This window comes from Ruegeria sp. AB5 (genome assembly GCF_056542645.1).
Map to the genome: position 1 here is coordinate 278,787 of NZ_JBQGAE010000001.1, position 766,468 is coordinate 1,045,254.

751 protein-coding genes, 17 tRNA genes, 1 other RNA gene, 4 pseudogenes and 1 riboswitch (1 of these 774 running past the window's edge) are annotated in these 766,468 nt (G+C 58.3%); of the genes and pseudogenes, 371 read left to right on the top strand and 402 right to left on the bottom strand.

Translation table 11 applies throughout. The features are described from left to right. Positions 1-1,024 carry the 3' portion of a V-type ATP synthase subunit A gene (locus tag ACR0L4_RS01440; protein ID WP_170748458.1) on the top strand. The gene continues 818 nt to the left of window position 1, outside the view, so only the last 1,024 of its 1,842 coding nucleotides appear in the window; the start codon falls outside the window, past its left edge; its stop codon occupies positions 1,022-1,024. A gap of 8 nt (positions 1,025-1,032) precedes the next feature. On the opposite strand, the gene ACR0L4_RS01445 is transcribed toward ACR0L4_RS01440, so the two are convergent. From ACR0L4_RS01445 to ACR0L4_RS01470, 6 genes are all read right to left on the bottom strand, one after another. Beyond that, positions 1,033-1,107: transfer RNA gene (locus ACR0L4_RS01445), tRNA-Glu, on the bottom strand. 26 nt (positions 1,108-1,133) lie between these two features. After that, positions 1,134-1,208: transfer RNA gene (locus ACR0L4_RS01450), tRNA-Glu, on the bottom strand. 108 nt (positions 1,209-1,316) lie between these two features. Beyond that, on the bottom strand, positions 1,317-3,059 hold the full coding sequence (gene recJ / locus ACR0L4_RS01455) for a single-stranded-DNA-specific exonuclease RecJ (protein WP_480510035.1): 1,743 nt from the start codon (positions 3,057-3,059) through the stop codon (positions 1,317-1,319). Between the two features lie 89 nt (positions 3,060-3,148). After that, a complete protein-coding gene (gene glpX / locus ACR0L4_RS01460; RefSeq protein WP_170748460.1) occupies positions 3,149-4,132 on the bottom strand; it encodes a class II fructose-bisphosphatase in 984 nt (327 codons plus the stop codon). 71 nt (positions 4,133-4,203) lie between these two features. After that, a complete protein-coding gene (locus ACR0L4_RS01465; RefSeq protein WP_170748461.1) occupies positions 4,204-5,490 on the bottom strand; it encodes a homoserine dehydrogenase in 1,287 nt (428 codons plus the stop codon). A 126-nt stretch (positions 5,491-5,616) separates the two neighbouring features. After that, positions 5,617-5,865: a hypothetical protein gene (locus tag ACR0L4_RS01470; protein ID WP_480510038.1), complete on the bottom strand. Its 249-nt coding sequence runs from the start codon at positions 5,863-5,865 to the stop codon at positions 5,617-5,619. Between the two features lie 101 nt (positions 5,866-5,966). Between ACR0L4_RS01470 and ACR0L4_RS01475 the strand changes: the two genes are divergently transcribed. After that, complete coding sequence (locus tag ACR0L4_RS01475) at positions 5,967-6,554, top strand: TetR/AcrR family transcriptional regulator (protein WP_170748462.1); 588 nt, start codon at positions 5,967-5,969, stop codon at positions 6,552-6,554. Positions 6,555-6,577: 23 nt separating this feature from the next. Here the strand turns inward: ACR0L4_RS01475 and ACR0L4_RS01480 are convergent, their stop codons facing one another. Beyond that, positions 6,578-7,489 (bottom strand): pirin family protein, encoded by a 912-nt coding sequence (locus ACR0L4_RS01480; protein WP_480510040.1) that lies wholly within the window; start codon positions 7,487-7,489, stop codon positions 6,578-6,580. Between the two features lie 159 nt (positions 7,490-7,648). On the opposite strand from ACR0L4_RS01480, the gene ACR0L4_RS01485 reads away from it, so the two are divergent. Continuing rightward, positions 7,649-8,113, top strand: a complete 465-nt coding sequence (locus tag ACR0L4_RS01485; protein WP_170748464.1) for a hypothetical protein — start codon at positions 7,649-7,651, stop codon at positions 8,111-8,113. Here the strand turns inward: ACR0L4_RS01485 and ACR0L4_RS01490 are convergent. The 3 genes from ACR0L4_RS01490 to ACR0L4_RS01500 are packed head-to-tail and all read right to left on the bottom strand — an operon-like array spanning position 8,103 to position 11,150. Beyond that, on the bottom strand, positions 8,103-8,762 hold the full coding sequence (locus tag ACR0L4_RS01490) for a TadE/TadG family type IV pilus assembly protein (protein ID WP_480510043.1): 660 nt from the start codon (positions 8,760-8,762) through the stop codon (positions 8,103-8,105). The two genes, ACR0L4_RS01485 and ACR0L4_RS01490, sit on opposite strands and share 11 nt — an antisense overlap. After that, a complete protein-coding gene (locus ACR0L4_RS01495) occupies positions 8,752-9,327 on the bottom strand; it encodes a TadE family protein (protein ID WP_170748466.1) in 576 nt (191 codons plus the stop codon). The genes ACR0L4_RS01490 and ACR0L4_RS01495 overlap by 11 nt, the downstream gene beginning before the upstream one ends. Further along, positions 9,324-11,150, bottom strand: a complete 1,827-nt coding sequence (locus ACR0L4_RS01500; protein WP_480510045.1) for a Tad domain-containing protein — start codon at positions 11,148-11,150, stop codon at positions 9,324-9,326. Before ACR0L4_RS01500 ends, ACR0L4_RS01495 begins: the two co-directional genes overlap by 4 nt. 325 nt (positions 11,151-11,475) lie before the next feature. Here ACR0L4_RS01500 and ACR0L4_RS01505 point away from each other — a divergent pair, with 325 nt between their 5' ends. The 4 genes from ACR0L4_RS01505 to rpoD all read left to right on the top strand — a co-directional run bounded on the left by ACR0L4_RS01505 (position 11,476) and on the right by rpoD (position 17,473). Beyond that, positions 11,476-12,906 carry a Glu/Leu/Phe/Val family dehydrogenase gene (locus ACR0L4_RS01505; RefSeq protein WP_170748468.1) on the top strand — a complete coding sequence of 477 codons (1,431 nt, stop codon included), beginning with the start codon at positions 11,476-11,478 and terminating at the stop codon, positions 12,904-12,906. Between the two features lie 137 nt (positions 12,907-13,043). Continuing rightward, positions 13,044-13,340, top strand: a complete 297-nt coding sequence (locus ACR0L4_RS01510) for a hypothetical protein (protein WP_170748469.1) — start codon at positions 13,044-13,046, stop codon at positions 13,338-13,340. Between the two features lie 80 nt (positions 13,341-13,420). Continuing rightward, complete coding sequence (dnaG, locus tag ACR0L4_RS01515) at positions 13,421-15,370, top strand: DNA primase (RefSeq protein ID WP_480510048.1); 1,950 nt, start codon at positions 13,421-13,423, stop codon at positions 15,368-15,370. A gap of 114 nt (positions 15,371-15,484) precedes the next feature. After that, positions 15,485-17,473: an RNA polymerase sigma factor RpoD gene (rpoD, locus tag ACR0L4_RS01520; protein WP_480510050.1), complete on the top strand. Its 1,989-nt coding sequence runs from the start codon at positions 15,485-15,487 to the stop codon at positions 17,471-17,473. 152 nt (positions 17,474-17,625) lie between these two features. On the opposite strand, the gene ACR0L4_RS01525 is transcribed toward rpoD, so the two are convergent. After that, the gene (locus tag ACR0L4_RS01525; protein WP_480510052.1) at positions 17,626-18,666 is read right to left on the bottom strand and encodes a helix-turn-helix domain-containing protein; all 1,041 of its coding nucleotides are present in this window, start codon (positions 18,664-18,666) and stop codon (positions 17,626-17,628) included. 381 nt (positions 18,667-19,047) lie between these two features. On the opposite strand from ACR0L4_RS01525, the pseudogene ACR0L4_RS01530 reads away from it, so the two are divergent. The 6 genes and pseudogenes from ACR0L4_RS01530 to ribD all read left to right on the top strand — a co-directional run bounded on the left by ACR0L4_RS01530 (position 19,048) and on the right by ribD (position 22,542). Continuing rightward, positions 19,048-19,393, top strand: a pseudogene (locus ACR0L4_RS01530) (thiol-disulfide oxidoreductase DCC family protein). 45 nt (positions 19,394-19,438) lie between these two features. Then, a complete protein-coding gene (locus ACR0L4_RS01535; RefSeq protein ID WP_480510054.1) occupies positions 19,439-19,942 on the top strand; it encodes a DUF4166 domain-containing protein in 504 nt (167 codons plus the stop codon). A gap of 76 nt (positions 19,943-20,018) precedes the next feature. Then, positions 20,019-20,423, top strand: coding sequence for a hypothetical protein (locus ACR0L4_RS01540; RefSeq protein WP_480510056.1), 405 nt, complete (start codon positions 20,019-20,021; stop codon positions 20,421-20,423). Positions 20,424-20,441: 18 nt separating this feature from the next. Continuing rightward, positions 20,442-20,855 carry a secondary thiamine-phosphate synthase enzyme YjbQ gene (locus ACR0L4_RS01545; RefSeq protein WP_480510058.1) on the top strand — a complete coding sequence of 138 codons (414 nt, stop codon included), beginning with the start codon at positions 20,442-20,444 and terminating at the stop codon, positions 20,853-20,855. 119 nt (positions 20,856-20,974) lie between these two features. Continuing rightward, entirely contained in the window at positions 20,975-21,445 is a 471-nt protein-coding gene (gene nrdR / locus ACR0L4_RS01550) for a transcriptional regulator NrdR (protein ID WP_170748476.1), read from the top strand. After that, a complete protein-coding gene (gene ribD / locus ACR0L4_RS01555) occupies positions 21,442-22,542 on the top strand; it encodes a bifunctional diaminohydroxyphosphoribosylaminopyrimidine deaminase/5-amino-6-(5-phosphoribosylamino)uracil reductase RibD (protein ID WP_480510060.1) in 1,101 nt (366 codons plus the stop codon). Before nrdR ends, ribD begins: the two co-directional genes overlap by 4 nt. A 2-nt stretch (positions 22,543-22,544) precedes the next feature. On the opposite strand, the gene ACR0L4_RS01560 is transcribed toward ribD, so the two are convergent. From ACR0L4_RS01560 to ACR0L4_RS01570, 3 genes are all read right to left on the bottom strand, one after another. Further along, on the bottom strand, positions 22,545-24,548 hold the full coding sequence (locus ACR0L4_RS01560; RefSeq protein ID WP_480510062.1) for a capsular polysaccharide biosynthesis protein: 2,004 nt from the start codon (positions 24,546-24,548) through the stop codon (positions 22,545-22,547). A 3-nt stretch (positions 24,549-24,551) separates the two neighbouring features. Then, a complete protein-coding gene (locus ACR0L4_RS01565) occupies positions 24,552-25,643 on the bottom strand; it encodes a polysaccharide biosynthesis/export family protein (protein ID WP_480510064.1) in 1,092 nt (363 codons plus the stop codon). A 122-nt stretch (positions 25,644-25,765) separates the two neighbouring features. After that, positions 25,766-27,064 carry a capsule biosynthesis protein gene (locus ACR0L4_RS01570; protein WP_480510066.1) on the bottom strand — a complete coding sequence of 433 codons (1,299 nt, stop codon included), beginning with the start codon at positions 27,062-27,064 and terminating at the stop codon, positions 25,766-25,768. 141 nt (positions 27,065-27,205) lie between these two features. Between ACR0L4_RS01570 and ACR0L4_RS01575 the strand changes: the two genes are divergently transcribed. The 5 genes from ACR0L4_RS01575 (at position 27,206) to ACR0L4_RS01595 (ending at position 30,421) form a co-directional block, all read left to right on the top strand. Beyond that, positions 27,206-27,793 carry a riboflavin synthase gene (locus tag ACR0L4_RS01575; RefSeq protein ID WP_480510068.1) on the top strand — a complete coding sequence of 196 codons (588 nt, stop codon included), beginning with the start codon at positions 27,206-27,208 and terminating at the stop codon, positions 27,791-27,793. 108 nt (positions 27,794-27,901) lie between these two features. Next, positions 27,902-29,023, top strand: coding sequence for a 3,4-dihydroxy-2-butanone-4-phosphate synthase (gene ribB / locus ACR0L4_RS01580; protein WP_480510070.1), 1,122 nt, complete (start codon positions 27,902-27,904; stop codon positions 29,021-29,023). Between the two features lie 2 nt (positions 29,024-29,025). Next, on the top strand, positions 29,026-29,577 hold the full coding sequence (locus ACR0L4_RS01585; protein WP_480510072.1) for a 6,7-dimethyl-8-ribityllumazine synthase: 552 nt from the start codon (positions 29,026-29,028) through the stop codon (positions 29,575-29,577). Beyond that, positions 29,574-30,056, top strand: a complete 483-nt coding sequence (nusB, locus tag ACR0L4_RS01590) for a transcription antitermination factor NusB (protein WP_480510074.1) — start codon at positions 29,574-29,576, stop codon at positions 30,054-30,056. Before ACR0L4_RS01585 ends, nusB begins: the two co-directional genes overlap by 4 nt. 59 nt (positions 30,057-30,115) lie before the next feature. Beyond that, on the top strand, positions 30,116-30,421 hold the full coding sequence (locus tag ACR0L4_RS01595; RefSeq protein ID WP_170748485.1) for a hypothetical protein: 306 nt from the start codon (positions 30,116-30,118) through the stop codon (positions 30,419-30,421). Between the two features lie 213 nt (positions 30,422-30,634). Here the strand turns inward: ACR0L4_RS01595 and ACR0L4_RS01600 are convergent, their stop codons facing one another. Together ACR0L4_RS01600 and ACR0L4_RS01605 are read right to left on the bottom strand one after the other, a co-directional pair. After that, positions 30,635-31,060, bottom strand: coding sequence for an SRPBCC family protein (locus ACR0L4_RS01600; RefSeq protein ID WP_170748486.1), 426 nt, complete (start codon positions 31,058-31,060; stop codon positions 30,635-30,637). Beyond that, positions 31,057-31,377, bottom strand: a complete 321-nt coding sequence (locus ACR0L4_RS01605; RefSeq protein ID WP_170748487.1) for a metalloregulator ArsR/SmtB family transcription factor — start codon at positions 31,375-31,377, stop codon at positions 31,057-31,059. The genes ACR0L4_RS01600 and ACR0L4_RS01605 overlap by 4 nt, the downstream gene beginning before the upstream one ends. A 112-nt stretch (positions 31,378-31,489) precedes the next feature. Here ACR0L4_RS01605 and ACR0L4_RS01610 point away from each other — a divergent pair, with 112 nt between their 5' ends. Beyond that, entirely contained in the window at positions 31,490-31,921 is a 432-nt protein-coding gene (locus ACR0L4_RS01610; RefSeq protein WP_480510077.1) for an MmcB family DNA repair protein, read from the top strand. Between the two features lie 5 nt (positions 31,922-31,926). On the opposite strand, the gene ACR0L4_RS01615 is transcribed toward ACR0L4_RS01610, so the two are convergent. Further along, positions 31,927-32,115 carry a DUF6324 family protein gene (locus ACR0L4_RS01615; protein WP_480510079.1) on the bottom strand — a complete coding sequence of 63 codons (189 nt, stop codon included), beginning with the start codon at positions 32,113-32,115 and terminating at the stop codon, positions 31,927-31,929. A 77-nt stretch (positions 32,116-32,192) separates the two neighbouring features. On the opposite strand from ACR0L4_RS01615, the gene ACR0L4_RS01620 reads away from it, so the two are divergent. Continuing rightward, positions 32,193-32,675, top strand: coding sequence for a GNAT family N-acetyltransferase (locus tag ACR0L4_RS01620; RefSeq protein WP_480510081.1), 483 nt, complete (start codon positions 32,193-32,195; stop codon positions 32,673-32,675). 47 nt (positions 32,676-32,722) lie between these two features. Next, positions 32,723-32,799: transfer RNA gene (locus tag ACR0L4_RS01625), tRNA-His, on the top strand. An 81-nt stretch (positions 32,800-32,880) separates the two neighbouring features. Here ACR0L4_RS01625 and ACR0L4_RS01630 read toward each other — a convergent pair. The 11 genes from ACR0L4_RS01630 to secG form a co-directional block, all read right to left on the bottom strand. Beyond that, positions 32,881-33,687, bottom strand: coding sequence for an ABC transporter permease (locus ACR0L4_RS01630; RefSeq protein WP_480510083.1), 807 nt, complete (start codon positions 33,685-33,687; stop codon positions 32,881-32,883). Further along, positions 33,684-34,571 (bottom strand): ABC transporter permease, encoded by an 888-nt coding sequence (locus ACR0L4_RS01635; RefSeq protein ID WP_480510085.1) that lies wholly within the window; start codon positions 34,569-34,571, stop codon positions 33,684-33,686. Before ACR0L4_RS01635 ends, ACR0L4_RS01630 begins: the two co-directional genes overlap by 4 nt. A 78-nt stretch (positions 34,572-34,649) precedes the next feature. Continuing rightward, the gene (locus tag ACR0L4_RS01640) at positions 34,650-35,399 is read right to left on the bottom strand and encodes a transporter substrate-binding domain-containing protein (RefSeq protein WP_480510087.1); all 750 of its coding nucleotides are present in this window, start codon (positions 35,397-35,399) and stop codon (positions 34,650-34,652) included. Between the two features lie 34 nt (positions 35,400-35,433). Beyond that, positions 35,434-36,210, bottom strand: coding sequence for an ABC transporter ATP-binding protein (locus tag ACR0L4_RS01645; RefSeq protein ID WP_480510089.1), 777 nt, complete (start codon positions 36,208-36,210; stop codon positions 35,434-35,436). 125 nt (positions 36,211-36,335) lie between these two features. After that, positions 36,336-37,079 (bottom strand): phosphate/phosphite/phosphonate ABC transporter substrate-binding protein, encoded by a 744-nt coding sequence (locus ACR0L4_RS01650; protein ID WP_480511121.1) that lies wholly within the window; start codon positions 37,077-37,079, stop codon positions 36,336-36,338. Between the two features lie 5 nt (positions 37,080-37,084). After that, entirely contained in the window at positions 37,085-37,522 is a 438-nt protein-coding gene (locus ACR0L4_RS01655; protein WP_480510091.1) for a tellurite resistance TerB family protein, read from the bottom strand. Between the two features lie 20 nt (positions 37,523-37,542). Further along, complete coding sequence (locus ACR0L4_RS01660; protein ID WP_170748495.1) at positions 37,543-37,992, bottom strand: tellurite resistance TerB family protein; 450 nt, start codon at positions 37,990-37,992, stop codon at positions 37,543-37,545. A gap of 42 nt (positions 37,993-38,034) precedes the next feature. Continuing rightward, positions 38,035-38,328 (bottom strand): DUF1330 domain-containing protein, encoded by a 294-nt coding sequence (locus ACR0L4_RS01665; protein WP_170748496.1) that lies wholly within the window; start codon positions 38,326-38,328, stop codon positions 38,035-38,037. A 63-nt stretch (positions 38,329-38,391) separates the two neighbouring features. Further along, on the bottom strand, positions 38,392-39,168 hold the full coding sequence (locus ACR0L4_RS01670) for an isocitrate lyase/PEP mutase family protein (protein WP_480510093.1): 777 nt from the start codon (positions 39,166-39,168) through the stop codon (positions 38,392-38,394). A 97-nt stretch (positions 39,169-39,265) separates the two neighbouring features. After that, entirely contained in the window at positions 39,266-40,909 is a 1,644-nt protein-coding gene (locus tag ACR0L4_RS01675; protein ID WP_480510095.1) for a CTP synthase, read from the bottom strand. 160 nt (positions 40,910-41,069) lie between these two features. Continuing rightward, entirely contained in the window at positions 41,070-41,435 is a 366-nt protein-coding gene (gene secG / locus ACR0L4_RS01680; RefSeq protein ID WP_170749240.1) for a preprotein translocase subunit SecG, read from the bottom strand. Positions 41,436-41,586: 151 nt separating this feature from the next. Between secG and nthA the strand changes: the two genes are divergently transcribed. The 5 genes from nthA (at position 41,587) to ACR0L4_RS01705 (ending at position 44,958) form a co-directional block, all read left to right on the top strand. Next, a complete protein-coding gene (nthA, locus tag ACR0L4_RS01685; RefSeq protein WP_480510097.1) occupies positions 41,587-42,201 on the top strand; it encodes a nitrile hydratase subunit alpha in 615 nt (204 codons plus the stop codon). Then, positions 42,198-42,875 (top strand): nitrile hydratase subunit beta, encoded by a 678-nt coding sequence (gene nthB / locus ACR0L4_RS01690; RefSeq protein WP_480510099.1) that lies wholly within the window; start codon positions 42,198-42,200, stop codon positions 42,873-42,875. The genes nthA and nthB overlap by 4 nt, the downstream gene beginning before the upstream one ends. Continuing rightward, a complete protein-coding gene (locus ACR0L4_RS01695; protein ID WP_480510101.1) occupies positions 42,872-43,207 on the top strand; it encodes a nitrile hydratase accessory protein in 336 nt (111 codons plus the stop codon). Before nthB ends, ACR0L4_RS01695 begins: the two co-directional genes overlap by 4 nt. A gap of 222 nt (positions 43,208-43,429) precedes the next feature. Next, positions 43,430-44,725 carry an adenylosuccinate synthase gene (locus ACR0L4_RS01700; protein WP_480510103.1) on the top strand — a complete coding sequence of 432 codons (1,296 nt, stop codon included), beginning with the start codon at positions 43,430-43,432 and terminating at the stop codon, positions 44,723-44,725. After that, entirely contained in the window at positions 44,725-44,958 is a 234-nt protein-coding gene (locus ACR0L4_RS01705) for a DUF2842 domain-containing protein (RefSeq protein ID WP_170748502.1), read from the top strand. The genes ACR0L4_RS01700 and ACR0L4_RS01705 overlap by 1 nt, the downstream gene beginning before the upstream one ends. Before the next feature lie 292 nt (positions 44,959-45,250). Here the strand turns inward: ACR0L4_RS01705 and ACR0L4_RS01710 are convergent, their stop codons facing one another. Continuing rightward, entirely contained in the window at positions 45,251-45,439 is a 189-nt protein-coding gene (locus tag ACR0L4_RS01710) for a hypothetical protein (RefSeq protein WP_480510106.1), read from the bottom strand. Positions 45,440-45,451: 12 nt separating this feature from the next. Continuing rightward, positions 45,452-47,191 (bottom strand): hypothetical protein, encoded by a 1,740-nt coding sequence (locus ACR0L4_RS01715; RefSeq protein ID WP_480510108.1) that lies wholly within the window; start codon positions 47,189-47,191, stop codon positions 45,452-45,454. A 195-nt stretch (positions 47,192-47,386) separates the two neighbouring features. Here ACR0L4_RS01715 and ACR0L4_RS01720 point away from each other — a divergent pair, with 195 nt between their 5' ends. Further along, positions 47,387-48,022 (top strand): thiamine diphosphokinase, encoded by a 636-nt coding sequence (locus tag ACR0L4_RS01720; RefSeq protein ID WP_480510110.1) that lies wholly within the window; start codon positions 47,387-47,389, stop codon positions 48,020-48,022. Here ACR0L4_RS01720 and ACR0L4_RS01725 read toward each other — a convergent pair. Genes ACR0L4_RS01725 through ACR0L4_RS01740 form a run of 4 tightly spaced genes read right to left on the bottom strand, consistent with a single transcriptional unit; the run spans position 47,967 to position 51,442 of the window. Beyond that, positions 47,967-48,881 (bottom strand): DMT family transporter, encoded by a 915-nt coding sequence (locus tag ACR0L4_RS01725; protein ID WP_480510112.1) that lies wholly within the window; start codon positions 48,879-48,881, stop codon positions 47,967-47,969. The genes ACR0L4_RS01720 and ACR0L4_RS01725 overlap by 56 nt on opposite strands. A gap of 45 nt (positions 48,882-48,926) precedes the next feature. After that, positions 48,927-49,343, bottom strand: a complete 417-nt coding sequence (locus ACR0L4_RS01730; protein ID WP_480510114.1) for a GFA family protein — start codon at positions 49,341-49,343, stop codon at positions 48,927-48,929. Between the two features lie 22 nt (positions 49,344-49,365). Beyond that, a complete protein-coding gene (locus ACR0L4_RS01735) occupies positions 49,366-50,739 on the bottom strand; it encodes an L-serine ammonia-lyase (protein ID WP_480510116.1) in 1,374 nt (457 codons plus the stop codon). A 1-nt stretch (position 50,740) separates the two neighbouring features. Then, entirely contained in the window at positions 50,741-51,442 is a 702-nt protein-coding gene (locus tag ACR0L4_RS01740; protein WP_480510118.1) for a glutathione S-transferase family protein, read from the bottom strand. Positions 51,443-51,611: 169 nt separating this feature from the next. Between ACR0L4_RS01740 and rpiA the strand changes: the two genes are divergently transcribed. From rpiA to ACR0L4_RS01770, 6 genes are all read left to right on the top strand, one after another. Continuing rightward, entirely contained in the window at positions 51,612-52,400 is a 789-nt protein-coding gene (gene rpiA / locus ACR0L4_RS01745) for a ribose-5-phosphate isomerase RpiA (protein ID WP_170748510.1), read from the top strand. A gap of 125 nt (positions 52,401-52,525) precedes the next feature. Continuing rightward, entirely contained in the window at positions 52,526-53,884 is a 1,359-nt protein-coding gene (gor, locus tag ACR0L4_RS01750) for a glutathione-disulfide reductase (protein ID WP_480510120.1), read from the top strand. A gap of 72 nt (positions 53,885-53,956) precedes the next feature. Then, positions 53,957-55,102: an FtsH protease activity modulator HflK gene (hflK, locus tag ACR0L4_RS01755; protein ID WP_170749242.1), complete on the top strand. Its 1,146-nt coding sequence runs from the start codon at positions 53,957-53,959 to the stop codon at positions 55,100-55,102. Continuing rightward, positions 55,102-55,980 carry a protease modulator HflC gene (hflC, locus tag ACR0L4_RS01760; RefSeq protein WP_170748512.1) on the top strand — a complete coding sequence of 293 codons (879 nt, stop codon included), beginning with the start codon at positions 55,102-55,104 and terminating at the stop codon, positions 55,978-55,980. Before hflK ends, hflC begins: the two co-directional genes overlap by 1 nt. Then, positions 55,980-56,174 (top strand): DUF2065 domain-containing protein, encoded by a 195-nt coding sequence (locus ACR0L4_RS01765; protein ID WP_170748513.1) that lies wholly within the window; start codon positions 55,980-55,982, stop codon positions 56,172-56,174. Before hflC ends, ACR0L4_RS01765 begins: the two co-directional genes overlap by 1 nt. A 130-nt stretch (positions 56,175-56,304) precedes the next feature. Continuing rightward, a complete protein-coding gene (locus tag ACR0L4_RS01770) occupies positions 56,305-57,795 on the top strand; it encodes a Do family serine endopeptidase (RefSeq protein WP_480510123.1) in 1,491 nt (496 codons plus the stop codon). A gap of 228 nt (positions 57,796-58,023) precedes the next feature. Here ACR0L4_RS01770 and ACR0L4_RS01775 read toward each other — a convergent pair whose 3' ends face one another. The 5 genes from ACR0L4_RS01775 to ACR0L4_RS01795 all read right to left on the bottom strand — a co-directional run bounded on the left by ACR0L4_RS01775 (position 58,024) and on the right by ACR0L4_RS01795 (position 62,251). Further along, positions 58,024-58,692: a Crp/Fnr family transcriptional regulator gene (locus ACR0L4_RS01775; protein WP_170748514.1), complete on the bottom strand. Its 669-nt coding sequence runs from the start codon at positions 58,690-58,692 to the stop codon at positions 58,024-58,026. Positions 58,693-58,805: 113 nt separating this feature from the next. After that, on the bottom strand, positions 58,806-59,411 hold the full coding sequence (locus ACR0L4_RS01780) for an inner membrane-spanning protein YciB (protein ID WP_170748515.1): 606 nt from the start codon (positions 59,409-59,411) through the stop codon (positions 58,806-58,808). Between the two features lie 16 nt (positions 59,412-59,427). Further along, complete coding sequence (locus ACR0L4_RS01785; RefSeq protein WP_170748516.1) at positions 59,428-60,330, bottom strand: DMT family transporter; 903 nt, start codon at positions 60,328-60,330, stop codon at positions 59,428-59,430. Positions 60,331-60,417: 87 nt separating this feature from the next. Next, positions 60,418-61,557 carry a signal recognition particle-docking protein FtsY gene (gene ftsY, locus ACR0L4_RS01790; protein ID WP_480510126.1) on the bottom strand — a complete coding sequence of 380 codons (1,140 nt, stop codon included), beginning with the start codon at positions 61,555-61,557 and terminating at the stop codon, positions 60,418-60,420. Positions 61,558-61,615: 58 nt separating this feature from the next. After that, entirely contained in the window at positions 61,616-62,251 is a 636-nt protein-coding gene (locus ACR0L4_RS01795) for a lysoplasmalogenase (RefSeq protein ID WP_480510128.1), read from the bottom strand. Positions 62,252-62,381: 130 nt separating this feature from the next. Here ACR0L4_RS01795 and ACR0L4_RS01800 point away from each other — a divergent pair, with 130 nt between their 5' ends. Next, a complete protein-coding gene (locus tag ACR0L4_RS01800; protein WP_480510130.1) occupies positions 62,382-62,777 on the top strand; it encodes a hypothetical protein in 396 nt (131 codons plus the stop codon). A gap of 2 nt (positions 62,778-62,779) precedes the next feature. Here the strand turns inward: ACR0L4_RS01800 and ACR0L4_RS01805 are convergent, their stop codons facing one another. Together ACR0L4_RS01805 and xseA are read right to left on the bottom strand one after the other, a co-directional pair. After that, complete coding sequence (locus tag ACR0L4_RS01805; RefSeq protein ID WP_480510132.1) at positions 62,780-63,421, bottom strand: glutathione S-transferase family protein; 642 nt, start codon at positions 63,419-63,421, stop codon at positions 62,780-62,782. A 3-nt stretch (positions 63,422-63,424) separates the two neighbouring features. Then, a complete protein-coding gene (xseA, locus tag ACR0L4_RS01810; RefSeq protein WP_480510134.1) occupies positions 63,425-64,909 on the bottom strand; it encodes an exodeoxyribonuclease VII large subunit in 1,485 nt (494 codons plus the stop codon). A gap of 76 nt (positions 64,910-64,985) precedes the next feature. On the opposite strand from xseA, the gene purD reads away from it, so the two are divergent. Beyond that, positions 64,986-66,248 carry a phosphoribosylamine--glycine ligase gene (purD, locus tag ACR0L4_RS01815; RefSeq protein WP_480510136.1) on the top strand — a complete coding sequence of 421 codons (1,263 nt, stop codon included), beginning with the start codon at positions 64,986-64,988 and terminating at the stop codon, positions 66,246-66,248. Positions 66,249-66,342: 94 nt separating this feature from the next. Here purD and ACR0L4_RS01820 read toward each other — a convergent pair whose 3' ends face one another. Both ACR0L4_RS01820 and ACR0L4_RS01825 read right to left on the bottom strand, forming a co-directional pair. Next, a complete protein-coding gene (locus ACR0L4_RS01820; protein ID WP_480510138.1) occupies positions 66,343-67,107 on the bottom strand; it encodes an FG-GAP repeat domain-containing protein in 765 nt (254 codons plus the stop codon). Beyond that, positions 67,107-67,430, bottom strand: a complete 324-nt coding sequence (locus ACR0L4_RS01825) for a 2Fe-2S iron-sulfur cluster-binding protein (protein WP_152457603.1) — start codon at positions 67,428-67,430, stop codon at positions 67,107-67,109. Before ACR0L4_RS01825 ends, ACR0L4_RS01820 begins: the two co-directional genes overlap by 1 nt. 127 nt (positions 67,431-67,557) lie before the next feature. Between ACR0L4_RS01825 and ACR0L4_RS01830 the strand changes: the two genes are divergently transcribed. After that, on the top strand, positions 67,558-67,929 hold the full coding sequence (locus tag ACR0L4_RS01830) for an OB-fold nucleic acid binding domain-containing protein (RefSeq protein ID WP_480510140.1): 372 nt from the start codon (positions 67,558-67,560) through the stop codon (positions 67,927-67,929). A gap of 30 nt (positions 67,930-67,959) precedes the next feature. Here the strand turns inward: ACR0L4_RS01830 and ACR0L4_RS01835 are convergent, their stop codons facing one another. Together ACR0L4_RS01835 and ACR0L4_RS01840 are read right to left on the bottom strand one after the other, a co-directional pair. Beyond that, positions 67,960-68,577, bottom strand: a complete 618-nt coding sequence (locus ACR0L4_RS01835; protein ID WP_480510142.1) for a GNAT family N-acetyltransferase — start codon at positions 68,575-68,577, stop codon at positions 67,960-67,962. Positions 68,578-69,192: 615 nt separating this feature from the next. Further along, positions 69,193-70,125 (bottom strand): alpha/beta hydrolase, encoded by a 933-nt coding sequence (locus ACR0L4_RS01840; protein ID WP_480510144.1) that lies wholly within the window; start codon positions 70,123-70,125, stop codon positions 69,193-69,195. Positions 70,126-70,257: 132 nt separating this feature from the next. Further along, positions 70,258-70,335, top strand: a riboswitch (SAM riboswitch). A 65-nt stretch (positions 70,336-70,400) separates the two neighbouring features. Here ACR0L4_RS01840 and metZ point away from each other — a divergent pair. Beyond that, entirely contained in the window at positions 70,401-71,591 is a 1,191-nt protein-coding gene (gene metZ / locus ACR0L4_RS01845) for an O-succinylhomoserine sulfhydrylase (RefSeq protein ID WP_480510146.1), read from the top strand. Between the two features lie 309 nt (positions 71,592-71,900). Continuing rightward, positions 71,901-73,004 (top strand): GTP cyclohydrolase FolE2, encoded by a 1,104-nt coding sequence (gene folE2 / locus ACR0L4_RS01850; RefSeq protein ID WP_170748529.1) that lies wholly within the window; start codon positions 71,901-71,903, stop codon positions 73,002-73,004. A 571-nt stretch (positions 73,005-73,575) separates the two neighbouring features. Here the strand turns inward: folE2 and ACR0L4_RS01855 are convergent. Further along, positions 73,576-74,181, bottom strand: a complete 606-nt coding sequence (locus ACR0L4_RS01855; protein ID WP_480510148.1) for a hypothetical protein — start codon at positions 74,179-74,181, stop codon at positions 73,576-73,578. An 11-nt stretch (positions 74,182-74,192) separates the two neighbouring features. Between ACR0L4_RS01855 and ACR0L4_RS01860 the strand changes: the two genes are divergently transcribed. Beyond that, complete coding sequence (locus ACR0L4_RS01860) at positions 74,193-75,641, top strand: TrkH family potassium uptake protein (RefSeq protein WP_480510150.1); 1,449 nt, start codon at positions 74,193-74,195, stop codon at positions 75,639-75,641. Between the two features lie 173 nt (positions 75,642-75,814). Here the strand turns inward: ACR0L4_RS01860 and ACR0L4_RS01865 are convergent, their stop codons facing one another. Next, entirely contained in the window at positions 75,815-77,551 is a 1,737-nt protein-coding gene (locus tag ACR0L4_RS01865) for a peptidoglycan-binding protein (RefSeq protein WP_480510152.1), read from the bottom strand. Between the two features lie 206 nt (positions 77,552-77,757). Here ACR0L4_RS01865 and ACR0L4_RS01870 point away from each other — a divergent pair, with 206 nt between their 5' ends. After that, positions 77,758-78,687, top strand: coding sequence for a glycine--tRNA ligase subunit alpha (locus tag ACR0L4_RS01870; RefSeq protein ID WP_170748533.1), 930 nt, complete (start codon positions 77,758-77,760; stop codon positions 78,685-78,687). An 8-nt stretch (positions 78,688-78,695) separates the two neighbouring features. On the opposite strand, the gene ACR0L4_RS01875 is transcribed toward ACR0L4_RS01870, so the two are convergent. Beyond that, on the bottom strand, positions 78,696-79,328 hold the full coding sequence (locus ACR0L4_RS01875; RefSeq protein ID WP_170748534.1) for a MarC family protein: 633 nt from the start codon (positions 79,326-79,328) through the stop codon (positions 78,696-78,698). Between the two features lie 91 nt (positions 79,329-79,419). On the opposite strand from ACR0L4_RS01875, the gene ACR0L4_RS01880 reads away from it, so the two are divergent. The 8 genes from ACR0L4_RS01880 to glmM all read left to right on the top strand — a co-directional run bounded on the left by ACR0L4_RS01880 (position 79,420) and on the right by glmM (position 90,273). After that, complete coding sequence (locus tag ACR0L4_RS01880; protein WP_480510155.1) at positions 79,420-79,944, top strand: DUF6446 family protein; 525 nt, start codon at positions 79,420-79,422, stop codon at positions 79,942-79,944. A gap of 6 nt (positions 79,945-79,950) precedes the next feature. Further along, complete coding sequence (gene gltS, locus ACR0L4_RS01885; RefSeq protein WP_480510157.1) at positions 79,951-81,165, top strand: sodium/glutamate symporter; 1,215 nt, start codon at positions 79,951-79,953, stop codon at positions 81,163-81,165. Between the two features lie 9 nt (positions 81,166-81,174). Continuing rightward, positions 81,175-83,388 (top strand): glycine--tRNA ligase subunit beta, encoded by a 2,214-nt coding sequence (gene glyS / locus ACR0L4_RS01890; protein ID WP_480510159.1) that lies wholly within the window; start codon positions 81,175-81,177, stop codon positions 83,386-83,388. Positions 83,389-83,445: 57 nt separating this feature from the next. After that, positions 83,446-85,986: a putative PEP-binding protein gene (locus ACR0L4_RS01895; RefSeq protein WP_480510161.1), complete on the top strand. Its 2,541-nt coding sequence runs from the start codon at positions 83,446-83,448 to the stop codon at positions 85,984-85,986. A 186-nt stretch (positions 85,987-86,172) separates the two neighbouring features. Then, complete coding sequence (locus ACR0L4_RS01900) at positions 86,173-86,814, top strand: cell wall hydrolase (protein WP_480510163.1); 642 nt, start codon at positions 86,173-86,175, stop codon at positions 86,812-86,814. A 165-nt stretch (positions 86,815-86,979) separates the two neighbouring features. Then, positions 86,980-87,900: a dihydroneopterin aldolase gene (locus ACR0L4_RS01905; RefSeq protein WP_480510165.1), complete on the top strand. Its 921-nt coding sequence runs from the start codon at positions 86,980-86,982 to the stop codon at positions 87,898-87,900. Next, positions 87,897-88,895, top strand: coding sequence for a dihydropteroate synthase (gene folP, locus ACR0L4_RS01910; protein WP_480510166.1), 999 nt, complete (start codon positions 87,897-87,899; stop codon positions 88,893-88,895). The genes ACR0L4_RS01905 and folP overlap by 4 nt, the downstream gene beginning before the upstream one ends. A gap of 34 nt (positions 88,896-88,929) precedes the next feature. Further along, complete coding sequence (glmM, locus tag ACR0L4_RS01915; protein WP_480511123.1) at positions 88,930-90,273, top strand: phosphoglucosamine mutase; 1,344 nt, start codon at positions 88,930-88,932, stop codon at positions 90,271-90,273. Here the strand turns inward: glmM and ACR0L4_RS01920 are convergent. Further along, on the bottom strand, positions 90,270-91,172 hold the full coding sequence (locus ACR0L4_RS01920) for a DMT family transporter (protein ID WP_480510168.1): 903 nt from the start codon (positions 91,170-91,172) through the stop codon (positions 90,270-90,272). The genes glmM and ACR0L4_RS01920 overlap by 4 nt on opposite strands. Positions 91,173-91,299: 127 nt before the next feature. Beyond that, positions 91,300-92,322, bottom strand: a complete 1,023-nt coding sequence (gene ilvC, locus ACR0L4_RS01925; RefSeq protein ID WP_170748544.1) for a ketol-acid reductoisomerase — start codon at positions 92,320-92,322, stop codon at positions 91,300-91,302. Positions 92,323-92,453: 131 nt separating this feature from the next. Here ilvC and ACR0L4_RS01930 point away from each other — a divergent pair, with 131 nt between their 5' ends. Further along, positions 92,454-92,909, top strand: coding sequence for an Lrp/AsnC family transcriptional regulator (locus ACR0L4_RS01930; protein ID WP_480510170.1), 456 nt, complete (start codon positions 92,454-92,456; stop codon positions 92,907-92,909). Further along, the gene (locus ACR0L4_RS01935; protein ID WP_480510172.1) at positions 92,906-93,364 is read left to right on the top strand and encodes an Lrp/AsnC family transcriptional regulator; all 459 of its coding nucleotides are present in this window, start codon (positions 92,906-92,908) and stop codon (positions 93,362-93,364) included. Before ACR0L4_RS01930 ends, ACR0L4_RS01935 begins: the two co-directional genes overlap by 4 nt. A 6-nt stretch (positions 93,365-93,370) precedes the next feature. Here the strand turns inward: ACR0L4_RS01935 and ACR0L4_RS01940 are convergent, their stop codons facing one another. Continuing rightward, the gene (locus ACR0L4_RS01940; protein ID WP_170748547.1) at positions 93,371-94,072 is read right to left on the bottom strand and encodes a GntR family transcriptional regulator; all 702 of its coding nucleotides are present in this window, start codon (positions 94,070-94,072) and stop codon (positions 93,371-93,373) included. 233 nt (positions 94,073-94,305) lie between these two features. On the opposite strand from ACR0L4_RS01940, the gene ACR0L4_RS01945 reads away from it, so the two are divergent. Then, entirely contained in the window at positions 94,306-95,433 is a 1,128-nt protein-coding gene (locus ACR0L4_RS01945; RefSeq protein WP_480510174.1) for an aminotransferase class V-fold PLP-dependent enzyme, read from the top strand. A gap of 12 nt (positions 95,434-95,445) precedes the next feature. Here ACR0L4_RS01945 and ACR0L4_RS01950 read toward each other — a convergent pair whose 3' ends face one another. The 3 genes from ACR0L4_RS01950 to ACR0L4_RS01960 form a co-directional block, all read right to left on the bottom strand. Next, on the bottom strand, positions 95,446-96,642 hold the full coding sequence (locus tag ACR0L4_RS01950; protein ID WP_480510176.1) for a UbiH/UbiF family hydroxylase: 1,197 nt from the start codon (positions 96,640-96,642) through the stop codon (positions 95,446-95,448). Positions 96,643-96,716: 74 nt separating this feature from the next. After that, positions 96,717-96,965 (bottom strand): hypothetical protein, encoded by a 249-nt coding sequence (locus ACR0L4_RS01955; RefSeq protein ID WP_170748550.1) that lies wholly within the window; start codon positions 96,963-96,965, stop codon positions 96,717-96,719. Between the two features lie 86 nt (positions 96,966-97,051). Further along, entirely contained in the window at positions 97,052-97,696 is a 645-nt protein-coding gene (locus tag ACR0L4_RS01960) for a pyrimidine 5'-nucleotidase (protein ID WP_480510179.1), read from the bottom strand. Between the two features lie 100 nt (positions 97,697-97,796). Between ACR0L4_RS01960 and ACR0L4_RS01965 the strand changes: the two genes are divergently transcribed. Further along, complete coding sequence (locus tag ACR0L4_RS01965; RefSeq protein ID WP_170748552.1) at positions 97,797-98,444, top strand: GntR family transcriptional regulator; 648 nt, start codon at positions 97,797-97,799, stop codon at positions 98,442-98,444. Here ACR0L4_RS01965 and ACR0L4_RS01970 read toward each other — a convergent pair. Together ACR0L4_RS01970 and carA are read right to left on the bottom strand one after the other, a co-directional pair. After that, positions 98,441-100,327 carry a glycosyltransferase gene (locus tag ACR0L4_RS01970; RefSeq protein ID WP_480510181.1) on the bottom strand — a complete coding sequence of 629 codons (1,887 nt, stop codon included), beginning with the start codon at positions 100,325-100,327 and terminating at the stop codon, positions 98,441-98,443. The two genes, ACR0L4_RS01965 and ACR0L4_RS01970, sit on opposite strands and share 4 nt — an antisense overlap. Before the next feature lie 85 nt (positions 100,328-100,412). Further along, the gene (gene carA, locus ACR0L4_RS01975) at positions 100,413-101,579 is read right to left on the bottom strand and encodes a glutamine-hydrolyzing carbamoyl-phosphate synthase small subunit (RefSeq protein ID WP_170748554.1); all 1,167 of its coding nucleotides are present in this window, start codon (positions 101,577-101,579) and stop codon (positions 100,413-100,415) included. 182 nt (positions 101,580-101,761) lie between these two features. Between carA and ACR0L4_RS01980 the strand changes: the two genes are divergently transcribed. Further along, complete coding sequence (locus ACR0L4_RS01980) at positions 101,762-102,247, top strand: GatB/YqeY domain-containing protein (RefSeq protein ID WP_480510183.1); 486 nt, start codon at positions 101,762-101,764, stop codon at positions 102,245-102,247. Between the two features lie 19 nt (positions 102,248-102,266). Here ACR0L4_RS01980 and ACR0L4_RS01985 read toward each other — a convergent pair whose 3' ends face one another. From ACR0L4_RS01985 to ctaD, 3 genes are all read right to left on the bottom strand, one after another. Further along, positions 102,267-102,758 (bottom strand): DUF2244 domain-containing protein, encoded by a 492-nt coding sequence (locus ACR0L4_RS01985; RefSeq protein WP_170748556.1) that lies wholly within the window; start codon positions 102,756-102,758, stop codon positions 102,267-102,269. 44 nt (positions 102,759-102,802) lie between these two features. Continuing rightward, entirely contained in the window at positions 102,803-103,402 is a 600-nt protein-coding gene (locus ACR0L4_RS01990) for a 2-hydroxychromene-2-carboxylate isomerase (protein ID WP_170748557.1), read from the bottom strand. A gap of 142 nt (positions 103,403-103,544) precedes the next feature. After that, entirely contained in the window at positions 103,545-105,203 is a 1,659-nt protein-coding gene (ctaD, locus tag ACR0L4_RS01995; RefSeq protein WP_170748558.1) for a cytochrome c oxidase subunit I, read from the bottom strand. Between the two features lie 304 nt (positions 105,204-105,507). Between ctaD and ACR0L4_RS02000 the strand changes: the two genes are divergently transcribed. Further along, positions 105,508-105,927: an HIT family protein gene (locus tag ACR0L4_RS02000; protein ID WP_480510186.1), complete on the top strand. Its 420-nt coding sequence runs from the start codon at positions 105,508-105,510 to the stop codon at positions 105,925-105,927. A gap of 385 nt (positions 105,928-106,312) precedes the next feature. On the opposite strand, the gene lipB is transcribed toward ACR0L4_RS02000, so the two are convergent. Then, a complete protein-coding gene (gene lipB / locus ACR0L4_RS02005; RefSeq protein WP_480510188.1) occupies positions 106,313-107,029 on the bottom strand; it encodes a lipoyl(octanoyl) transferase LipB in 717 nt (238 codons plus the stop codon). After that, positions 107,008-107,667 (bottom strand): DsbA family oxidoreductase, encoded by a 660-nt coding sequence (locus ACR0L4_RS02010; RefSeq protein ID WP_480510190.1) that lies wholly within the window; start codon positions 107,665-107,667, stop codon positions 107,008-107,010. The genes lipB and ACR0L4_RS02010 overlap by 22 nt, the downstream gene beginning before the upstream one ends. Positions 107,668-107,797: 130 nt before the next feature. On the opposite strand from ACR0L4_RS02010, the gene ACR0L4_RS02015 reads away from it, so the two are divergent. Next, positions 107,798-107,884 (top strand) — tRNA-Leu (locus ACR0L4_RS02015). A gap of 95 nt (positions 107,885-107,979) precedes the next feature. On the opposite strand, the gene ACR0L4_RS02020 is transcribed toward ACR0L4_RS02015, so the two are convergent. From ACR0L4_RS02020 to ACR0L4_RS02065, 10 genes are all read right to left on the bottom strand, one after another. Beyond that, positions 107,980-108,768 carry a ComEC/Rec2 family competence protein gene (locus ACR0L4_RS02020; RefSeq protein ID WP_480510192.1) on the bottom strand — a complete coding sequence of 263 codons (789 nt, stop codon included), beginning with the start codon at positions 108,766-108,768 and terminating at the stop codon, positions 107,980-107,982. Between the two features lie 76 nt (positions 108,769-108,844). Continuing rightward, entirely contained in the window at positions 108,845-109,357 is a 513-nt protein-coding gene (locus ACR0L4_RS02025) for a hypothetical protein (RefSeq protein ID WP_480510194.1), read from the bottom strand. A 287-nt stretch (positions 109,358-109,644) separates the two neighbouring features. Further along, entirely contained in the window at positions 109,645-109,878 is a 234-nt protein-coding gene (locus tag ACR0L4_RS02030) for a hypothetical protein (RefSeq protein WP_480510196.1), read from the bottom strand. Then, a complete protein-coding gene (locus ACR0L4_RS02035; protein ID WP_480510198.1) occupies positions 109,871-110,257 on the bottom strand; it encodes a hypothetical protein in 387 nt (128 codons plus the stop codon). The genes ACR0L4_RS02030 and ACR0L4_RS02035 overlap by 8 nt, the downstream gene beginning before the upstream one ends. A gap of 291 nt (positions 110,258-110,548) precedes the next feature. Next, a complete protein-coding gene (locus tag ACR0L4_RS02040; RefSeq protein ID WP_480510200.1) occupies positions 110,549-110,872 on the bottom strand; it encodes a hypothetical protein in 324 nt (107 codons plus the stop codon). Positions 110,873-111,520: 648 nt separating this feature from the next. Next, the gene (locus ACR0L4_RS02045; protein WP_480510202.1) at positions 111,521-111,838 is read right to left on the bottom strand and encodes a hypothetical protein; all 318 of its coding nucleotides are present in this window, start codon (positions 111,836-111,838) and stop codon (positions 111,521-111,523) included. A gap of 98 nt (positions 111,839-111,936) precedes the next feature. Further along, the gene (locus tag ACR0L4_RS02050) at positions 111,937-112,125 is read right to left on the bottom strand and encodes a helix-turn-helix transcriptional regulator (RefSeq protein ID WP_480510204.1); all 189 of its coding nucleotides are present in this window, start codon (positions 112,123-112,125) and stop codon (positions 111,937-111,939) included. A 121-nt stretch (positions 112,126-112,246) separates the two neighbouring features. Beyond that, the gene (locus tag ACR0L4_RS02055; RefSeq protein ID WP_480510206.1) at positions 112,247-113,107 is read right to left on the bottom strand and encodes a hypothetical protein; all 861 of its coding nucleotides are present in this window, start codon (positions 113,105-113,107) and stop codon (positions 112,247-112,249) included. After that, positions 113,104-114,282 (bottom strand): tyrosine-type recombinase/integrase, encoded by a 1,179-nt coding sequence (locus ACR0L4_RS02060; RefSeq protein ID WP_480510208.1) that lies wholly within the window; start codon positions 114,280-114,282, stop codon positions 113,104-113,106. The genes ACR0L4_RS02055 and ACR0L4_RS02060 overlap by 4 nt, the downstream gene beginning before the upstream one ends. Positions 114,283-114,481: 199 nt before the next feature. Continuing rightward, positions 114,482-114,790: a DUF6476 family protein gene (locus ACR0L4_RS02065; protein ID WP_170748564.1), complete on the bottom strand. Its 309-nt coding sequence runs from the start codon at positions 114,788-114,790 to the stop codon at positions 114,482-114,484. Between ACR0L4_RS02065 and ACR0L4_RS02070 the strand changes: the two genes are divergently transcribed. From ACR0L4_RS02070 to ACR0L4_RS02090, 5 genes are all read left to right on the top strand, one after another. Beyond that, complete coding sequence (locus ACR0L4_RS02070) at positions 114,789-115,823, top strand: RluA family pseudouridine synthase (protein WP_480510210.1); 1,035 nt, start codon at positions 114,789-114,791, stop codon at positions 115,821-115,823. The two genes, ACR0L4_RS02065 and ACR0L4_RS02070, sit on opposite strands and share 2 nt — an antisense overlap. A gap of 145 nt (positions 115,824-115,968) precedes the next feature. Next, positions 115,969-116,865: an RNA polymerase sigma factor RpoH gene (rpoH, locus tag ACR0L4_RS02075; protein WP_170748566.1), complete on the top strand. Its 897-nt coding sequence runs from the start codon at positions 115,969-115,971 to the stop codon at positions 116,863-116,865. 580 nt (positions 116,866-117,445) lie between these two features. Continuing rightward, entirely contained in the window at positions 117,446-118,420 is a 975-nt protein-coding gene (locus tag ACR0L4_RS02080) for a Gfo/Idh/MocA family protein (protein WP_480510213.1), read from the top strand. Positions 118,421-118,478: 58 nt separating this feature from the next. Next, complete coding sequence (locus tag ACR0L4_RS02085) at positions 118,479-118,748, top strand: DksA/TraR family C4-type zinc finger protein (protein ID WP_170748568.1); 270 nt, start codon at positions 118,479-118,481, stop codon at positions 118,746-118,748. A gap of 220 nt (positions 118,749-118,968) precedes the next feature. After that, a complete protein-coding gene (locus ACR0L4_RS02090) occupies positions 118,969-119,988 on the top strand; it encodes a S41 family peptidase (protein WP_480511125.1) in 1,020 nt (339 codons plus the stop codon). Positions 119,989-120,043: 55 nt separating this feature from the next. Here the strand turns inward: ACR0L4_RS02090 and ACR0L4_RS02095 are convergent, their stop codons facing one another. From ACR0L4_RS02095 to ACR0L4_RS02105, 3 genes are all read right to left on the bottom strand, one after another. Further along, positions 120,044-121,864 (bottom strand): M3 family oligoendopeptidase, encoded by a 1,821-nt coding sequence (locus tag ACR0L4_RS02095; RefSeq protein WP_480510215.1) that lies wholly within the window; start codon positions 121,862-121,864, stop codon positions 120,044-120,046. An 80-nt stretch (positions 121,865-121,944) separates the two neighbouring features. Continuing rightward, positions 121,945-122,913 carry an alpha/beta hydrolase gene (locus ACR0L4_RS02100; protein WP_480510217.1) on the bottom strand — a complete coding sequence of 323 codons (969 nt, stop codon included), beginning with the start codon at positions 122,911-122,913 and terminating at the stop codon, positions 121,945-121,947. Further along, entirely contained in the window at positions 122,913-123,203 is a 291-nt protein-coding gene (locus ACR0L4_RS02105) for an SCP2 sterol-binding domain-containing protein (RefSeq protein WP_170748572.1), read from the bottom strand. Before ACR0L4_RS02105 ends, ACR0L4_RS02100 begins: the two co-directional genes overlap by 1 nt. A gap of 30 nt (positions 123,204-123,233) precedes the next feature. Between ACR0L4_RS02105 and ACR0L4_RS02110 the strand changes: the two genes are divergently transcribed. The 6 genes from ACR0L4_RS02110 (at position 123,234) to ACR0L4_RS02135 (ending at position 129,122) form a co-directional block, all read left to right on the top strand. Further along, complete coding sequence (locus ACR0L4_RS02110) at positions 123,234-123,842, top strand: tetratricopeptide repeat protein (protein ID WP_480510219.1); 609 nt, start codon at positions 123,234-123,236, stop codon at positions 123,840-123,842. Positions 123,843-123,863: 21 nt separating this feature from the next. Continuing rightward, positions 123,864-126,665 carry a helicase-related protein gene (locus ACR0L4_RS02115; protein ID WP_480510221.1) on the top strand — a complete coding sequence of 934 codons (2,802 nt, stop codon included), beginning with the start codon at positions 123,864-123,866 and terminating at the stop codon, positions 126,663-126,665. 6 nt (positions 126,666-126,671) lie between these two features. After that, positions 126,672-127,037, top strand: coding sequence for an RNA-binding S4 domain-containing protein (locus tag ACR0L4_RS02120; RefSeq protein WP_170748575.1), 366 nt, complete (start codon positions 126,672-126,674; stop codon positions 127,035-127,037). Positions 127,038-127,103: 66 nt separating this feature from the next. Beyond that, the gene (gene fdxA, locus ACR0L4_RS02125) at positions 127,104-127,442 is read left to right on the top strand and encodes a ferredoxin FdxA (RefSeq protein WP_170748576.1); all 339 of its coding nucleotides are present in this window, start codon (positions 127,104-127,106) and stop codon (positions 127,440-127,442) included. Between the two features lie 284 nt (positions 127,443-127,726). Further along, complete coding sequence (locus ACR0L4_RS02130) at positions 127,727-128,242, top strand: CarD family transcriptional regulator (RefSeq protein ID WP_170748577.1); 516 nt, start codon at positions 127,727-127,729, stop codon at positions 128,240-128,242. Between the two features lie 118 nt (positions 128,243-128,360). Next, positions 128,361-129,122, top strand: coding sequence for a potassium channel family protein (locus ACR0L4_RS02135; RefSeq protein ID WP_480510224.1), 762 nt, complete (start codon positions 128,361-128,363; stop codon positions 129,120-129,122). On the opposite strand, the gene cobS is transcribed toward ACR0L4_RS02135, so the two are convergent. Beyond that, complete coding sequence (cobS, locus tag ACR0L4_RS02140) at positions 129,119-129,883, bottom strand: adenosylcobinamide-GDP ribazoletransferase (protein WP_480510226.1); 765 nt, start codon at positions 129,881-129,883, stop codon at positions 129,119-129,121. The genes ACR0L4_RS02135 and cobS overlap by 4 nt on opposite strands. Positions 129,884-129,961: 78 nt before the next feature. Between cobS and cobT the strand changes: the two genes are divergently transcribed. Next, on the top strand, positions 129,962-130,972 hold the full coding sequence (cobT, locus tag ACR0L4_RS02145) for a nicotinate-nucleotide--dimethylbenzimidazole phosphoribosyltransferase (RefSeq protein ID WP_480510228.1): 1,011 nt from the start codon (positions 129,962-129,964) through the stop codon (positions 130,970-130,972). Between the two features lie 29 nt (positions 130,973-131,001). Here cobT and ACR0L4_RS02150 read toward each other — a convergent pair whose 3' ends face one another. Together ACR0L4_RS02150 and ACR0L4_RS02155 are read right to left on the bottom strand one after the other, a co-directional pair. Next, complete coding sequence (locus tag ACR0L4_RS02150; protein ID WP_480510230.1) at positions 131,002-132,882, bottom strand: monovalent cation:proton antiporter-2 (CPA2) family protein; 1,881 nt, start codon at positions 132,880-132,882, stop codon at positions 131,002-131,004. Between the two features lie 19 nt (positions 132,883-132,901). Further along, a complete protein-coding gene (locus ACR0L4_RS02155; RefSeq protein ID WP_170749245.1) occupies positions 132,902-133,357 on the bottom strand; it encodes an Lrp/AsnC family transcriptional regulator in 456 nt (151 codons plus the stop codon). Positions 133,358-133,516: 159 nt separating this feature from the next. Between ACR0L4_RS02155 and hppD the strand changes: the two genes are divergently transcribed. Then, positions 133,517-134,614 carry a 4-hydroxyphenylpyruvate dioxygenase gene (hppD, locus tag ACR0L4_RS02160; protein WP_480510232.1) on the top strand — a complete coding sequence of 366 codons (1,098 nt, stop codon included), beginning with the start codon at positions 133,517-133,519 and terminating at the stop codon, positions 134,612-134,614. On the opposite strand, the gene ACR0L4_RS02165 is transcribed toward hppD, so the two are convergent. Together ACR0L4_RS02165 and ACR0L4_RS02170 are read right to left on the bottom strand one after the other, a co-directional pair. Beyond that, positions 134,611-135,237 carry a class I SAM-dependent methyltransferase gene (locus ACR0L4_RS02165; RefSeq protein WP_480510234.1) on the bottom strand — a complete coding sequence of 209 codons (627 nt, stop codon included), beginning with the start codon at positions 135,235-135,237 and terminating at the stop codon, positions 134,611-134,613. The genes hppD and ACR0L4_RS02165 overlap by 4 nt on opposite strands. Next, complete coding sequence (locus ACR0L4_RS02170) at positions 135,230-137,134, bottom strand: hypothetical protein (RefSeq protein WP_480510236.1); 1,905 nt, start codon at positions 137,132-137,134, stop codon at positions 135,230-135,232. The genes ACR0L4_RS02165 and ACR0L4_RS02170 overlap by 8 nt, the downstream gene beginning before the upstream one ends. Positions 137,135-137,298: 164 nt before the next feature. Between ACR0L4_RS02170 and ACR0L4_RS02175 the strand changes: the two genes are divergently transcribed. Further along, positions 137,299-137,994: an SIMPL domain-containing protein gene (locus ACR0L4_RS02175; RefSeq protein ID WP_480510238.1), complete on the top strand. Its 696-nt coding sequence runs from the start codon at positions 137,299-137,301 to the stop codon at positions 137,992-137,994. Positions 137,995-137,996: 2 nt separating this feature from the next. Here ACR0L4_RS02175 and ACR0L4_RS02180 read toward each other — a convergent pair whose 3' ends face one another. From ACR0L4_RS02180 to ACR0L4_RS02190, 3 genes are all read right to left on the bottom strand, one after another. Next, positions 137,997-138,707, bottom strand: coding sequence for a GNAT family N-acetyltransferase (locus ACR0L4_RS02180; protein ID WP_480510240.1), 711 nt, complete (start codon positions 138,705-138,707; stop codon positions 137,997-137,999). 3 nt (positions 138,708-138,710) lie between these two features. Further along, complete coding sequence (locus ACR0L4_RS02185) at positions 138,711-140,003, bottom strand: O-acetylhomoserine aminocarboxypropyltransferase/cysteine synthase family protein (RefSeq protein WP_170748587.1); 1,293 nt, start codon at positions 140,001-140,003, stop codon at positions 138,711-138,713. A gap of 72 nt (positions 140,004-140,075) precedes the next feature. Further along, positions 140,076-141,068 carry a hypothetical protein gene (locus tag ACR0L4_RS02190; protein ID WP_480510243.1) on the bottom strand — a complete coding sequence of 331 codons (993 nt, stop codon included), beginning with the start codon at positions 141,066-141,068 and terminating at the stop codon, positions 140,076-140,078. A 128-nt stretch (positions 141,069-141,196) separates the two neighbouring features. Here ACR0L4_RS02190 and ACR0L4_RS02195 point away from each other — a divergent pair, with 128 nt between their 5' ends. The 5 genes from ACR0L4_RS02195 to ACR0L4_RS02215 all read left to right on the top strand — a co-directional run bounded on the left by ACR0L4_RS02195 (position 141,197) and on the right by ACR0L4_RS02215 (position 146,082). Next, positions 141,197-141,829: a cupin domain-containing protein gene (locus tag ACR0L4_RS02195; RefSeq protein WP_480510245.1), complete on the top strand. Its 633-nt coding sequence runs from the start codon at positions 141,197-141,199 to the stop codon at positions 141,827-141,829. Positions 141,830-141,986: 157 nt separating this feature from the next. Then, positions 141,987-143,321: an NAD(P)-dependent oxidoreductase gene (locus ACR0L4_RS02200; protein ID WP_480510247.1), complete on the top strand. Its 1,335-nt coding sequence runs from the start codon at positions 141,987-141,989 to the stop codon at positions 143,319-143,321. Between the two features lie 46 nt (positions 143,322-143,367). Next, entirely contained in the window at positions 143,368-144,204 is an 837-nt protein-coding gene (locus tag ACR0L4_RS02205) for a methyltransferase domain-containing protein (RefSeq protein ID WP_480510249.1), read from the top strand. A 20-nt stretch (positions 144,205-144,224) separates the two neighbouring features. Continuing rightward, on the top strand, positions 144,225-145,529 hold the full coding sequence (gene preA, locus ACR0L4_RS02210) for an NAD-dependent dihydropyrimidine dehydrogenase subunit PreA (protein WP_170748592.1): 1,305 nt from the start codon (positions 144,225-144,227) through the stop codon (positions 145,527-145,529). Between the two features lie 73 nt (positions 145,530-145,602). Then, the gene (locus ACR0L4_RS02215) at positions 145,603-146,082 is read left to right on the top strand and encodes a hypothetical protein (RefSeq protein WP_480510251.1); all 480 of its coding nucleotides are present in this window, start codon (positions 145,603-145,605) and stop codon (positions 146,080-146,082) included. A gap of 3 nt (positions 146,083-146,085) precedes the next feature. Here the strand turns inward: ACR0L4_RS02215 and ACR0L4_RS02220 are convergent, their stop codons facing one another. After that, the gene (locus ACR0L4_RS02220) at positions 146,086-146,706 is read right to left on the bottom strand and encodes a TetR family transcriptional regulator C-terminal domain-containing protein (protein ID WP_170748594.1); all 621 of its coding nucleotides are present in this window, start codon (positions 146,704-146,706) and stop codon (positions 146,086-146,088) included. 171 nt (positions 146,707-146,877) lie between these two features. Here ACR0L4_RS02220 and ACR0L4_RS02225 point away from each other — a divergent pair, with 171 nt between their 5' ends. The 10 genes from ACR0L4_RS02225 to ACR0L4_RS02270 all read left to right on the top strand — a co-directional run bounded on the left by ACR0L4_RS02225 (position 146,878) and on the right by ACR0L4_RS02270 (position 156,209). Continuing rightward, complete coding sequence (locus ACR0L4_RS02225) at positions 146,878-148,128, top strand: Zn-dependent hydrolase (RefSeq protein ID WP_480510253.1); 1,251 nt, start codon at positions 146,878-146,880, stop codon at positions 148,126-148,128. Positions 148,129-148,220: 92 nt separating this feature from the next. Continuing rightward, entirely contained in the window at positions 148,221-149,675 is a 1,455-nt protein-coding gene (hydA, locus tag ACR0L4_RS02230; RefSeq protein WP_170748596.1) for a dihydropyrimidinase, read from the top strand. 54 nt (positions 149,676-149,729) lie between these two features. Continuing rightward, the gene (locus ACR0L4_RS02235; RefSeq protein WP_480510256.1) at positions 149,730-150,527 is read left to right on the top strand and encodes an ABC transporter ATP-binding protein; all 798 of its coding nucleotides are present in this window, start codon (positions 149,730-149,732) and stop codon (positions 150,525-150,527) included. After that, positions 150,520-150,960 (top strand): GNAT family N-acetyltransferase, encoded by a 441-nt coding sequence (locus ACR0L4_RS02240; RefSeq protein ID WP_480510258.1) that lies wholly within the window; start codon positions 150,520-150,522, stop codon positions 150,958-150,960. The genes ACR0L4_RS02235 and ACR0L4_RS02240 overlap by 8 nt, the downstream gene beginning before the upstream one ends. Further along, a complete protein-coding gene (locus ACR0L4_RS02245; protein ID WP_170748599.1) occupies positions 150,957-151,889 on the top strand; it encodes an ABC transporter permease subunit in 933 nt (310 codons plus the stop codon). Before ACR0L4_RS02240 ends, ACR0L4_RS02245 begins: the two co-directional genes overlap by 4 nt. After that, positions 151,886-152,731, top strand: coding sequence for an ABC transporter permease (locus ACR0L4_RS02250; protein ID WP_480510260.1), 846 nt, complete (start codon positions 151,886-151,888; stop codon positions 152,729-152,731). Before ACR0L4_RS02245 ends, ACR0L4_RS02250 begins: the two co-directional genes overlap by 4 nt. Positions 152,732-152,786: 55 nt before the next feature. Next, entirely contained in the window at positions 152,787-153,776 is a 990-nt protein-coding gene (locus tag ACR0L4_RS02255) for an ABC transporter substrate-binding protein (protein ID WP_170748601.1), read from the top strand. Positions 153,777-153,933: 157 nt separating this feature from the next. After that, a complete protein-coding gene (locus ACR0L4_RS02260; protein ID WP_480510262.1) occupies positions 153,934-154,647 on the top strand; it encodes an ABC transporter permease in 714 nt (237 codons plus the stop codon). Next, complete coding sequence (locus tag ACR0L4_RS02265) at positions 154,640-155,374, top strand: ATP-binding cassette domain-containing protein (RefSeq protein ID WP_480510264.1); 735 nt, start codon at positions 154,640-154,642, stop codon at positions 155,372-155,374. Before ACR0L4_RS02260 ends, ACR0L4_RS02265 begins: the two co-directional genes overlap by 8 nt. A gap of 19 nt (positions 155,375-155,393) precedes the next feature. Continuing rightward, the gene (locus tag ACR0L4_RS02270; protein WP_480510266.1) at positions 155,394-156,209 is read left to right on the top strand and encodes an ABC transporter substrate-binding protein; all 816 of its coding nucleotides are present in this window, start codon (positions 155,394-155,396) and stop codon (positions 156,207-156,209) included. A 39-nt stretch (positions 156,210-156,248) separates the two neighbouring features. On the opposite strand, the gene ACR0L4_RS02275 is transcribed toward ACR0L4_RS02270, so the two are convergent. The 10 genes from ACR0L4_RS02275 to ACR0L4_RS02320 all read right to left on the bottom strand — a co-directional run bounded on the left by ACR0L4_RS02275 (position 156,249) and on the right by ACR0L4_RS02320 (position 165,463). Next, positions 156,249-157,121 (bottom strand): substrate-binding domain-containing protein, encoded by an 873-nt coding sequence (locus ACR0L4_RS02275; RefSeq protein ID WP_480510268.1) that lies wholly within the window; start codon positions 157,119-157,121, stop codon positions 156,249-156,251. After that, positions 157,122-157,247: a hypothetical protein gene (locus ACR0L4_RS02280; RefSeq protein ID WP_480510270.1), complete on the bottom strand. Its 126-nt coding sequence runs from the start codon at positions 157,245-157,247 to the stop codon at positions 157,122-157,124. It abuts the gene before it with no gap. A 13-nt stretch (positions 157,248-157,260) separates the two neighbouring features. Next, the gene (locus tag ACR0L4_RS02285; RefSeq protein ID WP_480510272.1) at positions 157,261-158,523 is read right to left on the bottom strand and encodes a c-type cytochrome; all 1,263 of its coding nucleotides are present in this window, start codon (positions 158,521-158,523) and stop codon (positions 157,261-157,263) included. Then, the gene (locus tag ACR0L4_RS02290; protein WP_480510274.1) at positions 158,524-159,732 is read right to left on the bottom strand and encodes a formate dehydrogenase subunit gamma; all 1,209 of its coding nucleotides are present in this window, start codon (positions 159,730-159,732) and stop codon (positions 158,524-158,526) included. It abuts the gene before it with no gap. 73 nt (positions 159,733-159,805) lie between these two features. Beyond that, positions 159,806-160,402, bottom strand: coding sequence for a formate dehydrogenase FDH3 subunit beta (gene fdh3B / locus ACR0L4_RS02295; RefSeq protein ID WP_039530246.1), 597 nt, complete (start codon positions 160,400-160,402; stop codon positions 159,806-159,808). Positions 160,403-160,417: 15 nt separating this feature from the next. Further along, positions 160,418-163,312, bottom strand: a complete 2,895-nt coding sequence (locus tag ACR0L4_RS02300) for a formate dehydrogenase subunit alpha (protein WP_480510276.1) — start codon at positions 163,310-163,312, stop codon at positions 160,418-160,420. 153 nt (positions 163,313-163,465) lie between these two features. Then, positions 163,466-163,654: a ubiquinol-cytochrome c reductase iron-sulfur subunit N-terminal domain-containing protein gene (locus ACR0L4_RS02305; protein WP_170376587.1), complete on the bottom strand. Its 189-nt coding sequence runs from the start codon at positions 163,652-163,654 to the stop codon at positions 163,466-163,468. 58 nt (positions 163,655-163,712) lie between these two features. After that, a complete protein-coding gene (locus ACR0L4_RS02310) occupies positions 163,713-164,324 on the bottom strand; it encodes a TorD/DmsD family molecular chaperone (RefSeq protein WP_480510278.1) in 612 nt (203 codons plus the stop codon). A 3-nt stretch (positions 164,325-164,327) separates the two neighbouring features. Then, positions 164,328-164,912 carry a DUF3306 domain-containing protein gene (locus tag ACR0L4_RS02315; RefSeq protein WP_480510280.1) on the bottom strand — a complete coding sequence of 195 codons (585 nt, stop codon included), beginning with the start codon at positions 164,910-164,912 and terminating at the stop codon, positions 164,328-164,330. After that, positions 164,909-165,463 (bottom strand): DUF3305 domain-containing protein, encoded by a 555-nt coding sequence (locus ACR0L4_RS02320; RefSeq protein ID WP_170748611.1) that lies wholly within the window; start codon positions 165,461-165,463, stop codon positions 164,909-164,911. The genes ACR0L4_RS02315 and ACR0L4_RS02320 overlap by 4 nt, the downstream gene beginning before the upstream one ends. Positions 165,464-165,724: 261 nt before the next feature. Here ACR0L4_RS02320 and ACR0L4_RS02325 point away from each other — a divergent pair, with 261 nt between their 5' ends. After that, positions 165,725-167,680 carry a 4Fe-4S binding protein gene (locus tag ACR0L4_RS02325; protein WP_480510282.1) on the top strand — a complete coding sequence of 652 codons (1,956 nt, stop codon included), beginning with the start codon at positions 165,725-165,727 and terminating at the stop codon, positions 167,678-167,680. Here the strand turns inward: ACR0L4_RS02325 and ACR0L4_RS02330 are convergent. Continuing rightward, on the bottom strand, positions 167,674-168,402 hold the full coding sequence (locus ACR0L4_RS02330; protein ID WP_480510284.1) for a c-type cytochrome: 729 nt from the start codon (positions 168,400-168,402) through the stop codon (positions 167,674-167,676). The genes ACR0L4_RS02325 and ACR0L4_RS02330 overlap by 7 nt on opposite strands. Positions 168,403-168,510: 108 nt before the next feature. Here ACR0L4_RS02330 and ACR0L4_RS02335 point away from each other — a divergent pair, with 108 nt between their 5' ends. Genes ACR0L4_RS02335 through ACR0L4_RS02345 form a run of 3 tightly spaced genes read left to right on the top strand, consistent with a single transcriptional unit; the run spans position 168,511 to position 170,743 of the window. Beyond that, positions 168,511-169,572 carry an Mrp/NBP35 family ATP-binding protein gene (locus ACR0L4_RS02335; RefSeq protein WP_170748614.1) on the top strand — a complete coding sequence of 354 codons (1,062 nt, stop codon included), beginning with the start codon at positions 168,511-168,513 and terminating at the stop codon, positions 169,570-169,572. Beyond that, entirely contained in the window at positions 169,569-170,264 is a 696-nt protein-coding gene (locus ACR0L4_RS02340; RefSeq protein ID WP_480510287.1) for a biotin/lipoate--protein ligase family protein, read from the top strand. The genes ACR0L4_RS02335 and ACR0L4_RS02340 overlap by 4 nt, the downstream gene beginning before the upstream one ends. Beyond that, the gene (locus ACR0L4_RS02345) at positions 170,264-170,743 is read left to right on the top strand and encodes a DUF6505 family protein (RefSeq protein WP_170748616.1); all 480 of its coding nucleotides are present in this window, start codon (positions 170,264-170,266) and stop codon (positions 170,741-170,743) included. The genes ACR0L4_RS02340 and ACR0L4_RS02345 overlap by 1 nt, the downstream gene beginning before the upstream one ends. On the opposite strand, the gene ACR0L4_RS02350 is transcribed toward ACR0L4_RS02345, so the two are convergent. From ACR0L4_RS02350 to acs, 8 genes are all read right to left on the bottom strand, one after another. After that, the gene (locus ACR0L4_RS02350; protein WP_480510289.1) at positions 170,740-171,240 is read right to left on the bottom strand and encodes a flavin reductase family protein; all 501 of its coding nucleotides are present in this window, start codon (positions 171,238-171,240) and stop codon (positions 170,740-170,742) included. The two genes, ACR0L4_RS02345 and ACR0L4_RS02350, sit on opposite strands and share 4 nt — an antisense overlap. Before the next feature lie 89 nt (positions 171,241-171,329). Continuing rightward, positions 171,330-172,742 (bottom strand): 3'-5' exonuclease, encoded by a 1,413-nt coding sequence (locus ACR0L4_RS02355; protein ID WP_480510291.1) that lies wholly within the window; start codon positions 172,740-172,742, stop codon positions 171,330-171,332. Positions 172,743-172,744: 2 nt separating this feature from the next. Next, positions 172,745-173,263: a hypothetical protein gene (locus tag ACR0L4_RS02360; protein WP_170748619.1), complete on the bottom strand. Its 519-nt coding sequence runs from the start codon at positions 173,261-173,263 to the stop codon at positions 172,745-172,747. An 82-nt stretch (positions 173,264-173,345) separates the two neighbouring features. After that, a complete protein-coding gene (locus tag ACR0L4_RS02365) occupies positions 173,346-175,169 on the bottom strand; it encodes a DUF294 nucleotidyltransferase-like domain-containing protein (RefSeq protein WP_480510293.1) in 1,824 nt (607 codons plus the stop codon). A 109-nt stretch (positions 175,170-175,278) separates the two neighbouring features. Further along, a complete protein-coding gene (locus ACR0L4_RS02370; protein WP_170748621.1) occupies positions 175,279-177,063 on the bottom strand; it encodes a sodium:solute symporter family protein in 1,785 nt (594 codons plus the stop codon). A 15-nt stretch (positions 177,064-177,078) separates the two neighbouring features. Continuing rightward, complete coding sequence (locus ACR0L4_RS02375; protein ID WP_170748622.1) at positions 177,079-177,360, bottom strand: DUF4212 domain-containing protein; 282 nt, start codon at positions 177,358-177,360, stop codon at positions 177,079-177,081. Between the two features lie 179 nt (positions 177,361-177,539). Then, complete coding sequence (locus ACR0L4_RS02380; RefSeq protein WP_480510296.1) at positions 177,540-178,223, bottom strand: adenylate kinase; 684 nt, start codon at positions 178,221-178,223, stop codon at positions 177,540-177,542. A gap of 7 nt (positions 178,224-178,230) precedes the next feature. Beyond that, the gene (gene acs, locus ACR0L4_RS02385) at positions 178,231-180,195 is read right to left on the bottom strand and encodes an acetate--CoA ligase (RefSeq protein ID WP_480510298.1); all 1,965 of its coding nucleotides are present in this window, start codon (positions 180,193-180,195) and stop codon (positions 178,231-178,233) included. 418 nt (positions 180,196-180,613) lie between these two features. Here acs and ACR0L4_RS02390 point away from each other — a divergent pair, with 418 nt between their 5' ends. The 3 genes from ACR0L4_RS02390 to ACR0L4_RS02400 are packed head-to-tail and all read left to right on the top strand — an operon-like array spanning position 180,614 to position 183,725. Continuing rightward, positions 180,614-181,630 (top strand): C4-dicarboxylate TRAP transporter substrate-binding protein, encoded by a 1,017-nt coding sequence (locus ACR0L4_RS02390; protein ID WP_170748625.1) that lies wholly within the window; start codon positions 180,614-180,616, stop codon positions 181,628-181,630. Positions 181,631-181,688: 58 nt separating this feature from the next. Further along, positions 181,689-182,318, top strand: coding sequence for a TRAP transporter small permease (locus ACR0L4_RS02395; RefSeq protein ID WP_170748626.1), 630 nt, complete (start codon positions 181,689-181,691; stop codon positions 182,316-182,318). Positions 182,319-182,321: 3 nt separating this feature from the next. Then, positions 182,322-183,725: a TRAP transporter large permease gene (locus ACR0L4_RS02400; RefSeq protein WP_170748627.1), complete on the top strand. Its 1,404-nt coding sequence runs from the start codon at positions 182,322-182,324 to the stop codon at positions 183,723-183,725. Positions 183,726-183,978: 253 nt separating this feature from the next. Here ACR0L4_RS02400 and ACR0L4_RS02405 read toward each other — a convergent pair whose 3' ends face one another. The 3 genes from ACR0L4_RS02405 to rocF are packed head-to-tail and all read right to left on the bottom strand — an operon-like array spanning position 183,979 to position 186,869. Beyond that, entirely contained in the window at positions 183,979-185,022 is a 1,044-nt protein-coding gene (locus ACR0L4_RS02405; protein WP_480510301.1) for an ornithine cyclodeaminase, read from the bottom strand. A gap of 6 nt (positions 185,023-185,028) precedes the next feature. After that, positions 185,029-185,949 (bottom strand): citrulline utilization hydrolase CtlX, encoded by a 921-nt coding sequence (gene ctlX, locus ACR0L4_RS02410; RefSeq protein ID WP_480510303.1) that lies wholly within the window; start codon positions 185,947-185,949, stop codon positions 185,029-185,031. Next, positions 185,949-186,869, bottom strand: a complete 921-nt coding sequence (rocF, locus tag ACR0L4_RS02415; protein WP_480510305.1) for an arginase — start codon at positions 186,867-186,869, stop codon at positions 185,949-185,951. The genes ctlX and rocF overlap by 1 nt, the downstream gene beginning before the upstream one ends. A gap of 86 nt (positions 186,870-186,955) precedes the next feature. On the opposite strand from rocF, the gene ACR0L4_RS02420 reads away from it, so the two are divergent. Together ACR0L4_RS02420 and mprF are read left to right on the top strand one after the other, a co-directional pair. Then, the gene (locus ACR0L4_RS02420) at positions 186,956-187,384 is read left to right on the top strand and encodes an Lrp/AsnC family transcriptional regulator (protein ID WP_480510307.1); all 429 of its coding nucleotides are present in this window, start codon (positions 186,956-186,958) and stop codon (positions 187,382-187,384) included. Between the two features lie 116 nt (positions 187,385-187,500). Beyond that, a complete protein-coding gene (gene mprF / locus ACR0L4_RS02425) occupies positions 187,501-190,107 on the top strand; it encodes a bifunctional lysylphosphatidylglycerol flippase/synthetase MprF (RefSeq protein ID WP_170748632.1) in 2,607 nt (868 codons plus the stop codon). Positions 190,108-190,110: 3 nt separating this feature from the next. Here the strand turns inward: mprF and ACR0L4_RS02430 are convergent, their stop codons facing one another. The 4 genes from ACR0L4_RS02430 to ACR0L4_RS02445 all read right to left on the bottom strand — a co-directional run bounded on the left by ACR0L4_RS02430 (position 190,111) and on the right by ACR0L4_RS02445 (position 194,063). Continuing rightward, positions 190,111-191,673: an efflux transporter outer membrane subunit gene (locus tag ACR0L4_RS02430; protein ID WP_480510309.1), complete on the bottom strand. Its 1,563-nt coding sequence runs from the start codon at positions 191,671-191,673 to the stop codon at positions 190,111-190,113. 11 nt (positions 191,674-191,684) lie between these two features. Beyond that, a complete protein-coding gene (locus ACR0L4_RS02435) occupies positions 191,685-192,830 on the bottom strand; it encodes an HlyD family secretion protein (protein WP_480510311.1) in 1,146 nt (381 codons plus the stop codon). Between the two features lie 21 nt (positions 192,831-192,851). Beyond that, positions 192,852-193,208 (bottom strand): DUF3302 domain-containing protein, encoded by a 357-nt coding sequence (locus ACR0L4_RS02440; protein ID WP_170748635.1) that lies wholly within the window; start codon positions 193,206-193,208, stop codon positions 192,852-192,854. A 93-nt stretch (positions 193,209-193,301) separates the two neighbouring features. Then, complete coding sequence (locus ACR0L4_RS02445) at positions 193,302-194,063, bottom strand: DeoR/GlpR family DNA-binding transcription regulator (RefSeq protein WP_480510313.1); 762 nt, start codon at positions 194,061-194,063, stop codon at positions 193,302-193,304. A gap of 179 nt (positions 194,064-194,242) precedes the next feature. On the opposite strand from ACR0L4_RS02445, the gene glpD reads away from it, so the two are divergent. Then, a complete protein-coding gene (gene glpD / locus ACR0L4_RS02450) occupies positions 194,243-195,823 on the top strand; it encodes a glycerol-3-phosphate dehydrogenase (protein ID WP_480510315.1) in 1,581 nt (526 codons plus the stop codon). Positions 195,824-196,007: 184 nt separating this feature from the next. Then, the gene (locus tag ACR0L4_RS02455; protein WP_480510317.1) at positions 196,008-196,565 is read left to right on the top strand and encodes a DUF2087 domain-containing protein; all 558 of its coding nucleotides are present in this window, start codon (positions 196,008-196,010) and stop codon (positions 196,563-196,565) included. A 60-nt stretch (positions 196,566-196,625) separates the two neighbouring features. Here ACR0L4_RS02455 and ACR0L4_RS02460 read toward each other — a convergent pair whose 3' ends face one another. The 3 genes from ACR0L4_RS02460 to metG form a co-directional block, all read right to left on the bottom strand. Further along, the gene (locus tag ACR0L4_RS02460; RefSeq protein WP_480510319.1) at positions 196,626-199,763 is read right to left on the bottom strand and encodes an efflux RND transporter permease subunit; all 3,138 of its coding nucleotides are present in this window, start codon (positions 199,761-199,763) and stop codon (positions 196,626-196,628) included. Between the two features lie 3 nt (positions 199,764-199,766). Continuing rightward, positions 199,767-200,861, bottom strand: a complete 1,095-nt coding sequence (locus ACR0L4_RS02465; protein ID WP_480511127.1) for an efflux RND transporter periplasmic adaptor subunit — start codon at positions 200,859-200,861, stop codon at positions 199,767-199,769. A gap of 339 nt (positions 200,862-201,200) precedes the next feature. After that, a complete protein-coding gene (gene metG, locus ACR0L4_RS02470) occupies positions 201,201-202,946 on the bottom strand; it encodes a methionine--tRNA ligase (RefSeq protein ID WP_480510321.1) in 1,746 nt (581 codons plus the stop codon). A gap of 250 nt (positions 202,947-203,196) precedes the next feature. Between metG and ACR0L4_RS02475 the strand changes: the two genes are divergently transcribed. From ACR0L4_RS02475 to ACR0L4_RS02485, 3 genes are all read left to right on the top strand, one after another. Continuing rightward, positions 203,197-203,919 carry an OB-fold-containig protein gene (locus ACR0L4_RS02475; RefSeq protein ID WP_480510323.1) on the top strand — a complete coding sequence of 241 codons (723 nt, stop codon included), beginning with the start codon at positions 203,197-203,199 and terminating at the stop codon, positions 203,917-203,919. A 35-nt stretch (positions 203,920-203,954) separates the two neighbouring features. After that, positions 203,955-205,637, top strand: coding sequence for a flotillin domain-containing protein (locus ACR0L4_RS02480; protein WP_170748642.1), 1,683 nt, complete (start codon positions 203,955-203,957; stop codon positions 205,635-205,637). Positions 205,638-205,799: 162 nt separating this feature from the next. Continuing rightward, positions 205,800-206,000 carry a hypothetical protein gene (locus ACR0L4_RS02485; protein WP_170748643.1) on the top strand — a complete coding sequence of 67 codons (201 nt, stop codon included), beginning with the start codon at positions 205,800-205,802 and terminating at the stop codon, positions 205,998-206,000. Between the two features lie 175 nt (positions 206,001-206,175). On the opposite strand, the gene ACR0L4_RS02490 is transcribed toward ACR0L4_RS02485, so the two are convergent. Continuing rightward, a complete protein-coding gene (locus ACR0L4_RS02490) occupies positions 206,176-207,912 on the bottom strand; it encodes an IS1 family transposase (protein ID WP_170748644.1) in 1,737 nt (578 codons plus the stop codon). 153 nt (positions 207,913-208,065) lie between these two features. Then, positions 208,066-208,287, bottom strand: coding sequence for a hexameric tyrosine-coordinated heme protein (locus ACR0L4_RS02495; RefSeq protein ID WP_480510326.1), 222 nt, complete (start codon positions 208,285-208,287; stop codon positions 208,066-208,068). A gap of 102 nt (positions 208,288-208,389) precedes the next feature. On the opposite strand from ACR0L4_RS02495, the gene ACR0L4_RS02500 reads away from it, so the two are divergent. After that, positions 208,390-208,833 (top strand): MarR family winged helix-turn-helix transcriptional regulator, encoded by a 444-nt coding sequence (locus ACR0L4_RS02500; protein ID WP_480510328.1) that lies wholly within the window; start codon positions 208,390-208,392, stop codon positions 208,831-208,833. A 13-nt stretch (positions 208,834-208,846) separates the two neighbouring features. Here the strand turns inward: ACR0L4_RS02500 and ACR0L4_RS02505 are convergent, their stop codons facing one another. From ACR0L4_RS02505 to ACR0L4_RS02530, 6 genes are all read right to left on the bottom strand, one after another. Beyond that, positions 208,847-210,073, bottom strand: a complete 1,227-nt coding sequence (locus ACR0L4_RS02505) for an MFS transporter (protein ID WP_170748646.1) — start codon at positions 210,071-210,073, stop codon at positions 208,847-208,849. 83 nt (positions 210,074-210,156) lie between these two features. Beyond that, entirely contained in the window at positions 210,157-210,750 is a 594-nt protein-coding gene (locus ACR0L4_RS02510; RefSeq protein ID WP_480510330.1) for a YceI family protein, read from the bottom strand. 62 nt (positions 210,751-210,812) lie between these two features. After that, positions 210,813-211,424 (bottom strand): hypothetical protein, encoded by a 612-nt coding sequence (locus tag ACR0L4_RS02515; protein WP_170748648.1) that lies wholly within the window; start codon positions 211,422-211,424, stop codon positions 210,813-210,815. A gap of 48 nt (positions 211,425-211,472) precedes the next feature. After that, the gene (locus tag ACR0L4_RS02520; protein ID WP_480510332.1) at positions 211,473-212,054 is read right to left on the bottom strand and encodes a retropepsin-like aspartic protease family protein; all 582 of its coding nucleotides are present in this window, start codon (positions 212,052-212,054) and stop codon (positions 211,473-211,475) included. 41 nt (positions 212,055-212,095) lie between these two features. Next, the gene (locus ACR0L4_RS02525) at positions 212,096-212,716 is read right to left on the bottom strand and encodes a MarC family protein (RefSeq protein WP_170748650.1); all 621 of its coding nucleotides are present in this window, start codon (positions 212,714-212,716) and stop codon (positions 212,096-212,098) included. Further along, complete coding sequence (locus tag ACR0L4_RS02530) at positions 212,713-214,566, bottom strand: ABC-F family ATP-binding cassette domain-containing protein (protein WP_480510335.1); 1,854 nt, start codon at positions 214,564-214,566, stop codon at positions 212,713-212,715. Before ACR0L4_RS02530 ends, ACR0L4_RS02525 begins: the two co-directional genes overlap by 4 nt. A gap of 104 nt (positions 214,567-214,670) precedes the next feature. Here ACR0L4_RS02530 and ACR0L4_RS02535 point away from each other — a divergent pair, with 104 nt between their 5' ends. Further along, positions 214,671-215,873, top strand: a complete 1,203-nt coding sequence (locus ACR0L4_RS02535; protein WP_480510337.1) for a multidrug effflux MFS transporter — start codon at positions 214,671-214,673, stop codon at positions 215,871-215,873. 103 nt (positions 215,874-215,976) lie between these two features. Further along, entirely contained in the window at positions 215,977-216,399 is a 423-nt protein-coding gene (gene ndk, locus ACR0L4_RS02540) for a nucleoside-diphosphate kinase (RefSeq protein WP_142634270.1), read from the top strand. Positions 216,400-216,454: 55 nt separating this feature from the next. On the opposite strand, the gene ACR0L4_RS02545 is transcribed toward ndk, so the two are convergent. Further along, on the bottom strand, positions 216,455-216,802 hold the full coding sequence (locus ACR0L4_RS02545) for a TfoX/Sxy family protein (protein WP_480510339.1): 348 nt from the start codon (positions 216,800-216,802) through the stop codon (positions 216,455-216,457). A gap of 123 nt (positions 216,803-216,925) precedes the next feature. On the opposite strand from ACR0L4_RS02545, the gene ACR0L4_RS02550 reads away from it, so the two are divergent. The 4 genes from ACR0L4_RS02550 to ACR0L4_RS02565 are packed head-to-tail and all read left to right on the top strand — an operon-like array spanning position 216,926 to position 219,845. Beyond that, complete coding sequence (locus tag ACR0L4_RS02550; RefSeq protein ID WP_480510341.1) at positions 216,926-217,111, top strand: hypothetical protein; 186 nt, start codon at positions 216,926-216,928, stop codon at positions 217,109-217,111. Then, complete coding sequence (locus tag ACR0L4_RS02555) at positions 217,108-218,622, top strand: CHAD domain-containing protein (RefSeq protein ID WP_480510343.1); 1,515 nt, start codon at positions 217,108-217,110, stop codon at positions 218,620-218,622. Before ACR0L4_RS02550 ends, ACR0L4_RS02555 begins: the two co-directional genes overlap by 4 nt. A 3-nt stretch (positions 218,623-218,625) precedes the next feature. Continuing rightward, a complete protein-coding gene (locus ACR0L4_RS02560) occupies positions 218,626-219,381 on the top strand; it encodes a ParA family protein (protein WP_480510345.1) in 756 nt (251 codons plus the stop codon). Beyond that, entirely contained in the window at positions 219,378-219,845 is a 468-nt protein-coding gene (locus ACR0L4_RS02565) for a CYTH domain-containing protein (RefSeq protein ID WP_480510347.1), read from the top strand. Before ACR0L4_RS02560 ends, ACR0L4_RS02565 begins: the two co-directional genes overlap by 4 nt. Here the strand turns inward: ACR0L4_RS02565 and ACR0L4_RS02570 are convergent. The 5 genes from ACR0L4_RS02570 to ACR0L4_RS02590 all read right to left on the bottom strand — a co-directional run bounded on the left by ACR0L4_RS02570 (position 219,842) and on the right by ACR0L4_RS02590 (position 227,300). Then, the gene (locus ACR0L4_RS02570) at positions 219,842-221,212 is read right to left on the bottom strand and encodes an ATP-binding protein (protein ID WP_480510349.1); all 1,371 of its coding nucleotides are present in this window, start codon (positions 221,210-221,212) and stop codon (positions 219,842-219,844) included. The genes ACR0L4_RS02565 and ACR0L4_RS02570 overlap by 4 nt on opposite strands. Next, positions 221,205-221,885: a response regulator transcription factor gene (locus tag ACR0L4_RS02575; RefSeq protein ID WP_170748659.1), complete on the bottom strand. Its 681-nt coding sequence runs from the start codon at positions 221,883-221,885 to the stop codon at positions 221,205-221,207. The genes ACR0L4_RS02570 and ACR0L4_RS02575 overlap by 8 nt, the downstream gene beginning before the upstream one ends. A gap of 180 nt (positions 221,886-222,065) precedes the next feature. Beyond that, positions 222,066-223,502 carry a Do family serine endopeptidase gene (locus tag ACR0L4_RS02580; protein WP_480510352.1) on the bottom strand — a complete coding sequence of 479 codons (1,437 nt, stop codon included), beginning with the start codon at positions 223,500-223,502 and terminating at the stop codon, positions 222,066-222,068. Positions 223,503-224,251: 749 nt separating this feature from the next. Further along, on the bottom strand, positions 224,252-224,851 hold the full coding sequence (locus tag ACR0L4_RS02585; protein WP_170748661.1) for a nucleotidyltransferase family protein: 600 nt from the start codon (positions 224,849-224,851) through the stop codon (positions 224,252-224,254). Positions 224,852-224,882: 31 nt separating this feature from the next. Continuing rightward, positions 224,883-227,300: a GcvT family protein gene (locus tag ACR0L4_RS02590; protein WP_480510354.1), complete on the bottom strand. Its 2,418-nt coding sequence runs from the start codon at positions 227,298-227,300 to the stop codon at positions 224,883-224,885. 192 nt (positions 227,301-227,492) lie between these two features. On the opposite strand from ACR0L4_RS02590, the gene ACR0L4_RS02595 reads away from it, so the two are divergent. Further along, positions 227,493-229,061 carry an ABC transporter substrate-binding protein gene (locus ACR0L4_RS02595; protein WP_480510356.1) on the top strand — a complete coding sequence of 523 codons (1,569 nt, stop codon included), beginning with the start codon at positions 227,493-227,495 and terminating at the stop codon, positions 229,059-229,061. Positions 229,062-229,115: 54 nt separating this feature from the next. On the opposite strand, the gene ACR0L4_RS02600 is transcribed toward ACR0L4_RS02595, so the two are convergent. The 4 genes from ACR0L4_RS02600 to ACR0L4_RS02615 form a co-directional block, all read right to left on the bottom strand. Further along, on the bottom strand, positions 229,116-230,423 hold the full coding sequence (locus ACR0L4_RS02600) for an HlyC/CorC family transporter (protein WP_170748664.1): 1,308 nt from the start codon (positions 230,421-230,423) through the stop codon (positions 229,116-229,118). Between the two features lie 63 nt (positions 230,424-230,486). Further along, positions 230,487-231,452, bottom strand: coding sequence for a tyrosine recombinase (locus ACR0L4_RS02605; RefSeq protein WP_480511129.1), 966 nt, complete (start codon positions 231,450-231,452; stop codon positions 230,487-230,489). 2 nt (positions 231,453-231,454) lie between these two features. Beyond that, positions 231,455-232,975 carry a hypothetical protein gene (locus ACR0L4_RS02610; RefSeq protein ID WP_480510358.1) on the bottom strand — a complete coding sequence of 507 codons (1,521 nt, stop codon included), beginning with the start codon at positions 232,973-232,975 and terminating at the stop codon, positions 231,455-231,457. Then, complete coding sequence (locus ACR0L4_RS02615) at positions 232,965-233,114, bottom strand: hypothetical protein (RefSeq protein WP_170748666.1); 150 nt, start codon at positions 233,112-233,114, stop codon at positions 232,965-232,967. The genes ACR0L4_RS02610 and ACR0L4_RS02615 overlap by 11 nt, the downstream gene beginning before the upstream one ends. A gap of 79 nt (positions 233,115-233,193) precedes the next feature. On the opposite strand from ACR0L4_RS02615, the gene ACR0L4_RS02620 reads away from it, so the two are divergent. Next, positions 233,194-233,781, top strand: coding sequence for a shikimate kinase (locus ACR0L4_RS02620; protein WP_170748667.1), 588 nt, complete (start codon positions 233,194-233,196; stop codon positions 233,779-233,781). Further along, a complete protein-coding gene (gene aroB / locus ACR0L4_RS02625) occupies positions 233,782-234,894 on the top strand; it encodes a 3-dehydroquinate synthase (protein WP_480510361.1) in 1,113 nt (370 codons plus the stop codon). A 2-nt stretch (positions 234,895-234,896) separates the two neighbouring features. Here aroB and ACR0L4_RS02630 read toward each other — a convergent pair whose 3' ends face one another. Both ACR0L4_RS02630 and ssb read right to left on the bottom strand, forming a co-directional pair. Next, complete coding sequence (locus tag ACR0L4_RS02630; protein ID WP_480510363.1) at positions 234,897-235,967, bottom strand: site-2 protease family protein; 1,071 nt, start codon at positions 235,965-235,967, stop codon at positions 234,897-234,899. Positions 235,968-235,985: 18 nt separating this feature from the next. After that, positions 235,986-236,474, bottom strand: coding sequence for a single-stranded DNA-binding protein (ssb, locus tag ACR0L4_RS02635; RefSeq protein WP_480510365.1), 489 nt, complete (start codon positions 236,472-236,474; stop codon positions 235,986-235,988). A 204-nt stretch (positions 236,475-236,678) separates the two neighbouring features. On the opposite strand from ssb, the gene ACR0L4_RS02640 reads away from it, so the two are divergent. The 3 genes from ACR0L4_RS02640 (at position 236,679) to ACR0L4_RS02650 (ending at position 239,422) form a co-directional block, all read left to right on the top strand. Continuing rightward, a complete protein-coding gene (locus ACR0L4_RS02640; RefSeq protein ID WP_480510367.1) occupies positions 236,679-237,257 on the top strand; it encodes a lytic transglycosylase domain-containing protein in 579 nt (192 codons plus the stop codon). A 94-nt stretch (positions 237,258-237,351) separates the two neighbouring features. Beyond that, positions 237,352-238,305 (top strand): LuxR C-terminal-related transcriptional regulator, encoded by a 954-nt coding sequence (locus ACR0L4_RS02645; RefSeq protein WP_480510369.1) that lies wholly within the window; start codon positions 237,352-237,354, stop codon positions 238,303-238,305. Between the two features lie 130 nt (positions 238,306-238,435). Further along, a complete protein-coding gene (locus ACR0L4_RS02650) occupies positions 238,436-239,422 on the top strand; it encodes an MBL fold metallo-hydrolase (protein WP_480510371.1) in 987 nt (328 codons plus the stop codon). A gap of 106 nt (positions 239,423-239,528) precedes the next feature. Here ACR0L4_RS02650 and ACR0L4_RS02655 read toward each other — a convergent pair whose 3' ends face one another. From ACR0L4_RS02655 to miaA, 5 genes are all read right to left on the bottom strand, one after another. Next, positions 239,529-241,616: a dipeptide ABC transporter ATP-binding protein gene (locus ACR0L4_RS02655; RefSeq protein WP_480510373.1), complete on the bottom strand. Its 2,088-nt coding sequence runs from the start codon at positions 241,614-241,616 to the stop codon at positions 239,529-239,531. A gap of 93 nt (positions 241,617-241,709) precedes the next feature. Then, positions 241,710-243,173, bottom strand: a complete 1,464-nt coding sequence (locus ACR0L4_RS02660) for an ABC transporter permease (RefSeq protein ID WP_480510375.1) — start codon at positions 243,171-243,173, stop codon at positions 241,710-241,712. A 13-nt stretch (positions 243,174-243,186) separates the two neighbouring features. Beyond that, complete coding sequence (locus tag ACR0L4_RS02665) at positions 243,187-244,233, bottom strand: ABC transporter permease (RefSeq protein WP_170748676.1); 1,047 nt, start codon at positions 244,231-244,233, stop codon at positions 243,187-243,189. 119 nt (positions 244,234-244,352) lie between these two features. After that, positions 244,353-246,023 (bottom strand): ABC transporter substrate-binding protein, encoded by a 1,671-nt coding sequence (locus ACR0L4_RS02670; RefSeq protein WP_480510378.1) that lies wholly within the window; start codon positions 246,021-246,023, stop codon positions 244,353-244,355. Between the two features lie 345 nt (positions 246,024-246,368). After that, positions 246,369-247,262, bottom strand: a complete 894-nt coding sequence (gene miaA, locus ACR0L4_RS02675) for a tRNA (adenosine(37)-N6)-dimethylallyltransferase MiaA (RefSeq protein WP_480510380.1) — start codon at positions 247,260-247,262, stop codon at positions 246,369-246,371. 97 nt (positions 247,263-247,359) lie between these two features. Here miaA and pyrH point away from each other — a divergent pair, with 97 nt between their 5' ends. From pyrH to ACR0L4_RS02715, 8 genes are all read left to right on the top strand, one after another. Then, the gene (gene pyrH, locus ACR0L4_RS02680) at positions 247,360-248,103 is read left to right on the top strand and encodes a UMP kinase (RefSeq protein WP_170748679.1); all 744 of its coding nucleotides are present in this window, start codon (positions 247,360-247,362) and stop codon (positions 248,101-248,103) included. Positions 248,104-248,178: 75 nt separating this feature from the next. Then, complete coding sequence (locus ACR0L4_RS02685; RefSeq protein ID WP_480510382.1) at positions 248,179-249,405, top strand: aminotransferase class V-fold PLP-dependent enzyme; 1,227 nt, start codon at positions 248,179-248,181, stop codon at positions 249,403-249,405. Between the two features lie 47 nt (positions 249,406-249,452). Beyond that, positions 249,453-250,877, top strand: coding sequence for a cryptochrome/photolyase family protein (locus ACR0L4_RS02690; RefSeq protein WP_480510384.1), 1,425 nt, complete (start codon positions 249,453-249,455; stop codon positions 250,875-250,877). 69 nt (positions 250,878-250,946) lie between these two features. Then, positions 250,947-252,155, top strand: a complete 1,209-nt coding sequence (locus ACR0L4_RS02695) for a class I SAM-dependent methyltransferase (RefSeq protein ID WP_480510386.1) — start codon at positions 250,947-250,949, stop codon at positions 252,153-252,155. A gap of 15 nt (positions 252,156-252,170) precedes the next feature. Further along, on the top strand, positions 252,171-252,611 hold the full coding sequence (locus tag ACR0L4_RS02700; protein ID WP_170748683.1) for a TrgA family protein: 441 nt from the start codon (positions 252,171-252,173) through the stop codon (positions 252,609-252,611). A 30-nt stretch (positions 252,612-252,641) separates the two neighbouring features. Beyond that, positions 252,642-253,757 (top strand): NUDIX domain-containing protein, encoded by a 1,116-nt coding sequence (locus tag ACR0L4_RS02705; RefSeq protein WP_480510388.1) that lies wholly within the window; start codon positions 252,642-252,644, stop codon positions 253,755-253,757. 68 nt (positions 253,758-253,825) lie between these two features. Further along, on the top strand, positions 253,826-254,860 hold the full coding sequence (locus tag ACR0L4_RS02710; RefSeq protein ID WP_170748685.1) for a cysteine synthase A: 1,035 nt from the start codon (positions 253,826-253,828) through the stop codon (positions 254,858-254,860). Continuing rightward, entirely contained in the window at positions 254,860-257,277 is a 2,418-nt protein-coding gene (locus ACR0L4_RS02715; RefSeq protein ID WP_480510391.1) for a DUF3772 domain-containing protein, read from the top strand. The genes ACR0L4_RS02710 and ACR0L4_RS02715 overlap by 1 nt, the downstream gene beginning before the upstream one ends. A 35-nt stretch (positions 257,278-257,312) precedes the next feature. Here ACR0L4_RS02715 and ACR0L4_RS02720 read toward each other — a convergent pair whose 3' ends face one another. From ACR0L4_RS02720 to ACR0L4_RS02740, 5 genes are all read right to left on the bottom strand, one after another. Then, positions 257,313-257,990 (bottom strand): SH3 domain-containing protein, encoded by a 678-nt coding sequence (locus tag ACR0L4_RS02720; RefSeq protein WP_480510393.1) that lies wholly within the window; start codon positions 257,988-257,990, stop codon positions 257,313-257,315. After that, positions 257,987-259,651 (bottom strand): tetratricopeptide repeat protein, encoded by a 1,665-nt coding sequence (locus ACR0L4_RS02725; protein WP_480510395.1) that lies wholly within the window; start codon positions 259,649-259,651, stop codon positions 257,987-257,989. The genes ACR0L4_RS02720 and ACR0L4_RS02725 overlap by 4 nt, the downstream gene beginning before the upstream one ends. A gap of 65 nt (positions 259,652-259,716) precedes the next feature. Beyond that, positions 259,717-260,925 carry an MFS transporter gene (locus ACR0L4_RS02730; protein ID WP_170748689.1) on the bottom strand — a complete coding sequence of 403 codons (1,209 nt, stop codon included), beginning with the start codon at positions 260,923-260,925 and terminating at the stop codon, positions 259,717-259,719. A gap of 75 nt (positions 260,926-261,000) precedes the next feature. Continuing rightward, complete coding sequence (locus ACR0L4_RS02735) at positions 261,001-261,660, bottom strand: DsbA family oxidoreductase (RefSeq protein ID WP_170748690.1); 660 nt, start codon at positions 261,658-261,660, stop codon at positions 261,001-261,003. Then, the gene (locus ACR0L4_RS02740) at positions 261,657-263,174 is read right to left on the bottom strand and encodes a class I adenylate-forming enzyme family protein (RefSeq protein WP_480510398.1); all 1,518 of its coding nucleotides are present in this window, start codon (positions 263,172-263,174) and stop codon (positions 261,657-261,659) included. Before ACR0L4_RS02740 ends, ACR0L4_RS02735 begins: the two co-directional genes overlap by 4 nt. 64 nt (positions 263,175-263,238) lie before the next feature. On the opposite strand from ACR0L4_RS02740, the gene ACR0L4_RS02745 reads away from it, so the two are divergent. Further along, on the top strand, positions 263,239-263,862 hold the full coding sequence (locus ACR0L4_RS02745) for an XRE family transcriptional regulator (RefSeq protein ID WP_170748692.1): 624 nt from the start codon (positions 263,239-263,241) through the stop codon (positions 263,860-263,862). A gap of 7 nt (positions 263,863-263,869) precedes the next feature. Here ACR0L4_RS02745 and ACR0L4_RS02750 read toward each other — a convergent pair whose 3' ends face one another. Together ACR0L4_RS02750 and ACR0L4_RS02755 are read right to left on the bottom strand one after the other, a co-directional pair. Beyond that, the gene (locus ACR0L4_RS02750; protein WP_480510400.1) at positions 263,870-264,091 is read right to left on the bottom strand and encodes a hypothetical protein; all 222 of its coding nucleotides are present in this window, start codon (positions 264,089-264,091) and stop codon (positions 263,870-263,872) included. A 315-nt stretch (positions 264,092-264,406) separates the two neighbouring features. Next, a complete protein-coding gene (locus tag ACR0L4_RS02755; RefSeq protein ID WP_480510402.1) occupies positions 264,407-266,221 on the bottom strand; it encodes an extracellular solute-binding protein in 1,815 nt (604 codons plus the stop codon). A gap of 286 nt (positions 266,222-266,507) precedes the next feature. Here ACR0L4_RS02755 and ACR0L4_RS02760 point away from each other — a divergent pair, with 286 nt between their 5' ends. Then, entirely contained in the window at positions 266,508-267,281 is a 774-nt protein-coding gene (locus tag ACR0L4_RS02760; protein WP_480510404.1) for a 3-hydroxybutyrate dehydrogenase, read from the top strand. Positions 267,282-267,349: 68 nt separating this feature from the next. Beyond that, positions 267,350-268,375, top strand: coding sequence for a patatin-like phospholipase family protein (locus tag ACR0L4_RS02765; protein WP_170748696.1), 1,026 nt, complete (start codon positions 267,350-267,352; stop codon positions 268,373-268,375). Here the strand turns inward: ACR0L4_RS02765 and ACR0L4_RS02770 are convergent, their stop codons facing one another. From ACR0L4_RS02770 to ACR0L4_RS02780, 3 genes are all read right to left on the bottom strand, one after another. Continuing rightward, positions 268,376-269,053 (bottom strand): DUF502 domain-containing protein, encoded by a 678-nt coding sequence (locus tag ACR0L4_RS02770; RefSeq protein WP_170748697.1) that lies wholly within the window; start codon positions 269,051-269,053, stop codon positions 268,376-268,378. 64 nt (positions 269,054-269,117) lie between these two features. Then, positions 269,118-270,029: a pseudouridine-5'-phosphate glycosidase gene (locus tag ACR0L4_RS02775; RefSeq protein ID WP_480510406.1), complete on the bottom strand. Its 912-nt coding sequence runs from the start codon at positions 270,027-270,029 to the stop codon at positions 269,118-269,120. Next, a complete protein-coding gene (locus ACR0L4_RS02780; protein WP_480510408.1) occupies positions 270,026-270,919 on the bottom strand; it encodes a PfkB family carbohydrate kinase in 894 nt (297 codons plus the stop codon). Before ACR0L4_RS02780 ends, ACR0L4_RS02775 begins: the two co-directional genes overlap by 4 nt. Positions 270,920-271,089: 170 nt before the next feature. Here ACR0L4_RS02780 and ACR0L4_RS02785 point away from each other — a divergent pair, with 170 nt between their 5' ends. After that, positions 271,090-272,205 carry a HupE/UreJ family protein gene (locus ACR0L4_RS02785; RefSeq protein WP_480510410.1) on the top strand — a complete coding sequence of 372 codons (1,116 nt, stop codon included), beginning with the start codon at positions 271,090-271,092 and terminating at the stop codon, positions 272,203-272,205. On the opposite strand, the gene ACR0L4_RS02790 is transcribed toward ACR0L4_RS02785, so the two are convergent. Next, the gene (locus ACR0L4_RS02790; protein WP_480510412.1) at positions 272,202-272,819 is read right to left on the bottom strand and encodes a thiamine phosphate synthase; all 618 of its coding nucleotides are present in this window, start codon (positions 272,817-272,819) and stop codon (positions 272,202-272,204) included. The two genes, ACR0L4_RS02785 and ACR0L4_RS02790, sit on opposite strands and share 4 nt — an antisense overlap. Positions 272,820-272,980: 161 nt before the next feature. Between ACR0L4_RS02790 and ACR0L4_RS02795 the strand changes: the two genes are divergently transcribed. The 4 genes from ACR0L4_RS02795 to yghX all read left to right on the top strand — a co-directional run bounded on the left by ACR0L4_RS02795 (position 272,981) and on the right by yghX (position 277,366). Next, positions 272,981-273,724 carry an RNA methyltransferase gene (locus ACR0L4_RS02795; RefSeq protein WP_170748702.1) on the top strand — a complete coding sequence of 248 codons (744 nt, stop codon included), beginning with the start codon at positions 272,981-272,983 and terminating at the stop codon, positions 273,722-273,724. 62 nt (positions 273,725-273,786) lie between these two features. Then, entirely contained in the window at positions 273,787-274,932 is a 1,146-nt protein-coding gene (ctaA, locus tag ACR0L4_RS02800) for a heme A synthase (protein ID WP_480510415.1), read from the top strand. 4 nt (positions 274,933-274,936) lie between these two features. Continuing rightward, on the top strand, positions 274,937-276,406 hold the full coding sequence (locus ACR0L4_RS02805; protein ID WP_480510417.1) for a carboxypeptidase M32: 1,470 nt from the start codon (positions 274,937-274,939) through the stop codon (positions 276,404-276,406). Positions 276,407-276,469: 63 nt separating this feature from the next. After that, the gene (gene yghX / locus ACR0L4_RS02810; RefSeq protein ID WP_480510419.1) at positions 276,470-277,366 is read left to right on the top strand and encodes a YghX family hydrolase; all 897 of its coding nucleotides are present in this window, start codon (positions 276,470-276,472) and stop codon (positions 277,364-277,366) included. A 63-nt stretch (positions 277,367-277,429) separates the two neighbouring features. Here yghX and gyrA read toward each other — a convergent pair whose 3' ends face one another. After that, the gene (gene gyrA, locus ACR0L4_RS02815; RefSeq protein ID WP_480511131.1) at positions 277,430-280,120 is read right to left on the bottom strand and encodes a DNA gyrase subunit A; all 2,691 of its coding nucleotides are present in this window, start codon (positions 280,118-280,120) and stop codon (positions 277,430-277,432) included. A 223-nt stretch (positions 280,121-280,343) separates the two neighbouring features. On the opposite strand from gyrA, the gene ACR0L4_RS02820 reads away from it, so the two are divergent. Next, a complete protein-coding gene (locus ACR0L4_RS02820) occupies positions 280,344-280,613 on the top strand; it encodes an usg protein (protein ID WP_170450317.1) in 270 nt (89 codons plus the stop codon). Between the two features lie 4 nt (positions 280,614-280,617). On the opposite strand, the gene ACR0L4_RS02825 is transcribed toward ACR0L4_RS02820, so the two are convergent. Further along, entirely contained in the window at positions 280,618-282,174 is a 1,557-nt protein-coding gene (locus tag ACR0L4_RS02825) for a caspase family protein (protein ID WP_480510422.1), read from the bottom strand. Between the two features lie 92 nt (positions 282,175-282,266). Further along, on the bottom strand, positions 282,267-283,223 hold the full coding sequence (locus ACR0L4_RS02830; protein ID WP_480510424.1) for a radical SAM protein: 957 nt from the start codon (positions 283,221-283,223) through the stop codon (positions 282,267-282,269). 162 nt (positions 283,224-283,385) lie between these two features. Here ACR0L4_RS02830 and zwf point away from each other — a divergent pair, with 162 nt between their 5' ends. The 4 genes from zwf (at position 283,386) to ACR0L4_RS02850 (ending at position 288,929) form a co-directional block, all read left to right on the top strand. Continuing rightward, positions 283,386-284,840 carry a glucose-6-phosphate dehydrogenase gene (gene zwf / locus ACR0L4_RS02835; protein WP_170748708.1) on the top strand — a complete coding sequence of 485 codons (1,455 nt, stop codon included), beginning with the start codon at positions 283,386-283,388 and terminating at the stop codon, positions 284,838-284,840. Beyond that, positions 284,837-285,508 carry a 6-phosphogluconolactonase gene (pgl, locus tag ACR0L4_RS02840; protein WP_480510426.1) on the top strand — a complete coding sequence of 224 codons (672 nt, stop codon included), beginning with the start codon at positions 284,837-284,839 and terminating at the stop codon, positions 285,506-285,508. Before zwf ends, pgl begins: the two co-directional genes overlap by 4 nt. A 3-nt stretch (positions 285,509-285,511) precedes the next feature. After that, positions 285,512-287,119, top strand: a complete 1,608-nt coding sequence (pgi, locus tag ACR0L4_RS02845) for a glucose-6-phosphate isomerase (protein ID WP_480510428.1) — start codon at positions 285,512-285,514, stop codon at positions 287,117-287,119. A gap of 190 nt (positions 287,120-287,309) precedes the next feature. After that, the gene (locus ACR0L4_RS02850; protein ID WP_480510430.1) at positions 287,310-288,929 is read left to right on the top strand and encodes a long-chain-fatty-acid--CoA ligase; all 1,620 of its coding nucleotides are present in this window, start codon (positions 287,310-287,312) and stop codon (positions 288,927-288,929) included. 11 nt (positions 288,930-288,940) lie between these two features. Here the strand turns inward: ACR0L4_RS02850 and ACR0L4_RS02855 are convergent. The 3 genes from ACR0L4_RS02855 to ACR0L4_RS02865 form a co-directional block, all read right to left on the bottom strand. After that, positions 288,941-289,015, bottom strand: a tRNA-Asn gene (locus tag ACR0L4_RS02855). A 132-nt stretch (positions 289,016-289,147) separates the two neighbouring features. After that, a tRNA-Asn gene (locus ACR0L4_RS02860) sits at positions 289,148-289,222 on the bottom strand. Between the two features lie 75 nt (positions 289,223-289,297). After that, the gene (locus ACR0L4_RS02865; protein WP_480510432.1) at positions 289,298-290,212 is read right to left on the bottom strand and encodes an MBL fold metallo-hydrolase; all 915 of its coding nucleotides are present in this window, start codon (positions 290,210-290,212) and stop codon (positions 289,298-289,300) included. Between the two features lie 44 nt (positions 290,213-290,256). Between ACR0L4_RS02865 and ACR0L4_RS02870 the strand changes: the two genes are divergently transcribed. After that, positions 290,257-291,576: an ATP-binding protein gene (locus ACR0L4_RS02870; RefSeq protein WP_480510434.1), complete on the top strand. Its 1,320-nt coding sequence runs from the start codon at positions 290,257-290,259 to the stop codon at positions 291,574-291,576. Positions 291,577-291,677: 101 nt separating this feature from the next. Here ACR0L4_RS02870 and ACR0L4_RS02875 read toward each other — a convergent pair. Beyond that, positions 291,678-291,754: transfer RNA gene (locus tag ACR0L4_RS02875), tRNA-Ile, on the bottom strand. A 107-nt stretch (positions 291,755-291,861) separates the two neighbouring features. Between ACR0L4_RS02875 and purM the strand changes: the two genes are divergently transcribed. The 3 genes from purM to rnd all read left to right on the top strand — a co-directional run bounded on the left by purM (position 291,862) and on the right by rnd (position 294,773). Next, a complete protein-coding gene (gene purM / locus ACR0L4_RS02880) occupies positions 291,862-292,908 on the top strand; it encodes a phosphoribosylformylglycinamidine cyclo-ligase (RefSeq protein ID WP_480510436.1) in 1,047 nt (348 codons plus the stop codon). Further along, positions 292,905-293,501, top strand: a complete 597-nt coding sequence (purN, locus tag ACR0L4_RS02885) for a phosphoribosylglycinamide formyltransferase (protein WP_480510438.1) — start codon at positions 292,905-292,907, stop codon at positions 293,499-293,501. The genes purM and purN overlap by 4 nt, the downstream gene beginning before the upstream one ends. Before the next feature lie 114 nt (positions 293,502-293,615). Further along, entirely contained in the window at positions 293,616-294,773 is a 1,158-nt protein-coding gene (gene rnd, locus ACR0L4_RS02890; protein WP_480510440.1) for a ribonuclease D, read from the top strand. A 4-nt stretch (positions 294,774-294,777) separates the two neighbouring features. On the opposite strand, the gene ACR0L4_RS02895 is transcribed toward rnd, so the two are convergent. After that, a complete protein-coding gene (locus ACR0L4_RS02895) occupies positions 294,778-295,305 on the bottom strand; it encodes a hypothetical protein (RefSeq protein WP_480510442.1) in 528 nt (175 codons plus the stop codon). Positions 295,306-295,443: 138 nt separating this feature from the next. Here ACR0L4_RS02895 and ACR0L4_RS02900 point away from each other — a divergent pair, with 138 nt between their 5' ends. Continuing rightward, entirely contained in the window at positions 295,444-295,854 is a 411-nt protein-coding gene (locus ACR0L4_RS02900; protein ID WP_480510444.1) for a SufE family protein, read from the top strand. Between the two features lie 2 nt (positions 295,855-295,856). On the opposite strand, the gene ACR0L4_RS02905 is transcribed toward ACR0L4_RS02900, so the two are convergent. Then, the gene (locus ACR0L4_RS02905) at positions 295,857-296,516 is read right to left on the bottom strand and encodes a DUF1638 domain-containing protein (RefSeq protein WP_480510446.1); all 660 of its coding nucleotides are present in this window, start codon (positions 296,514-296,516) and stop codon (positions 295,857-295,859) included. Between the two features lie 111 nt (positions 296,517-296,627). After that, on the bottom strand, positions 296,628-297,326 hold the full coding sequence (locus tag ACR0L4_RS02910) for a cobalamin B12-binding domain-containing protein (protein WP_170748720.1): 699 nt from the start codon (positions 297,324-297,326) through the stop codon (positions 296,628-296,630). A gap of 256 nt (positions 297,327-297,582) precedes the next feature. On the opposite strand from ACR0L4_RS02910, the gene ACR0L4_RS02915 reads away from it, so the two are divergent. Further along, positions 297,583-298,650: a PA0069 family radical SAM protein gene (locus ACR0L4_RS02915; protein WP_480510448.1), complete on the top strand. Its 1,068-nt coding sequence runs from the start codon at positions 297,583-297,585 to the stop codon at positions 298,648-298,650. A 45-nt stretch (positions 298,651-298,695) separates the two neighbouring features. Here ACR0L4_RS02915 and gltA read toward each other — a convergent pair whose 3' ends face one another. Continuing rightward, complete coding sequence (gene gltA / locus ACR0L4_RS02920; RefSeq protein WP_170748722.1) at positions 298,696-299,991, bottom strand: citrate synthase; 1,296 nt, start codon at positions 299,989-299,991, stop codon at positions 298,696-298,698. Positions 299,992-300,115: 124 nt separating this feature from the next. Beyond that, on the bottom strand, positions 300,116-301,516 hold the full coding sequence (gene gltX, locus ACR0L4_RS02925) for a glutamate--tRNA ligase (RefSeq protein ID WP_480510450.1): 1,401 nt from the start codon (positions 301,514-301,516) through the stop codon (positions 300,116-300,118). A gap of 78 nt (positions 301,517-301,594) precedes the next feature. Here gltX and ACR0L4_RS02930 point away from each other — a divergent pair, with 78 nt between their 5' ends. Then, on the top strand, positions 301,595-303,643 hold the full coding sequence (locus ACR0L4_RS02930) for a ComEC/Rec2 family competence protein (protein WP_480510452.1): 2,049 nt from the start codon (positions 301,595-301,597) through the stop codon (positions 303,641-303,643). On the opposite strand, the gene lexA is transcribed toward ACR0L4_RS02930, so the two are convergent. The 6 genes from lexA to ACR0L4_RS02960 form a co-directional block, all read right to left on the bottom strand. Further along, the gene (gene lexA, locus ACR0L4_RS02935) at positions 303,640-304,338 is read right to left on the bottom strand and encodes a transcriptional repressor LexA (RefSeq protein WP_480510454.1); all 699 of its coding nucleotides are present in this window, start codon (positions 304,336-304,338) and stop codon (positions 303,640-303,642) included. The genes ACR0L4_RS02930 and lexA overlap by 4 nt on opposite strands. A 78-nt stretch (positions 304,339-304,416) precedes the next feature. After that, on the bottom strand, positions 304,417-305,589 hold the full coding sequence (locus tag ACR0L4_RS02940; RefSeq protein ID WP_480510456.1) for a molybdopterin molybdotransferase MoeA: 1,173 nt from the start codon (positions 305,587-305,589) through the stop codon (positions 304,417-304,419). Beyond that, complete coding sequence (gene moaC, locus ACR0L4_RS02945) at positions 305,586-306,059, bottom strand: cyclic pyranopterin monophosphate synthase MoaC (RefSeq protein ID WP_480510458.1); 474 nt, start codon at positions 306,057-306,059, stop codon at positions 305,586-305,588. The genes ACR0L4_RS02940 and moaC overlap by 4 nt, the downstream gene beginning before the upstream one ends. Next, positions 306,059-306,871: an indole-3-glycerol phosphate synthase TrpC gene (trpC, locus tag ACR0L4_RS02950; protein ID WP_480510460.1), complete on the bottom strand. Its 813-nt coding sequence runs from the start codon at positions 306,869-306,871 to the stop codon at positions 306,059-306,061. The genes moaC and trpC overlap by 1 nt, the downstream gene beginning before the upstream one ends. Continuing rightward, a complete protein-coding gene (gene trpD / locus ACR0L4_RS02955; protein WP_480510462.1) occupies positions 306,868-307,887 on the bottom strand; it encodes an anthranilate phosphoribosyltransferase in 1,020 nt (339 codons plus the stop codon). The genes trpC and trpD overlap by 4 nt, the downstream gene beginning before the upstream one ends. Continuing rightward, positions 307,884-308,465: an aminodeoxychorismate/anthranilate synthase component II gene (locus ACR0L4_RS02960; protein ID WP_170748730.1), complete on the bottom strand. Its 582-nt coding sequence runs from the start codon at positions 308,463-308,465 to the stop codon at positions 307,884-307,886. The genes trpD and ACR0L4_RS02960 overlap by 4 nt, the downstream gene beginning before the upstream one ends. 196 nt (positions 308,466-308,661) lie before the next feature. Here ACR0L4_RS02960 and ACR0L4_RS02965 point away from each other — a divergent pair, with 196 nt between their 5' ends. After that, positions 308,662-310,080 carry a divergent polysaccharide deacetylase family protein gene (locus ACR0L4_RS02965; protein ID WP_480510464.1) on the top strand — a complete coding sequence of 473 codons (1,419 nt, stop codon included), beginning with the start codon at positions 308,662-308,664 and terminating at the stop codon, positions 310,078-310,080. A 54-nt stretch (positions 310,081-310,134) separates the two neighbouring features. Here ACR0L4_RS02965 and trpE read toward each other — a convergent pair whose 3' ends face one another. The 5 genes from trpE to fabI all read right to left on the bottom strand — a co-directional run bounded on the left by trpE (position 310,135) and on the right by fabI (position 316,116). Then, on the bottom strand, positions 310,135-311,646 hold the full coding sequence (gene trpE, locus ACR0L4_RS02970; RefSeq protein WP_480510466.1) for an anthranilate synthase component I: 1,512 nt from the start codon (positions 311,644-311,646) through the stop codon (positions 310,135-310,137). An 11-nt stretch (positions 311,647-311,657) separates the two neighbouring features. Next, the gene (locus ACR0L4_RS02975) at positions 311,658-313,499 is read right to left on the bottom strand and encodes a SurA N-terminal domain-containing protein (protein ID WP_480510468.1); all 1,842 of its coding nucleotides are present in this window, start codon (positions 313,497-313,499) and stop codon (positions 311,658-311,660) included. A gap of 68 nt (positions 313,500-313,567) precedes the next feature. Continuing rightward, a complete protein-coding gene (locus tag ACR0L4_RS02980) occupies positions 313,568-314,743 on the bottom strand; it encodes an aminotransferase (RefSeq protein ID WP_480510470.1) in 1,176 nt (391 codons plus the stop codon). Between the two features lie 52 nt (positions 314,744-314,795). Next, positions 314,796-315,305 carry a xanthine phosphoribosyltransferase gene (gene gpt / locus ACR0L4_RS02985; RefSeq protein ID WP_170748734.1) on the bottom strand — a complete coding sequence of 170 codons (510 nt, stop codon included), beginning with the start codon at positions 315,303-315,305 and terminating at the stop codon, positions 314,796-314,798. Between the two features lie 4 nt (positions 315,306-315,309). Continuing rightward, complete coding sequence (gene fabI / locus ACR0L4_RS02990) at positions 315,310-316,116, bottom strand: enoyl-ACP reductase FabI (protein WP_480510473.1); 807 nt, start codon at positions 316,114-316,116, stop codon at positions 315,310-315,312. Between the two features lie 136 nt (positions 316,117-316,252). Between fabI and pdxH the strand changes: the two genes are divergently transcribed. From pdxH to ACR0L4_RS03010, 4 genes are all read left to right on the top strand, one after another. After that, complete coding sequence (pdxH, locus tag ACR0L4_RS02995) at positions 316,253-316,858, top strand: pyridoxamine 5'-phosphate oxidase (protein ID WP_480510475.1); 606 nt, start codon at positions 316,253-316,255, stop codon at positions 316,856-316,858. A 142-nt stretch (positions 316,859-317,000) separates the two neighbouring features. Beyond that, entirely contained in the window at positions 317,001-317,507 is a 507-nt protein-coding gene (locus ACR0L4_RS03000) for a cold-shock protein (protein WP_480511133.1), read from the top strand. A 6-nt stretch (positions 317,508-317,513) separates the two neighbouring features. Beyond that, positions 317,514-317,981 (top strand): DUF192 domain-containing protein, encoded by a 468-nt coding sequence (locus ACR0L4_RS03005; RefSeq protein ID WP_170748737.1) that lies wholly within the window; start codon positions 317,514-317,516, stop codon positions 317,979-317,981. A 44-nt stretch (positions 317,982-318,025) separates the two neighbouring features. Continuing rightward, positions 318,026-318,102: transfer RNA gene (locus ACR0L4_RS03010), tRNA-Pro, on the top strand. A 10-nt stretch (positions 318,103-318,112) separates the two neighbouring features. Here ACR0L4_RS03010 and ACR0L4_RS03015 read toward each other — a convergent pair. Continuing rightward, a complete protein-coding gene (locus tag ACR0L4_RS03015; RefSeq protein ID WP_480510477.1) occupies positions 318,113-318,541 on the bottom strand; it encodes a hypothetical protein in 429 nt (142 codons plus the stop codon). Between the two features lie 536 nt (positions 318,542-319,077). On the opposite strand from ACR0L4_RS03015, the gene ACR0L4_RS03020 reads away from it, so the two are divergent. Then, positions 319,078-322,698, top strand: a complete 3,621-nt coding sequence (locus ACR0L4_RS03020; RefSeq protein WP_480510479.1) for a vitamin B12-dependent ribonucleotide reductase — start codon at positions 319,078-319,080, stop codon at positions 322,696-322,698. Positions 322,699-323,235: 537 nt separating this feature from the next. Further along, complete coding sequence (locus ACR0L4_RS03025) at positions 323,236-323,481, top strand: EF-hand domain-containing protein (protein WP_480510481.1); 246 nt, start codon at positions 323,236-323,238, stop codon at positions 323,479-323,481. Positions 323,482-323,534: 53 nt separating this feature from the next. Here ACR0L4_RS03025 and ACR0L4_RS03030 read toward each other — a convergent pair whose 3' ends face one another. Next, positions 323,535-325,079, bottom strand: a complete 1,545-nt coding sequence (locus tag ACR0L4_RS03030) for a trimethylamine methyltransferase family protein (protein ID WP_480510483.1) — start codon at positions 325,077-325,079, stop codon at positions 323,535-323,537. Between the two features lie 642 nt (positions 325,080-325,721). On the opposite strand from ACR0L4_RS03030, the gene ACR0L4_RS03035 reads away from it, so the two are divergent. Beyond that, positions 325,722-328,565, top strand: coding sequence for an Rne/Rng family ribonuclease (locus ACR0L4_RS03035; protein WP_480510485.1), 2,844 nt, complete (start codon positions 325,722-325,724; stop codon positions 328,563-328,565). A 62-nt stretch (positions 328,566-328,627) separates the two neighbouring features. Here the strand turns inward: ACR0L4_RS03035 and ACR0L4_RS03040 are convergent, their stop codons facing one another. Next, the gene (locus tag ACR0L4_RS03040; RefSeq protein ID WP_170748743.1) at positions 328,628-328,861 is read right to left on the bottom strand and encodes a sulfurtransferase TusA family protein; all 234 of its coding nucleotides are present in this window, start codon (positions 328,859-328,861) and stop codon (positions 328,628-328,630) included. Positions 328,862-328,966: 105 nt separating this feature from the next. On the opposite strand from ACR0L4_RS03040, the gene ACR0L4_RS03045 reads away from it, so the two are divergent. The 4 genes from ACR0L4_RS03045 to ACR0L4_RS03060 all read left to right on the top strand — a co-directional run bounded on the left by ACR0L4_RS03045 (position 328,967) and on the right by ACR0L4_RS03060 (position 333,278). Next, entirely contained in the window at positions 328,967-329,719 is a 753-nt protein-coding gene (locus ACR0L4_RS03045) for a cytochrome c biogenesis protein CcdA (RefSeq protein WP_170748744.1), read from the top strand. A gap of 55 nt (positions 329,720-329,774) precedes the next feature. Beyond that, positions 329,775-330,977, top strand: coding sequence for a hypothetical protein (locus ACR0L4_RS03050; protein WP_480510487.1), 1,203 nt, complete (start codon positions 329,775-329,777; stop codon positions 330,975-330,977). Further along, positions 330,974-332,323 carry a cytochrome P450 gene (locus ACR0L4_RS03055; RefSeq protein WP_480510489.1) on the top strand — a complete coding sequence of 450 codons (1,350 nt, stop codon included), beginning with the start codon at positions 330,974-330,976 and terminating at the stop codon, positions 332,321-332,323. The genes ACR0L4_RS03050 and ACR0L4_RS03055 overlap by 4 nt, the downstream gene beginning before the upstream one ends. Before the next feature lie 73 nt (positions 332,324-332,396). Beyond that, on the top strand, positions 332,397-333,278 hold the full coding sequence (locus tag ACR0L4_RS03060) for a fructose bisphosphate aldolase (protein WP_480510491.1): 882 nt from the start codon (positions 332,397-332,399) through the stop codon (positions 333,276-333,278). 3 nt (positions 333,279-333,281) lie between these two features. Here the strand turns inward: ACR0L4_RS03060 and ACR0L4_RS03065 are convergent, their stop codons facing one another. Genes ACR0L4_RS03065 through fumC form a run of 4 tightly spaced genes read right to left on the bottom strand, consistent with a single transcriptional unit; the run spans position 333,282 to position 335,730 of the window. Beyond that, a complete protein-coding gene (locus ACR0L4_RS03065) occupies positions 333,282-333,884 on the bottom strand; it encodes a DNA-3-methyladenine glycosylase I (protein ID WP_480510493.1) in 603 nt (200 codons plus the stop codon). A gap of 57 nt (positions 333,885-333,941) precedes the next feature. Then, positions 333,942-334,163, bottom strand: a complete 222-nt coding sequence (locus ACR0L4_RS03070; RefSeq protein ID WP_170748749.1) for a ribbon-helix-helix domain-containing protein — start codon at positions 334,161-334,163, stop codon at positions 333,942-333,944. Next, the gene (locus tag ACR0L4_RS03075) at positions 334,160-334,336 is read right to left on the bottom strand and encodes a DUF4169 family protein (protein ID WP_480510495.1); all 177 of its coding nucleotides are present in this window, start codon (positions 334,334-334,336) and stop codon (positions 334,160-334,162) included. Before ACR0L4_RS03075 ends, ACR0L4_RS03070 begins: the two co-directional genes overlap by 4 nt. Further along, positions 334,336-335,730, bottom strand: coding sequence for a class II fumarate hydratase (fumC, locus tag ACR0L4_RS03080; RefSeq protein ID WP_480510497.1), 1,395 nt, complete (start codon positions 335,728-335,730; stop codon positions 334,336-334,338). The genes ACR0L4_RS03075 and fumC overlap by 1 nt, the downstream gene beginning before the upstream one ends. Before the next feature lie 206 nt (positions 335,731-335,936). Between fumC and ACR0L4_RS03085 the strand changes: the two genes are divergently transcribed. Next, complete coding sequence (locus ACR0L4_RS03085; protein WP_170748752.1) at positions 335,937-336,488, top strand: hypothetical protein; 552 nt, start codon at positions 335,937-335,939, stop codon at positions 336,486-336,488. A gap of 26 nt (positions 336,489-336,514) precedes the next feature. On the opposite strand, the gene ACR0L4_RS03090 is transcribed toward ACR0L4_RS03085, so the two are convergent. The 9 genes from ACR0L4_RS03090 to ACR0L4_RS03130 form a co-directional block, all read right to left on the bottom strand. After that, positions 336,515-336,973 (bottom strand): SspB family protein, encoded by a 459-nt coding sequence (locus ACR0L4_RS03090; protein WP_480510499.1) that lies wholly within the window; start codon positions 336,971-336,973, stop codon positions 336,515-336,517. A 76-nt stretch (positions 336,974-337,049) separates the two neighbouring features. Next, complete coding sequence (chrA, locus tag ACR0L4_RS03095; protein WP_480510501.1) at positions 337,050-338,303, bottom strand: chromate efflux transporter; 1,254 nt, start codon at positions 338,301-338,303, stop codon at positions 337,050-337,052. A gap of 171 nt (positions 338,304-338,474) precedes the next feature. Then, positions 338,475-338,906 carry a nuclear transport factor 2 family protein gene (locus tag ACR0L4_RS03100; protein ID WP_170748755.1) on the bottom strand — a complete coding sequence of 144 codons (432 nt, stop codon included), beginning with the start codon at positions 338,904-338,906 and terminating at the stop codon, positions 338,475-338,477. 118 nt (positions 338,907-339,024) lie between these two features. Next, positions 339,025-339,372, bottom strand: a transfer-messenger RNA (tmRNA) gene (gene ssrA / locus ACR0L4_RS03105). Positions 339,373-339,397: 25 nt separating this feature from the next. Continuing rightward, positions 339,398-339,760: a DUF4345 family protein gene (locus ACR0L4_RS03110; protein ID WP_170748756.1), complete on the bottom strand. Its 363-nt coding sequence runs from the start codon at positions 339,758-339,760 to the stop codon at positions 339,398-339,400. 18 nt (positions 339,761-339,778) lie between these two features. Next, complete coding sequence (locus ACR0L4_RS03115) at positions 339,779-340,429, bottom strand: TenA family protein (protein WP_480510504.1); 651 nt, start codon at positions 340,427-340,429, stop codon at positions 339,779-339,781. Between the two features lie 75 nt (positions 340,430-340,504). Further along, on the bottom strand, positions 340,505-341,155 hold the full coding sequence (locus ACR0L4_RS03120) for a hypothetical protein (protein WP_170373782.1): 651 nt from the start codon (positions 341,153-341,155) through the stop codon (positions 340,505-340,507). A 13-nt stretch (positions 341,156-341,168) separates the two neighbouring features. Beyond that, the gene (locus tag ACR0L4_RS03125; RefSeq protein WP_480510506.1) at positions 341,169-342,569 is read right to left on the bottom strand and encodes a selenium-binding protein SBP56-related protein; all 1,401 of its coding nucleotides are present in this window, start codon (positions 342,567-342,569) and stop codon (positions 341,169-341,171) included. A 129-nt stretch (positions 342,570-342,698) separates the two neighbouring features. Next, positions 342,699-343,430: a GntR family transcriptional regulator gene (locus tag ACR0L4_RS03130; RefSeq protein ID WP_170748759.1), complete on the bottom strand. Its 732-nt coding sequence runs from the start codon at positions 343,428-343,430 to the stop codon at positions 342,699-342,701. Between the two features lie 85 nt (positions 343,431-343,515). Between ACR0L4_RS03130 and ACR0L4_RS03135 the strand changes: the two genes are divergently transcribed. The 18 genes from ACR0L4_RS03135 (at position 343,516) to ACR0L4_RS03220 (ending at position 359,655) form a co-directional block, all read left to right on the top strand. Next, the gene (locus ACR0L4_RS03135; RefSeq protein ID WP_480510508.1) at positions 343,516-344,307 is read left to right on the top strand and encodes a DUF2182 domain-containing protein; all 792 of its coding nucleotides are present in this window, start codon (positions 343,516-343,518) and stop codon (positions 344,305-344,307) included. 4 nt (positions 344,308-344,311) lie between these two features. After that, positions 344,312-345,016 (top strand): DUF1326 domain-containing protein, encoded by a 705-nt coding sequence (locus tag ACR0L4_RS03140; RefSeq protein WP_170748761.1) that lies wholly within the window; start codon positions 344,312-344,314, stop codon positions 345,014-345,016. Beyond that, entirely contained in the window at positions 344,986-345,543 is a 558-nt protein-coding gene (locus ACR0L4_RS03145) for a DinB family protein (RefSeq protein WP_480510510.1), read from the top strand. The genes ACR0L4_RS03140 and ACR0L4_RS03145 overlap by 31 nt, the downstream gene beginning before the upstream one ends. Continuing rightward, positions 345,544-346,647, top strand: coding sequence for a dimethylsulfoniopropionate demethylase (locus ACR0L4_RS03150; RefSeq protein ID WP_480510512.1), 1,104 nt, complete (start codon positions 345,544-345,546; stop codon positions 346,645-346,647). 67 nt (positions 346,648-346,714) lie between these two features. Then, positions 346,715-347,710, top strand: a complete 996-nt coding sequence (gene acuI, locus ACR0L4_RS03155) for an acryloyl-CoA reductase (protein ID WP_480510514.1) — start codon at positions 346,715-346,717, stop codon at positions 347,708-347,710. Between the two features lie 178 nt (positions 347,711-347,888). Next, the gene (gene frr, locus ACR0L4_RS03160; protein ID WP_170748764.1) at positions 347,889-348,452 is read left to right on the top strand and encodes a ribosome recycling factor; all 564 of its coding nucleotides are present in this window, start codon (positions 347,889-347,891) and stop codon (positions 348,450-348,452) included. A 9-nt stretch (positions 348,453-348,461) separates the two neighbouring features. After that, positions 348,462-349,193, top strand: a complete 732-nt coding sequence (locus ACR0L4_RS03165; protein ID WP_170748765.1) for an isoprenyl transferase — start codon at positions 348,462-348,464, stop codon at positions 349,191-349,193. Further along, positions 349,190-349,972 carry a phosphatidate cytidylyltransferase gene (locus tag ACR0L4_RS03170; protein ID WP_480510517.1) on the top strand — a complete coding sequence of 261 codons (783 nt, stop codon included), beginning with the start codon at positions 349,190-349,192 and terminating at the stop codon, positions 349,970-349,972. The genes ACR0L4_RS03165 and ACR0L4_RS03170 overlap by 4 nt, the downstream gene beginning before the upstream one ends. Then, positions 349,972-351,144 (top strand): 1-deoxy-D-xylulose-5-phosphate reductoisomerase, encoded by a 1,173-nt coding sequence (gene dxr, locus ACR0L4_RS03175; protein WP_480510519.1) that lies wholly within the window; start codon positions 349,972-349,974, stop codon positions 351,142-351,144. The genes ACR0L4_RS03170 and dxr overlap by 1 nt, the downstream gene beginning before the upstream one ends. A 4-nt stretch (positions 351,145-351,148) precedes the next feature. Further along, positions 351,149-352,501, top strand: coding sequence for an RIP metalloprotease RseP (gene rseP, locus ACR0L4_RS03180; protein WP_480510521.1), 1,353 nt, complete (start codon positions 351,149-351,151; stop codon positions 352,499-352,501). A gap of 80 nt (positions 352,502-352,581) precedes the next feature. Further along, the gene (locus tag ACR0L4_RS03185) at positions 352,582-352,710 is read left to right on the top strand and encodes a hypothetical protein (protein ID WP_480510523.1); all 129 of its coding nucleotides are present in this window, start codon (positions 352,582-352,584) and stop codon (positions 352,708-352,710) included. A gap of 127 nt (positions 352,711-352,837) precedes the next feature. Beyond that, a complete protein-coding gene (gene bamA / locus ACR0L4_RS03190) occupies positions 352,838-355,198 on the top strand; it encodes an outer membrane protein assembly factor BamA (RefSeq protein ID WP_170748769.1) in 2,361 nt (786 codons plus the stop codon). Positions 355,199-355,285: 87 nt separating this feature from the next. Continuing rightward, positions 355,286-355,789 (top strand): OmpH/Skp family outer membrane protein, encoded by a 504-nt coding sequence (locus tag ACR0L4_RS03195; RefSeq protein WP_480510525.1) that lies wholly within the window; start codon positions 355,286-355,288, stop codon positions 355,787-355,789. Between the two features lie 73 nt (positions 355,790-355,862). Continuing rightward, a complete protein-coding gene (fabZ, locus tag ACR0L4_RS03200; RefSeq protein WP_480510527.1) occupies positions 355,863-356,336 on the top strand; it encodes a 3-hydroxyacyl-ACP dehydratase FabZ in 474 nt (157 codons plus the stop codon). Then, positions 356,333-357,118: an acyl-ACP--UDP-N-acetylglucosamine O-acyltransferase gene (lpxA, locus tag ACR0L4_RS03205; RefSeq protein WP_480510529.1), complete on the top strand. Its 786-nt coding sequence runs from the start codon at positions 356,333-356,335 to the stop codon at positions 357,116-357,118. Before fabZ ends, lpxA begins: the two co-directional genes overlap by 4 nt. A 4-nt stretch (positions 357,119-357,122) precedes the next feature. Next, entirely contained in the window at positions 357,123-357,917 is a 795-nt protein-coding gene (locus ACR0L4_RS03210) for an LpxI family protein (protein WP_480510531.1), read from the top strand. Further along, positions 357,917-359,077 (top strand): lipid-A-disaccharide synthase, encoded by a 1,161-nt coding sequence (lpxB, locus tag ACR0L4_RS03215; protein WP_480510533.1) that lies wholly within the window; start codon positions 357,917-357,919, stop codon positions 359,075-359,077. The genes ACR0L4_RS03210 and lpxB overlap by 1 nt, the downstream gene beginning before the upstream one ends. Continuing rightward, a complete protein-coding gene (locus ACR0L4_RS03220) occupies positions 359,074-359,655 on the top strand; it encodes a cadmium resistance transporter (protein ID WP_480510535.1) in 582 nt (193 codons plus the stop codon). Before lpxB ends, ACR0L4_RS03220 begins: the two co-directional genes overlap by 4 nt. On the opposite strand, the gene mnmA is transcribed toward ACR0L4_RS03220, so the two are convergent. Further along, positions 359,652-360,797 carry a tRNA 2-thiouridine(34) synthase MnmA gene (mnmA, locus tag ACR0L4_RS03225; RefSeq protein ID WP_480510537.1) on the bottom strand — a complete coding sequence of 382 codons (1,146 nt, stop codon included), beginning with the start codon at positions 360,795-360,797 and terminating at the stop codon, positions 359,652-359,654. The two genes, ACR0L4_RS03220 and mnmA, sit on opposite strands and share 4 nt — an antisense overlap. Positions 360,798-360,926: 129 nt before the next feature. Between mnmA and sciP the strand changes: the two genes are divergently transcribed. The 4 genes from sciP (at position 360,927) to recG (ending at position 366,358) form a co-directional block, all read left to right on the top strand. Next, a complete protein-coding gene (gene sciP, locus ACR0L4_RS03230; protein WP_170748776.1) occupies positions 360,927-361,220 on the top strand; it encodes a CtrA inhibitor SciP in 294 nt (97 codons plus the stop codon). Positions 361,221-361,304: 84 nt separating this feature from the next. Continuing rightward, positions 361,305-362,021, top strand: a complete 717-nt coding sequence (gene ctrA, locus ACR0L4_RS03235; protein ID WP_480510539.1) for a response regulator transcription factor CtrA — start codon at positions 361,305-361,307, stop codon at positions 362,019-362,021. A 123-nt stretch (positions 362,022-362,144) separates the two neighbouring features. After that, positions 362,145-364,271, top strand: coding sequence for an NAD-dependent DNA ligase LigA (gene ligA, locus ACR0L4_RS03240; protein ID WP_480510541.1), 2,127 nt, complete (start codon positions 362,145-362,147; stop codon positions 364,269-364,271). Then, positions 364,268-366,358 (top strand): ATP-dependent DNA helicase RecG, encoded by a 2,091-nt coding sequence (gene recG / locus ACR0L4_RS03245; RefSeq protein ID WP_480510543.1) that lies wholly within the window; start codon positions 364,268-364,270, stop codon positions 366,356-366,358. Before ligA ends, recG begins: the two co-directional genes overlap by 4 nt. Before the next feature lie 421 nt (positions 366,359-366,779). Here recG and ACR0L4_RS03250 read toward each other — a convergent pair whose 3' ends face one another. Next, positions 366,780-367,418, bottom strand: coding sequence for a MarC family protein (locus ACR0L4_RS03250; protein WP_170748780.1), 639 nt, complete (start codon positions 367,416-367,418; stop codon positions 366,780-366,782). A gap of 59 nt (positions 367,419-367,477) precedes the next feature. After that, entirely contained in the window at positions 367,478-367,930 is a 453-nt protein-coding gene (locus ACR0L4_RS03255) for an iron-sulfur cluster assembly scaffold protein (protein WP_480510545.1), read from the bottom strand. Between the two features lie 48 nt (positions 367,931-367,978). Between ACR0L4_RS03255 and hisI the strand changes: the two genes are divergently transcribed. After that, positions 367,979-368,368 (top strand): phosphoribosyl-AMP cyclohydrolase, encoded by a 390-nt coding sequence (hisI, locus tag ACR0L4_RS03260; RefSeq protein ID WP_480510547.1) that lies wholly within the window; start codon positions 367,979-367,981, stop codon positions 368,366-368,368. Between the two features lies 1 nt (position 368,369). Here the strand turns inward: hisI and gluQRS are convergent, their stop codons facing one another. From gluQRS to ACR0L4_RS03280, 4 genes and pseudogenes are all read right to left on the bottom strand, one after another. Then, positions 368,370-369,242: a tRNA glutamyl-Q(34) synthetase GluQRS gene (gluQRS, locus tag ACR0L4_RS03265; RefSeq protein ID WP_480510550.1), complete on the bottom strand. Its 873-nt coding sequence runs from the start codon at positions 369,240-369,242 to the stop codon at positions 368,370-368,372. Then, the gene (locus tag ACR0L4_RS03270; RefSeq protein WP_480510552.1) at positions 369,239-369,853 is read right to left on the bottom strand and encodes a class I SAM-dependent DNA methyltransferase; all 615 of its coding nucleotides are present in this window, start codon (positions 369,851-369,853) and stop codon (positions 369,239-369,241) included. The genes gluQRS and ACR0L4_RS03270 overlap by 4 nt, the downstream gene beginning before the upstream one ends. A 37-nt stretch (positions 369,854-369,890) precedes the next feature. Next, positions 369,891-371,231: a methylenetetrahydrofolate--tRNA-(uracil(54)-C(5))-methyltransferase (FADH(2)-oxidizing) TrmFO gene (trmFO, locus tag ACR0L4_RS03275; RefSeq protein WP_480510554.1), complete on the bottom strand. Its 1,341-nt coding sequence runs from the start codon at positions 371,229-371,231 to the stop codon at positions 369,891-369,893. Positions 371,232-371,487: 256 nt separating this feature from the next. Beyond that, positions 371,488-372,282, bottom strand: a pseudogene (locus ACR0L4_RS03280) (enoyl-CoA hydratase); the annotation flags it as partial. A gap of 49 nt (positions 372,283-372,331) precedes the next feature. Here ACR0L4_RS03280 and ACR0L4_RS03285 point away from each other — a divergent pair. Further along, positions 372,332-372,775, top strand: coding sequence for a PaaI family thioesterase (locus tag ACR0L4_RS03285; RefSeq protein ID WP_170748787.1), 444 nt, complete (start codon positions 372,332-372,334; stop codon positions 372,773-372,775). Positions 372,776-372,834: 59 nt separating this feature from the next. Here the strand turns inward: ACR0L4_RS03285 and ACR0L4_RS03290 are convergent, their stop codons facing one another. Continuing rightward, positions 372,835-373,062, bottom strand: coding sequence for a DUF1127 domain-containing protein (locus tag ACR0L4_RS03290; protein WP_480510556.1), 228 nt, complete (start codon positions 373,060-373,062; stop codon positions 372,835-372,837). Positions 373,063-373,161: 99 nt separating this feature from the next. Between ACR0L4_RS03290 and ACR0L4_RS03295 the strand changes: the two genes are divergently transcribed. The 3 genes from ACR0L4_RS03295 (at position 373,162) to rpsI (ending at position 375,679) form a co-directional block, all read left to right on the top strand. After that, positions 373,162-374,565 (top strand): aminotransferase-like domain-containing protein, encoded by a 1,404-nt coding sequence (locus ACR0L4_RS03295; RefSeq protein ID WP_480510558.1) that lies wholly within the window; start codon positions 373,162-373,164, stop codon positions 374,563-374,565. A 164-nt stretch (positions 374,566-374,729) separates the two neighbouring features. Next, a complete protein-coding gene (rplM, locus tag ACR0L4_RS03300) occupies positions 374,730-375,188 on the top strand; it encodes a 50S ribosomal protein L13 (RefSeq protein WP_281994631.1) in 459 nt (152 codons plus the stop codon). A 5-nt stretch (positions 375,189-375,193) separates the two neighbouring features. Next, a complete protein-coding gene (gene rpsI / locus ACR0L4_RS03305; RefSeq protein WP_480510560.1) occupies positions 375,194-375,679 on the top strand; it encodes a 30S ribosomal protein S9 in 486 nt (161 codons plus the stop codon). Positions 375,680-375,749: 70 nt separating this feature from the next. Here rpsI and ACR0L4_RS03310 read toward each other — a convergent pair whose 3' ends face one another. Together ACR0L4_RS03310 and ACR0L4_RS03315 are read right to left on the bottom strand one after the other, a co-directional pair. Further along, on the bottom strand, positions 375,750-376,778 hold the full coding sequence (locus tag ACR0L4_RS03310; RefSeq protein ID WP_480510562.1) for an alcohol dehydrogenase catalytic domain-containing protein: 1,029 nt from the start codon (positions 376,776-376,778) through the stop codon (positions 375,750-375,752). A gap of 178 nt (positions 376,779-376,956) precedes the next feature. Beyond that, complete coding sequence (locus ACR0L4_RS03315) at positions 376,957-377,511, bottom strand: hypothetical protein (protein ID WP_480510564.1); 555 nt, start codon at positions 377,509-377,511, stop codon at positions 376,957-376,959. 778 nt (positions 377,512-378,289) lie between these two features. On the opposite strand from ACR0L4_RS03315, the gene ACR0L4_RS03320 reads away from it, so the two are divergent. Further along, complete coding sequence (locus ACR0L4_RS03320; protein ID WP_480511135.1) at positions 378,290-378,508, top strand: hypothetical protein; 219 nt, start codon at positions 378,290-378,292, stop codon at positions 378,506-378,508. 75 nt (positions 378,509-378,583) lie between these two features. Then, positions 378,584-378,796: a phage integrase central domain-containing protein gene (locus ACR0L4_RS03325; RefSeq protein WP_170748794.1), complete on the top strand. Its 213-nt coding sequence runs from the start codon at positions 378,584-378,586 to the stop codon at positions 378,794-378,796. 243 nt (positions 378,797-379,039) lie between these two features. On the opposite strand, the gene ACR0L4_RS03330 is transcribed toward ACR0L4_RS03325, so the two are convergent. From ACR0L4_RS03330 to ACR0L4_RS03340, 3 genes are all read right to left on the bottom strand, one after another. Then, positions 379,040-381,283 carry an acyltransferase family protein gene (locus ACR0L4_RS03330; protein WP_480510566.1) on the bottom strand — a complete coding sequence of 748 codons (2,244 nt, stop codon included), beginning with the start codon at positions 381,281-381,283 and terminating at the stop codon, positions 379,040-379,042. A gap of 53 nt (positions 381,284-381,336) precedes the next feature. After that, on the bottom strand, positions 381,337-381,699 hold the full coding sequence (locus ACR0L4_RS03335; protein WP_170748796.1) for a hypothetical protein: 363 nt from the start codon (positions 381,697-381,699) through the stop codon (positions 381,337-381,339). 119 nt (positions 381,700-381,818) lie between these two features. Next, positions 381,819-381,908, bottom strand: a tRNA-Ser gene (locus tag ACR0L4_RS03340). 117 nt (positions 381,909-382,025) lie between these two features. On the opposite strand from ACR0L4_RS03340, the gene ACR0L4_RS03345 reads away from it, so the two are divergent. The 9 genes from ACR0L4_RS03345 to ACR0L4_RS03385 all read left to right on the top strand — a co-directional run bounded on the left by ACR0L4_RS03345 (position 382,026) and on the right by ACR0L4_RS03385 (position 389,465). Continuing rightward, positions 382,026-382,874: a DUF2059 domain-containing protein gene (locus ACR0L4_RS03345; RefSeq protein WP_480510568.1), complete on the top strand. Its 849-nt coding sequence runs from the start codon at positions 382,026-382,028 to the stop codon at positions 382,872-382,874. Continuing rightward, a complete protein-coding gene (locus ACR0L4_RS03350; protein ID WP_480510570.1) occupies positions 382,874-383,674 on the top strand; it encodes a DUF2059 domain-containing protein in 801 nt (266 codons plus the stop codon). The genes ACR0L4_RS03345 and ACR0L4_RS03350 overlap by 1 nt, the downstream gene beginning before the upstream one ends. Before the next feature lie 207 nt (positions 383,675-383,881). Further along, positions 383,882-384,496, top strand: a complete 615-nt coding sequence (locus ACR0L4_RS03355; protein WP_480510572.1) for a 50S ribosomal protein L21 — start codon at positions 383,882-383,884, stop codon at positions 384,494-384,496. An 11-nt stretch (positions 384,497-384,507) separates the two neighbouring features. Continuing rightward, positions 384,508-384,777 (top strand): 50S ribosomal protein L27, encoded by a 270-nt coding sequence (gene rpmA / locus ACR0L4_RS03360; protein ID WP_010440093.1) that lies wholly within the window; start codon positions 384,508-384,510, stop codon positions 384,775-384,777. Positions 384,778-384,873: 96 nt separating this feature from the next. Continuing rightward, complete coding sequence (locus ACR0L4_RS03365) at positions 384,874-385,482, top strand: LysE family translocator (RefSeq protein ID WP_480510574.1); 609 nt, start codon at positions 384,874-384,876, stop codon at positions 385,480-385,482. Next, a complete protein-coding gene (locus ACR0L4_RS03370; RefSeq protein WP_480510576.1) occupies positions 385,479-386,015 on the top strand; it encodes a GNAT family N-acetyltransferase in 537 nt (178 codons plus the stop codon). The genes ACR0L4_RS03365 and ACR0L4_RS03370 overlap by 4 nt, the downstream gene beginning before the upstream one ends. 37 nt (positions 386,016-386,052) lie before the next feature. Beyond that, entirely contained in the window at positions 386,053-387,087 is a 1,035-nt protein-coding gene (obgE, locus tag ACR0L4_RS03375) for a GTPase ObgE (protein ID WP_480510578.1), read from the top strand. Further along, positions 387,075-388,181 carry a glutamate 5-kinase gene (gene proB, locus ACR0L4_RS03380; protein ID WP_480510580.1) on the top strand — a complete coding sequence of 369 codons (1,107 nt, stop codon included), beginning with the start codon at positions 387,075-387,077 and terminating at the stop codon, positions 388,179-388,181. Before obgE ends, proB begins: the two co-directional genes overlap by 13 nt. Before the next feature lie 21 nt (positions 388,182-388,202). Continuing rightward, a complete protein-coding gene (locus ACR0L4_RS03385; RefSeq protein WP_480510582.1) occupies positions 388,203-389,465 on the top strand; it encodes a glutamate-5-semialdehyde dehydrogenase in 1,263 nt (420 codons plus the stop codon). Here ACR0L4_RS03385 and ACR0L4_RS03390 read toward each other — a convergent pair. After that, entirely contained in the window at positions 389,462-390,058 is a 597-nt protein-coding gene (locus tag ACR0L4_RS03390; protein ID WP_480510584.1) for a histidine phosphotransferase family protein, read from the bottom strand. The two genes, ACR0L4_RS03385 and ACR0L4_RS03390, sit on opposite strands and share 4 nt — an antisense overlap. 40 nt (positions 390,059-390,098) lie before the next feature. On the opposite strand from ACR0L4_RS03390, the gene ACR0L4_RS03395 reads away from it, so the two are divergent. The 5 genes from ACR0L4_RS03395 to tsf all read left to right on the top strand — a co-directional run bounded on the left by ACR0L4_RS03395 (position 390,099) and on the right by tsf (position 393,898). Continuing rightward, positions 390,099-390,281 carry a DUF3553 domain-containing protein gene (locus ACR0L4_RS03395; protein WP_170324899.1) on the top strand — a complete coding sequence of 61 codons (183 nt, stop codon included), beginning with the start codon at positions 390,099-390,101 and terminating at the stop codon, positions 390,279-390,281. 99 nt (positions 390,282-390,380) lie between these two features. Further along, complete coding sequence (gene olsB, locus ACR0L4_RS03400) at positions 390,381-391,136, top strand: L-ornithine N(alpha)-acyltransferase (RefSeq protein WP_480510586.1); 756 nt, start codon at positions 390,381-390,383, stop codon at positions 391,134-391,136. Between the two features lie 4 nt (positions 391,137-391,140). Then, positions 391,141-391,977 carry a lyso-ornithine lipid O-acyltransferase gene (gene olsA / locus ACR0L4_RS03405; RefSeq protein ID WP_480510588.1) on the top strand — a complete coding sequence of 279 codons (837 nt, stop codon included), beginning with the start codon at positions 391,141-391,143 and terminating at the stop codon, positions 391,975-391,977. 167 nt (positions 391,978-392,144) lie between these two features. Continuing rightward, on the top strand, positions 392,145-392,945 hold the full coding sequence (rpsB, locus tag ACR0L4_RS03410; protein ID WP_480510590.1) for a 30S ribosomal protein S2: 801 nt from the start codon (positions 392,145-392,147) through the stop codon (positions 392,943-392,945). Positions 392,946-393,022: 77 nt separating this feature from the next. After that, a complete protein-coding gene (gene tsf / locus ACR0L4_RS03415; RefSeq protein ID WP_170748808.1) occupies positions 393,023-393,898 on the top strand; it encodes a translation elongation factor Ts in 876 nt (291 codons plus the stop codon). Positions 393,899-394,277: 379 nt separating this feature from the next. Here the strand turns inward: tsf and ACR0L4_RS03420 are convergent, their stop codons facing one another. The 3 genes from ACR0L4_RS03420 to ACR0L4_RS03430 form a co-directional block, all read right to left on the bottom strand. After that, positions 394,278-395,033 carry a LuxR family transcriptional regulator gene (locus ACR0L4_RS03420; protein WP_170748809.1) on the bottom strand — a complete coding sequence of 252 codons (756 nt, stop codon included), beginning with the start codon at positions 395,031-395,033 and terminating at the stop codon, positions 394,278-394,280. Next, positions 395,030-395,479: a type II 3-dehydroquinate dehydratase gene (gene aroQ / locus ACR0L4_RS03425; protein ID WP_170748810.1), complete on the bottom strand. Its 450-nt coding sequence runs from the start codon at positions 395,477-395,479 to the stop codon at positions 395,030-395,032. Before aroQ ends, ACR0L4_RS03420 begins: the two co-directional genes overlap by 4 nt. Positions 395,480-395,591: 112 nt before the next feature. Then, on the bottom strand, positions 395,592-396,596 hold the full coding sequence (locus ACR0L4_RS03430; RefSeq protein ID WP_480510593.1) for an NADPH:quinone oxidoreductase family protein: 1,005 nt from the start codon (positions 396,594-396,596) through the stop codon (positions 395,592-395,594). A 107-nt stretch (positions 396,597-396,703) separates the two neighbouring features. Here ACR0L4_RS03430 and ACR0L4_RS03435 point away from each other — a divergent pair, with 107 nt between their 5' ends. Next, positions 396,704-397,522, top strand: a complete 819-nt coding sequence (locus ACR0L4_RS03435; RefSeq protein WP_170748812.1) for an SDR family NAD(P)-dependent oxidoreductase — start codon at positions 396,704-396,706, stop codon at positions 397,520-397,522. A gap of 2 nt (positions 397,523-397,524) precedes the next feature. Continuing rightward, positions 397,525-398,556: a phosphotransferase gene (locus ACR0L4_RS03440; RefSeq protein ID WP_480510595.1), complete on the top strand. Its 1,032-nt coding sequence runs from the start codon at positions 397,525-397,527 to the stop codon at positions 398,554-398,556. Here the strand turns inward: ACR0L4_RS03440 and ACR0L4_RS03445 are convergent. Beyond that, positions 398,553-399,158, bottom strand: a complete 606-nt coding sequence (locus ACR0L4_RS03445) for a DsbA family protein (RefSeq protein ID WP_480510597.1) — start codon at positions 399,156-399,158, stop codon at positions 398,553-398,555. The genes ACR0L4_RS03440 and ACR0L4_RS03445 overlap by 4 nt on opposite strands. Before the next feature lie 185 nt (positions 399,159-399,343). On the opposite strand from ACR0L4_RS03445, the gene ACR0L4_RS03450 reads away from it, so the two are divergent. Next, entirely contained in the window at positions 399,344-400,567 is a 1,224-nt protein-coding gene (locus ACR0L4_RS03450) for a serine hydrolase domain-containing protein (protein WP_480510599.1), read from the top strand. Between the two features lie 52 nt (positions 400,568-400,619). Next, positions 400,620-401,480, top strand: coding sequence for an acyl-CoA thioesterase (locus ACR0L4_RS03455; protein ID WP_480510601.1), 861 nt, complete (start codon positions 400,620-400,622; stop codon positions 401,478-401,480). A gap of 4 nt (positions 401,481-401,484) precedes the next feature. Here ACR0L4_RS03455 and ACR0L4_RS03460 read toward each other — a convergent pair whose 3' ends face one another. The 12 genes from ACR0L4_RS03460 to ACR0L4_RS03515 all read right to left on the bottom strand — a co-directional run bounded on the left by ACR0L4_RS03460 (position 401,485) and on the right by ACR0L4_RS03515 (position 413,257). Next, complete coding sequence (locus ACR0L4_RS03460) at positions 401,485-402,252, bottom strand: SDR family oxidoreductase (protein ID WP_480510603.1); 768 nt, start codon at positions 402,250-402,252, stop codon at positions 401,485-401,487. A 145-nt stretch (positions 402,253-402,397) separates the two neighbouring features. Then, a complete protein-coding gene (locus ACR0L4_RS03465; protein ID WP_480510605.1) occupies positions 402,398-403,627 on the bottom strand; it encodes an acyl-CoA dehydrogenase in 1,230 nt (409 codons plus the stop codon). A 122-nt stretch (positions 403,628-403,749) separates the two neighbouring features. Next, complete coding sequence (gene phoB / locus ACR0L4_RS03470) at positions 403,750-404,439, bottom strand: phosphate regulon transcriptional regulator PhoB (protein WP_170748819.1); 690 nt, start codon at positions 404,437-404,439, stop codon at positions 403,750-403,752. Positions 404,440-404,451: 12 nt separating this feature from the next. Beyond that, a complete protein-coding gene (gene phoU, locus ACR0L4_RS03475; protein ID WP_170748820.1) occupies positions 404,452-405,159 on the bottom strand; it encodes a phosphate signaling complex protein PhoU in 708 nt (235 codons plus the stop codon). A gap of 16 nt (positions 405,160-405,175) precedes the next feature. Next, positions 405,176-405,964, bottom strand: coding sequence for a phosphate ABC transporter ATP-binding protein PstB (gene pstB, locus ACR0L4_RS03480; RefSeq protein WP_480511137.1), 789 nt, complete (start codon positions 405,962-405,964; stop codon positions 405,176-405,178). Between the two features lie 23 nt (positions 405,965-405,987). Continuing rightward, entirely contained in the window at positions 405,988-407,319 is a 1,332-nt protein-coding gene (gene pstA, locus ACR0L4_RS03485; protein WP_480510608.1) for a phosphate ABC transporter permease PstA, read from the bottom strand. Beyond that, positions 407,316-408,788 (bottom strand): phosphate ABC transporter permease subunit PstC, encoded by a 1,473-nt coding sequence (gene pstC, locus ACR0L4_RS03490; RefSeq protein WP_170748823.1) that lies wholly within the window; start codon positions 408,786-408,788, stop codon positions 407,316-407,318. Before pstC ends, pstA begins: the two co-directional genes overlap by 4 nt. An 88-nt stretch (positions 408,789-408,876) precedes the next feature. Beyond that, positions 408,877-409,917 carry a substrate-binding domain-containing protein gene (locus ACR0L4_RS03495; RefSeq protein ID WP_170748824.1) on the bottom strand — a complete coding sequence of 347 codons (1,041 nt, stop codon included), beginning with the start codon at positions 409,915-409,917 and terminating at the stop codon, positions 408,877-408,879. 202 nt (positions 409,918-410,119) lie between these two features. Continuing rightward, entirely contained in the window at positions 410,120-411,166 is a 1,047-nt protein-coding gene (locus tag ACR0L4_RS03500; RefSeq protein WP_170748825.1) for an ATP-binding protein, read from the bottom strand. Positions 411,167-411,186: 20 nt separating this feature from the next. Next, on the bottom strand, positions 411,187-411,711 hold the full coding sequence (locus ACR0L4_RS03505) for a gamma carbonic anhydrase family protein (RefSeq protein WP_480510611.1): 525 nt from the start codon (positions 411,709-411,711) through the stop codon (positions 411,187-411,189). After that, positions 411,711-412,349 carry a guanylate kinase gene (gene gmk, locus ACR0L4_RS03510; protein ID WP_170748827.1) on the bottom strand — a complete coding sequence of 213 codons (639 nt, stop codon included), beginning with the start codon at positions 412,347-412,349 and terminating at the stop codon, positions 411,711-411,713. The genes ACR0L4_RS03505 and gmk overlap by 1 nt, the downstream gene beginning before the upstream one ends. 17 nt (positions 412,350-412,366) lie before the next feature. Further along, entirely contained in the window at positions 412,367-413,257 is an 891-nt protein-coding gene (locus ACR0L4_RS03515) for a YicC/YloC family endoribonuclease (protein ID WP_480510613.1), read from the bottom strand. Positions 413,258-413,553: 296 nt separating this feature from the next. On the opposite strand from ACR0L4_RS03515, the gene ACR0L4_RS03520 reads away from it, so the two are divergent. Next, entirely contained in the window at positions 413,554-414,174 is a 621-nt protein-coding gene (locus tag ACR0L4_RS03520) for a PAS domain-containing protein (protein ID WP_480510615.1), read from the top strand. Positions 414,175-414,228: 54 nt separating this feature from the next. Here the strand turns inward: ACR0L4_RS03520 and ACR0L4_RS03525 are convergent, their stop codons facing one another. Beyond that, positions 414,229-415,599 (bottom strand): class II 3-deoxy-7-phosphoheptulonate synthase, encoded by a 1,371-nt coding sequence (locus tag ACR0L4_RS03525; RefSeq protein WP_170748830.1) that lies wholly within the window; start codon positions 415,597-415,599, stop codon positions 414,229-414,231. Positions 415,600-415,767: 168 nt separating this feature from the next. Here ACR0L4_RS03525 and ACR0L4_RS03530 point away from each other — a divergent pair, with 168 nt between their 5' ends. Beyond that, positions 415,768-416,772, top strand: coding sequence for a GlxA family transcriptional regulator (locus ACR0L4_RS03530; RefSeq protein WP_170748831.1), 1,005 nt, complete (start codon positions 415,768-415,770; stop codon positions 416,770-416,772). Between the two features lie 5 nt (positions 416,773-416,777). On the opposite strand, the gene ACR0L4_RS03535 is transcribed toward ACR0L4_RS03530, so the two are convergent. Next, entirely contained in the window at positions 416,778-417,869 is a 1,092-nt protein-coding gene (locus ACR0L4_RS03535) for a PQQ-dependent sugar dehydrogenase (RefSeq protein WP_480510618.1), read from the bottom strand. 162 nt (positions 417,870-418,031) lie between these two features. On the opposite strand from ACR0L4_RS03535, the gene ACR0L4_RS03540 reads away from it, so the two are divergent. The 8 genes from ACR0L4_RS03540 to ACR0L4_RS03575 all read left to right on the top strand — a co-directional run bounded on the left by ACR0L4_RS03540 (position 418,032) and on the right by ACR0L4_RS03575 (position 424,979). After that, positions 418,032-419,213 carry an ABC transporter substrate-binding protein gene (locus ACR0L4_RS03540; RefSeq protein WP_170748833.1) on the top strand — a complete coding sequence of 394 codons (1,182 nt, stop codon included), beginning with the start codon at positions 418,032-418,034 and terminating at the stop codon, positions 419,211-419,213. Positions 419,214-419,319: 106 nt separating this feature from the next. Then, complete coding sequence (locus ACR0L4_RS03545) at positions 419,320-420,108, top strand: ABC transporter ATP-binding protein (RefSeq protein WP_480510620.1); 789 nt, start codon at positions 419,320-419,322, stop codon at positions 420,106-420,108. Continuing rightward, positions 420,105-420,935: an ABC transporter ATP-binding protein gene (locus tag ACR0L4_RS03550; RefSeq protein ID WP_170748835.1), complete on the top strand. Its 831-nt coding sequence runs from the start codon at positions 420,105-420,107 to the stop codon at positions 420,933-420,935. The genes ACR0L4_RS03545 and ACR0L4_RS03550 overlap by 4 nt, the downstream gene beginning before the upstream one ends. Positions 420,936-420,937: 2 nt before the next feature. Continuing rightward, positions 420,938-421,402 (top strand): hypothetical protein, encoded by a 465-nt coding sequence (locus ACR0L4_RS03555; protein ID WP_480510622.1) that lies wholly within the window; start codon positions 420,938-420,940, stop codon positions 421,400-421,402. Positions 421,403-421,680: 278 nt separating this feature from the next. After that, a complete protein-coding gene (locus tag ACR0L4_RS03560; RefSeq protein WP_480510624.1) occupies positions 421,681-422,010 on the top strand; it encodes a hypothetical protein in 330 nt (109 codons plus the stop codon). 208 nt (positions 422,011-422,218) lie between these two features. After that, positions 422,219-423,229, top strand: coding sequence for a branched-chain amino acid ABC transporter permease (locus tag ACR0L4_RS03565; RefSeq protein WP_480510626.1), 1,011 nt, complete (start codon positions 422,219-422,221; stop codon positions 423,227-423,229). Next, complete coding sequence (locus ACR0L4_RS03570) at positions 423,226-424,539, top strand: branched-chain amino acid ABC transporter permease (RefSeq protein ID WP_480510628.1); 1,314 nt, start codon at positions 423,226-423,228, stop codon at positions 424,537-424,539. The genes ACR0L4_RS03565 and ACR0L4_RS03570 overlap by 4 nt, the downstream gene beginning before the upstream one ends. Before the next feature lie 182 nt (positions 424,540-424,721). Then, on the top strand, positions 424,722-424,979 hold the full coding sequence (locus ACR0L4_RS03575) for a hypothetical protein (protein WP_480510630.1): 258 nt from the start codon (positions 424,722-424,724) through the stop codon (positions 424,977-424,979). 35 nt (positions 424,980-425,014) lie between these two features. Here ACR0L4_RS03575 and ACR0L4_RS03580 read toward each other — a convergent pair whose 3' ends face one another. Beyond that, positions 425,015-426,562, bottom strand: coding sequence for a helicase HerA-like domain-containing protein (locus tag ACR0L4_RS03580; RefSeq protein WP_480510632.1), 1,548 nt, complete (start codon positions 426,560-426,562; stop codon positions 425,015-425,017). A gap of 455 nt (positions 426,563-427,017) precedes the next feature. Between ACR0L4_RS03580 and ACR0L4_RS03585 the strand changes: the two genes are divergently transcribed. Further along, positions 427,018-427,623: an invasion associated locus B family protein gene (locus ACR0L4_RS03585; RefSeq protein WP_170748841.1), complete on the top strand. Its 606-nt coding sequence runs from the start codon at positions 427,018-427,020 to the stop codon at positions 427,621-427,623. A 54-nt stretch (positions 427,624-427,677) separates the two neighbouring features. On the opposite strand, the gene ACR0L4_RS03590 is transcribed toward ACR0L4_RS03585, so the two are convergent. Genes ACR0L4_RS03590 through ACR0L4_RS03605 form a run of 4 tightly spaced genes read right to left on the bottom strand, consistent with a single transcriptional unit; the run spans position 427,678 to position 431,921 of the window. Further along, positions 427,678-428,886, bottom strand: coding sequence for a beta-ketoacyl-[acyl-carrier-protein] synthase family protein (locus ACR0L4_RS03590; RefSeq protein ID WP_480510634.1), 1,209 nt, complete (start codon positions 428,884-428,886; stop codon positions 427,678-427,680). Between the two features lie 9 nt (positions 428,887-428,895). After that, a complete protein-coding gene (locus tag ACR0L4_RS03595; RefSeq protein ID WP_170748843.1) occupies positions 428,896-429,153 on the bottom strand; it encodes an acyl carrier protein in 258 nt (85 codons plus the stop codon). A gap of 32 nt (positions 429,154-429,185) precedes the next feature. Then, positions 429,186-430,277, bottom strand: a complete 1,092-nt coding sequence (lpxD, locus tag ACR0L4_RS03600; protein WP_480510636.1) for a UDP-3-O-(3-hydroxymyristoyl)glucosamine N-acyltransferase — start codon at positions 430,275-430,277, stop codon at positions 429,186-429,188. 36 nt (positions 430,278-430,313) lie between these two features. Beyond that, a complete protein-coding gene (locus ACR0L4_RS03605) occupies positions 430,314-431,921 on the bottom strand; it encodes a L,D-transpeptidase family protein (protein ID WP_480510638.1) in 1,608 nt (535 codons plus the stop codon). A 332-nt stretch (positions 431,922-432,253) separates the two neighbouring features. Between ACR0L4_RS03605 and mepK the strand changes: the two genes are divergently transcribed. Then, positions 432,254-432,823 carry a peptidoglycan L,D-endopeptidase MepK gene (mepK, locus tag ACR0L4_RS03610; protein WP_170748846.1) on the top strand — a complete coding sequence of 190 codons (570 nt, stop codon included), beginning with the start codon at positions 432,254-432,256 and terminating at the stop codon, positions 432,821-432,823. A 283-nt stretch (positions 432,824-433,106) separates the two neighbouring features. Here the strand turns inward: mepK and ACR0L4_RS03615 are convergent. From ACR0L4_RS03615 to iscR, 10 genes are all read right to left on the bottom strand, one after another. After that, positions 433,107-433,183 (bottom strand) — tRNA-Arg (locus ACR0L4_RS03615). Between the two features lie 66 nt (positions 433,184-433,249). Next, positions 433,250-434,470 (bottom strand): cysteine desulfurase, encoded by a 1,221-nt coding sequence (locus ACR0L4_RS03620; RefSeq protein WP_480510640.1) that lies wholly within the window; start codon positions 434,468-434,470, stop codon positions 433,250-433,252. An 11-nt stretch (positions 434,471-434,481) separates the two neighbouring features. Continuing rightward, positions 434,482-435,042 carry a YIP1 family protein gene (locus ACR0L4_RS03625; RefSeq protein ID WP_480510642.1) on the bottom strand — a complete coding sequence of 187 codons (561 nt, stop codon included), beginning with the start codon at positions 435,040-435,042 and terminating at the stop codon, positions 434,482-434,484. Then, positions 435,039-435,524: a YIP1 family protein gene (locus ACR0L4_RS03630; protein ID WP_170748921.1), complete on the bottom strand. Its 486-nt coding sequence runs from the start codon at positions 435,522-435,524 to the stop codon at positions 435,039-435,041. Before ACR0L4_RS03630 ends, ACR0L4_RS03625 begins: the two co-directional genes overlap by 4 nt. Before the next feature lie 4 nt (positions 435,525-435,528). Continuing rightward, positions 435,529-436,809: a Fe-S cluster assembly protein SufD gene (sufD, locus tag ACR0L4_RS03635; protein ID WP_480510644.1), complete on the bottom strand. Its 1,281-nt coding sequence runs from the start codon at positions 436,807-436,809 to the stop codon at positions 435,529-435,531. After that, on the bottom strand, positions 436,809-437,564 hold the full coding sequence (gene sufC, locus ACR0L4_RS03640; RefSeq protein WP_170748923.1) for a Fe-S cluster assembly ATPase SufC: 756 nt from the start codon (positions 437,562-437,564) through the stop codon (positions 436,809-436,811). Before sufC ends, sufD begins: the two co-directional genes overlap by 1 nt. 48 nt (positions 437,565-437,612) lie before the next feature. Beyond that, a complete protein-coding gene (locus tag ACR0L4_RS03645) occupies positions 437,613-437,816 on the bottom strand; it encodes a hypothetical protein (RefSeq protein ID WP_480510646.1) in 204 nt (67 codons plus the stop codon). Next, positions 437,816-439,336, bottom strand: a complete 1,521-nt coding sequence (gene sufB / locus ACR0L4_RS03650) for a Fe-S cluster assembly protein SufB (protein WP_170748925.1) — start codon at positions 439,334-439,336, stop codon at positions 437,816-437,818. The genes ACR0L4_RS03645 and sufB overlap by 1 nt, the downstream gene beginning before the upstream one ends. Positions 439,337-439,354: 18 nt before the next feature. Further along, positions 439,355-440,398, bottom strand: coding sequence for a cysteine desulfurase family protein (locus ACR0L4_RS03655; protein ID WP_480510648.1), 1,044 nt, complete (start codon positions 440,396-440,398; stop codon positions 439,355-439,357). A 46-nt stretch (positions 440,399-440,444) separates the two neighbouring features. Beyond that, the gene (iscR, locus tag ACR0L4_RS03660; protein ID WP_170748927.1) at positions 440,445-440,903 is read right to left on the bottom strand and encodes a Fe-S cluster assembly transcriptional regulator IscR; all 459 of its coding nucleotides are present in this window, start codon (positions 440,901-440,903) and stop codon (positions 440,445-440,447) included. Positions 440,904-441,080: 177 nt separating this feature from the next. Here iscR and ACR0L4_RS03665 point away from each other — a divergent pair, with 177 nt between their 5' ends. From ACR0L4_RS03665 to ACR0L4_RS03695, 7 genes are all read left to right on the top strand, one after another. Further along, positions 441,081-441,734 carry an alpha/beta hydrolase gene (locus tag ACR0L4_RS03665; RefSeq protein ID WP_170748928.1) on the top strand — a complete coding sequence of 218 codons (654 nt, stop codon included), beginning with the start codon at positions 441,081-441,083 and terminating at the stop codon, positions 441,732-441,734. Then, on the top strand, positions 441,734-441,979 hold the full coding sequence (locus ACR0L4_RS03670; RefSeq protein WP_170748929.1) for a hypothetical protein: 246 nt from the start codon (positions 441,734-441,736) through the stop codon (positions 441,977-441,979). Before ACR0L4_RS03665 ends, ACR0L4_RS03670 begins: the two co-directional genes overlap by 1 nt. Continuing rightward, on the top strand, positions 441,976-443,139 hold the full coding sequence (locus ACR0L4_RS03675) for an HD domain-containing protein (protein ID WP_480510651.1): 1,164 nt from the start codon (positions 441,976-441,978) through the stop codon (positions 443,137-443,139). The genes ACR0L4_RS03670 and ACR0L4_RS03675 overlap by 4 nt, the downstream gene beginning before the upstream one ends. 370 nt (positions 443,140-443,509) lie before the next feature. Beyond that, positions 443,510-443,845, top strand: a complete 336-nt coding sequence (locus tag ACR0L4_RS03680; protein ID WP_480510653.1) for a DMT family transporter — start codon at positions 443,510-443,512, stop codon at positions 443,843-443,845. A gap of 77 nt (positions 443,846-443,922) precedes the next feature. Further along, positions 443,923-445,740, top strand: coding sequence for a translational GTPase TypA (gene typA / locus ACR0L4_RS03685; protein ID WP_170748932.1), 1,818 nt, complete (start codon positions 443,923-443,925; stop codon positions 445,738-445,740). A 1-nt stretch (position 445,741) separates the two neighbouring features. Next, positions 445,742-445,963: a hypothetical protein gene (locus tag ACR0L4_RS03690; protein ID WP_170748933.1), complete on the top strand. Its 222-nt coding sequence runs from the start codon at positions 445,742-445,744 to the stop codon at positions 445,961-445,963. Between the two features lie 77 nt (positions 445,964-446,040). Continuing rightward, positions 446,041-446,634, top strand: a complete 594-nt coding sequence (locus ACR0L4_RS03695; RefSeq protein WP_480510655.1) for a hypothetical protein — start codon at positions 446,041-446,043, stop codon at positions 446,632-446,634. 1,203 nt (positions 446,635-447,837) lie between these two features. On the opposite strand, the gene ACR0L4_RS03700 is transcribed toward ACR0L4_RS03695, so the two are convergent. From ACR0L4_RS03700 to recA, 4 genes are all read right to left on the bottom strand, one after another. Next, positions 447,838-448,461: a transglutaminase-like cysteine peptidase gene (locus ACR0L4_RS03700; RefSeq protein ID WP_170748935.1), complete on the bottom strand. Its 624-nt coding sequence runs from the start codon at positions 448,459-448,461 to the stop codon at positions 447,838-447,840. Between the two features lie 341 nt (positions 448,462-448,802). After that, complete coding sequence (locus tag ACR0L4_RS03705) at positions 448,803-449,090, bottom strand: DUF1330 domain-containing protein (RefSeq protein ID WP_480510658.1); 288 nt, start codon at positions 449,088-449,090, stop codon at positions 448,803-448,805. Positions 449,091-449,094: 4 nt separating this feature from the next. Continuing rightward, positions 449,095-451,767, bottom strand: a complete 2,673-nt coding sequence (alaS, locus tag ACR0L4_RS03710; protein ID WP_480510660.1) for an alanine--tRNA ligase — start codon at positions 451,765-451,767, stop codon at positions 449,095-449,097. Between the two features lie 259 nt (positions 451,768-452,026). Beyond that, the gene (gene recA, locus ACR0L4_RS03715) at positions 452,027-453,094 is read right to left on the bottom strand and encodes a recombinase RecA (RefSeq protein WP_480510662.1); all 1,068 of its coding nucleotides are present in this window, start codon (positions 453,092-453,094) and stop codon (positions 452,027-452,029) included. A gap of 192 nt (positions 453,095-453,286) precedes the next feature. Between recA and ACR0L4_RS03720 the strand changes: the two genes are divergently transcribed. Then, positions 453,287-453,880, top strand: a complete 594-nt coding sequence (locus tag ACR0L4_RS03720) for a sulfotransferase family 2 domain-containing protein (RefSeq protein ID WP_480510664.1) — start codon at positions 453,287-453,289, stop codon at positions 453,878-453,880. Positions 453,881-453,882: 2 nt separating this feature from the next. Here ACR0L4_RS03720 and ACR0L4_RS03725 read toward each other — a convergent pair whose 3' ends face one another. From ACR0L4_RS03725 to guaB, 3 genes are all read right to left on the bottom strand, one after another. Continuing rightward, positions 453,883-456,174: an ATP-binding protein gene (locus tag ACR0L4_RS03725; RefSeq protein ID WP_480510666.1), complete on the bottom strand. Its 2,292-nt coding sequence runs from the start codon at positions 456,172-456,174 to the stop codon at positions 453,883-453,885. A gap of 111 nt (positions 456,175-456,285) precedes the next feature. Next, the gene (locus tag ACR0L4_RS03730; protein WP_480510668.1) at positions 456,286-457,443 is read right to left on the bottom strand and encodes an RsmB/NOP family class I SAM-dependent RNA methyltransferase; all 1,158 of its coding nucleotides are present in this window, start codon (positions 457,441-457,443) and stop codon (positions 456,286-456,288) included. A 76-nt stretch (positions 457,444-457,519) separates the two neighbouring features. Further along, positions 457,520-458,968: an IMP dehydrogenase gene (guaB, locus tag ACR0L4_RS03735; protein ID WP_170749258.1), complete on the bottom strand. Its 1,449-nt coding sequence runs from the start codon at positions 458,966-458,968 to the stop codon at positions 457,520-457,522. A 218-nt stretch (positions 458,969-459,186) separates the two neighbouring features. On the opposite strand from guaB, the gene ACR0L4_RS03740 reads away from it, so the two are divergent. Beyond that, positions 459,187-461,235, top strand: a complete 2,049-nt coding sequence (locus ACR0L4_RS03740; RefSeq protein WP_480510670.1) for an ASKHA domain-containing protein — start codon at positions 459,187-459,189, stop codon at positions 461,233-461,235. Between the two features lie 114 nt (positions 461,236-461,349). On the opposite strand, the gene ACR0L4_RS03745 is transcribed toward ACR0L4_RS03740, so the two are convergent. The 3 genes from ACR0L4_RS03745 to ACR0L4_RS03755 all read right to left on the bottom strand — a co-directional run bounded on the left by ACR0L4_RS03745 (position 461,350) and on the right by ACR0L4_RS03755 (position 462,809). Next, positions 461,350-461,423: transfer RNA gene (locus tag ACR0L4_RS03745), tRNA-Gly, on the bottom strand. A gap of 71 nt (positions 461,424-461,494) precedes the next feature. Then, entirely contained in the window at positions 461,495-462,322 is an 828-nt protein-coding gene (locus ACR0L4_RS03750) for a polyphosphate kinase 2 family protein (RefSeq protein WP_480510672.1), read from the bottom strand. A 106-nt stretch (positions 462,323-462,428) separates the two neighbouring features. Next, entirely contained in the window at positions 462,429-462,809 is a 381-nt protein-coding gene (locus tag ACR0L4_RS03755; RefSeq protein ID WP_480510674.1) for a VOC family protein, read from the bottom strand. Positions 462,810-462,849: 40 nt separating this feature from the next. Between ACR0L4_RS03755 and ACR0L4_RS03760 the strand changes: the two genes are divergently transcribed. Continuing rightward, positions 462,850-463,386, top strand: coding sequence for a winged helix-turn-helix transcriptional regulator (locus tag ACR0L4_RS03760; protein WP_480510676.1), 537 nt, complete (start codon positions 462,850-462,852; stop codon positions 463,384-463,386). A 69-nt stretch (positions 463,387-463,455) separates the two neighbouring features. Here ACR0L4_RS03760 and ACR0L4_RS03765 read toward each other — a convergent pair whose 3' ends face one another. The 4 genes from ACR0L4_RS03765 to ACR0L4_RS03780 all read right to left on the bottom strand — a co-directional run bounded on the left by ACR0L4_RS03765 (position 463,456) and on the right by ACR0L4_RS03780 (position 467,909). Next, positions 463,456-464,517 (bottom strand): methyltetrahydrofolate cobalamin methyltransferase, encoded by a 1,062-nt coding sequence (locus ACR0L4_RS03765; protein WP_480510678.1) that lies wholly within the window; start codon positions 464,515-464,517, stop codon positions 463,456-463,458. Between the two features lie 9 nt (positions 464,518-464,526). Then, positions 464,527-465,453: a methylenetetrahydrofolate reductase gene (locus ACR0L4_RS03770; protein WP_480510680.1), complete on the bottom strand. Its 927-nt coding sequence runs from the start codon at positions 465,451-465,453 to the stop codon at positions 464,527-464,529. Between the two features lie 26 nt (positions 465,454-465,479). Continuing rightward, entirely contained in the window at positions 465,480-465,776 is a 297-nt protein-coding gene (locus ACR0L4_RS03775) for a virulence factor (protein WP_480510682.1), read from the bottom strand. Positions 465,777-466,022: 246 nt separating this feature from the next. Then, positions 466,023-467,909, bottom strand: coding sequence for a PhoX family protein (locus ACR0L4_RS03780; RefSeq protein WP_480510684.1), 1,887 nt, complete (start codon positions 467,907-467,909; stop codon positions 466,023-466,025). 180 nt (positions 467,910-468,089) lie between these two features. Here ACR0L4_RS03780 and ACR0L4_RS03785 point away from each other — a divergent pair, with 180 nt between their 5' ends. Together ACR0L4_RS03785 and ACR0L4_RS03790 are read left to right on the top strand one after the other, a co-directional pair. Next, positions 468,090-469,202, top strand: a complete 1,113-nt coding sequence (locus ACR0L4_RS03785; RefSeq protein ID WP_480510686.1) for a Ppx/GppA phosphatase family protein — start codon at positions 468,090-468,092, stop codon at positions 469,200-469,202. Next, positions 469,202-469,918, top strand: a complete 717-nt coding sequence (locus tag ACR0L4_RS03790; RefSeq protein WP_480510688.1) for an RlmE family RNA methyltransferase — start codon at positions 469,202-469,204, stop codon at positions 469,916-469,918. The genes ACR0L4_RS03785 and ACR0L4_RS03790 overlap by 1 nt, the downstream gene beginning before the upstream one ends. Positions 469,919-469,920: 2 nt before the next feature. Here ACR0L4_RS03790 and ACR0L4_RS03795 read toward each other — a convergent pair whose 3' ends face one another. The 3 genes from ACR0L4_RS03795 to ACR0L4_RS03805 all read right to left on the bottom strand — a co-directional run bounded on the left by ACR0L4_RS03795 (position 469,921) and on the right by ACR0L4_RS03805 (position 472,970). Further along, on the bottom strand, positions 469,921-470,109 hold the full coding sequence (locus tag ACR0L4_RS03795; RefSeq protein ID WP_480510690.1) for a hypothetical protein: 189 nt from the start codon (positions 470,107-470,109) through the stop codon (positions 469,921-469,923). Positions 470,110-470,211: 102 nt separating this feature from the next. Next, a complete protein-coding gene (locus ACR0L4_RS03800; RefSeq protein WP_480510692.1) occupies positions 470,212-472,113 on the bottom strand; it encodes a cytochrome c3 family protein in 1,902 nt (633 codons plus the stop codon). Next, positions 472,110-472,970 carry a YihY/virulence factor BrkB family protein gene (locus tag ACR0L4_RS03805; RefSeq protein WP_480510694.1) on the bottom strand — a complete coding sequence of 287 codons (861 nt, stop codon included), beginning with the start codon at positions 472,968-472,970 and terminating at the stop codon, positions 472,110-472,112. Before ACR0L4_RS03805 ends, ACR0L4_RS03800 begins: the two co-directional genes overlap by 4 nt. Before the next feature lie 163 nt (positions 472,971-473,133). Here ACR0L4_RS03805 and ACR0L4_RS03810 point away from each other — a divergent pair, with 163 nt between their 5' ends. From ACR0L4_RS03810 to ACR0L4_RS03845, 8 genes are all read left to right on the top strand, one after another. After that, positions 473,134-474,219: an AI-2E family transporter gene (locus tag ACR0L4_RS03810; RefSeq protein ID WP_480510696.1), complete on the top strand. Its 1,086-nt coding sequence runs from the start codon at positions 473,134-473,136 to the stop codon at positions 474,217-474,219. Between the two features lie 3 nt (positions 474,220-474,222). After that, positions 474,223-475,332, top strand: coding sequence for an acetoin utilization protein AcuC (locus ACR0L4_RS03815; protein ID WP_480510698.1), 1,110 nt, complete (start codon positions 474,223-474,225; stop codon positions 475,330-475,332). 116 nt (positions 475,333-475,448) lie between these two features. Further along, a complete protein-coding gene (locus ACR0L4_RS03820; RefSeq protein ID WP_480510700.1) occupies positions 475,449-476,426 on the top strand; it encodes an AAA family ATPase in 978 nt (325 codons plus the stop codon). A gap of 20 nt (positions 476,427-476,446) precedes the next feature. Beyond that, positions 476,447-477,394, top strand: a complete 948-nt coding sequence (locus ACR0L4_RS03825; RefSeq protein WP_480510702.1) for a DUF58 domain-containing protein — start codon at positions 476,447-476,449, stop codon at positions 477,392-477,394. Continuing rightward, entirely contained in the window at positions 477,391-477,864 is a 474-nt protein-coding gene (locus ACR0L4_RS03830) for a DUF4381 domain-containing protein (protein ID WP_480510704.1), read from the top strand. Before ACR0L4_RS03825 ends, ACR0L4_RS03830 begins: the two co-directional genes overlap by 4 nt. Beyond that, positions 477,864-478,844 carry a VWA domain-containing protein gene (locus ACR0L4_RS03835; protein ID WP_480510706.1) on the top strand — a complete coding sequence of 327 codons (981 nt, stop codon included), beginning with the start codon at positions 477,864-477,866 and terminating at the stop codon, positions 478,842-478,844. The genes ACR0L4_RS03830 and ACR0L4_RS03835 overlap by 1 nt, the downstream gene beginning before the upstream one ends. After that, entirely contained in the window at positions 478,841-480,343 is a 1,503-nt protein-coding gene (locus ACR0L4_RS03840; RefSeq protein ID WP_480510708.1) for a VWA domain-containing protein, read from the top strand. The genes ACR0L4_RS03835 and ACR0L4_RS03840 overlap by 4 nt, the downstream gene beginning before the upstream one ends. Further along, the gene (locus ACR0L4_RS03845; protein ID WP_480510710.1) at positions 480,340-481,566 is read left to right on the top strand and encodes a hypothetical protein; all 1,227 of its coding nucleotides are present in this window, start codon (positions 480,340-480,342) and stop codon (positions 481,564-481,566) included. The genes ACR0L4_RS03840 and ACR0L4_RS03845 overlap by 4 nt, the downstream gene beginning before the upstream one ends. A gap of 3 nt (positions 481,567-481,569) precedes the next feature. Here the strand turns inward: ACR0L4_RS03845 and ACR0L4_RS03850 are convergent, their stop codons facing one another. After that, positions 481,570-482,250, bottom strand: coding sequence for a Crp/Fnr family transcriptional regulator (locus ACR0L4_RS03850; protein ID WP_170748963.1), 681 nt, complete (start codon positions 482,248-482,250; stop codon positions 481,570-481,572). Between the two features lie 200 nt (positions 482,251-482,450). Here ACR0L4_RS03850 and ACR0L4_RS03855 point away from each other — a divergent pair, with 200 nt between their 5' ends. The 3 genes from ACR0L4_RS03855 (at position 482,451) to cls (ending at position 486,545) form a co-directional block, all read left to right on the top strand. Beyond that, a complete protein-coding gene (locus tag ACR0L4_RS03855; RefSeq protein WP_480510712.1) occupies positions 482,451-484,061 on the top strand; it encodes an arylsulfatase in 1,611 nt (536 codons plus the stop codon). A 72-nt stretch (positions 484,062-484,133) separates the two neighbouring features. Next, positions 484,134-485,108 carry an HAD family hydrolase gene (locus ACR0L4_RS03860; protein ID WP_480510714.1) on the top strand — a complete coding sequence of 325 codons (975 nt, stop codon included), beginning with the start codon at positions 484,134-484,136 and terminating at the stop codon, positions 485,106-485,108. Positions 485,109-485,132: 24 nt separating this feature from the next. After that, positions 485,133-486,545: a cardiolipin synthase gene (gene cls / locus ACR0L4_RS03865; protein WP_480510716.1), complete on the top strand. Its 1,413-nt coding sequence runs from the start codon at positions 485,133-485,135 to the stop codon at positions 486,543-486,545. Here the strand turns inward: cls and ACR0L4_RS03870 are convergent. Further along, positions 486,542-486,976, bottom strand: coding sequence for a potassium channel family protein (locus tag ACR0L4_RS03870; protein WP_170748967.1), 435 nt, complete (start codon positions 486,974-486,976; stop codon positions 486,542-486,544). The genes cls and ACR0L4_RS03870 overlap by 4 nt on opposite strands. 174 nt (positions 486,977-487,150) lie before the next feature. Here ACR0L4_RS03870 and ACR0L4_RS03875 point away from each other — a divergent pair, with 174 nt between their 5' ends. The 4 genes from ACR0L4_RS03875 (at position 487,151) to ACR0L4_RS03890 (ending at position 492,112) form a co-directional block, all read left to right on the top strand. Next, positions 487,151-487,798: an ABC transporter ATP-binding protein gene (locus tag ACR0L4_RS03875; RefSeq protein ID WP_480511140.1), complete on the top strand. Its 648-nt coding sequence runs from the start codon at positions 487,151-487,153 to the stop codon at positions 487,796-487,798. Next, positions 487,795-490,200 carry an FtsX-like permease family protein gene (locus ACR0L4_RS03880; RefSeq protein WP_480510717.1) on the top strand — a complete coding sequence of 802 codons (2,406 nt, stop codon included), beginning with the start codon at positions 487,795-487,797 and terminating at the stop codon, positions 490,198-490,200. The genes ACR0L4_RS03875 and ACR0L4_RS03880 overlap by 4 nt, the downstream gene beginning before the upstream one ends. Further along, positions 490,190-491,230, top strand: coding sequence for a lipocalin-like domain-containing protein (locus ACR0L4_RS03885; protein ID WP_480510718.1), 1,041 nt, complete (start codon positions 490,190-490,192; stop codon positions 491,228-491,230). Before ACR0L4_RS03880 ends, ACR0L4_RS03885 begins: the two co-directional genes overlap by 11 nt. Before the next feature lie 66 nt (positions 491,231-491,296). Further along, positions 491,297-492,112: a sugar phosphate isomerase/epimerase family protein gene (locus tag ACR0L4_RS03890; protein WP_480510720.1), complete on the top strand. Its 816-nt coding sequence runs from the start codon at positions 491,297-491,299 to the stop codon at positions 492,110-492,112. A gap of 3 nt (positions 492,113-492,115) precedes the next feature. On the opposite strand, the gene ACR0L4_RS03895 is transcribed toward ACR0L4_RS03890, so the two are convergent. From ACR0L4_RS03895 to ACR0L4_RS03910, 4 genes are all read right to left on the bottom strand, one after another. Continuing rightward, entirely contained in the window at positions 492,116-492,547 is a 432-nt protein-coding gene (locus ACR0L4_RS03895) for a universal stress protein (RefSeq protein ID WP_170748971.1), read from the bottom strand. Beyond that, positions 492,544-495,156 (bottom strand): TRAP transporter permease, encoded by a 2,613-nt coding sequence (locus ACR0L4_RS03900; protein WP_480510722.1) that lies wholly within the window; start codon positions 495,154-495,156, stop codon positions 492,544-492,546. The genes ACR0L4_RS03895 and ACR0L4_RS03900 overlap by 4 nt, the downstream gene beginning before the upstream one ends. Before the next feature lie 104 nt (positions 495,157-495,260). After that, entirely contained in the window at positions 495,261-496,229 is a 969-nt protein-coding gene (locus ACR0L4_RS03905) for a TAXI family TRAP transporter solute-binding subunit (protein ID WP_170748973.1), read from the bottom strand. Between the two features lie 304 nt (positions 496,230-496,533). Beyond that, positions 496,534-496,619: transfer RNA gene (locus ACR0L4_RS03910), tRNA-Leu, on the bottom strand. Positions 496,620-496,764: 145 nt separating this feature from the next. On the opposite strand from ACR0L4_RS03910, the gene ACR0L4_RS03915 reads away from it, so the two are divergent. Together ACR0L4_RS03915 and ACR0L4_RS03920 are read left to right on the top strand one after the other, a co-directional pair. Next, on the top strand, positions 496,765-497,343 hold the full coding sequence (locus ACR0L4_RS03915; RefSeq protein ID WP_170748974.1) for a YqaA family protein: 579 nt from the start codon (positions 496,765-496,767) through the stop codon (positions 497,341-497,343). Further along, positions 497,340-497,807 carry a disulfide bond formation protein B gene (locus ACR0L4_RS03920; RefSeq protein WP_480510725.1) on the top strand — a complete coding sequence of 156 codons (468 nt, stop codon included), beginning with the start codon at positions 497,340-497,342 and terminating at the stop codon, positions 497,805-497,807. The genes ACR0L4_RS03915 and ACR0L4_RS03920 overlap by 4 nt, the downstream gene beginning before the upstream one ends. Here ACR0L4_RS03920 and ACR0L4_RS03925 read toward each other — a convergent pair. Beyond that, a complete protein-coding gene (locus ACR0L4_RS03925; protein ID WP_170748976.1) occupies positions 497,804-498,391 on the bottom strand; it encodes an HNH endonuclease in 588 nt (195 codons plus the stop codon). The two genes, ACR0L4_RS03920 and ACR0L4_RS03925, sit on opposite strands and share 4 nt — an antisense overlap. Positions 498,392-498,604: 213 nt before the next feature. Here ACR0L4_RS03925 and ACR0L4_RS03930 point away from each other — a divergent pair, with 213 nt between their 5' ends. Both ACR0L4_RS03930 and ACR0L4_RS03935 read left to right on the top strand, forming a co-directional pair. Then, entirely contained in the window at positions 498,605-499,210 is a 606-nt protein-coding gene (locus ACR0L4_RS03930; protein ID WP_480510727.1) for an rRNA large subunit pseudouridine synthase E, read from the top strand. A 32-nt stretch (positions 499,211-499,242) separates the two neighbouring features. Beyond that, the gene (locus ACR0L4_RS03935) at positions 499,243-499,668 is read left to right on the top strand and encodes a VOC family protein (RefSeq protein ID WP_480510729.1); all 426 of its coding nucleotides are present in this window, start codon (positions 499,243-499,245) and stop codon (positions 499,666-499,668) included. Here ACR0L4_RS03935 and ACR0L4_RS03940 read toward each other — a convergent pair. From ACR0L4_RS03940 to ACR0L4_RS03950, 3 genes are read right to left on the bottom strand one after another with little or no spacing between them, the layout of a single operon-like run. Further along, on the bottom strand, positions 499,665-500,153 hold the full coding sequence (locus ACR0L4_RS03940; protein ID WP_170748979.1) for a GNAT family N-acetyltransferase: 489 nt from the start codon (positions 500,151-500,153) through the stop codon (positions 499,665-499,667). The genes ACR0L4_RS03935 and ACR0L4_RS03940 overlap by 4 nt on opposite strands. A gap of 3 nt (positions 500,154-500,156) precedes the next feature. Then, entirely contained in the window at positions 500,157-500,822 is a 666-nt protein-coding gene (locus tag ACR0L4_RS03945; RefSeq protein ID WP_170748980.1) for an alpha/beta fold hydrolase, read from the bottom strand. Beyond that, positions 500,819-501,451 carry a DNA-3-methyladenine glycosylase family protein gene (locus ACR0L4_RS03950; protein ID WP_480510732.1) on the bottom strand — a complete coding sequence of 211 codons (633 nt, stop codon included), beginning with the start codon at positions 501,449-501,451 and terminating at the stop codon, positions 500,819-500,821. Before ACR0L4_RS03950 ends, ACR0L4_RS03945 begins: the two co-directional genes overlap by 4 nt. 97 nt (positions 501,452-501,548) lie before the next feature. On the opposite strand from ACR0L4_RS03950, the gene ACR0L4_RS03955 reads away from it, so the two are divergent. Further along, the gene (locus ACR0L4_RS03955) at positions 501,549-502,775 is read left to right on the top strand and encodes an MFS transporter (protein ID WP_480511142.1); all 1,227 of its coding nucleotides are present in this window, start codon (positions 501,549-501,551) and stop codon (positions 502,773-502,775) included. On the opposite strand, the gene ACR0L4_RS03960 is transcribed toward ACR0L4_RS03955, so the two are convergent. Genes ACR0L4_RS03960 through cysS form a run of 3 tightly spaced genes read right to left on the bottom strand, consistent with a single transcriptional unit; the run spans position 502,776 to position 506,586 of the window. Beyond that, positions 502,776-503,558: a squalene/phytoene synthase family protein gene (locus ACR0L4_RS03960; protein ID WP_170748983.1), complete on the bottom strand. Its 783-nt coding sequence runs from the start codon at positions 503,556-503,558 to the stop codon at positions 502,776-502,778. Next, a complete protein-coding gene (cimA, locus tag ACR0L4_RS03965; RefSeq protein ID WP_170748984.1) occupies positions 503,555-505,189 on the bottom strand; it encodes a citramalate synthase in 1,635 nt (544 codons plus the stop codon). The genes ACR0L4_RS03960 and cimA overlap by 4 nt, the downstream gene beginning before the upstream one ends. Next, positions 505,186-506,586 (bottom strand): cysteine--tRNA ligase, encoded by a 1,401-nt coding sequence (gene cysS / locus ACR0L4_RS03970; RefSeq protein WP_480510734.1) that lies wholly within the window; start codon positions 506,584-506,586, stop codon positions 505,186-505,188. Before cysS ends, cimA begins: the two co-directional genes overlap by 4 nt. A 206-nt stretch (positions 506,587-506,792) precedes the next feature. On the opposite strand from cysS, the gene ACR0L4_RS03975 reads away from it, so the two are divergent. Both ACR0L4_RS03975 and ACR0L4_RS03980 read left to right on the top strand, forming a co-directional pair. After that, a complete protein-coding gene (locus ACR0L4_RS03975; RefSeq protein WP_480510736.1) occupies positions 506,793-507,137 on the top strand; it encodes an MmcQ/YjbR family DNA-binding protein in 345 nt (114 codons plus the stop codon). A gap of 57 nt (positions 507,138-507,194) precedes the next feature. Beyond that, complete coding sequence (locus tag ACR0L4_RS03980; protein WP_480510738.1) at positions 507,195-508,388, top strand: pyridoxal phosphate-dependent aminotransferase; 1,194 nt, start codon at positions 507,195-507,197, stop codon at positions 508,386-508,388. On the opposite strand, the gene ACR0L4_RS03985 is transcribed toward ACR0L4_RS03980, so the two are convergent. From ACR0L4_RS03985 to purC, 8 genes are all read right to left on the bottom strand, one after another. Beyond that, the gene (locus tag ACR0L4_RS03985) at positions 508,389-508,907 is read right to left on the bottom strand and encodes an outer membrane protein (RefSeq protein ID WP_480510740.1); all 519 of its coding nucleotides are present in this window, start codon (positions 508,905-508,907) and stop codon (positions 508,389-508,391) included. A 273-nt stretch (positions 508,908-509,180) separates the two neighbouring features. After that, positions 509,181-510,515, bottom strand: a complete 1,335-nt coding sequence (locus tag ACR0L4_RS03990; RefSeq protein WP_170373631.1) for a sigma-54-dependent transcriptional regulator — start codon at positions 510,513-510,515, stop codon at positions 509,181-509,183. Between the two features lie 12 nt (positions 510,516-510,527). Next, positions 510,528-512,306: an ATP-binding protein gene (locus ACR0L4_RS03995; RefSeq protein WP_170748989.1), complete on the bottom strand. Its 1,779-nt coding sequence runs from the start codon at positions 512,304-512,306 to the stop codon at positions 510,528-510,530. Between the two features lie 36 nt (positions 512,307-512,342). Beyond that, positions 512,343-513,011 carry a phosphoribosylformylglycinamidine synthase subunit PurQ gene (gene purQ, locus ACR0L4_RS04000; protein WP_170748990.1) on the bottom strand — a complete coding sequence of 223 codons (669 nt, stop codon included), beginning with the start codon at positions 513,009-513,011 and terminating at the stop codon, positions 512,343-512,345. Between the two features lie 11 nt (positions 513,012-513,022). After that, positions 513,023-514,066: a zinc-dependent alcohol dehydrogenase family protein gene (locus ACR0L4_RS04005; RefSeq protein ID WP_480510743.1), complete on the bottom strand. Its 1,044-nt coding sequence runs from the start codon at positions 514,064-514,066 to the stop codon at positions 513,023-513,025. Positions 514,067-514,070: 4 nt separating this feature from the next. Beyond that, a complete protein-coding gene (purS, locus tag ACR0L4_RS04010; RefSeq protein ID WP_170374301.1) occupies positions 514,071-514,301 on the bottom strand; it encodes a phosphoribosylformylglycinamidine synthase subunit PurS in 231 nt (76 codons plus the stop codon). A 103-nt stretch (positions 514,302-514,404) separates the two neighbouring features. Next, complete coding sequence (locus tag ACR0L4_RS04015; RefSeq protein WP_480510745.1) at positions 514,405-515,085, bottom strand: MarC family protein; 681 nt, start codon at positions 515,083-515,085, stop codon at positions 514,405-514,407. Positions 515,086-515,223: 138 nt separating this feature from the next. Then, positions 515,224-515,979: a phosphoribosylaminoimidazolesuccinocarboxamide synthase gene (gene purC, locus ACR0L4_RS04020; RefSeq protein ID WP_480510747.1), complete on the bottom strand. Its 756-nt coding sequence runs from the start codon at positions 515,977-515,979 to the stop codon at positions 515,224-515,226. A gap of 188 nt (positions 515,980-516,167) precedes the next feature. Between purC and ACR0L4_RS04025 the strand changes: the two genes are divergently transcribed. Together ACR0L4_RS04025 and bmt are read left to right on the top strand one after the other, a co-directional pair. Beyond that, entirely contained in the window at positions 516,168-516,485 is a 318-nt protein-coding gene (locus ACR0L4_RS04025) for a DUF1476 domain-containing protein (protein WP_170748994.1), read from the top strand. Between the two features lie 122 nt (positions 516,486-516,607). Further along, a complete protein-coding gene (bmt, locus tag ACR0L4_RS04030) occupies positions 516,608-517,621 on the top strand; it encodes a betaine--homocysteine S-methyltransferase (RefSeq protein WP_480510749.1) in 1,014 nt (337 codons plus the stop codon). Positions 517,622-517,628: 7 nt separating this feature from the next. On the opposite strand, the gene ACR0L4_RS04035 is transcribed toward bmt, so the two are convergent. From ACR0L4_RS04035 to ACR0L4_RS04080, 10 genes are all read right to left on the bottom strand, one after another. After that, on the bottom strand, positions 517,629-518,405 hold the full coding sequence (locus tag ACR0L4_RS04035; RefSeq protein ID WP_170748996.1) for an enoyl-CoA hydratase-related protein: 777 nt from the start codon (positions 518,403-518,405) through the stop codon (positions 517,629-517,631). A gap of 74 nt (positions 518,406-518,479) precedes the next feature. Further along, entirely contained in the window at positions 518,480-518,935 is a 456-nt protein-coding gene (locus ACR0L4_RS04040) for a cytochrome c-type biogenesis protein (protein ID WP_480510751.1), read from the bottom strand. Continuing rightward, on the bottom strand, positions 518,932-520,896 hold the full coding sequence (locus ACR0L4_RS04045; RefSeq protein WP_480511144.1) for a heme lyase CcmF/NrfE family subunit: 1,965 nt from the start codon (positions 520,894-520,896) through the stop codon (positions 518,932-518,934). The genes ACR0L4_RS04040 and ACR0L4_RS04045 overlap by 4 nt, the downstream gene beginning before the upstream one ends. 75 nt (positions 520,897-520,971) lie before the next feature. Continuing rightward, positions 520,972-521,547, bottom strand: a complete 576-nt coding sequence (locus ACR0L4_RS04050; protein WP_480510753.1) for a holin family protein — start codon at positions 521,545-521,547, stop codon at positions 520,972-520,974. Continuing rightward, positions 521,538-522,149: a holin-associated N-acetylmuramidase gene (locus ACR0L4_RS04055; RefSeq protein ID WP_480510755.1), complete on the bottom strand. Its 612-nt coding sequence runs from the start codon at positions 522,147-522,149 to the stop codon at positions 521,538-521,540. The genes ACR0L4_RS04050 and ACR0L4_RS04055 overlap by 10 nt, the downstream gene beginning before the upstream one ends. A gap of 154 nt (positions 522,150-522,303) precedes the next feature. Continuing rightward, positions 522,304-522,750, bottom strand: a complete 447-nt coding sequence (ccmE, locus tag ACR0L4_RS04060) for a cytochrome c maturation protein CcmE (RefSeq protein ID WP_170749001.1) — start codon at positions 522,748-522,750, stop codon at positions 522,304-522,306. Between the two features lie 7 nt (positions 522,751-522,757). Next, positions 522,758-523,786 carry an N-acetyl-gamma-glutamyl-phosphate reductase gene (gene argC, locus ACR0L4_RS04065; protein ID WP_480510757.1) on the bottom strand — a complete coding sequence of 343 codons (1,029 nt, stop codon included), beginning with the start codon at positions 523,784-523,786 and terminating at the stop codon, positions 522,758-522,760. A gap of 95 nt (positions 523,787-523,881) precedes the next feature. Further along, on the bottom strand, positions 523,882-524,691 hold the full coding sequence (locus ACR0L4_RS04070; protein WP_480510759.1) for a glutamate racemase: 810 nt from the start codon (positions 524,689-524,691) through the stop codon (positions 523,882-523,884). Positions 524,692-524,699: 8 nt separating this feature from the next. Next, positions 524,700-525,578 carry a lysophospholipid acyltransferase family protein gene (locus ACR0L4_RS04075; protein WP_170749004.1) on the bottom strand — a complete coding sequence of 293 codons (879 nt, stop codon included), beginning with the start codon at positions 525,576-525,578 and terminating at the stop codon, positions 524,700-524,702. Between the two features lie 78 nt (positions 525,579-525,656). Beyond that, on the bottom strand, positions 525,657-529,076 hold the full coding sequence (locus ACR0L4_RS04080) for an indolepyruvate ferredoxin oxidoreductase family protein (RefSeq protein ID WP_480510761.1): 3,420 nt from the start codon (positions 529,074-529,076) through the stop codon (positions 525,657-525,659). 169 nt (positions 529,077-529,245) lie between these two features. Between ACR0L4_RS04080 and ACR0L4_RS04085 the strand changes: the two genes are divergently transcribed. The 6 genes from ACR0L4_RS04085 (at position 529,246) to grxD (ending at position 536,029) form a co-directional block, all read left to right on the top strand. Beyond that, on the top strand, positions 529,246-530,154 hold the full coding sequence (locus ACR0L4_RS04085) for a LysR family transcriptional regulator (RefSeq protein WP_480510763.1): 909 nt from the start codon (positions 529,246-529,248) through the stop codon (positions 530,152-530,154). Positions 530,155-530,432: 278 nt separating this feature from the next. Further along, positions 530,433-532,694 carry a mechanosensitive ion channel family protein gene (locus ACR0L4_RS04090; protein WP_480510765.1) on the top strand — a complete coding sequence of 754 codons (2,262 nt, stop codon included), beginning with the start codon at positions 530,433-530,435 and terminating at the stop codon, positions 532,692-532,694. A 186-nt stretch (positions 532,695-532,880) separates the two neighbouring features. Further along, positions 532,881-535,040 carry a phosphoribosylformylglycinamidine synthase subunit PurL gene (gene purL / locus ACR0L4_RS04095; protein ID WP_480510767.1) on the top strand — a complete coding sequence of 720 codons (2,160 nt, stop codon included), beginning with the start codon at positions 532,881-532,883 and terminating at the stop codon, positions 535,038-535,040. Between the two features lie 140 nt (positions 535,041-535,180). Further along, positions 535,181-535,417, top strand: coding sequence for a BolA/IbaG family iron-sulfur metabolism protein (locus ACR0L4_RS04100; protein WP_170373612.1), 237 nt, complete (start codon positions 535,181-535,183; stop codon positions 535,415-535,417). 1 nt (position 535,418) lies between these two features. After that, complete coding sequence (locus ACR0L4_RS04105; RefSeq protein WP_480510769.1) at positions 535,419-535,670, top strand: hypothetical protein; 252 nt, start codon at positions 535,419-535,421, stop codon at positions 535,668-535,670. After that, on the top strand, positions 535,667-536,029 hold the full coding sequence (gene grxD, locus ACR0L4_RS04110; RefSeq protein ID WP_480510771.1) for a Grx4 family monothiol glutaredoxin: 363 nt from the start codon (positions 535,667-535,669) through the stop codon (positions 536,027-536,029). The genes ACR0L4_RS04105 and grxD overlap by 4 nt, the downstream gene beginning before the upstream one ends. A 7-nt stretch (positions 536,030-536,036) precedes the next feature. On the opposite strand, the gene ACR0L4_RS04115 is transcribed toward grxD, so the two are convergent. The 3 genes from ACR0L4_RS04115 to ACR0L4_RS04125 are packed head-to-tail and all read right to left on the bottom strand — an operon-like array spanning position 536,037 to position 537,627. Then, a complete protein-coding gene (locus ACR0L4_RS04115) occupies positions 536,037-536,387 on the bottom strand; it encodes an MliC family protein (protein WP_170749010.1) in 351 nt (116 codons plus the stop codon). After that, the gene (locus tag ACR0L4_RS04120; protein WP_170749011.1) at positions 536,384-536,776 is read right to left on the bottom strand and encodes a cell division protein ZapA; all 393 of its coding nucleotides are present in this window, start codon (positions 536,774-536,776) and stop codon (positions 536,384-536,386) included. The genes ACR0L4_RS04115 and ACR0L4_RS04120 overlap by 4 nt, the downstream gene beginning before the upstream one ends. Continuing rightward, positions 536,776-537,627, bottom strand: coding sequence for a hypothetical protein (locus ACR0L4_RS04125; protein ID WP_480510774.1), 852 nt, complete (start codon positions 537,625-537,627; stop codon positions 536,776-536,778). The genes ACR0L4_RS04120 and ACR0L4_RS04125 overlap by 1 nt, the downstream gene beginning before the upstream one ends. A 235-nt stretch (positions 537,628-537,862) precedes the next feature. On the opposite strand from ACR0L4_RS04125, the gene tkt reads away from it, so the two are divergent. Next, on the top strand, positions 537,863-539,887 hold the full coding sequence (gene tkt, locus ACR0L4_RS04130; RefSeq protein WP_480510776.1) for a transketolase: 2,025 nt from the start codon (positions 537,863-537,865) through the stop codon (positions 539,885-539,887). 44 nt (positions 539,888-539,931) lie between these two features. Here tkt and ACR0L4_RS04135 read toward each other — a convergent pair whose 3' ends face one another. Next, on the bottom strand, positions 539,932-540,312 hold the full coding sequence (locus tag ACR0L4_RS04135) for a hypothetical protein (protein WP_480510778.1): 381 nt from the start codon (positions 540,310-540,312) through the stop codon (positions 539,932-539,934). Positions 540,313-540,340: 28 nt separating this feature from the next. Next, positions 540,341-541,300, bottom strand: a complete 960-nt coding sequence (locus tag ACR0L4_RS04140; protein WP_480510780.1) for a DUF808 domain-containing protein — start codon at positions 541,298-541,300, stop codon at positions 540,341-540,343. 181 nt (positions 541,301-541,481) lie between these two features. Here ACR0L4_RS04140 and gap (ACR0L4_RS04145) point away from each other — a divergent pair, with 181 nt between their 5' ends. The 3 genes from gap (ACR0L4_RS04145) (at position 541,482) to gap (ACR0L4_RS04155) (ending at position 543,785) form a co-directional block, all read left to right on the top strand. Beyond that, a complete protein-coding gene (gene gap, locus ACR0L4_RS04145) occupies positions 541,482-542,483 on the top strand; it encodes a type I glyceraldehyde-3-phosphate dehydrogenase (RefSeq protein ID WP_480510782.1) in 1,002 nt (333 codons plus the stop codon). Between the two features lie 71 nt (positions 542,484-542,554). Then, positions 542,555-542,698: a hypothetical protein gene (locus ACR0L4_RS04150; RefSeq protein ID WP_170749017.1), complete on the top strand. Its 144-nt coding sequence runs from the start codon at positions 542,555-542,557 to the stop codon at positions 542,696-542,698. A gap of 82 nt (positions 542,699-542,780) precedes the next feature. After that, positions 542,781-543,785, top strand: coding sequence for a type I glyceraldehyde-3-phosphate dehydrogenase (gap, locus tag ACR0L4_RS04155; RefSeq protein WP_480510784.1), 1,005 nt, complete (start codon positions 542,781-542,783; stop codon positions 543,783-543,785). On the opposite strand, the gene coaD is transcribed toward gap (ACR0L4_RS04155), so the two are convergent. The 3 genes from coaD to ACR0L4_RS04170 form a co-directional block, all read right to left on the bottom strand. Next, the gene (gene coaD / locus ACR0L4_RS04160) at positions 543,777-544,268 is read right to left on the bottom strand and encodes a pantetheine-phosphate adenylyltransferase (RefSeq protein ID WP_170749019.1); all 492 of its coding nucleotides are present in this window, start codon (positions 544,266-544,268) and stop codon (positions 543,777-543,779) included. The two genes, gap (ACR0L4_RS04155) and coaD, sit on opposite strands and share 9 nt — an antisense overlap. Before the next feature lie 82 nt (positions 544,269-544,350). Beyond that, a complete protein-coding gene (locus ACR0L4_RS04165) occupies positions 544,351-544,788 on the bottom strand; it encodes a CBS domain-containing protein (protein ID WP_480510786.1) in 438 nt (145 codons plus the stop codon). A 61-nt stretch (positions 544,789-544,849) separates the two neighbouring features. After that, positions 544,850-545,752 (bottom strand): LysR family transcriptional regulator, encoded by a 903-nt coding sequence (locus ACR0L4_RS04170; RefSeq protein WP_480510788.1) that lies wholly within the window; start codon positions 545,750-545,752, stop codon positions 544,850-544,852. A gap of 104 nt (positions 545,753-545,856) precedes the next feature. On the opposite strand from ACR0L4_RS04170, the gene ACR0L4_RS04175 reads away from it, so the two are divergent. Further along, positions 545,857-547,356, top strand: a complete 1,500-nt coding sequence (locus tag ACR0L4_RS04175) for a CoA-acylating methylmalonate-semialdehyde dehydrogenase (protein WP_480510790.1) — start codon at positions 545,857-545,859, stop codon at positions 547,354-547,356. A 201-nt stretch (positions 547,357-547,557) separates the two neighbouring features. After that, the gene (locus ACR0L4_RS04180) at positions 547,558-548,142 is read left to right on the top strand and encodes a L,D-transpeptidase (protein WP_170749023.1); all 585 of its coding nucleotides are present in this window, start codon (positions 547,558-547,560) and stop codon (positions 548,140-548,142) included. Positions 548,143-548,193: 51 nt separating this feature from the next. Here the strand turns inward: ACR0L4_RS04180 and ACR0L4_RS04185 are convergent, their stop codons facing one another. Both ACR0L4_RS04185 and ACR0L4_RS04190 read right to left on the bottom strand, forming a co-directional pair. Further along, positions 548,194-548,670, bottom strand: a complete 477-nt coding sequence (locus tag ACR0L4_RS04185) for a fasciclin domain-containing protein (protein ID WP_480510792.1) — start codon at positions 548,668-548,670, stop codon at positions 548,194-548,196. Between the two features lie 71 nt (positions 548,671-548,741). Then, the gene (locus ACR0L4_RS04190; protein WP_480510794.1) at positions 548,742-549,593 is read right to left on the bottom strand and encodes a class I SAM-dependent methyltransferase; all 852 of its coding nucleotides are present in this window, start codon (positions 549,591-549,593) and stop codon (positions 548,742-548,744) included. A gap of 139 nt (positions 549,594-549,732) precedes the next feature. Here ACR0L4_RS04190 and ACR0L4_RS04195 point away from each other — a divergent pair, with 139 nt between their 5' ends. The 6 genes from ACR0L4_RS04195 to ACR0L4_RS04220 all read left to right on the top strand — a co-directional run bounded on the left by ACR0L4_RS04195 (position 549,733) and on the right by ACR0L4_RS04220 (position 556,036). Further along, a complete protein-coding gene (locus ACR0L4_RS04195) occupies positions 549,733-550,848 on the top strand; it encodes a carboxylate-amine ligase (RefSeq protein ID WP_480510796.1) in 1,116 nt (371 codons plus the stop codon). Between the two features lie 113 nt (positions 550,849-550,961). Further along, positions 550,962-552,182 carry a peptidoglycan-binding domain-containing protein gene (locus tag ACR0L4_RS04200; RefSeq protein ID WP_480510798.1) on the top strand — a complete coding sequence of 407 codons (1,221 nt, stop codon included), beginning with the start codon at positions 550,962-550,964 and terminating at the stop codon, positions 552,180-552,182. Positions 552,183-552,470: 288 nt separating this feature from the next. After that, positions 552,471-553,613, top strand: a complete 1,143-nt coding sequence (locus ACR0L4_RS04205; RefSeq protein ID WP_480510800.1) for an acyl-CoA dehydrogenase family protein — start codon at positions 552,471-552,473, stop codon at positions 553,611-553,613. Between the two features lie 7 nt (positions 553,614-553,620). Next, complete coding sequence (locus ACR0L4_RS04210) at positions 553,621-554,661, top strand: enoyl-CoA hydratase/isomerase family protein (protein WP_480510802.1); 1,041 nt, start codon at positions 553,621-553,623, stop codon at positions 554,659-554,661. A gap of 3 nt (positions 554,662-554,664) precedes the next feature. Next, positions 554,665-555,537 (top strand): 3-hydroxyisobutyrate dehydrogenase, encoded by an 873-nt coding sequence (gene mmsB, locus ACR0L4_RS04215; RefSeq protein ID WP_480510804.1) that lies wholly within the window; start codon positions 554,665-554,667, stop codon positions 555,535-555,537. 109 nt (positions 555,538-555,646) lie between these two features. After that, the gene (locus tag ACR0L4_RS04220) at positions 555,647-556,036 is read left to right on the top strand and encodes a hypothetical protein (protein ID WP_480510806.1); all 390 of its coding nucleotides are present in this window, start codon (positions 555,647-555,649) and stop codon (positions 556,034-556,036) included. Positions 556,037-556,051: 15 nt separating this feature from the next. On the opposite strand, the gene uvrA is transcribed toward ACR0L4_RS04220, so the two are convergent. From uvrA to ACR0L4_RS04235, 3 genes are all read right to left on the bottom strand, one after another. After that, positions 556,052-558,910, bottom strand: a complete 2,859-nt coding sequence (gene uvrA / locus ACR0L4_RS04225; RefSeq protein WP_480510808.1) for an excinuclease ABC subunit UvrA — start codon at positions 558,908-558,910, stop codon at positions 556,052-556,054. 175 nt (positions 558,911-559,085) lie between these two features. Beyond that, a tRNA-Asp gene (locus tag ACR0L4_RS04230) sits at positions 559,086-559,162 on the bottom strand. Between the two features lie 45 nt (positions 559,163-559,207). Further along, positions 559,208-559,284 (bottom strand) — tRNA-Asp (locus ACR0L4_RS04235). Between the two features lie 212 nt (positions 559,285-559,496). Between ACR0L4_RS04235 and ACR0L4_RS04240 the strand changes: the two genes are divergently transcribed. Beyond that, a tRNA-Val gene (locus tag ACR0L4_RS04240) sits at positions 559,497-559,571 on the top strand. Between the two features lie 86 nt (positions 559,572-559,657). Next, positions 559,658-561,244, top strand: a complete 1,587-nt coding sequence (locus ACR0L4_RS04245; RefSeq protein WP_480510810.1) for an APC family permease — start codon at positions 559,658-559,660, stop codon at positions 561,242-561,244. 40 nt (positions 561,245-561,284) lie between these two features. Here the strand turns inward: ACR0L4_RS04245 and lon are convergent, their stop codons facing one another. The 3 genes from lon to ACR0L4_RS04260 all read right to left on the bottom strand — a co-directional run bounded on the left by lon (position 561,285) and on the right by ACR0L4_RS04260 (position 566,014). Next, the gene (gene lon / locus ACR0L4_RS04250) at positions 561,285-563,693 is read right to left on the bottom strand and encodes an endopeptidase La (RefSeq protein WP_480510812.1); all 2,409 of its coding nucleotides are present in this window, start codon (positions 563,691-563,693) and stop codon (positions 561,285-561,287) included. Positions 563,694-563,908: 215 nt separating this feature from the next. Further along, positions 563,909-565,039, bottom strand: coding sequence for a tRNA guanosine(34) transglycosylase Tgt (gene tgt / locus ACR0L4_RS04255; protein ID WP_480510814.1), 1,131 nt, complete (start codon positions 565,037-565,039; stop codon positions 563,909-563,911). 63 nt (positions 565,040-565,102) lie between these two features. Next, complete coding sequence (locus tag ACR0L4_RS04260) at positions 565,103-566,014, bottom strand: nucleoside hydrolase (protein ID WP_480510816.1); 912 nt, start codon at positions 566,012-566,014, stop codon at positions 565,103-565,105. Between the two features lie 175 nt (positions 566,015-566,189). Between ACR0L4_RS04260 and ACR0L4_RS04265 the strand changes: the two genes are divergently transcribed. From ACR0L4_RS04265 to ACR0L4_RS04275, 3 genes are all read left to right on the top strand, one after another. Further along, positions 566,190-567,083, top strand: coding sequence for an SPFH domain-containing protein (locus ACR0L4_RS04265; RefSeq protein ID WP_170749037.1), 894 nt, complete (start codon positions 566,190-566,192; stop codon positions 567,081-567,083). Further along, positions 567,080-567,358 (top strand): NfeD family protein, encoded by a 279-nt coding sequence (locus tag ACR0L4_RS04270; RefSeq protein ID WP_170749038.1) that lies wholly within the window; start codon positions 567,080-567,082, stop codon positions 567,356-567,358. Before ACR0L4_RS04265 ends, ACR0L4_RS04270 begins: the two co-directional genes overlap by 4 nt. Positions 567,359-567,437: 79 nt before the next feature. Continuing rightward, positions 567,438-567,800, top strand: coding sequence for an SUF system Fe-S cluster assembly protein (locus tag ACR0L4_RS04275; protein ID WP_170749039.1), 363 nt, complete (start codon positions 567,438-567,440; stop codon positions 567,798-567,800). Between the two features lie 210 nt (positions 567,801-568,010). Here the strand turns inward: ACR0L4_RS04275 and ACR0L4_RS04280 are convergent, their stop codons facing one another. Beyond that, positions 568,011-568,493, bottom strand: coding sequence for a hypothetical protein (locus ACR0L4_RS04280; protein WP_480510819.1), 483 nt, complete (start codon positions 568,491-568,493; stop codon positions 568,011-568,013). Between the two features lie 76 nt (positions 568,494-568,569). Here ACR0L4_RS04280 and ACR0L4_RS04285 point away from each other — a divergent pair, with 76 nt between their 5' ends. Continuing rightward, the gene (locus ACR0L4_RS04285) at positions 568,570-568,935 is read left to right on the top strand and encodes a HesB/IscA family protein (RefSeq protein WP_480510821.1); all 366 of its coding nucleotides are present in this window, start codon (positions 568,570-568,572) and stop codon (positions 568,933-568,935) included. Between the two features lie 91 nt (positions 568,936-569,026). Continuing rightward, positions 569,027-569,776, top strand: a complete 750-nt coding sequence (gene tpiA / locus ACR0L4_RS04290) for a triose-phosphate isomerase (protein ID WP_480510823.1) — start codon at positions 569,027-569,029, stop codon at positions 569,774-569,776. A 12-nt stretch (positions 569,777-569,788) separates the two neighbouring features. Here tpiA and ACR0L4_RS04295 read toward each other — a convergent pair whose 3' ends face one another. The 6 genes from ACR0L4_RS04295 to ACR0L4_RS04320 all read right to left on the bottom strand — a co-directional run bounded on the left by ACR0L4_RS04295 (position 569,789) and on the right by ACR0L4_RS04320 (position 576,737). Then, positions 569,789-570,100 (bottom strand): DMT family transporter, encoded by a 312-nt coding sequence (locus ACR0L4_RS04295; RefSeq protein WP_480510825.1) that lies wholly within the window; start codon positions 570,098-570,100, stop codon positions 569,789-569,791. 151 nt (positions 570,101-570,251) lie between these two features. Then, positions 570,252-571,628 carry a TRAP transporter large permease gene (locus ACR0L4_RS04300; RefSeq protein ID WP_170749043.1) on the bottom strand — a complete coding sequence of 459 codons (1,377 nt, stop codon included), beginning with the start codon at positions 571,626-571,628 and terminating at the stop codon, positions 570,252-570,254. Beyond that, the gene (locus ACR0L4_RS04305) at positions 571,628-572,305 is read right to left on the bottom strand and encodes a TRAP transporter small permease (protein ID WP_170749044.1); all 678 of its coding nucleotides are present in this window, start codon (positions 572,303-572,305) and stop codon (positions 571,628-571,630) included. The genes ACR0L4_RS04300 and ACR0L4_RS04305 overlap by 1 nt, the downstream gene beginning before the upstream one ends. Positions 572,306-572,420: 115 nt before the next feature. Continuing rightward, the gene (locus tag ACR0L4_RS04310; protein ID WP_480510827.1) at positions 572,421-573,422 is read right to left on the bottom strand and encodes a DctP family TRAP transporter solute-binding subunit; all 1,002 of its coding nucleotides are present in this window, start codon (positions 573,420-573,422) and stop codon (positions 572,421-572,423) included. Between the two features lie 355 nt (positions 573,423-573,777). Next, positions 573,778-575,007, bottom strand: a complete 1,230-nt coding sequence (locus tag ACR0L4_RS04315) for a sigma-54-dependent transcriptional regulator (RefSeq protein WP_480510829.1) — start codon at positions 575,005-575,007, stop codon at positions 573,778-573,780. Next, positions 575,004-576,737, bottom strand: a complete 1,734-nt coding sequence (locus ACR0L4_RS04320; protein WP_480510831.1) for a sensor histidine kinase — start codon at positions 576,735-576,737, stop codon at positions 575,004-575,006. The genes ACR0L4_RS04315 and ACR0L4_RS04320 overlap by 4 nt, the downstream gene beginning before the upstream one ends. A 47-nt stretch (positions 576,738-576,784) precedes the next feature. Here ACR0L4_RS04320 and ACR0L4_RS04325 point away from each other — a divergent pair, with 47 nt between their 5' ends. Further along, complete coding sequence (locus tag ACR0L4_RS04325) at positions 576,785-577,966, top strand: cytochrome P450 (protein WP_480510833.1); 1,182 nt, start codon at positions 576,785-576,787, stop codon at positions 577,964-577,966. 158 nt (positions 577,967-578,124) lie between these two features. Here ACR0L4_RS04325 and ACR0L4_RS04330 read toward each other — a convergent pair whose 3' ends face one another. After that, complete coding sequence (locus ACR0L4_RS04330) at positions 578,125-578,604, bottom strand: Lrp/AsnC family transcriptional regulator (RefSeq protein ID WP_170749049.1); 480 nt, start codon at positions 578,602-578,604, stop codon at positions 578,125-578,127. A 141-nt stretch (positions 578,605-578,745) separates the two neighbouring features. On the opposite strand from ACR0L4_RS04330, the gene cobA reads away from it, so the two are divergent. The 7 genes from cobA to infC all read left to right on the top strand — a co-directional run bounded on the left by cobA (position 578,746) and on the right by infC (position 584,383). Further along, on the top strand, positions 578,746-579,522 hold the full coding sequence (cobA, locus tag ACR0L4_RS04335) for a uroporphyrinogen-III C-methyltransferase (RefSeq protein WP_480510835.1): 777 nt from the start codon (positions 578,746-578,748) through the stop codon (positions 579,520-579,522). Next, entirely contained in the window at positions 579,522-579,836 is a 315-nt protein-coding gene (locus tag ACR0L4_RS04340; protein WP_170749051.1) for a DUF2849 domain-containing protein, read from the top strand. The genes cobA and ACR0L4_RS04340 overlap by 1 nt, the downstream gene beginning before the upstream one ends. 62 nt (positions 579,837-579,898) lie before the next feature. Further along, positions 579,899-581,563: a nitrite/sulfite reductase gene (locus tag ACR0L4_RS04345; RefSeq protein WP_480510838.1), complete on the top strand. Its 1,665-nt coding sequence runs from the start codon at positions 579,899-579,901 to the stop codon at positions 581,561-581,563. Next, positions 581,553-582,314, top strand: a complete 762-nt coding sequence (locus tag ACR0L4_RS04350; protein ID WP_480510840.1) for a phosphoadenylyl-sulfate reductase — start codon at positions 581,553-581,555, stop codon at positions 582,312-582,314. Before ACR0L4_RS04345 ends, ACR0L4_RS04350 begins: the two co-directional genes overlap by 11 nt. Further along, positions 582,311-582,718, top strand: coding sequence for a DUF934 domain-containing protein (locus tag ACR0L4_RS04355; protein ID WP_170749054.1), 408 nt, complete (start codon positions 582,311-582,313; stop codon positions 582,716-582,718). The genes ACR0L4_RS04350 and ACR0L4_RS04355 overlap by 4 nt, the downstream gene beginning before the upstream one ends. Positions 582,719-582,824: 106 nt before the next feature. Further along, positions 582,825-583,676 carry a ferredoxin--NADP reductase gene (locus tag ACR0L4_RS04360; RefSeq protein ID WP_170749055.1) on the top strand — a complete coding sequence of 284 codons (852 nt, stop codon included), beginning with the start codon at positions 582,825-582,827 and terminating at the stop codon, positions 583,674-583,676. A 245-nt stretch (positions 583,677-583,921) separates the two neighbouring features. Continuing rightward, positions 583,922-584,383, top strand: a complete 462-nt coding sequence (gene infC, locus ACR0L4_RS04365) for a translation initiation factor IF-3 (protein WP_480511146.1) — start codon at positions 583,922-583,924, stop codon at positions 584,381-584,383. Positions 584,384-584,437: 54 nt separating this feature from the next. Here infC and ACR0L4_RS04370 read toward each other — a convergent pair whose 3' ends face one another. The 3 genes from ACR0L4_RS04370 to ACR0L4_RS04380 all read right to left on the bottom strand — a co-directional run bounded on the left by ACR0L4_RS04370 (position 584,438) and on the right by ACR0L4_RS04380 (position 586,980). After that, positions 584,438-584,827: a hypothetical protein gene (locus ACR0L4_RS04370; RefSeq protein ID WP_480510842.1), complete on the bottom strand. Its 390-nt coding sequence runs from the start codon at positions 584,825-584,827 to the stop codon at positions 584,438-584,440. 78 nt (positions 584,828-584,905) lie between these two features. After that, a complete protein-coding gene (locus tag ACR0L4_RS04375) occupies positions 584,906-586,222 on the bottom strand; it encodes an aspartate aminotransferase family protein (protein WP_480510844.1) in 1,317 nt (438 codons plus the stop codon). Then, entirely contained in the window at positions 586,219-586,980 is a 762-nt protein-coding gene (locus tag ACR0L4_RS04380; protein ID WP_480510846.1) for a beta-keto acid cleavage family enzyme, read from the bottom strand. The genes ACR0L4_RS04375 and ACR0L4_RS04380 overlap by 4 nt, the downstream gene beginning before the upstream one ends. Before the next feature lie 53 nt (positions 586,981-587,033). Here ACR0L4_RS04380 and ACR0L4_RS04385 point away from each other — a divergent pair, with 53 nt between their 5' ends. Beyond that, positions 587,034-587,969, top strand: coding sequence for a MurR/RpiR family transcriptional regulator (locus ACR0L4_RS04385; RefSeq protein WP_480510848.1), 936 nt, complete (start codon positions 587,034-587,036; stop codon positions 587,967-587,969). A gap of 46 nt (positions 587,970-588,015) precedes the next feature. Here the strand turns inward: ACR0L4_RS04385 and ACR0L4_RS04390 are convergent, their stop codons facing one another. From ACR0L4_RS04390 to ACR0L4_RS04410, 5 genes are all read right to left on the bottom strand, one after another. After that, positions 588,016-588,807: an FAD binding domain-containing protein gene (locus tag ACR0L4_RS04390; protein ID WP_480510850.1), complete on the bottom strand. Its 792-nt coding sequence runs from the start codon at positions 588,805-588,807 to the stop codon at positions 588,016-588,018. A 94-nt stretch (positions 588,808-588,901) separates the two neighbouring features. Then, positions 588,902-591,262 (bottom strand): xanthine dehydrogenase family protein molybdopterin-binding subunit, encoded by a 2,361-nt coding sequence (locus ACR0L4_RS04395; protein ID WP_480510852.1) that lies wholly within the window; start codon positions 591,260-591,262, stop codon positions 588,902-588,904. A gap of 54 nt (positions 591,263-591,316) precedes the next feature. Beyond that, the gene (locus tag ACR0L4_RS04400) at positions 591,317-591,802 is read right to left on the bottom strand and encodes a (2Fe-2S)-binding protein (protein WP_170749061.1); all 486 of its coding nucleotides are present in this window, start codon (positions 591,800-591,802) and stop codon (positions 591,317-591,319) included. A 154-nt stretch (positions 591,803-591,956) separates the two neighbouring features. Further along, positions 591,957-592,958, bottom strand: coding sequence for a molybdopterin-binding protein (locus ACR0L4_RS04405; RefSeq protein WP_480510855.1), 1,002 nt, complete (start codon positions 592,956-592,958; stop codon positions 591,957-591,959). Next, positions 592,955-593,923, bottom strand: a complete 969-nt coding sequence (locus ACR0L4_RS04410; RefSeq protein WP_480510857.1) for an XdhC family protein — start codon at positions 593,921-593,923, stop codon at positions 592,955-592,957. The genes ACR0L4_RS04405 and ACR0L4_RS04410 overlap by 4 nt, the downstream gene beginning before the upstream one ends. Before the next feature lie 227 nt (positions 593,924-594,150). Between ACR0L4_RS04410 and ACR0L4_RS04415 the strand changes: the two genes are divergently transcribed. Next, complete coding sequence (locus tag ACR0L4_RS04415; protein WP_480510859.1) at positions 594,151-594,651, top strand: hypothetical protein; 501 nt, start codon at positions 594,151-594,153, stop codon at positions 594,649-594,651. 3 nt (positions 594,652-594,654) lie between these two features. Here ACR0L4_RS04415 and ACR0L4_RS04420 read toward each other — a convergent pair whose 3' ends face one another. Both ACR0L4_RS04420 and ACR0L4_RS04425 read right to left on the bottom strand, forming a co-directional pair. Continuing rightward, positions 594,655-595,911: a vWA domain-containing protein gene (locus tag ACR0L4_RS04420; protein ID WP_480510861.1), complete on the bottom strand. Its 1,257-nt coding sequence runs from the start codon at positions 595,909-595,911 to the stop codon at positions 594,655-594,657. Between the two features lie 58 nt (positions 595,912-595,969). Next, the gene (locus ACR0L4_RS04425) at positions 595,970-596,878 is read right to left on the bottom strand and encodes an AAA family ATPase (RefSeq protein ID WP_170749065.1); all 909 of its coding nucleotides are present in this window, start codon (positions 596,876-596,878) and stop codon (positions 595,970-595,972) included. Positions 596,879-597,013: 135 nt separating this feature from the next. On the opposite strand from ACR0L4_RS04425, the gene pyrC reads away from it, so the two are divergent. Then, on the top strand, positions 597,014-598,051 hold the full coding sequence (gene pyrC / locus ACR0L4_RS04430) for a dihydroorotase (protein WP_480510863.1): 1,038 nt from the start codon (positions 597,014-597,016) through the stop codon (positions 598,049-598,051). Here pyrC and ACR0L4_RS04435 read toward each other — a convergent pair. After that, positions 598,048-599,343 carry an MmgE/PrpD family protein gene (locus ACR0L4_RS04435; protein ID WP_480510865.1) on the bottom strand — a complete coding sequence of 432 codons (1,296 nt, stop codon included), beginning with the start codon at positions 599,341-599,343 and terminating at the stop codon, positions 598,048-598,050. The genes pyrC and ACR0L4_RS04435 overlap by 4 nt on opposite strands. A gap of 38 nt (positions 599,344-599,381) precedes the next feature. Further along, on the bottom strand, positions 599,382-599,828 hold the full coding sequence (locus tag ACR0L4_RS04440; protein WP_480510867.1) for a type II toxin-antitoxin system RatA family toxin: 447 nt from the start codon (positions 599,826-599,828) through the stop codon (positions 599,382-599,384). Positions 599,829-599,901: 73 nt separating this feature from the next. Here ACR0L4_RS04440 and hpt point away from each other — a divergent pair, with 73 nt between their 5' ends. Continuing rightward, a complete protein-coding gene (gene hpt, locus ACR0L4_RS04445; protein ID WP_170749069.1) occupies positions 599,902-600,447 on the top strand; it encodes a hypoxanthine phosphoribosyltransferase in 546 nt (181 codons plus the stop codon). A 9-nt stretch (positions 600,448-600,456) separates the two neighbouring features. Here the strand turns inward: hpt and ACR0L4_RS04450 are convergent, their stop codons facing one another. Together ACR0L4_RS04450 and lipA are read right to left on the bottom strand one after the other, a co-directional pair. After that, positions 600,457-601,599, bottom strand: coding sequence for an amidohydrolase (locus tag ACR0L4_RS04450; RefSeq protein WP_480510870.1), 1,143 nt, complete (start codon positions 601,597-601,599; stop codon positions 600,457-600,459). Next, positions 601,596-602,546: a lipoyl synthase gene (gene lipA / locus ACR0L4_RS04455; protein WP_480510872.1), complete on the bottom strand. Its 951-nt coding sequence runs from the start codon at positions 602,544-602,546 to the stop codon at positions 601,596-601,598. Before lipA ends, ACR0L4_RS04450 begins: the two co-directional genes overlap by 4 nt. Before the next feature lie 262 nt (positions 602,547-602,808). Between lipA and ACR0L4_RS04460 the strand changes: the two genes are divergently transcribed. Beyond that, a complete protein-coding gene (locus ACR0L4_RS04460) occupies positions 602,809-603,357 on the top strand; it encodes a peroxiredoxin (RefSeq protein ID WP_170749072.1) in 549 nt (182 codons plus the stop codon). A gap of 47 nt (positions 603,358-603,404) precedes the next feature. Here the strand turns inward: ACR0L4_RS04460 and ACR0L4_RS04465 are convergent, their stop codons facing one another. Further along, positions 603,405-604,328 carry a LysR substrate-binding domain-containing protein gene (locus tag ACR0L4_RS04465; protein WP_170749073.1) on the bottom strand — a complete coding sequence of 308 codons (924 nt, stop codon included), beginning with the start codon at positions 604,326-604,328 and terminating at the stop codon, positions 603,405-603,407. 50 nt (positions 604,329-604,378) lie between these two features. Continuing rightward, the gene (locus ACR0L4_RS04470) at positions 604,379-605,461 is read right to left on the bottom strand and encodes a DUF6456 domain-containing protein (protein WP_480511148.1); all 1,083 of its coding nucleotides are present in this window, start codon (positions 605,459-605,461) and stop codon (positions 604,379-604,381) included. A gap of 241 nt (positions 605,462-605,702) precedes the next feature. Between ACR0L4_RS04470 and ACR0L4_RS04475 the strand changes: the two genes are divergently transcribed. Further along, positions 605,703-606,002 carry a DUF6477 family protein gene (locus ACR0L4_RS04475; RefSeq protein WP_480510874.1) on the top strand — a complete coding sequence of 100 codons (300 nt, stop codon included), beginning with the start codon at positions 605,703-605,705 and terminating at the stop codon, positions 606,000-606,002. On the opposite strand, the gene ACR0L4_RS04480 is transcribed toward ACR0L4_RS04475, so the two are convergent. Beyond that, entirely contained in the window at positions 606,003-607,547 is a 1,545-nt protein-coding gene (locus tag ACR0L4_RS04480; RefSeq protein ID WP_480510876.1) for a trimethylamine methyltransferase family protein, read from the bottom strand. A 161-nt stretch (positions 607,548-607,708) separates the two neighbouring features. Here ACR0L4_RS04480 and ACR0L4_RS04485 point away from each other — a divergent pair, with 161 nt between their 5' ends. Further along, the gene (locus tag ACR0L4_RS04485) at positions 607,709-608,410 is read left to right on the top strand and encodes a DUF2270 domain-containing protein (protein ID WP_480510878.1); all 702 of its coding nucleotides are present in this window, start codon (positions 607,709-607,711) and stop codon (positions 608,408-608,410) included. Position 608,411: 1 nt separating this feature from the next. On the opposite strand, the gene ACR0L4_RS04490 is transcribed toward ACR0L4_RS04485, so the two are convergent. Beyond that, positions 608,412-608,855, bottom strand: a complete 444-nt coding sequence (locus tag ACR0L4_RS04490; RefSeq protein ID WP_480510880.1) for a GNAT family N-acetyltransferase — start codon at positions 608,853-608,855, stop codon at positions 608,412-608,414. Between the two features lie 81 nt (positions 608,856-608,936). Between ACR0L4_RS04490 and guaA the strand changes: the two genes are divergently transcribed. The 11 genes from guaA to ACR0L4_RS04545 all read left to right on the top strand — a co-directional run bounded on the left by guaA (position 608,937) and on the right by ACR0L4_RS04545 (position 620,048). Further along, positions 608,937-610,496, top strand: coding sequence for a glutamine-hydrolyzing GMP synthase (guaA, locus tag ACR0L4_RS04495; RefSeq protein ID WP_170749078.1), 1,560 nt, complete (start codon positions 608,937-608,939; stop codon positions 610,494-610,496). A 9-nt stretch (positions 610,497-610,505) separates the two neighbouring features. Further along, positions 610,506-611,549, top strand: a complete 1,044-nt coding sequence (locus ACR0L4_RS04500; RefSeq protein WP_480510882.1) for a hypothetical protein — start codon at positions 610,506-610,508, stop codon at positions 611,547-611,549. A gap of 67 nt (positions 611,550-611,616) precedes the next feature. Further along, positions 611,617-612,315, top strand: a complete 699-nt coding sequence (locus tag ACR0L4_RS04505; RefSeq protein WP_480510884.1) for an FkbM family methyltransferase — start codon at positions 611,617-611,619, stop codon at positions 612,313-612,315. A 66-nt stretch (positions 612,316-612,381) separates the two neighbouring features. Next, complete coding sequence (locus tag ACR0L4_RS04510; protein WP_480510886.1) at positions 612,382-613,287, top strand: DMT family transporter; 906 nt, start codon at positions 612,382-612,384, stop codon at positions 613,285-613,287. Positions 613,288-613,413: 126 nt separating this feature from the next. Continuing rightward, on the top strand, positions 613,414-614,574 hold the full coding sequence (locus ACR0L4_RS04515; RefSeq protein ID WP_480510888.1) for an OmpP1/FadL family transporter: 1,161 nt from the start codon (positions 613,414-613,416) through the stop codon (positions 614,572-614,574). A gap of 102 nt (positions 614,575-614,676) precedes the next feature. Next, complete coding sequence (locus tag ACR0L4_RS04520; RefSeq protein WP_480510890.1) at positions 614,677-615,573, top strand: DMT family transporter; 897 nt, start codon at positions 614,677-614,679, stop codon at positions 615,571-615,573. Positions 615,574-615,623: 50 nt separating this feature from the next. Further along, a complete protein-coding gene (locus ACR0L4_RS04525; protein WP_170749084.1) occupies positions 615,624-616,496 on the top strand; it encodes an ATPase in 873 nt (290 codons plus the stop codon). 38 nt (positions 616,497-616,534) lie between these two features. Continuing rightward, positions 616,535-617,452: a homoserine O-acetyltransferase MetA gene (gene metA, locus ACR0L4_RS04530; protein ID WP_480510893.1), complete on the top strand. Its 918-nt coding sequence runs from the start codon at positions 616,535-616,537 to the stop codon at positions 617,450-617,452. A gap of 4 nt (positions 617,453-617,456) precedes the next feature. Beyond that, positions 617,457-618,395, top strand: coding sequence for an alpha/beta fold hydrolase (locus tag ACR0L4_RS04535; RefSeq protein WP_480511150.1), 939 nt, complete (start codon positions 617,457-617,459; stop codon positions 618,393-618,395). A gap of 49 nt (positions 618,396-618,444) precedes the next feature. Then, positions 618,445-619,317, top strand: a complete 873-nt coding sequence (gene ppk2 / locus ACR0L4_RS04540) for a polyphosphate kinase 2 (RefSeq protein ID WP_480510895.1) — start codon at positions 618,445-618,447, stop codon at positions 619,315-619,317. Between the two features lie 113 nt (positions 619,318-619,430). Further along, positions 619,431-620,048, top strand: coding sequence for a TetR/AcrR family transcriptional regulator (locus ACR0L4_RS04545; RefSeq protein WP_480510897.1), 618 nt, complete (start codon positions 619,431-619,433; stop codon positions 620,046-620,048). Between the two features lie 6 nt (positions 620,049-620,054). Here ACR0L4_RS04545 and ACR0L4_RS04550 read toward each other — a convergent pair whose 3' ends face one another. From ACR0L4_RS04550 to ACR0L4_RS04565, 4 genes are all read right to left on the bottom strand, one after another. Next, positions 620,055-621,113, bottom strand: a complete 1,059-nt coding sequence (locus ACR0L4_RS04550) for an adenylate/guanylate cyclase domain-containing protein (protein ID WP_170749089.1) — start codon at positions 621,111-621,113, stop codon at positions 620,055-620,057. Next, complete coding sequence (locus ACR0L4_RS04555) at positions 621,110-621,478, bottom strand: group I truncated hemoglobin (RefSeq protein ID WP_170749090.1); 369 nt, start codon at positions 621,476-621,478, stop codon at positions 621,110-621,112. Before ACR0L4_RS04555 ends, ACR0L4_RS04550 begins: the two co-directional genes overlap by 4 nt. A 125-nt stretch (positions 621,479-621,603) precedes the next feature. Then, on the bottom strand, positions 621,604-622,443 hold the full coding sequence (locus ACR0L4_RS04560; protein WP_480510900.1) for a glycosyltransferase family 25 protein: 840 nt from the start codon (positions 622,441-622,443) through the stop codon (positions 621,604-621,606). A gap of 45 nt (positions 622,444-622,488) precedes the next feature. Further along, positions 622,489-623,352 (bottom strand): urea carboxylase-associated family protein, encoded by an 864-nt coding sequence (locus ACR0L4_RS04565; protein WP_480510902.1) that lies wholly within the window; start codon positions 623,350-623,352, stop codon positions 622,489-622,491. 261 nt (positions 623,353-623,613) lie between these two features. Between ACR0L4_RS04565 and ACR0L4_RS04570 the strand changes: the two genes are divergently transcribed. After that, positions 623,614-626,559, top strand: coding sequence for a sarcosine oxidase subunit alpha family protein (locus ACR0L4_RS04570; protein WP_480510904.1), 2,946 nt, complete (start codon positions 623,614-623,616; stop codon positions 626,557-626,559). Next, the gene (locus ACR0L4_RS04575; protein WP_480510906.1) at positions 626,552-627,112 is read left to right on the top strand and encodes a sarcosine oxidase subunit gamma; all 561 of its coding nucleotides are present in this window, start codon (positions 626,552-626,554) and stop codon (positions 627,110-627,112) included. Before ACR0L4_RS04570 ends, ACR0L4_RS04575 begins: the two co-directional genes overlap by 8 nt. On the opposite strand, the gene ACR0L4_RS04580 is transcribed toward ACR0L4_RS04575, so the two are convergent. The 4 genes from ACR0L4_RS04580 to ACR0L4_RS04595 all read right to left on the bottom strand — a co-directional run bounded on the left by ACR0L4_RS04580 (position 627,113) and on the right by ACR0L4_RS04595 (position 632,130). Further along, positions 627,113-627,703, bottom strand: coding sequence for a YrbL family protein (locus ACR0L4_RS04580; RefSeq protein ID WP_480510908.1), 591 nt, complete (start codon positions 627,701-627,703; stop codon positions 627,113-627,115). It abuts the gene before it with no gap. 135 nt (positions 627,704-627,838) lie between these two features. Further along, positions 627,839-627,928, bottom strand: a tRNA-Ser gene (locus tag ACR0L4_RS04585). A 200-nt stretch (positions 627,929-628,128) separates the two neighbouring features. Further along, entirely contained in the window at positions 628,129-631,584 is a 3,456-nt protein-coding gene (gene mfd, locus ACR0L4_RS04590) for a transcription-repair coupling factor (RefSeq protein ID WP_480510910.1), read from the bottom strand. Between the two features lie 21 nt (positions 631,585-631,605). Next, positions 631,606-632,130, bottom strand: coding sequence for a component of SufBCD complex (locus ACR0L4_RS04595; RefSeq protein WP_170749095.1), 525 nt, complete (start codon positions 632,128-632,130; stop codon positions 631,606-631,608). A 119-nt stretch (positions 632,131-632,249) separates the two neighbouring features. On the opposite strand from ACR0L4_RS04595, the gene hemB reads away from it, so the two are divergent. The 4 genes from hemB to ACR0L4_RS04615 all read left to right on the top strand — a co-directional run bounded on the left by hemB (position 632,250) and on the right by ACR0L4_RS04615 (position 637,090). Then, positions 632,250-633,248 (top strand): porphobilinogen synthase, encoded by a 999-nt coding sequence (gene hemB, locus ACR0L4_RS04600; protein ID WP_480510912.1) that lies wholly within the window; start codon positions 632,250-632,252, stop codon positions 633,246-633,248. Positions 633,249-633,389: 141 nt separating this feature from the next. Beyond that, complete coding sequence (locus tag ACR0L4_RS04605) at positions 633,390-633,962, top strand: YSC84-related protein (protein ID WP_170749097.1); 573 nt, start codon at positions 633,390-633,392, stop codon at positions 633,960-633,962. Positions 633,963-634,124: 162 nt separating this feature from the next. Then, the gene (locus ACR0L4_RS04610; protein ID WP_480510914.1) at positions 634,125-636,587 is read left to right on the top strand and encodes a penicillin acylase family protein; all 2,463 of its coding nucleotides are present in this window, start codon (positions 634,125-634,127) and stop codon (positions 636,585-636,587) included. Positions 636,588-636,694: 107 nt separating this feature from the next. After that, positions 636,695-637,090 (top strand): nuclear transport factor 2 family protein, encoded by a 396-nt coding sequence (locus ACR0L4_RS04615; protein WP_170749099.1) that lies wholly within the window; start codon positions 636,695-636,697, stop codon positions 637,088-637,090. Between the two features lie 3 nt (positions 637,091-637,093). On the opposite strand, the gene hflX is transcribed toward ACR0L4_RS04615, so the two are convergent. The 4 genes from hflX to trkA form a co-directional block, all read right to left on the bottom strand. Continuing rightward, positions 637,094-638,365 (bottom strand): GTPase HflX, encoded by a 1,272-nt coding sequence (hflX, locus tag ACR0L4_RS04620; protein WP_480510916.1) that lies wholly within the window; start codon positions 638,363-638,365, stop codon positions 637,094-637,096. Continuing rightward, positions 638,365-638,604, bottom strand: a complete 240-nt coding sequence (gene hfq / locus ACR0L4_RS04625) for an RNA chaperone Hfq (protein WP_005982826.1) — start codon at positions 638,602-638,604, stop codon at positions 638,365-638,367. Before hfq ends, hflX begins: the two co-directional genes overlap by 1 nt. A 131-nt stretch (positions 638,605-638,735) precedes the next feature. Further along, a complete protein-coding gene (locus ACR0L4_RS04630) occupies positions 638,736-640,274 on the bottom strand; it encodes a TrkH family potassium uptake protein (protein WP_480510918.1) in 1,539 nt (512 codons plus the stop codon). Continuing rightward, positions 640,274-641,650, bottom strand: a complete 1,377-nt coding sequence (gene trkA, locus ACR0L4_RS04635; protein ID WP_170749102.1) for a Trk system potassium transporter TrkA — start codon at positions 641,648-641,650, stop codon at positions 640,274-640,276. The genes ACR0L4_RS04630 and trkA overlap by 1 nt, the downstream gene beginning before the upstream one ends. A 96-nt stretch (positions 641,651-641,746) precedes the next feature. Here trkA and ACR0L4_RS04640 point away from each other — a divergent pair, with 96 nt between their 5' ends. Continuing rightward, positions 641,747-642,226, top strand: a complete 480-nt coding sequence (locus ACR0L4_RS04640; protein WP_170749103.1) for a hypothetical protein — start codon at positions 641,747-641,749, stop codon at positions 642,224-642,226. On the opposite strand, the gene ACR0L4_RS04645 is transcribed toward ACR0L4_RS04640, so the two are convergent. From ACR0L4_RS04645 to dusB, 7 genes are all read right to left on the bottom strand, one after another. Beyond that, the gene (locus tag ACR0L4_RS04645; RefSeq protein ID WP_480510921.1) at positions 642,218-643,381 is read right to left on the bottom strand and encodes an MFS transporter; all 1,164 of its coding nucleotides are present in this window, start codon (positions 643,379-643,381) and stop codon (positions 642,218-642,220) included. The genes ACR0L4_RS04640 and ACR0L4_RS04645 overlap by 9 nt on opposite strands. Positions 643,382-643,434: 53 nt before the next feature. Further along, a complete protein-coding gene (locus tag ACR0L4_RS04650; protein WP_170749105.1) occupies positions 643,435-644,022 on the bottom strand; it encodes a helix-turn-helix domain-containing protein in 588 nt (195 codons plus the stop codon). A 29-nt stretch (positions 644,023-644,051) separates the two neighbouring features. Next, positions 644,052-645,461, bottom strand: coding sequence for a nitrogen assimilation response regulator NtrX (gene ntrX, locus ACR0L4_RS04655; protein ID WP_170749106.1), 1,410 nt, complete (start codon positions 645,459-645,461; stop codon positions 644,052-644,054). Next, positions 645,458-647,722 carry a sensor histidine kinase NtrY-like gene (locus ACR0L4_RS04660; protein ID WP_480511152.1) on the bottom strand — a complete coding sequence of 755 codons (2,265 nt, stop codon included), beginning with the start codon at positions 647,720-647,722 and terminating at the stop codon, positions 645,458-645,460. Before ACR0L4_RS04660 ends, ntrX begins: the two co-directional genes overlap by 4 nt. 123 nt (positions 647,723-647,845) lie before the next feature. Further along, positions 647,846-649,213: a response regulator gene (locus ACR0L4_RS04665; RefSeq protein WP_480510924.1), complete on the bottom strand. Its 1,368-nt coding sequence runs from the start codon at positions 649,211-649,213 to the stop codon at positions 647,846-647,848. Beyond that, complete coding sequence (locus ACR0L4_RS04670; RefSeq protein ID WP_170749108.1) at positions 649,213-650,295, bottom strand: ATP-binding protein; 1,083 nt, start codon at positions 650,293-650,295, stop codon at positions 649,213-649,215. Before ACR0L4_RS04670 ends, ACR0L4_RS04665 begins: the two co-directional genes overlap by 1 nt. Continuing rightward, entirely contained in the window at positions 650,292-651,275 is a 984-nt protein-coding gene (gene dusB, locus ACR0L4_RS04675; protein ID WP_480510926.1) for a tRNA dihydrouridine synthase DusB, read from the bottom strand. The genes ACR0L4_RS04670 and dusB overlap by 4 nt, the downstream gene beginning before the upstream one ends. 184 nt (positions 651,276-651,459) lie before the next feature. Between dusB and ACR0L4_RS04680 the strand changes: the two genes are divergently transcribed. From ACR0L4_RS04680 to ACR0L4_RS04760, 17 genes are all read left to right on the top strand, one after another. Then, positions 651,460-652,590 (top strand): bifunctional 2-C-methyl-D-erythritol 4-phosphate cytidylyltransferase/2-C-methyl-D-erythritol 2,4-cyclodiphosphate synthase, encoded by a 1,131-nt coding sequence (locus ACR0L4_RS04680; RefSeq protein ID WP_480510928.1) that lies wholly within the window; start codon positions 651,460-651,462, stop codon positions 652,588-652,590. After that, entirely contained in the window at positions 652,587-653,084 is a 498-nt protein-coding gene (locus ACR0L4_RS04685; protein ID WP_480510930.1) for a phosphatidylglycerophosphatase A family protein, read from the top strand. Before ACR0L4_RS04680 ends, ACR0L4_RS04685 begins: the two co-directional genes overlap by 4 nt. Beyond that, complete coding sequence (locus tag ACR0L4_RS04690) at positions 653,081-653,548, top strand: CinA family protein (RefSeq protein ID WP_480510932.1); 468 nt, start codon at positions 653,081-653,083, stop codon at positions 653,546-653,548. Before ACR0L4_RS04685 ends, ACR0L4_RS04690 begins: the two co-directional genes overlap by 4 nt. A gap of 209 nt (positions 653,549-653,757) precedes the next feature. Next, complete coding sequence (locus ACR0L4_RS04695) at positions 653,758-654,939, top strand: ammonium transporter (protein WP_480510934.1); 1,182 nt, start codon at positions 653,758-653,760, stop codon at positions 654,937-654,939. 142 nt (positions 654,940-655,081) lie between these two features. Beyond that, the gene (locus ACR0L4_RS04700; RefSeq protein WP_480510936.1) at positions 655,082-655,762 is read left to right on the top strand and encodes an orotate phosphoribosyltransferase; all 681 of its coding nucleotides are present in this window, start codon (positions 655,082-655,084) and stop codon (positions 655,760-655,762) included. Positions 655,763-655,987: 225 nt separating this feature from the next. Further along, a complete protein-coding gene (locus ACR0L4_RS04705; protein WP_480510938.1) occupies positions 655,988-657,478 on the top strand; it encodes a replicative DNA helicase in 1,491 nt (496 codons plus the stop codon). 104 nt (positions 657,479-657,582) lie between these two features. Next, positions 657,583-658,659, top strand: coding sequence for a Hint domain-containing protein (locus tag ACR0L4_RS04710; protein WP_480510940.1), 1,077 nt, complete (start codon positions 657,583-657,585; stop codon positions 658,657-658,659). A gap of 216 nt (positions 658,660-658,875) precedes the next feature. Continuing rightward, positions 658,876-659,910: an alanine racemase gene (alr, locus tag ACR0L4_RS04715; protein ID WP_480510942.1), complete on the top strand. Its 1,035-nt coding sequence runs from the start codon at positions 658,876-658,878 to the stop codon at positions 659,908-659,910. Then, complete coding sequence (locus tag ACR0L4_RS04720) at positions 659,907-660,689, top strand: MlaE family ABC transporter permease (RefSeq protein WP_170749118.1); 783 nt, start codon at positions 659,907-659,909, stop codon at positions 660,687-660,689. The genes alr and ACR0L4_RS04720 overlap by 4 nt, the downstream gene beginning before the upstream one ends. Further along, positions 660,686-661,432, top strand: a complete 747-nt coding sequence (locus tag ACR0L4_RS04725; RefSeq protein ID WP_480510945.1) for an ABC transporter ATP-binding protein — start codon at positions 660,686-660,688, stop codon at positions 661,430-661,432. The genes ACR0L4_RS04720 and ACR0L4_RS04725 overlap by 4 nt, the downstream gene beginning before the upstream one ends. Positions 661,433-661,999: 567 nt before the next feature. Next, positions 662,000-662,452, top strand: coding sequence for a paraquat-inducible protein A (locus tag ACR0L4_RS04730; RefSeq protein WP_480510947.1), 453 nt, complete (start codon positions 662,000-662,002; stop codon positions 662,450-662,452). A 150-nt stretch (positions 662,453-662,602) separates the two neighbouring features. Continuing rightward, positions 662,603-663,385 carry a kinetochore Spc7 family protein gene (locus ACR0L4_RS04735; RefSeq protein ID WP_480510949.1) on the top strand — a complete coding sequence of 261 codons (783 nt, stop codon included), beginning with the start codon at positions 662,603-662,605 and terminating at the stop codon, positions 663,383-663,385. Between the two features lie 120 nt (positions 663,386-663,505). After that, a complete protein-coding gene (gene radA, locus ACR0L4_RS04740) occupies positions 663,506-664,870 on the top strand; it encodes a DNA repair protein RadA (protein WP_480510951.1) in 1,365 nt (454 codons plus the stop codon). 40 nt (positions 664,871-664,910) lie between these two features. After that, a complete protein-coding gene (locus ACR0L4_RS04745; protein WP_170749123.1) occupies positions 664,911-665,501 on the top strand; it encodes a CvpA family protein in 591 nt (196 codons plus the stop codon). A 644-nt stretch (positions 665,502-666,145) separates the two neighbouring features. Beyond that, a complete protein-coding gene (gene purF / locus ACR0L4_RS04750) occupies positions 666,146-667,669 on the top strand; it encodes an amidophosphoribosyltransferase (RefSeq protein WP_480510953.1) in 1,524 nt (507 codons plus the stop codon). 259 nt (positions 667,670-667,928) lie between these two features. Next, positions 667,929-668,177 (top strand): hypothetical protein, encoded by a 249-nt coding sequence (locus ACR0L4_RS04755; protein WP_170749125.1) that lies wholly within the window; start codon positions 667,929-667,931, stop codon positions 668,175-668,177. Positions 668,178-668,219: 42 nt separating this feature from the next. Continuing rightward, the gene (locus tag ACR0L4_RS04760; RefSeq protein ID WP_480510956.1) at positions 668,220-668,864 is read left to right on the top strand and encodes an SDR family NAD(P)-dependent oxidoreductase; all 645 of its coding nucleotides are present in this window, start codon (positions 668,220-668,222) and stop codon (positions 668,862-668,864) included. Between the two features lie 60 nt (positions 668,865-668,924). Here the strand turns inward: ACR0L4_RS04760 and ACR0L4_RS04765 are convergent, their stop codons facing one another. The 4 genes from ACR0L4_RS04765 to ACR0L4_RS04780 all read right to left on the bottom strand — a co-directional run bounded on the left by ACR0L4_RS04765 (position 668,925) and on the right by ACR0L4_RS04780 (position 671,437). Further along, a complete protein-coding gene (locus tag ACR0L4_RS04765) occupies positions 668,925-669,767 on the bottom strand; it encodes an ATP-binding protein (protein ID WP_480510958.1) in 843 nt (280 codons plus the stop codon). A 117-nt stretch (positions 669,768-669,884) separates the two neighbouring features. Further along, positions 669,885-670,760: a twin-arginine translocase subunit TatC gene (gene tatC / locus ACR0L4_RS04770; RefSeq protein WP_170749128.1), complete on the bottom strand. Its 876-nt coding sequence runs from the start codon at positions 670,758-670,760 to the stop codon at positions 669,885-669,887. Then, entirely contained in the window at positions 670,757-671,215 is a 459-nt protein-coding gene (gene tatB / locus ACR0L4_RS04775; RefSeq protein ID WP_480510961.1) for a Sec-independent protein translocase protein TatB, read from the bottom strand. Before tatB ends, tatC begins: the two co-directional genes overlap by 4 nt. Before the next feature lie 6 nt (positions 671,216-671,221). Next, the gene (locus ACR0L4_RS04780) at positions 671,222-671,437 is read right to left on the bottom strand and encodes a twin-arginine translocase TatA/TatE family subunit (RefSeq protein ID WP_170749130.1); all 216 of its coding nucleotides are present in this window, start codon (positions 671,435-671,437) and stop codon (positions 671,222-671,224) included. A 219-nt stretch (positions 671,438-671,656) separates the two neighbouring features. Here ACR0L4_RS04780 and ACR0L4_RS04785 point away from each other — a divergent pair, with 219 nt between their 5' ends. Further along, positions 671,657-671,959 carry a hypothetical protein gene (locus ACR0L4_RS04785; RefSeq protein ID WP_170749131.1) on the top strand — a complete coding sequence of 101 codons (303 nt, stop codon included), beginning with the start codon at positions 671,657-671,659 and terminating at the stop codon, positions 671,957-671,959. Positions 671,960-671,980: 21 nt separating this feature from the next. Beyond that, positions 671,981-672,652, top strand: coding sequence for a helix-turn-helix transcriptional regulator (locus tag ACR0L4_RS04790; protein WP_480510963.1), 672 nt, complete (start codon positions 671,981-671,983; stop codon positions 672,650-672,652). A gap of 62 nt (positions 672,653-672,714) precedes the next feature. Here the strand turns inward: ACR0L4_RS04790 and ACR0L4_RS04795 are convergent, their stop codons facing one another. The 8 genes from ACR0L4_RS04795 to ACR0L4_RS04830 form a co-directional block, all read right to left on the bottom strand. Then, positions 672,715-673,878, bottom strand: a complete 1,164-nt coding sequence (locus tag ACR0L4_RS04795) for a peptidoglycan DD-metalloendopeptidase family protein (RefSeq protein ID WP_480510965.1) — start codon at positions 673,876-673,878, stop codon at positions 672,715-672,717. A gap of 62 nt (positions 673,879-673,940) precedes the next feature. Further along, positions 673,941-674,591, bottom strand: a complete 651-nt coding sequence (locus ACR0L4_RS04800) for a protein-L-isoaspartate(D-aspartate) O-methyltransferase (protein ID WP_170749134.1) — start codon at positions 674,589-674,591, stop codon at positions 673,941-673,943. Further along, positions 674,588-675,370, bottom strand: coding sequence for a 5'/3'-nucleotidase SurE (gene surE, locus ACR0L4_RS04805; protein WP_480510967.1), 783 nt, complete (start codon positions 675,368-675,370; stop codon positions 674,588-674,590). The genes ACR0L4_RS04800 and surE overlap by 4 nt, the downstream gene beginning before the upstream one ends. Before the next feature lie 111 nt (positions 675,371-675,481). Continuing rightward, entirely contained in the window at positions 675,482-676,525 is a 1,044-nt protein-coding gene (locus tag ACR0L4_RS04810; protein ID WP_480511154.1) for an ABC transporter ATP-binding protein, read from the bottom strand. 122 nt (positions 676,526-676,647) lie between these two features. Then, a complete protein-coding gene (locus ACR0L4_RS04815) occupies positions 676,648-677,694 on the bottom strand; it encodes a methyltransferase domain-containing protein (protein WP_480510969.1) in 1,047 nt (348 codons plus the stop codon). A 93-nt stretch (positions 677,695-677,787) separates the two neighbouring features. Then, positions 677,788-678,900: a DNA alkylation repair protein gene (locus ACR0L4_RS04820; protein ID WP_480510971.1), complete on the bottom strand. Its 1,113-nt coding sequence runs from the start codon at positions 678,898-678,900 to the stop codon at positions 677,788-677,790. Positions 678,901-678,902: 2 nt separating this feature from the next. Further along, entirely contained in the window at positions 678,903-679,682 is a 780-nt protein-coding gene (locus ACR0L4_RS04825; protein WP_480510973.1) for an SDR family oxidoreductase, read from the bottom strand. A 75-nt stretch (positions 679,683-679,757) separates the two neighbouring features. Further along, positions 679,758-680,120 carry a SnoaL-like domain-containing protein gene (locus ACR0L4_RS04830; RefSeq protein WP_480510975.1) on the bottom strand — a complete coding sequence of 121 codons (363 nt, stop codon included), beginning with the start codon at positions 680,118-680,120 and terminating at the stop codon, positions 679,758-679,760. A gap of 111 nt (positions 680,121-680,231) precedes the next feature. On the opposite strand from ACR0L4_RS04830, the gene ACR0L4_RS04835 reads away from it, so the two are divergent. From ACR0L4_RS04835 to ACR0L4_RS04850, 4 genes are all read left to right on the top strand, one after another. Beyond that, on the top strand, positions 680,232-681,839 hold the full coding sequence (locus tag ACR0L4_RS04835) for a peptide chain release factor 3 (protein WP_480510977.1): 1,608 nt from the start codon (positions 680,232-680,234) through the stop codon (positions 681,837-681,839). Positions 681,840-681,888: 49 nt separating this feature from the next. Beyond that, entirely contained in the window at positions 681,889-682,644 is a 756-nt protein-coding gene (locus ACR0L4_RS04840; RefSeq protein WP_480510979.1) for a hypothetical protein, read from the top strand. Then, a complete protein-coding gene (locus ACR0L4_RS04845; protein WP_480510981.1) occupies positions 682,641-683,570 on the top strand; it encodes a glycosyltransferase family 2 protein in 930 nt (309 codons plus the stop codon). Before ACR0L4_RS04840 ends, ACR0L4_RS04845 begins: the two co-directional genes overlap by 4 nt. 183 nt (positions 683,571-683,753) lie before the next feature. Continuing rightward, complete coding sequence (locus tag ACR0L4_RS04850) at positions 683,754-685,103, top strand: DEAD/DEAH box helicase (protein ID WP_480510983.1); 1,350 nt, start codon at positions 683,754-683,756, stop codon at positions 685,101-685,103. Here the strand turns inward: ACR0L4_RS04850 and ACR0L4_RS04855 are convergent. From ACR0L4_RS04855 to ACR0L4_RS04865, 3 genes are read right to left on the bottom strand one after another with little or no spacing between them, the layout of a single operon-like run. Next, on the bottom strand, positions 685,100-686,002 hold the full coding sequence (locus ACR0L4_RS04855) for an EamA family transporter (RefSeq protein WP_480510985.1): 903 nt from the start codon (positions 686,000-686,002) through the stop codon (positions 685,100-685,102). The two genes, ACR0L4_RS04850 and ACR0L4_RS04855, sit on opposite strands and share 4 nt — an antisense overlap. Positions 686,003-686,023: 21 nt before the next feature. Next, positions 686,024-686,926 carry a fatty acid desaturase gene (locus ACR0L4_RS04860; protein WP_480510987.1) on the bottom strand — a complete coding sequence of 301 codons (903 nt, stop codon included), beginning with the start codon at positions 686,924-686,926 and terminating at the stop codon, positions 686,024-686,026. Further along, on the bottom strand, positions 686,919-687,122 hold the full coding sequence (locus tag ACR0L4_RS04865) for a DUF2061 domain-containing protein (RefSeq protein WP_480510989.1): 204 nt from the start codon (positions 687,120-687,122) through the stop codon (positions 686,919-686,921). Before ACR0L4_RS04865 ends, ACR0L4_RS04860 begins: the two co-directional genes overlap by 8 nt. A 108-nt stretch (positions 687,123-687,230) precedes the next feature. Here ACR0L4_RS04865 and ACR0L4_RS04870 point away from each other — a divergent pair, with 108 nt between their 5' ends. Next, on the top strand, positions 687,231-688,097 hold the full coding sequence (locus tag ACR0L4_RS04870; protein ID WP_170749147.1) for a helix-turn-helix domain-containing protein: 867 nt from the start codon (positions 687,231-687,233) through the stop codon (positions 688,095-688,097). 94 nt (positions 688,098-688,191) lie between these two features. Beyond that, entirely contained in the window at positions 688,192-688,374 is a 183-nt protein-coding gene (locus tag ACR0L4_RS04875; RefSeq protein WP_170749148.1) for a hypothetical protein, read from the top strand. Positions 688,375-688,383: 9 nt separating this feature from the next. Here ACR0L4_RS04875 and ACR0L4_RS04880 read toward each other — a convergent pair whose 3' ends face one another. The 3 genes from ACR0L4_RS04880 to bcoG form a co-directional block, all read right to left on the bottom strand. Then, entirely contained in the window at positions 688,384-689,145 is a 762-nt protein-coding gene (locus ACR0L4_RS04880) for an SDR family oxidoreductase (protein WP_480510992.1), read from the bottom strand. Further along, positions 689,142-690,605: a carnitine 3-dehydrogenase gene (locus tag ACR0L4_RS04885; protein WP_480510994.1), complete on the bottom strand. Its 1,464-nt coding sequence runs from the start codon at positions 690,603-690,605 to the stop codon at positions 689,142-689,144. The genes ACR0L4_RS04880 and ACR0L4_RS04885 overlap by 4 nt, the downstream gene beginning before the upstream one ends. A 108-nt stretch (positions 690,606-690,713) precedes the next feature. After that, positions 690,714-691,631 (bottom strand): 3-dehydrocarnitine:acetyl-CoA trimethylamine transferase BcoG, encoded by a 918-nt coding sequence (gene bcoG / locus ACR0L4_RS04890; RefSeq protein WP_480510996.1) that lies wholly within the window; start codon positions 691,629-691,631, stop codon positions 690,714-690,716. 131 nt (positions 691,632-691,762) lie between these two features. On the opposite strand from bcoG, the gene ACR0L4_RS04895 reads away from it, so the two are divergent. After that, positions 691,763-692,749 carry a GlxA family transcriptional regulator gene (locus ACR0L4_RS04895; RefSeq protein WP_480510998.1) on the top strand — a complete coding sequence of 329 codons (987 nt, stop codon included), beginning with the start codon at positions 691,763-691,765 and terminating at the stop codon, positions 692,747-692,749. Positions 692,750-692,818: 69 nt separating this feature from the next. Here ACR0L4_RS04895 and ACR0L4_RS04900 read toward each other — a convergent pair whose 3' ends face one another. From ACR0L4_RS04900 to ACR0L4_RS04910, 3 genes are read right to left on the bottom strand one after another with little or no spacing between them, the layout of a single operon-like run. Then, positions 692,819-693,865, bottom strand: coding sequence for an aldo/keto reductase (locus tag ACR0L4_RS04900; RefSeq protein ID WP_480511000.1), 1,047 nt, complete (start codon positions 693,863-693,865; stop codon positions 692,819-692,821). Between the two features lie 33 nt (positions 693,866-693,898). Next, entirely contained in the window at positions 693,899-694,357 is a 459-nt protein-coding gene (locus ACR0L4_RS04905; RefSeq protein ID WP_480511002.1) for a DNA polymerase III subunit chi, read from the bottom strand. 4 nt (positions 694,358-694,361) lie between these two features. After that, positions 694,362-695,828 carry a leucyl aminopeptidase gene (locus ACR0L4_RS04910; RefSeq protein WP_480511004.1) on the bottom strand — a complete coding sequence of 489 codons (1,467 nt, stop codon included), beginning with the start codon at positions 695,826-695,828 and terminating at the stop codon, positions 694,362-694,364. A gap of 229 nt (positions 695,829-696,057) precedes the next feature. On the opposite strand from ACR0L4_RS04910, the gene lptG reads away from it, so the two are divergent. From lptG to rsmA, 5 genes are all read left to right on the top strand, one after another. After that, a complete protein-coding gene (gene lptG / locus ACR0L4_RS04915) occupies positions 696,058-697,158 on the top strand; it encodes an LPS export ABC transporter permease LptG (RefSeq protein WP_480511006.1) in 1,101 nt (366 codons plus the stop codon). Beyond that, positions 697,158-699,320: an LPS-assembly protein LptD gene (locus ACR0L4_RS04920; protein WP_480511008.1), complete on the top strand. Its 2,163-nt coding sequence runs from the start codon at positions 697,158-697,160 to the stop codon at positions 699,318-699,320. Before lptG ends, ACR0L4_RS04920 begins: the two co-directional genes overlap by 1 nt. Next, entirely contained in the window at positions 699,311-700,564 is a 1,254-nt protein-coding gene (locus ACR0L4_RS04925; protein WP_480511010.1) for a peptidylprolyl isomerase, read from the top strand. The genes ACR0L4_RS04920 and ACR0L4_RS04925 overlap by 10 nt, the downstream gene beginning before the upstream one ends. Further along, complete coding sequence (pdxA, locus tag ACR0L4_RS04930) at positions 700,561-701,526, top strand: 4-hydroxythreonine-4-phosphate dehydrogenase PdxA (protein WP_480511012.1); 966 nt, start codon at positions 700,561-700,563, stop codon at positions 701,524-701,526. The genes ACR0L4_RS04925 and pdxA overlap by 4 nt, the downstream gene beginning before the upstream one ends. A gap of 85 nt (positions 701,527-701,611) precedes the next feature. After that, complete coding sequence (gene rsmA, locus ACR0L4_RS04935; protein ID WP_480511014.1) at positions 701,612-702,454, top strand: 16S rRNA (adenine(1518)-N(6)/adenine(1519)-N(6))-dimethyltransferase RsmA; 843 nt, start codon at positions 701,612-701,614, stop codon at positions 702,452-702,454. Between the two features lie 52 nt (positions 702,455-702,506). Here the strand turns inward: rsmA and ACR0L4_RS04940 are convergent, their stop codons facing one another. The 3 genes from ACR0L4_RS04940 to prfA form a co-directional block, all read right to left on the bottom strand. Further along, the gene (locus ACR0L4_RS04940) at positions 702,507-703,085 is read right to left on the bottom strand and encodes a DUF4167 domain-containing protein (RefSeq protein WP_480511015.1); all 579 of its coding nucleotides are present in this window, start codon (positions 703,083-703,085) and stop codon (positions 702,507-702,509) included. Positions 703,086-703,327: 242 nt separating this feature from the next. Beyond that, positions 703,328-704,173: a peptide chain release factor N(5)-glutamine methyltransferase gene (prmC, locus tag ACR0L4_RS04945; protein WP_170749161.1), complete on the bottom strand. Its 846-nt coding sequence runs from the start codon at positions 704,171-704,173 to the stop codon at positions 703,328-703,330. Further along, the gene (gene prfA / locus ACR0L4_RS04950; protein ID WP_170749268.1) at positions 704,170-705,225 is read right to left on the bottom strand and encodes a peptide chain release factor 1; all 1,056 of its coding nucleotides are present in this window, start codon (positions 705,223-705,225) and stop codon (positions 704,170-704,172) included. The genes prmC and prfA overlap by 4 nt, the downstream gene beginning before the upstream one ends. A 63-nt stretch (positions 705,226-705,288) precedes the next feature. Between prfA and ACR0L4_RS04955 the strand changes: the two genes are divergently transcribed. After that, positions 705,289-705,576 (top strand): hypothetical protein, encoded by a 288-nt coding sequence (locus ACR0L4_RS04955; protein ID WP_170749162.1) that lies wholly within the window; start codon positions 705,289-705,291, stop codon positions 705,574-705,576. A gap of 9 nt (positions 705,577-705,585) precedes the next feature. Here ACR0L4_RS04955 and ACR0L4_RS04960 read toward each other — a convergent pair whose 3' ends face one another. The 4 genes from ACR0L4_RS04960 to ACR0L4_RS04975 form a co-directional block, all read right to left on the bottom strand. Next, positions 705,586-705,987, bottom strand: coding sequence for a DUF1499 domain-containing protein (locus ACR0L4_RS04960; protein WP_480511018.1), 402 nt, complete (start codon positions 705,985-705,987; stop codon positions 705,586-705,588). A 66-nt stretch (positions 705,988-706,053) separates the two neighbouring features. Next, positions 706,054-707,001 (bottom strand): agmatinase, encoded by a 948-nt coding sequence (speB, locus tag ACR0L4_RS04965; protein WP_480511020.1) that lies wholly within the window; start codon positions 706,999-707,001, stop codon positions 706,054-706,056. 62 nt (positions 707,002-707,063) lie between these two features. After that, entirely contained in the window at positions 707,064-708,032 is a 969-nt protein-coding gene (gene speB, locus ACR0L4_RS04970; RefSeq protein ID WP_480511021.1) for an agmatinase, read from the bottom strand. 12 nt (positions 708,033-708,044) lie between these two features. Next, positions 708,045-709,208: a M20 aminoacylase family protein gene (locus tag ACR0L4_RS04975; RefSeq protein WP_480511023.1), complete on the bottom strand. Its 1,164-nt coding sequence runs from the start codon at positions 709,206-709,208 to the stop codon at positions 708,045-708,047. Between the two features lie 66 nt (positions 709,209-709,274). On the opposite strand from ACR0L4_RS04975, the gene mazG reads away from it, so the two are divergent. The 3 genes from mazG (at position 709,275) to ACR0L4_RS04990 (ending at position 711,581) form a co-directional block, all read left to right on the top strand. Next, positions 709,275-710,132, top strand: coding sequence for a nucleoside triphosphate pyrophosphohydrolase (gene mazG, locus ACR0L4_RS04980; RefSeq protein WP_480511156.1), 858 nt, complete (start codon positions 709,275-709,277; stop codon positions 710,130-710,132). Between the two features lie 61 nt (positions 710,133-710,193). Then, positions 710,194-711,135, top strand: coding sequence for a nucleoside hydrolase (locus ACR0L4_RS04985; protein ID WP_480511025.1), 942 nt, complete (start codon positions 710,194-710,196; stop codon positions 711,133-711,135). Beyond that, on the top strand, positions 711,132-711,581 hold the full coding sequence (locus ACR0L4_RS04990) for a GNAT family N-acetyltransferase (protein ID WP_170749168.1): 450 nt from the start codon (positions 711,132-711,134) through the stop codon (positions 711,579-711,581). Before ACR0L4_RS04985 ends, ACR0L4_RS04990 begins: the two co-directional genes overlap by 4 nt. Here the strand turns inward: ACR0L4_RS04990 and ACR0L4_RS04995 are convergent. From ACR0L4_RS04995 to ACR0L4_RS05015, 5 genes are all read right to left on the bottom strand, one after another. Beyond that, entirely contained in the window at positions 711,578-711,745 is a 168-nt protein-coding gene (locus ACR0L4_RS04995; protein ID WP_170749169.1) for a hypothetical protein, read from the bottom strand. The two genes, ACR0L4_RS04990 and ACR0L4_RS04995, sit on opposite strands and share 4 nt — an antisense overlap. A 271-nt stretch (positions 711,746-712,016) precedes the next feature. Beyond that, complete coding sequence (gene eno / locus ACR0L4_RS05000) at positions 712,017-713,294, bottom strand: phosphopyruvate hydratase (protein WP_480511028.1); 1,278 nt, start codon at positions 713,292-713,294, stop codon at positions 712,017-712,019. Between the two features lie 136 nt (positions 713,295-713,430). Continuing rightward, positions 713,431-714,315, bottom strand: coding sequence for a DMT family transporter (locus ACR0L4_RS05005; RefSeq protein ID WP_480511030.1), 885 nt, complete (start codon positions 714,313-714,315; stop codon positions 713,431-713,433). Between the two features lie 136 nt (positions 714,316-714,451). Beyond that, positions 714,452-714,865 (bottom strand): Fur family transcriptional regulator, encoded by a 414-nt coding sequence (locus tag ACR0L4_RS05010; protein WP_170749172.1) that lies wholly within the window; start codon positions 714,863-714,865, stop codon positions 714,452-714,454. An 83-nt stretch (positions 714,866-714,948) separates the two neighbouring features. Further along, entirely contained in the window at positions 714,949-715,653 is a 705-nt protein-coding gene (locus ACR0L4_RS05015; RefSeq protein WP_170749173.1) for an endonuclease/exonuclease/phosphatase family protein, read from the bottom strand. A 211-nt stretch (positions 715,654-715,864) separates the two neighbouring features. Here ACR0L4_RS05015 and ACR0L4_RS05020 point away from each other — a divergent pair, with 211 nt between their 5' ends. Further along, positions 715,865-716,782: an FHA domain-containing protein gene (locus ACR0L4_RS05020; protein WP_170749174.1), complete on the top strand. Its 918-nt coding sequence runs from the start codon at positions 715,865-715,867 to the stop codon at positions 716,780-716,782. On the opposite strand, the gene ACR0L4_RS05025 is transcribed toward ACR0L4_RS05020, so the two are convergent. Next, positions 716,758-718,176, bottom strand: coding sequence for a protein adenylyltransferase SelO (locus tag ACR0L4_RS05025; protein WP_480511033.1), 1,419 nt, complete (start codon positions 718,174-718,176; stop codon positions 716,758-716,760). The two genes, ACR0L4_RS05020 and ACR0L4_RS05025, sit on opposite strands and share 25 nt — an antisense overlap. A gap of 85 nt (positions 718,177-718,261) precedes the next feature. Between ACR0L4_RS05025 and ACR0L4_RS05030 the strand changes: the two genes are divergently transcribed. Continuing rightward, the gene (locus ACR0L4_RS05030) at positions 718,262-718,681 is read left to right on the top strand and encodes a cupin domain-containing protein (protein ID WP_480511035.1); all 420 of its coding nucleotides are present in this window, start codon (positions 718,262-718,264) and stop codon (positions 718,679-718,681) included. A gap of 2 nt (positions 718,682-718,683) precedes the next feature. Here ACR0L4_RS05030 and ACR0L4_RS05035 read toward each other — a convergent pair whose 3' ends face one another. Next, positions 718,684-719,586: a hypothetical protein gene (locus ACR0L4_RS05035; protein WP_480511037.1), complete on the bottom strand. Its 903-nt coding sequence runs from the start codon at positions 719,584-719,586 to the stop codon at positions 718,684-718,686. A gap of 110 nt (positions 719,587-719,696) precedes the next feature. Here ACR0L4_RS05035 and ACR0L4_RS05040 point away from each other — a divergent pair, with 110 nt between their 5' ends. After that, positions 719,697-720,608 carry a fatty acid desaturase gene (locus tag ACR0L4_RS05040; protein ID WP_480511039.1) on the top strand — a complete coding sequence of 304 codons (912 nt, stop codon included), beginning with the start codon at positions 719,697-719,699 and terminating at the stop codon, positions 720,606-720,608. Positions 720,609-720,672: 64 nt separating this feature from the next. On the opposite strand, the gene ACR0L4_RS05045 is transcribed toward ACR0L4_RS05040, so the two are convergent. The 3 genes from ACR0L4_RS05045 to ACR0L4_RS05055 form a co-directional block, all read right to left on the bottom strand. Beyond that, entirely contained in the window at positions 720,673-721,134 is a 462-nt protein-coding gene (locus ACR0L4_RS05045) for a hypothetical protein (protein WP_170749179.1), read from the bottom strand. Between the two features lie 10 nt (positions 721,135-721,144). Continuing rightward, a complete protein-coding gene (locus ACR0L4_RS05050) occupies positions 721,145-721,426 on the bottom strand; it encodes a hypothetical protein (RefSeq protein ID WP_480511041.1) in 282 nt (93 codons plus the stop codon). An 88-nt stretch (positions 721,427-721,514) separates the two neighbouring features. Continuing rightward, the gene (locus tag ACR0L4_RS05055) at positions 721,515-722,588 is read right to left on the bottom strand and encodes an anhydro-N-acetylmuramic acid kinase (protein WP_480511158.1); all 1,074 of its coding nucleotides are present in this window, start codon (positions 722,586-722,588) and stop codon (positions 721,515-721,517) included. Positions 722,589-722,867: 279 nt separating this feature from the next. Here ACR0L4_RS05055 and ACR0L4_RS05060 point away from each other — a divergent pair, with 279 nt between their 5' ends. The 3 genes from ACR0L4_RS05060 to ACR0L4_RS05070 all read left to right on the top strand — a co-directional run bounded on the left by ACR0L4_RS05060 (position 722,868) and on the right by ACR0L4_RS05070 (position 726,368). Beyond that, positions 722,868-724,154 carry an MFS transporter gene (locus ACR0L4_RS05060; protein WP_480511043.1) on the top strand — a complete coding sequence of 429 codons (1,287 nt, stop codon included), beginning with the start codon at positions 722,868-722,870 and terminating at the stop codon, positions 724,152-724,154. A gap of 87 nt (positions 724,155-724,241) precedes the next feature. Further along, a complete protein-coding gene (gene tyrS / locus ACR0L4_RS05065; protein ID WP_480511045.1) occupies positions 724,242-725,492 on the top strand; it encodes a tyrosine--tRNA ligase in 1,251 nt (416 codons plus the stop codon). A gap of 108 nt (positions 725,493-725,600) precedes the next feature. Next, entirely contained in the window at positions 725,601-726,368 is a 768-nt protein-coding gene (locus ACR0L4_RS05070; RefSeq protein WP_480511047.1) for a hypothetical protein, read from the top strand. Between the two features lie 113 nt (positions 726,369-726,481). On the opposite strand, the gene ACR0L4_RS05075 is transcribed toward ACR0L4_RS05070, so the two are convergent. After that, positions 726,482-727,255: a hypothetical protein gene (locus ACR0L4_RS05075; protein ID WP_480511048.1), complete on the bottom strand. Its 774-nt coding sequence runs from the start codon at positions 727,253-727,255 to the stop codon at positions 726,482-726,484. Positions 727,256-727,446: 191 nt separating this feature from the next. Here ACR0L4_RS05075 and ACR0L4_RS05080 point away from each other — a divergent pair, with 191 nt between their 5' ends. Next, positions 727,447-728,202 (top strand): SDR family NAD(P)-dependent oxidoreductase, encoded by a 756-nt coding sequence (locus ACR0L4_RS05080; protein WP_170749185.1) that lies wholly within the window; start codon positions 727,447-727,449, stop codon positions 728,200-728,202. 28 nt (positions 728,203-728,230) lie between these two features. After that, the gene (locus ACR0L4_RS05085) at positions 728,231-728,767 is read left to right on the top strand and encodes a sugar O-acetyltransferase (protein WP_480511160.1); all 537 of its coding nucleotides are present in this window, start codon (positions 728,231-728,233) and stop codon (positions 728,765-728,767) included. Positions 728,768-728,811: 44 nt separating this feature from the next. On the opposite strand, the gene ACR0L4_RS05090 is transcribed toward ACR0L4_RS05085, so the two are convergent. The 3 genes from ACR0L4_RS05090 to ACR0L4_RS05100 all read right to left on the bottom strand — a co-directional run bounded on the left by ACR0L4_RS05090 (position 728,812) and on the right by ACR0L4_RS05100 (position 732,003). Further along, the gene (locus ACR0L4_RS05090) at positions 728,812-730,620 is read right to left on the bottom strand and encodes an ABC-F family ATP-binding cassette domain-containing protein (RefSeq protein ID WP_480511051.1); all 1,809 of its coding nucleotides are present in this window, start codon (positions 730,618-730,620) and stop codon (positions 728,812-728,814) included. A gap of 68 nt (positions 730,621-730,688) precedes the next feature. Further along, positions 730,689-731,429, bottom strand: a complete 741-nt coding sequence (locus ACR0L4_RS05095; RefSeq protein WP_480511053.1) for a GNAT family N-acetyltransferase — start codon at positions 731,427-731,429, stop codon at positions 730,689-730,691. Positions 731,430-731,529: 100 nt separating this feature from the next. Further along, positions 731,530-732,003 carry an outer membrane protein assembly factor BamE domain-containing protein gene (locus ACR0L4_RS05100; protein ID WP_170749188.1) on the bottom strand — a complete coding sequence of 158 codons (474 nt, stop codon included), beginning with the start codon at positions 732,001-732,003 and terminating at the stop codon, positions 731,530-731,532. A gap of 84 nt (positions 732,004-732,087) precedes the next feature. On the opposite strand from ACR0L4_RS05100, the gene ACR0L4_RS05105 reads away from it, so the two are divergent. The 8 genes from ACR0L4_RS05105 to ACR0L4_RS05140 all read left to right on the top strand — a co-directional run bounded on the left by ACR0L4_RS05105 (position 732,088) and on the right by ACR0L4_RS05140 (position 737,408). Further along, on the top strand, positions 732,088-732,624 hold the full coding sequence (locus tag ACR0L4_RS05105; RefSeq protein ID WP_170749189.1) for a DUF177 domain-containing protein: 537 nt from the start codon (positions 732,088-732,090) through the stop codon (positions 732,622-732,624). 207 nt (positions 732,625-732,831) lie between these two features. Next, on the top strand, positions 732,832-733,038 hold the full coding sequence (gene rpmF, locus ACR0L4_RS05110; protein ID WP_008756996.1) for a 50S ribosomal protein L32: 207 nt from the start codon (positions 732,832-732,834) through the stop codon (positions 733,036-733,038). Between the two features lie 23 nt (positions 733,039-733,061). After that, a complete protein-coding gene (gene plsX, locus ACR0L4_RS05115; protein WP_170749190.1) occupies positions 733,062-734,150 on the top strand; it encodes a phosphate acyltransferase PlsX in 1,089 nt (362 codons plus the stop codon). A 21-nt stretch (positions 734,151-734,171) separates the two neighbouring features. Continuing rightward, entirely contained in the window at positions 734,172-735,143 is a 972-nt protein-coding gene (locus ACR0L4_RS05120) for a beta-ketoacyl-ACP synthase III (RefSeq protein ID WP_170749191.1), read from the top strand. A 96-nt stretch (positions 735,144-735,239) separates the two neighbouring features. Beyond that, positions 735,240-735,542: an integration host factor subunit alpha gene (gene ihfA, locus ACR0L4_RS05125; RefSeq protein WP_170749192.1), complete on the top strand. Its 303-nt coding sequence runs from the start codon at positions 735,240-735,242 to the stop codon at positions 735,540-735,542. Positions 735,543-735,560: 18 nt separating this feature from the next. Continuing rightward, positions 735,561-736,130: a MerR family transcriptional regulator gene (locus tag ACR0L4_RS05130; RefSeq protein WP_170749193.1), complete on the top strand. Its 570-nt coding sequence runs from the start codon at positions 735,561-735,563 to the stop codon at positions 736,128-736,130. A 60-nt stretch (positions 736,131-736,190) separates the two neighbouring features. After that, a tRNA-Pro gene (locus ACR0L4_RS05135) sits at positions 736,191-736,267 on the top strand. Between the two features lie 61 nt (positions 736,268-736,328). Continuing rightward, on the top strand, positions 736,329-737,408 hold the full coding sequence (locus tag ACR0L4_RS05140; protein ID WP_480511057.1) for a 2'-deoxycytidine 5'-triphosphate deaminase: 1,080 nt from the start codon (positions 736,329-736,331) through the stop codon (positions 737,406-737,408). A 43-nt stretch (positions 737,409-737,451) separates the two neighbouring features. Here ACR0L4_RS05140 and ACR0L4_RS05145 read toward each other — a convergent pair whose 3' ends face one another. From ACR0L4_RS05145 to argS, 6 genes are all read right to left on the bottom strand, one after another. Continuing rightward, positions 737,452-737,634 carry a hypothetical protein gene (locus ACR0L4_RS05145; RefSeq protein ID WP_170749196.1) on the bottom strand — a complete coding sequence of 61 codons (183 nt, stop codon included), beginning with the start codon at positions 737,632-737,634 and terminating at the stop codon, positions 737,452-737,454. Between the two features lie 64 nt (positions 737,635-737,698). Further along, positions 737,699-738,349, bottom strand: a complete 651-nt coding sequence (scpB, locus tag ACR0L4_RS05150) for an SMC-Scp complex subunit ScpB (protein ID WP_170749198.1) — start codon at positions 738,347-738,349, stop codon at positions 737,699-737,701. Continuing rightward, the gene (locus ACR0L4_RS05155) at positions 738,342-739,136 is read right to left on the bottom strand and encodes a segregation and condensation protein A (RefSeq protein ID WP_480511060.1); all 795 of its coding nucleotides are present in this window, start codon (positions 739,134-739,136) and stop codon (positions 738,342-738,344) included. The genes scpB and ACR0L4_RS05155 overlap by 8 nt, the downstream gene beginning before the upstream one ends. Continuing rightward, positions 739,126-740,133 carry a beta-N-acetylhexosaminidase gene (gene nagZ, locus ACR0L4_RS05160; protein WP_170659758.1) on the bottom strand — a complete coding sequence of 336 codons (1,008 nt, stop codon included), beginning with the start codon at positions 740,131-740,133 and terminating at the stop codon, positions 739,126-739,128. The genes ACR0L4_RS05155 and nagZ overlap by 11 nt, the downstream gene beginning before the upstream one ends. Next, positions 740,130-741,185, bottom strand: a complete 1,056-nt coding sequence (locus ACR0L4_RS05165; RefSeq protein WP_170659759.1) for an SPOR domain-containing protein — start codon at positions 741,183-741,185, stop codon at positions 740,130-740,132. Before ACR0L4_RS05165 ends, nagZ begins: the two co-directional genes overlap by 4 nt. Positions 741,186-741,272: 87 nt before the next feature. Beyond that, entirely contained in the window at positions 741,273-743,018 is a 1,746-nt protein-coding gene (gene argS / locus ACR0L4_RS05170; protein WP_480511063.1) for an arginine--tRNA ligase, read from the bottom strand. 133 nt (positions 743,019-743,151) lie between these two features. Between argS and ACR0L4_RS05175 the strand changes: the two genes are divergently transcribed. After that, a complete protein-coding gene (locus ACR0L4_RS05175; RefSeq protein WP_480511065.1) occupies positions 743,152-743,703 on the top strand; it encodes a putative pterin-binding protein in 552 nt (183 codons plus the stop codon). Here ACR0L4_RS05175 and ACR0L4_RS05180 read toward each other — a convergent pair. Next, complete coding sequence (locus tag ACR0L4_RS05180; protein WP_480511067.1) at positions 743,680-744,924, bottom strand: deoxyguanosinetriphosphate triphosphohydrolase; 1,245 nt, start codon at positions 744,922-744,924, stop codon at positions 743,680-743,682. The genes ACR0L4_RS05175 and ACR0L4_RS05180 overlap by 24 nt on opposite strands. Between ACR0L4_RS05180 and ACR0L4_RS05185 the strand changes: the two genes are divergently transcribed. Together ACR0L4_RS05185 and xth are read left to right on the top strand one after the other, a co-directional pair. After that, positions 744,923-745,246, top strand: coding sequence for a HesB/IscA family protein (locus ACR0L4_RS05185; protein WP_480511069.1), 324 nt, complete (start codon positions 744,923-744,925; stop codon positions 745,244-745,246). The genes ACR0L4_RS05180 and ACR0L4_RS05185 overlap by 2 nt on opposite strands. A 279-nt stretch (positions 745,247-745,525) precedes the next feature. Then, positions 745,526-746,305, top strand: a complete 780-nt coding sequence (gene xth / locus ACR0L4_RS05190; protein WP_480511071.1) for an exodeoxyribonuclease III — start codon at positions 745,526-745,528, stop codon at positions 746,303-746,305. A gap of 2 nt (positions 746,306-746,307) precedes the next feature. Here xth and ACR0L4_RS05195 read toward each other — a convergent pair whose 3' ends face one another. Beyond that, positions 746,308-747,459 (bottom strand): FAD-dependent monooxygenase, encoded by a 1,152-nt coding sequence (locus tag ACR0L4_RS05195; RefSeq protein ID WP_480511073.1) that lies wholly within the window; start codon positions 747,457-747,459, stop codon positions 746,308-746,310. A 71-nt stretch (positions 747,460-747,530) separates the two neighbouring features. Further along, positions 747,531-747,953: an RNA polymerase-binding protein DksA gene (dksA, locus tag ACR0L4_RS05200; protein WP_170354457.1), complete on the bottom strand. Its 423-nt coding sequence runs from the start codon at positions 747,951-747,953 to the stop codon at positions 747,531-747,533. A gap of 371 nt (positions 747,954-748,324) precedes the next feature. Between dksA and ACR0L4_RS05205 the strand changes: the two genes are divergently transcribed. The 7 genes and pseudogenes from ACR0L4_RS05205 to ACR0L4_RS05235 all read left to right on the top strand — a co-directional run bounded on the left by ACR0L4_RS05205 (position 748,325) and on the right by ACR0L4_RS05235 (position 755,017). After that, the gene (locus ACR0L4_RS05205) at positions 748,325-749,170 is read left to right on the top strand and encodes an AAA family ATPase (RefSeq protein ID WP_170749209.1); all 846 of its coding nucleotides are present in this window, start codon (positions 748,325-748,327) and stop codon (positions 749,168-749,170) included. An 86-nt stretch (positions 749,171-749,256) separates the two neighbouring features. Continuing rightward, positions 749,257-749,706 carry an N-acetyltransferase family protein gene (locus tag ACR0L4_RS05210; protein WP_480511075.1) on the top strand — a complete coding sequence of 150 codons (450 nt, stop codon included), beginning with the start codon at positions 749,257-749,259 and terminating at the stop codon, positions 749,704-749,706. After that, positions 749,703-751,070, top strand: coding sequence for a DUF2927 domain-containing protein (locus ACR0L4_RS05215; protein WP_480511077.1), 1,368 nt, complete (start codon positions 749,703-749,705; stop codon positions 751,068-751,070). Before ACR0L4_RS05210 ends, ACR0L4_RS05215 begins: the two co-directional genes overlap by 4 nt. Positions 751,071-751,077: 7 nt before the next feature. Continuing rightward, complete coding sequence (locus ACR0L4_RS05220; RefSeq protein ID WP_170749211.1) at positions 751,078-751,248, top strand: hypothetical protein; 171 nt, start codon at positions 751,078-751,080, stop codon at positions 751,246-751,248. Positions 751,249-751,251: 3 nt separating this feature from the next. Further along, positions 751,252-752,448: a vWA domain-containing protein gene (locus tag ACR0L4_RS05225; RefSeq protein WP_480511079.1), complete on the top strand. Its 1,197-nt coding sequence runs from the start codon at positions 751,252-751,254 to the stop codon at positions 752,446-752,448. Positions 752,449-752,781: 333 nt separating this feature from the next. Beyond that, positions 752,782-753,315 (top strand): hypothetical protein, encoded by a 534-nt coding sequence (locus ACR0L4_RS05230; RefSeq protein ID WP_480511081.1) that lies wholly within the window; start codon positions 752,782-752,784, stop codon positions 753,313-753,315. Positions 753,316-753,591: 276 nt separating this feature from the next. After that, a pseudogene (locus tag ACR0L4_RS05235) lies at positions 753,592-755,017 on the top strand (IS1182 family transposase). Between the two features lie 100 nt (positions 755,018-755,117). On the opposite strand, the pseudogene ACR0L4_RS05240 reads toward ACR0L4_RS05235, so the two are convergent. From ACR0L4_RS05240 to ACR0L4_RS05260, 5 genes and pseudogenes are all read right to left on the bottom strand, one after another. Then, a pseudogene (locus ACR0L4_RS05240) lies at positions 755,118-755,749 on the bottom strand (tyrosine-type recombinase/integrase). A 252-nt stretch (positions 755,750-756,001) separates the two neighbouring features. Next, the gene (locus ACR0L4_RS05245; RefSeq protein WP_170749214.1) at positions 756,002-756,463 is read right to left on the bottom strand and encodes a DUF411 domain-containing protein; all 462 of its coding nucleotides are present in this window, start codon (positions 756,461-756,463) and stop codon (positions 756,002-756,004) included. 40 nt (positions 756,464-756,503) lie between these two features. Next, complete coding sequence (locus ACR0L4_RS05250; RefSeq protein ID WP_480511083.1) at positions 756,504-757,892, bottom strand: multicopper oxidase family protein; 1,389 nt, start codon at positions 757,890-757,892, stop codon at positions 756,504-756,506. Beyond that, the gene (locus ACR0L4_RS05255; RefSeq protein ID WP_480511085.1) at positions 757,889-758,848 is read right to left on the bottom strand and encodes a CopD family protein; all 960 of its coding nucleotides are present in this window, start codon (positions 758,846-758,848) and stop codon (positions 757,889-757,891) included. The genes ACR0L4_RS05250 and ACR0L4_RS05255 overlap by 4 nt, the downstream gene beginning before the upstream one ends. 6 nt (positions 758,849-758,854) lie before the next feature. Beyond that, on the bottom strand, positions 758,855-759,202 hold the full coding sequence (locus tag ACR0L4_RS05260; RefSeq protein ID WP_480511087.1) for a copper resistance CopC family protein: 348 nt from the start codon (positions 759,200-759,202) through the stop codon (positions 758,855-758,857). Positions 759,203-759,498: 296 nt separating this feature from the next. Here ACR0L4_RS05260 and ACR0L4_RS05265 point away from each other — a divergent pair, with 296 nt between their 5' ends. Beyond that, on the top strand, positions 759,499-759,942 hold the full coding sequence (locus tag ACR0L4_RS05265; RefSeq protein WP_480511089.1) for a c-type cytochrome: 444 nt from the start codon (positions 759,499-759,501) through the stop codon (positions 759,940-759,942). Here ACR0L4_RS05265 and ACR0L4_RS05270 read toward each other — a convergent pair. Beyond that, positions 759,939-760,490, bottom strand: a complete 552-nt coding sequence (locus ACR0L4_RS05270) for a Crp/Fnr family transcriptional regulator (RefSeq protein WP_480511091.1) — start codon at positions 760,488-760,490, stop codon at positions 759,939-759,941. The genes ACR0L4_RS05265 and ACR0L4_RS05270 overlap by 4 nt on opposite strands. A 66-nt stretch (positions 760,491-760,556) precedes the next feature. Here ACR0L4_RS05270 and ACR0L4_RS05275 point away from each other — a divergent pair, with 66 nt between their 5' ends. Then, the gene (locus ACR0L4_RS05275; protein ID WP_480511093.1) at positions 760,557-761,138 is read left to right on the top strand and encodes a Spy/CpxP family protein refolding chaperone; all 582 of its coding nucleotides are present in this window, start codon (positions 760,557-760,559) and stop codon (positions 761,136-761,138) included. A 186-nt stretch (positions 761,139-761,324) separates the two neighbouring features. On the opposite strand, the gene ACR0L4_RS05280 is transcribed toward ACR0L4_RS05275, so the two are convergent. Together ACR0L4_RS05280 and ACR0L4_RS05285 are read right to left on the bottom strand one after the other, a co-directional pair. Next, on the bottom strand, positions 761,325-762,416 hold the full coding sequence (locus ACR0L4_RS05280) for an aminomethyl transferase family protein (protein WP_480511095.1): 1,092 nt from the start codon (positions 762,414-762,416) through the stop codon (positions 761,325-761,327). A 12-nt stretch (positions 762,417-762,428) separates the two neighbouring features. Further along, positions 762,429-763,949 (bottom strand): trimethylamine methyltransferase family protein, encoded by a 1,521-nt coding sequence (locus ACR0L4_RS05285; protein ID WP_480511163.1) that lies wholly within the window; start codon positions 763,947-763,949, stop codon positions 762,429-762,431. Positions 763,950-764,098: 149 nt separating this feature from the next. Between ACR0L4_RS05285 and ACR0L4_RS05290 the strand changes: the two genes are divergently transcribed. From ACR0L4_RS05290 to ACR0L4_RS05300, 3 genes are all read left to right on the top strand, one after another. Beyond that, positions 764,099-764,971, top strand: coding sequence for a LysR substrate-binding domain-containing protein (locus ACR0L4_RS05290; protein ID WP_480511097.1), 873 nt, complete (start codon positions 764,099-764,101; stop codon positions 764,969-764,971). 69 nt (positions 764,972-765,040) lie between these two features. Further along, positions 765,041-765,577 carry a dihydrofolate reductase family protein gene (locus ACR0L4_RS05295; protein WP_480511099.1) on the top strand — a complete coding sequence of 179 codons (537 nt, stop codon included), beginning with the start codon at positions 765,041-765,043 and terminating at the stop codon, positions 765,575-765,577. A 149-nt stretch (positions 765,578-765,726) separates the two neighbouring features. Then, positions 765,727-766,146 carry a hypothetical protein gene (locus ACR0L4_RS05300; protein ID WP_480511101.1) on the top strand — a complete coding sequence of 140 codons (420 nt, stop codon included), beginning with the start codon at positions 765,727-765,729 and terminating at the stop codon, positions 766,144-766,146. The last annotated feature ends 322 nt before the right edge of the window (positions 766,147-766,468 follow it).

Sequence of the window (766,468 nt, forward strand, 5' to 3'; positions counted from 1 at the left end):
GCTGCAAAACCTGATCGCCCGGAATGCCAAGGTTGATATCGTCATTGTCGTTGCCTGCGGCGAACGCGCCGGTGAAGTGGTCGAGACGATTCACGAATTCCCCAAGATGACCGATCCAACCACAGGCGGCAGCCTGATGGACCGCACTATCATCATCTGCAACACCTCATCCATGCCGGTTGCAGCACGCGAGGCATCGATCTTCACCGGCATCACCTTGGGCGAGTATTACCGACAAATGGGCTATGACGTTTTGTTGATTGCCGACAGCACCAGCCGCTGGGCACAGGCGATGCGCGAAACATCCGGGAAACTTGAAGAAATTCCCGGTGAAGAAGGGTTCCCGGCTTATCTGGAAAGCTCGATCAAGGGTCTTTACGAACGCGCAGGTGCCATGAAAACAAATGATGGCGATCTGGGAAGCCTGACCCTGATCGGCACCGTGTCACCCGCAGGCGGCAACTTCGATGAACCGGTCACGCAATCCACCCTGTCTACGGTCAAATGTTTTCTCGGTCTGTCTTCGGAACGGGCGTACAAGCGGTTCTACCCGGCCGTTGACCCGATGCTCAGCTGGTCCCGCTACACAGACCAACTGTCTGATTGGTACGACAAAAATGCCGAGCCGGGCTGGACCGGCAAGGTGCGTGATCTGATCGCCTTGATCGAAAAAGGCGAGCAGGTCGACCAGATGATGCAGGTGACCGGGGAAGAGGGCGTGACGATTGACGATTTCATCACCCAGCAAAAAGCCTTGTTTGTGGACATGGTCTATCTGCAGCAGGACGCGTTTGACAAAGTGGACGCGACCGTGCCGCTTGAAAGGCAAAAGCTGACCTTCAAGCTGGTCTACGATGTGACCCAATCACCGGCTGATTTCACCGACAAGGCCGAGGTGCGGCAGGTGTTCACGCAGCTGACGGGTTTGATGAAGAACTTCCACTATGCGGCTGAAAACACACCCGAATTCAAATCCATCTGGGACCAAATCACAGGCCTGTGTCGCGAGAAATTCGGAGTGTAAGGCAAAAGTGGCAGCCCGTAGGGGAATCGAACCCCTCTTTCCAGGTTGAAAACCTGGCGTCCTAACCGATAGACGAACGGGCCACTGAGCCTTGGCTCACAAGCAAAAATGGCAGCCCGTAGGGGAATCGAACCCCTCTTTCCAGGTTGAAAACCTGGCGTCCTAACCGATAGACGAACGGGCCACGCGTGCTTGTGGAGGGCCTTTTACGGTTTCACCCCGACCCCCGCAAGCCGAAAAACGCAAGGATACGAAAGTTTTTTGGCAGGTCGGAACAAGACGAAAAATCAGTTCAGCGGGCTTCCGCCGCGTCCTCAAGCCGAAGCTGTACGTTTTGGCGACCACCCCAGGAATTCACCTCCAGGCGTCCGGCAAAATGAAAGCGTGCGCCGCCGTGGTTCGAAAGCTTTTCGCCCAAAGGGCCGTCAAATGCGCCAAACGCAATGGCGTCCAAGCCGCTGCTTATCCCGTCGGACAGGGATAGCTTCAAATGAGACTCACCCACACGTTTGGCAAATCGCACTTGAAGGTCGGGCAGGGCATAGCGCGGAGCCGGGGCGCTGGCCCCAAAAGGACCAGCCTTTTCAATCTGTTCGATCAGGTCAACCGTCGCGGCCCCAGGCATCAGTGTCCCATCCAGCTTGAGGTCCGCCGGACCACCTTGCCCCGCTCCCTGTTTCGCCAGCAACTCTGACAGACGCGCCATCGCCGGTTCCAGTTGATCGCGCATGACGGTAAGCCCAGCCGCCATCTTGTGACCCCCGCCTTTTACCAGAAGGCCCTCGGCAGTCAGTCGCTGGATGGAGGCCCCCAGATCAACCCCCGAGACCGAACGGCCCGATCCCTTGCCCTCGTCCCCATCGAACCCGATGACGATTGCAGGGCGGTTTGCTGCGTCTTTCAAGCGCGAGGCGACGATGCCCACCACGCCGGGATGCCAGCCCTCACCGGCGGCCCAGACCAATGGTGCATCCAGCCCCCGATCTTCGGCCTGTTCCAGCGCGGCGGCACGCACGGCGTTTTCGATGTCACGCCTGTCTGTGTTCAGCGCGTCCAGCCTTTGTGACAGGGCCTCGGCTTCGGTCTGCGAGTCGGTGCTGAGCAAACGCGCGCCCAGATCGGCCTGACCGATGCGCCCCCCCGCATTGACCCGTGGCCCCAGCAGGAACCCAAGATGATAGCTGCTTGGCGCGGAATCCATACGTGCAACATCCGACAAAGCGACAAGCCCCGGTCGCTGGCGACCCGCCATGACTTTCAAACCTTGGCGTACCAAGGCCCGATTGGCCCCAATCAACGGGGCCACATCGGCCACAGTGGCAAGCGCAACCAGATCGAGCAGCGAGACCAGATCAGGCCCCCTGGCGCCTGCCTCACGCATTTGTCGCCCGGCTTCGACCAGCATCAGGAAAACCACGCCCGCCGCACAAAGGTAGCCCAGATCGCCGCTTTCATCCTGCCGGTTTGGGTTCACGACGGCCACGCAATCGGGCAGGGTCTCGCCGCCAAGATGGTGATCCAGAACGATCACATCCGCGCCCTTGGCCGCCGCAATCGGCTCATGGCTCAGGGTGCCGCAATCGACGCAGATGATCAGATCATGGGCCGCCGCCAGCGCCTGCATGGCAGGCACATTCGGCCCATACCCCTCGTCAATGCGGTCCGGCACATAGAGCGTCGCCTGCAATCCCATCTGACGCAACCAAACCAGTAGAAGAGCCGCCGAACTGCCGCCGTCGACGTCATAATCCGCAAAGACCGCGATCCGCTGCTTTTGGCGAACAGCCTTTAAAAACCGGGCCGCTGCAACTTCCATGTCTTTTAGGCTCCGGGGATCAGGCAGAAGCTCTTTCAGTTTGGGCTCAAGAAAACCTGCGGCCTCCATCGGTGGCACACCGCGCTGGGCCAGAACCTGACAGACGGCGCGTGGCAGATCGGCCTGTTGCGTCAGCATCTCGGTCGCGCGCTCAACCTCGGGCGAGGGACCCACCCAACGCCGACCTGTCAGTGACTGCTCAACCCCAAGATAACTCATCGCGCCTCTCATGTGCCAAGGCCGGACCCAATTGGATCCGGCCTTTTCTTCTTGTCAAAATACGCGCGCGGCAGGGCGGTGCAAGCCGCTTATTCTTCGATGTGTGACCACATTGGCGTGCGGTAGGACATGCGGCGCACCGATCCCGTTTTCGACCGCATCAACAGGGTGGTCGTCTCAACCCAACCCGGCTCGCGTTTGATACGAGGCAGCAGGGACCCGCCAGTCACACCGGTGGCTGCAAAGATCACATCTGCGGTGACCATCTCATCGCGCGCATAGACGCGGTCCAGATCGGAGATACCGGCCTTGGCCGCACGGCTACGCTCGTCGTCGTTGCGGAACAGCAAGCGGCCAAAGATCTGGCCACCCATGCACTTCAGTGCCGCTGCGGCCAGAACACCCTCGGGCGCGCCGCCCTGTCCCATATACATATCAATGCCGGTCACTTCGCTTTCGGCACAATGCATGACACCGGCCACGTCCCCGTCGGTGATCAGTCGGATCGAAGCACCCGTCTCGCGTACTTCGGCAATCATCGCTTCATGGCGCGGACGTTCCAGAATGCAGACGGTGATGTCGGCGGGTTTGCACTCTTTGGCCGTGGCCAGCGCCTCAACCCGCTCGCGGGGTGTCATATCCAGATTGACGACACCCTCGGGATAGCCGGGGCCGACGGCCAATTTGTCCATGTAGACATCCGGCGCATGCAGCATGGACCCCCGCGGACCCATGGCGATCACGGTCAGAGCGTTGGGCATATCCTTTGCGGTCAGTGTCGTGCCCTCCAACGGGTCCAGCGCGATGTCCACACCTGGTCCGTTGCCGGTGCCAACCTCTTCGCCGATATAGAGCATCGGTGCCTCGTCCCGCTCGCCTTCACCGATGACCACGACCCCTGCGATATCCAGCAGATTGAGTTGTTCCCGCATCGCGTTCACAGCGGCCTGATCGGCAGCTTTTTCGTCACCCCGACCCACCAGCGAAGCCGAGGCAAGTGCGGCCTGTTCCGCAACCCGCGCAAGGCCCAGAGACAGCAGGCGATCGTTGAAGTCGGTTTTGGCAGCGTTCATGCGATGTATTCCTTTGGTCGGTAATGACGTTACGTCTGGCATAGCCTGCCCTTGGCGCTGGCTGCAAGGGGTCAGACCTGTTCGATGCGCAGCGCGACAGGTTCGCCCGAGACCACATCGGTCGTGCGGAACCCGTCCAGTGCCACGTCCAGTGTGGCGCGCGTGGTTTTGTGGGTGACAATCAGCACCGGTGCCGTGCTTTCGCTGTGACCGTACTGACGCATGCGATCGATCGAGACGCCTGCATCCCCCAGGATGGCGGCAACCTTGGCCAGCGCGCCCGGCTTGTCCAGCAAAGCCAGCCGAAGGTAATACGGAGCGGGCAGGCCGGTGCGTGCCGGGGTGGCGTCTTCAAGGCTGATCGCAGGGCGACCGAAGGTTGGTATCTTCAACCCGCGTGCCAGATCACAGATATCGCCCATCACCGCGCTGGCGGTCGGGCCTTCACCTGCACCCGGGCCGCGTAGAACGACCTGATCAACCGCGTCGCCCTCGATGACAACCATATTGGTGCCACCCTCCAATTGACCCAGAGGTGACTCGCTTGGCACCAGACAGGGCTGCATCCGCTGTTCCAGCCCGCGCGCGGTGCGTTGGGCCACGCCCAGCAACTTGATGCGATAACCCATATCATGGGCCTGGTGAATATCTTCGAGGCTGATCTGCTGAATGCCTTCGATTTCGATTCCATCGAAATTCGGCTTGGTGCCGAACGCAATCGAGGACAGCAGCGCCAGCTTGTGCGCGGCGTCGATCCCGCCCACATCAAGGTTCGGATCGGCCTCAAGATACCCCAGCTCGGCACATTCGGCGAACAGCGCGTTATAGCCCTTTTCCTGCGATTGCATCCGGGTCAGGATATAGTTGCATGTACCGTTCATGACGCCCATCACGCGCGTGATCTCGTTACCTGCAAGCCCCTCGGTGAGCGATTTGATCACCGGAATACCACCGGCAACGGCGGCCTCGAACCGGATCACACGACCCGCAGCCTCAGCCTGTTCCGCAAGTTCCTGACCGTGGATGGCCAATAGGGCCTTGTTTGCGGTGACAACGTTCTTGCCACTGGCCAGCGCGGCCTCGACTGAGGCCTTCGCAGGGCCGTTTTCACCCCCCATCAACTCGACATAGACATCGATATCATCGCGCCTGGCAAGAGCCACAGGATCGGTTTCCCAAGCGTAGTCCGACAGGTTCACGCCGCGGTCCTTGTTGGGATTCCGGGCTGAAACGGCGACGATTTCAATCGGGCGTCCGGTGCGCGATTGCAGCAGTTCGGCATGACGCCGGACGATCCGAACGACACCCACGCCAACTGTTCCCAAGCCCGCAATTCCAAGCCGCAGCGCCTGTGTCATCCCGTGGGTTCCTTTCGCTCGTCATATGCTGATTTCGGGTGTTTTGCCCGCTCAGCGCTGCCTTATCCGGTTCGGGACCCGGGTGCAATCCGTCAGGCACAAAGCGGTGGCGGGAATGGCAGATCTTTAGTTTATCTGAGCGTTTTGCAGCGCTTCCGCCTTCTTGGCCAAAGCCTCACTGCGCGCCGTCAGGTCCTGTTCAACACCCGCCGCTTCGTTGACGGGATCGACAGGATCACCAAGCGTGCCTTGAAGGGGCAACAAATCGGGGAAGGGCGCCGACTTGACCGCCCGGGACTCGCTGCCGTCCAATTCGGGGAAGTCCGTACATCCTATACAGACGACGAGCAGAACCAGAAGGGGCAGGGGCTTCATGAGGCGCGCTTTCACTAAGGGCTTGTCCTTGTGTTGCACCATTTGTCCGATCTGTTCAAGCGGGGGTTCTATCTGAACGTCTGTTCAGATATTATCTTGTCATGGCTCGTACCCAAGGTTCACATTCGGACATTACCGGCCCGCGCATCCGCAAGGCGGCGTTGGCTTTGTTCGCGCGTCACGGCTATGCCGCCGTTTCGATGCGACAGATCGCAAAGGAAGTCGGCGTGCAGGCCGGGGCGCTGTACAACTATACGCCTGACAAGCAAAGCCTGCTGTTTCGATTGATGCGCGAGCACATGCAGGAGTTGCTGCAAGCCTATGATGCGCAGGACAAAACTGACGACGCGCGGGATGCATTGCGCCGCTTTGTCGGGTTTCACATCCGCTTTCACCTGCAACGTCCGGACGAAGTGTTCATCGCCTATATGGAACTGCGCAACCTGACGCTGGAAAACTTCGCCGAGATCGAAGATTTACGTCGCACCTATGAAGACTCGTTGGAGCGGATTTTGAGCAGCGGTCAAAAGGCCGGTCAGTTCTCGATCTCGGACACAAAAATCGCCACGTTGGCCGTCATCGCCATGCTGAACGGCGTCATGACCTGGTACCGCTCTGGCGGGCGATTGTCGCTGGACGAAGTCGAACAGATCTATTGGGACATGGTGCGCCGGGCAGTATCAGCCTGACCCAGGTCCTGTGGGGTTCTTCTTCAATGGGCGGGGCGAATGAAAGTTCCGTTGCGAAGCTCTCGAAAGGCCTGTTCAAGCTCGGCACGTGTGTTCATCACAATCGGACCATGCCACGCCACCGGCTCATCTATCGGAGCGCCTGAAATCAGCAGAAATCGAACGCCCTCGAGGCCCGCCTGAACCGTAATCTCGTCCCCGGTGCCGAAACGCACCAAAGTTCGATTCCCGGACATGTCACGGATGTTGACCTCTTCCCCGGCGACTTCCTTCTCCAAAAGAACTCCGGTCGGCTGGGACGCATCTGCAAAGGCTGCCTGTCCTTCAAACACATAGGCAAAGGCGCGGCGATACGTGTCGATCCGGAAGGTTTTTCTGACGCCGGCCGGAATCTGCACGTCCAGATACTGAGGATCGGCGGCAATGCCATCGACCGGTCCGGTCTTGCCCCAAAACTTACCGACGATGACGCGCACGGTTGTCCCGTCATCGTCAGTGATTTCCGGAATATCCCGGGCCTGTACGTCCTGATAGCGCGGCGATGTCATCTTCTGATCAGAGGGCAGGTTGCCCCACAGCTGGAATCCATGCATCTGGCCCGATTGGTTCCCATGCGGCATTTCCTGATGCAGGATTCCGGACCCGGCGGTCATCCATTGTACGTCACCGGCCCCAAGCGTGCCGCTGTTGCCCAGCGAATCCGAGTGTTCAACCGTTCCGGCAAGCACATAGGTGATGGTTTCGATCCCACGATGGGGATGCCATGGAAACCCGGCCTGATAGTCCTGCGGGCGTTCATTGCGAAAATCGTCAAACAACAGAAACGGGTCCAGTTCCGACGGGTCCTGAAATCCGAACGCCCGATGCAGTTTGACGCCCGCACCTTCCATAGTCGGCACCGCTGTGCGGGTTTCCAGAGTTGGTCTGAGGGACATGGCAATCTCCTGAATTTCTGGACAGCATGTAACCCGTGCGCCGTAGCAGTCAATTTGCATATGAGCACTCGAATTGTGTGGAAATGCAGAGAGAAGGGAGGGCCTGTTTATTTCCCTGCAAAGCAGATACATCCCGGAACGGACAGACAGGAGGTAGTCATGCAAGACGAAGTGCTGGCAACAATTCAAGCGTCATCCGCCAGACGGTGGGCGGGTGTCGTGATGCTTGGTACGATCGGTGCTTTGGTGATCTATGTGGCGCTGGCCTCTCCGCCCGAGCTTGTCTGGCAGGTCTTTCTGCTGGTGGTTGGCGCGGCATCCTGGTGGTTGGCGTACCGTGTCTGGACAGCGACACAGGATCGGATCGAATTGACCCGATCCGAGTTGCGAACGGGAACAGGGCGCGTCATCGCTCAGGTTTCCGAAATCGAAGCGGTGGATCGGGGCGTCTTTGCCTTCAAGCCGTCCAACGGCTTTCTGTTGCGCACCCGCTCTAAAGAGAGAAATGTTTGGGCGCCGGGCCTGTGGTGGCGGTTGGGACGCCGGGTCGGCGTCGGCGGAATGACCGCCGCCGCCGAAACAAAATTCATGTCCGAAATGATCTCGGTATTGCTTATGGAGTAACGGTATCGTCGTGAACGGTATCGTCTGCACCTGGATCGCCAGCGACGTTTTCTTTACAGGAATCCGGTCCGTTGATGTATGTGTATCCACGCGGCTGGGTAAAGATGAACTTGTCGATGTTCAGGTTTCTGCTTCCTAAGCCGATGTCGAAGGGCCGTACATAATGGTCTCGGGTCTCGACCAGAATCATCGTCGCGCCATCTGCCATGACTGGAATACGATCGGAAATCAGGCCGATCGTTCCATTTGTCCAACCATCGACGAATTGTCCGCGTACGCAGGACCATTCAACTTCATGGTGGCCTGCTTCGCCCAGGTTTTCCCCGTTGTGCCAGCTTACGAATGAAATGCGGAGGGAAAGGTCCGAACGCTCTGCAATCATGAACTTCTGCAGATCATACATGGATGTCACGTATTGATCCGTGACAGTCTCTTTTTCCCGCGAAAGGATATCGGCTACGGCGTAGGCGGCTTTCAAGTTCAAAGCGCCCTGACGATAGCCATCAAAGAAAGTGTAAGACGTCCACATTGACCAAAACAACAATGGCAGCATCAAAACGCCTTCGATGGTTACGACGCCATCTTCCTTTCGGAAGAACCGACCGAATGCGCCAAGAACGCGTTTAGGGAGGGGTGAATTAGGGCTCATGAACAAACACCGTTATTGCATGCAATTCGTACTGACCGTCCGGATCCTTCTGTGCCAGCTGTCCCAGAGTCGTTCCGGTGAATAGCGGCGTGATTTCCGCACAGGCCCGGATGATCATAAGTTCGTTGGCGGCACCGGGGGTGAAGATCTGGTCATCCTTGCCGCGAATTTCTTCGGGCGTGTCCACACAGAAGGGTCTTTGGAACTGACCGGTCAGAAGGGCACTGCTGTTGAAATGATCGACCTTGGTCATCTCGACCGCTAGGCTATCTTCGCAATTGGGGATGGCGCTGGCTTTTTCGCAGATAATTTTCTTGATCAGATCATGTGTCCATTGCGCGCCGGGGGTGGGATCATGTGGGGTAATCCGGTTCATGCGAACATCTTGGATCGTTTCATCCAGCGCCCGCTCAAGGTTGGCGTGGTTCCAGGCCACGATGCCAAGCTCAATCCCCGAATAAGTGACCATCATGAAGACCGGAAACCACATCACCAACTCGATGGTGGCCATTCCGTCCTCGTCGCGGCGAAATCTGCGCAGCTTGTTTTTCAAACGTTTGATCATTGGGTCAGCCTGAGGTTTTGAACGCTTGCCGCGATGGTGTCGAAGACTTCTCCAATTTCGCCACCGGTGGGCGCGAAATACGAGTTCTCATTTGATTTGCAGTGCCAAAGCAGTTGTCTGCCGTAGTAGCTGGCTTCATAAGCCACTGAGAATATAATGATATTCTTCTGGTCTTTTGCGTAGTCGCACATTGCCTTAACCTGGTTGTCTTTGGTTGTGCGACTTTCCGTGCTGACGGCTCTGTTTCTCCAACTCCGCGCCAATGTCGACCCTATAGCGTCTTCGAGGATGTCTTCGATTGCGTTTCTGGATGTTTGCTCCCAAAGCGATTTCCATGACAACGAGACGGCACTGCCAGTCTCGGACAGCAGCTGCGGAGGTACGGTCGTGCTTCGTTGTTGACAAGCGCCGTCGGAATAGTTGTCGCAAAGATAAATGAGGAACTCGCCTATTCCTTGGCCGTCGCCATCACTGTCGACGTCAGTGTTACCATAGGCGTGGTCCTGGTACTCATCGCGAACCCAGTACCTTCCGCGACTACTGTCCCAATACCTCATACTCACATCTGGCCAGACAAATTTGTACCCATCAGTGTCGTCAGATTCGTCCACTTTGTTTACGTTGATCGAGTAGATTTCGGCATCATCATTCCACCAAATACCAGTCTGACCTGTATTATAGGGCTCGTTGACCCAACTCCTGTCCGTGTTGTGACCGTCGGTCATCAGGACAATGACCTTCATCGTATCGCTGCCAACGCTGTTTGCCGGACGGCCCGTGAATACGGCTGGAACGTCGCCAGCGGTGATCATCTTTGACACGATCGGGCGGAAGCTTTCGTCCAGCATTGTAAGACCCCACTTCATACCGATGTTGATCGACGTATTGTCGTTGGCATAAAACGAGTCGATGTAAGTATGCAGTGCAGTTTCATCATTTTGATGAACAACAAGTTTTCTGCTGTCTTGCCCTCTGCAGCGTTCGGGATAGCCCTGGCTGACGTACAGGTTGCTCGGTCGTCTGTCGCTGCCTGATCTGGTGAACAGCAGAGACTCATTGTAAGTAGCGCCTGTGTCAAAACTGGCCCCAGTCAACTGAGAGGGCGTGAAGTCAATACAGTTTGCATTTGTATTGGACCCGACCGTGGTCAGTTCGTTCATCAAAGAGTCTGGAACGCCAACCTGCGTCGCGTAAGGAACGATCGAGATGGACAGTTTTTCCGTGGACGAGTTTTCATACATCTTCGTGACGAACTTCTTTGCTGCGCTCTTGAGGTTGGTCAGGCGCGAAGACCGGCTCATCGATCCCGAAACATCCAAAATCATCGCGATTTCGACGTTACCGATCGACTCTTCGGCGACGCTGAGGACATTGACATCAATCGTGTCAACATCCCACCACTTCATGAAATGCATTTCGACCGGCATCGTAGCGCTGGCTTGGACCCGGCGTTTTCCTACGATCAGCTTGTTACCATCGTCGTCGCAGGATTTTGGTTCGACAACGACGTCACCGTTCAGAAAGCTTTCGAGACCTTCTTTGACGAGGTAGTCCTGAACCACGTCCTTGGGACACAGTTCCTGTTGCAAATCCGCGGCAGCCAGAACAGCGCGATCAAGTGAATACTGAAGACGGGCCCGTTCGTGGTCATAGCGCATCATGTCAACGGCAAAGCCCGCCACCGCGAAAACCACCATCATCAGTGCCAACCCGAGAATTGTCATGGTGCCGTTTTCGGACCGCCAGAACGCGGCCGGGGTCCGACCGCGGAAGCCAAGTTGCTTGAGGCGTTTAAATGTAGAATTCCTAATCAACATCTTCATACTGGGTCCCTACCGGTGGTCAGACACGCTGAATCTAGATCTTTGCAACTTTAAGAATTTAAACGCGGAACGTGGCGAGATTTGGGCGGCCCTGCCACTATGCTGCTCTTATTGAATGAGAATCGGCCTCAGTTCCTCGCGGGCGTGGCAATTTGTTTCGGTTAAGTAGACAATCTGAGCAATTGGATCGCGGGGCGACTCGAGGTGTTTTCGAAACCTCGCATTCGTCATTTGATGAAAAAATGTGCTATTGGAGATTGCAGCATCCGTTCAGTGGTGCGACAAATCGTCATGACGTTTGTCAGTTACCGGTACGGAGGATTGTATGACCGGCACTAAGGAACCGAGCTTTCGTGAGAGTGTGGATCTGATGTTCAACAGGGCGGCGTCCCTGATGGATCTGCCGCCCGGACTGGAACAGAAGATCCGGGTCTGCAACGCGACCTATACGGTTCGTTTTGGCGTCCGGCTTCGGGGTGAGATCCACACCTTTACCGGCTATCGCTCGGTGCATTCCGAACACATGGAGCCTGTGAAAGGCGGTATTCGCTATGCGTTGGCCGTGAACCAGGATGAAGTCGAGGCGCTTGCAGCGCTGATGACCTACAAATGCGCCTTGGTTGAAACGCCGTTTGGTGGGTCAAAAGGTGGGCTGTGCATCGACCCCCGCAAGTACGAAGAACACGAGATGGAGCAGATCACACGGCGGTTTGCCTATGAACTGGCCAAGCGCGATCTGATCAATCCGTCTCAGAATGTTCCGGCACCTGACATGGGAACCGGTGAACGTGAAATGGCGTGGATGGCCGACCAATACGCTCGGATGAACACGACCGACATCAATGCGCGGGCCTGTGTCACCGGCAAGCCGTTGAACGCGGGTGGTATTGCCGGTCGGGTCGAGGCCACCGGGCGCGGTATCCAATACGCGCTGCGCGAGTTCTTCCGCCACCCCGAGGATGTGGCCAAGGCCGGTTTGTCCGGCAAGCTGGACGGCAAGCGCGTCGTAGTTCAGGGCCTTGGCAATGTGGGATACCACGCGGCCAAATTCCTGAGCGAAGAAGACGGCTCGATCATCGTCGGTATCATCGAATGGGACGGGGCGCTGTATAACCCGGACGGTATCGATGTCGAGGCCGTACGCCAGTGGATCGTCAAGCATGGTGGCGTCAAAGACTATCCAGATGCAACCCATTCCGCAGAAGGTGGCGCGGTGCTGGAGGCGGAATGCGAAATTCTGATCCCTGCAGCACTGGAAGGGGTCATCAACCTGGAAAACGCCGAACGGATCAAAGCACCGCTGATCATCGAAGCCGCAAACGGCCCGGTGACGGCAGGGGCGGATGAAATCCTGCGCAAGAAGGGTACGGTCATCATCCCGGACATGTATGCCAATGCGGGCGGTGTGACGGTCTCCTACTTCGAGTGGGTCAAAAACCTGAGCCATATCCGTTTTGGCCGGATGCAACGCCGTCAGGAAGAGGCGCGGCATGAGTTGATCGTCAGTGAACTGGAGCGGCTGGACCGTTATCTGGGTGATGCGTGGACCATGTCTCCGGATTTCAAGTCCAGATATCTCAAAGGTGCGGATGAACTGGAGCTTGTCCGGTCAGGTCTCGATGACACGATGCGCATCGCCTATCAGTCGATGCGTGAAGTCTGGCACAGCCGAGATGATGTCGAGGACCTTCGGACTGCTGCCTATATTGTCGCCATCGACCGCGTGGCCAGCAGCTATCGGGCCAAGGGCCTCTGATCGCTTTCGGTTGGGGCGATCCGTTCGCCCCATCCTGAAAACAGTCAAACACACACGATCAGGAGATCGGCAATGGCAGGTCGCGACGTGGGCGGGTAAGCTGCTGCAAGACAAACGATTCCGGGAGACCTACCTAAATGTTGCGTATCGCCATTGCCGCAGCTGTGCTTGCCACACCTTTGGCCGCTGCTGAAACCAAGGAACAAAGCTGCCAGCACCAAGCTGATGTCGTGGCGGCCATCCAGCAGGCCCGCTTGGACAAGGTTAAAGAACGCGACGTCGCACAAGCCGTGGCTGACAGTGGTCCCACTTGGCCGGAAAACTACAATGCTGCGATCCCTTTGATCACGCCTTGGGTCTACGAGCAAAAAATGCGTGATGTGCGAAAAGAGGACTTGGGCGCAGCGTGGCTGGAACTGTGTTTGCAGCAGTAATCCACAATCGCGTCATTTCTCTGTGGATAAGCCCGCGCCATCCCCTTGGCGCGGGTTTTCATTTCTGTCAGGTTTGATCCATGTCTTTGCCCCCCGGATTTCTCGATGAATTGCGCACCCGGCTGAGCCTGTCCCAGGTTGTTGGTCGAAAGGTCATGTGGGACCAGCGCAAATCCAATCAGGGCAAGGGCGATATGTGGGCGCCATGCCCCTTTCATCATGAAAAAACTGCGTCTTTTCATGTGGATGACCAAAAGGGTTTCTATTACTGCTTTGGCTGTCACGCCAAGGGCGATGCGATTAGCTTCGTGAAAGAGACCGAGAATGTTTCGTTTATCGAGGCAGTCGAGATTCTGGCCCGCGAGGCCGGGATGCCGATGCCCGCACGTGATCCGAAGGCGCAGGAAAAGCAGGACCGCCGCACGCAACTGGCCGAGGTGATGGAGCAGGCGGTGCAGTTCTTTCGCCTGCAACTGAAAACAGGGGCGGGGGGGCAAGCGCGAGACTACCTTGCTCGCCGGGGGCTGGATGCCGAGGCATTGGAGCGGTGGGAGATCGGCTTTGCACCTGACGGCTGGCAGGCGCTCTGGGATCATCTGCGCGGCAAGAACGTGGCCGAGGATCTCATCCTTGGCGCAGGGCTGGCCAAGCCTTCGAACAAAGGCAAAAAACCTTATGACACCTTCCGCAATCGGATCATGTACCCGATCCGCGATGCGCGCGGGCGCTGCATTGCGTTTGGTGGGCGCGCGATGGACCCGAACGACAATGCAAAGTATCTGAACTCGCCCGAGACCGAACTGTTCGACAAAGGGCGCAGCCTGTACAATCACGGCCCGGCACGGCAAGCGGCGGGGAAGGGGCAACCGCTGATCGTGGCCGAGGGGTATATGGACGTGATCGCGCTGGCCGAGGCCGGGTTTGGCGCCTCGGTGGCCCCATTGGGCACCGCAATCACCGAGCATCAGTTGCACCTGCTCTGGCGGGTCTCGGATGAGCCGATTATTGCACTGGATGGTGATACGGCGGGTCTACGTGCCGCGATGCGGGCCGTCGATCTGGCGCTGCCCTTGCTGGAGGCGGGAAAATCTCTGCGCTTTGCGCTGATGCCCGACGGCAAAGACCCTGATGACCTGCTGCGTGCCGAAGGGCCAGCGGCGGTGCAGGCCGTCTTGGATGCAGCCATGCCAATGGTCAAGCTGCTGTGGCAACGCGAGACCGAAGGCAAGGTGTTCGACAGCCCCGAGCGAAAGGCGGCGCTGGACAAGGTGTTGCGTGACAAGATAAAACTGATCCGCGACCCCTCGATCCGTTCCCATTACGGGCAAGAGATCAAGGACCTGCGCTGGCAATTGTTTCGCCCGCAGAGACAATCACAAAATCGTGCGTGGCAGCCTCGTGGCAAATGGCAGCCGCCGAAACAACCTGCAACTCCGGGCGCACGGGCCTCTTTCCTGGCATCGGCCGAGAACGCGGACATCCATCTGCGCGAGGCGGCGATTCTGGCCATCGCCATTCTGAACCCGCAGGTGGTGGTGCAGTTTGAAGCGCAGCTTGAAGACATGGACTGTCATGATCCCGACCACGCAGCACTGAGGCACACCATTCTGCGCCATGCCATCGATGACCCGGACAACCTGAAAGACCACATCGTTGAAACTTTGGGGGCCGAGCCCCTTGAAAACCTGATGGGCCTTCGCCATGTCGCTGTGATCCCCTGTGTGTTCAAACCGGGCGACGTTGAAAAGGCCGAGATGACGCTGGCCGAGGAACTCGCAAAGATCAAAGCGCTCCGGGGGCTGGATGCTGAGATTGCAGAAGCGACGGAGGAACTGTCCGACTTGGCTGACGAGTCACTGACGTATCGGGTGGGTCAGGCCGCCGAAGAGCGCAACCGCGCAAGTCGCAGCCAGAACGAGGACAGGGCCATTTTCGACATCGCCGACAACGGTGCGCGAATCAATCGCGATGAAAAAGACGCGTTTGAGGCAATCATGTCCGGAATCAAATTCGAACGGAAACGTCGCTGAAGTGATGTTTTCATAAGGCACTGGAAAATAAAAACGGGTAAACGGGTGGCCGAATCAGTTTCACGCGCTAATGATTCGGTTTCTACGAATCACCCATCCCTGCAGGAGCATTGAATGGCCGCCAAGGATACGAACGAAGACCGCAAATCCGACGAGCAGGAACAGGAAATCTCGCTGGACATGAGCCAGGCCCAGGTCAAGAAGATGATCGCCGAGGCCCGCGAGAAAGGCTACATCACCTACGACCAGCTCAATCAGGTCCTGCCGCCTGACCAAGTCAGCTCGGAACAGATCGAAGATGTGATGTCGATGCTGTCCGAGATGGGCATCAACATCATTGAAGATGAAGAAGCCGAAGAAGAAGAGAACAAGGGATCTACCGAACTCGCCACCACGGAAAGCAACCGTGAAGTCGCGCTGTCCGGTGCTGCCACGGAAAAGCTGGACCGTACCGATGACCCCGTGCGCATGTATCTGCGCGAGATGGGTTCGGTTGAACTGCTGAGCCGTGAGGGCGAGATTGCCATCGCCAAGCGGATTGAGGCTGGCCGCAACACTATGATCGCCGGTCTGTGCGAAAGCCCGCTGACCTTTCAGGCGATCACCATCTGGCATGACGAACTTTTGTCGGAAGATATTCTGCTGCGCGACGTCATCGATCTGGAAACCACCTTCGGCAACCAAATGGACGAAGATGGCGGAGTTGAAGAGCCCGTCGTGGATACGTCGACCGTGCAGGCTGCGAAACCTGCCAAGGATACCGGCCCGGAACTGGATGCAGACGGCAATCCGCTGAACACCGACGACGATGACGACGAAGACGATCAGGCCAACATGTCCCTGGCCGCAATGGAAGCCGCGCTCAAGGATCAGGTTCTGACCACGCTTGAGCGTATCTCGACCGACTTCTCGATGCTGTCGGAAATGCAGGACAGCCGGATTTCGGCAACCCTGAACGAGGACGGGTCGTTTTCTGAAACCGACGAAGCGACCTATCAGAAATTGCGCGCTGAGATTGTTGAACTGGTAAATGGTCTACACCTGCACAACAACCGGATCGAGGCGCTGATCGACCAGCTATATGGTATCAACCGCCGCGTCATGTCGCTGGACAGTGCGATGGTAAAACTGGCTGACCAGGCGCGTATCAACCGGCGTGAGTTCATCGATGCCTATCGCGGGCGCGAACTGGATCCGAACTGGTTGGCTGAGATGGCCGAAAAACCGGGCCGTGGCTGGCAGATGTTCATCGAACGCTCAACCGACAAGGTTGAAGAGCTGCGCAACGATATGGCTCAGGTCGGTCAGTATGTCGGTCTGGATATCAGCGAATTCCGCCGCATCGTTCAGCAGGTTCAAAAAGGCGAGAAAGAAGCGCGGCAGGCCAAGAAAGAAATGGTCGAAGCCAACCTTCGTCTGGTGATCTCGATTGCCAAAAAGTACACGAACCGTGGCCTGCAATTCCTTGATCTTATTCAGGAAGGTAACATTGGCCTGATGAAGGCCGTGGACAAGTTCGAATACCGCCGCGGCTATAAGTTCTCGACTTACGCGACCTGGTGGATTCGTCAGGCTATCACCCGGTCCATCGCGGATCAGGCACGCACGATCCGTATTCCGGTCCACATGATCGAGACCATCAACAAGCTGGTTCGTACCGGTCGTCAGATGCTGCATGAAATCGGTCGTGAGCCGACGCCGGAAGAACTGGCCGAAAAGCTGCAGATGCCACTGGAGAAGGTTCGCAAGGTGATGAAGATCGCCAAGGAACCGATCAGCCTGGAAACGCCGATTGGCGACGAAGAAGACAGCCAGCTGGGCGATTTCATCGAGGACAAGAATGCCGTGCTGCCGCTGGACAGCGCCATTCAGGAAAACCTCAAGGAAACCACAACACGTGTCCTGGCCTCGCTCACCCCGCGCGAAGAACGGGTTCTGCGGATGCGCTTTGGCATCGGCATGAACACCGACCACACGCTGGAAGAAGTCGGTCAGCAGTTCAGCGTGACCCGCGAACGTATCCGCCAGATCGAGGCGAAAGCCCTGCGAAAGCTGAAACACCCCAGCCGATCCCGCAAATTGCGGTCGTTCCTGGATCAGTAAGTTCAAAGGCGCCTCGGATCGAGGCGCCTTTTTCGTTGCAGACTTCACGTTGGCAATTTCGCCAAACACATTGGCGCGACCTCACAAGTGTAACTTGCTCAAGGCCACTATATCGACGTTGTCCACTCATGGGGCGGGCCGGGGCGAGGCGTTCAAGCTGACGACCCCCGGTTCCCGGACACCAGCGGATGTTCGACCCGCGTCTTGAACGCGCTGGGTGCCTGGCCGGTCCAGCGTTTGAACGCGGTTGAAAAGGCCGCCTGATCTGCATAGCCCAGGGAATAGGATATTTCGGTCAGCGACATGCCGTTGGTGATGAAGGTTTGTGCCAGATCAGACCGCAGGTCGTCGACAATTTCCCGATAGCTTGTGCCTTCGCTGTGCAGCCTGCGGGCAAAAGTGCGCGCGCTCATGCCCAAACTGGCAGCCGCTTCATCGGCCTGAATGACTTTGCCCGGCAGGGACCGCGTGATCAGACCTTCGACCCTGGCGCGTGTTTGTTGCTGTGGCGAACGGCGCTCGGCCAACATGTGCTCGCCATACTCAATCAGATGGGCCCGCAGACTTGGGTCGTAGGTCGGCACTGGCAGGTCAAGAGCTGACAGAGACAAAATAATCTCAAGGTTCTCAGCGCCGAACACAACCGGGAAGCCGGCAAGTTTGTGAAAAGCCTTTTCTTGATCTCCAACCTCGTGCTGAAACCGCATTTCGATGGGGTGAAAGTCGATCCGGGTCAGGTTCCGCATCCGGGCAAGTGCGGCAAACATCAAAAATTCAGTGCGGCGGTGATATCGCGCAAAGCTGGCGTCTTTCCAGTCGGCCTCGAACGAAGCGAAATTTCCCGAAACGCGAAGGCTGAATGCAAGGGCCGGATCAATGATGTCGTGAAACCGCGACGTGTTTTCGATCACCTGTTTCAGATCGCGCGAGTATTTGCTGATATATGCCGTCAGTGTCGAAGCTGAGGTCACGCCCAATCCCGCTCTGGCAGCAAAAGTAATGTCTCTCAGTGCGTCGCAGGCATAACGAACAAACAGCGCTTCTTTGTGGGCGCTGTAGCAGGATGCATCTGGCGCAAGGTCGCGTGGGCCAAGCCCGCTGCGTTCCAAAACCTGCCGGGATGTATCGGGACAGCCCGCGTCGGCATCCAAAGCCTGTACTAGCAAATGAAGACGGCCAATATCCACGTCCATTGCGGCGGATCCTTCGTTGCCCCCGGCCATACCGAGTATCAGTATCTTAAGGGCCTTGTGTCAAAAACTCGAATGGATTTGGCAGAAGATCGCAAGAGCTTGACCCGAAAACTACCTATGTCCGCAATGTTGCCGGGTCAGCACCTTGTAGGGGATGAGGTCAGAGCCACCGCCGGACGCACCAACCGGCCTCCGGGTTCCCCGGCACATTTACCCTTCGTGTCGCATTGTTCGTACTCATTGCCTGTGAGAAAACTCTGTACGAACGCAGGAGCGGGCATCACAGCTATGTCGGAGACTGACAGAACCGATCTTTCTAAGGGGCTCAACCTGATCGTCTTCGATGGTGAGTGTGTCCTGTGCTTGGGTTTCTTTCATTTTATGTTCCAACGGGACAAAGAACAGCGCTTCCAATTCGCGACCGCCCAATCGCCACTGGGTCAAAGTCTGTATCGCGCGCTGGATTTGCCGCTAACAGACTTTGAAACCAATCTGGTGATTGTCGAGGGCGAGGTCTTTGAAAGGTTGGACGCTTTTTGCAGCAGCAATGCGCGCGCTGTCCGGGGTTTGGCCCATTCTGTCCCTGGTTCGGTTTTTGCCGCGCGTGGTTAAGGACCGACTTTATCATTGCATTGCGCGCAATCGATACGCTCTCTTTGGTCGATCCAAGACGTGCTTGCGGCCAAACGACGCCCTCCGCGCTCGCTTTGCAGTTCGTGGATTCTGACCGTTGGAAGATCCGTTCTTGCAGGCTTTGCCAAAGGGGAGTTCTTTGCCGATATCTGTTCGCGCACTTCACACCACCCTTGGCGTGTACACCGGTGAATGTGTGATTGCGCGGGGCCGAGGGGTGCTGGCCTCTCTGGCCCTTCGGTTCGGGCGGTTTCCTCCTGCCGGGCAGTCGGTTCCAGTACGACTGAGAGTGCGACAACAGGGAAAATACTGGTATTGGTCGCGCGAATTTGGTGGTCACGAAACGCAATCTGTCCTGAACTTTGACACCAAAAGGGATAGTGTTTGTGAACGGTTTGGCGCGTTGCGGGTCTGGCTGAAGCCTTACGTGGATGATGATGAGTTGCGGTTGGAAATACGGCGCCTGACGCTGTTCGGCCTGCCTTGTCCTCGCTTTCTGCTGCCGAGGTCCTCGACAACCGAATGGCAGGATGAACGGCGTCGATTCAGATTTGATGTTTCTGCCGATCTGCCAGCTTTTGGGATGCTGATCAGGTATCATGGCTGGCTCACGCCTTTTCACGGAGAAGACGTGGTACGCTGAAATGATCGTGAAACCGTCTTTCCGATGATCGGTCGGCCCCTAAGATGTAGAAGACATTCAGTGAGGAAAGCGTACGATGAAACAGTTGCACTATTGCGCCGCTTTGGCGGCATTTGCCCTAAGTTTTCCCATGACTGCCGATGCGGCGCGATTGGGGTTTCAAACCAAGGCGATCAACAGCACGGATTTCGAAGTTGTGCCCCGCACGCGGGATGACACCGATGGATATTGGTGCGCTGCGGCGGATTTTGCGCGCCGGGATCTTGGGGCAGGGTGGCACGATCCAATCTATGTGTTGCGCGGCTATGGACCCAGCGTGACAACAGGTCGTAGAACGGCCGTGCAGTTTTCGCTGAACCCACCCCCCAGCGGCCCGGCACCTAAGACCAACGTTGTGACGACACCGTTCGTCGTTGGCTCCAGCGTGTCCGTGCAGGGGGCGAATGGGCGATGTGGACGCCGGCAGATTTTTGACAACTGAATCGAGGCTGAACCAGCGATGCAAACCGAATTTTCGATACAAACCGATGGGCCCGGCTTGTACGACTTCACATCCAAGGTGCGCCGCTGGTTGGGGTCCGTGGACCGGGATGGTGTCCTGACGCTGTTCGTCAGGCACACCTCCTGTTCTCTGCTCATTCAGGAAAACGCCGATTCCGAGGTTCAAACGGATTTGCAGGCATTCTTTGAGCGGTTGGTGCCTTCGTCTGATCACCCGTCGATGCGATATCTGCGTCACACCTACGAAGGCCCGGACGATATGCCAGCGCATATCAAAGCGGCGATGATGCCGGTATCTCTGTCCATCCCGGTCTCGCAGGGGCGGTTGGTTTTGGGCACGTGGCAGGGGATTTATCTGTTCGAGCATCGCCGTGCTCCGCATGTCAGGCTGGTTGCGGCCCACCTCAGCTGACCCTTTATTTTGGGGTGAAAATTTCCGACTACCCAAATCCTAGCGGCTGCCCTATAGTTGTGGATAAGTAAGCCGTAGCGCTTACAAAAGAGGCCGAACAAGGGACGAGGAGACGGCGGATGCGCTGCCCGTTTTGCGGAAATATCGACACTCAGGTGAAAGATTCACGCCCGGCAGAGGATCACGTCGCGATCCGGCGCCGCCGGTTTTGCCCAGCCTGTGGTGGGCGGTTCACGACGTATGAGCGCGTGCAACTGCGTGATCTCGTTGTGATCAAGACCAACGGGAAACGGGAAGATTTCGACCGCGACAAGCTTGAACGGTCTATCCGTATTTCCATGCAAAAACGTCCCGTTGATCCCGAGAGGATTGATCAGATGATCTCGGGCATTGTACGGCGTCTGGAAAGTATGGGCGACACGGATATCCCGTCCAACCGGATCGGTGAAATTGTGATGGAAGCTCTGGCACGGATCGATACCGTCGCCTATGTTCGCTTTGCGAGTGTGTACAAGAACTTCCAGGCGGCCGATGATTTCGAGGACTTTGTCCACGAATTGCGCCCGCCGCAGCCTCCGACGGACGAGTGAGCGAAACAGATAAGCGATTCATGGCGCTGGCTTTGTCTTTGGGTCGGCGCGGCCAAGGGACATGCTGGCCCAATCCGGCGGTCGGCTGCGTCATCGTGCGCGACGGGCGTATTGTCGGGCGTGGCTGGACCCAACCCGGTGGGCGTCCGCATGCCGAAACCGAAGCTCTGAAACAGGCCGGAGAAGCAGCGCGCGGCGCGACGGTATATGTCTCGCTGGAGCCGTGTTCCCACTATGGCAAGACCCCCCCTTGTGCCGAGGCGTTGATCTCGGCGGGCGTGTCCCGGGTTGTCGCGGCTATTGAAGACAGCGACCCGCGTGTAGCGGGGCAGGGCATTGCCATGTTGCGAGAGGCCGGGATCGAGGTTGAGACAGGTGTGCTTGCGCAAGAGGCCGAACGGGATCTCGCCGGGTTCTTTCTAAAGACTGAGCAGGGACGCCCGTTCGTGACATTGAAACTGGCAAGCAGCTTTGATGGTCGCATTGCAACGTCCTCGGGTCACAGCCAATGGATCACCGGCCCACAGGCCCGGCGTGAAGTGCACGCCATGCGCGCACGTCACGACGCGGTCATGGTCGGTGCAGGCACGGCACGCGCGGATGATCCCGCGCTGACTGTCCGTGACCTTGGTATCGAGCATCAGCCTGTCCGAGTGGTTGTCTCGCGTCACATGGATCTGCCTTTGATGAGTCAATTGGCCCGAACCGCGTCCCATACACCCGTTTGGCTGTGTCACGGACCGAACCCGGATGCCGAGCGTGTGCGCGCGTGGGAAGGTCTTGGGGCGCGGCTGTTGCCCTGTGTTTTGCATGATCATCAGATCAGTGCAGGAGACGTGTTGCAGCAACTCGGCAAGGAAGGGCTGACCAGCGTGTACTGCGAAGGTGGCGCTGCACTGGCGGCCTCGTTGCTTGCGCAGGATCTGGTTGACGAACTTGTCGGCTTTACCGCCGGTTTGACCATCGGGGCAGAAGGGTTGTCGGCAATCGGCGCGTTGGGGCTGGACAAGTTGAACGCCGCTCCAAGGTTCGAGTTGATCGAAACACGCACCGTCGACGGTGACATTCTGCACCGTTGGGGCCGGGCTACACGCTGATCTCAGCGACGCCACAGATGGGCGTGTGTCGCGAGCGCGCCCTGCATCTTTGAGACAAGACGGTTCATTAGACCGCGTTTGACGGCTTGCCCATGGATCAGCCTGTCGATCGCGACTTCGACCGGGCAAGGGTCGCCTGTCACCGGGTCCAGATAACGCGGATAGTCGATCAGGGCCGCGTGAACCAAGCCTGACAACGAGGGGCGAGCGCCACGTCGGGCCGGAACGCTGCCCAGATCGGTGGTCAGGCCCCATCCGGCGTAAAACGGCGCCCCCAGCGTGGTGACGGAAACACCGCGCAACAAGGCTTCGAATCCCAGCAAAGAGGTCATTGTCCAGACCTCCTGCACCTCTGAGAGCAGGGTGGATGGATCGGTTTCTCTGGCAATCACATCAGCCAGACCTTCGGCCTCGATCCGGCCCGAGCGTAGACCGGCCTCGACATCCGGGTGGGGCTTGTAGATCACCACCGCGTCGGGATTGGCCGCCCGAACCTGGCGCAGCAGATCAAGGTTTGTGCGGACACTGCTTGTTCCCAACAGGATCGAGGCGTCATCTTCGACCTGTCCCGGCACCAGTATCCGATGACCAGCGGGCAGGGGCGGGGCGGTGCCGCCTGTGTTGTATTTGCTCAAACCCCCGGACACGAGAGCCGCAATCAGCCGGTCCACCCGCAGTTCCTGATCAGGGGGCAGGGTTTCGCGACGGATAATCCACTCTTCCAACCGACTGGTCTGTGTGGGGTCGTAGTAGATCCCAAGATCATCTGTCACCAATGACATCGGAGGCACAAGATCGGCGCCCAAACCGCGCGAGCGCAAAAAGCCATCCTCGATCCGAGTGACACCCTCGACCTCTCGCGATTGATTGGCCCACACCATGTGGGGCCGTGTCGGATGGGCTGGAATGGCGGGGACAAAACGCAGCTTGTGATGCCGACCAAACATGCGTTGCAGATGCTTGCGTTTCCAAAGCCGCATGCCGGAGGCCGTCCATCCCATGCGATCCTCTCGCCATGACCGGGTCTGGGCCTCCAGCGTGTTCAGGACGGTTTCCAATTCGCAGAGTTGATCTCGATACGGGTCATACCACGCCGGGTACAGCATCATGGTCGCCGCGAAAAGTTGCGCACGCGTCAGGTTGCGTTGTCTGCGCAGGACCGGGTTTTCGTCCTGTGTCAGGCCCCATCCCGCATAGAACGGTTGCCCGAAGACCCTTGGTTTGTGTCCAGCAAGAATGGCCTCGAAGCCCATTTGGGACGACAGGGTGTAAACGCTGACCGCACCGTCCAACAGGCACCAGGGGCTGATATTGTCTGTGATGAAAGAGACGCGGTCGGACAGATCCTGTTCGGTAAAATGCCCATCCCGATGACCCGCCAGAGTTTCCGGATGAGTTTTGATCAGCACCGGTGTGCCTGGATTCTCTTCCTGTGCGATCACCAGCATCTCAAGAAACCGCGCACGATCCCCGCCACTGGCCGTGACCGAAGCGTCACCCTTTGTCTGATCCACAACCAGAACATAGCCGGGGGATGGGGGTGCAACATCGGGGGCGAAGGCCGAGTATTTGCTGAGGTTTAGCTCTTTCAGACGCTCAATTGCTCCGCGGGCTCTGTTCAACAGGGCGGTGTCGTCCAGCGGGTGCCTGCTCAGAAGGATTTCCAGGTCTGAGGGTGTCGTTGGATCGAAGTGCAGCCCCGAGCGATCAAGCAGCAGACCCAATGGCGGTTCGCCCTCGCGCCCGGGATGGAGCGACCGCAGAAAGGCGTCTTCGACCCGCAGAAGCGCGGTATTGCGGTCTTCAGCGATGCGCATTCCGCGATGTGCGGTAGGGCTTTTGCCCCAGACCGCCACCGTGTCTTCCGGGTTCGGCAACCCCAGGCGAATGTCATAACCTTTCAGCGACAGGATGCGTCGGATACGCCGGTTGGTCAGAAAACCGCCATTGTAGACAAACGCCCGGGACCGCGCCGCGTCGGTTGCGCTGGGGTCCTCAGGGGCCACGGGTCAGTTGCCGGTCAGGGTGGCGACATTCGCGACCGGGGTCAGTCCGCCGGCGATCAAGGAGATGGATTTGGTCCACTGGGCATATGGCGCTTCGGTCACGTAGATGGTGTCATCGTCGCGGATCACAAAATCACGCGCAATGAACAGGCCGTTGGGGGCGGTCAGGTTCAGCAGGTAGATCATGCGCTGATCCCCTTGCAGGTCCGGCCGACCCATCACCTGACGCGCGATATCCTGTCTTTCACGGCGCAAGACGAAGATACCGGTCGGATCAGACGAGACCGAGACCAGACCACCGACCTGAGCCAAAGCTTCCAGCGCGGAAAGGTCTTGACTTTCGAAGGCCACGCGCGATTGCCCGCCGGTCGCCCCAAGAGCGATGTAGGACCGGCTGTCTTCTTCGACCAGAATGCGGTCGCCGCCACGCAGCGCAACATCCAGCTTCGGGTTTCTGAACAGGTCTTCGTACCATACCGTCCCGCGTTGATCGCCACGGATCAGGGTTACGAGGGCAATGTCAGATGAAACTGAAACCCCTCCGGCCTGAGACAGCATGCCCAGCAACGTGCGTGTTGGGCGTTCGATCGGGTAAATACCAGGTGCCCCAATCGTTCCCGTCAGCGAAACGGTTGATCCGTCCCCGGCCAGACGGCGCACTTCGACCTGTGGATCAGGGGTTTGCTCTTTCAACTCATCCGTGATCAGCGTGCGCAGCTGTTCCGGCGTGTTCCCGGCGGCGCGCAGACGGCCTGCATAGGGAACAAAGATGAACCCATCACTGTCGACCTGAACCTCATTCAAGGCGGTGGACGAACCTGCTTCGCCCGCCAAAAGGCCATCATCCACGTTTTCCCAGATGGTCAGCCCCAGAACGTCGCCCGGGCGAACCGTGTCTGCGGTCAGCGCCTGTGCCGAACTGAACGACGAGGAGAACCCGAATTGTGGCACCGAGGATGTGGCCCGCGAGACGCGATCATCAACCTCGACCACAAAGGCGTTGCCGCCGTTTTCAACCGAACCAGCCAGAATTTCATTCTTGTTCGGGCCTGATTTGGGAAGTTGACATGCGGTCAGCGCTGCCATTGCTGCCATAAGGGAAACCCCCCGTATCCATCGGATTGGAAAGCGATACACTGCCGAATACCCTCAGTCTTTGTTTGTTTTGGGCAGGCTACTCTTTTAAAGCAGCAACTTCCAGACATTGCTGGTGGTGTTCATCCAACGATTTTGAGTTGTGGCGTTGATGCTGCGTTGTCGGACAGAACCACCTGATACGGGTCGTCAGCTCTCAGCATCATGTCGATGGCCCGTCGTAGCAATTGCTGGCGTCCACGTCTTGAATAGTAGCCACCTGGAACCTGGCTCGTATCCAGCAAAAAGCGGCGATACGCTTGATAAGCTTCACTGTTTGGCGCGTCCGGGCTGGCAAAGAAAGCCTCTATCGCCTGTTGTGAGACGAATTCCGGCTTGTCATAGACCGCCCTGCCAAACAGACGCAGGGGAATACCGCGCCACAACACCTGTTGTCCGGCGGTGGAGTTGATCGTGACGGCCGAGCTTGCGTCATCGAGGAGTTTGGCCAGTTTCCCGCCGGGAACGTAGTGCACCCGATCTGCAACGCCGTACTTGCCAGCCAGGTCGCGAACGCAGCGGCGCAGGGGTTCCCGATGGTTTTCCAGCGGGTGTTCTTTGACGACCAAACAATGATGTGCCGGAGCCCCTTTTGAAAACCCCGCAATCATCTGCTCAAGAAAGTCTCTCATGCCCGAATAGCCTGAATGCGCCTGAACAGAGCTGTCATGCCCAAGTTGCAGAAGGACCAGGTGGTAGGGACAGGCGCCTCTGCGGACACGGGCCGTTGCCCACACCCGTTGCAGGCGGTGGACAGGCATCAGCATCAGGCGTTTGAAATACAGGCGAAATTCCTTTGACACCGGCAACGCCCGATGGGGGCGGAAATTCCGGTACCGCCCATTCAGGAACAGAACGAACCAGTGATACAAAGCTCCGTAAAAGATGTGTTGGCGCATGTCTCCCCAATGAGAAGGCGGCGGGGGTGTCTGTGAACTTGACTGAGACAGCGCCTGTGCCATCTGATCCACGTCCAACGACATGAGCCGCGAATTTCCGTTCGAGCCGTCGCGCTCGTAAGTGACCCACCACGGTCTCAGATAGCCTTCCTCGAACACGTGCACAGTAAGGCCGCGCGATTTGGCGATCGCGATCGCGTGGGCGTGAACCGGACGTGTGTCTCCGTACAAAACGATGTCGGTCACCTGCTTGTCGGTGATCAACGCAGTGAAGGTTTCCGGCCAGTGTTCAGGCGTTTCTCGGAACGGGATATAGCTTTTGCGGTCAAACCAGAACGCCTGATCACCCGCATTGAACCCGACGCGCCAGATCTGGGCGCCGGATGCGCGCAACCTCCGTCCCAACGCACTGAAAAACGGGCCATGCGGACCTTGCAGAAACAGGAAGACCCGATCGTCCGTATCTGGTTGAATTGGGGGCATCTGCTATGCTCTGGCCTCGGTTCTTTTCGAAACTATGCCTGTTTGGGCTTTGCGCGGCAAGGTTGGGCTTGCCGGGCCGCACAGATCAGCTTACCTCGGCTTGGACAGTCTGAGACAGAGTAGAACGCGAGGGTTGACAGAATGTTTACAGGGATCGTGACCGATATCGGGACAGTGACCGAACTGGATCAGCAAGGCGACTTGCGCGCGCGCATCCAGACGGCATACGACACCGATGGGATCGATATTGGTGCATCGATTGCCAGCGATGGCGTGTGCCTGACCGTAGTTGCGTTGGGCCCCGATTGGTATGACGTTCAGATCAGTGCCGAGACTGTTTCGAAAACCAACCTGAACAGCTGGAGTGTTGGCAAAAGGGTCAACCTTGAGCGCGCATTGAAAGTTGGTGACGAGTTGGGTGGCCATATCGTTTCGGGCCATGTCGACGGGGTGGCCGAGGTGGTCGAGGTGCAGGACGAAGGCGACAGCACCCGTGTCACCCTGCGTGCACCGAAAGATTTGGCCCGCTTCATTGCCCCGAAAGGGTCGGTTGCACTGAACGGGACGTCCCTGACCGTCAATGACGTCAAAGACTGTGACTTTGGCATCAATTTCATTCCTCATACCAAAGAGGTCACGACCTGGGGTGATGTTGCGGTTGGTGATCGCGTGAACCTGGAAATCGATACGCTGGCCCGCTACGTCGCCCGTCTGGCCGAGATGTCCTGACCGACCAATACGTCGCGTCCCGACTTGCGCACGCCGCTTGCGCTCTGGTCTTTGGGCGCGGGGTGGTCTATTCCGCCTTGCAGAAATGCTCTTGTGAAAGGCTGCCCCATGAGCTTTGAAACCCCCGGTCCTGTCGAGGCCCAACTGCGTGACGCGATCAGCCCGATCGAAGAGATCATTGATGAGGCGCGCAAGGGCCGGATGTATATCCTGGTCGATCACGAAGATCGAGAAAACGAAGGTGATCTGGTGATCGCCGCCGAATTCGCGGATGCCGAGGCAATCAATTTCATGGCCACTCATGGCCGCGGTCTGATTTGTCTGCCGATGACGGCGGAACGGGTCGACATGTTGGGCCTGCCGATGATGGCGGTAAACAACTCGTCACGTCATGAGACAGCCTTTACCGTGTCGATTGAGGCGCGCGAGGGCGTTTCCACCGGTATCTCGGCTGCCGATCGTGCGCTGACGGTGGCGACCGCGATCAACGAACAGAACACGATGGCCCATATCGCGACCCCCGGTCACGTCTTTCCCCTGCGGGCTAAACGAGGCGGGGTGCTGGTCCGCGCGGGTCATACCGAGGCCGCCGTCGATATCTCGCGCCTGGCAGGTTTGAACCCGTCGGGTGTGATCTGCGAGATCATGAAGGAAGACGGCACCATGGCGCGTCTTCCTGATTTGGTCGCATTTGCCAAAGCCCATGATATGAAGATCGGTACAATCAGCGACCTGATCACTTACCGATCGCGCAATGACAATCTGGTGGTTGAAACCTCGCGCCAGTCGGTGACGTCAGAATATGGTGGCGACTGGGAGATGCGGTTGTTCACAGACCAGACCCATGGCATCGAACACGTTGTCATGATCAAGGGCGATATCACCACGCCCGAGCCGGTTCTGACCCGCACCCATGCGCTGCACGAAGCGCCTGATATTCTGGGCCTTGGTCCCAAATCCTCGCGCGAGTTGCCGCGCGCGATGGAAAAGATCGCCGAAGAAGGGCGCGGGGTGGTCTGCCTGTTCCGCCAGCCGCGCAACTCGCTCTATGCGGCCGAGGACGAAGGCCCGCGGACTATCAAGCAAACCGGTCTGGGCGCGCAGATCCTGTCCAAGATGGGTGTTCAGGAACTTGTGCTGCTGACCGACTCGCCGGAAACCGTTTATCTGGGGCTGGACGCCTTTGGCCTGTCCATCGTCGGCACCCGTTCCATCCTCAAGGAAGACTGATCATGGCTGAACAAGACAAACATGGCATTCTGTCCACGCCGAGCTTTGACAAACCGGTCAAGCTGTTGATCGTGGCGGCCCCGTTCTACCGCGCCATCGCCGACAATCTGATTGCGGGCGCAAAGGCCGAGATCGAAGCGGCAGGCGGCACGTGTGAGGTCGTCGAGGTACCCGGTGCGCTGGAAATCCCGACAGCCATCGCCATGGCTGATCGTCAGTGCAATTTCGACGGCTATGTCGCGCTGGGCTGTGTCATTCGCGGCGAGACAACGCACTACGAAACCGTCTGCAACGACTCCAGCCGCGCCATCCAGTTGATGGGCCTGCAGGGCCTGCTGATCGGCAACGGCATCCTGACGGTCGAGAATGACGATCAGGCCGAAGTGCGCGCCAATCCGGAAAAGATGAATAAAGGGGGCGGCGCGGCCGCTGCGGCCTTGCATCTGATCGCGCTCAGCCGTAAGTGGGGCTCTTCCAAAAAGGGCGTCGGATTCAAGCCGCCGTCCGAGTCCATCCTTGTGGCGGGCGACAGCAACGGACCCACGACAGCATGACCAAGACAGACGCGCCGAAACCGGCCAACCAGAAACGCCTGATGAAATCCGCCGCACGCCTCTATGCCGTGCAGGCGCTGTTCCAGATGGAGCAGTCGGGCCAGACGACCGAACAGGTCGTGGCCGAGTTTCTGGATCACCGCTTTGGCGCTGTTTATGAGGGCGAGGAAATGCTGGACGGCGATATCCGCTTGTTCCGCAAACTGGTTGAGGACGCCGTGAATTATCAGGCACCGATTGACCAGATGACTGACCGCGCTTTGGTTGCCAAATGGCCCATCGGGCGGATCGACCCGACCCTGCGCGCCGCCTTCCGGGCCGCCGGGGCAGAGCTGACACAGAACGACACGCCGCCCAAAGTGGTCATCACCGAATTCGTCGATGTGGCGCGGGCCTTCTTTCCCGAAGGTAAAGAGCCGAAATTCGTTAACGCGGTGCTGGATCACATGGCGCATGAGGCCAAGCCCGAGGCGTTCTGACGCGTTTACCCGGATCAAATATGCGCTAACCTGAATGTCATAGCGCAATGAGGTCCGCCATGCCCAAACTCATCCGTTTGTACATCACACAAGTGGCTTGGGGTTTTGCCATCTCAGCCATATTCGTCGGGGTGCTTTTGGCCCTGAACATCGCCAATCTGCGGGGGTTGATCACCGGATCGGATATCGGTCTGATCGCGCTGCTGATGATCTGGTTCATGAACGGGATCGTCTTTGCTGGTGTCCAGTTCGGCTACAAGATCATGAGCATGGCTGAAAAACCCGGCGGTCCACGTCGTGGATCACCAGTGGTACAAAGCTTCAAACCTGCATTGGCAAAGCAAGAATCCCGCGCAGAGCGCTGAATTTCTTGAAAAATGTGGCGGGACCACCAGTCAACCGTGCGGTGTGATTCCCGAGGACCTGTATGTACAGGTGGGCGCCAGATAATCAGGCCAGGACCTGAACAGAGCCAGCCCCCTCGGAATTGCTTAAGGCCACCAGAATGCTACCTATCACAAGAAGGGCAGAACCCGCCACAGGCTTAACTAGGGCGTCTGGCGGGTTCGCACAAGGGGTCAGGCGTCAACAGTTTCATGCAAAGCGGTACGCATCTTGCCCAGATGCTCGTCCCAGCCATTGTCCAGCGCCAGGATCAGACCAAAGGCTTCGGCACCCTGCGGCAAACCTTCATGCTGCAGGCTCAGGCGTGTGCCACCTGCAACTGGCGTTAACGTCCATTTGACCACACTGACGGCATCGCCCATCGGTTTCACTGTGAAGGTGTACTCCAGATATTCCGGCGCGCGCGCTTCCCGCACTTCTCCCCAGATCAGTAGGTCGCCACTGGTGGTTCCGAACATCTCAAGCTTTTGTCCCTTGGCAAGCGAGCGTTCGGGTTTGTGAAACCACTCAGCAAGCCGATCCGGCTCGGTCAAATAGGCCCAGACAGTGTCCGGTTCGGCCCGCAGGAATATCGTTTTCTGCAAAACAGCATTGGTCATTTATCTTTCCTTTCAATGGCTTCCTTGAGAGAGGTCAGGCGGTCATCCCAGAACTGGTCAAAGTAGCTGAACCAGTCCATCACAGGCTCCATACCTCGTGGTTCTATGCGGTTGATGCGTTCTCTGCCGCGCGCCTCGACCGTGATCAGCCCGCCATCAGACAGAACGGTCAGGTGCTTTTTGACGGCTGCCCGGGTCATGTCGAACCGGTCCGTCAACTGGCCGATTGTCATGTCCTGAGATGCCAGCAGCTTCACAATGTCCCGGCGGGTCGGATCAGCCAGCGCGCGAAACGCGTTTTGAGTTAAGTTCTCCATTGTAACCTCATAAGAGATACCTTTTGGTATCACATTAATGAGATACCATATGGTATCATGTCAAGTCACAATCTGACTTTACATTTGTTCACTAATTGTTCACATTTTTTGCATGACATTGGATATGCAGCCCGGACAGAAACTCGCACGTGGCGTGGCGCGCCATCTTTCCGCGCACGGGTTTGTTTCCGTTGAGGAATTCGTGCCGGTTCGGGGTTTGCGCGTTGACGTGATGGGGTTGGGGCCAAGGGGAGAACTGTGGGTGATTGAATGCAAGTCCAGCCGCGCGGATTATCAATCGGACGCAAAGTGGCAGGGCTATCTGGAGTGGTGTGATCGATTCTTCTGGGCCGTCGACACCAATTTCCCGACCGATCTTTTGCCGGAACAGACAGGTCTTATCATTGCCGATGCTTACGATGCCGAGATCATCCGTATGCCACCCGAAGACAAACTTGCCCCGGCCCGACGCAAGAAGATGATTCAGAAATTTGCAACTGACGCGGCCCGCCGTTTGCACGCTTTGCGTGATCCGCGCGTGTGAACGAACTAGGCTCCGACGGCGCGGGCAGCCTGCGCTGCGGCGCGGATTTCCTCGGCGATCTCCTCGGCCTCTTCCGGTTCGAAATCCATAGGAACCTCAAGACCATCGGCCTCGATGAATAAACGCACCATACCCTGATCCGTTGGGCCGATCTGTAGGTTGGCCTGAATGTCACGTTCGGTGTTGATACCCATACTCGCCTCCGGGACTGAGCGTTTGTGCTAGCGCGCAAAGGGTTGAGAATCAAGCCGCCTTTGCCCACAGATAGGGCATGAAGGATGTGGGTCTCAGACAATTCCGGGCCGAGGATGCACCGTGGCTGGTCGAGCGGCATGGCACGCTCTATGCGCGGGACGAGGGCTTTGATGAAACGTTCGCCCCGCTTGTTGCGCGTATTCTGGATGGCTTTGTCGCGGATCATGATCCGACATGTGAACGCGGATGGATCGCAGAGGCTGATGGGGAAAGGCTGGGCAGTATCTTCTGTGTCAGGCTGGACGACCAGACCGCCAAACTCCGGCTGTTTCTTCTGGTGCCAGAGGCGCGTGGTCTTGGATTGGGGAAACGGCTTTTGACAACCTGTATGGGCTTTGCAAAAGAGGCCGGATACCAGCAGATGCAGTTGTGGACGCACGAAAGCCACAAGGCTGCCTGTGCGTTGTATCTGGCCATGGGATGGCAGTTGGTGGACAGTAAACCGGTGCATTCCTTCGGGGTCGATCTTGTCGAACAAAGCTGGAAAATTCGGCTTTAATCCTCTTGCATTCCCTGGACGCGTTCGGTACATCGCCCTTCACGAGTGCCGCCTTAGCTCAGTTGGTTAGAGCGCTGGATTGTGGATCCAGAGGTCCCCTGTTCAAGCCAGGGAGGCGGTACCAAAGCCCCAACATAGCAAGCGAATAGATGCGCAATTGTGGCGTGATCAATCCTGTTTGATCTGCTGTACCTCATGCGCTGGATCAGCGCGCGAGGTTCAGTCTGAATTTCATCTTGCTTTGTCTTGCGGCGGGCAAATGGCGGTTCAGGCGCTTGTTCACCTGTCCAAAGACCCACACGATAACAAGGGTCAACAGGATGAAATAAAAGGCCAAAATAGGGTAGGGCACAAACGGGTTGAAGGTTTTGTCCGCAAAATAGCTGGCATAGTACAAGGCGTCTCCGCGCTGCTGCCAGGCCGGGAAGGCCGAGAAAAAGACCAGCGTTGTGGACTGGAACACAAAGATCGCTTCATTTGTGTAGGCGGGCCAGGCCAACCGCAACATGGTCGGCCAGACGATGCGGCGGAACCGCGCCCAGCCAGACATGCCATAGGCATCTGCAGCCTCAAGATCGCCCTTGGGGATCGAGCGCAGCGCTCCATAGAAGATCTCACCCGAATAGGCGGATGTGTTCAGGAACAGTACAATCAGCGCCCCAAGCCAGGCCGAGGTGAACGCGTCGAACATCGGATAGGGTTTCTTCAGTGATAGGAAGAAGAAATAGGCGAAGAAGAATTGGATGAAGAGCGGCGAGCCACGGAACAGAAAGATGAACCATGCGGACGGTTTGCGCAGCCATTTGTTGGGCGATGCTTTTCCGACCGCCAATGCGGTGGCCAGAAAGAAACCCGTGACCATTGCCATGATGCCGAAATAGATATTCCAGATCATGCCCGAACCGATCAGGGTGAAGTGCTCGCACAGGGTAAAGTCAGTTTTGGGCAGAAGCCGTTCGCCATAGCCCAGAGACCGCAGGCCGTAATCCTGAATGGTTTGCAAGCAGCTCATGCCGTGGTCTCCTTGCGCAGAAGCTCTCCGCCCGAAGTGGCCTGACCGTGCGACAAGCGGCGCATCAGTTTCTCCAGCCCGATCTCGGACACACGGGTCATGCCAAGGTAAAAGACCAGCAGGGCCAGGAAGTACCACATGCGCCAATCGCCATGGGGGTAGTCGGTGAAGCGCGACGTCTTGGTGCCGCCGAGTTCGCGGGCCCAATAGACGATGTCTTCAACACCCAGCAGGAACAGCAGCGGTGTGGCCTTGATCAGAACCATCCAAAGGTTTGATAGGCCAGGCAGGGCGTAAACCCACATTTGCGGCACAAGGATGCGCCAAAAGGTCTGGCTGCGGGTCATGCCATAGGCCTCGGCCGTTTCCAGTTGCGCATGTGGCACGGCGCGCATCCCGCCGAACAGGACGTTGGCGGCGAAGGCACCGAACACGATGGAGAATGTGATCACTGCAAGGAAAAAGCCGTAGGTCTCATGCACCCATTCTGGCGAGGTTCCAAGCGGCAGCTTTGCGGCCTGACACACCAGAAAATCGTTGCCCTGACGGATCGGATCGGTCCAGTCGGGGCAGAGGATCTTGTGGCGGATCCATTCAAACACTTGATCCAGCGCGATGACGAAGAACAGGAAAAAGGCGATGTCGGGCACGCCGCGCACAATCGCGATATAAGCCTTGCCCAGCCAACTGAGAGGCAGAAAGTGCGACCGCGCGGCCATTGCGCCTGCAAAGCCAAAGCCGAGCGCGACGGGCGCAGTCACGGCCAGCAGGGCCAGAACCTTGATGAAAGATAGGTAGAACGACCAGTGGACGCCATTGGTCAGATAGCACGAGAACCAGCGGAACGTGCCCAGCGTGTCAGGATCAGCGCAGTAGGAGAACATAAGGCGTCTTTCGAACGTCTGGTCCGGCAAGGCCGGAACGGGCCCGGCGCAAGGACGCCGGGCCGGGACAGGTCAGTATCAGTTGGTGACGACCGAACCGTCAGCGCCGTATGTGGCGGTGCCTTCACCGAACCACTTGATCAGCATCTCGTTAAGCGTGCCGTCAGCTTTCATCGACGATATGGCTTCGTCAAACTTGCCGCGCAATTCGCCGTCGCTTTCACGCAGGCCCATGCCGACGCCACCGCCCAGCGGAACCGGATCGCCGACAAAGATCAACTCACCGCCCGATTCTTCGACCAGCGGCACCAGATAGTCGCGGTCAGCTAGAACAGCATCGGCTTCGCCGTTGCGGACGGCTGCGATGGTTTCTTCCGGGGTCGCGAATTCAACCAGAGTCGCGCCAGTTTCGGCGACGTGGCCTGCCTGAATGGTAGCGGTTTGCGCAGCAACAACACCACCGGTGACATCGGCTGCGTCAGAGGTCGCGACATAGGCCGACGCGGTGGGCGGATAATAGTCCTGTGTGAAGTCGATGACTTCATCACGTTCGTCGGTGATCGACATGCCCGCGATGATGGTGTCGTAGTTACCCGATACCAGGTTCGGGATGATCGAATCCCAGTCGTTCTTAACCCATTCGCATTCCAGCCCGGCGCGTTTGCACAGCTCGTCGCCTACGTCCCGCTCGAACCCGTCGATCTCACCGGCATCGTTGATGAAGTTATACGGAGGGTAGGCGCCCTCGGTGCCCATGCGGACAGTGTCGGCCATGGCGATACCGGCAGTCAGCGCCAGTGCTGCAGTGGACAGAATCAGGTTTTTCATTGGTTGCTCCCCAGTTTGGTTCTGTTTTTTGAAGTTAAGCCGCCTGAGTGGCGGAAAGAAAGCCCCGAAGCCGTTCGGATTCGGGTGAGGTAAAGATGTCTTCGGCCGATCCTTCTTCTTCGATCCGGCCCTGATGCAGAAACACGACGTGGCTGGAAATGTCGGCTGCCATTTTCATGTCATGGGTCACGATGATCATCGTCCTGCCCTCGGCTGCCAGATCCTTGATCACCTTGATGACCTCTTGCTCAAGCTCGGGATCAAGGGCCGAGGTCGGTTCGTCGAACAGCAGCGCCTCGGGTTCCATGCATAGACCACGGGCAATGGCGGCTCGCTGCTGCTGACCACCGGACAATTGTGCCGGGTAGACGTCGCATTTGTCGCCGATGCCGACTTTTTCCAGATACTTGCGGGCGCTGTCTTCCACTTCGGCTTTGTCACGACCCAGAACGGTCACCGGGGCTTCCATGACATTTTGCAAAATGGTCATATGCGCCCACAGATTGAACTGCTGAAACACCATGGACAGGTTTGTGCGAATGCGCAGGACCTGTTTGGGGTCTGCGGGGCGGCGCCCGTGCCCGGTGCCGCTCCAGCTCACCGGTTCGCCTTTGAACATGATCTCACCCTGCTGGCTGTCTTCCAGCAGATTGCAGCACCGCAGAAGGGTGGATTTACCCGAGCCGGACGACCCGATCAGTGATACGACATCGCCCCGTCTCGCAGTGATATCCACGCCCTTGAGCACTTCGAGATTGCCGAAGCTTTTGTGAAGGTTCCTGATCTCGATTACGGCAGAGGCGTCTGTCACGGAGGATCCAGTCATCATTGGTATTGGTGCGGTAATAGGACGGAAAATTCGCCGCAATGCAATGCGCAAATCACAGAATCAAGCCCGGAATCTACCAAATTGACCAGAGGGTGTGGTCAAATTGGTCAGCTTCCTCGCAACAGTGCCGCAGGTGTGGGCGGAGTTGAAACAGAAAGGTATTGGTCTGCGGGAATGTCGATCAACCCTTGGATGTGAAGCCGCTTTCTGTCTGCGTCCGAGAGGTCGGCAATGGCGTTGCGCACGGCCTGTGCGATCCGATGCGGGTCCCGTCCGGTTGAGGTGATAAAGGGCAATGCGGGGCTGGGGGCCGTCATCGAGACATCGCGCAACCAATCCCCGAGTTCGGTATGCTCTTTCAACAGAATCCAGGTCAGCGCATCCAGCGCGGCAAAATCTGCAACACCGTCCGCAACCGCCTGAGCCGACAAGGCGTGCGCGCCGGTCTGGTGCAATTGGGCGGGTGTCAGGCCCATGTCCGACAGATGCGAGATCGGGGCCGCCCAACCGGACTGAGATAGGGCTTCGTTGTAGGCAAAGGGTCCCGCAGCCAATTCCTCAAGGGTACGTGGATCATCCTTCCGAGCGACAAATACCGAGGTGTAGTAACCGGGCGGGCAACCCGGCAGTCCGTAATCGGGCGTGCCAACCAACTGCACCCGTCCGTGCAGGCGCGTTCGGTAGGGCATGCCACAGGTCTGCGCAAGAACCAAGCCGGGGTCCTGCCAGATTTCCCAAAAGTCACGAGACCGGTCCAACCGCATGGGACCAATTTCCAGATGAGACCGAATGAGCGACCAAAATCGATCATTGGCCGACTGCAGGGCAGGCATGTCATACATGCCCAGCATCGCTGTCACGATTTTGCAGCCTTCTGACGGGCCAAAGCGGAATCCACGTCGCTGATACCCAGCAAACTGACGACGAGACGCAAAAGCGAATCCTCTTCGCCTGTACGCTGACCATCCGCAAGAGCCACTGACCACATGGCCTGAACAACAGCCAGCCGATCCTCGTAGGCGACAGCCTCTTTTATGGCACGGGTAAAGCGTACTGTGTCTGGCGCTTCGGCTTCCAAGTCTTCGGCTTGGGCCCGAAGACTGGCCGCCTCGAAAGGGGACAGGCCATAGCGTTCGGCGGAAATCTTGTCGATCCGCGCCATCTCGGTATCTGCGTAATCATTGTCGGACCGGGCGATGCGCACCAGCAAGGCCGTCAAGGCAAGGCGGGCATCGTCGTCGGCAAGAGGGTCGGGTTCGGGCTGTGTCAGCCGGGACAGAAAATCACTAAACATGAAACAGATATAGACGCGGGCTAGCCGGCTTCCAAGCGGCTTTGCACCCGCGCGCGCGCGGTTTCACTATCCTTGAAGCTGAGCCCCATCGCCACCCGGGCCTCTTCCACGATCTTGATCTCGCCCTCATCCGAGTTGCCATCGGCCAGCACGACCTCCCACAACGCGTCCAGAGCAGCCAGACGTTCTTTAAGATCGGTGGTCTCGCGGATCAGTTTGCCGAACGTGTCCGTTTCCGGTGCTGCGGCATGCAGTTTTTCGCATGTGGCCCGCACCTTTGCCGCTTCTATGGCGTTATGCTGGTACAAGCGTGCCAGAATCCGGTCGATCAGACTGATTTCTTCCAGCTTGTAATCCCGATCCGCCTGCGCGACCCGCACCATCAACGCACCCAGAGCCAACTCGGCGTCCGGGTCCGGCAGGTGGTCGGTTTGCGGTGGGCGGAGTGCCTGAAAGAACTTCTTCAACATTGTGTCAGGTTATTCCATATTTTGTGGCGCGCCAAGCGGCGACTACCCGTCATAGCCCTGAATGATTACAAGATCGCCGAAAGAGACCGGATCACGCAGGGCTTTCGCCTTTTGATACCCGTCGCTTTCATAGCAGGCGAGAGCGTCCTCGTAGCTGGGGAACTCGATCACCACGGTTCGCGCACGGGCCGCGCCTTCTTTTACTTCGCGCGCACCACCACGCACCAGGAACCGTGCGCCATATGCGCCAAAGGGTCCTGCATTGGCTGCGATATAGTCCTTGTATTTCTCCATGTCGTCCACGTCGACATGCGCAATCCAATAGCCTTTGCTCACGGTGTCCTCCTGCCCAGATGCAAGTGCAGGGTGGTGAGAAACTCAATGAATTGCAAGCTGAGCTTAGCCTGCGTAGCTGATTGCATTCCGCGCCTGTTCGGTCAGCCATGCAATCATCTGACGATACGGCACCGGGCCATAACTGACGCGTGCCACACCCAGCTCAGCCAAACGTGGAGTGTCGGGTGTGCCGGGCAAGGCAATAATGTTGACAGGCAACCCGGTCGCCTCACACAACTTACCGATCATCTCTTCATCCTTGAGGCCGGGGGCAAAGAACCCGCTTGCGCCACTATCGGCATAGGCTTCGGCCCGCGACATCGCGTCGTCCAACATCGCCTCATCATGGGTGTCTGGATGGGCTTTGAGGAAGATATCGGTGCGCGCATTGATAAAGGCGGGTACGCCCGCGACATCACAGGCCTCTCGCATGGTGGCGATGCGTGCAGCCTGGGTTTCGGTGTCATAGAGTTCTTGTGTTCCGATGATCTGATCTTCGAAATTGAACCCGACGATGCCACTGGCCAAGGCTTGCGCGACGTTTTGGGCAATCCCAGCAAGATCCGCCGCATAGGCCCCTTCAAAGTCAAGCGTCACGGGCAGTTCGACTGATTTCACAATGCGCGCGGCATTGTCCAGTGCCACCTCGATCGGGATGTTCTGCCCATCTGCATAGCCCTGCGCCATGGCGACCGGAGCACTTCCCGTCGCTATCGCCTGAGCACCTGCATCGGCTACTGCGGCGGCACTGCCAGGGTCCCAGATATTGTACAGGATGACCGGCTCACCCTTTTTGTGCAGTCGGGTGAAGGTTTCAGCGCGTTCGGCTTGGGTCGTCATGGGGCATCTCCTGTCGAAACTTGTTCAACAGTTAACCCCATGTCGGGCAATCACTAAACGCTTAATTGTGTTGGTACATCAATTTGCGGCGACAGGATCAGACCAGACGCGAGCTGTCTTTTGCCGCGCGCACGAAATCGCGGAACAGCGGATGCGGGTCGAATGGCTTGGATTTCAACTCGGGGTGATACTGAACGCCGATGAACCACGGGTGATCCGACCATTCGACAATTTCGGGCAGACGTCCGTCCGGTGACATGCCCGAAAAGTTCAGGCCCGCCTTTTCCAGCTTGTCGCGATACTTGATATCGACTTCATAGCGGTGGCGGTGGCGTTCTTCGATCTGGGTGCTGCCATAGACGTCCGCGACCTTCGAGCCCTCGGCCAGAACCGCATTGTAGGCACCCAGACGCATGGTGCCACCCTTGTCATCTCCGACCTTACGTTCAACCTTGTGATTGCCCTGCACCCATTCTTTCAGATGGTAAACAACCGGCTCAAAACGCTTTTTCCCGGCCTCGTGGTCGAATTCCTCGGACCCGGCTTCGGTGATACCCGCCGCGTTGCGGGCCGCTTCGATCACCGCCATCTGCATGCCCAAACAAATACCCAGATAAGGCACTTTATGTTCGCGCGCATATTGCGCGGCTTTGATCTTGCCTTCGGTCCCGCGTTCACCAAATCCGCCGGGGACGAGGATCGCGTGGAAACCTTCGAGATGTGGCGCGGCGTCTTCGGTGTCGAACACCTCGGCATCGACCCACTCGACCTTGACTTTTACGCGGTTGGCCATGCCGCCATGGGTCAGTGCCTCGGCGATTGACTTATAAGCGTCTTCCAGCTGCGTGTACTTGCCGACAATCGCGACCTTCACTTCGCCTTCGGCATTGTGAATGCGGTCGCTGACGTCTTCCCACTTGGCCAGATCGGGCTTGGGTGCAGGGCTGATCTGGAATGCATCCAGGACCGCCTGATCCAGTCCTTCGCGGTGATAGGCCAGTGGCGCGTCATAGATGGTGGACAGGTCTTGCGCCGCAATCACGCCGTCGGGACGGACGTTGCAGAACAGCGCCAGCTTTTCGCGTTCTTTGGTCGGGATCGGGCCTTCAGATCGGCAGACCAGAATGTCGGGTGCCAGACCGATCGAGCGCAGTTCCTTGACCGAGTGCTGAGTCGGCTTGGTTTTTAACTCGCCGCTGGCCTTGATATAAGGCAGCAGTGTCAGGTGCATAAAGATACATTGACCGCGCGGCTTGTCCTGGCTGAACTGGCGGATGGCTTCAAAGAAGGGCAGACCTTCGATATCGCCCACGGTTCCGCCGATTTCGCAGAGCATGAAATCAACTTCATCCTCGCCAATGGCGATGAAATCCTTGATCTCGTTGGTGACATGCGGAATGACCTGAATGGTCTTGCCGAGGTAATCGCCGCGGCGTTCTTTCTCCAGCACATTGGAATAGATCCGGCCGGAGCTGACCGAGTCGGTTTTGCGGGCCGCCACACCGGTAAAGCGTTCGTAATGGCCAAGATCCAGGTCGGTCTCGGCCCCGTCGTCGGTGACGAAGACCTCGCCATGTTCAAAGGGCGACATCGTGCCCGGATCGACGTTCAGATAAGGGTCCAGCTTGCGCAAGCGCACCGAGTATCCCCGGGCCTGCAACAGTGCGCCCAGAGCCGCCGAAGCCAGTCCCTTGCCCAAGGACGAAACCACACCACCAGTGATGAATATAAAACGCGCCATAGTTTTTCGGCTGCTCCCGTGAGACGTCAAAATCAACTGCCCGGCGGCTTCGAAAAACCGCTGCATCACGGGACTTCACATATAGAGGATTCGCGCGCGCAACGCAAGAGAACCGCAAGATGCTGTTGCAGTTCTCTTTCAGATTTCTAGGTCTAGTGGATCAGTCGGCTTGCGGAATAAGCGGTGCGTTGTCGCCCTGAGTGGGCGGCAGCAGGTCATTTGCCGACGGAACTTCCGGTGTGCTTTCCTCGGTCGATGCCGGGGCCGGAACGCCCAGACGATCAATCACCGAACTGCCCGATGACTTCTGGGCGGCCAGAATCGTCAGTGTGATCGAGGTGACTATAAAGCACGCAGCCAGAATCCATGTCACCTTACCCAATGCCGTCGCCGCAGCGCGACCGGTCATGGCGCCACCACCACCGCCACCCATGCCAAGGCCACCGCCTTCGGACCGCTGCATCAGAACAACGGCAATCAGGCCCAAGGCCAACAGAAGGTGGATGATGAGAACGACGTTTTCCATGGTGGTCCTGTACAGCGTGACGTGTATCGCGTGGTACTTATGCAAGTTTGATCGTGGGGGCAAGTCACGAGTTCGCATCGCAGCGCGTGATGCATCATATCACAGCAAAGAGACTGGACAGAGCGGCAAATCCTGACGCAGGCTCTGGCCTATGCCTCATGACAATCCCGACCACCCGCACGCCCTGTTGCCGCCTGAACCCGCGCTGCGCGTCAAAGCGCTTGAAACGATTCTGACCCGCAAAGGCTTGATCGATCCGGCGGCCTTGGATGAGATCATCGATACCTATCAGAACAAGATTGGTCCAAAGAACGGCGCGCATGTCGTTGCGAAAGCGTGGAGCGATCCCGGTTTCAAGGCCGCACTGTTGAAAGACGCGACGTCTGTGGTTGCCGAGCTTGGCTACTACGGTCGACAGGGCGAACATATGGTTGTCGTTGAAAACACGCCTGCCCAACACAACATGGTCGTCTGCACCTTGTGCAGCTGCTACCCGTGGCCGCTGTTGGGTATTCCGCCCGGTTGGTACAAATCCGACGCCTATCGGGCGCGGGCCGTACGTGAACCCCGCAAGGTTCTGGATGAATTCGGTGTCACACTGTCCGATGACACTGCGGTGCGTGTTTGGGATTCAACGGCCGAAATTCGGTATCTCGTTCTCCCCATGCGCCCCAAAGGAACCGAAGACATGCCTGAGGACGATCTGGCAGCCCTTGTCACCCGCGACAGCATGATTGGCACGGGCTTGCCCAAGGTGCCCGAATGACCCGCATTCACGATATGGGGGGCCGCTTTGGCGACGGCCCCATCCATCCCGAACGTGACGACGCCCCGGTCTTTGCCGAAGACTGGCATGCGCGGGCTTTGGCGGTCACGCTGGCCTCGGGGTTTCTGGGTCAGTGGAACATCGATGTCTCGCGCCACGCGCGCGAGCGTTTGTCCCCGACAGACTACACGCGCTTTTCGTATTATGAGAAATGGATTGCGGGCCTTGCCAACCTGCTTGTCGAGCAAGGTGTTCTGACCTTGGATGATCTGCGTGGCGAGGGCAGTGACAGCCCGCACGATTTGATGGAAAGACGCCTGAAGGCCGAGGCCGTCTCTGCAGCCTTGTCGAAAGGGGGACCAGCGGATCGACGATCAGACGTTTCCGTACAATTCAGCATAGGACAAGAGGTTGCGACCGTTCGGCCCAGCGCCAATCGACTTGTGGACCAAGGCCACACGCGCTTGCCGCACTACGCCGCAGGTGCGCGGGGTCGAATCCTGCGGCTACATGGCTCTCATGTTCTTCCCGATGCCAATGCACATGGTTTGGGCGAGGCCCCCGAACCTTTGTACGCCGTCGCATTCGCCGCGTCCGAGCTTTGGGCCGCGCCCGAGCATCCCGGGGACGACGTGGTGCTGGACCTCTGGCAAAGTTATCTGGTGCCCGCATGACCGATTGCATTGAACATGCGGCACCTGATCCTGTGTTCGCTGAACCCTGGCATGCTCAGGTCTTTGCCGTCACCGTGGCTCTGAATGAGGCTGGCCGGTTCGATTGGCCGGACTGGGCAGCACGTTTCTCGGACACTTTGAAGCGCAACGGCTTGGATCGCGAACTGGATGGAGGCGACGACTATTTCGACGCCTGGCTGGAAACACTCGAAGCATTGCTGGCCGAACAAGGAGCAGCAGCGCCCGACGAGGTGAAAAACCTGCATCAGGCGTGGGAAGAGGCCTATCTGACCACCCCGCACGGGCAACCGGTTCTTTTGCGGCAAGGCTAAGCCGGGGGGGGGCGCTGCCCCCGCCGCCCGTTCCGGGCGACTCCCCCGGGATATTTTTGGCCAGATGAACAAGGGATCCAGACTTCATCTGGCCAAAAACATCCCCGCCGGAAGCATCGCGCAGCTGCGCGATTTCAATCTGCGGCGAAATAGCGGTTTCCCTGTCGTCTGTGCCTCGCTATACGAGCCGAGTTCGATTACTCAGCACGAAAAGGACCGGATATGGCCAATGTGGTTGTTGTCGGCGCCCAATGGGGTGACGAGGGAAAAGGCAAGATTGTCGACTGGCTCAGCGAGCGGGCCGATGTCATCGCGCGTTTTCAGGGCGGACATAATGCCGGGCACACTCTGGTCATCGATGGTGAGGTCTATAAGCTGCACGCGCTGCCCTCGGGTGTGGTGCGGGGCGGCAAGCTGAGTGTCATCGGCAATGGCGTTGTTCTGGACCCATTGCACCTGATCAAGGAAATCGGCACGATCCGGGCGCAAGGTGTTGAGATCACGCCTGAAACGCTGATGATTGCCGAAAACACGCCGCTTATCCTGCCGATCCACGGCGAATTGGATCGCGCGCGGGAAGAGGCTGCGAGCAAAGGCACCAAGATCGGGACAACCGGTCGGGGCATCGGTCCGGCCTATGAAGACAAGGTTGGGCGGCGTTCGGTCCGGGTTGCGGATCTGGCCGATGAGGCAACCTTGGAAGCTCGCGTGGACCGCGCGTTGCAACATCACGATCCACTGCGCAAAGGATTGGGCATAGAGCCGGTCGACCGGGATGCGCTTGTGGCTCAGTTGAAACAGATCGCCGCCGAGATTCTGCCCTTTGCCGCGCCGGTTTGGAAAGTGCTGAACGAAAAACGCAAGGCGGGAAAACGCATTCTGTTCGAGGGTGCGCAAGGCGCTTTGCTGGATATTGACTTCGGCACATACCCATTTGTGACCTCATCCAACGTCATTGCCGGTCAGGCTGCAACGGGTGTGGGTATCGGGCCGGGCTCTATCGATTTTGTGCTGGGGATTGTTAAGGCCTACACGACCCGCGTGGGCGAGGGGCCTTTCCCGACCGAGTTGGAGGATGACGACGGTCAGCGGCTGGGCGAGCGCGGACATGAGTTTGGCACCACCACGGGACGCAAGCGCCGCTGCGGGTGGTTCGATGCCTGCCTGGTGCGTCAGACCTGTGCGACCAGCGGGGTCAACGGAATCTCTCTGACCAAGCTTGACGTGCTGGACGGGTTTGACACGCTGAAGATCTGCACTGGCTATGAGCTGGACGGAGAGCATCAGGACTATCTGCCCACTGCCGCAGACCAGCAGGCGCGCTGCACGCCGATCTACGAAGAGATGCCGGGTTGGAGCGAGTCCACAGAAGGCGCACGCAGCTGGGCCGATCTGCCTGCAAATGCGATCAAATACGTGCGCCGGGTCGAGGAATTGATCGAATGCCCGGTGGCGCTGTTGTCCACCAGTCCGGAGCGGGATGACACCATTCTGGTGACCGACCCGTTTGAAGACTGATGAGTGACGATAAAAAGCCTGGCCTGAGCTACAAAGCGCGCCGCCGCTGGTCTCTGGTGATCCTGCTGGTGGGGTTGCCGGTCTACATCGTGGCGGCGGTAACGGTCGTGAACCTTTTGCAGCGACCGCCCATTCTGGTGGAACTGCTCGTGTATATCGTGCTGGGCATAGTTTGGGCGTTGCCGTTTAAATTCGTGTTTCGCGGCGTTGGCAAAGAAGATCCGGATCACTGAATTCAGGTCCCTGATTCCTGGCGGCATGTGCCTCTTGCCAGACAGGCTAGGATATGGGGTTCGGGCAACGAAGATGTAGCCGATTGCTGGAACAGATTTGGCGATGGCGGGTGCCGCCGCATCGTCGATTTCGTTGTCCACGGAAATAACCGGAGAGTGAGAACTCACCGTTGCGCCCTTCCTTTGGGGGCAGGAGTTTCGGGTCTTGCTGGTTGGCAGGTCAACCGTCTCCGAGGAGGGTCAGTCCAGACCAGAGGTGCTTGGCACTTTGCAGCAGTGTGATTTGGACCTGTCAACGACGGTTCTGGGACTTGCCGCACGCGCAGATCAGAACTGCACGGATCTGATCGTCAGAGCCCGGTTCAGCCATGCGACCGTCCAGTGAGCCGACCACCATCGACGCGCCGGGGGGCTGGTCAGCGCAATTGACGGTGTTCAGAGCGAAAAGGCCGGGGATGTCCCCGGCCTTTTGGAAGGTCATTGTGGTTCAGGTTTAACCTGCCGCGCGCTCGTCATCCGGGCGGAAACCGATCAGGTTCGAGGCTGCAAAACGCCCACCACCCGCTTTTTCGATTTTACCATCGCGCAGAAGCTGGCCAAAGGACCGCAGGCTTTCTTCGCGGTTGAACTCATCCTGCTTGAGCGAGCGAACCTTGTTCATCAATTGCGGGCGCGAGAACTGTTCCTGACCTTCGATGAAGGACAGGTAGGCAGCAGCGGCCTCAAGAAGATCCGACAGGGATTGTGCACCCTGATCCTGCGCAAATTGTGCAAACCCACCTTCTTCGAACAGTTCCTCGGTTTGCTCGGCGGTGACGCGGCGGGGGGTGACCGGTCCTGTGTCCGCATCGGGGTCATCAACGCGCTGTTCGGCGACCAGTTTCAGCGGCGCGGCCGCATCGGATTCCGGACGCATGCTGGTGACCTGAATCTCTGGGCGACGCGGGCTGACGACCGAAGCCAGATCGCCCCGGTATTCGTCGTCCGGAGATGTATCTTTGACCGCGCCTTCAGCCTCTGTCGCCGCAACAGCGGTGCGCAGATGCGAGTAGGTTTCGCGCGTGTCGCTTGCAACCGGGTCGTCCATCTGCTCATCGGCTCTTGCCATCAGACGCGAGACATCCTGATCCAGATCCGATTCACCCGTTTGTGGCTGATCCAGCAATTCCATCTCGATTTCCGAGATTTCGCTGAACAGGCTGGCCTCGTCCTCGGCGGTCAAAACGCCATCGGTTGCGGCATCCTGAGCAACGGTCAGTTCTTCCGGATCTTCGCTGCCGTCGGTATCGCTGAGGATGTTGACGACCTCATCCTCTTTGTCCTCGTCCTCGTCGAACTCGGTGAATGAGACTGTCTTGCCAGGGGTCTCTTCCGCGACAGCCATCTCGGGTGCGGCCTCGACTGCACTTTCTTCTGTCAGAACCAGCGTTTCCTGGGGCGCCGGCTCCTCCTCGACCATCAGATCGGATGCGGTTGTCTCGACAACCGGTTCGGGCTGCGTATCCGAGGCCGATGTCTCAAAGGGTGTCAGAGCTTCAGGTGCAGAGTCGTCGGATGCCAGGGGGGGCTCTTCGGACCGTGCACTTGGATCAGGCTGAGCGTCTGCAACCGGCGTTTCAGGGGTCGCCGGTGTTTCGGGGGTCAAATCTTCAGGGCTCAGCGTGCCGGCTTCGAATGCAGCGGCAACCGCATCAACGGGGGCCGGTTTGCTGCTTTGCAGAGGTGTGACATCATCTTCGGAATAGGCATCGTTGTTGACGTCCGAATGAGACACCACCGCACGAATGCGCTGCAACTTGGCTGCCAGACTGTCCGGTGCCGGTTCAGGGGCGGCCTCGACAGGCTCGGCCTGTGCAAAGAAGGGTTCGTCGCGCTCTGGTTCTGTTGCCGCAGCGGGGGGCGTCTGGACAACATTCAAGTCACGAGAAGACGTTTCTTCATGGTCCCCCGACGTGGCAGGGTCGGGGGAAGGGGGTGTTTCTGTTGCGCGCAACAGCAGACCGGTTTCGCTTGGACGCGCCTCAACCCGCTGCGCGGCATCGCGTTGCGCGATCCGTGTCAGCATTTCGGCATCAGGCTGGGGGGGTTCAGAGCCAAAATAGCGATCTTCTGCCGCCAGATCTCGGAAGTATTCGGCAATCGCCTTCATTGTTTCGAAGGAATCGTCGAACCCCTCCAAAGTGCATGAGAAGGTTCCGTAGGAAACGGTTAATACCTTGTTGTTCTGTACCATCAGACGCACGTCCTTTACAAACTAACTGAGCCGATCAGCCCGGACAGGGGCACACAGTTCGACTCGGAACTATCTGCATGAACCTATCATTTTGTGGTCTCAATGTGTCCAAATCCGGGAAAAATGATCAATCAGAGGAAAAATAGGGCAATTGTGCGTTCAGACGAGCCAATCGGCTTGTTTGGAGGGGGACAAATGACGCCAGAGGACCAAAATCTGGTGCTGAGTCGCGTCACATCCGTGGTCGCGGCGGATGGCGGAGCCTCGACCCTGATCGATTCGGGGCGGATTCCCGATGCTGTTATTGGCGATTTCGATTCGCTGACCGATGAGAACAAGGACCGAATCCCCGCAGATCGTCAGTTTCCGATAGAAGAACAGGACAGTACCGATTTTGAAAAGGCCCTGCGCAGCTTGGATACCCCGCTGGTTTTGGGGGCCGGGTTTCTGGGCGGACGCCTGGATCACCAGCTGTCGGTTCTGAATACACTGGTTCGATTTCCGGATCGCCCGTGTGTGCTGATCGGCGGACGTGAAGTCGTCTTCCATGCGCCACCTCGCATCGTATTGAACCTGCCAAAGGATGAGGTTGTGTCGCTTTTCCCACTGAAACGGGTCACGGGGCGCAGCCAAGGGCTGCAGTGGCCGATTGAGGGGCTGCAATTCGAGCCCGACGGGCAGGTGGGCACATCCAATCGCGTGGTCTCGGACGTCGAGTTGCAGATGGATGGGCCGGGGATGTTGGTGATGACGCCGCGGATGTCGCTGGATCAGGTCATGCAGGCGTTTCTGTCGGAGCAGCGCGCGCCGTGGCCCGCTCTCGCAGAATGACATACAGACCGGCTGCCATCGTGATCACGATACCAACGGCAGCCGGCCCGTTCGGCAGGTCGTGAAAGATAAGCCATCCGATCAGGGTGGCAACGGGGATTTCCAGATACTGCATCGGGGCCAGAGTTGCCGAAGGCGCGTAGCGCAGCGACCACGTCATCAGCAGGTGTGCAACGGTGCCCAATACCCCGATCGCCAGCAGCAACCAGTGCGCGTTGCCGGTTGGAATGATCAGGGACAGTTCCCAGACATCAGCATACGTACCCCAGACAATGAATGGCAGCAGCAGGGCGGTGGCGAAGGCACCGGAAACCGCCTGCAGTGACACGGGATCGGTTTCCTTGGCGATTTGCCGCGTGACGAGCATGAACAGCGAAAAGACAACGGCCACAATCAGGGGAAGCAGGGCGGGCAGGCCAACCTCGGCAAAGCTGGGCTGGATCACCAGCAACGTTCCGACAAAGCCCACGATGCAGGCAATCAGACGGCGGGGGCCGACCTCTTCCCCCAGTACATATCTCCCAAGCAAGAGCATGATGAAGGGCATGACAAAAGCAATGGCGATGGCATCTGCAAGCGGCAGGAATTGCAAGGCACTGAACATCGCGGTGATCCCGACGATATGCAGGATCGTGCGGATCAGGGTCAGGCGCAGAATCCGTCCGCGCATGCGCCAGGGTCTGCCCGTTGCAGCCACAAGAGGGATCAGGATTACCGCCTGTATCGCAAAGCGAACAAGGACCAGCAGGCCCAGGGGTGTCGTCTCACCCAGTAGCTTGGCAAGCGAGTCGCCCAGCGGTGCCAGAACACAAAAGCCAAGCATCAACACGATGCCGAAAACGGGACGATCCTGAGTCATGGGCGCGACGCTAACGGTTTCATGGCCCGGTGAAAAGCGCTGCCGTCAGGTGTCTGGCAAAGGCTGAACCTTGGTGTAGTCCGGACCGGTACACGCGGGCAGATCGTCGTCCAGATGTAGCCAACTCAGTTTCTCTTCATGCGACACGTGCAGGGTGGGTGCCAATGCGTTGGGGTGGTCCAAAGTCGCCACATAAAGATGCAGCACGTCGGACATCTTGCTGGAGCGAAATGAGATCGGCGTCCCGCACTCCGGACAAAAGCTGCGCTCAACCTCGGGAGAGGAGTTGAAGCGCTTGGGCTCTGCGCCGGTCCAGCGCCATTGGTCATCGCGTACGGCGAAATAGGTTGTCATGGGTGCGGCGCATTGGCGGCGGCAGCTGTCGCAATGGCACGAGACACAGGCCAGAACCGGAGGGGTCACTTCATAGGCGATCCTGCCGCACAAACAATGTCCACGCATAGCGCGCCCTCCGTCTTCTGCCTTAGCAGTTTGGGACGTTCACCGCCAAACCACCCAGCGAGGTCTCTTTGTATTTCTCATGCATATCAAGCCCGGTTTGGCGCATGGTTTCGATGGCTGAATCCAGCGGCACGAAATGTTCTCCATCTCCCCGTAGTGCCAGCGAGGCTGCCGAAACCGCTTTGATCGCGGCCAATCCGTTGCGTTCAATACAAGGCACCTGAACCAGCCCGGCCACCGGATCACAGGTCATGCCCAGATGATGCTCCAGCGCGATTTCAGCGGCGTTTTCCACCTGCTCTGGTGTTCCGCCCATAACCGCACACAGACCTGCCGCGGCCATGGCTGCGGCGCTGCCGACCTCGGCCTGACACCCGGCCTCAGCGCCCGAGATCGAGGCGTTGTACTTGATCAGGCCGCCGATGGCAGACGCGGTCAGCAGGAAATCCTCGACATGGCTTTGCGAGGCCTCTGGGACGTGATCCAGATAATAGCGCAGCACGGCGGGCAGAGTACCCGCTGCCCCATTGGTCGGTGCGGTCACAACCTGTCCACCGGCAGCGTTCTCTTCGTTCACGGCCATGGCATAAACGCTCATCCAGTCGTTGATCGTATGAGGCGCGGTCAGGTTTTTGCCGCGCTCGGCGATCAACGCATCATAGATACCCTTGGCACGGCGTTTGACTTTCAGACCGCCGGGCAGGATGCCATCCGTTTTCAGGCCACGATCGATGCAGTTGTCCATGACTTCCCACAAACGCGCAGTTCCCTTGGCGAAACTGTCCGGGCAGCCGCGCGCGATTTCGTTCTCGCGCTTCATGTCCGCAATGGACTTACCGCTGGTCTTTGCCATCTCAAGCATTTCGGCAGCGGACTGGAATGGAAACGGCACCGGTTCGCCATCATTCGTGTCCTTGCCTTCGGCCAGTTCTTCTTCGGTCAGAACAAAGCCGCCACCGACGGAATAAAAGACCTGCCGCAGGATCACGTCGCCCTGTGCGTCCGTGGCCATCAGGATCATGCCGTTGGCATGGCCGGGCAGGGTGTGGTCGTAGTCGAATGCCAGATCCGTTTTGGGGTCGAATTTCAGGGTTGGCAGGCCCTCGGGCGACACGGCATGCGTTTTTGCGATCTCTGCCAGCGCAAGCTCGGCCTTGTCATTGTCATAGGTGTCCGGCAGAAACCCGGCGAGGCCCAGGATGGTTGCGCGATCGGTGGCATGACCAACACCGGTAAAGGCCAGCGATCCGTGCAGCGATCCGCGCAAGCCGGTGAATTCGAACGGCGAGGCACGCATCATGTCCAGAAAGCGCGCGGCGGCGACCATCGGACCCATGGTGTGTGACGACGACGGGCCAATGCCCACTTTGAACATATCGAAGACAGAGAGGAACATGTCAGGTAGCTGAGCCTTCTGGAGGGGTGGCGTGAATGGGTGAAGTGAACGGGCTGGGCCCAAGCCCTTCGGCGGCAATGGCCGCTCGGGTTGCGGGGCGGGTATCGAGCCGCGTCAGGATGCGTTGCAAATAGGGCGTGTCAGGCAACTGGTACCAGCTGCGGTCCGTGTGTGCCGGATAGAGCGCCATCCAGCGCATCATACACGCAAGGTAATAGGTCAGGACGGACGGTTGATCGGCGCTCAGCCAATCCGGTGACTGCGCCGCAACAGCCTCCAGATGTCGAAGATGGGTCCACAGTCTTGGGCGTATCCCGCTGCGCAGGGTCTCGACCTGTGCCGGATCGATGTACTTTTCGGCATAAAACAGAATGCGCAGATCGGCGTGCAGGGTGTTTGACGCGAAGAAAAGCCATTTCAAAAACGCCGCCCGCTCTGGGCTGCTGGGGGCTGGTGCAAGCTGCCGATGCGTGTCGGCCAGCCACAACAGAATGGCGGCGGTTTCAAAGACAGGTCCCTCAGGGGTTTCCAGAACCGGGATCAGACCATTGGGGTTCAGCGCCCGATAGGCCGCGCTGTCCTGCGCGTTCTGGCGGCGGTCGACCAGTACGGTTTCATAGGGTTGCCCGAGTTCTTCCAAAACCAGTCGGATGACCAGCGAGGCGTTGTCAGGGGCATAGTGCAGGCGGTAGCGTGTGGTCATGCAGTCTATCTATACTGCGATCGGATTTCAAAAAGACATGTTTGCGACGTTTCCTATCGGAAACGCGCAATCCGGCGACATCTTTCACCCCGGTCTGATGTGAATTGGGTCTCGAATCCGTCTGGGGCTTTCCGTATAAGTCTGGCAGACCAATCGGGGAACGCCGCCAATGACCGGAGACTTGTCGCCTATCGATACCGCCAAATTCGTCGCGGCCCGACGCGCGGCGGACTTGGTCGAAGATGGCATGCGGGTCGGTCTGGGCACCGGATCAACCGCCGCATGGCTTGTCCGTCGGTTGGGCGAGCGGGTGGCACAGGAAGGGTTGCGCTTTCAGGGCGTGCCCACATCAACGCGGACGGCGCAACTGGCCCGCGAGGTCGGGATCGAGGTCGTCTCGTTGGATCAGGCCGGGTGGCTGGATCTGACCATCGATGGTGCCGATGAGTTCGATGGCGAATTCAACCTGATCAAGGGCGGAGGCGGTGCGCATCTGCAGGAAAAGATCGTGGCGACCGCCAGTGATCAGATGGTGGTGATTGCGGACGCAGGCAAAGAGGTGGAAACGCTGGGTGCGTTCCCACTGCCGGTCGAGGTGATCCCCTTTGGCTGGCAGACCACCCGCACATTGATCGAAGAGGTGCTGGACACAATGGATGTGCTGGGCACCACCTCGGCATTACGCATGAATGGCCAGGCGCCCTTTGTGACCGATGAAGGCAACCATATTCTGGATTTGCATCTTCAACGTATCGGCAACGCGCGCCAGATGGCGCTGATCCTGAATCAGGTGCCTGGTGTCGTCGAGAATGGTCTGTTCATCGACATTTGTGACAAGGTCCTGATTGGACATGGCGACGGACGGGTCGAACTGCGCGACATCAACGCCGGGACCCTTGAATTGGACCAGCTTGTTGGCGGGACGAAAGAAAACCTGTTCTCGGATTTGACGGACTGATTGGATGTCGACTTGTCAAACATGTGTTCAGTGGAAGGCGAGATTTCCGCAACCTGGGGGTTGGCAGCGCTGTTTTCGCGCCCAGATATCCATTGATTTTTTCAAGCTGAATGAAGGAACCCAGCATGAGCTTTGACTATGACCTCTTCGTAATTGGCGGAGGTTCGGGCGGGGTCCGCGCAGCGCGCGTGGCGGCGGGTGAAAACGGTGCCAAGGTAGCGCTGGCCGAAGAGGACCGCTATGGCGGCACATGTGTCATTCGGGGCTGTGTGCCGAAGAAGCTCATGGTTTTTGCCAGCGAGTATTCGGGGATGGTTGGCGACGCGCAGGCCTATGGCTGGGACATTCAGTCGGGCGCCTTCAATTGGAAAACGTTCCATGGCAAGCTGGTAACGGAACTGGACCGGTTGGAAGGCATTTACCGTAACATATTGAAAAACAACGGGGTCGAAAGCTTTGATCAGCGTGCCCATGTTGTCGATCCCCATACGGTCGAACTGGCCGATGGCTCGCGCAAGACGGCCAAGCACATCCTGATTGCCACGGGCGGTCGCTCGGTTGTGCCAGACTTCCCAGGCTCGGAACTGGCGATCACCTCGAACGAGATTTTTCACCTCGACAAGCTACCCGAACGCATTCTGATCGTCGGTGGCGGGTACATTGCCAGCGAGTTTGCCGGGATCATGAACGGGATGGGTGTAATGACCACCCAGTTCTATCGCGGTGCACAAATCCTGCGCGGCTTCGACGAAGAAGCCCGTGGTCTGATTTGCGAAGAGATGCGCCAGAACGGTATCGACGTCCGTCTCGGCACCAACGTTTTGGAAATGACCAAGGATGGCGACCAGATCCGCGTCAAAGCCACGGATGGAACTGAAGATCGGTTCGATGTGGTCATGTACGCCACGGGCCGGGTGCCGAATGCGGACAATCTGGGGTTGGAAGCGGTTGGCGTAGACCGTGGCCGCAAGGGTGAGATCATCGTGGATGAGTACAGCCAGACTGGCGTGCCGTCGATCTATGCCATAGGCGACGTGACCGACCGGGTGAACCTGACACCGGTCGCGATCCGCGAGGGCATGGCCTTTGTCGAAACCGTGTTCAAAGGCAACCCGACCCCGGTGGACCACGATCTGATTCCAACTGCGATCTTCACCCAGCCGGAATTTGGCACGGTTGGCCTCAGCGAAGAAGAGGCGGCGGCGCAAGAGCCGATTGAGGTCTATGCAACCTCGTTCAAACCGATGCAGAAATCTTTTGCAGGGGGTACTCAGCGCGTGTTGATGAAGCTGATCGTCAGCCAGGCAACCCGAAAGGTGCTGGGATGTCATATCGTTGCACCCGGTGCAGGTGAGATGATCCAATTGGCGGGAATTGCCGTAAAAATGGGGGCGACCAAGGAAGATTTCGATCGCACGGTTGCGGTTCACCCGGTGATGGCCGAAGAACTGGTGACAATGCGGCAACCTGTTCGCACGGCTTGATTTGCAAGCGCGGGCAACCAAGTTACAAGGAACACCGTGATCACACGGTCAAACACAAGGGAAAACACACATATGGCGGGCAACAGCGGTGGCCCCTGGGGGGGCGGAGGCTCTTCTGGAGGTGGAGGAAATCGGGGCAACAACGGGGACGGGCGCAAGCCCCCCGAAGGCGAAAGCCCGCAGATCCCCGAGATCGATGAGCTGATGAAAAAAGGCCAGGAACAGCTGCGCGTCCTGATGGGCGGTCGCGGTGGTTCAGGCCGTGGTGGCAACGGGCAGGGCGGCGGCGGTGGCCCGATCTTTACCAAGGGCACCTTGGCTATTGGTGCTTTGGTGGCTGTCGGTCTTTGGGCTGCGGCCAGCTTTTATACCGTGAAGCCCGAAGAACAGTCAGTTGAACTGTTCCTTGGTGAATTCTCGGCTGTCGGAAATCCCGGTCTGAACTTTGCACCCTGGCCGTTCGTAACTGCCGAGGTCATTCCTGTGACCCGCGAACAGAACGAAGACATGGGCGGTGCCCGTGGCAGCGACGATGGTCTGATGCTGACCGGCGACGAGAACGTGGTCGACATTGACTATCAGGTCGTCTGGAACATCAACGACCCGGCGAGGTTCCTGTTCAATCTGCGTGATCCACGCCAGACAATCCGCGCTGTGTCAGAATCGGCGATGCGTGAGATTATCGCGCAAAGCGAACTGGCACCGATCCTGAACAGGGATCGTGGTGTGATCGCCGACCGTCTGCAGGAGCTTATTCAGGCAACGATGGACAGCTATGATTCAGGCGTAAACATCGTCCGGGTGAACTTTGACAAGGCCGACCCGCCGCAGGACGTGATTGCCGCGTTCCGCGACGTTCAGGCTGCCGCGCAGGAACGTGACCGGTTGCAGAACGTGGCAGACGCCTACGCGAACCGTGTTCTTGCTGAGGCCCGTGGTGAGGCCGCGCAGGTTCTGGAAGAGGCCGAAGCCTATCGCGCCCAACAGATCAACAGCGCACAAGGTGAAGCCAGCCGCTTTAGCGCGGTTCTGGAAGAATACTCCAAAGCGCCGGATGTGACCCGCAAGCGTCTCTATCTGGAACGGATGGAACAGGTACTTGGTGACGTGGACAAGATCATTCTGGATGAAAACTCGACAGGATCGGGTCAGGGCGTTGTGCCCTATCTGCCGTTGAACGAGCTGCGTCGTTCCACCCCAGCCGCGGAGAGCAACTGATGCGTAAATCACCCATTATTCTGATTCTCGTTGTCGCTCTGGGCATTGTTGGTCTGTCGTCGATCTTCATCGTGGACGAACGCGAACGTGCTCTGGTCCTGCAATTTGGTCGTGTCGTAGCGGTTAAGGAAGAGCCTGGTCTGGCCTTCAAAATTCCTCTGATTCAAGAGGTTGTCCGCTACGATGACCGTATCCTGTCGATTGATGTTCAACCGCTGGAGGTGACGCCCCTGGATGACCGTCGTTTGGTCGTTGATGCGTTTTCGCGCTACCGGATTTCGGATCTTGAACAGTTCCGACAGGCCGTTGGCGTTGGCGGTATCCCAGTGGCCGAAGATCGTCTGGATCGCATTTTGCGCGCCGAAACCCGCGAGGTGCTGGGTTCGGTCTCATCCCGCGATATCCTGAGTTCCGACCGTGCTGCACTGATGCTGCGCATCCGAAACAGCGCCATTGCCGAAGCGCAGGCGCTGGGTGTGACTGTCATTGACGTGCGCCTGAAAGCGACTGACCTGCCACAAGCCAACCTCGAAGCGACATTCGACCGGATGAAGGCCGAGCGGGAGCGTGAAGCCACCGACGAACGCGCCCGTGGTAACGAGGCCGCGCAGCGTGTGCGCGCGCAGGCCGACCGGACCGTGGTTGAACTTGTGTCCGACGCCAATCGTGAAGCCGAGATCATTCGCGGTGAGGCAGATGCCGAACGCAACTCGATCTTTGCCCAAGCCTACGGTGCCGACCCTGAGTTCTTTGAGTTCTACCGCTCACTGTCCGCCTATGAGCGCGCGCTGGGTGGTGGCAACAGTTCGATGGTGCTGAGCCCTGATTCGGAATTCTTCAATTATCTGAAATCGCCCACCGGACAGGCGACCCAGTAATGGGTATGATCCTTCTGGCCTTCGGGCTGGTACTGATTGTCGAGGGGCTGGCCTATGCGCTGGCCCCTTCTCTTATTGAGCGGATGCTGGAAGCATTGAAGTCATTGCCTGAACAGGCCCGAAGGCTGGCGGGACTTTTATGTGTTGTCAGCGGTTTGGTCCTGCTGTGGGGCGCGTACCAGGTGGGGTTTTGACCTCCTGACCTCACTTGCTGGTGATTTCCCCGCGATCCCGAGTTGCTCGTTTGGTCAAACTGACTACATTGGACGTTAACAGGGGCCCAGGAAAGCTGGCCCGGAAAAGATTTCGACAAGGAGACCCCAAGTGCAGGCGAAAGCGCGCAGTGTATCCGTCCGGTGGGACGAAGTGAGTGTTGTGGTGCGGTTGATGTGGCTGGCTTTTGCCGGCACGCTGCTTGTTTTGGCGCAGACGATTGCTGCACAGGCGCGGGGCGAAAGCCTTGCCCCCCTGGCGGAACAGATCAGCCCGGCCGTGGTGAATATCACCACCAGCACCTTGATCGAAGGGCAAACCGGCCCGCAGGGAATCGTACCCGAAGGCTCTCCGTTCGAGGATTTCTTTCGCGAGTTTCAGGATCGCAATGGCGATGATGACAACCGCCCACGGCGCAGCAACGCCTTGGGGTCGGGGTTTGTGATTTCCGAGGACGGTTTCATTGTGACCAACAACCACGTCATCGCGGAAGCGGATGAGATTCTGGTGGAGTTTTTCCCCGGTGACGGTCAGCCAATCAAGGAACTGCCAGCAAAAGTCATCGGGACCGATGAGAAAACGGATATCGCGCTGCTCAAGGTCGAGGCCTCGGGCCCGTTGAAATACGTCCAGTTCGGCGACAGCGATACGGCGCGTGTGGGCGATTGGGTCATTGCGATGGGCAACCCGCTGGGGCAGGGCTTTTCTGTTTCAGCAGGCATTGTTTCAGCCCGGAACCGGGCGCTGAGCGGTTCTTACGATGACTACATCCAGACGGATGCGGCGATCAACCGAGGCAACTCGGGTGGCCCACTGTTCAACATGGACGGTCAGGTGATCGGTGTGAATACCGCCATTCTATCGCCCAATGGCGGCTCGATTGGCATTGGCTTTTCAATGGCGTCCAACGTTGTGATCAAGGTCGTCGATCAGTTGCGCGAATTTGGTGAAACCCGTCGCGGTTGGCTGGGCGTGCGCATTCAGGACGTAACCGAAGACATGGCCGAGGCGATGGGATTGGACAAACCCGGCGGCGCGCTGATCAGCGATGTACCGGATGGCCCGGCGAAAGAGGCAGGCCTGAAAGCGGGCGATGTGATCCTCAGCTTTGATGGGGTCGAGGTCGAAGATACACGTGGTCTTGTGCGTCAGGTCGGTGAGACAACTGTGGGCAAGTCGGTGCGTGTTGTGGTCAGCCGTGATGGCAGCACACAGACCATCTTGGTCACACTGGGACGTCGCGAGGACGCCGAAAGCTCTGAGGTTGGGGAAGAAGAAACACCGGAAGATACGGGTGACGAAAACGCGGATATTCTGGGTCTGACCATCTCGCCGGTGACTGATACGCTGCGGTCGGACCTTGGGTTGGATGCGGATGCGGAAGGTCTGGTTGTGACTGCGGTCGACGAGGCTTCAGAAGCTTTCTCCAAGGGTTTGCGCGCCGGTGATCTGATCACCGAGGCGGGGCAGCAAAAGGTTGAAACAATCGATGACCTTGAAGCCCGCATGGAGGAAGCGCGCGAGGCCGGGCGCAAGTCGCTTCTGTTACTGGTGCGCCGGGGTGGTGATCCACGCTTTGTTGCGCTGACCCTCGACAACTGATTGATCTTCAACGGGACGAGAAAAGGCCGGGAAAGTATCCCGGCCTTTTTCATGCCGGGCCGAAGGGTGTCATACGCACGAAAAAGCCATATGCCCGCAGGGCATATGGCTCAGGTACAGGGAGAGATCAGTGGACAAATATCGGGGATGATTATCTGACCTCTTACGGTAACGAATCCGACCATAAAGCAGGTTTTGTTTCCTGTATGTGAACAAAGTCACAGAAGATCAGATGAGATCGGATTCAGCCAATTCCCGCAGAGCTTCAAAATCTTTAATCAACAACCCCCCGCGCGAGGCCTGCACAACGTCATCGCGTTTCCAGGTCGAAATGGTTTTGGACACGGCTTCGCGGGTGGCCCCGACAAACTCGGCCAGTTCGCTTTGAGACAGGGTAATGCGCTGGGTCGGGTCGTCCTGCAATGCAGACAGGTGCAGCAGCTTGCGCGCCAAACGGATCGGCATTGGCAAAAAGACCTGCTCGTTCAATTGTGAACCCATCCACCGCATCCTTAAACCTGCCAGACGGACCATATCGACCGCGAGGTCCGGGTGCTGCCGGATCTGCTCCATCACGTCCTTGCGGCGCACACGCAGAACGCGAGAGGGTTCTGCCGCTGCAATAGTCGCGGTACGCGGGCCGTTGTCGAACAGGGCGATCTCGCCAAAGACTTCGCCCGGGCGCATCAGGGTCAGGGTCAGTTTTCGGCCGCTCATGGCCAGGAAGGAGACTTCGAGCGTTCCTTCGACAATGGCATAAAGCGCATCACCCTCATCGTCCTGATCAAAGAGGGTTTCGTTTTTGTCCAAAGAGATTTCCGACGCCAACGCCGAGAGCATTTCGCGCAGTTCTTCGGAGGCATCGGACAGAAAGCCGCTATTGGGGAAGGGCGTCATTCGGGTACAGATCTCCGAAACTTTAAGGTGAGTGGTTACTCAATTATTCACAGCTGGATCGACAAGCCAAGGCTTTTCCCCACTTTGTCCCAGTTTGAGAGTGCCAGGGCGATCTACTGGCGATCAGGATCTTCAATGTAACCCTGCAGGCGGTGGAACTGAAACATCAGGAATGCCATCAGTGCGATCGGAAAACCGAAGGTCTCGATCTTGACCCAGAGGTCGGTGGACATGGTACGCCAGACAACCTCGTTTGCGACCGCCAGAGCGGCGAAACAGGCGCACAGACGACGGGTAAGGATCATCCACCCTTCGTGCTGCATGGGCAGCATCTCTTCCAGCACGTAGGCGAGGTAAGATCGTCTTTGCAGAAGTCCGATGCCCAGAATCACTGCGAAGACACCGTAGACCAGCGTGGTTTTCATTTTGAAGAACCGCTCATCATTGAACCACGCGGTCAGACCGCCGAAGAAAATCACCATGAAGGCGGTGAAAATCTGCAACTTGCTGAGTTTGCCCGTCAGAAACCACAGGATGCCCATGGCCGCCAGCATCAGCGGGACGAAGATGATGGTGGCGACGATAAAGCCTGAGTATTCGGTGCCTCCAATCTGGAAGCTGTCGTCGCGCAGGCGCAGATAGATCAGGAAGAAGGCCAAGGGAGGGCCTAGTTCGAGCACCTGTTTCAGAAATGGGTTGATGTCTTTTTTGCCTGTCATCATGTCTTCCTGCTGCCTACCCGCCCATTTCAACTATTACGGCGCCCAATGCAATCAATGCCATCAGGGCAATGCGCCTTGGACCCACGGTTTCTTTCAGAACCAGCCAGCCGATCAAGGCTGCGAACACAGTTGAAGTTTCGCGCAACACAGCCGCTTCGCCGACCTTGTCGAGCCTGGTGGCGAGCATGATGGCACCGAACGACAGCGGCGCGATGATACCGCCTGCCAGCCCACGCAGCATCAGGGGGCCAACAGCCGGGCGGTTGATCATGGCACGCCATCTCAGGAAGGCGTAGACCGGCATTGCTGCCCCATCAATCATGAAAAACCAGGCCAAAAAGGTGAACGGGTCCGCGGTCGCGCGGATACCGTAGGCGTCATAGGTTGTATAGAGCGCAACAAAAAGACCCGTTGCTACGGCCAGGGCGAGCGCGACACCGAGCGTTTCCCGGTTCGTTTCGAGGAAGCGCAGGTTATATATGGCCAACCCGAATATCCCGGCCAGCAACACGGCCACGCCGAGCCATTGTGTGCCGGTGAAGGTTTCCTGGAACAACAGATAGGCACCGATCACGGTAAACAGCGGGCCGGTGCCGCGGACAACAGGATAGACAACCGTGTAGGCGCCTTTTGTATAGGCCATCGCTTGCAGCGTTTTGTAGGCGATATGGATCAGCCAAACGACAGCAAAGATGCCCCACATATAGGGTTCGGGCCAAGGCACCACGAAGAACGCAAAGGGGGCAGCCATCAGGCAGTAGCACGCATCGATGGCCCCGCGTGACAGCCAGGGATCATGGCGACCTTTCTGAAGCGCACCGAAGACCGCGTGCAGGAAGGCGGCCATCAGAGCCAGCCCGAGGGCGAGGTTGTGGCCCGCTTCGGTGCCTTCGAGTGAGATCAGCCAGTCGCTCAAGAATTCGATCTTTGTGCTTGGTGGAGAGGCTGGGGGCTGTCTGCCCCCAGACCCCCGAGGATATTTATAGCCAGATGAAGATTTGGATCAGCTTTGGTCGAGGCCGGTGAGGGCCGCGGCGAATTCTTCGGGGTCAAAGGGGGCAAGGTCGTCGATTTGCTCGCCGACGCCGATGGCGTGGATGGGCAGGCCGAACTTGTCGGCCAGAGCAACCAGAACGCCGCCCTTGGCGGTGCCGTCGAGCTTGGTCATGACCAGACCCGAGACATCGGCCAGGTTACGGAAGGTTTCGACCTGGCTGAGCGCATTCTGACCCGTAGTCGCATCCAGCACCAGCAAGGTGTTGTGCGGGGCGGTTTCGTCGACCTTGCGAATCACGCGGACAATCTTGGCCAGTTCCTCCATCAGATCAGCGCGGTTCTGCAAACGGCCTGCCGTGTCGATCATCAGCAGGTCGGCGCCGTCTTGCTGCGCCCTTGTCAGGGCGTCGAAGGCAAGGCTGGCCGGGTCTGAGCCTTCCGGGGCCGTCAGGACAGGAACCCCGGCCCGGTCGCCCCAGACCTGGAGTTGTTCGACAGCGGCGGCGCGGAAGGTATCTCCGGCGGCAATGACGACCTTCTTGCCCGCTGATTTGAACTGGCTGGCCAGCTTGCCAATGGTTGTGGTTTTGCCCGACCCGTTGACACCGACCACCAGCACCACCTGCGGGCGTTTTGGGTAGATGGGCAGCGGGCGGGCAACCGGTTCCATCACGCGGGCAACTTCCTGCGCCAGCAGTTGTTTGATTTCGCGGGTCGAGAGTTTGCGGCCAAAGCGGCCCTCGGCCATATTGGCGGTGATCCGCAAGGCGGTGTCGACACCCATGTCCGAGGCGATCAGCAGCTCTTCGAGTTGTTCGAGCATGTCATCGTCCAGCGCCCGGCGCACCACTGTGCGTTCTTCGCCTCGGCTGAACAGGCGACCAATCAAGCCCTTGCTTTCGCTGGTTTCAGGCGGGCTTGGTGCGGGAATTGGATCTGTTGGGGCAGGTGTGACAGGTTCGGCAGGCTCGGTAACCGGCTGGGGGGACGGGATTTCTGGCGCGGGCTGTGGTTCAGGCTCGGGATGTGGGACTACCGGGTCAGGGGCGGTTTCTTCCCCGCCTTCCTCGACAATGGCGTCCAGCCCCTGTTCAAGGCGCGATGAGGATTTGAACAGCTTGTCCTTCAGCTTTGAAAAAAATGCCATTTTCGATCTCCGCAGGTGTTCCCCTCACCTAATGCGGAATGACCCGAGTTGCAAAGGGTCAGGTGAACGCGATCAACAGCCCGGTCTGGGCGATCCAATAGAGCGGCCAGATCACATATGGCGTCAGGTTCAATGCCGGGTGACCGGGTGAGAGCAGGAATTTCTCGGTCGCCAGAACCAGATCGGAGGCGATGAAAGCCAGCGCCGCCGGAAGAGCCCAGAACAGAACCCCGGTCGGCGGCAAAGACAGGACCGATATTCCCATACCCAGGATTATGGGGATGTAGATCAGAACCGGCACCTTCAGGTCCCCGGCACGCGGGGTCAGAACGGTTGCTGCAACGATGCCCAGCAGGATGAGCGGCCAGACATATCCGGGGCGATCGAAAATGAGCCCTGCGTTGCTGGCGGGGTGAGACAAGAACAGGGCGATATACGCGATATGGCCCGCTGCGAATGCCCCGATACCAGCCATGAAGCTTGCGTCGGACTCGCGTGAGAGCAGGGCATCGCCCACGGCACACAGCGCCAATGCCAGAATCAGCAGCACAGCGCCATCGCTGAGGGCTGCGACCAGGGCAAGCAAGGCGACCGAGACGGTTTTAAGTATCGTGCGCAATGCGCTTGCCGGGCGCGGTGATAGGGGCAGATAGGCCAGGGCAGTTGCTGCTGCGATCCAGATGAGACCGGTCACGGTGGTTTCCTGTCTTCGTCATGAGGTTACAGTCTTTTGAAATCCGCACCTGGCACAACAGGTAACGTAGAGGCAGGAAACTCGGCGCATGCGAATGGCATTGGCCACACGTATCTGACACTATGGCCGTATGTTGAAATCTCTTTCGATTCTGCTGACGTTTTCGGCCCTGCCTGCGGCGGCGCAAACGGCGCTGTCCGGGTCGGAATTCGATGACTATACGCGCGGTAAAACTCTGTTCTACGGCTATAGCGGCGAGGTTTACGGGGTTGAACGCTATCTGCCCAATCGCAGGGTGATCTGGTCGTTTCTGGATGGCCAGTGCAAAGAGGGCGTATGGTATCAGCGCGAGGACCAGATTTGCTTTATCTACGAAGACCGGTCGGACCCGCAATGCTGGCTGTTTACGAAATCCGACGGTGGATTGATCGCACAGTTCGAAGGGAACCCGGAGGCGACGGAGCTTTATGAGGCAGAGGATCTGGGCGAAGAAATGATCTGTCTGGGGCCTGAGGTCGGCGTCTGAGCCTAGCGGGCGCGCAAGTCCTCATAGCCGATCATCACATGCTGCCGAAAAGCGTCTCGGTTGGTCAGTCGGGTGTAGTAGGATTTCAGATGTGGCAGCCGTGTGCGTGCAATGCCGATATCGTAGTATCGATACAGGATGTGGCCAAGCTGGATGTCGGCCAAAGTCAGGTCGGGACCTGCGATAAATGCGCTTTCAGCCAGCCGGGTATCGGCAATTGTCATCTTTCTTTCGACGGCTTCTACAGCACTCTTGATTGACTCTGGGTCCTGGCTTTGAGGTGGCGTTCGAACAACCTGCCAGAACACCGGTCCCGTGAAGGCCATTGCGATATTGATCTTGGCCCAGTCAGCCCATTTGTCAATTTCCGCCCGTTGAATCGGTTCCCTTGGCCAGAATGGCCCGCTGCTATAGCGATCTGCAAGATAGCGCAGGATGGCTCCGGTCTCCCAGAGAGGCGGGTTAGGGCCATCCTGAAGTACGGGAATAGTGCGGTTGGGGTTCATGTCTGCAAATTCCGGTGTGTCGAGCCCGCCAAAAAGATGGCCGACATCATGACGTTGGTACTGCAAACCCAGTTCGCCCACGCACCACATCAGGGCCTGTACATTGGAGGATGTTTTGCGACCCCAGATCGTCAACATGGTTTAGAACAGCGAACCCTGTTCAGAGGCGTCCGGTTTGTTCTTTTTGACAGGTGTTTTTGCAGAACCTCCGGTCGTCAGGCGCCCATCTGTAAATTCGATCTCAAGAACCGGATGTTTTGCGGCCTGCGCTTTTGTGGTGACCACATCCCCTTCTGCCCGGACCACAGCATAGCCGCGCGCTAGTGTGGCCTTGTAGCTGAGCGTCTCACGCAGGCGATCCGTCGCCTCAAGTTGCTGGCGCAGTCGATCCAGCCGCGCGGTTTGGGCGGCCCACAGGCGTTCGGCCAGACGGGCAGTTGCTTGACGCTGTTGGTCGATCTCGCGTCGGATGGGGCGCAGCGACAGACGTGAAGACAGGTTGCGCAGGCTTTCCTGACGCGTCGAAACCATGCTTTGTAGCGTTGAGGGACGCAGATGCGCAGAGGTTTCGACCAGGTGCAGACGCCGGTTCTGTACACTGCGATTCAGGGCTGGGTTCAAGCGTTCCGCAATCAGATCAAGACGTTGTCGCGGTGTGTTCAACAATGCATCCGGGCGAGGGAGGGCGCGCGCAAGGTCGTGCAGTCGCTGGGCGCGACGCTGCACCCCATCGCTGGTAGCACGCGACAGACGTGCGCCTTGTTCGTTGGTCCAGGCCAACAGTTCCAACCGTACCGGCACGGCCAACTCTGCCGCAGCCGTCGGTGTGGGTGCGCGGCGGTCCGAGACATAGTCGATCAACGTTGTGTCGGTCTCGTGGCCGACGGCAGAGATCAGCGGAATCTCGGAGGCGGCAGCCGCGCGTGCGACGCTTTCCTCGTTGAATCCCCAAAGGTCCTCGATGGAACCGCCCCCACGTGCAACGATGATAAGATCGGGACGCGGTAGCGCGCCTCCGGGCGTGAGCGCGTTGAAGCCTTCGATGGCGCGGCTGACTTCGGGGGCGCAGTTGGTGCCTTGCACCGCAACCGGCCAGATCAGAACCTTGCGGGGAAACCGGTCCCGCAGGCGGTGCAGGATATCCCGGATCACGGCACCTGATGGCGACGTCACAACGCCGACAATCTGTGGCAGGTACGGAAGCGGCTTCTTTCGCTCGGGCGCAAACAACCCCTCGGCTTCCAGCTGTTTCTTGCGCTTTTCCAGCAGCGCCATCAGCGCGCCTTGCCCGGCGACCGCGACTTCATCCACGTTCATATTGTACTTGGATTGCGCGCCAAAGGCGGTCAGACGACCGGTGACAACAACCTCCAGCCCTTCCTCGGGCACGACCGACAGGCCCGATATCTGACCTTTCCACGTCGTACAGGCCAGCACGCTCCGGTCATCCTTGATATCGTAGTACAGGTGGCCGGAGCGAGCCTTGAACACCCGTCCGACCTCACCGCGTACACGGATTCGCCCAAACGACCCTTCAAGTGTGCGTTTCACCTCACCCGATATCTCGGAAACCGAATATTCCGGGGTATTCTGGCCAGGAATGGGGTCGTCTATCAGGTCGGACATTTCAGCGCCTTGTGTCAAATGCCCACCCAGCTTAGAACGCCGCGCAGGCGAGGCCAAGCAGATCGGAGACGACCCCATGAACATCCTTATTCTCGGCAGCGGCGGGCGCGAGCACAGCCTCGCCTGGGCGGTGATGCAAAACCCAAAATGCGACCGTCTGATTGTCGCGCCGGGAAATGCCGGGATCGCCCAGATCGCCGAGTGCGCGTCGCTGGATATCGAGAATGGCGGAGCGGTGGTCAACTTTGCCGAAGCCAACGCGATTGATTTCGTGATCGTCGGCCCCGAAGCGCCTTTGGCCGCAGGGGTTGCCGACAGGTTACGCGAAGCGGGTGTTCTGGTCTTTGGCCCTTCGGCCGAGGCGGCGCGACTGGAGGCCTCGAAAAGCTTCACCAAGGAGGTTTGTGATGCGTCAGGCGCACCAACAGCCGCCTATGCCCGCTTCACCGAAGCTGATCCCGCCAAGGCCTATATCCGCGCACAGGGCGCGCCGATTGTGGTCAAGGCAGATGGTCTGGCCGCAGGCAAGGGTGTGATCGTGGCGATGGACGAACAGACCGCGCTGGATGCGATCGACGACATGTTTGGCGGCGCGTTTGGCGGCGCGGGCGCCGAGGTGGTCGTCGAAGAGTTTATGGATGGTGAAGAGGCATCCTTGTTCGTGTTGTGTGACGGAGAGAATATCCTTTCCGTCGGCACCGCGCAGGACCACAAGCGCGTGGGCGAAGGGGATACTGGTTTGAATACGGGCGGGATGGGCGCGTATTCTCCCGCGCCGGTTCTGAGCGCCGAGGTTGAGGCCCGTGCGATGGATCAGATCATCCGACCGACCATGGCCGAGATGAAGCGTCGGGGGACCCCGTTTCAGGGCGTTCTTTATGCGGGTCTGATGATCAAGGACGGGCAGCCCCGTTTGGTCGAGTACAACGTACGTTTTGGTGATCCCGAATGTCAGGTTCTGATGATGCGCCTTGGCGCGCAGGTGATGGACTTGATGCACGCTGCCGCCGATGGGCGCTTGGGTGAGACCCGTGTGAATTGGGCGGACGATCATGCGATCACGGTTGTCCTGGCCGCCAACGGATATCCCGGCGCGTATGAGAAAGGATCTGTCATCAAAGGGTTGGACGAACTTCCTGAGGACAGCAGCAACATGGTGTTCCACGCGGGCACAAGGGCCGTCGAGGGTCAGGTGCAGGCATCGGGTGGACGCGTGCTAAACGTCACTGCGCGCGGCGAGACGCTGCGCGAGGCGCGGGACCGAGCTTATGCGATGGTGGATGGGGTGGACTGGCCCGAAGGGTTCCATCGCCGTGATATCGGTTGGCGGGCGCTGTAAAAGGATTGCCGGGCAAAGCCCGTCTTTATTGGTGCAGGGCGAGGGGCCAGCCCCTCGCGCTCCCCGCGATATTTATGGCCAGATGAAGTTCGGATCAGCACCTTAGTGCTTGAGTGAGGCTTCCGGGGCCTTCGAATTTACCGATATCGGTTTTTCTCCAGCCGTCTTTGTAAGATACGCTGACGATCCGGGACCAGTCGGCACTGGCTACAATGAGTTCAGGAGCGCCGTTGCATGCGCGCAGACCGCCTGAGATAAAATCCTCACCAATCTTGTGATTGGTCAGGCCCGGTATCGCGGCGATTTCGGTCAGAACGCCATCCTTGAACCGCCAGATGCGCAGGGTTTTTGCCAGATGCGGGCGGTCGATATAGGCGATTTCCACATAGCCGTCGCCATTCAGATCGGCCGCCCCGACAGGGGCGAGCCAGCGGAAGCGGGTGCCGATATGGGGTGTGGAAGCAATTTTTTCTCCTCGTGCGTTGTAAATTGCCAGTTGCGCACCAAGCTGGTCCTGGGATTCGACGACAACAACTTCGGAGGTGTCGTCAGAATTGACATCCAGCAAACGTGGGGCGAGGTCTTCGAAAACACGATCTTCGGGCAAGCGGATAGTCACCTGTCTGGTGCCGGAGGTGCCGTCGCCTTTGACGGTCAGTTCCAATGCGCCGTATTCGACAGTGTCGCCCAGGACATTGTGCGCGTATCGTGTGGTTGGTTCAGTAAACCGGGCTGCTCTTATGGCGTCAGCGGCAACGGCAAGGTTTGCCCCTGCCAGCCAAATGCAAAACGTTGTCAGAGCGCCGCGGGCCCGCGCGCGCCAGAAGCGAACGGGCAGGCGCGGCGCTTTGGCTGGCATCAGATCTGCTTTTCTGGCATCTGCACGACCAGACCGTCCAGCGCGTCGGTCACCTTGATCTGGCAGGTCAGGCGGGACCGGGCCGGGTCAGGTTCGTAGGCAAAGTCCAGCATGTCCTCTTCCATGTCGTCTTTGGCCGGAATTTTCTCGACCCAATCGGGGTGGACATAAACATGGCAGGTGGAACAGGCGCAGGCGCCGCCGCAATCGGCCTCAATGCCGGGAATGTTGTTGTCACGGGCCCCTTCCATGACGGTCAGTCCGTTGGCGACCTCGACTGTGTGCTCGGTACCGCCATGCTCGACATAGGTGATCTTTGCCATTGCGTGCGTCTTCCTTTTGCGATGTTCGAAACCTTCCTTAATCAAGGCATTTGGGTCTTTCCAGTACCATTTGCGACTCTGCACGCCGTGTCTGGACTTTCCTTGCTTTTGTTCTATCTTTGTTCTTATGCTTGCAACCTCCGTTCCCCCTGTGGTTTCCAACCGCGACTGGCCCCGTCCGCCCGCCTGTTTGCCGTCCAACCGGTTGGACGATCCATCAGAAGGCGCGCGGGTGGCAGTGGCGGGGCTGGTGATCCTGCGGCAACGACCGGGAACCGCCAAGGGGGTGATCTTTCTGACCCTCGAAGATGAGACCGGGGTCGTGAACGTTGTGGTCTGGCGCAAGGTTTACGAGCAATTCCGTCGCGCGGTCATTTCGGGGCGGCTGCTGAAGATCACAGGCCGGATGCAAAAGGCGCATTCAGTGATCCATGTGATCGCGGAAGAGATTGAGGATATCTCGGCCATGCTGGATGTGCTGGTACGCGGCGAGGGGTAAGCGATACGTCATACGCCAACGTCTCTCGGGTCACTCCAGATCGCGGACCATGTGCAAATGCAGGCCAATTCCATGCCGATCATCTAAAACAGGGATACGCGTTTCCACTTCGACCCGAAATCCCATATGTCGATAAAAGCCAACAGCGTCGTTATCTGCGGCAACATCCAGACAAACTTGGGTGCACCCTTTTGAAACGGCTTGCGCCCTGGCAGCCTCGAGCAACTGGGTAGCAACGCCCGCGCCCTGCATGCCGGGGCTGACGGCAAATTCAAGAATATAGTATGACCCATGACGCGGGGTGGGGAACAGGCGATCCATCCAATGCAGCGCCGAATGCAGATGTTCAGTCTCACTTTCATTGAGCGCCTGTCCCTGAAACTCGACCGAAAAGGTGAAATTTGCAGAAAGCTCTTCTTGGGTATACCCAATCAGAAGGCCTGAGATATTGTTTTGTATAACTGCGGTGAACGCGTGTTTGTGAGAATACAAACCCATTTCCGCAGGCCATTCGGTTTCAATGATCCTATGCAGAACATCCATGGTCCCGAACATGTAACTGTTCAGTTTTGGATCTGTGCTCCAAAGCAGATCGGCAAGTGCCTTTGGCTGCACAGATTTGGAGGCGGGAATTACCAGCAAAGTCAACTTCGCGCTCCTAAATGCGGTTTCAAAAACACCGGGTCGGCACAGGACAAATCTGTCAGTTGCAGCAAGAAATATGGATCGAAGTCAAATCCATACCACATTCTGGGGCGCGAACAAAACGCGCTGGGACGGTTTGTCCCAACGTACTCTGCGCAACGAGGGGCGCAAAGCGCGTCCGGATCGAACCGCAGGCCGGGCGCTGACTGCCTCAGGTCGGCGGTTGATATGTCGTTTGTCCTTCAGCACCCGTTGCCGGTTTTCCCACAATCTGACCAAGCCGCAGATCGGCATGTCGGGGACGGAACAGAAATCACCCGTCACATCTGTCGTTCTTTCATGCAATCCGGTCGCGCCCTGAATTGCCATTGAACTTACCGGTTTGAAAGCGAGGTACATCAGGATCGTGCTGGGTTCAAAAGACCGAAACCGGCGCGCCATTGGTTGTTTGGCGAGATCTTCTAAAAGTTAGATCGCACTGGACACCTTTGCCGACACTGATCGGGTGGGTTGCGTGGGGCAGGCCCATCTGTTCCAAAACGATGGACAGCTTCTAACCATTTGGCGCGGGTCAAAGATTCAGATCAAACAAGACATGTTTTCCAACTGCGAGCAACACTAGGCTTTCTGTGCAAACGGCACCGACGCCTGCAGGTGGGGCAGCGCAAGGAGCCTTGACCAGCGGCGGTGCGGTTGCTCTGGCACGCTTCTTCGCAAAGTGTGCAGGCACAGGCGGTCTGGGTTGCGCAGCAGGGCGTTGTACACGCGCAGCACGCCAGGTCTTGTGTAACTTGACCAGTGGCAAACCCGCCGTTGCGGTGCAGCGAGAGGGAAAATCAGCTTGGACAGGAGTTCCACAGTCGCCGGGCAATCGATCTGCAGCGTAATTGCATTTGGCAAAACCAGACCGGCCCCAATACTGCGGTCACCTGCAATAGGTGGTTGAATCAAGGTCTCGTACAGGAAATCGAACAGGTCGTTTTCGCGGCTGGTGATGTTGATGAACTCTGCCTGACGACCTGCCGGCGTCGCCAAAGCTTCGACAGTACGGGAATGGTAGGTTGCACCCGTCAGGGACACAATCCGGTTCAGCGCGCCGGGTTGGATATGGTGCAACGCTTCCAACGCCAGCTCGGTGCCCATGGAATGGCCCGTGAAGTGGATCGGGCGGTCCGGGTTCAAGTGGCGAATTCGGTGAATAACATCGGCCAGAACGCGGCCGGCCTCAACCGCGCGACGTCGTGCCGCCCATAAGGGGCCGCGCGCATCCCAACCGAATGCAATGGCCAGACCTTCATCTGGGAAGCCTGCACCAAAGCCCAGATGTTGCGGCCAACTTGGGCTGTACCATGGCGTTTCTTTGGGATGCAGGGACAGGATATGGCGATGGGGGCAGGCGTTCGGATCGTCGGGGCGGTATTTATAGCCATGGGTCATGATTATGACCGGCCCTTTGGTCATGCGCGTTTGCCGTAACACCCCGGCAACGGGACGGGGGCTGCCGTGCAACTCGGCGCGTCCCTCGACAGCATTGATCCGGACTACTGGCATTGGCTCCGCCTCGCACAAGATGTTGTGGTGCTGCTTTGTCATGACGCTATGACGCTCCGTGAATGAACGATTACAGAACCGTGACGTTGTCCTGGTCGGGGTTGACGAATTCTCGACTGCGGCGTAAGGGCAACAGCGCTACGTGGCGATTTGTTACCGGATTGCGGGCCACGCTAAACAACACCGCTAAAAGGTCAGGATGAAAGGCCCCTTTCGCTTGACCGCGTCTGGGGTTTTTTTGATGCGCTCCGCGGATCGGAGCCGAAAGGAATGACATGAGCGAGAATTGGAACAAACGCACCCAAGCCGTCCATGGCGGCATCCGTCGCAGTCAGTACAACGAGGTGAGCGAGGCGATCTTCCTGACCCAGGGTTTCGTCTATGACACCGCCGAACAGGCCGAAGCCCGGTTTCTGGACTGTGGCCCGGACGAGTTCATCTATGCCCGTTACGGCAATCCGACCGTCTCGATCTTTGAACAGCGCATCGCGGCGCTGGAAGGGGCCGAGGATGCGTTTGCCACGGCGTCGGGCATGGCGGCAGTGAATGGTGCGCTGACGTCCATGCTGAAAGCCGGGGATCACATCGTGTCGGCCAAGGCGCTGTTCGGGTCGTGCCTGTACATTGTCGAAAACATCCTGACCCGTTTCGGCGTGGATGTGACGTTTGTTGATGGCACCGATCTGGACCAGTGGAAGGCGGCGATCCGTCCTGACACCAAGGCCGTGTTCTTCGAGTCCATGTCAAATCCGACGCTGGAAGTGATCGACATTGCCGCAGTCGCCGAACTGGCCCATACGGTCAATGCCTTGGTTGTAGTCGATAACGTGTTCTCGACCCCGGTGTTCTCGCGCGCGATCGAGCAGGGCGCGGATGTGGTCATCTACTCGGCCACCAAGCACATCGACGGGCAGGGCCGGGCGCTGGGCGGTGTTATTCTTGGCACGCAGGAGTTCATTCGCGGCACGGTCGAGCCCTACATGAAGCATACCGGCGGCGCGCTCAGCCCGTTCAACGCCTGGATCATGCTGAAAGGTCTGGAAACCATCGCCCTGCGAGTCAATGCGCAGGCCGAGACCGCGCAGACCATCGCAACGGCTCTGGAGGGCCATCCCGCGCTGGAACGGACGTTGTATCCCGGTCTGGAAACCCATGCGCAGAATGCTCTGGTGCAGACGCAACTGGGCGGCAAAGGCGGGACCGTGCTGTCGCTGGACATCAAGGGTGGCAAAGAGGCGGCGTTTGCGTTTCTGAATGCAATGACCATCCCTGTGATCTCGAACAACCTCGGAGATGCCAAATCCATCGCAACGCACCCGGCCACAACAACACATCAGCGTCTGAGTGATGAGCAAAAGGACGAGCTGGGCATCACCCCCGGTCTCATCCGCCTGTCGATTGGTCTTGAGGATACAGATGATCTGCTGACGGATATTCGGCAGGCGCTGGAGGTCTCTCAAAGCTAAATCAGCGCGCCTCGACGGCACGACCGCGGGGCGCTTGGGATTTCGCAGTCTGAAAGATCGCGTTCCTACGCGGTGTATCTTCGGCACCGGGGCGCGCGGTTTTATTGAGTCCGATGGGTTTGCGGGCATTGGATTCGCGCCAGCCCGATCTGGCTGTGGGGGCAGCACAGGTCGTATGCGGGTGGCATGTGCCGGTTTTGTGCTGGGTTTTTTCGATCCAGACTGTTATCTCCCGCGTATCGGGCTAAACTGGAAAATGAACTTCAGTCGTTTACTTTATTAAAACGATCAACCGAGGAACCCCAGCCTATGAATGTTCACCCCCGCGACATGGATGACACTCCCAACCGTGACGAAGCAGCCGAGGCTCTTGACGTCTTGCGGCAATGGGCCAAGTCTGCGCCAGCGGCAGAAATCAGCCAGTTGGACCCGGCAATTGCACGCCTGGTGCCCGGGCTGACGGCAGTGAACTACCCCACGTTGTCGCGTGACTATCCAGAGGAATTCGAGGTTGATGCCGCATATCGTGCAACCTTGCCTGATCTGCAAAACGGTCCGTCCAGCCTGATCCGCGGTGCGAAACAGCAAATCCAGCATGTCGGTATTTCCAATTTCCGGCTGCCGATCCGGTTTCACCGCAAACATGGGGCAGACCTGACGCTTGAGACCTCGGTTACGGGTTCGGTGAGCCTTGAGGCCGAGAAGAAGGGCATCAACATGTCCCGGATCATGCGCTCGTTTTACAAACACGCGGAACGCACCTTCAGCTTTGAGGTGATGGAAGCTGCGCTTGACGACTATCTGACCGATTTGGACAGCTTTGATGCACGTCTGCAAATGCGCTTTTCGTTCCCCGATAGGGTCAAAAGCCTGCGGTCCGGACTGGAAGGATACCAGTATTATGACATAGCGCTGGAACTGGTCGAACAGAACGGCGTGCGTCAGAAGATTATGCATCTGGACTATGTCTATTCATCGACCTGCCCGTGCTCACTTGAACTGAGCGAGCATGCGCGGTCGCAGCGCGGACAGCTGGCAACGCCGCATTCGCAGCGTTCGGTCGCGCGGATCTCGGTCGTTGTGGATTGCGACGCCGACTGTCTGTGGTTCGAGGACCTGATCGAACTGTGCCGTCGCGCCGTTCCGACCGAGACGCAGGTCATGGTCAAACGTGAAGATGAACAGGCTTTTGCCGAACTGAATGCTGCGAACCCGATCTTTGTCGAGGATGCCGCGCGCCTGTTTTGTTCCGAGCTTCTGGCCGATCATCACGTGGGCGATTTCCGTGTGATTGCCAGCCATCAGGAAAGCCTGCACAGCCATGATGCGGTCTCGATCCTGACAGAAGGGCCGACCTTTGCGACGTCCAGCTTGGACCCGCGCTTGTTCTCAACCTTGTTTCATGTCGGGTAAGAGCCCGAAATAGCGGCAGAACTCGTCACAACATGTCAAAATAAGCGCCTTTTCGCCGCAATGCAGCAGAAAATGCTGCGCTTGCGATGGGGTTGAGGTATACAGAACGGGAATGCAGCTGCCGCATACCTGCGCCCGTGCAGGTGTGCCGCCCCGGAAGGAAGCCGAGACGTGCGACGCCTTGGACTGCAAGACCCAACGAACCGCCCGAGCAATCGGAGCGGGCAGGGTCCCACTCTCTCGATTGTCCGGCTGCATCGCATTTACAGGAGAGACATGTAATGAACCCAATTACCCAACCGTTGGCGCTGCAGGCTGCGGCTGTACGCGTGGCTGGATACGCGATGGTCAGCCATATGAAAATCATGCAGATCATGGCCCGGTCCGCGATCGAACTGCCAATGGCGCCGATGCAGGCCCTTCGCGCAGCCGCGTCCGAACCTGCCCCAGCACCTGCAAAACCTGCAGTTAAACGCGCACCGGCTGCGAAACCAGCGGTCAAACGCGCCTCCGCATCCAAACCTGCCGCAAAACCTGCTCCGGCCAAGCGGGCTGTGACCGCCAAAAAGGTTCAGGCGAAACCAGCGGCACCCAAGCCAGTGGCAGAGCCGGTCGCAAAATTTACCGCCAAACCGCGCCCGGCGGCCAAACCAGCGGCGGCAAAGACACCTGCGACGGACATCCCGGCGAAGCCCGAGGCCAAAGTTGCGGCTCCGGCCCCCAAGCCAGCCGCCAAGGCTGCTCCGGCGGTTAAACCAGCCGTTAAGGTCGCTCCAGCGCCCAAACCGGCTGCAAAGGCCGCGCCAAAAAAGGCGGCTGCACCAAAAAGCGCGCCTGCCAAACCGTCAGCGCCTAAGGAAAAAGCTGTGGCCCCCAAACCAGTTGCGGCATCGGCCAAGCCTGCCGCCAAGACGCCCAGCTCAACCCCGGCCAAAGCGGCGTCGCCTGCTAAAAGGGTCGCACCCGCAGCTGCATCGACCGAAACGGCGTCGCCTGCCAAGGCACCAGCACCAGCAACTGTATCGGCCAAAGCGTCGACAGAGACGGCAGAGGCCCCCAAACCGGCAGCTCGTCGCACGCGCGCGCCATCAAAGCCGCCCGCGATGCCGCGGGTGACGGCAAAATCCGACGAGTAATCGCGGATCATCTGCTTGACACGGTCGGGCTGGCGCGCCAACGCTGCGCGTCATGATGGATCTTCGCCCGGTCGGATATGTGATTGGCTTGCTGGTCGCCATTCTGGGGGCGACCATGCTGCTGCCCATGCTTGCCGACATGATCGAGGGGCGGGGCGAGTGGTTCGTGTTTCTGGAAAGCGCGATCATCACGACGCTGACGGGCGTTGTTCTGGCGCTGAGCTGTGCCAATGGCGTCGGCGAAGGTCTGACCATCCGTCAGACCTTTTTGCTGACCTCCGGGGTCTGGGTCGCCTTGCCGGTGTTCGGTGCGATTCCCTTCTTGTTCGGTGAAACCGAGCTGCGCTTTGTCGACGCCTATTTCGAGGCGATGTCGGGTCTGACCACCACAGGTTCGACCGTTATCAACGGCCTGGATGATTTGCCGCAGGGTCTTTTGCTGTGGCGGGGCATTCTGCAATGGTTGGGCGGTATCGGTATCATTGTCGTAGCAATGGTGTTCCTGCCCGAACTGCGCGTTGGGGGGATGCAAATCTTCCGGTCGGAAGGGTTTGAAACCATGGGGAAAATCCTGCCTCGCGCGCAAGAGATTGCAGGCCAGATTTCCCTGATCTACGTCTTTCTCACCGTCGTCTGCTGCTTGGTTTATACCGGCTTCGGGATGAGCTTTTTCGACGCGCTGGTCCATTCCATGACAACCATCGCGACCGGTGGGTTTTCGAACTACGACAGCTCTTTCGCGACTTTTACCGGACCTCTGGAATATGCGGCTGCGGTCTTTATGATCCTCGCGGCTTTGCCATTTGTCCGTTATGTGCAACTCGCCAACGGCAATACCAACTCGCTGTGGCAGGACAGTCAGATCAAGGCGTTTCTGGCGACCATTCTGGTGCTTGTTGTCGTGATGGCCGTGTTTTTGATGTCTGTTTTCCCCCATCACTGGGAACAAGCCTTCCGCGAGTCGCTGTTCAATATCACCTCGATCATCTCGGGCACTGGATATGCCAGCGTCGACTACATGACCTGGGGCAGTTTTCCGGTCATGTTGTTTTTTCTAGTTGGCCTGATCGGAGGCTGCGCGGGTTCGACAGCCTGTTCGATCAAGGTCTTCCGGTATCAATTGCTGTTCGCGTCTATCAAAACGCAAATCCGGCGTATTCGGTCCCCGCATGGTGTGTTTCTGCCGCTTTATGACGGACGTCCGGTCAGCCGCGATGTCCTGACCTCGGTCATGAGCTTTTTCATGTTTTTTGTGCTTTCGATGGGCGTGTTGTCCTGGGCTTTGGCCTTGACGGGGCTGGACTTTATCACGTCGGTGTCGGGCGCTGCCACGGCGTTGGCCAATGTCGGACCCGGCTTGGGCAGCCAGATCGGGCCGGCAGGTAACTTTGCCGGATTGAACGATACCGCAAAGTGGTTGCTGTCGATTGGAATGCTGGTCGGGCGGCTTGAGTTGTTGGCGGTTTATGCGATTTTCACCGTTCAATTCTGGAGAAGCTGACATAAAGGCCTCTTGCCGCCCGGAACACATCGGGTTGTCCCACAGGCGGTTGAAGGCCTGTCAGATCCTGCGCCGCGTGAACCTCTGCCAACGCTGACCTGCATCATTCCTGACATCCAGCGAAAAAAACGCCGCAGAAATCTGCGGCGTGTTTCTTTTTAAGGGGGATGAAATCAGTCCCAGCAATGAACCAGAACGGTCATCCCTGTTGCGCGACGGTTCAGTTCATTGGGTGTTATCTGTGTCGTCTCCTCCTTACCGGGCAGGCCGGAAACCCCGGCCTGTGTCAGGACATCCGTCAAACGGTCTGCAGTGGCGGCAAGACTGACCGAGGCGGGCAGGGTGCGCCCTTCGGTTGGTGTGGGCAGCAACATGCCAACAACGTTGCCGCTGTCGTTGAAGACCGGACCACCGGCATCTCCGGGCTGGGCGTTCAGGGCCAGACGTTTCACGCCTTCTTCACCGTTCAGGCCACGGATGTCCGCGACCTGGCCATAAGTCAGCGTCGGAGCACCCAATGCCCCCTGATAGGAAAACCCGGACACGGCCACTTCGGACTGAATGCGCGGCGCACCTGCGCTGAAGGCTGCAACACTCATCGGAGCCAGGCTCTGGTTCGGGCGCAGGACGGATACGCCCAGATCGGCATCGGTCCATGCAACCTGAACCTCCTGATCGCCTTCCAGCGTGACACGGGTGCAGTTGTCCGCCGCTTCGGATACGGTCAGAACCGCACCGCTGGTATCGGCGAAAAAGCCCGACCGGGACAGGCGCGGCTTGCGCACCTGCAAGCCCGACACCAGATCAACGCGCTGATCCGCATTCGCCCCGGCAGTGGCGTCCAGAACCGCATCCGTGGTCGCAAAGCTGGTCGTCATAGCCGCCAGGATGCGCAGGCGGCGTGCCTCGTCCCCTTCGGGCCAAACAAGCGTAAATCCTTTGATCCGTCCGTCTTTCAGTGTCGCCTGAGTGACCGAGACAACGCCATTGCCGCGCCCTTCCAGTGTGAACCGGTCGCCGCGCAATTCGCGCGGGCCATCCAGCGGAACCAGTTCCAGCGATTGCATGACGTCGTAAAGGGCGCGCAAGGTGGACTTGTCGCCTTCCTGTGAAATCAGCAGCGCTGTGGCGCCAAGGTCTGAATTGGCTTTGAAATGGGCAAATGGCGCCTCATAGCGATCAAATTCCAGCGTCCCCAGTGGCATATCCAGCGAGATACCGGCCTGATCGTCCGTGTATCGTGCCATTCCGGCGCTTATCAGAGGCGCGTTGTAGTCATCCATAAGTGTCTTGCGTTGCAATGTTGTCAGAACTCCGGTGGCCTCAAACCCGTTGAAGCGCTGCCAGTCGCCCATCGAGCGGCGTGTGCCCTGGCCAAAGGCCCCATCGATTGTCGCATTGTAGAAACCTGCCGCCTGTAGCGCGGTTTGCAGATTCTTGCGCTCTTGCCCGGACAGCAGGCGTTCGGATTGCAACGCCTGTGCGCGGGTTTCGTCCGCATCCTGAGGGGTAATTCCAGTCAGGTTCTGTTCCGGTTCCGGTTCTACCGGGGGGGTGACAACGCCACGGTTCAGGAGATTCACACCGACCGGCCAGAACTGTTGACCAAAGGCGCTGGAGAACGCGATGTAGCTGTCACCGGGTATCTGACCTTCTGCGCGGTACACGCGCAGGACCTGCTCGGCGTCGCTGCGGGCATAAGGGCCAATGACGACGGCATACCAGCCGCTGTTCAGGCGAAACCCGTTCACATCGGGCAAGGCTCTGGCGTAGGCCTGAACGCGTTCCTGTGCTTCGCGCAGCGAAGGTTGTGCCTCGACCTGCACCCAAACGCCTTGATCCTGCTGCGCAAATGCGGCGCGCAGGCCAAAGAGAAGAACCAATAGAAAAGCCGTAAAAAATCGTGTCATTGTCTGCCCGTTTTTGCAGTGTTGGTGCTTTGGTGCAGAATACGCGATTTCACTGTGCAAATACCATCGCGCGAATACGGGGAATTTGCGGTGTGGCTGTGCAGATACAGCATGTGCCCAATGGCCCGTTGACGCCCCTTGGCCCCTTGCATAGGAAGGGCAAAACCGACCGGAACCGGGCGCAAGCGGCGTCCAAAGGGAATGTCATGACCGAACCGTCCAGCGCACCTCGTTCTTTTCAGGAAATTATCCTGCGGCTTCAGACCTATTGGGCCTCGAAAGGCTGCGCGATCCTGCAGCCCTACGACATGGAAGTCGGCGCCGGTACGTTCCACCCGGCCACCACATTGCGCGCTTTGGGCTCCAAGGCCTGGGCGGCGGCCTATGTGCAGCCCTCGCGGCGTCCTACGGACGGACGGTACGGCGAAAACCCGAACCGTCTGCAGCACTATTATCAGTATCAGGTACTGATCAAACCCAGCCCGCCGGATTTGCAGGAACTGTATCTGGGCTCGCTTGAGGCCATCGGCATCGACATGACCCTGCATGACATCCGGTTTGTCGAGGATGACTGGGAAAGCCCGACCCTTGGCGCTTGGGGGCTGGGCTGGGAAGTCTGGTGTGATGGTATGGAAGTCAGCCAATTCACCTATTTCCAGCAGGTTGGCGGCCATGACTGCGCCCCGGTTTCGGGCGAGCTGACTTACGGGATTGAACGTCTGGCCATGTATGTACTGGGCATCGACCACGTGATGGACATGCCGTTCAACGACCCTCAATCCCCCAGTCCGCTGACCTATGGCGACATCTTCAAGCAGACCGAAGAGGAATACGCCCGCTGGAACTTTGACGTCGCCAATACCGATGTGTTGCTGCGCCATTTCGAAGAGGCGGAAGCAGAATGTGCCGCTATTCTGGCGCAGCAGCATGACGACCCGAAAACCGGCAAACGTATCGTCATGGCGCATCCCGCATACGATCAGTGCATCAAGGCCAGCCACATTTTCAACCTGCTGGACGCCCGAGGCGTGATCTCGGTGACCGAGCGGCAGGCGTATATCGGTCGCGTGCGGGCTTTGGCCAAGCAATGCGCCGATGCATTCGTGCAGACCGAGGCCGCCGGATATTCGGCCTGATGCGGCACCTAGGCCAACCCCGGCAACAATGCCTTGAGGCCATCGGCGATCATACTGATGGCTATGGCCGACAGGATCATGCCCATGAAGCGGCTCATGATCACGCGCGCGTTGTCCGACAGGCGTTCGGACAGCCAGGCGGCGTTCCAAAATGTGATCAGAAGCAGGGCGACCACGCCCAGGAACACACCTGCATAAACAATGGCTTCGACGGGTTTCGTTACGTGATGTGCGTAGAGGATCAGGGTGGTAATCGTGCCCGGACCCACCAGGATCGGAAAAGCCAACGGGTAAAAGGCAACGGTGTCCGGCTCGGGATAGGCGTTTTTCTCTCCCTCGGTCCCGTGATGCGAGCTGCTTTCGCCTCCATTCAGCATGTTCATACCGATCATCAGAACAACAAGCCCGCCAGCGACCCTCAGATGATCGACGGTTATGCCAAACAAGCCCAATGCTTGGCTGCCCAGGGTTGCAAAGGCACCTCCCAGTACGATGCAGTAGAGCGCGGTTTTAAGGGCCACTTTTCTTTGATCCGCTGCCGACAGGCTTTGCGTGACGCTCAAAAAGACCGGCAAGTTGGTGATTGGGTTCATAATCGCGAAAAGCGCGCCGAAGAATCCCACGGCAAGGGTTGTTTCCATTGGAAAAGCCTCGGATCAACTTGGTCTGTGCCGGACCCTGTCCTATTTCTGACGCACTGGAAAGAGCCTGCGTAAAAGGAAACGCCATAAGATGACCGGAAAAATGCTTGCCATTCTGCTACTTCTATCCGCCGCGCTCGCGGGGGGCGGGATGTATTATCTGCAGGTTTACGGGTTCTACTACGACGTCCAAGCCACGCCCGGCAAGGATGTGTTGGTGTTGGCAGAAGGGGCGGATGAACCGTCGGCGATCAGCTATTCCAGGTTTCAGGCTATTGACGCCGATAGCTCTCCGATCCGGTTTCGGGCCTGTTTCGAGACCGATCTGACACTGGATGAACTGCAGGCCACATATAGCGTGGCCGAAGATGTGACTCCGCTGACCGCGCCGGGATGGTTTGACTGTTACGATGCCGTGTCACTGGCGGATGCGTTGAAATCCGGTCAGGCGCAGGCTTTTCTGGGGCAAAAGAACATCCACTACGGTGTGGATCGTATTGTCGCCGTGACACAGGATGGGAAAGGCTTTATCTGGCACGCGCTGAACAATTGCGGCGAAAAAGCTTACGATGGGACCGTCGTCGGCGAGGAATGCCCGCCCCGACCTGAAAGCTAAGGAAACATGGACCCGCAATCCCTGCAGATACCGGATTTTCTGACGGCAACGCTTGGGCTTGCGGTCTACCTGATCGGGGCCGAGATCAATGCCCGGGTAGCAACCTTGCGTCAGTTCAACATCCCCGAACCTGTTACGGGGGGTCTTCTGGCCTCGCTTGTCGTGCTGTTCATGTACCTTCTGTTCGATCTTGAACTCAGCTTTGGTCTTGCCGCGCGTGATTTTCTGCTGGTTGTTTTCTTTGCAGGGATCGGCTTGAACGCGCGGTTGTCTGATTTGATTGCGGGTGGCAAGCCATTGCTTTTGCTTTTGATTCTGACGCTTGTCACGATCGTCATCCAGAACGTGATCGGCGCGGTGGGGGCTGCGAGTTTCGGCTATCCGGCGCAGGCTGGCGTGTTGTTCGGCTCTGCCTCGCTGATCGGCGGTCACGGCACGGCGATTGCCTGGGCGCCCGAAGTGGCGGATGCGACCGGACTGGATGGCGCGATCGAATTGGGCGTTGCGGTCGCCACGCTGGGCCTTGTGCTTGCGGCGCTGGTCGGTGGGCCGATTGCACGCGTCCTGATCGAAGGACGGGGTCTGCACCCTGCGCGTCCAGACGAGGAACACACGATTGGCCTTCCAGACAGTGCAGAGGCGGGTAATTCTGAAATCGATCACCTGACGGTCATGCGCGTGCTTCTGTATCTGAACCTCGCCATTATCTTCGGGTATATGCTTGGCGAGGCAATTACAGCCGCAGGTCTGAATCTGCCACTGTTCGTGCCCTGCCTGATCATGGGCATTTTAATTGCGAATCTGCGCGCCATGGTGTTTTCGAAGGCACCACCTGTCGCGCGGACGCCATCGCTGGCGCTGATCTCGGAATTCTCGCTGGGCGCGTTTCTGGCCATGTCCCTGATGAGCCTGCAACTCTGGACCATTGCGGAACTGGGGTTGGCCATCGTCGTGATCATGACCGCGCAGACCCTGTTTGCAGTCGTCTTCGTAATCTGGGTGCTGTTCCCGGTCATGGGATCGAACTATCGCGCAGCCGTTCTGGCCGCAGGCTTTGGCGGTTTCGCTTTGGGCGCGACCCCCACGGCAATTGCCAATATGACTGCTGTCACCAAGCGATATGGCCCGTCCCCTATTGCCTTTATCGTGCTCCCCCTTGTATCCGCATTCTTTGTGGATATCGCCAATGCCATCGTCATACAGACGATTGTCAATTTCTAAGGACCGAAAATGCCCGACCTGCTGATCGAACTGTTTTCCGAGGAGATCCCCGCGCGCATGCAGACCCGCGCCGGTGAGGACCTGAAAAAGCGGATCACCGATGGTTTGGTCGAGGCTGGACTGACCTATGCCGGGGCCGCTGCCCTGACCACACCGCGTCGGTTGACGCTGGCGGTCGGGGGGCTGCTGTCTGAAAGCCCAACAATCCGCGAAGAGCGCAAAGGCCCCAAGGTCGGCGCGCCGGACAAAGCCATCGAAGGCTTCCTGCGCGGTGCTGGCCTGACCCGCGATCAGTTGGAGGAACGCGACACGCCGAAAGGCGCGGTCTATTTCGCCACCATTGAAAAAGCGGGCCGCCCAGCGGCCGAGATCGTGGCCGAAGTGCTTGAGGTAACCATCCGCAATTTCCCATGGCCCAAGTCGATGCGCTGGGGCAGCGGCCCGATGCGCTGGGTGCGGCCCCTTCATTCGATCCTATGCATCCTGACAGATGAGGCCGGCACGCAGGTTGTGCCGCTGGAGGTTGAGGGCATCAAGGCCGGAGACACCACTGCCGGCCATCGCTTTATGGCTCCGAACCGGTTCTCGGTTAGTTCTTTCGAGGATTACGCGGCCAAGCTGAAACGCGCCTTTGTGGTGCTATCGCCCGAGGAACGCGCCGAGCATATTTGGAACGACGCCCGGAACATGGCCTTTGCCGCCGGTCTTGACGTGGTCGAGGACAAGGGCCTGCTGGCCGAGGTCGCTGGTCTGGTCGAATGGCCTGTGGTGCTTATGGGGCAGATCGACGAGGAATTCCTCGACCTGCCGCCCGAAGTGCTGCAGACATCGATGAAAGAGCATCAAAAGTTCTTTTCCGTGAAAAACCCGAAAACGGGCCGGATCGAACAGTTTGTCACCGTCGCCAACCGGGAAACCGCTGACAACGGGGCGACCATTCTGGCGGGGAACCAAAAGGTGCTCTCGGCGCGTCTGGCGGATGCGAAATTCTTCTGGGAGAACGATCTGCGCGTCGCCAAATCGGACATTGCCCAATGGACCCGCGCGCTGGAGAATGTGACCTTCCACAACAAGCTGGGCACGCAGGCCGAACGGATCGACCGCATCGCCGCACTGGCCCGTGAACTGGCCCCGGTGACGGGCGCGGATGCCGACCAGGCTGAGAAAGCCGCACGTCTGGCCAAGGCCGATCTGAGTTCTGAGATGGTCTATGAATTCCCGGAACTTCAGGGCCTTATGGGGCGCTATTACATCGAAGCAGCAGGCGAGGATGCCGCCGTGGCTGCCGTGGCGCAGGAACACTACTCTCCGCTGGGGCCGTCGGATGATGTACCCACCGCACCACTCTCGATAACCGTCGCGCTGGCGGACAAGCTGGACACGCTGACCGGATTCTGGGCGATTGATGAAAAGCCGACCGGATCGAAAGACCCGTTTGCGCTGCGCCGCGCGGCGTTGGGTGTTATTCGGTTGGTTTTGGAGAATGAACTTTCTATTGAACTCGAGTTGGCGCTGGCCAACCCGATATTGAAATTTGCTGCCGTTCGAGAAGGCCAGCCATTGGGCGAGGTTTTGGAAAAACTGAAGGAATTGGAAGGGCCACTGGTTGGTGAAGCGCTGGCCCTTGCCAAAGAAAAGAACCTTGAACTGTTCCAAGAGAGCTTGGGGTCGCTGGCGACCGAGGCATTTGCGAAGGCCGCTGACCTCCTCTCCTTCTTCCACGACCGCCTCAAAGTCTTCCTCCGCGACGAGGGTATTCGCCACGACATCATCGACGCCTGTATCGCGATGGAGGGGAATGACGACCTCAACCTGCTGGTCAAACGCGCCCGTGCGCTGAACGCGGTGATTGCGACCGAGGATGGGGAAAACCTCGTACAAGGCTTCAAACGCGCCAATAACATTCTGACGCAGGCCGAGGAGAAGGATGGCGTTGAATACTCTTACGGTGCGGATGTGAAATTTGCGGAAACGGACAGCGAGAAAGCGCTGTTCGCAGCGCTCGACGCGGCGCAGGCGCAGATTGATCCGGCACTGAAGGCCGAGGATTTCCCGGCAGCCATGGCTGCTATGGCAGCTCTGCGTGGGCCGGTCGATGCGTTCTTTGAGGACGTGCAGGTCAACACCGACAACGACATTCTGCGCCGCAACCGTCTGAACCTGCTGAGCCAGATCAGACAGGTCTGCTCCAGCGTGGCGGATCTGACCCTGATCGAAGGTTAACGCCCTTGCGCCACGGGCGCAGGGGCTTATGCTGCGGACAAACCAAAAGGTGCCGCAGTGCAGAATAATCCGCATACCACGCTTATCACATCCGACGCGCCCGTCGCCGCCAATACCCATGGCGGTCGCGCAAAATGCCTGCAACGGCTGGTCCGGCTGGACATGCCTGTCCCACGCACCGTTGCCTTGTCGTTCGATGCTGTGCACCGCATTGCCGAGGGGGATGTGCCGGATATTGCGGCCATTCTGGACCAGTTTGATGAGACGGCTCTGTTATGTGTACGCCCCAGTTCCGAGGATCCCGATTGGGGCGGGCCGGGGGCCATCCTGAACATCGGTATGAACAAAGCCCGGTACGACGAGCTGTCTGACAACATGGGCGCCGAAGCTGCAGCGGCCATGTCTCTGCGTTTTGTGCAAAGTTACGCCATCCATGTCGCACGTCTTGACGCTGATGTGTTCGACCATATCGATACGGATGGTCAGGCTGGACTGCGTGACACGTTGCGCGCATACGAGGATGAAACGGACGAGACCTTCCCCGATGACCGGGGCGAGCAGCTGGTAGGCGTGTTGCGTTCGATGGCGCGGGCATGGGATGGTACATCCGCGCGATTGCTGCGTCAGGCCAAAGGGGCCCCGGCAGATGCCGGGCTTGGCCTTGTCATTCAGGAAATGATCCCTGGTGTCGGGCAGGGCGAGTGTGGCTCGGGTGTCTTGCAATTGGCCGATTCCACAACCGGAATGCCCCAGATCACTGGGCGATACCTGAGCCAGAGCCAGGGTCGGGATGCGCTGGGCGAAGGTGTTGCCGCGTTATATCTCGAGAAAGACCCCCGGGGACAGTCACTGGAAGAGGTGGCCCCCAAAGCCTTTGCAGAGCTCAAGATGCAGGCCGCGTTGATGCGCGAGAAACTGCGCGAAGAGATGCAGGTCGAATTCGTGATCGAAAACGGCCATGTGCATATTTTGGATGGCGTGCGCGTGCAACGCACCGCCCGCGCGGCGATGCGGATAGCTGTGCGTTTGGCCGAAGACGGAATCATTCCCCCGCAAGAGGCTGTGATGCGCGTTGACCCACACGCGTTGAACGAGTTGTTGCATCGCCAGGTCCACCCCGAGGCCGAGCGGGATGTTCTCACGACCGGGATTGGGGCCAGCCCCGGCGCCTCGACCGGCAAGATCGTATTCACCGCTGCCGAAGCGCAAGCCAGCGCTGCACGTGGCGAAGCCTGTATTCTGGTCCGCCGCGAAACCTCGCCCGAGGATGTGCGGGGGATGCACGCAGCCGTCGCCGTTCTGACCGAGAAAGGCGGTATGACAAGCCACGCCGCCGTGATTGGTCGTGGTCTGGGTCTGCCCTGTATCGTCGGCGCATCCGATATGCGCTTTCAGAGCAAGAAACGGATGCTGACGGCCCCGGATGGGCGGGTGTTCAAAACCGGAGATGTTCTGACAATTGACGGAAGCTCAGGGCAGGTTCTCGCAGGCCAGCCCCAGATGCTGGAGGCCGCACTGGATGATTGTTTTCAAACGTTGATGGGCTGGGCCGACGCCGAACGGGACATAGAAATCCGGGCCAACGCCGATACACCTGCCGACGCCCAGACCGCGCGGAACTTTCAGGCGCAGGGCATCGGTCTGTGCCGCACCGAGCACATGTTCTTTGATCCCGGCCGCCTGATCGTGATGCGCGAGATGATCTTTGCTCAGACCCCCTCAGGGCGGGCGGCGGTTCTGGAGCGGTTGTTGCCCATGCAGCGCGACGACTTTGTGCAGCTGTTCCGCATCATGGAGGGCCAGCCGGTCTGCATCCGCCTGTTTGATCCGCCGCTGCATGAATTCCTGCCGACCACCCGCAGCGGTCAACGCGAACTGGCCGAGGCGTTGGACCTGCCGGTCTCGGACGTTGAGCGTCGGGTGGCCGCGATGAGCGAATACAATCCGATGCTGGGTCTACGCGGCGTGCGTCTAGGTGTGACGGTGCCGGAGATCTATGACATGCAGGCCCGTGCGATCTTTGAGGCAACGCTGGAGGCCAGCAAGAACGGAGCACCGGTCGTACCCGAAGTCATGATCCCGCTGGTTTCGGCCAAGCGTGAGGTCGAATTGGTGAAGTCCCGCATCGACTCGGTGGCGGCGGCGGTTGCGGCCGAGCGGGGGCAGGAGTTTGAATACCGTCTGGGTGTGATGGTTGAAACGCCGCGTGCCTGCCTGCGGGCCGAAGAAATCGCGCCGCACACCGCTTTTATGAGCTTTGGAACCAATGACTTGACCCAGATGACCTATGGTCTGTCGCGCGACGATGCAGGGCGTTTCATGTCTGCCTATGTCCGTCAGGGGGTATTCACCGAAGATCCTTTCCACGTCTTGGACGCTGATGGCGTCGGCGAGTTGCTAAAGCTTGGGTCCGAACGCGGGCGTCTGGCAAAGCCGGATGTCACCCTTTCGGTCTGCGGCGAGCACGGCGGCAACCCCGAATCAATCTCGATTTGTCGCGATCTGGGCTTTGACTATGTGTCCTGTTCTCCGTTCCGAGTCCCGGTCGCTCGGCTGGCTGCCGCTCAACTGGCAATTTCGTCCAGACTTGGGGGTTGACAGAGGCGTTTAACCCAAGGATTAGTGGGTTTCAGGCGGTCTTGTGGCAGAAATAATATTCTCCACGAGCGATTTTCCACTTGCTTTTTCTTCTGATCTGGACGTTTGCGCCAGACTGCGCTAAATGCCTCACCGCGCCCGCCGGGGGAGGGTTTGGCGCGATACGTGCCTGTGCGAGGTTATCTGATGCTACGTTACATAATGGCTGTTGCCGCAATGGCAGCAACCGTGCTGCCCAGTGCGTCCTTCGCCGAGAAGGAAGCAACTGATACTGCCAAGGAAGAACTGGTCGCCCGCAGTGAATTGCCGACCCAAAGCTTCCGGGACTATTTCAAACTGTTCCAGCCGCGCAAGGTGGCGGAACCAATCAAGGTGTCCTATTCGAAGGATTGGCTGGACCAACAGCCAAAAGCGAACGGGGACGAAAACTGGAAGTGCTTGTCCGAGGCACTGTATTTCGAAGCCCGCGGCGAAAGCGTGCGCGGCCAGTTTGCTGTGGCCGAGGTCATTCTAAACCGGGTCAAAAGCAGCCGCTTTCCCAACAGCCTGTGTGGCGTGATCCGTCAGGGGACCGGCAAGAAATACCAGTGTCAGTTCACTTATACCTGCGATGGCCACAAAGAAGTGATCCACGAGAAGAAAGCGTTTGAACGTGTGTCGAAAGTCGCCCGTGCTGCGATGGACGGTGTAGCGAAGGAACTGACCGAAGGTGCCACCCATTATCACACCACGGCAGTACGCCCGGCCTGGTCGCGGGTTTACAAGCAGACCGCGCAGATCGGCGTGCATATCTTCTATCGTCACAACTATCGCACCGCGAGCAACTGACCCAAGCAACGCGCTGCGCCCAACCAGATTGGGCGGGGCGTGTATCGACGCGAGGCGACAGGTGCGCCGCAATCTGCAGTTGGAATGGCGCTTGTGTGAATGCTATAGGCCCTCGGAGCGCCTAATCTGGGCGAACCTTTGACAAAGCCCGAGAAGGCCTGACCCATGAGTTCTGAAATTCGCCTTGCATTTGCGCACCCGTCCGAGCGGTCCGAGGCGACTTCGCCCCGGGGGCCGCTGGATCGCATTTCGTTGCGGGATCATATTGTCGAAGTCGAGATTGGTGCGTTTCAGGCCGAACGCGGCACAACTCAGCGGATATGCTTCAATATTGTGGTCGAGGTGCGCCCGCTGACCTCGGATATTGATGACGACGTAGACCGCATCCTGTCCTATGACCGCGTGACCGAGGCCATTGCCTATGAGTTGGCGGCAGAACGTCTGAACCTGCTTGAAACTCTGGCCGAACGCGTGGCCGAGCGCATCTTGGTGGAGCCTCAGGCGGTCCGGGTTTTTGTCCGCATTGAAAAGCTGGACCGCGGTCCGGGCGCTCTGGGCGTTGAGATCGTGCGCGGCAAGGATGGCGTTCACCATGATGTGGTTGAGGAAGAACGCCCTCATCCCCGCCTTGTCTTTCTGTCCAACGCGGCGATTGCGTCCGCCAACCTGAAGGGTTGGATCGATCAGTTGGAAAACCGTCAGAGGCCGTTGATCCTCTGTGTCGGAGCGTCTGACCTGGAGGTGCCGCAAACCGGGCACGCTATGACGCAGCGCCGGATCGATCTTCTGTCCATCGAGCAAAATGCATGGGTTCTTGCGGCCCGGGATCACCGCTGCGTTGTCGTGTCGACCCGGACCGAGTTGGATTGGGCGATGAAAAACGGCCAGATCTGTGTCTGGGCACCGTCCAAGATTGTTCTGGATGCGGTTGATGGTCCCTCAGCCGCGCCGTCGGATGCTGTCGCTTTGGCAGCATGGTTTGCAGCGACTTTCGAGGCCAGCGAGATGATGGTGATCGGTGGCGAACTGCCGAAAGAGCCCAAGACACCCCTGCGCGCCGTCGCCGTCGATCAGGCGCACTTGTGAGCTGGTACTACCGACCACTGGTCCAACATGGCGCGGCCCGGCCCAAAGGCGCGGTTCCTTTGGCAGGTCAGGCGCTATGGTTCACACATGCCGAGGTTCTTTCGCGCGATGGCACCTCGGATGTGATCCGGTCTGTGGATGTACCAGCCGATGTCCTGGACCGTCTCAGTCGACCGCGTGCCGCCGTGGCTGGGCTGGACATGGCGCAACCGCAGATCATGGGCATCCTGAACGCAACGCCGGACAGCTTCTCGGATGGGGGCGTTCATAGCTCGGCAGAGGCCGCGCGCGCAGCTGCTGTTCAAATGGTCAGGCACGGGGCCACTATTCTGGATATCGGCGGAGAATCAACGCGCCCCGGAGCGAAAATTGTCCCGGAAGATGAGGAGATCGCCCGCACCCGGCCAGTGATCGAAGCGATTCGCTCTGAAACGGACGCCTTGATTTCGATCGATACCCGCAAGGCCGCCGTGGCCAAGGCAGCTTGTGCCGCAGGGGCAGGGTTGGTCAATGATGTCTCAGGGTTCACTTTCGACCCCGATCTCGCGCCGTTTTGCGCCGGACTTGGCGCGCCGGTTTGCGTGATGCACATGCAGGGCGATCCGGCCACGATGCAGGACAATCCGCACTATGACAACGTGGTGCTGGATGTTTACGATTTTCTGGAAAACCAGGTCACACAGCTTGAGGCGCTGGGTCTGAGCCGCGACCTCATCATCGTTGATCCGGGCATTGGCTTTGGCAAATCCCAAGAGCACAATCTGGCGCTGCTGCGAAATCTCAGCCTGTTTCATGGGCTCGGCTGTCCGGTTCTTTTGGGCGTATCGCGCAAAGGGTTCATCGGGACGATCGGGAAAGAGCCGCAAAAAAATGCCCGCGCGCCGGGATCAATCGCCCTTGCTCTGGATGGATTGTCTCAGGGTGTACAGATCATTCGGGTGCATGACGTAGCCGAGACCGCTCAGGCCTTGCGTCTATGGGCTGCGGTCCGGTAATCCGGTTTCAAAGACTATTTGTGAGAGGTAGATGATGCGCAAGCTGTTCGGAACTGACGGTGTGCGAGGCACGGCCAATACGCATCCGATGACCGCGGAAATGGCTTTGCGCATTGGGGCCGCCGTCGGGCGGTATTTTCGGCGTGATGCGTCCGGTGTGCACCGGGTCGTTATCGGCAAGGACACGCGCCTGTCAGGCTACATGCTGGAAAACGCGCTGACGGCCGGTTTGACCTCGACAGGTATGAACGTGCTGCTGCTTGGTCCGGTGCCAACGCCGGCGGTTGGGTTGATGACGCGCTCCATGCGAGCAGATCTGGGTGTCATGATCTCGGCCAGCCACAACCCGGCTGAGGATAACGGCATCAAATTCTTTGGACCCGATGGGTACAAGCTGTCTGATCAGGCCGAAGCCGAGATCGAAAAGCTGATTGATGACGGAGTAAAGCCCGCGCAAGCGCAAAACATTGGCCGCGCGCGTCGGGTAGATGATGCGCGTTTTCGATATGGGGAACGCGTTAAGTCCTCGCTGCCGCGGGACGTGCGCCTGAATGGTCTGAAGGTTGTGATCGACTGCGCGAACGGTGCCGCACACCGCACCGCGCCCGAGGTTCTGTGGGAACTGGGCGCCGAGGTGATCCCGGTTGGTGTCGCCCCCAACGGCAAGAATATCAACCTCAATTGCGGATCGACCAAACCCCAGCTGGCCGCTGAAACCGTCGTCGCACATGGCGCGGATGTCGGGGTTTGCCTTGACGGGGACGCGGACCGCGTTGTTGTTGTGGATGAGAACGGTCGGGTGGCCGATGGCGATCAACTTATGGCGTTGCTGGCCTCGGCCTGGTCCAAGTCTGGTCAGCTGAAAGGCGGCGCTCTGGTCGCAACGGTTATGTCAAACCTTGGGTTGGAACGGCACCTGCAATCCCAGGGGCTACGGTTGGAGCGCACAGCGGTCGGAGACCGATACGTGGTCGAACGGATGCGCGAGGGCGGTTTCAATCTGGGTGGCGAACAATCCGGCCACATCGTGATGAGCGATTATGCGACCACCGGTGATGGGCTGATGGCCGGAATGCACTTTCTGGCTGAGATGGTTTTGTCGGGCCGCAAGGCGTCGGACCTGGCGCAGCAATTCGAGACAGTTCCGCAGCTTTTGAAGAACGTCCGATACGCCGATGGGCAGGTGCCGCTTGAATCCCAAAATGTCCAAGCCGCCATTGCCGATGCCGAGGCGCGTCTGAACGGGCAGGGGCGGTTGCTGATCCGCAAGTCGGGCACCGAGCCGTTGATCCGTGTGATGGCGGAATGCGAAGATGACGCGCTGTTGTCTCAGGTTGTCGACAGCATCGTATCCGAGGTCGAAGCCGCAGCGGGCTAGCGCCCGGTCAGCAGTTTTTGCAGGCTGAACCATTGGCTGATCGCCAGCCCGGTCAGGATCATGACCAAGGCGATGAAAAAGCGCAGGGGCAGGGCCTCGGACAGAATCCATGCGCCCAAAACCATCGACCAGATCGGCACTTGATAGTTTACCAAGGTTAAAAAGACCGACCCTGCGCTGCGGATGATCGAGACGCGCAGCAGTGTGGCAAACGCCGTTGGCAGCAACCCCAGAACGATGATGGCAATGCCGGGGCGCGTGCCCTCCCATCTGGGCAGTCCTTCGATGATGAACATCAACGGCACCAGGCATATTGCGCCGACCACCAGTGTCAACGCGGCAAGCGTCACAGGATCGATGGGCGGGCAGCGACGGGTGAAGATCGAGGCCACCGAATAGCAGAACGCAGCCCCAATGCAGGCCAATTGCGCCAGAGGCTCGGACCCTTGACCGATCTGCGCCAGACCGGGACCAATCAGAACCAAGGCCCCTGCAAAGCCCAGAGATACGCCAACAAACCTGCGCGCGTTCAGGGGTTCATCGGAAAAGAAATGCGCCAGTGGCAAAACCATCAACGGGATTGCAGCCATGGACAGTCCTGCGAAGGCAGACGGCACATATTGCTGCCCCCAGCTGAGCATCATGAAGGGTACGGCCGTCGACAGCAGGCCAATGATCACAATCGCGCCCCACAAGGCGCGATCCGGCTTTGGGAGCCTGCGACCGGTCGCCGCCATCAGCACCAACAGCGTCACGGCCCCCAATGTCGTGCGTGCTGTGGCAACCGTGACTGGACCATATCCTTCCAGCGCCATCGCTACGACCATGAACGTTCCGCCCCAGATGAGGCCGAGTGCTATGACGCCGCTCCAATCGCGGGGGCTGGGTTGATCGACCATGTGATGCTCGGGGTTGTCGAATATGCTGGGCCAGTGATCACCGGAAACGCACTTGGTTGCAAGCGCGCGCCAGGGAAAGAAAAAGGGCGGCTTTTTGGGCCGCCCTTAATGTTGATAGAGGTCAGGCTTAGTTCTTTTCCTGATCGACCAGTTTGCCCGCCGAAATCCACGGCATCATGCCGCGCAGCTTCTTGCCGACTTCTTCGATCTGATGTTCGTCATTGGCGCGACGCGACGCTTTCAGGAACGGCTGACCGACCTGGTTTTCCAGCATGAAGTCACGAACGAACTTGCCTTGCTGGATGTCGTCCAGAACCTCTTTCATCGCTTTCTTGGTCTGCTCATATGGCAGGATGCGCGGACCGGTGACGTACTGGCCGTATTCAGCCGTGTTCGAGATCGAGTAATCCATGTTCGCGATGCCGCCTTCATAGATCAGGTCGACGATCAGCTTGACCTCGTGCAGACACTCGAAATAGGCCATCTCGGGCGCGTAGCCGGCTTCGACCAGTGTTTCGAAACCGCAGCGGATCAGTTCGACCAAACCGCCGCACAAAACAGCCTGTTCGCCGAACAGATCGGTTTCGCACTCTTCGCGGAAGTTGGTTTCGATGATTCCCGAACGACCGCCACCAATGGCCGAGCAGTAGGACAGACCGATTTCCAGCGCTTTGCCGGTTGCGTCTGTGTCAACAGCGACCAAACAAGGCACGCCGCCACCTTTGACGTATTCGCCACGCACAGTGTGGCCGGGGCCTTTGGGGGCCATCATGATGACGTCAACGCCTTCTTTCGGCTCGATCAGGCCGAAGTGAACATTCAGGCCGTGGGCGAAGGCAATGGCCGAGCCCGGCTTGATGTTGTCATGCACGTATTTCTTGTAGGTTTCGGCCTGCAGTTCGTCGGGCATGGTGAACATGATGACGTCACACCAGGCTGCCGCTTCGGCGATGCCCATGACGTCCAGACCTTCGGCCTGGGCTTTTTTGGCCGAGGCAGACCCTTCGCGCAGAGCGACGACAAGATTCTTCGCACCCGAGTCGCGCAGGTTCAGCGCGTGGGCGTGGCCCTGGCTGCCGTAACCCAGAATGGCCACTTTCTTGTCTTTGATCAGGTTGATGTCGCAATCGCGATCGTAGTAGACGCGCATTTCGCTGGTCCTTTCTGTTTCGATTGATGCGCTTTTAGCTGGGCAATTAGCGATTGGCGAGTGTGTTGGGATCGAGTATTTGTACAATATCACAAGAATTATTCGCTAAACAAAGATCTGGTAAAAAAATCATGCTCGATGATCTCGACCGGCGTATTCTGCGTCACTTTCAAGCGGAACCCAGCCTCTCGACAGTGGAACTGGCCGAGCGGTGTCGCATCACGCAAGGCGTTTGCTGGCGCCGGATCGAAAAGATGCAGGGTGCCGGAATCATCAAGGGGCAAGAGGCGATCATTGATTGGGTTGCATTGGGCTATGCGGTCGAAGTGTCGTTGCGGGTCACGCTGGACAAAACCCAGGCACGGGCTTTCGACGATTTCACCGCTGCCGCGCGGCAGGTGCCCGAGGTCATCGAAATTCAGACCTTTCTGGGCCGGGTTGATGTGCGTTTATCCGTTCTGGCAAAGGATATGAGCCACTATCAGCAACTCTACCGCGCCCGCATCCTGACCTTGCCGCATATCGCGGATATCGAGGCGCTGATGCATATTGCCCGCGTCAAAAGTGACGAGGTGCTGCCCGTATGATCGAGTTGGACGAAGTCGATCGGAAAATCCTGCGCGCGCTGGCCCAGGACGCATCCCAAAGCGCAGGCGCCTTGGGGCGTCGGCTGGGTTTGTCGCAACCTGCAACCTGGCGACGCATCCGTCGGTTGGAGCAAAGCGGGGCGATCAAGGGGCGCCGATTGCGCCTGAACGCCGAGACGTTGGGCTTTGGCGTCACCGTATTCTTGGGGGTCAAGCTGGCGCGCAAGGGGCAGGTCAGCCTCGAAGATTTTGAACGGGCCGTCAGTGCCATTCCCGAAGTGCAGACGGTCGAACATGTACTTGGTCTGTACGACTACCGCCTGCGCGTGGTGGCGCGGGACTTGTCGGATTTCGAACGGGTCTTGCGACGCCGGATCATGACGCTGCCCGGCGCGGGCGATGTGGAGGCAAACGTTCTGCTAAGCGAGGAACGTTTGCCGGGCCCCATCGGCTGACCGGGATCAGTATTTCGTGCGAATACAAAAGCCGGGATGATGCGTCATGCGGGCAAAAGTGATCGGCTTGTCATCCTTCCAGGTCGTACGCTCCAGTTGCATCATCGACGTGCCTGCCGTCGTCCCCATGAATTCGGCCAATCGACTGTCTGCCGAAATGGCGCAGAAGGCGACCTCGGCTTCGGTAAAGGGCGTTGCGTTCAAAAGCCATTCATGCGGGCCATTGTCGCTGAGGTTGGCCTGTTCCACTTCAGGGACAGCATCAATGTTGATCCAGCGCTCTTCCAGTTGGAACGGACGGTTGTCGGCGTAATGCATGCAGATGACATGCAACACGCGCACGCTTGGTGAAACGCTGAGCTGCGAGGTCAGCCAGCCGGGGCTGGGCACGACATTGCGTTCGACCAGAGCATAGCGATAGGTTGCGTTCTGGTTTTCAACGACCTGACGGGTCAAAGAGAACTCGAGCTTGGCGTGTTTACTGGGCTCTTTCTTGACGCGTGTACCGCTTTTGCGTTTGCGTTCGACGAATCCCTGATCTGCCAGCTCCCGTAAGGCGCGGTTGACGGTGGCACGGGCGCAGTTGAATTCTTCGGCCAACTGAGTTTCGGTTGGCAGCAACGAGCCTTGAGGCCAGATGCGGCTTTCGATCCGACGCTTCACTTCGTCACGAACGACCTGAAAGCTGATCCGCTTTTGTGCAGTCACGGGTTCGTTTTTCCCTTCATTTTAAAAGTGTATGTATCTGGTCAGAAGCACGTAGAAGTGTAAAGAGCTGGTTGACACTATTTGGCGTCATTTGATGCTTTTTCAGCCTGTCGGGCGGTGGGTTTCTGTCGATTTTTCAAAGTTACTTTGCGTCATCTTCTGATCGGATTCGGGCTTTACCCGCACGGGCAATGGAGGGATGGTGCACTGAAGAGTGATTGAAAGGACATCCAATGCCCGCCTTGCTGGAAACCATCGACCCGAATGGTCTTGAAGAGTTCTCGGTCGTTTTCACGGACCGGTCTCTCAATCACATGTCCGCTAGTTTTCAGCAGGTGATGCGCGACATCTCGGACATGCTGAAAGAGGTGTACAATGCAGATGGTGTCGCCGTCATTCCCGGTGGAGGCACCTATGGGATGGAAGCTGTCGCCCGGCAATTTGCCCGCGATGCCAATGTCTTGGTCGTCCGCAACGGCTGGTTTTCCTACCGTTGGAGCCAGATCATCGAGAACGGGGCCCTGACAGGGTCCACGACGGTGTTGAAAGCCCGGGAGACTGGCAATACCAGCCCGTCGCCTTTTACACCTGCGCCGATCGAAGATGTGGTTGCCACGATTCGGGACCAGCGCCCGGATGTTGTGTTCGCCCCGCATGTCGAAACCTCGGCAGGGGTGATTCTGCCCGACGCCTACATCGCGGCCATGGCCAAAGCTGCGCATGAGGTCGGGGCTTTGATGGTGTTGGACTGTATCGCTTCGGGCTGTGTCTGGGTGGATATGAAGGCTGCGGGCGTGGACGTGTTGATCTCGGCCCCGCAAAAAGGCTGGAGCGCGTCACCCTGTGCAGGTCTGGTCATGCTGTCCGAGCGGGCCGAGATGCGCTTGCAGGAAACCCAGTCTGACAGTTTCGCCATCGACCTCAAAAAGTGGCGGCAGATCATGCAGGCCTATGAAAACGGCGGTCATGCCTATCACGCGACCATGCCAACAGATGCATTGCGGGCGTTTCGCGATACGATGGTCGAAACACGTGACTACGGCTTTGACACACTCCGGGATGCGCAGTGGGCCTTGGGCAATGGCGTGAGGGCGATGTTGAAAGAAAAAGGCGTCGTCTCTGTGGCGGCTGACGGCTTTGGCGCACCGGGCGTTGTGGTCAGCTACACTGCTGACCCGGAGGTTCAGAATGGCAAGAAGTTCGCCGCTTTGGGGATGCAGATCGCGGCCGGTGTACCGCTGCAATGCGACGAGCCCGCAGGGTTCAGCACGTTTCGCCTTGGCCTGTTTGGTCTGGATAAACTCTATGACGTAGAGGGCACCATATCTCGTTTAAAGCGCGTGCTGGATCAGGTTCTCTGATCCCCACGGGCCTTAGCGCACGCCGAGGCCCATCTGCATCAACGTCTTGCGCACCGGTGCCATGGAATACAGCGCGTTCAACCCCATGGCCCGTGCATCGCGCAGGGGGCGCGCGTCAAGCATTGAGGTGCGATTCAGTAGGTCGATGCCCTTGACCCGCAGCTCGATCTCGGCGTGGCGGGCCTTGTGATAGGCGTCGAGCATCTGTGCATCGCCCAAGCCGTCGGGCCGGGCCTGCGCAAGATCCAGCAACGCCTTCAGATCACCCAAAGACATGTTCAAACCTTGCGCGCCGATTGGCGGCACGACATGGGCGGCCTCTGCCATCAGGGCGATGCGTTCGCCGGACAGGCGTTCCGCCGACTGACTGATGATGGGCCATATTGTGCGGCGCGAGGCCAGTTTCAGCCGCCCGAACAAGCCGCAGGACCGTTCCGTCATTGCCGCCTCAAAAGCATCGGTGTCGAGGTTCAACAACTCAACCGCGCGAGGTCCACGTTCCATCCACACAATGGCTGACGACGGCTGACCCTGCCAGTCGGGCAGAGGCACCAGCGTGAAGGGCCCGCCGGAGCGGTGAATCTCTGTCGAGACGTTTTCATGCGCGATAGGATGCGTGACCGCAAAAGCCAACGCCTTTTGGCCATAGCGCCTTGTGTGAACGGAAAGTCCGGCGGCCTCACGCATGGGCGAGTTTCGCCCGTCGGCGGCGACGACCAGTTTGCACCGGATGCGGCTGCCATCGCTCAGACCAACGCGAGCCTCGGCCGTTCGGGTGAACAGGCTGACTGTGCCGGTTCCGGGGCGGAAGTCGACATTTGGCAGCTCAGCCAGCCGCGCAACCATCTCGCGCCGGAGCAGCCAATTGGGCAGGTTCCAGCCAAAGGGCTGCTCGGAAATGTCCGAGGCGTTGAAATCGCGCACCACGCGCGGTTCCGGTGTGTCGCCGCCCGCGTCAACAATGCGCATGACCTGCAACGGGGCTGCATGCGCGTCCAAACGAGCCCAAAGCCCGCATTGTTCCAGCAATCCGCGCGAGGGTTGCAGGAAGGCGGTGGTCCGCAAGTCCGAGCCATCAACGTCGCGTTCGGTAACGGGTGGCGTGGGGTCAACACAAACCACATCGAAACCGGCTGTTCCGAATACCGCTGCGGCGGTCAGGCCGGCAATTCCGCCGCCGGAAATCAGGATGTCACAGCTGTCAGTCATGGCGCTTGTCTCCGTTCCCGGCAGACCCTAGTGCGGTTCTGCCGCCTGCGCCAAGTGACATCCTGTCCCGTTTCTTATCCGCGTGAAATCAGGATGAGGATCAGGAACATCACCGGGACCATCATCACGGCCGGAATATAGAGACCGGGCAGGCCAAAGACCAAAGCCGAGCACCCCCACATGCTGAAAATCGCGCCAGCGGTATAGCCCAGATCCTCGGGATCGCCCTCGGCCACATCGCGGGCCATCCAGCCGAACAAGGGGATTGCAAACAATAGGCGCTGCCAAATCGGCAGCCGCCGAGGCATCTCGATCGCGGTCATTGGGGTCTCCGTTCTGTTCGTCGCACAACGGGATATAGGGCTGATGCTGCAGGTGCAGAATGTGCAGATCGTCGCAGTGTGACAGCCTATCGCAGGCGGGCGAGAAAGGCGGTCAGATCATCGGTGTGGTGATGTATGTGATCGGCCTTGTGCGGGTCCGGTGCGACGTGGACGGTGCGCATTCCCATCTCATGTGGGGCGGCCAGATTACGGGGATCATCTTCGAACATCGCGGCTTTGTCCGCCTGAATACCGTCTTTGTCAAAAATCGCTTCAAAAGCCGCTCGGTCAGGCTTGGGGCGATAGCCCGCGTGTTCGACCCCATAGATGGCGTCAAAAAGACCTGTCAGCCCGCGCGCCGCAAGCACACGTTCGGCATAAGGCGCGCTGCCGTTTGTGTAGACGATGCGTCGCCCGGGCAGAGCCCGGATATGATCTGCCAGTTCGGCATCGGCATCCATGTGGCTCATGTCCACCTGATGAACGGCATGCAAATAGGGATCGGGGTCCAGATCATGCTCGGCCATCAACCCCGCCAGAGTGGTGCCATATTCGCGCCAGTAGTGATTGCGCAGACGGTCGGCCTCGGCCCGGTCCACGCCGATGGCATGCACGACATAGTCGGTCATCAGCACCTCGATCTGATCGAACAGGCGCATGTGCGGCGGGTAGAGGGTGTTGTCCAGATCGAACACCCATTGGGTGACGTGAGCAAAGGCAGGTTTGACCATAACCCGGGTTTAGGACGCCAGGGGCAGGTTTTCAATGCTGCACTTGATTGCCGATGGGCAGGGCGGATAGACATGACCGAACGAGGAGACCAATTGCCCCATGCCCCAATCCCGACAGTCCAACAAGGACGCCTACAGCCTGATTCTCGAAGCGATCGATGTAGGGGTCTACAAACCCGGCGACCGTCTGGTCGAAAGCGAACTGGCCGAGCGATTTGGCGTGTCGCGCACACCGATCCGTGAAGCGTTGCAGCGTTTGGAGACCCAGTCGCTGCTGGAACGAGACGGGCGGTCGCTGATCGTAGCCTCGCTGAATCACAACCAGATGGCCGAACTTTATGTTGTGCGGCGCGAGTTGGAGGGTCTGGCAGCGAGCCTCGCGGCCAAGCATGCCACGGACGAAGAAATCCGGGTGCTGCAAGAGATGGTGGCCGAAGATGACGCGCTGGTCGATGATCCGGCCGCATTGTCCCGTGCGAACCGGCGGTTTCACGAGCAGATTCACCTTGCCTCGCACAACCGCTATCTGGTTCAGCAGCTGGATCTTGTGCATCGCACCATGGCCCTGATGGCGACCACGTCGCTGGCCGCGCGAGGGCGCAGTGAAATCGCGCAGAGTGAACATAAGGGCATTGTCGAGGCCATTGCGGCGCGAGATGAAGAGGCGGCGGCGAAGGCCCTGAAAGATCACATCTCGATCGCGTTCATGACCCGGCTCAAGCAGGATGCGGTTCGACGCGAAAACTAGGTCGTGTGCGGCGGCAGGTCCTCGCTGGCCTGCCCATGCTGGGTTTTGTCCCAGAAAAACGGCCTGGCGGCCAATTCCCACAGGGCTTTGTAGGCCGCCACGACGCCAAGTGGGAAGTACAGGATCATCGTGGGGACCCAGGGGACGAGGAACCGTCTTTCCTTGGCCCATACCGCCATAACGCCAATGATGAAGTTCAGCGCCTCGGCTGTAAGAAACAGCCAGATCAGGGCCTTGAACGTTTGCATTGGAATGACCTGCAAAAACGGGTTGTTCAAACCCAATGTCGTCAACCAAAACATCCAGAGCACCGGCGCCAGTAGAAACTGCCCGACCGTGCCCATGAAAAAAGCCTGAATACCCAGAAACTTGACCGGTCCAAGATCGCGGAGCAGCCGCAGCGGTGCGCGCATATGCACCAGATAGGTGACCATGAACCCTTTGAGCCAGCGCGAGCGTTGCTTGACCCAGGGCCAGGCGCGGAAATTGGCTTCTTCGAAGGTGGCCGTATCGACGATTTCGGTGCGATAGCCGGCACGGCAAAGACGCACCCCCAGATCCGCGTCCTCGGTCACGTTGTGGGCATCCCAACCACCAAGCTCCAACAGCTTGTCACGTCGGAAAAAGAAAGTTGTGCCGCCCAACGGGACCACAAGCCCCAGCTTTGCAATCCCCGGCAGGATGACACGGAACCAGCTGTTGTATTCGATGGTAAAGCAGCGAGACCGCCAGTTGGTGCGGGGGTTGTAATAGTCCAGAACCCCTTGCAGGCACACCACGTCGGGGGCCGCTTGCGTAAAGTGATCAACGACGCGTTCGATCTGATCCGGTTGCGGGGCATCCTCGGCATCCCAGACCCCCAGAATATCACCCCGGCAGAAGTCCAGGGCATAGTTCATCGCGCGCGGTTTTGTTGTCAGACCGTTCAGTTCCGGCACTTCAATGGTTCTGATCCAGCTGGGCAGTTGGACTTTGGACAAGGTGTCCCGGGTCACGTCATCGCTTTCTTCCAGTACCAGAATCACATCCAACAGTGCCTTTGGATAGGTCAGGCGTTGCAGCCGTCGGATCAGCGCATCTGCGATTTCACGCTCTTTGTAGAGCGGCACCATGATCGAAACGCAGGGTTGGCGCAGCGCAGTAACCTGCGTGGTCGAGGGCGCGGGCCGTGGGAACAGCTTCTGGTAGGCGAACGCCACAAGCCCCGAGGTCCGCATGACCATGAACAGGAGCAACGAGGCGACGGCGGCAATCACAAGCACCGCCATGCCCGTCTGAGGAAACGCGACAAAAGCCAGCAGCATCAATGCCAGAACGCCAACGCTGCGGGTTCGGGTCCATGCCGTCCACGTGCGACAGCTCTGATCCTCTGCCACGCGAGTCTCGGCGTTCTGAGCCAACTGGTCCGAGAACAACCGTGCAATCGACCTGTCGATCTGATCAGTTGCAGCGAGCACAGGAACCACGGTCAGGTCTTCAACGGTCATTTCTGCGGTGACCGTGGTAAAACGGTCGGGTCGTGCCGTTGCGACGAACAGAAAAGGGCCAATTCGCATCCACGGGATGACGTTGTGCCGCAACCAGAATTCCATAGGTTCCAGCGTGCTGAGTTCAACGGAGGGTGGCGTTTGTTCCAGATCCGCGATCTGAAGACTGGTCTGCGTGGACAGCGCGGCAAGAACATCCTGACGGCTGGCCCAGCCTTCACCCACCAAGATCTCACCGATCGGTGCGTTCTGGCGCGCCTGCAGGTCCAGCGCATGATCGAGTTGCTCTGGCGTGATTACCCCAGCCTCGACCAGGCACGTGCCAACCGGTTTGCGATGTTCCGGCGCGGGGATCGAGGCAACAGCAGAACTATTTTGAAGATTTAAATCGACCATGAAAGAAAAAACCCCGACGCCTTGCCTTCGCGTCAGGGTTGATCAATCAAGGTTAACAGGCGGTTAACACTGATGATTCAGGAGGTTATGCCTGTGTTTTTCTGTCAGCCATTGCGCTTGCGAACCGTTCGAACAGGTAAAAACTGTCCTGTGGGCCGGGTGAGGCTTCGGGATGGTACTGCACGGAATACACCGGGCGGTCGGCCATGCGGATCCCGCAATTCGATCCATCAAAAAGCGAGCGGTGGGTTTCGACAACACCGTTCGGCAGCGACTGCGCGTCAACGGCAAACCCGTGGTTCATCGAGGTGATCTCGACCTTGCCGGTATCCAGATCCTTGACGGGGTGGTTCGCGCCATGGTGCCCGTGGTTCATCTTGACGGTCTGACCGCCCAACGCCAGCGCCAGCATTTGATGGCCCAGGCAGATACCAAAAACTGGCAACTGGGTCGTATCGAGGATTTCTTTGATCATGGGTACAGCGTATTCACCTGTAGCCACCGGATCGCCTGGACCGTTTGACAGGAATACGCCGTCCGGCTCGTGAGCCAGTACCTCGGCGGCGGTTGCGGTTGCCGGCAGAACCGTCACGTCGCACCCAGCCGAAGCCAGACAGCGCAGGATATTCCGTTTCGCACCATAGTCGACGGCCACAACCTTATGCTGGGGCGCTTCCTGCCGCTGATAACCATCCGGCCAGGCCCAACGCATTTCATCCCAGCGATAGCTTTGGGCGCAGGTGACGTCCTTGGCCAGATCCATGCCTTCCAGCCCGGCAAAACCACGCGCGGCGGCCACCAAGGCCTCAATATCGAAATTTCCCTCGGGATCATGGGCCAAAGCAACATGCGGGGCGCCTTGCTGTCGGATCGCGCGGGTCAGGCGGCGCGTGTCGATGCCGCCAATCGCGATACGTCCGCGGCGTGCCAGCCAGCCTTTGAGTTCTTCGGCTGCGCGCCAGTTCGACGGTTCGGTCGGGTCCCATTTGACCACCATCCCCGCAGCCACAGGATCACCGGTTTCGTCATCCTCGGGGTTCACCCCAACATTGCCGATATGGGGAAACGTGAAGGTAACGATCTGGCCTGCATAGGAGGGGTCGGTCATGATCTCCTGATAGCCGGTCATTGCGGTGTTGAAACACAGCTCGGCCTCGGCCTGACCGGTCGCGCCAAAGCCTATCCCGTAAAACAGCGTTCCGTCGGCCAAAGCCAGACATGCGGTGGGCTTGGACGGGGCGTTCGGGGCCATGGCGCAACTCTCCTGCAGGTAAATCGGCGCATACCTAAGGGGGTTAGACGCTCGGGTCAAGTGTGTTCAAATTTTCCGCTATTGTTATTTTTCAATGGGTTAGCAACATTCTTCCCCTGTTGTGTCGCGCTTTTTGTTTAGATATGTTCGGGGTTCCTTTGTCATGGGGATGGACAAAACATATGGACATGCGATCACGGGTGAATGCCGCCCTGAAGCAAGCGATGAAAGACAAAGCAGCCGAACGTCTGTCGACGCTGCGGTTGATCAATGCGGCGATCAAGGATCGTGATATCGCCGCGCGCGGCTCACAAAACGAAGAGGCCAAGGGCTGCGGTGACACTGAGGTTCTTGAAATCCTTGGTAAAATGACCAAGCAACGCAAGGAAAGCGCTCGTGCCTATGAAGAGGGCGGGCGTCTGGATCTGGCCGAACGGGAACTGTTGGAAGTTTCGGTAATCGAAGAATTCCTGCCCAAGCAGCTGGATGAAGACGAGGTCTCAAAAGCGATTCAGACCGCTATTACAGCGACCGGAGCGGGCTCGATCCGCGACATGGGCAAGGTGATGGGTGAACTCAAGACGCGGTACACCGGCCAGATGGATTTCGGCAAGGTCGGCCCGATGGTCAAAGACCACCTGTGCGCCGCGTCGAACGGCAATTGTTGATCCTGTTGAAGGCCCAGAGTTACTGCGCGGCAGGTCCGCGCAGTCTTGCGGCGAGGTCGTCGTAAAGGCTGATGCGTTCTTCCTCGGACAGAAACGCACCGATCTCAACCTCTCGGCCATCGCCAACCAAAGTCACATAGTGCGGCACCGGTCCGCCTGTCATATGCATTTCGGGTCGCGCCCAGTATCGGTTGCACGACCATTCCTGCTGTTGCTTGCCCGGAGAATGGTGGATCAACCGGGCTTGCGAGCCGCTGAGGGTCAGAACCTCGAACGCGCTGCGTGCACGGTAATTCGTCTGGATTGCCAGCCAAAGGCCCAAAACGGTCAGCAGCAGGAAAGGCAACAACCCCCAGAGAACCACTGATCCCAGCATGGCCAGAACCGGGATCAGACCAAACAGGAACACGGACAGAATGACAATCATCGCGCCGCGCGGCGGGAGCGAATTGTGCGGCCAGAGACGCAGTTCCTGTTCCGTATCAGATGTGTGATTCCATTGGTAAGGCATGGTGGAAACCTAGCGTAATGTCGTCCGCCGTCTAAGGCCAAAGATCACACGACATGGCCGACCCGTGCCCATGACAATGCATCGTCCAATCGGTCATCGCCCCAGAACACCTCGTCGCGCACGACAAGGCTTGGGGCACCAAAGACCCCAAGGCGTTTCGCGTGCTCTGTTGCGGCCTCAAGCGCCGCGACTGCGTCCGGGCTGCGTGCACGGCCAAGTGTCAGACGCGGGTCCTGCTGACAGCGCAGCAGAGCTTCGGACAGTGCGCTTTCGCTGCCTGCCTCTACGCCTTCCTCAAACCAGATGCGATAGAGGTTCTGGGTAAAGGACGGCCCCCAATCCTCTTCCATTCCCAGCAGCGCGACCTGATTGGCCAGGGCCAGATCCGAAATCGGGTAGGGTGCGGGCAGATTGGCGTGGATATGATATTTGGCGGCGCGCCGTTCGATATCGCGCCACATATAGGCGGATTTGATCGGCTTGCCTGCAAAGGGAATGTTTTGTTGTTCCGACATCACCGTGCGGACGTTGAAGGGGCGCCAACGCACGGTTGCGTCGTTTTCTGCGCACCATTCGTCCAGACGCATGATCGTCAAGAAACTGTATGTGCTGCCGATGGAAAACCAAAAGTCTATTTCGGGCATCTGGACCCTCCCGGATTGCCGGATGAGTTTCCCGTACCAGAATAGCGTATTTTGGCCGTTCTGGCGATGCAGTGTGCGCTGTGGCATGTTTACAAAGAAAAACCCCGCCGAACCGGCGGGGTTCTCTGTTTGGTCACTGGGATCAGTGCGCGTGGCCTTTGTCCCAGTCTTCCTGCTTTGGCAACTGCTCGAACGTGTGCTCGGGCGGCGGCGAGGGAAGGGTCCATTCCAGCGTATCCGCGTATTCGTTCCACGGGTTCGGGCGGGTCTCACGTGCACCGCGCAGCAAGGCGTAGATCACGATCCCAAAGAACAACAGGAACGAGGCGAACGAGATGAACGCACCAATCGACGACACGAAGTTCCACTGGGCGAACGCCTCGGGGTAGTCGATGTACCGGCGCGGCATGCCCTGACGGCCCAGGAAGTGCTGAGGGAAGAAGGTCAGGTTGGCACCGATGAAGAACATCCAGAAGTGAACCTTGCCCCAGAATTCCGAGTACTGACGGCCAGTCATCTTCGAGAAGTAGAAGTACACACCCGCGAAGATCGCAAACACGGCGCCCAAGCTCATCACATAGTGGAAGTGAGCCACAACATAGTAGGTGTCGTGATAGGCGCGGTCGATACCAGCCTGCGACAGCACCACACCGGTCACACCGCCAACGGTGAACAGGAACAGGAAGCCGAAGGCAAACAGCATCGGTGTCTTGAACTCGATCGAGCCGCCCCACATGGTCGCGATCCACGAAAAGACCTTAACGCCCGTGGGAACCGCGATGACCATGGTGGCCAGCATGAAGTAGGCTTGCTGACGCAGCGACATGCCAACGGTGTACATGTGGTGCGCCCAGACGACGAAACCCAGAACACCGATTGCAATGATCGCCCAGACCATCGGCAGGTAGCCGAAGATCGGCTTGCGCGAGAAGGTGGCGATCACGTGGCTGATGATGCCGAAACCGGGCAGGATCACGATGTACACCTCCGGGTGGCCAAAGAACCACAGGATGTGCTGATACAGGATCGGATCCCCGCCGCCGGCCGGATCAAAGAAGGTAAAGCCAAAGTTGCGGTCCATCAGCAGCATGGTGATCGCGCCCGCCAGAACCGGCAGCGACAGCAGAATCAGCCATGACGTGATGAAGATCGACCAGCTGAACAGCGGCACCTTGAACAGGGTCATGCCCGGGGCACGCATGTTCAGGAAGGTGGTGATCATGTTGATCGCGCCGAGGATCGAGGAGGCGCCCGATACGTGCACGGCAAAGATCGCAAGGTCCATGGACATGCCGCCCTCGGTCGTGGACAGCGGTGGATACAAGACCCAGCCCACGCCCGAACCAAGCTGGTCGTTACCACCGGGGCTCAGCAGTGAGGCAACACCCAGCGAGGTACCGGCGACATACAGCCAGAAGGACAGGTTGTTCATCCGCGGGAACGCCATATCCGGCGCACCGATCTGCAACGGCATGAAATAGTTGCCAAATCCACCGAACAGGGCGGGGATGACAACGAAGAACATCATCAGAACACCGTGATAGGTGATCATCACGTTCCACAAGTGCCCGTTCGGGGTACATGGGTCGGCCATGAAACCTTCCATGCACATGTACTGAACACCGGGGTGCATCAGTTCGAGCCGCATGTAGATGGTCATCGCGACCGAGATAAACCCGGCCAGCGCCGAGAAGATCAGGTAGAGAATCCCGATGTCCTTGTGGTTGGTCGACATGAACCAGCGCTGGAAGAATGTGCGCTCGTCTTCATGATCGTGACCATGAATGGCTGCGTCTGCCATTATAGGTGCCTCCTGTTGCAACTGCACCGCGCAACCAGACCTCTCCGATGCGCAGGATTCCTGCTGGTTTTAGAGGGCGATGAGGTCACCTTCAATGGCCGAGTTTGATCTGGATCAAGATTAATTGTCGCGGGCAGGAGGCTGCACCGCGATTTTGGGCCATAGGCAGCGTCTATCTGGCCATTCGTCCGGCCCGTTCAAGAGGTTGGATTCGCGTTCAAAGTCAGATGGGCGGAGTTCCGCCTTGACCGCCGTCCGATCGACCCGCAGAACAAAAGGCAACAGCTGAAACCAGAGGCACCCCATGTCAGTTTACGATCCGGACAATATCTTTGCCAAAATCCTGCGCGGCGAAATTCCATCCACCCGCGTGTATGAAGACGACGAGACACTGGCCTTCATGGATATCATGCCACGCACGGACGGGCACTTGCTTGTGATCCCGAAAACCCCGTGTCGCAATGTACTGGATGCCACATCGGAACAGCTTGGCGCGGTCATGGTCGCCGTCCAGAAACTGGCGCGCGCCGCAAAGCAGGCCTTTGATGCGGATGGGGTGACCATACAACAGTTCAACGAGGCTGCAGGAGGGCAAGAGGTCTTTCACCTGCATTTTCACGTCTTGCCCCGGCATCAGGGTGTCTCGATGCGTCCGCCAGGACAAATGGGCGATTTTGAACTGATCGCGCAGCACGCAGAAAAGATAAAGTCAGCGCTGGACTGAGCACCCATAGCACCGAATGCCCGGGCGGCACAGCAATTGGACTTGTAGGAAAGCCAAGCTGATAAATGAGAATTGCCGTTCCGATTTGGGGTCGGAACGGCAGACTCGTAACCAAACACTTATCGGATATCCGGGGCAGAGCCGGATCACCGGTTTAACATACCACTCACTCTAGACTGGCAGTTCGATATTACTCGTTAACAGCTCTGATGTATCCATTTGAAATATGTTTTGACTAAGGATTTAGTTAAATCCAGTTGAACATTGGTTAATTTTACCAGTTTCAGACCAAGTTTGATCGCGCCCCGGAAACAGAGCTGGTTTGACGCCGGAATTGTTGTTTTCCATACCCGTCAGATTGATTCGCGAGTTTGTTGAACAGGGACTACGCGTCGGTTTGCTCGAAAACCTCGGCGAACGTCTTGCGAAGTGCGGTATCCATGTCGGCCATGGTGACAGGCAACCCCAGATCGACTAGGGATGTCACGCCGTGTTCGCGGATGCCGCAGGGCACGATACCCGAGAAATGATCAAGGTCCGGCTCCACATTGATCGAAATTCCGTGAAAGCTGACCCATTTCCGCAGGCGCAAGCCAATGGCGGCTATCTTGTCCTCAGCCGGTTGTCCCATGGCGGTCAGGGGCTTGTCGTGCCGTTGCACCCATACGCCCACCCGCCCATCACGGATTTCGCCGGTGACGTTGAATTCTCCCAGCGCCGAGATCACCCAGGTTTCCAGCTGCGTCACAAATCGGCGCACATCGCGTCCGCGCTTGTTCAGATCCAGCATGACATAGGCCACACGCTGACCAGGGCCGTGATAGGTATATTCACCGCCACGCTTGCTTTCATAAACGGGGAAGCGATCCGGATCGGTCAGATCCTGCGGTTGGGCAGACGTCCCTGCCGTATAGAGTGGCGGGTGTTCCAGTAGCCAAACACATTCTTCTGCTTCACCCGCAGCAATTGCTGCAACGCGTGCCTCCATGAAGGCGACAGCCTCTTCATAGTCGGTGAGCCCGTCTGAGATTTTCCAGTCCATGTGGGCCTCATATCTTGCGGATTGAGCGGAGGAAAGGGCTAGGCGGCTTCGTTCAGGCATTGTTTCAGGACCTCTGTGTAGGTCTCTGTGCCTTGTGCCCCGGTGGTCAGATACTTTCCGGAAAACACCATCGAGGGCACTCCCGAAATGCCCCGGCTGGTCCAGAAATGCTGCTTATCGCGCACCGTTGCCTGATGATCGCCAGAATCCAGCGCGTCCCCAGCAGCCTGAGGGTCCAGCCCGGCTGACTCGGCAATTGCAATCAGTGTGTCGACCGACGATATGTCTCTCTGATCGGTGAAATAGGCCGTGAACAGTGCCAGTTTTAACGGATGCTGGCGACCCTTGCTCTCGGCCCAATCCAGAAGTTGATGGGCCTGGAACGTGTTCACCATCCGGCTGTCTTCTGTGAAATTGAAAGTAAATCCCAGTTCGGTCCCGATGGCAGTCAGTCGCACGCGCGCCGCTTCGCTTTGTTCAGTGCTGCTGCCGTATTTCTGCATGATGTGTTCGCGCAAATTCTGCCCTGCAGGTGGCATTTGCGGATTCAGTTCGAACGGGTGCCACCTGAGTCGCGCCAGAACGTTTTGTTGCTGAAGCGCCCGGTCAAGCTGCTTGAACCCAATAATGCACCACGGACATACAATGTCTGAAACGACATCGATCTGAACAATGGGGCGGGTTTCTGGCGTGGTCATTTGGCGCTCCTGTTGGGTGGTTGCACACTACAGATATGGATGCCGGTCCGGATTTTAAATCGAAGAGTTTTTGCCTCTTCACATCCAGGGTCCAAGGGGCTATACGCCGCGCTACCAAGTCATTGGCAGTGCGGTCGTGGCGGAATTGGTAGACGCGCAGCGTTGAGGTCGCTGTGGGGTAACACCCGTGGAAGTTCGAGTCTTCTCGACCGCACCAATAATTTAAAAAATATCATTGTAAATTAACAACTTAGATGTTCTTGGGATATCTTGGCCCACCCTCTGGACCACCTCATGTGAGTGGCTTTAGCCTTATGCCCGTATCGTTCCGATGTAGCTTGGCTCCGATCTAAACGCCATTTCGGAACTCAAAAATGCCTCACTGTAAGCGGGATTGGAGCAAAAGACGTGGGCGCGACCCACATCCGTTAGGAAAGTGATGTCTCGTGCAGTATTCTGTTTGATCGTGTTCCAGTTGCGGTAGTAGTTCAGATGTTCGGACGGGGCTTCTCCGATAACAATCAATTCAGGAGAAAGTTGGTTTAACCAGCCAGAGGGGATTTTTCCGCTATTGCGGCCATGGTGGGGTGCGAACACCACAGTAGTCTTTGGTAGAGTTACGAATTTGGAGATATTTTCCATGAAGTCGGTCTCTAAGTCCCCTAGCCAGCAAAAACTTGGGCCCCCTTGGATCGCGTACCAGAGGATTGGCGATAAGTTGTTTGGGCTACTGCCGTTCTCCGCATCGTACTTTGCTTTTTGAAAGTAGGGGTTGTTCAGGTCCGGCCAAAGCACATGGAGGCCACATCCGCCCTGACTTTCGTCTGATTGGTTCAGCCATAGTTTTTTCATGCCACCGTACAAAGAAAATGTGCCCGGTCGAGCACGTAGTTCGGCATATCGCTTAAAACTTGGAGTTACTGGGTCTTTCCAAACGTTGTTCTGAACACAATAGAAGTTCTGGACGAGATTGTCGGCTAAACCCTCGATGCCGTGGATGTGGTCTTCGTCAGGATGCGTCGAGATAAATCTTACGACGTTTGCACCTTTTGCAACATCCCTTATCTCATTGGCGACAAGTGCCCCGGTCAAATCGCTCAAATTGCAGTCAATGACTGTAACACTTCCGTTTTGATGATTGATGCAAAAAGTATCTCCATTCCCTACTGAGAATGACTTAACTACCGGCATTTTCAGACACTCGCTTTTCGATGCGTTTCCGAATGTACGTGATCTGCTTTCGGTATCCGAACACGAACAATGCCAGCACCAGCGCTACGACCACTGCAAGAAACGAGCCGTCGGGCAGCGTGCCGCTGTTGACCAACCAGCTACCCACCCACACAAAAACAAATGCGAGTACGCTTCCGATTGCAGTCCTATACGTATTAGCGACAGTAAGTAGGTCTTGAATTTTGGGGTCCTTGCCTTCTGCGGCGAGGAAGTCGGCATATGGCGCGAAGTGAACGATTTTCAGGTACTGAAATACAGGTTCGACAACTAAAGAACCAACCCGGTTGAGCACCATTCCGACAAAGTAGTAGACAAAAAAGGCGGCAACTGGATCGCTTCCAGCTATGTCGATGGAGAGAATCTGCTTACAAGCGACGCAGTAGACCACACCCGGAACAAGGTTGGTGAAAAGGTTATATGATGAGACCTTTTGGAGTATTTCTTCTGCTATCGACATAACCAATCTCCGAGACGTGCAAATTCCATCACTCTTGATGCAGTTCATCGGAATTGCAAGGCGACTATTCGGACCGATGAGGGCGTTGTCAGGCCTTTGTCTGGTGCAAAAATGCGGGTTGAATGGGTTAGTCTTGTTGCCGACTAACGTGCAATTCCTGCCTACATGGGCGGCAACCACCCAACAAACGCAGGAAAAATTGAAAAGAAAAATGTCAAAGTTTCATCAAATCCTTATTTACTAATTCTTCGTCATCGCTGGGTCAAAATAATTGCAACAGTTGCAACTCACTCCTGCAACCGCGCTGCCACGAACCCAAACAACATAAAGGCTGGCCAGAACAGAACAACGGTTGCCTTAGCGAGCATCAGAGCCGGGTCACCGGAGCGTTCTTGCTCCGATGCCTCAATATGCCATTCCAGTGCTGCTTGATCTTCCGGAATGCGGCTTGGTAGTACGACCACCCGCCATATTCGAGCACCGATAGATAGGTACACAAGCGCAGTGATCACCTCAGTCATGCCCTTGGCCTTTCTGTACGCGCTGGGCGATGAACTCGGCTTTCTGGCGTTGGCGCACTCGCTTCTCGCGCTGCGACCACTCATCCATTTCAGCCCTTGATGCCCGAATTCGGCCTTTGACTTCGAAACGTTTAGCCGAGAGCCGGATTTTTTCATCAACGTTCTGGCTGTCCGCTATCAGGGCGTTAAGGCCCATTTGACGGAGTTCCAATTCTCCAATGCCGTTGCTCAACTCAACTTTTTTCCGCCTGATTTCCATGCCCTCAGCGGACTGTTCGAAAAGTATGTCCGCCAGTAGCGCATATTGGCCCTCCGGGGTGTCGGCGGGCGATTGTGCCAGCGTTTGCATTTGATCGTGGTTGGGAGTTTCTTCGGTCATGGTGTTTTCCTTTTTGTCAGAGGTGGAACCGTCAGCCAAAGGCTTCCGGGGCAGTTCGCGTTCGCTCCCGCCGGTGGTCTTTTGAGGATTAGGTTTGGTTGTCCCGGCCTCTGACGGCGTACCGCTTCTGACCGGGGTATATGGCTAATATAAGGGTGCCAGAGTTTGCAGCAGGAGAAGCCGGAAAACGCCCGTATTCTGCGTCAGACATTGCTGCATAGAACTGAGAATTTGGTTCTGCCTGCATCAGAATTTGCAGCAGGGTTGCGTCAAAGTCTGATGCGGGGTTTTTCATTTCAACGCCTCCCGAAGAGAAATGATGTTACCCAGCTTCGAAGAGCCAAACCTGCTCGCATCGCCTCGCGCGTGACCCGGCCTGCGGCTTTTTGCGTATATCTTCACCTCATAGTCGTGACCTGCGTTCCAATGCAGAGGTTCGCGTGTGGCCGAGCGGTTTGTGGTTGGGCGCATGGTAAGCCGCCATTCCGGGGCTAGTGCTTTGCCCTTAAGCCCGTTTCCGTATTGCATCGTGCAAACGATCCAACCTTTGGCTTGAAGGTCGGCCATCGCGGTCATGGCGGTTTTGTCGTTAACGCCCATTTCTTTTGCGAGCATTCGGGCCGACAACCCAACTTTGCCGTTGTTGTTGCTGCGGAGTTTCTTACCCTCGGTCCAACACCTCACGCTAAAGTGCATGTAAGCCGCTTGTGCATTCCCGGAGAGGGCTTTCCACGCAGGGATTTTGGTTTCAGAGAATATCCACATCGCGAACTGGCCTACTCGTTTCTCGTTCTTTTTGTCGCGACCCATGGCTCAAATCGCTTTCGCTCTGGGCGTTGCAACTGTTGCAATGGGTGACACTAGGCTCTGGCCAGTTTTTGCCCGCCACAAGTTCATAAGCGTCTCTGGCTGGGTGAAGTATCCTATTGCTTCCCAAGCCCGCTCAGCGCCCGGATTTCCGCCTCTTCTCCGCTGCAAAATCCACTGGAGGCCATCCCGGCAGACGATCACCCGATAAGAGCCGGATACCTTCAGAATTCTGTTGTAGTAGTCCGAGCATTCCCTAGTTGAACTCGCGCTGGGCGTGGGGTTTTTTTCTATAGGGGGAATTGGGAAATAAACCTCAATTCCCCGGCAAGTTTTGCCGTGGGTCATCTGTTCTTCCTACTTACTATTGTGACGATGAGGCCCGGATGTTATATTGGAAGTACGCTAAACTTCTCGGAGCACCCTGCCGTTCTTTGTTAATGGTGGGGTGTTTTCTTAGGTGGCTGGCTCTGCGTCATTGGCCAATTCGTCGGCACCCAGCGCAGTGAATTCGAAAGAGCAATGACTTGAGTTCTCCGTCGTGCCATCTGGAAAGTGCGCGGTTTTGAAGAATACCGCATTTTTTTCCAGATGTTCTTTTATCGCTTGGTCGATCTGGACCGGGACGCCCTTAAAGAACTCAATTTTCCCCGGTTGTGATGAGTTCTCTGGGTTAGGACGCATCAATACGTACCGTTTCGTCGTGCCGTTTGTGAGCGTGGCCATGTATTCAGGTGTGTGAGGTTCGATTTTCGACGTGTTCTTGTTATTCATTTCGCATTCCTTTTTTCGATTGGGTGCGTCAAAGCATTCCCCACGACCTGTGACGGGTGTGAGAGGCTGCTTGGGCTTCGTTTGTAGGGTGGGGTTGCTCAGCCTCGTGCGTTGGCAAACGCCTGCATCGCGGCTTCAACTTCATCTTCTATCCAATAGGATCGGCTGCCGATCTTAATGGGCGCGGGAAATGTCCCCTTCTTGATCATGCGGTACAGCGTTGGTCCGCTAAAAGGGTATGCTTCGGTCAACTCGCGAAGGTTGCGGTATCTTTGTTTCGTACTCATGCTGAACGCTTCCAGTTTGGTCTGACTGTGTTCAGAGGTATCAGGACTGGTGCATCAAGGAGAACGAACGTTTCACGCAAGCGTTCACTTCAAAACCGTTGGTATGTTTGCGACATCAATCTCAACGTTTTGGGAATTTGGCCCTAAAGTCTTTCAAGAGGGCATCAATTGCGCGGTTTCGAACACCGACGGGATTGCCGACCCACCGGCGAATATCCTTTTCGGTTACTCTTTTCCTTTCCTCGTCAGTCAAGACTGCGCCGCGTAACAACACATGCTTCTTCAGTTTATCGTATTGTGGGGTCCCAATTCTGGGGAGTTTGGCGTTCTGAAGGAGTAAATCCTTATCTGTGTTAAGTTCTCTTGCAATCTCGCTGGCAGTTTTGAAGCCGTGGTTGTTTCGGTCGCGTTTGGTTGACCGGATCACTAACTTGCAGTTCGAGAATTTCTTCAATTTCTCCCACAGCATCCTTATTTCGTCTTCGTCTTCACGGCATGTGGCAAATGACCAATTCGGCTCACTGCGAATTACCCAGTGACGCGTTTCGAGAAACGTTCTTTCAAAGCGTCTATTTCGGCCAAACTGAACCCATCCAGCGGCGTCAAGAACTGATTGCGCCTCTACTGGCGGAATAGCTGGATCACATATGTGCAAAACGTCGCTCATACCGATTTCACTCAATTTCCCGTCTTTGACTGCGAAAACCCCTTCGTGTTTGCCGGTTTGGTTTGAGTACTTTTCGACTAGGAGTTCCACTAAGTATGCGACAATTCCGGCCAAGACTTCAGTTTTTTCTGGCCTTCGCCAAATACGTTCCACCCGCCTTTCATCGCGGTCCGACCATACAGAATTTGGGATTTCTCCGGGAAACTCATTTGGTAAATCACCGATGTTCTTGAAGACCAAATCAATCAGGCTGTCTTCAATTTCACATAGGGGCTGGCAGCCTGTTTGTTCACACGTGAATTGTGCGCTGTTCATTTCGCCACCAACTTTACGATTTCAGCACTCTGGCCTGTCACAAGCTGCGCCCAGCGCTCCATGAGAACACGACGCTGTTCAAGGAAGTCAGTTCTCCGATAGGTGCGTTCTACCTTGCTACCAGTCTCGTGGGCTAGGGCCATTTCTGCGACTTCTCGGGGCGTGTCGGTCGCCTCCGCGCACCATGTCCGGAAGCTGGACCGGAACCCGTGGGGACGTGCTTCCAACCCCTGACGTTCCATTAGGCGAGACATCGTCGCATCCGAGATGACGCCCTTGCGGACATTGGGAAACAGGTAGCCGTCTTTTTCGAAAGCCGAAGCTTGTTCAATGATGCGCTGGGCTTCACTCGACAGCGGCACATGGAATTCTTTGCCGGTCTTCATCTTATCTGCCGGGACAACCCATGTGTCACCGTGCAGTTCGTCCAGATGAATGAACCGAAGAGGCTTGGACCGCACCACAGTTAGGATTAGTAACCGAAACGCGAGATGTGTGACTGATCCATCATCAAGGCTTTCATAGAACGCGGGTACGTCAATCCAAGGCATAGCGGGAATGTGCTTGCGTACCTGACGGGATTTTCCGAGCAGGGCTTTCGCCTTCATCGTGGCTTGCAGGTCGACATCCAGCCCCATCGCTGCCCCATGCCGGAAAACGATGCCTAAACGGTCCATCGCCTTCTTCGCAGTCTCCCCTTTGGAATGCCAGATAGGCGCGAGGGTGTTTTTTATGTCCTGTTGGTCAATCTCCTCGATCGGCACATTCCCGAGTTTGGGAAGGACATGTAGTTCCAGAGGTGAGAACCAGCGCCCGGCCTTGCCGTCACCTTTTAGTTCGGCCTGACGAGCGGCGAAGGCTTCTTTCGCCACAACCGTTAATGTGTGATCGGCCTTGGCCGCTTCCCGCCGTATCCGTTCGCGTTCTTTGATGGGGTCTTTTCCCTGACGGGCGACGGCTCTCCATTTTTCAGCCTCTGCGCGGGCTTCTTTCAGTGAGACGGCGGACAAAGCCCCCAAACCCATCTCTCTACGACGCCCATGGACATGAACCCGAAGGAACCACTTGCCGCCATCACCATCTTTTTTGTGCAACCAGAGGCCCCCGCCGTCCGAGTATTTGCCGGGTTGGGCATTCTTCACCTGCAATGATGATAGCTTGTTGAGTGCTGGCATTGGTCCACCCTCTGGTCCACCTTATACTATGAGACACAGTGAACCATCCTGAAGCGAATGGAAACTACTTATTTATGTTTTGTAGTGGTTTAGTGGAGTTCTTGAGGCAACCCGAAACGGTCAGAAATATGCGTGTTCAAGTCTTCAATGCATCTCGACCGCACCATCTTTACCGTTGATTTCCAGAGCGGAACTGCCCTCAAGGGGCGAGCGAGATCTCTTGTCGCAATCTCGCTGTGGTTTTGTCGAAAATCAGGATGCGGTTGTCGTCGGTCACGACCGCATACCAGTTGTTCCCAATCGTCACGGCTTGCGCCTTGGCGCCGCCCGGTAGTTCGATTTGATCGGGCAAGGTCGGGGTTCGGTCCGATAGGCGGATGACAATAAGCGCGAATGTCAATAGAACCCCGCCAATCATCACCGCGGTCAGCAGCATGACCATCCGCCGAAGCAGCCTCAGCTGCGGCGTTTCCTGCGGTTCTTCTTGGGGTTCGGAAGGGACAGTCATGGGCACCCGACAGGTTGAGTTTCAAATTGCGGCTGCTCCGCCGCCTCGCCTTGATAAGGCGCTTTCGCGGGATGTGCCAGCCGAGGAAAACCTGTCACGCACCCGTCTGGCCCGTTTGATTGAAGAGGGCTTGGTTCAGGTTGATGGTGTGGCGGTTCTGGAACCCAAGGCAAAGGTGGCTGAAGGGGCTTTGGTCGTCATCACTGTCACCGAGGCCGAAGACAGTCATATCGGCCCCGAAGATATCCCGCTGGAGGTCGTATTCGAAGACCCCGACCTGATTGTCATCAACAAGCCTGCCGGAATGGTGGTTCACCCGGCGCCAGGATCGCCGACCGGAACGCTTGTGAACGCGTTGTTGCATCACTGTGGCGCCGATCTGTCCGGAGTAGGTGGGATCAAACGGCCCGGGATTGTTCACCGTATCGACAAAGAGACAAGCGGCCTACTGGTGGTTGCCAAATCCGACGCCGCACATCACGGGTTGGCTGCGCAGTTCGAAGCACACAGCGTCGAACGCTACTACCGGGCGGTTTGCTACGGGGTACCGGATGCCAACGACCCGCGCCTACGCGGTGTCAAAGGGGTCAGTTTCGAGCCCGGCAACATCATGCGCCTGACCACCCAACTTGCGCGTCACAAGACCGACCGTCAGAAACAGGCCGTCCTGTTTCATGGAGGGCGGCATGCCGTCACGCGGGCGCGTGTGGTCGAGACATTTGGTGCCCCTGCTGGTCTGGCGCTGATTGAATGCTGGCTGGAAACTGGGCGGACACACCAGATTCGCGTGCATATGGCCCATGCTGGCCACGGGCTTGTCGGAGATCCGGTCTATGGCGGCAGGCGTAAGCTGGCGGCAAAAGCGTTCAGTGCCGCAACCGCAGACGCCGTGCACGCCTTTCCGCGTCAGGCCCTGCACGCCGCTGTTTTGGGATTTGAACACCCGGTGTCCGGTGAAACCCTGCGGTTCGAAGCCGATTTGCCGCAAGACATACAAAACCTGATTGTAAGGCTGCGGACCCCTCTGTCATAATACGCAAACTCCTGTGAGTAAGAGTTTATTAGCTTTCCTTTACCCAAGCTTAATTTGAGACTGTTAACAGTACCTCTTGAAAGGAATGGGTTCCTTACCCATATCGTATGTTAAAGAGCTAAACATTTGTCGGAGGGACATCATTATGGCAAATTACGCAAATCTCCCCGCGCCGACGCCTGAGGGCGGCCTGAACCGCTATATGCAGGAAATCCGCAAGTTTCCTCTGCTGGAGCCGGAAGAAGAATACATGCTGGCCAAGCGCTGGGTCGAAGAGCAGGACACCGAGTCCGCTCATAAAATGGTCACGTCGCATCTGCGTCTGGCGGCCAAGATTGCCATGGGCTATCGCGGCTATGGCCTGCCGCAGGCCGAGGTCATCTCGGAAGCAAACGTGGGTCTGATGCAGGCGGTCAAGCGGTTTGACCCGGAAAAAGGGTTCCGGCTGGCAACTTATGCGATGTGGTGGATCCGCGCTTCGATCCAGGAATACATCCTGCGGTCATGGTCACTTGTAAAGCTGGGAACCACCTCGGCACAGAAAAAGCTGTTCTTCAATCTGCGCAAGGCCAAGGCCCGCATCGGCGCGTTGGAAGAGGGTGACTTGCGTCCGGAAAATGTCGCTAAGATCGCCAATGATCTGGGCGTCACCGAGGCGGAAGTCATCAGCATGAACCGCCGTATGTCTGGGGGCGATGCCTCGCTGAATGCGACCGTCGGGTCCGAGGGCGAAGGCACCATGCAGTGGCAGGACTGGCTTGAGGATGAGGATGCCGATCAGGCGGGTGACTATGAGGCCCGCGATGAACTGGACGCCCGTCGCGAGCTTTTGGCAGCTGCTCTGGAGGTGCTGAACGATCGGGAAAAGGATATCCTCACTCAGCGTCGTTTGATGGATCAACCGGTCACTCTGGAAGAGCTGAGCACGCAATACAACGTCAGCCGCGAGCGTATCCGACAGATCGAAGTCCGTGCTTTTGAAAAGCTTCAAAAGAAAATGCGCGATCTTGCCCGTGAAAAGGGCATGCTGGCGACCAGCTGATCCTGAGAATACATCAGCCCGCAGAGTTACGCGGGCTGATGCCGTTTTGTCCAAACGAAGACAATTCCATCTTACGGAAACAGGGGCACCTCAACACTGTTAGGGACGCTGCGGCCGGCTCAGAATTCGATTTCGGAGCGGGCGAAATTTCCTATTTAATGTCTTCAAATGTCCTGCCAAATGAACGTCTTGAGTTACCGGCGTGGAGTAAGAAAACTCCCTGGGGTTTTGGGTAATTCTCGCGGCTATCAAGCATAGGTGGAGCCGGATCACCAAAACCGATTAGGTTTGATTTGTGGTTTTTTTTGAGCAACTGATGATTGACAAAACACAATAATAATAAATAGTTATGATGGAAACCTAAGGTGAAATCACTTGCGATCTGTGTTCATCGCAGAGAACTGTGACCCATTGTGACGTACCAAATTCAACCAGAAATTGACTTTTTCGCTTGGTCGCGTGAAACATGATGTTCAGCTAAGAAAAAAACTCGGTCGCGTCACAATTGCCCGTTAGGCCGCGCGGGCCAAGCTCGCTATGTCTATCCGGGTATCTGGCCGACAATATCAGGGAGAGTGCGATGCAAAGACCAGTCCAATTCGGTGTTCTTGGGGCTGCAAAGTTCGCGCGTCAGTACATGGCGCCCGCGATCCATGGGGCGAACGGTGCTCGGTTGGCCGGTCTCGCAACCTCGAAGGCGGCCAAGGCCGCGCCGTTTCTCGCATTCTGTCCTGATCTGGCGGTATACGACAGCTACGATGCGTTGCTGGCCGATCCTGAAATCGACGCCGTTTACATCCCTTTGCCCAATCACCTGCACGTCGAATGGAGCCTGAAAGCATTGGATGCCGGTAAACATGTTCTGTGCGAAAAGCCGATCACGATGCAGGCCGCCGAGTTCGATGCGTTGATCGAAAAGCGCGATCAGACCGGTTTGCTGGCAGCCGAGGCCTATATGATCGTGCATCACCCGCAATGGCAGTTTGTCCGAAACCTCATCACGGATGGTGCGATTGGCAAGCTGGCCCATGTGACGGGCGCGTTCAGTTTCGACAACCGCGAAGAAACGACCAACATTCGCAATCGCGCCGAAACTGGGGGCGGCGGGCTGCGGGATATTGGTGTCTATGTTATCGGCGGTGCGCGATTTGCAACGGGGCACGAACCGATCTCGGTCCAATCCGCGATCCGATGGCAGGATGGTATCGACACCTTCACCGAGATTCGGGCTCAGTTTCCGGATTTCACCTATTCCGCCTATGTCTCGATCCGCATGCATCCGCATCAAGAGATGGTGTTTCACGGCGAAGGCGGTGTGATCCGTATGACAGCCCCCTTCAATGCGCGCGTCTTTGGTGAGGCGCGAGTCGAGTTGCATCGTCCCGGGCTGGAGGTTCAGGTGACGCGGTTCCCAGGCGACGATCACTACAAACTGCAGGTCGAAGCGTTCTGCCGCTCGGTCGGTGTTGGGGACCCATACCCTTGCCCGTTGGAGTTTTCACGTGGGACGCAAGAGATGATTGATCGTGTCTTCGAAGGGGCGGTGTCGCTGTGACTTGCCAGAGGCGGGTTGGCAGACGTATCCTGTGCCGTACCCGAACAGGAGAGGTGTCATGGCCGGTGGCTGGGCGCGCGACGGCGCGGTAAGCGAACAGATCGAGGCGTCAATTTCGGACGAACTGGCCCGGATGCAGGCGCAAAGGCGACCTGTGGGTGACAGCCTGACCCACTGTGCGGACTGCGAAGAGCCTATTCCTGAAAAGCGGCGGTTGGCCTTGCCGGGTGTGAAGCTGTGTCTGGAGTGTCAGCAAGAGCGTGACGGAGCATTCAAGGTACGCGCCGGAATGAACCGGCGCGGGTCGAAGGACAGTCAGTTGAAGTGAATTTTATTTTGTCTGATTTGAGCCAAATCTCGACATCTTCCAGCAACTGTGCGCACCGCAACCTATGTCGCTGACGCAAGACTTTGAGCAGATTTTAGAAACTGCTCTGCCAACCGATCCCAGCTTTCGGCTGATCGAACAGTCGGTGATAGACAGCTTTGTTGGTGACACCCGACGATACGCTCTAGAGGGCTCCAAGGAGGCCTTTCTGTTTTCCGCGATGCGCCTATTGGCACTGCCCGACAACGGGCACACGCGGCTGATTCCGAACGATGCCATCTCGGTGCTGCCACTGAGGTTTGTGAGCGTTGGAAAGGCCGTACATTTGGTTGGAACGGCACCAGAAACAACTGCGCCAAAAGGAGAGTTGATTGCGGTCAATGGCACCCCTTTGAGCCAAATCGAAGCCGCCTCAAAAGGATGTCTGGCGGGAACGCGCCAAAGGAAACGGGCCATCGGGTCGATTCTTCTCGCGTGGCCGTACGCTATGAACCGCCTGGGTTTTTCCTCAAAAAACGAAACGACCGAGTATCGCGTGCAAGACGAAAATGGGCAGATAACCGATTTCAAAGTGGAGAACAGGAATACGGTTCCTGCATCAACGCTTTATCCGAGAAACGAGCATGGCAAGGCTGATCCGGCCTGGACACCCAAGAGATTTGTGGAGATTGAAGACTGGCGGGGATTTGGGCTTTCAATATTGTTGCCAAGTTTCTTCGATCCAGGCGAAAATGCGCTGCCGAAAGCCATCTCAGTTGCGGCAGAACAGGTGCGCGCCCGCTTGGAAGAAACACTCTTGATTGACATTCGCGGGAACACCGGTGGTGACTTCCTTCAAACAATGCCCTTGATCGACGCCATCACTGAAAACACGGGCAGACAGGTTGTTGTACTGGTCGATAAATTCACGTTTTCCGCAGCGATAGTGTTTGTCGCCATCCTCAAACATCGTTTGGGACGTAGGCTCAAACTCATCGGCGAAGAAATGGGCGACGCGTTGATGTTTTTTGCCGAGGGCGGGTTGCTCGATTTGCCGGCCAGCGGAGCGGTTGTTCGATACTCGTCGGCCTTTCACGACTGGGAAAACGGAACCAGCGATGAAACCACACCCGCCGAGATCGCACAGTTATTGGTTCCGGCTGGAGCGCTGGATTTAGAGTTGGAATGGACCGCAAAACCTACGGCTGAGGACGCACACGGCGCGTTCTATCAACGAGTTCTCAAACGCCTGAGCGAATAGACGAACCGCAGGAAAGTCCGTTTGGCTGACATCACAACCTCAGGGCCAGACTGCTTCAGCCTTCCATCGCTTCCAACTCATCAATAAAGCCCGAGATCATCGACAGGCCCTTATCCCAGAACTTGGGATCGCTGGCGTCCAGACCAAACGGGGCGAGCAGTTCCTTGTGGTGCTTGGACCCGCCCGCGCGCAGCATCTCGAAATACTTGTCCTCGAATCCCTCCGCACCGCTTTCGTAGACCGAATAAAGCGCGTTCACGAGGCCGTCTCCAAACGCATAGGCGTAGACGTAGAAGGGGGAATGCACGAAATGCGGGATATAGGCCCAGAACGTCTCATACCCGTCCATGAATTCGAATGCGGGGCCGAGGCTTTCGGCCTGAACGCTCATCCACAGCGCGTTGATGTCGGCAGGCGTCAATTCTCCTTCGCGGCGTGCGGCGTGCAGCTTGCATTCAAAATCGTAGAAGGCGATCTGGCGCACGACCGTGTTGATCATGTCCTCGACCTTGCCCGCCAGCAGCACCTTGCGCTGTTCCTTGGTTTCGGCCTTGTCCAGCATTTTGCGGAAGGTCAGCATTTCGCCAAAGACCGAGGCCGTTTCGGCCAGCGTCAGCGGGGTGGATGACAGCATCTCACCCTGATCGGCGGCCAGCACCTGATGCACGCCGTGGCCCAGCTCATGCGCCAGGGTCATCACGTCGCGCGGCTTGCCCAGGTAGTTCAGCATCACGTAAGGATGGACGTCGGTGACAGTGGGATGCGCAAAGGCGCCCGGTGCCTTGCCCGGTTTCACCGCCGCATCAATCCAACCTTTTGAGAAGAAGGGCGCGGCGATCTCACCCATGCGGGGATCAAAGGCCTGATAGGCATCCATCACGGTTTTCTCGGCCTCGTCCCAACCGACAATCCGCGTATCTTCCAACGGCAAAGGTGCGTTGCGGTCCCAGACCTGCATCACGTCCAGACCCAGCCATTTGCGTTTCAGCTCATAGTACCGATGGCTCAGCTTGGGGTAGGCGGCTACAACCGCCTCGCGCAGGGCCTCGACGACCTCGGGTTCGACGTCATTCGACAGATGGCGACCGGTCTGCGCGGTTGGCATGTTGCGCCAGCGGTCGACGATTTCCTTTTCCTTGGCCTGCGTGTTGTGAACGCGGGCAAAGGTCTTGACGTTATCCTGAAACACGCGGGCCAACTCGCGTGAGGCTGCCTCGCGTTTGCTGCGGTCCTGTTCCGTCAGCAGGTTGAGCGTGCCTTCGATGTTCAGCTCTTCTCCGTCGACGTCAAAGGTCAGGCCGGCAATGGTTTCGTCGAACAGACGTTCCCAGGCATCGCCGACTACGCCCAGATCGTGCAGGAATTTCTCAAGCTCGTCAGACAGTTGATAGGGCTTCATCGCGCGGATGCGACGGAAAACAGGCTCGTACCGGGCCAGATCGGCATTAGCGTCGAACTGCGCCTTCAGCACGTCATCGTCGATGCGGTTGATTTCCAAAGTGAAGAACACCAGCGGCGTGGTGAAGACGGTGATCTTTTCCTGCATGTCTGACAGGAACTTGGCGCGATCCGCATCCGTGGTCAGTTGGTAGTAGCGCAGCCCGGCAAAGGACATGATGCGCCCGGCGACGGCATTGATCTTTTCGTTGCGCTGTACGCAGGTCAGCAGACCCAAGGCGTCCAGTTCGGCCAGTTTGCCCTCGTAATCGGCGGCAAAGGACGCGCATTCGCCTTCCAGCCAGTCCAGATCGCGCGCCAGCTCGGGGGCTTCTTCCGAAGTATAAAGATCACTCAGATCCCATTCCGGCAGGTTGCCCAGATTGTCGGCTCCACCGACGGCGTTTGCGTCACGAACGGGCAAGGGAAGGTCGCGCATGGATCACCTTTTGAAAACTGCTTTGGCAAACATCTAGGCGCGCGGCGCAAGGATCACAAGCAGACAGATGGACCAGACGATCAGGCCGGTTCAGGCGTACCGTTTGTCTGGTGCGCCAGGAAATGTGCCGCCAACTGGTCAAAGACTGGGCCGCGTACCTCTGGCCCCTCCATCAGAACCTCATGTTCTCCGTCGGGAATTTCGACCAGTTTGCCCTTTGGCCAATTGGCCATGCGGGTCCGGATGGCGTAGCGGTCCACGATCTGCTCATGCGTGCCAAGAAATGTCAGGGCCGGGACGTCCGGTGCCGGGTGCTCCATCAACCACGCACATTCGTCCAGAGATTCGCGCAGCCAGATATTGGATGGTGCTCCAAGCGCCAGCTCGGGATGCGCTGCAAGTTGATCTTTCATCATCTGGTACATGGCCGGATCACGTGTCAGCACATTCCCTTCGAAGGGCTGCGAGACCACATAGCTTTCCAAAGACGTCGTCGGCGGTGTTTTCTCGCCCAGCCCAATCCGAGGTCCCCAATAGGCGGTCACCCGGCTGAGTGGCTTCATGATCGGAGAAAAATAGATACCCCACATCGGCCCGGTATAGGCGCAGGCCGCAAAGCAGTTCTGCTCAATCACGGCCCGCAGGCCAATGGCTCCGCCCATCGAGTGACCCACCATATACCACGGTTTTGGCAGCTCCAGTTCCCCGGCCAGTTCCAGAACGGCCCGCACGTCGTGCTGGTAGTCGGTGAAATAGTCTACGTGACCGACGCGCGGGTCATCAAGCAAGCGATCCGCCAGACCCTGACCACGCCAGTCGACGGCCAGAATTGCAAAACCCCGGTTGACGAATTCGCCCGCCGTACCGCCGTATTTTTCGATGTACTCTGTCCGGCCCGGGAACATGAAAACCGTGCCATTCGCATCGCCAGCGGGTCGCCAATGGCCCATGCGAATGCGTTTTCCGTCGGTTGTGTGCAGCCAATGGGCCGCACCACCGGCGGGACCGCCGGCCACGTCTTCATAAAAAGGGGCCGACGTGAGTTCCATCAGGCCAGCACCGAGGCGAGTTTCATGGCAATCCCCATGTCTCCGTCAACGCTCAGCTTGCCGGACATGAACGCACCCGTCGGGTTCAGATCGCCACTGAGAATCTGTTCGAATGTGTCAACATCGGCGGACAGGGTGACTTCTGCCTCGTCATCGCTGACGCGTGCGCCATCCGAATCCAAAACGATCGCGCCCAGATCCGCGATGGCAAACTTGGCCGATGCATCAAATGCGCCGCCAGTCAGCTTTTCGTTCAGTACGGCTGCCGCTTTTTCCAGAATGTCGCTCATGGTTTTCCTCATTTTGTTAATGCGCCGTGAATGGACATCCCCGGTCGCAACGCTACACTGACGAATGTTATGGGCATTGCAATCAACAATCTCAAAGGTATCGTCGCGGCAATTGTCGTCCTAGTCACGTATTCCGGAACTTGCCTTGCACAAGAGGCTGATTCCCGCGACGAGGCGAAACTGCTGGAACAACTGGCCGTCTCGACGCCTGAGCAGGCTGTTGGCCTTGATCGGCAGTTGCAGGCACTTTGGTCGCAATCGGGATCGGCCTCGGCTGACCTGCTGCTTGAGCGTGGGCGCGACGCTTTGGACGAAGGCGACATCGAGACCGCAATCGAACATCTGACGGCCCTCACGGATCACGCGCCGGATTTCGCGGAAGGATGGCATTTACGGGCGTCGGCCTTTTTCGGGCAGGAACGGTTCGGCATGGCCGCTGCCGATCTGGAACATGCGCTGACCCTGAACCCCAACAATTACGAGGCCCTCTATGGATTGGGTCTGATATTCGAAATCGTAGACAAGCCCGATCTGGCTTTTGATGCCTATTCACGAGCACTGGCTATACATCCCCATCATGAAGAAGTAACCAATGCGGTGAATCGACTGGAGCCCCAGATCCAGGGCGCAGCGCTCTAACCATCGGGGCAGGGGGCAAAGGTGACCGGGTCATCCCGAGTAGTGGCCGTATTGGGCCCAACGAATACAGGAAAAACCCACTACGCTATCGACCGCATGCTTGGGTACCGGACCGGGGTCATCGGTCTGCCTTTGCGTCTGCTGGCGCGCGAGGTCTATGACAAGATCGTGGCTATTCGCGGCCCGTCCGTTGTCGCATTGGTCACGGGCGAAGAACGGATCGTGCCGCCCAGAACGCAGTATTGGGTGTGTACGGTCGAGGCGATGCCCGAAGGCATGGGCGCGGACTTTGTTGCCATCGATGAAATCCAACTCTGTGCTGATCCCGCGCGGGGACATGTCTTCACCGACCGGCTTTTGCGGGCACGCGGCACACATGAAACCTTGTTTCTCGGCGCGGACACAATGCGTGGCACGATCGCTGCCCTGGTGCCTGAGGCGCAGTTCCTCCGACGCGAGCGAATGTCTCAGCTTGTGTATTCCGGGTCCAAAAAGATCAGTCGGATGCCACCCCGCAGCGCCATTGTCGGATTCTCGGTTGAAAACGTCTATGCCATCGCCGAGCTTTTGCGTCGGCAAAAGGGTGGGGCGGCCGTGGTGATGGGGGCGCTCAGTCCACGGACGCGGAACGCTCAGGTGGACCTCTATCAGAATGGTGAGGTCGACTACCTTGTGGCCACTGATGCGATTGGCATGGGGTTGAACCTTGACGTGAATCACGTGGCGTTCTCGTCTCTGACCAAGTTTGATGGTCGTCGGATGCGGTCTTTGGCACCCAACGAACTGGCGCAGATCGCGGGCCGGGCCGGACGCGGCATGTCCGACGGCACGTTTGGCGTGACCGGAGAGGCCCCGCCGCTGGATGATGGCGTCGCGCAGGCGATCATGGACAGCCGGTTCACGCCGATGAAAAAGCTGAACTGGCGGAATGCCGCCTTGCGGTTTGGCTCTATCGAGGCCCTGATCGACTCGCTCGAGGTCAGCCCGGACAACGAAAACCTCATGAAGGCGCCCCCCGCAGATGACCTGAATGCGTTGAAATCGCTGTCCCAGATTACCGAAATCATGGCCCGTGCCAGTGACGGCCCATCTGTCCGTTTGCTGTGGGACGTTTGCCGAATTCCGGATTTTCGCGGCATCAGCTACGCCGAACATGCCGGTCTACTGGAAACCATCTACGGCCACCTGCACCAGGCAGGCTCGGTCCCTGACGATTTCATGGCGCGGCAAATCCGCCGTATCGACCGGACAGACGGAGATATTGATGCGCTCTCCAAAAGGTTGGCATATATTCGCACCTGGACATATGTTGCGCAACGAAACGGCTGGGTGCGTGACGAATCCCATTGGCGTGCGGAAACACGCACTGTAGAAGACAGTCTGTCAGACGCTCTTCACGACCGTTTGACACAAAGATTTGTGGATCGGCGCACTTCGGTATTGTTGCGCCGGCTCAAACAGAAGGAGGCCCTTTTGGCCGAAGTAAATGACAAGGGTGAAGTGACCGTCGAAGGCGAGTTCGTCGGTCGTCTGGAAGGGTTCCGGTTCAGCCCGGACAAAAGCGCGCAGGGCACCGAGGCGAAAGCCTTGAAATCGGCGTCCCTGCAGGCTCTCGCGCCGCAATTCCATCTGCGTGCCGATCGCTTCTACAATGCACCCGATACCGAGATTGATTTTACCGATCAGGGCGGCCTGATGTGGGGTGAATATGCCGTTGGTAAGCTTGTTGCCGGGGCGGAACCTCTCAAGCCGGTGGTCGAGGTGTTTGTGGACGAGGCCGCGGGGCCGGATGTTGAACAAAAGGTTCAGCGCCGTCTGCAGCACTTTATCGACCGCAAGGTTGCCGCGCTGTTCGAGCCGTTGCTGAACCTGTCCCGCGACGAGGAACTCGGCGGGCTGGCCAAGGGATTTGCCTTCCGCATGGTCGAGGCGCTGGGCGTGCTGCCCCGGGCCGGTGTCGCGCAAGACGTCAAAGATCTGGATCAGGACGCTCGCGGCGCCTTGCGCAAGCACGGCATCCGGTTTGGCCAGTTCACCATCTTCATGCCGCTGCTGCTGAAACCCGCACCAACACGCTTGCGTCTTGTGCTGTGGGCCCTGTCCAGCGGCCTGCAGGAGTTTCCGGAAGCTCCGCCTCCGGGTCTGGTCACGGTGCCCGTCGCCAAGGGGGCGCCGCAAGGGTATGACACCATGTGCGGCTACCGCGATGCAGGCGAGCGTTCGATTCGCATCGACATGCTGGAACGACTGGCCGATATGCTGCGCGCCGAGGACAGCCGGGGCGGATTTGAGGCCAAACCCGACATGCTCTCGATCACGGGCATGACGCTGGACCAGTTCGCGGACCTGATGCAGGGGTTGGGGTACAAGGCCGAGCGTGGTGAACGTGAAAAGGTCAAACCGGCTCCGGTCGACCAGACCACGGCAGAGGCGACGGAACAACCCGCAGCCCAAGAAACGCCGGCACCGGATGACGTAACTGAAGAGGTCGCAACACCCGCCGAGGCGGCAGCCGAGGCCACCGAAAGCACCGAGGCGGTAGCCGAGGCTCCTTCAAGCGATGAGCCCGAGCCAGAGGTGTTCTACACCTTCACCTGGGGACGCCAGCGTCAGCCCAACCGTGGTCCGCGCCGCGAACAAGGGCAGGGTAAAAGCAAGCCGCGCAGCAAGCCTCAGGATGGGCGCGGCAAGCCCCATGGCAAGAAGGGTGGTAAACCTCAGGGTGCCAAGACCTTCTCGTCGCGACCTCCGAAAAAGGAAAAGGCCATCGATCCCGACAACCCGTTCGCCGCCGCGCTGATGGGTCTGAAGGACGGCAACTGATCACCCATGGCCGAGGCCAAGCTGCGGATCGACAAATGGTTGTGGCAGGCGCGGTTCTTCAAGACCCGCAGCCTTGCCGCCAAACAGGTCAGCAGCGGCCATGTGCGATTGAACGGCAACCGGGTCCAAAAACCCGCCCAGGCGGTGGGGCCCGGGGATGTTCTGACCTTTCCGCAGGGGCGGATTGTACGCGTCGTGCGTATAGAAAAACTGGGTGAGCGTCGGGGTCCGGCACCAGAGGCCCAAACACTGTATTTCGATATGACCGAAAAACAGGACGTGCCGCCCAGGAATCCCGGTTTCGAGGGAAAAGGTCGTCCAACCAAGAAAGAAAGGCGCGCGCTTGATCTTTCTCGCACGCCAAAGGGGTGATCCTCTCTTGAAGAGGCGGGCCGTCTGAATTAGCTAGACGCCCAAACGCTAACGGAAAGTCCAGCCATGACCTATGTTGTCACCGAAAACTGCATCGCCTGCAAATACACCGACTGCGTCGAGGTATGTCCGGTGGATTGTTTTTACGAAGGTGAAAACGCGCTGGTCATTCACCCCGACGAATGCATCGATTGCGGTGTCTGCGAACCCGAATGCCCGGCCGACGCCATCCGCCCCGACACCGAGCCGGGGATGGAGCAATGGGTCGAGTTCAACCGCAAATACTCGGAACTGTGGCCAGTGATCGTCACCAAGAAAGACCCGCTGCCCGAGGCCGAAGACCGCGACGGCGAAGACGGCAAGATGGAAAAATATTTCTCCGAGGCACCCGGCGACGGCGATTGAGCGATTCGCCTGTTTCTCGTTGGGCAAAACCGGCTGTCACGCAGCTTAGCCTTTTGAAATCAGGCCAAATATCTAGAAATGCCCTAAGGTAAACTTTCGAGTGTCGCATTTTTGTGATATACTCTATCCCTACATGATGACTGAGATTGGGATGTGCTCCGTAAGTATGCTCACTTTGGAGCTTTGAATTTTTGACAGATATGCCGCATGCCGGGGGATGAAACAGACCCCGCTTGTGGTCTATTTTTGTCTGCGTCCCGGTCCAAAACCAAGGAATACACTGAATGACAAAGTCGAAAAAGCTTGAGTTCCGCCCCAACGACTATGTTGTCTACCCCGCCCATGGCGTGGGTCAGATCATCTCGATCGAAGAACAGGACGTTGCGGGTTTTTCTCTTGAGCTGTTTGTCATCTCATTCGAGAAAGACAAGATGACCCTGCGGGTGCCAACAAACAAGGTCACCGAATCCGGGCTGCGTTCACTCAGCTCGCCGGATGTGATCAGCCAGGCGATGAGAACGCTAAAGGGTAAGGCCAAGGTCAAACGCGCCATGTGGTCGCGCCGGGCACAGGAATATGAACAAAAGATCAACTCGGGCGACCTGATATCGATTGCCGAAGTTGTCCGTGACCTGCACCGCACCGATGACCAGCGTGAACAAAGCTATTCCGAACGTCAGCTTTATGAAGCCGCATTGGAGCGTCTGACCCGCGAAGTGGCCGCGGTTTCAGGGGACGGAGAAATCTCTGCTGCCAAGCAGGTGGATGACGTTCTGACCTCACGCGCTGCAGCCGCCTGAGGTGAACTCGCTTGAATGAGACTGGCCGCTCCAGCGACGGGGCGGCTTTTTTCGTTGCTTGGTGGAATTTTGAAAACCGGCTAGTTTCACTTTGTATGCAAGCAGATACAGGGCCGGGATGAAGCAGACGATCAAGTTTCTTTATATTGGCAAGGCTCCGGTCTCGGTCTGGTTTCGATATGGTTTGATCCTGTTTGATGTGGTGACAATCGTGTTCTTCGTTGCTACGGCGCATGTTCCTCATGGACCATGGGTGACGACAGCGAGCATGGTTTTGGGCCTTTTGATCCTGATGGATTTCTCGGCCCGGATGTGGATTTCAAAGGACCGCTGGAAGCTGTTGCGCAAGATTTACACGCTTGCGGACATTGTGGTGATTGTATCGTTGATCCTCGATCCGTTTCTCACCGGAAATCTGGCGTTTCTGCGTATTCTCAGGGCGTTACGCTTGATTCATTCCTATCATCTGCTGTGGGATCTGCGCCGGGACAGCACGTTTTTTCGCACCCACGAAGATGCGGTGATCGCGGCGATAAACCTTCTGGTTTTTGTCTTTGTCACATCGACTGCCGTTCTGGTGTTCTTCATCCCACAGGACGCACCGAACCCCTATATCGACGCGCTGTATTTCACGATGGCGACGCTGACCACGACCGGGTTCGGGGATATCACGCTGTCCACCCCTTGGGGTAAACTCTTTTCGGTCTTCATAATGGTCGTTGGCGTGGCCCTGTTTGTGCGACTGGCTCAGGCGATTTTCATGCCACAGAAAGTGCGCCACAAGTGCCCCAGCTGCGGTCTCTTTCGGCACGACCCGGATGCGGTGCATTGCAAGCATTGTGGCTGTACTCTGCGCATCGAGACGGGTGGGGCGTCTTAGATCTGAGCGGTGAGTGCGATCAGGGCTGTGATCTCGGCCAGTTGCTGTGATGCGCCAAGAATATCACCGGTTTGACCGCCGACCTTGAACCTGGCCACAAGGGCGAGCGCTGCGACAACGAACGCGGCACAAAGGGCTGGCAGCAGGATGTCTCCGCCGATCAGCACCAGACCAATCACAAATGCCAATCCCAACGACACGACGACGGGCAAGACGGTCGGGGCGCCAACCGAATGGCTTAGGCCCGATTGTCGTGCATTGGGCAGGGCGGCCATCAGAACGGGCATAAACGCCCGTGAGATCACGCAAGCCGCAACAATGGCCCAGAATGCCCCGGTCGACAGAAGGGCAGCGATTGCCGAGATACGTATCAATTGCGAGATAGTCAGGGACAAGACGCCATAGGTCCCGATTTGGCTGTCCTTCATGATCTCCAACCGCCGTTCCGTCGTGAACCCGCCCCAAAGCCCGTCGAACGTGTCCGCCAACCCATCTTCGTGCATCGCGCCGGTGGTCATCATCAGCACTGCCACAAGCAAGCCGGCACAGATGAACAGAGGAATAGAAAGCGCCGTTGCGATCCAGCCCATGGCGCAGGCAAGCGTACCAACCACCAAGCCCACAAGCGGAAACGCCCAGACCGCATGCGCTTGCCGGACAAAAACATGCTTTGGCAGTTGCGGCACCGGCAGACGGGTCAGCAGGACCAGCGCCAGCGGGATATCCCAAGCAGAAAGCGGTTTGGTGTCGTTTTTGTGCACGCCCGCGCCTTTCCGGGTCTTGTTGGTTTCTCAGCTTCGGTTAAACACGCAGGACCACTGTGATGCAATGAGGCTTTGATGCTGCCTGAACTGAATGATTTGAAGACGTTCCGCGATGCCCTGGCCAACGCGCCTGACCCGGACACAGCGGCGGCAGAAGGTGCAGCCGAGCGCAACCGTCAGCTGACCAAACCCCCCAGCGCATTGGGGCGGCTGGAAGATTTGGCAATCTGGTATGCGTCCTGGCGTGGCGATCCGCGCCCGCGGATCGAAGCCCCTCAGGTTATTGTGTTTGCAGGCAATCACGGGGTCACGGCGCAGGGCGTTTCCGCCTTCCCGCCCGAGGTGACCGTTCAGATGGTGATGAATTTTGAACATGGCGGTGCGGCGATCAATCAGCTTGCCAAGGCCGCCGGGGCCAAGATGGACGTCCATGCGCTGGAACTGAACCGTCCCACGGCGGATTTCACCCAAGGCCCGGCCATGACCGAGGCCGAGGTGCTGAGCGCCCTGCAAACCGGCTGGACTGCGGTTGACCCGCAGGCCGATCTGCTTGTGGTGGGCGAGATGGGGATCGGCAACACCACCCCTGCAGCAGCGATTGCATGCGCTTTGTTCGGCGGCGCGGCTGCCGACTGGACCGGTCGTGGGACTGGTGTAGACGATGACGGCCTCGCCAACAAAACCCGCGTTGTGGCCGAAGGCGTAGCGCGTCACACCAGTCAGGACGGGCTGGAGGTGCTGCGCTGTCTGGGCGGGCGCGAGATCGCCGCGATGGCCGGGGCCATTGCCGCCGCGCGGCTGTTGCGTATTCCTGTCCTCCTGGACGGTTTTATCTGCACCTCGGCCGCTGCGTGTTTGGGACGGCTGGATCCGTCGGCTCTGGACCACGTGATTGCCGGGCACCTGAGTGCGGAAAGCGCCCATGGCGCGATGCTGACGAAACTGGGAAAAGAGCCGTTGCTGAGCCTTAGCTTGCGCCTGGGCGAAGGCTCGGGCGGTGCGCTTGCCATCAACATCCTGAAAAGCGCCGTCGCCTGCCATTCGGGTATGGCGACCTTTGCCGAAGCGGGCGTATCTGACGGCTAGCCCCTATGCCTGATCAGGGCAGGGCCTGGTCAGGCAGATTTTTTGGCGTGTTCTTCCGCCAACTCCAAAAGCGCGGTTTCAAGGTCTTTTTCCAGCTTTTGCGCGCGCTCGATGTACTTTTTGTTCTCGGCGGTTGGCAGGCCGGGAACCCAAAGCTCGGCCAGTTCACGGACAGACATACGGTCGTGATGATAGAAGGTCTGCTCTGCCTGCGCGGCCTCGTATTCGCTCAGGCCGATATTCTCGAGAACATAGCGTCCGGCCCGCAAAGAGCTGTCGAACATCTCGCGCACAATGTCGTTGGCTCCGGCCTGGTACAGTTCGTACACATGGGTCCGGTCATGGGCGCGCGCGATGATGTGCAGATCGGGGCGCTGCCTCCGTGCAAAGCTGACCAGCCGTGTGACCTGCTTGCGGTCATCCATCGCCGCCACCAGAACGGCGGCCTTTTCCAGCCCGGCGGCCCGTAGCAGCTCGGGCCGCGTGGGATCGCCCAGAAACCCTTTGACACCAAAACGACGCATCAGCTGGATCGTCTCGATATCGTGATCCAGGACGACGCTTTTGAACCCGCTGGCGCGCACAAGCCGGTTAACGATCTGACCAAACCGCCCAATCCCGGCAATGATGACGGGGCCTTTTTCGTCGATCTCATCAGGTTCCGGAGCCGTTTTCGTTTCGCCCATTTTGCGCGAAAGCAAATCATAGATGATAAACAGAAGCGGTGTGATCAACATGGTCAACGCGATGATCATCAACAGCTTTTGCGACAGATCCGGCGGGATGACGTTCTGTTGCGTGGAAAAGGCCAGCAGGACAAAGCCAAACTCACCCGCCTGTGCCAACCCGAGGGTGAACAGCCAGTGATCCCGGCCCTTTAGCTTGAAGGCTTTGCCGACGATAAAGAGGATGATGCCTTTGGCAAGGATCACCAGCAGGGCCAGGCCGATCAGGTCAAACGGATCATTGAAAAAGTAGGCAATGTCGATCCCGGCCCCGACGGTGATGAAGAACAGGCCCAGAAACAGGCCCTTGAACGGCTCAAGGTCGCTTTCCATCTCGTGCCGGAATTCCGAGCTTGCCAACACCACGCCCGCCAGAAACGCGCCCAGAGCGGGGGATAGACCGACCAGGGTCATCAGGAAAGAGATACCGACCACGATCATCAACGCCAACGCGGTATACATTTCGCGCAGGCGGGCGGCGTGGATAAAGCGGAAAAGGGGGCGCGTCAGGTAGACACCTGCCAGAATGACAAAGGCAATTGCGCCGATGGTCACAAGTGTAACGGCCCAGCCGGGCAGTCCTTCGACCAGAGACAGGCTGTGATGCGCGGCAGAGTGCAGGTCGTCCGCACTGCGATCAATTGATCCGTCGGCCTGAAAATGTGGCATGGCGGGCAGGGCCAGCAGAGGCAGAAGGGCAAGAATCGGGATGACCGCGATATCCTGTGTCAGCAGCACAGAGAAGGTCGCGCGCCCGCCATTTGTCTGCATCAACCCCTTTTCAGACAGGGTTTGCAGCACGATCGCAGTGGACGACAGGGACAGGGTCAGTCCAACGGCCAAAGCGACCGACCAGGGATGGTTGGCGTATATTGCCACGCCGGCGATAACGGCGGTGGACATCAAGACCTGAAGTCCGCCCAGGCCCAAAAGCCTGTCTCGCATGTCCCACAACGCGCGGGGTTCCAATTCGAGGCCGATCAGGAACAGCATCATCACGACACCGAACTCGGCCACATGTTGCAGGTTCTCGGTTTCTGCTCCGACAAGGCCCAGAATCGGGCCGATAATCAAGCCGGCGGCCAGATATCCAAGAACCGACCCCAAGCCCAAACGCGCCGACAAAGGTACAGCTATCACCGCAGCAGCCAGATAAATCGTAGCCTGATAAAGGAAATCGTCCATTTTTGTCCTCGTTGCCTGCTCAGGTCGGCAGGGGGGCGTCGCGTTTCAGTTGATCCATCACGATCTGGCTTTGAACCCGTGCCACAGCAGGATGCGGCAGGATGACCTGATGAAGCAAGCTGTTGAGCGCAGAAAGATCGTCGCAATAGACGTGAAGCAGGTAATCTGCCTCACCGGTCATCGTCCAGGCGCTGGTGATCTCGGGGCGGGTGTCGACCATTCGGGCAAAGCTGGCCGATTGTTCGGGGCCATGGGTGCCCAAGTGTACTTGAATAAAGCCCTGAACCTGCAAACCCAGCTTAAGCGGGTTCAACCGCGCGGCGTATCCGGTGATGTATCCTTCGGCCTCAAGCCGCTGACGGCGGCGGCCTGCCTGGCTGGGGGACAGGTTCAGCAACTCTCCCAGCTGATGCGCTGTCAGGTGTGCATCCTTTTGAAGAGCTGAGAGTAAACGTGTGTCGGTTGTATCCAGCATATGCGGCATATTAACAGAATTTGATTTCATCCTGCGCGTTTTCCGCGCCTGAACGTAGTTTACATGAAAACTATGCGCAGAAACAGCGTTGTTTAAGGCGTATTTTAGAATCAGCAAAGAATTTCCGGTTTCCCCCCCGGTTTTCCAAGGAGACGCGCCATGGGTCCTTTCCCGCACACTGCCCCGAAATCCGTCATCAGCCCCGAAAACCCCGCCGGAACCGACGGGTTTGAATTTGTTGAGTTTGCACATCCGAACCCTCAGGAGCTGCGCGATCTGTTTGCCAAAATGGGTTTCGAACAGGTTGCCCGACACAAGGTGAAGCATTCGGTCGAACTGTGGCAGCAGGGGGATGTGACCTACATCCTCAACGCTGATCCGGACAGCTACGCGAACAAGTTCGTGGCAGAACATGGCCCCTGCGCGCCGTCGATGGGCTGGCGGGTTGTAGATGCGGAACAAGCCTATGCCCATGCTGTGTCCAACGGGGCCGAGCCGTATGACGGCGCGGACAAGACCATGAACGTGCCTGCGATCAAGGGTATTGGCGGGTCATTGATCTATTTTATCGATCAGTACTACGACACATCACCCTACAATGACGAGTTCGAGTGGATCACACAGTCCAAGCCAAGGGGCGAGGGGTTCTTCTACCTCGATCACCTCACCCACAATGTTTACAAGGGCAATATGGACAAGTGGTTCAGGTTCTATGGCGATTTGTTCAACTTCCGTGAAATCCGTTTCTTTGACATACAGGGCAAGTTTACCGGGCTCTTTAGCCGCGCGCTTACGTCTCCGTGTGGGCGCATTCGCATTCCGATCAATGAAGATCGGGGTGAAACGGGGCAGATCGTGTCATACCTGCGCAAGTATAAAGGCGAGGGTATCCAGCACATCGCGGTGGGCAGCGATGACATCTACGCCTCGACCGATGCCATCGCCGAGAAGGGGCTGAAGTTCATGCCGGGACCCAACCTCTCCTATTACGAAATGTCGAAAGAACGCGTTGCAGATCACCAGGAACCGTTGGACCGGATGATGAAACACGGCATTCTGATCGACGGCGAAGGCGTCGTGGACGGCGGTGAGACGCGGATCTTGTTGCAGATTTTCTCAAAAACCGTGATTGGCCCGATCTTTTTCGAGTTCATTCAGCGCAAAGGGGATGACGGGTTTGGAGAGGGCAACTTCCAGGCCCTGTTCGAATCCATCGAGCGTGAGCAGATCGAAAGCGGTGAGATTTCGGCGGCCTAGGCTTTGTCGAAAACAAGCCAAGTCCATGTGACGCCAGCACTTCGATTGCCGGGTTGAAGAGAGAGACGGCTCACGCGATGCGCCGTCAGCAGCCCAACGCTCGCGGCGGCTGCACTGATCCGGTCCGGGCAGACGGGAAATCCCGGTCGGTCCGGTCTGCATGGGCCATGGCGAAGGGACAGGATCAAACGCCCCGACACGTTCAGGCAGTTGGACAACGTCACGAGCGAAGCCTGCTGATCGTCTGGCTTCAGGTGGTGCAGCACACCGATTGCAAGCGCCGCATCGTATCGTTTGCCCAGTGAACGAGGCGTGCTCAATCGGGGCAGACTGGTCTCAAACCAATCGATATCGAGGTCATGGTATTTGGCCCGGCCATGGATTCGGAACCGCGAAACCGGCTCGACGGCTGCTACGTGACAGCCGCGCCGGGCGAGCCAGGCAGCCAGAGTGCCGGGGCCCGCGCCAATATCCAGAACGCGTGCGCCACGCTTGGGCAGGAACTCTGCGACCGGGGCCAAAACCTGCTCGGGTCGCAGGCTCTCGTATGTGGGGATCAGGTGCGGTGCGGCCTCGTTGTAGCCACCTATCACACGCGTCTGATAGGTGAAGCGGTCATCCACGTGGCATCGACAGGGTCACGTTGCGGCCCTTTTTCTGATACCGCAATTCACTGTCGCTGATGGCGATCACACGTCCACCATCGATTCTGTCGCCGACTTTCAACTTTTTGTACCGCCCGCTTGGCAGCCGAACCAACGCGCGTCTGTTTGACGGCGTGCCATAGACACCGATCAGGTTCAGCCTGCGCAGGTTGAGCGCGTTGTCGATCGTGGCCTGTCGAGCGACCGATGCGGTGGACGGAATCTTTGGCGACACGGATTTGGGCTGAAACGAGCCCGCTTCATCCCCGCCTTGCGCGACCGCCGCCGTTGATCCCAGATTGGACCCGCCTGAACTGGGCACGACGACACGCGCGGGCCGCACTTTCGGGCGCGGAACGCGAACAACGGCCAAAGCGGTGGGGGTGTCGTCAATTTCAGGCTGGGCTTGCAGGCTTTCGGGCCGCATCTTGGGCCGCTTGCCGGCAAGCTCTTCGCGGCTCTGCCCACCCAATTGCTGACGTTCGAATGTCTCGGCCAGATTGCCCGGTCGCTGGCGCGGGCGCAGCTGTGCCAGCCTTTCGCTGGGTTCGTCAACTACAGGCGCTTCTTCGAAACGCACCGGTGTCTCTGGCGGCACTTTGGATGGGCGCCCCAGATACACGACGATTCCCTCCGGTGACAACGCGCCTTCGGGCGTCGGTTTAACAAGGCCCCGCTCATCAAGGTCAAACTGGGAGTTTGCCAAAGCTGCGCCGAGTTGGCCCTCGAAAGCGGTATCTGTGTCGAAACTGTTTTGCGGCGGCAAGGCAATTGCGTCGCTGGACAGATCGGATTTGTGGATCGACGCCAGATAGAGGTCATCCTCCTGTTCGGGGGTCGGCGCCGCCGGCGCTTCGGGGGCGGTCAGCAGTGCCCCGGCAACAGCCGCAACCTCGTTTTGTGCTTCGGGATCCTGTGCGACCTGCTCCACGGGCGTGGGCGCGACCTTCAGGGCTTCGAGAATAGCCGCATCTGTTGCGGACAGGTCAGGTTGTGGATCGGGTTCAGGTGCCTCAGGTGTCGGGATGTTTGCTGTTTCAATGTCCACCTCTGGGGCGGTCGTTTCGGACTCTGTCTGTGGGTCCTCGGGCACGTTCTGCGGGGTGGTCGCCTCGGCGAGATCAAGCACGGTCTGCTCAGTGGTCGTCTCTGCGACGTCAGGCGCAAGATCTTCGGTGCCCGATCCAATCTGTGACCACGCCCAAATCCCAAGGCCAACAACAATCGTAGCGGCGATTGCAGGACCGACCAAGCGCTGCATGGTCTGGCGTGAAAAGGTCAACGCACCCACCGATGGCGCAGGTTCGGGCGTCTGAGACCGGAAGGGCTCGGGCGCAGCGCTTTCAGCAATTGCGTGAACCGGCGGTGTATCCGGTTCAGGCGGCGCAGCCGGGGGTGGTTCGTTGTCTGATGTCTCAAAAGCGGGCTCATGCGGAAACTCTGCCTTGGTCGCGCTGGCCGTGAAGGCAGCGGGCAGAAAACCGTGCTGGCTTGCAAAGTTCTGCGCCTCTTTCAGCGTCTCGCGGGCAACGGCCGCAACGAAGGTGGTCTGTCCTTCGGTTGCACTGTCATAAGACAAATCCGCCACATCATACGGTGTCGCCTCTGACAGGGCAGTGTGCACATTTCGAGTGATGTCTTCTGGACCCAGATCCTCAGTTGGAACGGAAAGATACCGGACCTGATCTGCTGGAAGAACCAGCTTGCAACTCAGGTCGTTCTCCAGCGCAAAAGCTTTATCGTGCAGAGTCTTGATCTGGTCGCTCAGATCGGGCGAGTCCAGCGAAACAGTGCCGATCTCGTACCATTCGCCATCGGATAGGTGCAGAAGAGAAATTCCAGTCGCAGAAAAAGACAGCGCAAAGGCGGGTTTCATAATCCGGAGGAACCATAGTTAGCTGTATCAACGCAAACAACTTTGTACTTGCAGTGCGATACTAAAGCAGGAACCCGCCGAGGGAAAGAAAAAGCCGGACCTTCCCCTTGTATGGTCCGGTCCTGCCGACCCATGTTGAAAGACAGTAAATTGGAGGGATCACCTTGAAGACATTTGCTTTTCTGGCCGCGATGATGGCCGCGATGGCTGCGGGCGTGGCGTCTGCGGAAGAACGTCGCATCTCGGTAAGTGGCACCGGAACCGTGCAGGTCGCGCCTGATATGGCGACCATCACGCTGGGCGTCACAAATGAGAACGCCGAGGCCTCGGCTGCGATGCAGGCCACATCCGAGGCGGTTGCGCAGGTACTTGCGCGAATGAACGAAATGGGGATCGAAGATCGTGACGTGCAAACCCGCGACCTGTCGCTGTCGCCGGTCTGGTCGGGCAGAAACGCGCAAAACGGTGATCAGCCCAAGATCACCGGCTTTGTGGCCTCGAACCGCGTGTTTGTGCGCGTGCGTGATCTCAGCCAATTGGGTCAGATCATGGACGCGGTCATTCAGGACGGTGCCAACGATTTCGGCGGGTTGAGCTTTGGAGTTCAAGATCCCAAGCCGGTCCAGGCGCAGGCCCGCGCGCAAGCGGTTGCCGATGCGATGACCAAGGCTGAACAACTGGCGCAGGCAGCCGGGGTTGCCCTGGGACCGGTTGAGTCCATTGCCGAGCAAGGCGGTGGCGTCCACCCTATGGCCGAGATGCGCGCGATGAGCATGGCGGATGCTGGTGGAATTCCGGTCGCAGGCGGAGAGATTGACGTGTCCGTCAATGTCTCGATGGTCTTCTCGATCTCCGAATAAGTTCAAGCCCCGACACGGGCCATCAGCGGTTTCCGTTGCTGGCCCGCATCGTCAAAGTTGTCCGGTGACAACCAGGCCTCGAACGCGGCGCGAATGCGGGGCCAATCGCTGTCAATGATGGCAAACCAGGCTGTGTCGCGATTGCGCCCCTTATAGTGGGTGGCCTGACGAAAAACTCCCTCGAAGGTAAACCCCAACCGCTCGGCGGCAGTGCGTGACGGCGCGTTCAGCGCGTCACATTTCCATTCATAGCGGCGATAGCCCAGTTCATCGAAGACGCGCCGCATCATCAGGTACATGACCTCGGTCGATTGCGGCTTGCGCTGCAGCAGTGGTGAGAAGTGAATGTGCCCGACTTCGATCGCCCCGGCCGCAGGTTCTATGCGCAGGTATGATGCCATGCCAACGGGCACCTGATCTACATCCAGAACCGTGTGAAACATCGGGTCCGCGCCCATGCAGTTCGCGCGGGCCCAAGTTTCAAAACCACGCTCTGTCTCAAACGGTCCGTAGGGCAGGTAGGTCCAGTTGCGGTGATCGGTGTCGTTGGCAAACGCCCGGAACAATCCGGGCGCATGCCGGTTCACGTCCAGCGGCACGACCGAGCAATACTGGCCCTCCATCGGGGTGTAGGGCGGGGTGGGGCGAGGGAACTCGCCCGTGACCGGCAGACCGATGGGTTGGCCCAGTGCGTTGGTGTCGTGCCCGCTCATGGGTTACGCGCTTGCTTTGCTCAGCGCCTGATCCAGATCGGCGATCAGGTCGTTGGCATCCTCGATCCCGATGGACACGCGCACAACGTTCGGACCCGCGCCCGCAGCCTCTTGCTGCTCGGGTGTCAACTGACGGTGCGTGGTCGACGCCGAATGGATGATCAGCGACCGGGCATCGCCGAGGTTGGCGACGTGGCTGAAGATCTCCAGCGCGTTGACCAGTTTGATACAGGCGTCATAGCCACCTTTGACGGCAAAGGTGAACAAAGCCCCCGCGCCACGCGGGTACTGCGTCTTGACCCGATCCTTGTAAGGCGACGAGGGCAGGCCCGCATAGGTCACGTAGTCCACACGGTCATCGGCTTCGAGCCATGCGGCGATCTTTTGGGCGTTCTCGACATGACGTTCCATGCGAAGCGACAAGGTCTCAATACCCATCAGGGTGTAATGCGCGGCTTGCGGGTTCATGGTCATGCCCAGATCACGCAGACCGATGGCAATGCCGTGAAAGGTAAAGGCCAAGGGGCCGAAGGTCTCATGGAATTTCAGCCCGTGATAGGCGCTTTCGGGTTCGCTGAGCGAGGGGAACTTGTCATTCGCGGACCAGTCGAACTTGCCCGAATCCACAATGCAGCCGCCGGTGACCGTGCCGTTGCCGGTCAGGTATTTGGTGGTCGAATGTACGACCAGTGTCGCGCCGTGTTCGATCGGGCGGCACAAGTAGGGCGTGGCCGAGGTGTTGTCGACGATCAGCGGAATGCCTGCTTCGTCCGCAACATCGGCCAGCGACCGGATGTCCGTGACATAGCCGCCAGGGTTGGCGATGGATTCACAGAAAATCGCGCGGGTGTTTTCGTCAATTGCGGCTTTCACGGCGTCCAGATCGTCGGTGTCGACAAACTTGGCCGACCAGCCGAAGCGTTTGATCGTCTGGCTGAACTGCGTGACTGTGCCTCCGTACAGGCGTGTCGAAGCCACCACGTTGCAACCCGGACCCATCAAGGGGAATAGCGCCATGATCTGCGCCGCGTGGCCCGAAGAACAGCACACCGCACCAACGCCACCTTCCAGCGTCGCCACACGTTCTTGCAGCACAGCCACTGTTGGGTTGGTCAGGCGCGAATAGATGAAGCCCACTTCTTGCAGGTTGAACAGGGCGGCCGCGTGGTCGGCGTCGCGAAACACATAGGCGGTTGATTGATAGATCGGGGTCTGGCGCGCTCCGGTTGCGGGGTCAGGGCGTGCGCCTGCGTGAATCTGCAGCGTGTCGAAACCGTAAGTTGGGCCGTCAGACATCTTGAAAATCTCCTGTTGGACTGTGTGTTGCCGAATCTGTAGGCCATTGCAGGCCCCTGTACAACGATCCTGTCACCGCAGCCAAAGGCCCTTGGCCTTGATGGCTTTGCGAATGGCCTGTTCGCGCCCCGGCAGGTTGTCACGATCAAACATCTCGCGGATCTTGTGCCCCTTGCCTTGGATCACCAGCCGTTTCAGCGGGTCATAGTTCTTCAGAACTTTTTTGACCTTGTTGGGGGTCGCGACGGTTTCCAAGACCTCGACCACTCGGTCGCTTTCACGCGCATAGAGCAACGGAAACAACCGATAGTGGCAACTGACCGAACCGTCGAGCAGGCCATCAGGCAAGGCATCGCGCCCACCGCCAAAGGAATGGATCACCAGAGGCAGAGCAGCCTGATCCAGCCACGGATCCAGATTCTGGCCGGTCAGTTCAGGGATGTCCTCGTCTCGGATGGCACGGGCGAAGTCCACGAAACGCTCGCCGAACTGACGCGGGCATTTGTAGAAAAAATACCCCGCATTGAAGTAAAGGAACCGCCGCCAGTGCTCTCTGGGCTGGGTGTTGTCGACTGAGCTGTCGAAATCCAGTCCAAACCGGTGGTACAGCGCGCTCCAGATCCCTTCGAACCCCGGCCCGTACAGCGTGGGCTTTGGCCAGGTCCCCTCGACCTTGAGCGATGCACCGGGCCGGTCGAAATCGAACGGGACCGAGGTCAGGTTGCCGGTGATCAGCGTATCCGTATCGAAGAAAACAAAGGACTCGCCTTCGGGCAGCGCCAGCAAGGCCTCGATCTTGTTGCCATGCGGGTAGCTTTGGCCGAAGACATGGTTGTCAAAGGGCAGAATCTCGGCGTCCAGTTGTGTCAGCGCTTTGCGCACATCCTCGTTCTGGATGCCGGGGTTCTGGCCCCAGCGTGGGCCGGGGTTGGGGGTGGCAACATACAGCTTCCCCGCGAAGTCGGGTGTGCAATGGCGCAAGGAGGCAGCAAACAGAACGGCCTCGTATTGCAAGCGGTTGTTCTGTCCGATGATGACGATATTGAAATTCTGCGAAGCCTGCATCTATGCCTTTTCCCATCGGCGCTTTGCATCGGCATTACAGCAAGCCAGGAGGGGCGTCAAAAACTGTTGATTTGAAATCCGCGCTTGTGATCCCATCTGGGATCAGGAAAGCAGTCAAGGAGACGCCCATGCGGATCAACGCAGACTTCACCAAGCGCGCAGCGGTGCATTTTGATCAGACCGAGTGGGTGCAATCCCCCGCCGCCGGGGTCGAACGCAAGATGCTGGACCGGATCGGAGAGGAAGTCGCCCGTGCGACGACCATTGTGCGCTTTGCTCCGGGCAGTGCCTTTGCGGCCCACACCCATGACGGTGGCGAAGAATACCTGGTTCTGGACGGTGTATTTCAGGATGAAACCGGAGATTTCCCTGTCGGGAGCTATGTACGCAACCCACCGACCACATCCCATACGCCTTCGGCGTCTGATGGGGCGACTATTCTGGTCAAGCTGCATCAATTCGACCCCCAAGATCGGACCGAGGTGAAACGCTCGATCAATGACGATGGCAATTTGCATCTGTTCAGGGATGACAACGAAGACGTGCGCGTGTCCCATTGGGCTGCCGGAGAGGTCGTTGATCTGGACGCGCCAGGCGGTCTGGAGGTGTTTGTCATCGACGGAGGGTTTACGGAAAGCAGCGAAGCGTTTGACACCTGGGACTGGCTGCGCCTGCCGCCCGGTGCGCGCTCTACCGCTGTCGCGGGGCCGGGTGGTGCGCGCGTCTGGATCAAATCGGGGCACTTGACCGACATGGTTTAGGCCAAGGTTCGCATAATTTCTGGGCAAAACCGCAGGAATTCGGGCCAATCGCCCGGATTTTTCGGTTTTTGACCACTTGATAAAATTTACCAATTGATAAAATTTTTTTTTGTGGCAAGCTGAAGCTACAACAAACATATCTACAGGGAGTAGAGTGATGGCACAGGGCCAGATGGCACCCGGGATCGTCTCTGGGCGGCTTTCCAGCGATGAGCTGACCTCGAATTTCACCGATCTGCATCCACCATTGGCCCCGCATGAGGCGGCCGTGGCCGCAGATCGCTGTTATTTCTGCTATGACGCGCCATGTATAACGGCCTGTCCAACGGCTATCGATATTCCGTTGTTCATTCGTCAGATTCAGGCCGGTCAACCGCAATCGGCAGGACGGACTATTCTGGATCAGAATATTCTGGGTGGCATGTGCGCCCGCGTCTGTCCGACCGAGACACTGTGCGAAGAGGCTTGCGTGCGTGAAGCCGCCGAAGGAAAACCGGTTGAGATCGGGCGCCTGCAACGCTTTGCGACGGATGACCTGATGGCCTCGGGCATTCACCCGTTCGAACGTGCTGCAGCGACGGGCAAAACCGTGGCTGTGGTTGGGGCGGGGCCCGCAGGTCTGGCCTGTGCGCACCGGCTGGCAATGCTGGGCCATGACGTCGTGATTCACGAAAGCAAACCCAAGCCGGGCGGCCTGAATGAATATGGCATCGCCGCTTACAAGTCGACCAATGATTTCGCGCAGGCCGAGGTCGACTGGCTGCTCAAGATCGGTGGAATCACAATCGAGACCGGGTCGGCTCTGGGCGCGGGCATCTCACTGGAGGGATTGTCCGAGAACTACGATGCGGTGTTTCTGTCCATCGGTCTGGCCGGGGTGAATGCCTTGCGCGCAGGTGGTGTAGGCAAGGACGGCGTACGCGCCGCGGTGGATTTTATTTCAGACGTGCGGCAGGCCAGCGATCTGGCGGATTTGCCGGTCGGCCGGAATGTGGTCGTGATCGGCGGCGGAATGACAGCCGTGGACGCGGCAGTGAAATCCAAACTGCTGGGGGCCGAGCACGTCACCATTGCCTACCGCCGGGGGCGCGATGCAATGGGGGCCAGTCGATATGAGCAGGATCTGGCGGCCTCACATGGCGTTAGGATCATGACCAATGTACAGCCCGTCTCTGTGCATGGAAACGGCGCGGCCGCCGAGATCGAGCTGGAATATACCGCCAGCCAGGACGGCACGCTGACCGGAACCGGAGAGACGATCCGCCTGCCTGCGGATCAGGTTCTGAAGGCCATCGGTCAAACATTGGATGGTGCACCCGAAGGGCTGGCCTTGAACGGCAACAAGATTGCGGTCAGCGGCGCTGGGCGCACGTCCATGGCCGGTGTCTGGGCGGGCGGAGACTGCGCAGCGGGCGGAGAAGACCTGACCGTCACCGCAGTGGCCGAGGGTCGGGATGCGGCGATGGACATCCACGCAGTGCTCGTTTCGTGATAGGGTGGGGTGTTCACCCCATTCCTGTCACTGCGGAGGTCGTCTCATGTCACAGATCGAACAAGCTGTTGCCAACCATTATACAACGGGTGCCCTGACGGAGCGTGTGCGCGCAGCGCTTGCGGCAAGCGGCGTTGATCCCGATGCTGCCACGGTGGCTGATCTGAAGGCCGGGGACGAATTCCATACCGGCGGCGTATTGGCGACGGACAATCTGTTTGCCCAGCTTTCTCCGTCCCATGCCACCCGCGTTCTGGATGTGGGCTGCGGTATCGGCGGGACGTCGCGTTACATCGTTGACCGGTTTGACTCGACGGTGACGGGGGTCGACCTGACGCCGGAATTTGTGGAAACCGCCACAGCTCTGAGCGCGCTTGTGGGTCATTCGGACAAGTCCAGTTTCCATGTGGGCAGTGCCCTGGACATGCCGGTGCCGGATGCGGGGTTCGATCTTGCCGTGATGCTTCATGTGGGCATGAACATCGAAGACAAGGCGGCGCTGTTTGCGGAAGTGTCGCGCGCACTGGCCACGGGCGGCATCTTTGCCTTGTTCGACGTCATGGGAGGAGAGGTGGACGAACCCTTGGCCTTCCCATTGCCTTGGTCGACCGTCGCCGAGACATCCTTCGTACACGCGCCCGAAGTCTACAAGGATGCGGCCACGGCGGCGGGGCTTGACCTTGTGACCGAGACGGATCGTACCGATTTTGCCATCAAGTTCTTCGAAGAAGTCTTTGCAAAGATTGCAGAATCGGGTCCGGCGCCGTTGGGCATACACCTGATGATGGGCGAGACTGCGCCTGAGAAGTTTCAAAACTACGTCGAAAACCTGCATGCCGGGCGGATTCGCCCGACCGAGATGATTTTCAAGAAAACCGGCTGAGGAGCCGGAAAGGAGTACCCATGGCTGACCTGACAACAGACTTTCTGGGCATTTCCAGCCCCAATCCCTACTGGCTGGCGTCCGCCCCGCCCACGGACAAGGAATACAATGTTCGCCGCGCGTTTGAGGCCGGATGGGGCGGCGTGGTCTGGAAGACGCTGGGGTCCGAGGGACCTCCGGTCGTGAACGTCAACGGCCCGCGCTACGGTGCCATTTATGGTGCGGATCGTCGGTTGCTGGGTCTCAACAATATCGAACTGATCACCGACCGGCCCTTGGACGTGAACCTTGAGGAAATGGCGCGGGTAAAAGCCGACTATCCGGATCGCGCATTGATCGCCTCGATCATGGTGCCGTGCGAAGAAGCGGCATGGAAGGCCATTCTGCCGCGTGTGGCCGAGACCGGCGCGGACGGGATCGAACTGAACTTTGGCTGCCCACACGGGATGAGTGAGCGGGGTATGGGTTCGGCCGTCGGACAGGTGCCAGAGTATATCGAAATGGTCACGCGCTGGTGCAAGATGTACTATGACCGACCGGTGATCGTGAAGCTGACGCCGAATATCACGGATATCCGCAAACCGGCAGCTGCGGCCCGGAATGGGGGTGCGGATGCGGTGTCGCTGATCAACACGATCAACTCGATCACAAGCGTCAATCTGGACACGTTCAGCCCCGAACCATCGATTGACGGCAAAGGCAGCCACGGAGGCTATTGCGGCCCGGCGGTCAAGCCCATCGCCCTGTCCATGGTCTCCGAAATCGCCCGGGCCGAGGCGACGCATGGCCTGCCGATTTCCGGCATCGGCGGTGTGACCACATGGCGCGACGCCGCCGAGTTCATTTCCCTTGGCTGCGGCAACGTGCAGGTTTGTACTGCGGCCATGACCTACGGGTTCAAGATCATCGATGAATTGACGGCTGGCCTGTCCGAGTGGATGGACGAGAAGGGCTATTCCAACGTCTCGGAGGTGATCGGTCGCGCCGTGCCGAATGTGACAGACTGGCAGTACCTGAACCTGAACTACATCGCCAAGGCCAAGATCGACCAGGATCAGTGCATCAAATGTGGTCGCTGCTACGCTGCGTGCGAAGACACAAGCCATCAGGCCATTTCGATGTCGCCGGATCGCGTGTTCGAGGTGATCGACGAAGAATGCGTGGCCTGCAACCTCTGCGTGGATGTCTGCCCTGTCGAAGGCTGCATCTCGATGGAGCCGATGGCTGTGGGCGAGGTTGATCCACGCACCGGCAAGGTAGTCCAGGAAGAGTATGCCAACTGGACGTCTCACCCGAACAACCCGATGGCCAAGGCCGCAGAGTAAGAGAAACCGGTATCCCGAAAGAACCGGTTCGGTGATACACTGCCGCTGACAGACAGGATCACAGGAGAATGTCATGCCAGCGGTACCACCGGGCCGGACCAAGGGTGGCAACAAGGTCACCAAGCTTGACCGCGATACATCCAAGAAAAAAGTGGCCCTGTCCAAGGCCAAGCAACGCGATGCGCTTGCCGCCAAGAACTTTGTGCAGCACCAGAAGCAAATAAAGCGCGATCTGGACAATCTTCGAAAGCTGAAACGCTCGATTGACGAGATGATGACCAAGCTGAAGGACGACCGCCAGCTGGATCAGCGCTTCATGGGGCAGGTGATCAAGAAGGTCAAAGCGCTTCAGGATTTCGATGGGTTCGTAAAATCTTCGGCCAAGGACCACATGGCCGGTGTCCAGCAGCAGAAAATGTACACTGCCATCGTCAAAGATGCAGGCAAGGTGCCCAAGATCAACACGGTCAAGACCATGGGGGATTTCACGATCCTGCTTGCGATGGCCATAGTTATCCTGAAACGTATTCTGGCGTTGAAGCCGTCAAAATAGCGCTTACCCCTGCGGCGTCAGAAGCCGCGTGAACACCTGATCGAGATAGATTTTTGCCTCAGGATAAGGATCGGCCTCGGGCCCGCCCAGAACCGCTCGAATCTGGACGTCGAAATCAGCGTAGTGCTGCGTCAGGGACCAGATCGAAAAGATCAGGTGATAGGGGTTTACGTCAGCGATATGCCCCTTGGCGGCCCACTGACGGATCAACTGGGCGGTTTCATCCACCAGAGATTTCAGGTCAGTGGACAGGACATCGTATATTTGTGGCGCGCCGCGAATGATTTCATTGGCAAACAGACGGCTTTCCCGGGGATAGTCCCGGCTCATTTCCAGTTTGCGGTGGATATAGCCCAACAATTCCTGCAGGGGGTCGCCGTCGGGTTTGATGGCCCGCAATGGGTCCAGCCATGTGTCCAGAAGGCGTTCAAGAAGTGCCGCGTAAATCGCGTCCTTGCTGCGGTAATAGTACAGAAGGTTGGGCTTGCTGAGCCCGGCCTCTGCCGCGATCTGGTCAACGGTTGAACCGCGAAACCCGTGCGTTGAAAACACGTCAAGCGCGGCCTCCAGAATCGCGGCGCGGTTCTTTTTCTGAATTCTGGTCGGTGCGCGGTCTTTAGGCATCTTTCCAACCTGTCTGGTTTTGCGCCATCTTGCTGCGGACTATGCGGAAAAATCCGGCTTTGGCGTGCAATTTCTTGACTGATGTCGAACCCGTGATAGCGTGAGTTTGACCATATGGTCAAATCAAGACACCAAAAGCGAGCCAAATCGCAAGCAACAGGGAAAATGACTATGGCAGCTCCGGCGCAGAATCTCAGGATCGATGGCGACAGGTTGTGGGATAGCCTGATGGAGATGGCCAAGATCGGCCCGGGCGTTGCTGGTGGCAACAACCGACAGACGCTGACGGACGAAGACGCCGAAGGCCGCGCGTTGTTTCAAAGCTGGTGCGAGGATGCAGGCTGCACCATGGGGCTGGACCAGATGGGCAATATGTTTGCGCGGCGCGAAGGCACAGATCCCGAGGCCTTGCCCGTCTATGTTGGATCGCATCTGGATACACAACCAACGGGTGGCAAATATGACGGTGTTCTGGGTGTCCTCGGCGGGTTGGAAATCATCCGAACGCTGAACGATCTTGGCATCAAGACAAAACATCCGATCGTGGCGACCAACTGGACCAATGAAGAGGGCACAAGATACGCTCCGGCGATGCTGTCCTCGGGCGTGTTTGCGGGCATGCACACGCAGGACTGGGCCTACGACCGCGAAGATGCCGAGGGCAAGACATTCGGTGCAGAGCTTCAACGCATTGGCTGGCGCGGCGACGAAGAGGTTGGCGCGCGCAAAATGCACGCCTTCTTTGAGTTGCACATCGAACAGGGACCGATTCTGGAGGCCGAAGGCAAGGACATAGGGGTTGTTACCCACGGTCAGGGCCTAAGCTGGACACAAGTGACGGTGACGGGCAAGGACGCCCATACCGGCTCGACCCCGATGCCGATGCGCAAGAATGCCGGTCTGGCGATGGCGCGTATCCTTGAGAAAGTCGACGAGATCGCATGGTCGCATGCGCCGCATGCAGTTGGGGCGGCAGGGCACATTGATGTCTTCCCGAATTCGCGCAACGTGATTCCGGGCAAAGTGGTGTTCACGGTCGATTTCCGCTCGCCCGAACTGGACGTGATTACCGATATGGAAAACCGTCTACGCGTCGCTGCCGAGGACATCGTCGATGAGATGGGCCTGCAGATCGAGTTTGAGAAAGTCGGTGGGTTCGATCCGGTGAAATTCGATGAGAGATGCGTGGCGGCCATTCGGGATGCGGCGGACAGGCTGGGCTATTCGCACACGGATATCATCTCGGGCGCGGGCCATGATGCCTGTTGGATCAATCGGGTGGCACCGACCGCCATGGTCATGTGCCCGTGTGTCGATGGGCTCAGCCACAATGAGGCCGAAGAGATCAGCAAGGACTGGGCGGCTGCCGGGGCGGATGTTCTGTTGCATGCGGTGGTCGAAACGGCGGAAATCGTGGAGTAGGGGGCTCTGCCCCCGTCGCCCAAGGGGCGACTCCCCCGGGATATTTCCAGCCAGGTGAAGCAAGCGGCGCAGACCGCATCAGGGAGATTAAGATGAGCACTGTGATCAAGAACGGAACCGTTGTGACCGCTGATCTGACCTACAAGGCGGATGTGAAGGTTGAAGGTGGCGTGATTACCGAAATTGGGCCGGACCTGCGTGGTGACAAGGAATTGGATGCGGCGGGCTGTTATGTCATGCCCGGCGGGATCGATCCGCATACGCATCTGGAGATGCCGTTTATGGGGACTTACTCCAGTGATGATTTTGAAAGCGGGACGCGGGCGGCGCTGGCTGGCGGGACCACGATGGTGGTGGATTTTGCGCTGCCCAATCCCGGTGAAAGCCTGTTGGACGCGCTGAAACGCTGGGACAACAAGTCGACACGGGCGAACTGTGATTATTCGTTCCACATGGCCGTGACATGGTGGGGCGAGCAGGTGTTTGACGACATCAAGACCGTGATCGAGACGCGCGGCATCAATACGTTCAAGCACTTCATGGCCTACAAGGGCGCGTTGATGGTGAATGACGACGAGTTGTTTGCCTCGTTCAAGCGTCTGGCGGAGCTGGGCGGCACGGCTATGGTCCATGCCGAGAACGGCGATGTGGTGGCCGAACTAAGTGCAAAGCTGTTGGCCGAGGGCAACACAGGCCCCGAGGCACACGCCTATTCCCGCCCACCGCAGGTCGAGGGCGAGGCCACGAACCGGGCGATCATGATTGCCGACATGGCGGGTGTACCGCTGTATGTGGTGCATACGTCTTGCGAAGAGGCGCACGAGGCCATCAGGCGGGCCAAGATGCAGGGCAAGCGGGTCTGGGGCGAGCCCTTGATCCAACATCTTACGCTGGATGAAAGCGAGTATTTCCACCACGATTGGGAACATGCGGCGCGCCGGGTCATGAGCCCTCCGTTCCGGAACAAGCAACATCAGGACAGCCTTTGGAATGGTCTGCAATCGGGCACGCTGAGTGTGGTGGCCACGGATCATTGCGCCTTTACGACCGAGCAGAAACGTTATGGTGTGGGAGATTTCACCAAGATCCCCAATGGGACCGGAGGGTTGGAGGATCGGATGCCGATGCTGTGGACCTATGGGGTGAACACGGGTCGTTTGACGCCGAACGAGTTTGTTGCAGTTACTTCAACAAATATCGCCAAGATATTGAATTGCTATCCGAAAAAAGGGGCAGTTCTGGTGGGCGCTGATGCGGATTTGGTGGTTTGGGACCCGGACAAGGCCAAGGTGATCTCGGCCGAGACCCAACAGTCGTCAATCGACTACAACGTGTTCGAGGGTAAAGAAGTGCGCGGGTTGCCGCGGTTCACGCTGACCCGTGGCGCAGTGGCGGTGCATGATGGCGAGATCAGAACGCAGGAGGGCCATGGGAAATTCGTGGCGCGTGAGGCCAATACCCATGTGCACAAAGCGCTGAGCACCTGGAAAGAGCTGACCGCACCGCGACCGGTTGAGCGGACGGGTATCCCGGCGACGGGTGTGTGATGTGTGCGAGCCGTGTATCACGCGGCTCAAACCCAATCTTTTCAAGGCAATGGAATGAATACTGAAAGTAAGACCCAGCCCGTGATCGAGGCAAGGCAACTCGACCTGACCTTTCAAACCAATGACGGGCCTGTTCACGCGCTCAAGGATGTGGACCTGACCATCGACAAGGGCGATTTTGTCAGTTTCATTGGCCCGTCGGGCTGCGGCAAGACCACCTTTTTGCGCTGCATCGCCGCCTTGGAAACCCCGACCGGTGGTACGTTGACCGTCAATGGCATGACCCCGGACGAGGCGCGGCGCAAGCGCGCCTATGGGTATGTGTTTCAGGCGGCGGGGTTGTATCCGTGGCGCACCATTGCCAAGAATATCAAACTGCCGCTTGAGATCATGGGCTACACGGCTGCCGACCAGGAAGAACATGTTAAGAACGTTCTGAAACTTGTTGATCTTGAAGGATTTGGTGGGAAATTCCCGTGGCAATTGTCTGGAGGAATGCAACAGCGCGCCAGCATTGCGCGCGCCTTGGCCTTTGATGCCGACATCTTGTTGATGGACGAACCCTTTGGCGCTTTGGATGAGATCGTGCGCGATCATCTGAACGAGCAACTGCTGGCCCTTTGGGCCCGGACCGAGAAGACGATCGGCTTTGTGACGCACTCGATTCCCGAAGCCGTGTATCTGAGCACCAAGATCGTGGTCATGAGCCCCCGGCCAGGACGGATCACGGATGTGATCGATAGCCCATTGCCGAAGGAACGGCCTTTGGACATTCGCGATACGCCGGAATTCATCGAGGTTGCGCATCGGGTACGCGATGGGCTGCGGGCAGGGCATTCCTACGATGACTGATACACACCCAGAGCAGATCAGACGCGCGACACCCAACGATGTGGAAGCCTGTGCCTGGGTGGTTCATGACTGGGTCAGCCGAACCGAGTGGATGCCCGATGAACTGCCTGTCGAGCAGTTGGCCGGGATGATCCAGAAGGCGTTTGATGCGCGTGAAATCTGGGTCGCTGGCGATCCTGTGGATTGCTATATGTCGGTTGATCCAAAGGAACAGAAGATCGGCGCGCTTTATTGCCGACGGACCGGGCAGGGCATTGGCAAGTGCTTTTTGGACAAGGCCAAACAAGGCCGGGATTTTCTGTGGCTCACCACCCATACCCCCAACGTCGCGGCGCAGAGGTTTTACCGGCGCGAAGGGTTCGAAGTGACTGCCGAAGAGCCACCTGTTCCACCGGATACGGTTCCGGTTTATCGGATGGAGTGGCGCGCATGAAGCAGGTTCTGTCAGTCCTGACCGTTTTGTTTGCCATCGCCGTCTTGTGGTATCTGGCTGTCGCACCAATGAATACACGCGTCTCGCTGGATCAGGCAGAACGTGCCGGAGAATCCGTGAAGCCCGAGGCATCGCGGGATCGCCAGCAGGTCTCGGTCTGGGTGCTGATGGTGCAGAACCCGTCGCATATCACGCGCGGCTATGATCTGGATCGCCCGCGCCTGCCGACTCCGGTTCAGGTGGGGCAGGAGCTGTGGAAAACCACCGGTGAGATGGTGATGAAAGGTCGGGCGATGTCCAAGAGATCGCTGATCTACCATGGCTGGATCACCCTTCAATCCACGCTTTGGGGTTTTGTGCTGGGCACGGCGTTTGGTATCCTTGGGGCTGTTGCGATCGTCTATTCCCGGGTCGTGGACATGAGCCTGATGCCCTGGGCCATCATCAGCCAGACGGTGCCGATTGTGGCGCTGGCGCCGATGATAATCGTGCTGAGTTCCCAATTGGGGATCGAAGGGCGCGGGGTGCCCAAGGCGATCATCTCGGCGTATCTGTGTTACTTCCCAGTGCTTGTTGGTATGGTCAAAGGTCTGCGGTCCCCGGCTGTGTCGCAGCTTGATTTGCTCAAGACCTACAACGCCACAGGGCTGCAGGCGTTTCTGAAGCTGCGCCTGCCGTCCTCGGTGCCGTATCTGTTTACCTCGCTGAAGGTGGGGATTGCGGCCGCCCTCGTCGGAACGATTGTGGGCGAGCTGCCTACGGGCGCAATCTCGGGGCTCGGCGCACGTATCCTGATCGGGGATCAGTTCGGTACGCCGCTGGCCATTTGGGCGGCGCTGTTCGCGGCGGCTATTCTGGCGGGCGTTCTGGTGACTTTGCTGGATGTTCTGCAGCGGGTGACCCTTAAACGTATGGGGATGGGCGCATGAGCTGGTTGATCTTTGCCCTGATCTTCTGGGCCGGGGCCTGGTGGCTGAACGCCTGGCTGGCGCGGTCGATCTACCGAGATTCAAAGGGCGTACGTGTCTTTGTGCCCGTGCTCTTTGGTGTCACGCTACTGATCTTGTGGGAGGGGTTGGTGCAAGGGTTGAACGTTTCGCCCGTCATCTTGCCGCCGCCTTCGATGGTGGCGCAAACCTTTGCAAACTCGACTGATATTCTGTGGCAAGACTTCAAACAGACTGTTTTCAAAGGCGCTTTTACAGGGTTTGCAATCGGAGCCGCTGCTGCGTTTCTGACGGCTGTATTGATCGACCGATCTGTCTTTCTGACCCGAGGGTTGCTGCCCATCGGCAACTTTGTGGCTGCGCTTCCTATCGTTGGGATCGCCCCGATCCTGGTCAGCTGGTTCGGGTTCGACTGGCAATCCAAGGCGGCTGTGGTTGTGGTCATGGTGTTCTTTCCGATCCTTGTGAACACCGTCCAAGGGTTGCGCGAGGCGGACGCGATGCAGCGCGACCTGATGCGCACCTATGCAGCAAGCTATATGCAAACGCTGATCAAACTGCGCCTGCCTGCCGCGATGCCTTTCATTTTCAACGGGCTCAAGATTGCGACAACGCTGGCATTGATCGGTGCTATTGTCGCTGAATATTTCGGCTCTCCGACCCGGGGCATGGGTTTTCGAATCTCGACCGGGGTGGGAAGCTTGTCGATCGACCTTGTCTGGGCTGAAATTGCGGTGGCGGCCATGGCCGGGACGGTGTTCTATGCTCTGGTGGCGGGCCTCGAAAAAGTGGTGACCTTCTGGCACCCCTCACAACGCGGATAACCAAATTCAACAGACCTCGCAAACGGGGCAAAACTTGCAACTAGGAGACTTGAAGATGAAGAAGCTACTCAGCGGGGCGGTTGCCGCCTTTAGCCTGACAGCCGGCGCTGCGCTGGCCGCCGACGAAGTGAACCTGCAACTCAAGTGGGTCACGCAGGCACAATTCGCTGGCTATTACGTGGCGAAGGACAAGGGATTCTACGAGGAAGAAGATCTGGACGTGACGATCCTGCCGGGTGGTCCGGACATTGCACCAACACAGGTGATCGCCGGTGGTGGGGCTGATGTGACCGTTGAATGGATGCCGGCCGCACTGGCCGCGCGCGAAAAGGGCCTGCCGCTGGTCAATATTGCGCAGCCGTTCAAAAGCTCGGGCATGATGCTGACCTGCTGGAAGGATGCAGGGATTGCCTCGCCCGAGGATCTCAAGAACCGCACTCTGGGTGTCTGGTTCTTTGGCAATGAATTCCCGTTCATGAGCTGGATGAGCCAGTTGGGCATCGATACCGGTGGAAAAAGCGAGAGTGGCGTCGAGGTTCTGAAACAGGGTTTCAACGTTGATCCTCTGTTGCAGCGTCAGGCCGATTGCATCAGCACCATGACCTATAACGAATACTGGCAGGTCATTGATGCGGGTGTGAACCCGGACGAACTGGTGACCTTCAAGTATGAGGATCAGGGCGTCGCAACACTGGAGGACGGTCTGTACGTGCTGGAAGAAAACCTGAGCGATGCGGCGTTTGTCGACAAGATGCAGCGCTTTGTGCGCGCGTCGATGAAAGGTTGGAAATACGCCGAAGAGAACCCCGAAGAGGCGGCCTTGATCGTTCTGGACAACGACGCGACCGGTGCGCAGACCGAAGAACATCAAAAGCGCATGATGGGGGAAATCGCCAAACTGACGGCCGGTTCGAATGGCGCGCTGGACCCTGCCGATTTCGAGCGAACGGTGAATACCCTGCTGGCGGGCGGCTCGGATCCGGTCATCACCAAACAGCCTGACGGGGCTTGGACGCATCAGATCACGGATGCGGCTTTGAACTAGCCCGGCAAACATTTTGTCAGACATGACGCGGTCCCATTCGGGGCCGCGTTTTTTGTTGCGATTGTCGGAATTGTGTATGTACAGCGAGTGAAAAAGAAGTAGTATTCTGTTGTGATTTACCGCAGTTAATCCAAAATTTGTCGCGAATAGGAACAAAATGCAAGGATTTGCAGTAGAATTCAGTAGCGCCATATCTCTGATCCTCAACGGGGATGCAGAGCTGTGGGCTATTGTGTTCCTGTCTTTGCAAGTTTCCGTCTTTGCGGTGCTGATTTCTGCGTTGATCGGTATGCCGGTCGGCGCAGCTCTGGCCGTGGCGCGTTTCCCCGGGCGGCGGGCTGTGATCGTTCTGATGAACGCGCTGATGGGGTTCCCGCCGGTGGTGGTCGGGCTGCTTGTGTACCTGATGCTGTCGCGGTCCGGGCCTCTGGGTGTATTGGAACTGCTCTATACACCGACCGCGATGATCATCGCTCAGGTGGTTCTGGTGACGCCCATTGTCGCCGCGCTGACCCGGCAGGTGGTCGAACTGTTGGCCGAGGAATACTCGGAACAACTGCGCTCGCTGGGGGTATCGCGTCTGGCTTCGGTTCCGGTGCTGCTGTGGGATGCGCGACTTGCCTTGATCACCGCGCTGCTTGCCGGATTCGGTCGTGCCATTGCCGAGGTGGGTGCCGTGATCATCGTGGGCGGTAATATCAACCATGTCACGCGGGTGATGACCACGACGATCGCTTTGGAAACCTCAAAGGGCAATTTGGCGCTGGCACTGGCGCTGGGGGCGATCCTGATCGGGATCGCGGTGGCGGTAAATGCCATGGTCAGCGCCGCCAGCCTGCGGGCCGAACAGGAAGGGCTGCGCCATGCGTGATCTGACCTGGGACATGGAAAACTGCCTTCAGGTGCGGGACCTGCAAATCCGTCGCAATGGCCGGACACTGCTGGATGTCACGGACCTGAAATTGGACGGGCCGGGGCCAACCTTGCTTTTGGGGCCAAACGGATCGGGAAAAAGTCTGCTGCTGCGCTGTTTGCACGGGCTGATTGCGCCCGATCAGGGGCGGGTGATGCAGGATGGTGCCCCGTTGACCGCGGATCATATGGCGCGACAGGCCATGGTGTTCCAGCAACCGGTTCTTCTGCGGCGTTCGGTTGCGGCCAATCTAGACTTTGTCCTGAGACGTCAGAGGCTTGCGCGGGCTGCGCGCAAAACCAAGATTGCTGAATTGCTGGCCGAAGGCGGGCTAGAAGGCAAAGCCCGTCAATCCGCGCGCTCGCTGTCAGGGGGCGAGGCTCAGCGGCTTGCGATCCTGCGCGCGCTGGCGGCGACGCCCGAGACCTTGTTTCTGGACGAGCCCACAAGCGCCCTGGACCCCAGCGCCACCCAGATGATCGAACGGATGATCCTGCGCGCCTCGTCTCGGGGTGTGCGGATCGTGATGGTCACCCATGACATCGGGCAGGCGCGGCGGTTGGCAGCCGATATTGTCATGATGCAGGGCGGACATGTGGTCGAACATGGGGCGGCACAACAGGTCCTGGATGCCCCGAAAAGCGAAGCATCGCGCTGCTATCTGGCAGGCGGTCTAGTCACTTAACAACACATTGGAGATCGGAATGGTTTGGGCAGGTTTGCGCGCAGCAGTGGTGGGATTTGGCCTGATGGCCGGGGCCGTCTGGGCAGAGGAGCCATTCATTGTGGTTCAGTCGACAACCTCAACGCAGAATTCGGGTCTGTTGGACTATATCTTGCCGGGGTTTGAGGCCGAGTCGGGCATTGATGTGCGCGTTGTTGCCGTCGGCACGGGTCAGGCCATTCGCAACGCCATCAACGGAGATGGCGACGTTCTTCTGGTCCACGCCAAAGCGGCTGAAGAGAAGTTTGTGGCCGATGGCTGGGGCGTTGAACGGTTTGATCTGATGTACAACGACTTTGTTCTGGTCGGGCCAAAATCCGACCCTGCCGGTGTCATGGGCGGGACGGATATCTTGTCTGCGTTGAATGACATCGCGGCGGCAGAGGCTATATTTGTTTCGCGGGGTGACGATAGCGGCACCCACAAGGCCGAGATGCGGCATTGGGCAGAAACCGGTCTCGATCCGACCGTAGGTTCGGGCGACTGGTATCGCGAAACCGGGTCGGGCATGGGGGCGACATTGAATGTTGCCAGTGGCATGGGTGCTTATGCTTTGACAGATCGGGCGACATGGCTGTCCTTTGGCAACAGAGGCGAATTGGACATTCTGGTCGAAGGCGACCCGCGATTGTTCAACCAGTATGGTGTGATCCTCGTGAACCCGGACAAGCACCCCAAAGTGCGGGCCAATGCCGGGCAGAGGTTCATAGACTGGCTGACGGGGCCGGACGGGCAGGCAGCGATTGAAACGTTCCGGTTGGATGGCCAGCAGGTGTTTTTTCCCAACGCGCAGTAGATTGGACTTGGGCGGGTGTCTGATCGAAAAGATGAGACGCTAACCGCTGGCCCCGTTGTGGTGAACGCGTCCCAAACCTGTCAGATCATAGCCGCCGAACTCGGCGGCTCGGGCATGGAATGGGTCTGAGCGGAGAAAGCGCAGCAGCTTTTGCATCGGCGCGTCGAAATAGGCGCGCCGCCAGATCGCAAGGTCCAGCCTTTCGGAATGTGTCGGCGCAAACCCGAGGTTGTAAAGCCCCGCCAGCGCACCAAGACCAAATCCCGCATCTGCTTTGGTATCATGCAGGGCGATGGCCAGTTCCTCTTCTGTGCGGGCACAGGTTGGAAGGGCATCCAGATCGTCTCGGTTTAACCCATGGGCGTCAAGCTCGGCGTCAAACAGGCGTTGGCTGGCTGCACTGGTCTGGCGCAGGATCACGCGGCGGCCTCTGAGGTCCCGGAAGCCAGTGATATCTGAGACCCCGGGCGCAAGCAGAAGCCCGCGCTGTCGTTGCGCGATCTCTATCAGAACAACGGGGGCTTCGCCCAAAGCGTCGCGCAGGGCATGCGTGTTGAACCCGTCCACTTCATGAATATGCAGCGCTGCGGCCTGCGCGCTGCGCTCGTTAAGGCGGTTCAACCCGTCGAAAGAGCCGTCATAGTAGGTTGCCAGCCCAGACCCGCTTTCCCGCAGAGCCCAGTCCAGCAGCGGGTCATGGCTGCCTGCCACAATGGGCGGCAAAGGGGGCTCGGCGACGTGCGGACCCGACCGTGAGGCGTTGAGCCAGGCGATCACCTCGGCGCGTGGGAACAGCAATTTGCCCATGGCGCGGACGCAAGGAACCTCGCCCGACGAGGCCAGATCGTAAGCCTTGCGTTCACCAATCCGCAGCAGGTCGGCCAGCTCTTTGGTCGTCAGGTATTCGGACATTCAATCGAGACGCACGGCAGAGCCGGAGGTGGCCTCTTCGGCGCTGAACCCGAACTGGTCCAGCGTAAAAGGCGCGGCAACAGTGATGACGACCATCGCGGCCGCGGCGGCAAGAAAGGCTTTCATGGTCTCCTCCGGTTCAGTTCTGGTCGACCGTTGCGCGGCGCAGAAAAGTGATCAGGTCGTTTCGGTCCTGGGCTTGCGTGATCCGCTGCATCGGCATCTTTGATCCTGGAATGTAATGATCCGGCCCTTCGTCGAAAAGGGCATTTATCGTCTCGTCATTCCAAATGATATCAGAGTCTTGCAGAGTGTCCGAAAAAAGGTAGCCGGGCAGAGTCCCGGCCTTTCGTCCGAATATGCCATGAAGTGCCGGACCCGCGCGGCGTTGACCGTCGGGCGACAGGCTGTGGCAGATCGAGCATTTGCGGGCGAACTGGCGTTCACCGTTGCTCATCTGGTCGGGATCTTTCAGAAAGCTCGGCTCGGCGGCGGCCATCTGTTCCCGATCACCAAGGGCAGTCACGGGCCAGCTGTACATGGCTTCATCAATGCCGCCTGCGTGAATGTTTTGCCCATCCGCAGAGAAGGTCAATGCCCAGACCGGGCCCCGCAGTGTTGCGCGAAAATCCTGTGCGATGCGCCAGTCGACCGTGTCGATCACCATGATGTAGCCTTCGCCGTCGCCCACTGCCAGCAGGCTGCGATCCGGGCTGAGCGCCAGCGCAAGAATCGGGCGACGGTCGAGCGTGAAGTCCCGTTCTTCGCCAGTGGTCAGGTCGCGGACGCGGGTGACGCCATCCACCGCACCATAGGCCACCCATCCATCCGGTTCGTTCAACACCAATTCGTTGATGCCAAAACCATGTTCAACAACGCGCAGGGTTTCCTGACCACTGGCCACATCCCACTTGCGCAGGCTGCCGTCGACCCCGGCAGAATAAAGCTGCGTTCCGTCCTGCGAAAACGCCACGGCATTTACACCACTGCCCGAAGGTCCCAGCATCTGCGGGTCAGAGCCATCGACCGGCCAAAGACCAATCGTGCCATCCCAACTGGCTGTCGCGACGTGCGTCTTCGAGGCCGCAAGGCTGACGATCTTGCCCTTGTGCCGGCCAACGATCTCTCCACCCGGCCAGCGGCGCAGGGTGAAATCATCTCCGGCGGAATAGATTGCTGTCCCGTTGAACACCACGGAATTGACGGCGGCCTCATGCCCTTCCAGCCATTCGGGCATCTGATCAGACCACAGCCCGACCGAGTTGTCGAAACTGGCGGTTGCGATCCGGCCATCGGGTGCTGTGGCGATCCCCATGATGGGCCCACCATGCCCCTTGAGCGTAAAGAACTCGGGCCAGGCGGGCAGGGGGATCAGAGCAAGCGCCAGTGCCAGCCAGCGCATCTATTCTGCAGGTGAGGCCGCTGCTTTTTCGGCCTCTTTTTCCTGCACCTCTTTCAGCCATAGCGAGTGGTGTTCACGCGCCCATTGCTCTTCGACCTCGCCGGTGCCCATAGCATCGAAGGCCCCCTCCATCCCGACGGACCCAAGGTAGATATGCGCGATGATGATGGCGATGAAGACATAGGCGACCATCACGTGCCAAACCTGCGCGTATTGCATTTCTTCCTGCGGTGACATCTGGACGGGCAGGTTCAGGCCCAGCATCTGTGGGATGCCCGTGGAATTGGCGACCGAAAAGGTCTTGGCAAACATCGGCAGTTCGAACGGGAACAGCAGCGAAAGTCCGGACAGGCTGATCGAGATGCCCAGCAGGATGCACGCCCAAAAGATCACCTTTTGGCCTGCGTTGAACTTCTTGGCGGGTGGGTGGCTTCCTTTGGTAAACAACCCTCCGCCAGCGGCGAGCCATTTCAGGTCGGTCCGGTTTGGAATGTTATGGGCGATCCAGTTCACGGTGACGATAACAAGCCCCAACATGAAGGCCCAGGCGAGGTTGTTGTGCAGCCACTTACAGCCTTGCGCGATCATGGCGAACCCTTCCTTGCCGAAGATCGGGATCAGGAAGTCGCGGCCATACAACGTCAGAAGGCCAGTGATCCCGAGGATCAGAAAAGATCCCGCAAACAGCCAGTGACCGAAGCGTTCGAAACTGTTGAAACGCAGGACAGTGCGTCCCGTTCTTTCTCCGTCAATGCGGATCTTACCGCGGAGAAGGAAGAACAGGGCAATGATCCCCAGCATTCCGGCAATAATGTAGGTCCCGTATTCACGAAGTGGCCCGGTGCGGAATTCCCACCACCACATGCCTCCATCCTGAATCAAAACGCTGTCCGCAGGGCCGCGTGAGGAAACCGTGACATCCGCCGATCCAAAGCGCAGCGCGCGGTACACGTCGCTGTCCGAAGATGCACCGCTGGGTCCAAACTGGCCCAGCAGCCCCTCGACATTGCCCTGTCCGGTGTTTTCCGAGCGATACCTGTTATCCACTTTCTCGCCGCGCTGCCGGGCGAGGATGTCCTCAAGCGTGGTCGCGCCACCGGTCGAGGTGCGCTCATTTGTGGCGACAGGCGCCTCGGCCTCGCTGGTTTGCGCAACAGTGGCCTGAGCCAGCCCAATAGAGAACATCAATGCGATGAGTAAGCGGAACATCTGAACCTCGGTCAAAATCCCCGATCAGGCGACCCACGGATGCGGGTCGCCTGTTTGGTTTGCGAAAACGGTCTTAGCCGTCTTTCTGGTCGTAGGCTGTGCCCCAACCCCACGCGCCCGAACCGAACCCGCGGGCGACAACGCGCTCGCGGTAGATGGCCGAGACCACGTCGCCGTCACCGGCGAGCAGGGCTTTGGTGGAACACATCTCGGCGCAGATGGGCAGTTTACCCTCGGCGATCCGGTTGCGACCGTATTTGGCGAACTCTGCGGTCGAGTGCGTTTCCTCGGGACCACCAGCGCAGAAGGTACATTTGTCCATCTTGCCACGCGATCCGAAGTTGCCCGCCTGCGGGTATTGCGGCGCGCCAAAGGGGCACGCGTAGAAGCAATAGCCGCAGCCAATGCACAGGTCCTTGGAGTGCAGGACGACCCCTTCTTCGTTCTGATAGAAGCAGTCGACCGGGCACACCGCCATGCAAGGCGCGTCCGAACAATGCATACAGGCCACCGAGATCGAGCGTTCGCCCGGGTCACCGTCATTGATCGTCACCACCCTGCGGCGGTTCACGCCCCACGGCACCTCGTGTTCGTTCTTACACGCGGTGACGCAGGCATTGCACTCGATGCAGCGTTCGGCGTCGCAGAGAAACTTTGCTCTTGCTGCCATTATCTCTTCTCCTCCTTACGCTGCCCAGATCTTGCAGAGAGTCGCTTTGGTCTCCTGCATCTGGGTCACTGAATCATAGCCATAGGTCTGGGCGGTGTTGGTACTTTCACCCAGCACATAGGGATCGGCACCAGCGGGGTATTTATGCCGCTGATCTTCGCCCTGGAAATGGCCACCAAAGTGGAACGGCATAAAGGCGACGCCGGCACCGACCCTGTTGGTCAGCATCGCCATCACCTTGACCTTTCCGCCTTCAGGACCTTCGACCCAGACCTGCGATCCGTCCCGAATACCAAGGTTGTTGGCATCGCGCGGATTGATCTCGACGAACATGTCCTGCTGAAGTTCGGCCAGCCACGGGTTCGACCGTGTCTCATCGCCACCGCCCTCATATTCGACCAGACGACCTGACGTGAGGATTATCGGGTAATCCTTTGAAAAGTCATTCTTCTGGATCGACGCATAAAGGGTAGGCAGGCGATAGGCCTGACGGTCCTCGTAGGTTGGATAGTCCGCCACAAGATCACGCCGGTTTGTATAAAGCGGCTCGCGATGCAGTGGGATCGGATCCGGGAAGGTCCAAACAACCGCGCGGGCTTTGGCGTTCCCGAAGGGCGCACAGCCATGCTCGATCGCGACGCGCTGGATGCCGCCCGACAGGTCGGTTTTCCAGTTGGTCTCTGGTCCTGCAACGGCATCAATGGCCGCACGTTCCTCGGCCGTCAGATCGCCATCCCAGCCAAGGTCCATCAGCATCTGCATCGTGAATTCGGGATAGCCATCCTGAATTTCCGATCCAACGCTATAGACCCCTTCGGCCAGCAGGTTGTCGCCATCACGTTCCACCCCGAAACGGGCGCGGAAGGTCAGGCCGCCTTCGGCCACCGGTTTGGACATGTCATAAAGGTTCGGTGTCCCCGTATGACCCATCTCGGCCGTTCCCCAGCAGGGCCAGGGCAGACCATAATACTCGCCGTCGTTGGGTCCACCAATGGCTTGCAGCGTGGTTCTGTCGAACGTGTGCTGGTTGGCCATATGGCTTTTCAGACGTTCCGGCGACTGTCCGGTATAGCCGATGGTCCAGAGGCCCGAGTTGAACTCACGCGTGATGCTTTCAACATTCGGGGTTTCCGGGTCGTCCATCTCGATATTGCGGAAAAGCCGATCTGCCCAGCCGAACTTGTTTGCGAACTTGGCCATGATGACCTCGTCCGGCAGGCTTTCGAACAGCGGTTCAACCACCTTGTCGCGCCATTGCAGCGACCGGTTCGATGCCGTGACCGAGCCACGGGTTTCGAACTGGGTACAGGCGGGCAACAGATAGACGCCATCGGTGCGGTCATGCAGAACGGCCGAGACGGTGGGATACGGGTCGATCACGACCAGCATGTCCAGCTTCTCCATCGCCGTTTTCATTTCCGTCATCCGGGTCTGCGAGTTGGGCGCGTGGCCCCACAGAACCATGGCACGGACGTTGTTGTCCTGATCCATGTTGGCCGGGTCTTCCAGAACACCATCGATCCAGCGCGAGACCGGGATGCCGCGCTCGTTCTGCAGCGGTTTATCCTTGCCGTCCTTGTCCTTGATCGTAGCGAACTGGCCTGCCAGCCATTCTGGTTCTTCACCCCAGACACGGGCCCAATGACCCCATGCGCCTTTCGACAGGCCATAGTAGCCGGGCAGGGTGTGGGACAGAACACCAAGATCGGTCGCGCCCTGCACGTTGTCGTGGCCGCGGAAGATGTTGGTGCCACCCCCGGAGGTGCCCATGTTGCCAAGTGCCAGCTGCAACACGCAATAGGCGCGGGTGTTGTTGTTGCCGTTGGTGTGCTGGGTCCCGCCCATACACCAGATCACCGTGCCGGGGCGGTTGTTGACCATGGTCCGGGCAACGCGCTTGAGCTGCGAGCCGGGAACACCAGTCACACGCTCGGTTTCTTCCGGCGTCCAGTTGGCAACCTCGGTACGAATCTGGTCCATGCCCCAGACACGGGTGCGGATGAACTCTTTGTCCTCCCATCCGTTGTCAAAGATGTGCCACAGCATGCCCCAGATCAGGGCAACGTCTGTGCCGGGACGGAACCGGACGTACTCATCCGCATGCGCTGCGGTGCGGGTAAAGCGCGGGTCGCAAACGATCAGCGGCGCGTTGTTCTGCTCTTTCGCGCGCAGAACATGGAGCAGCGAGACGGGGTGCGCCTCGGCCGGGTTGCCACCGATGATGAAGATGGCCCGAGAATTGTGGATGTCATTGTACGAATTGGTCATGGCGCCGTAGCCCCATGTATTCGCAACACCCGCAACAGTGGTCGAGTGGCAGATACGGGCCTGATGGTCCACGTTGTTCGTGCCCCAGTAGGCGGCGAACTTGCGGAACAGATAGGCCTGTTCGTTATTGTGCTTGGCAGACCCCAGCCAGTACACACTGTCCGGCCCGGATTCTTCGCGGATGCTCATCATGCCGTCGCCGATCTCGTCGATCGCCTGTTCCCAGCTGATGCGTTTCCACTCGCCGCCTTCCTTTTTCATCGGGTACTTCAGACGACGCTCGCCATGGGCGTGCTCGCGAACCGAGGCCCCCTTGGCGCAGTGCGCACCCAGATTGAACGGACTGTCCCAACCGGGTTCCTGCCCGATCCAGACGCCGTTTTGCACTTCGGCAATGACTGTACAGCCGACCGAGCAGTGGGTGCAGACGGATTTGATATTCTCGACGGCCTGATTGGCCGCTGTCTGGGCGCTGGCAGGCGTCACGGTTCCACCCGTGGCGCTGATCGCGGCAAGGCCGCCGATCGTCAGGCCCGAGCCACGCAGGAACGCGCGGCGATCGACGGTTTTCTCGCCGATCTGGGACAGGATACTTGTCCGCTGGGGGCGTCTCGCAACCCCGTTGGTCTTTTTCCTAAGCATTTCTTTCCTCCCTTGCTGGCCATGAAGATCACGGCTGGCTTGGTAACTGCGAAACCGACGTCAGGGCCAATCGCAACCGTCAGTCGGGTGGTGACATCGTCCAGCTGGTGCGCCGGGCGCAGTCGTCGTGCTGAAAGCGCGCGTTCAAGCTGCTTAGAAGCGCGCGCTTTCCAGATACGCGCGGGTATGCGCGGTATCCTGCATGCGGGTCTCGTCCGTCGGCAGCTCGGCTGCTTCGGCTTGACCGCTTAGGCTGGCGGCGGCAACGGCAGCAGGCGCTGCGGTTCCGGCCAGTTTCAGGAAGTCGCGGCGCGTTGCGCCTTCTTCCTTGGTCTTGCTCATGGGCTTCTCCTCTCCCATTTGCGATCTAGCGCCACTTCGGGCGCTGGCGAGTGGCGGGTTATGCCGCCGTCATTCGGAAGGCCTCGCGTTCGATCTCCATGAACACCCGACCGGCTGTGCCGACCGAGGCATAAAGAACCGACGCTTCGGCGGCTTCCAAATCCGAATAGAAATGCGCGGCCCAGGGGCCGATATGTTTGTTCCAGAACGCTTTTTGGTCTTCCAGCGTGGCCGGCGCGCCAAAGCGTCCAACGATCATGCCCGCCATCATCTCCATCAGCGAGGCGATATTGTCTTCGGGTTCAAACACGTTTCGCGCCCGCGTAACGCCCCGCACGGCCATGTCATTGCGCAACTGTGCCAAAGGTTTTTCGTTCAGGAACCCGGTCAGATAAAAGCTGGCATAAGGCAGCAACTCGCCACGCCCCAAGCCAATGAAAAGGGCGTTGAACTCACGCTCGGCAGCGGCCGGTTTGGTGACCTTTGCCACGCGCGCCATCGCCTGAATGGCCTGGCCCAGATCGGTGTCATCTCCGCTCAGCCCCGCCATCTGGTCCAGCAGCAACTGATCGGGAGGCCCGGCCAGCAGCAGACCCAGAAAGTTGTAGAAATCCGCGCGCAGCCGATCCTCGGCTGAGATATCCAGTGTTTGCGCGTTATCTGCGGTCATGCGTTATCCTTCAAACTCAAATCTCATACGGCGCGGGGTTGGGGGCAGTTCGATCTCGTCCTCGACCTCAACCTCTGCCAGAATCGCCACTGGGGCAGGGGCGGTGTCATCCGGCACCTCTGCAGCCGTCACCGGCTCGGGACCAACCTCATCCTCAGGTTCGCCGTCATCCTCTTGGGTGTCTTCCTGCGCTGCCAGCGCTTCGACATGGGCCAGCATGCCCTTGCCCACCTGATAGGCCGTCTGAAGGTTCTCGATCACGCAGGCGGCGTCAGTATAGTCTTCGCCATAGTCGACCAGACCGTCCACATTGGCCAGAACGGGGTTCAATCGCCACAACCGCCGCAAGGCCCGTCGGCGCAAACGGTCTGGCACGGCCTTTGCCATAAAGCCCGACACATCATCGCCCGCCTGCAATTGATCAGGATCTGGCAGGTTGAATTCGGCCAGAATCTCAGCGTCGCATTTTTCTTCAAGCTCTGCGTGGTGCGCGGCAAGCGCCCGGTCTTCAATCGCGATAACCTCAGCCTCGGCTTCCGCCTGAACGGCGGCCTTGCGACGGGACCAGAAATCGCGCTCTTGGGTCATTGTATGACCTTTCGCGGCGCGCGGTAGACGTCCGAGGCCTGTCTGATCCGGGCGTCGCCCTTGCCATCCTCGACCAGATCCGTCCGCTTCCTGTCACGGCGGCGTTTGATGAAGACTTCGTCGCGATGGTGTTCCAAAGCAAAATCCCGCACCCAGGCGATCAGGCCCTCGGACATCGGGATCTTCTCGACGATCTCTTCGCCCGTGTCCGCGTAATCCTGTCCTTCGAACGGAGAGGCCGTGATCAGCAGGGCATCCATAGGCCGCTCCCCGTCCATGGCATCGCGCAACACCAGATAGACCGAGGGCTGACCGTCCGAGAGGTTGACCATGTACGCTTCGGTCTCATCGGCCCACAGGGTCAGAGGCAGGGTTGCTGCGTGATACTCAACCGCATCACCTTCGCGTCGAAGTTCGACCCAATCAGCAGGTCCCGCGCCCGGCAGTGCTGCAACAGCGCGCCAGTTCCACTTGGCCCAGCGGGTTACACCGGGTGTTTTGCGCACGATGACGCCAACAGGCATTTGAATACGGCTTGCGGCCTTGGCCACTGGCTCCTCCCCGTAAGGCTCTCCCCTGCCTTACCCTGCGTCTACTATGGTACACAAAATGGCGACCTGCCAAGTCTCAATCGCGTGAATTCGAAAGGAATACGCAAAAATTCGTTTTTAGAATGATTACAAATTCATTTGGGAAAACAAGGTTCTCGCGCGTATGTCATCGGATTGCGGTGCTGTTTTCAGCGCTCTGGATTGCCAGCCGCCGGATACCATCTAAAGTAAGTAAGTCAGGAAGCTGTCCGGGGGAGGGACATGGCCACCAAACTCATTCTTTGTGACTGCGAGGCATCGCAGCCAGTTGATGCCGAGCGGATCGGATCCGCTTGCGATATCGCGTGTTCCAGAACCCACACCGCTTTGTGCACCCGCGAATTGGGTGTGGTGGCCGAGTTCCTGAAGGGCGAAGACCCTGTTCTGATCGCCTGTGGGCAGGAACAGGACGTTTTTCGCGATCTGGCCGAAGACCTGCAGGTCGAAACCCCAGCCTTCGTCGATCTGAGGGATCGCGCCGGGTGGTCGGAACAGGCAGGGGATGCGACGCCGAAGATGGCCGCCCTTGCCGCAGAGGCGTTGGTGCCGCTGCCGATCACGCCCAGTGTGGATGTGATCAGCCAGGGCACCTGCTGTATCGTTGGACCCGCCGAGACTGCCTATGATCTGGCGGACCGTCTTTCTGCAACGCTGGCCGTGACGGTTGTCACGTCGGAGGACATCCCCCCGCCCAGCCGTGCGTTTGACGTGGTGCGGGGACAGGTGAAGCGCGTCTCAGGCGCGTTGGGGGGCTTTTCGGTACAGATTGATCAGTTGCAACAGATCGAACCCGGCGGGCGCGGAGCCTTCAGGTGGACAGCACCCCGTGACGGGGCGACGTCTGCCTGCGATGTTCTGATCGACCTCAGCGGTGAGACCGCTCTGGTTCAGGCCCCGACCAAGCGAGAGGGATATCTGCGGGCCGATCCGCGCGACCCTTTGGCCGTAGCGCGGCTGGCGTTTGATGCGGCGCAATTGATAGGGACCTTCGAGAAACCGCTTTATGTGCGGTTGGAGGAAACGCTATGTGCCCATTCGCGGGCGGAACAGGTTGCCTGCACCAACTGCCTCGACATCTGCCCGACCGGAGCGATCACACCCGCAGGAGAGCATGTCGCCATCGACCCGATGGTCTGCGCGGGGTGCGGGGCGTGTGCCGCGCTGTGCCCTTCGACTGCGATCACCTATGAAGATCCGCCAGTATCAGCGGTCTTGTCCCGGATGCACGTCCTCGCCCGAACGTACCGCCAGGCCGGAGGTACCGCGCCCCGACTTTTGGTCCATGACGCCCACGGGGCCGAAATGATCCGACTGGCTGCCCGGTTTGGCCGAGGTCTGCCCGCCGATGTGATTCCGTTGGAACTGAGCGTGATCTCGGGTTTCGGCCATGCCGAGATGCTGGCCGGTCTGGCCCATGGATTTGCGCGGGTCGACATATTGCTTGCTCCCTCAACCGAGCGGGACGCGCTGGATCGGGAACTTGCGCTGGCGTTGGCCATCGCCAAGGACGCCGGTCTGAGCCTGATTGACGAGGCCGACCCGGACACGCTGTGTGATCGGCTTTATGCGCAGCATGTACCGCCACCACTGACCGATCCGGTGCTGCCCCTAGGCAATCGCCGACAAATCACCCGCCTTGCCGCGCAGGCTCTGAACCCACAGGCAGAGCAGCCGTTGGACCTGCCTGACGGCGCACCATATGGGGCTGTTGCGGTTGATACAGACGCTTGTACTTTGTGCCTCAGCTGTGTGTCGTTGTGCCCGTCGGGCGCGTTGATCGACAACCCGGACAAACCACAGCTGAACTTTCAGCAGGACGCCTGCCTGCAATGTGGGCTATGCCGGAACATCTGCCCTGAAGACGCGATCTCGCTGGTCCCTCAGCTGGATCTGAGCGATGCCGCGCTCTCACAGCAGGTTCTGAACGAGGAAGAACCGTTTGCCTGTGTCGAATGCGGAGCGCTGTTCGGCGTTAAATCGACGGTCGAACGCATTATGGAAAAGCTGTCGGGCACGCATCCGATGTTTGCCTCATCGGAACAGGCGCGCATGATCCAGATGTGTGACAATTGCCGGGTCGGCGCACAATTCAAGATGCAGGACAATCCGTTCCAGTCCAAACCCAAGCCTCGGGTCGTCACTACCGACGACTATTCCTCAAAACGGAAGGATCATTGATGCTGCAGCGGCGCGCCAAGATCCGCTGCCTCCATGACCGAGACAAAGGCCAGGATGGCGTCGAGATCGTCCAGCGTCATCTCGACCGGATGAATGGGCGACGGGCGCGTAGGATCAAAAGGCGGTGTCAGCCCGTCGATCTGGGTGAAGGCCGGGTGCGGGTTCAGCGCAAAGAAAGCCTGGAACCGTTCGGACCAGTCAGGAAGGGTGCGCAGCACTGCAAAGGAGGGCGTCGATCCCAGCCCGTTCAAACGGTTCTGCGGGCCGATGACATGGCATCTGCCGCAATGAGTCATCGACAGCTCCTGGCCCAATGCGGTGTCGCCATCAATGGTGTGCGTTTCAGTCACAACGGCGACCTGAAAGCTGGTGCTGAACGGCCCCCCCTGATCCGGTGCATAGCTTTCAACCGTGCGCTTGCCGATGTCCGATTTTAGCCAGTCGCGAAATCTGGCTTGGCGGGGGTCGTTCTGAATGCTTAGGTGGAAAACCACGCCGCCACGGGCAAAGACCGGTTCGCCATCCGAGGCTGTATTCAGTGACATGACGCCGGCCTCATCAGCAACAACGCGTATCCCGGTCTTGAGGGAAAAGCGCGGAAGAATATGTTGCAAAAGGCCCGAGTCCGAAACCTCGGACGGCGCGGACAGGCCGATCGCGTCTTGCGCCCCGGAAGGGGTGGCGGTGAGCGTCAGGCTGAGGCACAACAGGACAAAGCGCATGGCCAAGCCTAGCGGCCAACAGGCGAATGCGTCAAATGAACGAGGAAAGACGGAGACACATGCAATGAAAGTGAACCATGCGATGGAGCGGGTTTTGGAGATGATGGCATGAGTGTCCGTGACGCGGTTCTTGCAAACCTCAAGAAGATCACCGACCCGGTCTCGGGCCAGGACATTGTCAGCGCCGGTGTCGTGCGCGCCCTGAACGTCGAAGGCGATACCGTGCGGTTCGTGCTTGAGATTGATCCAAAACTGGCCGACAGGATGGAACCCGTCCGCGCCGCCGCCGAACAGGCAGCGCAGCTTGTGGACGGGGTCGCCAATGTTTCAGCCATGCTGACAGCGCATTCCGACAAAGCGCCGCCGGACCTGAAGCCCAAACCCAAACCATCTGAAACTGGCCCACAAGCTGTACCGGGCGTGGATCGGATCATTGCGGTGGCCTCGGGAAAAGGTGGGGTGGGAAAATCCACGGTCTCGGCAAACCTGGCATGTGCGTTGGCGGCAGAAGGGCGGCGTGTCGGCCTTTTGGATGCCGACGTATATGGCCCGTCGCAACCCCGGATGCTGGGCGTCTCGGGCCGCCCCGCCAGCCCGGATGGCAAAACCATCCTGCCGCTGCGTAACCACGGCGTCACCATGATGTCCATCGGGCTGATGACCAACGAAGGACAGGCGGTTGTCTGGCGTGGGCCCATGTTGATGGGTGCGCTGCAACAGATGATGGGTCAGGTACAATGGGGCGCCTTGGACGTGCTGATCGTTGACTTGCCACCCGGCACCGGCGACGTGCAATTGACGCTGAGCCAGAAGTTCCAGGTCGATGGGGCCATCGTGGTGTCAACGCCGCAGGATGTGGCTTTGATTGATGCCCGAAAGGGAATCGACATGTTCAACCAGCTCAAGACGCCGATCTTCGGAATGATCGAGAACATGTCGACGCATATCTGCTCGAACTGCGGACATGAGGAGCATATCTTTGGCCACGGCGGTGTCGCCTCGGAAGCCGCGGCGCTGGGCGTACCGCTGCTGGGTGAAATCCCGCTGCATCTGGATATCCGGATGGCCGCAGACGGAGGCGCACCGATTGTGGTCAGCAAACCCGACAGCCCGCAGGCCGAGGCATTTCGCAAGGTTGCCCGTGACCTGATCGCCAAGGGCAACGCATGACCGAACCGGTTTTTCCGCCGCTGCTGACAGGTCATCCCGCGAAAGGAGGAGAAGACCCGTTCGAGACAGCACAGGCCATGGCGGCGCTGGGCTGCGATGCGGGATCGGTGGTTTACAACATTCAGGCCGACCGCCTGCGCGCGGCCATCGTATTTGCGCCCGAAGTACCTTTGCAGGACGCCATGGCGATGCTGCCGTTGTGCGCGGTTGGGTTTCAGAACGCGCTGGGCGCTCTGGCCCCGCCAGAAGTTGCCGTACATCTGGGGTGGGACGGGCTGATTTGTGTGAACGGCGCAAAATGCGGGCAGTTTCACGTCGCGGCTTCGACAAAAGAGCCCGATCAGACACCCGACTGGTTGGTGATCGGATGGGAATTGGCGCTGTTGCAAACCAGCGACGCGCCGGGCAATACCCCGGACATCACCGCACTGTATGACGAAGGCTGCGCCGACGTCTCGGCGATCCAACTGGTTGAAAGCTGGTCACGGCATATGCTGACCTGGCTCAACCGTTGGCAAGAGGACGGCAACGCGCCGGTACATGGCGAATGGCTGGGCCTGTTGCGCGGTGTCGGAGAACCGCTGGATGATCGGGGCGTTTTCCTTGGCACGGATGAACGGTTTGGCATGTTGATCCGGGATGGAGACAACACCCATTTGCGCCCGCTGACCGATTTATTGGAGGAAACCTGATGAAACTCGCCCGTGCGATCCATTTCGATGAAAGCGACATGAACGTGTTTCATTCCCCAGCCCGAACCGGCGAGTGGTGCGTTTCGGGCGGGTTCGAGTTTTCGAACTGGGGGCAGGGCGATCTTGAGGGCAAGTCCCGACAGGCCTTTGCCAATGGCTGGCTGGGACTAGAGACATTCGGGCGCGTTACATTTGTGGCGGTCACGCAGATCGAACCGGTGGAGAAAGACCAGATCATCCAGAATCTGGCCGAGCATTTCGTTCAACTCTACGGGGCGCCTTCCGTCGAGGCCGCCCTGGACGTGGCCCGCGCGGAAATCGACCATATGTCCGAGCTGTGTGACGAACACGCGCCGAACACCTTGCTGACGGTGGCGCGCGACCTGACCGATAGCGGTGTGCATGAGGCGTTTCGCGTGATCACGCCACAAGAGACGCAACTGGAGGCGCTGGCGGTTCATGGTTCACTGGATGATTAGACGTTGTCGACAAAGCCGCCGAATTGTCCGCGCTTGAAGATCAGGCCCTTACCGGTTCGGTACATCACCTGTTCCACTTGTCCGACAAGAATCAAATGATCCCCGGCTTCGTGTTTGGCATGTAGTCGGCAATCGAACCGGGCCAGACACTCGGCCAGTTGCGGGCGGCCTGCCATGTCCAGTTCCCATTTGGCATGAGAAAAGTCGGTGCCGTCGCGCGCAAAACTCAGCGCTGCGTTCTGCTGACCCTCTGCCATGACGTGAATCGCATAGTGCTGACAGGTGTTGAACGCATTGAAGCGGAACGAGTCCTTGGCCAGACACCACAACACCAAAGGCGGATCAAGTGACACCGAGGCAAACGAATTGACCGTGATCGCGCGCGGGCCGTTCTCTGTATGCGTGGTCACAACTGTGACACCCGTCCCGAAACAGCCCAAAGCTTCGCGGAAGGCGGTGCTTTGATCGGGGCTGGGTGTGAAGGTTTTTTTGGTCATTGCGCGCTCTTGGGTTCGGCGCGCCTCAGGTGCCATGCGCCACTGTATTTGTCCATCAAAAGCTTAATATAGCGCGCAATTTCCGCAGATCAGTTCAGATCCTCCAGCAGCCTGCCATGTTTCCGCGTTTCCGCGATTACATCACCGAATGTGGTCATCTGGCGGGCTTCGAGCATCGGCAGCATCTTGACCAGCGTCTCTGCGGTGGCCACCGCGTCGCCCAAGGCGGTATGGCGCAATGCTTCGGGGATGGTGACATCCAGACGCTCGCACAGGGCATCGAGCGTGTGTGTTTCGCTGGCCCCAAACAATACAGCCGACAGCAAGACCGTGTCCAGAATCGGATGGTCCCATTCGACGTTCATCCGTTTCGCGTGGCGGCGTAGAAACGCCATGTCGAACGGTGCGTTATGGGCCACGATCACCGCATCGCGGGCAAATTGATGGAACACGCGTCCTGCTTTGCCAATGTCGGGCGCGCCCTGCACCATATGGTCGCTGACTTTATGGACCTTGGTCGATGCCGCTGGAATCGGGATGCCTGGATCGACAAGCATATCCAGTTGTTCCCCTTCAACAATGCGCCCCTTGATGACCCGTACCGCGCCGATCTGAACTATTTCGTCCTTGTGGGGCAGCAGGCCGGTTGTTTCGGTGTCGAAAACCACAAAACACAGGTCAGAGATTTTGCTGTCTTCAAAAGCATCCTCGCCCGTCGAATGAAGCAGGTCAAAATCATAAACCAGCGGTCGTGCAGCCTCGGGGGCGATGCGGGCAACGCTGTCGTCGAAGATCAGCATATAGCCCGGCGCATCGCCCAAGGGTTTCATCCTGGCCTTGTACGTCTGTTTTCCGTCCACGCTGACTAGGGAGCATTCAACATCCATGCCGGTCTTGGCCAGGGTCGCATAGGCGGCTTTTAGTGCTTCTGTTTGAAGGTATTCAAACAATGACGCGTTGAGACGGGGATGCGAGATCTGTGCCAGAACCTCGGCTGCTTGTGCATCATACAGCACGATCTTATGCGACGGACTGGCCAGCAACATGGCCACAGGGATCTCGGTCAGCAAGGCGGTCAGGCGCTGCTTTTCTGCGGCCAGATTGGCGGTTTCTGCTGCAACGGCCTCGGCGATGTTCAGTGTTCTGTCCGAGAGTTGATCCGCCAGTCCAGCGGCCGCCGGGGCCAGATCCCCCAAATACTTGGCCGTCTGCATGTCCATGTCTGTGCTCACGCCTGCATGCGCCCGGGCGCGCAGTTCAGCCGACAAACGCTCGATCGGCTTGGCTATGTTGTCGTCGAACAACAACCAGACCCCGGCGACCAGCGCCAGGAGGCCAAAGGCCGTCACGATCCCTGCAAAGATGAACGCATCGAACAGATCGGAATTTCCAGCGCGGGCGTAGCTGAACCAAAGCGCCAAAGCGCTGACGGCCAGACCACCACCTGCAAGCAGGCAGAAGAATAGAAAAATCCGTATGCGCAAGCTCAGCTTGGTCAGCATGATCAGACTCCGCAAGTGGCCTCGATGATCGGGTCGCCGGACCCTGCATTGAACCAGTCCGCATTCAGAACCCGTCCATCGTCGGCGAATTCGGCACCATCCGCCAGATTGGCGCGCAGGTTTTCGGCGCAGTTCACCGCAACCGGTACCTGTGAAACCGGGGCCCAGCGGCCAAAGAAGTACAGGTCCACCAGGCGTTCATCCGGAACCTGTTCATTTGTGCGCACCGATACCGTGTCGATCGCAGCAAATCTGTCCACAAATGGCACAGCATAGGTCCACGGACGATAGAAGGCGCGGCTTTCAACTTCTTGTATGACGGCCAGGCTGTCGGGCAAGGTTTCTCGGGTGCGATCATACCAGGAGTATTCGCTGGCAATGGTCATCCCGATCATGCCCAAGCCAGCCGCAACCGGAGTTGCCCAACGCGGCAACCGACCGCCAGTCAGCTTGTTCAGCACCAGTACGATCCCTGCAAAGGCAAAGCCTGCGAAAATCGTGCCGATCAATTCCAGAAACATGGGTTCTCTCCACCATTCGGGCGTAATCCGCCCCGTGTTATCGTTTCAAAACCGGTCGCCCACGGCGATCCTGACCGATTTGCTACCCCAGCATGCCTTTGCCGTGACCCACAGCGGATTGCATGGTCTTGACCACCACAAATGCATCCCTGAGATGGCTGCGCTCAAAATCCGACAAGGTTGTGGGTGGCAGGTAGTTGTCGGGCTTTTCGCCCGATTTGACCAGAGCGACCTGATGCTCCAGCCGGGTTTCGGCAATCAGATCATAGGCATCCAGCAAATCCCGCGCGCCCGAAGGGCTGAGGACCTCTGCCGTCTCTGCCGCTTTCAGCCGCGCGCGGGTGTTGGCCTCGGGCAGTTGCCCTTGCAGGCTGTAAATCCGGGCCAGATCGACCACCGGCACGACGCCGTTGTGTTTCAGGTCCAGTGTATTGCGGTGCTCGCCCGACCGGATGGTCGCGAAACCACGCAGCAGACCCAATGGCGGCGTATGTTTCAGAGAATTCGAGATCATGTGGGCCACAAAGATCGAGTTCGCACTGGCCGCGCCCAACGTTTCGGCCTGCAAGTTGGCGAACAGATCAAACGCCCCACCGATGGGGCGCAGGTCGAACATGACCGAGGCCTGCATCTGTGCTTCGGGGTTCGGTTTTGCGATCCAGCCCTTGAAATACTCGCGCCAGACGCGAACCGGCTGACACCAGCGCGGGTTGGTCGCCATCATGTCCCCGGGGCAATAGAAATACCCACAGACATCCAGCCCGTCCGAGACGTATTTGGCCAGCGCGGCGAAATAGGTCATATCGGCCTCTGTCACGCTGTCATCCAGCATCAGGCAATTGTCCTGATCCGAGACGCCTGTCTGTTCCTGCCGTCCTTGCGAACCGCAGGCCAGCCACAGATAGGGCACCGGCGGTGGCCCCAGTTTTTCTTCGGCAAGGCTTAGCAGACGACGCGTGGCCGTGTCGGCAATATCGGTGATCAGGCGGGTGACGATCTCGTGCCGGTTGCCGCCGGCTACCAGTTGCACCAGAAGCTGTGGGATTTCGGCCGTGACCAGCGCCATGTCCTGCGCCGAATTGGCATGGGCGATCCGGCGGACCAGTTCGGCCGAGTTCACGGCCTGATAATGGGTCAGGTCGGTCTGGGTGACGATGCCAACCAGACGACCGCCCTCGCAAATGGGGATATGGCCTATGCCGCGTTCCATCATCACATGCAACACGTCCGATCCGATATCACCCGGCGACAGGGTGGTGGGGTCCGCGGTCATGATGTCAGAGATCGAGGTATCGCTGGTCATCGCGTCTGCGACGTATTTTCCCGAGATGTCCCGCAGGGTTGCAATGCCCAGCAGAACGTCCCCATCGGTCACGCATAAGGAGGAGATCCGCTTGTCCCGCATCATCCGAGCCGCATCCCGTACCGGTGTGGTCGGCGGGCAGGTGGCGGGGTCGTGTGCCATCAGAATGTCAATAGCACTGGTCGCCAGGCTTTGCGGGCCGCTGCGCCCCCCGCGCGAGCGGTCAAAGAATTTGGAGACGACATCATGGCCGTCAATCAGCTGACGCACCAGGTCCGGTGGCAGGACAATCAGCACAGATGGTGTATGTGCGCGTGCTTTGGTGGCGGCTTTGCCGTCTTTCAGAAGCCCCCGTTCGCCGAACGAATTGCGCAAACCCAGATGTGAGACGACTGCGCCGTTTTCATCGGTGATTTCAACCTGCCCCTCGTAGATCACGAATACGCCGGGCAGGGTATGGCCCATTTCGTAAACGGATGAATCCTCATCGACTTCCCAGACTTCGATCTGCTTGGCGACATCTTCCAGAACGTCGGCGGGCAGGGCACCATAGGGATGCACGGATTCCAGAAACCGGGTGATCTGTTCGTGGGACAGGGACATCAGATAGCTCCGGGTGGTCTGAGTAAAAATCCCGCCCGATGGAATGCCGGGCGGGAACAGTAAGTCGAAAGACGCGGCACATAGAAACTATCCATACGCCGCATCATGCTCATTTATTCTGAGCTGCGCCAGCACCACGGGGAATGCGTACGCTTTCGACCAGATCTTTGATCTCCTGCGGAGTCTCTTTGGTCATGCCGGCAACGACGTAGGCAACGCCGAAGTTGATCATCGCACCAATGGCGCCGAACGAGGTCGACTTGATCGGACCCAACAGCGGGTCAGCATCGGTGAACGAGTTGGTGCCCGGAATGAACAGCCAGCCTTTGTGCAGGAAGATGTAGACCAGGGTTACGACCAGACCAGCCATCATGCCAGCGACCGCGCCGGTGTTGTTGATACGGGTCGAGAAGATCCCCATCATCAGCGCCGGGAAGATCGAGGCTGCCGCCAGACCAAACGCCAAGGCCACGGTTTGCGCCGCAAAGCCCGGTGGGTTCAGGCCCAGCCATGTTGCGACCACGATGGCCACAGCCATTGCAATCCGTGCCGCCAAAAGCTCACCCTTTTCAGAGATCGACGGGTTGATCGCCCCTTTGACAAGGTCGTGGGACACCGCTGACGAGATCGCCAGCAACAGACCCGCAGCCGTGGACAGGGCAGCAGCCAGACCACCGGCAGCAACCAGACCCACAACCCAACCTGGCAGGTTGGCAATTTCCGGGTTCGCCAGAACCAGGATGTCGCGGTTGAACTTGGTCAGCTCGTTTCCGACCCAGCCTTTTTCTTCAGCGAGTGCCTGCATGTCTGCATTGGCATCGTTGTAGTACTGGATCTTGCCGTCGCCGTTCTTGTCTTCCCAATCCAACAGACCGGTTTTCTGCCACGTGGCCATCCAGTCATAGCGTGGATCGGTGTTGATTTCCTCGACCGAGACAGCTCCACCTTCGATGCCACCATTGGGCCACATCATGTCACTGATGTTCAGACGCGCCATCGCACCAACCGCAGGGGCGGTCAGATACAGCAGGGCGATGAAGACCAGCGTCCAGCCAGCAGACCAGCGGGCGTCAGACACTTTCGGCACGGTGAAGAAGCGCATGATCACGTGCGGCAGACCGGCAGTACCGATCATCAGCGACAGCGTGAACAGCACCATGTTCAGCGTGTTCGAATGGTGGGCCGTGTATTCGTTGAAGCCCAGCTCGGTCACGATCGCGTCCAGCTTGGTCAGCAGAGGCTCACCGCTGGCGGTGTCGCCAAACAGACCCAGCGCCGGGATCGGCGTGCCTGTCAGCTGCAGCGAGATGAAGATCGCCGGGATGGTATAGGCTGTGATCAGCACGCAGTACTGAGCGACCTGAGTGTAGGTCACGCCCTTCATCCCACCAAACACGGCGTAGGCAAACACAACAGCAGCACCAATCAGCAGACCGGTTGTGTTGTCGACCTCAAGGAAGCGGCCAAAGGCCACGCCCACACCGGTCATCTGACCGATCACGTAAGTCACCGACGCGACGATCAGACAGACAACCGCAACAACACGTGCGGTTTGGCTGTAGAACCGGTCGCCGATGAATTCCGAGACGGTGTACTTGCCGAACTTGCGCAGGTAGGGCGCAAGCAACAGCGCCAGCAGCACGTAGCCGCCAGTCCAACCCATCAGGAAGGACGAGTTGTCATAGCCGGTAAAGGCAATCAGGCCCGCCATCGAGATGAACGAGGCCGCAGACATCCAGTCCGCCGCTGTCGCCATACCGTTGGTGACCGGGTGAACGCCGCGACCGGCGGCGTAGAATTCCGATGTGGAACCCGCACGGGCCCAAATCGCGATGCCGATGTATAGCGCGAAGGATGCGCCAACAAACAGCAGGTTGATGGTAAACTGATCCATTGTCCCCGCGCTCCTTTATTCTTCTACGCCGAATTCGGCGTCGAGCTTGTTCATGCGCCAGGCGTAGTTGAAGATCAGCACCAGAAAGACCAGGATCGATCCCTGCTGAGCGAACCAAAAGCCCAGATCGGTGCCACCAACAGAGATGCCGGACAGCAGCGGACGCAGCAGAATGCCGAATCCAAACGACACCAGCGCCCAGATCGCGAGGCTGATGTAGATGAGGCGCAGGTTGGCCTGCCAATAGCCCTTGTCGGCTTCGGCAGTCTGCGCTGAGTTAGTAGATTGATCCGCCATTGCGGGTTCCTCCTTCGCTTCCTCGTTGGGCGGCCCGTGCCCAACTCCTCCAGTGCCGCGGGCCGCTTCTCGATTGTGCCAAACGCCCCGTGACGTCCGACATAACTTCCCTGTTCCGCCAAGGCGGTTCATTGAAGTATTCCTTTAAGGATCAAAGCCTTGTGGCCTCTCTCCTCCCCTTACGTCATCGCGTCTGTGACGATGTCTTCAAGATCACCAGCGATGTCTTCAATCTTGCCCATGGCGTTTGTGCGTTTCAGCACGCCTTGCGCATCGTAGTAGCTGATCAGCGGTGCGGTCTGCGCGTGATAGGCGGTCAGGCGCGAGGCCACGGTTTCCGCGTTGTCATCTGCGCGGCGCTTGAACTCGGTGCCGCCGCAATTGTCGCAGATGCCGTCAACAGTGGGCTGCTTGAACGTGTCGTGATAGCCCTCGCCACATCCGGCACAGGTGTAGCGGCCCGAGATACGGATCACCATTTCCGCATCCTCAACCTCGAGGCTGATCGCGGCACTGATCTTTTGGTTGTTCTCTGCAAGCAGACCGTCCAGGGCTTCGGCCTGAACGGTTGTGCGGGGAAAGCCGTCAAGAATGACGCCCTTAGAGCAGTCGGGTTCCGCCATACGGTCGCGCAGGATGGCAATGACGATCTCGTCGCTGACCAGATCACCGGCCTCCATCACCGCCTTGGCGGCTTTGCCGGCTTCAGTGCCCGCGGCGACAGCGGCGCGCAGAAGGTCTCCGGTGCTGAGCTGAACCAGACCGAATTTCTCTTCAAGCATTCGAGCCTGGGTTCCCTTCCCGGCACCCGGAGGGCCGAGAAGGATCAATACAGCGGGTGTGGTGAGTGTGGCAGTATCCATCACATCCTCACTTGTTCGCACGGTTTTCGATCAGCTCGTCGACCACCGATGGATCGGCCAGTGTCGACGTGTCACCCAGCGAGCCAAAGTCGTTTTCGGCGATCTTGCGCAGGATACGGCGCATGATCTTGCCCGAGCGGGTCTTTGGAAGGCCGGGGGCCCACTGGATCACATCCGGGCTGGCAATCGGGCCGATCTCGGTCCGAACCCAGGTGCGCAGCTCTTTCAGCAGGTCATCTGACGGCTCACGATCGTTCATCAGAGTGACGTAGCAATAGATGCCTTGTCCTTTGATTTCATGAGGATAGCCAACAACGGCGGCCTCAGCTACTGCGGCGTGCGCAACCAGCGCGCTTTCCACTTCGGCCGTACCCATACGGTGGCCGGACACGTTGATCACGTCGTCGACGCGGCCCGTGATCCAATAGTCTCCGTCCTCGTCACGACGACATCCGTCACCGGTGAAGTAGTAGCCTTTGTAGTCCGAGAAATAGGTTTTCTCGAACCGCTCATGATCGCCCCAGACGGTGCGCATCTGGCCGGGCCAGCTGTCCTTGATGCACAGAACGCCCTCGACGCCGTTGCCTTCGATCTCGACACCCGACTGAGGGTCGAGAACCACAGGCTGGATGCCGAAGAACGGCTTCATCGCCGATCCGGGTTTCATCGCATGGGCGCCGGGCAGGGGGGTCATCAGGTGACCGCCGGTTTCGGTCTGCCACCATGTATCCACGATGGGGCATTTGCCTTTTCCGACGACGTCATTGTACCAGTTCCAGGCTTCGGGGTTGATCGGCTCACCCACCGTGCCCAGCGTGCGCAGATCGCTCAGGTCGCATTTCTCGACCCACTCATTGCCTTGCCCCATCAGGGCGCGCAAAGCGGTCGGGGCCGTGTAGAACTGATTGACCTTGTGCTTTTCACAGACCTGCCAAAAGCGGGATGCGTCGGGATAGGTGGGAACCCCTTCGAACATCAGCGTGGTCGCGCCATTGGCCAGAGGGCCATAGACGATATAGCTGTGGCCGGTGACCCAGCCCACATCCGCAGTACACCAATACACGTCACCTTCGTGGTAGTCGAAAGTGATCTCATGCGTCATCGCTGCATAGACCAGATAGCCGCCGGTTGTATGTACGACGCCTTTGGGCTGACCGGTTGAGCCGGAAGTGTAAAGGACGAACAGAGGATCCTCGGCGCTCATTTCAGCGGGCGCGCAGTAGTCATCGGCTTCCAGAGCCATTTCGTTGTAGTCGTAGTCCCGGCCACTGATCCACGTGGTCTGACCGCCGGTGCGTTTGACGACAAGACATTTCACCGTGTCCTTGCAGTGCAACAGCGCCGCATCAGCGTTCGACTTCAACGGTGTTTTGCGACCGCCACGCGGCGCTTCGTCCGCCGTGATGACAACCTTGGCCTCGCAACCATTGATGCGTGCAGCCAAGGCATCGGGGGAAAAGCCTGCGAAAACAATGGAGTGAATGGCTCCGATCCGCGCACAGGCCAACATGGCATAGGCGGCCTCGGGGATCATTGGCAGGTAGATGACAACGCGGTCACCTTTGCGCACGCCCATGGATTCCAGAATATTGGCCATACGGCAGGTGCGGCGGTGCAATTCTGAATACGTGATGTTCTGGGCGGGATCGTTTGGATCATCCGGTTCCCAGATGATCGCCGTCTGATCGCCGCGTGTTTCCAGATGGCGGTCAAGACAGTTGGCGGCCACGTTCAACGTGCCATCGGCATACCAGTTGATCTTAACAGAGCCAAAGTTGTAATCGACATCCTTGACCGTGCTGAACGGTTTGATCCAGTCAACACGCTTGCCTTGCTCGGCCCAAAACGCGTCAGGGTCGCTGATGGAAGCCGCATACATCTCATTGTATTTCGCCGCATCAATATGGGCGCGGTCAATGGTTTCTGCGGATGGCGGATAGGTCTTGGCATCTGCCTGGGCAGCGGTAGTCATGTTTGAGGCTCCTCCCTCTGGACTGGATTGCGTTGGATCGTTTTTGCCTGCCGTTCTGGCAAAGTCGATCCCATTCCTCCCCGAGAGCAGTATGGCCGGGTTCAGAAAATAAAGAAATAAATTGCGGTAATCCTTGGATTTGTTTGTAAATAAATTTCTGAATGCGGTTTGTTGGAGTCAATGAATTGTAAAGGTGACGTGAAAAATATATTAAAAACAGAATATAAGATGTAATTACCTTGCGCGACCAATTCTGAGTGTGCCGCCCATCAACTCCTTGGCGAGGCGGTCAAGTCTCGGCACGCATGTCGAGATCAACCTGCGGACGAAGACCCCCGGGGGTTGGCACACCTCTATGTTGGCGCTAGCTTCAACCTCAAGCGCTTCGGGAGGAGGCGCATATAAGGGAGAGATCACCATGAGAAAGCTGTTGGGCGGTGCGGCCGCCGCTGCCATTTGTATTGCATTTGTCACCGAGGCTGCCGCAACCGAATGGAATGCGTCGGTCTGGGGCAAACGCCGGGCCTTTACCGAGCATGTCGAGAAACTGGCCGAACTGGTTTCGGAAAAAACCGGTGGTGAGTTTACCATCAATGTCAGCTATGGCGGCCTGTCCAAGCCACGCGAAAATCTGGACGGGATCGAAATCGGAGCTTTCGAAATGGCTCAGTTCTGCGCAGGCTACCACCGTGACAAGAACCGTGCGATCACCGTTCTGGAACTGCCCTTTCTGGGCGTGAACAATCTTGAGGAAGAGGTCGCCGTCAGCCACGCGGTCTATGGTCACCCGGCCGTGGCCGAGGAAATGGCGCAGTGGAACGCGCGTATCCTGATGACGTCCCCCATGCCGCAATACAATATCGTCGGTACCGGTGATCCGCGGAGCAAGCTGGCCGATTTCGAAGGCATGCGTGTACGCGCGACCGGAGGTTTGGGTCAGGCCTTTGAAGCCGTAGGTGGCGTTCCCACTTCGGTCCCCGCTACCGAGGCCTACAACGCAATGGAATCCGGCGTGGTCGATACGGTCGCTTTTGCGCAGCACGCGCATCTGTCCTTTGGCACCATCAACGAGGCTGACTGGTGGACCGCGAACCTGAACCCCGGCACCGTGAACTGTCCCGTCGTTGTCAATATCGACGCGTATGAATCACTGTCGCCAGAGCATCGTGAGGCGTTGGACAGCTCGATTGATGAGGCCATCGATCACTATCTGGCGAACTATGGCGGGTTGCTGGAACAATGGGACAGTGTTCTCGAAGAAAAGGGTGTGCAGAAGGTGATGATTGACGATGCCGTCATCGAAGAATTCCGCACGAAAGCGGCCGATCCTATCCGCGAACAATGGATTGCGGATATGTCGGCACAGGGCCTGCCGGCGCAGGATCTCTATGATCTGGTCCAAACCACGTTGCAGCAACAGCGCGGCGGAAACTGACCCATAAGGCCGGGCGCTGAACGGCGTCCGGTACTTCTAAACAAGAGGGACCACCGGAATGGCAGGACAGGCCACGGTGCTGGAAGATGGCAGCCGCCTCAGCCAGTTGGATCAGCGTTTGTTGGGGCTCGAGCGGTTTTTGGCTCTGATCAGCGGGTTTGCCGTTTTTGGGCTGATGGTGCTTGCGGTGATATCGGTCAGTGGGCGCAATGCGTTCAACGCGCCACTGCCCGGCTACGTGGACTGGATTGAACAGGCCATGCCGCTGATCGCATTTCTAGGCATTTCATATGTACAGCGCGATGGCGGACACATCCGAATGGACATCGTTATCTCACGGCTGCAGGGTCGGGCACTGTGGTTGTTCGAGTTGATCTCGGTAGTCCTGATTCTTGTCCTGATGTTGGCGTTGGTCTGGGGCAGTTGGTCCCATTTTGACCGCTCCTTTGATTTCGGCGCTCCGATGTGGAGCCGCGACAGCTCGATCGACATCGGCATTCCGCTTTGGCCCGCCAAACTGCTGGCCCCGGTTGCATTCTCGGTTCTATGCCTGCGGCTGGCGTTGCAGGTTTGGGGATATGGGCGTGCCTTCGTTCTGGGGTTGGAGACGCCCGTAGCGGTGCCCCTGATTCAGGACGCTGCCGCGCAGGCTGCCGCCGAGGCCGAACAGTTTGAAGGGCAGGACTGACCCATGGACACGATAGAAATCGGCCTCTGGGTCACGGGTGGCCTGCTTCTTCTTGTCGTCACGGGTATGCGGGTGGCTTTTGCCGCAGGGCTGGCCGGACTTTTCGGGTTGGTCTGGATCTTCTGGGCCAAATTCGGGTACGAGCCCGACCGGTTTGGTCGAGCGGTCACCGTCGCTATCAAAACCGCGGGGCAGGTGCCACATTCGAAGGTGGCAGCCCATACCCTCAGCCTGATCCCGACATTCATCCTGATCGGCTATCTGGCCTATTACGCTGGCCTGACACGCGCCCTGTTCGAAGCGGCCAAGCGTTGGATCGCGTGGATGCCCGGAGGGCTGGCCGTCTCGACCATTTTTGCAACTGCAGGCTTTGCAGCCGTATCCGGTGCATCTGTCGCCACGTCTGCCGTGTTTGCCCGCATCGCAATCCCGGAAATGCTGAGTGTCGGGTACAATAAGCGCTTTGCCGCTGGTGTTGTCGCGGCCGGTGGCACGCTGGCCTCGCTTATTCCGCCGTCCGCGATCCTTGTGATCTATGCCATCATTGTCGAACAGGACGTGGGCAAGCTGTTGCTGGCCGGCTTCATCCCCGGAGCGTTCTCGGCTCTTGTCTACGGTTTGTTGATCGTCGGCATCGCGGTCGTGTTCAAGAACGTTGGTCCTCCGGTGACCGGATTCACCTGGAAACAACGCTTTTCGGCGCTTCCCGGGGCCATTCCCATCGTCGCCGTGATCCTGATCATCATCTGCTTTGTCTATAACCCGTTTGGGGACAAGGCGTGGGGCACACCAACAGAAGGCGGCGCGATCGGAGCGTTCATCGTCTTCTGTTTTGCGCTGTTTCACGGAATGCGCTGGCCGGAGTTCAAATCGGCCTTGTTGGAAACAGCGAAGCTGACCGCAATGATCTTTTCGATCATCTGGGGCGTTTTGATCTACGTGCGGTTTCTGGGTTTCGCAGACCTGCCGGGCGCGTTCTCGGATTGGATCACGTCGTTGGAGATGTCTCCGATGTTGATCCTGATCTGTATCCTTCTGGCTTATGCCGTGTTGGGCATGTTCATGGACGCCATCGGGATGCTGCTGTTGACCTTGCCTGTCGTCTACCCGGCGGTCATGGCCTTGAACGGGGGCGAAACCGTCAGCGCAGCCGACAGTGCCTTTGGCATGTCTGGCCCGATGTGCGCGATCTGGTTCGGTATTCTGGTGGTCAAGATGGCCGAGTTCTGTTTGATTACGCCACCCATCGGGCTGAACTGCTTTGTCGTCGCCGGGGTACGCCCTGATCTTAGCGTTCAAGATGTTTTCAAAGGCGTGACCCCGTTCTTTATTGCTGATGCTTTGACAATTGCACTGCTTGTGGCCTTCCCAGGTATTGTCCTCTATTTGCCCTCCTTGGCGGGCTAGGGGCCAGCGAGGCTCTGCCTCGCGCTCCGGGATATTTATGGCCAGATGAAGTAATGGATCCTTAACCAAACCCTCCGAAAAAAGAGTGGCGGCACAGGCAGGGATGCCGATGACCGCGCCAGGTGAAGCTGTCTGGGTTGAGGCCTAGAGAGTGGATCCCTGCTTCATCTGGCCATAGATATCCCGGGGGAGTCGCCCAAAGGGCGGCGGGGGCAGCGCCCCCTCGCCGGTGGCCAAAGGGTAGGTTGAGCCGCTATTGCGCCCTCATCAGCATTCCAAACAGATCGCGTGGATCATCCGGGTCTGCCAGCATGTCCAGCGGTTCAAAGAACTCGGTCTCTGCCACCAAAGTTTTGACCACGCGCAGGGCCGAGAAATCCTCGATGGCAAATCCGACGCTGTCGAACAGGGTGATCTGCTTGTCGTCTGTGCGACCTGGGGCCTGACCGGTCATGACCTTCCACATCTCGACAACAGGGTGGTTGTCTTCCAACGCCTGAATCTCGCCTTCGATCCGGGTTTGTTCGGGGTATTCCACGAAGATATCGGACCGTAGAAGGATATCGCGATGAAGTTCGGTCTTGCCCGGGCAGTCGCCTCCGATTGCGTTGATGTGAACGCCAGGACCGACCATGTTGTCGGTCAGAATCGTGGCGTACTTCTTGTCCGCCGTACAGGTGGATATGATCTGGGCACCTTCAATCGCCTCTTCCGCTGTTTTGCAAGACACTACTGCCAGACCTTTGCCTTGAAGGTTTGCGGCGCATTTGGCGGTGGCGTTCGGGTCGGTATCATAAAGGCGAACGGTTTCGATTCCGCACATGGCCTTGAAGGCAAGGCACTGGAACTCGGATTGTGCGCCGTTGCCGATCATCGCCATGATGGTTGCATTTTTCGGGGCCAGATACTGTCCAACCAGAGCAGAGGTCGCAGCCGTCCGGAGTGCTGTCAGGATTGTCATTTCGGTCAGCAGTGTCGGGTAACCTGTATAGACATCCGCAAGCAACCCAAATGCTGTGACCGTCTGCAGACCTTCGGACGTATTCTTTGGATGGCCGTTGACATATTTGAAACCATAGGCCTCACCATCCGAAGTGGGCATCAGTTCGATCACCCCATGAGGGGAATGCGCCGGGATGCGCGGGGTCTTGTCGAAGCTTTCCCACCGTTTGAAGTCTGCCTCGATCTGCGTTGCGATCTTGGCAATCATCTGCTCAACGCCGATATGGTGCACCAGCCGCATCATGTTGTCGACGGAAACGAAGGGCACAAGGGCCTTGTCAGAGGGTTGCATCATGCACTCCTAGCGGCGGGACAGGTGGATGCCAGCAATCATGCAGCGCACCGACCCTCCCGCAGTTTCGATGGTGGGGACCGAAAGCGGCAGCAGCGTTGCGCTGGCTTCGATGGTGGATATCTGATCGGGCGTCAACGCCGCCAGCGCCCGGGCCGAGAGGGCCAGAACCAAACCGTCTGTGCCCCTAAGCTCGATGGCGTTGCCGGCAAATTCGGCGATCTGTTCGTGGCTCAGGTCGATCACGGTGCGGCCAGACTCTTCAAGCCGGGCTTTGACTGTCGCACGTCGTTCGAGGTCAGCGATCATGTCGAGGCAGATCAACGCATAGTGTGTCCCGATCCCCATCAGGACATTGGTATGATAGACGTCACGCCCGTGTTCGTCGCGGGCTTCGAACACCATGGGTTCATAGTTGAAATGGGTGCAGAAACGTTCCAACAGGATCGGGTCGGCGCGGTTGGATTTTACTGTGTAGGCAACGCGGCCAACGTGATCCAGAACCATCGCTCCGGTGCCTTCAAGGGCCAGCCCGTCCTGTTCAAGCCCGGAATAGTCGATCACGTCCTGAACCCGGTACTGCTGTTTGAGCAACTCAAGCACATCCTGACGTCGTTCGCGGCGGCGCGAAGGGACATACATCGGGAAGACCGCCACATGGCCGCCGGGATGGGTCGAAAACCAATTGTTCGGGAATACACTGTCGGGAGTTTCGTCCTGACCGTGATCCTCGAACACATGCACGGTCACACCTGCGGCGCGCAATCGCGCCACCGCCTGGTCATGTTCCTCCCGCGCCACGGAGGATGTCACCTCGCCTGTCCGGTCGGCCAAGGTCTGAAACGCGTTGTCATCGTGTGTTTCAGGGTTTGAAGCAAAGGCATGGGGTCTGATCATGACCACGGCAGAAGGGGCTTGCAAAGACTGCATCAAAAGCTCCGGGTGGGGCGGTCAAAGATCCGACGTCCCATCAGGGACGCGGCCAGATCCACCATCAGTTTTGCGGTACGTCCGCGTTCATCCAGAAACGGGTTCAGCTCAACCAGATCAAGCGAACAGACCAGCCCGCTTTCGTGCAAAAGCTCCATCACCAGATGAGCCTCGCGTTCTGTGGCGCCACCGGGCACGGTCGTGCCCACGGCAGGCGCGACGACAGGGTCCAGGAAATCGACATCCAACGAGACATGCAGGAGTCCGTTCTCGGACTGTACGCGATCCAGAAAGGACATCAGCGGGGCCTTGATCCCGTGCTCGTCTATGCTGCGCATATCGGCCAGCATCGCGTGGTTTTGCTCCAACGCGGCGCGCTCGGCTGGATCGACCGAGCGCAGTCCGATCATGCCAACCCGGTTCGTCGGAACGATAGCCGGAAGCGGTGGGAACGCCTCAAACCCGGACTGACCTGTGAAATAGGCGACGGGTGTGCCATGCAGGTTGCCGCTGCCGGTGCTGTCGGGCGTATGAAAGTCGCTATGGGCATCCAGCCACAAGACGAACAAAGGCCGGTCGATGCGCTGAGCGTGAACGGCCATTCCGGCCACGGTGCCCATCGACAACGCGTGATCACCGCCCATGAAAATCGGAACGCCCTTGGGCGCAACCTCAGCCGCCACCCGTCCAAGAGCCTGGGTCCAACCGATGCATTCGGGCAGGGCAAAGAGGTGGCGGTGGTCGGGGACATCCACAGCATCGGGTGTAACATCCCCGTGGTCTGTCACAGAATGACCCAGATCGGCCAGGGCACCATCAAGACCTGCGACGCGATACGCATCCGGTCCCATTCTGCACCCTTGTCGCCGCTTGCCCACATCCATCGGCGCGCCGACCAAAATTATATTCTTGCTATCCATATGCGTATTTAGCGGGACAGTATGTCTTGCGTGAAGAGGGCAAAATGCTCAATAAGGAAGGTGAATATCCGAAAAGGAAGTGTAATATGGACGATTTGGATAACAGGTTGCTCAGTGCGTTGCATCGGGATGCGCGGGCTTCGTTGTCCGAGCTTGCGGAAACGCTTGGGGTCACGCGCACGACGGTACGCAGTCGGCTGCAGCGCCTTAAACAAACGGGTGAGATTGTGGGCTTCACCGTTCTGACGCGACGGGATGTGGCGCAAAGCCCGGTTCGGGGTCTGATGATGCTGGAGATCGAAGGGCGGGGGACCGAGCGCACGATGGCTCGGATCGGAGCATTGCGGCAGGTGCGCGCCGTGCATTCGACAAATGGCAGCTGGGACCTGATTGCCGAGATCGGAACCGAGACTTTGGACGAGCTGGACGAGGTACTGTTTCAGATCCGGCGCATGGAAGGCATCACCCGATCCGAGACAAACCTGCTGTTGTCGACGCGCAAGGGCAGGTTCTGAGACCGCTGTGCTAAAAGCGGGCTGTAGTGCTTTGAACGTCAAGGAAATTGTGCGACATTCACTTGGCCACGATGATCCAATCGCGGGGCCAAGGGACAGAGGCGGGACCGTTCGACATGACCACTCAGCAGCAGCACGAACCTCGGGCCGTGCAATGGGCCGAAAAGATCACGGCTGTACTGGAAAAACCCTGGGTTCGCATCGCTATCCCGATCCTGATCACGGTGATCGCGTTGACGGTTCTGCACGAACTGTCGTCCCATGTGAAATGGGCGGATGTGCAGTCGGACATTTCGGATACGTCTTGGCGCGTCATGTTCTTCGCCCTGTGTTGGACGGCGGTCAGTTTCTTTTCGCTGTCGCTCTACGACGTCTTCGCAGTCCAAAGCGTGGCAGGCGGGAAAGTCCCGTTGCCGGTTGCCGGGATGGCGGGGGCAAGCGGGTATGCGGTCTCGAACTGTCTGGGGTTTTCGTACATCACGGGGACGGCAATTCGCTATCGCATATACGCGTCGCTCGGCCTTGACCTCAGCCGCGTTGCCGGGGTGATCGCCACGTCATGGGTGGCGTTTTGGACGGGACTGGTCTTGATCCTCGGCCTCTTGTTGACCTTTCATCCCGACGGTATTTCCAACGCGCTGCCGATCAGTGCAACGGTCGAAACCGCCATAGGCGTGTGTCTGCTTGTTGGATTGGTCGCCCTGTTTGTCTGGCTGTCCAGTGGCGGGCGTCGGTTGGAATTTGCTGGTATCGGGTTCCAACTGCCCGGCGGAAAGTTGGCCAGCTGCCTGACGCTGGCGGCGATTGGGGATCTGGCCGGAGCATCAATGGTGCTCTTTGTGCTGATGCCGGACGACCTTGGGATCGGGTATCCGTATTTCTTCACTATCTATATCGCGGCAATAGCATTGGGCATCCTGAGCCATGCACCCGGCGGCATTGGTGTGTTCGAGGCGACGATTATTGCCGGGCTGGGGGCATCCGGTCGTTCGGACGTCATCGCGGCCTTGTTGTTGTACCGGGTCGTTTACACATTCCTGCCATTCGCCATCGCCAGCCTGTCCATCGCGGTGGCATCGGCCCTGACACAGCGTCATCGGATTCTTGGCGCAGGCACATGGGTCTACCGGGCCATTCGTCCGATCGTGCCGATGGTTGCCGCAGGTGTCACCGCAGTGGCGGGGATCATCCTCTTGGTATCGGGCGCGCTGCCGGCTGACAGCAAAAGCCTTGGCGCGTTGCGGGAAGTCCTGCCCTTGTCCTTTGTCGAGGCGTCACATCTGGCGGGCAGCGCTGTGGGCGTTTTGCTGATCCTGGTGTCACGCGGATTGTTCCGCAAGCTGTACCGTGCCTGGGTTGTCGCGATGTTGTTGATGGTCGCAGGCTTTGCGGCGTCACTCGCCAAGGGGTTGGACACGCATGAAGCGCTCAGCATGTTGGGCACAATCGCGGTGCTGGCCCTGTTTCGTGGTGCGTTCTACCGTGTCAGTGGTGCGTCGATCTTTCGGTTGAACATCCCTTGGCTGGTCAGTGTTGTGGCGTTGCTTGCGGTGATCTTCTGGATCGGCCTGTTTGCCTATTCCCATGTTCAATACCAGAACGCCTTGTGGTGGGACTTCGCCTGGAATGGCGACGCGTCACGCTTCCTGCGGTCCAGCCTCGTGGTGGCGGTGATCCTTGGGATTGTGGCGGTGACCTCTCTGTTCGGACGCGAGATTCCGGCTCCGGTGCGCACTGACATTCCAGACTGCGTCGAACGGTTGGTGATGCAAAGCGAGGACACAGAGGCCCAGATTTCGCTGACCGGTGACAAGCAATTCCTGATCGCACCGGACGAGTCGGCGTTCATCGCCTATGCAGACACGGGCAATGCCATCATATCGAAGGGCGAGCCGGTCGGTGATGAAGAGGCTGGCCGGCAGTTGGTCTGGCAATTGCGCGAAATGGCGGATCGCGAGGGCAAGCTTTGCGCCTTCTACAGCGTCTCGACCAAATACCTGCCGACCTTCCTGGACCTTGGCCTGTCGATCCTCAAGATCGGTGAGGTGGCGCGCGTGCCGTTGAAAGACTTTTCGCTGGACGGCAAGTCCCGCAAACGCTTCCGTCAGGCCAAGAACCGGGCCGAGCGCGAAGGCTATGTGTTCGAAATTATCCCCAAAGAGGACCTCGCACCTGTTCTGCCAGAGCTGCGGGCGATTTCCGATCACTGGTTGGAACAGAAAGCCGGGGCCGAAAAAGGCTTTGCTCTGGGTGGGTTTGACGACGACTACCTATCCTATTTCGACCATGCCGTGTTGCGAAATGGCGAGACCGGCAAGATCATGGCCTTTGCCAACCTGTTTCAGGGCGGGAACAAATCCGAGCTTTCGCTGGATCTGATGCGCTATGAGCCTGATAGCCCGAGCTTTGTCATGGATGCCCTGTTTGCCGAGATGATGGCCTGGGGGGCCGAACAGGGGTTTCATTGGTTCTCGCTGGGTGCCGCGCCGTTTTCGGGCATCGAAAATCGCCAGCTTGCGTCCTTGTGGAACCGGATCGGCGGGTTTGTTTATGAACATGGCGAGCAGTTCTACCATTTCGAAGGCTTGCGGGCCTTCAAACAGAAATTCGATCCGGAATGGAGTCCGAACTATCTGGCCAGCCCCGGAGGCTTTGCAGCGCCGCGTATCCTCTATGAGGTGAACATCCTGATATCCGGCGGTCTGCGGGGCCTGACCAAGTAGGTCCTAGTTCAGGCTGGCACGGGTCGGCGTTTCCTGCAGCAGATCACCCCAGTCGGTGCGATAGGCCATTTCGGCCAGCACAGTATCGGGCAGGAATTCTCGGTTCTCGCGAATTTGCCAGCCACCGCCAAGGCCTTTGTAGACAGCGACCAGATTGCTGGACACTTGCTGACGCGCCTCGATCAGGTTGGCCTGCGAGCGCAGCAGCGCGGTCTGCGTGTTCAGGATGCGGGAATAGTCGGCAATTCCGTCGGTATACTGACTGACTGCAATCTCTGCCGCCCTGCGTGAGGCATCGACGCTTTGTTGGTAAAACCCAACCTGCTTGCGTGCCTGAGCATAGGCCACCATGGCGCTTTCCACTTCGGAATAGGCCGTCAGCACGGTGTTTTGGTAATTCGCGATCAGCGCCTGATAGGCGGCGTCCTGCGCGCGAACGTTATTCTGTATGCGCCCATAGTTCAGCACGTTCCAGACAACGCCCGCGCTGGCAAGTCCGGTCGTGCTGTTCGAGCTGAACAAGTCCCGCCCACCGGAGGCTTGCAGGCCGACCGAACCGGATAGAATGAACTGAGGGTACAGATCGGCCATTGCGATCCCTACCTGAGCCGATTGCGTGGCTGCGGCCAGTTCCGCGGCCCTGACATCGGGGCGACGGCGCAGCAGCTCGGCCGGGACACCGACGGCCACGTTCGAGCGGGCCACCGGGATGCGACCGGAGTTTCCAAGAAGGCCGGTCATCCGCGACGGAGTGGTGCCAAGCAGCACGGCCAGGGCGTTCTTGGTCTGCTGCAAGTCGCTTTCCAACTCGGGCACCAACGCTTTGGTATTGTTCAACAGTGCGGTCGATTCCTGCACATCCAGCTCGGTGGTGACACCGTTGTTGAACCGCAACTGGGTCAGATCCGCCGACTCCTGCTGAAGCTTGATGTTCTCACGTGCGACCCCCAGCGATTCCTGTAAGGCCCGGATATTCACATAGAGCGCAGCCACATCGCCCGTCAGCGTCACCAGAGCGTCGTCATAGTTGGCGACCTGCAAGGCCAGGTTGGACCGCGCCGCCTGAACGCCGCGCCGCTGTGCGCCCCAGACATCCAACTCCCATTGCGCGTCAAATCCAGCCTGAGAGGTAGAGAATTCGGTATCCAGCGGAATGATTCGATTGATATCGGCGATTGGGCCCAGATTGTCACTGATCTGTCGCCGCTCGGTCGAAGCGCCGAGAACCTGCGATTGCGGGTACAACTCGCCAAAGGCGATGCCCAACTGGGCCCGGGCCTGCAACACCCGTGCACCGGCCACCTGCAAGCTCAGGTTCTGGGCGTAGGCCTCGGCGATGAGTTTGTTGAGGGTGGGGTCATTGAACGTCTCCCACCATTTCACCACAGGCGCGCTGCGTGAGGTCAGGCCACTTTGCCCGGTGCTGGGGCTGTTCACCTCGATCCATTGCTTCACAACCGGAGAGTTCGGGCGCACGAAATCGGGGCCAATCGGCGCACAGGCTGCCAAAACCGCGGCGCACAGGGCCGTTCCCATCAAGCGTTGAAAGGATTTGGCCCGTGTCATGATGCGCGTCCTCAAATGTCCAGCGGTCGAATGAAATTGGCGAAAGAGTACAGGCGAATGTTTATGCGCCGCAAAAACTCAAAGCTTTTACCCTGACCGGTGTAGATCGCCACGGCGGCATGACCGCCAGCTGGCAGGATGTGGTCTTCGGGCAAATCGACCGTGATTTGAACGGCGATCCGGCCCGGAAGCTTTGGCAGCTCAAAGCCGGGCAGGCGACCCGAGGGAAGATACTGGCCCTGACGCGTCGCCCACCAGATCGCCTCGACCTTGCCGGGCAGGATTTCTCCGGGATACAGGTCCAAAGCCACTTCAACCTCTTGTCCGACCTCTACGAATTTCAGGTTCTGCTGGCGGAACGTGGCCAGAAGGTAAGGGTTGTCTTCGGTCACGAAACTGGCAATGGCACCCAGACGGATATCGCCCACAACTAGCCCGGGGCGGGCCTGTTGTGAAACGATCATGCCATTTTCAGGGGCGTAGATCGTGGTGTTTTCCAGAAAATACTCTGCTTCGGACAACTGCGCCTGAGCCTGCAGAACCCCGGTATTCACGCCGTCGATTTGCGACGCTTGTGCCAGCTTGGCCTTTTCCAGATTGGCTTCGGCCTGTTTCACCGAAGCGGTGTCCTCGCTCACCTGCTCGTTCCAGCGATCCAGTTCATCCTGACGCGCTCCTCCGGCAGGGACGAGGTTTTCGTACCGCGCCTGCTCGGTCAAAGCATACGCCAATTGCGCGTTCGCACGTTCCACAGCTTCGGTCTTGGCAATAACGTCCTGTTCCAGAATCTTGGCATTCTGCTCTGCGGCCACCAACTGCGCGGTTGCATTGTCGACAGCCAGAGAAAACACCGTGTCGTCAAACCGATACAGCGGATCACCTTTGGTGACCTGTGTGTTCGGCTCAACCAGAACTTCGGTCAGGATCGTGGGTTGCGTCAGTTTGGGCACGATCTGAATGGTGGACCGCACCACGTGGCTGTCGACCGAGAAGGGCTGGAAGAACCTGAGCGCGACAAGGAAGATCAACAGCAGGTGCGCACCGACCCAGAATGAGACAATTCCCCAGGCAATGTTGAACTTGAGCCACTCCATCTTGAAGAAGATGAACCAGACGAAAATGATGTAAAAAAGCGTAATGCCGAGGGCAACGAACATGTCCGGGTGTTTCCTTTGGCCTTAGCTTTTCTGCGTCTCGTCTGACGCGGCCTGATATTCTTCTTTGACAGTACCACCCAGGCGCTCGATGTCATCGCGGATGGCTTTTTTTTCTTCATCCGGCCCACGGCGAATATCGACCGTTACGCCATCATGAAATGCCCACATGAAGGCATGGACCCAAGGCACTACTGCCAGAAAACCCATCCAGCCCATGATCTTGACGGCTTCGGCATGCGGATGATTGCGTTTGATCGCGATCCGGCCCGGTAGCCCCATGATGAACAGAAACAACGCCATCACAGCGGCCAGCAGCAAGATCAAGGCGACAAAGGTCAGGTAGTCATAGTAACCCAGAGGCTGTCCCAGAAGTCCCATGCTCGTGCCTCCTTTCTGGAAGTTTCCTCCATCCTCAGGTTTGGGGGGCCGCACGTCAATCCATTTATCGAGGATGTTTGACGCTAATCCGTTTCAGGTGCAAAGGCGGATGTGTGTGTTCCAGCCCGCGCATTTTTCAGCCAGCCCTTTGGGCAATGCGTGATCGGTGAAAATAGCATCCATCTCGGCCAGAGACGTAATCCGCGCGGGGGCCGAGCGTTGGAATTTCGAATGATCGGCCACCAGAAACGTGCGCCGCGCCTGCGCGATGATTGTCTGGCTCACTTGCACTTCCTGAAAGTCGAAATCCAGCAAGTCACCTTCGGCGTCCAACGCCGAGCATCCGATGACCGCATAGTCAAACTTGAATTGCCGGATCGTCGAGACGGTCAGGTTGCCAACCAATCCGCCATCCGATCGGCGCAAGACGCCTCCGGCCACAACAATCTCGCACTCGGGGTTTTCGACCAGAATACTGGCGACATTCATGTTGTTGGTGACCACCATAAGGTTCTTGTGGCCAAGAAGTTGTCGCGCAACGGCTTCGGTCGAGGTGCCGATGTTCATGAAAACTGATGCGCCGTCGGGAATATCAGCCGCGCAGGTCCGCGCCATGAGGGTTTTGGCGTCTGCATTCAATGTCCGGCGATCCTCATAGCCGATATTGGACACGCCCGACCGCAAGACGGCCCCGCCATGTACGCGATCCAGTTTACCCGCCTCGGCCAATTCGGACAGGTCCCGTCGAATCGTCTGAACCGTGACCCCAAAGCGTTCGGCCAGCCCATCGACCGTGACACGGCCTTCGGTGCTGGCAATCTCCAGAATGTCGGATTGGCGAAAGGACAGGGACATAGGGTGTTCCAATAGCTAAGGACTTTTTCGTTTTTGTTCTTTTACAGCGAATTGGCAACCGCGTTTGCGTGAATTTCACATCCGTGTTGCAAAACGAAAATAAACGAACAAAAACATTGATAATCCGAATGGTATTCTTATTAATGCGCGCAACTCGATCTGACGGAGGCTCATAGGGTATGGAACGGACAGAGGACCAGATCACCGACCTGTTCATCATCGGCGGCGGGATCAATGGGTGCGGTATCGCGCGTGACGCCGCCGGACGTGGATTGTCGGTGACATTGGCCGAGATGAACGATCTGGCCTCGGCCACGTCTTCGGCCTCGACCAAGCTGTTCCATGGCGGCCTGCGATATCTGGAGTATTTTGAGGTCCGACTGGTGCGCGAGGCATTGATCGAACGCGAAACACTGTTGCGTGCCATGCCTCATATCAGCTGGCCGATGCGTTTTGTGCTGCCCTATCACAAGGACATGCGCTTTGATTCCGAAACGCCGACGTCAAAGCTGCTGAGCACCGTGATGCCCTGGATGCGCGGGCGGCGCCCGGCCTGGCTGATCCGTCTGGGCCTGTTCCTGTATGACACCCTTGGCGGACGCAAAATCCTGCCGGGCACAAGCTCATTGAATTTGCACACGGCACCCGAAGGTGCGCCGTTGCAGGACAAGTTCGAAACCGCTTATGAATATTCGGATTGCTGGATCGAGGATGCCCGGCTGGTGGTGCTGAACGCTCGTGATGCCGAGGCGCGCGGCGCACGGATCATGGTGCGGACCGAGGTGGTCTCGGCCCACAGGGTCGACGATCTGTGGGAGGTGACGGTGCGCGATCGGGACAATGACGAAACCCGCGTGATCCGGGCCAAGATGCTGATCAATGCAGGTGGTCCCTGGGTTGGCGACATCATCCAGTCCAAAATTCACGTGAATTCGCGCGAAGGGGTTCGGCTGGTGCGGGGCAGCCATATCGTGACGCGGAAGCTGTTTGATCATGACAAGTGCTACTTCTTTCAGGGTGAAGACGGGCGCATCATCTTTGCCATTCCGTACGAACAGGACTTTACCCTGATCGGAACCACGGATCAGGACCATGCGGAACCGTCCGAACATCCCGTCTGTACCGAGGCTGAAAAAGACTATCTGTGCGATTTTGCGTCCAAGTATTTCGCTCAGCCCGTGACCAAGGACGATATCGTCTGGACCTATTCCGGTGTGCGCCCGCTATATGATGACGGTGCCAGCAGCGCGACGGCAGCGACGCGGGACTATACGCTAAAAGTGAACGCAATTGGCGGTGCGCCGGTGCTGAACGTGTTTGGCGGCAAGATCACCACCTATCGCCGTCTGGCAGAAAGCGCGCTGGAAAAGGTGTCAGAGCATTTCCCCGATTTGCCGGGGCCATGGACCGCTGGCGTGGCCCTGCCGGGCGGGGATTTTCCGGTTGATGGGGTGCAAAACCTGGTTGATGGGCTGAAGGCCGACTTTCCGTTTCTGGACGCCTTTTGGGCCGCGCGCCTGATCCGGGCCTATGGGACCGAAGCGCGCGTGATGCTGGGCGATGCGAAAGAAGCCGCTGATCTGGGCGAGGCTTTTGGCGCGACCCTGACCGCGCGTGAGGTCGAATGGCTGATGGACAAGGAATTTGCCCGCAGGGCCGAAGATGTGGTCTGGCGCCGCAACAAGCTGGGGCTGCGTCTGGATGCCGATCAGATTGACCGGCTTGATCAATGGATGGCGCAACATGCGCAGGTCGCTTGACACTTGGCGGTGCTGCCGGATCGTGCTAGCCGTCAGGTACGGTCGGCAGACACCGAGGCGTCGCTGCTCTGACACAGAGAGCTAAACCTGCCATTCAGATCGAAACGGCATCGCAAACCCAAGGGGCGTTGTGTCGTCAAGTCAGCGACCGATGATCGTGCGAAACGCCCGCTATGGATGCATGATGACCAAAACGCCTGTTTCCCTGAATGTGGATGACCTGACAGGATTCGCGCGCGCTCTGCGCCGCCAGCTGGGTGAAACCAGTCCATCCCACCTGACCCTGATGAATATGCTCGCCCGCGCGGCAGGGTTCCAGAACCTGCAGCACATGCGCACCGTCAACGCCGCAAGACGACGTGTTGAAACGCGGCAGGAAGTGGCGCCGGTCGATATGCGCGTGGTCGAGCGCACGCTGTTTCAGTTCGACGATCAGGGCCGCTTGCGGCAATGGCCGTCGAAAAGAGCGGTGCAAACCCTTGCACTATGGGTCATGTGGGCCAGCTTGCCAGCCGGAATCAGCCTGACTGAACAGGAACTCAACGACCGATTGCAGGCAGAGCATCTGTTCCACGATCCAGCCACGCTCAGGCGGACGATGATTTCGTGTGGGCTGCTCACCCGAAAACCAGATGGGAGCGATTATCGCCGTGTGGAGCGGCCGCCCACAGCCGAGGCACAAGTCGCGATAAGGGAAATTTCTGCCCGGCGTCGTCGCTGGGTTGGGGCTGTTATCGCCTGATCGTTTAGAAAAAAGCCCCGTGATGACCACGGGGCTTTTCAGTGTCGATGGCGATTGATCTCAGCTTGCTTCGGGCGTGGGACCTGGGTCGCCTTTGTTGCCTTTCAACCATTCCCGCACCCCTTGCATCAGGGCGTAAAGGACGGGAACGAGGATCACACCTACCAGCGTGGCCGCCAGCATGCCGCCAAACACTGCCACACCGATGGCCTTCTGGCTGGCCGCGCCGGCACCGTTTGCGGCCAGCAGTGGAACAACCCCAAGCAGGAAGGACAGCGCGGTCATCATCACAGCCCGGAACCGCTGATAGGCGGCTTCGGCTGCAGCGTCCTTGATCGACAGCCCCTTGGCCCGTTGCTCCATGGCAAATTCGACAATCAGAATCCCGTTCTTGGAGGCCAACCCCACAAGCATGATCATCCCGATCTGTGTATAGAGGTTGATGTCACTGCCCACGATCGCCACGGCGGCCACGGCCCCAAACAGGGCCACGATCACCGAGAGCAGGATTGAGACCGGCAAAGACCAACTTTCGTACTGCCCCACAAGGAACAGGTAGCCGAACAGGATTGCCAACCCGAGGATCACGATCACCAGACTGCCCGAAGCCAATTGCTGTTGCGCGGTCCCGGTCCATTCGAACGCATATCCCGGGGGCAGGGCGGTGGCGGACTCTTCGGTCATCACGCTGATCGCGTCGCCGCTGGACAGTCCGGGTGCGGGCACCGCCGTGACAGTGGCCGACCGGAACAGATTATGCCGTTTCAGCAGCACCGGCCCCAGCACGTTTTCAACGTCAATAAGCGTACCCAGGGGAACCATCTCGCCCTGTTCCGAGCGCACATAGAGGTTCGAGATATCTTCGACGTTGTCCCGATAGCTCCCGTCGGCCTGAATCATCACGCGATAGACCCGACCGAACAGGTTGAAGTCGTTCACGTAATACGAACCCAACTGCGCCTGCATGGTCTGGAAAATCTCGGCAACCGAGACTTGCAGCGTCTTGGCTTTTTCCCGGTCCAGATCGACAAAGAGCTGCGGAACATTGGCGCGGAAGGTGGTGTAGGCCTGACCGATCTCGGGCCGTTGGTTCGCTGCATAAACAAACGAACCAACCGCCGAGGCCAGGTCCTGCGGTGTGCCACCACCGGTTTGTTGCACCTCCATCTCGACCCCGGCCGACATCCCCAAACCCTGAATCGGCGGAGGGTTGAAGGCCACAATGGATGCCGCCGACTCGCCACCAGCGATGGCCAGCACTTTGGCCAGAATGGCATCGGCGCTCAGATCGTCTTCCTGACGCTCTGCCCAATTGTCGAGGTTCACGAAGATCGCCGCACCGTTGGTCGTGGTTCCGTTCAGCAGCGAAAAGCCGTTGATCAGAACGGTACTGGCCACACCCGGAATCTCGCGGATCCGATCATCGACGCGGGCCGAGACCGTCTCGGTCCGTTCCAGCGTCGCGGCGTCGGGCAGTTGGATGTCGACAAACAGATAGCCATTGTCCTCAAGCGGGATAAAGCCGCTGGAGGTGTTGGACATGATCGTTCCCGTTCCCATCCCCAGTGCCACAATCACGCCCAGTGCGATGACCGGAAGGATCAGAAGCTTGCGCACAATCGCGACATAGCCATTGCGCACAGTGCCGATGAAACGTTCGAACACGGCCAACAGCCCTTTGGGCGGGCCTGAACGCGCGCGCAGAACCAAACCGCACAGCGCCGGTGACAAGGTCAGGGCGTTGATGGATGAGATCACAACCGCCGTCGAAATGGTCACCGCAAATTGTGAATAAAGCCGTCCGGATATGCCGGGCATAAAGGTCACGGGCACAAAAACGGCCAACAGAACCAACGTTGTCGCGATCACCGGTCCGGTGATCTGGCCCATCGCCTTGCGTGTCGCTTCGGCGGGGGGAAGCCCCTCATCTGCAATGATCCGTTCCACGTTTTCCACCACGACGATGGCGTCGTCCACCACGATCCCGATGGCCAGAACCAAAGCGAATAGCGAGATGGTGTTCAGTGACATTCCAAAGGCCAGCAGAAAGGCAAATGTGCCTATCAAGGAGACCGGGATTGCCACCGCCGGAATAATCGTTGCGCGCCAACTGCCAAGGAATACAAACACGACCGAGATCACCAGAATGAAGGTCAGGATCAGGGTCGAGACCACGTCGTTCAGCGATGCCTCGACAAAGTCAGTGGTGTTGAACGGTACCTCGTATTCTACATCGGACGGGAAGGCACGGGACAAACGGTCCAACTCCGCCTGCACACGATCAGACACGGCCAGAGCGTTTGCGCCGGGCGCCTGATAGATGCCGATGACGGTTGCGGGGACCGCTTGGAAATACCCCGACGCGGCATAGTACTCTGCGCCCAATTCGACGCGCGCAATATCGCGGACGCGTACGATCGAGCCTGCATCGCCAGTGCGAATAACAATCTCGCCAAATTCGGCGGCCGAGGTCAAACGACCCTTGGTCTTGATCGTATACTGAAAGGTCTGACCCTCGGGCACGGGCGGGGCCCCGATGGAGCCTGCCGAGACCTCGATATTCTGTTCGCGGATGGCGTTGATCACATCGCCGGGGGTGATCGACAAGGCCGCCATTTTGTCTGGGTCCATCCAGATCCGCATGGCGTATTCCAGATTGGTCAGAACATCCGCCTTACCCACACCCTGAACTCGCGCCAGCGCATCTTTCAGGTTGATCGAGGCATAGTTGGACAGAAATACACTGTCATAGGTCCCGTTGGGCGATGTGAGTGTCACCAGCAACAGCATGTTGGTCGATGCCTTTTGGGTGACCACGCCCGAAGACGTCACCTCGGTCGGCAGCGAGGACATGGCCTGTGCGACCCGGTTCTGCACGTTGACCGATGCGATATCGGGGTCGGTTCCAACCTCAAAGGTGATATTCAGCGAATACGAGCCGTTATCTGATGAGGTCGACGTCATGTAGATCATGTCGTCAACACCATTGACCTGCGCCTCGATCGGGGCAGCGACGGTGTTCTCCACGGTTTCAGCGTTTGCGCCCGTATAGGTCGTCGACACGCTGACAACGGGCGGGGTGATGTCCGGGAACTGAGCGACCGGCAACACCATGTAGCCGATGCCGCCCATGATCGTCAGGACAAGCGAAATGACAAGCGCCAGCTTGGGCCGGCTGATGAACAGGGCTGAGAACATGCCTTATTCCCCCGGTTGCTCGGATGCGACGACCGCATCCACCGCGACGCCCGGGCGAACCCTTTGCAGACCTTCGACAATCACGCTCTCGCCTTCGCGCAGACCCTCGGTCACGATGATGGCCGTGCCGACCGCGTCGCCGGTGGTGATATAGCGCTGCTCGACCATTTGTTGGTCGTTGACGGCCAGAACGAATTCACCCCGCTGATCGCGCTGCAACGCCGCCTGAGGCACCAAGACCTGCAGCGTGGGTTCCAACGCTTCAATCTGTACGTTCACAAAGGCACCGTCGATGATCAGCCGGTCGGCATTTTCGAACTGCGCGCGCAGGGTGATCGCCCCGGTCAGGGGATCGATGCGGTTGTCGACAAAGACAATCTCACCGGTTTCATCCAACTCGGTTCCGTTAGGCAGTGTGACATGCACATTGGGGCTTTTTTCGCTTTCTGCCAATGTGCTTGCATTTTCGTTGAACTGTTGAAGAACCGTGGTGAACTGCTTCTCGTTCAAGGAAAAATTCACATAGATCGGCGCTTCGCTGACCAGATTGACCAAAGGCGGATTGGTCGGTCCAACAACATCGCCCACACTGGTTGTCACGCGTCCGATGCGCCCCGTAAACGGCGCGTGAATCTCGGTGTAGCTCAGATCCAGTTCGGCCTGTTGGATGGCGGCATTTGCGGCCTTGACCTCGGCCTCGGCGACCAGTTCGTTGGCACGGGCGATGTCGCGCTCGGACTCGGGCGTGGCATCGCGGCGGAACAGCTCTTCTTTGCGTGCCAGATCAACCTTGGCCAGTTCCAGATTGGCTTCGGCCCGGTCCAGATCGGCTTTGCGCGCCTCCAGTGTTGCTTCGTAGAGGTCGGGTTCGATGGTGAACAGCAGGTCGTCTTTGTTGACCAGCGCACCATCCTCGACGTTCTGGGTTTCAAGAAACCCATTGACCCGCGCGACAATGTCCACCTTGTCAACGGCTTCGGCGCGGCCAATAAAGACAGCCTGATCCGTGATTTCCTCGGTATAAGCTGCCGCGATGGACACTTTGGGCGGGGGCGCATCGCTTTGATCCTGTGCCGCAGCCCCGTGTGCCAACCCCATGCAGGCCACAAGCGCAATCCCTCGTCCGAGGCTTTGGACTGACCCGCGGTCGGGAAAACGGACAATCTTTAATTCAAGGGCCATGGCGGGTGCCTCACAATAAGTATGGGATAGGCGTCCGGGGCCGGTAGGACCCGTCGCGAGTCGCAGGAATTCTGGGACAGGATGGCCGTTTTGCGCCTATACCTCAAGCTTCTTGAATGCGATCCCGGCAGGAAGAGCGGCAGAATTTTCCCGTATATAGGCCGACTTACGCCGTCATGCTTATGTCAACAGGGGTTCAAAACGAAAACAGGGGCGATATTGCCCCTGTTTCGTGTTTCACATTTTGCAAGGCGTTCAGTCGCGTGTTCCGGCAAACCGTGTCTGCCAATCTTCGCGCTGTTCATCGGTGATTTTGGCAAACAAAACGTCAGGAACCGAGAAGGCGTGACCGACGGGCAGGGCGCTCAGAGCGGCCTCGACATCCTCGGGCCAGCCGGTGTCCAGCGTGTTCATCGCACTCAGCATTCTGGCCGAGGCGTCGGGAATGAACGGTGCGCTCAGCACGGCATAGAGACGGATCAGGTTCAGAGCCAACCGGACCTGCGCCGCGGCCTGCGCCGGGTCTTCCTTGAAAGTGGACCAAGGTGCTGCGGCTTGCAGATACTCGTTGCCCGCCACCCAGATTGCCCGCAGTTCCTGTGCGGATTTGCGAACCTCCATAGCCTCCATATGTGTCTCATAAGTGCGGACACGTTTGGACAGGTCTTCGATCAGGGCATTTTCACGCTCACCAAAACGGCCGCCTTCGGGCACAGCTTCGCCGAACTTCGAACGGCAGAATTTGGTGATCCGACTGACAAAGTTGCCCAGAACATCGGCGAGGTCCTTGTTCACCGACTGTTGGAAGTTCTCCCACGTGAACTCGCTGTCGCTGCTTTCGGGCGCATGGCTCAACAACCACCAGCGCCAGTAGTCCGCCGGCAGGATGTCCAACGCCTGATCCATGAAAACCCCCCGGCCCTGAGAGGTCGAGAACTGGCCACCGTCATAGTTCAGGTAGTTGAACGACTTGATATAGTCGACCAGCTTCCAACGCTCCGAGGCACCAGAAGTTTCATTGTAGGTGTTGGTGCCCAGAATTGTCGCCGGGAATGACAGAGTGTGGAAGGGCACGTTGTCCTTGCCCATGAACTGGACATAGCGCACGTCATCCGCGCCCTTGTCAGTGCGCCACCAGCGCTCCCACTCGGAATCGGACCGACCGCTGGCATCCGCCCACTCCTTGGCGCAGGCGATGTATTCGATTGGTGCATCGAACCAGACATAGAAGACTTTGCCCTCCATCCCGGGCCAGTCCTGATCGCCTTTCTTGACCGGTACGCCCCAGTCCAAATCGCGGGTGATGCCGCGATCCTGCAGGCCGTCACCATCGTGCAGCCATTTCTTGGCAATCGACGTGGTCAGGACCGGCCAGTCCGTCTTGCTGTCGATCCAGGCATCCAGCTGATCCTTCATCGCGGATTGGCGCAGATACAGGTGCTTGGTCTCGCGCACCTCCAGATCTGTCGAGCCGGAAATGGCCGAGCGCGGGTCGATCAGATCCGTCGGGTCCAGTTGCTTGGTGCAGTTTTCGCACTGATCACCGCGCGCGCGGTCATAACCGCAATTGGGACAGGTGCCTTCGATATAACGATCCGGCAAGAAACGGCCATCGGCGTTGGAATAAACCTGTTTCTCACTGACCTCACGGATCAGCCCGGCGTCATCCAGCTTGCCGGCAAAATGCTGCGTCAGGCGCTTGTTCTGATCGCTGGACGAGCGGCCGAAGTGATCGAAGCTGAGGCCAAACCGTTTCGCGATGTCAGCCTGAACCGCATACATGTCCGCGCAGTATTCCGCCACCGGCTGCCCGGCCTTGGCGGCCGCCAGTTCGGCTGGTGTCCCGTGCTCATCCGTGGCGCACAGAAACATGACCTCGTTCCCCCGGCCACGCTGGTAGCGCGCGTACAGATCAGCGGGCAATTGCGAACCGATCAGGTTGCCGAGGTGCTTGATCCCGTTGATATACGGAATAGCCGAGGTGATGAGTATACGAGCCATTTTGCGTGTCCACCTGTCTGTCTGCGCGCCCGTCTACCTCAAGTGACCCGGCAGCAAAAGGCCGGGTTTTGTATGGACGTCATGAAAAGCTACGATCCTTGGGAAAAAAGAGCGAAGATTGAATTGTGGATTGTATCCTATGGGGCGCTGACACTACCCATAGGTTGAATGTCAGAATCACAAACTCTTGTAATTTCGTCATGACAACCCACATAGAATGTATACAAAGGTATACAAAAATGAGGACATAGTGCCGATATTCGAATTTCTGCTCGAGGGTGCATTCGCGCCCTTTACCATGGCCCTTGCGCTGCTGTTCGGTCTGCTGGCGCTTGAGCTGATTGCCCTGGTGCTGGGTGGCAGCCTTCTGGCAGGTGAGGGCGAAATCGATATGGATGTCGCGGATGTCCCGGATCTGGATGTTGCAGAATTCGATCTCGACATTGATGCGGATATCGATCTGGGTGAGTTCGAATTGGCCGAGATTGAAACGGATGTGCCTGAGGCGGTGGCCGCAGGTCCGATGGCTTGGCTTGGCATTGGCAAGGTGCCCTTCATGATCTGGCTTGTGGTACTGTTGGCGGGCTTTGGCCTGTCGGGCATGGGCCTGCAACTGGCGCTACGCGATCTGCTGGGTTTCGACCTGCCAAGCTGGATGGCCGCATTACCGGCGGGCGCGTTTGGCCTATGGTTCGCACGTGGTTTTGGTGCGATCTTTGCCCGGCTGTTGCCAAAGACCGAGACCCAAGCGATGTCCGAGCGAATGCTGGCCCGTCGCAGGGGCGTGATCTCGCAAGGAACTGCCTCACGCGGACGTCCGGCCGAGGTGCGCGTTATGGATCGCTTTGGCAATACTCATCACCTGCGCGCCGAACCGTTGCAGGACAACGATACGCTTGAGCAAGGCACCGAAGTTCTGGTGCTGCGTGATCGACGGCGTGACCGGTTCGTTCTGGTCGGCTTGTCAGACTAACCAAATTTCAAACCCCAAAAATCGGAGGATTTTGCATGGAAGTTTCATTCCTGGCCATTTCGGTCGTCACCATTCTGGCTGCCCTTGTCTTCATCGGCCTTGTGCTGGGCCGTCTATACAAACGCGCCACAAGAGAAATCAGCCTCGTGAAGACTGGCCAAGGCGGCAAAAAGGTCATCATGGATGGTGGCGTCATCGTTGTTCCGCTGCTGCACGAGGTCAGCCCTGTGAACATGAAAACCCTGCGCCTAGAAGTGCAGCGCAGCGGAGAGGCGGCACTGATTACCAAAGACCGGATGCGTGTCGATGTGGGCGTCGAGTTCTACGTCTCGGTCATGGCAACCGAGGAAGGCATCGCACGGGCCGCGCAAACATTGGGGGACAGAACCTTTGACGTCGAGCAACTGCGTGAGATGATCGAAGGCAAGCTGATCGACGGTCTGCGCGCCGTGGCCGCGCAGATGACCATGGACGGTCTGCATGAAAACCGCGCCGACTTTGTACAGGAGGTGCAGAACGCCGTGTCCGAGGACCTGTTGAAGAACGGTCTGTCGCTGGAATCGGTTTCGCTGACGGCACTGGACCAGACCCCGTTCGAAGCGCTGGACGAAAACAACGCCTTTAACGCCGTGGGGATGCGTAAGCTGGCCGAGGTGATTGCGACCTCGAAAAAAGAGCGCGCGCAGATTGATGCAGATGCCGAGGTCGAAGTGCGCCGTGCTGCCATGGAAGCCCAGCGTCAGAAGCTGTTGATCGAAAAAGATGAAGAACAGGCGCGTATCGAACAGACGCAGCAGGTCGAAACCCTGCGCGTGGCACAAGAGGCCGAGATTGCCGCACGGACAGAGGATTCGGTACGTGAAACCGAACGCGCCCGGATCGCCCGCGAAGAGGCCATTCGCGCGGCTGATATCGAGCGTGAGCGTAAAATCCGCGAGGCCGAGATTTCGAAAGAGCGTGAGTTGGAGGTTGCCGAGCAAGAGCGTCAGATCATCATCGCGCAGAAATCCGAAGAGGAAAGCCGCGCCCGTGCCTCCGCCGATCTGGCCCGCGCCGAGGCGACAAAGGCCACCGAAGCGGTGGTCACCGCCCGTGAAGTGGCCGAAGCCGAGCGTCAGAAACAGATCGTTCTGATCGAAGCCACGCGCGAGGCTGAACGCCAGGCCACTGCGATCCGTCTGTCTGCCCAGGCCGAGAAAGAGGCCGCCGCCGACCGTGCCGAAGCCCGTCGTGAAGAAGCTCAGGCCGAAGCGGATGCGCTGAACATACGGGCCGAGGCCAAGAAAAACGACATGCTGGCCGAAGCGGAAGGTAAGCGCGCGATTGTCGAGGCTGACAATGCGCTGTCCTCCGCTCAGATCCGAATGAAGGTCGACATGGCACGGATCGAGACGATGCCGTCGATCATCTCGGAAATGGTCAAGCCAGCTGAGAAGATCGATTCCATCAAGATCCATCAGGTTGGTGGCATCGGCGCTGGCCCCACAGGTGGGGCAGGCAACGGCGACAAGCCGGTGGTCAATCAGGCGCTGGATTCGATCATGGGTATGGCCGTGCAGATGCCGGCGCTCAAGAAGCTGGGCGAAGAGCTGGGTCTGTCGATGGAAAACGGTGTCGGCGGCGTTGTGAACGGTGCGCTTGAGGCGACGTCAGAACCAACGGTCAAGCCGGTGGAGGATGCCGATCTGGTCGACGAAAAAGGACCTGAAGGTCGGTAATACTGAAGGGCCGGGTATTCCCCCAGCCCTTTACCATAAGTGTTGCACTTTGGGAGATGGGTGAAGAACATAAGAGCGCCGCGATGTTTCGTGGCGCTTTTTCAGTTTCTGATTGTGGCAATGGAACCAATATCCATTCTTCAAGAATGAGAATTGAAGAATATGATTACCGTCAAGCAATTTGTAAGCCTCGCTTTGGCGCTTCCTGTAGTCGCGTGCGTTGCTGATTTGGCCATTGAAACGCCCGGGGATCGTGAGCGCAAAGCAGCCCGTATTCAACAAGAGGCGGAAATCCGAAAGCCTGAAAACCTTGTTCCAATGGCTTGTTTTATGCCAGTGAAGGAACAATTGCACGACCCATAAACCGCGGAACCAGTTTCCATGGAGGGTTGGAAGTTTCTGAATCCGGAAGACAATTTCTTTATCACATACCCTGTGGTCCGAGCAAAAAACCGACATGGCGCGTTGGTCTTATCCAGGTGGGGATGCTCGCTTCGTCATGAAGATGACGGATACCGAGTGATCAAACTGGAAGAATTTAGCTGAACAAATCCTTCGCATTGATCTTCCCCCTGGCCAACCCCAGCTTCATCGCTGGGGTTTCCTTTGTAGAGCCACTTCCCATCCAGTTGTGGGTGAAGCGATAGATATCGACTATCTTTACCCTGGTTTCGGGGTTGTAGAGGTAATGCCGATGCCAGGCGCGGCCGTTCGCGCTCGGCGTATGAGATGGGCGTTCAGCCAGTCGGAGATTGCTTCGGATCTTGTGGAAATACGCGTCCACACTGCGCAATGTTGCCAGACGCATGAGGCGCGCGCGGCGGTCAGGTGCCATGCTCTCACGGTCAGTCAGAATACGCATGCACCGATGTGGTTCGGACTTCGTGTGGTATGGCCATTCAAAAGGCGCGGTCAAAGGCATGTCTTCGAGCATGACCTCCACTAAAATATCCTTGATTTCATCTTTGGCCTTAGGGTTGAAATCATCAAAGATATGGCGTGGCACATTGCTGTCATCTTCCAGTTGCTTGCGCCCTTCGTTCATCAGCATTTTTCGCTGATCATTGGATTGGTTCTTGTCAAGTTCAACGACGATGACATCAGCTTTTTCTTTCCGAATCCAACCGGCGAACGCCGAGATGAAAGACATAGCCAGCCCGGGATCGGCATCCAGGACGAACACGAAGCGTTCTGAGCCTTTGCCGAGGAACCGCCGCATCTGGAATGCGTGAGCCATTTGCATAGCATCCTGGCGTACCAGAGCGCCGCTATGAGGGAGTTGCAACCCCTGATCGACCTCAGGGGCTTCATCGGGGTGGATGGCGACATTATGGGTCATTTTGTCGAGGTAGCCTTTGAACTCCGTTTCAGACCATAGGCGAGCCTGATCCCGAAACGCCCGTGGCAAACTGAAATCCCCGGAGGCGATCATTCTGGCCTCGATTTCCGGTAGTTCAACGGTTGGATCCAGCTGCAGATGAGCGGCCATTATATAGCCGGAATTGGCGTGTGCGGTGCAGAGGTGCTGAACGGCGATTTGTGCCCTGGTTCGCTTGTTTGACCAGTTCAGATGGAGAGTTTGCGAGTCAGCGGCAAACCGGCGCCCGACCTTCTCCCACTGCACGCGCTGGAAGACAGCTTCTCGCTTTGCGGTAAAGTCGATGACGCGGTCGTAAATGAAGTCAATCTTCCGATAGACATCCCGCGGAGATAGCTCTGTGAAATCACAGATCTTGGTGATTGGAACGCCATTGGTGATTATCCACAAAACCTCGCGGTTCGTGTGGCTTCGCTTTTGACGCCCCAAGCGCGTTCCAGTAGCGAAGGTCTTCAGGCAGGATTTGCATTTCCAGCGCTGTGTGCCCTTCGTGGTCGTTCCCGCTTTGCGGTAGAGGTCGGGATGCTCGGACTGCGGCTTCCCATGATTGGCACACATCTCGTTTGAACAGGCATCTCGCGGAAACTCGGGCCGAAACTTGCGCCGGAGTCGCCGGTATTCTTCGACGATCGCCTTGTTGTTCTTTATGATTGAGGTCTTCCCGCACCCGCCACATTGGAAGGTCTTTTCATCACTTGATCCGATGACCCGGCCACGCGGAATGTTCGGCTTGACCTTATTTCGGTTTTGCCCTCTTCTGTCATATGGGTCTGGTGTTTCTGCAAAGAAATCACACTGAGGATTCCTGCAGAAATTGATGCCGATGCCGATGCCGAAGGAAGGCGCAGGCAAACGCCTACGAGGGCCTGACGAAGATTTCTTCGTGGCTTTTCCCACACTCATTCTCCCGGTTGTTCCGAGTTTTTCTTATTATTGTGCAGGTAGATTGGCCAGTTACTGGCCAACCGAAGTTTTTACTTGCAACACTTATGGTAAAGGGCTGGGGTATTCCCAGCCCATTCTTTTCCCACATTTCTTTTTCCAAAAGGTTTACTTCCAGAAGTTGTTGGCACGCGAGACGGTCTGAAAATTGACGGCCACAACATGAGAGACGCCAACCAGACTATCCGCATTGTTTGCATATTCAGGCCGCATGCGGCTGCGGGCTGCCTCATCGGGTTGCGTCAGTTTGACTGCCATGCGGGACAATTTTATTGCCAATTCATAGCCTTCTTCAGGTGTTTGGGTTTTCAAGCTGGGTAGCCAGGACATTTCATTCTCCATTTATATCGTGCGCGATATAAAATGCAAAGTTGACGAAACCTGAGTTTAAGTCAAGAATAATATCGCGCGCGATATAAATGAGGCGAAGAATTGGACACTCCTGATATTCCCGAACATGCGGATGACCTGTTTTGTTTTGGCGTTTACACGGCGTCGCACGCGATAAACCGTGCGTATTCACCGCATCTAAAAAGGTTGGGGCTGACGTATCCACAGTACATCACATTGACATTGCTGTGGGAGCAGGACGGGCAGCAGATCAATACGCTTGCCCAGCACCTGGGGATGGAGACCAGCACGCTGACACCGTTGGTCAAGCGTTTGGAGAAACTTGGTCACGTGACCCGGTCGCGCAGTCAAACCGATGGACGCGCCGTGGACGTTTTCTTGACCCAGCAGGGTTTATCACTCAAGCGCAAGGCGCCAGAGATCACCTTATGCATGATCGAGCAAACGGGTTTGGACAGATCGGATCTGCAAAAGCTGCAAACGCTGCTGTTTCGGTTGAGAGATGGATTGCAGGATACCAGATGACGCGCCACAGGGGTTACTCTTGTCGCTCACGTGATCTTTTCAACAAACTGCCAATCGTGAAAGAGGTGCGCGGCGCATAGACATAGTTTGTACGTGCGTCCGGTGTCGGGCGCGTGCGCATCCGCGCCAGACCGAAGACAATCAGACCCAGATGCCCGACGGCAACAAAGGCAAACAGTGCGCCCGGACCAAATTGCTCGATCAATGTTGAGGAGACGTAGGGCGAGGCAATTGCCCCCAAAGCGTACCAGAACATCAAAGCGGCTGACAGTTCCACCCGTTGCTCGGTTGTCGCAAAGTCGTTCGCATGGGCCGAAGAGAGAGAGAAGATCGGAAAGGTGGTCAGGCCAAAGAACCCAGCCGCCAGCATCACCCCAAGCGTTCCGGCCCCACTGGCAGCCATGGTGACGCCACAGCTGAGTACCGCAGCGGCAGACAGCCAGATCAGAACCCAGCGCCGGTCATATTTGTCGGCCAGCCAGCCGAGCGGATATTGCGCCAGTGCTCCGCCCAGAACAAACGACGCGAGGAAGAACGCGATCTGGTCCACGCCCAGGCCGACCTCTTGCCCGTAAACCGGGCCGACCATCCGGAACGACGCAGAGCTGAGCGCTGACACGATCACACCTGCGACAGCCAGCGGGGAACACGCCCAGGCCAGTTTGGGGCGCAATCGCGGGGTGCTGGGGGTCTGTGGCTGGCTGGCGCGGGTCAGGGTCAGCGGCAAAAGCGAGGCACAGCACAGGATCGCCAGCAGGTTGTAGGACACGTAGGATGCGGGGGGCAGGACAGCGATGATCAGCTGCGCGCTGAGTGAGGCGCCCAGATCCGCAATGCGATAGGTGCCCATGGCGCGGCCGCGTGTTTCATTTGTGACTTTGGCGTGCAGCCAGGCCTCGATAACGGTGTAGCACCCGGCGACGCAGGTGCCTGACGCGATCCTCAGAACCGCCCAGATATAGGGGTTGTCCGTCAGCGTGTGCCCGATCAGGCCCATCGCACCCAAGGCGGTACAGACGGCAAACGCGCGGGAGTGCCCAACACTGCCCATCAGGCGCGGAGCCCACCAGCACCCGACGAAGAACCCGACAAAATGCGCCGACCCCAGCAGACCGATCTGTTCGGTCGTGAATTCCAGTGTGATGCCAGAGATCGCATCCAACGGCCCGACGCCGCCAGTCGACAGTTGCAGCAGTATGACGGAAAGGAACAGGGCGGCAAAGGAAATGATCGTGCGCATAACGGGCCCACCTTGGCGGACCGCTGAAACAATGCGCGCATCTATTCGACGTCAGAGGGTCGTTTTTGGACTTTCGCCTTCGGTCAGAGGCGGCTGATCTGGGCAAGAATATCCAGCCCCACGGTTTCACCGACCAGTTCGCTGTAACCGGATGCACCAAAGTCGTGCCGGTTGAGCGCCCCTTGCAGGCCGATGGAGAGCCGGTCGAGATCATCCGCTGCTGTCCCGGGTGGACGGTACAGGCTGGCCCGCAGCATGATCGGGCGTGTTACGTCTCTGACTGTCAGATTGCCTGTGATACGGGCCCCTCCGGATATGCGACCATCTTGCCCAAGTTCAATTTTTGTCGAGACAAAGGTGATTGTCGGGTGGTTTTCGCCGTTCAGTACGCTGGGGCTGAGCATTGGCATCCGGGCAAAGGGCAGCCGCGTTTTTGCCTGACTTACATCCAGCACAACTGTGACCCGGCTGTTTTGCAAACGGTCTATGTCGACGTGCACGTCAGCCGTCTGGATCGGCATTGATCCTGTTTGGGAAACCCCTGACAGATCAAAGCTGAATCCGACTCTGGTGTCTTTGTGTGACAGGGCATAGGGGCGCAGCGCTGCGTGTAGCCTTGGGGCAAACGGCAGGGTTGCCAGCCCTGCAAGAACGATGCGTCTGGTCAAGGTGGTCATGTCCTAACGCTAGGGCGTGGTGGCTTGTGAACCAATAAAACATTGCGTGATCTTGCCGGGTCTCAGTCCACAGCTGCAATGCGTTCCAGCTGCAAACCGGCGCGCGGCCTGATCTGTGTGGCCTGCCAGCGGGCCGGGGGCAGGGCGCGGGCGCGGCGGCGGGTCAGGGCCCAGCGTCGTTCCTCGGCCCGATGGGCGGCGGCCATATGCCAGCGGCTCTCGATCCCTTGTGCACCGCCGTCACCGGGGGTCAGCAACAGGCCCAGCGGCGCCCGTCCCATCATGCCGCCCTGTTCGGCGGCCAAATGCATCCGGCGTACGGGTGTCAGCCCCGGCGCGCCGGGCAGATCACCAACAATCAGCGGGATCGCCCCGCTGCGCAGCGCCTCTTCCATGCACCACAGCAAATCCTCGGCGCGGGTGGGGCGGACAAAGATGAACCGGGCGGGATCGGCAAAAGGCATCATCCCGTCGGGGTTCAGTTGACCGGGCTCCCATGCGGGGGAAATCCACAAGACCGGCCCCTGCATCTGACCCGCCAGCCACATGGCAAAGCTGCGCCGGGCGGGGCCGCATCCTTCATGCACACGACCCAGTTGCAGGGTGATCCCATCATGTAATGTAACACCGGGCGCGATGCGCGCGGGTTTTTGACCAAGAAGCTGAGCAGACATGGTCAAACCATATCATGTTCTCATTTTGTTCTCAAGTGGCGTGCGTATCTAACGCGACAGGATCAGACGCCCATCGGTGAACTGGATATTCGAAAAGCGGTGCAGATAATCCATACCCAGCAGCGATTTATGCAACTCTCCTTCGTTGATCCAGGCCGAGACGTTCTGATCCGTGATCGGCCCTACCGTCAACGTCTCCAGCCGCACCGGCGCGGTTCGAACCTCACCATTTGCTGTGAAGGCGCGGCCGAAATAGTTCAACTGGTCGGGGTCGATGCCAACGCGTACGGCGTCCTGTGCGCTCAGCACAATCTGGCTGGCACCGGTGTCCACCAGAAAGATGATCGGCTCTCCATTCACCAGAACTGGCAGGTAATAGTGCCCATCCTGTGCCCGTGGCACTTCGATCGTATCCCCGGTGATGGTCATCTGCGGAGCAGGACCGACCGACGCGCGGATATCCTCCCACAGCCCAACAACCGCGATGACGCCTACAAAGATGAACACCCAGGCCATGACCTGTTGCAGGGTTTTGTTCAGCGATTGGCGGTTATACGACACAAACCAGAACACCACAGCCGTACCCAGCACGACCAGATAAACCAAACGCCCGATATTGTCGCCGTCCATACCGATATCCCTACCAAACACTCACTTGGCAATATGGGGATTTACGACGCAAATCCAAAGGCCTTGAGGCCGTCCAGTATGAACTGAACCGACAAAGCTGCCAGCAGCATGCCCAGAAGCCGCGTCAGAACGTTCAGCCCGGTTTTGCCCAGAATGCGCGCAATCAAACCGCCGGACAGGAAAAAGGCCAGAACCACGGCCATGACCGCCAGCATGACGACAATGGCCTCGACAATGCCGAGAATGCCGGGGTGCTGACCCGCCAGCAGGATCATTGTCGCGATTGATCCCGGTCCGGCCACCAGTGGAATGGCCAGAGGGAACACGGACGGGTCGGGGTGCTCTTCTTCTTCGGCCCGGTCTTCCCGCCGCTTGGTGCGGCGCTCGAACAGCATGTCCAAGGCGGTCAGGAACAGCAGCGCGCCGCCCGCAACCTTGAAGGCCTCGATCGAGATGCCGACAAAGCCCAGTACGGCCTCTCCAAACGCGGCAAAGGCAATCAGGATACCGGCGGCCACGGCGCAGGTGCGATAGGCGGTCATTCGCCGGGTGCGCGCATCCATACCCTGCGTCATCGCGACGAAAATCGGCGTGGTACCAAACGGATCGATGACCACAAAAAGCGTGGTGAAGGCTGTGACGAAAAATGCGAAGTCGATCATGCGGCACCCTCGGCTTGTTCCAGCCGCTCGGCAGCGGCAACCCAAAGGGCTTCGGCCTTTTGCATTGCTTCTGTCACCTCGGTGAATTTGCGGTTCCAGGTTTCCAGATCGCTGATCCTGTCATCTTCATACAAACCAGGGTCCGCCAGCTTGGCCGAGAGTTTGTCGTGCATATCCGTCAGCTTTTCGATCCGGTCCTCGCATTTGCGCAGATCGGCGCGCAGGGCCAGAACCGTGTCGCGCGAGAGGGGTTTGGGCTTGGCGGTCTGCTGCTTTTCCTTGGCGGGTCTGTCGCGGGACAGCAGAAGGGACCGATAGGCTTCGAGATCCCCGTCAAACTGTTGGACCGATCCCTCCGAGACCAGCCAGAGGTGGTCCGCCACCAGCGACAGCAGATGCATGTCATGGCTGACCAGAACCACCGCGCCGGAATAGGCGGTCAGCGCCTCGACCAGCGCCTCGCGGCTTTCGATGTCCAGATGGTTGGTCGGTTCGTCCAGGATCAGCATATGCGGCGCGTCGATTGTGGCCAGCAGCAGCGACAGCCGCGCCTTTTGCCCGCCGGACAGACGCCCCACCTTGGTTTCTGCCTGATCTGCGTTCAGCCCGAACCCGGCCAGACGCGAGCGCCATTTGCCCGGCGCCTCATCCGGGCGCAGGCGGCGCAGATGGTCCAGGGGCGTTTCGTCCACATGCAGCTCATCCACCTGATGCTGCGCGAAATAGCCGATCCGCAGCTTGTTCGAGCGGCTCATCTTGCCCGCCATTAGGGGCAGGCGGTCGGACAGCAGCTTGGACAGGGTCGATTTGCCCTGTCCGTTCTTGCCCAGCAGGGCGATGCGGTCATCCTGATCAATGCGCAGGTTCAGACGGCGCAGCACCTCGGTTTCGCCGTATCCAGTAACGCCACCTTCGATCTGAATGATCGGGGGCGACAATTCTTCGGGTTCGGGGAAAGAAAAGGCCCTCAGCGCGGCCTCTTGCGGGGTCGAGACCAGTTGAATGCGCTCGATCATCTTCAGGCGCGACTGGGCCTGAACCGCCTTTGAGGCTTTATAGCGGAAGCGATCCACGAAGCTCTGCAAATGGGCGATCCGGGCCTTGGCCTTGGTGTTCTCCGATTCCGCCTGTGCCAGACGTTCGGCGCGGCGCTCGGCGAATTTGTCGTAAGGCACAGCGTAATAGGTCAGTTTGCGGTCTTCCAGATGCAGGATCGACCCAACAGCGCGGTTTAGCAAGCCGCGGTCGTGGCTGATGATGATCACCGTGTGCGGATATTTCGCCAGATAGCTTTCCAGCCACAGCGCGCCTTCGAGATCCAGATAGTTGGTCGGTTCGTCCAAGAGCAGCAGATCAGGCTGCGAGAACAATACCGCCGCCAGCGCGACGCGCATCCGCCATCCACCCGAGAAATCGGAGCAGGGCTTCAGTTGATCCTCGTCATCGAATCCCAACCCTTTGAGGATCGAGGCCGCGCGCGCTTCGGCCGACCAGGCGTCGATATCGGCCAGCCGGGTCTGGATATCAGCGATGCGCGCGGGGTCGGTGGCGCTGTCGGCCTCAGTCATCAGCGCGCTGCGCTCGGTATCGGCGGCCAGAACGGTGTTGATCAGCGAGACATCAGACGAGGGCACCTCTTGCGCCACGCCGCCAATCCGCGCGCGTTTCGGGACCGCGATATTGCCCGATTCCAGCGCCAGTTCCCCCCGGATCAGGCGAAACAGCGTGGTCTTGCCGGTGCCATTGCGACCCACCAGACCAACCTTGTGGCCATCGGGAATGGTTGCGCTTGCGCCTTCGAACAAGGGGCGGCCTTCAACGGCATAGGTGATGTCTTCAATCCGTAACATGCGCTGCTCTTAGCAGAGCCGCTATGCCGCCGCCAGCGGCGATGCATGTTCAATACACACCCGATGTGATAGCGCTGACCCGATTGGATTGTGACGGTTGAAACATGCGCGCGGCATACACGCCTCCTTCTTTGCCCACACTGGTTTTGGCGACTGCGCTGTCGGTGCTGACGCTGAACATGTTTCTGCCATCGCTGGCTCGTATGGCCGAGGATTTTCAGGTCGATTATGCCCTTATAAACCTGTCTGTTGCAGGGTTTCTGGCGGTTTCAGCGGTGTTTCAACTGGTGATGGGGCCGCTGTCGGACCGGTATGGGCGCAGGCCGATCCTGTTGATTTGCATGATGATCTTTGCTCTGGCCTCGATCGGTTGCGTACTGGCGGACTCGATCTGGGTTTTTCTGGGCTTTCGCTTGCTGCAGGCGGTCGTGGTGGCCGGGCCGGTGCTGTCCAGCGCGGCGATCCGGGACATGTATCCGCCGAACGAGGCCGCAAGCAAACTGGGCTATGTCGCGATGGCCATGGCTTTGGCACCAATGCTTGGTCCCATGCTGGGTGGAGTCTTGGATGTTGTGTTCGGCTGGCGCGCCGGGTTTGTCCTGTATTCAATCCTGGGGGCAGGGGTGCTGGTACTGCTCTGGTTTGACATGGGCGAAACCAATGCGGCCCGATCCTCGACCTTTGCCGTTCAGCTGCGCGAATACCCCCACCTGCTGCGTGCCCGCAGGTTCTGGGGCTATTCCTTATGCGCGGCGTTCTCGATTGGGGCATTCTACAGCTTTATCACGGGTGCGCCCCTCGTCGCCGCGGCGTGGTTCGATCTGGACCCGGCGCAGCTGGGGTTAGGGATCGGGATCATCACAGGCGGCTTTATGGTCGGCAATTTCGTTACCGGAAGGCTGGCGGCCAGCACACGGCTGACCTCGATGATCCTGGTCGGGCGCATCATTGCCTCGACCGGGCCATTCCTCGGCTTCATCCTGTTTGCCGCAGAGTTGGGATCTGTTTGGGTTTTCTTTGGATCAGCCATTTGCGTAGGATTTGGCAATGGGTTGACCAACGCCAATGCCTCTGCCGGGCTGATGTCCGTGCGCCCAAAACTCGCAGGCAGCGCCGCTGGTCTGTCCGGCGCGATGATCGTGGCTCTTGGGGCGGTGTTGACCTCCATGACCGGAGCGTTGGTCAGCCCCGAGAATGGTCCGTATCTGGTTCTGGGCATGATGTGCATCAGCAGTTTTCTGGGGCTGCTCGCCGTGCTGTATGTCCGGCATCTCGACAGGACCGATCCGCTTCGCGATATGAACTGAAGCCCGGCTCATCATAGTGCTTTTCATACGCGCAATACCATGTTACGCGGCGCGCGACGGATTTCGGCGCAAAATACGCGCCACATTGTAAGGAGAGGCCGACATGGCACTGGAACGCACATTCTCGATCATCAAACCCGACGCAACCCGCCGCAACCTGACGGGCAAGATCAACGCCAAGTTCGAAGAGGCCGGTCTGCGCATCGTTGCGCAAAAGCGCATCCACATGACCAAAGCTCAGGCAGGCAAGTTCTATGACGTCCATGCTGAGCGTCCGTTCTATGACGAACTGTGCGAATTCATGTCGTCCGAGCCGGTTATCGTTCAGGTACTGGAAGGCGAAGGCGCCATTGCCAAAAACCGCGAAGTTATGGGCGCAACCAACCCCGCAGACGCGGCCCCCGGCACCATCCGCGCCGAGTTCGCTGAATCGGTTGGCGAAAACTCGGTTCACGGCTCGGACGCGCCTGAGACCGCAGCGGTTGAGATTGCCTACTTCTTCTCGGGCATCGAACTGGTCGGCTAAGCTGCCAGCCCGTTGAACAGATTTGGCCGCTCCCATTCGGGGCGGCCTTTTTTGGTCAGACCGGTTTCAAATCACCCGCCTCGACCCGCACGCCTATAGCATCCAGATCAGACACCATCTGGCTTTCCGGTGCGGTCTTGGTGTTGGATTTGATCGCGTCAAACCTCTGGCGCAGCGCTTTTTTCTCTTCGCCTTTGCAATCGTTCCATGGGCGACCCTGAAGCCCCATGACCAGCACATAATAGCCAATGAAATGCGGCCTCGAGCCCGCCTCCAAAAGCCTTGCATAGGCGGCATCGGCCCCCAACTCTCGCAGTTCCTGCGCCGAGTGTATCCCGGCGCGAGTGCAGGCCTGTTCGAAGGCCGGGCCGAGGTTGCGAATGGATGAAACCGGATCAGACATAGAACGTTCTTAGCGGGCCGAAATTGGGCTGTCACCCGCGCATGCAACAAGGTCGGCTGAACTTTTTCTTGATGCGCCGCCGGAATCGCGATTTCATGACGTCATGCTGTCATGGAGATGTCGATGCCCAAGACGAAGGACCCCGGTGAGAAACCGGGAAAAGACAAGAAAAACACCTCGCTCAGGCTGGATGGAAAGACGCTGAAGGCGCTCAAGATTCAGGCGATTGAAGAGGGCAGCAGCGTTCAGAAGATCGTCGAAACACTGGTCAATGAATACCTTGAACGATCGGGGAAGGGTAAGTCGTGAAGCTCGGAACAGATGGGTTCTTTGTCATTCCTGGTGGTTTTGACCCAGTTGCGTTTGGCAAGTCCTTGACCAATCACGCGCTTGAGGTTGAGAGGATCGGCGCGGCCAAACCGTTTGTCCTGCTGGATTGCCATGATCAGTCGCTACGACACACCGGACGGGTTCTGATCGAAACAAATGGAACTTTGCAGGTTCTGCAATCGGACGGGCAAACTTGGGCGCAAAAAGCACATGGCAAGGGCCGGTTTGTTCAGGACCTGCCGGTTGGTCCGGTCCGTGATGCGTTGAGTGGTTTTCCGTCTTTGCGCGCTCTCACGCAGATCGCAAAGGGCGAGATTGAAGAACAGACGTTGGTCGTTCTGGACGACCTGCAAAAGACCCAGGTTCGCGGCAGCGTGCTGTCGCTGCGGTCTGAGCATGGTCAGGCGACGATAGTCCGGGTGCAAAAGCTGCGCGGGTATGATCGCGTCTTCGCTTTGGTCTGTGATGTGTTTAAGGGGGTGGCGTCTGGCGGGATCAATGCGCTGTTCGACGGTCTTTTTCCGGGTATGGAAGTGTATCGGGCCAAACCGGACATCGCGCTGAGCAAGCGCGAGCCGTCGATCGAGGTCGCGACGGATATTATCCGGACATATCTGGGCGTTGCGCGTCAGAACGAAGATGGGGTCATCGCCGATATCGACACCGAGTTTCTGCACGACTACCGTGTGTCGTTGCGGCGCATCCGCTCGGTCCTCAGCCTGTTCAAAGGGGTGTTTTCGGAACAGCAGACGGCCGCGTTGAAGCGGATCTTTTCTGACTTGATGGCCCCCACCGGACGCGTGCGGGATCTGGACGTCTACCTTCTGGAAAAAGATATGTACCTCAATCTTGTACCTGCCAATCTTCATGCCGGCGTACAGGCCATGTTTGACCGGTTTGAGACAGAGCGCGCTCAAGAGTTGTCGCGCCTGACGCGGCACTTGCGCAGCAAGACTTATGGTGCCGCGATGGCTGAGCTTGCAGACAGGTTTTCGACCCCTGAAAACCTGGAACCGGGGCCGAGCGCCAAACGCGGCGCTTACAGCTATGCCTGTGCCTTGATCTGGAAGCGCTATCGCAAAGTCTGCAAACTGGCGCGCAGCATCCGTGAGGACACCCCGGATCAGGTTGTTCACGACCTTCGGATCGACTGCAAGAAGCTACGCTATCTGATGGAGTTCTTTGGGCCGCTCTTTGATGCAAATGGTTTCAAGGCCATCATCAAGCCATTGAAAAAGCTGCAAGATAATCTTGGGCTTTTCAACGACTATTCCGTTCAGCAAGAGGCTCTTTTGGCGTTTGTCTCAACCCATAGCAACGCTCAGGGCCGCGTGGATTCCCGGTTGGGTCTGGCCGCCGGAGGATTGATCGCCGTGCTTGACCAGCGCCAAAAAGCCGAGCGCGCGCGCGTCATTGCCAATTTCCAGCATTTCGACAGCCCGGACATTCGGCACCTGTTCCGCAGCCTGTTTCACCACCAAAAGGAGTGAGGAATGAAAATCATTGCCTGCTACAGCAACAAGGGCGGTGTTGGTAAAACCGCAACCTCGGTGAACCTTGCATACGCCTATGCGCAGGCGGGACATCAGGTGTTGTTGTGCGACCTGGATCCTCAGGGGGCCTCGGGCTTTTACTTTCGCGTCAAACCGTCGAAAAAGCTGACCGACGCACGGTTCTTTGAAGATGTTAAACGGTTCACCAACGCCATTCGCGCCAGTGATTTCGAAGGGTTGGACGTCTTGCCTGCCAACCTGACATTTCGCGATTTCGACGTCTTTCTGTCGCGCATGCGCAATAAACGTTCGCGCTTGAAAAAGGCTCTGATCGCGGCGGGAAGCGACTATGACGTGATCCTGCTGGATTGCCCGCCGAACTTTTCGACCTTGTCCGAGAACATTTTCCGGGCCGCCGACGAGATCGTGGTGCCGGTGATCCCGACCACATTGTCCGAGCGCACATTCGATCAGCTCGTCAGCTTTTTTGACGAGCACAAGTTGCAAAAGAAAAAGCTGCGGGCCTTCTTCTCGATGGTACAAAGGCGCAAAACCCTGCATCAGGACACGATGCAAAAGATGCGCAAGCTTTATCGCAAACGGTTTCTGACCACGACGGTTCCTTTTGCGGCCGATATCGAAAAAATGGGTCAGCACCGTGCACCGGTCAGCACATATGCCGCGCGAAGCGTTGCCAACGCGGCCTATCAAGCCCTGTATGATGAAGTGGAGAATGGAGTGGTTGCATCCAAATGAGCACCGAAATCGAACGCAAGTTCTTGGTTGCAGAAGTGCCGGACCTCAGCGGTGCCAAGAAAGCCGTGGTGCGTCAGGGCTATCTGACGGTGCCGGAGGACTCGACCGAATTGCGTCTCAGACAGAAGAACGACAGCCACTTTCTGACGCTGAAAGGCGGTGGAGGCTTGGTGCGGGTCGAACGTGAGGCCGAGATTTCGTCCGAGCAATTTGAAACCTTCTGGCCCGAAACCGAAGGTCGGCGGGTCGAAAAGGCCCGGTATACTGGCATGCTGCCGGATGGGCATGTGTACGAGTTGGACATTTTTGAAGGCGACTTGGCCCCCTTGTGTCTGGTCGAGGTTGAATTTGCGTCAGAAGCCCGGGCTTTGGACTATACTCCCCCATCCTGGTTTGGCGCGGACGTGACCGAAGACAAGCGCTATAAGAACAAGAACCTCGCGATCAGCGGTCGCCCGGACTAAAAAGGCCGGGCCAGTCTCACCGTCGTTTCAAGGCCTGGGCTACAGTTCCGGGCCTCAAATTTTCCGCCATGCATATGAGAAATCGCGGCCACCAATGCGAGGCCCAATCCGGCATTGCGTTCCGTTCTGGCCGGGTCGAGCGTAACAAAAGCCTGTTGCAGACGGTGCAGGTCTTCCTCGGGCACGCCCGGACCCTGATCGCGCACGCTCAGGCGGGTGCAGGTGCTGTCCTGGGAGATGGTGACCGTGATCTTCGACTTCTCTGGTGCATAGCGCAGCGCGTTGTCCAGCAGATTGGACAGGGCTTGCGACAGAAGGGGGCGATGGCCTTGGATCGGGTCAGCCTCGCCTGTGACGTCAAGCTGGATATGTTGATCTGCCGCGACGGGGTCATACAGCTCGACGACATCTCGGACAAGTTGTTGCAGATCAACCTCTTCGAACTGCTCGCGTCCCAACCCGGCCTCGGCCCGCGAAATCTCGGTCAGTTGTCCCAGCACCCGCAAGACATGATCGATTTCGGTGGTGGCGCGGGCGATGTCGATCTCGCGGTCCATGTCGCTTTTGCCGGGGTCAGAGAGCGCTTCGACCCGTTGTTTCAAACGCGAAAGCGGCGAGCGGAGGTCATGGGCGATCGAGTTTGAGGTCGTGCGCAGATTGCTGATCAGTTCTTCGATCCGGTCGAGCATGGTGTTCAGTGTTCCGGCCACCTGATCGAACTCATCGCCCGTGCCCCGCATGGGCATGCGCCGGGACAGATCGCCCGAAACGATGTTTTCGGCGGTGCTGGCAATGTCTGAAAGACGGGAAAACACCAGCCGGGTGAACAGCCAGCCGGTCAGCAGGCTCAGGACTAGAGCGATCCCAAGCGCCAAAGCAACCGAGCGCAGCAGCACACGGTCAAATTGCTGCCGGGCAACGGCATCGCGCCCAACGATCAGCCTTTCGCCGCCGGGCAGGCGGATCGAGGCCGCCGACACAGGCACCAGTTGGTCATTGTCGGCGCGGCGCAGCTCAAGTTCGACCCAGCCGCTGCCGGCCGTGATATTCTCGGGCCATTGTTTGAGATTGCCGACCAGCTTGTTGCCGAACCGGTCCGTCAGAAGATACAGCGCGTCCCGTTCCGAGGCACTGGGCAGGCGCCGTTCGATGGCCGTGATCAGACCAATCAGACCGCGCCGCTCATATTCATCGGCCAACCCGGTGAGCTCTGCGGACACAACCGAACGGGTCTCGGATTCAATACTGCGATTGGCCGTGACATAGACCAAAGCCAACACAGTCGCCGTCAGAAAGGTGCTGAGGACCATACTGGCGGCGACAAGTCGTGTGCGCGAATTGTTCAGGGACAGTCGCAGGTTATCCATCAGACATCATGTAACCGGCACCCCGGACGGTTTCAATCAGCGGCAGGTCTCCGCCTTCGTCCAGCTGACGTCTCAGTTTCGAGATGTGGACGTCCACGACATTGGTGTTCGGGTCAAAGTGATAGTCCCAAACGCCTTCCAACAGCATGGTGCGTGACACCACGCGATTCTTGCGGCGCAGGAAGAATTCAAGGATCTGAAACTCGCGCGGGGTCAGGGTGATTTCGTGCCCGTCGCGGGTAACCTTGCGGGTCAGCAGGTCCATCTCAAGGTCCTTGCAGGTCAGGGTCGGTGTTTCTTCGGATTCCTGCGGGCGGCGCAACAGCGCCTCAATCCGGGCGTGCAGTTCCTGGAACGAGAATGGCTTGACCAGATAGTCATCAGCACCTGAACGCAGCCCTTTGACCCGTTCATCGACCGCGCTCATGGCGGTCAGCATCAGAACCGGCGTTTTCAGGCCTGCCGCGCGCATGGACTTGATCAGGGACAATCCGTCCAGCCCGGGCAGCATCCGGTCCAGAACTATCGCGTCGAACCCGCCATCTGTTGCGTGGTACAGCCCTTCGCGGCCATCTGCGGCAACCTCGACGACATAGCCTTCTTCGCTGAACCCTTTGGCGATGAAGTCTCTTGTGTCGGCATCATCTTCAACAATCAGCAGACGTCTGCTCATGATCGAGGCTCCTTTCTATACGAATTTAAACACAAATTTCCGGTAAAGCACATGGTTTGAGGAAAACACGAGCCGGGTGCGGCCTCGCGCACCCGGCCCGCCCGGCGGATCGCGGACAATTCAATCCGCCGGGAAGCGCGCATCAGATTTCCCCATCATGTGATGCGCGCAGGGCTTGGCTCAGACGATTTCGACAGCGACGAAGATCTGGTTGCCGCCACGGTTGATCAACACGAGGGCAGGATCCGTCTTTTCGCTGTCCAGCGCGGCCTTCAGCGCGTCTGGCGTCGCGGTCTCCTGACTGCCCAGTTTGACGATCACGTCACCACGCTGCAGTCCGGCCTTGGCGGCGGGGCTGTCCGGTTTCAGATCGGTCACCACAACACCGTCGACCCCTTCGCCAACACCCATTTCGGCACGTGCCGCTTCGGTCAGCGGGGCTATCGTCACGCCTAGGGACGTGCCGGACACATTGGCGTCAACTGCTGTATCGGCTTGGGCCGAAGCGGTCTGGTGCTGACCAATTGTCAGTTCCAGCTGTTGTTCCGAACCGTCACGCAAAACCGTCAGCACACTGTCTGTACCAACCTTGGTGGTCCCAACCAGGATCGGCAGGTCACTGCTTGAATCCACCGGCTCGTCATTGAAGCTGAGGATCACGTCGCCCTGTTGCAGAATGCCATCCGCGGGGCTGTCTGCAACGACGTCGGACACCAACGCACCGGTCGAGGCATCAATCCCCAGAGCGGCGGCCAGTTCCGGGCTGACATTCTGGATCGACACGCCCAGCCAGCCCCGGCTGACCTCTCCGTCATCGCGCAGGTCGGCAGTGATGTGTTCGACAATGTTGGATGTCACGGCAAAACCAAGTCCGACCGAGCCGCCGCTGGGCGAATAGATGGCAGAATTCACGCCGATCACTTCACCCTCCATGTTGAACAGCGGTCCGCCCGAATTGCCTTTGTTGATGGCCGCGTCGGTCTGGATGAACTCGGCATAGGGTCCTTGCGAGATGTTGCGGCCCTTGGCCGAAACGATGCCCGTTGTGACGGTCGAGCTCAGACCAAACGGGTTGCCAATTGCGACCACGTCTTCCCCGACGCGGATCACATCGCTATCGCCCAGCTTGACCGCTTGCAGGTCGGCATCGGTTTCGATTTTCAAAACGGCGATGTCGGTCAGCGGGTCGGTGCCGATGATTTCGGCCTCAAAAGTCCGGTCGTCATTCAAACGCACAGTGATGGTCGAGGCATTGTCGACCACATGGTGATTGGTCACGATGTAGCCTGCCTCGTCCAGAACAAAGCCTGATCCCAGACCCTGTGCCGGGCCACGCTGCGGCATGTCAAAGCCTTCCGGGGCTCCGAACCGCTTGAAGAACTCACCAAACGGGTGGCCTTCGAAATCGAAGTCCTGACCGCGCGTCGGGGCGGCTGTTGCATCCTGTTCCGCAATTATGGTGACAACCGAGGGTGATACGGTCTCGACCAGATCGGCAAGTGCCTCATCTGCCATCGAGGGCAGGGCGGTTGTTGCCAGCAGCGCAGCGCCCAAGGCACTGGCACCGATCCAACTGGATTTACGCGGCAAAAGAAGAGAGGATTTACGGATGCTCATTTTTGTCTCCTGTTCACATCGCACGAAGGGGGTCGCGCGTTGAACAGGAGATGCACCTTCTTCCTGAGCCTTTCCTGACTGACGAATTAAGAAAACTTAATTTTGCCACAAAGACAGTGTCCTATCTGCGCGTTGGCTCCGCGAGATTCGCTGAATCAGCTGTGAATCGAGCCTGCGAATCGGTGAATTGTTGCCGAAAATGCTGTCAAATGCTGAAAACAGTTGAATTGAATCAATTTTGAGAACAGCGCGCAAGCTGGAACTGTCCCGATATGCATGATCTCCTTTTGGTTGTGGGCCTTTTTGGGTTTGCTAAAATTACACCAAAGTTCGCTGAAAATGTCAGGCGTGTGAGATCAATTGTATGCGCATAACTGCGCTTAATTCTGACGTGTAGAATTTGTAAATCATCCTTAGGTTGAGTGTCTCATGTTGGTATGTTGCGTAAATACCAAACTGATACGCTGCAAATTAACCGTTTCTTCCAATTTTACGTTGTTTCGAAGGATCGGATCGGCAAGGATGATCTTGCCCAAGTGAGGGGGAGCCAAAGGCACTAGGGGGTGCCGATGGCTATCTCAGTCTGTAAAGCGCTCGCGGCATGTTAACGAGGGGGTCTTGTTTAGGTTAGGCAGCGATGAGATCGGAGAACCATATAGGTGATCTGGTCACGCTTTATTGATTGCTGAAAAGTGGTAGTCCTGTTTTGGGCACGCGACCCGGTCGGTTCCGACCGGGTCGCGTTCATTTCAAGGCGTACTTTTTGCCCGCCAATCGGCCCATGCTTCGGGTGTATCCAAATCCAGCAAGGCGTGGTCGCCGGGCAGAGTCACGAGATGTGTTTTACTGCTATTGGCGCGAACAACGGACTGCGCGCCTTGATCTCCGGTCAACTTGAGCAGTTGCGGAAACAGTTCTCGTTCGAAAACAACCGGATGACCGGGTTTGCCGGCTGAGGTTGCTCCGCGCCAGATCAAGCAATCGCCATGATTTTCCACGGCTTGGCGCACAGCTTGCACATCCGCGCGCGTGATTTCGGGAAGATCGGCAAGCAAAACCATGACGGCGGGTACTGACCGATCAATGTGGGACAGTGCGCCTCGCAAACTGGCATTCATGCCCTCGTCTGCATCTGCAATCGGGATCGTGTTCACATCCAGATCGGACAAAACGTCGTAGCGTGCATGTGGACGCGGGGGCAGAGCCACAAAGACGGGTCCGGCAGCTTGCGCAACGGAAACCGATCGTCGCAACAGGGGCTGGCCGTCAACCTCCTGCATCAGTTTGTCGATGCCGCGCATGCGCCGGGATTGCCCTGCGGCCAGCAGGATGACGGGTATGTCTTGCATCCCGTCACCATGCCGCCAGACAGTTGGCAAGTCACCCCCTCATTCGTGTGCCCTGCGGATCGAACAACGGTGTGGAAATCACCCGCGCGCGTCGCATTTGACCGAGGATTTCGATCTGAACCTCAAGCCCGTCAGCCACGCGGTCCGTTGGCAGGAATCCCAGTGCAACCGATGTCTGAGCAAAATGGGAATACCCGCCCGACGTGCAGAAACCGACCACAGCCCCGTCCAGCCAGATGGGTTCATAGGCGTTTACATCCGCGTCGTCCGCATCGACCTCAAAAGCAACCAGTTTGCGCGCGGTTCCGTTCGTGCGATTCGCTTCGGCTGCGGCGCGGCCGATGAAGTCTGTGTTCTTTGCAAACGAGATAAAACGGTCCAAACCGGTTTCTGCCGCCGTGTAGTCCGGCGAAAATTCGCGCATCCATGAGCCAAAGAATTTGTCCAGTCGCAGGGACATCATTGCACGCATCCCGAATGGGACGATCCCAAATGGCTGACCTGCCTGCCACAGGGTCCACCAAAGTTGCCTTTGGGCCATCGGGTCGCAATAGATTTCATATCCCAGATCGCCGGTATAGCTGACCCTCTGGACGGTACAGTCGGTCATACCGATGGTCATCTGACGAACGTCGAGGAACGACAGGCTGGCCGCGTCCTGTCGCGTACAGGCCGCAAGTACGGCGGTGGCCTTTGGCCCGGCGATCTGGAACCCGTTCAGGCGGTCGCTGATGTTTTCAACGGTGACGTCCACATCCGCATTCTGTTCAAACCAGCGCATGTGATAGGCTTGGCTGCCGTAGGAGGCTGTCAGGCGGAATTCCGTCTCGCTCAAGCACGAGACGGTGAAATCACCAATCAGTTTGCCTTTGCGGGACAACATCGGGGTCAGCGACACCCGGCCCGGTTGAGGGATACGCCCCGCCATGATCCGATCCAGCCACGCGCGCGCAGCCCGACCCGAGACACGGTATTTTCCAAAGTTGTGCACCTCGTTGATGCCGACACCTTCGCGCACCGCGCGCACCTCGCGGCCCGTGGCGTCGAACGCATCCGAGCGGCGGAACGAGGGCGTTTCATAGTCTGGTTCGTCCCCTTGGGCAAAGTAGTTCGGGACTTCGAGCCCGTATTGCTGCCCCCAGACCGCGCCAAGGTCGCTGAAAATGTCGTGCATCGGCGTTGTTCGGTTCGGACGCGCGGCGGGCAGTTCTTCATTCGGGTAGGCGACGCTGAACCGTTTCTGATAGTTCTCGATCACTTTGGGACGGGTATAGCCCGGGCTGATCCAGTCTCCGAAACGCGCCACGTCCATGGCAAACACGTCTCGTTCCGGCTCGCCCTCAATCATCCATTGCGCCAACGTCAGGCCAACACCGCCGCCCTGGCTGAACCCGGCCATGACACCGCAGGCGGACCAGTAATTGCGCGTCCCCGGCACCGGCCCGACCAGAGGGTTGCCATCTGGCGCAAAGGTGAACGGCCCGTGGATCACCGATTTCACCCCGGCCTCGGCCAGAACAGGGAAGCGTCTATAGGCAAACTCGATACTGTCGGTGATCTTGTCATAGTCGTCGGGCAGCAGCTCATGCCCGAATTCCCATGGCGTTCCATCCACAGCCCAGGGCTTGCAGGGTTGTTCGTAGAACCCGATGCACAGGCCCCGACCTTCCTGCCGCAGATAGCTTTCGCCTGCGGGGTCCATTACATGCGGATGCTCGCCACCCGCGTCGATGATCGCCTCGATCTGGGGGATCGAGTCGGTGACGAGATATTGGTGCTCCATCGGGTGCAGCGGGAAATAGATGCCCGCCATCGCGCCAACTTCACGCGCCCACAGACCACCTGCGTTGACGACGTGTTCCGTGTGGATCGTGCCTTTGTCGGTGACGACGTCCCAAGTGCCGTCCGCGCGTTGGTTGGTTTCGCGCACCATACAGTGCGTTTCGATCGTCGCCCCACCCATGCGCGCGGCTTTGGCGTACGCGTGGGTCGTACCCGAGGGGTCCAGATGCCCGTCCAGAGGATCGTACAGCGCGCCGAGGATACCGTCAGTATTGGTGATGGGAGCGATTTTCCTGATCTCATCGGGGCCGACAATCTCGGTCTCCAGCCCCATAAAGCGGTGCTTGGCGCGCTCGGCTAGCAGCATATCGAACCGATCCTGGTTGTCCGCCAGCGTGATCCCGCCCACGTGATGCAGACCGCAGGACATGCCGGTGATCTCCTCGAGTTCCTTGTACAACCGGATCGTATATCCCTGCAAAGCAGCCATGTTTGTGTCGCCGTTCAGCGTGTGAAACCCGCCCGCTGCGTGCCAGGTCGAGCCGCTGGTCAATTCGGACCGCTCCAGCAGCATGACGTCGGACCAGCCCAGCTTGGTCAAGTGGTACAGGACCGAACAGCCGACGACGCCACCGCCGATGACCACCACGCGGGTTTGCAGTTTCATGGAGACCTCCGATTGGTTTTTGCCAGTGTGCGCAGCATGCATCCATGCGCAATTCCAAACGCGACAAAACTTGTCGTGGACGTCCTTCGCCCGCCCGGATATCAGCGCACGCGATCGGTCACGGCCTTGTTACAGAATCAAACTAATGGCCGCGACAGATGCACCCTCATGACAATTCAGATAGGAAAAGAAATGAGTAAGTTCGACCTCAATCCCCAAGCGCTGAGTCGCCGTGAATTTATGGCGAAATCCGCCACGCTAGGCCTCAGCACAGCCGTTGCCAGCACGATCTGGGCCGAGGCGGGTTTGGCGGAAACGCCAAAGAAAGGGGGTCACTTTGTTCTGGGCCTGAAGGGCGGGGAAACCACCAACACGCTTGATCCGGCCCTGTCAGCTTCGCACGTGACGGCCAAGGCCTTGCGCGCCTTTGGGAACACGTTAACCGTTCTTACCCCGGAGGGTGGCATCGCCCCCAGTCTCGCCGAAAGCTGGGAAGCTTCGGAAGATGGCAAGGTCTGGACTTTCCGTATCCGCAAGGGCGTCGAATTCCACAATGGCAAGACCCTGACGCCCGAAGATGTTCAACTGACGCTGGCGCGTCATTCAAACGAAGAGTCTCATTCAGGTGCGCTGGGAATCATGCGGGGGATCGACGATGTCCGGGTTGATGCCGACGCCGTCGTGATCACACTGACCACTCCGAATGCTGACCTGCCGTATCTTGTGTCTGACTACCATCTGGTCATTCAGCCGAGTGGCGGCATGGACAATCCGGCAGACGGTATCTCGACCGGTGCTTTCAAGGTGGTCGCGGATGAGCCGGGCGTGCGCTACGGGTTCGAGAAATTCGCCAACCACTGGGATGACAACGTTGGTCACTATGACAGCCATGAAATCCTGGTCCTGAACGACGACACTGCCCGTTCTGCCGCGTTGCAGTCCGGTCAGATACACGCGATGAACATTGTGCCTCCACGGACGGCGAAACTGTTTGGTCGCGCCCCGGGCATCACCATCAACGCCACGTCGGGCCGCGGGCATTATATCTTTGTCATGCATTGCGACACGGCGCCGTTCGACAACAAGGACCTGCGTCTGGCGCTCAAATACGCCATCAACCGCGAACAGATGGTCGAGAATGTGCTGCGGGGCTACGGCTCGGTCGGCAATGATGTTCCGATCAACGAGGCCTATCCCCTGTTTGACGATACGATGGAGCAGCGCCAGTTCGATCTGGCCAAGGCCGCCGAGCATTACAAGGCATCCGGTCACGACGGCTCGCCCATCGTGCTGCATGTTTCGGACGCTGCGTTTGCAGGTGCTGTGGACGCCGCGCAATTGTTCCAGTTGTCGGCGCAAGAGGCAGGCATTCCGTTGGAAATCCAGCGCGAACCCGCAGATGGCTACTGGTCGGAAGTATGGAACACCAAGCCGTTTTGCGCGTCCTACTGGGGTGGGCGTCCGGTGCAGGACCAAATGTGGTCGGTCGGCTACCTGTCCACCGCCGATTGGAACGACACGCGCTTCAAGAACGAACAGTTTGACGCTTTGCTGCTTAAGGCCCGCGCCGAATTGGACGAGACCAAGCGCAAAGAGCTCTATGGTCAGATGGCGCGGATCGTCTGGGAAGAGGGCGGCTTGATCAACCCGATGTTCAACCAGTTCATCGATGGCTATTCCGACACTGTGACCGGTTGGGGCGCCCATGCCAATGGCGATTTGATGGATGGCTACGTCGCAAGCCGGACCTGGTTTGCCTAGCTTGTGAAAAAACCCGGCGCTCTGGATCAGAGCGCCGATATGTTTTTCAGGGCCTTAAAGTGGCCGGATCTTGAGGTCCGTCACACGGTTGCCTTCGCGGGCGGTCACTTCGAACCTGAACCCGTGGAACGAAAAGACCTGACCAACCACCGGGATCATTTGCGCCTCGTGAATGACAAGGCCCGCGACCGTGTTGGCTTCGTCATCGGGCAGCGACCAGTCCATAGCCCTGTTGACATCTCGGATGGTCATGGCACCTTCGACCAGAAACTGACCGTCTTCGGTTCGGGTTACGGGAACGTCTTCCTCGATGTCGAATTCGTCCGCGATCTCGCCCACGATTTCTTCGAGGATATCCTCCAGCGTGATCAGTCCACGCAGCGAACCGTATTCGTCCACGACCAGCGCAAAGTGGCTGCGAATGCGCAAAAACTCTCGCATCTGGTCGTCCAGCGTGGTGGTTTCCGGCACGAAATACGGATCGTTGGCGACCTTGGTGATGTCAAACCCGGCCAGACGTTCCGAGTTTCCATCGGTCCCGCCTACCTGCGCATACATCGCGCGGAACAGGTCTTTGGCGTGGACCACACCGATGATGTTCTCTGGTTCGTCGCGGAAGACGGGCAGGCGGGTGTGACGGCTTTGCAGGCATTGCTCGAGAATGGCATCCGGTTCGGCATCTGCGTCGATCATCTCAATATTTGATCGGTGCAGCATGATCTCTTCCACTGCCCGGTCGCCCAGGTCCAGCGCCCCCAGAATGCGGTCGCGGTCCTCTTTCTCGACCACACCTTCGGAATGGCCCAACTGCAGCGCCCCCGCGATTTCCTCACGCACAGCCAGGATATTGCTGTCCGGGTCGATCCGCACGCCAAACAATCGCAGCACCCCGCGCACAAGCACACGGACGGCGGCCACGATGGGTGAAAAAACAGTGACCACGACACTGATGATCGGGGCCACAGCCGAGGCCGCCTTTTCGGAATTGGTGATCGCGTAGGTCTTGGGCAGTACCTCGGCGAAGATCAGAACCAGCAATGTCATGACCAGTGTTGCCAGGGCCACGCCGCTTTCACCGAACAGGCGTGTGAACAGCGCTGTGGCCAATGAGGCCGCCAGAATGTTCACAAGGTTGTTGCCCAGCAGGACCGAGCCGATCAGACGCTCGTTGTCATCGGTGATATCCAGCGCCTTTTGCGCCCCGCGCGAGCCCTTGTCGGCTTGGGCCCTCAGTTTCCCTCGGGAGGAGGCGGTCAGTGCCGTTTCTGAGCCGGAGAAAAAGCCCGAAAGGACAAGCAAAAGCAGGATAGCGCCTGACGTAAACCAGAATGCGCTGTCGATCAGAGAAGATGTGGGTTCCATCGGTCCTTGGTTGTTTGAGTTTCTGCACCCGTTATGGGGATGCCGACCCTTGCGATCAAGGGGTTAACCCCCTGTATCATCCGCGCGGCCGGGGTCTTTTGCCAGCGGGTGGCGCTCTAGCACCAGTTCTGCCAGACGTTCGTCCAGCACATGGGTGTAAATCTCGGTCGTGGCGATGTCGGCGTGACCCAATAGAGTCTGGATCGAGCGCAGATCAGCACCATTGGCCAGCAGGTGGGTGGCAAAGGCGTGGCGCAAGGTGTGAGGCGTGACCTTTTCGGGTGAAACGCCGCCTTGAACCGCCAGTTCCTTGACCAACAGAAAAAACCTGTGCCGTGTCAGATGCCCCAACTTGCCGCGAGACGGGAACAGGAATTTTGAACGTGCAGCCCCTTTTTCAACGGCCAGATCCTCGGCCCTGTCCCGTTCGGTCAGCCAGACAGCCAACGCATCGCGGGCCGGGGGCGACAGGGGCACCATCCTTTCCTTGCCGCCTTTACCCAGGACCAACAGCATCCGCGGATCGCCGCGTGCGGAAGAAACGGGCAGGGACACAAGCTCGGTTACACGCATGCCAGTGGCATAGAGCAATTCCATCAAACAGGTGTTGCGCACCCGATCAGCGGGACTGCGTCCGGTGCGGCGTGCGGCGCCCAACAGGCGATCGACCTCGGCCACATCCAGTGTTTTGGGCAGTCGTTTCTTGCGTCCGGGGCCCTTGATCTGAATGGCTGGGTTTGCTTCGCGCCAGCCTTCTTCAAATGCAAACCGGTACAGCTGTTTGATCGCAGACAAGCGCCGGGCACGGGTTGAACGGGACAGGCCCTGTGCATCGCAATCGATCAGATAAGCCTCAATCTGGTCTCGATCCGATTGTTCAAATCCGGTCTTTCGGCGCTCCAGCCAGGCTGCGAAATCCTTCAGATCGCGGCCATAGGCCAACAAGGTGTTCGTGGCAGCCCCAAGTTCGGCGGCTTGCGCCTGCAAGAAGGTCGATATCCACAATTCGTTCGAGGTCGGACCACCCATCATCAGCGCTCGTTCAGGATCAGAAGGTTTAGTGCAGCGCGACGGGCGGTTTCCTCAAGCCCAACGCGGCGGAAGGCGGCGATGGCTGCGGTCATGTCCACCAGATTTCCGCGCGCACCGTGGGCAAACAGCTGCATAGCCTCCAGAATGGCCTCGCCAAGTTGACCGTTGTTCAGCAAGGTTTCGATGTCAGACGGCACAGGTGCGGCCCATGCAAAACCCTGCGCGACCGCATCCGCCAAGGGTGAGGGTGAAATTGCGCGCCCCGGATCACCTTGCGCCAGGGCCGACAGAAACTGCGTTTCGACCGAGTCGTCAGGCGATTGCAGCGCCGCACGTTCATACAGGTTGGACAGCATCAAGATGCGCCAACGCAAGGTTTCCGTGGCCGCAACCTCGAGTTCGACGCCGTAAAGACGGTCTGCAAAGAGGTCGGCAAACGGCACCTCAAGCCCGACATTGCTCATCTGTTCCCAAACAATCGGAAGGGTTTTGCCGATAGCCTCGGGGCTGCCGGTTTCAAGCGCGGTTTCGAACCTCTGAACGGCGGCCACGCGATCCCAGACCGCGCCTGACGCGGCAGGAGATCTTTCTGTATAGAGCCCAAGCAATTGGTTCGGGGTCAACGCGCCGATGCGTGTCAGGCGCTCGGCCGCTTCGATCTGGGCTTTCCAACCGGCCACATCCCTCAGATCGGCATTGGCAAAGGCCCGCGGCAGCGGAGCTGACGGCAACCGCTCGCCAATGGCCTCGAACAGGCGAAAACCAAGGGGATCCGGGTCCTCGGGTTGCGGCAGGTAAGGCGCATCTTCGAACAATTCCGGGCTCAGGAAACGGTCCAGTAGGTCCAGTTCTTCCGGCGGAAGCAGTTCAAGTGCATGCGCCGCCTCAAGCGTCAAAGCCGCAGAGGTCCAATCCCCACGACGGGCTTTACAGAAGACATGCGCGGCGTAGTCCCGTGACAGATGCGGTTGCGCGATCAGGGCGGTGCAACTGCGATCTTCGTCACCTGTCAGAAGGGTTGCATCGAACCAGCGCTGAAAGCGGCCCTGCGTGTCCGTTGGCCCGGCCAATTGCACCAGCGATTGAACCGGATCGGCCGCGCCAAGCTGCATCAACCGATCCAGACGGGCCAGCAGCAGGGTTTCCTCGGCAGCGGACCCACCGGGTGCGCGGGCCTCGGACAAGAGAAGCGTGAACAACAATCGTTGCATGGCCGGGTTCTGCTTGACCGGCACACGGGCGATCAGGTGGGAAAGACGCTCGGGGTCGCTGCCTTGCCAAAGATCCACTGGCAGGCCCGTCACAGCAGAAGAGACCAGACCGATGGGCTGCGACAGAGCCTCAAGGGGGGTGACCTCGACCTCGGGTTGGTCGCCGTTTTGCGCAACCGGAGGTTCCAACAATACTGTACCGGGCAGATTCTGTGGCGGCTCGGTCAGCCATTCTATGGCGGACAGGGGCTCTTGCGCTTGTGCGGACCCCGCCAGAACCAGCGCCACCAGCGCGTGTCTAGTCGACATCCAGCGTGACCGGTTCGCGGATTTCAGTTTGCGGTGCCGAAAAATCGACACCGAAAAAAGGGCCGATATAGGCGTATCCCACCAGCCCGATAAAGCTCAGGCAAATTATATATATCAGGAACTTGATCAGACGGCCCATGGCCCCACGCTGCCTCAATTTTTGATTTTGACCAAGTTATAACTGGCATTTTTCCTAAGATCACGTCATTCACGGTGAAATGAGCGAAATTAAGCATAATGCGTACTCTGCAGATACACAGGCTGAGTTTACTCTGCACAAAACCGTGGTTCTGGTGGGTATGATGGGGGCCGGCAAGACTGCGGTTGGCCGCGCTCTGGCTGCACGGCTGGGTGTGCCGTTTCTGGACAGCGATGCCGAGATCGAATCGGCGGCAAACATGACCATCCCTGAGATATTCGAGCGCGACGGAGAGCCCTTTTTCCGGACCAAGGAAACGCAGGTTATCGGGCGCTTGCTGGACGACGAAAAGGGGATCCTGTCAACCGGTGGCGGGGCGTTTATGTCCAAGGAAAACCGGCAGCTGATCAGCGACCGGGGCGCTTCGGTCTGGTTGCGGGCAGACCTGAATGTTCTGTGGAACCGGGTGCGCCACAAGGACACGCGCCCCTTGTTGCGGACCTCGGACCCTTTTGCCACGCTCAAGGCCCTGTACGAGGATCGCGTTCCGGTCTATGCCACGGCCGATTTGATCGCGGACTCGGATGGTGAAACCTCGATCGAAAATATGGTGGACCGTGTGGTTGAGGCCATGTTGGCCCGCCCCGATGTTTTGGAACAGAAGTAGATGCATCAGACCGTACATGTTGAGCTGGGCGAACGCTCGTATGATGTCGAGATCGGCCCCGATCTGCTGGCGCAGTCCGGAACGCGGATCGCCCCCTTGCTGCATCGCCCGAAGGTTGCGGTTCTGACCGACGAAAACGTGGCTAAGCTGCATCTGGATGCGCTGCGTCAGGGTCTGGCCGCTGCCGGGATCGAGATGTCCGCGCTGACCCTTCCTTCCGGTGAGACAACCAAAAGCTGGCCGCATTTTGAACGCGCGGTCGAATGGTTGCTGGCCGAAAAGGTCGAACGGCGCGACGTGGTGGTCGCCCTTGGCGGCGGCGTGATCGGCGACTTGGGAGGCTTTGCAGCCGCCGTGTTGCGGCGCGGTGTGCGGTTTGTGCAGATCCCGACCTCTCTGCTGGCGCAGGTCGACAGTTCGGTTGGCGGCAAAACCGGGATCAACGCGCCGCAAGGCAAGAACCTGATTGGTGCGTTTCATCAACCGTCTCTGGTTCTGGCGGACACGTCAGTTCTGGGCACAATGACGCAGCGAGATTTTCTGTCAGGCTACGGGGAAGTCGTCAAATACGGCTTGTTGGGGGACGCCGCGTTCTTTGGGTGGCTGGAAGAAAACGGTGCCGATGTCTCGTCTGGCGACATGGCCGCACGGGTTCGCGCTGTCACCCGCTCGGTCCAGATGAAAGCGGATATTGTCGCGCGGGATGAGACCGAGCAAGGCGATCGGGCGCTGCTGAATCTCGGCCATACTTTCTGTCATGCGCTGGAAGCGGCGACGGGGTATTCTGATCGCCTTCTGCATGGGGAAGGCGTGGCCATCGGCTGCGCATTGGCGTTTGAGCTGTCGGCGCGGCTGGGCCTGTGTTCTCAGGAAGATCCAAGCCGTGTGCGGGCACACCTGAAAGCCATGGGTATGAAAACCGACCTTGCTGACATCCCCGGAAATCTTCCGGGGGCCGAGGCTCTGGTAGACCTGATGGCGCAGGACAAAAAGGTGATCGACGGGCAATTGCGATTCATTCTGGCGCGCGGAATCGGTCAGGCGTTTGTCACCTCGGATGTACCGCGAGATGCCGTGATGTCCGTTCTGCAGGATGCGCTGGCAACGGTCTGAACCTAGCGCCCCCGGATGACCATCAACTCACCTATGTTTTCGCGGGTGATATAGCCGACCATGTGGCCCGTGCGGCTGAGAACGGCGATCGCCGGAGCGCCCTTGTGCAGGTCCTTCAAGACGGCTTCAAGCCCTGTGGTCAGGCTGACCTGAGGGATGTCCACATCCATGATCGACGTTGCGGGGTCCGACCGCGGATGATCCCCTGCCAAGGCGGCAAACAGGCGATCCCGGGTAACAAAACCCAGCAGTGCACCTGCGGTATCCAACACCGGAAACTCGTGTTGGGTGGTGTGAATGACAGCCTGCGCGGCGGTGTTCAGCGTGTCCTGAGGGGACAGCGTATGAAATTCCGTTATCATCGCATCCCGAGCCAGCACGCGGCGCGCAACCGAACGCAGCGCAACATCCTGATTCTCGGCATTTGCAGCGATGAAGACGAACACGGCGATCAGAACAAGGATCGGATTGCCGGAACTCAGGCCCCAAAAACCCAGTCCGACGGCAACAATCTGACCACTGACCGCAGCGATACGGGTCGCTTTGGTGCGATCCATCTTCAGGCACAGGAGGGCCCGAAAGACGCGGCCTCCGTCCATTGGAAAGGCCGGGATCATGTTGAAGGCCGCCAGCAGAAGGTTGATGAAGGCCAGGCGTTGCAAGAGCCCGACATTGGTCGATTCAAGCTCAGCAGCCGAGCCAAGTGACATGCCCGCTCCGAGCAGCACCAAGACCAGCCAGATGACAATGTTCACCGCAGGTCCGGCAAGGGCGACCAGGACCTCCTGCATCGGTTTCTCTGGCATGCGTTCCAACCGGGCCAGACCACCGATGGGCAAGAGGGTGATGTCAGGGGTTTTGATGCCGAACCGCCGCGCCGTCAGCGCGTGGCCGAATTCATGCGCCACGACACAGGCAAAAAGCGCCAGAACAAAGAGGATGTTGTGGATTGCCGCTGGCAACCCGCCGTTGGCATAGGCTGCGAAGCCAACCCATGCCAACAATAGAAAAAAGGTGACATGGACCCGCAACTCGGATCCGAACAACCGGCCGATGGCGAAGGACCATGTCATGTGATTGCTCCGTTGGGTTTAGAACGGAATCTCGTCATCATCGATTCCGCCCGATGCTGGGGCAGGGGCGCTGGATTGGCCGCCATAGGGATCGCCATAGCCACCACCGGCCTGACCACCGCCGTATCCGCCCGACTGGCCTCCGCCGCCTTCACCGCGGCTGTCCAGCAGTGTCAGTTCTCCGCGATAGGGGCGCAGGACAACCTCGGTCGAATAGCGGTCCTGTCCCGACTGGTCCTGCCATTTGCGGGTTTCCAGCTGGCCTTCGATGTACACTTTGCTGCCTTTGCGCAGATACTGCTCGGCAATGCGGGCCAGCGGTTCCGAAAAGATGGCCACAGAATGCCATTCCGTCCGTTCCCGGCGTTCGCCGGTGTTACGGTCTTTCCAGTTCTCGGAGGTCGCGATGCGCAGGTTGCACACTTTGCCGCCGTTCTGAAACGACCGAACCTCGGGATCCCGGCCAAGATTTCCGACCAGAATGACCTTGTTGACTGAACCCGCCATGTATTTCCCCGTTCTGTATTGGTCTGAGAGCGCCGAATCTGGCGCTGAATGTCACAGTGACCCTATACGGCCTGCATCATGGTTAAAACACAGTTGATGGACACAGTCTCAAGCAAGATTTGCAAGCTTTGCTCCTGCACGCTTCCATTTTGCCGCCGGATACATATACTCTGCCTGATTTCCGATCGAGCAGGATAGGCATTCATGCGGTCTTTGGTAGTTGGTTTTGTTGGTGTGTGCGTTCTGCTGGCCACGGGCCCGGTGCAGGCCGAGACTCTGTCCACCAAAAGCCGCAAGGACATTTTCCTCAAACAAGCCAAGGTTTTGGATTCGCGCGCCGCGACCCAGTATCGCGGCTCGGAAAGGCTGAAGCCGAAAGATGCACAGGGGCGGTTCGACAAGCGCTATACCGGAAACTACCGGGGTGAGTATTTGGCTTTGGCCCGACAGGCTGCGCGCAAGCACAGTATTCCGGAAGAGTTGTTCCTGCGCCTTGTGCAGCAGGAAAGCGGCTGGAATCCGCGAGCCAAATCACACAAGGGGGCCTTGGGCCTGGCCCAGTTGATGCCGCAGACAGCGGATTTGCTGGGCGTGAACCCGCATGATCCAAAGCAGAACCTTGAAGGCGGTGCCCGGTACCTGTCCTGGCAGTATCGCAAGTTCAAATCCTGGCCACTGGCCCTTGCGGCCTATAACGCGGGTCCGAAGGCCGTTGAGAAGCATGGCGGCATCCCGCCTTACAAAGAAACCCAGAACTATGTGAAAGTCATCTGGGGCGGCTGAGGCCATTGCTGCGGCGCAGAACACGCCTGTCTTGATCGCTTTTGCCGAACACTTCTAACCTGACAGAGGATTGCCTGAACACGGGGACCTCTGCATGAAACCGAACATTCCCGAAGACACGCTGGCCAATTGGCAGCAGCTGGTTGATCTGGTGGCGCAGCTTGCGGATGTTCCGGCCAGCCTGATCATGAAAACCGATGCGCCCGATCACGCGGTTCTGATCACCTCGGATCACCCGGACAATCCGTACCCTGTAGGGATGGCCTTCCAGCTAAACCCGAAACTTTATTGTCAGGGTGTCCTGCAACGGGACGGAGAGCTGGTGGTCGAAGACGCAAATTGCGACCCGGCCTGGTCGGACAATGAGGATATGGAACACGGCATGTCCTTTTACATTGGCCTGCCCTTGAAATGGCCGGATGGGTCTGTGTTCGGAACAATTTGCGTTCTGGATCGTAAGCACAACCGAAAGGCGGTGTTATTCCGTCAGGGTCTGGCCCAATTCGCGCGTATGGTGGAATCGGATTTGGCTTTGTTGCAAGAGGTTTACCTGCGCCGCGTGTTGGAAGAGAAGCTGAACGAAACGCTGGCTCAGTCGGAAAACCGGGTGGCTGCGCGCACCCGTGAATTGCAGGAAACCAACACCGCGCTTCGGGTGTTGCTGTCCAGTCTCGAGGATGATCGAAAAAGCCGGGATCAGGCGATTGTCGAACAGGTGCGCAGTATGGTCCTGCCATATCTCGACAAGATCCGAAGTCAGCTCAGCGGGGATCCAGCGCAGCAGGTTTATCTGGATATCGCCGAGAGCAATCTCAAGGACATAACCTCGGCCATGTCGGACCAGCTCAGCGATGCGTTTGCCATGATGACACCGACCGAAATCGAGATTGCGCAGATGGTCATGTTTGGCAAAACGACCAAGGACATTGCCAAGGCACTGTCCCGCGAAACCTCGACCATAGATTTCCATCGCAACAACATTCGCCGGAAACTTGGCCTTGAAGGGCGGGATCAAAACCTGCGCAATCATCTGCTGGCGATTTCGTGAAACCATAATGGGGGGATTGCCCCCATATTCTCCCCTGATTTTTCCGGCCTGAGCGGAATTCAGCGCGCTTGCTACTCTGCCTTCGGCGACGCGGGGCACAGCGCCTCTGTCCAACAGAGAGGAAAACCCAATGGATCGCAAAGATCTGAAACCCACGTTTTTGAAAGGCGACAGGGACACGCTGGCACCGGGATTGTCGCGCAGGTCATTCTTTATGGCTGCGGGTGCAGCCGGTGTCGGAGCCAGCACGTCGTTGCTCAGCAGCTCTCCGGCCCAGGCACAATCGCAAGCGTGGTTGCAGCCGGGGAACAACAACCATGTTATTGATCTGCAAGGGTCAACCGGACAGGCCAGTACTGGTGCAGTCGGGATCGACTACTATGGTCATTGTGCGATCAAGATTACGTCCCCCAACGGTGCAACGGCCCTATTTGACCCGTGGCGGGATGATCCGTCGGGCGCGTGGGGGCTGTGGTTCAGAAACGAGTTCCCCCAGATCCCGGTCGACATCACCCTGTCCACCCATGCCCATTTCGACCATGACGCGATCGAGCGGCCAAGCTCGACGATGGTTCTGGATCGGATGGTCGGCAATTTCGAATTTGCAGACCTCAAGATCACCGGCTTTGCAGACAAGCATGCCTGTGTCGCGCCGGGCTGGTATGACTGGACGAACGCGCTGGCCGAATTCGGGGTCGAGGCCTGCCCGCCCAACAATGTCGGTCACATGGACATGGTCGTGTATCTGGTGGAAACCGGAGGTATCCGGACATTGATCTGGGGCGACAATCGTCACAATCCGCCGCAGGAGTTCTGGGATGCGATCGACCAGGTGGATGTGCTGACCCTGCCAGTGGACGGGTCCGAACATATCCTTAGCTACGGGCAAGGCAATGACATCGTGGCCAAACTGAACCCGAAGGTCATCATCCCGACGCACTACCTGAATGATGTCACATCCTACACGCTGACGACGCTTCAATCGGCGGATGACTGGGTGAAAGCGCAGCCAAGCTACAAGATGCTGGAGAGTGCCAGTCTGCAACTCGAAGCGGGCGACGTTCAGGGAATGACCCAGGAATTCCTGCACTTCGGAAACAATGTGCTGACGGGCTAGAGCTTTTGCCACCACTCACGTCGTGCGCCGTCTGCCCAAAACGAAACCTTGGCGCAAAAGAAAAGGGCCGGATTGAAACCGGCCCTTTTTTGCGTTGTGCCAACGTTCATTCAGCCGCGATTTTGATGACCGGCTCCATCCGGGCCAACACATCTTCGGCCAAGTGGCATTTGACCTGATGGCCATCGGCCAGCGTTTGCACCGGTGGCACATCTGTTTCGCAGCGCCCGTCCGGCACTTCGGTCTTCCAGCGGCACCGCGTCTGGAACGGGCATCCGGGCGGCGGGTTCATCGCCGAAGGAATGTCGCCTTCCAGAACGATATGCTCTTTTTCGACCGAGGTATCCGCAATCGGAACCGCGCTCAGCAACGCTTCGGTATAGGGATGATAGGGGGGAGCAAAAACCTGATCGGTGGTGCCCAGTTCGACCACATGGCCCAGATACATCACCATCACCCGGTCGCTGAGATAGCGCACGATCGACAGATCGTGGCTGATGAACAGCAGGGTGGTCTTGTGCTCGCGCTGAATCTCCATCAGCAGATCGGTCACCGCCGCCTGTACTGACACATCCAGCGCCGAGACCGGTTCGTCCGCCACCACGATCCGCGCATCCCCGGCAAAGGCGCGCGCGATACCGACACGCTGCTTCTGTCCGCCCGACAGCTGCCTTGGCATCCGGTCTGCAAATGCGCGCGGCAGCTTTACCAGATCCAGCAGTTCCAGCATCCGCTTTTTGCGTTCGGCCTCGGAATTGCCGACGCCGAAAATCTCTAGCGCCCGAATGATCTGACGGCCAACGGTCATGGACGGGTTCAGCGTGTCAAACGGGTTCTGGAACACCATCTGAACCTCTCCGACCGTCTTTGCATCGCGCTCTTCGATCGGGACGTCTTCGATATTGCGGTTGTCCAGAAGGATCTGCCCGTCCGTGGCCGTTTCCAGCCCCATCAGAACCTTGGCAAAGGTCGACTTGCCGCAGCCGGATTCGCCCACGATCGCCAAGGTCTCGGATTCATGTGCTTCGAAACTCAGGGTCTCGTTGGCCTTGACCACCTTCGTTGCGCCACCCCCGAACAAGGCGTTTGCCGCCACCTCATAGTATTTCTTGAGGTTGTCCATCTTCAGAACAACGCGGCCAATCTCACCCTTTTCCTTCTGTTCGCCCACGGCAATCGGCGCGTTCCAGTCAATCTCCTTGAACTTCAAACAGCGCGTATGATGCCGATCATTGCCGGGCACCGCCTCCATCAGGATATTCTGCGCGTCACAGCGACCCTCTTCGAAATAGTCGCAACGCGGGCCAAAGTTGCAGCCCGGCGGACGCTCATGCGGCAGGGGGAAGTTGCCCGGGATGGCCACCAACGGACGCGCGTTCTTGTCCGCGCCGGGCAGGGGGATCGACCGGAACAGCGCCTGCGTATACGGGTGCTGCATCTCATCGAACACATCCTTGATCGAACCGCGTTCGACCGCCTCACCTGAATACATCACACACAGCCGGTCGCAGGTTTCCAGAACCAGACCCAGGTTGTGGCTGATAAACAGCATCGAGGTGCCGTATTTCTTGCCCAGATCCTTGACCAGCTCGACCACGGCAGCCTCAACCGTCACGTCCAGCGCTGTTGTCGGCTCATCCAGGATCAACAGGGCAGGCTTGGACATCAGCGCCATCGCAATCACGATCCGCTGTTGCTGTCCCCCGGACAACTGGTGCGGGAACGAGTTCAACATCCGCTCGGGGTCGGGCAGGCGCACATCTGTGACCACTTCCAGGGCGCGGGCATAGGCCTCATCGGTGCCGACGCCTTCATGGATCATCGGGACTTCCATCAGCTGTCTACCGATTTTCATCGCCGGGTTCAGCGAAGCCATTGGTTCCTGATAGATCATCGCGATTTCATTGCCGCGAATATCGCGCAGCTCGTCCGAGGTCATCTCGGACAGGTCGCGCCCCTTGAACTTGATCGTCCCGCCAACAATGCGCCCGTTCTTGCCGAGGTCTTGCATGACCCCAAGCGCCACAGTGGATTTGCCGCAGCCGGATTCACCAACCAGTCCGACAGCCTCGCCCGGCTGCACGCTCACCGAGAAATCCATCACGGCCGGAATTTCCCTCAGGCGGGTAAAGAAAGAAATCGAAAGCTTGTCGATCTCCAGAATTGGCCCGTCATAGTCCGCCAGTTTGTTCATCTTGTATCTCCTCGCGAGAGTCCGGGGGATCCCCTTCATCTGGCTAAAAATATCCTGGGGGTCCGGGGGCAAAGCCCCCGGCCTCGATCACAATCAGTCCTTCAGACTTTCTTCGCGAAGACCGTCAGCCAACAGGTTCAATCCAAGAACCAGCGACAACAGGGCCAAGGCAGGCGGAAGGGCAGGATGCAGGTAGATCGACAAGAGCTTGCGCCCCTCGTTGATTGTCGAACCCCAGTCCGGGCTTTCAGGGGGCAGTCCAAGACCAAAGAAGCCCAATGTTCCCAAAAGGATCGTTGTATACCCGATCCGAAGACAGAAATCGACGATCAACGGCCCCCGCGCATTGGGCAGGATTTCCCACAGCATGATGTACCACGGGCCTTCGCCGCGAGTCTGCGCCGCCGCTACATAGTCGCGGGTTTTGATGTCCAACGCCAGGCCTCGCACGATGCGGAACACGGTCGGAGAATTCACGAAAACCACTGACACAAACACCACCAGAATACCGCCCGGAATATCGAACAGGTCGAGATAGGTCGGCAGGCCCCAGATACTGTAGCTGTCTGTATTGATGATATAGCCCCCGGTCGAGATCAGCGACAGATACAGCCATCCTGCCACCCCGAGAACGCCGATCAACAATGGCGTCCGAAAACTCGGTCGCGTGTAGTAGCGCGAGTTCAGAAGAACACCCAAAAAGATGATCGGGAAGACGAACAGGATCGCTGCCATATAGTTCGGCACGCCAGTTGCGACGATCTCGGGCGTGACCAGCAGGTAGAACAACAAGATCACCGGAAACGCCAGGATGAGGTTGGCCAGAAACGACAGAAGCGTATCCAGACGGCCACCATAGTAGCCTGCAGGCAGGCCAAGTGTGATGCCAACCATAAAGGCAAACATCGTCGCCAGCGGCGCAATCTGCACCACGATCCACGCGCCTTTGACCATACGGCTAAAGACATCGCGGGCCAGGTTGTCGCCGCCCAGCAGATACCAGGCATATTCACCATCTTCGATGTTGGACAACGGTGTCCCCGGAACCTTGTTCTTCATGCCCGAGACCTGCGCCAGCGGGTCATGCGTCACAATCAGATCAAGCGCGCCGAAGATGCCGGTGAACACCCAGAACATCACAAGGCCAAATCCGATCATGCCAATGGGGCTGTCAAACAGCTTGCCATACAGTCCAAGCTTGCGCTTAAAGGCGATCGACATGGCATAGAGGATGATCAGCGACAGCCACACGGGCAGAAACTGCTGCGAAATCGCACCGATGATTCCGGCGCTGGTGCCCAACAGGATACCCAGCACGATATAGGCAACAGCGACCCCGACACTGGCCAGAAAACTGTACCGCAGCGCAACTTGGATCAGGTTCCGTAGCCCCGAGCTTGAGGTCAGTGTGCCATCCGGGTTCACCGTCATCTGATCTTCGGGCAGCACGATGCTGGCCAACATCCAGACAACGATGGACAGGGCCATCAGCCCCAACGCCAAGGCCAATAGCGGGTTCAGGAAGGCGATAGAGCCGGTCCAGGTAAGTGGTTCCATGATCTAACCCTCCTTATGAAATGCGAATGCGCGGGTTGAGGTAGACATAGCCGATATCGGAAATCAGTTGCGTCACCAGCACCACAACAACCGACACGACCGAGATCGCCAACAGCAGTTGGATGTCGTTGTTGCCCGCCGCCTGAACCAGCGCCCAGCCAAAGCCCTTGTAGTTGAACAGGGTCTCGACGATCACCACACCATTCAGCAACCATGGGAACTGCAGCATGATCACGGTGAACGGCGCGATCAGCGCGTTGCGCAATGCGTGTTTCATGACGATATTCGGGAATGACACGCCCTTCAGGCGCGCAGTTCGGATATATTGCGCCGTCATCACCTCGGTCATCGAGGCGCGGGTCATCCTGGCAATGTAGCCCATGCCATACAACGCAATGGTCAGTACCGGCAGGAAGAAGTTCTCGAATGTCGGGTTCTCCATCGCTTGCGTGGCCGTACCCTTGAACCATTTCAACCCAACTGCGGATGAGGTGAAGATGGCGATGAAAATAACGCCCGAGACGTATTCCGGTGTCGCCGTAGTGGTGATCGCAAAGGTTGAAAGCGTCCGGTCGGTTGCAGACCCTTCTTTCATCCCCGCCAGAATACCCAGGATCAACGCTGACGGGACCATCAACAACATCACCCAGAACATCAGCCGCCCGGTCAGGGCTAGACGGTTGCCAACAACGGTTGAAACCTCTTCTTTGAAGACCGTCGAATATCCCCAGTATCCTTGCAGGATACCGCAAAAATTCGGCGATTCTTCGGCTGTCTTGCCGGGTAGAATGCATCGGCCCTGAACTGTGCCGTCTTCATCTGTATGCCGGTACGAGGGCAAAACCCCCAACCATTCGCCATATTTGATCGGCGTCGATTGCAGATAGCCGCCTTTTTCCAGAAAACTCTCGACCTGCTCATCAGACATCCGGAAGTTGCCCTGCGTTTTCGCAAGCTTTTCCAGGTTCGGATAGAGGTTCGTCAGAAAGAACACCAGGAATGTCAGACACAATGCCGTCAAAAGCATGATGCCAACGCGCCTTAGGATAAATAGTCCCATGATAGCCCCTGTTGATAGGCTGGCGTAAATGCCGACAGGCTTTACGCCTCGCTGTTTTTATGGTTGCCGCAGTCAGGACGAAAAGGCCGCGCCCATGTGGCGCGGCCTCGTTTCTTGGCTCAGGACAGGAGGCCGAACTTGTAAAGTTGCGGCAGGTCTGCAATGTGCTTTTCGACACCGACCATGTTTTCCCGGTGGTGGCGCATCGCCGTTCGCCAATATGGCTGGATGGTCACACCTTCTTCGATCATGATCGTCTGCAGTTTGGCCATCACTTCACGACGCCTGTCGACATCAGCGATCGAGTTCGCCTCGGCCAGCAGCGCGTCGAACTCGTCGTTGGCAAAGCCCGATTCATTCCACGCAACACCCGACTTGTAGGCCAGCGCCAGAATCTGGGTGCCCAGAGGACGGTGATTCCAGTTGGTCGACGAGAACGCGTATTTGGTCCAGTCGTTCCAGAAGGTCGATCCCGGAAGAACGGTATGCTTGGCCTTGATGCCCGCGTCGTTCAACTGAGCAACAACAGCCGCAGTGGTGTTGCGGCGCCAGTCATCATCGATGGACTGGACCTCATGCTCGAAATCGCCCATGCCTGCTTCGTCCATAAGCGCCTTTGCACCAGCCGGATCATACGGAATCCGGGTGATCGCCGAGTCAAATTCAGGGTGCATGGGGCCGACGTGGCAGTTGTCGGCGGGAATGCCGTAGCCCGACATGCCCAGCTCAAGACACACTTCGTTGTCGACGGCCATGGCCAGCGCCTGACGAACCCGCTTGTCGCCGTAGATCTTGTTACCGTCCGCATCTTCGGCCAATTGGTTCGGACGGATGACGATGGTAAAGCCCGACGGGATTTCCGAGCGGACCAGACCGATGCCATCAAAGATGTCGACGAACTCGCCGACCGACTCCCAATTCATGTCGATTTCTTCGGCCTCATACGCGGCGAGGAACGCAGCCGGGTCAGTGCCGTAGTCGATGAATTCGATCCGGTCGATATAACCGCCTTTGCCGGCTTCATAGCCCCACCAGTCAAAGCCTTCGTTGCGGACCAGAACTCCCTTGACGCCGACCTCGTGGCTTTCGGGAAGCATGAAGCCCGTGCCAACCGGGTTCGACACCATGTCATTTGCATCAAAGCTGCTGTGGACAATGGCCCCCGGATAGTCCGCCATGCCGGGGATTATCGTGATGTCGGGCGCATTGCACTTCAACTTCACGGTATGAGAATCGACGACCGTAATTGCACCATCTGCGGCCTTTTGGGTGCTGTCATCAACCAGCGATGCCATACGAGACGCCATCGAGTTGCCTTCGAGCGTCGCATCACACCAACCTTCGATGTTGCGGGCCACATCCTCGGCGGTGAAGTCATCACCATTGTTCCATTTCACGCCCTTGCGAACGTTCAGGGTGTATTCGGTGGCATCGTCGTTTGCTTCCCAGCTTTCCAGAAGCATGGGCTTAAACGAGCCGTCGTTGTTGTACTCAACCAGGTATTCCAGCCACCCGGCGGTGAAGGTTGCAATCTGCGTCCAGTCATAGGTGCGCGGATCCTTGAGCGCGCGAACCTCCATCTGATAGCGAATGGTGCCGCCACGCTGAGGCTCTTGCGCTGCTGCGGGCGATTGCAGACCGATCATGCCATAGGCCGCCGGAACGGCAACGCCCAGCGCGGTCACGCGGGCCAGGAATTCGCGGCGGCTCAGACTGCCGTCACGATATTCCCGGGCGTGCATCTCCGCTGCCCAGTGCACCGATGCTCCTGTTGTTGTCTGGTCTGTCATGAATGTCTCTCCCTGTGACACATTTGTTTTTTTGTTGGATGAACAGAACTACCCGGCGCATTTCAGGCCAATTGGTAGGTCAATGGGTTCAGTCTTTTGAATTCGGTTATCCCCATGGCGGTATTCGGCACGAGAATCCTGAGCAGGTCAATGTTAGAATACGACATCAATAGCTAAAAAACGACATGCGCAGATACCCTGAGGCGGTTGCCACTGGCCAAATCAGTGCCGTCCCATCCTTGGGGGAAACGGGCAGGAGTGTGAGAACAACCAACAAAGCCGGCAGAAACTGTGTTTGTTCGCCGTCAGATCAGTCTTGAAAGTCGGAATCAACACGCGTGCGTATCACGTTGATAAAACGATGTGATTCCACGATTTCATACGGGCGCGAAACCATGTGCGTTGACGCTTGGCGAATTGTCGGGTCGAAATGGTCGCCCGTTCCCGCGCTTGCGCCAAAGTCATCCGGCCATCCAGATACGCCATCAGTTCAGGTACTCCGATGGCTTTGCAGGCCGGCAACGATGGATTGAATCGATCCCGCATGGCTTCGACTTCGGACAACGCACCGTTCTCCAGCATCAGATCAAAACGACGGGTGATCCGATCCAGCAGCCATTGTTTGTCGACGTCAAAGACAATCGGAACCGCATCCCGAGCCTGCAGAACCGGTGGCGGCGTGTCCGCCTGCCACGCGGCGAGACTGCGCCCGGTGGTCTGTTGCACCTCCCACGCGCGCTGAACGCGGGCGCGGTTGCTGGCGTCCAGGCGGGCCAGAGTGTCTGGGTCCACCCCGGCCGTCAGGTCTGCAACGTCCATCTGATCCGCCCTGTGCCGCACATCGGCGGGTGTTGGCGGAATCTCAGCCATACCTTCGGTCAAAGCGGCAAAGTACAAGCCTGTGCCACCCACGATGATTGGACGTTGGTTGCCGCATAGCAATGGGACAACCTCGCGCAGCCAATGGCCTGTCGAATACTCCTGATCATAGCTGACGTGTCCGTAAAGCAGATGGGGCGCGCGGGCCTCTTCTTCTGGCGAAGGACGGGCCGAGATTACCCGCCAGCAATCGTAGACCTGGCTGGCGTCGGCGTTGACGATGACACCGCCAAAGGTGTCGGCGATTTGTAGTGCCAGCGCCGATTTTCCCGAGGCCGTTGGCCCGGCAATCAACACCGGTTTGTCCTGCGGAATCAGAGGCAGTTGGTCCCAAATCTGCGCTGTTGTTTGATCGGTCATTGCGGCGTGTCTTATTCCTCAGCATCCGCATTGAATCTGCGGCTGTTTTGCTCCATTTTGCGCCGGAAAATAAACCCGTGCCAGCCCGGAGCGCAATATGAGCCTGACCTCGTCAACCAACACCCCGACACCCAAGTATAACCGCGTCATGCTGAAAATCTCTGGTGAGGCGCTGATGGGGGATCAGGGATTCGGTCTGCACCCACCAACCGTTCAGCGCATCGCGCAAGAGGTAAAGTCGGTCCACGATCTGGGCGTTGAAATCTGTATGGTGATTGGCGGGGGCAACATCTTCCGCGGTCTCAGCGGATCGGCGCAGGGCATGGAGCGGACAACCGCAGATTACATGGGCATGCTGGCAACGGTGATGAACGCGCTGGGGATGCAGTCGGCTCTGGAAGAGATCGGCGTGTTCACGCGGGTGATCTCCGCCATTCGAATGGATGAGGTCTGCGAGCCCTATATCCGCCGCCGCGCCGTGCGACACCTTGAAAAGAAAAGGGTCTGCATTTTTGCCGCGGGAACCGGAAACCCGTATTTCACCACAGATACAGCCGCGACCCTGCGCGCCAATGAAATGGCCTGTCAGGCTATTTTCATGGGCAAGAACGGCGTTGATGGCGTTTATGACAAAGACCCGAAAGAACATGCCGATGCCGTGCGCTATGACACGGTTTCCTATGACGACGTTCTGGCCAAGCGCCTGCGGGTCATGGATGCCTCGGCCATTGCATTGGCCCGGGACAACAACCTGCCTCTGATTGTGTTTGGTCTGGATGAACCCGGCGGTTTCCGCGGTATTCTGGCCGGTGAGGGGACCTATACCAAGGTGCAGGGGTAACCAGTTGGAATTGAATCGGAAAGTCAGGATTTTTCCACCTAGACCCAAGACCAGACGATCACACGAGGCACAGCCATGACGCCGTTGGATGTCGATTTCGTTCGGGCGCAGTTCCCGGCCTTTTCCCAGCCAAACCTTCAGGGGCAGGCCTTGTTCGAGAACGCAGGTGGTTCGTACACGTGCCAACAGGTGATCGACCGGCTGACTCGTTTTTACACACAACGCAAAGTACAGCCCTATGCACCGTTTGAGGCCAGCCAACTTGCGGGTCAGGAAATGGATGAGGCCCGCGCCCGGATGGCCGCAATTCTGGGTGTCGAAACTGACGAGCTTAGTTTCGGGCCCTCTACCACTCAAAACACCTATGTTTTGGCGCAGGCCTTTGGGCAGTGGATGAAACCCGGTGAGGCGATCGTGGTTACAAATCAGGACCACGAGGCCAATTCCGGACCCTGGCGTCGCCTTGCGGACGTCGGGATCGACATTCGCGAGTGGAAGATCGATCCCGAAACGGGCGCATTGAACCCGCAGGATCTGGAAAACCTGCTGGACGAAAAAGTTCGCCTGGTCTGTTTCCCGCATTGCTCGAACGTGGTGGGCGAAATCAATCCGGTGACCGAAATCACTGCCATTGCCCACGCGGCTGGCGCCTTTGTTTGTGTGGATGGCGTGTCCTATGCCCCGCATGGGTTTCCAAATGTGGGGGACCTGGGTCCCGATATCTACCTGTTTTCAGCCTACAAGACCTATGGCCCGCATCAGGGTTGCATGGTCATCCGGCGGACGCTTGGGGACCTGCTGCCCAATCAGGCGCATTACTTCAACGCGGATGTCCTCTACAAACGGTTTACTCCGGCAGGGCCGGACCATGCGCAGATCGCTGCTAGCGCCGGGATGGCTGACTATATCGCGCTGCTCAGCACCCATCATGGCGGCCCGTCTGACGATATTGCCGCGCAGGGGGCCTTTGTGCATGATCTGATGCGCGCGCATGAAGTGGCATTGCTGCAACCGGTTCTGGATGCCGTAAAGGATCGTAACACCGTGCGCTTGATTGGCCCATCGGATGCCGCGCGGCGCGCGCCGACCGTGGCCCTGTCTGTGGGTCGCGCGGCTGAACCCGTCGCGGCCGAACTGGCCCAGCACGGCATCATGGCGGGCGGCGGCGATTTCTATGCGGTGCGCCCCTTGCAGGCGATGGGCGTCGATCCGGTGCAGGGCGTTCTCAGGCTTAGCTTTACGCACTACACGACCAAACAGGAAATTGATCAGCTTTTGAATGCACTTGACCGGGTTTTGTGATCCGGTTTTCGCTGTGCTCCGTAGTGTAAGAAAAAGACGGGGCAGACATGGGAAACGGGCGACCTCCTATCATTGTGTGGTTCAGGCGTGATCTGCGGCTTTCGGATCACCCGGCGCTCAGCGCAGCGGCACGGTCGGGCCGTCCGATCATTCCCGTTTTCATTCTCGATGAATTGGTACAAGGCCTCGGGCGCGCGCCGAAATGGCGATTGGGTCTTGGGCTTGAGCTGCTCTCACAGTCTCTGTCCCAGCTTGGCAGCCGACTGATCCTGCGCCGGGGCGACGCGCTGGAGCAGTTGCGTCAAATCATAGCTGAGACTGGCGCGCAGGATGTGTATTGGTCGCGCGCCTACGATCCCGCGTCGATTGCCCGCGACACACGGGTCAAATCCGCATTGAAAGAACAGGGGATCGAGGCAAAGTCCTTTGCCGGACACCTGTTGTTCGAGCCCTGGACGGTTGCAACCAAGGCCGGTCAGCCATTTCGTGTGTTCACGCCGATGTGGCGGGCGGTGCAGGGCCGAGATGTTGCCTTGCCCGAAAGCGCGCCACCCCGGTTGGAGGCTCCGGTCCAATGGCCCATATCCGACGATTTGACGTCGTGGATGCTGGGGGCTGGGATGAAGCGCGGCGCGCGGGTGGTGGGGCCCTACGTGCGACCCGGTGAAGATGCTGCACGGGACCATTTGGAAGGTTTTCTCAACAACATCGAAAACTACGGCACCGATCGGGACAGGCTGGATATCAAGGGTACCTCAAACCTGTCCGAATACCTCTCGTTGGGTGAAATCGGTCCGCGCAGTGTTTGGCACAGGGTCCAGCGCGCTGCATTCGAGGGGGTGCCGGGCACAGGGTCGTTCCTTCGGCAGCTTGTCTGGCGCGAGTTTGCCTATCACTTGATGTATCACACGCCGCAGTTGGTGTCGGGGAACTGGAAACCTGAATGGGATACGTTTCCGTGGAACACCGACGCTGACACGCCGTATGTGGTAGCCTGGACCCGGGCCAGAACCGGCATTCCCGTGGTCGATGCCGGGTTGCGGGAAATGTATGTGACCGGGCGCATGCACAATCGCGCCCGAATGATCGTGGCAAGTTACTTGACCAAGCATTTGATGTCGCATTGGAAAATCGGAATGGACTGGTTCGCGGACTGCCTGATCGACTGGGACCCGGCCTGCAACGCGATGGGATGGCAATGGGTGGCCGGTTCAGGACCGGACGCATCCCCGTTCTTTCGCATCTTCAACCCGGACACCCAGCAACAGAAACTTGACCCACAGGATGCGTATCTGCGGCGATGGATTGCAGAAGGCCAATCTGATCCAAGCAATACGGCGCTGTCCTACTTTGAAGCCATACCCCGGTCCTGGAGCCTTGATCCCAAAGCGGACTATCCCGCGCCGGTGGTCGAATTACCGGTGGGCCGCGCCCGTGCGTTGGCTGCATATGGCAGCCGAAAAACCCAGTAAGGAACTGAAAACTTGCCAGAAACAGAATTGCGTCCTAGCCTGCAGCAACGACCGCAAAGAGGAGAGCGGATGATCTTGACGTCGACCGAGGGGCAAAGAGGTCTGCCCAGATATTTCGCGCAGGTTTTCAAAATGCTGGGCAAAATGGAATCCGGGCGATTGGATATCACATTGCCGGACGGTCGCGTTTTCCGAATGGAGGGCGCCAAGCCGGGACCGATTGCTGCGGTCGAAATCCATGACGGCGACGTCTTTGCGCGATTGATCCGTGAAGGCGAGCTTGGGTTCTCGGATGCCTATCTGGAAGGACATTGGAGCACTCCTGACCTGCGGTCCTTCATGGACCTCGTGCATCGGGGCTCGGAAACCGTCTACGATGGCTTTACCGGCAAGTTCCTGGTTCAGGCCTATGAACGTCTGCGGTTCTGGCTGCATCGCAACAACCGGAAACAGGCCAAGAAGAACATCTCATACCATTATGATCTGGGGAATGACTTCTACGCGCTGTGGTTGGATGACACGATGACCTATTCCAGCGCCTTGTTTGAGACAGGGCAGGAAAGTCTGGAAAACGCACAAACCGCCAAATATGCCAGCATGGTGGATGAGATGGGGGTAAAACCAGGCGACCATGTTCTTGAGATTGGCTGCGGCTGGGGGGGATTTGCCGAATATGCCGCCAAAGAGCGTGGCCTTCGGGTTACGGGCCTGACAATCAGTCAGGAGCAGTTGAACTTTGCGCGACAGCGCATTGAAAAAGCAGGTGTTTCAGATCTTGTTGACCTGAAGCTGCAAGACTACCGCGACGAGCGCGGCCAATATGATGGAATCGCCTCAATCGAGATGTTCGAAGCTGTAGGACAGAAGTATTGGCCGGTCTATTTCGATACGGTTCGGGATCGGTTGAAGCCCGGGGCGCAGGCCACGCTTCAGATCATCACCGTGGGCGATCACCGCTGGGACTTTTACAAGAATGGTGTTGATTTCATTCAGAAATACATCTTTCCGGGTGGTATGCTGCCGTCGCCGACGATCCTGCGCCAACAGATTGATCTGGCGGGATTGGATCTGGTGCGGTCCAAGGAGTTCGGCAAAAGCTACGACCTGACCCTGCGCCGTTGGTATGACACCTTCAACGACAAATGGGACCAAATCTCGGGCATGGGCTTTGATGAGCGTTTCCGCCGCATGTGGAATTATTATTTGACCGCCTGCGGCGCAGCCTTTGACACGGGCAATTGTGATGTGACACAGATCACCGTAGCAAAGCCCATTTAACGAACGGAATTTGGAATGCCCACCGCCAGTCGTCTCGTCGCCGCTGTCTGTCTTCTGGTTGTGGCGTTTATCGTGTCTGGCATGATCATCGACAACGGGGAAGAGGGTAAGGACTACGGTTACTTTACCTACGTTAACATGGCACTAGGTTGGGTGTGCGGCTGGACGATCATGGGCAAACGGGCGGGGCGCGGCTGGACCGCAGGCGTGAACAACGGGCTGACCGGGATGGCCTCGCTGGTGTTTTGGGCCCTGTTTGTGCAAGGCACATACGAGATGTTTCGGCTGGCAATGCGCCACCGGTATGATGGCCCCTTCGAGGCGTTGATTGCGATCTTCAAGATCGGGGTGGACTACGGACAGCTTCTGATCGAACCCGAAATTCTTATCACCCTGGGGGTTGGGGCAGTGGTGGCCGGAGTGTTGACCGAACATGCGAGCCGCCGCTGGCATTGATCCAAGGCGACAGTCGAGAGTGTAAGCCCCGTGTCTGATCTGTTCTTCTACGGAACCCTACGCTATGTGCCGCTATTGGAGCGTGTTCTGGGCCGTTCCTCAGCCGGATTGTCAACGTCCGGTGCGACCTTGGCGGATCACGCGGTCTACGCCGTACAGGGACAGGTTTTTCCGGTGATCCAGCCCGAGGCCGGGGGGCAAACCGCCGGATTGCTCGTGCGCGACCTGACGGAACAGGATTTGGCGCGGCTGGCATATTACGAAGGCGGGTTTGACTATGGCCTGCACCCCTTGACCGTCCTGCTTGATGACGGGACCGAGGCCGAAGCACAGGTCTTCCTTTCGGAGTCAGGAAGCTGGGTGCCCGATGGTCTGTGGTCGCTGCAGGATTGGACTGCCAAGCTGGGCGAGGTCACGGCGCTCGCTGCCGAGGAAGAAATGGCTTTTTTCGGCAGGGTTGCGGCTTCGGACATGGCGCGCAACATGCCCGCGATGCAGACGCGGGCCTGGTCCAAACTGTTTGCGCGGCAGCGGCGAACGGGTGACACGCGCGATGTTTCAAGGGATGTGATCGTGCACCGGCACCACCGCGCCTATGTCAACTATTTCGGAATGGAAGAGATCGACCTTCAACACCGCCAGCATGACGGAACCATGGGGCCCATCCTTAAAAGGGCAAGTTTGATGCAAGGCAGTGCCGTTGCAGTCCTGCCTTACGATCCGGTGCGCGACACCGTATTACTGATTGAACAGTTCCGCCCTCCGGTCTTTTTGCTGGAAGACCCCGAGCCGTGGTTGTGGGAGGCCGTAGCGGGCATGATCGATCCGGGCGAAACCCCGGAGCAGGCCGCCCATCGTGAGGGCAAAGAAGAGGCTGGCCTTACCTTCGATACGCTGCACTACGCGGGTGAGGCGTACTCTTCCAGCGGTTCGTCAACAGGGTATGTCTATTTCTATGTCGGGTTGGCGTCTTTGACATCGACCACCATGGCTGGCGGCCTGGATACGGAAGGGGAAGATATCCGCAGCGAGATTCTACCGTTTGAAACGTTCATCGATAGGGTGGACCGCAGTGTTTTCAAAGATTTGCAGCTGTTGAATCTGGCTCACTGGTTGGCCCGGCATCGTGACCGTCTGCGCGGGTAACTATCTCGCTTGTGGTTGTCGCACGGCAACTGTAAATCTGCTTTGATACGTAATGAAATGAGGGCACCATGCGCATTGCACGAGATCTTGCCGACGCAGTCGGAAAAACACCGCTGATCCGGCTAAAGCGCATCAGCGAAGAGACCGGTTGCGAGATTCTCGGCAAGGCCGAGTTCATGAATCCCGGACAATCCGTCAAGGATCGCGCGGCGCTCTATATCATCCGAGATGCGGTTGCGCGGGGTGAACTGAAACCCGGGGGCACCATTGTCGAAGGCACGGCAGGAAACACCGGGATCGGTCTGGCCCTGGTTGGGGCGTCGATGGGATTCAAGACGGTCATTGTGATCCCCGAGACCCAGTCGGAAGAAAAGAAAGACATGCTGAGACTGGCAGGCGCGCAATTGGTTCAGGTTCCGGCAGCGCCCTACCGCAACCCCAACAACTTTGTGCATTATTCGCGCCGTTTGGCCGAGGAACTTGCTCAGACCGAACCGAACGGGGCGATCTGGGCGAACCAGTTCGACAATGTCGCGAACCGGCAGGCCCATGTGGAAACCACAGGTCCCGAGATTTGGGAACAGACCGACGGCAAGGTTGATGGCTTTATTTGCGCTGTCGGATCGGGCGGAACGCTGGCTGGTGTGGCCGACGCGCTGCAGCCTAAAGGCGTCAAGATCGGCTTGGTCGATCCGATGGGTGCGGGGCTCTATTCCTACTACACCACGGGCGAGATCGCGATGGAGGGCGGCTCGATCGCGGAAGGTATCGGGCAAGTGCGCATTACCAAGAACCTCGAAGGGTTCAAGCCGGATTTCTCGTACCAGATGACCGACAACGAGGCTCTGCCTTATATCTTTGATTTGCTGCGTGAAGAAGGTCTGGTCATGGGCGGCTCGACCGCCATCAACATGGCGGGCGCGGTGCGTCTGGCCAAGGAGTTGGGACCGGGCCACACCATCGTGACGATCCTGTGTGACTATGGCACTCGCTATCAATCCAAGCTGTTCAACCCGGAATTCCTGCGGGAAAAGGAACTGCCGGTACCGGATTGGATGACCGAAGCGCCGCGTAGCATCCCGGGTGTTTTCGAGGACGTATGATGCTGCGACAGGTCCGCCTGTTCTTTGTTTTTGTCACCCTGATTTTCATTGGGCTGGGCAGCATTGCCTCGGCCCAACTGACAGACCGACAAAGCGAATTCTATCAGGGCTGGATCAGAACGGCAGACCGCGCCGAAAACGTGGTCGAGATCGATCGGGCCTCGAATGCGGCGATGGAACAACTGCGCGCCGACATCGATAGCTATCGCAGCACGTTCAATACCGCTCGCAACGCAAATGCGGATCGGATCCAGACCCTAAAAAGCCAGCTGACGGCTTTGGGACCCAAGCCCGAGGACGGTACGGACGAACCCGCAGATATCGCGCAGTTGCGTGCCCATCTCAACGAGCAACTGGACAGCCTGCGTGTCCCTCGGATCATCTCGGAAGAAGCCTTTAGCCGGGCCAACGGCCTGATCAGTGAAATCGACCGTATTCTGCGGGAAAGGCAGAAAAAAGAGTTTCTGCAAAGAGGTGCGTCTCCGCTTAACTTCCAGACATGGCCCGGCGCTTTGCTGGATATCAAAGAGGCGTTTCTTGGGCTGTTCAACGAAACGGTGGCCAACCTAAATTCCGCCGTGACCAGAGAGCGGTTGCAGAATCAGGCCCCGGTCATTCTGGTGCTGGTTTTCGTGGCTGCCGTCCTGCTGATTTACGGCCGAAGGTGGTCCGAGCGCGGTGGGGACTATCTGCGCGGCCTTGGAGGGCAGGGAACCGGCGCTTGGACGTTTGTCATTTCACTGTTGCGCATCATCCTGCCCTGGGTTGGGGTCGTGGCGCTGACTGCGGCGATTGACCTGTCTGGCGTTCTGGGGCTGCGGGGCACATTGTTGCTGCAACAGGTTCCCTATTGGGCCGCCGTGGTCCTTGTTTTCGATTGGGTTGGCAGGCAGGTCTACTTGCTGAGTGCGGCGCAGAACTTCCGCAGATTGTCCGCGCGCCAGATCAAAGAAATTCGCATCTATGTCGACATTTTGGCCGTGATGCTGATCCTGCAGGACATTGTCGATCTATTCGAGAAAATCGAAAACATCTCGGATTCGACCCGCGCCGTTGTCATCTTTCCGGTTATTGTCGTCACCTCATTGCTGCTGCTGCGCATTCGACAGATCCGACAATCGGATGCTCCGGTCGAGGGTGAAGAGGGCGCCCCAAGCGGGCGCAATGCAGGGTTTTCTCAACTGGTCGAGATCATTCGGCGCGCGGTTTTCCTGCTTGGAATGGGCGCGCCGATACTGGCGATGTTGGGCTATACAAATGCTGCCGAAGCCATTGTTTTCCCGGCCGTCAAGACACTGATCCTGATTACCGTACTGGTTATCCTGCAGCGCTTTATCAGTGCGCTGTACGGCTGGTTGACAGGTCAGGGTGACGCGGCCCGAGATTCGTTGTTTTCCGTGCTCGTCGGCTTTTTCCTGGCGTTGGTATCGATTCCTCTGCTGGCTTTGTTCTGGGGTGCGCGCGAGGCGGACCTGAGCGAGATCTGGTCTCAGATCATCATGGGATTCAGTATTGGCGGGGTTACGATTTCCCCGTCCAATTTCCTGACCTTCGTGGCGATTTTTGCAATTGGCTATGGTCTGACACGCCTGTTGCAGGGAGGATTGCGCAATTCGCTGCTGCCCAAAACCCGCATTGATCCCGGCGGGCAGAACGCCATTGTTTCGGGTACGGGCTATGTCGGTATCTTCCTTGCGGCGTTGGTGGCCATTACGGTCGCCGGGTTTGACTTGTCGTCGCTGGCGATTGTCGCGGGCGCGTTGTCTGTCGGGATCGGCTTTGGCCTGCAGACCATCGTGTCAAACTTCGTGTCAGGCATCATTCTGTTGGTTGAGCGGCCGATCTCGAAAGGAGATTGGATCGATGTGAACGGCATGATGGGCTATGTGCGCGATATCTCGGTTCGGTCGACCCGGATTGAGACCTTTGACCGGACAGATGTCATCGTTCCGAATTCGGACCTGATCAGCGGCGTTGTCACCAACTACACCCGCGGCAATACAATCGGGCGCGTGATTGTTCCCGTTGGTGTGGCCTACGGGACCGACACACGCAAAGTTGAATCCATTCTGGGTGACATCGCAAATGCGCATCCGATGGTGCTGGCCAATCCCGCTCCCAGTATTGTGTTTCAAGGGTTTGGTGCAGATTCACTCGATTTCGAAATCCGAGGAATTTTGCGGGATGTGAACTGGGTTCTGTCCGTTAAGTCGGACATGAATCATGAGATCTATCGTCGCTTTGCCGAGGAAGGCATTGAGATCCCATTTGCCCAGCGCGATGTCTGGATTCGCAACCCCGAAGTGTTGCGCCCGGATCAAGAGCCATCAGAACCGCCAGCGCCTCAAGGCCCCAGTGCAAAGCCCGTTTCCATGACCGAAGCGGATTTGGACGCGGATGGCGGCGACGAGCTCTGACACTGGGATTCAGCCCCGATTTCAAAAGACGTTCCTCAGTCTCCCGTCACAAACGTGCACAGCTGCCAGTCGCCGGTTTCCGATTTCACCAACGCCGCGCGATAGCCGGTCATGGACCACAGGAAGTCGCTGTGTACATAGCCCAGCGCGCCGTCCGTCAGACGGACCAACTGGTACTCTGAGCCGGTCTTGTATTGTTGTACAAGCACAACCTCATGGCTGATCAGGTCCGCGATGGGTCCTGCACGTGACGGTTGGCGACGGAAGGACACATCCTGACCGGTGACGAAATAGGCAATTTGCGGATCGAGCGCGGCGGGCAGGGTGATCTGCCATTGGTGCGGCATCCAGAATTCGCCCTGATCATCGAAATAGCCCGGTTGGGACAGCGTATCTTCCAGTGCAGACCAGTAGGCTTCGCGCAGGCGCTCGGCTTGATCCCGGGTGTCGTCGGTCAGGGTCTCGGGCGGCAAGGTCAGGTTCCGCCGAAATACTTCCGGGCCACTTTCGGGGCCGTGGTTGATATGAATGTCCGGGCAGGCGGCGGCAATCACAGCCTCGGTATTGCGGGCGGCGACCTTTGCACGCAGATCGTCGCGGAACGCCGCCAGCGATGGATCAATGCCCGCCTGATCTACGGGTGGAAAACTCTGGCGGTCCGCCCAGGCTGGCCCCCCGATCAGGATGGTCAGCGCGAGTGTCAGTGATCTCATTCGGCAGCTCTCATCGCGGCTTGGGCGCAGAAACATGATGCCCCGACCGCACCGTCGGCCCGCGCCAGCGCAAGATCAAGCCGTTGTTTGATCTGTTTGATTTCAATCGCTTCTCCGCGCGCTTTCAAACAGTCATGCAGGCCTTTCAGGCTCCAGACATTGTCCGGGTGGATCGAAGCGCGGCTGAGCTCTCCGCCCAGACCCAGATCTTCGCGATAGACGGCTTCGGCTTCGGCCACGTGGCCCTGTTCAAACAGTAAGGCACCAAGCGCGTGCCGCGTGGGCTGCATCCAACCCCAGGGTTCGTCATAGGGCAGAGTGTCGTCCAGCTCGACCGAGCGGCGCAGGTGCCCAAAGGCGATCTCGAAATTGCCTTTGCGATACTCGATCTCGCCGCGCAGCATTTCCGTTGCGATGTCCAGCAGATCAATGACACGGTTATTGTGCAGGCGTCGCGTTTCAGGCACGCAGGCCTTGGCGCTGAGGAAGAGTTGTTCCTCGGACTCAGCCTTCGCCACATCGCCGGTCGCGGCATGGGCAACGGCGCGCGCGTAGTGCGTGGTGGCTGTCAGCGTGCGAAACAGGTCAGGGTCTTCGGGCAGGTCCAGGGCCTTGGCTTCTTCCCACCGGCCAAACCGGATCAGGATATGGGGTCCCATCGACATGTAGCTTTCGAAGTAATCCGCCATCGGTGGGCTTTCGACGCGCAGCATTTCTTCGGGTGTGGTGTCCCACAGCCCCTGGTTGGCGCGCAGCGCGGGTTCGATCTGGCCCAGAAACAGCGCGCCGTAGATGGTAAAGTGGTAATTGTGTTGACGATACCCCGTGTAGATGTTGAACGCGCCTTCGCGCTCATAGTATTTCAGATCAGCGACCGAGGCTTTTTCGTTCCAGTGCACTACGTTCTGGTAGTGCCCGCAGAGCACATCGATATGGGTCGGCATATGCACCAGATGTCCGGCGTCGGGGACCAGAGTGCGCAGCACGTCGCCCGCTTTCAATGCCTTCTCCGGGGTCGGTGACATCTCCATCAAGTGGACATAAAGGTGCAGCAGGCCGGGGTGGGACATGGCGGCGGGGTCATTTTCCATCGCCCATTCCAACGCTTCTTGCGCCTCAAGCGTCGCGGCTCCGTCGGCGGGTGCTCCGGTGCTCAGGTCCCACATCTTCCACGGGGTCAGGTTCAGCAAGGATTCGACAAAGATGGTGCGCAGGTCCAGATGGTTTGGCTGGGTCGCAAAAGCGGCCCGCATCTCGTCCGCGAAATCGAAATCCCATTGATGCATGTCCTGAACCGGCTCGCGCTGTGGATAGCGGGCGGGCAGTGCCTCGATCAAGGCCTTTTCGACCTCGGTGCATCCATCGCTTAGCGCCAACGCCTTTTGCGCCGCGTCATAAGCCAGGGCGAGCGCTTTTTGTTGACCCTGATCATCCTGCAATTCCCACGGCAGGTTGTAATTTGGACCCGCTGCATAAGCGACGCCCCAATGGGCCATGGCGCAGGCCGGATCATGTTCGACAGCTTTCTGGAAACAGGCCACGGCTTCATCGTGATTGTAGCCATAGGTCCAGACCAAACCCCGGTCGAACCAAAGTTGCGCCTCTGCCGAAAGTGTCGAAACAGGGCAGGTGTGCGTGCCCAGATCGTAGTCATAGCTCATCAGAAACCTCCCCCCAAACAAAGGGTCGAGATCAGATTAACGCGGTTTTTGGCGCCTGCACAGGGTCAGGCAGGCAGTCGGTTTTCAATCCGGCCCATATGTACCATCAGGCCAAAAGCGAGAACGCACATGATCAGGATACCGGTGGTCAAAGGGGTGATCGAGCCGTCGAACAACAACCCGACCGGAGCGGCAATGGCGGCGGCCAGCACGGTGGCAACCGAGCCGATGACCGAGGCGGCCATGCCCGCGATATGGCCCATCGGCTCCATCGCGATGGCATTCAGGTTGCCAAGCGTCACGCCAGCCATAAAGAAAACAGATGTCTGCCACGCTACAAACAGCGCAAATGACGCGTTGGCCGACAAGGGCATCGCGTTCAGAAGAATGACCACCCCTGTGATCATGATCTGCGCCCCCATGGCCCATGTCACCACGCGGCGCATTCCCACGCGCACCACAATGGCCGCGTTCAACAGGCTGGCGGAACCGGACATCAGTGCCACAAAACCGAACCAGAACGGGAAGCTGTCCGCACTTTGGTGGACAATGTCATAGACGGGCTGCACCATCGTCAACATGGTGAACAAGACACCCATGCACAGCGTTTGAACCATGATCGACAGGCGCACTGTGGGGTGGGCAAACATTTCTTTCGTTGCGGCAACCATCAGCGGCACGCGGAAGGGACGGCGATTTTCTGAAGCCAGAGACTCGGGCAGGCGCAGACCCATCCAGATGCAGACGATCAGAGCGAACAGAATGAACAGGGCAAAGATGCTGCGCCACCCGGACAGGGCAATAACACCTGCGCCCAGCATCGGTGCGACAGCGGGGACCAGAGTAAAGATCATCATGGCAATCGAGATGATGCGCGCCATCACGCGACCCGAGTAGAGGTCGCGGATGATCGCCAAGGCCACAACGCGCGGACCTGCAGCGCCCAGTCCCTGCATCACGCGAGCAGCCAGCACCAGTTCCAGCGAGGAACTGGCCCAGGCTACGGCCGAGGCAAGGATATACAGCGCCACGCCGCCGTAGATGACAGGTTTGCGCCCGAACGCATCCGACAGCGGGCCGGTAAAGAATGTTCCGATCCCCATGCCCAACACAAAAGACGTCAGGATCAATTGTGCACGGTTGACGTCGTCTGGGCTCAGCTGCGCGCCAATTTCGGGCAGGGCGGGCAGCATCGAGTCGATCGAAAACGCGATGGTGGAAAACATCATTGCGATCAGCGCAATGAACTCTCCGCGGGACATGCGATTGGCCATGGGCACTCCTTACCTGTTCGCGCTATCACGGCGGATCAGGTTGCACCAGACCGGAATTTTGCACAGACTACTGTGCTATTCTGCAGAGGAAGCCTCAAGTTGAGACATGATGTCCCCAATCACTTTTTCCCACATTTCAGGGGGTTGCGCGCCCGGAACAGCGTGTTGGTTGGCAACGATGAAGGTCGGAACAGAATTGACGCCCATTTCCCGCGAATGGGTATCACGGTTGCGGATATCGTCCCGATCTGCGTCTGACTTCAGCAGCTTCATCACGACGGCGGCGTCCATACCCGCACTGTCGGCGATGTCTGACAAAACTTCGGGGTCGCCAATATCGCGCGCCTGAACGAAGTAAGCATCGAACAAGGCATCCACCACAGCGTTCTGTTTGCCTTCGATCCCGGCCCAGTGGATCAGGCGGTGTGCGTCCAGCGTATTGGGTGTACGTTTCATGCCCTCGAAGTCGATCTTGAGTCCTGCATTTTCGGCGTGCTCGACCACGGGGGCGTAGGCCCGCACTGCGCCGTCTTTGCCACCGAATTTGCCTTCCAGATAGTCGCGTCTGTCCATGCCCGCGTCCGGCATGTCGGGGTTCAGCTGGAATGGATGCCATTCGATGACGAACGGATGATCGGGTGAATTTGCCAGGGCTTTGTCCAAATGGGTTTTACCGATATAGCACCACGGACAGATCGGATCGGACAGGATATCAAGCTTGACGGTCTGGGTCATTTGGCGGTCGCCTTGAAATAGGCCGGCAATGCGCGGCGCAGGAGTTTGCCGTTGCCGCCGGTCGGCAACTCGGGAAGGTGAACAAAGGCGCGCGGTTGCTTGTAGCGTGCCAGGTTGGCTTGGACATAGGCCTCAAGGGTCGCATCGTCCAGTCTTTCAGGGCCTGTATAGAAGGCTGCTATCACAAATGTGTCCGCTTTGACCTCGACCGCCGCCGCGCCGACCTGTGTGATGCCCGGGAAGTGGGACAGAGCAGCCTCGACCTCGACCGGAGAAACCCGGTAGCCACCCGCATTCATCATGTCGTCATCCCGCCCTAGATAGGTGATCTGGCCATCCACGGCCATAGCGCCCTGATCGCCGGTCAAAAACCAGTTGCCCTGCATCCGCGACGCGACCTCATCGGGGGCGTTCAGGTAGCTCAGCATCAAGCCGGGGTCCGAGCGGTGGATGGCGATGGTTCCCTCCTGTCCCTGTGGGACCGGTCCGTCCGATCCAAGGATCGCAACGCGGCGGCCAGGCTGTGGCTGCCCCAGCGCGTCCCCCCGCGCGGGGTGGGCCGGGCTGGACGAAATGAAGGTCGAGCATTCGGACATGCCGTATGCTTCGTAAAGTTCGGTTCCGGTGGCGGATCGCCAGTGTTCGTGCAGCGATCGGGACAGCTTTTCCCCTGCGCAAAGGCCATGGCGCAGGTTGGGCAAATTGATCGCCTCTGTGCCCTGCAGCATTTTACGAACGACGCCCGGGGCAGCAGCAAATATAGTGGCGCGATTGCGTCGCAGAAGCTGTGGAAGATCGGCGATATCTGTGCCGGGTTCGGGGATCAGGGCTGTTGCACCGATGGTCCACGGATCCATCAGTCCGGTGCCCAATGTGTAGGTCCAGTTAAACGCACCTGCGTGGCACAGCCGGTCATTCTGTGTCAGGCCGTACCAGCCATCAACCATCATCTGACGGGCCCAGATCGCGCGGTGCGCATGGGCCACGGCCCGTGGTTTACCCGAAGTCCCCGAGGTATAGACCACATAGGCCAGCCGCTCGGGGTCGCCCAGATCGAATTCAACTGCCGGGAGGTCGCGCATCGCAATCAGGTCGGGCAGAAGGATCTGATCGGGATGCGCCGCACAGGCCACCGCCGGATCGCGCAGAATTGCCGCGGGTGAAAGATCATCGATCATCCGCGCCGTTTCCGGTTCGGTCAACTGGGACGAGGTGGGAACCGGTACGATGCCGACCGCAATCGCCCCAAGATAGGCGATGGGGAACTCAACCGTGTTTCCGAGCCGCATCAACGCAATGTCACCGGGTTTCAGCCCGGCCTGCAGCAGCCCTGCGCCTGTCCCCAAAATGGCGCGTTTCAGTCGGTCATAACTCCAGTCGTCCACGCCTTCCTTGCGCAGAACCGACAGCGCGGTTTTTTCCGACAATTGATCCGCGTTGCGCAAAACATACGCGGCCAGATTGAACGGAGCGGGGCAGGGCGGTGGTGGGCCCTGATCAAAGATCGACAACATGGTGTCTGGCTAGCGCGGCGCAAGTCGCGTTGCAAGCGCGGTTGGCTGGCCCTATAGAAAGACCATGAGCACCCAAGATCAGACTTCACTTATCCGCATTGCCCGTGAATCCGGCATCGAAACCGAGCTGGAACCTTTGGACCTAGGTGCACGGGTGCGCGAATTGCGCAAGGCACGCAACTGGACGCTGGAACAGGCAGCGACACAGGCGGGGCTGGCGCGCTCGACCCTCAGCAAGATCGAAAACGGGCAGATGTCGCCCACTTATGATGCGTTGAAAAAACTGGCGACCGGTTTGGAGATATCGGTGCCGCAGTTGTTCACGCCGCCGCAGCGGGATCAGGTGATCGGGCGCATGGCGGTGACGCGGATGGGGGCCGGAACGGCCCATGCCACCGCGACCTATGAACATGAGTTGCTGGCCGAGACACTGACCAAAAAGCACATGTTGCCCTACCGGGCACGGGTACGCGCGCGGTCAATGGATGAATTCGACGGTTGGGTGCGTCATGACGGTGAAGAGTTCATGTATGTTTTGACCGGAGTCGTGCGCCTGTTCACCGAATTCTACGAGCCGGTTGAGATGCGCAGAGGCGACAGCGCCTACTACGACGGCAGCATGGGACACAATGTGATTTCCGTCAGCGACGAAGACGCGACCATTCTGTGGGTGACGTCCCTGAGCTAGCGTTGCTTCAGTTCAGTTCCCGGTTCAAAGCTTCCGTGAACAAGAAATCCTCGACCTCTTCGTGGGCTTCCGTGATGGTCAGGTGATGGCGTTCTGCCAGATAGGCCTCGAACTGTTTGCGATCTTGACTGACACGCGCCATATCCTGCGCGCGCAGGTTCGGGAAACGACGTTTGGCCCGGGCGTAGCACGAGGTCCAATCTTGTGTCAGGTCTGTCCAGTTCATCATCTGCGAGCTTTCCTTGGTCGGTTTTCAGGACTGCTCTCCCCTTCAATAGGGTACGAACGAGGTGACGCAACGTGAGACATGACAAAATGTCGCACTTTGGATGAGCGGATTTCCGGTGGAGCAAAGCCCTCTGTTTCTCGCCCTGGTGAACGGGAGAGCGTTCGCCAAGTCAATATATAGCGCCTGCCTCAAACCCGACGCTAAGTGTTGCGATCGCAGGTCTGTGCCGGTTTTTGCCGATGCAAGCGATGAGCAGGACAGAGTGGTTGGACTTCGGTGGCGTATTGCCTGTCACATGCCGACCAAGACCTCGGTTTACTCTTCGTACCACCAAACCTCGGGCATGTATTGAGGCCCATCGCCATACACGGGCAGGACGTCAGGGTATTTCAACGCGCTGACATGGGCAATGCGCCCGACATCGAAGCTCCAGATCGGAATCACATATCTGCCCGCCGTCAAAACCCGGTCCAACGCGCGGGTCGCGGCGATGAAATCTTCGCGCGATTCAGAACGCAGCATGGCGTCGATCATCCCGTCCACTGCGGGTGAAGCAACACCCATCAGGTTGCGCGTCCCCGGGGTATCTGCGCCTTCACTCCCCCAATACAGCCTTTGTTCATTGCCCGGCGACAGCGACAGCGCCCGGCGGAATGGGGTCATGTCGAAATCAAGTTCGGAAATGCGACCTGTATACTGCGCGCTGTCAACCTGCTCGGTCGCGATCTGAATACCAAGGCGTTCCAGCGCGCGGGCGTAGATTTCCACCGCCGTTTTCATCTCTCCATCGCCCTGTTGCAGCAGGATGGTCAGTTGGAAAGGAGTGCCGTCCTGGTTTCGCAAAACGCCGTCCTGAATGGTCCAGCCAGCCTCGGCCAGCAGTCTTGCGGCTTCGCGAAGGTTAGCGCGGTTCCGGGCCGATCCGTCGCCTTGCGGCAAGCTGTAGCCTTCGAGCGTACCGGGGGTCAGATCCTCCCTGTAAGGCTCAAGAAGTTCAGCGACCCGCCCACCTGCGGGGCCTGGCTGCATCGCCAGATCAGAGCCAGAAAAATACGATGTTATACGAGGCTGCGCACCGCCCGTGATCGTGTCGCTGATGAATTCGAAGTTGAAGGCCAACGTCAGGGCCTCGCGCACGCGCCAGTCGTCAAATGGAACCTTGCGGGTATTCATCACAAATCCGGTCATGCCCGAGGGCTTGCCATGTGGGATTTCAGACTTGATGACATCGCCGCGCTGAACGGCCGGGAAATTGTACTGCGTCTCCCATTTGTCGGCGTTGAACTCGCGGATGGCAGAAAGCTCTCCGGCCTTGAAGGCTTCGAAGAGGACGGTGGCGTCTCCGTAGAATTCGATCCGCATCTCATCGAGGTTCATGGTGCCGCGCCGAAACGGGACGTCTGCGCCCCAATAGTCGGGGTTTCGCGTCAGGTTCACGTACCGACCGGCCTCATAATCTTCGATCACGTAGGGGCCGCTGCCCACGGGCACGTCGTGCAATTGCGCATCGGCAAAGTCTTTGCCCTCCCATTGTGCCTTTTGAAGGATCGGTCGAAGACCCGCAATCAGGGCAAGTTCGCGATCCGGTTCATTGAACGTGATGCGGACAGTGCGGGGGCCTGTCTGTTCAATGCTGTCGATCTTGCCCCACAAACCGCGATACCGAAGGTGACCTTGGGTGCCCAGCACCTTGTAGGACCAGATGACGTCATCAACGGTGACAGGTGTGCCGTCCGAAAATCTGGCCTCATCCCGAAGGGTAAATTCGACCCACGACCGGTCCGGGGCCGTCTCAACTGATTCGGCTAACAACCCGTAAAGAGTGAAAGGTTCGTCCCATGAGCGGCCCATAAGGCTCTCGTGGGTCCAAAATCGCAATTGCCAGGGCGAGGTGCCTTTTTGCACAAACGGGTTCAAACTGTTATAGCCGCCGGTATTTCCAAAAACGACTCTGCCGCCTTTGGGCGCGTCGGGATTTGCATAAGGCAGCGACACAAAATCCGGTGGTAAGGCCGGGTCACCATACATAGCTATGCCATGAGCCGATTCTGCATGGACCGGGGGCGCCGCAAAAAACAGGGTGATTCCCGCAGCAATTGCCTGAAGCGGGCGTAGAAAATCCGGGCTCATTTTGGAAACAATCCTGCTCTGGCCTTATTTTGTTGGGATTCATCGTAGCGATGATTTTTCTTGTTTTCAAACTTTTAGCTTGGACGAAGGCGCACAATTGCTTATAAAGGTCTTACTGCTCGATAGGTTTCTTGCCTGTATGAAACCTGCCTCAATAACTTAACGCCCGCTTCGTGCGGGCGTTTTTTTTGGCAGATTTGCAAGCAGGCGCGACGCAGTTCCCCGTTTTCTTTGCAGGTGCAGCATGGCACTGTGCGCCTCAGGTGAACTCAGAGGGAAAGCGGTCATGAGCCTTTCGGGAAAAACAGCAATCATCACGGGATCCAATTCGGGCATCGGGCTGGGTGTCGCGCGCGAGCTGGCCAAGGCCGGGGCGGACGTGGTGCTGAACTCGTTCACTGATCGGGATGAAGATCACGCCTTGGCGGCAGAGATCGCGAAAGAGACCGGCAACAAGGCCCGCTACATCAAGGCGGACATGTCGAAAGGGAATGAGTGTCGCGCCCTGATCGAACAGGCAGGTGTCTGCGACATTCTGGTGAACAATGCGGGCATTCAGCACGTGTCGCCGATTGATCAGTTCCCGGTCGAGAAATGGGACGCAATCATCGCGATCAACATGAACTCGGCGTTCCACACGACGGCGGCCGCTTTGCCGATGATGCGCGCAGCGGGCTGGGGTCGGATCGTCAACATCGCCTCGGCCCACGGACTGACGGCGTCGCCCTTCAAGTCGGCCTATGTTGCGGCCAAGCACGGGGTCGTCGGCATGACCAAGGCAGTTGCGCTTGAAACCGCGCAGGAACCGATCACCTGCAACGCTGTGTGCCCAGGCTATGTATTGACGCCTCTGGTCGAGGCGCAGATTCCGGACACGATGAAGGAATACAACATGAGCCGCGAGGATGTGATCAAGAATGTCATGCTCGAACGGCAACCATCCAAGGAATTTGCAACCGTCGAACAATTGGGTGGGACCGTTCAGTTCCTGTGCTCGGATGCCGCGGCGCAGATCACCGGGACGACGATCTCGGTCGATGGGGGCTGGACAGCTTTGTAGGGCTAGCGGGTTGGGGGCACGATCCCCAAGCACGCAACGTATGTCCGGATGGATAAGGGGTCGGGACCGTGAAACAGATCAATCTGGCATTGCAGGGCGGTGGGGCGCATGGTGCGTTCACCTGGGGCGTGCTCGACCGTATTCTGGATGAAGAGGATATCGAGGTCGCGGCGATCACCGGAACTTCGGCGGGAGCTCTGAACGGGGCGGCTTTCAAGTCCGGTATGGTCGCTGGTGGGCGAGAGGGTGCGCGGGATCGGCTGGATGGGCTGTGGCAGCGCATGGGTGCCATAGGTGACATGCGCATCGCCAACTGGTTCCGCAGCCTTGAGCCCGCCAGCATCGCACAGGCGATAGAGTATTCCTTACCCTATTCCATTGGCGATGCCTGGTCGCGGATGGTGTCCCCTTATGCCTATGGCCCGTTCTACACGAACCCGCTGGAACCGGTTGTGGATCGTTTCAACTTTGATGAGGTCTGTGCCGATCAAGGACCGCGCTTGTTTGTCTGTGCGACATGCGTGCGCAGTGGCAAGATCAGGGTGTTCACGGGTCATGAGATTTCTACGGACGCCATTTTGGCGTCGGCCTGTCTGCCGACACTGTTCAAGGCCGTCGAGATCTACGATCCCGAGACCGAGCAGACCGAGGCTTACTGGGATGGCGGCTATACCGGCAATCCGGCGCTGTATCCGTTGTTCAACGATGACCTGCCGGATGATGTGGTGATCGTGAACATCAACCCTCTGGAACGCAATGAACTACCGGTTACTCCTCAGCAAATCCAAAACCGGATCAATGAGATCAGCTTCAATTCATCCCTGTTTCGCGAGTTGCGGGCAATCAATTTCGTTCAGCGGCTTTTGAAAGACGGTAAACTGAAAGCGGGCGAGATGAGGCGGGTGCTGGTGCATATGATTGCCGACGACGAGCTGATGAACAGCTTGTCAGTGGCGACGAAAACAGTGCCAAACCCGGTCGTTCTGCACAAACTGAAACAGGCCGGACGGGATGCGGCGGGTGCGTTTTTGTCGCTTCACAAGAAAGACTTGGGCCAAAAAAGCACCATTGATCTGCCCGCGATGTTCAGCTGATTACTCGGGCGGTTGCGTCGGGTCTTTTTCGTTCGGGTAGACCAGCCCGGCTGAAATCACCAGCTTGGCGGCTTCTTCTATGGACATGTCCAGCAGGATGACATCTTCGACCGGGAAGAACAGCAGAAAGCCCGAGGTGGGGTTGGGAGTGGTCGGGATGAACACGCTGAGAAGGTCTCCGCCGGTTTCGGCGCGGGTGCTGACCTCTCCTCTGGCTGTTGTCGACACGAAGCCGATGGCCCAGATGCCGCGGCGCGGGTATTGGACCAGGCAGGCTTTTTCGAACGAGCGTTCAGTCTGGGCAAAAACGGTTTCCGAAATCTGTTTGATACCGGAATAGATCGAGCGCACGACCGGCATCCGGTCCACCAGGCTTTCGGTGAACAAGATAAACGACCGCCCCAGAATACCCTTGGCCACCCAGCCGACCAGAATGGTAAAGACCAGGAAGATGATAACGCCGACACCGCGTAGGTTGATGCCGACATACTGCTCGGGCTGGAACTGCTGGGGCACCAGCGGCAACACGGCGCTGTCGATCCATCCGACAACGGACCAGATCAGCCAGATCGTCAGCCAGACAGGCGCAATAACGACGATCCCCGTCAGGAACGAGGCGCGCAGGCGCGAAAGTAGGCCGGGGCGGCGATGAGGTTCTTCGTCAAACGGTGTGTTCATTACAGGTCCGAGTGGTTTGCGGAACTAGGTAAGCAATCCGGTTCGCAGGTACAATAGGATAGCGTTACGGGCCATTTGCAAGCGCCTTGGCGATGTTTGCGGCCAATCGTGCGTTGTTGCGGACCAGTGCGATGTTGGCGGTCAGGGACCGTCCTTCCGTCTTCTCGAAAATCCGTTGCAGCAAATACGGCGTGACAGCCTTTCCGGTGATCCGGTGCGCATCCGCATCGGCCTGAGCGGCGGTTATGATCGGGGCCAGTTCCTCGGACGGGATCTGATCGGCCACCGGGATCGGATTTGCAATCAACTGACCGCCCGGCAATCCCAATGCGCGGCGGGTGGTATGCGCTTTGGCGATAGCCTCGGCGCTGTCCATCCGCAATGGCGCACCATAAGGGGATTTCGCCGACCAGAACGCCGGAAATTCGTCCTGACCAAAGGCGATGACCGGCACGCCGAGCGTTTCCAGAACCTCAAGCGTTTTGGCCAGATCAAGGATCGCCTTGGCCCCGGCGGCCACGACTGTCACGGGCGTTTGCCCCAGCTCATGAAGGTCGGCGGATATGTCAAAGGACGTTTCGGCCCCCTGATGAACGCCTCCGATCCCGCCGGTCGCAAAAACCTCGATCCCGGCGTACTGTGCCGCAATCATGGTGGCGGCAACGGTTGTGGCCCCGGTGCCCCCGGTCGAGATACAGGCCGCCATATCGGCACGCGAGATTTTGGCAACACCCGGAGCCTGACCCAGGCTTTGCAGTTGATCCGGTTCAAGCCCGACGTGAAGAACGCCCTTGATCACGGCCATGGTAGCTGGAACCGCTCCGGCGTCGCGGATGTCCTGTTCGACCTGGGCCGCAACCTCGACGTTCTGGGGATAGGGCATACCATGGGTGATGATCGTGCTTTCAAGCGCGACAATGGGCTGGCCCGCATCTTTGGCAGCGCGGACCTCGGCGGAATAGTGGATGTCGATCACAGGGGGGTCTCTCCGGATACGTAGGTTGCAGCGGCTTTCAGCGCTCGGGTCAGGGCCGTTTGCGCGTCGTCGCCGCTTGATTCTGATGCGATATGGGCCGCCATGAAGGTGTCTCCTGCGCCGGTGACACGGGTCACAAGAACCGAGGGCGGCGTCTCGGTCAGAACGCTGTCCGTTGTCCCAACGGTGGCCGAATTGCCACCATCGGTCACCAGGACACGTAGCGCGCCGCGATCCAGAAGGCCCTGGGCGGCGGATGCGGAATCGGCGAACTCGCGCTGGCACAGGATGCCCGCTTCTTCGAGGTTCACATATAGCGTTGCACGTGCGTGTTTGAGGAAGGGCAGCAGGCGTTCAGCTTTTCCGGGCGAGGCCGGAGCAACCCTCAGGTCAGCCTTGGCAAAGGCGGGGCTTTGCGCGATTTCCTCCAGCAGGTCCAGCGTCAGGTTGCCGTCCAGCGCGATAGGCCCTTCAAATGGTGTGTTTTCATATCCCAGAGGGCCATGGATCAGGGGGCGCAGGATCTTAGCGCCGGCGGCCTCAAGGGAATGCGCGTCAGCAATGGCCGCGATCAGACCGTTGGCACCTTCCACGGCCATGTAGCGATCCGTGGGCAGGTCCTGCGAGCGATAGATGTGGTCCGTGACCATACCCAGCCGCGCGCAGGAATGAATCAACTCGTCGCCCTCGGGGTCGCGACCAATGGCGGTCAGCAGGGTCGGGGTCATGCCGAACCGCACCAGTGTCATGGCGATGTTCATGGCCACGCCGCCGGGCAGGCGGGTAATGCGTCCTGGCACGTCCGATCCTTGCCGCATGGCGCTGGCGGACCGTCCGATCACGTCCCACAGGACCGAGCCGATACACAGAATTTCGCTGTTCATAGTCATTGTGCTGTCATGCCGCAGCACCGGGACCCGCGCAAGCAAGAACATTGAGGACCAAACAGATAGTGGGTCAGCGGTCCTGCGGCGATCCTTTCGGCTTGCGATCTGTTGCATTCGGCGGGACACTCGACCGTCATGGGTGATGATTTGATTTCAATTGCACAGTGGTCCGTATGATCGGTTTTCTCCGCCTGATTTTGATGTGTTCGATTTTTCTGGTGGTGCTAGCGCTCCCTGGTCGGGCCCAGAACCCACCGCCTACGATCGTGGAATTCTGGACGAAAGCGGACACTCTGTTTCTTGAAATCTCGCTGAATGCCGAGATGTTTCTGGCGGGGATTGATCCTGACGCTGAGACCGAGCCGTCAAGCAACGCCCGTTACCGCACATTGCGTCAGCTTGTTTCGACCGAGTTAGAGGCCGAGATGCGTGCCTTCACCACGGACTGGGCACCAACCTTGCAAGTCGAAGTCGGTGGACCGGTCAGCCTGTCCTATGAGGGTATCCGCATTCCTGTTGTCGGAGATCTCGATCAGCCTCGGGTGTCAAAGCTGTTGCTGGCAGCGCCCTTGTCGGGCGATGCATCCAACCTGCGTCTGACCTGGCCTGCAGGTTACGGGTCCGTGGTTCTGAAACAGCAGCGCGTCGCCGCGCCCTACACGGGCTATCTGACAGCCGGAGAGATCAGCCCGCTGATCCCCCTGCGGGGCGGCGCGTCGCTGAGCGCGCAACAGGCACTGCAGGAGTTTTTCCCATTGGGAATTTTCCAGATCGTACCGGCAGGCTTGCGGGAAATCGTGCTTGTGCTGTGCTTGGTCTTCCTGTCGCTCGGACTGCGCCCGATGGTGGCTCAGATGCTGTTGCTGTCCATCGGAACGGTCTTTGGGTTGGCCCTGTCGGTATACGGAGCCTTGGCCTTGCCACCCATACTCCTATCCCAATCGTTGACCGCTGCGATCATTGTGCTGGCCCTGTGGAACCTGATCCTGCGCCGTCTTCATGTCTTGCGCCTGCTGGCGGTCTTTGGTGTCGGTTTGCTCTTGGGTGCCGGTCTAAGTGAAGCACTTGCCGGGATCGGTGTTCCCCCCGATCATCTTCCGGCCGCGATGCTTGGGTATAGCGGTGGCGTTCTTGCCGTATTGTATGCTGTCGCCGCCGCGGGTTACGCGATTGCGCATTTAATCAGTGGCGGGTCCGAGCGGATGCAGGGCCGGGTTTGTGTACTTGCCTCGATCCTGATTGCGGGTGCCGGTGTCTATTGGATGATCGCCCCCTGGACGTTCAGCTAGGCAAAGTCCAGCAGTGCCTGCAACTGGGCCGATGGGTCTTCGCTGGACCAGATTTCCTCGCCAATGCCAAAGAAGTCGGTGCAAGGGGACAGATCGCGGATCAAATCGGGTGTCAGGCCGCCTTCGGCCACAATCGGAACTTCGATCATTTCGGACCACCATTGGAACAGGTACTTCTCGGCAAGCGTGCCGTCTCCCAGTGATGTCGCGCCCACCGGACCAAAGGCGACATAGTCAACGCCAGCTTCGCCGGCAGTCATCCCGTCATGGCTTGAGGCTCCGCAAAAGCTGCCGACAATTGCGTCCGCCCCCAGTTCCTTGCGGGCCGCCCGAACCGAACGTGCCGCGTCGTCCAGATGCACGCCGTCCAACCCCAGCCGCTGCGCCAGCAGGACATGGTTCGAGATCACGATGGCCACGTCCCGCGCATGGGCGACCTCGCGGCAGGCATCGGCGGCGCGGGCGATGGTGTCTTCGTCATTTCCAGCCAGTGCCAGCCGGATACACGCAATCTCGGCCCCATCCAGAACCCGCGCCAACTGGTCCGGGAAGGTGCTGAGCGTGATCGTCGGCGGTGTGATCAGATAAATCTGCGGCTGCTCGGGGGTGTCCATTGGCGCGTCCTTCGATTTCAGTCTTTCGCGCGGTTTAGCGGATTGCGGCTGGGAAGCAAACTTTATTGCCTGTTGCGCCGGTATTTGAGGCCGCAGGAAACTCAGCGGGTTGCTCTGCTAGTGCTGGCAGATTAGAGCGGGCGGAACTTTCGGAGTAAGCCATGCCCAGCGATACATCTCAGCCTTCCTTTGTGCTCGTGCGTCCCCAAATGGGCGAAAACATCGGTGCCGCCGCGCGGGCGATGTGGAATTTCGGCCTGGATCGGATGCGCATCGTGGCGCCCCGGGACGGGTGGCCGAACCCCAGGGCGGTGGCCATGTCCAGCGGCGCGGGGCGATTGTTGGATGAGGCGCAGCTGTTCGATGATCTGGCCGGATCGCTGGCCGATAGCACATACGTTTTTGCCACAACTGCGCGGCAGCGTGGGCTGACCAAGCCCGTCTACAGCCCCGAACGCGCCATGCAAATCGCCGCTGAAAAAGTCGCTGCGGGCGAGAAAGTCGCCGTGCTGTTCGGTCCTGAACGCGCCGGGCTTGAAAACGAGGATATCGCCAAAGCCAACGCCATCATCTCGGTCCCGGTGAACCCCGAATATGCCTCGCTGAACCTTGGGCAATGTGTGTTGCTGACCGCCTATGAATGGATGCGTCAAACCGGGAATGTAGTTCATGAGGCCACCGATCTGGGCAAAGGGGACTGGGCCACGGGTATCGAGGTCGAAAAGCTGGTCGAGCACTACGAGGACCGTCTGGACGAGGCGGGTTTTTTCTACCCGCCCGAAAAGGCCGAAGGGATGAAGGTGAACCTGCGCAACCTGTGGTCGCGGATGCGGATGACACGGGCAGATGTTCAGATGTTGCACGGGATCATGCGGCAGATGGTCCGCTGGAAAGACAAAGGGTAAGGCTGGACCTTGCCCGACAAGGGCCCTAGCTTGCGACGAAATCCAAGACGCATGAGGACAGCATGAGCGCCAAGCGCAGCATCTTCGAAGAAGTCTCAGACACTGAAAAACAACAAACCGTTCAACCGGGTATGATCGACAAGGGGCGCGGTGGTGCGCGCACTGCGATCCGCGTCTGGCTGATGATCCTGTTCGCACTGGTCGTTGTGATGATCGCTGTGGGTGGCCTGACCCGGTTGACCGACAGTGGGCTGTCCATCACCGAGTGGCGTCCGATCACCGGGGCCATCCCGCCGATGACCGAAGCGGATTGGCAATCCGAGTTCGACAAGTATCAACAGATCGACCAATGGCGCATCATGAACCAGTGGATGCAGTTGGATGACTTCAAGACCATATACTGGTGGGAATGGGGCCACCGCCAACTGGGCCGTGTGATTGGTCTGGTCTGGGCCATTGGTTTCTTTGGCTTTCTGATCGCGCGCAAAATTCCGACCGGTTGGACCGGCAAGCTGCTGATCCCCGGTGTTCTGGGCGGTGTGCAGGGGGCCGTCGGTTGGTGGATGGTCGCCTCGGGCGTGACGCAGGGCGAAGGAATGACGACCGTCGCCAGCTACCGGTTGGCCACCCATCTGGGTTTGGCCTTTGTCATTCTGGGCTTTCTGGCGTGGTACATATTCGAGCTTGGACGCGAGGAACGCGACCTGATGCAGGCGCGCCGCGCGAAAGAGGCGAAACTCTTCTCACTGTCCACCGGCCTGCTGCATTTCACCTTTTTGCAGATACTGATCGGGGCGCTCGTTGCCGGGATCGACGCCGGGCGCTCGTACACAGATTGGCCGCTGATTGGTGGGCAGATACTGCCACCTGACGCGACGATGCTGGAACCGCTTTGGCGCAACTTCTTTGAAAGTCCGGGGCTGGTTCAGTTCATTCACCGCTGCGCAGGGTATCTGCTGTTCATCTTCGCCGCCATTGTCTGGCGCCGCGGCCAAACCAGCGCGCATCCGCAGACCCGCTTTGCCTTTAACGCTGCTTTTGCGGCGCTGTCCTTGCAGGTGGTGGTCGGTATTGTCACCGTGGTCTATGCGGCGCCTTGGCAGATTGCGATCTTCCACCAGTTCATGGCCGTTGTGGTCTGGACCCTGATCCTGCGCGCTCGCTTCCTGTGTGCCTACCCCATTGCAACCTCACTTCGTGGAGCTTGATCACATGACCGCTTTTGACGACCTGATGGCCTTTCAGCGCGAAACCTCGGCCCTTGGGCAGATCGCCGGTCGGCTGGGGTGGGATCAGGAAACCGTGATGCCCCGCGGAGCGGCCGTTCAGCGCGCAGAGGAAATGGCCGCGATCGAGGCAGTTCTGCACGCACGTCGGTCTGACCCGCGCGTAGCCGACTGGCTGGACCGGGCCGAACCGCAGGACCAAGCCGGTCAGGCTCAAATACGCGAAATCCGCCGGTCCTATGACCGCACCATCAAGGTTCCTGCCGATCTGGCCAAGGCCATCGCGCGTGTCACCTCTGCAGCTCAAGGGAAATGGGCACAGGCGCGTTCGGACGAAGATGTGTCGGCGTTCCTGCCGGTTCTGGAAGAGGTCGTCGCGCTGAAACGCGAAGAAGGTGCTGCCTTGGCGCAAGGCGCTGACATCTATGACGCGATGGTCGAGGACTATGAGCCCTACACAACTGGCGCTCAGATCGCTGCCATCTTCGACCAGATGCGCCCACGTCTGGTTGCTTTGCGCGCGGCAGTCCTGGACAAACCTGCGCCGCAAGCACTGGAGGGCACGTTTGACGAACTGGTCCAGATGCGCCTGTCCCAGAAGCTGGCGCTTGCCTTCGGGTATGATCTGAACCGGGGCAGGGTGGACAAGGCGGTGCATCCGTTCAGCTCGGGCAGCGGATCGGACGTGCGGATCACTACGCGCACCAGCAAAACGGATCCATTCAACTGCTTCTACTCGACCATTCACGAGGTCGGACACGCCGCCTATGAACAGGGCATCGACCCCGCCTATGCGTTGTCGCCACTGGGGCAGGGCGTGTCGATGGGTGTGCATGAAAGCCAAAGCCGGATTTACGAAAATCAGCTGGGTCGGTCCCGCGCCTTTACGGGATGGCTGTATGGTCAGATGGTCGAGGCGTTTGGCGATTTCGGGATCGCAGATGCCGACACTTTCTACGCCACTGTGAACCGGGTCCATAACGGTTATATCCGGACCGAGGCGGATGAGGTGCAGTACAACCTCCACATCATGCTGCGCTTTGATCTGGAACGCGCCCTGATGGCCGGAGACCTGCAGGTCGGTGATCTTGAGGCGGCGTGGAATGACCGTTTCAACGCCGATTTTGGCTATGCGGTCGACAAACCTTCGAACGGCTGCTTGCAGGATGTCCACTGGTCGGTAGGCCTGTTCGGCTACTTCCCGACCTATTCGCTGGGCAATGTCTATGCGGGATGCTTGCATCAGGCACTGCGCGATGCCGTACCGGGGTTGGATGCGCAACTGGCTGAGGGGGACACATCGGGCGCAACCACATGGTTGCGCGAGAATGTTCAGCAATACGGCGGGCTCTACGCCCCGCGTGATGTGATTGAGCGGGCCGGTGGTGTCGCACCCGGTCCTGAACCATTGCTGAGCTATCTGGAGGCCAAGTTCGGCGCGTTATACGAATTGTGAGTTTCCGGGTCGGCTGTGTCGCGTTAGCATCGCCACACCGACACCATCGCGTGGGAGGCTACGATGACCGGAAACGCCCGCAAGAAAGCCAGTGACTTTGATCCCCGAATCCTAGAGATTTTCGACGGTTATGTGCATGGCACCATGTCCAAGCGCGAGTTTATCTCACAGGCCGGGAAATACACCGCCGCCGGAATAACCGGCTCGATGATCCTCGACCAGTTGCAGCCCAATTACGCTTGGGCGCAGCAGGTTGCGCCGGATGATCCTGACATCCAGGCAATGGTCGTGGAGTTTGACAGCCCGGATGGCCATGCCGAGACCAGCGGGCTGATGGCGATGCCAGCAAACGCCGAAGGCAAGTTGCCTGCAGTATTGGTCGTTCACGAAAATCGCGGCCTCAATCCTTACATAGAAGACGTGGTTCGCCGTGCCGCCAAGGCCGGGTTCCTGGCCTTTGGCCCGGATGGGTTGTCTCCGCTGGGTGGGTATCCCGGCACCGATGAAGAGGGGCGCGAGATGCAGCGCTCGATGGATGGGGAAAGGCTGATGGCAGATTTTTTTGCCGCCTATGAATTCCTGCGTGATCATGACCTGACGACCGGCAAGATCGGAGCCGTCGGGTTTTGCTATGGCGGCGGTGTCTGCAACGCTTTGGCCGTCGCCTATCCCGACCTGGCGGCATCGGTTCCGTTTTACGGACGCCAGCCCGCCACCGAGGACGTGCCCTCAATCGAAGCGCCGTTGATGATTCATTATGCGGGATTGGACGAGCGTATCAACGCCGGGTGGCCCGCTTATTCAGACGCTCTGAAGGCCAATCAAAAGAAATTCAGCGTGCATTTCTACCCGGATGTGAATCACGGTTTTCACAATGACACAACGCCCAGATATGACGAGGCCGCAGCCAATCTGGCCTGGACCCGGACGATTGCCTTCTTCAAAAATTACCTGACCTGAACAATCATTGCCCGAACAACGAGACCCTCGCCGAGCGTCTCGTTGTTATTCTCAGGATGTGAGCTATTCGGCTTCCTCGTCGCCTTGATCCGCGATCCAAGCGACGCTGACAACTACTTCGCCTTTGCCGGTGTTGAACACCTTCACACCGCCCGCCGAACGGGACCGGAACGAGATGCCGTCAACCGGAACCCGGATCGACTGACCTTTGGACGTGGCCAGCATGATCTGGTCGTCGATATCGACAGGGAACGACGCCACCAGCTCTCCGCCGCGCATCGCCTTATCCATCGCCGCGACACCCATGCCGCCGCGTCCGCGAACCGGGTAATCGTGGCTGGAGCTTAGCTTACCCGCACCGCCTGTTGTGATCGTCAGGATCAGGTTCTCGGCAGCGGACATCTCGGCATAGCGTTCCTGCGTGATGGTGCCGGGGGCTGCTTCGTCCTCATCCGCCTCGCCATCATCGGCGATGCCGGCCACGGCGCGGCGCATCTTGAGATAGGCGGCGCGTTCGTCCGGGTCAGCCTCAAAATGGCGGATCACCGACATCGAGACGACACGGTCGCCATTGGTCAACCTGATGCCCCGAACACCGGTGGATTCGCGCGAGTTGAAGACGCGCACATCGGTGGTGCGGAAGCGGATCGCGCGGCCTGAATTGGTGACCAGCATCACGTCTTCATCTTCGGAACAGATGCGGGCGTTCACCAGTTCGATGCCCTCGGGCAGCTTCATCGCAATCTTGCCGTTGCGGCGAACATTGGTGAAATCTGACAGGCGGTTGCGGCGCACGTCGCCCGCGCTGGTGGCGAAGACGATCTGCAGGTTTTCCCATTCTTCGTCCGGCACATCCACGGGCATGATCGCCGCGATGGACACCCCGGTCGGGATCGGCAGGATGTTGACGATGGCCTTGCCCTTACCGGTGCGCCCGGATTGCGGCAAACGCCAGGTCTTGAGCTTATAGACCATCCCGTCAGTGGTGAAGAACAACAACTGCGTGTGCGTGTTCGCCACGAAGAGGTTGGTCACAACGTCCTCTTCCTTGGTCTGCATTCCCGACAGGCCCTTGCCGCCGCGCTTTTGCGCCCGGAAATCGGCCAGCGGAGTACGCTTGATATAGCCGCCCGAGGTGACGGTCACGACCATGTCTTCACGCTCGATCAGGTCCTCGTCTTCCATGTCGCCGGACCAGTCGACAATTTCGGTGCGACGGGGCACTGCGAATTGTTCACGCACCGTGCGCAGTTCGTCGCCGATGATCGACATGATACGTTCACGCGAGGATAGAATATCCAGGTATTCCTGGATCTTAGTCGCCAGGTCTTCCAGCTCGTCCGTGACCTCTTTGACGCCCAGTTGGGTCAGGCGTTGCAGGCGCAGTTCAAGGATCGCGCGGGCCTGAACTTCGGTCAGGTTATAGGTGCCATCGTCGTTCATCCTGGACAGCGGATCGTCGATCAGGCGCAGATAGCCTTCGATCTCGGCCGCGGGCCAGCGGCGCGTCATCAGCTTTTCGCGCGCCTCAGCGGCATCTGCTGACGAGCGGATGGTGGCAACCACCTCATCCACATTCGAGACGGCCACAGCCAGACCACACAGGATGTGGCTGCGTTCGCGCGCCTTGCGCAGGTCATAAGCCGTACGGCGCGCGACAACGTCTTCGCGGAAATCGATAAAGCTGGTCAGGAACCGGCGCAGGGTTAGCTGCTCGGGCCGTCCGCCATTCAGCGCCAGCATGTTGCAGCCAAACGAGGTCTGCATCGGCGAAAAGCGGAACAGTTGGTTCAGCACCACTTCGGGCGTCGCGTCGCGTTTCAACTCGACCACGACACGCACGCCGTTGCGGTCGGATTCGTCCTGAACGTGGCTCACGCCTTCGATCCGTTTCTCACGCACGGCCTCGGCGATCTTTTCGATCATCGAGGCTTTGTTCACCTGATAGGGGATCTCATCAACCACGATGGCATAGCGGTCCTTGCGGATCTCCTCTACGCGGGTTTTCGAGCGGATAATGACGCTGCCGCGACCTTCAAGATAGGCTTTGCGCGCGCCGGACCGGCCCAGCATCACGCCGCCGGTCGGGAAATCGGGGCCGGGAACATAGTCGATCAGCTGTTCAGACGTCAGGTCCGGGTCGTCGATCAGGGCCAGCGTGGCGTCGACCACCTCACCCAGATTGTGCGGCGGGATGTTGGTCGCCATGCCGACGGCAATGCCGCCAGCACCGTTGACCAGCATGTTCGGGAACCGCGCGGGCAGGACCGTCGGCTCTCGGTCTTTGCCGTCATAATTATCCTGGAAATCAACGGTGTCTTTTTCGATATCTGCCAGCAGAGAGGCGGCGGGCTTGTCCATCCGCACTTCGGTATAGCGCATGGCCGCCGGGTTGTCGCCGTCCATCGAGCCAAAGTTGCCCTGACCGTCCAGCAGCGGCAGCGACATCGAGAAATCCTGAGCCATCCGCACCAGCGCGTCATAGATCGCGCCGTCACCGTGCGGGTGGTATTTACCCATCACATCGCCGACCGGACGCGCCGATTTGCGGTATGCCTTTTCATGGGTATTGCCGGTTTCGTGCATTGCGTAAAGGATGCGCCGATGCACCGGTTTCAACCCGTCGCGCAGATCGGGGATCGCGCGGCTGACAATGACCGACATCGCATAGTCCAGATAGGACGTGCGCATTTCGGATTCGATGGAGACCGTCGGGCCGTCGTAAACGGGGCGTTCAGGCGGGGTTTCATCCATATTTTCAGGAACTTCTGGCGTATCGCTCACGTAAACTGCTCGTTTCTTGTGCAGACTCTATATTTTGTGGTTACACCATATCAGACCCGGCACATAAGGTGCAAGCAAGCAACGAATCTAGGGTCAAAAAACGAAAGTAACAGCCAAGTAACATCTTGTTATCCAAGTGTTAGGGGGTTTCGGTGTTACTGTGGAGAGACCTTGAAAGAAATTGGAGGTCTGAATGGAGCAAAGCGAAACCGAACTGATGCTCAAGGGGTACGGGCTGACGACAGCGGAATTCTTCTATCATATGCCGGACTATATTCATGTCCTGAATACGTTCATCTGGCAGGAATACGATCTGGCACCAGATCATCCGAAACTGTTCGAATTCATCGATTTCTGGCAACGCGAGATTGAGGGCCCGTTGCACTCGGTCAAGTTTACGCATCGCAAGATGATTGCACCGGGGGAATGGCGCAACATGGTGGGTGAGTTTCGGGTGAACTGACGCGTTATCCCGCGCGCCACGCATAGACCGAGCACCCGGTTGAACCGGAACTGGTGAAGCTGTCGCCATCTTCCGCCAGGCGGCCGCGCCATTGAACGGTGATGCCGGGAAAATAGTCGGTACCGCTGATTTGCTGGTCGTTTACATAGATAACGGTATTGGCTTTTTGTCCCAGCGAGTCGGTGAGGCTGCCCGTGTATTTGTTGCCGCCAGCACGGGTGTAGCGCACCGAGCCCGTCACTTTGACAACAACTGTGCAGGTTGCCTTGAACTGCCAGGTCCCGGCCATCGAAACCGTGGTACGAGCAGCCGGTGCGGGCGCGGGAGTTGGCGCAACCGCCGCTGAGCAGATTGTACCGCTTTTGCCTTCCAGTTCGTCCAAAGCATGTTTCGTCCCCAGATCATCGGCCCCCAGTTGTGACGCGCTGGCAGACAGATAGCGCGCAAAGGCCTGACGGGTGCGCGGCCCGGCGACGCCATCCGCGCCGCCGGCGCTGCAGCCCAGCGCATTTAATGCTGATTGCGTGGCGCGCATCACGTCACGCGAATCGGAAATGATCGGGGCGACAGCGGTAGGTGTGCGTTCCGTCTCGGTCGGAACACTGACAGAGGCCAGACTGTCACGCAGTTGCAGCGCCACCTCATATGAATAGTTCTCGGACTGATCCGCGTATTTCTCCAGAAACGACTCCAGCGCTGTTACTGTTCCCACCGAGCGCGCAAGCTCAAGATCGGCGCGCATATCGTTGGCAGGACGGGCAATCGGCGTGGATTGCGGGGCCGTATCGACGGCGGGCGTAAAGTAAAATTCCCCAAGCAATTCATCATAGTAGGCTGGAATTTGCGTATGCTGAACGGTGCGTGACAGATCGCGGACCTCACGCCGCAGATCCGAGACCATGCTGCGCAACTCGAGACCGGGCTGGGACAAACGCGGCAGCAAAGCACGGGTGAAGACCGAGTTTTGCGCAGGCTCATCATCGCTCAGCCGGTCCAGTGCCATTTGTCCTGCACCGGCCGAAAAGATCACGAACATACCCTCGGGCGCATTGATACGACCCAAACCGCGCGTGCGTCCGACACTGCGCCCTGCCACGGTTTCGAACGGGTTGTCACGGCAGGCGTCAATGATGGCAATCGAGGTTCGAGCCCCGGTCGCGCGTACGCGGTCCAGAAGGTTTGACAGGGCGATCGATTCAGATTTCACGAAATCTGTTTCACCCGAAGTTGGTGCAACGATGTCTGTTGGCAGCAGGTAGTTTTCGCCATCGATTTCCACGCCATGGCCGGCAAAGAAAACAAAGGCGGTGTCGCCGGCGTCAAGGCGGGACGTAAAGTCGGATATCCGCTGGTTCATTCCACGCCGATCAAGGTTCAGACCTTCGATAGTTTCAAACCCCAGACTCTGCAGCTTTTCCGAAACAGCCTCGGCATCTGCTACGGCCTTTTGGAGATCGACGACCGAGTTGTATTGGTCGTTGCCAATCACCAGCGCCAAACGCTCTTGCGCCCAAAGCGGAGCGGCAAAAAGTGCAAACGCAAGACACAGAAATCTATTCATCACAACAGCCCAACAATAAATGACCCTGTTCCGGTTATAGCGGAAAAGGGCCGAACGGCTCAGTGATTTGGATTACTTTAAAACGTTGTGTGTTATTGGCCGGAACAACTGGCCCCGCCCAGAACGCAGAACTTTGCGCAATGGGGATGGTTCAAATGCACATCCGCTTCGGCCTCGGCCAGGGTTTTCCCCATTTCGAATTCAGGTGCGTAGGGCAGCAGCGTGCAGGCCAGAACGGTCGGGCTCTGGGCGCCTTTTCGCTTTACGACCATGCGGGCGCTGGCACACATCACTTCTTTCGGAGACTTGTTCAATATGCCCCAGCAGGCGGTCGTGATTTCCGGGACTTCGACGGTTTCGTCCATCTCGGGAAACAAAACGGTCTGGGCAGGGTTCTGCGCGTCAATATCAAAGCCGTGCTTCTCAAAGAAAGCGTTATAGCCTGCGCGGCTTTCTGCATCCGTGTCGCCCCAAAGCGAGCGACCCGCGACCGCCATTTCAAAGCCATTGTCACGCAGCCATTCCATTCCCGTCAGGGTCTTGGCAAAACTGCCCTTGCCGCGTTCTTCATCATGAAGTTCGGGCCGGTGATGATCGACGGAAACCCGCAAAGTCAGCTTGTCGCCATAGACGCGTTGAAGATCCAGCAGACCTTCGCGCATTTTGCGCCGCATCATCGGTTGCATGGCGTTGGTGAGGATCAAGACCTCATAGCCGCGGTCCAGAGCCGCGCGGGTGATGTCGATCATCTGCGGGTTCATAAAAGGCTCACCGCCGGTAAAGCCGATTTCGCGGACAGGCCAGTTCCGGTCCTCGATCTGGTCAAGGTAGTCAACAACCTCGGCCGTGGTGATGTAGACGAGCGCATCGTTGGTGGGGCTGCTTTCGATGTAGCAGTTCACGCATTCGATGTTGCACAGGGTGCCGGTATTGAACCACAACGTCTGTGGATCGGTCAGGGCCACTGAAGCACGGGTTTGTCCATCTGCTGTCACCAATTTGTTTTGAAACTTGCCAACATTGGCATGCTGAGGGGCGCTGTCTTTCATTCCCGCATCCGGTTCCTTGCAATTGCCAGACTGACTTATCCTGTTGGCGCAGGTTTGGTAAGGGTGACGGCCCACAACTGACAGAGTTTTGATCTGCGGGTAGTGCGAAAAATGATTGCGCTAACATTGGACATGGAATGAGGGGCAGGGTAAGGACAACTCATGGTTTCACGCGTCATCCCTGTCGACCCGTTCGATCTGGTAATTTTCGGCGGCACTGGCGATCTTGCGCAGCGCAAGATCCTGCCCGCGTTGTTCCGTCGCTTTTGCGCGGGACAATGGCCTGACAGTGCCCGGATCATCGGAGCCGCGCGCGGCAATCACACAGCCGATGGGTTTAGAAGCATTGTGGCCGAATCGCTGCTGGCCTATGCGCCCAAGCGCGCAAGCAGTGCAGAGCTTGTGCAGGGGTTTTTGAACCGGTTGGACTATGTGCCACTGGATGCGAAATCGTCAGAAGGGTGGCACGCGCTGGCTGCCCATTTGAAAGACACGCGTGTGCGGGCCTTCTACTTTTCGGTGGGACCCAGCCTGTTCGGTCCGCTGGCCGAGCGTATCCGGGCCCATGAACTGGCTACAGCGGATACGCGGATCGTGGTGGAAAAGCCGTTTGGCCATGATCTGGACAGTGCGCGAGCCTTGAATGCAACGCTGGCTGCGCATTTCGACGAAAGCCAAATCTACCGGATCGATCACTATCTGGGCAAAGAGACGGTCCAGAACCTGATGGCCGTGCGGTTTGGCAACATGCTGTTCGAGCCGCTTTGGAACAGCCAATATGTGGACCACATCCAGATCACCGTGGCCGAGACCGTCGGAATAGACGGGCGCGAGGAATATTATGAACGCGCTGGCGCCATGCGTGACATGGTGCAGAACCATCTGATGCAACTGCTTTGCCTGATCGCAATGGAACCGCCTGCGAAATTCGATCCGGACGCCGTGCGAGACGAGAAACTTAAGGTGATCCGCGCGCTTGATCCTGTCGAGCCGCATCATATCGTACGGGGGCAGTTTGCGGCGGGTTCGGATGGTCCCGGCTATCGTGAGGTTGTTGGCAATCCGCGCTCGACGACGGAAAGCTATGTGGCCTTGAAGGCGCATGTCAGCAATTGGCGATGGGCTGGAACGCCGTTTTATTTGCGCACCGGCAAGCGGTTGGTGGCCCGGTCCTCGGTGATCAACGTCCAGTTCAAAGACGCACCGCATTCGATCTTTGGTGAGGCCGCGGGGCGGCACGCAAACGCTTTGTCCATCCGGTTGCAGCCCAATGAAGGCATTACGCTGAAAGTGACCATCAAAGAGCCGGGGCCGGGGGGCATGCGCCTGATCGACGTGCCTCTGGACATGAGCTTTGCCGAGGCGCTCGGGCCTGAAAACCAGGACCCGCCCGACGCCTATGAGCGGTTGGTGATGGACGTGATCCGGGGCAACCAGACCCTGTTCATGCGTGGGGATGAGGTCGAGGCCGCATGGGCCTGGACCGATCCTGTTATTGCCGGATGGCAGGCGCGTGGGGATGTGCCCAAACCGTATGACAGCGGCAGCACAGGGCCGGGCGACGCCGAGCTGCTGATGAAACGTGACGGTCGCCACTGGCAAGGAATAAAGCCATGAATATTAAGGACTATGCCGACCGTGACATGCTGGCCATCGACGTGGCAAACGCGCTGGCCGGAGAGCTGGAATCCGCGCTGCTTCACGAAGACAAGGTAGCGCTGGCGGTTCCCGGGGGCACGACCCCGGGGCCAGTGTTTGACGTTCTGTGCGCTGCAGACCTTGACTGGAGCCGTGTGCGGGTCCTGCCGACAGATGAGCGCTGCGTACCGGCTGACTGTGAACGCTCCAACGAACGGCTGATCCGCGAACGGCTTTTGACCAACCGGGCCTCGGTGGCTGAATATGTGCCGCTTTATGTGCCCGGGGCCGAGCCCGAGGCAGCTTTGCCGGAAATCGAATCGCTGATCACTCCGGTGCTGCCTTTGTCCGTGTTGGTGCTGGGCATGGGCGGAGACATGCATACAGCCTCGCTGTTTCCGGGGATGGAAGGGTTGGCCAAGGCGCTCAGCAGCAATGCGCCCACGCTGGCCGTGGCCCGGACCGAGGTGCAACCCGAACCTCGGATCACGCTGACCGCGCCTGTGTTGGACGGGGCCTTGTCAAAACACCTGATCATCTTTGGTGCGGACAAGCGCGACGCGCTGGAGCAGGCCATGTCCTTGCCCCCGGAAGAGGCCCCGATCGCTGCCGTTCTAAGCGGCATGACTGTTCACTGGGCGGAGTAAACCATGCAATTTGATAAACTTAAATCACTTGCTACATCGCAGCAGGGACGCATTCTTGATCTGTTCGACGCGGATGCGGGTCGGGCGCAGGATTTCTCGGCCTCAACCGGCGATCTACTGTTCGACTATTCCAAAACGCGGATCGACCACAATATCCGTGCGGCACTGACCGAGCTGTGTCAAAAGGCCGATCTGGCCGCGCGACGTGAGGCGATGTTCTCTGGTCAGAAGATCAACGAGACCGAAGATCGTGCGGTACTGCACACGGCTTTGCGCAATCTGGATGGCGGGCCGGTTCAGGTGGATGGTCAGGACGTCATGCCGGACGTACTGGAGACCTTGCAGCGGATGCGTGTCTTTGCCGAGGAAGTGCGCGGGGGTACAGTGACGGGGGCAGGCGGCAGCTTTACCGATGTGGTCAATATTGGCATCGGTGGCTCTGATCTGGGGCCGGTGATGGCGACCCATGCTTTAGCTCCTTACCATGACGGGCCGCGCCTGCACTATGTCTCGAACGTCGATGGCGCGCATATCGCCGATACGCTGCGCCAGCTTGACCCGACTCGGACGCTGGTGATCGTCGCCTCGAAGACTTTCACCACAATTGAGACCATGACCAACGCCCGGACGGCACGGGCGTGGATAACCGACGGTGGAGGAGACCCGGCCAACCAGTTTGCCGCTGTCTCAAGTGCGCTGGACAAAACGCAGGCCTTTGGCATTCCAGAGACGCGCGTGTTCGGTTTCGCGGATTGGGTCGGTGGCCGCTACTCCGTCTGGGGGCCAGTGGGTCTGCCGGTGATGATCGCTGTGGGATCGAATGCGTTCGATGCCTTCCTGCGCGGTGGTCAGTCGATGGACCAGCATTTCCGCGCGGCCGACTGGGTCGAGAACGTACCTGTAATGCTGGCCCTGGTTGGTATCTGGCATCGTCAGGTGCTGGGTCATGCCAGCCGGGCCGTTTTACCCTATGATCAGCGCTTGTTGCGTCTGCCTGCCTATTTCCAGCAGTTGGAGATGGAGTCGAACGGCAAGTCAGTTGCGATGGACGGAAGCCCATTGGCGGTGCCGTCCGGACCTGTGGTCTGGGGCGAGCCCGGCACAAATGGTCAGCATGCGTTCTACCAGCTGATCCATCAGGGAACAGACGTGATCCCCTGTGAATTCATGGTCGCGGCCGAAGGTCATGAACCCGAACTGGCCCATCATCACCGCTTGCTGTTGGCCAATTGTCTGGCACAGTCCGAAGCGCTGATGCGCGGCAGATCTCTGGAAGAAGCCAGTACGCGCATGGCGGCGACAGGTCTGCAAGGGAACGAGTTGGGCCGGCAGGCGCGCCACCGGGTTTTCCCTGGCAATCGTCCCTCGACCACTTTGATCTATCCCAAGCTGACGCCCTTTGTTCTGGGCCAGATCATCGCGCTGTATGAACATCGCGTTTTCGTCGAGGGTATCTTGCTTGGCATCAACTCGTTCGACCAATGGGGCGTTGAACTGGGCAAGGAACTTGCCACGTCATTGGGTCCGATTGTGGACGGTGATCAGAGTGCGGGTGACAAGGACGGATCGACCGCGGCCCTTGTTGCATATGCTTTGCGCCACCGTGACTAGAGGACAAAAAATGCGGCTTGTCATGGCGACAAGCTGCATTCTTTTATTGTCAGACATTTAAATGCTTGGCAGGGTTCTTCCCAAGAAACCGTTTTGATTGGCTCGCAGGACACAACCTTGCTGCGCGTCAATGAAAAGATGGCAAGGTGATGGCCGCGAACGGCTGCGCCGCAAAAAAGGGAGGATGTCCATGCTGGGACAGATGATGACGCAGCCACTGCTGATCTCGTCACTGATCAATCACGCCGAGCGCTATCACGGTCAGGCGGATATCGTGTCGGTGGAAACCGACGGTACAGTCACGCAGACAAACTGGTCTGAGATTGCTGGAAACGCGAGGAAACTGGGGTCAGCCCTGACAAAGCTGGAGTTGCAGCCTCAGGACAGAATCGGAACACTGGCGTGGAACAACCGGCGACATCTTGAAATCTACTATGCCACTTCGGGCGCAGGGCTTGTTTGTCACACGGTGAATCCGCGTCTTTTCCCCGAACAGCTGACCTACATCATCAACCACGCGCAGGATCGCGTGCTGTTCTTTGATGCGACCTTCATTCCGCTGGTGGCGGCCTTGAAGGACGAGTTGACCGAGGTTCGGCATTTTGTACTGATGGGCCCTCGGGATGACGAAGCGGCGGCGCAGATACCCGGTTTGCAGTTCTATGATGAGCTTATCGATACAGGGGATCACGATTTCACTTGGCCCGTGTTCGATGAAAACACCGCCTCCAGCCTATGTTACACGTCGGGAACCACGGGGCATCCGAAAGGCGTTCTTTATTCACATCGTTCGACGGTGCTTCATAGCTTTGGTTCGAACGTGCGCGACGTGATTGGCTATTCGGCTTTGGATGTGGTGATGCCTGTGGTGCCGATGTTCCATGTGAACGCGTGGGGATCACCCTATGCCTGCGCCATGTCCGGATCACAAATGGTGCTGCCGGGGCCCGGTCTGGACGGAGCGTCGCTTGTCAAACTGATCGATACCTACGGTGTCACGGTGGCGATGGGTGTCCCCACGATCTGGCAGGGGTTGCTGGCCCATGCCGAAAAATCGGGCAGTCGCCTGGCCAGTCTTGAGCGCACCGTGATTGGCGGTGCCGCTTGTCCGCCCTCGATGATCACAACCTTCCGCGAGGAGTATGACGTCGACACGGTTCATGCCTGGGGCATGAGTGAAATGAGCCCACTGGGAAGCGCCAATGTCCCCATGGCCAAACATCGCAAACTGCCCATCGAGGAACAGCACCGCCTGCGCGAAAATCAGGGGCGGCCACCCTTTGGGGTGGAACTGAAAATCGTTGATGACGACGGCAATGACCTGCCGCATGACGGGGATACCCAGGGCGATCTGATGGTGCGGGGGCATTGGGTTCTGGACAGTTACTACCAGATGCAGGACGAAAACCTTCTGCAGGACGGCTGGTTCGCCACCGGGGATGTCGCCACGCTGGATCCGGATGGTTACATGACCATCCGCGATCGATCCAAGGACATCATCAAATCCGGAGGGGAATGGATCAGCTCGGTCGAGCTGGAAAACATTGCCGTGGCGCATCCAAAGTTGGCCACTGCTGCCGTCGTTGGTGTACCGCATCCGAAATGGGACGAGCGTCCTATACTAGTTGCTGTAAAAGCAGAGGGCGAAGAGCCGTCTGAGCAGGAACTATTGGCCTTTTTCGAAGGCAAGATTGCCAAATGGCAGGTTCCGGACAAAGTCTTTTTTGTCGATGCCCTTCCCCTGAACGCCACCGGGAAAGTTCTGAAACGCAATCTGCGCGCGCAGTTTGAGGATGCACTGGCTGGGTGATGTCGGGAAATTGGCTCCGGCGGTAGGGATCGAACCTACGACCAATTGATTAACAGTCAACTGCTCTACCGCTGAGCTACGCCGGAACGGTTCGCGCCGTATAGCAATCCGTTTTGTCGGCGTCCAGTGGGGGCATCCAAGTTTTTTCGACGAAAAAACGCTACCTCAAACAGCCTGAGGTTGGATTGCCTGATCTTGGTGAAACTGAGGGGAAAGTTTGGCTCCGGCGGTAGGGATCGAACCTACGACCAATTGATTAACAGTCAACTGCTCTACCGCTGAGCTACGCCGGAACTGATGCGCGTATAACAACACCGATTTTCGGCGTCCAGAGGGGAAGCGCGCGAATTTCAAGATTTTTCAGGAGATCACGCGTCGAGCTTGAAAACGGTATCCGACGACAAAGGCCCGTTCGGCGCCACCTGGGATTTTCCCATTAAATCAATCAAATGGGCCAGGACATTGCGTTCCGCCGCAGGTAACAGAGCTTTGGGTGTATCCGTGTAAATACGTTCGGCCAATTGACGCGCGGTTCCCGGTGCCTGTGCAAGTGTTGCCCGGATCTGTGCCTCTCGACTCAAACGGTGCTGAATCAACCAATCCAACCGTTCAGAGGGGGCTTCTATCGGCGCGCCGTGACCTGCGTGAAAGACCGACCACGTCCTTTGTTGAAGCCGCATACAGGCGGCCATGAAATCGGTCAGGTCTCCGTCCGGGGGCGAGACAAGCGAACTGGCCCAGCCCATGACGTGATCTGCGGTGAAACAGATATCGCCCCACGCCAATGCGATGTGATTGCCCAGGTGGCCGGGCGTGTGGATCACCTCAAGCTGCCAGTCTTCCCCAGCGACCACTTCGCCGTCAGCGACTTCGATATCCGGGCGAAATGTGGTGTCGATGCCTTCGCCGCCTCCGACCAGTCCGTTCCTGGCAAGCTGTTTCATGACGGCGCTGCGCCCGGCCTCTGGGCCACCAAAGGCCAGAACCGGCGCGCCGGTTCGCGCAGCCAGTGGGGCGGCCAGTGGTGAATGGTCCAGATGGCTGTGGGTGACGATGATATGACTGATTCTTTGTCCCGGCAGGACTGCACCCAATATGGCATCCAGATGCGCGTCGTTCAGCGGACCAGGGTCGATGACAGCCAAATCACCCGTACCCAGCAGATATGTATTGGTGCCGCGATAGGTCATCGGAGACGGGTTTGGAGCCAGAATGCGCCGCAGTCCCGGGTGCAATTCCTGCGCAATCCCTGCGGGCGGGTTGAAATCATCGGGTGCCTGCATTCTGTGCTCTTTCTCTTATCCGGGCAGCCCGCTAGGTTTAGCGCATGTCCACTCAATGGCTCAAACCTTATATGCCGCGCGGCCTCTATGTCCGGGCCGCCTTGATCCTGGTCCTGCCAGTGGTTGTCCTGTTGCTTGTTGTCGGAAACGCGTTTCTTCAGCGGCACCTCGAAGAGGTCACGACACAGATGACCCGGTCCGCCGCGCGTGAGGCCAACCTGATAACAGCGGCGATGGCACACTCGGAAACCCAGCAGCAGGCGCTGGCCGTGGTGCGACCGGATCAGACGGCGCTTGAAATGCGACTACGGTTTCTGGGTGTGAGTGAAACGCCGGATGTTGGAAAAAGGCGGTGGTACGATTTTATCGCGCCGCAGGTCGAATCGGACCTCAGGGCTGAACTCCCCGATCTTGTTGCCGTTGCCCTGCCAAGCGGCGATGAAGCAAGGTTGTACCTTTCCACTCATCTTGGGATCTTGCAGCTCACATTCGACCGTCGGCGCCTGTCCCCGGCAGCACCGCATCAGTTGATCGTGACGATGGTGTTTTTCGCCATCCTTATGACCTCGATTTCATTTCTGTACATGCGCAACCAATTGCGGCCGATCACAAGGTTGGCGGATGCCGCGCAAGCGTTCGGGCGCGGGCGGATCGTGTCGTATTCCCCGGGTGGAGCGATCGAGGTGCGGGCAGCCGGAAATGCGTTTTTAGATATGCGCGCGCGCATCGAACGGCAGATGGAGCAACGCACGTTGATGTTGTCTGGCGTCAGCCACGATCTGCGGACGCCTTTGACCCGTTTGAAACTTGGACTGTCGATGCTGCCGGAAGAAGACGCTGCCCCATTGCAGCAAGATGTCACCGAAATGCAGTCGCTACTGGATGCTTTTCTCGACTTTTCCCGCGGGGCGTCCGAGGGCGCAGCCGAGGAGGTCGATCCTGCGGCACTGCTCCGTCAGATCGTCAGTGACGCGAAACGCGCAGGGCATGTGGCGGATTTGGTGCGTGTCGAAGGCGAAGGCACCGTTACGCTGCGCCCGACCGCGATGCGCCGCGCGGTTGAGAATCTCATCGGCAATGCCGTGCGCTACGGTACCAAGGCGGATGTCAGTCTGACATTGACGCCAAAATCGATGCGAATCCGGGTCGAAGATGACGGTCCGGGTATCCCCCCCGAACAGCGCACCGAGGCGGTCAAACCGTTTACCCGCCTTGATCCCGCGCGCAATCAGAACAAAGGCAGCGGCGTCGGGTTGGGGTTGGCCATCGTCGCAGACATCGCCCGCGCCCATGGCGGCGTTCTGCGTCTGGCAAAAAGCGAACATCTGGGCGGGTTGTGCGCTGACATCATCATTGGGCGCTGAGGCTTGCTCTGCGGCCGCCAAGCATCGGCACAATCGGCGACGTAAAATGACTGTTCCAAACCGGAATACACCTATGGGCAACGCGAAGATTAGGCGGTTTTTGGTAGGCCCGGAGGGACTCGAACCCCCAACCAAAGCGTTATGAGCGCTCTGCTCTAACCAATTGAGCTACAGGCCCGCCTGAGCGCTTTGCCTATCACGGTGAACGCCCGCGTCAAGCCTGACCGTTGCATACACGCGCACAATCGACTAACCCGCCCGGAAAGCACTCATGAGGGACTGACCATGACAGCGGGCAAAAACGGAATCACCTACGCCGACGCAGGGGTGGATATTGACGCAGGCAACGCTCTGGTCGACCGGATCAAGCCCGCCGCCAAGCGCACCAACCGCCCCGGCGTGATGAGCGGCCTGGGTGGGTTCGGCGCGCTGTTCGATCTCAAGGCTGCAGGTTACGAAGATCCTATTCTGGTTGGTGCGACAGATGGGGTTGGCACCAAGCTGCGGATCGCCATCGATACCGGGGTGGTGGACGGGGTCGGCGTCGATCTGGTGGCCATGTGTGTGAATGACTTGATCTGTCAGGGTGCCGAGCCGTTGTTTTTCCTCGACTATTTCGCAACCGGCAAGCTGGATACAGATACGGCCGCGCGGATCATTGAAGGTATTGCCGAAGGCTGTGCGCAATCGGGCTGTGCACTGATCGGCGGGGAAACCGCCGAGATGCCGGGCATGTATCCGGATGGCGATTTCGATCTGGCCGGGTTCGCGGTTGGTGCCATGGAACGCGGAACCGATTTGCCGAATGGTGTTCAGGCGGGCGATGTGTTGCTGGGGTTGGCCTCGAACGGTGTGCATTCCAACGGGTACTCATTGGTGCGCAAACTGGTCGACATCTCTGGGCTGGACTGGGACGCAGACTCGCCCTTCAGCGAAGGCTCGCTGGGAGAGGCGTTGCTGACGCCCACACGTCTTTATGTGAAGCCCGCTTTGGCGGCGATCCGGGCCGGGGGCGTTCATGCGCTGGCGCATATCACCGGTGGCGGTCTGACCGAGAACCTGCCGCGCGTTCTGCCCGAGGGGCTTGGAGCCGAAATCGACCTGACGGCGTGGGACTTGCCACCCGTGTTTGGCTGGATGGCTGCAACCGGTGGGATTGCCGAGGCTGAGATGCTGAAGACCTTCAACTGCGGGATCGGATTGATCGTTGTCTGCGCGCCCGATCAGGCAGACACGCTGTCTGTATTGTTGGCGGACGCGGGGGAAAGCGTCTCGCGGATCGGTACGGTCACTGACACCGATGGCGTGTCCTATTTGGGCAAGCTGCTGTGAGCCACAAGCGCGTCGCGATCCTGATATCCGGGAGCGGGTCGAACATGGTGTCGTTGGTCGACAGCATGACCGAAGATCACCCGGCTCGGCCCTGTCTGGTCTTGTCCAACGACGCGCGGGCCGGTGGTCTGGCAAAGGCGCGCGATCGCGGGATTGCTACAGCCGTTGTGGATCATCGCCCCTTCAAGGGCGACCGCGCAGCGTTTGAGGTCGAGTTGCTGAAGCCGTTGCAAGACGCGCAACCGGATATCGTGTGCCTGGCCGGGTTCATGCGGGTTTTGACGGGCGATTTTGTCTCTCGTTTTCAAGGTCGTATGCTGAACATCCACCCATCACTGCTGCCGAAATACAAAGGTCTGCACACCCATGCGCGGGCCATTGATGCAGGTGACGCAGAACATGGCTGCACCGTGCATGAAGTGACGGCCGCGCTGGATGACGGCCCCATCCTTGGTCAGGCGCGGGTCCGGGTTTCGCCCGATGACACGCCCGAGGACCTGGCCGCCAAGGTGCTGGTTCTGGAACACCAACTCTACCCGGCGGTTCTGCGTCACTACGCTGAAGGCAACAGGTCGGTTCTTATGCTGCCGTGATCGCCCTTGGGTGATTTACACGCGCCAAGAAATCGTCCTATGGTCGCCTGTATCGCTCGGGACGCGGAAAAACGGGCAGTCAAACGAAGAACAAGAGCAAGAATAGTACGGCGCATGAAAACCCTGACGACGACGCAAGAGCTGGCTGATTTCTGCTCGGCCGCTGCGGCCTTTCCCTACATCACCGTGGATACGGAATTTCTGCGCGAGCGGACTTATTATTCCAAACTCTGTCTGGTGCAGCTGGCGGTTCCATCCGAAGATGAGGACAGCGCGGTTTTGGTAGATCCTTTGGCCCAGGGCCTGTCGCTGGAGCCGCTTTACGATCTGTTCAGAAACGAAGATGTGGTGAAAGTATTCCACGCGGCGCGTCAGGATCTGGAGATTTTCTGGGTAGAGGCCAACGTCTTCCCCAAGCCGCTATTCGATACGCAGGTTGCCGCCATGGTATGCGGTTTCGGCGAGCAGGTTGGCTATGAGACGCTGGTGCGCAAAGTTTGCAAGCTGGGCGTCGACAAAACATCGCGGTTCACCGACTGGTCCCGAAGGCCTTTGACGGATGCGCAAAAGACCTATGCTTTGGCCGACGTGACGCATCTAAGAAAGATTTACGAACATCTGGCAGCCGAGCTTGAAAAGACCAAGCGCAGCCACTGGGTATCAGAAGAGTTGCGCACACTGACCCAGTCAGGAACCTATGACATCCGACCCGAAGATGCATGGAAGCGCGTGAAAACGCGTACCAATTCGGCGAAGTTTCTCGCTGTCGTGCGCGAGCTGGCTCAGTTCCGCGAGGGGTACGCGCAGGACAACAATATACCGCGTAGCCGGGTCTTCAAGGATGACGCACTGATCGAGCTTGCGTCCACCAAACCCAAAACACCCTCGGACCTTGGCGGATCGCGTCTTCTGCTGCGCGAGGCGCGCAAAGGGGCGATCGCAGAGGGCATTCTGGCCGCAGTGAAACGTGGCGTGAATTGCCCGCCGGAGGATCTGCCCCAGGTGGATACCAGCCGTGACAAGCTCAAGGTGAACCCGGCATTGGCCGATCTGTTGCGGGTGCTTCTGAAATCCAAAACCGAAAGCTCTGGTGTGGCGGCGAAACTCATCGCTACCAGTTCGGAACTGGACCAGATTGCAGCAGGTGAGCGTGACGTTGCTGCCATGTCCGGCTGGCGGTTTGAAGTGTTTGGCGAAGACGCATTGAAACTGTGCGAAGGCAAGATCGCTTTGGCCGCAAAAGGTCAGACCGTTAAGGTTGTTTCGCTTTAGACGCTTAGCGACGCCGCGATTCTAGCGCGTTTTGCTGACCGATAACGCGGACCAGACGAACGCTCTGAAGCTCCTGAGTGGTCACGTTGATTGCATCTGACACCATTCTCGACCGTTCGGTTCCCTGGGCCGTCCGCGATTTGGGATAGTTCACACGAAAGGTGAACGCCATGATGCCATTCTCTTGGTTTTCGTCCGATACAACCGGCACCAGTTGCGCGTTGAATGCCCCCTGACGCTGGGCTGTTCCGGATGCATAGATGATTGCGCCTGTCGGGGTCGGATCAATCCGAAGCTCATCGATTCTGGCGATTGGAACGCTTGTGTCTTCTTCCTCCGGGCGCGCGAACAGACCTCTGCCATCGCCTTGTTGCGGGACCAGCGCATTTGCTTCATCGACAGGCGTGGGTTCGACCGGAGCAGGCGTGCTGGAGCCGAACCAGTTGGATGGGTTCGCACGCGAATCCCGCCAACTGTTGCAGGCAGACAGGGTCAACGCGGCGACGACAAGAAAGGACAGTGTTTTTTGCATGGACCCACAGCTTTGACAGTAATTCAAGCAATGGGTTAGCGCAATTTCCGGGTCTTGAAAAGCCACGGCAGGGGCTGGACAGGGGGCCATCGTCGACATAGGTCACAATTGTGAATGCAACGGAAGGATCGCCGCACCATGGCAACGCCCGCCTTTGAAGAGATTGTGGAAGATTTCGAGTTCCTGGAAGATTGGGAAGACCGCTATCGCCATGTGATCGAGCAGGGCAAAGCGATGGAGCCTCTGGACGACGCCTTCAAAGTGCCGGCAACCAAGGTCCATGGCTGCGCCAGCCAGGTCTGGCTGCACCCGGTGATCGAGGGCGGCGTGTTCCGCTTTGACGGCGATAGTGACGCGTTGATCGTGCGTGGCCTGATCGCGGTTTTACGGTCTCTTTACAACGATTTGCCGGTGGCTGACGTCACAAAGGTGGATGCTGGCGGCGAACTGGCCCGTCTGGGTCTGAACGATCATTTGTCGGCGCAACGCTCGAACGGGTTGCGATCGATGATCGAACGTATCCGCGAGGTGGCGCAGGAAAACGCCTGATTTCAGTGCGATCTTGAGGCCCAATCGGCCAATGTCGTTTTCAGATCTCCGTAACCTGTCAGACGGCGCTCGAAGGTCAGTCCCATTTTTTCGGCGCACTCTTGCGCGCGCGCCGTAAGCGCAGGGTTGTCGGTCTGCGCCTGATAGACCAGTTTGGTGTAGTTCCCGAAATACATGTCGCGCAGTTCGGGGTGGCGATCCAAACCGAGTGGTTTCCAGACGAACGCATCGAACTGGCGGGCCAGGAAATCGGTCAGGTAGAAGGCTGTTGTCTCGTCATCGCCCTTGGCTGCAAAGGCTTCGTTGCCCTCGAAAAACGAATAGCAATGGGGGCCTTTGACCATTTCGATGCCCAGCCTCTCACAGGCTTTTTGCAGCAGACCGCCTGTGCCGCAATCGGCATAGACCACGTAGATCTGATCATATTGATCGCGGTGCGTGGCAACAGCCTCTTCGACGGCCTGGGTGATACGCTCGGGGTGGATATGCAAAATGGCTGGAAGGCAGGTCAGCGCCATATGATCCCAGCCATTGCGGTTCCTAATGTCCAGAATCTCGCGCGCCAACGCCCCGCAGGCCAGCAGTAGAATGCGGCCTTTGCCAGTGTCCGCATAGCCGTTGGTTGTCAGGCTGGCATCGTCGGGCAGTTGGTCTTTTGTCATTCAGGTCCCCATTGGTAGGTGCTGGTCCCGGCAATCAGATCGGGGCAGCGTGGATCGGGACAAAAAAGGCCGCCCGAAAACGAGCGGCCCTTTCAGAACAGAATTGCGTTCTTATCCCGCCAATTGGTTGTGCTTGCGCGACACGAACTCTTTGGCGGTTTCAACCGCCACAGCCGCATCACGGCAATAGGCATCGGCGCCGATCGCCTTACCGAATTCCTCGTTCAAAGGCGCGCCGCCGACCAGTACGATATAGTCATCCCGCACACCCTGTTCGACCAGTGTGTCGATCACGACTTTCATATACGGCATGGTGGTCGTCAGCAGAGCCGACATGCCCAGAATGTCAGGCTGTTCGTTTTCCAGTGCTTCCAGATAGTTCTCGACCGGGTTGTTGATACCCAGATCGACCACTTCAAAACCTGCACCTTCCATCATCATCGAAACAAGGTTCTTGCCGATGTCATGGATGTCGCCCTTGACGGTTCCGATTACCATCTTGCCGACGCGCGGGGCACCGGTTTCGGCCAGCAGCGGTTTGAGGATCGACATACCGCCTTTCATGGCGTTGGCAGCCAGCAGCACCTCGGGCACAAACAGAATTCCGTCGCGGAAGTCATGACCCACAATCGTCATTCCGCCAACCAGTGCCTTGGTCAGAACGTCATAGGGAATCCAGCCGCGTTCCAGCAGGATGTTCACACCTTCTTCGATCTCTTCTTTCAGGCCGTCGTAAAGATCGTCGAACATCTGTTCGACAAGTTCGTCGTCATTCAGTTCGGACAGGACGATGTCTTCTTCTTCGGACATGGCGCAATTCCCTGAGCTGTGCAGACCTCTTGTCCGCGGTGGCATTTTTCCCGTTTTGGCTAAATCGTCGCAGCTTGACTGTGACGATTGCGACCTCAGTGGTTTCGGGACCGACGTATAGGGCAGAATTTCTGATGCGGCGACAGAATAATATGCAAGATCATCCTGCATTTGGCTCAGGTTACGCAACTCAGGGGCAAGGTTGCTCTGCATGGGATCGTCCCGTAAGTTCAACATAGAACAAAGAGCGAACAAAATGAAATCTCAAACCAATATCCGAGCCCGCGGGGTCGCGTCAAACGACGCCGGTCGCTTTGAAAAACTGGCCACAATTGCTTCTGATGACGGCTGGGAGATTGAAGAGGACATTCCTGTGCTGCGGACCGAGGTGCGGGATGAGGTGGCCCGCAGTGTGATAACCTATAATCGTTCGCCCGATTTGCCGTTTGATCGCTCGATCAACCCCTATAGGGGATGCGAACATGGCTGTGTTTATTGTTTTGCACGACCTAGCCACGCCTATCTGGGGCTATCTGCCGGGCTGGATTTCGAAACCCGGCTTGTTGCACGCCCCAATGCCGCTGAGATTCTGCGCCACGAACTATCGGCGCACAGCTACAAGGTCGCGCCCATCGCCCTGGGCACCAACACAGACCCGTATCAGCCGATCGAGAAAACCCGCCTGATCACCCGCGCGTGCCTCAATGTACTACGTGAGTTCAACCATCCGATTGCGATCGTGACCAAAGGTGCCCTGATCGAGCGCGACTTGGACATCCTTGCCCCGATGGCCGAAAAAGGTTTGGTTCGGGTCGGCATATCGCTGACGACTTTGGACGCAGATCTGTCACGCCGGATGGAGCCACGCGCGCCATCCCCGAACCGCCGACTGGCGATGATCCGGCGGTTGACCGGGGCAGGGGTGCCGGTGCGGGTCATGACTTCTCCGATAGTGCCGGGGTTGACCGATCACGAACTGGAAACCCTGCTGGAGGCCGGACAGGAGGCCGGGGCTGATACGGCCAGCTGGATCATGCTGCGCCTCCCGCGTGAAGTGTCGACGCTGTGGCAAAAGTGGCTGGCAGATCATCAACCGGATCGGGTTGAAAAGGTGATGTCGAAACTGCGCGATATGCATGGCGGTCGGGACTACGACCCGCGTTGGGGGCACCGGATGCGCGGCAAAGGCGAATATGCCGAAATGGTCGCCAAACGCTTCAAGCTGACAATCAAACGCTTGGGGTTGAAGGAAAAATCGGATGCTCTGCGCTGTGACCTGTTCGCCAGGCCGCCGCAGGCGGGCGATCAGTTGAGCCTGTTCTGACAAACAACGCCCCGAAAGCTCGGGGCGTTGTTTCTGTCTGTTCAATCAGCGGTTTTCAATATCCACATAGTCGCGGTTGGTCTCGCCCAGATATAGCTGGCGCGGACGACCGATCTTGTTCTGAGGATCAGCGATCATTTCTTTCCACTGGCTGACCCAACCCACGGTGCGCGACAGGGCGAAGATCGGCGTAAACATGGATGTCGGGAAACCCATCGCCTCGAGAATGATGCCCGAGTAGAAATCCACGTTCGGGAACAATTTCTTGTCGGCAAAATACGGATCTTCCAGCGCTTCGCGTTCCAGTTCTTTTGCGACCTGAAGCTTGGGGTTGTTTTCAATGCCCAGCAGATCCAGAACTTCGTCGGCCGACTGCTTCATCACTTTGGCGCGCGGATCGAAATTCTTGTAAACCCGGTGGCCGAAACCCATCAGGCGGAACGGATCGTTCTTGTCCTTGGCGCGGGCGATATACTCGGGGATGCGATCAACTGTGCCGATTTCCTCCAGCATCTCAAGGCAGGCCTGGTTCGCACCACCATGCGCCGGACCCCACAGACAGGCAATACCGGCAGCGATACAGGCGAAGGGGTTGGCACCAGATGACGACGCCAAACGCACGGTCGAGGTCGAGGCGTTCTGCTCGTGATCCGCGTGCAGGGTAAAGATGCGGTCCATCGCGCGGCTGAGGATCGGGTTCACCTCATATTCTTCGGCCGGAACGCTAAAGCACATGCGCAGGAAGTTCGACGCATAGTCCAGATCGTTGCGCGGATACACGAAGGGCTGCCCGGTGTGATACTTGTAGGCCCACGCCGCGATGGTCGGCATCTTGGCGATCAGGCGGTGCGAGGCAACCTCGCGCTGATGCGGGTCGGCGATGTCGGTCGAATCGTGATAGAAGGCTGACATCGCGCCGACAACACCCACCATGATGGCCATCGGGTGCGCGTCACGGCGGAAACCGCGATAGAAATACTGCATCTGTTCGTGCAGCATCGTGTGGCGCGTGATCGTCGTCTCGAAGGTTTCAAGGGCTTTGGCGCTCGGCAGTTCTCCGTACAGCAGCAGGTAGCACACTTCCAGAAAGTGGGATTTCTCGGCCAACTGATCAATCGGATAACCGCGGTGCAGCAATTCCCCTTTTTCACCATCGATATAGGTGATGGTGCTGTCGCAGCTTGCAGTCGACGTGAAGCCGGGATCATAGGTAAACACACCCGCCTGGCCATAAAGCTTGCGGATATCTACAACATCAGGCCCAGCAGTCGGTGAGTGAACCGGCAATTCGTATTCTTTGCCGTGGACGGTCAGAGTTGCTGTTTTGTTGCTATCAGTCATGATTGTCCCTTCTTCATTTGTGCGCAGGTCTAAGCACCGCCCAAACCTGCGGGCAATGACTGCGCGCGGGCGCGCAGCCCGGGTGTGTTAGCGGTGCAGCGTTACCCGATTATGAAGTTAGGGTTTATTCCGCTGCTTCAGAAAGCCGCGCCAGAGTTTCATCTCGTCCCAGCACAAGCATCATGTCAAAAACCGAAGGTGTCACCGCCCGACCGGCCAGAGCGGCCCGAAGAGGCCCCGCCAGCTTGCCGAACTTGAGTTCCCGTGCTTCAGCAAAGGAATTCAAAGCCTCCTCCAGCTCGTTCCGGGACCAGCTAGCATTTTGCAGCTGCGGCGTCAATTCTCTCAGTATACCATCGGATACAGATGACAGGGCCTTTTCCGCTTTCTCGTCCCGCGCAATGGGGCGAGACGTTAGAATAAAATGAGCTTTTTCAAGTAACTCTGGGAAAGTACGTGCACGATCCTTGAGGCAGTACATTGCGCGAAAAAGATCACTCGATTGTGTCTCTGTCAGAGCCGGCAGATCCGCTGCCGCTAGATATTTATCGATTTCTTGCTGCAACGCAGCATCATCCGAGATCGCAATATGCTGGCCGCACAGATTCTCGAGCTTTTTTAGATCGAAACGTGCCGGGCTTTTTCCGATGCCGCCGAGGTCGAACCATTCCCTGGCTTGCTTATCGGTGAAAAACTCGTCGTCTCCGTGGCTCCATCCCAAACGGGTCAGATAATTGCGCATACCGGCGGCGGGGTAGCCCATCGCCTGATATTCTTGCGCGCCTAAGGCTCCGTGGCGTTTGGACAGTTTCTTGCCGTCCGGCCCGTGTATCAACGGGATATGGGCCCAGACAGGGACGTCCCAGCCCATCGCTTGATAGATCATCATCTGTCGGGCGGCGTTGTTCAGGTGATCGTCACCGCGAATAACATGGGTGACGCCCATGTCGTGATCATCGACAACAACCGCCAGCATGTAGACCGGTGTGCCATCCGAACGCAGCAGGACCATGTCATCCAATTGATCATTGCGGATGGTCACATCGCCCTGCACCTGATCGCGGATCACGGTCACGCCATCCTGAGGCGCCTTGATGCGGATCACAAATGGCGCGTCAGGGTGGGTCGCGGCATCCGCGTCGCGCCACGGGCTTCGAAACAGCGTCGATTTACCTTCGGCTCGGGCCTGTTCGCGGAATGCCGCGATTTCTTCCTGGGTCGAAAAGCATTTGTATGCCTTGCCCTCGGCTAAAAGGTTGTGCGCCACCTCGGCATGCCGCGCGGCCCCTTCGAACTGGCTGATCACATCGCCATCATGGTCCAGGCCCAGCCATTCCATTCCCTGCAGAATCGCTGCCGTCGCCTCAGGGGTCGAGCGCTCGCGGTCGGTGTCCTCGATTCGCAGCAGGAACTTGCCACCACGCCCGCGCGCAAAGAGCCAGTTGAACAGCGCAGTGCGCGCGCCGCCGATGTGAAGAAAACCGGTAGGCGAAGGGGCAAAACGGGTGACGACCTTGTCGGACATTGTGTTGATTAACCTTTTGGTAACCGCGATGGGCGTAGCTTGGCGCCTGTCTAACGAGCCCGAAGGACGGGGGCAACCATGCGTGTTCTTGCACGGGCCCAGGCGGCGCTGCTGAACCAGACAGGGTTCTTGTTTCCCTGGTCACCGGTGTGTTTGGCCATGGGGATCGGCCTGTACTTTGGGCTGGGGTTCGAACCCGGATGGCAGGTCTATCTGGGCCTTGCCTGTACGGGTCTGAGTCTGATCGGCCTGTGCCGCGTATTGCCTGCGGGATGGGGATCGTTGGCAATCGGGGGGGCGCTGGTTGGTGTCGGCTTTTTGCTGGCGGGGGCCCGCGCCCATACGGTGGCGGAACCGGTTCTGTCATGGCGATACTACGGCCCTGTCGAGGGGAGGGTCGTCGCCCTGGACCGGTCTGCCTCGGATGCGCTGCGACTGACGTTGGATCAGGTGCGGGTAGGGGACGTGCCTGAACACCGACGACCGCAGCGCATCCGTCTTTCTGTTCATTCTCAGGTGGGACCGATTGCGCCGGGCCAGCGCATCATGACCACCGCCCATCTGTCGCCCCCGCAAGGCCCGGTCGAGCCCGGAGGCTTTGATTTCCGCCGCCATGCCTGGTTTCAGGGGTTGGGCGCTGTCGGCTATACGCGTGTTCCTGTCATGACCATCGCGCCCCCTCAGGATGCGCTGAAAGGCGTTCGGATCACCGCGATCAGAATGGCGATTTCCGAACACGTGCGCGCTCTTCTGCCCGGTGAGGTCGGCGGTTTCGCAGCCGCCGTCACCACCGGCGACCGCAGTGGAATGGGGCAGGAGGCACTCGGGTCTCTACGGGCCTCGAACCTGGCACATCTTCTGGCGATTTCTGGTCTGCATATGGGGCTTTTGACAGGATTTGTCTTTGTTGCGTGTCGGATCGGTCTGTCCGCAATCCCGGCGTTGGCCCTGCGCGCGCCGGTGCGCAAACTTGCGGCGGGTTGCGCGCTGGTGGCCGCGGTGATTTACCTGATGTTGTCCGGGGGCAATGTGGCCACCGAACGTGCCTTTGTCATGGTCAGCGTCATGCTGGGCGCTGTTCTGTTTGACCGGCGCGCGATCTCGCTTCGGGCCGTTGCTGTCGCCGCGCTGATTGTCCTGACCCTGCGCCCCGAAACGCTGTTGAGCCCCGGTTTCCAGATGTCATTTGCCGCGACCACAGCGCTGGTTGCCGTGTTCGGCGCCCTGCGCAAATTTGGTCCCACCCCCGGACCAAAATGGTTCCGTCCCGTGGTCGGTGTGCTCATGTCTTCCGCCATTGCGGGCCTTGCGACGGCGCCGATCGGGGCTGCTCATTTCAATACGATGTCGCATTACGGGTTGCTGGCAAACTTGCTGTCCGTTCCGGTTATGGGATCCGTTGTGGTGCCCTCGGCAGTGGTGGCCGCTTTGTTGGCTCCGTTTGGGCTCGAGTGGATTGCGTTGCACGTAATGGGTGCCGGGCTACGCTGGATTCTGATGATTGCGGATTGGGTTTCCGGTCTTGGCGGTGCGCAAAGCTACGTGGTCAGCCCGCCCTGGTTCGTTCTGCCTCTGATCGCATTTGGGGCGCTTTGGCTTGCCCTGTGGCAGGGTCGTGCGCGGTGGATCGGTCTGGCACCGGTCACACTGGCGTTTCTGATGTGGTCGTCTGGCCAGCGGCCCGAAGTCCTGATCGCTGAATCCGGTGGCTTGGTGGGTGTGATGACCGATCAGGGCCGGGCGCTGAGCAAAGAGAGGGGCAGCGGTTTCATAGCAGCCGTCTGGTTGGAGAACGATGGGGACGGGCAGGATCAGGGGCAGGCCGCCGCGCGATGGCCGGGAGAGGCCGACCTGATCCAACGCATTGTTTTGCAAGACAAGGAAGTCATACACATCACCGGAAAACGCGCCGCACTCGGGTTTTCCAAGTGCCATGAAAACCAGATCGTTGTGTCATCGGTGCCGCTGAATGTGGAAGGCGATTGCGGTTTGTTCGACCCGGACCGCTTGTCCCAAACGGGCAGCTTGTCGATCTCGGGTGACAAAATGATCTCGAGCGCGGATAAGACCGGCAACAGGTTGTGGTCCCCGAAATCGCACGGGAACCGATCGAAGCGGCAGAATTAGTATGTGCGGATCAACCCGACAAGTCGCCCCTGCACCTTAACCTTGTCTTCAGGCAGCACGCGCGTTTCATACGCTGGATTCGCGGCCTCGAGCGCAATGGCCTGACCGCGGCGGAAGAACCGTTTGAGTGTCGCCTCCTGATCCTCGACCAGTGCAACCACGATATCGCCGTTGTCAGCTGTCGATGTCTCACGGATCACGACAACGTCGCCATCGTTGATCCCGGCGTCGATCATCGAGTCGCCCCGAACCTCAAGCGCATAGTGTGATCCCTGACCCGAAACCATCGGGCCGGGCACCGCCACCCTGTGCGAGACATGGCTGATCGCTTCAATCGGAACGCCGGCGGCGATCCGTCCCATGACGGGCAGTTCCAGTGCGTCCACCGAGACGGGTTCGAAATTCGCAGGACGTGGACCTTCGGGTTTGTCCCCGTCAATAACGCGTGGGTTGAACCCCACTGTTGGCTCGCCCCCAAGGCTTTCGGGCAGTTTCACAATTTCTATGGCGCGGGCACGATGGGCCAGTCGTCGAATAAAACCACGCTCTTCCAGGGCGGTGATCAGCCGGTGGATTCCAGATTTTGATCGAAGGTCCAGCGCAGCTTTCATTTCGTCAAAGCTGGGCGGAACACCATCCGCCTGCACGCGTTTATGGATGAATTCCAGCAAATCCAACTGCTTCTTGGTCAGCATCGCTCACACCTCGTCGCTCATGCGTTTTCTTTTGTTCTACGCATGTTCACGTTTTGTGTCAACGAATTTGAGGATGTTCTACAGCGGCAGATAGTGAACCTTGGCTCCTGCAGGCAGCGCCGGGTCCTCGGGCGGGCGCACCAGCAGAGCATTGGCCTGGGCAAGGATACTCAGCAAGGAACTGTCCTGATCGGCGCAGGCGCGAATGCCATTTTCATCCACGACTGCACGCATGTAGTGTTCACGCGGGCCGTTGGCAGACAGCGGTTCGGCCAGTGTGGCCGTTTGAAACGGGGCAATGGCTGCATCCAACCCCAGCATGCGATGTACCAAGGGCACAAGGAATAGATATCCGCAAACCATTGCGCTGACAGGGTTTCCCGGCAGGCCGACCATCGCGGCGTCGCCCATGCGCCCGGCCATCAGCGGCTTACCGGGGCGCATTCGGATCTTGTAGAACGACCGCTCCATCCCCAGCGCCTCGGACACCTCAGATACCAGATCATAGTCGCCAACGGATGCCCCGCCGATTGTAACCACCAGATCCGCGCCTGCGGCCAGTCCAAAGGCGGTTTCAAGCGATGACACAGTGTCCTGCGCGATAGGCAGGATGCGGACATGGGCGCCGTGGCGTTCCAATAGAGCCTTCAGTCCGAAGGTATTCGATGCAATGATCTGATCCGGCCCGGGTGTCTCGCCGGGCATGACCAACTCGTTGCCCGTCGAAATCAGAGCGATCTGGGGCCGTCGCGCAACCGGCACCTGCGGGATATTCATAGCTGCCATCAGCGCCATATCCTCGGGGCGGATTACACGCGGAGCGGTGATTTTGGTGCCTTGGCCAAAATCAATGCCGGCAGGGCGGATGTTGGTCTTGGAACCGGGGGCGTCGGTGATTGTGATCAGATCGCCGCGCCGGTCGACATCTTCCTGAATGACAACAAAATCAGTGCCTTCGGGAACCGGGGCTCCGGTAAAGATGCGCACGGCTTGCCCTGGTCCAACTTGGCCGTCGAACCGTTTTCCGGCCGCCGCCTCACCCACAAGTTTGAACATGGCGTGAAGTTCGACTTCAGCCGCCTTGACCGCATACCCGTCCATCGACGATGCGGCGAAGGGTGGTTGATCCCGTGTCGCGACCACGTCCTCTGCCAGCACCCGGTTTGCAGAGTGCACAAGCGGCACCGTCTCGGCGGGCAGCGGAGAGACCAGATCGAACAACAGGGTGCGGGCGTCTTCGACCGAAATCATGTCGCCTCGTAACGCCCTGATTTACCACCGTCTTTCAGCAACACACGAATGCCGCCAATTTCCATCGCCTTATCGACCGCCTTGGTCATGTCATAGACGGTCAGCGCTGCGGTTGAGACGGCGGTCAGGGCCTCCATCTCAACCCCGGTCTGGCCCGAGGTCTTTACGGTCGCCTCGATCTGTACGCCCGGCAAGTCTGGATCCAGTTTCAGGTCCACAGCAACCTTGGTTACGGGCAGCGGATGGCAGAGCGGGATCAGATCGGGTGTTTTCTTGGCCCCCATGATCCCAGCAAGGCGCGCGATGCCCAGAACATCACCCTTCTTGGCGCGTCCTTCAGAGATCAGGTCGTATGTTGCCGGGGCCATCTTGATATGCCCGGCGGCCACAGCCACCCGGGCAGTGACTGCCTTGTCCGACACATCGACCATATGCGCCTGACCTTGCGCGTCAAAATGGGTGAGGGGCATCACATCACCCCGGGGATCAAAGGCTTGGACAGGATATGGCGGGTCGCGGCTGCCACATCATCCTGACGCATCAGGCTTTCGCCGATAAGAAAGCACCGCGCCCCATACCGGGCAATGTCGGCCAGATCGTCAGGCGTACCCAGACCGCTTTCGCAGACGATGGTCCGGTCGCCAGGCACCAGTTTCGACAAGCGCCGTGTCGTATCAAGTGTGGTCTCGAACGTCTTGAGATTGCGGTTGTTTATCCCGATCAGTGGGCTTTTCAGTTGGGAGGCGCGCTCAAGTTCGGCCTCGTCATGAACCTCGATCAGTACGTCCATGCCCCAATCAAAAGCGGTCTGTTCCAACTCGGCGGCCTGCGCATTCTCGACCGAGGCCATGATGATCAGAATGCAATCCGCATCCAAAGCGCGCGCTTCGACAACCTGATAGGGGTCGTACATGAAGTCCTTGCGCAAAGCGGGCAGGTTGGTGGCGGCCCGAGCAGCGGTCAGAAACTCTTTTGCCCCTTGAAAGCTGGGCGTGTCGGTCAGAACTGACAGACAGGCTGCGCCACCATCTTCGTAAGCCTTTGCCAGAACTGGCGGGTCGAAATCCGGGCGGATCAGACCTTTGGACGGGCTGGCTTTTTTGACTTCGGCTATCAGTCCATATCCGGTTCGCGATGCGGTATGCAATGCTTCAGCAAAGCCGCGCACTTCCGAGGCGTTGCGGGCTTCGCTTTCCAGGTCGGCCAGGGATTTTTGCGCCTTGTCCGCTGCAATTTCTTCCAGCTTGTAGGCCTTGATTTTGTCCAGAACAGTCTCGGTCATGCGGCTTCCTGTGTGATCCGCGCCAGGGCGGCTACTTTTTCTTTCGCTTTGCCACTGTCAATGCTTTCGGCAGCCATTTCAACACCTTCACGCAGATCCGTTGCGGCATCTGCGATGACCAGTGCGGCCGCCGAGTTCAAAAGAACCGCATCGCGATAGGCCGATGATGCGCCTTCCAGCAACGCGCGGAAGGCGACGGCATTTTCCTCGGGTGTGCCGCCGATGATGTCTTCGAACGGGTGAACGGGCAGGCCCGCGTCTTCTGGGTGCAACTCAACCTGTTTGACAGTGTCATCTTCCAGCGCGGCGACCCAGCTGATGCCCGTGATGGTCAACTCATCTGTGCCGTCCGAGCCATGGACAAGCCATGCCCGATCCGATCCCAAAAGACCCAGTGTTTCGGCCATCGGACGGATCAACTCGCGGCTGAAGGCCCCGGTCAGCTGACGTTTGACGCCCGCAGGGTTGGTCAGTGGCCCAAGGATGTTGAAGATCGTGCGGGTCCCAAGTTCTTGCCGGGTGGGCATCACATGGGCAATCGCCGGGTGGTGCATGGGGGCCATCATGAAGCAGATGCCAGCCTCATTCAATGCGTTTTCAACAACTTGCGGGCCAACCATCACGTTGATCCCCATCTGGGATTGAAGGTCAGCTGTACCGGATTTCGAGCTGAGGTTCCGGTTGCCATGCTTGGCAACGGCAACGCCTGCACCGGCAACCACGAAGGCGGTTGCCGTTGAAATGTTCAGCGTGTGTTTGCCGTCACCCCCCGTACCCACGATATCCATCGCGCCTGCCGGAGCATTCACAGCGTTGCACTTGGCGCGCATGACAGCGGCGGCGGCAGCGTACTCATCCACGGTTTCGCCGCGCGTGCGCATCGCCATCAGCAGTCCGCCGATCTGGCTGGGCGTGGCTTCGCCATCGAACAGGATGGCAAAAGCCTGTTCCGCCTCGGCACGGGTCAGGGGTCGATCAGCGGATGCGCCAATCAACGGTTTCAGCGCGTCGCTCATGCGGGGACTTTCAGTTCTTGCAGGAAGTTCTTGAGCAGGGCGTGGCCATGCTCGGATGCAATGGATTCCGGGTGGAACTGGACACCGTGAATGGGCAGTTCCCTGTGCTGCAGACCCATGATGGTGCCGTCTTCCAACTCTGCCGTGATCTCAAGACAATTGGGCAATGTCTCACGTTCCACGATCAGGGAATGATAGCGGGTGGCCTCAAAAGGCGAAGGCAGCCCAGCGAAAACGCCTTTGCCTGTGTGCTCCATCGTGCCCATTTTGCCATGTACGATCTCATGGCAGCGGATCACCTTGCCGCCAAAGGCCTGACCTATGGTCTGATGGCCGAGGCACACGCCCAGTAGCGGCGTTTTTGTTTCGGCGGCGGCTTCTGTCAGGGCCAGGCAAATACCCGCCTGATCGGGGTCGCAGGGGCCAGGGCTCAGAAGGATACCGGCGGGGTTCATCGCCATGGCTTCCTGTACATCCAGCGCATCATTGCGGCGAATGACCATTTCGGCCCCAAGTTCGCCCAAGTAGTGCACGAGGTTGTAGGTAAACGAGTCGTAGTTGTCGATCAGCAGCAGCATGTGAACACTTGTCTTCGCTTGGGCATTTCAGGCTGGCGATGCAGCCCCGGGCCACGGTATAATGTCGGGACATACATGCTCAGGCTTGTGCGGCAGCGTCAAGAGGACATCCCGTTCTTGATATGCCATCGGGCTGAGCGCCGCAAAAGATGGCGCAGGACGGGCGAGGCAGAATATTAGGCGAAAGGCACGAGTAATGCGCGGATTTTTCGGAGGAATGGTCGCCGGGGCGGTCGTTGTTTTGATGCTGGGTGTGGTTGTGTCGTTGAACACACCGCTGGCCAACAGACCAGTTGTCACCACCCAAGCACCCGAACCAGCGGACGTTGAAACCCCCAGGGTGCCCGAGCAGATTGCCGAAACACCCTCGGATGCAGATCTTGTTGAATTGCCTCCCGCTGGGCCAAAACCCGCTGATGCGCCGGATGAACTGGCGGATTTGTCCGATTTGGATACGGTTCCAGACGAGCTGCCTGCGGTCATTGATCAGGGCGAGGGGTTGGAAGATCCGCAACGGCAAACGCAGTCAACGGTCACGGTGGTGACCGATGCACCTGCAGCGCCGCCTACACCCAGCGCGCCTTCGGCGACACCTGAGGAAGAGCCCGAACCGGTCGTTGTCGATGACACGCCAGAGCCGTCTGCAGAGACAGAAGAGGTTGCTGTGCTCCAACCCGAGCCAGAGTTGCCGTCACAGACTGCGCCGGAAGAGGCGGACACGGAACAGGAAAACCCGTTTGAAAACAGCCCGATTGCGGTCGAAGGGGACGAAGACGCTCTGCCGCGCAAGCTGCCAAAAATTGCCGCGCTGCCCCAGATTGGCGGCGAGGAGATCGCATCAACCAGAACGCTTGTTGGCAAGCGCATCCTGCCACTGACGGACCGCGACGACACGCCAACAGCGCCTGATGAAACGGACGATGCAGCCGCTTTGACCACCGGCAAGCCAATCGAGGACTATGCAGCCAGTTTCGACAATCCGGACGCCAAGCCGCTGATGTCGATCATCCTGATCGATGATGAGGGCGCGTTTGGGGCCGAAGCTTTGCAGGACTTTCCCTATCCAATCAGTTTTGCCGTCAGCCCCTCTGACCCGGATGCCGCCGACAAGATGGCCCGCCACCGGGCGGCCGGCTTCGAAGTGTTGGCTATGGCCGATCTTCCCGAAGCGGCAAGCGCGCAGGATGCCGAGGTCTCGCTTGCCGTCTGGCTGGATACTTTGTCGGAAACGGTTGGTATTCTCGAAGGCGTCGAGACAGGCATTCAGGGCAACCGCAAACTTGCCGATCAGGTTGCAGCCATTGCAGCCAATACAGGTCGGGGTCTGATCACACAGGATAACGGGCTGAATACAGTGCAGAAACTGGCCGCCCGCAACGGTATTCCGTCGGGCGTGGTGTTCCGCGATATCGATGGCGCGCGGCAGGATGCGAAGATCATGCGCCGGTTTCTCGATCAGGCGGCGTTCCGCGCGGGGCAGGAGGGCACAGTCGTGATGCTGGGCCGTGTGCGCCCCGAGACGATTTCGGCCTTGTTGCTATGGGGGCTTGAGGATCGCGACAACCGGGTTGCGATGGCCCCGATCTCGGCCGTGATGAAGCGGGTCGCACAGTAACGTTCATGACCAAGAAGACGGGCGGTGGATCGATGGATCAGCCGCCCTTTTTCTTTAACTGTTCCCTGTACCTGTAAACCGGGCCGCATCCGCCGCCGCGCGTCTGATGGCGTTGGATTTATGGACTGTTTCCATGTACTCGGCCTCGGGGTCGCTGTCGTAGACAACGCCTCCTCCAGCCTGAATGTACAATTTGTGATCCTTCACAATGGCGGTGCGCAGCGCGATGCACATATCCATGTCGCCACCTGCGCTGAAATAGCCAACACCACCACCGTAGACGCCGCGCTTTTCCGGCTCGAGCTCATCAATGATCTCCATCGCGCGCACTTTGGGCGCGCCCGAGACCGTTCCCGCAGGCATCCCGGCAAAAAAGGCGTCAAGCGCGTCTTTATCCTCGGCCAGTTCCCCGACCACGTTGGACACAATGTGCATGACGTGACTGTAGCGCTCGATGATAAACTCTTCGGTCGGACGCACAGTGCCGATCTTGGCAACGCGCCCTGTGTCGTTGCGGCCCAGATCCAGCAGCATCAGGTGCTCTGCCAGTTCTTTTTTATCAGCCATCAGATCGAGTTCGTTGGCCTTGTCTTCTTCCGGGGTCGCCCCACGCGGACGTGTGCCCGCGATTGGCCGGATCGTCACCTCATTGCCAAAGACACGCACCAGAATTTCGGGGCTTGCGCCCACGACCTGAAAACCGCCGAAGTTAAAGTAGAACATGAAAGGCGACGGGTTGGTGCGTCGCAACGACCTGTAGAGGGCAAAGGGTGGCAGCGGGAAGTCCTGTGTCCAGCGCTGTGCTGGCACGACCTGAAAGATGTCGCCTGCGCAGATGTATTCCTTGGCCTTTTCGACCGCGCCCATGTAGCCGGATTTGGTGAAGTTCGATACCGGCGGGGCGACCTCATGCGCGTCACCCAGATCCCGGGTCTCGGCGGGCATGGCGCGTTCCAGATCGCGCACCGCGTCCATCACGCGCTCGGCGGCTTGTGCATAGGCGGCCTTGGCAGATTGAGCCTCGCTGACCCAGGCCGGAGAAACCACGGTCACTTCCCCTTTTACACCATCCAGTACAGCGATAACCGACGGGCGCAACATGATCGCATCAGGCAGGCCAAGCGGATCAGGGTTCACATCGGGCAGGTACTCGACCAGCCGCACCATATCATAGCCCAGATAGCCGAACAGTCCCGCCGCCGCCTGTGGCAGGTCGTCGGGCAGGGCGATCCGGCTTTCGGCCAGCAAGGCCCGCAGATTGTCCATCGGATTGCCGTCTTGCGGTGCGAAAGCCTCGGCATCAAACCGGGCCGAGCGGTTCAGTTCGGACTGTTCCCCCCGGCAGCGCCAGATCAGGTCGGGCTTCATTCCGATGATCGAATACCGCCCGCGCACTTCGCCGCCGGTCACGGATTCCAGTACAAAGGCGTCCTTTTGCGCGCCGGTCAGTTTCAGCATCAGCGAAACCGGCGTGTCGAGGTCCGCCGCAAGGCGCGTATAGACGACCTGATTCTCGCCCGCCTCATAGGCGCGCGCAAAACTGTCGAATTCGGGTGTCAGGGCCATCTGCGTCTCGTTCAGTAACTCGCCTGCACGGCGTTCAGGGCCTGCTGGTCAATCACCGGGCGGGCGCGGGTCTGGGCATCGCGTACAAACGCGTCAAAGATGTTCTGGGCCAATGCCTGATCCATCTGGGCTGAAAGCGCCTGTTGCAACTGGCGCAGTTCGTCGGTTTCAGCCGGGGGCAATACCTCGTCCAGCCGCACAATCAGGGCCGAACCTTCACCACCGATAACGCGAAGCTCGTCAGGTTCCATTTCAAAAACCTCGGCCATGAAATCAGCCGGTACGTCGTCCAGAAAGGCTGTCCGGGTCAGGGCGTTTTCGACACGAAACGGCAAGCCGGTGGCGGTGAAATCGCCATCTGTGGCCAGTTCGGTCAAAACCGAGTTTGCCTGTTCCTGCAGAACTCTTGCGGTTTCGGCCTGTACCCAGGCTGCTGCGACGCGATCCCGGGCGCTGTCCAGCGGCTCGGGGCGGGGGGCAAGCTCTTCATTCAGGCGCAGCGCAAAGATCGAGCCGTCTTCGAGGAAATCGATCTCGGGGAAGTCGCCTTCGCGTACCGCCTCGGCAGCACTGCGGAAGCCGTCATAGGCTGCGACGCCCTCATCACTGTTGCGGGTCCAATCCATCTGGCCCAATTCCATTTCGGTCTCTTGGGCCAACTCTTCCAGGGTTGCGCCACCGGCCAGCATGTCGTTGATGTCTTCCGATTGCGCCTCGATCAGGCGGCGGGCGCGGTCCGAGGCCAACTCTGCCCGCAGGGTCGGCTCGGCGTCTTCGAATGGCACGTTGTTTGCAGCCAGCGACCCATTGATGCGAAACAGAGCCGGGCCGAACACCGATGGCAGAGGGCCAACCACGCTATCCAGATCGGCGGCAAAGACAGCATCTGCCGCGTCCCCCAAGTCCTCACGCGTCACGTCACCCAGATCAATATCGCCAAGCTCCAGCTCGCGCGCGCGCACCAGTTGCTCGAATGTGGTGCCACCGACTTCAAGCTGCGCCTTGGCGTCGTTTGCCGCTTCTTCGCTGGGAAAGTTCAACCGTTCCACAAGGCGACGTTCGGGCTGCTGATACTCTGCCGAGCGCTCTTCGTAGAGGCGACGCAGAGAATCGCTGTCAACTTCGACCTCATCCACCAGCATCGCAGGCGACAGGATCGCATAGGTCAGGCGTTTGGTTCGAGGTAGGGTGAACTGGTTCTGGTTTTCATCATAGTAGACTTGGATCTGGTCGTCAGTCGGATCGGCCACTGGTGTTTCCAACGCGTCCGCGCCTACGGTCGCCACGGTAAAGCTGCGGCGCGCGCCGATGTAGTCTGTCAGAGTGTCCGTCAGGGTGCTGGGCATCTGAACGCCGCCCATCAGAGCGCCCTGCACGATAGTGCGCGAGGATTCCTTGCGCAAATCCGATTCGAACTCGGAATCTGTCATGCCGATCTGTTCAAGTTGGAAACGATACGCCTCACGGTCGAACGTGCCATTGACGCCCTGAAAAGCGGGGATCGAAACGATATCCTGCTGCAGGTTTTCATCGCCGATCGAAATGCCCAGCTGTCCGACTTCGTTGTCGAGCGCAGCCAACGCGGTCAGGCGTGACAAGGCCAGCTGTTCCAATCCCAGTGCGCGGGCCTGAGACATCTGCATGGCCTGACCGGTTTGCGCCTCAACCGCGCGAATCTCACGTTGCAATTCGCGCACGTAGGCGTCGACCGAGATGCTCTCGTCCCCGACCTGGGCGACCGTGCGAATGGTGCCGGTCAGGCTGGTGGCGCCAAAGCCTGCGAGACCCACAAACAGCAGGCCCATCAGAATCCAGACAAAGGTTTTCGAAAGACTGTTTTTGCCTGCGGCCATGGTGCCCTCTTACTGCTTGTCTTGTCGGTTGCGGCCCTGAATACGACGCGCACCGCCGGGGGGCAAGCTTAGAAGGACAGGGCCTGCAACCGGTCGAACAATTGGGCGATCCCAGCCCGATCCAGATTGGCGAATGCAATGCGCACCTGCCGTTTTCCAGCTGGATCATGGTCGGGCATGAACATGGTGCCGGGCAACAGCAGCACACCTGCCTCGGGCACCAGTCGACGGGCCAGTTCGTCAGATGGGATCTCGAATGGGTGTTCGAGATAGGCAAAATAGGCGCCCAAACCCAGCAGACGCCAACCCTTGGCCTCGAGTTTTGGCATGCCTTCGGCAATCGCGGCGCGCCGGTCGAGGATTTCGTCGCGCTCTCCGGCCAGCCACTGCGAAAGATTCTGCATGCCCCAAAGGGCTGCGAACTGTCCGATCTGACCGGGGCAGATGGCAACAGTGTCCAGAAACTTTTCGGTTTCGGCCAACAGGGCGGTGCCCGTTGCAATGGCCCCCACACGATGCCCGGTCAGCCGGTAGGCTTTGGAAAATGAATAGAGATGCACCAATGTTTCATCCCAGCCGGGGTTCTGAAACAAATCATGTGGCGGGCCGCTGCGACTGTCGAAATCGCGGTAGGTCTCATCCACAAGCAAGCGGATGCCTGTCTCGCGTGCCAGATCGTAGAAGGCACGGACCAGCTCAGCAGGGTATTCAACGCCGCCGGGGTTATTGGGTGTGACCAAAGCAATCGCGCGCGTCTTGTCCGTGATCAGCACACGCGCTGCGTCTGGGTCGGGCAGCAGATCATCACCAGTGGGCAGATCAACGGCCTGCACACCGGCCATGTCCAGCCACATCTTGTGATTGAAGTACCACGGCGTTGGCAGAATGACCTCGTCCCCTTGGCCGGTGATGGCCGTGATCACAGCCGAGAACGCCTGATTGCAGCCCGATGTGATGGCGATATGAGCTGGATGCACCTCGCCTGCATAGTGGTCACTGATCTGCGCCGCCAGTTCCGCGCGCAGATCATCATTGCCCAGAACCGGGCCGTAAAGATGGGCATTGTCGTCCGAGATCGCGAACTCGGCCATCGCCTGACGCAGCGCCAAAGGGGGCGGATCGACAGGCGCTGCCTGACTGACATTGATCAACGGTCGGTCGGCGGGAAACTTCACGCCATCCAGCCAACGCCGCGCCTCCATGACCGGAGGGGCGAAGGTGGCGGCGGTCCGGGTCAGGCTCATTCGGCGCTCCTGAAAGTTTCAGAGTGGGCAGGGTGCGTGCAGCAAGACGCAATCAGTCGGTGCCGCGATAAGGCTCGACATATTGCAGCGCCATGTCCCACGGGAAAAAGATCCATGTGTCCTGGCTGACCTCGGTGATGAAGGTGTTCACCATCGGGCGCCCCTTTGGTTTGGCGTAAACTGTTGCAAAATGCGCCTTGGGGTACATCGCGCGCACCAGTTCAAGGGTTTTGCCGCTGTCGACCAGATCATCGACGACCAGAATACCTTCGCCATCGCCCATCAGCGCGGCATCAGGCGCTTTCAGAACTTCGGCCTCACCCTGTTCCTGATGGTGATACGAGCGTACACTGATCGTATCGACGGTTCGGATATCCAGTTCACGGCTGACGATCATGGCCGGGGCCATTCCGCCCCGGGTGATGGCAACAACAGCGCGCCAGGCCCCATCATCCGGACCTTGGCCATCCAGTCGCCACGCCAGCGCGCGCGAGTCGCGGTGAATCTGATCCCAGCTGATGTGAAAGCCTTTTTCGTGCGGCAGACGGTCCTTGGCGCTCATGCTCTTACCCTTTTTCAACGTCGGGGGCATCGACGGCCTTCATGCCAACGATATGATACCCTGAATCCACGTGCAGGTTTTCGCCCGTGACACCGCTGCTGAGGTCGGACAGCAGATAGAGCGCGGATTTACCCACATCTTCGATCGTCACATTGCGGCGAAGGGGCGAATTGTACTCGTTCCACTTCATGATGTAGCGGAAATCGCCGATACCACTTGCGGCGAGGGTCTTGATCGGACCGGCCGAGATCGAATTCACGCGAATACCGTCTTTGCCCAGATCTTCGGCCAGGTACTTGACCGACGCTTCCAGGGCGGCCTTGGCGACACCCATAACGTTATAGTGGGGCATGACCTGTTCGGCGCCGTAGTAGGTCAGGGTGATTGCGCTGCCGCCGTCGGACATCATCTTTTCGGCGCGCTGCATCACTGCTGTGAACGAATAAACCGAGATATCCATGGTCAGCTTGAAGTTCGCCCGGCTTGTATCGACATATCGACCGCGCAACTCGTTTTTGTCGGAAAACCCGATTGCATGAACGATGAAATCCAGTTTGCCCCACTTCTCTTCCAGAGAGGTGAAAAGAGCGTCGACAGAGGCCTCATCGCCGACGTCGCACGGCAGAACGATTTCGCTGCCCAGTTGTGCAGCCAGCGGATCGACACGTTTCTTGAGCGCGTCTCCCTGATAGGAAAAGGCCAGATCGGCCCCAGCATCGGACAAAGCGCGGGCGATTCCCCAAGCGATTGATTTGTCATTGGCCAGTCCCATGATGAGGCCGCGTTTACCGGCCATCAACTGATTAGACATGTTAGGTTCTCCGCCTGTCGTCGCGTTAGATTGCGACGGGTTTATGCCATAGATTGTCCTGCTTCAAGGCCATGTGCCCTTGCCCGCAGCAGGTTATCGCCTTAGGTTCGTGCGTAATTCTTTCCAGGGGATGGAAATGACCGAGCGCGATGGCATCTTTGCCGGGACCGATCCGTTGGAAATAGCGGCTCGGTGGCTGGCAGAAGCCGAACAGACCGAACCGAATGACCCGAACGCGATTGCGCTGGCGACCGTTGATGAAAGTGGCATGCCCAATGCGCGCATGGTGCTTTTGAAGGAAATCGAAGATGGCGCTTTTGTCTTTTATACCAACTATGAAAGCGCCAAGGCGGGTGAGTTGGACAGTGCGGGAAAAGCGGCATTTGTCATGCATTGGAAATCTTTGAGACGACAGGTTCGCGTTCGTGGTACAATAACCAAAGAGAGCGGGCCGCAAGCGGACGCGTATTACGCGTCACGGTCTTTGAAAAGCCGGTTGGGGGCGTGGGCTTCAAAGCAGTCTCAGCCCCTGAGCAGCCGGACCGCGTTGATGGCCGAGGTTGCAAAGGTGACGGCCAAACTGGGTGCCAATCCGCCACGCCCGCCATTTTGGGGTGGATACAGATTGGCCCCGACCGAGATCGAGTTCTGGGCCGATGGGGCCTTTCGTCTGCATGACCGGTTCAGGTGGCGGCGAGTTGACCCAGGGTCCGCATGGCAAGTGCAAAGGTTGAATCCATGACGTTCACGTGTCGCGAAATGCAACAGGCGGAAATCAAACGTTTTTTTCAGCTTGAAATTGCCTGCCATTCCCATAAACAACAAACCCTTAACGATCTGCTAATATTCGCGATGGGAAAACCGTGCCAGATGATCTGAACAACATGTATCGCGTTCGAGGACACGTGAAATGGTTTGATCCCGCAAAGGGATACGGATTCGTTGTGTCCGATGAAGGCGGCCCGGATATTCTTTTGCATGTTAATGTTTTGCGCAATTTTGGGCAAAGCTCGGTCGCTGATGGGGCTGGCATCGAGATCATGACGCATCGCACCGATCGCGGTGTTCAGGCGGTCGAGGTTATTGCTGTTGATCCACCGGCGCGCACCGACTCGATGATGCTGGCCGATTTTGCCGAGCTTGATCCCGCTGCGATTGCCACGGCGCCGCTGGAGGCCGCGCGCGTCAAATGGTTCGACAAGGGCAAGGGATTCGGGTTTGCCAATGTGTTCGGTCGGGGTGAAGATGTCTTCCTGCACATTGAGGTTCTACGCCGGTCGGGTCTTGCCGATCTGCAGCCGGGCGAGGCGCTTGCGATGCGGGTGATAGACGGCAAGCGGGGTCGAATGGCGGCTCAGGTGCTTGCTTGGGAAGCGGCGCTGGACGGCTGATCCCTTATGAAACGGTTTTTGACCCTTCTGGCTTTGTGTCTGACAGTTGCGGCCGGGAGTGTTGCAGCTGAATGCCGTCTGGATCGGGTGGAACTGCGCAATGATCAAACCCATGTCCGGTTTGACATCGAGCTTGCGGTGACCGGTAAAGAAAAGGCGCGTGGGTTGATGTTTCGCGAAAACCTGCCCAACCGCTCTGGTATGCTGTTCGTCTATGATCCGCCGCAGCGGGTGGCGTTCTGGATGAAAAACACCCTGATTCCCCTGGACATGATTTTCGTTGATCGCGCCGGAACCGTCACACGCGTCCATGAAGGGGCGATTCCGGGCGACGAGACCCCGATCGATGGGGGAAGCGACGTATTTGCGGTGCTGGAAATCAATGCTGGACTGTCCGCTCGGTACGGTATCAAGCCCGGTACCCAGATGCGGCATGAAATTTTTTCGCAAGGTCCCGCAATTTGGCCCTGTTAGGGCTTTTCAAATCAGATCGGCATCGTTAGGAACAGCGCACGGTCCGGGGCGTGGCGCAGTCTGGTAGCGCACCTGTTTTGGGTACAGGGGGTCGTAGGTTCGAATCCTGCCGCCCCGACCACTTCCTTCACTTAAGCTGGTGAACCACCCATCGCCTGGTAGAGCGCGCCAAGCGCGCGGTCCAGGGTTTTGCTTTCGACGGGAACTTCGACGGGACCTCCGTCTTTTTGCGGGACCTTGAAAAACAGCGTTGCATCCACCCTGTATCCTGCCTCGTTCTTTGTTGAGGTCAGGCGCATGACGCTTTGCGGCAGGTCCTCGGGCGAGCCGCCATATGTCAGAATCAGATAGGCGGTGGCATCCGGTGGCAGAAACTCGCTGCATTCGACGGACTGGCCTCCGACCCGCCGGAAAGTTTCGCCGGGTCCGGTACAGCTTGTTTCAAAGGTCCTGAACAGCCTGTCAGGGTAACTTTCGAATTGTGCACTGCGGGTGGCCTCGGGCACATCTTGTGGTGTGCAGGCCACGATCAGAGCGAGTGCTGGGACAATGCGAAACATCTTCATGTGCTTGTAAGCTTTCAATCATTTGTATTGTTCTGGACACAGCGCATCGGTCGCAACGCCCAGGTGGAGTGATTCTATGACAGCCTAGCCAGCATAGCAGCGGTTGATCAAACGCGGATAACCATGCTGGTAAAAACGGCAATTTCGTTTGACGTTGTTCAGGATCAGCGGAAATTCGCCGTGGATGATCCTGTGGAGGAATCGCGCAACAGGTATCCGGTGCCCATGATCGGGGACACGTCAACAAAAAAGATTTCAAAAATGGCGGAAAAAGGCCGTTGACGTTGTATGTCGATATACGCCAGATTGTATGAGCCGAACATGACGCCACTACATCTGGTATGAAATCCGGGGAAGGCGCAGGCAAGGGACGGAAGGCACACCAACGTATTGTGCAACCGCTAAGACGGTTTTGCGCTGCTGTCAGCGGCGCCCGGCGAGGTGCGTCTGTCAGGTTCGGCATGGTGGGCGGCTCGGCATTTCTTGGGCTCGACGCTTAATAGACGGTCAATAATTCGAAGGCAGCGGACATGAAGATTGAAAGAAAATTCACCAAACCGGGGCAGGACGCATATTCAGATCTCGATTTCGTGTCTGCAACTTCCGAGATTCGGAATCCCGACGGAACCATTGTGTTCCGCCTTGACGATATCGAAGTCCCCACAAGCTGGAGCCAGGTGGCCAGCGACGTCATCGCTCAGAAATACTTCCGCAAAGCGGGCGTTCCGTCCAGGCTGAAGAAGGTAAAGGAAAAAGGCGTTCCCGAGTTCCTATGGCGGTCCGTGCCTGCCGAGGACGCGGAATTCGACGGTGAAACATCTTCCAAGCAAGTGTTCGACCGACTGGCGGGTGCCTGGGCCTATTGGGGTTGGAAAGGCGGCTATTTCTCGACCGAGGATGACGCGCGCGCCTATTTCGATGAGATGCGCTATATGCTGGCGACCCAGCGCGCCGCGCCGAACAGCCCGCAATGGTTCAACACAGGCCTGCATTGGGCTTATGGAATCGACGGCCCGGCACAGGGGCACCACTATGTCGACTACAAGACCGGCAAGCTGACCAAATCAAAATCTGCTTATGAGCATCCGCAGCCGCATGCCTGTTTCATCCAATCCGTCGGTGATGATCTGGTCAACGAAGGCGGCATCATGGACCTGTGGGTCCGCGAAGCGCGCCTGTTCAAATACGGATCTGGTACCGGAACCAATTTCAGCCATTTGCGGGCCGATGGTGAGGCGCTGTCTGGTGGCGGCAAATCCTCGGGCCTGATGGGCTTTCTCAAGATCGGCGACCGCGCCGCTGGCGCGATCAAATCGGGCGGGACAACCCGTCGAGCAGCAAAGATGGTGATCGTCGATGCAGATCATCCCGATATCGAGCAATTCATCGAATGGAAGGTGATCGAAGAGCAGAAAGTAGCCTCGATCGTTGCCGGATCGAAGATGCACGAGAAGATGCTGAACGGCATTTTCGAGGCCATTCGCAGCTGGGACGGGGCGCAGGACGATGCCTATGACCCCAAGACGAATGACAGCCTGAAAAAGGCGGTTCGTGAGGCGAAAAATGTTGCGATCCCTGAGACTTACATCAAGCGCGTTCTGGACTATGCCAAGCAGGGCCATGACAGCATCGAATTCCCGACCTACGACACGGACTGGGATTCCGAAGCCTATAGCTCGGTCTCGGGGCAGAACTCGAACAACTCGATCCGCGTCACCAATGCCTTCCTGACCGCGGTTGAGAAAGACGCCGATTGGGAGCTGATCAACCGCACCAACGGCGAGGTCGCCAAGACCGTCAAGGCGCGCGATCTGTGGGAAAAAGTCGGCCACGCGGCCTGGGCCTGTGCCGATCCCGGCATTCAGTTCCATGACACCGTCAACGAATGGCACACATGCCCTAAAGACGGTGAGATTCGCGGCTCGAACCCGTGTTCGGAATACATGTTCCTTGACGACACGGCCTGTAACCTGGCGTCGATGAACCTGCTGACCTTCCTCAAGGATGATGAGTTCCAGGCGGCGGATTATATGCATGCGTCGCGTCTGTGGACACTGACGCTGGAAATCTCGGTCACCATGGCGCAGTTCCCGTCCAAGGAAATCGCGCAACTGTCCTATGATTTCCGTACCCTGGGTCTGGGCTATGCCAATATCGGCGGTCTGCTGATGAATATGGGCCACAGCTATGACTCGGATGAAGGCCGCGCGATCTGCGGCGCGCTGACCGCGATCATGACCGGTGTGGCCTATGCGACCTCGGCCGAGATTGCGGGCGAACTGGGTCCGTTCAATGGCTATGAGCGCAACGCTGACAATATGCTGCGGGTCATCCGCAACCACCGTCGTGCTTCGCAGGGTGTGACCGAGGGCTATGAGAAGCTGGCCGTGAAGCCTGTGCCTCTGGATCACGCAAACTGCCCGGACAAACGCCTTATCGACCTGGCCATGTCCGCCTGGGACGAAGCGCTAAGCCTGGGTGAGCAGAACGGATACCGCAACGCGCAGGCCACCGTGATTGCGCCGACCGGCACCATCGGTCTGGTGATGGATTGCGACACCACCGGGATCGAGCCCGATTTTGCGCTGGTCAAATTCAAGAAGCTGGCCGGTGGCGGGTATTTCAAGATCATCAACCGCTCGGTCCCTGCGGCGCTGGAAAAACAGGGCTATTCCTCGGCCCAGATCGAAGAGATCGTCAGCTACGCCGTTGGTCACGGCACCATCGGCAACGCGCCGGGGATCAACCACACCTCGCTGACCGGTCACGGTTTTGGCCCGAATGAGCTGGCCAAGGTCGACGCCGCGCTGGAAAGCGCCTTCGATATCCGGTTCGTGTTCAACCAGTGGACATTGGGCGAGGATTTCTGCACCGGCGTTCTGGGCATCCCGGCCACCAAGCTGAACGACCCGACCTTCGATCTGCTGCGCCATCTGGGCTTTACCAAGGCGGATATCGACGCGGCCAACGACCACGTTTGCGGTACGATGACGCTGGAAGGTGCGCCGCATCTGAAGGAAGAACATTATTCGATCTTCGACTGCGCCAACCCGTGCGGCAAGAAAGGCAAGCGTTTTCTTGGGGTTGACAGCCACATCACCATGATGGCCGCGGCGCAGAGCTTCATCTCGGGTGCGATCAGCAAGACGATCAACATGCCGAATGACGCCACCATCGAGGATTGCCAGAAAGCCTATGAGCTGTCCTGGTCGCTGGGTGTGAAGGCCAACGCGCTGTATCGCGACGGCTCGAAACTGTCGCAGCCGCTGGCCGCTGCGCTGGTCGAGGATGACGACGAGGCGGCAGAAGTGCTGGAAACCGGGACGCCGCAGGAAAAAGCCGTCGTTCTGGCCGAGAAAGTGATCGAGAAGGTTGTGGTCAAGGAAATGATCCGCAGCCATCGCGAAAAACTGCCTCATCGCCGTAAAGGTTATACCCAAAAGGCCATCGTCGGCGGCCACAAGGTCTATCTGCGCACCGGTGAGTTTGAAGACGGACAGCTGGGCGAGATCTTCATCGACATGCACAAGGAAGGCGCTGGCTTCCGGGCGATGATGAACAACTTTGCCATCGCGGTGTCGGTTGGCCTGCAATATGGCGTACCGCTGGAAGAATTCGTGGATGCCTTTACCTTCACCAAGTTCGAACCGGCCGGGATGGTGCAGGGCAACGACTCGATCAAGAACGCGACGTCGATCCTGGACTACATTTTCCGCGAATTGGCCGTGTCCTATCTGGACCGCACCGATTTGGCCCATGTGAAACCCGAAGGCGCAAGCTTTGACGATCTGGGTCGGGGTGAGGATGAGGGCGTCTCGAACGTCTCTGAAATCAGCGAAAGCGCGGCCAACAAGTCCTTGGAAGTGCTGAAACAAATCAGCTCGACCGGGTATCTTCGCAAGCGGTTGCCACAAGACCTGATGGCGCTGAACGGTGGGCAGGCCGAGATCAACGGCCTGGCCGAAACCGCAGCTGTGTTCGAGGCGCAAGTGACGGAAACCGCCGTTGCAACCGGGATGGACGCCCGTACCAAAGCCAAGATGCAGGGCTATGAGGGCGACCCGTGCGGCGAATGCGGCAACTACACACTGGTGCGCAACGGCACCTGCATGAAATGCAACACCTGCGGCGCGACAAGCGGGTGTAGCTGAACACAGCGCCCCGGCACCCCGGGGCGCAGGGGTCGGACGCTGCCACAGCAACCGACCCCGACGAATACGGAGGAAGGGAGCAGACTTACCAACTGACCTTTTTCCACTCGGCCGACATGCCCGTGTTGGCCGGGAACAGGGTGGGGCGGAATATTTGCTCTTTCCCACTCTCTCACGGGGCGGGTGCGCTCGCCCCATGCGCAGTCCAGGCCGCAGGCAAAAAAACACCGGGCGGTCAACGATATGAGCCTGGAAGGCGAAACTGACAGGGGGCTTCGGCCCCCTTTCTTTTTTGCGCCCGACTCGGCCCGGTCAGCAGAGCTTTGCCGGATTGCCGGAATTGCGTCGGGCAAGAACCGCCGAAACCGCCGGTGATGGTTTCGCCCGGCGACAGATCGCGGATGCGACTCGATCAAACACGCGGAGATTGGCGCGAAAATGGTTGAGTCCCGTTAAGCGGGTGACGTTGGCCTCGGGGCGCGGTTCTTTGTGCCTGTCCGGACGCAAAATGCAAAAACTCACTCAGGAGGCAATGACATGAAACCGCAAAATCTGGCCGTGCTGACGGCTCTTGCACTTGGGCTGCCTAGTCTGGCGGCTGCACAATCCACTGCGGATGCAAACGGCGATGGCGTTTTGACCATCGAAGAAGTTCAGGCCGTGGTGCCCGAAGTGGATACCGACACGTTCTCGGCCATGGACGCCAATGGCGATGGCGCACTGGATGCCGATGAGGTTGCTGTTGCACAAGAGGCTGGCTTGCTGCCACCCAGCAACGGGTAACCGATCACAGTCAGAGGCGGCCCGACATAGTTCGGGCCGCCAATTTCAACAGGTTACGCAGACAAGTGAATGTTAAACTTGCTTCGTAGTTCAGCATCCAGCAGAGGATCGAACCGGGCTGGTGACGGTGTGCGAAGGATTTCTTCCTTGCGTGCTGTCGCCTTGTCCAGCAAATCCGGCTTTCCAAGTTCCGCCCATTCTTTTGGCGACGTCCGATCCCCGAAAATGGGATAGACGTAGTCGGCTTGCATCCGGCTCAGGGTCGCATCCGTTCCGAGATAGTGGCCCGGTCCGCCCATACAGACCTCGGCGATCTGATCCAGGGCCAACGTCTCGTCCGAGACTTCGATCCCGCGCACGCAGCGTTGTGCCTGTCCGATGAGATCATCGCTCAGGATCAAGCTTTCAAAACAGAAACCCAGCAGCGACGCGTGCATTCCGGCCGCTTCGTACACCATGTTCAGCCCGGACAATCCGGCCATGACGTTCGAGCACATCTGCTCCCATCCGGCCTGCATGTCGGGCAGCTTTGAATCTGAGGCACCTGCAGCGGCCCCACCGGGCAAATCGTAGAACTGGTGCATCTGAGCGCAACCGGCGGTCAAAAGCGCCTGCTCACCCGAACCGATGGACATGGCACCTGTGCGCAGGTCCAGACCAAACGGCCATGTTCCAAAAATAGCCGGTGCTCCGGGGCTTACGGCATTTACGTAAACCAGACCCGCAAGGCATTCTGCGGTGGCCTGAGTGATGGCGCCTGCGATTGTCGAGGGGGCGGTTGCCCCGGCCATGCCAGCCGAAAGCAACAATACCGGCATCCCGGCCTTTATGCATTCCTCCATTACTTCGCAGCTTTCCGTCGCGAATTTCATCGGCGGAACCACAAAGCAGTTCGAGTTGGAGACGAAAGGCCGCTCGCGCCATCTGTCCTCGCCACCGGCAATCATATGCAACATTTCAACTGCTGGTGCAACGTGTGACGGCTCGGTGAACGAGGTGCCGATGTGCTTGTAAGTTCCTGAGCACGCAGCATAAACCGTGTTGTAGTCCATCTCGAGATTGTCCAGGATGTCCCGGCATACCATCGGGCGCTGTACAAAATGGATATTGTCGAGCTGTTGGCAGATCCGCGCGGCATCGTGCAGGTCCTGTACGGTGGAATCGCGATAGTTGCGCCCGTGGACATCGACCATGCTGACAGCGGCGCCGGCGGTTCCGTAGTGTACCTTGGTGCCGGACAGTTCCAGATCGGTATTCCCATCCCGGCTATACAACGTCACCGAGCGATTGGCCTTGGCGACGGTGTCTTCGACCAGCGCACGGGGGAACCGGATGCGTCCGTCGTCGCCCAAAATACAGCCTGCGCCAACAAGATAATCGATGCCGCTTTGCGGTGCATCCGCAAGGCCGATGGTCTCAAGCGCCTGCAGGGCAGCTTCGTGAATGCGCTCGACCTGAGATTGCGACAAGGGTTTGTATGTACCGCCCTCCATTCCTGGGCGCACAGGACGCAGATGGTCCGGCAGGGCAGTGGCACGGGCGGCACGGCGCGCAGCGCGTCCACCGCTTCGGGAAGAGCTGCGAGATTGATCGTTCATGATAGTGGTCCGGGTATTGAGAAAACGTCTAAGAGGCCGAGATCACAACTGACCTGGGCGTCCCCGTGCCGCGCGCCCGCGATCCGCACCAATGGTGCGGCTGACCAGACGGATTTTCCAGATCTCGTTCGGCATGTGTTTCCTCATGTCTTCAAAACCGACGATAGTGATCGACCCGACATAGTCTGTTCTGTTTGCGACCTCGGTGTCTATCTTGGTGCAGAAACCAGACCGTGCAGTTTGCCCATTGTGTTTTCCACAGGAGTGCATTTATTGTGTCCAGACGGGCTGGGCGATTTTTGCGCCCATAAGACCTGATGCTTTGAGTTTCGCTGCAGTGCCGCACGTGATGAACAGTCTTGCATGGCACGGCAGACCGATTGTGCCCCGCTGGGGCAATGAGTACCTGAGCCCGGGATGCCTGGGCAAAAGGAATAAATGGGCGGGCTGCGGCAATGACCGGGCCTGTCGGAGAAGAACCGCGATGACGCGCGCGCAACGATTGAGTGACCGGGCAGGGGGCCAAAGCGCCAGACCCTGCCGCGCGCCGTCCGATATCGCCCTGACAAGACACCTTCCCAAATGCGCCTGTCCGCCTGGATGGGTTAGGACAACGCGTTTGGCGCGGTGCACCAAGGACACATGGCTAAGAAAATGCTTATCGATGCCACCCACGCGGAGGAAACCCGCGTCGTGGTGGTCGACGGAAACAAGGTCGAGGAGTTCGATTTTGAATCCGAAAACAAACGCCAGCTTGCTGGCAACATCTATCTTGCAAAAGTAACTCGGGTCGAGCCGTCGCTGCAGGCGGCCTTTGTGGACTACGGTGGGAACCGGCACGGTTTTCTGGCGTTTTCCGAGATTCATCCCGACTACTACCAGATCCCCGTCGCCGACCGTGAGGCGCTGATGGAGGAAGAACGCGCTTATGCCGAGGCCATGAAGGCGCGGGATGAGGCGGAAGAGGCAAAGCCGAAAAAGCGCCGCTCACGGGCGCGGACCAAGGCTGCTGACGTTAAATCCGATGACGTGGTCGAATCAATTGAGGTGTCGTCGGAACCGACCGGTATGGAAACCATCGATCTGGAAGATGGGGACGAAGCTGATGTCGAGGTGCCCGAAGGAACCTCGCCCGTTGAATTGGTTGCGGACACGCCAGTTGAAGAGCCCGTGGATGACGATGCGCCGTCCGAAGAAGCGACCGACGACAATGCCGAGGCCGAGGTTCAGCCAATTGACGACGACGCAGCAGGAGACGCTGACGTCGCCGAATCCATCGAGGAGGTGGACGGGTCGAGCGAGGATGTTCCCTCATCGGACGATGAGGCCGCCGAAGCCGAGGAGCCGGACACCGACGACGCGAAAGCCGACGCCGAGGACGATGAGAACGAAGACGGTGACGAGCCGTCAGATGCGACAGCCAAGGATGACTCGATCGAGTCGGTTGCCGACGAAGACGACAGCGCGGATATTCGTCCACCGCGCAAGCCGCGTCCACGTCGCTACAAGATTCAGGAAGTGATCAAGGTCCGCCAGGTCCTGCTGGTGCAGGTCGTCAAGGAAGAACGCGGCAACAAAGGCGCGGCACTGACGACATATCTGTCGCTGGCCGGTCGCTATTGTGTGTTGATGCCAAATACAGCGCGTGGTGGCGGGATCAGCCGCAAGATCACCAATGCGCCGGACCGTAAAAAGCTGAAGGAGATCGCGGCAGAGATCGACGTCCCTACGGGTGCGGGCCTGATCATCCGGACAGCTGGTGCGAAACGTACCAAATCCGAGATCAAGCGCGACTATGAATACCTTCAGCGCCTGTGGGAACAGATCCGCGAACTGACGCTGGAGTCCATCGCGCCCGCAAAAATCTACGAAGAAGGCGATCTGATCAAACGGTCGATCCGCGATCTTTATAATCGCGACATTGACGAGGTTCTGGTCGAAGGCGAAGGCGGTTATCGCATCGCGAAGGACTTCATGAAAATGATCATGCCGTCCCACGCAAAGAACGTGAAACGGTACGAGGACGCGCTGCCATTGTTCGCGCGCTATCAGGTCGAAAGCTATCTGGCGGGGATGTTCAACCCGACTGTTCAGCTGAAATCTGGTGGTTACATCGTGATTGGTGTGACCGAAGCGCTGGTGGCGATCGACGTGAACTCGGGTCGGGCGACCAAGGAAGGTTCGATCGAGGAAACGGCGCTTAAGACCAACATCGAGGCGGCCGAAGAAGTTGCGCGCCAACTGCGTCTGCGGGACCTCGCCGGTCTGATCGTGATTGACTTCATCGACATGGACGAGCGCAAGAACAATGCGGCTGTCGAGAAACGTCTCAAGGAAAAGCTGAAAACCGACCGCGCGCGAATTCAGGTCGGGCGCATCTCGGGCTTTGGCCTGTTGGAGATGAGCCGCCAGCGCCTGCGCCCCGGTATGCTGGAAGCGACGACGCAGCCTTGCCCGGCCTGTCATGGGACCGGTCTGATCCGTTCGGACGACAACATGGCCCTGTCGATCCTGCGTCAGATCGAAGAGGAAGGCACCCGTCGTCGTTCCCGCGAGGTCCTGGTGCGTTGCCCGGTTGGTATTGCCAACTTCCTGATGAACCAGAAGCGTGAACATATCGCTCAGATCGAAGCGCGCTATGGCCTGTCAGTGCGGGTTGAGGGGGATCTTCATCTGGTCAGCCCGGATTTCTCGATGGAGAAATTCAAGACCGCCAGCCGAATTGTACCCGAAGCGACCGCGCCGGTCGTGTCGGCAAACGCGTCGCTGATGGACCTGGTCGATGCGTCGGATGAGGACGAGGCCGAGGTCGAGGATGAAACTGTTCAGACCGATGAAGAGGCCAAGCCCAAGCGCAAACGTCGCCGCCGCCGTCGGAAGAAGGGCGGCAACGGGGCCGATCCGCAAGAGGCCGGATCAGAGAACGGTGAAACCGTGACCGAAGATGCGCCTGCGGTCGAGGACGCGGCTGACGAGACCAAGGCGGAAGACGAGGCAGAGGCGTCGTCAGAAGACGAAAAGCCCGCCAAGCCGAAACGCCGTCGCGCGCCGCGTCGCAAGAAAAAAGATGCCGACGCAGTCACGGCGGAGGAAGAAACCGCCGCACCGCAAGACGCGCCTGCCGAGCAAGGCACCGAGGTGGCCGAAGACAACGCGGCACCTGTCGCCGAGCCCGAGGAAAAGGTGGAGCAGCCTGAAGAACCCCCGGCGGAAGCTGAGGCAGACAAGGTTCTAGCAGAGCCGTCCCAACCCGATGCCGGCGTGGACGTAGCGGCTGAGACTGCAGAAACCGAAGACCAGACTGCCGAACCTGTAGCGGCCGCAGAAGAACCCGCCGAGTTGGAGCAGGTTGCTGAGGTTGTTGCCGAACCGGTCATCGAAGAAACCCCTGCCGAACCTGTGCTGGAAACAGTGGCAGAAGAACCTGAAAAGCCCAGCGACCCACCCAAGCCAAAACGGCGTGGATGGTGGTCTTTGGGTCAGTAGTACAAGAACAAAAAAGGCGGGCCGCAAGCCCGCCTTTTTTTGTCCTAGTCGATCCCCGGTTTTCAGCCGGATTTCCGGATCAGATAGACCTGATGACCGTTCTCTTCGCTTTGCGACAACAACGTGTGGCCGCTTTCGGAGCAGAAATGTGGGACATCGATGATCGCAGCAGGATCATCGGCCAGCACGCGCAGGACTGCACCACCGGGCAGAGACTTGAGGCGTTTACGCGCTTTCAGGACCGGCAGCGGGCATAGCAGACCCAATGCATCCAGAGTTTCAGATGGATTTGACATAAGGTTCAGATATTTCCACTTTGGGCCGGTGTCCAGCGTGCAACCACGAGGATGTGACTGAATGGCCCCGTGACGAAGCCGCACACATATCATATGTGCTGAGTTATGTTCGGAATTGATATCATCGACGCGGGTCTTCTGCCTGCCATGTTCATCGCCATGATTGGCGGGCTGATCAGCTTTCTTTCGCCCTGCGTTCTGCCAATTGTGCCACCCTATCTGGCGTATATGAGCGGTGTGACCATCAACGAGATGCAGGACGAGGCCCGGGCGCGTCGCAAGGCAACTCTGTCGGCGCTGTTCTTTGTTCTGGGCCTGTCGACGGTGTTTCTTTTACTGGGCTTTACCGCGTCAGCCTTTGGGGCGTTTGTTCTGAAGAACCAGGTGCTTTTTGCCAAGGCTTCGGGGGCCGTGGTCATTGTCTTTGGTCTGCATTTCCTGAACGTCTTCCGTATTCCGCTTCTGGACCGCGAAGCCCGTGTCGAAACTGGCGACTCAGGTGGTTCGGTGTTTGGGGCCTATATTTTGGGTCTTGCGTTTGCCTTCGGGTGGACGCCCTGCATTGGTCCTCAGTTGGGCGCAATTCTGTCCTTGGCCGCCTCCGAGGCTTCGGTTGCGCGCGGGACATTGCTGCTTGGCGTGTATGCGGCGGGGCTGGGCATTCCGTTCCTGCTGGCGGCGATGTTCCTGAACCGCTCGATGAGCGTGATGAACCGAATCAAACCTTACATGGGCACGATCGAAAAGGTGATGGGCGGTCTGCTGTTGTTCGTGGGAATCATGCTGATCACGGGTTTGTTCACCGAATTCAGCTGGTGGCTGCTGGAAACCTTCCCGGCGTTGGCGGTTCTGGGCTGATCGTCCTTATCTTGGTCGCAATGCTGGGCTAGTCTGCCGGGCAGAAGGTAAGGCCATGAGCAGTCGGAACAATCAGCCACAGGTGCGCAAGCGACGGGTGTTCTATATCCCCGGATACGACCCGATTCCGGCGCGCAGATACCGTGAGCTCTATCGGACGGAATCCCAGGCGCAGGCACAGATTTCCGACTATCAGATTTCGATATCCCCCAAATCGGGCGACGGCCCATTCGGTTGGCATGTTTCGTCGGTGCAGGACGGAGCAACAGTTCAGACCGAAATTGAGGTTCTGGTCTGGTCCGACATCGTGCGCGACAGCATGTCGGGATCGATTCTGGCGACCTACATGCAGCTGGGGCGCACAGCCTGGACCTATATGTCCACAGGCACCTTGAAGCGGTTGAGGCACCTCAGAAAGGGGCCCGTCATCGCCGCGTTGTATCCGGTTGGGATGCTGTTGTTGCAATTGCTGGCTGCACTGATCGTTGTTGTCGTGGTCACGGCGTTGATGGGATGGTGGGGCGTGCTGCCCGCTTTGGCCTTGGCCTATGTTTTGCTGAGTTGGTTTCGCAAGATCGACAACCGCCTATTCGCCTACTACCTCATGCATGACTACGCCTATTCAGCACAATTGACCGGAGAAACACCGGTCGAGCTTCAAGACCGTCTCAATGATTTTGCGCGGCTCATTGATGCCACCCTGGACACGGATGTGGACGAAGTTTTGGTTGTCGGCCACAGTTCAGGCGCGCATCTGAGTGTTTCTGTTCTGGCTGATGTGATCCGGGCGCGGGGTGGCATCCCGAGCAGACCGGCGCTGTCTCTGCTGACCCTCGGGCATGTGGTGCCTATGGTTTCCTTTTTGCCCAAGGCCACAAAGCTGCGCGGTGATCTGCGGTTCCTGTCGACTCAGAAGGCTTTGACATGGGTGGACGTCTCGGCGCCGGGGGACGGGTGTTCTTTTGCGCTGTGCGACCCCGTAGCCGTCAGTGGCGTCGCAGGGCAGGACAAAATCTGGCCTCTGGTCTTGTCCGCGGCCTTTACGCAGACGCTTTCATCCGAACGCTGGCAAGAGTTGCGCTGGAAATTCTTCCGATTGCATTTCCAGTATCTCTGCGCATTCGACCGACCCGGTGCCTATGACTATTTTCGGATCACGGCCGGCCCTCAGACGCTTGGCACCAGGTTTGCGGATCGGGAACCCTCGAAAACCCGGATCGAGACAGCGACGTCGAAATACACGGATGTGAGTGCATGACGCCACCAAAGCCGCATCCACGACCGGACCGCGTGTCACTTTGGCGCTACCTGAAACTGTTTCGTCAGGACCTTTTGTCAGCTCAACCTCAACGCCTGTATCGCGCCTGGATGGCCGAGTTCCGCACGCCGTTCTTTCGGTCCTACATGATCAATCAGCCGGATTTGATAGAAACGGTTCTCAAACACCGCCCTGATGATTTTCCCAAATCCAATCGGATCAGTGAAGGGCTGCGGCCTTTGCTGGGAAATTCCGTGTTCCTGACCAATGGCAACGATTGGAAACGTCAGCGGCGTATTATCGACCCTGCATTCGAAGGCGGGCGGCTGAAAGACACGTTTCCGGCAATGCGGGCGGCGGCTGAGGCCTCTGTAGATCGATTGCGCGCCCGTATCGGCACCCAGGTCGAATGCGAAGAGGTGACAAGTCATGCCGCTGCGGATGTGATCTTTCGAACCCTGTTCTCGGTGCCGATCGAACACGAAATCGCCGCACAGGTGTTTCGCAAATTCCGGGCCTATCAGCGCGAACAGCCATTGCTGAACCTCGCCGCCTTTGTGCCCTTGCCGCGCTGGTTGCCCCGGTTTCATTCCGCAAGAACCCGCCGGACCGCTCAGGACATCCGAGACCTGATCGCACAGCTCACGTCGGACCGCGCTGTGGCGATTGCCGAAGGGCGCGCCCCGAATGATCTGGCGACCAAGATCATGACGACACCGGACCCGGAAACGGGCCGCTGTTTCGAAACGAATGAGATGATCGATCAGGTTGCGATCTTTTTTCTCGCCGGGCATGAAACCAGCGCGTCGGCTCTGGCCTGGACGCTTTACCTGATGGCGCTGTATCCCGATTGGCAAGAAAAGGTCGCAGCCGAAGCCCAAGCACTTGACGACTGGTCCTTCGCGAGTGTGACCAAACTGAAGCTCAGCCGCGATGTGTTCCGCGAAGCTCTGCGGCTTTATCCGCCGGTTCCGATGATGGTGCGACAGGCGCAGTGCCCTGAGACATTCAGGAACAGGGACGTGCCAAAGGGATCGCAGATCGTGATCAGTCCCTGGCACCTGCATCGTCAGGAACGGCTGTGGGACAACCCGGACGGGTTCGACCCCATGCGGTGGAGCACCGAGAATGGCAGGGCCTGCCAGCGTGAGGCCTATATTCCGTTTTCAACCGGTCCTCGGGTCTGTACCGGCGCGGGGTTTGCCATGGTTGAAGGACCGCTGATTCTGTCGATGCTGCTGCGACATTTCAGGTTTGAAGAAATCCAAGGCAAAACGCCTGTCCCGGTGGCCCATCTGACCGTAAGGTCCAAAGATGGCATCTGGTTGCGCGTGGTTGAGCGCTAACAAACTACCATCACCCATCGCTGTGCTGTATGCGGTGAAGGAAATCGGAATCAGTCTTGAACGGGAAATCATTATGTCCAAAGCAGAACAGCGCGAAAAGATGTCGGGCGGAGCAGGCTTTATAGCAGCACTGGACCAGAGTGGCGGATCGACCCCGAAGGCACTGGCGTTGTATGGTGTGGACGCCTCTGACTACAATTCCGAAGAAGAGATGTTCGGCGAGATCCAGAGCATGCGGGCGCGGATCATTCTGGCGGATGATTTCACCAAGGACAAAGTGATTGGTGCGATCCTGTTCGAACGCACTCTGGGCGAAGAGATCGAAGGCCGCAAAGTCGCGGATTTCCTGTGGTCTGTCAAAGGCATCGTGCCGTTTCTGAAGATCGACAAGGGTCTGGAAGACACTGCAAATGGCGTTCAGATTATGAAGCCGATCCCAGGCCTGGCCGAGACACTCGCTAAGGCGGAAGGGGTGTTTGGAACCAAGGAACGCTCGGTCATTCACGAAGCGAACGCAGAAGGCATCGCGGCCGTTGTTGCGCAGCAGTTCGATGTGGCGCGTGTTGTAACCGACGCGGGCATGGTGCCGATTGTCGAGCCCGAGGTGAACATCAACTCGAACACCAAGGCCGAAGCTGAGGACATCCTGAAAGCTGAGATCCTGAAAAACCTCGACCAATTGGCCGAAGGGCAGGAGGTCATGCTGAAACTGACGATCCCAAGCGCGGCCAACTTGTATGATGAGCTGGCTGACCATCCGCGTGTTCTGCGCGTCGTGGCCCTGTCGGGCGGCTATTCGACCGAACAGGCCTGTGATCTGCTGGGCCAGAACGGCAAGATGATCGCCTCGTTCTCGCGCGCGCTGACCGAGGGCCTGTCAAAGCAGCAATCGGATGCAGAATTCAACGCTTCCCTTGGCAGCAATATAAACAAGATTTTCAAAGCGTCGGTCTGATCCTCAGACCGGTTTCACGAAAGAGCGGCGCAGCTCTGCCGCTTTGTCACGGCTGATACAGCCAGACGCATGATCATTGATCAGCCCCATCGCTTGCATGAAGGCAAAAACAGTGGTGGGGCCGACGAATTTCCACCCGCGTTTTTTCAGGTCTTTTGACATCGCCACGGATTCGGGCGAGGTGCTGGCTGATTGCGGTTCCGGCGGCGTATCCGGCTCATACCGCCAGACATAGGCAGCGATAGACCCTTCGGCGGCCACGAGGTCCTGCGCACAACGGGCGTTGTTGATGACCGCTTCGATCTTGCCGCGATGACGAACGATGCTTTTGTCCTGCAGGAGACGCTCAACATCTGCATCAGTAAACGCGGCCACCGTATTGAAATCAAAACCACAAAATGCAGCACGAAAACTCTCGCGCTTGGCCAGGATGGTGCGCCAGCTGAGACCGGACTGAAAACTTTCAAGGCACAGTTTCTCGAACAACCGCTGGTCATCGGCAACGGGATAACCCCATTCGTTGTCGTGGTACTCAAAAAACTCGGGCGCGGCTTGGCACCATGCACATCGAGGCTGACCATCCGGCCCAAGAACGAGATTGCTCATGTTGTACTCTTTTTGTTCTCGTGCAGAATAGGCGCGAACAAACGGGTCTGGCAAGCCTTAATGCTTGTCGCGATACCAGTTCAGAATAAAGACACGTATGGCCGAGGCCAGCCCGGTTTCAGGGTCACGCGCCACATCAATCTCAGCCGCCAACGCATTGATTGGTTGTTCTTTTTCTTCGGCGATTTTTCGGAAAGCTCGCCAAAACTCATCTTCCAGAGACACCGAAGTGCGGTGTCCCTTTAGGGTTAGCGAGTGTTTGACAGGGCGACCACTCATTTATCAAGCTCGTGATTGTCGAGGTCGCGGTCCTGCTTGTCCTGTCGCAGCTTCACAACCTCTTTCTCGGCCTTTGTTCGCCCGAACGTCACAGCGTTCTGATCCGCGCAGGCCTTTTTTTCGGCCCGTGCTTTTTCTTTTCGGTACCGGTTCAGGTTGACCGGCTTACCCATCAGTCTTTCGGGCCAATCATATGTTCGGGGCGGACAACGGCATCAAAGGTCGCCTCGTCCACAAAACCCAGCGCTATGGCCTCTTCCTTGAGGGTGGTGCCGTTCTTGTGCGCCGTTTTCGCGACGGTGGTTGCGTTGTCATAACCGATGGTTGGTGCCAGCGCGGTTACCAGCATCAGCGATTCCTTCATCAGTTTGTCAATGCGCGGCTCATTGGCCTTGATGCCCCGCAACATCCGTTCGGTAAAGCTGTCGGTGGCATCACCCAGCAACTGGATCGACTGCAGAAGGTTGTAGGACATCATCGGGTTGTAGACGTTCAGTTGGAAGTGACCCTGAGACCCCGCGAATTTGATTGCAGCGTCATTGCCCATGACATGGGCTGCAACCTGGGTCAGCGCTTCGGCCTGCGTCGGGTTCACCTTGCCCGGCATGATCGACGAGCCCGGCTCGTTTTCTGGCAAGATCAACTCGCCCAGACCAGAGCGGGGGCCTGAGCCCAACAGGCGGATGTCGTTGGCAATCTTGTAGCACGAACCGGCAATGGTCGCCAAAGCTCCTGAAAGGAAGACCATGGCGTCATGCGCCGCTAAGGCTTCAAACTTGTTCGGTGCGGTGACGAAGGGCAGGCCGGTGATTTCAGCCATATTGGCAGCGACGGCTTCGTCCCATCCGTTGTGGGTGTTCAGACCGGTACCGACGGCGGTGCCACCTTGCGCCAGTTCGTAGATGCCGGGCATAGAAGCCTTGATCCGCGCGATACCCTGACGAATCTGATGGGCGTATGCGCCGAATTCCTGCTCCAGCGTCAGCGGCGTCGCATCTTGCGTGTGTGTGCGGCCTATTTTGATGATGCCCGCGAATTCAGTCGCCTTTTCCTCAAGTGTTTCGGCAAATCTGGTCAAGCCGGGCAGCAGTACGTCGCGCACGCTGACGGCCGTGGCAATATGCATGGCCGTGGGGAAAGTATCATTGGACGATTGGCCCATGTTGCAGTGATCGTTGGGATGGACCGGGTCTTTTGAACCGATGACGCCGCCCAGAATCTCGATTGCACGGTTCGCGATGACCTCATTCGAGTTCATGTTCGATTGCGTTCCGGACCCGGTCTGCCAAACGACCAATGGGAAATTGTCGTCGAACTTGCCTTCGATCACCTCACCTGCGGCCTGAATGATCGCGTCGGCGATCTTGGCGTCCAGCTTGCCCGTGGCTTTGTTTTCCATCGCGCAAGCCTTTTTGATCACGCCCAGCGCACGCACGATGGCCACAGGCTGCCGTTCCCAGCCAATGGGGAAATTCATGATCGAGCGCTGTGTTTGTGCGCCCCAGTATTTGTCGGCAGGAACCTCAAGCGGGCCAAAGCTGTCGGATTCGGTGCGGGTCTGAGACATCGGTCACTCCGTCTGGTATGCAGTTGTATGCCGTTTAACCACAGTGCTGCGTTTGTGCAATCGGTGAGTTGCGCGCAGCATAAACTCAAGGCTCAGCAACGTATAGGGACAAGGCATTTGAATTTAATCGTAATCAGCCCATCCTGTACCATTGTGCAGGCGCGTAGCTCGGCTAAAGTGGACGAACAGTCGTGATGGAGGATTCAATGCCCGCAACAGTTCGGATGATCCCATGGAGACCTGTCGCACTGGCGATCGTGCTGGCATTGTTTGGCACTTTGGCGCGCGCGGCGGATATTGCGCCCTTTGTGGGGGATTACATCGGCTCTGCAAATGTCGTTGATGATGATGGAACCGCGACCCCAAGGGACATGAGCGTTTCGATCAACGAAACACGAAACGGGTTCAATGTCAGTTGGAAGACGACAACCTACAAACTGGATGGTCGTGTAAAGGAACAGAAATTTTCAATCGATTTCCAACCTTCAGATCGCCCCGATGTGTTTTCTGCAGCGATGCAGCGCAACGTTTTCGGGCATGAGGTGCCCCTTAACCCCATGAAGGGTGAGCCATTTGTGTGGGGACGTATAGACGGCGACACTCTGACTGTCTTCTCGCTGTTTATTGACGCGCAGGGTGGTTATGAATTGCAACAATACGACCGAACCCTGGCTGACGGAGGGCTGGATCTGGCCTTTTCGCGCTTTATCAACGGATACAAATCCCGGGCGGTCGAAACCTTCCTGAGAAAAAAATAGACCCCGCGTCCTGCGGGGTCGATCCATTACTTCCGAAAGCTGTCCAGTGACACCACATCCGCATCATGATGCGGTTCGGTTTCTTCAACCTCGATCGTATCTTCTAGATACTCTTCATCTTCGACATCGTCCTCGGGGCCTTCAAAACGAAGACCGAATTCGACGGACGGATCCACAAAGGTTTTGATGGCCGTATAAGGGATGTAAAGCGGCTCGGGCGCGTCGCCGAAATTCAGCGTTATCGCAAAGCCGTTTTCACCGACTTCCAGGTTTTCGAACCAGTGCTGCATCACGATCGTCATCTCTTCCGGATACCGATCATGAAGCCAGTCAGCTATGTCGACACCGTCTTCACGGGTGTCGAAGGTAATGAAGAAATGATGCGCGCCGGGCAATCCGGTTTTTGATACATCGGTCAGAACGGTCTTGATCAGGCCGCGCATGGCGGTGTGCATCAGATTTCCATAGTCGATGTCTTGCGACATGTGTCATCCTCGAAAGTGGTCATCACCAGCATAGGCGTTTTGACTGGAAACGAAAGGGCGGGTATCGCCAGATTGATCAGAATAAATGCATAGCCATTCCGGCCAATGCCATTGACACAAGCACGGTTGCCATCCCGAATTTCATTCGGAAAATCAATACCCCAGCGGCAAACGTCAGTAGGGCAGCACCGTAGTCCAGCGATTTGAGGTCTGGAACAGGCACTGAAATCCGTCCCCAGGTCTGCGCGGTCAGTGCGGCAAAGAGAACGTTCAGGGCAAACCACACGGACAGGTTGAGAATCACGCCCACAACCGCTGCGGTGATCCCGTGCAGGGCAGCAGACAGGCGTGGCCGGGTTGCGAGGTGGTCCAGATATGGGGCCGCGACAAAGATCCACAGGAAACAGGGCACAAAGGTTGCCCAAAGCGCGACCGCCCCGGCCGCAAGCGCCAACGAAACACCGCCATTCATCTGTCCCGTCAACATCGCGACGAATTGTGTGACCAGAATCAAAGGACCGGGCGTGGTTTCCGCAAGGCCCAACGCATCAATCATCTGACCTGTGCTGATCCAGTTGTATTGGTCGACCACGGTCTGCGTCATGTAGGCCAGAACCGCGTAAGCTCCGCCAAAGGTGACAACAGCCAGCCGCGCGAAGAACCAGCCAAGATCACTCAGCAAGTGTTGCCCCGAGAGCGTCAGCAAGATCAGCGGACCAAGCCAGATCGGGAGCCAAAGGGCGACCGTACGCATCGGTTGCGCCTGCGGTGGGGCTGACGAGTGGATCGCCCCTGAAACATGACCCTGGAACGAGACATATCCCCAGATTGCAGCCGCAAGAATGATCAGTGGAAAGGGAAGGTTGAACAGGAAGATACCCAGAAAGCCCAGCCCGGCTATGATGCGGTGTTCAGTGGCTGTCAGCGCCTTGCGGGAAAGATTCAGCAGGGCCTGCAGAACAATTACGATCACGGTGGCCTTGATGCCAACAAAGGCCGATTGGACAAGGGGCAGGGCACCGAAACTTGCATAGAGCATAACCAGAACGGCGATGACCAAAGCGCCCGGCAAGACAAAGAGCGATCCGGCCAACAACCCGCCAGCTACGCCTCGCAAGCGCCATCCGGCATAGGTGGCCAATTGCATCGCCTCGGGCCCCGGTAGCAGCATGCACAGAGACAGCGCGCGCAGGTAGGTTTGCTCATCCAGCCAAGGCCGCCGCTCCACCAATTCCTGGTGCATCAACGATATCTGGGCCGCGGGTCCGCCAAAGGACAGCAGGCCGATGCGACCGAAAACCCGGATCAACTCGGCAAACGACGGTGTCATCTTGCGCTGGCTTTCGCCATCTCAAGACAAATGTCAAACCTGTCCCGCGCCCCGCGTGCCATGGCATGTTTCCCTGTAACAGCGGACACATGCGAATCTTGGGCTGTCGCATCCTATCCCGAGGCTTGTGCTAGCGTGTTGGAATGCCGTGGGTCAAGGCAACTTGGCAGGTCACGCCCAGTCCAGCCGCTGTCCGGTCATGCAGACGGGCAGCGTATCCTGGGGAAACTGCCCAAGTTGTTCAAAAAACGAGACGAAATCGAATTGGTTGTAGGCCTCGACCATCTTGTTGTCTTTGAACCGAGCCATGACCTGACCCGTCACCTCAAGCGGTGCACCATTGTCGGCGCGGAACGTCTTGACGTGTAGAATGGCAGAGACCCAATCCCCGTTTTCGATGATTTTGGGCATTTCCACCGTGATTTCACCCAGAACGTGTCGGAAGGCCATGACCAGATCACGGAAATCGTCGGCGCCGACCTGCATTTCAGGGATAATCCCCTCGGCCATCGTGTCGGGCGCAAAGTATTGGTCGATCGCGTCGGTGTTTCCCTGTTCCCAAACGTCAGCGTACCACGCTTTTAGGATATCTGAGTGTGTCATCCCGGCTCTCCTGTCTGTCTGGGACGACAATCGGCAAAAGGGATGAATAAACTCTAAATCTGAACAGAAAAAGAATTAAACTCAGACAATACTTGTGTGGAATGCAGGACACGTGTGGAATGCAGGTTTCTGTTGCCAGGTACCTGCGAACCCCGCCTTACGCGGCTAGGCGCAAGGGCTTAAGTTTCGGTCTTGCTACTGCTTACGCAGCAACTGCAACCGGAGCACGATTGTCGTTTGCAATTGTACTGTTTTCGCCGGTAACGGTGGCAGACAGCCGAGACAAAGCTAACCCCTTTAGACGTTCGTCGATCCTGTTTCGGCCCCATGATCCTCAAACGAAGGATGGTTGGTGGAGCCGCCGGGTACCGCCCCCGGGTCCGATCCGCTTATTACGAGCGCGTTTATGTCCATAGTCCCGAAGGACAGAACTTATATAGGTGAGGAGATTTCGGGATGCAAACCCGGAAATGACCGCAGCGCGTGGTAAATCAGGGGCTGCGGTTCAGATTTGCAGCGATCAGCCAGACGGCCAGGACAAGCTCAATTCCCCCGAAAATCATGGCTTTGGCAAGTGGTGGATTGTCCAGCAGCACCGACACGAACCGCCCCAGAGCCGCCCCGGCATAGGCTACGCCCAGCATGGCGTATGCCATGGGGTGGTTCAGCCAGATCACGGCAATGCCGGTGACGACAAACAACCCTCCAACCGAGGCGCGCATCTCGCTCAAGCCCATGGTGCTGTTCGTCGGGGCCAGATCCAGCGCCGTCGCGGTGTGCAAAGGTGCGAGAAAGCCGAACAGGCCAAAGCCGATGGTCAGCAGAGCCGCGATGACGTTGAGGATATGTACCATGATCGTGCCTTTATCCGATTACACCGCGTAGGCGGTGTCAAAGAAGTCTTTCTCCAGCTCGATCGCCCGGTGGAACAGCCGTGTTACTTCGGCTTGCGCCTCTGGCGTCAAGGTGGGCCAGGTCTTGTCGAGCTGCCCGCGCAGATACTCGACCACGCTTTCGAAGCCTTCTCCGGCATGTAGCGTGATCCATTCCGCGAACCAGAAGGGCAGATCGGGTTTCGGCGGATTTTCCGGGCTGGCCCAGCTGAGATAGACCCATTCGGCGACAACCAGAACCGCAAGCATGTTCTCATACCGGCCCGAAGCCGCAGCCTCGGCCATCAGGTCCTGAAACGCCTTGGTGGCGGGGGCAGGGTCGGTGCTGGGTTGGGCGCCCAGCGCCTCGAGCGAGCGCAGGAAGTAGGTGTTTTCAGGCCCAGTAATCACCGCCAGAAACTGTGCGGCCGGAACGCTGTCGGCCAGGGTGGGCGCGTGGGCGATGGCGCTGGCCAGCAGGCGGACAAAGCCGTCGACGAACTGATAGTCCTGTTGCAGATACCAGCGCATCTTGTCCTCGGGCAGGGTGCCGTCTGACAGCTCGCGCGTGAAAGCATGAGTAGTGGCGGCCTGCCAGTCGGCAGCCTTGCCCTGACGCAGAAATTCCGTGGGGCGCGTGTTCTGGGACACTTCGAAACCTCCTAACTTCTTACAAAGCAGGACAAAGCGGTTTTTCGGAACATGTGCAAGGTGATCGTGCGGCGACTAGATTGCCGACCAAAGCCCCAGAACGCCGACTAAAATCAGGCTGAGTGCCCAGATGAGTTCTAGGTTGAACCACGTCCGTGATAGGAATTGCAGCCCGAGCCAGCGATAGACGCCATAGGCCAGAAGACCGCCTCCCAGGATCATTGCGGCCGTGTGGAGCGCGGCCACGGCCAGAACCAGCAGGGTGTTTGTTGTCATGATCTGAGAGATGGCCTGATGACCCGCGTCCAGCTCATCCAAATTGCATAGACCCAGATAGATCGGAACCAGCATCAAGGCCGCGCCATGGGCGAGCGCAACCAGAAAGGACCAAAGGGCGAGTTTGCTGGGCGGCACGCGCGACAAAAACCGGGGGTGGTTGCGTGTGACGGCAATGTACAGCCCCATCGCAATGACAATCAGCGCGGCCCCAATGCGGATTTCGCGTTGGTAGTCGATCAACACGGCCATCATTGCAAATGGCAACAGGACACCCAGCATCGCCAGGAAATGACCGCCCGCAAGCGCCGCCAAGGCGCGCCAGAGGGCCGATTGGCGCTGCTCCATCAACGCGGACGAGACAGCAAGCGGCCAGCCCATACCGGGATTCAGCCCGTGATAGGCACCGCTGAGAACAACGGCCAGCCAGAGGCCAGCCGTTGATGTCATCAGAAATTCCAACTCAGACCGAGGGGTAGCAGAAACTGTCGGTCGAACAGTCTCCACCCTCCAGCCGGATCTGGTGGCTGCGATAACCTTCGGGGAACTCAACCCAGAACTTGGGATCCAAGGTCAGGCCGCCGTTCTCGCCGACATCAGCTTTGACCATCGCCGCGCCGCGCTCACCCGGATAGAACTGGTCATCCCACGTAGAATAGAGCGAGTTGGTCCAGTAGACCCGCTTACCGTCGCGGCTGATTTCGACCATTTGCGGGCCATAGCCAAAGTCCTGACCGTTTGGATGTTTGGTCTTTTTGACAATCCCGCCAATCTCGACCTTGCCGGCCAGTGTCGGGTTCATCGGGTCCGAGACGTCATATTGGTGCATCTCACCAGTACCCCAGCAGGCGACATAGAGGTACTTGTCGTCGAGGCTCAAGTCGATATCCGTCACCAGCGGGGGAACGGCCGAGAAACCTTTCAGCAAATCGGGCAGGTCATCTGGCTCAGCCGGTTGCGGGTCGATGGTGATTGTCTTCTTGGCCTCAAACGTGCCGTCGTCGTTTCGCCACCATGTGAAGATCGCGCCTTGCAGGTTCGTTGTGTCCACAACGACGCCGCAGAACCCATACTGCTTAACGGGGTCGTGTGCGGGCCGGATCTCCAACGCCATCTGGTGGTTTTCGCCCAGATCAATGGTTTGGATGTTAGTACGGCTGCGCAGGTTCCAGAAATGGATGCTGTGGCCGTATTTATTCGACAGCAGGTCCTCGGCCACGATTCCGTTTTCGAACTGTGGCGGCAGCCCCCATTCGGAACTGACCATGTAGTCGCGGGGCAGGTTCCACCAGAAATCATAGTGCTTGTCCTGCACGCCGCGTTCGATTTCATACCGTCCGATGATCTCGAAGCTTTCACAATCCATGATGAAGATACCCGGAGGGCCGTCGGTCCCGTCCTCTCCGCCGCCGCCCAAGGTGCTGACATAGATGCCCTCAGGTCCGCAATGGATGGTGTGAGGTCTGGAATACCCTGTCTTTGCAAAGACTTCTTCGGGTTCGATGATTTTGTGGATCTTGGCCTCCAGAGGGCTTTTGACGTCGATGACGTAGATCCGGCTGGAACGAATGCCCGGGATGATCAGATAGCGCCGTTCCAGAAACGCGTGACCCGATAGGGGCGACAAAGCCGAGGAACAGGCATTCCACCCAAAATGATGAAACTCATCGCCTTTTTCCGGCATCATCACCTTGTGGACGATTTTCCCATAGTCGTCCGATGTGGGATCAACATTCACAACCGCCAGCCCGTCGGGTTGTGAAAAATCGGGGCTCAGCATCAGTGTGAAAGCAAGTGTTTCGGTGGGGCCCTCCATCGCAAGTTTGGCGGATGGATAAAAGGTTGGGTCCGGTCTTGTGTTCATAACGTCCTCCCGTAAGTCATTGATAATCAATTTGTATTGAGAGTTCCGGTCTTGGCGCCGGGTGACATCCTGCCTGCTCGTGCTTCCTTTTGCCTGTTCGTCTGCGTCAGTCTCTGGGCCCGATCAGTATCAGGCGGGTCTGCGTTTGCGCTCGGCCACGTCCTGCGCCAGTTGTCGCGTATATGTTTCCAACTCGACCAATGTGGCATCCACCGTTGCAGCATCCTGAGCTTCAAGTGCGTCTGCGATCCTGGTGTGAAGAGAGATAATCTCTTCTCGTGACCGCGCTGTGAACGTGATCATGTTCATAAGGGGCTGCATCGCCTCAACCGCGCCAGCCAGTTGATAGGACAGTACGGGGTTGCCCGCACCATCCACCAGCGCCCGGTGAAAGGCCACGTCCGAGGCGCAGAACGCCTCATCGGTCAGACCGGGTTGTGCTTGTCGGAATATCTCGGCCCGCATGGTAGCAAGTTGATCTGCTGTCCGGCGCTGTGCCGACAAGGGGGCGCAGGCGCGTTCCAAAGCGTACCGAGCCTCGCAGGCTGTGTCGAATCGGACCGCGTTCATCGACAGTAGCAAGGTCGAGGTCGTGATCTGCTGTGAGTACGCATCCTCAAAGCTGATGCGGTTCACAAAGGCCCCACCGGTTGCCCCGCGCTGGGTTCGGATCAGGGATTGAGCGGCCAGACGTTTCAGCGCCTCGCGCACAGTGGGGCGCGAAACCTGAAACTGATCGGCAAGCTCGGCTTCTGAGGGCAGACGCTCATCCACGATCAACTGTCCCGACACAATCGCATCCCGAATGGCCTGCGCGATCTGGGCGGAAAGGTCTGCGGGGTTTCGAGGGTCTATCTTCATTTTGCAGCCGATTTTACGATTTTATTTGTCTGACATTTAAAAGTCTGACATTTGAAAAGCAAGAGAGTTGAGTCGGGAGGATCACATGAGTCGCGCATTGTTCCGCAGCGGGATGTGGCTGGCGTTCTATGCTCTGATCCTGTGGGCCTGGTGGGTCATGTTCTCGATGAGCCGCGACATGGACCTGGACTGGATCGGCCGCCCGGGCCCGATGGGGCAGGCCATGGCTGCGATGGACCCGCGCATGGACATGTATATGCCCATGGCTGAATTTGGTCCGCTGTTCTGGATGTGGGGGATCATGATGGCGGCAATGATGTTGCCTACGCTTGTGCCAACACTGCGCAGCTATGACGACCTGATCCGCAGTGCAACCGGGACGCGCGCCGGATGGCTGGGGGTTCTGACGGGGTATTTCATCGTCTGGGTAGGGTTTGCGGCGCTGATCGCCGGCGTACAGCTTGCTCTTTTGTTTGGCGGCCTCGTTGACATGTTGGGCATTGCCAAGTCCAATTGGATCGCCGGAGGATTGCTGATCGTAGTTGGAGCATTCCAGTTTACACGCGCGAAAGAGGTCTGCCATGGTGTCTGCCATGCGCCGATGACCTATTTCCTCGGCCACTGGAAAGCCGGTTTCACGGGTGGTGTGAAAATGGGCCTCGGCCTCGGCTCTTTTTGCGTGGGCTGTTGCTGGGGTTTCATGGCCCTCGGTTTCGTTGGTGGCGTCATGAGCCTGCTGTGGATGGGGCTGGCGACGCTGTTCATGGTTTTGGAAAAACTTCCCCAGATCGGGCATGCCGTGACTCGGCCGATGGGGTTTGCTTTGATTGCAGGCGGTCTTGTCCTGCTGATCTTTCCCTTTGCATACGGAGGATAAGCCGATGGCGAAAAACAGAAAACCCGAAGCGGACAGGCTTCCGATCAGTCAACGGATCGACAGCCGTATGCCCAACCCGAAGCGGCGCGAGATGAGCCCGACCGAGTGGGCCATCAAGGGCGAACTGATCCTGAACTGTTCGTGCGATGTGTTCTGTCCCTGTGTGGTTTCCCTGGGCGCACATCCTCCGACCGAAGGCCATTGCCACGCATGGATGGGGGTGATCATCGACGAAGGACACTATGAGGGCGAGGATCTGTCTGGCCTGAATGTGGGGCTGCTGGTCGATATTCCGGGCCGTATGGGCGAGGGGCAATGGAAGGTCGCCGCCTATGTTGACGAGCGTGCCAGCGGCAAGGCGTATAACGGTTTGCTCCAGATTTTCAGCGGTCAGGCAGGTGGCACCACAGGTTTGTTTACAATGCTTGTCAGTGAGATCATCGGCGCCGAGCGCGCTCCGGTCCAGATTGAGCGCGACGGCACCAAGCGCCGCATCGCCATCGGGCGCAAGATACAGGGTGAGATCGAGATGATGGCGGGCAGCGACCCGGAACATCCGGTGATGGTATCTAATTCGAAATACTGGATGGGACCAGATATCATCGTGGCGCGTGGAACCAAGTCCAAGGTTCGCGACTATGGTCGTGTCTGGGACTTTGGTGGCAAATCTGCCGAGATATGCCCTATCGACTGGCACGGGCCAAAGTGATGATTACCGGGGCCTATGCGCGTGAAATGGCGCGCTACAACCATTGGCAAAACAGGCAGCTGTCAGAGTTTCTTCAAGCTCTTACGCCTGAGGAACTCGTGCAGGAGCGGGGCGCCTTTTTCGGATCCATTCTTGGGACTGCGAACCACTTGTTATGGGGCGACTGGATCTGGATGTCTCGGTTTGACAAAGGGCCGGGCCCGGAAAGCAACATCCATCGTCCGGGTGGTGGCATCCATGAAAGCGTCTATGTCTGCCCCGATCTGGACAGTTGGCTGTCTCTGCGGAAAACCATGGACGCGCGTATCTTCGATTGGGCTGAAACGCTGGGGGATGAAGTGATTGCGGGTCCGTTCACCTGGTATTCTGCAGCGAAAGAAGCTGATATTACATTGCCTTATGCGCAATGTGTGATGCATTTTTTCAACCATCAGACACATCATCGCGGTCAATTGCACAAAATGCTGACCGAAACCGGCTCAGAAGCGCCGGTCAGTGATCTTTGTTTCATGCCAAAGGAGGGCTGAATGCCGCAAATATCCCTGTCTCGTCGTCTGCGGCGCACGCCCTTTTCTGATGGAGTGGAGGCCGCAGGGGTCAAAGGCTTTACGGTGTATAACCGCATGTTGCTGCCGACGGTTTTCGAAAGCGTTGAGGCCGATTATCGTCATCTGAAGACACATGTGCAGGTGTGGGACGTGTCCTGCGAACGGCAGGTGGAATTGCGTGGACCGGACGCGGCACGACTGATGCAGATGCTGACCCCACGTGATCTGCGCGGGATGTTGCCGGGTCAATGCTATTATGTGCCCATCGTGGACGAAACCGGCGGGATGCTGAATGACCCGGTTGCGGTGAAGCTTTCAGAAGATCGGTGGTGGATTTCCATTGCCGACAGTGACCTGCTGCTGTGGGTCAAAGGCGTGGCGAACGGATACCGGCTGGATGTGCTGGTGGACGAGCCGGATGTCTCACCCCTGGCTATTCAAGGACCCAAGGCCGATGATCTGATGGCGCGTGTGTTTGGCAACAGGGTGCGTGATGTCCGGTTCTTCAAATTTGACATGTTCACATTCGAAGGCCGTGATCTGGCCGTAGCGCGCTCGGGCTACTCAAAACAGGGTGGGTTCGAGATTTATGTCGAGGGCCGCGACATCGGCATGCCGCTGTGGAACGCGTTGTTTGCCGCCGGGGAAGACCTGAATGTGCGGGCTGGGTGTCCGAACCTGATCGAACGGATTGAAAGTGGGTTGCTGTCATATGGCAACGACATGACGGACGACAACACGCCGCATGAATGCGGGTTGGGCAAGTTCTGCAACACGCATACGGCGATTGGCTGCATCGGACGGGATGCGTTGCTGCGGGTCGCCAAAGAAGGACCGGTTCAGCAAATCCGCCCGATCGCGATCGAGGGCGATCCGGTTCCGCCCTGTGATCGGCCGTGGCCGGTGTACGTGGATGGCAAGCGGGTGGGGCAGGTGACCTCGTCTGCTTGGTCGCCAGACTTCAAGACAAACGTGTCCATCGGAATGATCCGTCTGAGCCATTGGGAGCCGGGAACCGAACTGGATGTTGAAACGCCAGACGGCACGCGCCGGGCGCAGGTGCAGGCCCATTTCTGGAACTAAGCCAACTGAATACGGGCTCGGGGACACTGAGACCCAGAGGCCAAGGAAATAGGAAAGGATTGTTCGAATGTTCAATGCACTGGTGATGGATAAGGATGAGGAAAGCGGGCTGGCAAGTGGTTCCGTCAAACAGCTTTCCCTTGAAGATCTCCCGCATGGCGAGGTGACGGTCGCTGTCGAGTACTCGACAGTTAACTACAAAGACGGTCTGTGTCTGTCGCCCAAGGGCGGCGGATTGGTTCGGTCTTATCCGCATGTGCCCGGCATCGACTACGCAGGCACGGTCGAGGCGTCGTCGGATGACCGCTACAAGCCAGGCGACAAGGTTGTTCTGACCGGTTGGCGCGTGGGCGAGGCACATTGGGGCGGGTATTCTCAAAAGGCCAATGCCTTGGCTGATTGGCTGGTCCCGTTGCCGGAAGGGTTGGACGCACGACAGGCCATGGCCGTAGGAACCGCGGGCTTCACGGCCATGTTGGCGGTAATGGCGCTAGAGGATCATGGTCTGAAACCGGGTCATGGCCCCGTTCTGGTTACGGGTGCCGCAGGTGGCGTTGGTTCCGTTGCAACGGCCATCCTTGGCAAGCTTGGATATGAGGTCGCCGCTGTGACCGGGCGGCCAGAGACCGGGGACTACCTCAAATCTCTGGGGGCCACGACGATTGTGCCGCGTGAGGACCTCAACGAAACCACAAAACGCCCATTGGAGAGCGAATCCTGGGCGGGATGCGTGGATGCCGTTGGTGGCGAGATGCTGGCGCGGGTCCTGGGGCAGATGAAATACGGGTGCTCGGTAGCAGCCGTTGGTCTGGCGGGAGGCGCGGCGCTGCCTGCGACAGTGATTCCCTTCCTTCTGCGCGGGGTAAACCTCTTGGGGATCGACAGTGTGATGCAGCCCTATGAAAACAGGCTCCGCGCGTGGCAGCGGATCGCGACGGATCTGCCAATGGACAAGTTGGACGCGATGGTTCATCCCGCCGCATTGTCCGATCTGCCGCAACTTGGGGCGGATATTCTGAAAGGTCAGGTCAAAGGGCGTGTGGTTGTCGACGTAAACGCATGATCCGATACACCAATCGAGGCGGGCGATCCCGCGACCGCCTCGCCTGACCAAAACAGGCCGAAAAAGGACTGAAACAACTCTGGTCATTGCCACAATTCCTGCCCATGATTGCTATACATCCCAAGTGCGATGGCGTAAGACCCATCCAAACAGCACCTGAAGACCGGGAGTGAGCAGCATGTCTGACGACTTCGAACTGGACACCGACGACCTGAAGCGCCGCATGGAAGGCGCGATGTCAAATCTCAAAACCGAATTTGCCTCTTTGCGGACCGGGCGGGCTTCGGCTTCGATGCTCGAACCGGTGATGGTTGACGCGTATGGATCGATGACACCGATCAATCAGGTCGGCACGGTCAATGTGCCCGAATCCCGGATGGTGACTGTAAATGTCTGGGATAAGTCTTTGGTTGGAAAAGTGGAAAAGGCGATCCGCGAAAGCGGGTTGGGGATCAATCCCCAACTGAATGGAACGATCATCATGTTGCCGATCCCCGAATTGAATGAAGAACGGCGACGTGAGTTGGGCAAGGTCGCGGGTCAATATGCCGAAAGCGCCCGGGTTTCTATTCGCAACGTGCGCCGCGACGGGATGGACCAGATCAAAAAGGCCAAATCGGACGGCATGTCCGAGGATGATCAGAAATTCTGGGAAAGCGAAGTTCAGGACCTGACGGATGAGATGATCAAGGTCGTCGATGCCGCCCTTGAGACCAAGCAAACCGAGATCATGCAGGTCTGAGCTGATTTGATGCCCAAAGATCCTCATACAGAGCCGGTGGTCGGTCCCCAGCATGTGGCCATTATCATGGATGGCAACGGCCGCTGGGCGCAGGCACGGGGTCGCCCACGGCTCTTTGGGCACCATGCCGGTGCGCGGCGCGTGCGCGAAGTTGTCGAGGCTTGTCCTCGATTGGGCATCAAGTATCTGACCGTCTTTGCCTTTTCGACCGAGAACTGGAAACGTACGCAGGTCGAAGTTGCCGGGCTTATGAGCCTGTTTCGGCGATACATCATCAAAGAAACCAGAACTCTTGCCGAAACCGGCGTGCGTGTTCGTTTTATCGGTGACCGAGTTCGACTGGATGCCAAGCTGATTGAGTTGATGGATACGCTTGAAGACAAGACCAAGGAGAACGATCTCGTTCATCTGACCATAGCGCTCAACTATGGTGGCAGGGATGAAGTGGCCCGGGCCACAAAACGTCTGGCAAGAGATGTTGCCGATGGGCGCCTGAGGCCCGAGGACGTGGATCAAGAAACGCTTCCCAAGTATCTGGATACACGTGTTCTTCCCGACCCGGACCTGGTCATTCGTACCAGTGGCGAGGCACGGATCTCGAACTTTCTGCTCTGGCAGTCCGCGTATTCGGAATACGAGTTCATCGACACGCTGTGGCCGGATTTCACAGCCGATGAGTTGGAACGGCTATGTCAAAGTTACGGCACCCGTGATCGTCGGTTTGGAGCGGTTCCGGCATGAGCGACGGCCGATGGTCTGACCTGACCGCACGGGTTCTGTCCGCCGTCGTACTGGTCGCGATCGGCTCGCTTGAGGTTTGGCTGGGCGGTATTTGGTTTGAAACCTTCATCGCCGCCGCATGCGGGCTCATGACCTGGGAATTGGTGCGCATGATCGAGCCACAGCGCATGGGCGTGGCGGTTCAGTTGGGCATCCTGACCGGAGTAGCGGTAATCCTGAGCTATCATTTGCCACCGCTCTACAAGCTGCCATTTCTGCTGGCGCCGGCCTTGGTTGGGGCAAGGCAGGTCAGCCACTCCCGAGGGCTGTATGTGTTGTTTGCTCTTTGGATCGTAGGGGCCGGTTTGGGTTTTATCTCGATCCGCGAAAACATGGGTTTTGGCTGGATGGTCTGGCTGATTGCCGTTGTCGTTGCCACAGATGTCGCCGGGTATTTTGTGGGCAAGACAATTGGTGGCCCCAAGTTTTGGCCCAAGGTGAGCCCAAAGAAAACCTGGTCGGGTACGGCTGGTGGCTGGGCAGCTGCAGCCATGGTTGGGGGCGCATTCGCGATCTATGGCGGATTTGGATTTCTCTTGGTTGTGGTTTCGGTGCTGGCGTCCATGGCAAGCCAGGCGGGCGACATTGTCGAAAGTGCGGTCAAGCGGAAGTTCGGGGTCAAGGACAGCTCGAACCTGATACCGGGGCATGGCGGCTTTCTCGACCGGTTTGACGGTATGATGGGGGCCGCTTTGTTCGTGTTGATAGCGGGGCTGGTCTACGCGCCCGGAGAGATGTGATGCGCAAAGTCTCAATCTTTGGGGCAACCGGATCGATTGGTCAGAACACGATCGATCTGATCGCGCAGAACCCGGACGCTTACGACGTGGTTGCGCTGACAGGTGGCGCGAATATTGAACAACTGGCCAGGGATGCACGGCGACTTGGCGCCGATCTTGCTGTGACAGCTTACGATGATCGCCTGCAGGACCTGAAAGACGCCCTTCGAGGAAGTGATGTCGAAGCGGCGGCCGGTCAGACCGCGATTGTCGAGGCCGCGGCGCGTCCCTCAGACTGGATCATGTCGGCTATTGTCGGAGCCGCCGGGCTGGCTCCGGGGATTGAGGCGTTGAAACAGGGTGCAACGTTGGCATTGGCCAACAAAGAGACCCTAGTTTGTGCTGGCGCGTTGGTCTTGCAGACAGCACGCGATCACGGCGCTTGTCTGCTGCCGGTGGACAGCGAACACTCTGCGGTGTTTCAAGCGCTGGTTGGCGAGGACATAAAGGCCGTCGAGCGTGTGATCATTACCGCAAGCGGTGGGGCGTTTCGGGATTGGCCGTTGGAAAACCTGGCCAGTGCAACCGTCGAGCAAGCCTCAAATCACCCGAATTGGGACATGGGACAGCGGATCACGATAGATAGCGCGTCTATGTTCAACAAGGCGCTGGAATTGATTGAAACAAGAGAGTTCTTTGGTATCGATCCCAGTCAGATCGAGGTTCTGGTGCATCCTGAATCCGTTGTACACGCGATGGTCGGATTCCGCGATGGCGCCTTGATGGCTCATCTGGGCGCCCCCGACATGCGGCACGCGATTGGGTATGCCCTGCATTGGCCCGATCGACAGGGTCTGCCGGTCGAAAGGCTTGACTTGGCAAAGCTGGGGCAGCTGCGTTTTTCAGATCCGGACCTGAACCGCTATCCGGCCCTGCAACTCGCGCGCGATGTGATGGCGCGCGGCGGATTGGCCGGGGCAGTTTTTAACGCAGCCAAAGAGCGCGCGCTGGATTACTTCATAGCCGGCCAGACCGGATTTATCACCATGGCGGATATCGTGGCACGCGTTCTTGATCGGTTCGATGCCCAAGATGGTCTTATTGATGCCCCACTGACCCTTGATAACGTGCAGCAAACGGACCATTTGGCACGTCAGTGGGTGGATGAAGCCGTACTTAAACGAGCAGGATAGAATTTTGGACGTACTTTCGCTGATCCCTCAGTTTGGAAACTTGCTCTGGACGATCGTGGCCTTTGTGATCGCGCTTTCGGCCATCGTCGCCGTGCATGAATACGGCCACTATATCGTGGGTCGCTGGTCCGGCATCCAGGCCGAGGTGTTTTCGATTGGGTTCGGTCCCGTATTGTGGAGCCGCATGGACAAACGCGGGACCAGATGGCAGATCGCCTTGCTGCCTTTTGGGGGGTATGTGAAGTTTCTTGGCGATGCCAATGCAGCGTCGGGCAAGGACGAAGAGGCGATGGAAAACATTGCCGAACAAACGCCAGAAGAACTGCGTCGCACGATGCATGGCGCCCCTTTGTGGGCGCGGGCTGCAACGGTTGCGGCAGGGCCCGTGTTCAACTTTGTGATGTCAATTCTGGTTTTTGGCATGATCTTCTGGTCGCAGGGCGTATCGCGTGAGCCGCTGACCGTGGGCGAATTGATGCCATTGCCCGGGACGGTGCAAGAACTGCAAGAGGGCGACGAAATCGTCGCGATTGCCGGAATCCCGACACCCGATTTCGATCAGGAAGGGGCGTGGAGCGAATTTACCGGGTCTCTGCCTGTCGAGCCGGTCTTGGATTACACTGTGGTCCGGAATGGCGAGACACTGGACGTGACCGCCCCTTGGCTGTTTCCGCCACTGATCCGTCAAGTGACGCCACGCAGTGCGGCTTTCGACATCCAGCTTGAAGGTGGCGATGTGATCACCTCTGTGAATGGCGAACCGATTTTTGCCTTCGAGCAACTAAAAGAATTCGTTGAAGGATCGGATGGTCGTGTTCTGCTGCTCAATGTTTGGCGTGACGGGGCAGATCTTGAATTTGCCCTTGCGCCGCGTCGCACGGATGAACCGAAGCCTGATGGCGGTTTTGTCACGCATTGGCGTATCGGAATTGTCGGCGGCATGATGCTGCAACCCGCGACCGAACCTGCTGGGGTATGGGATTCGCTGGTTGGTGGTGTAGTGCAGACCGGTCGCATCATCGAGGGATCACTGTCTGGGATGTGGCACATGATCACCGGTGCGATCAGTACCTGTAACATCTCTGGCCCGATTGGTATTGCTGAAACCTCGGGTGCGATGGCCAGCCAGGGTGCGCAGAATTTCATCTTCTTCATCGCGGTGCTGTCGACCGCCGTTGGCCTTCTGAACCTGTTTCCGATTCCCGCACTGGATGGGGGGCACCTGGTTTTCTACGCATACGAAGCCGTGTCCGGCAAACCGCCCAGCGACAAGGCCCTGCGCGTGCTGATGACTGTTGGTATCGCTATTGTTCTCAGCCTGATGGTGTTCTCGGTCAGCAACGACCTGTTCTGCTGATTGTGACGCGCCGTACACATTGAGGCCGCATTCTTGCCCCATTTTTCGAATAGTCTATCGGGGCTGAAAATGAGGCGGCCATGACCAAAGCACTGCAAAAATCGTATCAGAGTGTCAGCGTCCTGTTCATGCTGAACTGGGATGTCTTTCTCAGCTTTGGGCTTACAATACTGGCGCTGGCCGCTGGCGCGTATCTGGCCGGACTCTGATTCTCTGCATCCAACTGAAATGCCGTGCCCGGTGACCTTGCGTTGCCTGCGCTTTTTGGTGTTTTGACAAGCTCTTCCAATCCCGTTACTCAGCATTAAAGTCTAAAAATTCTGGGTAGAGAAAAAAATGGCTGACAGGCGGTGCGCGGGTATATCCTGCGGGGGGCATAAGTCGACAAACAAGATTTTGTGGCGGACGCGAGCGTTTCTTTTCCTTTTTGCTGCAGTGAGTTTACTGGCTTTGCCGCATGTGGCACAGGCCCAGAACTTCACCATCAACTCGTTCGAAGTTGAGGGCAACCGCAGGATCGAAACCGGCACGATTATCGCTCGGACGGGAATCGAGCCGGGGCAGACGGTTACCGCAGGTGAGCTGAATGACGCCTATCAGCGTGTGCTTGACAGTGGTGTTTTTGAAACAGTCGAAATGACACCGCGCGGCTCGACCCTGGTGATCGAGGTTCAGGAATACCCTACGATCAACCAGATCAGCATCGAGGGAAACCGCCGGGTCAAGGATGATTTGCTGCTCGAAGTCATCTCGTCCGAGCCGCGCCGTGTGTTCACGCCGCAACTGGCCGAAACAGACGCAGACCTGATTGCCGAGGTGTATTCCGCGCAGGGCCGTGTCGCAGCGACCGTGATTCCGCGGATCATCCGCCGCAGCGACAACCGGGTGGATCTGGTCTTTGAAGTTGCCGAAGGCACCACGATCGAGGTTGAACGGGTCAGTTTCGTCGGCAACCGCGCCTATTCCGATCGCCGGTTGCGTCGGGTACTGCAAACAAAACAGGCCACGTTCCTGCGCACCTTCTTCCGCAGCGACACTTTCATTGGCGACCGGATCGAATTCGACAAGCAGGTCATTCGGGATTTCTACCTGTCCCGGGGCTATGTCGATTTCCGGGTCAACAGTGCGAACGTGGAATTCACCCGCGAACGGGACGCCTTTTTCCTGGTGATGAACATCACCGAAGGACAGCAGTTTTCGTTTGGAAACATTACGACGGTCAGCGAAATTCCCGGCGTCGATCCTGCACCCTATCAGGAGGCGCTGAAGATCAAGCCCGGCGTGATATATTCGCCAACGCTGATCGAAAACTCGATCGCCCGGCAGGAACGTTTGGGCCTGAAACAGGGTGTGGACTTCCTGCGTGTCGAACCACGGGTCACGCGCAATCCGCGCGACCTGACACTGGATGTCGAATTCGTGCTCAGCAAAGGTCCCCGGATTTTTGTCGAACGTATCGATATCGAAGGCAATACAACGACGCTGGATCGTGTCATACGCCGTCAGTTCGACACCGTCGAAGGGGACCCCTTCAACCCACGTGAAATCCGCCAGGCAGCCGAACGGATCAATGCCTTGGGATTCTTTGCTGTGGCCGACGTCGAGCCGCGCGAGGGGTCTTCGCCCAGTCAGGTCATTCTGGATGTCGATGTCGAAGAGCAGCCAACAGGCTCGCTGAGCCTTGGTGGTAGCTACTCGGTTTCGGATGGTTTCGGGGTTGCGATCGGTTTGAACGAATCCAACTTCCTGGGCCGTGGGCAGAATCTGGGTGTCACCATTTCGACCGCGCAGGATTCCGAACAATTCACATTGAACTTCACCGAGCCATACTTGCTGGGGCGCAAACTAAGGTTCGATCTGGGTCTTGGGTTTGCAACCACGAACTCGAGCTTTGCCAGCTATGACACAGAGCGGGTGTACTTTAACCCCCAGCTTTCTTACTCGATTGGTGAGCTGTCGGCGGTGCGTTTGCGGTATGGTTGGGACCGCAGCGAGATGACCCAACAGGACAATGAAATCAATGGTGCGGTTATCACGTCTGAAATCGCGCAGGGCGAGCGGGTCAGCAGCACGATCGGTTTGTCCTATATCTACGATAGCCGTCTGGGTGGTTTGAATCCAAATGCTGGTGTTTTGTTTGAAGTCGGCGTTGATGCGGCCGGACTGGGCGGCGACAACGAGTTTTTCAAGACTACGGCAACCGGCATTGCGCAAACACGGGTTTGGAACGAAGAAGTCGTTCTGCGCGCGACACTTGAATTGGGTGCGCTGCACTGGACGGGCAATGATTTCAGCCGCACGATTGACCGGTTTGTTCTTGGGCCAAACACATTCCGCGGGTTCGAACCGGCGGGTCTTGGTCCGCGTGACCTGTCCAACGGGCAAGATGACGCCATCGGCGGCAACTACTATTGGGTGGCGCGATTTGAAACCGACTTCCCATTGGGCCTGCCCGAAGAATTGGGACTGCGGGGCGGCCTGTTCTATGATGTGGGCAACCTTTACAACATCAGTGACGTGAATACAGCCGGCGCCGATATCGTTGGCGCGGATGGGTCCATCCGGCACGTTATCGGCTTGTCCGTTCTATGGGAAACCCCGTTCGGTCCCTTGCGCTTCAACTTCTCGAAGGCGTTGAAAAAGGAAGACTTTGACAAGGAACAGAATTTCGACCTGACTGTTCAGGCGCGGTTCTGATCCGGGATGAGGGCTACACTTTCCAAGCGAGCATGGGGCCCGGTTCGGGCCCTTTGCGTTTTGCTATGCTGTCTTCTGGCAGGCCCCTTGGCTGCCCAGCAACTGGGCACACGCGATCCTGTCGTTCTGACAATATCCAGCGACCGTTTGTTTTCCGACTCGGCCTTTGGCCAGCGGGTCCTGCGCGAGATTGAAAATGAAGGCGCGCTGCTGGCTCAGGAAAACGAGCGGATCGTGTCTGAACTCAGCCGCGAAGAAAAGGACCTGACCGACAAACGGGCTGAGCTGTCTTCGGAAGAGTTCCGCCCATTGGCTCAGGCATTCGATGAAAAGGTGCAGTCACATCGCGAGGGGCAACGCGCCAAGCTCGACGCTTTGGCCCGTCGCAGCGAGGACGACAGGCAGACGTTCTACGCGTTGGCGCGGCCGGTCTTGATCGACCTGATGCGGGAAACGGGGGCGGCCGTAATCCTTGAACGCGCGAACGTGTTTCTCAGCGCTGATGCATCGGATATCACCGATGATGCAATTGCCCGCATCAATGCCGCCATCGGGGACGGAACCGGATTGCAAGACGGCACAGGCGAATAGGTTAGCTTGCCCTCCGAGACCGGTATTGCTAACCACGCGGAAACTGAGACATCGAAAACGGGACAATGGAACCATGACTACGGAAACCAAAAGCGCCGACATTCAGCTGATCCAGCGGATTTTGCCGCACCGCTATCCGTTTCTACTGGTCGACAAGGTGGTGGATATTGACGGGTTCCAATCGGCCCGTGGCATCAAGAATGTGACTATGAACGAGCCTCATTTCCAGGGGCATTTTCCGGGAACCCCGATCATGCCCGGTGTGACCATCGTTGAGGCGATGGCGCAGACATCCGGCGTGATGCTGGGCGTTGGAATGGATGTCATCGATACCGAGTTGCTGATCTATTTCATGAGCATCGACAAATGCAAATTCCGCCGCAAAGTGGTGCCGGGTGACGTGCTGGAAATGCATGTCGAAACCCTGCGGGGCAAGAAGGGCGGCAAGCTGTTCAAGTTCAATGGTCGCGCAACCGTTGACGGTGAGGTCGCAGCCGAAGCCGAATTCTCGGCCTATGTCGATTGGGATATGGAAAAAACCACATGAGCGGCATTCACCCAAGCGCAATCATCGAGGACGGCGCGCAGATCGGTCAGGACTGTGTAATCGGCCCGTTCTGCTATGTGGGCGCTCAGGTCAAACTGGGTGACCGGGTCGAGCTGAAGTCGCATGTTGTCGTCACCGGCGACACGTCTGTCGGCAACGAGACGGTGATCTTCAACTTCTCGGTGATCGGAGAAATCCCGCAGGATCTGAAATTCGGCGGCGAGAATACGCGGCTTGAGATCGGGCAGCGCAACCGCATCCGCGAGCATGTGACCATCAACACGGGTACGGACGGCGGCGGCGGTGTCACCCGCATTGGCGATGATTGCTTGCTTATGGCCGGGGTACATGTGGCCCATGACGTACAGATCGGCAACCGAGTGATCATGGTGAACCATGCAGGTGCAGCGGGTCACTGCGTTGTTGAAGATGACGTGATCGTGGGTGGCATTTCCGGCCTGCATCAATGGGTCCGCGTGGGTCGTGGAGCCATCATCGGTGCTCTGACCATGGTGCCGAACGATGTTATTCCCTATGGCTTGGTGCAAGCACCGCGCGGTGAATTGGGCGGGCTGAATCTGGTGGGTCTGAAACGTCGCGGTGTCTCGCGTGAAGATATTTCTGCCCTGCGCGCCGCGTTCAAGGAATTGTCGGGTGGTGAGGGGACTTTTCAGGAACGTGCGCAGCGCGCCGGGGAAGGGACCGACAGTGAGTATGTCCGTCGGATCGTCGAGTTCGTCACAGGCGATACCGATCGGTCTTTCCTGACGCCTAGGAAGTGACCCTATGCTGGCTTTGATTGCGGGAAAGGGTGTCTTGCCGGATGCGGTCGTGGCTGCCCTGCCTGACCGCCCTCTGATCTGCGCGATGGAAGGGTTTGAGCCACAGGGGCTCAGGGCGGACGTGGTGTTTCCATTGGAGCAACTCGGCAGTTTCCTCGCGGATCTGAAGGCGCGCGGCGTGACCCAGGTTTGTATGGCCGGAGCGGTACAGCGTCCAAAGGTCGACCCGACCCGTATCGATGCTGCGACGATGCCGTTGGTGCCGATCCTCCAGCAGGCCATAACCTCTGGCGATGACGGAGCCTTGCGGGCTGTGATCGCGATATTTGAACAATCAGGTTTGTCCGTCAAAGCCGCCCACGAGATCGCACCTGATCTTCTGCCCCCTTTGGGCTGTCTGACCGAAGTGCAACCATCTGAGGCTGACCTGGGTGATGCCGACCGCGCATCAGGCGTCCTGCGTGCCATGGGAAGCGCTGATTTGGGTCAGGCGTGTGCCGTATCCAATGGGCAGGTTCTGGCGGTCGAGAGCATCTTTGGTACGGCCTGGATGTTGCAGTCCTTGACGCAACGCCCGGATGCCGGGGGCGGTGTGCTGTTCAAGGGACCCAAGCCCGATCAGGATCGCCGGGTCGATCTGCCCGCCATCGGCCCGGATACGGTCACCGATGCTGTTGCCGCTGGTCTGTCGGGTATTGTGATCGAAAAAGGCGGCGTGATGGTTCTGCAACGTGACCGCGTCATTGAAGCGTGCAACCGGCTGGGTCTGTTCCTCCATGTGCGTGAGCGGGCGGTCTGATGCGCGTCTTTCTGGTCGCCGGGGAACCTTCGGGCGACCGTTTGGGTGGCGCGCTGATGGAGGGTTTGAAAACCCTTGTGCCGGATGCCCAATTTGACGGAATTGGCGGGCCTTTGATGCAGGCTCAGGGTCTGAGCAGCCGGTTCCCCATGTCCGAGTTGAGCGTCATGGGGCTGGTGGAAGTTCTGCCCAAGTTCTTCCATCTCAAACGCCGGATTTCGGAAACGGCCAAAGCGGTGCTTGAGACTCAGCCGGATGTTCTGATCACCATCGACAGCCCGGACTTTTCGCTGCGTGTCGCCAAGCTTGTGAAAGCGGCCAGTGACATTCGCACAGTGCACTATGTGGCCCCCAGCGTCTGGGCCTGGCGTCCGGGACGGGCCGACAAGATGGCCAAGGTGATCGACCACGTGCTGGCCCTGCTTCCGTTCGAGCCGCCCTATATGGAGCGCGCAGGCATGGAGTGTGATTTTGTTGGCCATCCTGTGGCCAGTGAACCGGTCGCCACAGTGGCTGAGATCAGGGATTTCCGGGCCGCCCATGATTTGGGCGAGGCACCGCTTTTGCTGGCCTTGCCCGGCTCGCGCCGCGGCGAAGTTGACCGGTTGGCGCCCGTTTTTGGCGAAGCGCTTAGCCTGTACCTGAAAAACCGGCCCGATACACGGGTCGTGGTGCCCGCCGTCGCACATATGGTCGATACGGTTGCCGAGCATCTTCGAAACTGGCCCGGATCGCCCGTGGTGGTCGACCCGCGCGGCCTGCCGTCGGATCAGGCCGTCTCCCAAAAACGTGCGGCATTTGCGGCTGCGGATCTTGCCCTTGCGGCCTCGGGCACCGTGTCGCTGGAACTGGCCGCGCAGGCAACGCCGATGGTGATTGCCTACAACCTCAACTGGCTTACAACCCAGATCGCCAAGCGGATGGTACATTTGGACACGGTAACACTGGTCAATCTGGTCTCGGACACGCGGACGGTGCCGGAATGTCTGCTGGATGAGTGCCGGCCCCAACAGATCGCGGCCGCCTTGTCCAAGGTGGCCGAGGCCCCTGACGCGCAACGCGAGGCGATGGAGGTGACAATGGTCCAGCTGGGCCGTGGCGGAGATGCGCCGGGCTTGCGTGCCGCCCAAGCGGTGTTGTCCCGGATGGCGTCCGGATGATGGATTTTCTGGCGTTTGCAGTCTCGGCTTTTTTAGCGCAGGTTTTGACCAATCTGGACAATCTGGCCGCCTTGCTGGCTTTGATGGTGGTTGCAGGCACGGGCCGGGCCGTAACCGGATTTCTGACGGCACAAATGCTAGTCATCCTTGCGGCCTATCTATTTGCCATCGGGGTCGAAGATGTCATCCCGGATTGGGCGGGGTATTTGGGATTGGTACCTTTGACGCTTGGCGTTTTGGGCTTGGTACGGCAATTCCGCGACAGCGGACACGAAGAAGTGCCCGGTGTCTCAAGCAAGGCATCGACCGTAGCGATTTCGCTTTTGTTCGTCAGCTTGTCGATGGATACATTCGCCGTGCTTGCCCCGCTGCTGGCAGATTCCGCGCCGGCGTTCCGGACAGCCGGCGTGATAGGCGCTGCGGCTGCTGCAATGGTGTTGGGCAGCGTGGCTTTGCTTGGGGCAAAGACCCCGCTCATGACCGGTGGCCTCGCCCGCAAGTTGGAAAAGCTGGTGCCCTATGTGATGATCTGTGCCGGGCTCTACATCCTCAGCAACTCCTGGACGGACGCGGTTTAGTACCCGCGCCAAATCCAACCGCCGCCGAAAATCCGGCTGCTGGAGCTGTCATAGAACACGCAAGCCTGACCGGGGGAAATACCTTCTTCGGGTGTCAGCAATTCGACCTCGGCGGTGGTTTCCGACAACGGGCGGATGATCGCCTCACGCGGGGGACGGGTCGAGCGGACTTTGACCGATAAGTGCCATTCCTTTTGCGAGGTAAAGGGCGTGTCGCCCAGCCAGTTGATCTCACGCACGGGGATGGTTCTTGTGGCCAGCATCTCTTTGGGGCCGACCACGACCTGCTTTTTGTCCACGTCCAGTTTGACGACGTAGAGCGGCTCGCTGAGACCGCCGATGCCAAGGCCCCGGCGTTGACCGATCGTGTAGTGGATCACCCCGTTGTGCTGCGCCAATACGCGCCCGTCGGCATGGACGATTTCACCCGGTTCAGCGGCGCCGGGGCGCAGTTTTTCGATGACGCTGGCATAGTTACCGTTGGGCACGAAACAGATGTCCTGACTGTCGGGTTTATCCGCCACGGCCAGCCCATATTGCGCCGCCATCTCGCGGGTTGCCTCTTTCGAGGGCAGGTGACCCAGCGGGAACCGCAGAAACTCCAGTTGCTCGGGCGTGGTCGAGAACAGGAAATAGGACTGATCCCGATTTGCGTCTTCGGCGCTGTGAAGCTCTGGCCCGTTTGGACCCATTTTGCGCTGAATATAGTGACCGGTGGCCATGCAGTCGGCTTCCAAGTCCTTGGCGGTTTCCAGCAGGTCCTTGAATTTCACCCGTTCATTGCAGCGGATGCACGGCACCGGCGTGGCGCCCGCCAGATAACTGTCCGCGAACTCATCAATAACCGCGTCCTTGAAGATGTTCTCGTAGTCCAGAACGTAGTGCGGAAACCCACGCTCTTCGGCCACGCGCCGGGCATCGTGGATGTCGATCCCGGCGCAGCACGCGCCTTTCTTGGCCAGCGCCGCACCGTGGTCATAAAGCTGCAGGGTCACACCGACCACATCATATCCCTGATCCGCCAGATAAGCGGCGACAACAGAGCTGTCCACGCCACCGGACATGGCAACAACCACCCGCGTTTGCGAGGGTGTTTTGGCAAAGCCAAGTGAATTGAGTTGGGTCTCGGCGGCGACGGCCATGGTGATTCCGTTCGGGTTAAGAAAGACCGGCAGAATATAGGAAAATTCTAGACACTCTCAAGGGGCGGTTTCACCCCGCATTAAGTAGGCTGGTGTCAGCTTTGTCGCAGCAGGAAAAAGGGTTGAGACATGTATTTGCACAAAGTTGAAGGGCCGCGGTCGGTAACCCTGCCGGATGGTACGATTTTGTCCCAGGCGGATCTTCCACCGGCCGATACAAGACGCTGGGTGGCCTCGCGCAAGATCGTCGTTGTGCGCGGAGTGATTTACGGCCTGATTACCTTGTCCGAGGCCAAGAAACGTTACGGCATCAGCGACGAAGAATTCAACACTTGGGTCTCTGCGGTGGCAGAGCATGGAATCGAGGCTTTGAAAGTTACGGCTTTAAAAAAATATCGACAACCTAAGGATGAACATGAATAAATGATTCAACGGTAACGCAAGATTAACCATTCATGGTCAGGTTTGATTTTAATTGGAATTATTGACCCGAATTGGAGCAGTGAAATGAGAGTACTTCTTGTCGAGGATGATCCGACCACGTCCAAAAGCATCGAACTGATGCTGACGCATGCCAATCTCAATGTGTATGCGACGGACTTGGGTGAAGAAGGGATCGATCTGGCAAAACTCTATGACTATGATCTCATTTTGCTGGACCTGAACCTGCCGGATATGAATGGGCATGAAGTGCTGCGTCAGTTGCGGATCGCACGGGTCGAAACACCAATTCTGATCCTGTCGGGCGCCGACGATACGGAAAGCAAAATCAAGGGCTTTGGCTTTGGGGCCGATGACTACCTGACCAAGCCCTTTCATCGCGAGGAACTGGTTGCGCGCATCCATGCGATTATCCGGCGGTCCAAAGGGCATTCGCAGTCGATCATTCATACGGGCCGCGTTGCGGTCAATCTGGATGCAAAAACGGTTGAGGTTGACGGTCAGACGGTTCACCTGACTGGTAAGGAATACCAGATGCTTGAGCTTTTGAGTTTACGCAAGGGCACGACGTTGACGAAAGAGATGTTCCTGAATCACCTCTATGGCGGGATGGATGAACCCGAACTGAAGATTATTGACGTGTTCATCTGCAAACTTCGTAAAAAACTCAGCAACGCGACGGGTGGTGACAATTACATCGAAACTGTTTGGGGGCGGGGCTATGTGCTGCGTGATCCGCAAACCAGTGGTTTGGATGAAACGCCCATCGCCGTTAACGCCTGACAGATTGTAATTTGTGCCGCCGTCGGTCCAGGGCGGCACAAGCACTCACGGCTCAGCACGTCTGGACCTGGCCATGACCTCGCCCTATCACTGGGGTCCAGAATGTAGTGACAGGGCGAGGCCATGAGCAATACCATCTCGACAGCAGACCTGACCGAGGATCAGGCGCGGACAGAACTCGCGCGTCTGGCAGAGCTGCTCATGCGTGCAAACAGGCTTTACCATGCCGAAGATGCCCCCGAGATTTCCGATGCCGAATACGACGACTTGAAGCGACGCAATGCCGCCATCGAAGAACGGTTTCCGCAGCTGAAACGTTCGGACAGCCCATCCGAGCAAGTTGGTGCCCGGGCGGCTGACGGGTTTTCCAAAGTGACGCATGCGGTGCGCATGATGTCCTTGGGAAACGCCTTCGATGACGAGGATGTAGCGGATTTTGATCGATCGGTTCGAAAGTATCTCGGGCTGACTGCCGATATGCCATTGGCATACACCGCCGAACCCAAGATTGATGGATTGTCGCTGTCACTGAGCTACGAGCAGGGCAAACTGGTTCAGGCCGCCACGCGCGGCGATGGCGAAGTGGGTGAGAATGTCACCGCAAACGCTCGAACCGTCTCGGACATCCCGGAGCAGATCGAAAACGCCCCGGATATTCTTGAGGTTCGAGGTGAGGTCTATATGTCCCACGCGGATTTCGAAGCGCTCAATGCGCGGCAGGCGGACACCGGTGGCAAAGCTTTTGCCAATCCCCGCAACGCAGCAGCGGGCTCGTTGCGGCAACTGGATTCGGAAATCACCCGCGCGCGCCCGCTTCGGTTTTTTGCCTATGCGTGGGGTGCACTGTCCGAGCCGTTGGCGGAAAGCCAATATGGGGCGATTGAACGTCTGCAGGGCTTCGGGTTTTTAATCAACCCGCTGACACAGCTGTGTAAAACCACGGATGAGCTGTTGTCGCACTATCGGTCAATCGAAGCGCAACGCGCGACGTTGGGCTACGATATTGACGGTGTGGTCTACAAGGTCGACGACCTTGCGCTGCAAGCCCGGTTGGGGTTCCGATCGACCACGCCGCGGTGGGCCATCGCACATAAATTCCCCGCCGAACTGGCCTGGACCCGTTTGGAGGCGATCGACATTCAGGTCGGTCGCACCGGTGCACTCAGCCCTGTCGCCCGTTTGCATCCGGTCACGGTCGGGGGTGTAGTCGTGTCGAATGCGACCCTGCACAACGAAGACTACATTGCGGGCCGTGATGCCAAGGGCGGTACGATCCGGGATGGAAAAGATATCCGTATCGGTGACTGGGTTCAGGTCTATCGAGCCGGCGATGTGATCCCCAAGATTGCAGATGTCGATATCTCGAAACGCCCCACAGATGCGGCGCCCTATGACTTTCCGACGACATGCCCCGAATGTGGCAGTGACGCGATCCGGGAAGAAGGGGACGCCGTCAGGCGCTGCACAGGCGGCCTGATTTGTCCCGCCCAAGCGGTTGAGAAATTGAAACATTTCGTGTCTCGCAAAGCCTTTGACATCGAAGGTCTGGGCGCGAAACAGATTGAGATGTTCTATGATGATCCGGATCTGCCCATCAAAACACCGGTCGATATCTTCACTCTGCAAGAGCGCGACGCGGCCAATCTGAACAAGCTGGCCAACCGCAAGGGATGGGGGGCGCAAAGCGCTGGAAATCTTTGGGCGGCGATAGATGAAAAGCGCGTGATCGGATTTGGACGATTGCTGTTTGCCTTGGGTATTCGCCATACGGGCGAGGCGGCATCAAACCTGATCGCGAACCATTATGGCACATGGGTCGAGTTCGAGGCAGCCGTCGCCGCCGCCGTGGATTTTGAAGGCCCCGAATGGGAGGATTTGCTGGGCATCGACGGTGTCGGAGACGTCATGGCCCGCGCGCTGGTTTCCGCTTTTGCGCAACCGGCCGAACGGGCGAGCATTGATGCCTTGGTTGCGCAATTGCACGTGGAAGAAGCGAAACGCCCGGACACCTCGGGCAGTCCGGTTGCGGGTAAGACGGTGGTCTTCACCGGGACGCTTGAAAAGATGACCCGGGCAGAGGCCAAGGCCCGGGCCGAGGCGTTGGGGGCCAAGGTATCAGGCTCGGTCAGCAAGAAAACCGATCTTCTGGTCGCCGGGCCCGGTGCAGGGTCTAAGGCGAAGAAGGCCGCAGAACTGGGTATCGAAACGCTGGATGAGGATGGCTGGTTGCAGCTGATCGACGGCGCATGAGTGGTAGACCCGAGCAGTTGTTCCCGCTTTTTGCGGGGCTTGAAACTCTGGAGGGGGTCGGCCCGAAAACGGCACAGGCCCTGACGCAAACCGGGATCGAAAGCCCCCGGGATGTGCTGTTTGGTCTGCCCTATGCGGTGGTCGACCGGCGCAGGCGTGAAACGATTCAAGGGGTCGATCTGCCGTCAACTCTGACTGTAGAGGTGACGGTTGGGACCCATAGACCGCCTCGGAACAAGGGCGGAGCTTATCGGATCCATGTCGAAGACAGTCAGGCCGACTTCCAGCTGGTCTTTTTCCACGCGCGGGCTGACTATTTGAAGAAAGTCCTGCCAGAAGGATCGCGTCGGGTGATTTCGGGCAAGTTGGAACTGTTCGACGGGATGGCGCAGATGGTGCATCCCGACCACATGCTGCCGGTCGAGCAGGCCGAGGATATCCCCGAATTCGAGCCGGTGTATCACCTGACGCAAGGGGTCACACAGAAGACGGCGTTCAAAGCCGCCCGCAGCGCCCTGGCACGGGCACCTGAATTGGCTGAGTGGAGCGACCCAACACAGGTCAGATCCCGGAACTGGCCCGCGTGGTATGACGCCATCCAAGCTGCGCACAACCCGCAAGGCGCGGATGATGTTGCCGCGTTTTCTCCGGCACGAGAGCGTTTGGCCTATGATGAGCTATTGGCGCATCAGCTGACGCTGGCTCTGGCGCGACAACGTGAACGGAAATCGCGCGGAATTGTCAGCATCGGCACGGGTGCCTTGCAGTCGAAGGTTCTGACCAGCCTTCCGTACCGTCCAACGAGCGCGCAGACCCGCGCCATAGACGAAATTGCGTCGGATATGGCCTCGGAGTCGCGTATGAACCGACTATTGCAAGGGGATGTGGGCGCGGGGAAGACCTTGGTCGCGTTCATGGCGCTGCTTGTGGCGGTTGAGGCTGGCGGGCAAGGGGTGATGATGGCTCCGACCGAGATTCTTGCGCGTCAGCACCTTGAGGGGTTGCGACCACTGGCAGAAGAGGCCGGGGTGGTTTTGGACATTCTGACTGGGCGCGACAAAGGTGCCGAGCGGCGCGCAAAACTCGAAGCTTTGAAAACAGGGAACATTCAGATTCTCGTCGGCACCCATGCGGTGTTCCAGAGCGATGTGGCGTTCAATACCCTGCGTCTGGCGATTGTCGACGAACAGCACCGTTTCGGGGTCCGTCAAAGGATGGAACTGTCAGAAAAGGGGCAGGGTGCAGATGTTCTGGTGATGACCGCTACACCGATCCCGCGCAGTCTGGCATTGGCGCAGTACGGCGACATGGATGTATCGGTGCTGGACGAAAAGCCGCCCGGTCGCAAGCCGATCAAGACGGCAATTGTCAGCACGGGCCGTATGAACGAGGTCATCGCACATCTGCAACGGGCCATAGCCGAGGGGCGGCAGTGTTACTGGGTTTGCCCTCTGGTCGACGAATCCGAAGTGTCCGACCTGACGGCGGCGGAAGAAAGGTTCAAACGTCTGCGTGCCATTCTTGGCGAAGGCACTGTCGGATTGGTGCACGGGCAGATGCCACCGACCGAAAAAGACGCGGCGATGACTGCGTTCCAGAACGGCGAAACAAAGGTTCTGGTGGCAACGACCGTGATCGAGGTTGGCGTCAACGTACCCAACGCCTCTATCATGGTCATTGAACGGGCTGAGATTTTTGGGTTGGCCCAATTGCACCAGTTGCGCGGTCGTGTTGGACGTGGTGAGGCAGAATCAACCTGTTTGCTGATGTATCAACCCCCCTTGAGCGAGGGCGGCCGCAAGCGGCTGGAGGTTCTCAGAGAGACCGAAGATGGGTTCCGTATTTCCGAGACCGATCTGCAAATGCGTGGGGCCGGTGATCTGATCGGCACGGCGCAATCCGGTCTGCCAAAGTTCCGCATCGCGGACCTGGAGCGCCAGGCGGGATTGATGGCCATTGCGCAATCTGATGCACGCGCATTGTTGAACGGCGACCCCAAACTGACCTCGAACCGCGGCAAGGCTGCGCGTGTTCTTCTTTGGTTGATGAGGCAGGATAAGGCAATTCGTTTGATTTCAGTGGGTTAGCATTTTTGTCGCTAAAAAGTTCACAAATGTTCTTAAAAAGTTCTTTACCGACTCGGGGAAATATGAGAACAAAAGGTCAACAAAAGATTAAATCCCTGACCGGAGGTGACCCAATGTTGACCCAGATCAAGACCGTCTTCAGTCGTTCGCAATCGACAATTCTGCAGGATGCGGCGGGTGTAGCATCTTTAGTGGTCATACTGATGGTGGCCTTGCACCTTCCGGTTGGATTCTAAGCCTTTCTGCCTGCGCTCTCGTGCCGAATAGCCCGCGCCTGTCATCCCCAATACGTTCAAGGGTGACCTGCCTGTCCCAAACCCCTTGAGGGGCCATGCCTCGGCCCCGCGCGGTGACCCGGACCCCACACGAGAAACGCATTGCCTGCCGCCGCCCTTTCCGCCCGAAAGGTGCGGCGGCTTTTTTATAGCTGGCCGGTTCTGATGATTTCGAGCATGGCCGAGAGAACAGAGTTTACCGCCACCGAGGCCAGGATCATTCCCATGACGCGGCTGATGATTGCCGCACCGGAGTGGCCAATCAGACGAATGATCGGTTCGGCCAGCAACATCAAGACAAATGCGATAACCAGAACCGACAGCATCACCAGCGCCGTGATCCCCTGATCAGCCGCACTGTAACGGTGGTTGTCGGTCAAGATCACCACGGCCAGCATCGCCCCGGGTGAGGCCAGTGATGGCACCGCAAGCGGAAAAATCGCGGGGTTGTGGGCGTGGATCTTGTCTTCCTTGTCATCTTCGGCAGCACGCTGTTCGACATCCTGTTTGCTTTCACCAAAGATCATTGTCAGCGCAAACAGGAACAGGATTATGCCTCCGGCAACCTGGAACGAGTTCAGGCCAATATCCAGCGCTTCGATCAGCAGCTGTCCGAACACCAGAAAAAACAGCAATACCCCGGCGCTTATCAATGCCGCCAGCATCGCGGTCTTGCGCCGTGCTGCGGCCTCAAGACCTGCCGTTACAGCGATAAAGACCGGAATTGTACCGATCGGGTCAATGACAACCCACAACGTCACAAAATGTTCGAGCAGATTGTTCACACCCAGCACTCCACGGAATTCTGGGTGAAATTACACTGGTTTGTGCTGAAACACCACGTTTACGCGCAATGTGCCTGTTCGGCCTGCTCCATGGCTTCGGCAGTGGCCTCCAGCACCAGCATGATCGAGGCGTGACGATTTTTGTAGTCGCGCGCAGGGATCAGCACCTCAAGCCCGTCAAATGGGGCATCCGGGGCAGGGCCGTCACTTTTCAGCATTGCCTTCAGTTGATCGCGGGCTGTCTCAATCTGCGACCGCGTTGCACCGATCACCGCATCACCGACCACAGAAGCCGAAGCCTGCCCCAAGGCGCAGGCCTTGACGTCCTGCCCGAAAGCGCTGACGCGCCCATCCTGCATTTTCACGTCAACGGTCACGGTCGAGCCGCACAGCGGTGAGCGTTTCTTGACCGTCGCATCGGGGTTCTCCAGCCGGTCCAGATGTGGGATATCCGCGGCAAGCGCAAGGATGCGTCCGGAATAGAGCTTTATCAGGTCGTTATCGCCACTCATGGCTTTCCCTCGTTGCGTGTTCCCCATACATAGTGGCCAGCCTCCGGGATGCAAAAGGTTTTTGTCATGTCTGACACCGTCACATTTGATCCATCAAATCTGAGATACAACGAAGCCGGGTTGATCCCCGCCATCGCACAGGACGAGGCATCGGGCGAAGTGTTGATGATGGCCTGGATGAACCAGCAGGCGGTTGAGCGCACGCTGGAAACGCGTCGCGTGACGTATTGGTCGCGTTCGCGCCAGGCGTTTTGGATCAAAGGCGAAACCTCGGGACATGTGCAGGAACTGGTGGATTTTCGCTTTGATTGCGACCGGGACTGCGTGCTGGTTCTGGTGCGCCAGACCGGTGCAGCGTGCCACACAAACCGGCGGACTTGCTTCTATACGGCTGTACAGGATGGTGGTGAAGTCGAACTGATGTCTCCGATGGAGTAGGTCAGAGACCGACCATCGCCCGGATGTCTTGCGCCGTGGTGCCCTCGGCCCGGTATTTTGCGATGGCACGGGCGTCGTCGCGTTTCGCCAACCGTTTCCCGGCGCCGTCCCTGATCAGGTCATGGTGAAAATACTCGGGCGTGGGTAGGTCCAGCAAAGTCTGCAGCAGGACGTGGATGCGCGTGGCTTCGAACAGGTCCTGACCGCGCACCACGCACGTGACTCCTTGGGCTGCGTCATCCATCACGACGGAAAGGTGATAGGACGTCCCCATACCCCGCCTTGACAGAACGACATCGCCTATTGTGGCGCCCAACTCATTTGCGGTGAAAGAAATCTGTCCTGTTTCACCATCCGGCCCGCTGCCGAACTCAAAAAAGGCGCCTGTGCCCAAGCGAAGGGCAGCTTGCGCCGCTTTTTTGATATCAAGACGAAGCGGACTGTCAGTGGGGCGCATAGCACGGTGTCGCTCTGGTGTATTTCGACAGGTGCCGGGATAGATGATGCCGTCCGGACCGTACAGAGATACCCCTTCCTGAGGCGCGCTGGCGGCAGCGGCAATATCTTTGCGATTACATGTACACGGGTACAGAAGTCCACGTGCCCAAAGCGCATCCAGCGCCTGTTCATAAACGTCCAGACGATCTGATTGCCGCAAGACAGGCTTGGGCCAACTCAGACCCAACCAGGCGAGATCCTCATAAATCTGTTCTTCCCAGTACGACCGCGCGCGGGACCGGTCGATATCCTCGATCCGCAAAAGGAAGGTGCCGTGTTGGGCAACTGCCATGTCGTAGGCCAGAATCGCCGAATACGCGTGACCAAGGTGGAGGGGACCGGTTGGGGATGGTGCGAAACGGGTGGTGAAAGTCACGTTTTTTCTAGGACGTAGACGTCTGACTTCATGTTCAGGCCAGGTAAGTGCGGGCCATATTCCCGAAACAGCAGACGGGCTGCCCCCATATCCAGCCAATCATTCAGACGTGCGGTGTAAGATCGATCTTCAAGAGTATGATCATTAAATGAAAATGCCAGCATACCGCCTTTTGGAAGGGCGCGCATCAACAGGTCCAGAGTCTCAGGTGGAGCGGCTCCTGCGCCGATCACGCCGATCGCGGTGATGGCTGAATAAGCGTCCTGTTTCAAAGGCGCAGGGTCAGAAATATCCAGATTGACAAGCGTTCGGTATACACCCTTGGACCTTGCTTCTTCCAGCATGTTGGGCGTGGGGTCGATACCGTCGATCACTTCAAAGCCAACAGCACGCAGGGCAAGGCCAGACAGGCCGGTGCCGCAGCCGTAATCCAGTACAGGAATTTGCGCTTGAGGCAGATGGGACCATAACGCGTCAGCGACCCGGCCCGGCGTGGCATAGCCCTGTTCCGCAACCGAGTCTTCGTACGTCGCGGCCCAATTCTGGTAGTGCGCTTGGGTATCTTCCGGTGTTTCAAGACCGTATGTGTCTTTGAAGAACTTGTCACTCATACCCGCATGTTACGCTGCCGGGTTGCACGACGTCCAGCTAGCTTTCGGAAAGCCAGTTGGTCCATTCGGCTTTTGCACGATCCGTGTAGGCTTTGTAACGGTCCTTGCGTCCGCGACGACCGCCTTTCAGGCCGTCAACTGGGCGGAACAGACCGAAATTCACGTTCATGGGCTGAAATGTCTTGGCCTCGGCCCCGCCTGTAATGTGGTGGATCAAAGCGCCCATTGCGCTGTCTTGCGGCACTTGGGGCAAACTGCGACCCAAAATCTCGGCCGCGGCCAGACGACCTGCCAACAGACCCATTGCCGCACTTTCTACATAGCCTTCAACTCCGGTGATCTGACCGGCAAAGCGGATGTTGGGTTTTGATTTCAACCGCATCTGTGCGTCCAGCAGAGTTGGCGAGTTGATGAACGTATTGCGATGAATGCCACCAAGACGTGCAAAGCTGGCGTTCTCCAGCCCCGGAATCATGCGGAACACTTCGGTCTGCGCGCCGTATTTCATCTTGGTCTGAAAGCCGACGATATTGAACAGCGTACCCAGGGCGTTGTCCCGCCGCAACTGAACCACGGCATGCGGCTTGATATCCGGCTGATGCGGGTTGGTCAGACCAACGGGTTTCATAGGTCCGTGGCGCAGGGTCTCACGCCCCCGTTCCGACATCACCTCGATAGGAAGACAGCCGTCAAAATATCCCGCGGTTTCGCCGTCATGGAATTCGGTCTTGTCCGCAGCCAGCAGGGCATCAATGAACGCCTCGTACTGGTCGCGGTCCATCGGACAGTTCAGATAGGCGGTCCGCTCTTCTTCGGTCTCGCCCTTGTCGTAGCGTGATTGCATCCACGCTTTGCTCATGTCGATGCTCTCGGCATAGACAATCGGTGCTATGGCATCAAAAAAGGCCAGCGCGTCCGACCCAGTTTCAGCCTGAATGGCGTTTCCCAGCTTGGCCGAGGTCAGAGGGCCGGTGGCAAAGATCCAGTGACCGTCATCAGGAAGCGTTGTGACTTCTTCATCGGTCACCCTAACGCGTGGATGCGCGTGCAGTCTGGCCGTGACGTCTTCGGCAAACGGATCCCGGTCCACGGCCAGCGCCCCGCCTGCCGGCAGACGGTGGGCATCTGCGGTTGTCATGATCAGACTCTCGGCGGCACGCATCTCCCAATGCAGCAGGCCTACGGCATTTTGTTCGTCGTCATCCGAGCGGAACGAGTTCGAGCACACCATCTCAGCCAGATTGCCGGTTTGGTGGGCAAAGGTGCCCACAGTTGGCCGCATTTCGTGGATCACAACGTCCACGCCCATTTCCGCAGCCTGCCATGCGGCCTCGGACCCGGCCATGCCGCCGCCCACGATATGCAATTTCTGTGTCATGCGCTGCCACATAGGGCAGAGGTCACGCGGGCGCAACTGAGCACCGCTAGGTTGGCATGGTTTTTATGAGGGTCTTGGGGTCGCCGCTGCGGGAATGTCTGCGCCAGTGAGAGAAACCAGCTTGGAGGGACCTTCCGCCCACGGCGACCCAAAAGTGTACCTGAGGCCTCAGCCTCGTCCCAGCATTGCCACAGTGTCGCCCTTTTGAAAAGTGCAAAAATGAAAACAGTGGTGAAAAATGTTCAGAATAATAGCCTTACTGAGGCCAATCGGGGGTGCGTTTTTCGATAAACGCGGAAATGCCTTCTTCGGTATCGCGGTGCAGCATATTCTGCACCATTACCTCTCCTGTATAGGAATACGCTTGCTCCAGCGGCATCTGAAGTTGCTGATAGAACGCCTCTTTTCCGATTTTGACGGCCACGCCCAGCTTGTCGGCGATCTGACCCGCCAGGTTCAGCGTTTCATGTTCCAGCAGCATTTCGGGCACCACCCTGTTGATCAGTCCCAGTTCCTGCGCGCGTTCGGCCGAGATGAAGCTGCCGGTGGTCAGCATCTCAAAGGCCTGTTTTCGGGCGATATTGCGGCTGAGCGCGACCATCGGCGTCGAGCAGAACAGGCCGATGTTCACTCCGTTCACGCCGAATCGTGTCCCTTCGGCCGCGACCGCCAGATCACAGGTGGCGACCAGTTGGCAGCCGGCGGCTGTGGCAATGCCATGGACCTGTGCGATGACAGGCTGGGGCAGGGACTGGATCGACATCATCATCTGTGCGCAGCGGTTGAACAAGTCCTGGAAATAAGCCTTGCCGCCATCTTCGGCCTGACGCCCCGCAGTCATCTGCTTCAGATCGTGGCCTGCGCAAAACGCCTTGCCCTCGCCAGACAGCACGATGGCCCGGATCGAGCGATCTTTGCGCAAGGTGTCAAATTCGGATTGCAACGCCGCCAGCATTTCATCGCTCAGGGCATTCAGCCGCTCGGGCGCGTTCATGTGCAGCCGCGCGATGGCACCTGTGTCGTTACGTTCCAAAATTGCCATCTTGCCCTCCTGCTGGCTCTTGGGCCAACTCTAGGGCGGGACGTGAAGGAGGGGAAGTATGGGATTGGCCCTGAGCAAAGACGAACTGTCGCAATACCTTGCTGAGGTGTTTCCGCAGGTCCACAAGGATTTTGTCGTCGAGGCGCTGGAGGAAGACAGCGTCACCATGCGTCTGGTTGTGGAAGAGCGTCATTTGCGCCCAGGGGGTACAGTTTCGGGCCCGTCGATGTTCGGTCTGGCGGATGTCTGCGTCTATGCCATGGTTCTGGCACGCAAAGGGCGTCAATCGCTGGCTGTAACCACCAACAGTTCACTGGATTTTTTACGCAAGCCCGAAGGTGGCAAAGACTTGCTTGCCGAGTGTCGCTTGTTGAAGCTAGGGCGCAGTCTGGCCGTCGGCGATGTGCTGATCTATTCCGAAGGGTCCGACAAACCCGTGGCGCGCGCCAGCATGACCTATTCGATCCCACCAGAAGGCTCTGCCGCGGCCAGTTTTGGTTGAAAAAGGGCCGGGGCAAGCCCCGGCCTAGGAAGAGGTCCCTAAATGGGACTGGGGATATCCTAAAGCTGCCAGAAGTACCGTTTGACTTCGCGGTTTGCCTGTGGGCGGGACAGTCCGACGTCTTTCAACAGGCGATCATCAAGATAACCCAGATTGATGCGACTGCGCCGGCGGCGTTCCCATTGAGTGACCGCAGCTGCAAACCGCACGGCCAGCGCGGCGATCAGCGGCAGCCGGGGGCTGGCGTTCAGCAGCATAAGGGCGGGGTTTTGCATTGTGCGTGTCATCTCAGTGATCCTTTCAAATTGTATTGACACAAAGTTGTAATGTTCGGTACAAAGTCTTGATACATTCGATATTGTGTCAAAAGCAAAGGAAGAATTGTAATGGATACAATTTGGCCGGACACGCTGCCAAAAGCCAAGGGTCCCAAATACACTCTGGTTGCTGATACAATACGAAAAGCTATCGAAAACAAAACCTTGGAGATCGGAGCGAAACTCCCGCCCGTGCGGGAACTGGCGTATCGATTGCAGATTACACCGGGCACGGTTGCCCGGGCCTATACGATTCTGACGGATGAAGGCTTGCTACAAGCCGAGGTCGGACGTGGTACATTTGTCGCCCCTCCCAAAGCACCGATTCTGGACGATGTCTGGTCGCGGCAATTGCATCTGGCCGAAGCGCAGAATGCCAATCATGTCAGCCTGTTCAGTCCGCGGCTGGCGGATATGGGGCAGGTGTCTCTGATCCGTGAATGTCTGCAAAAGGTTGCGCAATCCGATCCGGCCCTGTTCATGAATTATCCAACGCGTGATGCCTACAAACCCATGCGTCAGGCCGTGGTCGACTGGTTGTCCGACTTGCCGCTGGGCAAGCTGAGCGATGATGACATTGTCTTGACCCATGGGGGGCAGAACGGCCTGTGCCTTGTGTTTCAAACCATTCTACAAGGCCCCCGGCCCACGGTGATGGTCGAGGATTTGTCCTATGCCGGGTTCCGGCGGGCGGCCGAATTGATGCGGGCAGACGTGATCGGAATTCGAATGGATAAATGGGGCATCGACCCCGCCGCGATGGAGCAGGTTCTGCGCCAGACCGCAGCGCAGGCGGTCTGCGTGTCGCCAGAGGTTCAGAATCCAACCGGGTCGCACGCGCCTTTGGAGCGCCGCAAGGAAGTCGTCGAGGTCGCGCGGAAATTCGACGTACAGATCGTCGAGGATGACTGTTATCGCATGGGGGACGCCAAGGAACCAAGCTATCGCGCGCTGGCACCTGAGCGGGGCTGGCACGTCTCTTCTATCTCGAAGGTTTTGACACCGGCGCTGCGGGTTGGATTTGCCATTGCCCCGCGAGAGCGCAGTGTGGATTTACGACGCTCGGCCGAATATGGGTACTTTGGCTTGGCGCAACCGCTGGCCGAACTGACCCGGCTTCTGCTCTCGGATCCCCGCACGCGTCAGATTTCACGGGATGTGCGATCACGAATGGGAGAGTATGTGCGGGTTACAGTGAACGCTTTGGGCGGCTTTGATCTGAACTGGGCGCCCGATGTCCCCTTTGTCTGGCTACACCTGCCTTCGGGCTGGCGCGCCGCAGCCTTTAGCCGTGCCGCCGAGCGAGAGGGGATACAACTGCGATCGTCGGATGAGTTCGCCTTGCGCGATGGCCGCGCACCGAATGCGGTCCGTATCGCGATGAATGGACATGTGTCGTTGCAACGATTTGAAGACGCAATGCTTCGGTTGCGGGCCTTGTTGGACAATCCGCCTGAACAAATCAGTGTCTAGAGTGGGGTATAATAATACCTAATTTATAAAGTATTGAAATTGCTTTAAAAAAACTTGTTTGCGTGTATTGACCCGCATATTCAGTAGGTCTAAACCCCCTCCATCGAATTCGGGCCGCTCCGACCTAGGGGGCGGTCTTTCACATCAAACAGGACTATCCTGCCATGAAAACCTTTTCTGCAACACCTGCAGACATCGACAAGAAATGGATCCTGATCGACGCCGAGGGCGTTGTTCTGGGCCGTCTTGCCTCGATCGTCGCCATGCGTCTGCGTGGCAAGCACAAAGCGTCGTTCACCCCGAACATGGATATGGGCGACAACGTCATCGTGATCAACGCTGACAAAATCCAGATGACCGGCAAGAAGCGCGAAGAAAACTTCTACTGGCACACTGGCCACCCGGGCGGCATCAAGTCGCGCACCAAGCAGCAGATCCTCGAGGGCAAGCACCCCGAGCGCGTCGTGACCCAGGCGGTTAAGCGCATGCTGCCGGGCAACCGCCTGTCGCGTCAGGTTATGACCAACCTGCGTGTCTATGCCGGTGCCGAGCATCCCCATGAGGCGCAAGCGCCCGAAGTTCTGGATGTTGCATCCATGAACAAGAAAAACACCCGGAGCTAATGACCATGGCTGATCAGATCAATACTCTCGAAGAGCTGAGCGCCGTCGCAGGCGTTGAAACCGTGGCCGAAGAAATCATCGTGCGTGAACCCGTGCGTGACGAACTGGGTCGTTCCTACGCCACCGGCAAGCGTAAAGACGCTGTTGCCCGCGTTTGGATCAAGCCGGGTTCCGGTAAGGTCACCGTGAACGGCAAGGATCAAGACGTGTACTTTGCACGCCCCGTTCTGCAGCTGATCCTGCGCCAGCCGTTCCAGATTGCTGGTGTTGAGGGCGAGTTCGACGTTGTTGCAACCGTCAAGGGCGGTGGCCTGACCGGACAGGCCGGTGCCGTCAAGCACGGCATCTCAAAAGCGCTGCAGCTGTACGATCCCAGCTTGCGTGGCGCCCTGAAAGCCGCTGGCTTCCTGACCCGTGACAGCCGCGTTGTGGAACGTAAGAAATACGGTAAGCGCAAAGCGCGTCGTTCGTTCCAGTTCTCGAAGCGCTAATTCGCTGCGAACACCGAAAGACAAAAGGGCTCGCCGCGGCGAGCCCTTTTTTTGTTGCGAAAGTCGATCCCTACGGTGTGATCATCACCTTCCCGTCGCTTTTTTTCAGGGCTTCGGCCAGATCGGGTATCAGGGTATCAAGGGTCAGGTGCCCGGACACATCGGTTTTCCACCGCCCATCGGCGAACCGCGCCTGAACCTCGGTCACGACGCGCATCTGGTCGGCAGGCGGGGTGTTCATCATCCAGTTCGTTAACCAGAACCCCTCGATCTGTTTGCTCATAAAGATCAACTGACCGGTTTGCGTCAGGGTAGGGGCTTCGCTGCCAAGTTTGCCATAGCAGATCCAGCGCGCCCGGTTGGGCATGGCGCAGAAAATCTGTTCGGACAGAGGATCCATCACGGCATCCAGAAATACGCGCGGTTTCAATTTGGCACTGATATCCGCAAACTGGCGGGTGACGTCCGCATCCGATGTCACCAGAACTTCGGCGGCCCCCAGTTCTTTCAACATATCAACAGTTTCGGTACGGCGAACCAGGGCGATCGGCTTCAGCCCCAAGTCTCGACCGAGGCTGCACATCAGTTTGCCCAGCTGACTTGTTGCCGCGGAAACAACAAAAGCGTCGCCAGCCTCTTTCGCAATATCAACCATGGCCATTGCAGTCAGCGGATTGACGATCTGGGCCGCCCCGTCGTCATCCGAGATGTCCGGGCGCAGCGGGATGCACATCTGCATCTGGGTCACGACATACTCCGCCCAGGCGCCGGACCCCGCAGCGACAAAGGCCACGCGCTGTCCTTTTAGACCTTCGGCCCCTTTGCCGGTTGCAACCACATCGCCGCAGCCTTCAAAACCTGCGGCAGCGCCTTGGACGCGCGGTTGCCCATATTCGCCCTTGATGAAATGCAGATCCGATGGGTTGACCGAGGCAGTCCGCAACCGGATCAAAACCTGTCCCGGTCCAGGTTCGGGCACAGGCAGCTCGGCTTGTTCCAGCCATTCGCCAGCATCCTGAATCGTCGGACCCGTCATCTGTCCAGAGTAGCCGTCATGTTTTAGAACAATTGCGACCATGGAAGTTGGCAAAGCAGTCATTGTGTCACATCCTCAGCTTGCGCACGATTTGCGTGGCCATATGACCCAAAAGAAAAGCGGCGCAGGGTTAGTGTTTGCCAGCAGCCAAACAAAAGCCCTGCGCCGCGTCAATCGAGCCATTCTCTGACGTCGCGGCATGTGTAAAAGGGCCGCCCGGCGATGGCAGCCCGATAGTTGTCTATTGGGTCAATAGTTTTTGCAGGTCCTGAACCTTGGTCAGAACGGTCTCGGGTGCGGCTTGAATGTCATTCAAAATCTGGATCACCTGATCTTTGATACCCTGCGCCAGTTCGCTGTCCTGAACGGATGCAACCATCGCATCATGGTCAAAGCTTTGTGCGGTCAACATCCCGTCTTGCACCCAGGAGTTGAACAGCTCTTGCCCCTGATTGGTCAGAGCAGCCACCTGATCACCGGCTTGATCGGCCAGATCTGTTGCCGCCTGTCCGGCTTGTTCTGCTGCGTCAGAAGCTTGGTCGGTAATGGAAGAAGCCGCCTCTGCGGCTTGCTCGGTCAGGGAAGAAGCCGCCTCACCGGCTTGCTCGGTCGCGTCATTCACCGCATCACTTGCAGATTCCTGCAAGGCGGATGCGGCTTCACTGACGGCGTCGCTGGCGTCTTCTGCCGCCGATTCCAGATTTTCGGCCGGGGTTGGTTCGGTTTGATTTAGGTAAAAATAGCCGCCCGCGCCAATTGCAACGAGGACGATGAGTATGAGAAGAGTACGCGACATGTGAGTCTCCTTTGGAAATTGGTGTCGCCGAGATGGGTTGAATCTAGGGGGACTCAAAGGGGAATTCCTGTGAATTCTCAGCAGAATACAAGTTTGGGCCATGCTACGCTGATCTCGCCCGTTTAACATGGCGATTTCACGCCAACGAGCCAAGCGTTCGGAGATTTCCATCGATTGGGGTATTGAATTTTTCAGCCGGTATCGCCCGGCGTTTTCGGGGCCTATAGCGCTGGGTCCGTGTGAAACCTCAGATGATTTGGATTAATTTTTTAAATCTGTGAAGGCGTTCACTTCTTTTTGAGGCTTTATCGTCGACTCTGCTCTTGGATGGTCGCGCCGTGTGAAACGAACTGGGGCGTGGCCGGAAACATCGTCCTCACACTTGTGGTTGAGTGTGCGGGGCGGTGTGAGGGGGGCTGGATGAGGGGGTCTTGGCCAGCCCCTCTCTCAACCATAACGGCAGCGTCCCGCATTTCGGGCTGTCGTTGGGCACGCTTGCTGGAAACTGTGGCGGAGAGACAGGCAGCCTATTGATAGTCCATAGAAATCTCTAGATATTCACAACATAGATTTTTGCACAGTTATTTTTCTATTTAGCAACCTAAACAGTCTTGTGAGTTCCGATGAAATTCAGCGGCGACTAGGGGACAAAATTGTGAGATTAAACGGAACAGTCAGAATAGTGGCAGCACGCAAACCCTGGACAAAAACCTTTGCCAAAAACGTCACCAAGCCGGGTTAATAGTTCAACAACAATCGCTACTGCTTATTTCTTTCAATAGACAAAGATGCCCGCAAGTATTGGATTCAGCGGATCATGATTTCTGGCAAGCACCGCGAGATCGACTTCGAGAACTTCCCTTTGGCCACGCTCTCGATGGCCCGGGAACAAGCGGTTGAGAGCAAGCCAAAGGCGTTTGTGAGTGGCGATCCCTTAGCTGAGAAACACAAAGCAAAAATGGATACGGGCTTTGGCAGAGTTGTCGAAGTACCTTGAGGCAAAGCTCTCTGAATTTCTCAGTGAAGAACGCAACACGTAGTAGCCCGCAACGCTGGATACTTGCGCATTTCGGTGATCGAGCATATGCCGCTGGGAACCATCGACGTTGCGGAAATCGTGTCGGTTAACAAGCTTATCTGGGGCGATAAAACCGAATCCGCCAGCCGACCGCGGGGACGTATCGAAAAGGTCTTATCTCGCGCAACCGTGAACGAATTGAGCTTTGGGGACAATCCTGCGCCTTATCAAGCCTATTGGGCAAGTCAAGACGGCATATCAATCTAGGCGCTCCAATTCAGGGCACTCCCTGCGCTGCGCTCCGGCGAGATAGGGGCTATGATCCAGGGTAAAGTGGACTTTGACTCGCGCTAGGTATCCAGCAAGATGACACAACTGACATGTGGACAGGCTATAGCAGTTGTGTCGTTTTTTTTCAGTGGAGGACTTTATATTGCAGGCATAATGGAACCCATTGCCTCTAGTGCGATAAACACGAACTTTTCGGACAAAGCCTCAGTTTCCTTCAGTTCACTCAAGGTCTGCCTTCAGAAATTCTGCGGTTGGTGATTGTTGGCGTTGACCTGAAACGCTTTGTCTTGAGTGTTTAGAAATTTCAGTTGGAGCCACGGCCATTTTCCAATATGGATCAACTGCGTGGCGGATTTTTTTCAAAGGGCGTTCGAAGACTGTTGCAAAGCAGAAGCATACGGCCAACGTTAACGTCAGAAGCCACAAATCATAGGCGGGTAGTGTCTCAGGCAAAGTCGCATCCAGCAGATGCAGAGTTGGGTAGTGCACCACATAAATCGAAAAACTTGCTCCAGCAATCCAACGAGTTGCACTCACTAACGCGCTCTCTGGTTTGGAAGCCCTCCGATCAGCGATGTTCTTTGCGCCGCTCAGGTGGATAGCGATACCAAAGGCAATAATCATACTCCACAGAACTTCATCCGAGTACCGCAAAACTGCATGGTGATTGTAAGGGGCCAAAATATCCGTGGTGACCCCTGTCAAAGCCTCGGGTAAACTGACCACTTTGAACACGACCAGAATAACAATTCCCAGTATCGCGCGCATCCAATCAATCATGGGAGAACTCTTGGCTTTTTGATCTGCATACCAAACTAGGACACCCATTAACCACGCCGGAAGCAGAGCAAGAATAGGCAAGCCGACCAACAAGACCAAGGTTGCAAGCAAAACCAATCTGAGTGCGCCTCTTAGGAAAAAAGCAACGGCAAAAAGCATGTAAAAGCCGACCTCATAACTGAGGGACCATAGCGGCCCATTTGTTCCCAGTCGGACAGGTTGCCAGAGGCCTTGCCACTCATTGGTGAAAGTCAAACCACGCAAAAACATCTCGGACACAGGCACTGGGTTGTAGTAGTCTACCGGATAGGCTTCAGGGTTCACCCGCGTGCCGATTGCATCGAACAATACCGTCAAAAATAGAGCTGGTATGACAACGGACCACAGGCGTGTAAGCCGTTTGAACGCAAACCTTTCTAAAGTCATATCCCGAGAGGCCGCATAAGCAATTACCACACCAGACAAGACGAAAAACACGATTACTGCATCGCTTGCAATATTGATCTCTCGCAGAAAATAGTAGTCTCCTCTGGTAAAGCGAATATGGGCCATATGGCCAAAAAGGACGGTAATAGCGGCAGCAGCACGCAAGAAATCAAGCCAGATTGAAAATCCTTGCGACATGGTAGCTGGCGGGTGCTTGATCGTTGCATTGCCTTTGATTGCGCGTGCACTTTCAAGGGCGTTCCAGCTTTCACTGAATGGTTTCAGCAGCGCTTGGCGCAGCGTCTTATATGGTTGTGGGATAGGTTTACCTGTTCCATCAGAAACACCGAAAGTAATTTCTTCTTTTTGCTCAGGGATGTATAGCGTGCCAAACATCCAATCCCAAATTGCGAACATTGATCCATAATTTTTGTCATGGTGCTTACTTGCAACCGAGTGGTGTATTTGATGCTGCGCGGGCGAGATAAGTATGTGTTCGAGCACGCGGCCATAGCTAAGCCATATGTGGCTGTGGCGAAGGTTGGCACCAAACATGTTGAACAGAACATACATCGCATTGGCGCCGCCGATGGTTAAGAGATCAATTCGTCCCATCAAGGCAAACAAAATAACACCCTGCGCAAAGCCGACGAATACTGTTATCAATAAGTTTCTAATGATTGGCTCAACAGGATGCACTCGCTGCACGGTCAAAGGTGTCAACACGTCAGCCGAATGATGTACTGCGTGAAATGGCCAGAGTACCTTCCACTCGTGGTGCAGTCTATGCGCCCAGTATTTGCATAAATCAGACACCATTACGATTATCAGCGTGGCAACTGCGCTGCGTTGCCAACTAATCGGTGGGGCAGAATAATCGCTCGAGAAATGCCACGTTAGCCATGATAAAATGTAAAATGCGACGGTCGTAGGAAAGAAAACCTTGCTCATCAACCCGAAGAAACCGATTGCCTTGAAAACAAAAAACAACCTTATGTCTAGCAGGTTGGATTTATGCGTATAGACTTTGGCGGGAACAAGGAATTTGACGAAGCTACCTTGCTGTCCACGATGCCACCACACAGCAAATGCCAACAGCAGTGTGCAAGCTAAGTAGATGAACGCAATACGCTCATTCATACCAAAAAGTGAACTCAACGAATATTGGAAGAATTCTAGTAACGTTTGCACAATAAGCGCCCTTGTCCAGCCATCGAACAGAATACCTGAAAATTTGGCGTCAATGGGGCCATTCAATGGCGAACATAGCGTCCGCGACTCGACTGTGAATTCCTCTCAGGTCGCGAAAATCACGAGCATATCATCAGTTTTATTGCCCGGTTGAAGCTTTTTGGTTGGCAGCCAGAGCCTTGGGGATGCCAAGCGGAAATAGCAATTTTTTGTACGATAAGGCGAAACGGATGAAGTGTGTAACAATCCTCTTTGTTGCATAGCTCATGTCCTATGGAGCAAGGGCTCGGCCCTTGAAAAGCGCGTACAGGAATGATGCGCAGATCGCGCGCGAATCCCAGTTTAGCCGGATGCTTGGAGGTAGATTTTGCGAAGTCTGCTTCCTGCGAAATTCGGCCGCCACGGCCAATTGGTACTGCAGCCGAAGCAAGTGGCGTTATGGTGGCCTTATTCGTGGTGAGCCTTGCGATGAAGATTGTCAATCGCGGTATCCTTCCCTTGCCTAACACACATTTTTGTCTGCTTTTTAGGAGGAAAATTGGGGGATACGAATTCTACTTAGAGAATTTGTTATTTAAATCAAATTCTTAACATGTATTTGTGGCGGAGAGACAGGGATTCGAACCCTGGGTGGGCTTGCACCCACAACGGTTTTCGAGACCGCCCCGTTCGACCACTCCGGCACCTCTCCGCGGGGGTCTGTGAGGGGGGGATTTAGTGAGGAACGCCCAGGGGTGCAAGCAGAAAATTCCCAGAATTTGCATTCGTCAGGTTTTCCATTGCCTGCGGCTGCAAATCACCTAGGCTCATGGGTATGAAAAATCGAACACACCGCTTTGTTTCCCCGCTTCTCGCGCTTCTTGCAGCGCTTATTCTGATGCCTGTTCCATCGGTCGCTGCCAATCGCGACCGGATTGAGGCTTTCCTGACCACGACAGGATTTGACGTGGCCCTGGAAAGCATCGCTTTGGCGTCGGGTTCCGCCCCTCAGATGCTGGGCATCGACCCAGACGGTTTCGGATCGGACTGGACGCGACTGACCGAAGAGGTTTTCGACACCAAAATCATGCATGAGACCGCTGTGTCGATCCTTGAAGAAACCCTGAGCGAAGAGGCTTTGACGCACGCAGTGGAGTTTTATGTCTCAGATCTGGGCCAGCGTTTGGTTGAGGTCGAAAACGCGTCGCACCTGAGCGATGATGAGGAAACCAAACAAAGGGAAGGGCAAGAGATTGTTGCCGGGCTCGTGCAGGAAGGTTCCCCGCGCCTTGAGCATTTCAAACGTATGAACCAGGCGATTGATTCCAGTGGTACGGCGCTGCGGGCACTTCAGGAAATCCAGGTGCGCTTTTTGCTGGCGGCAAGTGCGTCGGGTGTGATTGACCTGCAGTTGGATGCCGATGAACTGCGTCTGATGCTAAGGCAGAACGAAGCCGGTATGCGGCAGTCGCTGCAACTGTCTGCGCTGGCGGGTGCTGCTTACACGTACAAAGACTTTTCGGACGCGGATGTCCAAGCCTATGTCGAGGCATTGGAACAGCCGCTCATGCAGGAAGTTTACGAGCTGTTGAACGCCATCCAATACGAAATCATGGCGATGCGGTTCGAGGTGTTGGCGACTCGGATGGCCGAGCTTCATCCCGCGCAGGACATCTGATGCGTCTGGCCTTCGCTCTTTGTTTGTCGTTTCTCTGGTGCGTTCCAGCTCTGGCAAATGAGCGGGTCAAGCGTTTGGCCCATGCGATGAAGCTGGATCAAATTGTCGAGATTTTGATCGACGAAGGTATGGTGCATCAAAGCGAGCTTGAAGAAAGCCTGCTGGACGGGGCAGGTGGTCCGTTTTTTCAGGCGCAGGTCCAGAAAATCTATAGCCACTATTGGATGAAGGATCGTCTGACCGAAGCGTTTGCGAACGGCATGACAAAAGAACAGCTGGATCAGGCCATCGTGTTCTTTGAAAGCGATCTGGGTCAGACCATCGTGTCGTTGGAAAATTCTGCGCGGCAGGCGTTTGCCGATGAGGCCATTGAAGAAATGGCTACGGATGCCTATCAGAACGCTGACGGCCAGGGGGTTCTGTATGATTTGGTTGAAGAGTACATTCAGGTCAACGATCTGATCGACCAGAACGTACAAGGCGCGTTGAGCGCGGACTACAACTTTTTTCTGGGCCTTTACGGCGATACCATCGCCGAATACGAGACTGTGCTGGATGAATTGTTGGCGCAAAAAGACACGATGGCAGCAGATACGACGACGTGGCTGTATTCCTTTCTTCTGTTGGCCTACCAACCCCTTTCAGAAGCGCAGATGCGTGAGAATATCGCCTTTTCAAGAACCGAGACGGGGCAGGCGTTGAACGCGGCCCTGTTTAATGGCTTTGATGAGATGTTCGACGGGATTTCTTTTCGCCTCGGAGAGGCCGTGGCGCAGGTGTTGAAGTCTTCGGATCTTTGATCGTGCTTTAGTGTTGACTTTACCTGTCAATCTATGGATAAGCGCGCATCCCGGCCGGAACTCCGCGCCGGGTATCGTTATTGTTTGACCCCCGGAAAGTCTGGCGGGTCAGTCACACAGCCCGAAAAGGGCGCGCTGTTCGAGGTGGCGAAAGCCAGCAACACCCATTCGGGGACCACAGAACGCGGTTAGACAAAGGAAAGACGCATGTTTGCGGTCCTCAAGACTGGCGGCAAGCAGTACAAGGTTCAGGCGGGCGATGTGCTCCGTGTTGAAAAGCTGGCTGCCGACGCAGGTGAAAAAGTTCAATTCAACGATGTTCTGATGCTGGGCGGCGACGCACCGGTTGTTGGCGCACCGTTCATCGAAGGTGCCGGCGTACAAGCCGAAGTGATCGAACAGATCAAAGGTGACAAGGTCATCAAGTTCGTCAAGCGCCGTCGTAAGCACAGCTCGAAGCGTACCGTTGGCCACCGTCAGAAGCTGACTTTGGTCAAGATCGTCGACATCCTGTCGTCGGGCGCTGACAAGTCGGGCATCAAAGCTGCAACCGGTTCCGCTCCGGCTGGCGAAGCGGCACCCGCTGCAAAGCCTGCCAAGAAAGCGGAAGCCAAGGCAGAGGCACCCGCTGCAGTTGCTGCTGCTGACGATCTGACCAAGCTGAACGGTGTCGGCCCCGCCGCTGCCAAGAAGCTGAACGAGGCCGGTATCGAAAGCTTTGCCGCTCTGGCTGCCTTGTCGGATGAGCAGATTGCTGCTATCGAAACGGTCAAAGTGAAACCCGAATGGGTTGAGCAGGCCAAAGAGCTGGCTCAAGGCTAAGGAGAGAGAGAATGGCACATAAAAAAGCTGGCGGTTCCTCCCGTAACGGTCGCGACTCAGCTGGTCGCCGCCTTGGCGTGAAACTGTATGGTGGCCAGGCCGCCATCGCAGGCAACATCATCGTACGTCAGCGCGGCACCAAGTTCTGGCCGGGCGAAGGCGTAGGCATGGGCAAAGACCATACAATCTTTGCAACTGTCGATGGCGCTGTGAAGTTCCATAAAGGGCTCAAAAACCGCACCTTTATTTCGGTCCTGCCAGTGGCGGAGGCCGCAGAGTAAGCCGAAACCCAGAAGGTTTAATAAAAAATTCATGGGGGACCGGCAGAAAATGCCGGTCCCTTTTTCGTTTTAACGCAGTTGTGATCCAGAACGCTCATGCCCGTTGCAACCACCAGTTTCCTGATCTTTGCCGCCTCTCAGGTCGGTACGCCGGGGCCGGCCAATATGGTCCTGCTGGGAACAGGTGCGCGCTATGGTTTCCGGGCGGCTCTGCCTTTTGTGGGTGGCGTCATTCTGGGAAAACAACTGATCATCTGGCCGGTTGGCTTTGGGCTTATGCAGATGGCCGAACAGGCCCCGCTGGTGTTTGAGGCGCTCAAATATGCTTCGGCGGCCTATATTTGCTGGTTGGCGTGGAAAATCGCCAATCTGCGCCTGTCGCGTGGGGACGCGAACTTGCAGGTTCCCGGGTTCTGGTCTGGATTGATCGTTCATCCACTGAACCCTAAGGCCTGGGCGATGATCATTGCCGGGTTCACGGGGTTTGTCGCTGCGGGGACGTCCAGTTTCGACGCCACGCTGACGATCGCTCTGTGTTTGTTGTTGTGTCAGGTCTTGCTGCATCCGGTCTGGACATTTGCCGGAGATCGGATCGCCCATGTGGTTGAAGGTCGGCCTGCGGAAAAATATCTGATGTGGACGCTCGCCAGTCTGACTGTTGCGTCCGTACTTTTTGTGTTGTTCGGAGGAGGAACGCACTCATGAAACTTGAGGCAATCATAAATCAGCCGGTCATCGAAACCGAGCGGTTCGACCTGCGCCCCTTGCGCCGGTCGGATATGGGTCTCATCGAACATTATGCAGGCGATGAGCGCGTGGCGCGTATGACCACGTCGATTCCGCATCCTTTGCCGCCTGGCTCAACCGAGGCGTTTGTAACGCGCGCAATGGCCGAGGACCGGGACGAGGATGTGTGGGCGATGGACGCCACCAAAGATGGTGGGCCAGAGCTGATCGGCCTGATTTCCTTGACCCGGCTGGACCGCAACCAATCCGAGGTCGGCTATTGGGTTGCCCCGGTGTACTGGAATACCGGGGTGGCATCGCTGGCTGTTGAAACATTGGTGAATGCCAACCCGCTTGAGAACGGCAACATGTTCGCCAGCGTGTTTCAGGACAACCCCGCTTCGGCTCGGGTGCTGACCCATTGCGGGTTCCAGTATCTTGGCGATGCGGAAAGCTATTCGGTGGCGCGTGACGCGAATGTGCCCACCTGGACGTATACAAAGAAACTCTGACTTGTGGCCGATGGGGCCTTTGCAGTAGGGGACAGACATGAAATTTCTCGATCTTGCAAAGGTCTACATCCGGTCCGGGGCCGGAGGTAGCGGCTGCGTCAGCTTCCGACGCGAAAAATACATCGAATACGGCGGTCCCGACGGTGGGGACGGCGGCAAAGGCGGGACTGTCTGGGCCGAGGTTGTAGACGGGCTGAACACCCTGATCGACTTTCGCTACCAGCAGCATTTCTTCGCAAAGAACGGCCAGCCCGGGCGCGGCCAGCAGCGCACTGGCAAGGATGGCGACGATATTGTCCTGCGCGTGCCCGTCGGGACCGAAATTCTGGATGAGGATGAAGAAACCGTGATCTGCGACCTGACCGAGGTCGGCCAACGGTTTCTGCTTGCCAAGGGTGGCAATGGCGGGTTCGGCAACCTGCACTTCAAATCGGCCACCAATCAGGCTCCACGGCGCGCCAACCCGGGGCAGGCGGGTATCGACCGTACCATCTGGCTGCGGCTGAAGCTGATCGCGGATGTCGGCCTGCTGGGTATGCCCAATGCCGGAAAGTCGACCTTTCTTGCGGCCACGTCAAACGCCCGACCCAAGATTGCAGACTATCCCTTTACTACGCTGCATCCCAATCTGGGTGTCGTCGGCGTCGACAATGTCGAATTCGTCGTGGCCGACATTCCCGGGCTGATCGAAGGCGCGCATGAGGGGCGGGGGATCGGAGACCGATTTCTGGGCCATGTCGAGCGCTGCGCGGTGTTGCTGCATCTGGTCGACGGCACCTCTGAGACCGTGGTTGAGGATTACCGCACCATCATTACCGAGCTCGAAGCCTATGGCGGAGAACTTGCAGACAAGCCACGTATCACTGTTTTGAACAAGATCGACGCGTTGGATGATGAAGATCGCGATCTGATCAGGTCCGAGTTGGAAGAGGCCGTTGGCGGACCCGTCATGACCATGTCTGGCGTCGCGCATCTGGGCGTGACCGAAGTCCTGCGCGCGCTACGGGCGCGGATAGATGAAAACCGCCTGCGGCAAAAGCCCGCCGAGGAGGCGCAGTCGTGGCATCCCTGACCGCAGCGCGCCGTTTGGTGGTCAAGATCGGCTCTGCCTTGCTGGTGGACCGGCATTCAGGTTTGCTGCGGTCGGACTGGTTGAAATCATTGGCGCAGGATGTGGCCTGGCTGAAAGGGCAGGGCTCGGATGTCATTCTGGTGTCTTCGGGGTCAATTGCGCTGGGGCGGGGTGTTCTCGGCTTGCCGATTGCGACCTTGCCACTGGAACAGTCGCAGGCCGCCGCTGCTGTGGGGCAAATCCGGCTGGCCCGCGCCTATGAAGAGGCGCTGACACCGCACGAGATCACCACCGCGCAGGTTCTGGTCACGCTGGAGGACAGCGAAGATCGTCGACGTTATCTGAACTCGCGCGCGACGCTGGAAACGCTGTTGGGGTTGGGCGTTGTGCCTATTGTCAATGAAAACGACACCGTCGCCACGGATGAAATCCGATATGGGGACAATGACAGGTTGGCTGCCCAGATCGCAGTTACTGTTGGGGCTGATCAGTTGATCCTTCTGTCCGACGTGGACGGCTTTTATTCCGGCAATCCGAATGACGACCCGTCCGCCACGCGCTATGCCGCTATCGACCGGATCACGCCCGAGATTGAGGCGATGGCGGGCGACGCCGGCTCTGGTCTCTCCAAAGGCGGGATGAAGACCAAACTGCTGGCGGCCAAGATGGCCACAGCTGCCGGATGCGACATGGCGATTACGGAAGGATCGACCCTCAACCCTCTGCAATCGCTTGAAAATGGCGCGAACTGCACGTGGTTTACCGCAACGCTTGATCCTCATGCAGCGCGCAAACGGTGGATCTCGGCGATGAAACCCCGGGGCGAGATTACCGTTGATGATGGTGCGGCCCGGGCATTGAACAATGGTAAAAGCCTGTTGCCAGCGGGTATCGTAGAGGTCACCGGCGATTTTGGACGCGGCGATCCGGTCGCAGTCTTGGATCCGCAGGCCCGCCGATTGGCGCAGGGGATCAGCCGCTACACGGCACAAGAGGCGGACGCAATCAAGGGGCGCAAATCCTCGGAAATCGAGGAAACCCTGGGCTATCCAGGTCGTGCCGTGTTGATCCACCGGGACGATTTGGCGCTGTGACGGCGCAGAAAGGTGCATGAGATGAAAGACCTCGACAATATTCCCGCCCTGATGGCCGATCTTGGCAAACGCGCCAAAAACGCTGCGCGTGAATTGGCCTTTGCCAGTGCCGAGCGCAAACATGCGGCTCTGATCGCCGCCGCCGATGCGGTTTGGGCCGGTCGAGCCGAAATCATCGAAGCCAACAAGAAGGATATGGAGTTCGGTCGCAACAAGGGCCTGAGCCCTGCGATGATGGACCGCCTGATGCTGGACGAAAGCCGGATTCAGGGCATGGTCGACGGTCTGCGCACCGTCGCAGAGCAAACCGACCCAGTGGGCGAGGTGATCACCGAATGGGACATGCCTTCGGGCCTGAACATTCAGCGGGTGCGCACACCCTTGGGCGTGATCGGCGTGATCTATGAAAGCCGTCCCAACGTGACGGCAGATGCAGGGGCGCTGTGCCTGAAATCCGGCAATGCGGTGATCCTGAGGGGCGGGTCCGAAGGGTTTCATTCCTCGACCGCAATCCACGCCTGCTTGGTCGAAGGTCTGAAGGCCGCAAACCTGCCCGAAGATGCCATTCAACTGGTGCCGACCCGCGACCGGGCAGCGGTGCAGGAATTGTTGACCATGACCGACTACGTTGACGTTATCGTCCCGCGGGGCGGCAAGGGATTGGTCGGGCTGGTTCAACGTGAGGCCCGCGTGCCGGTATTTGCGCATCTGGAAGGCATCGTTCACATCTACATCGATAAGGCCGCCGATCCGCAAAAGACGCTGGACGTGGTGCTGAACGCCAAGACCCGTCGTACCGGCATCTGCGGGGCGGCTGAATGTCTTCTGATCCATCAGGACATTGCCGAAACACTCGGGCGGGACGTCGTTGCAGCCTTGATGTCAACCGGTGTCGAAGTCCATGCCGAAGGCGTTTTGGCCGTGAACGGCACCGTCGCAGCGACAGCTGAAGATTGGGGCAAGGAGTTCCTCGACAGTATCATAGCGGCAAAGCCGGTGGCTGATATCGATGCGGCTATCTCTCATATACAGCAGTACGGATCGAACCACACCGACTGCATCATGACCGAGGATGATACCGCAGCGGCGCGGTTCTTCGAGCGGCTCGACAGCGCCATCCTGATGCACAACGCCTCGACCCAGTTTGCCGATGGCGGAGAGTTTGGCATGGGAGCCGAAATTGGTATTGCGACCGGTAAAATGCACGCGCGCGGCCCGGTAGGCGCGGCGCAACTGACCAGTTTTCAGTATCTTGTGCGCGGCAACGGCACGACCCGCACCTAAAATTTCAGGGCGACGCGGGTTGAGTTGGTCTCGACCGCAATCCGCCGCCCCATGGCCTTGGCCGTTTCCGGCAGTAAGGCAAACTGCACCTGGGCGGGCATGATTTTGTTGGGGAATTTTCCCGTGGCCACGTTTTTCCACAGCTCTGGGTCGATGTTCAGCTTGTCCGCTGTCCCGATGACCTGCCAGCCTGTGCCATGTGCCGAAATATCGACCACACCGCCCAAAGGCATCGCGCTTTCGCAGCACATCAGGGCCAGAAAGGCCAGTTTAACCTGATTGCGCGGCACCGGCTCGGTCAGGTTCCAGTTCACCCGCACGCGGCCAGCCCGTTCGACATCTTTCAGCAATTCTGCAACTTCGGTCCGCCCCAAAGGCTGGGCGCTGGCCGATCCGAAAGCCACGCGAAAGAAACGAATGCGCGCCCCGGCGCTGCCGACGCTGCCCGAGATCAGCTCCATCTCGGGGCCTTGGACCGCGCCAACCATGTCCAACAGCTCCAAACCGTTGGTGATTGCACCAATCGGGCTGATCAGATCATGACAGATCCGAGAGCCGATTAGCTCGGCCAGGTTGACGTCGGTTGCGGCCATGCGTACCTCCTGTTGTATCTGCCACCGGACCGGAGCCCCCATGTCAGACCTCAATGCCATTCTTGCACCGGGCATGTATGTCCGTCACCCCGATTTCCCCGATTGGGGGGTTGGACAGGTGCAGTCCAACATCGGGGGCAAGATCACCGTGAACTTTCGCGAGCAGGGGAAAGTGGTAATCGACGGAACACGCATCGCCTTGATGCCGGTCTTTGATCCCTGAAACTGGTTTAGGAAAAGTTAACGGTAAAGACCAGACGTCGCAATGTTGCCTTTACGTGAAAACTTGCGGTATCAGCCAGGGGCAGTTCAAAGGATCAACATGCCGGATTCAGGCCCTTCATTTACCATCAAACTTGCGGAAACCGACGACGAGCTGCGCGCCGCGCAGCGGCTCCGATACGACGTGTTCGTGCGCGAGCTGGGCGGCGGTGGCGAAATGGTCGATCATGACACGGGTCTGGAGCAGGACAAGTTCGACCCCTTTTTCGACCACATGCTGGCGATTGATGACAGGTCTGGTAAAGTTGTGGGTGTTTACAGGCTGTTACCGGGCGAACGTGCAGCAAATCTGGGGCAGTTCTATTCTGAAGACGAGTACGATCTGACCGTTCTGAAGCAAAGTGGTCGCAAGTTGCTGGAGCTTGGCCGATCCTGCCTGCATCCCGATTATCGGGGGGGGACGGCGATGTATCATCTGTGGACCGGGCTGGCTGCTTATGTTGCCGAACGGAAGATCGAGGTTCTGTTCGGTGTGGCAAGCTTTCATGGCACGGATGTTGATGCCTTGGCGCAGCCCTTGTCCTTGCTCCATCACACCCATCTGGCGCCGGAAGACCTGCGAGTACGGGCGCAGCCGGATGTGTTTCAATCCATGAACCTTGTTGCGCCCGATACCATTGATCGCCGTGCCGCGATGGTGCAGGTGCCAGCCTTGATCAAGGCCTATCTGCGCCTTGGCGGCTTTGTGGGCGAGGGGGCCTTTATCGACCACGCCTTCAACACCACGGATGTTTGCCTGATCCTGGATACCGCTCGTATGAACGAGCGACAAAGACGTATCTACGGCGGGGCCTGATCCGGTGAGCGATCCGCTTTGGAATAGCGAGGACGCGCCTGACCCGATCCACCTTGGGGGTCTTGGCTGGCTTTTGGTTCTGCTGCGCGGCGTCCCGCTGGCCCTGCTGGTGTTTAGCGGGTTGATCATCCTTCTTCTGATCCGCTTGATCGAGCGCCCACTCTTTGGTGTCCGTCGGCCGATCACACCGTTCATCACTCAGTTCGTATGTCGCACGGCGTTCAGGGTTCTTGGAATCGGTTTTCGAACGTCAGGCGACTTGATGGCAGAGCATGGTGCGGTGGTCGCAAATCACAGTTCGTGGTTGGACATCTTTGCACTGAACGCGCGGAAACGGATTTACTTTGTCTCCAAGGCGGAGGTCGCGAAATGGCCGGGGATCGGCTGGCTTGCCCGCGCAACCGGCACGGTCTTTATCGAGCGGGATCGCAGGAAGGCCAAGGAACAGACGCAAGTCTTCGAAACCCGGCTGAAAGCCGGGCACAAGCTGTTGTTTTTTCCCGAAGGAACGTCAACGGACGGATTAAGGGTTTTGCCTTTCAAAACAACACTCTTCGCGGCATTCTTCGCCGATGAGCTGCAGGATTTCATGTTTGTCCAACCAGTCTCGGTCGTGTTTCACGCACCCCCGGGACAACCGGACCGTTTTTACGGCTGGTGGGGAGATATGGAGTTTGGACCGCACCTGATAAAGACTTTGGGTGCGCGCAGACAAGGGTCGGTCGAACTGATTTATCACTCACCGGCCAAGGTCAGCGACTTTGAAACCCGCAAGGCTTTAGCGGTTCATTGCGAACAGGCCGTTCGACACGCGCATGGCATTGCGCGACTTGAAAAATAAGGGCAAAAGACCCTTGCGTTGCCTCAAATCCTGCCGTATACGCGCGCCATTCAAACCCGCAGGCGGGGTTTGGGCTTTGTAGGGGAGACATCCTTATCTGGCCCGCCGGTTGGAGCATCCGCTTCTTTCACCCCCGCCGAGGCGTAAACCGGAAAAGGAAATAAAGCATGGCTCTTCCCGAGTTCACCATGCGTCAGCTGCTCGAAGCTGGCGTTCACTTTGGTCACCAGACACAGCGTTGGAACCCCCGCATGGGTCCGTTCATCTACGGCTCGCGCAACGGCATCCACATCATGGACCTGACCCAGACCGTTCCGATGCTGGACCAGGCCTTGCAGGCCGTGCGTGACACCGTTGCAAAAGGTGGCCGCGTTCTGTTCGTTGGCACCAAGCGTCAGGCCGCTGGCCCGATCGCCGAAGCCGCTGAAAAATCGGCTCAGTACTACATGAACCACCGCTGGCTGGGTGGCACGCTGACCAACTGGAAAACCGTTTCCCAGTCGATCAACCGCCTGAACCAGATCGACGAAGCCATGGAATCCGGCGCCGAAGGCCTGACCAAGAAAGAGCGTCTGGGCATGGAGCGTGACCAGACCAAACTTCAGGCCTCGCTGGGCGGTATCCGCGAAATGGGCGGCGTTCCTGACCTGCTGTTCGTCATCGACGTCAAAAAAGAAGCGCTGGCCATCGCCGAAGCCAACAAGCTGGGTATCCCGGTTGTAGCTGTTGTCGACACCAACTGCTCGCCCGATGGCGTGGATTACATCATCCCCGGCAACGACGACGCAGCCCGTGCGATCTCGCTGTATTGCGATCTGGCCGCACGCGCCGCTCTGGACGGCATGACCGCTCAGATGGGTGCCGCAGGCGTTGATCTGGGTGCATTTGAAGAAGCTCCGGTTGAAGAAGCCGTTGCGGAAGAAGCGCCCGCAGAAGACGCCGCGCCGGAAGCCAAAGCCGAAGCGTAAGCTGCCCGTCACGTAAATGACATATGGGGCAGGGTATGACCTGCCCCAATTCCGTTTGAATTGAGGAGAGCCAAAAAATGGCAATCACAGCAGCAATGGTTAAAGAACTGCGCGACACCACCGGCGCAGGCATGATGGACGCGAAAAAAGCGCTGACCGAAACCGAAGGCAACATGGACGAAGCCGTTGATTGGCTGCGTACCAAAGGTCTGGCCAAAGCGGCCAAGAAATCGGGCCGTACCGCAGCAGAAGGTCTGGTTGCTGTTCACGTCAACGGTGGCAACGGTGTTGCTGTCGAAGTGAACTCGGAAACCGACTTTGTTGCGAAAAACGCCGAGTTCCAGGAAATGGTTGGCAAGATCACATATGCCGCAGAAGGCGTGAACAGTGTGGAAGAACTGCTGACTGCTGACCTGGGTGGCAAGAACGTTGCTGACACCCTGACCGACAAGATCGCCACCATCGGCGAAAACATGTCGGTGCGCCGCATGTCGAAACTGTCGGGTGACACTGTTGTATCCTACGTTCACAACGCGGCCACCAACGGCATGGGCAAAATCGGTGTTCTGGTCGCTCTGACCGGTGGCGACGAAGCCATCGGCAAGCAGATTGCGATGCACATCGCGGCCGTGAACCCGGCGGCTCTGTCCGAGGCGGACATGGACCCGGCTGTTGTCGAGAAGGAAAAGCAGGTTCAGATGGACATCGCCCGCGAATCCGGCAAGCCCGAGCAGGTGATCGAAAAGATGATCGTCGGTCGCATGAAGAAATTCGTTGCCGAATCGACCCTGCTGAACCAGTCGTTTGTTGTGAACCCTGACCTGACCGTTGAAGCAGCGGCCAAGGAAGCAGGCGCAACCATCACCGGCTTTGTCCGTCTGGAAGTTGGTGAAGGCATCGTCGTCGAAAAAGAAGACTTCGCTGCCGAAGTCGCCAAGGCTGCTCAGGGCTGACATCTGAAAACGGGCCCCGCACCGGGGCCTGAACACAAAACGCAAAAGACCGGTCGCGCCAAGCGTGACCGGTTTTATTGTGCCATAGCCAGCTTCACCGGCCACAACCCGTTAAGTCAGGAAGTAGGATGGAGGGCCCCGCATGATGGGGATGGTCGAGGCCCCCCAAATTTTCCAACATCGGGACGCGGACAAATAGGCGCCCCAAAAGTCAGATTGATCGGAGAGCTCTGAAATTGCAAAGATCCAATCGAATGTTCCCTGGCTAAAGCCACCACTCACGGAACAAAATCACTGTGCAATTTTCCTTTTGGATTCGGAAGTCATGATTTCCTTACCTAAGGTAAACTGGTGCTATCTAGCGTCAAATTATGGGTTTTCAGGCTTCCATTACAAACATTTGATTGTGCAGAGCGGCCTTTAGAACCGCCTGGGCCGTGGTCTCGACGGACAGGGACTCGCGTGCGAGCCTGAGATGCTTTTCGACCGTCGCCGAGGTCAGCCCCATCAATAGGGCAATGTCCTGAGTAGTCTTGCCATCCCCAACCCATTGCAGGGCTTCGCGCTGCCGTTTGGTCAGTGAACGGTTGGGCGGTGTGTAGGGCAGGGTCAGGATTTTCAGGTGGGCGACGTTGTTCATCAACAGAATGTCTTCACCGTGTTCGTCCCAAACAGCATCAATGTCGTCCTGGGTCGTATCGCCCTTGGCCGACAATGAGATGGCGCCCTTGGTCCGCATGGACACAGAGTTGAAGCTTACCGTGTAGCCGGCGACAACGTTCTTGGATTTGTTGAAATCCACGACTCTCTGCTGCTCGGGCGACAGTTTGCCGTTTGTCATCATTTCCTGAATCAAGCGCCAGCTTGCTGCACCTTCGTGATCCAACGCCCATTGCAACATAGGCGCGTGAAAATAAAGCCCTTCTCCCAGGAAGCCATCCACATAAGCCCTGCAATGGTTGGTCAGGATCACAAAATCTTCGGGGTCGCCTAAGGAAGTTTCTGTGCGGTATTGCGTGTAGCCATAGATCAGCCGATCAAACCCGTAGTCCGCCATTTGGCGGCAATGGGCGTCCCACAACTCTTCCAGAGTTTTGGTATAGCTGACGAAACGCACGTATTCTTTTAGTTTCATGCGCCGTCCTTTGCCTTCAGGTGCGCAGCCAACGCATCCAAGGCTAGAACATAGCCCTGAACTCCAAATCCACAGATTTGACCCAGAGCGACCGGCGCGATGTAGGATGTGTGGCGGAAGGATTCCCGCGCGTGAATGTTGGACAGGTGTACCTCGACCACAGGCAATTCGACGGACGCGATGGCGTCCATCAATGCGATCGAGGTGTGCGTATAAGCCCCGGCGTTCAAAATCAGCCCATTCTGCACGCCGCGTGCCTGATGAATGGCATCAATCAGCGCACCTTCGTGGTTTGACTGGAAATGCGACACCTCAAGACCAGCGGAGCGACCGTGCGCAACGCAGGTCTCTGCCACCATTTCCAAAGTGGTGCAGCCATAGACTTCTGGCTGTCGGGTTCCCAATAGATTGAGATTAGGCCCGTTCAAAACAAGAATTTTGGTCATTCATCACTATCCCCGTACTCGTTTCATAGACGTGAAGGGGTGCGCATGTCCACCGGCCATTGCTCCAATGAGGCGAGTGGGTGGTGTGATCTGTGGCACGCTTGCCCCATAGTCACTGCGAGTCGTCCATCGTAACCACAACTTTGCCGAGAACGGAGCGCTGCGATAACAGGTCCAGCGCCTCTCCAGCCCGGCCAAGAGGATAGCGGGCGCTGATCTGCGGTCTGATCATTCCGTCAGTGAATAAATTGAACAATTCACGAAGGTTTTCTGAATGCGCGGCAGGCTCTCGAAAGACAGATGCCCCCCAAAAAACGCCAACGATCTGGCAGCCTTTCAGCAGCGCCAGATTGAGTGGCAGCTTTGGAATACCCGCCGGAAAGCCAACCACCAGATAGCGCCCCTTCCACGCGATACTTCGCAAGGCCGGTTCGGCATAATCCCCTCCGGCTGCATCGTAGATGACATCGACACCATCCCCGCCGACCAGCGCCTTGATACTCTGTGAAAACGCTTTCTGGGCATCTTTGTCCGGATCCCGAGGATAGAGAATTGTTTCGTCCGCGCCGATGGACTTGCAGAATTCGGCTTTGTCAGGCGATGACACTGCGGCGATCACGCGCGCGCCCATGGATTTGCCCAACTCAATAGCGGCCGAGCCAACCCCACCTGCAGCCCCCAGGATCAACAAGCTTTCGCCGGGTTGAATTGCCGCCCGATCCTTGAGCGCATGGTAAGAGGTGCCATAAGTGAAGATAAAACACGCGGCTTCGTCGAACGGCATGTTGTCAAGGAATTGAATGGCGGTAGAGGCCTTGATCACCATTTGAGTGGCAAAGCCGCCATGCCCGGTCAGAGCCAGAACACGGTCGCCGACCCTGAATTGGTCTACACCTTCGCCAACGGCAAGCACTTCACCAGAGATTTCACCGCCCGGCGCAAAGGGGCGCGGTGGTTTGATCTGATAGAGGTCACGGATCATCAACGTGTCCGGAAAATTGACGCCAGCCGCTTTCACACCAATCAGCAACTCTCCGGCTTTTGGCGATGGGTCGGGCAGGGTGGTCAGTTCCAAAGTTTCAGGCCCCCCCGGTGCGACGCTGAGTAATGCTTGCATATTGCCCCTGTTCTTCTTGTTATTCGTGCAGGACGAACATGTGGGGCAGGATCAAACGGTGTCAACGCCGTAAGCGATGCGTCCCGCAAGAAACCAAGGAGCAGCACATGACCCCCGAAACCCTGTTTTCACTTGATGGCAAAGTTGCGTTGGTCACTGGCGGCGCCACAGGCATTGGTCGTATGGCCGCCGAGGCTTTGGTACGCGCGGGCGCTCGCGTTCTGATCGCGTCGCGCAAAGGGGATGCGTGCGAGGCTGTCGCCGCCGAGTTGAACGCCCTTGACGCAACAGGTCACGCCGAAGGATTTGGGGGGGATATTGGCACCAAGGACGGAATCGATTCCCTCGTCGCCGACATCAATTCGCGGACCGAGCAACTTGATATACTTATGAATAATTCGGGCGTCTCCTGGGGCGCCCCTATGGGGCAGTTCCCACATGAGGCGTGGGAAAAGGTCATGTCGGTGAATGTTGCTGGCGTGTTCGATCTTACGCAGAAACTGTTGCCGCTTTTGATGAAATCGGGAACAGCCGAAGACCCGGCGCGTGTGGTAAACGTTGGTTCTGTCATGGGAGAGGTACCAATGGGCGATGGGGCCTACAGCTATTCGGCCTCGAAAGCGGCGGTTCTGCATATGACCAAGGTCCTTGCCAAAGAGCTTTCGCCCTACCACGTCACGGTGAACGCCTTGGCGCCGGGTCCATTTGTATCGCGCATGACCGCTTTTGCGACCGCAGACGAAGACACACGAGAGAAGGTTGGAAAGTCTGTTCCTCTGGGACGTGTCGGACGCGACGACGACATCGCGGGCTGTATGCTTTTCTTGTGCGGGCGCGGCGGAAGCTATGTGACGGGAGCGGTGATTCCGGTCTCGGGTGGTATCAACGTCGTCACAGCTGGCAACATCTTTGCCGAAGCGTTTTAATCATGTCTGACAGCAGTGTTTTGGACCTTGCCGCAGTTGACGCCTATCTCAGCACGCATCTGGGCGACTATCGCGGGCCTCTGAGCGCCCGGAAATTCGAGATAGGACAATCGAACCCAACCTTCGAACTGATGACACCGGAAAGCAGTTACGTTTTGCGGCGCAAGCCGTTGGGAAGTCTTCTTAAATCGGCCCATGCAGTCGAACGGGAGTATCGCGTGCAAAAGGCCCTAGCGAACAGCAGCGTACCGGTGCCCAATGTCTTGCTTTTGTGCGAGGATGACACGGTCATCGGGTCCGCGTTCTATGTGATGGAGCATCTCGACGGTCGCGTCTTTCTGGAACCCACGTTGAAGGGGGAAAGCAACGCGACCCAAACAGCCGTTTTGGACGAGATGAACAGGGTGCTGGCCGCGCTGCATTCAGTCGATATCGATGCCGTTGGACTGTCAGACTATGGTCCCACGGGAAACTACTTTGAACGCCAGATCTCGCGCTGGACCAAGCAGTACCGCGCCTCGGAAACGACGGGCTTCAGCGACATGGATGCGCTGATTGCGCGGCTTGAGGTGTCCATTCCGAAAGATGATGGTCAGCGCACATTGGTGCATGGGGACTACCGGATCGACAATCTTATGTTTGAACCGCAGGGCACCAGGTGTATCGGTGTGCTGGATTGGGAATTGTCCACGATTGGGCATCCCTATGCGGATCTTGCGGCGGTGATCATGCAATGGCAGCTTCCTCCGGGCCCCGAGGGGCGCGGATTGGCCGGAATAGACCGATCCAGCCTTGGATTGCCAAGCGATCAGGAATTTGTCCGACAGTATTGCGCACGGCGCGGTTTGCCCGGCATCGAAAATTTCGGCTTCTACCTGGCTTTCAACTTCTTTCGTATGGCCGCCATCTTGCAGGGGGTCTACAAACGCGCGCTAGACGGCAATGCCTCGGATCCGACGCGGGCGAAGGTTCTGGGTGGTTATGTACCGCTTTTCGCTAAACATGGTTTGGCAGCGTTGGAGTTGACCGCCTAGCTTTGATGCGAAAGCTCCAGTTCCAGATTCGGCAGGCTGTTTTTGCCAAAGAACATCTCGGTCCCCCGGAAAACGGTAGGGACACCAAACACGCCCCGTTTGATCGCAGCTTTGGTTTGGTCTTTTAAGGTCTGTTTCACCTCTCCGCTGGTCATCGCATCCTGGAGTTTACGGACGGGAAGTTCGTTCTCCTGCATGATATCGCCAAGAACATTTAAATCGTCGACCTTCTGGCCATGAACCCAAATTGCATCAAAAATGGCGTCTATATACTTTCTTTCCCAAGATTTTCCTTTTGCAAACACCGCGCCGCGCATCGCCAGTCTGGTGTCGAGCGGGTAGTGCGGGCTCATATGAAAACTCAGGCCCCTTCGCCGTGCGAAACGATGAAGGTCATGCGTCAAATAGGCCGTCTTTTGACGGTTTTCAGAGAATGCCTGAAACGGGGCTTGGTTGTTGGTTGCCTTGAAGACTGTCGCCAGCAAAACCGGCACATACGTTGCCCTGACCTTGTGACGGGCCAACACATCCGGAAGGACCTTGTGAGCCAGAAAGGCATTGGGGCTGCAAAAATCGTAAACAAAATCTATGCGTTGCGCCATGGGTCTCCTCCGGCTTTGATATCAGGGGATGTGAAGTAACGGGCAAACATCGAATCTGTAGCATTGTCATTGTAGCAGGCTCTGTGCGTGGCGGTCGAATAGTGGTCAGGAACCGCATGGAAGCGGCTATCGGTCCAGTTCGTAAATGTTTAGATTGATGTAGAAAAACAAAGGGGATCAGGGCAATGACGGTGAACTTCGATCACAACCGGTTGGACCGCATTCGCCCGTGGATGCAACGCTATGTCGATCAACGAAAGTACCCCGGTAGCGCCTTCCTGCTGAAACATCAGGGGCAAGAGGTTTTTTTTCACGCCTGCGGTCTGCGCAGTGTCGAAGCCGGGTTGCCATTCGACCGGCATACTTTGGCGCGCATCTATTCGATGACAAAACCTGTCACATCCGTCGCCGTGATGATGCTGGCAGAACAGGGCCTGCTTCATCTGCGTGCTCCGCTGAGTGAATTTCTGCCCGAGTTCAGCACCCCGCAAGCCCTGATTCCAACTGCCGAGCGGTTGGATCAAACCGAACCTGCTGCGTCGCCAACGCTGCACCAACTTCTTACTCATACAAGCGGGTTCAGCTATCCGTTCAACCCAGGACTTCTACCTGCCGCGATGGATGAACAGGACCTGATATTCAAGCCTAATCAAGGGCTTCTGTCAGATAGGGTAAGTGATCTTTCTGCCCTTCCCTTGGCCTTTCAGCCGGGCAGCCGTTGGGAGTATTCGGTCAGTACAGACGTACTGGGGCGCGTGGTCGAACTTGTGTCGGGAAAGCCCTTGGATCAGTTCTTCGAACAGGAGATATTTGAGCCGCTCAATATGCAGGACACTGGGTTTTCGGTGCCAAAGGGGGCAGGGGATCGATTTGCGTCGCTCTATACGCCTTTGTCGGGCGATGCGATGGCGCTCAATTCCGCAGAACATGGCGATGACACGCTAAAGCTGGTGGATCAGGCCGGCGAGTCTCCGTTTGAAGCCGCGTCGACCTTTTCTGGCGGCGGCGGCCTGGTGGGAACAATCGACGACTATGCCCGGTTCGCCGAGATGTTGGCAAACCGGGGATTGACAAAGGATCATCGGTTGTTGGGTCCAAAGACTGTGGATTTCATGATGATCAATCACTTACCGGGGGACATTGCATCAATGGGACCGCGCAGCTTTGCGGAACAACCCATGGAGGGTTTGGGGTTCGGTCTGGGCGGATCGGTTGTCGTGAACCCAGGACTCAGCGGTGTTCCGGGATCGGTTGGTGATTTCAGTTGGGGCGGCATGGCGTCGACCTTTTTCTGGATCGACCGGACCCTTGATCTGACGGCTGTGTTCTTCACCCAGTTGTCTCCATCCAGCTCATACCCGTCTCGGGCTGAACTCAAGGCCCTTGTTCTGAGTGCAGTCATTGATTGATCGAAACCGGGCTGATACCTCACGATCACCAAACAACAAACATGAGCGTCTTATGACCGAAGCCGAGCGTATTCTACTGGATCTGTTGAACATCGAACGACTGGAAGTTGACCTGTTCAGGGGTACGGGTTCGGGTGGCGAAACACCTACGCGCATCTTTGGCGGGCAAGTGATTGCTCAGGCACTGGCGGCAGCCTACAAGACCGTTGACGACCGGCTGTGCCATTCGTTGCACGCCTATTTCATACGCCCCGGTAATCCGAGTATTCCTGTTATCTATCAAGTAGATCGAGCACGAGACGGAGGGTCGTTTACAACCCGCCGCGTTGTGGCAATCCAAAATGGAAAACAAATACTGAACATGTCCGCCTCATTCCAAATCGAGGATGAAGGCTGGGCTCATCAGCATCCGATGCCGGACGTAGGCGCACCAGAAGATCATCCTTCGCGGAGCGAGCTGCGCCACAGGTATGTGGACCAAGTCCCTGAAAAAATGCGCAAAGAACTGCTGCGTGAACGGCCGATTGAGGTTCATGAAGTGGATCACCTCAATCCATTTCAACCCAAGATTTCCGACGATCACAATCAGATCTGGTTTCGGATGCCGGCCGCAGCGTCGACAGACCCAAGGACGCAGCATCTGATTTTAGCCTATGCATCAGACATGAGCCTTATGAGTTCCGGGATGCGACCACATGGCCTCAGTTGGTTCACGGGCGAAGTCAACGGAGCCAGCCTCGACCACGCGCTTTGGTTTCATGCGCCAGTGCGGTTCGAGAATTGGCATCTGTATTCGATGGCGTCACCGTGGTCGGGGCAGGGACGTTCGTTCAACCGAGGGTCAATATATTCGGAAGATGGGGTGCTGGTCGCTTCGGTCGCGCAGGAAGGGTTGATGCGTAAAGCAAGGTAGATGTTTAAGAATCTTCTACAAATCTTTGATTTAACTTGCCCATTCCTTCCAGCCAGCGGTCGTAGTCGGTCGCTTTTAGGCGTATATAGTCCAAAACCTGAGGGTGGGGCAGAATGAGAAACTGCTCTGCGCGAATGGCTTCTACACATGTTTCGGCAACGTCTTCGGGTTCCAGCATACCATCAATGGCCGCGACCGAGGTTTCGTGCCCACGTGTCATTTGTGAGCGTACAGCCTGAGGACACAAGACAGAGACCCGCAGACCCTTGTGGCCATAAGTCAGGGACAACCACTCGGCAAATCCAACGGTCGCATGTTTAGTAACGCCATAAGGCGCAGCGCCTGGTTGATTCAAAAGACCAGCCGCCGAGGCCGTAATCATTATGTAACCCTGACCACGGTCCAGCATGCGCGGTACAAGGTGACGCGCCGTCCAGACATGTGACATCACATTGATGTTCCAGATGCGGTTCCAGTCTTCGTCAGGCACATCCAAGCCACCCAGAGTCAAAATACCCGCATTTGCGCAGAACAGATCAATCGGAGCGATTTCATTCTCGACATGATCAATGAGCGCTTTGATCTGAGCGTCGCTGGACACATCGCAGGCAAAAGCATGCCCACCAATCGCCTCGGCGACGACCTGAGCGGCTTGCAGATCGACGTCCGAACAGACCACAGTGGCACCGTCCTGAGCAAACCGGACGGCAAGTCCTTTCCCAATCCCGCCAGCTGCGCCGGTAATGACAACGGTTTTGCCTCTAAGCTCCATGTGAAGATCCCAAGTGTATGCTACTGTGCAACTGATCAGGGGTGCCGCGAAACCCAGTTCATTATTTTACCATAATACCAATTACACGATTTACGAATTAGTCTGGTAGAACGCCGTGACACCCAGGTTGTTTCGCCAATATCCCTTAGAAGAAAGCCTGCAGCCCCGTCTGTGCCCGCCCCAATATCAACGCATGAACGTCGTGTGTGCCTTCGTAAGTATTGACCGTTTCCAGATTGACCATGTGACGTATCACTTGGAATTCCAACGAGATACCATTGCCGCCATGCATATCGCGGGCCATTCTGGATATCTCCAGTGCTTTGCCGCAGTTGTTGCGCTTTACGATGGAAACCATCTCGGGCGCGGCGTCGGCTTGATCCATGAGACGCCCAACGCGCAGGCTGGCCTGCAGGCCCAAGGCGATCTCGGTTTGCATATCCGCCAGTTTGCGTTGGAACAACTGGGTCTGTGCAAGTGGTTTGTTGAACTGTTTGCGGTCCAGACCGTATTGCAAGGCTGCGTGCCAGCAATGTTCGGCCGCGCCCATCACGCCCCAGCTGATGCCATAGCGCGCCCGGTTCAAGCAGCCGAACGGCCCCTTCAAACCTTGCACATGCGGGAGCAAGGCGCCCTCGCCCACTTCCACGCCATCCAGGACGATTTCCCCGGTGATCGACGCCCTGAGGCTGAGTTTGTTTTCAATCTTCGGCGCGCTCAGACCCGGCAAGCCCTTGTCCAAAACAAAACCTCGGATCTTGCCGTCATGGGCATCCGATTTGGCCCAGACCACAAACACATCTGCAATCGGTGCGTTAGAGATCCACATCTTGGTGCCGGTCAGGCGATATCCGCCATCGATCTTCTCGGCGCGGGTTTTCATGCCTGCCGGGTCCGAGCCGGCATCGGCCTCGGTCAGTCCAAAACAGCCGATCCATTCGCCCGAGGCCAGTTTGGGCAGGTATTTCCGCCGTTGCTCCTCAGAGCCATAGGCGTAGATCGGGTACATCACCAGCGAGCTTTGGACGGACATCATCGAGCGGTACCCGGAATCCACCCGCTCAACCTCACGTGCGACCAGTCCATAGGACACATAGCCGCCACCCAGCCCCCCGTATTCTTCTGGGATCGTGGTGCCTAAAAGACCCATTTCGCCCATTTCCCGGAAAATCTCAGGGTCGGTCTCTTCTTTCTGAAACGCTTCCGTGACGCGTGGTTGCAGCTTTTCCTGTGCGTATGCGCGGGAACTGTCTGCGATCATACGCTCGTCTTCGGTCAGCTGTTCAGACAGGCGAAACGGATCATCCCAGGTGAATTTACCCAGATCCGGAGCATCTTTGGCACGCAAGGTCGGTTTGGGATCAGGGGCGTTCATGGGGGTCTCCGGTCTGTCTTGAGTCGCTGAACCCTAACGTGGGTTTGCAGCAAAAAACAGCAAGAGTTTCACACCTGAGACAGGCAAATAATCGGGATCGGGGCGTGATGCCCCTGCCCCGATTATCCCAGGGCGTAGCCTGCGCCTCGAACCGTGCGCACGGGGTCGTTGCCGCCATGTTGTGTCAGGGCTTTGCGCAACCGGCCGATATGAACGTCAACGGTGCGCGTATCGACATAGATATCGCGGCCCCAGACCCGATCGAGCAATTGCTCACGGCTCCAAACGCGGCCCGGTTTTTCCATGAACGTGCTGAGCAGCCTGAATTCGGTTGGCCCCAGTTTCAGCGGTTGGCTGTCGCGGCTGACTTTGTGCGTTTCTGAATCAAGCACGATGTCGTCAAACTCGAGACGGATACCCACGGTGGCCGGGCGCACACGGCGCAATTGGGTGCGAACCCGTGCCATCAGTTCAACGACCGAGTATGGCTTGACCACATAGTCATCGGCCCCTGTTTCCAAGCCCCGAACCTTGTCCACCTCTTCGGAACGGGCAGACAGCATGATGATCGGGATCGACCGGGTATCGGGGCGGGTTTTAAGGCGCCGACACACCTCGATCCCGCTGAGGTTGGGCATCATCCAGTCCAGAACGATGATGTCGGGGCTGTCTTCGTCCACCAGCAGCATCGCTTCATCGCCGCTGGCGGCTTTGGACACCCGAAAGCCCTCGGCCTCAAGGTTGTAGGCCAGCACTTCACGCTGGGCGAGTTCATCCTCGACCACCAGAACTGTAGGCTGATCTGCGGACATGGTCTGCGTCTCCTAGACGGTTTGCGACGTGTTGTCGGCCTTGGGGCGGGCCTCGGTCGGGCGCTCGCCGGTAACCAAGTATACCACCTGTTCGGCAATAGCTGTCACGTGGTCGCCCATACGCTCGATATTCTTAGCGATGAAATGCAGGTGCATACAGGAAGATATGTTGCGCGGGTCCTCGGCCATGAAGGTCAGAAACTCGCGGAACAGACCGTTATACATCTGATCGACTTCTTCATCGCGTTCGATGACATCTGCAGCCAGTTCCGCGTCACGCTGGATATAGGCGTCAAGCGCGTCGCGCAGCATAACCTCGACCTCGCGCGCCATGCGACGCAGGGCGGCGGCGCTGCCGTTGATTTCACCCGCGTTCACCAACACGCTGGTCCGTTTGGCAATGTTCTTCGAATAATCCCCGATCCGCTCAAGGTTGGCCGAGACCTTGAGAACCGACAGCACCAAACGCAGATCGCTTGCCGTTGGTGCGCGTAGCGCAATCAGGCGGGCGGTCTCTTCATTGATGACGTCTTCCAGCGCGTCGATGGCTTTGTCGCCTTGACGTACCTTCTGCGCAAGCTCCTCATCTCGGGTTTCCAGCGAGCGTGCCGCCCCCATGATCGCGGCTTCGACCAGGCCGCCCATTTTCATGATATGGGCCTGGATCGCTTCGAGATCGCGGTCGAAAACGGACGCAATGTGTTGTTCTGAATCGTTCATGTCGAAATACCTGTGCTCAGCCGATGCGGCCGGTGATGTAGCTTTCGGTGCGCGGGTCCACCGGGTTGGTAAAGATCTGGCCTGTCTCACCGAACTCGACCAAATTACCCAAATGGAAGAAGGCTGTCTTTTGGCTGACGCGCGCCGCCTGTTGCATCGAGTGGGTCACGATCACCACCGAATACTGCGCGCGCAGTTCGTCTATCAGCTCTTCGACCTGAGCGGTCGCAATCGGGTCCAGCGCCGAGCATGGCTCGTCCATCAGTAGAACCTCGGGCTCGGTCGCGACGGCGCGGGCAATGCACAGACGTTGCTGCTGACCGCCCGACAGGCCGGTGCCGGGGGCATCCAAACGGTCCTTGACCTCGTCCCAGATCGCGCCGCGGCGTAGGGATCGCTCGACGATGTCATCCAGGTCAGCCTTGTTCTTGGCCAGTCCGTGAATGCGTGGGCCATAGGCCACGTTGTCAAAGATCGACTTGGGGAACGGGTTTGGTTTCTGGAACACCATGCCGACCTTGGCGCGCAGTTGGACCGGATCGACCCGCTTGTCATAAATGTCTTCACCGTCCAGTTTGAAGCTGCCCTGAACCCGAGCGACATCGATCGTGTCATTCATCCGGTTCAGGCACCGCAGGAATGTGGACTTGCCGCAGCCCGACGGGCCGATAAACGCGGTGACGGTTTTGTCTTCGATATCGACATTCACATCTTTGATCGCGTGGGTGTCACCGTAGTAGACTTGGCAGTCCCGGCACTCCAGCTTGATTTCATTGGTGTCCACTTGTCTCTCCACTCGTGACATGTCGTTCATTGGTCTGACCCTTCCTACCAGCGGCGTTCAAAGCGGCGGCGCAGGATGATTGCGATGATGTTCATGGTCAGCAGGAAGATCAGAAGAATGATGATCCCACCCCAGGCTTTTTCATAGAACCCGACATCTGCCCTGGAAGCCCAGGTGTAGATCTGGGCGGGCATGGCCGAGTTCGGTTCGGTGAACCCTGCGAGGAAACCGTCCGGATAGCCACGGGCAACAAAGCCGACCATCCCGATCAGCAGCAGCGGTGCAGTTTCCCCAAGCGCCTGTGCCAGTCCGATGATGGTACCGGTCAGAATACCGGGCGCGGCCAACGGCAGAACATGGTGGAACACCGCCTGCATCTTCGAGGCCCCTACCCCCAGCGCTGCATCGCGGATCGATGGCGGAACCGCCTTCAGCGAGGCACGGGTCGAAATGATGATCGTTGGCAGGGTCATCAGCGTCAGCACCAAACCCCCAACCAGCGGAGCCGATTGCGGCAGATGCATGAACTGGATGAAGACAGCCAAACCAAGGATACCAAATACGATCGACGGAACCGCCGCGAGGTTGGAAATGTTCACCTCAATGAGGTCTGTAAACCTGTTCTGCGGAGCGAATTCTTCCAGATAAATCGACGCAGCCACCCCAATCGGCAGAGACAGGGCCAAAACCACCAGCATCATGAAGAACGATCCGACAACCGATGCGCCGATGCCTGCACCTCCGGGGTTGTCCACACCTGAATCCGCCCCGGTAATGAACGGCCAGTTGAAGACCTGTTTGATGATACCTGCCTCTTTCAGCGCATCCACGAGGTCCAGATCGCTTTTCTGCAAAAAGCGGCTGTCCTGAATGCTGTCGCGCGACACACGGCCTTTGTAATAACCGTCAACGCGACTGGAAGCCGCCAGATCGAACTCAACCGGCTGTCCCAGCATGTTCGGGTTTTGGCTATAGAATGTCCGGATTGTTCCGCCGACTTTGCCAAGCAACCGTTCAATGGCGGCTTCGTCAAAATCGACCTCCAGCCCGCTTTCGACCAGCTCTTTCTTAAGCGAAGCGATGAACAAATCCGAATACGCCTTGGTTTTGAACAAGGTGCTTTCGGCTTCTTCCTGCTCAGGCTCGGTCAGCGTGAACTCGACGCTGACAACGGTCCGGGTAAACGCCGGGATACCTTCGGACAGGATCGACGCGAACAGGACTACAAGAAAGAACAGCCCGGTTGCAATTGCCACGATACCATAAGCCCGAAAGCGTTTCTCGGCATTGGCGCGTTTTCGTGTCCGCGCGTCCGACGCGGTCAGTGAAACGCCGCTGCGACGCTTTTCAGGGGTTTGCATGCTTGCGTCGGTCATTCGTACTGCTCCCGGTACTTGCGCACGATGTAAAGGGCAAAGACGTTCAGTCCCAGCGTGACGATGAAAAGCGTCATGCCGAGCGCAAAGGCCACCAGCGCCTCTGGCGATGCAAAATCGGCGTCACCGGTCAACTGGCTTACGATTTTTGCAGTTACGGTTGTCATGGCTTCAAAAGGGTTGAGACTGAGGCGCGCCGCTGCGCCGGCCCCCAGAACCACGATCATGGTCTCACCAATGGCACGCGAGGCGGCCAACAGGATCGCACCGACGATCCCCGGCAAGGCAGCCGGCAGAACGACTTGGCGGATGGTCTCGGACTGGGTCGCACCCAGGCCATAGGACCCGTCGCGCATGGCCTGTGGTACGGCATTGATGATGTCGTCGGACAGAGATGAGACAAACGGGATCAGCATGATACCCATGACCAGACCCGCTGTCATCACAGCCGTGCCTGCCTTCATCCAGCCCAGACCGCCGTCCCCGAAAATATCCAACAGCAATGGGCCAACGGTCAGCAGGGCAAAAAGCCCGTAGACGATGGTCGGGATCCCGGCCAGCACCTCAAGCAGCGGCTTGGCGAAGGCGCGAACCGCTGGCGAGGCATATTCGCTGAGGTAAATCGCGGCAAACAGCCCAATCGGGACGGCCACCAGCAAAGCGACAACCGAAATGTACATCGTGCCCCAAAGCAGCGGGATGATACCCAGATCAGACGCGCCGCCCCGGCCCGAGAAACTGGGGGCCCAGGTCAGGCCAAAAAAGAAATCGGTCGCAGGATAAAGCTTGAAGAACTCCCAGGTATTGAAGACCAGGGAAAGTACGATGCCAATGGTGGTCAGGATCGCAATTGACGCTGCGGCCAGCAGCAGAATGCGAATCCCCTGTTCAACAACATTCCTTGCCCGATAGTGCGCGTTTGTCTGAAGAAGGCTAAACGCCGCCCCGGCCAAAGCCACGGCGATGATTGCGATTGTCATGGCGAAATAGCCATAAGAATTCATCACGCGATAGCTTTGCGCTGCGCGCAGAACAGGCTGCGTGATGCTCGAGGTCACAACCTGACCTGCATCTTTCAGTCGCTGGGTCATGTCGGTGAAATCGGCACGTGCGTTGCGCGCGACATCCTCGGAGATCTGTCCGTCCGCCACGGCGTTGTCCAGACCCGCTGCGGTCCGGCGCACCTCGGCCATCACAAGGCCGCGCGAAGACCCCTCTTGGATAGCGGTATCTGGGATCATCCCCGAGATCTGGGAATTCACATAGAGCGGCTGAGCCAGCAGCCACAGGATCATCAAACCAAAGGCCGGAACGACAACTTTCAGTGCAACATTCGCGCCATAAAAGGATGGAAGAGAATGCAGGTCTCTGCTGTCGCCCCCCGCGCTTTGCAATGCGCGCGATCGCCCAAACACATAACCGAGTGCCGCAATCGCCAAAACGATCAGGAAGAGCCAAACTATCGGCATAACGCCCCCACAGGTCTTGATCGGGAATAATAAAGATGCGCGGGGGCGACACTGAATGCCGCCCCCTGCAAGTCATACCGAAGGGGGCTTAGCTACCCGAGCCCATGGTCACTTCGTTGGCGATGGCGTCCTGAGTTTTTGCCAGCTCAGGGTCAGCAACGAGGCCATAGTTGGCAAGGGGGCTCGTTGGGCCTGCGATCTCGTCAGCGACGAAGAACTGAGCGTATTCTTTCAGTCCGGGGATCACGCCGATATGGGCTTTCTTGACGTAGAAGAACAGCGGACGCGAGACGGGGTATTCGCCCGAGGCGATGGTCTCGGTCGAGGGCGAGATACCACCCATGGTAGCCACTTTCAGCTTGTCAGTGTTGTTCTCATAGAATGCCAGACCGAAAACGCCGATGCCGTTCGGGTTGGTGTCGATGCGGGCCAGAGTTTCGGTATAGTCACCATCGATATCGACCGATTTGCCGTCTGTACGCACGTCCAGGCATGCGTCTTCGGCGTCATCTTCGCTCATGCCGCCTGACATCATGGCTTCCATTGCACCGGTTGCTTCACAACCCGCCAGCAGAACCTTGTCTTCGAACACTTCGCGGGTGCCGTGCTTGGTGCCCGGAATGAACATTGCGATTTCAACATCCGGCAGATCGCCGTTGAATTCGGCCCAGCTGTTGAAGCTGTTGTCGACCAGAGCGCCGTCTTTCATGACTTTCGAACCGATGGCGTTGTAGATGTCCTCGGGCTGGAAGGCGGTGAAGGCCGGGCCGCTTTGCTGGCTTGCAAAGACGATGCCGTCATAGCCAATGCGGACTTCCATAATGTCGGTGACGCCGTTTTCGGCGCAGGCCTTGATCTCTTTTTCGCGGATGGCGCGCGATGCGTTTGCAACGTCGATGGTGTTTTCGCCAACACCCTCACAGAAACGCTTCAGACCTGCCGAGGAACCACCGGATTCGACAACCGGGGTCGGAAAATCAGTGTTTTCACCAAACAGTTCGGCAACGATCGAGGCATAAGGCAGAACGGTCGACGAACCGGCAACCTGAACGTTGTCACGTGCTGCAGCAGTTGTTGCCGAGACGGCGGCGATTGCCAGCGCAGATGCCGACAGTTTTACAAAGGACATTTCAGTCTCCCTGAAAAGTAGAACTTGATCACCCCCATGATGATCTTACCGGCACCTCTAAGGACCGTGCGTAAGCCTTTTGTGACATGTGTGTAACAGGTTTATGACAGTGGCCAAGAAATCTGACGGCCGCGGCACAACGCTGCCATGCGTCGTTTACATACCGGGTGCCGGAAGATGCCAAAAATCGGGTTGCGCCGCGCTATTGAGGCAGAATGACGGTGAAAACCGTTCCCTTGCCCAGTTCACTTTCGACACGCAGACGCCCCCTGTGTCGATTGACGATATGCTTGACGATGGCCAGCCCCAATCCGGTTCCACCCAATTGCCGCGACCGGTGGCTGTCGGCCCGATAAAAACGCTCTGTCAGGCGCGGCAAGTGAATCGAATCGATTCCCGGACCCCTGTCACTGATCTGAACCCGCACGGCCGGACCTCGCATTGCGGTGTCACGATCCGAGGTCGTCACCCGCAGTTGAACACTGCCTCCACTGCCACCATACTTGATGGCGTTTTCGATCAGGTTCGTGAAGACTTGCCGCAACTGATCGCTGTCGCCGGTCAACGACACCGGCCCCTGTGGAGCATCAAGCGACAGTACAACATCCGCATCATCGGCCAGCGGACGCAACGAGTTCAGGGTGGATTGCAGCAAGCCGGTCAGTTCCAACTGCTCTTTCGGGCGCACCCTTTCTTCGCTTTCAACGCGATTGAGGGACAACAGATCCCCGACCAGACGATTCATCCGGTTTGCTTCATCTGTCATGATCTGCAGGAATCGGTCGCGGGCCGCAGCATCCTCACGCGCAGGACCGCGCAGGGTTTCGATAAAGCCCATAAGTGCGGTCAAAGGCGTGCGGAGCTCGTGGCTGACATTGGCAACGAAATCGCGACGCATCTGGCTGGCTTGTTCCAGATGGGTGACATCCTGAAAGATCGCCAGGACTGCCCCGCCCGAAACGGCGCCGATCCCGTTTACATAGCGGCATTGAACTTCGAAGGCCGTATCCTGTGCGCCATCGTTGCCCAGATGCCGTGTGGTGGCGTGGCCCTTGCTGCGCAAGCACTGTTCCATGGCCTCGATAACTTGCGGCTGCCGCAGGATCGTGGCGAAATGCCGGCCTATGATGTTGTGGCTCAACAAGGATTTTGCATCCGAATTGGCCGCAATAATCCGTTCGGTCTGATCCACCATCAACGCGGGCATCGGGATGGCCGAGACAAATTCTTCCAGCAAATCGTCCGCCATGGCTCAGGTTTCCTGCGCGCTTACACGACCGGTGTCAGGGTATCCCTGAACTTGCGCATATTGGACTGATAGTGCAACGCGCTGAGCGTGATGCGCTGCGCCGCGGCCTCATCCAATTCGCGCACGACCTTTCCCGGCGATCCCATCACCAGGGAATTGTCGGGGATTTCCTTGTTTTCAGTAATCAATGCCCCTGCCCCGATCAGGCAGTTCTTGCCGATTTTTGCGCCGTTCAACACAATTGCGCCCATTCCGATCAGGGTGTTCTCGTCAATCGTGCAGCCATGCAGCATGACCTTGTGGCCGACCGTGCAATTCCGACCAATGGTCAATGGGTATCCGGCATCAATATGCATGACGCAGTTTTCCTGCACATTGCTGCCTGCACCCACCCGAATCTCTTCGTGATCCGCGCGGATTGTACACCCGAACCAGACCGAGGCCCCCTGCTCCAGCACCACTTTGCCGATCAGGTTGGCATCCGGGGCAACCCATGTGTCGTTGTGTATTTCGGGGGCGTTGTTTCCCAAAGCGTAGATTGGCATCACAGGGCCTCGAATTCATTTTGCAGTTTGCGTACATGGTCTTGCAGCTTCGGTTGCTGAATACGCCGCATGCGCTCGGCACTGACAATGGTCTTCAGCTTTTCCTCGGTCGTATCCAGATCGTCATTGACCAAAACGTAATCGTAGTAGCCCCAGTGGCTGATCTCATCCCAACTCTTTTGCATCCGTTTCGCGATCACATCCTCGCTGTCCTGACCGCGCGTCTCCAGACGTCGGCGCAATTCCGGAATCGACGGCGGCAGAATGAAGATCGACAACGCGTGTTTACCGAGGTCCGAGTTGCGAATTTGCAGATCACCCTGCCAATCTACATCGAACAGCACGTCGCGACCTGCATTGATCGAGTCGCGCACGGGTGCGATGGGAGAACCATAGAAGTTACCAAAGACATGCGCATGTTCCAGCATCTGCCCGTCGGTTACCTGCTGTTTGAACTCATCTTCTGACAAGAAATAGTACTCGCGACCGTGTTCCTCACCGGGTCGAGGCGCGCGTGTCGTGGCCGAGATCGAAAACTCCAGCCCTTCATCCCAGGCCATCAGACGGCGCGCGAGCGTGGATTTGCCTGCCCCAGAGGGCGAAGACAGAATAATAAGAAGGCCTCGGCGATCCGCCATGTCTGTGTTTCCCATCGTCATTCTACGTTTTGCACCTGTTCACGCATCTGGTCGATCACGGCCTTCAGCTCCAGCCCCACCGAGGTCAGATCAGCGCTTTGGGCCTTGGAACACAATGTGTTGGCCTCGCGATTGAATTCCTGCATCAGGAAATCCAGCTTGCGGCCAACGGCCCCGTCCTGCGTCAATAGATCTCGTGCGGCGGCGACATGTGCGGTCAGCCGGTCTGTTTCTTCTGTAATGTCGGCCTTGACCGCAATCAACGCGAGTTCCTGCGCCACCCGGTCCGGCTCGACCCCCTGAGCGTTTTCCAACACACGGGCAAGGTTTTCGCGCAGCGTTTCGGCCATCTTGTCCTTGCGCTGTTCCGCAAGTTCGGCGGCTTGTGAGGTCAGCGTAGCAACCTGATCCAGTTGCGCCGTCAGAACACCGGCCAGAGCCTCACCCTCGGTCCGCCGCATGTCGATGAAAGCCGACAAGAGGGGCGCAAATTGCCCGGTCAGATGCGCGACCAGAGGGGCCGGATCATCGGCTTCAGAGCTGGCCTCCAGCATCCCTTTCAGGGTCAATAAATCCGAGGCGCGGGACGGGGCAAGTGTCAGACCGCGCGCTGCCGCCAGTTTTTCAGCCTGTGCAACCGCGTCCAGCGCAGCGGCCATTGCCGCTTCGTTCACAGTCAGATCGGCGGCGCTTTCATCCCGGCTCAGACGCATGGACAGGGTCACATTGCCCCGGCTTAGGGATTTGGACAACGTGGCGCGCAATGCGGCCTCCAGCCCGGTCAGCCAGTCCGGAACCCGGATACGTATGTCCAGCCCCTTGCCATTGACGCTGCGCAATTCCCACGTCCAGCTATGAGGGCCGAATTCTCCTTTGTCCGAGGCGAACCCGGTCATGGATTTGATCATCACTGCCCTTTCTGTCGCTGCCGTCTTTGCTTGCCTGCCGCACCTAATGCCATTGACCGTTGTAGGGCAAGACTTTGCTGAGACTGCACTTGTTCGGTAGAAGTTAACCATTCGTTAAAGAATTGCTCCAAAATTGTCTTAACCCGTGTCAATCTTGTCAGGACAAGGCTTGCGGGCCAAAATTGGCTCCGATGTGTTGTATTTTATGAAAATGACGGTGAGTTGGCACTGGGGTGATGGTAATGAAATCGTTTTTCGGGACTGGTTCCGGGTCAAAATTTGGAAAGATCGTCGCAATGGATCGCTTTGACAGCGGGCGCAGCCTCTCACCGATCCGTCAGGCCGAAGCCTACTGGACCGCCTTGCTAAGCGGTGATGGTGTCCCCATGCGGTCACAGATCGATCCGCGTGGGCTTGAGAATGTTCTGGAGTACACCTTCATTCTTGAACGAATTGCCCCAGGGCTGGCCCGGTTTCGCCTTGCAGGCAGTCATTTGAACAAGCTGGCGGGAATGGAGGTGCGGGGCATGCCCCTGACCGCATTCTTCAGCTCGGACGCTCGGGCTCAGGTCAAGGATGTGTTGGAACAGGTTTTCGCCAAACCCGCCATTGTCGAGCTTGGGTTGGTCTCGAACGGCGCTTTGGGGCGTCCCCGTCTGCAAGCGCGCATGATCCTGTTGCCCTTGAAAAGCGATCTGGGGGATGTCAGCCGGGTTATGGGCGTGATGGTCAGCGACGGCACCATTGGCCCGACGCCGCGCCGGTTTTCAATTGCGGATACCCGCCTCAAGCCTGTGAGTGCGGTTCGGGCCCCGACGACACCCGAACAACAAACAATCGAGGGCTTTGCCGAGGATCAGCCGGACTTCAAACGTCCAGCAAGGCACCTGCGGCTGGTCGTATCGCGCGACGACTGACCAACGAAAAACGGCGGACCAAAGGCCCGCCGCTTGTTCCGTCTTGTTTTGGTCTTAGCTGGCTTCGCGCTTGCTACGGTCGCGGCGCAGGTTGGTCAGCTCTTCCGCGACCAAGAATGCCAGTTCCAGCGACTGCGATGCGTTCAAGCGCGGGTCGCAGGCGGTGTGATAGCGGTCCGAGAGGTCCTCTTCGGTCACAGCACGAACGCCGCCTGTACACTCGGTGACGTCAAGACCGGTCATCTCGAAATGCACACCACCGGGGATGGTGCCTTCGGCCTGATGTACGCCAAAGAAATCACGCACTTCCCGCAGGACCGAGTCGAAGGGACGGGTTTTGTACCCTGTGGCCGACTTGATCGTGTTGCCGTGCATCGGATCGCACACCCAAGTGACCTGCGCGCCCTCTTCCTTTACGGCCTTGACCAGACGCGGCAGATGCTCACCCGCTTTGCCGGCTCCGAAACGCGCGATCAGGGTCAGGCGACCCTCTTCGTTCTCCGGGTTCAGCTTGGACATCAGAACCTTCAGGTCTTCTGCGGTTGTGGTCGGACCACATTTCAGACCGATCGGATTCTGAACGCCGCGGCAGAACTCGACATGCGCACCGTCGGGCTGACGGGTGCGATCACCGATCCAGATCATGTGGCCAGAGCCTGCCAACCAATTGCCAGAGGTCGAATCAAGGCGGGTCAGCGCCTCTTCGTATTCCAGCAACAGCCCTTCGTGGCTGGTGTAGAATTCAACGGTCGAGAACTCATGCGTGGTGTCCGCCGTGATCCCCGCAGCTTCCATGAAATCGATGGTGTCCTGAATACGGTCGGCAATCTCAGAGTATTTCTGCACGTCCTGCTCATCCGTGAACCCCAGGGTCCACGAGTGAACGCGGCTCATATCCGCGAAACCACCGGTCGAAAAAGCCCGCAGCAGGTTCAGCGTCGCGGCAGCCTGCGTATAGGCCTGCAGCATCTTCTGGGGATTCGGAATCCGAGACTCGGGCGTGAAAGCCAGTTCGTTGATGATGTCGCCCCGGTAGCTGGGCAACTCGACGCCGTTCACGACCTCGGTTGGCGCGCTGCGGGGTTTGGCGAACTGACCCGCCATGCGGCCAACTTTGACCACTGGCACCTTGGCCCCATAGGTCAGCACCATCGCCATTTGCAGCATAACCTTGAACGTGTCGCGAATAGCGTCCGCGCTGAATTGTTCAAAGCTTTCAGCACAATCCCCACCCTGCAACAGGAAGGCCTCGCCGCGACCGGCGGCACCCAGATGTTGCTTGAGACGCCGCGCTTCGCCCGCAAAGACCAGCGGGGGATACTGCGAAAGCTGAGCCTCGACTTTGGCCAGCGCGGCCGCGTCGGTATAGTCTGGCATCTGAACCCGGGGCTTGTTGCGCCAGTTCGATTTTTGCCATTCGGTCATAGCTTTGATCTCCGCTGAGGTAATTCAGGTGGACTCTATACAAAATGCACAAGTAAGAGACCATATCCGATTTGCGCCTCTTGACGCCGCAAACAAGCTTTGAGCATGGTGTCGAGCAACTCAGGTGCGACGTTTGTGCAGCCGTCGCTGATTCAAGGACTAACAGCCATGCAAGAGCAACGCCAAGTTGTCAAAGTGGACGGCAGCACGGACAAGCCCGTTAACTTCGTTTTTGTCCTGCTGGATGGGTTTTCTCTGTTGTCCTTTGCCTCGGCGCTGGACAGCCTTCGCATTGCCAATCGCATGTCGGATAAAACCGTTTATACCTGGACCCTGATCGGTGAAGGCGGAGAGACAACGACCTGTTCCGCAGGCACAACCTTTAAGCTGGACGGCGAACTGTGTGAATTGCAGCGCGACGACATCATAATGGTCTGTGGCGGGGTCGAGGTTCAGACAGCGACGACCAAAAAGATACTTAACTGGCTGCGCCGCGAAGCCCGGAAAGGGCTGCGGATCGGCGGGTTGTGTACGGCCGCCTATTCCTTGGCAAAAGCCGGGTTGCTGGACGGTAAACGCGCAACGATACATTGGGAAAATTCGGACAGTTTTGCAGAAGAGTTCGACAATGTTGAACTGACCAAATCGGTGTTTCTTGTCGATGGCAACAGAATGACCACGGCCGGGGGCACCTCGTCCATTGATCTGATGCTGAAGCTGATTGCCGACGACTACGGCGAAGATCTTGCCAATGCAGTTGCCGATCAGATGATCTATTCCTCGATCCGCACCGATCAGGACACCCAGCGGCTGTCTACTCCGACTCGTATTGGCGTGCGTCATCCCAAGCTGAGCCAAGTCATCCTGATGATGGAAAAGAACATCGAAGAGCCCATATCACCTTCGATTCTGGCCAAGGATGTCGGCATGTCCACGCGGCAGTTGGAGCGGTTGTTTCGCCGCTACCTGAGCCGCTCGCCCAAGCGCTATTATATGGAGCTGCGTCTGCACAAAGCGCGCAACCTTCTGATGCAGACGGATATGAGTGTCATCAACGTGGCGCTGGCCTGCGGCTTTGCTTCTCCTAGCCATTTCTCGAAATGCTACCGCGCGCACTACAACACGACACCCTACCGAGAGCGCGGCGCGCAAAGCGGGCGGTTGTCGGTTTGACCTTCTTAGCCGGGAGTCATCCGGTACACGGCCCCCTGCCCGACTGAAATGAACCAGATCGAGCCATCTGGTGCCTCTATGATGTCTCGGACGCGTTCGGTTTCCGGCCCTTTGATCTGTTCGACCTCGCGCAGCGGTGAACCAGCCAAGCGGGCGATATAGTCGAACTTGAGGGAGCCGACGAAAATGTCACCGTCCCATTTCGGCCAAAGCGCGCCGGAATAGACCATCAAGCCCGATGGCGCGATGGACGGGTCCCAATAGAATTCGGGTTGCTCCAGCCCCGGTTTTGCGCTTCCTTCCCCGATCTTCTGGCCGGAGTAGTGCACACCGTAGGAAATGACCGGCCAGCCGTAATTGAGGCCAGGTTCAACCAGATTGACCTCGTCCCCACCGCGGGCCCCGTGTTCCGAGACCCACAAGCGCCCCCCGGCATCCAGTGCCGCGCCTTGCGGGTTTCGATGACCATAGGTCCAGATCTCAGGCCGCACACCGTCTTGATCCACAAAGGGATTATCTGACGGAACAGAGCCATCTCGGGTAACGCGGATTACCGATCCCATATGGTTGGACCGATCCTGAGCGGACGGCCGGTCGCCCCGATCCCCGATTGTCAGGAACAGCGTTCCGTCATTAGTCTCGACCACGCGCGAGCCGAAATGTCGTCCACCAGACCCGCCAGGAACGGCCTCGAAGATGACCCGCAGATTGGTGAGGCGTTTGCCATTTTCAGACAGGCGCGCCACCGCCAATGCCGTACCTGCACCGGTCTGCTGAGGTTTCGAGTAGGTCAGAAATATCTCGCGGCTGCGAGTGAAATCGCGCGCCACGGTGACATCCAGCAACCCGCCCTGCCCCGACGCTGCGACCTTGGGCACACCAGAGACCGACTGCGCCGTGCCATTGTCCACGTGGAGCAGCTCTCCATCGCGTTCGGTCACCAGAAATCCACCATCCGGCAGAATGCCGATCGCCCATGGGGTGTCCAAGCCGCCGACCAATTGGGTCAGGTTGACAGGTCCATCGACAGTCTCAAGGACACTGGTCCAACCCGTGCTGGCCCATGTCGAAACCAGAATCGCTAAAACCCGGATCATATGCATCCTCCGTCCGTTTGCGGCTATTATTCAGATTGCTCTGTTCATGTGAACAAATAGGGCCCGGCATGGCAAAAACACTTCTTCGTTTGGACTTTTCTTTTCCGAGCGGCTTGCCTAGGGTCTTGCGCAGAAGGTCAACAAAAGACAGGGAGTAACCTTATGAAAAAGCTGCTGACTGCAACCGCAGCAACTGCACTATTGGCTGGCGCCGCAATGGCCGAAGACGTCAAGCTTGGCATTCTTCTGGGCTTCACCGGCCCGATTGAATCCCTTGCCCCTTCGATGGGGTCAGGGGCTGAGTTGGCGATTGCCGAAGTTACCGAGTCGGGCAAGTTGCTGGATGGCGCAACCGTTGTTGGCACCCGCGCTGACACCGGCTGCATCGACAATGGTCTGTCGACGTCGAACGGCGAACGCATGATCGCGGACGGGGTGGCCGGCATCGTCGGTGGTGATTGTTCGGGTGTGACCGGTGCGATCCTGCAGAACGTTGCGATTCCGAACGGTATGGTCATGATCTCGCCGTCCGCGACGTCGCCGGGTCTGTCGACCATGGAAGACAACGGCCTGTTCTTCCGCACCGCGCCGTCGGATGCGCGCGAAGGTCAGGTGATGGCGGACATCCTGAAAGATCGCGGTATCAACTCGATTGCGCTGACCTACACCAACAACGATTACGGCAAGGGTCTGGCGGATGCGATCCAGTCATCCTTCGAGGCCGCGGGTGGCGAAGTGACAATTGTAGCAGCCCATGAAGACGGCAAAGCCGACTATTCGGCAGAAGTGGGCGCGCTGGCTTCGGCTGGCGGTGACATTCTGGTTGTTGCGGGCTATCTGGATCAGGGCGGTCTGGGTATCATCCAATCCTCGCTGGACAGCGGCGCGTTTGACACGTTTGGCCTGCCCGGTGGCATGATCGGTGACTCGCTGCCTGCAAATGTCGGCCCCGACCTGAACGGCTCATTCGGTCAGATCGCCGGTTCGGGTGGTGAAGGTGCCGAGAAATACTTTGCCATGGCCGAGGCGGCAGGCTTTGACGGCACATCGCCCTATTCGCCCGAATCCTATGACGCCGCGGCGCTGTTTATGCTCGCCATGCAAGCAGCCGGTTCAACCAGCCCGGCAGACTATGCAGCCAAGGTGATGGATGTGGCCAACGCTCCGGGTGAAAAGATCTATCCGGGTGAACTGGCCAAGGGTCTGGAACTGCTGGCTGCGGGTCAGGAAATCGACTATGTCGGCGCATCGGGCGTTGAACTGATCGGCCCCGGTGAAAGCGCGGGATCCTACCGCGAAATCGAAGTAACTGACGGCGAAAACAAGACCGTCAGCTTCCGTTGATTCACCCTCATAGGACCTAAAAACAGACAGCCCGGGCCTTGTACCCGGGCTGTTTCAATGACAAAAGGCTGCACCCCGTTTCGCGGGGCAAAGGCAAGGGGATAAAATGATCGTCGTTGAAGACGTGCACAAGCATTTCGGCGGCTTCCACGCCGTGGACGGGGCGTCGCTGGAGATCGAAAAAGGCTCGATCACAGGGTTGATCGGGCCGAACGGTGCCGGAAAGACCACTTTGTTCAACGTGATCGCCGGAGTTTTGCCGCCCACCAGTGGACGCGTGTTCATGGATGGTGAGGATATCACCGGCCTGCCGCCGCATGATCTGTTTCACAAGGGCCTGCTGCGCACGTTCCAGATCGCGCATGAGTTTTCCTCGATGACGTGCCGCGAGAACCTGATGATGGTTCCCGGTGCCCAGTCGGGAGAATCGCTGTGGAACACGTGGTTTGGTCGCAAGCGCATCGCTGACGAAGAACGGGCACTGATGGCCAAGGCCGATGAGGTGCTGGAGTTTCTGACCATCGAGCATCTGGCCGATCACAAGGCCGGTCAGGTCTCGGGCGGGCAAAAGAAGCTGCTGGAGCTTGGCCGCACCATGATGGTCGACGCCAAGATCGTGTTTCTTGACGAGGTCGGCGCAGGCGTGAACCGGACCCTTCTCATGACTATTGCCGACACGATCCTGCGCCTGAACAAGGAACGCGGGTACACTTTCGTCGTCATCGAGCATGACATGGATTTCATTGGCAAGATCTGCGATCCGGTCATCTGCATGGCCGAAGGCAAGGTTCTGGCCGAAGGCACGTTGGACGAGATCAAAGCCAATGAGCATGTGATCGAGGCCTATCTGGGCACCGGCCTGAAGAACAAAGACAAGCTGGAGGCCGGGGCGTGAGCGACAATCCCTACCAGGACGACAAAGGCAACAAAGACGCGTCGATCACCAATACGACCGGCATTGGGACCATGACGCCGGCCCACCGCAAAAGCGGCGCAACGCACGCGGTCCAAGGTGGCCCGTTCCTGATCGGTGACACGATGACCGGCGGGTATGGCAAGGGCCCGGACATTCTTCACGATTGCACCATCGCGGTCGACAAGGGTGAAATCGCCGTCATCGTCGGCCCCAACGGTGCCGGTAAATCAACGGCGATGAAGGCCGTGTTTGGGATGCTGGACGTCCGGGCAGGCGCGGTGCGTCTTGATGGGGAGGACATTACTAAACTGTCCCCTCAGGACCGGGTGATCCGGGGCATGGGGTTTGTGCCGCAGACGCAGAATATCTTTACCTCGATGACGGTTGAAGAAAACCTGGAGATGGGCGCTTTCATTCGCCGCGACGATATCTCGGACACGATGGAGCAGGTATACGACCTGTTCCCGATCCTGCGCGACAAACGCAATCAGGCTGCTGGCGAACTTTCAGGCGGCCAGCGTCAACAGGTCGCCGTGGGGCGCGCGCTGATGACCCAGCCCAAGGTGCTGATGCTGGATGAACCCACTGCGGGCGTCTCGCCCATCGTGATGGATGAGCTGTTCGACCGGATCATCGAGGTGTCCCGCACCGGCCTGCCGATCCTGATGGTCGAACAGAACGCCCGACAGGCGTTGGAGATCGCGGACAAGGGGTATGTGCTGGTTCAGGGACGGAATGCGTATAGCGGGACGGGCAAGGAACTGCTGGCCGATCCCGAAGTGCGAAAGAGTTTCTTGGGAGGGTGAGGATGAACAGAGTTTTAATGCTTCTTTCACTACTCACAATAGTGATTTCGCCCGCTGCCGGACTAGCAAAACTGTTAGAGTTGAAAGAAACCGGCACGAGTCTTCAATGTAATGCAGTGCACGATTGCGATCCGCCTCTCGATTGCGGTGATGGCACTTCTAACGAGTGCACTCCAAGGACGGGATATTGTGACGAACCCTTCAAGTTTTCGATTCAACCCCTATCCGCAGTCGATCCGGGAGTTACAGCGTCTTTTCTCAAGGTCAAGTTTGACGATGTCGAGTTTGTTCTTACGGGTCAAAAGAGTGCACAAATTTCAGTTTTCATGGGCGAGACACCGTTAGCTGATACGGAACGCTGGCAGATCATTCTATCCGATTCCGGTCAGTTTGGCATTGAGGCAAAACTCACAAAGGGTATTCCTTCGATACGTTCGTACAAAGGTACCTGCGGAGAAGAATACTAATGGACTTACTCAACGCCCTTGTGGCGCTTTACAGCTTCACCGTAGTTCTCGCAAACGTCTGAAGCCAAACATTTGGACCAGTCAATCCGACTATTCGCGTTGTACGACGCAACTTGGAATTCGGCCAACATCCCAACAATTCCACGCGTCGGCTGCAATCCGGTCACATTGTACGATTAGCGCGGGGTCTGTGAAGGAAACACTTTCGCGGGTATGCAAATCCAGCCCCGTGAAATCAGCGAACCTTCTGAATAAAAATCTCTATTCAGGACCCAAAGATGAAAAAATGGATCTGCGTGGCAGCCGCCACTTTCTGCGCCTCCGCCGCAACAGCCGAAGAAAGACACTTTGTCTGTGTGTCTGATCGGGACGGCAGCGAAGTCCGCCTCGACCGCGCGCCCGAAGGGGACAAGGGCACTATCGCCACCAAGGATATTTCGGGCGATGCGTTGGTGTTCAAAGGTGTCGGCAACATGACGTTTGTACATATCGAAGATCAGGACGTCATGACATTTGTCGTGCACTATGACGACATGTCCTACGACCTGTCGATCAAAGGACCGCACGCCGGAACCGACCACGGCACCTGCACGGAAACGGACTTCTGATTCCCGGCCCGAACCGGCCTGCCACGCACCGACAACACCCGGTGCGTGGTGCGATAGCTTCCAGAGTTGCCCCTCGCGCATGCGCCCGGGATATTCTTCGATCTTTTTCGCCACCCGCAGGAAAATATGACGATAATCCGTGCGCGAAATGTTGTGCCTGCGCGGGCCGTTATGCCATAAGATCGCACCCGGACAGTGAGAAGACATAATGGATCTACTGAACGCGCTTGTCGCGCTTGCGAATTTTGTGATCGTGCCTGCGATTGCCTATGGCAGTCAGCTGGCCCTAGGGGCGCTGGGGGTCACCCTGATCTACGGCATTCTGCGGTTCTCGAACTTTGCCCACGGCGATACCATGGCGTTTGGGGCCATGATCGCAGTGCTAGTGACCTGGGGTCTGCAAGCCGCAGGGATCGGCTTTGGTCCCTTGCCGACAGCCCTGTTGGCTCTGCCATTCGCGATACTCGGTTGCATCGTTCTGGTGTTGATCACCGACCGCTTTGTGTACCGGTTCTACCGGGAACAAAAAGCCAAACCGGTCATTCTGGTCATCGTTTCGATGGGTGTCATGTTCATAATGAACGGGCTGGTCCGGTTTGTCATCGGCCCGGATGATCAGCGGTTTTCGGATGGTGCCCGCTTTCTGATTTCCGCGCGGGATTTCAAGGCGATGACGGGGTTGAGCGAAGGTTTGGCGATCCGAACCTCGCAGGCAATTACTGTGGTTGTCGCCGTCGTGGCTGTGGCCTTGCTGTTCTGGTTCCTGAACAAGACCCGCACAGGCAAATCCATGCGGGCCTATTCGGATAACGAGGATCTGGCGCTTTTGTCAGGCATCAATCCCGAACGCGTCGTTATGATCACCTGGATCATCGTGGCCGCTCTGGCAACGACGGCGGGTGTTCTCTACGGGCTCGACAAGAGCTTCAAACCCTTTGTCTACTTCCAGCTTTTGCTGCCCATCTTCGCATCAGCCATTGTCGGTGGTTTGGGCAGCCCGCTTGGGGCTATTGCAGGCGGCTTCATCATCGCGTTTTCCGAGGTGACCATCACCTATGCCTGGAAAAAAGTGTTGACCTATATCGCGCCTGAAAACCTTGCACCGTCCGGTTTGGTTCAATTCCTGTCGACCGACTACAAATTTGCGGTCAGCTTTGTCATTCTGCTGATTGTGCTGCTGTTCAAACCCACCGGATTGTTCAAGGGGAAAGCGGTATGACCGAGGTAACAAAGAACACCCTTTTGTTCGTCGTGGTCGGTGCGTTGATCCTTTTGACGGGGTTCACTCAAAGCTGGAACGCAGCCATTCTGATCCTGAACATGGGTCTGATCTCTGCCGTCATGGCGATCGGGGTCAACCTGCAATGGGGCTTTGCCGGGCTGTTCAATGTCGGTGTGATGGGCTTTGTCGCACTGGGCGGTTTGGCGGTTGTGCTGATCTCAACCCCGACAACGCCCGGAGCGTGGTCTGCGGGCGGCTTCGGTATTGTCCTGGCGTTGATCCTTGGGGCTGCAACGGTTGTTGCCGCCGTATTGGTTGCGCAGAAACTGCCGAAGGGCCGCACGCGGACCGTTTCGATCATCGCGATCCTTGTGGTCGGGTTTTTCCTGTACCGGGCCGTATTCGACCCCAATATCGCGGCCGTTGAAGCTATTAACCCGGCCATTGCAGGCAGCCTCGGGGGTCTGAACCTGCCGGTTCTTCTGGCCTGGCCTGCAGGCGGTTTGCTGGCCGCTGGGGCCGCATGGCTGATCGGCAAGACGGCTCTGGGTTTGCGGTCGGACTATCTGGCCATTGCAACTTTGGGTATTGCCGAAATCATCATTGCCATTTTGAAAAACGAAGATTGGCTGGCCCGTGGTGTCAAGAATGTCTATGGCATTCCACGCCCTGCTCCGGTCGTTGGATATGAGATCGAGCTGCAACAGGATCCGGGCTTTATCGCCCGGGCCGATTGGCTGGGATTGGACCCGGTGATCGCATCAACGCTTTCGGTCAAGCTGGGATACTCGGTGCTGTTTTTGGCGGTTTTGCTGATCCTGCTATGGATGGCGCAGAAAGCCCTGCACAGCCCGTGGGGTCGGATGATGCGCGCCATTCGCGACAACGAGGTAGCCGCCGAGGCGATGGGCAAGGATGTCACCCGCCGTCATCTGCAGATCTTTGTTCTGGGTTCGGCCATCTGCGGGATTGCCGGTGCGATGATGACAACACTGGATGGTCAGCTGACCCCTAGCGCCTATCAGCCGCTGCGTTTCACCTTTCTGGTCTGGGTGATGGTGATCGTTGGCGGATCGGGCAACAATTTCGGCGCTGTGCTGGGCGCGTTTCTGATCTGGTTCCTGTGGGTTCAGGTCGAACCGATGGGGTTGTGGTTGATGAACCTGATCACGTTGGGTCTGCCGGATGGAAGCGCGCTCAAGGCGCATCTGATCGACAGTGCGGCGCATATGCGTCTGTTCACCATGGGGTTGGTGCTGCTGATCGTCCTAAGGTTCAGCCCACGAGGTCTGATCCCCGAAAAATAAACCGGAGCGGGGCAAAATACCAAAGCCGCGCCAGACCCTTGGCGCGGCTTCTTGATTCTCAATGGTTTTCTGACTACACGAAACCACCGCCTTAAGTTCAGGTGGTCTGACTCCGGCGCTCGCTCGCACGCAATCAAGCCGATCCAAAAGATCATTCGCACTCAATAACAAGAGTATATGTCGTGACCAAGAAAACACTCATCACAAAAGCCGTCATCCTGCTGCCGGTCCTGACCGCCCTGACGGCCTGTATTCCGTCGCCCGAGGATCTGGAAACCACACCGGTTCAGGTTAACACCCCGAAAGGCGTTGTGACGTGTCAGCTGTATCGCCATGACCGCGTGACCTGGGACCGCGCAATTGATTTCCCGGCCACCAAGATGTCCGTGGCCGAGGCAGACGCCTATTGCCGTCAGGAAGGCCAGCGCCGCCTGAAATAAGCGTTTCGGCGCCCAGGCGGGCGCCGGTCTCGTGACTAGCGATTTCGGAACAACCCGCCCAGAATTCCGCGTACCAGTTTGCGGCCGGTTGTTCCTTTCAGTTCCTTGATGACAGCCTCGCTCATGGCTGTTGCAAAGGTGTCTTTCTTCCGCGCAACACGGGATGACGACCGCCCGACGCGGCTGCCGGTATATCTGCGGGCCGAAGCATATTCCCGTTCGATCGGAGACTGCTGGGCCAAAACCTCCTCCGCCTCAGCAGCTTCGGCCTGTTGAGCAGCGGTATCGGCACGGGCCTGCAGAATTTCGAAGGCCGACTGGCGGTCCACAGCCGTGTCATACTTGGCCGCCATGGGCGAGTTATTCAGGATGTCCTGCCGATCGGCTTTGGAAATCGGCCCCAATTGCGATCCCGGCGGTCGGATCAAGGTGCGTTCCACGACCCCGGGAACGCCTTTCTTTTGCAGCATTGATGTGACGGCCTCGCCGACGCCCACCTCTCTGATCGCGGTTTCCGTGTCGAAGGTTGGGTTTTCCCGATAGGTTTCCGCAGCCATCCGCAGATTCTTGCGGTCACGGGCCGTAAAGGCGCGCAGCGCGTGTTGAATGCGGTTGCCGAGCTGTCCCAGAATATCTTCGGGGATATCCGCCGGGTTCTGAGTGATGAAATACACTCCGACACCCTTCGAGCGGATCAGACGCGCCACCTGTTCAACCTTGTCCACCAACACCTTGGGCGCGTCGTCAAACAGCAGATGTGCCTCATCGAAAAAGAACACCAGCTTTGGCTTTTCCGGATCGCCAACCTCGGGCAGTTCTTCGAACAACTCGCTGAGCAACCACAACAGGAACGTCGCATAGAGGCGGGGCGAGCCCATCAGTTTGTCAGATGCCAGAATGTTCACCATCCCCTGCCCGTCTGCGTCCGTCCGCATAAGATCCGCCAGATCCAGCGCTGGCTCACCAAACAGCTTGGTGCCACCCTGATTTTCCAGAACCAGAAGCCGGCGTTGTATTGCACCGATTGATGAGGTCGAGACGTTGCCGTAGCGCAGCGACAGCTGGGCGCGGTTTTCACCGATCCAGACCAGCAGCGCCTGAAGATCTTTCAGATCGAGCAGAGGCATCCCTTCCTCGTCAGCCACGCGGAAGGCGATGTTGAGAATCCCCTCCTGCGCGTCGCTCAGTTCCATCAACCGAGACAGCAGCAGCGGCCCCATTTCCGTAACTGTCGTGCGCACGGGATGGCCTTGTTGCCCGAACAGGTCCCAGAAGGTGACCGGGCATGGCCCATAGGAGAAGTCGGAAAACCCGATCCGGTCTGCCCGCTCTAAAAAGGCCTGATGCAGCTTGTGCGTGGCGCTGCCCGGCAGGGCCAGACCGGACAGGTCGCCCTTGACGTCTGACAGGAATACCGGCACGCCCGCCTTGGAAAACCCCTCTGCCAGAATTTGCAGGGTCACTGTCTTGCCCGTTCCCGTAGCCCCCGCGATCAGCCCGTGGCGGTTTGCATATTTCAGCGCCAGCCCTTGCGAGGTTGCATAGCTTTCGCCTCCACCGCCCAGAAAAATCTCTTCGCCCATGTTTTTGCAGCCTTATTTTTCACCGATCCGGCCCCAGCATACAAAGTTAACCTTTGACTGCGATAGTCTATTCGTTCTCTTCGTGGCTTTGATCGCGAAGGGGCAACTTCCTCCCTGTCGACTGGCCGTGCCCTAGGGCACGGCTTTTTTGACAACCGAGGCAATTATTAAATTGAATCGGCGAGTCCGTTAAAATTTCGGGATAACTGTTGACCCTTGCGCGCCCCTCTCGTAACGTCTGCGCATAAATAAGTCGGCCAGTCCGACGGGGAGAACCATTTTGGGAAGGGAGCTGCTCCACCAGCTCCCTTTTCTTATTGTTGGCGGTGCAAAAAACACCAACTATATAAGCAGAAATCCGTTCTCTTCGGTGTCTTTCATTCGCTTAGCGACTGACAGGCACAGCGAAGGATGCTAGACGAAAGAAAAAGATCAAACAGCAAACCGAGGCATTCATGATCAAGAAACTCCTCTCGCTCAACACTATGGCAGCAGTACTTGTGTGCGGCGCAGTCAGCGCACAGGACGCACCAGCAGAGGGCGCTGATACTGGCGCTGATGCCGGTGGCGCTGACACTGGCCTTGACCTGGGACAGGAAGGGCCGCGGGTCGGTGAGCAATATGTGAAAGAGACATCCGGCGACTGGGACGTCTCGTGCATCAAGGCACAAGCCGGTGATGATCCATGTGCCATTGTCCAGATATTGAACGGTCAGCAGGGTGAACCGATTGCAGAAGTCTCGATCGGCAAACTGCCCGAAGGGGGTGCCGCCGTGGCCTGGGCCAATGTCATCGTACCCCTGGAAACACTGCTACAGGCGCAACTGGCGCTGTCAATCGACGGTGCCCCGCGCAAACTGTACAATTACCACCATTGTCTTCCGGTCGGCTGTGTTGCGCAGCTGGGCCTGAGCCAGGGTGATATCGAGGCGATGAAAGCGGGCAGCACGGCGATCTTCTCGCTGGTTCCCGCACGGTTTCCCGATCAGGTTTTGACGATGGATATGTCGCTATCCGGGTTTACCGCCGGGTTTGATGGCCTGAGCATCAACGTCAACTAAGCGATATGCCGTACCAGATCGCCGCCGCAGTTTTGGGGCGGCGATTTCTATTGGCTAAATGCGTTTGAGGGCCAGCACGGCGTTGAGCCCACCAAACGCGAACGCGTTGCTGAGGGCGACATCCACTTTCGCCTCGCGCGCCTCATTGGGCACCACATCCAAGGCACATTCAGGATCGGGTTCTTCATACCCAATGGTCGGCGCGATCACCCCATCGCGCAACGCCATGATGCAGGCCAGCAACTCTACCGCCCCGGTGCCACCGATCAGGTGGCCGTGCATGGATTTGGTTGAGGAAATCATCAGGTCATCAGCGTGCGGTCCGAAGACATCGGCCACAGCTGCGCATTCGGTTTTGTCATTTGCCGCAGTCCCGGTGCCGTGCGCGTTGATATAGCAAACGTCGCTGGCATTCAGCTTTGCATCCACCAATGCGCCCGCCATTGCACGCGCCGCGCCCTGCTTGCTGGGCATAACGATATCCGATGCATCCGACGACATTGCGAACCCAGCGACCTCGCACAGGATTTCAGCCCCGCGCGCGCGGGCGTGTTCATATTCTTCGAAAACAAAAACACCCGCGCCTTCACCCTGCACCATCCCGTTTCGGTTGGCGCTGAAGGGACGGCAGGCGTCCTTGGACATCACACGCAGCCCTTCCCAGGCTTTGACCCCGCCAAAGCACAGCATGGATTCCGACCCGCCTGTGATCATCGCCGGGGCTGCCCCGCCGCGTACCATCTGAAACGCCTGCGCCATGGCATGGTTGGATGAGGCGCACGCGGTCGACACGGTAAAGCTGGGGCCTTTCAGATTGTGTTCCATCGACACATGGCTGGCGGCGGCGTTGTTCATCAGTTTGGGTACGACAAATGGATGTACCCGGTTCTTTCCGTCTTCATAGACCGAGCGGTAGTTGTCATCCCAGGTGGAAACGCCTCCGCCTGCAGTGCCCAAAACCACACCGGACCGGGCGGCGAGATCGCCATGAAATTGAATGCCGGATTGATCGATCGCTTCTTTCGCAGCCGTCAGCGTGAATTGCGTAAAGCGGTCATACAAGGACATTTGCTGGCGGTTAAAACGCCCCTCGGCCTCGAACCCGCGCACTTGGCCGCCGATCTTGATCGCCAGGCGGTCGACATCGCGGAACTCCAGATCGGATATCCCACAGTGACCCTCGCGCATCGCCTCCAACGTATCAGGGACCGAATGACCCAATGCGTTGATGGTGCCAGCACCCGTAATGACAACCCGTTTCATGAGCCCGGGTCAGACCTTTTCAGAGACGAGCTTTTCGATGCCCGCAATAATCGCTGCTACATTCGATATGTCGAAATCATTTGCCTCGGGCTCGTTGGCATTGAAGGGAACCGAAATGTCGAACTCTTCTTCGATGGCAAAGATGCTTTCGACCAGACCAAGGCTGTCGATGCCCAGATCTTCCAACGTGCTTTCGGGCGTCACATCCGATGGCTCCAGCACGGCCTGCTCTGCAATGATTGCGATGACGCGGTCGCTGATGCTCATGTCGATCCCCTGATTGTAAATCTGAGGATGATTTAATCGCTTGGCGTCTGTTTGAAAACCGCCTTTTTAAGTGCCTCAACGTCGCGGGCCATGCGTGGCAACCGGCGCTGTGCCTTGTAGATGTCCGTGTGGGTTTCCATCTTGACACTCGGATAGCCCATGATCACCCGACCAGCCGGTACATTGGACAGGATTTTTGAGCCTCCGCCCGCAATGACACCATCCCCGATGAAGATATTGTCCGACACGCCGCTCTGACCGCCCAAAACCACGTTGTTTCCGATGTCGACCGAACCGGACACGCCGGATTGACCACAAATCAGACAATCCTGCCCGATACGGGTGTTGTGTCCAACATGAACAAGGTTATCCAGTTTGGACCCGTCGCCGATCCGAGTGTTTCGGATCGTGCCGTTGTCGATAGTACAGTTCGAGCCGACTTCGACGTCATCACCAATCTCAACAGCACCCAGTGAGTGAATGCGCAGCCAGCTTTGTGCCTTGGTTTCCCCCTGATCACCCAGTGTTTTGCGTGCAGTTTCAGCACCAGAGACATCCGGTGTAACAAAGCTGAAACCGTCCCCCCCGATCCGGGCCCCTGGTTGCGCGATAAAGCGGTCACCGATTTGCGCCCGTGCCCCGATACTGACCATTTCCCGCAGGATGGCCTGTTCACCCAGAACCACGTCGATCCCGATAGAACACTGAGCGCCGATGATAGACCCGGCTCCAATCTTCGCGCGCGCGCCAATGACGGCCAAAGGCCCAATTGCCACATCCGCGTCAATCTCTGCAGTCGGGTCGACCACGGCCGACGGGTGTATGCCGGGCGCGGCACCCTGCCCTCGGTCCAGCATCGCGGTTATCCCGGCCATAGCCATACGTGGGCGTTTGACAAAGATCGCCGCGCGCAGACCCAGCGCCTGCCAATCAGCCCCTTCCCACAGAACAGCCGCCCGCGCCGCGCCATTCGACAGCGTTTCGGCATATTTCGGGGACATCGCCATTGCCAGATCGGTTGCACCGGCATCTCCCGGTTCGGCGGCGCCCACAATGGTCAGGCTGGCGTCCCCCTGACACTCAGCCCCAAGGCTTTCTGCGATCTGCTGAATAGTAAACTGCATTGCGGGCTTCCTCTTGGCAGGACGTGCCCCCCGTGATTACCCCTGAACGTCCGGCAGGGCCACCCCCGCCTTTTGAAGTGCATCCCAAATCTTGGCATCGCGGTTATAGACGTCGCGGCGATACTGAACTTCGCCCTTCGGACCGATGTAAGCGGTGCGGTAAATCAGATGTACAGGCACCTTTTTATCCAGCTTCACAGTCGTTTCCTTGCCCGTATTCAACACCCGGTGAAAGAACGCCTTGGGGTCTTCTTCCTGTTTGGCCAGCAGCGCATAGGCAAACTCGAAAGGTTGCGCCAGTCGGATACACCCGTGCGAAAATGCCCGCACTTCACGCGCAAACAGAGATTTCTGAGGCGTATCATGCAGATAGATGTTGTACTTGTTGGGGAACATGAACTTCACCAGCCCCAGCGCGTTGCTTTTGCTGGGCGGCTGGCGCATCGCAAATGGAAAGTTGCGAGCGGTGAACTGGGTGAAGTCCACGGCGCCCCGATTGACCTGACGGCCGCTGCGGTCGGTGATCTGGATATGGCCGACGGCATTTGGATTGGTTTGCAGCTTGGGCAGATATTCTTTGGTGATGATCGAGCGTGGCACATACCAGCTGGGATTGATGACCATATGCTCCATCTCGTCCGAAAACTCGGGGCTGCGGCGGTCATGGACATTTTTACCGATCACGGCGCGGGTCTCAAAAGTCACCCGCCCTTCATCAACGATCTTGGCCGAAAAATCGGCCTGGTTCACCAGGATATGCCGCGTACCACGCTCTCGCGGAAGCCAACGTTCCCGTTCCAACGCAACGTAAACCGCCTTGAGCCGGTCCGACGCCGGACGGTTCAATTCGGTAAGGGTGCCCTGCCCGGCCACCCCGTCCGATGCCAGCCCGTGTGCAATTTGAAATGCCTGAACAGCCGCCATAAGCTCATCATCGAACACAGGGCTGGCCGTCGGCTTGAGATAGCCCATCGCCACCAAACGATTGCGCAGCTTGATGACATTCGGCCCAGTGTCTCCGTATTCAAGCTTTGCCACCGGGACGGTCGGTCCCCAGCCGCCCTGGCGCATCAAACCTTCCAGAGCCATTTTCTGCTTCATTAGGGCCCGATACTGCGGTGTCTGTGGCACCAGTTCATCAAAGTAGCGTGCACCGTGATCGCTGAGCTCTTTCAAATGCGCGGTCGGGCTGCGCCGTTCGACCTTGCGCACCAAGCCGTCATCAATTCTTGAAGGACGCAGCGCACCGGAATAGAGGCTGTCAGCGTAGGTCAGAAAAACGCGGGTCAGTTGCGCCTCGACTGCACCCATGTCGCGCACGGATCGTGCGGTCTGCATCTGGTCAATCAGGGCCTGAACATCGTAGGATGCAGATGGAAGGCCATGAATTTCGGTCTCGGACAAAGCTTTGATCAACGCTGCGCGGCGGTTGGCGTGCTCTGGCGTTTCGCCTACCCAAAGCGGGGTAAACCCGTTTTCACGGTAAAAAGCGGCAATCTGTTCCGATGAGGTGGTATTCTCGGCAACCGCCATCCGAAATGCAGTGGTCGCGCCCTGGTCCGAAGGCGCATTCGCCAGTGCAGCCGTCGCCATGACGCAGACGGTGAAAAGAATACTGGTACTGGTCCGTAACGCTGTGAGCATGAGATGGCCTTGGTTCTTCAATAGCTTATGTCTACCGGGCACTGCCGTTCATGAAATATGGTTATTGGCTCATAGGATTGTCTATTCACAAATACCTTACCCCCCGCCTTCTTTGCAGGCCTGATGCGCATAAGCCGCAGTGAGTAAAAATCATGCGTTTTTGCATCACCTGCGCAAAAAACTGCCGAAAATTCCCCCTTGAACTGGCGCGTTTCAAAGACTTCTTGGCCGTCGATTCCAACTGTGCCATAACTTCGCCATCTGGGATGGGAAAAAATTAAGACAGCGCGCGTAACATCGTGTGCAGGCAGGAACAGTACGGGACGATCAAAATGACCAAGAGCAGTACTTCGGGTTTAACCCGTCGTGCCCTATTGGGCGCATTCGCGGCAACGGCCGTTGCAGCAGCACCGACTTACTCCAATGCAGCAGGTTTCCTTCGCGGTGGCGGCGATATCCGCCGTATTCGCATGTACTCGGGGCGTACCGGCGAGCGGATTGATATGATCTATTGGGTTGATGGAAAATACATCAAGGACGCCGTCAAGGAAGTGAACCACTTCATGCGTGACTGGCGGACGGATCAAGTCAAATCCATGGATCTGCGCACCGTTGACATCATGGCGGCCTCTCACAACCTGATGGATGCGGATGAGCCCTATATGCTCCTGTCCGGGTACCGCTCACCACAGACCAATGCGATGCTGCGGTCGAAATCCCGACGTGTTGCCCGCAACTCTCTGCATATGCAGGGTCAGGCAGCGGATCTGAGGCTGGCGTCACGGTCGGTTTCGCAGATGGCCAAGGCGGCGATGTCGTGCCGCGCGGGCGGCGTTGGTCAGTATTACCGGTCGAATTTCGTGCACATGGATTGCGGTGTCGTCCGCTCGTGGCGCGGATAACGCAGCACAGGAAGTGTCCTGAATTTTACGGTCCATCCTTCTGTCCTGTTTGGCGTGGATGTCAGCGTTTGGCACGGATAAGACCGTGTCTTCGCCCTCAAGACGCAACACGCTCAATCTTTTTTCAATCTCCTATCGGTTTCCTGCCATCACCTGTCTAAAGAACTTCCCAGTGGGTAAGAAGGCATAGGCTTTGTCCAATAGCTGAAAAGAACCAACGGGCTTTTGGCCGTTCACCTTAGTCCTCGGCCGAGACGGGCCTGAACTCAAAACCTTTTTGAAATGGCGCACCTGAGAGGATTCGAACCTCTGGCCTCTGCCTTCGGAGGGCAGCGCTCTATCCAGCTGAGCTACAGGTGCCTTGGCCGTTAGCTAACCTTGTTCCGGGTCGGGCGCAACTGCAAATCTGTCCGACCGGTTATGGTTTCAGGCAAACAGATCATGTGCCAGTTCCAGCGCGTCAATCAGGGTGTCGACCTCATCGGTCGTGTTGTAAAGGCCAAAGCTGGCCCGGCAGGTGGCTGTCACCCCAAGGTGATCCATCAGGGGGCCAGCACAGTGGTGACCGGCACGAACAGCAACGCCCTTCTTGTCCAGAATGGTCGAGACATCATGTGCGTGCCCGGCCCCATCCAGAGTGAAACTGAAGATCGCGGCCTTGTCCGGGCGGGTGCCCTGAACCTGCAACCAGTTCAGGCCGGTCAGGCGTTGCATGGCATAGTCGCGCAGACCGGATTCGTGCTGAGCGATGTTGTCCATTCCCAGTTCCATCATGTAGTCCAGCGCCGCGCCCAGCCCGATGGTTTGCACAATCCCGGGGGTACCCGCCTCAAACTTCATCGGTGGATCGTTGTAGATGACCTGATCCTTGCTGACCTCTTTTATCATGTCCCCACCCCCGAGAAAGGGGCGCATCTCGGCCATGCGGTCGGATTTGATGTAGATCGCGCCAGACGCCGATGGGCCATACAGTTTGTGTCCGGTGATCGCGTAGAAATCGCAACCAATCTCCTGCATGCTGACCGGCATGTGAACTGCGCCCTGGCTGCCATCAACCAGAACCGGCACGCCTTTGGCATGGGCCCCTTCAGTGATCGCTTTGACATCCACAACCGTGCCCAGAACGTTTGAGCAATGCGTGACCGCGACAAGCTTGGTCCTGGGACCGATGGCATCAATCACGGCCTGCGGATCAAGCCCGCCATCCGCGTCCACATCGACCCATTTCAGAACCACCCCCTGCCGTTCGCGCAGAAAGTGCCATGGGACGATATTCGCATGGTGCTCCATGACGCTGAGAACGATCTCATCCCCCGCCTCAAGCCGTGGCATGGCCCAGCCATAGGCGACCAGATTGATCCCCTCGGTCGTGCCTGAATTCAGGACGATTTCATTCTCATCCGCCGCGCCAAGAAACTGCGCGACGGTGCCGCGCACGGCTTCGTATTTTTCGGTCGACAGATTTGACAGATAGTGCAGCCCGCGATGAACGTTTGAGTATTCCTCAGCATAGGCACGGGTTACGGCATCGATGACGACCTGAGGTTTCTGAGCCGACGCGCCATTGTCCAGATAGGTCAGCGGTTTGCCGTTCACCTGGCGCGACAGGATCGGAAAGTCGGAACGGATTTTCTGCACATCATACATGAGAAAGCTTTCTAGACAGGTCCAGCCGGGCCGAACATGAGAACGATGGGCACCGCCGCAAGCGCAGACAGAAGTATGACACCAAATGACTTGCCCAGAGATCCAAATCGATGCGCCTCATTCAGAAAGTGAAGCGTGATATAGAGGCTGAAAATTGCCGTCGCCAGAATCAGCGGAACCATCAGCGCCGGTGCGGCGAAACTCAGCACCAGTGACACAATCAGCGCGGCGATCTGAAGGAATTGCAGCCAGACCGTCAAGATCATCAACTCTTCAAAGGTACCGGTGCCCCCCAGAAACCGACCGACATAGAGGAACGCCAAGATGCTCAGCATCATGGTCCCTGCCGATCTGAGCAACACGATCGGGACCGACTCGGATATGGCCGGCCCATCCACCGTGGCCACAGACAGATCGATTCCCAATTGCACGATGCAGTTGAGGACCACGGCCAGGAAAAACCCCAGCCACAGCACTTCTCGTCCTGGATGAAGGGCCAGCAATTGGCGAGCCGCTTCGGCGGGTTTGCTGAGCGTCAACAGCGCCAGTGGACCCAGAGGTGGAACATTCATTCAGTGGACCTTTGTACTTGTCGTAATCCGGATAACCAGAACCAGACAAAAACGGCAACCCATATTAGACCCACTAGGGTCAGTGTCGGACCCGGGCCGATGAACCCGGCGACCAACCCGTTCAGCAAAACCAAAGGCGCTGACGACAGAAGTGCCCAGAACAACGCCAGCCGCGCCCCATAGGCCGAGCCTTTGCCGCCAACCAACCGGGCAGCCCAGTGCGACACAAATGCGAGGCTGTAGAAGAACAACGGAAGAATGAAGACCGAGCCCAGCAAGGCTCCGCCCAAAAGCATGTTCAGTTCCACCCCTTCCAGATGCGCGCGGCGCGCAAGGCCGGGCATCTGGGCGATGAACGAGACAAGACAGAACGCCATGACGAAAATCAACGCCCGGTCTTCGCGCGGCCCCATATCCAGAAGCCGGCGCACAACACGCCCCGGCCCCCGGTATGTGGCAACGATATCAGATGAGACCGGCATGATATCAGCTGCGGCGCGCCAACCAACCTTCCAGACGGCTCACGATAGCCTCGGCCAATGCGCCGTCTTCGATCTCGTCGACCGCTTCGGCTAGGAAAGCCAGCGTCAGCATGTTGGTGGCGTCTTTGGTCGGAACCCCGCGCGAGCGCAGATAGAACAGTGCCGTCTCGTCGATTGCACCCGAGGTGGACCCGTGCGAACAGGCAACATCGTCGGCATAGATCTCAAGCTCGGGTTTGGCGAGAAATTGACTGTCATCGTCCAGCAGCAAGGATTGGCTGATCTGATACCCGTCGGTTTTCTGCGCACCTTCCTTTACCAGGATTTTGCCCTGAAACACACCGGTCGCCCCGTTACGCAGCACCTTCTTGAACACCTGACGGCTTTCGCAATTCACGGCATCATGGGTGACGAACACGGTGTCATCGTGGTGGAAATCACCATCGCCGACGCACGCACCTGCAACATGTGCGACCGCATCATCGCCGGTCAGTTCAACGACCTGCTCGTTGCGGGTCAGCACGCCATTCACGGTCAGGGTGAAGGATTTGTAGACCGATTCCTTGCCCAGCCGGGTGAACATGTGCGTGGCAGCGCGACGCTCATGATCCCTACCCTGCGCGCGGACATGGTGCAGCGTGCCATTGTCGGCAATGTCGATCTCCATACACTTGTTAAATCGCGACGCTGCCGGACCGGTTTCCAGGATGGTCGCCTCAGCTTCGCTTTCCACGCGGATCACGTGATGCAGGATGGCGTCCGAGGTCGGCGATGCATGGCGATAGATCAGGTTGATCGGCTTCGAGGGCTTGCCGGTCACATGAATGGCCACGCCATCCGATGCAAATGCGGTGTTCAGCGCGGCCAGAGGGCGCGGAACCGGGACCTGCCCACGGGTTTCCAGAACGCCATACAGGTCCTTGGCCCAATGGATGTCCTTGCAGCAAATGTCTTCCAGCCGATCGATGCTGACACCTTCCAGTGTCAGATCATCAGACTCCTCGGGGCTGAAAACACCATCGATAAACACGATGCTGAGCCTGTCGAACTCGTCGAATATCAAGGATTCGTCGTCGGCAAACACCGCAGCGGGCATGGCCGCAGGTGCGACCAGAGTGTCGGGCTGCGTATATTTCCAGTACTCATCGCGACGCCCCGGCAATCCGGTTTCCAGCACCCGCGCCAGTGCATCCTCGCGCGCCGCGCGGGTGCATCCTGCGTCAGGCATGGTCAGCGCAGCCAGCCGCGCTTCGGTTGCGGTTTGTTTGACTTCGGGCAAGGCCATCAGTTCACCTCGGCAAGGATGTCGGAATAACCGTTGTTTTCGACCTCAAGCGCCAACTCGGGGCCACCGGATTTTACGATGCGACCATCGGCCATGATATGCACGACATCCGGTTTGATATGGTCCAGCAGGCGCTGATAGTGGGTTATCACCAGAAAGCCCCGGCCTTCATCCCGCAGCGCGTTCACCCCTTCGGCGACCAGCTTCATGGCATCCACATCCAGACCTGAATCGGTCTCGTCCATGATGCACATTTTCGGCTCAAGCATGGCCATCTGCAGGATTTCGTTGCGCTTTTTCTCACCGCCAGAAAAGCCCACATTGACCGGACGCTTGAGCATATCCGCGTCGATCTTCAACGCTTTGGCCTTGGCACGCACTTCTTTCAGGAAGTCCGCTGCCGACAGTTCATCCTCACCCCGCGCTTTACGCTGAGCGTTCACCGCGGTGCGCAGGAAGGTCATGTTGCCTACGCCCGGAATTTCTACAGGGTATTGGAACGCAAGGAAGACACCAGCGGCTGCACGTTCTTCTGGCTCCATCTCCAGCAGATCTTCGCCTTCCAGAGTGGCCGAGCCTTCGGTGACCTCATACCCGTCACGCCCCGACAGCACATAGCTGAGCGTTGATTTGCCCGAGCCGTTCGGTCCCATGATCGCATGCACCTTTCCGGCCTCGACCGTCAGGTCCACACCTTTGAGGATCTGCTTGTCTTCTTCTTCAAGCTGTACGTGCAGGTTCTTGATTTCCAGCATGTTTTGTCCTTTTGCGTATCGCATAGGGCACCTTTGCCCCGAAAATTTCTATCTCAGAACTTTGCGGATCAGTCGCGCGGCAATCCAACCCAGAATTGCCCCTACTCCAATCGCCCAGACCGGGTTGATGAACTCCATAGGGTTGATGTTCACGTAAGCCACGCCCAGCAGACCACCCAGAACCGGAAGGATATAGCCAAGCCAGGTCAGCACATCCTCCTTCCGAACGCGCGGACCGGACGTGCGCGTCATCAACCGACCGACCCTTCCAGTGAGATCGCCACAAGCTGCTGCGCTTCCATCGCAAATTCCATCGGGAGGGCTTGCAAAACGTCCTTGCAGAACCCGTTGACGACCAGCGCCACGGCCTCTTCCTCGTCCATACCGCGTTGACGGCAGTAGAACAGCTGATCATCGTCTACCTTTGAGGTCGTCGCCTCATGCTCAACGCGGGACGAGTTGTTCTTGACCTCGATATACGGCACTGTGTGCGCCCCGCATTTGTCGCCGATCAGTAGGCTGTCGCACTGTGTATAGTTGCGGCTGTCCTTGGCTTTAGGGTGCATCGACACCAGACCACGATAGGTGTTCTGTGCCTTGCCCGCGCTGATCCCCTTCGACACGATGCGCGATTTGGTGTTCTTGCCCAGGTGCACCATCTTGGTGCCGGTATCGGCCTGCTGATAGTTGTTGGCGATTGCAATCGAGTAGAACTCGCCCTGGCTGTCGTCACCGCGCAGGATGCAGGACGGGTATTTCCACGTGACGGCTGAGCCGGTTTCGACCTGCGTCCACATCACCTTGGACCGGTCGCCCCGGCAATCGGCGCGTTTGGTCACGAAGTTGTAGATACCGCCCTTGCCGTTCTCATCACCGGGGAACCAGTTCTGGACGGTCGAATATTTCACTTCGGCATCTTCCTCGACGATGATTTCCACAACAGCCGCGTGCAACTGCGCAGTGTCGCGCTGAGGTGCGGTGCAGCCTTCCAGATAGGACACGTATGAGCCCTTGTCGGCGATGATCAATGTGCGTTCGAACTGGCCGGTGTTCTCCGCGTTGATACGGAAATAAGTGCTGAGTTCCATCGGGCAGCGGACGCCCGGTGGGATGTATACGAACGATCCATCCGAGAACACAGCCGAGTTCAGCGTGGCATAGAAATTATCCGAGACCGGAACGACGGTCCCAAGGTACTTTTTCACCAGTTCCGGATGTTCCTTGATGGCCTCCGAGATCGAACAGAAGATCACCCCGGCTTGTTTGAGTTCTGCCTGGAACGTTGTTCCTACAGAAACCGAGTCAAACACCGCATCCACAGCGACCTTGCGGCCTTCGGCAGGCATGTTTTCGGCGCCCTCTACACCAGCCAAGATCATCTGTTCTTTCAGTGGGATACCCAGCTTTTCGTATGTGGCCAGCAGTTTGGGATCGACCTCATCCAGAGACTTGGGCTTTTCCTCCATCGATTTTGGACGCGCATAGTAATACTGGTCCTGAAAATCGATCGGCGGGTAATGCACCATCGCCCATTTCGGCTCATCCATCTTGGTCCAGCGCTCGAACGCGGCCAGACGCCATTCGGTCATCCATTCAGGTTCTTCGTTCTTTTCCGAGATTAGCCGCACGATATCCGGATTCACGCCCTTGGGCGCGTATTCCATCTCGATATCGGTGTCCCAGCCGTATTTGTAAGTGCTAACCTCACGCACCGCATCCACGGTTTCCTGATCAACACCTTCTTTCACCTGGGTCTGGTCCAAAGCGGCCATATGTTTCACTCCATCCTATCACGCGGCGCGCGCGCGATGCTTTTTCTCTTTCTCAAGCCACGTTTCGGCGAAACGCAGCACGTCTTCTTTCCTTGTCCGGGGTCCCAGCGATACGCGAATTGCGCTGGCTGCTGTCACCTCGTCATATCCCATGGCCGTCAGAACTGCGCTGGCACGCACCTTCCCGCTGGAACAGGCCGAGCCCGCACTGACCGCAAATCCCGACAGGTCCATCTGCATGACCTGCGTTTCACCTTTCCATCCGGGGGATGCGAAACAGAGGGTATTTGGAAGGCGTTCCTGCCCTTTCCCGACAAAAATAGGTGAATTAAAGCCAGCCTCAAGGGCGTTTTCTAGAATATTTCTAAATTCTTCTGTTTGCTCCCAAACGCCATCGGCCAAATCACGTGCCGCAGCTTCAGCTGCGGCTCCGAACCCCGCGATTCCAATGACATTTTCCGTACCCGAGCGGCGACCCATTTCCTGACCGCCGCCCTTGATCTGAGCCGCAAGATCCGTACCCCGCTTCATCACGACCGCGCCAATACCCTTGGGCCCGCCCAGCTTGTGCGCCGAGATCAGCGCCATCTGCACATCCAGCCAGTTGAAGGCAATCGGAAGCTTTCCAAACGCTTGCGTCGCGTCGGTCATGGCGAGGCCGGGCGGCAAAGACTGGACAATCCCTGTTTCGGAATTGGCCAGCTGTAACGTCGCGTGCGACGGCTCTGACACCTGAACCTGTCCGTCTTTCGAGACTGGCAAATCCTCGACAGTCCACGCTCGTACCGCATCATGTTCGATAGCCGCCCCATGCAGGCCCCGCCCCGCAAGGGTCAGCGCCGCCCCTTCTGTGGACCCGGATGTAAAGACGATATCCGCACCATCTGCCCCAAACGCTGCCGCAATCTGGCTGCGCGCGCGCTCGATAAGTGCTTTGGCGGCGCGCCCCTCGGCATGGACCGAAGATGGGTTTCCGCATAGATCCATCGCTGCAATCATCGCGTCGCGCGCCTCAGCCCGCAAAGGTGTTGTTGCATTGTGATCGAGGTAAATGCGAGTCATGGAGTCATCTTTTCACGGACCGATTTTAAGCAACTCAAAGTCAAACCTATTCGTCCACCACAGCGAACAGGCTTGGCACCGCCGGGCACGGTGCGAGATCATTCTTGATCACGTCTGACAGGCGCGTCTGGTGCAGGAAGACATAGACATGGGCGCTCAACCCTTCCCACAACCGGTTTGTCAGTGACTGTGCACGGCTGCCCGATGACGCCCCTGACGCCCCTGCGCCTTTGGTCAGTGCATTGACCGTCTCGTCCACCGCCGACAGGATATCGACCACACGGATCTCGGATGACGGCCGCGCCAGACGGTATCCACCGCCAGGCCCACGCACCGACGAGACCAATTCGGCCCGGCGCAGTTTTACGAACAACTGCTCGAGATAGGGCAGAGAAATATCCTGACGCTCCGAAATCTCGCCAAGCGTGACCAGCCTGTCAGAGGGTTGCAATGCGATGTCAGCCAGCGCAACCATGGCGTAACGACCTTTCGTCGATAGCTTCATCGTCATTTCCTCTCGGCAAGATACGCTTGAAATCATTGACGCCGCCGTCGCCAGTGCGTATCTCCGACGGACAGCGCGTCTGCGCAGGATAACTTATTTAGAACCGTTCTAAGGTGCCCAACAAATACAGTCAAGTATTTCCCGGCGCCCCGAGATAAAGACAGGACCAAAGCACACATGCCCGAGGTGATTTTTCCCGGACCCGAAGGCCGCCTGGAAGGCCGTTACCACCCGCAAAAGGAAAAAGACGCACCGATCGCCATCGTGTTGCACCCGCATCCACAGTTCGGCGGGACCATGAACAACAAGGTCGTCTACAACCTGCACTATGCTTTTTACAACATGGGCTTCACCGTGTTGCGTTTCAACTTCCGTGGCGTTGGCCGCAGCCAGGGAGAATATGACCAGGGCGTGGGTGAACTCAGCGATGCGGCGTCGGCGCTGGATTACCTGCAGTCGATGAACAACAACTCGAAACATTGCTGGGTTGCAGGGTTTTCGTTCGGGGCATGGATCGGGATGCAGCTGCTGATGCGCCGCCCCGAGATCACCGGCTTTATCAGTGTGTCGCCCCCGGCCAACATGTATGATTTCTCGTTCCTGGCGCCCTGCCCGTCTTCGGGTCTGATCATCAACGGGTCGTCTGACCGCGTTGCCCCGCCGGCGGATACCACGGCGCTGGTCAACAAGCTGCATGAGCAAAAAGGGATCACCATCACCCATAATGAGGTCGAAGGGGCAGATCACTTCTTCCAGGATCGCCACATGGACACGCTGATCACCGATGTTAGCGACTATGTGAAACGTCGCCTGACCGAGACCACGCGCTGATGTCAAACACCATCAATACCCTCGCTGCCAAACTGGCCGAGGATACGATGAAGGTTATGGATGAAACCGGCGATGACCGCTTTTTTATGGAGGTCGGCGAATTGCTGGGCGCATCCTCTCAATCTCTGGAAGAGGCATTCCTGACAGAAATTCGCGTGCGCATTTCTGAGCGCAAGGCAAGGGAATTCGTGATCAAACGCCTGTCCGAGCATCGCTCCAAGCTGAAAGCCATTGAAAAACAATGAACGATCGTCTGTCCGCGCAAATCGCGTTTCTGAAACTGGCAGACAAACTGAAGATGGTCGAGCGGGCAAATGTTTTGCTCGATCAGTCCCGTCCTGAAAACTCAGCCGAACACAGTTGGCATCTGGCCTTGTGGGCCTTGGTCATGGCCCCGCTGGCCGGATCGGATGTGTCAGTTGACCGTGTGATACGGATGCTGTTGCTGCATGATCTGGTCGAGATCATTGTCGGTGATCATCCGATCCATCTGGAGACCGATTGGCAAAGTGTCGCCCGGGCCGAGCAGGCCGCCGCAACCGAACTTTTTGGCATGTTGCCTGCGGACCAAGCCCAGAGCTTTTTCGAATTGTGGTCGGAATTTGAGGCGGATGAAACCGCGGATGCGCAATTTGCCAAAATACTCGACCGCTGTCAGCCACTGTTTCAAGTGTTGTGTGCCGCAAACCCCCGCCCCGACCATGTCGAGATTGCACGCGAGAACCTGGAAGGCGGTCGGGCGGCCTATCTTGCGCGCGCCTTTCCTTTGGCCTTCGATCATGCAACCTCGCTTTTGGCGGGGTCGTCCGGAAGCCTGTCTGGCTTTTCCCAACGACTTGCGTTTCTGACCGAGGCGGATCAGCTGAAGTCGGTTCTGCGCGCCTCGCGCCTGATGGCCGGGAACAGGTTCGAAAACTCGGCCGAGCATTCCTGGCACATCATGCTATATGCGTGGATCTTGTCGGAACATGCAGTGTCAAACATCCGTCTGGACAGGGTTCTGCAGATGCTGTTGCTGCATGACATCGTCGAAATCGACGCCGGGGATCACCCCATTCACGGACAGGTTGATCATGTCGCGCAAGCTGCCAAGGAAGAGGCCGCCGCACGTCGCCTGTTCGGCTTGTTGCCGCAGGAACAAGGGCGGGTCTTTTCATCCCTTTGGACCGAATTCGAAGCCGTCGCGTCAGATGACGCACGATTTGCCAAGGCGGTTGACCGGTTTCAGACCCCGATCGCCAATCTTGAGACCGGCGGCGGATCTTGGGTCGACTATGCCGTGACCTATCCGCAGATCGAAACCCGCGTGCGCCCGGCCATTGAAATGGGCGCCCCAAAGCTTTGGCACTGGTTGCAGCCACAACTGGCTGAGTATTTCGAAATCTCCGTCTGCGCGGGTGGATGACCCAAAAGAAAAAGGGCCGCTTCGGGCCCTTTTCCTCTGCTTAGTTCTTTTCGACGCCTAGATTACGCTACCATCAAACTTTTGAACCACTTTGGCTGCATCAATCTCGACGGACCCCCCGCCTGCAAGCCACCCTAGCGCCACAATAAGAGCCGAAGCAATTACGACAGATATAGAAAACTTCGTCATCAAAACATACTCGGTAACAAATCAATAAATATGCCGAAAAGATTGCATAAATTGTCGTTGACCCAAAGTCAGGTATACCTGACCTTCCTAGACTGATGCCCGTGTTTCATCGAGCTGAAAACGCTTGCCCGCGGTCTGCCGGATATGCTCAAGATTGCCGTATCAATTCCAAAGGTTCCCGATGCCCAAAGCCTATCTGATCCTGCTTCTGGCGGTCTTTGCTGAAACCGTCGGAACAACAGCATTGCAGGCCAGCCAACAGTTTAGCCGGTTGTGGCCGTCGATCTTGGTGGTGGTCAGCTATGGCTGCGCCTTCTACCTGTTGGGGCTGACGTTAAAATTCATGCCTGTGGGCGTCGTCTACGCAATCTGGTCCGGGCTGGGCATCGTCTTTATCGCGATCATCGGTTTTGTGGTTTTTGGCCAAAAGCTGGACCTTTGGGCCGTTCTCGGTCTGACACTGATTTTGGCCGGAATTTTGCTCATTCACCTGTTTTCCAACACCACGGGCCACTGAGCGCCGGTTAGGGCTGGCATATTTCGCCACACCACGTTATGCGCCGGGCAACTTTCCGTTCAAAGGCTGACCCTCTCATGGACCTGCGCAATATCGCAATCATCGCTCACGTGGACCACGGCAAAACGACCCTGGTGGATGAGCTGCTCAAACAATCCGGCGCGTTCCGGGAAAACCAGGCTGTAGCCGAGCGTGCCATGGACAGCAATGACCTGGAACGCGAGCGTGGGATCACCATTCTGGCCAAGGCAACTTCGGTCGAGTGGAAGGGGACGCGCATCAATATCGTCGACACCCCCGGACACGCCGATTTCGGCGGTGAGGTCGAGCGGATCCTCAGCATGGTGGACGGCGTTGTCCTGCTGGTCGATGCCGCCGAAGGCCCGATGCCACAGACCAAGTTCGTGACCTCCAAGGCGCTGGCTTTGGGCCTTCGTCCGATTGTGGTTCTGAACAAGGTGGACAAGCCCGACGCAGAGCCCGACCGCGCCCTGGACGAATGCTTCGACCTGTTCGCCAACCTCGGCGCTGATGATGATCAGTTGGATTTTCCCGCAATGTATGCCTCGGGCCGTTCGGGATGGGCAGATATGGAGCTGGACGGGCCTCGCAAGGACCTGGCCGCACTGTTCGACCTCGTCGTTGATCATGTCCCTGCCCCGCGGCAGGCCGAGCACAAGGATGAGCCGTTCCGTATGCTGGCCACCACATTGGGCAGCGATCCCTTCATTGGCCGCATCCTGACCGGTCGTGTTGAAAGCGGCACGCTGAAGGCCGGCGATAGTCTGAAAGCACTGAGTCGGGATGGCACGTTGATCGAGAATTTCCGTGCCTCGAAAATCCTGGCCTTCCGTGGTCTGGCCCAACAGCCCATCGACGTCGCCGAAGCTGGCGATATCGTCACCATCGCCGGGATGAGCAAAGCCACCGTTGCTGATTCTCTGGTGGCCCCACAGGTCGAAGAAGCCCTGCCCGCCCAGCCGATTGACCCCCCGACCATTACCGTGACATTCGGCATCAACGATTCCCCTCTGGCGGGTCGGGACGGCAAAAAGGTGCAATCCCGTGTCATCCGGGACCGGTTGATGAAAGAAGCCGAATCAAACGTGGCGATCCGCATCACTGACACCCCAGGCGGTGAAGCGTTCGAGGTTGCGGGCCGAGGCGAACTCCAGATGGGTGTTCTGATCGAGAACATGCGCCGCGAAGGGTTCGAACTCAGCATCTCGCGCCCGCAGGTGTTGTTCCGTGAGGAAGACGGTCAGCGTCTGGAGCCTGTCGAGGAAGTCACCATCGACGTCGACGACGAATACTCAGGTGCTGTTATCGAAAAGGTTACCGGTGCTCGTAAAGGCGAGTTGGTCGAGATGCGCCCCGCCGGAACGGGAAAGACCCGGATTATTGCCCATGTCCCGTCGCGCGGCCTGATCGGCTATCACGGAGAATTCCTGACCGACACGCGCGGGACAGGTGTTCTGAACCGCGTATTCCATGGCTGGGCCCCTCACAAAGGTCCGATCCCCGGTCGGCGCGCCGGTGTTCTGATCTCGATGGAAAACGGTCAGGCGGTTGCCTATGCCCTGTGGAACCTCGAAGAACGCGGCCGCATGTTTGTGGGTCCCCAGACTGATGTTTATCAGGGTATGGTGATCGGTGAACATTCACGCGACAACGATCTGGAAGTGAACCCGCTGAAAGGTAAAAAACTGACAAACGTGCGTGCCAGCGGCTCGGACGACGCGGTGCGCCTGACACCGCATGTACAGTTCTCGTTGGAAGAGGCGATCGCCTATATTGACGACGATGAATTGGTCGAAGTTACACCCAACGCCATTCGACTGCGCAAACGCTTCCTTGACCCGCACGAGCGCAAACGTATGGCAAAAGCCGGGTAGATTGGCTGAACCTGAATTCCCCAAACTGGAAACAATGCCGATCGTGTGGCATATTTTCCTCAAACTGAAAATTATCGCAGACACGCAGGGTCGGCCAAGTGCCGGCCCTTCCCTTTGTTTTATTGCGGTTTTTTGGTTTTTCTACATTCTTGCGATGTTAGACATCACGACCGACTTGTTGCAATTCCGGCGGCACAAAGGTGTATTTGTGGCCAAAGTGTGACGTCGTTCATACACACATGGTCATGTGATGTGAAAAAGTCCGACGCAGATAGTTAACGAGTACCGAGGAGTTTAGACATGGGTATCCAATCCCACAAATTAACCGCAATCGCTTTGGCTGCAACTTTGCAGCTAGTTGGTGCAGCTTCTGCGAATGCGGCAGTCTGCACCTCTTCGACAGCACGCCAAGCGTCAAGCAACCCGGAAGTCCTTTGCGATTGTGATGCTGTAACGTCAGGGATGATACGCTACATTCAACGTCGGGCTGACTTTGGCAACTTCCTAGCAAGAACAGGTGCAGAATGCCCCCAATTGGCCGCTTTGCTTTCTGATTTTCCCACGGCGTCCATAGGAGTACCCGACCAAAGATCCGGCGACGGTGACGCAAACGACAACCCAGGCCCAGATCGCCCCAATGGGAATCCCGGCGACCCTGATCCACAAGATGACCCCGATCCTACCGACGATCCTGATCCAAAAGACAAGGACAAGAAGGACAAGGACAAGAAGGACAAGGGCAAGAAGGACAAGGACAAGAAGGACAAGGGTAAGAAAGACAAGGGTAAGAAAGACAAGGGTAAGAAAGACAAGGGTAAGAAAGACAAGGGAGATAAAGGGTGCGGCTGCGGCAGTAAGGGGAAAAAGGGTTCCGGAGGAAAGAAGAGTAAGTAATCCGCGAAGCACGAATTTTCTAAGTGCTCAAAAGCGACCGCGACTGAATAGGTTTTTTTCTGACCAAGTCCTTGGCTAGCGCCAACAGAAAACAACTTATGGGTGCTCCAACGAACTAGCCGCTAGCGGCAAGTGTTGAAAACACCTGCTGCGACATGCAGCCATATAGAACAAGCATTGAACCACACCTTGAGTCAATCAAGGTGTGGCTTTTTGATTTTTTGAGGATGGTCGTATCGAGTCTTCAAAAGTCTGATAGACTCTGCCAGTCAAAAATTTCTTTACAAGAACTTGCATACACCGAATGGTACTCGCCGAACCCATTTGGGGTGCTAGTACATACTAAGCACCGAAGCAACCAAACTGGGTTCACATGATCATATTTCGGATCCTGTCCTTAACAGGCGGCTGAATGATTGGCGGCGCATCGCAACGCGGTAGGATAGAGGCCAGAAGACACTCTTCACTGCAATCGCTTTGAATGCAAAAGTCATTTTTGGCTCTGAGCCCCGAACCAATGACAATAAAGTCGTAGCAGGATGCTACCCCTGAGGATCGTTTGGTTGCGGTATGGAAAGGTCTCAAGAAGAAACTTGAGAACATCTATGCCGTTCCTCGGTCCGCGTTCTCAACCAACTGCGCCACGGCGAACTTGCTGGTTCGATCGATGGCAATAGCGAGAAAAAGCTAACCCTCCTCGGTTCTGACCTCAGCAATATCGTTTTGGAAGAAACTGATTGTGTAGCACTCGCACTTTTTGTCGTTTTAGTATGTCACCGTAAACCTCCGGCTTTCGAGACATCCCATGTCGCTATATGCAATGATGCAAAAAGAACGTATCAGATGCGGGATCGTTGGCCGCAAAGCGTAAATGCAATCATCCAGTGGTAGGAGCTCGAGCCGCCTGAAAGCAATGATCACGGCCTCCCCTTTTTCACTATGAACGGTTAAACGACGCTTTTTAGGCTCGGTTTTCTGATCCTCAACAGTCTACCGGTTTAGTCACTCTGCACACGTCTTGGGCTTAACGATAAGCTCTCGGCTCAGTTAAGCGATCGATTTATCGCTCCTCGGATAGCGTGCGTCGTCTTGGCGCTGCCCTGACGAACTTGTCCTACAGCGCTTGATTCTATTCCCTCGAAAGGATCGACAACCAAACCCCCAGACCATACAACTTGGTAATAAATCTACGGCGACTTACTTTCAGCTTTGCCCATAAATGCCGACCCACCGACGGGGTTGGCTTGGATCCTGCATCCGAAGGAAAAGATAACGTGTCGTCTTCCAAGGTTTGATCCGATTGGTCAAGTTGTCCAACACAAGGTCGCCTTGGGCCGAACGATAGATCAACACTGCATGCGCATTCCTGCGTGTATCCAGAACAGTTGCAATGAGCAGCTTGTTTGGATCTATTCCGGCTTTGATCAGGTCTCTTTTCTTCAATAGCGCGAAATCTTCGCAATCTCCGCCCCGTGAAGTCGGCAGGGCCCAATGCTCACGCGTACGATATTGGGATTGATCCGTGACCTCCTGCGTAGACGTATTCACTCTGCGGTTTACCTGCTGGACAATCTTCATTTCCTGCTGGCTGGACATGCTCGCTGACCTTTGACTTGAACAGGCCCAACTGTATTGCCGGCACAATTGCTGAGCGCCGGACGGCGGCGGTGAGGCCGATACAGTAGTTAGGAACGCGCCTTCCGTTGCATATGCTTCCGGCGTGGTCAGAAACGAACAGGCGACCAGTAGGCAATATCCCACAAACCGCCGAGAGTTGGTGGTGACGGAACGGAATCGTGCCTCGAGTCTGTCTTTCACATGTGTCATGCCCGTACCTCAATCCCTGTCTATACCGCGATTCCGGTCAAACAGTGTGTTAGGAGGTTTTCCAAACTTAACCGCAGGCGGCTCTGCTGACGCAATCACAGTTGAGTTTGAGGGGAAAAAAGGCGGAATTTCGTCACATTGTGAGGCGATTTCGCGCAAGAAATGCGGTCAGGTTGCCACAATTTCAGCGTGTATCACAGTAGATTCGGAGGGTAACCCATTGAATTAATAGCCATACAATCATGAAGCGACCCCAATTCCATGCGAGGGATCGCAAGATTTTCAATGGGCTGACTTTTGCTGAGTGGTCCGGTCTGGAAACTCTCGGGTCGGATCGATTCTCACTCGGTAATCTCTACCACCACCAATTCACGCTCACTGGCGCCGCGGGCGTGGTTCAGTGCTGCTTGGTACTCGTCGGAATTGTAGCACTCGACCGCGGCTTCGACTGATGGAAACCGCGCGACAACATTGCGGGGGCGGTCTTTACCCTCAAGCTGAACGTAGCGCGCCGCGCGGGCGATAAACTCACCGCCATGCTTGGCAAGGGCTGGTCCCGCAAGCTCGGCGTATTTTCCGTACGCCTCGGCGTCCGTTACCGACACATGTGCTATCCAAAGTGCTGCCATCGTCTTATCCTCCCAATACCTGTTCGGCGGCCTTGATGGCAGCGTCGGCGTTGCTGGCATCCTTGCCGCCGCCCTGCGCCATATCGGGGCGACCACCGCCGCCCTTGCCCCCCAATTCGACAACGGCTGCCTTGACCAGATCCACCGCAGAAATCTTGTGGGTCAAATCCTCGGTAACGCCGGCTGCAACCGCAGCCTTGCCGCCGGTATCGGCGATCAGCAAAACAGCACCCGTTTCAAGCCGTGCCTTGTGTTCGTCAATCAAAGCGGGCAGATCCTTGCCAGACACCCCGCTGAGAGCCTGCGCCAGAAATTTTACACCATTGATGTCGCGCGCCTCAGAGCCGTTGCCCTGCCCCGCACCACCCGCCATGGCCAGATCGCGCCGGAGTTGGGCAACCTCATTTTGCAGTGCTTTGCGCTCATCCAGCAGAGATTTGACCCGGTCAAACACGTCATCCGGCTGCGCCTTCAGCTCCGATGCAACCAGTGCCAAACGCTGATCTTGCGCAGAAAGATAGCGGAACGCCTCGTCCCCGGTCAGGGCCTCGATCCGGCGCACACCCGCACTGCTGGCGCTGTCGCCCAAGACAACAAAGGTGCCGATGTCACCGGTCTGACGCACATGCGTTCCGCCACACAGTTCGATTGACCAGGTTTCACCATCCTGACCCTTGCCGGTCGGGGCTTTGCCCATCGAGACCACCCGCACCTCGTCGCCGTATTTCTCGCCAAACAGGGCCTGTGCTCCCAGCCCGCGGGCGTCGTCCGGGGTCATGACCCGTGTTTCAACGGTCGAGTTCTGGCGAATAAAGTCGTTTACCTCGCGCTCGACCTTTTGGATTTCTTCCAAACTCAACGCCTTGGAGTGGCTGAAATCAAACCGCAGCCGATCCGAGGCATTGAGCGAACCACGCTGCGCCACGTGATCGCCCAGTGTTTCGCGCAGGGCTTCGTGAAGAAGATGCGTCGCCGAGTGGTTGGCACGGATGGACGTACGACGGTCGTGGTCGACCTCCAACTCGACAGCGTCGCCCCTGGACAGAACCCCATGATCCACGGTCACTTTATGCGCATAGACCTTGCCGTCGGCAAATTTCTTGGTGTCTTCGACGCGTGAGACATCTTCGCGTTCTTCCAGACGGCGAATTTCACCGGTGTCACCAACCTGACCCCCGGCTTCGCCATAGAACGGGGTCTGATTGACAACGACCCAACCGCTGCCGCCTTGTTCGATCTTGTCGACCAAAGCGCCGTCAACAACCAAAGCGGCAACCTGACCTTCGGCCTTTTCGGTGTCATAGCCCAGAAAGTCCGTTGCGCCCGCGTTGTCCACAACGTCAAACCACACGGCCTGATCCGCTGCTTCGCCCGATCCCGCCCATGCCGCCCGGGCTTTGGCCTTTTGCTCGGCCATCGCGGCGTCAAACCCATCTGTGTTGACGGTCCGGCCCTTTTCGCGCAATGCATCCTGGGTCAGATCAAGCGGGAAGCCGTAGGTATCATATAGTTTGAACGCCGCATCCCCCGGCAATGCAGCACCTTCGGGCAAGTCAGCGACTTCGTCATCCAGCAGCTTGAGACCCCGGTCAAGGGTTTGCTTGAACCGGGTTTCTTCCAGCAGCAAAGTTTCCTCGATCAGTGGCTGCGCCTGACCAAGTTCCGCGTACTGTGCCCCCATCAACTGCACCAGGCTTGGCACCAGTCGGTGCATAACCGGGTCTTTCGCGCCCAGCAAATGAGCGTGACGCATGGCGCGCCGCATAATGCGACGGAGAACATAGCCGCGCCCGTCGTTGCTGGGCATCACGCCGTCCGCAATCAGGAACGAGGTCGAGCGCAGATGATCCGCGATGACACGATGGTGTACGTTCTGGTCGCCATACGGGTCAACGCCCGTCGCGTCCGCCGATGCTTCGATCAGCGTCTTGAACAGATCGGTGTCATAGTTGTCATGGCTACCCTGAAGCAACGCGCCAATCCGCTCCAGCCCCATGCCGGTGTCGATCGACTGCATGTCGAGTTCCACCATCGAGCCGTCCTCGAACTGCTCGTTCTGCATGAAGACGATGTTCCAGATTTCGATGAACCGGTCGCCATCTTCCTCGGGTGATCCCGGAGGGCCACCCCAGATGTGATCGCCGTGATCATAGAATATCTCAGTGCAGGGACCACAGGGACCGGTCGGGCCCATCTGCCAGAAGTTGTCATTGGTCGCGATGCGAATGATCCGGTCTTCGGGAACGCCGACCTTTTTCCAGATCTCGAAGGCTTCGTCATCAGTGTGGTAAACCGTTGTCAGCAAGCGGGTCTTGTCGATACCGAATTCCTTGGTGATCAACTCCCAGGCAAAGGGGATCGCTTCGGGTTTGAAGTAGTCGCCGAAGGAAAAATTTCCCAGCATTTCAAAGAATGTATGATGGCGCGCAGTGTAGCCGACGTTGTCGAGATCGTTGTGTTTACCGCCTGCCCGCACACATTTCTGAGACGTGGTCGCGCGTTGATAGTCTCGGGTTTCGACGCCGGTGAACAGGTTCTTGAACTGCACCATCCCCGAATTCACAAACATCAGTGTCGGGTCATTGCGCGGCACCAGAGGGCTGGACGGCACCACTTCGTGCCCCTGCTTGGCAAAGTAGTTCAGAAAGGTCGAGCGGATATCGTTCAGCGTGGGCATAAGGCTCTCTCAGCGCGCAATCATTCAGTGTTGAAACGGGTTTATCGCCGTCCTCAAGGATAGTCCACAGGATAGACCGATGCTCGGCAGGTTAGACCTTTTGTCTCAAGGACAATCTGGTACTTGAAAGAAAAACTGAGACACAGGCGGCACCGGCCACCCCAAACGAAACAAGGCAGCCCCGATGGACCGCCCTGTTCCGGATATTCTCAGCACCATCCGGGTGCCGGGGGATTTCCGCTGTTCCCGTCAGCGTGCCCTAGGCTTCAAGGATATCGTCATCCTCGGCCGCGCCAAGGGGCATATCGAATTCCAACCCATGGGCGGCGCGTATCTTGTCTTCGATCTCCAGGGCAATGCGGGAATTGTCGCGCAGGTATTGCTTGGCATTCTCACGCCCCTGCCCGATCCGTTCGTCGCCATAGCTGAACCACGAGCCCGATTTTTCGACCACGCCCGCCTTCACACCCAGATCCAGCAGCTCACCCATTTTCGAGATACCTTCGCCATACATGATGTCGAATTCAACCTGCTTGAACGGCGGCGCCACCTTGTTCTTTACAACTTTCACACGGGTCTGGTTGCCCACAACCTCGTCCCGGTCCTTGATCGCACCAATGCGGCGGATATCCAGTCGAACTGAGCTGTAGAATTTCAACGCGTTGCCACCCGTGGTGGTTTCCGGGCTGCCAAACATCACGCCGATCTTCATCCGAATCTGGTTGATGAAAATCACCATGCAGTTCGAGCGGCTGATCGATCCCGTCAGCTTGCGCATCGCCTGGCTCATCAGGCGGGCCTGTACACCGACACTGCTGTCGCCCATATCGCCTTCCAATTCGGATTTCGGCGTCAGTGCAGCAACCGAGTCGACCACGACCATGTTCACAGCCCCAGACCGGACCAGTGTATCCGTAATCTCAAGCGCCTGTTCCCCTGTATCGGGCTGCGAAATCAGCAACTCATCCAGATCCACACCCAGCTTGCGGGCATATTGAGGGTCGAGCGCATGTTCTGCGTCGACAAACGCGCACACGCCACCGCGCTTTTGTTGTTCGGCAATACAATGCAGTGTCAGCGTCGTCTTGCCAGAGCTTTCCGGACCATAAATCTCGACAATCCGGCCCATCGGCAAACCGCCGATCCCCAGTGCAATATCCAGACCCAGCGAACCGGTTGAACTGGCTTCGATATCCTGCTTGGCGTCTTCGCCCAGTTTCATGATCGAGCCTTTGCCGAACTGCCGTTCGATCTGGGCCAGCGCGCTATCAAGCGCCTTTTGCTTGTCCGCGTTTTTCTTGTCGCTCATCGTCAGAAGATCCGCCATTGTCCTGTCGCCTTCCCTTTTGTCACACCCTTTGCCGGGCGGCAATCGCTGCTTTGTTCGCCTCTTGTTCCTTATGGGACCAAAAAGAGAACATTTCAACTAAAACTTACAGAACCTACTGTTCGGCAATTGTGTTAAAGAGTCGTTTACGCCAATCTGTCATCCAGGCAGAAACTGCATCAGGACGAATAAATGCTTGTTTTCTATAAAGAACGCCTTGCGTTTTTGTCCGTGCCAAAGACCGGCAGCACTGCTTACCATGCGGCACTTCGCGACCGCGCCGATCTGGTGATCACGCATCCACCCGAACTGAAACACGCGCCGGTGCGCCGATATGACCGGTTCATTCAGAACATGTACCGGAAAATGTACAACACCGAGATGGAAATCATGGCGGTTGTTCGCGAACCTATCGACTGGCTGGGCAGCTGGTATCGATTTCGAAGCCGGGAAGATCGTAACGGTCACGCCCACTCGACCCGCAATCTCAGCTTCGACGCCTTTGTGCGCGCCTATATGCAGAGCCCACGACCCGAATTTGCTGATGTTGGCAGTCAAAGCCAGTTCTTTCGTCCCCGCAACAACGGTGTCAGTGCCAGCTATGTCTTCAAATACGAGCACCAGGACAAAATTGTGAGTTTCCTGCAGGACAGATTGGATTTCGAGATCAGGTTAGAACGCGAAAACGTGTCCGCACCCGCAGACCTGACGCTTTCAACCGAAACAGAACGCAAGTTCCGCAAGCACCACGCGGCTGAATTTGCCGTCCACGACGCTGCACAATAGTGTCAGTTCAGTTGTTCAAACACTGCCTCTGTCAGTTGGGTCAGTGAAAACGGTTTGGGCAGGAACGTGGAATTTGGGAGCTGCGGACCCGACTCGTCAAACGCACCTTCGGTATAGCCGGAGACAAACACCACATGTACATCGGGCCGGGTCTGCATCGCCTTGCGCACCCAGGTCGGGCCGTCCATTCCGGGCATAACGACATCTGTAACGAACACATCGACATTCAGGTCCGGGTCTTCCAAAATCAACAGCGCGTCCTCGGCGGATTCAGCCTCAAGAACGGTGTAGCCTTTCAAGCGCAAGGCGCGGGTGGCGAATGCGCGCACCGGGGCTTCGTCTTCGACCAAGAGAACGACACCTTCGCCCTGACGCGCGGTTTTTGTATCCGGAACGTCCTCGCCCTGAGGTTTGATGGTTTCGCTTGTTTCGCAAACCGGCAAGAATACGGTAAAATCAGTGCCCCGTCCGACAACGCTGTCCACAAAAATGAAACCGCCCGTCTGCTTTACGATGCCATAGACGGTTGAAAGGCCCAAACCGGTGCCTTCTCCGGTGCGTTTGGTAGTATAGAACGGTTCAAACACCTTTTGCAGCTTGTCTGCCGGGATGCCCATTCCGCTGTCGATGACTTTGACGGTCACATAATCGCCCGGCTGAACCGTCGCCCGATCACGGCACAGGGGCTCTGTCAGGGTCAGCACCTCGGTTTCGATGCGAATTTCGCCGCCTTCGGGCATGGCGTCCCGGGCATTGACCACAAGGTTCATCAAGACCTGTTCCAACTGGCGTTTGTCCGCACGCACGGGTTTGAGCACCGGATCATGGCTCAGCGTCAGCAGTACCTTTTCGCCCACCAGACGGTTCAACAGGTGGATCAGATCCGAGATTGTATCCCGCAGGTCCAGAACCTCGGGCTGCAGGGTTTGCTTACGCGAAAACGCCAGCAACTGACTGACCAGCGCGGCCGCGCGATTGGCATTCTGGTTGATCTGGACCAGATCGCCATAGTTCGGATCGCTTTGATCATGTCGCAACAGAAGCAGGTCGCAATGTCCTGAGATCGCAGTCAGAAGATTATTGAAATCATGCGCCACCCCTCCGGCCAGTTGGCCAACCGCTTGCATCTTTTGGCCCTGAACAAACTGTGCCTCAAGGGTCTTTAGCTCGGTCGCATCGTTCAGAACCGCAATCAGGCTGACCTGACCATCGATCTGAACGCGATCCAGAGTGACCTGAACAAACAGTTCTTTGTCTTTGCGCGACAAACGCAGAAATTCCGATCGGGGGGCATCCGCGCCGGATGCAGTTCGCTCCAGCCAATCAAGGACCGGATGGCTCAACCCTTGCATAATCTGGGCGATATTGGTGTCATTTTGCTGAATGTCCCCCAACAGAGATCGGGCCATTCCGTTTGCTTCAAGGATCGTACCCTCGGGCGACATGCGCAGGACAGGCACCGGCAAATCCGCGAAGGAAGACCCATCATGCGGCTCCGAGGTTTCGGCGAGAGGAAGCAAAAGCAGGTGATTGACGGTGCCCGAGGACGGGACCGTGGTTGCCGCGACCCGAACCGGACCGTCACGAGACGCCACCGTACACACCTGACCATCACGCGGTAGCCCGTGCGGAAACACCTGCTCCAACGAGACCACACCGTGATCCAGTAGCCCTGCTGCGGCCGGGTTCAGGTGCAGAACGGTACCGCCGCGCCCTGTGGTCAAGACCGGTATATCAAGCCGATCCAATTGCCCGTGTTCACCCAGATTAAATCGCCAGCAAAACAGGTGGCCCCCCAGTTTGGAGACTGAAATCGGTACTGTGCCTCCGCGGGTGACGATATCTTCGTTCACTTGACCCTGCGCACTGGCCATTGATTGCAGACGGAAAAGAATGCTCGACGGGTTGGCAAAAACAGCGCGAAGCGCCGTGGTCAGACCACCGCCCGGCTGCGCGTTCAGTTGCGCCCTTGCGTGGCCGTTGGCCACCAAAACAGATCCCCGCGCGTCGGCGATGACGCTGGCGCAGCGATCCTGTTCCAAAACAGTGCCGACAGCCGCCATTGTCCGCCGCGCCGCGGTGTCAGCAAGAATCCCTTTGGCCAATACCAACAGTGTCACCAACAGGACCGAGCCTGCCACAACAAGGAGACCGCCGCTCCAGCCTTGTGGCAAAACGCCTGTAAACGGTACAGCGCCCAAAAGAAGCATAAGGCCGATCAAAGACAGGAAGCGAAAAGCCGACGGGGTTCTTCGAATGGAAGGGTCTGGGAAGTGCTCTGCAATGTCGGACATAAAGTTCCCGGGCAATCTCGATCGAGCAAATAACGACGCAGAATGGTTAATGCCCGCTTAACGACGTGCCGGGCGCAGTTCAACTACCTATGGTTGCTACGCGCACGGAGACTATTGCGTCAAGTGCGCCGTGAAAAACCCGTCGACCCCGTCGGTTACAAGCCAATTCTGTTGCAAAATGACACTCCAGTCCGGGTGATCCGCTACAAACTGCTCTACAACCTTTCCGTTCTCATCCGCCAGCATCGAACAGGTCGCATATGCCAGGCAACCCCCAGACCGGACCAGGGCCGCAACATCCCTTAGGATCGAAAATTGCAAGGCGATCAATTCCGCCAAACGCGTTTCGGTCAGCGCCCATTTCCCAGCCGGGGCCCGCCGCCAGGACCCGCTTCCAGAACAGGGCGCATCAGCCAGCACAATGTCAAAGGGGGCCTGGTCGACAATCTGCTCGGAATTGAGGAGCGCAATGTCAACACCCGCACGCGCCGCGCGGTTTGGGATATCTCTCATGCGCTTTGGGTTTACATCATGTGCGAAGACCTCGACACCCGGATGGGCAGCAAGGGCCAGGGCCTTACCGCCGCCGCCTGCACAATAGTCCAGCACCCGAATACCGGGCCGCAGGGGCAGAGCAGCCACGACCGCTTGACTGGCTGCGTCCTGAAGTTCGACCAGACCATCCAGATAGGCGCGACTCTGCGCCACTTTGCGGGCGCCTTCGACTACATTGAGAGCGGTTTTGCAGGCCGGATGCTGTTTCACCTGAATGTCATCTTCAGCCAGCACCCGAACGGCGCCCGGAACATCTGTCTTGTGCAGATTGACCCGCAAGTGAACCGGCGCGCGCATTTGCAGCGCTTTGGCCGCCACAATCGCCTCATCACCCAATGACGCCACGAAGCGCGGCCAGAGCCAATCCGGAATATCAAATTGCTCGGCTTGCGAGATAAAATCTCGCCCCGTATCAGATGTGTCTACAGGGTCCGGGGCATGGCGGTCTCCGGTGAACAGAGGCGTCACATCGATACCATCCGCGCGCATGGCCCCTATCATCAGACCCCTGCCCGTTTGACTGCCACCCAGGGCGGCAAAGGACCGTTTGCAGCGCAATGCAGCAAAGACGTGATCCCGTACCGCTGCTCGGTCCTTGGAACCAGCAAACCGACTACGCCTTGCCCACCCTGTCAGGGCCTTTTCAACCGGCGCACCAGACAAAATCTCGTCAAGGATCTCTATCGAGGACTGAACACGGGCTGCTGGGGTCATGACAGGGTCCTACGAGTTGCGGTGAAATGCAAAACGGCGCCCGAGTTGAAGGCGCCGTCGTAGATGGGTCATTGGGTTACATCACCCGGTAGTTCGGGCTTTCGCGGGTGATCTGTACGTCATGCACATGACTTTCCTTCAGACCCGCACCAGTGATTTTGACAAAGTTGCAGTTCTTGCGCATCTCTTCGACAGTTGCGCAACCGGTATAGCCCATCGCAGCCCTCAGGCCGCCAACCAACTGGTGAACAACCGCACTGGCCGAGCCTTTGTATGGCACCTGCCCTTCGATCCCTTCAGGCACCAGCTTGTCATTGGCGGCATCCTTCTGGAAATAGCGATCTGCCGAACCACGCGCCATCGCCCCCAGACTGCCCATGCCACGATAGGATTTGAACGAACGGCCCTGATACAGGATCACCTCGCCCGGGCTTTCATCCGTGCCCGCGATCATCGAGCCTACCATGGCACAGGACGCGCCCGCCGCGATCGCCTTGGCAAAATCGCCCGAGAACTTGATCCCACCGTCGGCAATCACCGGCACATCGCCCGCAGCCGAGGCGCAATCCATGATGGCGGTCAACTGAGGCACCCCGACCCCGGCCACCATCCGCGTCGTGCAGATCGAGCCCGGCCCGATGCCGACCTTGATCGCATCTGCCCCCGCATCGATCAGCGCCTTGGTCGCATCTGCGGTGGCGACGTTGCCCGCTATGATCTGAACTTCATTCGACAGTGTCTTGGCGCGTTTCACCGCCTCCAAGACGCCTTGCGAATGCCCATGCGCCGTATCGACGACAATGATGTCCACACCCGAATCAACCAATTGTTCCGAACGATCAAAACCGGCATCCCCGACCGAAGTCGCCGCCGCAACCCGCAAACGGCCAAGCCGGTCCTTGCACGCCGTGGGGTTCAGCACGGCCTGTTCCGTGTCTTTCAGGGTCAGCAGACCCGTCAGCTTGCCCGCGCCATCGACCACCAGCAGCTTTTCGATCCGGCGCGCGCGCATCAGGCTCTTGGCCTCTTCCAGATCTGCCGGCTCTTGCAGCATCGCCAGATTTTCCGACGTCATCATCGCCTTGATCGGCGTGTCGTCCGAGGTCGCAAAGCGCATATCGCGGTTGGTCACGATCCCCATGACACGGCCCTGATCATCGACAACCGGGAAGCCGGTGAAATTGTAACGTTGCACCAGAGCCTGCGCATCTGCCAACGTCTGATCTGCCCGCAATGTGACGGGGTTGTACACAATGCCCGATTCGAACCGTTTGACCCGGCGCACTTCCCGGGCCTGTTCCTCGACCGAGAGGTTCTTGTGGATCACTCCGATGCCGCCGGCCTGAGCCATCGCGATGGCCATGCGCGCTTCGGTCACCGTATCCATGGCCGAACTGAGCAGAGGGATGTTCATGCTGATCTGACGCGTCACGCGCGTGGTCGTGTCAGCCGTCGCAGGCAGCACCGTCGATGCCCCCGGCACCAAAAGAACGTCATCAAAGGTAAGCGCCTCACGAATCTGCATCATCAAACCCCATGCAAAAGCCCGTTTGGCGGTGACCCTATTGCATGGATCAACCCCAAGGAAAAGCCCCCGCGCCCAAGTTGTTGCCAAATACAGGCGAAAGCCGCGACCGGAAACGACGCTAGTTGGTCAAAACCTGCCGCTGATTGCCCTTTCCCTTTGGCCATAAACTCATATCTTGCCGGGAATACGCGCGAACACATATGGCAGGCAAAATCATGACCACCGACCCTCTTGTCGTTTTTACCCCGTCCGGCAAACGCGGGCATTTCCCTGTCGGGACTCCGATCCTGACGGCGGCCCGCCAGTTGGGTGTCGATCTGGATTCTGTCTGCGGTGGGCGCGGGATTTGTTCGAAATGCCAGATCACGCCCAGCTATGGTGAGTTCCCCAAGCACGGAGTGACAGTATCCGAGGACGCCCTGAGCGAGTGGAACGCGGTCGAGCAGCGCTATGACGACAAACGCGGGTTGAAACCGGGCCGCCGTCTGGGCTGTCAGGCATCTGTTCAGGGCGATGTGGTTATCGACGTCCCGCCCGAAAGCCAGGTGCACCGTCAGGTCGTGCGCAAGGCCGCCGCCGCGCGCGCCATCGCCATGGACCCGGCAACGCGTCTGTATTTCGTGGTGGTCGAAGAACCCGACATGCACTCACCCACAGGCGATCTCGAGCGTCTTGAACGCGCCCTGCGCGAGCAGTGGAAGATCGAGGCCGTCACGGCAGACCTGTCCCTGATGTCCAAACTGCAACCCGTTCTGCGCAAAGGGAAATGGGAGGTCACGGTCGCTGTTCACAAAGGCCACAAGGATACGGTGGCGCGGGTTGTCGAAATCTGGCCCGGCCTGCATGAACAGGGCCTTTACGGGCTGGCCATCGATCTCGGCTCAACCACGATCGCGGCGCATCTGACCGATCTGGAAACGGGTGAAGTCAAGGCCTCGTCTGGTCTGATGAACCCGCAGATTCGCTTTGGCGAGGACCTGATGAGCCGGGTGTCTTATGCCATGATGAACCCCGGTGGCGATGCCGAGATGACCAGAGCCGTGCGCGAGGCGATCAATGGTCTGACCACCTCGATCGCCGAAGAAGCCGGGATTGATGCTGCGCTGATCGTCGAGACGGTGTTCGTCTGCAATCCGGTCATGCACCATTTGCTGCTGGGGCTGGACCCGGTCGAGCTGGGACAGGCACCATTTGCGTTGGCCACGTCCGAAGCCGTGTCCCTGCCCGCACGTGAGATGGAACTGACCACCATGAACCCGCGTGCGCAGGTCTACATCCTGCCCTGCATCGCGGGACATGTGGGTGCGGATTGCGCTGCTGTGGCCCTGTCAGAAGAACCCGGCAAGTCGGAAGACCTCGTGCTGATCGTGGACGTCGGCACCAATGCCGAGATTCTGCTGGGCAACACGCACCGGGTTCTTGCGTGTTCGTCACCAACCGGCCCGGCCTTTGAGGGCGCGCAGATCAGTTCCGGCCAGCGCGCCGCGCCCGGCGCGATTGAGCGGATCGAGATCGATCCGGACACCAAAGAGCCGCGCTTTCGCATCATCGGGTCCGAGAAATGGTCGAATGAGGACGGATTTGACGTCGATGTCGCCACCACGGGTATCACCGGCATCTGCGGCTCGGGTATCATCGAGGCCGTGGCTGAAATGCGTATCGCGGGCCTGCTGGACGAAAGCGGGCTGATCGGGTCGGCAGAGCAAACCGGAACCCCGCGCTGTGTGCCCGAAGGGCGTACCCACGCCTATCTGATCCATGACGCCAGCGCCGAAGGCGGCCCGCGCATCACCGTCACGCAGGGCGACATCCGTGCCATCCAGTTGGCGAAATCAGCGCTTTATGCGGGGGCGCGACTGCTGATGGACGAAATGGACGTTGACCGTGTGGATCGCGTCGTTCTGGCTGGCGCGTTTGGCGCGCATATCTCGACCAAACACGCGATGGTTCTGGGCATGATCCCGGACGCCCCGTTGGACAAGGTCTCCAGCGCAGGCAACGCTGCCGGAACGGGCGCGCGGATCGCGCTCTGCAATATCGGATCGCGGGCCGAGATCGAGCGTGTCGTGCGCGAAATCACAAAAATCGAAACCGCCATCGAGCCGAAGTTTCAGGACCATTTCGTCGCCGCCAATGCGATCCCGCACAAGACCGATCCCTTCCCGGAACTGGGTCAGGTTGTCACCCTGCCCAATCCCAGCTTCAACACCGGCGGAGCAGACACTGAAACGGGCGGGGGTCGTCGCCGCAGACGCCGCGGCTGAGCGGCATATTCTCGCTACGGTCGCGATCTGGTCAGAAAGTCGCGACCGTGACAAGGTTTGTTGCGCAGTTTCACTTAAAGCGTACTGTGCAACACATTGATAAAAAACGTAAGATGGAGCGGGTAGCGGGAATCGAACCCGCGCGTTCAGCTTGGGAAGCTGACAGGCTACCATTACATCATACCCGCCTTGAAGGCTTGGATACCACCACCCCGAACCGGTGTTCAAGTGGCATTGGTGCCGATCAGGCGCCAAATAGTCACTCGGTTCTGGCGCGCAGGCTTTCGATCAGCGCGTCATCGACATCCAACACCTGACAGGCAGCATCAAGAATCTCGCTGTTCAGATAGTGCGGATGCAGATCGACATCGTTCGAAAAGGCATCAACAATGGCCTGCATCGCATTGATTCTCGCATATTTCTTGTTGTTCGCAGGGATCACGTGCCAGGGCGCATGTTCGGTCGATGTCCGCGCCAACATCTCATCCACAGCCACCTCGGTTTCGTTCCACTTTTCCCGGTTCCGAAAATCCTCGTAGGTCAGTTTCCAGCGTTTGAGCGGGTTGGTCAGCCGCTCGGTAAAGCGCTCCATCTGTTCTTCTTCCGAGATATGGAAAAACAGTTTGATAATCCGCGTGCCATCCGCCGTCAGCATACGTTCAAACGCGTTGATCTCGTCATAGGCCGCGCGCCAGCGATGTTCGGGGGTCAGCTTTTCGATCCGCTCGACCAACACGCGCCCGTACCAACTGCGGTCAAAGGCGGAAATCGCACCCGAAGGAGGCAAGCGCTCCCAAAACCGAAGCAGATAGTGGCGATTGAGGTAATAGTTGCGCGGCGCACCGATCGGCCAGACCTTGAAACTGCGCGGGTCCAGAGCCTGACTAATTCGCCGAATTGTGCCGCCCTTGCCTGCGGCATCCCAGCCCTCAAATACGATTACACCCTTCATTCCATGAAACAGAAACGCCTGCTGGATAGTGGCGAGCTTGGCTTGCAAGTCGATCAACTGATCGAAATAATCCCTTTTCCCCAGCCGTTTGGTCAGATCCACGTCCGAGAGTTTCGGGGGGTGAAGTTTGGACATTGTGACCACCTATGAGCTTGGAACGCCCTGTTTACTGTTCCCGGAACACGGTCACATTGCAAGAAACAGTACGGGACACCTGTCAAAACCCTGTCTGCAAGCTCGTTTAAAATCTCCCGTCGCTAAGGTCCTGCGCCAACATCAGGGCGTTGTTGTCGGGGTCGTAGAACGTCGCGGTGCTTACCATGCCTTCAATCGTCTCGGTCGCACCATCAAAACGGACGCCCGCATCTTCCAGGGCTGTTCTGGCCAATGTGATATCGGCCACCCCAAAAACCGGCACTGTGTTGCCCGGTGCCGGTTCCACCTGTTCGCCCAGTCCAAGGGTGACGCCCGGCGTTTTGGTCTGCAACTCACTCCATCCCGCTTCATCAATATGGTGGATCAGATCGAACCCGAGCATCGCGCCGTACCAGTCCGCGCTTGCATGACGATCCCGAACCGAAAGCGCCAGCGTGATCGTGTTGTCCAGAGAAATCAAAGCCATCGGTCTTTCCTGTATAAATAAAATATAGTAACTATGTTTTATGGACATAAATACACTTGTCAAGCTGACCTCTCGGGCCTGGTCCCTGAACATTCTGGCGGCCATGCACATCGGGGTTCCGGGACGCAAAGCCCCATTGCAGGCGGCAACCCTTGCCAGCCGCACCTCGTTTTCGGCAAGCCTTGAACATCTTGTGGACCTTGATCTGTTGGAGAGGACACCAGGACACGGGCATCCCCTGCGCCCCGAATTCAGATTAACCGCTCGGGGGAACACAGCGGCTGAAATTGCAAACCGTATCGTGTCCGCAGTTCCTGATGCGACGGAATTTGCACTCCTCAGGCGCAGTTGGTCCGTTCCTATCCTGGCGTTGGCCGCCAGACCGCAACGTTTTTCGTCGATGAAAACATCCCTACATCGGATCACGGACCGGGCCTTGTCGTCCACCCTGCACCAGTTGGAAGAGCGCGACTGGATACAGCGCACCATCGACACATCCGCGCGCGTGCCCTTTCCCACTTATTGCGCGGTAAACGCGGGGATCAAGGTCAACCGTGCTGTCAGCCTCGAGCCTTGACCCGTGAACCGCATCACGAAAAAAGGCCAGGCAAATGCCCGGCCTCTTGTTTCTTAGGGTCCGTATGGATCAGGCGCGGCGGCGCCGACCTCCGCCACGACGTCCACGGCCTTCGCCTTCGGCCCCTGCGGCATCAGGCGCTTTGTTGAACCGAATCCACTCGCCGCCATGCGGGTCGTTGTTGGTCAGCAGGTTGGCGGCACGAATGGCCTCCATTTCCTTGCCGGCGCGCGGCAGGGTCGAGCCCAGACCGAACATCTGCACAAAAGTCTCGTCATCCATACTGTCCGGCAGAACGATACCGGCGGCGGCGACCGCCTCTTTCTTTTCGGCGATCTTCTTTTGTGTGATCGGCAAGGCGACCGGGTTCATGATCGCCGAAGTCATGCCAGCACCCATCGCCATCGGCAGGAATGCGTTGTTGATGCCGTGGCGGTTCGGCAGACCGAACGAGACATTGGACGCGCCGCATGTCGTATTCACGCCCAGTTCCTCACGCAGGCGACGAACCAGTGCGAACACTTGCTGACCTGCGGTCGCCATCGCTCCGATGGGCATCACCAGCGGATCGACAACGATGTCATGTGCGGGAATGCCGAAATCGGCGGCGCGCTCGACAATGGTTTTCGCGACGGCAAAACGTACATCAGGGTCTTCGGAAATACCCGTGTCATCGTTCGAGATCGCAACAACCGGCACATTGTATTTCTTGACCAGCGGCAAAACCAGTTCCAGGCGCTCTTCCTCACCTGTGACCGAGTTCAGCAGCGGGCGGCCTTCAGCCGCCTCAAGACCCGCTTCCAACGCGCCAGGAACCGAACTGTCGACGCAGAGCGGCACATCCACAAGCCCCTGCACCAGCTCGACGATCTTGCGCATCAGTGGCGGTTCGGTCTCGTTCGGGTTGGGGTTCGAGTTGTAGACAACGCCCGCATTGATATCCAGAATGGTTGCGCCTGCGGCAACCTGCGCCAGCGCATCTTTCTCAACGGTCGAGAAATCGCCCGCTTCCAGTTCCGCTGCCAGTTTCTTGCGGCCCGTTGGGTTGATCCGCTCTCCAATCACGCAAAACGGTTCGTCAAAGCCCAGAACGGCGGTTTTTGTTTTTGATTCTACGACTGTACGGGTCATGTCCGTTCCTTAGGAGTTTGCGGGCTTTGCCGAAGCGCCGCCATTATTGATTGCCCAGTTGGCGTTGGTCTTGATCCCGCCCAGCGGGAAGAAGTGGACGTTGGTGATGTTGAAATCCGGGTTGGCCGCCTTGTGGTTGGCCAGTTCGGTGACAACGTCGGTCGGTTCATAGGGCAGCAGCAGCTTGGAGACGTCCATCGCGCGCTTTTGCAGCACCTTCAGCGACGGACCGACACCGCAGGCGATGGCGAATTTGATCAGGGTCTGCAGCTTGGCTGGACCCGCGATGCCGATATGCACGGGGATATTGATACCTGCTTCTTTCAGGCTGTCGGCCCAGGCGATGATCGGTTTGGCGTCAAATGCAAACTGGGTTGCCAGCGCCATTTCGGCATCCGTGGTCTCAGAGAACTTCTGTTTCCAACGCAGCGCATCGTCCACGTTGCTGGTCGAACCGTCCGGGTCGATGTCCTTGTTACCCTCGGGGTGACCGGCAACGTGCAGACGCTTGAAGCCCGCCTTGTCGAACAGGCCGGTTTCCATCAGCTGCATCGAGCTGTCGAAATCGCCATGCGGCTTGGCAACACCGCCGGCCAGTAGAAGGGCCTGATCGACACCCGCTTCGCCCTGATACATCGAAATCCAGTTCTCCAGCGTCGCCGCATCGTTGATGATCCGCGCCGGGAAATGCGGCATCACCGGGTAGCCTTCGGCGGCGATGCGCTTGGCGGTTTTTACCATGTCTTCGATCGGTGTGCCCTCAATATGGGCAATGTAGACGCGAGTGCCCTCGGGCAGCAGAGCGCGGAAATCCTCGACCTTTTCGGCGGTGCGCGGCATCACCTCAATCGAGTAGCCCTGCAAAAAGGCTTCGACGGTCGGATTCACAGGGCCGTTTTCGACCGCATCACGTTTCTTGAAGTTCAGCAAAGCCATTGCGGCCTCCCATAGCTGTCTCGGGCTCATGCCCAACCGTCATTGGCGATCAGCGCTTTGATGCGGTCCTGATCGTATTCCGTTTCCAGGCGCACCGCCTGCGCTTCGGCAATCTCGGACGGGTCGCCGTCGACTACAAAAGGCTGTGCTTTGCGCCATTCAGCCAGGTAGGCATCACTGTCCTTGGCATTCACCTTCATCGCGGCCCGGTCGATGGCTTGCTCGAACCGTTCTTCCAACTGCCGCTTGGCGCCCCGGCGGCCTTTGCCGACGATGACTTGAGCGGGAATGTCGCGCCAGTATACAATGGTGACGTCAGGCATTGCTGTGATTCCTCCTAACCCGATGGGCCGGTTCTAAACATCTATATGGGTCAGGGTCGGTCGGTTTTCGACACAAGTGGTATTTCAAGCGACTTTTTGGCCCACGGGTGGTGTGACGGGCTTGTAGCCGAATTCTGCGCCAATCCGCATATCATAATTCTCAACGTCTCTATGAAAACGGCACATAAAAACAAAAACCCAGGACGAATTGCGTCGTCCGGGGCCAATTCCTGACAGTCGATGATGTTAACCGACCAGGCCACCGTCTTCACGGGTCACCGCAATGATGGCCGAGCGCGGCACCGCGTCTCCACCCTCGGGCCAATGGCTGTTGCCATCCTCGCCCGGATGCTGAATGCCGACAAACATCGTGCGACGATCCGGCGACCAGCTGAGACCTGTGATCTCGCACTCGTTCGGGCCAACCATGAAACGGCGGATTTCACCGGTAACTGGATCGCCCGCCAGCATCTGGTTGTTGCCCTGCCCGACAAAGTCACCTTCGTTGCCATAGTTTCCATCGGTCTGGATCCACAGCAAACCGTTGCTGTCGAACTTCAAGCCATCAGGCGAGTTGAACATGTTGTCGGCATTGATGTTGTCCGAGCCCGCATAGGCATCCTGATGCACATTCGGGTTGCCGGCCAGCACGTACAGATCCCAGCCAAAGCCCGAGGCGGAATGATCGCCGCCATCCGGCGTCCAGCGTACGATCTGGCCATAGTTGTTGGCCTCACGCGGGTTCGGACCATTGACCGATGTGTCATCCCCACCGGCATTCGGCTTTACGCCACGGTTCTTGTTGTTGGTCAGGCAGCAGTAGACCTCAGGCGAATTCGGGTTGGCGGCAACCCATTCCGGACGGTCCATGGTGGTTGCTCCGACCGCCGATGCAGCCTGACGGGTGTGGATGCTGATTTCGGCTTGCGACGCCAAGCCCGTGGTTTCGGGCGTAAGGTCCACCCATTCCCCCGTACCATCATCGTTGAACCTGGCGACTGACAAGGTGCCATTTTCCAGCAGCGCATTGGTATCCACGCCAGCGGCATACACACCATCCGAGACAAAGCGATACAGAAACTCACCGCGTTCATCGTCACCCATGTAGACGACAACGCGCCCATCGTTGTTCACGATGGCTTCGGCATTCTCGTGCTTGAACCGGCCCAGAGCGGTCAGTTTGCGCGGCGTCGAGTTTGGGTCGGTCGGGTCAATCTCAACCACGTATCCGGCGCGGTTCGGCTCGTTCGGGTTCTTTGAGACGTCGAAACGGTCATCGATCTTGGCCCAGCCATAGCCCCAGTCCTTGGACGACACGCCATAGCGCTTCAACTCGGCGCTGACCTCGTGGTTTTCGTCTTCGGCCGAGAAGTAGCCGTTGAAGTTTTCTTCACAGGCCAGATATGTGCCCCATGGGGTCATACCGTTGCCGCAGTTGTTCCACGTGCCTTTCGAGGTGGTGCCCGAAGGATCGGCGGCCGTTTTCATCAAGTCATGCGCAGCAGCCGGGCCGGTGATGGTCATATCGGTCTGCGGTGTAATACGACGGTTGTAAGGGCTGTCTTTGACGATGCCCCATGTGCCATTCGTATTGGCAATCTCGACCACGGTCACACCATGGGCCATCATGCCCTTGGCAACATCGTCGTCCGAGGCTGCCTTGGCATCGGGATTGTTGCCCCACAGGATGTCACGATTGGTGTATTCGTTGTTCACGACCAGCAGGACATGCCCGTCATGCAGGAAAACATCCTGTCCGTCGGTATTGTCACCAAAGGCGCGTTCCTGGCTGGCTGCGGTTCCGCGGGTGGCGTGATCAAACTCGGGCGCGTCGGACCAAAGCGGGTCGCCCCAGCGCACCATGACCTCGGCCTTGTAGCCGGGGGGAACAATGACATCGTCGGCGGTCGACACCGGGATGGCGTCGAACGCAAAGCGATCTTCGGCAGCACGCGCCCCGGATGGGATCAACGAACCACCAACGGCGGTAAAGCTGCCCATGGCCAAGACGCCACCCAGGAACCCTCGACGCGACAAGGCCCTTTCGACAACGCGATCAAAGTCGCATTCTTCCGGGCGTGGGTTTACGACTTCGTCGAACTCATCAAAGGACAGGGTGCGCTCATCTTTCATGGCAGTCTCCGTATCTGGCTGTAAGCTTGAAGAGAATCCCGAAATGGGGATCGGCACGGGAATTGCATTTCAGTATGAACGCTGTGTGACACTCACCCTAAATTCAAAATTGAAATCACTTGCGCGTCGGCGATCCCCCGCCTAGGGTCGAACCAACTCGAAAATCGGAGGGCGTTACGAATGGCGCCCAAGCGTCCCAAAGGTGCGGGCGCGTTCCCGAAGGCGGTCGAAAGCCCCGCGCCGGCAAGACCCGATCCAGATGCGCTTTATGCGGCGTTGGATTTGGGGACAAATAGCTGCCGTATGTTGATAGCCCAACCCAAGGGGAGCGGGTTCCATGTGGTCGACAGCTTTTCGAAATCCGTGCAATTGGGTGCGGGGCTGGAACGCACGGGACGATTGTCCCGGGCATCTATGTCGCGCACCGTGCAGGCGCTGCGAATCTGCCAGCAAAAGCTGAAACGCAACAAGGTCAAGCGTATGCGTTTGATCGCCACCGAAGCCTGCCGACGCGCCAAAAACTCGCGCGATTTCATTCGGCAGGTGCGGCGTGAAACCGGTCTGAACCTTGAAATCATCCAGCCCGAGGAAGAAGCCCGCCTAGCCGTGATTTCGTGCGCGCCATTGGTGTCGATCAAAACCGAACAGTTGCTGGTCGTCGATATTGGCGGGGGGTCGACCGAGTTGGTGTGGATCGACATTTCTTCCGTGCCGCGCCGCGACCGCCCCGCTGCGATCATGCGTCTGCACAACGGGTTCCACACGGCCGAAAGCCCCTTTCCTGCGGCCAAGGTCGTGGACTGGATCAGTGTGCCTTTGGGCGTCGCCACGCTGCGCGACCAGTTCAACGACGTCGAGGACGATTCGGCCCGCTTCGCACTGATGAGCTGGTTCTTCGAAGAAAACCTCGCGGATTTTGCCCCGTACAAAAACGAACAGACCCGCGAGGGGTTCCAGATCGTGGGAACCAGCGGCACTGTGACAACTGTTGCGGCCTCGCATCTTGGCCTCAAGCGGTATGACCGGACCAAGGTGGACGGTTTGCGCATGACCAGCGATCAGATTGACAAAGTCATCCGCGGGTATTTAGAACTCGGCCCTCACGGGCGACGCCGGGACCCTCGGATTGGGGATGACCGGCAGGCCCTGATCATGTCCGGCTCGGCCATTTTGCAGGCCCTACTCAGATGCTGGCCCACCGACCGCCTTTCCGTGGCGGACCGGGGGCTGCGCGAGGGTCTGCTCTATGCGCAGATGAGCGCGGACGGAGTATTGGAAGACGGACCGTTCTGATGGCGAAGACACCGAGTGGAAAAAACACCTCAGGCCGCGGACAGCGCGACCTGAAGGTCAAGGTGAAAACCGCGCGTGGGCGCAAGCTCAGCTCGACCCGTTGGCTCGAACGGCAGCTGAACGATCCATATGTGAAACGTGCGCAGGCCGAAGGGTATCGCGGGCGCGCCGCGTTCAAGATACTGGAACTGGACGAGAAGTTTCGGTTTCTGGTTCCGGGTGCCCGTGTCGTTGATCTGGGCTGCGCCCCGGGAGGGTGGCTTCAGGTCGCGGTCAAACGTGTCAATGCTTTGGGCGAAAAAAGCGGCAAGCGTATCGGCACCGTTCTGGGGGTCGATTTACAAGAGATTGAACCTGTTGCCGGGGCCACGGCCCATGTGCTGGATTTCATGGAAGATGACGCGGACGCCAAGGTTAAAGAGTGGCTTGGCGGCAAGGCTGACGTCGTAATGTCTGACATGGCTGCTGCATCTTCGGGTCACAAACAGACCGATCATCTGCGGATCATGGCCTTGTGCGAAACCGCCGCCTATTTTGCCTTTGATGTTCTGGAAGAGGGTGGCACCTTTGTCGCCAAAGTACTGGCTGGTGGCGCAGAAGGCGATTTGCAGAAGCTGTTGAAGCAGAAATTCGACAAGGTTGCCAATGTCAAACCGCCAGCGTCCCGGTCGGACAGTTCCGAGAAATTTGTGGTCGCAACCGGATTTCGCGGCTAACCCTAGTTGTCCAGGGATATCTGACCGGCCAATCTCTGCTCTCTCAGGGACGCGGTTGCGATCCCTTGAAGCATCAGGCCTTCCCCGTGGTTCAGATCAACCGGCTTGCGATCCCGCAACTGCGCGATCCGCTGTTCCAGCGAAAGCCAGTTGCGCTTAGATACAGGTAGAGCCTGTGATTTCTCTGACATCTTGCCACCTTTGAAAAAGCCTTAGGCCGACACGCTTGGGGTCAAGTCTAGTGGTCAAATCTGCCGGGAAGATGGCTCAAACCGGGCGGGCAGATGCCGAAGCTATGGCCCGAACTGTTGTAGCAACTGCCGCAAGGCGGGATCGTCGGGGAGACGCTGCAACCCTTCTTGCAGCACTGCGCGCGCAGCGTCTGGTCCCTGATTGAGGTGCGCTAGTTGCACCAGCATTGGCCAGGCCTCAACGCGTTGCGGGTCCAGGGTGACAACCTCGCGAAATGCCTGTTCGGCGGCGGGTGCATTGCGAAAACTCAACGCCATACCCCCCAGCACCAGGTGGGTTTCGGGAAAGTCCAGACGGTTGGAGATTGCGCCCTGCCATTCCGCCATCGCCTGCCCCAACGATACCTGTTGATCTGGCGTCAGGGTTTGTGGCGGGACGGTCAGAAACTCTTTTGCAACCGCGATGCGCACGTTGCGCACGGGATCAGACAGCAATGGCTCTAACCTTTCCATCTGATCGGTCAAAGCTGCTTGTCGTTGCAGGGCAACCGCATTTGCCCGGATCAGAGGATCAGCATCCGTCAGCAGAGCACTCGTCGCCTCTGCCACTTCTGGCGACGCGAAAGGCTGCAACAGATAGGCCGCCGTGGCGCGCACGATACCCGCCTGGGATGGATCGGAGGCGAGCGCCAACAAACCCTCGGGGCTGTCGGCCTGCCCGGTCATTGCGGGCGCGAAGACCGATCCGAAATGCGGGCCGCGATGTGAAGAGACAGGGAACCACGCTTCGATCTGTGCCGCGGCCCACGGTTGATCCTCATCCTGATGGCAATCTGTACAGGCGTCCTGCCCCAGCCCAAGATCCGGGCGTGGAACCCGGAAACTGTGATCGCGACGTCCATCGACGCCCATATAGACGCGTTCAATCATGTGGCAGGTCTTGCATTGCGCCCCTTCACTGCCATCGAGGTGGTGGTGATGTGCGGGCGAGTCATAGTCTTTCAGCGCCAGCGTAGGGAAATCGGGATTACCCGCCGGCGAGTGGCATTGCGTACAGACCGCGTTGCCATCGGCCCTTAACTCGGCGCTGTGGGGTTCGTGGCAGTTCATGCAGCCGACGCCCTGCGCATACATTTTGGATTGGAGGAATGAGCCGTAGACATAGACCTCGTCCAGAATCTGCCCGTCCGGGTGATAAGCTCCGGGCCGAATCAAGGCCAAATTATAGGCGTCGTGATACGGGGTGCCGGGCAGCGGATTGCCCTGCTCATGGGCCTCGCGCCGCGAGTGGCAGCTGGCGCATTGCTGAATCTCCGCTTCGGTTTGTCCCCTGCCCAATGACATCAGAAACCCGGTGTCGCCAAGCCCCTCTGCGACCGACTGCCCACCGGCCCAATCGATATGTGCAGACCCCGGACCATGGCAGGCCTCGCACCCGACGCCGATCTCGGCCTGACCGGACTGATAGGTGCGACTCTGCGCGTCATAGTTCTTTTCAAACCCCGTGGCATGACATTCGGCGCAGCGCGCATTCCAGTTCTTGTAGGGTCCGGTCCAATGCAGCCCGTCATCCGGCGGCAAGTCCTGATCGGGGTAAAGATGGAACCAGCGTTTGTTTTCGGTATCCCATACCACATCAAAGCTTTGCAGCCGTCCGGGGGCGGTTTCGAACAGGTATTGCTGCAAGGGTTCGATCCCGACGACGGAATGCACGGCATAGGTGGTTGTCGCCCCGTCTTTCTCGGTCACCGTTGCCGAGGGGGTGTCACCATTGCGGTCAAACTGGACCGACATGCCGTCATGTTCAAATGCCGTGCCGTTGAAATCCGCAACCAGTGCCCCGCCGTCGACCGTGGTCCATGCCAACGCATGATGCGACCCGGCCCAGGCGTCGGCTTCTGCTGAGTGACAATCGGTGCATTGATCAGACCCAACATAAGAAGGAGTTTCCGCGCTGGCAGCCGCAGCAAATCCCAGAATGGTTGCGATGAACAGATACTTCATGCGTCGGCGTCCTCTGACCGAAGGTCCATCAACGCTCCGTTGAACTCTGCCCCCAGGATCAGGATTGCGGCACAAAGATAAAGGAAGATCAGCGCCGCCATCGCCCCGGCCAGACCGGCATAGGTTGCGCTGTAGCTGGCGAATTGAGCGATATAGATCGAAAACCCCCATCCCCCGGCGCCCAAAAGGAATAGCGTCAACAGAACTCCGGGCAGGATCTGCATCAGACGATGACGCCGCGTGGGCAGGATCAGATGCGCCAGCAGAATGGTCCCCGCCGGAACGGCAACCGTGAACGTCCAACGCAACCGATCTACTGAGAGCCAGGTATCGATATCCATATCCGTGTGTTGCGTCACAAGCTGGGTGTAAACGGGCAAAACCACCTCGACCGCGGCGATGACCAAAATGGCGGTTCCGCCCAGGATGACCAGACCGATACACAGCAACCGCGTCTTCCAGAACGGCCAACTGTCATTGTCATGATAGGCCTGATTCATCGCAGCCCGCACCGCTGCGACCCCGTTCGACGAAAAGTAGATTGCAAGCAGGCCCCCGATTGTGATCACGCCCGAACCTGAACTTTCCAACACAGCGCGCAGTTCCGAGACAATCGGACCCGCAACATCCTGCGGCCATGCTCCGAAAATCAGATCGATCAACTCGTCGGTCACATAGCCTTGGGACAATGTGCCCGCCAATGCCACTGTGAACAGAACAAAAGGAAACAGCGCCATCATCATCGACATGGCAACATGGCTGCTCATGACGAAACCGTTTTTCTGGTTAAACCGCTGCAATGCCAACACGAAGGCCTTTACAGGACGAACTGAGACGGGAATCGGAGCATTGAACATACCCCAAGCCTACCTTGCCCGCCGTCGCGGTAGAACCCGGCATATCAGAAATCTGGCTATATAAATAGCTGACCGCATTGCATAAACTTCGCAGGCTGTGCAGGATCGGGCCATACCGGTGTGGTTCATCCCACCCCAAGCCGATCCCAAATCAGGTTTTCGAATGACCCTGGACCCAAATACGTCGCAAAACCGTCCACGCGCCAGCCTGCCTGTGGTGCGCGACACCTGCATCATTGCAACGCTGGTCGTTCTGGGGCTTTATGCCGGGTCTGCTTTCCTGATCCCTCTGACCATGGCGCTGTTGGTCAACGTGCTGATCATGGCGCTCAGTGACCGGGTGATTGCGGTGACACATGCGCCGGTCTGGGTGGCAAATATTGCCGGAGTTACAGTGGTTTTGGCCGGGTTGTTCATGATCATGTATATCTTGGGCAATCAGGCGACCCAGTTCGCGCGCAGTATCAACACCTATGAAGCCCAGTTCGACAACGCGGTGAACCGCATCGCCGCGTTGGTAGGTAGCGATGTGACAAGTTTCATCCGCGACAATCTGGTCAGTATCGACATGTCCTATGTTGCACGTGTCCTTCTTGGCAGTGCGACATCGCTGCTGAACCAGTTCTTTCTGATCAGCCTCTATGTCGCCTTTCTGATGGCCGAACGCCTTGCGTTCCGCAAAAAGATCCAACTGGCCGCAGGCAGCCCCGAGACCGGCAAAGAGTTCGCGGTCATGCTGGATGCGATCTCGTTCAGCCTGCAGCGCTATGTAGGGGTCAAAACCCTGATCAGCCTGATCACGGCAGGCATCAGCTATAGTGTTTTCCGCGCCCTGGGACTGGAATATGCCGAGACCTGGGCCGTTCTGACCTTTGCGCTGAACTTCATCCCCTCGATCGGGTCGATCATTGCAGTGGTGTTTCCTGCCATGATTGCGCTTGTGCAATTCGAAAGCATCGGCCCGTTTCTGGTGGTGGTTCTGGGCTGTGGCACAATTCAGTTCCTGATCGGCAACTTTCTGGACCCGGCAATGCTGGGCCGGTCTTTGAACATGTCAACATTTCTGGTTATTTTGGCTCTGACCTTCTGGACGACCGTCTGGGGCTTGATCGGTGCGTTCCTAAGCGTGCCCCTGACCGTTTGCATCCTTATCGTCTTCAGCCATGTTCCGGCCCTGCGCCCCGTCGCCATCCTTATGTCGCTTGACGGACGTCTGGGCGAAGACGACGATACCGAATCCGTCGCATAGAAAATGCACTCCCCCATATTCATAGGGTCCGAAATCTATCGAAGCTCGACCTATGGCGAAAAACATCCACTTGCGATCCCCCGGGTCTCGACCGTTATCGATCTGTGTCAGTCACTTGGCTGGCTGACGCCCGCGAACTACCGGGTCAGTCCGCGCGCCAAACCCCGCGCGCTGCACCGATTTCACGCGCCCGACTATATTGCCGCACTGCAAAAGGCAGAAGAAACGCAATCCGTGTCCGATAGTGTCAAAGCCAAGTACAGTCTGGGCACAGTGTCCAATCCGGTGTTTGCCGAAATGTACCGGCGCCCGGCAACAGCTGCCGGCGGATCCATGCTTGGGGCGGAACTCATCCGGGACGGCGGGATCGTGTTCAGCCCGGCTGGGGGAACCCATCATGGCCTGGCTGACCGGGCCAACGGATTTTGCTATTTGAACGATCCCGTTCTCGCGATCTTCCGGCTGCTTGATCTGGGGATCGAGCGGATCGTCTATATCGACATTGACGCGCATCACTGCGACGGGGTCGAGGCGGCGTTTCACGGATCAACGCAGGTTCGGATGATTTCGGTGCATGAGGCACGCAGATGGCCCTTTACGGGACGATTGGAGGATGACGCAGGCGGCGCCGCGTGGAACCTGCCCGTGGGTCGCGGGCTGAACGATGACGAGTTTCAAGTCATACTGGACGAGATGATCCTTCCCGTCACACACGCCTTTCGCCCTCACGCCATCGTCCTGCAATGCGGCGCGGATGCCGTCGCCGAAGACCCGCTGTCCCGGCTGACCCTGTCAAACAACGCGCATTGGACAGCCGTTGAATGCCTTCAAGAGCTGACCGACCGGTTTCTTGTCCTTGGCGGCGGCGGCTACAACCCCTGGTCTGTCGGGCGTTTGTGGAGCGGGGTCTGGGCCACGCTGAATGGGCAGGACATCCCACCGCATCTTGATGATGAACAACAAGAAATCCTGAAGGACCTGTCCTGGAACCGCCAGCTTGGGCAACAGAGGCCACGATATTGGACGACCACCCTGCGCGATCCCGGCAATCCCGGCCCAATTCGTTCAGAGCTGAAGATTGATGTTCAAACACTCGCAAGTCGGAGTTCATAGTGGCCTGATCCCAAGTGTCCTGATAACGTTCTATCATTACTTGAAAATCCCGAGATCTGGCCTTTGAAGATACCACCAGGACGGGCCTCAGCATCGGGTTGAAGCGGGACATTTTGATGAGCGCACTTACCCAGATCATGGATCTCAGATCCCGAATGGCCCAATCGATCATTGGTCAGACCGAAGTCATCGATCGGCTGCTGATTGGGCTCTTGGCCAATGGCAACCTTTTGATCGAAGGTCTGCCCGGTCTGGCCAAGACACGTGCGGTCAAGGCTATGGCCAAAAACATGGATGCACGGTTTAGTCGCATTCAGTTCACACCGGACCTGTTGCCCTCGGACGTGACCGGAACCGAGATTTTCCAGCAAACTGGCAAGGGTGGCGACTTCAAGTTCGCCCCCGGGCCCATCTTTGCCAATATCGTCCTTGCGGACGAGATCAACCGGGCCCCCGCCAAGGTTCAGGCCGCATTGCTGGAGGCGATGGAGGAACGGCAGGTGACCGTGTCCGGCACAACGCACAAGATGGACCCTCTGTTCATCGTGATGGCAACCCAAAACCCCATCGAACAAGAGGGCACCTACCCCCTGCCCGAAGCACAGATGGACCGCTTTTTGATGCATGTTCAGATCACATATCCCCCGGTCGAAGACGAGGTCGAGGTCATCCGACTGGTCCGGGGTGAAGACAACGCCGCAGGCAAGGGCGTGTCAGAAGATACCCCAGCGGCGATCCCCCAACAGGCTGTCTTTGAAGCTCGGTCCGAGATTGGACAGATCCATGTCTCTGACGCGATGGATCGCTATATGGCAGATCTGGTGCAGGCGACCCGCACGCCGCAAGCCTTCAGTCCCGAACTTGCCGACTGGATTGAAATCGGCGCAAGCCCGCGCGCGTCGCTGGCGTTGGACAAATGCGGACGAGCCCATGCGTGGATGAATGAACGCGACTATGTCGATCCTGCCGATATCCGCGCGATTGCGCATGATGTCCTTCGCCATCGCTTAACCCTCAGTTTCGAAGCCCAGGGATCAGACATATCCGCAGATGATGTAATCGCAGAGCTTTTGCGCCTCGTTGCATTGCCCTAGTGCCAAAGGAAGTCGACTGCATGACCCAGACTGCGCCCTATCCGAACGACTTGCGCATCCGTGTCGACGCCAATCATCTTCTGCGTTTGGGTCTGCGCTCAAAGGCGCTCAGCCTGTTGCCGCGCCAGCCTGCGCGGTCGATCCTGAACGGCCGTCACGCTGCGCGTCTGCGTGGGCGCGGCCTGAACTTTGAGGAATTACGCGGCTACTTGCCGGGGGACGACATCCGGACCATCGACTGGAAAGTCACCGCACGCACCGGAGAACCCCATGTCAGGGTCTATACGGAAGAGCGGGATCGCCCTGCCCTGGTGCTGGTCGATCAACGCGTTTCGATGTTCTTTGGCAGCGAAGTTTACATGAAATCGGTCATCGCCGCCGAGGCCGCAGCCATTGCAGCCCATCGGGTTCTTGGCCAGGGCGACCGCATCGGTGGCCTTGTGTTCAGCGACACAGCCGTTGCCGAACACAGACCACAACGACGCGCCGCCGCTCTGACACGGTTTTTATCCTCTATCGGCGCTGCCAATTCAGCCTTGAATGCCGCCTTAAACCCAAAGCCAACCGTGTCTTTGAACGACATGCTGACTGAAGCCGCGCGCATCTGCCAAACTGGCGGTTTGATCTGCCTGTTTTCCGATTGCGACGGGCTGGATGAAAAATCGGAATCCGTGCTGCGCCGTCTTGCTGTTTCCAATGATCTGATCGTTTTCAATATCTCCGATCCAACCGCAAGCGCTTTGGCGCCCAACCTGAAACTGACCGTCTCGGACGGTGCCGAGCAGATTGAAATCGACAGTTCCGACCCGGAGTTGTCGGTGAAAATCCGCAAGTCGATGGAAAACAGGTTGGCGCACCTGCATAGGTGGTCGCGGCGGTATGGATTTCCGGTCGTTCCGTTGACGACCTCGGAACCTGCTCTGGATCAGTTGCTTCGCCTGTTTGGTCATCGCGGAGGTCAAAGATGAGCGTCGACACCGCCGGGAAATCTTTGGTTGATCTGTTGAACATGCTCGAACAGGCACCTGAGCCTGCCCCCATCTCAATGGTTCCTCAGACCTGGGGGTGGCTGGTATTGGCTCTGGCTCTGCTGATGATGTGTGCCGTTGCCGTGACCGTAATCCTCAGGCACCGGCGCGCCAACGCTTACAGGCGGTACGCATTGGAACAGCTTGAAGTGTCCGGTGTCTCATCGGCAAGAGTATCTGAAATCCTGCGTCGCACTGCATTGGCCGCATATCCGCGTGAAAAGGTTGCCGGGATTCATGGTGATGAATGGATAAGGTTTCTGTCTCAAACGTCAGATAATGTTAAATTTAATTCAGAAACGACCCGAGCGATAACTGAAGCTCCTTATAAAGAGACCCCACAAAACCCTGCTTTGACGCAACTGGCTCAACGCTGGGTCAAATCCCACAAACCGTATAGGAAAACGTGATGTTTTCCTTTGCGGCCCCATGGGTATTTCTATTACTGCCGCTGCCATTACTGGTCTATTTTGTTGCGCCGCCCCGGCAGGAAATAACCGCGTCCATCCGCATTCCTTTTTTTCGCCGTGTCGCCCAAGCTGCGGGCGTAGAACCGCGATCCGGATCAGTGATCCAAAACCGTGCCTGGCTGCAAACAACAATCGTCGTGTTGATCTGGCTGCTTTTGGTACTGGCGCTGGCCCGTCCGGAACGGCTGGGCGACCCGATCGTGATAGAAAAGTCTGCCCGTGACGTTGTGCTTGCGTTGGATATCTCGGGCTCAATGGATCAGCGCGACTTTCTGTCCCGGACCGGCGCCCCGATGCAGAGGCTGGACGCCGTAAAAGATGTTCTGAAACAGTTCATTGCGGCGCGCGAAGGCGACAGGATGGCCCTGATCATCTTTGGTACGCGAGCCTTCATACAGGCGCCTTTTACAGAAGATCTGAAGAGTTTGAATGGGTTCCTTGATCAAACTCAGGTTGGCATGGCAGGTCCGAACACGGCGTTGGGCGACGCGATAGGATTAGGGATCAGAACCTTCGACTCCAGCCAGGTCGACCAACGCCTGATGATCGTCCTCAGCGACGGCGCGGATACATCCAGCCGCATGACGCCGGTGAATGCCTCGGCAATCGCCGCAGAAAAGAACGTGGTCATCTATTCGGTGGGTGTCGGCGACCCCAACGCCTCGGGCGAAGATCGCGTGGATTTGAAAGCCCTCCAAAACATCGCCGACGCAACCGGTGGAGCGTACTTTTTTGCCGATGATATGCAGGCCCTTGCCCAGACCTACGAACGTATAGATGCGTTGAATCCCCGAACGGTGGAAACACAGAGTTATCGTCCCAGACAAAGCCTTGCTCATGTTCCGCTGGTACTTGTCTTGATCGTCATTCTGGTCAGCACCGCCGGGTTTCATCTTTCCCGGCGTAAGGGGGTCGCATGACAGCTACGTTGGCAGATTTTCACTTTATTCGAGGTGGTTATCTACTGCTTCTCATACCGATTGCAGTGCTGTGGTGGATGATCAGGCCGAAACCTTCACGCCAAGCCAAGCCGCCGGAGGGGATTGCCCCGCATCTAGCAGCGGCCCTGCAACTGGGGACGGACGAGACCCGTCGCGTTCAACCTCATGATGTCGCAATGATCATCGCAGCGCTTGTCACGCTCGCAGCCTCAGGCCCCACATGGTCGCGCGCACCCAACCCCTTGATCGCGGATATTGCGCCATTGGTGATCGCGCTCAAAGTCACCGACAGCATGGAAGCCACCGATCTTGCGCCCTCTCGATTGGATCGAGCAAAATTCAAGATCGCCGACCTGATCACCGAACGCGCTGGCGCCCGGACCGCCCTGATCGCTTATGCCGGAACCGCCCATCGCGTGGCACCCCTGACGGAAGATGCCAGTATTCTTCGTCCTCTGCTTGAGGGTTTGACGCCCGCAGTGATGCCCACCGCAGGAGACGCCGCCGCTGACGCCCTTGCGTTGGCTCAATCCATATTGGCGGAAAACGATGCGCCGGGGGCTGTATTGTATGTTCTCGACGACCTCGACCCGTCTCAAGTTTCCCACCTAAACACCTCGGATATGGATATTTTCTTCTTGCCCGTTCTGCCTGCCGGCAACCGTATTTCCCAGTTGGAAAACGTTCAGGGCGCCTCGGTTGTCCCGTTTTCCGACGATGACCGGGATATCAATCGGCTGCTGCGGCAAATCCAGACGGCCTACACCGCGGCTCTGGATGACGATGATCGCTTGGACTGGCAAGACAAGGGGTGGATGCTGGCATGGCCTGCGGCTTTGCTGTCACTGTTGTGGTTCCGCCAAGGCTGGATGATCCGGTGGGCTTTTCTGGCGTTGTTCGTGTTTCCACCATCTGGTGCGCAAGCCGATGGATGGAAAGACTGGTTCCTGACCCCCGACCAACAGGGACAGATCGCGATGAACCAGAAGCGTTTTGGCGATGCCGCCAATGCGTTTGAGGAGCCGTATCACACCGGGTACGCCTATCTTCGAGATGGGCAATATGCCGAGGCGTCTTCGATCTTTGCCGAATTGAACACACCAGAAGCCGCATTTGCCGAAGGCATGGCCCGTCTACGAAACCGCGAGTATCGCCCTGCCATTTCAGCTTTTGAAACCGCTTTGGAGCGCCGACCGAACTGGCCGGAAGCCCAACACAACCTGGACATTTCCAAAGCCATTCTGGACTTTGTTGAAACAACCCGCGAACAGTCGGACACAGGCGAAGAAGCTGGTATCGGCGCGGATGACACGGTGTTTGACAATGATGCGGCGCGGGGAAACGAAACTACGGTTCAGGCCCCGCAGGACGGGCCAATGACGCTGTCAGCGGATCAGTGGATCAGCACGATCGATACCGATATGCAGGACTTTCTGCGCAACAGGTTCTTGCAGGAAAATCAGGATAGAACAGAATGAGATACCTCGTTTTCCTCATGCTTTTTCTTCCTCTTCCCCTGCGTGCTCAGGACAGTGAAACGACTGTACCGCAGATCACGGTCGAAGTCCCCGACACGCCCGCAATTGTGGGCCAACCAGCAATCGTTCGGATCAAGGTTCTGGTTCCGACTTTCATGCCGCAACCGCCGGAATTTCCTTCGCTCGAGCAACAAAACCTCTTGGTCCGTCTGCCCGAACGCGCGTCGGGCCCGATCAGCGGAACGGTGAACAGCGAAACGTGGTCGGGTGTGCAGCGCAGCTATCGCGTCTACCCCTTGACCGCGGGTCCCGTCGTATTCGACGCGCAGGTGGTTGGTGTGACATATGCCGATCCGCGGACCAATGACCCCATTCAGGTTTCGGTGGAGATTCCGCGCATGCAGATCAGGGCAGTGATACCTGAAGGTGCCCAAGGGCTGGATCCTCTCATCATCGCGACAGGGTTCACAATTGAACAAACGATCGAGGGTCCAACTGAAATGAATGCTGGCGATGCGATCACACGCAAACTGAGCGCACGCATCGCTGGCACAACACCGCTGTTGATCCCGACCTTGACCCAGCAAATCCAGACTCCGCTGTTGCGCGCCTATCCCAAAGAGCCGCGCTTTTCGGAAACCCAGGACCGCGGCGTGATGTCCGGGCAGCGCGCCGAAGAGACGGTGTACATCGCTCAAGATGGTGGCGAGATGCAGTTGCCAGCCGTTTCAATTGACTGGTTTAACCTTGAGACCAACCAGATCGAAACCGTCTCGGTGCCTGAAACAAAGCTCACACTTGCGCCGCCAAAATGGCATCCGAATACTGATTTCATTATAAAAACCGTTACTTGGGCTGCATTGTTCAGTGCAACGCTTTGGGCTCTGACACGCTTTCTGCGCCCGCGTTTTCGAAACTGGAAGGAAGCCCGACGCAACAGATATCTTGCATCCGAAACCTATGCCGCTGACGCCTTGAAGGCCGCGTTGAACGCGCGGGATTTGTCGGCCGCCTATGACTCCTTGGACCTTTGGAAGGCGCGCAGCGGTCATCCGGCAAGGACCTTGGCTGTTGAACACTGTCTGGCCCAAATTGGGGCTGCGCGGTATGCAGGAAAACGTCAGGACAATCGGGAAGACTGGAATTCGGCCATACAAAGCCTCAGCACTCTGAAAAACGCCGAACATCCCAAGCACGGCAGTTTGCCGCCGCTCAATCCCTAGACGTCAACTCTGACAGTTTGCGATCAATCTGCGCCGGTCAATCAGGCGCAGACGACCATAGCCCAATTCGACCAGACCAAGATCCGCCAGCCGGTGAAGGTTGCGATGCAGTGTGGGCTGAGAAACCGCGACCATGGCCGCAAGCTCGTCCTGAGACACAACGATCCAACCGTCAGATTTTGACGTGCCCTCGTCCAGATGCAGCAGACGCAGGACAAGACGCTTTTCAGACCCTGTAACCGCAAGGTTTGCCATGATGCGCAGGGCGGTTCTCATGTTTTCGCGTGTGAGGGCGTAGAAATCCCTGACATAGTCAGGGTTGTCCTGTACCAATCGCTCGACCCGCGAACTGGGAAAGAACAACGTACAGGTCTTTTGTGTGGCCATGACGCTGACCAGACGCTGCGCCTCGGCAAAAAGTGCAAGGTCGCCGATCCAGAACCCCCGACCATCCCGATGCACAACAAATTCCTGCCCGTCATCAGCAGGTGCCGTGATCTGAACCGCCCCATCCAGAACTGCGTGAATGCCGTTTGCCGTATCACCGTAATGATAGAGCGTTTCGCCCGCATCAAAGCTTCGGCGAACCGCACATGTCATGAGATCACTTTGAAACTTCGGATCGCGCGCGCCGAACCAGTCGGTTTGGCTCAGAATCCGTCTATCCTCGTCACTATCAAACATTTGAATCTTTCAAAATATTCATATGATAAGTTTTCGATGTGTTTCATCGCATAAGCTAGGGTCGTTCGATTCCCGATCTAATACAATTTTTTTTTGCACGGTAATCAACACCTTGCTCGCAGCTTCAGACCTTGGATCAGACGCTGCCATCAACAGTAAAACGTCCGGGGTGTTAAATCCCGATTGCTCAGGAGAACTCCATGTCACCTCCACGAAAACTTGCAGACAATTGGTTCGGCGCGGTGCGCAGGGTTGCAGTTGCGACCATGGCCGTCGCCCTTGCCCTACCCGCCTGGGCCCAGGATCAAAAGCCCAATATTCTGGTGATATGGGGGGACGACATCGGTCAATCGAACATTTCGGCCTATACGATGGGACTGATGGGGTATCAGACCCCCAATATCGACCGCGTGGCCAAGGAAGGTATGATCTTCACCGATTACTATGGGGAACAATCCTGCACGGCAGGCCGGTCATCTTACATCATGGGGCAATCCGTGTTCCGGACCGGCCTGTCGAAAGTTGGCCTTCCCGGGGCTGACCTTGGAATGCAGGTGGAAGATCCGACCATCCCCGGATTGTTGAAAGATCACGGGTATGTAACCGGTCAGTTCGGCAAGAACCATCTGGGCGACAAGGATGAACACTTGCCGACAAACCATGGATTTGACGAATTTTTTGGGAATCTCTACCATCTGAATGCCGAGGAAGAGCCCGAGAACGAGGACTATCCGGGTGACAGGATTCTGGCCGATGGCCGCACCTTCCGCGAGGCCTATGGCCCGCGCGGCGTCATCAAGTCGAAATCCGATGGCACCATCGAAGATACCGGCCCACTGACCCGCAAGCGCATGGAAACCGTGGATGACGAAACCGTCGCTGCGGCCATCGACTTTATCACGCGCGCGCATGAACAGGGCCAACCCTTCTATGTCTGGTGGAATGGCACCCGCATGCACTTCCGCACCCATGTCAAGGACGAGATGCGCGCAAAAGCAAACGAGATATCTGGCCGCGTCGCGGATGAATACACCGCGGGCATGATCGAACACGATATGCATGTCGGACAATTGCTGGATCTGCTGGATGAGCTTGGCATCGCTGACAACACGATCGTTCACTACTCCACCGATAACGGTCCGCACATGAACACGTGGCCTGATGCCGCGGCGACACCGTTCTGGGGTGAGAAGAACACCAACTGGGAAGGCGGATGGCGTGTGCCCTCGATGGTGCGCTGGCCGGGCCAGATCGAGGCCGGCTCGGTTACCAACGAGATCGTCCACCATATGGACTGGCTGCCCACCTATCTAGCCGTTGCAGGAGATCCGGACATCAAGGAAAAACTAAAGACCGGCTATAGCTCGTCCGGCATGGGCCGTGAGTATAAAGTCCATCTTGATGGCTACAACATCCTGCCGCTGTTAACCGGTGAATCCACGGAAAGCCCACGGAAAGAGATTTTCTATTTCTCGGATGATGGCGACCTGACTGCGTTGCGGTTCGAAGACTGGAAACTGATCTTCCTTGAGCAAAAAGCATGGGCCACCTTGCGCGCATGGATCGAGCCATGGACCGAACTGCGCATTCCGTTGATCGTCAACCTGCGCCGCGACCCCTATGAACGGGCCTATCGGACCTCCAACACCTATTACGACTGGCTGTTGGACCGGGCGTACTTCCTTGTGCCCGCCCAGCAATATGTGGGCTCGTTTCTTGGCACGTTCGAGGAATTCCCACCGCGCCAGAAAGCGGCCAGCTTCAACCTTGATCAGGTCATGGAGAAGCTGACAACGCCGACCAACAACTAAGTCCGGCGCACCAGCCCATCGGGCCGCCCATCCTTGGGCGGTCCTTTCCATTTAGCAGCGATCGAGAGTTTCATGCGACATGTCGTGCTAGGCACCCTGCTTGCCTTCGCTCCGTTCACCCTTTTGGCTGATCCCCTGCCCAGTTGGAATGACAGCGGGTCAAAGGAAGCTATCCTCAACTTTGTGGGTGCCGTCACCGACCCCCAAGGGCCGGACTATGTCACCCCGGCCGAGCGTATTGCAGTATTCGACAATGACGGAACGCTTTGGGCCGAACAGCCAGTCTATTTCCAGTTCATCTTTGCCATGGATCGGCTTGCTGACATGGCCGCGAAAGACCCAGGCATCCTCACGACCCCGACCCTGAAAGCGGCAGCCCAGGGCGACCTGAACGCAGTGTTGGAAGGCGGGCACGACGCTTTGATTGAGGTGGTCAACGCCTCGCACTCTGGCGGCAGCGTCCAAGATTTTCAGGCTGCAGTGGCCGACTGGCTGGGTACTGCACAGCACCCAGAGACAGGTTTGCCCTATGACCGGATGACCTATCAGCCCATGGTCGAGTTGCTGCGATACCTGCGCGATGAAGGATTCAAAACCTATATCGTGTCCGGAGGTGGCATACACTTTATGCGCGTATTTGCCGACCAGGCCTATGGCATTCCGCCTGAACAGATCCTGGGCACCTATGGCAACACCCGATTTTCGGATGTGGATGGTGTCCCGACAATTATCAAAGAGCCGGGCATTGCCTTTATCGACGACAAGGAAGGCAAGCCGATCAACATCGAGCGGACACTCGGAAAGCGGCCCATCCTGGCCGGTGGAAACTCGGACGGCGATTTCGCCATGTTGCAATGGACAACGGCTGGCGAAGGTCCGCGTCTGGGCGTCCTGATTCATCATACGGATGCCGACCGCGAATGGGCCTATGATCGCGAAAGCCCGATTGGCAAGCTGGTCGAAGGGCTGGACAAAGGCCCGGATATGGGCTGGGTCATTGTTGATATGGCGCAGGACTGGTCGCGCATCTACACTGGGGTGAACTGAACCGCTCCGGAGCCCGTTAACCCCATGTGGACATTGCTTGTTTCCGCCGTCGTCTTTTGTCTCTATGTGACGGCAGGCGTGTTCTCGCTGCGCGCGGCTCAGACCGCGCGCACCCCGCAAGGGGCCGTTGGATGGGTGGTGTTTCTGATCTCGGCCCCGTTTTTTGCCGTGCCGATGTATCTGTTTCTCGGCCACCACCGCTTTCGCGGCTACCGCATTGCGCGCCAAGAAAGTGAGCGCGTGGTCGAGGGCATCAAGACCTTTGCCGATTTTTCAAAACCCGACCCGGCCAAGATGACGCTTAACCCCCGCCCGTTCGAGGTTCTGGCCCACCTGCCCGTTTCGCGTGGCAACGGGATCGAATTGCTGATCGATGGGCAGGCCACATTCGACGCGATTTTCGAGGCGATTGAGTCCGCCCAGAACTACATTCTGATCCAGTTTTACATCGTCCGGGACGATGCATTGGGACAGGAATTGCAGCAAAAACTGATCGCCGCCGCCCGGCGCGGTGTCCACGTTCGGTTCATGACTGATGCGGTGGGCAGCTATGGGCTGCCGACCTCATATCTGGAGACCATGCGCGAGGCCGGGGTCGATGTGGCGGACCCAAGAGACCAACGAGGTCCCAACTTTCGGTTTCAACTGAACTACAGAAATCATCGCAAGACGGTGATCATCGATGGGGAAACCGGATTTATCGGCGGTCACAACGTGGGTGTCGAATATCTGGGACAAAGCGCCCGTTTCGGCCATTGGCGTGACACGCATCTGAAAATGACCGGCCATATCGTGCGCCAGCTTCAACTCATATTCTGTGAAGACTGGCACTGGGCCCGTGACGAGGACCTGATCGATCATCTGGATTGGGCAGGCAGCGAATCCGAGCAGGACATGAATGCATTGCTGGTTGCGACAGGGCCCGGTGACGACACCGAAACCGGCGCCATGATGTTCTTCGCGGCCATTGCCGAGGCAAAAGAGCGGCTATGGATCGCGTCGCCGTATTTCATACCCGATATCGACATCATGACCGCCCTGCAACACGCCGCCATGCGCGGGGTCGATGTGCGTATTCTGCTGCCGGAAGTGATCGACCACCGGCTGCCCTGGCTGGCGGCATTTGCCTATTTCGACGAAATCCGAGACTGCGGCGTCCGCGTGTTCCGCTATACTGACGGGTTCATGCATCAAAAGGCCATTGTCGTTGACGACGCGCTGGCCGCTGTCGGAACAACCAATCTGGACAACCGCTCGTTCCGCCTGAATTTCGAAGCGATGGCGCTGTTTTTCGACCCTAAGGCCACCAGCGCGGTCAGCGAGATGCTTCAGGCCGATTTCGAAAAATGCTACGAGCTGACACGGACATTGTCCCAGCAACCGGCCCACATCCGATATGGAGCCCCAATTGCGCGGCTATTCGCGCCCATCCTCTAACTGAATATCCTTTCCTGAAAAACACGCGTCATCAGCGCAACCATATAGGCGGTCGACAGGCCAAAGGACAAAAGGCCCGCCACGGATGCGAAAGACCCGAAGATACGCAACCCCTCACCCAGAACGATGTCTCCGTACCCGAGCGTCGTAAACGTCACCAACGAGAAATAGATGGCACTGTTCCAGTCGGGCAGTACCTCGAGCAGCACCCAGACAATCGCCCAAATCCAGACCTGGATCGTGTGGATCGCCACAATGAACCCAAGTGCAACAGCTATCGGGAAGGCCGTGGCCAGAAACAGACCCTTCGTCTCAAGCTTTGGTTCCAGTTTCATGACCACCATGGTGCACCAGGTCAAAAGCAGGATCTCGACCAGAAAGGACAGACCCAGAAAGGTGCTTCCCCAGAATATCTGATGTGGCAACGTCATGATTTTACGTCCTGAATTGAGGCAAGGCGAGACAGGCTCAGCATGACCGCTGCGACAGCCGAGCACAAGGCCACCCGCCCATTGTTCACCTGCGGCGAAAGGCACCGATCCCGTGTCAGCACTGGACAGTTGCGCAAACAGTTGCACATCCTTGACGAAAAAGCGGGGCGGAACATGCTGTTGTCGATCGAAAAGGTTCACAAAACATATCCCGGCGGGCGACCCGTCCTTCAGGATGTGTCCCTGTTGCTGGATCACGGCCAGACACTGGCCCTGACCGGCGAAAGCGGCAGCGGCAAGTCGACCTTGTTGAACCTGGCGGCCGCATTGGATCACTTTGATCAGGGTGAGATCACGCTGGACGGTATAGCGATGTCCGGTCTGGACGACGCTGGGCGAGCCGCCTTGCGCAGGCAACATGTGGCGCTTGTGTTTCAGCAATTCAACCTGATCCCCTCACTGACCGTTGCGCAGAACCTGTCCTTTCACGCGCGACTTGCCGGGTGTCATGATCCCGCTTGGGAAACTCATCTGTCCAACCGGATGGGTCTGAATGACTTTATGACCCGCTTCCCGGAAAGCTTGTCCGGAGGGCAGCAGCAACGCGTGGCCATCGGGCGCGCCATGGCCGTCAAGCCCAAGCTTTTGCTGGCAGACGAGCCAACCGGAAATCTTGATGAAACCGCCAGCGCAACGGTTCTGGACCTGATGTTGACGCTGGTGGCCGAGACCGGCTCGGCGCTGCTGCTGGTGTCACATTCACAAGACATTGCTGCACGGCTGGACAGACGGGTGCATCTGGCCGGCGGGCGTATTCAATGACGACCGCAATAATACAGGCCCTTTTGTCCCATTGGCGGGCCCATTGGCTGCAACTGGCCACGCTTTTGATCGGAATCGCATTGGCAACGGGGCTCTGGTCTGCGGTGCAGGCGATCAACTCCGAGGCGCGGGCAAGTTACGACAGGGCGAACGCACAGCTTGCTCTGGGGCAATTTGATGAGCTGCGCGATCCGGCAGGCGCAATTGCCTTGTCCCGGTATGCCGAACTGCGCCGGGCGGGATGGCAGGTCGCGGCCGTGTTGGAAGGCCCGTATCGGGTACAGGGACGCGTGCTGCGCGTGCTGGGGGTGGACATGGTCGCCTACCCGGACCTTCCGGCCATTGCAGAAGCAGAAAACGGAACGGACCCGGCGGACATGCTGACCGCACCCGGACGTCTTTTGGTTGCGGCCGAGCTTGCCAAGCTATTGCAGGCCGAAGGTGGGGTACCGCCCATTGTCATCAGTACCGAATTGCCACCTGATGTCATCCTGACAGATATTGGGGTCGCTGAAATCCTTCTGGACCGGCTTGGGCATATCTCTCACCTCGTGGTCCTGCCAGAACAGCCTCGGGCCTTGCCACCCTTGTCCCAGATCGCACCCGAGCTGGACCGCATCAGCCCCGCCTCACAGGTGGACACCGCACAGTTGACGGACAGTTTTCACCTGAACCTGACGGCGTTTGGTTTGCTGTCCTTTGCTGTAGGGCTGTTCATCGTGAACGGCACGGTCGGTCTGGCCTTTGCGCAACGGCGCGGGATGATCCGAACCCTGCGGGCCCTGGGGGTGTCGATGCGGCGGCTGGTCTGGTTGACCCTGGCGGAACTGACCGTGCTGGCGGTACTCGGTGGTGCTCTGGGCCTTGTGCTAGGGTTCTTCCTAGCCGGTGCCTTGTTGCCGGATGTGGCTGCCACGCTTCGCGGGCTCTACGGCGCGCCGGTCAGCGGGCAGCTTTCCTTGCAACCGGAATGGGCGCTGGCCGGGATGCTGATGGCGGTTGGGGGCACTCTGATCGCCAGTGCTCAGGCGCTTTGGCGTTTGTCCCGCATGCCGCTGCTTGCCGGACCTGGCCTGCAAGCCTGGCGCGGTTCGGGGCATGGGCAACAGCTGGCCGCGCTGTTCGGGGCCGGATTGCTCGTCTGTGGCGGGCTGGCTTATGCGATCGTCGGCGGTCTGTTGGGCGGGTTCGCCCTTTTGGCTGGCCTGCTGACCGGTGCCGCGCTTTTGCTACCCTTGTTTTTGTCCATTGCGCTTGCCATCTGTGCCGCGCGTGCGCGCGGACCGGTGGCGCAATTGGTCTGGGCGGATATGCGGGCCCAATTGCCCGGGCTATCCCTGGCCCTGATGGCGCTCTTGCTGGCTCTTGCCGCCAATATCGGCGTCGGAACAATGGTCTCCAGCTTCCGGCTGACCTTTATCGGCTGGCTGGATCAACGCCTGACATCCGAGCTGTACCTGACCGCCGAGACGGACCAACAGGCGCAGGAAATCACCGCGTGGCTCCGCCCTCATGTCGCGGCGATCCTGCCAATCCGCAGCGTAGAACTGACACACAAGACCGGGCCGTTGTTCCTCTATGGTGTGGTTGATGATCAAAGCTATCGACAGCATTGGCCCCTGATTGCAGAGACACCCAACACATGGGATCGGGTCCTGTCCGGCGAGGCCGTGCTGATCAACGAACAGCTGGCCCGGCGCGCGGATCTCTGGCCCGATGACGACCTGTCGTTGACCCCAGGCCATACGCTGACAATCGCAGGGGTGTATTCCGACTATGGCAATCCGACCGGACAGGCGATTGTTTCGATGCCGCAACTGGACCGGATTTCCCCCGGGACTGACACACGCCGGTTCGGCATACGTGTGGACCCGGACCGCGCAACCGAACTGGCCCAGAGCCTGCGGGACACGTTTGGCCTGCCACCACGGGCGGTTGTGCAACAGGCCGCCCTCAAGGCTCAGTCGCGCGCGGTTTTTGAAAACACTTTTGTTGTGACATCGGCGCTGAACATCCTGACGCTCGGTGTGGCCGGATTTGCCATTCTGACCAGTCTGCTAACCCTGTGGACGCAGCGTTTGCCGCAAATTGCTCCGGTCTGGGCGCTGGGGCTGGATCGCGCGCACCTGTCCCGGTTGGAGCTGCTGCGCAGTGCGGTCCTAGCCACGATGACCGCCTGTCTGGCGCTGCCACTTGGACTGGTTCTGGCGTGGGTCCTGCTGGCCGTGATCAACGTGCAGGCCTTTGGTTGGCGTCTTCCCATGTTTGTTTTCCCATGGGATTGGCTGGGTCTGTTCGTCCTGACCCTGTGTGCGGCCTTGGCGGCTGCGGCCCTGCCCGCGTTGCGCCTGCTGCGTCTGCCGCCGGCTGATTTGCTACGGGTGTTTGCCAATGAACGTTAAAGCGCTGCTGACTGCATTGCTGATCCTTTTCCCCCTACAAACGACGGCTCAGGGCTTTGCTGGCTTGGGGGGTGATGCCGAGGGGTTCGACGTGCCTCAGCGCGGATACGCCTTCGACTTTCCCGCCGACCACGGACCCCATCCAACCTACCGGATCGAGTGGTGGTATCTGACGGCCAACCTGAAAGGCGAGGACGGACAGGACTATGGCATTCAATGGACGCTGTTCCGGTCGGCCCTGAAGCCGTTTGAAACCGAAGGCTGGCAAAGCCCTCAGATCTGGATGGGCCATGCGGCTGTCACCACGCCCCAGCGGCACTATTTCGCTGAGCGCCTGTCACGGGGCGGTATTGGCCAGGCCGGAGCGACAGCGCAACCCTTTGCCGCCTGGATCGACGAGTGGCGCATGAGCGGGCCGGATTTTGATACGCTCTCTCTAACCGCGAACGGAGCCGTTTTCGGCTATACCCTGTCGCTGAACGCACAGGGCCCGCTGGTCTTTCACGGTGATGGCGGCTATTCGGTCAAATCCGCTGACGGACAGGCCAGCTACTACTATTCTCAGCCCTTTTATACTGTCGACGGCACGCTGCATCTGCCAGATGGCGATGTCACCGTCACTGGTCAGGCGTGGCTGGATCGTGAGTGGTCGTCGCAACCCCTGGCCGAAGACCAAAGCGGATGGGATTGGTTTTCGCTCAGCTTGGATGATGGCGACAAACTGATGGCCTTCCGTCTGCGCGGCGCACGCGGGAATTTCACCGCCGCCACGTGGATCCATGCAGATGGTCGCACCGAGGCGTTGCCCAATGGGTCAGCCCGGTTTATCCCTTTGGAAACCGCACCGGTTGCTGGCCGTGAGGTGCCCATACGCTGGAACGTGGTGATACCGGATCGGGATCTGGACGTCGACGTCTCGGCCATGATCCCCAATGCATGGATGGCGACAACATTCGAATACTGGGAAGGACCAATCTTTGTTTCTGGGACCCATACGGGTCGGGGCTATCTGGAAATGACGGGATACTGACCCTCTGTGTCGCTGAATTGTCATACCGCCACACTATGAACGCCAAAACATTACAGGGGTTTGCAGATGACAAAGATGAAAGTGGGGGCCGCATTGATGGTGGCCGATCTGCCTGCGCATCGCGAGTGGTTGCTAGACGGTCAGAGAGACCTTGAGATTCAGGATTTTTTCTCTCCGGAAAATCTGGGTGACGCATCAGAGGCGTTGATTGCAAGTGCAGAGACCGCCTTGCAAGGCTATTCCGGTCGCCTTGGTATTCACGGCCCCTTTTACGACCTGCCATTGGATTGCCGTGACCCAGAGGTGCGCGATATCGTGCAGAAACGCCTCAATCAGGGAATAGACGTGGCCGCAGCGCTGGGCGCGACGCAAATGGTGATGCACTCCCCCTACTCGACATGGGATCACTACAATCTGGACGGCGATCTGAAGGCGCGCAGCGACAAGATCGACCGCGTACACCAGACGCTGGATCCGGTCGTGCCGCGCGCGGAAACACATGGCGTCGAGCTTGTGATCGAAAACATCGAAGACAAGGACCCGACGGACCGGGTCAGGCTGGCCGACAGCTTTTCGTCCGACTACGTGCGCGTCTCACTGGATACGGGCCATGCCCACTATGCGCATGGCGCAACCGGAGCACCCCCGGTCGACTACTATGTGCGCGCCGCAGGTGAACAACTGGCCCATGTCCACCTTCAGGATGCAGATGGACACGCGGATCGTCACTGGCGACCCGGACAGGGCACCGTCAATTGGCCAGCCGTCTTCGCGGCGCTGGTTGAAACCGCCCCACACGCGCGGCTGGTGCTTGAGATGCGCTACAGTCGCGATGTCCTGCCGGGTTTCGACTATCTCAAATCGCTTGGCTTGGCCGAATAGACCCTAGCGCACGACATAGACCGAAACAGTCGAATGACGGACCACGCGCGAGGCGTTTGGACCCAGCAGATAGTCTTTGAAATCCGGCTTATGCGCCCCGATGACAATCAGATCGGACCCGGCGCTGTCGGCGGTTTTCAGAATCTCTTGATAAGCCGAACCGGTTGCGACGACATGGCGGATCGAAGCGTTGCGCTCAGCCCCCAATGTCGCAATGCAAAGCGCCGTCAGCTTTTCCTGGGCCTCTTCTAGCGCTTTGTCATGGTAGTCAGGCTCGAAAAAGCCCGACACCCAGCTTTCCCCGAAATCCGGCAGAACGGTCACGACATCCAGTTGGGCGCTGTCCAAATCCGCCAAAGCGGCTGCCTGTTTCAGAACCGGGGCGTCCAGATCTCCGTTGCTGATGTCAACGGCGCAAAGAACAGATTGTGTCATGCAGGCACCTCTTCCTGTCTGGCGGCACGACCGCGTTGCATAAAGGCAATCAGCCCCAGCAGCAGCATCGCCGGGATGTAGATCAGTTGCTTGGGTGGCTGGCTGGATGGCAGGCTGACCTCGGTCAGGCGGACCGCATCGTCACCATAGTAGTCGAAGATATCCAGATCATCCGCAACCGGCGAGCCAAACATCGGCTCTTCCAGCTTCATCAGACCATCTTCGGGGATCAGCAACAGACCCATCGCATCAAGCCGGGCTGCGCCGCCCTCTTCCTCGCCCACCGTGACAACAACTGTTGTATCAACCATCTCCAGCGTGTCGAAGTCCGGTCCAGCAACCACCAGCCGCACTTCAGTACCCGGAGGTGTCTGTCCAATCGTCTCTTCAAACGCGGCCGGTTCGACAGACTGGAACGGAGGCGCGATCCGATCCATGAAAAAGTCCGGCCGGAACAGAGCAAAGGCCACAAAGATCAGCGCAATACTTTCATAAATACGGCTGTGGGTCAGGAAATAGCCCATCGTTCCGGCGGTGAAGACAAGGATGGCTATGGTCGCGAATATGGCGACGATTATGCCTTCGACCCAGGTGACATCGATCAACAGCAGGTCTGTGTTGAAGATGAACACAAACGGCAACGCCACGGTCCGCAGGCTGTAGAAGAACGCGGTGAAACCCGTCTTGATCGCATCGCCGCCCGAAACAGCTGCCGCCGCAAAACTCGCGAGGCCCACGGGCGGTGTCACGTCCGCCATGATGCCAAAGTAGAACACGAACAGGTGCACCGCGATCAACGGCACGATCAGCCCGCTCTGCGCGCCCAGTTCAACGACCACACCGGCCATCAGCGAGCTGACAACAATATAGTTCGCTGTGGTCGGCAGGCCCATGCCCAGGATCAGGCTGAGGATACCGACCATGATCAGCATCAGGATCAGGTTTCCACCTGACAGGAACTCGACCAGATCGGCCATCACCTGGCCCACACCGGTCAGGGTCACGGTCCCCACGATCACGCCTGCTGTGGCCGTCGCCAGCGCGATGCCGATCATGTTCCGCGCCCCGTCGATCAGGCCCTGCCACAGATCGGCAACTCCGTCGATAAAGCGGTTATAGACTTCGCTTTCACCTCGGAAGATCGCCTTGAGCGGCTTCTGTGTCAGCAGGATCACGAACAGCAGAGTGGTCGCCCAGAAGGCCGACAAGCCTGGCGATTTCTGTTCGATCATCAGGAAGTAGACCAACACGATGATCGGCAGCAGGTAATGCAGGCCAGCCTTGTAGATGTCGGCGATCACCGGCAGCGTGACCTCTTTGGCATTCGGGTCATCAGGCTCCAGATCCGGGACCTGAGCCGCCAGATACAGCAACACAACATAGATCGCGCAGACCACAAGGCTGAGGATCAAACCTGCAGCTGTGGGCACCCAGCGTGTTACCGCCTCGACCGGGAATTGCGAGCCATAGCACAGCCCGGCAAAGACGAGGAAGAAGGACAGCATCCCGACAACCGTCCGCGCCAGATGCACGTCGCGGTCGCCCAACGTGGGCATGTTCCGCTTCACGGCTTCAAGGTGAACGATATAGACCAGCGCGATGTAGGAAATCGCTGCGGGCAGGAAGGCGTGGGTGATCACCTCGACATAAGAGATGCCCACATATTCCACCATCAGGAAGGCTGCGGCCCCCATCACCGGCGGCATGATCTGACCGTTGACCGAAGACGCGACCTCGACCGAACCGGCCTGTTCGCTGCTGAACCCGACACGTTTCATCAACGGAATGGTAAAGGTTCCGGTGGTTACAACGTTGGCGATGGACGAGCCCGAGATCAGGCCGGTTGCAGCCGAACCGACAACAGCGGCCTTTGCCGGACCACCGCGCAAGTGACCCAGCGCGCCAAAGGCCATCTTGATGAAATAGTTCCCGGCCCCGGCCTTATCGAGCAATGCCCCGAACAGCACAAAGAGGAACACGAATTTCGTAGACACGCCAAGCGCGATGCCGAACACACCTTCGGAGGTGATCCACATATGGCTCATCGCCTTCTTCAGGCTTGCGCCCTTCCATCGAATAACCTCGGGCACCCATTCGGACGAGCCGAAGAACACATAGACAAGAAAAATCGTGGCAATGATCGCCATTGCAGGCCCCAGCGCGCGACGCGCGGCCTCGAACAACAGCAACAAGCCGACCAGCGCGACCCATTTGTCCGTATCGTCTGCAAGACCCCCTGCATCGACGATCTTTTGGTAGAAGAAATAGCCGTAAAGCGCGACAAACGCACCCAAAAGCCCCATGATCCAGTCTTGAACAGGGATGTAGCCCCGGGGGCTGGTCTTCAGAGCCGGATAGGCGGCAAAAGCCAAAAACATTGCAAAGGCCAGATGAAACTGACGCGCGTTGTTCACGATGCTGCCGGGCAATACGTAGTTAGCCAAAGGTGAAGCCAGAACCACTTGAAAAATCGACCAGATCGCTGCCACAACAGCCAGAAAAATGCCGACATTGCCGACCGGGTTACGCCCACCCGCATCGGACGAGGCCACAAGTTCCTGCAGCTCTTCTTCGGACAGTGGACGATTGGATTGTGTGTCGGAACTCATGCAATTTCTCCCCGTCATGGCCTTTTTCGGCCTTGTCATTCACCCGTTTTGCACGGGTTTGGGTGGCAGAGCGCCCAAAGGCGCCCTGCATCGTCAGGTCTGGTTTACTGAACCCAGCCTTTTTCTTTGTAGTACTTCTCGGCGCCCGGATGCAGCGGAGCCGACAGGCCATCCGCGATCATCTCTTCGGGCTTTAGGTTGGCAAATGCCGGGTGCAACTTCTTGAAGTCGTCGAAGTTTTCAAAGACCGAGCTGACAACCGCGTAAACCGCGTCGTCCGACACGTCTGCGGACGTCACGAAGGTCGCGCCGACACCAAAGGTCGCGGTGTCACCATCCGAACCACGGTACATGCCACCTGGAATGGTTGCCGTACGGTAGAAGGAGTTGTCATTGACCAGCTTGTCGACCGCGTCGCCGCTGACGTTCACCAGAACGGAATCGCAAGCCGTGGTCGCTTCCTGGATCGAACCCGAGGGGTGACCAACGGTGTAGACCATCGCGTCAATCTGGTTGTCACACAGAGCTGCCGACTGTTCAGCCGCCTTCAACTCGGTCGCCAGTTCGAAATCGTCCGTGCTCCACCCCATCTCGGACAGCAAAACCTCCATGGTGCCGCGCTGACCGGAACCGGGGTTGCCGATGTTGACCCGTTTGCCTTTGAGGTCTTCGAAATTGGCAATACCGGAATCAGCACGTGCCACAACGGTGAACGGCTCGGGGTGAACCGAGAAGACGGCGCGCAGGTTTTCAAACGGCCCCGCCTCTTCGAATTTCGAGCTGCCGTTATAGGCATGGTACTGCCAGTCAGACTGCGCCACACCAAATTCCAGTTCGCCTTCACGAATGGTGTTGATGTTGTAGACCGAGCCACCTGTCGATTCGACCGAGCAACGCACGCCATGTTCCTTGCGGCCTTTGTTCACCAGACGACAGATTGCGCCCCCCGTCGGGTAATACACGCCAGTCACACCGCCGGTACCGATGGTGATGAACTCTTCGGCATAGGCCGCCGGAGCCATCATGGCAGCGGTCACAAATGCGCCGAGGCTAAGCTTGCTGCTGTTTTTCATTTAAGAACTCCCATTTTTATTGTGTGGGCGGGAAAAGGCTGATGTCCCCGCATCAGGGATCGCGCCGATAGGTCAGTTCGATCCGCTGTGCAACAGGGTCAGCGATTTAGATTTTCCAATGTCTCCCAACGTTTTCGAGGTTTCATTCAGACACCCGGAATGTCAAGGCCAGCGTATCGTTGTGTGGTGCGTAGCCTCAGATTTGACGTTGATTTCGTATCTTTCCCCGCTGGGTCCGATACCGAGCCCTACGCACAGGGCGTACTGCCATGGCCGGATTTGATGTCGAGATTTGCGGATTATTTGGTGCCCAAGGAGAGACTCGAACTCTCACGCCCGTGAAGGCGGGGGATTTTGAATCCCCTGCGTCTACCATTCCGCCACTTGGGCCACTCACATTGGATTAGCCTTCAAGCGCGGGAAGGTCCAGAGGCAAAAACCATCTCACGTGCGGATTGTTTTGCCAGCGGCGGTTGACCCTTCTGCGGGCACATGGTTTGGCTTGCACGACCTTTGATACAAAACCGAGTGTGCAATGCTGCGATCCCTGTACGACTGGACCATTCGACTGGCCGAGCACCCTCATGCTCTCTGGGCGCTGGCGATCGTCGCTTTTGTCGAAAGCTCGTTCTTTCCGATCCCGCCGGATGTACTGATGATCCCGATGATTCTGGCCCGCCCCTCACGCGCGTGGCTGATCGCAAGCGTCGCATTGGTGGCGTCGGTTTTGGGCGGCATGTTGGGGTATGCCATCGGGGCCTTCGCCTATGAAAGCATCGGACAACCCATTCTCGAAGCAATGGGCAAAGGTCACGCGATGGAAGAATTCAACACGCGTTTCAATGATTTCGGCTTTTGGGCCGTGCTTGCTGCCGGAGTAACCCCCTTTCCCTACAAGGTCATCACCATCATGTCGGGCTGGACGGGCATGCCGCTGGGCACCTTCATCGCAACATCGATTCTGGCCCGTGCGCTGCGCTTTTTTCTGGTCGCCGGTCTGCTCTGGGGTTTTGGCGAGCCGATAAGGGGGTTTATTGAAAAACGACTGGGTCTGATGTTCACACTGTTCATCATCTTGCTGTTCGGTGGCTTTTTGGCGGTGCGATACCTATGACAAAACGTTCAACATTGGTGGCCTTGGCGACGGCAGGGTCGATTGCTTTGTTGCTGGGCGCCTATGGGTTTCAGCATCTGGGCGAACTTGCACCCTGCAAGATGTGTATCTGGCAGCGTTACCCCCATGGCGTGGCTGCGGTGATCGGAATATTGGCGCTCCTGCTCCCTGCCCTGCAATTCTTGCCCTTGCTGGGCGCTGTCGCAACACTGGTGACCGCGTCCATAGGCGCGTTTCACGCCGGTGTGGAACAAGGTTGGTGGGAGGGCCCGTCAAGCTGTACCTCGGGCGATATTGGCGGGCTTTCTGCGCAAGAGCTGATGAACCAGATCATGTCCGCTCCGCTGGTACGCTGCGATGAAATCCCGTGGCAGATGCTGGGCCTGTCCATGGCAGGATGGAATGCCGTTCTTTCGACCCTTCTGGCACTGATCTGGATCGCAGCCTGGCGGGCGAAGGCCTAGGCTTCGTCCAGTTCCGCATCCCAGTAGAGGAAGTCGATCCAACTGTCGTGCAAGTGGTTGGGGGGGAACTTCCGACCAATATTGCGTAGGGCTTCGGCATCTGGCTGACGCGGAGGCTTGCGCAATGTCATTCCCGCCCGACGCAGTGATTTGGACCCCTTTTTCAGATTGCACGGGCTACACGCCGCCACAACGTTTTGCCAACTGGTCACCCCGCCAGCCGCTCGCGGCACCACATGGTCAAAGGTCAGGTTGTCGCGACTGCCGCAATACTGGCAGCGGAATTCATCCCTCAGAAATAAATTAAAGCGCGTGAAGGCCACGCGCTTTCTGGGTTTTACATAGTCTTTCAGGACAACGACCGACGGTATTCGTATCTCGGTACTCGGGCTTCGGACAACCTCGTCATACTCGGCCACGATATCGACCCTGTCGAGCCAGGCCGCTTTGATCGCCTCCTGCCAAGGCCACAGCGACAGCGGGTAATAGGACAAGGGGCGGTAGTCTGCGTTCAAAACCAGGGCCGGATGCTGCTTGAGCATACCGGGCTCTCTTACAAATTCGGTCCTGAAATCTCCGTCCATCACAGAATCGCTCCTCGCTCTCAGCTGCCCGTTTGTGACACCAGAGCGGAGAGCACCCGCTCCGGTCTTTTGATGACTATATATCGTGGTAAAACTCTGACAAGCCCTGAGTTTCCACAATATGTCGCAGATTGGGTAAGCCGAATCCGTAACAGACACGTGACAGTTATCCACAGGTTGCAAACAGCGCGTTTTGCAGGCTATGGCGAAGACATGACGTGGTTCATTCGATTCAACAAACCCTTTGACGTGCTGCCCCAGTTCACGGACCGCGCGCAGGCAGAGTCACCTCGCCGCACCCTGTCTGACTTTATCGATCTGCCGGGCGTCTATCCGGCGGGACGGCTGGATCGCGACAGCGAAGGGTTGATGCTGTTGACCGATCATGGCCGGCTGCAGGCGCAGATTTCCGACCCGAAACACAAGATGGCCAAAACCTATTGGGTTCAGGTCGAAGGCGAACCGGATGCTGCCGCCCTAAAGACGCTCCGCGATGGCGTTGACCTGAAAGACGGCCTGACCCGCCCGGCAAAGGTGCGACAGATTGATGAACCGGACGGCCTTTGGCCCCGCACCCCTCCGATCCGCGAACGAAAAAGCGTGCCTGACAGTTGGATCGAACTGACGCTCCGCGAGGGCAAGAATCGACAGGTGCGCCGAATGACAGCGGCTGTTGGACTGCCCACACTGCGCCTGATCCGCTATCGCATCGGCGACTGGACGCTTGACGAACTGGACCCGGGCCAATGGGACAGTCTGCCGCTGCCAACCCTGAACACCAGCCCGCAGCGCAAACGCGACCGACGTGCACGGCGGTGACAGCCACCGGGGCCTTCTGTTACACTGGTCACATGAAAATCACACCCGGCATACCGGCCCCGTCAGCCATTCTGGAGGCTGCGCTATATGTGGATGACCTGGACGCCGCCGAGCGATTCTACGGCGAGTTGCTGGGGCTGGAGCGCATCCAACGCATCGAAGACCGGCATGTGTTCTTTCGGATCGGCGGGTCGGTTCTGTTGCTGTTCAACCCGGATCAAACAGAACAACCGCCGCTTAACCCCGATCTTCCGGTCCCGCCCCACGGTGCGCGCGGTCCGGGGCATGTCTGTCTGGTTCTGCCCCGCGAGGACATCGCGGTCATGCGTAAACACCTGCTGGACTGGAACATCCCCATCGACGCCGAGTTCGACTGGCCAAGCGGCGCCCGATCTTTGTATGTGCGCGACCCCTCAGGCAACTCGGTCGAATTTGCCGAAGGACATTTGTGGGACTAGCGCAGGTTGAACCGCTTTGAAATCCGATTGACCGGTGTGCCGTCTCGCAGTTTGACGCCATAGCTGACGGAATAGTCGCGGAAACCCATCTTGTCGTAGTAGCTGAGACCCAACGCATTGTCCGCACGAATGGTTGCATTGATCGCGTTGAACCCCAAGGCCCGCGCCTGCGCGGTCGTTTCTTGGAACAAGGCACGCCCTGCCCCGCGCAGCACCGGGTTGCGGCGGGTGAAGGTGGCGATATCGACGCAGTCCTCGGGCAACGCCTCATGTGTACCTAGCCATTGAAACCCGGCGACCTCGCCCGTGTCGTCCAACGCGACAACACAGCAAACCTTGTCGGTCCCGTCCAGATAACTTTGCGCAAACAAAGCCTCGGAGAACGGGATTTCAAACGCAGTTGTGCCACCAGCTGCAATGATGTCGTTCAGGATGTGGCAAGCCTGCGCCACATCCTCGCGCATCATTGGGCGGACGGCGATCATGGATCAGAGACTCAGCTTGTCGCGCATGAAGGCCAGCGCAACACTCAGACCATCCGGCGCGATGCCGTGGCCTGTGCCTTTCATCACATGCGCGTAAACCTCTTTGAAATCTGCGGCTTGCAGGGCCTCGGCGGCCTCTGGCAGCGATTGCGGAGGTACCACGTCATCCGCATCGCCATGGATCAGCAGAATGGGCATCCGGCTGATCACTTCATCAGGCAGCAAATCGGGCTCCAACAATCGGCCCGAGATGGCGACAATACCCGCCACCGGATCTTCGCGGCGCGGGGCCACATGCAGGCTCATCATTGTGCCCTGCGAAAAACCGAACAGAACAACCTGTTCGGGCAGCACATCTTCATCCACCATCAAAGCGTCGAGAAAGGCGTTAAAGTCTTCGACCGCCATTTCCATCCCCCGGTGTGCCTCTTCCTCGGATGAGCCATCAATCCACGGGATCGGAAACCACTGGAACCCGTTGGGCATTCCGGGAATCTGTTCGGGCGCGTCGGGGGCAACAAACAGCGTGTCCGGCAGATGTTCGCCCAGCGGGTCGGCAAGACCCAGCAGATCGGCCCCGTTGGCGCCGTAGCCATGCACGAACACCACGACCGAGCGTGTATCGCCCGAAACCGGCTCTTTCCTGAGCGCGTTCAAAACCCGTGTCATCTGATCCCTTCTCTTTTCTTGGCCACCCGGTAATAGGCCCACAGCACCCGCGCCGCAACCGAGCGCCATGGCGACCAGGCCTCGGCCATCTGGCGCAGCTCTTTGTCGGTTGGACGTTTGGGCAAATCGTAGAGCACCCGCGCGGCCTCTTGCAGGGCCAGATCGCCCGGTGCGATCACATCCGCGCGACCCAGTGAGAACATGGCGTAAATCTCGGCGGTCCACACGCCGATGCCCGGAACCTGCGTCAGAGTCGCGATAACATCCGCATCAGCTGCATCGCGTAACGCCTTGTAATCAATGCGTGCCTCGGCCAGGGCACGGGCGTAGCGGATTTTTTGACGACTCAACCCGACAGCCCGCAGATCATCATCACTGGCCCACATGATCTTGCGCGGGCCTGTCAGTTTCGCGTCCTGCATCCGCTTCCAGATCGCATTGGCCGAGGCCACACTGACCTGCTGGCTTACAATCGCGCTCAGCAGTTGCGCAAAGCCGTCGGGTTTGCGCCGCAAAGGCAGCGGACCGGTTTGTTCCATCGCATAAGCCATGCGGGGGCAAGCCTCAGCCAGCCACTCGGCGCCTTCCACCACGCACTGGGGTGTTTCAATGATGCGTCCTACGATCATGGGTTCTCTGCTTTGCAATATCGGTGGCACGTTAGGTGGATATGTCGCATATGCAAGTCGCTTGTATGCCAGTGCGTTCACCGATACGCATGGGCGCATGACGATGACCACAGCCACCCCGGACGACTCGCAGGCCAAACGCAATGTTGCGGTTCTGGTCGCGGCGCAATCGATTCTGGGCGCGCAGATGCCGATGATCTTCATCGTGGGCGGGCTGGCCGGACAGTCTTTGGCCAGCAATCCATGCCTCGCCACCTTGCCGATTTCACTGATCGTTCTGGGGTCGATGCTGGCCGCCACGCCAATCTCGGGCATCATGCAACGCTGGGGCCGCCGCGCCGGATTTCTGGTCGGCGCAACAGCTGGCGCACTTGGTGGTCTGGTCGGCGCCTACGGCCTTTTTCTCGGGTCATTCCCGATCTTCCTGATCGGCAGCCTGCTGACCGGCATCTACATGAGCGCACACGGGTTCTATCGGTTCGCTGCCGCCGACACCGCCTCGGACACGTTTCGACCCAAGGCGATTTCCTATGTCATGGCCGGCGGTCTGGCCGCCGCTATCATCGGACCGCAGATCGTCAAACTGACTTCGCAGGCCTATGTGATTCCCTTTCTTGGCACCTACCTCGCGGTGATTGCGGTAAATGTCATCGGGTCGGCCCTGTTCATCTTTCTCGACATTCCGACGCCGCCAAAACCGACCGCAGACGCGCCCAAAGGCAGAACGCGTCTGGAATTGTTGAAAACCCCCCGCATCGCAGTGGCAATCATCTGCGCCATGGTGTCCTACGCCTTGATGAATCTTGTGATGACATCGACCCCACTGGCTGTTGTCGGATGCGGGTTCTCGGCCAATGATGCGGCAGATGTAGTTACCAGTCACGTGCTTGCCATGTATGTCCCCAGCTTTTTCACCGGTCACCTGATCGCACGGTTTGGGGTTGAGAAAATCGTTGCTCTTGGTCTTGTCATCCTGGCCGGGGCCGGAGTTGTCGCCCTGCAAGGTGTTGATCTGGGCAACTTCTTCATCGCCCTTATCCTGCTGGGCGTCGGCTGGAATTTTGGCTTTATCGGCGCGACCTCAATGCTGGCCGACTCGCACGATGTGCACGAGCGTGGCCGGATGCAGGGCCTTAATGACTTGCTGGTGTTCGGCGGCGTCACTCTTGCGTCGCTGGCCTCGGGTGGGTTGATGAATTGTTCCGGCGGATCTGCAGCTGAAGGCTGGACAGCGGTGAACCTTGCCATGATCCCGTTGCTTTCCCTGGCAGGCGGCGCACTTTTGTGGCTGGTTCTCAGACCCGCTGACCCCGAGCGGGCCTGATCACCAACGACCTGTCGCGGCGGTCCACATCAGAGACACCCGCCGCCGCGCCTCACCCTGACTCAACATGCCAGCTGCAACCCGGTCCGGGCGGGCGATCACCTGTTTCAAAACCCACTCGGCCTGCCATCCGACAAAAAGTGCCGGGCAGGCCGCATCCGATACAGCGGCACGCCTGGACCGGGCCTTGATCATTCGATCCAACGCCGCTTGCGCCAGCGCTTGCACGGCCTCTGGCGTGCCATCCAGCAAGGGAATACGTCCGCGTGCTTCAAGCTCGGGGATTGCGCGGAACCAGTTTGCTATGCCCACGCCATATCCAAAATCACGCAACACATCCTCATCTGCAACACCCAGGGTCTGCGCCGCAGCCACCAGAAGCGTACCGGAACTGTGCGTGATGTAGGCATCGAAATGATCCTGATCCTCAAAAGGTTCGCGATAGATGTCCCACCGGCGCACCGCAACATACGCGTCCAGCATCTCGGCCAGATGAGATGACAGGACACGGGACAAGGGTGTCACAACCTCATGCCGTCGCACAGTGGAGCCTTGCGCAATCTCCTGCAACGCATCGCGCCACCATTGCAGGCGCATTTCTGCGATCATCGGTTCATGCGTCACCCAGGGCGCGCGGGCGATCTCGACATTCAGCGCGTAAATCGGAAACAGAACAGCCCGCGCCTCGACCGGCGATGCCATTGCGGCAAGAAACCGATCCGGGTCAGCCTTTTGAACGAGGGCCGCGCAGGCATTGACGTCCGCGTCCAATGCCCTTTTCACTCTGCAACTGCCTTCCGGGGTCCGCAGTCGCGTACAAGTTTCCACTGAATCGCATCCAGCAGCGCTTCGAACGAGGCGTCCACTATGTTCGCACTCACGCCAACGGTCGACCACCGCCGGCCCTGCCCGTCTTCGCTGTCGATGATAACACGCGTGACCGCCTCGGTGCCGCCCTGAGTGATCCGAACCTTGAAATCCACCAGCCGCATATCGGCCAGGATCTGCGAATACTGCCCCAGATCCTTGGCCAGCGCCTTGGCCAGTGCGTTCACCGGCCCCCGGTCGCTGCCATCTTCATCCAGAGATTCGCTCACCGACAGCTTCTTTTCACCATCGACCTTTACCACCACGACCGCCTCGGACAGGCTGACCATGTTGTTGTACTTGTTCTTGCGTCGCTCGACCGTGACCTTGTAGCGTTTGACCTCAAAAAACGCGGGCAGTTGACCCAATTCTTCCCGGGCAAGCAGTTCGAAACTGGCCTGTGCCGTATCGTAGGAATACCCCTCAGCCTCGCGCTGTTTGATCCGATCCAGAATCCGCCCCAATGCCGGATCGCCTTTTTCCACGATCAGCCCAGCCTCGGTCAGACGTTTGCGCAGGTTCGATTGCCCCGCCTGGTTCGACATCGGAATGATGCGCGCGTTGCCGACGGTTGCCGGATCAACATGTTCGTAGGTCGAAGGGTCCTTGAGAATTGCGCTGGCATGCAACCCGGCCTTGTGCGCAAAGGCCGAGGCCCCAACATAGGCCGACTGTTTGCTCGGCACCCGGTTCAGAATGTCGTCCAGCATCCGGCTGATCCGCGTCAAACCGGCCAGCGCCGCGGGGTCGACGCCAATTTCGAATTGCGCGGCATAGGGCTCTTTCAACAGCAAGGTCGGGATCAGAGACGTCAGGTTCGCATTGCCGCAACGCTCTCCCAATCCGTTCAATGTCCCCTGTATCTGGCGCGCGCCGGCATCGACGGCGGCCAGCGAACAGGCCACCGCATTCTCTGTGTCGTTATGGGTGTGGATGCCCAAACGATCCCCCGGCAGTCCTGCCGCAATCAGTTTTTCGACGATGCGGCCGACTTCGGCGGGCAAAGCCCCCCCATTGGTGTCACACAACACCACCCAGCGGGCGCCAGCCTCAAGCGCCGCGCGGCAAACATCCGTCGCGTATTCGGGGTTGTCCTTGTAGCCATCAAAAAAATGCTCGGCATCGAACAACGCCTCGCGCCCTTGCGCCACCAGATGCGCGACCGAGGCGCGGACATTCTCGACATTTTCGGCCAGTGAGATGCCAAGCGCGTGGGTCACGTGATAGTCATGCGACTTGCCCACTAGGCACACCGCCTGCGTGCCCGCATTCATCACTGCCGCCAACACATCATCGTTCTCTGCCGACCGTCCCGACCGTTTTGTCATTCCAAACGCCGTAAGCCGGGCAGCGGTTTTCGGCGCCGCTTCAAAAAACGCGCTATCGGTCGGGTTCGCTCCGGGCCACCCCCCTTCGATATAGTCCACGCCGAGAGTATCCAGCGCCTGCGCAATCTGCACTTTCTCAGAGGTCGAGAACTGTACGCCTTGCGTCTGCTGGCCGTCACGCAGGGTCGTGTCGTAGAGGTAGAGCCGTTCCTTGGTCATTGCACGTTTTCCAGCTTTGCCGCGTCAAACCCGGTGCCGGGAACCAGTTCGACACCCTCTTTGCTCATCCGCACTTCCAGACCTGCTGCAATATAGGCAGATTTCAAACGATCCACTTCCGAGAAGTCCTTGTTCTGCATTGCCTCGGACCGCGCGCTTGCCAGACGCTCGGCATGCGCGGTCAGGTCCACCTTGGCGCTGTCCGCCCAGGCCCCCATTTCTTCGGTCATCAGACCAAGAAGCTGCGCACTCGCCAACAAGACAGCGGCATTCCCATCCGCAGCCAATCGGTGCAACTCGGCTATGGCACCCGCCGTATTCAGGTCATCCGCCAGCGCCTCGACAACCGAGGGTGCCGCGCTGGCGGCGGGTTCGATGCCCGCTGTCAGCGCCCGCCACTTGCGCAGCGTTGCCTCAGCCTCGCGCGCCTTTTTCTCGGTCCAATCCATCGGCTTGCGAAAATGGGTCTGCAGAAAGACAAACCGGATCACTTCGCCGGGTACGCCTTGTTCCAACAGATCATGCACGGTGAAGAAATTGCCCAGAGATTTGGACATCTTCTTGCCTTCGACCTGCAACATCTCATTGTGCAGCCAAACCCGTGCAAATTCACCTTCGGGATGGGCGCAGCAGCTTTGTGCGATCTCATTCTCATGGTGCGGGAACATCAGGTCATTGCCGCCACCATGGATGTCAAAGCTTGCCCCCAACAGCTCATAGCTCATCGCCGAGCATTCGATATGCCAGCCCGGACGCCCCCGCCCCCAGGGCGAGTCCCATCCCGGAAGCTCATCCGTCGATGGCTTCCACAGCACAAAATCCATCGGGTTCTTCTTGTAAGGTGCCACCTCGACCCGTGCGCCGGCGATCATGTCATCCACCGATCGGCCCGAAAGCTTGCCATAGTCGCTTTTCCACGTATCCACCGAAAATAACACGTGACCTTCCGCAACATAAGCGTGACCCTTTTCGATCAGGTCTTCAATCATCTCGACCATCTGTGCAATATACTCGGTCGCGCGCGGCATCTGGTTGGGTTGGAGCGCCCCAAGCGCTCCCATGTCGTTCAGATACCAGCCGATGGTCTCGTCCGAGCGCTCCTGCACCAGTTGCTCCAACGTGCCTTCGGCCCCGGCCTGTTTGCGCGACAAAGCGGTTGCGTTGATCTTGTCATCCACGTCGGTGAAGTTTCGCACATACGTGACATGATCCGCGCCATAAACATGGCGCAGCACCCTGTAGAGCACATCGAACACAACCACAGGACGCGCGTTGCCAAGATGGGCCCGGTCATACACGGTGGGTCCACAGACATACATCCGCACGTTTTCGGAATCGATCGGCGCAAAGTCTTCCTTCGCCCGTGTCCGTGTATTGTGCAGCTTGATCGTCGTCATCGCTTGGGCTCCTACAGCTGGCGCGTTGGCGCGGGCTTAGCAACTTGTCTCAGGGATGAAAACGAAAGAAACCGGCCCGCTTGAGAATTCAGCAGGAAATGCAGCAGATAATGATGCAGGTCATCCGGTTCATGGCTCCGGCTTAGCATGTGGCGCGCGCCAAGCCAAGGCTTGAGTTCGCCCGGCGTCCCCGGCACTGTACCGGTATGAGCCGGGACTTCGTCAACTCGATATGCCGCGCCCTGCCGGGGGCCGAATGGTCGGACCCGTGGGGTGGCGGGCATGATGCGTGGAAAATCGGCGGCAAAATGTTTGCCTGTATCGGGATCGCCAATGATGGTGTTTCGGTCAAGACACCGGATGCCGAGACAGCGCAAATGCTGATCGACGCGGGCGTGGGGGCGAAAGCCCCGTATTTTCATCGCAGTTGGGTCCGCCTGCCATTTGACGCGGATGAGCAGGAAATGCGGCACAGGCTGTCCGTCTCATACGATCTGGTGCGCGCGTCCCTGACGAAAAAGCTGCAGGCCACGCTTCCCCCGAGCCCCTGATTGACAATCATTGATGGCTCTGCCCCTGTCTGCGGACAGACCAGCAGGGGCAAAGCGATGAAACTGTCACAACGCATCACGCAGATCACCGGCAAAGGCAGTGACGGATGGGATGTGTTCTATCGTGCGCGGCGCATGATCAGCGAAGGGCGCGCAGTGACTGAACTGACCATCGGTGAACACGACATCGGAACCGATGCGTCGATTCTCGACGCCATGGAACGCTCGGCCCGGTCCGGCCACACCGGTTACGCCGTTGTTCCCGGCACGGATCTACTGCGCGACACTGTGGCAGCGCGGGTCCAGACACGGACCGGCGTGCCAACGACCCGAGATAATGTTCTGATCACACCCGGGGGACAATCGGCCCTGTTTGCCGCCCATGTCGCGGTCTGCGATCCAGGTGATGTGGGGCTGTTTCTCGACCCGTACTATGCGACCTACCCAGGCACGATCCGCGGCGTCGGTGCCATCGCCCGAGCGGTTCAAACCTCGGCCGACGATGCTTTTCAACCCCGCGCCGCCTCGATCGATGCGGTTGCCGACGGTGCTGTTTCTTTGCTTATCAATACACCCAACAACCCAACGGGCGTGGTCTATTCTCAAAAAACTTTGGATGACATTGCGGAACTGTGCGCCCGGCGCGATCTTTGGCTGATCTCGGATGAGGTCTATGACACACAGGTCTGGGACGGCGTCCACGTCTCGCCCCGCGCCCTGCCCGGCATGGCAGCGCAGACACTTGTGATAGGGTCGATGTCCAAATCCCATGCCATGACCGGGTCACGCTGCGGTTGGGTTGTTGCCCCGAAAGACGTGATCGAGCATCTGATCAATTTGGCGACACACACCACCTATGGCGTGCCCGGCTTCATTCAGGACGCGGCCAGTTTTGCTTTGACCGCGGGCTCTGCGTTGGAAGACAGGATATCCGCTCCGTTCCGTCGCCGCCGCGCTTTGGCCAAAGAAGTTCTGGCCGAACAAAACCTATTGACCCTGGTTCCGTCACAGGGGGCGATGTACCTGATGTTGGATATCCGTGCGACCGGACGGACGGGCGAAGGCTTTGCAAATGCCCTTCTGGATACGCATGCCATTGCCGTCATGCCCGGAGAAAGCTTTGGCTCGGCCGCAGCGGGCCATGTGCGCGTGGCAATGACCATTGATGACGACCGTTTTGTCGGCGCGCTGAGAACGGTATGCAAGTTTGCAAAGGAACTGGCGGAACGACGCGCCGCCGGAGACCGATGATCAGAAGCGGAAGGTTGTACGCAGGTTAAAAACGTTTGTGTCCAGTCCGCCCCCCGAGCGGGTGACATCGTCGAAATCCTGCCGCAACGCCTCACCGCTGATCACAAAATTCTCGCCAATGGGATAAGCCACACCGATGCCGTACACTGCCGCAGTGTCATTCTCGACCGAAGAGTCCACCCGTGCCGCCCCGACAACCACATAGCCCAGGGCCGCGCCGAAATCGTACCCGCCGCGCAGTTTCAATCGTGCTATGCCGTCCAGACTGCCCTGATCCTGACCCAGGTTCAAAGACAGCCGGTTATATTCCAGTTCGCCACCAAGTACGAAGGACCCGAAATCGTGGTCATATCCCACATGCGGGCCAAAAGTTGCATCGCTGCCACTTGCCCCATCAGACCCGTCAGCATCCACATACCCAAAGCTGAAACCCGCATAGGCCCCGGTCCAGTCCTCAGCAATTACTGGACTGGCCAACGTCATCGTCACACTGACAATGAGGGCCGAAATAGATTTCATACGCGTCTCCAAACCAAGCGTATTGGCGCGTCATGCGGGCCGAGGCGGTCCAATGTACTGATCGACACCTAAGACCACACCACCGGGGTTTCCAATCGCTTCAACAGTAAGTGATGGAAGTATAACAGGTTTCTCACTGAACAGGTTAAAATGTTACTAAGACTGCCCAAAAACACATCGCACCTTGCCGGTCCAGCGACAATGGACCCGTCTCCGGCCAGATTGACAAAAGCCGGAGACCCTGTGGCGCAGGTTATACCGATTGGTCAGACATCAAAGATAGTCCGACCTTTGCAGACCGTATTTGGCCATCTTCTCGTTCAGGGTCCGGCGCGGCAGGCAAAGCTCATCCATCACAGACGCGATCGAGCCCTTGTGGCGCCGCATCGTGTTGTCGATCAGCATCCGCTCGAACGCTTCCACGTATTCCTTTAGAGGTTTGCCCTCGGTGGTCATCACCGGCTGCATTTCCTCGTGATCGGACATCAGCAAGGATGCAATCGTCCCTGACCCGCGCCGTGATTGAAGCACCGCGCGCTCGGCGATGTTGATCAGTTGCCGCACATTGCCCGGCCACGGGGCCTGCAACAGCTGTGCGGCTTCCTGTGCGCTGACCTGAGGGGCGTCACAGCCATATTCCTCGGCGAACTGCTCGCTGAGGCGGGTGAACAGCGTCAGGATGTCCTCGCCGCGCTGGCGCAGCGGCGGCATGGTGATACGCAGGGCAGCCAGACGATAGAACAGGTCCGGGCGCAGCACGTCCTCAGAGGTTTTGCCCGCTTCCTGCAGGTTCGAGATTGCCACAATCCGCGTTTCCGCCGGGGTGCCCTGTTCGTTCATCACACTCAAAAGCCGCGCTTGCAGCGTGTCGCTCAGCGCCTCGACATCTTCCAGAACCAGTGTCCCGCCACGGGCTTCTTCGATCGCAGGCAGTTGCGCATCCTCGGGCATCATCGGGCCGAACAGGCGCTTGGACAGCACTTCTTCTTCCAGCGCTGCGCAGGAAACCAGAACGAATTTCTTGCCAGCCCGGCTGCCCACCGCATGCAAAGCGTGCGCCACCAGCGTTTTTCCGGTGCCCGTCTCGCCATCGATCAGCACATGGCCGTCGGCCTGTCCCAAATCAAGGATATCTTCGCGCAGACGCTCCATCACCGGGCTGGCACCGATCAGTTTGTTCATGATCTGCGTACCACCCGACAACTCGCGCCGCAGTGCCCGGTTGTCCAGCGTCAGACGGCGGGCATTGCTGGCCCGTTTGGCCAGTTCCGACATACGATCCGGGTTGAACGGTTTTTCAAGGAAATCAAATGCGCCAACGCGCATCGCCTCGACCGCCATGGGCACATCACCGTGACCGGTGATCATGATCACCGGCAGAGTGCTATCGGCCCCCATCAGCTTTTTCAGCAGTTGAATGCCATCCATGCCCGGCATCTTGATGTCCGAGATCACGATCCCCGGGTAGTCCGGCCCCAGTACCTTCAGCGCGTCCTCGGCGCTGGCAAAGGTTTCGGTGTCGTATCCCGACAGTGCCAGCCATTGGCTGATCGATTGGCGCATGTCCTGTTCGTCATCCACAATGGCAATTTTCATGGCCTGTGCCATATTTTTTCCTCGTTATTCAGCGGCCTCAAGGCCGTCGCTTCCCAAAATCGGCAGTTGCATCTCGAACACCGCGCCGCCCTTTTGGCCGTTGCGCGCGGTCAGCCGTCCGCCATGGTCGTTCACGATCCCGGACGAGATGGCAAGCCCCAGTCCCACCCCGTCACCGGGCTGTTTGGTGGTATAGAACGGCTCGAACAGGTTTTCGATGTCGGTGATCCCGTGCCCATTGTCCCGTACAGTCAGCACCGCCATGTCGCCTGCGGCCAGAATGATTTCAACATCCGGCTCCTGCACAGATTTGGTGGCATCCAGCGCATTGCGCAAGAGGTTCACCATGACCTGTTCGATCCGCATCCGGTCGCCCATCGCCATCACGGGTTCTTCCGGCAGGATCTGAGTGATCTTTACATGCCGCTGCCGCAGTTGAGGCTCCATCATCGACAGGCTCGAAGCCAGTGCTTCCCCAAGATTTACGGGCGAAAACGCATCTGCCCCCTTGCGGGCATAGGATTTGAGCTGGCGGGTGATGGCCCCCATCCGCTCAATCAGCCCATCAATCCGACCAAAGCTGGCCAGCGCTTCTTCCGGCCTGTTGCGACGCAGCAAAAGACGCGCGCCTGCCAGGTAGGTTTTCATTGCAGCCAGTGGTTGATTCAACTCGTGACTGACAGCTGCCGACATCTCACCCAAGGCCGCCAGTTTCGAGCTTTGGGCAAGCGTCTGCTCGGCCAAATCCAGCGTCTTTTCAACCCGTTCCCGCTCAGCAATTTCCCGCTGTAGCCTTGCGTTCAATGCGCGAAGCTCTGCCGACTCGCGCTGGAACAGGACCACACGCGACGCCGCGCGACGGCTAAGGGCATAGAAGGCCACCGCGAGAAGAATCGCAAATCCCATGATTTCGAGCGCCAGAACGCTGTTCACCTTTTCGCGGATCGACGCATAGGTGGTGAACGAGGTCATCTGCCAGCCGCGGAACGGGATACGTGTTTCCATCCGCATCACCGCCTCGCCCTGCAGGTAGGCGTCCGGCGGCAGAGCCGTCCAGTCCGTAGTGGCCCGGATCGCGCGCTGAATCGCACCTTGCGGCGGCTGTCGCAGCATGGCCGCGCCCTCATCCAGCCCGCGCCATTGCGGTTCGGTCGACAAAATGATCGAACCCGTGCTGTCCACCACCATAACAGCGTCTGAAATCCCGGCCCAGGCTCGTTCGAACTTCTGTAGGTCCACCTCGACAACGATAACGCCCAGAATCTCGGAATTGGCCTCAATCCGCCGGGAATAGACAAAGCTGTACCCGCCCGACTCTCTGGGATCGACCGTGAATATGGTGGCGTTCGAGCGGATGGCATCGACGAAATAGGGCGAACTTCTGTGGGCTTCACCCAACCTGTTTCGATCCGTGGCAGCCACCGACCGGCCATCATTGTCCAACAACATCAGTGACGCCGCGCCGATCTCTTCCACGAACGAGATCAATCGCTGGGTCGACAAGGTAAAATCACTGGATTGCAGGGCCGAAATCAGCGTTGGATCACGCGACAGCAATTGCGGCACAATAGAATTGCGGCGCAGTTCGCTGAGCAGGTTGCCCGAATACAGCGCCAGCCGCAGTTCGGCGCGATTGCGGGTTGATTCAGTGAACCTGTCGGTCAGCAGCCGGTTGGTCACCCAAACCGTTGCTACAGCGGCCAAAAGCAGGATTATGACAGCGACGCGCAGACGCCACCCAAGGGGGGCGCCGCGAAAGTGTCGTGCCAGTTTGGACCAGCCAGAGCGCGTTTCGGACGTCATCAGCCGAGGTTACGCGGGCGGGCGCGTGACCTCAAGTCACGCTGGCGCCAGCACACCGGACAATGCGCGGAACAATGCCGCCCCATCCGTGCCACCGTGGCCTTCATCCGCGGCCCGCTCTGGGTGCGGCATCATTCCAAGAACGCGCCGGTTCTCGGACAGGATCCCCGCAATATCCCCAACCGAGCCATTGGGATTCTCGGCATAGGTGAACGCGATGCGGTCTTGATCCTTCAATGTGGACAATGTGGCGTCATCGGCGAAATAGTTTCCGTCATGGTGGGCAATCGGGATACCGATCACGTCGCCTGCGTTGTAGCCTTGCGTGAACGCGCTGTCGCTGGTTTCGACCTTCAGTCCGACGGTCTTGCAAATATATTTCAGACCGGCATTGCGCAGCAGCGCACCGGGCAAGATGCCGGTCTCGGTCAGAATCTGGAAGCCGTTGCAGATACCAACGGCATAGCCGCCACGCCTGGTATGGTCGACCACCGCTTGGCAGATTGGCGATTGCGCCGCGATGGCGCCACACCGCAGGTAGTCGCCATAGGAAAACCCACCTGGAACACCCACAATATCGATCCCATCTGGCAGTGCGGCATCCTTGTGCCAGACCATGTCGACGGTAAATCCGGCCTGCTCAAAGGCGACGGCGAGGTCCCGGTCACAGTTCGACCCGGGGAATACGATGACGGCTGCGCGCATAGCGGACCCTCCTAACAGACAAAATCGGTGACAACCGCCACACCCGGAGGCGCAGGAGCGTCAAAGGCGGCGAGTTCTTCGCTCACCAGGTTCAGAGATATCGTTCGTGTCACCAGCGGGCTGAGATCAACGTTCCCCCCGGCGATCAGAGACAAAAGTGACGGATAGCGCCAACTGGGCATACCGCGCGTTCCGTAGACAGCCAATTGACCAGAATACAGCACATCCATCGGCAGCGTCATGGCTGCATGATCCCCTGCAGGCATGCCGATCTGCACCATCCGGCCCAGCTTGCGCAGGGACCGCATCGCAGCCACGGTCGTCGCCTCGATCCCCAGTGCCTCGATCGCCACATGGGCTCCACCTTTGGTCATGTCTTTTACGGCTTCAGACGCATCACAGGTCGCCGCATTCACAACCGCATCCGCACCGAGAGATTTGGCATAGCTCAGCTTGTCATCCGAGATATCGACGACAACGACCCGCGCGCCAAGCGCTTTGCCCAGCAACAGGGTCGAAACCCCTACCCCGCCACCGCCAAACACGGCCAGCCATTCCCCACCTTGCAACTGCGCGCGCCCGACCAGAGCCTGCCACGCCGTTGTGACGCGACACCCCAGTGCTGCGGCGGTCTCGGGCGCGAGTGTCTCAGGCAGTTCCGTCAGGTTGGCATCCGCATGCGCGACCGCGATGTATTCAGCGAATGCGCCGTCGCAGGTAAAGCCCGGCACCTCCTGATCGGCGCAGGTGGTCTGGTTGCCTTGCGCACAGTCGGAGCAGTGACCGCAGGCCAGAATGAAGGGCGCAATCACTCGGTCGCCCACCTTCCAGCGGCGGACGCGGCTGCCAACGGCCACCACCTCGCCGCAATACTCGTGGCCGGGGGTCATCGGCAGGATCACATCCGGGTCCGAACCCGACCACGCATGCCAATCTGATCGGCACACGCCGCAGGCCAGCACCCGGACAACTACGCCGTCCATGGCCGGTTCAGGATCGGGAACGGACATCAGCTCCAGCGGCTGACGGTAGGTGATCAGACGCGCTGCCCGCATCCGTTCAGACCAGTTCGATCTCGTAGCGTTCGATGACGGTGTTGGCCAACAGCTTTTCGCACATTTCGGTGACATCTGCCTCGGTCGCGCCTTCGGCGAGTTCAAGGTCGATGACCTTACCCTGACGCACGCCCTCGACCTGATCGAAGCCCATGGCGCCCAATGCGTGGCGGACCGCCTCACCCTGAGGGTCCAGCACCCCGTTCTTGAGCATCACATGCACCCGTGCTTTCATCTTTGCAACTCCACCTGAGGGCCCCGAACCAAGGCCCATTACGTTGCGCGGGGGATAGCGCGGTTGTGGGTCTTGGACAACCCTGTTTGCGGCGAAGTTTGCCCTACCCCTTGGGTGCGCCGCCCAAAGTTGACGGCAAGCCCGGATAGTGGGCATCAATGGCATTGAACAATCCGGTCAGAACCATCTCGATCGCGACTGCCACCAGAATGATGGCCATCACCCGGGTGATAACCTTGATCATGGTCGGGCCAAAGAACCGGGATATGGGATCAGCGAACAAAAGACCGATCCCGACGATGGCACAGGCGATCAGAACCGCCGAGCCCAAGGTCACGATTTCGGTGCCATCAGGCAGCGCGTGAGAAAAAACAATGGTGGTTGCAATCGTCCCCGGGCCGATGGTCAGCGGGATGGCCAATGGGACCACGGCGATGCTGGATTTCTTCTGGTGCCCATGCTCTGCGGCCGACTGATCGCCCGGCGGCGGGTCCGAGGCATTCAGCATCGTCATCCCAACCCCCAGAATGATCAAACCTCCGGCGATCCGGAAGGACGGAATGTCAATTCCGAACACCGCCAGAATTTCTTCCCCAACGACAACCGCCAGCAGGGCAACAACCACAACCGTTCCGGTCACGACCAAAGCCACGCGCTTGCGCTCGTTCGGCGTGTAGCCATCGGTCATGCTCAGAAAGATCGGAATGCCGTAAAGCGGATTGAAAACCGCCAGCAGCGCGGCAAGGAATTTCAGAAAAACCGCCTGATCGAACAACTCGGCCATATTAGAGTGCGCCCTCGCTTGGGTTTTGGCGTCACAATGCAGGACAAGCGCCAAAACTGTCAAACCGTGCATATCAATGAAAAAGCGCCGCCTGTGGTCAAGCAGCGCCTTTGTCGTATTTTCAGGCAAATGCCGGGATCAATTGATCAGAGTCGGCTTTGTCACGTTGCTTTGGGGCAGAACACCCAAGCGCCGCGCAACCTCGGAATAGGCATCGGTCAGGCTGCCCAGATCGCGGCGGAACACATCCTTGTCCAGCTTCTGACCGGTTTCGATGTCCCACAGTCGGCAGCTGTCGGGGCTGATCTCATCCGCGACAATCAGACGTTGGTAGTCGCCCTCGAAGACGCGCCCGATTTCGATCTTGAAGTCGATCAGGCGAATGCCGACGGCCAGCATGACGCCGCTCATGAAATCATTCACGCGCAAGGCCAAGCTTAGAATATCGTCCATGTCCTGCTGGCTGGCCCAGCCAAAGGCAGCGATATGCTCTTCCGTGACCAGAGGGTCCCCCAGGGAGTCGTCCTTGTAGCAATATTCGACAATCGGACGCGGCAGCTGGGTGCCCTCGGCGATGCCAAGGCGTTTGGACATCGTGCCCGCGGCATAGTTGCGCACGATCACTTCCAGCGGCACGATTTCGCAATTGCGAACCAGCTGCTCACGCATGTTCAGTCGGCGGATAAAGTGGTTCGGGATGCCGATCTGGGTCAGGCCGGTCATGAAGAACTCGGACAGGCGGTTGTTCAACACGCCTTTGCCGTCAATTACATCCTTCTTTTCCGCATTGAACGCGGTGGCGTCATCCTTGAAATACTGCACGATCGTGCCCGGTTCGGGGCCTTCATACAGGATCTTGGCCTTGCCTTCGTAGATTTTCTTGCGACGCGCCATAAGCGACCTTTCCAGTCTGAACCGTGGGAATGAGTTCCCTTACGTTGGCGTTCTCATAGTCCAAGCCCCCCTTTGCCGCAAGTTTACTGGCCAGCGAGACTTTGACACAGCGCAAATACCTTGCGCCGGGCGTTTCGTATGGTCATATCAACACTAACAACAGTCCCATTCCAAGAGGTCCCAACCCTATGACCACATTCGACGAGCGCGAAAACGCCTTTGAAGCCAAGTTTGCCCATGATGAAGAGATGCAGTTCAAGGCACAGGCCCGCCGCAACAAACTGCTGGGCCTGTGGGCTGCCGAAAAGCTGGGCAAAACCGGTGCTGACGCCGATGAGTATGCAAAGTCCGTCGTGATCGCCGATTTTGAAGAAGCCGGCCACGAGGATGTGGTGCGCAAGGTCTCGGGTGATCTGGGCCACCTTTCCTCGGCCGACGAAATCCGCGCCAAAATGGCCGAGCTTCTGCCTGAAGCCAAAGCACAGGTGATGAGCGAGGCTGGCTAGACAGCCCAGATTGTCTCATGATCTTCATGAGAATTATGAATTTGATTTGACGCCCCGGTCATGAGACACGGGGCGTCTGTTATATTTACTGGCGCTTTGCGCCACTTTTTCGGACGACGCTTATGACAAACGCGCTGACCCAGCTTCTCGAAACCAATGACGTCATTGTCGCAGATGGGGCGACGGGCACCAATCTGTTTAACATGGGTCTTCAATCGGGCGATGCGCCCGAGTTGTGGAACGTGGACGCACCCGATAAAATCCGGGCTCTGTATCAGGGCTGGGTCGATGCGGGCAGTGACCTGTTCTTGACCAACACCTTCGGCGGAACCGCGGCGCGTCTGAAACTTCACGATGCGCATACCCGCGTCGGTGAACTGAACCGCATCGGGGCAGAGCTTGGCCGTGAAGTCGCTGACAAAGCCGGGCGCACTGTTGTCGTTGCAGGTTCGGTTGGACCGACAGGAGAAATCATGGAGCCTGTCGGCAGCCTTTCACATGCAGACGCCGTTGAGATGTTTCATGAGCAGGCAGAGGCATTGAAGGAAGGCGGCGCCGACGTGCTTTGGGTTGAAACCATCAGCGCACCTGAAGAATTCCGCGCCGCAACCGAAGCCTTTGCGATGGCGGACATGCCGTGGTGCGGAACCATGAGTTTCGATACTGCCGGTCGCACCATGATGGGCGTGACTTCGGCTGATCTGGCCTTGCTGGTCGAAACACTCGCCAACCCGCCCATTGCATTTGGTGCAAACTGTGGCACCGGCTCATCGGACATCATGCGCACCGTTCTGGGATTTGTGGCGCAAGGTACCGAAAGGCACCTGATTTCCAAGGGGAATGCGGGCATTCCAAAATACGTGGATGGCAGCATACACTATGACGGCACGCCCGAGTTGATGGCGCAATACGCGGTCATGGCGCGGGATGCCGGAGCCACCATCATCGGTGGCTGCTGCGGCACCATGCCCGTGCATGTAGCGAAGATGCGCGAAGCGCTCGACAGCACGCCTCGGGGCGCGCGTCCGACGCTGGAGCAGATCACGGATGCGCTGGGTCCATTCTCTTCGGCGTCTGACGGCACTGGCGATGACGCCGCACCCGAGCGGCGCACCCGTCGCCGCCGCCGCGCCTGACCTTCGATCAGCGCCCCTCGAATTTCGGGGGGCGTTTTTCCATGAAGGCCACGACACCTTCGGCAAAATCGCGGGATCGTCCGCATTCACCCTGCAAATGCGCTTCGACAGCCAATTGCTGCGACAAAGTCTTGTGATAGGTTTCGCGCAGGGCTTGCTTGATGGCGCCATAGGCAGCGGTCGGACCATTTGCCAGATACTCGGCGCGGTTGCGCCAGTGGGCGGCAAAATCTTCGTCGGCCACGGCTTCCCAGATCAACCCCCATGCGTCTGCTTGCCGGGCACTGATCTTGTCGGCAAACAGGGCGGCACCCATCGTTTTGGCCAGCCCCATCTGACGCGGCATGAACCATGTTCCGCCCGCATCCGGCACCAGACCAATGCGCGAGAATGCCTGCAGGAAATAGGCGCTCTCGGTCGCGATCACCACATCTGCGCATAGTGCAAGATTGGCCCCTGCCCCTGCCGCCGGGCCGTTGACCGCGGCTATGGTGGGGACCGGGCTGTCATGGATCGTCTCAAGCATTGGCTCGTATTCGTCGCGCAGCGCGCGCTCGAGATCGATCTTGCCAGTCGAGGAGGCATCGCCCAGATCCTGACCCGAACAAAATGCCGGACCTGCTCCGGTCAGCACGATACACCGGGCACGCCGGGCCGCGTGTTTCATCGCGTAGGTGATTTCAGCCCGCATCTGCGTGGTCAGGGCATTCATCTTGTCTGGCCGGTTCAGCGTCAGAACCGCCAGCCCATCGGTGATGTCCAGCAGGATCGTTTCGTAGTCCATCAAGGCCCTCCCTCGCGCCCGTGCGTTAACGGACCCTGCCGCATTCACAGGTCAAGGAAAAGCGGAACCACGCGTCAGTCTTCCAGAATTTGGCGCAGGCGTTCTTTTTCCGCGTCGTTCAGGGAATCATTGTCCCCAGCCGCATGCGCCTTTGAACGATTCCGCAAAAAGCTCCATCCCGTCCCGGCCGCAATCAAAAGCATGATCGGCCCCGCCAGCCACAACAAAAGGTTCGAACCGGTGACCTGAGGCTTCAACAAGACATATTCGCCATAGCGGTCAACAATGAAAGAAATGGCTTCTTCATCCGTATCGCCCGCAACCAGCCGTTCGCGCAGCAGCAGACGCAAATCGCGCGCCAGATCGGCGTTGCTTTCGTCGATGCTTTCATTGCGGCAAACCAGACAGCGCAACCCGGTGCTGAGGTCCCGAGCACGTTCTTCCAGTGCAGGATCGTCCAGAACTTCATCCGGTTGCACGGCAAAGACGGGTGCGGCCAGCAGCAAAAGGATCAGGATCAGGCGTTTCATTCCGCAGGCACTCCGGTTGAGGGGGCCTTGCGCGCGCCTGCTGCGACCCGGAATCTGCGGTCACACAGGGACAGCACACCACCCAGCGACATCAGGATACACCCAGCCCAGATCCAGTTGGCAAAGGGTTTGATATAGGTCCGCATGACCCAGCCTCCATCCGCCTGCTGATCCCCGATCACCACGTACAGATCACGCAGCAAACGGTAGTCAATCGCAGCTTCGGTGGTGGGCATTTGGGCGACCGGGTAAACCCGTTTTTCAGGATGCAGTGTTCCGATTTCACGCCCCTTGCTTTGAACCAGTACATCAGCCGTGGTCGACAGATAGTTCGGCCCCTGCACGTTCCGCACGTCCTGCAAGGTCAGGGTGAACTGACCAACTTCAAAAGGTTGTCCGGGCTGTGCCACGCGGATATCTTCGACCTCCCACGCGGTCAGGCCTGCGATGGCAAACATGGTCACACCCATCCCGGTATGGGCCACGGCCTTGCCCCAGTCGGCCCCAGGCAAGCGGAACAGACGTTTGAAGCTGCCTTTTCGGCCTGTGCGACTCCACAAATCGATGATTGCTCCAAAGGTAATCCAGGTCCCCAGAAACAGACCAATCGGCCCCAGCGCACTGCGTCCGGTTTGCATGACCCAGACCAGCACACCCAAGGCAACCGCCAGAACAAACGCATAGCGCAAGGACCATGCCGTTTTGCCCAGCTTGCCGCGCTTCCACGGCAACATGGCACCAACTGGCAAGGCGATCCCCAACAGAACCATAAACGGCGTGAAGGCCGCGTCGAAGAACGGCGGTCCGACAGACAGTTTCCGGTCGAACATCATCTCGGCCACCATCGGCCACATTGTGCCCACGAACACCACAAAACAGCTCACCGCAAGCAATACATTGTTCACGACCAGAGCGCTTTCGCGGCTGACCATGCCGAACACGCCCTTGGCCTCCATCGTCTGTGCCCGTGCGGCAAACAGCGTCAACGCGCCGCCAATGAACACCACAAGGATCAACAGGATGAACACACCCCGTTCGGGATCGGTGGCAAAGGCATGAACCGAGGTCAGCAGACCGGACCGCACGATGAATGTCCCGATCAGCGAAAAGCCGAAGGCAATGATGGCCAAAAGGATGGTCCAGCTTTTCAGCGCTTCCCGCTTTTCGACCACAATGGCCGAATGCAGCAGCGCTGCCGCCAAGAGCCACGGCATGAACGAGGCGTTCTCGACCGGATCCCAGAACCAGAACCCACCCCAGCCAAGTTCGTAGTAGGCCCACCAGGACCCCAGTGCGATGCCGATGGTCAGGAAGACCCAGGCTGCCAGGGTCCAAGGCCGAACCCAGCGGCCCCAGGCTGCATCCACCCGGCCCTCGATCAGCGCGGCGACGGCAAAGCTGAACGCCATGCTGAGGCCCACATACCCCAAGTACAGAAATGGCGGGTGAAAGGCCAAACCCGGATCCTGTAGCAGCGGGTTCAGGTCACGTCCGTCAAAGGGTGCAATTGCCAGGCGGTCAAACGGGTTGGACGTAAACAGGATAAACGCGAAAAACGCCACCGCCACTGCGGATTGCACGGCCAAAACACGTGCCTTCAGCGTCGGTGGAAGTCCGGCGCCAAAGAAGGCTGCCATGGCCCCGAACAAGGTCACGATCAGCACCCAAAGCAGCATCGAACCTTCGTGATTCCCCCATGTTCCGCTGATCTTGTAGATCATCGGTTTGGCGGAATGGCTGTTCTCAACCACAATTCTCAACGAGAAGTCCGAGGTGGTAAATGCCCAGACCAGCGCTCCGAAGGAAAATGCGGTCAACAGGAACTGTGAGATTGCTGCCGGTTCCGCAAAGGCCATCCATCCGACCCAGCGTTTGGATGCCCCGATCAGGGGCACCACGCTTTGGACGATGGCGACGAAAAAGGCGAGGATGAGGGCGAAGTGACCAAGCTCTGTAATCATGCCCAAGTATATAAGCCTCGGGGCAAGCCAGCGCCAATAACTTTCGCCCTAATAATGGGCACATAGTGTCGCGCCTCAGCGCCGCGCCTGCCGCCAGTCTTCAAGCGCCGGATTGGCGTCCGGGCCAATTGCATCCCGAGCAAGTTCTGCGTCCGTTTCGGGGTCTGCAAGGCCAGGGGCATCACTACGCAGTCGGCGCAGCGTGTCAAGATTGGCCACAACCGAAGGGGTCCGCGCCATGACCGCTGAAATCTCTCGCTGCAAATCCTGCGCCTTGGCCTGATGTCGCGCACCGAAATAGAACGAAACGATGACGCCCAACAACCACCACAAGGGTTCAGGCACCAGTGCAATCCCCTGCATCCGGGCAGAAAACCATATTGGATCGATCATGGCGGCGGCGAATAATCCCAGCGTTCCCAAAGCCATCGCCGGGCGCGGCAGACGATTCAACCCGTCCATGACGCGGTCGAACCCACCCTTGCGCGGAGCCTCAAATTCGGCCCCGTATTGAGTCATGGCCTGCGTTTGGATCGCAAGACCACGTTCTGCACCCGCTTCCGCATTTTCTCGAAAGATTTCAGCCGTTTCGCGCACAACGTTCCGACCGCTTCCGAACAACAATGCCAATAGTCCCGAGATCAATCCCATGCTGCAACCCTCTGTTGAAACGCTTCGTCGCTCAGGTGATAGCGGGGAGACAGGAATGTCTCGGCGCGACTGATCCATCCGCCTTTGCCTCCGGACCGGTTCCGCGCGTATTTTCGAGAGGCAGGCCGCCGGTCGGCCAGCCGAAAGTAATAGTTCCGACGCGCAACCCCGTAGGCATCGCGCAATTGCATCGGATCCGGCGGTGCCGCTGCGTGACTGGCCCGAGCAGTCTGGGGGCCAATGACCCCGTCTACCACCACCTCAAATTTCATCTCCCCCAGAAGGGTTTGCAGAATACGCACCGCCTGAGCCCCGGCATTGACATACATGTCAAAGACGCTGGACTGCAGCACCTCGGGCAAGCGCGCGATCCCTGGCTTTTCGAAGTAGTGGCGCACAAAGATGTCAACGGCCTGCCGATGGCTCAGAACCTTTACATCTTCAGCGTTCACAATCCCATCGCCGGTCAAATCCAAACCCAGCCGCCGCATCGTGTGGATGGTCACGCCATATTTCGTCGCCCCGCCCGGATCGTCAGGATCATCCACATATCCGCCCTCCCGTACCACGATTTCTTCTGCGATCTGTTGAACCGTTTGCAAGATTGCCCCCAAAAACCATTAATTCCGGGGAACGGTCGTCCAAACTGGTTAACATAGACGCAGCAAAAAGGGCGCTGCCCGCCATGCGCGCGCAACACCCGAATTCATTCTGTTCAACAGTCCCTTCCGCCAAAGGCCGGCGGCCTGGCTGGGTCTAACTTTCGTTGGGATCTTTGTAGACGCCTTGTTCTTTCAACGCGTCCATGACCTCTTTCGGCATGTAGGTTTCATCATGCTTTGCAAGAATTTCAGTCGCTTCGAAAACACCATTCACGTAGCTGCCAGTGCCAACCATACCCTCATTTTCAGAAAACAGATCCGGAAGAACACCCGTAAACGCGACCTGCACGCTTTCGCCCCCATCGGTCACGACAAAGCGTACCGTCTCACCCTGACCGCGTATGATCGATCCCTCTTCGACCAGCCCGCCAATCCGAAACACCTCGGACGGTGCAGGCGGCTCGGCGATCACCTGACTGGGCGAGCGGAAAAAGTTGATGCCATCCCGCATTGCGTAGCCAATCAAGGCCGTCGATGCCACCAAGGCAACGACCGCTACCAGAATGACCTGAACTCGACGACGTTTCTTGAGCGTTTTCATACCGTCCTCACGGGAATAGTGGGGCCATCATCAGGCCCAGGGTTTCATCCTCACCTAACATCAGGTTCGCGTTCTGCAAGGCTTGGCCACTGCTACCTTTTGTCAGGTTATCCAGCGCTGCGACCACAATCGCGCGCCGTTCGATCCGATCCGCAACAACCCCAATATGACAGAAATTCGAGCCCCGCACATGGTGGGTTGACGGTGCCTCACCCATTGGCAGCATCTGAATAAACGGCTCATCTGCATAAGCTTTGACGAGCGTCTCATAGATGCTTTGCGGGTCGCCCTTTACATATGTGGTCGCCAGAATGCCCCTGTTCGCCGGGATCAGATGCGGCGTAAACTGAACATGCACTGTCCGACCGGCCAATTTCGAGAACTCCTGATCGAACTCGCCCAGATGCCGGTGCGTGCCGCCGATCGCGTAGGCATTGGCCCCTTCGCTCAGCTCGGCATGCAGCAGGTTTTCCTTGAGCGACCGCCCGGCCCCGGACACTGCGCATTTCAGGTCCAGAACGATATCGTCCAGATCAATGACACCCGCTGTGATCAAGGGCCGCAGCACGTATTGCCCCGTTGCAGCATTGCACCCGGTGCCGGCCACCAGCCGCGCCGAGCGGATGTCCTCCCGATAGAACTCGGTCAAGCCATAGACGGCCTCGTCCTGTTGTTCCAATGCGCTGTGCGGATTGCCGTACCATTTTTCATACGCCTCGGGGTCTTGCAGCCGGAAATCTGCCGACAGGTCGATGATTTTCAGGTCTTTCGGCAGCTCCCGGATCACATCCTGACTGGTTTTGTGCGGCAAAGCGCAAAAGCACAGGTCAACTTGGGAAAAGTCGATTTCGGAAATCTTGCACAGGTTCGGCAGGTCCATATGGCGCAGATGCGGAAAGACCTGCGCCATCGACAGGCCCGCCTTGCGCTCGGCGGCCAAGGCCACGATGTCCATGTTCGGGTGTTCGGCGATCAGCCGCACCAGTTCAGCGCCAGTATAGCCGGAAGCGCCCAGAATAGCGATTTTATGGGTCATGTCAGACCTCGTCTTTTGTATGTGTCACATATCATGACCGCCGATGTGACGGTCTTTGAACTAGAAGATCAGAAGCGATGCGTCCTTGACCAAAATCAGGCCGCCTCGAACGAGATCCGTCGTCGGAGGAATTGAGTAGCCCGGTCGCTGACAAAGCCCGGCCTGCCAGTGGTCAGAAACCCGCCTGATCCATCACCGATCATGTTGGCGTGGCGGTGCAGGTAGTCGGCCAGGCTTTCAGCGACCAGATCGCCCTGGCTGAACACCTGAACATCCGAGCCCAGGGCAGCCTGAAAGGTCTCGGCCATCAGCGGGTAATGCGTGCAGCCCAGAATCGCCGCCTGAGGCTCGGGCATCTTGCGCTTCAAAGCATCCACATGGCTGCGCACCAGTGCTTCCGCCAGAATCATATCGCCATCTTCAATCGCGTCGACTACACCGCCGCACGCCTGTGCCTCGACATCCACGCCAATTGCACGGAACGCCAGTTCACGCTGGAACGCCCGACTGGACACGGTGGCAGGTGTCGCGAACAAAGCCACATGCTTGACCGCAACTTCGCGCGGTGGCGAGTTATCACCCCATTGCCGCTCGGTCAGGGCTTCGATCAAAGGGACAAAGACGCCCAAAACCCGCTTGCCCGCGGGCACGCCCTCTTCCTGCATCCGGCGCAGCGCGGCGGCGCTGGCGGTATTGCACGCCAGAATCACCAGATTGCAGCCGCGATTCCACAGGTCATGTACGGCCTTGCGGGTCAGCTGATAGATATCCTCGGCGTCACGCACACCGTAAGGTGCGTGCAAACTGTCCGCAAAATACAGGAAATCCACGTCGGGCAGCCGATGCTGCGCGGCGTTCAGGACGGTCAGACCGCCCAAACCGGAGTCAAAGATACCTACTGCCATTTGCCCCTTCAGGCGCGATGCCGTTCCTCAAATTCATAGCCGTAGTCATAGGACTTCAGCGGCTTCGGAGACAGCTCATACGTGGCTTTGCGCAGGAAATCCATCATCTTGCGCGTATCTTTTCCCAACGGGTCCAGAACATCGCGGCCAATCGGCTCACCGATAACCACTTCGACCGGGGTATCAACGCGCTTTTTGAACTCTTTGATCAACAGGCCCATACGCAGCGTGTTGTGCAAATGACTGGCGATCTGGAACAGGCGAGAGGTATGGCCTTCAAAGAACACCGGCACCACCGTGGCGTTTGACTTGGCCACCATCCGCGCTGTGAATCCGCGCCAGCCGGGGTCCATTGGATGCGCAAACGGGCTGACCGCTGTACTGACCGTACCACCCGGGAAAATGCCGATCGCCCCGCCATTGCCCAGATAGCTTAACGCGGTTTTGCGGGTTTCAAGGTTCAGTTTCATCGCCTCTTTCGTCTCATCAAACGAGATCGGCAAGACAATGCGGTTCAATTCTTCGGCTTTACGAAACACCCGATGGGCCAGAATACGAAAATCGCCACGCGTTTCGGACAGAATGTGGCCCATCATCAGCCCATCCAGAATACCATAGGGATGGTTGGCAATCAGGATCAGAGGCCCGTCCCCGGGAATGCTGGACAATGATCCCCCAACAACATTCAGTGTCAGGCCGTAGCGCTCGACCATAACGGACCAGAAGTCTCGTCCATTCGCGACGTCTTTCTCATAGCCATTCGCACGCTTGATCAGTCGCATGCGGCCGGTGGTGTTCTCCATTAACTTGATAACCATCTGCCCGCCTTTGGTTTCGGCGGAATGGGCATAGGAAATGTCACGAACGGCATGACGGCGCGAGGGCATGTAAGGACTCCGATAGTTCGCCTGTATTATACGTTAAGGCGAGATTTTGCCTAGCGAAGGTGACAGGTTTGTGACGCCTCACTCTGCCGCAGCGCGCAATTCGGGTCCTCCGCTGTGTATGCTGGCCAGCAATTCCTCACGGCGTTTGGCGGCTTTTTCCTCATTTGCCAGCAAAACAGGACCAAAGCCACGGATATCCAGCGGCAACCGAGCCAATGCGGCAATCGCGTCCCGCGTGTCCTGCGAGGTCTTCGGCAACACCGCTTTCATGTCTTTTTCATACTGCTTGATCAACGCGCGCTCCATGCGCCGTTCGGTCGAGTAGCCAAAGACATCAAAAGGTGTACCCCTCAGCGCCTTCATCCTGGCCAGCAGCCTGAGCGGTCGCAACATCCATTCGCCAAATGCGCGTTTGCCCGGTCGGCCATTGCTGGTTGCGCCACCAAAGATCGGCGGGGCCAGATGGAAGGTCATCTTAAAGTCGCCATCGAACTCTGCCGCCGCTTTTTCACGGCTGCTCGACAACAACCGCGCAACTTCATATTCATCCTTGTAGGACAAGAGCTTATGGTAGCCTGTTGCCACGGCCTGGCGCACCATTTCATCCTCGATCGCGTCCACCAGTTTACGATACCGTTTGGCCAAACGCGCCGATTGATACTCGGTCAGGTGTTTCGCCCGAAAGTCGATCATCTGGTCCAGAGTCTTTGGCAACTCGGCAGCCGAAGGGGCCAGCATAGACTGCGCCTCGTCAGGATGCAGAACGGCCCATCGTCCGACGTCAAAGGCGCGCTTATTGCGCTCGACCGCCGTGCCGTTGAGTTCAATCGCGCCCATGATGGCCGCATGACTGACCGGCAGAACACCGCGCTGCCAGGCAGCCCCAAAGACCATCATGTTGGAATAGATCGAATCCCCCATCACCGCTTTCGCCAGATCGGTGGCATCAAACAGCGTGACCGCGTCTTTCAACCGGGCTTGCAACGCCAGTTGCAACTGATCGCTGGGAATGCGGAATTCGGTATCGCGGGTGAAATCTCCGGTCACGGTTTCGTGATTGTTCACCACCGCACCTGTTTGCCCGGCCCGTGTCAGGCCCAAGGTCTTGGCCCCCGCCGACACCACCAGATCCCCGCCAATCAACGCATGTGCCTCACCCGTCGCGACGCGAATGGCACTGATGTCCTCCGGCGCGTTGGCCAGACGGCAGTGGATATGAACCGCCCCGCCCTTTTGGGCCAGACCCGCCATCTCCATCATTCCTGCGCCCTTGCCGTCGATCTGCGCGGCCTGCGCCAAGATTGCCCCCAGGGTCACAACGCCAGTGCCCCCGACACCGGTGATGACCACATTGTGGGTCCCGTTGATCTTGGGCAGGTCCGGCATCGGCAGGTCTGGCAGATCAAGCTCTTTCGTCGCTTCTTTCCGGATCTTCGCGCCTTCCAGCGTGACAAAAGACGGGCAGAACCCGTTCAGGCACGAGAAGTCCTTGTTGCAACTCGACTGATCAATCGCGCGTTTGCGGCCCAATTCGGTTTCCTTGGGCACGATGGAAACGCAGTTCGACTGCACGCCGCAATCGCCGCAGCCCTCGCAGATATCCGTGTTGATGAACACGCGCTTGTCCGGATCCGGGAACTCGCCGCGCTTACGGCGGCGGCGTTTTTCCGCAGCACACGTCTGGACATAGACGATGACCGAAACACCCTCGATCTCACGGTACCGATCCTGCACTTTCATCAGGTCTGTGCGCTCAAATGTTTCTACGCCTGAAGGCAGACCCTTCAGGTTTACATCTTCTTTTTCATCATAGACCAGCGCCACATGTTCTACGCCCATGGCCTTGACCTCGGCTACGATCCGTTCAGCGGTCAGGTCGCCTTCGTTCTCCTGCCCGCCCGTCATAGCAACCGCATCGTTGAACAGGATCTTGAAGGTGATGTTCGTCCCTGCTGACAAGGCCGCACGGATTGCCTGCACGCCCGAGTGATTATAGGTCCCATCCCCAAGGTTCTGGAACACATGCTTGGTGGTCGAAAACGGCGCTTCGCCAATCCAGTTGGCGCCTTCACCGCCCATCTGGGTGAAGCCGGTAGTCTCGCGATCCATCCACTGCACCATGTAGTGGCATCCGATCCCGGCATAGGCACGACTGCCCTCGGGCACTTTGGTCGAACTGTTATGCGGACAGCCCGAACAGAAATACGGCAGTCGCGTTGCGATTTCCTGCGCGTTGTCAGCCCGGCGCGCCTCGGTCAGTTTGGCCAAACCAGCCCGAACACCGTCCGTTTCCCGCCCTTCTTCTATCAGGATTTCGCCTAGCTTTTCGGCGATCATGATCGGGTCCAATGCGCCGCGTGTCGGGAACAATTCCTCGCGATGAAGGGTCCCGGCCCCGCCCTTGTACCAGCCATAGACGCGTCGACCCCGACGGTCATCGAAAATGGCCTCCTTGACCTGAACCTCGATTAGCTTGCGCTTTTCTTCAACGATAACAATCAGGTCCAGTCCTTCGGCCCAGTCATGAAACCCCGCCATATCCAACGGGAAGGTCTGCCCGATCTTGTATGTGGTGAGCCCCAGCCGTTCGGCTTCGGTTTCATCTATGTTCAACAAAGACAGCGCGTGGGTCAGATCCAGCCAATTTTTACCTGCTGCAACAAACCCGATTTTCGCGCCCGGTTTACCCCAAACCCGTTTGTCCAACTTGTTCACATGAGAGAATGTCTCGGCGGCGAAGCGTTTATGGTCGATGATCCGCGTCTCTTGCAGATGCGGCGTGTCGCCCAAACGAATGTTCAATCCCCCTTCGGGCATATCGAATTCCGGCCTGACCAAACTCATCCGATCCGGCATTCCATTCACGACCGAAGTCACCTCGATCGTGTCCTTCATCGTCTTCAGCCCGACCCAAACGCCAGCAAAGCGGCTGAGGGCGAAACCATAGATGCCATAATCCAGAATTTCCTGCACACCTGCCGGGCTGACCACCGGCATATACATATCGACCAAAGACCATTCGGACTGATGCAACACTGTCGAGCTTTCGCCCGTGTGGTCATCTCCCATTGCCATCAGCACGCCGCCATGCTGTGCCGTGCCCGCCATATTGGCGTGGCGCATCACGTCGCCCGAGCGGTCAACCCCAGGCCCCTTGCCATACCAGAGGCCGAAAACGCCATCATATCTGCCGTCACCACGCAGCCCTGCCTGCTGGCTGCCCCACAGAGCGGTTGCAGCCAGATCCTCGTTCAACCCGAATTGAAAGGTCACATCACTTTCAGACAGATAGCGCTGCGCCCGCATCATCTGCTGGTCGACTGCGCCCAGGGGTGAGCCGCGATAGCCTGTCACCAGACCCGCTGTATTCAACCCGGCCTTCTGGTCGCGCGCCTTCTGCATCAGCAATAACCGCACCAACGCCTGTGTTCCGTTCAAAAGAACAGGCGATTTCTCAAGATCGAACCGGTCATTCAGCGTAATTTTTGGCTGGCTCATCAGACGTCTCCCCTCGTCAGATCAGTGTGCTTGATATTCACGCATTTTAGGTCACAATTACTGACCTGTATAGAGTTTATCCCCTGAATCCCAACGATTTTGCGGTTTGATTGTGGAACTTGTTACCTATTTCATATAGGGCTTCACGAGGATAACGAAAGTTGCGGCAATGGATTGGGACAAGCTTAGAATATTTCACGCAGTGGCTGATGCAGGCAGCCTGACACATGCGGGTGACAGGCTCAATTTGTCTCAATCCGCCGTGAGCCGCCAGATCCGCGCACTGGAAGAATCACTCGATGCGACTTTGTTTCACCGCCATGCCCGTGGCCTGATTCTGACCGAACAGGGCGAATTGCTGTTCGATGCGACGTCGGCCATGTCCAAACGACTGGACGCCGCCGCAGCCCGTATCCGCGACAGCGAAGAAGAGGTGTTCGGCGTTCTTCGCGTGACCACGACCTTCGGTTTCGGAACCCTCTGGCTGGCCCCGCGTTTGCCCAAGCTATACGAACAATACCCCGACCTGAATATCGACCTGATGCTGGAAGAACGGGTTCTGGACCTGCCCATGCGCGAAGCTGATGTGGCCATTCGCATGAAAGAACCCAGCCAGGCCGATCTGGTGCGCAAGCGCCTGATGACCGTACAAATGCAGCTTTATGCAACGCAAGACTATCTTGATACGCATGGCGGAATGTTGACGTCCCTAGACGACATCAAGAACCATCGCCTGATCTGCCAGACCCCTGCTGCGCCGCAAGTGGGCGCAAGTGCGTCAATGGTGCGCCATCTGATGACCTACAATCCCAGCTCGCTGCTGACGGTGAACAACTACTTTGGCGTGTTGCAGGGCGTCTTGCATAACCTCGGGATTGGCGTCCTGCCCGATTATGTCACGCAGGATATTCCCAATGTGGTTCCGATCCTGTCCGATATAGAAAGCGCAGATGTACCCGTCTATCTCGCCTACCCCGAGGAGTTGCGCCATTCCAAGCGAGTCGCGGCCTTCCGGGATTTCGTTCAGGATGAAATCATCGCGCAGCGCAAGCAATTGAAACTCATGGGTAAACTCTAGGTATGCATGCACAGCATATCGGACATACCAATTCTACAGCGCTAAATTCCTTGAAGGTTCACAAACTGCCCCCTAAATGACCTCTCGAAGGCGGTGATGCTGAAACGCTCATCATCTTCGTACCTCCCTGTTGGACTACGGCCGAGCTTAGTGCTCGGCCTTTTTTTTGGTAATTTTCCAACACCAGCGGCCAGAGCAATGAAACTGCTGGGAAATTCCCGAGCACAAGCCTATGATCCGAAAAAAACAGTCAATAATTTGTGATCGAGGACAGATCCATGTTGTACCCCATCCGCCTGCTGGCGGCGTTTTTTTCATTGTTGCTTTGGGTTGTGCCGCTGCACGCCCAGATCGCTGCAACTTCAACGTCGGACACGTCTGCTGCCATATCCATTCCCGAGGACCTGACCCCCGAGCAGGTTGATGACTTGGTCGCACGCATGTCCGACGATCAAGTTCGCTCGATCCTACTGGAACGCCTCGATGCTGTTGCGGAAAAAAACGCCGCCGAAGCAGAGGACCGCGAAGACCCGATCACCGAGATCAATGAGGTCTGGGCCGAAATGGTCGCATCCTGGACCCAAGTCATAACCACATTGCCGAATATTTTCAGCGCGCAAATCAAGGCGACCGTCAACTTTGTGGAAACCTTTACCTCGAACGGGGCGCTTCTTTTGATGGGGTTGGTCGCAAGCGTACTGGTTGTTGGTTTCGTGGCCGAAAAGCTGTTCGGCTTCCTGACCCGCAAATGGCACAGCCGGGCGGATCACGGGGACGAAAACGACCTTTGGGGCGCGGTCAGATATCTGTTCATCCGCTTCTGTCACGAAATCGCAGGATTGGTGGTCTTCTACGTGGTCATCCGCGCTGTCGGGCGTGGCCTGCTGACACCCGAGCAAATCACCTATGCCGCGCCATTCGTGTTTTACCTGATCTGGGTTCCGCGTCTGGGGGCAGCTGCGTCGCGCTTTGTGTTGGCGCCGAAAAAACCCCACTATCGATTGGTCAATATCGACGATCATTGGGCCAAATACCTGCACCGCAACCTGATCGGTCTGCTGACCCTGATCGGGTTCACTTTGTTCCTGCTGCACTTCAACAGGCTGAACGGCATAACCAGTGAGGACACGCGCATCGGCTTCTGGCTGAATGCGGGTATCCACATTTATATCGGCGTCATCGCCTGGAAAGCGCGCGACGGTCTGTCGCAAATGATGTTGGGCACCGATCCCGACCACACGAAATTCGACGAAGAAGTTGCGCATTACTATCCCTACTTCGCCATTGGCGTATCGGCATCAATCTGGCTGCTGGTCGAGTTTCTGGTGGCGCAGCGCAATCCGTCGTCGATTGCGTTGCTGGTTCAGGGCGCGCATTTCACGACCATGTTCTGGCTGTTGATCGCGCCGGCGCTGGACACGCTGATCCGGGGACTTGTGCGCCATCTGCAACCACCCATGCAGGGCGAAGGTGCTGTGGCTGAACGCGCCTATAAATCCACCAAACGCAGTTACATTCGTATCGGTCGGGTTCTGGCCGGTATTCTGGTGATCCTGATGATCGCCAATGCCTGGGACCTTGATCTGCAGGAAATTGCCGGTGGCGATGCGGATTCGGGCAGCCAGTTGATCCAGTTCTTCATCATTATCGCCGTTGGCTACATCCTGAACGAGGTTGTCTCGCTCTGGATCAACCGTCGTCTGGCAAAGGAAATGACGGCGGCGCAAAGCCCTGATGAAGAAGCCGGCGAAGGCGGTGGCGCAGGCGGCTCGCGTCTGGCCACGGTTCTGCCCTTGCTGCGTGTGACCGCACAGGTGGCGATTGCCGTCATTTTCATCCTGCTGGCCTTGGGGGCCTTGGGACTGGACATCACGCCGCTGCTGGCCGGTGCCGGTATCCTGGGTCTGGCCATCGGTTTTGGCGCACAGAAGCTGGTCTCGGACATTGTGGGCGGGATCTTCTTCCTGATCGACGATGCATTCCGTGTCGGTGAATATGTCGATGTCGGCGGCACCACCGGCACGGTCGAGAAGATCTCGATCCGCTCCATGCAACTGCGCCACCACCGTGGCCCGGTCCACACCATTCCGTATGGCGAGATTCAAAAGCTGACGAATTACAGCCGCGACTGGGTCATCATGAAGCTGAAATTCACCGTGCCCTTCGACACCGATCCCAACAAGGTCAAGAAGATCTTCAAGAAGATCGGCGCCGAGATGATGGAAGACGAGACCCACAAGGATGGCTTCCTGCAGCCCTTCAAGTCTCAGGGTGTGTTCGACTTTGACGATGTCGGTATGATCATCCGCGGCAAGTTCATGGCCAAGCCGGGTAAACAGTTCACGCTGCGCAAGGAAATCTTCAACCGGGTCAAGGCCAGCTTCAAGGAAAACGGCATTGACTTTGCCCGCCGTGAAGTCCGCGTTGCCATTCCGGGACTGGACGATACCGAGCACCTTAACGAAGAACAGAAGGCAGCTGTCGGTGCGGCAGCAGGTGCAGTTGCGCAGCAGGCTCAGCAGCAAGACCAGCAAAAGTAATCGACCATCGGCACGCGGTCACTTATGCTGCGTGCCGATTTTAAAAAGACAGTAGCGGGTCTGCAAAGTTTACCCGCCTGCCCCTTTTTCGACGGACCAATTCATACCCCCTACCTTTTCTCTTCCCCCCGGCGGCCCCTTCCCCTAAAAGGCGCCAACCACTGCCATCTCGGGGACTGAAACAGGATGCAAGAGCCAGCCATCACACCGGATTTGATTGCCGCCCACGGATTGAAGCCCGAAGAATATGAGATGATCCTTGGGATCATCGGACGCGAACCGACCTTCACCGAACTCGGCATCTTCTCGGCCATGTGGAACGAGCATTGCTCGTACAAATCCTCAAAGAAATGGCTGCGCACCCTGCCTACTTCGGGACCTCAGGTGATTTGCGGCCCCGGTGAGAACGCAGGCGTTGTGGACATAGGTGACGGTCAAGCCGTCGTTTTCAAAATGGAAAGCCACAACCACCCGTCCTACATCGAACCCTATCAGGGCGCGGCAACGGGCGTCGGCGGCATCCTGCGCGACGTCTTTACCATGGGGGCGCGTCCCATCGCGTCGATGAATGCCTTGTCCTTTGGGGAACCCGGCCATCACAAGACCCGTCAGTTGGTGAATGGTGTGGTCGAAGGCATCGGTGGCTATGGAAACTGTTTCGGGGTCCCTTGTGTCGGCGGCGAAGTCCGGTTCCATCCCGCCTATAACGGCAACTGTCTTGTGAACGCTTTTGCGGCGGGCCTTGCGGATAGCGACAAGATTTTCTACTCGGCCGCCTCCGGCATCGGTATGCCCGTCGTCTATCTGGGCGCAAAAACCGGTCGTGACGGCGTCGGCGGTGCCACTATGGCCTCAGCTGAATTCGATGACACGATCGAAGAAAAGCGCCCCACCGTGCAGGTCGGAGACCCCTTTACCGAAAAACGCCTGATGGAAGCCACGCTGGAACTGATGCAGACCGGCGCGGTGATCTCGATTCAGGATATGGGCGCGGCGGGTCTGACCTGCTCGGCTGTGGAAATGGGCGACAAGGGGGGCCTGGGTGTGCGCCTGGATCTTGAAAACGTCCCGCAGCGCGAAGAAAACATGACGGCGTATGAGATGATGTTGTCCGAGTCTCAGGAACGTATGCTGATGGTCCTGAAACCCGAGCTTGAGGCCGAAGCCCGTGCCGTGTTCGAGAAATGGGATCTGGATTTCGCTATCGTGGGCGAAACAATTGCCGAAGACCGTTTTCTGATCATGCACAATGGTGAGGTCAAAGCTGATCTGGTTCTGTCGAAGCTGTCCTCGACCGCACCGGAATATGACCGCCCGTGGGAGCCGACCCCCGAGGCCGCGGCACTGGAAGACGTACCCCGGATTGACCCCATCGACGGGCTGCGTGCTCTGCTCGCCTCGCCCAACTATGCGGGCAAGCAGTGGGTCTATGAACAATATGACACCATGGTCATGGCCGACAGCGCCCGCACGCCGGGTCTGGGCGCTGGTATGGTGCGCGTGCATGGCACCGACAAGGTACTGGCCTTTACGTCGGACGTCACGCCCCGCTACGTGCGCGCCAACCCTGAGGAGGGCGGCAAACAAGCCGTGGCCGAGGCTTATCGCAACCTCTCTGCCGTAGGTGCGAAACCGCTTGCCACCACCGACAACCTGAACTTCGGCAACCCCGAAAAGCCCGAGATCATGGGTCAGTTTGTAGGCGCAATCAAAGGTATCGGTGCAGCGGTCGCGGCCCTGGATATGCCCATCGTGTCGGGCAACGTGTCACTTTACAACGAAACAGATGGTCAGGCGATCCTGCCGACCCCGACCATTGGTGCGGTCGGCCTGTTGACCCACACAGACGACATCATCGGAAATGAGGTCCGCGACGGTCATGTCGCTTTGCTCATCGGTGATACTCCGGGTCATCTGGGTCAATCCGCATTGCTGGCCGAAGTGTTCAACCGTGAAGATGGTGATGCGCCGCATGTCGATCTGGGTGCCGAGAAACGCAACGGCGATTTTATCCGCGCCAATCGCGAGATGATCAAAGCTTGCACGGATCTGGGCGACGGTGGATTGGCGCTGGCGGCATTCGAGCTCGCCGAGTCTGCCGGCGTTGGCGTCCAACTGGACGATGCGTCTACCGAGTTCCTGTTCGGTGAGGATCAGGCCCGCTATCTGGTCGCCTGCAATTTCGACCAGGCCGAAGCTTTGATGATTGCTGCTGGACAAGCCGGGGTCTCGCTGGTTTCTGTTGGCCGGTTTACCGGCGATACTGTGAAAATCGGCACCTCCGAAGCTCCACTTGAAGAGTTGGCCGCAACCTTCCGGACCAGCTTTGCGGCAGCTGTCGCCTGATACCACACCGTCTTTCTGTGACCTTGCAAGTCCTGCACCCCCAAAGGTGCAGGATTTCGTGTTCCAGCGTACCCACCCTACCCTTGCGCCCTGCTGTTCGGAGTTCTAAGTCTGGGGAAAGACCTTCAGGAGTGACCTACATGCCAATGAGCGCCCACGAAATTGAAACCCTGCTGCGCGAGAGCTTTCCAAACGCGGAAATTCAGGTTGGCGGCAGCGATGGCGTACATATGTCCGCCATGGTCGTGGACGAAAGCTTTCGTGGTAAGAACCGCGTGCAACAGCAGCGCGCCGTCTATGCGGCCTTGAAAGGCAAGATGGACGGCCCGGATGGAGACCTGCACGCACTGGCCCTGACCACCAAGGTGCCGGAGTAGAATGGAACATGCGATCGTAATCTTGGTTGCGGTGTCTGTCTTTGTTGTGTTGATCGCCCTTGTGGCGTGGAGCACGTCAAGGTCAAACCGCAAATCTGGAAAAGGATCGCTGCCCGGGAAAGGAAAGCACCTTCTCCATTCATCCTACAATTCACATGACGGTGCCATCGGTTCGGCGCAGACCCACATCCCTCAAAACCCACAAGACTACGCCAAAGCGATGATGCCGAAGAGCAAAGGAAACGCGAAATGACCGATGTGAAAAACCAGATCGACGAAACCGTCAAAGCCAATGACGTGGTGCTATATATGAAAGGCACCAAAGAGATGCCGCAATGCGGGTTTTCGTCCCGTGTGGCCGGAGTTCTGAACTATATGGGCGTCGACTATGCCGACGTGAATGTTCTTGCTGATGAAGACGTGCGTCAGGGCATCAAGGACTATTCGGACTGGCCGACCGTGCCCCAGCTCTTTGTCAAAGGCGAGTTTGTGGGGGGCTGCGATATCATCACCGAAATGACGCTGTCGGGCGAACTGGATACGCTCTTTGATGCAAACGGTGTCGGCTACAACAAGGAAGCGGCCGACAAGATCCGTGAGGCGAACGCCTGATCCAGTCCTAGCGGCTGGAACAACTCTGAAAAATGACCTGCTCACTGGCGGCACCATCTGCCGCCAGGTAGCTGACCGACGCATCCCATCCCTTTGACCGCAAAATGTATGTTCCCGTTGTATCGACGGATTCATACCGGATGCCCGAGCCGCTTTGCACCTGACGCATCGCGACCAGTGTATTGTCGACCATCGTCGCCGCCGCCCCGGTTCCATCGGACGCATTGAAGTATGTGACCGGCAAAGGCACGCCGTTTTCACAGGTGAACGTGACCGACAAAATGTCGATTTCGGCCAATACAGCCGAGGCCGACATCAAGGCGACCGCCCCGCAGATCAAGCCGCGCAGAGTTTTCATTTTGCTTTTTCCTCAATATCCGATGCCAATGCCTCGGCCCGCGCAGCCAGTTCCGCCAATGTATCCGTAACGGAAGGCGGCACCACGGCCACCTCGATCCGTTCTGGCTCCGGGGCTGGCGCGTGCAGCAGTCGATGCAATTCGACTTCGGTTTCCGCCAGTTTTGCCTCCAGTGACTTGACCTTGTCCTCCGTGGCCGCCGTTTTGTCGGCCAGCATGAGCCCGGCCATCAACAGCATCCGCGATTCAGGCATCCGGCCAATTTGATCGGACAAAACCTGCGCTTCATCATCCAGCATTTTGGCCGCAGCCTGCAGAAAGGATTCTTCTCCGTCCTGACAGGACACATCAAAGCCCCGCCCGCCGATATGAATGGTCAATTCGGGCATCACTCTACCTCACCTTCTGCCAGTTTCGCCTGCGACAGCAAAGGTTCCAATCGCGCCAGGACCGCATGCGCTTCGGCCGCGTCCGTGGCCTGTGCTGCCCGGGTTGCTTCCAGTTCAGCCACGGTCGCCTGATTCAGCAACTCGGCATCCTGAACACCTTCTGCGGCAGCAGCGCGCAAGGCATCAACCGAGCTGCGCAATTGTTCGTTTGCCTTGCGCATGCGCTGCAGATCGTCATCCAAACGTGACATTGCCGCCCCGTGGCTGGCACGCTCGGCCCGCAGCATCTCAAGCTCGGCGCTCAGTTCTGCCACACGTTCACTGTCGGCTAACTCTGCCCGCAGTCGAATGTTTTCAGCTTTCACAGCGCCGATTTCCACAACGGCGCTTTTCAGTTCCTCGATCTCGTCCCGCAGGGCGGTCGGGTCTTCGCGCCCATCAAGATCAGCGCGCAATTGCGCGTTCTCTGCTTTCAGAGCATCCACCTCCTCGGTGTCCTCAAGCGCGGCTTTTGCTTCGGCCAGCTCGGCTCGGGCGGCCTCGACCGAAGTGAGTTTCGCAGTGGCTTCTGCCAGTTGGCCCCGCAGCGCTTCGACCTCGGCATCAGCACGAGGCACGGCCCGCAGCGCCTCCATGTCGGCGCGCATGCCGTCAACTTCCTGCTCATGCCGTTCTTTCAGAGATGTCAGCCGTTCCTGCAACTGCGCGTTGGCCACCCTCTCGTTGTCCAGCGCCATTTGCAAACCATCATCCGGGCTGGCGGCGGGCGCGTGTCTCAAGACTTCGACCCCAGAGCCTATACGCTCCATGGCCGCAAGAATGCGCTGCTGTAAGTCTTCGATCTGGCTCATGCCCCTGTCACCTCTTTACCAAGGTTCATTCTGATGCTCGACCGTCCGAATCAAGAATCGGTCCCGCTTGCCCTCAGTCTAGCGGAATGTGATGGAAAATACCCACTGTTTGCTTTCAAAGACTTGGGCTGCGCTCTTCAAGCGGTGCGACCATGTTTCGCCCGGTTCTGCTTGCACTTTGAGGGGTGAATGCTATTGAGCCCGCAATCTGCTTGTAACCCAAAGGAAAACGCCCGTGGACCTGACTGCGCTGCGCAATGCAAACCCCGAACACTGGGACAAAGCTGCGGCCATCCGCACCCTGACCCTGGACGCCGTCGCCGCCGCCAATTCCGGCCATTCCGGCATGCCGATGGGCATGGCTGATGTTGCAACCGTGCTGTTCGAAAAGCACCTGAAATTCGATGCTTCTGCCCCCAACTGGCCCGACCGGGACCGGTTCATTCTGTCGGCAGGCCATGGCTCGATGCTGGTCTATTCGCTGCTGTATCTCACAGGTCACGCGGACGTGACGCTGGACGAGATCAAGAACTTCCGTCAGTTGGGCGCTAAAACTGCGGGTCACCCCGAGAATTTCCTGATCGAAGGTGTGGAAACCACCACCGGTCCGCTTGGACAAGGCATCTCGAACGCTGTGGGATTTGCCATGGCCGAAGAAATCCAACGCGCGCATTACGGCAAGAAGGTCGTCGACCACTATACCTATGTGATTGCCGGCGATGGCTGTCTGATGGAAGGCGTCAGCCAAGAGGCGATCACTTTGGCCGGGCGTCACGAACTGGGCAAGCTGATCGTCTTCTGGGATAACAACAACATCACCATCGACGGCACTGTCGATATGGCTGATCGCACTGATCAAGTCCGCCGTTTCGCGGCCTCGGGCTGGCATGTGATCGAGATCGACGGCCATGACCCTCAGGCCATCGACGCAGCGATTGTTCAGGCCAAGAAATCCAGCAAACCGACCATGATCGCATGTGAAAGCCACATTGCTTTGGGTCACGCGGCGCAGGACACCTCGAAAGGTCACGGCGCGCTGACGGATCAGAATCAGTTGAAAGCGGCGAAAGTGGCCTATGGCTGGTCGCATGACGCGTTCGAAGTGCCCGCCACCGTGAAATCTGCCTGGGAAGCCATCGGCGCGCGCGGTGCTGCCGAGCGCGTGGCCTGGGAAGAGCGATTTGCACAGATCTCCGAGCGTAAGCAGGCTGAATTCAACCGGGCCTATGCGTTCGAAGCACCCAAAAAGCTGGCCGGTGCCATCCGCGCGTTCAAAAAACAGATGTCGGAAGACCAGCCCAAGCTGGCCACCCGCGCATCGTCCGAGAAGGTTCTGAACGTGGTTAACCCGATCATGACCGAAACTATTGGCGGTTCGGCTGATCTGACCGGCTCGAACAACACCAAATCTGCCGACATGGGCGTGTTTCTGCCCGAGAACCGCAAGGGTCGTTATATCCACTACGGCATCCGCGAACACGGCATGGCCGCGGCGATGAACGGTATGGCGCTGCATGGCGGTATCCGCCCCTATGGCGGCACCTTCATGGCCTTCACTGACTATGCCCGCCCATCCATGCGTCTGGCCGCGCTGATGAAAATCCCGTCGGTTTTCGTGATGACCCACGACTCGATTGGTCTGGGCGAAGACGGCCCGACCCATCAGCCGGTCGAGCATCTGGCGATCAGCCGCGCGACGCCGAACACCTATGTGTTCCGCCCCGCCGACACAGTTGAAACCGCCGAGGCGTGGGAACTGGCGCTGACCTTCAAGGACAGCCCTTCGGTCCTGTCGCTGACCCGTCAGGGCGTGCCGACCGTGCGGAAAGATCACAAGAGCAAAAACCTCACCGCGCAGGGGGCCTATGTTCTGGCTGACGCAGAAAGCAAACGTCAGGCCATCCTGATCGCAACCGGGTCCGAAGTGTCGCTGGCAATGGACGCCAAAGCGATGCTCGAAGCTGAAGGCATCGGAACCCGTGTGGTTTCAATGCCTTGCATGGAATTGTTCGCACAGCAGGACGAAACCTACCGCAAACGGGTTCTGCCAGGTGGCCCCGTTCGGGTCGGCATCGAGGCCGCAGTGCGCGCCGGTGGCTGGGACCGCTGGTTGCTGGGTGAGCGTGGCCGCGAAGCCAAAGCCGGCTTCGTTGGCATGTCGAGCTTTGGTGCGTCGGCCCCTGCCGGAGAGCTTTACAAGCATTTCGGCATCACCGCCGAGGCGACGGTTGCCAAGGTCAAAGACCTATTGGGGCTGTAAGCCAGTCACAAAAAACGTGCAAAGGGCGGCTTTGGCCGCCCTTTTCATTTGGATTGCACCTCAGCGTTCAGTTTCAACGCGTGGTAGGCTTTCAGCGCGTAGTCCAAACGCAATTCATATCGCCCCTGCACCACGACTTGCTCGGGTGGTTGCAAACCGATGCATGACAAAACCTGACGCAGGTGCGTCCCGGAAAGGGGAATATACGTCGCTGATTGGCCGGTTAAACCATTGTAGAAACGCCCGCCGAACCAAAGACTTCGCTTCTGCGCCTTGACTGCCGTATCGACGTGAAAATGCAAGAAACCAAAAAGCTCGTCCTGCGCGAATGGGACCTCGTCGGCTGCAACGCTCAGCGCAGAAAAGACCACGGACGTACCGTTCGATCCGCGCGATCCGCTTTTTCGAACAATGGGACCATCCATCACTGTGTCCAAGCGATAACGCGTCAACTCAATGGTTCGTTTTCTTGTTGAACAGCGGAGCAATGATCCGGGTCGCAACCGGGATCAACAGCAGCCCGTAGGCCAGTCCAAAGATACCATCCAACGTGGCCTTGGACCCCCATTCGACAATGCCTGTCCATTGCTCGGACACCATATGCCCCAATGCATAGGCCCAATCGTGAATGTGATGGCCCAGCCAGCCAAAGCCCAGAACCTCCAGACCGTGAATCACGATGGATCCGCCGACCCACAACATCGCTGCAGTTCCGACAATCGACAGGGTTTTCATCACGCCGGGCATGGCCTTGACCAACCCGCGTCCAAGACCTCGGCCCACGGGCGTCGGCGCGTTTTGCGCTAAGTATAATCCAACGTCGTCCATCTTGACGATCAGCGCGACCGAGCCGTAGACCGCCACAGTCACTCCGATCCCGACAACTGCCAGTGTCGCGGCCTGCATCCACAGATTTGGGGCCTCAATCGCCGCCAAAGCAATGGTCATGATTTCCGCAGACAGGATGAAGTCGGTCTTGATCGCCCCTTTGACCTTTTGTTCTTCCAGATGCCCGGGGTCTTTGTCCTTCATGTCTTCGTCGACCGCGTGACTCCCATGTGGAAAAAGCACATGGAATATCTTTTCAGCCCCCTCGAAACATAAATAAGACCCGCCCAGCATCAGCAGCGGTGTGATCAGCCACGGGGCAAAATTGGCCAGTAGCAAAGCCACGGGAAGCAACAATATGATCTTGTTGAAGATGGACCCACGGGCAATGCGCCAGATGATCGGCAGTTCCCGCGCAGGCGCAAAACCTTGAACATATTTCGGAGTGACCGCCGCATCGTCGATGATCACCCCTGCGGTCTTGGCCCCGGCTTTTCCTGCCGCCGCAACCACGTCATCGACCGAGGCCGCAGCAACTTTGGCGATCCCCGCCACATCGTCCAAAAGGGCCAACAGTCCGCTCATTGCGAGTCCTTTCCAGTCACCTGCCGCACCCGGACCCTATCTGATCTCACAGCTAGCGCAAGCGTTAGCGCAATCGCGGCAGGTTTGCGCTAACACCTTAAAATTATACCCCTTTTGCCCTTTTGAGATTTAGAATTCGCGGTTATATGGCCCTCAACGCAAGCGCATTTGGAGACGTCACATGACCATCAAGGTCGGTATCAATGGTTTTGGCCGCATCGGCCGTTGCACCCTGTCGCACATCGCCGCGTCGGGCCGTAATGACATCGAAGTGATCAAGGTCAACGCGACCGGACCGCTGGAAACCTCGGCCCATCTGCTGAAGTATGACAGCATTCATGGACGGTTCCCGCGCGAGGTGTCGATCGAAGGCAATACCATGGATTTGGGCCGCGGCCCGATGGAGATGTTCTCGACCTACGACATGAACATGCTGGACTGGGAAGGATGTGATGTCGTTCTGGAGTGCACCGGCAAGTTCAATGATGGCCTGAAAGCCAAAACTCACCTGGACCGCGGCGCACGTAAGGTTCTGCTATCCGCACCGGGCAAAAACGTCGACAAGACCATCGTGTTTGGAGTGAACCACAACACGCTGACCGCCAATGACAACATGATCTCGAACGGGTCCTGCACAACCAACTGCCTTGCCCCGCTTGCCAAGGTGCTGGACGAAGGCATCGGCATTGAAAACGGCATCATGACCACCATCCACGCGTATACCGGTGACCAGCCGACCCTGGACCGCCGCCACAGCGACCTGTACCGCGCGCGTGCTGCCGCCATGTCGATGATCCCGACCTCGACCGGTGCGGCAAAAGCACTGGGTGAAGTCCTGCCGAACCTGAAAGGCCGTTTGGACGGTTCTGCCATCCGCGTTCCGACCCCCAATGTCTCGGCTGTGGACCTGACATTCCGCGCTGCGCGTGATGTCACCGTCGAAGAAGTCAACGCCATTGTCGAAGAAGCCGCCAAAGGCACAATGCAGCGTGTTCTGGGATATGAGCCCGCACCGCTGGTTTCGACCGATTTCAACCATACCGAGGAAAGCTCGATCTTTGCACCCGATCAGACGCGCGTTGTCGATAACCGTCTGGTGCGTGTTCTGGCGTGGTATGACAACGAATGGGGCTTTTCGGTTCGCATGGCCGATGTTGCGGTCGCCATGGGCCGTCTTAACTGATTTACCCTTGATTGCTTGAACAGCTTTGCCCGCTCAGGTTATCTGGGCGGGCGTTTTCGTTCGGGGCCTCAATGACCAATCAAATTGCCATCTGGCTTGGGCTTCTGATCCTTGGTGGGATCATGCTGGACTATGCCCTGTTCGGGACCGAGCATCTCTTGTTTCTCGGAAAAAAGCTGTATGACTTTCTGGACTGGCTCGCCTTCTGGCGATGAGCGAGGTTTTACTTGACTTTTTTGCCGAACTGGCGTTGTTAGCGCTAACTTAACTCAAGCCGGGACTCGGACGGAGAGAAACATGGCACTCAAGCTGGCAATCAACGGATTTGGACGGATCGGACGCGGAGTATTGCGGGCGGTGATGGAATCGGGTCGAACCGATGTTGAAATTGTTGCAATCAACGATCTGGCCAAACCTGAAATGAACGCGCATCTGTTCGAATTCGACAGCGTGCATGGGCGCTATCCCAAACCGGTCACCCTCAGCGATGCGGGTCTGGACGTTGGCGCAGGCCCGATCCGCCTGACCAGCGAACGCGATCCCGAGGCACTGAACTGGTCGGATGTGGATGTGGTTCTGGAATGCACAGGTGTCTTCCGCACACGCGAAGCGGCTGAGCGGCACCTCAAGAACGGATCAAAAAAGGTTCTGATCTCAGCGCCAGCACGGGGCGATGGTGCCGTGAAAACAGTTGTGTTTGGCGTGAACGATCACGACCTGACTGCTGATGACATCGTTGTTTCAAACGCATCCTGCACCACCAACTGCTTGTCCCCCGTTGCGGCAGCACTGGACGCAGGATTGGGTATCGTCCACGGAAACATGACGACGGTCCATGCCTACACGGCAAGCCAGCCTGTGCACGACACCGCAGGCAAAGACCCGTATCTTTCGCGTGCTGCGGCCTTGTCCATGATCCCAACGACCACAGGCGCAGCTGCCGCAGTCGGACTTGTCCTGCCCCAGCTTGCAGGCAAACTGACAGGTCAGGCAATCCGCGTTCCCACGCCAAATGTGTCGGTGGTCGATCTGGTAGCCGAAATTGCGCGCCCGACAACCGAGGACGAGGTGAACGCTCTGTTCACCGAGGCCGCCGCCAGGATCCCTGGCGTATTGGCTGCCGAAACCCGCCCGTTGGTGTCGATGGACTTCAACCATGACGCCCACAGTTCGACCGTGTCGCTGGCGGAAACCAAAGTCACCGACGGCACGCTGGTGCGCGTGCTGGCCTGGTATGACAACGAATGGGGTTTCTCGAACCGGATGCTCGACACCGCCGCCGCGATGGGCGCTTTATCCTAAACGCTCGCGCAGCGCATCATTGACGCGGGGCGTGACAAATTTTGACACGTCCCCGTTCAACCGTGCGATTTCCTTGACCAGCTTGGACGCGATCGCCTGATGCCGGGCCTCGGCCATCAGAAATACGGTTTCAATCGAATCGTCCAGAGCACGATTCATGCCAACCATCTGAAACTCATACTCGAAATCCGCCACGGCCCGAAGACCGCGCACGATGATCTGCGCGCCGACATCCCGCGCACAATCGATCAGCAGGTTCTCGAACGGATGTGCGACAATCTCGGTTCCGGTCTGTTCGGAAAGATGGGCGCATTCCGCCTCGATCATGGCAACGCGTTCTTCCAGCGAAAACAGAGGGCCCTTGTCCCTGTTGATCGCCACGCCGATCACCAGTCTGTCTACCATGGCCGCCGCACGGCGGATGATGTCGATATGCCCCAAGGTGATCGGGTCAAAAGTTCCGGGATATAGACCAACCCGCATCACGCTCTCCTGCGTTCAGAAACTTCTGCGCCAGCAAACATAAACTTGCCGAGGGCGCAAGAGGGTGCAACCGCCTGCCCCGTCAGTGCCCCATGATCATGCCTTGCAGCGCGTCTTTTTCCATTGCGAGTTCGGTGAGCTGCGCCTTGACCACGTCGCCGATTGTGACAATGCCGATCAGCTTGCCGTCCTCAACCACGGGCATGTGGCGAAACCGTCCTTCGGTCATGCGGGACATGATGTCCTGAACCTGTTCCTGGCGCGTGGCTGTCACCAGTTCCCGGGTCATGTAGTTGTCGACAGTCTGATCGAGACATCCGCTGCCGCTGGCCGCCAGTTCACGAACAATGTCGCGTTCCGACAGGATACCCACTGCGGTGGTGCCGCCATCTTCCGAGACCACAACCGTGCCGATCCGTTTTTCAGCAAGTATCTTCGCCGCCTCAGACACCGTTGCCGATGGGGCAACGGTCACCACACCATCGGTGGCCTTGGATGTCAGAATGGCTTGAACAAGCATGCAAAAAACCTCCGGAAATAACGTACTGTTTTCCAAAGCGTTGCCGGAATGGCCGACCCTGTCAAGCTCCCGCATCGGCCTCAAGCCGCGCAATTTCGTCGCGAATTCCACGGGTCAGGGCTTCGGCAAAGCGGTTTAGCCGCTCGTTCCGTTGATCCCCCTGGTGCCGGACCAGGTGGAAACTGCGGGTCAGACTCACCTGATCCGTCAGGATTTTCCGCAAGTTCGGGTGAAACGGAAGCGTGAAGTCATGGGCCACACATATGCCTGTGCCCAGCGAGACCTGACGTAACTGCACCGACACCGAATTCGATGCCAACGGAACACGGTCAATACCGATGTCGTTCAGGTAATCCAGCTCGCGGTCGAAAATCATGTCCGGGATGTAGCCGATCAACCGATGACCTTTCAGATCGGCAAGCGTCCGGATTGGCTCATGACGCTCAAGATAATCCTGCGTGGCCACCATATGCAGTTTGTAGTCACTGACCTTCTGGACCAGTAGTCTTCCGGCTGTCGGGGCGCTGACCGTGACAGCCATGTCGGCCTCTCGCCGGGACAAATTGATGATCCGGGGCAACGCGAGGATCTGAATATCCAGATCCGGGTTCGCATCACTGATTTTCGCGCAGACCTGCGGCAACAGATAGTTTGCCGACCCGTCCGGTGCCCCGATACGAATCTGACCGCTTAGCGACTTGGTCGAGCGGACCACAGCCCCGGTCGCCGCGCGCATGGCTGCTTCGGCCTGTACTCCATGGTCCAGCAGGCGTTCTCCGGCGGGTGTCAAAAAGTAACCCTGTTGCGATTTGGTGAACAACAGCGCGTCCAGATTGGTTTCGAGCCGGGCAATGCGCCGCCCGACTGTCGCCGGATCGATCTTTAGAATACGACCAGCGGCGGACAGGCTTTTTTCACGCGCGACCGCCAGAAAAATCCGCATATCATCCCAGTTCGGAGTCATGATGCCTCATCTTGCATTTTTGCAAAGCTCTTTTGAAACATTGCCTCTGTTCGTTCGATTTCCGCAAGCCTATTGTGCGCCCAAACCTATCGGAGGAGTTTTCGATGCAAGACCTGACTCATTTCCTGAATGGCGAACAAGTGGCGGGCTCATCCGGTCGCTTTGACGACGTTTTCAACCCGGCAACCGGTGAAGTTCAGTACAAATGCCCGATGGCCAGCGCAGCAGAGACCACCGCAGCCATCGAGCAGGCCGCAATTGCCCAAGTTGCATGGGGTGCAACCAACCCGCAAAAGCGCGCACGCGTGATGATGGCGATGGTTGGCCTGATGAACCGCGACATGGACAAACTGGCCGAAGCGCTGAGCCGCGAGCACGGCAAGACCATCCCAGATGCCAAGGGTGACCTGCAGCGCGGCCTGGAAGTGATCGAATACTGCATCGGCGCCCCTCAGATGCTGAAAGGTGAGTTCACCGACAGCGCAGGGCCCGGCATCGACATGTATTCCATGCGCCAACCTCTGGGGGTTGTTGCATCGATCATGCCGTTTAACTTCCCGGCAATGATGCCACTGTGGCACGTAGGTCCCGCTCTGGCCTGCGGCAACGCCGTGGTCCTGAAACCGTCCGAGCGCGATCCATCGGTTCCTCTGATGCTGGCAGAACTGTTTGTCGAAGCCGGCCTGCCCAAGGGCGTGTTTCAGGTCGTGAACGGCGATAAAGAAGCCGTCGACACCCTGCTGGATAGCGAAGTCATTCAGGGTGTGTCTTTCGTGGGTTCGACGCCGATCGCCCAGTATATCTACTCTCGTGCCACCGCGAACGGGAAGCGTGCGCAATGTTTTGGCGGTGCCAAGAACCACATGATCGTCATGCCCGATGCCGATCTGGATCAGGCGGCTGACGCGTTGGTCGGGGCTGGCTTTGGTGCGGCAGGCGAACGGTGCATGGCCATCTCGGTCGCTGTTCCTGTTGGCGAGGAAACTGCCGACAAACTGATCGAAAAGCTGATCCCGCGCGTTGAAAAGCTGAAGGTCGGCCCCTACACCGCAGGCGATGACGTCGATATGGGCCCGGTTGTGACCGGTGCCGCCAAACAGCGAATCCTTGGCCTGATCAATTCCGGTGTCGAGCAAGGTGCGACACTTGTCGTCGACAACCGTGATTTCAGCCTGCAAGGGTATGAAGACGGCTTTTTCGTCGGACCGCACCTGTTCGATCACGTGACGCCAGAGATGGACATCTACAAGCAAGAGATCTTTGGGCCTGTCCTGTCGACCGTGCGTGCGGGGTCCTATGAAGAGGCGCTGAAGCTGGCGATGGACCATGAATATGGAAACGGCACAGCGATCTTTACCCGTGACGGCGACACTGCCCGCGACTTTGCCAGCCGTGTCAACATCGGCATGGTCGGCATCAACGTCCCGATCCCGGTGCCGCTGGCCTACCACACGTTTGGCGGCTGGAAGAAATCCATGTTCGGCGACCTGAACCAGCACGGCCCGGACAGCTTCAAGTTCTACACCCGCACCAAAACTGTAACGGCCCGCTGGCCCTCGGGCATCAAGGAAGGTGGCGAGTTCAACTTCAAGGCCATGGACTGATACAGGCTGACAAACCATCAAGCCCGGCCAAACAGGCCGGGTTTTTCTTTGGCACGATTTCGCCAGAGACCCGAAAACCTGCACCTTCACGATAAATTCAGGTTTCACAGACTAGCAATTCGCAGCTTCTGCAAATATTTTGCTCGCAGCTATTTGATCGAGCAGTTCGAACCGTCGGAGGCCGTATTGTCCAATTCTCGCATGACCCGCCGCTCAGCCCTTTTGGGGGCCGCGTCCATTCTGGCCGCACCTGCACTGGTGCGCGCACAGAGCTTGGATGCTTTCCCTGAGACCGAAGATGCGATCAGCACACAATTGCCTGTCCGCCGCAATGTGTCCTCGTTCTCGCAGCAGAACTGGCAGGACCACTTCGACGCGTTGGGGGCTGGCTGCTTGCTGGCCGACATCACCAGCCGCGCGGTGCACTACTGGGGGCCGGACGGCACCTACAAACTGTACCCCAGTTCAGTTCCGATGAGCGAAGAATTGACCAAGCGCGGCTACACAAAGGTTGTTCGCAAAACCGAATACCCCAGCTGGACCCCGACGTCGTCAATGCGCGAACGTGATCCGTCGCTTCCTGTTCGAATGGAAGGTGGCGATCCGGGCAATCCGCTGGGTACCCGCGCCATGTATCTCGGCTGGCCTGCTTATCTGGTGCATGGAACACACGACACCCGCAAGATTGGGCGCCAAAGCTCGTCCGGATGCATCGGGCTCTACAATCAACATGTCGAGGAATTGTATCCTCTGGTGCAAATCGGAACCCAGGTCAGACTGGTCTGACAAGAAAACCCCGCCTCGCACGAGCCGGGGTTTTTTAAACTGCGGGAAGTCTTATTCCGGCAGGATCACAGCGTCGACGACGTGGATCACGCCATTGCTGGCTTCAATATCTGCCTGAACAACTTCGGCATCGTTCACCTTTACTCCGCGCTTGGCGTTTACGCTCAGGCGATCACCCTGAACGGTCAGAACCTTGGCACGCTTGCCTGCAATGTCCCCTGACATCACCTTGGCGGGAACGACGTGGTAGGTCAGAATTTCAACCAACTGATCCTTGTTCTCGGGCAGCAACAGGGTTTCGACCGTGCCCTCGGGCAGCGCCGCAAACGCCTCATCTGTTGGTGCGAATACAGTGAACGGACCATCGCCCTTCAAAGTGTCGACCAGACCTGCGGCCTGAACGGCGGCAACAAGGGTTGTGAACGAACCCGCCGAAACCGCGGTGTCCACAATGTCAGCAGCTTGGGCCTTGAGCGGCATGGCAAGTGCGATTGCGGCGGCAGCGCCCATAAACGTGCGACGAAACATGGCTGTCTTCTCCTCTCCAGCTTGTTATGGAAAGGGGTACGGACCTTTTGTCACGCCGGATCACTTTGAACTTACGATCCCTTGATCTGAACCCAGATACTTTGGGCGCGACCCTCTTTCAAAAAGGGCAGTGCCTCAACCGCATCGGGGCGATCCTGTTGCAGGTAATATCCCGGCCAAAGCATTGAAAACGCTCCGGATTGAAGCAAAGCGTGCAAGATGTACTGCTCACCCCACCCAGGGCAGTCGTAAAAGAACCGCTTGGGATACTCATAGGGTAAAAAAACGTCATGCACGTGGATGACAACACCCGGTTTGAGGGTTGGAATGATACGGCAGAACAGATGTGCCACATCGTTGCTCATCCGAACGACGTGGCTTGAATCGATGAACAATATGTCCCCCGCTTCAAGCTGGTCGAACAGTGCCGGATCCACCTCTTCCAACCGTTTTTGTTCGAATGCGTCCACCACATGGGCAATATCCGCGCGGGGATATGGATCGATCGCGGTGATGGTCGTGTCGAGACCGCCGTCAATGATCGCCTGGCGCGTGACGCGGGTTGAGTTGCCGCAGCCCACCTCGATCACACGTTTCGGCTGAAAGCGACGGATCATCAGGTACAGCGCGTCCGCATCGGGACTGTCATAGTAGCCGTTGTCAATGCGATAGCCGGTTTGATTGCGCGCTGGATCTTTCAGCGCCTCCAAGGCTTCGCGATGGTCCGCGAACGCCTGCACAAGAGGCGCAATATCAAAATCCGCCATCCCCGGCGACAAGGCATAGGCCGGACGGGTCAGACCCCCTGCCCGCTCGAACGCTTCAAGCCGCGCCCGCTCATCCCGTTCTACGGCGGTATCCATCAGCTTTACCCCCAGTTCATCCAGCGCTTCGTTGATCTTGGGAAATTTTCTCGGTTTCACGCGGGTCGCTCCGGTTCGATAGCTGCTATGGCTCCTTACCCGCGCCATGCACGCCTGTGCAAGTCTGAGAGCGGCAAACCCTTGGCAAAACGCTGATTTCCGTATTCACTGGTCCGACACGGGAATGGGAGGCCCGCTGATGCAGCAAGACTTCACGATTGGAATAGAAGAGGAATACCTGCTGGTCGACCGCGACAGCCTGCACCTTGCCGAAGCCCCTGCCTCGTTGATGGAAGCCTGTCAGGCCGACTTTGAAGGGCAGGTCAGCCCCGAGTTCCTGCAATGCCAGATCGAAGTCGGCACCCGCCCCCATACCACCATCAAAGGCGCGCGCGAGGACCTGAAGCGCTTGCGATCTTGCGTGTCAAAACGCGCGGCAGAACACAACCTGAGCCCAATTGCCGTATCCTGCCACCCGTTTGCGGATTGGAAGAAACAGCATCACACGCGGAAAGAGCGGTATGATGCGCTGCAACACGCGTTGGGCGGCGTGGCGCGGCGCATGCTGATTTGCGGCATGCACGTGCATGTCGGTATCGAAGAAGAGGCCCTGCGCGCGGATTTGATGCCTCAGCTGTGTTACTTCCTGCCTCATTTGCTGGCGCTGTCTGCCTCGTCCCCCTTCTGGAATGGCGAGGACACGGGGCTGTCCTCGTATCGACTGACCGTATTCGACAACCTGCCGCGTACGGGCCTGCCGCCGTTTTATGGCAGCTGGTCCGACTATGAACGTGCCACAGGTGTTCTGGTCGAACTGGGCGTCATCGAAGATACGTCGAAAATCTGGTGGGACCTGCGTCCGTCTCACCGGTTTCCAACGCTTGAGACACGGATCATGGATGTGCAACCCCGGTTGGAGCATACGCTGTCTCTGGCGGCACTTGTGCAGGCCCTGACCCGAATGCTCTGCCGTCTGAAGGCCCGCAACCTGCGTTGGCGTCAGTATGATCGGTTCCTGATTGGCGAGAACCGCTGGCGCGCGCAACGGTATGGCGTTGGTGAAGGCCTGATCGACTTTGGCGACCGCTCGGTCAAACCCATGGCCGAGTTGATGGGAGAGTTGATGGGCATGCTGGCCGAAGACGCCGAAGCGCTGGGAACCATGACCGAGCTTGCCCGTCTTCGCCACATCGCCGAAACCGGAACCTCGGCCACCCGCCAACGCCGCGTGCATGCCGAGGCCGTGGCCAAGGATGAAGATCCCGGCGCGGCGGTTGTGCGCCACCTGATTGATGAGTTTCACGCCGATCTGTAGTGCAGGTTTGGGCGGAAATCGGCGCGCAGAACCTTAGTTCACAAATATACCCGCAGGGCGCGGTGGCTGTGCTATAATCCGTCGAAGTTTATTTTTGTTGTTGGAGGTCAGTAATGATTTTTCGCTTGATTTTAACGCTTGGTGTTGCGCTGTCATTTGCGTCAGCTACCCCAAAGTCTGCTCAGGCCGATGCGGGCGACTTTATCGGCGGCGCGGTTGTCGGCGGTGTCGTGGGATACGCGATTGGCAACAACCAGCAGAAGAAAAAAGCCAGCACAACGACCCGGACATCCAGACCGGGTATTCCATCGACCACACAGGGCGCGCAGACGCAGACTGCGCTGAACTATTTCGGCTATAATGCAGGTCGGGTCGATGGGCAGATTGGCCGTGGCACCCGCTCCGCAATTGAACGCTACCAGGCGTCCATGGGCTATCCTGTGAACGGGTATGATTTCGCGCCCTATCAATATGACTTCCTGATGCAGGCCTACTATTGGGCAACCAGCGGCGGGCAGTCCGCGACGCAATTGTCGGGACAGCCCCTGCTGTTGGCCTATCGTCAACAGGTCCACAGCGGCGCCGCTCTGGCAGCGGCACCTCAGCCTCAGACACAACTGGCGCCGGTGGTCCCGGTTGCAACCCCGCAAGAGGCCGAACCCGAGACGGACACTACAGAAACTGCATCCGCGGCCCTGCCCAGCCTGTTCGCAGGCGGCACCACAGGCCCTTCACTTGCCAATCGGTGCAGCGCCGTGATGCTGCAAACCTCGACAAATGGCGGCTACACGACATTGGCCAACATGTCCGATCCTGACTTTGCGCTCAGCGAACAGTTCTGTCTTGCCCGCAGCTATGCAATGGCGCGCGGTGAGGATCTGATGCAGGACGTTCAGGGCCTGACACCGGATCAGGTTGCTGCACAATGCGAATCCTACGGCGAAATGCTCGCGCCGCAAGTTGTTGCGCTGTCTCTCAGCTCAAAAACAGACGCAGAAACCCAGATGCGCAAGATGGCACTGGAATCCGGGCTGAGCCCCGAAGATCTTGCCGCGACCAGCAAGGTGTGTCTGGCCATGGGCTACCGTCAGGACAATATGGACAGCGCTGTTGGCTCTGCCCTGATGCTGGTGGCAATGGGTGAACCCGCCTATGGCGAATTGATCGGGCATCATCTGCGCGAGGGGTTTGGCGTGCAAGAGCGTCGCGATCTTGCCATGCAGTGGTATGACGCAAGCCTGACTGCGCTTGACGCCGGATCACAGGCCGTTTTCCTGCCATCCCAGTCCGACCGCCCGCAACTGTTGCGCGCGGCCATGACCCAGACGCAATAACCTGACCCGACTGCACAACCGCGGGCCCATGAACGGCCCGCGGTTTACTTTTTGGCGAAATTTGCTTTCCCGACGTTTGACAGAACGAACCGGCCAGTGTCGCATGTCGAACCTCGCCCACCCTTGGCACTCGCCATCCTTCGTCCAGCCTATCCACACCTGATCGGTGACATCTTGCACCCGGGCTTCCCCTAGCCTGCGCGCCCCTGATTGCGAGCCTTGCAAAATTTCTGTAACGATTGCGAAATAAACAACCGTTCAATTCAACGCCGATTGGGAGGAGACGGCATGGATTTTGCGCTCAACGAAGAGCAAACCGCCATTTTCGACATGGCCTATGCGTTCGGACAGGACAACATCGCCCCGTATGCTCGCCAGTGGGAGACAGACGGCACAATCCCAAAGGAGCTTTGGCCCCGGATCGGAGAGTTGGGGTTTGGCGCTCTCTACGTCTCGGAAGACGGTGGCGGCGCAGGTCTGAGCCGTCTGGACGCGACGCTGGTCTTCGAGGCACTGTCAATGGCCTGCCCATCGGTGGCCGCGTTTTTGTCGATCCACAATATGTGCGCCAAAATGCTGGACAGTTTTGCCAGCGACGACCTCAAATCCCGCGTCATGCCGGACATCCTGACTTTGAACACAGTGCTGAGTTACTGTCTGACCGAACCGGGCTCGGGTTCGGACGCTGCTGCCCTCAAGACCCGTGCCGAACGCACGAACGAGGGTTACACGCTGAATGGCACCAAGGCGTTCATCTCGGGCGGCGGGTATTCGGATGCCTATGTCTGCATGGTCCGCACCGGCACTGACGGTCCCAAAGGTATCTCGACGCTTTATGTCGAAGATGGCACACCTGGGCTCAGCTTTGGTGCGTTAGAGCAGAAGATGGGCTGGAAAAGCCAACCGACCGCGCAGGTTCAGTTCGACGACTGCAAAGTGCCTGCGGACAACCTTGTCGGTACCGAAGGTGACGGGTTCAAATACGCCATGATGGGCCTGGACGGCGGGCGGTTGAACATCGCCTCATGTTCCTTGGGTGCCGCGCAGGCCGGGCTGGATATGACTGTGCAATACATGTCCGAACGCAAGGCCTTTGGGCAATCCATCGATCAGTTTCAGGCCCTGCAATTCCGTTTGGCGGATATGGAAATCGAACTGCAAGCCGCGCGAACCTTTCTGCGACAAGCGGCGTGGAAGCTGGATCAGGGCGCGCCGGATGCCACCAAATTCTGCGCCATGGCCAAGAAATTTGTGACCGAAACCGGATCAAAGGTTGTAGATCAGTGCCTGCAACTGCATGGCGGCTACGGCTATCTGGCCGATTACGGGATCGAAAAGCTTGTACGCGACTTGCGGGTGCATCAGATATTGGAAGGCACAAACGAAATCATGCGTGTCATCGTGGCGCGCCAAATGCTGACCCGGACCTGAGGGACCCATGCCTGACATCGACATCCGCGTCACCGGCCGTGCCGGGCGCATCACGCTGACCCGCCCCAAAGCACTGAATGCGCTGAGCTACCAGATGTGCATGGCAATCGACACCGCCCTGCGCAACTGGCGCGAGGATGACGCGGTGGACCTGATCATTCTGGATGCGGAAGGCGAAAAAGCGTTCTGTGCTGGTGGGGACATTGCCGAGCTTTACGAGACAGGTACCAAAGGCGACTTTTCGCACGGTCAGACATTCTGGCGCGACGAATACCGCCTGAATGCGATGATCTTCGAATACCCCAAGCCCATCGTCAGTTTTCTGCAAGGGTTCACCATGGGCGGCGGTGTGGGCATCGGGTGTCATGGAACGCATCGGGTGGTTGGAGAAAGTTCAAAAATCGCAATGCCCGAATGCACAATCGGTCTGGTTCCGGATGTTGGCGGCACGCTCATGCTGGCGCTGGCCCCGGGCCGTCTGGGTGAATATCTGGGCACCACCGGTCATCGCATGGGCCCCGCCGACGCGATTCTGGCGGGGTTTGCCGATCACTTCATCCCGCAAACCACGTGGCCGGACCTGATCGAGATGCTGGAAGCTTCGGGAAATGCCCAGTTGGTCAACGAACACGCGCACCCCGCACCAAACGGACAGTTGGCGCAGATGCAAGCCGACATAGACCGGTGTTTCGATGGAGAAACGTTGGCAGATACGCTCACAAATCTGCGCAGCGCGGACACAGAGTTCTCGGCACAGGCACTTGAAAAACTGGCTCAGGCGGCACCGCTATCGATCGCATGCACCGTGGAAATGATCCATCGTCTGCGCGGCCCATCTCTGACGATGCGGCGCGCGCTGGAGATGGAGTATCGGTTCACGTTTCGCGCGATGGAACATGGCGATCTGCTCGAAGGGATACGCGCCCGCATCATCGACAAAGACCGCAACCCAAACTGGCAGTTTGCGGATATGAACGTGCCATCGGTCGCAGTGTCCAAAATGCTGCAGCCTTTGGGCGCGGACTCACTGACATTTCAGGAGGATTAAGGGATGCAAATCGGATTCATCGGGTTGGGCAATATGGGGGCACCAATGGCCGCCAATCTTGCCAAGGCCGGACATCAGGTGCGGGGTTTCGACACTGCTGACGTCACCGTTGACGGCGTAAGCAAGGTGCAAACAGCTGCAGAGGCGGTCTCTGGCGCCGATGCCGTCATCACAATGCTTCCCAACGGGGATATTCTACGCTCAGTTGCCGCGCAGATCATTCCGGGCATGCAACATGGCGCGGTTCTCATTGATTGCTCGACTGTGGACGTAGACAGCGCCCGCGCGGTGGCGGATCAGGCCATGGCGGCAGGATTGCTGTCCGTGGATGCCCCGGTGTCAGGCGGTATCGGAGGGGCCTCGGCCGGAACGCTGACCTTCATGGCCGGAGGGTCCGAAGACGCTTTTGCCAAAGCTGCCCCCCTGTTCGATATCATGGGTCAGAAAGCCGTCCATTGCGGTGAGGCCGGAGCCGGGCAAGCCGCCAAGATCTGCAACAACATGATCCTCGGCGTCACTATGATAGCGACCTGCGAAGCCTTTGCGCTGGCTGACAAACTGGGACTGGACCGTCAAAAGATGTTCGACGTGGTCAGCACGTCATCCGGGTACAGCTGGACGATGAACGCCTATTGCCCCGCCCCCGGTGTCGGCCCCACCAGCCCTGCCGATAACGGCTATCAGCCCGGGTTTGCGTCCGAGTTGATGTTGAAAGACCTGCGGCTCAGCCAACAAGCCGCCGAAAGCGCCGATGCCGACACACCGATGGGACAGGCGGCAACTGCGCTGTACGAGCGATTTGTCGATGCCGAAAACGGTCTGGGTCAGGATTTCTCGGCCATGTTGCCCCGGTTCGAAAAGCGTGGGCGGACATAGTGACGATGCGGCGACAACTTGCCGAGCCGCGCGCACCGTGACCTTGCGCCCTATCTAAAGAACAACCATGTGTGTCATCAGTCGCAAAACACAAGCTTGGGGTCACAACATGAAGAACATGATAGCCGTCGCTACAGTTGCATTGCTGGCGATCAGCCCCGTGGCGACGTTGGCTGGAAACGGCAATGGTAAAGGCAAAGGCAAGAAATCCGATTTCTCGGTCGAGCGTGTCGCACCCAAAAGTTCGGTCGTGTCCGGCCACTGTCCCCCGGGTCTGGCAAAAAAGGCGGTGCCCTGTGTGCCACCTGGCCAGGCCAAGAAATACTACCGTGTCGGAGACCGGATTGATCGCGACTATTTCTGGATCGATGACCCGTACCGCTATGGGCTGAAACGCGGTGGCAATTATGTCCGCGCGGGCGACTATGTCTATCGCATCGATCCCGAGACCCGAAAGGTTCTCAACCTGATCGGAGCCGTGGCGGACATCCTCTACTGATATTCGGGCTGGCCGCTATTCGGCGGCCACACGCTCGGGGTTCAGCATCATCTTGAGATAGCGACCGGTATGGCTGCGCTCGACCTCAGCCACCTCTTCGGGGGTGCCTGTCGCCACAATCTCTCCGCCCCCGTCCCCACCTTCGGGGCCGATATCGATGATGTGGTCGGCAGTCTTCACCACGTCCAGATTGTGTTCGATCACCACAACGGTGTTGCCTTGATCGACAAGTTCATGCAGCACTTCCAGCAGCTTGCGCACATCTTCGAAATGCAGACCTGTGGTCGGTTCATCCAGAATGTACAATGTCCGCCCGGTGGAACGCTTGGACAGCTCTTTCGACAGCTTCACCCTTTGGGCTTCGCCCCCTGACAGGGTCGTGGCCTGCTGCCCGACCTTGATGTAGCCCAGTCCAACACGCGCCAGCGCATCCATCTTATCGCGGATCGAAGGCACGGCCTTGAAGAACTCTTGCGCGTCTTCCACTGTCATATCCAGCACATCAGCAATGGATTTGCCTTTGAACTTGATCTCCAGCGTTTCGCGATTGTAGCGCGCGCCCTTGCAGGTTTCGCAGGTCACGTACACGTCGGGCAGAAAGTGCATTTCGATCTTGATGACACCGTCGCCCTGACAAGCCTCGCACCGGCCACCTTTCACGTTGAAACTGAAACGACCGGGCTTGTACCCGCGTGCCTTGGCCTCGGGCAGACCGGCAAACCAGTCGCGGATCGGGGTGAAAGCCCCGGTGTAAGTCGCTGGATTTGAACGCGGCGTGCGCCCGATCGGGCGCTGGTCAATATCAATGACCTTGTCCAGATGCTCCAACCCTTTGATGGTCTCGCAGGGTGCCGGGGTCTGTCGCGCGCCGTTCAACCGCATCGAGGCGGTCTTGAACAGCGTTTCAATCGTCAGCGTCGACTTACCGCCCCCGGACACACCGGTGACACAGACAAACTTGCCCAGCGGAAAATCGGCGGTGACGGATTTGAGATTGTTGCCGGTGGCTTTGACGACCGAGACCTTTTTCTTGTTGCCCGTGCGCCGCTCTGTCGGCACCGCAATCTCTCGGGTACCGGCCAGATATTGACCTGTGACCGAGGCCGCGTCGGCAGCGATTTCCCCCGGTGTCCCTTCGCTGACGACCTGGCCACCATGCACCCCCGCGCCCGGGCCGATGTCGAAGACATAGTCAGCCTCGCGAATGGCTTCCTCGTCATGCTCGACGACAATCACCGTGTTTCCCTGATCCCGCAGGTTTTTCAACGTTCCCAGAAGGCGGTCATTGTCGCGCTGATGCAGACCGATCGACGGCTCATCCAGCACGTAAAGAACCCCGGTCAAGCCCGATCCGATCTGGCTGGCCAATCGGATGCGCTGGCTTTCGCCCCCCGACAGCGTACCACTTGAACGTGACAGCGTAAGGTATTCCAAACCCACATTATTCAGAAATCCCAGACGTTCGCGAATCTCCTTCAATATAGCGCGCGCGATCTCGTTCTTCTGAACGCTCAGATGGTTGGGCGCATCTTCAATCCACGCCAGCGCTTCGCGGATCGACATCTGGACCACCTGACCGACATGCAGGCCCGCGATTTTCACAGCCAGCGCTTCGGGACGCAGACGGTACCCTTCGCATGTTCCGCAGGGACGGTTGTTTTGATACCGTTCGAACTCTTCGCGGATCCACGCGCTGTCCGTCTCGCGATAGCGCCGCTCCATGTTGGGGATAACGCCTTCAAAGCTGCGCGTGACCTGATAGACCCGCCCGCCTTCGTCATAGCGGAACTGGATTTCTTCATCTCCCGACCCGCGCAGGAAAACCTGTTGAACCTTGTCCGATAAATTCTTCCACGGCGTGTTCTTGTCGAATTCATAATGCCGCGCGATGGCTTCGATGGTTTGCAGGAAATACGGTGATTTCCCTTTGCGCCACGGGGCCAGAGCGCCATCATACAGCTTGAGCGTCTGATCCGGCACCACCAGCCGTTCATCAAAGAACAGTTCAACCCCCAAACCGTCACAATCCGGGCAGGCCCCAAAAGGGGCATTGAACGAAAACAGACGCGGTTCGATTTCAGGGATGGTGAACCCGCTGACAGGACAGGCAAAATTTTCACTGAATGTAATGCGTTCCGGGTCGCCCTCGCGCGGGGCCGTTTCCAGAACCGCAATGCCGTCGGCCAGATCCAGAGCGGTGCGCAAACTGTCGGCCAGCCGTGTTTCCATGCCTTCACGCACAACAAGACGGTCCACCACCACATCGATGTCGTGACGGAACTTCTTGTCCAGCGTCGGGGGTTCATCCAGTTCGTAGAAGTCGCCATCGACTTTGACGCGCTGGAAACCCTGTTTGCGCAATTCCAGGAACTCTTTTTTATACTCGCCTTTACGGTCGCGCACGATGGGGGCCAGAAGATACCCGCGTGTCCCCTCCTCCATCGCCATGATGCGGTCGACCATGTCCTGCACCTGCTGCGCTTCGATCGGTTGGCCAGTTGCCGGACTGTAAGGTGTCCCGGACCGCGCAAAGAGTAACCGCAGATAGTCATAGATCTCGGTCACGGTGCCCACGGTAGACCGCGGGTTCTTCGAGGTTGTCTTTTGCTCAATCGAAATTGCCGGGCTTAGGCCACTGATGTGATCCACATCCGGTTTTTCCATCATATCCAGAAACTGCCGGGCATAGGCCGACAGGCTTTCGACATATCGACGCTGCCCCTCAGCATAGATCGTGTCAAAGGCCAGCGAGGACTTGCCCGAACCGGACAAGCCGGTGATCACCACCAGCTGATCCCGAGGGATATCGACGTCGATCCCCTTAAGGTTATGCTCGCGCGCGCCGCGCACCTCGATCTTTTTCAGCTCAGCCATTCTGGCCCCCAACAAACACGTTCCCCAGAAATAGGCGAGCGGCGCTGAGTCTCCAACAGAAAAGTTAGAACAAAGTGTGAACGAACCGATAATTGCCGACACATCCTGACATCATGCGCACCGACGCAGCGCAGGACAGTCAAATCACACTATAGGGATGGGCAAGACTGGAAAATGGCGCGGTTGACGGGGCTCGAACCCGCGACCCCCGGCGTGACAGGCCGGTACTCTAACCAACTGAGCTACAACCGCGCATCTATTTTCGTGGCCTTTATCCTGGACCAAGGATTGCAGCGATGGCGCGGTTGACGGGGCTCGAACCCGCGACCCCCGGCGTGACAGGCCGGTACTCTAACCAACTGAGCTACAACCGCCCGCTGCACGTTCATTGCTGAACGTTGGGGTGTATTATGGCCCAGCCCCGGCATCGTCAAGCGGCGTTTTGAAGTTTTTTGACTGAAGCCGACATTTTCCGGACGCTTCGGATCAAGGTCAATATTTCCACGTACCAATCCCTCAGGAAAGGTGCTTTTGGCACCAGTTGGACTTGCACAACCCCGGCAGACCCTGTAACTGCGCCGGTCATGGGTGATTAGCTCAGTGGTAGAGCGCTTCGTTCACATCGAAGATGTCAGCGGTTCAAATCCGTTATCACCCACCATTCCCTTTTTGGTTCCAAGACAATGCTTGTCACGTCAGATCGCGCCTGCGTATCCTTGACCAGTTGGTCGTAAGGGGTTGGAACGCATGGCCGAATTGAAGCGGGATATTGGCCTTGTTGGACTGACGTTCATCTCCGTCGGCGGCATTATTGGGTCTGGCTGGCTGTTCGGCCCCTTGCTTGCCGTACAACACGCTGGCCCCGCCGCGATCCTGTCCTGGATCATCGGAGCGGTGGCCATGTTCTTTCTGGCCATCACCTTTGCGGAAATCTCGGCAATGCTGCCCATCCCCGGCGGAATCGCCCGTGTTCCGCAGTTTTCCCATGGCAATATCGTATCGATGGCCATGGGGTGGACGGCCTGGATCGGTTACAACACCACTGCCCCGATCGAGGTTGAAGCGATGCTGAAATACCTCGCCCCATATGCTCCGTGGCTGCATGCAACCGGAACCGGGGACCTGACAAGTGCGGGTCTTGTCGTGGCGCTGTTTTTCTTGCTGCTGTTTGTCGCCGTCAATGCCCTGGGCGTAAAGTTCTTTACCCATGTGAACGCCACGCTGACATGGGCCAAAATCGCAATTCCTGTCCTTCTGTCCGTGTTGCTGATCGCAAACAGGTTCGAGGTTCAGAATTTCACTCAACCAGATGGCTTTGCCCCCTATGGTCTGCAAGGCATCATGGCAGCGGTGTCTACCGGAGGGGTCATCTTTTCCTTCATAGGGTTTCGTCATGTGGTCGACATGGCGGGTGAAGTCCGCAATCCAAAATTTGCGATCCCCGCCGCTCTGGTATTGTCCATCGTTTTGTGTGCCGCCCTCTATCTGTGCCTACAGATCGCCTTTATCGGCGCGCTGGATCCAACGACATTTGCCAACGGCTGGGCGAGCCTGAGTTTTGGCGGCGAAGGGCCGTTGGATGCTGTGATCATGTCGGTCGGTGTCGTCTGGTTCCTGAGCGTGCTGAACGTCGGTTCCGTCATTGGCCCGTTTGGCAATGGTCTTGTCGCAACCGGTTCAAACGCTCGAATCGCCATGGCCTTGTCCAAGAATGGTTTTCTGCCTCAGGGATTGATGAAACTGTCGGCTCTTGGCGTCCCTTTGCGGGCCTTGGCGCTGAATTTCGGGATCGGAATTCTGTTCTTGCTGACGGTTCCCTTCACCACCGTCATCGCGCTGAGTGGGGCCGCCATCGTTCTATCCTTCGCCGTCGGGCCGATCGCGGTGGTCTGCCTCAGGCAATTGATGCCGGATCAACCCCGCTCGATTCGTATTCCGGCCGTTCGGTTGGTCGCCGTTTCAGCCTTCGCCATATCGACGTTGATTGTCTATTGGAGCGGATGGGACACAGTCTGGCGGCTGGGATTGGCCCTGATTATCGGAATGGTCCTGCTGCTGGCGCGCTTTCACAATCGGCTCGACGAGATGGATGTGGCCGAGGCTCGATGGCTGATGCCGTACTTCATCGGCATTGGCGTCATCTCGTTTCTTGGGCAGTTTGGAGAGGGCGCGCTGCGGTTTATCCCGTTCGGATGGGATATTGCCGTCTGCGTCTTGTTCTCGACTGTGATCTTCATACTCGCGGTCAAGTCGTCCCTGGCCGACGAAAAATTCCAGAAGTATATCGAGGAAGAAGATATTCTGGACCCGAAGCAACCCGTTATCGGGTTCTGAAAAAGGCGGGGTCCCGCCCCGCCTTTCCCAATGATCCGCGTTAGTGCGCTGTAGCCGAAGGACCTGAGTTTTCCGCAGCCTTGGTCGCTGCAGTTGCGGCCTCTTCGGCGGCTTCGTCCCATTCAATGGGCTCTGGCTCGGCCACCAGCGCCTGTTTCAGCACCTCTGAAACGTGTTTGACCGGGATGATCTGCAACCCTTCTTTCACGTTATCCGGAATCTCGGCCAGATCCTTTTCGTTTTCCTCCGGGATCAGAACCGTTTTGATGCCACCGCGCAGCGCCGCCAGAAGTTTCTCTTTCAAACCACCGATCGGCATCGCGTTGCCGCGCAGCGAGACCTCACCGGTCATGGCAATGTCCTTGCGCACCGGAATACCGGTCAGCACTGACACGATAGACGTGACCATAGCCAGACCCGCCGACGGACCATCCTTGGGCGTTGCCCCATCCGGGACGTGCACGTGGATGTCCAGCTTATCGAACTTCGGCGGCTCCACGCCAATTTTGGGGGAGATAGACCGTACGTATGACGAGGCCGCGTCGATGGATTCTTTCATCACGTCGCCCAGTTTACCGGTGGTCTTCATCCGCCCCTTACCGGGCAGTTTCAGCGCCTCGATATGCAACAAGTCACCACCGACAGAGGTCCAGGCCAAACCGGTGACCACACCGATCTGATCGTCCTGCTCGGCCAAACCATAGCGGAACTTGGGTACGCCAAGAAATTCATCCAGATTGTCCGGCGTCACGGTGACCGAGTCCGCCTCTTTCTTGATGATCTTCGTCAGAGACTTCCGCGCCACCTTGGCGATCTCACGCTCAAGATTCCGCACACCCGCCTCGCGGGTATAGGTGCGAATAATGGACTGCAACGCTTCATCGGTCAGTTCGAACTCTTTGGCTTTCAGGCCGTGGTTCTTGACCTGCTTGCCGATCAGGTGCTGCTTGGCGATCTCGGATTTTTCCTCTTCGGTGTAACCGGCCAGCGGAATGATCTCCATCCGGTCCAGCAGAGGCCCAGGCATGTTGTAGCTGTTGGACGTGGTCAGGAACATCACGTTGGACAGGTCATATTCGACCTCAAGATAGTGATCCATGAACGTGTTATTCTGTTCCGGGTCCAACACTTCCAGCATCGCCGAGGCCGGATCACCACGGAAATCCTGCCCCATCTTGTCGATTTCATCCAACAAGATCAGCGGGTTCGTGGTTTTCGCCTTTTTCAGCGCCTGGATGATCTTGCCGGGCATCGAGCCAATATAAGTCCGGCGGTGGCCACGAATCTCGGATTCGTCGCGCACGCCGCCCAGCGAGATGCGAATGAACTCGCGCCCCGTGGCTTTGGCAACCGACTTACCAAGCGAGGTTTTACCCACACCCGGAGGGCCAACAAGACACAGGATCGGGCCTTTCAGCTTTTTCGAGCGCTGCTGAACCGCAAGATATTCAACGATCCGTTCCTTGACCTTCTCAAGCCCATAGTGATCGTCGTCCAGAATGTCCTGCGCGCGCCCAAGGTCTTTCTTAACGCGGGATTTGGTGCCCCAAGGCAGTGCCAAAATCCAGTCGAGGTAATTGCGCACGACCGTGGCCTCGGCCGACATCGGGCTCATGTTGCGCAGCTTTTTCAGCTCGCCCTCGGCCTTTTCGCGGGCCTCTTTCGACAGTTTGGTCTCGGCGATTTTCTCTTCCAGCTCGGCAACTTCGTTGCTGCCATCCTCGCCATCGCCAAGTTCCTTCTGAATGGCCTTCATCTGCTCATTCAGGTAATATTCGCGCTGCGTCTTCTCCATCTGGGATTTGACACGGGTCTTGATCTTTTTCTCGACCTGCAGAACCGACATTTCGCCCTGCATCAGGCCATAGACCTTTTCCAGCCGTTCGCTGACCGACAGGGTTTCCAGCAGTTCCTGCTTTTGCTCGACCTCGATGCCCAGATGCCCCGAAACGAGGTCAGCCAGCTTGGCAGGCTCAGCGGTTTCACCAACGGCGGCCAGCGCTTCCTCGGGGATGTTCTTGCGTACTTTTGCGTAGCGTTCGAACTCATCAGCCACTGTGCGCAGCAGTGCCTCGGTCGTGGTGACATCGCCGGGGATTTCGGTCAAATACTCAGCCCGGGCCTCAAAAAACTGATCATTTTCAAGGAATTCCGTGATCTGCACGCGCGCCTGACCTTCGACCAGCACCTTCACGGTGCCATCGGGCAGTTTCAGCAGTTGCAGCACATTGGCCAGAACCCCGGCCTGATAGATGCCATCCACGTCCGGGTCATCAACCCCGGGGTCGATCTGGCTGGACAACAGAATTTGCTTATCATCCTGCATGACCTCTTCCAGCGCGCGGACCGATTTGTCTCGGCCCACGAACAGCGGCACGATCATATGCGGGAACACCACAATATCGCGCAGCGGCAGGACGGGGTAAGAGGAATTCAGAGGCTCTTGCATGCTCTATCCTTATCATTGGCAAGACGGCTCTGGTCCCTGCTTGAGGCAACTCTTGGCCGTCTCCTGTCTTGGATGGTTAAAGGTGGGGCGGTCACCGACCTATTTCAACCTTTCCATCTGGTTTCGCACCGCAGCATGACCCGAGGATTTCCGGACTGCAAGGCACGCGAAAGACATATCCACGGAAAATATGGAAAGATTTTCGCAGCTGTCGGTCAAAGAGGCGCAATATCGCCGTTCGCGCGCTGTGCGTGAAAATCCGCCTGCCAGACATCAAAGGTGCCTGCAGCAATCGCGTCGCGCATGCCCTGCATGATCTCCTGGAAATAGTGCAGGTTGTGCCAGGTGAGCAGCATGCCCGAAATCATCTCATTCGACCGGAACACGTGATGCAGATAGGCGCGGGAATAATCCGAGCAGGCCGGGCACGTACACTGCGCATCCAGCGGACGTGGGTCGTCGGCGTGGCGAGCGTTTTTGATGTTGACCACGCCATGGCGGGTGAACACCTGACCGGTGCGGCCGGAACGGGATGGCAGAACGCAGTCCATCATGTCCACACCACGCGCGACGGCGCCCACGATGTCATCCGGTTTGCCAACACCCATCAAATAGCGTGGCTTGTCCGTGGGCAGGTAGTCGGGGGCATAGTCAAGGCAGTCGAACATCGCGTCCTGCCCCTCGCCTACGGCCAGACCGCCAATGGCATAGCCTTCAAAGCCAATTGCTTTCAGCGCGTCGGCACTTTCCTCGCGCAAGTCTTGTTCCAGCCCACCCTGCATGATCCCGAACAAAGCATGGCCCGGACGATCCCCGAACGCGTCCCGCGAGCGCTGTGCCCACCGCATCGAAAGCTGCATGGATTCGGCGATACGCTTTCGGTCTGCGGGCAGCGAGGGGCATTCATCGAAACACATCACGATGTCCGAACCCAACAGGCGCTGGATCTCCATCGAGCGTTCCGGCGTCAGTTCATGCTTGGACCCGTCGATATGGGATTTGAACGTCACGCCCTTTTCAGTCAGTTTGCGCAGCCCGGCCAGCGACATGACCTGGAACCCGCCCGAGTCGGTCAGAATGGGACGGTCCCAATTCATGAACTTGTGCAATCCGCCCAGCCGGTCGATACGTTCCGCTGTCGGGCGCAGCATCAGGTGGTAGGTGTTGCCCAACAGGATATCCGCACCTGTGGCGCGCACGCTTTCCGGCATCATCGCCTTGACCGTCGCTGCCGTTCCGACAGGCATGAAGGCAGGTGTGCGCACTTCGCCCCGCGGCGTGTGGATCACACCGGTGCGGGCCTTGCCATCAGTGGCCTTGAGCTTAAAGGAAAACGTCTGGGTCATGTTGTCGTCTCGGATCGCGGAACCGGGCAGGCTTTGCCTGATCCGACAGGTCTTTGCAACCCGTCAGGGCAGCGAAGCCACGCGGTCCGTGAACAGATCGACGACCGCAGCACCATCCACATCCCGGCACACCCAGACTGGACGACGCCCGTTGTGGGGTATTGTCGCCCCCAGTTCGTCGCCATCCGTCGCCACCTTCAACCCGGTTTGAACAAATTCGAACATATGGTCATGCGTACACGCGATGACCGCAGTCGAATCGTGCAGCCCACAGCCCTCCAGCCCACCAATCTCTCTGTAGAATTTCAGGTAGAACCTTGAGATATCGCGCAAGAACGCCCCCATATCTGGCGATCTGCTGGCCAACGCCTCAAAATCGGCGGGCTGGTAGAGCGTTTTCAGCGTCACGTCCAACCCTACCACCACAGTTTCTGGTGGCGCGGCAAAAACCGCATCGGCGGCTTTGGCGTCATGGTAGATATTTGCCTCGGCATAGGCGGTAACGTTGCCCGGGCAGTATACCGCCCCACCCATGATCACCAATCGCTTGAGATTGGCTGCAAACTCCGGGTCCAGCGCCATCGCATCCGCGATATTGGTGAGCGGGCCAACAGCACAAACGACCAATTCCCCCTGATGCCGTCGGGCCATGTCCGCCAGGAATTCCGCAGCTGTCAGACGATGGTTTCCCCCGATCTGAGGAATGTCGGTGACATCACCAAAGCCTTCAGGACCGTGCACATGCCGGGACGGGTGATGCGTGTCCTCGCCATGGGCAAAGGGTGCGCCTTCAGCGACAGGAATGCCAAGTCCCAGCTTATCGACCAAAAACCGCGCGTTTCGACTGGACTGGTGCACATGTGTGTTGCCAAATATGGTGGTCAGCCCGATCAGGTCGATCTCGGGTGCCGCCGCCGCATATGCGATGGCCATGGCATCGTCGATGCCCGGGTCTGTGTCGATTATCAGTTTCATGCCCCCCCGATAGCTGACAGAGTCACAGATGCAAAGCGATCACTGTTGCCCGGTTCAAATGTTCATAGCTGATATACCGCATTTGCAATCGCCACCTTTCAAGCCATACCAGAGTTGCAATGAAGAGACTCAATCCCCAGATGTATACTATGGTACACAATAAAAGAGGACACAAATGACCGAAGAGCAGATCATCGGATTGCTTTCGTCGAATATCATTTACCTGTTGGCCGCCGTTCTTGTGGTCATTGTTATTCTCAAGGGTATTAAAATCGTCCCCCAATCCGAGAAATACGTGGTTGAACGGTTTGGTCGGCTGCATTCGGTTCTTGGCCCGGGAATCAACTTTATCGTTCCGTTTCTGGATGTTGCGCGCCACAAGATTTCCATTCTTGAGCGCCAACTGCCCAATGCGACGCAAGACGCAATCACCAAGGACAACGTGCTGGTGCAGATCGACACCTCGGTCTTCTACCGCATTCTCGAGCCTGAAAAGACTGTCTACCGCATCCGTGACGTGGACGGCGCAATTGCAACGACCGTCGCCGGTATCGTCCGGGCTGAAATCGGCAAGATGGATCTGGATGAGGTCCAGTCGAACCGCTCGCAACTGATTTCGCGCATTCAGGAAAGCGTCGAGACGGCCGTGGATGACTGGGGTATCGAAGTGACCCGCGCAGAAATTCTGGACGTGAATCTGGATCAGGCCACCCGCGACGCGATGCTGCAACAGCTGAACGCCGAACGTGCCCGTCGCGCTCAGGTGACCGAAGCCGAAGGTCAAAAGCGAGCGGTTGAGCTACAGGCCGACGCCGAGCTCTATGCGGCCGAACAATCCGCCAAAGCCCGCCGCATTGAAGCCGAGGCCGAGGCCTACGCCACCGGCGTTGTTGCAAAGGCCATCCAGGACAACGGTATCGAGGCCGCACAGTATCAGGTTGCCCTGAAACAGGTGGAATCGCTGAACAATTTGGGCAGTGGCACAGGAACACAGACCATTGTTGTCCCGGCCAACGCGCTTGAGGCTTTTGGCGACGCGTTCAAGATGCTGAAAGGAAGCAAGTCATGACCGACCCTTTCTGGCTGACTTGGTGGATTTGGTTGGCGGGCGCTTTGGCGCTCGGCATCCTTGAAATCGTTCTGCCCGGTTTCATCTTTCTGGGCTTTTCCATCGGGGCTGCAATAACGGGGCTATTGCTGCTTATCCCCGGACTTGCGCCATCCCTGCCCGTTCTTTTGCTGATCTTCGCGGTGCTTTCCCTGATCGCCTGGCTGGGCCTGCGCAAGACATTTGCGCATCCACATGGGCAGGTGAAGACCTTCGAACACGATATCAACGACTGACGCTTGGCGTCACCGCGACACTGGACGCTGCCTGACCCATTCCCTATATAAACACTCAGGCAACCGACCCGAGGCAAGTATGACGCACCCGAGCGAACAGTTTGAAGGCACACCCTTGATTGCGCCGTCGAGCATTGAACACCCTCTTTACGAGCAGGTGGTCGAAGCATGCCGGACGGTTTTTGATCCCGAGATTCCGGTCAATATCTATGATCTTGGTCTGATCTACACGATCGACATCCAAGACGACAACGCGGTCAAAGTGATCATGACGCTGACAGCGCCAGGGTGCCCCGTTGCCGGTGAAATGCCCGGCTGGTTGGTGGAAGCCATCGAACCTGTTGCCGGCATCAAGGAAGTTGACGTCGAACTGACCTGGGAGCCGCCCTGGGGAATGGAAATGATGTCGGACGAGGCGCGGCTGGAACTTGGGTTCATGTGATCCGAGACGGCCAACGCCACGTCACAAAACGGTAATCCATTCGTTACGATTCTGAGCCATAGATGTTACAAATCCGCGCGACTAATCCTGCGCGTCTACAATCATCAATCCAGAACACCTGATTACAGACGTGGGCCGAGCATCAAAAGCCGTCCCCATCAATCTTTGGCCCGGAATACGGACCGCTCTTGCCCGAGAGCGGTCCTTTCGCTACTGATCCTTGATCCCACAGGTGGATTTGATTTCAGCAGCACGTTCGTCCAACTTGTTGACGTAATCCCCTGAAAGCATTTGCAATCTTTCATTTTCTTTCCCAGTGACCAGACCCAGCAAAGCGCCTGCGGGCGTCAGAGCTGCAACACTCTCCAACTGCTGATCCTGCGCATGTTTTTTCTCAGCCGCGATGGCGCGCAAATCTCCTTCGGCTGTTGCACAGTTCACAGGGTGCCTTTTCACAGTATTGTCCGCCCACGCGATCTCATGGCCCAAAGACACCGTCGCGCCGGCCAAAGCCAGAAGTGTCACATGAGGCTTCACTTTTAACACATTCATTTCCTTAAACCTTTCTCTCTTCTCCCGGCATTCCGACCTGAAAACACAATGCTTTGAATTCAGGCTATGTCCAACCGCTTTGCAAAAGCAAGGCACGTGCGGATTGTGATCACAATCTGCTCCATTGCGGGAATTTTCCATTCTTTGCCCTAGTGTGACTTGAGCCGACCCCCAGACAATCCTAGATTGGAGGTATCGCGCGACAACGGAGACAGAGATGTTCGGTATTCCCGGCAAGCAGGCCGTGACCATAACACCCAAGGCTGCAAAGCAGATTACCCGCCTGATGGACTCCGGCGGTCACGCTGGTTTGCGGATCGGTGTTAAGAAAGGCGGCTGTGCCGGCATGGAATACACAATGGAATATGTCGACACCGCCGACCCCCATGACGAAGTGGTCGAACAGGACGGCGCGCGCATCATGATTGCCCCGATGGCACAGATGTTCCTGTTCGGGACCGAGATCGACTATGAGGTTTCACTGCTGGAAGCGGGTTTCAAGTTCAAGAACCCGAACGTCGTGGATGCCTGCGGCTGCGGTGAGTCCATCAAGTTCGATGAAACCCTGGCCCAGCAGGGCTAGGCCGTTATCCTATCCCTCTAGCGAATTGTAACCCTCACCCGAGGGTGGTATCCGATGTGCGAAACGCACGGATCACGAGGGAGATATGGATATGCGGCGCAAGCTGGCGGCTGGAAACTGGAAAATGAACGGAACCGGCGCGGCGCTGAACGAGCTGCAGGCGTTGGCGGCCAAGCATCCCTCGCCGTCCGTAGATATCCTGATCTGCCCCCCGTCCACATTGCTGCACCGCGCCGCTACGGCTGTTGAAAACACCGGTGTTTCCATAGGCGGTCAGGACTGTCATTCGGAACTGTCAGGCGCTCATACCGGGGATGTCAGCGCCGAGATGCTCAGGGACGCAGGCGCCACCGCCGTGATTCTGGGCCACTCGGAACGGCGCGTGGATCACGGCGAACAAAATGAAGATGTCCGCGCCAAAGCCCGCTCCGTGATGGATGCCGGGCTGAAAGCTGTCATCTGTGTCGGTGAAAGCCTTCACCAGCGCGAGGCGGCAAACACGCTCGACATTATCGGTGGCCAGATGTCCGGCTCGATCCCCGACCAATCGACCGGTGAAAACCTGATCGTCGCTTACGAGCCGATCTGGGCGATCGGCACCGGCAAGGTTCCGACGCTGGCAGAGATCGGCGACGTCCACGATTTCATCCGCGCCCGTCTTGAGCGTCGTTTTGGTGAAGGTGTCGGTCGGTCAGTTCGTTTGCTGTATGGCGGGTCGGTCAAACCATCCAACGCAGCCGAGATTTTCGGCGTGTCGAATGTCGATGGCGCGCTGGTGGGCGGGGCCAGCCTGAAAGCTGCTGATTTTTCAGGCATTATCGACGCGCTGGAAAGCGTTTGAAACCGGCCCTTCTCAGGCCAGTTTCATCGTCACGATACCGGCGATAATCAGAGCGGCCGCCAAAAGGCGCATGGGCGTCAGCGCCTCGCCCATCACCGTTACGCCAACCAGAAACGCGCCAACCGCGCCAATTCCGACCCAAATTGTATAGGCGGTGCTGAGCGGCAGATCCCGCATCGCCAGTGACAGCAACCCGAACGAGCCGATCATGGAAACCCCCATGATCGCTGTTGGCCAAAGCCGCGTGAATCCGGCGGATTGCTTCATCGCACCCGCCCAGACGATTTCAAGAATTCCGGCAAAAAAAAGCATGATCCATGCCATGAGGTAACCCCTTGTCAAAGCGGGTCGTCCCGCATGATCCACCCAAGTTGGGGAGGTCGTCCTCTGAACCCTAGGTAAGCACTCGCCGATCAACTTCAAGACATGAAAAAGCCGGGCGGCAAAACCGCCCGGCCATCACGCGCGGACTAACCTAGTTGGTTATGATTTCCGGCCCCATGAAGGTGTTGGGCAGGAAGGTCGAAATCCACGGAATGTATGTCACCATGATCAGGAAGACGAACAGCACAGCCAGGAAGGGCAGCGCTGCTTTCACAACGCTCATCATCGGCATGCCTGCAACGCCCGAAGTTACGAACAGGTTCAGACCGACCGGAGGGGTGATCATCCCGATCTCCATATTGACCACCATGATGATACCCAGATGGATCGGGTCGATACCCAATTCGATGGCAATCGGAAACACCAGTGGTGCGACGATGACCAACAGACCAGATGGTTCCATGAACTGACCGCCAATCAGCAGGATCACATTGACCACGATCAGAAAGGTGATCGGACCAAGACCTGCCGATAGCATCGCTTCGGCGATGTGCTGCGGAACCTGTTCATCCGTCAGCACGTGTTTGAGGATCAAGGCATTGGCGATCACGAACAGCAATGTCACCGTCAGCTTCCCGGCTTCGAACAACGTGTGCTTTGTGTCCGGATGAAAAAAGGCTGTAATCAGCGCATAAGGCCGCTTGAGCAGCGACAGGTTCGTACTGCCCTCGGCCGTGCTGAGTGGTCCCATGTCCTTGTACACAAAGCTGGCGATGAAGAAGGCATAAACAGCGGCCACCGCTGCAGCCTCGGTCGGGGTGAAAATCCCACCGTAAATCCCGCCCAGGATGATGACGATCAGAAACAGGCCCCAACCGGCCTCGCGTGCCGAAACAAAGATTTCGCCCCAGCCTTTCCAGTCGCCTTTGGGCAGGTTCTTGACCTTGGCCATCACATAGATCGTCACCATCAGCATCAGACCGGCCATCAGGCCCGGAATGACCCCCGCGAGGAACATTCGCCCGACCGAGACCTCAACTGCTGCGGCATAGACAACCATCACAATCGACGGAGGGATCAGGATACCCAGCGTACCGGCGTTACAGATCACACCAGCGGCAAATTCCTTGGAATAGCCAACCTGCCGCATCCCCGCGATGACAATCGAGCCGATGGCCACAACTGTTGCAGGGGAAGACCCCGAAAGCGCTGCGAACAACATACACGCGAAGACGCCCGCAATCGCCAGACCACCCGGCAAATGCCCCACGCAAGCGATCGAAAAGCGGATAATCCGCCGCGCCACGCCGCCCGTTGTCATGAAGGACGAGGCCAGGATGAAAAACGGGATCGCCAGCAGGGTAAAGTGCCCCTCGAATGCTTCGAACAAGGTGCCCGCAACCGAGGCCAACGAACTGTCGGAATAGATCAGAAGGAAAAGGGTTGAACTGAGGCCAAGCGCCACCGCAATCGGAACCCCGATCAGCAGCAGACCAATGACCATCGAGAAAAGGAGTACAACGTCCATCAGTCATGCTCCCCTTGCTGCGCGCGAACTTCTTCGATCTCGTCTTCGACCTCATGGCTGGCGACCAGACGGTCCGTCTGACCGCGCCAGATCTGAACCGCGACCTGTGCAAAGCGGATCACCAGCAGCAGCATCGACAACGGCAGGACGAAATACGGAACCACCTTTGGCAATTTTTCGTAGTATTCGCCGTAGTTGATCAAACCTTCCAGAAACCGCAGCGGTGCGATCATGGGAATGTCGTCGACCTCATAAAAGCTCTGGCTGCGGGCGTCGAAATTGAAACCCGTCGGGAACCAGCGCCCCGAAGTTGGCGGCAAGTCGGCAAACACGGCCCAGTAGTCATAGGACCCTTTCAGCAACAAGAGTGAGAACACGAGGCAACAGACCACGGAGATCAAAGCCAAAATCCGGCGCGGTGCCGGGGCCAGCATGTTCAGGATCGCGTCGACCCCGAGGTGCGCATGTTTCTTGACCGCATAAGACGCGCCCAGCAACACCAGCCAGCCGAACATGAACACGGTCAGTTCAAGCGCCCACAGAATGTTGGAATTAAAGAAGAACCGCGCGATCACATTGGCAAAGGTTACGGCCGTCATCAGGCCCAAAAGCGACGCGATCAGGGTTTCTTCGATATGGTCGACCAGCCCGCCTTGGCCGGGTTTCGCACCAGACATCTCTCTGTCCCCACATTTTTTGTGATGAGTTTGTAATGCGGCGGGCCTTCAGGCGGCCCGCCAGTGCCGCGCGTCCACAACTCCCCAGTCCCCGGACGCGCGGTCTGAACCGAGATCAGAACCCGGCGTTGATGGCCTGCGCGGCGTCGATCTTTTCCTGACCCACGTCACCGGCAAACTGATCCCAAACGGGCTTCATCGCATCGACCCAGGCCTGACGCTGTTCCGGGTTCAGTTCCCGGATGATGCCGCCTGCGTCCGTGATCGAGGCCTTGGCCGCCTCGTTTACGGCAAAGGCTTCCTTGTTCCGGGTCTCGGTCACTTCGGTCAGAATAGTCATGAACTGGTCGCGGACTTCCGGGTCCAGGCTATCCAGCCAATCCACAGAGGTCACGACCAGATAGTCAATGATACCGTGGTTGGTTTCGGTGATGCCATCCTGAACCTCGAAGAACTTCTTGCCGTAGATGTTCGACCACGTGTTTTCCTGACCGTCCACAACACCCTGCTGCAGCGCGCCATAAACTTCCGAAAAGGCCATTTTTTGAGGGCTGCCACCGATGGCTTCCATCTGCGCCACCAGCACGTCCGATGACTGCACGCGGAACTTCAGCCCATCCGCATCTGACGGATCAACCAGAGGCGTGTTTGCCGACATCTGTTTCATGCCGTTGTGCCAGAAGGCCAGCCCCTGCAAACCCCGGCGCTGCATGCTGTCCTTCATCGCCTGACCATCGGCCGAGGCCTGGAATGCATCTACTGCATCGATGTTCTTGAACATGAACGGCAGGTCGAACAGGCGGAACTGCTTGGTGAACTTTTCGAACTTGGACAAGGACGGAGCGGCCAGCTGAACGTCGCCTTGCAGCATCGCCTCCAGCACCTTGTCGTCATTGTAGAGCGTGGAGTTCGGATAGACCTCCATGCACATCACACCCTGCATCTCGTCATTGACGCGCTGCTCCAGCATCGAGGCCGCGATGCCCTTGGGGTGCTTGTCCGTGTTCGTTACATGCGCAAACTTGACGACGATCTCGCCATCGTCGCAGGCCGCAATGCCTGCTGTGGCGGTTACGGCCAGTGCCAGCGCCGTGGCGGCTGTTGTCAGGATTTTCATCTGTTCTCCTCCCAGACTTCCAAGAAATGTCCCTTCGGCCCCAGTTTGGAGCCGTATGTTGGGCAGTGAAACGACTCAGGTCTGCCCGCACAACACTTTGGAACCTTTCGGCGTGACACGCTAATTTTTTATAAATAACATGAACTTAAAACAAATATCTCACGTATCCATTTTCTGAGACATCCCCGTTGTGCGGAAATCCGCACACCGCTTTGTCCTGCTGTGCGGAATTCCGCACTGTTTCCGAATCACATTTCGAATCATCTGGGGTGATCCAGCAGCCCGCCTCGGCGGGCTGCCCGGCCCAACAGCTTTCACCGCATGCAAATGCGGCGAAAGGTGGCGGGAGCTTTCCTTAGCGCCGATAATCCTCGGGTCGAATCTGGTACCGCGCCAGCTTGTCATAAAACGTCTTGCGCGGCAGCTTCAGGGCTCGGGCCGCGTCAGACGCTCTTCCGTTGTGCCGCCCCAAGGCCGCAACCAGCAACGAGCGTTCCACCCGCGCCATCTGCTCGCTCAAACCCAGATCAGCCGCTTGCGTCACGTCCTCTGGCATACCCAAAACAAACCGCATCGCGGCCGACATCAGCGACCGCGCATTGCCCGGCCAATCGCTGGCCATCAAGGACGCGAGATGCTGAGGCGTAATCTCCGGCTCAGCAATGCCCGCCTGCTCGGCTGCTTGCGCAACATAGTGTCTAAAAATGATTGGAATATCCTCGGGCCGTTCTGCCAATGACGGTATACGCACGCGCATCACATCCAATCGATAATACAGGTCCGCGTTGAACCCGCCTTCGGCAGACAACGTGGACAGATCAGCTGTTGTGCCTGCAATGATCCGCGCGCCTGGTCCGCGTTCGATCAGATCGAGGGCCGCATATTGCGTGGCCTGGGACATGGCCGATATCTCGTCCAAAAAAAGTGACCCGCCCGCCGCGTCCTCACATCCACGCACCAGATCGTCAGCGCTCAGCCCTGCCGCGGCGCGCTTAACAAACGGACCCTGCCCCACGGGCGACATCAGATGCACAACCTCGGCCACCTTGGAGATGCCACTGCCCGCCGGTCCGGTCACCAGCACCTCGGCCCCCGTCGACGCAACGCTGCGCACGCGCTGCCTCAAGGCCTCGGCCTGCGGGGACAGGCCGAACAACAGCCGCGCCGCGGGATCCCCCCGTTCGAGTTCAGATTTCAGTGCGCGCTGTTCGATAACCTGAGACCGCGCAGCAAAGGCCCGATCCAGAACCGCCAGCAAATCTGCGGCCGCGCAGGGCTTTTCCAGAAAATCGAACGCGCCCTGCCCCATGGCCTGCACCGCCATCGGAATGTCGCCTTCGCCCGTCAGCAGAATGACGGGCAGCTCCGGGTCCACGTCCTGAGCATAAGACAAAAGATGAAACCCATCCCGCCCCGGCATCCTGATGTCCGAGAGGATGACACCAGAAAATTCCGTCCGAATGTGATCTTTGGCAGCGACAAACGACCCCATTGTGATCGGTGCATAGCCGGCCAATTCAAGCGTCTGGGACAGAGCCTCGCGCACCGACGCATCATCATCCACCAACAACACAATACGCGTCATGCTGCCTGTTCCTTTCGGCACGGTTCCAATTCAACCGTGAACTCGGCCCCTTCTGCCGTATTCGCACCGCGAATGTCGCCGCCGAAGCTCTGTACCAGCCCGTATGAGATTGAAAGGCCCAGCCCCATCCCTTCAGAAGACCCAACGGATTTGGTGGAATAGAACGGCTCAAACACCCGATCGGGGTCTTGAATGCCAGGGCCCGTGTCCCGGACGGACACCCGCAGACGCGATCCTTCGGTCAATGAAATCATGATTTCGCGGCGCGGTTGCCCCGCCATCGCGTCCGCTGCGTTGTTGATCAGGTTGACGAAGACCTGCACCAGACGCACCTCGCCCCCCCAGACAAAAACCGGCTTGGTGGGGGCCGTCCATTTCAATGCGACATCATCCTCTCTAAGACGCGGTTCCGTCAGTTCGACGGCAGCGGTCAACACCTGAACCAAATCGACGCGCCCCATCGGTTCGCTTTCATTCCGGGCGAACGCCCGCAGGTTCTTGATAATCCGCGCCATGCGGGCCGCCAGATCGGAAATACGGCCAAGATTGTCGGCGGTTTTTTCTTCTTGTCCACGCTGTAGGAAAGCGGACCCGTTGTCAGCGAATTGCCGGATCGCCATCAAAGGTTGATTCAACTCGTGGCTGATGCCGGCAGACATCTGCCCCAAAGCGCTGAGTTTCCCAGCCTGCACAAGATCAGCCTGTGCCCGCTTGAGCGCGGCTTCTGCCTCTTGCCGTTCCGCGATTTCCCGACGCAATGCCGTATTGGCCACTGTCAGATCCTGCGTCCGCTTTTCAACACGGCTTTCCAGCACCGTATTCGCTTCGGCCAAGGTGCGCCTGCGTTCCGTCGCCAGAAAAAGCAAAGCTCCAAACGCCAGACAGATCGCGGCGACCGTTGCGGTTTGCAGCCCTGCCAAGCGCCGGGCTGGTGCAACATCCATCAAGACCTCACCGGTCAGGCCGATCACCGGCAGATCACGAACCAGATGCAAAGCGTGCTGGGGCAAATACGGCCCCCAATTCAAGGTCCACAACTCGAATGGTCCCAGCCGTCTAGCCCGGAAAGGAAGGTCCTGTTCGTCAGGTGGTGTCAAACCCAACTCACCGATTTGACGGCGCCACATCAGCAACTCTGATCTGTTTGAGATGAAAACAAGACCAGAGCGGTCGACAAAAAACACGGCCTCGGTACTGCCGCGCCACGTCTGTTCGATGTCTTCCACATTGGCAATGACCATCAATGCCCCGGCCACCGCGCCATCTTCATCAAAATCCGGTGACGCGTAAGTAAAGATGCGAGTGCCAAGGCCCGGCAGAACCCCATGCGCACTGCCCAAAGCCCCTTGCATCGCCCTTTCAAATGCCGGATTTTCCGCCACCGAGCCCGCCACGACGTCATGCGCAGCCGCCAGAACCCGACCTGAACGATCTGCATAAAACACATCAACCGCGGCGGTCTTGTCTGCAACCTCCAACAACAAGGTTTGCGCCGTGGCTCGATTGGCCTGCGCGTCCAGATCGCTGAGAACCGGATGACCGGCCATCAGAACGGCCAACTCCTGATAGACCTGTAAATGTGTGCTCAACCGGTCCGCGGCCAATTCCAGATCCGCTTCGGCCTTTTCACTCAGTTGCGACACCGCCTGCCGATAGCCATAAGACCACACGGACCAAGATAGAACTCCGACCGCCAAAAGAAATCCGGCAATGACCCAAAACCTTTGCATGTCCTAGGGTCTTGCATTCACCGCGCCTCATGGCAAGTGTGCGCGGCATGAAGAGACTGTCTCAATCCCCGACCGCACCCGGTTTCGTACAGGACCCCTATCCGTTTTATGATGCTGCCAGGGTCCATGGTGATCTGGTGTACTGGACCGAATATGACATGGTCGCCGCAGTCTCGCACAGGTCTGTTCATGCGCTGCTGCGGGATCGGCGCTTTGGTCGTGAAATGCCATCAGAGCTGCGGACACCGGGCTCCGACCACCTCGCGCCCTGGCTGGCGGTCGAGGCGCATTCCCTGCTCGACGCCGAACCGCCCCGACACACGCGACTGCGGGCTTTAGTCACGCGTGCGTTTACCTCACGGGCAATTTCAGCTCTTGCCCCTGGGATCGACACCTTGTGTCACGATCTGATCGATCGCTTCCCCAAGGGATCGTTTGACCTGCTCGCAGCCTACTGCACCGACATTCCGGTCGTCACCATCTGCCGTCTTCTCGGTGTCCCGGAAGAAATGGCCCCGAACCTGCTTGGGTGGTCCCATGACATGGTCGCTATGTACCAAGCCAGCCGAACACAAGAGACCCAGCGCCAAGCGGCTCGGTCCGCCCAGGAGTTCACCGATTTCCTGGCCCGGTACATCGAACAACGGCGCAGCCAGCCCCGGGATGACCTGATCACCCGCCTCATCGCTGCAGAAGAAGATGGTGAGAAACTGTCACATGACGAACTAATCGCCACATGTATCCTGCTGTTGAACGCTGGTCACGAAGCCACGGTGCATGCGTTGGGAAATGGTGTCAGGACGCTGTTGCAATCTCAAACCGACACCGCGGCTTTCCAGCCGGACGCCATCGATGGCACCACCGAAGAAATCCTGCGCTTTGACCCACCGCTGCACATGTTCACCCGGTATGCGTATGAGACGGTCGACACATTCGGACATCGTTTTCAGCGAGGCGATCAAATCGCGCTCTTGCTCGGTTCAGCCAATCGCGACCCGGCGGTTTGGACAAACCCCAATCACTTTGATCCAATGCGGCCGATTCAAACCCACACAGGTTTTGGCGGCGGTCTCCATTTCTGCCTCGGCGCGCCGCTGGCGCGGCTGGAGATGCGAATCGCTTTGCCAATCCTGTTCGACAGATGCCCCACCCTGAGACTGACCGGACAACCAGCCTATTCAAACACATACCACTTTCACGGCCTTGAACGCCTGGTGGTTCACCGCTGACTGACCACGGGAATGTAAATCGCGCTACCGCGCGATGCCTCCGGCGGGGATATTTTTAGTCAGATGAAGTCTGGATCCCATGTTCATCTGGCCAATAAATATCCCGGGGGAGTCGCCCGGCACTGGCGGCGGGGGCAGCGCCCCCTATTTTGCAAGCCCTACATGTCCGCCAACGCGTTGAGCGGCAACATCGTAGTGGATTTGATTTCTTCCATCGACAAAAGAGCGGTCACATTGTGAACCCGCACCTCCGAGATCAGCGTTTGATAAAACTGATCATAGGCACGGGCATTCTTCACGCGTACTTTCAGAATATAGTCGATGTCGCCAGCGAGCCGGTGCGCCTCTTGCACTTCCGGCTGGTCGCGCAGCGCCTTCAGAAACCTTCGCTGCCAATCCGCTTCGTGTTCAGACGTTCGGATCAAAACAAAGAACGTGGCTTCAAATCCCAGCGCTTCGGCATCCAGCAAAACCGTTTGTTGGCCAATGATTCCGGCGCTTTTGAGTTTGCGAATGCGATTCCAGACAGGCGTCTTGGAACTGCCGACGCGGGCCGCTATTTCGTCCAGCGATTGGCTTGCATCGCGCTGTAGCTCTGCCAGAATTTTCCGATCTGTGTCGTCTATGCGCACCGACATTCCAACTTTCCTTACGTTTCGAAACTTTCGTTCCAAAACCGCGACCAGTTGGAACGTTTGTTCTTATTTTTTCCGCCATATGGCGCAATACCGGGAATATTTCCTATATATCAAGGCAAGTCAAATCAACCGGGACAGGTCATGAAAGTAGCGGAGTCTCATATCGGCAAGGGCCACGTCGATTTTGTCGGCGCCGGTCCGGGTGATCCGGATTTGCTGACGCTCAAAGCGCTCAAAGCGTTCGAGCGCGCGGATGTCGTGCTGCATGACCGCCTTATCAGCGCACAGGTTCTGGAAATCGCGGGCGCGACCGCTGCACTGGTTGATGTGGGCAAGGCTGGGTTTGGTCCGTCCTGGAAACAGGAAGACATCGACTCGCTGCTTGTGGAATACGCTTTGCAAGGTCAGCGCGTTGTGCGGCTCAAGTCCGGCGATCCGACCGTCTTTGGACGTCTTGACGAAGAGATTGAAGCGGTCGAAGCCGCAGGCATTCCGTGGCAGATCATACCCGGCATCACGGCGGCCTCGGCAGCGGTAGCAGGGATCGGGCAAAGCCTTACACGTCGGGGCCGCAATGCGTCGGTCCGTTTTCTGACCGGCCACGACATGAAAGGCTTTGCTGATCATGACTGGAATGCCCTGGCACGCGCCGGGTCCGTGGCAGCGATCTACATGGGCAAGAAATCTGCCCGTTTCATTCAGGGCCGTCTGATCATGCATGGTGCAGATCGCCAAACGCCTGTCACGCTGGTCGAAAACGCCTCGCGCCCGGATCAGCGTATTCTGGCGACCGTACTTGAGCGGCTGCCAGCTGATCTGGCCGATGCTGAAATGGACGGCCCGGCCCTTACATTTTACGGCCTTGCCCCGCGCGACGCGGCCCGGGCCCTGACCGAATTCAAGAAGGAGCACGCCTGATGGCCCGCGCTTTTACTCCCAAAGTCGTCACCGCCAATGACCTGTTGGAAGGCGACGTGATTTACCTGACCGAAGACGATCGCTGGTCGCGTGAGTTGTCCGAAGCCGAATTGATCACTGATGAGGCCCACGCGCAGGTGCGCCTGCTGGATGCCGCGCGTCAGGCAAACAAAATTGTCGGGGCCTATCTGGCCGATGCAACCTCTGGCGACAACGGCCCCGAACCCACCCATTTCCGTGAGGAGTTCCGCCGCACCGGACCCTCGAACTATGCCCATGGCAAGCAGGAAACCCAAACGCAGCCCCGGGCCTGATCTCTGGCCCCTCTCTCCCCAAAAGGCCCCAGATCTGGGGCTGCACCTAAGGACAGCTAGACATGTATCGCTACTCCGAGTTTGACACAGCATTCCTGGCCGAGCGCAACAAGCAGTTCCGCGCTCAGGTTGAGCGCCGTATTGACGGCTCGCTGACCGAAGACGAATTCAAGCCCCTGCGGCTGATGAACGGTCTGTATCTGCAATTGCACGCCTATATGCTGCGGGTCGCCATCCCCTATGGCACGCTCAGCAGCGCGCAGATGCGCCAACTGGCCCTGCTGGCTGAAAAGTGGGACAAGGGCTATGGCCATTTCACCACCCGCCAGAACATCCAGTACAACTGGCCCAAGCTGCAGGACGTCCCGGATATGCTGGACGCACTGGCCGAGGTTGGCATGCACGCCATCCAAACCAGCGGCAACACCATCCGCAACGTGACCGCCGACCATTTCGCCGGCGCCGCCGCGGATGAGGTCGCCGACCCGCGCCCCTATGCCGAACTGCTGCGCCAGTGGTCGACCGACCACCCGGAGTTTCAGTTCATGCCGCGAAAATTCAAGATCGCCATCACCGGGTCCGAAAATGACCGTGCCGTGATCAAGGCGCATGATATCGGCCTGCAACTGGTCGAGCGTGACGGCGTCCTGGGTGCCCGCGTCATCGTCGGCGGCGGTCTGGGCCGTACACCTATGATCGGCAAGGAACTGTCTGACTTCGTCGCCTTTGACGATCTGCTGGCCTACCTTGAGGCCACCGTGTCCGTGTGGAACCAGATCGGCCGCCGCGACAACAAGTACAAGGCGCGCATCAAGATCACTGTGCATGAGCATGGCATCGACGCCATCCGCGCCAAGGTGAACGAGCGCTTCCTGCAGGTCCGCCCGCAGTTCAAAGGCGCGGATATGAACCTGCTGGAAGAGATCAAGGGCCACTTTGCGGCGCCTGCCTTCCGTGACGCCTCGGTTGCGTCGTTTGAAGGTGCCTACACCAACGATCCGGTCTTCCGGTCCTGGGTCGATACAAACATCGCGCCGCACAAGAATGCGGACCACGCGATTGTCACCATCTCGATCAAGAAACACGGCGCGACGCCGGGGGATGCAACCGCCGAGCAGATGCGCGTGATGGCCGATCTGGCCGAAGAGTTCGCCTATGACGAGCTGCGCATCAGCCATGAGCAGAACGTGATCCTGCCGCATGTCCACAAATCGGACCTACCCGCGATCCATGCCAAGCTGAAGGAATACGAGCTGGCGACCGCCAATATCGGCCTGATCAGCGATATCATCGCCTGCCCCGGCATGGACTATTGCGCGCTGGCAACGGCCCGTTCGATCCCGGTTGCACAGGAAATCGCAACGCGTTTCGATGAACTGAAGCTGGAGCATGATATCGGTCACCTGAAGATCAAGATCTCGGGCTGCATCAACGCCTGTGGTCACCACCATGTCGGCCATATCGGCATTCTGGGTCTGGATCGCGCGGGCGTCGAAAACTACCAGATCACTCTGGGCGGTGACGGATCAGAAAACGCAGCAATCGGCGACCGCACCGGTCCGGGCTTTGCCTATGATGAGATCGTGCCAGCGGTTGAGCGTATCGTTGATACCTATCTGAACCAGCGTGAGAGCGCCGAAGAAACCTTCCTCGAGACCTATCGCCGTGTTGGCATGGCTCCGTTCAAGGCGGCTCTTTACCCCGAGGCGCGAGCGAATGCCGCTTGATCTGATCCAGACGGAACTGGGCCGGGAACGACGTGAGCTGACCGAAAAGGTCAGCGAACTGAATGCCCGGTTCCGCCACCACAGCGCCCATGACGTGATGCATGGTGCCTCGGAACAGATCGAGGATCTGGCCCTGGTGTCCAGCTTTGGCGCGGAATCTGTGGTCTTGCTGCATATGGCAGCGGTGGTCGACAAGATGACCCCGGTGCTGTTCATCGACACGCAGATGCTGTTCACCGAAACGCTGGAATACCAGCAGGAGGTCAGCGAGCGTCTGGGCCTGCGCAATGTCAGGATCATCCGCGCGGATGATGAGGATGTGCAACGCGAAGACCCCTATGGCGCGCTGCGTCTGCGGGACATGGATGCGTGCTGTAACCTGCGCAAGACCTTCCCGCTGCAGCAGGCGTTGCTGGGCTATGACGGCTGGATCACCGGGCGCAAACGGTTTCAGGCCGGGTCCCGCTCAACGCTCGATTTCTTTGAGGTCGAGGACGGCACCGGCCGGATCAAAGTCAACCCGCTGGCCCATTGGGCGCCCGAGGATGTGTGCGCCTATATGGAAGAAAACAACCTGCCCCGGCATCCGCTGGTGGCCAAAGGATACCCTTCGATCGGCTGTGCGCCCTGCACCTCGCCGGTCAAACAGGGCGAAGACCCCCGCGCCGGACGCTGGCGCGATCAGAACAAGGAAGAATGCGGCATCCATTTTGTCGATGGCAAGATGATGCGCGCCGGAGAGAACACATGAACGTAATCGTATCGGATGCGGGGTTTTCCCCCGATGACTGGACAGACGGGTTTGTCACGCTGGAAGACGCGGCCAATGATGTGGTCGCGCTGGATGTGGCCTCGGATACCGACCCGGATGAGCTGATTGACCGTCTGGGCAGCGCGCAGATGGTGCGCGTGGACTTTCCGTCTTCCGCAGATGGTCGCGGTTTCACCATTGCGCGCGTCCTGCGCCTGAAAGGGTATACTGGCCGGTTACGCGCCAAAGGTCACGTACTGGCCGACCAATACGCGATGGCGCGGCGCAGCGGGTTTGACGAGGTCGAAATCGACGATTCCCTCGCCACCCGCCAGCCCGAAGATCAGTGGCTGTCGCGCGCCAACTGGAAAGACCATAGCTATCAGTCCCGCCTGCGCGGCTGAAACAACCATCGCCAGCTTGTGACATCAAAGGGGCATTTCGTCCCTTTTCCTGACTTGGATCAAAGATTAAACGGAGATGTCGGTTTAGCAGACTGACAGTGAAACGATGACAGAGATGAAACCCGTGACCGAAGCCACCGCCGTGAAGGCCCCAGTTCTGCCGGATGCCCAGACCGTGACCGATGTAAAGCATTGGACCGACAGCCTGTTCTCGTTCAAAGTGTCACGCCCGGCCACGCTGCGGTTCCGCTCGGGTGAGTTCGTGATGATCGGCCTTATGGGTGACCCGGACCCCAAGACAGGCCGTCAGAAACCTCTGCTGCGCGCCTATTCCATCGCATCGCCCTCGTGGGATGAAGAGTTGGAGTTCTACTCGATCAAGGTACAAGACGGCCCGCTGACCTCAAAACTGCAGCATATCAAACCGGGCGACCAGATCATCCTGCGCCCCAAACCCGTCGGCACGCTGGTTCATGACGCCCTGCTGCCCGGCAAGCGCCTGTGGTTCTTTGCCACCGGCACTGGCTTCGCCCCGTTTGCGTCGCTGCTGCGCGAACCGCAGACCTACGAGGATTATGACGAGGTCATCATCACCCATACCTGCCGCGAAGTGGCTGAGCTGGAATATGGCCGCCAGTTGATCGAGAGCGTCCGTCAGGACGAATTGTTGGCTGAACTGATCGGCGAGGGGTTTGCCGACAAGATCCGTTATTACCCGACCACGACCCGGGAAGAGAGCCCCAAGATGGGCCGCATCACAAACCTGCTGAAAGACGGCACCGTGTTTGCGGATCTGGGGATCGACGGCGGTATCAAGCCCGAAACAGACCGCGCGATGGTCTGCGGTTCTTTGGCGTTCAACCTGGACATCAAGGAAATTCTGGAAGAGTTCGGCCTGCGCGAAGGCGCAAACTCGGAACCCAAGGAATTCGTCATCGAAAAGGCTTTTGTTGGCTGATCGACAACTCTGGTCGGGTCTTTCCTGCCCCGGCCAGCAGTTTCCCGCGCTAAATCACGGGAATTTCCGACCTTTGAGCAACTATGCTGCTTGAAACGCTGTGCGCACCGGTCTAAATTCCGGGCTCGAAATTCTGCAATCATCAAAGGAATGAACCCATAGCCCGCAGACCTCACAACGCGCCGCCCCAGAGAGATACTGGCCCGCGCGTCAATGATAAGATCCGTGCCCCCGAAATTCGCCTGATTGGCGCCGAAGGTGAAAATGTCGGGGTGGTTCATCCCGCCAAAGCCATGCAACTTGCGGACGAAGCCGGTCTGGATCTGGTCGAGATTTCACCAAATGCAAACCCTCCGGTCTGCAAGATTATGGACTTTGGCAAGTTCAAATACGAAACGCAGAAACGCGAAGCCGAAGCGCGTAAAAAGCAAAAAGTCATCGAGGTCAAAGAGGTCAAGTTCCGGCCCAACACCGACACCCATGACTATGATGTCAAAATGCGCAACGTGTTCAAGTTCCTTGAGAATGGCGACAAGGTGAAAGTGACCTTGCGATTCCGGGGCCGTGAAATGGCGCACCAGAATCTGGGCCGTGAGTTGCTGGAACGTGTGGCCGAGGACATCAAGGAAATCGGCAAGGTCGAAAACATGCCGAAGATGGAAGGCCGTCAGATGATCATGATGATCGGCCCGCTGCCGCAGAAATAAACCCGATTGCGAACGCCCCCTTGATACCAAGGGGGCTTTTTTTCTGCGCAGCCTCTACTGCGCTTTGCCGCCTTTGGTCCACAAAATCGCGTCTCGCAAATCAAATCCCAACGAAATCAGGTCCACCACCAGCAACACCAACAGGAATTGCGCGTAGATCGGCACAAGGTCCGTGTGGGTGTTCAGGACATAGACAACGATCAAAACCATTGGCGTCCAGCACAGAAGATGTGGAATGGCCATGGCCCGTGACATGCCACGCGCGGCAATCATGATCGGCAGGTTCAGCGCCATACCCAGCACAGCCAAGGCTGCAATCACTGCGCCATAGGGCTGATCCAGAAACGCCAGTGGCACCAGGTTTACAGGCACCAGAACCACTGACACCCAGATTTGCACCCAGGTCGGTAACTGTCGAAAGCTGAACCAGATATCTTTGAGCAATTTCAAGCGCCTCGCAGTCTTTGTTGTTCTGGCAACTTAACCGAACCCGCGCCAGCCGAAAGATCACTCACACACTTGTCAAAGGGCAGTCTTCAACGCTGACGATAGCTTTGTGACCAGTTCTTCTATCTGTGCGTCCTCGATGATGAAGGGCGGAGCCAGCAGGATGTGATCACCGGTCTTGCCGTCGCGGGTTCCCGACATCGGATAGCAGATCAGTCCTTCGGCCATGGCGGCTTTCTTGATTTTCCCGGCAAGGCCCAGCGAGGGATCAAACGGGGTTTTGGTTGCTCTGTTTGCCACCAATTCCATCCCCCAAAACAGGCCCCGGCCCCGGATATCACCCACATGAGTATGCTGACCAAATGCGGCGTTCAACTCGGTTTCCAGCTTGTTTCCCATCGCGGCGGCGCGTTTTGGAAGATTTTTGGTGGTTAGCTCCCGCACCACTGCCAAAGCGGCAGCCGTGGCGACCGGGTGGCCGATATATGTATGGCCATGCTGGAAAAACCCTGATCCATCCCGTATGGCGTCGTAGATTTTCGACGTACACAGCATCGCACCGATCGGCTGATATCCGGCCCCCAACCCTTTGGCGATACACAGGATATCCGGGCTGACACCGTCATGGTCGCAGGCAAACAGGTGGCCAGTACGCCCCATCCCACACATGACCTCATCCAGTATCAACAACACGCCGTATTGATCACAGATCTCCCGGATTCGTCTGAAATACCCCTCGACTGCCGGAACCGCACCCAAGGTCGCCCCCACCACAGGTTCCGCCATAAAAGCCATAACCGTGTCGGGACCGAGGCGCAGGATTTCAGTCTCAAGCTCATTGGCGATGCGCTGGCCATAGTCAAAGCTGCTCTCGTCCTCAGCCCTTTCGGCATATTCGTAGCAAGCCGCGATGTGGGTCATCCCGATCAACATGGGTGCAAACTGCGCCCGGCGCCAAGCGTTGCCGCCTGCTGACAATGCGCCCAGCGTGTTGCCGTGATAGCTCTGCTTGCGCGCGATCACATGGCGACGCTCGGGCTGGCCGACCTCAAGGAAGTACTGCCGCGCCAGCTTGATTGCGGCTTCGGTCGCCTCAGAGCCGCCGGAAACAAAATACACCCGGTCCAGATCACCCGGGGCGTGGTCGATCAGCAATTCCGCCAGTGCCTCGGCCGGTTCCGAGGTCATGAAGCCACTATGGGCAAAAGCGATCTGTTCGACCTGTTGCTGGACCGCCTTGATGACCGCAGGGTTCGAATGCCCCAAACAGGACACAGCGGCATCACCACAATCCAAATAACGCTTGCCGTCTTGGTCGATCAGATAGCACCCCTCGCCCCTAGTTGCGACAGGCAAATCAGCCTTGGTATGGCGTGGAAACACGTGGCTCATTGCAAACCTCCTTCAATCAAAGAAACCAGCGCCGCAACGGATGCCGCATTGTCGGGCCATGTCTGACGCTTTGAATTCATGATGCTGTTTTCAAACCCGACCCGCAGATCAGCGCCTTGCCGCGCGGCCGCGTATAGGCAGGCATGTTCTTGCGGACCAAATGCACACACCATCCACCCAGAAGCGTCTCGCGGAAACTGATCCAGATCTTCCGGTGACGATATCTGATCGGTTGCGTATCGACCCAGAACCAAAAGGCGATCCACCTGCCCTTCCCGAACGACACCCGCGCGCTGCCATTGGCTCAGCAATGCCGCGTCCTCGGCATCGTACAGGATATGCTGCACCTGTGTGCCTTGCTCGTGACACAGCCCGTAAACACGATCCGCCAACCCGGGAGAACGCGCTATCTCGCGCACGGAAACGGACGCCCATGTGGGCCGCACCTGACGCAGGCAGGCGAGTTGAGCTCTCACGTCATAGACACCGGCTGCCTCGGTCGTGATCTGAACATCCAGGTCAGGCACCTGTTCTTGCAATTCACCAATCGCCTCAAGGTATCGTCCCGCGTCCAGTGAGTGCCGCCCGTTCGCGTCGCGGACGTGCAGATGCAGACCATCTGCTCCGGCCTTTTGGCACGCCCGCGCGGTGGCCACGGTCTCTTCCAGGGTGACCGGTAGGTTCGGATGATCCGCGTGCCCGCGTCGCGCGCCATTTGGCGCGACCATGATGTATGGTTTGTTGTCCGAGTAGGCCATCGGCTGCTCCGCATTGCTGATCGTCGATCTACGCGCACAGGGAGCGTTTTCAATTGGCTAATTTGAAAACATATGTTTTCTTCCCTAATATGACCGAGACCCTCAGCCAACTGACCAGCACCCTTCGGAAGACCATTGACCAGATGCCGCCACAACTTCAGGCAGCGGCGAAATACGTGATCGATCATCCCGGCGACTTTGGTCTTGACCCGATCCGCACAACGGCCGTCAAGATCGGCGTCAGCTCAAATGTTCTCGTCCGCCTTGCCCAAAGGATGGGCTTCGATAGTTTTGACGCCTTCCGCAACCCGTTTCGTCAGGCTTTGGTTACGGATGGCGAGGATCGCCTGCAACAGGATTGGTTGACCCGGCTTCGGTCTCAGGGGCCTTTTGATGCCGCCCAGGCGGACTTTGCCCGCAATGAACTGAACGTCGTAACCCGGTCCCTGCGTTTGATGGATTCGGCAAAAGTTCAAGCGGCCACAGACCTTATTCTCAAGGCGCAGAGGTGCTTTATCACGGCGACACGCGCCAGCTATGCGCTGGCCTATTACTTTCATTATGCCGGTCGCATGGCCCACCCCGGTCTGCAACTGGTACCGCGGCATATGGGATCGGCCACGGACGATTTGCTGGACGCAGGCACTCAGGACTGTCTGCTGGCCATGACGGTACGCCCCTATTCATCGGAAACGATCCGAACCATGCGTTTTGCAGCAGACCGTGGCGTTCCGATTGTCCTGATATCGGATAGCGACGTGATCGCACCGGGACTGCGGCCCGATATCAGCCTTCAGGTCAGCACACGATCCATGCACCATTTCTCCAGCTTTTCCGGAGCAATGGCGGTGCTGGAATGCCTGCTCAGCCATCTCTTTGCAGAAGGCGGTGAAGACGCGATGCGCCGGGTCGAGGCCTATGAAAAAGCCCGTGAAGATACAGGCGCCTATTGGCAAGCGCCCAAACTACCCAGAATACGCAACACCTGAAAAGCCCGGACGATAGAGGCCCGGACTATTCAGAGCCTTTTCAGCCTCACATGCAAGCTTCGACGGCGCGTTTGGTCATGACGCCAACCAGATGGGCGCGATACTCCTTGCTGCCGTGAAGGTCACCGATCATGTTCATCGGGTTCACTCTCAACCCCATCAGCGCATCCGGGCGGAATTCAGTGTTCAGCGCGGTCTCGGCCTCGGACCAACGGAAAACGCCGTCCTCGCTGGCCCCCGTCACGGCAACACGCACGCCATCTGCAAACCGGGCCAGGAAGACGCCCACCAGCGCAAAGCGCGAAGCCGGTTGCAGGAACTTCTGATAGCTCGCCGCCTGTGGCACCGGAAAACGGACCGAGGTGACAATCTCGCCCTCATCCAAAGCGGTGCTGAACATGCCCTGAAAAAAGTCATCTGCTGCAATCTGGCGCGTATTGGTCACAACCGTCGCGCCCGATCCCAAGACACCCGCCGGATAGCAGGCGGCCGGATCGTTGTTCGCAATGGACCCACCAAGTGTTCCGCGATTGCGTACAGCAGGGTCTCCGATTTGCCCGGCCAGCGCCGCAAGTCCCGGATAAGAGGCTGCCGCATCGCGCGCCACCACGACGTGAGGTGTCGCCCCGCCAATGGCAACCGAACCGTCATCCTCGATACAGACACCCTGCATTTCGGCAATCCCGCTCATCGACACCAGTTTTGACGGCGCAGCCAACCGCTGCTTCAACGTCGGGATCAGAGTCTGCCCCCCTCCCAACGCCTGCGCATCCTCAGTCCCCAACGCGGTCACCGCGTCGGCAATGGTCGATGGCTTTTCAAACTCGAAATTGTACATTTCGTCTTCCTTTCCGAAAGGCGCGGATCCACCCTTCATCTGGCTATAAATATCCCGGGGAGCGCGAGGGGCTGGCCCCTCGCTTCCCAACCCCTCAGCTGTTCATCGCGGCCCAGACGCGTGACGGGCTCACCGGCATGTCGATGTGATCCACCGCCTTACCGCCCGAGTTCATCGCATCCAGCACCGCATTGACCACCGCTGGCGGAGAGCCGATGGCGCCTGCTTCACCACAGCCTTTCACACCCAGCGGATTATGCGTGCAGGGTGTCTGACTGGAATGATCGACCCCGTAAAAAGGCACGTCATCGGCGCGCGGCATGGCGTAGTCCATGAAGGACGCGCTTAGCAGCTGGCCATTCTCGTCATAGGCACAGTTCTCCAACAAGGCCTGCCCGATGCCCTGACCGATGCCGCCATGCACCTGACCATCCACGATCATCGGGTTGACGATATTGCCAAAGTCATCCGCCGCCGTGAATTTCTCGATGCTGACCTGCCCGGTCTCGGGATCAACCTCGACCTCGCAGGCATAGGCACCGGCGGGAAAGGTGAAATTGGCCGGATCGTAGAACGCGGTCTCCTCCAGCCCCGGCTCAACCTCCAGCGGGAAGTTATGCGGCACATAAGCGGTCAGGGTCACATCGCCCCAGGCCACCGATTTGTCGGTGCCTGCCACGCTGAACTGACCGTCCTTCAGCTCGATATCGGCCTCGGAGGCTTCCAGCAGGTGAGCGGCGATCTTCTTGGCCTTGTCGATCACCTTCTCGGTGGCCTTCACCATGGCCGAGCCACAGACCGCCAGCGAACGCGAGCCATAGGTGCCCATGCCGAACGGGATCTTCGAGGTGTCGCCATGCACGATCTCGACCATCGACTCATCAATACCAATCATGTCTGCCACAACCTGCGGGAAGGCGGTCTCATGCCCTTGCCCGTGGCTGTGCGCACCCACCATGACGCTGATCGATCCGGTGGCATTCACCCGCACGGTCGCCGCATCATAAAGACCCGCTCGGGCCCCCAGCATGCCAACGATGTTCGAGGGCGCAATGCCACACGCCTCGATATAGCAGTTGATGCCCAGGCCCCGCAGCTTGCCCTTGGCCTCGCTTGCCGCACGGCGCGCGGCAAAGCCTGCCAGATCGGCGGCGGCCTCAAGCTTGTCCATGGTCCCGTTGTAATCCCCGGTGTCATAGGTCAGCGCCACCGGCGTGTCATAGGGGAACTGGGTGATGAAGTTCTGACGGCGCAGGGCAATCGGATCGACCCCCAACTCGCGCGCGGCCTTGTCCACCACGCGTTCCAACTGGAACGTCGCCTCGGGCCGGCCCGCGCCGCGATAGGCATCCACCGGCACCGTATTGGTGAACATCGCCTTGACGTTCACCTGAATGACCGGCGTCTTGTAATTGCCCGCCATCAACGTCCCATGCAGCCAGGTCGGAACCGAACTGGAGAAGGTCGACAGATACGCTCCAAGGTTCGCGTAGGTATTGGTGCGCAGGCCGATGAAGTTGTTGTCTGCATCCAGTGCCAGTTCGATTTTGCTGACATGATCCCGACCATGGGCGTCCGACATGAACGCCTCGGACCGGCTGGAAGTCCACTTCACAGGCCGGTTGCAGGCCTTGGCGGCAAAGGTGCAGAACGCCTCTTCCGCATAGTGGAAAATCTTGGTGCCAAAGCCACCGCCCACATCCGGCGCCACAACACGCACCTTGTGTTCGGGCAGACCCAGCACAAAAGCGCACATCAGCAGACGGATCACATGTGGGTTCTGCGACGTAGTATAAAGCGTGTATTCTTCCGTTCCACGGCTATATTCGCCCACCGCCACGCGCGGTTCCATCGGGTTGGCAACCAGTCGGTTGTTCACCAGATCCAGCGTGGTGACATGAGCCGCATTGGCAAAGACCTCATTGACCTTGGCGTCATCGGCCTCGCCCAACTGCCAATCATAGCAGATGTTGTTTTTCAGATCGTCATGCACCAGCGTCGCGCCATCTTGTGCGGCGGCTTTCATGTCCATGACGGCTGGAAGCTCTTCAATGTCAACGTCGATTGCCTCAGCCGCGTCGCGCGCCTGTTCCAGGCTGTCGGCCACCACAGCAGCAATCGGGTCGCCCACATGGCGCACTTTGCCTTGGGCCAAAATGGGGTGCGGCGGTTCCTGCATGGGCGCGCCGTGTTTGTCGGTCACTTCCCAGCCACAGGGCATTCCGCCCACGCCTTCGAAATCCTTGCCTATGAACACCTTGACCACGCCGGGCATCGCCTCAGCCGCCGAAATGTCGACGGATTTGAGACGGCCATGGGCGATGTCGGACCGCAGAAAATGCACATAGGCCTGGCCATGCACGTTGATGTCGTCGGTGTAATTACCTGCTCCGGTCAGAAAGCGCACGTCCTCGCGCCGCTTGGAACTGGCTCCGATGCCACTGTCTTTGGGCATTGCTTGTTCTCCTCGCTGAAAAAGAATTCTCGACGAAAATTCTCGGTGGCCGCGTTACTCGGCGGCGATGCTGGAAACGTCCTGGCCCGAAGCGGCCATGATCGCCTTGACGATATTGTGGTAGCCGGTGCAGCGGCACAGATTGCCTTCCAGATACTTACGGATTTCACCCTCGGTCGGGCGTGGGTTTTCCTTCAACAGCGCCGCCGCGCTCATCACCATGCCTGGCGTGCAAAAGCCGCATTGCAGCCCGTGGTGATCCTGAAACGCCTGCTGGATGACATTCAGCGACCCATCCGGGTTGGCCTGCCCTTCGATGGTGGCCACATCCGCCCCTTCAGCCTCAAGCGCCAGCATGTTGCAGGATTTGACCGCTTCGCCATTTACATGAATCACACAGGCGCCGCATTGCGCGGTATCACAGCCTACATGGGTGCCGGTCAGCGACAGGTGATCCCGCAGAAAGCTGGACAACAGAGTCCGACCTTCCACGTTACCGCTCACGGACTTACCGTTCACGGTCATTGAGACCTGTGTCATGAATTCCTCCCAGTTTTGATTGTCTCCCTTGCGACCGAGTTAAACACGGGAATTTTCGTTTGAGAACAAAAATCTTGTCGCATTCGCAAAAGCCGAGGTCGCTAAACGAACACAATCTAATTCGTTTTGGAAAGCAGTCAAAAAGACCGATGCGTCATGACTTGCGTTTTGCCCGAGGTTGCGGACGTGTCGGGATTTCCTTGAGCAAGCCCCCAACCCCCATGGCCGCAATATCGGCACTGTTGGTTTCGACGCCACACGCCACACGAGACAAGACCCAGTCCGCCCCGTTCAAGGCCGGGGATCGCGCGCACCCCGGCAGCCCGATCACGGGTCGATGTCCCAAAGCCCCCAGAAACAGCAGGTTTCCCGGGTCCACCGGCATCCCAAAGCGGGTTACCGCACCCCCCGCGACACGGACAGCTGAAGGCGCCACATCCTCGGCATCCGACGTGGCCGACGCGGTCAGGATCATCAGCACCTCGCCGCGTGCCCCTGCAATCGCCGCGGCGAGCCTATCAGCAGAATGCGGAACGATCTGAACATCGCACAGGTCCATCCCCAAGGCCTCAACCCGGCCACGTATCGCCGCAATCCCCTTTTCGTTGGGCGGGCCGCCGGGAATATCGGTCACAATCAGCCCGGCTGTTTTATGCGCCGGAGGCACGAGATGGATGGCGGATTGCGCGACATTGGCCGCCCGTTCGACATCGATCCCGGGAACCGCATAGGAAATGACCTTGATCGTAGCTACCATGCCGCCCGCGCCCATTTGCTGGTGCTGGGGAACAGTCGCGACCGTGATCATCGGATTCACCTGGTTGAACTGCTCCAAAGCGGCCACATCAAGCTGCACCACACCCGGCCCCTGCGCGAGAAGGTTCACGCGCCCGGTGAACGGTTCGGTCACGCGCAGATGTGCGCCCGAAGGGTCTGGAACCAGAGCTGCAGCAAGAAAACCCGCGGCCTCGTCTTCGTGGCAATCGCCGGATTCCAACTTTGCAACCGTGACCTCGGTCAGACCGGACATTGACAATTGCGCCACATGCGCGTCAGACAACACCACGCCCTTGCGCAGCTTTTTTCCATTGGCCATGACCGAATGGGCAAGGATCGCCCCGACGGCCTCTGCCACAGGCACCGGGCCAAACTTCATGCTTTGCCCCGCAACACGGCGGTCATCTGGGCAAGGACCGCAACCGCAATTTCCGAAGGGTCGGCGGCCCCGATATCCAACCCAATCGGCCCATGGATCTTGCCGATCTGCGCCTCTGAAAAACCCGCGGCTTTCATCCGGTCCACACGTTTGGCATGCGTGCGGGTAGACCCGAGGGCCCCGATGTAGAACACATTTGCGCGCAAGGCGGCCTCCAGCGCCGGGTCATCCAGTTTCGGATCATGCGTCAGAAGAACCACCGCCGTCCGCTGATCCAGACCCAACTTGTTCACCGCCTCGTCCGGCCAATCGGTAAGCAATGTCTCGCCCGGAAACCGGATGTCCGAGGCGAAGGCCTCGCGCGGATCGATGATCGCCGGGTCATAGCCTGCGATCCGGGCCATTGGAACCAAGGCTTGTGCAATATGAACCGCGCCAACGATGATCAGTCGCAATGGCGGGTTGTGAACGGCAACAAAAGTCTGGCCGTCCTGTTCAAACCCCGAGCGATCCATGCGCAACCGGTCTGCATAGGCATTGCGCCGCAACGCCCGATGTCCGCTTTCGATATTGACCTCATAGGCCAGCGGTTCGCGTCGGGCGCGGGCCGCAACCAGTTCGGCCAGCATCGGTTCGGAAAGTACCTTGCCAACAGGCTCGACCAGAACCCGGATCGTGCCGCCACAGGCGAGACCAACCGCAAACGCATCTTCATCGCTGACGCCGAATTCCAGCAGGCGCGCCTCGCCCTCTTCGATGGCTTCCAGCGCTTCGACGATCACAGCCCCTTCGACGCAGCCACCCGAGACCGATCCTTCGATGCGGCCGTCACCGCCAATGACCAGTTGCGATCCAACTCGCCGCGGCGCGCTGCCCCAGGTATCGACCACAGTCGCCAACGCAGCGCCGCGCCCGCTGCGATGCCAGGCCAACGCTGTTTCCGGACTGTTGTCGAATCGCTCCATCGAATCCTCCCTGGCGCTATCAGGTTCAACATATGCTCCGCTGAGCCAATGAAAAGCGGAGCAAACGTATTATAGAACTGTCAAAACCAAATATGACGGCGGCAATGGACCTATTTCACATTCACAAACGCAAAGGATTGATTGCAACCTGCGCGCGTCCTAGCCTGTAGCTGCGTCTGATATCGGATCACACGCTCTCATTACATTTATTCAATGGAGACGAAGAGTTGAAACGCATTCTTGCACTGGGAACGGCGATTGGCCTCATGGCCTCGACCGCCGCATGGGCTGACACATTTGTACGGTATGGTGAGGTCGAAGGCTGGAAGGTTTTCATCGACAATGAAAAAAAGTCCTGCCTGATCGAAGCCGTTGATGATGCAGAAAACGTTGTTCAAATGGGTCTGACAGAGGATCGCGGCGTTGGTTATGTCGGCGTCTTCACCAAAGCGGAAACCAATATCAAGCGTGGCGAGAAAGAAGCCGTGGCGATCCTTCTGGGTGACAACATCTATGTGGGCGAAGCCACGGGCATGAAGGGCAATATCACCAAGGGCTATTCCGGCGGCTACGTGCTGTCTGACGATCCGCAATTCGCGGACGATCTGGCCAAGAAGAAAGTCATGGTCGTGTTCCCCGAGAAGGAATTTGCCTTTACCGTCGATCTGACCGGCACCTTCAAAGCCATGGAGATGGCGCGCAAGTGCAACGAGGAACAGTTGAGCTGAGCGTCACTTTGAAAGCGCGGTCAACAGCCGCGCTTTTTCACCCCTGTCGCCGGGTTCCGAAATGACGGTTGCCAGATCCTCGAGCGACGCAATCGAATGACCGGCGCGGAAACTGTCCACATGCGGCAGCATGGCGGCAACGCCCTGCGCCCTGGGCGCGAAACCATCCCAACGCAGCAACGGATTCAGCCAGATCAGCCGGCGCGCTGACAGGTGCAGACGTTCAGTTTCTTTCGCCAAAGCCTCCGGGTCGCCGCGGTCAAGGCCGTCCGAGATCAGCAGGACAACGGCACCCTGCCCCATCACGCGGCGCGACCAATCCCGGTTGAACGCGTGCAGACATTCTCCGATCCGTGTGCCGCCTTCCCAATCCTGCGCCTCGGCCCCGGCAGCGGCCAGTGCGGCATCCACATCGCGCTGATGCAGGTGACGGGTGATGTTTGTCAGCCGGGTGCCAAAGGTGAACGCATGGACCTTGGCCCACCCGGCCCCCTTGGCGTTTGAGACGGTGTGCAGGAAATGCAGGATAAGGCGACTGTATTGGCTCATCGAGCCGGAGATATCACAAAGCACCACAAGGTTGGGCCACCGCGGTCTGGGCTTTTGCCGCGCAATGTCTCGCAGCTCGCCCCCTTGCCGCATGGCTGCGCGCAGGGTTCTGGCGCGGTCGATGCGATGACCCAGTGCGCTGGCCTGCGTGCGTCGGCTTTCAATCGGTTTCACGGGCAGGCTGAGGCGCGACAGAACCCGTTTGGCCTGCGCGATTTCGGCCGTGCTCATCTGCTCAAAATCAAGGCTGCGCAACCGCTCCTCGGAGGATGCGGTTTGCGAGGCATCGATATCGAGTTCGGTCTCGCCTTCGTCCGGCGGGGTTTCAGGCCCGTCCCGCTCAACCCCATCCAGCAACGCCTCGGCTGCGCGCTTTTCTGCTGCGTCGGCTTTGCGTTCCTCCTGAACGCCCCGAATGGCGGGCAGCATCATGGACATCATATGCTCAATATAGCGCGGGTCGCGCCAATAGAGGCGGAAGACCTGCGAAAAGACGGTGCGATGTTCGGGCCGGTTCACGAAACACGCATGCAACGTCCAGTAGAAATCCTGTTTCTGCGTGAATCCTGCGGCCTGTACAGCCCGTATCGCGTCCACCACCCGACCCGTCCCGATCGGCAGCCCAGCCTTGCGCAAGGCGCGCGCAAAATGGGTGATGTTCTGCGCCAGTTTGGGGTCGTCCGGGATATCAAGCGGGAGTTGTTCAGCCATTACAGGTTGCGGGTGTCGTGACCCAATGCCCCCGCCATATGTGTCACAAGAACCGGCATCAGGCGGGTTCCAGATCGGCTTTTGCCTCATCCAGAATACGCTTTGCTTCCGAGCCTTGCAGCTTCTGAATGTCGTCCTGATATTTCAGGATCGCGCCAAGGGTGTCTCCGATGACTTCGGGGCTGAGGTTGATGACATCCAGCGCCAGCAGGCATTTGGCCCAATCGATCGTTTCGGCCACGCCCGGTTTCTTGAACAGGTCTTCGGTGCGCAGGCGCTGAACAAAGGCAACGACCTCGCGGCTGAGCGCCTCAGCGGCCTCGGGGGCACGGGCGTGCAGAATTTCGATCTCGCGCTTGAAATCGGGATAGTCGACCCAATGGTACAGGCATCGACGCTTCAGGGCGTCATGGACTTCGCGTGTCCGATTTGAGGTGACAATGACAATTGGCGGCTCGGGGGCCTCAACGGTGCCAAGCTCGGGGATGGTGACCTGAAAATCGCTGAGCGCTTCCAGAAGGAATGCCTCGAACGGCTCATCCGTGCGGTCCAGCTCGTCGATCAGAAGCACTGGCGCGCCATTCTCATCCGGTCGCATGGCCTGCAGCAAAGGGCGTTCGATCAGGTAGTCGTCCGAAAACAGCTCGGTCTGCAAGGCGGTGCGATCCGCGCCACCCGAGGCCTCGGCGGTGCGGATGGCGACCATCTGTGCCGGGAAATTCCATTCGTAGACGGCTGATGACGCATCCAGTCCTTCATAGCATTGCAGACGGATCAGACGACGTCCCAAACCGGCTGCCAGCGCCTTGGCAATCTCGGTCTTGCCGACCCCGGCCTCACCTTCCAGAAACAAGGGACGGCCCAGTTTCAGTGACAAGAACACAACCGTAGCAAGCGCCCGACCACAGACATAGCCCTGTGCGCCCAGCATTGTCTGAACGGCATCGATGGAATCTGGCTGTGTCATGTGCAATTCTCTCCCTCGCAACAAAAGGTCATGGCGACGCCTGTGCGTCAAGGCCATGACCCCAATGTGACCTACGGCATTCGGACGTGTTGACAAGGGCTTTTCCGGCGGCGGGCTCTGTGCTAGCGGGGCAGCATGACCGATAGCATCACGATCCGCCGCCCCGACGACTGGCACCTGCATCTGCGCGATGGCGCCATGTTGCAGGCCGTCCTGCCCGAAACCGCGCGCCATTTTGGCCGTGCGATCATAATGCCCAATCTCGTGCCCCCGGTTGTCACCGGCGTACAGGCCGCCGCCTATCGCGATCGGATCATGGCTGCCCTGCCCGAGGGGATGTCATTCGAACCGCTGATGACACTGTACCTGACCGAGGATACGGATCCCGAAGACCTCGCCTCGGCGCATGCAAGCGGGCTGGTCAAGGCGGTCAAACTTTACCCTGCGGGCGCAACGACCAATTCTCAATCGGGTGTACGGAATTTCGACAAGGTGCGCCCGGTGCTCGAGAAGATGGCCGAGATCGGTCTGCCCCTGTGCGTACATGGCGAGGTCACCGAGGCCGAGATCGATATCTTCGACCGCGAGGCCGTGTTCATCGACCGCGTTCTGGACCCGATCCGCAAGGCGACGCCGGGCCTGCGCGTGGTGATGGAACACATCACGACCCGCGACGGCGTTGAGTATGTCAAAGCCAACGAAACCGATCTGGGTGCAACGATCACGGCGCATCACCTGATCATCAACCGCAACCACATTCTGGTCGGCGGGATCAAACCGCACTATTACTGCCTGCCCGTCGCCAAACGCGAAGAGCACCGGTTGGAACTGCTCAAAGCCGCGACCTCGGGCGATCCGCGCTATTTCCTGGGCACCGACAGCGCGCCGCACACGGATGACAACAAGGAAATGGCCTGTGGCTGCGCGGGGTGCTTTACGGCAACCAACACCATGTCTCTGGTGGCCGAAATGTTCGACCACGAAGACGCCATAGACAAACTGGAAGGGTTTGTGTCGCTGAACGGGCCTGCTTTCTATCGCTTGCCGGTGAATGAAGGCACCATCACCCTTAGCAAGGGCGAGCCCGTCGACTACCCCGACAAGATCGAAACCGGAGACGGTCCGGTCACTGTCTTCGACCCCGGATTCCCATTGCATTGGCGCGTTGTCTAACCCGCGAGTTTCGCAGCCAGATCCCGGGCGCGACCACCGGTGCGCAGCATCGACCAGATCGCGTCCGCTTCATCGCCGCCAATCAGCTTGGAAGCCTTGGCGCGCACCCGATCTTCCCGATCCGGCAGAGACATGGGGGCCATCAGATCATATGTCGCCTCACGACGCACCCCGTCGCGCCGCAGCAGGGCCAGATGGGCCTGTGTCTCGGACAGGGTCTCGTCTGCCTCGACCGCAATGCGATCCTGCAGCGACTTGATACGTGGGTCGGCACAGACCTTTTCCGAAAAGCTGCCGGGCAATGCGGTGTCATAGCCCAATGCCTGCATCGCAATCACGGTACGATAGGAAAACTTCGCCCCCAGCCCCGTTGTCGGAGACATCTGGTTGCACACGCTCATCCAACGTGGGTGGGTCTTGACCTTGATCTCGGCCACTTCGGGTTCGGCAATATCCAGATGACGCGCGGCCTCGAGCGCGGCGTGCAACCCGTGGCAACACGCATGGAACTTGTGGCTGACAGATTCGAAGAGCCATTCGTCCCCCAAACCGTCCAGGGCCGCAGCGACATCCGCCGTCCCATGATGGGTCGCACCAAAACCCGAGGGACCGTCAAGCGCATTGGCGTTGGGTTCAAATCCGCGTTTGACCAACAGGGCGGCCTCTGCCCCGGTCGCCGATGCCAGACCCGCGTTATAGGGTTTGCCCATCGTGCCGAACTGCACTTTTAGTCCGGCCGCCCGTGTCGCGGTCAGCCCCAGCACTTTGCGCATCTGATCCGCGTCAAACCCGAGAACCCGCCCAACCGCAGCCGCAGCCCCAAAAGCTCCGGCGGTTGCCGTTTGATGAAACCCGGCCTGGTAATGCCCACGCCCCAACCACAGCCCGATACGGATCGAAACCTCCATCCCGATCAGAGCGGCTTCGAGGAAATCGACGAGAATGCGGTCATCCCATTCCGACACCGCCAACGCGGCAGGCAGGATGGCAACCGACGGGTGGCCGATATGCGCAAAGTGAGTGTCGTCATAGTCCAGCGCGTGAGAGACAGTACCGTTGACCAGAGCCACCGCGCGCAAAGGCGCGACCCCGCCTCCGAAAAGATGCGCCTGCGCTGTTCCACCCTCTTCCAGCACCATTTCGCGGAGGGCAACGGACACGGGCTCTGCGATACCGGCCCGGCCCACAGCGAGCCAGTCCAGCGCAGACAGCGACGTGACGATCCGCGCCTGCGCAGTGGTTGAGATCGGGCCAGCCGCGAAGGCCGCCAGGGATGAGGTGAAGTCTGACATGCAGCGCAGTCTAGCGTGCGCCAATCGATGGTAAAGCCTTAGCTGTACAGCTCGACAGCGCGGGCCTCGAAGGCGCGCACAATGCGTTGCATCGCCTCGTTGAAGACAACGCCGATGATCCCTTGCAAGATGGCGTTCTTGAATTCGAAATCCACATGGAACGACACCGTGCATCCCCCGTCCGGCGCGTCCTTGAACTGCCAGTCGGACCTCATGTATTTGAACGGGCCGTCCAGATACTCGGTGTCGATCTTCTTTTGATCCGCAAACAGGGTCACGCGACTGCCGAACCGTTCACGGAACACTTTGAACGAGATCACCAAGTCGGCCTCCATCACTTCGGCCTCTCCGACCATATAAGTCCGGCGAATACGGGCCGCTGCGCACCACGGCAGAAACTGCGGGTATTTCGCAACATCCGCGACCAGATCATACATCTGCTGGGCGGTGTATGGCAGGTGACGAGTTTCCGAGTGGATGGGCATGGCATTCAGGCATTTAAAGGTGACAATGGCGCGTCATGTCGTATGTTGCGCGCCAAAGATCAAGGGGGCTGTGATGACTGACCGCGCTTATGTGATAGATGAGATGATCTCGGCCAAGGCAATTGCAGCCCGAATAGAAGAACTGTGCCGCGAAATTTCCGAGGAATTCGACAACACCGACAAGCTGGTTGTTGTTGGCCTGTTGCGGGGAAGTTTCGTATTCATCGCCGATCTGGTGCGCGAATTGGACCTGCCCATCGAAGTTGATTTCCTTGAGGCGTCTTCCTATGGCGATTCGATGGAAAGCAGCCGGGAAGTCCGCATTCTCAAAGACTTGCGCGGGGCCATCGAAGGGCGCGACGTCCTGGTGGTCGAGGATATCGTCGATACAGGCCATACGCTGAACCATGTCACCAAACTGTTGCAAAGCCGCAAACCGAAGCGGTTGAAATCCATCGCTTTGCTGGACAAACCAAGCCGTCGCGAAGTTGACTTTCGCTCGGACTGGATCGGTTTTGAAATCCCGGATGAATTTGTCGTCGGCTACGGAATCGATTTCGCGCAGCGCAATCGAAATCTGCCCTTTATTGGCAAGGTTCGGTTTACCAAGGACGCGTGACCGGGTGGCTCAGCCCAGCACCCGACGGATGGCACTCAGAAAAATGCCCGTCCCGATCGGGATCAGCGCATCGGGAAAATCGTAGTCGGGGTTATGCAATTGGGGATGGTGCTGCCCGGCCCCTAGCCAGAACATGGCCGTCTTTGCGCCCTGGCCGAATTGTCCAAAATCCTCGGAAAAACGCTGCGGTTCCGGGCTGAGCTGGCACGGTACAGACTGTTCGGCGCAGGCGGTGGTCAGGATATCCACGGCGTCCGCGTCATTGGTGCAGGCTTCGAAAACATCTTCATATGTAATGTCGGTGCCTAGCCCTTCGGTTTGTGCAACCTGCCGCACCATTGCTTCGGCCTCTGTAACCAATTTGGTCATCCGCTCGCCTGACACCGTGCGCAAGGTCACCCAAAGCTCGGCTTGTCCGGGGGCGACGCCAAAGGTCTGCTCTCCCAAACGGGCATGGGTGATCGTCGTCAGCGCATAGTCTGCATCCAGCGCACCGCCAGCGCCAAGCCCCGTCAGCGCCGGGATCAAGGCTGACAGGGCGCGTGCCGGAGACACCCCGTCCTGAGGCGCCGACGCATGCGAAGTTTTGCCCGTCAGGCCAATCCGCATACCGCGCGACGCACAATTGGCCGGACCTTGGCACAATTCGACCGCACCAAGCTGCAATCCCGGCAGATTGTGCAGGGCAAAGACGAAATCAGGTTTTATTTCAGTATATTGAGGATCGGAACGAAAGGCTTTTGCGCCCTGCCCGGTCTCCTCAGCAGGCTGGAAGATCAAAACAACGCGCCCCCGCCGGGGGCGGTTCTTTTGCAACGCCAGCGCCACACCCAGAACCATCGACATATGGCCGTCGTGACCGCACAGATGCCCTTTTCCGGGACACTGTGAGGCATGTGGCAAATCCGATAATTCCTGTATCGGCAACCCATCCAACTCGCATCGAATGGCTACGCAGGGCCCGGTTTGGCCACTGTCAAAGATGGCGGCAACACCGTGCCCGCCCAGACCTGTCAGAACGGTATCCGCACCGGCGCGGCGCAACTCTTCGGCCATGCGCATGGCGGTATTCTGTTCCTGTCCGGACAGTTCAGGATGTTGATGCAACACATGGCGCAGCCGCGTCAGATGCGCCACGTGATCGGGCGTCACGCCTGACCCAGCTTCTCTTGCCGGGCAACACGCAAACGGGCAAAATCATCGCCGGCGTGGTAGGATGAGCGTGTCAACGGCGTTGCTGACACCATCAGGAACCCTTTGCCATAGGCGGCTTTTTCGTAGGACTTGAATTCTTCAGGCGTCACGAACCGGTCGACCGCATGGTGCTTGGGCGTGGGTTGCAGATACTGCCCGATGGTCAGGAAATCTATATCCGCCGCGCGCATGTCATCCATCACCTGAGCGACCTGCTGTTTGTCTTCTCCCAGACCGACCATGATACCGGATTTGGTGAAGATGGACGGATCCAGGTCTTTGACCCTTTGCAACAGACGCAACGAATGGAAATACCGCGCACCGGGACGGACTTCGGGATACAGGCCCGGCACGGTTTCAAGGTTGTGGTTGAACACGTCCGGTTTTGCCTCGACCACGGTCTCCAGCACCTCGGGCGCGCATTTCAGGAAGTCGGGCGTCAGGATTTCAATGGTTGTCTTGGGCGACCGATGACGAACCGCTCGGATGGTCTGCGCAAAGTGATCTGCACCGCCATCCTTGAGATCATCCCGGTCCACCGAGGTAATCACCACGTGATTCAATCCCAGCTTTTCGACCGCATGGGCGACGCGGCCCGGCTCGAACACGTCCAACGCGTCGGGACGTCCGGTCGCAATATTGCAAAAAGTGCAGCCACGGGTGCAAATCTCACCCATGATCATCATGGTGGCGTGACCCTGACTCCAGCATTCGCCGACATTCGGGCACCCGGCCTCTTCACAAACCGTGACCAGGTTGTTTTCACGCATGATCTTGTGGGTCTCTGCATAGCCTTTGCCGCCCGGGGCCTTGACCCTAATCCATTTGGGCTTTTTGGGCTGCGCATTGTCCGGGCGATGTGCCTTTTCCGGATGACGCTGTTCTGGAATTTTCAGATCTCGCACGGGCAGCCTTCCTGACTTTGGGTCAACTTTGTGTTCCCATAACATAATGCAGTCCACGTTGTTAGACCAGCGACGCATAGCCGCTATGCGTTGCGCTTCCGCAGGGCAGCATAGTTTAGCCCTAAACTACATTTTAATCTATAATTATCAATATGAAAAGCGTGATAACATTATTTGCACATGCAGCAAATCTTGGATTGTACGCAATTTAGAACTGTTTTAAGTCACGGTTGGATCATATCTGAATCACAGGAGCTAGCGCATGAAAACCGGAGCAAAATTGCCCGACGTGACCTTTCACACCCGTGTACGGGACGACGCCGTCGAAGGCCCCAACCCCTTCCGTTGGGAAGACAAAACAACCGCCGATTATTTTGCTGGCAAGCGCGTTATTCTGTTTTCGTTGCCCGGTGCCTTCACGCCGACCTGTTCCACCTACCAACTGCCCGGTTTCGAAGAAGGCTGTTCCGCCTTCACTGCCAAAGGTATCGACGAAATCTACTGTATGTCCGTCAATGACAGCTTTGTCATGAACAAATGGGCACAGGATCAGGGCCTGAAAAACGTCAAGGTCATCCCGGACGGCTCGGGTGAGTTCACGCGAAAAATGGGAATGCTGGTCGACAAGGACAATCTGGGTTTTGGCATGCGCTCGTGGCGCTATGCGGCCATCATCAACGACGGCGTTGTCGAAGCATGGTTTGAAGAACCCGGCTTGATGGACAACTGCCCGGAAGATCCGTATGGCGTGTCCTCGCCAGAGACGCTGATGAAGCATCTCGAAGAAGCTGCCGAGCCTGCGCTGGCCTGATCCCCGCACAGACCTGCCGATATCTGGCCCGCCATTGGCGGGCCTGTTTAAACCCGTGTGGCTGAAACGATCTCTTCCCCTACATCTCGGATAACCTGCACCAGCCGGTCGGCCCAATCCTCATCGGCAGTCGAGGCGCGCCGGACCAGCCCCACCGTGCGCGCTGGTTGCGGTGCTCCAAACCGCAAAAGCCTGAGCCCGGGAACGGCTTCGGTTTCCGAACGGGCGGCCAGCTCAGGCATCAACGTCAGCCCGAACCCCTCGGCAACCAGACGTGACAATGTGGCCAAGGACGATGCGCCCATGTTGATCTGCCCGCTGCTCCGATCATGGCCACAGACCTCAAGCGCTTGATCCGTCAAGCAATGACCGTCTTCCAACAGCATCAACTGCGCCGATTGCAAATCCAGAGGCCGCAGCATTTCGGGGCTGGTGGTAACGCGGTCCAACCGCGCAGCACTCCCCGCCAGTAGAAAATGATCCTGAAAAAGTGGTGTCTCCCGAAACTCGGCGCGTCCGGTCGGCAACGCCAGAACGGCGGCGTCGATCTCGCCCTCTCGCAGAAGGGATAGTAAGCGCTCGGTCCGCGCCTCGCGTATTTGCACCCGCAATGAGACATCCGCCGCGCGCAGCCCACCCAAAACGCCGGGCAGCAGATACGGCGCGATGGTCGGGATGATGCCGATCGACAAAGACCGATGCCCGCCCGAGTGATCGCGCGCAAACTGATCCAACCGCACAGCGGCGCCCAGAACCTGACGCGCATGGTCCAGAACATCGCGGCCCAGCGGCGTCAGCAGGATATCCCGCGCCTGACGCTCGAACAGGACGCCGCCAAGCGTTTCCTCAAGGGCCTTGATCTGAACCGACAAGGCCGGCTGAGAGACATTGCATGTTTGTGCCGCCCGCCCGAAGTTTCGATGCTCGGCCACGGCCTGAAAATACTGCAGCTGACGAAGTGTGAAATTCATAGCCCCTGATTATCACCAGAGGCCGAAACCGCAAGAGAACCTTATGCACCCTACCCGATCATGCGGTCACGTTCAGCCTGATCCTCGTAATGACGTTTGAGCCGTTGCAAGGCGATGCGCAGAACGATCTTTCCTGACCGGGCAGACCACCCCATGCGCTTTTCGGCCAGCTCCAACCCCTCAAGATAGCAACAGCATCGCAACGCAACATCGCTCAAGCCGGGGCCAAGGTCTGACAGGGCACGCGCCACGCGGTCCTTTGCATTCGACGCTCCTCGACCGCCGTGGGATTCGCTGTCGAAACTGCCGCGCCCGCCGCCGGTTAGAAAACGGTCCCAGTTTTGGGCGACCTGAGGGCCAATCTGGGCCAATTCGAAATCCTCACGCAGGCGTTCTCCTGCACTGACGAGGGTTTCGTCCAAAAACGGTTTGCCATCGCGGTCTCGTCTGCGAGCCAGAGCGACCAAAGGGCTTTCTGCAGCGCAATAGCGAATGCGTCGGGCGCGTTCATTCGGCATCGTCTGTGACTGTGGCTGAAAAGACGCCTGTGCCTCGGCCATACCAAGTTCATTGCGGGAGCGGGCCTTGTTTTCAATTTCGGCAACCAGACGGTTCAGGGCCGCGCGGCCGGACGTGGAAATCCGATAGCGTGAAATGCGCCCCGGATTGTCGCAGGTAATCCAGTCCTGCAAAGCAAGGGCCTGCGCGATCTTGCAATCTACCACGGCAGTTCTGGTCGCCCCAGTTTCACCCGTGTCTCGCACCACTACGGCCTTGTCCATGTCCTCGGCGACCGCCAATACCGACCCGGTCTCGCACAAACGGCGCAGCACCCGCAAAGCTTCGCTTTGAAAATGAGTTTCACGCTGTTTTTCGGCATCCTGGGCATCAAATTCCTGCCCGCGCCCGGACGCTGAAAAATGAGTTTCGGCAAGGGATTGTAGCGCGGCATCGACCAAGGGATCATCCCGACGCATCTCGACCCGGCGTATCTGTCTGAGAATGGTAGACGCATGGCACCCGGCGGATCGTGCGATATCGCGGATCGATTGTCCGGTTTCGGTATGAGCAAGGTATCTTTGCGCCCCCTCAGGTACCCACGCCGGAATGGTGAACGCCATGTTGTTTTCCATATTCATTTGCCCTCATCGACAAAACAGACTGCCACTTTTTGCCCCCGGAAAATAAGTTAACCAAATCTAACTAGAGGTGGTTTCGTTACTCGTTCGTTAACCCGAAAGCACAGCAACCAGATTTGATTCAAAAAGATAAACACTCGTGAAACCATCGTTCGGAGCGATCCCTTTTGACGCAACACCCGTTTAGGTTGTGTGACAAAGACGGCGTCAATCACTCGAACAAGGGACACTCGCAATGCAAGACCTGATGACCATGATCACGACCCTGCGCCGCCCCCGTCTGTTGGCGCGCGCGGCGAAATTCGGGGCGCAGGACTACAGTCGTGAACGGCATCTGCAACGCATCCTTGGATACGGCAGATTACCGGGGTCTGGGCCAGCCCTGGTTCGGTTGCTGGAAATGGAACGTGAGTTAAATTCTCTGAGAAAAGAAGAAGATACCGCCTATTCTCTGGTCCGGCACCTTGATCTTTTGATCGCAATTCTGGGTGAGGCGCAGCTGTATCAAGCCAGCCGCGCCACACCTTTCAACTGATCAGGTGAACGCGTCGGGCATCGAGGCTTTCTTGTCTGCAATATAGGCCTCGAGCGCTTCATTGATCGCAGGATCAAGCTGAGGCTGCTGGTAGTTTGCCAACAGATGCTCGACTCTGGCCGAGGCCAGTTGGCGGGTATCGCGCGAACCTTCATCCTGCCACGTCTCGAACGGTTTGTAATCCAGCACATCCGTTTTCCAGAAGGCTTCCTTGAAGTTGGCCTGCGTGTGCGCGCATCCCAGATAGTGTCCGCCCGGACCGACCTCACGGATCGCATCCATTGCCTGCGCATTCTCGTCATAGGCGACGCCTTTGGCCAGACCGTGCAACACGCCCAACTGGTCTGCATCCATGACAAACTTCTCGAAGTCTGCAACCAGACCACCTTCGAGCCAGCCGCAGGAATGCAACATGAAGTTCACACCTGCCATCAGCCCCATGTTCAGCGAATTCGCTGTTTCATACGCGGCCTGCGCGTCGGGCAGTTTCGACCCACAAAATGACCCCGCAGACCGGTAGGGCAGATTCAGGCGACGTGCCAGCTGCCCCGCGCCATACGTAATGTGCGCGGCCTCGGGCGTGCCGAACGTGGGTGCGCCCGAGTTCATGTCGATCGAAGTCACAAACGCACCAAAGATCACGGGTGCACCCGGACGGATGATCTGGCTATAGGCGATGCCCGCCAGAACCTCGGCCAGAACCTGCGTCAGTGTTCCTGCAACCGACACCGGTGCCATCGCACCACCGACGATGAAGGGCGAGACGATGCAAGCCTGATTGTTCTTCGCGTAGACTTCCAACGCGCCCATCATCACATCGTCGAAGGTCATTGGCGAGTTGATGTTGGTCAGCGAGGTCATCACGGTATTGTTCTGAACGAATTCCTTGCCGAACAGAATCTCGCACATCTCGACCGAATCCTGCGCCCGGCTGGGGTCTGTCACGGAACCCATGAAGGGTTTGTCCGACAGGGTCATGTGCGCCATCAGCATATCGAGGTGGCGTTTGTTCACCGGAATATCGGTCGGTTCGCACACGGTACCGCCCGAATGGTGCAGCCACTTGGACATATAGGCCAGCTTCACGAATTTATTGAAGTCATCCATGGTCGCATAGCGACGTCCACCTTGGGCATCTCGCACAAACGGAGGGCCATAGACCGGGGCCAGCACCAGGTTGCGACCACCGATTTCCACAGATTTCTCAGGGTTGCGCGCATGTTGCGTGAACTGGCTTGGGGCGGTTTTGATCAACGCACGGGCCAGACCGCGCGGGATGCGGACGCGTTCACCGTCGACGTCGGCACCCGCGTCACGCCAACGCTCAAGCGCGGCGGGGTTGTCGACAAAATTGACGCCGATCTCTTCCAGCACTGTTTCCGCGTTGTACTCGATGATCTCCAACGCTTCTTCATTGAGGATCTCAAAATTCGGAATGTTCCGCTCAATGTATTTTGCGGTTTCGATACGGACGGCTGTGCGCTCGGCCCGACGTGCGGCTCCGCCACCGCCTCGTGCCCTGCGCCGGGTGTTTGCCTCTGCCATGAGAATATCCCCTGGTGCTGATGGTTCTAGATTTGATGAACGTGTTACAGGAAGCACACCCCGCCCTGTCCGTGAATTACGTCGCCTCAGGGGGAAAAGCGACACATCTGCCGGGTTGCTATGATTTTGACCTAGTGGGCTTGTGTGGGCATGATAAGATCATGACGACCCAAGACACGGCACAGCCGAACCCTGAATCCGACCGCAAAACCCTGACAACAGCCGAAATCGGAGCCGTTGCCCACCTGTACAGGGGCGAGGTCTACCGCAGCACCATATGGCGCACCCGTCTGGACACCACCACCAACTGGGCCGTTGTTACCCTTGGGGTGGCGTTGTCGATTTCCTTCTCATCCCCCGAATCCTCTCCGCTGCCACTGGTCCTGGTCGGTGTGCTGGTCATTCTGTTTCTGATGCTCGAAGCGCGTCGCCATCGGTACTTCAATGTCTGGCGCGCTCGGGCTAGGTGGCTCGAGACACATTTCTACGCGCCAATGCTGTTCGATGGCGATTTGCACATGGAAGACAACTGGCAGAAGGTTCTGGCCGACGACTATATGCGCCCCCGTTATCATGTCAGTTTTTGGATCGCGGCCGGGCGGCGCATACGCCGCAACTACCTTTGGATTCTGGTTATTCAGGCGCTGGCCTATATCGGCAAACTTGTCGTCCACCCGACCGAAGTTCAAAGCCTGAACGAATTCATTGACCGCGCGGATATCGGCCCCATCTCCGGCGAGGTGATCATTGGCATCGGTGTTGTCTATGTAGCAACGTGGAGCGCTTTGGCCCTCTGGAGCTACCGCGTGGACCTTTCACGAGCGGCGCAGCGTGGCACTTCCAGTTCCCATTCGATGGGATAGTCTATGATGGCAAGTCCAGCCGCAAAGATACCGTGTTTCCAGCAACCTCTGTCTCGATCCAGCCCAGATGGGCATAGATCGAACGTGTGTCCTGCATCATACGATGCGTGCGCAATACCATATGTGTACATTGGTTGGCCTGCGCTTCGGATCTTGCCTGCGCCAAAAGTTGGCCGGCCACGCCCTGCCCCTGCGCTGTGGGAGAGACTGCAAGGTTGATGATCTTCATCGCGTCACCTTGCTGCGCAAAGATGATGACCCCGACCAACCCACTCTCGTCTCGGGCCACAATCACCCGATGGTCCAAAACATCCCGAGCGATACCGCTTGTTACGTCAGGAATATCGGCCAGCGTTTCACGCACCTTCGCATAGGCTGCCGCGATACAGACGGTGATCTGATCCACATCCGCTGGTGTCGCAGTCATTAAATGAATAGCTGGCATGGTCTGAACCTGCTTCAGTCTCGGTGCAAAATCAATGTCATTACGCTTGCACATAGTCGCCGCGCGACCTAAGAGCCAGTCATGAGCCAGACATCCCATGACCGCCTCCTGATCATCGACTTCGGCAGCCAGGTGACGCAGCTGATTGCACGCCGCCTGCGCGAGTTGAATGTCTATTGCGAAATCCACCCATACCAGAATGTCACGATGGACGTCGTACGCGAGATGGCACCCAAGGCGGTGATCTTCTCGGGCGGGCCGGACAGTGTCACGCGCGAGGGATCGCCCCGCGCCCCGCAAGAGATTTTCGACTATGGCGTGCCAATTCTGGGCATCTGCTACGGCCAGCAAGTGATGATGCAGCAGCTGGGCGGCAAGGTGGAAAGCGGCCATGGCACTGCCGAGTTCGGACGCGCCTTTGTCACCCCGAAGGGTCAGTTGGACATTCTGAACGACTGGTTTGCCCAGGGTGACGAACAGGTCTGGATGAGCCACGGCGACCACGTCAGCGAAATCGCCCCCGGCTTTGAGGTCTACGGCACCTCTCCCAACGCACCGTATGCCATCACCGCCGACACAAACCGCCACTTCTATGCCGTGCAGTTCCATCCAGAGGTGCACCACACACCAAAGGGCGCAAAGCTCTATGAGAACTTTGTAAAGCTGGCCGGGTTCAGCGGCGACTGGACAATGGGCGCCTATCGCGAGCAGATGATCGAAAAGATCCGCCAGCAGGTCGGCGACAAAAAGGTCATCTGCGGCCTCTCTGGCGGCGTTGACAGCTCGGTCGCGGCCATGCTGATCCACGAAGCAATTGGCGATCAGCTGACCTGCGTGTTCGTGGACCACGGGCTCTTGCGCAAGAACGAAGCGCAGGAAGTCGTCGGCATGTTCCGCGACAACTACAACATTCAGTTGATCCACGCAGACGAAAGCGAGCTGTTTCTGGGCGAACTGGACGGGCAAAGCGACCCGGAGACCAAGCGCAAGATCATCGGCAAACTGTTCATCGACGTGTTCCAGAAACACGCCGACACGATCCAAGGCGCCGAATTTCTGGCCCAGGGCACGCTTTACCCTGATGTGATCGAATCCGTGTCGTTCAGCGGCGGTCCCTCGGTGACGATCAAGTCGCATCACAACGTGGGTGGACTGCCCGAAAAAATGGGCCTGAAACTGGTCGAGCCACTGCGCGAGTTGTTCAAGGATGAGGTCCGCGCGCTGGGTCATGAACTTGGCCTGCCCGACAGCTTCATCGGTCGCCACCCTTTTCCCGGCCCCGGCCTTGCCATCCGCTGTCCCGGCGAGATCACCCGCGAGAAACTGGACATCCTGCGCGAGGCTGACGCGATCTATATCGACCAGATTCGCAAACACGGGCTCTATGACGAGATTTGGCAGGCCTTTGTGGCGATTCTGCCGGTCCGAACGGTAGGTGTGATGGGCGATGGCCGCACCTATGACTATGCATGCGCCCTTCGTGCGGTGACATCCGTTGATGGTATGACTGCCGACTATTATCCGTTCAGCCATGAATTCCTCGGCGAAACGGCGACGCGGATCATAAACGAGGTCAAGGGCATCAACAGATGTACCTACGATATCACCTCGAAACCACCGGGTACGATCGAGTGGGAGTGAGGAAAACTAATGAGTAGCAAGCGGCTAAGTTTAAAAAAACTAAAAGAAGTTTGGCCCATTCGTCGCAGTAGTGAGAAACGAGCTATCACTTCAGGTATTTCTAAAAGCGACTATTCTTTCAGTCCTTATGTAGGGGCCGAGCAACCGAACATCGTTGGTCTCACGGTTGATGAATACGGTAGAATGGGTAACAATCTACTACAAACCAGCAACGCACTGCTTTTGAGCCGTTCTTTGAGGCTCCCGTTCATTCAGCTGCCGGAAACCGAACTGATAAGAATACAAGAACCGGTGAAAGTGTCTGAAATAACATTTCTTCCCGAAAACTACGATACACGTTCACTTGGTCATTTTCTAAGAGGCACATTTTATAAAGGGCCCCGACTAGAGAGACTGGGGATACGAATGCCCCTACGCAAAAAAGTGCTGAAAAAATACCTCATACCAGCGGCCAGCATTTCGATACCTCACCCAGAACCAGCGGGTTGTTTGACAATTCACTTGCGATCTGGAGATGCCTTCGACGAAAACCCACACCCGGACTTCGCACAACCGCCATTGTCTTTCTATACAATGATCATTGAGAAGGCTCGTCAAAAACTTGAAGTAAATCGCGTTCAATTGGTTTTTGAGAACCGACGCAACCCCTGTGTGAATGCCTTGGAGGCACATCTGGAAAGGCTAGGTCTTCCGGTCATACTTCAAAGCGGAACGCTTGCAGATGACGTAAACGTACTCTTGTCTGCTCGCCACTTAGTTTTTGGCTACGGAACCTTCGGAGTCGGCATCTGCCTGCTTAGTAACGCAGTGGAGACCGTTGATGTCTTTGGAGCAAGCGGTTTTGCCTATAGTCAATTCGACCACCTCAAAAGCACGAATGCTTGGGGTGATCTTGGAGGACGCTATCCCAAAATCGGTGAGTGGACAGCATCCCAAGAGCAGTTGGGGCTCATGATTGATTTTCCAGAGACTGATATCGGGATACTGGACGAACCTGAGTTGGCGCAGGACCGGGCGCCTGACTGGTGGATAGTTCCAGACGGGGAACTCTGAAGCGACCAAGAAACCTGACAGACCAAGTACGTATCACAAGATGTACTGACAACGGAGCCGAGTATTGATGAGTATTCCGGAGTGGATCGAACGAAAACGACGTAAAAAAGCCAAATCCAAATATTTTGGTCTCAATGAGCTCGACCAGAAACTTGAACCCTATGTTGATCTGGACAACGGGTTTTACGTAGAGCTTGGGGCAAACGACGGGATAACTCAGTCAAATACTTACTACTTTGAGAAAGAAAGAAATTGGCACGGCGTCCTAGTTGAACCTGCGCCGCACAATTTTCTAAAGTGCTTTGAACGTCGAGGACAACGCAACCAAATCTTTTGCAATGCATGCGTCGAATTCGGTTTTCCCGAGAAGTTCGTAGAGTTAAACTACGCCAACTTGATGACCGTTGCTGTGAACCTGGAACTCGATCTCGAAGACACAGGGGCCCACCTGCGCAAAGCCCAAAATCATATGAAGGAAACAGAAACGACGTTTGCATTTGGCGCAATCGCAAAACCTTTGAATGAAATTTTGATCGAAGCGAACGCCCCAGAACGTATGAATTTTCTATCGCTCGACGTAGAGGGCGCCGAATTGAACGTGCTTAAAGGAGTTGACCACAACCAATTCCGTTTTGATTTTGTTCTGGTGGAATGCAGAAACTTCAACCGCTTGGAATCCTACCTTGAATCGGTCGGATACCGCTTCGAGACATCGTTGACCCAACACGATTACCTCTTTAGAGACGATCAAGTGAGCTCTGTTTAAAGGGTAAGCCAATGCTTCAAACGGAAGCAGCTGGAGTGCAATCTCAGGTGAGCATTTGGTCTTGAGATGCAGCAGCAGAGTACGAATTTGATCACTGCCGCGCTTTGGATGACCGGTGCCATTGCCTCGTTTTCCTCAATGGCGGTGGCCGGGCGGGAACTGAGCCTCTATCACGATACGTTCGAAATCATGATGTATCGCAGTTTTGTCGGCGTCTTCGTTGTTGCTGTCGTTCTGACTGCTACCCGGAAATGGCATCAGGTCACGACGGACCGTTTCGGTTTGCACGCTCTGCGCAATACTCTCCACTTCACCGGCCAGAACCTCTGGTTCTATGCGGTTGGCGTAGCCCCTTTGGCGCAGGTTTTCGCGCTTGAGTTTACCCAGCCAATTTGGGTCATCCTTCTGTCGCCCCTCCTGCTGAAAGAACGCCTGACGGCACTTCGCGCAACGTCTGCCCTGATCGCGTTTGCCGGTGTTCTTCTGGTCACCCGACCCGGAACCGCCACGTTGAATCCCGGGACTCTGGCGGCAGTCGGATCAGCAATATTCTTCGCGTTTACAACCATTACGACAAAGCAGTTGACCCGCCATGCCAGCATTGGCTGCATCATTTTCTGGCTGACGGTTATTCAGGCTGTTCTGGGCACTGCTGCCGCGGGCATTGACCAGCAGATCGCCTTGCCAACACTTCAAACGGCTCCGTATCTTCTGCTGGTCGGTCTTGCCGGTCTTCTGGCCCATTTTTGCATCACCAACGCACTGGCCATTGCGCCAGCGACCGTCGTTGTACCTTTCGACTTTGCGCGTCTGCCCACCATAGCCATTGCTGGCATGCTCCTCTATAGTGAGCCATTGGATCACTGGACCCTGCTGGGTGCGGTGGTGATATTTTCAGGTATCTTTCTGAATGTCTGGTCCGAAAATCGTAACAGTTTGGCAACAGTTTCGTCTGATAGTCGAGCCAGGTAACGCGTGGTCAGTGGTTGACGTTAAAATAAGGGCCAAGACAGTATCGGGCACCACAAATTGGCAAGTCGGCGTCTGTTCACTCAAACGATGCACACAGGCCTTTTAAGGACAGTAAGGGAGGAACACATGAAGAAAGCGCTACTGTCAGCGTGCGCGCTTTGCGTTGGGGCAACTACAGGGCAAGCAGGCGGTCTGGACCGAAGCGGCCAGGGCATCAATCTGATTTTCGAAGAAGGGTCGGTGGTTCAGTTTCGATTGGGATACACGAATCCCGATGTGAGCGGCACGATGCCGAGCTTGGTTACAGGTGAGCCAATAGACTCCGGCAATGTTGCCAACGACTTTTTCACCCCACACCTCGGATACAAGACAGCACTCACAGAAAAGCTCGATTTCGCGATCATGTACGACGAGCCTTATGGTGCTGATATTGCTTATTCAGCTGACTATCCGCTTTCGACAAACCCTGTACCTTTTGGGAGGACAGACGTTCTTCGCGCAAAGGCCGACACAGAAGCCATTACAGCTCTTCTGCGCTACAAGTTTGACGGTGGCTTCAGCGCCATTGGCGGCATTCGAGCACAGCGGGTTAAGGCTTCTGTGACCGTTCCGATCGTAGCGGGCTATCAAACTCGGACAGACAAAGACATTGCTTTCGGTTACGTTGTCGGCGTTGCTTGGGAAAAACCTGAAATCGCAGCTCGTGTAGCGCTGACCTATAACTCCAAGATTAGCCATGACTTGTCTCAATCCGAGTCGCTAAACCCTATTCCCAATCCGCCAACTATCCCGTTAGGGACAGTAGCTTCATTTGATACCACAACCGAAATTGAAACACCGCAGTCTGTAAACCTTGATTTCCAAACCGGAGTGGCACCCAAAACACTACTGTTTGGCTCGATCCGATGGGTCGACTGGCCACAGCTATCTTATGCCCCCCCTGTGTACTTCGACAATGTTGGGGCAGCCCTGGTCGACTATGACGATGATACTTTTACGTATTCACTCGGGCTAGGCTACCAGTTCTCGGAAGAGTTTTCCGGAGCTGTGACACTGGGTTACGAATCCTCTATTGGTGATCCGGTTTCAAACCTTGGACCTACGGACGGGTTCTGGAGCATTGGTGTTGGCGGAACTTATTCACTGGAAAGAGCCCAGATTTCAGGCGGGGTGCGCTACACAGACATCGGTGATGCGACAGCTGACGGAGCCGGCGGAGTCACAGCAGATTTCACTGGCAACAGCGCTTGGAGTGTTGGTCTACAGATCACCTACGCTCTGAACTAAAGGCAACTTGACGAAAACAACCGGACCCCGCCCTGTGGCGGGGTCATTTATTTGCGCATGTTCCGGGTCGCCGTGCTGAATCTGAGGTGAGACACTACCTCGATGACACCGCAAAAACACCTTTCCTCACGCGCATGGGCCGAGCTTCTGCTGCTTGGCGTCATATGGGGCGCGTCGTTTGTTTCGATCCGCATCGCGCTCGACTCAATTCCCGTGATGACATCCGTTTTGCACCGAACGTTCTGGGCCATGCTGGCCCTCTGGCTGATGGTCTGGCTGCGTGGGCTACCAGTGCCGCGCGCAGCAGACATCTGGCTGAGCTTTTTCGTCATGGGGCTGCTCAACAACGTCATCCCATTTGCGCTCATGACGTGGGGGCAACTATACATCGACACTGGGTTGACGGCTATTCTGAACGCCGCAACCGCAATTTTTGGTGTTGTTGTTGCCGCCATATTCTTCAAGGACGAACGCCTGACAAAAGCGCGGTTCTTGGGTGTTGGCGTGGGCTTCCTTGGCGTCTCAATTGCAATTGGGATCGGGAACTTCATGCAATTCAACCTGCAAAGCACGGCTCAGCTGGCCGTCTTGATCGGAACGGTTTCCTACGCGTTGGCCGGCGCCTGGGCGCGGGGAACACTGGCGGGTCTGCCTCCCATTGTGGCGGCGGCGGGAATGTTGACGGGATCAACCTTGGTGATGATCCCCATCACGTTGATGGTCGACGGGATACCCAGTTTCAACTTGCCGATCGAAGCATGGGCCGCAATCGGGTACTACACTCTGATAGCGACGGCAGGAGCCTACCTGCTGTATTACCGTGTGCTCGCCATGGCCGGCAGCGGAAATCTGTTGCTTGTAACCCTTGTCATCCCACCGGTCGCGATCGTTCTGGGGGCCGTGCTGCGGGACGAAGCGCTGGAGCCGCGCGCATATATCGGCTTTGCGGTGCTGGCAACAGGCCTTGTGATCCTCAATCGCGCCGGGCCACGTGATTGACGCCGCCCCCTGCCCGATTTAGCAAAGGCTAAAACAAGGGACAGCGCAAGATGATCTACGGCTCGGCAAATGACTGGCGCGGCGCGGCACGCAAGAAGGTGCTGTTTTTCGGCATGTCCGGGCTGGGTAAAACCTATGTGTCGAACATCCTCAGGGATTCCGGCGACTGGTTCCATTACTCGATCGATTACCGGATCGGCACGCGTTATATGGGAGAATACATAACCGACAATGCCAAAGCCGAGGCGATGAAGGTGCCGTTTCTGCGCGATTTGCTGCTGTCGGATTCGATCTATATCGGCTCGAATATCTCTTTCGAAAACCTCACCCCCGTGGCCGCATATCTGGGCAAACCGGGCGATCCGGCCAAAGGCGGGCTGGAGATGCCTGAATATCGACGCCGTCAGGAACAGTTTCGCTTGGCCGAAATTCACGCCTTGCTGGATACCGAATATTTCATAGACCGGGCGCAGCGCCTGTATCACTATCCGCATTTTATCTGCGACACGGGCGGATCGATCTGTGAATGGGTTGATCCAGACGATCCAACGGATCAACTGATGACGGAATTGTCCAAACAAACGCTCATGATCTGGTTGAAAGGCGATGAGGATCACACCGCCGAGTTGGTACGCAGGTTCGACAAGGCGCCAAAACCGATGTCCTATCAGCCTGAATTCTTGGCGCGTGTCTGGAAGGACTATCTGGATCAGCACGGTTGTGCCGAGGCGGATGTCGACCCGGATGCCTTTATCCGCTGGACCTATGCGCAGGCCCTGGCCCATCGCCAACCGCGATATGCGGCGATGGCCAAAAACTGGGGCATCACCATCACGGCCAATGAGATCGGCAGGGTACGCGACGCCGCTGATTTCGATGAGTTGATCGAAAGCGCCCTTGAGACCCGGTCCGATAACGCCTAACTACCAGCTTCTGTTGAAAACTCTAAAAGCCTGAACCCATGCCCATCAAGATACCCTCTGACCTGCCCGCCTTTGACGTCCTGACCCGGGAAGGCGTCATGGTCATGGCCGAGGATCAGGCCATGCGTCAGGACATCCGCCCCCTGCGGATCGGGCTGCTGAACCTGATGCCAAAAAAGATTCAGACCGAAAACCAGTTCGCGCGCCTGATCGGCGCCACGCCGCTGCAAATCGATCTGTCTCTGATCCGCATGACGGAACATCGCACCAAGAACACAGCCGCCGCGCATATGGCCGAATTCTATCGACCGTTTCAGGAGGTGAAGGATCAGAAATTCGATGGTCTGATCATCACAGGCGCGCCGATTGAACACTTGGAATTCGGTGATGTCACCTACTGGGACGAGATCAGCGAAGTATTCGAATGGACACAGACCAATGTGCATTCAACCTTCGGTGTCTGCTGGGGTGGAATGGCGATGATCAACCATTTCCATGGTGTCAAAAAGCACATGTTGGACGCCAAGGCCTTTGGCTGCTTCCGGCATCGGAACCTGAACCCGGCTTCTCCGTTTTTGCGGGGCTTTTCGGATGACTGCGTCATCCCGGTCAGCCGCTGGACCGAGATGAAACAAGCCGAGATCGACGGGGCCCCCGGTCTCAATACGTTGTTGGGCAGTGACGATGTAGGCCCCTGTTTGATCGAAGATCCTGACCGCCGTGCGCTCTATATCTTCAACCACTTCGAGTATGACAGCGATACCCTGAAACAGGAGTATGACCGCGACGTTGCAAATGGTACGCCGATCAACGTGCCGATGAATTATTATCCGGATGATGATCCGGGCCGGACACCGCAGAACCGCTGGCGCAGCCACGCGCATCTGCTGTATGGCAACTGGATCAACGAAATCTATCAATCCACCCCCTTCGACATGCGCAAAATTGGCACCTAAATTGTTGATATCCCTGGGTCTGGTCCTCTTGGTCTTTGCTGGGGTCACGATGTGGCGCACGGCACGGTCAGAGGCCCGCGCCGAACGGGATTTCCCGCCAGAGGGTCAGATTCTGGACGTGGACGGGATCGCCGTACACGCAGTAGTCATGGGGGCCGGTCCTGATGTTGTGTTGATCCATGGCTCCAGCGGGAACACGCGCGACATGACCTTCGCGCTGGCACCCATTCTGGCAGCGAACTACCGCGTTATCGTGTTCGACCGCCCCGGTCTTGGATACTCGGACAGTTTCAACCCCGAAGGCGAATCCATCACCGAACAGGCAGATATCCTGCAACGCGCCGCCGCACTGCTGGGGGCCGACACGCCCATTGTTGCCGGACAAAGCTTTGGCGGATCGGTTTCTCTGGCGTGGGCGGTGACACGGCCGGACAACATTTCAGCGCTTGTTCTGATTGCCCCGGCAGCTATTCCGTGGGAAACACCATTGGACAACTTCAACCGTCTGGCCGCGACCCCTGTTGGCAATGCGATTGCCCTGCCCCTGATCACGGCCTTCGTGCCGGAGTCCTACGTTGACACGGCGCTGGACAAGGTGTTTGCCCCTCAGACAGCGCCGGACGGATATGCCGAGCATTTTGGCCCCCGGCTGACAATGCGCCGCGCTTCAATGCACGCCAATGCCAAACAGCGGGTCAAATTGCTTGAAGATGTGGCCCGCCTGCAACCTCGCTATGGTGAGATTTCCGTTCCCACGGAAATCGTGCACGGAACGGCGGACACGACTGTCGAGTTGGACTGGCATTCCGAACGACTGATCGAACAGATCCCCGGAGCGGAACTGATTGAACTGCCAGGCATCGGCCACATGCCTCAGGTTGTCGCCGCTGACGAAGTGGCGGCCGCCATTGATCGTGCGGCCCAACGGGCGGGTTTGCGTTAAGCCAACGCCTAATCCATAGTAAGATATGGATTTTATCGCGAGGTAGCGCATGTCCCGGTCGGAAAAAGGTTCCATCGAAAAGTATTACCGCAAGAAAGCGCCGGACGATGTGCGCAAACTGATCGACAAGGCGGACAAGGGCGATATCCTCAATCCGACCTATCCCTACGCTGAGAAAATCAAGACCAAGGACTACGAGCAGCAGATGGAGGCGCTGCAGATCGAACTGGTGAAAATGCAATCCTGGGTCAAGGAGACCGACCAGCGGGTTGCGATTATTTTTGAAGGCCGGGACGCCGCAGGAAAAGGCGGCACAATCAAAAGATTCCGCGAAAATCTTAATCCGCGTGGCGCGCGAAATGTCGCGCTCAGCAAACCCTCTGACGCGGAGCGCAGCCAATGGTACTTTCAGCGTTACGTGCAACACCTTCCCTCGGCTGGTGAGATCGTGTTCTTCGATCGCAGCTGGTATAACCGCGGGGTGGTGGAAAACGTCTTTGGCTTTTGTACCAAGGAAGACCGAGAGCGGTTTTTCAGGCAGGTGTTTCCGCTGGAATCCGGGTTGGTCAATGATGGGATACATCTGTTCAAGTTCTGGCTGAACGTTGGTCGTGCCGAGCAATTGAACCGCTTTCTGGCACGCGAAACCGATCCGTTGAAACAGTGGAAGCTGAGCCCGATCGATGTAGCCGGTCTGGACAAGTGGGAGGAATACACACAGTCGATTTCGGAAACCCTGACCCGTTCGCATACGGAAAACTGCCCTTGGACAATTGTCCGGTCAGATGACAAAAAGCGTGCACGCTTGGCCGCTATCCGGACTGTTCTGCTGGCATTGGACTATGATGAGAAGGACAAGAAAGCCATTGGCAAGAATGATCCGAAAATCTGCGGTGGTCCGGAAATCTGGGATTCGAGATGACCCTCAACTGTTTGTATGGTCCTGAATTGATCGTTCTGGCGTTGGACGCCAGCGCTGCGTTGGACTATCTCTTGGTATCCCAAGACTTGAAAAATCAATAACCTGAGGCCGGGATGACAAAGCGCGGGTATCACCACGGAAACCTGAAGCAGGCCCTGATCGAGGCCGCGTTGTCGCTGATCGAACAGAAAGGCCCAACGGGTTTCACCCTTTCAGAGGCAGCAAAGACCGCGGGGGTTACGCCAGCAGCCGTTTACCGACACTATCACGGGCGCGAAGACCTGATCGCCGAAGCGGCGCGACAAGGGTTCGAGATGTTCGCGGACCTGATGCAATACGCCTATGACGAAGGTCAACCCTCGGCACTGGCTGCGTTCGAGGCGACGGGCCGCGCCTATCTGGCCTTTGCCCGCAAACATCCGGGTCACTACATCGCCATGTTCGAAAGCGGCATGTCTCCGAACCGGACACCCGAGCTGTCTTTGGCCTCGGATCGCGCCAAAGCGGTGCTTGAGAAAGCCGCAGCAGACTTGTCGCAGCACATCCCGCCTGAAAAGCGTCCGCCAGCCTCGATGTTCAGCGCGCATATCTGGGCCATGAGCCACGGTGTGGTCGAGCTTTACGCGCGCAACGCGACCGGCGCCACCTCACCATTTTCGCCCGAAGACCTGTTGGAAAGTGGGATCGGCATATACCTTAGGGGTCTTGGGCTGGTCCCGCAGGATGAATAAGCGCGACTAGAACCGGCGGCTGCCCTGATTGGCGCTAAGGCCAGAGGCGACATTGATCAGTTCCATGTCTCCCATCCCCTTTATCTCGACCGTTCCCAGATCCGAGACCTGAAATTCGTCGATCAGGGCGTATTTCATCTCTTCCGGTGCCACGATATTCATCGGGTTTGCAAAGACTTGCAGGCGCGCGGCGATGTTTACGGCTGGACCGAATACGTCATAGACATATTTCTGGATACCCACGACCGATCCAACCGCCGGCCCCATACCCAGACCAATACGCGCCTGCCATTTATGCGGATGGCTTTCGTTGCGACGTTCCAGGTAACGCAGGAACCGCACGGCGCAATGGGCTACGGCAGTGGCATGGTCAGGCGTTGCATCCGGCATACCCGAAACCGCCAGATAGGCATCGCCAATTGTCTTGATCCGCTCACATCCAAACTGCTCCACGATGCGGTCAAATGCCGTGAATATATCGTTCAACTCGCTCAATGTGACGGTCGGATCAGTTTTTGCGGCAAAGTCGGTAAAACCAACGAAATCCAGCATGACCACCGAAACCTGTTCGAAAAGCTGTGGTGTCACGACGCCAAACGTCTTGAACTCTTCGTAGACCGCACGCGGCATCACGTTCAGCAACAAGCGTTCAACCCGCTCTTTTTCGCGCTCCAATTCGCGGGTGTTTCGCTCGACCATGGTCGAGTAGCTGTCAATCATGCTTTCCAGCTCGCGGATGCGCGTGATGTTCTGGCATTCGACAATCAACACCTGTTCAGACAATCCATTGGCCAGAGAAACCGTCACCGCAAAAATCAGCGTCCGGCGTTTTGGCTTGATCTGCAACTCGACCGAGTACCGCAGGCCCGACTGTTTGACATCCTCAAGCTCTTTGACATCCAAATCCGGAAGAATGTCCAACAAAGTTTGCTTTTTCTCGGGTTTGCCGAACCACTCCGCAAAAGGACCGTTGTGAAAAACGAATTTTAGGTCGGATGCGCGCACCACCGCCACACCGACACCGATTGCACGCAACAGCTGTTCGTTGATGGCAAGGATGCTCATGCGGCGTCCCGAGCCACGATAACCGATCGTTTGCCTTCAATCGCCGACAGGGCTGTCTTGATGTCGCGCTCGGATATGCCATGCATCCCCAATGCCTCACCAAACAAGTCTGCCATGGCGTCAAAATCATCGTGGGAAATTCCAAGATGACGATGCACGGCTTCGATCCTTTCATCACTGAAAGACGCCGGCCCACCGATCAAAGAAGAAACAAACTTGGTCTGATGGTCGATCAGGCGCGGCATATCGATGTCTTCGAAATAGTCACCGATCTCATCTGATTCCAACGCCATTTCGTAAAACGTCATCACGACCCGGCTGATGGTTTTGAAGCCGCCGTATTTCTCATAAAGCGTCTGTGACACACCAACACCCAGTCTTTACCTTGAAATAACACTACGACTGTATCGCAAAAGGATGATCTTGTTAATGCATTTGAGTTTGGAATGCTTACAGGCCAATTCCGGCCTGATGAGACGCGTCTGCCAGCTCAGACCTTGATATCCTCGGCACAGGGAATGAACCCCACGAACCCACCGTTTCGCAGCAATCTGTCCTGACCGCCAAACCGCCAACCCAGCTTACGTTTTGCAGCATGCAATTCTCGTCCGGCACGGAACCACAGCGGGCCTTTGTCCAAGCCTGAGTTGGTAGATTTGTCTCCTTCCCGCTCGCTGGTTTTGACCCGTTCCAGGCTGTGGTCCTGCTGTTTCGACCAGATCATCTGAACGCCAACCGCCGGAAAAACCTGAAACATCCGCCAATCAGGCCGGGGTATCGATACGAAATCGTCCAGGTGATCCGAGTACTGGGTCGACCACCCCAACAGCTTGCGGCACCCCTCGTTCGACACGACATAGGCCGCAGCGCTTGGGGCCATTTCCACCATAGATCGGACAGCGATACCGCCAATTTCTGTTTCTGCGCCAAATCGCAAGCTGCGGGGGGAATAGTCCATCTTCACGAAATCGAAAGCGCTTGCGCCGTGCAAAAGGGCATCGACAACCCGACCCAAATCAGACGACATCTCGACATCGTCCTCAAAAACCGCGGCTGCCTGCAAGTCTTGATCGACGACGCTCTGCCAGACGGCGCGGTGGCTTTCAAAACAGGCAATCTCGCTTTGTTTCAACCCCCAGCGACTGCCGACACCGGGGAGATATCCGTTGCCCGCCAATGCCTCGTGTTGGCGGGCATCCACCGCGCTGAACCGATTGGGATTCAGGACCCCGGCCTTGGCGAACTGGGCCTCCATGAAAACGCGGCGTTCGGGGACACGATCAAGGTTTATGTAGAATACGCCCGTATTGGCGCTCTGTTCCCCCTGCATCACATCATGTCCTTTCGTGTTCTACATGCCTTGGTGCAGGCATCCTTAAACGCCATGCGAGCGATCATAGGCCGACGCTGTGGGTTGGGTATGCGCCTGTCGCGCAGCCTCGCTCGGGTCATAGACCTCGATCAGCAAAGGGTAACACGCAGCCGTGTCAGACGAATGCTCGGACGAACAATCCCCGCCGGGACACGCAGAAAGCCCCACGATCAGATCAATCTCGGCATAGAACTCGAGAAAATCACCCGGTCGCACCGGGCTGGCTTTCATGAAGTATTGACCGGTGTCACGGGTAAAGCCGGTGCACATGAAGACGTTCAAAACATCATGCACATGGTTTTCGGCCTCGTGCAGAGGCAGGCCACAATGGCTGGCCAGGGCGCGCGTCAGGTTCGAATGACAGCAATAGTGGTAGTCATCCCCGGACAGCAAACGCCCGGTATACGGATCGCACCGGGTTCCGATGACGTCGTGAACCGACCCGCCGAACTTGTCGAACCCGTACCAGTCCAGCGTATCGGCAGTGACCGTCGCCATGGGCCGCATGCTGGGAAAGCTCGACCACATGCGATCCCCGGTCGACAGATGCGTCCCGTGCAGGGCACGGGTCTTTCCCGAATAGAACCGCTCGGTCAGGTCGTGTTTGCTCCAAAGGTTCAGATCGCCGACCTGCGGACCGTCAACCGAAACGATCCGAAAAAAAGCACCGGCAGGCACGTCAATACAGGCTGCATCCCTTGGTGCGGCGGACACTTCGTCGGTTTTTCGGGCACCTTGCCGCAACTGCGATAGCGCTGCCAAATTTGGATCGGGCAGCGTATCGGGCGCATAGCAGATCACGGGACGAATGGATTTGCGATCCTCGGCATCGCTTGGGGCCGTGAAATGCGGGTTTGACAGCTTCACAAGTACACTCCGCGTTTGCGGCGCTGAATGCGCCTAACCTGCCCAGCGATAAAACAAAACGCTGCCGGAAACCATCTGTCAGATTGAAAATTGCGTCAGATTTGCGAAATACCCCATTCGCGTCAAAACAAATCCCAGCATATCGGATTTGAGAATGTCCGGTCGGGCAAAAAAGCCGGAATATGCCGGAAAGGGGCTGACGCATGAGATATCAAAGGTGGAACTGGCCCGCGATGTGGCCCGCGCGCGGCGGCGTTCGAAATGAATCAGGTAAACCGGTTGAACGGCGGGCAGATCGACCGAAACACGACTTTGAGTTTCCGCTTTGACATTCGCAGCTATACTGCCCATCCGGGCGACACGCTGGGCTCGGCCCTACTGGCCAATAATGTGCGCCTGATCGGACGGTCCTTCAAATACCACCGCCCCCGCGGGTTGCTGACCGCCGGTTCGGAAGAACCCAACGGAATTGTCGAGCTGCGCACCGGCAGCCGCAGGGAACCCAACACCCGCGCCACTACTGCCGAGGTGTACGACGGGCTAGAAGCGAAATCCCAGAATCGCTGGCCCAGCCTGAGATTTGACGCAATGGGGGTCAATGACCTGTTTTCGCGCTTTCTGACGGCAGGGTTCTACTACAAGACCTTCATGTGGCCCGCCTCGTTTTGGGAGAAAGTCTACGAGCCGATCATCCGCCGCGCGGCAGGGCTTGGCGCGCTGTCGATGCAGGATGACCCTGATGAATACGACAAAGGGTTTCGCCATTGTGATCTGCTGATCATCGGCGCAGGTCCTGCCGGTCTGATGGCTGCCCTGACCGCCGGTCGCGCGGGGGCTGACGTCATTCTTGCCGATGAAGACTTTGCGTTCGGCGGCAGGTTGAACAGCGAAACCCTGTCACTGGGCGACAGCACCGCAAGCGACTGGGTCTCTGCCACAGCGGGCGAGCTTTCGGCCTTGCCCAATGTTCGCCTGATGTCGCGCACCACGGTGATCGGGGCCTTTGACCTTGGTATCTATGGCGCGGTCGAGCATACCGGCGACCACCTGCCCTCTTTGCCCGCTGGAAAACCCCGCCAAATCCTGTGGCGTATCTACACCAAACGCGCGCTGCTCTGTGCCGGGGCAACAGAGCGTCCGATTGCGTTCGAGAACAACGACCGGCCGGGCATCATGCTGGCCGGCGCCATGCGGAGCTATGCCAACCGCTTTGCCGCAACTGCCGCTCAGAAGGTGGCGATTTTTACCAATAACGACGACGGCCACCGCACCGCTGCTGATCTGTATGCCAAAGGCGTCAAAATCGCGGCCGTTGTGGATGTTCGACCGGACGCGCCGATCAGTTACGACTACGAAGTTCTGCGCGGCGCGCAGGTGGTCGACACCAAAGGCCGTCTGGGCTTGAGTTTTGTCGAGGTTGCTTTGCCCGATGGCGGGACCCGGACCCTCGAATGCGGCGCGCTCGGGGTGTCGGGCGGGTGGAACCCGAATGTTCACCTGACCTGCCACTACCGTGGCCGCCCGATCTGGAACGACGATCTGGCCGCGTTTGTGCCCGGCGGCGATCTGCCGCCCGGCCTGTCGGTCGCAGGCGCGGCAAACGGGCTCCTGTCTACCTATGGCGCGCTGCGTTCAGGTGCCGAAGGCGCGGCCAACGCGGTTGAGTTAAAAGGTACCCTGCCCGAGTTGCCGCATGCCGAAGACGCCCCCGTTGCGCAAAAACCATTCTGGTACGTTCAGGGATGTTCTCGCGCGTGGCTGGACCAGCAGAACGATGTCACCGTCAAGGACGTGAAACTCAGCCATCAGGAAGGTTTCCGCTCGGTCGAGCATCTCAAGCGATATACCACGCTTGGGATGGCAACGGATCAGGGTAAGACCTCGAATATCGGCGGTCTGGCCATCATGGTAGAGCTTGCGAGCAAGTCGATTCCGGAAACCGGCACGACGATCTTTCGCCCGCCCTATACTCCGGTCCCGATCGCCACTTTCGCGGGCCGCAACACGGGGAAAGAATTCCATCCAACCCGCCTGACACCCACGCATCACTGGGCAAAGGACCGTGGCGCGGTCTTTGTCGAAGCCGGAAACTGGCTGCGCGCGCAATGGTTTCCCGAGCCCGGAGAAACCCATTGGCGCCAGTCGGTGGACCGCGAAGTATGCCAAACCCGCGCCTCGGTCGGGGTATGTGATTGCACGACGCTGGGAAAGATCGACGTGCAGGGAACCGATGCGGCGGCGTTTCTGAACAGGATCTATTGCAATGGCTTTACCAAATTGCCCGTTGGCAAGGTGCGCTATGGTTTGATGTTGCGCGAAGACGGGATGGTCATGGATGACGGCACCGCCGCGCGTCTGGCCGAGGATCATTTTGTCGTCACCACGACCACGGCCAATGCGGTCGGCGTCTACCGACATATGGAATTTGCACGGCAATGTCTGTTCCCGGACATGGACGTACAACTGATCTCAACCACCGAGGCGTGGGCCCAAATCGCGGTGGCCGGACCCAATTCCCGCAAGCTGCTGCAAAAGCTGGTCGATCCCGAATTCGACATCTCGAACGAAGCCTTCCCGTTCATGGCCTACGGCAATATCACCGTCTGCGGAGGTTTGCGCGCGCGTCTTTTCCGCATCTCGTTCTCGGGAGAGCTGGCCTTTGAAATCGCGGTCCCCAGCCGCTATGGCGACGCGTTGATGCGCCGCCTGATGCGCGAGGGAGAAGAATTTGACGTCGTGCCTTATGGTACCGAAGCCCTTGGCGTCATGCGGGTCGAGAAAGGCCATGTTGTCGGTAGCGAGTTGAACGGCACCACCACGGCGCTGAATTTGGGCATGGGTCGCATGGTGTCAAAAAAGAAGGACAGCATCGGATCAATCCTGTCCGAACGCGACGCCCTGATAGAACCGGATAGGCTAAGGATGGTGGGATTGAAACCGCTCAACCCCGAAGACAAAATTGCGTCAGGGGCGCATCTGATGAACGAAGACGGCGCCGTCGATGCTGCGCATGATCAGGGTTATGTGACCTCGGTCGTCTATTCACCCATGCTAGAAAGCCACATAGGTCTGGGTTTCCTGAAAGATGGCGGCAACCGGCTGGGTGAAACTGTCCGTTTGGTGTCTACGCTGACTGACATGTCCATCATGGTCGAAATCGTCTCGGCCCATTTCTTCGATCCAGAAGGAGAGCGGCTTCGTGCATGATCTTGTTGCAATAACGGCCCTTGGGGGATCCGGGCCGCGCGTCGACACGGTCGCGGGCGTGACCTGCACGGAACGCGCGGATGTGGCGCTGGCATCTGTCGCCGCCCGTCTGGGACAGGAAATATCGGCCCGCACGGCACTGGCCAAACTGATCGGCGCCCCTGCTCCTGATGTCGGGCGGTTTGAGGAGGCCGAGTTGTCCGCGTTCTGGAGCGGCCCGGATCAATGGATGATCGAAGCCCCCTTCGCCACCCACGAAGACCTGGCCGCCCAAACCAAACACAGTATGGGAGATGCCGTGTCGGTGACGGAACAAACCGACGCCTGGGTCCGTTTTGATCTGAGCGGCACCGGCGTTCTGTCGGTGATGGAGTTGCTCAGCGCCCTTGACACGAAGAACATGGAACCCGGTCAGGCGGCACGATCTCCGATCCATCACCTGGGCTGTTTCGTGCTGCGCCGTGGACCAGAGGCATTCAGCCTCTACGGGCCGCGCGCTTCGGCCCAATCCTTGCATCACGCCATCGTCACGGCAATGCGGTCGGCTTTGTGATCAACCCACCATACGGGCGCGCCGCCGGGCCATGGACTGGCGGAACGCCCAATCACTGATCAGCGTCAACGGCAACAACACACGCTCGCCCAACCCGTCGATGACAACAAGCCGCCCGCCGCGTTCTTCTGCCCGGACGATGTTTGCGATCCCCATATCGCCGACAACAATCCTTCCGCGTTCAAGATCATCCAGCAGCTCCAGCAATTCAGCTTTCAGCTGCTGCACTTTTTCCGGACTATTCTTTGCTGCCGCCATCTCGACCGCAAGCGACGGTGCAAGCGCGCCATCAGGGCCTGTCATCTTTTCGACTGCAATTGCGGGTCCCAATGAGGTCGGTGCATACCCCATGAAGCGGGCCAGACGCTCGATCTCGGGGCAGCCACGGTTCAGCGCCGCCAGGTATTCATTTGCCTCGCGGCTCCATTGCCGCAGATTGCCGTATCGCCATTCCGCATAACGCGGAATGAGATGGGTGCGTTTTGGTTCATCGACCCGAACCTTGAGCAACGCGCCGTCCACCTCGGGATGCTGGAAAATCTCGTAGTTTTGGCTTTTGCGCAGCGGCGCGTGCCCCGTTAAATCAATCATGTTCTTAGGTCTGTCCTGTCTGCTTGCACGCAGCTATTCACATTCGACGGCAATATATGGCCGTCGTCAATCTGTTACAATGCAGCCTTCAAGGCAGACCCATTGCGCAACACCAGAAGCCGAAATTGATGCAGGTGGCGGAGAGACAGGGATTCGAACCCTGGAGACGGTTTCCCGCCTACACACTTTCCAGGCGTGCGCCTTCGACCACTCGGCCACCTCTCCGTGAGCGCGATATGTGAACGAACGCAAACGGATTTGCAAGGCCTCAATTTCCCGATTTCGCCTTTCCCGTCCTCCAGGCACATTGCCGTCCGAACACCGAACCCAAACCGGTCAACGTCAAGCGCCTCAATAGCAGATTTTGTCGCATCCAGGATCCCTGAGACGGGTTCTGCTCACCTGAAGGTCAGGCACAACTACGGTCACGCTGTGGCCTTTTTCTTCTCGGCCACAACCTTTTCAGCCAGGTCCCGGGCGATGGCAAAGGCACCCTTGATCTTGTCGCTGTCTTTCTTCCAGTCGCGGCGTACGACAATCTTGTTGTCCTTGACCTTGGCCAGTCCATTCTGGTTCTGGATAAACTCAACCAACCCCTGAGGCGAGGCGAACTTGTCATTGTGGAACTGTATCGTCGCGCCTTTTGGCCCGCCATCCAGCTTTGCAATGCCCGCCTTCTTGCACATCGCCTTGATCCGCACGACCAGCATGAGGGTGTTCACCTCTTTTGGCAATTTGCCAAACCGATCAATCAATTCGGCGGCAAAGCCTTCCAGTTCCACCTTGGTGGACAGCGACGACAGGCGGCGATAAAGCCCAAGGCGTACATCCAGATCAGGCACGTAGTCTTCAGGGATCAGAACGGGTACGCCCAGATTGATCTGTGGCGCCCATTGGTCATCCGCATCGCTAAGGCCCTCCATCTCTCCAGCTTTGATTTTGGCAATCGCCTCTTCCAGCATCGACTGATAAAGCTCGTAGCCCACATCGCGCATCTGGCCGGACTGTTCCTCGCCCAACAGGTTGCCTGCGCCGCGAATATCGAGGTCTTGGCTGGCCAGCGTAAACCCGGCCCCCAGCGTATCAAGCGAGCCCAGAACCCGCAGACGTTTTTCGGCCGTGGCAGTCAGTTTCTGGCGCGGCTTTGTCGTCAGGTAGGCATAGGCCCGCGTTTTCGAACGCCCCACCCGGCCCCGGATCTGATACAGCTGGGCCAGACCAAACACGTCCGCCCGATGCACGACCATCGTGTTCGCGGTCGGAATATCCAGCCCGCTTTCAACAATCGTTGTTGCCAGCAGGACATCATATCGACCGTCGTAGAAAGCGTTCATGCGATCGTCCAACTCGCCTGCCGCCATCTGGCCATGCGCCACAACGTAAGTTAGCTCGGGCAGTTGTTCCTTCAGGAATTCTTCGATCTCGGGAAGATCCGAAATACGCGGAACCACATAGAAACTCTGCCCTCCGCGATAGTGTTCGCGCAGCAGTGCCTCGCGGATCGTGACCGCATCGAATTCGCTGACATAGGTGCGGATCGCCAGACGGTCGATGGGTGGTGTTCCGATGATAGACAGATCCCGCACACCGGTCAGCGACAGTTGCAGCGTTCGCGGGATCGGTGTCGCAGTCAGGGTCAGCACGTGAATATCGCTGCGCAGTTGCTTCAGACGCTCCTTGTGGCCGACACCGAAATGCTGTTCTTCGTCGATGATCAACAGACCCAGATTGTTGAACCGTATCCCCTTGGCCAGCAACGCATGGGTGCCGATCACGATATCCACTGTCCCGCGTGCCAGCCCGTCGCGCGTTTGTTGCGCGTCCTTTGCAGAGATAAAACGCGAGAGCTGCCGCACCTCCAGCGGAAAGCCGCGAAAGCGTTCCTTGAACGAAGCGGCATGCTGGCGTGCCAGTAGTGTCGTCGGAGCGACAATCGCAACCTGCACGCCGGACATGGCAGCCACAAAGGCTGCGCGCATCGCGACTTCGGTCTTGCCAAACCCAACGTCGCCGCAGATCAGGCGATCCATCGGAGCGCCCGAATGCATGTCCTCCATCACCTCGGAGATCGCGCGCAGCTGATCGTCGGTTTCCTGATAGGGAAAGCGCGCGCTGAACTCTTCCCATGCATGCGGCGGCGGGTCCATGACCGGAGCCTTGCGCAGGGCGCGCTCTGCCGCGATGCGAATCAGCTTGTCCGCCATCTCGCGGATACGCTCTTTCAATTTGGCCTTTTTGGCCTGCCAGGCGCCACCGCCCAATCGGTCCAGCAGCCCTTCGTCATGGCCGTATTTAGACAGCAGCTCGATGTTCTCGACCGGCAGATACAGCTTTGATTGTTCGGCATATTCCAGCAGCAGACATTCATGCGCGGCACCAGCGGCCGTGACGACCTCCATCCCCTGATAGCGACCGATGCCATGATCTACATGCACCACCAGATCACCGGGGCTGAGCGATTGGGTTTCGGTCAGGAAGTTCTCGGCCTTGCGGCGCTTCTTGGGTTGACGGATCAGGCGATCACCCAGCACGTCCTGCTCGGCGATTACGGTCAGGTCCGGTGTTTCGAAGCCGTTTTCCAATGCCCAGACAGCCAGATGCAGCCCGCGCTTGCCAACGCGCGCACCATTTTGCACCGGGATCGCTTCGGCCAATCCTTCGTCTTCAATCAGGCCGGTCAGACGTTCGCGGGCACCTTCCGAGTAAGACGCAATCAGTACAGGGCCTTTTGCCATCTTGTCAGTGATATGCGCCGCCAGAGCCCCGAACAGGCTGATGTTTTCCTGCTGGCGTTCGGGCGCAAAGTTGCGACCGATCCGTCCACCGGCATCAATCACACCCGGCCCACTGGCCTGCGGCAAGGGGCTGAACTGCAACACGCGGCAGTCGCCGACAGCCTGTTCCCAAGCCGCATCATCAAGATAAAGCAATCCAGGCGGTGTAGGTTTGTACACCGTGTCCATGCGCGACCGGTTTTCCAGCGCCAGCTTTCGCGTCTCGTACTGGTCCGCAATGCTGTCCCACCGCGCCAGCCGTGCGGGCGTGATCTGATCATCCAGCGAAATCGCCGCATTGGGCAGATAGTCAAAAAGCGTTTCAAGTTTTTCGTGAAAAAAGGGCAACCAATGTTCGATCCCCTGATGTTTGCGACCTGCACTGACGGCTTCGTAAAGAGGGTCATCGGTACCAGCTGCGCCGAACTCAATGCGATAGTTCTGGCGGAACCGGGTGATCGCTGCCTCGTCCAGAATGACCTCGGACACCGGGGCAAGTTCCACCACGTCCAGCTTTTCGGTCGTGCGTTGCGATACCGGATCGAAGCGGCGCGCACCGTCCAGAACATCGCCAAACAGGTCCAGCCGAACAGGGCCGGATTCACCCGGTGGGAAAATGTCGATGATACCCCCCCGAACGGCGTAGTCACCGGGCTCCATCACGGTTGGACTCTGAGTGAACCCCATCCGCACCAGGAACTTGCGAAGCGCATCTTCATCCACGCGATGATTCACACGTGCCGTGAACGCGGCCTCTTGCAACACCTCCCGCGCAGGAACGCGCTGTGTCGCGGCGTTCAGGGTTGTCAGCAGGACAAACCGCTGGGGCATCTGGTGAACCAGTGCGGCCAATGTCGCGACGCGCGCAGCGGCGATATCGGCGTTCGGTGACACCCGATCATACGGCAGACAATCCCAACCCGGAAACACAAAGACCGGCATGTCTGGCGCAAAGAACGAAAGCGCGGCGCGCATCGCCTCCATCCGCTTGTCATCTCGCGCGACGTGACAGACCGGCCCACCGGACCGGGCGATCTCGTTCAGGACAAGCTGTGCGTCATACCCTTCAGGGGCGCCGCCGACTGTCACGTGGTTCGGAGCCTTCATCGCCTTGCCTTTCAGATTTCGCTATCCCAGAACGCCGATCGAAATGTTCTGATACATGCCCCAGAAGGAAGTGACCAGTATCGCAAACATACCGATGATCTGCGTGTACAAGCGGCAGCGATGCAATGTCCTTGTCACACGCTCAAGCGTCAATTCCTGACGGCGCAATTGCCGGGCGTGCAAGATATTCACCCCCATCACCAAGGTCATCGGAAACAGCAACAGGAAAAGGGCCTGTGCAAACTCGACAGCGTAGTAAAACCCCAACATCGCCAGTCCCGTGAACACAAAGCTCATCACAGCCAGCAAAAGCGCGCCTGAAACGTCAACGATGTACAGTATCCGGTTGGTGTTTATCCGTACAATATCAAGAAGGTCGACCTCGACCTGGCCTCCGACGCGGCGCGCGCGCACCACGAGATCATATGGGATGCCCATGACCCAATGACTGGCGGAAGACCATGCAACCGCAAGAACGATCCAGAACCATAGATTCGAAAAGCTGCGCATATCGATGAGTTCGAAGATCGAAGTGTACCAGTCCAAACTCAACCCTTTATTCAAAATCCTCAGAGGGTTCTATCGCAGCGGCGCGTCTATTGATACCCTTGAGCCCTTGGCGAATTCATGCCACCCAATGCGGCAATGTTCAAGGAGCACGTGCCATGAAACCGACCATCGCCCCCTATCCTCAAACCCGTTTTCGCAGGGCCCGCCAGTCCAAGGCAATCCGGGGGCTGGTTCGGGAAAACACGTTGACCACGGACGATCTGATCTGGCCGGTTTTTGTCCGGGATGGGGAAGGCGTTGAGGAACCGATCTCGTCGATGCCGGGCGTCGTTCGGCGGTCCGTCGATCTGATTGCCAAGGCGGCAGCCGAGGCTCAAGCGCTTGGAATACCGGCGATTTGCATCTTTCCGTACACCGATCCGTCACTGAAGACAGAAGACTGCGCCGAAGCGTGGAACCCCGACAACCTGTGCAACCGGGCAATCCGCGCCATTAAAGCCGCCGCGCCAGACATCGCTGTCATGACCGACGTGGCGCTGGACCCTTATAACATCAACGGTCACGACGGCTATGTGGTGGATGGCGAGATTGTGAATGACCAGACCGTCGAGGCACTGGTGAAGATGACCCTCGCGCAGGCCGAGGCCGGGGCCGACATCATCGGGCCGTCAGATATGATGGACGGGCGGATCGGGGCGATGCGCACAGCCTTGGAAAAAGACGGCCATCACAATGTGATGATCCTCAGTTACGCTGCGAAATACGCCAGCGCGTTCTATGGCCCCTTCCGAGATGCCGTCGGTGCTTCTGGCGCCCTGACCGGCGACAAGAAAACATACCAAATGGACCCTGCCAACTCGAACGAAGCCCTGCGCCTGATCGAGCGTGACCTGACTGAGGGGGCAGATATGGTGATGATCAAGCCCGGTATGCCGTATCTGGACATCTGTCGGCGGGTAAAAGACACGTTCGGGGCACCCACCTATGCCTATCAGGTCTCGGGTGAATACGCGATGGTCCAAGCCGCCGCCCAGAACGGATGGATCGATGGAGACAAGGTGATGCTGGAAAGCCTGCTGGCGTTCAAACGCGCAGGCTGCGATGGAATCCTGACCTATTTCGCGCCACAGGTCGCTGAGGTCCTGCAAGGCTAAAACCCCGGCACTTCGCGATATTTCGCCGATTGTCGCGGTTGCGGGGCCAGCTTTCCCGTGACATGTGCAACCAATCGGCGTATTCTCGCACATAAGATCGGGAACACCCGGCATTTCAGGCACAGTTACAGAGAAAAAACCATGAGCAGTTCCAACTTCCCCCGACTGAATCGTCGCGGCTTTGCGCTTGGCATGGCGGGTCTGACGCTGACCGCAGCCTGCGGCAATGGCGTCGGCAACTCGAACGCAGCCACCCTCGACGCCCGTGTCGACGCTACGCTGACCGAGATGTATGCCCGCTACCCCAACACGGTCGAAATCGCCAACAAGGCCAACGGCATGCTGGTCATGCCCCTTATAACCGAAGCCGGGTTCGTCTTTGGCGGCGGCTACGGTCAGGGCGCGCTGCGCATCAATGGTGCCACGGTCGACTACTATTCCGCCGTCAAGGGCACTGCGGGCCTACAGATCGGCGCACAGCAATACGCACATGTGCTGTTCTTCATGACCGAGGACGCGCTGAACGACTTCCGTCGCTCCAGCGGTTGGACGGCCGGTGCCGATATCGGCTATGTGGTCAGCGATCAAGGCGATCAGTTGTCGACAGATACGACCACCCTGCGCACGCCCGTTCTGGCCGCGATTTTCGGTCAGGCTGGTTTGCAGATCGGCGCAACTGTCGAAGGCATAAAATACACCCGTATCATCCCCTGAACCTACGATACCGCACCCCCCTCACATACAGACCTCGCCTGACCAAGGCGGGGTCTTCTATTTGGCGGTGAGGTCACAGGTTTTCGCTGCGTTCCCCTTCCGGTCACCGCGCGTATCCACTAGTCTCTCATCACGTAAATTCTAAACAAATGTGGGGCGTTGATGGCTCTTGTGTTTCGCTGGTTGGTGCGTATCGCCTCGGGTCTTGTCCTGCTGGTTCTTGCAGCCATCGGATTGGTCGTCTTTCTGGCCAGTCAATCCCTTCCCGAATACGATCAAACCCTTGAGGTTGACGGCGTAGCCGCCCCGGTTGAGATCATTCGAGATACCGCAAATGTCCCGCACATCATCGGAGAAACCGACCCTGATGTGTTCTTTGGTCTGGGATATGCCCACGCTCAGGATCGCCTGTGGCAAATGACGATCCTGCGCCGCACGGCACAAGGGCGATTGTCCGAAGTCTTTGGCGCGCGCACTGTGCCGATCGACAAGCTGTTGCGCCGCCTTGATCTGTACGGCCTGGCGCATCAGTCGGTCGAGGCGCAGGACGACTACACCAAGGCCGCGCTGCGGGCCTATTCCGCCGGTGTCAACGCCCGGCTGACCCAAATCAATGAAGACGCCCTGGGGCGCGGCGCGCCCGAGATGTTTCTGTTTAACGCCCCCGTCTCGCCATGGCAGCCAGGCGATAGCCTCGCCGTCATCAAACTGATGGGTCTGCAACTCTCGGGCCACTTGCAGGATGAGGTCCTTCGGGCTCGGACGTCTCTGATGCTGAATGACCCTACCCGTCTCGCAGATATTCTTCCAAATGTTCCCGGTCAGGGCATTGCGGCCCTGCCGGAATATGCCGATCTGTTCCCAGGCCTACCCCGATATGCCGCAGGCCAGGACATGCCAACCCACCCATTGTCGCCTTTCCCGAGACGTGGATTGGCCGGTGCGTCCAACGCTTGGGCGGCCGCGCCCACCCGGTCAGCAAGTGGCGGCACGTTGTTGGCCAATGACCCGCACTTGGGCTTTACCGCGCCGGGCGTGTGGTATCTGGCCCATCTCGGTTTGGCCAATGGCGGTGTGATCGGCGCGACGATCCCCGGTGTTCCCGCCGTCATGAGCGGACGCAGCGACCGGCTGGGTTGGGGTCTCACATCCTCGTATCTGGACGATCAGGACCTGCATATCGAACAACTGAACCCCGACAATCCGGAAGAATACCTGACGCCAGACGGATACCAGAGATTTCGCAGCCGCCCCTCGATCATCCAGATCAAGGACGAAGCCCCGATTACCCTGACGCTGCGCTGGACCGAGAATGGCCCGGTTCTGCCCGGCAGTCACTACGATCTTGAGACGATCACCCCGCCGGGTCATGTCGTCTCGCTCTCTTGGACGGCGCTCAGCCCGAACGACACGTCGATGACCGCATCGATGGGGCTGATGAACGTTCATACCGTGCCGGATGCGATTGAGGTCGCAGAGAAATTCATCGCACCCTCGCAGAACTTGTCATTGGTGGACGCTGACACCATTGGCCTGAAACTGATCGGGGCAATGCCGCAACGAGACCTGCGCAACCAGAGCAAGGGCCGCATCCCAAGCCCCGGTTGGATCGAAGCCAATCGGTGGCAAGGCCGTCTGCCCTATGCAAACAACCCTGAATTCGTATCCCCTGCGGGGGGATTGCTGGGCAACACAAACAACAAGATCATCGACCGCCCCTTCCCCAACCATGTGTCGTTTGAATGGGGCGACACGCAGCGCGTTTATCGTTGGGAGCGCCTGATGCAATCCCGCGAGGTCCACACCCGCGACAGCTTTATCGAAGCGCAATTGGACACCGTCAGCTTTAGCGCCCGCTCACTGTTGCCACTGATCGGAGCCGATCTTTGGTTTACCGGGGCGTCCGCACCCGAAGGTACGCAGGACCGCCAGCGCCAGATCGCTTTGTCGTTGCTGGCCGAATGGAACGGCGAGATGAACGAGCATCTCCCTGAACCCCTGATATACGCCGCGTGGCTGCGCGCCCTGCAAATTCGCCTGATCGCGGACGAGCTTGGCCCGCTGGCCAGTGAGTTCAAGCATGTCGAGCCTTTGTTCATCGAACGTGTCTATCGTGACATTGACGGTGCCTCGGTCTGGTGCGACGTCCGTCAAAGTGCCCCTGTAGAAACCTGTACAGATATGGCCCGCCTGGCGCTGGACGACGCCCTGATCTGGATTGGCGAAAGATACGGCACGGCACTGGAATCGCTGCGATGGGGTGACGCGCATCAGGCCACGCACGACCATCCCGTATTGGGAACTGTCCCTGTCCTGCGCTTTTTTGTGAATATCCGCCAATCGACCAGCGGTGGGGACAACACCTTGTTGCGTGGACGCACCTCGGGCGAAGGGCCGGATCCGTTCCAGAATGTCCATGGTGCGGGCTACCGTGGTGTCTATGACTTTGCCGACCCCGACAGCTCGGTCTTTATCACGGCCACGGGTCAGTCAGGGCATTTCCTGTCGCGCTACTATGATGATCAGGCGCAACTGTGGCGCCGCGGAGAGTATATTCCGATGTCGTTGGACATCGATCTGGCGCGAGCGGCGGCCGTTGGCGTGACCACGTTGCTTCCGCAATAATCCGCCCAGTCGGCAAGTCCTCGCCCTGTTTTCTTCTGTGTCGTGGCACGTTTGATCTTTTTCGCCTAGCATCTTGGCACCGACCATGTGGGACCAAGGGGGCAATCATGGCCAGCATTCGGGATGTCCTGAATAATCTTGCGCGCGACTATGCGATTGCCTGGAGCTCGGGCGATGCTGATGCTGTGGCAAGCTTTTTTGCACCTGACGGCCAGATCGTGATCAATCGCGGTGATCCCCATGAAGGGCGAGCTGCCATTGCCGAAATGGCGCGCGGTTTCTACGCTCAGTTTCCCGACCTCGAAGTTCGATGTGACATGTTTCGCTGGGCCGGGTCGCACGCGATCTTTGTCTGGACCCTAGAAGGGCACCATTCGGAAACCGGAAATCGTGTCGTCACGCGCGGATGGGAGGAATGGGAACTGACACCAGAGTACAAGGTCCAGTCCTCGCTAGGGTGGTTCGACGCTGAAGATCATCAGCGGCAGATCGACGGACGCTGAGCGTCACAGACCAGCGAATTGAGCCGCCTGCTTTTCGGTCCAAAGCACAGTGATCTCGAAACCCTCTTCGGTCTGTTCCTCGGATCGAACCACATCCTGCCGATACAGCCATGCCCGCTTGTCCCCTTCGCCAAAGCTCACGCACAAAGTGGTCTCATGGCGAGCGCCTTGCAGTTTTGCAGCGATTTCGGCCAACAGCGGATCGACGCCATCCCCGGTGACCGCCGAGATGGCAAAGATTGCCGGATCGCGCTCGGCACGGGCCAGCGTGGCCTCTTTTTCGTCAGCATCCAGCAGATCGGTCTTGTTCCAGACCTCCAACATCGGACGCTTTTCATCAACCCCCAGCGAGGTGAGAATGGCCTGCACATCCTCGGCCTGTGCCTGCGATTCATCATGGCTGATATCGCGCACATGCACGATGAGATCGGCACCCAGCACTTCCTCGAGCGTCGCCCGAAATGCAGCGACCAGTTCAGTCGGCAGGTTTGAAATGAACCCCACTGTGTCCGAAAGGATCACCTCGGGCCCGTCCGGCAAAACAACGCGGCGCATGGTCGGATCCAGCGTGGCGAACAGCATGTCCTTGGCCATCACCTCGGCCCCGGTCAGGCGGTTGAACAGCGTCGACTTGCCCGCGTTGGTATAGCCCACAAGGGCAACAATCGGATACGGCACCTTGGCCCGTGCGGCGCGGTGCAGCGTTCGGGTTTTGACCACCTTCTGCAATTGACGTCTTAAGCGGACCAGTTGTTCATCAATTGCGCGTCGGTCCGCCTCGATCTGGGTTTCGCCCGGACCACCAACAAAGCCCAATCCGCCCCGCTGCCGTTCCAGGTGTGTCCAGGCCCGCACCAGTCGCGTCCGCTGGTAGCTGAGTGCGGCCATCTCGACCTGCAACACCCCCTCGCGGGTGCGGGCGCGATCCGAAAAGATCTCGAGGATCAAACCGGTCCGGTCGAGGATTTTGACCTTCCAGGCTTTTTCAAGGTTGCGTTGCTGGACCGGGGTGACGGGGCCGTCGATCAGAACCAGTTCGATCTCGGCATCATGCAGCCGTTCCGCAAGTTCCTCGATCTTGCCGCTGCCAAACAACAGACCGGCCTGCGCGCGTTGCAGACGCACGATTTCGGACCCGATCACATCCAGATCGGGCAGCGCGACGGCCAGTGCCACCGCCTCTTCCAGCGCCGGTTCAGGGACACGGCGCTGTTCATCTGATTTGATTTCAGGATGCAGCACCCAGGCCCGGGTGCGCGTCCGTTCATGTTCCATCAAGAGGCGTCTTCGCCCTCATACAGGTTGATCGGCTGTGATGGCATGATCGTCGAAATCGCGTGTTTGTACACTAGTTGCGACTGTCCGTCGCGGCGCAACAAGACGCAGAAATTGTCGAACCAGGTGATCACACCCTGCAGTTTAACGCCGTTGATCAGGAAAATCGTGACCGGGACTTTTGCTTTCCGTACGTTGTTCAGGAACGCGTCCTGAAGATTCTGTCTGTCCGAAGCCATATTATAATAATCTCGCCATTGTTCTTGCTACGCGCTGCGGACCAACGCGCTCCCTTTGGCAGAGTATGGAGTGCTGCGCACAGATATTCCAGATGAAAAATCAGTCAGTAACGAGAGGGGCCCACACTGGATCAATCGCGCCACAGCGACGGGGTAATCAACGCGATGATCGCCAAAGTCTCAAGACGACCGATCACCATTGCCGCGCAAAGCGTCAGTTTGGCCCCGCCCGGCAGGTCGATCAGGCGGATCGGGACATCCGTGGCCAACTCGATCAGCGGGCCCGTCGTGCTGAGCGCCGCGACGCTGAGAACCATGGCCTGTTCGAAGCTCGAACCCATCATTGCCAGCAACAGATTGAACAGGGCCAGCGTCAGGGCGAACATCATCAAGAAGATCCACGCGATAAAGGCACCATCGCTTTGGATGCGGCGATTGCCGCCGCCGGTGCCACTGACCGATGAAGGATGGATCAGCCGGTCAATTTCGCGCGCGCCATTCAGATACAGCGCAAAAACCCGCAGCAGCTTGACCCCGCCCGCTGTTGTGGCCACCCCCCCTCCGACCAGGGCAAGGCCCATCAGGATCAATCCCGGCGTCCCCAGTCCGGAAAGCTGCTGTGCGTCATTCCAGTTCGCGCTTTCAAAGCCTGCAGTTGTCAAAAAAGACAACCCGGTGAACAGCATCCCCCACAGGACATTGAGCGCCTGAAGCGGCTGAAGCTGACCGCCGATCTCATTCACACCGGCCCAGACACGGAAGAACAGCAAGACTGCCACGGCAAGCACGATCAGCAGGCCAATCCGAAACTCGGGGTCCTTGTCCAGACGTGAAAAGCCGGTTGTCGCGGTATCGGTCGAGAACGTCAGACGCGACAGGGCAAAGAAGAGAAACAGAAACAGGATCATCTCACCCGTTACGCCGGCCTGTGCACCTTCCAGACCACCGACGGGAGAAATACCCGAGGTCGCCATGATCGACATGGCATGACAGATCGCCGTCAGGCCCTGCTCACCGGCGATCAGCAGCAAAACACAGACCACCGCCGTCAATCCGGCATAGATTGGGGTCAATGTACGCGTCACCCGCAGAAGCCGCCCACGCGGATCAACCTTTTCACTCTGCGCCACACCCGAGACCGGACGGCCCGGTTGACCCTGCGCCGTAACCTCGAACCCGCCAAGCGACAGGGGGGCCAGGATTGCGGCAGCCGCGATCCACATCAGCAAGCCACCCATCCAACCGACAAGCGCACGCCACAGATGCAGCGGTGCGCTGAGGCGGTCAGGAATTGGAAACAGGTCCGCGCCAGTTGTCGTCAGGGCGCTGACCATATCGAAATAAGCGTTCAGAAAGGTGGTGTTGCCCAACGCATCATGGAACGGGATTGCCAGAAAGACGGGCAACACCGTGAAACACCCCAGCAGAACCGCCAACTGCCCCAGCGTACCCCGCCTTGGCACCCGGTTCGACGACGCCAGCGCAATCGCTGCGACCAGAAACAGACCCAGAATGCCGGAATACAGAAAAGATCGGGACGTATCGTGATCATCCAAGGCCAGCGCAAAGACCGCCGGTATCCACATGGACAGAGACGCAACGCCCCAGATCAGCAGAAACAACGGCAATCGCCGCAGCAGTCCAACCCGTTGTGTGACAACCCGCGCCATCAGAAGAAATCGATCGAAACCTGCATCAGCCGTTCGACCTCGGGCACATCCTTGGCCATGGCAAAGATCGCAACCACATCCTTTTCATCTATCCTAAGGCTGCCGGTGGGGCGCAAAACCTCATCCCCTTTGCGCACGGCCCCAACAAGGACACCTTCAGGGAAGTCGATATCACGCAGTTTCTGGCCGGCCATGGGAGAGGTCGACAGAACCTCGGCTTCGATCACCTCGGCCTCGGCGTCACCGATGGAATAGACCTGCCGGACCCGCCCATGACGGATGTGGCGCAGGATCGAACTGACGGTGGTTGCGCGCGGGTTGATATAGGCGTCAATGCCCAGCGGCCCCATCAGGGCCACCATGCTGGGATCGTTGATCAGCGCAATCGCCAGGGCGCAGCCTTCGGCCTTGGCGCGCACCGCCGCCAGCATGTTGGTGCGGTCGTCATCTGTCACCGCAAGCATGGCATCGGCACGGTCGATCCCCGCCTCTTTCAACAGGGCTGAATCAAGCCCGTCGCCATGCAGTACGATAGTACGCTCCAAAGCCTCGGCAGCCAATTCCGCGCAGCGCCGCTCTCGCTCGATGATCTTGGCGCGCACCCGGCTTTCGCGTTCCTCCAGCGTTTTGGCAACTTCAAGCCCGACATTGCCACCACCGACAATCACAACCCGGTCCTGACGTTTTTGCGCCTTACCGAACACTTCCATCGTGCGGTCCACGTCTTTCACGCTGGTGAACACGTAGCATTCATCGCCGACAAACAACTGGTCCTCGGATTCCGGGGCAAACAAGGTTCCTTCGCGCCGCACCCCCACAACGATCGAGCTGAGCGTCGAGAACAGATCGGTCAATTGACGCAAAGGCGTGTTCACCACCGGGCAATCTTCCTCGATGCGTATACCCAGCAACTGCGCTTTGCTGTCCATAAACATCTCGGTGTCAAAGGCGGACGGCGCGGACAGGCGGCGCATGGCGGCGGCGGCCACCTCCCGTTCCGGGCTGATGACAACATCAATGGGCAGGTGGTCACGGCGATAGAGATCGGAATGGATCGCCGCGAGGTACGATTTGGATCGCAGACGCGCGATCTTGCGCTGGATACCAAAAACCGAGTGGGCCATCTGGCAGGTGACCATGTTCACTTCGTCCGAGTGGGTCGCCGCGATGATCATATCCGCATCGCGCGCGCCTGCCCGTTCAAGCACGTCCGGGTAACTGGCGAACCCTGCGATCCCTTGCACATCCAGCGTCTCGGTCGCGCGGCGCACCAGGTCGGGATTGTTGTCCACAACGGTAACGTCATTGAGTTCGCCCGATAGATGCCGTGCAATCTGCCAGCCAACCTGGCCCGCACCGCAAATGATGACCTTCATGTTTCTGGCCCTTCTGCCTGAATTCTTTGAATGACAGATGCCCCCAGAACGGTCAATTGAATTGTCATATGCCCGGGTGTCGGGCAAGATAAGCGTATGAAAACGCTTGTTCACCTGCTTGTTCCCATGATGATGCTGACCGCCTGCGGTCCGCTGTCCATCTATTATCGCGAAGGTGAGAGCGTTTCGAAGATGCAAAGGGAAACCACACAATGTCGGGTTCAGGCCCTAAAGGATGCCCCGGTTGCAAATCAGGTTCGGCAAAGCCCGCCCATCTACCGACCGGGCCGAACCTATTGTGATGGGCGCGGTCGCTGCCATCGCAGCGGAGGCTGGTGGGAACCCGGGCGGGTTTATACCGTCGACGTCAATCAATCCCTGCGCAACACGGTCGAGGCACAGTGCATGGCGCAAAAAGGCTACCGTCCTGTCAGCCTGCCCCCGTGCAGGCAAAACTTAAAATCGCGTGTGCCCGCAGCCCGAACGACCACATTACCGCCGCTGAGTACCGAGTCGTGTTTTGTGAAATTCGATGATGGCTCTTTCCAGATCATCACTCCGGGCCAGTCAGGCTGATGTGGCAAGTGCCGCGCGTTTTCGGGCAAGCCACAGATGGGCAAGGATGGCAACGGCATAGATGCCAATGACGGTCACCAGCATACCTGCTTCGTCAATGCGCCAAAGAACAGCCAGCAAAACCGGCGTGCCCAGCAGGTTCCCCGCGTTGCCCATTTGTGCCATTGCGCCATAGCTGAGCGCCTGCGCCTCTGGTGTTTCATTCAGAATCGGCACAGCGGCAAAACTGCCACCTTGCACAAGACCCAAAACCGCGAACAGACAAACGCACACGATCTCCAGCGGCACGCCAAGGAAGGCTCCGACAATAGACAGGATGCCAAGGCCAAATCCCAGATTTACAACCGCGATGCAGGACATCACGGACAGAAGAAACGGAACGGCCAGCCAACTCAGCACAATCCCAGCCAGTGGCATCAGGCCCGCAACCGGTGCGCTCAGCTCGTCAGGCAGCCGGCTTGGCAGGATCGCCAGCAATGACACGAATGTCAGCGTGTAAAAGAACCAACCGACCGCCGGGGCCGAAACAAAGGGCGAGCGGTAGGTGCGCAGATGAATGCCCGGCAGGTCCCTCCATCGCCAGGGCGCGCCTTCTGAAACAGGCTGGATCTGCAGACGGCTCACCGGGATCAGCGCTGCAACTCCGATCATCAGAAAGCCATGCAAAAGAAAGTATGAGGATACGCCAAACCGCGCAATCAATGGCAAACCGATCCAGGCGTTCAGCGCAAATGCCACGCCGAAAAACGTGCTCCACAACACCATGGAAACGTTGCGCGCCTTGCCGCGAGTGATCTGCGCGATCAGCGTGGGGGCGGCCACAACGATTGCAAGATGCGACAGCCCTTCGACAAATCGGCTGGCCAGCATGATGTGGAACCCGGGTATGGACGCCTGAAAGATCGAAATTGCGCCGCCCAGGCCCAGACCAAAGACCAACAGCTTCAACGGCCCGACCCGACCCACAATTGCCCCGGACAAGGCCCCCAACACTGCGCCGAGCAGGCTGATGATCGACAGCAGCCAGCCCATCGTTTCTGCATGGTCGGGATAGAGCAGAACCAATTCAGGAAATGGCACCGCAATTTTTGCAAATTGCGTGGCCGCGCCCAAACCGGCCAGCCAAAGCAGAAGGACCTGAAACACCTGTATCATGGGGCGCTTCTACCGCGCCTTTCCAAGCCACGGAACGCATAAATTATGCGCGGTCAGTGTCTTGTGCCGCTGACCAGACGCACAGGTGTTCCGTCAGACAGATAAAGACGCTGCCAGATGATCGTGCCAGCGCTAATCCGAATGCGTTCATGAACAGCCTCAGAGGTCAGGAACGCCTTGGGTGCAGGTGTGTGCATGTCCCACCATCCCTCGGCATCCAGTTCCGCCTCGGCGCTTTGAATCTCTTCTGTTGCAAATTGCCAAAGTGACACCCCCAAAAGCGCATTCTGACTAGTCTTCCAGTCCCGCGCCCGACTTGCGGAATAGGCAAGGCACTTGTGACTGGTCTCCTCGACAAGATGCAGACAGTCTGACGATGTCAGAACCAACCGCCGCAAGGCGCTGTCGTCGGAATGGGCGGGACCAAGTGCCGCAAACACAGCCTGCTGCGTATCTGGCGGAGGTGTTTGTCCACCCCGTTCCCATCGCGAAATCGTGGCCTGATCGACCTGCAACAGCTCGGCCAGATGCGATTGCTTGTACCCGGTCGACCGGCGCAACCGTTTCAGGCGCTTGCCGAACCCCGGATATCCAAGAGTTTCGAGCCGCGCGGTACCAGAATTCGGTCTGGTAGTGATCATAACGCCCCCTGCTCGGACAGACCGACAGACTACTCTGCCGGTTCCGGCTCGTCTATTTGTGCAACACGCGCGCCTGACTTGTTCGAAGTGACAACACCCAGCGATTTCAGCTTGCGGTGCAGCGCGCTGCGCTCCATGCCAACAAAGCTGGCGGTGCGACTGATGTTTCCGCCGAACCGGTTGATCTGGGTCAGCAGATATTCGCGTTCAAAGGCTTCACGGGCCTCGCGCAGTGGCAAGGTCGCCAAAGCACCAGACAACACAACGCGACCCGACTCTTCGGCCTTGTCCTCATCGCTTGGCAACTCACGCGCTTCGATTGGCCCCGTACCGTCGCCAAGGATCAGCACACGTTCGATCAGGTTCTTCAACTGGCGAACATTGCCCGGCCAGGTCATTGTCTGAAGCAGGGCCACCGCTTCTTCGGACAGCTCACGGATCGGCAGGCCCTGCGTTTCGTTGCACACTTCGATGAAGTGCTGCGCCAGAACAGGAATGTCTTCGCGCCGGTCTTCAAGGGAGGGGACTTCGATGGGAACCACGTTCAGCCGGTGATACAGTTCTTCGCGAAACCGTTCTGCCACGATCTCATCATCAAGGTTCTTGTTGGTCGATGAAATCACGCGCAGATCGACCCGCACCTTGTCCGAGCCGCCAACGCGCTGGAATTGCTGATCGACCAGAACCCGAAGGATTTTCGACTGCGTGCCCAACGGCATATCGGCAACTTCGTCGAAATAGATCACGCCGCCATGGGCTTCTTCCAGCAAACCGGATTCGACACCACGCTCCGCGCTTTCGCGGCCAAACAGAACTTCTTCGACCCGCTCAGGCTCGACACCGGCACAGTTGACCGTCACAAATGGCGCGTTGGCGCGGTTGGAATGCGCGTGGATATAGCGTGCCGCAATCTCTTTGCCAGATCCTGCCGGACCGCTCAGCATTACGCGACCGTTCGACTTGGTGACCTTGTCCAGCTGGCTTTGCATCGCGCGGAACGAGGCGGATTTGCCGATCATGTCCGAATTGCTGACCTCCTTGCGCTTGAGCGACGCATTCTCGCGGCGCAGACGCGAGGTCTCCATGGCGCGACGGATTACCACCATCAACTGGTCGATGTTGAAGGGCTTCTCGATGAAGTCATACGCGCCCTGTTTGATCGCGGCGACCGCGATCTCGATATTGCCGTGGCCTGAAATGATCACGACCGGCACATCCGGATTGTCCCGTTTCACCGCCTTCAGGATATCGATCCCGTCCATGCGGCTGTCCTTGAGCCAGATATCCAGAATCAACAGCCCCGGCGGTTCCGAGTTGATCGACGACATGCACTCGTCCGAGTTCGCCGCCAGCCGGGTTGAATAGCCTTCGTCCTCCAGAATGTCGGACACCAGTTCGCGAATATCGCGTTCGTCATCTACGATCAGAATGTCGCTCATCTTTGGCCTGCTTTCAGTTTGTTGGTTTTAATCGCCTGCTTCTGTAGCGCGGAATTTGGGGAGAAATTGCCCCCCGGCAAACGGATCACGGCCATCGCGCCGAAATGGTCCTGTCCGTCGAAAACGGGCGCGTCTTCCAATGTCAGCGCTCCGCCATGTTCTTCGATGATCTTCTTGACGATGGGCAGGCCCAGCCCGGTCCCTTCGTCGCGCGTGGTCACATAAGGTTCGAACAAACGCGCCCGATCCTCGGGAAGACCGATCCCGTTGTCTGCAATGGTGATGATGGTACCCGCATCATCGTTTGTAACGGCCACCTTGATCTGTGGTCTAAGGTTGTCGGGTGCGCCTTTTTCCTTCAAAGTTTCAATGGCTTCACCCGCGTTCTTGATCAGGTTCGTCAAAGCCTGGTTCAGCATGGTTGCATCCAGATCAGCAGATATAGGCCGATCCGGCAGGTCCGCATCAATCTGGACGTCGGGCTGTCCTGCCTGCTGCAACAGCACGGCTTCGCGCACCAAGGCAACAACATTCTCTTCGCGCCGCTCAGGTTCCGGCATGCGCGCGAATTTCGAGAACTCATCCACGATCCGCCGCAGATCATTTGTCTGGCGCACGATCACATCGGTCATCGATTCCAGGACGTCGCAATCCTCTTCATCCAGTTTGCGCGAGAACTTGCGTTTGATCCGCTCGGCGCTCAACTGAATTGGGGTCAGCGGATTCTTGATCTCATGCGCGATGCGCCGGGCCACGTCGCCCCAGGCCGCCATCCGCTGTGCGCTGACAAGATCGGTCACGTCGTCAAAGGCGACCACGTAGCCCTCAAGCGTGCCATCCTCGCCCCGCCGGGTGGCCATTCGCACAAGCAGGTTTTCCAATTGCCCTTTGCGGGTCACCTTGACCTCACCCTGAACCGCCTCTTGCCCGCTGTCTTTCAAACCTTCGAACAGCGGCAGAAACTCCGGCACGGCAATGCCAATCGCCAGATGCTCTTCCCCACGGGACCAGTCCAGCAGCCGTTCCGCCGAGCGGTTGACAAAGGTGACCCACCCGTCCGGGTCGACGCCAACCACCCCTGATGTCACCGAACTGAGAACCGAGTCGAACAGGCGACGGCGGCTTTCGATCTGACGTGTGTTCTCCAGCAGCGTATCGCGCTGACCTTTAAGCTGCCGGGTCATCTGGTTGAAATAACGGCCCAGCATAGCAATTTCGTCATCGCTGGCCTCTTCGATCACCTGAACGCTCAGATCACCTGCACCCACACGCTGTGCCGCCGTCGTCAATCGCCCCACGGGGCGCGACAGACGTTCTGCGAACCACATGCCCAAAGACATGGCCGCAAGGATCAGGATCAGCGCAAACCCGAGATATAACAGCCCGAATTCGAACAGGACCCTGCCCCGTTCGCTTTCCAGCTGCTGGTAGAACTGGGCTGTTTCCTTGGTGTCATCCAACAAGGTCAGCAACTGGCCGTCGACATCGCGGCTGACATACAGATAGCGATCCAGATACGCCTGCAACGGAACCAGCGCGCGGAATTCGTTGTTCTCCCAATCGGCAATGATCAGAAGGCCGTTATCGGTGGCTTCTACGATCTGTTCTGGCGTTGGTTCTTCATAGCTGAACAGGTACGACCGATCTCCGCGCGATCGAATCTCACCAGCGCCATCAATAACATAGGCCTCGCGCAAACCCCGTTGGATCTGCGCCTGCCCTTGCGCCAGCACTTCGCGCAATTCGGCATCCGAGATGTAGAAATCGCGCGACCGCGCATTGTCCAGATAAAGCGCCAACACGGCGGCGTCTTGCGTCAGGCCCTGCCGGTGCTCAAGCTCATAGGCCTCAGCCGCTGTAAGAGACGACCCGACAACCTGACGAACCCGGTCCGAGAACCACCCCTCAAGGCCGATATTCACGGTCAGGCCTGCGAAAATGGCAACCGTGACCGTGGGCACCAGCGCCAACAGCGTAAACGCACCGATCAGACGCAAATGAAGCCGGGAACCTGCTGATTTTGCCCGACGCGCGGCCAGCAGACTGCCGACCTGACTCAGCACGAGGGCCGCAACAACAAGGACGTAAACCAGATCAGCAAGAAGAATCAGGCGTAGGGTTGGCGCGGTCGCCCCCAGATCAAACGGACCAATGACAAGGTATGTCGCAAGCGCCAAAGCCGGTCCCAGAAGAACCAGCCCCAAGGTGCCGAAATTGCGCAGTTTTCGGGATTTTCGCCACCGAGTGATCGATGGGATCATCCCGCTCTGTGCTCGGGTTGCCACCGTCTGCCCTCATCCTGATGTGCCGCTTGCGCGGCTGACCGCCATATGTCGTGGTCTTTACCCGGAAGATACCCGGATGCCACGGTTTGTGTGGCGATATTACATCAGTTTGCGGCGGCGTGTCACCTGAATATCGAGGTCCGTGATCTTTTTCCGCAGCGTATTTCGGTTGATTCCCAGCAGATCGGCGCATTTCGCCTGATTTCCGCCAGTTGCCTCAAGAGCAATTTCAATCAGCGGGGCCTCAACTTCGCGCAAAATACGCTGATACAGGCCCGGTGGTGGCAACATGTTGCCATGCAGATCAAAATAGCGCCTCAGATGCCGCTCGACCGAAGTTGACAGCTTCTCGCGCTCTCCGCCGCCCAGAACCGGTTCGGCCTCGGGCTGGCTACCCAATACCATTTCGACCTCGGCCTTTGATATCTCATCTGATCGGCTGGTCAGGCTGAGGCGTCTGATCGCGTTTTCCAACTGCCGCACGTTGCCCGGCCAGGAATATCGCCTGACAAGTTCGACCGCATCGGTACTGAGCCAACGTTTGGTGCCGCTGTCCCGCTCTTCCCGGGCCAGAAAATGCTCGGCGAGCAGCGTGATGTCATCGACGCGTTCGCGCAGCGCAGGCACGTGAATAGTCGCGCCGCACAGCCGGTAGTACAGGTCCTGTCGTATCAGGCCGCTTTCCATACCATCCGTCAGATCGGACTGGCTGGTGGCCATGAATCGCGGCACGTGATCGCCGGGCGTGTCCATCATCCGCACGATCCGGGCTTGTATCTCGTCGTCGATATCGGCGATCTCGTCTATCAGCAGTGTCCCGCCCCGCACGCGCGCCATGACCCGGGCCGGGCCTTCCAGATCCCGCAAATCCGCCGCCGTCGCGGTGACAAAGGGCAAGGTCCTGCGGTCCGAGAAATCATGAATAGCGCGCGCGATCAATGACTTGCCTGTTCCGCTTTCGCCAGAGATCATCACTGACAGATCGGTGTTCATCACCCGCGCGACCAAACGATAGAGCGACTGCATGACCGGTGTGCGCCCGACCAGGGGCAACTCATCGGGGCGGTCATCCTGCTCAGTTTCGGGCTCGGCGTGCAGTCGCCGCCTTTGTTCCAGCGCGCGTGCGGTACGTTTCATCAGGTCAGGCAGGTCAAACGGCTTGGGCAAATAGTCATAAGCATCCGCCTCGGCCGCCTGAATAGCCGTCATGATCGTGTTCTGGGCCGAGATCACGATGACCGGCAAGCCTGGCCTGTCCTCTGCGATTTTCGGCAGCATTTCCAAACCGTTACCGTCCGGCATGACCACGTCCGAGATCACCACGTCGCCCTTGCCTTCCCCCACCCAGCGCATCAGCGTGGTCAGTGAGGACGTGGCATGCACCTTGCATCCGGCGCGGGTCAGGGCCTGCGTCAGAACGGTGCGGATCGTGCGATCGTCGTCTGCAACCAGAACGGTGCCATCCATCAGGTGATCTCCTTTGATGTGGTGCCTGTCGGCGCGCGGCGCAGCGACAGTTTGAATACGGTGCGTCCGGGAACAGAGTCCACAGAAATCCAGCCGTTGTGGTCCGAGATGATCTTGCTGACCAAAGCCAACCCAAGCCCGGTCCCGTTTTCCTTGCCCGACACAAACGGGTCGAAAATGTCGCTGCGGATGTTGTCCGGCAGGCCCGGCCCGTCATCGATGATCTCGATCTGCAACGGCAGCGAGTGGCCCGACCCGTCGCTGCGGCGCAGCCGGAACGAATGCTCGAAATAGGTGCGCAGGCGAATGGTGCCACCTTCCGGTCCGGCGGCCTCGGATGCGTTTTTCAGCAAGTTCAGAACAACTTGCAGGATCTGATCCGGGTCACCATAGGCCAGCGGCAGGGACGGATCATAGTCCTCGATTATCGTCATGTCCGCACCAAATCCCAGTAGGGCCGAACGGCGGGCACGGTCCAGAACGTCATGGATGTTGACCGGTTTAAAATCTGGTTGCTGAAGATTTCCGAACTGCTCAACCTGCTCAAGCAGCTTCACGATACGGCGGCTTTCCGCGACGATAAGGTCTGTAAGTTCAAGATCTTGGGACGGGATATTCATGCTCAGCAACTGAGCGGCACCGGTAATGCCAGCCAGCGGGTTCTTGATTTCATGCGCCAGCATTTCAGCCATGCCGATGGCGGATTGCGCGGCTGATTTAACCGTATTGCCCCGGGTCATCCGCCCGGCCAGTTCGCGCGGCGAAATGATGATGATCATCGATCCGGGGTGCCCGACCAAAGGCGCAATTTGCAACGCGCATTGCAACGGCGCACGGTTGCCAGAGCCTGCGTCCACGTCATTCACGAACAAGGGCGTGCCTTGTTGGCGTGCGCGCAGGAACGCTTCTTCCAACGGGGCATCAACGGCGATCTGGTCCCAGACAGGGTGTCCGATCACCGACTTGCGCGACGCGTTCAGGAACCCTTCGCCCGAAGAGTTCACGTCAGCGATCCGGTCATCCTTGTCGATGATGAAAGCCGGAACCGGCAACGAGTTCCAGATGCTTTGATCCGAGGTCATGCTGCGATCCCTTGCTCGCCATCCAAGGCATCCCCCAACAGCCGCAACACCTCGTCCGTATCGCGCGCGGTCAGAACGGCCCGCCGCAGGGACGCCGGCGTTCCAACCTCGTCCATGTACCAGCCCAGGTGTTTGCGGGCGACCCGTAGGCCCAGTTCGCTACCGTAGAAGGCCAGCATCGCCTGATAATGCGCGCGGACCATCTCGGTCAGAACATCGCGTTCCGGGATGTCCGGGGCATTGGCGCCGTACAGTTCGTGGCAAATCTGCGCCAGCAGCCAGGGTTTGCCTTGCGCCCCGCGCCCGACCATCACGCCATCCGCGCCCGACTGTTCAAGCGCCGTACGGGCAGCTTGGGCGTCCACAATATCTCCGTTGGCGATGACAGGGATCGAGACCGCCTCTTTCACCGCTCGGATCGCCTTCCAGTCGGCCCGTCCCTTGTAAAACTGGCACCTTGTGCGCCCGTGGATCGTAACCATTTGAACACCTGCCTCTTCGGCGCGGCGTGCAACTTCTGGTGCGTTGAGCAACGCATCATCCCAGCCCAGGCGGGTTTTCAACGTCACCGGCACATCCACGGCCGCGACCACCGCTTCGATCAGGGTCAATGCGTGATCAGGCGTTTTTAGAAGGGCAGAGCCCGAATACCCATTTGTAACCTTCTTGGCCGGGCAGCCCATATTGATGTCGATCACCCGCGCGCCCCGGTCGGCGACCTGACGCGCGGCCTCGGCCATCCAGTGCGCCTCGCGCCCGGCCAGCTGTACAGCGGTGTTTTCCACATCCGCAGACAATTCGGCGCGTTCACGCACGCCCGGTTTGGCTTGAACCATTTCCTGGCTGGCGACCATTTCGCTGACAACCATGCCAACCCCGAACCGCATCACCAGATCACGGAAAGGCCGGTCCGTGATTCCAGCCATCGGGGCCAGCAACACAGGTGGGGTCAGAGTTTTGTCGGCAAGATGCAGGGTCAACGCGCCTAATCCTTGAGCAGTTGCGATTTTGATATCCAATTCGGTGCCTATGAACAACAAAACGGCGGCCCACAAGCCTGCGAAATCATCATGTGCCCATTTTTTAATCAATGTGACGCGGGTGATTGCCTCTGCATTCACCGCCCCCTAAACAATGGCGTGAAACGAGGAGGCCGAGCCCCAAATGACAACCGCCGCCATCATCGTTGCCGCTGGTCGCGGAACCCGCGCCGGAGACGGCACGCCGAAACAGTGGCGCAAACTGGCCGGGCGCGCCGTAGCGGACTGGACGATCGATCGGTTTCGCGGCCATGTCGACGAGATTGTTCTGGTTCTCTCGCCCGAGGATCAAGCCGCATGGGACACGTACCGGACGCGCGATTTGATTCTCACTGCAGGCGGCCCTGACCGGGCGGCGTCTGTGCGCAATGGATTGGCAGCCCTCGCAGATCGCGGCACAACCCGCGTCCTAATTCACGACGTTGCGCGCCCCTGTGTCAGCGCACGCATCATTCAGGATGTTCTCGCCGCGCTGACACAACACAGCGCAACGGCCCCCGGCCTGGCCGTCACGGACGCGCTGTGGACCGGAGACGGAACGTCAGTGACCGGGACACAGGATCGCGGCGGCCTGTTCGCGGCGCAAACGCCTCAGGGGTTTCTTTATGACGCCATCGCCGCCGCCCATGCGGCCCACCCGGGGGGCGCGGCGGATGATGTCGAGGTCGCCCGGGCCGCTGGGCTGGATGTAGCCATCGTGCCGGGTGACCCGGACAATATCAAAATCACACGACCCGAGGATTTTGCCCGGGCAGAACGCATATTGGGGCTTGATATGGATGTAAGGCTGGGCAACGGATATGACGTACACCGGTTTGGTGAAGGCGATCACGTGGTCCTGTGTGGCGTCAAGATTCCGCATGACCGGGGGTTGCAGGGCCATTCGGACGCCGATGTGGGGATGCATGCGGTCACCGACGCAATCTATGGCGCGCTTGCACAAGGGGATATCGGACAACACTTCCCCCCGTCTGATCCGCAGTGGAAAGGCGCAGACAGCGACATCTTTCTGCGCCACGCAGTCGCGTTGGCGGGGCAGATGGGATTTCGCATTTCAAACGCAGATTGCACGCTGGTCTGTGAATACCCAAAGATCGGCCCCCATGCGCAGGCAATGCGCGAAGAGATGTCTAAAATCATGGGCTTGCAGGCCGATCAGGTTTCGGTCAAGGCCACGACTTCCGAGCGGTTGGGCTTTACGGGCCGCAGCGAAGGCATCGCCGCTTTGGCCACAGCCTGTCTGGTGAAAACATGACGGCCGCGCGCCTGATCGGAACTGTTTGTGGCGTGGGCTACCTGCGCCCCGCCCCGGGCACATGGGGCTCACTTGCTGCGCTTCCGATGGCGTGGCTTCTGCACATGCTGGGCGGATTTCCCCTGCTGGCGATTGCCACGGGGGCAGCCTTTGTCGGCGGCCTGTGGGCGACCCGGGTGATGACCGCAGGTCAGGACAATCACGACCCTTCGGAAATCGTCATCGACGAGGTTGTCGGTCAGTTCATCGCGCTCTGGGCCATCTCCTACCCGTCATGGGCCCATGGGATCGAGATCACGGCGCTTTGGCCCGGTTGGATTGCGGGTTTCCTTTTGTTCCGCCTGTTTGACATTACCAAGCCCGGCCCTGTCGGCTGGGCCGACCGGCGCAATGACGCGATGGGTGTGATGCTGGACGATGTGATCGCCGGTCTCTTCGCCGCCATTGGGGTGCTGGTTCTTGCCGGTATCGCGCATGGGGTGATGGGGCTATGAGCGTCACCACGCTGCTTGATCTGGCCAAGGCGCGCAATGTGATGATCGCCACCGCCGAAAGCTGCACCGGCGGCATGGTGGCCGCCGCCCTGACTGACATTCCGGGCAGTTCTGCAGTCGTGGATCGGGGCTTCGTCACCTATACCAATGCGGCCAAGCAGGACATGCTGGGCGTGAAGTCCGCCACACTGGACGCCCATGGCGCGGTGTCGGAGCAGGTGGCCCGTGAAATGGCCGACGGTGCGCTGAGGAATTCGCGCGCGAAACTGGCCGTGTCGATCACGGGCATCGCGGGCCCCGGAGGATCCGAATTCAAACCTGAAGGACGTGTGTGTTTCGGGCTGGCAGGCGAAGGGTTCGAAACACGAACCGAAACCGTTGAATTCGGAGCGCTGGGTCGGGACGCCGTGCGCGAGGCGGCACGGGATCATGCGCTGAACCTGCTGCACAGCGCACTTTCTTAAAGCGCCCTTTTTTCGGGCATAACCGCACAATTGATGCAAAAACTGTCATCAGTTTAACAAAAGGCGTCAAAATGGGCGTCTTTTCTCCTGTCTGCCTCTTTTTTCCCCACCCTTCCTCCGCTTCAAGGCCCCGCACAAACACTCACACCGTTCCGCATCGCCTTGACAGGTCGTCACCGGAGCACCTGATAGGGAAAGGAGCGCGGCCCATGAACGGAGCCGATACAGCCTGGATCATTGTTGCAACCGCATTGGTCCTGTTCATGACACTACCGGGGCTTGCCCTGTTCTATGGCGGCCTTGTGCGCGCCCGCAACGTATTGAGCGTCTTCATGCACTGCTTTGCCATCGCCTGCCTGATGAGCATACTATGGCTGGTTGCCGGGTACTCGATCGCCTTTGGTCCCGGTGAAAGCGGGCTGTGGGGCGGCCTGGGCAAGGCCTTCCTGAATGGCGTGGACGTCGACAGCCTGGCGGGCACCCTGCCCGAGGTCCTGTTTTTTGCGTTCCAGATGACTTTTGCCATCATTACCCCTGCCCTGATCGTTGGTGGCTATGTGGAACGTGTCGGATTTGGCTTTGTTCTGACTTTCTCAGCCCTTTGGATGTTGCTGTGCTACGCGCCAGTGGTTCACTGGATCTGGGGCGGCGGCATTCTCTCGGATGGTGGCATTCTGGGTGAAATCGGTGTGCGCGATTTTGCAGGCGGCATCGTGGTTCATGAGACCGCAGGTCTGGCCGCACTGATCATTGCGGTGATCCTCGGCCCGCGCCGCAACCGCACCACGCCCCCGCACAATCCCGGTTTCACCATGATCGGGGCAGCAATGCTGTGGGTGGGTTGGTTCGGCTTCAATGGCGGCTCGCAACTGGCCGCAGACGGCGGCGCTGCGATGGCAATGACCGTCACGCATATTTCGGCGGCCACCGCGTCGCTGACCTGGGCCTTGTGGGAAAAGATCCGCTTTGGCAAAGCCTCGATGGTGGGTCTGGTCACCGGCACGATCGCAGGTCTGGCGTCGATCACACCTGCTTCGGGCTTTGTGGGGCCCGTGCAAGCACTGATCATTGGCGCCGTTGCTGGTGTGCTGTGTCAGGAAGCCGTCAACGTGATCCGCAACAAGCTGAACATAGACGATACGCTGGACGTCTTCGCCGTACATGGTGCGGGGGGCATCTTCGGCACGTTGATGATCGCATTGTTCGGCTTGGGCACATGGACCGCGCAGCTGGGCGGACTGGTGATTGTGGGTGCCTTTACGGCAGTTGTCACGATTGTGTTGGTGAAGGCGGTTGCACTCATCACCCCGCTTCGCGTAGACGCCGAAACCGAAACAAACGGGCTCGACCTCGCGGTACATGGGGAACGCGCCTACGACATGAGCAGCTAAGCCCACCTTTGCATGCTCTATCGCCCGCAAGGGCAAAGCGGACCTCTTGCAGGTCCGCTTTTCTTTTGGCCGGCCCTCTCGACTCCGGGACAACGGTCAGGCTATCAGCCCGCAACGAGTTTTCAGCCCCGAGGTTTGCGCCATGATCCCCAGTTCCTTTCCCGACAGCACCGAAATCGCCCGCCTGACCGCGCGGATGCTGCTGGAGATCAAAGCCGTCCATTTCAATTCACGCGAGCCGTTCACATTGGCCAGCGGTTTGCCCAGCCCCACTTATATCGACTGCCGCAAACTGATCTCGTACCCGCGCATCCGCTCGACCCTAATGGATTTCCTGACCGTGACCGTGATGCGCGACGCAGGTTTTGAGGCATTCGACAACATCGCAGGCGGTGAAACCGCAGGTATCCCCTTTGCCGCGATGGTGGCCGAACGTATGGCCCTGCCGATGACCTATGTGCGCAAAAAGCCCAAGGGGTATGGCCGCAACGCCCGCATCGAAGGTGCAATGAACGAGGGCGAACGCGTGCTGCTGGTCGAAGACCTGACCACCGATGGCGGATCGAAACTGTCTTTTGTGGATGCAATCCGCGAGACCGGTGCAACCTGCGGGCATACCGCCGTCATTTTCTACTACGGTATTTTTCCGGAAACCGAAAAGACGCTGGGCGATCACGGCGTGAAACTGCACAGCTTGTGCACATGGTGGGATGTTCTGGCCGAGGCCAAGGCGCAAAAGGCCTTTGATGAAGAGACCCTTAGCGGTGTCGAGTCCTTTTTGAAGGACCCGCGCGGCTGGCAAGAGGCCAATAAACCTACGTAAACCTCTTGTGGAGGAATTGGGGATAAGACCAGAAGAATCGCCCCGGCGGCTACGATATCTGGTGACTTTCCCTGCAATTCCTACATAATAAGCTACGCATACTTAGGTATCCAACCGATCCGGAAAGTTATCCCAAGGCTTTACCCCAAGTTAGCCACAGGTATTTCCAGATAGCTTGAGGCAATGTTTCGCGTGTAGAACCTCGGAACGGTCAGCGGGGACAAGATGAACGAGATCAGCAGTATCGAACAGGCGGCGGCGCAGATTCAAAATCCGGAAACCATGCCGCACTCTATCGAGGCCGAGCAGCAGCTTCTGGGCGCGATCCTGACCAACAATGACCTCTATGACCGGGTTGCCTCGATCATCGGAGGCGAGCATTTCTATGATCCGGTCCATGCGCGGATTTACGAGGTCGCCTCGACCCGTATCGCCAAGAATGCGCTTGCCTCACCCGTCACCTTGAAATCCTTCATGGCCGAGGATGAGGGCCTGAAGGAACTGGGCGGTCCGGCCTATCTTGTGAAACTGGCCGGTGCCTCGATCAGTGCCTTTGCGGTGCATGATTATGCCCAGATGATCTATGACCTCGCCATCCGGCGCGAGTTGATCCGGCTGGGCCGGGATATCTCGGACAAGGCGGCACGGGTCGATGTGTCGAGCGAACCAAAAGAACAGATCGTCGAGGCCGAGCAACAACTCTATCAGCTTTCCGAGCAGGGCCAGACCGAACAGGGATTCCAATCCTTCCTGAAGGCGGTCACAGAAGCCGTCAACGTCACCAACGAGGCCTACCAACGTGGTGGCGGCATGGCAGGAATTTCCACCGGTCTGGCCGACCTCGATAAACAACTGGGCGGGTTGCACCCGTCCGACCTGATCATCCTGGCGGGTCGTCCATCGATGGGGAAGACCTCGCTGGCGACCAACGTGGCTTTCAACGTGGCCAAAGCGTACAAGCGCGGCACCAAGCCCGATGGTTCAGAGGGTGCGATTGACGGTGGCGTCGTCGGGTTCTTCTCCTTGGAGATGAGCGCAGAACAGCTTGCAGGCCGGGTTCTGGCCGAAGCGTCAGAGATTTCCAGCCACAAGATCCGTCAAGGTGACATGACCGAAGCCGAGTTCCGCCGTTTCGTGGACGCCGCCAAGGAACTTGAAGCCTGTCCCCTTTTCATCGATGACACGCCCGCTCTACCGATCTCGCAGCTCGCGGCGCGCGCGCGGCGGTTGAAGCGGACCCACGGTCTGGACCTTCTGGTCATCGACTATCTGCAGCTGTGCCGGGGAATGGCCGAAAATCGCGTCAACGAAATCGCTGAAATTTCGATGGGCATGAAAGCCATTGCCAAGGAATTGAACATCCCGGTCATCGCCCTGTCTCAGCTGTCCCGCCAGGTCGAAAACCGTGACGACAAACGGCCACAACTGTCCGACCTGCGGGAATCGGGCTCGATCGAACAGGATGCGGACGTGGTGATGTTCGTGTTCCGCGAGGAATACTACAAAGAACGCGAAAAGCCCGGCGATCACGAGCTGGAGAAGATGGAAGAGTGGAAGCAGGCGATGGAACACCTGCATGGCAAAGCCGAGGTCATCGTCGGCAAGCAGCGCCACGGCCCCATCGGCACGGTCGAGCTGTCGTTCGAGGCGCAGTTCACTCGCTTTGGCAATCTGGTCAAGCCCTGGCAACAGACTGGCGAAATCGAGGGATACTGATCAAGACATCCTGCAAACCAGGCGATTTTGAATTGTCTGCCCGCCCGTGTTAGCCTGCTTCAACCGAAGCACGATTTGTCTGTTTCATGCCAAGGCGTTGAAGATTGTCAGCAATCATCTCGGAAATACGCTATCGGAACGGGCCAAACTTTGCGCCGGATGGGGATTTCATCGAAATTCGGGTCCCAGCGGGAACAGACGTCTCGGACCTGACTGTCCAAGTCTACAACCCGAACGGGACCCTGCGCAGTTCGACCGCGGTCGACACCGCGCCAGTGAACACGGTCAGCGGATTCGACTACTATGTGGTTTCCGCGCGGATCAACAGATCGGGTGCGGTCTCGCTGGATGACGATGGAACGGTACTTAGCTTTGTCTCCTTTGATGCCGAAGTCACCGCAACGCAGGGGGCGGCCAGCGGGCAGACTTCGACGCAGATCGGAAGCAACGGAACCGACGACACGTCGTCGCTGAGTTCGACCGATGGGATCACCTTTGTCCAGGACCCGAATCCAAGTCCCGGAGCCCCCTGTTTTACGTCCGGAAGCCTGATCCTTACCGCACAGGGACATGTTCCGGTCGAGAGACTGGTACCCGGAGACCAGATCGTTACCCAAGACGGCACTTGCGAACCCTTGCGGCTGATCCTGTCGCGCAGGCTGCATCGGACCGAGCTGATCAAATCACCACAGTTGCGCCCCGTCCGGATCGTCGCCGGGGCGCTTGGACAGTCCCTGCCCATGCGCGATCTTTTGATTTCGCGCCAGCATAGGATGCTGGTTCGGTCCGTGATCGCGCAGCGCATGTTCGGCACCCAAACCGTTCTGGTTTCGGCCATCCGACTGACCCGGATGCCGGGGGTTTTCGTGGACACAGACGTACCCGAGGTCACCTATCACCATCTCGTGTTTGACCGGCACGTCGTGCTGTTTGCCGAAGGCGCCCCCAGTGAAAGCCTGTTTGCAGGCCCGCAAGCGCTGGAGAACATGGCCTCAGACGCCCGAGCAGAGGTGTTGATGCTCTTCCCCGAGCTTGCAAAACCCAACGACCTTCAACCGGCACCGGCCTGTTACATTCCCAGCGGAAAACACCAGCGCAAGCTGGTCGCCCGGCATCTCAGCAACGACAAACCCCTGCTGGATCATCGGTTCTCCAACGTCCCTCTGGACCCGACCGGTTGACCAAGAGATGAACGATCCGATGCACCCAGCGTCTTTGGCGCAAACGCCAGCACAATCGGGACGGGACCGGTAAACGTCCGACCTGGTAGCAAAATCCTGCGTTTTTTCGCTATTTTAGGCCCATCTGGCCGCAAGCCGCTTATGTCGCAGGATTTCCCGCCAAGATTTGTTCGATCCCCTCTTGACCTGCCACGATCCAGTGTCATGAACAGGGTCATGAGTACCGCACGTTTGACGATCAATCTTCAGGCGCTCGCCAGCAACTGGCGGGCGCTCGACGCAAAAACGGATGTCGAAACCGGCGCCGTTGTCAAAGCTGACGCCTATGGTCTTGGGGCCGAACCCGTCGCCTGGGCCCTGGCGGACGAAGGGGTCCGCAAATTCTTTGTGGCCGTCGCCGAAGAAGGCGTGGCCATACGCAAGGCCGTCGGGCCCGGCCCGATGATCGCGGTGTTTTCCGGACACATGGAAGGTGACACCGAGTTGCTGCGGGATCACAACCTGGTCCCCTTGATCAACTCGGGCGAACAATTTCACCGCCACCAACAGGCCCTGCCCGAACATGGCTTTGGCATTCAGCTGGACACCGGCATGAACCGTCTGGGTCTGGAGCCCGCCGATTGGGCCGAACTGCGCCCGAAGGTCGAGGCCCTGAACCCGGCGGTTGTGATGTCTCATCTGGCCTGTTCGGACGAGCCCGAACATCCGATGAACCGCCAGCAGCTCAAAGCGTTTCGGGATATGACGGATGGCATGACAGCCCCGAGATCCCTGGCCGCCACGGGCGGAACATTGCTGGGATCCGAATTCCACTTTGACTTCTGCCGCCCCGGTATCGGGCTTTACGGTGGTTTGCCCTTTGCCGAGGCAAAGCCTGTTGTCACCATAGATCTGCCGGTTGTTCAGGTCCGGCACGTGGCGGTTGGGGAAACGGTGGGATATGGCAACAGTTGGACCGCGCGGCGACCTTCGAAAATCGCGACCGTCACGGCGGGGTATGCCGACGGGCTGCATCGCGCCATTGGCGGCGGCATCGATGCCTTTGCGGGCGATCAGCCCTGCCCGGTCGTCGGCCGTATTTCTATGGATCTGATCACCGTGGACGTGACCGATCTGGGCCATGAGCCCGAAAAACTGCGGATCCTCAACGGGCATCAAACCGTCGATGATCTGGCCGAGGCGGCTGGCACCATCGGCTATGAAATTCTGACGTCACTCGGAAACCGCTATTCGCGGGGATACGTGGAATGAGCCTTTTGTCCCCGTTGGGTGGATTGGGTCGCGCAGTCCTGACGATGCTCGCCGCGTTCGGGCGCGTGGGCTTGTTTGCGCTGGACGCCCTGTCCCATATCCTGCGCCCGCCATTCTACCCGCGTGAAATCGCGTTGGCCCTGCTAAATATCGGCTGGCTGTCGCTGCCCGTGGTCGGTCTGACCGCCATCTTCACCGGTGGCGCGCTGGCGCTGCAGATCTACGCCGGCGGCGCACGCTTCAATGCCGAGGCCGTGGTGCCTCAGATCGTCGCCATCGGTATGGTGCGCGAGCTTGGGCCAGTTCTGGTCGGCCTGATGATCGCCGCCCGCGTGACCTCTTCCATCGCGGCCGAGATCGCCACGATGAAAGTGACGGAACAGATCGACGCGCTGGTCACGCTGTCCACGCACCCGATGAAATACCTGACCGCCCCGCGCGTGCTGGCCGCGCTGATCACCGTTCCGATCCTGGTCGGCATCGGTGACGTTATCGGCATTGCAGGTGGATATGTGGTCGCCACCCAGAATCTGGGCTTCAACCCCGCAGCCTATCTGCAAAACACGGTCAACTTCCTGGAAACCCGGGACATCGTCTCGTCGCTTGTCAAAGGGGCCGCCTTCGGCCTGATCGCCGCGATCATGGGCTGCTACTACGGCATGAACTCGGGCCGGGGCGCACAGGGTGTAGGCCGTGCCACCAAAGGCTCAGTCGAGGCCGCAGCCGTACTGATCCTCGCCGCCAACTTCGTTCTGACAGGAGTGTTCTTCTCGCTATGATCCGGATGGAGAACGTACATAAGGCCTTTGACGACAACCACGTGCTGCAAGGCATGACCCTCGAGATTCCCAAGGGCACCTCAATGGTGATCATCGGTGGCTCGGGCACCGGCAAATCGGTTGCGCTGAAATGTATCCTCGGCCTGATCAAGCCCGACAGCGGTATGATCTATGTCGACGGCAAGGACGCCAGCAAGGGCGACCGGGATGCCTTTTTGGCCCGGTTCGGGATGCTGTTTCAGGGTGCGGCGCTGTTTGATTCTCTGCCCATCTGGCAAAACGTCGCCTTCCGCCTGTTGCGCGGTCCTCTGAAACGTCCAGCCGACTACGCGCGCGAGATTGCCATCGACAAACTCCGCCGCGTCGGCCTGCGCGCCAAGGTGGCTGATTTGTACCCGTCCGAGCTGTCAGGCGGAATGCAGAAGCGCGTCGGCCTTGCCCGCGCCATCGCCGCCGAGCCCGAGATCATCTTTTTCGACGAGCCCACCACCGGGCTGGACCCCATCATGTCCGGCGTCATCAACGACCTGATCCGCGAAATCGTGACAGAGATGGGCGCAACCGCCATGACCATCACCCACGACATGAGCTCTGTCCGCGCGATTGCCGACAACGTAGCGATGCTGCATGACGGGGTGATCCAATGGACGGGGCCGGTGGATCAGATGGATGCCTCGGGCGATCCGTATCTGGATCAGTTCATCAGCGGGAGCGCAGAAGGGCCGATTGAGGCGGTGCGGTGAGCATGGAACAAAGCTGTGTTGATGTTGCCGAACTATATCGATCTCAGAACTCAAGCTTAGGCTTCGCAACATTCGTTCTGGTTCTGTTGCTGCCATTCGCAATATTTATGTCGCTTTTGATCAAGCGAAGGCTTGGTTTCACTATGCGAGCAGTTGATGTCGGGCTCGGTTCCTTTTGTTTACTGGTGACCTTGGCGCTTACTCGGTTGTTTCTACCTCTGATTTCTGAAGCGAGCGAAGACTTTGTAAGGTATTACAGCATTTTTTTTGGTTTGGCTCTGATCGTTCTCTACGTTTTCCTTGTCTCAATTTGGTTGATCGGCGCATTCAAAACTCGGTGGCGACCCAGAGAGTTCGAGTTGATCCCTACCGGAATCCTTCTCGCGATTTTTGTCTGCGCATTTTTTCAGGTGCTAGAAGCTAGGAGGTATTATGAACTTATTAAGTTACCAAGATGCGACCAAAGTAATAACCTGGTTCCATCGCTTCAAACGCCCACGTAACTAGAACACTCGTCAACTCAGACAATAGAAGACACTGCACGTGTTTTTTTTGACAACCGGATAAATGACCCTCCGCCTCGCCACCCTCTCGCTCCTGATCCTCTACCCCATCGCATGGTTCGCCCCGCTGATGCGCGCAGGCCTGCTTCCGATCTTCGGCCTATCCGAAATCAGCGTCATCACCGGACTCCAATCCCTGTGGAAATCCGACATCTTCCTCGCGCTGGTCGTCACCGTCTTCGCCCTCTTCGCCCCCTACATCAAAACCATCGGCACCGCGCTGATCCAATGGAACCTGCTGGACCCTCGCGTGCAGCCTGCGCTCAACATCCTCGGCAAGCTCGCCATGGCAGACATCTTTCTGATCGCGCTCTACATCACGCTGGCCAAGGGCATCTCATACGCCACAATCGAAACGGCCTGGGGTCTCTACCTGTTCACAGCCTGCATTCTGGCTTCACTCGCGCTGGGTCACATTACGGAAATGACATCCAGATCACGAAATCCTCAGACCTAATTGATTGAAAACATTAATCTGAGTATCATCTTAATATTCGAGCAGCAAAATTTTTGTCGTTTACGGGTCCGCAGCGGATCACCTTGCGTGTTTAATGTTTTCCTCCGCTTCGGCCCGATCTGTATCGGTTTGAGAAGGAGATGGACGGACATGCCCACCCTTTACAACATTACAATGCAATTTCAGACTGCATTTCTAAGACTGACCTTTTTCATGATCTGCGCCGCTGCGCTGTGCGCAGTTGTGACCACCTCGCTCTCGGCGCTGGGTGTTTTGCCTTGGCTGTCGCTACAGGCCGGGTTTGGCCAGACCGGCGTCATCGATGCCGGTGTGTTTGTGCAGATCGGACTGACCTGCCTGATTCTGATGCTCGCTTTCTACCTGCCCTCAAGTGCGCGCATGATGGCGTTGGAGAATACCCACCGGAAGTTTTCGCTCAACATGCACGACATTGTGGACGCCTATCAGATCGCTCATGCTGCCGATCGCAGCGGCGCATTTGCGCTGGCTTCTGAATTCGACGCGGTCAAGGAACGCATGGCCTTTCTGCGCGATCACCCCGATCTTCAAGCGCTCGAACCCGAGGTGCTGGAAACCGCCGCGCAGATGAGCCAGATCAGCCAGGAACTGGCCGAGACCTATGGCGAGGCCCGTGTTGAACGGGCGCGAACCTTCCTGAAGCAAAGACAGGAAGAGGTCGAGCTGTTTCAGCAACGGATCGAGGATGCGCAGACCATCCTGCACGAACTGGGCCAATGGACCCGCGATATCGAGATCGAAGAATCCATCGTCAAATCCCAACTGACCCGCCTGCGCGATGAATTGTTCGATCTTTTGCCCGAACTATCCGCGCAGTTGCAAACGCCCCCAGATGGCAGCGATCCAAGCAAGTCCAGCGTCATCGCAATGTCTCCTCCGCGGGCGGCAGAATAGGCGTGTCAGCGCCCGCTGCGGGGGATGGCCCATCGGGCCTGAGCCCGCAGCGCGCCATCGGCGGAGAGGAAAGCCCGCAAGGGCTTGAAGAACCGCCCATCCTCGGGCACCAAAGGCCACATGGCAAAGACACCTTCTTTCTCCTGCTCAGCCTGTGGCGCGACACATACGCGATGGTCAGGGCGCTGCGACGCCTGCGGCGAATGGAACACGATCGCTCAGGACGTACCGCTTTCGGCTGGCCCGGCCAAGAAATCCCTCGGCGGCAAGCGGGGCCAGTCCATCGCGCTTACGGACTTGTCGACCGAAGAGACACCCCCGCCCCGAACACTCAGCGGGGTGGACGAGTTGGACCGTGTGCTGGGCGGCGGCCTCGTCCCGGCCTCGGCTCTTTTGGTAGGCGGAGATCCCGGAATTGGAAAATCCACGCTGCTGCTGCAAGCCGCCGCCCGATTTGCACGTGCCGGCGTCAAAACGATCTACGTCTCCGGCGAAGAAGCCAGCGCCCAGGTCCGCATGCGCGCACGCCGTCTGGGGCTTGAGGACGCCCCTGTCCAGTTGGCGGCCGAAACCAACCTGCGCGACATTCTCACCACGCTTGAGGCCGAAAAACCGGGCCTCGCGATCATCGACTCGATTCAGACCATGTGGGCCGACAATGTCGACAGCGCGCCGGGTTCGGTGTCACAAGTCCGGGCTGCCGCACATGAATTGACCACATTTGCGAAACGACACGGTGTGTCGATTGTCATGGTCGGACATGTCACCAAAGAGGGCCAGATCGCCGGGCCCCGCGTGGTCGAACACATGGTCGACACCGTGCTGTATTTCGAAGGCGAGCGCGGCCATCAGTTCCGCATCCTGCGTGCCGTCAAGAATCGTTTTGGCCCGGCGGACGAAATCGGCGTGTTCGAAATGACCGGTAAAGGTCTGGCGCAGGTCACCAACCCGTCGGCCCTGTTCCTGTCGGAACGCGGCACGCCCAGCCCCGGATCGGCTGTGTTTGCCGGGATCGAAGGCACCCGGCCAGTCCTGGTGGAGTTTCAGGCACTTGTGGCCCCGTCGCCCCATTCTCAGCCCCGCCGCACGGTGGTCGGATGGGACAGCGGGCGACTCGCCATGATCCTGGCGGTGCTCGAAGCGCGCTGCGGCATTCCTTTTGCTGGCCTCGACGTCTACCTGAACGTCGCCGGAGGGTTGAAGGTCAGCGAGCCGGCCGCAGATCTGGCCGTTGCAGCAGCGCTGCTCAGCGCCCGCGAAGACACGGCCCTGCCCGCAGACACGGTTGTTTTTGGAGAAATCTCGCTATCCGGGGCACTTAGACCGGCCCCACAGACCGAAAACAGGTTGAAAGAAGCACAAAAACTTGGTTTCACGTCGGCAATCGCCCCGGCGGGCGGCAAAACCGGTACTGTGGCAGGTCTGACACTCACCCGACCCTCTGATTTGGTTGGGTTTGTTGGCGAAACCTTCGGAGCAGGTTAAGGTCCCGCCCCAAAGGGCAGTAAAAGAACAGGCGAGGGCCATGGAAGGTTTTACAATAATTGACGGGGTTGTCGCCCTGATCATCGTGCTGTCAGGGCTGCTGGCCTATTCGCGCGGTTTCATGCGCGAGGTTCTGGCCATTGCAGGCTGGGTCGCTGCAGCGGTCCTCGCGTTCATCTTTGCGCCGCAGGCCGTGCCATTGGTCAAGGAAATCCCGGTTGTCGGGGATTTCCTGCGCGACAGCTGCGAATTGTCGGTGATCACCGGCTTTGCCGCCGTGTTTGCAATTGCGCTGATCATTGTCAGCATCTTCACGCCGCTGTTTTCGTCGCTGGTCCAGCGCTCGGCCCTGGGCGGTCTGGATCAGGCGCTTGGCTTCTTCTTTGGCATTGCGCGGGGCATCCTGCTGGTCGCCATCGCATTCTTTGTCTACGACACCGTCATGACCGGCCAGTCCTATACCATCGTGGACGAAAGCCGCTCGGCCAAAGTATTTGAACAGTTCAGCACGCAGATCGAGGAACAAAATCCCGAAGCAGCTCTGGGCTGGGTGACGGCCCAATACGAAGAGCTGGTGGCCAGCTGCACCTCGAACGGATCGGCGCCTGCTGCGGACACCACAGGCAACTGATCCGGACACCTCAGCAGACCCTAAGCCCGGCATTGCCCGGGCTTTTTGCTTGTCAGAGGAACCCTTCGCCGCCGCAGGCGGTGCATCGGATCGTTTTCAACCCGAAACACCCGTCGCACCCGCTGAAGATCGGCTTGCCGTGAATGTCCCGACTTTTGATGACCTGACCGGTCCCATTGCAGATTTGACACGGCGCGCGACCCAGTCCCCGGCACCGATGGCAGCGCCGCTTGGGTGTCTCTTCCTTTTTCAGCGGCGGCCTGTTTTGCCACATTACGCCCCCCTTACCCGCAGAACCTGCGGGTTTTTGATCCGGTTTTTCGCCATGTCAGCACAAATGAAATCACATGTCATCAGGCTTGATTTCTGATCGAGACAGCACAAATCGGAATTGCGGCGGGACGTAATTGTGATCCTTTGATGACAGGCGCGCCAATAGGCATTATGTGGGGGCCAACCCGCCACGGAATCGGAGCTGCCGGTCTTGTTCTTTGTGTTTTCATCTGCGTTCACCGCATGGATGAACGGCCTTCTGGCTTGCGAAACACAACTGCACATATATCTGGCACAGGCCTCCCGGCCCTACCGTTCTCGATCGCTGGTCCACCCTCTGGTCAAAACGTCATAGAAATTGGAGCCCGTACATGTGTGGGATTTTGGGGATCGCAAGCCGGACACATGATGTCTTTGCGGAAATCTATGACGGGCTGCTGATGCTGCAGCACCGGGGTCAGGACGCCTCGGGCATCGTCACGTATAACGGCGAGATCTTCCGCGAGAAAAAGGCCAATGGCCTTGTCAAGGATGTCTTCAACGCCACGGATGCCGAGACACTGCTGGGCAAGATCGGGATGGGTCATGTGCGTTACCCGACCGCAGGGTCGTTGAGCGCGTCCGAGGCGCAACCCTTCTTCGTCAATGCACCCTACGGGATCTATCTGGTCCATAATGGCAACATAACCAACACCGCCGAGCAGCGTGAGAAGGTCACCGGCAAGTATAGCCGCCATCTACGCACCACCTCGGATTCCGAGATTTTGCTGAACGTTTTGGCCGACAAGGTGGCCGATGCCATCAAAGTCAACGGCAATGCCGAACCCATCCGCAACATCTTTGCAGGCGTCAAGATGACCATGGAGCGGGTTCAGGGCGCGTACTCGGTCATCTGTCTGGTCGCAGGCGTGGGTATGTTGGCCTTCCGCGATCCTTTTGGCATTCGCCCGCTTTCGGTCGCGATTCGCGAAACCGACGGCGGCGGGAATGACTACGCCTTTGCATCTGAAGATGTGGCGTTCGGCATCAACGGTTTTGACAAGATGCGCGACCTGCGCCCGGGTGAGGCCATCCTGATTGACCTGGACGGCAACATGCACGAATTACAGGCGGTCGAGGGCAAGCTGACCCCGTGTATCTTTGAATATGTCTATCTGGCTCGCCCAGACTCTCTGCTGGATGGCGTGTCCGTTTACAAAACCCAGATGCGCATGGGGCAGACGCTGGCCAAACAGATACAGGATTCAGGGTTCGAGATTGACCGGATCATACCCGTCCCCGACAGTGCCCGTCCGGTGGCGCTTGAGGCCGCGAAGATCACGGGCATCCCCTATCGTGAAGGACTGGTAAAGAATCGCTATGTCGGCCGGACGTTCATCATGCCCGGTCAGGAGGAGCGGCAAAAATCCGTGCGCCGCAAGCTGAATGCGATCCCGCTGGAGTTCAAGGACCACAATGTGCTGCTGATCGACGACTCGATCGTGCGCGGCAACACGATCAAGAAGATCGTGCAAATGTGCCGCGAGGCGGGCGCAAACAAGGTCTATGTCGCCAGCGCTTCTCCACCGGTCAAGTATCCCAATGTCTATGGTATCGACATGCCCACCAAGGCCGAGTTGATTGCCAACGGCAAAAACATCGAGGAAATCCGCGAGGAACTGGGCGCCGATGCCCTGTTCTACCAGCATCTCGATGATCTGATCTGGGCAGCCAAGGAAGGCAACCCCGAGATCGAGGCATTCGACTGTTCGTGTTTCAATGGCGACTACATCACCGGCAGCGTCAGTGACGACTATCTCGACGGCCTTGAAAACAGCAGCCGCGTCAGCAAGAAACGCGAAGACATGCAGGTTGTCGGCGGATCGTGGAACGCGGCCAAGCTGGCCTCGGGCTGAGATCGCCAACGGCGAATCGGACGGCCTGCGCGACGGTGGGTTAAACCGCCTCGCGCGCGGAACTGCACAAGAGAATCTGTGCCCAAAGCCTGCAACTCATCGGCGAAGTGGACGCCTTTGCAAGGGCTTTGGATCTGGTCATGGCGCGGTGATCTGACACGGCGGTGGTGGTCTTTCACTCCGCCACTCCGTTTGCTATCCAACGCGCTGCTACCACTCACTCATACAAGGGGTCCGGGCTGCGTTCGGACCGCGGGACATGTCAAACACCACTGTCAAAGGCGCGGCCACTCAACGGGGCGCGTTGAAGAAGAATTCGGTTTCGGTTCTGGGTATCTTCGGGCCCAAGGCAGACCTGCGCGCCTTGATGCGCCTGTCCTCGGGTCGGGTGAAGGAGGTCAAACCGGGCAGCCGCGTGGCCTCGGGCACAGTCATGGCGATTGATGAACATGGCATCATGCTGCGACAAAGCGGCCAGACACGCCGGATCGCCATTCCGGGCAGTTGATCCCATCTTGACGCCCCGCGTGCGGGCGTTCAAACCGCTGCCATGACCGATCAGACCAAAATCGCCCTTGTCACCGGGGCTTCACGCGGATTGGGCGCGGCCTTGGCCGAGGCGCTGGCCCCCGAGTTTCACATCGTCGCCGTCGCCCGCACCACTGGCGGGCTGGAAGAACTGGACGACCGCATCAAAGCCAAGGGCGGGTCGGCCACCCTCGCCCCGATGGACATCGCTGATCCCAACGCCATGGCGACCCTGTGCCGAGGTATTCACGACCGATGGGGCAAGGTGGATCTGTGGCTGCACACGGCCATCCACACATCGGCCCTGACACCGGCGCATTTTGTGGACCCGAAAGAGTGGGCAAAGGCGATGAACACCAACGCCACGGCCACTTCGGTCCTGATTCCATATGTAACGCCGCTGTTGGGTCAAACCGGTCATGCGGTGTTCTTTGATGACCCCAAAGCCGGAGAAAAGTTTTATGGCATCTACGGGGCCACGAAGGCCGCCCAGATGGCCTTGGCGCATAGCTGGCAGGTCGAGACGGAACGGACCGGTCCCCGAGTGTCCATTGTAGAACCGGCGCCGATGCCAACAGCCGTGCGGGCGAGGTTCCATCCCGGTGAAGACCGGGACGCGTTGGCCAGCACGACTGACGAGGCGGCTCGGATTTTGGCGCTGCTATAGGTTAATGGCCCTTTGGGCCATGCCTCCGGCGGGGATATTTTTGGCCAGATGAAGCCGGGATCAGGCGATATGCACGCCGGTGCGCCCGGCCAGATCGACGAAGAATTGCCACGCGACACGACCTGAACGCGCGCCCCGGGTCGCCTGCCATTCGATGGCGTCGGCGCGTAGTGTTTCGGGGTCGACCGACACGCCATACGCGGCGCAGTAGCGGTCGATCATGGCAAGGTATTCGTCCTGATCGCAGGGATGAAACCCCAGCCACAGGCCGAATCGGTCGGAGAGCGAGACCTTTTCCTCGACGGCCTCGGACGGGTTGATCGCGCTGGACCGTTCGTTTTCGATCATGTCCCGTGGCATCAGATGGCGGCGGTTTGAAGTGGCGTAAAAGACCACGTTTTCCGGTCGACCCTCTATGCCCCCATCCAATACGGCCTTGAGCGATTTGTAGTGCTGATCGTCATGGCTAAAGGACAGGTCATCGCAGAACAGGATAAACCGGTGAGGTGCCGCGCGCAGATGGTTCAGCAGGCGCGCGACGGACCCCATATCTTCGCGCTGCAACTCGACCAGCTTCAGATCTGGGTGGTCCACCTGAAGGGTCCCATGAACCGCCTTGACAAGGCTGGACTTCCCCATCCCGCGCGCACCCCAAAGCAACGCGTTATTGGCCTTGTAGCCAGCTGCAAAGCGGCGCGTGTTGTCCAGCAATGTATCGCGCGAGCGGTTGATACCCACCAGTAGGTCCAGATCAACGCGATTGACCTGGTCCACGGGCTCCAACCGGTCCGGTTCGACATGCCAGACAAAGGCCGGGGCCGCATTGAAATCCGGTGCGGCCAGAGGTGCCGGCGCCATCCGGTCCAGCGCGTCGGCAATGCGGTTCAGGGCTTGGTCATCCATGGCGGTCTCCGGGTCATGTTCTGGCGGTTTCAAACCATGAACTGGTCGCCGCAACAAGAGCCGCATACGAAAAAGGCGCGCCAAACAAGGCGCGCCTGTATCGGAATTCTAGGTAGACTATTTACCGTCTTCTTCCCGAATGATCTCTTCATCCGCTTCCGCCTCGTCATCATAGTAGCCATCAGCGCGCAGCTGCTCTTCGCGCTTTTTCTCAACCCGGGCGACGAGGAAAATCGAGACCTCGTAAAGGCCGTAGACAACGACGAACAGGATGACCTGAGTGATCACGTCCGGCGGAGTTACCAACGCCGCCAGCACCAGAATGGCCACAACAGCGTATTTGCGAACCGATCCCAGCCCCTCGGCGCTGACCAACCCGGCCTTGCCCATAAGCGTCAGCAATACCGGCAGTTGGAAACACAAGCCAAAGGCCACGATGAACTTGATGGTCAGGTTCAGGTACTCCTGTGCCGACCCCTGGAACACCACGCTCAGCGGAGCGGTGGTCGCGCCGTCAACCACGGCCTCACCTTCAGCGCCGAATTGCTGGAACCCGAGGAAGAAATCATAAGCCAAAGGCGTGACGACGTAGAAGGCAAAGCTAGCCCCCAGCAGGAACATGAAGGGCGACGCGACCATGAAGGGCAAAAACGCGTTCTTCTCGGTCCGGTACAACCCCGGTGCCACAAAGCGCCACATCTGCATCCCGATATAAGGAAAGGCCAGAATGAACCCGCCCAGCAACGAGACCTTGATCGCAACAAAGAACCCTTCCTGCGGCGAGATAAAGATCAACCCGCAATCCTGCCCGCGCTCGTTCAAAACCTCGCACAAGGGGTGCGTCAGGAAGTTGAAGATCGGCGTCGCAACCGTGAAGCAGATGATCATGCCGATCAGAAACGCCACAACGCAATGAATGAGTCGTGTGCGCAATTCGGCCAGATGCTCGATCAACGGGGCCGAGCTGTCTTCGATTTCGTCGGTCTTGCTCATGTCTTGTTCTCGGTGTTCAGCGCGGCTTCGGCCTCTTCGGCCTTGGCAAGGGCATCTGCGGCTTCTTTGGCCTTGCGCTCGGCTGCGGCCCGGGCCGTGGTGGCCTGAACCTTCTTGGCCTGTTCCGCGCGTTCAGCGGCCAGTTTGCCCGTCTCGCTGTCCGGATCGAACTTGGTGGGGTCGATGCTCTTGCTCAAATCCTGAGCCGCCTGCTTCACGCCATCCATGGCGGTGTTCACAGGATTGGTGGCTGCATTCAGACCTTTCTTGATTTCGTTCACACCCGCCTGATCCGCAGCTTCGTTCATGGCAGAGGTAAACTCACGCGCCATGCCGCGCGCTTTGCCAACGAACCGCCCGACATTGCGAAACAGCACAGGCAGGTCTTTTGGCCCCACCACAATCAGGGCCACGATGCCGATGACCAGAAGCTCGGTCCAGCCCAGATCAAACATCCGGGTTTAGACCTTGTCTTTCTCGGTCTCGGGCGTGACGTCCTTGGCCACTTCGGATGCGTCCTGCTCCAGCTCATCCGCGCCTTCCTTGACGCCCTTCTTGAACGAGGTGATGCCTTTGCCAACTTCGCCCATCAGCGAGCTGATCTTGCCGCGGCCAAACAGCACCAGAACCACTACGGCAATCAGCAGAAGACCGGGAAGTCCGATATTGTTGAGCATGTCTCTTCTCCTTTTCTGTGGCGCACTGCGCCAGAACTTTGATCTGGCCTTGTGTTTAAGCGGCAATCCCCGTTCCCAAAAGACAGCCAGTTCAAATTGACAAGTAAAATTGATCCAATCGTCCTGATTCATAGGGCTCGCATTTCTCAACTGACAGGTTTATGTCAGTTGTATCAGGGTACGACAGCGATATCGCAACCTGGTCAATGGAGAATTGAAATGACCCACGTGGCAGAAATCGTAACCTTCACTCTCACCGACGGCACCTCGCCTGAGGACTTCATCAAGCTCAGTCAATCGACCGAGAATTTCGTGCGCACAGCACCCGGATTTGCCCACCGCCACCTGAGCCAAGGTGAAGACGGCCGCTGGACCGACTATGTCGTCTGGCAGGATATGCAGACGGCACAGGCCGCGGCATCGCAGTTTCCTCAGCAAGATTTCGCTCCGGCCCTGATGGAAGCCATCAACCCCGAAAGCCTGCAGATGCGGCACGAGAAGGTGCTATGGGACGTGACCTGAACCTGGCCAGAGCGGCGTGTCATGCGCCGCACTGACCGCCTGTTCGACATCATCGGAATCCTGCGCGACGGCAAACTGCACCGCGCGCAGGACATTGCGGACCGGCTAGAAGTTTCGGTCCGCACGATCTATCGCGACATGGATACGCTGGCGGCCTCGGGCGTCCCGGTCGAGGGTGAACGTGGCGTCGGCTACATGGTGCGCGAACAGATCACCCTGCCGCCGCTCAACCTGACCGCTGCCGAACTGGAGGCCCTGAACCTCGGCATGGCCATTGTCGCCGAGGCCGCAGACCCTGACCTGAAGGCTGCCGCGGATTCATTGGCAGAAAAGATCGATGCCGTTCTGCCCACGCAGGTGGTGGCCGAGGCCGACGCCTGGAAATTCGCGGTCTATCCTTTTGCCGACGCCGCACGCGGGCTGGCCCACATGGCCCCGATCCGCGCTGCGATCAAATCCCGACAGAAGCTGCAGCTCACCTATCGCCGTCTCGACGGAACCCTGACCGACCGCATCATCCGCCCGCTGCATATGGAATATTGGGGCCGTGTCTGGACCCTGACCGCCTGGTGCGAGCTGCGCGACAGCTTTCGCGTCTTCCGCATCGATCTCGTCGAAGCTGTGATCCCCCTGCCTGAACTCTTCATCGATGAGCCCGGAAAACGCCTGAGCGACTACGACCCAAACGCGTGATCCAACCTTCATCTGGCCCAAAATATCCCCGCCGGAGGCATGGCCCGGAACGGGCCATTCATTTACTTCAGGTAGGGCTCGGGATCGACCGACTCGAATCCCTTGCGGACTTCGAAATGCACATAAGCGTCGTCGCCGCCCCGCAGTTCGGCCAGCTTCTGTCCGCGCCGCACGCGGTCGCCCTTGCTGACCGTGATATCCTCGACATTGGCATAAACCGTCAGCAGGTCATTGGTGTGTTTGACAACAATGATCGGCACCTGGTCGGCATCTGCCGTGATTGCTGCGACCGTGCCCGCCTCGGCTGCCGTGACCGAAGTACCGGGGGCCGCCGCAATATCAATGCCTTCGTTCTTGCCCTTCTCATAGGTGCGAATGATCTTACCCGACACCGGAAGGGACAGCGCGGAGGTGCCGGAATTGCTGGGGGCTTCCGCCGTGACATCCGGTGCCTCGACAGCCACAGCGACCTCCTCTTCTGGCAGGGGCAGCGTTGCGCTTGGCGGTGTTGGCGTCGGAGACCCCTGGCCCGGCGACGTCACTTCGGTCGCAGGCACCGCAGCCGCAGCCTGTCGCGGCGCCGCTTGGTTCTTGACCGGGATCAACAGAAACTGACCTTCGCGAATGGCAAAATCCGATCCCAACCCGTTCCATTCCGCCAGCGACTCGACGGGAACCTGATAAAGCCGCGAAATGGTATAGGCCGTCTCGCCGCGCTTGACCTTGTGACGCACAGGCTCGGGGCCGGATGCCACGGGCGCGGGCGTCGATGCAGGCTTGGCGGGCTCCAAAGTTGTGGTCTGGACCGATCCTGTTTCGGGCGCCTGATCGATCGCGGTCCCGGCAATCGAGGCGATGTCCACTCCGCTTGCCGCCCCGACCGAACGCGGCAGGGCCAGCACTTCGCCCTCGCGCAGCGTGTCGGTGGTTTGCAATCCGTTGAAGCGCGACAGCTCACCCTCGGGCAGCCCCACGCGGGCGGCCACATCGCGCACCGTGTCGCCTCGTCGGGCCACAACGACCTGATAATTCGGATAAGTGATCACACCGCGCGCATCTGGCGCGGGTCGGCTGGTCGTGGCGGATTGTGCAGCGCCTGTGGTCGAAAACCCGCCGATCTGACCGCGCAGGTCGTAATCCAACGGCCCTTCGCACCCGGCAAGTATCGCCAGAGCCGCCACTCCGGTCGCACAGCGGCGCATCGCTGATTTGGTAACTGCTCTCATAACCTCTGTCCTCAACACCTGCCCCTGTTGTCCGGGGTTCCGGTCGCCCATTTTAAAGTCTTTTAAGTCTCGTCTTTGCCAAGCCCTTCAAGCAGCGGCACAAATCGAACGGATGTCAATTCGTCGTATTCCAGACCATCCTCGGTGCGCGTCACCTTGATCAGCTGCTGCACCGCATCCGACTGCCCTACGGGTAGCACCATAATACCCCCAATTTTCAGCTGCGCCAAGAGCGGTCCGGGCGGGTCCTCGGCTGCGGCGGTCACGATGATACGATCAAAGGGCGCCTGTTCGGGCAAACCATAGGATCCATCCGACAACATCGCGGTCACATTGGTCAGTCCAAGCTCGGCAAACAGCTTGCCGGTTTCGTTGACCAGTCGCCTGTGGCGTTCGACTGTATAGACCCGCCGCGCCAGTTTCGCCAGGATCGCCGCCTGATATCCCGACCCCGTACCGATCTCAAGAACCGTGTCGCGCGGACGCACGTCCAGCGCCTGAGTCATCAGACCAACGACCGACGGCTGGCTGATCGTCTGCCCGCAGGCAATGGGCAACGGCATATCTTCATAAGCACGGTCCGCGAACAGTCCGGTGACAAACCGCCCGCGATCAACCTTTTCCATCGCCGCCAGCACACGCGCATCGGTCACGCCCCGTTTGCGCAAAGCAAACAGGAATTGCATGACGGTTTCCGGGTCCAGTCCGCTCATTCGATCGACTTCAACGCCTCAAGCATGTCATGCGCGGTCAGATCGGCCCGCATCGGCGTGACCGAGATGTAACCATCCAGATTGACCGCGGCATCAGTGCCCGGCGCCGTCGGGTTGTGCTGGTAACCGCCCTTGATCCAAAGGAACCGCCGCCCCGAAGGTGAGCTGTGGGGCTCGACCGAGAAATGCGTATCCCGGCGGAAGCCCTGCGGAGCGATACGGGTGCCCAGCACCTCGTCTGCCGGGACGGGTGGGAAGTTGACATTGTAGAACAGGCGATAGTCGCCCTGATCGGCCGGTGTAGCATCCAGAATTCGGCGCACCAGATCGGCACCAAAGCGGGCGGCCCCCTCGAACGGGTCCCCAAGACCCAGATTGCGCGGGCCGAAATATTGCGACAGGGCAATCGCTGGCACGCCTTGCAACGCGGCCTCCATCGCGCCGCCAATCGTCCCGGAATAGAGCGTATTCTCGGCCGAATTGTTGCCACGGTTGACGCCGGACAGGACCAAATCGGGCGGGCGGTCTTTCATTACATCGTGCAGACCCGCCAGCACGCAATCCGCCGGGGACCCTTCGGCTGCAAACCGGCGCTCACCCAATTTGGCGACCATCATCGGATGGGTGTAGCTGATGCAATGCCCGACGCCGGATTGTTCAAATGCCGGGGCAACGACCCAGACCTCGCCTTCTGGCCCGGCAAGGTCGGTTGCAATCGCCCCAAGCGTGATCAGGCCCGGCGCGTTGATCCCGTCATCATTGGTAATAAGAATGCGCATGCCCGCTCAACCCCCGCGTTTCGCCCTTGATAGACCCGCCCCTGCGTTGCGGCAAGCAATGCGCAGGCGCATTCTGCGGCTTTCGCGCACCACTTGGGCGCAAACTGTCCTTTATTCAGGGAAAACGAAGCACCGATCACGCCGGATGGTCAGCCACATGACGCGGCCCGGGCTTGGTACAAAGACATTCGGGACCGTGGCCTTGAGGATCGAACCATCATAATCCATTCGAAATTCAATCAGGCTTTCATTGCCCAGAAAGCGGGCCCGCTCGACCACGCCCCGTGCAGCCACACCGTCCGTCGCGGTTGGCAGAGGGCCTTTGCCATTGCGGTCAAAATCCAGCTTTAAGTGCTGCGGGCGGAATACGATTTCGACATCGGTGCCGTCGGGAATACCGGGGGCCAGAAACTGTCCGAATGGCGTATCGGCCAAAGCGCCGTTCACCTGCGACTTCAACACGTTAACGTCGCTGAAGAATGCAACTGCAGCCTTGTCAGCGGGCCGGGTGTAGACATTGTAGGGCGCACCCTGCTGAACGATCTTGCCACGCCGCATCAGGGCGATTTCGTCAGCCATGCGCATCGCCTCTTCGGGTTCATGCGTGACCAGCAGAACGGCAGCATCCTCTTCCTTCAGGATTGCCAGAGTCTCGTCGCGGATGCCATCGCGCAGACGGTTGTCGAGACCCGAGAACGGTTCGTCCATCAGCATGATACGGGGGCGCGGCGCCAAGGCGCGGGCCAGTGCGACCCGCTGCTGCTCTCCGCCGGACAACTGATGCGGGAAACCGTCGATAAAGCGCATCAGGTCCACCTTGGTCAGCAATTCCTCGACCCGGGCGCGCTTTTGGTCTCTGCTGCCCTTGAGACCGAAGGCTACGTTGTCCGACACGCTCAGGTGCGGAAACAGCGCAAAATCCTGAAACATCAAGCCGATCTCGCGCCGTTCGGGGGGAACTCGAAACACCGTGTCGCAGATCAGTTTGCCGTCGACATAGATCTCGCCCGCATCCTGCATCTCGACCCCGGCGATCATGCGCAGGGTGGTGGACTTGCCACAGCCCGAAGGCCCCAACAGACAAGTCACCTGCCCGGCCTCGACGGTCAGCGAGACGGTGTCGACAACCACCCGCCCCTCGAACCGGCGGATCATATTGCGAATTTCCAGACGCGGAGGAGGTGCCTTGGCTGTCACTTAGAAGTCCCGTTGCCTTTCCCGATCAAAACCATCGGGCTTGAGCGGGGATAGCAACCCCGCCCGTCAGGCGCAAGACATCAGCAGCAGCCGCCCGAGGGGGTCTCACCCGCTGCTTCGAACGGGCTTTCGCCCCCGCACCCTTCGAAAATGCCGTAATGGGTCGAGAAATCACCGATGAACTCGAAATGGCGCGCAAAACGCGTGTCTTTCAGCATCATCCACGTGTTGCCGCAGACCGGAAACACCTTGCCGGTTTCAATGAGATGGTGATCGTCCAGTTCAAACTCATGCGGTGCGTGCGCGATGGTGCCCTTGTAAACCACCGCCTGACCGTAATCTTCACAGGCCGGTTCCAGCCCCTGCAATTTGAACAACCGATAGGTGGCAGACAGGAACTTCAATAGTGCAACCCGCTGTTCAAGCATTGGGTTTTCGATGGTCAGCGGACGGTGCGTGACCCGCCGCGGATCGCCAAAACCCGCCTTGCGGGACATTGACAGGAAATCGTTCCAGTACAGCGCCCCGGACAAGCATTCGCCATAGAGCACCTCGTCTTCGGCCATGGCCTGCGGGATGCGGCGGTCGGCATAGACATCCGAGAAATACATCTCACCACCGTCTTTCAGCAGCCGATGCGCGCCACGCAGAACGGCCTCTTTGTCGGTGGCCAGATTGATCACACAGTTCGATACGATGATGTCGAATGAACCGGGTTCAAGGTCCAACTCATCCAGCTTTTCGATATAGCCGTGGTGGAATTCCACATTGCTTTTTGCATACCCAAAGACCTCAGCATGATAATCCTGATGAGAACGGGCCACGTCCAGCTGTTCCGGGGTCATATCGACACCAACCACCTGACCGTTTTTGCCAACCAGCGCCGACAGAGCGTAAACGTCCCGCCCAGCCCCGCAGCCCAGATCCAGGATGCGCATCCCTTCAAGGTCCTGCGGCGCGATCAGACCGCAGCCATAATAACGGGTCAGCACGTCGTCATGGATCTTCGACAGGGTTTTCTTGAGATGATCGGGCATGTCATCTGGCGTACAGCACGCGTTGGTTTGCAGATCAGCACTGCTCTGCAGGACTTCACCATAATAGTTCTGCACCGATTCATGCTTCATCGCAGCACCCTTTCAGATTCACCTACTGAGCAGCTAGTGCAGCGCAGCCGCCCGCGCAACGCATTCCGAGACACCTGACATAAGCGTGAGCCGTCACGCCAGCAGTTCAAAGTCAGCTGCCGCGCGCACTTTTCCGTTCACCTGAACCTCTAACCGATGCGCGCCGGGCACAAGTTTGAACGTGGTCGCATCACCCTTGAGCTTGTGCCGTTTCTCCAAACGCAACCTGCCGTTTTTCAGAACAGCCTGTTTCAGCTTGTGCACCCTGGCCGAGGTCTTCCCGGTAGGACGTTGAAAATGAATGATGTAATCCACCAGAACCGGTTGATCACCCGCCCCCGTCAGATCAACGGAAAACTCCAACGCTTCTCCGATCCGCGCGTCTGCGGTAACGGACAGGGTTGCCGTCACATCCGCATCCGGGTCGTAGCCCAGCATCTTCATCGCCCCCGGATGCCCGGCCTTTACCAAGCCGCGCAGCGTGTGGGAGGTCATCCAATCCAGTTCCGCCGAACCCTGCAGTGCGGCCTCGCGCCAGCGATGCAGACACTCCAGCACCAGATCCGGGTCTTTCTTGGTGATGTCGTTCAGATGGTTTGCAACCGAACGTGTGACATAACGCGTGTTGTCCGAATGCAAGTGGTCGAGCAAAGGCAGCGGCTCTGACATCTTGAGACCGACCGCCTGCCCCCAAGGCAGACGCGGTCGTGTTCCTTCACTGACCAGACGGCGCACGTGATAGCTGTCATGCCCGCACCAGTTCTGCATACGGGCCAACACCTGATCCGGGTACCGGTTCAGAAACGGACGGATCGCCCATTCCATCGAGAACCGCTGTGTCAGTTCTTCCAGTACATCCAATGCCGGATCGGGATGATCCAGCCCCACGGCCACAACCCAATCCCCCAAGGGCGCAAATATGAAATCACCAAAATCATCATCTGTCTTGCTTGGGTCCAGAGGCGGCGGCAAGGCGCGCAGGATCACCGGCGCAACCTCAGGCAAGTCGCCCGGAATCGCATTCTGCAAACACGCGGCGATCCAGGCCATTCTCTCTTTCAGTTCCAGGTCCAGCAGGCGCGACATGACGCGGTCGTGGAATGCGTCTGCATCAAAACCGGGGTCAGCTGCATCGAACAGACCCGCCAGATACCGGGCCTTTTCCGCATTGAACAACTGATCCTTCAAAGAGAAGTTCTGAGCCATAATTACATCGTCAGATTGGTTGCGCCGCCATCCAGCAGGATGTTCTGGCCGACGATAAAGCCCGCATGTTGCGAGCAGAGAAAGGCGCAGGTCGCGCCGAATTCTTCCCGTGTCCCATAGCGGCGTGCAGGTATGTTTGCCGCGCGTTGCGCCCGCGCCTCGTCAACGGAAATGCCCTGTTGCGCAGCCACACCACCGTCCAGAGCGTCAGCCCGATCCGTGGCATGTATCCCCGGCAACAGATTGTTGATCGTCACCCCATGCGGCGCGACCTGACGCGCGGTTCCAGCCACATAGCCGGTCAGCCCGGTCCGCGCTGCGTTCGACAGGCCCAGAACGGCAATCGGCGCGCGTACGGATTGCGAGGTGATGTTGACCACCCGACCCCAGCCCTTGTCCATCATGCTTGGCAGCAGCGCCTTCATGAAAGCAATCGGCGTCAGCATGTTGGCGTCCAGCGCCTTGATGAAGTCGTCGCGTTCCCAATCTGACCACATGCCCGGAGGTGGGCCACCGGCATTTGTGACAAGAATATCAACGTCCTGCGCGGCCTCTATCACCTGCGCCTGCCCGTCAGCCGAGGTCACGTCACAGGCCACGGTCTGCACGTCTACGCCGTATTCAGAACGCAAAGTCGCGGCCTCGGCCTCCAACGTCTCGACCCCGCGCGCGTTCATCACCAGATCGACGCCCGCCGCGGCCAATGCCTTGGCGCAGCCCAGACCCAGCCCTTTGCTGCTGGCGCAGACCAACGCACGTTTTCCTTGAATTCCAAGATCCATCTGATCCTCCCCACCTGATGTCACCCGCATGTCTAGCACCGGCCAGACAAGGAAGACCAGATTGATGTCAACGGGTTAGTAGAAGAATTCTTCCCGGACGATCTTGCCATCGGCCACGTGATACAGCGCCACTTCGCGCATATCGAAGCTTTCGCCGCTTTCCTTGAACTTGCCCTGCACCTCGAAGATCACGGCGAAGCGGTCTTCGCCATGGACCATCGGATCGCTGACATTGCTGCCCGTCACTTCGGTCGAACTCTCCCACCAGTCGTGCTTGCCCCGGATTGCGTCCAACCCATGTGCCTCACGCCCCATTCCCGAGGCATCTACCGCCTCGACTGAAACAGCATCAGAGGAATAGAGCTTGTCCAGATTGGCCTTGGTCCGATTCTCACGGCATCCGGCGACCAGTTCTTCGGCGATCTCTTTCAAATTCATCGATCCACTCCTTACAATTTGTTCACTATATGTTCTTATTGTCACAACCGCGCGATTCGAACCAGCCCCTTTGTCTTGCCTCGGCAGGATTCCCCGCCTATACGCGCGCTTATGCTTGATACCGCCACCAACCAACCCGTATTGCCGCCCGAGATCGCCCGGCGCAGGACATTCGCCATCATCTCGCACCCGGATGCGGGCAAGACGACCCTGACGGAAAAGTTCCTGCTGTATGGCGGCGCCATCCAAATGGCCGGTCAGGTGCGCGCCAAGGGTGAGGCGCGGCGGACGCGGTCGGACTTCATGCAGATGGAAAAGGATCGCGGGATTTCGGTCTCAGCCTCGGCGATGTCGTTCGACTATGGGGATTTCCGGTTCAATCTGGTGGACACGCCCGGCCACAGCGATTTCTCGGAAGATACCTATCGCACCCTGACCGCCGTGGATGCCGCCGTGATGGTGATCGACGGCGCGAAAGGTGTGGAAAGCCAGACCCAGAAACTGTTCGAGGTCTGCCGCCTGCGCGATCTGCCGATCTTGACCTTCTGTAACAAGATGGACCGCGAAAGCCGCGATACGTTCGAGATTATCGACGAAATTCAGGAAATGCTGGCCATCGACGTCACGCCCGCCGCCTGGCCGATTGGCGTGGGTCGCGATTTCATCGGCTGTTACGACATGCTGCGCGACCGGCTAGAGCTGATGGACCGCGCCGACCGGAACAAGGTGGCCGAAAGCATTCAGATCGACGGGTTGGACGACCCCAAGCTGGCCGAACATGTGCCCGAGCATCTGCTTGAAAAGCTGCTGGAAGAGGTCGAGATGGCGCGCGAATTGCTGCCCAAGCTTGACCCTCAGGCGGTTCTGGAGGGGCATATGACCCCGATCTGGTTTGGCTCGGCGATCAATTCGTTCGGCGTCAAGGAACTGATGGAAGGCATCGGCGCCTATGGGCCCCAGCCGCAGGTGCAATCCGCCGAACCGCGCCAGATCGCGCCGGATGAAAAGAAGGTCGCCGGCTTTGTCTTTAAGGTGCAGGCCAATATGGACCCCAAGCACCGCGACCGGGTGGCCTTTGTGCGCATGGCCTCGGGCCATTTCAAACGCGGCATGAAGCTGACCCATGTGCGGTCGAAAAAACCCATGGCGATCTCGAACCCGGTGCTGTTCCTCGCCTCCGACCGGGAACTGGCCGAAGAGGCCTGGGCCGGCGACATCATCGGCATCCCGAACCACGGACAACTGCGCATCGGTGATACGCTGACCGAAGGCGAGGCGATCCGCGTGACCGGAATCCCGTCTTTCGCGCCCGAATTGCTGCAAACCGTCCGTCCGGGCGATCCGATGAAAGCCAAGCATCTGGAAAAGGCCCTGATGCAATTCGCCGAAGAAGGCGCGGCCAAGGTTTTCAAACCCTCGATCGGCTCGGGCTTTATCGTCGGCGTCGTTGGCGCGCTGCAGTTCGAAGTGCTCGCCAGTCGGATCGAGATGGAATACGGCCTGCCCGTGCGGTTTGAGCCCTCGCAATTCACCTCGGCCCGCTGGGTCAACGGTGAAAAGGCAGAGGTCGAGAAATTCGTCAACGCCAACAAGCAGCATATCGCCCATGACCATGACGGCGACATCGTCTATCTGACGCGCCTGCAATGGGATATCGACCGGGTTGTGCGGGACTATCCAGATCTGAACCTGACCGCGACCAAAGAGATGATGGTGTGACGCAACTGGCTGATTGCACAGCTTATCCGGGCTGTGCAATTCTGCCCGCATGAGCGATGACGACCTGACCTTTCCCGGCGGCCTGCCCGATATGCTGGAGATCCTGGAAAACAGGCGCGCGCCGTTTGTTTTTGGGCCCCAGGGCTTGCCGGATCTGGACGTTGACCTTGATGGCTTGGCGCAGCAGATCGTGCCTGACAGCGCGACGCACGTACCCGACACTGACGAGATCACCTCGTGGGACCAAAAACGAGCAAAGATTGCCGTGGAATTTGTCGGCAATTCTGAGCTTGCGTTTCTGAATGCCCAACTTATCGCCAACCTGCGCAAGCGGTCCTATCCCCGCAAAGCGCCAGCCCTGTTTTGTCGATTGTGGGCCGAGCAATCCGCGCATCTGATTGAGGCACTGGACCTGCGCTGGCTGGTTTCTTCGGTTCAGACCTTTGCCGACCACGGGGACACCGCAACCCAACGCGAGGTCGGCCATGCGCTGCGCATGCTGTTCGGAATGATGAAACTCTATGAATTCGAACGCCTTTTTTCCGGGCGCGCGCCCGATACCCCGCATCGGTTTCGCGGCAAAAGCCCCGCTCCGCTGCCCTTTCAGATGCAGTCCTTTTCGCTGGAACGGGGTGGGCTTGCGGTTTCCCTGATCGCACCGATCTGGACCAAGGCCTTGACCGACCATACAATTGCGCCGCTGGTCGATCATCTGATGACAGAGTTGAACAAAGACCCCGGGGGTGTCTTTCGCCGCCTGAGAAAGATGCGCGACATCCGCATCGCCCGATCTGAACGCGCATGACCACCTGGGGCATTGTCTCGATGGTCCGTGGCGACACGCAGGACATCCTGCGTTTTGCAGCCCATCACCTCGATCTTGGGGCGGATCGTCTTTACATCTATCTGGACGAGCCCAACCCCAAAGCATTCAACCATCTTGATCAGCACCCCAAAGTGGATGTGCAACTGTGCGATGATGCTTTTTGGCGCGGCAAAAACCGCAACCGCCCCGGCAAGCATCAGGTGCGCCAATCCACCCATGCCAGCTATACGTATCGCAATACGGATCTGGAGTGGCTGGCCCATATCGATGTGGACGAGTTTTTATGGTCGAGCACGCCCATTCCCACGCTTTTGGACAGTGTTCCGGTCGAAATTCCCGCCATCCGGGTGCGCCCGGTCGAGGCCCTGGCCGAGGCCGAGGACCTTTACAAAGCTCATATCCCCAAAAGCCCGGATCGTGAGGATTTGGTCAATGCGCTATACCCCACCTACGGCGCATATGTTCTGGGCGGGTTCCTGAGCCATGTTCAAGGCAAGCTGTTCGTGCGCACAGGATTGAAAAAGCTTAGCTTTCGCATTCATAACCTGTTTCAGGACAAGACACTTCTGCCTTGCAAATTCGAACTTGCCGGGCTCGAACTCTGCCATCGCCACGCCCCCGATTGGGAGCACTGGATCAAACACTACCACTTTCGCATGGACCGCGGCTCGTACCAGCCGGGCATGTCGCCCAACGCGCCGCGGGATCAAGGCGGGGTGAACAAGAATGAGCTGTTCAGCCAGATCGAAGCGCAAGGCGGGATCGACGGGTTGCGCGTCTTCTTTGACGAGATCAGCGGCGCTGACCCCGAAGTTCGTGCACGGCTTGAGGCGCGGGGGCAAATTCGGCACTACCCTTTGAAGCTGGATCAGAAAGTGGCGAAACACTTCCCCGGAAGCTGCTGAATTGTTGCAGAGAATCTCTCCGCAAGCAGGTAAAAGCGACCCGGAATTGACTTCATTTGACCCTGCCCCACCTTTTTGTTATGTCCGCGCTCAAGCCGAAACGCGCAGATCGCGCGTGGCCATCCGGGCGCGGCAGATTTTGATGTGCGGGCCAAGTGAAGTGTCCGCTTGAACCGGACATACATGACAAAGTTTAACGAACTGAACCTAAACCCGAAGGTCCTCAAAGCCATTGAGGAAGCCGGATACGAAACACCCACACCGATCCAGGAAGGGGCCATACCCGCTGCGCTTGAAGGGCGCGATGTATTGGGGATCGCTCAGACCGGTACAGGTAAGACCGCCAGCTTTACGCTGCCCATGATTACCTTGTTGGCCCGTGGTCGCGCGCGGGCGCGGATGCCGCGCTCTCTGGTGCTGTGCCCAACGCGCGAGCTGGCTGCACAGGTGGCCGAAAACTTCGACACCTACAGCAAACACCTGAAACTGACCAAGGCGCTGCTGATCGGCGGTGTCAGCTTCAAGGAACAAGAGGCCCTGATCGATCGGGGTGTCGATGTTCTGATCGCCACACCGGGCCGCCTGCTGGACCATTTTGAGCGTGGCAAGCTGCTGCTGACCGGCGTTCAGATCATGGTGGTCGACGAAGCAGACCGGATGCTGGATATGGGCTTTATCCCGGACATCGAACGCATCTTTTCGCTGACGCCATTCACACGCCAGACCCTGTTCTTTTCCGCCACCATGGCGTCCGAGATTGAACGAATCACCGACACGTTCCTGTCAGCCCCGGCCCGGATCGAAGTTGCCCGTCAGGCTACTGCTTCGGAAACCATCGAACAGGGTGTCGTTATGTTCAAAGGGGGGCGCCGGGATCGTGAGGCCACCAACAAACGCAAGGTTCTGCGCGCGCTGATTGATGCCGAGGGTGACACATGCACCAACGCGATCATTTTCTGCAACCGCAAGACGGATGTGGATATCTGTGCGAAATCCCTGAAGAAATACGGGTATAACGCAGCCGCAATCCATGGTGATCTGGACCAGTCGCAACGCATGAAAACGCTGGACGGGTTCCGCGACGGATCTCTGCGACTGCTGGTCGCCTCGGACGTGGCCGCGCGCGGTTTGGACATTCCGTCAGTCAGCCATGTGTTCAACTTCGATGTTCCGGGCCATGCCGAGGATTACGTCCACCGCATTGGCCGGACCGGTCGTGCCGGACGCGAAGGCAAGGCTGTCACAATCTGCTCGGGGCGTGACGAAAAGGCTTTGGACGCAATTGAAAAGCTGATCCAGAAGGAAATCCCGCGACTGGACAACCCGGTCAAGGATGAACCCAAGCCAGAAAAGCCCAAGGCCGAAAAGACGGGTAAGTCACCGGAGAACAAACGCAGCGAAGGCAGGAAAGACCGCGAGCCCAAGGGCCGTAGTCGTGGCCGCAAGGACGATACCGGCCCTGCGGTCGTGGGTATGGGGGATCACCTGCCCAGCTTTATCGCCCTCAGTTTTGATGAGCGCCGCGCGGGCTAGATCGTCAACACAAGCGCCAGTATCGAGGCACCAAGCAATGTCATCCCGGCGATTTCGCGCCGGGTGATGGTTTCCCGAAAAAACAGGATCGAGGCGATCAGGCTGAGCAAAAGCTCCACCTGCCCCAACGCTTTGACATAAGCGGCGTTCTGCAAGGTGAAGGCAAGAAACCAGCAAAACGACCCACCCAGGCTGGTCAGGCCCACAAACACACCGGTTCGGCGGGTGTTCCAAACCGCGCGCAGCTCGGCCCGGTCGCGCCAAAGCAGCCACACCCCCATGCTGAGAAACTGAAACGTGACAACTGCGGCCAGCGTGATCAACGCCCTGAACCAGGCATCAATATCACCCAGCTCCAGCGATGCGCCGCGATAGCTGACTGCCGAGAACGCAAAAAGAACACCTGATCCCAATCCAAGCTGCGAGGCGCGGTTGGTCAGATGCCGCCACCACGACCCGTCTCCGCCGGGCGTCTTGGACAGCAGCAGTACGGCCAGCAATCCCAAAATGATCGCCCCCAGTGCACCGGCGGACACCGTGTCGCCCAGAACCAGAAACCCGACAATCGCTGTCTGAATGACTTCGGTCTTTTTAAATGTGATCCCCACCGCAAAGTTGCGCTGCTTGAACAATGCCACCACGCAGATCGTCGCCAGTATCTGAGAGGTTCCACCAACCGCAACGTACCGCCAGAACTGCGCCGTCAGAGGCGGCAGCGTCGCCTTGCCTATCCATAGCGCCACCGCCAATCCCAGAACGGCCAATGGCATCGAATAGGCAAAGCGCGCAAACGTTGCGCCAGCGGCGGACAGTTTCACACTGCTTAGCGACTTTTGCAGCATGAACCGCACCGTCTGAAAAGACGCCGCTGCGATGGTGACGGGAATCCATAAACTCATGAACCCACTTCTGTATTGAAATCAGCCCTTTGGCCAGAGCGGATGGGGCACCGGATCCTTTGCCCGCCAGAAGTGGTCTTTGAATATCTGTCCGTAGGACCGATAGATATAGGCCTCATTGCTCGTCTGATACCGTTGTTTTCCGGCCTCATACAGCGCGGGCAACTCATACCAGGGGGCTGAGGGATTCATATGATGAACCACGTGCAAGTTGTTGTTTAAAAACAGAAAGGCCAATGGTCCGCGATCCTCGACAATCACCGTCCGCGCCCTGGATTTCTCGTGCGCGCGGTGTTCAAGGAAGGTGCGGATCTTGACCAGACCCAAACCGACATAAGCCGCAAGGACGTAGCCCCAGATCGGCAATGGCGATAGTGCAACGATCCCCAGCACCGCCGCCATGCCAGGAATATGCAATGCCCAAGCGAGCAGAACGTCACGACTGCCCCGCGCAAGACCCTGCCATTCATCCCTCAGGAACATTATCTGACCAATGGCTGGCCCCAGCACGATCCGGCCCAGCAGCGTGTTGTTTACCGCGAACAGCCGTTTTTGCCATCCCGACAAACGGGCCCAGACCTGCGGGTCCAGATAGTTCGATTCCGGGTCGTCATATGGATCGGTCAGGTTGGCGTCCTGATGATGTGCCAGATGCAAATCGCGGAAGCGGTTGAACGGGATGAACAGGGTCAAGGGCATGCCCATCAATGCCTCGTTCAGCCATTTTATGCGAAACGGGTGACCGTGCAACGCCTCATGGGTCAGCGAGGAATGAAGCGCGGCAACGACCGCCATTGCCGGAATGGCCGGCCACACGGACCATGCCGCCAGCCAGAACAGCACCGCAAGCCATGTGGCGTAACAGGCGACAATCAGGGCGAATGTGCCCCACTCGGGCGACACTGGAGTAGCAGGCTTACCCATGGCGGACCCATGAGATGCCCGCCCAGACGCGCTCGTACACGACGTACAGCGTTAGGCCGATCGCGGTGTTGACCAGTGCCAAAGCACCACCGACAGCAGCAGATCCGGTGGCAATCAACCCCACAAGGGTCATGACGGCCAACCCCATCACATTCCAAACGATTGCTTTCACGACAGATCTTCGTCGCGTTTCCATTCCAGACCCCGTTCTTGTTGTTTTCACAAAAGTGTTACTCATGACGGGTCATGTTGGAAATTCTGAATATGATTAACAAAATTCATCAGATGTGATAAATTTCAACATATGGATGAAAAACTCGACAAACGCGACCGCGCTGCTCAGTTTCGTCTGCGTCTGGCGCGGGCGATGGAAGACCGGCACATCAGCCAAAGCGCGCTGGCTCGCAAGATCGGTGTGGACCGATCTACCGTCTCCCAGTTGCTGGCGGATGAAGGCGCGCGCCTTCCCAATGCCCATGTGATCGGCGGATGCGCCTCGGCGCTTGGGGTTTCGGCGGATTGGCTGCTGAGCCTGTCACACCGACCCGAAAGTGCGGCGGAATTGCTGGCCAGTTCTCTAACCATGACCGAAGCCCCGCGCGCCTTGGTGGATGAGCGGATTTTCCAATGGCATCAAGAGGCTGCGGGATACAAGATCCGTTATGTCCCGGCCACCCTGCCCGATATGCTCAAGACGCGCGCGGTGCTGGAATGGGAATATGCTCCGCATCTGGGCCGCACCGCAGATCAGGCAATTGGCGCATCCGAAGACCGACTGTCGTGGATGCGCAGCGCGCAATCGGACTATGAGATCGCGATGCCCCTGTTCGAGATCCGCAGCTTTGCCTTGGGCACCGGATACTATGAGGGGCTTCCACTGGCGGTCCGGCTGGGCCAGATCGACCACCTGCTGACATTGTGCGAACAGCTTTACCCGCGCCTTCGCATCTATCTGTTTGACGCAAAACGCCTGTATTCAGCGCCGGTGACAATCTTTGGACCGCTTCTTTGCGTCTTTTATGCAGGCAGCCACTACATGGCCTTCCGCGACCGCGACCGGATCGAGGTGTTCACCCGTCATTTCGACACCCTGATCCGCGAGGCAGACATGACGGCACGCCATTTCCCGGAACATCTGCGTCAGTTGCGGGCCGACGTGGCGCGGGCCTGAATGCCTAAGGGTGTCCCCCAATTGTGCCAATTATTCGGGTCATGTAGTATGGTGGTTGCGCGAACCCTCAGACATTCCACGGAGGATGACAGGAATGGACGCACTACAGACCGCTCAATACGCACGCGCCTTATACACGGCCCATGGCGACCGGGCCGAGGCGGAAGCCGCTCAAAAGATGCGCGAATGTGAGGCCGCCGGACATGTGCAGGAGGCCAAAGACTGGCAAGCCGTGCGCAGCACGATCCGCCAGATTCGCGGCCCGAATCAAGGCTGATGCCCAAGTTCAGAGTTTCGGGTCAGGATTGACCGTGTGGCCATCCACCGCGATGATCTGGCCCGAAACCAACCGCGCCCCATCCGAGGCCAGAAAGACCGCCATGTCGGCAATGTCCCGCGCTTCCACGAAGCGCCCCATTGAGGTGCCCGAAGCGTAGCCATCATAGACCTGATCCCGTGTCATACCTTTTGCATCCGCTTCACGCTGCAATACGCCTTCCATACGCGGGCCTTCGACAGCGCCGGGGCAGATCACATTGCATCGGACACCATGCGGGCCCAACTCCATCGCCAGAGTTTTGGCCAGCCCGATCACCCCCCATTTCGCCGCCGCATAAGGCGCGCGGTTCGGATAGCCGTATTGCCCTGCCGTGGATGAGGTGATCAGAATGGACCCCCGTCCCTGATGTTTGAGCATTGGCACGGCATGTTTTGAACACAAAAAAGCGCCTTCAAGATTGACGGAAAGGCATTTTTTCCAATCCGTTAACGCCACATCTTCGACCCGCGCGGTTGGTCCGGCCACGCCTGCATTCGCGCAAAGGACATCCAAGCCGCCCCATTCCGTCTCAAGCTGTTCGAACAGCGAGGCGACATTCGTCTCATCAGACACATCAGCCTTGGATGTTTTCCAGTGATCAGGGCAGGTGGTCAACGCGGCGTCATCAACATCCGCCACCCAAACCTGTGCCCCGGCGGCGTCAAACCCCTGGGCCATCGCACGCCCGACGCCCGAGGCCCCCGCAGTGATCAACACCCGTTGCGTCATGCGGGTTTACGGATCGCAGCGCCCGCCCCGTCGGGATAGGGCAGATTGGCCTGTGCCTCGGCGATCCGGGCCATGGCCGCTTCGATGTCCGGCGACGGAGCACTTGGTCGGCGCGTATCCAGGCTGACATGCAGCAGAAAACTCTCACCGGTGGCCAGAAGGGTGTCGCCTTCATACATGCTGTGGAAGACGTGCAGCTTTTTACCCTGCCCCAGCAGCATCTGTGTGCGCACTTCAATCTTTGCGCCTGCGTGGGCCTCATCAACGTAACGGATGTGGTTTTCAGCTGTAAAATAGCTGCCACCCGAGGCGATATAGTCCGCGTCACATCCGATGATTTCCATAAAACGATCAGTGGCTGCAGCAAATGCTTCCAGATACTTCGCCTCGTTCATGTGACCGTTATAGTCGGTCCAATCCAGGGGTACCGCGCGCGACAGGGTCAGAATTGGCTGGCTCAGATCGGCCTGATCCATCGTCGGCAGCGCGCCGGGCTTCAAAGCGGCATCATGCTGGTTCAGCACAGCGCCCGCACCGTAATTCTGCGCCTTGAGCGCGCGCATCATCCCCACAAGGTTGTTGTCCCTAATTCGCTCCAATTCTCGGATCGAATGCATGCCCGACTGCGCATCCGATTGAGCCGCGATCATATCGACCAGTTCATCGGTAAAGTCAGGCACGTCCATCAGCTTGGTCCAGGGCCATTTCAGCGCAGGCCCGAACTGCGCCATGAAATGCCGCATCCCGGCCTCGCCGCCCGCAACGCGATAGGTTTCAAACAGGCCCATCTGCGCCCAGCGGATACCAAAGCCCATGCGGATGGCCTCGTCTATCTCTTCGGTCGTGGCGACGCCATCCTTGACCAGCCACAGCGCCTCGCGCCAGACGGCCTCAAGGAACCGGTCCGCTATGTGGGCATCGATCTCTTTTTTGACATGCAGCGGGTAAAACCCGACCGAGGTCAGCACGTCCTTGGCCCTGGCAACCAACTCGGGTGCGTTCTTTTCGGTTGGCACCAGCTCGATCAGCGGCAGCAGATAGACCGGGTTGAACGGATGTGTCACCACGATCTGCCCGGGCCGCAGAGCATCCTGCTGCAACTCAGAGGGTTTGAACCCGCTGGTTGACGAACCGATGATCGCATCTGGATCACATGCCTCCTGCAACCCCTTGTAAACCTTCAGCTTCAGGTCAAGCCGCTCTGGCACGCTTTCCTGTATCCATGAGGCATTGCGCACCGCCTCGGCCATATCCTCATAGAATGTGAGCACCCCCTCGGGCGGCAACGGCACATCGCTCAGACCCGGCAATGACCGCCGCGCGTTGTCCAAAACCTCACCTATCTTGCGCTCAGCTTCGGGGTCCGGGTCGAACACCCGTACGTTCCAGCCATTGAGCAGAAACCGAGCGGCCCATCCGCCGCCAATCACTCCGCCGCCGATGATTGCTGCTGTTTTCATTGACCTGTCCTCAAAATACTCCAGCCCGGTTTGCTTCACGGACCGGGTCGTACCCCCTTGGGAGTGAGCGTTCGCGCCCAGCCAGGGAGGTACGGATTGCAGTTTCGCTTAGCGCGCGCCCGGCGCGCGCTTGACCAAACCCAGTTTCTCGCGCACTTCGGCCGGACCGATCACCCGCGCACCCATGTTTTCAATGATGGTCCCGGCGCGTTCCACCAACTGCCAGTTCTCTGCCAGAACACCCTTGTCCAGCCACAGATTGTCCTCAAGCCCGACGCGTACGTTGCCACCGGCAAGAACCGTCGCCGCCACATAGGCCATCTGATTGCGTCCCAGTGAAAACGCGCTGAACGTCCAGTCGTCTGGCACGTTGTTCACCATCGCCATGAACGTATTCAGGTCATCCGGCGCACCCCATGGCACCCCCATGCACAGCTGAACCAGTGCATTTGGTTCAAGAATCCCTTCCTTTACCAACTGCTTGGCAAACCACAGATGCCCGGTATCGAACGCCTCGATCTCAGGCTTCACACCCATGTCAGTCATCATCTGTCCCATCGCCCGCAGCGCGCCCGGGGTGTTGGTCATGACGTAGTCGGCCTCGGCAAAATTCATCGTGCCGCAGTCCAGAGTGCAAATCTCGGGCAAACACTCGGCAATATGCGCGACCCGTTCGGACGCCCCGATCATGTCCGTCCCGGCCTCATTCACAGGAAACGGATTTTCGACACCGCCAAACACGATGTCGCCGCCCATACCGGCCGTGAGGTTCAGCACCACGTCCACATCCGCATCCCGAATGCGGTCCGTCACCTCCCGGTACAGGTCCAGCCGGCGGCTTGGCGTACCGGTTTCCGGGTCGCGCACATGGCAATGCACAACGGCTGCCCCCGCCTTGGCGGCGGCAATCGCGCTGTCGGCAATCTGTTGCGGAGACCGCGGCACATGCGGGCTGCGATCCTGCGTTCCGCCTGAGCCGGTCACGGCGCAGGTGATGAAGACGTCGCGGTTCATTTCAAGTGGCATGGCGTTTTCCCCAGGTTATACCCGGTTTCGCGCTGGGTTTTCCCCAGGCTTTTCCCCGGATTCCGATTTGCGTTGTCCGCAACTCTGACGCAGCCTTGTGGAAACACTTGCCAGAATGCGAATCGAACTTGATGAAATCCGCAAAAAACATCCTTCAACCCGAACATCGCGCCCTGAAAACGGCCGTGCTGGTGCTGGACGACTGCAACACGCTCAGCTTTGCCTCAGCCGTTGATCCGATGCGTGCGGCGAACCGGCTGGCGGATCGCCCGGCCTTCGATTGGGACTACGTGACAGCCACTGCGCAACCCGCCATGCTCACCAGCGCGCTGAATGTGCCCGGCATCCCGCTGGCGCGGTTGCAAGGTTGCGATCTTATGATCGTGGTCGCCGGGTTCCAACTGGCCCGTCACGCCACCCCCAGCCTGCTGGCCGGTCTGCGCCGCATCGCCGGCACCGGTGCCACCATGGCTGGCATTGATGGCGGACCCTGGCTGCTCGCCGAAGCGGGCCTGCTGGCCGGTCACGCCGCCACCACCCACTGGGAAGACCTGAACAATTTCGCCAGCCGTTTCCCTGAGGTGGACGTGCGCCCCGACCGCTTTACCGTCTCTGAAACCCGACTGACCTCTGGTGGTGCGATCCCGGCGGTCGAGATGATGCTGCACATCATCGCTGCTCGCCACGGTGCGGGTTTCGCCGCGCGCGTCTCGGGCTTGTTCCTCTATGATGGCGCGCCCGAGCCAACGAAACCACAAAGCCGAACCGGCGCCCCGCATCGTCACACGGCACTGACGGCCAAGGCCAACAGCCTGATGGAATCCTCACTCGACGATCCCCTGCCGCTCGCCTATATCGCCGATCGTCTCGGAACCAGCCCGCGTACGTTGCAACAGCAATTCCGCCTCCGCCTGAACACCACGCCGCAGGACCACTATCTGCAACTGCGCCTGGCCGAAGCCCGCCGCCTGGTCACCGACACCGATATGCCGCTGATGGATGTGGCATTGGCCACCGGCTTCACGTCTCAGTCCAGCTTCGCGCGGGCCTTCCGCACGGCCCATGGCCTGTCGGCCCGTGACCTAAGGCACGAGCGCGCGCATCCCACCCATCACTGACCCGATCCCCTTCATCTGGCCAAAAATATCCCGGGGGAGACGCGCATAGCGCGGCGGGGGCAGAGCCCCCTAGTACGGCATCGGATGCGCGCGATGTACATGCCCAATGGCGTGCAACACCTCATCCGAAAGCCGCATGTCTTTTGCAGCCAGAATATGCTCGAGTTGGGCAACAGAGGTGGCCCCAAAAATGGCTGACATCATGAAGGGGCGGGTCCGGCACCAGGCCAACGCCATATGCGTCGGGTCCAACCCATGGGTCGCTGCAATCTCGAGATAGGCGGCTACCGCATCGTAGACGCGATCCGTATGGCGTCCGCCAAGTTCCGGAGAAATTGCCTTGCGAGATCCCGCCGGAACCGCGCCGTCCTGATACTTGCCGGTCAACAACCCCGCGCCCAAAGGCGAAAACGCCATCAACCCGACATCCTCGTGCATGCAAAGCTCGGCCATATCCGTATCAAACAAACGACACAGCAATGAATACTCATTCTGAACCGACGCGACCCGGGGTGCTCCCATCTGTTCGGCCAGCCGCACCCACTGTGCAGTCCCCCAGGCGCTTTCGTTTGACAGGCCAAAGGCACGGATATTGCCTTTCTCGACCTGGGATTGCAGAACCTCTAGGCACTCCTGCATATTCTCCAGAACCTCATTGGTGTTGTGGCCCGAGGGGGAATAATTCCAGTTCTGGCGGAACATATAGCTGCCGCGATTGGGCCAGTGAAACTGATAGAGGTCGACATAGTCCGTCTGCAACCGCCGCAGCGATCCCTCGATCGCCTCAGAAATGGTCTGTGCCGAGATTGGCGCACCGTCGCGGGCATGGGTAAAGCCCGCGCCCGAATGCTTGGTCGCAAGCACATATGCCCCCCGGCGCGATGCATTTGCGGCATTCCAGTTCCCCAATATCTCTTCGGTCCGGCCTACCGTTTCCTTCGAGATCGGATTGACCGGGTACATCTCGGCGGCGTCGACAAAATTGATCCCGGCCCCCAACGCCAGATCCATTTGTGCATGGGCCTCCGCTTCAGAGGTCTGCGTCCCAAAGGTCATTGTTCCCAGACACAGGTCGGACACCATGATGCCAGTGCGGCCCAACGGCTTCATTTCCATGCGCTTCTCTCCTGATTTTTCGCGAAAGCCGCGTTATGCCTCGGCTTTCTTTTCCCAACGGCCCGACTCCTCGGACCAGTATTGCGCTGAACAGCCCGCCTCGGTCAGCGCCTTCCACTGCCCGCGCGCGTGTTGCACAGCCTGCGTGTCATTGCCATCGAACAGGATGCAGACCCGTTCCAGCGCAGCAACCTCGTCCGGGTCCACCGCCGCGCCGTCCACCGACATGATACATGTCGCCGCGTTCGTGGCCTGAGGGTCCGAGGTCAGCAGGATCGGCTGCATCGCATCATGCGGCCCACCCGCGCGGCCATGCGGCAGGAACCCCTCTTCGGGTTCCAGCCACAGTTTTTCGTCCAGCCAGTCCAGCCGGGCGGGATCGGTGCCCCGCACGGCTATCCGCCACCCGGCCTGCCGCGCCTTGTCCAACAGCACCGGCAAAGTGTGCTCCAGCGGCTGACGGGTCAGGTGGTAGAAATAGACAGCGCCCATGTGCTTACTCGAAATTGTCCTGCACAAAGCGGCTGAGCGCGCGAACACCCCAGCCGGTGGCACCCTTGGGCGCATAAGACGTCTCAGCCGCGACCGAGGCAACACCTGCGATATCCAGATGAATCCACGGCGTGTCTTCCTTGACGAAGCGTTGCAGGAACTGCGCCGCCGTAATCGAGCCCGCAGGTCGTCCGCCAACGTTTTTCATATCCGCGATACGGGATTTGAGCTGCTTGTCATACGCCTCGCCCAGCGGCATCCTCCACGCGCCTTCGTCTTCGGCTTTTGCCGACTTGAGGAAGGCATCGCAGAAGGTATCATTGTTCGAGAAAACCCCCGCGTTCTCATGCCCCAGCCCGATGATGATCGCGCCGGTCAATGTGGCCAGATCGATCATGCCAACAGGCGCAAACCTGTCTTGCGCGTACCACATCACGTCACACAGAACCAAACGGCCCTCGGCATCGGTGTTGATGATCTCGACCGTGTCGCCCTTCATCGATTTCACCACATCACCAGGACGGGTCGCATTGCCCGAGGGCATGTTTTCGACCAGACCCACAAGGCCGACGACATTGGCCTTGGCCTTTCGCTTGGCCAGCGCGCGCATGGTACCGGCAACGACCCCCGCACCGCCCATGTCCATGGTCATGTCTTCCATTCCGCCCGCCGGTTTCAGAGAGATACCACCGGTATCAAAGACCACGCCTTTGCCGACCAAGGCCAGCGGCGCATCGTCCTTGTCACCACCCTTCCACTGCATCACAACCACTTTCGAGGGGCTGACCGAGCCCTGCCCTACGCTCAGCAACGTGCGCATGCCAAGTTCGGCCAGTTTGTCCTCTTCCAGCACCTCGACCTCTAGACCCAGAGATTTCATCTCGTCCAGACGCTCGGCAAATTCGGTGGTGGTCAGAACGTTGGCGGGTTCGTTTGTCAGGTCGCGGGTCATCCGCACCCCATCGGCCACCGCATACATCGGAGCAAAGGCCGCCTCAGCCTCGCCATGCTTGCCGTGGCTGATCGTGACGGCACCGGCCCCATCACTGTCCTTGGTCTTGTGGACATCAAAGTCATAACTGCGCAGCGCAATGCCCATCGCCAGATCTTCCGAGCGCACCTGATTGCCCGCCATCACCAAAAGGTCTTTGCCCCCCGCCAGTTTTGCCAGCGCCGCACCGGCCTTGCGGGCCTCGACCGGGTCGGGACGGCGCGGAAGAACCAGAATGTCCAGCGCCTCGGCCGCCATTCCGACTGGCCACGCCAATGAGATCACATCCCCGGTTTTAACCTTGGCAAACTTTTCGCTCTCGACCAGCCGGGCAACGGCACCGCGCGTCAAACGGTTTGCCCGCCGCACCGCAGGGCTCATCTTGCCTTCTGCCGGGATAATGATCGCCACGCGCCCTTCGGCCTGCGCCATTGAATCCACATCAAAGGCCTGAAAGCGGATCGGTACCAGACTGCTCATTGCACACTCCTCAAAATCTGTTCCCCAAGACCTAGCCCGCGCCGAGCGGCTTGACCAGATAGCAGTTTTCCCCGCACCTCAATTGCATTAAAGTCCTGCAAAAATAAACGGCAGGCTCGGGGGAGATCGACGTGGCACCAAACGGCAGGCATCAGCCGTCGCCCAGCAAGACATGTCAGCGCGCACGTGTTGCGAACCCCTGCGTTTCAAGCTTTGCGGGGCCGTTTTCGTGATCCTTGACCGCTATTTCGCGCGCCGTTTTCTACAGAGCTTTGTTGTTATCGGCAGCATTTTTCTGACGCTTCTGATTCTGATCGACCTGATCGAACAGGTCCGCCGGTTCGACGACCACGATCTTTCCGTTGGGCAATTGCTGGGCTTGACGCTGCTGAACACGCCCGCCGCGATCAGCGAGATGCTGCCTTTGCTGATCATCCTGTCCACCATCGCACTGTTCATAGGATTGGCCCGCACATCTGAACTGGTTGTGACCCGTGCCACCGGTCGATCCGGCATCCGCGCACTGGTTGCGCCGGTTTTTCTGGCCCTGACCATCGGTGTGCTGGCCGTTGCCTTGTTGAATCCAATCGCGGCGGCCACTTCGGAAGAATTTCAACGCCTGTCGGACGAATACCGAAACGACGGCAATTCAGCCCTGTCGATCAGCCGCGAGGGGCTGTGGCTGCGCCAAAACTCCGATGAGGGCCAGTCGGTGATTCATGCCAAAGGCACCTCGAACGGGGACACATTGGGCCTGAACGATGTCACGGTTATTACCTTCGCGGCAAATGGCAAACCCACGCAGCAGATTGTGGCAGACCGCGCCGAGCTGGACGACGGTATCTGGGTTTTGACGAATGCAAAGGTGTGGCCTCTGCAGGATGACCTGAATCCCGAGACAAACGCAGTGGCGCACGCGCGTCTTGAGCTTCCGACTTCGCTGACACGTCAGCGCATTCTGGATACCCTGGGGCAACAGGACTCGGTTTCGGTATATGACCTGCCGCAACTGATCCGCGATCTGCGCGAGGCTGGGTTCTCGACAAAACAGTACGAAGTCTGGCTGCAGGTGCAATTGGCCCGGCCCCTGTTTCTTGTTTCGATGGTTCTGATCGGCGCTGCCTTTACCATGCGCCATGTACGATTTGGCGGGACGGGTGTCGCGGTCCTGACGGCCGTGCTGTTGGGCTTTGCCATCTATTTCGTGCGCAACTTCGCCCAGATCCTTGGCGAAAACGGCCAGCTTCCGATCTATGTGGCGGCATGGGCACCGCCTTTTGCCGCAATCCTGTTGTCGCTCGGCCTGCTGTTGCACGCGGAGGACGGCTGATGCGTCATGTCCTTGTCACGGCGGCCACCAGCCTTCTGGTGTTGAGCTTGCCTGCTGGGCTGACGGCCCAAACCCTTGCCGACCCGACCGTCACGCAGGCCCCCGCTGAGCAGGAAGAACCTGCTTTGCTGGTGGCCGACAAGATTTTCATCACACCGGAACGCCAACTGGTGGCCGAAGGCAATGTCGAGGCGTTTCAGGGCGACGTCAAACTGAGCGCAAGCCGCATTCTCTATGATCGCGATACGGGTGAACTGACGGTGGATGGTCCGATCCGCATTGATCAAGGCGGTCAATCGACCGTCTTGGCGGATTCGGCCCAGTTGGACAGTGGGTTTCAGAACGGGCTGTTGGTCGGGGCGCGGATGGTGTTCGAACAGCAGGTTCAAATTGCCTCGGTCCAGGCCCGTCGCGCAGGTGGCCGCTATACACAATTCAGCAAGATTGCAGCTACCTCGTGCCATGTCTGCACTGATGGACGCCCGCCCCTTTGGCAAATCCGGGCCCGCAAGGTGACCCATGATTCACTGGAACGACAATTGTATTTCGAGGGCGCACAGCTGCGGGTTCTGGATTTTCCGGTGTTCTACTTCCCATATCTGCGCCTGCCCGACCCGACGCTCGAGCGGGCCACCGGGTTTCTGGCGCCTTCTATCCGCACCACTTCGCAGCTGGGAACCGGCGTTCAAGTGCCCTACTTCATCAAATTGGGCGATCACAGGGACCTGACGCTGACACCCTATATTTCGTCCGGCACAAAGACGCTGGGCTTTCGCTATCGTCAGGCTTTTGTGAATGGACGGATCAATATCGAAGGTGCGTATACCCGAGACGATATTCAGCAGGATCAGGGTCGCGGATATCTGTTCGCCGATGGCTGGTTCACCCTACAAAATGACTTTCGTCTGACCTTCGATCTGCGTACCACATCTGATGATGCCTACCTTGCTGACTATGGCCTGCCCGACTACGACCGCTTGCGCAGTGAAATCGCGCTTGAACGTATCAAGCGCGACACCGCGTTTCGCACCAGCTTTATCCACTACAAGACACTTCGTGACAGCGAAGATCAGGATGAAATCCCCTCTCGTGTCTTCGATCTGAACTACGAAAAGCGGCATTTCCCTACGTCTGTCGGCGGTGAGCTGCGGCTGAGTGCCATTGCCCATGCGCATGAACGCACCAGCGATGAAGATGTTCTGGGGCGCGATGTGGCACGGGCGACCTTCGATGCCGAATGGTTGCGCAGCTGGACCTTTGCAACCGGAGTACGGGCTGACGCTCGGATCGGGGCATCGGTGGATACGTTCAATATCCGCCATGACAGCAACTACCCAGATCATGTGACACGTACGACACCACGCGCGGCCCTCACGGTCAGTTACCCGATGACCCGCCGCGAAAAGTCCGGAGCCACTCAGTTCCTGGAACCCATAGCACAGATCGGCTGGACAGACGTATCCGACAACGATGTCCCGATCGACGAAAGCACATTTCAGGAATTTGATCAGGGCAACCTTTTGTCCCTGTCTCGGTTCCCGGCTGAAGACCGCCGCGAAGATGGCACAACCGGCGTTGTCGGCGTCAACTGGGCCCGCTACGGCAGTGGCGGCAGGCAAGCACTGGTGACAGTGGGTCAGGTGTTTCGCGCCGATGCCGATCCCGATTTTACCCTGTCCTCGGGTTTGCAGGGCACCTCGTCCGATCTCTTGCTGGCTGGACAGCTCAAAACGGCAAACGGCTGGTCTCTGGCCGGGCGCGGGCTTTTGAACGCCGATTTCAGTTTTGCCAAGGCCGAGTTGCGCGGTGAGTGGGCTCAGGACGGGTCAAACCTTGTCGGCAGCTACATCTGGCAGGAACCCGACCCGGCCGAAAACATCGATGACGAAATCTCGGAAATCTGGCTGCGCGGTCGCTATCAGATCGACCAGAACTGGCTGACACGGGCCGAAGCCCGCTATGATCTGAACGAGTCCGAGCCCATTCGCCTTGGCCTGGGCGTGACCTACCAGAACGAATGCGTTCAGGTTAACATGTCCGTAAGGCGGCGCTTTACTTCAACATCCACTATTGAGCCTTCGACCGAATTCGGCTTTACCGTGTCGTTGACAGGATACGCCCTTGAAGGCGGTGGTAACACTTACAAGAGAACATGCAGTTGATATCAGCTTTCTCACGGTTTCTTCGTTCTGCTTCGGTCAGGCTGGCAATCCCTGCCTTTGCTGCGACAGTCTTTTCCGTTGCCGCATCACAACTGGGCGCGCAAAGCCTGTTTTCACCGGCAATCCGCGTCAATCAGGATATCGTCACCTGGTACGAACTGGAACAGCGTCTGCAGTTTCTGAATGCGCTGGGTATTGCCGGAGGATCCGAGACCGAGGTCCGCAAGGCCCTGATCGATGATCGCCTGCGCAAACAGGTCATGCGCGAGGCCGGGATCGAGGTTGCGCCCGAGGATGTTCAGGCCGGGATTGACGAATTCGCCGCCCGAGGGCAACTGACCACAGAACAGTTTCTGCAATTGCTGGGCAATCAGGGCGTCGACCCGGAAACCGTGCGTGATTTTGTGGCCGACCAGCTTTCGTGGCGCAATTACATCAGTGCGCGCTACCTGTCGCAGGCCAATCCGACCGAGGAAGAAATCAACCGCGCCCTCGGACAAGGTGGCGGTGGCGGGCTTCAGGTCCTTTTGTCCGAGATCATCATACCGGTGAACGCGCAAACCCTGGCCCAAACCGAACTGCTGGCCGAGGAAATCTCGAACCTGCAGGGTTTCGACGCCTTTTCCGCAGCAGCGGCACAGTATTCTGCCGCTGCGACCCGCAACAATGGCGGTCGACTGGACTGGCTGAATCTGACCGGCCTGCCGCCTGCGCTGCAACCGGTTGTCCTGCGTCTGAAAGACGGTGAGATAACCGATCCAATCACCCTGCCCAACGCCGTTGCCCTGTTCCAGATGCGCGGTCTGCGCGAGGTGGCATCGGGTACGCCCACCTATTCCAAGATCGATTACGCAATCTACTACCTGCCGGGGGGGCGCAGCGCTGCAACGCTGGCTGCCGCCGCCAAATTGCAGGAAGAAATCGACACCTGCGACGATCTCTACGGCATTGCCAAGGATCAGCCTGAACAGGTTCTGGAACGCATCGAAGCAAGCCCTTCTGAAATTCCTCGGGACGTCGCTTTGGAACTGGCAAAACTGGACCCCAACGAAGTTTCGACCACGCTGACCCGCCACAACGGTCAGACATTGATGTTCCTGATGATGTGCAACCGGACCCGCGATCTGGGCGAAGACACCTCGCGCGCTGACGTGGCCAACGCCTTGACCCAGCAACGCCTGCAGGCCTTTGCCGACAGTCTGCTCGAACAGCTGCGGGCCGACGCGACAATCATCGAGCAATGACCGCACCTATCGCGCTCAGCTGCGGCGACCCGGCAGGCATAGGCCCCGAGATCGCCGCCAAGGCGTGGGACCAATTGCGCGAGGCCTGTCCCTTTTTCTATATTGGCGACAGCACCCATCTGCCCAAGGGCACGCCGACACAAAGGATAGCACATCCTGAACAGGCCGTTTCCGTCTGCCAAACGGCTCTGCCGGTGCTGCATCTGGATTTTCCTGCACGCAATAACTGCGGCCAACCGGACCCGGATAATGCCCCTTCCGTGATCGACGCCATCGAACTGGGCGTCTCACTGGTGCAATCCGGCGCGGCATCCGCCCTGTGCACCGCCCCCATTCACAAGAAGGCACTGATCGATGGGGCCGGTTTCTCGTTTCCCGGCCATACCGAGTTTCTTGCTGCCCTGGCCGGGCGAGAGCGGGTGGTGATGATGCTGGCAAGCGACCAGCTGCGTGTCGTGCCGGCCACCATTCACATCCCGCTGTCCCGCGTCCCCCAGGCGCTGACCCCCGATCTGCTGCATGACACGATCGAGATCACCGCCACAGGATTGCGCCGTCAATTCGGCATCACAACCCCGCGCATCGCAGTGGCCGGGCTGAACCCCCATGCCGGAGAAGGCGGGAAAATGGGCACCGAAGAAATGGATTGGATCGCCCCGATGCTGGCCGCTCTCAACCCAGATGGCTATACGGTCACTGGCCCGCATCCCGCCGATACGATGTTCCACGCCGCTGCCCGCGCGCGGTATGACGCGGCGATCGCGATGTATCACGATCAGGCTCTCATCCCGATCAAGACGCTGGATTTCGACCGGGGCGTGAACGTCACACTGGGTCTGCCCTTTATCCGCACCTCTCCCGATCACGGCACCGCACTGGATATCGCAGGCCAGGGCATCGCAAACCCCACCAGCCTGATCGAGGCATTGAAGCTCGCGCAACAGATGGCACAAGGCGCTTGATCCTTCACCTGGCTAAAAATATCCCCGCCGGAGGCAAAAAAATATCTGGCGCTGCCCCCGTCAAACGCGCCACGGTAACCGGATCATGAGCGCTATAGACACCCTCCCCCCGCTGCGCGAGGTCATCGCGACCCATCAGCTGTCGGCCCGCAAATCGCTGGGCCAGAATTTCCTGCTGGATCTGAATCTGACGGCCAAAATCGCGCGTCAGGCCGGAGACCTTACGACATGCGATGTGCTGGAAATCGGACCCGGTCCCGGCGGCCTGACCCGAGGGCTCTTGTCCGAAGGCGCGCGCAAAGTTGTGGCGGTTGAAAAGGACACTCGCTGCATCGCTGCTCTGAATGATGTCGCTGCCGCCTATCCGGGCAGGCTAGAGGTGATCAATGGCGATGCTCTGGAAATCAATCCGCTCGAACACCTGAGCCCGCCAATCCGCATCGCGGCGAACTTGCCCTACAATGTGGGTACGGAATTGTTGGTCCGCTGGCTGACCCCACCAGAATGGCCCCCGTTCTGGCAGAGCCTGACCCTGATGTTCCAGCGTGAGGTCGCCGAGCGCATCGTCGCCCAACCCGGCAGCAAAGCTTATGGCCGTCTGGCCATCTTGGCCCAGTGGCGAGCCGATGCGCGGATTGCCATGTCCCTGCCGCCCGGGGCCTTCACCCCGCCGCCCAAAGTCTCCAGCGCCGTGGTACACCTGACGGCGCTGCCCGAACCTCGCTATCCTGCAGATGCCGCAACCCTGTCTCGTGTGGTCGCGGCGGCCTTCAACCAGCGCCGCAAAATGTTGCGCGCATCATTGAAAGGCGTCGCCCCGGATATCGAAGACCGTCTGATTGCAGCCGGTATCAAACCCACGGACCGCGCCGAGCAAGTTCCACTCGAAGCCTTCTGCGCTCTCGCCCGCGAAATCAAACACCCCTGAATACAAAAAGCCCCGGACGATACCGGGGCTTTTCTTCGATCTGTTCTTTGGTTTATTCCGCCGCTTCCGGCGCGTCGCCATCGGTTTTCGGGGCGTCCTCTGCGGCCGGTGCCGCCTTGGGTTTGCGCGCCCGCGGTTTGCGCGCAGGCTTTTCCTTTTTCTCGGGTGCCGGAGCCTCGGCTCCCTTGCTTTCCGGAGTTTCGACCAACCCGCTTTCCGGTGCCGCTTCGGGTGCACCAAAATCCATCACATCAGGTTGCGGCGTTTCTGCCGGGTCGGCCTGACGCGCGGTTTCGCGTTCCTGACGTTCAGCGCGTTCGCGGTCGCGTTCGGCCTGGCGTTCGCGGTTTTGGCGCTCCTGCTCTTCGCGGCGCGCTTCCATCTCGCGCTGTGCCTCGCTCAGCATTCGCAGATAGTGTTCAGCATGCTGCTGAAAGTTCTCAGCCGCAACGCGGTCATTGGCCAGTTGCGCATCACGCGCGAGCTGGTTGTACTTGTCAATGATCTGCTGTGGCGTGCCACGCACCTTGCCTTCGGGGCCCGAGCTGTCAAAAACCCGGTTTACAACGTTGCCGCCGGAAGGACGATTTCGGTTATTCTTGGCCCGCGAGCGGGATTTTGAAGATCTCATCTTACTATACGTCAGCCTTGTCATTCGCTGCCGATCAACCCGTACCTTACGATGCTCAGTGGCCTGTCCCGTAACGTGTCATCGGCTTTTTTGGGCTTGGCGTCAGGGGTGCGCTGAAACAGCGTCAACCTCGCCGACTAATCCTGAGTAAACATGTCCAGCCGGAACAGACAAGGGGATTCTGAGGTATTTCGCAGCTTTTTTACAATCAACGGCGTTTTTCAGCCGCACAATCCCCCATCTCAACCCGGCAATCTGCCCAGAACCACCCGATCACGCCCATCTAGATCCGGGATCACGCGGATACCCGACAATCCCGAAGCATCAAACAAGGCACTGACCGCAGCCGCCTGAGTTGGGCCGATTTCGACCAGTAACCGCCCGCCGGGCATCAGAAAATCCGGTGCATCTGCTGCGATCCGACGATACGCATCAAGCCCGTCCGCTTCATCTGTCAGCGCCATGCGCGGTTCATGCTCACGAACCTCGGGCGACAATTGCGCCATGTCTTCACGCGCGATATAGGGTGGGTTGGAAACAATAAGGTCAAATTGACCATCAATGTTGCCGAACCAATCCGAGCGCAGAACCTCGATCCGGTCCTGCACATTGTGTTGAACGGCATTTGCACTGGTTTGCAGACAGGCCGCTTCACTGAGGTCGACGCCGATCCCCGTCGCGCTGCCACGTTCTGCCAACAATGTCACCAAAACGCAGCCGGACCCAACGCCGAGGTCCAGAACATGATCGAACGGTTCGCTCAATGCAGCGTCGATCAGCGTTTCGGTCTCAGGGCGCGGGTCAAGAACATCCCGGCTGACGTGAAACCTGCGCCCGTAGAAGTCGCGCGCGCCCAACAGATGAGATACCGGCACCCGAATGGCGCGCAACGACACCAGTTGATCATAGCGCTCGGCAATGTCCGGCGACAGCTCTTCGGGCGCGATCAGGGTGACGCGGCTAGCCTCGATGCGGGCGGCATGGGCCAGAAGGACGCGCGCGTCCCGGGCCGGGTCCTCGACACCGGCCGCGCGCAGACGCGCGGTGGCGGCCACCATGGCCTGTGCTGCTGTCAGGGCCGCAATCATTGCGCCATCTCGGCCAGAAGCCGCGCCTGATCATCTGCTGTCAGAGCATCGATCACCTCGTCCAGATCGCCCTGCATGACCTGATCCAGCTTGTAAAGCGTCAGGTTGATCCGATGATCCGTCATACGACCCTGCGGGAAATTGTAGGTGCGAATCCGCTCTGACCGGTCGCCCGAACCAACCTGGCTGGCCCGATCCGCAGACCGTTCGCTGTCGATCCGCTGGCGTTCCAGATCATACAGGCGGGTTTTCAGAACCTGCATGGCAATCTCGCGGTTGCGGTGCTGGGATTTCTCGGAACTGGTCACCACAAGACCGGTCGGCAGGTGTGTGATCCGCACCGCCGAGTCGGTGGTGTTCACGTGCTGGCCGCCTGCCCCTGAACTTCGCATGGTGTCGATGCGGATGTCATTGGCGTCGATCTGGATATCCACATCCTCGGCCTCGGGCAGAACGGCCACGGTGGCCGCCGAGGTATGGATGCGCCCGCCGCTTTCGGTTTCCGGCACCCGCTGCACCCGATGAACACCGGATTCGTATTTCATGCGCGCAAAGACATTGTCGCCCTTGATATGGGCCACCACCTCTTTGATGCCGCCAAGATCCGAGGCCTGTTCTTCGATGATTTCGAACCGCCAGCCCCGCGCCTCGGCATAGCGTTGATACATACGCAGCAGGTCGCCGGCGAACAGCGCCGCCTCGTCGCCGCCGGTACCGGGTCGGATTTCCAGCATCGCCGGACGGGCATCCGCTGCATCCTTGGGCAGCAGGACCAGTTGCAACGCATGTTCCGCCTTGGGGATACGGGCTTGCAGGTCAGGGATTTCCTCTTCGGCCAGTTCCTTCATGTCCGGGTCGGCCAACATCGTCTCGGCCTCGGCCAGATCTGCCAGCAACTGCCGCCAAGCCATGATCTGATCGACCACGGGCTTGAGGTCGGAATACTCTTTGGCGAGGCTTGCGATATCCCCACCCGATGCGCCATCGGCCATGGCCGCTTCGAGGTACTGGAATCGCTGGGTTATCTGCTCAAGGCGTTCTTCGGGGATCATTCCGGCGGTGTCTCTCATCCGGACGCGTTGGTCAAGGGCCAGCTTCGTGCTAGACTGCTTTGCATGAAACCGTTTGCCCTTGGTTTATTGATGTTCGCAGCGCCCGCGCTGGCCGATGTGACGGGCCCGAACGGCAAGATTCAGGACTGCTATTGCACCGACAAATCCGGCTCGCGCGTTGAACTGGGGCAAATGATCTGCCTTCAGGTCGATGGTCGGATGTTTACGGCTCAATGCCAGATGTCTCTGAACGTGCCCATGTGGCGTGAGGTGCAGGAAGGGTGTTTGTCATCCGGGTTGCCTTTGGAATGGCCTGATCTGGAGCCTTCGCACAAAAAATCATCGTCCTGAGGCTTGCCCTCACATCTGCCCCAACCAGTCATCGACGCGGTCCTTGTTGACCCCGAAATCCCTGCGTCCGAACCGCAATCGGCCATGGATGCGCAGCGTGTCACCGTCCTGTTGAACCGTGGTGTAGTCCGGGAAGCCGATCACCTTCGTGCGGGTCACATAGGTGATCATCCCGTCATCCACCGAGCCGGCAAGAACCGCGGTGCGCGGCGACACACGGGCAATGGCGTCCAGTTTTGCCAGACCGTCGGGGCCCGTCTCGACAACACGCAGCACGCCACCTGCAAGGTCCCGGCTCGCCTCGGCCGCGGGGGGGACGTGCCAATCGGCCGGATCAGAGGGGGCAAGTCGGATATAAGCCGCCAGCACGACCACCACTCCGACGACACCCAAAAGCAGCATTTTTTTCATCCTGTCTCCATCCTCAACACCGAACCCTATGTGGAACCGGTATCGGTTCAAGGCGCAGCCGACCGATTACCGCGACGTCACGCCGGGCAGGATGCACAAAAGCTCGAACAGCAGGTTCGCCGCCGTCAGGGCCGTATTGCCCGACGGGTCGTAGGGTGGAGAGACCTCGACCAGATCACATCCCACCACGTTCACCCCCTGCAGCGCGTGGATCAGCTGCAGGGCCTGCGGGGTCGTCAGCCCGCCGATCTCGGGCGTGCCGGTGCCGGGGGCATAGGCAGGGTCCAGACTGTCGATGTCGTAGGTGATGTAGACCGGATGGTCGCCGACCATTTTGCGGATCTGCGATCCGATCTGCGTCAGGTTCTGCTGCCACAACTCCCACGCCGGAAACTGATTGAATCCCCAGCCCTGTGCCTCGGTGAAATCTGTCGCGGCATAGCCCGAGCCGCGAATTCCGATCTGGAAGGTCTTGTCAGCGACAATCAACCCTTCCTCATAAGCGCGGCGGAACACGGTGCCGTGAGTCTCACGCTCGCCGAACATCTCATCATTCACATCGGCATGGGCATCCACATGCACCAGTGCCACCGGTCCATGTTTGGCAGCTATCGCCCGCAAGATAGGCAGTGTGATCGAGTGATCCCCGCCCATCGCAACCGGCACCACGTTCTGCGCAAGGATGCCGTCATAGCTGTCCTTGATGATCCTGAGGCTTTCAGACAGTGAGAACGTGTTGATTGCCAGATCGCCGATATCGGCAATCTGCAACGTATCGAACGGGGCCGCGGAGGTAGCCATATTATAGGGCCGGATCATCGCGCTTTCGCTGCGGATCTGCTTGGGTCCGAACCGCGTACCCGACCGCCACGAGGTGCCGATATCCATCGGTATCCCCAACAACGCCACATCCAGCCCTGCTAACGAGGTGGCCTGCGGCAGCCGCATGAACGTGTTCGGCCCGGAGAACCGCGCCAGATCATTGCCGCTGATCGGTTGATTGTAGTCTGTCATGCTTGTTTTCTCTCATCCTGCCTGATGGTTAACCAGATATCGGAAAGATGGCTAACCAAAGGTTAAGGCTTCGCCAACCTGCGCCACCCCAGCAAACAAATAATCTGCGTCGCCACGTGGGCACCCGCAATCGCTGTCGCGCCCGAGGTGTCATAGGGCGGAGAGACCTCGACAACGTCGCCACCCTTGATGTTGATTCCGGCAATGTCGCGCAGAATGATCTGCGCCTGAATCGAACTCAGCCCGCCCCAGACCGGCGTGCCGGTCCCGGGGGCGAAGGCCGGGTCCAGACCGTCGATATCAAAGCTCAGGTAGACTGGGCTGTCGCCCAGAATGGTCTTGATCTTCTGCGCCACGGCGGCGGGGCCGGATTCGTAAACTTCGCGCGCATCGATGATGTTGACACCCAACGTATCTTCATTGCTGGTGCGGATACCCACCTGGACCGACCGTTTCGGGTCCACGATCCCCGATTTCACTGCCTTGTAGAACATGGTCCCGTGATCGACGCGGGACATGTCGTCGTCAGCCCAGGTATCCGTATGCGCATCGAACTGCAACAGGGACATCGGCCCATATTTCTCGGCATAGGCCTTCAGGATCGGGAAGCTGATATAGTGATCCCCGCCCAGCGTGACCGAGGCCACGTCAGCCGCCAGAATCGTGCGGATATGATCGGTCAACGTGTCCGGAAAGGCCGGGATATTGGCGTAGTCATAGGCCATATCGCCATAGTCGACGATGGCCAGCTCGCTCAGCGCGTCGAACGGCCAACCATAGGGTGCGTCGGGTGATTGCAGCGCGCTGGCTTCCCGGATCGCGCGGGGTCCAAGACGGGTGCCGGGGCGGTTGGTCACGGCCTGATCAAAGGGCACCCCGGTCACCGCAATGTCCACACCCTTCAATTCCTTGGTGTAGAGCCGTCGCAAGAACGAGGTCGCGCCGCCGAACGTGTTCTCGTAGGACAACCCTTTGAGGTCGGGGTTGGTAAAGGCCTCGTCCACCTGATGTTTTGCGTCTTCCAGTGCCATGACTTTCCCCTATCAGCCCAGCGGCTGTGCCTTTTCCACGATCCGCGCGAAGAACGACGCGCCCACCGGCGCAACATCGTCATTGAAGTTGTATCTCGGGTGGTGCAGCCCGGCGCCTTCGCCCTGCCCCAAAAACAGATAGGCACCCGGACGAGACTGCAACATGTACGAAAAATCCTCAGCCCCCATGTCGCGGCCCATATTGTCGACGACGCGGTCGTCGCCCGAGACGTCGCGCGCAACATCCGCCGCAAATGCCGCCTTTTCTGCGTCATTGATCGTCGCCGGATAACCCACTTGATAGTCCAGCCGCGCCTCAACCCCGTAAGAGGCCGCCTGACCAGCCACAATCTGCTCCATCCGCTCGATCACCATTTTCTGAACGGTCGGGTCAAACGTGCGGACGGTGCCGTTCAGGTAAGCCGTGTCCGGGATCACATTGTTCACTGTCCCGGTGTGAATCTGCGTGACCGAGACCACGAGATCCTGCACCGCATAGTGGTTCCGGCTGACGATGGTCTGGATCGCCTGCGCAATCCCGCAGGCCGCCATCACCGGATCCTTGGTCTGGTGCGGCAACGCTCCGTGGCCACCAACGCCTTGCACGTGGATTTCGAACGTATCTACAGCTGCCATGATCGGCCCGGCTGTTGTGTAGAATGCGCCCTCTGGGTTTCCCGGATCATTGTGAATGCCATAAACCTGAGAGATACCGAAGCGGTCCATGATACCTTCCTGCACCATCACATCCGCGCCACCGCCTTCTTCTTCGGCGGGTTGAAAGATCAGCGCCACACGGCCTGTGAAATTCCGTGTCTCGGCCAGATAGCGCGCGGCCCCCAGCAGCATGGTCGTATGCCCGTCATGGCCGCAGGCGTGCATCTTGCCGGGGTGCTTCGAGGCGTAGTCCAACCCCGTTTCCTCGGCAATCGGCAAAGCGTCCATATCCGCGCGCAACCCGATGGTCGGGCCTTCACCCTGTCCGTTGATGATCGCCACCATCCCGGTCTTGGCGATGCCTTCGTACAGCTCATCGACCCCGAACTCACGCAGACGCTCAGCGACGAAGGCTGCGGTTTCATGGCATTCGAACTCCAGTTCAGGGATCGTGTGCAAGTGCTGGCGCCACTTGGCCATATCGGCGGCAAAATCGGCAATTCGGTTGACGACGGGCATCTGGGGTGGACTCCTGATCGGGACTGCGGAATGGATGCATCTGACACCGGAACGAAAGGGTTCGCAATGGCCGAAAATCCTCTGATCCATGACAGCGACGCTGGTATCGAGCGGTTGCTGGAAATCATGCGCCGCCTGCGTGACCCGGAAAGTGGATGCCCGTGGGACATCGAACAGGATTTCGCAACCATCGCCCCCTACACCATAGAAGAGGCTTATGAGGTCGCCGACGCCATCGAACGACAGGCCTTTGACGAGTTGAAGGGTGAACTGGGTGACCTGCTGTTTCAGTCCGTCTTCCACGCACAAATGGCGGAAGAGGCCGGGCATTTCACCTTTCAGGATGTGGTGCGCACCATGTCCGACAAGATGGTCACCCGCCATCCGCATGTGTTCGGAGACGAATCCCGCGTCAAATCGGCGGATCAACAGACGAGGGACTGGGAAACCATCAAAGCGGCTGAACGCGCCGGGAAAAAGCAACAAGGTGCGCTGGATGGCGTCGCCGCCAACCTGCCCGCCCTGTTGCGCGCGCATAAATTGCAGAAACGCGCCGCGCGTGTGGGATTCGACTGGCCCGATGCCAGCCATGTCCTGGCCAAAATCACCGAAGAGGCCGCCGAACTGGAAGAGGCGCGCAACAGCAAGGACGCGGATGCGTTGGAGGATGAGTTCGGCGATCTGCTGTTTGTGATGGTCAATCTGGGCCGCCATCTGGGCATCGAGCCCGAGGCCGCTTTGCGCCGCACCAACGCCAAGTTCACGCGCCGCTTTGAACAGGTTGAGGCGCGGCTGGCCGCCCGTGGCAGAACCCCATCCCAAAGCGATCTGGCCGAGATGGACGCGCTGTGGGATGAGGTTAAAACCGAAGAGCACCGCGCCAACGGCAAACTCCCGCCGGTAGAGACCAAGACCGACGCCTGAAACCGCTGGACAAGTGCGGTGACACTTGCGAGTGTCCGCGCTTCAAGACCCCGGAGGCACCATGGCACCGCGCAAGATCATCATCGACACCGATCCCGGCCAGGATGACGCCGTCGCCATTCTGTTGGCGCTTGCCAGCCCCGAGGATGTCGAGGTTCTGGGCATTACCGCCGTTGCCGGAAACGTTCCGCTGGAATTGACCGCCAAGAACGTCCGAATTGTCTGTGAATGGGCGGGCCATACACAGGTCCCGGTCTACGCCGGGTGCGACCGCCCGATGAAACGCCCTTTGATCACGGGCGAGCATGTCCATGGCAAAACCGGATTGGACGGCCCCGTTCTGACGGATCCAAAGATGCCGCTGGCAGAGGGTCACGCGGTTGATTTCATCGTCGACACCCTGCGGGCGCAGGACCCTGGGACCGTGACGCTCTGCCCATTGGGGCCGCTGACAAATATTGCAACAGCCTTCCAAAAGGCGCCGGATGTTGTTGATCGGGTTCAGGAAATCGTGTTGATGGGCGGCGCCTACTTTGAAGTGGGCAACTACACGCCAGCTGCGGAATTCAACATTCACGTCGACCCCGAAGCCGCTGATATTGTTTTCAAATCAGGCAGGCCAATTGTCGTCATGTCGCTGGATGTCACACACAAAGCGCTGGTTACGAAAGACCGCAACGATGCGTTCCGGGCGATCGACACACAAGTCGGTCACGCCGTCGCGGACATGATGGGCTTTTTCGAACGCTACGATAAGGAAAAGTATGGCTCAGTGGGTGCGCCTTTGCACGATCCCTGCGTCATCGCCTATCTGATCCGGCCCGAGCTGTTTTCGGGCCGCTATGTAAACGTGGAAATCGAAACCCAATCCGAGCTGACCATGGGCATGACCGTTGCCGATTGGTGGGGCGTTACGGACCGCACGCCCAATGCCATGTTCGTGGGCGATCTGGATGCGGATGGATTCTTCACTCTTCTGACCGAAAGGCTGGCCCGACTATGACCGCCGCATTGCGACTCGCCCGCCCCGAGGACCTGGACCGCCTGATGGCCCTGGTCTCGGCCTTTCACGCCGAGCAAGGTATCGCGCAGGACGCCGACCAGAGACGCGAAGCGCTTATGCCGCTGCTGGAAGGTATTCCCCATGGGTGCATCTACCTGATCGGCCCTGGCCGCGCGCCATTGGGGTACATTGTCCTGACCTTTGGGTGGTCAGTCGAGTTTGGCGGCATGGACGGCTTTGTCGACGAGATTTATATCCGCCCCGCCGTCCGAGGTCGCGGTATCGCCACCGAAGTGCTTTTGGAATTACCCAAAGCGTTGGCTGAAGCCGGGCTGACCGCCCTTCATCTGGAAGTCGACCGAACTCAGGACGCCACGCAGAAACTGTATCTGCGCACGGGGTTCAAACCCCGTGATCGCTATATGCTGATGAGCAAAGCGCTTTAGCGCGACTCGCCCCGGAAAATGTAGCCCGGCATTTCCATGTCGTGAACAGGGTCACTTGATGAAACCTGATCCCCCGAAATTGGGTAGGTTCCCGGCCCCGAGCAGGCCGCCATAAATCCAATCGAAAGCATGGAAACGGTCAGAAGGAATTTGGACAAAGACATTGTGTGCTCCTTTCTGCAATAGTTGCAGAATAGGAAACAGTTCGAGGTCCGTATGTGAATAACTTCACACATAACATGAATTTAACCCGCTCTTACTACGCAATATACTGATTTTGCGAGAAACATTCGTCAGCGGCTCGCCGGTTTTCAACCCCGCAACAGACCCAAAAGACGTGCCCATCACCCACAGCAGCCCGGGCTGAGCGCAAGAACAAGGGCTCTCATCTGACGGATGAAAGCCCTTATCTAATCTGCAGTTTGTATGAGGTGATCAGCGCTTCAGGATCGACGCTCCGGCATATTCCGCAACTTCACCCAGTGTTTCCTCGATGCGGATCAGCTGGTTGTATTTGGCCAACCGGTCCGACCGTGCCAGCGAGCCGGTTTTGATCTGACCGCAATTTGTCGCCACAGCCAGATCGGCGATGGTCGCATCCTCGGTCTCGCCCGAGCGGTGCGACATCACGTTGGTGTAACGCGCGCGATGGGCCATATCGACCGCGCGCAGCGTCTCGGTAAGCGAGCCGATCTGGTTCACCTTGACCAGCATCGAGTTTGCACAGCCGCGCTCGATCCCTTCGGCCAGACGTTCCGGGTTGGTCACGAACAGGTCGTCGCCCACCAGTTGAACCCTGTCACCAACGGCATCTGTCAGGGCCTTCCAGCCATCCCAATCATCCTCGGACATGCCGTCTTCGATCGAGATGATCGGATAGTCGTTGACCAGTGCCGCCAGATACGACGCATTTTCCTCGGAAGTCAGCGAAATACCTTCGCCTGCAAGTACATACTTGCCATCCTTAAAGTATTCCGTTGCCGCACAATCCAACGCCAGATGGATTTCCTCACCCGGCTTGTAGCCTGCTTTCTCGATGGACTTCAGAATGAAATCCAACGCCTCACGCGTCGAGGCGATGTTGGGTGCAAAACCACCCTCATCCCCAACGCCAGTGGCCAGACCGGCGGCTGACAATTCTTTCTTCAGCGTATGAAACACTTCCGAGCCCATGCGCACAGCCTCGCGGATATTCGCGGCAGAGGTTGGCATGATCATGAATTCCTGAATGTCGATCGGGTTGTCTGCGTGCTCGCCCCCATTGATGATGTTCATCATCGGCACCGGCAGAACCCGCGCCGAGGTGCCGCCCACATAGCGATACAAAGGCTGTGTGGTGAAATCAGCAGCTGCCTTGGCAGTCGCCAGCGAAACCCCCAGGATGGCGTTCGCGCCCAGACGGCCCTTGTTCTCGGTCCCGTCCAGTTCGATCATTGCCTGATCGATGGCCACCTGCTCGGTCGCATCAAAGCCAACCAGTTCTTCGGCGATCTCGCCGTTCACGGCGGCCACGGCCTCAAGCACGCCCTTTCCCATGTAACGGGATTTATCGCCGTCGCGCTTTTCAACCGCCTCATAGGCTCCGGTCGATGCGCCCGAGGGCACTGCCGCGCGGCCCATGGTGCCGTCTTCCAGGATGACGTCCACTTCGACCGTCGGGTTGCCCCGGCTGTCCAGGATTTCGCGTGCGTGAATGTCGATGATGGTGCTCATGAGGCCCGTCCCTGTGGCTGCAATCAGTTGCACGCCTCATACCAGCACACGGCCAAAAGTAAACCTTTTCCGTTATCGCTAACATGCATATTTTCGGCCCTTTAGGGCTAACAGGCGGATGTTTGCGCCAACAGGATCAGGCCGCAGCCAGTGCAATGTCCCGCGCAAGCCTGCGTTCGCGCAAAAAGGTGTAAAGCCCTGAACCGATGATCAGCGAAGCCCCCGCCAGCGTTATCGCGTCGGGGCGTTCGTTGAACATCAAGACACCGGCGATCATCGAGAACACAAGGCGTGTATACCGGAAAGGCATCATGGCCGAGGCCTCGCCTACCCGCATCGCGGCCACGATGCCATAATAGCCCAGCATGCTGAACACCACCGCAGCCAGATATGGCCCGGCCTGCGCCGCTTGGATCGGCGCATAGGACTGCCCGGTGGAAATCATCAGCACCGCCCCGGCCAGTATGGCGGCAATATAGGCTTGCATGGCGACAACGCTGGACGCCACGCGCGCATCCAGTTTTCGCGTGATCAGGTCACGCGCTGCAATCAAGAAGACGGTTGCGACCACCAGCAGCGTTTCCGGCTGAAACCCTTCAAGGCCCGGACGTATGATCATCAGAACGCCCAGAAAACCGACGCCTATCGCGCTCCAACGGCGCCATCCTACGTTTTCGCCCAGAAACAGCGCCGCCCCCATAGTCACGGCCAAGGGCAAGGCCTGAAACACCGCCGCCACTGTGGACAGATCGATCAGAGACAGCGCCGTCACGAACAAAACCGCGCCCAGCCCCTCGAACGCGGCGCGCGCAAGCGGCAAGAGCTTCCATGCGGCAGGGTCAAAAATCCGTTTTCGCGTCGCCACCGACAGCAGGGCAAAGCACAGCCCGCACACAAGGCCCAATGCGATCAAAATCTGCCCGGTCGGCACAGTTGCCGACAGGTGTTTGATGAACATATCCTCGATTGCAAAAGCTGCCATCGATCCGACAAGCAGCAGAATGCCGTTTACGTTGTTCATGCGCGTTTCCGTTGAGGTGAGCCGCCATCCTGCGGACCGTTGCATCAGCAAAAGCGGAACGCATGCGACGCCGCAAGCGGAATTGCGACTTGTTTGATGAAATCCCGTTGGCCGACCTATCGCGTTCCGTGATGGGTCAGTCCTTGTCCAGCGGCACCCCGTACAGCTCTAACCGGTGGCCTTTCAGCTTGTATCCCAGCTTGGCCGCGATCTTTTCCTGCAACGCCTCGATCTCGGGATCGACAAATTCGATCACTTCGCCCGATTGCATATCGATCAGGTGATCGTGGTGATCCCGCTCGGCGTCTTCATAGCGCGCGCGGCCATCGCCGAACTCGAGCCGTTCAAGGATCCCTGCTTCTTCGAACAGCTTTACGGTGCGATAGACCGTGGCGATCGAGATTCCCGAATCCAACGCCGACGCGCGGGCATATAATTCTTCCACATCAGGATGGTCTGCGCTCTGTTCCAGAACCTGCGCGATGGTACGGCGCTGGCCTGTCATGCGCAGGCCCTTGGCCTCGCAGCGCGCGATGATCGTATCCGACATGTTGCCCCTCAGAAAGCTCCCGGGTTTCTGTTCTAGTATGTTCGCTGGCGCGGCGCCACAAGGATTCGACGCCGGACCGCATGTCAACCCGCGCGTCGGATATCTGCCCAGACCGGCAGGTGATCCGAGGCTATGTGGGCCGGGCGATCCTCGTGTACGCCATGCGCGCGCGCCTCGACCCCCTGCCCCAGCGCGATACGATCCAGCGCCCCCAAAGGTTGCGCAGCCGGAAAGCTGGGAATGGGCGGGAGAAAGCGCATCTCGGGCGCCAGATGGTCCAACACAGGTTGGCGCGACCATTCGTTGAAATCCCCGGCCCACACGGTAGGCATGTCATCCAGATCCGCATCGCAGTGCCGGATATGGGTGATCTGCCGGCGACGCGAGGCCGGCAGCAGCCCCAGATGCATCCCCATGACGCGCAGCGGCCCGATGGGCGTGTCGAATTCAACCCGCACGGCGCCGCGCGGCTCGAATCCCGGTAACTCGTGATGGCCGGTCTTGCGGACCGAAATCGCATCACCCCGCCAGATCACCGCATTGCCGTGCCAGCCCAGACTGCCCGCTCCGCCCAGATCAACAATCTGCCAACCGGACTCGTCCAGCATGAAGTGCGGCAGAGCGGCAGGTCGCGGCGGCAGACGTTTGTCGGCCTCTTGCAAAACGACAATATCGGCCTGCATGCCTTCCAGAACCTGCATGATCCGCTGCGGCTGCCGCCGAAAATCAAGCCCGACGCATTTCTGAATGTTGTAACTGGCAAGCCGCACGACCAAGGATTTATCCATGTTTTCTCGCTGGGTTATCGACGGCACTCAACGGCGACCTCGCCTGGACCGGTACAGGGATTTCGAACCTTCAAAACGGCGTCTGGCCGCCTGTGAGTCCGGCGCGAGCTTGCAATTTTCAACACTGCACCTCAAAGGTCTATGAATAATACATTAAATCAGTGTACACAAAATCCAGCGGGGTTAAACTGCCGCAAAAAGGAAACCCGCCTTGGACGTTGAATCCACATTCGCCACGATGATCATTGCCGATATCGTGGGCAGCACACCGCTTTACAAGGCAGTGGGTGACGATGACGCCCAGCGCCTGATCCAGCTTGAAATTGACCGGCTGCGCGCGGTCCTGTTGGAGTTTGGTGGTGTACCGGTTGGACAAAAAGGCGACGATGTCCTCAGCTATTTCGAAAACCCAAGCGCTGCGTATAATGCCGCGCTGAAACTGATCGAACCATCGACCCATACGCCTCTGTCGGTGCATGTGGGTGTGCATTGCGGCCCCATCGTGATCGGCAAACGCGGTATTTATGGCGAGGCGGTCAACGTCACCGCCCGGTTCGCAACCGCGGCAAACCCGGGCGAATCCTGTTTCAGTCAAAGTGTGGCCGTCCTGTTGCCAAACGATCTGCGGCAAACGCTGACGCCATTGGGTCAGCTCAGCCTCAAAGGTCTTACCGAGCCTCAGACAGCCTATTCGCTGATCCACCCCGAATCGGACTCGATCACGCAGACCCGGCTCCCGCAGAGTTTCGGACGGTCCGAAGAGAACTGGCAGCCGCGTGAAGGGCTTACCCTGATCCTGCGCCACGAAGAACGAGTCTGGCGTTGCTTGGGCAACGGAGAGTTCAAGATCGGCCGCTCACCCGATTGCGACGTGGTGCTGCCGCAACCCTGGATTTCGCGCCTCCATGCGGTGCTGGCGATGAAAGCGGGTAAACTGATCCTGACCGACCGCAGCACGTCCGGCACCTATGTGAAATCCGCATCCGGCCGGGAAATCCAGCTAAAGCGCGAGTCGGTCATGTTGGCGGATAGCGGCCTGATCTCTCCTACCCTGCCCATCGAAATGTCGGAAGCATGTTTGCAATTCGAACTGATGGGGCGCAATCAGGTCCCGCAGAACGTGGCCTGAACCACCTCTGATGCGCTGGGTGGGCGGGTCAGGTCCAGATGTTCGGGCTGATCCTCAAAGGGGCGGGACAATACGGTGTTCAGGCGGTGGAACGGGGCATAGTCACCCTGAACAGCCGCCTCAATCATCTGCTCGACCCGGTGATTGCGCGGGATGAAAGCCGGATTGGCCCTGACCATGAGCGCCTTGGGGTCCGCCTCACGCGCGAACCGGGCCTGCCAGCCGTCGGCCCAACTGTCATAGGCGTCGCGGTCCGTGAACTGATCACGGGCGGTGTCGCTGCCCAGCGCCCGGAATGTGTTGGTAAAGTCCGCCTGCGACTCGGCCATGCGTTTTAACAGGTCGGTGATCAACTCAAGATCCCCGTCTTCCTCTGTCGCCAGACCCAGTTTCGCGCGGAACCGTTTCAACCAGTCCTGTTGCAACAGATCGGGCATCGCATGCACAATCTCGGTCGCCTCTTCGATACCCTCCTGCGGGTCCTCGTATTGCTGAATCAGTGCCGTCGCCAGTTGCGCCAGATTCCACACGGCAATCTCGGGCTGATTGGCATAGGCATAGCGCCCCATCCGATCGATGGAACTGTAGACCGTGTTCGGGTGATAGCTGTCCATAAAGGCACAGGGGCCGTAGTCGATGGTCTCTCCCGCGATCGAGGAGTTATCGGTGTTCATGACGCCATGAATGAAGCCAACGCTCATCCACCCGGCGATCAGCTTTGCCTGCGCATCCCGCACCGCCCTCAACAGACCCATCGGGCCTTGGGCTTCGGGGTAATGGCGGGTGATGGCGTATTCGGTCAGTTTGCGCAGATTGGCCACCTGACGCCGCGCGGCAAACACCTGAAATGTGCCCACCCGAAGATGGCTTTGCGCCACACGGGTCAGCACCGCCCCCGGCATGGGAACTTCACGAAACACGGTCTCGCCGGTTTCGACCGCGGCCAGGGCCCGAGTGGTGGGAATGCCCAGCGCGTGCATTGCCTCGGACACCACATATTCCCGCAACACAGGTCCCAGCCACGCCCGCCCATCCCCTTGCCGGGAATACGGCGTGCGCCCCGAACCTTTCAGTTGAATATCGCGCCGTATCCCATCTTTACCGACGGTCTCGCCCAACAGAACCGCGCGTCCGTCTCCCAGCTGGGGGTTGTAGGACCCGAACTGGTGCCCGGAATAAAGCTGCGCCAGGGGTTCGGCCCCTTCGGGCAAGCTGTTACCGGCAAACGCCTGCGCCATCTCCTGCACATCTCCGGGCGAGATACGCAGGACACGCGCCAGATTCTCGTTGAACGCCACCAGCTGCGGTGCTTTCACAGGAACGGGGGCTTGCCGCGTGAAGAACACATCCGGCAAGCGGGCATAAGAGTTGTCAAAGGGGATCGTCAGGGTCATGGCGCAAACATATGACCCCCACGGATGATTGCCATAGCGGATCGCACGATCCCGTGCATAATCGCGCAAAAAACATGAGACCACCATGACCGCGCAAGACATCATCGATCACCTGAACCTGCAACGCCACCCCGAAGGCGGCTGGTTTCGCGAAACCTGGAGGGCGGACAATGCGGGCCGCGCAACCGGAACCTGCATCTATTTCCTGCTGCAGGACGGCGAGGCCAGCCACTGGCACCGCGTCGACGCCACCGAAATCTGGCTCTACCACGCCGGGGCACCTCTGATCCTGTCGCTCAGCGAAACCGAGCATGGCCCTGCCACCGACCATCTGTTGTCGCCTGATCTGTCCAAGGGAGCGCCTCAACTGATCGTGCCCAAAAACCACTGGCAGGTGGCGCGCAGTACGGGCGGCTATACACTGGTCAGTTGCACAGTCTCACCGGGTTTCGAGTTCGACGGGTTCGAATTGGCCGCGCCCGGGTTCGACATCCCCCGCACCTGACATCAAGACCCGGGATCTGCCATCCGGTCAAAGGGCCACAGCCGCCCCTTCATGCTCCAACTCAATCCGAACATGACAAGGGCCAGCGCCTCAAACCAAAACGTCAGGTTTGCGGCGTTCCACCCAGCCAGCAGGCCCGGACGGCTGTTGACGATCACCGACTTGAAGGCCAGTGCCACGATCGCCAACAGGATCATCAGGCCAAACACCAGATACCAGAAATTCCGCCGCCCCTTTGTGGTCGCCAGTTCCACCGCGCCATCGGCGTCCTGCTGCACCGCCTTTTTCGATTGCGGCCGCCGGAACACAACAATCGAGAAATAGGCCAGCACCAGAAACATTCCACCTGCGGAGATGAAATGCAGGTTGCTGAGGATGGCGTTGGTGACCCCGGTATCGGCCCAGAAATCAAACCCAACGCGACCTGTCACCGGGCTGATCTCGGTCGCATGTCCACCTTGCGCGTTGCTCAGAAACACCCGCGCCGTGCTGCCATCGAAGGTTTCGCATCCTGTCTCACGCGTTGGGATAAAGGCCACGCCAAAGGCACATAGGCCGGCAAACCGGGCCAGCCAGATATCCAGTGGTCTGTGGCCCAGATACCCCTCGACACGGCCTGTTGTCCCCGTCCCGCTATCCGGCAATCGGTAGAAGAACAGCAACAAGACACCAATGAAGCTCAGCGCGCCCACCAGAAGATCGCCTCCCAGACGGGTAAAATAGTAGTGGCTGATAGAGTCTATCGTCGGGCAGGCATCTCCAATCCAACCCGCCAGAAGCAAGGCGAAAGGCAGTCCCAGGGCAACCACACCCACCCCTTTGTTGACTGCGCGCAGATTGACCTGAAAAGGCAGTCCGCTTTTTGCATTGCGTTCAAGATCTTGAAATTCCTGATTTGAAATCATCTTGCTTCTCCTCAAATATGCCCAAAATACCACCTGTCGTGCCCTTCAAACAAGGTTTTCGGCAGAGATAGAGGCTTGCCAGCCCGCACCCGGCCCGGCAGAGTTCCCAGATGGACCATCGCGCCCTGATTGCCGCAATGCCTGCCCGGACCAAGGACACCCTCCAACGCCGTTCAGATGCGGCGGGGCTGAAACACCTCGCCCTTTACCTGTTGGCCTTGGTGAGCTGTACGTTGGCCATCGCCACGCAGGTTCCACTTTGGCCCGTTTTCCTGCTACCGCAGGGCATCCTTCTGGTGTTCCTGTTCACCCTCAGCCACGAATGCACACACAAAACACCGTTTCGCAGCCCGTGGCTGAACGAGCTTGCGGGGCATCTGGTCGGAATCCTCATTGCGCTGCCGTTCACGTGGTTCCGCTACTTCCATCTGGCTCACCATAAATGGACCAACCACCCGGAAAAGGACCCGGAACTGGCAGGAAAGCCACGCCCCAAGACATGGGGCAGCCTGCTGCTCTATCTCAGTGGCCTGCCCTACTGGACCGGGATGGCAAAGGTTCTTGTCCAAAACGCCTTTGGCAAAATTGATGCGCCCTACCTGCCGTTCCGGCAACACCGCGCCATCCGCCGCGAGGCGCGCCTGCTGCTCAGCCTCTACGCGCTCGTTGCACTCAGCCTGTTTTTCTCTTCCGCCCTGTTCTGGCTCTGGCTGCTGCCCATGGCAATCGCGCAACCCGTCCTGCGCCTCTATCTGCTGGCGGAACATGGTCTTTGTCCGCCCGTCACCGATATGCTGGAAAACTCGCGCACGACATTCACCAACCGGCTCATCCGATTTCTGGCATGGAACATGCCGTACCACGCTGAACACCACGCCTTCCCGAACGTGCCGTTCCACCAATTGCCCGCCTTCCACAGCTGGACCGCGGCGCATCTGAAAACCACATCCAACGGCTATTCCGAGTTCACATCGGACTACACGCGCAGCCTCGACCAAGGGGATCCAGCTTCATCTGGCTAAAAAAATATCCCGGGGGAGGCGCGCAAAGCGCGACGGGGGCAGCGCCCCCACGCCTGTCGCCCAGCTACTTCTCGGTCCGGCTCCGGATCACCGCCGTCACCAAGGGCACCAGCAGCGCAGGCAATGACCCCAAAGGATTGGCCCCAATGTTCTTGACAGCCTGAACCACATCGCGCGCCTCGGCGGCCATTTCCTCCAACTCATCCTCGACATCGGCAATTGCCATGTCCCGCACCTCGAGCGCGGGGGCGATTTCCTCCTCGACATTGGTGCGCCGCGCCGCCCAAACCAGCAACGCCGCCAGAACAAGGTTGCCCCCTGCCAGAACCGCGGCAGCGCCCGCAGATGACATCCATGTTTCAAGCCAGAAAAAGATGGCCACATTCAACGCAACCAACCCGGCCAGTGCCGCGATACCTGCCAGAACCATCAGGATCGTCTGCTGTTGAACCACGGCCAGACGCCGACGCGCGATCAATCGCTCTGTGCGATAGATCGTTACAAGATTTCTGCTGAGCCTGCTCATCTCGCCCTCTCTAACCCCGCGCCCGACCGACAACATACCCAAGTGAAAACGCGATCAGCAAAGCCGTGATGGGGTAATCTTTCTGCAACCGGGTGAATTCCGCCACGACCTCTTCTCCCATCGCCTCGGCCCCGGACAAATCGATGCCATGCTCGTGCAACAGCCGCCGGATTTCTTCGCTTGTCTTTGTGGTACCGTTGTCCTTTGGGGGGTGTGTCGCATCACCCTCCAACTGCGCGTTGCGGGCGCGCAGTTTTTCTAGTTCAGCTTCCAGTTCCGCTTTTGTCGCCATCAAGTTAACCCCTGCTGAAACAGCTTGCCTCAACCGTTGCACAGCACGGCCCGCATTTGAACCACCTGTTCCCGGTTTCTGAAACGACTTAGCTGGCCCGGTCCATCGAGACCTTGCTGACAATCCCGCCACCAACCGAGGCCTGCACACCAGTCGTTCCGGGGCACGAGGTCGGCAGGCCCCGCGCCACACGCACCGCCAGATACGCAAAGGCCTGGGCCTCAAGCATGTCGCCGTCCAGACCAACCTCTTCAACCGGCTCGACCGGGCAATCCAGCGAGACGCGCAACATCTCCATCAGAACCGGGTTGTGTCGCCCTCCTCCGGTCACCAGGACCCGAGCCGGGGGTTTCGGGCAATGCTGCATCCCTTGCGCAACACCGGCGGCGCACATGGCTGTCAACGTGGCAACCGCATCCGCATCGCTCAACTCCTGCACCAGCTTGATCATCTCGGCAAAGTCATTGCGATCCAGAGATTTGGGCGGCATGCGGGCAAAGAAAGGCTCGGCCAGGAACAATTCCAGTGCTCCGGTTTCCACAGTTCCGCCCCGCGCCACCGCGCCATCCCGATCCATCGGCAGACCCAGACGCGCCCGCATCAGATCATCCACAGGCGCATTGGCCGGTCCTGTGTCGAAAGCCAGCAAAGCCCCGGCAGCATCCGGCCCGTCAAACGACGGGTCCACATAGGTCAGATTGCCAACACCGCCGAGGTTCAGAAAGCACACAGGCGCCTGTGCGCCAATCCACTTGGCACAAGCGAAATGGAAGAATGGCGCCAGCGGAGCCCCCTCACCGCCCAGCGCCACATCATCGCTGCGAAAATCCCAGACAACCGGCAGGCCCAGCGCCTGCGCCAGCCCAACCCCATCGCCCACTTGCAGGGTTCCGCGCCCGCGCGGCTCATGCGCCAGCGTCTGGCCGTGAAACCCGATCAGATCGACATCTTCGAATTCGGACAACGCCTCGGCATGGGCCATCGTCACCAGCTCACCCGCAGCGTCGACATCGGGCCCGTGCCACTGTCCCAGGGCCGCGCGTATAGTTGCGCGTTCGGCCTCGGAATAGGCCCGATAACCCGTCTCGCCAAAGCTGACGATCCGGTGCCCATCGGTTTCGACCACGGCGGCATCGACCCCATCCATCGAGGTCCCGGACATCGCCCCGAGCGCCCTGATCGCCCCTTGTGTCTTGTTGGCCTGGCGCACGCCTGCCTCCTGCCTGTCCCTGTTTGTTGCCGCCCCTGATCTTCGGGCTTTCCCTCATAGGTTGCGACCCCGACAACCTGCCCCGCAGGCAGCCGTCAAGGCAAGCGTCTTGAGCGTCGTCAACAAAAATTTTTGCCAACAGCGCTTTCAGGCAATCGTCCAAGCGCCGTTGCGCAGAGCGCGATTCTGGGCAAACATCGACCAACGCGACTTATTCAGGGCATATCGACGATGAACCGCAGCACAGATCCTGCGCAGGGCGTAGACACGCGGAACTATCAGTTGATTTTCTGGTCCGGGGCTCTGTCCACAATTGGCGGGCAGTTGGTAAACCCCCGACTTGTTCTTCCGTTCCTCTACCTGGCATTGGGTGCCCCGACTTTCATCGCAGGCCTGCTACTGCCCTTTGTGACCGGCGCGCGCCTGATCGCCGAAATCTTTGTGTCACCCTTCATCAACCGGGTCACCCGTGCCAAACTGGCGGTTTATGTCCCCAACATTCTGACCGGCGCCATTCTGGCCGTTGTGGCCCTGTTTGCGACCAACCTGCCGCAGGTCATGGTCGTCCTTCTGTTCTTGTTGACGGCAATCATCATGGGGCTGTGCCAGGGGATCACCAGCTTGGGCACCAGCCAAATCTATGGCGTCTCGGTGCCGGACCACAAACGTAACCGGATGGTATTCGCCCAAGCCACGATCTCGGGCATTCTTGCCATCGTCGTGGTTTGGGCCACCAAGGATCTTTTGGCTTCGGACCAGCCCCTGCAGCGCCACATCGTTGTCATGTGGTGCGGCGTGGTTGCCATGTTCGCCGCTGGTATCAGCTTTGCCGGGGTTCGGATTTTCGAAGACACGGGGCCCGCACCGCAGCCACCCGCCCAAAAACCCAAACCCATCGCCGAGCTGGCGACCGGGTTCAAAACCGGAATGGCCTATCCCTGGTACCGCAAGTTCCTGATCGCCCGCGTTCTGTTTCTCTCGGTCGAACTGGCGATGCCCTTCTACACGATCCATGCAGCCACCTTTCATGTGGGTACGAAACACTCGCTCAGCTATTTCGTGATCGGGGCCAGCGCCGGTGTCGTCATCGGTTCGCTGCTGTGGGGGTGGCTTAGCGGACGTCTGTCCGTCAAACCCGTCATGTGGCTGGGCTGTGCGATCTCGGCCTTGTCGGCCTTTTTGGCCCTTGGGTTTACGCTGACGGGATACGCCAGCAATGTCTGGATCTATGCCCTGGTCATCCTGCTGTTGTCGCTGGGCAGCAATGGCGTTGTCTACGGACGCTATCTTTACATCATCGAGAAGACGGTCGAGACGGAACGCCCCTATCTGGTCGCCCTGGGCGACGTTCTGGCAGGGCTTGTCGCTATTGTCTTTGCCGCCATTCTGGGCGCGGTGGCGCATCTGCATGATCCCATCACGCCGATCTTTGCGCTTGTTGTGCTGAACCTGATCGCGATGCTTTATGCCTTTGGTCTTCCTGCCACCACCCGGAAGACCGCTGCGGATCAAAAATAGAGCCGTTTTGCGGCTCAAATGGTGCCTTCCCCTTCCCCGCGTCGCCGCCTATACAGTGCCCCGCAACAGTAACCCCGAGGGCACGACATGACCTACCACCCCAAATCGGATTTCATCGCCACGATGATCGAGCGCGGCTTTCTTGCCGACTGCACCGATTATCAGGGCCTTGACGACGCGCTGATCTCTGGGGTGCAAACGGCTTATATCGGGTATGACGCCACCGCGCAGTCGCTGCATGTGGGCCACCTGATGAACATCATGGTGCTGCGTTGGCTGCAAAAGACCGGCCACAAGCCAATCACGCTGATGGGCGGCGGGACCACCAAGGTGGGCGACCCCTCGTTCCGCTCGGACGAACGCCCCCTGCTGGGCCCTGAACAGATCGACGCCAATATCGCAGGCATGAAGAAGGTCTTTGCCAAGTACCTGTCCTATGACGACAGCGAGACCGGTGCGTTGATGCTGAACAATGCGGAATGGCTGGACAGCCTGAACTACCTCGATTTCCTGCGCGATATCGGGCGGCATTTCTCGGTCAACCGGATGCTGTCATTCGAATCCGTTAAATCCCGGTTGGACCGCGAACAATCGCTGTCGTTTCTCGAATTCAACTACATGATCCTGCAGGCCTATGACTTCCTTGAACTGAACCGCCGCTATGGCTGCGTTCTGCAGATGGGCGGCTCGGACCAGTGGGGCAATATCGTCAACGGTATCGACCTGACCCGCCGCGTGCTGGATCATGAGATCTATGGCCTGACCACCCCCCTTCTGACCACCAGCGATGGCCGCAAAATGGGCAAATCGCAGGGCGGTGCGGTCTGGCTGAACGGCGACATGCTGTCGGCCTATGAGTTCTGGCAGTTCTGGCGCAACACAACCGACGCGGACGTGGGCCGGTTCCTGAAAATCTTCACGGAACTTCCTGTCGATGAATGCGACCGCATGGCCGCGCTTGAGGGCTCAGAGATCAACGAGGCAAAAATCCGCCTCGCCAATGAGGTCACCACCTTGCTTCACGGTGCTGACGCGGCAGCAACGGCCGAGGCCACCGCCCGCGAAGTGTTCGAAAAAGGCGGCGTGGGCGGAGACCTTCCGACCCTGACCCTAAGTGCCGATGAGCTGGGCGACGGTATGTCCATCGTGCAGCTGATCGTGAAATCGGGTCTGGCCAAATCCGGTAAAGAAGCCAAGCGCCTGATCTCGGAAAACGGGGCCAGGCTGGATGATGCGCCGCTGACCGATACGGGCCTGATGATCGACGCCGGTGCCCTGTCGTCTCCGATCAAGCTGAGCGCAGGCAAGAAACGTCACGCGCTGGTCCAACTGGGCTGATATCATTTGGCTCCGGGCGCGTCAGACCGTGCCCAGAGCCGCCATTTCTTGCATGACCCGTTCTGTGTTAAACTGCCCTATATTGCAGTTTATTTGTAAGATTTGGTCATGGTTATTCCCAACAAGCTTTCTTCCCCAACCCTCAGAAAAAATGCGGATTTTGAAGGCGAGACCTTCTCGGTCGGTGCCGACGAAGTGACGTGTGTCCTGACAACGGACAGTCTGCGCCTGAAAGGCAGTCGACCGGCGTCGGGTCAATGCACGATTGTGGAACGTCTGAATTCGCGCTGGGATATCAAAAGCCTCATTGATCTCAAGGCCGTCCAGAAAGCCCTGTCCAACAAGACTACCATTCAGAAACTGGGCCGGGCCAAAACCGTGGATGAGATCCTCGACCTGTTGGCCCTGGGAGAAATCCGCATGTTGGCAGACTATTCCGAATTGCAGGCTCAGACTTATGTCAAGGGCCACATCCTTAGCGAAAAGCTGGGTGGAATGGGTATCAATGCAAACATGACGCCCATGTCGGCAAGTTCGAATTCAACCTATCGCAGAAGCTTCGAGACCGGTCTGATCAGGCATCTTGAGCGTCTTGAGAAGGAAGAGGGCAAGACCGGCTACCGCGTTCGCGTCCGGTTTCATGCAAAGTGCAAGGGCAATATGAAACCGTGGTGGGGCAGCAGCGCGACCAAGGAAACAGCGAATATGCTGAAGAAATTGCCCAAGTCGCTGGACGCGAGCTGGAGGTTTGACAGTTTCTTTCGCGACGGTAAGACCAGCGAACGCATCCCCAGGACCAAAATCCCCAAAAGCGTTGCAGATAAAATGCCGCTGGCGATGAGGTTCAAGCCCGTCAAGTATAGCCTGGATCTGTAGCAGTCCCGCGGTGCCCCCGCACATGCATTTTGTTCAGAATCCGAAAAACACAACGTCAAACGGCCACCCATTCAGGTGGCCGTTGCGTTCACCGTTGGCTGGGTAGGTACGGCTCAGTTCTTGCCTTTGCCTCCGCCTTTACCACCCCCTTTGCCTTTGCCGTCGCCCTGACCGTTGTTGCCGCCGCCATTTCCAGTGCCAGGGCCCGAACCTCCGGTGTTGCCACCGCCGTTGCCAGAGTTGCCGTTGTTACCATTTCCATTTCCCGGGCCACCTTTGCCGGGCCCGTCATTGCCTTTGCCGCCGCCTTTGCCGGGACCGTCACCGCCTTTGCCGGGGCCATTTCCACCTTTGCCAGGACCGTTTCCGCCCTTGCCGGGCTTGTCGTCACCCCCGCCGCCATTGCCAGGGTCGCTGCCGCCGCCGTCACCCGGATCGGTCCCACCGTCACCGGGGTCGGTCCCGCCATCGCCGGGATCACCGCCTCCGTCGCCGGGGTTTCCGCCTCCGTTGCCCGGACTGCTTCCTCCGCCTGACCCAAGCTGGGCCACGATATCCGAGCTGCGATCCTCACCGGAATTGCCACCAAATGACGTGCCAATCGACGCTGTTGGCAGATCGGTCAACAACGCCGCCAACCCCGGACATTGCGCGCCAGTATAGCCAAGCGTGGTTTCGAAATCCGGCCGGGTCTGCAATCGCTTGAGAAAGCTCGGTGTAACCTGCGAACACTCACATAGCGCAGCATAATTGCCGCTATTGGCCGCATCACGCGCGGTTCTCCAGTCACAGACCTCAGGCGCAGCAGCCGCGCTGCTGGCCGCCATAACCCCAAGGACGGGCGCTGCAACCCATGCGGCCATCCCCACTCGTAAACGTTTATGCATCCTGCATCACTCCTGTTGCGGCACGCAGTTCTCGCGCCGTTTCATCCTCAGTTGACGTGGGGTCCGAACATTAAGGACAGATGAGGAAGGGCTGTGTTTCGCTTCAGAAAAACAGTTGTATGGCTGGACAGCAGGCAAAGTAGGCGATTAAATGAACAAACGTTCAAATCACTACTGGAAGGAAGCACGCCATGAACCTGTCTGCCACAGCGGCCATCGTCACCGGCGGAGCCTCGGGCCTGGGCGAAGCCACCGCCCGCCACTTTGCTGCCAAGGGCGCACAAGTCACGCTGTTGGACCGCGATACAACACGTGGCCCGCAAGTCGCCCAAGACATCGGCGGCCACTTTGCGGAGACCGATGTGACCGATGAAGGCTCGGTCGCTGCCGCGATTGATCTGGCGCGGGACAGGATGGGTCAAGTCTCTGTTGCCGTGAACTGCGCGGGGATCGCTGACGGAATCAAGACCGTGGGACGCGATGGGCCTCACCCTTTGGACGCATTTCAACGCACCATCGACATCAATCTGGTGGGCAGCTTCAACGTTGCGCGTCTGGCCGCCGCCCAGATGGCCCGAAACGACTCTGACCCGGACGGAGCCCGTGGCGTCATCATCAACACCGCGTCGATCGCAGCCTTTGATGGGCAAAAGGGTCAGGCGGCCTATGCGGCCTCGAAAGGCGGCGTGGTCGGAATGACCCTGCCGATGGCGCGCGATCTAGCCTCGACCGGAATTCGGGTGATGACCATCGCGCCGGGGATTTTCATGACGCCAATGCTTGCCGGCCTGCCAGAAGAGGTTCAGGCTCAGCTGGCCGCCGATGTCCCCAACCCGCCTCGTCTGGGAGACCCGCAGGAGTTTGGGCGTCTGGCCGGGTTCATCGTCGAAATGGGCTATCTGAACGGAGAAGTGATCCGCATCGACGGGGCACTCAGGATGCGCTAACCCTAAGGACATGAGCGAGCGAGTGAAAATGGCGGCTGGTGACTGGTACACCTGCCTCGACCCGGAGCTGGAAGAATTGCGCCAGACCGCCCGCCGCGCCGTCTATGCCCATAACAGCTGCCCGCCGGATGATCGCGGCGCAATGGCAACCGAACTGAGGGCACTATTCGCCGGGATCGGACAGGATTGCTTCATCGAGGCCCCATTTCACTGCGCCTATGGTCTCAACCTCTCTCTTGGTGATCGGGTCTATTTCAACGCTGGCTGCACCATACTGGATACGGCGTCGGTACAGATCGGCAGCGACACGATGCTGGGCCCCAATGTCCATATCTACTGCGCCGAACACGCCAAAGACCCAACCTTGCGCGCAGAGGGTCTTGAAATCGCCCACCCGGTCACGATTGGCGAGAATGTCTGGATCGGCGGCGGAGCCATCATCCTGCCCGGTGTCTCAATCGGCGACCGTGCCATCATTGGGGCGGGCAGCGTGGTCACCAAACCTGTCGCACCCGGGGAAACCGTAGTCGGCAACCCGGCGCGCCCGATCAAGGACCGCATGTAGAGTTTCCTGAACAATCCGAGGCGCGACCGGTTTTCGGTCTGTCGCTACCCTGCTTCGGCCTTCTCTTCCAGCATCAGCCATTCCTCCTCGGAAGCCGACAGTTTTTCCTGCCGTTCGACCAGCGCCTCGGTGGCTTTCTGGAACTTGACCGGCTCGCGCGTGAACAGATCGGGGTCGGCCATCAGCTCTTCCAGTTTGGCAATCTCGGCCTCAAGCCGTTCGATTTCAGCGGGGAGGTTTTCCAACCGGTGTTTTTCAGAAAAAGAAAGGCCTAACTTCGGCTTACTTTCTTGCTTCACCTTTGGCTTGGAAGCTTTTGTTTTCTCGTCCTTCTTTGGGAGCATGTCCCCGCGCTGAGCGATGTAGTCCGACCACCCGCCTGCATAGACGGTTGCACGGCCATTCCCCTCCATCGCGATGGTTGTGGTGGCCACACGGTCCAGAAAGTCCCGGTCGTGGCTGACCAGAAGGACGGTGCCGTCATAGTCGTCCAGAAGTTCCTGCAACAGATCCAGAGTCTCGACGTCCAGGTCGTTGGTCGGTTCGTCCAGAACCAGCAGGTTCGACGGTTTCGCCATCAGCTTGGCCAGCAACAATCGTGCTTTTTCCCCACCTGACAGGGATTTAACGGCGGCTCTTGCCTGACGCTCGTCAAACAGAAACTCTTTGAGATAGCCCACCACATGCTTGGGCTGGCCACCGACCATCACCTGATCGGCCTTGCCTGAAACCCGCATCTCGGGGTCGCCGGTCAGGCTGTCCCACAGGGTCATCTCGGGGTCCAGTTGCGCGCGGGTCTGATCAAAAACCGCAATCTCAAGATTGGTGCCCAAAGATACTGTGCCTGCATCCGGAGCGTCTTGCCCCAAAAGCATTTTCAGCAGCGTGGTTTTACCAACGCCGTTTGGCCCGACGAAGGCAACTCGATCGCCACGTTGTGCCAACAGGTCAAAATTGCGCACGATCTGCTGATCGCCAAAGGTTTTCGATACTCCCTTGGCCTCGATCACCTTGCGTCCGGATTTCGGCCCGGAGTCCAGCGACATAGCCGCCGATCCTTGACGTTTGATCTGGCTCGCCCGCTCGGCCCGCAACGCCTGAAGCGCCCGGACACGCCCCTGATTGCGCTTGCGTCGCGCGCTGATGCCTTCTACGGCCCACCGCGCCTCGGACTTGATCAGCCGGTCCAGCTTGTGCCGCTGTTGATCTTCTTCGTCCCAGACCTTGTCCCGCCAGACTTCGAACGCCTCAAATCCCTGTTCCTGTCGCCGCACCATGCCGCGGTCGATCCACAGGGTTGCACGCGTCAACGCCCGCAGAAACGCACGGTCGTGCGAGATCAGCACATACGCCGCCCGCGTCGCGCCCAACTCGCGCTCCAACCACGCGATGGCTTCGATATCCAGATGGTTGGTGGGCTCGTCCAGCAACATCAGGTCCGGTGCCTCGGCCATCAGCTTGGCCAAGGCTGCTCGCCGCCGTTCACCACCCGAGGCCGTCTCAACCGGGCGCGACGGATCGAACTTGAGCCCCTCACCGGCGCGCTCGACCTTGTACAGCTCACCCGGCTCCAGCCCGCTGGACGCGTAGTCACCCAGCGTCGCGAATCCCTGCATCCCTGGATCCTGCTCCATGTATCCAACGGATTTACCCGGCGGTATAACAATCTCGCCATGATCCGCTTCGACCAGTCCGGCCATCACCTTCATCAGGGTTGATTTGCCCGAGCCGTTGCGCCCCACCAGAGCGACGCGATCACCCGGTTGGACCACCAGATCCAAACCGGAAAACACCGGATCACCCCCGAAGGTCAGGGAAATGCCGGACATCTGCAACAAAGGAATTCTCGCCATGCCAGCCAGCTAAACCGGCAGGGACAGGGCGTCAACGCCCCGGCTTCACCTTTTCAAAAATACGCCAATCACCCGGCCACGGACCGCAGCAGCCTCTTTCGGGCGGGGGGAATGGCACCAACTTCAAGCCCGGTGAACACGTGCAGCGTGTTCATGTGCCGGTCCACCACCGCATGATCGCTGACCCAGCCCCCCATCATCAGATAGGTGCGCAACAAGGGTGGCATCCGCAGCATTGCCTTTTTTGCATCCGGTCGGCGGCGCAGCTTGGCTGCAAAACGAAACACATCAGGCGCCTTCACCCGAGGCAGCCAGGGTTTCGGGGCCAGATGGCGATGTTTGAGCATGGCGAAGGCGTCCAGATACTCTTCTGTCTCGGTCCCGGCAAAAGACGAGCAGCCAAACAGCATCTCAATGCCGTTCTGATCCACATAAGCAGTCATTGCCCCCCACGCGACGCGCAAAATATCAGGGTCCGTCCAATCCGGGTGAATGCAGAACCGGCCCATCTCGACCATGCGCCCGGTAAATCCTTCGAGACTGGACAAATCGTAGAATTGTGCCGAATAGCTGCGCCCGATGTCTTCACCGCTTTGCATACTCAGCATTCGAAAGCAGCAAACCAACCTGCCGTCAGCTTGCAAATCCTCGACCATCACGTGGGCGCAGGCCTCGTCAAAGGCGTCCACGTCGGCCTCAACCGTTTCAAAGGCCAGCGTTCGCAATGCCTGAGCCGCGACCACATCCCTTTCGGTTTGCGCCAGACGGGCCTGATAGCGCCCCTTGCTCAACAAGACAGCCGTTGCCATGGTCGCATCCTCCAAGGTTGCCGACCGGATTGTAACCACACGGTGCTGGTAGCATAAGACATGTGACCGTCCTGTGAAGCAAACAAGACGGTCGCGTGAATTAGTTGGAGCCAGGGATGTTGGCCGGGTTGAAGTTGCCGATGTTGCCCAGCAACTGTCGCAGGAAGCCGTTGTTCTGGATGCTGGATTCGGTCACACGCCGTTCCAGCGTAACAACAACACCGTCCTCAAGACCAAAACGCTCGATATTGCGCACGACACCGCGCTGATCGAAGCTGATGGCAACCAATTCGCGCGAGACGACCTCGGGGCGCTTGGGTCCGTAGTGCCGCACACGCGAGGCGACATAGTAGTAGCCCGAATCCTGCACCACACCGGACACGCCCGGCGCGCCGATGGCCTCGGCCACGCTATCGCGGGTGTCCACGCCCACTTTGATCTCGGCCAGTTCTTCGGCTGGCGGAATGTACCCGTGATTCTTGAAGATCGGCGTACAGGCGCCGAAAACTGTCAGACAGGCAATAAAGACAAGCGATTTCGTTGCCGGTTTCACCTTGCTCACACCCTTCAACATGCGCTTCCTCTTGCCTTGCTGCCTAACGGCCCCTATCCGCTTACAGAAACCAGTGCGCCGGTTCAACACAGGAAAGGGTCACGAATGAGCAACAACACATCTCTGCGGGTGGCCGACCTGCCGCAAAACGCGCCGACTTCTTTTGAACTGCGGCCCGGTGCCGGTGAATTGGACGCGATCAAACAGGACCTCAACCTGCTGGGCCTGCGCAAACTCAGTTTCGTCGGCACCGTAAAGGCACAGGGCAAACGGGATTGGGTTTTGACCGCCAAGCTGGGCGCGACAGTCATTCAACCCTGCGTCGTGACCCTAGAGCCCGTGACCACGCGCATCGACTGTCCCGTGACACGCGTGTTCATAGCTGATTGGTCAGAGCCGGACGACGTTGAGTTCGAAATCCCGGAAGGCGAAGAAACCGAAGCATTGGGATCTGAAATTGATCCAGCACTGGTGATGACCGAGGCTTTGTCCCTTGCCCTGCCCCTGTACCCCCGAAAAGACGGGGCCGAACTGGGTCAGGCTGGCTATACCGAAGCGGGAAAGCAGGCCATGACAGACGAAGATGTCAAACCCTTTGCCGGGTTGGCTGGATTGCGGGATGCACTGAAAAAAGACGAGTGACACAGAGCTGAATTCCTGTCATAGCAGGCGTCCAGAAAAATCGCTTGAACATACCGAGAATCGCAGTATTTTCGCGCGCTCATCGGATTTTGGGTTGGACATTTCGGGGCGGGTCCCCTAAACGCGCGTCAAACCACGATAAAACGAATATATGAAACCCGGTCGGCAGCGAATCTGCTGGCCCACAGTCAGACAAAGGTTGAGACCATGGCCGTCCAACAGAACAAAGTTTCCAAGTCGCGTCGCAACAACCGCCGCGCACACGACGCTCTGGTTGCTGCAAACCCGAACGAATGCCCGAACTGTGGCGAGCTGAAACGCCCGCACCACGTTTGCGCCTCTTGCGGCCACTACGACGATCGTGAAGTCGTCGCACAGGCCGACGAAATCGACCTGGACGAAGACGCAGCCTAAGCCTGAAGAGCGCAGGCCCAGGCATGACTGAACAGCCCTCGCACGCCGGACGGATCACCATCTCGGTTGACGCTATGGGTGGGGACGCAGGTCCCGCAGTTGTTGTTGCCGGCCTCGCTGAATCAGCCAAGAAGAACCCCGATATCGGGTTTCTGCTGCACGGTCCCGAAGACACGCTGCGCAAGCTCGTGGCGAAACGGCGCGTCCTGGATGGGCGCGTCGATTTTCGTGATTGTCCGGACGTGGTCACGATGGAGGACAAGCCCAGTCAGGTTGTGCGCAACGGCAAGCAGACCTCGATGTGGTCGACGCTGGATGCGGTGCGTCAGGGCGAAGCGCATGGCGCGGTGTCTTGCGGCAATACCGGGGCGCTGATGGCCCTGTCGATGATGCGTCTGCGCAAGTTGCCGGGCGTGAACCGACCGGCCATTGCGATTCTGTGGCCTTCGCGCAATCCGCAGGGTTTCAATGTGATGCTGGACGTGGGCGCGGATGTGCGTGCCGACGCCAAGGATTTGCTGCAATACGCTCTGATGGGCGCGTCTTACGCGCGCAATGGTATGGCTCTGCACCGCCCAAGGATCGGCCTGCTGAATGTGGGTACCGAGGAACACAAGGGCCGGGCTGAACTGAAAGAAGCCCACGCCATGATCACTGACTTTGCCGAGTCGGCGAATTTCGATTTTGTGGGCTTTGTGGAAGGCAGTGATATCCCCGGAGACAAGGCAGATGTCATCGTCACGGATGGATTTACCGGCAATGTGGCCATCAAGACCGGCGAAGGAACGGCCAGCCTGATCGGCGATCTGTTGCGTCAGGCGTTCAAATACACGCCCCTGTCCCGGCTCGCGTCGATCTTGGCGATTACCTCGCTGAACCGATTGAAAAAGCGCATCGATCCGCGTCGTGTGAATGGTGGCGTGTTTCTGGGCCTGAACGGCACGGTGGTGAAATCGCATGGCGGCGCGGATGCAACCGGCGTTTCGGCCGCGGTCAAACTGGCCTTTACGCTCGCTCAGTCCGGATTTGCCGAAAAATTGGCGGCACGGGTTGCATCGACGGCCCAGCTTGCACAAGATGCCGCGCATGCTGCGCCGCAGGCGGAAAAATAACAAAGAAGGCAGTACCCCAAAATGGCAGGCCGATCAGTCGTTGTAGGTGTGGGGCATTATTTGCCCGAACGTATTGTCCCGAATTCAGAGTTCGAACGAACCCTGGATACATCGGATGAATGGATCCGGACGCGATCCGGTATCGAACGCCGCCACTTTGCCGCTGACAATGAAACCACATCCGATCTGGCGACAAATGCCGCACAGGCCGCCCTTGCGGATGCCGGGCTTGAGGCGGATGACATCGACGCCATTATCCTGGCGACCTCGACCGCTGATTTGACCTTCCCGTCTGCCGCCACGATGGTTCAGGCCCGTCTGGGCATGACCAAAGGTTTTGCTTTTGATGTACAGGCCGTCTGCGCTGGTTTCGTCTACGCGCTGACCAACGCCAATGCATTGATCATGTCGGATCAGGCCAAACGGGTGATGGTGATCGGGGCCGAGACGTTCTCTCGAATCATGGACTGGACCGATCGCTCGACCTGCGTGCTGTTCGGAGACGGCGCGGGTGCGTTGATCCTAGAACGGCAGGAAGGCGAAGGCACCCCGGACGACCGCGGAATTCTGGCCACCGACCTGAATTCGGACGGGCGTTACAAGGATCTGCTGTATGTCGATGGCGGCGTCTCGACCCAAACCACCGGTTATCTGCGCATGAAGGGCAACCAACTGTTTCGGCAAGCGGTCGAACGCCTGACCGCCACCGCCGAAACCTGTTTGGAAAAAGTGGGACTGCAGCATGAAGATGTGGACTGGATTGTGCCCCATCAGGCCAATATCCGCATTATTCAGGGCACGGCCAAGAAATTGGGGGTACCGATGGATCACGTTGTCGTCACCCTACAGGATCACGGAAACACCTCGGCCGCATCGATTCCCTTGGCCATGTCGGTGGCCAAACAGCGCGGACAGTTCAAACCGGGCGATTTGCTGGTGACAGAGGCAATTGGTGGCGGATTGGCCTGGGGGTCGGTCCTGCTGCGTTGGTAACCGGCGCAAAACAGCTTACACCACCTCCTGCAATTCATTGATATTGACAGTGAATTTGCCCCGGCCCTATGCTTTGTCATCAACAGGGGAATAGGTATGGGCGACAAAACACTGACCCGAATGGATCTGAGCGAGGCCGTTTTTCGTGAGGTTGGCCTTTCACGCAATGAAAGCGCACAGCTGGTCGAAAGCGTTCTTGACCATATGTCCGACGCACTTGTGCGCGGCGAGCAGGTTAAGATTTCGTCTTTCGGCACTTTCAGCGTCCGGGACAAAACCGCTCGTATCGGCCGCAACCCCAAAACCGGCGAAGAGGTTCCGATTCAGCCGCGCCGCGTTCTGACCTTCCGCCCATCGCACCTGATGAAGGATCGCGTGGCCGTCGGGAACCGTAAGTAACCCGGAGGCCCCGCAGACATGAGCAAATCCCCCGACGCGTTTCGCACAATTTCGGAAGTTGCGGATTGGCTCGGTGTTCAGGCCCATGTCCTGCGCTTTTGGGAAAGCCGGTTTAGCCAGGTCAAACCCGTCAAACGGGCTGGAGGGCGACGATATTACCGCCCCAATGACATGCGTCTTCTGGGCGGCATCAAAAAACTGCTGCATGAGGACGGGATCACCATCAAAGGCGTGCAGCGTATATTGCGCGAACAAGGTGCGGCCCATGTTGCCGGGCTGTCTCAGCCCCTGGAGGAAAGCGCCGCACCTGAACAGGACACCACTGTTGTGCCCTTCTTGGCCAAACCCGCCGCCCCAATCGAACAGATTCACATGGACCTCGGGGACCAAGCGGCACCAGCGGCCAAGGTCGACCCGCTGCCACCACAGGCCGAACCCGAACTGGATGCGGCGCCCTTGTTGGGCGGCATTGCATCGCTGGCGTGGAATCGGGCGGATTTCGACGAAGAGCTTCTCAATCGTATTGCCCCTCTGGCCAAGGACTTAAGGGCGTGGCTGGACCGGGTTGAAACACGGGCGGCAGGATAAGAAAAAGGCAATGTTTTCCTCTTGCCCCTGCCGGGAAAACCGTTATGAACACTCAAACGTCGGGCTATGGCGCAGCCTGGTAGCGCGTCCGTCTGGGGGACGGAAGGTCGCAGGTTCGAGTCCTGCTAGCCCGACCAAATTATACCGACGTTTGTGGCAGACAGGCCAGATCCCGCTCTGGCAACAGGGGGGATCAGAATGACAGGCGTATGCCCGAACCAGCAGATCGAAGCGATGATTGCACGCGGTGAGATCACCGCCATCCCCGATGTCATCCCAGCGCAAGTTCAACCAGCCAGTCTTGATCTGCGTTTGGGAACAGTGGCTTACCGGGTGCGTGCTTCGTTTCTGGCCGGCGAAGGACGCTCGGTCGCGGATCGTCTGTCCGAATTTGAAATGCACCGCATCGACATCACGGACGGTGCCGTTCTGGAAAAGGGCTGTGTCTATCTGGTGCCACTGATGGAATCGCTGGCCCTGCCCCTTGATACCAGTGCGGTGGCCAACGCCAAAAGCTCGACCGGGCGGCTGGACCTGCTGACACGCACGATCACGGATGGCGGCACCGAATTTGACCGGGTCCCAGCGGGATACACCGGCCCGCTCTATGCCGAAATCTGCCCGCGATCCTTCTCGGTTCTGGTGCGTCCGGGCATGCGCCTGAACCAGATTAGGTTCCGTCAGGGTCAGGCCGTGCTGACCGACACGGAACTGACTGCCCTGCATGCGGACTCGCCTCTGGTCGACGGGCTTGCCGTGATTCAGGACGGGTTGGGCTTTTCGGTCGACCTGCAACTGCCCGACACCGATCTGGTCGGCTATCGCGCCAAGCCACATACCGGTGTGATCGATCTGGACCGAATCGGCGCATACGTTCCGCAGGAATACTGGGAGGAGGTGCGCACCACCGATGGGCGCATCATCCTGGACCCTGGCGCGTTTTACATTCTGGTCAGCCGCGAGGCCGTCCATATCCCGCCCATGTACGCTGCGGAAATGGCCCCGTATCTGGCCATGGTCGGTGAATTCCGCGTTCACTATGCCGGGTTCTTCGACCCCGGTTTCGGCCACGCCGAAGCCGGTGGTGCGGGCTCACGTGGTGTTCTCGAAGTCCGCTGCCACGAAGCCCCGTTTGTTCTGGAACACGGTCAGGTCGTCGGGCGGCTGGTTTATGAGAAGATGGCTGAAATGCCCACGCAGCTATATGGCGCAGGCATCGCGTCGAACTATCAGGGACAGGGGTTGAAACTGTCCAAGCATTTCAAGGCTGTCGGCTGACCAAACCTTGCCAGATCGGCGCATTGCGGATTGCCGGCTGAGCCTATTTCACGTCCTGAGACGGGTTTGGCGTCGTCTTCTGCCGTTTGTCACCGGGGTCTGGAAGATTCTGTCGCGATGACCCGCCCAATCGACCGGCCATATCAAACCCCTTGTTCACGCCCTTGTTGACAATGCGGCGCATCACCTGGCGCACGATCATGTCGATGATCCGATTGGCATTCATTGCTCAACTCCGTTTCCTGAGCCTCAACATATAGTTTTTCCGAGGCAACAAAAGGGCAGCCCGATCACTCTTCGTCGAAGAGTTCCGTCTGATCCTCATCACCTTCTTCTTCACGCCCCTGCCCAAGCGGGATTGCACCCGGCGGCGGACGGTTTTCCAGCAACCCGGCGGCCCGCAATTCCTTGAGACCCGGAAGGTCCCGCGCATTCTCAAGTCCGAAATGATCGAGGAATTGTGGGGTCACCACAAAGGTCACCGGTCGGCCCGGGGTCATGCGGCGGCGGCCTAAACGTATCCACTCCATCTCAAGCAACTGGTCGATGGTTCCGCGCGAGACCGAGACCCCTCGGATCTCTTCGATTTCAGCCCGGGTGCAAGGTTGGTGATAGGCCACAATGGCCAGCGTTTCGATCGCGGCCCGGCTGAGTTTACGGGTTTCCACCGTCTCTTTCTGCATCAGAAAACCCAGATCGGGGGCTGTGCGAATGGCCCAAGCCTCTCCGACCTGAACCACACGAACACCACGCCCTTCATAGCGTTTCTGAAGTAATTCAACCGCTTGCGCCGCATCGCTGCCATGGGGCATCCGGACCTCAAGGTCGGCTATGGTCACCGGTACGGCGCTGGCAAACAGCACGGCCTCGACCATCCGTTCCTGTTCGGCCAGGGGCGGCGCCTCAAACAGCGTGCCGGTTTCTTGAGGGGCGTCAGTCACGGGTTTCGGTCCTCTTGCGCAGTTGGATCGGCGCAAAGGTTTCGCTTTGCTTCATCTCCATATGTCCTTCTTTCACCAGCTCCAGCGAGGCCGCAAAGGTCGCCGCGGTGGCCGATCTGCGCCGCACCGGATCGCCACTCCAGCCGTCGGGCAGATAGGTTTCCATATCGGTCCATGACCCTGCAAAGCCAATCAGTGGCCGCATACGTTCCAATGCCTGCTCCATGGTGAAGACCGAGTCGCGGTCCATCACAAAGGGGCGGAACTCATCGCGGGTGCGAATCCGGGCGTAACCCTGCATCAGGTCCAAAAGTGTAGCGGAATAGGTCACCGTTCGGATACGAGTGACATCCTCGGCCTGTCCCCGTCTGAAGAAGTCGCGCCCCAGTTGGTCGCGCGCCATCAACCGCGCGGCGGCATCGCGCATGGCCTGCAGGCGCTCAAGCTGAAACGCCAGGTGGGCCGCGAGTTCCTCGCCCGATGGCCCCTCATCATCCGGGTCAGGCGGCAGCAGGAGGCGGGATTTGAGAAAGGCCAGCCAGGCTGCCATAACCAGATAGTCGGCGGCGAGTTCGATCCGCAGCGCGCGCGCTTTTTCGACAAAAGCCAGATATTGCTGCGCCAGCGCCAGAACCGAGATTTTCCGCAGGTCGACCTTTTGCGTTCGCGATAGGGTCAGCAGCACGTCCAACGGGCCCTCAAACCCGTCAACGTCAACGATCAGCGCTTCGGCTGCCAGCCGGTCGGCGACCGAAACCGGATCTTCGCTGAAAAGATTATCGTTCATATACCTGCCCGCCCATTAGGGCAGATAGTTCAGCCTCAGTGGCCTCGATGTCAAGTTCGGCGGGCTTTTTGCGCATGGCCAAGGCCCGATCTGCGCGGGCCTGCGCCGCCTCAGTCATCTGGCCTGCGGCCTGAAGCACATCCCGACGCTCGGCAAAGCTGCCGTTGCAGTGCAACACGACATCACAGCCTGCCTGCAAGGCCTGTCCAGCGCGCTCGGGCACAGACCCGCTGAGCGCCTTCATGGTGATGTCATCGGTCATGACCAGCCCACCAAAGCCGATCACCTCGCGGATGACCTTCATCATCGGGGCCGAGATCGTGGCCGGAGTCGGATCGATCTGCTCGAACACCAAATGAGCGGTCATCGCCATTGGCAGGTCGTTCAGAGCCTTGAACGGGGCGAAATCGGTTTGTGTCAGCTCTTCGAGCGGCAGGTCGACGCGCGGCAGGTCGAAATGTGTGTCCAGCGTGGCCCGACCGTGACCGGGCATGTGCTTGACTACGGGCAAAACTCCGCCATCCAGATGCCCCTGTGCCACGGCGCGCCCCAATTGAGCGATGCTTTCTGCATCACTGCCGTAGCACCGGTTGCGCAAAAAGGCATGGGTTTCCGGGCGCGCGACATCCACCATCGGGGCGCAGTTGCTGTCGATCCCCAACTCAAACAGCTCATGCGCAATCAGGCGATAGCGCAAGTACATGGCGCGTTCGGCCTGTTCTCCGGCCCGTTCAGCATGATCGAGCGGCGGCATCCATTCGCGCGCCAGAGGGGCGCGCAGACGTTGAACGCGGCCTCCCTCCTGATCAATCGTTATGGGACAATTCCGCCCTACAGCCTCGCGAAAATCATCGCACAGCGCGCGAACCTGATCGGCGCTTTCGATATTGCGGGCGAACAGGATGAACCCAAACGGATTCATCTCACGGAACAGGGCCCTTTCGTCATCGGTTAGCCGCAGCGCTTCTGCGTCAGAAATCGCGGCTCCGAACGTCACCTGACGGCCACCGGGATACAGTCGGCCCCCTGGGCCACCAACGCCGCACAGAACTGGCGCGAGTCGCTCAGGTCATCAAAGCCAAGCACACGCAACCGGTAGAAGGTGCGGCCACCGCTTGAGGTTTTCTGGATAACGCGCTGTTTTCCATCCATATACTCACCGAACTGACCGTTTAGACGCGCCCATTCGGATTTGGCGACATCCGCGCTCTCAAAAGCGCCAAGCTGCGCCAGACGAGTGCCTTTGCTCAGCGTGTCAGGGTCTACATCCAACCCAACGGCGGATTTGACGGCCGCGTTGATTGCTGCCTCAGACGTATCGGTGACCACCGCGCGGCGGGCCGGGCGGGTCTGTGGGCGCAATGAGCGGCGCACGCCCGGAAGCTCGGCAATGGCCGGGTCTGGCAGGGCTGCGGCGAAATCCGCCGGGTCAATCGCAGGCTCTTCCTCGGGCGTCACCAGAGACGCCAGCTGCACGCCATCCTCGGTTTGTTCATCATTGGCACGAGCCGCCTCGCCCGCGAGTTCGGCTACCAGTGCGTCCACTGCGTTCTGCCGCAGCGCCGCGGCCTCTTCGTTCGAGATAGGCTCTTCGACGACATGAACAGCTTTGGTCGGCTTCAATTCACCGGCGGGCAGGTCCTCATCTGTCAGCGAGACCGGACGAGGAGCCAGGATCAGACGATCCGCAGGGGCGGCTGCCGAGCCTTCGGCAGCAACCGCATTCACGGCCAGACCCTGATGATCTGCGGGGCGCCCGCCCGGATTTTCGGGCTGAATGCGCATCGGACCTTCGGCGGCGCGCACAACCGGTACGCCGCTGACATCGCGCATCACCAGCTTGTAGCTCCAGATTCCGATCCCGACGACCAGCGCCAAAGACGCAACCGCCCCAAGCACATTCATCGCCTTGCCAACGCCAAAACCGCTGCGCGGCGCTGTATGGTCGGCCATTTCGTCTGGGTAGTCATACCCATCATCGGCGTGGGATTGATTCGGGTAATGCATCTGCCCGGGGCTTTGATGCCCCGAGTAATCGTAACTCGTCATGTCCGCCTCACCGCCCGATTGCGCCTGAAATTAAGGCGCGCGGGTCATTTCTTGTCTGCCTCAGACCGGCGGTTCGGGCGGTATTGGTTACCGCATCTCCTGCGCCGGAGTAACGCCAAGAATACCCAAGCCTGCTGAAATCACAACAGAAACGGCACGAGCCAAGGCGATTTTCGACTGGCTTGTGGCAACATCGCCATCCTGGATGAAACGCAACTGAGTTTCTTCGTTGCCCTTATTCCACAGAGCGTGAAAATCCCCTGCCAATTCATACAGATAGAAGGCGACGCGGTGTGGCTCGTTGGTGCGGGCCGCGATCTCAACCAAGCGTGGCCATTCGGCCAGTTTCTTGGCAACAGTCAGCTCAGATGCATGGTCGATCTTGCCCAGATCTGCGCCCACAAGGGTCGCATCGTCGGCAGCAATCTCGGCCTCGGCCGCGCGGCGCAGCACGCTCATGACGCGGGCATGGGCATATTGCACGTAGAACACCGGGTTTTCGCGGCTTTGTTCCAGCACCTTGTCAAAATCGAAATCCAAGGGTGCGTCGTTCTTGCGGGTCAGCATCACAAAACGGGTCACATCCGGGCCGACCTGATCAACCACATCGCGCAGGGTGACAAAGTTCCCGGCCCGTTTGGACATCTTGAAAGGCTCGCCGTTCTTCCACAGCTTCACCAGCTGGGTCAACTTTATGTCCAGCGACACTTTGCCGTCAGACAGCGCCGACACGGCTGCTTTCATGCGTTTGACATAGCCGCCATGGTCCGCGCCAAACACGTCGATCAGCGCGTCAAATCCGCGGCTCACCTTGTCATAGTGATAGGCGATATCCGGGGCGAAATAGGTCCAGGCCCCGTCCGATTTCTTGACCGGACGATCCACGTCATCGCCATGTTCTGTCGATTTGAACAGCGTCTGCTCGCGCGGTTCCCAATCTTCGGGCTTTTTGCCCTTTGGCGGCTCTAGCACGCCCTCATAGATCAAGCCCTTGTCGGTCAGCGACTGCAACGCCGCCTCGATCCGGCCGGTTCCATAGAGGGACTTTTCCGAGAAGAACACATCCATCTCGACACCCAGCGCCTTCAGGTCGGCGCGGATCAGGTCCATCATCGCGTCAGTCGAAAACTCGCGCAGATCCTCCAGCCAGTCGCTTTCCGGCTTGTCGATCAGGCTGTCGCCGTATTTCTCTTTCAGCGCCTCGCCGATCGGGATCAGATAGTCACCGGGATAGAGACCCTCGGCAATCTCGGGGCTCAGACCATTGGCTTCGCGGTAACGTTCATAGGCCGAGCGCGCCAGCACATCCACCTGCGCGCCACCATCGTTGATATAATACTCACGGGTCACGTCATGGCCCGAATAGGCCAATAGGCTTGCCAAAGCGTCCCCAAACACCGCGCCCCGTGTATGACCCACATGCAGCGGTCCGGTGGGGTTTGCCGAGACATATTCCACATTGACCTTCTGCCCGTGTCCCATGGTCGAGCGGCCGTAGTCGGTGCCCTTCTCCAACACGGCTGCAAGCACGCCCTGCCAGACAGACGGCGCCAACCGCAGGTTCAAAAAGCCCGGCCCAGCCACCTCGGCACTGGTGATCCGGTCATCCGCCGCCAGTTTTCCGGCCAGCACGTCCGCAATATCGCGCGGCTTCATCTTGGCGGGCTTGGCAAGCACCATGGCCGCGTTGGTCGCCATGTCGCCATGCGCCGCATCGCGCGGCGGTTCAACCGCGACGTTGTCAAAGCTCAGCCCCTCGGGCAGCGTGCCTTCGGACTGCATCTGCGCCAGTGCGTCCAGCACAAGGCCGCGGATCTCGGAGAACAGGTTCATTTCGGATGTCCTTTTGCTTGCTGCGCGGTTTACCACGCAAGGCGGCAAGGTCAATGGAAGCGCACAGTTTCCGCTTGGATTAGCAGCAAACAGGACTAAGGTCACAGGAAGTGCCAACACCGGAGAAAGCCTTATGCGCCTTGCCCTGCCCCTCGCCTTCACCCTTGCCACTGCGCTTCCGGTCTGGGCCGAGATGCCTGTCCTACAGGGCCATGTCCTGCTGACACTGGGCGGAGCGGTGACAGAAACCAACTTGCCCGCCCGCAGTGAAACGGACGGAGGATTGCTGGGGTATCTTGAAGTGACCCATGACGGCGCCGCCGGGTTTGACGCCGCCATTCTGGACGGGCTTGAACATACCCAGATCACCATCGCCTATGGCCCCCAAGACAATAAGCGTGACATCGCCTTCTCTGGCCCGCGTCTGTCGGATCTGATGCGCATGGCAGGGGCAGAAGGAAAGACCGCCAAGCCCATGGCGATGGACGGGTACCAGTCAGAAATTCCATGGACCAGCATCGAGACGCATCAACCGATCGTTGCAACACACGCCGATGGCAGCCCAATGGGGATTGGCGGCTATGGCCCGACCATGATCGTCTTTCCGCCCACCGACGATGTTGATCTGGCCCAGGAACAGGCCGGGCAGCAGGTTTGGGCGCTAGCCTATATCGGGATCGAGTAATGACCCACCGGTCAGCCGCTTGTGATCCTGCAACGCAAAACGGTCCGTCATACCGGCGATGTAGTCCGATACAATCCGCGCCAGAGCGGTTTCGTCGGTCGCTGCCTCGATATCGGCGTGCCAGCGCGCAGGCATCTGCTTGGGGTCGCTCAGGTAGATCGGAAACAGATCTTCCACCACCCTGGAGACTTCGGCACGCACTTTCATCACGCTTGGCGCACGGTACATCCGGGCAAACAGGAAACGGCGAATGTCCTTAAGCTGCGACCAAAGGTCAGCTGAAAACCGGATGACAGGATAGCCCAGATGGCGGATTTCCTCGACTGTCTGCGCTCGTGACGTGGTGATCAACCCGTGCGACGTGTCGATGACATCCGAGACCATGACACCAAAGACACGGCGCAACGCCTCGTGCCTGCGACGATATGGGTCCAGACCGGGATGGGCGCGGTCCACTTCTGCGTAACAGTCGCCCACAATCGGTAGCTGCTGAATTTCGTCATCCGTGAAAAGGTCAGCCCGCAACCCGTCCAGAAGATCGTGGTTGTTATAGGCTATATCATCGGACAGGGCCGCCACTTGCGCTTCGGCACTGGCATGGGTGTGCAATTCCAGATCAAAACCGCCATTGCACTCGGCCAGGGCCCAGGGCAATGTGCCCGTCACCGGCCCATTGTGTTTGGCGATCCCTTCCAGACATTCCCAGGTCAGGTTGCATCCATCAAATTCGGCATAGTGACGCTCAAGCCGGGTCACGATGCGGATGGCCTGTGCGTTGTGGTCGAAACCTCCGTAAGGTGCCATAAGTGCATGCAACGCATCTTCGCCAGTATGTCCAAACGGCGTATGGCCCAGATCATGCGCCAGGGCCACGGCCTCGGTCAATTCAGGGTTCAGGCCCAAGGCGCCTGCAATTGTACGCGCAACCTGTGCGACTTCGATGGAATGGGTCAGCCGGGTGCGATAGCTATCGCCTTCATGTTCCACAAAAACCTGCGTCTTGTGTTTGAGCCGCCGGAACGCGCTGGCATGGATGATCCGGTCCCGATCCCGTTGAAAGCATGACCGAAAACTGCTTTCCTCCTCCGGCACCAAGCGCCCGCGCGCGCGGTTGGGGTCCGAAGCAAAACCCGCTCTGTCCACAATTCTGGTCCTTGTCGCCTGTCTTTGGGTTTCATATATTGTAGTGTGGTTGGGAAATAAACCTTTGGAGTCTGGCATGAATCTGCCTCCGACAGTGACAGAACGGGCGTTTGAACGCCTCGCCGAGATCGGGGCCGCCGATCAGGGTCAGGCGTTGCGCGTAGCGGTTGAAGGCGGCGGATGCTCTGGTTTTCAATACGAAATCGCGCTGGATGCGCCTAAGGACGACGACTTGGTTCTGGAAGGCAAAGGCCAAAAGGTCATCGTGGACTCTGTCTCATTGCCGTTTCTCGAGAATGCCGTGATCGACTTTACCCAGGAACTGATCGGCGCGCGATTTGTGATCGAAAACCCCAACGCCACCTCTTCATGCGGCTGCGGCACGTCCTTTTCGATGTAGACGCCAGTGGGGCTTTGCCCCCACACCCCCAGGATATTTTTGGCCAGATGAAGGGGGATCGCCTATCTGGCCTTGACGGCGGAAAGCTTCACCTGACGCGATCATGGGCGTCCCCACATGTGCCGCCCACCGGAATTCATCCTGGCTGGCTATGGGTCCCTTTCTTCATCTGGCCAGAAACATCCCGAAGCGCGAGGCAGAGCCTCGCAAGCCCGCCCACCACCTTGCCGCTGGGGTCAATCTGGGCGATAGATTGCCAACAGCTTCGGAGGATCGCGCATGAAAATCGCCACGTTCAACATCAATGGCATAAAAGCGCGGGCTGAGGCCCTGCCCCGGTGGTTGGATGACGCGCAGCCGGATGTGGTGCTGTTGCAGGAAATCAAATCTGTTGACGAAAACTTCCCGCGCGAAATGCTTGAAGAGCGTGGGTACACTGTCGAAACCCATGGTCAGAAAAGTTTCAACGGCGTTGCCATTCTTTCCAAACTGCCTCTGGAAGACGTCACGCGCGGATTGCCGGGCGATGATGAGGACGAGCAGGCCCGTTGGATCGAGGCAACGATAGTGGGCAAAAAAGCGCTGCGTATCTGCGGGTTGTACCTGCCCAACGGAAACCCTGTTCCAGGACCAAAATACGACTATAAACTGGCGTGGATGGAGCGGCTCTATAGTCGGGCCTGCGACCTGTTGGCCAGTGAGGAACCGGCGCTCATGGCCGGAGACTACAACATCATTCCCCAATCCGAAGACGCAAAGCGACCCGATGCCTGGCGTGAGGACGCGTTGTTCCGACCTAAAAGCCGGGCAGCATTTCGAAAAATCCTGAACCTGGGCTTTACCGAGGCATTCCGGGCCCGTACTCAAGGACCGGGCCACTATTCATTCTGGGACTATCAGGCCGGGGCATGGAACAAGAATGACGGCATCCGGATCGACCACTTTCTGCTGACGCCTCAAGCCGCCGATCTTATGCGCGACTGTCAGATCGATGCCGAAACACGCGGGCAGGAAAAACCCTCGGACCATGTGCCGGTCTGGATCGATCTGGACCTCTGAGATCAAAGGGTCGGGTCGTAATCGTAGATCCAGTCGTATTTTCTGGTCAGACGCGGACCAATCGTGGCCAGTGCCATCTGAGCCGCCAGCCGCATCGGGCCGCGCAGATGGAAATTCCGCGCATTGGCAGACGCTGCTGCAACCACATTCTGGGCGCGCTTGCGGCGGCTGGTTTCGTAGGCCGCAAGGGCCTGCGCCACGCCGGACTGTTCATCAAAGGATCGCGCCAGAACCCAGGCATCCTCTAGCGCCAGACACGCCCCTTGCGCCATAAACGGAAGCGTCGGATGCGCCGCGTCACCCAGAAGTGCAAGCAGCCCGTTCTGCCAGCTCTGCGCCACGGGGCGTAGGAACAACGCCCAAATATGTGTCTCTTCGATGTTTGACAGGATCTGTCCGACGGGCCCGCCAAAATCCGCGAAGCGGGCACGCAGGTCTTCGGGGTCGCCGCGCAACCGCCAGCCTTCCTGCTGCCAGTCCGATCGTTCCTCGATCGCGACCACATTCATCAGTCGTTGGTCGCGCAAGGGATAGGTGACCACATGCCGTCCCGGCCCCATCGTCAGGAAAGCCTGTGGTGCCTCGACCCGATCCTGCCAGGGCAGCGTCGCGCGCCAGGCTACCTGACGGGTGAAGACGGGTGTCTCGACACCATTCAGGACGGGGCGAATCGTGCTGCGTCCGCCATCGGCGGTAATACCGCATACCGCGTGCAGCCGCTCGCCACTCTCCAGCACGATTTCGACTTCGGACGGGTGTTTTGTCACGTGTTCAACACGCGCATCAAGACGGATGTCGACGCCTGCGTCCTTGGCCGATTGATGCAACAGGTCCAGCAGGTCCGCACGGTGATAATAGTAGGTCGGCCCGGCTGACGGCGCGGGGATACGGCTGATGATCCGCCCCCGACGGTAGTCCCGCAAAATCGTGCCGTGTGATTTCTGCGCCGCCTCGGGCACCTCGCCCGCCACGCCCAAAGCGCGCAAAACGGCCATTCCGTTGGCGCTGATCTGAAGGCCTGCGCCAACCTCGGTCAGAGCCGCAGCCTGTTCCAGCACGGTAACTTGCGCGCCCCGCTGACGCAGAGCCAACGCCGCCGCAAGACCGCCAATGCCGCCGCCCACCACGCAGAAATTCAGTCCCTTGATGTTCATGACACCGGCTTAAAGCAAAAACGCCGGAGCAACAGGCCCCGGCGTTTGTGTTCTTAGTCTTTTCACAGCGATCAATCGTCGCGGTGAACTTTCTCGCGCCGCTCATGCCGTTCCTGAGCTTCCAACGTCATGGTCGCGATCGGACGCGCATCCAGACGTTTCAGCGAGATCGGATCGCCGGTCTTCTCGCAATACCCGTACTCACCCTCATCGATCCGGCGCAGGGCCGAGTCGATCTTGGCGACCAGCTTGCGCTGACGATCCCGGGTGCGCAGTTCCAGCGCGCGGTCGGTCTCTTCGCTTGCGCGGTCAGCAACATCTGGAATGTTTCGAGTGTTGTCCTGCAGCCCTTCGATCGTGTCGCGGCTGCCTGCGAGTAATTCTGTCTTCCAATCCAGCAGCTTGCGTCGAAAATACTCAAGCTGTCGATCGTTCATGAATGGCTCATCTTCGGCCGGGCGGTAATCTTCCGGCAGAAAAACTTCCTGCTTCATATTTGCTCCCTCGGTATGGCCCGAAACGTCGGTCGCGGTAGTTTCACCTGACATTTGGCACCCCCTTTAGCGCAGCATTTATCCGACAGACGCGGGAATGTCACTACACAAACGTAGGACCATGGTGCCGTCGCTAGCGGCCCGTGTAATTCAGAGAATTCAAACAACAAATCCTTGTTTTTCTGTGAAATTTAACAGGCTATTTCAAGGCGGCCTGCCCTCCAAAAACATCCGGATCGACCCGAATCAAGCAAAAGGGATTGGAGTCGCTGAGAAATTCGAGGCCGAGACGCAGCGGCCCTGCTTGTCAAATTCATCGCCGCTCTGTAACCCGGACACCACAATGTCGCGCGAAACCGCATGAGGGCCCGATGACCGCACGCTTCCAAGGCACAGCCGAATATGTCGCCACTGACGACCTGACCATCGCCGTGAACGCCGCGGTGACGTTGGAACGCCCCCTACTGGTCAAGGGTGAACCCGGCACCGGCAAGACGGAACTGGCCAGACAGGTGGCCGGGGCGTTGGGCCTGAAGATGATTGAATGGAACGTCAAATCGACCACGCGCGCGCAGCAGGGTCTGTATGAATATGACGCGGTTAGCCGGTTACGGGACAGCCAACTGGGCGAGGAACGCGTACACGACGTTTCGAACTACATTCGCAAGGGAAAACTGTGGCAGGCCTTCGAGGCTGATGAAAAGGTCGTTCTGCTGATCGATGAGATCGACAAGGCCGATATCGAGTTCCCAAACGACCTGCTGCAAGAACTCGATAAGATGGAGTTCCATGTCTATGAAACCGGCGCAACGATCCGGGCCAAGAACCGCCCGATAGTGATCATCACTTCGAACAACGAAAAGGAACTGCCCGATGCCTTCCTGCGGCGGTGTTTCTTTCACTACATCCGCTTTCCGGACGACGCCACCATGCGCCGCATCGTCGAGGTGCATCACCCGGGCATCAAAGACGCCCTGCTGACCACCGCTCTGACGCAGTTCTACGAAATCCGGGACACGCAGGGTTTGAAGAAAAAGCCATCCACCTCTGAGGTGCTGGACTGGTTGAAACTGCTTCTGGCCGAAGACCTGACCGCTGAAGACCTGAAGCGCGACGGGATCAACGCACTGCCTAAACTGCACGGTGCCTTGCTGAAGAACGAGCAGGATGTGCATCTGTTCGAACGACTGGCCTTCATGGCGCGCAGCAAGCGTTGAACAGGCCGTGAGTGCGGCTTGCCTTGGCGCAGGCTGGATGTCAGCATCAAACGACCTACACTGGGTCTAACAACAGGACGTATCGCTTGGCCATTGCACTGAACATCCGCCCGTTGACCGCCAAGGACAGGGACCCATGGGCCGAGATGTGGCGCGACTACCTTGCGTTCTATGAAACCACCCTGGCAGACACGGTGTATGACACGACGTTTTCCAGACTGTTGGGGGATGACCCACAGGATTATTCGTGCTTTGTCGCCGAACAGGATGGCAAACTGGTCGGCCTGACCCACTACCTGTTTCACCGTCACGCCTGGAAGATCGAGAAGGTGTGCTACCTTCAGGATCTTTTCGCCCGGCCCGAAGCGCGCGGAACCGGTGTCGGACGTGCCCTGATCCAGGCCGTCTATGACGAGGCTGACCGGCAAGGCGCGCCTTCTGTCTATTGGTTGACGCAGGATTTCAATCAGACCGCGCGTCAGCTCTATGAGAGGATCGGCACGCTGACACCTTTCATCAAGTATAACCGCTCATGATGCGCTGGGGCGCAGTTGTTGCGGCACTTGCGCTGTCTGCCTGCACGTCCATCGAACGGATCGAACTGCCGGACAACATCAAGGCCGTGGAACAGGCCCTGCCCCCGGCCAAATCCTTTACAACGGCGCGCCCGACGCCACCCGCGCGGTCAAACACCAATATCGCAGCCGACTTCGTTGACCTGCATTTCGCCCTGGAAAGCGGCGCGGCGCTGCCTGTCTTCACGCGGTTTGAAACACCCGTCACTGTGCGTCTGACAGGCTCTCCCACGGCCGGTATGCAGCGGGACCTGACCAGCCTGCTAAACCGTCTGCGGCGCGAGGCCAGAATCGACATCAGGCAAATCCCGGAAGGTCAGGCCAACATCACCATAGAAGCGGTCCGCCAGCGCGACATTCACCGCATCCTGCCCAATGCCGCCTGCTTCGTCGTGCCCAATTCATCAAGTCTGGAAGAATACCGCCGCGACCGCCGCAAGGCCAAAAGCAACTGGACAGAACTGCGTCAGCGCGAACGGTTGGGGATTTTCATTCCCTACGACGTGAGCCCGCAAGAGATCCGCGATTGCCTGCACGAGGAAATCGCACAAGCGTTGGGGCCGCTGAATGATCTCTATCATCTGCCGGATTCGGTGTTCAACGACGACAATATCCACACGGTTCTGACCGGGTTCGACATGCTGATCCTGCGTGCCGCCTACGCGCCCGAGCTGCGCACTGGCATGAGCCGTGAACAGGTCGAGGCCGTCATCCCCGGCGTCCTGAGTCGCCTGAACCCGCGTGGCGACCGGCTTCGGGTGCAACCGCTTACCGAAACGCCGCGCGAATGGGTGGACGCGATCAACAAATCACTGGGACCCGGTCCCGGTTCCCCCAGACAGATGCGAGCCGCTCAGAGGGCTGCCACCATCGGCCAGCAGATGGGTTGGACGGACCACCGCCGCGCCTACCCGCATTACCTGATGGGTCGCATGTTGCAGTTCCGCGACCCTGCGGCGGCGTTGCAGCAATATCAGATTGCGATGCAATTCCTGAATGCCACCCCCGGGACCGAGGTTCACCGTGCCCATGTCACGGCGCAAACGGCGACCTTTGCATTGGCGCAAGACAGGGGCCCCGCGGTTCTGCCCGACCTGAACCGGGCCATAGACGTGATGACCCGGGCCGAGAACGCCTCGCTTCTGGCAACCCTTCTTCTGTTGAAATCCGAAGCATTGAAACAGGCCGGGCAGCCCCAACAGGCCCGTGCGGTCAGGCTGGACAGTCTGGGGTGGGCGCGATACGGCTTTGGCTCGGATCTGGTGGCGCGGTCCCTTGCGGACAGTGGTATCGGCGGATCGTCGAACAACAGCACAGGCGGATGACAGACGAATGCTCGTAATACTGGGAATGGCGGCTTTGGGTGTGATTCTGGGCGTTTTGGCCGCGCGCAAACGCAACGGAAACCGTGCCGACATGGCGCAATATGCTGCCGGATATGGCATCGCCTTTGCGTTGATCGGGCTGATTCTGTCGCTGATCCTTGTTCGGTTCGTGGTGTAGCAAATGTTCCTGCCCTTTTTCGAAAACCTCAGACAAGCAGGTATTCCCGTCTCGTTGCGCGAATATCTGACCTTTCTGGAGGGCATGAAAAAGGGTTTGGCCACCTATGATGTCGAGGCCTTCTACTACCTCGCCCGCGTCTCGATGGTGAAGGATGAGCGCAACATCGACAAGTTCGACCGCGCCTTTGCCGCCAGTTTCGAAGGCCTGAATGAAATCAGCTTTGATCAGGTTCTGGAAGCCGTCGACATTCCCGGCGACTGGCTGGCCAAGATGGCCGAGAAACACCTGTCTGACGAGGAAAAGGCCGAGATCGAAGCCCTCGGCGGGTTTGACAAGTTGATGGAAACGCTGCGCGAGCGACTGGCTGAGCAACAGGGGCGCCATCAGGGCGGCAACAAATGGATCGGTACAGCCGGGACCTCTCCGTTCGGGGCCTACGGGTACAACCCTGAAGGTGTCCGTATCGGCCAGAAGGAAAGCCGCCATCAGCGCGCGGTGAAGGTGTGGGACAAGCGTGAATTCAGGAATTTGGACGACACAGTTGAACTGGGCACACGCAACATAAAAGTCGCGCTGAAACGCTTGCGTCGCTGGGCGCGCGAGGGTGCGGCCGAAGAACTGGATCTGGACGGCACCATCCGCGCCACCGCCGAGCATGGCTATCTGGACGTTAAAACCCGCCCCGAGCGGCACAATGCCGTCAAGGTTCTGTTGTTTCTGGACGTGGGCGGATCAATGGACCCGCATATCAAGGTGGTCGAAGAATTGTTTTCAGCCGCCCGGACCGAGTTCAAGCATCTGGAATATTACTACTTCCACAATTGCCTCTACGAAGGTGTCTGGCGCGACAACCGCCGCCGGTGGGATCAACAGTCTCCAACCCACGAAGTACTGCGCACCTATGGCGGCGACTACAAATGCATCTTCGTCGGCGACGCCTCAATGAGCCCCTACGAGATCGCCTACCCCGGCGGCGCCAATGAGCACTGGAATCAGGAGGCCGGCCAGGTCTGGCTGCAACGCGCCCGGGACCAATGGGCGTCGAACCTATGGATCAACCCAGTGCCCGAGAAGTATTGGGACTACACCCACTCCATCGGCATGATCCGCGAGATTTTCGAGGACCGCATGGTGCCGATGACGCTAGCGGGGCTCGAACAGGGCATGCGGGAATTGACGCGGTCGATAGGCCGCTAGCTTGAGGTCATTGCGGAACTTCCATAGTCCAAATATGGGTGTTTTTGTCTGGTTCAAATCTGAACCGTAATGATACAAAATCGCTGACAAAAACCCCTTAGTAGCTGGAGCATGTACTAGTCAGATGTTCGAATGTGCTTTTTGGTTGTTTCGCCTTCATTGGTCCAAGATTCTATTAGTGTCCACGACGTTATTTGCGGTCGACCTCTACATTGCAAGCCGCATCTCCACTGCCCTAGTTCCTTCGTTGCTTGGCTACGGGTATTTAGCTTACATTTTTCACACGTCATTGCTCAAAGACTTCCACCAAAAGATATGGGGCCTGATGCTACGATGCAGCAAGATTGGCACTTTTGGATTGCCTACCTATTCCCGTTCATTACACTGGTAGGCGCAGCTTCAGGCATTGCATTTTTGATCCACTCTATACTTCCTTCCGGCGAGTTGGCACTCGATGTCATATTGTCTTTTTCTCTATTTATTTCTTTAACACTTTCGTTGTTCGTGCTGTCCGGATTTGGAACCATGATACGTGCGGCAATCGCAAAGAAATCAGTCGGGTTCAAGGCCGCTTTGAAACGGTCGCACGGCAGTTATTGGTTCGTCTTCTGGAGACTCTTGGTTGGACCGGCTCTTTTGGGTTTTGTTTGGGTTTCTATGGTGACTTTTCTTTCACTAACTGAATTGGTTCCGCAAATCCCGGAGACCTTCTCTGGGGTCACAGTCACCAACACTTTTTGGTCCATCACAGTGGAGTTTCTGGGTTCCTTCTTAGGTGCACTGTGTGCCAGTATTTTCTCGCTAGCTTATCTTCGCGCCGAAGTCGGACCAGTTTCACTAGTCAGCGATGGGCTTAAAAAGGTGTAGGCTTCCAAGTTCGGCGGTATCTCAATGCAGGTTTCATCGGCTGAGGTTGATTTTTCAAGTGAGCCAAAGTTGATCCAACGGCAGCTTTGTCCCGCATTCCTGTCATAACCCAAGACTCCGATATGCTTCCGCAGCAAAGGACTGGAACGCGGGCTGCGTCGCAGCATCGGGTGGCGCCGCTGAAGGTCAGCCAAGGGCCTATTTTGTTGAAAAACTCATCCTTGATCGAGGGCTGAACTGCTGATTCAATTCCTGTAGTGGAGGGGAGGATCAGCCATGATGGGACCAAGGCAAGAGGCTCAGGGTGCTCTGTTCTATGAGTTTTCGCTGGAGGATCATGTCCCACAAGATCACCTGCTTCGGTCGATTGATCGTTTTGTTGATCTGGACAGCATCCGCTCGCACCTAACAGATTTCTACAGCCACACAGGACGCCCTTCGGTCGTCCCCGAACTGCTGATCCGCATGCTGCTGGTTGGGTATTGCTTTGGCATCCGGTCCGAGCGGCGGCTTTGTGAAGAGGTGCGCCTGAACCTCGCCTAACGTTGGTTCTGCCGTCTCGATCTGACCGACCGTATCCCGGATCATTCGACCTTCTCCAAGAACCGACACGGGCGATTCCGGGAGAGTGGGCTTCTGCGGCATCTGTTCGAGACGACAGTTGCACGGTGCATCGAAGAGAGTCTCGTCAGCGGCCAGTGCATGGCGATTGATGCCAGTCTTATTGAGGCAGTTGCGAACAAACAGAACTCAACGCCGAAGGAAGAGTGGGATGCGACGACCATTGATCCAGCCGAGGCGCCCCGCGCGGTCCGCGAGTATCTCGACACGCTGGACGAGGCCGCATTTGGCGCAGCAAGCGAGGTCCAACCCAAGTTCACATCCCATTCCGACCCGGCCAACCAATGGACGGCAGCACGGAAAGGCCCTGCTTTCTTTAGCTAATCCGACAATTACCCAATCGACACGGATCACGGGGTGATCGTCCCCTCTCATCGTTTGCTGAGCAAACGACTGCTGGGCAACGGATGTCGAGGGGACAAGGTCGATCCGGCAAGCTGAAGTTGGATCGACCAAGACCATGCTGAACCGCGTGAAGGCGAAGTTTGATTTGCACCCCGAATGCCTGATCGCGGACACCGCCTACGGAACCGGGCCGCTCCTGGGCTGGCTGGTTGATCGCAAGATTGCACCTCATATCCCGGTCTTTGATAAAGCTGGCTGACCCGACGCCACATGGTCCCGAGCTGACTTCGATTGGGACGCCAAGAACGATCAGTACATCTGCCCGGAAGGGCATGCACTCAAGCAGTTCCGCCGCAATTACTCCGACCCGAACCGAGGGCCGACCGGCAAAGGGGTCGCGCGATACCGCGCCCTAAAGCTGACCTGCCAAGCCTGCCCATACAAGGCCAACTGCTGCCCAAACGCAGACGTCCGCAAGATCACCCGGGAAGAACATGAAGACGCCCGTCAAGTCGCTCATGACATCGCAAAACCCCGCCAGTACGACATCTCGATGAAACTCAGGAAGAAGGTCGAGATGCTCTTCACCCACCTCAAACGCATCCTCGGGCTGGGACGCCTACGATTACGTGGCCCATGTGGTGCAAATGATGAATTCCTCCTCGCCGCAACCGCCCAAAACCTCCGGAAACTGGCCAAGATCTTTCCCGCACCGCAGCAAACGCGCAAAGCCTGATAGGAAAGGCCTCAGCGCCGCGTTCTGGAAGGCACTTTCCGCGCCTGCAACACGTTGTTTTTCAACAGAATGCGCCGTCCTTGAAGGCGACCCGAATTTGCTAGATTTCAATGGTCTCAGCGATCGCTAGCGGGTCCTCAAGCTCGACGCCTAGGTACCGGACTGTGTTGTCCATCTTGGTGTGCCCAAGCAGAAGTTGAACCGCCCGCAAGTTACCGGTCTTCCTGTTTATCTGGGTCACCCTTGTGCGCCTCATCGAATGCGTGCCGTATGTGCTCGCCTCTAGTCCGATCGGAGTGACCCAATCCCGGACGATCCGCCCATACTGGCGAGTTGAGATATGAAGACGCTCATGAAAGTGACCCGGCCAAAGGTACCCTGAGCTGACCATGAGTTCATTCTCCATCCACTGCTCGACAGAGGCTTGGTGACATCGGATATTTCAAAGCGCACCGGTTTTTGCGTTTTGCATTGGAATACGGAAGCCCGTTCCTTGATCTGTCCCGATGCCATAACGTCGACGACTTTCATCTTCACGAGGCCACAGCCGCGCAGCTTGCTGTCGATCGCCATGTTGAATAGCGCGAGGTCGCGATGGTTTTCTACCAATTCAAGGCGAACACGGATTGCCCAGACATACTTTGGCTTCAAAGGGCGCTTCTGTCCGACAATGCGGCCTTTGTTCCATGCAGGACGAAGTGCGCGAATAGCTGGTAGGTTTGGTGCTTCCATGACTGATCCTCCGATCCGCCATGCCCTCCACAACGACAACACGACGTTGACGACGCACCATATCAGGGTATTGCTGCGCCGCCTCCGAGGTCAACTGACAGCCCAATGTCTGAAACGCTGCACCTCGCATAAACGGCAGTAATGCGACGAATGCGGGAATCGGATTAACTGGGTCGCCTCAGAACGCGGCAACTAGACTAGAAGAGCGGAAACCCAGAGACTTCAGTCTCTTCTGTCCCGAAGGGAGCCAATTTAGGCATGGCTCTCAAATACTTCGGTTGAGCCATCGCGCAAAACCAGCAACGTGTCGTAGGCATCGCGTTGGTCGCCCATTTCCATGCCCGGCGAACCGATTGGCATGCCGGGCACCGTCAGGCCAAGCGCGTCCGGGCGCACCATCAGCAACCGCTGGACGTCTCCGGCAGGCACGTGGCCCTCCACGAAGTACCCGTTGATGAAGGCGGTATGGCATGAGCTCAGCGCGGGAGCAACGCCTGCGCGATCCTTGATCGCCCAAAGCGTTTCCTGATCGACGTCGCTGGCGGTGACATTGAACCCCGCGCCGGCCATGTGATCGACCCAGGCCGAGCAACAGCCGCATGTCGGTGTTTTGAAGACGTCCAGTTCGCCTGAATTTGCGAGCGCGGGTCGAGCGATAGACGCAGCGCTTAGGCCAGAGGCAAAGCTGATGACGATGAAGTTTCTGCGGTCCATGTGGTGTATCTCCCATCTCGGTTGTTCTTAGGGCCGTGCGTTATGAGACGCGCAGCCACGTCATCATCCCTCCGGCGGAATGCTCAAGCATATGGCAATGCAAAAGCCAGTCGCCGGGATTGTCCGCGACGAAGGCGATCTCGACCGTTTCGCCGCGGTTCATCAAAATCGTGTCACGTAATGGGCCTAAGGAACCATCCGCAGCGATCTGCCGGAAATGGTGTCCGTGCAAATGCATCCCGTGCGGCCAGGCGGTGTCATTGGTCATGCTGATCCGCACGGTCTCGCCAAGGTCGGCGTCGATCAACGGCGTATCACCCATTTCCGCCATGCCGTTAAAGGCCCAGACTTTACCTTGGGCGGCCAGTTCACGCATATTCAACATCCGACCGCCCATCATCGCACCAAGCATACCGCCCATCGCGCCGCCTTCCATGCGCATGTCCGCGTGTCGGGCGGCTTTAAGGTCTCCAAGTGCGGGCACTGGATTTGGTGGGAGAGCGTCCGGCGCGGCGCGGCGCGTCTGTCGAGCTGCACCACCAACCCGGAAGGCCGCGATGGCATAACCGCCGTCGCGTTCGAAGCTCACAAGGAATGCGTCCTCGCCTTCGTCGGCGACCACATCGACGATAAGGTCCGCCCGCTGCGCTGGCGCAAGGGTGAGTCGTCTCAATGGCTGCGGTGCCTCCAACGGCATGCCATCAAGCGCCACGACCCAGCCTTCCAGGCCCTGAGTTTCAAGCGAGAATATCCGCGCATTCGCCGTGTTGACCAAACGCAGGCGCATCCGCGAATACCGTGAAACCTCTCGCGACCAAGCCCCATCGCCATTCACCGTGATCCAATTGCCGATCCGTCCGCCATGGGACCAATCATGCATATTGCCAAAGCCGTCGGCGATCTGGGCTTCATCCGTCAGACGCCAGTCGTCGAGCAAGAGCACCTCGTCAAGATCGACCTCAGGCGCGCTGTTTGCCTCATCGACAATCAGTGCACCATAGAGTCCACGCGCCATCTGTTCGTAGGTGCGATTGTGTGGGTGGTACCAGTAGGTGCCTGCATCCGGCAACGTGAAGTCGTAGAGAAAATCCGCCCCTGGCTCGACAGCAGGCTGGGTCAGACCGGCAACGCCGTCCATGGCGTTTTCGATGCGGATCCCGTGCCAGTGCACAGACGAGGCTTGGGGCAAGTCGTTCTGGAATACCCGCGTCATCCGTTCGCCTTGACGTGCGCGAAGGAGCGGACCCGGGCTGAGCCCGTCATAGCCCCATATACGCGTCTCCGGATACTCGGGCGGTGCAAGCCGCGCGCTGCCCACCCGCGCGTTTAGGATTGGCGTGGCGTCTGCGCTCGCAAAGGTTGGCAGAGTTGCAGCGGCTGCAGACGCCAAGACTGATTGATGGAATTGCCTGCGGTTAAGACGTGTCATGAAGCGTCTCCAAACGTGTGGTGCGCCGACGCAGCCGGTCGCGTATCCAATGATGCCTGTTCGCTCACTCCGTCGCCGGGTGGCGATGTAACAGTGGTGAGCGCTGCCGTCGTGATAAGGATACCGGCCACGAGCGTTACTTCAAAACCAATTGATCGACGGAGCCGCCTGCGCGTGCCCGGCGTCGAAGCCGTAAGTGCAGGTGTCAGTTTCAGTTTGTTGACCGCGGCCAGAGACAGGACACCCACAAAGAGAACGAGCTTGATCGCAAACATCTGGCCGTAGGGACTGGACAGAGCGGATGGTGTCGCCGCACCCAGAAGAATAAGGGCCAGCCCACCCACGAGAGCGAGCAGGCCGACAACCCACAGCGCCTTGCGACCGAACTCATGTGCCAATGCTCCCGCGCTTGCGGGTGGGTCGCGCCGTGTCGCACGCAGGAGCGGCGCAAAGGCACCGATCCAGAAAGCGAGGCACAGTATGTGCAAGGTGATTAGCGCGCCAAGGATCACCTGCGGCTCGCCGAGCGCGTGACCGCGAAGCGCGAAGGAGGCGGACGCAAGAAATGCGCCCACAAGTGCGAGGATGTGGCCAGCCCGCGCGCGCCACAGGATACAGAAAATGAGCGCAAGCCCCGCAAGACGCACAGCCGCACTTGTCCCAAGCGGGCTCTCAGCCACCATTCCGAGGATCATGGGATCTACCGCACCGTCCCATGTGCCGCCCATGAGGAAGCTGGCCCGCACAGGAAGACGCAGCCCGGTAAAGACGGCTGCTGCAAGCGACGAAAAAACCGCCGTGCGACCTAGGGCTGCGCGTCCGTTCTCACTCACGCATCGCAAGGAGACGACCACCAACACACTGCCGACGGCAACAAGCGTTGCCGCATAGGCAAACGCCTTCACGATGATCGACAGCCATGTGACGGTGTCGGGAGTGGCGAGGATAGCCAGCACCGCGGGTCAGTTCGTCAACTCAAAGGAGAAGCTGCCTTGCATGGCATGACCGTCCGAGGCCAGCCCGCGCCACTCCACAGTATAATTTCCCGGTGCCAGTGGTTCTGGTTCGGCGTGGAACTCAAGTGTTGGCTCCAGCCCGGTTTCGCGCTCCATGGGCATCTCGGAGCCTTCAGCATCAACCAGTCGCACCATGGTGATGCGCATCGGGTCATCGAAGACCATGTGGATCATTTCTGGCGTTTCGGTCAATTGTGCGCCGTGCACCGGTGTCGTGCCCTGCTTTTCGGAATGCGCGACAACCGCCCCGCTCAGAGATAGGAGGATGGCAATGGTAGTGAATAAGCATCTCAATTTTGAAGCTTCCTTTTTAATTGGGCACCACAGCGCCGGTCGTATGTGCAGGCAGATCGCTGACGGGGAATTCGCCGAAATTCATGGTACAGAGACCTCTGGGATTTGGTTGTGCAGCCTCCGGTTACTGGAAGGTCAATAGCAAAATCCCGCTTGACCTTCCAGTAACCGGAGGCCGCATCACGAACGGTAGTCAGGATTCAAAACGTCATGGGGGCAAATACCGTGACCGCCGAGCCCGGATGTACAAAACCTTAAACACAGTGAGAGGTATCCGCTGAATGAGGAAATGGATCATGTTGTCTGGCGCTGTAGTGTCGCTGGCAGCACTCTCCGGAATACTTCTGATGGGTGGGCCGACACCGGTTGTTGTGAGCGATCAACCGAACCTTGCCCGCGGAGAAGCGATCTACGCCGAGGCTTGTGCCGCCTGCCATGGCGAAAATCTGCAAGGCGAGCCGAACTGGCGATCCCCCGGGCCGGATGGCAGGCTGCCAGCGCCACCGCATGATGCGTCGGGGCATACGTGGCACCACTCCGACCAGGTGCTTTTGGACATCACCTTGCGTGGCACAGCCGCGGTCATCGGCAGAGGCTATGAAAGCAACATGCCGGGCTTCGCAGACACCTATTCCGAGGATGAACTGCGCGACGTCCTAGAATGGATCAAGACGCAGTGGCCGGACCGGGAGCGCGCGCATCAGGCAGCCGTTACGGCGCAGGACGATGCGCAGCGCTAGCTGTTGCGGTTTTCGGACCGCTGCTCGCTGCGGCGTCGTGCGATTTCTCGATAGAGAGCCTCTGGCGCTACCGCCAGTTCTTGCGCCACGGTTTGCCAATGCCCCTTCGCGGGCAGTGCACCGTTGTGATCAATCCAGGCATCGAGACGTTGTTGGACTGTCTTCATACCTCTGATTTCAGCAAGGAGGCGGGTCGTCTGCACCATCCGTGCTAAATGTGCGGCCCAAGCCATGGACGTCTCTGGATCAGCCTCCAGCGTTTCCATCAGACGCTCAACGCTGAGCTTTTTCAGGCGCGCTGGTTCGACAACCTTGGCGTCGCAGTGATAGGCCGCAGCGTAGATTGACGCCTCTGCGAGGATGTCACCCGGACGCGCTCTTTGAAAACACATGACTTGGCCACTGATCTGCGTTCGTTCCAGATGAATGCGCCCTTTCTCAATGAGATGTACAAAGCGCACCGGGTCGGCCGCGTGAAACAGATAAGCGCCAGCTTCCGCTTCCATTGGTTCCGCACGGTCAAAAAGCGCTTTCAAAAAATCGTCCATGACATGATCATAATCATGTGTGAGCGGCGCGCGCCATGAGAAGTCCTATGAAAAAGGTATCTGATCATGAGAAGAAATGTTTTTATTGGGTTCGCGGCGTCAGTGTTGAGCATCCCCGTTCTTGCCGATGACAGCCACACACCTTACGCGGGGCTGGAATCCCGGGACATCGCCACCCTGTCAGAGAGTGATATTGCTGAGCTCGAAGCAGGTCGCGGATGGGGTTTTGCGTTGGCCGCCGAGTTGAACGGGCATCCGGGTCCTGCCCACGTTTTGGGGCTTGCCGAAGAACTGAGCTTGTCATCGGAGCAACGCGCACGCGTAGAGGACATCTTCTGGGCAATGCAAGCCGAAGCCATTGCCGCGGGAGCGGTTTTCATCTCAGCAGAACGCGCTTTGGATACAGCTTTCTCAAACCGAGGGGTTGATGCTGCCAAGTTGGAGACTTTGGTTAGTGCAGCCGGTCAAGCGCGTAGCAACCTTCGCTTCGTGCATTTGTCGCGTCATCTTGAGACGCTGGAAGTCCTGAGCGCCCAGCAAGTTGCACGATACAACGACCTGCGTGGCTACACCAATGATCCCTGCGCAAATATTCCTGAAGGTCATGACCTAGAGATGTGGCGACGTCACAATGGGTGTGACAGCTAACCGCGTAAAGAAATCCTTTACGCAGCAGATTTCGACTGCAGCAAAGTCCGCAGATCGTGAGTTTAACTGTTTAGGATTTTGCACCCGCAGCGAATGGCCGATCTGGTGCAGTGCCGCGGTGCGACACCAGTGACTGCGATGAATGACTTTTGTGGGCCGGCTCTACAGCAATTCGCAACGATCGACCTACTCGTGGGTACGAATTTTCTTTGGATCGTAGATTGGGCTTGCTGCGATGGTTGCTTGCGTGTTCATGCCCTCGCCTGCCACGGAGAGGGCCGTTCCAACGGCTAGCCCTGGAACAACATGCGCAAGGGCAAGGGATTTTTCCATCCGGCGTGAGTAGCAGGGGCTGTTTATCACGCCGACGGTTTTGCCATCCAACAAAAGCGTTTCACCGCCATCGACCATGTCGGTGTGGTCGATTTCCAGACAAACATTATTTACTTTTTCGGCCCCCTTTGCCGCCACGACGGCCGCTTTTCCGCGATAGTCGGCCTTGGTTGTGCTGACGGTGAAGTCGAGGCCGACCTCCCATGGGGTATTCGCCTCGGTCATGTCATAGCCGTAAAACAACAGCCCGGCTTCGATACGCACCTTGTCCAGAGCAGTAAAGGAACAGGGCATGACACCCTCCTGCACGAGATTGTCCCAGATATCCGTAATCACTGTCCCGTCTGCGAATATCTCGTAGCCGCGTTCGCCGGAATAACCCGTACGCGAGATGCGGCAGGGATGGCCAAAAAGTGTAGCCGGTACGTGATTGAAATAGGTCAGTTCGGCCAGGTCGATATCTGTATGGGCATTCAGGATTTCCAGCGAGGCAGGGCCCTGCACCGAAAGGTCATGCAGATCGTCAGTGAAGTCGATCTGAACGTCGCGACCCGCTGCCGAAGCCTCAAGAAGCGCCATGGTATCGCCGGACCCGTGCACGATCATCCATTCGTCGCCGCCATTGTTCGACACGATGGCATCGTCGGCGATACCACCTTCATCGGTCAGAACGCAGAGGTAGGCTGCCTTGCCTGGGCAGACTTTGGACAATTCCCGCGTGGTCAGGTAATCCAAAACCGCCTGGGCATCAACGCCCCGCACGAATACTTTCTTCAACGGCGACATGTCGAACATGCCCGCCCGTTCACGGATCGCATCATGTTCATCATTGGGGTCCGTGTTGTAGGTCCAGGCCGTGCCCATGCCGTTCCAGACCTCCAACCCAGAGCCAAGCGCGGTATGGCGCGATGCAAGAGCGGATGTGCGGCTGAGTTCTTCGGTCATTGGTCCCCCCTTCTAGTACCATTCATCCGGCATGCTTGCCTTGCGTTCAGACACGAAGTCTTCAAGCGCTGCTTTGGTGCCAGGGTTCATTTCGGGCTGTTGATAGTTGTCCATCACCTGGCGCCACCGCGCTGTGGCGCGTTGGTCTGACGTGAGCGCGCCGTTCTCTGTCCAGGTCTCGAAAGGACCGGCATCCGGGATTTGCGGTTCAAAATTCGCAGCTCTGTAGTGGCGCAGCGTGTGGCTGGTCGAGAGGAAATTCTCGCCCGGGCCGGTCTCGAGATAGGCATCTCGACCGAAAGCCTCGTCGTCGACGTCAAAACCCTGCAAAAGTTTCAGCATCGCGCCGCAATGATCGACGTCCATGATGAATTTCTCGTAGGACATGACCAACCCGCCTTCCAGCCAGCCCGCCGCATGCCAGACCTGATGTGCGCCGGACAAAAGGGTGGACCACATGGCCCCCGTACTGTCCTGCATCGCTTGTCCGTCCGGGGCGTTGGATGCGGTGATCTGTCCACCGCCAGAGCGCACCGGAACGCCAAGCCGGCGCCCCAGTTGCGACAGCGCCATGGTGACCATATTCGCTTCTGCCGATCCAAAGGTCAGTGCGCCCGTGCGCAGGTTCATGCTGGAATGAAACGACCCCATAACCACCGGGCACCCGGGGTGGACAAGCTGTGCCAGGGCGATGCCGACCATGGCTTCGGCCAGCGTTTGGGCCGCCACTGCCGCAGGCGAGAGCGGCCCCATGGCCCCAGCGAAAACTGCCGGAGAAACGCTAACGCACTGGTTTGCTTTGGCATAGATGCGGAGCACGGAGGACATGGTGTCATCGAACACCAGCGGAGAGTTGACGTTGATATTGGCCTGCATCACCGCGTTGCGCTCCATTTCATCGCACCCAAACACCAGTCGTGCCATATTGATGCTATCCTGCGCGCGGTCAGGTGCAGTGACCGACCCCATGAAGGGTTTGGTCGACAGGGTGAGGTGTGCCAACAACATGTCCAGATGCCGCTTGTTCACCGGCACATCCGTTGGTTCGACCACCGTGCCGCCGGAATGATGCAAGGCGGAGGTGCAGTAGGTAAGTTTTACGAAGTTCCGGAAATCTTCAAGCGTGGCGTATCGCCTGCCATTGGTCAGATCAGTGACAAAGGGCGACCCGTATCCCGGCATCAGAACAACGTTGTCACCGCCCAGGTTCACGGTTCTGGCCGGATCCCGGCCGTGCAATTTGAACTCCGACGGGGCCGTTGAGCAAAGCGCGCGCGCATGGCCCGGTTCAAAACGGACGCGCTCCCCGTCGACACGAGCGCCGGACGCGGCAAACAATTCGAGCGCTTCTTGATCCCCGCGGAATTCGACGCCTATCTTGCTTAGAATCCAGTCCGCCTGATCCTCGATCCCCGCCAAAGCCGCAACGTTCAGCATCGCGTACGCAGGAATTTTTCTCGTCGTGAATGGAGCGCCTGCGAACACTGTGTCACCACATGACGGTCGATCACGACGGGAGCGGCTGCGACGCACTGCCGGTTTCGAGATGTCCGTGGTGGTGTTCAAAGAACCCAAAGGCGTAACTCCGATTCATTTGTTCCCCGGCAGGATTGGCGTTTCCCGCGCAGTTGGGAACCGAAAATTTTTGGCCATTGCGTTCAAAAATTTTGTACAAAATTGATATGCGCCGACACTTTCGCCATCATGACCTTCTTAGGTTGTTCGCCGAGATCGCCCAGCATTCCAGTTTCTCGGACGCTGCCGCAGCGCTGAACATGACCAAGGGTGCGATTAGCTATCAGATCAAGACGCTTGAAGCTGATCTGGGGATGGCCCTGTTCCGCCGCACGACACGCGGCGTTGCCCTAACGGATGAAGGGTTGAAGCTTCTGGCGGCTTGCCGGACCCGTTATCAGGAAATCGAAGCTGATATTCTGGAGATGAAGGGGCGCGTATCACGATCCCTGACTGTTGGAGTGTCGACCTATTTCGCGGCGCGATGGCTATCCCCGCGTCTGATGACCTTTATGCAGCGCCACCCGGACGTGCAGCTGCGCATTCAGCCGATGATCCAGTTTTCTGAGCAGGAAATGCAGCATGTTGATCTGGCAATCAGGTGGGGGAATGGAGATTGGGGGGAAGGCGTGGTGACCCGCTTTATGTCCTTGCCGCCCTATCCCGTCGGAAACTCTTCTGTGGCGCAAAAAGTTGAGGCGTTGGGAATGGGCGTTGCGATATCACAGCTCACATTGCTCAGAGACCGGGACGACAGCAATGCCTGGTCCGATTGGCTGACCGCCGCAGGTCTGCCCCAGCAGACGCGTCAAGATGTGCTGATCGTTCCCGACCCCAATGTTCGCGTGCAGGCTGTCATCGACGGGCAAGGGATTGCTTTGATGGATGACCTTGTGTCGGCCGAACTGGAGGCGCAACTGCTATTCCGGTCGTCCGATATTGAACTGCCCGACTATGGGTATTTTCTGGTTCAGCCGAACGGTACCGTTGTAACGGACGCCGTGGCTGCATTCACGGCCTGGCTGAGAACCCAATCCTGACCACATTCGGTTTGAACGTCATGGGCACTATATTTTCGCTTTAAAAATACGATTCACGGAGGCACCGATATGACAACCGGACACATCATGATGGCCATGAGCCTCGATGGATTTGTTGCAAGACCCGATCACGCGCTTGACTGGCTGAATAAGCAAGCGACACAGAGCGAAGATCACGGCTTTGCCGCGTTTCAGGACCGCATGGATGTGATCATTATGGGATCGGGATCGCTTCGCACCGTTCTGGAGTTCGGGGAGTGGCCCTATACCATTCCCTGCATCGTGATGAGCCGCACAATGACTGACGCAGAAATTCCCGGGGATCTGCGCGACAAGGTCGAGGTTTCAACACTTGAGCCCAAGGCCCTGATGGATTCGTTGGAGAAGCGCGGTTTGAAACGGGCATATGTCGATGGCGGCGCGGTCATTCGGTCCTTCATTCAGGCAGGGCTTATCGAGGACATGAAAATATCCATCGTGCCGATCCTTCTTGGCGAAGGTATCCGGATATTTGGCTCCAATGACACGGACATCGATCTGGAGCTTGTGTCCTCGACCCCTTTCCCGTCCGGCTTGGTGGATCTTGAATACAAGGTGAAACTGTGACCAAGGTCGCACCCGTTGGACGGCCGACAAAGCCGTCGCAACACCTGTCAAAGCAAGTGATCCTGAGAGCGGCATTGCTGATCGTTCAGAAAGGCGGCGTTGACGGGCTGTCTTTTCGTGTGCTGGCTGAATAGCTGGGCGTTGCCCCAATGGCCGTTACCTATCACGCCGGCAATAAGAAACAGCTTTTGACCGATCTGGTGGAGCTTACCTTCAGAGAGGTCGTGGACGGCATCGAGGAGAAGTCCCCGGGCAAACGGGCCCGCAACATACTGGCGACCTACTACGGATATGTGTTGAAGAACGCCAATCTTTTGCGCGCGATTTTGAGTGATGTGACGCTCATGAGCGCGGACCTCGCCCGTGTGGCGGCGGACTTGAAGGCCAGCACGGACCAGCCGAAGAACAGCGACGGTGGCAATATCCTGGTTCACCACCTGATCGATTATGCTCATGGCTTCGTTCTTTCGGCCTCCAGTAGAGAAAACAATCCCCTGACAATCGACGACTTTCTGCGCGACGTTGACTGGATTCTGGATCAGGCGGCCGGAAGGAGCGAGGCGATCTGAGGTGAAGAATCTCCTAATCTGCGCTGCGTGTTAGAACAATCTCAGTTGAGACCTCCCGCAACAACTGATCGTGGTGTTCACGGGCGCGTCCGAGACAGGAAAGACGTCTTTAGTTGAGTTTAGCGTCAGAGTAGTTTTGCATCCGCGACGAATGTCTTTTGTGGATGTCTCCTGCATAGCAAGACATTTTTTGAGCTGAAATGAGCGTCTGTCAGATGCAGTCTTGTGTCCGGCCTGTTTGCGCAGCGCACGCGGCTGCTGGCCCTGATGGTTTCCGCTGACCAAGTCCCAAACGGCAATACGGACAACATGGTGTCCCAGA

Bases quoted from the DNA above. Each gene is read 5' to 3' on its own strand.
- recJ (WP_480510035.1), bottom strand. From the start codon at position 3,059: ATGAGTTATCTTGGGGTTGAGCAGTCACTGACAGGTCGGCGTTGGGTG.
- glpX (WP_170748460.1), bottom strand. From the start codon at position 4,132: ATGAACGCTGCCAAAACCGACTTCAACGATCGCCTGCTGTCTCTGGGC.
- ACR0L4_RS01465 (WP_170748461.1), bottom strand. From the start codon at position 5,490: ATGACACAGGCGCTGCGGCTTGGAATTGCGGGCTTGGGAACAGTTGGC.
- ACR0L4_RS01470 (WP_480510038.1), bottom strand. From the start codon at position 5,865: ATGAAGCCCCTGCCCCTTCTGGTTCTGCTCGTCGTCTGTATAGGATGT.
- ACR0L4_RS01475 (WP_170748462.1), top strand. From the start codon at position 5,967: ATGGCTCGTACCCAAGGTTCACATTCGGACATTACCGGCCCGCGCATC.
- ACR0L4_RS01480 (WP_480510040.1), bottom strand. From the start codon at position 7,489: ATGTCCCTCAGACCAACTCTGGAAACCCGCACAGCGGTGCCGACTATG.
- ACR0L4_RS01485 (WP_170748464.1), top strand. From the start codon at position 7,649: ATGCAAGACGAAGTGCTGGCAACAATTCAAGCGTCATCCGCCAGACGG.
- ACR0L4_RS01490 (WP_480510043.1), bottom strand. From the start codon at position 8,762: ATGAGCCCTAATTCACCCCTCCCTAAACGCGTTCTTGGCGCATTCGGT.
- ACR0L4_RS01495 (WP_170748466.1), bottom strand. From the start codon at position 9,327: ATGATCAAACGTTTGAAAAACAAGCTGCGCAGATTTCGCCGCGACGAG.
- ACR0L4_RS01500 (WP_480510045.1), bottom strand. From the start codon at position 11,150: ATGAAGATGTTGATTAGGAATTCTACATTTAAACGCCTCAAGCAACTT.
- ACR0L4_RS01505 (WP_170748468.1), top strand. From the start codon at position 11,476: ATGACCGGCACTAAGGAACCGAGCTTTCGTGAGAGTGTGGATCTGATG.
- ACR0L4_RS01510 (WP_170748469.1), top strand. From the start codon at position 13,044: ATGTTGCGTATCGCCATTGCCGCAGCTGTGCTTGCCACACCTTTGGCC.
- dnaG (WP_480510048.1), top strand. From the start codon at position 13,421: ATGTCTTTGCCCCCCGGATTTCTCGATGAATTGCGCACCCGGCTGAGC.
- rpoD (WP_480510050.1), top strand. From the start codon at position 15,485: ATGGCCGCCAAGGATACGAACGAAGACCGCAAATCCGACGAGCAGGAA.
- ACR0L4_RS01525 (WP_480510052.1), bottom strand. From the start codon at position 18,666: ATGGACGTGGATATTGGCCGTCTTCATTTGCTAGTACAGGCTTTGGAT.
- ACR0L4_RS01540 (WP_480510056.1), top strand. From the start codon at position 20,019: ATGAAACAGTTGCACTATTGCGCCGCTTTGGCGGCATTTGCCCTAAGT.
- ACR0L4_RS01545 (WP_480510058.1), top strand. From the start codon at position 20,442: ATGCAAACCGAATTTTCGATACAAACCGATGGGCCCGGCTTGTACGAC.
- nrdR (WP_170748476.1), top strand. From the start codon at position 20,975: ATGCGCTGCCCGTTTTGCGGAAATATCGACACTCAGGTGAAAGATTCA.
- ACR0L4_RS01565 (WP_480510064.1), bottom strand. From the start codon at position 25,643: ATGGCAGCAATGGCAGCGCTGACCGCATGTCAACTTCCCAAATCAGGC.
- ACR0L4_RS01570 (WP_480510066.1), bottom strand. From the start codon at position 27,064: ATGCCCCCAATTCAACCAGATACGGACGATCGGGTCTTCCTGTTTCTG.
- ACR0L4_RS01575 (WP_480510068.1), top strand. From the start codon at position 27,206: ATGTTTACAGGGATCGTGACCGATATCGGGACAGTGACCGAACTGGAT.
- ribB (WP_480510070.1), top strand. From the start codon at position 27,902: ATGAGCTTTGAAACCCCCGGTCCTGTCGAGGCCCAACTGCGTGACGCG.
- ACR0L4_RS01585 (WP_480510072.1), top strand. From the start codon at position 29,026: ATGGCTGAACAAGACAAACATGGCATTCTGTCCACGCCGAGCTTTGAC.
- nusB (WP_480510074.1), top strand. From the start codon at position 29,574: ATGACCAAGACAGACGCGCCGAAACCGGCCAACCAGAAACGCCTGATG.
- ACR0L4_RS01595 (WP_170748485.1), top strand. From the start codon at position 30,116: ATGCCCAAACTCATCCGTTTGTACATCACACAAGTGGCTTGGGGTTTT.
- ACR0L4_RS01600 (WP_170748486.1), bottom strand. From the start codon at position 31,060: ATGACCAATGCTGTTTTGCAGAAAACGATATTCCTGCGGGCCGAACCG.
- ACR0L4_RS01605 (WP_170748487.1), bottom strand. From the start codon at position 31,377: ATGGAGAACTTAACTCAAAACGCGTTTCGCGCGCTGGCTGATCCGACC.
- ACR0L4_RS01610 (WP_480510077.1), top strand. From the start codon at position 31,490: ATGACATTGGATATGCAGCCCGGACAGAAACTCGCACGTGGCGTGGCG.
- ACR0L4_RS01615 (WP_480510079.1), bottom strand. From the start codon at position 32,115: ATGGGTATCAACACCGAACGTGACATTCAGGCCAACCTACAGATCGGC.
- ACR0L4_RS01620 (WP_480510081.1), top strand. From the start codon at position 32,193: ATGAAGGATGTGGGTCTCAGACAATTCCGGGCCGAGGATGCACCGTGG.
- ACR0L4_RS01630 (WP_480510083.1), bottom strand. From the start codon at position 33,687: ATGAGCTGCTTGCAAACCATTCAGGATTACGGCCTGCGGTCTCTGGGC.
- ACR0L4_RS01635 (WP_480510085.1), bottom strand. From the start codon at position 34,571: ATGTTCTCCTACTGCGCTGATCCTGACACGCTGGGCACGTTCCGCTGG.
- ACR0L4_RS01640 (WP_480510087.1), bottom strand. From the start codon at position 35,399: ATGAAAAACCTGATTCTGTCCACTGCAGCACTGGCGCTGACTGCCGGT.
- ACR0L4_RS01650 (WP_480511121.1), bottom strand. From the start codon at position 37,079: ATGCTGGGCATGTATGACATGCCTGCCCTGCAGTCGGCCAATGATCGA.
- ACR0L4_RS01655 (WP_480510091.1), bottom strand. From the start codon at position 37,522: ATGTTTAGTGATTTTCTGTCCCGGCTGACACAGCCCGAACCCGACCCT.
- ACR0L4_RS01660 (WP_170748495.1), bottom strand. From the start codon at position 37,992: ATGTTGAAGAAGTTCTTTCAGGCACTCCGCCCACCGCAAACCGACCAC.
- ACR0L4_RS01670 (WP_480510093.1), bottom strand. From the start codon at position 39,168: ATGACGACCCAAGCCGAACGCGCTGAAACCTTCACCCGACTGCACAAA.
- ACR0L4_RS01675 (WP_480510095.1), bottom strand. From the start codon at position 40,909: ATGGCGCGTTTTATATTCATCACTGGTGGTGTGGTTTCGTCCTTGGGC.
- secG (WP_170749240.1), bottom strand. From the start codon at position 41,435: ATGGAAAACGTCGTTCTCATCATCCACCTTCTGTTGGCCTTGGGCCTG.
- nthA (WP_480510097.1), top strand. From the start codon at position 41,587: ATGCCTCATGACAATCCCGACCACCCGCACGCCCTGTTGCCGCCTGAA.
- nthB (WP_480510099.1), top strand. From the start codon at position 42,198: ATGACCCGCATTCACGATATGGGGGGCCGCTTTGGCGACGGCCCCATC.
- ACR0L4_RS01695 (WP_480510101.1), top strand. From the start codon at position 42,872: ATGACCGATTGCATTGAACATGCGGCACCTGATCCTGTGTTCGCTGAA.
- ACR0L4_RS01700 (WP_480510103.1), top strand. From the start codon at position 43,430: ATGGCCAATGTGGTTGTTGTCGGCGCCCAATGGGGTGACGAGGGAAAA.
- ACR0L4_RS01705 (WP_170748502.1), top strand. From the start codon at position 44,725: ATGAGTGACGATAAAAAGCCTGGCCTGAGCTACAAAGCGCGCCGCCGC.
- ACR0L4_RS01710 (WP_480510106.1), bottom strand. From the start codon at position 45,439: ATGACCTTCCAAAAGGCCGGGGACATCCCCGGCCTTTTCGCTCTGAAC.
- ACR0L4_RS01715 (WP_480510108.1), bottom strand. From the start codon at position 47,191: ATGGTACAGAACAACAAGGTATTAACCGTTTCCTACGGAACCTTCTCA.
- ACR0L4_RS01720 (WP_480510110.1), top strand. From the start codon at position 47,387: ATGACGCCAGAGGACCAAAATCTGGTGCTGAGTCGCGTCACATCCGTG.
- ACR0L4_RS01725 (WP_480510112.1), bottom strand. From the start codon at position 48,881: ATGACTCAGGATCGTCCCGTTTTCGGCATCGTGTTGATGCTTGGCTTT.
- ACR0L4_RS01730 (WP_480510114.1), bottom strand. From the start codon at position 49,343: ATGCGTGGACATTGTTTGTGCGGCAGGATCGCCTATGAAGTGACCCCT.
- ACR0L4_RS01735 (WP_480510116.1), bottom strand. From the start codon at position 50,739: ATGTTCCTCTCTGTCTTCGATATGTTCAAAGTGGGCATTGGCCCGTCG.
- ACR0L4_RS01740 (WP_480510118.1), bottom strand. From the start codon at position 51,442: ATGACCACACGCTACCGCCTGCACTATGCCCCTGACAACGCCTCGCTG.
- rpiA (WP_170748510.1), top strand. From the start codon at position 51,612: ATGACCGGAGACTTGTCGCCTATCGATACCGCCAAATTCGTCGCGGCC.
- gor (WP_480510120.1), top strand. From the start codon at position 52,526: ATGAGCTTTGACTATGACCTCTTCGTAATTGGCGGAGGTTCGGGCGGG.
- hflK (WP_170749242.1), top strand. From the start codon at position 53,957: ATGGCGGGCAACAGCGGTGGCCCCTGGGGGGGCGGAGGCTCTTCTGGA.
- hflC (WP_170748512.1), top strand. From the start codon at position 55,102: ATGCGTAAATCACCCATTATTCTGATTCTCGTTGTCGCTCTGGGCATT.
- ACR0L4_RS01765 (WP_170748513.1), top strand. From the start codon at position 55,980: ATGGGTATGATCCTTCTGGCCTTCGGGCTGGTACTGATTGTCGAGGGG.
- ACR0L4_RS01775 (WP_170748514.1), bottom strand. From the start codon at position 58,692: ATGACGCCCTTCCCCAATAGCGGCTTTCTGTCCGATGCCTCCGAAGAA.
- ACR0L4_RS01780 (WP_170748515.1), bottom strand. From the start codon at position 59,411: ATGACAGGCAAAAAAGACATCAACCCATTTCTGAAACAGGTGCTCGAA.
- ftsY (WP_480510126.1), bottom strand. From the start codon at position 61,557: ATGGCATTTTTTTCAAAGCTGAAGGACAAGCTGTTCAAATCCTCATCG.
- ACR0L4_RS01800 (WP_480510130.1), top strand. From the start codon at position 62,382: ATGTTGAAATCTCTTTCGATTCTGCTGACGTTTTCGGCCCTGCCTGCG.
- ACR0L4_RS01805 (WP_480510132.1), bottom strand. From the start codon at position 63,421: ATGTTGACGATCTGGGGTCGCAAAACATCCTCCAATGTACAGGCCCTG.
- xseA (WP_480510134.1), bottom strand. From the start codon at position 64,909: ATGTCCGACCTGATAGACGACCCCATTCCTGGCCAGAATACCCCGGAA.
- purD (WP_480510136.1), top strand. From the start codon at position 64,986: ATGAACATCCTTATTCTCGGCAGCGGCGGGCGCGAGCACAGCCTCGCC.
- ACR0L4_RS01820 (WP_480510138.1), bottom strand. From the start codon at position 67,107: ATGCCAGCCAAAGCGCCGCGCCTGCCCGTTCGCTTCTGGCGCGCGCGG.
- ACR0L4_RS01825 (WP_152457603.1), bottom strand. From the start codon at position 67,430: ATGGCAAAGATCACCTATGTCGAGCATGGCGGTACCGAGCACACAGTC.
- ACR0L4_RS01830 (WP_480510140.1), top strand. From the start codon at position 67,558: ATGCTTGCAACCTCCGTTCCCCCTGTGGTTTCCAACCGCGACTGGCCC.
- ACR0L4_RS01840 (WP_480510144.1), bottom strand. From the start codon at position 70,125: ATGCCAGTAGTCCGGATCAATGCTGTCGAGGGACGCGCCGAGTTGCAC.
- metZ (WP_480510146.1), top strand. From the start codon at position 70,401: ATGAGCGAGAATTGGAACAAACGCACCCAAGCCGTCCATGGCGGCATC.
- folE2 (WP_170748529.1), top strand. From the start codon at position 71,901: ATGAATGTTCACCCCCGCGACATGGATGACACTCCCAACCGTGACGAA.
- ACR0L4_RS01860 (WP_480510150.1), top strand. From the start codon at position 74,193: ATGATGGATCTTCGCCCGGTCGGATATGTGATTGGCTTGCTGGTCGCC.
- ACR0L4_RS01865 (WP_480510152.1), bottom strand. From the start codon at position 77,551: ATGACACGATTTTTTACGGCTTTTCTATTGGTTCTTCTCTTTGGCCTG.
- ACR0L4_RS01870 (WP_170748533.1), top strand. From the start codon at position 77,758: ATGACCGAACCGTCCAGCGCACCTCGTTCTTTTCAGGAAATTATCCTG.
- ACR0L4_RS01875 (WP_170748534.1), bottom strand. From the start codon at position 79,328: ATGGAAACAACCCTTGCCGTGGGATTCTTCGGCGCGCTTTTCGCGATT.
- ACR0L4_RS01880 (WP_480510155.1), top strand. From the start codon at position 79,420: ATGACCGGAAAAATGCTTGCCATTCTGCTACTTCTATCCGCCGCGCTC.
- gltS (WP_480510157.1), top strand. From the start codon at position 79,951: ATGGACCCGCAATCCCTGCAGATACCGGATTTTCTGACGGCAACGCTT.
- glyS (WP_480510159.1), top strand. From the start codon at position 81,175: ATGCCCGACCTGCTGATCGAACTGTTTTCCGAGGAGATCCCCGCGCGC.
- ACR0L4_RS01900 (WP_480510163.1), top strand. From the start codon at position 86,173: ATGCTACGTTACATAATGGCTGTTGCCGCAATGGCAGCAACCGTGCTG.
- ACR0L4_RS01905 (WP_480510165.1), top strand. From the start codon at position 86,980: ATGAGTTCTGAAATTCGCCTTGCATTTGCGCACCCGTCCGAGCGGTCC.
- glmM (WP_480511123.1), top strand. From the start codon at position 88,930: ATGCGCAAGCTGTTCGGAACTGACGGTGTGCGAGGCACGGCCAATACG.
- ACR0L4_RS01920 (WP_480510168.1), bottom strand. From the start codon at position 91,172: ATGGTCGATCAACCCAGCCCCCGCGATTGGAGCGGCGTCATAGCACTC.
- ilvC (WP_170748544.1), bottom strand. From the start codon at position 92,322: ATGCGCGTCTACTACGATCGCGATTGCGACATCAACCTGATCAAAGAC.
- ACR0L4_RS01930 (WP_480510170.1), top strand. From the start codon at position 92,454: ATGCTCGATGATCTCGACCGGCGTATTCTGCGTCACTTTCAAGCGGAA.
- ACR0L4_RS01935 (WP_480510172.1), top strand. From the start codon at position 92,906: ATGATCGAGTTGGACGAAGTCGATCGGAAAATCCTGCGCGCGCTGGCC.
- ACR0L4_RS01945 (WP_480510174.1), top strand. From the start codon at position 94,306: ATGCCCGCCTTGCTGGAAACCATCGACCCGAATGGTCTTGAAGAGTTC.
- ACR0L4_RS01950 (WP_480510176.1), bottom strand. From the start codon at position 96,642: ATGACTGACAGCTGTGACATCCTGATTTCCGGCGGCGGAATTGCCGGC.
- ACR0L4_RS01955 (WP_170748550.1), bottom strand. From the start codon at position 96,965: ATGACCGCGATCGAGATGCCTCGGCGGCTGCCGATTTGGCAGCGCCTA.
- ACR0L4_RS01960 (WP_480510179.1), bottom strand. From the start codon at position 97,696: ATGGTCAAACCTGCCTTTGCTCACGTCACCCAATGGGTGTTCGATCTG.
- ACR0L4_RS01965 (WP_170748552.1), top strand. From the start codon at position 97,797: ATGCCCCAATCCCGACAGTCCAACAAGGACGCCTACAGCCTGATTCTC.
- ACR0L4_RS01970 (WP_480510181.1), bottom strand. From the start codon at position 100,327: ATGGTCGATTTAAATCTTCAAAATAGTTCTGCTGTTGCCTCGATCCCC.
- carA (WP_170748554.1), bottom strand. From the start codon at position 101,579: ATGGCCCCGAACGCCCCGTCCAAGCCCACCGCATGTCTGGCTTTGGCC.
- ACR0L4_RS01980 (WP_480510183.1), top strand. From the start codon at position 101,762: ATGGACATGCGATCACGGGTGAATGCCGCCCTGAAGCAAGCGATGAAA.
- ACR0L4_RS01985 (WP_170748556.1), bottom strand. From the start codon at position 102,758: ATGCCTTACCAATGGAATCACACATCTGATACGGAACAGGAACTGCGT.
- ACR0L4_RS01990 (WP_170748557.1), bottom strand. From the start codon at position 103,402: ATGCCCGAAATAGACTTTTGGTTTTCCATCGGCAGCACATACAGTTTC.
- ctaD (WP_170748558.1), bottom strand. From the start codon at position 105,203: ATGGCAGACGCAGCCATTCATGGTCACGATCATGAAGACGAGCGCACA.
- ACR0L4_RS02000 (WP_480510186.1), top strand. From the start codon at position 105,508: ATGTCAGTTTACGATCCGGACAATATCTTTGCCAAAATCCTGCGCGGC.
- lipB (WP_480510188.1), bottom strand. From the start codon at position 107,029: ATGCCTGAACGAAGCCGCCTAGCCCTTTCCTCCGCTCAATCCGCAAGA.
- ACR0L4_RS02010 (WP_480510190.1), bottom strand. From the start codon at position 107,667: ATGACCACGCCAGAAACCCGCCCCATTGTTCAGATCGATGTCGTTTCA.
- ACR0L4_RS02025 (WP_480510194.1), bottom strand. From the start codon at position 109,357: ATGTCGATAGCAGAAGAAATACTCCAAAAGGTCTCATCATATAACCTT.
- ACR0L4_RS02030 (WP_480510196.1), bottom strand. From the start codon at position 109,878: ATGACTGAGGTGATCACTGCGCTTGTGTACCTATCTATCGGTGCTCGA.
- ACR0L4_RS02035 (WP_480510198.1), bottom strand. From the start codon at position 110,257: ATGACCGAAGAAACTCCCAACCACGATCAAATGCAAACGCTGGCACAA.
- ACR0L4_RS02040 (WP_480510200.1), bottom strand. From the start codon at position 110,872: ATGCTCGCAAAAGAAATGGGCGTTAACGACAAAACCGCCATGACCGCG.
- ACR0L4_RS02045 (WP_480510202.1), bottom strand. From the start codon at position 111,838: ATGAATAACAAGAACACGTCGAAAATCGAACCTCACACACCTGAATAC.
- ACR0L4_RS02050 (WP_480510204.1), bottom strand. From the start codon at position 112,125: ATGAGTACGAAACAAAGATACCGCAACCTTCGCGAGTTGACCGAAGCA.
- ACR0L4_RS02055 (WP_480510206.1), bottom strand. From the start codon at position 113,107: ATGAACAGCGCACAATTCACGTGTGAACAAACAGGCTGCCAGCCCCTA.
- ACR0L4_RS02060 (WP_480510208.1), bottom strand. From the start codon at position 114,282: ATGCCAGCACTCAACAAGCTATCATCATTGCAGGTGAAGAATGCCCAA.
- ACR0L4_RS02070 (WP_480510210.1), top strand. From the start codon at position 114,789: ATGGGCACCCGACAGGTTGAGTTTCAAATTGCGGCTGCTCCGCCGCCT.
- ACR0L4_RS02065 (WP_170748564.1), bottom strand. From the start codon at position 114,790: ATGACTGTCCCTTCCGAACCCCAAGAAGAACCGCAGGAAACGCCGCAG.
- rpoH (WP_170748566.1), top strand. From the start codon at position 115,969: ATGGCAAATTACGCAAATCTCCCCGCGCCGACGCCTGAGGGCGGCCTG.
- ACR0L4_RS02080 (WP_480510213.1), top strand. From the start codon at position 117,446: ATGCAAAGACCAGTCCAATTCGGTGTTCTTGGGGCTGCAAAGTTCGCG.
- ACR0L4_RS02085 (WP_170748568.1), top strand. From the start codon at position 118,479: ATGGCCGGTGGCTGGGCGCGCGACGGCGCGGTAAGCGAACAGATCGAG.
- ACR0L4_RS02090 (WP_480511125.1), top strand. From the start codon at position 118,969: ATGCGCCTATTGGCACTGCCCGACAACGGGCACACGCGGCTGATTCCG.
- ACR0L4_RS02095 (WP_480510215.1), bottom strand. From the start codon at position 121,864: ATGCGCGACCTTCCCTTGCCCGTTCGTGACGCAAACGCCGTCGGTGGA.
- ACR0L4_RS02100 (WP_480510217.1), bottom strand. From the start codon at position 122,913: ATGGAACTCACGTCGGCCCCTTTTTATGAAGACGTGGCCGGCGGTCCC.
- ACR0L4_RS02105 (WP_170748572.1), bottom strand. From the start codon at position 123,203: ATGAGCGACATTCTGGAAAAAGCGGCAGCCGTACTGAACGAAAAGCTG.
- ACR0L4_RS02110 (WP_480510219.1), top strand. From the start codon at position 123,234: ATGGACATCCCCGGTCGCAACGCTACACTGACGAATGTTATGGGCATT.
- ACR0L4_RS02120 (WP_170748575.1), top strand. From the start codon at position 126,672: ATGGCCGAGGCCAAGCTGCGGATCGACAAATGGTTGTGGCAGGCGCGG.
- fdxA (WP_170748576.1), top strand. From the start codon at position 127,104: ATGACCTATGTTGTCACCGAAAACTGCATCGCCTGCAAATACACCGAC.
- ACR0L4_RS02130 (WP_170748577.1), top strand. From the start codon at position 127,727: ATGACAAAGTCGAAAAAGCTTGAGTTCCGCCCCAACGACTATGTTGTC.
- ACR0L4_RS02135 (WP_480510224.1), top strand. From the start codon at position 128,361: ATGAAGCAGACGATCAAGTTTCTTTATATTGGCAAGGCTCCGGTCTCG.
- cobT (WP_480510228.1), top strand. From the start codon at position 129,962: ATGCTGCCTGAACTGAATGATTTGAAGACGTTCCGCGATGCCCTGGCC.
- ACR0L4_RS02150 (WP_480510230.1), bottom strand. From the start codon at position 132,882: ATGGACGATTTCCTTTATCAGGCTACGATTTATCTGGCTGCTGCGGTG.
- ACR0L4_RS02155 (WP_170749245.1), bottom strand. From the start codon at position 133,357: ATGCTGGATACAACCGACACACGTTTACTCTCAGCTCTTCAAAAGGAT.
- hppD (WP_480510232.1), top strand. From the start codon at position 133,517: ATGGGTCCTTTCCCGCACACTGCCCCGAAATCCGTCATCAGCCCCGAA.
- ACR0L4_RS02170 (WP_480510236.1), bottom strand. From the start codon at position 137,134: ATGAAACCCGCCTTTGCGCTGTCTTTTTCTGCGACTGGAATTTCTCTT.
- ACR0L4_RS02180 (WP_480510240.1), bottom strand. From the start codon at position 138,707: ATGAGCGGGCACGACACCAACGCACTGGGCCAACCCATCGGTCTGCCG.
- ACR0L4_RS02185 (WP_170748587.1), bottom strand. From the start codon at position 140,003: ATGTCTGACGGCCCAACTTACGGTTTCGACACGCTGCAGATTCACGCA.
- ACR0L4_RS02190 (WP_480510243.1), bottom strand. From the start codon at position 141,068: ATGCAGGCTTCGCAGAATTTCAATATCGTCATCATCGGACAGAACAAC.
- ACR0L4_RS02195 (WP_480510245.1), top strand. From the start codon at position 141,197: ATGCGGATCAACGCAGACTTCACCAAGCGCGCAGCGGTGCATTTTGAT.
- ACR0L4_RS02200 (WP_480510247.1), top strand. From the start codon at position 141,987: ATGGCACAGGGCCAGATGGCACCCGGGATCGTCTCTGGGCGGCTTTCC.
- ACR0L4_RS02205 (WP_480510249.1), top strand. From the start codon at position 143,368: ATGTCACAGATCGAACAAGCTGTTGCCAACCATTATACAACGGGTGCC.
- preA (WP_170748592.1), top strand. From the start codon at position 144,225: ATGGCTGACCTGACAACAGACTTTCTGGGCATTTCCAGCCCCAATCCC.
- ACR0L4_RS02215 (WP_480510251.1), top strand. From the start codon at position 145,603: ATGCCAGCGGTACCACCGGGCCGGACCAAGGGTGGCAACAAGGTCACC.
- ACR0L4_RS02220 (WP_170748594.1), bottom strand. From the start codon at position 146,706: ATGCCTAAAGACCGCGCACCGACCAGAATTCAGAAAAAGAACCGCGCC.
- ACR0L4_RS02225 (WP_480510253.1), top strand. From the start codon at position 146,878: ATGGCAGCTCCGGCGCAGAATCTCAGGATCGATGGCGACAGGTTGTGG.
- hydA (WP_170748596.1), top strand. From the start codon at position 148,221: ATGAGCACTGTGATCAAGAACGGAACCGTTGTGACCGCTGATCTGACC.
- ACR0L4_RS02235 (WP_480510256.1), top strand. From the start codon at position 149,730: ATGAATACTGAAAGTAAGACCCAGCCCGTGATCGAGGCAAGGCAACTC.
- ACR0L4_RS02240 (WP_480510258.1), top strand. From the start codon at position 150,520: ATGACTGATACACACCCAGAGCAGATCAGACGCGCGACACCCAACGAT.
- ACR0L4_RS02245 (WP_170748599.1), top strand. From the start codon at position 150,957: ATGAAGCAGGTTCTGTCAGTCCTGACCGTTTTGTTTGCCATCGCCGTC.
- ACR0L4_RS02250 (WP_480510260.1), top strand. From the start codon at position 151,886: ATGAGCTGGTTGATCTTTGCCCTGATCTTCTGGGCCGGGGCCTGGTGG.
- ACR0L4_RS02255 (WP_170748601.1), top strand. From the start codon at position 152,787: ATGAAGAAGCTACTCAGCGGGGCGGTTGCCGCCTTTAGCCTGACAGCC.
- ACR0L4_RS02260 (WP_480510262.1), top strand. From the start codon at position 153,934: ATGCAAGGATTTGCAGTAGAATTCAGTAGCGCCATATCTCTGATCCTC.
- ACR0L4_RS02265 (WP_480510264.1), top strand. From the start codon at position 154,640: ATGCGTGATCTGACCTGGGACATGGAAAACTGCCTTCAGGTGCGGGAC.
- ACR0L4_RS02270 (WP_480510266.1), top strand. From the start codon at position 155,394: ATGGTTTGGGCAGGTTTGCGCGCAGCAGTGGTGGGATTTGGCCTGATG.
- ACR0L4_RS02275 (WP_480510268.1), bottom strand. From the start codon at position 157,121: ATGTCCGAATACCTGACGACCAAAGAGCTGGCCGACCTGCTGCGGATT.
- ACR0L4_RS02280 (WP_480510270.1), bottom strand. From the start codon at position 157,247: ATGAAAGCCTTTCTTGCCGCCGCGGCCGCGATGGTCGTCATCACTGTT.
- ACR0L4_RS02285 (WP_480510272.1), bottom strand. From the start codon at position 158,523: ATGCGCTGGCTGGCACTGGCGCTTGCTCTGATCCCCCTGCCCGCCTGG.
- ACR0L4_RS02290 (WP_480510274.1), bottom strand. From the start codon at position 159,732: ATGTTCCGCTTACTCATCGCATTGATGTTCTCTATTGGGCTGGCTCAG.
- fdh3B (WP_039530246.1), bottom strand. From the start codon at position 160,402: ATGGCAGCAAGAGCAAAGTTTCTCTGCGACGCCGAACGCTGCATCGAG.
- ACR0L4_RS02300 (WP_480510276.1), bottom strand. From the start codon at position 163,312: ATGCTTAGGAAAAAGACCAACGGGGTTGCGAGACGCCCCCAGCGGACA.
- ACR0L4_RS02305 (WP_170376587.1), bottom strand. From the start codon at position 163,654: ATGAGCAAGACCAAGGAAGAAGGCGCAACGCGCCGCGACTTCCTGAAA.
- ACR0L4_RS02310 (WP_480510278.1), bottom strand. From the start codon at position 164,324: ATGACCGCAGATAACGCGCAAACACTGGATATCTCAGCCGAGGATCGG.
- ACR0L4_RS02315 (WP_480510280.1), bottom strand. From the start codon at position 164,912: ATGACCCAAGAGCGCGATTTCTGGTCCCGTCGCAAGGCCGCCGTTCAG.
- ACR0L4_RS02325 (WP_480510282.1), top strand. From the start codon at position 165,725: ATGGCCACCAAACTCATTCTTTGTGACTGCGAGGCATCGCAGCCAGTT.
- ACR0L4_RS02330 (WP_480510284.1), bottom strand. From the start codon at position 168,402: ATGCGCTTTGTCCTGTTGTGCCTCAGCCTGACGCTCACCGCCACCCCT.
- ACR0L4_RS02335 (WP_170748614.1), top strand. From the start codon at position 168,511: ATGAGTGTCCGTGACGCGGTTCTTGCAAACCTCAAGAAGATCACCGAC.
- ACR0L4_RS02340 (WP_480510287.1), top strand. From the start codon at position 169,569: ATGACCGAACCGGTTTTTCCGCCGCTGCTGACAGGTCATCCCGCGAAA.
- ACR0L4_RS02345 (WP_170748616.1), top strand. From the start codon at position 170,264: ATGAAACTCGCCCGTGCGATCCATTTCGATGAAAGCGACATGAACGTG.
- ACR0L4_RS02350 (WP_480510289.1), bottom strand. From the start codon at position 171,240: ATGACCAAAAAAACCTTCACACCCAGCCCCGATCAAAGCACCGCCTTC.
- ACR0L4_RS02355 (WP_480510291.1), bottom strand. From the start codon at position 172,742: ATGCTGACCAAGCTGAGCTTGCGCATACGGATTTTTCTATTCTTCTGC.
- ACR0L4_RS02360 (WP_170748619.1), bottom strand. From the start codon at position 173,263: ATGTTTCTGGAATTGATCGGCACGATTTTCGCAGGCTTTGCCTTTGCA.
- ACR0L4_RS02365 (WP_480510293.1), bottom strand. From the start codon at position 175,169: ATGTCCCTGTCCCACGAACAGATCACCCGGTTTCTGGAATCCGTGCAT.
- ACR0L4_RS02370 (WP_170748621.1), bottom strand. From the start codon at position 177,063: ATGGATCAGTTTACCATCAACCTGCTGTTTGTTGGCGCATCCTTCGCG.
- ACR0L4_RS02375 (WP_170748622.1), bottom strand. From the start codon at position 177,360: ATGGCGGATCAATCTACTAACTCAGCGCAGACTGCCGAAGCCGACAAG.
- ACR0L4_RS02380 (WP_480510296.1), bottom strand. From the start codon at position 178,223: ATGGATACTGCCACACTCACCACACCCGCTGTATTGATCCTTCTCGGC.
- acs (WP_480510298.1), bottom strand. From the start codon at position 180,195: ATGACTACCGCTGCCCAGGCAGATGCCAAGACCTATCCGCCATCCGCA.
- ACR0L4_RS02390 (WP_170748625.1), top strand. From the start codon at position 180,614: ATGAGAAAGCTGTTGGGCGGTGCGGCCGCCGCTGCCATTTGTATTGCA.
- ACR0L4_RS02395 (WP_170748626.1), top strand. From the start codon at position 181,689: ATGGCAGGACAGGCCACGGTGCTGGAAGATGGCAGCCGCCTCAGCCAG.
- ACR0L4_RS02400 (WP_170748627.1), top strand. From the start codon at position 182,322: ATGGACACGATAGAAATCGGCCTCTGGGTCACGGGTGGCCTGCTTCTT.
- ACR0L4_RS02405 (WP_480510301.1), bottom strand. From the start codon at position 185,022: ATGATGCAACCCTCTGACAAGGCCCTTGTGCCCTTCGTTTCCGTCGAC.
- ctlX (WP_480510303.1), bottom strand. From the start codon at position 185,949: ATGCAGTCTTTGCAAGCCCCTTCTGCCGTGGTCATGATCAGACCCCAT.
- rocF (WP_480510305.1), bottom strand. From the start codon at position 186,869: ATGGATAGCAAGAATATAATTTTGGTCGGCGCGCCGATGGATGTGGGC.
- ACR0L4_RS02420 (WP_480510307.1), top strand. From the start codon at position 186,956: ATGGACGATTTGGATAACAGGTTGCTCAGTGCGTTGCATCGGGATGCG.
- mprF (WP_170748632.1), top strand. From the start codon at position 187,501: ATGACCACTCAGCAGCAGCACGAACCTCGGGCCGTGCAATGGGCCGAA.
- ACR0L4_RS02430 (WP_480510309.1), bottom strand. From the start codon at position 191,673: ATGACACGGGCCAAATCCTTTCAACGCTTGATGGGAACGGCCCTGTGC.
- ACR0L4_RS02435 (WP_480510311.1), bottom strand. From the start codon at position 192,830: ATGTTCGTTGCCCTCGGCATTACGCTTTTTTACATCATTTTCGTCTGG.
- ACR0L4_RS02440 (WP_170748635.1), bottom strand. From the start codon at position 193,208: ATGGGACTTCTGGGACAGCCTCTGGGTTACTATGACTACCTGACCTTT.
- ACR0L4_RS02445 (WP_480510313.1), bottom strand. From the start codon at position 194,063: ATGTCCCTGTCCTTTCGCCAATCCGACATTCTGGAGATTGCCAGCACC.
- glpD (WP_480510315.1), top strand. From the start codon at position 194,243: ATGGAACGGACAGAGGACCAGATCACCGACCTGTTCATCATCGGCGGC.
- ACR0L4_RS02455 (WP_480510317.1), top strand. From the start codon at position 196,008: ATGACCAAAACGCCTGTTTCCCTGAATGTGGATGACCTGACAGGATTC.
- ACR0L4_RS02460 (WP_480510319.1), bottom strand. From the start codon at position 199,763: ATGTTCTCAGCCCTGTTCATCAGCCGGCCCAAGCTGGCGCTTGTCATT.
- ACR0L4_RS02465 (WP_480511127.1), bottom strand. From the start codon at position 200,861: ATGGGGTTGGCACACGGGGCTGCGGCACAGGATCAAAGCGATGCGCCC.
- metG (WP_480510321.1), bottom strand. From the start codon at position 202,946: ATGGCTCGTATACTCATCACCTCGGCTATTCCGTATATCAACGGGATC.
- ACR0L4_RS02480 (WP_170748642.1), top strand. From the start codon at position 203,955: ATGGAAGTTTCATTCCTGGCCATTTCGGTCGTCACCATTCTGGCTGCC.
- ACR0L4_RS02485 (WP_170748643.1), top strand. From the start codon at position 205,800: ATGATTACCGTCAAGCAATTTGTAAGCCTCGCTTTGGCGCTTCCTGTA.
- ACR0L4_RS02495 (WP_480510326.1), bottom strand. From the start codon at position 208,287: ATGTCCTGGCTACCCAGCTTGAAAACCCAAACACCTGAAGAAGGCTAT.
- ACR0L4_RS02505 (WP_170748646.1), bottom strand. From the start codon at position 210,073: ATGCGCACGATCATTTCCTTTGCCGCCCTGTTCCTTTCCGTCATACTG.
- ACR0L4_RS02510 (WP_480510330.1), bottom strand. From the start codon at position 210,750: ATGACCACCTTGACCAGACGCATCGTTCTTGCAGGGCTGGCAACCCTG.
- ACR0L4_RS02515 (WP_170748648.1), bottom strand. From the start codon at position 211,424: ATGTCTGCTCAGCTTCTTGGTCAAAAACCCGCGCGCATCGCGCCCGGT.
- ACR0L4_RS02520 (WP_480510332.1), bottom strand. From the start codon at position 212,054: ATGGACGGCGACAATATCGGGCGTTTGGTTTATCTGGTCGTGCTGGGT.
- ACR0L4_RS02525 (WP_170748650.1), bottom strand. From the start codon at position 212,716: ATGATCGACTTCGCATTTTTCGTCACAGCCTTCACCACGCTTTTTGTG.
- ACR0L4_RS02530 (WP_480510335.1), bottom strand. From the start codon at position 214,566: ATGTTACGGATTGAAGACATCACCTATGCCGTTGAAGGCCGCCCCTTG.
- ACR0L4_RS02535 (WP_480510337.1), top strand. From the start codon at position 214,671: ATGCGCGCGGCATACACGCCTCCTTCTTTGCCCACACTGGTTTTGGCG.
- ndk (WP_142634270.1), top strand. From the start codon at position 215,977: ATGGCACTGGAACGCACATTCTCGATCATCAAACCCGACGCAACCCGC.
- ACR0L4_RS02545 (WP_480510339.1), bottom strand. From the start codon at position 216,802: ATGTCTGATCCGGTTTCATCCATTCGCAACCTCGGCCCGGCCTTCGAA.
- ACR0L4_RS02550 (WP_480510341.1), top strand. From the start codon at position 216,926: ATGCCCAAGACGAAGGACCCCGGTGAGAAACCGGGAAAAGACAAGAAA.
- ACR0L4_RS02560 (WP_480510345.1), top strand. From the start codon at position 218,626: ATGAAAATCATTGCCTGCTACAGCAACAAGGGCGGTGTTGGTAAAACC.
- ACR0L4_RS02565 (WP_480510347.1), top strand. From the start codon at position 219,378: ATGAGCACCGAAATCGAACGCAAGTTCTTGGTTGCAGAAGTGCCGGAC.
- ACR0L4_RS02570 (WP_480510349.1), bottom strand. From the start codon at position 221,212: ATGGATAACCTGCGACTGTCCCTGAACAATTCGCGCACACGACTTGTC.
- ACR0L4_RS02575 (WP_170748659.1), bottom strand. From the start codon at position 221,885: ATGAGCAGACGTCTGCTGATTGTTGAAGATGATGCCGACACAAGAGAC.
- ACR0L4_RS02580 (WP_480510352.1), bottom strand. From the start codon at position 223,502: ATGAGCATCCGTAAATCCTCTCTTCTTTTGCCGCGTAAATCCAGTTGG.
- ACR0L4_RS02585 (WP_170748661.1), bottom strand. From the start codon at position 224,851: ATGCAAGACATACCCGTCATCCTGCTGGCCGCAGGGCAATCCCGGCGC.
- ACR0L4_RS02590 (WP_480510354.1), bottom strand. From the start codon at position 227,300: ATGAAACTGCAAACCCGCGTGGTGGTCATCGGCGGTGGCGTCGTCGGC.
- ACR0L4_RS02595 (WP_480510356.1), top strand. From the start codon at position 227,493: ATGAGTAAGTTCGACCTCAATCCCCAAGCGCTGAGTCGCCGTGAATTT.
- ACR0L4_RS02600 (WP_170748664.1), bottom strand. From the start codon at position 230,423: ATGGAACCCACATCTTCTCTGATCGACAGCGCATTCTGGTTTACGTCA.
- ACR0L4_RS02605 (WP_480511129.1), bottom strand. From the start codon at position 231,452: ATGGGTGGTCCGACCTCGAACGAATTGTGGATATCGACCTTCTTGCAG.
- ACR0L4_RS02610 (WP_480510358.1), bottom strand. From the start codon at position 232,975: ATGTCGACTAGACACGCGCTGGTGGCGCTGGTTCTGGCGGGGTCCGCA.
- ACR0L4_RS02615 (WP_170748666.1), bottom strand. From the start codon at position 233,114: ATGGGCCGTCTGATCAAGTTCCTGATATATATAATTTGCCTGAGCTTT.
- ACR0L4_RS02620 (WP_170748667.1), top strand. From the start codon at position 233,194: ATGAGCGAAATTAAGCATAATGCGTACTCTGCAGATACACAGGCTGAG.
- aroB (WP_480510361.1), top strand. From the start codon at position 233,782: ATGCATCAGACCGTACATGTTGAGCTGGGCGAACGCTCGTATGATGTC.
- ACR0L4_RS02630 (WP_480510363.1), bottom strand. From the start codon at position 235,967: ATGACATGGTCCTTCGCCATCGGCCGGTTGTTCGGATCCGAGTTGCGG.
- ssb (WP_480510365.1), bottom strand. From the start codon at position 236,474: ATGGCGGGTTCAGTCAACAAGGTCATTCTGGTCGGAAATCTTGGCCGG.
- ACR0L4_RS02640 (WP_480510367.1), top strand. From the start codon at position 236,679: ATGCGGTCTTTGGTAGTTGGTTTTGTTGGTGTGTGCGTTCTGCTGGCC.
- ACR0L4_RS02645 (WP_480510369.1), top strand. From the start codon at position 237,352: ATGAAACCGAACATTCCCGAAGACACGCTGGCCAATTGGCAGCAGCTG.
- ACR0L4_RS02650 (WP_480510371.1), top strand. From the start codon at position 238,436: ATGGATCGCAAAGATCTGAAACCCACGTTTTTGAAAGGCGACAGGGAC.
- ACR0L4_RS02655 (WP_480510373.1), bottom strand. From the start codon at position 241,616: ATGAACAAACTGGCGGACTATGACGGGCCAATTCTGGAGATCGACAAG.
- ACR0L4_RS02660 (WP_480510375.1), bottom strand. From the start codon at position 243,173: ATGGAACCACTTACCTGGACCGGCTCTATCGCCTTCCTGAACCCGCTA.
- ACR0L4_RS02665 (WP_170748676.1), bottom strand. From the start codon at position 244,233: ATGGGACTATTTATCCTAAGGCGCGTTGGCATCATGCTTTTGACGGCA.
- ACR0L4_RS02670 (WP_480510378.1), bottom strand. From the start codon at position 246,023: ATGACAGACCAGACAACAACAGGAGCATCGGTGCACTGGGCAGCGGAG.
- miaA (WP_480510380.1), bottom strand. From the start codon at position 247,262: ATGACCGATCAAACAACAGCGCAGATTTGGGACCAACTGCCTCTGATT.
- pyrH (WP_170748679.1), top strand. From the start codon at position 247,360: ATGAGCCTGACCTCGTCAACCAACACCCCGACACCCAAGTATAACCGC.
- ACR0L4_RS02685 (WP_480510382.1), top strand. From the start codon at position 248,179: ATGACGCCGTTGGATGTCGATTTCGTTCGGGCGCAGTTCCCGGCCTTT.
- ACR0L4_RS02690 (WP_480510384.1), top strand. From the start codon at position 249,453: ATGGGAAACGGGCGACCTCCTATCATTGTGTGGTTCAGGCGTGATCTG.
- ACR0L4_RS02695 (WP_480510386.1), top strand. From the start codon at position 250,947: ATGATCTTGACGTCGACCGAGGGGCAAAGAGGTCTGCCCAGATATTTC.
- ACR0L4_RS02700 (WP_170748683.1), top strand. From the start codon at position 252,171: ATGCCCACCGCCAGTCGTCTCGTCGCCGCTGTCTGTCTTCTGGTTGTG.
- ACR0L4_RS02710 (WP_170748685.1), top strand. From the start codon at position 253,826: ATGCGCATTGCACGAGATCTTGCCGACGCAGTCGGAAAAACACCGCTG.
- ACR0L4_RS02715 (WP_480510391.1), top strand. From the start codon at position 254,860: ATGCTGCGACAGGTCCGCCTGTTCTTTGTTTTTGTCACCCTGATTTTC.
- ACR0L4_RS02720 (WP_480510393.1), bottom strand. From the start codon at position 257,990: ATGAGATCACTGACACTCGCGCTGACCATCCTGATCGGGGGGCCAGCC.
- ACR0L4_RS02725 (WP_480510395.1), bottom strand. From the start codon at position 259,651: ATGAGCTATGACTACGATCTGGGCACGCACACCTGCCCTGTTTCGACA.
- ACR0L4_RS02730 (WP_170748689.1), bottom strand. From the start codon at position 260,925: ATGGCCAATCGCATGTCCCGCGGAGAGTTCATTGCGCTGATCGCAATG.
- ACR0L4_RS02735 (WP_170748690.1), bottom strand. From the start codon at position 261,660: ATGACCCAGACCGTCAAGCTTGATATCCTGTCCGATCCGATCTGTCCG.
- ACR0L4_RS02740 (WP_480510398.1), bottom strand. From the start codon at position 263,174: ATGTTGTCGATCTTTGATCAGGGCCCACCACCGCCCTGCCCCGCTCCG.
- ACR0L4_RS02745 (WP_170748692.1), top strand. From the start codon at position 263,239: ATGAGCACCCAAGATCAGACTTCACTTATCCGCATTGCCCGTGAATCC.
- ACR0L4_RS02750 (WP_480510400.1), bottom strand. From the start codon at position 264,091: ATGATGAACTGGACAGACCTGACACAAGATTGGACCTCGTGCTACGCC.
- ACR0L4_RS02755 (WP_480510402.1), bottom strand. From the start codon at position 266,221: ATGAGCCCGGATTTTCTACGCCCGCTTCAGGCAATTGCTGCGGGAATC.
- ACR0L4_RS02760 (WP_480510404.1), top strand. From the start codon at position 266,508: ATGAGCCTTTCGGGAAAAACAGCAATCATCACGGGATCCAATTCGGGC.
- ACR0L4_RS02770 (WP_170748697.1), bottom strand. From the start codon at position 269,053: ATGAACACACCGTTTGACGAAGAACCTCATCGCCGCCCCGGCCTACTT.
- ACR0L4_RS02780 (WP_480510408.1), bottom strand. From the start codon at position 270,919: ATGACTATGAACAGCGAAATTCTGTGTATCGGCTCGGTCCTGTGGGAC.
- ACR0L4_RS02785 (WP_480510410.1), top strand. From the start codon at position 271,090: ATGATCGGTTTTCTCCGCCTGATTTTGATGTGTTCGATTTTTCTGGTG.
- ACR0L4_RS02790 (WP_480510412.1), bottom strand. From the start codon at position 272,819: ATGGACACCCCCGAGCAGCCGCAGATTTATCTGATCACACCGCCGACG.
- ACR0L4_RS02795 (WP_170748702.1), top strand. From the start codon at position 272,981: ATGCCCAGCGATACATCTCAGCCTTCCTTTGTGCTCGTGCGTCCCCAA.
- ctaA (WP_480510415.1), top strand. From the start codon at position 273,787: ATGAGCGCCAAGCGCAGCATCTTCGAAGAAGTCTCAGACACTGAAAAA.
- ACR0L4_RS02805 (WP_480510417.1), top strand. From the start codon at position 274,937: ATGACCGCTTTTGACGACCTGATGGCCTTTCAGCGCGAAACCTCGGCC.
- yghX (WP_480510419.1), top strand. From the start codon at position 276,470: ATGACCGGAAACGCCCGCAAGAAAGCCAGTGACTTTGATCCCCGAATC.
- gyrA (WP_480511131.1), bottom strand. From the start codon at position 280,120: ATGGATGAAACCCCGCCTGAACGCCCCGTTTACGACGGCCCGACGGTC.
- ACR0L4_RS02820 (WP_170450317.1), top strand. From the start codon at position 280,344: ATGGAGCAAAGCGAAACCGAACTGATGCTCAAGGGGTACGGGCTGACG.
- ACR0L4_RS02825 (WP_480510422.1), bottom strand. From the start codon at position 282,174: ATGAATAGATTTCTGTGTCTTGCGTTTGCACTTTTTGCCGCTCCGCTT.
- ACR0L4_RS02830 (WP_480510424.1), bottom strand. From the start codon at position 283,223: ATGAAAGACAGCGCCCCTCAGCATGCCAATGTTGGCAAGTTTCAAAAC.
- zwf (WP_170748708.1), top strand. From the start codon at position 283,386: ATGGTTTCACGCGTCATCCCTGTCGACCCGTTCGATCTGGTAATTTTC.
- pgl (WP_480510426.1), top strand. From the start codon at position 284,837: ATGAATATTAAGGACTATGCCGACCGTGACATGCTGGCCATCGACGTG.
- pgi (WP_480510428.1), top strand. From the start codon at position 285,512: ATGCAATTTGATAAACTTAAATCACTTGCTACATCGCAGCAGGGACGC.
- ACR0L4_RS02850 (WP_480510430.1), top strand. From the start codon at position 287,310: ATGCTGGGACAGATGATGACGCAGCCACTGCTGATCTCGTCACTGATC.
- ACR0L4_RS02865 (WP_480510432.1), bottom strand. From the start codon at position 290,212: ATGCAGGCACCCGATGATTTCAACCCGCCCGCAGGGATTGCGCAGGAA.
- ACR0L4_RS02870 (WP_480510434.1), top strand. From the start codon at position 290,257: ATGTCCACTCAATGGCTCAAACCTTATATGCCGCGCGGCCTCTATGTC.
- purM (WP_480510436.1), top strand. From the start codon at position 291,862: ATGACAGCGGGCAAAAACGGAATCACCTACGCCGACGCAGGGGTGGAT.
- rnd (WP_480510440.1), top strand. From the start codon at position 293,616: ATGAAAACCCTGACGACGACGCAAGAGCTGGCTGATTTCTGCTCGGCC.
- ACR0L4_RS02895 (WP_480510442.1), bottom strand. From the start codon at position 295,305: ATGCAAAAAACACTGTCCTTTCTTGTCGTCGCCGCGTTGACCCTGTCT.
- ACR0L4_RS02900 (WP_480510444.1), top strand. From the start codon at position 295,444: ATGGCAACGCCCGCCTTTGAAGAGATTGTGGAAGATTTCGAGTTCCTG.
- ACR0L4_RS02905 (WP_480510446.1), bottom strand. From the start codon at position 296,516: ATGACAAAAGACCAACTGCCCGACGATGCCAGCCTGACAACCAACGGC.
- ACR0L4_RS02910 (WP_170748720.1), bottom strand. From the start codon at position 297,326: ATGTCCGAAGAAGAAGACATCGTCCTGTCCGAACTGAATGACGACGAA.
- ACR0L4_RS02915 (WP_480510448.1), top strand. From the start codon at position 297,583: ATGAAATCTCAAACCAATATCCGAGCCCGCGGGGTCGCGTCAAACGAC.
- gltA (WP_170748722.1), bottom strand. From the start codon at position 299,991: ATGACTGATAGCAACAAAACAGCAACTCTGACCGTCCACGGCAAAGAA.
- gltX (WP_480510450.1), bottom strand. From the start codon at position 301,516: ATGTCCGACAAGGTCGTCACCCGTTTTGCCCCTTCGCCTACCGGTTTT.
- ACR0L4_RS02930 (WP_480510452.1), top strand. From the start codon at position 301,595: ATGCGTGTTCTTGCACGGGCCCAGGCGGCGCTGCTGAACCAGACAGGG.
- lexA (WP_480510454.1), bottom strand. From the start codon at position 304,338: ATGCTGACCAAGAAGCAGTTGGATTTGCTGGAATTCATCCATAAACGC.
- ACR0L4_RS02940 (WP_480510456.1), bottom strand. From the start codon at position 305,589: ATGATTTCGGTCGAAGACGCCCGCACCCTGTTGTTCGATCTGGTCTCT.
- moaC (WP_480510458.1), bottom strand. From the start codon at position 306,059: ATGCCCCTCACCCATTTTGACGCGCAAGGTCAGGCGCATATGGTCGAT.
- trpC (WP_480510460.1), bottom strand. From the start codon at position 306,871: ATGACCGAGACTGTTCTGGACAAAATCAAGGCCTACAAGCTGGAAGAA.
- trpD (WP_480510462.1), bottom strand. From the start codon at position 307,887: ATGAGCGACGCGCTGAAACCGTTGATTGGCGCATCCGCTGATCGACCC.
- ACR0L4_RS02960 (WP_170748730.1), bottom strand. From the start codon at position 308,465: ATGCTGCTGCTGATCGACAACTACGACTCGTTTACCTACAACCTCGTG.
- ACR0L4_RS02965 (WP_480510464.1), top strand. From the start codon at position 308,662: ATGCGCGGATTTTTCGGAGGAATGGTCGCCGGGGCGGTCGTTGTTTTG.
- trpE (WP_480510466.1), bottom strand. From the start codon at position 311,646: ATGGCCCTGACACCCGAATTCGACAGTTTTGCGCGCGCCTATGAGGCG.
- ACR0L4_RS02975 (WP_480510468.1), bottom strand. From the start codon at position 313,499: ATGGCCGCAGGCAAAAACAGTCTTTCGAAAACCTTTGTCTGGATTCTG.
- ACR0L4_RS02980 (WP_480510470.1), bottom strand. From the start codon at position 314,743: ATGAGCCTGACCCGGACCGCCGCCACCTTCGCCCCTCCGGTCATGGAG.
- gpt (WP_170748734.1), bottom strand. From the start codon at position 315,305: ATGAGCGCCAAGGACCGTCTGCCGCACGAAAAAGGCTTTCACATCAGC.
- fabI (WP_480510473.1), bottom strand. From the start codon at position 316,116: ATGTCTAATCAGTTGATGGCCGGTAAACGCGGCCTCATCATGGGACTG.
- pdxH (WP_480510475.1), top strand. From the start codon at position 316,253: ATGACCGAGCGCGATGGCATCTTTGCCGGGACCGATCCGTTGGAAATA.
- ACR0L4_RS03000 (WP_480511133.1), top strand. From the start codon at position 317,001: ATGTATCGCGTTCGAGGACACGTGAAATGGTTTGATCCCGCAAAGGGA.
- ACR0L4_RS03005 (WP_170748737.1), top strand. From the start codon at position 317,514: ATGAAACGGTTTTTGACCCTTCTGGCTTTGTGTCTGACAGTTGCGGCC.
- ACR0L4_RS03015 (WP_480510477.1), bottom strand. From the start codon at position 318,541: ATGTTTCGCATTGTCCCAGCACTCGCTCTGATCGTGGCCTGCACACCA.
- ACR0L4_RS03020 (WP_480510479.1), top strand. From the start codon at position 319,078: ATGAAGATTGAAAGAAAATTCACCAAACCGGGGCAGGACGCATATTCA.
- ACR0L4_RS03025 (WP_480510481.1), top strand. From the start codon at position 323,236: ATGAAACCGCAAAATCTGGCCGTGCTGACGGCTCTTGCACTTGGGCTG.
- ACR0L4_RS03030 (WP_480510483.1), bottom strand. From the start codon at position 325,079: ATGAACGATCAATCTCGCAGCTCTTCCCGAAGCGGTGGACGCGCTGCG.
- ACR0L4_RS03035 (WP_480510485.1), top strand. From the start codon at position 325,722: ATGGCTAAGAAAATGCTTATCGATGCCACCCACGCGGAGGAAACCCGC.
- ACR0L4_RS03040 (WP_170748743.1), bottom strand. From the start codon at position 328,861: ATGTCAAATCCATCTGAAACTCTGGATGCATTGGGTCTGCTATGCCCG.
- ACR0L4_RS03045 (WP_170748744.1), top strand. From the start codon at position 328,967: ATGTTCGGAATTGATATCATCGACGCGGGTCTTCTGCCTGCCATGTTC.
- ACR0L4_RS03050 (WP_480510487.1), top strand. From the start codon at position 329,775: ATGAGCAGTCGGAACAATCAGCCACAGGTGCGCAAGCGACGGGTGTTC.
- ACR0L4_RS03055 (WP_480510489.1), top strand. From the start codon at position 330,974: ATGACGCCACCAAAGCCGCATCCACGACCGGACCGCGTGTCACTTTGG.
- ACR0L4_RS03060 (WP_480510491.1), top strand. From the start codon at position 332,397: ATGTCCAAAGCAGAACAGCGCGAAAAGATGTCGGGCGGAGCAGGCTTT.
- ACR0L4_RS03065 (WP_480510493.1), bottom strand. From the start codon at position 333,884: ATGAGCAATCTCGTTCTTGGGCCGGATGGTCAGCCTCGATGTGCATGG.
- ACR0L4_RS03070 (WP_170748749.1), bottom strand. From the start codon at position 334,163: ATGAGTGGTCGCCCTGTCAAACACTCGCTAACCCTAAAGGGACACCGC.
- ACR0L4_RS03075 (WP_480510495.1), bottom strand. From the start codon at position 334,336: ATGGGTAAGCCGGTCAACCTGAACCGGTACCGAAAAGAAAAAGCACGG.
- fumC (WP_480510497.1), bottom strand. From the start codon at position 335,730: ATGTCTCAGACCCGCACCGAATCCGACAGCTTTGGCCCGCTTGAGGTT.
- ACR0L4_RS03085 (WP_170748752.1), top strand. From the start codon at position 335,937: ATGCCCGCAACAGTTCGGATGATCCCATGGAGACCTGTCGCACTGGCG.
- ACR0L4_RS03090 (WP_480510499.1), bottom strand. From the start codon at position 336,973: ATGTCGCAAGACATCGACTATGGAAATCTGATGCACACCGCCATGCGC.
- chrA (WP_480510501.1), bottom strand. From the start codon at position 338,303: ATGACACCGTCGTTTGCCGAGTTGATCCGGGTTTTCGGTCGCATCGGC.
- ACR0L4_RS03100 (WP_170748755.1), bottom strand. From the start codon at position 338,906: ATGACACACTCAGATATCCTAAAAGCGTGGTACGCTGACGTTTGGGAA.
- ACR0L4_RS03110 (WP_170748756.1), bottom strand. From the start codon at position 339,760: ATGGTACATATCCTCAACGTCATCGCGGCTCTGCTGACCATCGGCTTT.
- ACR0L4_RS03120 (WP_170373782.1), bottom strand. From the start codon at position 341,155: ATGACATCAACGGCTGGCCTCTGGCTGGCCGTTGTTCTCAGCGGTGCC.
- ACR0L4_RS03125 (WP_480510506.1), bottom strand. From the start codon at position 342,569: ATGAACACAAGACCGGACCCAACCTTTTATCCATCCGCCAAACTTGCG.
- ACR0L4_RS03130 (WP_170748759.1), bottom strand. From the start codon at position 343,430: ATGAAGATAGACCCTCGAAACCCCGCAGACCTTTCCGCCCAGATCGCG.
- ACR0L4_RS03135 (WP_480510508.1), top strand. From the start codon at position 343,516: ATGAGTCGCGCATTGTTCCGCAGCGGGATGTGGCTGGCGTTCTATGCT.
- ACR0L4_RS03140 (WP_170748761.1), top strand. From the start codon at position 344,312: ATGGCGAAAAACAGAAAACCCGAAGCGGACAGGCTTCCGATCAGTCAA.
- ACR0L4_RS03145 (WP_480510510.1), top strand. From the start codon at position 344,986: ATGCCCTATCGACTGGCACGGGCCAAAGTGATGATTACCGGGGCCTAT.
- ACR0L4_RS03150 (WP_480510512.1), top strand. From the start codon at position 345,544: ATGCCGCAAATATCCCTGTCTCGTCGTCTGCGGCGCACGCCCTTTTCT.
- acuI (WP_480510514.1), top strand. From the start codon at position 346,715: ATGTTCAATGCACTGGTGATGGATAAGGATGAGGAAAGCGGGCTGGCA.
- frr (WP_170748764.1), top strand. From the start codon at position 347,889: ATGTCTGACGACTTCGAACTGGACACCGACGACCTGAAGCGCCGCATG.
- ACR0L4_RS03165 (WP_170748765.1), top strand. From the start codon at position 348,462: ATGCCCAAAGATCCTCATACAGAGCCGGTGGTCGGTCCCCAGCATGTG.
- ACR0L4_RS03170 (WP_480510517.1), top strand. From the start codon at position 349,190: ATGAGCGACGGCCGATGGTCTGACCTGACCGCACGGGTTCTGTCCGCC.
- dxr (WP_480510519.1), top strand. From the start codon at position 349,972: ATGCGCAAAGTCTCAATCTTTGGGGCAACCGGATCGATTGGTCAGAAC.
- ACR0L4_RS03185 (WP_480510523.1), top strand. From the start codon at position 352,582: ATGACCAAAGCACTGCAAAAATCGTATCAGAGTGTCAGCGTCCTGTTC.
- bamA (WP_170748769.1), top strand. From the start codon at position 352,838: ATGGCTGACAGGCGGTGCGCGGGTATATCCTGCGGGGGGCATAAGTCG.
- fabZ (WP_480510527.1), top strand. From the start codon at position 355,863: ATGACTACGGAAACCAAAAGCGCCGACATTCAGCTGATCCAGCGGATT.
- lpxA (WP_480510529.1), top strand. From the start codon at position 356,333: ATGAGCGGCATTCACCCAAGCGCAATCATCGAGGACGGCGCGCAGATC.
- ACR0L4_RS03210 (WP_480510531.1), top strand. From the start codon at position 357,123: ATGCTGGCTTTGATTGCGGGAAAGGGTGTCTTGCCGGATGCGGTCGTG.
- lpxB (WP_480510533.1), top strand. From the start codon at position 357,917: ATGCGCGTCTTTCTGGTCGCCGGGGAACCTTCGGGCGACCGTTTGGGT.
- ACR0L4_RS03220 (WP_480510535.1), top strand. From the start codon at position 359,074: ATGATGGATTTTCTGGCGTTTGCAGTCTCGGCTTTTTTAGCGCAGGTT.
- mnmA (WP_480510537.1), bottom strand. From the start codon at position 360,797: ATGGCCGTCGCCGCCGAGACCCAACTCAATTCACTTGGCTTTGCCAAA.
- sciP (WP_170748776.1), top strand. From the start codon at position 360,927: ATGTATTTGCACAAAGTTGAAGGGCCGCGGTCGGTAACCCTGCCGGAT.
- ctrA (WP_480510539.1), top strand. From the start codon at position 361,305: ATGAGAGTACTTCTTGTCGAGGATGATCCGACCACGTCCAAAAGCATC.
- ligA (WP_480510541.1), top strand. From the start codon at position 362,145: ATGAGCAATACCATCTCGACAGCAGACCTGACCGAGGATCAGGCGCGG.
- recG (WP_480510543.1), top strand. From the start codon at position 364,268: ATGAGTGGTAGACCCGAGCAGTTGTTCCCGCTTTTTGCGGGGCTTGAA.
- ACR0L4_RS03255 (WP_480510545.1), bottom strand. From the start codon at position 367,930: ATGAGTGGCGATAACGACCTGATAAAGCTCTATTCCGGACGCATCCTT.
- hisI (WP_480510547.1), top strand. From the start codon at position 367,979: ATGCAAAAGGTTTTTGTCATGTCTGACACCGTCACATTTGATCCATCA.
- ACR0L4_RS03270 (WP_480510552.1), bottom strand. From the start codon at position 369,853: ATGAGTGACAAGTTCTTCAAAGACACATACGGTCTTGAAACACCGGAA.
- trmFO (WP_480510554.1), bottom strand. From the start codon at position 371,231: ATGACACAGAAATTGCATATCGTGGGCGGCGGCATGGCCGGGTCCGAG.
- ACR0L4_RS03285 (WP_170748787.1), top strand. From the start codon at position 372,332: ATGGGATTGGCCCTGAGCAAAGACGAACTGTCGCAATACCTTGCTGAG.
- ACR0L4_RS03290 (WP_480510556.1), bottom strand. From the start codon at position 373,062: ATGACACGCACAATGCAAAACCCCGCCCTTATGCTGCTGAACGCCAGC.
- ACR0L4_RS03295 (WP_480510558.1), top strand. From the start codon at position 373,162: ATGGATACAATTTGGCCGGACACGCTGCCAAAAGCCAAGGGTCCCAAA.
- rplM (WP_281994631.1), top strand. From the start codon at position 374,730: ATGAAAACCTTTTCTGCAACACCTGCAGACATCGACAAGAAATGGATC.
- rpsI (WP_480510560.1), top strand. From the start codon at position 375,194: ATGGCTGATCAGATCAATACTCTCGAAGAGCTGAGCGCCGTCGCAGGC.
- ACR0L4_RS03310 (WP_480510562.1), bottom strand. From the start codon at position 376,778: ATGACTGCTTTGCCAACTTCCATGGTCGCAATTGTTCTAAAACATGAC.
- ACR0L4_RS03315 (WP_480510564.1), bottom strand. From the start codon at position 377,511: ATGTCGCGTACTCTTCTCATACTCATCGTCCTCGTTGCAATTGGCGCG.
- ACR0L4_RS03345 (WP_480510568.1), top strand. From the start codon at position 382,026: ATGGGTATGAAAAATCGAACACACCGCTTTGTTTCCCCGCTTCTCGCG.
- ACR0L4_RS03350 (WP_480510570.1), top strand. From the start codon at position 382,874: ATGCGTCTGGCCTTCGCTCTTTGTTTGTCGTTTCTCTGGTGCGTTCCA.
- ACR0L4_RS03355 (WP_480510572.1), top strand. From the start codon at position 383,882: ATGTTTGCGGTCCTCAAGACTGGCGGCAAGCAGTACAAGGTTCAGGCG.
- rpmA (WP_010440093.1), top strand. From the start codon at position 384,508: ATGGCACATAAAAAAGCTGGCGGTTCCTCCCGTAACGGTCGCGACTCA.
- ACR0L4_RS03365 (WP_480510574.1), top strand. From the start codon at position 384,874: ATGCCCGTTGCAACCACCAGTTTCCTGATCTTTGCCGCCTCTCAGGTC.
- ACR0L4_RS03370 (WP_480510576.1), top strand. From the start codon at position 385,479: ATGAAACTTGAGGCAATCATAAATCAGCCGGTCATCGAAACCGAGCGG.
- obgE (WP_480510578.1), top strand. From the start codon at position 386,053: ATGAAATTTCTCGATCTTGCAAAGGTCTACATCCGGTCCGGGGCCGGA.
- ACR0L4_RS03385 (WP_480510582.1), top strand. From the start codon at position 388,203: ATGAAAGACCTCGACAATATTCCCGCCCTGATGGCCGATCTTGGCAAA.
- ACR0L4_RS03390 (WP_480510584.1), bottom strand. From the start codon at position 390,058: ATGGCCGCAACCGACGTCAACCTGGCCGAGCTAATCGGCTCTCGGATC.
- ACR0L4_RS03395 (WP_170324899.1), top strand. From the start codon at position 390,099: ATGTCAGACCTCAATGCCATTCTTGCACCGGGCATGTATGTCCGTCAC.
- olsB (WP_480510586.1), top strand. From the start codon at position 390,381: ATGCCGGATTCAGGCCCTTCATTTACCATCAAACTTGCGGAAACCGAC.
- rpsB (WP_480510590.1), top strand. From the start codon at position 392,145: ATGGCTCTTCCCGAGTTCACCATGCGTCAGCTGCTCGAAGCTGGCGTT.
- tsf (WP_170748808.1), top strand. From the start codon at position 393,023: ATGGCAATCACAGCAGCAATGGTTAAAGAACTGCGCGACACCACCGGC.
- ACR0L4_RS03420 (WP_170748809.1), bottom strand. From the start codon at position 395,033: ATGAAACTAAAAGAATACGTGCGTTTCGTCAGCTATACCAAAACTCTG.
- aroQ (WP_170748810.1), bottom strand. From the start codon at position 395,479: ATGACCAAAATTCTTGTTTTGAACGGGCCTAATCTCAATCTATTGGGA.
- ACR0L4_RS03430 (WP_480510593.1), bottom strand. From the start codon at position 396,596: ATGCAAGCATTACTCAGCGTCGCACCGGGGGGGCCTGAAACTTTGGAA.
- ACR0L4_RS03435 (WP_170748812.1), top strand. From the start codon at position 396,704: ATGACCCCCGAAACCCTGTTTTCACTTGATGGCAAAGTTGCGTTGGTC.
- ACR0L4_RS03440 (WP_480510595.1), top strand. From the start codon at position 397,525: ATGTCTGACAGCAGTGTTTTGGACCTTGCCGCAGTTGACGCCTATCTC.
- ACR0L4_RS03445 (WP_480510597.1), bottom strand. From the start codon at position 399,158: ATGGCGCAACGCATAGATTTTGTTTACGATTTTTGCAGCCCCAATGCC.
- ACR0L4_RS03450 (WP_480510599.1), top strand. From the start codon at position 399,344: ATGACGGTGAACTTCGATCACAACCGGTTGGACCGCATTCGCCCGTGG.
- ACR0L4_RS03455 (WP_480510601.1), top strand. From the start codon at position 400,620: ATGACCGAAGCCGAGCGTATTCTACTGGATCTGTTGAACATCGAACGA.
- ACR0L4_RS03460 (WP_480510603.1), bottom strand. From the start codon at position 402,252: ATGGAGCTTAGAGGCAAAACCGTTGTCATTACCGGCGCAGCTGGCGGG.
- ACR0L4_RS03465 (WP_480510605.1), bottom strand. From the start codon at position 403,627: ATGAACGCCCCTGATCCCAAACCGACCTTGCGTGCCAAAGATGCTCCG.
- phoB (WP_170748819.1), bottom strand. From the start codon at position 404,439: ATGTCCGCAGATCAGCCTACAGTTCTGGTGGTCGAGGATGAACTCGCC.
- phoU (WP_170748820.1), bottom strand. From the start codon at position 405,159: ATGAACGATTCAGAACAACACATTGCGTCCGTTTTCGACCGCGATCTC.
- pstB (WP_480511137.1), bottom strand. From the start codon at position 405,964: ATGTCACGAGTGGAGAGACAAGTGGACACCAATGAAATCAAGCTGGAG.
- pstA (WP_480510608.1), bottom strand. From the start codon at position 407,319: ATGACCGACGCAAGCATGCAAACCCCTGAAAAGCGTCGCAGCGGCGTT.
- pstC (WP_170748823.1), bottom strand. From the start codon at position 408,788: ATGCCGATAGTTTGGCTCTTCCTGATCGTTTTGGCGATTGCGGCACTC.
- ACR0L4_RS03495 (WP_170748824.1), bottom strand. From the start codon at position 409,917: ATGTCCTTTGTAAAACTGTCGGCATCTGCGCTGGCAATCGCCGCCGTC.
- ACR0L4_RS03500 (WP_170748825.1), bottom strand. From the start codon at position 411,166: ATGGCGGACGATTTGCTGGAAGAATTTGTCTCGGCCATCCCGATGCCC.
- ACR0L4_RS03505 (WP_480510611.1), bottom strand. From the start codon at position 411,711: ATGCCAATCTACGCTTTGGGAAACAACGCCCCCGAAATACACAACGAC.
- gmk (WP_170748827.1), bottom strand. From the start codon at position 412,349: ATGGCGGATCGCCGAGGCCTTCTTATTATTCTGTCTTCGCCCTCTGGG.
- ACR0L4_RS03515 (WP_480510613.1), bottom strand. From the start codon at position 413,257: ATGATCAAATCCATGACCGGGTTCGCCTCGGACAAAGGAGAATTCGGC.
- ACR0L4_RS03520 (WP_480510615.1), top strand. From the start codon at position 413,554: ATGGATCGCTTTGACAGCGGGCGCAGCCTCTCACCGATCCGTCAGGCC.
- ACR0L4_RS03525 (WP_170748830.1), bottom strand. From the start codon at position 415,599: ATGACCGAATGGCAAAAATCGAACTGGCGCAACAAGCCCCGGGTTCAG.
- ACR0L4_RS03530 (WP_170748831.1), top strand. From the start codon at position 415,768: ATGCAAGAGCAACGCCAAGTTGTCAAAGTGGACGGCAGCACGGACAAG.
- ACR0L4_RS03535 (WP_480510618.1), bottom strand. From the start codon at position 417,869: ATGATCCGGGTTTTAGCGATTCTGGTTTCGACATGGGCCAGCACGGGT.
- ACR0L4_RS03540 (WP_170748833.1), top strand. From the start codon at position 418,032: ATGAAAAAGCTGCTGACTGCAACCGCAGCAACTGCACTATTGGCTGGC.
- ACR0L4_RS03545 (WP_480510620.1), top strand. From the start codon at position 419,320: ATGATCGTCGTTGAAGACGTGCACAAGCATTTCGGCGGCTTCCACGCC.
- ACR0L4_RS03555 (WP_480510622.1), top strand. From the start codon at position 420,938: ATGAACAGAGTTTTAATGCTTCTTTCACTACTCACAATAGTGATTTCG.
- ACR0L4_RS03560 (WP_480510624.1), top strand. From the start codon at position 421,681: ATGAAAAAATGGATCTGCGTGGCAGCCGCCACTTTCTGCGCCTCCGCC.
- ACR0L4_RS03565 (WP_480510626.1), top strand. From the start codon at position 422,219: ATGGATCTACTGAACGCGCTTGTCGCGCTTGCGAATTTTGTGATCGTG.
- ACR0L4_RS03570 (WP_480510628.1), top strand. From the start codon at position 423,226: ATGACCGAGGTAACAAAGAACACCCTTTTGTTCGTCGTGGTCGGTGCG.
- ACR0L4_RS03580 (WP_480510632.1), bottom strand. From the start codon at position 426,562: ATGGGCGAAGAGATTTTTCTGGGCGGTGGAGGCGAAAGCTATGCAACC.
- ACR0L4_RS03585 (WP_170748841.1), top strand. From the start codon at position 427,018: ATGATCAAGAAACTCCTCTCGCTCAACACTATGGCAGCAGTACTTGTG.
- ACR0L4_RS03590 (WP_480510634.1), bottom strand. From the start codon at position 428,886: ATGAAACGGGTTGTCATTACGGGTGCTGGCACCATCAACGCATTGGGT.
- ACR0L4_RS03595 (WP_170748843.1), bottom strand. From the start codon at position 429,153: ATGAGCATCAGCGACCGCGTCATCGCAATCATTGCAGAGCAGGCCGTG.
- lpxD (WP_480510636.1), bottom strand. From the start codon at position 430,277: ATGCAGTTTACTATTCAGCAGATCGCAGAAAGCCTTGGGGCTGAGTGT.
- ACR0L4_RS03605 (WP_480510638.1), bottom strand. From the start codon at position 431,921: ATGCTCACAGCGTTACGGACCAGTACCAGTATTCTTTTCACCGTCTGC.
- mepK (WP_170748846.1), top strand. From the start codon at position 432,254: ATGACCAAGAGCAGTACTTCGGGTTTAACCCGTCGTGCCCTATTGGGC.
- ACR0L4_RS03620 (WP_480510640.1), bottom strand. From the start codon at position 434,470: ATGTATGATGTGCAGAAAATCCGTTCCGACTTTCCGATCCTGTCGCGC.
- ACR0L4_RS03625 (WP_480510642.1), bottom strand. From the start codon at position 435,042: ATGAATGTTCCACCTCTGGGTCCACTGGCGCTGTTGACGCTCAGCAAA.
- ACR0L4_RS03630 (WP_170748921.1), bottom strand. From the start codon at position 435,524: ATGCCGGTCTCATCTGATATCGTTGCCACATACCGGGGGCCGGGGCGT.
- sufD (WP_480510644.1), bottom strand. From the start codon at position 436,809: ATGGCCTTGCCCGAAGTCAAACAAACCGCAACCGAAGCGCGGCTGGCT.
- sufC (WP_170748923.1), bottom strand. From the start codon at position 437,564: ATGCTGGAAATCAAGAACCTGCACGTACAGCTTGAAGAAGAAGACAAG.
- ACR0L4_RS03645 (WP_480510646.1), bottom strand. From the start codon at position 437,816: ATGACGCGCACGTCCGGTCCGCGCGTTCGGAAGGAGGATGTGCTGACC.
- sufB (WP_170748925.1), bottom strand. From the start codon at position 439,336: ATGGCCGCTTTGGACCAGACCCAGGTGAAAGAAGGTGTTGATCAGGAA.
- ACR0L4_RS03655 (WP_480510648.1), bottom strand. From the start codon at position 440,398: ATGACTCGCATTTACCTCGATCACAATGCAACAACACCTTTGCGGGCT.
- iscR (WP_170748927.1), bottom strand. From the start codon at position 440,903: ATGAAGCTATCGACGAAAGGTCGTTACGCCATGGTTGCGCTGGCTGAC.
- ACR0L4_RS03665 (WP_170748928.1), top strand. From the start codon at position 441,081: ATGCCCGAGGTGATTTTTCCCGGACCCGAAGGCCGCCTGGAAGGCCGT.
- ACR0L4_RS03670 (WP_170748929.1), top strand. From the start codon at position 441,734: ATGTCAAACACCATCAATACCCTCGCTGCCAAACTGGCCGAGGATACG.
- ACR0L4_RS03675 (WP_480510651.1), top strand. From the start codon at position 441,976: ATGAACGATCGTCTGTCCGCGCAAATCGCGTTTCTGAAACTGGCAGAC.
- ACR0L4_RS03680 (WP_480510653.1), top strand. From the start codon at position 443,510: ATGCCCAAAGCCTATCTGATCCTGCTTCTGGCGGTCTTTGCTGAAACC.
- typA (WP_170748932.1), top strand. From the start codon at position 443,923: ATGGACCTGCGCAATATCGCAATCATCGCTCACGTGGACCACGGCAAA.
- ACR0L4_RS03695 (WP_480510655.1), top strand. From the start codon at position 446,041: ATGGGTATCCAATCCCACAAATTAACCGCAATCGCTTTGGCTGCAACT.
- ACR0L4_RS03700 (WP_170748935.1), bottom strand. From the start codon at position 448,461: ATGACACATGTGAAAGACAGACTCGAGGCACGATTCCGTTCCGTCACC.
- ACR0L4_RS03705 (WP_480510658.1), bottom strand. From the start codon at position 449,090: ATGGCAGCACTTTGGATAGCACATGTGTCGGTAACGGACGCCGAGGCG.
- alaS (WP_480510660.1), bottom strand. From the start codon at position 451,767: ATGCCCACGCTGAACGATATCCGCTCGACCTTTCTGAACTACTTTGCC.
- recA (WP_480510662.1), bottom strand. From the start codon at position 453,094: ATGGCGGATCTTCTGACGATGAGCGACAAGAAAAACGCGGACAAGCAA.
- ACR0L4_RS03720 (WP_480510664.1), top strand. From the start codon at position 453,287: ATGCTTGTTTTCTATAAAGAACGCCTTGCGTTTTTGTCCGTGCCAAAG.
- ACR0L4_RS03725 (WP_480510666.1), bottom strand. From the start codon at position 456,174: ATGTCCGACATTGCAGAGCACTTCCCAGACCCTTCCATTCGAAGAACC.
- ACR0L4_RS03730 (WP_480510668.1), bottom strand. From the start codon at position 457,443: ATGACCCCAGCAGCCCGTGTTCAGTCCTCGATAGAGATCCTTGACGAG.
- guaB (WP_170749258.1), bottom strand. From the start codon at position 458,968: ATGCAGATTCGTGAGGCGCTTACCTTTGATGACGTTCTTTTGGTGCCG.
- ACR0L4_RS03740 (WP_480510670.1), top strand. From the start codon at position 459,187: ATGACCACCGACCCTCTTGTCGTTTTTACCCCGTCCGGCAAACGCGGG.
- ACR0L4_RS03750 (WP_480510672.1), bottom strand. From the start codon at position 462,322: ATGTCCAAACTTCACCCCCCGAAACTCTCGGACGTGGATCTGACCAAA.
- ACR0L4_RS03755 (WP_480510674.1), bottom strand. From the start codon at position 462,809: ATGGCTTTGATTTCTCTGGACAACACGATCACGCTGGCGCTTTCGGTT.
- ACR0L4_RS03760 (WP_480510676.1), top strand. From the start codon at position 462,850: ATGGACATAAATACACTTGTCAAGCTGACCTCTCGGGCCTGGTCCCTG.
- ACR0L4_RS03765 (WP_480510678.1), bottom strand. From the start codon at position 464,517: ATGACCCGTACAGTCGTAGAATCAAAAACAAAAACCGCCGTTCTGGGC.
- ACR0L4_RS03770 (WP_480510680.1), bottom strand. From the start codon at position 465,453: ATGGCTTTGCTGAACTTCAAGAAACGTGATGCGGTCGAAAACGGCCCT.
- ACR0L4_RS03775 (WP_480510682.1), bottom strand. From the start codon at position 465,776: ATGCCTGACGTCACCATTGTATACTGGCGCGACATTCCCGCTCAAGTC.
- ACR0L4_RS03780 (WP_480510684.1), bottom strand. From the start codon at position 467,909: ATGAAAGATGAGCGCACCCTGTCCTTTGATGAGTTCGACGAAGTCGTA.
- ACR0L4_RS03785 (WP_480510686.1), top strand. From the start codon at position 468,090: ATGGCGCCCAAGCGTCCCAAAGGTGCGGGCGCGTTCCCGAAGGCGGTC.
- ACR0L4_RS03790 (WP_480510688.1), top strand. From the start codon at position 469,202: ATGGCGAAGACACCGAGTGGAAAAAACACCTCAGGCCGCGGACAGCGC.
- ACR0L4_RS03795 (WP_480510690.1), bottom strand. From the start codon at position 470,109: ATGTCAGAGAAATCACAGGCTCTACCTGTATCTAAGCGCAACTGGCTT.
- ACR0L4_RS03800 (WP_480510692.1), bottom strand. From the start codon at position 472,113: ATGAAGTATCTGTTCATCGCAACCATTCTGGGATTTGCTGCGGCTGCC.
- ACR0L4_RS03805 (WP_480510694.1), bottom strand. From the start codon at position 472,970: ATGTTCAATGCTCCGATTCCCGTCTCAGTTCGTCCTGTAAAGGCCTTC.
- ACR0L4_RS03810 (WP_480510696.1), top strand. From the start codon at position 473,134: ATGACCCTGGACCCAAATACGTCGCAAAACCGTCCACGCGCCAGCCTG.
- ACR0L4_RS03815 (WP_480510698.1), top strand. From the start codon at position 474,223: ATGCACTCCCCCATATTCATAGGGTCCGAAATCTATCGAAGCTCGACC.
- ACR0L4_RS03820 (WP_480510700.1), top strand. From the start codon at position 475,449: ATGAGCGCACTTACCCAGATCATGGATCTCAGATCCCGAATGGCCCAA.
- ACR0L4_RS03825 (WP_480510702.1), top strand. From the start codon at position 476,447: ATGACCCAGACTGCGCCCTATCCGAACGACTTGCGCATCCGTGTCGAC.
- ACR0L4_RS03830 (WP_480510704.1), top strand. From the start codon at position 477,391: ATGAGCGTCGACACCGCCGGGAAATCTTTGGTTGATCTGTTGAACATG.
- ACR0L4_RS03835 (WP_480510706.1), top strand. From the start codon at position 477,864: ATGTTTTCCTTTGCGGCCCCATGGGTATTTCTATTACTGCCGCTGCCA.
- ACR0L4_RS03840 (WP_480510708.1), top strand. From the start codon at position 478,841: ATGACAGCTACGTTGGCAGATTTTCACTTTATTCGAGGTGGTTATCTA.
- ACR0L4_RS03845 (WP_480510710.1), top strand. From the start codon at position 480,340: ATGAGATACCTCGTTTTCCTCATGCTTTTTCTTCCTCTTCCCCTGCGT.
- ACR0L4_RS03850 (WP_170748963.1), bottom strand. From the start codon at position 482,250: ATGTTTGATAGTGACGAGGATAGACGGATTCTGAGCCAAACCGACTGG.
- ACR0L4_RS03855 (WP_480510712.1), top strand. From the start codon at position 482,451: ATGTCACCTCCACGAAAACTTGCAGACAATTGGTTCGGCGCGGTGCGC.
- ACR0L4_RS03860 (WP_480510714.1), top strand. From the start codon at position 484,134: ATGCGACATGTCGTGCTAGGCACCCTGCTTGCCTTCGCTCCGTTCACC.
- cls (WP_480510716.1), top strand. From the start codon at position 485,133: ATGTGGACATTGCTTGTTTCCGCCGTCGTCTTTTGTCTCTATGTGACG.
- ACR0L4_RS03870 (WP_170748967.1), bottom strand. From the start codon at position 486,976: ATGACGTTGCCACATCAGATATTCTGGGGAAGCACCTTTCTGGGTCTG.
- ACR0L4_RS03875 (WP_480511140.1), top strand. From the start codon at position 487,151: ATGCTGTTGTCGATCGAAAAGGTTCACAAAACATATCCCGGCGGGCGA.
- ACR0L4_RS03880 (WP_480510717.1), top strand. From the start codon at position 487,795: ATGACGACCGCAATAATACAGGCCCTTTTGTCCCATTGGCGGGCCCAT.
- ACR0L4_RS03885 (WP_480510718.1), top strand. From the start codon at position 490,190: ATGAACGTTAAAGCGCTGCTGACTGCATTGCTGATCCTTTTCCCCCTA.
- ACR0L4_RS03890 (WP_480510720.1), top strand. From the start codon at position 491,297: ATGACAAAGATGAAAGTGGGGGCCGCATTGATGGTGGCCGATCTGCCT.
- ACR0L4_RS03895 (WP_170748971.1), bottom strand. From the start codon at position 492,547: ATGACACAATCTGTTCTTTGCGCCGTTGACATCAGCAACGGAGATCTG.
- ACR0L4_RS03900 (WP_480510722.1), bottom strand. From the start codon at position 495,156: ATGAGTTCCGACACACAATCCAATCGTCCACTGTCCGAAGAAGAGCTG.
- ACR0L4_RS03905 (WP_170748973.1), bottom strand. From the start codon at position 496,229: ATGAAAAACAGCAGCAAGCTTAGCCTCGGCGCATTTGTGACCGCTGCC.
- ACR0L4_RS03915 (WP_170748974.1), top strand. From the start codon at position 496,765: ATGCTGCGATCCCTGTACGACTGGACCATTCGACTGGCCGAGCACCCT.
- ACR0L4_RS03920 (WP_480510725.1), top strand. From the start codon at position 497,340: ATGACAAAACGTTCAACATTGGTGGCCTTGGCGACGGCAGGGTCGATT.
- ACR0L4_RS03925 (WP_170748976.1), bottom strand. From the start codon at position 498,391: ATGGACGGAGATTTCAGGACCGAATTTGTAAGAGAGCCCGGTATGCTC.
- ACR0L4_RS03930 (WP_480510727.1), top strand. From the start codon at position 498,605: ATGACGTGGTTCATTCGATTCAACAAACCCTTTGACGTGCTGCCCCAG.
- ACR0L4_RS03935 (WP_480510729.1), top strand. From the start codon at position 499,243: ATGAAAATCACACCCGGCATACCGGCCCCGTCAGCCATTCTGGAGGCT.
- ACR0L4_RS03940 (WP_170748979.1), bottom strand. From the start codon at position 500,153: ATGATCGCCGTCCGCCCAATGATGCGCGAGGATGTGGCGCAGGCTTGC.
- ACR0L4_RS03945 (WP_170748980.1), bottom strand. From the start codon at position 500,822: ATGACACGGGTTTTGAACGCGCTCAGGAAAGAGCCGGTTTCGGGCGAT.
- ACR0L4_RS03950 (WP_480510732.1), bottom strand. From the start codon at position 501,451: ATGATCGTAGGACGCATCATTGAAACACCCCAGTGCGTGGTGGAAGGC.
- ACR0L4_RS03955 (WP_480511142.1), top strand. From the start codon at position 501,549: ATGACGATGACCACAGCCACCCCGGACGACTCGCAGGCCAAACGCAAT.
- cimA (WP_170748984.1), bottom strand. From the start codon at position 505,189: ATGACCAAGGAACGGCTCTACCTCTACGACACGACCCTGCGTGACGGC.
- cysS (WP_480510734.1), bottom strand. From the start codon at position 506,586: ATGACGACGATCAAGCTGCACAATACACGGACACGGGCGAAGGAAGAC.
- ACR0L4_RS03975 (WP_480510736.1), top strand. From the start codon at position 506,793: ATGAGCCGGGACTTCGTCAACTCGATATGCCGCGCCCTGCCGGGGGCC.
- ACR0L4_RS03980 (WP_480510738.1), top strand. From the start codon at position 507,195: ATGAAACTGTCACAACGCATCACGCAGATCACCGGCAAAGGCAGTGAC.
- ACR0L4_RS03985 (WP_480510740.1), bottom strand. From the start codon at position 508,907: ATGAAATCTATTTCGGCCCTCATTGTCAGTGTGACGATGACGTTGGCC.
- ACR0L4_RS03990 (WP_170373631.1), bottom strand. From the start codon at position 510,515: ATGGCACAGGCCATGAAAATTGCCATTGTGGATGACGAACAGGACATG.
- ACR0L4_RS03995 (WP_170748989.1), bottom strand. From the start codon at position 512,306: ATGACGTCCGAAACGCGCTCTGGCTGGTCCAAACTGGCACGACACTTT.
- purQ (WP_170748990.1), bottom strand. From the start codon at position 513,011: ATGCGCGCAGCCGTCATCGTATTCCCCGGGTCGAACTGTGACCGGGAC.
- ACR0L4_RS04005 (WP_480510743.1), bottom strand. From the start codon at position 514,066: ATGCGGGCAGCGCGTCTGATCACCTACCGTCAGCCGCTGGAGCTGATG.
- purS (WP_170374301.1), bottom strand. From the start codon at position 514,301: ATGAAAGCACGGGTGCATGTGATGCTCAAGAACGGGGTGCTGGACCCT.
- ACR0L4_RS04015 (WP_480510745.1), bottom strand. From the start codon at position 515,085: ATGGCCGAGTTGTTCGATCAGGCGGTTTTTCTGAAATTCCTTGCCGCG.
- purC (WP_480510747.1), bottom strand. From the start codon at position 515,979: ATGGCGCGTCGCAAGAAAATCTACGAAGGCAAGGCCAAGATCCTGTAT.
- ACR0L4_RS04025 (WP_170748994.1), top strand. From the start codon at position 516,168: ATGACCACATTCGACGAGCGCGAAAACGCCTTTGAAGCCAAGTTTGCC.
- bmt (WP_480510749.1), top strand. From the start codon at position 516,608: ATGACAAACGCGCTGACCCAGCTTCTCGAAACCAATGACGTCATTGTC.
- ACR0L4_RS04035 (WP_170748996.1), bottom strand. From the start codon at position 518,405: ATGGACTACGAAACGATCCTGCTGGACATCACCGATGGGCTGGCGGTT.
- ACR0L4_RS04040 (WP_480510751.1), bottom strand. From the start codon at position 518,935: ATGAAACGCCTGATCCTGATCCTTTTGCTGCTGGCCGCACCCGTCTTT.
- ACR0L4_RS04045 (WP_480511144.1), bottom strand. From the start codon at position 520,896: ATGATTACAGAGCTTGGTCACTTCGCCCTCATCCTCGCCTTTTTCGTC.
- ACR0L4_RS04050 (WP_480510753.1), bottom strand. From the start codon at position 521,547: ATGGGATTGATCTCGGGACTATTGGCATTGTTGTTCGGAAGCGGTCGG.
- ccmE (WP_170749001.1), bottom strand. From the start codon at position 522,750: ATGAAAACGCTCAAGAAACGTCGTCGAGTTCAGGTCATTCTGGTAGCG.
- argC (WP_480510757.1), bottom strand. From the start codon at position 523,786: ATGACCCATAAAATCGCTATTCTGGGCGCTTCCGGCTATACTGGCGCT.
- ACR0L4_RS04070 (WP_480510759.1), bottom strand. From the start codon at position 524,691: ATGGCAGTAGGTATCTTTGACTCCGGTTTGGGCGGTCTGACCGTCCTG.
- ACR0L4_RS04075 (WP_170749004.1), bottom strand. From the start codon at position 525,578: ATGCCCTCGCGCCGTCATGCCGTTCGTGACATTTCCTATGCCCATTCC.
- ACR0L4_RS04080 (WP_480510761.1), bottom strand. From the start codon at position 529,076: ATGAGCCAGCCAAAAATTACGCTGAATGACCGGTTCGATCTTGAGAAA.
- ACR0L4_RS04085 (WP_480510763.1), top strand. From the start codon at position 529,246: ATGGATTGGGACAAGCTTAGAATATTTCACGCAGTGGCTGATGCAGGC.
- ACR0L4_RS04090 (WP_480510765.1), top strand. From the start codon at position 530,433: ATGTTGTACCCCATCCGCCTGCTGGCGGCGTTTTTTTCATTGTTGCTT.
- purL (WP_480510767.1), top strand. From the start codon at position 532,881: ATGCAAGAGCCAGCCATCACACCGGATTTGATTGCCGCCCACGGATTG.
- ACR0L4_RS04100 (WP_170373612.1), top strand. From the start codon at position 535,181: ATGCCAATGAGCGCCCACGAAATTGAAACCCTGCTGCGCGAGAGCTTT.
- ACR0L4_RS04105 (WP_480510769.1), top strand. From the start codon at position 535,419: ATGGAACATGCGATCGTAATCTTGGTTGCGGTGTCTGTCTTTGTTGTG.
- grxD (WP_480510771.1), top strand. From the start codon at position 535,667: ATGACCGATGTGAAAAACCAGATCGACGAAACCGTCAAAGCCAATGAC.
- ACR0L4_RS04115 (WP_170749010.1), bottom strand. From the start codon at position 536,387: ATGAAAACTCTGCGCGGCTTGATCTGCGGGGCGGTCGCCTTGATGTCG.
- ACR0L4_RS04120 (WP_170749011.1), bottom strand. From the start codon at position 536,776: ATGCCCGAATTGACCATTCATATCGGCGGGCGGGGCTTTGATGTGTCC.
- ACR0L4_RS04125 (WP_480510774.1), bottom strand. From the start codon at position 537,627: ATGAGCCAGATCGAAGACTTACAGCAGCGCATTCTTGCGGCCATGGAG.
- ACR0L4_RS04135 (WP_480510778.1), bottom strand. From the start codon at position 540,312: ATGGATGGTCCCATTGTTCGAAAAAGCGGATCGCGCGGATCGAACGGT.
- ACR0L4_RS04140 (WP_480510780.1), bottom strand. From the start codon at position 541,300: ATGAGCGGACTGTTGGCCCTTTTGGACGATGTGGCGGGGATCGCCAAA.
- gap (WP_480510782.1), top strand. From the start codon at position 541,482: ATGACCATCAAGGTCGGTATCAATGGTTTTGGCCGCATCGGCCGTTGC.
- ACR0L4_RS04150 (WP_170749017.1), top strand. From the start codon at position 542,555: ATGACCAATCAAATTGCCATCTGGCTTGGGCTTCTGATCCTTGGTGGG.
- gap (WP_480510784.1), top strand. From the start codon at position 542,781: ATGGCACTCAAGCTGGCAATCAACGGATTTGGACGGATCGGACGCGGA.
- coaD (WP_170749019.1), bottom strand. From the start codon at position 544,268: ATGCGGGTTGGTCTATATCCCGGAACTTTTGACCCGATCACCTTGGGG.
- ACR0L4_RS04165 (WP_480510786.1), bottom strand. From the start codon at position 544,788: ATGCTTGTTCAAGCCATTCTGACATCCAAGGCCACCGATGGTGTGGTG.
- ACR0L4_RS04170 (WP_480510788.1), bottom strand. From the start codon at position 545,752: ATGACTCCGAACTGGGATGATATGCGGATTTTTCTGGCGGTCGCGCGT.
- ACR0L4_RS04175 (WP_480510790.1), top strand. From the start codon at position 545,857: ATGCAAGACCTGACTCATTTCCTGAATGGCGAACAAGTGGCGGGCTCA.
- ACR0L4_RS04180 (WP_170749023.1), top strand. From the start codon at position 547,558: ATGACCCGCCGCTCAGCCCTTTTGGGGGCCGCGTCCATTCTGGCCGCA.
- ACR0L4_RS04185 (WP_480510792.1), bottom strand. From the start codon at position 548,670: ATGTTTCGTCGCACGTTTATGGGCGCTGCCGCCGCAATCGCACTTGCC.
- ACR0L4_RS04195 (WP_480510796.1), top strand. From the start codon at position 549,733: ATGCAGCAAGACTTCACGATTGGAATAGAAGAGGAATACCTGCTGGTC.
- ACR0L4_RS04200 (WP_480510798.1), top strand. From the start codon at position 550,962: ATGATTTTTCGCTTGATTTTAACGCTTGGTGTTGCGCTGTCATTTGCG.
- ACR0L4_RS04205 (WP_480510800.1), top strand. From the start codon at position 552,471: ATGGATTTTGCGCTCAACGAAGAGCAAACCGCCATTTTCGACATGGCC.
- ACR0L4_RS04210 (WP_480510802.1), top strand. From the start codon at position 553,621: ATGCCTGACATCGACATCCGCGTCACCGGCCGTGCCGGGCGCATCACG.
- mmsB (WP_480510804.1), top strand. From the start codon at position 554,665: ATGCAAATCGGATTCATCGGGTTGGGCAATATGGGGGCACCAATGGCC.
- ACR0L4_RS04220 (WP_480510806.1), top strand. From the start codon at position 555,647: ATGAAGAACATGATAGCCGTCGCTACAGTTGCATTGCTGGCGATCAGC.
- uvrA (WP_480510808.1), bottom strand. From the start codon at position 558,910: ATGGCTGAGCTGAAAAAGATCGAGGTGCGCGGCGCGCGCGAGCATAAC.
- ACR0L4_RS04245 (WP_480510810.1), top strand. From the start codon at position 559,658: ATGGCCGAATTGAAGCGGGATATTGGCCTTGTTGGACTGACGTTCATC.
- lon (WP_480510812.1), bottom strand. From the start codon at position 563,693: ATGCAAGAGCCTCTGAATTCCTCTTACCCCGTCCTGCCGCTGCGCGAT.
- tgt (WP_480510814.1), bottom strand. From the start codon at position 565,039: ATGACCCAGACGTTTTCCTTTAAGCTCAAGGCCACTGATGGCAAGGCC.
- ACR0L4_RS04260 (WP_480510816.1), bottom strand. From the start codon at position 566,014: ATGAAACTGATAATCGACACAGACCCGGGCATCGACGATGCCATGGCC.
- ACR0L4_RS04265 (WP_170749037.1), top strand. From the start codon at position 566,190: ATGACCGAAGAGCAGATCATCGGATTGCTTTCGTCGAATATCATTTAC.
- ACR0L4_RS04270 (WP_170749038.1), top strand. From the start codon at position 567,080: ATGACCGACCCTTTCTGGCTGACTTGGTGGATTTGGTTGGCGGGCGCT.
- ACR0L4_RS04275 (WP_170749039.1), top strand. From the start codon at position 567,438: ATGACGCACCCGAGCGAACAGTTTGAAGGCACACCCTTGATTGCGCCG.
- ACR0L4_RS04280 (WP_480510819.1), bottom strand. From the start codon at position 568,493: ATGGAAAATTCCCGCAATGGAGCAGATTGTGATCACAATCCGCACGTG.
- ACR0L4_RS04285 (WP_480510821.1), top strand. From the start codon at position 568,570: ATGTTCGGTATTCCCGGCAAGCAGGCCGTGACCATAACACCCAAGGCT.
- tpiA (WP_480510823.1), top strand. From the start codon at position 569,027: ATGCGGCGCAAGCTGGCGGCTGGAAACTGGAAAATGAACGGAACCGGC.
- ACR0L4_RS04295 (WP_480510825.1), bottom strand. From the start codon at position 570,100: ATGGCATGGATCATGCTTTTTTTTGCCGGAATTCTTGAAATCGTCTGG.
- ACR0L4_RS04300 (WP_170749043.1), bottom strand. From the start codon at position 571,628: ATGGACGTTGTACTCCTTTTCTCGATGGTCATTGGTCTGCTGCTGATC.
- ACR0L4_RS04305 (WP_170749044.1), bottom strand. From the start codon at position 572,305: ATGTCTGGTGCGAAACCCGGCCAAGGCGGGCTGGTCGACCATATCGAA.
- ACR0L4_RS04310 (WP_480510827.1), bottom strand. From the start codon at position 573,422: ATGAAAATCCTGACAACAGCCGCCACGGCGCTGGCACTGGCCGTAACC.
- ACR0L4_RS04315 (WP_480510829.1), bottom strand. From the start codon at position 575,007: ATGACGCGTATTGTGTTGTTGGTGGATGATGATGCGTCGGTGCGCGAG.
- ACR0L4_RS04320 (WP_480510831.1), bottom strand. From the start codon at position 576,737: ATGCAAAGGTTTTGGGTCATTGCCGGATTTCTTTTGGCGGTCGGAGTT.
- ACR0L4_RS04325 (WP_480510833.1), top strand. From the start codon at position 576,785: ATGAAGAGACTGTCTCAATCCCCGACCGCACCCGGTTTCGTACAGGAC.
- ACR0L4_RS04330 (WP_170749049.1), bottom strand. From the start codon at position 578,604: ATGTCGGTGCGCATAGACGACACAGATCGGAAAATTCTGGCAGAGCTA.
- cobA (WP_480510835.1), top strand. From the start codon at position 578,746: ATGAAAGTAGCGGAGTCTCATATCGGCAAGGGCCACGTCGATTTTGTC.
- ACR0L4_RS04340 (WP_170749051.1), top strand. From the start codon at position 579,522: ATGGCCCGCGCTTTTACTCCCAAAGTCGTCACCGCCAATGACCTGTTG.
- ACR0L4_RS04345 (WP_480510838.1), top strand. From the start codon at position 579,899: ATGTATCGCTACTCCGAGTTTGACACAGCATTCCTGGCCGAGCGCAAC.
- ACR0L4_RS04350 (WP_480510840.1), top strand. From the start codon at position 581,553: ATGCCGCTTGATCTGATCCAGACGGAACTGGGCCGGGAACGACGTGAG.
- ACR0L4_RS04355 (WP_170749054.1), top strand. From the start codon at position 582,311: ATGAACGTAATCGTATCGGATGCGGGGTTTTCCCCCGATGACTGGACA.
- ACR0L4_RS04360 (WP_170749055.1), top strand. From the start codon at position 582,825: ATGACAGAGATGAAACCCGTGACCGAAGCCACCGCCGTGAAGGCCCCA.
- ACR0L4_RS04375 (WP_480510844.1), bottom strand. From the start codon at position 586,222: ATGAGCCACGTGTTTCCACGCCATACCAAGGCTGATTTGCCTGTCGCA.
- ACR0L4_RS04380 (WP_480510846.1), bottom strand. From the start codon at position 586,980: ATGGCCTACTCGGACAACAAACCATACATCATGGTCGCGCCAAATGGC.
- ACR0L4_RS04390 (WP_480510850.1), bottom strand. From the start codon at position 588,807: ATGTACAATTTCGAGTTTGAAAAGCCATCGACCATTGCCGACGCGGTG.
- ACR0L4_RS04395 (WP_480510852.1), bottom strand. From the start codon at position 591,262: ATGCCCAAAGACAGTGGCATCGGAGCCAGTTCCAAGCGGCGCGAGGAC.
- ACR0L4_RS04400 (WP_170749061.1), bottom strand. From the start codon at position 591,802: ATGACACAGGTCTCAATGACCGTGAACGGTAAGTCCGTGAGCGGTAAC.
- ACR0L4_RS04405 (WP_480510855.1), bottom strand. From the start codon at position 592,958: ATGAAGTTTGGCCCGGTGCCTGTGGCAGAGGCCGTCGGGGCGATCCTT.
- ACR0L4_RS04410 (WP_480510857.1), bottom strand. From the start codon at position 593,923: ATGGAGCGATTCGACAACAGTCCGGAAACAGCGTTGGCCTGGCATCGC.
- ACR0L4_RS04420 (WP_480510861.1), bottom strand. From the start codon at position 595,911: ATGGCTGAACAACTCCCGCTTGATATCCCGGACGACCCCAAACTGGCG.
- ACR0L4_RS04425 (WP_170749065.1), bottom strand. From the start codon at position 596,878: ATGACACAGCCAGATTCCATCGATGCCGTTCAGACAATGCTGGGCGCA.
- pyrC (WP_480510863.1), top strand. From the start codon at position 597,014: ATGACCGATAGCATCACGATCCGCCGCCCCGACGACTGGCACCTGCAT.
- ACR0L4_RS04435 (WP_480510865.1), bottom strand. From the start codon at position 599,343: ATGTCAGACTTCACCTCATCCCTGGCGGCCTTCGCGGCTGGCCCGATC.
- ACR0L4_RS04440 (WP_480510867.1), bottom strand. From the start codon at position 599,828: ATGCCCATCCACTCGGAAACTCGTCACCTGCCATACACCGCCCAGCAG.
- hpt (WP_170749069.1), top strand. From the start codon at position 599,902: ATGACTGACCGCGCTTATGTGATAGATGAGATGATCTCGGCCAAGGCA.
- ACR0L4_RS04460 (WP_170749072.1), top strand. From the start codon at position 602,809: ATGAAAACCGGAGCAAAATTGCCCGACGTGACCTTTCACACCCGTGTA.
- ACR0L4_RS04465 (WP_170749073.1), bottom strand. From the start codon at position 604,328: ATGAATTTCACACTTCGTCAGCTGCAGTATTTTCAGGCCGTGGCCGAG.
- ACR0L4_RS04470 (WP_480511148.1), bottom strand. From the start codon at position 605,461: ATGGAAAACAACATGGCGTTCACCATTCCGGCGTGGGTACCTGAGGGG.
- ACR0L4_RS04475 (WP_480510874.1), top strand. From the start codon at position 605,703: ATGCAAGACCTGATGACCATGATCACGACCCTGCGCCGCCCCCGTCTG.
- ACR0L4_RS04480 (WP_480510876.1), bottom strand. From the start codon at position 607,547: ATGGCAGAGGCAAACACCCGGCGCAGGGCACGAGGCGGTGGCGGAGCC.
- ACR0L4_RS04485 (WP_480510878.1), top strand. From the start codon at position 607,709: ATGACGACCCAAGACACGGCACAGCCGAACCCTGAATCCGACCGCAAA.
- ACR0L4_RS04490 (WP_480510880.1), bottom strand. From the start codon at position 608,855: ATGCCAGCTATTCATTTAATGACTGCGACACCAGCGGATGTGGATCAG.
- guaA (WP_170749078.1), top strand. From the start codon at position 608,937: ATGAGCCAGACATCCCATGACCGCCTCCTGATCATCGACTTCGGCAGC.
- ACR0L4_RS04500 (WP_480510882.1), top strand. From the start codon at position 610,506: ATGAGTAGCAAGCGGCTAAGTTTAAAAAAACTAAAAGAAGTTTGGCCC.
- ACR0L4_RS04505 (WP_480510884.1), top strand. From the start codon at position 611,617: ATGAGTATTCCGGAGTGGATCGAACGAAAACGACGTAAAAAAGCCAAA.
- ACR0L4_RS04510 (WP_480510886.1), top strand. From the start codon at position 612,382: ATGCAGCAGCAGAGTACGAATTTGATCACTGCCGCGCTTTGGATGACC.
- ACR0L4_RS04515 (WP_480510888.1), top strand. From the start codon at position 613,414: ATGAAGAAAGCGCTACTGTCAGCGTGCGCGCTTTGCGTTGGGGCAACT.
- ACR0L4_RS04520 (WP_480510890.1), top strand. From the start codon at position 614,677: ATGACACCGCAAAAACACCTTTCCTCACGCGCATGGGCCGAGCTTCTG.
- ACR0L4_RS04525 (WP_170749084.1), top strand. From the start codon at position 615,624: ATGATCTACGGCTCGGCAAATGACTGGCGCGGCGCGGCACGCAAGAAG.
- metA (WP_480510893.1), top strand. From the start codon at position 616,535: ATGCCCATCAAGATACCCTCTGACCTGCCCGCCTTTGACGTCCTGACC.
- ppk2 (WP_480510895.1), top strand. From the start codon at position 618,445: ATGTCCCGGTCGGAAAAAGGTTCCATCGAAAAGTATTACCGCAAGAAA.
- ACR0L4_RS04545 (WP_480510897.1), top strand. From the start codon at position 619,431: ATGACAAAGCGCGGGTATCACCACGGAAACCTGAAGCAGGCCCTGATC.
- ACR0L4_RS04550 (WP_170749089.1), bottom strand. From the start codon at position 621,113: ATGAGCATCCTTGCCATCAACGAACAGCTGTTGCGTGCAATCGGTGTC.
- ACR0L4_RS04560 (WP_480510900.1), bottom strand. From the start codon at position 622,443: ATGCAGGGGGAACAGAGCGCCAATACGGGCGTATTCTACATAAACCTT.
- ACR0L4_RS04570 (WP_480510904.1), top strand. From the start codon at position 623,614: ATGAATCAGGTAAACCGGTTGAACGGCGGGCAGATCGACCGAAACACG.
- ACR0L4_RS04580 (WP_480510908.1), bottom strand. From the start codon at position 627,703: ATGATTGATTTAACGGGGCACGCGCCGCTGCGCAAAAGCCAAAACTAC.
- mfd (WP_480510910.1), bottom strand. From the start codon at position 631,584: ATGAAGGCTCCGAACCACGTGACAGTCGGCGGCGCCCCTGAAGGGTAT.
- hemB (WP_480510912.1), top strand. From the start codon at position 632,250: ATGAAACCGACCATCGCCCCCTATCCTCAAACCCGTTTTCGCAGGGCC.
- ACR0L4_RS04605 (WP_170749097.1), top strand. From the start codon at position 633,390: ATGAGCAGTTCCAACTTCCCCCGACTGAATCGTCGCGGCTTTGCGCTT.
- ACR0L4_RS04610 (WP_480510914.1), top strand. From the start codon at position 634,125: ATGGCTCTTGTGTTTCGCTGGTTGGTGCGTATCGCCTCGGGTCTTGTC.
- ACR0L4_RS04615 (WP_170749099.1), top strand. From the start codon at position 636,695: ATGGCCAGCATTCGGGATGTCCTGAATAATCTTGCGCGCGACTATGCG.
- hflX (WP_480510916.1), bottom strand. From the start codon at position 638,365: ATGGAACATGAACGGACGCGCACCCGGGCCTGGGTGCTGCATCCTGAA.
- hfq (WP_005982826.1), bottom strand. From the start codon at position 638,604: ATGGCTTCGGACAGACAGAATCTTCAGGACGCGTTCCTGAACAACGTA.
- ACR0L4_RS04630 (WP_480510918.1), bottom strand. From the start codon at position 640,274: ATGGCGCGGGTTGTCACACAACGGGTTGGACTGCTGCGGCGATTGCCG.
- trkA (WP_170749102.1), bottom strand. From the start codon at position 641,650: ATGAAGGTCATCATTTGCGGTGCGGGCCAGGTTGGCTGGCAGATTGCA.
- ACR0L4_RS04640 (WP_170749103.1), top strand. From the start codon at position 641,747: ATGAAAACGCTTGTTCACCTGCTTGTTCCCATGATGATGCTGACCGCC.
- ACR0L4_RS04645 (WP_480510921.1), bottom strand. From the start codon at position 643,381: ATGATACAGGTGTTTCAGGTCCTTCTGCTTTGGCTGGCCGGTTTGGGC.
- ACR0L4_RS04650 (WP_170749105.1), bottom strand. From the start codon at position 644,022: ATGATCACTACCAGACCGAATTCTGGTACCGCGCGGCTCGAAACTCTT.
- ntrX (WP_170749106.1), bottom strand. From the start codon at position 645,461: ATGAGCGACATTCTGATCGTAGATGACGAACGCGATATTCGCGAACTG.
- ACR0L4_RS04660 (WP_480511152.1), bottom strand. From the start codon at position 647,722: ATGATCCCATCGATCACTCGGTGGCGAAAATCCCGAAAACTGCGCAAT.
- ACR0L4_RS04665 (WP_480510924.1), bottom strand. From the start codon at position 649,213: ATGGATGGCACCGTTCTGGTTGCAGACGACGATCGCACGATCCGCACC.
- ACR0L4_RS04670 (WP_170749108.1), bottom strand. From the start codon at position 650,295: ATGACCTCGGATCAAAGCATCTGGAACTCGTTGCCGGTTCCGGCTTTC.
- ACR0L4_RS04680 (WP_480510928.1), top strand. From the start codon at position 651,460: ATGACAACCGCCGCCATCATCGTTGCCGCTGGTCGCGGAACCCGCGCC.
- ACR0L4_RS04685 (WP_480510930.1), top strand. From the start codon at position 652,587: ATGACGGCCGCGCGCCTGATCGGAACTGTTTGTGGCGTGGGCTACCTG.
- ACR0L4_RS04690 (WP_480510932.1), top strand. From the start codon at position 653,081: ATGAGCGTCACCACGCTGCTTGATCTGGCCAAGGCGCGCAATGTGATG.
- ACR0L4_RS04695 (WP_480510934.1), top strand. From the start codon at position 653,758: ATGAACGGAGCCGATACAGCCTGGATCATTGTTGCAACCGCATTGGTC.
- ACR0L4_RS04700 (WP_480510936.1), top strand. From the start codon at position 655,082: ATGATCCCCAGTTCCTTTCCCGACAGCACCGAAATCGCCCGCCTGACC.
- ACR0L4_RS04705 (WP_480510938.1), top strand. From the start codon at position 655,988: ATGAACGAGATCAGCAGTATCGAACAGGCGGCGGCGCAGATTCAAAAT.
- alr (WP_480510942.1), top strand. From the start codon at position 658,876: ATGAGTACCGCACGTTTGACGATCAATCTTCAGGCGCTCGCCAGCAAC.
- ACR0L4_RS04720 (WP_170749118.1), top strand. From the start codon at position 659,907: ATGAGCCTTTTGTCCCCGTTGGGTGGATTGGGTCGCGCAGTCCTGACG.
- ACR0L4_RS04725 (WP_480510945.1), top strand. From the start codon at position 660,686: ATGATCCGGATGGAGAACGTACATAAGGCCTTTGACGACAACCACGTG.
- ACR0L4_RS04730 (WP_480510947.1), top strand. From the start codon at position 662,000: ATGACCCTCCGCCTCGCCACCCTCTCGCTCCTGATCCTCTACCCCATC.
- ACR0L4_RS04735 (WP_480510949.1), top strand. From the start codon at position 662,603: ATGCCCACCCTTTACAACATTACAATGCAATTTCAGACTGCATTTCTA.
- radA (WP_480510951.1), top strand. From the start codon at position 663,506: ATGGCAAAGACACCTTCTTTCTCCTGCTCAGCCTGTGGCGCGACACAT.
- ACR0L4_RS04745 (WP_170749123.1), top strand. From the start codon at position 664,911: ATGGAAGGTTTTACAATAATTGACGGGGTTGTCGCCCTGATCATCGTG.
- purF (WP_480510953.1), top strand. From the start codon at position 666,146: ATGTGTGGGATTTTGGGGATCGCAAGCCGGACACATGATGTCTTTGCG.
- ACR0L4_RS04755 (WP_170749125.1), top strand. From the start codon at position 667,929: ATGTCAAACACCACTGTCAAAGGCGCGGCCACTCAACGGGGCGCGTTG.
- ACR0L4_RS04760 (WP_480510956.1), top strand. From the start codon at position 668,220: ATGACCGATCAGACCAAAATCGCCCTTGTCACCGGGGCTTCACGCGGA.
- ACR0L4_RS04765 (WP_480510958.1), bottom strand. From the start codon at position 669,767: ATGGATGACCAAGCCCTGAACCGCATTGCCGACGCGCTGGACCGGATG.
- tatC (WP_170749128.1), bottom strand. From the start codon at position 670,760: ATGAGCAAGACCGACGAAATCGAAGACAGCTCGGCCCCGTTGATCGAG.
- tatB (WP_480510961.1), bottom strand. From the start codon at position 671,215: ATGTTTGATCTGGGCTGGACCGAGCTTCTGGTCATCGGCATCGTGGCC.
- ACR0L4_RS04780 (WP_170749130.1), bottom strand. From the start codon at position 671,437: ATGCTCAACAATATCGGACTTCCCGGTCTTCTGCTGATTGCCGTAGTG.
- ACR0L4_RS04785 (WP_170749131.1), top strand. From the start codon at position 671,657: ATGACCCACGTGGCAGAAATCGTAACCTTCACTCTCACCGACGGCACC.
- ACR0L4_RS04790 (WP_480510963.1), top strand. From the start codon at position 671,981: ATGCGCCGCACTGACCGCCTGTTCGACATCATCGGAATCCTGCGCGAC.
- ACR0L4_RS04795 (WP_480510965.1), bottom strand. From the start codon at position 673,878: ATGAGAGCAGTTACCAAATCAGCGATGCGCCGCTGTGCGACCGGAGTG.
- ACR0L4_RS04800 (WP_170749134.1), bottom strand. From the start codon at position 674,591: ATGAGCGGACTGGACCCGGAAACCGTCATGCAATTCCTGTTTGCTTTG.
- surE (WP_480510967.1), bottom strand. From the start codon at position 675,370: ATGCGCATTCTTATTACCAATGATGACGGGATCAACGCGCCGGGCCTG.
- ACR0L4_RS04810 (WP_480511154.1), bottom strand. From the start codon at position 676,525: ATGATCCGCCGGTTCGAGGGGCGGGTGGTTGTCGACACCGTCTCGCTG.
- ACR0L4_RS04815 (WP_480510969.1), bottom strand. From the start codon at position 677,694: ATGAAGCATGAATCGGTGCAGAACTATTATGGTGAAGTCCTGCAGAGC.
- ACR0L4_RS04820 (WP_480510971.1), bottom strand. From the start codon at position 678,900: ATGGCTCAGAACTTCTCTTTGAAGGATCAGTTGTTCAATGCGGAAAAG.
- ACR0L4_RS04825 (WP_480510973.1), bottom strand. From the start codon at position 679,682: ATGGATCTTGGAATTCAAGGAAAACGTGCGTTGGTCTGCGCCAGCAGC.
- ACR0L4_RS04830 (WP_480510975.1), bottom strand. From the start codon at position 680,120: ATGAATTTGAAAGAGATCGCCGAAGAACTGGTCGCCGGATGCCGTGAG.
- ACR0L4_RS04835 (WP_480510977.1), top strand. From the start codon at position 680,232: ATGCTTGATACCGCCACCAACCAACCCGTATTGCCGCCCGAGATCGCC.
- ACR0L4_RS04840 (WP_480510979.1), top strand. From the start codon at position 681,889: ATGAGCGATGACGACCTGACCTTTCCCGGCGGCCTGCCCGATATGCTG.
- ACR0L4_RS04845 (WP_480510981.1), top strand. From the start codon at position 682,641: ATGACCACCTGGGGCATTGTCTCGATGGTCCGTGGCGACACGCAGGAC.
- ACR0L4_RS04850 (WP_480510983.1), top strand. From the start codon at position 683,754: ATGACAAAGTTTAACGAACTGAACCTAAACCCGAAGGTCCTCAAAGCC.
- ACR0L4_RS04855 (WP_480510985.1), bottom strand. From the start codon at position 686,002: ATGAGTTTATGGATTCCCGTCACCATCGCAGCGGCGTCTTTTCAGACG.
- ACR0L4_RS04860 (WP_480510987.1), bottom strand. From the start codon at position 686,926: ATGGGTAAGCCTGCTACTCCAGTGTCGCCCGAGTGGGGCACATTCGCC.
- ACR0L4_RS04865 (WP_480510989.1), bottom strand. From the start codon at position 687,122: ATGGAAACGCGACGAAGATCTGTCGTGAAAGCAATCGTTTGGAATGTG.
- ACR0L4_RS04870 (WP_170749147.1), top strand. From the start codon at position 687,231: ATGGATGAAAAACTCGACAAACGCGACCGCGCTGCTCAGTTTCGTCTG.
- ACR0L4_RS04875 (WP_170749148.1), top strand. From the start codon at position 688,192: ATGGACGCACTACAGACCGCTCAATACGCACGCGCCTTATACACGGCC.
- ACR0L4_RS04880 (WP_480510992.1), bottom strand. From the start codon at position 689,145: ATGACGCAACGGGTGTTGATCACTGCGGGGGCCTCGGGCGTCGGGCGT.
- ACR0L4_RS04885 (WP_480510994.1), bottom strand. From the start codon at position 690,605: ATGAAAACAGCAGCAATCATCGGCGGCGGAGTGATTGGCGGCGGATGG.
- bcoG (WP_480510996.1), bottom strand. From the start codon at position 691,631: ATGCCACTTGAAATGAACCGCGACGTCTTCATCACCTGCGCCGTGACC.
- ACR0L4_RS04895 (WP_480510998.1), top strand. From the start codon at position 691,763: ATGAAATCCGCAAAAAACATCCTTCAACCCGAACATCGCGCCCTGAAA.
- ACR0L4_RS04900 (WP_480511000.1), bottom strand. From the start codon at position 693,865: ATGGAAATGAAGCCGTTGGGCCGCACTGGCATCATGGTGTCCGACCTG.
- ACR0L4_RS04905 (WP_480511002.1), bottom strand. From the start codon at position 694,357: ATGGGCGCTGTCTATTTCTACCACCTGACCCGTCAGCCGCTGGAGCAC.
- ACR0L4_RS04910 (WP_480511004.1), bottom strand. From the start codon at position 695,828: ATGAGCAGTCTGGTACCGATCCGCTTTCAGGCCTTTGATGTGGATTCA.
- ACR0L4_RS04920 (WP_480511008.1), top strand. From the start codon at position 697,158: ATGCGTCATGTCCTTGTCACGGCGGCCACCAGCCTTCTGGTGTTGAGC.
- ACR0L4_RS04925 (WP_480511010.1), top strand. From the start codon at position 699,311: ATGCAGTTGATATCAGCTTTCTCACGGTTTCTTCGTTCTGCTTCGGTC.
- pdxA (WP_480511012.1), top strand. From the start codon at position 700,561: ATGACCGCACCTATCGCGCTCAGCTGCGGCGACCCGGCAGGCATAGGC.
- rsmA (WP_480511014.1), top strand. From the start codon at position 701,612: ATGAGCGCTATAGACACCCTCCCCCCGCTGCGCGAGGTCATCGCGACC.
- ACR0L4_RS04940 (WP_480511015.1), bottom strand. From the start codon at position 703,085: ATGAGATCTTCAAAATCCCGCTCGCGGGCCAAGAATAACCGAAATCGT.
- prmC (WP_170749161.1), bottom strand. From the start codon at position 704,173: ATGATTGCGGCCCTGACAGCAGCACAGGCCATGGTGGCCGCCACCGCG.
- prfA (WP_170749268.1), bottom strand. From the start codon at position 705,225: ATGATCCCCGAAGAACGCCTTGAGCAGATAACCCAGCGATTCCAGTAC.
- ACR0L4_RS04955 (WP_170749162.1), top strand. From the start codon at position 705,289: ATGAAACCGTTTGCCCTTGGTTTATTGATGTTCGCAGCGCCCGCGCTG.
- ACR0L4_RS04960 (WP_480511018.1), bottom strand. From the start codon at position 705,987: ATGAAAAAAATGCTGCTTTTGGGTGTCGTCGGAGTGGTGGTCGTGCTG.
- speB (WP_480511020.1), bottom strand. From the start codon at position 707,001: ATGACAGACTACAATCAACCGATCAGCGGCAATGATCTGGCGCGGTTC.
- speB (WP_480511021.1), bottom strand. From the start codon at position 708,032: ATGGCACTGGAAGACGCAAAACATCAGGTGGACGAGGCCTTTACCAAC.
- ACR0L4_RS04975 (WP_480511023.1), bottom strand. From the start codon at position 709,208: ATGCCCGTCGTCAACCGAATTGCCGATTTTGCCGCCGATATGGCCAAG.
- mazG (WP_480511156.1), top strand. From the start codon at position 709,275: ATGGCCGAAAATCCTCTGATCCATGACAGCGACGCTGGTATCGAGCGG.
- ACR0L4_RS04985 (WP_480511025.1), top strand. From the start codon at position 710,194: ATGGCACCGCGCAAGATCATCATCGACACCGATCCCGGCCAGGATGAC.
- ACR0L4_RS04990 (WP_170749168.1), top strand. From the start codon at position 711,132: ATGACCGCCGCATTGCGACTCGCCCGCCCCGAGGACCTGGACCGCCTG.
- ACR0L4_RS04995 (WP_170749169.1), bottom strand. From the start codon at position 711,745: ATGTCTTTGTCCAAATTCCTTCTGACCGTTTCCATGCTTTCGATTGGA.
- eno (WP_480511028.1), bottom strand. From the start codon at position 713,294: ATGAGCACCATCATCGACATTCACGCACGCGAAATCCTGGACAGCCGG.
- ACR0L4_RS05005 (WP_480511030.1), bottom strand. From the start codon at position 714,315: ATGAACAACGTAAACGGCATTCTGCTGCTTGTCGGATCGATGGCAGCT.
- ACR0L4_RS05010 (WP_170749172.1), bottom strand. From the start codon at position 714,865: ATGTCGGATACGATCATCGCGCGCTGCGAGGCCAAGGGCCTGCGCATG.
- ACR0L4_RS05015 (WP_170749173.1), bottom strand. From the start codon at position 715,653: ATGGATAAATCCTTGGTCGTGCGGCTTGCCAGTTACAACATTCAGAAA.
- ACR0L4_RS05025 (WP_480511033.1), bottom strand. From the start codon at position 718,176: ATGACCCTGACGATCCCCTTTGACAACTCTTATGCCCGCTTGCCGGAT.
- ACR0L4_RS05030 (WP_480511035.1), top strand. From the start codon at position 718,262: ATGACCGCGCAAGACATCATCGATCACCTGAACCTGCAACGCCACCCC.
- ACR0L4_RS05035 (WP_480511037.1), bottom strand. From the start codon at position 719,586: ATGATTTCAAATCAGGAATTTCAAGATCTTGAACGCAATGCAAAAAGC.
- ACR0L4_RS05040 (WP_480511039.1), top strand. From the start codon at position 719,697: ATGGACCATCGCGCCCTGATTGCCGCAATGCCTGCCCGGACCAAGGAC.
- ACR0L4_RS05045 (WP_170749179.1), bottom strand. From the start codon at position 721,134: ATGAGCAGGCTCAGCAGAAATCTTGTAACGATCTATCGCACAGAGCGA.
- ACR0L4_RS05050 (WP_480511041.1), bottom strand. From the start codon at position 721,426: ATGGCGACAAAAGCGGAACTGGAAGCTGAACTAGAAAAACTGCGCGCC.
- ACR0L4_RS05055 (WP_480511158.1), bottom strand. From the start codon at position 722,588: ATGTCCGGGACCTCGATGGATGGGGTCGATGCCGCCGTGGTCGAAACC.
- ACR0L4_RS05060 (WP_480511043.1), top strand. From the start codon at position 722,868: ATGAACCGCAGCACAGATCCTGCGCAGGGCGTAGACACGCGGAACTAT.
- tyrS (WP_480511045.1), top strand. From the start codon at position 724,242: ATGACCTACCACCCCAAATCGGATTTCATCGCCACGATGATCGAGCGC.
- ACR0L4_RS05070 (WP_480511047.1), top strand. From the start codon at position 725,601: ATGGTTATTCCCAACAAGCTTTCTTCCCCAACCCTCAGAAAAAATGCG.
- ACR0L4_RS05075 (WP_480511048.1), bottom strand. From the start codon at position 727,255: ATGCATAAACGTTTACGAGTGGGGATGGCCGCATGGGTTGCAGCGCCC.
- ACR0L4_RS05080 (WP_170749185.1), top strand. From the start codon at position 727,447: ATGAACCTGTCTGCCACAGCGGCCATCGTCACCGGCGGAGCCTCGGGC.
- ACR0L4_RS05085 (WP_480511160.1), top strand. From the start codon at position 728,231: ATGGCGGCTGGTGACTGGTACACCTGCCTCGACCCGGAGCTGGAAGAA.
- ACR0L4_RS05090 (WP_480511051.1), bottom strand. From the start codon at position 730,620: ATGGCGAGAATTCCTTTGTTGCAGATGTCCGGCATTTCCCTGACCTTC.
- ACR0L4_RS05095 (WP_480511053.1), bottom strand. From the start codon at position 731,429: ATGGCAACGGCTGTCTTGTTGAGCAAGGGGCGCTATCAGGCCCGTCTG.
- ACR0L4_RS05100 (WP_170749188.1), bottom strand. From the start codon at position 732,003: ATGTTGAAGGGTGTGAGCAAGGTGAAACCGGCAACGAAATCGCTTGTC.
- ACR0L4_RS05105 (WP_170749189.1), top strand. From the start codon at position 732,088: ATGAGCAACAACACATCTCTGCGGGTGGCCGACCTGCCGCAAAACGCG.
- rpmF (WP_008756996.1), top strand. From the start codon at position 732,832: ATGGCCGTCCAACAGAACAAAGTTTCCAAGTCGCGTCGCAACAACCGC.
- plsX (WP_170749190.1), top strand. From the start codon at position 733,062: ATGACTGAACAGCCCTCGCACGCCGGACGGATCACCATCTCGGTTGAC.
- ACR0L4_RS05120 (WP_170749191.1), top strand. From the start codon at position 734,172: ATGGCAGGCCGATCAGTCGTTGTAGGTGTGGGGCATTATTTGCCCGAA.
- ihfA (WP_170749192.1), top strand. From the start codon at position 735,240: ATGGGCGACAAAACACTGACCCGAATGGATCTGAGCGAGGCCGTTTTT.
- ACR0L4_RS05130 (WP_170749193.1), top strand. From the start codon at position 735,561: ATGAGCAAATCCCCCGACGCGTTTCGCACAATTTCGGAAGTTGCGGAT.
- ACR0L4_RS05140 (WP_480511057.1), top strand. From the start codon at position 736,329: ATGACAGGCGTATGCCCGAACCAGCAGATCGAAGCGATGATTGCACGC.
- ACR0L4_RS05145 (WP_170749196.1), bottom strand. From the start codon at position 737,634: ATGAATGCCAATCGGATCATCGACATGATCGTGCGCCAGGTGATGCGC.
- ACR0L4_RS05155 (WP_480511060.1), bottom strand. From the start codon at position 739,136: ATGAACGATAATCTTTTCAGCGAAGATCCGGTTTCGGTCGCCGACCGG.
- ACR0L4_RS05165 (WP_170659759.1), bottom strand. From the start codon at position 741,185: ATGACGAGTTACGATTACTCGGGGCATCAAAGCCCCGGGCAGATGCAT.
- argS (WP_480511063.1), bottom strand. From the start codon at position 743,018: ATGAACCTGTTCTCCGAGATCCGCGGCCTTGTGCTGGACGCACTGGCG.
- ACR0L4_RS05175 (WP_480511065.1), top strand. From the start codon at position 743,152: ATGCGCCTTGCCCTGCCCCTCGCCTTCACCCTTGCCACTGCGCTTCCG.
- ACR0L4_RS05185 (WP_480511069.1), top strand. From the start codon at position 744,923: ATGAATCTGCCTCCGACAGTGACAGAACGGGCGTTTGAACGCCTCGCC.
- ACR0L4_RS05180 (WP_480511067.1), bottom strand. From the start codon at position 744,924: ATGCCAGACTCCAAAGGTTTATTTCCCAACCACACTACAATATATGAA.
- xth (WP_480511071.1), top strand. From the start codon at position 745,526: ATGAAAATCGCCACGTTCAACATCAATGGCATAAAAGCGCGGGCTGAG.
- ACR0L4_RS05195 (WP_480511073.1), bottom strand. From the start codon at position 747,459: ATGAACATCAAGGGACTGAATTTCTGCGTGGTGGGCGGCGGCATTGGC.
- dksA (WP_170354457.1), bottom strand. From the start codon at position 747,953: ATGAAGCAGGAAGTTTTTCTGCCGGAAGATTACCGCCCGGCCGAAGAT.
- ACR0L4_RS05205 (WP_170749209.1), top strand. From the start codon at position 748,325: ATGACCGCACGCTTCCAAGGCACAGCCGAATATGTCGCCACTGACGAC.
- ACR0L4_RS05215 (WP_480511077.1), top strand. From the start codon at position 749,703: ATGATGCGCTGGGGCGCAGTTGTTGCGGCACTTGCGCTGTCTGCCTGC.
- ACR0L4_RS05220 (WP_170749211.1), top strand. From the start codon at position 751,078: ATGCTCGTAATACTGGGAATGGCGGCTTTGGGTGTGATTCTGGGCGTT.
- ACR0L4_RS05225 (WP_480511079.1), top strand. From the start codon at position 751,252: ATGTTCCTGCCCTTTTTCGAAAACCTCAGACAAGCAGGTATTCCCGTC.
- ACR0L4_RS05230 (WP_480511081.1), top strand. From the start codon at position 752,782: ATGCAGCAAGATTGGCACTTTTGGATTGCCTACCTATTCCCGTTCATT.
- ACR0L4_RS05245 (WP_170749214.1), bottom strand. From the start codon at position 756,463: ATGGACCGCAGAAACTTCATCGTCATCAGCTTTGCCTCTGGCCTAAGC.
- ACR0L4_RS05250 (WP_480511083.1), bottom strand. From the start codon at position 757,892: ATGACACGTCTTAACCGCAGGCAATTCCATCAATCAGTCTTGGCGTCT.
- ACR0L4_RS05265 (WP_480511089.1), top strand. From the start codon at position 759,499: ATGTTGTCTGGCGCTGTAGTGTCGCTGGCAGCACTCTCCGGAATACTT.
- ACR0L4_RS05270 (WP_480511091.1), bottom strand. From the start codon at position 760,490: ATGGACGATTTTTTGAAAGCGCTTTTTGACCGTGCGGAACCAATGGAA.
- ACR0L4_RS05275 (WP_480511093.1), top strand. From the start codon at position 760,557: ATGAGAAGAAATGTTTTTATTGGGTTCGCGGCGTCAGTGTTGAGCATC.
- ACR0L4_RS05280 (WP_480511095.1), bottom strand. From the start codon at position 762,416: ATGACCGAAGAACTCAGCCGCACATCCGCTCTTGCATCGCGCCATACC.
- ACR0L4_RS05290 (WP_480511097.1), top strand. From the start codon at position 764,099: ATGCGCCGACACTTTCGCCATCATGACCTTCTTAGGTTGTTCGCCGAG.
- ACR0L4_RS05295 (WP_480511099.1), top strand. From the start codon at position 765,041: ATGACAACCGGACACATCATGATGGCCATGAGCCTCGATGGATTTGTT.
- ACR0L4_RS05300 (WP_480511101.1), top strand. From the start codon at position 765,727: ATGGCCGTTACCTATCACGCCGGCAATAAGAAACAGCTTTTGACCGAT.